This window comes from Paenibacillus hamazuiensis, from assembly GCF_023276405.1.
Taxonomy (GTDB): domain Bacteria; phylum Bacillota; class Bacilli; order Paenibacillales; family NBRC-103111; genus Paenibacillus_AF; species Paenibacillus_AF hamazuiensis.
In genome coordinates this window covers 5,515,001-6,437,746 of the sequence record NZ_JALRMO010000001.1, presented here as the reverse complement: position 1 = coordinate 6,437,746, position 922,746 = coordinate 5,515,001, and the positions used below count along the sequence as shown (strand labels likewise).

The window sequence follows — 922,746 nt, the reverse complement described above, 5'->3', positions numbered from 1 at the left end:
CAGACGCACCAGACTTAGGATCTGGCGGGAGACCGTGGGGGTTCAAGTCCCTCTACGCGCACCAGTGAATATGCGGAAGTGGCTCAGGGGTAGAGCATCGCCTTGCCAAGGCGAGGGTCGCGGGTTCGAATCCCGTCTTCCGCTCCACTTATGATTAGGCTAAAAGGATGAGAACCCAGTGTTTTCAGGGTTCGTCGGAGCGATACTTCGTTAGGATCACTTCGCAGTCTCGGAGAGAAACGGAGAGTATCCCGTCTTCCGCTCCACTTATGATTAAGCTTAATAGGGATGAGAACCCAGTGTTTTCAGGGTTCGTCATACCAATATAATTATGTGCCCTTAGCTCAGCCGGATAGAGCGTTTGACTACGAATCAAAAGGTCGGGAGTTCGAATCTCTCAGGGCACGCCATTATTTACAATCTTATCGGGACGTAGCTCAGCTTGGTAGAGCACCTGGTTTGGGACCAGGGGGTCGCATGTTCGAATCGTGTCGTCCCGACCATGTATGTAAATCAAAAATGCGGGTGTAGTTCAATGGTAGAACTCCAGCCTTCCAAGCTGGTAGCGTGGGTTCGATTCCCATCACCCGCTCCATACATAAAACACAGAGACTCTTTACGCGAGTCTCTTTTTTGCGCTTGCATGACCGAATCGGCATCTTTTATGAAATAGGCAGGGAAATTCCGGGAATTCCGAGTAAATCAAAAAGATGTACTATATCCGAAAGCCCGAATGTGTTAAAATATTCTGTATGACTAGGTAACCGTGGATATTAAAGAGAAGCTATAAGGATGGGTGAGAGTATGTCAGAAGCAACAGGTCTAATCAGCAAATCGACGACAAACAACTTGCTTCGCCGCGATGTCCGGTTTCTCGGCCATATTTTAGGCGAGGTGCTGGTACATCAGGGAGGCAACGAGTTGTTGTCGATCGTCGAAAAAATACGCGAGATGAGCAAGTCGCTGCGTACGAATTATTCGACGGAAGCCTTCGAAGAATTTAAACAAACGATTACCAATTTGGAGCCGGGCATCCGGCATCAGGTGATCCGGGCTTTTGCCATCTATTTTCAGCTTGTGAATATTGCCGAACAAAATCAGCGGATTCGCAGAAAACGCGATTATGAACGGTCCGCAGGGGAAAACGTTCAGCCGGGTTCCATTGAAGATATCGTGCGCCATTTGAAGGCTCAAAATATTCCTGCCGAGGAAGTAGGGCAAATCCTGCAGGGCATTTCGCTTGAACTCGTCATGACCGCGCATCCGACGGAAGCAACGCGCCGCGCGGTGCTGGACATTCATCAGCGGATCGCCAAGAAGGTCATGGAGCTGGACAATCCTTCACTGACGTTTCGTGAAAGAGAGCAGCTGCGTCAGGAACTGCTGACGGAAGTCATTACGCTCTGGCAAACCGATGAGCTTCGTGACCGTAAACCGACGGTAGTGGATGAAGTGCGCAACGGGCTTTATTATTTCGACGAAACGTTGTTCGAGGTGCTTCCGGAGGTATATCAAGAGCTGGAACGCTGCTTGAACAAATATTATCCGGGCGAGCAGTGGCATGTGCCGACTTTCCTGAAATTCGGTTCGTGGATCGGCGGGGACCGTGACGGCAACCCGTCCGTCAAAGCGGCGGTTACATGGGACACGCTGCAGATGCACCGCCAATTGGCACTTACCAAATACGCGGAATCGCTGCGTGAATTGATGACTCACATGAGCTTCAGCAAAAATATTGTCGAAGTCACCTCGGAGCTGCTCGATTCCATCCAGCAGGACCGGGAAAGCATGGAGCTGAAAGCGGCGGAGGTATGGCGTAACGAAAAAGAGCCGTACCGGATCAAGACGACGTACATGATCGAGAAAATTCAAAACACCGGCAAAGCTTCGGCTTCGGCAAATTGTAAGTACAACAGCCCGGATGAGTTTATTGCCGATCTCGAAATCATCGAGCGCAGCCTGCGCAACCATTATGCGGATTTCGTAGCGGATATGTATATCCGCAGGCTGATTCGTCAGGTGGAGCTGTTCGGCTTCCATTTGGCGACGCTTGATGTTCGTCAGCACAGCAAAGAGCACGAAAATGCGATGGCCGAAATCTTGGCCAAAATGAACATCGTGCATAATTATCCGGAATTAACGGAAGAAGAGAAAATCAAGCTGCTTACCGGTATTTTGAACGATGCTCGCCCGATTACGTCCGCATATCTGGAATACTCGGAATCGACGAAAGAATGCTTGGACGTATACCGTACGATTTATAAGGCTCAGGCCGAATTCGGCCGAGAGTGCATACGCAGTTACCTGATCAGTATGACGCAAGGCGCCAGCGATTTGCTGGAGGTGCTTGTTTTCGCCAAGGAATCCGGGTTATACCGGCATGAAGCGGACGGCAGCATTACGTGTACGCTGCAGTCGGCGCCGCTTTTTGAAACGATCGATGACTTGCACGCAGCACCGGAGATCATGACAACGCTATTCAACATTCCGGCTTATCGCAATAGTTTGAAAAGCACCAACGATCTGCAGGAAATCATGCTCGGCTACTCCGACAGCAACAAGGACGGCGGCGTGATCACCGCCAACTGGGAGCTGCGTGTGGCGCTCCGCACGTTAACCGAAGCAGCCAAGCCTTACGGCATCAAGCTGAAGTTTTTCCATGGCCGCGGCGGTGCATTGGGGCGCGGCGGCATGCCGCTGAACCGAAGCATTCTGGCGCAGCCGGCGGATACGATTGGCGGAGGCATCAAAATCACCGAGCAAGGCGAGGTGCTTTCCTCGCGGTATTCGATGAAGAGCATCGCTTACCGCAGCTTGGAGCAAGCAACCAATGCGCTCATTACGGCGGCGCTGATGGGCAAAAACCCGAAGGCGCACGAATCCGAGCCGGAATGGGAAACGATCATGAAAAGCATTTCGGAGAAGGCGCAGACGAAATACCAGGACCTGATTTTCCGCGACCCGGATTTCCTGACGTTCTTCAAGCAATCGACGCCGCTGCCGGAAATCGGCGAGCTGAATATCGGCTCCCGCCCGTCCAAACGGAAAAACAGCGACCGCTTCGAGGATCTTCGCGCCATTCCATGGGTGTTCGCCTGGACGCAAAGCCGTTACCTGCTTCCGGCCTGGTATGCCGCAGGATCGGGGCTGTACAGCTTCTATCAGGGCAAAGCCGAAAACCTCAAAGTGATGCAGGATATGTATCAAAATTGGGGATTCTTCCAATCGCTCATCGATAATTTGCAGATGGCCCTGGCTAAAGCGGATCTGCTGATCGCGCAGGAGTACGGCGGCATGGTAGAGAATCAGGCGGTTGCGAAGCGTATTTTTGGACTCATTAAGGAAGAATATGAACGTACGTCGCAATTGATTTTGCAAATTACCGGGCAGCAGGAAATTCTCGACAACGTCCCGGTCATTCAGGAATCGATTCGCTTGCGCAACCCTTACGTAGACCCGCTAAGCTACTTGCAGGTGCAGCTGCTCGCCGAACTCAGAGCATTGCGCGAACGCAATGAAGATGATGCGCTGCTGCAAAGAGAAGTGCTGCTTACGATCAACGGAATAGCCGCAGGGCTTAGAAATACGGGCTGATAAACGAATATCGCTGCAGTCGAACAAGTCGGGGGCCTTTTTCATAGGGCTGCTCGACTTTTCGTCTGGAAAGGGGGCAACATCATGGGAGCACGCTGGCTGGCCATTTTGCTGGTGATTATCGGTTCATCCAGCTACGGACTTCTTTCGGCCATCGTCAAAATCGTTTACACGACCGAGGGGTGGAGCGACGCGCAGGTCACCCCGGCGCAAATTACGATGGGCGGGGTCATCTTATGGCTCATCCTGCTCTGCCAGCCGAAGGCTTGGAGCAATCCGTTCAAGGGGCCATGGATCCAGCTGGCGCTCGTCGGCATTTTCGGACTGGCGTTATGTACGGTGTTTTACAATAAATCGCTCTCCGAGCTTGACGCTTCCGTCTCTATCGTTCTGCTGTTTCAATTTACCTGGATGACGATTGCGATGGAAGCCATCCATTCGAGAAAGTGGCCGAAACCAAACCAATGGATAGCCGTAGGAATGATTATGGTCGGCACGGCGATGTCGGTGAATGTGATGTCGGCCGATTGGGGCCGTTTTACGGCCGGCGGCGTCCTGTTCGGCTTGCTGGCGGCTTTGGCGTACTCGTTGTTTTTGTTTTTTACGGGTAAAATAAAGACAGACATGCATCCGTTCATGAAATCGGCAGTGATGGTAACCGCCTCTCTCCCGGTACTGTATTTGCTCTATCCGCCATCGGCTCCGGTGGCCGGAGGATGGGGAAGCTGGCTCCTCTGGGGAGCCGCTCTGGGCATGCTGGGGCAAGCGATTCCGACCATCGCCTTCAATATCGGCATTCCGAGGATAGGCAGCTCACTGGCTGCCATGCTCGGCTCTATGGAACTGCCGGCGGCGGTCCTTGCGGCTTTTTTCTTGCTCGGAGAGACTGTACACGGGGTACAATGGTTTGGTATGCTGTTCATATTGGCCGGAATTTCCATTTCGGAGAGAAAGTAGAGGATGCGGGAGGAATATCGGTGATTCAACTGGACACGCGGCTCGCCAAGCTGGCTCGGAACGGCGACCGCGGCGCGTTTGCGCAACTGGTGGACTTATATCAGGACAAAATATATCATCTCGCCTACAGGATGATGGGAAACGCCCAAGAGGCGGAGGACGTCGTTCAGGAAACGTTTTTACGCGTATACTCGAACCTGGAGCGCTACGACGAGACGCAAAAATTTTCGACGTGGATATACCGGATTGCCACGAATCTATGCATTGACCGGCTGCGGAAGCGGCGGACAACTTATTCGCTTGATGCGGAGATGCCCGAAGGCGAAGGTTCCGATTGGTATTCGCTCATGCCGAGCAATGAGGATACTCCGGAGAAGCAGGTGATCGTTTCGGAGACGCAGCAGCAAATCCGCGAATCGATCGATACACTGCCGGAGAAATACAAATCGATTGTCATCCTTCGATATTTGCAGGATATGTCCTTGCAGGAAATCAGCGAGGTGCTGACGATGCCGATTACCACGATCAAGACGAGACTGCACCGGGGACGGGAATTTTTGCGGAAAAAATTGGAGCAAACTTTTGGTCCTTAAATCTAGTTTTTTTATGAAACATATTTGAGTTTGAAACGTATCGTATAGCACACCATTTGATAATGGAGTAGGAAAGGAGCGGCTGTTATGGAATGCAAAGAAGCGCTCCCGATGATGCATGAGTATCTGGACGGGGATTTGGAAGGAGCGAATGCTGCCCGCCTCAAGGAGCATCTTCTTGTTTGTCCGGACTGCAAGAAGCGGTTCCGGGAACTTGAAACGACCGAAGCGATGATCATGGCGTCTCCCGATGTTAAAGCCCCTCCCTATTTGAAAGACCGGATTATGCTGGCGCTCCCTCCTGTAAAGTCGAACCGGACGTTCGGCCAATGGTTCAGGAGGCATCCGGCCGTTTCTGTGGCTGCGGTATTTGTGCTCGTGATGATGGGAAGCTTTATGTCGCTATGGAACGAGGATACGGAATTGCTCGTTAAAGGAAACAATCTGGATCAGGTCGTGATCAAGGGCGATACGGTATATGTGCCCCCGGGACATACCGTCAGCGGAAATTTGACGGTGCAGAGTGGCAAACTGCAGGTGGATGGCGATATCAACGGAAATTTGGTCGTCATCGACGGTTCGGTGAACTTGGCGTCGACGGCGCATATTTCGGGGCAAGTGACGAAAATCGACGAAGCGTTCGAGTGGATGTGGTTCAAGGTCAGCGAGTTTTTCACCCAGCTATCCGATTGATTCGTAGGCCGCAGGTATCAATTTTATGAAAAAACCTCCCTCGGGGTAGCCCGAAGGGAGGTTTTTTTCTGAAAATGTGGTATGATGATCTAATGAAGAGAAAAAATGAAGCCATCCTGCGGCCTGTTGCATTTTAAAAAGGGGAACAAGCAATGGATCTCATAGCCGACATCTCGATCAAAGACATCGTTGACATTTTAATCGTGAGTTACGTGATATATAATTTGATTTTGCTGCTGCGCGGCACCCGCGCGATCCAACTGCTGAAAGGCATCATCGTCGTTGTCGTGACGTGGGCGATCAGCATCTGGTTCAAGCTGAACACACTGCAGTGGCTGATGAACCAGGCGTTTACGTTCGGCGTGCTCGGCGTCATCGTTATTTTTCAGCCGGAGCTGCGCCGCGCCCTGGAGCAGCTTGGCCGGGGGACGCTGTTCAGCCGTACGACCGTCGACGAGAACCAGGACGTGAACCGCAGCATCGGCGAGCTGATGAAGGCGATTCACTATTTGAGCAAGCGCAAAATCGGGGCTTTGCTCGTGTTCGAACGGGAAACGGGGCTGACCGATTACGTGGAATCGGGTATTCAGCTGCAGGCTTTAATCAGCTCGGAGCTGCTCATTAACACGTTTATTCCGAATACGCCGCTCCATGACGGGGCGGTCATTATCCGGAACAATCAATTGATGGCCGCGGGCTGCTACCTGCCGCTTTCCGAAAATCCGTTTATCAGCAAGGAGCTCGGCACCCGCCATCGCGCGGCGATCGGGCTCAGTGAAGTATCGGACGCCGTTTGCGTGATCGTATCCGAAGAAACCGGGCAAGTATCGCTTGCGATGAACGGGCATATTATCCGCAATATCCACGAAGAATCGCTTTTGTCCAAACTGTTTGAGGAATTGAAGCCGAAAGCCAAGGCGAAAGAGAAGAACCCGATCTGGAAATGGAGGGTTCGGAAAAATGGATAAATGGCTTCGCAACACGAATGTAGTCCGCATCATCGCGCTGGCCGTAGGCATTTTGCTATGGGTGGTCGTTCATCTGGAGGACAGGTCGATTCCCGGCGGGAGCGGGGCGGCTCTTACCGAATATACGATTTCGAATGTAGCGGTCACTCCGCGTTACGACAGCAATCAGTTTTTCGTCCAATCGATTGAACCGCCGCAGGTTGTCGTCACCTTGAGCGGCAAGGAATCGGCGCTTAAAAAGGTAAGCACCAGCGGCTATTCGGTGGAGCTGGATTTAACCAAGGTGGGCAAAGGGGAGCACGTACTGCCGTTAACTCCCGTCAACTTTCCGCCATCGGTTATCGTAAAAATATACCCGGCCAGCGTCAAAGTGGTGTTGGAGGAAAAAGTGAAGAAGGAAGTGCCGGTGACGATTAACGTCACGGGTACCCCGGCGACCGGTCTGAAGGCGGGGCAGCCGATCATCAAGCCGAACCGGGTCATCGTCACGATGCCGAGCAGCCGGGTGGACGATACGGACAGCGTGAGAGCCGACGTGAGCGTAGATAAGGCGCAAACCGCCGTCAGCAAGCAGGTAAGGCTGGTGGCATACGACAAGAACGGGAAAGTCATTGAGGGGGCGGCAATCGATCCGCCTGTCGTCGACGTCGAGGTACCGATCACGAGCCCGTTCACGACCGTACCGCTTCAGCTCAAGCTGGCAGGGGAAACGGCCAGAGGGTTCAGCGTCGCTTCGATTACGAAAAGCACGGATAAGGTGACGGCCTACGGACCTCAGGAAGTAGTCGACAAGATGGAGTTTTACGAGGGACCGGCGATCAATTTGCAGGACTTGAAGGAAACCAAGGACCTGACGCTGGACATCCCTCTGAAAAATAAAATTACGCAAGTCGAGCCGTCCAAAGTGGATGTGAGAATCGAAGTCGTTCCGTCCGTATACAAAACGCTGGAGGGAATCTCCTTCTCTATCGTCGGGCAAAACGACCTGTACGATACGAAGGTGCTGGTCCCCGAAACCGGCAAGCTGAATGTGACGGTGGAAGGAGCGCCGGCCGTGCTCGATAAGCTGAAGCCGGAGGATATCCAGGCAATTGTCGATATCAGCAACCTGCCTCCGGGGCAGCATGAGCTGCCGGTGACGTTGAATCTGCCGACCTTTGTGAAAAAAGGGCCGCAGCAGGATTTCAAGGTCACGGTGGAAATCAGCGCGAAACAAACGAAAGTAGCCAGACCATAACGGAAGAACCATCATAACTAAAACCAGGGAAGAGGAGATTTCGACATCATGGGGAAATATTTCGGAACAGACGGGGTGCGCGGGGTCGCCAATCATGAATTAACCCCGGAGCTTGCTTACAAAATCGGCCGCTGCGGCGGTTATGTACTGGCCGGCCAAGTCGAGAAACCGGTGGTGGTCATCGGGCGCGATACGCGCATTTCCGGGCCGATGCTGGAAGCGGCGCTTGTCGCCGGTCTGCTGTCGATCGGCGCGAACGTCATCCGCCTGGGCGTCATTTCGACGCCGGGCGTCGCTTATTTGACGCGTGTCTTGAAGGCCGACGCGGCCGTTATGATTTCGGCGTCCCACAATCCGGTAGCGGACAACGGCATTAAGTTTTTCGGCGGGGACGGCTACAAGCTGTCCGACGAGACGGAGCTGGAGATCGAACGTCTGCTCGATGCGGAAACGGACGAGCTGCCTCGCCCGCTGGGCGGGGAGCTCGGCACGGTATCCGACGATCTGGAAGCCAAATGGCGTTATAAGGACTATATCAAGTCTACCGTCAAAAGCCCCTCGTTCCGCGGCCTCAAAATCGTGCTCGACTGCGCGCACGGCGCCGCCTATGAGCTTGCGCCGAAAGTGTTTCAGGAGCTGGGCGCGGAGGTTATTACGATCGGAGCCGATCCGACCGGCCGCAACATCAACGACCACTGCGGTTCCACGCATCCCGAGCATCTGCAGAAGGCGGTGCTGGAGCACAAGGCCGACCTCGGCCTTGCGTTCGACGGCGACGCCGACCGCTTGATCGCGATCGACGAGACCGGCGCCGAGGTGGACGGCGATTATATTTTAAGCATTTGCGGTAAAGCCATGTACGAAGCGGGCAAGCTGAATCACGGCACGATCGTTACGACAGTGATGAGCAACATCGGCTTTTTCAAAGGAGTCGCGTCGCTGGGTATGAAAACGTCCAAAACCGCTGTAGGAGACCGCTACGTGATGGAGGAAATGCGCAAAGGCGGCTACAACCTCGGTGGGGAGCAGTCGGGGCATGTGATTTTCCTCGATTACAATACGACCGGAGACGGCATTTTGACCGCTCTGCAGGTGACGGATATCGTGGCGCAATCCGGCAAGAAGCTCAGCGAGCTGAAGCAAATTATGCGCAAATATCCGCAGGTGCTGGTGAACGTCCGGGTGGCTGACAAGTCCAAGTTGAAAGGCAACGCCGTCATTGAGGATGTCATCCGCGGGGTGGAAAATGAGCTGGGAGACAACGGCCGCGTGCTGGTGCGCCCGTCCGGTACGGAATCGCTAATCCGCGTTATGGCCGAGGGGCCCGACAAAGATCAGGTGGAAGCTTATGTAAAACGGATTGTCGACGTCGTTCAACGGGAATTATCTTAATTTTATAATGTGCGGATCCCCCATTTGCAGAAATGGGGGATTTTTCATGAAAAGGTTAGGGAAATATCAGTTGCGTTATGCGCTGAAAATGAATAAGATGGGTATATGTCTATTTAATTATGGAAAGGTGGGTAGAGGTTACCGATCAAACAGCGCCAGAGCTTGTGAGGCGTGCCGCTTCTTCGGTTTTTTCGGACGAACAAGAGGCAGCGCATCGCAAGCTGACGAGGTGAAGGTGTTCGAAACATTCGGCGGGGACCTTCCGGCACATTTCCATGCCGTAAAATCGGGAAGCAAAACGTCCGGGCAACCGGGCGGACAAGAGCCCGATAGGATGTTTACTTTGTCATGCCCAATTTTAAACTTAATGAACGTAATTAATATATGTTGATAGAGACGAACGGGAGGTCATTTCGAATATGTGTGGAATCGTAGGATATGTGGGTAACCGCAAATCGCAAAATATATTGATTGAAGGATTGAAAAAGCTGGAGTACCGCGGGTACGACTCCGCCGGGGTCGCTGTATATACGGAAGGCGAAGGCCTGCAGATTAAAAAATCGCAAGGACGTCTCGCTGTGCTCGAATCGAAGCTGAGCGAAGCGCCGCTGAGAGGGACGATCGGCATCGGGCATACGCGCTGGGCCACCCACGGCAAGCCGTCGGACGTCAACTCTCATCCGCATACCGACAACTCTCAGAAATTTTCGGTCGTTCATAACGGCATTATCGAAAACTATATTTCTCTTAAAGAAGAATTGATCGCAAAAGGACACGTATTCGTATCGGAAACGGATACCGAAGTCATTTCGCACCTGATCGCAAGCCTTTATGAAGGCGACATCGTCAAAGCCGTTCAGCAAGCCGTTAAACGGATGACAGGCGCATTTGCCCTGGGCGTACTGACGGAATACGAGCCGGATAAGCTGGTTGCAGTTCGCTTGGCGAGCCCGCTCATTATCGGCGTAGGCGACGGGGAAAACTTCATCGGCTCCGACATTCCGGCCATTCTTGAGTATACCCGGAACGTATATATTTTAAACGACGGCGAAATGGCGCTTTTGACAAAAGACGGTGTCGAATTAATGACAATCGAGGGGAATTTTATTTCTCGGGAAATATTCCATGTCGATTGGGACATTGTTACGGCGGAAAAAGCCGGATTCGATCATTTTATGTTGAAAGAAATCCACGAGCAGCCGAAAGCTTACCGCGATACGATGGGAAGCCGCATTGATTCGTCCGGTAAACGGGTCGTACTGAACGAAGTGAAAATGACCGCCGACGATCTGCGCGGGATTACTAACATCCATATCGTCGCTTGCGGAACGGCTTATCATGCCGGCCTGGTCGGCAAAAACGTGATCGAAAAGCTGGCGCGCATCCCGGTTGAAACGGACGTCGCTTCCGAGTACCGCTACCGCTCGCCGATCATTACGAAAAATACGCTGGTCATCGTCGTCAGCCAATCCGGCGAAACCGCCGATACGCTGGCCGCGCTGCGCGAAGCGAAACGTCACGGCGCCCGCGTAGTCGCCATCACCAACGTGGTGGGCAGCTCGGTAGCCCGCGAAGCGGACGATGTCATCACCACATGGGCCGGCCCGGAAATCGCCGTCGCTTCGACCAAAGCTTATACATCGCAGCTGATCGCTTTTTACCTGCTCGGGCTGTACCTCGCTCAAGAGCTCGGCACGCAAGAAGAGGCGTATATTGCCGAAGTGATTTCGGCGTTGAAGGAACTTCCGGCGCAGGTGGAGAACATTCTCGAACAGTCGGACGTCGTGAAAAACTTCGCGGAGCAAATCGCTACGCATGAAGATTTGTTCTTCATCGGCCGCGGTCTCGACTACGCAGTCGCTCTGGAAGGTTCGCTCAAGCTGAAGGAGATCTCATACATTCACTCCGAGGCTTACGCTGCCGGCGAGCTCAAGCATGGCACGCTGGCCTTGATCGAAGAAGGCATCCCGGTGATCGCCCTGGCGACACAGGAAGATCTGTTCGAGAAGACCGTCAGCAACATCAAGGAAGTCAAAGCGCGCGGCGCTTACGTATTCGGCATTCACGCCGAAGGTGAGGATGAGCTGAAGAAAGCAGTCGACCAGACGCTGAGCATACCGAAGACGCTGGCTCTACTCTCGCCGGCATTGTCGGTAGTACCGCTGCAGCTGCTCGCGTATTATGCTTCGCTCGCCCGCGGCAACGACGTCGACAAGCCGCGGAATTTGGCGAAGAGCGTGACGGTGGAGTAGTCGGTTTGACAAAAGGGAACTTTTGTCACCATGAAAAAAACTTTGTCCTGATGTAAAAAGCATTGTCTTGATGTAAAAAGGATTGTCCAAGGATTGGGGAATGCTGGATGAAATTGTCCGGTAGCTCCCCGATCCTTTTTTGCATTTCAAGCAGGGAACGGCAGAGGTATCGCCGAATAATAATATTGGAGAAATTCAGGAATGACGTGGTTTTCGGCAGTTGGAGATAAGGAAGGAAGCGAAAGCATCCCTTTTTTTACTCACATCTTTTCTCTACATTTTCGGTCAACCTTTTTTACATCAAATTTGCTCGGGTTTCATCCTAATCCCTGTAAGTTCCCCTTTCTTTTCCCCTGCTTTTCTGGACAACCTTTTTTACATCAGGCTTTTTCTCGATTCGTCCTCAAATTGCCTATAAACCCAGGCGTGGCAAGGGATTGCAGGGGATGGAGAGAGGTGACATGAGAGGACAATGTTTTTTTTAGGGCTACAACGTACAGGGATTTGGAAGATTGGGGATAGGGGAAAAGTTAAGGATTGATCGTCAAATCCGTTTTAACGACCATACGACAGCGAGCATCTTCTCTGTGATGTGGAAGTTCGCCAGCTCTGCAATGCGGATACCTAAGTTTATGTTTAGCCGAGAAATCTGGTCAAATGAATTATGGCCATGAAAAAAGGACAGGGATTGCCCCTGTCCTCTCTCGTGTTATTCGAATTCGTAATCCGTCCCAGGATCAAGGTTCAGGTCGCTTATTACCTGTCTTGCGGATTGATACATATATCCTTGGTCAATCTTATTGGTCAAGTCGATGCGAGTGTCGTCATCATCATAACCGTATACGGAGATTACTTGAAAACCAGAAGGGTTTCGTGATTTAAAGTATTAAAGTGATGCGTTATATCAATACCAACATTACTGCTACTATGCTATAATGTAATGTGGTTAATTGTTGATTTTTAATTTAATTTGTTGAAATAAAATTGGAAGGTGTATCATAAATGCCACATTTAGACTGGATCGGTAAGAAAGCTATCGTTAATCATCACAACGAGATCCACTACCGCCTGCTTAACGCTGATATGGAAAAATCGGTTCGTCCTGAAGCAAGTAACGGCAACATGCTAATACATGGAGATAATCTGTACGCTATTAAAGCTCTGTTACCTCATTATGCAGGTAAGTGTAAGTTCGTTTATATAGATCCTCCTTATAATACTGGTGGGGATAATCAGCTCTGGATCTACAACGACCAAGTGGACGATCCTGAGATACGTGAATGGCTCAATAAGGTTGTAGGTAAGGACATGGAAGATCTATCTCGTCATGATAAATGGTTATGCATGATGTATCCCCGTCTTCAACTATTAAAGAAACTACTAAGGGAAGATGGGTTTATTTGTGTTCAGATTGATGACAATGAAGCCGCAAATTTAAAGGCCATAATGGACGAAATATTCCTCCCATCCAATTATTTGACTACCATTTATGTCCAAGTTCGTTATTCAGAAAAGACCTTGACACAAGACATGAGCTTTCACAAACAGATAGAGCAAATATTGGTTTATCGGCGTTCACCAAAGGCAAAGCCAAGACTAAAAGAACAAGAATACAATTACGATAAATTTAAGTTCTATATCCGTGAAAAAGGGCCAGGTCGAGAGATAACGTTAGGCGACAAAAAGGTAGTGGTTTTCAATCCCGAAGAATACGAAATCACGCAAGGAGAACCTTCCGTGAATGGCTTAAAGGAAATATGGGCTACTGGTACAATTCTGAATGGCAATTCGTCTGGCAGATTTTTTAGAGATTATTTAGCTGGCCGTAAGGATGAAGACGGCTTAGGAGTAATGTATAAAGTTTATGATATTGGCGATGATGCACTAAATTATCGCTACTTTACAGGGCCGAAAAGAGCAAATGCAACGAAAGGTAAATACTACCAAGGCGTACCTGTTGACAAAATAGAAGATGGGGAAGGTGGAGAAGGAGAAGTAATTACTGAAACTCCAATTCCAAACTTCTACGATATGGCTGGTGACTTTGGTAACTGCCGACACGAGGGTGGAGTTGAATTTAATAGTGGTAAAAAGCCTGAAAAACTTCTTGCGATTCTTCTCAAGCATTTTTCCGAAGAGGGAGATATTGTAGTTGACTCCTTTGGAGGAAGCGGAACCACAGCGGCGGTGGCACTAAAAATGAAACGTCGTTTTATTACCGTAGAATTGGGAGACCATGCGTATACTCATACGTTAAAACGACTCACAAGTGTTGCGAATGGTGAGGATAATACCGGGGTAACAGAAGAGTTTGGTTGGGAAGGCGGTTCGGGGTTTACCTTCTGCGAATTAGGTGATAGCTTGTTTGATGCTTTTGGATTGATAAAGGAGAATGTAACCTATCAAGATCTGGCGAGGCATGTGTTCTTTACTGAAACAGGTGAGCCATTAGGGGACATTACAGGTAATCAAGCTAATTACATAGGTTCGGGTAAAGGTAATTTATACTATCTTTACTTTAATGAGGGTGGCGATGATACTTATCTTACCCAAGAGATTGTAGAAAGCCTTCCAGAATTTGATGGCAGGATAAGGGTGATATTTGCGAACGGCTGTAAGGTGAGTTCCCTATATCTTGAAGAGCATGGAATCATCTTTAAACAAATTCCATACGAAATAAAGGTGAAGTAGAATGTTGTCGTTAAAGAATTATCAAAAAAGAGTTTTACGTTCACTATCCAATTACTTCAAGGCGGTAAGAGCACTTGGAGCAAGTGCGGCTTTTGAACAACAGGTGAACCGTCCTTATTGCACAATCCCACAACTTCCTGGACTTCCTTATGTTTGCTTGAGAGTCCCTACTGGCGGAGGCAAAACACTTCTATCATCGCATAGCATCAGTATCACGATGCGGGATTTTCTGCACAAGGACAACGCTGTTGTGCTTTGGCTGGTTCCTACAACTCCGATTAAAGATCAAACATTAGCGGCTTTAAGAGACGTAGAACACCCATACCGTAAAGCCATTGAAGAGACAATTGACACACCTGTAACAGTTTTAGACATTACAGAGGCTTTATTTGTTCAGCGGAGTACGTTGGACAACGAAACACTCATTATCGTATCTACTTTAGCCGCTCTCCGAATCGAGGATACGGATGGTAGAAAAATTTATGATGATAACGGGCATTTGAAAGTCTTATTTGATGGATTAAACGAATCTGTATTATCCTCGCTTGAGAAAACAGATGAAGGTAGTCGAATCTGTTATTCTTTGGCGAATGTTCTAAAGTCAAGACGTCCAATGGTAATTATCGACGAGGCTCACAATGCAAGGACAAACCTTTCTTTTGAGACTCTTGCCCGATTTAGTCCATCTTCAATCATCGAGTTCACAGCTACTCCACAGACTACCCATCGACCCGAAAGAGGAGAGTTTGCAAGTAACGTCTTGTGTAGTATTTCTGCGGCAGAGCTAAATGCAGAGGAAATGATAAAACTTCCAATCCGTCTCGAAACAAAAGCAGATTGGAAGGATGTTATTGCTCAAGCACTTGGGAGAAGAAAAAGACTTCAAGTTATTGCTAACAAGGAACGAAGAGAAACCGGAGAATATATCCGCCCAATAGTATTGCTTCAAGCACAACCCCGTTCTCAAACGAGAGAGACAATCAATGTAGGCGTTATTCTACAGGCATTGATGGAAGACTTTAAGATTCCAAGAGAAGAGATTGCCATTGCAACGGGAGACACAAAAGAACTTGAAGGTGTTAATCTCTTTGCACAGGACTGCAAAATCAAATTTATCATTACTGTTTCTGCTTTAAAAGAAGGTTGGGACTGTTCTTTTGCTTATGTACTTTGTTCCGTAGCTGAAATTGGTTCCTCAACCGCTGTCGAGCAATTAGTGGGTCGTGTACTTCGATTACCGTATGCAAAGAAAAAGAATGATCCAGAACTTAATCGTGCTTACGCATACGTTTCTTCGACAAGGTTTGAGAACACCTTAACGTCACTTACTGATGCGTTGGTAGAAAACGGGTTTGAACGGTTTGAGGCTGAAACCTTGATTGCTCCTCCAACTCCTGAACCAGACTTGTTTGACCCTGAATTCTATGAGTCTGAGGAAGAGGTTGAAGAAGAACCCAATTTGGAAGAACTACCAGAACCAATAAAGAAAAAAGTGACTTATAATCCGGAGGCAAAAAAGATTGTATATCGAGGAACTATGTCTGAGGATGAAAAAATTGAATTTAAGAAGGCCTTTAAGACCGATGAAGGGAAGAAGGCAGTCGATAGCCTCTTTTCACAAGCTCAGCAAATTCCGAAATTTGATTTGTTTAATCCACCACCTGAGCCGGAAATGCCGAAGGAAAAAGGGGATTTTAAGGTTCCCTATCTGTTGTATAAACAAGGTGATCTTTTAAAGCTATTTGAAGAGTCCATTTATCTTGAGAGGGCTTTCGAACTTTCAAAATACGACCCTAAGTTAAGTGAGGGAGAGTTCTCCACAAAATCGAATGTGCAGGGACAAATTGGTGAGGTAACAGTTTCGGAACAAGGCCGAGTAGAGGCTAAGTTTGTTGAAGAATTAGTTGAGCAGTTGTCTCTTGATATTGAAGACCGTGGTTGGACAATTGCTGAACTAACAAATTGGCTTGACCGCAAAATCCCTCACCCCGACATAACAATGAAGCAGTCCACATTGTTTATTTACAAAGTTATCCAGCACCTTATCGACGAGAGGGAATTTGAGTTAAGCACGCTTGTCCACTATAAGTACAAATTACGCGAGGCAATAGAAAAGCTAATTGGACGACATAGGGAAACGGCTCGTAAAGAGGCGTGGCAGGCTTGTTTAGACCTTGGGGAAGACGTAGTTCTGGTCAGTGATGAAGATAGGTACTGCTTCACGTTTGATAAGGAAATTTACCCTGCAAGCTGGTATTACGATGGGCGAATCAAATTTAATAAGCACTACCACGAACTTGTAGGAGAGTTAAAGAGTAGTGGTGAAGAGTATGAATGTGCCTTACTCATCGACCAATTACCAGAGGTCAAACATTGGATAAGAAACATTGACAGCGATAGTAAATATAGTTTTTGGTTACAAAAGTCAAAGGGGCGTTTCTATCCAGACTTTGTTGCTGAACTTAATGATGGTCGGATTGTCGTTATCGAGTACAAGGGAGATCACATTAAGGATGGTCCAGAAGAATTGGAAAAAAAGGCTGTAGGAGAGCTGTGGGCCGCGAGAAGTAATGGCAAATGTTTATTCTACTGGGCAACGAAAGATAATGTAAACGGGTTAAGAGACTTTGTAAAGTAACATATTTTTTGAGTCCCCCAAATGGGGACTTATTTTTATATCTCCAAGGTCAAGTAAAGAATTATGTGTACTTTTATGAGTATTGAAGGTTGATACGAGAATATTTCCCGACATTTATTCGACTTTTTCTCATGCATCCCTATCTTCCACGGGCAGGAAATTGCAGGGTTGCTCTCGAATATTACTCTTAGATCACTCGGACTAAACTCAAGCGGGGCAAGGAGGTGGAGGAATTTGAGAGCAAAGATCCTCTTTCTTCGCTCTCAAATTCCTCCATGACTCCCCTTTATGAGAAGTTGTTAAGGGAGGGGTGAAAGCATGGAGTATATGAACTATATCTCTGATGTGAGTGCAGACATTAAGGACTGTCTCAATGAAATGGGAACACAGCCTATTTTATTTGTTGGTTCAGGCTTGTCGCAAAGATTTTTTAATGGACCAAGTTGGATCGGCTTATTAGAGGAACTACAAAGGCGATGCCCGTTGATTAAAAATGAAGTGGGATTTTATCTTCAGGATGGATTTAGATTAGAGGATATTGGGACAGAATATACAAATTCATATCGGGAATGGGCCTGGGCTAACAAGCAACAGTTTCCTTCTGAATTATTTGATTCAAGAGTGCCAAAATCATCGTATATCAAATATCAAATAAAAAAATTATTTGAGGAAATTACACCTGGCAGTGTAGATGAAATCGAGAATGTTGAGTATCAAAAGGAGATTAGGCTACTTAGAAATATTCAGCCTCATGCCATTATTACGACCAATTATGATACTCTTCTCGAAAAGATATTTCCAGATTATCAACCAGTCATTGGTCAGCAGGTATTGAAACCTGACACGATGGCAATCGGTGAAATATTCAAAATTCATGGTTGTATTACAGATTACCGTGAGTTGGTCTTTAACAATGAAGATTATGAAGTGTTTATAAACAAGAAAAAATATCTTAGTGCGAAGTTGCTGACATTCTTTGCGGAACACCCTCTGCTATTCATTGGATATAGCGGGAATGACAAAAATATCCTCTCGATCTTATCTGATATCGATGAGATTATTTCTAACGAAGGCGAACTTATTCCCAACATTTATTTTTTAGCTTACAACAAAAACCTTACGGAGAATTCCAACCCGCCAAAGGAAAAGGTATTTGTCGTCAATGGTAAAGAAATTCGTGTTAAATACATTGAAAGCAACAGTTTTGATTGGATATTAGAAACCTTTTCAGCTAACAAAGCCGTTGATAATGTGCATCCCAAGTTACTGAGGGCTTTATTAGCTCGGACATATAAGCTTGTGCGGAGTGACATTCCGAGAAGAAGCGTTGATGTGAACTTTGAAATGATAGAGAAGGTTTTGCATGAAGATGAGGGTCTGCCTAACTTGTACGGAGTTGCATTGTTGGACAAACCGAGCCATATTAACATTCAATATCCGTTCACACTAACGCAAGTTGGAGAACAACTTGGCTATCCGAGATGGCACGGGGCAGACAAACTGATTAATCAAATCAAATTGGAGAAAGGTATTAATATCAAAGCTTCAGACAATAAGTATCACGTAACCATAAAGACTAACAAGTCCGAAATGAATAAATATTCGCACGAAGCTGTTAAGCTCTTGGCTAAGGTAAAAGACGGACATGATTATCATGTTGATATTTAATTCAATTGGCACTTGACATTTACCAACAATTTGCGACAGACAAACGGCAGTCTTGTTTTTTACTTCGCCGTATTGTTACAATTATCACTAATTGAGGAGGTTGATACAGCTATGAATTCGAGACGGATCGAACTTGAAATAAACGCATTGAAACAGTCAGTTGCCGCTATACAGCTTCGTCTTGATATACTTGAGCGAAAACAATCGATGGCAGATCAGCCGCATAAACCACGTAGAGGCATCAAACGAAAGCAAGCTTCAAACAATCCTTCGAAGCGATTTGAAACGAAAGTCAATATTGATAGCGGCTTTGCTGATCTCCGCGAGATGAACAAACGTGCACTTGATTTGCTCCGATATCAGTGAAAATACTAACAAAACGCCAGCTCGGTATCATCCCCCGACCTGGCGTTTTTGCTTCCCGCAAGCGGGAAGAGGCTCCTACGCCTTGTGCGTGGAGCCTTTTTTGTTGGCAAAATTCAGGAGCAGTTATATTACCGCCTTGGTCTATCTACGATATCAATAGCGAGAAGAGGGGCTTCGCAAAACGGGGAGGGTTCTAACCTCGCCTCTTTCCTGCGGAAAATTGGCTCGGTAAGAACCTCCGTTGCTTCGTTGCGTTCGGCTGTCGCCGACCGCTCGGCCTACGGCACTCGCTACGAAACGAAGCCCGTTTTGCTCGCCCCTCATCGGGGAAAACCATGTTGCCCCATCTCGCGATGGGTCAAGCGTTTCTGCCGAAACGCAAAAGCATTGTTGACCATCTGCCGATGGTCAAGCGTCTCTACGAGCCGCAAAAGCATGTTGCCGCATCGACGCGGCAAACGTCTCTGCGAGACGCAAAAACCTTTTCGACCATCTTCGATGGTCGCACAAACAAATCTACTGCCGCCGCGAAAATCATTCAGCAAAAGGAGGTGTAATCTCATATGGCGAGACGAAAGAAACCGTACATCTCGCAATTTTTCAACCGAGATCGCTTAGCCTTTTCTGCCTTAGCCCGAGTCGGACACGTAAGTCATGAACATCTGCAAAAGTGTGGCTTGGCGGATAGGCGGATCAAAAATTTGATAAGTGACGGTTATATCGAAAAAGTCGCATATAAGCAAGGCAATCAAATTAAAGAGTGCTATAAATTAACGAGAATCGGACGTGAAACAGCTTCGCGTACCTTCGCATTAAACCAAGCGTATCACGCTCAAAGCCCTATCCACGATGTAGCGTTGGCAAATAAATATTTCAGCTTATCAGAAGAAACAAGAAACAACTGGAAAACGGAAGCTCAAGTTCGTGACGATTTTATTGAACGAATTAATGCTATGCGAGGAGAAGGTAAAGAGGCGGAAGCAAAATTGTACGAGGATATGCTCGATAAAAAATTGATCTCTATGCCCGACTGCGTATATGTGGACGAAAAAGGTAATGAGGTTGCTTACGAAATCGTCACAAGTTCATATGGGCAAGAGGAGTTGAGGGCGAAAGAAGCACTTGTGGAAATCATGAACTATAAGTACGAAACTACCCGTGTTTAAAGGAGGCGATACAAATTATGGGCGTTTCAAATGCGAATAAACAATTTGTTTGTGAGAAATACCGAACTTATCTCGAAATCATTTATCATTTCGGTAATAAAGTGATGCTGATGAAACAGCTTTATCAGTACGCGGAACTTTTGGGCTTAGCTAAAAATTTCTCGACGTTTTACATCAGCATTATGGAGCTTGTACATGCTGAGGTTATTCAGAAAGAACCTTTCACCGCTTTCGGCAAAAAAACTCAATTGCAGATGTTAACGTTGCGGAAATATGGCATCCGCTTCATCGGAGGAAAACAGGATAGCTACAGTGTCGCTTCGGTTCCGCGATCAAATGGAAACGAACGCATTCTGGTCAGCATCTTTAAAAACTGCTTCATTATCAAAAAGCTTGTCCCGCGTCTTATGAAAGAAAGTAAGAAAGTTACGTTTAATGCGATTATAGGTATGTTAAATCGTGACTACAGCACAATCCTACTCAACAAAAACCAGGGCATCTCTTTCTTGTCGAAACTGAGAAGCGACGATCTGCTCCAACAATTGCTTGATGTTTCAGAGGTCGATCAGGACATGAAAAGAATGCAGGAAATCAAGCTAAAACTTGCCGAAGGACTGAGAAAAGGTTCCGAATCGTCGGAAGGAAAAGGGAAAGGCAAAATGCACTCCTCTTCTCTTTCACCGCTGGATGATCTTAAAAACGAAATTCATGCCAAAGCCGATAAAGATTTAACAAAGGCAGAGAAGCTTGATAATTATACGGTCGATACGATGCTTGCATTAAATGCACACGTTGCTCAAATTAAGGTCGTTAACAACAAGGTTAGCATCACCGTATTAATTTTCGATATCCACAATAAGAAGAACATCCATAAAATGGTGACTCATGTTGCATGTATGTATCACATGTTTAGTCGCTATTTCAAGCAGGAGCTTATTTTGAGGGTTGGCATCGTCTCAATCGATAAATTCGCGTCAAAAAATCTGAAAGCCCAGGCGGAATCTATGTTCATTGATTTTATCTCAAAAGAGCGGAAAGGCACGCGGCTCTCCGCAATTTTAAGAGATTGGAGAGTCGATGATGAGATGCAGAAGTGGATTGAAGTACAATTCACAGACTACAACATCACTAACGATTTTATGGACGGGATTAAGCATGCGAATCTAATAAGGCGATAGTTGTTAACGGCGGATGGCAATCACTCGGCTATGCCATCCGTTACATAATTCAATTAATGCTTTGGTCTAATAAACCTTCACTTGGAATTCAATTTCATCCCTGCCTGTTTCAATAGCCTGTTTGACCCGTTCTGCAAAATGTAAACGATCTATCTCTGTCATGAATCCCTGCTCGCAGAATGAACAATAATGCATCGGAACCCCTGTCACCGTTACAGGTTTGTCCCTCAGTCTAACAAGCTTGGACACATACCTCAATTCCCTCTCATTGCCGCAATCACAATTTGCGAATTTTTGATCAAAATCACTCACGTTTCTCCGTTCAGTTTGCGGTTGCCCCACGGAATATCCAAAGAACTTCGCAAACAAATCCCCATCATCACTCTCCGTTTTTTCATCCCTACGCTCAGGAGCCAGTTCATTCTCTCGCTGGCTCAAGACCGATTGGGCGGCTTGATTAAATGCCAACCCCTGTTGTCTCATTGTCTTTACAACACGCTCTGAATACTCAGCCACCGAGATGAAACGCTCTTTGAAGAACAAGCTATAAAAAAGATACAAGCAAAGAGCGACCCCAACAACAGCACCAGCCAAACTGGAAAGGTTCGTTTGCAAGTCTGCCAAGTAATAGTGCCATCGATCTTTATTCGCATCGCTTGATACCCATCCAAGGCTAATACTGTAATACAGACCAAACGTAATGGTTCGAATAAAGGATCCAATCAGCAGAAATGACCAGAACATGCCGCTGGCATTCGAATAATGCTTGCGGTAAAACGCTTGAATTACCCCTCTTTGTATAAGCTGGCGAATTGTGAGGTGATATACGACAAAACACATAACGATTGCCGCATCCATCGTTGCCAGAAACGGAAAATAGTCTTGATAGAATGCCAGGAACATATAAAACGGAATGTGCAATTGAAACAGCCACCGCCACATTCCCGCCCACATGACATCCATTTCAGGATGTGGCAAGGTTTCATTTCGCCGAATTCGTTTTTCAATGCTATCTTTAAACATGTCGTTTCCCCTCGCTTCCTTTTGGAAATTATTTTAATCCACATTTAAAAATTAGGAAACTTCATTGCAGTTTGTTATATAACAGAATTGGAAAAAATCAGGGGAGGGTAGAGGGAAACCCTTATGCCCTAAACCTCAATCCTCAAACGACCTGATTTTGCCCGACTTTTCGCAGTTTTTTAGAAAAAGTTTGAGCGAAATTGCTTCAAAATGCTTAAAATGCCAGGGGGCGTAGAAGGAGTAGGATACTTATTTCCTTTTCAAGTGCATGCCAGGCTCTATAGAATGTGAAATATTTTACTTTCAACTTTCGGAGAACATAAACCTATAAATTAGCGACAAAACTTTTCGAAAAGCAGTGTGGACTTGCCAAGTCGTCTGTCGATAAGCGAATTTCTTTGTTGCCGCATCTTCCGGCTGAATGACAATGACAGCTAAAGCTCACTCTCGCCTTCGCGTAAAAAATTTAGTGTGTTGCCGCTTCTTTTGGCAACAAGAGAAAAGCCTTATTCTGCTGGCGTATTCGGATAACAACTTGCGGAAAACATAAGAAGAATCTTCTAATTGTAAATTAATGGTTGCATATATTAATAGACTTAAATTATCGCTCAAAATCCTAAAAGCGACATGCATTTTTGCCAATTCGCTCGGTGCGTGCCTCCGCACGCCTGTCGAAAACAGGCTTTCAAAGTTTTCGCCTTCGCTTTGGCTTTTGGGCAAATAACTCATCGCAACTGGCATTTGCTTATTCGCTTAGTCTTTAGGCAAATACCAGGCGATTCGCAATTTCGCCTGGCAATCAGAATTCGAATTTAGTGCGTTAAACCAAGAAAGCGAGTCGGCATTAAATTATCGAAGCATCGAACCTTCGCTTTAGAATGAAATATCGTCATCATCATTTTCGGTTGGCATATCTTGCTCGGTCTGCATGTCATGGCGATTGAAGCTGTTTACGCAAAAGTTATCGTATATGTACACAAAGCTTTAGCCTCCCTAAATCCTTGCCCTTTTTCCCGATCTTGTTTTCATGGTAACAGTATCCAAATATTGGTTGACAACAGCCGTTTTCGGCGATATCATATGCTCACGAAAGGTGGATGAGTAGGGGGCTTGTATGAACGACGATGAGCTGTTGAAGGAATTTAGTGACGACGAGTTTGACGATGCATTTCCAAAAGGGATATATGCAGTCCCGACCCCACGGTGTCTGCCGCGATATAGCATAAGAAGAATTGCGAAATACATGAGAGAAAATAACATCAAGGGGCCACTAAGCAAAGACGAACTCAAACAATTCAGAATCGAACCAAAGGGGTATGTTTGCAGGGTAGTTCAAACCATAGAGGAGGCAACGTATTGGTTGCCAACCTTTGACGAAGATTTGGAAGAATGTGAGGTTACGCCATACCAGCTTTATCGTATACTTTACGATAAAGCGGACGATGAACACCTTATCATCGATGATAATGATGAATTCTCGCTTATATATTTATGGCATGCCGGACGATTTGTTGTCTTGGAAGAATCGAACTGAAAGGGTGAAAACGCAATGAAACGAACAACAAGCTATCATAAGTTAATAGCTTTCCAAAATTAAGGGTCAGCCTCTCGGCTGACCTTTTCAATTTCGTTAGGGTTGCAACACCATTGAAAAACTATTTGTCTTGAATGGAATCTCGCCTCTTCGCTTGTAATTCCGACAGTTTCCTTATCTGTTCGAGAGCATAATCTTGAAAGTCTGGCTCTAAGTCCTTGAATATGGCAATTGCTTCATCAAGTTTCTTGTTATGAGGTTTTTGATCCAAAAACATATCGCCTTCGCCTGTTTGCAACCATTTCTCATTTACCGAAAAAAGTTCGCAAATATGCTTGAGCAATAGTTCCTTTGGCTGGACTCGATTATATTCTAAATTGCTGATCACATCTCTGCTAACGCCAAGTTTTTCGCCGAACTCTCGTTGTGATAGCCCGAGATGTTCCCTGATGGCTTTGATCCTGTCATGCAAGCTCGTCTCCCTCCCTGTGTTAAAGTTAAGGTTATATTTACTGTACAACACAAAAATAACGTAGTCAACACAAATGACTTGCCGTAAATGAGTTGACAACTCAGAAATATAGTGTTAAATTGTGTTTATAACACATTTTTCGGAGGTGTTAAGCGTTCATGACACAATTGAAAAGACAAGTGGACAAAATTGCTGAACTAAACTCTGTTTTCTTGACGTTGGATGAACTCAATCAAGAGTATGCATTAACGCTATTGCAGACATTAAGGTTTGCTCAAACAAGTCAACGCAACTCCTCCTCTCCAGAGGACATGAAAAAGACCTCAGAAAAATAGTCAGGCACTCGCACACAAAAAAAGGAGACGATTAAGATGCAAACACTCTTGAGAAAACTTTTTCAAGATCAACTAAACAAATTCACACAAAAACGTTTCGTTCAAAACTTAATCATTGAAATTATTGCCGATCTGGTAATGCTTATTGGGGGTCTTGTAATAGGCTACTACCTTAGAACCATGTTGTTCTAAATCCATTACTGGAAGGGAGAAAGAAGAATGAATGAAGAGCAAAAGGTGGATTATTACCATCGGATTATTCCGATTGCGGACACTACAGATGAATGCGTTTTTGTTGTTCCAACGGCTATCTTGAATCAAGCTAATCTCCATGTTGGCGATGAGTTTATTGCCGTCCCAAGGCAAAATGGGCTTGTAATCAAGAAATTGAAGCAAAAAGCCAGATCCAAAGTCGAATGAGATTTTTATGAAGATTAGAATATGGTTGAGATGAGGAAAAGAACGCCTTGCATTTGTGGTAAGGAAGCGGAGCATCGGATTGGTACAACCGAACAATTCGTCTTTGAATCCAAAATTGTCGTCAACAATGTTCCGCACTTCTTCTGCGACTTTTGCAAGAGAGTCTCATTCGACGGCAATACCAGATTGGTATCTATTTTGAGCAACGCATATAAGCAAGGGCTAACCGAAGTCGATTATGAGAAAGGGGGAGAGATTAGCATGATTACATTTAAAATTGACGTTTCGGATGAAGTGAAGAAAGAGATAGAGCGAGCTGTTGAGGGAAAAGTTGACGAGATCGTAGATGGAGAAGAATTTACGGTGATTGTCGATGGAAAGGCGGTTTTAGGAACAAGGTCAGGGGATATCGTTGAAATCGAGCGGGTCATTGAAAAAGTTCTATAAACTGAGGGGGCTGGAATGATGTTGAAAAAGAGCTACCTTGTTCAATAATTTTTGTTGCGATCGAGTAGATAGTTGGATGCGAAGGAGGTGCCGACATTGCCAGCGTTGTTCAATCGATTGTTTCTGCGAAAACGCGAAATATTGATTGATAATCGTTTGATTTCGTTCCAAATCCTCGGTCAAAAATCGAAAAAACTTGAAATCTGGTGCGAGAACGAACGGGTCAAAGAAATATTGACCAAAATGCCATATTCCCATTTCGTTGTCGAGACTTTTCAAGCCTACAAGCAGGAATCGGGGCTAAACTACAGGTATGTATTAATCGCAGACAACATGAAAGAAAGCGATAACTGGTATTATCGTAAAGGCAGAACATGGATCGTGACACTAAAATTCGTTCTTGAACTGATTCTCGGAGTGTTGTCTTTGCAAAAGATTGATGCTGAACCATTGGAGAGATTCATTATTCATGAGGTGGCTTAAACAGTGGAATTCGACCAGAAATTCTTTGTGGGCTATTTGCAGGAATTGCAAAACCATCTATTTCCGGATCAATTAATCGAAGATATCATTGCAATGGTCGATAACCATCATCAGGCAAGGCGATTCGTTGCAATGTACTTACTTCAGGATAGAGAAACCTTTCATCACTATTTCGAGAGACGAAAGGAGTTTGGGATTGGGGGAATTGTAGATACAGTGATTTCCGCTTTGTTTCACGATACGAACAAGAAGCCAGCAAAACAAGAGTTGATTGATTTGCTCAGTATTAGCGAAGAGATGATCAACAACAGGGTTGAGGGTCATGCAATCAAGGAGTTCAACAAAGACTTAAACAGCTTTCTGTTTCAGTGGCATAAGCGAACGGGGAGGATTGAGGAAATGGTCGATAAGCTTATACAATCCATGGGTGATCAAAATGAAATCTTCATTAAATGATGCAGATCGTTGGCTCATTAACGAGGTTATAACAAGTTTATTGGAAATTCATGTTCATCACGAGCCTATCGAATATTGGTCAAACCTAATCGCGATGCAAAACCAGTTGCATCGTCGTCAAACAAGAGAATACATAGACGTGTCATCTTGCAAACAGGAGGAGACTTTTCGATGAAGAAGCTTGGTTTATTGCTATTAATGGTGGCACTCTTTGTTGAGCCACTCTCTTCTGTCCACGCAACAAATAATAGCGAAAGCAAGTATGTGACCCACGCCGAATTTATGAGGGATGCAGTTGAAGCCCTATACGGTGAACCTGAATTGCCTGCAAATCAACATGGGGCAGACCCTTATTATGATTATGCCGCGAAAAAGCTTGGAATCCTTTATTTTAGTGATTTAGGTGGTCGGCCATACCTACGAGACGCTGAAATCACACGCGGCGAAGCGGCCAGAGTCATTTATCTCCTACTCAACAAGGAAATAGGTGGAGTGAAATCAAAAGCTATTCGGTTTCTCTTCGAAAAAAATCTGGCTTGCGGTGCGTATAACGACAAGGGCGACTATATGGAAAACTATAATCCGACAGGAAAACTTGCCAGAGAATCTGCGGCTGTCTTAATCGAGAGAGCAAAGGCTTTTAAAAACGGCGAACAACTAAAGTCTTGCCAGGACTTAGGCACATCAGAAGGTTTAAATAGTACAATACTCGAACGCTTTGAGTCGCTTAACAAGAAAATGCACACATCGTTTAAATTTACCACAACAGATGAAGAGTACAACATCGGTATCTGGAAAGATGGCTTACTGATAGCCTCGTATGGCTATGATGAGATCCAGGTTGGCACTCCATTTTCTTTTGATACCTGGTCGTTTGATTACACTGGTACCCCTAATGAAAAAGATCTTGCATTCTTTGTCAAAGCATTAAAAATGGTGGGTATGCCGGAATCGGAAGAAACAATAAAGATGCTTCTTGATGAGATTGTAATGAAAGATAGGGATGTCTCATATTCAAAGGCGAATATAACAGTAAGAGGCGGAGGATACAAATTACCAAATGTCTGGTACAAAAATTACTCACTTCATTGGGCAAATGGAGAGTTCGCCCAGAAACCTCCAGAAACGTCCAAAGTGCCTCCTTCACAAGAACGCACTTCTTGGTTTTACGTTGATGGACACCTAATAACAGACGATCAGAATCAACCAGATTTCAGTGACTATGCTCCGCATGTGCCTATTCAAACTGTGGTTGAAGGCATGGGCGATAAGTTCGAATGGAATGACACAAACAAGTCAGGGATTATAAGGTTAAGAGATGGTAAGAAGATTTCAATTGCTGTGAACAGTTCCTTTGCAACTGAAGACGGCCTGAAAATTCCGAAGCCCAAAATGATCAAGTGGAAACTCTACGTTTCGGTTTATTTTCTCAGCGACATCTTAAAGTATTCGATGGATTTTGAAAAAAAAGAAAATAGGGAATATGTATTCATCGGACAACCTCCGGTAGTCATGCCGCCAGGAATACTTCCTACAATTAAGCCGACTCCTTGCCCTACCCCATCTATGATGGCTACGATGGTTTTGGGAGAACAGGATTTGCGGTATAAGGTTGCTGATGATTGGAAGCCGCCACTGATTCAGTCAACAGCGACTTGGGATCCTGCGAAAGACCATGAAACTTTGAAAAAGGAACTTGGTCTTGGAGAGGGCTGGTATTTTAGCCCTTATTGCGGCAAAGAAAATACAGCCGCTTTAAGTGTGACTGGGGGAGGAATCTACTCGGAAATTGTCTTGTATGGCTGGTATGGTTCGTTGACAGAAGATAGTCCAGAGAATAAGACTCCTTATATCGTCCGAGAAATTCTGCGTTTTTATCTACCAGGAACTAACGACAAGCTGTTTCACATCTTAGACGATGGTTTCATGGGGGAGGACGTAGGCGAGTATGTAAACAAAAAAATTGTAATTGATGATCATGAAATTTTAATCCAGACACCACCTGGAGGCGTTCAGATATATATTAGCCAGAAGGGTAAGAAAATCGACCTGAATTGAACGGATAGTAGCAAAAAAGAGAGGCACTAACCGCCTCTCTTTTGTTCTCTCTTATTGTGTTCGAGGCAACTAAAACAGAGTCCGACTTAAAAGCTATTTATCCAAGTACAATCCAATATTAAAATTGATGAAAAACAAGTGAAGGAGAGTGGAACAAATGTTGAAAAAAGCAATATCAATTGCACTTGTCACAATAATCAGCACTACGATTGCAATTGCCGCATACGCACAACAAAATCATGAATTCCCCGATCTCAAAGGGCATTGGGCAGAAAATACAATTGAATGGGCTGTCGAAAAAAAGATGGTTTCCGGTTATCCTGATGGAACGTTTAAGCCTAATCAAAACGTTTCGGAAGCGGAGTTCCTCGCCATGCTAATCCGTTCATACAAGCCCGACATAACCGCAAGTAAGCAGGGGCATTGGGCAGACGGATACTACGATTTCGCGGCGAAATTGAACTATCCCGTTGCAGGCGGAGCGGATGTTGGGGTTAGGGGTAAGGCGATTACGCGGCTTCGGGTTGCTGAGTTGATCTCAGCTTCGCAAGGGGTTAATTTCGACGGCAACGACGCAATTCGTTACTTGTATGGCAATCAGCTTGCTTCGGGAACCGATCAAAACAAGCTGACGATTTCATCTTTTAATGGTAACGGCACTTTGACCCGAGCCGAAGCTGTGCAGTTTATCAAGAATCTTTTCGACAATGGGAAGGGCGAACTATTGGCAAGACCACAGGAGCCTACAGATTCGTCCAGTTTGCCAAATATCCCGAATGGAGATGAGAAGACTACTCCGACGAAGGCAACAGGGGAGCTGGATCTTCCCTCATACAAGACTCCTTCCGGATGGAATCCCCCGTTGGTGAAGTCCACAGCGACTTGGGATCCAGTGAAAGATGCGGAAATCCTGAAAAACGAACTTGGTTTTGTAAATGGAGAGTTTTTTAATCCATATGGGGGTATTCAACCGGAATTGGCGGCAATTGGCGTTTCAGGAGGTAGCTCGTATAGAACTATTGTTTTATACGGCTGGTATGGATCCCTGATAGAAGATAGTCCACTAAACAAGACACCTTATATCACCAGAGAGGTATTCCGCTTCTTTTTACCTGACACAAACGACAAACTGTTTCATATTATTGATGACGGGTATATGGGGAAAGATGTAAGCGAATATCTGAATAAAAAATTTATAATCGATGACCACGAAGTCTTAATCCAGACACCCCCTGGAGGCGTTCAAGTGTACATCAGTTCGAAGGGCAAGAAACTCGATCTGGAATAAAAGGATTTTTGACAAGGGAGGCGATATCGCCTCTTTTTTTTGCACAAAAAGTTGCATATAACACATCAGAAGCTTCGACGTGGTAGAACAAAAAAGCCATAGTCGAACTTGACTTCTGGAAACATAATCAAGATACAAGATACAAACGAAATCAGGAGGGGGATCATGAAAAGAATAATTACTGTTACGCTTGCAAGTGTTTTGTTAGTTCTATTTGCCTGTTTTTCAAGCAAAAATGAAGATGTTATTACAACTCATGCGGCGGCTGGATTTGGAAGCAACTTTTTAGCAACAGCTCATTGGGACGATGGTAATGGACATCAAGTGCGAGATCCATCGAAAGATTTGCCAACTTACATCACTTTTAATCCATCAGCTCCTCAGTATCAATGGTACAAAGATCGGAATATAGAAAAGATATGGGAGCAAAACTTCCAAAATAAGTTTCTTTGGTACTCTATTACCCAACCTGATCCTGTATTGCAAAACAATGCTAATATGGATCTTACGCAAATGTACGAGAACAACGTAAGACGCAATAATACGAATTATTACCAACTTGTTAAACCTGGGCAATATTATCTATGGCAAAATTTGAAATGGGGTGCGGTGGAACCAGGGAAACAATCAAAAGAAAGTTTTGAACGAGTTCTTTCACAGGCTGGCGGTGTGCTTGGAACATCAGGAACTACAAAGTTTACTAATGATAATTTCTCTGATTTGTATGGGAAAATGCTGGAGTTCCGATATGCTGGATACGGTCTGGGATACCCTATCGACAATCCATATTTTCCTGCCGACTTTCCCGTAAAGTTCGACTCGGATTGGCAACCAGCGAAACTGGCTTGGATTGATGAGCCGTGGAAACACGGGAAAACTGTAAAAACAAATTACGATGCGGATTACGATCCAAATAATCCTGCTGAATGGGCAAAATTCGAACGAAAAGTACAACTTTTCATCAAATACCTTTTTCCGGCGAACCCTGATCTCCGCAGATCGGACATGGATTTGTGGGACGATGCGGCAGATTGGGCACGTAAATTCACTTTGCATAATGACCCGAGTCAAAGCACTGGAGTCGTCACGGGGTTCCAAACCAACGGCTATTATGCAAGCTTTGTACTAAAATCTCCACCTCAGCCGAATCTGAGAATCACTGAAATGAAGGTCACGGAAAAAAATACGGGCAAAGTTGTTGGCTTAATGACACGAAATGCAGACGACAACAGCGACACGACAACTCACTGGCAAATCAACAATCAGGAAGTTGAACGAGGCAAGACCTATGTCGTGACAGCAACCGTCAAAAACATGATCGTGGACGGATTGGGCAATCATCCTACAGATTACACTACACCAATACGTATGCGTTCCATGGAAGCTATTGATGATGATTGGCACATTGACGGCAAATGGACGACCGGACCTGATGAAAACGTCATTCCTGGAATCAACGTCGATCCGGCAACGCGAATATATTCTATTCCTTACGGCGGTTCAGTCACATTTGATAAAACCAAGGACGACAACGATTCAAACAATACCAACGTCCAAACCTGGGAATTCACTGTTCCCACATCCAGTTCGGAACTGAAAAACGAATTCGTCTACGCCGCCGCTATATCGCAAGGGTTCTATTTGAAAGGCGACGATTCGTATGCGGATGATAATATCGGCAGACTTCGGTTCCAAGTCAAGCCGGAAGATATTGGGGTTGTGCCGGAAGCGATTCAGCTCATCGATGAAACAACGGGTAAAGTGACGAATGACGTTGTTCCTTATAAAACCTACGGATTTCGCTTTACCGTGAAGAAGTTCAAAGGTAACACACCTGTTGGCGAACGCGGTAATTACTACAATCCATTCGCCGCCCTGTATGTGAATGCTACGGACACTGGCACGGTCTACAAACAATTTGACAAAGTTGAAGCAACCGAAACCTTGATGGGTGAAGGTGATACCGTTGTGATTGAACTCAGAAACGCAATCACGCCAACTGTACCAACCATCAAAGTCGATTACGGCATTTACTGGTTCAACAAGTCGCCGCAATACGGTAATCAAAGTTCCGATCCGACTAACGATGATGCTTCGAAAACTTGGAGATCGAAAAACAACTTTAGCGTAAGCAATTTTGAAATTAAGCCGTCATCAATCATTTCACCGAACTCGACATCTTATGAGACGCTGACGTTTAATTTTATTGCGAACAGCATCAATCCCGAAAACCAAGAAAAAGATGTCGTCATTCAAATCAAGAACCGCTACGGATCGGTAATTAAGAGCGAAACAGTAACGATGCCAGCAAATCAAGATTTCCCGATCTCATGGACAGTGCCGAATGTGGCGATTTATAACAGTCAAAATGGCACGGAGAATGCGTTCACGATAGAGATTAATCCTGCACCGAGACGATGGATCGAAATGAGTCCAGACACCAACAATCCGTATTTGGATAACGTTGCTACCAACTCCGTGATGGGTCATCAAACAAGTAGTACGCCCCGTGCATGTTTGACCACACACACGCAGAATATGTGGACAACGACTCATTACATCTACGAATATTATGGCCATTTGCAAAGCTGGACTTCATGCGGCAAGTACGGATGCTATACATTTCACTATTGCGTGACGGATTCGACCCACAGTTATACGCAGACGGTTAATTATTATGAGAGATACCAGATTACGAAAGTTCTCTTTAGGAGCAAACTGACGCAGGACAAATACGGCGGAGACGGTTGGATTGACATCCTTAATCAGCCTGGTCAAGTCAAAGCGGGTTATGGCTTTGAAATCAAGTTCGTCACGCATTACAAAACTAACGTATACAGTGCTTCGCCGAAGCCATGGTACAGCACATGTAGTGGAAAAACCGTGTCGCCAACTCTCGGAAGCCACGTCACCTCTCCAAGAACACTATACGTCGAGATGCCATTCACTGATGGATACGGAAACCATGTTACGTATACGCTGAATAACCCATCGGAGTCAGGGTCCTGGGATGATTTGGTTCAAACGTATGAGATGCCTGTGCATAATGCTTTCAATTTAGAGACAACAAGGAAGATTTTTATAAATGAAACGGCAAGGGATAGCGACTACCAAATAAAGGTAAATTCGTATCCTTACTTTTATGGGAGCTATGACAAACCTCGAACGGCAAACTTCTTGTGTGATGAGAAGACTATTGTGATTCGTGTTCGCGGGGCGGATAGCGACGACATCAAATCTTCAATCGTTCAATAACAGAATATGGCAAAAAGAGGTCGGGGGATGAATACTCTTCTGATCCTTTGCCTTGTGGCATGTTTGATAAAATTGTTGATGAGGTGATTCGCATGGCAAAGCACTTGGTAAGCATTGAGATATATGGAAAATGCATTGACGATTTCACCCCAGTTATTGAATCGAGTTCGGCGATATAAAATCAGGGGGCGGAGCGATTGGTCAAAATCAAGCAATGTGTGATGTGCGGTTGCAAGGATGTGCCGAATGCGATTCTTGAAGTTGATGTTGGGGTGTATGGTATCGTGAGTGCGAATATCAATGGGTGCAGATGCTCTTCTTGCGGAGAAGAGCATTATGATCTGGAGACTTTATATGTGATTGAGCGGCTTCAAAAAGGATTGGCCGATCAAGCCATTAACGACCTGAGAAATCCTCAAAAGCAAAATGACGAAAGAGCGTGATTAACCATCTCGCTCTTTTTTGTTTTCTCCATTCAATACCGTTACATTTCAAACCCTATCCCCTTACTCCCCATAGCCCTGCCTTTCAAGAATATTTCATTTCGGACAAAGCTATAATCCAAAGAAACATAGAAAAGTGAAGGAGTGAGAAAAACATGATAAAACAACTCAAAAAATGGAGTTTGCCCGTAGCCGTAGCTACACTGGTAGTTAGTGCAATTGTCCCGATTATGCCCGAATTTGCCGTTACGTCTCATGCGGCTACAACACAATATCGATTTATTTTCGATCAATTCTTTCCGACAAATGGAGATGTCCATGTCACGATTCAATACCCGAATGATGCAGTTGTTAGGCAGTACCGCATCGATAACGGAGCGTGGCAAAATTACAGCGGCACGGTGACGATGACGCAAAACGGAACTGTATACGCTCGTTCGCAAGATGCCGCTGGTAACTGGAGTGCAGAAAGCTCCTACAGCGTGACGAATATTGACAAAACGCCGCCAACGACACCGATCATCTCGGTCAGCAACAATGTGTTGACGATTCAACCGGGGACGGATGCACAGTCCGGAGTGAGCAAAACGTTTGTTTCTGTGAATGGGGGAGCTTGGACAGCATATGTCTCGCCGCTCACGTTAACGGATGGCAGTTATACGGTACAGGTGAAAACCGTGGACAATGCAGGCAATACAAGCGGGGTCGCGGCTCAAGCTTTCACGATGTTAAACCAAACTGTTACCACCAATGTGACAAACGAGGTTGCCAAAGCTGAATCGACGGCATCACAAGCCGATGTGGACGCAGCTATTTCGCTGGTCAACGCACTGCCGAACAGCCAAGCGAAAACGGATTTACTCAATCGTCTGAATGTGGTTCAACAAGAGATCGACGCACAAACGGCGTTAGATGATGCGACTGTCGCAGTAGAAAATGCCGAAATCGTCAAGACGCAAGCGGCTGTCGATGCGGCGAAAGCCAAAGTCAATGCAATGCCGGATGGTCAAACGAAAACGGATTTGCTAAGTCGCTTGGATGTTATCCAGCAAGTCATCGATACATCAATCTCGAAATCAGTTGATGGAGGAGTCGTCGTTATCACACTTCCTGCCGATGCGACTTCCGCAGTCGCATATGTGGAAACGGTGAAAACGCAAGCGGCTCTTGATGCCGCGAAAGCAATGGTGAATGCAATGCCGGATGGTCAAACGAAAACGGATTTGCTCAATCGTTTGAATGCTGTACAGCAAGCCATCGATATTCAAAAGACATTGGATCAAGCGATTGCCGATGCCACTTCTGAGGCACTGAATGCGGAAAGTCTGAAAACACAAGCCGCTGTCGATGCCGCGAAAGCAATGGTCAATGCCTTGCCTGATGGTCAAACTAAGACGGAATTGCTTAATCGCTTGGATGCCGTTCAGCAAGCAATCAACGCACAAGTCGCTTTGGATCGTGCGACTGCCGCCATTGATTTTGCAGAAACAGCGAAAACGCAATCCACAATCAATGCCGCGAGAGCGAAGGTTAATGCTTTACCCGATGGTCAAGCGAAAACGGATTTGCAAGCTCGCTTGGATGCTATTGAACAAGCGATCAAAGATGCAAAAGCAAACTTGCTCTTAACGGATGTGACAAATGCAGTCGTTCGAGCTGAAAAGTATCCAAGTCGCTCGAACATCCTGACTGCACTGAACAAGCTCGCGGCTCTTCCAACGGATATCAAAGCGAATCAGGTGAACAGAGGCAATGTAGCCGATTTGCAGGAACGAGCTGATAAACTGAAAAACAATTTCAACCAAAACGTAGCCGATCAAAGTGCACAGCTCGCATTGAACAAGGCAACCAATGCGGTGAAGTTGTTTGAGCGATTCCCGAAAGCAATCTACAAGCAAAGAGCCATTGATGCGGTCAATGCCTTGCCGATACTCCTGAAAAAACGGCTCTTCAGGCTCGCATTGATGCTGTCACGTTAAAATAAAGTCCCACTAAACCTCCTGGATGGATATTTCAGGGGGTTAATTTTTCCTCTTTTTAATGCCGTTACATTCTAAATCCCATTCCTCAAACTCCCACTCCCTGATTTCCTCCGTTATTACGATGGCGATTCAAATCTATAATATTCAGAACGAATACACAGGCGAATCCAAGCATTCATTTTGAGAACAAGGAAAAATATTTGCAGGGACATTAATGAAAAAGGAGACTGATTTGAAATGATCAGAAAATTAATGAGTATGTTTGTCGGGCTTTTGCTCATATCGTTGCTTGCAGGGGTTATCGTTTCCTTTGTATTACATTATGTGCCGAAATTAATGCTGGTTGTGATTCTGATTATGCCGATTTTTGGTGCGGTTAGACAGCAAAAAAACTGGAAAATAGGCGTGGCATCCTTGCTAAAAATGCCCCGCATCAGAAAGGTATCGGGAACTTCTGTTTTGGTCGCAGGCATTGTCATCATCATGATGCACAAGGCGATACTGTGGACTCTGGCAAATACGTTGCTATACGCCGTTGGGGGAGCGGCGGCAACATATGTATTATGGGAAATTGTCAGGGTTGTCTTGAAAAAGTGGAAATCAATTTACATTGTATCTTTTTACCAAGCAATCCGGAATGCTTGGTGAATACAAAAGACAGATCCGAAACACTTTGCGGGATCTGTCTTCTTTTTTTTGTAATGACTTTAAATGGAAAATTATCGGTGCGTTTCATGCTTATATTCGACTAATCCATCTGTCGTTACATTCAAAGTTGCACAACACTTGTGCAGGTTATACGCAAAAGTTATGCATCTTTTGCATAACTTTTACATAAGAGTTATGCCTAATATATGAACTCATGCACAAAAGTTGTGAAATAGTTATGTCAAAAGTATAATTTCGTACACAATTGTTATGCATAATATACACAACTATTACCTCGGATCATTTCCAAACAAACAAAAACAGAGCCGCGAAACAGCTCTGTTTTCGTTTTATTATGGCAATACCGCATCCATGATTTCCGGCGGAATCGACCATTTCGTCTTCATGATCTGGACGATTTTATCTGTTGAAAGATCGAGTTGATCGGCATTTTCGACCGGACAATTGAATTCCAAGGCAAATTTCAGCATTGCTTCAATCTTATGAGCTTCTATCTGAAGCCACTCCATGAAATCGTCTTTTTCCGTCTCAGACGAAAAAAGCTTTGTTCCATTCTTGATTCCCCAAACCGTACTTCCGATGTTTGTGCCACCCAAGTCATAAATCTCGAATTCCGTGTCGTACATGTCGAGATTCACTGGGCGAAGGAAGAAAAAGTAATTTTTATACATAATCAGTTTCTCCATAGCTTAACGCCTCCTAACTTAAAGATGAAATCCGATTGAAGGACATCCGTTTTGATTTTGACCGATAGGCATTCTCCTTTATTTAGAGATTTCAACATCGCCCTTGCTCAACCTGTTTTATTATATGGTCTGCTGTATCATAGGCGTTTGCTCATGACAAAATATCAGACTCTCTCTCTCCTCGCACAAACATTTGTTCTTATTTTATATCAAAACCGTAATGCGTTCAATCAAAAGAAACCATAATAATAAATAAATTCCAATAGTGTTGCCGAGAAAACGTTATTGACGAGACTGCTTATCCCCTATCCCCTATCCCCTAACTTCCACGGTGGTTGGCTCTCAATTAACGAAGCCCTGCATTTCGCATGATCCCTGTCTTTCCGCATAGCATAAAAGGATTAAAAACCAAGGGAGGTTCATTAATGTACCATCAGCTTAAAAGGCTCGCGGCGGACGAACGAGCAAAGTTTTTAAACGCCGAATTGCGGAAAGAAGAATTTCAGATCCTTGAGTATTTGGCGGATCATTTACAAACCGATGAATCGGAAATCAGAGAGGACATGGCGAAGCACGGTTGGTACTACATTATTGAACTGAATCGCTTCGTAAAAGTCGAAGCAGAACAAGCTTCCTTGTAAGCTAAAATTGAAAAAGGCAGATCCCAACAATTCGGGTCTGTCTTTTTCTTTTTTTGATTAAGCGAGTCTAACAGTCTTGTCACGTTATCAAATCGACCAATCCTTACTATGATATAAAAACTAAAAAAAGAGAGCTTATCACACCCAACCGCCAAGTTAGTGTTTAGCAAGCTCTCTTTCTCCACAGAAAAACCTTATGTTTCATATTATACGGTATGAGCAGAAAATATAATCGCCAAATCGGTTTAATAATGCTTGAGACATAAAAAAGTGGATGAAAGAGAATAGGCGTTGAGTTTGGTAAGTCTCCAGAAAGGAGGCTTATTTTAATTTTCAAAAAACTCAATAGTCTGTTTAAGAGATTTCAGACGCAAAACTAAAAAACCTCTGTGTTGAGGCAGATCACATTAAAACAACCGCTCGACTGACCATCGAGTTTACTGGCCGTTAGATGGTGGCGTTTTTACTTCCAGAATATCGGTGATTGACCTGTCCTGTTTCTCGAAAGAGATGTGGGGGGCATCGTGAGTGACATTGGTAGTCAGCATGGTAATAGCAGACCTGGACATGTTAGTGATAAAAAGCTACGAGCGATGGAAAGCGTAAGCTTTCGGGGTTAAATTCGACACGGATACCTGATGGCTCCATACTGCCATGCGTTGTGATTTAACTCCCCTCTGTTATCGAAGAGATTATCTATACGCTCTTCGGTAACAGGGGGGGAGCGAGCCGTTTGCCTAATTCACCACCTGCCATGTCAGCTCCGCCATTGCAAAATCAACCAGTGAATTCGCAATTGCCAAAAAACCAAAAGACAAACGGCGAACGAAGGGGCAGGGCAAACAATCTAAAGAAAATGACAGTCAAAGATCTCAAACAGTAAAAATCGACTGATTATGTACAGATCAACACCTGTCTTTGCCTTAAAGTGCATGTATGGAACAAGCATGCATATAAGATAAAAACGAAAATAAGGAGGTACTTCAATATGTATCAGTTTTTGAACATCAAGCATGAAGAAAGATTCGCCGAGCTTTGCAAAAGGGCCAGAATTAATGACAACGACATTGAGAGACGATCATTGTTTTTTGTGCTTTCGGGAAACGACTCACTTTACAAAAACGTAGAGTCGATCTACGATTTTGAAGAAAACTCTATTCGGCTGGAAGTATTCAACGAGCCATGGCTTACAAGCGGCACTCGCAGTCTCATCGAATTGGCATTCAACCTTTATAACGCGGCATGTGCGGAATGTTCAGTTTGCTACTTGTTTCGCTCGCTGGATGAAAGAAACAGCATTTTGGCAATTGAAGCAATCAAATTGAGATTTCAAATTGGAGAGAAAAAGACGGAGAGGAGAACGTGGGTAGACAGACATGAGAATTTTGTATCGTTGGTATTGTATTTTCTTGCCGACGAAGTTGTGAAAGCCGAGGAATACTACTACAACTCCGTCACGGTCAACCTCAAGGACGTCAATTTTCAAGTCAATGGAGTAAAATGGGAACAAGCCCTCCAAGAGTATATGGAAGGGAATGGATATACTATTAATTTTGAATATGGTGATGGCAATTGGGTTACGGTAAACAAGAAATAAACGGTCGGGGGTTAGGGTTTCCTAACCTTCTTTTTTTGTATATGATGTTAGTATCTGGTGAACGCTGTAACTTCTCGATTAATTTTTATCTACAATCAGCACTATCCCATGCAGTGCGATATGTGTTGATTTAACGAATTGGTGTTGGGGTGCGGCTATGGTTAGAATCTCAATTAAAGAACTTGAAGAAGTAGGCTACATCAAACTAAATGCTCCTGACCTGATTGAAGAAGAGCTAATAGCTATATCTAAACAAATTGGTATACCTGTTGGAACAAGGTCGGGGGCGAAGGTTATTGATCGCCTCTCTCCTAAAGAAAAGGAAGATGCACATAAAAATTCGCTGAGTAGAAATCACGGGCTAAATAGCTTTCCTCTGCATACTGATACTGCTTACTTTAAAGTACCTGTAAGATATATATTGTTATATTCATTAAACCCAGGTTCCGGAGATAGACCGACATATCTTTATGATACCAAAAATCTTTTCAATAACGATAGAGAGCTTCGATTTGGATTAGCTAATGTGCTATTTAAGGTTATTAATGGAAGGTATAGTTTTTTAACAACCATATATAATTGCCATCAACGTAAATACTATTTTAGATTAGATAGAGATTGCATGAAAGCAACATCATCAGAGGGAACGGAACTATTAACTAAAATCGATAATTTAATTTGTCCAAGAGATCTCTATGAAGTGAAATGGAACTTCGGAGATCTTTTGATCTTGGATAATTGGAGATTTTTACATGGAAGAGGAAAAAGTAATATGATAGATAACGACAGATTACTTCTCAGAGTATCGATAAAGGAGAGATAGTTATGGGACTTGAATATTTGGATCTATACAACAAATCCAAGCTTTTTATTAATAAAGGAATTTCAAAGAGAAATGATTCCGACATGTCAGAATTTTTGTTATGGGCCAGTTTATCTTTAGAACTCTTAGGTAAAGCAACACTGGCATTTGTTCATCCATCATTAGTAGTAGATCCAAACGACCCCAAAGGATTATTGGTCGCCTGTGGTTACAAAAATCATGACGATTTCAAAACTATACAAGCCAAAACGGTTTTCGAACGATTGCAAGTACATCTGTCAATTCCCAAATTCGATCAAAAGAAAAAAGATTTCTGTATGTCGCTGGCAAACAAAAGAAATGCAGAACTGCACTCTGGATTGTTACCGTTTGATGGACTTAAATTAGATTTAATTCTCCCTCCATTTTGGGAAATCTGTGTGACTCTGCTTGAGTTTCAAGGAAAAAAATTAGAAGAGTGGATAGGACGTGATGAAGCAATACGAGCTTTGAAAATTATTGCTGATCATTCGGCTACTCTTAAAACTGTTGTTGAATCAAGGGTGGAAGCTTGCAGAATTATGTATAGAGAAAAGTATAAATTTGACCGCCCTCATATTATTTATGACGTAGATGATAACGAGGAATTGATACCTTGTCCAGCATGTAATAATGATGCTATAGCATACGGGGAATTTAATGACAAAAAGTATGAGGGAGAAAGCGAAGATAATCCTTGGCATTCTGTATATACTTATTTTTATGACGCTACAGAAGTTCATTGCAGATACTGTGATTTGAAATTAATTGGTTATGAAGAAGTGGAAATTGTAATAGATGATCCTGTTTTTTCAAAGACTGTCGAAGAGGAACCAGATTACGATTATGATTATGGAAATGACTAAGGAAAAGGTTCTGGTTAGACATCAGTATCGCGGCGGATTTGCTGGGAGGGAGTAATGAGAAAGTTTTTATTACCGGAATCCATGGTGAAAATCAGGGATTCAAATTACTGCTAAAGCATGCAGAAGTGAACTTTGAGCAAGACAGACCTGTTTGTAATCGTCGGTGATACGATAAATCGGGGCAAGAGTAGCGGCGAAGTCATTAAGTCAATTAAGTTGCTTTGTGAACAGTATACAAGCAATGTACATGCATGAACGGGACAACCTAAGAAACAATTGGCTCGGAATCCGCACAAAATAAGGTTTCTTGGCATCTGTGAACGCAAGCAAAATCAATTAAATTGGTGGCTATAAGAGTTAGCGTTTCCCCCTTTCTTTCATCCCCAACTCTTATATCGTTTAGAATGTAACAAAATACGCTTTTTGTTGACGAACTTGTGCATTGGTCGGTATGATATTTGTACGATACCAATCAGGAGTCGAACAATATGTTTCCATTAATTATTAATCAATCCCGTAACTGTATAGCTGGTTTTTTCGAACGCTCGGTCAAAATGACTGAGTGTTTTTCATTTTTTCAATCATGTTCACAAGAGAACATTATAGGGGATTGGAGATTTGGTGCAGAAAGGGAGGCAAATGTAAATGACTGCTGAAAGAAGCGGAGTAAGTTTAACAGGGGAGATGGCTGGAAATGTCGCCGTTGAAGAGGGTGAGTGGAGGAAAGCGATGGCATTTGGCATGAGTTTGGGGCTTGCAAAATATTTCGAAATTCGGCTTAGGCAGGTTGAACTGGAGTATATCGATATGCTGTATACGATAAAAGATGCCGATTTGGTCGAGCATTTACATGAGGAGGCATACTCGAACGAGCCGTGTCGCCAAGGATTCGAGCGTATTCTGGATTGTATTGAGCTTTATCATCAAGAGCAAATGACACGAAGTAAACCTTTACCTGGCCTTTCTAAATGAATCGGAACGGCAAGAAAACCTATCATCCATGCTTGTCGAGGGAATTTACATTGCGACATGGGATTGAAAACGTATTAGGTGAAGCGGGGATTTCTCCCCGCCTTATTTATCTTAGCGGATCTAATTCTTCGCTTCGTGTAGCGTATAAGTTTTTTTGAGTAAATGCCTTTTGATACCCCGCCGCTCGCTACGGGGAGGTTCATTTTTGTATTCGGCTTATCACACCCCTTTCAAAGTTCTTACAAATATCGTTGCAAATCGTTTCCGCTGGTGCTTGTTCAGGACTTCGCTCCATGTTAAATGTTCCAGTTCAGGCAACGCCAGTGTTGTCGGGTGAGACATTAGCTTTTTCACCTGTAAGCTTCTGAAAATGCCTTGCTTGCTCAAGGTGATACGCTCTTTGTTGCTCACGGTAATGTTGCATTTTCATGTGCCAATCATACATTTGTTTGCAATAAGCGTCATGGTCGCGGGTGTAGGTGGGCATTGCATAAAAAGTGAAATTGTTCATATCATTCCTCCTGAAGTTTGTATATGGCGTGATATTGAATCACAGCAACAGCCTATGTGCATTGACACAAGGGAAGCACGGCGTAAACCCATTTTTTCAGCGTTTTGGGCTTACAGGGATGCTTACAGGGATTTCTTAATGCATGTAAGCTTGGGACAATACTGTTTCATCCCATCCCAACAGCCCCATATGCAATTTTTGCACAGCTCCGGCTGTTTTGGCTTGTACTCATAATTTAGAATCATTTGCTTTGACAATTTAATGTTCCTCCTATATTGGAAAAATTACCAGCTTACAATTTACCCATTATTTCCAAGACCTATTCGTCGAAATAAAAAAGCCCTATGCGACAAGGGCAAGGGGTCAAGAAGGGGTGACTGTATATCACGTCTCATTGTATTCGGAATGGATTGTTTAATGTGAATGTTTCGCAAACACTTCCATTTGCATTATGTTCCGCCCTTCGTTAAATTTTTTGCGGGTTAAGTAATCATTATAATCAGCGGATTTATATTTGTAAAATTTTAAATATATTCGTGTAATTGTGCCGTTTTAATTAAGGTCAGGGATAACGGGGATATTATCCACAAAATTCACAGCATTCTGTGTGGATAACTCCTGAATAAACTTCAACTTCGTCATATTCACTGCTCTTTCTGTCGTTCTCCCGCCGAATCCTACTTCCAATCCCCTGCTATTGCAATGCGAAACGAGGACATCGAATCCATTGAAACGGAGAGATGTCCTTTTTATTTTTCATCCCGTTATGAAGGCAACCGTATTGAAAGGGCAGGGAAATCGGGAAAAGGGATAAGCCTAAAAATATTGTGCTCACTTCGCTCAATTATGCTTGAGTGCTGATGTGCTTATAATACAACAACAATACGAACAAGGATTCTCGTATTTTGAGAAATATCAGCGAGGAGGGGCAGAATGGAAAAGAGATCTATCGCGGATAGTCGGAGCAGGGAAGATAACGAGCGAAATGGTGCGGGAGACTTTGGGTTGTTGCTAAAGCATTACAGGAAGCTGAGGAATATGTCGCTAAAAGATTTGGAGGATGCAAGCGGAGCAAGCCAGTCGTATATTCATCGATTGGAGAGCGGCGAACGTATAAGTCCGACGATCAAAAAACTCCTGCAACTGTCAAAAGCATTGCGAATACCCGATTCGGTACTGATCTCGACGATTATCAAAAACTCTGTTGAGGATGCCAACGAAGAGGGGAAAGCATTGTCGCTATCGGAGGCATTGATTCAGAATAATTATTTCGTAGGAAGTAGGACGCTCAGTATGGAAGCAAAGCAATTACTCATTCAAATTGTCGAGTATATTGCAGATTCAGAGTGGTCGGCGACCAGCAAGATCCGCGAAATGTACGAGCTGTCGGAGTTGATCGACCAACTAAAGAGGGTAATGTAAAGACATAGGGGAACGGGAGAAGGAGCGATTTGCTTGCTCCTTCTTTCATTTTTGTTTACAAGCAAACCGTATTGAAAGCCGCTCGATACATAACTTATCATTGTGGTACAGCAATTATGATCGCAGGAGTTCCGAAAGATGAACATATACAGCATCTTCAGCGGCGGTAACGTAAAGCCACAAACCCATGAGAAGAGAATGATAAGACAATATCTGATTCAGACTGGCCGGATACATCGCTTCCAACTCAAGACGAACATAAACAAAGAGAGCTTCCAAAACATTAAGACGACCCGAGAATTTGAGCGGCATGTCCAGACACGAAACCTGTTCGGCGAAATATTCATCAATCTGGATATGGAAGAACAAGTTTGGTATCATTGCGAGTTTATTGTCGGCAACGATGCCTGGATCTCGAAGGATAGTATCGGGATCTACCGTTATTTTTCGAAAACACATTTTGGCGGCACAATTGGGCTAAATATTTTCGATGTCATTGAAATTCTTTTTTGTGGCGATGAAGAAGCTGGGGATGCATTTCAAAATGCACGAAACAGACTTGCAAAAATAGTAGGGCTTGAGGGATTGAAGGATGAATGGAAGGTTCAACAATTTGAAAAGTACCAAAACAATTTGGTGTATATTCGAGGCGGAAGAGCTGAACTGGAACAAGAGTATCCCGAAGTTTTTAAATTCATCCAAAGATATCGACCTATTTTGGAATACATGAACAGCCATAAGGAAGAAGGATTGTTTCGAGCATTCACCTATCGGGATGAACACGTTTTCTTTACCTCGACTAATCGCATAAAAGAAAAGCTTGGGATCAGTCAATCTACCGCCGCGAGATCGGTGAACATGCTCACCCTCATCGGTTTGATAATAAAGATTCCGCATGACAAGCTCCCAAGCAAGTTGCTCGAAATATCGAATCGAATTTTGGAGTATCGGGCGAACAATGGGTTTAAGGGCGGCAAAAGAATCACTTTTTATCGTGTGCCGTATTATGACAGAGAAACATTGGAATCTGCCGAAGAGATCGTGAAAAAGCTTCAAGCCGCTGGAGTGTGGGGAAGTCTTATCTCAAAGGAGAGAGTCATCAAGCTGTTTGGAGATGCAAAAGCCAAAGAGGTGTTTCTTGCCGATTACGTTGTAAAACAAGCCGATATAACTGCCGCAGAAGGTGACTCAGACATGCAGACCGATGATGATTTGCTGTCTGACGAGGATTATGACTACATACCGTTTTGAAGCGAAGATGCAATGCTTCGCTTTTTTAATACCGACTTTCTTTCTTGGTTTAACGCACTAAAATCGAATTCTGATTGCCTGGCGAAATTGCGAATCGCCTGGTGTTTGCAAAAGACTGAGCGAATTTGCAAATGTCAGTTGCGATGAGTATTCGCATTAAAGCTAAAACGCGAAAGCGAACAGTGAATTCCATGGTTTTGTCAGGCGGGCGAAGGCCCGCACCGAGCGATAAGGCAAAAATGCATGTCGTTCTGACGATTTTGAGCAATAATTTAAGTCACTTTATATATGCAACCATTTTTTAACAAATGGAGGATTCTTCTAATGTTTCAGTAAGTTGTTTACTGAATACGTCAGCATAATAAAGCTTTTTTCTCGTTGCCAAGAGAAGCGGCAACACACATTCTTTTACGCGAAGGCGAGTGTGAACTTTAGCTTGTCGTTGTCAGTCAGCCGGAAGATGCGGCGACAAAGAAATTCGCTAATCAATCAGTGATGTGGCAAGTCCACACTGCTTTTCGAAAAGTTTTGTCGCTAAAATATAGGATAATGTATTCCGAAAGTTGAAAGTGAAATGATTCACATTCCATAAAGCGGCAGAATCAAGACCGTTCGGTTTGCCCAGATGTCGGATACACACACATGGTCTTAGCTCGAACGTGGTTCGACCGAAAATCGCAACATAGCTCTTGCGAAGCAGGTTAACATTGAGACAGGGGTTAGGGATGAAAGGAGATGTTTTAATGGAAACAATGCGGGAGCCGCAAGTTCGGGATTTTCGAAGGCTGGCTGTTTATCAAAAGGCTATGGACTGGATCGGTCAAATCAGGGAGATTGTCAAGGCATGGGATTGGGAGGACAGGAAAATTGTCGGCAATCAGATTTTGAGGGCTTCGACATCTGTCGCGGCAAATCTTGCTGAAGGTAACGGGCAACTGTATTTGCAGAAAGAGATTAACTTCATTAATAACAGCCTCGGATCTTGTGGGGAGTCTCAGATGTGGTTGGAGGAGGCTCGGAATGCTGGGCTGATTGACCAGCAGACTTTCGAGCGACTGGATAACGAAGCGGTTGAAATTCGAAAAATGCTGGTCGCCATGATAAAAAAGGTGAAGGCGGAAATAGGAGAAGACAGGAGAGCAGGATAAGGAAGCGGAACGGTATTTGGCTTAAAAAGTTATGTATCAAGATACATGTGGCTTATTTGAATTTAACCAGTCTGAAAGTGTAGGAGTTTTGGGATATACAAGATTCTGCTGAGAAGAAAACTCTCCACAGAACTAAGAATTATGAATAGAGGTTATAAAGCGAGCGAAAATCACCTTGTCATGCGGTGGGCCAATCACTATAATATGATTATTGAATCAAATCTACATGAACATAAAGTGCTTTTTGCTCGAAGGAACGTGATTGCTTAAAAAAAAGCAATCACATTCAATATCGGCAAAAGCACTTTTTTTATTGACTGGGAGGCAAGAATTAAAGATTGGGGTTAGGAAGAAAACACTTTTGGAAAGCGAGGGAACGTAATGATTGATAAATTTGAGAAAGCTTTGTTGGCAGACGGAAAAAGTATATTGACGGTTCAGGCTTATATCAATGATATTCGACAATTCTCAAATTGGCTGAAGGAATCATTGGGTTATGAATCAGATTCAATTACTGAAACCGATGTGCGGGAATATAGGTAGTATTTGAATTTGCAGAAAAAGCTTAAACCGACCAGCATCAATCGCAAGCTCAAAAGTGTGGTGCAGTTTCAGCGATTCCTTGTGAGAGCTGGCATTTGCAAAGAAGAAATAAAACTGTCGAAAGTGTTGCTCAAGAATACAGTGGAGTTAGATCGGGAAATCAAAGTGGTCGAGAAGCACGACATGTATCGATTGAAGCGAACCATTGAAGCGGACAACAATAAACGAGATATTTGCATTTACTACCTCTTGTTTGGAACAGGCATCAGGGTATCGGAACTCGTCAACATTGATATCGTAGATGATCTCGTTTTGACAGAGCGAAACGGCAAGAATAATTATAGCTATGTACTGATACGAAGTGGGAAAGGTAATAAATCGAGGAAGGTTAATCTCAACCGCCGTTGTAAATGCGATAAGAGATTATTTGGATGTCCGTCCCTCTTCGGAATCGAGTAAATTGCTCATAGGACAAAAAGGGGGGCTTTGACGCGGCTGGCGATCAATAAAACTTGGACAAATATAGTGTTAAAGCCCAGTTGGAGCAAAAAGTAAATCCACATTCCGCCAGACATACGTATTGTACGCAACTCGTGAAAAGCGGAGTTGATCCGAAAACAATATGCTTGCTTTCGGGTCACAGCTCTATAGATGTTGTCTATCGTTTTTATGTCAATAGTAGTGCGGAGGATAAACAAAAAGCGGTTGATGGATTACAAATATGAGGTCAAGTAGTTGGAAGATCTATATTATAGAAGAAAAAAATCAGTGCCATGAAGATGATGTGGGTTGCAGTGACGTTAAAAAAAACGGGGACTGTTGCCTATAGGACAAACACGTGGCACTTTTTATTTATGGGGCAATGGGAGGTATGACATTTGGCAATTCAAAAACGACCATGGAACGATTCAAAGTTACAACGCTTTATCCAAGAAGGGAGAGGGAGCGGAGAGGGAAAGGAATATAAGTCTTGGCTTACGGTACATGACCAGCCGAGTAGGGGGCGTGTCACAAGAATACGTGGATGGAAAACGGACAGAATCCACCATTTTCTTGCTGATCAGGAGTTGAAGTATTTTTATCTTTTAGAGTTTTCGGATGTTCAGGATATCCGTGAGTATTACCCCCTCCTTGACTTGTACGAAATGAATTATTTGTTCGACGAGGGTATGCTTGACAAACTCATTGATCGGAGAACGGGTACGCCGCATGTGTTGACTACCAGCTTTTTAATAACGGAGTCGGATGGTCGGGGAGGTGTTCGTTACAAAGCGAGAAGCATCAAAGACCCGAAGGAATTGGAGAAATCATCCACGCTGGAGCGATTTGAACTGATCAGGCGGTATTGGCAGGAGAAGAATATTGAGTGGAAATTAATAAACCCTAATCTTCTTCCAAAACAACGCTCAGTAAATATCGAATGGGTACATTCTGCTTATCAATTGGATGGTTGGGCGATGGAGGGGGAACATCCTCAATATTATCTTCCTCATTTGATTGAACGGTTCCAGGCAAAGGGAGCCAGTGTTCGTCAGATGCTTGAACAGTTTGAGCGGGATTTAAAAACGCCAGGGGGAATGGGACTCCTGCTGTACAGGCATTTAATTGCAACAAAGCAGATTCTAATTGACATGGACTGCCCGATTGATCTGAATGCGTCGGTTGAAACCATTCAGATTAGAGCATCCGGTGGCGGAAGGGAGAATACATATGCTACTGGCAGTTAATACGCTGATACAACTCGGACAAGACGAGAAGAATGTAGAGCGAATTATTTGGCTTGACGAAACTTGCACCTACTGTTTTGTCATTCCGATTTATGAAAACAAGTATCCTAAGCCAAGAAAAGTTGCAGACATATTGCAAGAAGTACGGGCAAGGCAATTTGAATTGTTGGCAACCGATCCGCTGATGCGTCCCGTTTTCGAAGAGGGTTTGACAGATAGGGAACGGCAACATCGAGAACAGGCATGGGAAGTGGTTCAATCCATTGCAGGTTCAGAAAACGAACCCGCCGTTTTCTTTGCGAGGACGAGAAATCGATTGCTTCATGACGCGGCGAAAAAATATGGGATTAGCGAGAAAACAGTCGGTAGATGGCTTCTGAAGTATTGGAAAGGCGGGAAGACAAAAAATGCCTTACTGCCGCTGTATTCAAATTGCGGTGGAAAGAACAAGGAAAAGAGGGCTGGCAGTTCAAAACGAGGCAGACCCCGCAAATATGGAAACAAAGATGATGGCATCAATGTAACGGAAAACATTCAACAAATTTTCCGCCTTGCGTTAAAGAAATATTATTACAACAAGGGGAAAGGATCGTTACGATACGCTTATGAACAAATGGTGAAGGAGTGGTTTTCGGCTGATTATAAGATACAAAACGGAATCAAGATTCCTGTTGTTGCCGATAATACATCACTGCCTACGCTGGATCAGTTTTTGTATTTTTATCGAAAAGAAAACTCCATACGAAAGGAAATCTCAACCAGGCACAGCCCAAAAGAGTATGAGCTTAAACATCGAGCTGTTTTAGGAAAAGCAACGACCGAAGCCATTGGACCCGCAAGTAAGTATTTGATTGACGGAACTTCTTTCGACATCTACCTGGTCTCAAGATTTAACAGAAATTGGATAATCGGAAGACCGCATTTGACGTATATTCAGGACGTGTTTAGCCACATGATCGTTGGGGTTCATATTGGTTTGGAGGCAGGCTGGATGTCAGCGGCGATGGCGATTGCCCATACCGTTGAGGACAAGGTGGAGTACATGAAACGGTTCGGTATTGATATCTCGCCTGAAGATTGGCCTTCCAGATATTTGTGTGAAACCATCATGGGAGATCGCGGCGAACTGTTTACCAAGAAAGCAGAATCTATAATTCAAAACCTAAACATTACCGTCCAGAACACGTCTTCTTATCGCGGAGACTTAAAGGGAATTCTGGAAAGGCATTTTCGGCTTACTACTGATTTGGTCAAGCCTCTTCTGCCTGGTGCAATTAATGAAGATTTTCGTCAGCGAGGGGGACGAGATTATAGATTGGATGCAAAACTTGATTTACAACAATTTACGAAGTTGATTCTGTTGTGCGTGTTGCATTTTAACAAACATCACTATCTGAGCAATTATGATCGGCAAGAGATGATGATTGAAGATGATGTTCCATGCGTTCCGCTTGCTCTTTGGAATTGGGGGATTAAATATCGAAGCGGGAAGCTACGTGAAGTCCCGAAAGATATTGTAATGCTTCATCTGTTGCCAACGGATGAAGCCACTGTCACGTTTCAAGGCATCCGATTTCAAAAAATGTATTATAGCAGTCCGACCGTCATACACGAACGATGGTTTGAACGAGCGAGACACAAAGGGAATTGGAAAATTTCGATTTCTTATGATCCAAGGGATATGACGGTTTTGTACATCCGAGGTATAGGGGAACGCGGCTATGAGACTGCTTTTTTGTTGGATCATCTTCAAAAATACAAAGATAAGACTATCGAGGAAGTCAATTATTTGATGGCGATGGAGAACATTCAAAGGACTGAGCATAACCAAAATGCTATTCAGCCCAAAGTTGATTTACTCACAGAAATCGAATCCATCGTAAAAGAGGCGGAAAAAGAAACAAACCTACAGAATATTGGGGGTTCGAAAGCAGAAAAGTTAAGAGATATCCGTAGCCATAGGAATTTTGAAAAGCAAGTTCATCAAAAGAATGAAGCATTTGTTTTGCATGAAAATCAAATCAAAGGTACTGAAATACCCGCAGTAGAAGCGGAACAAGATTACTTTGCGGATTTCAGCCTGTTTCAAAAGAGGCAAGAGGAGCGATTTTGATGAGTGAGGTTCAAATACCAAATGGGATTCGGGCGATGCAAGCACAATATGTCGCTCAGGAAATTATGGATTATCGGGATAACCCGTTATTGGAGGCACTTCCGCCCATTCTTTCGAAATCTGAAGTGATTCAGGCAATGGCACAGTACCCTTATTTTGATCCGAGCGAAAGACAGATGGATGCTCATTATCGTTTCCACTTGATTCAGCGTCTCTTTTCATCGTTCTTCCAACCACTTCCAGTTCATCTCGATCTCGAATCAAGGATTTCTCGACTTATTCGGCAAGGATACATAAACAGGAATCCCCTTGCCGCCCATCATAACGAAAGTTTGATAAAGGGTTATGAGGATATTGTTAGCGGCAGAGTTGCCTTCTCTCAGAATACGACAGCGGCGGGACTTACAATTACAATCATTGGTGCTTCAGGCATGGGAAAGTCAACGACAGTGAACAGAATCCTGCATCTTTACCCACAAGTTGTTGCCCATTCCATCTACAAGGGGCAACATTTTAACCAATTGCAAACTGTCTGGTTGAAGTTGGAATGCCCACATGACAGCTCGGTTCGGGGACTCGTGAATAACTTTTTTGCTCAAATGGATGCCATTTTAGGCACAGATTATTTTGCGAAATTCGGAAAAAACAGCAGGCTATCAGCTCAATCGCTTCTTCCTGTGGTAAGTCAAATATGCCGTAACAGTTGCCTTGGGCTGTTGGTGATTGATGAGATTCAGAATTTGAATGCGAGATCCAGCGGCGGAGAACAAATGCTTAATTTCTTTGTTTCTCTTTCCAATACATTAGGTGGGATTCCTCTTATATTCATTGGAACGCCAAAAGCTGTTTCGGTGCTACAATCCGAATTCCGTCAAGCAAGACGAGGTAGCGGACAGGGCGATCTTATCTGGCTCCCCATGAAAAAGGAAGATCAGAATTGGAATTTATTTTTACGAGGGATGTGGGAATACCAGTGGCTAAGAAAGCCCGTTCCTATTACCACTGAGCTATCCAATTGTATTTACGAGCAAAGCTGTGGCATTTCCGATATTGCCGTAAAATTGTTCGTTATGGCTCAAATTCGAGCTATTACATCTGGTAAAGAAGAGTTAACCACTGAACTGATTACACAAGTTGCAAAAGAGAGCTTGAAGCTCGTCCAACCGATGCTTAACGCCATGAGGTCGGGCAATCCTGCGAAAATTGCGAAGTACGGCGATATTAATACGATCAATATAGAGGGCTTCGTTACGGCGGAACAGAATAAAGTCGAGGTAGGTGCTTTGATTGATGACTTTCAAAAACAACGCCAGGAACAAAAAGCGAACACAGAAAAATTAAAGACTGATGCGATATTTCGATTAAGTATCTTGGGGGTAGGGGAAAAAGAAGCGAGGAGCAGTATTGAAAAAGTAATTGCTTCAAGTTCTGGAGAATTTGGATTAAAGGAACTTGTCCAGAAAGCATACAAACTAAACGTAACAGGGGATGAAGGGGAAAAGGAGGCAGAGGAAAAAACGAAAAATGACCTTCGGAGGATTGTTCAGCAGGGGAAGGAACACGGAATCTCGGCAATACAGGCATTGACGGATGCGGGATTCGTACAGACTGAGTTTGATTTAGGAGCGGTATAAATGGTTCCCTTTTTTCCCACTTTGCACGAAGATGAGCTATTGTATAGCGGGATTGCCCGTTTCCATATACAAATGGGGAATATCAGTCCAAAATCGACGATAAAGGAGCTTTTTGGTTCGACATCGATTTGCTCATCAATTGAGTTGCCTTCGGGAATCGATCAATTGGTGAGTAATCTGCCAATTGGTTCAAAGCTCACGGCGTCTGAAATCATTGATAAACATACCTTATATCCATTTTATTCTGCATTTCTTCCGCCGCTACAAGCCGGAAAAGTAAAAAGCCTGATGAAGAGTCTAAATGGAAAGGGAATATTCGCTTGCTCAGGATTAATGGCGAGTTCCATTAAAGCAAACGAGTGTTTAAGGTATTGCCCTATCTGTGGTCTTTCCGATCAGAAAAATTACGGAACGATGTATTGGCACAGATTGCACCAGATCCCTGGTGTTACGATCTGTGAAAAGCATGGATGCTATTTGCTGGACAGCATAGTTCCGGTACAGCAGGTGAATAAACATGTGTTTACTGCATCAAACATTGATTTATGTCCAGTGGAATCGGTTCGAATGGCAACGTCAAATGAGGGAAATGGGCAATACCGTTTACTTCTTAACTCCATTTACTCATTAACTCAAAATAAATACCCGCATCGACCTTTGGAGTGGTTTCAACAACGCTATCTGAACAGGTTGATACAATTGGAATATGCCACTCTGAAAGGACGGATCGATCAGAATAAATTAAGAAGAGATTTTACTGATTTTTATGGATTGAAAATCTTGGAGAGGTTTCAATCCATTGTTCAAGGGGATTCGAATTGGCTCACCGAGATTGTCCGTAAAAATCGAAAATCTTTTCATCCTTTGCGGCATCTGCTACTCATTCATTTTTTAGGGTTAACCCTCGATGAAATCTTTTACGGAAAAAATGAATCCGATACATTTGGCTCCCCTCCATGGGAATGCCATAATCCAGCGGCAGAGCATTATGGTCAAAGGGTCATTGAGCAGATCGAGTTTAACAAACGAGAAACAACAAAAAGAAGGACGGCTTTCTTTCACTGCTCATGCGGATTTATATATTCCAGAAGCCTTGATAATGATGATGAAAAGATACGGGTTAAAGAATACGGGGACATCTGGAAAAAAGAACTGAAAAGACTGCTGGAGCAAGGGACATCATTTCGGGAAATAGCCAGACGACTGCATGCAGACGTGAATACCATCATCAAACATGCAAAGCAAACCGAACAGCATATATATAATGAAGAAAAAGTTCAGGATCAGCAAAAAGAACTATATCGCTCAAAGTGGATCATGCTTCAGGAAAGTCACCCTGAAAAAAGCAAAACGGAACTTCGAAGAATGGATAAGCGGCTGTATAGTTGGTTGTATCGAAACGATGAGGCTTGGTTAACAGCGAATTCACCTGGAAAGAAAGCGTCACCGCCGACAAACCAACGGATCGATTGGGAAGCAAGAGACGATGAAATATTGCGATTGGTTGAGTCGGCAGTTAGCGAAATACTAAATCTGAATACAAAGCCCCCAAAAATCACGATTGGAAGAATTGGATTGATGATCGGCAGAAAGGCTTTGCTGGAGAAGCATTTAGACAAATTGCCGAAGACAAGTGCATGGTTGCAGAATGTTTTGGAGAGCGATGAACAGTTCCGGCTTCGAAAGATAAATTGGGCAATAAAAGAGTTGGAGCAAGAAGGACAGGAGCTTTCCGTTTGGAGGGTACTGCGGAAAGCAACGATTCGAATTGAACATTGTCCACCTGATATCGAAGAGTTAATAAGAATACAAGACTATACCTCAACTACTTTATCGTACTAAAGCTCAACCTACCTTCGACTTTAAAACAGTAGGCACTCAAACGCCCTCTATGTAAAATGATAGCAACTACCAAATGAACATAGGGGGCATAAATAGATGTATGGGCATCAGTTTTATCAGTATCCGATCAAAAAACGAGTCGAGTTTTTGAATGCTGAATTGCGTACAGGTCGATATAATTCTCTAAATGAGTTAGCGGCGGATATTTTTATTGATATTGAAGATCTGAAAGAAGAGTTGAGGAAAGACGGATATTTCTTTGTACCAGACTTGAATCAGTTTGTAAGGCTTGAAGTGGGGCAGGCGGGGTGAAAGATCCGCCACTTTCTTGACTTTTTTTTAATTATCAGAATATGAAGAACAGGGGGAGGGTTTGAAGGTTCTTGTATTACATACTATGCCCTTCCCTATCTTTTATTTTCCCCTGTACTTACGCATATAACATAGAAGTTTTTCAGAAAACAGGAGGCAGGCTTCTATGTTATTTTTGTTTCCAGAGCATCAAGACGGTTTGAGCAGTTTGTAGATCAGAATGAGGCGAATACAAGGATATTGAGCGGCGGTTGTTGTTCAATGTCATGACAGGTTGTAGAGAGGTGGGGGATAGGATTTTCTAATTTTCTGCTGTTGGTGTACCTTAATATTAAGTCGATATTTAAAAATACCGACATAATAATTGTAAAGACTTCTGGAGGTCGAAGAAAAATGGATAATATTAAGAGCAACATTGAGGTAGAAAATACGAGTAACCACCAAGAAATAATTGATTATAGTGGCTACGAACACGTACTGTATATGTACGATACACCTGAAACGGGGTTGTTTGAATCAACTACAATTATTCCTGGGCTTGAATTTGCAAGTATTGAAACTCTTAAAAAAGAGTTGGATGAACAATATGGGTTCGTAAAGTTTGAAGAGGACGAACATGATGAGTTCTTGGAAGGACCAAGACTAAAGGACTCGATTGGGAAAAGTAATCATGATTTACTTATCTGCAAAGAAGGAGCGTTCGGATGGGATATCTGGAAACATGAATATGATTATTGTGGCGAATTTGATGTACAGAAAACGGTTCGAGTGAAACGTGTTGAAATCTTCGAAGATAGGGTTGCATTCAAAGGAGAGATATTGGCAGTCATTGAAAAGGGACACTACGATATCGTAGGTGAGGAAGTAAAAACGATCAACTCAAATATAAAGATAGAAATGCTAACGATTAGGCAACAATATACTGGAAAACACATAACTATTCCCAATAGCCCAGGCGTGTTCAAAGTCTATGAAAAAGATTTGGCATTGATAGATTATATTGATGAGATGAAGGAGCAAGGGTAAACCCGACAAAGGACTGGCGAAAAACCAGTTCTTTTTTGTTTGATCGAAGGAGTGTAATCACCCCCTGTATCTGTTTTTGGTATACAGACAAAATAAAATTCAATATCAAACACTGAGCATACTTTCAAGAAAATCTGGCAAAAAGAGCCGCCCCTTATTAATTTTGTGGAAACATGCTTTTCGGAATATTTGTAACAAGGAGCATCTTTAGAGAAAAAGGAGATGGCAAATTTTGTGTCGAATATTTAAGATATATTAAGCTTATGTGATCGAATTTGATTGTGCAAAGTCGAATTATAGAGAGTACCTAAGAAGGCCAAGATCAGAGGGGGGAGAGCTTTTGTATATTTCTAAATTAACAGTCCAGAATTTTAGGTGCTTTCAGGATTTCACCGTTGAATTCAATGAAGGATTAAATGTATTAATCGGCAGTAATAATGCAGGAAAAACTACAGTAATCAAAGCATTGGAATTTCTTTTTAAAAGAGCAAGCACAAAAACGCCTACAATAGATGACTTCAATAAAAGTCTTGATGTATCAATCCCACCAGAGATAACAATCACCGCAACACTAAAATCTTCTAACACAGATACTATGGATGATAAAGCTATTGTTGCAAGTTGGCTTACAAAATTGGAAACGCCTTGGGAAGCAGAGTTGACTTATAAGTATTCCCTTCCAGAACAAGATCAACAACTATACCTTCAAGAATGTGCAGAACTATCAACTCCAAAAGAACGTTGGGCATTGTTGGAGAAATATCTGAAAAGATATGTGACTCGGATTTACGGTGGAAATATAGTTAATAAAAATCGTGCTGAACCTGAGTACCTGGATAAAATCCATTGCGAATCATTGGATGCTCTTCGAGATGTAGAGAGTAACATGTTCACGGGTAAGAATGCGTTGTTGAAACAATTGCTTGTACACTTCAAGGATAAATGGATGCAAACCAACAATTCTACTGATCAAAATGAAACAGCAAATAACGACAAATTTAATCAGCATGCTAAGTTATTGGTTGAAGTTTTGATTGGGCGGGTAAACCAGAAGGAGTTTTTGGAGTTCGCCGAGAAGACAGGTGCATCGGTTGGTGGTGTACCCGCTTTAGACGGTAACTTACAAGAAACTGATGTGTTATCTGCCCTGCGACTTATTATCAAAGATCAAACAGGAATTGAAATCCCAGTTATTAACAATGGAATGGGTTATAACAATCTCATCTATATTTCGTTGATTTTATCAAAGTTCAAAATGATAACGTCTGTAGAATACGGTGAAAATGCAAAGACGTTTCCGATTTTATTAGTCGAAGAACCAGAAGCACATCTTCATCCAGCCCTTCAATATAATTTTCTGAGGTTTCTGAAAGAAGAAGTTGAGAGTCAAAGTTTCAGTAGGCAAATTTTTATTACAACTCATTCAACTCAAATTACATCAGCAGTCGGGTTAGAACCGATCATATGCTTGGAAAAGGAAAAGGGAGGGGAGGTTTATGCGAAGTATCCCAATAGAGTTTTTTCAGAGAGCAAGGAAGATCAAGAGTCTAAAAAATATGTTGAAAGATTTTTGGATGCCACAAAATCAGCTATGTTGTTTTCAAAATCTGTATTGTTAGTGGAAGGAATGGCTGAACTGATTTTGCTTCCCGTTTTAGCTCAAAAAGTTAGCTGTGACTTGGACAAGCATCATGTTTCTCTTGTGCGAGTTGATGCATTGACTTTTAAACACTTTATTAAACTGTATGGTGCAGGTGTTAATACCGACAGGAGCAAGTATGCTTTAGGTAAGAGAGTAAGCTGTATTATCGATTCCGATCCAGCAAAAATATTAAAGAAAAAAGAAAAGGGGAAGCGGAGAAATTGGAAAGGATGCTGGCCTTTCGAATTGTACAGTAATAATGAAGCCTTTAATTATATGCCAATATCAGGTGCTTTGCGAAATCTTTTGAAACAAAAAAATACTTGCTCGAATGTTGGAGTATTTTTCAAAAAAGATAAAGGAAAAACATTTGAATATGACTTGGCGTTGGAAAACCCAAGTAATGACCTTCTTTTTACGAAAGAAGTCGCGATTATCGAAGTGGATGAATTACGAGCGAGCAGTTGGACAGAAGAAGAAAAAGAACGAGCTAAATTTGCTTCGAGTTTCCTTATTTTTGCACAAAAACAAAAAGGTGGGCTTGCATTTCAACTGGCAAGCAAGTTACAAGAAAATAAATCTGCCTTCATAAGTGTCCCAAAGCATATTCAAGAAGCACTTGATTGGGTGTGCTACAAAACCTCTCCGACGGAGGAGCACAATGGATGATATTAAGGTTATTACTTCCGACGAAGGTATTTCGGAGATTTCAAAACATTTTAAAGTAATTGCTGGTCCTGGTGCTGGGAAAACTCATTGGCTTGTCGGGCATATCAAGAGAGTTCTTCAAAACGCAAACAATCTCGCATCCACATCAAAGATTGCCTGCATTACATATACGACTGTGGCAGGAGAAGAAATACAAAAACGTTTGGGGGTTGACCAAGGTAAAGTAGAAGTATCCACGATACATAGTTTTCTCTATGCGAATATTGTTAAACCATATGTTTATCTATTAAAAGATGATGCTGGAAACATGTTGGTTAACGTCGAAGAGTTGGACGGTCATGATGAGAATATAGCTACAAAAGGTAAATTATTTACGTGGCAACAAGAAGCGAACAATGGATATTTGACCGACAAAGTAAAGATAAAAAAATGCTTAGAAAGCCTTGAATGGAAACTTGAAAATGGTGATTTGATATTACAACCGAGAGAAGCTTATTTGTTGAGGATCGGAAAATACTTCATTAGGGCAGAGCACCTTCCTTTATATAAACATTTATTTTGGAGGGAAGGAGTGATCCATCACGAAGATGTGCTCTACTTCTCATATAGGATCCTGAAAGATTACCCTTTACTTCTTAATCATTTAAGTTCGAAGTTCCCGTATGTATTTTTAGATGAGTTTCAGGATACGAACCCTATCCAGGCAGAAATCATCAAATCGTTAGGTAACGCTGGATCTGTCATTGGGGTTATTGGCGATCCTGCTCAGTCGATCTATGAATTTCAAGGAGCTTCTCGTCAGGATTTTATATCATTTTCTCTCCCAGATCAAAAAAATTATTCAATTGAGAACAATAGAAGATGTGGCAGTAAAATTGTAGATTTCCTCAACCATATTAGAAGCGGCGATCAACTCAAGCAAAGTGCGATTAGAAATAACAGTTCGATTGATGTTTATTTTTACGAATACGTTGATACCTCTGATAAGATCCTGACATGTTTTCACGAATTGAGAAATAAATTAGGACTTGTTGGAGATTACTGCGTCTTGACTCGAAACAATGACACAGTTAAAAAACTTCGTAATGCAGAAGTGTTTGATGTCTGGTTAAGCTTTAATGAGGCTGATCCAGACAGAGAACGTTTTTTAAAGAGCCTGATAACCGCTTATAAATTGGTCAAGGATACTCGACAAGATGCTGGAGTTAAGGAAATAATAAGGTCTCTTAAAACAAACAGAGAAGGAATGTTAAAGGAGCCTTTTCAGGCTAATCAATATATCAGTCCTATCATGAAGAGGAGTATGGCTGTAGATTTGCTTGAGTTTTTGGTCGTCAAGCTACAGGAATTCATTGATCAATCCTTGTATAATTTGTATAATTCCTTGCTTGAGTTTTTAAAAGCAAGGGGATACGGTATAAAGAAGATCACTAAGGGGAAAATCAAAGATTTTTCCGAATCAACATCCATAAAGGTGCTTATGGATAACCTCACATTGCCAGAAGAGAGAACATCAGAAATACGAACAATTCATAAGGCAAAGGGTATGGAATTTGAATCGGTTCTGTTGTACCTTTCGGATACTGAAGAGGTACAAAGACTTATCAATCCTGACATCGAATCAAATAAAGATGATACCCGAATTCAATACGTGGCATTGAGTCGAGCAAAGGATTTGTTGTGTGTAGCTTGCCCACCGTTAGAGAAAGATACTAAAGAAAAATTGAAAGCAATAAATCTCATCGAAATAACTACTGTTCCCGTTCTTGTTTGATTATTTTGAAGGAATGTGGAATTGAATAGGTAAAAGAGGAGCTTGATAAACAAGCGGCAGAACTTTCCGTTGCTTTAGGGAAACATGTTCGTGCCTATACATTAGATTTTAGGCTAAATTAATCTTTGATTTTTTTTTGGAGCACTATCGAGAAGGTATGTGGTCAGGCACCCCAAGACCCTCTGCCTTAAAGCCCTGCTCTTCGTTGTCACCATGAAAAAAACTTTGTCCTGATGTAAAAAGCATTGTCTTGATGTAAAAAGGATTGTCCAAGGATTGGGGAATGCTGGATGAAATTGTCCGGTAGCTCCCCGATCCTTTTTTGCATTTCAAGCAGGGAACGGCAGAGGTATCGCCGAATAATAATATTGGAGAAATTCAGGAATGACGTGGTTTTCGGCAGTTGGAGATAAGGAAGGAAGCGAAAGCATCCCTTTTTTTACTCACATCTTTTCTCTACATTTTCGGTCAACCTTTTTTACATCAAATTTGCTCGGGTTTCATCCTAATCCCTGTAAGTTCCCCTTTCTTTTCCCCTGCTTTTCTGGACAACCTTTTTTACATCAGGCTTTTTCTCGATTCGTCCTCAAATTGCCTATAAACCCAGGCGTGGCAAGGGATTGCAGGGGATGGAGAGAGGTGACATGAGAGGACAATGTTTTTTTTAGGGCTACAACTTTGTATTGTTCGCAAATAAAGTCGTTCACCAGCAAATTAAACTCGTACTGAGCAATTAAAAGTCGTTTCAGAGTCGAGCAGATCCAGGATTATTTCCTGACATCTGCTCGGCTTTTCTTGTTGGTCAGGGGGCGGGAGATTGGGGAAAGGAAGGAGAAAGCAGTGTTTTTCTCGAATCATATCTCAGAGGCTTTTATCCGGCGTTTCAGGGCTTCTCAACCGTTGGAGTGAGTCTACTCAGGCATTTGCTCAGGCTTTTACCCAGGCTATTCCTGACCCTTTTACCCGATCTTGTCCCTGTCCTTTTTCTGCCCTTCAATACGACTTTAAATTACATTTCCCAAGCTCCCCCTAACCCCGATCCCCGTCGCTCCCCTTCATTTCCCGATACGACTTTAATTTACTCAAGTTCTCGGCGAATTGAAGGGGAAAAGTGAGAAAACTAGTCAAAACAGGGGGTTGAGTGGGTTGGGATGGATTGGAATGGCGATACTGTAATAAGATAATAAAGTAATAGACTGAAAAATAAAGTATTAGACCGTGAAAATTAAGTTTTAGACTGAGAAAATATAGTATTAGACTGGGAACGGCATTAAGCTATACGACCGGGCAGGATAGCTGGTTCGCGAAAAATAATAATGACTACTGTTAGGCGCAATAAGGTAGCGCCTATTTTTAATTTAGGGTAAGAAAAACTACCGTATTTACATTCATTCAGCTTCACGACTCCATTATTTCCAGATTGCCAGAGCGGCCGCAGCGGCAGCTGGATCTCCACCGCACGTCAAAAGCTCGTCGATTACGATTTATCATTAGGCGGCATCTGACGATGCTGCCTTTTTTGCCTTTAAAATCATGGAATTTCTATGAAAATATAAGTATTTTCCTCTTAATTCACTTCATCCTCCTTTAATCATCCATGTAAAAAAGTGTTTTATTTATATAAGCTTATACGGAAGCGAAAGCTTTTTTAAGCGGCAAAAATATAAATAAAGGAGATTTTTTCGTGAACTCAAACACTGCTCTTATAAGAAAAGGCGGTACAAATGTGTCGTCTTCCAAACGTCTACCGTGGGTCGGGCTGCTGGCCTTAGCCATGGCGGGATTCATCTGCATTCTTACGGAAAGCCTGCCTGCTGGATTACTGCCGCAAATTGCACAGGATCTTGGGGTCACAGAAGCTCTTGCCGGACAATTGGTCACTCTTTATGCGGTTGGATCTCTTCTTGCCGCCATTCCTTTGACAACGGCTACCCGCGGGTGGAGGCGCCGGCCGCTTCTTCTGCTATGCATCATCGGCTTTCTTGTATTTAACACCATCACCGCGTTATCTTCCGTTTATGTGCTGACGCTTGTCGCGCGTTTCTTCGCAGGTGTCTCGGCAGGTGTTCTATGGGGGATGACGGCCGGTTATGCGCGGCGCATGGTGCCTGATTCGCTGAAAGGAAGAGCGATGGCAGTAGCCATGGTTGGCACCCCGCTAGCATTGGCGCTGGGCGTTCCGCTTGGCACTTTTTTCGGCACATATACAGGGTGGCGTCTCATTTTCGGAGTTGTATCATTACTGACTGCAGCCCTTATTGGCTGGGTGCTCTGGAAGGTGCCGGATTATGCCGGTGAGCCTGCCGGTGATCAGCTCCCTTTTCACAAGGTTTTCCTGATTCCCGGTGTACGGCCGATTCTGTTCGTCGTTTTGGCATGGGTACTAGCTCATAATATTTTGTACACCTATATTGCACCGTATCTTGCGGAAACCGCGTTTGCTCAGCGAGTGGATTTGGTTCTTCTTATTTTTGGAATTACCTCGGTTGTCGGCATTTGGGTGATAGGCATGCTGATTGACCGTTTTCTAAGAATGCTGGTTTTAATCAGCATCACGGGATTTGCTCTGGCTTCTGCAGCCTTGGGAATCGGAATGGATCAACCTGCAATCATCATTCTTGGTGTTACGGCGTGGGGGCTTACGTTTGGCGGGGCAGCCACTTTACTGCAAACAGCAATAGCACAAGCTGGGGGAAAAAGCGCAGATATAGCCCAATCGATGCTGGTCACCGCGTGGAATGTGGCAATCGGCGGAGGAGGCATTATCGGCGGGTTTCTTCTCGAACTGCTTGGAGCCGGATTCCTTCCGGGCTCATTAATCATCCTGCTGCTTCCCTCCTTGCTTGCAGCTTGGCTAGCTAAAAAGCATGGTTTTCCTTCCTAAAGAAATCCACGAGTATGTGTAACATAAGCAAAAAAATGAATCCGCTGCAAGGGAGGCCACTGAAAAAGTCCTGACAACGTTTTTCAAAGATGCAAAAAGACCGTTTTTAGCCTTGAGAAGGCTTTAAACGGTCTTTTCGTTGTTATTCTTTAACATCAAACTAAAAAATCAATGCGTTACGGGAAAAACGCAACTTTTTCAGTGGCTTCCTGCAAGGCGGATTCATTTTTTGGGATTATAGAATTACATCTTATGCGAGCAAATTCGTTTCTCCAATGAGATTTTTATAAGCGATCGGTGAAGACATTACGATCAGAGTCGTATAGGTTCCGTATTGATCGCACCGGTTTTCAAACTCCTCCAGCTCCTGGGTTGTTTCCGTGAGGACCTTCAATAAATAATTATGCTCTCCGCTTATCCGATAACATTCCGTGACCTCCGGTGATGAACGACAAAAATCAAGGAAAGGATAGCAATTCCGGGTCCGAACAAGCATATAGGCTGTGCATTGCTTACCCACTTTTTGCGAAGAAATGACGGTTCGGTATTCCTCGATAACACCCTTTTCTTCCATGCGTTTCACACGTTCAGTTACGGCTGGCTGAGACAGTCCCACCAGCTTTCCTAAATCTGTCATTGATAATCTCGCCTGGTTCTGCAAATGTAGCAGGATGCTTTTATCGATTTCGTCCAAGAAAAATCGCCCCCCTTTAATTTAAAAGTTATTTATTTTAAATACCTTTAGAATCATCGAAAATTTCTTTATCTAACTTGTTTGTTTTATGTAAGGCGGCAGAAATTATTTATATAATAAACACACTTGCTATAAATAATCAAGTAAATTACAGCAGGAGAGGATGAGAAACATGATAAATATAGATCTGGAATTGGTGCATAAAAGCGTCAATGAGGTAATTGACCGCACACTTGAGGAGAAAAGGATCGTGGGTACCGTCGTCCAAATTGCATTAGGCGGAAACCTCGTTTACAGCAGGCCTGCTGGTTGGGCCGACCGCGAGCAGAAACGGCCGATGCAGGAAAATGCTTTGTTCAGATATGCTTCGGTAACCAAGCCGGTCGTGTCAACGGCAGCCTTAGTATTAATTTCGCAAGGGAGATTGCAGTTAAACGATCTGGTGGAAAAATGGTTGCCCGCCTTTCGTCCCAAACTGCCAAACGGACAGTATGCCTCCATGACCGTTCACCATCTGATGACGCATACCGCCGGCTTAACCTACCGTTTCTTCCAGGCAGAAAAGGGAACTTATGAGCTTGCCGGGGTATCGGACGGCATGGATCTGGCGGGAATTACACTTGAAGAGAATCTGCAAAGACTCGCTTCTGTCCCGCTTCTATATGAGCCGGGGAAAATGTGGAGGTATTCCATAGCAACAGACGTGCTCGGAGCGGTCATCGAAAAGGTTACTGGAATGCCGCTTAGTGAAGCTGTACGGGTGCTTGTAACTCATCCGCTTTCCATGATGGACACGGATTTCAAGGCCGTGGACACGGACAGATTGACCACGGCTTACGCAGACAGCGCTGGAGAGCCCCGGCGCTTGCACGATTTTGATACCGTTCCTTTCGTGGAGGGGACGGCAGGATTCCTCCTTTCACCCAACAGGTTTACCGATAAGACAGCTTATCCTTCCGGGGGAGCCGGCATGATTGGCAGCGCAGGAGACTTTCTTAAACTGCTGGAAACTTTGCGGCAGGGAGGAAATCCGATTCTGCCGGAGGCTCTTGTTACGGAAATGACAACCAATCAAATTGGTAACCTTGTGATGCCCTATTGGCCGGGGAGAGGCTTTGGGCTTGGTTTTACGCTGCTTAAAAACCCAGCGGATGCCAATACACCGGAATCGCCGGGAACGTGGCGGATGGGCGGCACCTATGGTCACTCCTGGTTTGTTGATCCGAGAGAGGAGCTTAGTGTTGTAGCGTTCACCAATACGGCGCTTGAAGGAATGTCAGGCAGGTTTACAACGGAGCTGTGCGAATCTGTCTACAAGGGTATTCGAGGAGTTAAGTAAAGAGTAAGAACGTTATCTTGAACAAATAATCGGAGTATGCAAACCCTAGATGGATATCAGATTACACTAACTAAGTAAATTTGAGATGAAAATTTACCATGCAATACAATCCGTCGTTCAACTAAACGGAGAACGATAGCAATAAACCTGCAGCAGTCTAGGACTTTATTTTTCCGGTCCAAGGCTGCGGCTGGTTTTATATTGAAGTCAGTCTAATACTTATTTTTCGGAGCCTAACGGTTTTGCAATTCAGACTTCCGCGTAGATTCAACAAATCCAGTCCAAAACTATATTTTCTTCGGACAACAATCCATCTTTAGATACAATACTATCCATACATAATGTGTTTAAATCAGATCTTAGCTGGCTGATAATAGGAAATGAAGAAAGTAAAGTACTGGACTGAAAAAATAAAGTGTTAGACGCCCAAGACGATAAAACGGCTGGGGAGTCTATTATTTAATTAACTGGAGTTTACCCTTTCAGAATATTAGACTGAATTGATCATTTGAATGTTTCGAAATTGTAAGGGAGTCATGCCTTTAAGACGGCGAAAGCACGCGCTGAAATAGCTGGTTTGGGGAAGCTTTCCTCCATTGCGATTTGTTTGCCGGATAGATTTGTAGTAACCAACAGGCGTTTGGATGCGGCAGCCGCGATTCCAATAAAAATTCGGGAAAAGAGATCCCGAGCGTTTGGCTGAACTTACGACTGAAATAATGGTACTGTAGCCGGAAATAGCAGCCGCTTGCTCAAGAGTGAGCGGTCATTGCTATGTGAACGAACGTAGTTAGCCGCGGCACGTTTCTTGTCGGCTGATTGATTGGCAGGAACATTGATTTGAGTCGCCGTCGATTGCAAGGTTGTCAAAAGCTCTTAACGTTGAAGCAACACGATGTTTGCCATCAACCTAGATAATTCCGTCCTAAGTGCAGTAAAGTTTCCAGTAGAGTCTCAATGGGAGATAAATTGGACCTAACCAAATAACCACGGATAGCCAATTCCTATACCGTTCAGCAGTTCCTCAAGACGAACCCCGAAGAAGTGAACCCAGCGATTATTCCAAGGCTCATAAGAATCTGATTCATAATTTTGCCTGAGGCCGGGACCATATAGAAATCCCTGTCTTCGTGTCAGTTCATAAGTTTGAGTTTCAGTAGAAAATAAGAGTTCAAGTTTAGGCTGGAGTGGGATTTGACTCTATAGTCGGTCATCGGTCTGTACCACAAGCGTTAATTGATTTTCTTGAATCCAGTGATTTGGAAGATGCTTCTATGGAGGCCATAGTTGATTTCAATTAACTAAGATCTTATCCTTTTGACTAAGATGTTTCTATATAAGTTGGTATTTCCCGATCTTATAATGAAACTACATTAAAGGAGAGGGGTAGTAATTGTATGGAAAAAACACGGAAGGCATTAAAAATTAGTGCTAGTGCAGTGCTATGCATAAGTATGTTGGCCGCTTGTTCAAACAGTGGAACTAGCAAGAGCAACGAGGTAGCAGGAACAGGCAAACCGTTTCAAAATAAAAAGCTGACTGTATTTATGGCTAACCACCCTTGGGTGGAGTTGATTAAGTCCTACCTGCCGGAATTCGAGAACAAGACTGGAATGAAAGTAGATATACAAAGCTTCGCGGACGATCAGCTTTCTCAAAAAAACTCGGTACAGTTGACATCAAAAGCGGCTACTCCAGATGTGTTCATGATCCGTCCGCTACAGGAGGCGAGACTCTACGCAAAGAACGATTGGCTAGAGCCGTTGGACGAATATGTAAAGAAAGACACTTCCTATGATTTTAACGATTTTTCAAAGTCCGCTGTAGCTGGGACCATTGTAAATAATAAGATCATGGCGATTCCCGTCATTTCCGATCAGGAAGTGTTATATTACCGCAAAGATTTATTGGCAAAAGCCGGACTATCCGTACCGAAAACCTTGGATGAGTTGGAAAATGCCATTAAGAAGCTGCATGACCCAGATAATGGAGTGTATGGGTTTGTCGCAAGGGGCCAGCGCGCGTTATTAGTGGCCCAAGCTTCCTCTTTCTTATTCTCAGAGGGAGGGGATTTTACGAAAGGCGACAAAGCCGTTGTAAATTCCCCAGAGGCAATTAAGGCGTTTAAATATTACGGAGGATGGTTAAAAAATTATGGCCCTCCTGGTGTAATGAATATGTCGTGGCCTCAAGCTATGGGTCTATTTGCACAAGGGAAAGCTGCATTTTTCACGGATGCAAGCTCCATTTACCAAAACGCTATAGATAAGGAAAAATCAAAGGTTGCTGATCAGGTGGGATATGCATTATTTCCGGCAGGAAGCGCCGGGTCGAAACCTTATAATATTACGGCATGGGGAATTAGCCTAAACCCGAAATCTACAAATAAAGATGGCGCTTGGGAATTTATCAAATGGGCTACAAGCAAGGAAATGACGTTAAGAACGCAAAAAACGGGTGTTCCGGGCGTAAGAGATTCAGTATGGAATAATCCGGAAGCGGTATCTAGCTTCCCTCCTGAGCTTGTCTCTGTGATTAAAGAATCGAAGAATATCGGGGTAGGATACGACCGCCCTCAAATTGTTAGTGTTGGGGAAGCCAGAGATGCAATTGGTGATATTGTGATCAAATATATTATGGGTGAAGATATACAAGCAGCGGCAGACAAGGCTAATAAAGACTTCCAGGCCATTATTGACAAGGATAAATCAAAATAAATCACAGTTTCGAAAGGGGCTGTTAAGCCCCTTCTTTTATCTGAAAGAGGTGTGCGCATGTCAGCATCATGGTTAGACAAAAACTTTAAATGGGTTATGACATTACCGGCTCTTTTGTTCGTGCTTCTTATGATGGTTTTCCCGATCATTTATACAGTTAGAATTAGTTTTTTTGAATGGAGTATGTCGGCTAGCACTCCTCCAAGGTGGGTAGGGTTGGAGAATTATTATCAACTCATGGTTGATGTCCGCTTTTGGAAGTCAGTTTGGCACACTTTCCAATTCATGGTATACGCCCTCTTGCTGCAAATGATATTGGGTGTGGGAATCGCTTTGTTGCTACATAGGGACTTTATCGGCAAAAGCTTCGCAAAAACAGTTTTTTTATTGCCGATGGTTGCTACACCAGTTGCTATGGGCCTAGTATGGATTCTCATCTATGAGCCTACAGGTGGAGTTTTAAATCATCTAGTTCAATTAGTCGGGATTCGTCCAATGGATTGGCTCGGCTCTGTAAAGCAGGTCATCCCATCTCTTGTCATTATTGACGTTTGGGAATGGACACCTATGATCACTTTGATTACAATGGCAGGGCTGACCACAATACCGAAAGATCCCTACGAATCAGCCGATGTAGATGGAGCTACTGGGTGGCAAAAGCTTTGGTATATCACGCTACCTATGTTACAGCCTACGATCCTGGTTGCGGTCATGCTTCGTTTAATCGATGTGTTAAAAACGTTTGACATCATCTATTCAACTACTCAGGGCGGGCCTGGGTCATCTTCTGAAACTCTGAACATATATGGCTATGTGATGGCCTTTCAATACTTTAAACTAGGTTCGGCTTCATCATTGCTAGTCATCTTCTTTATTATCGTAATGTCTTTGACTTTGTTGTTCATGTTCGTACGCAAGCGTCTAGGAGGTATATCATGAAGAAAGGAGTAGCTTCGAAACTTCTTTTATCGGGAATGACTGGATTGATCTTGTTACTATTTTCATTTCCGTTTATTTGGATGGTGTTGTCTTCCTTCAAGACCCAAGTGGATATACAAGCAGCTGACCGATTTTTTAAATTTACCCCAACTTTGCAAAACTATTCGGCAGTATTTACCCAGTATGATTTCATGAAATATATTGTGAACAGCTTTGTGGTTGCTCTAGGGTCAACACTGTTTGCATTAGTTCTTGGAGTATCGGGGGCTTACGGCATTGCAAGGTATAAGATGCAAGGAATAGGACTAACGATCTTAATCGCTAGGATCGTACCAGGTATCACCTTTCTTATTCCTTGGTTCGTGATATTCAACAAATTGGAAATGATTGATACTTATGCAGCTCTAATCTTAAGTCATATGCTAGTCGGGCTTCCATTCATTATTTGGATCATGATTCCGTTCTTTGAATCCTTGCCGCTAGAAATTGAAGAAGCAGGGTTTATTGATGGCTGCAGTAAAATAAAAGTATTCTTGCAGCTAGTTATACCCATCTCCGGTCCGGGGATCATTACTTCATCTTTAATGTGTATTATCTTTTCGTGGAACAATTTCATGTTTTCTATTATTCTTTCTGGAGAGAAAACAAAAACGCTGCCGATTGCCGTCTTTAACTTTCTGTCTTATGCTGAAGTCAACTGGGGGGGATTGATGGCGGCAGCCACGATCATCACGTTACCGGTATTGGTCATTGCTTTAGTAGCGCAAAAGTATGTTGTAAATGGAATGGCGGCTGGGGCTGTCAAGGGATAAAAATGAATGCTAAAATGGGGAAGCTGTCGTTGTTTCGACGGCTTTCTTTTGCTTTTACCTTCTTGATACTTGATTGAGGGGAAATCCATCATGAGATTGAATAAAAGCATCTTTGCAAAAATCGTAACGCTCATTTGTTTGCTCTTGATTCCTATTCTTTTGCTATACAGCTATTCCTACAAAGTGAGTGTCGATGTAGTAAAGCAGGAGATTCAAGCGTCCAGTTTAAACCGGTTATCTTTTTTTATGAGTCAGTTGGAATCATCTGTAGACCAGCTAGCCAAGTTCTCCATCATTGTAAGCCGGGATCCTGGGATTAAAGCATATATGGAACAGCGCGGGCGATACTCGCAGTTTGAAAAATTCAAGGCGCAAATAGACATTGTTCAAAAGCTGAATCTGCAAGTCGTTTCGAGTAATTGGGATAGTCAGTTGGTACTATTTACTCCGGATACGAAGGAAATCGTTTCATCGGACTTCTCCATCATAGAAGATGATTTTAGTTATTTACGGACACAGGAGAGTCAAAAATGGGTCTATAAAAATAGTCGTGCGGGGAAAGTGATACCGGAATATTTTTCGAGATTTAGCTATAGCAATCAGGAAACTTCGGACTATATGGTGGAAGTAAGATTTTCTAAAGAAAACATCATACGCATGTTAGATCAATTGAAGTATGGCGATCAGGGGGATCCTTTCTTTTTTCAGCCGGCTAACGATCCAATCGTCAATTCAAACCCTAACCTGGGACTTATAGAATCGATTTCTCAAGCTCTCAAGGATATTCATCTGCAAGATCAAAACAGTATTATAGTGACCGTTAATAACAACAAATATGTGGTCAATTATAACAAGTCGGACAGCCTAGGATGGTATCTGGTAGATTATCAGCTTTTGGAACAAACGATAACGCCGATTATGAAAAGCAGGAACCTGTTTTATATTTCATTGGGACTTCTTTTAGTGCTTAGCATAATTGCAACGTTCTTACTCTATAAACATGTTCAAATTCCAATTCGGAAGCTGGCAAAAGGTGTTAAATCGATTCGAAATGGCAACTTGTCGGTTCGAATTCAAAATCATAACCATAACGACTTCGATTATTTGTTTGATAGCTTTAATGATATGGCCGCAGAGATTCAACATTTGATTGAGACCGTGTACAAAGAAAAGCTTCGTCTGCGTGAAGCGACGGTCAAACAGTTACAATCACAAATTAATCCTCACTTTTTGTATAATTGCTTATTTTACATCAAAAGTGTCGCAAACATGGGCGATACGGATGCGGTCATGGCTATGGCTCTCAATTTAGGGGATTATTTTCGCTATACGACGCGTGTTGAAACAACGATGGTTACCGTCGAAGAGGAAATAACGATGTTGAGAAACTACTTATCGATTCAGCACTTGAGAATAGATCGGTTTCACTACGAAATTGAAATCCCGGATGAAATTCTGCATATGTGTATACCAAGATTACTATTACAACCAATTGTAGAGAATGCAATTATTCATGGAATTGAAAGAAGTAAAGATTTCGGACTTATTGAAATAAGAGGAGTATTAAACGACGATGTTTGTCAAATTCTCATTGAAGATAACGGAGAAGGGATGTCTGAAAGCGAAATCCAAGATCTTCAAGCCAAGTTGAACGCACCTATGGATGACGAAATGGGCTGTGGACTTTGGAACATACATCAAAGGCTTTGTTATCAGTTCAAGGGGCAGTCCGGCCTCCGTTTTCAAAAAGCCGATAGTGGGGGACTCTTAGTAGTCGTTACTTGGGAGCTTAACAAATAATGAAGAATGTATCGCGAATAGGTGAGTATGGAGGGGATGTAAATTGTTGCAACTACTATTGGTAGATGACGAAATCAATATAGTAGAGAGTATGGCAACTAAGATCCAATGGAGCGAATTAGGAATTGAAAGCGTGTTTAGAGCTTACTCCGGTGAAGAGGCACTCGAAATCTTAAAAACGACCACAATTGATATTGTCATTACGGATATTCGAATGCCAGGTATTGACGGTCTTGCTCTTATGGAATTAATAAAAAATAGATGGAAGAAAACAAAGGTAATATTACTTTCCGGTTACGCTGAGTTTGAGTTTGCAAAGAAAGCAATTACAAACCATGCGTACGATTATCTATTGAAACCTATCAGTGATGAACACATTTATATGAAAGTTAAAGAAGTCGTGGGCGTTCTACTGAAAGAACAAGCTAACGATTTAAGTTATCAAAAAGCACTTCAAACGATGAGAGAACATCTCCCCAAACACAGAGCGGAGTTACTAAACGAATTATTACAAGGCAAAAAATTATCTTATGCCCACTTATTCGAGAAACTCACAATGTTACAGATTCCTCTCACTGATGCCGAACCTTTCGCGCTTATGATTGTAAGGCTGGAAGATGAGTTTGTGGAAAAAGATTATTATAGTCTCTCGCTGCTAGAGTATGCTGTGGGGAACATGGCTGAAGAAATTTTCAATGACACCTTTAGATTGTGGCATTGTAAGGATGTCCATGATTATCTGGTCTATGTTGTTTCTTTAAAGCAGGAAAACAACTCTAAACTTCCGGAATATGCGAATGCTTATTTTGAAGAAAGAGCGGTTCAACTTCAATTAGATATAAAAAGATACTTAAAAGGCAAGGTGTCCATACTGATTAGTGAGTGGGGTGGCTTTCCTGAGGACTTAACAAAGCTTTATCACAGCGCATTGTCTGCATTTCGAAAAAGAGTTGGAAATCAACGGGAAATTTTCACTTTGGCAAATGGGATTATGGAAGTGGAGCGTGCTCCATACTTACAAAGTCTTTATGAAGCGCCTCTACTTGTACATCTAATGGAGGCTGCTAATTGGAAGGAATCATCGGATAGATTAATATCAATCTTTGATGAACTCAAACAAAAGTGGGGGGAATCAAAAGAATTCTTAATCGAAGTTTTCTTCAGTATATATTCGACATTAAGCTATATCGCGCATAAAAATGGCAAGGAACTAAAAGAAATTGTTAGTACGGACCTATATGATGTTGTGGGATTAGTTCCTTGTCGCTCTGTTGCATCCTTACAGAATTGGGCGTTTCAAGCATTGGAACAAATTCGCAATTACATGACGCAAGAGACGGTATCGACTCGCCAATATGAAGTTGGTCAAATTAAAGAGTTCGTACAAAATAACCTTACGAGTGATGTGTCTCTACAGGCGATCGCCGAATATACCCATATGCACCCGGTTAACATTTCCAAATTGTTCAAATCGGAGACGGGGGAAAATTTAAGTGATTATATTTTTAAATTGAAAATGGAAAAGGCATGCTATTTGTTAAAAAACAGTAGGCTTAAAAATTATGAAATTGCTTTACAATTAGGCTATCAGAATCCCAATTATTTTATTAAAGTATTTAAGAAGTATTTCGGCATGACACCACAGGAATTCAGGTAAACAAAGTCATTATGAAGTTACGTCAGCTAGTTTGACTTTTACGCCATTATCAGTTAATGCTTGCAATGCTTCTTTGGGAGCTTTTGTTGAAGTAACGACCATGTAAATGTTTGTAAAAGCAATAAAGTTAGCAAGTTTGACCTTATCGAATTTCGTATGGTCAACAACAATAATGACTTGATTCGCGGCTTTCACCATCTTCTGTTTAATTGCCGCTTCAATGGTGGAGGAGGTGGTGAAACCATAATCGGCTCGAAAACCACTAGCACCTATAATGGCTTTATTTACTCGTAAGGATTCTATATATTTCTCGGCATCCGGCCCTGCAAGGGACAACCGGCCATTAATAATTTCGCCGGAAGTCAAGGATATAGTTCCAGCGGAATCGGATAGTTCCATGCCGACAGTCAAAGAGTTAGTTACAACGGAAATTTTCTTATCTTTTAAGTAACTAGCAACTGCGAGCGGTGTTGTCCCGGCATCGATGATGACCGAATCACCCTCTTCGATTAACTCCGCAGCAGCTTTTGCTATCGCTTGTTTCTCCGGAGTCTCAAATTGACTTCGTGCGAAGTAGGAGGGAACGTTTCGTTCGGTTAGAGCAACGGCACCACCATGAGTTCTGATGAGCAAACCCTGTTTTTCCAACTCGATAAGATCTTTTCGAATGGTGACTTCCGAAACCCCGCATGAATTGCTTAATTCAATCACCGACAACTCCTTGGAACCATTTACAAGAGAAACGATTTTAGTCCATCTTTCCTTCATCCGATCACCTCATCATTCGAATTTACGAACGAAACATAATATGCCAATATTATAAATGATCGAAAGTAAAAACGAAAGGATCTTGAATTCCATGAATACCGGAAGACAAGATCCTTATTTGCTAACAATTCATATTAAGAACAATATGCCCAGGCTCGAATTGGGGATCCGGAGCCGTTTCTTATTTTCAGCGGGGAGGCTACGAACAGGCTGCGATTCGATAGTTGATCGAGATTGGCGAAGCTTTCCATGATCAAGATGTTATTAGGCAACCAGAACTCGTCATGCCCGTACGATTTTTTGGCGACTCCTTCGATCATTGCTTGATCGCATGCGATCGTATCACTACCGATGGCACGGATGCCGCGCTCTTGAAATAGCTTGGCTGCCTCCATTGCTAGCCCCGGCGCGTTGGAGGCATACCACTTCCAGTTTACTCCAGTATCCCAATATTTCATCCAACCGTAATGGAGCAACGCGATTTCTCCTTCTTTCACGCCGTCGCCCATCTGTTCTTCAAGCTTTAATAAATGTTCGGGTGTCAAGAGTTCTCCGGGCTGCGGGTCGAATTGACTGAGGTCGTAGCGAACAGCAGGACGAATCAAATAATCCACCGGGAACGTCTCAATAGTGACGTCCATTTTTGAAGGATGAATATGTGCAGGGGAGTCGACATGCGTGCCCGTATGCTCCGCCATGCTAATAGATTGACAATAATAACCGTCATGTTTATGGGTAACGGTTTGATCGATCACCAAATGTGGATGAGTAGGAAAACGTGGAATACCGGGCTCGAGGGTAACCGACAGATCCACTACTCTCAGCTTTGCCAATTGATTATATACATTATTGATAATGTGCTCCATTGCACCCTCCATCATCATTTGAGATATTTTTGTTCTAATTCATCAAAGGAGAGCAGCTTACCCCGGCCACCCAAGCCTTCGCAACTTATCGCGGCAAAAATGTTGGAGAGTTTGAGGCAAGCGTCATAAGATAAGCCTTTCCATAAACCGAAGGCGAACGCACCGTGAAAGTCGTCGCCGGCACCAGTCGTATCGATCACTTGGACCGCAATGCCGGGTTCGGTATGAATGCCTTCCTCGGTCCACATCGTGCAACCATGCTTGCCGTTTGTAATTGCTACGCAACGAGGACCCGCCTTGCTCAGTTCTTTGCAGGCTTCGTCCAATGACATATCGCGCAAAGCTTCCGGCAGTGATTTAACATCGGTAATGAAAACATCGACAAATTCCAGCATGGTGTTCAAAACATCCTCGGGAATATTCCCACCGTCCAGAGAGGTCAACTTCCCATATTGTCTAGCTAATTGAAATGTTTTTAATGTAAGAGCGGGATGGTTGCCGTCTGCGTGCACGAGAGCACACTGTTCAATCAGTTGTTCCGGAAAAGCTTGAAGGTCATACTTGGCAAGTACTCCGCCAAAGTATGTGATAGTACGCAATCCGGTGCTCTCCACTTGAATGAGACTGTTTGAAGAGCGGCCTCCATGTATAATTTGAATGCCTTGTGTACCGATTGAGTAACGTCGGAGGTCATCCACGATATTCTTACCAGTTGTATCATCTCCAACACAGGAAATCAGAAGGCACGGTGCTCCGAGAACCTGTGCCGATACTGCAGCATTTGCAGCGGGACCCCCACCGCAGCTGAGGAGATCGCGCGCTTTAATACGCTGGTCACTTTGCGGCAATCGATCAACGAGGGCTATTTGGTCCCATGTCGCCGTACCGACAAACGCTATTGGAGCCTTCACTCGCTAGTACCTCCGGTGCTGTTAGGGTGGATGGCAACTTTGATTCCTACACCTTTTCTGGCTGCTTCGAACGCCTCGTCAATCCTGCTTAGCGGGAACTTATGCGTCACGAGTTCATCGAGGTGGAGGGAATCCATAATCTCCAAGGAACGATGGTGGCTATAAGGGTTAATAGCAGAGCCTAGAATTGTGAGTTCTCGTTTGAAAATATCGTTCGGTGAAATTTCGATACTATGGGATGGAGGAACAACGCCGAAAAACATAATTGTGCCTCCGCGACCGACTAAGTCCACGCATTGCTTGGCTGTATCTGGTCTTCCAGCTGCCTCCACAATAATATCAGCACCGAGACCGTTGGTAATGGAGCTTACCTTTTCTACCAAGTTTTCATTTAGCGGATCAATGGTAATAAACCCTCTTCTCAATAGCATATCGCGTCTGATTTGATTAGGCTCGGAAACAATGACTTTGCTTGCGCCGCGGAGGCGAATAAGCTCGGCCAGTACGATTCCGACAAAGCCCCCGCCAAGGATAATGGCGTGATCCCCCTGTTTAACATCAAGCCGGTCAACACCGTGCAAACAGCATCCTACGTTTTCGGTTAACGCTGCCACATCAGCACTCATTCCTTGCGGTACCTTATAAACAGTCCGTTCCGGGACGACGCAATATTGTGCAAATCCACCGTCAAGATGAACCCCAAAGGCTAATTTGTTTAAACACAAATGTTCTTTGCCAATGCGACAAAACTTACAGTTTCCGCAGAAAATATGAGGTTCTACGGTTACGAGGTCTCCAACTTGAATGGTAGAAACGTCTTGACCGATCGCTTCTACGTAGCCTGCGAATTCATGTCCGATTACAACCGGAGCTTTAGCAAAATGCTCCCCAGCCAAAATGTGAACGTCCGTACCGCAAATGGTAGCGGATTCAATTCGGATCAATACGTCCGATCCTTTGATTTCTTTGAACTTTCTCTCAACAATCGCTAGGTCTTGTTTCCCTTGATATTCTGCAGCTAAATAGCTCATACGATGGCTCCTTTATACGTTTTTATATTGGAATATGGGGATTCTGACTGACTCAATTTTGCGATAATGACTTGTATGCCTTGGGCCTTTAAAATTTTTACTGCGTCAATTGGTGCCAGCTCTGATGTAACTACGGTTTGAATGACGGAAAAAGGTGCAATGTTAGCGAGATTCATTCGAGTAAATTTAGTATGATCCAGAGCGACAATGACCTCTTTAGCACATTCTATCATCTTTTGTTTAACAGCGGCTTCTATGGAAGATGATGTCGTGAAACCGAAATCATTTCGAAAGCCGCTCGTTCCTAAGATGACTTTATTGACACGAATTTGATTCAGGAAATTGGTCGTATCCGGCCCATATAAGGCCATGCTTCCACTGATTAAATCACCACCTGTCAGAGATACGGTTCCAGGTAAGTCCGCTAATTCCATGCCGATAGGCAACGAATTCGTTACGATTGATATTTTTTTATGTTTAATAAATTTGGCGACTGCCAGTGTAGTCGTACCGGCATCCATAATAACGGAATCCCCGTCATGAATCAGGTAGGAAACTTCTTTGGCTATACAATGTTTCTCATCCATTTGAATCCATTCCCTCGCCTCAAATGAAGGGACACTTTGATCATGTAAAGAGCTTGCACTGCCGTGTTTCCTATGAAGGAGTCCTTCACTATCCAATTCGGTTAAATACTTCCTCACCATCACTTCTGACAATCCGATTCGAGCGCTGATCTCGCCGACAGTTAAGTTATTTTGTTCCTCGAACAGCTGTAATATTTCCCTCCATCTTTTTTTCAAAAGCAATCTCCTTTCGTTTCGAAATATAAATTAATCGGTTATCGAGGGAGGTGGATGGCGTTTGATATTCATTTTATATACATCGAAAACAAAATTCAACACAAAAGTTACGAAAATAAAAAATAAGGTTTCGAAATACTTTCGTATAGACAAATTAACGAAACTAATTTATGATGAGTATGTGTTTCGATGTGATTTCGTTTTGAATAAGTCTAGGAGGGGTTCGAAAATGCCTTTAGTTGCAGGAGCCGAGTTATTGCAAGATGCCAAACGTAGAAAGTATGCAGTACCGCAGTTTAACGTTTTAAATTTGGAGATGGTAGAAGCCGTTATTGAAACGGCGAGTTCTTTGCACGCTCCGGTTATTGTGGGGATCGTTGACAGACACTTCCCAGTGCTGGATGTTGAAAGTTTGGTATTTGCTGTCAAGCAAAGAGCTCAAAGAGCAAGCGTGCCGGTCGTGCTCCATTTGGACCACGGAAGGACTTGGGAGAGAGTTATTGAAGCTTTGCGGTATGGATTTACATCGGTCATGTTTGATGGCTCTCTCTTGCCATTGGAAGAAAATATCGCTATCTCTCGAGACATTGTTAAGGTAGCACACGCGGTACATGTCTCAGTAGAAGCCGAACTAGGCCACGTTGGCAGCAGTAAAACAGGAGATCATAATGAAGCGACCTCCGTTAACGAAGCTGTGTATTTCGTAGAACAAACCGGTGTGGACTATCTCGCGATTTCTATTGGTAACACACATGGGCATTACCAAGGTCAAGCTCCGACATTTGATATGCAGATCCTACGTGAAATTAACAGTCGTGTGAACGTTCCATTAGTATTGCACGGTGGGTCGGAAACACCGGTAGAGGAAATCCGGAGAGTCATTGACAACGGGATAGCTAAAATTAATATTTTCACTGAATTCGCAAGAGCTTATATGGAAGGCATCGTCGATTTGTCCCAAAGTGCGACTATTGATTATCTGAATGTTGCCAGCCGTGGTAAGGAAAAGGCAAAAGAGACGATTATTACAAAGCTGAACGATTTCAATACTACTGGTCAACAAGCGGTGTTCCAAAATACTTAATATAGAGGGGGAAGGTCTATTTATGAAAAAAGTGACTCTAGCTATTCTGTCTGTAGTAACCGCAACAAGCGTCACGGCTTGCGAAAGCAAGCCGCAAGCGTCCGAATCAGGAAATCAATCGTCATCAAGTACTCCAGCGAAGACTGTCACCATCAACATTGCAACCGTCAACAATCCGGATATGAAGGTAATGGAGGAGCTCAAAGGTGAATTTGAGTCCACGCATCCTGGCATTAAAGTGAATTTCACGGCAATGCCAGACGACGATTTGAGGAAAAAGGTAACGTTGAACGTTTCAACCAAATCGGGCGAATATGATATCGCAACGATTGGGCCGTACGAGGTATCTACGTGGGCCAAAAACGACTGGTTAGAGCCGCTAAACCCTTTGTTTGAAGCCAATGCTGATATTCAAAAAAGCTATGATGTAAATGATATTATCAAGCCGATTAACGGAGCGCTTTCACTTAAAGACAAGATGTATGCGCTTCCGTTCTATGGTGAAAGCAATATGATTTTTTACCGTAAAGACTTGTTCGAGCAGAAGGGCTTGACTATGCCGGAACAACCGACTTGGGACGACATTTACAAGCTTGCGAAGCAGCTAAACGACCCGGCTAACGGCATGTATGGCATCGCTTTGAACGGTACTCCTCAATATGGTCAATTGGCACCACTGCTCACAGTGATAAACACGTTTGGTGCGAAGTGGTTCGATATGGACTGGAATCCACAAATCAATTCTCCGGAATTCAAAAAAGCAGTGTCCTTCTATGTGAACCTACTGAAGGAAGCGGGGGAACCTGGAGCAACCAACGTAGGATTTAATGAAGGGTTAGGATTAATATCCCAAGGTAAAGCGGCAATGTGGTACCATGCGACAGTTGCTGCCGGCATGTTGAATGACCCGAACACATCCAAAGTAGTAGGGAAAATCGGTTATGCGAAAGCACCGGTCGAAGTTACCCCTAACGGCAGCCACTGGCTCTACACTTGGGGATTGGGCATCTTAAGCTCGTCTACACATAAGAAAGAAGCGTTCGAATTCATCACTTGGGCTACAAGCAAAGACTATATCAAGCTTGTTGCTAATAAGAAAGGTTGGGCACTGGCACCGTCAGGGACCCGTTATTCCACTTACGAAAATCAGGACTACCTGAAGGCTGCTCCATGGTCGAAAATCACGAAAGAGTTGATTGATTCCGCGGATATCAACAAACCAGCTAAAGATCAGGTGCCATATACAGGGCTTGCACAAATTCATCTTCCTGAATATGCTGCATTCGCGTCCGAATTCGGACAAAACTTCGCAGCGGTCGTAACAGGGGCACTGTCGGTTGACGAAGCGCTTCAGAAGTCGCAGGAGAAAACAACTGAGATTATGAAAAAAGCCGGGTACATCAAGAAGTAAAAAAACTTGCATGCTAAAGGAACCGCTGCATGGTTTTTTCAGCGGTTCCCATAAATTTAAATCATGGGACGGAGGTTAAACCTTCCATATGGAGATGGCGATAGAAGAAACCATGGCAACCGAAAAATCGATGAAGAAAAAAAGAGATCGACGATTTGTAACCCCAAAGTACGTTGTCTTTATCAGCATTGCCTTTCTGGCAGTAATCACACAGGTCCCGTTTGTCATTACCCTTTATTTTAGTACGTTGGACTGGAATCTGCTTTACCCGCAATTGGGCAAACAATTCGTCGGATTGAGTAATTATGCACACTTGTTTACGGATGTCCTTTTTTATCAAGCCGTTTGGACGACTTTGAAATTATCAGTCATCATTTTAAGTGTGTCGCTCGTGATCGGATTGCTGCTTGCAACAATGCTCCATCGTCAATTTGTCGGAAAAACGATCGTAAGAAATCTTCTGTTTGCCCCCTTTTTGGTGATGACTACGGTAACAGCATTGGTGTGGAAAAACATGATGATGGATCCGTCGTATGGTTTTATTGCAGCATTGTTCAAGCTTCTGGGCATGACACCACCCGATATAATTGGTAATCATCCGGTAGCAACAGTAGTTACGGTTGCCGTATGGTCATGGACGCCATTCATGATGCTGATCCTGCATGCAGCGCTTGAATCGATCCCAGAAGAGGTTATGGAAGCATCGCGGATGGATGGTGCAGGCAGGGTAACGACCTTCTTCCACATAGTGCTCCCCTTTCTTCAACAGTATGTATTTATTTGCGTGCTCTTGGGCTCCATTATGATTATTCCTCTGTTCGGTGAAATTGCTTTAATCACAGCCGGTGGACCCGGGAAAGTGACGACCAATCTGTCTTACTTTGTATTTGAAGAAGCATTTCACGGGTACAATTTAGGATCTGCAAGCGCGAGTGGCGTTGTTGCCTCCTTTATCACCATGTTTTTTGGATCCATCTTAATTCGGATGTTTCAGGGAAGGAAGGGAACCGCATGAAGAAACTAACGGAGTCATTGGTTACTCTTCTAACTTATGTTGTAGCTGGGCTCATATTTTTTCCGATTTTATGGATCATCCTCAATGCGTTTAAAACGGAAAACGTAGCTTATCAATTTCCACCAGCATTTGTCTTTACACCGGTACTTGATCAAGTTATAGGTGCTTTTGGAAATGGCAGTTACTTTTTATATTTGTATAACTCGCTCGCAGTATCCGTCTTTTCGGTAATATTCGTTAATATACTGGCCCTCCCTTTGGCCTTTTATCTAGCAGAATGTGAATGGTACAACAAGTCCAGTAAACTTTTCGGTTGGATCTTATCTACGAAATTTATGCCGGCTGTGGGTATCGCCGTTCCCATATATATCATGCTGAAAGATACAGGTTTGCTTGGTACCAATTTTGGGTTAGGAATCATTTACTCGGCTGTCAGCATGCCGTTAATCGTGCTCGTCATGCGTTCATTTTTTTTAGACATTCCGCCGGCCATAATCGAGGCAGCTTCCATAGACGGGGCTTCCTACTGGGGGATTTTCTTAAGAGTAATTCTACCAATCTCAACTCCTGGTATCGCCACCTCGACAATTTTGGCTGTTATTTTCAATTATAATGAATATTTCTTTGCGACCATTCTTTCCGGGCCGAATTCAAAAACGCTGTCCGTTTACTTATCTTCGTTTATGACCTCGGAAGGACTATTCTGGGCCAAAGTTTCCGGTATCTCTTTATTAGCGATTCTTCCTATCTTGGTGCTTGGCTTCCTTGCTCAACAAAGAATCGTCAGAGGTCTGACTCTCGGGGCAGTGAAGTAACCAAAATATAATGAATGAAAGGTGAAATGATCATGAATCGATGGTCCATGTATATTGATGGGGAATGGGTACAAGCACGCTCTTCGCAAAGCTACGATGTCATTAATCCTGCTACTGCGGCGAAAGTGGGAGAAGCGCCATATGGCGATGGTGAAGATGCCCGCTTGGCAGTTCTAGCCGCCGACCGAGCTTTCAAAGATTGGTCCCGTTTGCCGGCAAAGGAGAGAGCGGCGTATATTCATCGGATTGCGGACATCATGGGGGAAAGAAAGGAAGAGTTAGCAGAGATCATCACACTCGAGATGGGGAAGCCTCTAAGCGAAGCCCGATCTGAGGTCCTCATATCTATGGACTATCTCAGGTGGAATGCTGAAGAAGGGGTTCGAAATTACGGCCATGTGATTCCAGCGCCCGTAGCGAATAAGAGACTTCTTACCGTGCGACAGCCAGTTGGATCGGTTGCCGCCATCACTCCGTGGAATTTTCCTCTGTCCATGGCTGCGCGTAAATTGGGTCCTGCTCTGGTTAGCGGTTGCACAGTCGTATTAAAACCTGCTTTGCAGACTCCGGGGGCAGCGGTCAAGTGGGTAGAGATTGCCGAGCAGGCCGGCCTGCCAAAAGGAGTTGTTAACTTGGTGACAGGCAATCCGGAAGGTATCGGAAACGAACTGTTGAGCAGTCCAGAGATAAAGAAAATTACATTTACGGGCTCCACGGCCGTGGGTAAAAAGCTGTTGAGTGCAGCGGCAGGCCAGGTGAAGAAAATGTCGATGGAGCTTGGGGGCCATGCACCATTTATCATTTTTGATGATGCAGATCTTGATATGGCTGTAATAGGGGCTCTGAATAGCAAATTTAGAAATGCAGGACAAACTTGTATTTGCGCCAATCGTATCTACGTTCACGCTTCGGTCGCCGAAAACTTCTTGAATAAGTTTAAAGAAGCGGTTGGACGTCTTCGTCTTGGGGATGGATTTCAAGCGGAGACGACGATTGGCCCTGTTATTGATCGTAGAGCGTTGGATAAGGTTGAGTATCATGTGAGCGATGCCGTATCCAAAGGAGCCTCAATTATTACAGGCGGCAAGCGTATGGAGGGCAGTGAAGGTTATTTTTACGAGCCAACCATTTTGTCCAATGTAGATGAAAATATGGTTATCATGAACGATGAGACATTCGGCCCTGTAGCACCGGTTCATGTGTTCCATACCGAAGAAGAAGTGATTGCTAAAGCCAATAATACGCCTTATGGTTTGGCCGCGTATTTCTATACAAGAGATATGGCAAGAACAATTCGTGTCTATGAAGCATTGGAGTATGGCATTATCGGTTGTAACGATGCGGTTCCTACTACAGTGCAAGGACCGTTCGGCGGATGGAAAGAAAGCGGCATGGGAAGAGAGGGAGGTCCCGGCAGTATTAATGACTTCCTTGAAACAAAATTCGTTTCAATTCAAATTTAATTTTCCTGGAGGATAAGGTTGTGAATCAGTTTGATATTGCAGTTATTCCTGGAGATGGTATCGGTAAAGAGGTAGTTCCCGCCGCTATTCAAGTATTGGAGACCGCGGCGCAAATTCATGGCGGTATCAAGTGGAACTTTACTTCGTTTCCTTGGAGCTGTGAATATTACTTGGAGCATGGGCGCATGATGCCCGTAGACGGTATCAATACCTTGAAGCAGTTCGATCAAATATTTTTAGGTGCCGTCGGCATGCCACAACTCGTACCGGATCATATCTCCTTGTGGGAGCTCTTGGTGAAAATCCGAAGAGAATGCGAGCAATCGATCAATGTTCGGCCTGCTAAGCTTCTAAGGGGGCTGACATCTCCACTGAAAGATCCGATTCCATTCGATTTTGTAGTCGTTCGGGAAAACTCGGAAGGCGAGTATTCACAAATCGGTGGATTGATGCACTCCGACGATGATGAAATTGCCATTCAAAACGCAGTGTTCACTAAGAAGCAAACGGTTAAAGCGATGAACTTTGCTTTTGAATTGGCAAAGATGAGGAGGAAAGCGGTCACATCGGCGACGAAGTCCAATGGCATTGTATACAGTATGCCGTTTTGGGATAAGACGTTTCAAAAGGTTGGGGCTGCTTACGAAGACATTCAACAAAATAGTGTTCACATCGATGCGCTTTGCGCCTTCTTTGTCATGAAACCTCATCAATTTGACGTAATAGTGGCCTCCAATCTATTCGGGGATATTCTTACGGATTTGGGCGGAGCCATTATGGGGAGTATTGGAATTGCGCCGTCGGCTAACTTGAATGTGGAAAGGAAGTATCCTTCCATGTTTGAGCCAGTTCATGGGTCTGCTCCGGATATAGCTGGTCAGGGAATCGCGAATCCAATGGGCCAGATTTGGACTGCAAAAGAAATGCTTGATTTTCTTGGATATGATGAGATCGGAAGTTTGGTATTGGGGGCTATCGAGGATACATTAGTTTCTGGCGTCAACACTCGAGATCTTGGTGGGACTGCGACAACTTTAGAGGTAACCGAGGAAGTAATCAAGAACATATTGAAGAAAGGGTAATTGAGGTATCATGTAGGAAGCGGATATAAATGATATGTAATTGACAACAGACATGGAGACTTCCTGTCTGTTTCTTTTATTTCTGAGCGTATGTTAGGGATTAATTCGGATGGAACGACAAATACAGCAAAAGTGTGCTTGCGCTCTCGTCGAACAGTGGGAAGTGAAGCTAAGCGTTGGCCCAATCGCGGAGCGGGTTGCGGCCATCGCGGCGCAGCATGGCGTCCCCCGCGTTCAAATCGCGCTAGCCTGGATGTTGCAAAAGGAGACCGTAACATCACCTATCATCGGCGTAACGGGTTTGTCCAGCTCGAAGAAGCGACTATCAGTCAAGTTGACTCCGGAAGAAATCACATCGCTTGAGGAACCGTATGTGCCACACCCCGTCGTCGGAGCCGTGAAACCACGTTCATGACCGGGAAAACTGTATCGACATGGAAAAGAAGGTGATAGACGGCATGGCGATGACGATCGCAGAAGTGAGCGAGAAATTTGGGCTTTCCCAAGATACACTTCGTTATTATGAGCGCATCGGATTAATTCCTCCCGTTACCCGAAATAGGAGCGGCAATCGGGAATATTCGGAGGAAGATATAAAGTGGGTTGATTTTATCAAATGCATGAGACAGAGCGCAGGGCTTACTGTCGAAGCATTGATCGAGTATGTGGCTCTTTTTCAACAGGGGGACGACACGCTCGTCACCCGTAAGGAACTGCTGATCGAGCAACAAGATCGGCTTGCGGCCAAACTTGAGGAAATGACGAGCATGTTAGTACGACTTAATGATAAAATTGTTCGATATGAACAGACGATTGTGTTGAAAGAGAAAACGTTGCACAAGAGAAATTAGTGTTTACATAAAAGGTTCCGTCTAAATGAACGGAACCTTTTATTTTACGATCTTATCATAACGCCCTTCCAAATTTGATGTGACCATTATATTGTGATCAGCCACAGTTCCTCTCCAACAACGCGCCCAATTGTTCCGCTAAAGCTTGATGCGAGATCGGTCTTTCATTCATAAACCACCATTCCACAACCCCTACATAAGCAGAAGCCACAAACCGGATAAGCATTTCCTCGTTTAATCCCTTATTTTTTCCCTTTGTGACATCTACTTCATCTTTGAATTCCTCAATCAGAAAATCGAGGAACCGGTTGCGAAAGAAAGGAGCTCCTTTACTTGCCAACATCATCGAGAAGAAGGGGTAGTTTTCTTCGAAATATTCTGTCCAGATGAGTGATCCGTCTGCGAAATCCAAATCGGCTGCTGCCTTGCATCGATCCCCGAGTTCGTTTATATGCGATTCAATAAGCTTATCTAGCAAGTCATACTTATCCATATAGTGTAGATAAATCGTTCCCCGACTGACGTTAGCACGGTCAGAAAGGTCTTGAATCGTAATGTCGTCAAAGCTCTTTTCAGCCATAAGTTCCAAAACAGCATTTTTTAAGGCATCGTGGGTTTTCTTTATTCTTCGATCAACTTTAGCCATCAGGGTCACCTCGATTTTGAGAACAAGTTAGACAATTTAGCTTACATTGTTCATTACTTAACAAACTGAAGGGATCTAACCATTGCTGGTTCATTGTAATTGATTATAATTATAGACACGAGTACATTAATGAATCAAGATTTATTTTTTAAGTACTTGACTTGGAGTTAACTCCAGAAGATACACTAAACTTCGTTAAAGGAGCGAGGATAGCGAACAAGGTTTCTGATCCTCGGAGCGAATTGTAAAACAATTAATGAGTAATTCTAAACCTCATAGGAAAGGGTTGTTGTTTCAATGTGTAACCATCATCAAAACATAGCTGTTCGTGCGTTAATTGTACCAAGTGAAAAAGCACAATTTGAACGAACTACCATCGAACGAAGAGAGAATACGTACAGACGATGTCTTGATCGATATTAAATATTGCGGCATCTGCCATTCGGATATTCATAATGCTCATAATGATTTTGGCCGCGGAGTTTTTCCGATGGTACCCGGTCATGAGATTGCAGGGATAGTTGCCGCTGTAGGTGGTGAGGTGACAAATTTCGCTGTAGGTGATCGCTTCGGCGTCGGCTGTTTTATGGACTCCTGCGGAGAATGTGTATTCTGTCGTAGAGGTGAGGAGCAATTTTACCAAAAAGGTGGTGTCGTTGTCTTTAATTCCATTGGATACGACGGGGAGTTAACGTACGGTGGATATAGTCAGAAAATCGTTGTCAAGGACACGTTTGTGGTCCGTATTCCAGACGGCTTGGAGTTGGACGTGGCCAGCCCGCTGTTATGCGCAGGAATTACCACATACTCCCCACTGAAACATTGGAACGTCGGGTCAGGTAAGAAGGTTGCTGTTTTGGGAATGGGAGGCCTAGGCCATTTGGCTGTTCAGTTTGCCCACAAGATGGGGGCGGAAGTTACTGTACTGAGCCATAGTCAGAACAAAAAAGACGAAGCATTTGGTTTCGGCGCACGACAATATTATGTGACCACGGATCCCGCAACATTCACGGAGCTGGCTGGCCAATTCGATCTGATTCTAAACACCGTATCTGCGAATGTCAATGTAGATGCCTTGCTCTCCATTCTTAAAGTGGACGGGGCGCTCGTTCATCTCGGTCTGCCGAACAAGCCGGAGCAATATAATGTCTTTTCCTTATTTGCTGGGCGTCGGATCATTACGGCATCCAACGTTGGGGGGATCATAGAAACACAAGAGATGCTTGACTTCTCGGCAGAGAATGGAATCGCTCCTAAGATCGAAGTCATAAGTGCCGACCAAGTCGATGAAGCATACGAACGGGTCTTGAACAGTGACGTACGGTATCGGTTTCTCATCGATATGGCTACGCTGTAACCCTGGAAAGGTGAGGTTGCGATTAACGAGATGAACATTCGTACGAAACTTAAGTGCCGTGATAATTCCACGAAAGAATGAATGTTTCTGCACTACCGTTTCATTTTTTGAAATCTAGAATTTGGTGGGGAGGTTACGCAATGAAAGAAGTTATACTTTGGACCGGTGCTGGACAGATTGGTATGGCGATAGCTAGAAGGATTGGTTTCGGTAAGAAAATTATTGTTGGTGATAAGAACCCAGATAACACTAAGGCTAATACAAAAATTATGAAAGAAGCCGGATTTGATGTAGAGCCTGTGGAAACGGATATTTCATCTAGAGAATCTATTATAAATTTGATTGCAGAAGGTCAAAAGTATGGTGAAATCACTGCTCTTATCAATGCAGCAGGCGTGTCCCCTAGTCAAGCACCTATTGAGATGATCCTGAAGGTCGATTTGTACGGAACCGCAGTATTGCTGGAGGAAGTAGGTAAGGTAATTGCTCCTGGAGGCGTTGGTGTGACAATTTCCAGTCAATCTGGACACAGAATGCCTCAATTGGGAATTGAGATTGATAAACAGCTGGCAACAACACCAACTGAAGAACTCCTTAGTTTGGAAGTCCTTCGTCCAGAAAATATCAAGGATACGTTGCACGCTTATCAAATGGCGAAACGCTGCAATGTGAAACGCGTTATGTTTGAATCTATACGTTGGGGAGAGAGAGGCGCTCGTATCAATTCCATTTCTCCAGGGATTATTGTAACGCCACTAGCAATAGATGAGTTCAATGGTCCAAGAGGAGAGTTCTACAAGAATATGTTTGCAAAATGCCCTGCCGGTCGTCCTGGAACAGCTGATGAGGTTGCAAATGTAGCTGAGCTGCTGATGATGCCACAGGGAACTTTCATCACCGGATCTGATTTCCTAATTGATGGTGGAGCCACGGCTTCATATTTTTACGGACCACTGAAACCGGAAGAATAATGAAAGAAAACTCGAACTGCTGTTTCATCAAACAAAGGAGTGGAATGATTATGGAGTATAACAAACTTGGAAACACGGGTTTAGATGTATCTCGAATTTGCCTTGGTTGTATGGGCTTCGGTGTAGCAGATCGCTGGACACACCCATGGGTTATCAACGAAGAACAGAGCCGCCCGATTATTAAAAGGGCACTTGAACTAGGCATTAATTTTTTTGACACAGCAAATATATACTCAGATGGAACAAGCGAGGAAATTGTTGGGCGGGCGTTAAAGGAGTATGCAAATCGGGATGAAATTGTCCTTGCCACGAAAGTTTGGGGGCGTATGCATCAAGGTCCAAACGGAGCAGGGCTATCCCGGAAGGCAATCATGAGCGAAATTGATAAAAGCCTCAAGAGACTCGGAACCGACTACGTCGATTTGTATTTAATCCATCGTTGGGACTACGCGACACCTATCGAAGAGACCATGGAAGCCATGCATGATGTCGTGAAGGCTGGTAAAGCAAGATACATTGGTGCTTCAGCGATGTATGCTTGGCAGTTCCTAAAGGCACTTCATGTCGCGGAGAAAAATGGATGGACACGGTTTGTATCCATGCAGAACCATTTAAACCTCATATATCGTGAAGAGGAACGCGAGATGCTGCCTCTTTGTAGGGAAGAAAAAATCGGTGTTACTCCATATAGCCCGCTTGCATCAGGAAGGTTGACGCGTGATCGTGGGGAAACCACACATCGTTCCGAAACCGATCAAGTGCAAAAAAGAAAATACGATGCGATGGCAAATGCAGATCAATTGATTATAGATCGCGCGGCGGAACTTGCAAACAAGCACGGAGTTCTCCGTTCACAAATCGCACTCGCTTGGTTGTTGCAAAAACAACCGGTAACAGCACCAATCGTTGGGGCAACAAAGTTGTCACACCTTGAAGATGCGGTCGGCGCGCTCGCGGTGAAGTTAACACCCGAAGAAATTGCGTATGTAGAAGAACCGTATGTACCTCATCCAGTGGTGGGTGCAAACTGATCTTCAAAATGGCTGCCGCGCACAATGGCAGCCATTGTCTTTCCTTCGCACGATGTTGATTGTGAATAAAGAATGTAACAGGAGGATATGAAATGGATAAAGTGATTTTGAACAATGGTGTTGAAATGCCGATAATCGGCTTTGGCGTATACCAGATCCCAGATGCGAATGAATGTGAACAAGCTGTTTATGATGCGATTATGACAGGCTATCGTCTAATCGATACAGCTGCCTCTTATATGAACGAAGAAGCGGTCGGCAGAGCCATCAAACGTAGCGGTGTGCCCAGAGAGGAATTATTTATTACGACAAAACTTTGGGTTCAGGATACGGGTTATGAGAACACAAAGAAAGCATTCGAAAAATCACTTCACAAATTGCAATTGGATTATTTGGATTTGTACCTCATTCATCAACCGTTTGGTGATGTTTTTGGTTCTTGGCGGGCTATGCAGGAATTGTACCGCGAAGGAAAAGTCAAGGCAATTGGCGTGAGTAACTTTAGAGATGACCGTCTGCTTGATTTAACTCTTCGCAATGAAGTTATCCCTGCCGTAAATCAGGTTGAAACGCACCCTTTCAACCAACAAATCGAAAGTGCAAAACTGATGAAAGAGCACAATGTTCAAATCGAGTCTTGGGCACCTTTTGCTGAAGGAAGAAATGACCTCTTTCATAACGAAGTTTTAGTATCTATAGCTGAAAAGCATCAAAAATCCGTTGCCCAAGTGGTTTTACGTTGGTTGACCCAACGAGGCGTAGTTGTGATTCCAAAGTCGGTAAGAAAGGAAAGAATCATTGAAAACTTCAACATCTTTGACTTTGAATTAAGCCATGAGGATATGAAAAAAATAGCTGCGTTAGATACGGGTAAAAGCCTGTTCTTTTCCCATAACGATCCTGAAATCGTGAAATGGATGGCTACGCGTAAACTTGATATTTAATGCTGCCGCCCCAATTTGATAATCATCTTGGGGCAATTTTTTGGAAGAATGGACCCCTGTAGCATAATCGCCCCATTGAAGGAGGCTTCTTAGAAAAGCATGAACGAAGATGAACAAAAAATATTAGCCATTTATCAGTGGATAGACGATGCGATGGTTAATAAAGATACCGAGGCATTAGAGAGCATTTTGGATAATAGCTATATCCTTGTTCACATGACCGGTTATCGACAAAGTAAAAATAAAGGGGAATTTTGAATATGATAAACGTTTTAATCCTTGGAGCAAGCGGCGGAATCGCTCGTATTGCTACAGACCTATTCCTAAAGGAAACCGATGCTCAGTTAACGCTTTATTTGCGAAATTCAGGCAGAGTAAGGAACATGGAATCTAATCGTGTAAAGGTAATCGAAGGCGATGTTCAGGATATTGAAAAGCTAAAAAAAGCCATGAATGGTCAGGATGTTGTATACGCCAATCTGGTTGGAAATCTTGAACAAATGGCTAAAACCGTTGTGGCTGCAATGGATGCGACTGGCGTTAATCGTCTCATTTGGATTAGCTCAATGGGGATTTACGATGAAGTTCCCGGAGAAAAACATGGAAGCATTTTGAATCCATATCGAAAGTCGGCTGCTATCATTGAAGCTTCGGACCTCGATTATACGATTTTGAGACCAGGCTGGTTTACAAATAGAGATGAAATTGATTATGAGACAACTCAAAAAGGCGAACCATTTAAGGGACATGATGTATCCCGCAAAAGTGTTGCAGACTTGGTTGTTAAATTAGCTGTTACACCGGGAATGGAAATTCGCCACAGTTTGGGAGTCAACAAACCAGAATAATGGAACAACGAAATAATTTATTGATATTTATATTAACTCTAGGAGCTTTCGGCATTTTAAATACGGAACTCGGTATTGTTGGGTTGTTGCCCGTCATTGCCGATCACTTTCACGTAACAACAACCCAAGCTGGATCGTTGGTAAGCCTCTTTGCTCTGGCTGTTGCGATATCCGGTCCTATTTTGCCATTGCTGTTCTCTGGTATGAATCGCAAAAAAATTATGCTTTTTTGCATCCAGTATACCTAGGCAACTCTGCTGGTATGGTGCTTGGCGTACCCCTCGCTACTTTTATCGTGAATGCCACTTCGATTCAAATGGCTATGTATTTCTTTGCGATTGTAAATATTTTGGCTTTTATTGCTACGTTACTTTTTGTGCCATCTATGTCGTTCGCATATCCGAAATCATATTGTCATTGCTGCTCATTGAAGTCCACATGAGTCATCCCGCCCTTACTAATCGTCTTACTGAGCAGTATTGACTACATTTCTATGAAGCAGACATTAGCCATGAACTATAGCGAGGAAGCGGAATTACTGTTATTCAACTATTCATTAATTCCCCTGCAAGTATTGCTTACTTCATTGGGCATTTCCTTACTGCAAAGTGCCAAATTCATGTATATGAGTTTACTGGTCGAGGATATGAGAAAGCAATAACTCTCTAATGTTAGTTGCCGCGGCAGAAAAACTGAGGTTTATTGGTTACCAACTCTAATGTCAACGAACAGTATAGACAAAATAAACCCTGTTTTCCCGCTTCAAACTTTGTCTTCGACCAATAAATCTTGCCTTGAATCTCACCAAGGACTGGAAATCCCTCAGCTCACCGCTGACGGATCTCCAGTCTTTTTTTTCATGTGTCCCGCTCCGCCGCTGGAATAGTACATACGAATCACAGTAATTTCCACACAAGGGGTTATTATTCCGGCCGATCTATCGAAAACATTTCTCCAAGCTTGGAATAGGAGCTGCCGCCAAGCCGGCTGACCGGCCGGAGCGCATGAGCGTCAATATACCCGTCCCGATACACTCTTTCGTCCATATGGAAGCAGACGACCTTCCCTATTAACAAATCGGCGGCGGGATGGTCCTCCGTTCCGCCGAGCGGTAAAGCATGTTCAAGGACGCACTCCATCCGGATTTTGGCTTCCGCTACGCCGGGTACACTAATCTTTTCGCTTGCAACCGGTGTGAGTCCGGCTGCAGCTGCTTCGCTCTCAACCGGCGGCAAGCTGGCGGCGGTCAAGTTAATCTCGCGGATATACGATTCGTCCGAGATGTGGACGACGAACTCCCCCGTCTCTATCGCATTTCTCGACGTATCCTTCAGCGCTCCTTGTTTCCTCTGCACCGATACGGAAACCATAGGAGGATTGGCAGCCACGATATTAAAATAACTGAACGGTGCCGCGTTTAAAACTCCCTCTTTCGAAAGGGTCGTTACGAATGCAACCGGTCTCGGAATAATACTTCCCGTCAACAGCTTGTAATTTTCTCGCTCGCTTAGGCTTGCAGGATCAACGGATATCACATTCATTCTCCTCTCGCTCCTTAAGGCTATAACCGCTCCTCATCCAAAATGCCGCTGATACCACGCTGCAGCCGCTTGCACTTCCGATGAACTCAGCTGATGGCCGAAGTTTTCCCAATGAACCGTTACGTCCGCACCGGCCCGGGACAACAGCATCTTCAGCTCCTCCGTCTCTTCGGGGGAGCAGATCGGATCGTTCTTCCCCGCGCCGATGAAGCAAGGCAGATCTACCAGATCCGGCAGCTTCACGCCGCGCCGCGGCACCATCGGATGATGCAGGATCGCTCCTTTCAGAGCACCCGGGAAATGAAACAAGAGGCTTCCCGCGATATTGGCGCCGTTGGAATAGCCGACGGCCACAAGATTGCGGCGATCAAACGCATATTCCTCCGCAGCGGTATCCAGGAAATCGTTCAATTCCTGCGTGCGAAAGAGGAGATCCTCCTCGTCAAACACCCCTTCGGCCAATCGGCGAAAAAACCGCGGCATGCCGTTCTCCAGCACGTTACCTCTTACGCTGAGCACGGACGAAGCCGGTGAAAGGAGGCGGGCGAGCGGCAGCAGATCACGCTCCGTGCCGCCCGTGCCATGGAATAATACGAGCACCGGTGCGCTAAGGTCCGTTCCTTGTTGAAAAATATGCTTCATCATTTTTCCTCCTCCAATACTCTCACATGAATTGGGGGTAAATTCGCTTCGATTTCAGGACGATTCGCTTCAAACCATTCCGGCAGCATCAGCTTCTCCCCGAGTTTCTCCGGCTCCTCGTCTCGCGCAAACCCTGGCGGATCTGTGGCAATCTCGAACAAGATGCCGCCCGCTTCCCGGAAATATAACGCATGGAAATATTGGCGATCGACAATCGGTGTCGGATGGTATCCGCTTTGCGCGATATGGCTTCTCCACAATGCATGCTCCTCGTCATCCTGTGCCCGCCAAGCAATATGGTGAACCGTACCGGCTCCGCCTGCGCCGAACTCCATCGGGGTTGCATTGAGATCGATCACATTTCCCAGGTTCCCTGCCGCTTTGTAACGGGTATAACCTCCCTCTTGCCCCACTTTCTGAAGCCCCATCACCTCCACAAGCAGCTTGTCGGTTTTGTCAGGGGCAACGCTGTAGAGAACGGCGCCTCCGAAACCTCTGATCGCCTTATCCGCCGGAATGTTTCCGAACGTCCACCGGCTTTGAGGTCCACCCTCGCGCTCCACAATCTCAAGCTGCAGCCCGTCTTTGTCCTCGAATTGAATATACGTCTCGGAAAATCTCTCCATTTGGTTAAACGGGACGTTAAACCGCGTGAGCCGCTCTTTCCAAAATTCGAGTGCGCCTGCGGGAACCGCATACGTGGTTACGCCGACCTGACCGCCGCCGATGCGGCCTTTCCGCGAACCCTCCCACGGGAAAAAGGTAATGATCGTACCCGGGCTTCCCAGCTCATTACCGAAATACAGATGGTACACTTCCGGCGCGTCAAAGTTAATCGTTTTCTTGACCAGCCTGAGGCCAAGCACACCCGTATAAAAATCGACCGTTTCCTGCGCATTCCTCACGAAAGCTGTAATATGATGAATTCCCGCTGTTGGTTTTACCATTTTGGCCAACTCCTTTTTTTTGTTTAAGTATGATTCAAAATGCATTACAGAATATCTAATATTCGAGATTCTCAAAATTAAGATATATGAGCTGGAAAAGAGTCAAGCAGCTATTCGCATCACGACGATACAGCTACTTAAAACTCTGTTGTGCGTATTTACCCAGTTTTTTCAGCAGCTGACTTGCAACCTTCTTCTCTTCGGGCGTTAACCCGTTCACGGCCTTCTCGATGACTTCCGCATGGCTGGGAAACACTTCTTCAATAAACTGTTTGCCTTTATCGGTTATCTCGGCATAAATGAGGCGTCGGTCCTCGGTCGATGCTTTCCGGTGAACCAGCTGCTTCTGTTCCAGCTTATCGACGACATACGTGATGTTGCCGCTGCTCATAAGCACTTTTCCGCCAATTTGTTGAATAGGCTGTGCCCCTTTATGGTAGAGCAGCTCCAGAACTCCGAATTCGGTCCGGTTCAACCCGCGCTGCCGAATGTCCCGGTCTGCATGCGCGTTGACCCATTGGCTCGCCCTAGATAAGGCGATAAAAAGATCCAATGAATCATCCTTGGCTTTTGTCATGTTACTCCTCCTTTCGTTTCATCGTTGCTTTCTTATTTATCTTAATTTTAAGATACTTTATTTTTAGATAAATGTCAATACCCACGTTGACTATGAACACTCGTTCCAGTCGGTCTGGCACTTGGTATGGAACGGATTGACCTCACGTTGATTGTGCGTGCTAAAAACTGTCCCGAGTGATTCACACTTACCAATCGCGGCCGTTCAGGCCCAGTGGACGGACGCTACGCTGAAGGAACAGCGCTTTATGTTTGGCATGTTCGACTGGTCCGTATTCGAGACCATTACCGCATTTGTCCGCCACCAGGCACATCACCGTGGTCAGTTGACGGTGCTGATGCGCCAAGCGGACTTGGTTGTGCCAGGCGTCTATGGCCCGAGCAAAGAGGAATTGGAAGCCATGAGCGCCTCCCGTTGACCGGAACGGCGCCAAATCCGCAGGACAGTAAAGAGGGAGACGCGAACGTCTGCCTCTTTGCTGTCTTAGGAGTCTGTCCGACGGATTGAGTTTAAAACCTCTTACTCGTAGGAGACCTGTTTTATAACGCGGTATCTTTTGAAGTTAGTGGGCAGACCTGAAATCCACTTTGGAGTTGACGCTGAATCGCTGCATTAATCTTCTTTCCTGCTTTGGTGGCAATCTCATTGATCAACTCGATTAGCTTCCCCAATGCGATCATCGTGTCGTAGGAACGACCCTTTTTTATCGACAAGCTAATCGAAGTTGAGTTCAAAAATGTAAATATTGAGAATTTAGGAGGGGTTTTATTGGTCCGATTCTTAGTACTATACACCGAGCCAAATGATATCGAGGCATTTGAGAACCACTACCGCGAGGTACACATTCCCTTGGCAAAAAAACTTCCGGGTCTCCGCCATTATTCCTTAAGTCATAACACAGTACCAATTCGAGGAGGCGACCCATACTATCTAGTGGCCGAACTGGATTGGGACAGTATGGAAGAAATCAATAATGCATTTCGGTCACCGGAAGAAAGAGCAACTGGCGAAGATGCTGGAAACCTTGAAAGGCTGAGTCCAGGCGTGCACTGCATGATATATGAGCTCGAGGAGATATTGTAAAACCTAGACTGAGATAATAAAGTTGTATACTGGTAGCCGGCGACGGCGGCCCTGCTTAAACAATTGCAGCTCCAAGTTCCGGGTTCTTGTGATCGGCGCGCCGGTTCCGGCGACGTGCTCGAACAGTCTAAAACTATATTTTCTAATTTCATCCTTCAACGCATCGTAGTCATGGGTCCAGTCTAAAACTTATTTTTCAAAAGCAGGCGTTTACTCGCCTTCAAAACCAAGTAAAATCAGCAACTACAGTATCAAATATAAAAAGCCAGACTATTGTTCTAACGGAAAACGATCGTACAGAAACGCAACATGGGGCCGCCGCGGTTTATTTCGAGCGGTCCATTAAGCTATCTGGCAGTTAAATGAAAAATTAAAAAGAAAGTCCAAAGAAAGGACTTTCTTTTTAATGCTTACGCTTGTTGTTTCATTTACGCTTGATAGCGGTGCTACTGCTTGTAGTGCATTTTTGAAGTATGCATTCAATGCTTCTAATTCTACTGCAAGGGAGGATTTCTCTTTGAAATATTGTACTACCTTCAGATGGATTAAAGCTTATAAATTCAACAAAATCTTTACCTACTTTAACAAATATTGTTCCTATGATTCTAATAGGCTGAGTTCTTGTGGATTTCTCACGCACTATTGCTAACCTATTTGCAATTTTAACAGGCGCTCCAACTTCCCCTAAATCAATATCAGTTATATTGGATATTCTGATTCTTAAACGCTTATTGTTGGTTCGCTTGAATATTAAGAATACCGTACCAACGCTTAGAATTGTCCCTCGGATAAATTTTCCACTGTTATTGAGTTCAATGCCCAAACCAAATTCACCAAATGATTTTCCAATAAGTTGTCTAAGTCGTTGTCGAAGCGTTATGTTTGTTGAAGGAATGCAAAATTTTGGGCATATTGCCATATTTCCTTATACCCTCCTCTATGATGGATGGTGAAGTATCCGTATCAATGTATGTAATATCCATTTCACGGAAACGGCATTTGCCCAATCATAAAGATATTGAACTAACGGATACGATAGTTCCAATAAACGGCCGCCGCGTGATCGAGCGGCCTTTTCTACGTTAATGGGCAAATTACCATAGAATAGGCATAAACATTTTAACGAAAACATTCCCTACTTGTAAGCAAATTCTGGATATAATATTAACTTACATTGCGATGATGCTACATCGTGTCAGAATCATTCGTATAAAATCAGCCATTATGAGGAGGTATCACATTGGATCATCCCTATAAGAGTTTTAGCGAATCGATGTACCGGAACTTGACACTGCGATAGAGTGGGCGACCCGTTGTCCCAGCAATGTCCTAGCTTGCTCCTGCCCCTGTTCGTCGTAACCGACCACTGTTACATCAGCAGTGTTAAGAGAAGAGGTGAAATGGATCATTTCCAGGAATATTTCTTCCTAGGAGTCAGTCCGACGGAATCCGTCGGACTGACTCCTAGGATCTGACCCGTCACCAAAAAGGGGAGCCCGAGGATATAACTTCCACGATCGGTTGTGGAGTGGGACAAGGAGCAGCTTATGTAAATAGTGCTGCTCCTTGTTTCATTGCCATGAGATTCAATATTTAATAATCAATCGATTTAATTATAAATCTCCTCAAATAACGTCCCCACTTGTTCAGCCATGACACGAGGTGGATAAGGCATTCCATTCGTTAACCACCATTCCACTACTCCGACGTAAGCCGATGCGACAAAATGAACCATGATCTCTTCACTGACCGTGTTATTACTTTCGTTTGTTTTCCGAAGTTCATTTTTGAATGCTTCGATTTGATACTCAAGGAATCGAGTGCGAAAATACGGGGCGCCTTTATTGGCTAACATCGTCGAAAAAAATAAGTAGTTACTTTCCAAATATTCAAAGCAGACCTGAGTTGCCGGTACCCACTCCATTTCACACGCTGTTTCGCTGATTTTGCGGAGCCTGTCTATATATTCTTCCATGAGCTTATCCAACAGGTCGAATTTATCCGTGTAATGAAGGTAGACGGTTTTTCGGCTAATATCCGCTTTATCGGAGATGTCTTGTATCGTAATCTCGTCGAAATTTTTTTCAGACATCAACTCAATAACCGCTTTTTTTATCGCTTCTTGCGTTTTGATTATTCGTCGATCCACTTTGGCCATTTGGAAATCACCGCTTTCTATAAATGAAATATACATTTTTCGTTGGTATGTGAACTAATCCACGAATTCAAGCAAATTGGTTATTGAAAACCGAACTTTGAATTAGGATAATACATATATGTTTCGTAATACACTCATGTGTATTATACACAAGAAACTGGGTAAATAAAATCTGGGAAAAGTGAGGGATAAAACAAATGTCCAAGACAGATAACTATATTTTTGAGTTGAGCGATAAGGTAACAAGAAAATCAGTTTCATACAAAAACAGGTTTGGAATTAAAATTGCGGCGGATCTCTACTTGCCAAAAGACTTCGATGGGTCAAAGAAACACGCAGCCGTTATTATAGGTGCACCTTATGGTGGCGTTAAAGAGCAGGGTTCCGGTATATATGCTCAAAACATGGCGGAGCGTGGTTTTGTGGCTCTTGCATTTGACCCATCGTACAACGGATACAGCGGCGGAGAGCCGCGGCACCTTTCTTCACCTGATCTATTCGTAGAGGATTTTAGCGCAGCCGTTGATTATGCAGGTACGCGACCGTTTGTAGACAGGAATCAAATTGGTGTAATCGGTATGTGCGGTAGCGGTGGTTTTGCGATCAGTGCAGCGCAGGTTGACAGGCGCATCAAGGCGGTCGCCACGGTCAGCATGTACGATATATCCCGTGCGGCACGCAGCGGATTTAAGGATTCATTCACCGAAGACGACCGCAATAGAATACTCGATGCAGTTGCCGAGCAGCGCTACGCAGAATTTGAGAGTAACCAACCGGTGCTGACACAGCGAGGAGCTCCTATCGGATTTGACGAAAATACAGACCCTATCAGTCGCGAGTTCGGCGAGTTCTATTCTACGCCTCGCGGGTACCACCCAAACTCAATTACGCAATTTACCGTGACAAGCAGCATGTCATGGATGAACTTCCCTTTGCTTACTTACATTAAATCGGTTTCGCCCCGACCGATTTTGTTCATCATCGGCGAGCATGCTCACTCACGATACTTTAGTGAAGATGCTTACGAATTGGCGGCAGATCCAAAAGAACTGTACATCGTTCCCAATGCGGGACACGTTGATTTGTACGATAAGACGGATGTGATTCCATTCGACAAGTTGGAATCATTTTTTACTGAGAACTTGAAGTAACCATAGCTTCAAAATCCGCCAACCGGATTGATGAAGCGGGTATAGAATATGGGCGTTAAGTGAAATGTCTTATTCAGGAGCAGGCGCCTACAAGTTGTCTAAGCTTGCCCTAAATGGATTGACACGATTGGTCGCTGCAGAAATCAAGGGTGATATTAAAATAAATGCGGTCGATCCCGGGTGGTTGAGCTCGGATATGGGGGGACCAACGGCCCCACGAACTCCCAAGCAAGCCGCCGAGTCGATCCTGTGGTTAACGGAGATCGGACCGGAAGGACCTAACGGCGGGTTCTTCAGAGATGGAAAACGAATCGATTGGTAACCTTTCATGAAGGTGGGGATTATGGAGAACCGAAAAAAATTACTGATATTTATATTAACCATCGGTGTTTTCGGTATCTTGAATACCGAAATGGGGGTTATCGGGTTACTGCCTTCCATTGCCGATCACTTTAATGTCAGCATATCAAAAGCAGGATGGCTTGTGAGTCTTTTTGCTCTTACTATTGCTGTGTCCGGACCAACGCTGCCGTTGTTGTTTTCCGGGATCAATCGCAAGAAGGTTATGTTACTTGTATTAGGTGTTTTTGTTTTGGGAAACATCGTATCCGTATGTACATCCAACTTTACCATTTTATTAATTACTCGTATAATTCCGGCCTTGTTTCATCCGATCTATTGTTCTTTGGCATTTACAGTTGCCGCTTCCTCAGTAAGTCAAGAAGAAGCTCCAAAAGCCGTTGCTAAAGTATTTATAGGAATATCTGCCGGGATGGTAGCCGGCGTACCGATCGCAAGTTTTATTGATAGTACCGTTTCGTATGAAATGGCGATGGCGTTTTTTGCTATGGTTAATTCCATTGTACTCATTGTTACATTGATTTTTGTACCGTCCATGCCTGTTGAAGAAAGACTTTCTTATGGTACACAACTTTCCGTATTAAAAAAACCTATTATTTGGCTTTCCATCGTGACTGTCATTTTATTAAACTCAGCTGTATTTGGGGTTTATAGTTATTTTGCCGAATATTTGAAAACAGTAACGAATATGTCTCCGAATACCATAAGTTTAACGATATTTATCTTCGGTGGAGCCAATATTATCGGAAACATTGTCGCAGGAAAGCTGCTAACTCATAATGCCGTTAAGTCTGTAGTATATTTTCCTTTATTATTGGGCGTTGTTTACATCATTTTCTTCTTTGCAGGGCAGTTTGCCGTACCTGTGGCGATTATAACATTCGTTTGGGGCATATTAGCTGGAGGAATAATGGCAAATATTAATCAATATTTGATTGCGTCTGCAGCTCCCGAAGCGCCTGATTTCGCAAATGGATTATTTATATCGTCCTGTAATGTAGGAACAACATTGGGTGCGGCGGTAGGCGGGTTATTTATATCAGGAATGGGCATACAATACGTCGTAATGGTGGGAATACTTTCATTATTGTTTAGCTTTGCCGCGATCGTACTTAGAAACTACATGTTTTCTCCAACGCGACAACTCTCCGGATAAAGCCGGGCTTCGGAAACAACAACATGATGCGCATAAATGATGTCGGCATGGTCTATCCTATTTTTGGTTGAAACAGCCAGACGTAAGAAAAGGAGGGGACCCGCATGGGGACAGCAGGACAAAGCTGGCAGCAGCAGTGCCAGGAGATCGAAAATGCATGCTCCAATAGCAACTGGAGTCAGGTGATCCAAGAATGCAACGAGCTGATCCAATACGCGCAGCAGCAATCGGGCGTTATGCCGGCAGCAGGTGCACCAAACAATGAACGGCAACAACAGCTGCTTATTCAAGCACATGCCGAGCAAGACTAATCGCAGCTGACCCGAGAGCAAATCGAACGCCGAATCACGACCCTCTCCAAGATCCGATAAACGTCGCCCGTATTGTGTTTCCTGCAATATGTAGGCTGTTCCGGTCACATGATTTGCAGTTCTTCACTTGCGGGTCTTGTCGGATTTGAATACAAGGCTGATAGAAATCAATGGTGTTGTCTTCATGACGATTACATAGATTGCAGGAGGTTAAAAAACTATGATTACTGTTAATGCACGCGCAACATTCAGTCCGGAAGGTCCATTCAAACTGACTACGATAGAACGCAGGGATCTCCAGCCGCATGATGTCCTCATTGAGATTAAGTACGCCGGTATTTGCCACTCCGACATTCATACCGCTCGCGGCGAATGGGGGCCGGTGAATTATCCTCTCGTTCCGGGGCACGAGATTGCCGGGATCGTCACCCAGGTTGGTTCGGAAGTCACCAAGTATGCCGTCGGCGACCGAGTAGGGGTAGGCTGCATGGTTGACTCCTGCGGAGAGTGCGTTAACTGCCATAAGGGAGAGGAGCAGTATTGTCTTAGCGGCAATACGGGCACCTATGCAGCCATCGACCGGTACGGACAATATACGCAGGGGGGTTATTCCACCCATATCGTCGTCACCGAAGACTTCGTGGTTAGAATTCCTGACGGTATGGAGCTTGACGTCGCGGCTCCTTTGCTATGTGCCGGCATCACAACGTACTCGCCGCTGCGCCATTGGGGAGCCGCTCCAGGCAAGAAGGTAGCGGTTGTTGGACTTGGCGGGCTTGGACACATGGCTGTGAAGCTCGCTCATGCCATGGGGGCGGAGGTTACGGTTTTATCGCAGTCCTTGAAGAAAAAAGAAGACGGTTTGCGGCTTGGCGCGGACCATTATTATGCCACGAGCGATCCGGAGACGTTTAAGAAGTTGGCCGGTTCTTTCGACCTCATCGTGAATACCGTAAGCGCGCAGATCGATATTAATGCCTACCTTTCGCTCTTGGCGCTGGAAGGCACATTGGTCAACGTCGGCGCGCCGGCGGAACCGTTGTCTGTTAACGTATTCTCCCTAATCGGCCATCGTCGGTCGTTCGCCGGGTCGATGATCGGTGGAATTCGCGAAACGCAGGAAATGCTTGATTTTTGCGCTGAACACCACATTGCACCTGAGATTGAGGTGATTTCCGCCAAGCAAATTGATGAAGCGTGGGAACGCGTGTTAGCTTCGGATGTCCGATATCGATTTGTGATCGACATCAGCACGATGGAGAATGAATAGCGATTATCCCGAAAAATATTAGAGGCATGCCATCACCGGTATGCCTCTTTAAAAATTCCTATCCAACAATATCCCAGTTTGTTCTGCGATGACACGAGGCGGTACAGGCATACCATTCTTAAACCACCATTCCACTGCCCCCACGACCGCCGCCCCAAAAAACTGAAGGATAACCTCTTCGTTCAGTCCCTGGTTTTTTCCTTCGGTTACATCCACTTCAACCTTGTACTCTTGGACGACCAACTCAAGGAATCGGCTGCGAAAATAAGCTGCGCTTTTCGTGTTCAGCATCGTTGAAAAGAACAAATGGTTGTCCGCAAAGTATTCGAACCAAACATAATTTCCTTCTTTGAAAGTCATTTCGGCTGCAGAGTGGCAAAGCTCCCGGAGGTTGCTTATGTGTTCTTCGATAATCTTATCAAGCAAGTCAAATTTATCCATGTAATGGAGATAAATTGTACCCCGATTAACATTTGCCCGGTCGGAAATATCCCGGATTGTAATATCATCGAAGTTTTTTTCGGTCATTAGTTCAAGAATCGCTTTCTTTATCGCTTCTTGAGATTTAAGTACACGTCTGTCTACTTTTGGCATTGAATCAATCACCTTTCTCAGATAATCAGCAAATATGGATGATTTGTTGAGTAATCCACACATCGCGAGGAATTGATTATTGCAAGCATTTTGATTCTGTTTAAAATTATAAACGTGAGTCGATTAAACAATCAATGTTCATTTCTATTGACGTTGCTGGAAATATTATGCCCCAGCTTGATACACACATATAAAAAGAGTATTGGCGGCTTTATATCATCAAATTTTAAGGAGGATGCAACTCATGGACACATGGCCGAAAGAAGAACTGCACAAGATTGCTGGAGCTGATGACCTGCACATCTCGCCATTCCGTGAAGACGGAGTAACCTACGGCACCCCGACTTGGATTTGGTCCGTTGTGGTTGGCGACTCACTCTATGTACGCGCCTACTACGGGCAGAACTCCCGTTGGTACCAAGCAGCGGTACGGCAGAAGGCGGGGCGAATCACTGTCGCCGGAATGACGAAGGAAGTCACTTTTGAACCTGTCGATGGGAAGATGGACGACCTCATTGACAATGCGTACCGAGCAAAATACAAGGGCAGCCCTTATCTAAACTCGATGATCAGCACGCGAGCCCGTTCTGCGACAGTCAAGGTTGTGCCGCGTGGAACCAATGCCTGATGTACCAACAATAAAAGTCGCCCATTTTGATCTCTATTTAAACAAATAAGGGAGGAAGAATGAAATGGACTATACGAAACTTGGGAATACCGGCTTGGATGTATCTCGGATTTGTCTTGGTTGTATGGGCTTCGGCGACGCAGAGAAAGGGCACCATCGATGGGTGCTTGATGAGGACCGCGCTCGTCCGATCATTAAAAAAGCCCTGGAGCTTGGAATTAATTTTTTTGATACGGCAAATGTCTATGCTGGGGGAACAAGCGAGGAAATTGTCGGAAATGTACTCAAAGATTACGCCAACCGGGACGAAGTCGTCATTGCAACTAAAGTTCACGGACGAATGCATCAAGGACCCAACGGCGCCGGCCTTTCCCGCAAAGCGATCATGAGCGAAATCGATAAGAGCCTTAAGAGATTGAAAACCGACTACGTCGATTTGTATCAAATTCACCGTTGGGATTATGATACGCCTATCGAAGAGACGATGGAGGCGCTTCACGATGTAGTCAAGGCTGGTAAGGCACGATACATCGGCGCTTCTGCCATGTGGGCATGGCAGTTCCAAAAGGCATTGCATGCAGCTGAGAAAAATGGATGGACACGATTCGTATCTATGCAGAATCATTTAAACCTGATTTACCGCGAAGAGGAGCGGGAGATGCTGCCGCTTTGCAAGGAAGAAAAAATCGGGGTCATTCCTTATAGCCCGCTCGCAGGAGGAAAATTGGCGCGGGAGGCATCCACACATCGTGCCGAAACCGATCAAATTGCCAAACAAAAATATGATGCCGCAGCAGACTTGGATCAATTGGTGATCGATCGGGTTGCGAATCTTGCGGATCAACATGGCGTTCGCCGCGTTCACATCGCGCTTGCGTGGCTTCTGCACAAAGAACCGGTAACCGCCCCCATCGTCGGCGCTACGAAAATTTCCCACCTCGAGGATGCGGATGCTGCTCTTTCCATAAAACTTACACCTGAAGAAATTGCGTTCTTGGAGGAACCGTATGTACCGCACCGAGTCGTTGGGCATTTTTAACATCGGCGGACTCTTACCCTACACCGTGTCTATGAGGCTTACCCCGATGAGAAGAGCGATGTCCTCGCCGAACAGAGGTTATTGGAGCAGCATGATCGCAACGTTTTGCAATTCCCATTCTGACTGGATGGGCTTATGGAAGCGAAAGGAATAAACTGCACGGAAAAGAACTGCTGATTGCCGTTTCTACATTTTTGAAGAGGACATTATTGTACAATGACACGACGAAACTTTATCAAATGGTGGATCGCAGCCGGTTGGGCATGTATTTTAACCATATCTGCACTTTTTATGTTCCGCCGATTTCGAGAGACTACGGGCCACGAAAACATAACGGAGCCTGCGACGGCAACGCCACAAGTCGGTGTGGCAGAAGCGAATCAACGGGCGGAAGACGCTGGCCCGCTGATTTCCTTTTTCATTATTAGCGACCTCCATATAAATTCGGGGATCTCCGTCCAATCGAACCACTTGCGAAAAGCGCTTGATGATATAAAGACGTTCGGAGACAAAGCACAAGCAATCATGATTACCGGAGATGTTACCGATTCAGGGACACCGGCTGATTACAGGGAATTCAAAAATATCATGTCCCAATACGAGCTTCCGCCGGTATATGCCAATATGGGGAACCACGACTATTATAACGTTTGGATAGGAAAGAATGGCACGTGGAGCCAGGATACGTTTCCGAACGGCAAGACCGATGCGATGGCTCGGCAGGCGTTCACCTCCATGTTCAATCTCGAGAAACCTTACCATGACGTTCGGCTGAACGGGTTCCATTTTATTCTCCTGTCGCAGGAAGCGTATGTTCAGGAAAAACCGGAAGTGGGCGAAGGCGCATGGTACTCGGAGGAGCAAATGAACTGGTTTCGGAGCAAGATGGCCGAAAACAAAGACGGCAAGCCGGTATTTGTCATGATTCACCAAGAGTTGCCCCCGGTAGGCCAGGACGGAGGCAATCATATGCTGATTAAAGCCAAGCAGTTCAGGGAGATTTTAACACCGTACCGAAACGTATTCGTTTTTTCCGGGCATACCCACCAGGATTTTACCGTGAGCACGGAGCATTATATCCAAGAAACGTTCCACTGGTTTAAAAACTCGTCGATCGGTCTCGTGATGAATACCAAATACGAGAATGTAAGGAAGGATGCTGCGCAAGGCCTGTTCATTGAGGTTTATAGCAACAAGGTTGTGCTGCGTGGCCGCGAATTCAGCAACCGGACATGGATCAAGGAAGCAGATTGGACTGTGCCGCTTTCGGATTGAATCAAGTGTCCGCAAGGAGGATTTTTTCATGCTGGTGAGATTATGTGTTGGTCTTCCGAAAGTTAATAAACAATATATATTAATTTGTTTAATAATCAACGAATTACGCTCTTTTAACCATTGATAGTATTTTGATTTAATTTATAATAATGAACAGATGTTGATTAATTCTGGGGTTTTTATTTAATCAAAGATTACAGGAGGGTTATATATGATTACTGCTCACGCTCGCGCTACATTCAGTCCGGAAGGTCCGTTTAAACTTACCACGATCGAGCGTAGGAATCTTCAGCCGCATGATGTCCTCATTGAGATAAATTATGCCGGCATTTGCCACTCCGACATTCACACGGCTCGCGGCGAATGGGGGCCGGTTAAATATCCTCTCGTTCCAGGTCACGAGATCGCTGGAATTGTCGCTCAGGTTGGTCCGGAAGTCACCAAGTATGCCGTTGGCGATCGAGTGGGAGTAGGCTGTATGGTTGACTCCTGCGGAGAGTGCGTTAACTGCCATAAGGGAGAGGAGCAGTATTGCCTGGGTGGAATGACGGGCACCTATGGTGCTATTGATCGGTACGGACAATATACGCAGGGTGGCTATTCCACCCACATCGTGGTAACCGAAGATTTCGTGGTTCGAATTCCTGATGGTATCGAGCTTGACGCTGCTGCACCACTCTTGTGTGCCGGCATCACAACGTATTCGCCGCTGCGCCATTGGGGAGCCGCTCCCGGCAAGAAGGTAGCGGTTGTCGGACTTGGCGGGCTTGGACACATGGCTGTGAAGCTCGCTCATGCCATGGGGGCGGAGGTTACGGTTTTATCGCAGTCGCTGAAGAAAAAAGAAGACGGTTTGCGGCTTGGCGCGGACCATTATTATGCCACGAGCGATCCGGAGACGTTTAAGAAGTTGGCCGGTTCCTTCGACCTCATCGTGAATACCGTAAGCGCGCAGATCGATATTAACGCCTACCTTTCGCTCTTGGCGCTGGAAGGCACATTGGTCAACGTCGGCGCGCCGGCGGAACCGTTGTCTGTTAACGTATTCTCCCTAATCGGCCATCGTCGGTCATTTGCCGGGTCGATGATCGGTGGAATTCGCGAAACGCAGGAAATGCTTGATTTTTGCGCTGAACACCACATTGCACCTGAGATTGAGGTGATTTCCGCCAAGCAAATTGATGAAGCTTGGGAACGCGTGTTAGCTTCGGATGTCCGATATCGATTTGTGATCGACATCAGCACGATGGAGAATGAATAAATTTTAAATCTGGCAAGTATGAAGGGGCACGCCTACACAGGTGTGCCTCTTCACTTGAACAAATTCGTATGGTTACCTTGCTTATAAGGGGGATTAAAATGAATAATACTTGGAAAATCTACATGCTGGCGTTTATTAGTTTCTTTGTGAGTACATCGGAGTATGTCATTGCCGGTATTCTGGACCAAATCGCCGCCTGGGCACATATTTCGGTGTCGGCGGCAGGACAACTGATCACCGTATTCGCAATCGCTAACGCGATCGGTTCGCCGATTTTCGTGATGGCGACTACGAAGATGGATCGATGTCACTTGTTAATGCTTTCTCTCGCCATAGTGGTGTTCGGCAGCATTTTGACGGTTACCTTACCGGGCTTCGGATTTCTCATCGTATCCCGTATTGTACTTGCCATAGGGGGCGGCGTCTTTGTTATCGGCGCGAAGACCGTTGCGGCGAAACTGGCGGCGCCGGGCAAGCAAGCCGGGGCGATTGGCACCGTGATACTTGGGTTCAGTGCGTCCCTCATTGCCGGAGTTCCCATTGGCCGCGTCGTGGCTGCCACATACGGCTGGAAGGCCATCTTCGTGGGTATCGGTATTCTCAGTTTGCTTGCGATCTTCGCTGTGGCTCGAACGATTCCGCGCACAGAAGGCGATGCGCCTATTCCTCTCGGTAAGCAGCTGGCCCTTTTGAGGAATCCGGAAATCTTAAATGGGTTCGGTGTCACGTTTTTCTGGCAGTTGGGATATGCCATGCTCTATGCATATATTGCCCCTTTCCTGCTAAAAGTTACATCCATGGGCGAACGGGAAGTGAGCTTTGCTCTTTTTGCATTCGGTATTGCTACCTTAATCGGTTCTAAGTTCGGCGGATTCATAACGGACCGTATCGGTATTCCCAAGTCACTAATGACCGGCATGGTTGTTCATGTCATAGCTCTTGTCTTGCTGTCCACTATCGCCAAATCAACGTTCATCACCATTCCGCTCCTTATGCTGTGGGCTTTCTCTGCATGGTCGTCCGGTCCGGGTTTGCAGTTTAACCTGGTGGCGTTAGCTCCGGAAGCCTCCGGAATTATGCTGAGCCTGTACGGCTCCATCCTACAGCTTAGCATCGCTGCAGCCGGCGGAATTGGAGGTATTGCAGCAGGAAGCTTATCGATAGGAGCGGTCGGTTGGATTGCTGCTATAGCAGTCGCAATTGCCGTCATTCTTGCGGTGGTCTCATTCAGCCGCAAAACAAGCAGGAGGTTAAGTTATGAATCGAATTGAAAAGAGCCAAGAAACGTATAAACAGCTATTTGGTAATGGAGTGCCGGCAGCATATGCTACCGATCCCGATTTTCAGGACATCTTGAGCCGCTTCATTTTTGGCGAAGTTTTTTCTCAAGGTAAACTGGATAATAAGCAGCGTGAGCTTATCACTCTGGTGGTGCTTGCAACGAACCAAACGTTGCCCCAGCTCAAGGCACATACTCACGCCGCGCTAAACGTTGGACTCACACCGGTGGAAATCAAAGAAGCCATTTACCAGTGTGCCCCGTATCTTGGATTCCCGAAAACCCTCAATGCCATCGGAGAGATAAACGAGGTGTTCAAAGCGAGAAATATTGCATTGCCGCTCGAAAGCCAAAAGCAGGTGGAAGAAGATAATCGGCTTGACAAGGGGCTTGCAGTACAGGTGGAGATTTTCGGGGATATCATTGCGAAAATGCGCGAAAGTGCCCCGGTAGACCAAAAGCATATACAGGACTATCTTTCCGCCTTTTGTTTTGGCGACTTCTACACCCGTGGAGGTCTTGATTTGAAAACGCGGGAGCTGCTTACCCTCTGCATCGTAAGTTGCCTGGGCGGTTGTGAAAATCAAGTCAAGGCGCATGTGCGGGGCAGCCTGAATGTGGGCAATGACAAGGAAACCATGATCACCGCCATCACTCAGTGCCTTCCCTATGTGGGTTTTCCGAGAACATTAAACGCTTTGAGCTGTATTAATGAAATCATTCCTGAAAAATAAGACAGGGTGATGAATGAATAAAAAAAGAAAGCAGGGATTAAAAATGAAGAACGAACACTTAAGCAATAGCGTAATTTTTCCGTTGGGGCAAAAAGTAAAACAATACTTTAAAGGTGACGCTTACTTACAAATGGTGTTCACCGATCCGACACCACTCAATACAGCTATCGGAAATGTAACGTTTGCTCCTGGTGCCCGCAATAATTGGCACTCTCATCACGCCGGGCAAGTGTTGTTAGTCACTGGCGGCGAGGGGTGGTATCAAGAAGAAGGAAAGCCGGCTCAATTGCTCCAAACAGGCGATGTGGTGAATATTCCACCGAACGTAAAACATTGGCACGGGGCTACGAAGGATAGCTGGTTTGTACATTTAGCACTTACACCGGGGCAAACAGACTGGTTAGAACCCGTAACCGATGATGAATATAATAAACTCTAATAAATGAAAATAATGCGCAGAAACGGCAGGCGATCACGGCTGCCGTTCGTTATTGGAGCAGGCACCGCGACGACCTGCCCTGGTCCTGAAGTAACCGGCAGGATAATGAAAATAGGAAGTAACATGTTGCAGTATTTAACGTCATTATTCATAAGGTTTACAAAAATTGGGGGTAGGAGGTGGGGGAATTGCTGATGGAAGAAGAGGTGCCCGGATTATTAAGGGCAGGACTTTTCATTGTTATGGTTCCTGTAGTAGTTTTGATAATTAACTTAAGGCAAGTCCCCGCCTGGAGAAAGGAGAGGACTATAAGACATATTTAAATTACTTCAAGTAAGCTTCGGCTATTTTCACCAAATCCTCTTTGCTCAGTTCACCGGGAGCGTCGATTTGATACATATATTCGGTGTCTGAAGCGCTTTTGATCCATGTGATAGTTTTTCTTCCGCCTTCATATTCCGTGTAGAGGATTTCGGTTCCTTTGACCGTCATCTTTTGCTGTTCGAAGCCGATGTTTTCATCCATATAGGACGTATGTCCATTGGTTTGGAGAACCGTAACCGCCACTTCCTTGTCCCCTTGTTTATAGACGGTTCTCATATGATATAAATCGTCAGAAAGCTCCACCGGCATCATCGCGTAATCCTTGTTTGATTCCTCCGCCTGTTTCCGGCAGATCGCGACTGTACTTGTGCAGATGGCGAGATGCCTTCAAAAATACTTCTTGTCCGCTATCTTTGGCTTCGGCATCGCTGCCCAGCATGTGATAGCAGTAGCGAAAAATCGGTTTTTGGAAGTGCTCCACGATAAACTCGAATTTTTCGGTATCCCCCTTCAAGACGTCAGCGATCATCTGACGCAGTTCGGAATCATCCACCTCGCTTCCCCCTTTCACCCTGTACTACGATCCATCCGTACTAAAATGTGACAGTATCAACAGAGTAGTTGGGAAAAGTGATTTTGGCAATACAGCTAAAGGCTGTAGAGCGAGAGTGGTAGAAACATAGGTTTGTGAGATATTTGGGAGACGGCTGTGATAAAATCCTCATATAAGCAATAACCGTTGCCGTTTCATCGAAGAGAAGAAGCCGGGGGAAATTGAGTTGCGAAGCCTAATCTTGCAAAACAAAGCGAAATTCGCTTACCAAGCTATGGGACTGGCTTTAATCCCGTTATTAACATGTCTGCTTTTAATATCCATCTATGGATATACGATACCGAACAAGGCCGCTCCGCATGCGCGGGAAGGTGTACTTGACTTGAGCCGGTGGGATTTTGAGAAAGACGGCTTCGTCAATCTTGACGGGGAATGGATGTTCTATCCGGACGAGCTTCTTACTTCGGATGATTTTCAAAGCGGAAAAGCAGCCCGGTTATCGGCCTCCTATGCCAATATTCCAAATTTCTGGTTCGGAGGGGATGTTACGGATCGCGCCAGCCAAGCGAAGCTGGGGACCTATCGGCTGGTGGTCAAGATAAGCAATAGCAAAGAGAACTACGGCTTCCGGGTGTCGGATGTACAAATGGCCCACCGTCTGTTCGTGAACGGGATTTTGCTCGGGCATGCAGGGAACCCGGCACCGGACGTACAAAGCTATAAATCCGGGAGCACGCCGTATTCCACTTATACCCGTATGGAAAGCGGCGAAATGGAAGTCATCCTGCAAGTGGCCAATTTATATTCGCCGAATACCGGGGGATTCAGGGACCTTCAATTCGGGCTGCAGACGGACATCCTTCGGGCGGATCATATTTGGTTTGCCGTGGAGGTTACCGGCCTGTTCATTCTATTGCTGTTCGGAGCTTACCATATCAGCATTTTCACGCTGCGGCCGAAGGATAAGGCCTATCTCTTCAGTTCGCTGTATTTCCTGACTTTACTGATGCTGATCATGGGAGACGGGAACAAGCTTATCCTCCAGCTCCTTCCGGGCATTTCCAACGAATGGGTTCTGAAGCTTGCCTATTTCGGCGGATTTTCCAACATTGCGGTGCTCGGTTGTTTCCTGCACTATCTGGATGTCAAGCTGCTGACGCGCAGCCGCCTGCTTCTGCTTGTATTTCCGATCGGAGTATATTTGGCGGCGGTGCTGGTCTTTCCCTTTGATGTTTACTCGAAGCTGGGAAATATCCCATGGTATTACCTGACGTTTCTTGTCGTTTTTTACCTTTACCGGGCAATCCGGCTGTACCTTAAACAGGACGGGCAAATCGACCGCAAAGAGACGGCTTTGCTGATCGGGGTTATTCTCGCCATGGTGTCGATTCGGTTTATCAGTTGGTTTTACAGGATCAGCTGGGTCGATTCGGATATGGGCCGCCGCGTTGCGTTCATCTGTATCATCGTGTTCATGAACCTGCTGATTGCTGTACGTCTGGCACACGCCACGAGAAGAACGGAACAGTTGACGGAGGAACTGATCGTTCGGGACAAGTTAAAGGACGAATTTTTGGCAAATACGTCGCATGAATTGAAAACGCCGCTGCATGGCATTCAAAATATGGCTTCTTATTTGCTGGACGGAAAGGCGGGGGAGCTGACCGGAAGCCAACGTTCCGAGCTTACGCTTATTCAGGATACATCGATCAAGCTTACCGCTCTTGTCAACGATCTTCTGGATGTCGTCCGATTGAAACATGGGGATTTGCAGCTGGAACGGTCGGTTGTAGATCTTCGTGTGGCCGCCGAGACGACGTTTCAAGTGCTCGAATTCGAGCTGGCCGGGAAGGATGTGCGCTGGGAAAACCGGATCGCGCCGGGAATGTATGCATGGGCCGATGAGAATCGGGTTCGTCAAGTATTGTACAACTTGATTCATAATGCGATTAAACATACGAAAATCGGGCGGATCGAAATAAGCGCCGCGGCGGCGGACGACCGGGTTACCGTTTGGGTCGAGGATACCGGCATCGGGATTCCGCAGGAAAGCCACGAATCGATTTTCGGTTACTTCGAGCGGTCGGATGGGGTCGCAGCGAACGACGGTTATACAGGGATGGGACTGGGTCTTTACATTAGCCGACAGCTCATGGAAAAAATGAACGGCACGATTCGCGTGGAACGGTCCGAGCCGGGGCACGGCACAAGGATGGCATTTACCCTTCCGCTCGCGGAAAGTCCCTCGGACGAATCGTTACACCTTTTTCGGTCCCTTGAAATACGCAGATCCGCTTTGCCGGCAGGACTTACGCAATTCGATATTGTGGATCCGTCACGTACGAATACCGTTCTGCTTGTCGATGACGAGGCGTCCAATATACGGATATTGCTGAAGCTGCTGGGCGACGAGTACAACGTGCTGACGGCTTTTTCCGCCAAAGAAGCGCTTCTCAAGCTGAATGCCCATCCTTCCGTCGATTTGGTCATCCTAGACGTGATGATGCCGGAAATATCGGGCATAGATCTGTGCCGGACCATAAGGGAAACGCGCTCCGTCATCGATCTTCCCATTTTGTTTTCCACCGTGAAAAATGCTTTGTACGATATTGAGCTTTGTTTCCGGGCGGGCGGGAACGACTTTATAGCCAAGCCGTTTGATCCGAAAACGCTGTCGGCGAGGGTAAGGACGCTCATATCGATGAAAACATCGATGGACCAGGCGATTCGCAGCGAACTGGCATTTCTGCAAGCGCAGATCAAGCCTCACTTTTTGTACAACGCGATCAGCAGCATCATTTCCTTCTGTTACACGGACGGTGAGAAAGCCGCCTATTTGCTGTCCATGCTGAGCCGCTATTTGCGCACGGTGTTCCAGCGGGATTTACTGTCGCTGTATGTGCCTCTAAGCGCCGAGCTTGAGCTTATTCAAGCTTATGTGGAAATCGAGAAAGCGCGGTTTGGAGACCGCTTGAATTTTCAATTGTTTCAGGATGCAGGTCTCGAATCGGTCACCGTTCCTTCCCTAACGATTCAACCGCTCGTTGAAAATGCAATCCGGCACGGATTATTTGAAAAAGAAGGAATCGGGACCGTGAGCTTATCGATCACGGAGGGTGACGGCTATTTTCGATTCGATATAGCGGATGACGGTGTAGGGATGGCGGATGATTTGCTTTATCTGCTCAGAGCCGGCGAACGCCCGACCGGCTCCGGAATCGGACTGACCAACGTCCGTAAACGGCTGGCTGCCTTGCCCGGAGCGAGCGTGACCATCGATTCCGCTTTGGAAAAAGGAACCCGCGTGACGGTTTATTTGCCGAAGCGGGAGGTTGAGGCAGCGGCCGCCGGCTCTAAAGCGGCAAGCGAAGCATTCGGAGACAAGGGGGAAAAGCGTTGATACGTGTCATGATCGTGGAGGACGAGAAGCCGATATTGGAACTTATGAAGAGGCTTGTTTCTCAGCATGCCGGGCTGGAAGTCGTCGGCGCGTTCACAAGCCCGATGGACGCCTTGAGCCAGTATCCGTTCCTGCTGCCTGACGCGGTTTTTCTCGATGTCGAGATGCCGCGCATGGGGGGGATCGAGCTGGCGGAAAAGCTAAAAGAGCTGAACGAAGATGTGCAGGTCGTATTTACTACGGCCTATCCGGGGTATGCGGTCGAAGCGTTCCGCGTCAACGCGCTTGATTATTTGTTGAAGCCGGTAACGCCGGATACGTTGAAGCGGGTCGTTGCCAAGCTATTGAAATACAGGGCTCTGCATACCGCAAGGCGACCGCTGGCACAAGCCGATGAGGTGCCGTTCGTTCAATGTCTCGGCACATTCGAAACGAGGGGGAAGGACGGAGCCTTGCTGAATTGGCCGACTCGGAAGACGGAAGAACTGTTTGCGTATCTGGTGGCTTACCCGAACCGGCATGCCGGCAAATGGCGGTTGACTGAGCTCCTTTGGCCGGACCTCGAAGAGGACCGGGCGCTGCACAACTTGCATAACACGGTGTACAGACTCAAAAAGACGTTAAAGGATGCGAGGATGGACTTGGAATTAATTCATTCCAATGAAGGTTATCTTTTACAAGCGGGACCGGGTTTTTCGGATTTGGAGCAGCTTCGGGGATTCATGGACCAAAAAGCGGAGGTCGATGAACAAAACGCAGCCGCGGGAGTTAAACTGCTTCGTTCCTGCACAGGCAACTTGTTCGGGGGCAAAGATTACGTATGGAGTTTGGGGCTTGCGTCCGTAGTATCCGATCAGATGGCGTCGCTTTGCCGGATGATCGCGAAGTTTTATGCCGCAGCCGGCGATCGGACAGCGTTGAAGGAAACGATGCGCACCTACTTGTCGGTGGCCCATCTGGACGAGGAAATGACGGAGCGGCTTTTACGCCTGTATGCCGAGGACGGGGAAACGAATTTGTTTCGTGTGCATTACGAGAGTTATGTAAAACAGCTGGAAACGGAGCTTGGCCTGATGCCTTCGAACGAAATTCGAGAGCTTGCTGCACGGATAATGTCGATGTGATTTTTGACAAAAATGAAGAATCGCCAACTTCTTGTGAGAAATTTGTGAGAGCGTTACGGTAGACTGATTTTACAAGATGACCACGCTGCTGCCATTTTTGCACAAAAAGGAGTTGGATATGAAAATGATAGGAAGGCCAAGGTTACATATAGGAGCCATCGTCTCGATGCTGCTCCTTTTCGCGTGCGCCTTTTTCGGGTTTGTTCATGAGGCGAAAGGGGCCACGGGTAACACTACGGGGAATGATAGCGATAAATTGAAAGAATTGCAGTTTACCGCCTATAACCAGAGCATGAATCCCGCGGATTACCAGGTCGGCAATCTCAATCCCGCTTTTGACCCGGATGTTTTATCATATACGCTTGATCTGCCCAGCCGTCTCGACCGGCTGAATATTAAGGCCACAGCCATGAACCCGGTATCGCAGATCATGATACTGGCTAATGGTTCCGCTATGACCGGGACTACGGCAGCTCTTGAGGGCGGAAGAAACACCTTTCAATTTCAGGTGAATTCAGGCAGAGGCGCGATCCGGACGTATACGATCTACGTGAATCGGGTGTCACCTTCCGGCCTTGCATACTACGATTCCTCCAAAGACATGTCCGATCAACAAATGGAGGAGGGTCAAAAGTTTTGCATTCCGTATTCGGTGATCGGAAGCAACTTAACCAACTTCAACGTTGCCGGGTCTCCCAAATGGTCGTTTCAGTGGTTGGACAGGGAATGCGGACAGGATGCTTACAGCTACTTCGATCCAAATGCTACCGGCATGATAACGCTTGATTTGTTTTTCCTGGAACAAAGAACGGAAAGCTATTGTTCGTACGACAGGTGGGGCAATTGCACCCGTTATTGGAATACTTATTACGTGACGGTTCAGAAAACCATGAAGCTGGGAATCGCCCCCATTAACGACCCGCCAATCGTCAGGACATTGCAGGATGTTAAAATGAAAGGGAACGAACCGTCGCTGGATCTCCCCATTGCCGTGACGGACATTGACACCGCCAGGGAAAACATACAAATCACAGTCGATTCCAGCAATACCGCACTAGTCCCAAAAGATTGGCTCATCGTCAGCGACTTGGGGCAAGCATGGAATCTGCGCATCCAGCCGACGCCGGGGCAAAAGGGCAGCTCGGTTATTACCGTAACGGCTTTCGATGGGGAATCGTCAGCTTCCTCTTCGTTTACGGTAACGGTCGATGATGCACTCAATATTCCGCCGGTTGTAAACGACACTGACCAATGGATCTCTAAGGAAAAAACGTTGCATTTCCAGGAAGACGATTTCGTCAGCTTGTATTCGGATGAGGACGGCGATCCGCTTCAACAAGTTCGGATCACGAGACTGCCGGAGCACGGAGAGCTGCTGCTTAAAGGCGCGTCAGTGACCTTGCAGCAGGAAATCGCAAGGGCGGAACTTTCTCACCTTGCATATAAACCGGCCGTAGGCTGGAACGGTATTGATTCTTTTTCCTGGAGAGGATCTGACGGAAAAGAATATTCCGGGGCCGCGGTGTACACTATCGGGACAGACATCAATGTGCTGAAGGAATTGCGGATCGTCATTAATAGTCCGACCCTTAATCCCGCAGATGACCGGACCGTCCCTCTCGATCACGCTTTTAATCCGGATGTACCGGTCTATTCGTTCGATTTGTCCAGCCAGTTCGCCCAACTGGATATCACCGCTACAGCTTTGGATTCGGCTTCACAAATCACGATGACGGTCAATGGTACCCCTGCGACTGGTACTACGATAGCTCTTGCGAATGGGAGAAATACCATTGGGCTGCAAGTGAACTCAGGCAGAGGCGATGTCAAAACGTATACGATCTATGCGAATCGGGTGTCTCCTTCCGGTCTTGCATACTATGATTCCTCTAAAACGATGTCCGATCAACAAATGGAGGAAGGCCAAAAGTTTTGCATCCCGTATTCTGTAATGGGAAGCAACTTAAGCACCTTCAACGTTGCCGGGTCTCCCAAATGGTCGTTTCAGTCGTTGGACAGGGAATGCGGACAGAACGCTTACAGCTATTTCGATCCAAATGCTAACGGCACGATAACGCTTGATTTGTCATTCTTAGAGCAAAGAACGGAAAGCTATTGTTCGTACGACAGGTGGGGCAATTGCGTCCTTTATTGGAATACTTATTATGTGACGGTTCAGAAACCGGTGAAGCTGAACATCGCGTCCGTTAACGACCCGCCGATCAAGAGTGCCGATTTGACGGATCTTAAGGTAAACGGGATAACCGTCACAGGATTCGTTTATGACAATATCGGTCCTTATCACGTGAGCATCCCTAACCAATTAAGTTGGGTCGACATAACCTATACGAAATCGGACAACTATGCGAGTGTCGCGATACAGGGTGATGCGTATTTGTCCGTTGGAGAGAACACCGTTACGGTGACAGTGACTGCAGAGGATGGGACGAAGAAGGTTTACACCATCATAGTTAACCGGGAAGAAGCGAGCGGCAACGCGGATTTGAGCGGCTTAACGCTGTCGAGCGGTGAACTGAGTCCGGCATTTGGACCGGGGACAACCGCGTACACGGCTGCGGTGCCAAACTCCGTAACAAGCATTACCGTAACGGCAAGCGTGTACGATAGCAAATCGACGATGACCGTTAATGGGAATGTTGTGGCAAGCGGCGAGCCGAGTGGTGCGATCCACCTTAATGTAGGAAACAATACTATTACGATTGTAGTGACGGCGCAGAACGGCACAACGAAGACGTACAAGGTTACAGTCACCCGTGCAGCGGAAGAGGGAGGCAACACTGGCCCTGAATTGAGCAGCAACGCGGATTTGAACGGCTTAACGCTGTCGAGCGGCGAACTGAGTCCGAGTTATGCGTCAGGGACAACCGCCTACACGGCCACGGTGCCAAATTCCGTAACAAGCTTTACCGTAACGGCAAGCGTGTACGATAGCAAATCGACGATGACCGTTAATGGGAATGTTGTGGCAAGCGGTGAGCCGAGTGGCGCGATCCACCTTAATGTAGGAAACAATACGATTACGATTGTAGTGACGGCGCAGAACGGCACAACGAAGACGTACACGGTTACAGTGACCCGTGCAGCGGAAGAGGGAGGCAACACTGGCCCTGAATTGAGCAGCAACGCGGATTTGAGTAGCTTAACGCTGTCGAGCGGTGAACTGAGTCCGGCGTTTGTACCGGGGACAACCGCGTACACGGCTGCGGTGCCAAACTCCGTAACAAGCATTACCGTAACGGCAAGCGTGTACGATAACAAAGCGACGATGACCGTTAATGGGAATGCTGTGGCAAGCGGTGAGCCGAGTGGTGCGATCCACCTTAATGTAGGAAACAATACGATTACGATTGTAGTGACGGCGCAGAACAGCACAACGAAGACGTACAAGGTTACAGTGACCCGTGCAGCGGAAGAGGGAGGCAACACTGGCCCTGAATTGAGCAGCAACGCGGATTTGAACGGCTTAACGCTGTCGAGCGGCGAACTGAGTCCGGCGTTTGTACCGGGGACAACCGCCTACACGGCTGCGGTGCCAAATTCCGTAACAAGCTTTACCGTAACGGCAAGCGTGTACGATAGCAAAGCGACGATGACCGTTAATGGGAATGCTGTGGCAAGCGGTGAGCCGAGTGGTGCGATCCACCTTAATGTAGGAAACAATGCGATTACGATTGTAGTGACGGCGCAGAACAGCACAACGAAGACGTACAAGGTTACAGTGACCCGTGCAGCGGAAGAGGGAGGCAACACTGGCCCTGAATTGAGCAGCAACGCGGATTTGAACGGCTTAACGCTGTCGAGCGGCGAACTGAGTCCGGCGTTTGTACCGGGGACAACCGCCTACACGGCCACGGTGCCAAATTCCGTAACAAGCTTTACCGTAACGGCAAGCGTGTACGATAGCAAAGCGACGATGACCGTTAATGGGAATGCTGTGGCAAGCGGTGTGCCGAGTGGTGCGATCCACCTTAATGTAGGAAACAATGCGATTACGATTGTAGTGACGGCGCAGAACAGCACAACGAAGACGTACAAGGTTACAGTGACCCGTGCAGCGGAAGAGGGAGGCAACACTGGCCCTGAATTGAGCAGCAACGCGGATTTGAACGGCGTAACGCTGTCGAGTGGTGAACTGAGTCCGGCGTTTGTACCGGGGACAACCGCCTACACGGCTGCGGTGCCAAACTCCATATTAAGTCTCACCGTAACGGCAATTGTGTACGATAGTAAATCGACGATGACCGTTAATGGGAATGCTGTGGCAAGCGGTGAGCCGAGTGGTGCGATCCACCTTAATGTAGGAAACAATACGATTACGATTGTAGTGACGGCGCAGAACGGCACAACGAAGACGTACAAGGTTACAGTGACCCGTGCAGCGGAAGAGGGAGGCAACACTGGCCCTGAATTGAGCAGCAACGCGGATTTAAGCGGCTTAGCGCTGTCGAGCGGCGAACTGAGTCCGGCGTTTGTACCGGGGACAACCGCCTACACGGCTGCGGTGCCAAATTCCGTAACAAGCTTTACCGTAACGGCAAGCGTGTACGATAGCAAAGCGACGATGACCGTTAATGGGAATGCTGTGGCAAGCGGTGAGCCGAGTGGTGCCGTCCATCTGCAGGTCGGGAGTAACCCAATCGTTATCGTAGTGACGGCGCAGAACGGCACAACGAAGACGTACAAGGTTACAGTGACCCGTGCAGCGGAAGAGGGAGGCAACACTGGCCCTGAATTGAGCAGCAACGCAGACTTGAGCGGCTTAACGATGTCGAGTGGCGAACTGAGTCCGGCGTTTGTACCGGGGACAATCGTTTACACGGCCATGGTGCCGAATTCCGTATCCAGCCTTACCGTAACGGCAAGCGTGTACGATAGTAAATCGACGATGACCGTTAATGGGAATGCTGTGGCAAGCGGTGTGCCGAGTGATGCCGTCCATCTGCAGGTCGGGAGTAACCCAATCGTTATCGTAGTGACGGCACAAAACGGTACAACGAAGACGTACAAGGTTACAGTGACCCGTGCAGCGGAAGAGGGAGGCAACACTGGCCCTGAATTGAGCAGCAACGCAGACTTGAGCGGCTTAACGATGTCGAGTGGCGAACTGAGTCCGGCGTTTGTACCGGGGACAATCGTTTACACGGCCATGGTGCCGAATTCCGTATCCAGCCTTACCGTAACGGCAAGTGCGCAAGATAGCGGTGCGACGATAACGGTAAATGGAAATACCGTTGCAAGCGGCGAGCCGAGCGGTGCGATCTACCTGAATGCAGGAAACAATGCGATCACGATTGCAGTGACGGCGCAGAACGGTGCTGGAAAAACCTATACGATAAACGTGACTAGAGCAAGTTCGTCACGCAGTCCATCATCGCCGTCGTCAAATCAATCGACCCCCATCAATACGAATGCCGTATCGATTGATGGTGTGCTTACGGATGCGCCGGTAACAAAAGAAATGACCGATGACGGTCAGGCCGTTACGAAAGTAACGATAGATGCAGACAAATTGGCCAAAATCCTGGTTTCCGGGCAAAATTCGGTGATTGCCATTGAAGTCAACAATACCGATCCGGTGGTCAAGGTGGAGCTTCCCGCATCGGCTCTATTGGATGCGGCAAGCAAAAAGCCGGGCGTCATCGTTCAAATCAAGGTGGATGGCGCGAGTTATAGTCTTCCTGTCAGTGCGTTAAAGAACGTACCGAAAGATACGGTAGTCACCGTCATCATTTCGAAAGTATCGGGCAAAACAAATGACGATGTGAATGCAGCCGCTGCGAAGCTTGGGGTGAAGCCGTTACTGGGCAACCCGGTTGATTTCAAGGTAAGTTTTTCCGGCAAAGATGTAACCGATTTTAACGGAAAATACGTGGACCGCACCTTGATCCTGAAATCTGCGGCGGATTTTCAAAAGGCAACGGCAGTGTGGATCGATGCGAGCAACAAGCTGCATTTTATTCCGTCCTCTTTTTCCGACAACACAGTTACCATTCATTCTTCGCATAATAGTATTTATACCGTGATTCAATCGGATAAAGCCTTCGCCGACCTGGAAGGGCATTGGGCCAAAGCGGATGTGGAAATGCTGGCGAACAAGCTGGTTGTAGAAGGGGCAGCGGATAACACATTTGCGCCTGACAACAACATTACACGCGCCGAATTTGCGGCACTTCTCGTACGTTCGCTCGGACTTCTTGAAGAAAACCCCGTGCATCCGTTAACGGACGTGAACGAAGGCGATTGGTACGCCGGAGCTGTAGGTGCAGCGCAGAAGGCAGGATTGATCAGCGGCTATGAAGAAGGAGACTTCAAACCCAATGCGAGCATAACTCGCGAGGAAATGGTTGCGATGATCGCGCGGGCGCTCAAAGTTGGAGGGATAGAGGTAAAAACGGACGCGAAAGCGCTGGATCGGTTCGCTGACAAGTCTGGAATTGCAGATTGGGCCAAAGACGCAGCGGCTCAAATGCTCGCAGCCAACATTGTGCAAGGCATGACCAATACGACGTTTGCCGCCAAAGAGAATGCTACACGCGCACAAAGCGCATCACTGTTGAAGAGAATGCTGCAATACATGCATTTTATTAATTAGCTGCTCCTGTCCGCCGCGGATTCGCGGCGGACTTTATTTTGGCTGCTTATCGGCCCAGCAATTCAAAAAAAGAGGTCCCTTATGGACCCTTATGGAGCCTCTTCAGCCAATCATATTGGAACCTTTAACCGAACCGCGAAGCTCCTGAACATCAAGCATCGGAGGCCGCCCGTACATTCGGGCATATTCTCGGCTGAACTGGGACGGACTTTCGTAGCCTACGCGGAAGGCCGCATCGGAGGCTTGCACGGATTCCGTCAACATCAGGCGCCGGGCTTCTTGCAAACGCACCGTTTTTTGGTATTGCAGCGGGCTCATTGTCGTGACGCGTTTGAAATGTTTATGAAACGCGGACGTGCTCATGTTTATCGTCTTGGCAAGCTGTTCGATCGCGAGCGGACGATCGTATTGCCGGTTGATCAACTGGATCGTCTGAGCGATGCTGTGCGCATGGCTGCCGATGATCGCGAATTGATGGATGAGCGCGCTTTGTTTGCCTTGAAGCACTCGATACAAAATTTCGCGGATGACGAGCGGTGCCAGAACCGAAACGTCCTCAGGCTCGTTGAGCAGCTGCATGAGCCGTACGATGGCTTCGAGTAAGGCCGGGGACGTTCGATTCACGGTGATGCCGCGCGAAACCTCCGCAGGAACGAAGTCGGGGCGCTTCGTCTCTTTCACGATGTCGAGAATGACGTCGGTGTCAAAGCTCAGCTTTAAGCTTAAATAGGGAATCTCGGGCGAAGCCTCGATGATTCTTCCGATGATCGGCAATTCAACGGAAACGGCCAGGTACGTCGAAGGATCGTATCGGTACGTTTCGTCGCCCAATGTGGCTATTTTCGCCCCTTGCGCCACGACGCAAATGGATGGCTTATATACGGATTCCAGCGGTTCCGACAACCGTGCGGCATGCATCAACGTCAAGGAAGGCACGGCCGTCCGATGTATGCCGTTCGAAGGAGCATGGCGGCGTATCAAGAGCGCCAATTGCTGCAACGCCTGCTCCATGCGTAGAGATTCGTCCATGTTAGAGAGGTCCTTTCCGGAGAGATTTGGTTAGTTTTATCATACCGACTTTGAAGAGAATTAGGCAAGGATTGAATAGGTATGTTCTAACGGGTTGGAGCCATCCTTTTTTATAATGAATTTACAAGGTCGAATACAGCGGAACACCGATCGGCCGAAATCAAAAATAAAGGAGAGAACGGAAATGAGTTTAAATGGAAAAGTAGCAATCGTCACCGGGGCATCGCGGGGCATCGGACGGCAAATAGCCATCCAGTTGGCTCAATCCGGAGCGAAGGTGGTCGTCAATTATTCCTCGAATCGCGAGAAAGCGGAGGAGGTTGTAAGGACGATCGAACAATCCGGCGGCGAAGCGGCGGCAATCCGTGCCGATGTGAGCAAGGTGAGCGAAGTGGAAGCTTTGTTCTCGGAGACGCTCGAGCGATTTGGACGCCTGGATATTCTGATCAATAATGCCGGCATCCTGGAATATACGGCTATCACGGACGTGACGGAGGAGATGTTTGATCGGCATTTCTCGATCAACGTGAAAGGGACATATTTCGCTTGCCAGCAAGCGATGAAGCATATGGCCAAAGGCGGGACGATCATCAACTTCTCGACCTCCGTGGCCGGCGCGATGCTCCCGACCTACAGCGTCTACGCCGCAACGAAAGGTGCGGTCGAGCAGTTGACCCGCCAATTGGCCAAGGAATTCGGTCCCAAGGACATTGTCATCAATTGCATAGCGCCCGGACAAGTTTCGACCGAGCTGTTTCTGAACGGCAAATCGGAGGAGTCGATCGAATCGTACCGCCGAATGAACGCGTTTGGTCGGATTGGCGAACCCGAGGACATCGCCAATGCGATCGAGCTGCTCGTCAGCGACAAAGCCCGCTGGATAACCGGACAGACGATTCGTGCAAACGGTGGCTTCAATTGAATAATGGCAGCAAGCGGTTTTGCGAAAATGAGGACGAACGTACAACGGCAGCAGCGTTGGCGGTTCGTCCTTCTTTTTTCGTAGGAATTACAATAAAGTGTTTCAATTGTTGTTTTTTTGTTATAATTATAAAAACGATTGAGATATACAGGGTGGTGGGTCTATGGAAAAAGTCGCTCAAGAGCAGTGTGAAGATACGTGCCAAGGAACGGTAAATGTTTTGGAGCTAAAACAAAATCTGATTCAAGAACATATAGCGGTTGGCCTTGCCGATGTATTTAAGGCGCTCGGCGATCCAACGCGCGTTAAAATTATATATACCTTATTAAAAAAGGAATTATGCGTTCACGATCTTACCGTCGTGCTGAATATGGGACAGTCGGCGATTTCCCATCAACTTCGATATTTGCGCAATTTGCGTATCGTCAAGCGAAGAAAAGAGGGAAAGACCGTTTTTTATTCGCTGGACGATGAGCATATCGAACAAATATTTGTACAAATGCTGCAGCATGTGAATCACAATTAACGGATACAACGGACCGCGCCGCTTCTATAATCTCTGATAAATACACCCTCATCTCCTTATATTAAGCGGGAGATCAGGGTGTTTTTCACTTTTGTTAAGAGCATTGTACTTTTGACCATGTTTAACTACACTTTTAAAAGTAAGCTAACTCTTTTCTCAGCGGAGGAAACATGTCTATTCAAGTTCGGGATTTAAACAAGTCATTTCGTGTCCATGTCAGGCAGGAAGGCTGGACGGAAGCGCTGCGCAGCCTGTTTAAACGGGAATATCAAACCGTTCATGCGGTGAAGGATGTATCGTTCACAATTAATACCGGTGAAATTGTGGGGTTTCTCGGACCGAACGGAGCCGGTAAAACAACCACGATTAAGATGCTGGCCGGTTTGCTGCATCCTACGTCCGGACATATTCGTGTGAATGATTTTAAACCGCAGCAGCAAAAAAACGAGTTCAAAAAAATCATGAGTTTGGTGATGGGACAGAAAAGTCAATTGATATGGGACATTCCGCCGATGGAGACTTTTCTCGTGAATAAAAGCGTTTATGAAATCGACGAAATCACGTTTCGTCAAACGCTCGATGAACTGGTGGAGTTGCTGGAATTGGCTCCTTTGCTGGGAAGACCGGTTCGAAACCTGAGTCTCGGGCAGAGGATGAAATGTGAATTAGCCGCCTCTTTGCTGCATCGTCCATCCGTCTTATTTTTAGATGAACCGACGATCGGTTTGGATGTAAATACGCAGGAAAAGGTGCGCCAGTTCATTGCCAAATACAATCGCGAACATAAAACGACGATACTCCTGACCTCTCATTATATGGGTGATGTCACCGCACTTTGCGACCGGGTATTGATCATTAATCACGGAAAACTTCTTTACGACGGGGAACTGCAGAGTTTGACGGAAAGATTAACGCCGTATAAGCTGCTCGAGGTTCGTCTTCCTTCAGGCGCCCACGGTTCGTGGGAAAGCTACGGGGAAGTGGTTTCTTTTGAAGACGGGAAATTGACGCTGCGGGTTCCGAGGGACCGCGTGCCGGTCGTCTCATCCGAATTGCTGGCCCGATTTGAAATCAGCGATCTGAATATTCAAGATCCGCCGATGGAAGAAGTGATTACGTTAGCCTTCCGGGAGGAGTCTCATGCTAATTAAATACCGGGCGATCTTGCGCATGAAGTTTGTGGAGATGTTTTCTTATCAGCTCTCTACGATGGTTTGGATGTTCGGCACGATGGTCCAGCCTTTGATCACCATGATGGTGTGGATGAATATTTATCCGGATCAGGGGGATACATTTGTTTTGTATTTTATTGCTCTGATTGTGGTTGAACGTCTGACGAGCGCCTGGGACGTATGGGAAATGGACCGTCAAATACGGGAAGGGACATTCTCTTACCAAATTGTCCGGCCTTTCCATCCGGTTCATTGGGCGATCGCCGAAAATATCGTATATAAAGGCTTGTTTCTGGTTGTTCTTTTGCCTTGCTGGATCGTTCTGTCTTTCTTTATTCCTTCTCTTCAGCTGCACCTGCCCGCAAGCGGGTGGGGATTGTTTTTAGCCGCATTGCTGCTAGGAGCGATAATCCGATTTGCTTTTAGTTATATGTTCGGCATTTTAGGGTTTTGGATGACGAAAGTGACTGCAGTCTACGCTATGTTCGAAACCGTTTCGTTATTTATTTCCGGGCGGATCGCCCCGTTTTCTTTGCTGCCGCCTGTCGTCAAACAAATCAGCACCTTCTTGCCTTATCGTTATATGATCGGCTTCCCTCTGGAAATTTTAACGGGTGCGGCGGACACTCGAACGCTTCTGACCGGATTTGCAGGTTCCTTTATTTGGGCGGTTCTTCTCATTGGGGCGATCGTTTGGTTATGGAAAGCCGGACTCAAGAAAAATCAAGCGGTGGGAGGATAACATGAGGCGATACGCACGTATATTTAAAGAGTTTTTCCGGACTTGTCTGGTCGAGGAGCTCGAATACCGCAGCGAGTTTGTGGGGAATCTTTTTTCGAGTTTATTCGGCATTTTGGTCTCGATTTTAATGGTGCAAATTTTCTTTTACCAAACGGATGAGTTGGGCGGCTGGGCATATGCCGACGTTCTGATTCTTCTTGGGATTTACAATACGCTGCAAGGGCTCGTCGATTTCGCGCTTCGCCCCAATATGCCAAGGCTTCTTTTACACATTCGGATGGGGACTTTGGATTATGTGCTGACCAAACCGGTGGATAGTATGTTTTTCGTAAGTTTGCGGCATCTTGTTTTCTGGCGTTTGATTGATGTCCTGTTAGGGATGGGGCTGGTGATCTACGGCCTGTTGCAAAAGCATTTCATGCCTTCCATGCTTGATGTAGGGTTCTTTTTCATCAGCATCATGGCTGCTTTATTGATCATTTATTCTTTATGGATGCTGCTGATGACCACCGCCTTTTGGGTGATTCGGATGGATGATTTGTCTTTCCTGTTCAACTCCTTTTTTGAAACCGCGCGATTTCCCGTCACCATGTACAAAGGTTGGTTGCGCATAGCCCTCACTTATGTTGTGCCCGCGGCGTTAATTACGTTTACTCCGGCGAGTTCGTTAATTGGCCAATGGAATGTTCGGGCAACCTTTGCGGCAGTGATCGCAGCTGTCGTTTTCTTCTGGCTCGCTCGCCGGTTCTGGAGGTTTGCTCTTGCGAATTACACGAGTGCAAGCAGTTGATAACCTTAATCGAACGGCTGTTGGATATTGACTTGGAGTTAACTCCAGATGCGATAATATCGGATATTAGGGAGGTGGGGCTGCATGTTGATAGCCGAAGTCAGTGAAAGGTTTGATGTTTCTCAAGATACGCTGCGTTATTATGAACGAATCGGACTGATTCCTCGTGTCAATCGCAATAAAAACGGAATCCGGGACTATACGGAAGAAGACTGCAGATGGGTCGAATTCGTCAAATGCATGCGCGGCGCAGGTCTTTCCATTGAAGTGTTGATTGAGTATGTGGGGTTATTTCAACAAGGTGACAGCAGCGCTCAAGCGAGGAAAGAACTTCTGGTCGAGGAACGTAAAAAACTCGTAACCCGAATGGAAGATATGAAGAAAGTATTGGAACGTCTCGATGACAAAATTGCAAGGTATGAACAGGGCGTAGTTGAAGCGGAAAAAGGGCTGAGGAATCAGCAGGATTAGTTGTAGAATGCTCTGAAACGCTTCCGCTCTGAAAGGAGATGAGGAGCCATGGCGAAGTTTCCGATCCTCATTAGCGAGGACGATGAACTGCACAACAAGCGGGCAATCAGGCACATTGCCGAAGAATTCATGATGGACGGACAAAAAGTAACACGCATTCATACGGCCTGGAAACTGGAGAGCGGCCCCATTATGGTCTACGAATATATGTCCGCCAACAATCCTTCGGGCAGCATATGCTTTCTCGACTCATTAGACGACTACTTCAAAGCATGTGAAGAAGTGAATTGGCTCACGCCCATGGTTTGGAGCGGAAGAGAAAAATGATACTTACTTATATCACCTTAACTCTATTTGCATTTATGAATTTAGTGTTAGTATACAGAATGATCAAACATAAGTTCACCAAACGGCATAAAGAAAATGTAACTATGCTATTGTCTTCAGGTGTTCTCTTGATTGTTTTATCTATATACAATTTGGAGTGGCCGATTTTCATAAGTCTGCTTATTTTTAGTAGTATTATTAGCCTTGTTTTTCTTTTAATGTCGTTAATAAGATTGCTCAAAAAATAACGATGATATTAAAGCTCGCCTACAGGTTCAAAATATACGATTTAAGTGCATACCAGTTGCTAAGAGCTAGTATACCCCCGGAGGCTCTCATGATATTGAAAAATCTCTTTTTTCACGTACACTACTGCAACTCCAAGCAATCGGGCAGATCAGGTGCGCGCCCTATTAAAACCAGTAGAACCCTTCAGCATCATGAACTCGTTTTTTTCGCAAAGGCGAAGGGGACGTTTAAAATCGATAAAAAGGCATACGAACTGAAGGACGGGACGCTGCTCTATATTAGCCCGGGTATGCCGCATGCAATCGAGACGGATCCTGAAGCTCCTCTGAGCTGTTTTTCCGTCCATTTCAGTTATGCGAGTGTGAATTTAAGCGAAGGTGGGTGGAACCTGCAAAAAGGACCGCGAGATCTACCTCTACCCTTTGAGCAAGAATTAAAGGATTATTATCAAATTGAGGACGTGTTTAAAAAGCTGGTGAAGACTTGGGATGCCAAGCTGCCGGGTTATGAGTTTATATCCAAAACCTTGCTTCAGCAGTTAGTGATTGTCATCTTCCAAAACATCAAAAAAGAAAACCCTAACTACTCCTCTTCCTTGAAAGTGGAAAAAATCATCCGGTATATGCATGAACATATACAGGATAAAATCACCTTGTCGCAATTGTCAGATCTGGTGCAGTTGTCACCAACTTATTTGTCCAGAACGTTTAAAGAAATTACAGGGTATTCCATTATAGAGTTCTTTAACAAAATAAAGATGGACAAAGCAAAAGAAATGATTTTGGAGGGCAACAGGAAAATCAAAGAGGTTTCCCGGGCTCTCGGGTTTACGGATGAATTTTATTTTAGCCGCATATTCAAGAAAACGGAGGGTCTCAGTCCTTCCGAATTTTACAGCAAAAATGTCCATGGAGTTTAATATCCTGCATGGCACATAAGCTTTCCGGCTGCTAAGATGAGGGTGTTATTGTGAAGTGCTGTTATACAATCACGATGAATGCCAGCTCTCGCAGAAGGAAGGCTTTTTGTGATGCCCATATGGAAAAGAAATCTGTTTGTTTGCTGGTTCGGGATGTTTGTCACAGGTATCGGCATGAGCCAGATCGCCCCGATCCTGCCGTTATACATCAAGCAGCTTGGCGTGCACGATTCGGGATCGATCTCCCAATTATCCGGACTTGCTTTCGGGATTACCTTTATCGTATCGGCAATCTTCTCGCCTATATGGGGGATAGCTGCGGACAAATACGGACGTAAACCGATGCTGCTCCGGGCAAGCCTGGGAATGGCTATCATTGTAGGCTGTATGGGTTTTGCTCACAATGTATTTATTTTGATCGGGCTCCGGCTGCTGCAGGGGGTCATCACAGGCTACAGCACGGCTTGCACGACCCTGATTGCCACCCAGACGGATAAGGAGCATTCGGGCTGGGCGTTAGGAACCCTTTCGACAGCCAACACTTCAGGTTCGTTAATCGGGCCGACGATCGGCGGTTTTATTGCCGAACATTTTGGCTTGCAGCATTCGTTTTTTGTAACAGGCGGGTTGATGCTGGTTGCCTTTATGACAACGGCTCTATTCGTTAAAGAATCGTTTGTTAGACATGATAATAAAGTGCTGAATATGAAAGAAGTTTGGAACAGCATACCCGAAAAAAGCTTGACCATTACGCTTTTCATCACTTTTTTTGTCCTGACGGTGGCCATGTATTCCGTGGAACCGATTATTACCGTCTATGTGGCCCAGCTGTCCCGGAATACCGACCATGTGGCTTTAATCGCCGGAATCGCCTTCTCCGCTTCGGGGCTGGCCAATATTATTGCCGCTCCCAGACTGGGGAGACTGTCAGACCGAGTTGGGGCCCACAAGGTCATACTGGGCGCACTCATCGCGGCGGGCATCTTGTTTATACCCCAAGCTTTTGTGAGCGATCCTTGGCAGTTGACCGGACTGCGTTTCCTGTTTGGACTTGCGGCGGCCGGGCTTAGTCCGTCCGTCAACACCCTGATGAAAAAAATCACCCCGGATTCCCTTACCGGGCGGGTGTTCGGGTTTAACATGTCCGCAGCTTATTTAGGCGCTTTCGGGGGCGCGGTGTTTGGCGGGCAAATCGCTGCGTGGTTCGGGATTCCGTACGTATTTTTCGTCATGAGCGCGCTGTTATTCCTGAGTGCATTATGGGTTTATTTTAAGGTGTATAAGAGACTTAACATAAATAAGCTCACCTTATACAAAAAATGAATCAGTCGAGGAGAGAATGATATGACAAACGAAACCGAAGTTTTGGATGCGAAGAAAACAGCGCTTGTCGTTATAGACCTGCAAAAAGGGATTGCCAACCCGGAACGCCGGCTAGCCCCCAATTCGGTGGAGCAGGTGGTGGGGCAGGCCAGCAAGCTGGTGCAAGCTTTCACGGAAAAAGGAGCTTTCGTCGTGCTCGTGAGAGTCTCGTCTGTAGACGGCAAAGATATGTTAAAACCCGAAACGGATGCCGCCCCGATTGCCATGCAGCGGCCGGAAGGCTGGGACGAATTGATACCCGAGCTGGCAGGTTTCGAAAAAGCCCACGTGGTAACCAAACGGCAGTGGGGTGCTTTCTACGGCACGGATCTGGATCTTCAGCTGCTCCGCCGCGGTATCGACACCATCGCGCTGTGCGGGATTTCCACTTCGATCGGTGTGGATACGACGGCCAGAGAAGCTTTTCAGCATGGATACAATCAAATATTCGTGGAAGAAGCGATGACGGCTTCGACGAAAGAGGAACACGATTATGTAGTGAAAAACATGTTCCCTAAAATGGGCAAAATCCGAACAACAGATGATGTGATTTCGGCGCTAAAACAATAGCGCAATAACCTATTTGAATTCGCCGCTGTCTTAAGCGGCGTTTTTTTTCGTTTGATTTACATTTTCGACATTAGCAGTTGCCGCATTTAAATGTACCGTATGGTATATAAAATGATCTAAGTTTAGTTGATTTTTATCAGAATTAAGTTGACAAATCCGATTGATCGGAGGTAGAATGAACCGTATATAAAATACCAATCGGTATAAAATGAGGTGTTTCGATGTCCGGCTCCCTTCAAAGACTTGGTACGCAATGCCCGGAGATATCCTCCGGCCTTTCGCGGTCGGCGGCTTTGCTGTATGCATTCGTTTGCGGTTCTGCGGTAGCTACCGTTTATTTTTCCCAACCATTGCTTGATGAAATTGCCGCTGAATTTGGTATCAACAATGCAGTGATCGGCACCGTGGTTACCGCCACACAATTGTGTTATGCGCTGGGTTTGTTCTTCCTGGTTCCGCTTGGTGATTTGCTTGATCCGCGCAGGCTCGTAACCGGGATGTTGGCGCTCTCGGCTGTCGCTTTAAGCATTGTGGCGTTTGCTTCGAACAGCTTGGTACTGTTTGCCGGAATGGGACTGGTCGGGTTTTTGGCCGTCGTTGCCCAAGTCCTTGTGGCGCTTGCGGCCGACCGGTCGTCCCCGGATCGCCGGGGACAGGTCATCGGACTCGTTACGTCCGGTATCGTCATCGGCATTCTGCTGGCCCGAACGTTCTCCGGAACAATGGCCGATTGGATGGGCTGGAGGTCCGTCTACATAACCTCCGCCGCAATCACCGTTTGCATGGCCTGCGCTTTCCTGATCGTTACACCCGCGGTGCGGCGGCCGTTCCGAAAAATCTCTTATCCTGATCTGCTGCGATCAGTTAAAGATTTATTCATGCAAGTTCCTCTTATGCGGGTTCGTGCCGCACTTGCGTTTTTCATTTTTGCAGACTTCAGCATTTTATGGTCGTCCATGGTGCTGCCGCTTAGCTCTTCGCCCTTTTCGTTAAGCCATACCGCTATCGGGCTGTTTGGTCTTGCGGGCGCAGCGGGCGCTTTAGCAGCCGGCAGGGCGGGGAAGCTGGCCGACCGCGGGTTGGGTGAACGAACGACCGGTGCGGCATTGCTGCTGTTATCGGTTTCCTGGCTGCCGATCGGGTTATTGAACAGCTCGCTGTGGTTTTTTGCCGCAGGGGTCGTCATGTTGGACTTTGCGGTGCAGGCGGTGCATGTTACGAATCAAAGTATGATTTTAAGCGTTCGTCCGGAAGCGAGGAGCCGCATGACCGGGGGATATATGATCTTTTATTCCTTCGGAAGTGCATCGGGAGCGGCGGCTTCTACGTCCGTTTATTCATGGGCGGGATGGCACGGGGTATGTATACTCGGGGCCTTAATAAGCGTAGTTGCGCTGCTTTTTTGGGCATGGACGCGCCGAACATCCGGCGGGCAGTGAAAAATCAAAACGGAGCGGCCGCGGAAAACCCGCCATCGCTCCGTTCTAAACCTGTATAAAAGCACGCCGGTTTCAGGGGTTCGTTTGTCTTTGGTTAACCTTGCCCAGAAGACCCGCTAATCCGGCGATCCCGAGAAGCCCCAGCCAGCCGGGGGAATACCCGCGGGTTTGGCCGTTTGCCGGTATCGCAAGGGCCCTCGTCTCGTCGCCGGTTGCGCCCCAGCGGCCTCCCGAATAGCCATACAGATCCACTTGCTTCCCGTCAGGGGTCGTATAAATACCAGGGCCGTAAATGATTTGAGGAGGGCTGGCCGTCGACCAAGGCAAATTGGCTCCGGCGTACGTGCCGGGTACCGCGGGTGCCCCCGCTTCCGCCTGCACTTCGGAACACCAGAGGAGACAGGACAACAACAGCGCGGGGATTACTGCGCTTTTCATCGGGGAGAAGCCGGCTTCGCCGCTTGCTTTGCCGAATTTTTCACTTTTTCATCGCTCTCGGCGAATTCGGCGTCTGTGCGGTTAGCTGAAGCGGCCTCGATCCAATCGCCGGCGTCGGCGGTGACGTCGAGATTTTTCATGCCTTCCTGCGTCTTTTTATCCATGTTATATTCGCCTCCTTGTTCGTAGGATGCCTTTCGGACGGCTCATTCATTCCCGAAGCGTGAATGACAACAATCGTTCAAGCAAATAATGAAAATGGTTATCCATCCATTACGTTTACCGGACCACCGGAAACTCGCTAACCATAACACCGGAAATAATGCGATCGAAAGGTGGCTGCGTAGCAGTGGAAGCAACGAAAAAATGGGACCTGGTCTCGCTCGCTTCTATTCCGCTCAACATGACATTGGGCAATTCCATGCTCATTCCGATTCTTCCCGCCATTCGCAAAGAACTGGGGATCAGCTCCTTTCAAGTAAGCATGATTATTACCGTTTACTCGATTGTGGCGATTTTTCTGATCCCCATTGCAGGGTTTCTTTCCGACCGATACGGAAGGAAAAAAGTGATCATCCCAAGCCTGGCTGTAGCGGGAGCGGGAGGGCTCTTGTCCGGCATTGCCGCCCTATGGCTGGAGCATGCTTACGTATGGATTTTACTGGGGCGGCTGCTGCAGGGAGTAGGTGCGGCGGGAGCGGCTCCGATCGTCATGCCTCTCGTCGGCGACATGTTCAAAAAAGAATCGGACGTAAGCGAGGGACTCGGGGCGATCGAAACGGCCAATACGTTCGGCAAAGTGCTCAGTCCGATTCTCGGTTCGCTTTTGGCTGCAGTCGTGTGGTATGTTCCATTTTTTGCGATACCGGTATTTTGCCTGGTCTCGCTTGTCATGGTCGGTTTTTTGGTCAAGGTGCCGAAAAAGCGGGAGCAAGAGCCGCCAAGCCTCGGGCGGTTTCTCAAATCGATCAAACAGGTATTTGGGGAAAAAGGCCGCTGGCTTTATGCGATTTTTGCGATCGGCGGCATCTTCATGTTTGTCCTCTTTGCAGCGTTATTTTATTTGTCCCAAATACTCGAAGATCTATATAACATCGACGGTGTTTTCAAGGGGGCCCTGCTTGCGATCCCGACGGCGGCGCTTTGTTTGTCCTCATTTACGGCAGGAAAGTGGATCGGGGAAAACAAGCGGCGGATGAAATGGGTCAACTTTTTCGGCGCGTCTCTGGCAACGGCGGCGATGCTTGTATGCGGATGGTTTCGCAGCGACTCGATCTATATGCTGTTTATTTTCATGACCTTGGGCGGCATCGGTATCGGAATGGCTTTGCCCTGCCTCGATGCGATGATCACGGAAGGGATCGTAAAGGAGCAGAGGGGGACGGTATCCTCCATTTACAGCAGCATGAGGTTTATCGGGGTGGCCGCCGATCCGCCGGTCGCCTCTTTGCTGATGGAGCAAACGCACAGGATGCTCTTTTTTACGATGGCCGGGGTTGGTGTATTGGCCGCATTGCTCGCCATGTTCGCGATTAAACCGAAACAGTACGGAGGGAAACCGAAGCCGCCCCGGAAAAGGGCAGTGTCCGAAGAGTCCGGGAAGGAGTATATTTTCCGGCTGACCAGAAAGGGCGGAGCGGGGTAAGCGGCGGCATTCGTGCTAGAAAGTGATTAACCCAGTAAATATTTAACATATTGACTTGATCGTGGTTGATTTATATGATTAAGTTACGCTTAATTTCCGGATGATCCGGAAAGCGGGGGAACCAACGTTTTTGGGGCGAATCATGCATTCTGGCATGTAGGGGACCATCTTTGCCCGAGCCCGGCAGCTAACCTCGTCAGCAGTGGATGGGTCGCCTTTTTACAATGTGCATATTTTTTTGCATAAAAGACCAGACCCGAATACGGGTCTTTTTTTGTCTCTTTTGGACCCATGGCGGCTTCAGGGTGGTTAGCGTGATTTTTTCGCGCGTGTCCTGGCTGGATTTGGGTCTTTTTGCAGTTTCATCGATTCTTTCATCCGGAGGTGGCGTATGGTCCAGCGAATATCCGCATCTCATCTGCACGAGCTCACCGATCAGCAAAAGGAAAAGCTGCGAACGCAATGGGCTCCCGAAGAAGGGGAGTATATTGCGATTGGCGATCATGAAGAAATGATTTATTACTTAAACGGGGTGGAGAAGCATAAATCGCTCCCGCTATTAACCGTCGGACAAATGATAGCATACCTGACTGAGCATGAAGCTGGTTTTTGCATGCAGCGGGATTCGGAGGAATGGGTCGTACGAATGTCCGCGATGGAGGAAAGGGAGGAAGAATTATGCGATGCCCTGTGGAATGTGATGAAAATCGTGCTGTGACATAACGGGGAGCGGCCGCGGCATCATAATTTCATTGATCATCTCCAACTTACTTCATTTTTCATAACTTCCCCCATCCATTTTGTTTTTCAAGGAGGCTCTGCAGAAGCCTCCTTGAATTACGCAATTCATTATTGCCGATTTCCAGTATAACCCATAAGGCCCGGCGTTTCTATTTTCAACCGCAAGCAGCGGGCAGAACCTCCCCCGCTACTCCCAACAAACGGACAAATAGCACTAATAAAGGACCTGGCGGCGTTTTTTTCGCCAGTTTTCATACCAAGACGCGCGGCATCGCGCCATGAAATGTTTATTTTTGCGCAAATGAATTTGAAAATACGCAGTACGTGCCCCTTTTAAATAAAAGCATATTGACAAGATTGACAGTATGGCGTTACTCTAAAGATGTAATACGAGCATAAATGAACATAAAATAAACAAAAAGAAGCGATTTTGATGTTTGTTTCTGCGGGTGAGGGGTGACGCAAGTGTTGGCGGCAGAAAGAAAGCTGAGAATCGTGGAGCATGTCAGGCAGCACCGTGTCGCTTCCGTGGTGGCTTTGGCCGTCGAATTCGACGTGCATGAAGCGACCATTCGCCGGGATTTGGCGGAGCTTGAGCAGGAAGGACTGCTCAAACGAACGCACGGCGGAGTCATTGTGGAGCAGCTGACGCATAACGAGCCGCCGTTTAACGAGCGTTCGCATGCGCAGCTCGAGCAGAAAATGCGCATCGGCAAGCTGGCGGCCAATCTGGTCGAGGACGGCGAGCATATCATCATCGACTCCGGCACAACGACGCTGCACATCGCCAAAAACCTGGTCCATCGCTCGAATCTGACGGTAGTGACCAACGACATCAACGTGGCGGCCGAGCTGCGCGATGCGCCGGGAGTGAAAGTGACGGTAACCGGAGGGGAGCTGTATCCTTCCAGCTACATGCTGAACGGAATGTTTACCGATCAGGTGCTGCGGTCGCTGCACGTGTCCAAAGCGTTCATCGGCACGCCGGCCATTCATCCGAAGCATGGCCTCATGCATCCCGAAGCCCAGCTTGTGACGGCCAAACAGGGAATGATCGGCGCCGCGCAGGAAGTGATCGTCGTGGCCGACGAAACGAAGATCGGCAAGCTGTCGCTGCACACGGTCGCGCCGAATTCGGCCATTCATACGTTAATTACGAACAAGGAGCTGCCGGAATACGAGGCCAAGCCGTTTCGCGACGCCGGCATCAACGTGCTTCTTGCCTGACCCTTCGGTGAAGCTTTCGCGACCGCTTCGGCGGCCGGAAATTCATATACTTTTACGAATAACATACGGAGGTGTTTCTGTTAGTGGCAAGCTCAACAACCGGCACCGTGAAATCGCGAACATGGCGGTTGACCCAACCGCGCGAGGTTCAAGAGGTGATTGTAGAAAGGGAGCTGCGCAGCGGTTATGTCGCGGTGGAGCCTACTATCGCCAGCATCTGCCACGCCGACCTTCGCTACTTCGGAGGCATGCGCAAGCCGGAAGTGCTTGCGAAAAAACTGCCGATGGCGCTGCTGCATGAAGGAATTGGGACGATCGCGGAAAGCGCCTCATCCAAGCTCCCCAAAGGAGAGAGAGTTGTCGTCGTTCCGAATTTGCCCGGATACCTGCTCCAAGATATCCCTCCCGAAGAATGCTGCCCGGCATGCCGAAACGAAATTGAAGACAACTACTGCTACCGCTCGCAATTTATGGGCAGCGGCTTCGACGGGATCGCCCAAAGCAGGCTTGTCATTCCCGAAGCTTGCGCGATTCCGGTTCCTTCATCAATCCCTGATGAGATTGCCGTGCTCGCGGAACTGTGCAGCGTATCGTACCGGGCGGCGAGAGGAATCAGCCATCTGCTGGATAAAGGCAGCGCCGCGGTATTCGGCGACGGGCCGGTCGGCTATTTGACCGCAGCGATGCTGCACCATGCGTTTGGCGTCGGCAAGGACCGGCTCATTGTGTTCGGTGCCATTCGGGAGAAGCTGGATCAATTCGATTTTGCCGAGACGGAAATGGTGCAGAGCTACGATTTCAAGGCCGGCTGGAAAGTCGACGTTGTGATGGAGTGCACGGGCGGAAGGTTCAGCGAAAGTGCAATTAATCAGGGGATCGATATCTTGAGGCCCGGAGGTCATCTCGTGGCGATGGGCGTCAGCGAGGAGCATGTGCCGATCAATACGCGGGACGTGCTGGAGAAAGGGATTACGATCCACGGCAGCAGCCGCAGCTCGATTCGAGACTTCGAGGATGTGCTGAAGGTGATGGAACAACCGGAATGTCAGAACACGCTCAGAAAACTCATTCCGGAAAAATATACGGTGGTGAGCACGGCAGACGACCTTGCTGGCGCTTTGGAATCTGCCATGGCTCACCGGGACTGGAAAAAAACAATCCTCGACTTTCACTGGTGACACAGTGGAAGTCGATACTTAGGATTGTATCATAAAACCCGGCTGTTGTTAATGGAGGGCGATGGGCATCGCAGATGAAATGGAAGCGCATACATTGATCTTTACCTAATCTTCACATTCGGGTAACATTCGGAAAACAATGCCAAGCTATTCTGGACAAAGTAAAATTCAAAGTTTTCCAATGTGAAAACTTGGAAATTGCAGAAGGAGGACTGCTCTTGGCGTCAATTGAGTTCGTAAAAGTGACGCAGTCGTTTGGCGGCAACGTCATCATCAAAGATTTGGACCTCAAGATCGAGGACGGCAAATTCACCGTACTGGTAGGCCCTTCCGGCTGCGGGAAAACGACCCTCCTGCGCATGATCGCCGGGCTTGACCAGCAAACCTCGGGATCGGTTCTTATCGGCGGCAAAGACGTTACGCGCATCGCCCCCGGACAAAGGGGAGTGGCGATGGTATTTCAAAACTATGCGATCTATCCGACGATGTCGGTCAGGGAAAATATTGAATTCGGCCTGAAAAACAATAAAGTTCCCCAAGAGGAAAGAACCCGTCTCGTCGAAAGCATCAGCGAAACCGTCGGACTGCGCGATTACCTGGACCGCAAGCCGTCGACGTTGTCCGGCGGACAGCGGCAGCGCGTCGCCTTGGCCCGCGCCATGGTGAAGAAACCTTCGGTGTTTCTGATGGATGAGCCGCTTTCCAACCTCGATGCCAAGCTGCGGGTTCAGATGCGCATCGAGCTGATCGAAATGCACAAGAAGCTCGGTACGACGTTCGTATACGTAACTCACGACCAGGTGGAGGCGATGTCCATGGCCGATACGATCGTGCTGATGAACCGCGGGCAAATTCAGCAGGAGGCGCCGCCGGAGACGATTTACCGCAGCCCGAGCAATCTGTTCGCCGCCCAGTTTATCGGGGTGCCGCCGATGAATGTGGCGGAGCTTGGAGAAGGCGGAGTGAAGTTCGGTTTTCGCCCGGAGAGCGCCGTGTTATCCACAGAGCCCGGAGATAAGTTCTATACCGTGCGCGGGGAGATCGTCACGCGGGAAATGCTCGGATCGGAAACGATTTACCAGGTTCGCACGGGCGGGCATTCGTTTATGATCAAGTGCACCGAGGATTTATTTTCCGTGGACCAGATCGTGTACGTCGGCGTCGACGCGGACAAGATCTACTTCTTCGGACCGGATGAGAAACGCGTCGACAGCGGCGATGCACGTTACGGCGAATATTTGCGGGCGCTCAGAGGGATGAGCCATGGATAAAAAACTTATATGGGAACGGATTCGTCCGTACGTGATGGTTTTGCCCGCTATGACAGGAATTGTCCTGTTTGTCATGTACCCGGTGCTTTATTTAATTAAATTAAGCTTCTACAAATACAACCTGCTCAACAAGGACAAGAGCAAATTTATCGGGCTGGACAATTTCACGCAAATTTTTACACGCGAAGATTTTTACCGCACGCTGGCAAATACAGTCGTTTACACGGTAGGGGTCGTCGTACTGACCATGGCCATCTCTCTGCTCATCGCGGTGTGGTTGAACAAAAAAGGCAGATTTAACGCAGTCGTGCAGGCGGGCATCTTCACTCCGCACATCATCTCCATCGTCTCTATCGCACTCGTATGGATGTGGCTGATGGAGCCGAGTCACGGCATCCTCAACTTTTTGCTGAAATCGGTCGGTCTGCCGACATCACAGTGGCTGCAAAGCTCGAAGACGGCGATGATCTCCATCATTATCGTGTCGGTGTGGCACAATATCGGCTACTATACGCTCATTATCGTGGCGGCGCTGCAAAGCATACCGCCGAGCATCTACGAGGCGGCGGCGCTGGATAACGCCAGCAAGTCCAAGATGTTTTTCAAGATTACGCTGCCGCTTATTTCGCCTCAGCTCTTTTTCATCCTGATCATTATGACGATCGGCTCCTTCAAGGTGTTCGATACCGTGAAAATCATGACCGGCGGCGGCCCGAACGGCGCCACAACGACACTCGTTTATTACATCTACGAATTCAGAACGAACAGCATCGGTTATGCTTCCGCAACCGGGGTAGTCCTGATGGCCATCATTGCGCTTCTGACCTTCATCTACTTCCGATTGTTGTCCAAAAAGGTGCACTATCAATAAGCCCAATCGACCACGACAAGGGGGGAAGAAAACTCTGTGACATTTGAAATGAAGCAAGTGAGGCGCACGCTGGAGTTTCTTCTGAAGGCGATCGTTTTACTGGTGTTCGTTTTCCCGTTTTTATGGATGATTTCCACCTCTTTGCAAACGCTGCAGGAGACGCTTCGGTTTCCTCCGACCTGGATTCCGGCATCGCCGCAATGGATGAACTTTGTAACCGCGATGAATGCGGGGCCTTTTTTGACCTATGCGAAAAATTCCGTCATCATCACGTTTTCAATCATCGTTCTGCAGATGATCGTGATGATTCCGGCCGCCTATTCGTTTGCGAAATACCGGTTTTTCGGCAAAGAAATATTGTTTTCGATGGTACTGCTGGCGTTTATGATTCCCGGCCAGGTCACCTTCATCCCGGTGTATCTGATGCTTGCCGACTGGGGGCTTATCAAAACGCTGCTGCCGCAGATCATCCCTTTCATGTCCAACGCTTTCGGGATTTTCCTGCTGCGCCAGTATTTTATGCAGATTCCGCAGGAAATCATCGAATCGGCCCGATTGGATAATGCCGGCGAGTTCAAAATTATCCGCAAAATCATGATCCCGATGTCGATGCCGGCGCTCGCCACCATCGCGCTGTTCAGCTTCGTCAGCCACTGGAACGATTACTTCTGGCCGCTGGTGATGACGGATTCCGCCGGGGTTCGTCCGCTGACGATGGGAATTGCGATGTTACGGGAAACCGAGGGCATTTCGAACTGGCATGTCATTATGGCAGGCAACGTCGTTCTGGTCGTGCCGATTCTGATCGTGTATGTGTTTGCTTCCAAGCAAATCGTTCGCGCGTTTGTTTATTCGGGTATTAAATAATTCATATCATAAAATGGAGGTCACACGTAATGAAAAAATTTTCGACCGTATTAATGGCTACAGCGATGTTGTCCGGCGTGCTTGCGGGCTGCGGTGGCGGTCAGGAGCAATCCGGAGGCGGTACCGGAGCTTCTTCCGCCCAGACCCCCGCACCTGCGGCATCGTCCGGGTCCGGCTCGGGGGGCAAGGTCACCGTCCAATTCTGGCACTCGCTGGGAGGGAAAAACGGCGAATATATCGATGCGATGATCAAGCGTTTCAACGAATCGCAAAGCAAGGTGGAGGTCGTCGGCACGTTCCAAGGCTCCTACGATGAGATGGTGACCAAGCTTCAGCAGGCGGTCGCCGCCAAAAGCGAGCCGGATGTCGCGATGCTGGAGCGCGCTTATGTGCAAATGTTCGCCGATTCCGACGTTTTGGAAGACCTGAACCCGTATATGAAAAAGTCCGGCCTGAGCGAAAGTGACTTTACTCCGGGTCTCATGGGGCATTCGACCTTCAATAAAAAGCTCGTCTCGCTGCCGTTCAACCGGTCCACCCCGATTTTGCATATCAACAAGACAATGCTCGACGAGAAAGGCCTTGCTGTTCCGAAGACGTGGGACGATCTGAAAAAGGTCGCCAATGCACTGGTCGTCAAGGAAGGCAACGAATATAAGCGCTACGGCCTCAGCATGCCGTACGATACCTGGTATCCGATCGCAATGATCACCGAAGCGAAGGGCAAGTTTTTCGACGATGCCGGCAAATCGATCGGATTCGCAGGCGGGGAAGGCGTGAAAGTATTCCAATTTTTGAAGGATATGCAAAGCACCGGTGCCTTGTACTACCCGCCGGCGCAGGACTCCGGCAATATCGTCAACACGATGTTCACGAGCGGCAAGATCGGCATGATGTTCCAGTCGACGGGAGTTATCGGCAGTTTGAGCGATAACGCCAAGTTCGAATACGTTACGGCGTTTATGCCGATGGACCAGGTTTATGCGAACCCGACCGGCGGAGCCAACGTGGCGATGATGGCAGGCTCCAAAAACAAACAGGCGGCTTGGGAGTTTTTGAACTGGGCTATGACCGACTCCAAGGGTGCTCTGCAGTTTGTGCTCGATTCCGGATATCTTCCGTTCACGAAAAAAATGGTCGAGTCCCAGCAGATGAAAGATCTGTGGGCGAAGCAGCCGGCGCGCAAAGTTGCGTATGATCAGCTTCAGTATGCGGTGGACACGAATAAACACGTCAACTGGACGCAGGTGAACCAGGAGTTCCTCAAGGCGATCCAGGCGATCATGTACGACAACAAAGACATCGCGTCCACGCTGGATACGTTCAAGAAAGAAACCGAGCGGATTTTGAAGCAGTAATGTAACGAAAGGAAGGTTACTCCATGATCGAACGTCTGAAAACCGATCCCACTCTCGTGGTAGCCGCCCACAGGGGGCTCAAATGCGATTATCCCGAAAATACGCTGCTTGCTTTCCACGAGGCGCTTGAAGCCGGCGCCGATATGCTGGAGTTCGACCTTCGCCTCTCCAAGGACGGAGTCGTCGTGGTGATCCACGATGAGACGGTGGACCGGACGACCAACGGCAGCGGCAAGGTGGGCGACCTCACCGTTTCCGAGCTGAAGCAGCTGGATGCGGGCGGCTGGTTCGGCAAACCGTTTGAAGGACTGAAAATTCCGACGTTCGAGGAGCTTTGCGACCTGCTGCGGGCCTATCCCGAGGTGCTGCTGAATGTGGAGGTCAAGCCAAGCCCGGATGCCCAGGAAGCGGTCGATAAAGCGGTGTCGATGCTGAAGGAATACGGGTACTTGCCGCGCTGCGTGTTCACCTGCTTCGATGCGGAGATTATCGCCTACATGCACGATACGTACGGCTTGAAGACGCAAGGGTTCCCGGGGGAAGCGATGTACAATTTTGATACCGGCGAAAACGGCACTTATTCCAAAATGTGGGCGGTAGCGATGAGCATGAAGCTGCTCACCCCGGCGCGGGTGAAGGAGTTTCAGGACATGGGCCTCTTGACCTGGTGTTACTGTCCGGACGTCGATCAGCAGGTTTATTATTCGATAGGCTGCGGCGCAACTTTGATGACCTGCAACAACCCGTTTCCGGCCATGAAAATTCGCGGGCAAATCACCCGAAGTTAATCGATGTGGGAGGTTGGTTGAGTATGCGTCGTTTTGTTAAACATATAGCAAGCATTGCCATTCTGAGCTTGCTCCCGTTTTCCGTTCCGGCCGCCGGTGCAGAGCCGTCCGCTCTGCATTCGAAAATGTTCGTGTTATCCGCGCCGGCCGCGGAATTGATTCGCGATAAAGCGCTCCACAATGGAACGGTGCTGCAGTCCTTTGCTTTCGACAATGTCAATCAGCGCATTTATGTGGTGCAGCTGATGGCCGGAGGCCAGAAGCTTCCCGGGGAGAGCGGCGCGGTCAGCGGAGCCAACCGCGATAAAAACGGCGACTTGGCGTTGACCGAGCTTGATATGCAAGGAAACGAGACCGGCTACATGTTCCTCAAAGGGTTCGGCCATGGGGTGCAGATCGGAGTGGAAGCGATCGGCGGCACATCCTATCTGTGGACGGAGACCGACGCCGTCACTGAAGGCAGCAGCGGATGGGGCACGCAAATCGCCAGATTCGCGTTCGAGAACGGCAAAATTTTAACCAAGGATTCCCCAGAGCTGGAAAAACATCGGCTCATCGAAGGCGCGGACCGCACGACTGTAAACATCGATCCGGCGAACGACCTGCTGACGATGCGTTACCGTAAGAACGGCGCGTTCCGTTTCGGCGTATACAACCTGGAGGATGTCAAGCAGCGCAATTACACGCCGATCGCCGACGTGCCGCAGCCGACGGTCGGCACGTTCCAAGGCTTCGCTTCCTACGGCGGTTACCTCTACCTGCTCGAAGGCAACTCCTACGGCTCGGGAGGATCGGTGGAACCGGTGGGCAACACGTACATTACCGCCGTCGATCTGCAAACGGGCGAGGTGCTGGATAAGCAGCTGATCACCGCGGGGGACACGCTCACCTTCCGCGAGCCGGAAGGGCTGGCGATTCGCCTGCCGGATGTGAAGCATCCGCAGAAGGCGGAGCTGAGCTTCGGCTTCGCGTCCAATTTTACGCCGAACCGGCTGGCGAATATTTATTCGATCGACCGCCTGCTCCCGGCCGAGGCGATTGAAGGGATGCAAGGGTCGCATAAGAAGGATAAAGAGGATTAAAATAGAAGTTTGATGTATACCCGCGAATGTCGCGGGTATTTTTTTTGGGGGGGGAATTCAGAGGATTTAAACAATGGGCGGGTTCGCGGATCCGGGTGCAGTTCATTCGCCGGCCGGCGAATGGATTGCGAGCTTTGGTCCGGCAGGGCCGGATTCCGTAGCATCTTCGTTTTCCACAAGATATTTGAGCGAGGCCAGCTTGTTTTCCCAAAAACGTTCGTAGAAGGCCAGCCAACGCTTCAGTTCCAGCAAAGGCTCGGGGCTGAGGCTGTAGCGCGTTTCGCGCCCGACCTTCCGCTCCTTGACGAGTCCGGCGTCGGATAACACACGCAGATGCTTGGAGACGGCCGTGCGGCTGATCGGAAAATGTCCGCTCAGGACGGTGACCGGCATGTCGTTGTCCGCCAGCAGGCTGAGCAGCTCGCGGCGGGTCGGATCGGCGATCGCCTGAAATACGTCGTGCTTGGGTGCGGCGGACATCAGGCCTCGACCAGCTTTTGCAGCCGGAGAACGATTTGGCTCCAGCCCTGGTTCATGCGCTCGCGGACCATCGGGTGAGGCATGCCGAACTCGGTTACCTTATCCGCATCCCATCCGGAGTGGATGAGGGTAAACTGTGTCTTGCCGTCCTGCTCCTCCAGCTCGAAGGTGATGACCCAGTCTTTGGCCCATGTGAAAGCAAGCCGGCGCGGCGGATCGAGCTCCGTTACCTTGCATGGCGAAGTGCCGAAGTTGGGATCGGTCAGCGTAAATTCTTTGCCGAGCTCGGGCTCGAAGGTGTTGGGCATAAACCAGGCGGCAATGCCTTCGGAGGTGGCTACCGAATTCCATACTTTTTGAATCGGTGCATGTAATACAATCGTTTGCTTAATATCGGGAACAGTGCCTTGAGATGGGTTGGTCATAAGGAGAACCTCCATGTGATGATTTATGAAACCAAAAGGTTTCGGATTGATTATACGAAACCTTTTGGTTTCGTGTCAATGGGATTTTCCGTCAAAATCTCCCCGATTTGAAAATCGACAAAATCAGCCAGCCGAGCATAAACACAGCTACCAGAGAGCCGGCTTCGAGTGCGGGTAAGTTCCACAGCAGGCTGGGCTGCCGGTTTTGCGATGAGCCGATGATGACGCCCGTCATGATGATGCTGAAAGAAAGCAGGACGATGCTGAACGAAATTCGGTTGCCGATCCGGTCCAACTTGCGGAGCAGCAAATGAAACTCGGGGAGGTTCACGTCAATCTTCCCTCGTTTCACCAGGGCCATCAGATCTTTGATGTGACCCGGAAGCTGCAGGGCGATGTCGCTGATTTGCGTCCACTCCTCCTTGATGCTTCCGAAAATCGACTTGGGATGGAGCCGTTCCATCATCAGCCGTTTGCCGAACGGTTCCGCGATCTGAATGATGCTGATATCCGGATCGAGCTGCTCGACAACGCCTTCGACGGTGATCAGGCTTTTGCCGAGTAGAACGAAATCGGCGGGTATTTGCACATGGTGCCGGTAAGCCACATCGAGCAGGTCGTTCACCGCTTCCCCCAAACTCATTTGCCGGAACGACAGGCCGACATATTTGTCGTGCAGGCGGTCGACATCGCGGCGCAATTCCGCTACGTTCACCTCCGGCGTGACCAGATTCATCCCGAGAACCGCCCGAATAATACCCTCCGAGCTTTGAAGCATCAAGGCGATGATCAGGCCCGAGAGATGGCGCTTCAGCTCCGGAGTCAGCCGGCCGACCAATCCGAAATCGAGAAACCCGAGCACTTCCCCCGGCAGCACCATAATATTGCCCGGATGCGGGTCCGCATGGAAAAAGCCGTCGACGAACATTTGCTGAAGCATGGCTTTCATCAGACGCTCGGCGATACGTTTGCGGCTGTAGCCGTTTTCATGAAGCAGTTGCAGATCGGTTAATTTGATCCCGTCCAAAAATTCGGTCGTCAGCACCTTTTTCGAGGAAAACTCCCAGTATACCCGGGGAATATGGATGCGGGTATTTCTCCCAAACTGCGCCGCGATTTTCTCCGTATTGCTTCCCTCAATCGTATAATCCAGCTCGTTCCACAGCGATTTGCTGAATTCCTCGACCATTCTTCGGATTTGATGGCGTCTTGCCCATTCGAAGCGAGCTTCGGCGAGCACGGCCAAATTTTGCAAAATTTCCAAATCGGTGCGGATCGTCACCGCGATATCCGGCCGCTGTATCTTGACCGCAACCTGCTCGCCGGTATGAAGAAGCGCGAGGTGGACTTGGCCGATCGAAGCGGCGGCCACCGGCTTTTTGTCAAAGCGGGCAAACGTGTGGTCCACTTCGATGCCGAGCTCCGCTTCGAGAATGTCCCGGACCTCGTGAAAGGAGAACGGAGGCACCTGGTCCTGAAGTTTCTCGAGCTCTTTCAGGATCGGCCCGGGGATGATGTCGGAACGTGTGCTGGCGATCTGGCCGAGCTTGATGAACGTCGGACCGAGCTGCTGCAGGACCAGGCGGATTCGCTCGCCGACGGATGTTTTCTCTTCCTTGTCCTTGGCCGCACCTTCCCGCAGCTTGCCCGGCAGGGGGAAAAACTGAAACACGTCCATCTCTTCCACGATAAATCCGAAGCCATGGCGAGTGAGCGCCACCGCGATTTCCCGGTAACGGTTAAAATGACGAATCCGTTTGCGAATCAACCCAGATCCCTCCTCCCGGCATGGATTCCCTCTTTCGGCCAACCTGCGGGCATAACCGCTCCCGCGGCTGCGGACTGCGTGATCCCCGTATTAAGATGTGGGGTTCTCCAGCTTTTCAATCCGCCTGCTTAAAGCTTCGATATCTTCTTTTGTCGCGATCTGCAGTTCGGCGAGCAGGCTTTTCAGCTGTTCGCGCAAAAGCTGCTTCCACTCCTCCTGCCCGGCCTCGCCTTTTTCCACCAGCCGCCGGACCAGCTCCTTCGACTCGGCGGGCGCGAGCTCGCCTTTTTTCACCAGCTCGTCCACGGCGCTTTCGATTTTTTCCTTCGTGAGCAGTGTGACGCCGACTCCTAGAGACAGCGCCTTTTTCAGCAATTCGTTCACTTTGCATACCTCCTTGCTAGAATCATGGTGAAACAGAGCGAAGTGGACGGAATCGTGCTGGAGAAGCGTTAGCGGTCGCCTTTGTGAACGGATTTCAACCGCCGAACGGCGTTTAAATTAAGAAATCCGAGAACAAGAGCGATCGGAAGCACGATCCGGGACACGCAGCGTGGGTGTTTCACCATGCATTCCGAATATTAATAAAGATTCCCAATTGCTCCAAAGTTATGAAGGAAAACGAAAGAAACCATGGAATATATACAGTGTGTAACGAATTGCCTGCCGCAATCGAAGGAGCGATGAATAGATGAGAAGAAAAGCCGCGTGGGGCAAAAAAGCAGTTGTCGTGGGGTATGGTGCCGTTTTGTCGTTAGGAATGGCGCTGGGGGCTCATGCGGGGTCCGTGATTGAGGAGGTCAAAGCTTATATCAACAGGGAAATCAAGCTGACGGTGAACGGAGAGGAGTGGACGCCGAAAGATGCGGACGGTATCGCGCAAAGCCCGCTGATCTACAACGGCTCCGCTTATGTGCCGCTTCGCTCGGTCGGCGCTTTAACGGGGCTTGCGATAGATTGGGATGAGGATACCCAAACCATAGCTGTCTTTACCCCGCGGCAGGCAGAAACATCCTGCAGGCCTGCGGACGAACCGGGTAAGAACGCGGCCGGCTTCGGCGATGCGGAGTATTCTCTGCTGAACAAAACACTGCGATTGGCCAGCGACATTACGGCGGTGCAGCGCGGGCGGGGCTGCCTGTCGTTTCCGATCGGCAAAAGCGATCCGGGCGGAGGCTCCGCCTTTGAAATAGGGTACTCCCTGTACGGGGCGGCCAAGCGGGTGCATGGCAAAGCGGCCGTTACATCCACGGCTGATGCAGAGGTGCGGCTGAGGATCGTTGACAACGATCAGGGCAAAGTGCTCTTCGAGCGTTCCGGCATGCGTGCCGGAGATGAACCGGTAGCGTTTGACGTCGACGTAACGAATGTGAAAGAGCTGGGAATCTCGGCTTATACGTCCTCTGAGCCGGGTACGGCCAGCGTGATGATTCAGAGCCTGACCGTGGTGGCGAATAAGACGGTGCCTGAAGAGACGTTTGATATTACGAAGCCGAACCGTCCGTTGCCCGGCAAATGAGCAGGCAATGCTGACTCCGACTCATATGTCGCACACATGTTATTATATATAACAAAATGCAAACCCTTACATTGTGTTTTTCACGCTGTGTGCTTCGACGTTGATGTTTTTTGTGTTATAATTACTGACACACTATCCGTTCGCCGGAAAGGAGGTCACGTCAAACTGTTTTGTAAAATAGAACTTGGGTTGAAAAAGGTTGATCTTTGGGGTGGTACGCGTCACGACGTCGCGGCGGTTTTTTGCACAAAATATGTATATTGTTAAAAACGTTAGGTAAAATATTGAAAATTGGATTCATAGCGAATATAGTTGTTTATAGACTCGCCAAAATTCGACGTACATAGTTTAATATCAGGAGGTTTTCGAATGAAAAAAGGGGTTACAGTATTAACGAGCGTCGCCTTGTCGATAGCTTTGCTTGCAGGCTGCGCCAGCACGGCGGATAAAGGAGGCGGCACGGGAACGGGAGCGGGCACGGCCAATTCCGGGGGCGCCGCCACGCCGGCCAAAACGTTTAAAGTCGGCATGGTTACCGACGCCGGAACGATCGACGACAAATCCTTCAACCAGGGCACCTGGGAAGGGATTTTGAAGGCGGCCGACGAATTGAAGCTGGAGAAAAAATATTTGAAACCCACCGGCACCACCGAGGCCGACTATACAAAAGAAATCGGCAATCTGTATGATGCCGGCTTTAAATTTATCGTGACGCCCGGCTTTAAATTCGAGACGTCGATTTTCAAAGCGCAGGACAAGTATAAAGATGCAAAATTCGTGCTGATCGACGGATCGCCGCATGCCGGGGACAATAAACCGGTCGTGAAGGAGAACACCGTATCGATCTTCTTCGCGGAGCACGAGGCAGGGTTCTTGGCCGGTGTTGCTACGGCGGTGCAGCTCAAGGAAGGTCAAGCCGGCTTTATCGGCGGCATGAGCATTCCTCCGGTGCAAAAGTTCAACTGGGGCTTCCAGCAGGGCGTGAACTATGCGAATGAAAAGCTCGGCACAAAGCTGACGATCAAGCAGGAAAACGTCATTTACCAAGGTTCCTTCGATAACGTGGCGGCAGGCGGCCAGCTCGCGGCACAAATGTTCGACCGCGGCGTCAATGTCATCTTCGCTGCGGCGGGAGGCGTTGGCGTAGGCGCCATCAACGAGGCGAAAACCCGCGCAAACGCAGGCAAGACGGCCTGGATCGTCGGCGTCGACGTAGACCAATACAAGGACGGCGTGTATTCGGGCGACAAATCGGTCATTCTGACATCGGCGATGAAGAAGATCGATCACGCCGCATACGATATGGTTAAAGCGGAAGCGGAAGGCAAGTTCCCGGGCGGCAAAACGCTGACGATGGATTCGAAAAACGACGGCGTAGGCATTCCGGACAAAAACCCGAACCTGAGCGACGACACGGTGAAAAAGGTAGCGGACGTAGCCGCGAAAATCAAATCCGGCGAAATCAAAGTCGCCGCCGAGCAAGGCTCCTTGATCAAGTAATGCGTTCAAAACAAAAAAAGACGGACCGTTTCCGTCTTTTTTTTGTGGTACGGGAACGATTTTTGGGGAGACCCGATATAAGGAGGGCGAAAGATGGAGTACGCCATCGAGATGCTGAACATTCGCAAGGAGTTTCCGGGCATCGTCGCCAACGACGATATTACGCTTACGCTGAAAAAAGGCGAAATTCACGCTTTGCTCGGTGAAAACGGAGCGGGCAAGTCGACGCTGATGAGCATTTTGTTCGGCATGTACCAGCCGGACCGCGGTGTCATCAAGGTGAACGGCAAAGAGGTCAAGATCGCGAACCCGAACGTGGCGGGCAGGCTCGGCATCGGCATGGTGCATCAGCATTTCAAGCTGGTCGATACGTTTACCGTCACCGAGAACATCATCCTCGGGCTGGAGCCGCGCAAAGGGCTTGTGCTCGATATCGATTCGGCAGCGGGGCGCATCAAGGAGCTGTCGTCGCGTTACGGCCTCAATGTGGATCCGTATGCGAAAATTGAAGATATTTCCGTGGGCATGCAGCAAAGAGTCGAAATTCTCAAGATGCTGTACAGAAGCGCGGAGGTGCTTATATTCGACGAACCGACCGCCGTGCTCACGCCCCAGGAAATCGAGGATTTGCAGGGCATTATGCGCAGCCTGATCCGGGAGGGCAAGTCGATCATTTTGATCACGCACAAGCTGAAGGAGATCAAGGCGGTCGCCGACCGCTGCACCGTCATCCGCCGTGGGAAAATGATCGGAACCGTCGATGTCGCCGGCACGAGCGAAGCGGTGATGGCGGAGATGATGGTCGGCAGGCAGGTGACGTTTAAGGTGAACAAAAAGGAGAGCAATCCCGGCCGAACGGTACTCCGGGTGGAGTCGCTTGTGGTGAAGAACAACAAAGGAGTCGAGGGGCTGAGGAAAGTTTCCCTGGAGGTGCGGGCCGGGGAAATCGTCGGCATTGCCGGTGTGGAAGGCAACGGGCAGACGGAGCTGGTGGAGGCCATTACCGGTCTGAGGAATGTCGAGTCCGGAAGCATTTCGCTGAACGGACAAGACATCACCCGCCTGTCCATCCGCGAGCGGATTCAGGGAGGCGTTGGCCATATCCCGGAAGACCGGCAGAAGCGCGGACTCGTGCTCGATTACACGCTGGAGGACAACATGATTTTGGAAGTGTACAACCGTCCGCCATATTCCAAGAGCGGCCTGCTTCAGCGGGCGGCCATTCGAAAGCATGCCGATCATATCATCCGCAGCTTCGACGTTCGCTCCGGAACCGGCGGCTCCTCGATTACGCGGTCGTTGTCCGGCGGCAACCAGCAGAAGGCGATTATCGGGCGGGAGATGGAGCGCGATCCCGATCTGCTCATCGCCGTGCAGCCGACACGGGGGCTTGATGTAGGCTCGATCGAATACATCCACAAACGGCTCATCGAGCACCGAGATAACGGAAAAGCGGTGCTGCTCGTGTCGTTGGAGCTGGACGAGATCCTGAACGTATCGGATCGGATCGCCGTCCTGAATGGCGGGGAGCTCGTAGGGATCGTGCAGGCTGCGGAAACGGGCGAACAGGAGCTGGGACTGATGATCGCCGGCCTGAGGACAGAGGAGGGCATCGCATGAACAACAGCGTCAAATCGCTTCTTGCCGTTCTGCTCGGGCTGCTTGCGGGAGCGCTGCTGATGGCCGTCACCGGCCACAATCCGCTGCAGGGCTATAAATTCCTGGTCGAGGGAGGCCTCAAAAACCCGGAAAGAATCGGCAACACGCTGGCAACCGCAACTCCGCTTATTTTTACCGGCCTGTCTGTGGCCTTCGCTTTCCGCACCGGCTTGTTTAATATCGGGGCGGCCGGGCAAATGCTGTTCGGCGGCTTTTGTGCGACGGCGATCGGCCTGACGATGGACCTGCCGAGAGCGCTGCTGCTGCTATTGATGGTCGTCGCGGGCATGGTTGGCGGAGCCCTATGGGGTCTGATTCCCGGCATATTGAAAGCGAAGTTTAACGTACACGAGGTCGTCTCGACGATCATGATGAACTGGATATGTTATTGGACGGTCTATTATGCCGTCCCGTCTTATTTCAAAGGCGATTACCTGGAAACGGAGTCGAAACAGCTACCGGAGGCCGCGCTGCTGAGGAATCCGTTCCTTTCCGACCTGTTCGGAGGTTCGTACATCAACCTCGGCTTGTTCATCGCGCTTGCTGCCGTCGCCGTGATTGCCTTCGTGATCGGCAAAACGACGCTCGGCTACGAGCTGAAGGCGGTCGGCTTTAACCGGCATGCCGCTGAATATGCAGGCATCGCCGTCAACCGCGGCATCGTGCTGTCGATGCTCATCTCCGGCGCCCTTGCCGGCCTCGGCGGCGTCGCGCTGTATGCGGGCAATGCGTCGAGCATCCAGATCGGCATCCTGCCGAGCCAAGGTTTTGACGGTATTGCCGTAGCTTTGCTGGGCGCGAGCTCTCCGCTCGGCGTGCTCGCTTCCGCAGTCTTTTTCGGGCTGCTGTATTCGGGAAGAGGTTTTATGAACGCGATGACGGAAATTCCGCCGGAAATTGCCGATTCGATCATTGCCATCATCATTTATTTCGCCGCAGCGGGCATCCTGATCGAACGGTGGATCCGGGCGATTGCCGGACGCCGGGCGGCCAAAGGAAGGAAGGTGGTGCCGGACCATGTGGACTACCCTTGAGCAAATTTTCCCGTATGCGATCGTCTTCACCGTGCCGCTGCTCATTACCGCGCTCGGCGCGCTGTTCAGCGAACGAAGCGGCGTCGTCAACATCGGCCTGGAAGGGCTAATGATCATGGGTTCGTTCGTCGGCGCTTTCGTCATTTTCAAAATGCAGCAGCTTTGGCCCGGCCAGCCTTTTGTGCTGTGGGTCGGCCTGCTGGTCGCCACGGTCGCCGGCATTTTGTTTTCCCTGCTGCATGCGTTTGCGAGCATCAATCTGAACGCCAATCAGATCATCAGCGGCACCGCGATCAACATGATCGCCGGAGCGCTGACCGTCTTTTTGGCGAGAAATATGACCGGGAGCGGCAATATTCGCATCACGAGCGGTTTCGTGCCGTTCGACATTCCCGGGCTGGTCAAGATTCCCGTTCTCGGGCCGCTGCTCTTCGCCAAAACGTATCCGACCACCTGGCTCGTGCTGCTGATCGTCTTTATCAGCTCGTTCGTGCTGTACAAAACGCCGTTCGGCCTTCGCCTGCGCGCCTGCGGCGAATATCCGCAAGCCGCCGAGGCCGCGGGAATCCGCGTCCGCTGGATGCGCTACGTCGGCGTCATGATCTCGGGGGCGTTCGCCGGTCTCGGCGGGGCCGTCATCATGGTGACATACGCGGGCGAATTTACCGGCAGCGTCGCCGGTCTCGGCTTTCTGGCGCTTGCTTCGCTCATCTTCGGGCAGTGGAAGCCGCTCGGCGTGCTGGCGGCGACGATGTTTTTCGGGTTCGCCAGCACGGTGGCCAACGTATCGCAGGTCATTCCGTCGCTGTCCGCCATTCCTCCCGTCATATTGAAAGTATTTCCTTATGCGGTGACGCTGCTTGCGCTGATCGTCTTCTCGAAGTCGTCGAATGCGCCCAAGGCGGCGGGGGAACCGTTCGATTCCAGCAAAAGATAAAGGATCGCAGGCTGTCCTGCCCGATTTCCGGGAGAGGCGGCCTGTTTAATTTTCAGTGCGGCCGTTTGAACCTAAAAAAGCAGCCTTGGGAAGGCTGCTTGGCTCAGGATAATGCGACCCCGATGTGATCGACGATTGCTTGCTGGAGAGTTCCTTTCGTCGTCGCTTTGCTTTCAAAGCTGAGCCCCGAGCGGATCATCGTTTTCACGACATCCGGCCTCAGTCCCGTGATGACGACGTGGCAGCCCATCATTTTAACCCCGTCAATGACGTTGATCAATTGTTTGATCACTTCCGGTTCCATGTTTATCACGCCGGACAGGTCGATAATCAGCGTTTCGATGCGGTAATTTCCGATCTGCGTGATGACTTTATCCTCAATGGTGTTTGCGCGGGAGGTATCGACGAAACCGATTAACGGAAGTATCGATGTGGACGCCGTAAGCGGTATGATCGGGGCCGAAAGATCCTCCACCATTTCCCGCTGCACCCGGATCAGATCGTCCTTGAACTGGGTGTAGCTCATAAAGAGGTGATGGATGAACTGATCCATCAGCTCGTTAATGCGCTTTTCCTGGTTGTAAAACTGCTCTTTCGTGGTGGTCGAATCGTTTATGCGGTCGTAGTTGTATAGAAAATCCCACATCACGCGCCGCACCGCCTGGATCCATTCGAGCTTGAAGGCGAGCGTGAGCGAGTGTTTGGCCCAACTGACGCCTTCCATCCGGGCGAACGATATCACTTCGTGCTCCCGGCTTTCGACGATGTAAATGACCAGCTTGTGGGCGTTTTCCAGCAAATTGATATTGCCGACAGTAAGGATTTCGTCGATTTTATCGCGAACGTTAACCGCCTCGGCCAGCAGACGTTTTTCGAACAGGTCCCGATTGACTGTGAAAAAGTCTTTTAAAGTCTGGGCCTGCTGCAATTCCATCCGAACCACCTCTTTACGTATGATGCTGCCGTTACCTTTGGGGAAGGTGATTATAAATTTGGTCCCGGCCTGCTCTTCGCTTTCCACCTTCACCGTGCCGTTATGCTCGTAGATGACGGAAAAGACAAGAGTGAGGCCCATGCCGGTGCCGTTCTCCTTTGTCGTAAAAAACGGAGTGCCCAGCATTTCGAGTTTGTTCCTCGGAATGCCGATTCCGCTATCCTGAATGCAAACGGTGATCTCTTTTTCGCCGGCCGAATGCGTTATCGTGATGGTGCCTTTTCCGGGAATCGCCTCGAAGGCGTTTTTCAGCAAATTGAAAAATGCCTTTTTGAGCTGATTTCTTTTCCCCAGGATGAAATTCCCCGGATCCTGCAAATCTTTAACGACGGCAACGCGGTAAAATTGGTCCTGGAACAGCTGGGTGAGCGATTCCAATTCCACCGTCAGATCGATCGATTCGAAGGCTTCATTTTCGAGATCGGGTTTGGACACATGAAGCAGATTTTGCAATATGGCGAGCGCGTTATCCAGCTCCGATTGGGCGATTTCGATATATTGTTTATCGTTTCTCTCTTTTAACAGCTGCAAAAAACCTTTGACGGCAGTCAGCGGGTTTTTCACCTCGTGCGCGATGCCTGCAGCGATTTGTCCAACGGAGGCCAACTGGCTCAGATGGGCTTCGTTCGTTTTTTTTTGCGGCGGGTTCTCGCTGGTCATCATCCTATACTCCTCCGGTCTGCCAGTACTCGTATGCCGGCCTGTTACTGGCGGAAAATATACGGTATAAAGCTATTTTTACATTATACAGAAAGAATTGCTAGACTGAATTTATATTTTGTCGGAAAATGAAGGCTCCGGCCGGCCGATGCCGTGAATATCTTATGAACCCGAGGGGGAAACCGCACGGACGATCATGTCGAAAAATTATTGGAGAAGCTGCGCAGGAGCTGTTCTATTCAAACGTCCCGCCTAGTATAATGTAGTACTCCCGGGGCTTAAAGCTCCGGGGAAACGGGAGGGATTCAAATGGGAGACGTTGAAAAAGAAGAATTGCTGCCGGAAGCCGAGGTTCAGGAAGCGGCCGTATCGGAAGAGAGCTTTGAGGCGGAAGAGGTGGCAGCAGCTGCAGAAGAAGCGGATTTGGTAGAAGAAGAGTCGGCGGAAGAAGAGTCAGCGGAAGAAGGTTCGGTCGAAGAAGCGGAGGAAGCAGACGAAGCAGAGGCAGAAGAAGAAGAGGAAGAAGAAGAAGAAGAAGAAGCGGAGGCGTCGGAAGCGGAAGAAGCGGATGAGGAGGCGGAAGCCGAAGAGGCTGCTGAAGAAGCTCCTGACGAACCGGAAGCTGCCGAATAGTTTCATACATCGATCCCTACTCCCATAATGCATGAAAAAATCAAGGGGCTGCTTGGCAAATGTTATGAAAACGTTTGCGGGCAGCCCTTTTTTAGCTGCTTGGGAAATTATGTGCAGCTAATTTTTGTGGATACCGGGGGCTCCCCCAAAAGTACCAGGAATAGGGGTCAGAGGTTCGCTTCACTTTTGAGGGCTCCTCCCGAATCGCTTCGGTTCGGATGTCGGCCGCGGCAGTGCCTTATCTTTAGCCGGGGACGTGCCGATGATGATGCCGAGCGTCGTCAGCAAGAAAGCCAGTATATGAACGGTGCGGACATGTTCGCCGAGAAACAGGACGGCTCCGATCATGCTGGCGAACGGCATGCCGTTGATGAACATCGCCGTTTTGTTCGCGCCGATCGTTTTGATCGCATAATTCCAGCCCAGCGTGCCGAGAGAAGAGGCGATCCACGCGGACAGCAGCATGACGGCCCAGGCGGTCCCGTTAAAATGCAGCTCGCCGTATGCGTTTGCCCCATATTTGGCAAAAGCTCCGATATTCAGCATGATTCCGCCGATAAAGGTGGAGTAAGTCGTAATGACCAGCGTCGGCATGTTCGTGCCTGACAGCGTTTTGATCAGCAAGCCGCCGACGACGTAAGCGAGCATCGATAAAAACATGATCAGATCGCCGATTCCGGTGGCCGCAAGCGTCGCTTCCGCCGCGCCGGACAGCACCACGATGACGACGCCGGTAAATCCGGCGGCGATGCCGAACAGCAGCCGCAGGCTCATTTTTTCACCGATGAATACGGCGGCGAGCAGCGCCGTCATCAGCGGATTCAGCCCAAGAATGAGCGATGCGTTGGTGGCTGTGGTCGTCACGACGCCTGTGGCGAGAAACAGCTGGTGAAAAAAGACCGAGATTAGCCCGATCAGCACAAGCAGCAGCCACTGGCGCGGGTTCGGCCGGTACCAGCCGAACCTTTGCAGCATGAAAGGCAGCAGGGCGAGGCCGGCCAGCGGCATTCGAACGGCCGCAACGAGAAAGGCCGGGGCCATCTCTGTCATATATTTGACCCCGACGACATTAAGCCCCCAGGAGGCGACAACGGCGGCCAGCATGAGATAAATCCATTTGTTTGCTTTCCCCACGACATTAGCTCCTATCCGGTTTTAGTCGATGAGAGAGCCGCCAGGGCAGCCTGATCCCATCGATACCGTTAATGGCGCGGACGTCTCCGCCGGGTTCCGGTTTACGCGTAAATGCGCTCGATCCGCTCCATAAAATGCCCGGTGTATTGGCTCAGCGGCTTGTGATCGGCTTTCGCCAAAAGGTGCGCGTATTCGCGGATCAAAAGCGCCTGTGTGCCCGCGTTCATATCTCCTTCGACGAGCCCTTGGCCGATCGGCACCGCCACGGGCATGTACGGGTAGAACTCGCCTTCTTTCACCTGCGCGACGTTCGGCGCTTTCGGCGAATGCAGCAGCTCTCTGGAGAAACCTCCGTCCCCGCGCAAAAACTTCCGCATATTTGCGGCGGTGATGCGGAAAATCTCTTCCAGTTCCTCCGCGGGAATGCTCAGCACGCCCCGGAACGTCTCGAGCAGATCGATCGGATTGCGGACCCAGCACATATCGAGCGCTTCTTCATGGCGAAGGCAGTTCAGCAGCGCCCGGTAAATCTTGTCTACGTTCGGCACCGGCACCCCGAACCGCTTGTAGAAGGCGCTCAGCTTGAAGGTTCCGGAAATTTGCACGTACGGATGGCCGCCGCCCCAGAAGCCGGTGTCCGGATGCTGGATCGAAGCGAAATAATCCGCCGCCGCTTCGACATAAGAAGCGCGAGCCGATTCATCCAGCCTCGTCAGGTAATGGTTGGCGCTCGTCATGAGGTCGCAGCCCCGCCAACTGTTGCGCAGGTCGACCTGCTTCAGCCACGCGACGTAAGCTTCGGGCGACCGCATGAATTCCGGCAGCTCCTTCGATTGATGAGGCAGCGGATACAGCGGCTCTCCGCCCAGCTTGTGCAGCGAATGAGCGCAGTAACCGAGAGCCCGGGCAACCATCACCTCGTCCTTGCGCATGTTCGGGTTATCGTCGTAGAAATAACCCGAAGGGTCCTGCTTGATCTGGAAAAAGGCGATCATCCGGTCTTTCATCTCTTTCGGCAGCTGTCCGAGCAGTCCGGACCTTTCCAGGATGTTGACCGCCTGCGCCGTCGATTCGATATCCGGGATCATGCCCATGTCAAATGAGCTTCGCGCATAATGAAAACCGCCGGAGAGCGGGTCGTACTGACCGGCAAGCCAGGTGTAAAAGCCGGCGAATAAGGGATCCATTTCCTTCAAGCGTTCTTCAGGTGTCATTTTGCATCCGTCCTTTGTCCAGTTAGTAGAATGGGAGGTGTGCGGCTTTCCAGCCTGCGCAAAAATTTAACTGCGAGAACAAACTCGACCGGAGCGACGACCGCGTTCACTATGGCGGCAAGGCTGCCGTTCAGCCCCGGCCATAAAGCGACGCCCAGCGCCAGCAGCGCGAGCGACAGAACGACGGCGCCGATCCGCGCCAGCATCGGGGCTTTCGTTTTGCCGCTGAGAATCGACAGGCCGAGCGCAAAGTCGATCCACGGGAACAGGCAGCTTTGCAGCGCCAGAAACGGAAGCATTCGGCGAACCTCGTGCAGCAGCTCCCCGTGAACGCCGAGGACACCCTCGAGCAGCCAGCCGCCGCCGGTTTCGGTGGAAAACGCAAGCAGCACGGCGGGCGAAAAAATCGATAAAAACGCAATGATAGCGAGCACGTGGCGGCGTTCGTTTTTGTAAAATTGAATGACGATTTGGTGCACCGACGCGCAAAACCACGCCAGCATATTCGACAGCTGCAGCGCCACGGCAAACGAGGCGACGGCCACCGTCGGACGGCTCGTCATATTGAGCGCGGCCTGCAGCGCCGGCTGCAAAATCGCCGTCGCCGCCGACGAGTAAAGCAGCGGGATATAGAACGGCAGCAGCTCCTTCACGCTGCGGACGGATTCGTCCGCGCGTTCCCGGGGCAGCCGGCGGGCCAGCGAGCGGCCCTCCCAAACGGCGACCGAGCATTCGATCAGAATGCCGACCATGAAAATCCAGCAGCCGATGCGGCTGTCATTCGTCCAGCCGGCCCGGATGCAATACCAGGACATCGCGAACATGACCGCAACGCGCGTGGCCATGCCGATCGTCATCCATCCGGTGCGCAGCTGGTTGATGATAACGCCTTGGAACAGGCTGCGCAGCGAGGTGAACGCGTACAGAAACGCGAGCACCTGATACGCCTGAACCGTAGGAGCAAGCTGCTGACCGCTCACTCCGAACAAGTAGCGGAAAATGAGCGCGCCGAGCGGCGTCCAGCCGATCAGCACGCTGGTGCAGACCAGCGTGACGGCCACCGCGGCGGCCAACCTGCCGACCGAACGGAACGACACACGGTCGCGGGAAAACTTGCTGGACGCCTGCCGGATCGCGTTCATCGGCAAATCCAGCAAAAAGGATAAGCTGACCGCTACCGCATAACTGCTGATGACGACGTCGGGGTGCTCGGAGCGGGCCAGCACCCCGTTAATAATGACGTGGGTCAGCGCTGCGAGCAGCGAGGATATGCCCATCGGCACATAAAATCGGATGATGCGAAACATGCTGTTCCTCCCTAATCATCGCCACGCTCCTTGCACAATCAATCGGATTTGCGCCGGACATATTCGGGCATTAAACTTTTCACGACGGGAGCCGTCTCCGGCGACTGAGCAAGTCCGGCCATGGTCTCGGCGACGGTTCGCGCCAATACGTCCAGCGGGACGCCGACCGCCGAAACGGGAACCTCGAGCCGCTCCAAATGCGGCATGTTATCGTAGCTGACCAGCGCCATATCCTCGGGCATGCGTACGCCCGACGCCTGAAGCGCGCGCACGATCCCGGTCGTCAGGTCGTAGCCGCTGCTGACGATCGCTTGCGGCTTGTCCGCGAGTTCAAGCAGACGTTTGGCGGCGATATAGCCCTGCTCCCAGTCGTTGCCGGACGTCCTGAGCACCCAGGACGGATCGGCAGGCAAACCGCACATCGACAGTCCTTCGAAATACCCGGTCATTTTTTCGGAATTTTGCGCGGCCGGGTCCTCTTTGCCGACATAGGCGATTTTCCTGTATCCGCGTTCGGCGAGACGCTCTACGGCGAGCCGGATCGACAGGCGGCGGTTGATGTCGATATAGGAAACGGAAGGGCGGTCCGTCTTGCCGATGGTGAGCAGCGGCATGGACGACGGCGTAGAGAGCGGCGTCTCGCCGAGAGCGGCGCCTTCAAATTCAAGCACTCCGTCCAGGCGCAGCTGCTCGAACAACCGGATCGCCTCCTGCCCGGCGTGGATCGACAGCAGCATCGTATACCGGTGGTTCAACAGCTCGCGCTGAATTTCCGTCAGCAGGGCCGACAGAAATGTCCGCTCCACCGTCGGCCAGACCGCTCCGATAATCCCGGTGCGTCCGGTCACCAGCATCCGGGCGGCGAAATTCGGCTTGTAGCCGAGCTGCTCTGCGGCCTGCACGATTTTTTTCTTGGTGGCCGGCTTGACCAGGGGGCTGTCGTTCAGCGCCTTGGCGACAGTGGAATAGCTGACGCCCACCAGCCGGGCGATGTCTTTGATTGTAACGCTCATGGTTTCCTCCCAAGCGGGTTTCCTTATGTAGCAAAGTCCATAGTGAAGAGTTTACTACAGGACGGCCGAAATAACAACGTTGTTATTTGGAGAAAAATATACCATCGCCCGTTGGTCTTGAGAAGCCGGCATTGCTGCTATGGAGCCCTGCTCCCGGCGCGGCGCAGCGCCGGGCCGCATGGCGGCGGTTAGCCGCAGCCCGGACGTTTCCGGGGTTCCGGGTTGCATTCTGCACATCCAGGTTAAATGCTGCACACCGGCTTGTTTTGCCGCTGCGTGGGCGTTTCGGACGATCTCGTTATCTGCGGATGATGCGATGTTCTCCGTTTGCGGCTACGATGGGATAGGCGGTTTATTTGCGATTAGCGAACCGCAGTTCCGCCATGGTCCCGCTTAACCCGACGACATTGGGCCATGGGGAGGATAAGCTCTCAAAAAAAATTCGGCCGGCGGAAATAGCGGTTGAAGACAAGATGAGCTCAAGGTACAATATGGACGGAGCGCCGCCGCGAGCTCATGGATTATCGGTTAACCGCATTCGCCGAAATTTCACCGGAAACGGGCGGGTGCATGTATTTTACTTTTTCACCAATCGAAGGAGGAACCGCAAGTGAGTAAAGTATGGTCCAAGACGATGGCCGATTCTTTCATCAAAAAGTATCCGCTCGTCGCCGATATGCCTTTTCAGAAAAGAAGATGCTGGAACTATGAAAACGGCTGCGCATTGACCGCGATGGAGCGGATGTGGCGCACGACCGGGGATGACCGCTACTACGACTACATTAAGGAAAATATGGATGTGTTCATCCGCGAGGACGGCACCATCGATACGTATAATCTGAACGAGTACAACGTGGACATGATCAATCAGGGCAAGACGTTGTTCCTGCTCTATGAAAAGACGGGCGAGGACAAATATCGCAAGGCGATCGAGCTGCTGGTCACCCAGCTCAAGGGGCATCCGCGCACGAGCGAGGGCGGACTTTGGCACAAGAAAATATACCCGTTCCAAATGTGGCTCGACGGCGTATACATGACTTCGCCGCTGCTTGCGCAGTATGCCGCGACGTTTAACGATCCGCATTGGTTCGACGATGTGGCGAACGAGATTTTGCTGATGGAAAAAGTATCCCGCGACCCGGCTACGGGGCTGCTGTACCACGGCTGGGACGAAAGCAGGGAGCAGCGCTGGGCGAACAAGGAAACCGGCTGCTCGCCGCATTTCTGGAGCCGCGCCATCGGCTGGTACGTTATGGCGATCGTCGATGTGCTGGACTTCCTTCCGCTCGGACATCCGCAGCGCGGACAAATCATCGGCATCTTCCACCGCCTGGCGGAAGCGCTGATCAAGGTGCAGGACGAAACGTCCGGATTATGGTATCAGGTGCTCGATCAAGGGGGGCGCGAGGGCAATTATTTGGAAGCTTCCGGCTCGTCGATGTTCACGTGTGCGCTCGCCAAAGGCGCCAATAAAGGCTACCTCGGCGGCAGCGCAATGAAAGCTGCGCAGCGCGGATTTCAAGGCCTTCTCGAGCGCTGCGTCGAAGAAGAGCCGGGCGGCACTTACCGCCTGAACCATATTTGCAGCGTCGCCGGACTCGGCGGCAACCCGTACCGCGACGGCTCATTCGAGTATTACATCAGCGAACCGACGCGCGCCGACGACCCGAAAGGCTTTGCGCCGTTCATCATGGCCTGCCTCGAAATCGAAGCGGCCGGCGCGGTCGAGTAAGCGGCGATCGGCAGAAAAAAAAGCTCGATAAGCAGGCGGATTAGAAATAAACCGCATTCTCAAGGATCCCGGCGGCCAAAGCCGGGATCCTTTGCATTGCCGGATAATCGGGTCGATACTACAGGTTCATCATGCTTCTGAACGCTTTTATTTTCCCTCTGCTTACCGGCACCTTGGTGCGGCCCGCCTCGTTCATCGTGAGCAGGTAAGTGCTGTGAAACCAGGGTACGATTTCGACAATGTGCTTCAGGTTGACGATATAATTCCGGTGGGTACGAAAGAAATAGCCGGTTTTGTTCAGGATGGCTTCCAGCTCGTGCAGCGACAGATCGCAGGGGGCGACACTGTCCTTCGTCGCCACGAACAGCTCTTTTTCCTCTACGTACGCATAACGGATGTCCCCGACGGATATCGGGATAAGCCGGTTTTGCTTCCGCACGCAGATCCTCTCTTCGCCCGCATATCCTTTTCCTTCGCTGATTTTCGATCTTGCCTGAAGCGATTTGACTTTTTTGATGGCGTCGTCCAGCTTTTGTTCCATAATGGGTTTCGTCAAATAACTGACGGCAGGTGTGTCGAACGCTTCCAGGGCGTATTCCTGAAAAGCCGTCGAAAAGATAATGAACGGAGGGTTCGGCATTTGATTCAGCTTTTTGGCCAGCTCCAAACCGTTCATTCCCGGCATTTCGATATCGAGAAAAAGCAAATCGGGTTCGAGCTCTATGATTTGCGGCAGGGCCTCGAGCGGATTGTGCCGGACCGCAACGATCCGCAGGTCGATATATTTTTGCAGCATGTATTCCAATTCGGAACAAACGGCCGGTTCGTCGTCAATGATCATCGTTTTTATAAACATGCTCCATCGCTCTCCTTCAAAAAATGGGCGTGGCCGGGGATATCGACGGTTATCGTCGTGCCGCGGCCCGGCGCGCTTTTGACCCGGACCCCGTATTCTTTTCCGTATATCGAACGGAGCCGGTTGTGGACGTTGGAGAGCCCGATTCCTTTCGTGCGTTCGCTCAGAATATCGGACAATCGCTGCTCCTGAATGCCGACGCCGTTGTCCTCAACGACGATGCGCACTTGATTGCGTATTTTGCTGGCGCCGATAACCAGCCTGCAATCGTTCGTTTTCGGGAAAAGACCGTGGCGAACCGCATTTTCGACCAGAGGCTGCAGGGTCAGGATCGGAACGGGTACGTTTAGCACGGCCGGATCGATATTCATGGATATGTGCAGCCGGTTCGCGAATCGGACTTTTTCAATCTCCAGGTAAGAGACGACTCCGTCCAGCTCCTCTTTCAGGCTATGATAATGGCTCTTGTTGTTTAAGCTGCGCCGCAGCAGATCGCTTAAACTGCCGAGGAGACTCCTTGCCAAGTCCGGGTTTATTCGGCAGTAGGACATGATCGTACTCAGCGTGTTGAACAGAAAATGCGGATTGATTTGCGCCTGAAGCGCTTTTAATTCGGCCTGCTGGCGCATTCTGTATTGGTTTTCGGCCTCGGCCAGCTCGATTTGAACCGACAGCAGCTTGGCCAATCCGTCGATCAATTTGAGGTTGGTTTGCGTCAGCTTGGAGCTGTTCGCAAAGTAGAATTGCAAGGTGCCGACCGGCTCGTTCTTATGGTACAGCGGAACGCCTACCCCCGTTTTTAACGGCGAAGGGGCGGACAGTTCCTTCACATCGCTGCGGCGCGCGGCGATCTTTACTCTCTTTTCCTTCAGGACGGTTTTTATCGCCTCAAGGCTGATCGCTTTACCTTCGGGGAGGTGCTCACCGATGCCTTTGTAGCTTAATACCTTCGTGAAATCCGTAATGGCGATCGCATCCACCGCCGTCATTTTATATATCGTCTCCGCCGTGTGTTCCGCGGATTTTTCATTCAGGCCCGTTCGCAGCTGCGGAAGGGTACGGCTGGCGATATCGAGCGCAAGATTGGCGGCTGCGGCGCCGGACTGGTCCTGCATCATTTTGATCTGGATAAAGATTCGCATGAATATCGCAATGCCCACGACTGTTGCGGCCGTAGTCGGCAGGGCGATTTTTAACTCCAGATCGAGCGCAGCCTCGAACGGCTTCGCCAGCGCTAAAACCAGCGTTTTCTGGATGATTTCCGCCCCTGCGCCCAGCATCAGGATATGCCGCCAATTGATCCTGGACATGCCGAACTTTAGCCCGAACAGTCCGCCGAACAAACCGCAAAAAACGGTGGAGACCCCGCAAGCGGCTGCGGTAAATCCGCCGAGCGAATATCGGTGAATGCCGCCGATCAAACCGGATATAACCCCGACCACAGGCCCTCCGGCGACTCCGCCGACAACGGCTCCCACGATCCGGGTATTGGCCAATGCGCCGTTTACCGGAACGCCGTCGACGGTGCCGATGACGGACATAAAACCGAATAATGCCGACAGGACGGCGATTCGCGCGAAGCTGTTTTTCTCGTAAAAGAAGCTTCGGAAAAAATCGATTTGTCCCAGAAGCAGTGCGGCTAACGCAATGACGGAAATGTTTTTGATAAGCTCAATCAGGATGTGCATACCATGGGAAGCCTCCAAACTTTTGCATCTCAAACGGCAATAGCTGCAGCTCGGCGATCGTTTTTGAATTCCGGGCAGCATATCGTGGAAAAAGCAAGCTGCGGTTTAATAAAATGATGGTACCCGCGTGGCTATAATTCTTTAAACAGGGGAGGATATGATGAACGCCATTTTGCAATCATTATAACATAAAAAAATGTAAGCGATTGCGGCCGGAGTGGTTCGGGGCCGGTCGCCCGCAATTTTTCACAGCATTACATCATATTCCTTTAGACCGGAGGGTCCAACGATGAGTCAATCCGTAGAGCAGCTAAATCATCGGCGCATCGCGGCCAACATTTTCAAAGGTTCGGTCGGAAACCTGATCGAATGGTACGATTGGTACGTTTATGCCGCATTCGCCGTTTATTTCTCGTCCGAGTTTTTCCCCAAGGGGGACCAGACCAGCCAGCTGCTGAATACAGCGGCGATTTTCGCCGTCGGCTTTTTGATGCGCCCGATAGGGAGCTTGCTGCTGGGCCGCTACGCCGACCGCCACGGCCGCCGTGCCGCGCTGACGCTGTCCATCAGCGTGATGGCCGGCGGTTCGCTGATCATCGCCTGCACGCCCGGCTATAACTCCATCGGCGTGCTGGCTCCCGTTATCCTTGTTCTCGCCCGCCTGCTGCAAGGCTTGTCGCTGGGAGGGGAATACGGAACGTCGGCGACGTACCTGTCGGAAATGGCCAGCCGCGGCCGCCGCGGCTTTTACTCCAGCTTCCAATATGTCACGCTGATTGCCGGGCAGCTGGTGGCGCTGGGCATTCAGATCATTCTGCAGCAGATTCTCAGCGAGCCCGATATGAAGGCGTGGGGTTGGCGCATTCCGTTTGTCATCGGGGCGCTGGGGGCGCTTGCCGTATTGTGGCTGCGACGCTCGATGGACGAATCGGAGCAGTATGCGAAAATGAATTCCGCCAGCCGGTCCGAAGCGGGAACGATGCGGGCCCTGATGAAGCATCCGAAAGCGGTGCTGACCGTAGTCGGCCTGACGCTGGGAGGAACCGTCGCCTTTTACACGTACACTACGTATTTGCAGAAGTTCATGGTGAACACGACAGGGCTTCCCAAGGAGGTCGTGAGTTGGATCAACTTCGCCGCTCTGCTGGTCTTTACGATTCTTCAGCCTCTCGTCGGCATGCTGTCCGACCGGGTGGGACGGCGTCCGCTGCTGATCGGCTTCGGTGTTCTCGGAACTCTGCTTACCGTGCCGCTGTTCCTGATTCTGGAGCAGGCGAAAAATCCGGTCGGCGCGTTCCTGCTTATGATGATAGGCCTTGTCATCGTATCCGGCTATACTTCCATTAACGCAATCGTGAAAGCGGAGCTGTTCCCGACGAAAGTCCGCGCCCTCGGCGTAGGTTTCCCGTACGGAGTGACCGTGGCCATATTCGGCGGGACCGCGGAGTACATCGCGTTATGGTTTAAGAGCATCGGCTCCGAGCAGCTCTTTTATTACTACGTAGCCGCATGTATCGCCGTAAGCTTCATCGTGTACTGGAGGATGAACGAGTCTTCGAAGCACTCCCGCATCGAAGCCGAGCTGGATGAAGACCCGAAGTCCGCTAACCCGAATCGGAAAAAGTAAATAGATCAATCTCCCCGTTATGGGGGATGCATCATGCACAAAAAAGGTGCCGCTTTTGTTTTGAAAAGCGGCGCCTTTTTTGTTTTGGGCGGAAATGGTATATGGGATAAAACATGACACAAATATGGCGAAATATACTGCGGTCACGATGTGAACATCGTTAAGTTAATGTGGAAAGCCGAATAACAAATTCAACCAAAACCGAATTATAATAAGTGTAAATTATTTTAATGTTCGTATATTAAAGGACAAATATATATATTTTCTAAAAATAACGTGCCCGGTATTGAATATGGTGAAGGATTCGGTTAAATTGATATGGTGTAATTAAATATTACACAATCGATCCGATTTTTAAACTGAAACTATCATTTATATAACATTATATGTAATAAACAATATGGAGGATTGGTCAAAATGAGGTCTGCAATGGCGCTTTCGCTCTCCACCGTCGCGATGACCGCTTCGTTCATGATATGGAATGTGTTTTCTCCGATTGCCGGCCCGCTGCAGGAGCTTTTTCAATTAAGCACGATTCAGAAAAGCGTCCTGATCGCCACGCCGGTGCTGCTCGGATCGGTGATGCGGATTCCGATGGGCATTTACACGGATCGGTTTGGCGGCAGGAAAGTGTTTGCGCTGACGATGCTGTTCCTCGTTTTGCCCATGCTGCTGGCCGTCAGGGCCGATTCCTTCGGCATGCTGCTGCTCTGCGCTTTTTTGACCGGCATGGCGGGATCGACCTTCTCGATTTCTCTCACGTACATTTCAAAATGGTATCCCCCCGAGAAACAGGGCTTTATCCTTGGTTTGGCCGGGCTTGGGAATTTGGGCGTTGCCGCTTCCAGTTATCTCGTTCCGGTGGTGCTCGGCGAATATGGCCTGAGCACGGTATTTTACGCTTACTCGATCATGATTGTCGCGATGGCGGCCGTATTTTGGCTCGGAACGACGGATTTGCCGAAACCGGCTCAAGCGAAGACGTTTAAGCAGTCGCTCTCCGTCGTGAAGTATAAATCGACCTGGTACTTATCCGTGTTTTATTTCCTGACCTTCGGCGGTTTTGTGACATTCAGCGTATATTTGCCGACTTTTTTGAAGGAATTGTTCGGCCTCGCGGCTGCCGATGCAGGGTTAAAGAGCGCCGGTTTCGTCGTCATGGCGACGCTCATTCGGCCGCTCGGTGGCTACATGGCCGACCGGTTCGGCTCGCGCAGGGTGCTTATGGTCGTTTTCGGGGGTATCGCGCTGTCCGCGATACTGATCGCCTGCAGCTTGAACGATTTAATTTTGTTCAGTGCCGGATGCTTGTTTGCTTCCGTCTGGCTGGGCATCGGCAATGGCGCCGTGTTCAAAATGGTTCCGGAGGTGGCAATCGGCAATACAGGAGCGGTCACCGGATTCGTCGGCGCCGCCGGAGGCATCGGCGGCTTCTTTCCGCCAATTGTATTGGGCTTCATTAAGGACATGACGGGATCATATACCGCCGGTTTCATATTGCTCATGCTTTTTGCCTTGGCATGTTTATGGATAAACCGGTCCGCAGGCCGGAAGAAGCCGTCCGAGCAGGAGACGCTAAGACCGGCATTGATCGAGAAAATAACGGGCTGAGATCGGCTTGAATTCACGGAGGTAACGATATGGCTAAACAAAAACTTATCCTGGTAGGCAACGGGATGGCAGGTGTCAAATGCATCGAAGAAATCTTGAAGCTTGCCCCGGATGCTTTCGATATTACGATTTTCGGCAGCGAGCCGCATCCGAACTACAACCGGATCATGCTCTCGAAGGTGCTTCAGGGCGATACGACCGTCGAGGATATTACGATCAACAGCCGCGAATGGTACAAGGAGAATGGAATCAAGCTGTTTACCGGAGAAACGGTGGCCAAGGTCGTCACCCACCGCCGGCAGGTCATAACGGAGAACGGGTTGACCGCCGATTACGATCATCTGATTTTGGCGACCGGATCCGTGCCTTTTATGCTGCCTTTGCCTGGTGCGAACAAGACGGGAGTGACCGCCTTCCGGGATATGAACGACTGCCGCAACATGATCGAGGCGTCCAAAACATACAGGAAGGCGATCGTCATCGGAGGCGGTCTGCTCGGTCTTGAAGCGGCTCGCGGCCTGCTCAATCTCGGCATGGAAGTCGAAGTGGTGCACATTTTCCGCTACCTGATGGAACGGCAGCTCGATCCGGTCGCTTCGGATATGCTGAAAAAAGAGCTGGAGCGGCAAGGAATGCGGTTCCTGCTCGAAAAACAGTCGGACGAAATCGTCGGCAAAGATCGCGTGGAGGGGCTGCGCTTCAAGGATGGAACGGTGGCGGCCGCAGATTTGATCGTGATGGCGGTCGGCGTCAGGCCGAACGTGCAGCTCGCCAAAGACAGCGATATTTTAACGAACCGCGGCATCGTTGTGAACGATCGTATGGAGACGAACATTCCGCACGTTTATGCGGTCGGCGAGTGCGCAGAGCATCGTGGAATCGTATACGGTCTCGTAGCCCCGCTGTATGAGCAGGGAAAGGTGCTCGCGCAAAAAATATGCGGGGCGGCGACGGAGGGGTACCACGGTTCGGTGCTGTCGACCCAGCTCAAAGTGTCCGGTGTCGATGTCTTTTCCGCAGGGGAAATCGTCGATTCCGAGGACACCGAAACGATACAAATGTATGACGGAGTCCGGGGCAAGTATAAAAAAATATGGGTTAAGGACGGAAAAATCGTCGGAGCCGTCCTTTTCGGAGACAGCAGCGAGGGAGCGAAGCTGCTCGGCTATATCAAGCAGCAGGCCGACGTGTCGGTGCTGGATGCACCAAGGGCCGCTGCGGGCGGCGCAATGGACGATTATGTTTGCGGCTTATCCGATAAGGAGACGGTATGCTCCTGCAACGGGGTTTCGAAGGGAGCCATTGTTTCGGCTATCCGCGAAAACGGGCTGGACACGTTCGAGCAGGTGCGGCAGTGCACGAAAGCGTCGAGCTCTTGCGGCGGCTGCAGGCCGCTGGTTTCGGCGATTTTGGACTATACGCTGGCGAATGAGGAACAGCCTGCAGCGGATAAGGAAACGGTGTGCGGCTGTACCGATCTGAGCCGCGAAGAGTTGAAGGAAGCTGTGCAAGGCAGGGGGTATGTATCAGTGGCGGAAGCCATGAGGCGGCTTCGTTGGAAATCGCCGGAGGGCTGCGGGGTCTGCCGTGCGGCGCTGCTTTACTACGTGGGCGCTGCCCCCGGTGAGGCGGCTTTAACGCCGTCTTCCGGCGTGCTGGCCGACGGGACGCAGGCGATCATTCCGCGGACGTACGGCGGCGCCGTCAGCGCAAGGCAGCTGCGGCGGATTGCCGATGTGGCCGACAAATACGGCATTCCGCACATTCGGCTGGCCGAGAACGGGCACCTGAAGCTGCTCGGCGTGGAGTCCGGCGATGTGCGATCGGTGCTCGCGGAGCTGGATATGCCGGCCGCCGTCGCCGATTACGGCCTGCCGGTCGCATCGGTTGCCGCCTGCGTCGGCGAGCGGTACGATCCGCATGCGATGCAGGATTCGGTTCGCCTTGCGGCTGCTCTGGAGCGCGCGCTCGAGCGGCTGCAGCTGCCGGGTGCCGTCTCCGTGGCAGTATCCGCCAGTCCGCAGCATAAGGCGGGCACGCTGGTCAAAGACCTCGGCATCGCCGGAGCGCCGGGCGGCTGGGAAATCTACGTCGGCGGCAGCGGCCAGGCGAAGCCGAAAAAGGGTGAGCTGCTGTGTACGGCGGCAAGCGACGAGGACGTGCTGTCCATCTCCGCCGCTTTTCTGCAGTGGTACCGGGAGGATGCTTATTACGGCGAAACGACAGCGGATTGGATCGAACGCGTCGGGCTTTTGCGGCTTCGCGAAGGTTTGTTTGATACAGGTTTCCGGGCGGGGCTGACCGGACGGCTTTACGCCTGGAATGACCCGACTGAAGGAGAAGAGCAAATAGAACTGCAGCCGAAGGCTGCCGGGACAAGGTGATCGTATGGGGATGAATCGAAGCGCGGAGATAAAGAGAACGGCCGCCGGGGCCGTTATGGATACGCAGTGTCCGTTTTGCAGCGTGCAGTGCAAAATGCAGATCGCCGAGGAAGCGGACGCGAACGGGCGCAAAACGTATACGGTTATTGCGAAGCCGAATGCCGCTTCGGAAGGGCGGCTTTGCGTCAAAGGGATGAATGCGTACCAGCATGTGATGAACGGCGAGCGCATCTTGCATCCGATGATCAAAAGAAACGGCCGGTGGGAGCGGATCCCGTGGGAAGAAGCTTACCGGCTGATTGCGGAAAAGTTCGGCGGCCTTCGCGGCCGCTACGGCCCCGATACGATCGGCGTTTACGGCGGAGGCTCGCTCACCAACGAGTCGGCCTACCTGCTCGGGAAATTCGCCCGCGTCGCGCTGAAAACCAAATATATCGATTATAACGGCCGTTTCTGCATGTCGGCGGCCGCTTCCGCCGGCAACAAGACGTTCGGCATCGACCGCGGGCTGACGAACCCTCTGTCCGACATTCCGCTGGCGAAATGCATCATCCTCGCGGGAACGAACATTGCCGACTGCCAGCCGACGCTGATGCCTTATTTTACGCGAGCGAAGGAGAACGGGGCGTTTCTGATCGCGATCGACCCGAGAGACACCGGCACGACCAAGATGGCGGACCTGCATTTGAAGGTCAAGCCGGGGATGGATGCGACGCTGGCAAATGGGCTGCTGAAAGTGATTTTGGAAGAAAACATGACCGACCCTGCGTTCATTCGGGAGCGCACGAAGGGGTTCGAGGAGCTGCAGGCTCATGTGGAGCGGCAAAATCTTGACGAAATCGCCGAACTGTCGGGAGTGCCTGCGGACTACATCCGCCAAGCCGCGCAGGCTTTCGGTAAAGCGGCGACCGGCATGGTGTTCACGGCGCGCGGAGTGGAGCAGCAGACCGACGGGTATATGGCGGTGCGCAATTTCCTCAACATCGCGCTCGTCACCGGACGCATCGGGAAGCCGGGCTGCGGCTACGGCGCCGTAACCGGACAAGGGAACGGTCAAGGCGGCCGGGAGCACGGCCAGAAGGCCGACCAGCTGCCGGGATACCGCCTGATCGAGAATCCGGAAGATCGCGCCTATGTGGCCGGGGTGTGGGGGATCGACCCGGATGAGCTGCCGGGGAAAGGCGTCTCCGCTTACGAGATGATGGAGAAGGTGCACGCGCAGGAAATTCGCGCTCTGCTCGTCATGGGCTCGAATCCCGTCGTTTCGAACCCGAATGCGAATTTCGTCGAGGAAGGGCTGAAAAAGCTCGAATTTTTGGTCGTCGCCGATATGCTGATGTCGGAAACGGCGCGTCTCGCCGATTTGGTGCTGCCGGCTTCGGCTTATCTGGAAAACGAAGGCACGCTGACCAACCTGGAAGGGCGGGTGCTTCTGAGGGAAGCGAGCCGTCCTGTCCCCGGCGAGGTCAAGCACGATTGGCAAATTTTAAGCGATCTGGCCGAATCGCTCGGCCGCGGAGCTTATTTTCGCTTCGCTTCGGCGGAAGCGATCTTTGACGAGCTGCGCCTCGCCAGTAAAGGCGGGATTGCCGATTATTACGGCATCACCTACGAGCGGCTGCGGCGGGAGGAAGGGGTCTATTGGCCCTGCCCGTCTCCGGATCATCCCGGCGCAGGCCGGTTGTTCGAAGAGTCGTTTGCTCATGCGGACGGCAGAGCGGAGCTGACGCCGGTGGCGAACCATTTTCCGGACGAGACGGTGGATAACGAGTATCCGCTGCATTTGACGACAGGCCGCGTATTGAGCCACTACCTGACCGGGGTGCAAACAAGACGCAGTCCGTCGCTCCTGGCGCGGGATGTCGAATCGTTTATGGAAATTCATCCGAAGACGGCGCGAAAATACCGGATCGAGGACGGGACGCTCGTCCGACTGCAGACGAGGAGAGGTTCGATCGTCGTCCGCAGCCGCATAACGCCGGAAATCCGGCAGGATACGGTATTCGTGCCGATGCACTGGGGCGATCTGCAGAACGTCAATCGGATCACGAACCAGGCGCTCGACCCGACGTGCCGGATGCCGGGGTTTAAGGTTTGCGCGGTGCGGATTCAGCCGCTGATGACGGGGGTCGCTCCAATGCTGTAACAGCTGGGCACAAATAAGATCTGATGTGTCCGTTTTACTCCGGATGGTTCCTTGTCGCGCTGCCGATTGAATAAGGCGTGGTCACTCCTTCGTACGACAGGTGCATCGTCATGCCGGACGCAGCATGAACCAAGTTGTGGCAGTGATCCATCCAAACGCCGGGATTGTCCGCCCGGAATGCCACTTCGTACGTTTCCCCAGGCTGCAAATCAAGCGTATCCGACCACCATGTGCCGCTTACCGGTTTTCCGTTCTTCGTCAGCACCAGCATGTGGTGTCCGTGCAGATGCATCGGATGGTCGACCATACTCCGGTTGATGATCGTCGTCTTGACCAGATCGCCTTCACGAACCATAAACATCGGCGTATTTGGAAAAACTTCTCCATTGATCGTGTACAGCATGTTGAATTGTCCGTTGTAAAAGCCGAGCTTGTTATCCAGAACCATCGTAAATTCCCGGTCGAACTTGCTGTCTGCGTTAAAAGGAACCTGCGCGGAGCCTCCGTACTCCGCCGGATCGAATGCGGGCAAAGCGGCGGAAGCGGCCGCCGGAATGCCGCCGGTCCCATCCGGAGTCATCAGCAATCCCAGCTTGTTTTTACTGTTTCCGATCCCCAGGAAGACGGGGCTGTCCGGCATGATAAACGAGATGTCGTAGCGGCCGCCGGTCGTCAGCTCCAAAGCGGTGTCGCTCAAAACGCCGGGCTCGTGCAAGTCCGTTCCGTCAATGGCGACGACCTGAAAGGGCGCGCCGGTTAACGTATAGGTTTGCCGCACCCAGTCGTCCGTATTCACGAGCCTTAGCCGCACGGGCGTCCCCGGAGCGACGATCATTTTATCCGTCGAATCGTTCGCGCCATAGGCCAAGGTGTCGTCCCATTTATGGGTGATGATCGTCATATCTTTGCCGTTCGGAGCCATGCCGGATTTCGGCTCGACGATCAGCGGGCCGAATAACCCTTTTTGCACCGCTTCTTTGGACGATTGGTGCGAATGGTACCAGAACGTGCCCGCCTGTTCCGCGACAAACCGGTACGTGTAGGTTTCCCCCGGCATTACGGCCTCCTGGGTGGCGCCGGCCACGCCGTCCTCGGCATTCGGCACGTCCAGGCCATGCCAATGAATGGTAACGCCTTGCTCGATATCTTTGTTGATCAGCGTGACCTCGACAAGCTCGCCTTGCTTTATTCGCAGCTCAGGACCGGGAATTTGCCCGTTATAAGTCCAGGCGTCTACGGCTTTGCCGGAGCTGAGGCGGACTGTCTTTTTCTCGGCGGTCAGCGTAAATTTCCGGTCCGGCGTGCCGGTGCGCGGTCCCGTCAAATCGGTTACGGAGACCATTTTGGCGAAGGAGGAGGCTCCATTGCCGCTTCCGGCCAGATGGTTCATGTGGTTGTGATCGAGAGCGATGCCTTTGCCGTAGTCGGCCGGCCCGGTCATCATATCCATTTTTCCGGGCAGCAGGCTGTTTTGCATGGAGAAATAAAACAACCCGACGAACGCGGCGGCAACGACCGCCAATATGCCGACATTTCTTGCAAACGCGAGCCATGGGCGGTAACGAACGACGGCGTCCGGGACGCTTACGGCTTTCATCCGGCGGCTGTGCCGCTTCCAAAGTACGGCGACGGCGGCAAGAAACAGGCCGGCCGGGATCAAGTCCGGCCAGGCGAACGGAACCGGAGGCGCAAGCACGTAATAAAACGATACAACGGCGCCCAGCGCAGCGGCCTGAAACGGAACGATCAGCCCGGGAGCTGCGGCAAGCCTGCGAACGTTCGCCCCGGGGAGTTCCTCATCCGCAGAAAGCTTCGTCTCCCTGCGCAGCCGCACAAGCTTCGGCACGGCAGCCAACCATACGGCTAAAAGCGGAATGCCTGAAAGAGGTATGTGGACAAATGCCTGATCCTGCCAAAACACCGGATTCAGCGCTGTAATCATACTTATCGCAATGTACAGCACGGCTGAAGCGGGAACCGCGACGTACCCGGCCCAAAAAAGCAGCTTGCCCGCCTTGCGCCGCATTTGTCCTCCCGAAGGACTGTAAATAAGCCGGGAAGCTTTACTTCCCGCGATCCACGATAAAAGGAACATCAGCAACAAACATCCGAGCTCGGATGGTATCCATACCGTATACAAAATAAATCCCCCTTGGTTAGTCGAATTACACTAACCATTGTAGCTTCCGGGCCGAGGTGGCAAAACCGCCTCAGGAGGGGATGTGGGGCTGGACCTCGGACGGATGGCCGAATCCGGCCCGAATCGGGTACGGAAGGACGGCGAAGGTGCTTAAGCCTGCAGCTGCCGGGCCGCCGCACCCGCTTTGGAGATGCGGATCGCCATCAGGGAGGCGAACAGGCATACGAAGCCTGCCGTAACAAACGGCACGGTATAGGAGCCGAGCGAATCGCGCAGCGCACCTGCGCCGTAAGCGGCAACGGAAGCGCCGATCTGGTGGGCGACGACGACCCAGCCGAATATCATGCCCGCCTTTTCCTTGCCGAACTCCTTCGTGGCGAGCTTGACGGTCGGCGGTACGGTGGCAATCCAATCCAAACCGTAAAACACGGTGAAGATCATAAGCATCGTCGGGCCGGCACCGAGCGCATAGGGCAGAAACAGCAGCGAGAGACCGCGAAGCCCGTAATACCAGAACAGCAGCCAGCGGCTGTCGAAACGGTCCGACAGCCAGCCGGACAGCGTCGTGCCGAACAGGTCGAACATGCCCATAAGAGCGAGCATGCCCGCCGCCATCACCTCCGGAATGCCGTAATCTCCGCAGGCGGGAATCAGGTGGGTGCCGATCAAGCCGTTGGTCGAGAACCCGCAAAAAAAGAACGTGCCGGCCAACAGCCAGAAGGTTTTATTGCCAAGCCCCTCACGAAGGGCAAGCAGCGGCGCCAGAAACAAATTCCCTTGGAACGGAGCCGGCTTAACAAGCTTATCTTCGCCATAAGGCGGGACGCCTTTCTCGTACGGGTGGTTCCGCATCCAGACAGCCGCAATGACCAGCACGACCGCGATAACCGCAACAGCCGTATACATCGCATAACGCCAGCCCGCATCTACGGTGATTTTAGCGAGCAGCGGCAGGAACAAGAGCTGTCCGGTTGCGGCGCTTGCCGTGAGCAAGCCGACGACAAGCCCTTTTCGCTGCGCAAACCAATGGTTGGTGACCGTCACCCCGAGCACGTTCGCCATCATGCCGGTAGCAAGCCCGCTGACAAGTCCCCAAAGAATCTCGAATTGCCACAGGGACGTCATCCAAGGCGTAACCGCGAGGCTGGCGGCGAGTACCGCCAAAGAGATGACCATCATTCTGCGTATGCCGAACCTTTCAAGCAGCGCGGCGGAAAAGGGGCCTACCAGCCCATAGAGGAAGATGCCGAACGATATGACGCCGGAAATGCTCCCCCGGTTCCATCCGAATTCTTTCTCGAACGGCAGCATCAGTATGCTCGGCATCGAACGGACCCCTGCCGAAACGATCAAGGTCACGAAGGTGATGAGGACAACCACCCACCCGTAATGGAATTTTGATGATGAACTGCTTGGAGACATCTCCAGTTCACTCCTTAAAATTTATTTTAGTTGTACATGCAAAATAAAAAAGAAAAAAATTAATGCTTTTCCAGCTTTTCGCTGGTCAGCTCCAGGTCCTTGGACAGCTGCTGCGCAGCTTCGGAGCCGAGAAGAGCTTCATAACGGGTCTTCAGGCTTCTGGATGCCTGTCGAATCGTATCTTCGAGTTCTTTGCCCTTGTCAGTCGGATACACAAGCACGGTCTTGCCGTTCACTTTACGTTCGACAAGCCGTCTGCTTTCCAGCTTATCGATAAACCTGGTAAGCGTGGAAGCGGCGATGGACAGCTTGTCGGCCAGCTCTTTTTGGGAGATGCCCGGGGTTCCGTTCACAAGGCGAATGATGTATCCATACATGGGGGTAAGCCCGGTCGGCGCGAATTCTTCCTCCGCCATCTTGGTGATGGCGCGGCCCAATCGGTTCGCTGTGAAAAACAGGCACTCGCGGAGGAAACTATCATCCATGCCAAACACCTCCTTTGTTAATTTTGTATGTACAACGAAAATTATATATCGGTTTTTCTTTTTTGTAAACCCTGATTTTAACCGAAGTAGATCATTTTACAGCCGACTGATAGAATATGAACTAACAAAGACGAAACCGGAGGCGGATATGATCGATTGGCCTGAAGAAATCAGCCGTTTTATGCGGCGGACCGTGCCGGTGTTTATCCACTTGGCGGCAGCGAAGCCGGGGGCGGCTCCGTTTGTATGCAGAGGTTATGGTTTTCGGCTGGAGCCGAAAGCGGGGGTGCTTTGGACATATATTTTAAAGAGCCAGTGGCTGCGGTTAACGGATTATTCGGAACCGCCGGGGGAGCTGTCCGCTCTTCTCACCTCGGGAGTCGACAACGAATCGTATCAGTTCAAGGGACGTTTTGCCGATCTCCGTCCTCTTGCGAGGGAAGATGTCCTTGCTCTCGAAGAGCAGCGGAGGCGGGTTGAACTGCACATTCCCAATCTCGTACCGCTGATTCACGTATTGCCGTCCGACTGTGTGTCGGCCGGTTTTCGCGTCAAGGCGGTTTACTCGCAGACTCCCGGCCCCGGTGCCGGATTGCCGGTGATGGAAAGGAGCGGGGAATAATGCTTCCGTCAGAACTGCTGCCCGTCTTCGAAGGGGCATACCCTTCGTGTATCGTAACCAGCTCGGCCGAAGGGATCCCCAATATCGCCAATCTGACGCGGGTTTGGCATGTGGAAGGGCGTTTCGTTGCCGTAGCGAACCAGCTTTTGAACAAATCGTACCGGAATTTGACGGAACATCCGCTGGCGCTGCTCAAAATCGCCAATCCCCGCGATTTCGTTCATTGGGAGCTTATCGTTCGTTACCTTCGCTCCGAGCAGGAAGGTCCCCTGTTTGAACGGATCAGACAAGATTTGATGACCGTCTCCTGGATGGCCGGAGTTCCGCTGCCCGCGGAGGTAAGATCGGTTCTTGTATTTGAAGTCGTCTCGGCGCGCCAGTGTATCGAAGAGTCGTTTCATTTGAAATCGACTCCGGAGATGTACGGAGATTTGCTGAAGGTGCTGGCCGCCGCCCATGAATGGGACTGTTTATCTTATTGGATTCCGGAGGAAAATGGCCTGGATGTCAAGCTGCAGGCGTCACTGGGAGTTCCGGGAGCAGGGGTGGATATAGACGCATTCGGGGCCATGAAGCGGCTCGCGATATTGACAAGGAACGAAGGCCGCGTAATCCGGCTGAACAACATCCGTTCCCAGCTCAGGTATGTTCACTCCATACGGTCCCGGGATCAGGAGGAGGTCACATCGGCGATTCCGGTTACGGAAACGTCGCCTTCCAGTTACTTGGCTTTTCCCATCCTCTCATCCGGTACGGTGACAGGGATCGTCTGCTGCGAATTCGCAAGAGATCAGCCTCAGGTTGCTTATTCGCACGAGGACGGGTATCTTACCGAACTTGGAGTGAGGCTCGGAAAAACGATGCCGACCCTTCCGTCCGTTGCAGAGCAAGAGCGGGAAGAAATGTTCAGACAAGCTGTAGAGCTTGTCAGATTGCAATGGGATAAGAAAACCGATCCGTTCTATACGAATCTCAGTGCAAGGGAGCGGCAGGTGGCGGCTCACGTCGCCAAAGGATACACGAACGCGGAAATCGCCAGAATTCTATTTATCAGCCCGAGAACGGTAACGACACATCTGGAAAGAATTTATCAGAAGCTAAGCGTCCCTTCCCGGGCCGCCTTGACGCGATACGTGATGGAAAAGGGGCTTCTTGCGGATGGTAAGGAGATGGTTTGATAAATACGTAATTTCACCGATACCGGAAGATTTTTTTTACCGCTATGATGAGTGCATCCACAAAATCTCATGAAAGCGGTGCTGCTGTATGGTATTACTGGTTACGATTCATGTGTTGTCTGCGATGCTGGGCTTGGGGCCGGCATACGCCTTTCCGTTCATCCTGAGGAAAGTATCCACATTGGACGAAATGAAAAGGAATTTGCTGCAGGTTGCTTCCTTGGAGGTATTCCCCAAAATATTCGGTTCCCTCGCCTTCATTTCGGGCCTTGCCTTGTTTTTTATCGGCTCGTACGGACCGTTCATGCAGGTGTGGATCATAGGTTCGTTGGCCGTCTTTGCAGCGATCGAAATCCTTGTCATCGTGTATTTGAACCCTGCGGCCGGCCGGTTGATAAAACTGCTTGCGGAGTCCGAGACGGCCGCCTCCGATGTGCCCGCCGCGCATTTGACCGTGCTGTATACCCGCGTGCGAAACCTTCATCTGTGGTCCGGCATACTGGGAATATTGCTGCTGATCCTGATGATTGTCAAGCCGCAGTAAGGAGGTGGGAGCAATGGAAGATTTGCTGCTGCAACAATATTTATCCTGCCTTCGGATCGAAAAACGGATGCCGACGCTGGAATATTTGCGACTTTTGGTCGAGCGTCACCTGCACCTTGTTCCGTTCGAGAACTTGAGCAAGTTTCATTATTATTTGAATCGGGGAACGTCGGGTTTTAAGTGGTTTCCTTCCATGGATATCTACTTAGATCGGCTGGAACGCGAAAATCTCGGCGGGAATTGTTACATTCTGAACGTCCATTTCGGCAGTCTGCTTCGCGCCCTCGGGTTTCAGGCGGAGATCGTTCGCGCCACCGGCGGGAATGCTCATTGGGCGAACCGTGTGACTGTGGAAGGGCGGGCCTTTTACGTGGATATAGGCTATGGCGCGCCGCTGTTCGAGCCGCTTCGGCTGGAAGAAGAGCCCCGTTTCTTTCGCTGCGGGGAGGAAGTGGAAATCGTCCGCCTGAGCTCCACCCGTTTTATGATCGACCGGAGGGCGAACGGTCAAAGCATCGTCACCAAATATATCGAGTGGATGCCGGTGGAAGTAAATGATTTTGAACAGGATATCACCCATTCTCTGAGAGATGAAGATGATAACCCGTTTATGCGCCGAATCGTCGTTACTCTATTCAAGCAGGGAGCGGCTTATTCGGTGGTCGACCGGAAGCTGTTCGTCAAATCCGATCAGGGTACGGAAATTCACGAGTTTTCCCGCAAAAGCGACTGGATATCGATGATGGAAAAGTCGTTCGGATTTCGTCAAGCTGCGCTGGAGGAAGCCCTTCGGTTTATCGCCGAGCGGGGGAATCGGCTGTTTGCCGAACCGTAACGCAGGAACGGATCAAGCGAAGATCGGATCATCGGGTAGATGCGCTTCCCCAGTGTGACCACCGTTCTTTCTTTGGTCTGGGGAGGCGCGGTATTTAACTTGATCTGGAAAATTCCGCTCGAACCCGGGTTTCTCTTTTGCGGCTTGAAGCTCCCGATTTTAATTCCGCAGCCAGCAGGCTGCACAATACAAGCGCCACACCGGCCATCCCCGCCGGGACACCGAGCACCAGCGCCGTACCGAGCATGCCGATGCCGAGAGAAGCGGCTTTGCGCACGGTGACAGGTTCTTTGTCCAGCCATCTCATCAGCAGGCATACCAGAGCCGGGTATGCGTAAAACAGCATTTCAGCGAGGGACGCCGGGATGAGATAAAACGCCGTGAACAGTAGGGTTGCCATAACGGCGTACCCGCCGACGCCCATCAGATGCAGCGTTATTGTTTCACGGCGCGTGAGGGTAAAGCGGGGCCTGACGATGGCAAGCGTGCCCCAAAATAACGCCGCTGCAATGAGAAACCGGCAGGCGAGAAGCGTGCCGACCGTCATCCCTTCGCCGTAGGCGATTTTCGCAAAGATGCCCATGAGGCCGAAGCCAACTGCGGATACCACAACCATCAGCGTGCCGTAAGATGTGGTTTTCATGACGGCCTCCTCCTATTCCGCAAAAAACATCGACTCGCCGTCTTCCGGCACAAACACTCTCGACTCGATCCCCCTTGCAGCCATTTCCGTTCGCAAAGAGTCCCTTGTCAGAAAGCAATGGTTCCATGCATCCATATGAGCGGCAATGATCCTCGTGTCCGGACAAGCTGCGCACACCTGTGCGATATGCTCCGCAGTCATCGTAATCTCCCCGCCCTGCAAAAATTGCGCGGCGCCCGCGAACAGGGCGGTAACCGCCGGCCGGTACGTGCGCAGCGCCTCTTCGACCTCGCGGCACCAGACGGTATCTCCTGCGATATAAAGCGCCGGCTCGCCCGACGCTTGCAGCACGAAGCCGGATACGGGACCCATCGCCTGGTCGATTTCCCCTGTTCCATGCTGCCCTTCGGTGCGCGCGATGCGGATGTTCCCCCACACAGCGGCCTCTTTAATCGGCTGCACCTGAATGAAGCCTTTGCCGCGCAGCTTGTCCGCGTCTTCCGGCTGGCAGAAAAAGACGATGTCTCTGCGCAGCAGCACCTCGGCGACCGCATCGAAATGGTCGCGGCGACTGTGCGTCAGCAGAACGGCGTCCGCCGCGAGCAGCTCCTCCACGCCGACCTTGAGGTTAACGAGCGGATTGGGCCGCGCATTCGCCGTATTCGGCGTTGCCGGCATCGCTCCGGCCGGGCTTAGCATCGGATCGACCAGCAGCTTTTTGCCGGCAAAATGAATGAATAAAGATGAACTCGATAGTTGCCGTGCTGAAGCAGCCTGTCCAGAAACTCACTCAGCTCCGTCTGACCGGACGTCAGCACTTTCAACGAATAGCGGCCGTCGCCGCTGACCCGGAACGCTTCCGTAACAGCCGGCTCGGAGCGCACGAAGCAGTGGAAGGCGGTGTGATTGGTGCTTTTCATAAAAACGATAACAAGTGCGAGCAGCGGCTTGCCCAGCTTCTCCTCGTCCACCTGCAAGGTGTACGCCCGGATGACGCCGGCGTCTTCCAGGCGTTTGATCCGGCCCGCCACGGCTTGTCCGGTCAAAAACACCATCCTGCCGATGTCTTTCCACTGGATTCGTGAATTTTCGCGAAGGAGGCGGATAATTTCCATATCGATGCGGTCCAGTTCCATCGTATCAAGCTCCGTACAAAGTTGTTTGCTGCTAACCAGTATAATACATGCAGCGTGCGGGAGTCGATGGGGCCTTATTTTGTGCAAAAAAGTCTCCAGGCGCACCGTTCGGGGACCCGGCAGACTTGTTCATCAACACGATATGCGTCCATCTTCGCAAATGTAAGATAGAGGTTACGGCAGCTTGACCCGCACAAACCATGCCGCGGCTGAGGCCGCCGCGGCAAGGATTGCGGCAAAGGCGGTTGCTCCGGAGGCTATTCCGGTATAGTCGATCAAGTAGCCCGTACACACGGGGAGGATAGCGGCAGGAATATAACCGCCGATGTTTAGAACCGCATTCGCTTCGGCTCTGCGATGCTCGGGGACGTGCAGCCCGATCAGCGTCAGGCCGCCGAGTTGGCCGAGACCTTGGCCGGCACCGGCGAGCATGGCGGCCAGCACCAGTGGTGCCACAGCGGAAGCATAAGCTGCGATCGACATGCAGAGCATGGCGAGGAAGACGGACGCAGCGCCCAGTAAAAGCTGGTTCCGGATGGAAAACCTTTTTAGAAGAAGTTGAACGCCTGTCGCCAACAGAAACATGAGGCATGCCGTTCCGCCGGCGACGAGAGGGTTAGAGCCGCCCAGCAGCTGTTTCAGCAGCGAGGGGCCAAGCGACAGTATAAATGAAGTCGACGTAATGCCCGGAGCGAAGACGGCGATGCCGAGAGCAAGGTGCAGCCGGTTGCCCTTGGGCACACTCGGCAGCCGAAGCCGCCATTCGCTTTGGCGCGCTGTGAGGAGTGTGCGTGGAAGCGACCCGGCCACAGCGAAGGCGCTGAACAAAATTAAAAGCTGGGTACCGAACAAGGGAACGACCGGTTGGGCGAGCGATACGGAGAAGATGCCGGATAGCAGCGGACCGAGTCCTGCACCCAGCACCATGGCGACTGAAGCGGCAAGCGCAGCCGTTTTTCTCCGGGCAGGACCTCCGACATCAGCGACCGAAGCCATGCCGGCGGAGACTATGACGCCGACGGCAATGCCTGACAGTAATCGGGCGATCAGCAGTGACGCGACCGTGGAGGCGGTGCCGAAAAGAATACAGGCAAGCACGGCGGCGGCAAGGCCCGGGAACAACACCGGCTTGCGCCCATACCGGTCGGACAGCTGGCCGGCGACGAGCAAGGCGGCGAGCAATCCGGCGATATATGCGGCGAAAATTAACGTCAGGGTGCCGTTGGAAAATCCGATTTCCCGCTGTCAACGAACATAGAGCGGGGTGGCCGAATTGGACAGTATAAAGACCGCCGTTACGAGCCAAGCTGTTGTCCATATTCGCCAAGCGCGGGGGGCTGGGGTAGTATACGGAGCCTCTTTGGAAAGAGTCGCCATCTGTAAGACCTCCTATGATGAAGTATTCGCGAACCCATATTCGCTCTCGAATCTCATCATAGGTTATAATGAAATATAACTGAAATACATTTAATTTATAGACGAGATAACCAATTGGTTATGATGGGGCGTGTGCACATGAACCTGAACCTTCTCCGAATCTTCGTGCAGGTTGCGGAGACTTTAAACATTACGGAGGCATCCAAAGCGTTGTTCATCTCGCAGCCGGCCGTCAGCAAAGCGATCAAAAATTTGGAGGCGTCGCTTCGCATCCAACTGTTCATCCGGGACAAGCACAAGGGGCTGCTGCTGACGGAAGCGGGCCGGGAAATTCTTGTGTTGGCCAGGCAGATGAAGGCGATCGAAAACAGCATCTATCAAATTGCCGGGAGGGAGAACCGCCTGCTCGGCGGAAAGGTCAAGATCGGTTCCTTCCCCGCGGCAACGACAAACTTGCTGTCCAAAGCCATCGCCGATTTCCGCGCCGGTTATCCGCTGGTGAAAATCGAATTGCTGGAAGGCGTCTCCGAGCAAATCAAGATATGGGTGGAAGATCGAACAGTGGAGCTGGGAATTGTGGCGTCCCCGTTCGATTCGTTTGAATTCGAGAGATTACAGTCCGACTATATGGTTGCGATCGTTCCCGCGAAACATCCGCTGGCGAAGGAACCGATTATCGATTTGGATTGTTACCGGGAGGAAATTATTTTCTGTAAAGGCGGGCATGAGATCGCCATGACCTCGATTCTGAAAGAGCACCGGATCGAGCTTGGGGAAGGGTTGACGGTTCAATCGGCCGAAACCTTGATTCGGATGGTACGAAACGGGCTGGGCATCGGCCTGATTTCAAATTTCACGCTATCTTCCGTGCCGCACGATTTGATTGTTAAAGACATCCGGCCGGGCATCGCTCGCGATATCGGCATCGTGGCGCATTCCCTGGGGGAGCTATCGCCGGCGGCCAAACAACTGGTCAGCTTCCTGACCCAATCGGTTCGGGAGTCGGACGAAGGTTTTGAGTGACCGGGAATTAGTGCGAACGGTCACGCCGTCCCTTACAAACCGTTCGAAGCGCACCTTATGTCGTCGCGTATCTCGCGGAATTTGGCGATAAATTAAAAAAAGGCAGCGCGGCGTTCCCGGCTGCCTCTTAGCGGATGCTGCGCAGCAATCGGCGGTAGCGGATCAGCATGGCGGCCCGCCAAGGCAGGATCATGCCGAAGGCAAGGATGAAAAACACCGCACCGGTCTGCGCGATCGAAATATATTCCTCGATATAACTGTGCAGCGCGAGCCGCAAGACCAACAGCCCGAGCAAGATAACCATAAACTGCTTGGACTGCTGTACGTAAACCTGACCGTCCGTAACTTGAAAACGGGTGGTCATGATGAGCGGCACGGCGAACACGCAAGCGCCGGCCGCAAAAGCAAGCAAAGCCCAGAGCCACGGAATGTGAGTCATCGGAAAGGCGAACATCAGAAAGCCCGTGCTCATCCCCAGTGGCGGAATGACGATTTTGCGGACGGTAACCGGTCTGCCGCCCGCTCTGAGCCGCAAAAACATCGCCATAATCGCCATTCCGATCGCTCCGAAGGTGACGGCGGTCTGCAAGCTGGGCCAATGTATATAAGTCATAACGGAACCCCTCCTACGCGGATTCGGACGCCTGAGGCAGATTCGGAAGCAAGTTAATGCGATTCGTTATTATTCAGCCGGCTTACGTATGCCTCGACCATCGAAGGGTCGACGTATGGGCGCGTGGGCGATTTACCGTGTTTCGCGTGTTCGTTGATGAGGGCGGTCACCCGGTTGATCTCGTCCACGGAAAACGGCTTGCCTGCCCTGCAGAGAGAAACGGCTTCGTCGATGGCGAGCTCGCGCTCCTCGTCAAGCCGGACAAATTCCTCGAGATGTCGGTGCATTTTACGGGCATGGGCGGTAATGGCTTCGCGTACGTCCATAGAATCAATGTCTCCTGTCGGTCTATTTTCCTTCATAATCATACAATAGTTTAAAATGCATAACAATATTCCGCGCCTCGGGCGGTAACGCTGCGGATTGCGGTATGTCGCAATTTCGCACATCGCCTTCACAATATTGCAATTGTCCGTGTTGCGCGGGCAGGGGTACACTTTTCCGTAGAAACGAATTTTCTGGCTGGGGAAAGGGGTATTCGGATATGGGCAAAAGGTTGAAAATCGGCATTATCGGCAGCGGAGGCATAGCCGGGGCGCATGTGCGCCAATACAAAAAGATGGACGACGTTGACATCGTCGCCGTCGCGGATATTGTGCCCGGCAAGGCGGCCGAATTCATTGCGAAGCAGGAGCTGGCGGGTGCGTCGGCCTTCGAGGACCACCGCCGCTTGCTTGAGCTGGACCTCGACGGCGTCAGCATCTGCACGCCGAACGTGGCGCATTACCGGACGACGATCGATGCGCTCGAAGCGGGCAAGCAGGTGCTGCTCGAGAAGCCGATGTCGGTAACGCTGGAGGAAGCGATCGAAATGGTGCAGACGGCAAAACGCACCGGCAACATGCTGACGATCGGCTTTCAGCCGCGTTACGATCCGAACATGAGGGCGATCCGCGAGCTGGTGCAGTCGGGTATTCTCGGCAAGGTGTACTATATCCAGACCGGCGGAGGACGCCGCCGCGGCATGCCGGGAGGCACGTTCATCCGCCAAGAGCTGGCGGGATCGGGCGCGCTGGCCGATATCGGCTGCTATTCGCTCGACATGGCTTTGAACTCGATCGGATATCCGAAGCCGCTGACCGTATCGGCTTACAGCTCGAACTATTTCGGCACGAATCCGAAGTATCATAAAGAAGCGGACCGCTTTAACGTAGAGGATTTCGGAATGGCGATGGTGCGTTTTGAAGGGGATCTCGTGCTTAATTTCAAAATCTCCTGGGCGATGCATATGGATTCGCTCGGGCCGACGCTGTTCCTCGGCACGGATGCCGGGCTGAAGGTGACGCCTCCGGCGACAAACAGCCCTTGGGGCGGCGTTTGGGACGGCGGCATCGGCACGGTGACGCTGTTCCACGATATCGCCGGCCATCATACGGAAAGCCCGATTACGGTCGTCGAGCCGAAAAACGACCGCTTTTACGACAAGGTGCGCGACTTCGTCGAGGCGGTGCAGGAAGGACGGCCGGCGCCGATTCCTGGCGAGCAAATATTGATCAACCAGGCGATCATCGACGGCATGCTGAGATCGGCCGCCGCTCGGCGCGAGGTCGACATTCACATCCCCGAGGTATAGGAAAAACGAACCAATTTTGCGGGGTGGCCCCCTCAGCGTTTCTTCTTTCAACGAATGGATGTAGCAATACCATATCCGTTCAGGAAAGAGGGATGTTCAAGTGAAAAAAGCAGCGATTTCCGCTATTGCCGCAGCAATGCTATTAACGGCCGCCGTTCCGGGCGCCGCCTTTGCGCAAAACGATAAGCACCCGTGGAAGCAGGACGGGGAGAAGAAAACCGGACTCGAAAATGCGCTCGAGCATGTGAAAAACGAAAGAGCCCGAGCCGCAATCGAAGCCAATATCGAACGGAAGAAGAATCACAACGGCGATGAGGAGGATGGCGACGGCCAGGAGCATACAGCCGCCTATATCGTTGCCCGCGATAAAGCTGCTCTGGCGATCGACTTCGGCGGTGCGGATACGGCGGGCAGTGTCACGCAGCCGCTGGATGCGCTGCCGTCCGTCGGCGCCAACGGCTCCACGATCACGTGGGCGTCAAGCAACCCGGCGGTCATCTCGGCTGACGGCAAAACGGTCGTCCGCCCGGCCGCAGGCAGCAGCGACGCAACCGTGACGCTGACGGCGACGATCACATATGGCAACGTTTCCGCCACGAAAACGTTCGAGCTGACCGTCAAAGCGTTATGGACGGACGCGCAGCGAGTTGCCCTCGATAAGGAAGCGCTGGCGATCGACTTCGGCGGTGCGGATGCGGCGGGCAGCGTCACACAGCCGCTGGATACGCTGCCGACGCAAGGCGCTTATGGCTCCGCGATCACGTGGGCGTCAAGCAGCCCGGCGGTCATCTCGGCTGACGGCAAAACGGTCGTCCGCCCGGCCGCAGGCAGCGGCGACGCAACCGTGACGCTGACGGCTTATATCGCCTACAACGGTACGGTCGACACGAAGGCGTTTACGCTGGTCGTCAAGCAGCAGCTGACGGCAGCGCAAAAGGTCGCCGCCGATAAGGAGGCGCTGGCGATCGGCTACACCGCCACCGACTCGGCGGTAAGCGTGACCGGACCTGTGACGCTGCCGAAAACCGGTGCAAACGGCTCCGCGATCGTATGGGTATCCAGCCAGCCGGCTGTGATTTCTACGGAAGGCGCGGTCGTTCGTCCGGCGGACGGCACAGGCGACAAGGCGGTCATGCTGACCGCGGTGATCGTGAACGAAGGCGTCAGCGACACGAAAACATTCGTGTTAACCGTGAAAGAATGGTAATGGTCGTTTGGAATGCGTGGGCTGTCCGGGACTTTCCCGGCGGCCTTTTTTTGTGCGGGAACGAAAACTGCTCGTGATGCTTTGGTTCTTTTACTGAGTTACGGTTGAGGCGAAAAGAAATGGAGAGGATTAATGTAAGAACTAAAACAATGGATAAAGAGTAAGTTTCAGCAAAAGTCGGATCATATGATAGAATTTAAGAAAAGCACGCCGAACGTAAGGAGGCCGGACCACATGTCAAATCCGGATGAGAAGAAATATCATTCCTATCAAGATTGGTTAACATGGAAAGGTTCTTGGGAATTAATAAACGGTAGAGCATATAATATGTCGCCTGCCCCCAATTCACAGCACCAATTCATTGTAGGAGAGCTTCATTTCGCCCTGCCGACGTTCTTTCAAAACAAGAGTTGTTACGTGTTAGTAGCCGAAGGTAAGGCATGTTAACTTTTGAAAGCTGATCTTTTGAGGTGTGGAATCTATATGAAAAATCGAATAGAAGCTGCACCAGGATCGTAAAACAGACCAATATACTTGAAAAATCATATACATCTACACCCTAGGACGGTAAAATCGAGCAATATGTATGAAAAATCAGATATAAATTTTCTTTTTGCGTCAGTCCCCAACTTTTATATTCGAAAAATCATACAAAATAACATTGAGTTATTAAGTAAACGTCAATGATTGAAACATAACGCTCACCGGCTGCGTCTAAATATTGGAAAAAACGTGAGGCGGGTGGGTTATATGAAAGTTGTAAAAAGAGCTGTCGCTCCAGTTCTGGCTGCCGTCATTTTATCCGGATGTTATCAGGAGGTAAACGCCGGCAAATCTCCGGATATGCCAGGGCTGCCGATCGGCTCCACCTCCTCATCCGGCGACGTGAAGATCGATGAATCGCCTCCCGCGGTAACCGGGACCGCGACAAAAATTCCTGCCGTCACTCCTGTTTCCGCCGCGCCCGGGCCTGTCATCGCACCGTCCGTGCAATATGTCGAAGACCCCGACAATGCTCTGTTGATTGAACTTGAAAAAGAGCCTCGCCTGCACTCTCCCATCAGGACATTGGTTGCGGATTCTCCGCAAGCGTACACCGTCAATTTTCGCGAAGCGATGAACCGGAAGTCGGTGGAAGAGGCGATTTCGGGGCAGTTGTCCGACGGAGATTCTACCGCCGCCTGGATCAAGCTTGATTACGATTGGCGCAGCGACCGGGAGCTTCGCGTCACCGTACGATTGGATGCAGCCGCTCCGAAGAAGTATCCGGGACCGCAGTACAAACTGGATGCGAACGGAGCAGCGACTGCGGCGGGTCATATGCTTCGCGATACCCCGGTTTTCCGGGCTATCGCAACTAAGCCGAACCAGCTGTGGCGGATTTCCGTCACCGGCGACCGGATCGAGCCGATCAGCTCATTTGAAGAGCCTTATTATTTTCAGGCGTTATCCGGAGATCCGCGGTTTATGCTGGCCAGACGGTTCACGAAATACTGTCAATGCGATGCTTCTTATCCGTTTCTTCATGCCGTTTACGATACGGAGACTAACCGGCTCGAATCTTACCCGGTCGAGCTGCAAACGAGCTACCGCGGACCGGGCGATTTTGTCGCCGATACCCGGGGATTTTACTACGCCCGACCCGAGGAGGGGCTGGAGGTGCCGGCAAGCGATACGGCGTTTTCCATTCACGTAGACGCGTTTATTCACGGAGCCGGGTTCAGCCGCGACCGCAAATATATCTATTTAGCCGCGGGGGAAGAACATCAGGAGGAGGACCTGGATCTTATCGTGTACGAGCTGGAAACCGGGCAGATCCGGTCGTACGCCAAAGCACTTCGCGGGAGAGTGCCCGAAAGCCAAGTAAGCAGCGCCAAGCTGCCGGTTTCGTTTTTGGATGACGGTAAGTACGTGTATACAATCATGATCCGTCAGGATCCGTACGGAGATATCAACTACCGGTATGCTTGGGAAAATGCGGAGGTATCCGAATGGACGCCGCCGATCCGCGATCATGTATGGACCGGGTTTCTCCCTTCCGGCGACGGAGAATACCGGTTCTACCACAACGGAGGTTTGTACCGGGGCGACGAACCGGTCCCGGAGTATGCCGGGCCATCCCCGGCTTATTGGCTGGAAGGCACGCATCGTTTTGTATTCGAAGAGGCGGCGGGCCCCTCCGGGCAGAGCGGTTTTGGCGAGACGACGATCTCCATTTATGATGCCGATGTGCGGCAATCCCGAAGCATCGCGACACTTCCGAGCGCCAACGCGGTTATCCTCGGCGGAAGTCCGGACGGACAGTGGATTTTCGTTGCAGCCGAGGACGATTTGCAGGAGCGGAAATGACGGCATAATCGGGCTTGATCATGACTCGGTCTTCACTCGTCGAACGACGCCGGCGATAAAACGGTGAGGCGGTCCGCTTCGTTCATGAACGGAGATGACGACAAGACGAAGAAACTCGCACTCACCGTAAAGGAATTTTAAGCAGATTGAGATTCACTTCAGACGAAGCTCCCTTCCATGAACGAAAGTTCGCAGGAGGGGAGTTTTTTTGTTTTGAGCGAAGGGCAATAGTATTTTCTGAGGTTGAAATAAAGGAGTAGGGAGAATAATAGAATTAAGTACTTTTCTATTTATTTCATTGAAATATGATGATATTTTTAGTTATAGGGAAATTGTGGAATTGATGGGAGTGAAAGCTGTTGCCGATAACACTCATTCCGGTTGAACATTGTTTTGATACTCGGAGAGGGCAGGAGATGATCCCGAAATTTCGCTGCCTCGAAACGGACGAGCCTACGTTTCGGCTGCTTCGTCTGCAATGCCGCGACCTACTGGCGGCGGGCCCGGAATCGGGAGTCCGCCACACCTCACAATCCCACATGGACAAATGCCGGGAAGCGCTGCGCATCGCCCGTTCGGGCGGCGCTCATCTTTTTGTGACGCCCGAATACGCCATACCCATCGAATTAATCGATGAGATGATGAGGCATGCCGAACTGCAGCCTCCCGGAAACGCTTTATGGTGTTTAGGGTGCGAAGGGATGGCATGGGAATCTTTCCTGACTCATATACATCAATGGAAAGATAAAGCGTTTGTCGGAGACAAGCATTTGGAAACGGTATACCCCGGCAACTTTGCCGGTTTTATTCTTTACGTATTCAGATCGGCTGCGGAGGACAAGCTGTGCCTGGTCCCGCAGCTTAAGGTTCAGCCTATGCGGGAGCCGATGTTTGTATGCGAAGGCGACGGACTGACTCGAGGCAGGCATATCATCGTGTTCGGAAATCATTCGCCCAATCAACTGGTCTCGATTATATGCGCGGATGCTTTTCATCGGGATATTAAGGACGCCGCGATATTATTTCCCCATCACGAGGAGAAAAAATATATCGTTTTGCATCCGCAGCTTAATCCGGCTCCCCGAAATAAGGATATTGCCGCCTTGCGAAATCATATTTTCGACGGCACTTGGGGAAGGAGCGTTCTTTATATCACGGCCAACTGGGCTGCGGGGACGCAAATTCAGCTCGGGCAGGACGAGGCGCATACGGTTCGAAATCCGTGGTCCTGCATTTACCGCCGTTTCATAAGCCTGGACGGGGAGCAGAATTGGCTCGAAAGGCTTAGGCCCGTACGTCGCAACAATCTGAAATACGGACTTGATCTTGCCTACGATACCGAGAAAAAATTGAAGGTTTGGTTCGCGGTCAAACAAGAGCATTTGCAGCAATTGGTCGTAACCAAGCCTTACAGCGGCGGCCCCGAAATTACCGAACGCAGAGGGCAAGTGGAAGCTCACAAGGTGTATGTTCCCGACGCGGCTGATAACGGGTGGAGCGAGGGGCACGTTTTTTTTCAGAGCGATTTGCCGCGGGAGTTATGCGCGGAAGCGGCCGAGGAATTTGCGATTCCGGAGGGTGCATACGAAAGAGAACGGGATAAATTTTTCGGCCTTTGTCTCGGCCATTTGGAAGAAGGGGAGCTATCGCTTGGCGAAGCCGAGAAAAGCTCGAGGGTCGGTACCCACATCGACGAGGAATGCGAGCCGCAGCGGGAACGCCAGGCGGACCGAATCGTTCAGCTGATCCGATGTCTGAAGCTTGGGGGGAGACTGCCGTCCCAGCTCAAAAAGCTGAAGGGGCCGTTCCGTTTCCATGTTTCCGCAAATTCCGTGTTCAACCTTATCCCCGCATCCGGCAACGAAGAAGCGGGCGCGCTTGCCGTATATGTCGAACGGGAGAGGGAGATGAAGCCGGTCGCCGAAGGCATCTTCAAAAAAATCCCCTACTCGGAGCTGTGGCTGAAAGATAAAATATGCGTCTTTTCCAAAAACGCGGCGGGGGAGATCGTTCATTTCCCTTATCATTATGACGAATTTACTGCACCGGATCGGGTAGATCCGATATCTGAATTTACGAACGGGGGTGCGGGTATTGACAACGGATTGGAGTGAGTTGATCCGCCGGTGCGGTCTTTCGCTCATTCGCAAGCATCGGATGAACGACCGGTTTGAATTGTACGAAACGACACACCGGTGGGAAAGCATGGTCTTGGGAAAGTATTTGCTGATACCTCTTGGCTTTGAAAGTTTTATGGAGTTATCCGAGAGCAGCGAAACATTCCAACAATTTGAAGAAGAGATTATCGCGCCGTTCTACTTCAGGCTCAAGGGAGACTGGGGATGGAACTTGTACATTTGCTTCGTGCTGGAGGAAAGCCACTTTATGCAAATCCCTTCGGAACGGATGGCGCGAGTGGAGCGGGGCAAACGATACGGCAAAAAGCTGGTCATGTCCATCCGGGATATCGTGAAACGGTTGCCTGCGGCGAAAGTTCCGGACATGCACGGGCAAATCGCTTCCGACCCGCTGGAAGAATGGCGGCAGGCGCTGGCCCCGCTCAGTTTGGAATTTTGCCTGGACAACTTTAGCAAGACGGCCTTGCAGGCATATATCGACGCATCTCCGCCTCCCGCGGCACCCCGTTCCGGTTTCGGCCGGGAAACGGAAGATGAGATTCAGGAAAGGCCGATGGGGCCTATTCAAAGCCTGCAATTCGGGAACCGTTTTCGCCCGCATTTTCTGGCCCAGGCGCCGACGCTGGAGTTTGCCCGGGTTAATTTGCTGACAGGCCCTAACGGCATGGGGAAAACGTCGGTGCTGGAATGCATTGAGCTGGCTTTTACCGGAAGCGTGCAGCGCAATGCGTTGACAGACCGGCAAATCATTGAGGATTGGAACGGATGGCTTGCGTTTCATAGCGGACAAGCGCCTTTTCAAGGAATTCCGTCCTCCCAGGAAAAAAAGAGGCGGGAAATCGCCTATTATAAACATAAAGTGGCTCCGATGGCGCGAAGCCAGTTGAACCGCGCGTTTCATCAATATAACTACTTCTCCTCGGAAGCTGTATACCAATTTTGCTATAATCCCGATTCGCGAATCGATTACCGGACCGCATTTGCCCGTGTCATTTACGGCGAAGAATTGGAGCGGACGGAGCAATGCTGGACGCGATATTTGCAAGAATTCAAAATGTCCTCCAACCGTTATAAAGAGGAGCTGGACAAGCTCGATTCCAGGCTTGCCGAAGTTCAGCGTCAAGGGCTTCATGAGAGCGACCTCATCAAAGGACGCGCGGAAGATTCCTTAAGCCAATTGAAAAAATGGATGACGCATTGTTATTTGGCCTACCCGCATCTTTCGGAGAACGCAACGCTTGAGGAGATGGAGCAGTGGCTTCAGCGGCTGCAGCCGCTCCTTCATGAAATTGACATTATCAGACGCCCGTTATCCTCCGACGCTCGTCTGGCCGGCATCAACAATTTGAAGCAGCTGAAGGAGGAACTGAGATCGGTTCAGGCGGCGCAGGAAGCGTTGATGAAGTCCATAAGCGATATTCAGACTGCTTTGCGGCCGGATAGCGGGACCGCAGAGCCGGATACCTTGGCATGGAACCGCTTCGAGGAGCTTAAAACATCGCGGGACAGGCTGCGTCATGTTTCGGAGCAGCTCGCCGGCGCCGCGGAATTGCTGGACCAGTCTGCTTCCCGGGAAGAAAGAAAACGAATAGCAAGCCAACTTCAGCAGTTGAATCAATACCGTGCCTCCTTGATGGATTTTACGCTGCCTTACGGCAGCTTGACCGATGTCCGAATAACGATGGCGAATGTGGGGGAAGCGGAGGTTAAGCTCGCTGCGGCAGCCGAATTGGCCCAAGAGGCCGCCCGCCAGCACGACGAAGCGGTTCAACGCGTTAAAGCTCAGAAAAATCGCTCTACACTGCTGCAAAAGCTGGCTTCCGAAATCAAATCTTACGGGCGCCGTTTTTTGCATGAGCAGCCCGGCGAGTCGCGCTGCCCTATGTGCGGCCATTCCCACGAAAGCTCCGAGCACCTGCTCAAAGCGGTAAACACCGGGTTAAAAGCGGACGATGAATTTTTGACAACCCTTTTGGCGGAGGAGGAGAAGTGTAAGAGCAGGCTTCAAGCGAGGCAGGAGGAGCTCACGCAGGCGCGTCTGGAGCATGAGGCGCTGACAAAATTAAACGAAGCGTTATCCAAGCTGCTGACCCGGGGAGATATGGAGGAAATACAATCGTTATCGGAAAAATCCGGCGGCTCTGACGTTCAATCGGTGTTAAGAAATATGGCGGAGCGGCTGCAGCGTATCGAACGGGAGCTGGCCGAGCTGCAAATGCGGGCGGAAGCTTGGGATAAGCGCGGATTTACCTTGGCGGCCATACATAGAGTGGAGGCGCTGCTGGCCTCCCCGGCTTTGGCCGATATTACAGCGAAAACGGATTCTGGTTTAACCGGCTCCGAGCTGCTTAAACAATTGGAGCAGGCTGCCCAGCGGCTGGATGAAGAGACGGAGCGGGCCCGCGGCGAATACGACTACTTCAGGGATCTGCGAAGCAGGCTCGCAGGGCTTGAGCGGCAGCGGCAGGAGCTTGCATCCAAGGAGAAAAGTCTGGAGGAAGCCGAGCGGACATGGCATCGGCTGAGGGAGCATAACGTTCGTCTGTTGGAGCGGTATTCCTGGCAAGATTGGTTTGCAAGCTTTCAAAAGCTTCAGCTGGAAGCGGAGCGTTTACGCGACATATTGGCTCCCCGTCTCCTTCTGGAGCAAAAGGAGCGCGAGGCCGCCGAATTAAATGCGCAGCGTCAAACGGCCTTTGCCCGCTGGCAGCGCAGCTGCCAGGCGGCGGAAGCATTAAGCGGCCTGAAAAACCTGTCGGAGTACGGCGATGATTTTGTCAAAAGCAATTTTGAAGCGATCAGCAGCCTGTTTGTCGCTTTGCATGCGCCCAACGAGTTTGAGTATTTAAGTTGGACGGACGATAACAAAATAGCGGCAAAACGAAAGGGGAGCCCGGCGCTGTGCGGCATTCACGAGATGAGCACAGGGCAGCGAACGTCCGTTATTTTAGCTTTGTTTTTCGTGATGCACCTGGTGATGGATTCCGCGCCGAAATTTTTGTTGTTGGACGAACCGGTGGCCAATATGGACGAATTAAACGTGCTCGGCCTGCTCGACTTTTTAAGGCAGCTGACGATCACTCACGGAACGCAATTGTTTTTTACGACCGCCAATCCGCAGGTTGCCACATTATTCAGGCGGAAGTTCAGTTTTTTACAGGAACATTTCCGTACGTTTCATCTTCAACGCAGTCCGGACGGTCCGGTCCAAATCCATGTACAAAGCTTTATCCCTTCGCAGGAGCGTGCGCTGGAGGCATACCGCTTGCAGTAATCGGCTTTCATTTGGAATTTATTGTTCGGGGGGAAGCGAAATTGATCACACGGTGGCGTGCTTTTTTATCGTTACATTCTTGGAAATTTGCGTTTTTGCCGAAACGTTTTTTGACCTATTGGCTTTCGGCTTTCTCCATCATCTGGACATTTATCGAATTTTCCGGGTATTTTTTCACGATGAACGGACAGCCTTGGAAACCTCCCGTTTGGGCCGTGCTGATAATGGGCGTAGCCGCTGCCGTCTGGCTTTGCCGCCCCCGGCTCACGAAGTCGGCCCCGCTTAACGGGAAAGAGATTCAAATTGAAGTCACCGTGAACGATATGTTTCAGTTGAAAAACGGCTCGTTCATCATCCCGGTCAATTGTTTTTTTCGCCACGATCATCTCGAAAGCGGAACGATCCTGGCCCAATTTCGCGATAAGTATTTTTCCGGTCCGGCGCATTTTGATTCGGCATTGGAGGAGGCGCTTCGGCAGGAAGCATATGAACCGGTGACCGTAGGCGGCAGGCAGTGGAAAAAGTACCCGATCGGTACGGTGGCCCGGCTTCGATTTTCTACAGGCGGGTTCAGAACGGCTTATTTGCTGGCCACTGCGGATTTAAACGAATACGGCAAGGCGGTTTCCGACCCGGCCCATTTGAACGAGGCATTATCCGCGCTTTGGCAGTACATCGGCAACCGCGGGGAGACGGAACCTTTGATTATCCCTGTGATGGGAAGCGGCCGTCACCGGCTCACGCAGCCTCGTTTCTCGCTGATTTCGGAAATCCTTCAATCGTTCATACAAAGCGTCAGCCGCCGGAAGTTTACCGAGAAACTCACCGTGGTTATTTACCCTAGAGCCTATATGGAACATAAATATAATTTGGAAGAAATGGATCAATACTTGCAGTACCTTACTAAATTTAGTTCGGGATAACAAGGAAAACATCTTTTCTGAGGCTGCCTCGTGCAGTCTTTTTTGTTGCCGGGAAATTGTAAAGCAAATTTTTGTGGGTAGCTGGGGACTTTGTTTTAAAGTACTACGTGAATTTAGTACTATCCCCTCTGCGTGAGCCGCCATATAATGGGATTAGGATCAAGTACTAATTCGAACTTAACGGCGCAAGCGCCGATGGAGGTTTTCAGCTATGAAGCTGCTCATGATTCTGCTCAGGTGGTTTGTCAAAATCGCGTTTCGCCCGAAGATGTTCGGCCTGGAGCGGCTCGACCTGTCCGGGCCGGCGGTGCTTATGCCGAATCACGTATCGCTGCTCGACGCGTTTGTTCTGGCGCTTTACTTGCCGGACGAAGTGACGTTCGTCGTCAACACGGAAATCGCGAAGCGCTTCAAGCCGCTGATCCGGCTGCGCCGACACATTACCGTGAATCCGCTTAACCCGTATTCGGTGCGGCAAATGGTGAAGGTCGTGCAGCAGGGCACGCCGCTGCTGCTGTTCCCGGAAGGACGCATCACCACGACCGGCGGGCTGATGAAAATATACAGCGGCATCGGCTACATCGCACTCAAGACGGGAGCGGCCCTTTATCCGATCGCGATTGGTGGACTGGAGCGTTCGAAGCTGTCGTATCTGCGGGGCAAGATCAGGCAGGTATGGTTCCCGCAAGTATCGGTTCATATCGGCGGCGCCTTCTCCATTCCGATGAACAAGGAGCAAACGCTGCGCGTGCAGAAGGAAAAAGCGGCGCTGCTCATCCAGCGCAGATTGCAGGAGCAGCTGTTCCGAAGCCGTCATAAAACGGACATCAACCTGTACAACGAGGTGCTGGAGTCGGCGAAGCGCAGCGGGGCGGCGTTCCCGGTCTGCGAGGACATCACGCAGAAGGTGAACTACCGCAAGCTGCTGATCGCATCCGGCGTGCTGAGCCATCGGCTCGCCGCCGATCTGGCCGGACAGCAAAGAGCCGCCGTGCTGCTGCCGAACTCGATCGGCCACGTCGCGGCGCTGCTGGCGCTGTTCAAGCTCGGCATCGCGCCGGCGATCCTGAACTTCTCCGCCGGCAAGCAGGCGATCACCGACGCGTGTGAAACCGCCGGCGTGCGGACGATTTTGACGTCGCGTCTTTTCGTGGAGAAGGCGAACCTGCAGCCGATCGTAGAAAGCCTGCAGCATGAATACGCGATCGTTTACCTCGAGGACGTCCGGGCCTCCGTCAAGGCCGGACACAAGCTCGCCGGGCTGATCGATTACGCGTTCGGCAAGCGCGCGCCGGTGCGGAACAACGAAATCGTGCTGTTCACCTCCGGCAGCGAAAACAAACCGAAGGGCGTCGTTTTAAGCCACGACAACGTATTCGCCAACATCCAGCAGGCGCGCTGCGTGATCGATTTTACGCAGAAAGATATCGTCATGAACGCGATGCCGATGTTCCACAGCTTCGGCCTTACCGCAGGCACGCTGCTGCCGCTCCTGACCGGCATGAAGGTGTTTCTGTATCCGAGCCCGCTGCACTACAAGGTCATTCCCGAGCTCGTGTACGACAAAAATGCGACAATCTTATTCGGCACTTCGACATTTTTGGCGGCTTACGGCAAGGTCGCGCATCCGTACGATTTTTACTCGCTGCGTTTTGTCGTAGCCGGAGCGGAGAAGCTGAAGGACGAGGTGCGGCAGCTGTGGGCCGACAAGTTCGGCATCCGCATTTTCGAAGGCTATGGCACAACCGAAGCGGCACCGGTGCTTTCGCTGAACACGCCGCTCGCGATGCGCAAAGGCTCTGTCGGCAAATTCCTCCCGGGCATCGAATACAAGGTGGAGCCTGTGTCGGGGATCGAGGGGGGCAATTTGCTGGTGAAGGGACCGAACCTGATGAAAGGGTACCTGATCCATGGCGAAGGCTTCGTGCCGCGTCCGGAGTGGTACGACTGCGGCGATGTGGTCGAGGTGGATGAGGAAGGGTATGTCACGATCAAATCGCGGCTGAAGCGTTTTGCCAAAATCGGCGGGGAGATGGTGTCGCTGAACCTCGTCGAAGAAGTGAGTGCGCTCTGCTTCGGGGATGCCGGCGTCGCCGCGGTCAACGTGCCCGATCTGCGCAAAGGTGAGCAGATTGTGCTGTTCCATGCAAACCCGAAATACCAGCTGTCCCAGCTTAAGGAATATTTGAAGGCTGCCGGCCACCCTCCGCTGCTGGTGCCGGCACGGCTGCAGTATGTGGAACGGATGCCGCTGCTCGGCAGCGGCAAGGTCGACTATGTCGCTTTGAAAAAGCTTGCACAATCATTAACCGACGAAGGGGCTCATGTCGTATGAACCGTATGAACGCAAACCCGGGAACAACAGATATCCGCTCGCTGCGCGCGCTGATGTTTACGCAATTTTTATCCGCCTTTGCGGACAACATGATTTTGTTCATTACACTCGCCATCATCAAGCAGCAGTCGTATCCCGATTTTTATATCGGCGTCGTGCAGGGCGCCTTCTTGTTTGCTTACGTGGTGCTGGCTCCGTTCGTCGGTGCATTTGCCGACAAAAACGCCAAGTCGGGCGTTCTGCTGACCGGCAATGCGGTCAAAGGGCTCGGCATCCTGCTGCTGCTGGCCGGCGTCGATCCGGCGCTCAGCTACGCGGTGGTAGGCATTGGCGCGGCCGTCTATTCTCCGGCCAAATACGGGATTTTGCCGGAGCTTGCCGGAAACGAGGACGCGCTGCTGAAGGCGAACGCGAAAATCGAAGGTTATACGATTTTGGCGATATTGGCCGGCTCCGTCTGCGGCGGATTTCTGGCCAAATCGTCGCTGGTGCTCGCGCTTGCCGCCTGCCTCGCGCTGTACGCCGTTTCTCTCGGCCTCACGTTCCTGATACCGCGGAAGGCCGGCAATCCGGACATCCGCTACGGCAAGGACGCGCTCCGCTTTTTCGGAGATATGGCAAAGCTGTTCCGGTCGCCGAAAACGTGCTTCTCGCTTGTCGGCACCGGTTCGTTCTGGATGTCGTCCGCCGTGCTGCGGCTTGCCGTGATCGCCTGGATTCCGCTGTACCTCGGCATCGATTCGCTCGATCAAATCTCGATGCTTGTTGCGGTCACCGGTGTCGGCATCATGGCCGGCGCTCTCGCCACTCCCGCGCTCGTGCCGGTGCGGAAATTTTACAACGCCTGCCTGTACGGCCTGCTGATGGTCGGCATCATCGCGCTCTTTCCGCTCATTTCGAACGTATACATGGCGGTCGCACTGCTGCTTGCCGTCGGTTTTGCCGGCGGCGTGTTCATCGTCCCGATGAACGCCGTGCTGCAGGACGAAGGGCATCATATGGTCGGAGCCGGCAAAACGATAGCGGTGCAAAACTTCGTGGAAAACGCACTTATGCTGATCGGCGTCGGTCTCTACACGCAGGTCAGCGGCATGAAAGTCGAGATCAACTACTCGATATTAGGGGTTGGTTTCGTGCTTGCGCTTTTCGTCATCTTCCTGCTCATGCAAAAGAAGCGGTTTACCGGCGCGGCTTAATGCTGCGCATCAGGCACTCCTCGTTCATAAAATTGCCAAAATTAAGAAATCTAACAGACAATGGAGATAAACCTAATACTTTTCTAATATTTTTACCGGATAATACAAGTAATCGAGCAGCAAGCGTTTGTTTATCCGAGGAGGACCGATATGGCAAGAATTATGGTAGTGGACGATGCCGCTTTTATGCGGGCGATGTTAAAGACGATGCTGACTGAGGAAGGGCACGAGGTGGTCGCGGAAGCGAGCAACGGTCTGGAGGCCGTTCAAATGTATGCGTCGGCGAAGCCGGATTTGGTGACGATGGACATCACGATGCCCGAGCTTGATGGCGTCGGCGCTGTGAAAGAGATCCGGAAAAACGACCCGGGCGCGAAAATCATCATGTGCTCCGCCATGGGGCAGAAAGCGATGGTAGTAGAGGCGATCAGCTCCGGAGCAAAGGATTTTGTCGTCAAGCCGTTTCAAAAGGACCGGGTGATCGAGTCGATCAACAAGGTGCTCGGACTCTAGAAGTTCGGCGCAGGATAACGGGAGAGCCAGAAAAACGCCGAAAGCTGTGCCGCTCATATGCGGACACAGCTTTTTTTGTCCATTCTTATGAAGGCTCCGTTTGCTTCCCGGCGCTCAGTTCATTAGAATGAAAAAAGAATCTGTTTTTTCATCCGGACATGGGGGATTCCCGCGTCAAGGAACGTCTCGGAAGAAACGGTCTCGTATCCGAGCTTGCGGTAAAAAGGCTCCGCCTGCACCTGCGCATCCAGAACGGTATGGGAAAAACCAAGCTTCCGCGCCTGTTCCTCCATGGCGAGCACAATCGCGCGTCCGGCCCCGGTCCCCCGGTGTTCCGGGAGCACGGCGATGCGCTGCAGCTTCATGGCGGATGCGTCGTAAGGGCGCATGCGGCCGGTGGCTATGGGGCCGGTCTCGTCCGCTAGCAGCAAGTGGCGGCAGGCGGCGGGCGATGCGTCGAGTTCGTCGATTTCGATAGCGGGGTCGACGCCCTGCTCCTCCACGAATACTTTTTGGCGAATACGGAGGCATTGCTGCAGTTCTTCATCGGTTTTCACCATTTTGGGAATCATCTTAAGGCTGCCCTCCTTTGCGGCCTCTCCTTGAAGGAGATACGACCAGACAGGTAGTATTCGACCCGGCGGCATGAATTCCTTTTTAGCAAAATCAGGAGGGTGAGCATCGTGGATCCGCTAGTTGTATTTATTATTGTAATTGTGATGATCGCGGTGACCCAGCTAATCCGGGCGGCAAAGCGACCATCCCGCAGGTCCGGACAAAGGGGCGGCAAATACGATTCCGGAGATGCCGGCACCGGCGCAACCTTAGCCGGCGACGATGATGTCCAAAGGAATGTGCAGTTCGGGCAGCATCATCACGGGCATCATTCGGGCCATCATCACGGACATTCGCATTCCGGCGATTCCCACGGCTCCCATGACGGGGGCAGCGGCGGCGATTCCGGAGGAGGCGACGGCGGCGGGGGAGGCGACTGAACCTCTGGGCCGCGCCCGGTCTTGAATCAAACGGATACATTTATTTTACCCAGGGAGATCCAGGCTATGACAATCCTACAAACCGCGAATCTCGCTTTACGTTTTATTTTGGAGCTGTGTACGCTGGCGGCGATCGGTTATTGGGGGTTCCGCGCAGGAGAAGGAATCCTGGGCAAGCTTGGGCTCGGCATCGGTCTTCCGCTGCTGGCGGCGGCGGTTTGGGCCATTTTCGGTGCGCCGGATTCCGCCGTCACGCTGCCTATTTTGCTGCACGGACTGCTGGAGCTGCTTCTGTTCGGAGCGGCCGCACTGGCGCTGTACGCGTCCCGAAAACCGGGCTGGGCTATCGCTTTCGGCGTCGTTTTGGCGATCAATCGCCTGCTTATGTACATTTGGAATCAATGAGACAAAAGATGTTTTGTCCCGCAGATGGTTTCTGACTTCGTCAGAAGCCATCTTTTTTAATGTAGTTATATGTAATTTATATGTAATAAATACTTACATTAAAATTTCGATTTTTCGCAAAATTCAAATTTCTATTGGCTAATATTCATTTTGATGTTATTATATATAACATAAAGTTAACCTTATAAAAGAAAAATGGCTAGGGTTTATTTTTTTTACTCTATTTACGGAACATAGTTCCGTAAATAAGAACAAAATTGATGCAGCTGACAAGAAAGGATGGTTGATCCCGTTGCCCGTTTCCGCTGATCTTTTGATTCGCGACTGTTCTTTAATGAATTCCGAGTTTGAAATTGTTGACCGGCAGTCGGTTGTGATTAAGGATACCCGAATTGCAGCAATCGGTCCGGCTGGAAGCTTCGAGCACGACTATGAGCCCGCCGAGGTGCTTGACGGAAGGGGAAAGCTGCTGATGCCGGGGATGATCGATGCGCATACCCATACGTGCCAGCAGTTTTTGCGCGGCCGTACGGCCGGAGAATACCCGATGGTATGGGCGCGCATCCTCGTCCCGTTCGAAGGTAGCTTGGACGAAGAAGACGCGTATTTGAGCGGACAGCTGAGCTGCCTGGAGATGATCAAGTCGGGCACGACCGCTTTCGCGGAATCGGGCGGAGTGCATATGCACAAAGTCGCCGAGGCGACGGCGGAGTCCGGATTGCGGGCGGCGATCACCTGCTCGACGATGGACATCGGGCATTTCATTCCGGACTCGATGAAAGCATCGTCCGCGCAGAAGGCGGCGGAGCGCATCGAGGCGCTGTACAAGCAGCATAATGGCGCCGGCGACGGAAGAATCCGCATCTGGTTCGCTCTCCGCCAAGTGATGACAAGCACTCCCGAGCTGATGCGGCTCATGGCCGATCTGGCAAGGGAGTACAAAACCGGCCTGCACGTACATTTAGCCGAGCACCGCGATGAAGTCAGTTATTGTCTGCAGCATTATAACAAGCGGCCGGCCGAGGTGCTCGACGAGTTCGGGGCGCTTGGGCCCAATCTGCTGGCCGCGCACTGCGTGGTGTTGTCGGAAGCGGAGATCGATTTGATGACGGAACGGGGAGTCAAAGTCGTACATAATCCGCGCAGCAATTTTGGCAGCCACGGCTTTCCGAAGACGCCCCGAATGATGCAGAACGGCATGTCCATCGGGATGGGCAGCGACGGGGCGGCCGGTTCCAGTCTCAGCCTGTTCGACGAGATGCGGGTGTTTAAGTCCGGGCTGCACGCGTTCTGGGGGATTCCCACGTTCGATCCCGTAGTCATTCCGGCGAAGGAACTGATGCGCATGGCGACCGCCGGCGGCGCGGCGGCGCTGCAGCTGGAGGGCGAGACCGGAGCAATCGAAGTCGGGATGAAGGCGGATTTGATTACGCTGAATATCGATCAGCCTCATCTCAGTCCATCCCATCGTCTTGTTCCGACGCTGGTGGAAGCCGCTACAGGGGGGGACGTACAGGACTCCATCGTCGACGGCCGGCTTGTCATGAAAAACCGCGAGGTGCTGACGCTCGACGAGGAGCGCATCTTGTTTGAGAGCAAGCGGAGAATCGGATCTATTGCCCGGAAGGCCAATCTATAAATCGGCAATGAAAAAGATCGGAGGTGGAATTATGGAAGAGGCGGAAAGACCCCGTGTTTTGCCCGCGATGCCCGGAAGCTCCGGCAAGCCGCTGCTTCGCGGACTGACGAGACCGTTCGGCCGGTTTTCCCGGTGGCTGGACAACCGCTCGGAGCTCACCACCGCATATTTGTATCTGGCTCCCACTTTACTGCTGCTGCTTTGCACCGTCGTGTTCCCGATCGGTTATTCGCTCTTTCTTTCGTTCACCAAGATGGAATTTGCCGGCGGGGCCATCCATTACAGCTTTGTCGGTTTGGACAATTATCTTGGCATGCTGAAGGATCCGCGCGTGGGGAAAATCGTGTCCAACACCGTTTCCTTTACGTTCCTTAAAGTGGTTTTGACGCTGCTGCTGGCCTTCGGCATCGCACTGATCGTCTATTTGGGCGTGTGGGGAGCGGGCTTTTTCAAGCGGCTGTTTCTCATTCCGTGGGCGCTGTCCAATGTCGTCAACTCGCTCATGTGGAAATGGATGTACAGCGGCGACAACGGCATCGTGAATGAGCTGCTTACCCGTGCGGGCTGGCTGGAGAAGTACAGGATGTGGCTGATTGAGCCACAGTCGGCGATGGGGGCGGTGCTGTTCGCGGATATTTGGAAAAGCACCCCTTACGTGGCGCTGATGCTGCTTGCCGCGATGCAGTCCATTCCCAAAGACCTGCACGAATCGGCCAAAATGGACGGTGCCGGCGCGTTCGTCACCTTCTCCCATATCATCTTTCCGCTGATCAAGCCCGTCCTGATGATCACCCTGATCATCGAAACGATGTGGACGCTGCGCGTGTTCGATATCATCTGGATCCTGACGGAAGGCGGGCCCCAGGACAGCACGATGATTCTCAATACGTATGCCTACGAACAGGCTTTCCGCCATTTCGAATTCGGTTATGCGGCGGCTATCAGCTACATCATTACGCTGATCACGGTCATATTGACCGTTGTCTATATGAAAGCTCTTGATGAACATTAATCCAAAGGATGGAGTGGTGTATGGTGAGAGAGACAAAGAGAAGGTTTGCCTGGCTGCTGCCGGTTTGCATCGTACTTTTCCTGCTTGCGGCCTGCAGTCAAGGCGCCGCGGGCTCCGGACAAGGCGCGGCTCCGGCGGCGGAGGATAGCGGTAGAACGGCGACGAAAAAAATCAAGGTGATGTATATCAACGACCCGCCGTTCTGGACCGACCAGGCCAAGGAGTTTACGAAAGCGACCGGCATCCAGGTGGAGTATGAGTCGCTGCCGTTCACGAAGCTGCACGATACGATGGTCACCGCTTTTGCCGGGGGCTCCAGCGATTACGACATCGTGCACGTTCGCGACGATTGGGTCGCCGAATTTGCTCCGAAAGGCTTTTTGACGCCGCTGGATGAGCTGCTGACCTCCGACATGAAAAGCCGGCTGCCGGAGAGAGCGTTCAAGGCGCTGACCTACAGCGGCAAGATTTACGGCGTCCCGCGGTATACATGGCCGTGGCAATTTTATTACAACAAGAAAATATTCGAAGCGGCCGGCATCGCATCCCCTCCGAAAACGTGGGAGGAATTGATCCGGATCGCGCAAAAAATCAACCAGCCCGGCGTATATCCGTATGCCGAGGCCTGGGGCGAGAAATTCTCTTACACGCCGTTTATCGTCCATCTGCGCGCTCAAGGCGGCGAGTTTTGGAACTACGATAAGGGAGTGCCGAGTTTTAACTCCCCCGAAGGGATAGCCGCGCTGCAGCTTATGGCCGACATGAATCTGAAATTTAAAATCGCAAGCCCCGGCTCTCTCCAATATACGAGCACGTCCGCATTGTCCGAGCCGTTCGCGCAGGGAAAAGTGGCGATGGTGATGAGCTCGCCGGGCACCTACAACATGGCAAACGATCCGAAGTTGTCCACTATCGTCGGACAAGCGGAAGTGTCTGTCATCCCGGGGGCGGCGCTCAAAACCGCTTCTTACGCGGAAACGGGTGGACTTGCCATCCCGGCCAGCTCGAAAAACAAGGAGGCCGCCTTTGAATTCATCAAGTTTGTGACAGGTAAAGATCAACAGGTAAAGATGGCGATGGGCGCACGCAACATTCCGGTAGATCCGTCCGCCGTGGCCGACCCGCAGGTGACCGAGAAATATCCGTTCATGAAGGCGATACCGGAGCAGATGCAGTACCCGTACGAGATGTTCAAGCATGAAAAAGCGTCCGCCATCGCCGACGAGGTATCCAAGCACGTGACGGCGGCCGTCAGCGGCAAGGAAACTCCGGAGCAGGCGCTGAAAGCGGCGGAAGAAAACGTGCTGCGCATCATTGGAAAATGATAGCCGGCGGGAAAGGAGCTGATGGTATGGTATCCAAGGGGGGCGCACCATGGTTGCGGCTTTTGAGGCAAATCGCGCTGCGGCTGCTCTCTGTGGCGCTGATGATCTATATCGTATTCCCGGTCTTCTGGCTTCTCATTTCAAGCTTCAAATACCCGAAGGAATTGTTCCTCGTTCCGCCGACGGTTGTTCCCAGGCAGCCGACGCTGGAATATTTCGCAGCGGTGCTGCAGGACGTGAAGTTCCATCAGGCGCTGCTCAGCAGCGTGCTTGTGGCTGGGTTTACCACACTGATTTGCCTTGCGATCGGCGTCTTCGGGGCCTACGTCTTCGCGTGGTTCCGCTTCCGGGGCGGCCGCGGGCTGTACTTGTCGGTGCTGGGCACGCAAATGCTGCCGCAAATGATTTTGCTCATACCACTGTTTGTGCTCATGCGGCGCTTCGGATTGCTGTACACGTACCAGGGGCTGATTCTCGCTTATATCACGTTCTCTCTGCCGTATGTGATCTGGATGTTTTGCGCGTTTCTGAAGTCGTTTCCGAAGGAAATCGAGGAAGCGGGGAGAATGGACGGCTGTACGCGGCTAGCCAGCATGTTCCGGCTCGTTCTGCCGCTGTCCGCCACCGGGCTTGTGGCCACGGGGATTTTCGTATTCATCGGAGCGTGGAACGAATTTTTCATGTCCTCCGTGCTGACCAATTCCGCGACCAAAACGCTGCCGATCCACATCGCCGAATATATCGGGGAGGAGCGGATCGCTTACGAAATGCTGTTTCCTTCCTCGATCATCTCTGCGGTGCCGGTGCTGGTTATGATCATGTTTTTCCAGAAGTTTATGGTCCGGGGATTGACGGAGGGGGCGTTTAAATAAGCGGAAGATGGGCTGGACCGAAAAGGCCCGGCAACGGAAAGGAGGTTTTCGTATGGCGCCTGCAGAAAGGTATAGGGAAGAGGACGGCGAGCTGTATATCGTCATCGGCGGGGTGGTGGCCCGATGCAAGGCGATGCAAATCGAAGGGATCACTCATTTTGTCAGAGCGCCATATGACGGGAAGGTAAGGGCCGTGCACCGGGAGCACGGTGATGAGGCATCCATCATCGCTTCCTTCGTCTACCGGACCAAAGAGGAGGCGCAGAGGGCAATACTGACGAATGCTTTTGATCCTACGGCGCTCAAATGGAGCGGTGTCGGGGAGGCCGGCGTCCCGAAAATTTATTTGGCCGGCGTGCATGTGTTCAGACCGGATGCGGTTCAGTATGGCCGGGAGCTCAGGGAGCTGTGCCGGGCGTACGGCTTCGAGGGGCTGTATCGGCTCGACAAGGAGCCGCTGGACAATCTGAGCGGACCGGATACGGCCAAAATGATTTTTTATGCCAATGTGGGGCTGATCCGGGTTGCAGATATCCTGATAGCCGATCTTAATCCGTTCCGCGGCTATGAACCCGACTCCGGAACCGTCTTCGAATGCGGTCTCGGCTACGCTCTGAACAAGAAGCTGTACGGATTCATCTCCGACGGCAGGACGATGTATGACAAATTGGCGCATGCCATCAATCCGCAGACGGGAACCTTCAAGGACGGCATGGCGGTGGAAAATTTCGGCCTGCCGCTCAATTTGATGCTTTCCATACCGGTGCACCTCGTTGTCGGCTCGCTCGAAGAGTGTCTGAAGCGGGTTCGCTCCGATCTGCTGGAAGACGGGCCGGTAAATACGGTATGATAAATAGTCGAGAATATGATCCGAAAAGGAGCAGCTATGACGCAAAAAATGATTCTGGATGTCGATACCGGCATCGACGACGCGCTTGCGCTCGCCTATGCGATCGCTTCGCCTGAAATCGAGCTGCTGGGCGTGACGGTGTCGTACGGCAACACCCCGGCGGCCAATGCCTGGCGCAACACGCAGGAGGTGCTGCGTCATCTGCGCAGCAACGTTCCCGTATACCGGGGCGCCGACCGGCCGCTCGGCCGAACGAGGGTGTACAGCGGCAAGTTTCATGGGAACGACGGTCTCGGGCATACGCTCGGAGCGGTGGCGGAGCCTGCGGCGGCATCGCCCGACGCGGCGGATTTCATCATTGCGCAGGCCCATGAACTGGGGGCGGAGCTGGCCGTTGTGACGACGGGCCCGCTGACCAATCTCGCGCTCGCGATTACCAAGGATCCGTCCATCATCGATAAAATCGGCAGGGTGGTCTGTATGGGCGGCGCGTTCATGGCTCCGGGCAACGTCAGCAAATTTGCCGAAGCCAACATTTATATGGACCCGGAAGCGGCGGATAACGTGTTTCGCTCGAACCTGCCGCTGACGCTCGTCGGTCTCGACGTCACCCGCAAAACGCTGCTGACCCGGGACGACATGCTGCGCTGGCGGGCGAAAGGTACGGAGATCGGAACGTTTTTTGCCGATTTCACCGAGTTTTATTTGCAGGCGTATAAGGAGCATTATCCGTATTTAAAAGGCTGTGCGCTCCACGATCCGCTCGCGGTCGCCGTCGCCAAAAACCCCGGATTTGTCCAAACGGTGCCGATGTTTATCAAGGTCGATCTGGAGCCGGACGCGCTCGGGAGAACGACGGAGGACCTTCACCGCAAGGAGCCGGCCGTGCCGAATTCGCAGGTGTGCGTGCAGGTGGAAGCAGGCCGGTTTATGAACGATTTCTTCGGCTTGCTTGATACATTGATGGATTGAGGGGGCGGCTCATGATTCCAAAAGCGCCAGAAAAATTGGAAACCGTGGACCGCATACTCGTGATGCTGGAATGCTTTACGGACGAGAAGCCGGAGTGGGGCGTTACGGAGCTCGGAGAGCAGCTGGGACTGTACAAAAGCGTCGTACACCGGATGCTTTCCACGCTGGAACGCCGCGGTTATGTGGTCAAAAACCCGCATACAAAAAAATACGCTCTCGGACTGAAGCTCTTCGAGCTGGGCATGCTGGTCGGCAGGCAGATGAACCTGCGGGCGATCGCCCGTCCGGTTATGGAGGAGCTTGGCGTCAAGACGAACGAAACGGTGCTGCTGTCGATCGCAGACTCTCTCTCCGGGGTATGCATTGAAAAAATCGAGAGCAACCAATCGATCAAGTCCACCTCCCAGCTCGGAAAACGCGTGCCGCTGTATGCCGGGGCGCCGACGAAGCTGCTGCTTGCTTATTTGCCGCCCGAGAGCATAGACGCCGTAATTGCAAACAGTCTGGTCGCTTACACGGAGCAAACGACAGTAGAACCGGACCGGCTCAGCCGGGATTTGGAAGAAATTCGCCGCCAAGGCTACTGCATCACTTACGGCGAACTGGACATCGGCTCGGCCGGCGTCGCATTTCCGATTTGCAATCATGAAGGAAAAACGATCGCCTCCTTAAGCGTCGTCGGTCCGGAGTTCCGCATGAAGGACGCGATGAGGACGTACTGGGAGCATTGCCGGGAAGCGGCGCATGCGATCTCCCGCCAGCTCGGCTGCGAGATCCGGATGATCGAGACGTGGAATAGCGGCGCAGGTTATCCGCTGCGCTAATCGTCGATCCGGACAATTTTCGAATAATTGGGCGAAAAGTGAAAATTATCACTAACTATAAAGCGCTTTCTTTGGTATAATCAACCTTAGAAGGCGCTTTGCATTTTCATGAAGAGGAGATGGTTTAGCGTGTTGATGAGCACCACGGAGTTTTACAAAACGTTGCCCGTCCGAAGTTGTACCCAGTGCGGCGAGGTGCTGGAGGAAATGGCCGATTGCTACAGCTGCGTATGCGACAAATGCCGAGGAATGACGTTTTATCCGCTGTCTCCGATGCAAAATGCAGTGCCGGATACTAAACCGCAGTGATGCTTATAGAAATCATACGAAGCAAAAAAAACCAGGGATCGGCCTGACAGGCTATCCCTGGTTTTTTGCTCTGCGGGCATCATGCTTCCGAAGCTTCTCTAAAGCCGCATGATTTATGCGTGCCGTCGCAGAACGGCTGGGTTCCCGAATGGCCGCAGCGGCAAAGTGCGGTTTGGCTGCCGGTGCGGAACGCGTTGCCTTTGCCGTCGACGAGCGTAATCTCCCCTTCTATGACATAAGGGCCTTCATCGAACTTGGTAATTTTGATTTGGGACATGGAAAAACATCTCCTTTTACCTTTTGATTGTATGAGAAATAATTGCTCACACAACTATACTAACTTGGCAATGTTGTTTAGTCAATTATTTTTTTTGTTGCTCACGCAACATCTTTGATATATAGTAAGTTTAAAAGGAGGGAAGACTTCGTGAAAGAATACCACGCAATCGTTAAATCGGCGCTGCTGGCGGACGATCCCGCCACCTTCGTCACCCGCCGCGTCGACAGCATCCGGGTGGAACTGGGGGGAATTCCCGGCGATCGGCATTTCGGGCTGCTCCGTCCGGCGGATTCGCGGCAAAACATATACCCCCGGGGGGAACTTATTGCGAACCGGCGGCAAATCAGCATCGTTTCCGTGGAGGAATGCGAGCGGATAGCGGGGAATATGGGACTTGGCGAAGTGCGGCCGGAATGGCTCGGCGCAAATTTGCTTGTTGAAGGATTTCCGGAGCTGACCTTGCTTCCTCAAGGCTCCCGGCTCTTGTTCCCGGATGGCACCGGACTGATCTGCGAAGGGGAAAATTTGCCGTGCCTCGGACCTGGCCGTGTCATCGAGGGGCTGTTTGGCCCGCAGACTCCCGGCGCTTCATTCGTTTCGGCAGCCAAAAAGCTGCGCGGCATCGTATGCTCCGTCGAAAGAGAGGGCATAATTCGGATCGGCGACGGGATCCGAATCATTTGCCGGTAACGATTCGTTAAAATAGCGGAACTTTTCCGAAACAGATGTATTATTTTAAAATAGCCGTTGACAGAATATACCCCGGTGGGGTATATTTATTTTCGAAAGGAAGATAATGCCTCCGGATCCGGGTAGTCTTTTTTAGTGAAATCGAAAATTTTTTTGGTTGTTGACATACCATTGGGGGGTATCGTATGATGAGGTCGTGAGGTGATAACAATGATCCATGTAACCGATCAAGCTGCGGAATGCTGTGAAACCCACAGCGAAAGAAAAAGCCATCATTCCGACAAGATGAAAAGCAACCTGATCAGCCGTTTGAACCGGATCGAAGGACAAATTCGCGGGGTCAAAGGTTTGATAGAAAAAGACACTTACTGCGACGATGTGCTGAACCAGATCGCCGCGATTCAATCGGCGCTGAACAGCGTAGGGCGGCTGCTGCTGGAGGGACACATGAAAAGCTGCGTTATAGAACGCATCCAGTCCGGAGATCACGAAGTCATTGATGAATTGCTGATTACCGTCAATAAATTAATGAAATAATACTACGGAGGGATTCACTATGCAAAACGTTACGTTGAATGTTCAAGGAATGTCCTGCAATCATTGCGTCAATTCGATCGAAGGCGCCGTCAAGGAGATTGGCGCAACCGCCAAGGTAGATCTGCAAAGCGGCACCGTTTCGGTCCAATTTGACGAATCGAAGCTGTCTCTCGGAGCTATTAAAGAAGCGATAGAAGATCAAGGCTACGACGTCGTTTGATGTTACCCGCGGCCATCGCATGGTGGCCCTTTCTTTTGATCTGAATTATACCCCATGGGGGTATATAAAAACGAACGAAGGTGATGAAGATGAGTACGATGCAATCCGCACCGCAGCAACAAACATCTTTACAAATTACCGGCATGACCTGCGCCGCCTGCGCTGCGCGAATCGAAAAAGGGCTCGGCAAGCTTCCCGGCGTACAACGTGCCGCGGTCAACTTCGCTTTGGAGACGGCGCATGTGGAATTTTCCGCCGCTCAGGTGTCCGTTCCCGATTTGGTAAAAAAGGTGGAGCAGCTTGGCTATAAGGCGAAGCCGAAGCAGGAGACGAAGGATGCCGGCGAACACCGCCGGCAGGAAATCCGCCGGCAAAAGCGCAAGCTGCTCGTATCTGCAATCCTTTCGCTGCCCTTGCTTTGGGCGATGGTCGGCCATTTTTCCTTCACCTCATGGATCTGGGTGCCGGACCTGTTTATGAATCCGTGGTTCCAGCTTGCGCTCGCTACACCGGTACAATTAATCGTCGGCTGGCAGTTTTACGTCGGAGCGTATAAAGCGCTTCGTAACGGCAGCGCCAATATGGACGTTCTCGTCGCGCTCGGCACTTCGGCCGCGTATTTTTACAGCCTGTACCTGACGCTGCAGTCTCTCGGAGAACACGGGCACGGTTACCAAGTCGATATGTACTACGAAACGAGCTCGGTGCTCATCACCCTGATTCTGCTCGGCAAACTGTTCGAAGCGCTCGCGAAAGGGCGCTCCTCGGAAGCGATCAAGACGTTGATGGGGCTGCAAGCGAAAACCGCGCTTGTTCTCAGAGGAGGACAGGAGCTCAGCGTTCCGGTGGACGAAGTGATTGTCGGCGACGTTGTTCTGGTAAAGCCGGGCGAGAAGGTGCCGGTTGACGGCATCGTGCTCGAAGGCGTCTCGGCCGTCGATGAATCGATGCTGACGGGCGAGAGCATACCGGTTGAGAAAAAAAGAGGGGATTCGGTGATCGGGGCTACGCTGAACAAAAACGGCGTGCTTAAAGTGCAGGCGACGAAAATCGGCAAAGAAACCGCATTGTCGCAGATCATTAAGGTGGTCGAGGAAGCTCAGGGCTCCAAGGCGCCGATTCAGCGGGTCGCGGACGTAATATCCGGTATTTTTGTTCCGATTGTCGTCGGCATCGCGTTAGTTACATTCTGCATTTGGTATTTCGCCGTAAACCCGGGCGATTTCTCGGGGGCGCTGGAGAAGGCGATTGCGGTGCTTGTCATCGCCTGCCCGTGTGCATTGGGGCTGGCGACACCGACCTCGATCATGGCCGGCTCGGGGCGTGCGGCGGAGCTTGGCATCCTGTTCAAGGGCGGGGAGCATTTGGAGACGGCTCACCGGGTGAATGCCGTCGTGTTGGATAAAACCGGTACGGTGACCAAGGGCAAGCCGGAACTCACCGACGTGTTCGTCGCAGACGAATGGAAGGAAGCGGAACTGCTGGCCTTGATCGGCGCGGCCGAACGGAACTCCGAGCATCCGCTGGCCGAAGCGATCGTCGTCGGCATTCAGTCCCGCGGCATCGCGCTGCCGGCATCGGAAGCTTTCGAGGCGATTCCGGGATACGGCATCAAGGCTGGCGTAAACGGCCGCGAGCTGTTGATCGGCACACGGAAGCTGATGGGCCGCTACAGCGTCGATATTGAACCGATTTTGCCCGAAATGAATCGGCTTGAAGAGCAGGGGAAAACCGCTATGCTCGTCGCCGTGGACGGGAAATACGCCGCGATGCTGGCTGTGGCCGATACCATCAAAGATACGTCCCGGCAGGCGGTCGCGCGCCTGAAAGAGCTCGGGCTGCAGGTGATCATGATCACCGGCGATAACGAGCGGACGGCGCGTGCGATTACGAAGGAAGCCGGTATTGACCGCGTACTCGCGGAAGTGCTGCCCGAGGGAAAAGCGGCGGAAGTGAAAAAACTTCAGGACAGCGGCCTGAAGGTGGCGATGGTCGGCGACGGAATCAACGACGCGCCTGCGCTCGCCACGGCCGATATCGGGATGGCGATAGGCACCGGAACGGACGTGGCGATGGAAGCGGCGGACGTGACGCTGATGCGCGGCGATTTGAACAGCATTCCCGATGCGATTTTTATGAGCAAAAAGACGATGCTCAATATCAAGCAAAATCTTTTCTGGGCGCTCGCTTACAACGTGATCGGCATTCCGATCGCCGCCGCAGGTTTCCTCGCCCCTTGGCTCGCCGGTGCGGCGATGGCGCTCAGCTCGGTTTCGGTTGTGCTTAATGCGCTCAGATTGCAGCGTATAAAGTTATAAGTTATTTTTCGCAAGCAGTTTAAGATTTGGATTAAAATGCGCTATTATACCAAGCCTCTGAAATTTTAGCAATAAAATGGGGACGTGGGAATTTTAATGGAATTCTCATAAAAGCAGGTGAACCGTTGGGGCCCGTGCGTTTGCGGCTCGTCTGGTAATATCTCCAATTTTTTGAGGTGCTATACTAGGGACAGGCAAGAACACAACTAGAATGCAACCTCAGGAGGTAACCAAATGATGATGAAACGCAGCATGGCGAAAAAACTGATGACGGCTACTTTGAGTTTGTCTCTGCTGTTTGCGGGAGGAGCTGTAGCGCTTCCGACTTCCGCACACGCAGCGACGCTTGCCGAACGTATTATCGATACGGGGGACAACTATATGCACACCCCTTATAAATTCGGTGCTCCGGCTGGAAGCACCCGGGTGTTCGACTGCTCCTCGTTTACACAGTATATTTTCAAAAAACATGGCATCTCGCTGCCCCGCACTTCCAAGCAGCAATCGAAAGTCGGACGTTACGTGCCGCGCAGCCAACTGCAAAAAGGAGACCTGGTGTTTTTCTCGACCCGCAGCTCCGGTGGCAAAGTCGGTCATGTCGGCGTATATATCGGCAACGGAAAAATTCTTCATACCTTCGGCAATCCGCAAGGCGTGACGATTTCCAACATGAAATCGGGCTGGTGGTCCAACCACTACATTACGGCAAGACGCGTGCTTTAATTATAAATATGAGCAGCAAGGAACCCGCGGCGGCAGCTGCGGGTTTCTTGTGCGCTTGGCAGCGCATCGTACTAACGGGTGAAAGTCCCGAGCGCACCGCGGGGTGGCGGAAGCGCATAGCCGACTGGTAGTGCTCTGGCCGTAAGGGAGGGTGCGGAGGATCAGAAGGCAAAACCCGGAACAGGCGGCATGAACCATGTTGGCTGGCGAAGCCGGATAACCCTGCAAGAGAAGGGGACGTCCTATACCACCATAGGCTTCGAAAGTTAGGAGGACTGGATTCGGGGGAAAGACGATGACGTGACCCAAGGAGGGCTTATCGTCTTCCGCATAGCGGTAAACTCTTTTCAAGGCTTATAGGGCTAAGACAGAATGATGGATGGTGAGCAGTCATACGAAGGGATAGTAGTGAGAAAGCTTGCCGGAAAAGCCGCAATGGCAAGTGAACCGACACCAACGTTGTCGGTGCAAGCTTAGACCCAAAAGGCAAAGACTTGGTGCGAAGCCCGGAACCGTGGAAGAAAAGCATAACCACCTAGGAAGCCGTCATGTGCCAGACAGAAGCCGGGGAGCCAAGAAGAGCGAAGAGCCGGGGCTGAACAAAAGGGTAGGCCGTCTGGGGCGGAGTACCGAAGGGGAACCGGAAAGGCTGAAAGATTAGCTATACGTCCGGAAACTGAAAGGGAAGGAACACGAGACATGAAGGAAGGAAAAGGAGAGGTAGGCTTTCGTGAGGGAGTAGAAGTCCCGAGAAAACGCAGATGGCACAGCCTCATCGACAAGATATGGGCGATGCCGAACCTTGAGGAGGCATTCCGGGAGGTCAAGCGCAACCGGGGAGCAGCGGGAGTAGACGGAGTGACCATAAAGGTATTCGAGAGTGAACTGGAGCGTAACTTAAGAACGCTTCAGCAGGAGCTGCGGGCGAAGGCATACAAGCCGATGCCGGTCAGGCGCATGTACATTTCCAAGGAAAATGGGGGTCAAAGGCCGCTCGGGATACCCGCAATTCGCGATCGCGTAGTACAGGCGGCGACCCGCCGAATCCTCGAACCGATTTACGAGGCGACATTTATGGAGTGTAGTTTTGGGTTTCGCCCGGGACGCAGTGCACACATGGCGCTGGAGAACATTCGGAAAGATCTCATGGATGGATACGTTTATGTGATCGACGCCGACCTGAAATCGTATTTCGATCTCATTCCACATGACAAGTTGCTTAAGGCCGTCAAGGAAGAAGTGGTGGATGGTAGTGTCCTAAAGCTCATAGAAAGCTTCTTAAAGTCCGGAGTCATGGAGAACGGAAGTTTTCACCTGAACGAGCAAGGAAGTCCACAGGGTGGGGTTATTAGTCCGCTTTTGGCGAATATCTACCTAAACCCGCTGGATAAGCTCATGACTGAACGGAAGCACCGTATAACACGGTACGCCGATGATTTTGTGATCTGCTGCAAATCCCAAAAGGGGGCAGAGAGGGTACTCCAAGGTGTTATTCGTCTACTGGAACAAGAGCTTGGGCTCAAAGTACACCCGGAGAAAACCAAGATCGTGAACAACTTGGAACAGTCCTTTATGTTCCTAGGTCATGAGTTTAAACCGGGATTTTGGGTTACTCCATCCTCGAAAGCCAAACAGAAATTTAAAGAACGCGTGAAAGCAATTACGCGGCGGAACCAAACGGTGAATGTGGAACAGCTGATCCGAAAGAAGTTGAATCCATATTTACGTGGATGGGGTAGCTATTTTGGCTGGGGCAACGTAGGAAGTCTGATGAGAGAGTACGATGCATGGATAAGGAGAAGGCTCCGGATGGTACAGTTGCGGAGCTGGAAAAAGCCGAAGAACTTCTACAGGGCACTAAGAAAGAATAAGTGGAGGGGAGAGCTTCCCAAGATGCGTATGTTCGCATGGAGAAGCTCGCTATCCAAGCCAGCCAGTGTTGCAATGCCAAACGATTGGTTCAGAGAAAGAGGTCTCGTTTTTCTCGTAGACATCTATAATGAACATCATCCCCAGCGGGGATAAGCGCGGAGGAGCCGGATGCGATGACCCGCACGTCCGGTTCTGTGAGAGGCCCATGAATTCATTCATGGGCCTACTCGATTTTGGCCCCGCAAATACTTTCGTGTTTAATTGTTGTATAACGAAACTGTTGTGTGATACAATCGTTGGAGAAGAGGAGGATTTTCCCATGTCTGATTCGATGCCAGATATTTATGAACTGCGCGCCGAGGTGCAGCGATTTATCCGTTTGTTCGGGCTCTTGGAGCCGTCGGTCACACCTTGCGGTTATGCGCTTTCCGTATCGCAGGTGTTGGCTATGCAGGAGCTTGAGCAGCGAAGACTGACGTTAAGCGAGCTGGCGCAGGCGCTGTTTCTGGAACGAAGCACGGTCAGCCGGCTCGTTGACGCGCTGGTGCGCGAAGATTTCGTCTCCCGGAAAATCAATGAAAGCAACCGCAGGGAAGTTTATCTTTCGTTGACGGAGAAAGGCCGGCGTTCTATCTTGCGCGTCAAGGAGCAGTCCGCGCATTATTACGAATCGCTGCTGGAGGGGATGTCCGCGGAGGAGCGGATAACGATTTTGGGCGGCTTCCGCCTGTTCGCAGACTGTATCGCCAGGAAGAAGGGTGGGAATACATAACGTGATTAATGGAAAAACTCAAACGACAGCTTCCGCCGCTTCCCTTGTTCTGGCGTTTCTCGCCTCATCCCATCATTGGCTGCACATGGGGCTGCTGATGCTGCTTGGCGGCGGCGCACACGGCATGGGGGACATGTCGGCACTGCTTTGGGTGCGCCGGTTTATGATGGTCATGACGCTGGCGATGGTCGTCTGGTCTGTTTACCGCCTGGTCCGCCACCGCTGCCGGAAGGCGCCGATAATCGCCGTCACTGCCGTTTCCGCTGTACTGTCGCTGGGATTCATTATTTACACGCTGGTGCAGTTCGGCTGGTAACCTTAGGCTGCCGGACTACTCGATAAACCGGTCCTTCCACTCGGGGCGCGGCATCAGGCATGCCTCGTGTTTGCCGAACCAGCGGTAGCGGTTTCGCGCTACCGCGTCGTACGCCGCGTCCCGCAGCGGACGCGGCACCAGGGCGCCGGCGTACAGCAGCGGCCATAGGCCGGGAAGGCGCAGGACCAGGCGAAGCGCGGCCGTCGATTTGGTGTAGGCACGGCCGTCCTCGATCAGCACGAAGCTGTGCAGCGCTTCGGCAGGCAGGCCGAACCGGCGCAGCAGCGACCGGCCGCTGTCCGATTGCAGGGCCGCGAAGCGGAACCGTTTTCGCGTATCGCGGCGGATCACGAAGCGGACGACGCCGTTGCATAGACCGCATACGCCGTCGTAAAGCACGATGCTCGGCTCCTTATGCAGTTCATCCATAAGTTTTCCCTCCTGGTGACCACAGCTGCCGCTTCTTGGCGGTACCGATAGTTTGCCACAAGAGATCGGCTTTTTCAATCGGTCCGGACATGACCCCCGGAAAAGAAACCCGTCTGCCGAATTGATTTAATAATATTATGTAGATGCGGGCGGGTGGAATCGATGAACTTAACGAATTGTGCTTGCTGCGGCAAGCTGCTGCTGACCGGATACGAGAAGCGCTGCCGCGATTGCATGCAGCTCTATTTGGAGGATTCGCGGAAAATCAAGCAGTTTCTGCTGACTCATCCGCGGGCGAGCGTTATTGAGGTTTGCAACCAAACCGGCATTTCGCTGAAGCGCATCAAGGAAGTCACCGGACAAAGCGGCTGAGCGGCTTTGGCCAAGCTCAGGAAGGCTGCTTCGCGCGGCGGTCCCGGAACTGCTTCGGCGTGACGCCGAGATGCTTTTTGAACGATTTGGAGAAATGGCACAGATCGCTGAAGCCGGTCGTGACGGCAACCTCGCTGAGCGCAATGTCGGTATGCGTAAGCAGGTTTTTCGCTTTTTCCAGCCTGCGGTTGTAAATGAACTGCATCGGAGTCATGCCGAGCAGCGACTTGAAATATTTGATGACATAGTTATGGTGATAATGGATAACCTCGGCCAAATCTTCGATTTTGATATCTTCGTTGAGGCGGCTGTCGATGTATTGAATGAGCGCGTTCAGCTTGCGGATCGAGGGCGGCGCGGCTTTTTTCATTTCGGGGGAGACGCTTCGGTTGATGTAATAGGAAACGATTTCGAAAATCGCCGCCTTCACCCGCAGCGTCACTGAAGGCGCGTCTTCGCATAAACCGCCGGTCAGCTTCGCAAACGCCCGTTCGACCTCGTTTTCGCCGGCTGCGCCAATGAAATAGGGCAACCGGTAATACTTAAAGAGCGGCTCAAATACGACATTGGACGTAAAGTGGCACCAATATTTGGTGAACGTATTGTCGCTAACCGCCGAGAAGGAATGCTGCGTTCCGGCGGGGATGAAAAAAAGCTGTCCGGGCTTCGGTTCATACGTTGTATCCCCGATTCGAATCCACCCTTCCCCGCCGCAAATATAATACAATTTGTTGTACTTCGGGGTTATGTTTTTGCAGCCCCAGCTGCGTTTGCATTTCGTGTACCCCGCATTAAGAATTTGCACCTGCAAGTCGGAGATATAACTGTCGATGATACGTTCGGAAGTATCCGTCATGTTCTCCCACCCCGTTTGAATTCGTTTTCGCAACATGGCTTCATTGTAAGCGCTTTTGTTTGCGCCGGCATTGCAATTTCTTCAGGTCGACATACCTTTTTTTTTGAAAAACAGCCCGGACGGATGGACTCCGCCCGGGCTGTATGCTTCGCGTTATTTGCCGACGGTCAGTTCGATGACGCCGTCTTTTTTGTTGTAACGGTCCGTCGCCTCTTTGATGATCTCATTGCCGCCTTTGGATTTGTATTCTTCAATCACCTTGGGCCAGTCGGAGATCGGCTCCTTGCCGTACACCATTTTGATCATGTGATCGATGATCAGCTTCGGTCCGACGTCCTGCTGGGCGGCGAGATCGGGAAACTTGACGAACGAGCTGAGGTCGGGGTAGAAGCCGATGCCGGACAACCCTTCCTTGGCGAGCACGGTATCGAACGCCTTCAGCGTATCTCTGCCGGTGTCGTCGAGCTGCAGCCTCAGCTTGTTGTAGGTGGCGTCGTGCGTCGCCCAAAGCGTACCGCTGCGGAAGCCTTCCTCCTCGTTGTCCTCCTGCGTTTTCGGAAACTTGTAATTGATTTTGCCGTTCTCCATCGTATATGTTTCGCCTTCGATGCCGAGTGAGAAAAACTTCTCCGCCTGCTCGGTCGTCATCCAATCGAAAAACTTCAGTATGCCCGCGGCCGTTTCCGGCTTCGTTTTCGCATTGATGTAGAACGAGCGGACGACCGGCGTATAGTAGAAATAACCGGCTTTGCCGTCCGGCCCTTTCGGGGACGGAATGATGTCCACTTTGGCGGACGGAGTCACCTGTGTATTGCCCGTGCGGTAGCCCGGAAGCCCCGTTGCATTGGCCGACCAGATGCCGGCTTTGCCGCCGTTGATGTTTTTCGTGTAATCGGTCGAGCTGATCGTTGCGAAATCTTTCGGGATGAGCCCTTCGTCGTACATCGTTTTGTAGACCTGCAAGGCCTTTTGCGTATTTTCCACGTCAAAAAATTTCGGCACGACCTGGCCGTTTTGCACCTCGAACTGGTCCTTGTAAGGGAGCACGTCGAAGGCGCCGAAGATGACGTCGGCATATTTGAAGTTTTCCCTCATCTGGTACGGGTTCTCGACGCCGTTTTTCTTCATCGCCCGCAGCACGTTCAGAAATTCGTCGACTGTCTTCGGCGCCGGAAGGCCGGTTTTTTCGAGTTGGTCGGTTCGAATAAAAGTAGCCCGGCGGGAAGGGTTGCTCAAATATTCCGGGATGCCGTAAATTTTGCCCTTGTAAGACACCGCATCCCAGGCCGCTTTCGGCACCTGCTTCATCAGGTTCGGGGCGTATTGCTTGAGAAGGTCGTCGAGCGGCATGAAGACACCGCTCTCAACGGAGCCGGACAGCGATTTGGTCGTGGCGGTGCCGATAACGCCGACCACATCGGGGATGTCGCCTCCCGCGAACATCAGGTTCATCTTCGCATCCTCGGTGACGCGGACGTCCAGTTCCGTATTGGTCAGTTCGCCAAGCTTCAGCACCCATTTATCTTTGCTCAGATCGGGGATGCGGGTGTGGTAGCCGGTGCTGACGGTGGTCGGATACGAGATGGAAAATTTCGTCTTTTGGGCCGGCGTATTCGTACCGGCGGAAGGGGAGGCGGGTTGGCCGGAGCCGGAGCAGCCCGTCAGCGCTGAACCTGCGGTGAGCGCGGCGGCTACCAGCCACATTGTCTTTTTCTTCATGGTCATCTTTTCATCGAACCCCTTTGCATTTTATTAGGAAATGACGCGAAGCAAATTTTGCGGATGAACGGAGGCTCCTTAAGATTTTATGGAGCCTACCAGCATGCCTTGGATGAAATGCTTTTGCAGAAACGGATACACCAGCATGATCGGCACGGTCGCCACCACGATGACGGCCATTTTGACTCCCTCCGGAGACAGCTGGGTGAGCAGGTCGCCATTCGGGTCGGAGGAGCCGAACATATCGGCGAAGACGATTTCGCGAAGCCGCACCTGCAAAGGCACGAGCGTCCGCTTGTTGATGTAGTAGACGGCCGCTGAGTACGTGTTCCAGTTCGCTACCGCGTAGATGATGCCCATCGTCGCCATCGCGGGGCGGGAGAGCGGCAGCACGATGTGCCAGAGCAGCCTAAGCTCGCCGCAGCCGTCCATTTTGCCCGAGTCCATCAGCTCGGCGGGCAAATTCATAAAAAAAGAGCGCATCACGAACAGGTTGAACGCGCTGATCGCCGACGGAAGCATAAGCGCCCACAGCGTGTTAAGCAGCCCGAGCTCCTTGATCAGCAGGTAGTTCGGAATAAGCGGCGCGTGGAAGATCAGGGTGATCAGGATGAGCAGCAGGATCAGCTTGCGCCCGAGGTATTCCCGGCGGGACAGCGGATAGGCGAGTGAAGCGGTCGCGGCCAGGTTGATCAAGGTGCCCGGTACGGTCACGATGAGGCTGTTGCGAAAGGCGAGCCAAATCGAAGGGTCCCTCAGGATGAATCCGTAATTTCCCGTCGTCCAGCCGACCGGCCAGAAGGTAACTTGTCCCGTGTTGATAGCGACGCTGCTGCTGAACGATTGGGCAATGACATGCACGATCGGCAGCACCATGCTGAGCCCGATCGCGCACATGGCGGCCGCGATCAGCGCATGGCCCGTCCGCTCGGCTTTGGTGAAAATCATGGCGTAGCGCCTCCCATCTCGGCTTGATGTAAGTTCAGTAAAGGCTTTCTCCTGTCGTTCTCCGGCTTAAGGCGTTGCCGATCATGATTAACGCGAGACCGACGAGCGATTTGAACAAACCGACCGCCGTCGTATAGCTGTATTGACGGTCGACGAGTCCGGCCCGGTAGACGTAGGTGTCGATAATTTCGCCGTTTTCGCTGTTCAGCGGGTTCAGGAACACGTACACCCGCTCGAAGCCGAAGTCGAGGAAATTGCCGATATGGAGCAGGAACAAAATCGTGATCGTCGGCAAAATGAGCGGCACGGTGATCGAAAACGTCTGCCGCAGCCGGCTGGCTCCGTCGATTTGCGCGGCCTCGTACAGATCCGGGTTAATCCCTGCAATCGCGGCCAAGTAAATGATCGTCCCCCAGCCGCTGTCGCGCCAAACGCCGGCGCCCACGAGAATGCTGCGGATGTAGCTTTTTTCGCCGAGGAAATAAATCGGTTCGATGCCGAACATCTTCAGCATGTGATTCACGAAGCCCGAGGTCGGGGACAGCAAACCTACGATAATGCCGCCGACGATAACCCACGACAAGAAATGGGGCATGTAAATGACGGTTTGGATGATTCGCTTGAATATGGCGACACGCAGTTCATTGAGCAGCAGCGCGAGCAGGATCGGTACCGGAAAGGCAAAGAGGAGATCGTACAGTCCGATCAGCAGCGTATTTTTCAGAATGCCGATAAATTCGGTGTAGGCGAACATCCTCTGAAAATGCTCCAGCCCGACCCACGGCGATCCGGAAATCCCGCGAAAAATATTGTAGTTCTGAAAAGCGATCACCGATCCGGCAAGCGGAATATACTTGAACACAAGAAAAAACAGCACGCCGGGTATCGAAATGATGTAAAGCAGCGCATGCTTGCGGATAAAAGCGCGCTTCTGCCGGGCGGTCGCGAACTGAAACGGAACATGTTCCGCCGCTTCCCATTTGCTTGCCATAAATCACGTCTCCTTTATTTGCAGATGCTTGGCGGTATTTCGCCTTTTTGCGGTCAGTTTGCGCATATATTACTGTATCATTGGCGGCAGCGCACCATAATGTCCCAAATGGATATGATTTTGGTTGAAATAAACATGTTTTAGGTGGTAAATCGTTAAGGCGGTTGAAATTTACCTGATTTTAGAATATATTAGGTATTGCCTAAATATTTTAGTTATCAGCTAATTTATGTTGGGGAGTGAGAGGTTCCATGTTAGTTTGGATGCTGCGAAAAATAATGGCCGAGAGAGGAATTTGGACGGGAGCCGCACTCGCCCGGCTGCTTAAGGAGAAGGCGGGCTACCGGCTGTCCGCGCCTTCGATTCACGCTTTGATGACGGGACAGCCGAAGCAGATGAAAGCGGAAACGCTGGACGCCTTATGCATAGCGCTGGAATGCACGCCTAACGATTTGTGGGCGTTTACGCCGTCCGGCAAGGGAGCATAGAAGAGGAGGGCTGGACATGACGGTTAAATCGATCGTTCCGTTCGGGGACCCAATATTAAGGAAAAAGGCGAAGCCGGTTGCCGAGGTAGGGGAAAGAGTCATCAAGCTGCTGGACGACCTGACGGATACGCTGTACGCGAAGGAAGGGCGCGCGGGCTTGGCCGCTCCGCAAATCGGCATTTTGCGAAGAGTCGTCGTTATGGATTGCGGAACCGGGCTGATCGAACTGATTAACCCGGAAATGCTGGAGATGAGCGGGGAGCAAGCCGGCCCTGAAGGCTGCCTGTCTTTCCCGAATTTTATCGGCAACGTGAGGCGCGCCATGCATGTCAAGATCAGCACGCTGACCCGCAGCGGAGAGAAGCGCGAGCTGGAAGCGGAGGGATATTTGGCCCGGTGCATCCAGCATGAGATGGATCACCTGGACGGCGTGCTGTTTATCGACCGCGTTCAAGAGGATACGCTGTACCACGAGCATACGAAGCAAACGGTTCGTGTGGCGGACGTGATCCGTCTGAGCAATCAAGGGGTGTAGCGGCGACGTGCTGTTGACTAAGGTAGCGTTACGAAAGAGGATATCAATGCTGAAAACCAATATCCGCATCAAAGGGTCGTCCATTCGGATGGCTTTTTATTTACGTTAAAGATTTTGCATGTTATCAGCGGAAATGTTGAAATTGTTGGCTGTCCACGGAGACTTGGGGTATGTCATGGCTCGAACGCTGTTCATAACCTGTAACGGTTGTGACAGAGCTTATTTGGCTTAAAATGCTCATTTTCAAATTCTGACGGTTACCAGCGAGCTTATTTGAAGGATTATCCGATAGGAGGCCTTCCTTTTGCCCAAATAACCTCGTCCAGAACCGTTACAATTTTAAAATCGGCAATTTCCTTGTAATAATCGCTATGGCAACCGTTAGAATTTTTATCGCATCCAAGTTCAAATTATCTTCAACCGAAACTGCTCGTCAGAGTGGTTTAATCGACAACGCAGAAGAACGCATCGCTGAAAAGGGCTTCCGTTTTTTTACATAGCTCCGTACGTTATGAAACATAATAAAACGGCGGCTGGCAAGGAACATTTTACGATCTCGGAACGTCTGTAAGGCATAACATCAGGAAAGGAGTCAAACATCCATGCACACAACTTTTTCTCTATATAAAAAAGGAGGACATCTGCTGCTGGCTGCTTTTTTGCTGCTGACGGGCTGTCAGGCCTCGGCCTCTTCCCATCCGGCGGGCAGCACCGCGCCCGGAGGGGCGGCCGTTTCGCCGCCAGCTGCAGGTGCGGACCAGCCGGACAACGGCAATAAACCGGCAGCGCCGGACGCAAGCGGCAATGCCGAAGCCGCAAAGCCGGGAGATCGGCCTGCTGCGCCGTCCGCCGGTACGGGCAGCGAGCCGGCTCCGGCGACAGAGCCGCGGAAGCTGGCCGATATGTATTTTACCAACGAACGTTTGGGCTGGACGGTTGGAGAAACGAAGATGGGCTCGACGATTTGGAAAACGTCGGATAAGGGCGCCTCATGGAACAAATCCGCTTTGCAGGGCGTGTTCGTAAGGGGAATCGGCTTCGCAGGCGAGACCCAGGGCTGGGCGGTCGGAAAAACGGACTGCCGGGAGCAGCAGGGAAGCCGCTTATGCACCGGTTTGCAGATCTCCCATTCCGCGGACGGAGGAAAAACGTGGAGCACGCAATGGACGCAAAAGGTACAGGACGTTGACTTTTACAGCAAAGATAAAGTGTTTGTGGTGAATGAGCGGCAAGTGTACGCGATCGCCGGGAATCGGATGCTGCGCACCGTAGATGGAGGTCAGCATTGGAGCTTGGTCGATTTTCAGATCGGGCCGTTCCTCGCGGAACAGGCTGTGTTTTTGACGGACGGTAAGAACGGCTGGGTCATGGGACGCGTCGGAAAAGGCTGCAAGCCGAACGAATCGACGGGAGAGCAGTGCGCGGTTGCCGTCGTGAACACGGCGGACGGCGGGCAGCACTGGAAGCTGCAGTGGTCGCCGGACAATTCGACGGGGCTGCAGACGGTGGGCATTTCGTTTATTAACCCGAGCAAGGGCTGGATGATGATTTTGAGCATGGAGACGCTGCAGTCCAGCTTGTACGGAACGACGGACGGCGGGACGCATTGGTCGAAAATTTCCGAGATGCGGGGCGGCAGGCCGTATACCCGGGGGCTGCAGTTCGTCTCGGAGACGACCGGATTTGTGCCGCTAAGCGCGGGAGCAGGGCCGGTCGGCGGCGGTCTCGCCGTGACCCGGGACGGTGGGAAGAATTTCGAACGCAAAATTGAGGAAGGCAAGGAGTGGAGCTTCGAGCAGCTGCAGTTTTTCTCCGAGCAGGCCGGCTGGGTGCGCGTCTTCGATCCGTCTAAAGGTGACTACCTTATGTATACGGCTGATGGCGGCAATACGTGGAAGACCAGCGTTCCGCAGCAGTAGAGCGGGATTAAAGAAAGAATCCGCTGGAAAGACAAGTTATGGTCTAATATGTCACTAGGGAAGGAGGTGAGCCTACTTGGATCACTTTGCATCCCTAGTGATTTTAGTTTGCGTTATGGTGGTCGCTGTTTGCTACTCTCAGCTGCATGCCAAAGCTCGATTCGGCAAGGTTGGGATCGAAGTGAAATTATGGTACATTATAACTCAACTTTCGCAGCTAAGATCAGTCAGTAAACCCTTGATATAGTTGGGCAAACCAGCAATCCATTGTTGGACTTGACAAATAAGTGCAGACCTCTCCCTTTTCGTCTTGGTTTTGGTCAACTCCAAGAAGAACACCACGATTTGTTGTAGCGCCGATTTGAAGTCAAGTTCCCGAACTTCGTCTGCAAATAGGAAGAAGAGACCTCCAAGTGAACGAGCATCCTGATTCGCACGACGTTCCCATTCTAATAACAAGTAACGACTGAACACAATCGTCGTATGGCAAATCAGCGAATCGAACGATCTGCCTTGGAACTCCGTCCCAAGCTTCAAATGGGATTTAGTGAATTTAAAGAAGGTTTCTATGCTCCACCGCATTCCGTAAATCCTCACGATTTCCGTGTCGCTCAGTTCGGTATCGGTGCTCAAGATAACAAGCCATTCCCTACGACAGTTACGGTTTTGCACAAATACGAGTCGAATTGGCAGTCCACAAGCTGTTTGAACAAGAAACGAGCCGAGTACATCTATTTTGGTCGATCGCGGCAGCCTTTGGTAAAGCTCCTTCAACGTGACGAGGTCTTCACCCAAGACATAGCGCTGCTTCATGTCCTTGATCATCCCGATGACGTGAAGCCCTTCCGACATAAGGCTTCGCAAAAGTGGCGCTTGCGTAAACCAGCTATCCATGAGCACAAAATCAGCAGCAAAACCAGCCCGAATCGCACGTTTGAGTAATTCTACGACCGCATCTGGCTTACGGGTGAATGCTTCCAAGCGACGCTTATATCCTTGAGTCCGCTTCGACAAGTTATCTTTTATTTCACAAAAACGGTTGGTGATCTTAGCGGAACTGAGCATGACAAAATCGATGGGAGCAAAACTGAAGCCATCCGACCAACCCAGCGTGAGCATATTGTAACCGCGGACGAATCGACCTGTCGTATGATCATGAACGCGAGCCAACAGTTCTGCTTTCTTGCTTCGATTTCGCTTCAAAACAGAATCGTCTACGATAAACACGCGAGTACGAGAACTTGAAATGAGAGATTCGAAGCGCCGAACAACCAAGAGACTTAGGCTATGAAGGAATTTACGCCACGCAAAGCCGGAATGGTTAAGAAAACGATAGATGACGTCCTTGCCGGGCACCGAGGAGCGCTCACTCTCTAACAGGCGATACCAATTACGCTGTTGGAAAACAAGCGTGAACAGAAGCTGAAAAACTTCCAGCGCTGGCATACCGAACGACTTGCGAATGCCGGCCTGGCGCAGCAAGTGGCCGATTTTTAAAGTAACAAACAACGATGTAATTCGATGCAAACTCTTTTCAGACAGAGCGTTCTGGTGTACCATGAAGATACGCACCTTTCTGTTTGGAATGGGGATCTGGACAATTTCCATTTTACCAAACGAAAGGTGTTTTTTCTGTCAACTCAAAGAATTAATCGTCCGCAACCCGCACCACATCTGGCTTAGGTTAGATTTTCAAGGTGCGAAAGTTGAGATTATAACTTATACTTTCAACTGATCTTTTTGCTTGAACCCCGCGCGGGCCCTTTCGGAATGCGCATGATCGCGGCCGTTCCATGTCCGGGAACGCTTTGCAGCAAAATGCCGCAGCTTTCGCCGAACACCATCTGAATGCGGCGGTGCACGTTGACGAGGCCGATGCCGCCTTTGCGGTCGCCTTTTCCCGCATGAAGGTCGGTGAGCCTGCTCGTGCGCAGCAGCTCGCTCAGCTCCGCCAGCTTGTCCGGCGGGATACCTTCCCCGTTATCCTCCACCATAATTTCAAAAAAATCGTCGGTCATGCGGCCGTCAATACGTATGCGGTGGCGGTCTTCGATGCCGTCCGGAAAAGCATGAAGGAACGCGTTTTCCACAAGCGGCTGCAGCGTCAGCCGAACCATATGGTGCAGCAAATATTCGGAGGGGATCGCCACCTCCACCTCAAAATGTCTCCCCGTCCGGTGGTTTATGATCGCCATGTAATTCAGCACGTGCTTCAACTCGCTCGCCACCGTAATTTCCTCCAGATCCGTCTGCACGGAGTAACGCAGCATATACGCCATCGAGCGGACGATTTCCTTGATCTCCTCGGATTGCTGAATGACGGCGTACGCGACGATCGTCTCCAGCGTATTGTACAGAAAATGCGGATTGATCTGCAGCTGCAGCGCTTGAAATTCGGCGGTTTGCCGTTCCATCCGGATTTTCTGGTTAGCGAGCTCGGCTTCATAAACTTGGGAGACAAGCTCCGACAGCCGGCCGACCATCAGGTTATAGCTCGCGACGAGGCCTTCGACTTCGTCGCCCGTTTTCGGCAGCGGGAGCGTCGTCCAATTCCCTTTCTCGGTCTCGCGCATTCCGCCGACGAGCTCCCGGATCGGCCGGGTAATCGTCGAGCCGAAGCGGAAGGCGAGAACGACGGCGATCAGCAGAGTGATCAGCCCGACCCAGGCCGTTGTCCAGCGAATGCCCGAAACCGGCTTGCGCAGCTCCTCCACGGGTACGGACAATACCAGATGCCATCCGGAGTAGTCCGATTTGCGGCTTATAAACATGCGGTCCTCCCCGTCGGAAGGAGAGATAAACCGCTCCCCGGTCTTCCTGCCGATATGTTCCCAGAGCACCGGCTCGAGTTTGCTGCCGATCCGCGACGCGTCCGGATGGTACACGAATTCGCCGTCGGCGTCGACGATATAGAAGTAGCTGCGCTCGCCGAGATGGATGCGCCGCCAGAGCCGGGCGAGCTCCTGCGACTTGATTTCCATGCCGAGGATGCCTTTGAACTCCGGCGTTTTTCTGCCGGATATCCGCCTGGCCATCGTTACAACAAACGTGTCTTTGATCCCGGAAAATCCCGTGTTCAGCACCGACATCTTGCCCTTATCGTTAATCAGCGGCTCGAGCTCCCGGGCGCGCCCCACCAGAAATTCCTCGTCGATCGGGCGCGAAATCGCGGAGTTGTAATCGTAGGCCGCCCTTCCGTTGCTGCCGATCAAATACACCATGATGACCTCGGGATTGCGGATGAAAATCGGCGCGATGCCGCTTTCCTTAATAGAAGCCCGATACGCATATGCCTCGTAGTCATCATCCGCCTTTAAATCGAGAAATTCCTTGACGCGTTCATCCGCCATAAAAGAGAGCGTCAGCCGCTCATAGGCTTGAAGATACGAATCCGTCTGCTCCAGAGCGTTATCTACGATCTGCGACATATACTGCTCGTTTTGCTTGTCCAGCTCGGCGGTCGAACGAAGGTAAACGGCAATGCTGACAGTCAGCAGCGTAAGCAGGATGACGGTCAAAAAATAAACGGTCAGCCGCCGGGATAAACTTCGCGTCATCATTTGATCCCCATCCGGCTCCGGTACTCCGAAGGAGTGCAGCCGGTCAAACTTTTGAAGATGCGGACAAAATGCGGGTAACTTTCGTAGCCGACCTCGGCCGCCACGTCCGTCACCCGGTAATGAGGCAGCTCGAGCAGCCGCTTCGCCATCTCGATCCGCTTTTTCGTTTTATACTGGACAAAACTCATCTGCGTCGTCTTCTTAAACAGCGAGCTCAAATAGGAGGGGGTGAGACCGATCCGCTCGGCCACCTCGTCCAGGGTAATTTCCCCGGCGAGGTTTCGATCGATGTACGCCATCATTTCATCCGGCACGTTTTTTTGGCTGCCGCCCCGTTTGAGCGCAAGCTCAGCGGCCAATTCGAACAGCGCCGTTTCAAAAAAATGCTGCAGCTCCGCCGCGGACATCTCGCGGTCCGAGGCATCCGCCGCAAGCTCGAATTCAAACACATGCCTGGCATTAAGCCTTTTCACCAGCAAGGACAAAATATCGTGAACGAGGACCCGCAGCTGATCTTTGGGCAGCAGGTTCGTCATGACCGTCCATTCGCTCAGGAGATCGTGAAGCTCCTGCCCGTCCGAGGGGCCCCATATCGCGGTTTCCGTCCGTTCCAGCCATTCTTCGTATTGTGAGATGGAAAAGGGCACGCGGGGGGATTCGCTCAGCAGCTTGCCCAGCACCGGATATAACTCGGCCTCAGTTACCGGCTTGAGCAAGTATTCCTTGACTCCGAAGGACAGGCATTTTTGCGCATAACCGAAGTCGCCGTAGCCGGAAATAACTGCGACCGCAATCGGCTCGTCCATGTTATGTACAGCCTCGCAAAGAGACAGCCCGTCCATCCTGGGCATGCGGATATCGGTCAGCAGTACGTCCGGAGGTTCGCGGCGAATCCGCTCCAGCGCTTCCGCTCCGTTCGCCGCCGTATGCACGGTAAGGGAGGCGTCGTAGTTTTGCGTCATGACGGCGAGGCCTTTGAGAATCGTCGCTTCATCGTCGACAATCAAAATCGATCTCATGCTAGTCCCTCTTTTCTGTAAGCGATAATGATGGAAGGTTACGGTTTCGGCTTGATTTCGATGACGCCGGTTTTCCGGTTGTAGCGCTCGGTCGCTTCGCGGACCAGCTCGTCGCCGCCTTTGCTTCTCCACTCCTCGATAACTGCGGGCCAGTCCGATATCGGCTCCTTGCCGTAAATCATTTTGATCATATGGTTCAGGACGAATTTGCCGTATTGGTCGATGTTCATCGCCAGGTCCGGATATTTGGCGGCTCCCGAGAGGTCGGGCGTAAAGACGATTTGGGAGCGGCCAACCTTCACCAGCACCCGGTCCAGCAAGTCGATCGTTTTGCGGCCGTCCGCGCTTTGCTCCATCCTCAGCTTCACACCGCTATAGGTTCCGTCTTTAAACACATGAAGGAAATCGAGCATGTCCTGATCGTTGATTTCTTCAGGCGTGACGGGCTGCCGGTAAACGATGGCTCCATCCTTTATATGGTAAGTATCGCCTTCAATCCCCAGGCTGAAAAAACGGTCCGCTTCCTCCGTCAGCATCCAATCGAAATAAGCGACGATCCGTCCGGCTGTCTGCTCACTCACTTTGCCGCTTATGTAGTACGAGCTGATCACCGGCGCATACAGCGTATAGCCGCCCCCGCCGTCCGGACCGAACGTGGACGGGATCGCCTCGACGGATGCGGAAGGGACCGACTGCCTGATTTGGCTGTCGAATGCGCCGAGGCTGGCGGCGTTGCCCGTCCACATGCCGCTTTTGCCGGCATAGATCATGTTGGCGAACATCGTAGGATTGATCGTCGCAAATTCTTTGGAAATGAGCTTCTCGTCATACATCGTTTTGTATGCCTGAAGAGCTTGCATCATCCGTTCTGCGTGAAAAAACTTCGGCACGACCCGGTCTCCCTGCCGTTCCCAGGCGGGGAGCACGTCGTAAGCGGCGAGCGGCAAATCGGCATATTTGAATGCTTCGCGCATTTGGTACGGCTGCTCCACGCCAAGCTTCTTGAACGCCCGCAGCACATTCAGCACGTCGTCCATCGTTTTCGGCACGGGCAGCCCGCTCTGCTTCAGCAAGTCCATACGCAAAAACGTCGTGCGCCGGGCCGGGTTGGACAAAAATTGCGGCAGCGCGTAAATGCGGCCGTTATAGGAAACCGAATCCCAGGCTTCCTTCGGTATCGTTTTCAACAGATGTTGGCCGTACTTGCTGAGCAGATCGTCAAGCGGCCGGAACAACCCGGCCTCCACGGAGCCGTTCATCCGCGCATCGGCCGGCATGAAACCTTGAACGACGTCGGGCAGCTCGCCTCCGGCCAGCAGCAGCGACAGCTTTTGCTCGAACTGGTTGGTCGGAAGCACCTGGTAACGGATATCGGCGCCTGTCAGCTCCGCGAGTTGTTTCACCCATTTATTGGATTGAATGTCATTGGCCGATTCGGCCGCCTTGTTATTGTTTGCGCTTACAGCAAAGGAAAACGAAATGCGTTTGCCGGAGGAGGCCGGGGCCGGTTTCGGGCTGAGGGGGGTATTCGTATTTTGCGTACATCCCGCCGCCAGGGTTACGGAAAGCAGCGGCACGAGCAAACATATAGGCCGGTTCTTCATAGGGTTCCCCGCTTTCGGTGGTTGCCTGGCTTCAGTATACCTTGAGGTTAGTCCCGTAACAATATGGAAAATGCGGCGCAAAAAGCTCTTACAGGTGCAAGCGGCACACCCGAAAGAGCTGGCTGCGAAATGGTTTTAAAAACTATTTCGTGATTTGAATATTGGAGAATTGAATTTTCGCTTCCGGCATGCCGGAGTAAATTTTGCGATAAATGCCCCATTTCGGCCGGTTGAAGTCGGCATCGGTTCTCCAGTTGTCCTTCGTGCCGCTGTATGACATGATCGAGGTGCCGTCCAGCTTTTTAAGCGTCATGTTGATCGAGCCGCTATCGGCATTTTTCACGGTGACGGTCGCTTCCACCCACGTGCCGTCGATATTGGAAAACGGCGTTTGCGCAAGCGTAACGACTTCATCCATCGTAGAGCCGATCGGGCTGTGGCGGAACTTCAAATAGCCGTCCTGAACCGTGAACGTGAGAATAGGAGCGCCGTCGTCGCCGCCGGAAGCTTTGAGCTGGAAGATGTGGTGGAAATTCCCCGATGACGATACCGGATAAGGGCTCATCGCGCGGAATCGCCATTTGTACGTGACCGTCTCTCCCTTAAACGCCTTTACATTGTCCGGCGAGCTGTTGTAGGCTTTGATTTCCACCCGCTGCCGATCCGTGTTGCTGCCGTCGAGCGCGTCCTCATCCGACGAATCGCCGGCCCGAATCTGGAACACATTTCCGACGCCGCTGGATGTCGTTTCGCTCAGGTGGCTCGCATCCGTAGGTCCGTCGACCGGATCGGAGCCGAGATACTGCTGCAAAATTTGCAGCGCGGTTTTTCCGTTATTCGGTCCGTCGGAATTGATCGTGACCGTGGCGGCGTAGGCGACCGCGCTTCCGGCCGCCAGCGCCGTGACGAGCGCGGCCGTCGCTGCCAACATGCGAAGCTGCTTTTTCATGAACATCATCCTCCTGATCATAAAGGTTTTTGCCGCTTTCTTGCCGGATCGAAGAGTTCTTGTCCACCTCCATAAGCGAAATTAAACCAAGGTCAACAAGGGGAGGAGCGTACGCGATTGTCCTCATCTGCCGGGTCGACCTTGGTTTAATTGTAAGCGTTTGCGATCGGGCCATATATGGCTGAAACTGAGCGAAAATTGGAAAAAATCACTATGTGCCTCGGGGGCCAAGAGTAAAATTGTCGGGTTGAGCGGGGCCATAACGGAACTATAGTTCGCTAAGGGGGGCGATTTCGGTCATTTTTGAAAATTAGCGGAACTGAGGTGTGCTATTTGTTCAGCTGCACATTACACACGGCATTTTTACGCGATTTAGCGCATCTCAGTTCCTTTATTTTTTCAGATATGCTCATTTACCCGAGAATAGCGAACGTCAGTTCCTTTATGGTTACAAACATTCATTAAAGCGGGACAACCGTTCTTAGTCAGTCCGGTCTGCCAGGCCTTCCCCTGCGGGTTTGTCCACGACTGTGCGAACGATGGTTACGAGCGGGGGCCGATCCGGTCTTTTTGAAGGTGCTAGGACTTCGCACAAGCCGGATCGTCTTTAGCGTACATCGCCGCTACGGCTTCCGCGCGGATTTTCAGCTCGCGGCGCAGCTCCTCCGGCTCCGCCACCTCCACCTGCGGACCGAGGCCAAGCAGCGTCTCGCAGGCGGCGTCGAAGCCGTCGAAGCGGATGTCCGCGAGCCATACGTCGTTATCGTCGGCAGGCCGCGCGTGCTGGACGGAGACGAACCGCCGCTGGCCGAGAACGCGCAGCAGCTTGCCGTCCAACCGGACCCGGGCCGTATACTGCGGCAGGCTCGCGTGAAATTGCGCCGTCGACTGCTCCCAGTAAGCGGCAAGGTCAAAATGCTCCGGGCGGGCAAACGTTTCGCCCGTCCCGTCCGCGGCTTCGATCCGGGAGACGCGGTACGTGCGGATGCCGCCGGATGGCGCCGCGGCGCCTTCCGCGTCGGCGGCCGGGGCAACGGGGACGGCTTCCGCGAGGTCGCGTCCCGCGCCCCCGCCGCGCTCCTCCCGCGCCGCCAAAGCGGCGCCGCCCGGCGCTGCCGTCGAAGCGGCGACTCCGGCCTCTTCGCCGGCCGACGCCGGCTCATGGACGAGCGCCACTACGTACCAGGCGCCGCTTTTGGCCACGAGGCCGAGCGGGTCGATCTCCCGTCGGACCGTGCCGTCGTGCCTGAGGTAGACGATGCGCAGCCGTTCCTGCGCCCACACCGCCTCCTGGATGCGCAGCAGGTGAGGCACCGGCTCGCGCGACCGGTTCCAGCCGGCGCCGTCGATGTGGATGCGCTCGCGGACGAGGTCGATGTCCTTGCGGTACATCGCGGGCAGCGCCGCCTGCAGCTTCAGCCGCGCGCCCTCGAGCGGCTGCTCCAGGCCGAGGTCGTGCAGCGTCGGGGAGGCGCTCAGCAGAAGCAGCGCCTGGGCGGCGGCCTCTTCTTTTTTCAGCCCGGTGAGGCTCGTGCGGAACCCTTCGGCAAGCTGCCAGCCGCCGCCGGAGCCGCGCTCCGCGAACACCGGCACTCCCGAGGTGCTGAGCGCGTCCATGTCCCGCAGGATGGTCCGCTCCGACACCTCCAGATGCTCCGACAGCTCTTTGGCCGTCATTTTTCCGTGAGCTTGCAGCAGCAAAATAATGGAAAGCAGGCGATCCGCTCGCATGGGCATGTCCTCCTCATCAAATCATGATCCTATTGTACCAAACAAATAAGACAAGGGATGTCATATTGGCTCCGGTAAGATAAAAAAGCATACGAACTGCAATCCAAAAGTTCATGAAGAACATGGAGGAGAAGAACATGAAACCATTGCAGGGAAAAGTCGCCGTAGTCGCAGGAGCGACCAGGGGAGCGGGCAGAGGAATTGCCGCGATGCTCGGCGAGGCGGGAGCCACCGTATACGTAACAGGCCGTACGACCCGCGAGCGGAAGTCGGATATGAACCGCACGGAGACGATCGAAGAGACTGCGGAGCTGGTCACGGCGAAAGGAGGCGTCGGCATTCCGGTCCGGGTGGACCATTCGGTGGAAGCCGAGGTGAAAGCTTTGTTCGAACGCGTCGGGCGGGAGCAGGACGGAAGGTTGGACATCCTCATTAACGACATATGGGGCTGCGATCCGCTGAACGTATGGGGGCAGACGTTCTGGGAGCATTCGCTGGCGGATGGGCTGCTCACCCAGCAGCGGGCCGTGCATACGCATATGATCACGAGCTACTACGGGGCGCCGCTGATGATCGCCCGCAGGCAGGGGCTGATTATTGAAATTACCGACGGCACGGACTATGCGTACCGCGGCAATCTTTACTACAGCCTGGCGAAAATTTCCGTCATCCACCTGGCGGAAGCGATGGCGGCCGAATTGAAGGAGCATGGCGTAACGGCGCTGGCGCTGACGCCGGGGTTTTTGCGCTCCGAGGCGATGCTCGATCACTTCGGCGTGACGGAAGCGAACTGGCGCGACGGGGCGAAGAAGGACCCACACTTCATCGCTTCGGAAACGCCGTATTTCGTCGGCAGAGCCGCCGCCGCGCTCGCCGCCGATCCGAACGTGTCCGAAAAAGCCGGCAAAGCGCTCAGCTCGTGGGACTTGTCCCGCGAATACGGCTTCATGGACATCGACGGCAGCTCCCCACATTGGGGCGACTACTTTCAAAAGCATGTGTTAAAGGAGCAGTGACCGGCAATCCTCAAAAAAAAAATAACCCCTCGGTGCGGCACCGCCGTATCCGAGGGAGTTATCGGTTGTTTTTAATAACCTGGTTGAATATATTTTCATCCGTTTTCTCTGACTTGTCCTCCTGGCCCGGTCGTTTGTCCAGGATCGCGAGAAGCTCCTCTTTCGTGACGGGGGCGGCGTGGGGCATAAGCTCGTAGCCGAGCCCGCCGTCGGATTCGATGGTGGCGACTTTGACGTCGGATATGTAGGAAATGCCTTTCTGGCGAAGCCTCATCTCCAGTTGGCTTTGCGTTATGCGCAGCTTTTTCAGGCTCTGCTCAAGCACGGTGCCATCCTGGATAACGAGCGTCGCCGTGCCGATCATGTACTTTTCGAGGAGCCGCGACTTCAGCTGCAGCTTTTGACAAACGATCAGAAACAAAATGAACACCGCCGTTACGGTAATGACCTGCCAAAGCTCGTTTTCCTTGATGGCATGGCCCATCGTCGTGCCGATGGCCAGGATGACGATGATTTCGAGGATGGTCATCTGAGCGACCGATTTTTTTCCGGCGAGTCGGAGCAGAAGCAGGTTGGCGGACAGAAGAATAACCGCTTCCCATAAGAAATTGATGGCCATAGTTAAAAACCCCACAACGGTCTAAGTATTGTTCTCAGTATGTGAATTTTTCCATCGCGAAATACGTCATGGGCTGAAGTAATTCAGAACGGCCAGGTTCTTCCGCGGCCTAACACCGCTCTAGCCCGGGATAAGCAGCTCATCTTGCGACGCGGCCAAGCCGATATTACACGGCATTCGCTGCGGCGTGGTCGGTGCCCTGCTTCTGATGCCTGCCTTCTTTGCTTTCTTTGCCTTCCCTGCCCTTGCCGCTTCCGCTGAGCGGGCTGACCGACGATCTTTGCGCCATCGCGCTGCTGCCGGTGAACACCGCTCCTTCCATGACCTGGAGCGTCGTCGCCTCCATATTGCCGATCAGCTGGCCGGTAGGCATCACCGTCAGCCTGCCTGTAGCCTGTACATTGCCGTGCACGGTGCCCGCTATGACGACATCTTTGGCCAATATACTCGAATGCACGACCGCGTGTTCGCCGATGACGACCTCGCCGGAGCATTCGATGTCTCCGACGACCTTTCCTTCCACCCGCAGGTTCGTTTCGCAGCTTACCTTCCCGTCGCAAACCGTATTTTCGCCAATGATCGTTTCAACGGCAGACGATGCTTTTTTGACTGACAGCAAGCGCAACACAACCTTTCATTTTGATTTTAAAAAAGGTACCGGATCGATTTCCACGCGGTTTCGACGCACCTCGTAATGCAGATGGGGCCCCGTGCTGCGGCCGGTCGAGCCGACCAGAGCGATCTTTTGGCCTTTGGCGACCTGCTGGCCGGGTTCGGTCAATATCCGGCTGAGATGGCCATAAAACGTCTCGATGCCGCCTCCGTGATCGATGCGGACAAAATTGCCGTAGGAGCTGTCCGAACCGGTTTCGCGGACGAGGCCGTCCGCCGTGGCGAAGACGGAGTCGCCCAGCTTGCCGGCGATGTCGAGGCCGCTGTGGAATGCGGGCTTCTGGGTGAAAGGGTCCAGACGGAGGCCGAAGCCGGAAGTGACGGTGCGTGACGAGGAGGGCCAGATGGAGGGGGTGATCCGGCGAAGACGGTCGGCTTCCGCGAGCTGCTCCTTCGAATCGCTCAGATGGCCGATCAATGCGTTCATTTCGTCCGTTAATGCCGATAAATCCGATCTTGTGGTTTCTACGAGCAGATCGGCTTGTTCGCCGGTGACCTGCCCCGCGGTTCCGCCGGTCCCGCCCTTCGGCGAAGAACTCGCGGGCTCCTTCGGCGGCGTGGACGATATCGGACCGCGGGTAAGCGCCTGGATGGAGCTCTCCAGCTTTTTGACCTCCTGCAGCCGAAGCTTGAACTCCTCCGTTTGCTCGGACAGCTCGATCAGCTCGCTGTGCAGCTTGTCGAGTTCGGCGTTTTTTTGCATGATCGTTTCATTCAAAGCTTTTTCCTGATCCTGATGAATCTCCTTAAGCGCAGTGGAGTCGCGAATGTGAGCGGCCTGCAGTTCATAGACGGTCAGCCAGGAGCCGGTCAGTACGAGCAAAGCGGCGGCCGGAACGGCGTACAAGCTGAACGGCGAAAGCTTGAACCGGACGATGCTGCGGCTTGCGTCCGGAATGATCATTAGCGTCAGCTTTTCGCGTTTGCGCTGCGGCTTCATAGCTCGGCTTCCCCTCCCCTCATCTTCATTTTCAGGATGTCGGACGACCGGTATATTCGATTGTATTCGCTGACCGGGTCGAACATGCCTGAATCGTCCCGATTCATTGGAGACGCCGGGAAACGAAGAAGATTTTACAGGAAGGGTTAGGAAAAGGTGGTAATATGAAAGTAATCCAAATAGAGGAGGCGGGAACATGGAATCAAGTCAAGAGCTCGATCTGCACAAAAAAGTGCTGCTGCCCAAATATGAAGAAATATTGCGCCGGATCGCCGGGGCATGCGATCAGTTAAGCGAGGAGGAGCTCGCATGGCGGCCGACGCCGGAAAGCAACAGCATTGCCAATCTGATCGTCCATATTTGCGGAAATATTCACGAAAGAATCGGGGCCGGCATGCTGGGCCGCGCCTCGGTACGGCGCCGGGAAGAGGAGTTCCGTCCCGACGTCGCTTATTCCCGCGAGCAGCTCATGGCGATGCTGCGGGATGCATTTGCCGTGCTGTGCCGAACACTGGAGGAAGCGACGCCGGAGCTGCTGCTGAAGACGCAGACCATTCGGGGAAAAGAACGCAGCAACCTGGCTTTGTTTCATCAATGCGCCGGCCATTTTTCCGAGCATCTCGGGCAGGTGCTGTACATCGCCAAAATGCGGCTCGGCGGCCGCTATGAGTCGACAAGCATTTAACGCAGCTGTGCGTTAAAGCCGTCCAAAAGCACCTTTAGCCCGAAATGGAATTCATCTTCCCAATGCGCGCCGGTCGAATAAGGGGCAAGCCGAATCAGATGAGGAAACTTGTCCCGCGGCAGCCGGCCGTACGTCTCCAGATACTGCTCTCCGAGCGACTTCACATCCACCTCTTTTCGCTGCGCCATGCCGGTCAGTCGGACCTCTTCCGAAACGAACCCCAGCACGTAATTTTTCAACATGCCGGACAGCCATGGAATTTGTTCGTCGCGGAATCCGGCGGCGTCGAATACCTTGTACAAAGCTTCGATCTGCTGCAGCCGATAAGGCCCAAGCGCGATAGTTGAGCCGAAAATGTCCGCCGCATCCCGATGTTTGTGCAAAACGGCCCGAAAGTGTTCCGCCCAGCGAACCATCTGATCTTTCCACGGTAAAGAAGCATCCGCCCAATTCATTCCCATCTCCAGGCTGATTTGATCGGCAATCAGCTGCAGCAGCTCATCCTTATCCTTGACGTGATAATACAGCGAAGCCGCCTTGACGCCGAGGGCGTCGCCGATTTTACGCATGCTCAGTTCTTTCAGGCCGACCTCGTTTAACATGTCCAGCGCTTTTTGCACGATGCGCTTCCGGTCAAGCGGGATGTGGGCCGACTGTGCCGAGCCTGCTTCCCCTGCGAGATCCATCGGGTAAATTCGTTTCCGGGCCACGATCATTTCCGCCTTTCGATTGGAAAATTTGTCTTGACAATTATATCATAACGGAGTTATTCTAACGATGTTAAATTTAATCTAACGATGTTAGATATTTATGGAGGACATTTATGAATAAACAAATAAAAGTTCATGTGATGCACTGCGGGGACGTTTTGGTTGACCGCCGTCTCGCTTACCGGGACGAAGGGTTCGGGCATGTGCCGAAGCTCGGAGAAAGATCGGAGGAGCATCACATCTGGACGCCGGTATCCTGCTATTTGATCGAACATCCCGCAGGGAGGGTCGTTATCGACGCGGGGTGGAGCGAAGAGGTGCGCAGCGATCCCGAAGGACATTTGGGTTATGCCTATCACTACTGCCGGCCCCGGCTTCCCTCAGGGCAGTCGGTTCGGGAACGGCTCGCCTCCAGAGGGCTTACAGCCGAGGACATTCGTTATGTGGTTATTTCGCACCTCGACGTGGACCACATCAGCGGCCTGCGAATGCTGGCCGGGGCTCAGTCGATTATGGTCAGCGAGCCGGAATGGCAGGCTGCCACTTTTCAGAAGAAGAGATGCGAGGGCATCCTGATCGAGCCTTTTGCACTGGAGCCGATTCCCTTTGGTCCTTACGGGCTCGGGAAGGATCTGTTCGGGGACGGGACGGTCTATCTGGTGTTCACACCGGGGCATACGGCCGGACTTTTGTCCGCGCTTGTGAAAACGGAGAAGGGTTGGCTGCTGCTCGCTTCCGATGCCGGATATTCTGCGGTTTCCTGGAACGAAGAGGTGCTGCCGGGGCATATGAGCGATGAGAAGATGTGCCGGGACACCTTCCGGTGGATCCGGGAGTTTTCCGGCCGGGACGATTGTGCAGCCGCGATTGCGAATCACGACCCCGCCGTCAGGTTCGGGGACTACCCGGGTAATTGAAAATTTTTTAAGAGGAGCTGGATTTCATGAAAAAATTTATCGAGTACGGCGAGGCGGACACCGCCGACATTCAGGCGGTCGCCAAATACGCCAATCATTGTGTAAGTGAGACATGGGAGGATGTTCTGAACGAGCAGCGGGAGGAGCTCTTGAGGATGTTCGAACAATACGGAGACCGCGCCTACGGAGTGTATATTCAAAAGTTTACGGCCCCTTTGTTCGACGAATTGATCGAAGCCGGTTTTCAGGTTCGTCCCGGCTTTCATTTATCCGATTCGGTGGAAAATTGGGGACCGCCGGAAGAGCGGGAGCGGTGCGCCTGGTACGCGGTCAAGCGGCCGGACGGCACATCGCTCGGCACGCTGGTGCTGCAGGTGTTCCACTCCCATACGCAGTTTCATATTCCGGAGCCGCCGCGTGTTTTTGGCATCGAAGAGACGGAACGCGAAGCGGTTTTGGATAAAATCGGAGCCGCTGCATTGCGCACGGGGCATGTAAGCCGAAATACGGGTTATAAGGAAGCAGCCGGCGATATTCAGAAGTGGGAGTACAGCACGGAAACCGGACTCGGGGATTACGCCGGTTATCCGGGCTTCGACTACGCTTTGGCCAAATGGGGCCGGCATGGCTGGGAACTCGTATCGGTGACGCCGCATCAAGACCGGCTTATCGCTTTCTTCAAGCGCCCTGCACCATAGAAGAGCGTACAAGGTTGCCGCCCGCAAACCAATGGGTTAAGATAACACTTGACACCATAGGTTAAGTGATATAAGATTGTCACAAATATTTTTAAAATACGTTGATAAGGAATAGTACGATTTTTCAAGCGAACAGAGAGCTGTTGGACGGTGCGAAACAGCCGCGGAGATAATCGGAACTCGCCTTGGAGTTGCTCGCTGAACCCGGAAAAGTAGGTGGAGCCGGAGCCTGACCGTTATCATCAGGAGGATACAAGGGTTGAACGTTTTTGCAAACCCGTATCCGTAGAGGGCATGCCGGGTATGGCATGAATTCGGAGTGGTACCGCGTAAGATGTCAAAGTCTTTCGTCTCTGTTCATCGGAGATGAAAGGCTTTTTTGCATTTCGTCCGGTTTTTGGCAAGTCAGCACAGAAATTGATGAAAGGAAGGATAACCATGAAAAATGTTGAAAAGTACGCCAGAGGATATTTTATGCCGCCAGAGACAAGCTTGAATTGGACCAGAAAGGAATACATTACGGAGGCACCGATTTGGTGCAGCGTCGATCTGCGTGACGGAAATCAGGCATTAATCGTTCCGATGAATTTGGAGGAGAAGCTGGAATACTTCAAATTGCTTGTAGATATCGGGTTCAAGGAGATCGAAGTCGGATTTCCCGCAGCTTCGGAAACGGAATTTACCTTTTTGCGCACATTGATCGAGCAGGAATTGATACCCGACGATGTAACCATCCAAGTGCTTACCCAATCGCGAGAGCATATTATCCGCAAAACCTTTGAATCGCTGAAAGGCGCGAAAAAAGCCGTAGTGCATTTGTACAACTCGACATCCGTGGCGCAGCGGGAACAAGTATTCCGCAAATCCAAAGAAGAAATTATCGACATCGCTGTGAGCGGCGCCAAGTTATTAAAGCAGTGTGCGGAGGAAACAGAAGGGAATTTTCAGTTCCAGTATTCTCCGGAAAGCTTTACGGGTACGGAAATTGATTTTGCACTGGACATCTGCAACAGCGTGCTCGACGTATGGCGGCCGACGGCGGAGAACCCGGTCATCATCAATCTTCCCGCAACGGTATCCATGTCGATGCCTCATGTGTACGCCAGCCAGATCGAGTATATGAGCGAGCGCCTGAATTTTCGGGAGCATGTCATCTTGTCGGTCCATCCGCATAACGACAGGGGAACGGGTGTGGCGGATGCGGAGCTGGGGGTGCTGGCCGGAGCCCAGCGCGTCGAAGGCACTTTGTTCGGAAACGGGGAAAGAACGGGGAACGTGGACATTGTCACGCTGGCTCTGAACATGTACTCCCACGGGGTGGACCCGAAGCTGAATTTCGAGAACATCCCTGCGATCATCTCCGTTTATGAACGACTGACCAAAATGAGAGTAAGCGAAAGACATCCTTACGGAGGCGAGCTGGTATTCACCGCTTTCTCCGGTTCGCATCAGGATGCCATTGCCAAAGGAATGAAATGGCGCGAGGAAAAGGAACCCCGGCATTGGTCGGTCCCTTATTTGCTGATTGATCCGAAGGACATCGGCAGGGAGTATGAAGGCGATATAATCCGCATTAACAGCCAGTCCGGCAAAGGCGGGATCGGATACGTGCTGCAGCTGAAGTACGGACTCGATCTCCCGGCGAAAATGCGCGAAAACTTCGGTTACTGCGTTAAAAACGTATCGGATCAGCAGCAAAAGGAACTGCTGCCCGATGAAATTTACGATATTTTCGTGAAGGAATATGTGAATATACAAACGCCTGTCGAGTTTGTCAAATACCGCTTTACAGACGATGAAGATTTTCAGACCGTTGTCACTATACGGATCGGCAATGAAGTCAAGGAAATTGCCGGCACCGGAAACGGAAGACTCGATGCGATCAGCAATGCTCTGCAAACCGTTCTGGGGATGAACTATACGGATTTGATCTATAAAGAGCACGCTTTGGAAACAGGCTCTAAGTCGCAAGCTGTCTCTTATATCGGCATCAAAGCTTCGGACGGCAGCGTCCATTGGGGCTGCGGCATTGACGTTGATATCATGACCTCATCCGTAAAAGCTCTGTTCAGTGCCGTGAATCAAATGAGCCGTAAAACCGCCGGCGGTTCACTGCGCTGACGATTAGGACCGCAATAAAAAAATCATCTCCTTTTCCGGAGATGATTTTTTTATTGCTTGGGAAAGTTAGGCATGGCTAAAACCGCACGTTATTCCGCCAAATAACCTTTGCGCACCGCATCTTCGATTAAATGCCGGGCAAGCTCCCAAAGCTCGGGAGAGCCTTCGGCGATATGCCGGTTGCGATCGAGCACCTGCTGTCGCCTGATGCCGTGAAGCTTCCACGATTCGCCTTCCGTGTAGTAATTATGGATGAGCGGCTGCAGCCGGTCGAGAGCGGCGGCGAACCGGGACTCCGGGGTTTGCCGCTCTTCGAATTCCCTCCACAGCCCGTAAATCCATTCCGCCTGATCCGGCGGCAGCATGAAAAACAGCCTTCTGGCCGCATTTTCCTCGCGCTCCTGCTTGTCTTCATGCCCCTGCGCATCGTATGCGAAAGTATCCCCCGCATCGATTTCCACGAGATCGTGAATGAGCAGCATGTGCAGCACCCGCAGCCGGTTCAGCTCCGTTTCGCCCGCGTACTCCTCCAGCAGCATGGCCATGACCGCCAGATGCCACGAATGCTCGGCGTCATTTTCGAACCGGGACCGGTTCATGAGCTTCGATCGGCGAAAAATGTGCTTCAGCTTGTCGATTTCCATAATAAATTCGAGCTGCTTTTGTAAACGGGGATTCATGACTATTCTCCTTTCGAAATGAAATGGGCGGAGCTTCTGCGGTCCGCCGCCCACCATAAGGCGAGGGCGGCCAGCAGCGCTCCGGACAGCGCGTACAGTCCGGATAAGCCGAGCGTACCGGCCGCCAAATAACCGGCGAACGGCCCGATCGCGGAGCCGAGATCGACGGCGGTCGTATAGACGGTCATAAACGCGACCTTGGACGTTTTGGATGCCTCGTCGGAAGCGAGCGCATCCATAAGCGTAACGACGGCTGTGTTGCCGAGCTGAGTGACCATCAGCAGCACCATCCACAGCCAGAACGGCGCGGGGAGCGATAGTGAGGCGAAGACGAACGCTGTTCCGAGCAGCGCGCCGGCAAACACCGCTCTCCGGCCAAGTCGGCCGTCGGAGAGCCTCCCGATCCACGGAGATAAAAACGGCGACCACGCCCAGCGGACCGCCTGGACGATGCCGGTCAGCGTCGCCGCGCCGACCGCGATGCCGGCGAGCTGCGCACCGGAGGGCAGGTGCTCCGCGACCATTTTGCTCAGCGTGGAGGTGTATATGCCGAAGTAGACGGTCGAGATGAGCAGGCCGGTCAGCAGCACGAACAGAGGCCCCCGCTGCTTCCAAAACGGTAGAGCGGGAACGTCTCCTTCCCGGGGGTTGGCCGGGACGGCCGCTATAACAGGGGGAACGTATTTGAACACGAAAGGAATTCCCGCTGCCGTCAGTACGCTTAATGCGGCGCACATGGCCGGAATGCCGACGGTATCGGCAAGCAGGCCTCCCGCAAGCATGCCGACCAGGCTGCCGATACCCCAAAGTCCGTTGTACGTACCGAGCAGTTGGCCGCGGTTGTTTTCCCCGGAAGCGTCCAGCACCGTCAAATAACCGCCGAGCCGCAGCATGGACCATGCGACTCCCCACAGCACCCGCATCAGCAGGAGTGGCCAGAAGCCGTGCCAAAATCCGTACGACCAAGTCGTGACGAGCGCGATGATCACCGCAAGCAGCACGCCGCTGCGCTTCGTGATGCGGTGGTACAGCCAGCCGACGAGCGGGCCGAGCGGCAGCCGCGCAAACCGGTTGGCGGACAGCAGCACGCCGACCTGCCACAGCGAATCCAGCCCGAATTGTTCCCAGTAGACGGGCAGCACGATGTACAGCATCGAATCGCCGAGCAGGCAGATGGCGGTGACGACGGCGATGATGACGACGGATGTTTTGCCGGACGAGCGCATGAAGAAGCTCCTTTCCCGTTCGTTATCCGTTAACAATAACTGTATTTTACTTGGAAAAAGGGGAATAAAAAGTGTAAAATAAACGCAAACAAATTTCACCTTTTTTAAAATCGAAACCTGGCATGTTCGAAGAGACTTCGATCAGAGCTTTTCATAAGAAGTAATTCAGAACGGGGGGGGAGGGAACCAGGCTTGCGTATGGAGGAGCACTTTGAAACGCTGTACAAGGCGCTCATGCGAGAAACGGAGCGTCATGCGGAGGAGGTGCCGGTCACGGTCGAACGGCTGGCACAGCTGCTTTGCTGCACGGAGCGCAACGTCAAGCTGATAGTCAAAGCGATGGCGGACTCCGGCTGGATCGGCTGGCGCCCCGGCCGCGGAAGAGGAAACGGATCGCGGCTTGCGTTTCTGACGAGCCCGGAGCAGCTGCTGGCGCAGCAAGCCAGGATGTGGCTCTCGCTCGGGAAGGAACGGGAGGCGCTCGAGCTGATCAAAAGCGGCCGGATCGGCGCTTCCGCGGTGGAGCCGCTCATCCGCGAGCTGGCCGGGTCGCTCGGCTACCGCGTCGAACATACGCCGGCGGCGGGGCGGGTGGAAACGCTGCGATTTTCCACGTACCGGCTGCTCGGCCGCCTCGATCCCGCCTATGTGACGCGCCGGACGGAACTGCACATGGTGCGACAGCTGTTCGATACGTTGGTCGAATTCGACCGGGCCAAGGGCGAATACAAGCCGGCGCTAGCCCATCACTGGGAGTGCGGCCGCGACGGAACCTGCTGGGTGTTTTACCTGCAGAAGCACGTCTTATTTCATCATGGCTCGGGGATGACGGCGCGGGATGTCGCGGCGACGATCAGACGCCTGCAGGCTGCCGACGATTCGCCTTACCGGCCGCTGTTTGCGGCGATTCGCGACGTCCGCATCCGCCACGACTACGAAGTCGAGCTGCGGCTCGCCGCGCCGGATCACCGGCTGCCGGCGCTGCTAGGCTCGACGGCGTCGTCGATCGTGCCCTGCGATTGGGACAGCGCTCTGCGGACGCCTCCCGGCGCCGGGCCGTTCCGCCTTGCGCGCCATGACGACGTCATCCTGGCGCTGGAGGCGTTCGCGCCGTATTACCGGCGGCGTCCTCATTTGGACCGGGTCGAAATGTGGTTTCTCCCATCGCTTTACGAGAAAACGGCTCCGGAAGCCGAAGAGGGGCCGTTCGGCGTGAACTTCCAGCATTACCCTTACGCCGGACAGGGTGGCAAGGAGTGGAAGCGGGAATCGCTGCTGGACCGCGGCTGCAAGTGGATGACGCTGAACGCGGCCAAGGGTGGACCGCTGGCTGACCGGCGCGTCCGCAGGAGGATCGGGGCGGCGATTGACCGCAGACGGATGATCGGGGAGCTTGGGGGAAATCGCAGCGAGGAAGCGAGCGGTTTTGTGCTCGACATGGAGCCTGGCCCTCGCCGGCCATCGTGGGCGGAGGAGCCGGAAATGACAAGTCCGGCCTGGGACAAGCCTGTCCGGCTGTCGCTGTATACTTACGAGGGTGCCGGCAACGAGCGGGAGTCGGCCTGGCTTCGGGAAGCGCTTAGGGCCGTCGCGGTCGACCTCGAGGTCGTGCTTGTCCCGTATGACGAGCTGCTTCGTCCGGAGACGATCGATGCGGCGGACATGCTGCTTCTGGAGCAGGCGGTCGACGAAGATGAGGAGTGGACTTATTTTTTTCAGCTGGGCAACCCGGACAGTCCGGTTCGCCGCCATATGTCCCCGGAGCTTGCGGGCCAATGGACGGCTCGGCTGGAACGGATTCGCGCAGCGGCGGAACGTTCCCTGCGGCTGGAGCTATGGCATTCGCTGGAGAGGGAGTTGGCCGCTTCGGGGGAGATTTTGTTTTTATACCGCCGGCTGCAGCATATGAACTACCCGCAGCAGCTGAGAGGCGCATCGATCAGCTCCTTCGGATGGAGCAACTACAAAAACCTGTGGTTTGCTTCGACATAAGCCGCCGCTATTTCGCGTTTTCTTTGCCTCCCTGCGGCGGGTCCGATTTGCCGTTAAACAGCACTTCGGTCAGCGTTTTCAGCTTATCCATGCATTTGCCGAAGCCATAGCCGACGAGAAAAGCGACTCCGATTTTCGCGCTTGCCGTGTCCCCGACCTGCAGCAGCAGGATGCCGCTCTGAAACAAGACGATCGTCATGACGGCGGTTCCCGCGCAAAGAAACGGACGCAGCAAATACCAGATCAGCCACCGGACGTTGATTCTGTAATAAAACTCATGCAATATTCGCAGCGCGTACAAGGTGCCGCCGATCGCCCCGGCCAGCGCGTAATACAGGTAATCCTTCATTTTGTCCACGTCAATGCCGGCCAAGCGGTGGAGCGTATCGCTTTTCAGCACGGCGATGAACCAAAAGCCGCCCATAAACCAGGCAAGCAGATAGAGAACTGCGGCGATGCGCAGCGTGCGGCGAAGCTTTTTCATAAAACCCGCCTCCCGGATTCGGCTTGTTTATTCCCATTTTATGTAGGGCAAGCCGGGCCGGTGAACGGGTTTTCGTAACGATACCCGGCCCAAAACGCAAATAGAGGACGAAACCCGCATTGCTCTGCGGCCCCGTCCCCTGGCGGACATCCTGTTACAGATTATGTGCTTGTTTCTTTTTTAATGAGTAGCATTTCCGGCAAACCGGAATATAACTTTCGTTGCCGCCGATCTGGATCTGCTGGCCTTCGAAGACGGGCACGTTGTCCTTGCAGCGCATATTCATCGTCGCCTTTTTATCGCAGTACCAGCATACCGTCTTGATTTCTTCTATTTTATCGGCGAGCGCGAGCAAATGGTAGCTTCCTTCGAACAGCTTGCCGAGGAAGTCGGCCCTAAGGCCGTAGGCGATGACCGGAATGCCCTGCTCGTCCACAATCTCCGTCAGCTGCAGCACCTGGTCCTTCGTTAAAAATTGCGCCTCGTCCACCAAAATGCAGTTCGGCTTCTCCTCCGCCGCCAGCTTCACCATATCGGTATCGGGGCCTACGATAATCCCTTCCTTCTGCATGCCGATGCGGGAAGCGACCTTGCCGATGCCATCGCGGTCGTTGACGACCGGGGTGAACAGCATCACCTTTTTGCCTTGCTCCTCGTAATTGTGGGCGACCTTGAGCACGTCGATCGATTTGCCGCTGTTCATCGTGCCGTATCGAAAATAAAGTTGTGCCACGGGGCAGACCGTCCTCTCTGATGATGATCGTGTCAGTTCAAGCCTATATGATAGGCGGTAACGAGCTTGTGAAGCTGGGCCAGCATCTCCGTCGCCCTGGGGGTCGATTCCCCGGCGGGCTTGCCGTCGATCCACGGCAGTTTGTCGTATACTTTGCGCACCTCCACCCGGAAGCTTCCGTCAAAAGGGACGCCGCTCGTGCGAATGCGGTGCGGCTGCCGGACAAGAACTCGAAATTTGTCGCGGGCGGCCTGGACGGGACTCGATTCCAAAGCGGCGAGCAGCTCGTAGTCCGTCATGGCGGAAATGGCCGATGCGAAATCGGGGACCGCCTGTGCATGGGCGAGCGCCGCTTCCGCCAGAAAAGCGTCCATGGCCAGCAGGAGAGGGCTCAAAAACAAACGGTGATCGGCGAGGATGGCGTCCATCAGCGCCAGCGCCGCCGGCTCGTCCGTACTTACGCCGCACCCATGGATCCGGGCACGCCGGACGATGTCCGCAGGAGCCATCCGGCTCAGCCCGGCGGCCTCGGTATCGCGCAGAAAGCTGTCCATATGGTCCAAACCGAGCTGCGTTGTTCGGCTGGTCAGCGGCGTATCCTGCCCGAGCAAATCGATGATCCGTTCCGGGCGGAAGCCGTATTTGCGCAGCAGCCGGGCTACCTCGCCCTCTGCAATGATTGCCTCCGTCAAAGCGTGATGGCTCACGCCGAGCGGTTTTTCCACCGCATGGGAAAACGGCAAATGCCCGGCATCGTGCAGCAGTGCCGCAAGGCGAAGCTCGAGATCGCGCGGAAAAAAATGGGCGGTTAACGCCCATACGCCCATCGTATGCTCGAGCCTGGAATGGACGACCGGCGTGCATAGCGAACCGGCGCCGTAATGGTGCAATAGCTTGAGGCGGCGCAGCGCCGGCGTTGCAAGCAGCTCCGCTTCGAGCGGATGCGGCTGCGTTTCCAGGCGGTACAGCGGTTCAAACAAGCGGCCCGTCCCCATACAATAATGTATCGTCATTTTCGTGCATCCTCCATACCAAGATGTAAATCTTATCATACGCTGTAGGGAGGCTGCAACGGTCTTTGGGCCCACGTGGGGTCATTTCAATTCGTCTCGATTCGGGCATGGGAATCGAGCTGCTCCTTCGCTTCGCGGTACATTTTTTCCAAGTCGATATGAGAGGTGATGTCGCGGAAAAAAATGCCGGTTTCCTCTTTCGAAGGACTGATCCGGACATCGAGCCAAAGCCGGCAGTCCGGGGAATACGCCTGCACCTGCAGCGGGTTCATTTCCTCCAAAGCCGCTTGCATCTGCTGCAAAAACGGGCTGTCGGCCGCTTCCGGAAACAACCCCCACAGGCACTGCCCGAGCAGATCGTCCCTTCTTCTGCCGAACAGCTTTTCCGCCGCTTTGTTCACATAAACGAACTTTGCCTCGCGATCGACCGTCACGTAGGCGTCGGAAATGCTTTCGTATACGTTTTTCAGCTTCTTGTTGGCCGTCATCATCCACTGCTCCAGCCGTTTCTCGGCGGAGATGTCCTCGACTTGTATAAGCATATGCGCAGGCTTCAAACGTTCGCGAAGCAAGGTGCCGGTTTTGCGGACCCAGACGGTGCGGCCGTCCCGGTGGACATATCTTTTCTCGATTATATAGCTGGGTATGCTCCCCTCAATCAGTTGGCTCGACAGGCTGAGGCTGGGCAGCAGATCGCCCGGATGGGTGATCGACAAAATATCTTTGCCGAGCAGCTCGTATTCCGAATAACCGACCATATCGCAATAAGCCGGGTTGGCGCGCAGAAAATGCCCGCTCAAGGAAAGCAGCGCGACGCCGATGTGGCCGAACTGGAAAAGATTCGTCATAATTTGCTGCTGTACCGTCATAGATTTATGGGGGTAAGTTCTGGACAATGGGGCAAAAGGGTCACTGGATTTCATCGATTTCTAGTTCCTTCCATATGCTCGTTCTTCACATATTTTACTGGATTCTGAGCGCTAAATCACCTGTGTTTTTTAGAAAAATCTGATTTTTTTAAATTGCCTTAACGATTTTCTAGTGTTAATATAATCATAACTCTGATAGATTCCTGAATTTTACTGTAAAACCGCATTTTTGGCTGGATGGCGCTCCCGTGCGAACCCCGATTTTAATACTGCGAATCCGTAAAGCACGGATGCGTTTTAAGGGAGCGGTGAAAAAAGAACGAAGCGACCTTCCGTCGTGTCTTTAGAGTCGCAAGCGGCCGGGAGGCACGGTCCGGAACATGCGGCGGGCATTTTCACCGCTCTTTAATGAAGGCGCAACGCAAAAATAGGGAAGGAAAGGTTGCACATCATGATGAGAAACGGATTGCCTGCGAAACAGGGGTTGTACGACCCGCAATTTGAGCATGATGCTTGTGGAATAGGGTTTGTCGCGAACATCAAGGGCGTAAAGTCTCACGAAATCGTCAGCCAGGCGCTTACGGTGCTTTGCAATTTGGATCATCGCGGCGGCCAGGGCTGCGAAACGAACACCGGCGACGGGGCCGGCATTTTGCTGCAAATCCCCCATAAATTTTTGCAACGGGAATGTTCGAAGGAAGGCATTGCGCTGCCTGACCCGGGCGAATACGGAGTCGGCATGGCGTATCTGCCTCAGGACGGCGGGGAGCGCGCCAAATGCGAAGCTTTAATTGAGGAAAAAATTCGCGAGGTCGGACAACGAGTGCTTGGCTGGAGAACGCTGCCGGTCGACAACTCGAAGCTCGGAGATTCCGCGAAGTCCGTGGAACCGGTTGTCCGGCAAATTTTTATCGGGCAAAGCGGCGATGTGACGGACGACCTCGCTTTCGAGCGCAAGCTGTATGTGATCCGCAAATTGATTGAAAACGCTGTCCGAGCCGGGGGGCTCTCGTGTTATTTCCCCAGCTTCTCGAGCCGCACGATCGTATATAAAGGAATGCTTACGCCGGATCAGGTAGACAGCTACTACATGGAGCTTAAGGACCCCGATGTTGAAACCGCTCTCGCGCTTGTCCACTCCCGTTTTTCGACCAATACGTTCCCGAGCTGGGAGCGGGCGCACCCGTACCGCTATTTGATCCATAACGGAGAAATCAATACGCTGCGCGGCAATGTGAACTGGATGCATGCGCGCCAGGCGATGTGCGAAACCGGCCTGTTCGGCGACGACTTCAAAAAAATTCTTCCGATCATCGATACGGAAGGCTCCGATTCGCAGATGTTCGACAACTGCCTGGAGTTTCTCATGCTGACCGGACGTTCGCTGCCTCATGCTGCGATGATGATGATTCCCGAACCGTGGTCCAAGCACGAGTCGATGAGCGACGAAAAGAAAGCGTTTTACGAATACCACAGCTGCCTGATGGAGCCGTGGGACGGCCCTGCCGCAATTTCTTTTACGGACGGCAGCATCATCGGCGCGGTGCTCGACCGCAACGGTTTGCGCCCGGCGCGTTATTACGTGACGAGCGACGATTTGATCGTGCTCGCCTCCGAAGTCGGCGTGCTGAACATCCCGCCGGAGAAGATCGTGCGCAAGGAACGCCTTACGCCGGGCCGCATGCTGCTCGTCGACACCGTGGCCGGACGCATCGTCTCCGACGAGGAGGCGAAGCGGCGTATCGTCAGCGAGAAGCCTTACCGCGAGTGGTTGGACCGGCATCTGATTTCGCTGGAGGAGCTGCCGGACGCTCCGGAGGTGCCGGCTGCCGATCACGAATCACTGAAGCAGCGCCAGCAGGCGTTCGGCTACACATTCGAGCAGCTGCGCAAATTCCTCGAGCCGATGGCCAAAATCGGCGTCGATCCGGTCGGCTCGATGGGCTACGATGCCCCGCTCGCGGTGCTGTCCGACCGTCCGCAGCTGCTTTATAACTACTTCAAGCAGTTGTTCGCGCAGGTGACGAACCCGCCGATCGATTCGAACTTTGAGGAGATCATTACGGCTCAAGGCACGACCATCGGACCGGAGCGCAGCCTGATCGATCCGGTGCCGGAAAGCTGCCGGCAAATCCGTCTCGGGACGCCGTTCCTGACGAACGAGGAGCTCGCCAAGCTGCGCCATATTCAGCAGGGCGGCTTCAAGGTCGCCGAGCTGCCGATTTTGTTCGCCGCATCGGGCGGTCCGGAAGCGATGGAGAAGGCGGTAGAGGAGCTGTACGCGGAGGCCGACCGGGCGATTGCAGACGGGGCAACGCTGCTGATCCTGTCCGATCGCGGCGTGAATGGGGAGCTTGCTCCGATTCCGGCGCTGCTTGCGGTCAGCGGGCTGCACCACCATCTGATCCGCGAAGGCACGCGCACGAAGGTCGGCCTTTTGCTCGAATCGGGAGAGCCGCGCGAGGTGCATCATTTTGCCCTGCTGCTCGGTTACGGCGCAGGCGCGATCAATCCGTATCTGGCGCTGGAATCGCTGGACGACTTGATCCGTGGCGGAGTGCTGAAGGATATCACGCACGAAAAGGCGGTTTACAACTATATTAAAGCGGTGACGAAAGGCGTAACGAAGGTGCTGGCGAAGATGGGCATCTCCACCTTCCAAAGCTACCGCGGCGCGCAAATTTTCGAAGCGGTCGGCCTTGACCAGACGGTCGTCGACAAATATTTCACATGGACGTATACACCGGTGGGCGGCATCAAGATCGATACGATCGCACAGGAAGCGATTTTACGCCACCGCCGCGCCTACTCGCAGCAGGAAGGCCGCGACCGTGTGCTCGATGCCGGCGGCGAGCTGCAGTGGCGGCAGGGCGGCGAGGATCACCTGTACCAGCCGGAGACGATCCATGCGCTGCAAACGGCCGTTAAGACGAATAACTATCAGCAGTATAAAACATTTACGAAGCTGATCCATCGTGAAAACGAGAAATATATGACGCTGCGCTCGCTTTTTGCGTTCAAGCCGAACCGTCCGTCCGTTCCGCTTGAAGAGGTCGAGCCTGTGGAATCGATCGTGCGCCGCTTTAAAACCGGAGCGATGTCGTACGGCTCGATCTCCAAGGAGGCGCACGAGGCGCTGGCCATCGCGATGAACCGCATCGGCGGCAAAAGCAACACAGGCGAAGGCGGCGAAAGCCCCGACCGGTTCACGCCGGATGCCAACGGCGATTCCCGCCGCAGCGCGATCAAGCAGGTCGCCTCGGGCCGCTTCGGCGTCACGAGCAACTATCTCGTCAATGCCGACGAGATTCAGATCAAGATGGCGCAGGGCGCGAAGCCGGGCGAAGGCGGACAGCTGCCGGGCTCCAAGGTGTACCCTTGGGTCGCGGAGTGCCGCGGCGTGACGCCGGGCGTCGGCTTGATCTCGCCGCCGCCGCATCACGACATCTATTCGATCGAGGATTTGGCGGAGCTGATCCACGATCTGAAAAACGCCAACCCGCGCGCCCGCATCAGCGTGAAGCTCGTGTCCGAGGTCGGCGTCGGCACGATCGCCGCCGGCGTCGCCAAGGGCAAGGCCGACGTCGTGCTCATCTCCGGTTATGACGGGGGCACCGGCGCATCGCCGCAGACGTCGATCCGCCACGCCGGCCTGCCGTGGGAGCTCGGCCTTGCCGAGACGCACCAGACGCTGGTGCTGAACAACCTGCGCAGCCGCATCGCCGTCGAGACGGACGGCAAGCTGATGACCGGCCGCGACGTCGTCATCGCCGCGCTGCTCGGCGCGGAGGAGTTCGGCTTCGCCACGACGCCGCTGATCACGCTCGGCTGCATCATGATGCGCGTCTGCCATCTGGATACTTGCCCGGTCGGAGTGGCGACGCAAAATCCGGAGCTGCGCAAAAAATTCACCGGCGATCCGCAGCACGTAGTCCATTTCATGCGCTTCGTGGCGCAGGACATGCGCGAGCTGATGGCGGAGCTCGGCTTCCGCACGGTGGAAGAGATGATCGGCCATACGGAAATACTCGAAACGAAAAAGGCCATTGAGCATTGGAAAGCGAAAGGCATCGATCTATCTCCGCTGCTGCATCAGCCGGACGTATCGGAAGACGTCGGCCGTTACTGCAGCATTCCGCAGGATCATGGGCTGGACCGCTCGCTCGACGTGACGGAGTTGATGGACATTTGCGCTCCGGCGCTTGAGCGAAAAGAGCACGTGCATGCGATTCTGCCGATTCGCAACGTCAACCGCGTCGTCGGCACGATTCTCGGCAGCGAAGTGACCCGCCGCTACGGGCTGAATGGCTTGCCGCACGATACGATCCGCCTCCACTTCAACGGCTCGGCGGGCCAAAGCTTCGGCGCATTTGTGCCGAAGGGCATCACGCTTTCGCTCGAGGGCGATGCCAACGATTACGTCGGCAAAGGGCTTTCCGGCGGCAAAATCGTCATTTTCCCGCCGGAAAACGCTTCGTTCGTGCCGGAGGAGAACATCGTCATCGGCAACGTGGCCTTTTACGGAGCGACCGACGGGGAAGCGTACATCCGCGGCATCGCCGGCGAGCGCTTCTGCGTGCGCAACTCCGGTGTCCGTGCCGTCGTGGAAGGCGTGGGCGACCACGGCTGCGAGTACATGACGGGAGGCCGCGTCGTCGTGCTCGGACCGACAGGCCGCAACTTCGCGGCGGGCATGTCCGGCGGCATCGCGTATGTGCTCGACGAGGACGGCACGTTTGCAGGCCGCTGCAACAAAGAGATGGTGCTGCTCGAGCAGCTGGAGGAAACGTATGAAGCTGAGGAAGTGCGCAATATGATTCAGCATCACGAAACGTTTACCGGCAGCACGGTGGCCGACCGCATTTTGCAAAATTGGGAAGAGTACATGTGGAAATTCGTGAAGGTGATTCCGAAGGACTACAAGCGGATGTTCGAGGCGATCGAACGCGTGAAGCGCTCCGGCCTCAGCCAGCAGGAAGCGATGCTCGTCGCCTTCGAAGAGAACATGAAGGATGTCTCCCGCGTGGCCGGCAACTAAATCTGACGAGAACCATACGATGATGGAGGATTAGCACAATGGGAAAACCGACAGGTTTTATGGAATATGAGCGCGAAGTCCCGACGGAAGCCGCCCCCCTGATGCGTATCTCGCATTGGAAGGAGTTCGCCGTGCCGCTCCCCGACGACAAGCTGCAAACGCAAGGCGCCCGCTGCATGGACTGCGGCATCCCTTTTTGCCACACCGGCAAGCTGATCAGCGGCATGGCTTCCGGCTGTCCGGTCAACAATCTGATCCCCGAGTGGAACGATCTGGTATACCGCGGCCAATGGCGCGAAGCACTCGACCGTTTGCATAAGACGAACAACTTTCCGGAGTTTACCGGCCGCGTCTGTCCGGCTCCCTGCGAGGGCTCCTGCACCGTCGGCCTGAACGGCTCTCCGGTTACAATCAAAAACATCGAAAAATCGATTATCGACAAAGGGTTCGCCGAAGGCTGGGTCGTGCCGAATCCGCCGAAGACGCGCACCGGGAAAAAGGTGGCCGTCGTCGGCTCCGGACCTTCGGGTCTCGCCTGCGCCGACCAACTGAACAAAGCCGGCCACTCCGTCACCGTATTCGAGCGGGCGGACCGCGTAGGCGGGCTGCTTATGTACGGCATTCCGAACATGAAGCTCGACAAGAAATACGTCCAGCGCCGCGTGGATTTGATGGCCGAAGAGGGCGTCAAGTTCGTCACCGGCACCGAGATCGGCAAGGACATCCCGGCTTCGCAGCTGAAAGAGGAGTTCGACGCGATCGTCCTGTGCGGCGGCGCGACAAAAGGCCGCGATCTGAACATCGAAGGTCGCGAGCTGAAGGGCATCCATCTGGCGATGGAGTTCCTGGCGAAAAATACGAAAAGCCTGCTCGATTCCGAGCATCAGGACGGCAGCTACATTTCCGCGGAAGGCAAAGACGTGATCGTCATCGGCGGCGGCGATACCGGCACGGACTGCGTCGGTACGTCGATCCGTCACAAATGCAAAAGCGTAACGCAGTTCGAGATCATGCCTCGTCCGGCCGACACGCGCCAGCCGAACAACCCTTGGCCGGAATGGCCGCGCGTGTACAAGATGGACTACGGCCAGGAGGAGGCCGCAGCCCTGCAGGGCGAAGATCCGCGCCGCTACTTGATCAACACGAAGAAATTCGTCGGCGACGAAAACGGACACGTGAAGGAGCTGCACACCGTCCTGATCGAGTGGAAAAAGGACGACCAAGGCCGTTTTGTCCCGGTCGAGGTGCCAGGCAGCGAGAAGGTGTATCCGGCTCAGCTCGTGCTGCTCGCAATGGGCTTCCTCGGCCCGGAAAACACCGTGCTCGACCAGCTCGGCGTCGAGAAGGATGAGCGGACGAACGCGAAGGCCGAATACGGCAAATTCGCCACCAATGTCGAAGGCGTCTTCTCCGCCGGCGATATGCGGCGCGGACAAAGCCTCGTCGTGTGGGCGATCAACGAAGGCCGCGGCGCCGCCCGCGAGGTGGACCGCTATTTGATGGGCTCGACCAATTTGCCGTAAGGTGAAGCTCCCGGGGATATAGGACCAAAGAAAAAGGGCGAAAAGCCCTTTTTTCTTTGTACGTAACTCGGCAAATTACCTTGTGAGCACCGATTCATAAAAATAGAGGAACTGACGTTCGTTATCTCAGGAAAAATGGTCTCTTCCGCAAAAATAGAGGAACTGACGTTCGTTAATTCGAAAGAATATGGTGCAGAGACGGGGAAAATAGGCAAATAACGAACCTCAGTTCCTTTAATCATGGAGAACCGCGCAAAATGGCCAATTTAGCGCATCGTAGTTCCTTTATGAACCGGGGTAACAAGCGGGGAAACTTTTTGGACTTAACCTTACCACATTGCGCCCGAGGAACGGAGCAGCTCCCCCGGCACCGCGTCGAAGAAAAGCGAGTCCCACACCCATTTGGCGCTAGACAAAAGGTGAGGGACCATCGCGGGCGCGAGGAACGGAGCAGCTCCCCCGGCACCGCGTCGAAGAAAAGCGAGTCCCACACCCATTTGGCGTTAGCCAAAAGGTGAGGGACCATCGCTGGGCGCGAGGAACGGAGCAACTCCCCCGGCACCGCACCAAAGTTAAGCGTGTCCGGCATGGATTTATTGCCTAACAGCAATAAATCCATGCCGGACAAACGCGACCTAGAAGCGAGCGGCCACTCATACCAGGCGGGTCCAGGGCGCCCGAGCGCCTTGAGGGCTTTGCGGAGCAAAGCCGGCTTCGGAAGCCTGGGGTCCCCCCGGTGGGGGGATTTAGGGGGGACACCCTTTGACAAAATCCAATAAATTTTACTCGACACGAACTCCCTTGACTTTGCACCGGCCAACGCAGAAACTAGATATACGCACGACGTATTTTTCAATTAAAGGAGCCCGTACCATGCCGGCTAAAGATATCATTAGCCCGGAGGAGTTGAAGGCGCTGCTTCCTCCGGATGAGATCAGGCAATTGAATGAGATGGCAGGCGAGTCCATGAAGGCACACGAAGGCGGCGCCGATGACCTGCCGTCCAGCGAGCTGATAGGGATGGTTTGTTCGATGCAGGGGCAAATTCGGGATTTGCAAGCCAGAGTGCAAACGCTGGAGAGCATGCTGATGGAACGGTTTTCCGCCAATGAACTGGCCGCAGCCTCGGCGGAACCGGTTCCCGGGACGCCCGCTGCCGGGGCCGAAGAGAACGAAGACGAAGCCGGCAAGCTCGTGCCAAGATCCGTTCGGCACGGGAAGAAAAAATCGGGCATGCGCAAGTTTTTCTAAGCAGTTAATCAACCGCTCCTATAACCGGACAGGCCGTCCTTTGGCTGCAGCAAGCTGAAGGGCGGCCCTTTTTTTGCGTTTGCATCTGTAATCAGAGTCAGCAACGGGGGACTTTGATCCGTTTGGACAAATAAGGCGACGGCTCGAGTGTAACCTTTTTAACCGGAAAACGCATCGTTTTGACGATAAGTGGCACATCTCTGTTAACCATTCGCTTCATAAGCCGGATCTGCTTGCCGTATTTGACATAATCGTAGTCGCCGGTTTTCTTGTCGATAAACTCGGACGGCAGCTCCTCCGGCGTATCGTATGCAAATACATGTTTGTCATGCTCGGCGATAAACCTCAAAGGCGAATCCTCATAGCCTTGATCCACCCATTCCTTCCTGGTCATGCGAAACACGATGACGCTCAGAACAGGCCCGTATGTTTTTCCGCGATACTTAAAAATAAAATGTACCGTGTATTCCGCATCCAACATATCATTTTTCCTGCTCATGACGGTGTATCGTCTCCAGTATTCGGGGAACTTCAGCGTAAAGCCGAACTTCCGGTCCCGGTACAAAATCGTGCCGCCGCTCGCTGCCATGTTCACCTATCCTTTCTTCAGCAAATGTATATATTCACTGTATTCAGGGGCAGGCGGAATTATGGCTTGAACCAGATGTTTTTAAACTGCACCCAGTCAAGCGCGTCAAGCGTCAGTCCTTTGACCGAGGAGTGGTAGATCGTTTTCAAGTGCTTGCGGTATAAAAACAAGAGCAGATGCCGGTCCGTCAAAATGCGCTCGATTTGCCCGAACCGTTCAAGCCGTCTCTGCCGGACCGGTTCCGTCAAGACTGCGGCAAGCTGCTGCTCGACCAGTGTCTTCGGCTCCGGATGCATGTGCCGCTGCATGCTTTTGTACAAGTCGACGAGCCGCAGCTCCAGATCGTTGTCGAGGATGAGCGAGAACAGAAGCAAATCGGCCTGAAGACGGCGCTCTCCTTTGAATTCCTCGACGGGCAGCAGCATCAGCTCGAGTTTGATTCCCGCTTGCTGCGCGATTTTTTGCACAAGTCGGGCGTCCTGTTCGTAGTGGGTGATGGTGCACAGCCGGACGGTTTCGCCGCGATAACCCGCATCACGAAGCAGCCGGCGGCTTTCGTCTTCGGACAGCGGGGCCGGGGGAGCAGGCAGGTCGTCGGCGACAAAGCTGGCAAGCAGCGCCGAAGGCTCGAGCTCCAGTTCGTCAAGCAGGCGGGTCCTGTTGAAAGCCTGATATATGGCGGCTCGGATCGCTGCATCGGCGGCAGGACCTTGTTTTGTCGGGTTAAACGTGATGAATTTACACGTCGTTCCATGGCGCTGCGCTTCGTTCCAATCGGACGAAGGCTCGCTGGGCAGCCGGTAATTATGAATGATTTGAAAGCTCTCCAGCGTGCTGCCCGGTTCTTGCCGGCCCAAATCGGGGATGTGCCACAGCTCGACCTCGTCGAGGTGAGCGCGCCCTTGAAAATACGAAGGGAACGCCTCAAGCACGCTCATCGACGCATCGTGCCGTGTCAGTCGAAAAGGCCCCGTACCGACGGGGGATCGGCCGAACCGGTCCTGCAGCTTCTCGCACATATCCTTCGGAACGATGGAGGCGCGATTGGTGCTGAGAAACTGCAGGAACAACTCATTCGGCGAGGAGAGCTCAATCTGCAGCGTAATCGGGTCGACTGCCTCGATGCGGCTCATCTGCTCGTAAACCCAGCGGTACAGCAGCCGGGAAGGCGCGTGTTTCAGCCGAAGCAGGGAGAAAGCGGCATCCTCCGCCGTCATTTCTCGCCCGTGGTGAAACAGGACGCCTTTGCGCAGGTAAAAGGTCCATGTCGTGCGGTCAGTATCCGTTTCCCAGGCATGGGCCAGGTGGGGGTCGATCGTCTGACTGTGGCGGTTGTAACGGACGAGACTGTCGAACAGCTGGTTCACCAGATGCGACTCGGCGGCAAAATTGATATGCAGCGGGTCGAGCGTACCGATGGGCGACGTAAGCGGGAAACGCAAAGTGTCGATCCGTTTGTCGTTGCGAAGCTCGCTGGAATGACCGAAGTGGCCGTTCAGCCAGTGATGGAAATGATCCTTCAGCTTCGCCGGCACAAAGGATACGTTCATCTGCTCCAAAGCGCCGCGCAAATCTTTTTTCTCTACAAGCTCCTGGGCGAGCCCGACGACGATGTCTTCGGTCCGCACAAGAAAGATCAGCTTCGACTTTTTGCCTCGCCCGCGCTCGGGGCTCCATTCCAGCCAGCGCCGTTCGCCCATTTTGCGGAGCAGCAGCACGGCGTTGCGGTGGGTGCAATCGAGCAATGAAGCGATCTCATCGAGCGTAATTTCCACCGGGACAAGCTCCGCCGAAGCGGGCAAAAGCTGGCGCAGCCGAATATAATGGCTTTCCAATTTCAAGTGCAGCCCCACCTTTTCGTTAACAAGAAAAATATGAAATTTCCAATTTTAAAATTACTCTTTTTATTCCTATTTTACAACCTACAATAAATGTATGGGCTCTCGCAGCCGATTTTTGGCCAATGAGGAGGAACAAGTTGCCATGAATTTGTCCGTTGCTTGGAACGAACAGCTTGTCCGGGAAATGACCGCTTTCCTGCAAAAGGAGAATACCGGTTCGATAGCGGCTTCGGTGATGAAGCTGGTCCATCTGCTTTATGCGGTGGAGCTTGGAGAGGATGCTTCGGCGGAAGAGGCTGTCCGCTATGCGCTGCAGCGGCTGCCCGAACGTTGGCACAAGCTCGTCGGATGGGCTGATGCCTGCTGTTCGGGTCATGGGATAGACGTCGGTCCGGGGGAGTTCGGAGCGCCGCTAACGGCAGACTCTCACGGCATTTGCGTCCAATCCGTCCGCGATGAGGCCGAAGCTTTTGCACGGTTCGCCGCCGGGTTCATCCGGCAAGTATATTTTTGCTGATCGATCCCATACGAGGCAAATAAAAAGGAGGAAATCGCTTTGATGACGGCAAACGTCGCTGCTTCCGAACATGGAACGCTGCGTAAAGATCAGCGTCTGCTCGTCGGCTCGCTGCTTTGCGGCATCGTGTTCGACTTCCTGTTTTACGATAAACCCGCCGGTGTTTCGCATCCACTGTTTTTGGCGGCGCTGTACGTTTATTTTAACGCGATGCTGAAAGAAAAGGCGAAGCTGCGGTATGACGGGGGAACGTTATTGCTGCTGACCATCGCATTGCTTTCGCTGACGTATGTGGTTTTTTCAAACGAGCTCTTTCGGCTGCTCAATACGCTTGCTGTCCCTGCCCTCATTGCGATGCATACGACTTGGGCTTACGGCGGGCAAAAGGGCGGCTGGCACGAACCCGGCTTCTTATCCCGGGCTTTCGGGCAGGCGGTCGTGGGGAGTTTGCGCCAGCTGCCGGAGCCGCTGAAGGTGCTGCTGGCAACTCTACGCAAGCAGGTTCGCGCCAGCAGGTATACAGCCGCGCTCAAAATATCGATCGGTCTCCTGATTGCCGCTCCGCTGCTTTTTATCGTTATCGTGCTGCTCGCTTCCGCGGATAAAATGTTCGATCATGTCGTAAGCGGATTGCCGAGAATGCTGGAGCGGATCGATTTCGGCTCTGCGGTGTCGCATGCGGTGGTAATCGGATTCCTGATGCTCGTGCTCTTTTGCTTTACAAGGGGGCTGCTTTATTCGGCGGAGCCGAAGAGCAACAAGGAGGAGCCGTGGGCGGAGCTGACGGCGGCCGGTCCGATCCGGTTCGATCCGCTTGTGACGGCGACGGTGCTTGTCTGCGTGAATTTGGTGTATGTCATTTTCGTGGTTGTTCAGTTTTCGTATTTATTCGGAGGGGGAGAGGGGACTCTTCCGGACGGGGTTACGTATGCGGAATATGCCCGGCGCGGGTTTATGGAGCTTGTCGCCGTAACCTCGATGAACTTCGCGATGCTGCTCGCGGTGCTTTACAGGGTGCGCAAGGAAGGGATGAATCTTCACCGGGTCAATCGGGGGCTGCTCGGGCTGATGACGGGGTGTACGGCGGTGATGCTGTTTTCGGCGTATTATCGACTTTCCTTGTACGAACAGGCCTACGGCTATACGTATACAAGGCTCTTGGTCCACGCGTTTATGATCTTTCTTCTCGTGCTGTTCCTTATTGCGCTGTACAAAATCGTCCGCGAAACCGCCGCGCTTGCGAGGCCGTTCCTGATCGCATCTTTGGTCGCCTACATGACGGTTAACTATATGAACATCGATGCGATCATCGCCCGAAACAATATCGCCCGCTTCGAAGCTTCCGGCAACGTTGACGAGGCTTACCTCGCGGGGTTATCGCCGGATGCGGCGCCGCAGCTCGCCAAGCTGTATGAAGCTCACCCGGAGCTGGCGGTTCTTGGGGACGGGCTGCGCCGGATGAGGGACAACCTGTCTGCACCTGCACCCTGGATGTCCTACAACGTGTCCAAGCAGCAGGCCCGCAAGGCGCTAGAAGGGCTTAGGCTGCCATAACCTTCGCTATTCGCAGCAAGGTTGTCTCTGAGCCCGCTCCGAAGCCAACCGGAGCGGGTCATATAATGCTCTAGGACGCAATATAATTGCCGATCGCCTGAGGGACATCCTGCAGCTTCTCAACTTTAAGAAAAGCGCCGCGCGGCTCCACGTTCACATCGACGATGTTAAACGCCCATTCCGTTTCCGCCGGGATGAAAATCGAATGGATGCCGTTTTCCAGAGCCGGAATAACATCGGTGCGCAGCGAGTTGCCGATCATCCATGTGCACGCGTGATCGAGCTTGCGCTCGCGAATGATCGATTCGAGAAAAGAGGTCGTTTTATGCCGGGCCACGTAGACGCGGTCTCCGAAAAACTTTTCCAGGCCGGCCTCGCGCACCTTCCTCATCTGGATGGTCGGTTCGCCGCCCGTATACAGGTGCAGCGAATGTCCTTCGCTTTGCAGCGTGAGAAGCGTCTCTTCCATATGCGGCACCGGTTCGATTTCATGGCTGTACACCGACTCGCCGAGCTGCCGCAGCCGGCGAATCTCGTCTTCGCTTTTGGGGCGGCCGGTCAGCTCGCTGAAGTAATCGTACGTGTCGACGAACGATTGCGGAAAATGATCGGGGGCGAATCCTTGCTTCAACACCCGCTGCAGATCGATTTCGTTTTGTTTCTTTTTGAATTCTTCCGGCGAAATATGGTAGCTGTGGAACCAGGTTTCCGCCTGGTCCGCGAACTGGTCCACGACCAGATCGAAAAATTTGTTCGTATAGATCAGCGTATCGTCCAGGTCGAAAAGAATCGTTTGTTTGGTCATCGTTTGGTCTCCTGAGGGCTTTCCGAAGGAAAGCCTGCTTCGTAAGGTATGTCTTGGGCTTTCCGAATAAGGTATGGCATTAAGCTTTCCTAAGGAAAGCCTTAAAACCCATTATATCACCCGGCGATGGAAAAGACATCCTTTAGACGGTGGCAGGAAGCGGCTGCGCACCTTCCTGCGTTCTCTTCGTTTCCGCAGAATCTTCGGCTGCAGGGGAAAAATCGGGCGCCTTCATATCGCTTGTTCCCTGAAATACCGCACCTTGATCAATGACCAACGCCTTGGCCTGAACGGTCCCCTTCAGCTGACCCGTCGATGTAATCGTCAGCCGCCCGGAAGCGGCGACTTTCCCTTGAAGCTTTCCGGCGACGATGATGTCTTTCGTTTTGATTTCGGCCTGCACATAGCCTTTCTCGCCGATGGTGATCTCGCCGGCCGAATGAATTTCTCCGATCACCTGCCCCTCAATGCGGATGTCCGCCTTGGAGGACAAGCTGCCATTGAATACGGTGCCTTCCCCGATCAGCGTATCCGTAGTTCCGGGGTGTACCGCCGTCTTTTTATGGAACATCAGTAATCCTTCCTTTCCGACTGACAGTTATCATTTCGCTGGAGGCAAATAGTTTTGCGGATTGGTGCTTTTGCCGTGAAGCTGGACTTCATAGTGAAGATGCGGCCCGGTACTGCGGCCGGTTGAACCCATAAGCCCGATCAGTTGGCCTTTATGTACTTTATCGCCGTTTTTGACGTTCGTTTTGTTCAGATGCATGTACCAGGTTATCAACCCTCCGGCATGTTCCACGACGATGTTATTCCCGTGAAAACGATCGAAGCCTGCGGTCCTCACGATCCCTTCGGCTGTTGCATAAACCGGATCGCCTGTTTTGCCGGCGATGTCGATCCCCCGATGGAAGCTGAGCTTGGCGGTAAACGGATCCTTCCGGTAGCCGAAAGGCGACGTGATCGTCCGGGAAGCCGTCGGCCATAACGTCGGAGTCGCGTTCCACTTCAGCTGCTTTTCAAACACAAGCCGCTTCGCTTCCGTCAGACGGGCTTGCAGCGTATTCATCTCCGCTCCCAGCGCTGTAAAGAGGCTGCGGGTTTCGGACGCGATGCCTTTCACCTGAGAGAGAGAGACCGGAACGGCCGGTCCGCCTATGCCGCCCGCAGCCTCTGCAGGGGAGGGGACCGCCTCCGAAACAGTTTTGGATGCTCCCTCCGGCGAAGAATCCCCTTTCAAATGGCTTTCCAGCTTTTTCATTTCCTCAACCTTCGCTTTGATCTCCTCGGCTTGCTGAGACAGCTGGAAAATTTCATTTTTCAGCTCCTCGATCGTCTGATTTTTGCTTGCGACATCTTGTTCCAACCGCACGGTTTTGCCGTGCATCTCATATTTGTAAGCTTGTGTCGTTACGACGGTTTCCGTGTGAATCAGGTAAACGTACCCTGCGATCGCCAAAATCAGCCCCAGGCCCGCCAGTCCTGCATAAGCGGCCGCACGGGAGAGCCGGATCCGGTATACGCTTCGACCCGCCTCCGGAATGATCACGAAGGTCAGTTTATGGTGAAGCTTGTTTAACTTCATGACATCTCCTTTGCAATTCTTTGAAAAATTTGTCCGGAGCCCGGTTCTTTGCTGCCGTTAATTCTCCGGATTTTATGCACGCGGCGGAATCATTCCTCATACATTGGGGAAGGGAGGGAGATCCGCACATGCCGTCTTTTTTGAAACTGAACCAAATGACGCTGATGGACCGTCTGGCGCATCACGTGGGCCGGGACGTGGCGCTGGAAGGACAGGACTTTTCCAGCGGACCCGGCACTTTGCAAAGCGTAGGCAAGCGGTTCATTCGGGTGAACGATCAATATTTCGTGCCATCGTCACTGCAGGAAATTGTACTGCTTAGCGAGACGTCCAAACGCGGCGCGAATGTCCATGTGCACAGCACCTACCGCGGTGCAATCCAGGCAGAGCTTATCCGCACCGGCATTGATTTTCTCGAGCTGATCATTCCGACGACGGGCGAGGAAGAGCAGGACTGGACGTTAATCCCGCTGCACCGCATCGTCCGTATGGAAAAAGCTTGAGCGCCGCCCGGCAGGATAACAAGAACCACGGCCATTAAAGGCTGTGGTTTTTTTTGCTGGATGGATTAAGGAGGCCCTAGAGCTCTCTGGCTTTCATCACCTCCAAGTAAGAATTAGCCAAGAGGAGCAGCAGAGAAGCGCCGTAGACCGCCCCGCAGACGATGCCTACCCAGGACAGCTGCCTCGCGAACGTCAGTCCGGCGGCAATGCTGCAGGTGCAGACCGCAAACAGCAGGATGGTGATAAGATAAAGCATGCGAAACGACATGTTATTTATCGTTTTCGCCATAAACTTCTTGCGCAGCGTTTGCGTGCCTTGCTGCGAAACTTGCCCTGCTCCGCGGGAACCGCTCGTTTGAGCCTGCCGCTCCGAAGTCTCCGTCCGGATTCGGGCCAGCACATACAGCATCGGCAAAACGATGAGCTGATACGGCAGCGTATACAGCGGAACGCTGTAATTGCCGAAGCTGAACACCTCCGTCGTGCTTTTGAAGCTGAGCAGCGAAGACATCGTCACGAAAAGTGCCGCCGGTTTCGAAAACAGCGTGTATTCGCGTTTTCCGACGAAGCTGGCGAGCCCCGTAAGAAAGGCGAGGTAAATGAGAATGATTTTGCAAGCGAGTATCGGAAACCAGATGCTGAGCAGAAACAAATCCATCCGGTCCAGAAAATCCGTAATGTTGATTTGCTGGACGAGCGTATAGTTCGGATATACCATATTGCCCGGCATATTATATCCAAATACCATAATTTCCATTACGACGAACATCGTCAGCAGCAGCGTTCCGATGACGATGCCGTGGCGGTACGATACCGACAGCTGCTTGTTGTTATGCACCGTATGCAGAAAAGCGCCGATCGCGATGATATCCGCATACCAGCCCGCACCGAGCAGATTGCTGCTGAGTATGGAGGATAGCGGCGTTGTGAGCACCGGTCCGAGCAGCTTGGCGTTGATCTCATTGCCGAGGAGGAGCGGCATCAGAAACACGCATAACACGAAGATCGGAAAAAAGATGTCGTTGACTCTGGCCACAACCTCCACGCTCGTCGTACCGAAATAAAGCAGAAGCAGGGCAAAGAGCAGCAGTATAACCTCTTCAGGCGTATTCGGCAGCAAAATCGTCTTGATAAATTGCGCCAGCGCGCGGCAGTCGCGGATCAGCACAAACCATATGTGGACCATGATCAATACGTTTATGACGGTGCCGAGCGGTTTTCCGGCCAGCAGCTTGGCGATTTCAAACAGATGTTTGTCCGGAAACAAAGCGCTGAGCCGGTAAAATACGATGCCGACCCCAAATGCATAAATCATCGGCAGCAGATAAGAAAACCATGCGTCCATTTTGCTGATGCGAACGATTTCCTGTTCGGCCAGAAGAACGCCCCCGCTTGTAATCAGCGCTCCGACCAGCCAGCACATTTGCCTATGGTTGATGACTTGTTTCGGATCCATACGTTTTCACCCGTTTCTCCGTAAGGTGCGGCCCGCTTATCGGGGGAGGATGGAGAACACCCACGGCGAGATGTAATTGACGAAAAACTGTGCGGGCATCGGCACATAAGCACCGATGCATGCCGCCGCAAACAGCACGACGGCTTTCAAACCGAGCAGACCGTAAACCCATTTTTCTCCCGGACTCATCCTGGTTCTTTTCGGGATGTCCGTCATGAAGGAAAACAAACAAATGGCTGCGAACGCAGCGCTGAAAATGCCGTTCACTCGCCTTTCCCCGCTTTCGACAAGTTTTCGTAAATAAGCCCGTTATCCGATAAGTAGCTGGTCACTTCGATGTCAAAAGTGGCTTCCTTGATCGCGTCGTGCCATTTTCCAGCAAATTGCTGCTGGAAGACCGCAGGGTATTTGCGGTAAAAAACCGTTCCGAGCTGAGCGGGGTCGGTTCCGGTCCGCTGCATGATTTGAGCGGCGTTTTGAATCGATTTTTTGATATAAGACGATACGGCGGCTTCGACTTTTCGGACGTTGTCGATCCGGCTTAAGTCGTAAAACGACTTGCTTTCCAGCAGCTTCGCCTTCGCCTGCACCTTGACGGCAAAATGGGGACTTCCGTTTTTCAGGGAAGGGCGAATCTCCGTATTTCCTTCAAACAGCTTTAGCGTCATGATACGGGTATTCTCGACCGGGATCGTCACCGTGTAACCCGCCTTGCTTCGAAGCAGCCATTGCAGCCCTTCGGCGGCATCGTTTCCCATCGTCTCCACCAGCTTGTCGTTCTTAAAAATCGCATAGCCGAGAAACTGTACCTCTTTGGACGGCTTTTCGCTTTTTTCCGACTCTTTGATGCCCATGTACGGAATGACCGGGTCTCCGCCTGCCGAGGCGAGAGCCATGCCGACATCTTTCATGTCCAGATTGAGATGATCTTTGGACTTGGCCAGCTCGCGGAAAGCCTCGGCCGGGAAACGCTCGAACTTCGGATTCGCCTTCAGCATGTCGTAGCCTTTTCCTTTGCAGATGACCATATAAGAGGTCAACCGGTTTTCCGTCGTGCGGGTAATCGCGTCGAACAGCTCGCCGATTCCGTCTTTAGCCGCATCTTCGCCGATAAGCAGCGTGCGGCGGTGGGCAAAAAAAGCCCGGCGGGCCAGTCTTTTTTGCACCTTGGCTTGCGCTTCGCGCACGGTAGACCCGACATCGGAATCGGTATAGTAGCTTTTATCGCCGCTCGTTCCGCCGCCGCCTCCTTTGGCTCCGCCGAGCTGTCCGGGCAGCGGAAACATCATGGCGAAGCGGTACGTGCCGTCCTTTTCCTTATCGACCGAGGAACTGAGCACAAACGCCAGGTCGTTCGTTTCCGTACGGTCCCAGCAGCCGGGAAGTACCGTTAAACATACGGCGGCCAAGGCCAAGGAACGGGCTTTGCCGAGGAGGTTCATGACGGATCTTCCTTTCCGCCGGGATTTCGTTTGTCCTCCGGCTGCGCCGCTGCTCCGGATGTTTGGCTACCTTGGCTTTGACCACCGCCCGGGGAGCCGTTTTCCGGCTGATTTTCCGGAGGATTGCTCGCGATTCCTTTCTGCCCGTGGTACTTGAAAATTTCCTGAGCGGAGTCCCGCCCGATCCGTTCTGCGTCCTGCACGCCGAGATAGGCCGGCCTGGCCGACATGGCCCACCAGGGCGCCCGCACGTAAGTATCCTGCAAATCGGCGGCGGCGAGCGGCCCGATCGGCGATAAATATGGCACACCGAATGATCGCAGGTTGGCCAAATGGCCGATAATGAACAGCATCGCCAGCATAATGCCGTACAATCCGAACAGCGATGCCGCAAACAGAATGGGGAAGCGCAGCATCCGAATCGCGATGGCCCCGTTAAAACGAGGAATTGTAAACGAAGCGATGCCCGTAATGGATACGACGATTACCATCGGCGCGGAAACGATGCCCGCTTCGACCGCTGCTTGTCCGACGACGAGCGCTCCCAAAATACTGACGGCGGAGCCGATCGTCTTGGGCAGCCGAATGCCCGCTTCCCGCAGCGCCTCGAAGGTGACCTCCATAATCAGCGCTTCAACGACTGCGGGGAACGGGATGTTTTCGCGGGCGGCGGCTACGGAAAGCAGCAGGGTGGTCGGCAGCAGCTCCTGATGATAAGTAGTAATCGCCACATATAAAGCCGGCGTCGTTAACGACAACAGAAGAAACAGGAACCGCAGCCAGCGGATCAGCGTGGCGATCTGGAATCGCTCGAAATAGTCTTCGCTGGCCTGCATCGTTTGAATGAATACGAACGGGACGAGCAGTACAAAAGGGGTACCGTCGACCATAATGGCCACCCGTCCTTGCAGCAGCGATGCGGCCACGACATCCGGTCTCTCGGTGTACTGCACCTGCGGAAACGGGGAGTAGGCGCTGTCCTGTATGAACTCCTCGATGTAGCCGGATTCGAGCACGGCATCGATATCGATTTTTTCAATCCGGCGGACGACCTCGTCCACCATCGCAGGTTTCGCCAAGTCTTCCAAATAAGCGATGACCAAATTCGTATTGCTTTCCCGGCCCAGCGTCATGGATTTCATCTTCAGACGGGGCGTTTTGAGCTTGCGGCGGACCAGCGACGTATTGGTGCGGAGCGATTCGACGAAGCCTTCCCGAGGGCCTCTGATGACGGATTCCGTATCCGGTTCGTCTACGGACCGTTTCTCGGGTCCGCGGATGCCGAGGAGCAGCGCTTTGCTGCATCGGTCCGCGATCAGCCCGGTATCCCCGCTCAGCACGCCGAGCAAAAAATCTTTGTAGTTGCCCGTTTCTTGCGTTTGCGAAACCGGAAGCGTATGCCGGGCGATGCGGTCTGTGAGCTGCTCGTGCCCCTCGAGGATCATGAGCGCTTTCAGCGCTTCGTCGACCTGGCCGCCGTTAACGAGTCCGTCCACCAGGACGATGCACGCTTTCGCCCCGTCCTGAATCGTAAACTCGCGGATGACGATGTCCGAGCAATCTTCGAACAGCTTCTTGAGATACGATTTATTTTCATCCAGCGTTGGAAAAATCGGCACTTTATCGAGTTCCGAAATAAACCGGTAATCGAAATTTTCCGGTTTCGGCTGCGGCGCTTGTTCGTTTGCAGATTTCCGTTTCCGGTGAATTTTGATCAAGATTCCGCCCCCTTTCATCGCCGGTTCTCTTTAGAGGGTGCTCCAAAAAAAGGCTGCTTTTGTCATGCCCGAATAGTTTTCTCCGTTTGCCGAAAATTATTACCACATCTTCCATGTATTGCGAAGGGATGGTGTCGCATACGTTTTTTTAACGTTAAAGAAAGTTTAAGTTTGCTAAAGCGTTAAAGTGCGAACGAGAACTTTCTTTACCAAGAAAAACTTCCGCTGAATCGCGGTCGCTCATCTTCGAAGGACTTCGTTAGAAGTTTTTCTTATTGCTTGGAAAATTTCTATTGTCAAAGTACCGGTTCGATAGTAGAATGATTGTACATGTTAAAAAGTTCGAGTGAAGCACACTTGCAAACCGCGGATATCCGCTTTGTCGGTGTGTTTTTTTACTTTCCGGGTTTCGATGGAGAGGAGGATCGGATATGGAAGAACTGAAACAGCTGATGCATCAGCTTCTGCACAATCAGGAACAGTTTAGAGAAAACTTCGAAACGAGGATGGACAGGCTCGAAACGAGAATGGACAGGCTCGAAACGAGGATGGACAGCCTTGAAATGAGGATGGATAGCCTCGAGATGAGGATGGATAGCCTCGAAACGAAGGTGGCCAGCCTCGAAACGAAGGTGGACAGGCTCGAAACGAAGGTGGACAGCCTCGAAATGAGGATGGATAGCCTCGAAACGAAGGTGGACAGGCTCGAAACGAAGGTGGATAGCCTCGAAACGAAGGTGGACAGCCTCGAAATGAGGATGGATAGCCTCGAAACCAAGGTGGGCAACCTGGAAGTTAAGGTAGACGAGGTGATCCTGAACCAGCGTCTCTTTAGCGGCAAACTGGACGGGTTGTACCAGGAGGTTCAGGACCGTTTCAAGGACACGAACATGAACATTCGCGACGTAAGCAGGCATGTGCGCTTGCTGGCGCAGGATATGGACGAAATGATCGAACGCGTAAGTCATCTGGAAGGGCATTAAGAAGATTGCTGCCCCCACACTCGCGATCACCGCTTTACAAAGCTCAGCACGGCGTCCAGATTTTGCGGAGGCACCTGCTGGATCAAATCTCCGACGCGGGTAAGCCGGTCGCCGATCGACAGCAGCGTAAAGTCGCGCGGGTCGCAGCGCATCGCCACCTCATCCCAGCGCAGCGGCGTGGATACGGTGGCGTATTTACGGGCTCTCGGCGTGTACGGGGCCGACAGCGTTTTGCCGTGCCAATGCTGCAAATAGTCGACATAGATTAGCGTGCCGCGATTTTTTTTGAACCGTTCGATCGTGAACAAATTCGGATACTTCTGTACGACGTAAGCCCCGACAAAATGCCCGATGCTGCGCAGCTGCTCAAACGTATAACCCCGCCGAATCGGCACATAAATCTGCACCCCGGTAGCGCCCGACGTTTTCGGAATGGAACGAATATTCATTTTATCCAACACTTCACCAATAATTTCAGCCGCCTGCATAATTCGCGGCTCCTCTTCCAGCGTAGGGTCGATGTCGATCAGCCATTCCGCCGGAAGCTCGTCTCCGATGTAATGAAACGACGGGTGAAACTCGAGACTGGCCAGATTGCCAAGCCAAATAAGCGTGGCGACGGAGTCGAGATTGACGTAATTAATTCCGCCCAACTCGGCGGTTTTGACAAAAGACGGAATCGGTTCCGGACAATTTTTCTGGTAAAACGATTTGGCGTTCCACCCGTTCGGGAAACGAATCGTCGTCAAATAGCGGTTTTGGCAGTAACGGAGCAAGTAGGGGGCGAGCATGAGCAGCTTTTCCAAAAACATGATTTTGCTGATCTTCATTTCAGGCCAAAGCAGCTTGTCCGGGTTGGAAATGGTAAGCTCATGCCCTTCGATATTAACGGTTCCTTTCGTGGAGGTAGCCACCCTGATCCCGCTTCCTTTCATGCGAATTTTTCAAACATGAATGACCCGTTCGGGTCCTAACTCATAGCTGACCAGCTTGGGGTGCCGCAACAGTCCGGCAGCCGTAATTTCGAGTCCCGTAACGGTGCATGGAAATCCGTCTTTGAGCCAAAGCACCTGCTCTCCCTTAAGCTCTTCGGGAAGCGGATGAAACCAGGATTCCGCCCGCTCATGGCGCCTTCCCCAATCCAAAAGCTCCCGCTTCATCGCGACGTTAAGCCCCAGCGACGCTTTTCCGAAAAACAATCCGTCCCGTACCATGACGAAGCTGGCGACTTGTCCGCTGCGGATCGTCAAACCTGCGATGCGCACTTGTTCGACGATCGCCGTCTTTTTCTTGAACCAATCTTTATGGTTTTTGCCTTCCGCATAAACACTGGACAGCCTCTTGCTGACGATGCCCTCCCAGCCGCGTTCTTCGATCCAGCGCCATAACGCATCGCTGTCATAAAACAGATCGCTCACGAACATCGCCGGCTGCTTCGTCGGAAAAAGCGCGAGCAATCGCCTGTGCCTTTCCGAAAACGGCAGTCCGCTAAGATCCTGATCGCCTTCGTGAAGCAGATCGAACATCACGTACAGCACCATATGGCCGCCTCCGGATTTGACGCTGCCCGCCGCTCCCCCCGAACGCTCGCGCTGCAAAATTCGCGGAAAATCCGGCTTCTGCGTCTCCATATTAAAGGCAACCGCTTCGCCGTCAATCAGATAAGTGCCTTTCATGGGCTGAAGCAGCTGCATGATTTCCGGATAAACGGAATCTTTTCGCAGCATTTTTCGGGAATACAGCTGAATCCGGCCGTTATCCACAGCGGCTAGAAGGCGGACGCCGTCCCATTTAAGCTGGTAGCCCCAGTCCTCGCCTCGAGGGATTTCATCGCTGGAAATCGGGGCCATCGGTTCCTTGGGCAGCCGCATGTCAGCCGGATTCCTTTACTTTTTTCGCTCTCGATTTGGTTGTCTTTGTTGTGGCGGCAGGTTCTTCTTCCTTCGGCTTCATCGCTTCGAGACTCGCCTGCAGGGCGGACATGAGATCGATGACATTCGTTTTTTGCTGTTCCGGAGCGACGGTAACCTGCTCGCCGGCGATTTTTTGCTTGATCGCTTCCATCAGCGTTTCGCGGTAATCGTCGGTGTATTTGGACGGATCGAACGGGGCCGCAAGCTGTTCAATGAGCATTTTGGCCATCGTCAGCTCCTTGTCGTTCACTTTAATCTCTTCGGGGAGGCCCGGCACCTGCTGAATGGAACGCACTTCATCCGGGTAAAAGATCGTCTCCATCGCAATGCAGTTATCGATTACGCGGATGGCGGCCAAGCTGCTTTTGGCGCGGATGGACACTTTGGCGATGCCGATTTTACCGCTTTGTCGCATCGATTCGAGAAGCAAATTGTAAGCGTTCGCCCCCGTCTCGTTCGGAGCGAGGTAATACGTTTTTTGAAAATAAATCGGATCGATTTCAGTCAAATCGACGAAGTCCAAAATTTTAATTTCCTTATTCGCTTCGCCGGACAGCTTATCCAGCTCTTCTTTGTCGAAAATGACGAAGCGGCCGTTTTCGTATTCATATCCTTTTACAATGTCGTTCCATTCGACTTCCGTTTCGCAGGTCTGGCATTTCCTTACGTAAGACAGCGGGGTGCTGCAGGTCTTATGAATCATCCGCAGTGAAATATCTTTATCCTCCGTCGCCGAAAACATTTTCACCGGAACATGGACAAGCCCGAAGCTGATAGCCCCTTTCCACACCGTATGCACGAGCCGATTCCCTCCCTCGATTTAAAAATAAATCCTACTACCATTTATTTCCGCATGCCGGCAAAATCATTCTTCCTGCGGATAGTATACGTAACCATTTCTGTCAATATGAATGGGAAACGCTGAGGGTGGAAATGATACCAAAAGAAACAGGCGACGGAAAGGAGGAGTGACGGTTGGCCGAACAGGCAAATGAGGTGAACGATACGCATCAAGGACGCGACGATGCGTTTATGGATATCGACAGAATGATCAACGAAGGGCTTGGCGGAGGCAATGTGACTCTGCACAACGGCCTGATCGAAGAAACGACGACCGATACGATGAACGACCGGGAATCGGTCCAGGAATAAGGGCATGACAGCAAAACGTTCGGGAGGTGTCATCATGCAAGCCAATCGGGTGCAAGAAATTTTACAGTCGGATAAAAAAATCGATGTGCAGTGGAACGGCATGTCGGTCTGGATCGACAGCGTCGATACGCAAAATCAAACGGCCAAGGTACACGCCGAAAGCAATCCGGCCGATACGCGCGTTGTCTCCGTGACCGAGCTGCAGGAAGTGCAATAATTTCGCCGATTGAAGGGCCTGGAACGACAGCGGCAGCGGCTGCGGGTTTCGGGCCTTTTTGCCTTCATTTGGATATATTGCGGCTCCGGCGTCATACCGCTATAATAGGAGAAATACGAAACAAAGGCGGTTGGCGTATGCAAAAGGGCGAGTTCGACTTGATCCGCGCTTGGACGAGCGGCAGGCAGTCGGCCGCATTTCAGCAAGCCTGCGGCGTCGTTCAAGGCATCGGCGACGACGCGGCCGTCACGGAATGGGCGGCAGGAACGCAGATGGTCGCAACGTGCGATACGATGGTTGAGGACGTTCATTTCAAATCGATCACGATGCGCGACCGGGACGTAGGGTATAAAGCGATGGCGTCCGCGGTGAGCGACATCGCGGCGATGGGCGCGATACCGAAGTACGCGCTTGTATCCGTAAGCCTGCCGCATCAAACGGAAGAGAAGCGCCTCCTGGATATTTACGACGGCTTGTATGAATGCGCAAGCCGATGGAGCGTCGTCATTATCGGCGGCGATACGACGTCGAGCCCTGCAGGCATCCACTGTTCGGTGACGGTGATCGGCGAAGTGGAGGCGGGAAAAGCGCTTCTCCGTTCATCCGCCAAAGTTGGCGACGTCGTTTTCGTTACGGGGATGCTGGGTCGGTCCGCTGCGGGACTCGATTTTTTACTCGCGCAAAATAAAATTTCCTCCGAATGGGATGCATTCCCGGATCGTGTTCAAAAGCTGATTGAAGCGCATTGCCGTCCGTCCCCGCAAATCGAGGCCGGGCTGCTGCTGCAAAAGCTCGGCGTTTGCCATGCGCTTAACGACGTGAGCGACGGGCTTGCCAGCGAAGCGTGGGAAATCGTCGAAGCTTCGGGCGTCGGCATCGACCTTGTCGAGGATCGCATCCCGGTAGCCGAGGAATTGCAATCGTTTGCGGAAAATCGGCGGAAGGATCCGCTGGATTACATTTTATACGGTGGCGAAGATTACGAGCTCGTCGGCACGATGCCGGCGGATAAGGCGATCGAAGCGCAGCTGAAGTTTCGGGAGGCCGGCCTGGAGCTGCACGTCATCGGGTACGTGAACGGAGAGCATCGCCGGGTGATGCTGGTGCAAAGCAGCGGGGCGATGACGGCTGTGCCGAAGCGAGGGTATAACCATTTCGGGGAGGAATGAAGCGGTGGCGGCTGAGCAAATTTACCGTTATTCGGCGGAAAACGAACAGGATACCGAACGCCTTGCGGTCCGGCTGTCCGAGCTGTTTGTACCGGGAACGGTCATTACGCTGGACGGCGATCTCGGAGCGGGCAAAACGCGGTTTTCCCAAGCCGTCGCGAAAACGATCGGAGTGGAGGAGACGGTGAACAGCCCGACCTTTACGATTATCAAAGAATATGAGGGAACGCGGTTTCCTTTTTACCATATGGATGTGTACCGGATATCCCAGCCGGAAGCGGATCAGCTCGGGTTGGACGAATATTTTTATGGAGACGGCATCACGCTGATCGAATGGGCGGAGCTGATTGCGGATTTGCTTCCTGAAGAAAGGCTGGCAGTGAGAATCGATTACGCCGGGGAGCAGGCGAGATCGTTTCAACTGACCCCCTATGGAGAGCCTTATACCGCATGGTGCCGGACGTTAAAGGAGAACGGATTGCTATTATGACGAATTTTACATATCCGCAGGGCGTGATGCTCGCCATGGATACGTCGACGTCGTCGATGACATCGGCGATTTTCAGAGACGGCAGGCTGCTCGCGGAAAACAATTCCAAGGCGGAGCGGAACCACTCGATGTACTTGATTCCGCACATCCAGGAGATGCTGCGGTCGCTGGAGCTGCGTCCCGGCGATATTGCCGCGATCGCAACCGGAGTCGGACCGGGCTCGTATACCGGCATCCGCATCGGAGTCACCGTCGCCAAGACGTTCGCGTGGGCGCGCAAAGTACCGCTCATCGGCGTATCGAGCCTCGAAGCGATGGCGTTAGGCGGTTTGCGGCTTGCGCAGTCCGCAGCGCCAGAGGGCAAAATCTGGGTCGTGCCGCTGATGGACGCGCGCCGCGGCCAGGCTTTTACCGCGCTTTATGAAGCGGATGGAGAAGGGTTGAGGCCGCTTCGCCCGGATGGCATCCGGCTCGTCGCCGCCTGGACCGAAGAGCTCGCCGGCTTGACCAAGGAGCAAGGGCCGGCGCATATTATTTTCGCCGGGGAAATTGAACTGCATATGGATGCGTTGAACCGCTTTGCGGAGCACCATCCGGCCGCGGTCATCAAGCCGCATGCGCTGAGGGCTTGCGACGTCGGCGAACTCGCGTATCCGCGCTGGCATGCCGGGCAATTCGAGGACGTGCATGGCTTTGCCCCGAACTATACGCAGCTGCCCGAAGCGGAAGTGAAGCTGATTGCCAGGCAGAAACAGGACGAGTAACGATTTAGGAGGAAGCCCGCCATGGAACACCCCGCCGCTAATTTACCAGATTTGCCCGATGCTGTGACGTTTCGCTCCATGCGCCTCGAGGATATACCGGCGATATGCGCCATCGAGCAGGAGGCGTTTACGACGCCGTGGACAGCCGGAGCGTTTCAGAACGAGCTCACGAGCAACCAGTTCGCCCATTACCTCGTGATGGTGCACGGCAGCGAAATTGCCGGTTACGGCGGCATGTGGCTGATCATGGAGGAAGCGCACGTCACCAATATCGCCGTCAAAAAAGAGTTCCGCGGCCAAAAGCTGGGCGAACGCCTCCTAAGAGAGCTTATGCGAAGCGCCGGCTTTCTGGGTGCCGTCCGCATGACGCTGGAGGTCAGAGCTTCCAACTACATCGCCCAGAAATTGTATGAAAAAATGGGCTTTTACTCCGTCGGCGTCCGCCGCGGTTATTATACGGACAATCGTGAGGATGCGATCATTATGTGGGTCGACCTGCAAAGGCAAAAACGTACTCCGCGATAAAGGATAGAATGTGAGGATCGTATGAGCATAAGCGAACAACGGGCCGGAAAGCCCTGCTATATTATAGCGATCGAAACGAGCTGCGACGAAACGTCGGCGGCTGTCGTGGAAGACGGCAAAATCATCCGCTCCAACGTCGTATCGAGCCAGGTCGAAACGCATAAACGGTTTGGCGGCGTCGTGCCGGAGGTCGCTTCCCGGCAGCATGTCGAATCCGTAACGTGGATCATTGAGGAAGCGGTCGAAAAGGCGGGCATCACGCTGAGCGAATTGTCCGCCGTCGCCGTCACGCAGGGGCCGGGGCTCGTCGGCTCGCTGCTTGTCGGCATGGTGGCGGCGAAGGCGCTCGCCTTTGCACTCGAGGTGCCGCTCATCGGCGTGCATCATATCGCCGGCCATATTTACGCAAACCGGCTCGTGCACGAGCTCGAGTACCCGCTGGTCGCGCTGGTCGTCTCCGGCGGCCATACGGAGCTGGTGCATGTCGAAGCCCCGGGCCGCTTCCGGATCATCGGGCAGACGCGCGACGACGCCGCCGGCGAAGCGTACGACAAGGTAGCCCGCGCACTCGGCCTGCCGTACCCGGGCGGCCCGCATATCGACCGGCTGGCGCACGAAGCGGACGCCGCCATCACGATGCCACGGGCGTGGCTCGAGCCGGAGTCGTACGATTTCAGCTTCAGCGGGCTGAAATCGGCGGTGCTCGCCGTGCTCAACCAGGCGCGCATGAAGGGCGAAACGCTCGACCCGGCCCACGTCGCGCGCGGCTTTCAGGAATCCGTCATCGACGTGTTGACGGAGAAAGCTTTGCGCGCCGCCGAGGCGTTCGGCGCGAAGCAGCTGCTGCTGGCGGGCGGCGTCGCCGCCAACAAGGGATTGCGCGAGCGGCTGAAAGCCCGCTGCGACGAGGCGGGGCTGCCGCTTTTGGTGCCACCGCTCAGCCTGTGCACGGACAATGCGGCGATGATCGCCGCCGCCGCTTTTTTGAAATGGGACAAGGGGCAGTACGCGTCCTTCGACATGAAGGCGGAGCCGCTGCTGAAGCTCGAAGCCTGGTCGGTCTGAGGGCGGTTGCGGTCGCCCTCCGATGCGGCAGATGCGCGGATAGCGAAAACCCGGCTCAACATGAGTGTAATGCGACAGCAGCCTGTCGTCTCTTCATGGAGACGATGGGCTTTTTGTTTGTTCGCGGTACTTTATAGATCCCTTAATCAGCACACAACCCCTGTGGACAAAGTTATCCACAGGGGTTGTGTATATTGTGTATAATGCTGTTCCGATCAATCCACAAGCGGCATTGCAAATAACTTGCGGTCTAACAAGTTTTTCACAAGTTGGTTGTGGATGATGTGGATAAAATCAGCGGGCGTTAAAAATTTCTTCACACATCGCGGTTTTTCGCCAGTTTTCATTGGGGATAAACATGTGGATATTGTGAATTATCCGCCCTTTACCCAAGCAGCGTCTCCCATTGCTCGTAGCATTCCGCCAAAGCGGCCTTTTTCCCTTCGATCTGGCCGTTTTTCTCCTGCACCATCACATAATTGTTGTACACGTCCGGCAGCGCAAGCTCCGCTTCAAGTGCGGCGATTTCCTCTTCAAGCCGCGCAATGTCCTGTTCGAGCTGCTCCACCTTGCGCTGGCGGCTGCGTTCCTCGCGTTTGGCCTGCTTGTCCGCCTCGTAGCTGCCCGATTTGACTGGCTCAGCCGCAGACTTGTCGGTCGGCCCCAAAACGGATGCCCCCGATTTTCCTCCGGCGCCGGCCGCCCCCCCGGGTCCGCCTCCGCCGGGCTTCTTCGCAGCCTGCTGCTCTGCACGAAGCCTCTCCATCTCCGCGAGCTCCTGCTTTTTCTCGATGTAATCGTCATAATTGCCCAGATAGGCGGTTAAGCCGTCCGAATCCAGCTCCAGCATGTGCTCCGCCATTTTATTGAGAAAATAACGGTCATGCGAGATGAACAGCAGCGTGCCTTCATAATCGATCAAAGCCGATTCGAGCACCTCTTTGCTGTACAGGTCCAAGTGGTTTGTCGGCTCGTCGAGAATGAGCACGTTCGCTTTTTCCAGCATCAGCTTGGCCAGCGAGACTCGCGCCTTCTCGCCGCCGCTCAGCGAGCTGATTTTTTTGAACACGTCCTCGCCGCTGAACAGAAAGTTTCCGAGCACCGTACGGATGCGCGCCTCCTCCAAATGCGGGAACGCGTTCCAGACCTCGTCCAGCACCGTGTTGCTTGGGTTCAGCCCCTTTTGCTCCTGATCGTAATAGCCGATCTTGACGTTGGTGCCCCATTGATATGAACCGCTGTCCGGAGTGTGCTGGCCGATCAGCGTTTTGAGCAGCGTTGACTTGCCGATCCCGTTCGGTCCGATCAGCGCCGCCGTGTCTCCGCGCCGAAGCTGGAACGAAACGTCCCGCAGCAGCGGCTCGCCTGGCTTGTAGCCGACCGACAGGCCGCTTACCTGAAGTACTTCCTTGCCGGACATCTGTTCGACCTCGAAGGCAAAATGCGCCCGCTTCAGCTCGCCGAGAGGTTTGTCGATGCGCTCCATTTTTTCCAGCGCCTTGCGGCGGCTCTGGGCTCTTTTGGTCGTCGAAGCCCGCACGATGTTGCGCTGGATGAACTCTTCCATTTTGGCGATTTCTTCCTGCTGCTTTTCAAAATGCCTGAGCTGGATCTCGTATTCCGCCTGCTTCGTTTCGACATATTTCGAATAGTTGCCGGTATATCGCTTCGAATTCGTTCTTTCGATTTCATAGATCGTGTCGACCAGTGCATCCAGAAAATAGCGGTCATGGGACACGACGAGAATGGCGCCGGGGTATCCGCGCAAATAGCCTTCCAGCCAAGTCAGCGTCGCGATATCGAGGTGGTTGGTAGGCTCGTCCAGCATGAGCAGGTCGGGCTCCTCGAGCAGCATTTTCGCTAAAGCGAGCCGTGTTTTCTGCCCGCCGCTCAGCGTGTTCACCCGCGTGTCCGGAGCCATATCGGCAAAACCCATCCCGTGAAGCACCCCGCGGATTTTCGCCTCGACCTCGTACCCGCCCTGCTCGCGGAACCAGTCGGAGAGCGTCGCGTACCGCTTCATCGTAGCCTCGTATTTTTGTTCGTTGCCCAGCAGATTAGGATCCGACATGGACGCTTCCAATTGCCGCAGCTCCCGCTCGGCTTCGAGCAGGTGGGCGAACACCTTCAGCATTTCGTTCCAGATCGTCTCGTCCGACTGCAGGCCGCTGTTTTGCTTCAAATAGCCGATCTTCGTTTCCTTCGCCTTAAAAATATTGCCCGCATCGTACGACGCTTCGCCTGCGATGATTTGCAGCAGCGTCGATTTACCCGCGCCGTTGACGCCGACGAGGCCGATGCGCTCCCGGGCTTCGATTTGCAGCGATATATTGGAAAGCACGGTCGTGACTCCGTAGCTTTTGGTTATGCCGTTTACTTGCAAAAGCATGGTGATCCTCCTAAAAACCTGACTTCGTCTTCCGTATCTCTCTTATCGTAAATGATATCGGGGCATAAATAAAGGCCGAGAATGGTTAGAAAAATATCGAAGTTCCCGCGCCGATGTAAGGAGCTCCTTTTGTTTTCATTATTTTCATGAATTATGTTAAAATGATACAGAGATACATTGAAGCGAGGACTATGCCCCGTGAATATAAAAGAGCGAAAAATCGAGCTCCGCAAACAGATGGCCAAGCTGAGAGCCTCCCTGTCCGACTCGGAGCGCAAGACCAAGACGGCCGCAATCAACGAGAAGCTGCTTCGCGAGGTGATGGAACGTCTGGCTTCGGCGCAGACAGACAAGAGGCCTCCGACCCTTTTTACCTACATGCCCCATAAAACGGAAGCCGACGTCACGCCGGTGATGGAGGAATGCTGGTCGCGCGGCTATCGCGTCGTCATTCCGAAATCTTTTCCCGAGCACAGGCAGATGCGGCTTCATGAGATCCGCTCGTACGAGGACATCGCCTCCGGCGCTTACGGCATTCGCGAGCCGATGGAGTCGCTGCCGACGCTGCACGAGATCGACGAGGTGGACGTGATTTTGGTGCCGGGCCTGGCGTTCGATCTGAAGTTCGGCCGGCTCGGCTACGGCGGAGGGTATTACGACCGGTTCATACAGCGGTATGTGCGGGCGAATCGGCCGAAACCTTATCTGATTGCCGGCGCGTTCGATCTGCAAATCATTCCCGAGGTGCCGCTCGGGCTGTTCGATTTCCGCGTGCATCATCTGGTGACGGAAACCCGCTCGACCAAGGCCAATCTGAATATGCAGGAACGGAAGTGACAAGATGGACGAGACAAATCCGCTCACGCATTTTAACGAGCAGGGCCGCGCACGCATGGTCGATATTTCCGGCAAAAACGAAACGAGCCGCGCGGCGACGGCCCGGACGACGGTCACGATGCAGCCCGCAACGCTCATCTTGATCAAGGAAGGGCGCATCGCCAAGGGCGATGTGCTGGCCGTAGCCCAAGTGGCCGGCATCATGGCGGCCAAAAAGACGTCGGACTGGATTCCGATGTGCCACCCGCTGGCGCTTACAGGGGTCGACATCCGGTTCAGCGATAACGGTTCGAACGAACTTTACATAGAAGCTACGGTCAAGACGAAAGGGCAAACCGGTGTCGAAATGGAGGCGCTGACCGCCGTTTCCGCGGCGGCGCTGACCGTTTACGATATGTGCAAGGCCGCAGAGAAGGAGATGACCATAGGGCCGACCATGCTGCTTGCGAAAACCGGCGGCAAAAGCGGGGATTTTCAGCGATCCCCGCAGCAATGACATCGATACATGGAGAGGTGAAGCTTATGCGCTGGAAGGTAGCAATCTTGACGGCAAGCGATAAGGGCTCCCGGGGAGAACGCGAGGACACTAGTGCACAGGTCATTCGGGAGCTGGTCGAAGAGGAGATCCAGGGGGAAATCGTCGAATACCGCGTCGTACCCGACGAGATGGACGAAATCATGGCCGCGCTGATCGAAATGACCGATTATTTTCAGGCTGATCTCATCCTGACGACCGGCGGCACGGGTCTCGCGCCGCGGGATGTGACTCCCGAAGCGACCCAGCGGGTTATCGACCGGCTGGCGCCCGGTTTCGCCGAGGCGATGCGTTTGCAAGCGATGCAAAGAAATCCGAGAGCGATGCTGTCCCGCGCGATTTCGGGCATCCGCGGCCGCACGCTGATTATCAACCTTCCGGGCAGTCCGCGCGGCGTCTCGGAAAATCTAAGCGTGATCATCCATCAACTGCCGCATGCACTTGGGATTTTGACCGGCAGAGAAGGGGAGCATGCTTTATGAACACCGAATCGATGCTGCGCGAAGTGAAGGTCGAAGACGCTGTCGGCATGGTGCTTGCCCACGACTTGACGCAGATCATTCCCGGACAATTTAAAGGCCGTCTGTTCAAAAAAGGCCACGTCATCCGGGAAGAGGACATTCCCGCCCTGCTGAGCATCGGCAAGGAGCATATTTACACGATCGACCTGCAGGACGGCGTCATTCACGAGGACGAAGCGGCTTTGCGGATGGCCCGCGCCATTATCGGCGCGAATATCGAGATGACCGAACCTCATGAAGGCAAAGTAACGCTGAAGTCGACCATTCATGGACTGGCCAAGGTGTACAAACCGTTCGTCGACGAGGTCAACGAAATCGAGCAAGTGGTGGTGTCCACGGCCAAAACGAACACGATCGTGAAGCCGGGCCAAGCTCTGGTCGGCACCCGCGTCATCCCTCTTATTATTGAAGAGTCGAAAATCCAGCGGGTCGAGCAGCTCGCGAACCACCATAAGCAGGAGCTTACGCTGCACAGCATGCTCGAGATGGAGCATCTCATCCAGGTGAAGCCGTTTCGCCCGCTGAAGGTCGGCCTCATTACGACCGGCAGCGAAGTATATAAAGGCCGCATTCAGGACAAATTCGGACCGGTCATCCGGGAAAAACTCGCCGCCTTCGGCTCGGACGTGATCGAGCAGCGTTTCGCACCGGACGAAAGCGACGTGATCGTCGGTGAGATCCGGCGTTTCCAGGACGGCGGCGCGGATATGATCCTCGTCACGGGCGGCATGTCCGTCGACCCGGACGACCGCACGCCGGGTGCGATCAAAGGCGCCGGCGCTCGCGTCGTCAGCTACGGCACACCGATGCTGCCGGGCTCGATGCTGCTGATGGGCTACCTCGGCAAGACGCCGATTCTCGGGCTGCCCGGCTGCGTCATGCACGACCCGTACACGTCGTTTGACGTACTGCTGCCGCGAATTTGCGCCGGGGAAACGATCGTACGGGAGGACATTACCGCCATGGGGTACGGCGGCCTGCTGGGATGCTGAAGCCGGTGCGATAAGTTTCCGTCGGCCCGGCTTGGCTCCTCCCATACGGCTGCCCGCCGTCGTGCGTTTATTCTAGGCTGGAAGCCTTATTCGCGTCCTCCCATTATCCACTTACGGGGTGAAAAGCATGTTTGGAAACTTAGGCTTCGGCGAAATATTGCTGATCGGGCTCGTTGCGCTCCTGCTGTTCGGTCCCCAAAAGCTTCCCGAGCTCGGACGGTCCTTGGGCCGAACGATTCGCGAGTTCAAGAAAAGCGCGCAGGAGATCATGTCCGACGAGCCTGCCGAACGCAAGGTTGAGCCGCCGGTGCAGACCGCCGCTCCGGTCAAGCCGGAGGAGAAACCTTCCTCCGACAACCGCCGGCTGCCCGATTGATTTTATATGTGGAAGATTTCGTTGGATCAGATTGGCAGGTGATCAGCTATGGAACAAGAGGAAGGCATGCCTCTCGTCGAGCATTTGGCGGAGCTGCGCAAACGCATCATTTGGGTCATCGTCGTGCTGATCATCGGCATGGTGATCGGCCTTATTTACGCCCAAAGTCTCATCAATTATTTAAAAACATTGCCGCCCGCCGACAAAATCAACTGGAACGTTTTCTCGCCGGGAGACGCGCTGCGAATATATTTGAACTTTGGCCTGGTCGCCGGCCTGATCATTACGCTTCCTTTTGCCCTGTATCATATATGGGCGTTTCTAAAGCCCGGGCTTCGGGAAGAGGAGCAGAAAGCGTCGCTGATGTTCGTTCCGTTCGCTTTTTTGCTGTTTTTGATCGGACTCGCTTTCGGATATTTTGTCGTTTTCCGTATGGCGTTTATGTTTACCTCCTCGATCAGCCAGCATTTGCAGCTGACCGAAACGTACGGCATCTCTCAATACTTCTCGTTTATGTTCAGCATCATCATTCCGCTGGCTTTGCTATTCGAGCTGCCGATCGTCGTCATGTTCCTTACGCGGCTGCGCATCCTGAATCCGCAGCTGATGCGTAAACTGCGGCGGTACGCCTATCTCATCCTGGTCATCGTCGCAGGCGTCATTACCCCTCCCGATGCGACTTCGATGATCCTGGTCTTTTTGCCGATGATCGTGCTTTACGAGTTCAGCGCCTTTCTCTCGGGCATCATCTACCGCAAGCAGCTGAAGGAAGATGCGGAGTGGGAGCGTAACAAGGATCAAGTTTAGTCGGTGTATGTCGAAATGTGAAACAGTCTGCCATTGGTGGGCTGTTTTTTTTGTTGTTGACAGGTGGATGGCTGTTGAGCGGGTCCATGCACCAATTCGGCGACAGCCGAATCGTGCTCGGACAACCGCGGGCCAGAGGCATGCATGAACTCCCGGCTGGCGGGTCCAGGGCGCCCAAGCGCCTGGTATCCCCCCTGTGGGGGGACTTAGGGGGGAGGACACCCCAATATGGAATATTTAACCTACCAATGGATACAATGAAGAAGGTGCGCCAATCGGGACAAGCGCAGCAGGTAAAAAAATGATGAAAAACTTGTAAAACCACTTGCAAAATGGGTTTAAAGTTATTATCATAATAAGTGTTGTTAGCACTTAACACATCCGAGTGCTAATAACATAACTAAATCAATCCAATCCACTATACCCAAAGGAGGCTATTTTCACATGATCAGACCGTTAGGTGATCGCGTAGTCATCGAAGCCATTGCTAAGGAGGAAACCACTGCAAGCGGTATCGTACTGCCTGACACTGCCAAGGAAAAGCCGCAAGAAGGCAAAGTCGTAGCTGTAGGCAGCGGCACGCTGAAAGACGGTGAGCGCGTACCACTGGAAGTGAAAGAAGGCGACCGCGTCATTTTCTCCAAGTATGCTGGCACTGAAGTGAAATTCGAAGGCCGCGAGCTGTTGATTATGCGTGAAAGCGACATCCTTGCGATTTTAGCCTAAAAACAGGTTCATATACTTAATATTTGTACAAATACCTAACCATATATTCAGGGAGGTTTTACCAACATGGCAAAAGAGATTCGTTTCAGTGAAGAAGCCCGCCGCTCCATGCTCCGCGGTGTTGACGCACTTGCAAATGCAGTAAAAGTAACACTCGGACCGAAAGGCCGCAACGTAGTTCTCGAGAAAAAATTCGGCAGCCCGCTGATCACAAACGACGGCGTAACGATCGCCAAAGAAATCGAACTCGAAGACGCATTCGAAAACATGGGCGCTCAGCTTGTTAAAGAAGTAGCCACCAAAACCAACGATGTAGCCGGTGACGGTACGACGACAGCTACGGTTCTGGCTCAAGCGATGATCCGCGAAGGTCTGAAAAACGTAACAGCCGGGGCTAACCCGATGGTCGTTCGCAAAGGTATCGACAAAGCGGTTAAAGCTGCTGTTGAAGAGCTGCAAAAAATCTCCAAGCCGGTTGAAGGCAAGCAAAACATTGCTCAAGTTGCCGCCATCTCCGCCGCTGACGAAGAGCTCGGCCAATTGATCGCTGAAGCTATGGAGAAAGTCGGCAACGACGGCGTCGTTACCGTAGAAGAATCCAAAGGCTTCGTTACGGAGCTTGAAGTTGTTGAAGGTATGCAGTTCGACCGCGGTTACATCTCCGCTTACATGGTTACCGACACCGACAAAATGGAGGCTGTTCTGGACAACCCGTACATCCTCATCACCGATAAAAAGATCTCCAGCATCCAGGAAATCCTGCCTGTGCTCGAGAAAGTCGTTCAAACCGGCAAGCAGCTGCTGATCATCGCTGAAGACATCGAAGGCGAAGCACTTTCCACCCTCGTTGTCAACAAGCTGCGCGGCACGTTCACCTGCGTAGCGGTTAAAGCTCCTGGCTTCGGCGACCGCCGCAAAGCTATGCTGGGCGACATCGCTGCTCTGACAGGCGGCCAAGTGATCACCGAAGAACTCGGCCTCGAACTGAAATCGACTACTCCGGACCAATTGGGTACAGCTCGTCAAATTCGCGTATCCAAAGAAAACACCATCATCGTCGATGGTGCCGGCGACAAGAAAGACATCGGCGCACGCATCTCGCAAATCCGTTCCCAATTGGAAGAGACTACTTCGGATTTCGACCGTGAAAAGCTGCAAGAGCGTCTTGCCAAGCTCGCTGGCGGCGTAGCTGTCATCAAAGTCGGCGCTGCTACCGAAACCGAATTGAAAGAGCGCAAGCTGCGCATCGAAGACGCCCTCAACTCCACTCGCGCTGCGGTTGAAGAAGGTATCGTCTCTGGCGGCGGTACAGCCCTCGTGAACGTCTACAACGCCGTTGCTGCGGTTAAAGCCGAAGGCGACGAGCAAACGGGCGTAAACATCGTTCTGCGCGCTCTGGAAGAGCCTGTACGCATCATCGCTACCAACGCCGGCCAAGAAGGCTCCGTTGTCGTTGAGCGCCTCAAGAAAGAAGCCGTAGGCATCGGCTACAACGCCGCTACCGGCGAATGGGTGAACATGTTCCAAGCCGGTATCGTCGACCCTGCCAAAGTTACTCGCTCCGCGCTGCAAAACGCCGCTTCCGTCGCAGCTATGTTCCTGACGACCGAAGCCGTCATCGCCGACAAGCCGGAGAAAGATAAGCCTGCTATGCCGGATATGGGCGGCATGGGCGGCATGGGCGGCATGATGTAATAAGAGCTTCCAGCTCTTATTACATCAAGAGTTTCCGTGGTGGAAACGCCATTTGACCATATTTGGCCTCGTTGGTTAAATGAAGAAGCTTCTCGTGAGCGTATGCTCGTGAGAAGCTTCTTTGCTTTTATGCCAAAGAAAATTGTATTTTGCAATATAAAAAGGAGCTATTTCAAATTCTACCAGTGTTATTGCTAATGCATAATGTCCATCAGTTGACGGCGTAAGTTGTCCTGATGGTGACGGACAAGTTGTCCGATCGTGCAGATGAGAAAGGGAGAATCATGATAATTCTCCCTGGATGACTCGCTTGATCATATGATCGTCGATGATGCGATGTTTGTTCTGTGATCCGTAGATGAGAGTGTGTGTACATACTTTGTTGATCAGTCTAGCGGCGCCACTCGAGAAGCGGAAGATGTCATCGATCGCTCTTTCAGTGAAAACGTCATGATCCGCGCCAGCGAACGTCATGTGACGATTGATATAATCGCCAGTCTGGCGCGATCGTAATGCGGAAGTTTGCACTGCAGATCGATCCTCTGACGGATAGCCGCATAAGCTTGCAAGTTCAGTCGATCCCAGAGCTCGCTTTGACCAACCAAGATGAGCGCCATGGGACTCTGCGCATCCATCTTGAAGTTGAGCAGGAAGCGCACTTCTTCCAGCATCTCACGGCCTCGTCGACAATGACAACGGGCAAAAGCCGGTGAATACCGCGCATAAGTTCGATCTCGCGATGCAGTTGGCGTTTAGCATCCCCACGATAGAATTTCGATTCGCAGCCAAGCTGCTCAAGCAGTCCCTTGTAGAAATGCCGCGGGGTAAGCTTCGAATCGGACAAGTAAAGTACCTCGTATTTTGCTGGATCGAACACTTCGGTGAACCGGCGAATCGTCGTCGTTTTGCCTGTGCCACAGTCGCCGGTCACGACGGCGAACCATTGCCGATGGGCGGCATATTCGAGACGTCCAAGCGTCTCCTCCAGAATGACCGACTCGTAGAGCTCGCTCGTCGGTAAGTCCCATGAAAATGGTGAACGTCCTAGATTGTAGAAAGATCAAACATGACCGCCCTCCTTGCTCACCCGACGATAGACCACAGCGGGGGCCTGCTCTGCCTTGACGATCCCGGTTTCGTTCCTCCGCTGCCGCGAGCAGTCTTGATGCATCCGATGGAACTGGGCCCAGATGCTCTGGCAGCGGAGGCCGCTTGCCTGCACGCTCTCCGATAACAAGTTCTCGAACGCGCCACGGCGCATGACCTTCGTATTCGATCGTAAGCTCCGAGATATCTGCCGGGTCGAACACCACATCCACCGTGCAGCCGATGAAGGGCAGACCGACTTCGTATTTGCGATCCATGAAGCTGATACAGCCGGACTTGTCTACCTTGCGCGACTCGCAGTGTAGGAAGGCATTCGCAAGCACGTCCGGATCCAGGAAACGAAGCGCCTTCTTGTCACTGCGGTAGGTGTTTCCGGGCTTAGCTTGTTTTCGAGTGCGGAATGCGGTTTGTTCTGGTAGGATTCGGACAACCAGACCTGAAACAGTTCGTTTAGTCGTTCGAGCGTCTTCGGTTTCTCGAGCGCGTCCTCGCTGAGGAAAGCGTCGACAACGCGGTTAAATCGCTCGACCTTACCGGTTGATTCCGGCGAATAGGGTTTCGCAAAGAGGAGCCGAATGCCGAGTTTGAAACATGCACGCGTCATCCATTTGGTTCGGTATTGCTTGCCGTTGTCGAAGTAAACCGACTCCGGAACGCCGAACTTCTGGATGGCCCTACGAAAGCAATCCTCGACAATTGTCTTGTCCATGACCGGATAGAACTCGCCATGCAGAACGAACCGCGTGGCTCGTCGATGAACGTGACGAGGAACACTTGCTTCATAGCGCCGCCAGGGCCAATGGGCAAATACGGACCGTATTTCAGATCCGAATGCCAGAGACGATTGCGATGGCGTTGTTGAAACCGCCGAGCGGCGACTCCAGATTCGGCGTACATGCGCATATGACGTGTGCTGTAACCTCGCTTTGCTAGCCTTTCCTGGAGTGTGCTGCGCTTGATCTCGCCGGGCTGGATGCGACCTTCCCATTCAAGAATCTGAATGAGCTGAGCAACGCTTCGACCAGGTACCTCACGGCGAAGCGGGATGGCTTGCTCCAGTACTTCCGGCGGAATCGTCGCCTCTGACGGCTGACGCCCTTTCCCTTTGGGCTTTAGTCCGCCGAATCCCTCTTCCCGATACTTGGCCAAGTACCGGCGAAGCGTCCGCTCGGAGAGCCCTGTTTGCTCATAAATCCTCGCCTTGATTTCTCGAGTCTTCGCAGGGTCAAGCCTTTCTGCCAGCAACGGAGACAAAAGCTGCTCACGCTCTGCAGCGATAACCTCGGCTTTCTTCTGATCTTTCATCTATTCTGCACCTCACTTGGTAGACTTCGAGATGAGTCTACCGTAAGAGCTAGGTGGACAAGAATGCAGAACGGGTATGTACCCACAAATTTGAATTGATGACGGGACGGACAATTCGTGCCAGCCAGCCGAAGGCGTCTCCGACGTAGTGTCCGATTCGTTGATGTGCAGACTGCGAATGGGATGGACAGGTTCTCCACAGGGTCCTGGTGAAAGCGAATCGCGATGGATGTTAGGCACCCAAACAATACGTACGTATTCTTTGAAACCAGTTTTTCCAGCACCGTAGAGTAGCTTCGTCTACTGCTACGGTCGATGATGCCTCTGGCTCCGAAACGACTTGCTCGATACATACAGCTTTATAACGTTTATATGGCACTACACAATCCGGAAGCTCATGATGGATGCTCCGACACTCCGAACAAGGCAGCCGACGGACTACCAGTACACGGCTTTCCCCGTCTTCACTTGTAATCTTCCGTTTCCTACTCCCAATGATTCTAAGCTCTTCCCCGCAACAGGGAGAAGGTACCACTTCTGCACACTGAACAAAAAACGCCGGATGACTTCTCCCGGGTTCGACAGTAACCCTCGAAAAGTAGGCACCCTTTTGGGTGCTGTGGACAACTGAAATCCAGATTTGACGCGGCTTTTCGGACTTTTCCACAGGCACTACGACGCGAAAAAATCCAAAAAACTGTAGGCACTAAATTTTTGTGGATAATTAGATATTTTTGTTGCATTTCTTGTAGTATATATTATATCCTGTAGATATGTATATACGAACAATCTCTCGTAAAAATAAAAACGGTTCGATCACCCGTTACGTACAGCTCGCCCATAATGAGCGAAATCCTGTGACCGGAACTCCACAAGCGAAAGTCCTGTACCATTTCGGCCGCGCTGACGAACTGGACATGGAGGGCTTGAAACGTCTTGCCGCCAGCATCCACCGTTTTATTGGCGAGCCGCAAGCGCCCTCTCCATCTTCAGCGCAACCCGCTTCGGTTACGCTCCTTAGCAGTCGTTCGCTGGGCGGCGTATGGCTGCTCGATCAACTTTGGAAGAAGCTTGGTATCGGCGAAGCGATTACACGACGACTTGCCGACCGGGAATACCGCATGCCGGTTGAACGCGCCATCTTTGCCATGGTGGCCAATCGGGCGCTGGCACCAAGCAGCAAGCTGGCGATTGAAGATTGGGTGGATCGTGAAGTGGTCATCCCGGACCTTCCGGCGTTTGACGTGCAGCATGGCTACCGGGCAATGGATTTTCTGCTCACGTCGGAAGAAAGCATCCAGCGTGAAGTGTTCCATACGGTAGCGGATTTGCTGAATCTGGAAGTCGATCTGCTGTTCTTCGACACGACCTCCACGTATTTTGAGACGGAAGAGGACGACGAAGACGATTTTCGCAAAACCGGTTATTCGAAAGACCATCGCCCCGACCTTCCGCAGGTGGTCATCGGTTTTGCTGTCACGCGTGAGGGCATCCCGATTCGTTGTTGGGTGTGGCCGGGCAATACGTCGGATATGAACGTTGTGCCGCAGGTGAAAAAGGATCTGATCGGGTGGAAACTCGGGCGTGTGATTACCGTCGTCGACCGCGGTTTCTCCTCCGAAGACAATCTGCGCGTACTGCAACAGAGCGGCGGCCACTACATTGCCGGGGAGAAGATGACGTCGGGCAAGCCGACCGTCGAAGCGGCACTCGCGCATCCGGGACGTTTCAAAACGATCCGAGACAACCTGGAGGTCAAGGAGATCGTCGTGGGGGATGGCGAAGCGCGCAAGCGATACGTGCTCGTTCGCAATCCGGAAGAAGCAAAGCGGGATGCCGCCCGGCGCGAAGCGCATCTGGAGCAGCTGCGCACGGAGCTTGCCCGGTTGAAGGAACTGGACGGCGAAGCGCATACCGGGGCACACTGCCGTCTACACAGCCATCCGACGTACAAACGGTATCTCAAGACCGACAAGCGCGGCAATCTGCGTATCGATCTGGCCGCCGTCAAAGCGATGGAGCATCTGGACGGCAAATACTTGCTGCGCACCTCTGACGACACCTTGTCCACGGAAGACGTGGCACTCGGGTACAAGCAATTGCTTCAGGTGGAAGCAGCGTTTCGGACACTCAAGCAATCGCTGGAACTGCGGCCGGTCTACCACCGGAAAGAAGAACGGATTCGCGCACATGTCCTGCTTTGCTGGCTGGCCTTGATGCTCATCCGGATTGCAGAAAACCAAACCGGTCAAACGTGGCGCGAGATTCGTTCGCTCATGCAGACGCTGCATCTGGTTGAGTACCGTTTGGATGGTGGAAAGCTGCGGCAACGGACGGAATTAACGGACGAACATCGGGCAATTGTTTCGGCCTTGCAAATCGCAGAACCCCAGCAAATATGGGATATTTCGCTCTCTTGACCCCCAAAAGATGTAGGCACCACACGTAGTTATCCACAACTGCCGCATCCCTTGTCCCGCTTGGGTTTGAGACGGATTGTGCATCTACCGACTGTCGAACCCGGGTTCTCATCCAGCTCATACTTTGATACAATGACTATATTGAGTTCGGGATGCTCCCATGGATGTGAGCCTGTTGCCGCAGGCCCACATCCATGGGAAGCATCCTTTTCCTTTTCTGAGATACGGTCATTATATTCAGCAACTCTCGGACAAGCAATCCCGCCAGCAATTGGGCATTATCTTGTAGCGGCAACATTAATAGCAAAGAGGTTATTCATAATGTGGAGAAACATGTGAATATATTCAATAAACCACGAATTAAATACGCTTCGACGGATTGTGAAGGATATAGAAATATAAATCGGATCCGAATCATTGTGTGAATTATCCAAACTACTAAAAGAATGACTACTAGTCAAGAAAAGGCGAAAAGTCATCACCAGGAGACGGACGCAAATAAACTCTATGGGGAGCTATTACCGTTTCAATAATCGAATAAAGGTGCAAAAAGCAAGTACTACTTACTGCACTAAGTCAAAACATTAGATCCTATTTTTTTATATGCAGCATTGACTGCTGTTTTAATAATTTAATTGCAATTGTAGATATTTTTCTCATCATTATAGAGAAAGCAAATGGAAGCAAGACTCCAAATGAAATATAAATTGGCCAATTTTTGTCCAACATATAGGAAAACCATATATTGCTCAATAACGATTTATCAAGATTATACGTTTTTATGAAGTATATATTGATGATGAAAAAAACAAATATGTGGCTTGCTAAAACATGAAGACTGTTTCTGCCTAATCGCACCAATAAATCATTTTCCTTAAATACGTTTTCCAGTAATTTGGATATAAATAAATACAGATAAATACCAGTTAAACTAACTAGGATCGGTACGAAGAGGTGACCTTTAAACTCTGCCCAAGCTAAAGTGTATGAAATATCTTGATAACGAATCAATAAATAAAATTGGATTAAGAAAGCAATTGCGAGGTAACTGGATTTATAAATATTCGCGTTCTCCAGTCTTATTTTGAAGAAATGGCCTAAATGAAAAAAACCAATACTGAACAGTAATCGCGGCAAAATAACATACCAATTATGTGTATTAAAACCATTGTTTCCCAAATATATACCTAAAACCGTCATTAAAGAAAATATCGTTAAATGAACATAAATATTTAGTGTTAGTTTTTTCAAAGCAATACTTGAGAACAAGTATACTATTTGCACGTAAAGCAAATCGATAATAAACCAGCCAGCCATGAATAAATGATATTGGTGACCATGTTCAAAAGGAATGACTAGTACTTTGACCGAATCAAATTTCAGGATACAAATGTTTTAATTTTCCTCTGGCCTGTTCGGTCGTGAAATGCCATTGTACCGATTTCTGAGCCTGATTGCGATCCGCTTCCCAAGCTGTTGCTTCTCGCTGTAATTGTTCCATGGAGTCGATTCGGCGATGAAGACATTGCACCGTTAGGGCGCTCAGTTCGATTTCAGCAATGTTCAGCCAACTTCCATGTTTAGGGGTGTAATGGATCTCGAGACGTTTGGCCAAAGACAGCGCCACATCGGGAGTAAACGTTTCATACAACGACGAAATCGTATGGGTGTTCAAATTATCCATGACGAGCCGAACGCGCTTCGCCCTGGGATAATGAATCTCAAGCAGCTCGCGAACTTGCTTGGCCCAATCAGCTTTGGTCCGTCGTTCACTCACGTGAACATGACGCCACCCGGCCAATGGTTCGGTAAACAAAAACAAACTACAACTGCCTTTTCGCACATATTCATAATCTTCCCGCCGTACCTTACCAGGCTTCATCGGTTCCGGCGGACGCGAATGATCCAACAATTGGATGGGCTGCTCATCCATGCAGATGAGTGGAATTTCTGGATCGTAGGGGAGCGCATAGGTCTCCAGAATGTCCTCCATCCGCGCGACAAATTCACTGCTGGATTTGGCCGGAATGCACCATTGCTTCTTTAAGTGAGGCTTAAGTTTCGTTTTTTTAACGTCGTGCGAATCGTCTCCCGGCTCACGGAATCCAGAATATTCAGTTCAATCACCCGGCGAGTCAGCAGACGAATGGTCCAGCGCGCATAACCTTGAGGCGGCTCGGAACAAGCCAGAGCGATGATTCGTGCTTCAACCTCCCCGGTCACTTGTGAAGGACGGGCGGGCTCGGCACGCTCGCGGTAACGTAGGGTCTCGTGAATCCCGCGCGTGCAGTAGTCCTTGACCGTGTTATACACCGTGACTTCGCTGACGCCTGCGCGGCGGGCAATTTCTGCTTGTGTAGGAATCGCTCCTTGACTTTCGTCTGTCAGAAGAAGCACGAGACAACGATGCCGAATGCCTTTGGATGTGGATTTGCTGTGAAGGAGTTGCTCAATCTGTTCACGTTCCTCTTTTTGGAGTCGAATCTCGTATTTTTTGTTCATCTATAAGTCCTCCCAAATTTTTCTTATAGGGAAAGCTTAAAGATTAAATCTGAATCGGTCAAGGTACTAGGAGATTTTTAATGTTAATGTCAGGACTTTCCTGAAATAGATTAATGCCATGATAATAATGAAGCCAGTAAGTTACTATTGCGAAAAAAACATTATACGAAAAGTATGGAATCAACAGGTTGATAACTCGTCTTTTGAAGAAGGTAATAATATTGGATTCGTGATTAGGTTTGTAAAGATAACCAGAGGCAAAGAGAAATAAGGCCATATGAAACGAATAAACAGGAAACCAAGAGAAAGGATCAAAAATGTGACCCATCACAACAAAGATTATTCCTAGACCTTTTAGAATATCAATATGAATAATTCTCAAAATTAAAACCTCACAAGACTCATTTTTGACATCGTTTAATTATTAAGGCTTTTAAAAACAATTATCAATCGAAATTTAATTAAACAATTCGTGCCTTGTCTCCTACCTTCGGTTTAAACCAATGGTTTGCAGCATACAAGTTTTAATAATAATCGAAATTTCCATGAAAGCAATACGAAGAAAATATCTAACCCAACTTTCCGCGGTTTTTGCCCGATTTGGAGCAAAAGCCGCTTTTTCGTACCCGAAACCCCTTGATCTTACTGGGGTCACTCTTCAAAGTCGCAAATGTAGTGACCTAATATATGTTTAAAGTATTTACTTTATTTTCGGTTTCTGCTATGGTTAAAGGTATGTTCATTCGTCAAACCTCTACCCAACACAAAAAATCGAATACCACGTACACCAAGCATCAATTGGTCGAGTCCTACCGTACCGGCAAAGGCCCGCGCCAACGGGTCATTATGGAACTAGGTACGCTCACGCTCCCCAAATCTCAGTGGCGCACGTTGGCTGCCGTTCTGGAAGCTCGTTTAGCCGGACAAGATTCTCTCCTGGCCGAAGAGCCTGCGATTGCCGAAGCGGCCGATGCGGCGATGAAGCATTACCGGTTCGTTCAAACCAAAGCCCAAGAAAAGCAACAACGGCACGAACAACGCGAACTGGTCACCGTGGATCTTCAGAGTATCGCTTCCTCCGAACACCGTTCACTCGGTCCGGAATTGGTCGCGCATACCTTTTGGGAGCGATTAGGATTGAACCGAATTCTGAAAGACTGTGGATTATCCACGCAGCAACAGGCGCTTGCTCAAGCGGTCGTGATCGGTCGGCTCGTTGCTCCTTCCAGCGATTTGGCGGCATGGCATTGGCTTCGCAACCAAACCGCCTTGTTGGAACTGTTGCCGACGGATCTTTCTCGCATCCGTAAAGATGCCATTTACGAGATCGCGGACGAACTGCTTGCCCACAAAGTTCGGATCGAGCAGGCGCTGCGCGACCAGGAAGCGCTCTTGTTTCCGAGCCGGACGACATTGTTTCTGTATGATTTGACCAACACGTATTTCGAGGGCCAGTGCAAGAACAATACGCTGGCCAAACGCGGCAAATCCAAAGAACAACGCGCTGACCGGCCGCTGGTGACGCTGGCGCTCGTGGTGGATCACCGGGGTTTTCCGATCTTTAGCCGCATTTATGGCGGCAACCAATCCGAACCGAAAACGCTGCCGGACATTCTGGATCGCCTGTACACACCGGAAGAACCGCATCTGTTTGCCCAAGAGCGGCCGACGATCGTCATGGATCGGGGGATTGCCACCAAGGACAATATCCAGTTGCTCAAATCCGGCGGTTATCCTTATCTGGTGGTCGAGCGCCGGGCTGTCGAGAAAGAGTATGTGCAGGAATTCGAACAGGCCAGAAACACATTCGAACCCATCGGCAATGACGTCACCTCCGAGACGGTTTTTGTCAAAAAAATCCCGTGGGAGAACGGCTCACGGGTACTCTGCCTGAGCGCCGGACGGGAACAGAAAGAACAAGCGATGGACGCGCTCAAGGAAGAGCGTTTCCTGCAGGACCTGGTCCGCTTACAGATGTCCGTTGCCAAAGGCAACATTCAACTTGTCGAAAAGGTTGGCGAACGGGTCGGTCGACTGAAAGAGCGATACCCGAGCATCGCTGCTCACTACGACATCGTACTGCAGCTCGATGAGGCAAAGAAGAAGGTGACGGCTGTCACTTACGTCAAGAAAGAAAGCCGCGCCAAACGTCAAACATTGACCGGTTGTTACGTGATTGAAACCAGTCATCAGGACTTGGCGGCGGCAGACATTTGGCGACTGTACACGACGCTTACGCAAGTCGAAGAAGCGTTTCGTTCGCTGAAGACGGATTTGGGTATGCGTCCTGTTTACCATCAGCAAAAGAGTCGGACGGAAGGTCACTTGTTTATTTCCGTGCTGGCGTATCACTTGCTCATAAGCATCGAGAAGACGCTCATCGAGCAAGATGATCACCGCCGTTGGTCAACGGTGCGCAACGTATTATCCACGCATCAACGCAGCACGATCATGCTCACCGATGCTCAGGACCAGATTCACCACATTCGGGTTTCGAGTTCGCCGGAAAGCGCTCATCAGGAAATCTATCGATTGCTCGATATCAAAGATCCGCTCAAACGCAAACATACGGTGGTTGCAAAAAGATTGTAGTGACCAATAAAATTTTGAAAACCCAATCAAATCAAGGCTTCATCCGACTAATGGCGGAAAGTTGGGCTAAGACAAATAGAAATAGATTATGAATTTCTCTTGTATCGATTTTTAAACAATTTAATAAAAATCAAAATTGTAGCCCCGAAAAAAGAACCAATTGTATCAATTATCACATCGGAAAAAAGGGCAGTTCTTCCTCCAGTTAATCTTTGATGGAATTCATCTGAGGCAGCATATATAACACAAAGGAAAACAGTAACTGTTAAACGATTAAACAGGGTTTTACTTCGTAGGGCGAAAGATACTGAGAAACCGAGCATTGCGTATATTGTAAAATGAGCAATTTTTCGAATGAAAAACTCTATTAAGCCAGCAACTCCCATAGTTGAAATATTGATTGTGGCTTCCCCATAGATGAAATTTATCTCGGATAAGTTATTACTGGCTATGGAATTGGGGATGATTGCACTGATCGCTGGTGTAATGTCTTGCTGACTATGAGTTTGGGATGAAGCGTAGAAGATGATTGCCATACAAATAATTGCGGGAATCCATCGTAGAAACAGTCTCATAAATTAAAAAACTGCCTTCCTTAGTTCTTAGTAGTCGGAAAGATAAGCTTTTATGGAAATACATAACCATTATACCGTTAATGGGGATATTAATCTAATGAACATAAAATGAATATTTTTTATAAAAAAATAACTCTTCTATGGTTTGTCCACATATAGCATTACTGAAATAACGGTAAAAATAGAAAAAATTTACTCAACTTTCGCTGCTTGAAATAGGCAAATAAGCCTTGACATAACCGGGCAAAGCAGCGATCCATTTCTGGAGTTGACTTTGAATCATTTTTGAGATCTTCTTGCCAACTTTTGTTGCAAGTTCGTTGATCAGCTCAACGAGTTTTTGTAGCGCATCCGCCCAATCGAGCGCACTGACCTCATCGAAAGCAAATAGAACAAGCCGCCGAGCGTACGGTGATCGGTGCTTTGACGGTGTTGCCAAGCCAACAAAATATATCGAGAGAACACAATGGTTGTATGGCCGATCAACAAATCATAGGATCGCCCCTGGAACTCGGTTTGCAAACGGAGAAGCGATTTGGTGCATTTGAAGAAGACTTCAATATCCCAGCGCATACCATAAATCTCGATGACTTCTTCAATGGTTAACGTCAGATCTGTGGACAAAATCGCCAGCCATTCGTTTTTATTCGTGCGGTGACGGACGAATACCATCAAAACGGGAATACCTGGAGCGAGTTCGGTCCGTATGGAGCGTTAGTACGTTGCGGTGCTTCCCTTCGACCCGTGTGGCAGCCGCATAAAGTTCTTTTAGGTTCAGCCGACGTCCATGAACGAGATAGCGCTTGTTGTCATTTTTAACCATGCCAATGACGTGCAGACCGCGTTTTAGAATTTCCCGGATCAGCGGCGCATGCGTAAACCAACTGTCCATGAGCACATAGGAGGCCGTGATGCCTGCAGCCAGTGCGCGATCGATCATAGCCGGGATCACTTGTGGAGCCGGGAGTAATGCTTCCATACGACGCTTGTAGCCGGACAAACGTTTGTCGATGCCTTCCGTGATACCATGAATCTGCGACTTCAGCGAACTGAGCAGGGAGAAGTCGAGCGGGATGAAGGAATGTCCGTCCGACCACCCCAGCGTCAGCATACGAAACCCTTTGTAAAAAGCACCGGTTGCATGATCTTTGAATCGCGCTAACAATTCGACTTTCTTACTCCGATTCCGCGAAAACATGGAGTCGTCGACAATAAAAGCCTTCATACGCAGAGCCCCTGTGAGCGGATTTATTTTATGTACGGCAGTCCCGCTCAGATCAGTGAGAAAACGACGCCAGTTGTGGCCGACATGATTTAAAAATCGATATACCGCATCTTTGCCGGGAAACGATTCGGATTTATCGCTTTCAAGCAAGCGAAACCAATTCTTTTGATGAAACAAAAGAACGAACACCAATTGAAACAAGTAGGCGACAGTAAACCCGCATTGCTTTTTAAAGCGGGCGGCATTCAGATGCTGTAACACTTTCAATTCTTTGAAAGCCGGTTTAATTTCTTTTGGGAGCTGATTTTCGTGAGTATTTTCGGTTACCATGTAATAAGCACCTTTTCTGTTTTGTATTGGAATCTCGACAATTCCTATTATACCAAACAGAATGGTGTTTTCTTTTTGTCAAGATCGGTATCAAAAAAGCCATTAACCCAATAATCTCTAGTGATTAGACGTATTTTCGATCTGCGAAAGTTGAGAAATTAAGAATAGAATAATTTTGCTTCGTAATGAAATGTATTTGAGTTGATTGGATAGGAGCCTTAAATGAACGCCCATGCGGCTAAGAAGCATAAACAGGAGTGGTTCCCATTCGGATTAAGGCTCCCAGTATTGCCTCTGAGGATTACCGAAACCAATAAGTAAGTACAAATAGTTGCCAGCATACAGCAAAGGAAACTGTTACGATAACTTCTGCACGAATCCTTCACAGTTTGCTATAGAAGGAACTTATCCACTGTATTAGATTCACAACCAAACAGGAAGCCTGGCAGGCCATTTTCAGATACATTAAGTTCATTTGTAACCGTAAAAGAATCCACAGTGACATCTCCTATTTATGCATTAAAAAAACCATCCCTTGGTAAAATGGAGGTACCACCCAACCAAACACCAAAAAGGAGAGGTCTCTTTTTATATCACATAAATCTTGGATCAACTCTGTTGCCAACAGATCTGGAAGTGGATATCACAAATAATCAGAAAAATCGACAAATTAGCGGTATAAGATGGGCTGTGATGCTGAACAGAAGGCAAGTCTAATGTCTTCCCGGTAAATGAAAGAACGACCAGGGGGCCCGGAGATTCATGTTTCGCGACTTACTCAAAGTTATAGAGGTCGGGTTTCCCAAGATATGCTGAGGAAGGAAAAAGTTGATAAAAATAAACAAACGGTTGTGCAGAGTTAAACCTGCACAACCGCTTTTTAACGATGAATCATTCATAGGACCAGAGGGCTGGACCTCAACCAGATTATTCAACTTTGGAACAGCCCTTATCCATTGATTAGTTGATAAAGTTAGCTGTAGACAAGAAACGCTTAAGGATTGTAGCTGTTTGTGCGCGTGTAGCTTGGCTGTCCGGTCCGAGAGTAGTGTCAGTCAGACCATTGATCAAACCAGCGTTGATAGCAGCAGCGATTTCAGCTTTCGCCCAAACGATGTCGTCAGCGTCTTTGAACTTTTTCAGCAGACTTGCTTGATCGTCAGCCGAAACCGTTGTAGCGATATCGGCATAGCTCATAGCACGAACAGCCATAGCAGCCAATTCTTCGCGAGTGATTTGCGCATCAGGACGGAACGTTTTGTCTTCATAGCCGTTAATAATACCGGCTTGAGCTGCAGCAGCTACAGCGTCAGCATACCAAGCACCGGACTTCACATCAGTAAAGTCGCTAGCGGCCGATACAGTAGACAATCCGAGAGCACGTACCACAAGAGCAGCAAATTCAGCACGAGTGATGTTACGGTCTGCATCGAACTTATTGTCACTTACACCGTCAACAACCAGTTTGTTCGCAAGCAGCTCGATGTCAGCTTTAGCCCAGTGGGAAGCGATATCGTCGAAGCTCTTGTTCAATTCAACCACAGTGTAGATGCTGTTGCCGTTACGCTTCAGCGTAGCAATAGGCTGGTCGTCCTTAGTTCCGAAAACAGCTGGTACAAAGCTCAGCTTATTCGTAGCTTCGTTGTAGAGAACGCCTGTTGCTTTGCTGGAGTCAACCGATTTGCTCAATTTCACAGAACGCGAAACATAGGTATTGCCAAACTTGATGTTCGCAGTTTTACCGTCTTTACCTTCTGCAACAACATTGAAATCAACGACATCCGAAACTTGATTTGCACCAAGGCTTGCAGCCGCGTCAGCTACTGCTTTAGCAGCATCGTCGGAAAGCTTCTTAATGGATACTTTAATGTTCAAAACATCAACAGTTACATCAAGTTCTTTCGTCAATGCATCCAGGTCGAGCACTGACAGAGGCAGGGAATAAGAACCGTTATCAGATACTACGGTAATAACCGCGCCGTCTTTCAGTGCATCAACAAGTGCCGAAGCCGGAATGATGGCGATTTCCCCGCTGATTTTGATTTCTACGTTTTTAGATGCAGCGAGCGCATTTTTCAATGCCGTTGCATCTACATTACCGTTGGACTCTGCTTGAATGCTATTGTTAGTGCTGATCGGAGCAGCACTTCCGCTGGAGCCTCTACTACTTCTGCCGCTAGTGCTTTTATCGGTTGTGTTGTATACCGTTTGGTAAACCGATTCACCAACGGTACCGTTTTGGTATACATCTGCATAAACAGTTACATAATTAAACTCGTTGGAAAAGTATTTAGAAAAGTCATAGTAGTAGTTGCCGTTAGCATATGTGCTGTATGTAGCAGTGGTAGTGGTCACAAGTGCATTAGACGGCGAATACACGTTTAGATAAACAGCATCTTTTACACCGGTATAAACCGAGGAATAAACTGTTCCTGAAACGGTACCGTTTTTATAAACAAGATTCGAAAATCCTGTTGCGGCAAAAGCAAGTACCGGAACAAGCATGGAAACAAGCAGCATAACAGATAGCATTGCAGAAATTTTCTTCGTTAAAACGCGATTTGACACCAAGTTTCTCCTCCTATTTGTTTCTCTAGTTAAATTGCGTTTGAGTTGTGGGTTCATTTTATCGATTTCACCTCCTCTCGTAGCTTATATATTACATCTAAATAAAATACTAGAAAATACAAAATTTATTCTAACACCTTTTAACTTAAAATGGTAGCTATTTATGTGATTAAATAGCTACCATTATTAGGATTCAGAAAGATAAAATATGCATTGGTAGTAATAAATAAAAAATTTCAGTATCTATTAGGGAGTTGATATAAGTTCATTAATTTTCTGTTTTTCAGAAGGATCTTTTTCCAACAATTTTTCGTATAATCTCGTATCATTAGTTCCTTGTTTAATTAAGGACGCGAGTAACCATCGAATTACTGACCTATTTATTTGAACATCTAACTCATCTTCTCGCATCGCTGATCTGAAAACAGATTCACTATTAGAATACTCTTTGCGTGAGTAATAAATTTGTCCTACTGCCATGGCCATATCAGGAGTAACATAGAAAGGTCTGCCTTGCCCTTGAGTTTTTGGTAATTTTTCAAGTTCTTTAATCTTATTTTGAAATTCTGTGTATATGTTTAAGGCAATATCCCATTCTTGTTTTTCAAGGCTTTTATTATTTTGTCCGATTGTAAACTTGATAACGATTGCCCGCTCATACAAAGAAGAATCCCACGGATATATGGCCAAGGCATTATTAATTAGTTCGTAAGCTTTTTCCAAGTTTCCTTTTTTTATTAAAAGATCATATTCTTGTTCCAGGATTTGTCGGTTGTATGGTTCGGTAGCTTTTATTTTATTTATTAAATCATTGGCCTGATTGTAGAATTGCTCATTTTTGGTTTGAGTGTATAACTGAATTAAAAGTGAAGATTTAAAAAGAATATAATCAGGGTGTTTAGGTTGTAATGAAATTGCCTGATCAAGAGGCTTTGATATATCTTGATAAGCAGCATGCCTATTAATTAAAGCTATTGAGTTGTTAAAAAGAGTGCTTCCTTGCAACATTTTGAAAGTACTAAATGTTGTTATAATGCCGATAATCGCAAGAGTCATTGAAATAATGCTTGTAAGCCTGTATTTAGAAGATAAGACGGAAAATGAATGATTTTCGCTATTGTCTTCTTGAACGTTAGATAATATTACTCCAAAAAATAAAAAGACAATTGCCCCAAGATAGACATAACTTAAGTCGAAGTCTATTGCAGAGTGGAATAATATAGTTGTATTAAAGATTAATAAACCTATTGATTTATCTGAAAATCGAATATTTCTCTTGAAATAACTAGTGATAATTAGATAATATATTGCGAGTAAAAATAGCAATAAGCAAAAAAATCCAATAATCCCAACTTCAATAATATACTGCAAGAAAAAATTATGAGCTTGCCTACTGGTGTACGGATTATTTTGGTATTTTTCATAGATAACAGACCATGCTCCACCACCTGCTCCTAAGAGAGGATAGTCTTTTATTAATTTTATTGCATCTTTATAAAAAGTCTCACGTTCTCTGACACTATGTTGATCCAAGTTGATATTTTCTATCCGTTCTTTGATTTCCTCTGGAAATATATTCACTATCGATGACTTGTTTACAATAAAATATCCGATTATTGTTCCGAGTAATACAATGATTATTGATAATAAAAAATTTTTATACTTAAATTTGATTTTATCATCAATTCTTTTTTCATATTTTAGAGCAAAATGTTGAATAACATATATAATAAGAGAACTTATTATACCTGCGGCGATTACAATGAACCACCCAGTCCAAAAAAAGTTAGAAGTAGCCTCTTTAAAAGTATTCTCCCCTATCATTGATATTTTTTTCAAGATTAATAAAGATGCCAATGTTGATATGCAGAAATATAGTAGAAATAAAATTTGCCTTAAAAAAGAAAAAAAGGGTAATATCAATAAAAATATGATCGGTACAATCACAAGTGCGCCGCGTGATAAAGTTAGAAAAAACGAAACTAAAGTCGGTACTAATACTATACTATATAATATTGCACCAGTTTTTGAATTACTTCTAACTAAGTTTGATAAAGATAAGAACAAAAATGCTAGTAGGAAACAAGCATAAGTATTTGCGTACTGGAAAACGGAAGTCAATCTAAGTCCTATATCTGTCATCATGACTGAATCTTTATAAATTTTTGAAATACTTTCCGGGATTGTCGACCAATTTATTAGCCCAAATAACGAAGCATCACCGAAATAATTCAATAATCCAAATAGAATAATTAATAACGATGAAATCCAGAGAGTTCTACTAATTAATATAAACGATTTGCTTTTTTTGAAACTTGTAATCCCAATAACAAAACAAAATGCATAAAAAAGACTTATATAAATTGAATTGGTGGCTAAATGTAAGGAAACGGAGTTAAAACTAGAAATAAAAAAAGAAAGAGGTATGCACCAAATACAGAAAAGAAGTATAATCGAAAATTTTGAAATTTTATAATTATTAAACATCCAAACAGATAAAATAATTAAAGCAATAGAAGCAAAAAAGAAAGTAGTATATAGAGGCCTTTCAAATTCAAAAGTATTTCCATTAAATAAGGCTTTTTGATAGGGTGTTAAAAAAATGAAGATACATGTTAAAGTGATAATTGTAAGATTGAGAAAAGAAAAACCACCTTCCATAGATTTATTCTTTTTCTGATTAGCATAAGTTTTGCTTTTTATCATTTCCAAGTTCTCCTTAAAAATTAATCATGTCGAATAGATTATACAATAAAATTTGTAGTCAGAGCTACATCTGCCTTGATAGAAATATATTTCTCTAGTATTGTATTTTTAAATTTGTTAAAATAAGAAAGCAAAAAATGTGTAGAGAATTGTCATAAAAACTATAGCAGTGGAGGATTCGACTAATGTGTATAAGAAAAGCCATAATTCCTGCAGCTGGTTTAGGGACTAGATTTCTTCCGGCTACAAAGGCAATGCCTAAAGAAATGTTACCCATTGTAGATAAACCTACTATTCAGTATATTGTCGAAGAAGCTGTCGAATCAGGCATAACTGATATTATTATTGTGACTGGAAAAGGGAAGCGTGCTATAGAGGATCATTTCGATAATTATTTTGAATTGGAACAAAATTTATTGGAAAAAGGGAAAATTGAACTGCTGGATGCTGTTCAAAAACCGTCTAAATTAGTGGACATACATTATATTCGTCAGAAAGAGCCGAAAGGCCTTGGTCATGCTGTATGGTGTGCGAGAAAGTTTATTGGAAATGAGCCTTTCGCAGTGCTTTTAGGTGACGATATAGTAAAAGCAGAAACTCCGAGTTTAAAACAAATGATAGAGGTCTACAATAATTTCAATTCATCCGTAATTGGGGTGAAACCTGTAAGTATTGATGAAGTAAGCCGCTACGGAATTGTTAATGGCAAAAAATCTTCAGATAATTCTCGTATAACAGAGATAAATTCTTTAATTGAAAAACCAAAAAAAGAAGAGGCTCCATCGAATCTTGCAATAATGGGACGTTATATATTAACTCCAAAGATTTTTGAACTGTTAGATCTTCAAGAGGTAGGAACAGGTGGAGAGATACAACTAACCGATGCGATAAATAAACTTATAAGCTTTGAATCAATTGTAGCTTTTGAGTTTGATGGGGTTAGATATGACGTTGGTGAAAAATTAGGTTATATGAAAACTTTGATTGATTTCGCTTTAAAAAGAGATGATTTGAAAGACGAATTATTTAAATATTTACAAACGGTTGTTGCTAATTCCTTAGTTGGATCTGCTGATTAAAGGAGAGAATACTTTTTATGCAAGAGGAAAAAAAATTAAAGGAAATCATACTTGTAATTTTAGATGCGAAAAAACTTATTATATTGTCAACTGTTTTATGTATGTTATTGGGCGTAATTATAAGTTATAGTATTAAGCCAACTTTTGAGGTTTCTACAAATATTATGATAAATAATCAAGATGATAAAGAACAGCCAGTTTTAAAAGATCTATCTCCGATAGGAGATTATGTAAAAAGTAAATTTGTTATTTTGAAGATGATAAAAGAATTGAATTTAAATTACTCTGCTGAATATATCAGTAGTAACTTGTTAGTGGAAGTTCCAAAAGACGCCAATCAAATAAAGCTTAAAGTAACAGGCCAGGACGCCGGTTTAATAACGAAAATGGCGAATTATCTGGCAGATGAAGTTGGAGCATATCTCGAGATTTCTGCAAGATTAAATATGATATCTTCATATCAGAAACGTTTGATTGATGCTGAAGATAACCTCAAAGTTTCAAATTCAGAATTATCTGAAGCTACTAAACAGCTTCAAGGTACTCAGGAAAAATTACTAACGGAAAAATCATTGTCTGACGATCCTTACTTACAATCGGTTGTTGCAGAAGCAACGTCAGGGTCTAATAAAAAAGTTGGAGCATTGCAATTGCGAAATGAGGAAATAAACCCATTATATACATCTCTGAAAACAAAAGTAGCCGATTTAACTATAATGGTTTCTAGAATTCAATCAGATAAACAAGTTATAGAAGAGCGTATAGCATCTAATCAAAACAAAATAGATGAAATTCAAAAATCAATTGCTTCAAATAATAATCAATCCAATGATGGGCTGGTTAATTTTGTGAATAAATACAGTACAGTTTTGATAACTCCAGCTATTGAACCAGTTAAACCGGTAACTCCTAAAAAAATTATCAACACTTTTTTGGCTAGTTTGATTGGGTTTGTGGGAGGAATATTTATATCCTTATTTAGAGACTATTGGAAGAACAGTCCTGTAGTTGAAAGAAGCCAAAAGAACATTTCATTATAAGAGCGGGAATAATTTAATGAAATTTTTGAAAAATAAACTAGTGTCTAATATCTTTTCTCTATTTCTTTTACAGGGCAGCAATTATATTCTTCCATTAATAACACTTCCCTATTTAATTAAAGTATTGGGTTTTGAGAAATATGGATTAATATCATTCTCAACCTCGTTTTTGCAATATTTTGTTATTTTAACAGATTATGGATTTCAACTTTCGGCAACTAAACAAATATCTCTTAATCAAGAAAATATAGATCGAAAGAACTTGATATTCAGTTCTGTTATGATATTAAAAATTCTTATTATGATTTTTTCTTTTATTATTTTGTTTTTTATGATTAATTCTTTTAATTACTTTAACGAAAATAAAATAGTATATTATATTTCATTTTTAATAGTAGTAGGTAATGTGTTTTTTCCGGTATGGTTCTTTCAAGGTATTGAGAAAATGAAATATATAACTTATTTTAGTGTTTTTTCAAAAATATTAACTACTATTGCAATTTTTGTGTTCGTTAAGGTGGAAAATGATTATTTATTAGCATTGTTTTTGCAATCAATAGTAACATTATTAGCAGGGATCTTTAGTTTTTACTTTCTGTTTAAGAAATACTCTGTTAGATTAATGATTCCCTCGTTAAATGATCTTATAAAGGAATTGAAAATGGGTTGGCATATTTTTTTATCGACAGCCGCAATTTCCTTATATACAACAAGTAATATCTTTATTTTAGGTTTGTTTACAAATAACACTACTGTAGGAACTTTTAGTGCTGCGGATAAAATTATTAAGGCTGTACAAGGTCTAATAACTCCGATCTCACAAACAATCTTCCCTCACATAAATAACTTGGCTAGTGAATCAAAAACAACGGCGCTGTTATTTATAAAAAAAATATTAAATAAAGTTGGTATTTGTTTTGTAATTATTTCAATATTGATTTATTTCGGAGCTGAATGCATTGTATTATTAGTTTTTAAAGGGGATCTTCAAGTAACTAATTTAATCAAGATAATGGCACCGGTTCCTACTTTTGTTTTTTACAATACTATGTTTGGAACCCAAGTTATGTTAACATTTGGGTTGAACAAAACTTTCAGCAATATATTAATAATATCAGGTATCTTAAATATAATTATAACATTTCCTCTCGTTTATTTTTTTGGAAGTGCAGGAACTGCTTTGTGTGTCACTTTTACAGAATTTTTTGTTACTCTTATTATGTTTTTAGTTTTGCGTCAGAAAGGTTATACTTTATTTAGCAGGGAGAGAAAATATGAATTATGATTTTTTGGTAGTTGGTGCTGGATTCGCAGGTTGTGTAATTGCAGAAAGATTGGCATCTGCTGGATATAAAATAGTAATATTGGATAAAAGACCCCATATAGGCGGGAACGCTTTTGATGAGTTTGATTCTAACGGGATTCTCATCCATAAATATGGGCCTCATATATTCCACACTAATTCAAAGCAAATTTTTGATTATTTATCAAATTTTACACAATGGCGAAATTATGAGCACAAGGTTCTTGCAAAAATTGAAGATCATTTGTTGCCTATTCCGATTAATAGGACAACGATAAATAAACTTTATAACTTAGACCTTGATGAAGATGAAGTTAAAGATTTTTATGAGAAAGTAAGGGAACCTAGGAATCCTATATTAACAAGTGAAGACGTTGTAGTGAACACTGTAGGTTATGACTTATTTAATAAATTCTATAAAGGTTACACTCAAAAACAATGGGGATTAAAACCATCAGAACTTAGTTCTGGTGTTGCGGCAAGGATTCCAGTTCGTTCAAATGACGATGACAGATATTTTACTGATACTTTTCAAGCAATGCCTCTTAATGGATATACGAAAATGTTTGAAAAAATGTTAGAACATTTGAACATTGAAGTAATATTAAATGTTGATTATTTTGAGATAAAAAATAAATTTAATGTAAATCACACCATATATACCGGACCCATTGATGTCTTTTATAATTATTGCTATGGTAAACTTCCATATCGTTCATTAAATTTTGTTCATGAGCATTTTGAAAATATAATTCAATATCAACCTGTCGGTACGGTTAATTTTCCGAATGACTATGACTATACAAGAATAACTGAATTTAAACATTTGACAGGGCAATCTCATTCTGGAACATCGATAGTAAAGGAATATCCTCAAAGTGAAGGAGAACCATATTATCCTATTCCCCGTCCAGAAAATGATGCTTTATATAAAAAATATAGAGAACTAGCTGACGCAGAGAAAAATGTTACATTTGTAGGGAGACTGGCACAATATAGATATTATAATATGGATCAAGTCGTAGGTGCGGCTCTTACAGCTGCAGACAAGTTATTGACTAAGTTGGGTGAAAATTAATGGCAAAAATTAATTTCGTTGTCCCTCCTCTGGATGTAAACAAATTCTCAGGAGGGATTTGGTGCATTATGCAATATGCAGATGGACTGGCCAAAAAAGGCCATGATGTCGAAATTTATCCAATGCTTCCCTCTGACGAACCGAAATGGTACAAAGGATCGGCAAAGATAATTGTTTCTAAAAAAAGTACAAGAGTTAGTGAAGCTTTGAAAATTATGCCTTATTTAATAAATTGTGTACTTAAACGAGATAAAAACAAAATAAAATCAAGTATTCAAGCTTTTGTAGAAAAATTAAGTTTAATAGAACATAAAATTTTGCCCTACGAATTAAAAAAAGCTTTAACACTAAATTATTTACGAAATAATTTACGGAATGCGGATGTTACGATGGCGACATCTTTTGAGACAGCACTACCAGTTTTATTATATGGACGTGGAAAAAAGTTTTATTTTATTCAGCATTTTGAACCTTATTTTAAAAATGAAACTGAAAATCCTTTGCTTGCTGAAAAAGAAGCTTTACTAAGTTATAATTTAGGTTTAAACATTATTGCAAATTCTCCTTGGTTAAAAAGTAAGGTTGAAGAATATAACAGTAATTCTAAAATTGATTTATGTGAAAATGCTATAAATCATGAAATTTTTTACGGATCTCCCAAAATTGCTGACGAAAATAAAATCGTAAAAATAATAAGTTACGGAGGAAGAAATGCAGAGTGGAAAGGATTTAAGGAAATGGCGGAAGCTGTTAAAATATCTCGCCACCATTTAAGCGAATATACAATAGAATGGTATGTGTACGGTGATGCACTTTTGCCTCCTAATAATGAAATAGCATCGTATAAATCATTAGGTTTCTTAAAACCTGAACAATTAGCAGAGGCGTATAAGCAATCGGATATTTTACTTAGTGCCTCATGGTATGAAAGTTTCCCCTTGTTCCCTATAGAAGCTATGGCGTGTGGATTGCCTGTAATAACTACACAATACGGAACTGAAAGCTATGCTATTCATGAAGAAACAGCGCAAATTGTGGAAGCGAGAAATCCTGAAAATATTGCAAATGGTTTAATAAAATTAATTAAAGACGTACAATATCGGAATACTATTGCTAAAAACGGAAATTCAATAAGTAAATTATTTACTTGGGATAGATCAATAAATAAAATGAATGATCTTATCTTGGAAAAATAAGGAGTTTCTAATGCTTAAAATTTCGGTTCTAATTCCAACATATAACGCAGATTCATATATTCTTGATCTAATAAAATCTTTACAATCACAAGAGTTAAATGAAAAACAAACCATGGAAATAATTGTAATTGACTCCAGTTCGAATGATGATACTTTAGAAATTATTAAAAATAATTTTCCACAAGTGAAAGTTATAACAATTGCTAATAATTGTTTTAATCACGGAGGTACTAGAAATAAATTAGCTGATGAAGCAGATGGTGATTTTCTTTTATTTATGACGCAAGATGCTTTACCTTGTAATAATCATCTAATTAAAAATTTATTACATTCTTTTGACCTTGATAATAAAATTGTTGTTGCTTACGCAAGACAAGTCGCTAGACATGATGCGAGTGATATAGAGAAATTTAATAGATTATTTAATTATCCCGATCATTCAATAGTGAAAAAAATTGAAGATGTTGAAAAATTAGGTGTTAAAACTTTTTTTAATTCAAATGTTTGTAGTATGTATCGTAAAGATATTTTTAATAAATTGGATCGGTTTCCAGATCAGTCAATAATGAATGAAGATATGATTTTCGCAACAAAAGTAATAAATAATGGGTATAAAATATATTATTGTTCTGAAGCTCTTGTTTATCATTCACATAATTATAATTTATTGCAACAATTTAAAAGATATTTTGACATTGGAACAGCATTTACTCAAATAAAGGAATTAAAACAGTTGCCTTCGAATGGAAAAGAAGGGTTTAGGTTTTTTCTTTCATTAATACAATATTTATGTAAAAAACGTAAATTCACTCGAATACCCTATGCTTTTTTTGAGACGGTAATTAAATTTTTTGCGTATCAATTAGGAAAGAAAAATAAACAAATTCCATATAAAATCCGTAAATTATTGTCTGCATATTTAAAATAATCCAATGAGGAAACTTTCTATGGCTTTTGAAAATCAAAATAACAAAAATAACTTTGTTATCCCTTTTTTATTAGCGTTGTCTATTGGTCTAGATGGAATTTCATTAGGAAGTATTGGCGGAGGAAATCTTCGTTTATCTTATATATTAATTCCTGTGATGTTTTTGATTATTATTTTTCAATACGATTTATCTTCAAGTTTAAAAAAAGATTTTAAGACTTTTTTAATATCTTTCATTTTTGTTTTTTATTGTCTTTTGTCAATATTTTGGGCCCCTTCACTTAATGAATCGATTTATAATATAATACGACTTATAAATGGATATCTTTATTTTATAATTGCTTGGTCCTTAAAATTTAATCGGCGATCATTATTGGTTTTTCTAACAACAATTTCCTTGATTCAAGCTCTTGATGTAATTCGAAGATTTATTATGCTTTTACCTCTTATATTGAGTGGTACTTCAGCAAATATTGTAGTACAAAAAATTTCAACAATGTCATCATATGCAATTCAAAATTCAAATGCTGCTGCAGTTGTTGCAGGTTTTGGCACTATAATTGCAATGTATTATTTGAAAAAAATTAATAATAATGATGAAAGCTATGGATATAAGCGGATTTTTTGGTTATTCATTGCTGGTATTACCTCGATATCGATTATTTTTGCTTTGTCAAGAACAGCAATATTAGGTGTTTTAATTGGACTTATTATTATTTATAGAAGTAGAATAATTTTAATATCAAGTGGCATTATGTTATTTTTACTAGTTCTTATGTTAATAAATAATGATATATATTCATTATTTATTGGTAAAATTATGTATAGCGAATCAATAAATAATCGTATTGGTTTGGCCAAAATTGCCCTCGATTTATATTTAAATTCACCGATTATTGGAAATGGAATTGGTGCAATTACTGCATTATTTCCATATCTGAATGATATTGAAGTTGGTAATTCTTATGCCCATAACTTATACCTTACGATTGCTGCACAATTAGGGACCATAGGGTTATTACTATTTCTTATATTAGTTGTGCGTATTATAAAACTTAGATTGATAGAAAGAGATATCCTCGGGTTAGCTCTTATAGGGATGTTAGTATCAAAAGCAATTTTTCTATTTGATTTATCGGAAGAATATATATGGATTATTATTGCTTATTGTTCTATATCATATAAGGAGAGGAGAGATTGTTTAAATTGAGGATACTTATTTTAGTTTCGTCCGATACTTTAGATGGACCTGGAAGATGCATATTAAATACAATAAAAAATCTAAATAAAGATAAGTATGAAGTAGAAGTAGCTTTTTTGAGAAAAACTAAACAAGAAAGCATTATCGACGAATTGAAAAATCTTAAAATTAATTATCTTTATCTTGGAAACAGTAATTTTTTAAAAGGTTGGCTTAATATAAAGGCAATTATTAAAGGTATTATAGCGATAAAAAAAGGTAAATTTCAAGTGATACATTCTCATCTACACCGAGCAGCCGTATTTGGTTTTTTTATCTCAAGTTTTACAAAAGCTCCGCATATATGTACTGTTCATAATCAAGAAGCCCATCATACTAAAAGGGATTTATTTTCCAAGATTGTTACAGAACTTGAAAAAAGGTCTTATAGACAAGCAAGTAATGTAGTTTGTGTTGCAGAAGCTGTAAAAAAACATGTTGAAGAGAATTTATTAATAAATAAAAAAAAGATTACTGTTATTCCTAATTGCTTAAATATAAATGATTATCCCTTTAAAGAAAAAATAAATTCCTTAAAACAAATATTAAATATTAATGATAAAACTATTTTATTTGGTACTATGAGTAGATTAGCTCCGCAAAAAGGATTGTTTTATTTATTAGAAGCTTTTAAAAACTTAACTTTAAAGTTCAAAGATTTAAAATCGTTTCTTGTTTTAGCAGGGGAAGGGGAACTGAGAGAAGAAATTAGCGATTGGATAAAAAAGAATAATTTAGAAGATAAAATTCGAATGATTGGTCAACAAAATCCAATAGATTATTTGCAACAATTGGATGTATTTATGCTTCCTTCACTTTGGGAAGGAATGCCTATTTCATTAATTGAAGCTATGAGGTATGGATTGCCCTGTATTGTTACAGATGTTGGTGGGAACTCCGAGTTAATTGAACATGGATATAATGGTATAATGGTCTCTTCCGCAGACGTAACAAATCTCGAAATGGCAATGCAAAAACTTTTGGCTGACATGGAATATGCAAAAAAGCTTGGAAATAATGCTCAAAAAACAATAATGATGAAATATAACTGCTTAAAAACAACAAAAGATTTTGAACAATTATACGACAAAATAATTAACTAAGGAAAAATTAAAAATGGATTATAATGTTACTGTAATAATTCCATATTATAACGGTGAAAAGTACATTAATAAAACGTTACAATCAATAGTAAACCAAACATATAGACCTTTAGAAATTATCATTGTAGACGATGGGGCGAAAAATCCTTTTCAGTTAAAAATTGATACTACTGAAATTAGTACTAAAGTAATTCGTCAAGTCAATCAGGGAGTAGCTGCAGCAAGAACGACTGGTTTATACGCCGCATCAGGAGAACTTGTTGCTTTCTTAGATCAAGACGATATTTGGGAAGATACATTTTTGGAAAAAATGGTTCCTTATTTTTCAAACAAGGAACTTGGTGTTGTATTTAGTAATGTATATTTCATTGATCATAACGATACAAAGATAAATGAAGTTTTGTATCCCAGTTATCATATTACACTTCCGGTTTCCGGTAAAATATTTCCTAAAGAATATTATAAGTTAGATGTTGAAGATTTAGTTAGCAATTTTATCATATCACCTTCGCAATCTATTTTAAAAAAAGAAGCACTTCTTTCTATTGAAGGATTCAACAAAAATATTATTGGTGGAGCAGATGATTGGCATCTGTGGATAAAATTAATTAACAATAATTGGGCATTGCTTTATGAACCAATGCAACTAACTGGATATAGGAAGCATGAATCAAATGTTTCCAATAATAAATTTAAAATGATTGACTCTGAATATCAGGTCATTTCAGAATTGAAAAAAACATTAAATCGAAGCATAATTAGTAGCTTTGAGAGAGAACATCGATTAAGGAAGGCAAAAGTTTTAGCTTATGATAACCAACGGATAAAAGGTCTTTTTTTATTATTATCAACAATTTGTAAATTTGGAGTAAAGAAATATTCAATAATTTCAATCGTTAAAGTTATATTAGCATTAGTGTTACCATCAGGATTCTTAAAAATGTTAGCAAGGTATAAAAAGAAAAATAATTAAAGCAGAAGGTGATATTATGAAAGGTATAATTCTAGCCGGTGGTACTGGTTCACGTCTTTATCCATTAACAAAAGTAACAAACAAACACTTATTACCTGTTGGGAAATATCCAATGATCTATCATGCGATTCACGCATTAAAAAGAAGCGAAATTGAAGAGATATTAATAGTCACAGGCAAAGAGCACATGGGTGATGTGGTAAATCTATTGGGAAGTGGTAAGGAATTTAATCTTTCATTCACCTATAAAGTGCAAGATCAAGCGGGCGGTATTGCTGAAGCACTAGGTTTAGCGGAAAACTTTGTAGGAAATGATATGATGACAGTCATTCTAGGAGATAATGTTTTTGAAGATGATATATCTTATTATGTTAAAAACTTTATTAACCAAGGTACAGGTGCTAAAATACTAGTCAAAGAAGTACATGATCCTGAACGATATGGCGTCCCAGAACTAAGTAACAACAAGATTATTTCAATTGAAGAAAAACCGTTTAAGCCTAAAAGTAATTTTGCCGTGACAGGAATATATATGTATGATAATTCTGTATTTGATTATATTAAAACATTAAAACCATCTCATAGAGGGGAACTAGAAATAACGGACGTTAATAATCGATATATACAAAATAACAATTTGACTTATGATATATTGCAAGGTTGGTGGACTGATGCAGGGACACACAGTTCATGGGCCAAAGCAAATGAATTATCTAAAAATATTAATTTCGGTGAAGAATTTGGAAGGATTAAGTGAATATGAATATTATAGAAACAAGTCTTCCGGGCGTACTAATAATTGAACCGAAAGTTCATCAAGATAATCGTGGATTTTTTATGGAAAGTTATAGCCAAAAGGAATTTGACAAAAATAAATTAAATTATAATTTTGTACAAGATAACCATTCGTTATCTGTTGAATTGGGGGTATTACGAGGACTACACTATCAACTGAATCCTAAAGCACAAACTAAATTAGTTAGGTGTATTTCAGGGTCTATATATGATGTGGTAGTAGATATAAGAAAAAACTCCGCTACATTTGGTTGTTGGTTTGGAATAGAACTATCGGCAATAAATAAAAGGCAATTGTTAGTACCAAAAGGATTTGCACACGGCTTTTGTACATTAGAAAAAAATACTGAAGTTGTCTATAAAGTGGATGAATATTATGACCCTCAAATGGATAGAGGTATTTATTGGAATGACCCAGATATCGGGATATCATGGCCTCTGAACTATCCACCTATCTTATCTGAGAAAGATAGTAAATTACCGAGATTAATGGAAGCAGAAATAAACTTCGAATAAGGAGATAACTATGAATCTATTAGTTACAGGTGGCGCCGGGTTTATTGGTAGTAATTTTGTGAAATATATGCTTAATAATTACCCCAATTATAAAATAATTAATTTAGATAAATTAACATATGCTGGTAATTTATTGAATTTGAAAGATATTGAAAAGAAACCAAACTATCGCTTTGTTAAAGGTGATATATGTGATAAGGATTTAATTAATTCTCTAATTGAAGATATTGATGTTATCATTAATTTTGCTGCCGAGTCGCATGTAGACCGAAGTATAAAAAACCCTGAGGTTTTTTTAAACACAAATGTATATGGAACCCAGATTCTACTTGAAGCTGCTTACAAAAATAAGATAAGCAAGTTTATACAAATTTCTACTGATGAGGTATACGGTTCTCTTGGGAAAACTGGTCTATTCACTGAAAGCACACCACTTTCCCCAAATAGCCCTTATTCTGCAAGTAAAGCAAGTGCAGATTTGTTTGTTAAAGCTTATTTTGAAACGTATGGTTTACCGATTAATATCACACGTTGCTCTAATAATTATGGTCCATTTCAATTCCCTGAGAAGTTAATTCCTTTGATGGTGACTAATGCATTAGAAGGAAAAAAATTGCCTATATACGGAGATGGACTAAATATAAGGGACTGGTTACATGTTAATGATCATTGTACAGCCATTGATTTAGTTATTCACAAAGGCAAACCTGGGGAGGTTTATAATATTGGTGGGAATAACGAAAAAACAAATTTGGAAATCGTTAAATTGATATTAAACCATTTGAATAAATCCGATGAAATAATTACTTTTGTTTCTGATCGTTTAGGCCATGACAGACGTTATGCAATAGATTCTTCAAAAATTCAAAAAGAATTAGGATGGGTACCAAAATATTCTTTTAATGAAGGGATAAAAGAAACAATTGATTGGTATTTAACAAATAATCTTTGGTGGGAGAATGTAAAAAATGGGGAATATTCCAAATATTACGAAGAATATTACTGTATAAACATACCGGAGAAACTGTAAAATGAAAATTTTAATAACAGGAGCTGCAGGACAACTCGGGAAAGAATTAAGTATTTATTTAAATAGTCAGCAAAAACTTGAAGTTTTTGCATTTGGTAAAGAAAACTTAAATATTATTAATTTTTCGTTGGTAGATGACTTAGTTCAAAAAATAAGACCAGATGTAATTATCCATTCAGCCGCATATACAAAAGTAGATCAAGCAGAAATAGATAAAGATACAGCTTATGAGGTTAATGCATATGGAACGAGAAATATTTGTGTAGCTGCTGAAAAAGTTTCGGCAAAATTAATTTATATAAGTACTGACTATGTTTTTGATGGAACTAGTTCAATAGCATATAATGAATTTGATCGAACAAATCCGATAAATGTCTATGGCAAATCCAAAAAGGCCGGGGAAGACATTGTACAAAGTCTGGTTAGCAGATATTTCATAGTAAGGACCTCATGGGTCTATGGTTTTTATGGAAATAATTTTGTTAATACGATGTTAAATTTAGCAAAAGAAAAAGATGAAATAAAAGTTGTTAATGATCAACATGGGGCCCCTACCTATACACTTGATTTAGCTAGATTTATTTATACATTACTAAAAACCGAATTATATGGAATCTATCATGCAACAAATAGCGGCTATTGTTCTTGGTTTGAATTTGCGAACACAATATTTAGCATAACTAATACTAATACTAAGATTTTGCCTTGTAGTACAGAGGATTTTCCCAGACCTGCGAGCCGACCTAAATACTCAGTTCTAGATCATATGTCAATAAGGTTAAATAATTTTGAGGATTTAAGACACTGGAAGGACGCATTAAAAGACTATTTGAAAATTAAAAAATGATAAACCTCATTATATTTAGAGGTGAGATGAATTGGTTAGAGGAAAAGATAGATTTTTATCACAGGTTTATGTGCTGATTGATCTAATTTTTATTGAAGTTTCATTTATTTTTTCGTGGTGGCTAAAATTTCAAAGTGAAATGATTTCGTTTGAATCTCACTTGCCATTCAATATATATTTTCCGTGGAGTTTTGTATATTGCATATTTTCTGTTGTTCTAGGTTATGTGTTTTTCTTATACTATCCAAAAAGAAAAAAAAATTTTTCTTACGAATTTTTTAAGGTCATTCAGGTACACATTATAAGTCTTTTAATGTTACTTAGCTTATTATTCATTACGAAAGAACTTGATATATCAAGACATTTCATGGCTTTATTCTTGTTAAATAATATCATCTTTGTTTCAATTTATAGATTTGTTCTTAAAGTATTCCTTCGAAAGATTAGAGAGAAAGGATATAACAATAGATTTGTACTAATTATAGGTGCGGGTTCAGTAGGACGTAAATTTTGCCAAAATCTAAAGGTTCATCCAGAAATAGGGTATAAAGTGATTGGTTTTTTAGATGATTTTCAAAAAGAACACGATATACAAAATAAAAATATCGAACCAATACTGGGGACTATTGATCAACTTTCCCAAATTATTGATAATACAATTGTAGATGAAGTAATAATCGCATTACCTCTAGAAGCTCATAAAAAGCTGCCAAGTATTATAAATCAATGTGAAAAGGCTGGAGTCAGGACATTAATAATTCCCGATTACTTTGACATTTTGCCATCTAAACCGTTTTTTGATAATTTTGCAGGCATTCCGTTAATAAATGTTCGAGATGTACCTCTAGACGAAATGACGAATAGGTTATTAAAACGCGCTTTTGATATTGTTTTTTCACTTTCTGCTATATTAATTTTATCTCCCTTACTAATAATTATAGCAGTTGGTGTAAAGATAAGTTCGCCTGGTCCCATAATTTTTAAGCAAGAACGTGTCGGTTTAAATAGAAGAACATTCATGATGTATAAATTTAGGTCGATGAGAGCATTGCCTCCTGGCGTTGTTGATACAGGTTGGACTACAGCAAATGACCCACGAAAAACCAAATTTGGCGCTTTTTTGCGTAAAACAAGTTTAGATGAATTGCCGCAATTTTTTAATGTATTACTTGGACATATGAGTGTAGTAGGACCTCGACCAGAACGGCCATATTATGTAGAACAATTTAAAGAAGAAATTCCGAAATACATGATTAAACATCATATTCGTCCCGGAATTACAGGTTGGGCGCAGGCTTGTGGACTAAGGGGCGATACATCGATTGAGGATCGAATTAAACATGACATCTACTACATCGAGAATTGGAGTTTCATATTTGATATCAAAATTATTTTTAAAACTATCGCAAACGGTCTAATTAATAAGAATGCATATTAGAAGTTATTAATACTACCGAACACTGAATACTGAAATAACAAAGATATAAAGATACATTGCATAATTGACTCAATATGCGGATGGCGAAGAAGGGCATTAGATATTTATAAATAATTGGTAGCAGTTTGAAATTTCTCATTCATGTCATGTATAACAAGTACGGAACCCAATCAAGAGCTTTATCGGTTGTATAACGTATTAAGCAGAACGGTATACCCTTGTTTTGGAGGATTTTGTAAAATCACCATTCTATCCAAACATAAGGGTATATTTTTTTAACCAACCTTGTCTGCATATTTGTCCAAGTCCCCACATAGACATGTACCAGTGAATATTAATTGTCGATGAAGGGGATGAGGAAATGCGCCGGGCTACATGGATGGTAAGCATCATGATGTGTTTGGCTATTGTGCTCGCAGGGTGCGGAATAGGCAAGAAGGATTCCGCCGGAGTTGTCAAGGATTTGGATCGGGTGATGAACAAGCTGGACAGCTACCACGGTGCGGGGAAAATGACGCTGCATACGGGGCTGGAGCCGCAGGAGTATGCGGTGGATGTGAGCTTTCAGGCTCCGCATTATTACCGGATTTCGCTGACAAACGAGAAGAAGGATATTACGCAAATCGTGCTTCGGAATGATGATGGGGTGTTTGTGCTGACGCCGCATTTGAATAAAAGCTTCCGCTTCCAAAGCGATTGGCCGGAAAATCAAGGCCAGGTGTATTTGTATCAATCGCTGGCGCAAAGTATTTTGATGGATAACGAACGTCAGTTTACGATGGATAAGGATTCGTATGTTTTTGATGTACAGGCTAATTACCAAAACGGGTCCTTGGCTCGCCAAAAGGTGTGGCTGAACAAGAAGGATTTGGCTCCTACTCATGTTGAGGTTTCGGATGCGAATTCTAATGTCATGGTGATTGTGGACTTCAAGGAATTTGAATTTGGCAAGAAGTTCGATAAGGATTCCTTTGACATGCAGCGAAATATGACAAGCTATAACATTCAAAAGTCGATGCCGGCTGCGGCACAGACGGGGGATGGGGCATCAAAGGATGCAGGCGGAGCGGCGTCCGGTAAAGGTACGGATGCGAAGGCGACAACAGGTGCCGCGAATAGCAACAATAACGGTACCGCCGGGCAGGCCGGCAAGGGTGACGCAAATGGTGCTGCTGGTGCGAATGCACAAACAAGCAATGGAGCAGCCAACCAAAGCAATGGTACCGCAGGGCAGGCCGGCAAGGGTAACGCAAATGGTGCAGCCGGTGCGAATGCACAAACAGGCAATGGAGCAGCCAACCAAAGCAATGGTACCGCAGGGCAGGCCGGCAAGGGCAACGCAAATGGTGCCGCCGGTGCAAATGCACAAACAGGCAATGGAGCAGCCAACCAAAGCAATGGCACGGCAGAGCAAGCCGGTAACGGCAGCAGCGGCGGGAAAAATCAGGCCGGCGGTACGGCTTCGAATGGCTCTGCAGCGAACGGCACGGCCGGGAATAACTCGGCGACCGGTGCGGGAACGACGGGCTTGGCTGCTGGGGCAGGAGCTGCGGGGAACAGTTCTGCAACAGGTGGTGCTTCAGCCAAGGGCTCCACGAACGGGGCGAACGGCGCAATAGCGGGTTCGGCAGCAGGTGCAACTCCGGGCGGCGCGACAGCAGGTTCGGCAGCAGGTGCAACTCCGAGCGGCGCAACAGGTAGCGACGGATCCAAGGCAACAGCGGCCAAGCAGCAATTTGGGGTTATTGAGCCGACGTACATCCCAAGCGGTGTGAAAAAGCAAGATATCCGCGACATGAAGCTTGGAGAAGATCAAGCTGTGCTCCTGCGCTATTCCGGCAAGTTCAATTATACGCTGGTGGAGTCGATGCCGCAGGCTCAGACGGTTTCCTCGCTTCCGGGCGACATTGTAGATTTGGGCTATACGCTTGCCGTCATCACAGGCGATTCGAAGAAAACGTTGACGTGGACTTATGATGGGGTCGAGTTCAGATTATCCACCGGCGATTTGCCGCTTGATGAGATGATCAAGGTGGCGCAAGCCGTGCAGGGCCAGGTCGGAAAGTAAAACGGAAAACTCGCTGCAGACCGGAGTGGTTATGCGAGTTGGGAGGCCAATCTCCAGTGCTGCTAGTTCTTGGCCATCGCAAGCACGTTTATCACACGTATGGTTATGCGAGTTCGAGGCCAATCCCCAGCGCTGCGAGATTTTGGCCATCGCAAGCACGTTTATCACACGTATGGTTATGTGGGCTCGAGGCGCTGCGAGGACGTACGAAGCCCGGGAGGGCCTTCTAATGGCTCGTGAAGCGCGAAGTCTCTCACGGGGCTTAAAACACCCGGGTTCGACAGTAACCCTCGAAAAGTAGGCACCCTTTTGGGTGCTGTGGACAACTGAAATCCAGATTTGACGCGGCTTTTCGGACTTTTCCACAGGCACTACGACGCGAAAAAATCCAAAAAACTGTAGGCACTAAATTTTTGTGGATAATTAGATATTTTTGTTGCATTTCTTGTAGTATATATTATATCCTGTAGATATGTATATACGAACAATCTCTCGTAAAAATAAAAACGGTTCGATCACCCGTTACGTACAGCTCGCCCATAATGAGCGAAATCCTGTGACCGGAACTCCACAAGCGAAAGTCCTGTACCATTTCGGCCGCGCTGACGAACTGGACATGGAGGGCTTGAAACGTCTTGCCGCCAGCATCCACCGTTTTATTGGCGAGCCGCAAGCGCCCTCTCCATCTTCAGCGCAACCCGCTTCGGTTACGCTCCTTAGCAGTCGTTCGCTGGGCGGCGTATGGCTGCTCGATCAACTTTGGAAGAAGCTTGGTATCGGCGAAGCGATTACACGACGACTTGCCGACCGGGAATACCGCATGCCGGTTGAACGCGCCATCTTTGCCATGGTGGCCAATCGGGCGCTGGCACCAAGCAGCAAGCTGGCGATTGAAGATTGGGTGGATCGTGAAGTGGTCATCCCGGACCTTCCGGCGTTTGACGTGCAGCATGGCTACCGGGCAATGGATTTTCTGCTCACGTCGGAAGAAAGCATCCAGCGTGAAGTGTTCCATACGGTAGCGGATTTGCTGAATCTGGAAGTCGATCTGCTGTTCTTCGACACGACCTCCACGTATTTTGAGACGGAAGAGGACGACGAAGACGATTTTCGCAAAACCGGTTATTCGAAAGACCATCGCCCCGACCTTCCGCAGGTGGTCATCGGTTTTGCTGTCACGCGTGAGGGCATCCCGATTCGTTGTTGGGTGTGGCCGGGCAATACGTCGGATATGAACGTTGTGCCGCAGGTGAAAAAGGATCTGATCGGGTGGAAACTCGGGCGTGTGATTACCGTCGTCGACCGCGGTTTCTCCTCCGAAGACAATCTGCGCGTACTGCAACAGAGCGGCGGCCACTACATTGCCGGGGAGAAGATGACGTCGGGCAAGCCGACCGTCGAAGCGGCACTCGCGCATCCGGGACGTTTCAAAACGATCCGAGACAACCTGGAGGTCAAGGAGATCGTCGTGGGGGATGGCGAAGCGCGCAAGCGATACGTGCTCGTTCGCAATCCGGAAGAAGCAAAGCGGGATGCCGCCCGGCGCGAAGCGCATCTGGAGCAGCTGCGCACGGAGCTTGCCCGGTTGAAGGAACTGGACGGCGAAGCGCATACCGGGGCACACTGCCGTCTACACAGCCATCCGACGTACAAACGGTATCTCAAGACCGACAAGCGCGGCAATCTGCGTATCGATCTGGCCGCCGTCAAAGCGATGGAGCATCTGGACGGCAAATACTTGCTGCGCACCTCTGACGACACCTTGTCCACGGAAGACGTGGCACTCGGGTACAAGCAATTGCTTCAGGTGGAAGCAGCGTTTCGGACACTCAAGCAATCGCTGGAACTGCGGCCGGTCTACCACCGGAAAGAAGAACGGATTCGCGCACATGTCCTGCTTTGCTGGCTGGCCTTGATGCTCATCCGGATTGCAGAAAACCAAACCGGTCAAACGTGGCGCGAGATTCGTTCGCTCATGCAGACGCTGCATCTGGTTGAGTACCGTTTGGATGGTGGAAAGCTGCGGCAACGGACGGAATTAACGGACGAACATCGGGCAATTGTTTCGGCCTTGCAAATCGCAGAACCCCAGCAAATATGGGATATTTCGCTCTCTTGACCCCCAAAAGATGTAGGCACCACACGTAGTTATCCACAACTGCCGCATCCCTTGTCCCGCTTGGGTTTGAGACGGATTGTGCATCTACCGACTGTCGAACCCGGGAAACAGGCGTGAGATGAATGGCTGCTATAAAATAACGCATAAAGTCTGGACCGGCCGTTTAATTGACTGCGGAGCGGGGATTGACGACAAAATATGAAACCAATCCGCCACTGGCAAAACAAGGCACCTCGGCAGCCACTTTTTTCGCATAATGTTCATTGACAGCACTATAGGAACGGATTAACATTAGTGAAGGGAAGCGCCTCTATAACCCGAGGGCTTCCCTTCCGAATTTTTTGCCCATAAGGGAGAAATTCGTTCAACGTGACGGACTGACGAAGAAGGTGAGGAAATGGATCCGTTTTACCGGCCGACGCGGGTCGAGATTTCGCTTGATGCGCTGCGGCATAACCTGCGGGCCTTTCAACAGGTCCTGCCGGAGCATATCAAGCAAATGGCTGTGGTCAAAGCCGATGCGTACGGTCATGGGGCTTACGAAGTGAGCAAGGCGGCCCTGGCGTGCGGCGTCGAATATATAGCGGTGGCGTTTTTGGATGAGGGGCTGGAGCTACGGCAGGCGGGGATTACGGCGCCTATTCTTGTGCTCGGCTATACGCCTCCGGAAGGCGTTGAGATTGCGTGGGAGCACGATATTACCTTGAACGTGTACTCCCTTAATGTGCTGGAAGCGATCGAAGAGCTGGGGCGGCAGGGGCTTTTTCAGCTCAAGCCATTGAAAATCCATATCAAGGTCGACTCCGGCATGAACCGGCTCGGGCTGCCGACGGAGGCGGAGGCGATCGCTTTTATAGAAAAGGCGCTGCAGCTGCCGGGAGTTGAGGTGGAGGGGGTTTTCACCCATTACGCTTGTGCGGATGAAGAGGATAAAACGTACACGAAGCAGCAGCACGAGCGGTTTCGGCGGGTGGTGCGGCATTTTGAAGAGAAGGGCGTACAGTTTACGTATGTTCATGCCGGCAACAGCGCCGCGGCGATCGATACGCCGGAGCTGACGTTTAACATGGTCCGGCTCGGCATCAGCATGTATGGGCTGTATCCTTCGGAGGAAGTGAACCGCCGGCGCATTGCGCTGGAACCGGTTATGAGCATCAAGACGGGCATCGTCATGCTGAAAACAGTCCCTCCGGGCTCCGGGGTGAGCTACGGCGTTACGTACTTCACGCAAGGGGAAGAGACGCTGGCTACACTCCCTATCGGGTATGCCGACGGGTTTTCGCGTATGCTTTCCGGCAAAGTGAGTGCGCTCGTTCAGGGCAAGAGGGCTCCGGTCGTTGGGAGAATTTGCATGGACCAATGTATGCTGAATGTGACGGGTTTTTCCGATATTCATATGGAGGAAGAAGTGGTCATTTTGGGCAAACAGGGGGATGAGCGAATTACGGCTGAGGAGCTGGCCGGGCTGCTGGGGACGATCAATTACGAGATTACGTGCATGATCTCCCACCGTGTACCGCGGGTATATACCGATAACGGCACCGTCGTGCAGACGGTTAATCCGCTGCTTAAGCATAAAAATGGATAAAAACGCAATCGAAATCCTAAAGAATTATTTACCATGGGGCAAAGTGAAACATTTCGAAAGGATTTTCCGTTTTTGCCGCGAATATGTACTTAGTGGCATATGCCTTGATACGGAGATCGTATAACATATTTGCAATACCGAGTGCATATATTTATTCTTGTATAAAATTGCTTGATCTAATCCATAATGGTAATATTGTTTTGGGTATTTTTGTGGGGGTGCGAGACGGGTGGCCAATGCTCAAAATACGAAACGAATCATGATCAGCTTGCCGGACTATTTATTGCAGGAAGTCGACGGCATCGTGGAAAAGGAGAACTCCAACCGCAGCGAATTCATTCGACAAGCGATGAAGCTGTATTTAATGGAGCGGAAAAAGCGCCACCTGCGCGAATCCATGCAGCGAGGGTACATGGAAATGGCGAAGATCAATCTGCATATGGCTTCGGAGGCATTTTTGGCGGAGGAAGAAGCGGATAACACTCTTGACCGTTTAGTTAGCGGGGTGTAACAGTTGATTGTCAAACGTGGCGATGTTTTTTTCGCAGATCTTTCACCGGTCGTTGGTTCGGAACAAGGAGGGGTTCGGCCTGTCCTTGTGATTCAGAATGATATCGGCAATCGCTTCAGCCCGACGGTCATCGTGGCGGCGATTACGGCGCAGATTCAGAAAGCGAAGCTGCCAACGCATGTGGAGATCGATGCGGAGGTTCACGGCTTTGACAGAGATTCCGTCATCCTGCTGGAGCAAATCCGAACTATCGACAAGCAGCGGCTCACGGATAAAATCACTCATCTGGATGAAGAGACGATGCGGAAAGTTGACGATGCCCTGCAGATCAGCGTAGGACTGATTGAATTCTAAAAGATGATTGGAGGCGAGGGTGCTGCAGAGTCCCTCGTTTTTTGATGTTTACAAATAGGAGAGGATGAAGCTCATGTCGAAGGAACAGGTCGAAGCAGTTGAAACGTCCGGTGCGCAACATGAATTGACGGAGGAAATGAAGGCCGCCATTCAGGAGCGGATTTTAAAGCAGATCGCTGCGGAGCTGCAGCTGTCTCCCGGCAAGGTAAAAACGACCGTAGGCCTCTTGGACGAAGGAAATACGATTCCTTTTATCGCGCGCTACCGCAAAGAGATGACAGGGGAGCTCGACGAAAACCAGCTGCGCGATATCGAGGAGCGCCTGAACTATTTGCGCAATCTGGAGTCGCGGAAGCTGGAGGTCATCCGGCTGATCGACGAGCAGGGGAAGCTGACGGACGAGCTGCGAGCCTCGATCGAGCAATCGGTCAAGCTGCAGGAGGTCGAAGACCTGTACCGGCCGTACCGGCAAAAGCGCAAAACGCGGGCGAGCGTGGCCAAAGAAAAAGGTCTCGAGCCGCTGGCCGAGTGGATCATGAGCCAGCCCCGGCAGGGTAATCCGGAGGCGGAGGCCGCTAAGTATGTGAACGCCGAGAAAGGCGTTCAGACGGCCGAGGAGGCGGTTCAAGGCGCGATGGACATCATCGCCGAAAACATCGCCGACGACGCCAAAGTGCGGGCCTGGGTGCGCCGATATACGCATGATCACGGCATTCTTCATACCGAAGCGAAAAATAAAGAGCAGGAATCCGTGTACGAAATGTATTACCAGTACTCGGAGCCTGTCCGCAAGCTGCCGCCTCATCGGATTTTGGCGATCAACCGCGGAGAACGCGAAGAGGTGCTGAAGGTAAGTCTCGAGGTGCCGGTGGAGAAGATCCACGAATACATCGGACGCCAGTACATAAAAGGCAATTCCGTCGTCAAAGACACGCTGCTGGCTGTCGTCGAAGACGCCTACAAACGGCTGATCGCGCCTTCGATCGAACGCGAGGTGCGGAATGAAATGACCGAGAAAGCGGAAGAAAAAGCGATCGAGGTATTCAGCGCCAACCTGCGCAACCTGCTGCTGCAGCCGCCGGTAAAAGGCAAAACGGTGCTCGGCGTCGACCCGGCGTATCGGACAGGCTGTAAAGTCGCCGTCGTCGACGATACCGGCAAAATGCTCGAGGTGGCCGTCACTTATCCGACCCCTCCGAACAACAAGGTAGCCGAAGCGAAGCAGAAATTCAAGCAGCTCGTTGAAAAATACAACATCGATACCATCGTCATTGGCAACGGGACGGCATCCCGGGAAACGGAGCAGTTTGTCGCGGATTTTATCGGCGAGATGAAGGGACGCCGGCTGCAGTATTTGATCGTGAACGAAGCGGGAGCGAGCGTCTACTCCGCATCCAAGCTGGCGCAGACGGAATTTCCGGATCTGGACGTTGCGGAGCGCAGCGCGATCTCGATCGCGCGCCGTCTGCAGGACCCGCTGGCCGAGCTCGTCAAAATCGATCCGAAATCCATCGGTGTAGGTCAATACCAGCATGACGTTTCGCAAAAACGTCTGGAGGAAAGCCTTGGGGCGGTCGTCGAGTCGGCGGTGAACCATGTCGGCGTCGACGTCAATACGGCGTCTCCTTCGCTTTTATCGTACGTCTCCGGCATCAACAGCACTTTGGCGAAAAACATCGTCAAATTCCGCGAGGAAAACGGCAAGTTCGTAAGCCGCGCCCAACTGCAAAAGGTGCCCCGCCTTGGGGCGAAAGCTTTTGAGCAGTGCGTAGGGTTTCTGCGCATCGGAGAAGGCCAAAATCCGCTCGACAATACGCCGATCCATCCGGAGTCGTACGACGTGGTGGACAAGCTGTTCAAGGAGCTGAAGCTGGAGCTGTCCGGGCTCGGGTCGGATCGGCTGAAGGAAATGCTGCAAAATATCGAGCCGGAGCAAATTGCGCCGAAGCTGGGAGTCGGCGTCCCTACTTTGCGCGATATTATCGACAGCTTGCAGCGTCCCGGACGCGATCCGCGCGACGAGCTGCCGAAGCCGATTTTCCGCACCGACGTGCTGCAAATCGAAGATTTGACTCCGGGCATGGAGCTGAAAGGGACCGTGCGCAACGTCATCGACTTCGGTGCGTTCGTCGATATCGGGATCAAAAATGACGGACTCGTCCATATTTCGCAAATGAGCGATTCCTATGTCAAACATCCGATGGATGTCGTATCTGTGGGTGACACGGTTACCGTGTGGGTGCTGGGTGTCGATCTCAAAAAAGGCCGCGTCAGCCTGACGATGAAAAAGCCTTGAGCTGTAGGGCAGAGCCGCTTGAAAAGAAAAATAGAGCATGAGATAGATTCGTTCTACTCTCATGCTCTATTTTTGTCGTGTTTAGGATTGAAGAGAAGATTCCTCCGCGGAACCGGTTTTACGGGTCCGGTAAAAAAACCAGCAATCGTTCAAAAGTCGAATTTGCCGGCGGTTTTTATTTTGAAAAGCACGCATCAATTGGTTGCATAACCATTGCGGCATCGCGCATAACCCCTTCCCACCCCAGCTAGTTGGTATTAGCATATGGGAAGGTGGGCCATAAAGTGCATGTCCCGGCAATTATCCCGGGCCTAGACCAGCTCTTCTTCCTCGTACCATTGCTCGAGCTGGGCCTGGAGCGCCCGAATCTCGGTAAGCAGCGAAATGAGCGGGTATTCCTTCTCCCGGATGGAGGAGAATGTCCGCTCGAGCTGATTGATATAATCGAGTCCGCCGGTCACGGCGTATTTCGGACTTACGATCTCGAGCTGATCGAATTCGGCGATAACGGCAGGCAGGCTCGGCACATTGCCGGCGGTCAGCTTGCCGAGTTCTTTATGAAGCCGCTGATTCAGGGCGGTCAATTGATACATGTGGGAGGAAGGCATTTCCACAAATTCGATGGATCCGTTCAGCTCCAGCAGGGCATAGCGAAATTTGGACATGTCGGGTACCTCGCTTTTTGGCGTTCGAAAGCTTTTTCTACTTGACAGTGTAGCTCATGATCGGGTTAAAATTCAAGTGAGAAGCACAAATTGACGCATTGCGAGTTCCGGGTTTATGAATGGAACCGATATAGGTGGGGGAAACTGATGGATGACCAGGAGCTGCAGCAATGGGTGGAACGGGTATCGCTCGCGTCGTTCGGAAGACCGTTTCAGCATCGGGCGCGGTTTAACCGCAGATTGCGGGCGACGGGAGGAAGATATTTTACCCGGTCTCACGACATTGAAATCAGCTGGCAGCAGTATACGGAGTACGGAGCGGAAGACGTAGAGAAGATCATCAAACATGAGCTGTGCCATTATCACCTTCATTTGCTGAAAAAAGGCTACCAGCACCGGGATGCCGACTTCAAGACGCTGCTTGCCCAGGTGGGGGGGACACGCTTTTGCAAAGCGCTTCCGACCGCGGCAAAGCGGAGAGAGCCCTACCGGTACAAGCTGGTGTGCAGCAGCTGCAGAACGGAGTATTTGCGCAAGCGGAAGCTGGATCCACGCAAATATGCATGTGGAAAATGCAGGGGGAAATTGAAGTTGCATACTCTTGACTTGGCCCATAAATCGTGATAAATTATTTTTACGCTTTCCCCGATAGCTCAGTCGGTAGAGCACTCGACTGTTAATCGAGTTGTCACAGGTTCGAGTCCTGTTCGGGGAGCCATTATCGTCTTGGAGAGATACCCAAGTGGCTCAAGGGGACCCTCTGCTAAGGGGTTAGACTGCGTAAGTGGTGCGAGGGTTCGAATCCCTCTCTCTCCGTATCCGCAAGCAAACAGAAACCGCCGGAAGGCGGTTTTTTTGCGTTGCGGCACCGAGCCAGAGGGCGCCGTTGCCGGGATAACGGGACCATAGCGGAACTATCGTTCGCTAAGTAGGCCAATATCGGATATTCTCTCGAAAATTAGCGGAGCTCAGGTGATCTATTTACCTGATTACCCGGGCCCGGTACAAACACCATTTTCCACCGATTTAGCGCACCCCAGTTTCTCTATTTTTTTCGAAGCGCCCGTTTATCCGAGAATAGCGAACGTGGGCTCCGCTATGTTTGTATTTTAGTAGTTCGGTCTGTCAGCCGATCGGGTAGTAAAGCGTGTCCGACCCCAATTTGGCGACAGCCAAAACGGGTCGGACATAGGCAAGGATGAGACACTCATAAACTCCTTGGGCATCGCTCCAAAAGTGCAGCGTGCCCGGCATAGGATTTTTTTCCGAAGGCAAAAAATCCATGCCGGGCAAACGCGAACTAGCAGCGAGCACTCCCTCCATACGGGCGGGTCCAGGGCGCCTGAGCGCCTGGGGTCCCCCGGTGGGGGGATTTAGGGGGACGCGCTTATAACCACCGCTTCCAGCGAAAAATAAGCCACATGCCCACGGCCACCACAAGCATGACGATCCAGACGTACAAATAACCGAAATCCCAATTTAACTCGGGGATGTTCTTGAAGTTCATGCCGTACAGCCCAACGATAAACGTCAGCGGCAGGAAGATCGAGCTGATGATCGTCAGCGTCTTCATGATCTCGTTCATGCGGTCCGATTTCATGCCCATCTGCAGCTCGAGCAGACCGGAGAGCGATTCCCGGAACACATCAAGCGAATCGATCACCCTCGAGATGTGATCGTAAATATCGATAAAGTACACTTCGCTGTCCTGTGTCATGTACGGAAAGTTTTGATGGCTGATCGTTCCTAAAATCGTTTTTTCCTCGGCAACGATGCGGCGCAGTCCATGAATCGTCCGCTTCAAATGAAAAACATCCCGGGATATCCGGATATACGGATTGCGGAAAAGATTGCGTTCCATCTTGTCGACCTTGTCTTCGATATGATCGGTAATATCGGTGTAGTCATCGACGCAGCGGTCGAGGATACGGTGCAAAATTTGCCCCGGCTGAGCCATGCGGTCGCCGGTCTGCAGCAATTCCGCCTCAATCTCCGCAAAAAACGGAATCTCCTTGTGCGTGACGGTGATGACAAAATGAGAGCCGATGACGATGCCCATCTCGACGGGGGACAGGCTTTTTGGCGCGATGGCAAAAAAGGTAAGCAGGATGTGGTCCTTGTACCGGTCCAGCTTCGGCCGCTGGTTCAGCTTGATGCAGTCTTCGATGACCAGCGGGTGACAGCGATACCAGCCGAGCACGCGGCTCACCTCTTCCGGAGACGCTTGATGCAGGCGAATCCACACAGTTTCCTGCTCGCGGGAAGGACGTTCGGGTTCTTCGGTCACCCGGCCGGTTTCTCGGTTATAAATGAGCATATATGCCCTCCATGAAGTTCTTGTTTCGATATGTTTAGCATATCACAAGCTTATATTTTTTTACCAAATCGACGAAATTTGAAAAAAGGCTTGTCAACCTGAAGAGGACCTGCTATAATAACACTTGTCGCTTTCGAAGGACGCCCTCAGTTAGTACGACGTGGCCCGTTGGTCAAGGGGTTAAGACACCTCCCTTTCACGGAGGTAACAGGGGTTCGAATCCCCTACGGGTCACCATTTTTTATTTATGGGATAAATAATTTATAACATAAACAGTTAGAGCCATTAGCTCAGTCGGTAGAGCACCTGACTTTTAATCAGGGTGTCGTAGGTTCGAGTCCTACATGGCTCATGTTAATAGCTTGCGGTTGTGGTGGAATGGCAGACACGCCATCTTGAGGGGGTGGTGGGCGTACGCTCGTGGAGGTTCGAGTCCTCTCAACCGCATCGACATGAAGAAAACCTTGCTGGGGAGCAAGGTTTTTTTGCTATAATCTTAAGGGATTTATATACGGTTAAGGAGGTGCAAAAGTGGCTTCAAGCGAACGGCATTATGAGGAAATGCTCGCCAAATTTTATTCATGGATGTTAGGGGACTTTGACGAAAAGATCAGGGAAGCGCTTCATTTTTTCGAAAAACACGAAATCAGCCCGGGCTTAAATGGAAGGGCGGCGGATCTCGGATGCGGCCCCGGGGCGCAGAGCTTGGCGTTGGCGCAGCTGGGTTATGATATAATCGGTGTGGATGTAAGCTCGATTCTGATTGGCGAACTCAGAAAGCATGCTGAAGAACGCGGACTGACCGCCAAGACGGTTTGCTGCGACGTACTCGATGCCGAACGCTGGGGGGCTCCGCAATCTCTGGAGCTCGTCACCTGCTTCGGCGATACTTTAACGCATTTGAGTTCAAGGGAGCAGGTAAAACTTCTGTTCGAAAAGGTGCACGACGTGCTGGTGCCCGGCGGTCGGTCGATCTGGACATTTCGCGATTATACGCGGGAGCTGACGGATACCGACCGGATCCTCCCCGTCCGCAGTGACGAAACGCGGATCATGACGGCGTTTCTGGAATATAAGCCGGAGGTCGTTGTCGTGAGTGATATCGTTTACGAGAAAAGCGGAGCCGGCTGGCAGCTTCATAAGAGCAGCTACCTGAAGCTGAGGCTGGAGCCGGAATGGGTCCGCGCCGCGCTGGAGGAAGCCGGGTTTGCCTTGGAGCTGGATGAGCGGGATTCGCGTTTTGTGCAGATGATCGCGCGCAAGATGGGCTGAGCCGGCATATTCGCTTAAATGGCGGAATTTGAATGTAAAAAGCCGCATGACAGCTCCCCTCGGTTCTGTGTGACGGAAGAAGGGGCATCATGCGGCAGGTCCCGAACGGGTGGGCCAGGGGCCGGTTTACGGAGTAGCCGGCTTTTTCTTGGCGTGAATCGCTTGGGCGATTTCTTTCGTGCTCAGCCCGGTCGTATTGATGCCGAGTTTGGCGGCCGCTTTTTGAAGATGGTCTAGACGCTGGGCAGCTTTTTTCTCATGAACCGCCTGGCGAAGTTGATTAATAGTAAGGCCATCGGTACTTATGCCGTATTTGGCGGCGGCTTTTTCCAGCTTCGCCTGCCGGTCCGCATGGACTTTGTCGCGGATCGCTTGTTTAAGCTGCTGAGCCGTCAAGCCCTCCGTATTGATGCCGAGTTTGGCGGCACGTTCGTTCAGCTTGGCCAGCTTGTCTTGACGGGCGGATGCCTTCTGGGCATGGATGGCCTCTTTGAGTTGTTTCTTTGTTTTCCCGGTCGTGTCGATGCCGAGCTTGGCCGCTTTCTCGGTCAGCTTGTCAGGCACGGGGGCGGAAGCATTGTCCGTCGTTGCCGCAAAAGCGCTTGTTCCGGACAAAAGCAGGGCTCCCGCCAGCGTCAGGGCAGTCAGCTTTTGTTTCCACATGGTAATCTCTCCTTCAATGGGGGAATGGGCGATGAGGATCATCGCATCGGTGCTGCAAAGTTATTTTCAGCCAAAGGTATGAAGAAATCGTGACACGAAGCTTAAAATAACCTAAAAATTCGCTTAACGCGGCTGAAAATGCAGAGTGCCGGTTGTTCTTGCCGGCCGATACTAAGTATAATCATCTTGCTGTATCCTCTTGCGCTTGCAGTCGGCAACCGGAGCCGGGACGTTTGAGCGAACGGAACAAAGCCTTCGGCCCGTCGGAATTGCATTTTTTTAGCGAAATTCGGTCGGAAAATGGTAATAATGCCTCTGTTTTATGTATAATGGGATTTATATATACCTATAATCGATAGTAATGGTGGAGTTAAGAGGCTAGGGCCATAATGAACTTTATGAAAAGGTGGGAATTTATCAAATGGATCATGTATCTTCCTTATCGGAACTGCTCGCCGAGCAAAAAGCGTCCTCGTTTATCGAGATTCCCGGCGTCCTGTCGCGCACGTTCGGACAGACGACCTTGACGACGACGCTCCCGATGAGCAAACTGTTCTCGATCTACGAAGTGGATCTTGAAGTGCAGCGTTCGCTCGTTCCGCAAAACCTGTCCAAGCTGATGGACTATATTATGCTGTATTTGGATAACAACCAGGGAATTTATTTCCCCGGCATCATTTTGTCGGCCAGAGGGGCCGGCGAATATGACCATGAGCAAAACGTATATCGCTTACAAGCGATCGAAAAGCTGTACATCGTGGACGGTCAGCACCGCCTCGCGGCGTTCCGCCGTCTGATGGAAACGATGCAAAGCTTGATGGCGCGCGCCAAAGACCGCCGGGAATACGACCGGATGGATGAGATTACCGAGAAAATGCGGAAAATCTACTCGTTCCCGATGTCGGTTATGATTTATTTGGATATCGATGCCCGCCAGGAGCGGCAGCTGTTTTCCGACATCAACAAGCTGCCCCGTAAAATCGGCGGAAACCTGGCCGTACTGCGCGAGCAGCGCCGGTTTTACCATGTGCTGGCTACCAAGATGGCGGAGACGGATGAGGCGATGCGCAAAATTACCGTCGACATGTTCTCCGAACGCGGCAAAGGGCCCGAGTACGTATTTTCGTATCATCTGCTGATCGAGATTTTGGCCGGGTTGTTCGAAGGTCGCCTCAAGTCGGCTGCCCGGAACAACAGCTATCACTTTACGGACAAACAAATCCAAGAGCATCTGGCGCTGGCTTCCTTCTATTTCGGCAAGCTGCTGCAGCATTTGCCGGAGCCGGAGCAGGGGCTGCTTTGCTGGTCCGAAAACGTGCAAATCGCGATGGCGCTGTTCTTCCACGAAGAAGCAACCAAGAGCGCGACCTTCAACAAATACGAGCTGGAGCATGCGCTGAAAATTTTGCCGCATGTGAACTGGGATGCGATCTACGAAGGCGATGAGAAAGACCGCTTGCCGCGCCGCTCGCGCATCATGAAGGCTTATCAATACTTGAAAGATTTTTATCACAACAACCACCTGACGCTGATTTCCGCGGTTTCGGACGATCAAGGCGCAGGGTTGACGCATAAGGAGGACGCGGTGTAAATGGACGGACTTAGCTTGCAAATGACGATTCACCCGTTTTGCGAAAAATTCGGCTTGGCGACGGTCGCCGTCAAAGTGCAGGATCTGCTCAATTACACGACGATCGATCCGATGGTGCAGCGGAAGCTCAGCACGGGGCAGCGCCGCAAAATCGCCAACTACTTGCAGGAGCGGGAGCTGGACCGGGTCTTTTTCGGACCCGTGACACTGTCGCTTCGCGACGTGGGGAACCTGGCCAAGAGGGAGGAGGGGCTCATCCTTCGCCCCGGCTCGAAGCTCAGCATCCTGGACGGTCAGCACCGCATTTTGGCGCTGGGTTTCGTCAATGAGCAGCTGCTTAAGGAAGCCCGCAACTTCGAAAAGAAGCTGGCGGTGCTGAAAGTCAAGCAGCGGAAGCAGCCGGGCGACGCCGAGGTGAGGGAAGAGCTGGAGCAGGTGGAAGGTCTCCTGAACCAGATCGAGAAGCGCCGTCTGGAGCTGATGGAAAGCGAGCTGGCCGTGCAAATCTACATCGGGCTGACCGAAGAGGAAGAGAAACAGCTGTTCGGTGACATCAACTCCAAGGTGCAGCTGGTCAGCAAGGAAATCGGCCATTCGTTCGACTCCGTCGATCCGATCAACGTTGTGCTTCAGCAGGTCGTGGAGCATAACATGTTCCTTAAGGGCGCCGGTGTTGAGAAGCGGGCGAACCTGACGGCTTACAACAAAAACTTCACCTCGTTCAGTTGGCTGTACTCGATTGCCACGATTTTGTTCAGCGGCAAAATGCAGACTTCCTACGAATTGGCGCGCAAAGTGCGCAAAGATCCGTCGAGCTACACGGAAATGCTGCATCAATTTTTCTCGGCCGTGCTGCCGTTTATGCCCGAGCAGCCCGGCAGCCCGCAGTATACGTCGTCGAGCCGCGTCGTTCAGGAAAGCCTGGCGATGTTTGCCCATCGCTACCTGTTCGTGGACGACCAATATAACCGCGAATGGACCTCGTGCCTGCAAATTTTGGAAGGCTTCGATTGGTCCCACGAGAACGAGCAAATGATCGAACGCTTCGGTACGCTCGACAACGGCAAGCTCAATCTCATCCATGAAAAATCGCTTCGCAAGCATTTGAAGCTTGTCCAGCTGTTCGAGGACTTGCTGGCAGGCCGCAGCGACGAAGAAGCGTCGGCTTAAGTTTCACGTGCACGTTCACTCAGTAGCTAAGACCCCGCAAGGGGTCTTTTTTCTTGCCTTAAACGTGGGAAGGGCCATTGCCCCAAAAAGCAAAGCGTGTCCGGCATAGGTTTTGCGCAGCAAAACCAGGGCAGACGAACGCGAGTACGAGGCACGAACCGCCGCCCAAGGGCATCGCGCAAAAAGTGAAGCGTGTCCGGCATAGGTTTTGCGCAGCAAAACCAGGGCAGACGAACGCGGGCACGAGGCACGAACCGCCGCCCAACGGCATCGCGCCAAAAGTGAAGCGTGTCCGGCATAGGTTTTGCGCAGCAAAACCAGGGCAGACGAACGCGGGCACGAGGCACGAACCGCCGCCCAACGGCATCGCGCCAAAAGTGAAGCGTGTCCGGCATTGGATTTGCGCAGCAAAACCAGGGCAGACGAACGCGGGCACGAGGCACGAACCGCCGTCCAACGGCATCGCGCCAAAAGTGAAGCGTGTCCGGCATTGGATTTATTGCCTAACAACAATAAATCCATGCCGGACAAACGCGAACTAGAAGCGAGCAGCCACTCAAACCAGGCGGGTCCAGGGCGCCCGAGCGCCTTGAGGGCTTTGCGGAGCAAAGCCGGCTTCGGAAGCCTGGGGTCCCCCTTTAAGGGGGATTTAGGGGGTGTCTACCAGAATATGATCTAATTTTACACGTGAACTATGCCGATATACATCTGTAGAAATATGCCATATTTCTGCAACTTTTTGTAGAGGGCGACGTTATTACATATGGGGTTTTGTGCGGCTATCGCGACAAAGTGCGTTTTAACGGCGTCTCGTCCGCCTGGATCTCAATGCGCAAAATGTGGGAGATGGGCAGAACTATGTTGCCCACCAGCAGGGCGTTTTGTTTTTCGTAGTATCTGACGATGCGGCCTTCCACGCAAAAATCGTGACCGTACACAATGACCCTCATCTTTTTGCAAATGAGCTCTTCCAGCATCGGTCGCACCCCTTTTCATTCTAAAAATTGTAATCGGAGGTTTGTTATGGCACGTTCGGTCCGTCGATGTTCCCTGATCTTATCCTTATGCATAGCTCTGACGCTGATTCTTCCGTATGTCCCGGCAGGGGCGGCAGCGCAGGTGAAGTTTACCGATGTGGATCCGACTCGGGACGCCTGGGCCTACAATTCGATTTATGCGATGGCGCAAAAAGGTGTTTTAACCGGATACGAAGACGGCAGGTTCCGTCCGGAACAGCCGGTCAGCAAGGCTGAATGGACGGTCATGGTGGCGAGGCTTTTCGATAAATACCGTCCGAACTTGAACGCTGCCGGCACTTTGCGGGTGCCGGGTTACGCCGATGTGTCCAGACTGCACTGGGCGTATAAAGAGATTACGGATATGTACGACTATTCTTTCCCGATCGGTACATACTGGCTGAACTGGCGGGGGGATCTGACCTTTCGCCCCGACGCGGCTCTGACCCGGCTGCAGCTGGCGCAAATGCTGTACGGTTTTTTTGACAACCGGCTTATGGACCGGAGAATGAGCGAAAGCGACGTATGCAGCGTCATGCAGAGCTTTAAGGATATCCCAATGCAAATTTATACCGACACCGACGATTACGACGACGCCCGCAAGGGAGATGGGCGTTACACGTCGAACGGCGGCTACTCGGACGACTACGGACGCGTGTTTGTGACGCTTTTCATGTCTAAAGGTGCGGACGATTGCCGTTTTGGGACGGACGAGTTTTCCAATATGCAGGCGACGGCGCTGACGAGTTTGCACGCGAACGGGATTATGACAGCCAAGGATCTGGGATACTTCCGCCCCCTCGACAAGGTGACCCGCGCCGAAGCGGTGACGATTTTGGAGCGGATTTACAATTATTTGCGACTCAATGGCTGGGTTAACGACTACACGACGGTCGATTTGAGTGCGACGCTTAACGGCGGAGGTTCCGGCGTGCCCAGCGGCTCGGGTGCCGGCAGCGGACCTTCAGGCGGCACCGGCGGGTGGCCTGCAGGTTCTCCTGGAACCGGATCTTCTCCCGTACTGAATCCGGGTGATGCGGATGGAGCTACCAATTTCACCGTACGCGACTATTTTGATGAAAACGGCACAATAACCAAAGATCTTATGAAAGACGGAGAAATTGTAACCGCCGTGGACATCGGAGACAACAAATTTTTGACGATCAACCTGAAGTCCAAGGAAAAAGTCGATCTGCACGTGCTGATCAACGGTCAGGTCGGTTTCTTGAAGCAGGAGGAGCTGCCGATCACCCTCCCTGTGGACGGGGTGCAGCAGGTCTGGCTCCGCACGCAGCTTCGCGACCCGAAACCGAACAAGGTCGGCGATTTCACGGCAACGCTGTCGGTCGCTTTATCCAAGGAAGAGCCGGTCAAAACCAAGCCGTCCTCCAAGCAGCCGGCCACGAAGAAGTAAACGGTGTCCGGAGTAATCATCCCCTATAATGTATAACACTTCGAAGAAGCGATTTATCACGGGGATTTTACGAAAATTTACTTGCCGTCTAGGTCATGCAGGCATGAAAAAAAGCCGTCAATCCGCGAGGAGGTTGACGGCTTTCTTTTTGGGCGGTCTACTGAAGCAGGTGTTTGTAGGCGCTGTAGTCGATGTTGTTTTTCTCCAAAAACGAAATCAGGCTTTTATAGTCGCGCTTCGGCGTGGCAAGGATGTACCCCTGCAGGCAGTGGGCGCGGGTCACTTCGGAAGCGCCGGATTCCAGCGCGACCTGGCCGATTTTGGCGGCAATCGAATGCTTGGCGATATCCCGGAACGGAGTTGGCACCGGTTCGACCAGTTGATCCAGGAACGCTTTGGACTCCTCCGTCCACAGATGACGCGAAGCCTCGACGTAGTGGTTTTGCCAATCGAGCTTCGACTTGCCGTCGGACATCGGCAGCACCTTCATAAATTTGCGGAACATGAAATAACCGCCGATCGACATCAAAAACAGCAGCACGAACACCCAAAACAAAATAAACCACATAAAGCTTTGGTTCACCATGTATCTTTCACCTCGTCAATTTGCTTTCGAACGAGCGGTTCAAAATCGCTTATCAACAGAATTATAGCGTATTTCTAGATTTCTTGCGACTTTCCTAGTAAAATAGAAGCATGTTAAAAGTAAAGGAGTAGACGAAATGGCTAAAATTGGCTCCCATGTGTCTTTTTCCGATAAAGGGCTGCTTAACGCGGCGGAGGAAGCCGTATCCTATGGCTCCGGCACGTTTATGATCTATACCGGTGCTCCGCAAAATACGCGCCGTAAGCCGATTGAAGAACAATACGTCGAGGAAGGCAAGGAAGTGATGGCGAAGCACGGGATCGAGGAAATTGTCGTGCATGCGCCGTATATTATTAATTTGGGCTCCTACAAGGAAGATACGTTTGAGCTGGCCGTCCGCTTCCTGCAGGATGAAATTCGCCGCACCGACTATTTGGGCGTGCGCAACATTGTGCTTCACCCGGGCGCTTACACCGACAAGGATCCGGAATACGGCATCGCCCGCATTGCGGAGGGGCTTGACGAGGTGCTGCGGGGCGTAAGCGACACGGAAGTGAAGATCGCCCTCGAGACGATGGCGGGCAAAGGCAGCGAGCTTGGCCGCACGTTCGTGGAAATCGCCGAGATTATGGAGAAAGTCGAGCACAACGACCGTTTGACGGTATGCTTCGATACGTGCCACGTGCACGATGCCGGTTATGATATCGTGAACGATCTGGACGGCGTACTTGAGCAGTTTGATAAAATTGTCGGGCTGGAGCGTCTGGCCGTCATTCACCTGAACGACAGCAAAAATCCGCGCGGCGCCGCGAAGGACCGCCACGCTCCGGTTGGAGCGGGTTGGATCGGCTTCGAGGCGATGCAGCGGGTCGTTCATCACGAGAAGCTGAAGCACCTGCCGATGATTCTCGAAACCCCGTGGATCGGCAAGGAGGACAAGACTCAGCGCCCGATGTACGAGGCGGAGATCGCGCTGCTCAGCGGCAACGCGTACGAGCGCTTCGGGGCGGACTTTTTCGACCATTTGGAGCGGCTCCATCATTTCTTCGACAAGCAGGAGCTGCATCACCGCGATTACGTGCTGCAAACGTGGGAGATTCTGAAAAACGACGCCAAAGCGAAAAAAGCGGACTCCAGAGAACCGATGGAGCGTCTGTACGATATGATCACGGCGGAAAATGTGCTGGGCGTAGAATTGAGCGAAGAACAGATCAACCAACGTTTGACCGCGTGGTTTGCGGGCAAGCATGTTTTGCAAACCGCGTAAAGTCACAGGAAACACCGAAGGAGATAGACATAACATGACACCGACTGGACAAGCTGTATCATCCAAAGCAAAGAAAATAAATGAAAACCGGGCGCGCATGCTCATTTCGTGCCCGGACCGGCCGGGTATCGTAGCGGCGGTATCCCGTTTTTTGTTTGAAAACGGCGCGAACGTCGTGCAATCCGACCAGTATACGATGGACCCGGAGGGCGGGCTGTTTTTTATTCGCATCGAGTTTGATTTGAGCGATTTGGAGCGGCGGGTGGAGCGGCTGAAGCAGGATTTTGCCGAAGTGGCGGAGCAGTTTCAGATGAAATGGAGCTTGAATCTGGCGAGCCGGAAAAAGCGGTTGGCCGTTTTTGTTTCGAAGGAGGACCATTGTCTGCTTGAGCTGCTGTGGCAGTGGCAGGCCGGTGATCTGGATGCGGACATCGCAATGGTAATCAGCAATCACCCGGACATGCAGGGGCTCGTCGAATCGTTCGGCATTCCGTACTATCACATTCCGGTGACGGCGGATACAAAGGCGGAAGCGGAAGCGCGGCAGATGGAGCTTGTGCTCGGCAACGCGGATGCGATTATTTTGGCGCGTTATATGCAGATCGTATCTCCCAAGTTCATCGAGCATTTCCGCAACCGGATCATCAACATCCATCACTCCTTCCTGCCGGCTTTCGTCGGCGCGAAGCCTTACGCGCAGGCGTTTAACCGCGGGGTCAAGATTATCGGCGCAACGGCGCATTATGTCACCGAAGAGCTTGATGCGGGACCGATCATCGACCAGGACGTACAAAGGGTCAGCCATCGCGATAACGTCGAGGATTTGAAGCGGATCGGCCGGCATATCGAGCGGATCGTTCTGGCGCGCGCCGTATCGTGGCACGTCGAGGATCGCATCATTGTGCATCAAAACAAGACGGTTGTGTTTAATTAGAAAGCGGCGCATGGAGTTTTTGGACACATGCGTCGGGTGAATTGAATAGAAAGCCGCGAGCGGCGGGTATAGGATTTTGCGGGAGCAAACATCCTTGCTCGCCGCTTTTGTGCGCTTGGCAGCGCATCGTACTAACGGGTGAAAGTCCCGAGCGCACCGCGGGGTGGCGGAAGCGCATAGCCGACTGGTAGTGCTCTGGCCGTAAGGGAGGGTGCGGAGGATCAGAAGGCAAAACCCGGAACAGGCGGCATGAACCATGTTGGCTGGCGAAGCCGGATAACCCTGCAAGAGAAGGGGACGTCCTATACCACCATAGGCTTCGAAAGTTAGGAGGACTGGATTCGGGGGAAAGACGATGACGTGACCCAAGGAGGGCTTATCGTCTTCCGCATAGCGGTAAACTCTTTTCAAGGCTTATAGGGCTAAGACAGAATGATGGATGGTGAGCAGTCATACGAAGGGATAGTAGTGAGAAAGCTTGCCGGAAAAGCCGCAATGGCAAGTGAACCGACACCAACGTTGTCGGTGCAAGCTTAGACCCAAAAGGCAAAGACTTGGTGCGAAGCCCGGAACCGTGGAAGAAAAGCATAACCACCTAGGAAGCCGTCATGTGCCAGACAGAAGCCGGGGAGCCAAGAAGAGCGAAGAGCCGGGGCTGAACAAAAGGGTAGGCCGTCTGGGGCGGAGTACCGAAGGGGAACCGGAAAGGCTGAAAGATTAGCTATACGTCCGGAAACTGAAAGGGAAGGAACACGAGACATGAAGGAAGGAAAAGGAGAGGTAGGCTTTCGTGAGGGAGTAGAAGTCCCGAGAAAACGCAGATGGCACAGCCTCATCGACAAGATATGGGCGATGCCGAACCTTGAGGAGGCATTCCGGGAGGTCAAGCGCAACCGGGGAGCAGCGGGAGTAGACGGAGTGACCATAAAGGTATTCGAGAGTGAACTGGAGCGTAACTTAAGAACGCTTCAGCAGGAGCTGCGGGCGAAGGCATACAAGCCGATGCCGGTCAGGCGCATGTACATTTCCAAGGAAAATGGGGGTCAAAGGCCGCTCGGGATACCCGCAATTCGCGATCGCGTAGTACAGGCGGCGACCCGCCGAATCCTCGAACCGATTTACGAGGCGACATTTATGGAGTGTAGTTTTGGGTTTCGCCCGGGACGCAGTGCACACATGGCGCTGGAGAACATTCGGAAAGATCTCATGGATGGATACGTTTATGTGATCGACGCCGACCTGAAATCGTATTTCGATCTCATTCCACATGACAAGTTGCTTAAGGCCGTCAAGGAAGAAGTGGTGGATGGTAGTGTCCTAAAGCTCATAGAAAGCTTCTTAAAGTCCGGAGTCATGGAGAACGGAAGTTTTCACCTGAACGAGCAAGGAAGTCCACAGGGTGGGGTTATTAGTCCGCTTTTGGCGAATATCTACCTAAACCCGCTGGATAAGCTCATGACTGAACGGAAGCACCGTATAACACGGTACGCCGATGATTTTGTGATCTGCTGCAAATCCCAAAAGGGGGCAGAGAGGGTACTCCAAGGTGTTATTCGTCTACTGGAACAAGAGCTTGGGCTCAAAGTACACCCGGAGAAAACCAAGATCGTGAACAACTTGGAACAGTCCTTTATGTTCCTAGGTCATGAGTTTAAACCGGGATTTTGGGTTACTCCATCCTCGAAAGCCAAACAGAAATTTAAAGAACGCGTGAAAGCAATTACGCGGCGGAACCAAACGGTGAATGTGGAACAGCTGATCCGAAAGAAGTTGAATCCATATTTACGTGGATGGGGTAGCTATTTTGGCTGGGGCAACGTAGGAAGTCTGATGAGAGAGTACGATGCATGGATAAGGAGAAGGCTCCGGATGGTACAGTTGCGGAGCTGGAAAAAGCCGAAGAACTTCTACAGGGCACTAAGAAAGAATAAGTGGAGGGGAGAGCTTCCCAAGATGCGTATGTTCGCATGGAGAAGCTCGCTATCCAAGCCAGCCAGTGTTGCAATGCCAAACGATTGGTTCAGAGAAAGAGGTCTCGTTTTTCTCGTAGACATCTATAATGAACATCATCCCCAGCGGGGATAAGCGCGGAGGAGCCGGATGCGATGACCCGCACGTCCGGTTCTGTGAGAGGCCCATGAATTCATTCATGGGCCTACTCGATTTTGGCTTGAGCTGTGATCCCGGGTTCGACAGTCGGTAGATGCACAATCCGTCTCAAACCCAAGCGGGACAAGGGATGCGGCAGTTGTGGATAACTACGTGTGGTGCCTACATCTTTTGGGGGTCAAGAGAGCGAAATATCCCATATTTGCTGGGGTTCTGCGATTTGCAAGGCCGAAACAATTGCCCGATGTTCGTCCGTTAATTCCGTCCGTTGCCGCAGCTTTCCACCATCCAAACGGTACTCAACCAGATGCAGCGTCTGCATGAGCGAACGAATCTCGCGCCACGTTTGACCGGTTTGGTTTTCTGCAATCCGGATGAGCATCAAGGCCAGCCAGCAAAGCAGGACATGTGCGCGAATCCGTTCTTCTTTCCGGTGGTAGACCGGCCGCAGTTCCAGCGATTGCTTGAGTGTCCGAAACGCTGCTTCCACCTGAAGCAATTGCTTGTACCCGAGTGCCACGTCTTCCGTGGACAAGGTGTCGTCAGAGGTGCGCAGCAAGTATTTGCCGTCCAGATGCTCCATCGCTTTGACGGCGGCCAGATCGATACGCAGATTGCCGCGCTTGTCGGTCTTGAGATACCGTTTGTACGTCGGATGGCTGTGTAGACGGCAGTGTGCCCCGGTATGCGCTTCGCCGTCCAGTTCCTTCAACCGGGCAAGCTCCGTGCGCAGCTGCTCCAGATGCGCTTCGCGCCGGGCGGCATCCCGCTTTGCTTCTTCCGGATTGCGAACGAGCACGTATCGCTTGCGCGCTTCGCCATCCCCCACGACGATCTCCTTGACCTCCAGGTTGTCTCGGATCGTTTTGAAACGTCCCGGATGCGCGAGTGCCGCTTCGACGGTCGGCTTGCCCGACGTCATCTTCTCCCCGGCAATGTAGTGGCCGCCGCTCTGTTGCAGTACGCGCAGATTGTCTTCGGAGGAGAAACCGCGGTCGACGACGGTAATCACACGCCCGAGTTTCCACCCGATCAGATCCTTTTTCACCTGCGGCACAACGTTCATATCCGACGTATTGCCCGGCCACACCCAACAACGAATCGGGATGCCCTCACGCGTGACAGCAAAACCGATGACCACCTGCGGAAGGTCGGGGCGATGGTCTTTCGAATAACCGGTTTTGCGAAAATCGTCTTCGTCGTCCTCTTCCGTCTCAAAATACGTGGAGGTCGTGTCGAAGAACAGCAGATCGACTTCCAGATTCAGCAAATCCGCTACCGTATGGAACACTTCACGCTGGATGCTTTCTTCCGACGTGAGCAGAAAATCCATTGCCCGGTAGCCATGCTGCACGTCAAACGCCGGAAGGTCCGGGATGACCACTTCACGATCCACCCAATCTTCAATCGCCAGCTTGCTGCTTGGTGCCAGCGCCCGATTGGCCACCATGGCAAAGATGGCGCGTTCAACCGGCATGCGGTATTCCCGGTCGGCAAGTCGTCGTGTAATCGCTTCGCCGATACCAAGCTTCTTCCAAAGTTGATCGAGCAGCCATACGCCGCCCAGCGAACGACTGCTAAGGAGCGTAACCGAAGCGGGTTGCGCTGAAGATGGAGAGGGCGCTTGCGGCTCGCCAATAAAACGGTGGATGCTGGCGGCAAGACGTTTCAAGCCCTCCATGTCCAGTTCGTCAGCGCGGCCGAAATGGTACAGGACTTTCGCTTGTGGAGTTCCGGTCACAGGATTTCGCTCATTATGGGCGAGCTGTACGTAACGGGTGATCGAACCGTTTTTATTTTTACGAGAGATTGTTCGTATATACATATCTACAGGATATAATATATACTACAAGAAATGCAACAAAAATATCTAATTATCCACAAAAATTTAGTGCCTACAGTTTTTTGGATTTTTTCGCGTCGTAGTGCCTGTGGAAAAGTCCGAAAAGCCGCGTCAAATCTGGATTTCAGTTGTCCACAGCACCCAAAAGGGTGCCTACTTTTCGAGGGTTACTGTCGAACCCGGGAGAAGCTTTTTCTTTTTTTGAACGTATCGGCCATTCACGGTCCGAATCATTACTATGTGGAAGGAGCTAAGCGGGATTCGGTGGACACTCAGCGGGCCGCGCTTCGTTACGTAGACGCGCAGCTCGGGCGCTTGTTCGATGCCATGAGAACGCGGGAGCGGCCCGTCTTCTGCATGGCATTCTCGGATCACGGCACGGCTTATGGCGAGGACGGCTTCGAAGGACATCGCCTCGCGCACGAAGTTGTCTGGAACGTCCCTTACCGGGAGTTTATCTTATAGCCTACATTCAATAGAGGGGGACAGAAAATGGGCCATTCTCTTCATGATTCAAACATACCGCTTTCTGCGCTCCATGATGAAAATACCGTAAAGCAGTGGAAGGAAAGTTTGCGTTCCGATCCTTATCGTTCTTATTTGTATGCATATCCCCACAAAACGGCTTACCGGAATTTTGAAAAGCCGATCCCGCTTTCACAGCTGTGGAGCGATGAACCGGCGGAAACCTATTTCCTGTATATGCATATCCCGTTCTGCGGCGCCCGCTGCGGATTTTGCAATTTGTTTACGCTGCCCGACAAGAATACGGACATGCACGAGAAGTATGTCGAGGCCATTGAACGGCAGGCCCGTCAGTGGTCGCCTTTTGTGAGCAATAAACCTTTCGCCCGTTTCGCGATGGGAGGAGGAACGCCGACGCTGCTGCAGCCGGCTCATCTGGAAAGGCTGTTTGGCGTTGCCGTCAATGTAATGGGACTCCATTTGGAGAGCGCGTCCATAAGTATCGAAGTATCGCCCGAAACGGTAACGCGGGAGAAGCTCCAAATGCTCAAGGACCATCGGGTCGACCGGGTCAGCATGGGCGTTCAAAGCTTCGTCGGCGCGGAAGCCGCAGCCGTCTTTCGTCCGCAGCAGCCGATGCAGGTTGTGCACGCATTGGAGCTGCTTCGCGGGTATGATTTCCCGATTCTTAACCTGGATCTCATTTACGGACTGCCGGGACAAACTTTGGATTCTTGGCTGTATTCGCTGGAGCAGGCCTTGTCTTATCAACCCGAAGAGCTGTTTTTGTACCCGCTTTACACACGCGATCATACGTTGGTCAAAACGGAGGATGTCCGGGGAGGAGACGATTCCCGCATGATGCTCTATCTCGCGGCGCGCGACCGGCTGCGGGCGGAAGGCTACAAGCAAACCTCGATGCGCAGGTTCAGCAAAGCGGACAGCACCTCGGCCTCAGGCAAGCTGCTGCTCCCCTACAGCTGTCAGGAAGAAGGAATGGTGGGCCTCGGCTGCGGCGCCCGCTCTTATACCCGCAGCGTCCATTATTCTTCGCGGTATGCGGTCAGCCGCAAGGCGACGGCCGCCATCATCGACGATTTTGTCGCCGCGCAGCAATATGATCAGGCCGATTACGGCATCGTATTAAGCGAAGCGGAACAACGGCGCCGCTACGTGCTGAAGGCGATTTTACACAGCGACGGCCTTTCGCTGAACGATTATTCCGCCCGTTACGGCGGCAGCGCATTAGAGGATCATGCGGAGCTGGTCTTGCTGCTGCAGTCCGGTTGGGCCGATCTGGATGCGGGTGATCTGCGGCTGACGGATGAAGGCCTCGCCTACTCCGATGCGATCGGCGACCGGCTGATCTCGGCGGAAATACGCGCGCGGATGGAGGAATACGTCATCACATGAAGGCGACGCTTTATTATCGCGGCAGTTTGTCCTCCTGCAATTATTCGTGTCCGTATTGTCCCTTCAGCAAAACAAGAGACAGCTCGGAAACGCTTGCCAAAGACCGGGCGCAGCTTCAAACGTTTGTCGATTGGGTTAAACGTCAAGCGGCGGACGGCATCGAGCTTGCCGTATTTTTCAATCCGTACGGGGAGGCATTGATTCACTCTTGGTACCGGAAAGCGATGGTCGAGCTTTCCTCGATGGATCATGTCCGCAAAGTGGCGATCCAAACGAATCTTTCCGCAAAGCTGAACTGGACGGAACAACTGAACCCGCGCAAGTCGGCTTTCTGGGCAACCTATCATCCCGGCCAAACGGAGGAATCCGCCTTCCTGGCGCAATGCCGCGAGCTGTATAACCGGGGTATTCCTTTTAGCGTAGGATCGGTTGGCTTGAAGAGCGCTTTTGGCGCCCTGCTGTCGCTTCGACGGGCTCTGCCCCGGGACGTTTATATGTGGGTCAATGCGTACAAGGATCGGCCTCGTTATTATACAAAAGAGGATATCGCCTTCCTGTCCGGCATTGATCCGTACTTTGAGCTGAATGCGGCCGATTACTCAAGCCTGGGGCAGCCGTGCAGCACCGGATATGACGTTTTCTATGTGCAGGGGTCCGGGCTGGTCAAACGATGCTATAAGGATCGCGAGGTTATCGGCAACCTGTACCGGGACGGCCTGAAAGGTCTGTCGCGGCGGCGGCCGTGCCGAATGGAGTGCTGCGACTGTTATATTGGCTACATTCATATGCCCGGTTTGAAGCTTGACGAAGTGTACGGCGACAGTTTACTGGAGCGAATAGTAGGTAAAGAGCGGCTATTTCGTAACGGGGAGAGATTCATTTGCAGCACGTAAACCAGGGCTTGACCGTTTGGCTGACCGGATTATCGGGTGCCGGCAAAACGACGACGGCCGTCGCACTTGCGGCGGCTATGCGGGATAGGGGCAGCCGGGTGGAATGCTTGGACGGCGACTCACTGCGCGAGAAGATCGGACGGGAGCTCGGATTCGGCCGCGAGGACCGAATGGAGAATGTGCGCCGAGCCGTGTATATCAGCGAAATGCTGAATAGGCACGGGGTTACGGCTATCGTGAGTATGATCAGCCCTTATCGCGAAATGCGTGCGTACGCCCGGGCGGTGCTGCCTCATTTCTTGGAAGTTTACGTATCTTGTCCGGTTGAAGTATGCGAGCAGCGCGATGTCAAAGGTTTATATGCCAAAGCCCGCCGCGGAGAGATCGCTCATTTCACCGGAATCTCGGATGGATATGAACCGCCTGAATGCCCCGATATGGTGATTCGGACGGATACGGAGACCGTAGCCGGAAATGTACAGCGCATTCTGGATGCTCCGGCCCTCCGGCGATTTTTGCCGCCATGGTAAGGGTTGTATGCTATGCTGCCAACGAAAAGATTGAAAACGAGGGTTTGGAAGAGAGAAAATCGGTTGCGGAAGGAACACGTCGATGCAGGAGCTTTACAAGCAGTACAAGAAGCTGTTGTTCAAGCTTGCTTATCAGTTGACAGGATCAGTTTCCGATGTAGAGGACGCGGTGCAAGATGTTTTCGTTAAAGCACATTAAAATGGGGGTTGCTAACAGCAACTCCTTTTTAATGATGCTAACGACGGGTGTAAAGGCATTACCAATAGTTGGTGCGTATGAGTTGAGGTTGATGCGAGCCCTCATTAAACTACCCCGAAAATTTCAACATAACATAGGTCTAAAAATGGCAGTACGAAACTAAGCGTAGCAGCAATAGTCATGATGGAGTGAGCGACAGCTACGGCAGCTCTGTGTTTCCCTCTTCGGGCTGCGATACGTCCGTACTGAGCTCCCAAATAATTGTCGGATCTGCGAACGGAGTGAGCGACTTCAATGAGTGCCGATCGGAGGTATTTGTTGCCTTTGCGAGTTTTCGAAGATTTTCGTCTGCCGGCGCTTTCAGATATATTATTCGTGTGTGACTTCACAGAAAAATCGCCTGACTTCTTGTATAATTATGTGTATTTTCTTATAAGTAAGTTACCTTCTAGAAAAAACAGCTTTTATACTTTTAACGAGATAGGTTCTACATTCTTAAACATATTTTTCGGAGGATTAAGATATGAACAAAGTTATATTTTCTGTTATGGCTGCAACGACTCTGTTGACCGGCAGCTTTACATTTGCACTATTAAGAGCAGAAGCGAATGGTGCGGATACTGAAGAAGATATTGCTTCGACGGATATTGCTAAATTCAAAGATGTAGAGAATCATTGGGCTCAAGATGTTATCGCAAAAGCGTATGATCGTAAAATGATCTCAGGTTATGAAGACGGAACTTTCAAGCCGAATGGCCAAATTACACGCGCTGAATTTGCTGCAATTCTCAGCCGTTCCACCAAGCTTCCTTCGGCCACTGGTAGCGATCCGTTCAGCGACATGAAAGGGCATTGGGCAGAATCTGCAGTTATACAGTTGGTTGCACAGGGTTTTATTAATCCAGGTGACTACCCTAGCGGATTTAATCCAAACACTCAGTTGACTCGTTACGAAATGATAAAGTGGATTTCTAATGGACTTATGAAATCCAACGACTCTTTCGAACAAGCATTCGAGGACACTCAAAATACACTTCTTCCTACGCCTGAGGCGATTCGCGGGGAGATCAGTGTAGATGAGGTGCCGTATATTGCGCTTGTTCGTGGAACTGGGATTGTCGGGGGTTTTGCGGATGGAACCTTGAAGCCCAAAAGCACCACAACCAGAGCAGAAGTAGCTGCAATCCTACTTCGTTACATGGACGTTGAAGGCGAAAATGCGGATATTTACCCCGATCTCAAGGAGCTACGAGAAGTAGGTCTCACAGGAGCGAACCTAGTGTCAAACAGTAATTACAGATATATGGATGGAAACTTTTCCAATCTGATTAACACTCAGATCACGCTTTCTAACAAATCCGCAATTATGAAAATCAAAAGATTTATCGTAGTAGATGCTACCTCTGGCCAACTTAAAGGAGCTTATGCATCTTTATTTAACCCCGCAGTTCAGGATTACCAAAAAGGTAACTATATTACATATGCAGAGTTATCGTTCATGTCTTTACTTGATGTACCAAACATTCTCACCTTTAGCCAAGGTAACAAGTCAAGATTGGTTCAATTTTATCGAATTGCAGACGAAAATTATGTGAATTCGGTAGGACTTGAGACATTGCCGTCTGCCTTAAATGACTACCTTAAGACAGGTGTAGAGAGAACGTTTTGGACAACTTCAACCCTAAAAGGAGAAAAAGGGGGTTATATCCTTAAAAATGATAATGGTTCCGGTGTTACCATTAGCAACAGCTAGGCAGCGAAGCTTATGAGGTATTCCTGGAGATCATTTTTGAATTGAACGGAGACGATAGTTGAATTTTGACACCGCGGCAACCGGCCAGACGATCGGCTGCCGTTGTTCATTGAAGTAACGGGCAGGATAATGACAATCATTTCTAGAAATAGATGGACGATACATGGATATCTGTGAAAAGAAGGTTAACGATGAAATCCGAAATAACTAGAATATTGAACGATGTTAAATCTTTTACCGAGATTTGGGTTAAGTCAGAATTGAGAAATATCGATTTTAAAATTATTGAAATTCCAAATAGAGATCTGGCTCGAGGTGATGGGATAGAGTCATTAACTTTAATGGTATGCCCGAATGTCTTTAGCTCAACAGAAGAAGCATTTGTAACAATGTTAAAGAAATTTATTTATTATAACGAAGAGTGGGCGGATGATCAATACGATGGAACGAACGATTCTTGGATTGACTCCCTAAGTAAGCGTCAAATCCCGCACACATAGAAAAACGACGGGATTCATGAGATCATATACACAGCTGAAAGTTACGTGCGCGCACGTAAATAGATGCGAGCTGTTGCATAATATTAAAGTTGCTTATTTCATAATAAATTCGTTTAAATATATAATAAAGTTGTTTATTTTTTCGACCCCGGCCGCTAAACTAACGAAATACGATAGCATTCAATCATATCAGCGGCAGCCTTAGCTGCCGCTGATTCTTTTACTCATTTCATTCTATAACTTATTTTCCTTCATACGCCTCACAAAAAAACCGAACCGAAAGAGTTCGTTATTTGGTAAATGTTCGAAGAAAATAAAGTAATAGACTGAAAATAAAGTATTAGACCAAGAAAATAAAGTAGACTGACACGCCGGTGACGGCGGAAGCGGTGTGTAGCTGCAGCTCACTCTCCTAGTTCTCTCCGGACGCGCCAGGCACGGCAATCAACAACTACGACAGCCAGCAATTCCTCAATGGAGGTCCCCCTATTACAGCGAAATAGCCATCTCTTAGACGCCGGATCCAATCTGCGTCTTGTGTGCTATCAGCTTTCGCTAAAATGAGGGGACAGGCAGGGGGAATGACGGATAAATCGAGTCAGCATCATGGCAATTTCGTCCGGGGGAAGCGTTCGACCGGTTATGAACCAATGCTGAATTAACCCGAACTGGCCAGTGCCAAGATAAGCAATGATATAACCGGCTGGTTGATCAGACCAACTCGAATCGGGGTGATCTTTCTTAAGACTTTCGTACAATCGAGTTCCGACAAGGTACTGAAGCCGCTCTCTGAATTCGATGGGAGCGGAGGGATGAAAGACAGCCTTAAAAAAAGAAGCATGATGTTGCAAATATCGAAAGGCTTCGGCGAAAGCCGGGAAAGGCGATCTCTCATCCGAATGCTTAAACAGATCACCCAACTGAATGGGCTCGAATATATCCAGCAAGCCACGCATCCACTCCGTTTGCTCAATCAGATCGTAAATATCTTTGTAATGCAAATAAAAGGTGCCGCGGTTGATACCAGCTTGTTGCGACAGATTCTTAACGGTTAACTCCTTGATTCCCTGATTTTTTAGGATGTCTAACAGTGCATGTTCGATGAGCTTGCGGCTACGAATCGCCCGCAGATCCGTATTTCCCTCCATTATCCATACTCCTTTCTATACCATACGTAATGTACAGTTTTTCTACAGTGTTCCTTATTGAACAGATCGGCTGTAATGTTGATTGTTCCGAACGATTGGGCCTTATTATAATATACCCCATGACGCATATCAACACGTGTTCATTTGAAAGGAGAAGGGTACTTATGCAATATCGAAATTTAGCGCGCACGGGGATTAGCGTGAGTCAATTTGCCCTTGGAGGGGGCGTTTTCGGAGCACTTGCCGGCAAAGAAGAGGGGTGCCGCATTATTGACGAAGCGCTGGACGCCGGCATCAATATGATCGATACTTCCAACCGTTATGGAGACGGAGAATCGGAAAGAATCATCGGCGAAGCGATTAAGGGAAGGCGGGAAAAGGTTATTCTGGCAACGAAATTCGGGGCCGAACCGAATGACGAGCGGAATCAAAGCGGCGTTTCTCGCCGCTGGGTTCGGCAAGCGGTCGAACAAAGTCTGCTACGGCTGCAAACGGATTATATCGATCTTTATCAGTTGCACCGTCCGTTTGGGGACGTTGCTTTCGAAGAAATATTGGGCGTGTTGAGCGATCTTGTCCAAGAAGGCAAGGTCCATTATATCGGCACTTCCAACCATCAAGCTTGGCAGTTGTCAGAATCGCAGGCAGAGAGCGAGCGTCGCCGCTTGCAGCGGTTTGTCAGCGAACAATCTCCATACTCGATTCTTAACCGAAGCATAGAGATGGACATTGTCGAAGTCGCTCGGCGTCACGATTTTGCTTTGTTGACATACAGTCCGCTGGCAGGTGGTCTACTGACGGGCAAGTACGCGTCCGGTAGCGTGGCGGAGAGTGGGTCGCGAGCGGCACTATTAAAGGGAGCGGCCGGCCGCATGCTCGATCCCGAATTGCCTGAAAATGCGCAAAAGTTCGCGATCATCGAAAAGTTGAAGCATGTAGCCGACCAAGCAGGAATGCCGCTGGCCCATATGGCTGTAGCGTTTGCCCGGACCCATCCGGCTGTCACTTCAATTATTGTGGGGCCACGCACATCAGAGCAATTGAGACAATATATAAACGGAGCGCATCTGACACTTAGCCCCGATCTACTGGACGCCATAGATGAGATTGTGCCCCCCGGGAGCAGAATGGACGGTCAAAATCCTGCTTGGACACCGGAATGGCTGGATACTTCCCGGCGAAGACCTTAAAGATAAGGTCTGATTATCAGCCCAGTCTAACGACTGGTGCTGCATCAGTCCTTATTCTAACAAGAGAGTAATAATACACAATGGCAGTCGGCCATGAAGCAAGGCTGCCGTTTTGTTGATTATTTCGAAAAGTATTGATTAAGCTATCGGTGTAGTTGAATGGCAATAGCGACAGTCTAAGACTTTATTTTTCAAGTCTTGGTCTGCCGCTATTTCTTATAATGGATCAGTCTAAAACTTATTTTTAAACAGCTGACGATTCTTCAACTCAAAAACCGCATTAAAACAACGACTCCAGTCTAATACATTATTTTCACCGAACAGTAAACGTCAATAGCCCCAGCCTATCATTGGAGGCCACTGAAAAAGTCCTGTTAACTGTTTGGTGCGATGCAAAAAGACCGTTTTCAGCAGCATTGGAACCTTTTATGCCTTGGTCGCCGTTGCTTCCTGATTCTTGCCACCTCACGTAATCTTCATCAATCATACCCGGGCTTCCATCTAACTGCTAGGTGGGGCCTATTTGACGTTCACTTCAACCATAAGCTCTATTTGAGTCAAATGAAAGTCTACGGTAACTGCGTTGTTCATGCGACTGTTAAGGAGAAGGAGATTCGCTTATCAGGTCGTTTAATAAATTAGCGAGCGGCGCCTCCGTCTCCGCCATTACTGCTCTCTCCTTGAATAACCCAATGTCTTTGACGACAATCCAGCTGTTCGGGAGACCTTGCAACGTAATTTGCTCGGCATTAAGCGCAATTAACTTGCCAAAATTTTGATACACCGGAGCGGTAAACATCGTCCGAGAGAGCATTTCCATCATTTCCGAAGGATTGATTCCGTTTTTTTGCGCCATTCTGCACGCCTCCATCATGGCTTCCATGGCCGTAAAGCTAATGAAGTTGCCACAAATCTTGACGATTAAGGCTGAGCCGATCCTTTCACCGAAATCAAAAATTCCTTGCCCCATCGCATCCAGAAGCGGCAATGCTCGTTTCTTCGCCTCCTTCGATCCTGCGATGCAGATCCATAGTTTCCGCGCGGTAGCCGCTTCGGGAGGACCAAAAACCGGCGCTTCAACATAATGACTCCCATATTCGTCATGAAAATCGGCGAGCTGCCGAGAGGTGGCGGGCGAAACGGTACTCATCGAGAGATGGAGACCTCCACGTCCAAGCCGTTCCATAAATCCTTCGCTCCGCACAATATCTTCGAGCGCGGAATCGTCGGTCACCATAGTAATGACGATATTTCCCTTTGTAGCGGCTTCGCTCGGCCTGGAGACGGATTCGGCCCCGAGCGCGACCAGAGGCTCAGCTCTGCCTGCTGTTCGATTGTATACTCTAAGCGTGTAACCGGCTTTGATCAGATTAAGAGCCATAGCTTGCCCCATATTCCCCAATCCAATAAATCCAATAGGTGTTGTCACAGCCTTCACTTCCTTTTTTCGTTTTGAATTTCCGCATATTTGGCCAGTTTTAGATTGACCGCTTCAAACGCTCTATCGAGCTCCCATTGCCTTTCTTGAAGCTTCTGCTTGTGCTTTTCCAGCAAATCCTGTCTTTGCGGAATGGTCGAATCGCCCTGGACGGCCAACTCAACGAATTGTTCCAATTCGGCAACGGTCATGCCGGTCGCGCGAAACCATATCATCAGGTTGATCCATTCCATGTCCCTCTCTTCAAAAATTCGATTTCCGTAAGGGTCGCGTTGAAGAAATGGCAGCAACCCTTTCCTTTCATAAAATCGGATGGTATGAGGAGGAATCCCCAGCCTTTCCGAAGCCTCTTTAATGGATAAACTCACCTTGAGACCTCCATTTCCGGTAAGATAATATATTCCGATTTACATGACTCCCACCAATTAGGGAGAATCTTAAATTCATTGTACACCTTAAACTTAAGTTTAAGGCAACAGCTTCTTGGAAGTGGTTGATGTGCTTTGGAACGTCAAATAGCCCCCACCTTGTTATTAAGATGAGGGCCAGTATTAGTTACAATCAGGATTTAAATACGCGGCAGGTCAGCGGCAACGATGGCGACCACGGCAGCAGCCTTTCCAATGATTCAGGATCTTTCGGATCGGTAAGTTGCGGGAGTCGCTCAAACAAATACATCAAGTACTTGAACGGGTTTAATCCGTTTTCTTTTGCCGTCTCGATGATACTGTAGATCGCTGCACTGGCCTTTGCGCCTCTTGGCGTATTAGCAAACAGCCAGTTTTTTCTCCCAATGACAAACGGCTTGATCGACCTCTCGCTGTGATTGTTATCGATCTCAAGCCTTCCGTCCTTTAGAAAAGCGGTGAGCTTCTCCCACTGATTCAGACTGTAGGCGATCGCTTGTCCAACCAAACTTTTCGGTAGCGTTCGCGATCGCTGCAGATGGAGCCATTTCGAATAAGCCTCCAATACCGGAAGGCTTCGTTCTTGTCTTACGGCATGCCGTTCTTCCGGTGTAGCATCCTTCAAGTCGCGTTCAATGGCGAAGAGCGCATTGCAATACGTCAGCCCCTGACCCGCAGCGGTGTTCGATTGCCCCTTCTTCTCCGGCGACGCTTTTAACGCTTCGTCATATTTGCGCCGCGCATGTGCCCAGCATCCGACGAGTGTAACACCAGCGACTTTGTGGTAGCCTGGATAGCCGTCCACGTTAAAGCCGGTTAAGAAGTTCCGAGGGTGTTCACCGCCCCGCGTCATTTGGTAGTCATAGAGCACAGCCGGCGATACGCCTCGACCGGTCCGGTAGAGCCACAGATACGACGTGGATTCAGCCGATCTTTCCGGTTCGCGCAGCACCTGCAGTGTCGTCTCATCTGCATGCAGTGTCTCCTGCCGGAGCAAATACGCCTTTATGGCATCGACCATGGGGGACAACCACTGCTCCACGCCATAAATCATCCAGTTCGCCATCGTTTGCCGGGACAATGAAAAGCCCAAACGGGCGAACTGCTGCTCCTGTCGATAAAGCGGCAAGCTGTCCACGTACTTCTGGCACATGATATGCGCCAGAATCGACGGAGAAGCGAGGCTCCCCGGATAGACGGGCCTCGGCATCGGCGCCGTGACGATAGGCGTCTGAATGTCTTCGCGCTCACAATATCGGCAGGAATAGACCTGACGCACATGTCGGATGACCTTGACTTGAGGCGGCACAATGGCGATCTCGCTGCGCGTCTCGGTACTCATCTCATGGAGCGCGCCGCCACAGCACGAGCAGAGCTGATCCGTTTCACTGAGTTCATAGGTCATGGTCTCAATCGGCAAACGTTCCAGATCCGCTTCGCGCTTACCGGTTGATTTTCGGCGCTCGTAAGTTACTTGCTCCGTCGGCGGCTCTTGCCCTTTAGGCGTTGCAAGTACCTCGGCTTCGTTGAACAGATTCAGCTCCAATTGATCGGGGCTCGTCTTCTCGCTTGATGCACCGAAGCGTTTTTGTTGCGCAAGACGGAACTGCTCCTCGTACCATTTAAGCTTAGCAGTAAGCTCTGCAATTTGTTGCTCCTGCTTGGCGTTTTGCTGTTCCAGTTGTTTGATTGTCGTTAAGGTATCCGCTCGATTGTCCATACCGTATAGATTCAGTGAATGTCGCTTTATCCCTGCTGCAAGGAATGGCGATAAATCGAATTCGAGTTAAACGACCGTTTCAGCCGTGACTTTTGGGTGTGCCTGCCGCTGACTAAGCGAAAGTCCATCCAGCAGCCAACGAAGCTCGCGGGAAGAGATGGTTGTTGTCGTGTCCGTGCTTGCGCGTGGCCACTGAAACGTGCCGCGTTCAAGGCGGCGGTAAAACAGCCAGAACCCGTTATGTTCCCAGTGCAAAATTTTGAGTTTGTTTCGCTCGCGATTGCAGAACACGAACAAGCACGGCGACAAGGGATTGAGCCCGAAGCCTTCCTGCACGATGGCGGCTAATCCGTCGATGGACTTGCGCAGATCTGTTGATCCAGACGCAAGATAGACGTGCTGGACACCGGATAATGTTAGCATGGCGCTTCCAGAGCTTGCACGACTTCTCTTAGCAGCCTTGGGTCGAAGCCAGAGCGGATCTCAATATGGGCTGAACCGATGTAAACGACAAGGGAAGTATGGTTGTTAAATTGGATGGGATCAGCAACTGTTAGCGGCACCCAGTGTGTAGGGGGAGTTACGACTTCGGAAGGAACTACTTTAAGTTTGCGGAGCCAATACTTCAACTGCTCTTTTGTAACATGATGAGCATCGCACCACGCTGACATTGTAAGCCCACTTTCTTTGTAGTCCGCGATACGGGCTGCCCATTCTTGGCGACGCTGTTCTTTAGTGGTCATAGGGCAACCTCCGATTGGATTAGGCTGCTCTCATTCTCTCACGTAAATTTGAGTTCTTGAAGGTGTGTAGGGTTTGACGCTTACCTCCCTAAGGACATTCTGGCTTCCTGAGTTTATAAAACAAAGCACTTTTGAAGTATTACCTTCCGACAAATTTGTTCATTCTCTAAGAAAAGATCTCGTAAGGATGTGTAACGAAAATAATGAAATTCTTTTCACCTCTATCCCTGAAGTGTTAACTGATCTAAATGTTATTGCATTTAACAAAGGGTTACTATGTCAAGATGCATTCGGTATCTCAACAGAAATATGCTTTTTTTACTCTTGGTGGATTGGTTACTAAACTATCGGCGAACGATAGCTCCACTACATCACGACGAGGTAGCGTGGCAATAACAGGCAGCCTCATTGACGTAACGGACCGTTATATGTCATTATTTTAAAGTTTTGCGGTATTTGGATGTTTCGGGATTTTTTTCATGAGGAGGTCAGTGGTTTATGGAAGTATGGGTTCCATATGAGAAAATCAGAAATCATCCCCCTGATTTTAGAGTGTGAGGTATCGGTTTTATTCCGAAGAAGAAGGTGGCAGAAAAAATCCCGTGTTTCAGGGGTTACGTTGTGATTTTTCATATGACGGAGACGACATTAAAGAGACGGGGATATTTGTAATTCATCCTGAATTTGAAGATGACTTTGGAAACATTATTCTCGACAAAAGCCTTCCTGTGCCTAAAAAAGGTACTGCAAGAATGTGGATACTTTTCCCTGAGATGAGACGCAAAGTACATGTACATCGAATTAAAATAGGAGTCATCGGTTATTTCATGGCAGGGTCAAAAAGGTTGGGGCAAGTCGAAGTGTTCGAGATACTTGTCTTGAATACGAACTCTGAAAGTTAACCTAACGGATACGATAATGCAATCAGGCCGGTGAAGAGCAAATGTTGGAAGATATTGATTTTTCTCCAGGTTCCATCACTTACAATCAAATGAATAGATCAGATCTAAACAACGAAGATCTTCTACAAGTTTGCTATGAAGATGATCTTTATCTTATTGACGTAGGATGGTACAGAACGGTGTGTTCCGCCTGTAACTTTCTAACATCGGCCTGATTGCCCGCTTTGGCAGCCGCTACAATTTTCCCTGCGATCAAAATATGCTCTCTCAGAATATCTGCCAGCTTATTGCGGGCGGCTTCCCCATAATAAGGTTTGATCACATTGCCGATGTCCTGCTGGTTCTGCAAAAGCCGATCCAATACGTCCTTCTGATCTTGACGATTGGATATGGCGCTGACAATATAACTTCTCGTCCATATCGTATGGTCGATCCAAGCCTTCTGCATATCGGCTTTCAGCTGCACCATTTTGGGACTCAGGCAAGCCGAATCCTTCTCTTCGCCCACCTGCGGTTGCACAGATATGACCAGCGTCACTCCCTTTATACGTTTGAAATAACCAGGCTGTTTTATTATGGTTGAATGATCCGTTTTTATACAGAAAGAGAGGAAGAAGATGACGAATATAGTCCTTATTGGTATGTCCGGAGCCGGTAAAAGCACTTTGGGTGTACTGCTGGCAAAAGCTTTAGGAATGGATTACGTGGATACGGATATTGTTATACAACAACAGGAGGGCAGATTGCTGCAAGAAATAATAGATAGCGATGGCATCGAAAAATTCATGAATGTCGAAGAAAACATCGTGTCCGGGCAGCGGCTGAAAAATTCCGTTATATCGACCGGCGGAAGCGTTGTATATTCAGAAAAAGCCATGAATGCCCTTAAGCAGGGTGGACAGGTTATTTATTTGCACGTCCCATATGAAGAAATTACAAGGAGACTAACAAACATAACGACCAGAGGCATTGTAATGAGGAAAGGAAACAGCCTAAAGGACGTTTACGAGGAAAGAGTTCCTCTATACATGAAGTATAGCGATATGACTCTGGATTGCTCGAATAAGGATATAGAACAATGTGTTAGTGAGATTATAGGGAAAATAGGCGGGCGGGCCTCCGATTCGCCTTGAGCGCGGAAGCGGGGGCCCGCCCGTTTTGAATGGATCATACGAAACGCAGCAAAGTAAAACCCTACCAACAATTGTAGGGGTGGGATTTTGGGGAGGAGATGGTCAAGTAACAAACGCGGTTATTGTTCCAACGCCTTTTCAAACTTGCCGAACCAGTTCCCCCAGCCGTACCTGGCGCCTTCGAGCACTTGGGTATTTTGAGAATCTCAATGAACAATTTGACACCATTTGGTGTCGTTTTGATTATAGGACACCAAATGGTGTCATGTAAACTGCATTTTTTGGTATCTAATGATAACGAGCGTTTAAAAAAAATGAAAACGTTTGAGGCGCGAGCGCGTATAAACCTAAGTGGAAAGGGGAAATGCAGATGAAATCCTTGAAGGTTCAAGATTTGATAGACCGGTTTTCGCTGGAAACTCTGGTGCAAGGGGATACGGCCCGAACGATATCCAAGCCGAAAGCACATCGGCCGGGTCTGGAGTTCGCCGGTTATTTCGATTTTTTCTCGCATGATCATGTCCAGGTGCTGGGACGCAAAGAAATCACCTATTTGCATAAACTGACGGAAGAGGAACGCAACGACCGGATCGGAAACGTCGTGAAATATCGTCCGCCTTGTTTTGTCGTGACCCGCAGCCAGGAGGGCTTAAAATATTTAACGAAATACTGCGAGGAGGAAAACATACCTTTATTGCGTACGCCGCAGCCGACTTATAAATTTATGGAATTGGCCGACACCTACATGACGAAGGCGCTTGCGCCGGAGATCGCCATTCACGGGGTATGCGTCAACGTGTCGGGAATCGGAGTGCTGCTGCGCGGCAAATCCGGCGTTGGCAAAAGCGAAACGGCGCACACGCTGATCCGGAGAGGACACCGGCTTGTCGCCGACGACATGGTTGTTCTGAAAAAAATCAGCCCCGAGACGATTTTGGGCACCCATAACGAAGTGAACAAAGAGTTTTTGGCGCTGCGCAGCATCGGACTGATCAACGTTTCCCGGCTGTACGGCCGGCGCGCGTTTCAGGAAGAGACAAGGATCGTGCTTGATATCGAATTGTCGCAGTGGCAGGAGCATGCCTTAAACAACGAGCTTGAGCTGGAACCCAAATTTACGGAGTACCTCGATGTCCGCGTCCCGCATATCGAGATCCAGCTGCAGCCGGGCCGGGATGTGGCCGGACTCGTGGAAGCGGCGGCGAACAGCTGGTATTTGCGCATGCAGGGGTACAGCGCGGCCGACGAGTTTATGAAACGGTTGGAGCAACAGTGACAGAGCCGACATTCCATTGCGATTACGGCTATAACATTCATGTCGGCGAGAGGCCCGGGTTCCTCAACATCCGAAACAGCGGCAAGCATGGACGAAAATAAAGTCCATGACTGCCGCTGTTTCGCTATCTGCGGGGATGCATGGAACGGCGGAACTGATGGGGGCTCATGCCGACGTTGCGTTTGAACAGCTGGCAAAAATACGAGACGTTGCCGAGGCCCACCGCCTGCCCGATCGCCTGCACCGAATGATCGGTCGTCTTCAGCAGCACACAGGCTTGGCGGATGCGCCGGGCCGTGATGTATTCGGTAATGCTGCTGCCGACCGCCTGGCGGAACAGCGCCGATACATGGCTCGGCGACAGGTGGACCGCTTTGGCCAGCACCGCCAGCTCGAACGGCTCCATGTAGTGCTCCTCCAGCCACTGCATCATCGCCTCTGCCGTCGTGGACGGCTTGGCCGGCGCATGAGGGGCAAGGGCGGCGCCGGCGAGCCAGCGATTTTTGACCCGGTGCAGCAGCGCGGCGAGAAACATCGCCTGCTCCTCCGGCAGCTCGTCCTGCGGAGCTTGCTCGATGAGCGCGCGGTGAACGCGAAACAGCGAAGCGATCTCCTCTTGCGGAAGCCCGGGCAGCACCTGGGGGAGCAGAGGATCCTTGCCAAGCCGCCGGAAAAAATCGAGCAGCGACGGAAACGGCGCCAAATACGGCTCAAGCGCGGACGGCTCGAACACGAACAGCGAACGCACGTACGGCTGATCGGGGGTGATATCCATCTGAATGCGGTGCAGCTGGAACGGGCGGAAGCAGACGAGCGAGCCGGGACGCAGATCGAAAAATTGTTGCTCCACGATGACGCGCCCGCATCCTTCATGCACATAGAGCAGCTCCATGCCCTGGTGGGCGTGATATACTTCCGCAAACTCCTTCGAACGGTCGTATTGAAAGGAAAACCGGAACGGATGGCGGTTTAGGTTCATGTAGTTCATTATTTTCATGGTTCATGATTCCTTCCAGAGCGGAACGTCTGACGGACCGTAATATAACAACATTTTATCATAACAGCGCCATACTTTTACGGGGTTTTTTTTTCTATAGTAGAGGGAGATCGGACAGTAAGCACAAGGGGATGGAACAACGTGATCAAACAGCGTTTGAACGAAGGATGGGAGCATTACAAGGGCAGCTTGGGCGGACCTTGGGAAGTATGGCGTCAGGACAAGCTGCAAAATCATTACAATGTGCCGTGGCATGAAGTGACGCTGCCGCACACATACAATGCGCTGGACGTGCTGGAGCCGGATGGCAAATATTATCAGGGACCGGCGTGGTATCGGACGAAGCTGGCCGTGAACAACCCGTATCCGGGCGGGCGGACGCTGCTGCACTTCGAGGGAGCGGGTCAGCGTACCGATGTGTACGTTTACAGGCGCAAGGTCGGCTCTCATCTCGGCGGCTACGACGAGTTCGCCGTGGACATCACGGAAGCGGCCGAGGAGGCGCGCGGCATCGAGCGCTATCATGGCCTTATACCGGTTGCGATCCAAAGCGACAACAGCCGCGAGCTGGAGACGATTCCGTCGGATGCGAGCGATTTTAACCTGTACGGCGGCGTGTATCGCTATTTGAACCTCGTATATGTGCCGGCGGTATCGCTGGAGCGCGTTCATGTGGAAACGATCGTCGCAGACAAGACGGCCTGCACCGTGAAGGTGAAGGCGAAGCTGTACAATCCGAACGCATATCTCGATCATGTAACGCTGTCGGTGACGCTGAATGCGCCGGACGGCTCGGCTATCGGCACGTACGAAACGAAGCTGATGGCATGGAACGGTTTTAAGGAGATCGCGGTACACGATATCGCTTCTCCTGAGCTGTGGTCGACGGTGAACCCGCAGCTGTACAGCTGCACGGTGCGCCTCGTCAGCCCGTACGGCGAGACGGAGCAGACCGAGCGCTTCGGCGTCCGTTTCTTTGAATTCGTCACGAACGGGCCGTTCAAGCTGAACGGCGAGCGTTTGCTGCTGCGCGGCACGCACCGGCACGAGGATCATGCCGGCGTCGGCCCGGCGATGACCGAGGACATGATGCGCACCGAGATGCAGATCATCAAGGACATGGGCGTGAATTTTATCCGCCTCGGCCATTACCAGCAGTCGCGTATCATTTTGGACCTGTGCGACGAGCTCGGCATTCTCGTATGGGAGGAAATCCCATGGTGCCGCGGGGGTCTCGGCGGGGAGCAGTACAAGCAGCAGTGCCGCGACATGCTGGAAGCGATGATCGAGCAGCACTACAACCACCCTTCGGTGATCCTGTGGGGCCTTGGCAACGAAAACGACTGGGAATGCGACTTCGACTACTTCGAAATCGACCAGATCCGCGCGTTCATGAAGGAGCTGCACGACATGTCGCACCGGCTCGACCCGAGCCGCCGCACGTCGATTCGCCGCTGCGAGTTTTGCAAGGACATCATCGATGTGTATTCTCCGTCGATTTGGGCGGGCTGGTACCGCGGCGTGTACACCGAATATGAAAAATACAGCCGCGAAGCGTTCGAAAACGTCCATTCCTTCTTCCATATGGAGTGGGGGGCGGACAACCTTGCTACGCGCCACGTGGAGAAGACGTTCACCGGCTTCGAGTTTATCCCGAAGGGGCAAGGCGCGGACGAGCGGGACGGCGACTACCTGCTCACCGGCGGCACGCCGCGCGTGTCGAAGGACGGAGACTGGTCGGAGACGTATTTTTGCGAGATGATCGACTGGTATTTGAAATGTCAGGAAAACATGGATTGGCTGACCGGCACGGCGCAATGGGCGTTTAAAGATTTCGCGACGCCGGTACGGCCGGATTCGCCGATTCCGTATCTCAACATGAAGGGCATCATCGAGCGCGATTTTACGAAAAAAGAAGCGTATTACGTCTACCAATCGTACTGGACCGAGAAGCCGATGGCACGCATCTACGGGCACACGTGGGCGGTTCGCTGGGGGCAGCCGGACGAGAAAAAGCGGGTCCTGGTTTACTCCAACTGCCCGCAGGCCGAGCTGTTCGTAAACGGCGTGAGCGCCGGCGTCAGGCAGCGCGACTCGCAAAATTTCCCGGCTGCAGGCCTCAGGTGGGATGTGCAGCTCGTGTCCGGCGAGAACCATATCCGCGTCGTGGCGGAAAAAGACGGCGTCCGGGTGGAAGACGAAGTCCGCTTCGTCTACCAGACGGAAAGCTGGGGCGAGCCGGCGCAGCTGAAGCTCAGCTCCACGCCGCAGCAGGATGGCCGCGTATGGGTCGAAGCGAAGGTATACGATGCGAATGGCGTATTTTGCCCGGATGCGCGCAGCTTTGTCCGCTTCGGACTCACCGGTGACGGCAAGCTGCTGGACAACCTTGGCACCGTCCGCGGCTCGCGCGTCATCGAGCTGGCGAACGGCAAAGCGGGCATCTATGTCGATCCCCGCGGCGGCAGCTCGGTGGTCAGCGTCGCTTCCGAAGGCATGAAGACGGTATTTATTCCGGTTAATCATTAATCCCGTTAAAGGAGAGATCACGCCCATGGTTCAGGAAAAATGGCTTCAAGCCGCGCAGTTGTCCGATATTTTGCCGGAGGTTTGGGAAGCATTGCAGACGAAGGTCGACCGAATGATCGGCCAGCTTCAAGGGAAAATTCCGCATGTCGCAGGCGAAGACGGCATCTATGACAGCACGATCCCCGATTGGTGGACGTCGGCGTTTTGGCCGGGCATTTTGTGGATCATGCACGACATGACCGGCAAGGCGCATTATCGAGATGCGGCGTGGGATTGGGATGCGACGATCGAACAGGCGACGCTGCGCGACAACCGGTTCCACCACGACGTCGGCTTCCAATTCCTGCCGACTGCGGTGATCAAACATAAAATCACCGGCGACAAGGATGGTCTACGCCGCGGGCTGCAGGCGGCAAATTTCCTGGCCGGCCGTTTCAACGTCGAGGGCAACTTCCTGCGCGCGTGGAATCAAGACAAAACCGGCTGGGCGATCGTCGACTCGTCGATGAACCTGTCCATCCTGTTCTGGGCGGCCGAGGAAATCGGCGATCCGCGGTTCAAGCATGTCGCGAAGCGGCATGCCGACACAGTGCTGCGCCATTTCATCCGCGAGGACGGCTCCGTGAACCACATCGTCGTCTTTGACCCGGAAACCGGCGAATGTCTGCATTCGCTCGGCGGGCAGGGGGCCGCTCCGGACTCGTCATGGAGCCGCGGTCAGGCGTGGGCGCTGCACGGCATGGCGAACACGTACCGCTACACCGGCGACATCCGCTATCTGCAGGCTGCGCGCCGCGTCGCGCATTACTTCCTGGCGTGCCTGCCGGACGACTACGTCGCGCACTGGGACTTCCGCGCGAACGGCGGCGACCTCGCGGGCGAGCCGCGCGACACGTCCGCGGCGTCCTGCGCCGCTTCGGGGCTGCTCGAGATCGCCGCGGCGCTGCCCGAAGCGGAGGGCCGCATGTACCGCGCGGCCGCGGAGAAGATGCTGCTGTCTCTGACGCAGCATTACGGCACGTGGGATCGCCCCGAACACGAGGCGATCCTGCTGGAGGGGACCGGCAACAAGCCGGCCGGTCAGAACATCAATGTCTCGCTGATATACGGAGACTACTATTACGTCGAAGCGATCGCCAAGCTCATGGGCTGGCAGCGCAAAATTTTTTGACGCTTCTCCGCTGAAAGGAGAAGCGTACCCGAGAAGGCCGGGACCGCTCGCGATCTGCGCGGCTGCCCGGTCTTTTTTTGTGTAAAATAAATTTTACGCCACCTCACCACACCCCCCGATTTTCATGGTAAAATCTCGTAGGAAGATTATGTCTACCATACTAATCTATTACCCGGGTGGGGATTCCCCTGGCGTAGGGAAACGATCGAGGTGCTGAAGATGTTGCGTTTTTGGAAGCTCAGTTTGTTGCTTGCTTTATGCAGTCTTTTTGTAATCCCCGCTGCTCATGCGGAGGAGCAGGTCAGTGTGTTTGTCAACGGCAGCAAGGTGATTTACGATCAATCACCGATAATAGAAGAGGGCAATACGTTCGTACAGTTCAGGCCTTCCTTCGAAGCGCTTGGCTTTGCGGTTCAATGGGACGAGGGGAGTCTGTCCATCACCGGAACGGCTCCGAATAAGAAAGTACAGCTGCAGTTGAACAGAGCTGAGGCTTACATCAATGGCGAGCCGGTCGAGCTTGCCGCGGCTCCCCGGATGGTGAACGGCTCGACGTTTGTTCCGATCCGGTCTTTAGCGGAGTTTTCCGAGGGAGATGTCGAATGGGAGCCTAACAACAAAGAAATCCATATTATTACCGATAAAAGTTATTATGTGTTCCTCGGAGCATTGTTGGGTAACATGGATAAAGTAAAATACGGGTTTGATCAGGGGGGCGGCCCCAATTTTATATACAAAGATAACGGTATCTCCACTATGGATGCTGCTGTGCTTTCTAAAAATACCGAAATGGTCAAGCTTCTGCTGGAAAATGGCGCGATACCGGATATGACGAAACCTACAGACCCTGAAGGGAAATACCAAAGCCTGGGTATCGCTGCATTCAGCAAGCAGCCGGAGATCGTGAAATTACTGATTCAGTATGGAGCGGATCCGCTAAAAAAGCAAAAAAACGGATCCACGATTGCCGATTATATTCAAGTGCTGCTCAAGCTGGCCACCCCCGAGGATGCTCCGACAATAAAGCAGATCCTCGAGATCCTGGAAACCGCAAAGGATCTCCCCAAGCAGCAGCGATACGCACGTTATATCGCAGAAGGCTCTTCCATGGAACCGACCATCGCAGATAAGGAACGCGTCTGGGTGGACAAAAATTACTATCAGACGACCCCCGTTTCCAGGAACGATCTGATTATTTTTAAGGGCCAAAACGGGAACATGTATATGAGGCGGGTGGCAGGGCTTCCCGGAGAGACGATCCGCATTGATCAGGAGAAGCTGTTTGTAAACGGAAAACGTGATTCCTCCATGTTTTTTCCAGGGAATACGCGGAGTCAAGCGGACGTTAAATTGAATGACAAGCAAGTGTTTGTCATCGGGGACAATTATAACAACAGCTCGGACAGCCGTTCGCCGGACATGGGGCCGATTGCGCTCAGCCAAATCGTCGGCAAGATCAATTATGTGGAGCATATAACCGGCAAAAATAAGGAAAAACCCGCAGCTCAAACCCAACCTCAACCAAGCGCAGCTAGCGGAAAAACGTATAAAAGCCCGCCGGAAATGGCCATCGATACGGCAAAAAAATATCAGGCCAAAGTACATACGAATAAAGGCGATTTCACCATCGAATTATTTGCCGAAACGGCGCCGAAAACCGTGAACAATTTTGTTTTTCTTTCCAGGGAACGCTTCTATGACGACGTCATCTTTCACCGTATCATCAAGTCGTTTATAATTCAGGGCGGCGATCCGACCGGAACCGGCCGGGGAGGGCCCGGATACAAGTTCGAAGACGAGCTGCAGACGTCTTATTCCTACGAACCGGGGATTGTGGCGATGGCCAACGCCGGGCCAAACACGAACGGGAGCCAGTTTTTTATTTGCACGGGAGAAGATTGCCGCGGTTTAAATCAAATACCTAATTACACGATATTCGGTAAAGTGACGGAGGGGATGGACACGGTCCTTGCCATTGCCGATGTTCCGGTCGTCAAGCAGTACGGAGGCTCGGAAACAAGCAAACCGACCGAACCGGTATTTATTCAAAGCATCGATATCGTGGAATCGCAGTAAACAACCAGACTAAAAACGGAGTGTTGACGGAAAAATAATTCCGTTAACGCTCCTTTTTTCAGCTTTGAAAAACCTTCGGTGCCGCAATTTTTGGGAGAATCTTTAAAGATCTAACCAATTATTGCTAAATAATTTTTGGGGATTAACTTGACAATAGTAAGTGGATTGTTTATGATACTTAATGTGATACTTACTTTTTGGAAGTTAATAATTTGTTTATAATCTAGGGAGGAAATTAACATGTCCAACGTTTTGTTCGTTAAAGCCAATTCCCGTCCGGCAGATCAAGCCGTCAGCGTCCAGCTGTACGATGCTTTTCTGCAATCCTACAAGGAAAACCACCCGAACGATCAAATCACCGAGCTTGACGTGTTCAAAGAGGCGCTTCCGTACTACGACACCATCCATATGACCGCTATGTTCAAGCTGGGCAAAGGCTTTGAACTGACTGCCGAAGAACAGGAAGCTGCGAAACTGGTGAACAAATACCTCGATCAATTCCTCGCAGCGGATAAAGTCGTATTCGCCTTCCCGCTCTGGAACTTCACCATTCCGGCACAGCTCGTTACTTATCTGCACTACCTGTGCCAAGCAGGAAAAACGTTCCAATACACGGCCGAAGGTCCGCGCGGTCTCGCCGGCGACAAGAAAGTGGCGCTGCTGAACGCACGCGGCGGCGTTTACTCCGAAGGTCCTGCTCAATCGCTCGAAATGTCGCTCAGCTATGTGAGAAACATTTTGTCCTTCTTCGGTGTAACCGACATTCACACTGTTGTCATCGAAGGGCACAACCAATTCCCGGACCGTTCCCAGGAGATCATTCAAGAAGGTCTGAAAAAAGCTTCCGATCTGGCAGCGAATTTCTAATATATCTGTGCTATTTCCCCGGCTCCCGTCCTGCGCTGTTTGCGCGGGATGCGGGGTCTTTTTTGTGTGTGGCTGTGTTGGTTTTAACGACGATTCTACGTGTGGATTCTGTATGAAAAATCGTATAAAACTTACACAAGGATCGTACAACAAATCAATATACATGAAAAATCATATACATTCATGCCATAGGACGGTAAGATCGAGCAATATATATGAAAAATTAGATATAAATTTTCTTTTTGCGTCAGATTCAACTATTGTATTCGAAAAATCACACAAAATAACGCGTTGACCGGTCCGAAAAGTAAAGCGGGCCCGGCATAGGATTTTGCGCGAGCAAAATCCATGCGGGCAGCCGCGAGCCCGAGGCACGGAGAAACTCCAAAGGCATCGCACCGATAGTGAAGTGTGCCGGGGCATAGGCGGTTTACCCGAAGGGAAACCGCCATGCCCCGACAAACGCGAACTAGAAGCGAGTACTCCCTCCATACGGGCGGGTCCAGGGCGCCAGAGCGCAATGTTGTCAGGTTAACTTGTTTTTGGAATCGCGGATTCATCCGACAGAAAACCATCAAACAAACCGAACTAGCCGGGAACTGTTATGCCGCTCATATAGGTGCCAAAAATAGAGGAACTCACATTCGTTATTTTCGGGAAAATAAGCACATCTGAAAAATAGAGGAACTGAGATACGTTATATATACGAAAAATCACTTAGGATCTGGAAAAACAGGTAAATAACGCATCTGAGTTCCCTTATTCTTGGCAAATCAGTCGAAATGGCCATTATAGCGCACTGTAGTTCCTTTATGACCTGGGGACAGACGCAGCGAGCTGTTGGACTTAACCTGACAACATTGCGCCTGAGCGCCTGGGGGCTCCCCGGTGGGGGGATTTAGGGGGGCTCCCTCAAGGAAAAAACAGGAAATCCTCGCTCGAAAGCGAATATGTTGTTGTAAAAGCGCTTACTACGGCGCCGAAGAGGAGGAATATGTTCATGGATGTGCAGCAGAGGCTGGACGCCTTAAGAGAGCATCACCGGAATGCGGTGATTCACCTTGCCGAACGGGTGCGGAACGATCCCGATTTTTTGGCGGTCGTCATTATCGGGTCCGTGGCTAAGGGCATTGCCCGAGAAGATTCGGACATCGATTGCTACATTGTGGCGAAGGACGAGGTGTTCGCGGAGAGAAGAGAGCGGGACGATCTGTTTTTCAACGAAAGGGAGGGCTGCAATTATCCGGGGGGTTATTATGACGGTAAAATCGTCAATTACGATTTCATCAAAGCCGCCGCGGAAAAAGGCAGCGAGCCGACGCGCGCGTCCTTCGAAGGAGGGTTCGTGCCGTTCACGCGCATTTCCGGGCTGGGTGAGCTGGTCGACACCATCGCGGTGTATCCGGAGCATCAGCGCGAGCGGAACTTCGCCGACTTTTACGCGCAGGTGGCGCTGTATGGCGGGTATTTCGCCAAGCGCGCCTTGGCGCTGGACAATACATATTTGCTCATGCATTCGGTCAGCCAGGTGGCCCTGTTCGCCGGACGGCTTATTTTGGCGTATAACCGCATCTTGTTCCCGTGCCACAAATCGCTGAAGCATGCGCTGGAGAAGGCTCCGGCCAAACCGGACGACTACATGAAGCTGCACGACGAGATGCTGATGAACCCGACGAAAGAGACGATCGACGCTTTTATGAAATGCATCCGCACGTTCCATGACTGGGGGATCGACTCGAAAAAGACCGTCAGCCGTTTTGTCGAAAACAACGAATGGAACTGGCTCGAAGGGGAACCGCCGCTCAGCGACCGTTAAAAAAATATTTTGGAAACATCCACCACACTTCGGAATATATCTAAGAGGGACATTCTTGGTTCAGACTTCATAATCCCTTCTTAAGGAGGAGTTCGGTGTGAGTTACGTGGATGCGGGCAAATTAACCCCGAATCAGGAGCTGAGAGCGAAGGCGAGGGAACAGCTTAAGGGCAGGTGGGGCGTGGCGATTTTAACCTGCTTCATCTATGTGGTGATCGTTTCTATCGTCAATGCCATTCCGTATATAGGCGGCCTGGCGGTATTTTTGATGTCGGGGGCTTTCGCTCTCGGATTGGTCGTGTTTTTCCTCAATTTCCCGAGGGGCGGCAAACCGGAGGTGGTACAGCTGTTTTCCGGCTTTGACCGTTTCTGGCCGGCGTTTGGGCTCGCTTTCATGGTAGGCTTGTTCACGCTGCTGTGGACGCTGCTGCTGATCGTGCCCGGCATTATCGCCGCGTACCGGTATTCCCAGGTTTTCTTCATCATGAACGATAACCCGAACATCGGCATCATGGATGCGATCAGGGCCAGCTCGGAGATGATGCAGGGGCAAAAGGTGAAGCTGTTTTTGCTGCAGCTCAGCTTTATTTGGTGGTTTTTGCTTTGTCTGGTGACGCTGGGCATCGGCTTTCTCTGGCTGTACCCGTATGTGATGACGGCGACGGCCAACTTTTACGAAGATCTGAAGCGGGCGTCCATACCCGGAAATACGTCGCTTGTCTAAACTGCGTAGGGGCTGTCCTTGAAGGGCGGCCCCTCTGCATGTAAGGTGAATGGACAAGGCACCGGAGAGATCTTGCCGCAGCTTTGGCGACGGCCTGTTTAATGCTGCAGCAGGTGCATGTCTTCGATGTGGCGTTTCGTTTCCGGCGTGCCGAGCTCGTAAATCGTTTCGTAAATCTGCCTTAGGCCATCGTCGTACCCATCGTTTTCCGCATCGTCATGATACGGAATGGTCGGGTTATGCGCCCGCCAAAAGCTGTGGTTATCGACATTCGTCGTATCGTCAAACATTTCGGCCAGCTTGTCGACCTCCTCGGGAGTGGCGAGGATCTCGAATTCGAAGGAAGCGGCTTGTTTATCGTCGAGCACGGTTCCGGCCTGTACGGACACGTAGTACGTTTTTTTCTCCATAGCGGTTCGGGTCACATCCTTCGTTTAGCGGTAATAATAGAGCCAGATCGCGGCGCCGAAAAAGACGATGACCGGAAACAGGATAAGCCCCACCAGCGCCGGATTGGAGCGGATCGGGTGCTTGGAAAGCTCCTCGCTCATCGTATAATCCCATTCCTGATTCGGCTGCCGGCGCACCAAGGGTGCCGCCCAGATCACTCCGATCACCACGGCGATCGCGGCAAGCAGCAAAAGCACATTCAGCATATGATTCGTCTCCTTTTGCCAATCAGCTGTCGGAACATCATTACACTATTGTTCTGCTCCAAAAGCGGGAAATTATGCGAAAAGGGCGAGTCGAATCATGAAGCTGCTCCGGCACGACACGTTACATGTAAAAAAGTCTGCTTCAGCCACGGCTTGAGCAGACTTGTTTTGTTCATTTAAGGCATCTCTTTTTTGAGTCAACAATGGCGTCCGTTAAATTTGCACGCCCTTCTTAAGCGATTTCATGTCCTTATTAGGATTGTTAAGTTGAGGCAGCATTTTCATGCTTTTAACCATCGGGGAGTTGCAGTGCACGCAGATCGGCGCACTCTCGAATGCGAAATTGTCTCTCATCCATCCCTTACAAGCCTCGTTCTCGCAAGACCAGATGGAAATATTTTCAATCGGGACTTCCTCTAACGATTTCTTGTGGTACATGTAACCCCTTCTTTCCCGGTTAATTAAGAAAAACTCCTGATCGGAGTTAATCGAAGATGCCAGACCGTATTTAGTGAAAAAAAAACTGCTCCTAACAAATCGGGTTAAGAGCAGTTTCCTTTGGTTTAATATACTTTTGTGACGTTCTCGGCTTGCGGTCCGCGGTTGCCTTGCACTACGTTAAATTGAACTCGCTGGCCTTCATCGAGCGATTTGAATCCTTCGCCCTGGATGGCGCTGAAATGTACGAATACGTCGCTGCCGCCTTCCACCTCGATAAAGCCGAATCCTTTTTCAGCATTAAACCATTTCACTGTACCTGTTTGCATAGCAAATTCCTCCAATAATTTTTTAATTTAACATGATCCTTTTTCTTTGCAAAAAAAATTCACACATTGAAAAAAGTTACATCGTAAAAATGATAACCCTTTTCAATATGTGAATATTGTGGTTTCAAATTCAACAATTAATTACATCATAACACGGAAAGTTGAAAAAGGCAAATATTTTGACGTATTCCAAATGTTGGGGTATATTATGGTTGGTACTAGTACTTGGTATTAAAAAATGGAGAGGAGCGATTTATTTTGAAGTATTTTATCATCACCGGAACGTCACGGGGGCTCGGCGAAGCGATAGCCAAGCGGCTGGCTGCTCCGGGTCACCGGCTATTTTGCATATCCAGGAAAAGAAACGAACGTTTGCTTTCCGGAAGCGGCCTCATCGATTACTTCGAATTTGATCTGAATGAAACGGACCGGCTGGAGGAGCTGATGCAGCTTGTGTTTGACCGGATCGATCCGGCTGACGCCGAAGCGCTTTACCTGGTCAATAACGCCGCCGTTGTCGCGCCGTTGTCCCGCATCGAGGAAGCCGGTGAAGCTGAGCTGACGGCAAACCTGCACATCAATTTGCTGGCTCCGATGCTGCTGACCTCGTTGTTTATCCGGTATTCCAGGCATTTTCGGATCGAGAAGCGGGTGCTAAACGTATCTTCCGTGTCCGCGCGGAATCTTCTGCCCGGAATGAGCGCCTACAGTGCGGCAAAAGCGGGGCTAGACGTTTTCTCCAAATGCGTCGGAATCGAGCAGGGAGAAGCACCGTACGCGGTGAAAATCGCATCCGTTTGGCCGGGGATGATCGATACGGGACTGCAAGAGGAGGCTCGTTCGGCCGATGCGGGAGCATTTCCTTCCGCGGGTTTGTTTGCCATGGTGAAGGATAGAGGGTTGCTGGCCACCCCGGAGGCGGTCGCGGAGAAGATTGCCGGGCTGCTGCTCGGAGACCGGTTTGAGCAGGGAGCGGTTGTGGAGGAGCTGTGAGAGGTACGGTGAGGCGCCAACACAGCAGGCACAAACCGAGAGGCGGCGGCTAACAGGCGAAGGGGCGGCGCGGATGGAGTGGAGCAGCGAGCCGAGAGCCGGAAAAACCGGCTAACAGCCAGCGCAACCCCGCCGCCGGAGCGTCGAGAGGCGGAGAAACCGGCTAACAGGCGGGGGCGGGGCGCGGATGGAGTGGAGCAGCGAGCCGAGAGCCGGAAAAACCAGCTAACAGCCAACGCAACCCCGCCGCCGGAGCGTCGAGAGGCGGAAAAACCGGCTAACAGGCGGGGGCGGGGCGCAGCTCATAAATATAGCGGAACTCACGTTCGCTATCCTGAGGTAAGTCGGCACATCGAAAAAAATAGAGGAACTAGGGTGCGCTAAATCGTCGGAAAATGGCTTGAAGAGCCGGAAAACATGGAAATAACGCACTCCAGTTCCTTTATTCTTAGCGAATCGCTCGAAATGGCCATTATAGCGCACCACAGTTCCTTTATGAGCCTGGGGGGACAGCGAAGTGAGGACGAAAAGGGTTTCATGGGCAGGCTACTTTTTCGGCATTCCCAGGAAGTGCACTTGGCAGCCACTGACTGTCTGACCGGATCCTCTCGGCGTTCCGGCGCACTACATGGGGGATTCACCGTCTGCGCCTCATCCAATAAACGAGTGCAAACACCCCAAACGCCAAAACGCGCTTACAGCGGCGGCCGGGCGTTCGCCCCCGTGGCCGCTGCTGTAAGCGCGCTTTTTCGCAGCTGCTAGTGAATATCCTTCTTCTTGAAGCGGCCGCCCTTCACATCGTGGATGTTGCCGATCGCGAGAAACGCGTTCGGGTCGAAGCCGTCGACGATCGATTTCAGCTTCGCTTCCTCCAGACGGGTGATGACGCAGAAGATCACCTGCTTGCTGTCGCCGGTGTATCCCCCCGTGCCCTTCAAATACGTGACGCCGCGGCCGAGGCGCTCCACAATCGCGTCGCCGATATCCTTGCTGCGGTCGCTGATGATCCAGACCGACTTCGATTCGTCGAAGCCTTCGAGCGTGATATCGATCAGCTTAAAAGCGATATAATAGGCAATCAGCGAGTACATCGCATGATCCCAGCCGAACACAAAGCCGGCGCTGCCGAGGATAAAGATGTTGAAAAACATGACGACCTCGCCGACGGAAAAAGGCAGCTTTTTGCTGAACAAAATCGCAACAATTTCCGTACCGTCGAGCGAGCCGCCGTTCCGGATGACTATGCCGACGCCGACCCCGAGAACAATGCCGCCGAACACGGCGGAAAGCAGCGGATCGACCGTCACCGGCGGCACATCGTGCAGCAAAAACGTGCCGATGGACATAATCGTAACGGAGAACAACGTGGAAATCGCGAATGTTTTCCCGATTTGTTTATACCCGACGAGCAGAAACGGCAGGTTGAGCAGCAGCAGGAACAGACCGACCGGCAGACCGCTCAAATGGGAGAAAATGATCGAGATACCGACCACGCCTCCGTCAATGATGTTATTAGGGATCAAAAATTCCTCAAGGCCCAAAGAAACGAGAACGGCTCCAAGGGTCATAAATAAAACTCTTCGTACGACATCGACGCGTTTGAGCTTAAGGTGCTCCTTCTTGCGCTGCGGCTTCGTTTTCGTTACGGTTTCCGGCAAATTCATCTCCCTTTCTTTGTTTTACTTCATCACTTCACCCTTCATCTTCAATTTGAACTCCTTCGGAGAACATTGATTGCACCGCTTGAACATCTTGTAAAACTGCGCCATATTCGGAATGCCGACCGACTCGCCGACCTCGGCGATGCTGACGTCGCGCGTCAGAAGCAGCCGCTCCGCCTTCTTGATTCTCTTGTAGTTGACGTAATCGACAAACGACATGCCCATCACTTTTTTAAAATACTTGATAAAATAATGATAGCTCAGATTCAGCATGCTGCTGACGTCGTCGATGTGGATTTTCTCGGCGAGGTGCTGCTCGATAAAGTCCAAGGCGGGCTGCAGCCGGATCAGCTCGGTATCCGGGGCTGGCTGGATGATTCCTTTGCGGTCATTGCGGAGCAGGAGGAGCAGCATCCGCTTGATCAGCGCGCTGATCGCGATTTCGTAGCCTTTGGCTTTCGACTGCGTCTCTTCCAGGATTTCAGAAATGATGCGAAACGCTTCCTGGCGGACGGCGGTGTTTTCGCGGAAAATGTAGTTCAGCTCGCTCAGCGGATAGTGCAGCTCGGAGAAGCAGCTCATATACGGCATCGTGCTTTGGTCAAAATACTGCGCCATGTCGAACTGCAGCACAATGTAGTGGAGATCGGCCGGATCGGCCTTCTTCGTGCGATGAAGCTGCGAGGAGCCGAGCAAAATCACATCGCCGGGCGCGAGCGTAACCAGCTCATCCTTCGAATTAACGGTCAGAAAACCTTCGTTGATCGCGAGAAATTCGATTTCCTTGTGGTAATGCCAGTTCCACATCTTCGGCTGCTCGGCGCGGCCGTTACGGCTCGTGATTTCGAAGACCTTGATGCAGAGAAGCGGATTTTGGTAATGAATTTTCTCGTTGTGAATGGCGGCACTTGTTTCCATGAAGGCCTGGGCTCCTTTTCCAGATGGAGGATGAAGCACTTTTGAATAGCTCGGATGCTGTCCGTATCTCAATTATAACACGAGTCGGAGGGTAAAGGACACTTTTGCATAAAGAGGCGGCAACTTTGCGCATATTTTTTTTCGCCTAACTTGAATATACTGAGGGTAGCGATGTTGAAATCTATGGGACAAAGGATGAGGATAAAATGGGCAAGCTGCGCGTAACCGTATGGAACGAATTCCGTCATGAAAAAGAAAGCGAAACGATCCGCTCCGTGTACCCGAACGGGATTCATCAGGCGATCGGGGAAGGGCTCGGCACGACCGATTTTGAAATTTCGTACGCGACGCTGGACGACCCGGAGCACGGCCTGTCCGAAGAGAAGCTGCAAAACACCGATGTGCTCATCTGGTGGGGGCATAAGGCTCACGGCGAAGTGCAGGACGAGATCGTGAACCGCGTGTATGACCGCGTCCTGCACGGCATGGGGCTCGTGGTGCTGCATTCCGGGCATTTCTCGAAAATTTTCAAAAAGCTCATGGGCACCTCCTGCGATCTGAAATGGCGCGAAGCCGGCGAGAAGGAACGTCTCTGGGTCGTAGCTCCGGGCCATCCGATCGTGGAGGGCATTGGTGAATTTTTCGAGCTCGAGCATGAGGAAATGTACGGCGAGCATTTCGATATCCCGCAGCCGGATGAGCTGGTGCTCGTCAGCTGGTTCGAGGGCGGCAACGTATTCCGCAGCGGCTGCTGTTATTCCCGCGGCCAGGGCAAAATCTTCTACTTCCGTCCGGGGCACGAAACGCACCCGACATATTACAACGAGAACGTGCGCACCGTCATCCGCAACGCGGCCAAATGGGCCGCGCCGACGACCCGCGACTATCCGAAATACGGCAAAGCGGCCACTCCGCTCGAGCCGATCAAGGGATACAACGGATAAGCTTCGACTGAAAAAAAGAACTGCCTCTCCTTGGGCGGCCGTACCGGCGGCTAAAGGGCAAGGAGGGCAGTTCTTTTTGCGTTTGCAGAGGGAGTGCCCACGAGCTATGGGAGCGACTGCAGCCATGCTGTGGGCGGGCCGGCGAGTGCGTCGGGCGTACGGCGATGTATGTCGCTTCTTCCCATACGGGTCCATTGGACTCATCCTGCAGCGCTAGCGGGAAGCGGCAAGCTTGCAGCAGGCGGGCGGGCAAGAAAAAACTCCCAGGGAGGCAAATTCATCTTTTCCTCCAGCGTTTGGGAAGAAGGCTGCTGGTTGCAGGCGGGCTGGCCGAATAAGAACCAAGCGCTTAGCGGCGCGGTCTTCTTCCGGACGAGCGGCGGCGTTTTCTCCGGCGGCGTTTGCGGGCGGGGGACAGACCGGCGCTGGAGTCGGTCGTTTTCGCTTTGCTGAAGGCGTTGGCCAGCAGCTTGAACATAGGCGCCATCTGCTGGACGTTTTGCACGACCTTCTGTACCTTGCCTACGGTCTCCATGATGCCCTCAATTCCGCCCATCCGATCGATGATTTGCTTGATCTGGCCGAGGTTAAACGAGGACCCGGAGCTTGCGGCGGCCCCGGTGAGCCCGGTAGCCCCTGTGAGTCCGGTCGCTCCGGTCGCGGTCGGTAGCCCGCCGCCCTGATACAGAGCCGGAAAATTCGCTCCGCCCTGGAAGGCGCCAGGAAAGCTGGCCGGATTTTCGGTAAAGGCTCTCGTATGAACGAGGCCCTGGTTGCCGATGGTTTGTTTTTCCATACTGTATTCACAATCCTTTGTATTTGATGTATTCGCGATACTTTACTGTATGAGATAGGCATTTGTTTGGTATAGACGGATATCCCGGGTATCCGGGTTTTTATCACGATATTTTCGTCCTGCACCGCATAAAAATATTAACGTTTCGCAAATCTAAAGGGAGGATTTTGAGGAACGGATGTCGAATATGAACCATTATACGCAATGAAGTTCATCAAGGGGTTGAATGGCTATGCAGCTGAAGAAGCTCAATGACAAAGCGATCGATCAGTTATTTGAAGCGATTTTGACACTGAAAGATATAGAGGAATGCTACATTTTCTTCGACGACCTGTGCACCGTGAACGAGATTCAGTCGCTGTCCCAACGGCTCGAAGTGGCGCGCATGCTGCGCAAGGGCAACACGTACAACCAGATCGAAGCGGAAACCGGCGCCAGCACGGCGACGATCTCGCGGGTGAAGCGCTGCCTGAACTACGGCAATGACGGGTACAAAATGACGCTGGAGCGTCTGAACCGGTAGTTTTTTTGGAGTGTTGTCGGACGTGAGGATTTCGGTCGGGCGGGAGCAGGGCTTCGGGGTCTTCCAACGTACGGTGAATCCCAAAGGAGTGTTTCGGCGCCATCCGGGAGGCGATCGGAGCAAACGACATCGCTGCCCTATATAACGGAGCCGCCGCCGCATCGCTGCATCATACGCAGCGTGCGGCTTTTTGCCGTTCAGGCGGCGCGCCCGGGCCTGCAGCCCGGCGAGATTTTTGGCGATTGATTTCGATAAGGGCGGCTCGCTCTTCTTCTTTGGATACATCGCAGGTGTAAGTAACGAGACCGGGGTAGGCGGCCTTTGCTTTCTGAAGCTTATCCGCGTTTCTGCCGGTGATGATCACGGTGTTGCCACCACTTAGAAATCTGGCTGCAAGAGCCACCCCTTCCGCTCGCTCCGCCCGTAATCAGTATCGTATTGTTCTGCATGTTCATAGATATTCGCTCCTTTATGGATAGTGGACTGCGTCTTGACGGAGATTATTGTATAATCAAATCAAAACGGCATTCAGAGGTCCAGTTATACTAGAAGTGGCACTACCACCGAAAGATGAAGTCATGTGGAGGGGCACGGTATGTCGAAAATACAGCCCGATCGCTATAGCGAGCTGGCGCAGTTCCTGCGCAATCGCCGGGCGCGTTTGTCGCCCAAGCAGCTCGGTCTGCCGGAAGGGCGCAGACGAACTCCCGGCCTTCGCCGGGGGGAGGTTGCGGCGCTGGCGGGCATCAGTCTCGAATGGTATACCTACCTGGAGCAAGGAAGGCAAATCCACGTATCCGCCGAAGTTCTTGAAAGCCTGGCGAGAACGCTGCGGCTGGACGATACGGAACGAAAGCACCTGTTTCTTCTCGCCCACCGGCAGCTTCCCCCGGAACGCTCCCGCTCTCAAGAGGGGCGAGTCAGCGCTGTGATACAGCGGCATCTGGACAGCTTGGGGACGTCTCCCGCTTCCGTATTGGATGCGAGAATGAACATTATTGCATGGAATGCCGCATTCGCTGCGGTTCATGGAGATAACGGGAAGCTGCCCGAGGGGGAACGGAATTTTCTTTGGATCACGTTCACGTCGAAGGCTTTCCGCTCGATAAAGGGGGATCAATGGGAGGATCATGCCAAACGGACCATCGCCAAGTTCAGAGCGGGATTCGCCAAGTATGTGGATGATCCGTGGTGGGCGGAGCAAGTCGAGCGGTTAAGCGAAGCGAGCGCAGAATTCAAGGAGTATTGGCAGCAATATGACGTGCTCGATGCTCAAGACGCGCATAAAATCCTCAATCATCCGGAAGTAGGCTTGCTCATGTTTGTCCATCTCACGCTGCAGCCTTTGGAATCTCCCGATCTGGAAATTTCGGTTCATGTGCCGCTGGACGACGATACCGTCAAGAAAATCCGGAGTTTGCTGGACAAACAAGGCAAAAGCATAAGCTAAAGGAACCTTGTCGTAAGGAAGCGGTCGTAGAAATGGATGAAGCATTCGACAGGGGCTGCCGCGACGGCTTATTTGTTTATCGAAAAAGGCGGAGCCCTTTCTGCGGATTGACTTTGCGGCGTCATTTCGATAGCATGTTGTACAACAGAATGCGGGGCGGAACTCAGGCGGCGGACCGGATGCCCGGTCGATCTATTTCGCAAACGACGCCGGAGGGCGAATGCGCCGCTATGGCGGGAGTGATGGCAGGTGAAGCAGTTCGGCGTTCTCGTAATCAGTCACGGCTCGCGCAGCCGGGAATGGGTCCGTCTCGTCGACGAGGCGGTGGCGGACGTGCGGCTGCCGGAAGGCGTGCCGGTGTTCTCCTCGTTCCTCGAAATCGTCGAGGGGCGTCTCATACAGGACGGCATCGTGACGCTCGAAGCGCAAGGAGTGACGGACATTATCGTCATTCCGCTGTTCGTATCCTCGGGCAGCACGCATATCGACGAGATCAGCTACGCGCTCGGCGTCATCCCCGAGCCGTCGCTGCCGACCGACATGGAGCGGTTCGCGATTCGGGCGCGGATTCATTTCGCGTCGCCGATCGACGACGACCCGACGATCGCCGAGGTCGTCTACCGCAACATCGAGCCGCTGTCGGAGGACCCGGCGCGGGAGATCGTCGTGCTGATCGGGCACGGCAGCGCGGAGAAGGGCTTCCACCAGCGGTGGAAGATGGGGCTGGAGCGGCTGGCGGAGCGCATCCGCGAGCTCGGCGGCTTCGCGGCGGGCGACATCGCGATGCTGCTGCCGAACCAGGTGCCGGACGTCATGCAGCGGTGGCAGGAGCGGAAGCCGGACGGCACGGTTATCGTCGCTCCGCTGTTTTTGAGCGAGGGGTATTTTACGAGCGAGGTCATTCCGGAGCGGCTGGAAGGCTTTCGCTACCGGTACAACGGCAAGGCGCTGCTGCCGGACCCGCTGATCTCGCGGTGGATGGAGCGGCAGCTGGCGGTTTTCTGGGAGAAGTGATGCCGGGTGAAAAATAACGCTGCGTGACCGGATCGTCTTCCGCCGGAGCCCAGTCCCGAAAGCGAAGCCGAGCTTCGCTGTTTATTCGGGTGATTTGGCCGGGACTCTATGGAAGCGCAGGTAACGCCTGTCAGCGGAGGTCATCCGTCAGTCAGGATAAGCTTCCGGTCGAAGCCGTTCGATGAACGTATTCGTACCATGCAGGAGGCTTGGCTCCGCGAATCGGAGGTTGTAACGCGTAACGCCTTGGGCCGCGTATCCGTTCCGATTCCGCTGCAAAGGCGGCCGCTGCGCTTCTGCGGCACGATCGTCCGCTTATTTTTTCACCGGAATTGAAATAGATGTTGTTGTTGGTTAGGCCCTGCGGGGCAACTTATGCGAACGGGTGATTAAGAGCATGGTCAAACGAGCACGATTAATATATAATCCTACGTCGGGCCGCGAGGAAATGCGAAAGCGGTTGCCGGAAATTTTGCAGCGGCTCGAGCGCGGCGGGCTGGAGACGTCGACGCACGCCACGATCGGCGAGGGAGACGCGACGCTGGCGGCCGCCGAGGCGGTGCGCCGCGGCTTCGACATCATCATCGCCGCAGGCGGCGACGGCACGCTGTACGAGGTGATCAACGGCATGGCGGAGAAGGACCATCGGCCTCCGCTCGGCATTTTGCCGCTCGGGACGACGAACGATTTTGCCCGTGCGCTCGGCATTCCGCGCAACTGGGAGTATGCGTGCGATCTCATCATCCAGCAGCATACGCGCGTCATCGACGTCGGCAAAATGAACCACCGCTACTTCATCAACATCGCCGGCGGCGGCTCCATGACGGAGCTGACGTACGAGGTGCCGAGCAAGCTGAAAACGATGATCGGCCAGCTGGCCTATTATATGAAGGGACTCGAGAAGCTGCCGAGGCTGCGGCCGATCGAGCTGTTCATCCGCACGGAGGAGCAGGATCTGCACGAGGAAGTGATGCTGTTCCTGATCGCCAACAGCAACTCCGTCGGCGGCTTCGAGAAGCTCGCTCCAGATGCGAGCCTGAACGACGGCCTGTTCGACTGCCTGATTTTGAAAAAATGCAACCTCGCCGAGTTCATCCGCGTCGTCACGCTGGCGCTGCGCGGCGAGCATTTGAACGACCCGAACGTCATTTATTTGCAGACGCGATCGATCCAGGTCACGTCCCCCGACTACGTGCAGCTCAACCTGGACGGCGAATTCGGCGGGACCTTGCCGTGCGTCTTCACGAACCTGCCGAGCCACCTGCGCGTCATTGTGGACGAATCGGGCGAATCGTCTTACAAGAACACACGGAAGCTCTTCGATCTGAAGCTGCCGTAGAAACAGAACCGGAATAACATTGGAGTGACATAAGCCGTATGAGCAAAAAGAAAAGAAACCCGCAGCGCGGGCCAGTCGCTTCGCAGGGCGGCCGGGAGTCAGCCGCCCGTTCGAAAGCGGCGGTTGCCGCAGCGGAAGGCGCGCCGGTCGAGAAAAACGGCGAATACGAAGCGGACATTATCGGCATAGGGCATGAAGGCGAAGGGGTAGGCCGCGTCGGCGGCTTTACCCTTTTTGTACAGGGGGCGCTGCCGGGCGAACGCGTGCGCGTGAAGGTGCTGAAGGTGAAGAAGCAGTACGGCTACGCGAAGCTGCTCGAGGTGCTTCAGCCAAGCCCGGACCGCGTCGAGCCGCCGTGCCCGATCTACAAGCAATGCGGCGGCTGCCAGCTGCAGCACCTGAGCTACGAGGCGCAGCTTAGGCTCAAGCGGCAGATGGTCATCGACAACCTGGAGCGGATCGGGAAGCTGAAGGTGGCGGGAGAGGCCGAGGCTTCCGCAGGGTTTGGCGGCAGCGAGAGCGGGGGCGGCTCCGTGCAAACGCAGGAAGGGCAGGGCGCGGTTGTTCCTGCGGAGGAGGACGCGGCTGCCGGTGGTGCAGCGTGCGGCGTGGCGGCTGTCGATGCGGACAGCCCCGGCATCGTCGTGCATCCGACGCTCGGCATGAGCGATCCGTGGCGGTACCGCAACAAGGCGCAGGTGCCGATCGGCCTCGGCGAAGGCGGCCTCGTCGCCGGCTTCTACGCCCAGGGCAGCCACCGGATTATCGACATGGAGGCGTGCCTCATCCAGCATGAGCAAAACGACGCCGTCGTCACGGCCGTGAAACGGATCGCCCGCGAGCTCGGCATCCGGCCGTACAATGAAGAGACGGGGCAAGGCTTGCTGCGGCATGTCGTCGCCCGTTACGGCCTGAACACCGGGCAGATCATGGTCGTGCTCGTCACGAACGGCGAGGATATCCCCCGCCGCGACGAGCTCGTCGGCCTGATCCGCCGCGACTTGCCTGGTGTGCGCAGCATCTGCCAGAATGTGAACGTCCGGGCGACGAACGTCATTTTCGGCGACCGGACGCGCGTGCTGTGGGGCGAGGAGACGATCCTCGACACCATCGGCGACGTGACTTTCGCGATTTCCGCGCGCTCGTTCTATCAAGTGAACCCGGTACAGACCGAGGTGCTGTACCGCAAAGCTTTGGAGTACGCCGGACTCGGCGGCGACGAGACAGTGATCGATGCCTACTGCGGCATCGGCACGATTTCGCTGTTCCTCGCGCGCCACGCTCGCGAGGTATACGGCGTCGAGATCGTCGAGGAGGCCATCGCCGATGCTCGACGCAACGCCGAACTGAACGGCATCCGCAACGTTCAGTTCGAAGTCGGCCCGGCGGAGGTCGTCATCCCCGCCTGGCACAAGCAGGGCGTCCGGGCCGACGTCATCGTCGTCGACCCGCCCCGCAAAGGCTGCGACGCGGCGCTGCTGGAAACGATCCTCGCGATGCAGCCGCGCCGCGTCGTCTACGTCTCGTGCAACCCGTCGACGCTGGCCCGCGACCTGCGCATCCTCGAGGACGGCGGCTACCGCACCGTCCAGGTGCAGCCGGTGGATATGTTTCCGTGGACGGTGCATGTGGAGAGTGTGGCGGTGTTGGTGAGGGATTAAAGGCTGAGGTCCTAAACATTACAATTAGCATAACATACAAAGGCTAGAGCGGTTGCTCTGGTCTTTTTCTTTATGCTCGAAAGTTAAACGAGAAAGACCATTTTTCTCCAAAATGTGTTATTGTGATGATAAAGACAATGAAGAAATTTAACAATATTTTGTAATCATTTTTGTGATAGATGATAAGCCTGGTTTGATTGAATAGTTAGGTGGGGAAGCTTTGCTTCAATTATGAGTAAGTAAACTCGGAAAAGATGAGCATATTGGAGACTAATGTTTTCCGAGAAGCTCAAAAGTTATGGTTTTTATAAACAGGAGGAACAGTCACATGGATGGTATTAAATTCATTTCGGAGAACCTTAAAATCTTCTCTGTTTTAGTAGTCTCTATAATTTTAGTCCAAATATTAATAAAAGACGTGTATTTTAAATTGAAATATAGACCTATGTATAACAAAGTTGGAAAAATTTTGTTCAAGACAAAGATCCCATACACTATCAAAAATATAATTCTCCCCGTAGTCTTAATTGCTTCACTTACAGCGATTCAGCAACAATACGGATTTATTCAGCTTGGCAATAAAGATAATTATATAGCGTTGGTTATTAGTATTATAACATTGTACGGTATCTTGTACACTTTCTTGCAGTTTACAATCGGATATGCTCTTCAAAATAAAAATGATAAATATTGGGGACGAAGTATAACTAAAGATATCTTTCTTAAGCGCCTAGGATTTGAAGTATTTAAATCTACTATGTTTAAATTGCTAATAATGTATTCTGTTATTTATCCAATCCTAAGCAAAGCTATTCTCTTGGGAATTAAGGATTTTAACATTTCTAATGGTTTCCCTCAGGCTTTTTGGGAAGTGAGCGTATTATCTATTTACGTCTTATATGCATATCTATTTCTACAAAGTCTGAATAGCATGAAGATTTTATATGATATTCAAGAAAGACGAAGCTTAGGCTTGACGGTGTAAAATTGTTTGTGTACCAAGAATTGGAGCCTAGTCAGGCAACAAAAAAGTAGGGTATTCTCGGGATGGCGAAGTCACCAAGAAAGGAACCCTACTCATGGCAACTATACACCAAAACATGCTCTCGGAGCTATTTGAAAATCTTGTCACTCAATTTATTCAAGAAAATCTCGAGAATATCATGAAGGCTGAGATTAAAAGCTTCATGGAAGGCGAAGATCAAGCTGAAAACAACAGCCGTAACGGATACTACAAGCGCTCGCTCCATACCAAGTTTGGATACATCGATGACTTGCAAGTCCCAAGGGATCGTAACGGTGAATTCCAAACCCAGATGTTTCAACCCTACCAACGCAGAGATGGCTGGCTGGAAGAAGCGGTGATCCAGATGTACAAAAGCGGCATGGGCACCCGGGATGTGGCTCGCTTCATTGAAAGTATGTTCGGCAGCCACTATTCTCCGACCACCGTGAGCAACATTACGGCTACCGTGCTGGAGGATATCCAAGCATGGCAGTCGAGACCGCTGAGGAAGCGTTACTCTGTCATCTACCTGGACGGCCTTTATGTCAAGCTGAAACGAAGCACGGTGAGTGGTGAGGCCATCTACTTTGCAATGGGTATCGACGAAGATGGTCACCGGCAAATTCTTGGTTTTTACGTAGGCGGTCAAGAGAGCGCCAACGGCTGGCGAGATGTCCTGAAAGACTTGTATAAACGTGGCGCTCAAGAAGTGCTGCTCGGCGTATTTGACGGCCTCCCTGGACTGGATGACGCATTCCGGGAGATATACCCGAAAGCGGACGTACAGCATTGTGTTGTTCACAAGGTTCGGTCGACTTTTCCGAAAATTCGAGTGCAGGACAAGACCGACTTTATCGAAGACCTCAAAACGATCTACAATGCGATCGATCATGATCTTGCTATAGCTGCTTTCGATACGGTAAAGGCCAAGTGGGGCAAGAAGTATCCGAAGGAAATCCAGTCCTGGGAGGACCAACTCCCTACACTCTTGACCTTTTACAAGTATCCGGCGCTTATTAAAGAAGCGATCTACACCTCGAATCCGATTGAGCGTATGAACAAAGAGTTCCGTAAACGCCTGAAGCCTATGAATAGTCTGACCAATATTGATGCCGCGGAGAAGGTCGTCTATTTAGAGATACTGGAGTACAACGAACGCTTCGGCAATCGAGTCGTCCGCGGCTTTGGAGATGCCAAAGTTAAAAAAGAGCTTACCCTGATGTTCGAGGAACGCTATCCCTCGAACGAAACTGAGGAGCCGGCTTGACATGGAGCCTCTGCGGGCATGATGCAAGGCGACGCGGCGACACCTCGTAAACTCGTGTCGCCCTGGCCGTGAGCCTATCATGCCCACCCCTCCATATAAAGCCTTTGGAAGTAACTAGCAACCTAGATAGAACGCGCTGCTCAAGGCACTTATTGAAAGTAGTCAGAATACTCAAATAAAACGTCTATCCATCGTCCCGATGGATATTCCTACCGCCATACACAAACTTCTTGACGCTACCTTAGGCTTAGAGTCGAAAATAAAAAAGGCAGTGGCAGAAGAATATAAGCGGAGTTTTGAGTACTCATACGAAGAGAATAGCGATTATTTTCTAGATAAACTTTTTGGGGAGTTAGAATCATTAACTCAGAACGAAAAGATCGACATGTTAAAGCATGTTTTAAGAGAAGTTTTCAGTCCAGTGGAGTTTACCCCAAACCAACGCAGTATAGTGTACAAGCTTTTCAATTTAGATGAGCATGAATTTAATTATAAACCATTTTATTTACACAATTTTTTTAATAGTCTTTACAACAAGATCGAAAAAAATAATATGGAGCTAAGTCTGCGCGATCTATTAGCGATCTATAGATGGCATGACAATACTGTAAAGAAAAGCATTGACAATCTGCAAGACGATCAGGGTGAATCATACTTTAATAAACTACTTAGCATCTATTCTAGTAGAACCAATTGGACTAATGGGGACTGTGTTTATTTTAAATTGCCATCCGTTATTAGGAATCGTATTTCTTCCTTGGAAGATATTGAGGAAATTCACCGCCATGTAATCGGAAGAGAAGGATTCAATGTTATTCAAGAAGCTGACAGGTTCAATAATCCTGTACATGAAAATTCTCGAAAGGTGCTCGTTCAAAGTTACGATATGTATTTGGAAAATATGTTAGATCATTATAAAAATTATCTAACTGATCTGAAGCTTAAACAACATTCCTACTTCTTGGGGGCATTCAGTTCAAATAATAGGACAGATTTCTTAGATGATCGAACAAGTGACGTTATTTATAATTATATTACCTACATGGAATATACAGAACAAAATAAAGAGTACGCAATTTTTTTAGCTAATAAATTGGACTATAAGTACAAGGTATCCTTGGTTTTCTACCATCTGCTATATACTGGTCCCTCATGGGAATGGAAAAAGGATATTCTATTCTTTAGGCATATTATAAATGCTATTTGGGTGAATGAATCTGTCACCTCTGAACATGTCCTGGAATTCGTTTGCTATAAAATTGAAAACAGAAGTGGACGTAGAATTGATAGTGATTTGATAAAATGGATCAGTCAGCAGACTAATATAACGCGGCTGAACGAGGAGATTGTTAATAGGTGTTTACGGGAGCGGCATATGTCATATGCGAAGCTTCTTATGTTTATATATATCTTTTCAGATAACCGCCATTATCCAATGGATTTTTATAACTTTGATTTAAACAGAGTGACAACTTCATACCATCGGGATTGGAAAATTGAATTTTTGGAAGAGATGCTGCAAACTCCCAAATTGTTAGGTGAGGAGTTCTTTGTCCAACATTTGCTTTACTTTTGCCAGAAAATTTCTTATACAACAGACCATTTTATTTTTGAAAATGATTTTAGAGTGTTCTTTATCAATCGTTTCTTTAAGTTCTCAGAAAGTCAGTACATTGAATTACTTGAAAATCATTACTTGGGAAAAGGTATCATTGAGTTTTTGATTCTATGTTTAGGCGAAACAGGGTATGAATATCTGATGGAAAGAAGCGTTGCTAAATCTTTCTCATCTGAGGTAAGAGTGATCATTAATAGAGAAAATAAGCTAATTGAGGATTATATAGAAGGTCTAGTTAGCCAAGCCAATGAATGTAGGAATATAATATCCAATTTTAAAAAGAATGAAATTACAAAGAGAATAGAGTCTATGCTTTAACCGTAGATTTGATTTACGGGAGGATAAAGGGGAAAAATGGCGTATTCGCTTGTTCGATTGATTTGGCAGATTTTTTTATAACGATCGTCCAAAACTAAACTACGAAACTTTATTTAATCATTACTGGTACACACGGATTAACACGATCTGTCCAGGTATAGCCGTTGGATATTCCGTGGATGGTTCATGTCTAATGTTACAGTCTATTGCATGGAGGGTAATTTACTTCCACAGAGATCCAGCAAAACGGAGGTTAACATGAAGTATGAAGAAAGAATAATAGCTTTTATTGATATTTTAGGTTTTAAAAATCTTGTGAATGATGAGTCGAAATGTGAGGATATAGGAGCAATCTTAAAACTCCCTTATCTAATACGGCAGGATAATATGGCTAAAATGTTAAAAATCAAAGGTGTTATGATGACTTCTATTTCCGACAGCCTGGTTTTTTCCATCAGACTGAAGGAGCGTGGTGCCATGAACAAAATCACAAAGCTTCTTACGGTGTTCACGCAATCCCTATTATCTCAGCACGGCCTCCTGCTCCGAGGTGGTATTGCAGTAGGCAAAATCTATCACGACAACGACATAGTATATGGTCCTGGCTTGGTTAAAGCGTATGAGCTTGAAAGTAAAATTGCAGTATACCCTAGAATCGTTATGGGGTTTTCGGACTTTGAGAGTTCTATTCTATCCTGCAGCCAGATATCACAATCAGCGCTACGGGAAAGGTTTGTTACTGATAATGATTATTTTCTTATGTTGGATTGCTTTCATTATACAAATCAGCAGACATTGGAGTTCTTCCGCCACAAACTTGAACAAATGAAAACCATGGATTTAGGGGCACAGCAAAAAATCAATTGGATGAAAGCTTGGGTAGATAGAAAGTTAAAAGAGATTTCTTTACAAAAGAAATAAGGGGTTCAAGATTGTCTCGTATCTTAGCAGATTGGAGAGTTAGTTCCATTGAACAGGAGCTAATTCAAATCCGATTTACGCATTACGATATAACCAACCAGTATCTGGAGGTTGTAAAGCATTCCAATTTAGTAAGAAAATGAACCGAGGCAATTCCAACATTAAGTGGTGGATTTGTCTTTTTCATTTGTCAGTTATCAACTCGATTCGACTTGTAAGTGATATGAGATCTTCCAAAGGAAGTGAAAAGCAATGTCATACCAACTTGCAAATCCTAATAACTATATAGTCCGTTTAAGAGATTTCGGATGTGAAAATAAAAAAACATCGGCGTTGAAGGTATGATCGCCTAAAAATTTAACCGAGGAACTAACCCTTCCTGGCAGTGCCGTTGACGGTGGGCGTGTTTGCCTTGCAAGTTCGGTAAGGCATAGCCTGCCATAGCCGAACTTATAAAGATTTCCTTCTTTCTCATGTAGGATGTGACTGTCCTGGTTCCCGAAAGGGATAGGGGGACAAGCAATAATCGTGGTGATTACGGAGCGTTTGATACCAGACCTTGGCTCCGCTGAGCTTATCGCTATTTGCGAAGCTGATGATACGGGATACCTCGGCGATTATACGCCATATTACTATCACAGCTCACCCTTGCTACGCTTAAATTAACTATTTTGGCGTAGTAGGGGGGGGGATCGAGCCGTTTGCCTAACTCAAACCGCCATATAAAAATAACCCGATGCTTATGCATCAACTCAGCGGTTGCGTAGATACACATCGGAAGGCGAGATGGTCGGGGAGGCAGAAACTAATACATTCTTGAATATATCAGAATGAATTGCATATAACATAAGTTCAATAAAACAGGTGTACTTTTAAGTACAGATTTTGCAAGTGTAAAACGCCCAATGGATTGCTAATTGGGCGTTTTGTTTTATAATTCGTACAGATGATGAACTGTTCGGATATTCATATACAATATCAGTAATGGAGAGGAATCCCAATTTTTGTGTCGAATATTGTATTTGAATGGAGGATTGATGAAATTTTGTCCAAATACAATGAGCTAAAGGACTTGAATGAGAAATCGAAAGAAATACTACTTAAAAAAGCGGAGTCTGTTATTAGTCAACTAAAGCAAAGTGACTTTGTTAAGGGGTTGTCATTAATTGAAGCTATACCCAACTCGGTAAAGCAAACGTATGATAGTATTCAGCTCAATACACAACGTCCAAAAGAAGGAAAAGAGAAGAAGCAACATCCAATAAAGCCAATTAGGGGACAAATATACAATGCTTTTATTGGTGAAAATGTAGGAAGTGAGTTAAGTGGGGAACATCCTGTAATTATTATTCAAAATACGGCTGGCAATTTGTTTGCTCAAAAAGTTAATGTTTTACCTATTGAAGGTGACGGAAATGTAGTGAAAGAACCATATCAGGTAAAACTAACAAGTGATGATCTGGAGGATGGTGTCCAGTTACTGAAAGATCCATCACGAGTGATTATTTCGGATGTTCTTACAATTGATAAGGCGAAGTTAGGTATAAAAGTAGGGAAAATTAAAGATGAAAAAATGAAGAAAATTAATGAATGTTTAATGATCCAATTAGAACTTGACAAGAAGTAAGATCGAATGTAAAATGTAGACAAATGATATATCTAGTCTCTTCTGAGACATGACTTCGGCAACGAAGTATTTCTAATGAAAAAGGGAATCTTATGATTCCCTTTTTTACATTTCATGAATACTTTGTAAGTGAGAACCATAAACTTTAGTGTAAGAATATCTAGCCGAAAGGCACGGCTTTTGTTTTACAAAAGCATTCTCTAACTTTACTGGGTGACCTCAGATGTTGAGGTCACTTTTATCTGTTTATGGCTATGTGTATCGGTGAATACAGCCACATCTTAATTATTTTCTACCGTCAGCACTCATCCCATGTGGATAGTGTGGCGGTGTTGGTCTAATAGGGGTTTGGGTGAGAGGCAATAGATTTGGGGCGAAAGGGGACGCAATATGTCGCGTTCCCCTTTTTTTGTAAACATGCTTATCGATTATAGTGTACTTAAGCAGTTTAAGATATTTAGAGGGATCCATACCACAAGTGACGGCGAAAATTTGGAATAAGGAACGAGTAAAATCTACAAATTAGACAAAAATCTATTACTTCTACGTCGATTGCTGTAGGGACTTGGACCTATTCGGCTGTTTTTGTGGTATTATTTGAATATGAAGGATTTGGTTAAATTACCAGTGAAGGGAGTAGATCGACATGAAATCTAAAGTTGTTAAAATTAACGACCTATTTATAAACGAAGAAAATCCTAGAGATGAGCCCCAAGAAAACGAAGCAGCAGCAGTAAAAATTTTGTTTAAGAAGGGTAGCGAACAGAAACTACTTAACTTAATGAAATCAATTGCACAGTATGGTTTTGAAATTTCTGAAAGAATAATAGTGGTTGAACATGAAGCTCCGAATAAATACCTAGTTATGGATGGTAATAGACGTATTACATGTATTAAGCTATTAAATAATCCCGACTTTTTACCTCTAGATATAGACAAGAGAGAATCCTTAATAAAAAGAATTAATAAAATCAAAAAAGATTTTGATTATACTCCAATAGCTTCCGTTGATTGCGTTGTGTATGATATTCCAGCAGAAGAAGACCAAATGAAAAGAACTATACAAAACAAGCATATCGGTCAGAATAAAGGAGTTGGTCGTCTTCAATGGGACTATAAAGCTCAAAACAGATTTACGAATAATGATTACAAAATATATTTAGTAAACTATTTAGATAACTTGCTCAAAGTTGAAAGGTCCCTTTCTACAATGGAGCGTATATTTGGCGATCCGGATTTGCGTAGTCATTTAGGGATTGTAATTGATAAGAAGATACCAGAAATAATACTAGAAAGTGCAGAAAGCGAAAAGAAAATTTTATATATCCTTCAATTATTGAAAGACAAAAAGATTACAGTTAGTGATGTCTACTACAAAGTCGATCGGGAGAATTTTTATCAGACATACTTCATTGATAGTGAAGAATGGAAAAATAGCAATCCTGACGAATCATCTGATCCGGAAGTACTTACTCCAGAGAATATTGATGAATCAAGTAACGAGCCCAGGACTAAAAGTTCGGAGGTTACCGAAGAAACAGCAGCAGCAAAGGAACACGGCTCAAAAGAAGAATTAACACCTACAGATTCTAATGAAATGAAAGAAGAACAAGGATCAGTATCTGGACCAGGAGCAAATGGCCCCGAGAATGCTAAAGATAATTCCAGATCGGAAGAAGAACTTCAGGAAGAGGATGTAGCAACAATCAATGCTTCTACCCAATCGCAGCCTGATCCTCAAGACAACATTAAGCAACAAAAGCCAGAAAATATTTCGTTTTTGTTTCAGGGGATTATTTACAAAGGAAATCACCCTGGAATAAAAAGAGCATTATTTGAACTACATAGAACAAGGGTATCAACCTATACTTTGAGTGCGACTTATCTGACTAGGACATTATTGGAATGTACTTTGCAAGAGTATTTAATAAAGAACAATTTATTTTCCTTGTGGAGAAATCCGGCTAAAGATCCATCATTAACCGATTTACTAAATTACTGTGTTACAAATGGTACTTTTCAAGGTATAAATCAAAATTATCAAAGAACGATAAATATGGCCCATGCAAAAAAGGATCATGACGAATTGAATTCCGTGACACACGGAAAATATAATTTGCCTTCTACAGATGCCTTATGGGATATTGAAAGAAGGTGGAGAATAATAATGAAATATATGGTGGAGAATCTAAACAATAATCCGTAAGTGAACATTAGAAGATTAGAAGGGGAATATAATGCCAACAACTTTGTCTCCTCTACGGTATCCTGGTGGAAAATCGCAGATGTCGGACTTCATATATCAATTATTAATTAGTAATAATATTTCTAATGGTATCTACATTGAGCCCTTTGCTGGAGGGGCAGGAATAGCAATGGATTTATTACTTAAGAAAAGAGTATCTAGGGTTGTAATTAACGATTTTGACATAGCAATTTATGCTTTGTGGTACTCCATTCTAAATTATACTGGTGAATTTATTGAATTGATTTTAGAAACACCTGTTAATATGAAGGAATGGTATAAGCAAAAGGATATTTATTCAAATAAAGATAATACAAGACTGTTGGATCTAGGGTTTTCTACGTTTTTTCTAAACCGTACAAACAATTCAGGAATTATTACAGGTGGACCAATAGGGGGACATGATCAAACAGGTGAATATAAAATTGATTGTCGCTTCAATAAACCGAATCTTATTAAGAAAATTTCAGATATATCGAAACACAAAGAAGCTATTACTTTATTCAATATGAACGCAGTGGACTTCATTGAGGAAGTAATTAAAGAGAATATGGATGAAAATAAAACATTTATATTTTTCGATCCACCTTACTATAAACAGGGAAAAAACCTTTACACAAATTTTTTTAATCATAACGATCATCAAGAATTAGCTAAATGTATACTAGACTTAAGTGACTACCATTGGATTACTACATATGATTATGAAGACGCAATCTTAGAACTTTACGATGATTGTCCCACAAAATTATACAGTCTTCAGTACTCGGCCAGAAACTCTAGAAAAGAGAAGGAGTACTTATTTCATAATAAGAAAACAATTGTCGAATCCTTTGATAAAGTAATTTTTGAAAACAGTTTAATCACTAAATAACTTGTTCAGTGTTATCCCTAAGCTATTACTGATGGTGCACATTTATCATCATTAATTATAAGCAAATTTGCTGTAGATCAATAAAGTAACGTTTTAGGTACATATATTGACCACATCCTTCTGGCTTATTAAAACACAAACAACCGATCCTAATTATTATTAAGATCGGTTGTTTGTTTCCAAGCTGCAAACATACTAAGGCGTTATGATGAGAAGTACGCACCTGTACAGGCTATGTCAGTTTTCCAAAAAGGTGATCCAATGAGCTTACCCAAAGAATTATCAAACATCTTTCAAAACAAGCAAAAATCCTACAAAATGGTGCTAATCCTTGCCTTACTAAGTGAAATGAACGAGGCAGGCCAGCGACTGATATCATTCCCAAAGATGAAGGTGCGATTCCTAGCCCAGCTCCGAGACAGGGAGAAACAAGGCCTCCCCGTCGATCTACCTCCCGAAAAAATGGCTACTCGATGGGAGAACATGACGGATAGTCAAGTCCAGCAGGTCATAAGCACCCCGATCTCTGTATTATCAAGCATACTGGAGTACGATCCTAATCAGCAAACTATTGGCTTTAAGGATCAGTTGTACCAAAGCTGGGGAGAGAACGTGCTGGTTGAGCTGCAAGATTATGCAATTCAGGAGCTTGAGAATTACTTTAGTCAGTTCAAGACTACCCCGAACTTCTCGCTGAAACAAGCGCTTTCGGAAATCATGTCGACCTATTTACAAGCCAAAAGGGAGACTTTTGCAGGCCATAAATTAGGAAGCCTTGTGAGACAATCGATTCCTGACACACTTAGAAACGTTCCTTTCATGAACGAAGAACTAAAGATTCAAGGTTCCGTAGGACAAGGCAATTGGGCAACGATTCCGTGGATCGCCATTATGGATCGTAGGATCACGGAAACGACACAACAAGGTGTTTACATAGTATATCTATTTTCAGAAAACATGGAGTCTGTTTATTTAACCATCATGCAAGGAGTAACCGTCCCCCTTAGGGAAAAAGGTAGGTCGGAAGGTTATAAGTACCTAAAGCAAAAAGTACAAGAGATTCGTGAGCAGCTGCCCTTAGCAGGAATGCAGATGGATGACGGCATCTACCTGACAAGTGGTGGTTTGGGCCAGGATTATCAGGTATCTACTGTAGCTTATTACCGCTACGACAAAGACCAAATCCCTGAAGATGAGCAGCTTTACTCCGACTTGAACAATATGGTTCAGAATTATAAGCAATATGTAGAAAATCAAGTGAATCTAGCAGTTGGCGATTCCGACGAAAACGGAAGCTTTAGATACACCATTGCCAATATATACCTGGGACAAGGTATCCTAAAATATTTGAAGGATCATTATCCATTAAGATTATCCGTCGATGTTCTGATTGCCAATCAGTCCAAGGTACTTATCTCTGGGGATGATGTGAAGTACCCGCGGCAGCGTATTACCCATATCGGGCGAGCATTAGGTGAGTTTGGTCTTATCGAATATGAGCAGCATCATTATTCCTTGACCCCGTTCGGAGAGGAGTACGTTAAGGAATTTAACGATAACATCTGGGAATTGACGGATCATCAGATTGAGTTGCTTCGAGCCCAGATTAGGAATGAGCAGACCCAGACTCCATTAATTAAGAGCATTAACCAAGCTATTCATATCGTTAAAGAACTTAATACGTTTACGTTGCAAGAATTTATCCCGAGATTTACACAGAGTATCCATACGCAAGAGTCCTGGGGAGAAGTGACCCAGCAGCATAAATCGATGTTTATGCTGAATTGGTTAGAGACGCTGAAGTTCGTTGCAAAAACAGGCAGCCAATATCGTTACATAGATGATGAGGAGCAACCTCTCGTGGACACCTTGACGGTAAGTGAACGATTGGAATACGTCAAAAACTACATAAAACACAAGGGGTTTAGCTACCCTGACGGATTAATCGAGAACTTTTATTTATCTCTAAGATCCAAACCCTTCGTGATTCTGGCGGGCGTGTCGGGAACCGGGAAAACCAAGCTCGTCAAACTGTTCGCAGAGGCTATGGGGGCAACATCGGCAAATCGCCAATTCACGTTAATTCCGGTGCGTTCGGATTGGAGTGATCCTTCGGATCTGCTGGGGTATAAAGATCTATCAGGGGTATTCCGTCCGGGGGCGTTGTCTGAAGTGCTTGCTCAGGCTATCCAGCCTGCTAATCGGCATAAGATTTACTTTATCTGCTTAGACGAGATGAACTTGGCGAGGGTAGAGCATTATTTTAGCGATGTACTGAGTGTTATCGAAACGCAAGAGTGGCAAAGGGATCGGATCATCACGGCTCCATTAATTCAAAAAGAATCACTGACGACCGAAGAGGATAAGCGAGTTTACGGGAATTTGTACATCCCGGATAACGTTTTTCTCATCGGTACGGTAAATATGGACGAAACGACGCACCCGTTCAGTAAAAAGGTTCTGGATCGAGCCAATACGATCGAGTTCAACTATATCCAGTTAGATCAGTACCCCGATCTGACTGAAGAGCAGGAAGATCAAGCTCCCACTGCAGTAGCGAGCAGCTTTTTGCGGAGTGATTATTTGCAGCTTGTCGATGTGTATCAGGAATATAAGGATTTGATCGAAGAAACAACATCGGTTCTCGTCCGGGTGAATGCGATTCTAGAGGATATTCATTCCCATGTGGGGTTTCGGATTCGGGATGCCGTTTGCTTTTACATGGTCTACAATGAACGGTTCCAACTGCTGAGTAAAGAAGCGGCATTGGATATGCAATTGCTGCAAAAGATTTTGCCTCGCGTTCAAGGGAGCAGTTCCTCTGTGAAGAGGGTGTTGTTGCAGTTGATGCAAATCGCCACAGGGCGGCCCCTTCCTCTGCAAAACTTGATGGAAGATTCATCGGAGCTGTACCAATCGGAGGATAGGATCAGAGACGCGAAATATCCGAAAAGTGCTAGGAAAATCGCCTTCATGCTGCGGAGGTTAGAAGAAGATGGCTTCACTTCCTACTGGCTCTCTTAATCAAAGCGTTGAGCTACTGCGGATAGAGACGAATTTGTTCAACCTGTATTTGCAAGGAAAGCCGTTTCATCCGACCGTGGAGACGCTACATCTACATAGACAAGATAACGGCTGGGTGGAAGCGAGTTTCCATGCCTCCGAAATCGGGCCAACGGTCCAGATTGAACGAGTATCGATGTTTTCGCCTATGGAAGATAAGCTTGTGCCGTGGAGTGCGGGGGCCCCGGGCTTTCCTGTTTTTTTCGAGACTCAGTCGTATGAGTTAGTTATTGAGAAGAAAGAGGAGTGCTCGCTCACTTTCCATCATGACAATGTTCATCTTAGGCAATCGGTTAGATCTCTGGGGAAAATGATATTATCCGGCATCTTGAACTTTCAAAATGAGGTGGGTCTTACCGAGCTGGAGATTCGTCTTGAAGGTGCGCCTGTATTTCGGCTTCAACTGGAAATTTTCCCGACCAAGATGGATTACAAGAACGATTACCAAGCGATCTTAAACGATGTGAATGAACAAATTTACAATCTTTCGTTCGATTTTCTCAGAAAAACGTTCCATCTTACTGGCTTAAAGGAGACCCGGCACCAGAGCTTGACGGAGTTTTTCGCTATTCTACAGCATATTTTTGATCAGCTCGTTCAGGCAGTGGAGCGCATTAAAATGTCGCCGCATTCGAAGCTGCAGGTGGAAAATCGGCTTATGGAAGCTTCGCGGGTAAAAAAAGCGGGTAGGGAAAACGTCGCCTTCTTGACTAAACGCCCTCATCTTCTCGTTCGGGACGATCAGTCTGGGTTTATTCCTGTTGGGAGCGGAAGTTTCCGACCGACACATGCATTGGAGTCGAAAAGGCATGTTGACTTCGATACGGCGGAGAATCGATTTGTAAGGTGGGTGCTGGTTCGGATTCAGCAGAAGCTGAGGGACCTTAAGGTTCGCTTGGAACAAAAGGGCCGTGCTGACGATCCGATGCTGGCAAGGAAGCTAGCGCTTATGCAAGGTCAGTTGCATCGTCTCCTGAAGCATGACTTTTTGGATGTTGGCGAAATGAAGCATATGACCGTTTCGTTGGTGCTTCAGATGGCACCAGGCTACCGAGACGTATATCGAAACTACTTGATGCTAATGAAGGGCCTATCGATTCAGAGCGATCTGTTCCGATTGTCGATGAAGGATTTGGCGCAGCTGTACGAATACTGGTGTTTCCTGAAAATCCACCATCTGCTTAGCAAGAAATATGAACTGGTGAAGCAAGATATCATCCGGGTGAACCGGACAGGGTTATTTGTTACTTTGGATAAATCGCAGAAGGCGAAAATGGTGTACCGGAACCCGCGTAACGGAGAGGTGTTTACGCTTTATTACAACGCCTTGCCTAGTGAGGACAGAAGGACAACAACGACTAGTCAGCGGCCGGACAACGTGCTCACTTTAAAGAAAAACGATGCCGCGGTGGAGTACAAGTACATTTTTGATGCGAAATATCGGTTGAATCCGGCCTACGAAGGCACTCCTTATCATGAGAAGTATCATGCTCCGGGGCCGGAGGAAGATGACATTAACACGATGCATCGTTACCGCGATGCGATTGTGTACTTGGATGGTCAGGGCAAAGAGTTCGAGCGAAGTATGTTCGGGGCATATGTGCTTTTTCCGTATCATGATGAGGAGGCGTTTCAAGGGCATCATTTCTACAGAAGTATTGAGCTCGTAAATGTCGGGGCGTTTCCGTTTTTGCCGCAGTCGACTTCGCTGATAGAAAAGTTTTTGGATGAGATCATCTTGGATAGTCCGGAGAAGGCATTTGAACGCTCAACTCAGCCGCGGGGAACGAAGGAGTATTACCGGAATAAGCTGTCTGGTAAAAATATGGTGATCGGTTCGCTGAGTAAGTCGGAGCAGCTCGATGCTGCGCTTCGGTTTAAGTTTTACCATACACCGCTTAAGAACATTACCGACCATCGAGTGCTAACTCAGCTAGAGTATGTGGCTTTGTATCAATCGATCCAAATGTTTGGTCGCCAAGGCAACGTTGGTATCACCTATTACGGGAAAATCAAGGAGTGGAAGGTCGTTCCACGCAAAGCAATTACGCATATTCCATCGAGTAGAGGAGCTACCGATGAGCTGTACGTGGTTTTTAGCGTGGAAGAATGGCTGTCTCGCGAGAAGCCAATTGTCCCTGGGGGACATGGGATTCATCGGCTGCTGTATACCTCAAAGTATAGCTTCGATTTGGCTAAAGAGGTGGCGGAGCTGCGCCTGGATAGCGAGGAGCAGCTGAAGGAGTGGCGTCAGAAGCGACGTCTAGGTGCGGTCAAGGTGAAGTTGGATCGCGAGTATGTGGATTTGGCGCGGCAGGTGGTAGGGATTGAGGTTGAGACTTAAGAGCGGGTATTACATATCCATGATTTCATTTACAATGCGTTGTCGTTTTGGTATTGACCCAGAATTATGTAATATTCAATCCGATGAACTTGTCATTTACGATGTGGAACTGTCCGAATTTATTGACCGTCAGCTACTGCGGATTAAAGCGGAGTCCGTTCTAGTCCGTTCCTGCTCTTAGCGCACAGGTGGTCGAGAATATTCATGAGAAATTGCGTTCAGCGAACATTGAAGACCCTGCGGTTAGAAGTCGACATGTCGAGATGATAAAGGGTTGCAAAACATGAACTCATGATTAGTAAGATTCAGGGTACGGTCCAATTAGCAACGGCTACTTCTTAAGAGTGAAAGGAGAAACTTGCGGATGGCTAGAAGAAATAAGAATTCGATTTCGATGTTTTTGGTAAGTTTTTTAGGTTTCTTGATGATGTGTAAAGTGTTCGTTTGGGTACTGGAAAGTCAAATTATGCATGTTCCTATACGTATACCTGAGCTCGATTATGCGATCGTTGTTGCACTGTTGGCATTGTTGCTAAGGGTGGGATTTGTGTTGTGGGTGGCCCAGCGGAAGAAAGCCGCGGGAAAGGGAGATGAGAATCTTTCCTCGGCGACGAGCTTTCCCGATCCGAGCGATCTTAATATGTGTGTGGTGTGCAAGAAAACGGTGAGTGAGAAGGTTAAGCAGTATTGCTTGAATCGTCCTGACCGATTTACCCGGGTTCGACAGTAACCCTCGAAAAGTAGGCACCCTTTTGGGTGCTGTGGACAACTGAAATCCAGATTTGACGCGGCTTTTCGGACTTTTCCACAGGCACTACGACGCGAAAAAATCCAAAAAACTGTAGGCACTAAATTTTTGTGGATAATTAGATATTTTTGTTGCATTTCTTGTAGTATATATTATATCCTGTAGATATGTATATACGAACAATCTCTCGTAAAAATAAAAACGGTTCGATCACCCGTTACGTACAGCTCGCCCATAATGAGCGAAATCCTGTGACCGGAACTCCACAAGCGAAAGTCCTGTACCATTTCGGCCGCGCTGACGAACTGGACATGGAGGGCTTGAAACGTCTTGCCGCCAGCATCCACCGTTTTATTGGCGAGCCGCAAGCGCCCTCTCCATCTTCAGCGCAACCCGCTTCGGTTACGCTCCTTAGCAGTCGTTCGCTGGGCGGCGTATGGCTGCTCGATCAACTTTGGAAGAAGCTTGGTATCGGCGAAGCGATTACACGACGACTTGCCGACCGGGAATACCGCATGCCGGTTGAACGCGCCATCTTTGCCATGGTGGCCAATCGGGCGCTGGCACCAAGCAGCAAGCTGGCGATTGAAGATTGGGTGGATCGTGAAGTGGTCATCCCGGACCTTCCGGCGTTTGACGTGCAGCATGGCTACCGGGCAATGGATTTTCTGCTCACGTCGGAAGAAAGCATCCAGCGTGAAGTGTTCCATACGGTAGCGGATTTGCTGAATCTGGAAGTCGATCTGCTGTTCTTCGACACGACCTCCACGTATTTTGAGACGGAAGAGGACGACGAAGACGATTTTCGCAAAACCGGTTATTCGAAAGACCATCGCCCCGACCTTCCGCAGGTGGTCATCGGTTTTGCTGTCACGCGTGAGGGCATCCCGATTCGTTGTTGGGTGTGGCCGGGCAATACGTCGGATATGAACGTTGTGCCGCAGGTGAAAAAGGATCTGATCGGGTGGAAACTCGGGCGTGTGATTACCGTCGTCGACCGCGGTTTCTCCTCCGAAGACAATCTGCGCGTACTGCAACAGAGCGGCGGCCACTACATTGCCGGGGAGAAGATGACGTCGGGCAAGCCGACCGTCGAAGCGGCACTCGCGCATCCGGGACGTTTCAAAACGATCCGAGACAACCTGGAGGTCAAGGAGATCGTCGTGGGGGATGGCGAAGCGCGCAAGCGATACGTGCTCGTTCGCAATCCGGAAGAAGCAAAGCGGGATGCCGCCCGGCGCGAAGCGCATCTGGAGCAGCTGCGCACGGAGCTTGCCCGGTTGAAGGAACTGGACGGCGAAGCGCATACCGGGGCACACTGCCGTCTACACAGCCATCCGACGTACAAACGGTATCTCAAGACCGACAAGCGCGGCAATCTGCGTATCGATCTGGCCGCCGTCAAAGCGATGGAGCATCTGGACGGCAAATACTTGCTGCGCACCTCTGACGACACCTTGTCCACGGAAGACGTGGCACTCGGGTACAAGCAATTGCTTCAGGTGGAAGCAGCGTTTCGGACACTCAAGCAATCGCTGGAACTGCGGCCGGTCTACCACCGGAAAGAAGAACGGATTCGCGCACATGTCCTGCTTTGCTGGCTGGCCTTGATGCTCATCCGGATTGCAGAAAACCAAACCGGTCAAACGTGGCGCGAGATTCGTTCGCTCATGCAGACGCTGCATCTGGTTGAGTACCGTTTGGATGGTGGAAAGCTGCGGCAACGGACGGAATTAACGGACGAACATCGGGCAATTGTTTCGGCCTTGCAAATCGCAGAACCCCAGCAAATATGGGATATTTCGCTCTCTTGACCCCCAAAAGATGTAGGCACCACACGTAGTTATCCACAACTGCCGCATCCCTTGTCCCGCTTGGGTTTGAGACGGATTGTGCATCTACCGACTGTCGAACCCGGGTGTACATTTATGTTGCAATCTGCGCTTGATTAAATTTTACTCCCCGTCCCTCAACGCCCAGGGGAACATATGTATAAAATCCGATATATTCTGAACGTGTGGTTAGTAACCTACTGAAGAATAGTGCTGTGTTGTGATTCAGGAAAGACGACAAGAACTTGTCCGAATCGTCTCTTCGGTGGTCGCTACAATTGCATTATTTCTTTGGAATAGCCCTCTCCCCCTGAGCATATTAAAATTGAGTTAATCATTAAATGATTTATAGGCTAGAGGATAATTTAAAAAAAGGGTGTTGTGTGATGCGTGAAAAGAGTACAGGACGACGGAGTAAAAAAGGCTCGGATCTGAGTAATCGAACGAATCCGATATGATTCAGTTGAGGTGGACTATCAACAAGAGATTCCTAATTTCGACTCTTTTATAGATTTAGCAAAGGGTGTAGCTAGTCAGTTTTTTTACGATGGATATCGCCAAAACCACGAGCGGAGAATGGACGGTTATTGAGATAGGGGATGGGCAGGTCTCAGGGCTTCCGAGTCATGCGGACGCGGAACAGTTTTATAAATCGATATTGGGATGAAGGGTTTGAAGCTTACGTTGCTGCTAATTATAGATTCCGCCTTGATTCTTATGAAGTTATTAAGATAAAATAGACGGATGCCTTCTGGAGGGTATCAGCTACAATCAAGAATCGGAACGAAGTATTTTGAAAATATGGAAGTAGAACCGGAAAGCATCTTAAGCACAACAAAGGAGGAAACCCTCGTGAATCTAACCCAATTCGCTCGTTGGCATGGCCTGCCAAGCGATAAAAGAGTTAAGGTCGTTAAACATAAAACAGGCGAAGTAGATTTGGAAAGACTCAAGCAATTGGATCTCATTGAATTTTATCAATCGCTGCAGAGCAAAGAAGTGTTTCGGGATTGCGATTATATTCTGTCATTTATCGGTGAAAGCGATAATCGATTTATCTTTATGGGTACTTATGAAGTAAAGGGAGTGGCACATTATGATCAGACTGCTCATGGTGTACCTGATAATTTTCCATATCCGGATTTCCTGGCGCAGCCTTTACATTACTACACCTTGCAAAAGGATTCATTTCTAGAGGAATACATGAATCGACTTGTCATTCATGATCCAAATCGGATCTGGCATCGTTGGTTAAATGAAGAAACGCCGATTCCTATCTTTGAAATTCGGCCGGAAGGTTTTGCCAAGCCTTTTCAAGGCTATGACGAGATTATGCTGCGTTATAACGAAATGAAGAAAATCATGGAACATCCGCATTCCAATCGGGTTTGGCACGATATGTTATCCCATGTAGCGGGAGTGTATTTGATTGTAGACCTGGTCGACGGTTCGCAGTATGTTGGAAGTGCCTATGGTGAGGAAGGGATATTGGGGCGCTGGAAGGTTTACGCTAGAAATCCGAGCGGCGGGAATGTTAAGCTTGCAGCGCTTTTAGCACAAGACCCGCTTCGCTATCTTCAATTTCAGTACACGGTCCTGCAGACCCTTCCGAAGACACTGACGATGCAAGAAGTGGTCGAGGTGGAAAATAAGTTTAAGCTTAAACTGGGGACACGCGCTTTTGGTCTTAATCTGAATTAGACGGAATGGGAAGAAGAATCCGGTTGCGTCAAGAACTTACAGAGCGATATTTCGCTTTGTAAGTTTTTTTATTTATATGCTCTCGAACGTACATTCTCTGACAAGGTGATGTCATTCATAGATGGTAAGATAGAAATACGAATTGCCTAGGTCATTTTTCCTACGGAAGTCAAATGAAACGGAGGAAATTGGATATAAATGTCGAATTTAAATCTGTACGAAGCATCTTACAAATCTTACAATGTATGATCCGAGTCGGAAGATGAAGAGTGGATGGAGATATTATGAGAGAACTGGACGTCATCAGTCAGATAGAGCAAATTTTGCAGCATTCGGATATTCCTAAGGCCTATGTGCAGGGCGACCTCGAGTGGATGGACAAGAGAGTAAAAACGTGGACAAGATCGAGCTGGCGCATCGGCGTGCTTGGGGTGACGAGCTCCGGGAAATCCACCTTGATTAATTCGCTGTGCGGCGAAGAGATTTTGCCCCAAGAAGCAAGACCGACCTCCGGGGTTCTTGTCTCTTGCAAGAAAAGCCCCGTCCGTAGGGCGACCATCATATATAAAGTCGGAACGACCGCTCAATTTACGGGAGAGCAATTAAATAAAGAAGTCATTGCCGATTATGCCGATGAATTGAAAAATCCCGGTAACGGCAAAAACGTCGACGAGATTTGTCTGGAGTTTCCAGATTTCTTGATAGGGCATGACGTTGAAATCGTGGATTCTCCCGGCCTTGATGCTTTTGGATTAGAGGGACATGAAGAAATAGCGCTGCGCCAGCTGGTTCCTACGGTGGATCTTGTTTTGTACGTGACAACAACTAAAGCTAACAGCGATAAGTCGAATTTGAACGCTCTCAATCAAATTGCTCTGGAGCATAAGCCGGTCATGGTCGTTCAGAATTTTATCGACTGCGTTACGAGTGAGGTGACTTCGGGGGGAGTTGTTCGGCGTTCCGTTCAAGAAGTGGAGAAACGATTGAGGGAACGCATGGAGAAGATTCTTCAAGAGACCGATAACAAGTCCCTCAGCCGGGCTCCGGTTTTTCAAATATCGGCACTGGAAGGCTTGAAATCCCAAGGTGCTCGGCTCATGGATCACTGGACCCAATCCAGACTGCAGCCGCTCATCGATTCGCTGCACGCCGTATGCAGGCAAATGGAAGATCAGCGATCGAGCCGGCGGTTGTCACAGCTGTTAAGGCATATCGATTCGATGAAAGAACGCATACAGGCTGATCTGACCACCTATCATCAGGATAAAGGCATTACCTCCGATGTGATTAACAGGTGGGATCAATTGAAAAAAGGGATCGAAGTTTACATCCGAAATTACGATCGCAAGTGCGAGCAAGTGGATCGTCTCTTTAAGGATGGCAGACTCCTGTTGAACTCACGGCTGGGGGAAATTCGTAAAAATTGGCTGCTGCGGGATGCTGAAAGCTTGGCCGAACACGAGATCCAAGCCGAGGCCAAGAAGCTGAAAGAAAGCGCCGTGAAGCTGCAGACGGACGTTTTTTCATCTATCGATTCCTCGGACGCGGTGGAGAAGAGAGTTCTGGATATCCTGAATCTGACTTATGAAGATGTTCGTTCGCACCGCCGAACTTTTGTACAGGACGACAAAGTCAAGATACATAAGGAAACCAAAACAAAGGTGACTACGTCGCAAAGGAAAAAGCCTAGTGGCTTCTTATGGTTGAAAAAAGCAGCGCGTTTCTTTACCGGAGAAAGCGACTATGAAACGGTCTACGAGGAAGAACAGATCGAAGTGGTTAACGTACGCAAGACGCTGGAGGAATTTCAAGCTTACGTGTCTTTGTTTGACGAACAACTGGCTTCTTATGTAACAAGCTGGAAGGCGGAGAAGGAGAAGAGGGTACATTTCATCCGGGAGGAGATGGCAAGAAAGAACGGGGTGATTGCCGCCAGGGCCAACAAACCAAAGGACGCCCGCGTCCTGGAATCGCTGCTTTCCCGATTGGGCGACATTGAGGAAGTCTGGTTCGGCAGGGCAAAGCAAACGGCCCAAGAACCGGCGGAGATGATTATAAAGGCGCCCGTTCAGGAACAGCCGGATCTGCCTTTGCGAACCATGCGTCTGAGTCAAGATCAATTGACCTACACCCAATCGCTCTTGTCCTTGGCGCACCGGCACAAAAGAGCTTATGCCCAAGCAATGATCAAAAAGGCTCTCGTCCGTCATGGGAACGATCCTGCAGCTTATAACCTGTGGTTTTTTGGCCGTGACGAGTTATGGATGGACCAAGCATTTTATTCGCTCTTTGGGACATATCCCGTTGGTGCGGCTTCCTTCAATACGTTCAAGCAGGTGAAAATAAGCACGGGCAGCTTGCCGTTCCAATATGCTTTTTTAACAACGAATGATCAGATCGAAGGGGACTTTTGGAAGGACGGCGCGGCAAAACCTTTTGGCCTCATCCAGCTTGATATCCATCAGCTCGGTTTGACGCGTAAAGTATTGAAAGGGCCGCTCATTTCCAAAGTGTTGAAGAACATGCCCGCAGTGTGGATGGTGCAATCGCTCAAGGAGTATCTCCACGATGCAGGGCTTTCCGAAGCGTATAAAAGCTACCGGGAGCTCATGGAATTCGCTTCGATTCCAAACCCCGTCTGCATCGTGGATCATGTCAATCCTATATACACCGCGTTGTTTCATACCGCCGATCAATTTATGTGGCATGCCGGAAAAGGAGAGGAGCAGGAAGCGTTATCCCTTCTGTTTACTATATTCCCGCAGCTGGATCATGCGGATACTCGAAACGAAGCGGGCCAATTTTTCAAAGAAGTCTCGTCGCTGCTCCGTGTACAAAACTGAACCCAGATAGAAAGGAACTTTTATATGAGCAACCAAACGAAAGACCCTATTACGATATTCGTAGACGAGGAAACCGAACGAATCTTAGGCGATCTGCAAAATGCCGTTCATAGCGGGATTGAAGAGGTTCTGCAGCAATCCAGGCTGGCGAAGCAGCGACAGCTGGAGGAATTGGAAGAGACCGTAAGCAGCTCGATTAAAGCCGCGGATCTCAATGGAGAGAAACGCTCGGAAAAAATTCAGAAGCTGCTTAAGGACTTTTCCGATCACCTGCAAACCGTCGTTCAGCAGCAATCGGCGGAAGGGACTAAGGCGAGCCAGGAGCTGATGGAGCGGGTTGAATCGGTCCGATCGGCTGTTGAAAGGGAATTGGCTGCGCTGTTGAACAAGCTGGAGGAGACGGAGCACAAGCTGGCGGTTATGAACGACAAAGTTAGCGAGCTGCAGACCTCCTACGAGAAGCAGCTATCCCGGTTAAACGACCGCTTGGAGGAACAAGCCAAGGAGTGGAGGAGCTACCGTGAGGAACAAGAGCTTCTTCAATCGGTTCCCGGGTTTTGGATGTTTTTCTTCGGCAAGCAAAAAGCTCTCGAGAAAGCCCGTAAACCTCAATCATAGAAGGAGACTTCGATATGCCATCCATTGCAGATCTGTTGAGCCAGGAAGAGTTAATTCGGACTATCCGCCAATCTTTGCCGGACGACTCGGCCAAAGAAGCGTTCGACCAGGCAGTCGCCAGCCGCAAACAAAGTGTAATCTCCAATAAATTCATTATTGCCGTATTGGGAATACAAGGTGCGGGAAAAAGCTCCCTGTTAAACGCGCTTGTCGTGGGGGACGATATTTTACCGGTGGAAGCCGATGAAACGACCTGCATCCCGGTCGAAATTCATAAGTGTATCGAAGGCGAACCGTGTTATATCGTGAAATTTAAGGACGGGCGTGAAACCAGCGCGCCTATTGACCGGGAGGAGTTAAACCGGCTCGTTAATCATGAATTTAATCCGAACAATCAGTTGGGGATTCATCATATTGAGCTGCACATCCATTCGCCTCTTCTGCGGCCGGATGTTGTGTTTGTGGACCTTCCGGGTGTGGCGAGTTTAAGTGCGGCGAACCAGGAAACGACGATGAAGTACATCATGTCGTGTTCGGCGGCGATCTTCTTGCTTAGAACCGTTCCTCCCATTACGCGGATCGAGTCGCTGTTTCTGCGGGCCGTATGGCCGCAATTGTCGAACGCCTACTTCGTTCAAAATTGGTGGGAAAACGAAACCAGACGCGAGCTGGAAGGAGGCATGAGCCATAATCACGGGGTTTTGACGAAAATTTCGAGCGAAATTGGCGTTCCATACAGCAGGGGAATTATGCCGGTCCAGATCAAAGACGCTGTCCTTGCCACTTATACCGAAGATAAGGCGCTGAGGGACCGTTCCGGCATCCCGGTGCTGGAGGAAACGATAGACAACAGTTTGCAGACCTGGTCGAAAGATGTCGTCTGGGACAACGTCGTATGGCTGGAGCAAAAGATTGTCGAGAGCATTCGGATCAACGAATTAATTGCACAGGATCTTCAAAAAAACGCGGATACCTCGAAAATGGAGCTCATGGAGCAGCAGCGTAAATTTGAGGAAGAACGGGAGACGATCAACAGCCGCTTCGACGAGCTGAAGGAGCAGTCGGAGCAGCTGGCAGGCGGCGTTCGAAAGATCATGTCCTCTTTTACGGACGATTTGGAGGATAAGGTCCTGCAGGCCATTAGCGGGAAGATCTCAACCGGGGTGTATGACGGGCATTACTTCGAAACGATCGTCACCGAGCAGCTTCAGGAGGCTCAATTAACGGTAATTAACGAGCTGCAGTTTCAAATTCAAGACGCGGCGAAAAAAATATTGGTGAACTTCGAGTCCATTCTAAAGCAGTTAAACGAGAGTAAGCCGGAATTTGATTTCGAAGTGAAATCCGAAGGCAGCTTTAAATTCGAAAGAACCATTCCTACCGTGGCCAGCTTGGGGCTTATGGCCGCCGCCCCGGTTCTGCTTGGCCTGCTCGTGTCCAATCCTGCCGGATGGGTGGTTGCAGGGGCCGTCGCCGTGGCGGGTCTGGTCGGGACCTTGCTCGGGTATTCCGTGAAGTCTACCATCGAGAACCGCAGGAAGGCCGCCGCGTTAAAGTCCGCCAAATCGATCGTAACCGAGGTGATGGAGCAGCTTCGGGATATGGTGAAACGGGAAACGAAGCAATACATGACTCGTCTTATTCAGGAGCTGGAGAAGCTGCTTGTCGACCAATTAAACCAAATCGAAGCCGAGTTTAATCAGCGCCGGGCTATTATCGATCAGAGCTTGCTGAATCATGATGCGCTGGTACGCGACACGAGTTTATCTCTGGAGATTTTACGGCGGGCGAAGGAAGCCGTCGACAAATTAAGTGTGACTGTAAGTGGGGAGGCCGTTTCGTGAGGGCATATGAATCAGAACGCGCGCAGCTTATTGCATCGACTCAACAGGCGATTCGGTTCGCGGGCCAAATCGGATATCCCACCATGCAAAGCGCGGCCGAACTGTTGTTGCAGAAGCTGAATCAACCCGCCTTGTATATGACGTTTGTGGGGCGAACGAGCTCCGGCAAAACGAGCCTCATCAACAGCCTGATCGGCGAGGAGCGGCTCAGAGTATCCGCGGCACCGACAACATCGATAGTGACCGAGGTCATAGGGGGCGCGAATACGGAAGATCAATATGCCATTGTACATAACGACGGGCAAGTTGAACAGATCACGCAGGAGCAATTTTATAGGCAGTTGGACGAACCCGTTTCCACTCTGCGCCGATTGCAGCACCGCACCCGGATTCAGCTTGAAGTGGAGGCGCATATCCTGGATACGCCGGGATATGACTCCATCTATGAGGAGCATTCCGAGGTATTAAATAATTTTATCCCCGAGGCCGATTATATAGTTTTCTGCGTGATGTACCGCAGCGGGATGCTGGAAGCCGATAAACGATTTCTCGAGCTGCTGCATGAGGTTTTTCATCATGACCTGCCGCCGGTCGTCCTTGTTATCAACCGGGTGCCCGCCGGATCGGGAGAGTCGGATCGCCGGGTTAAGGAGATTCAAGATCATGTCCGGTCGTTAATCCGAATGGAAGTGAACACCTTCCTGGTGGAAGAGCAAGGGGAAGCTTCCGTACCGGAAGCGGTCCATTTGTGGCAGTGGTTGGCTCAAGAGGCGAGCTCCGACATGCGAATGAGGCAGTGGCTGGAACGGGCCAAGCTGGTCCTGGAGTCGATCTACGAGAATTTGGCAAGCGCCGCGGAAACCAAGCGGCACATGGTTCAGCTGGATCAGGAGCAGAAGCGAATGCTGGAAGAGGAGATCCACCAGCTCCGGGACAAGCAAAAAAATATTCATGCGCTGGTACAGCGGCGCAGGGGTGAATTAATCTCCGAGCTGCAGGCACATGTTGCCCGGGAAGAATCGGCTATTGCCGACACATGCAGCAAACATATCGCGGCTTCGAATCGGTGGACGCAAGGAAGCGACTGCAGCGCCTTCATTCAAGCGCATGTCTTGCCGAGGGAGGCTGCGCTTGCTTGCAAGAGAACGGCTGAGCTCATGGTCGACCGGCTGGAAAAGCTGAATCGGGAAATGGAGGACCTGGCCAATACGGCCATAGGTCATTACAAGCGGAGTGTAACCCTGATTTCGGACAAGTTTGAGAAGCTGAAGACCAACGTAATGAAAGGTGTATTAAACGAAGGGATGAAGCATGTCGCCTTCCAGTTTTTTCGGCAATTCGGCGGCCGCGGCGGAGCCGGAGCGGGAGTCGCCAACTTCGGCAAAATGGCGTTGAAGCACGTCGGCAAATTGTTTAACAAAACATTTTCGCGCCAGACCCATAATCAGGTGGCTCAGATCCTGGCCAAGCTCGGCCTCACCAGCACGAAAGTATTGGGCAATGTGGTGGCCGTTTTGATCGAGATCGGATTTTACCTGTGGGATGTGGCTACTTGGCAGGGGAAACTGGATAAGAAACTGCGAACCTCTTTGCGGAAATGGTCGGAGGAATTTAATCCGCAGGTGGCCGGCGAGCTTGACCTATCCATCAAGGAAACGATGGCGCTCGTGGATGAACATTTTGACGAGACCTGCAAGGAGCATGAAGAGTTGCTGAAGTCCAGCCTGGCCGGCGATGCGGGCGCTTTGGACGGATATGAGCAGCTCCGCAATCGGATCGAACAAGAGCGGCAGCGTGTGGCCGCTATATTAAGCTGAAGGAGAGCGAGAACATGGCAGATCATACAAATATAACCCGGCATCAACCTGAAGTCGAGGTCATTATGCCCGATAAGAGCAAGCAGTCGGGACTTGACCTGGACTCCTTAAAGCAAGAGGCGTTGAAACATCTAGTCGGTAAAATCCCCGATGCGATCTCCACCATCGAGCATATCGCCAGAACCTACTCGGATACGAAAAACTCGATCGCACTGCTCGAAAAGGAAGGCTACAAGATGCTGCTGGAGGCGGACGCTTATGTAAAAAAAGCGCAGGAAGACCGTCTCTCGGACAAGCAGCGGGGAGATTTGATTATTCAAGTGATGGAAAAAGCGAATGAAATTTTGACCAACGCCAATGTGCCGGAGGCGGCCAAGGGAATGTACGCGGCTAATCTCCATGTTTGGATGACGGCCCTGATCTCCAAGATTTAATATGTGGGACGGCATTATTGACGGTATCCTTGAAGCCATAAAGCTGGGCGCGATCGAGAAGTTCCAAGAAAGCCGAGACAAGGCTCTTCGGCAGCTGCATCATACGCAGACCCAGGCGTCTCGGGACAAAATCTCCGAAGTTATCCGGCAGATCAAGGAAATTGACCGCATCATCCAGAAGGTTCATTTTAAATGCAAACTGATGAAGTTAACGGAAGAGCAGCAAAAGCTGATCGCGGGCGAAGTGGTACGCAAATTCGAAGAGCGAAGAGCCGAGCTTGTCATCGAAAAGGCGAGATTGACCCGCAGTTAGTTTCCACTGGGGTGGGGGCAAGGCGAGGCGTTCAATGCTGTCAGATTAATGCGTTCGCATGGATCGCGGTCCGAAATTGGACAGACCGGGGCTGCTAGTATAAGCAGCTTATTATAATAGCGGAACCCACGTTCGCTATCTTGGGGGAAACGGGCACCTTTGGAAAAATAGAGGAACTGAGATGCGCTAAATCGGCGGAAAATGGCGTTTGTACCGGGCGAACAGGCAAATAGATCACCTGAGTTCCGCTAATTTTCCCAAATATCCGAAATGGACCGATTTAGCGAATCATAGTTCCGCTATGGTCCCGCTTAACCTGACAGCATTGGCCAAACGTATACCTACGGACTTAAACATACGAGTCATGTAGGTATTTTTTTATCTAAAATGTCACTTGTGTTTATTACGGCTGTAAGGATTCGCGAAACGGTACCTGTAAGAGGGGAGGTTGTTGCTAGATTTTTGCGAAATGCTTGTGTATTCATATAATTGAGTTAAACCATGTTGGATTCGTGAGGATAATAGCGTGAACTTTAATGTGACGCACTATGCAGTTATTGGTTCACCGGATAACGATGTACAACGGGAAAAGGATAACAAATAAGAATCGAATGGAAAAGTATGAGTCGTAGAAGTGATTCAGTATCCTGCCGCTTTGTGGGGGGCATATGGGTGTAGAAAACAGTACAATGGGAGGAGACGTCATCTTGAAACGAGAGGCCATCTTAAAGGGCGAGTATCGATATCGACTCGCAAGGGAATGGGAAGAAGGAAAACCTCGGATTGTATGGGTTATGTTGAACCCATCTACAGCTGATCATCTCACGGACGACAATACCATATCAAAGTGTATTACTTATTCCAAACGCTGGGGATTCGGGAGTTTGGAGGTCGTTAACTTGTTTGCATATCGCAGCACAGACCCTAAGAATTTACATCTGTGCGATAATCCGGTTGGAGACGACAATGACTCTTACATTCTGGAATCTATTCGGGATACTCCCATGGTAATTGCAGCCTGGGGAGAACATGGACGGATCCGAAACAGAGGCAAACAGGTCCTGGAGCTGATTCGCAGTGCTGGAGTGAAAGTATACGCGCTTAAAAAGCTGAAGAACGGGGAACCCGGACATCCGCTGTACTTAAGCAATAACGTCCAGCCTGTTTTATTCGGCGATCTATAATAAAACGGAGGTACCGCATGAAGCCATATTTCTCCACCCGGGAAGAAGAGCTGGAATTAGCAATCACGGTCTATAATGGCCACTTTGGTGCCATAAGGCAAAAACGCTCCTTAAATATGGAGCCGGATACGGAATGCATTTACTTTTTGGATGTCGCGGAAAAAATGGATACGGATTCGTTATTAATTCAAGGGCTCCGCATCCATGAAATGAACTATGAATACGATCTCGTAAATAAAGAAAAGTTGCTTGGTAAATACGTAGGCCGACATGTGAAGCTAAAGGGTCAAGATGGGAATATGAAAGAATGTCGGTTGCTTAGCGCGGACCACGGATTGATCTTAGAAAACATAGAAACCAAAGAGATTTATCTAGACCCTAAAGATGAGCTCGTTTTGCCCGAACTGCCTGAAGGGTTATTGATTAAGCCGGCGTTGGCATGGAAGATACCACGGCAACATTCGGATTGTATTGAGGTATCTTATTTAACAGAAGGCCTTGATTGGGTTACAAACTATGTTGTTGAACTGAGGCAAGACCACTGCGATCTAACCGGTTGGGTGAGAATCGACAATCAAACCGGCACGACATTCTCGAACGCCAAATTAAAAGTCATTGCCGGGGACGTTCAGCGAATCCGGCCAGAGCCTCCTCTGTATGTGCAGAAAAGGGAGAATGTCGTATACTCGACAGCAGATGCCAATTTTGTGGAAAAGGAATTTGCCGATTATCACATATATACACTCGATCAAAGCGTTACGTTAAAGCAAAATCAAACCAAACAAATTCCGTTATTCCAAGCTCAAAACGTTCCTTGTAAAGTTTATTACGATTGTCGCTCAAGTCGAACAAAAGCCAGAATCATATTGGAATTCATGAATGCAAATCATATGCAACTCGGCAGACCTTTACCCAAAGGACTCATTAAAGTTTATCAGCGAGACGAACAAGATGGGGCGCTGGAGTTCATCGGCGAAGACGAACTTAACCACACTGCAAAAAATGAAACCGTGAGGCTGCACCTTGGGGATGCGTTTGATATTCGATGCGAGCATGTATTGAGAGACCGCAAAAAGAAGTGGGGAATGACTATAGAGTCTCACGAAATTTTCCTTTCAAACCAGAAAAGTACGGCAGCAGAGATCCATGTAACCCACTGGATCCCTCATCGTCATTTTCAATTATTGAATCCAAGTCATCCGTTATCATCGGATTCAACCGCACAAGAACTTTGTTTCCATGTTACGATATCGGCCGAAAGTGAAATTAAGCTGATCTTCGATATTGAAGTCGATGAGACGACGCATATCAAATTGAATTAAGAGGGGGATGCCCCATGAGTGAACTGTTATTAACAATCGCCTCTGAGGGCGGGACGATTTCTTTGTACGGGGAACGGACCGAACGGTCATGGCTCTTTACGAAGGAAACGAATGAAAGTGCTTTAGCTGATTTTTTGCATGAGGAAGACAGGGATTTACTTGTGAATCTGAATCGAACGCAGCGGCGGGAATCACCGGACTTAAAAGAGGGATTGGGATGGCTCAGCACTTCCTGGTTTCGGCTTACACCGGTTTATGTCCATCCGGCGTTTGCCATGGATATCTGGAAGGAACTGCAGCGATATCATCCGGGTCAATATTCCCAAGAGAGATGGCACGATGCTTGTTTTTCCGAGAACCCGTTTTATACTGCAGCTTGCTGGATTAAAGAAGCGAAACGAGCAGTTATCTTGACCGGAGCGGGCTGTTCCGTCGATGCAGGAGTTCCGGATTTTCGCTCGCAACATGGATGGTGGCGTCAGATTGACCCGACTATGGTTGCTACAGTAGAAGCCCTTCAACGTGATTATGAATTATTCCATGCTTTTTACACGCATCGGTTGGAATCTTTGAAGGGTGTCCGTCCGCATGCGGGACATGATGTGATCAGCGCATGGGAGCGAAAAGGACTTCTGCAATTGCTGGCCACCCAGAACGTCGACGGCCTTCATCAAATGGCGGGGAATCAGCTGGTGGAAGAGCTTCATGGCTCCATCCGATCCATCCGTTGTGCGAAATGTTCCAAGGCTTCAACCGTAGAAGCTTTCATGGAACAAGCAGCTTGTGAATGCGGAGGAAGGCTGCGTCCCGGCGTCGTCCTGTTCGGGGAGACTTTGCCGGAAAAAGCTTGGGGCCGAACTCTTCATGCGATTCAAGCTGCCGACCTTGTTATAGTCATCGGAACGAGTCTGCAGGTATACCCGGTAAATCAGTTGCCGGGACTGACAATGGGTAAGAAAGTGCTGATCAATTTGGAGAAGACGGGATTTGAAAACGAATTCGATCTATATATTCGTGGACGAGCTTTGAAAGTATTACCGAACATAAACCAGATGCTGGATGATTAAACAATAAACATTGATTTTCACCACTATATTGCAAACAAGCGTTCCGTGACAGGGTGTTGTCAAATGTTTCCGCTATTATAAAGGTAAAACTAATAATTGCGGAGGTATTCATGGCCCATAATCGTAAGATACAACTCGACGTAAGAAAAGTGGTAGAACAATTACGTCTTGGCAGCTCGTTTCTTTTAGAAGTAAATGTGCCAAAAGCAGATGATACTGGGGGGACGTCTACGGAGCCTGTTAAGAGGTGAAGGTAGAATGCTCTTATGAAAAATATCCCTACTGCCGATCTTCCGGAAGGTCCTCAACGAACGTAAAAGGGACGTGCGTGCTGCACATCCCTTTTTTTCGTTTTTTTGTTCAAACAAACGTTCGCTGACAATCCGTTGTCGTTTTTGGTAGGTATAATAGACCCCGAGCCCGAGTTTTCAGAGGGAGAAGAGTGAGGTGTCGAATGGATAAAAAGGAATATTTAAACACCTGATGCAGGATTTGAGCGGTTTTTGTCGAAATTAGTAAGACAAAACCGACGTTGGAAGGAGTCAGACTATGACGGAAAGACTAATCCGGCTGCTACGCATCATCATGCTTATTCAGGGAAAACCGGGCATTACGGGCCGCGAGCTCGCAGAACGCTGCGAAACGACGGATAGGACGATCTATCGGGATCTCGAACTGCTTAGTGCTTTTGTCCCTTTAACGAATTTAGGTCATGGGAAGGGGTATACCTTCGTCGGCAGTTTCTCCATGTATCCGCTTAATTTTACCGAGCAGGAAGCGCTTGTTTTTTCGATGCTGCCTTCGGTGATCGATCAAGTGAAGCCGCTCTTGCCGCCCGGCTTTGATTCGGCCTATGAGAAAGTCATGGCTACCCATCATAAAGAAAAAAGTCGGCGTGCCGATGTGCTGCAGCAAGTGACGGATATCATCCAGCTCGGAACGCCGTTTGGCCGGGATGAAGAAAGCCCGAACTACCTGTATCCGATTATTCAGGCTATCTTGCAGCAAAATACGCTCAGAGCCGTCTACCATACACAGAGCCGAAATAAACAGACGGAACGCCTGATCGATCCGTATTACCTTATTCCCCGCGAGCAGCGCTTCTATTTAATCGGCTATTGCCATCAGGCGAAAGACATTCGCACTTTCCGGGTCAGCCGGTTTCGCGATGTCGGGATCACAGACCAGAAGTTCGACAAGGACGGGTTCAGTATCCGCCAGTACATGAAACATACGTTTTCGATCGAGCGGGGCAACGGCAAGCTGATTCGGTTTAAGGTACGATTCTCGCCGCAAGTAGCCCGATATATTAAAGAAGAAGAGTGGTTCGTTGAGCCCAAAATGAAGGACACTGCGGACGGCGGTCTTTTGTTCGAGGTTACGCTGAACCATGACCGTGAATTTCTGATGTGGGTGAACTCTTACGGGCCGGAAGCGGAAATCCTCGAGCCGGTCTCTTACCGGGACAAGATGCGGGAGCAATTGGAACGATGGCAGGAGATGTACCGTACATAAAAATACGAAAAAGGAACGCTAACGCTGGCAGCCGAAGGTTCCTTTTTTGCTTGGGAGATGGTGCAATGACTCGGCGATTAACTCATCTTCAGGAACTGATTCGAGCGTATCCGCTTCGCAAAAAAATTGTGGTCACTCGAAGCCTGGCGGCAGGCATTGGTTCGTTCGGACGAGCTTACGTCGGATTAGTTTGAAAATGCTGCTAAAGGCGAATATGTACGCAGCCTTATGGAGCGATACGAGAGGTATTTGGCCGAGCACGGTCTCGTTGATTCGCCGGAGCTTCGTCGGTATGTGGAACCGGATCCTCAAACGCAGACGATGTACATCGTTGATCAGCATTTGCAGCTATCGGCGGCAGAGCGGCAGATGCTGCAGAAGATTACGGGAGGACGAATGGTGCCGCTGGAATCCGATGCTCCGTTTACTTCCGAGGAATCGGGACTGGAGGCGATGGACATGGAGTTTTTCCATGCTTTAGGTCCGGTGGCTGGGACGAGAAAGCGGAGAGGGAGCGCACTTACCAGCATGCGGAACATGATCGGCTGGATTACGTCGCCGTCACCCGCGCGAAGCAACTGCTCGTCGTCAGCCGATATGCGGACAAGCCCGCGATCGATCCGTGGGGCCGGCTCGCCGATTCGTTGCAGCGGCAGCCGGAGCTTGAGGAAGCGGCGGCAGCCCCGAGGCGCTGGCATCGGCGCCGGATGTGGCGGCATCGCTGGCTCCGTGAAACGGTTAACACCGAGGAGATGGTTTGGAGTTCAGAAGTCAAAGAGCCTCCCACCCTGATGAAAGGCGTGATCGACCTGGTGTTCGAGGAAGAGGACGGCTGGGTAATCGCCGATTTTAAAACGGATCTGTTCGAGGAGCAGCATTTCGAGGCGTTCGTGCGGTATTATGCACCGCAGGTTCGGGCCTATGCGGAGAAGTGGGAGCGGCTTATGGGGCAGAGGGTGAAGGAGATTGGGCTTTATTTTACGAATCGGGCGGAGTATGTGGGTTGTTAACTTGGAAGGGTCTCGTAGCAGGCCCTATTCCTGCTGGTTGGGTTGGAAATATTTTGTGTCTGGGGGAATTCGGAAGCGGTTCGACAAGAGGAAATATGAGATTTTGTGTCGAATTATAATACCAAGATACTAAGAAACTATGTGTTATAGTGATGGGAACAAATGTTTTCTGACATCACTGCGACATATGGGTATGTTAACTTTATATAGAAGTCGGATCGGCGGAAGTATCTACAAATTAGTTGCAAAAGGAGATTATCATGATTACAGGCGAGTTAAGACAAAAAGTAGATCGGATATGGGAGACATTTTGGACCGGCGGCATAACCAACCCGTTAAGCGTAATCGAACAGTTTACATATTTGTTATTTACTCAACTTTCGCAGCTAAGATCAGTCAGTAAACCCTTGATATAGTTGGGCAAACCAGCAATCCATTGTTGGACTTGACAAATAAGTGCAGACCTCTCCCTTTTCGTCTTGGTTTTGGTCAACTCCAAGAAGAACACCACGATTTGTTGTAGCGCCGATTTGAAGTCAAGTTCCCGAACTTCGTCTGCAAATAGGAAGAAGAGACCTCCAAGTGAACGAGCATCCTGATTCGCACGACGTTCCCATTCTAATAACAAGTAACGACTGAACACAATCGTCGTATGGCAAATCAGCGAATCGAACGATCTGCCTTGGAACTCCGTCCCAAGCTTCAAATGGGATTTAGTGAATTTAAAGAAGGTTTCTATGCTCCACCGCATTCCGTAAATCCTCACGATTTCCGTGTCGCTCAGTTCGGTATCGGTGCTCAAGATAACAAGCCATTCCCTACGACAGTTACGGTTTTGCACAAATACGAGTCGAATTGGCAGTCCACAAGCTGTTTGAACAAGAAACGAGCCGAGTACATCTATTTTGGTCGATCGCGGCAGCCTTTGGTAAAGCTCCTTCAACGTGACGAGGTCTTCACCCAAGACATAGCGCTGCTTCATGTCCTTGATCATCCCGATGACGTGAAGCCCTTCCGACATAAGGCTTCGCAAAAGTGGCGCTTGCGTAAACCAGCTATCCATGAGCACAAAATCAGCAGCAAAACCAGCCCGAATCGCACGTTTGAGTAATTCTACGACCGCATCTGGCTTACGGGTGAATGCTTCCAAGCGACGCTTATATCCTTGAGTCCGCTTCGACAAGTTATCTTTTATTTCACAAAAACGGTTGGTGATCTTAGCGGAACTGAGCATGACAAAATCGATGGGAGCAAAACTGAAGCCATCCGACCAACCCAGCGTGAGCATATTGTAACCGCGGACGAATCGACCTGTCGTATGATCATGAACGCGAGCCAACAGTTCTGCTTTCTTGCTTCGATTTCGCTTCAAAACAGAATCGTCTACGATAAACACGCGAGTACGAGAACTTGAAATGAGAGATTCGAAGCGCCGAACAACCAAGAGACTTAGGCTATGAAGGAATTTACGCCACGCAAAGCCGGAATGGTTAAGAAAACGATAGATGACGTCCTTGCCGGGCACCGAGGAGCGCTCACTCTCTAACAGGCGATACCAATTACGCTGTTGGAAAACAAGCGTGAACAGAAGCTGAAAAACTTCCAGCGCTGGCATACCGAACGACTTGCGAATGCCGGCCTGGCGCAGCAAGTGGCCGATTTTTAAAGTAACAAACAACGATGTAATTCGATGCAAACTCTTTTCAGACAGAGCGTTCTGGTGTACCATGAAGATACGCACCTTTCTGTTTGGAATGGGGATCTGGACAATTTCCATTTTACCAAACGAAAGGTGTTTTTTCTGTCAACTCAAAGAATTAATCGTCCGCAACCCGCACCACATCTGGCTTAGGTTAGATTTTCAAGGTGCGAAAGTTGAGTTATTTATTAAAGGTTTAGATGATGCGGAGACACGCAAGGAAAACGAATTGATGCTGTTGTCTATGCCATTTACCGGTATTTTTCCAAGTGATAAGCAGCATTTGCGTTGGCATCAATTTAAAAATTTTGACCCGCAGCGAATGTATGACGTTGTAGCGAATGAAGTATTTCCATTTATTAAGTCGCTTCATTCGGATAAGGAATCGGCATATGCCAAATATATGGGCGACGCGATTTTTATGATTCCGACGCCGAATATGCTTGTACGCATTATAGAAGGAATCGATACCCTTGACATGAAGGAAAGAGATGCTAAGGGCGACTTGTACGAGTATTTGTTGTCGAAGATTGCTCAGGCTGGAACGAACGGGCAGTTCCGTACGCCAAGACATATTATCGAGATGATGGTCGCTTTGATGAGGCCTAAGCCGGAGGATATCATCTGCGATCCGGCCGCGGGTTCGGCGGGTTTTCTAGTCGCCGCGGGTGAATATTTGCGTAAGCATCATGCCGATCTGTTTCTTGTGCAGGGATTAAGGGAGCATTTTAACAACGATATGTTCCACGGCTTTGATATGGACCGCACGATGCTGCGCATCGGTGCGATGAACATGATGCTCCACGGCGTCGACAATCCAAATATTGAGTACCGCGACTCCTTGAACGAAAATAATACGGACAAAGATAAATATACGCTCATTTTAGCCAATCCGCCGTTTAAAGGATCTCTTGATGCGGATGCGGTGGCGGCCGATCTGCTGCGGGTGACTCGTACGAAGAAAACGGAGCTGCTGTTCCTTGCTTTGTTTCTGCGGATGCTGAAGGTGGGGGGGCGCTGCGCTTCTATCGTGCCAGATGGTGTGTTATTCGGCAACAGCACGGCGCATAAAGACATTCGCAAGGAGATTGTGGATAACCACAAGCTGGAAGCCATTATTTCGATGCCGAGCGGAGTGTTCAAGCCATATGCCGGGGTGTCGACGGCTATCATGATTTTCACGAAAACAGGCGCCGGCGGAACGGATCACGTCTGGTTCTATGATATGAAAGCAGACGGTTATTCGCTTGATGATAAGCGGAATCCGATTGAGGCTAACGATATACCCGACATCATTGAACGATTTAAGAGTTTGGATGCAGAGAAGGAGCGCAAACGTACGGAGCAATCTTTCCTGGTGCCAGTAGAGGATATTCGTAACAATGCTTACGATTTAAGTATCAATCGGTATAAGGAAACTGAATACGAGGAAGTTCAGTTTGAGGATCCTAGGGAGATTCTCGCTTCGATCAAGCAATTGGAGGAAGAGATCGTTCAGGGGCTAGAGGAACTGGAGGCGTTGTTGGGGTGAGCATCAACAGAGTCAAATTAAAGGAAATTGCGCTGATTTCTGCTGGGTCAACTGCCCCAAAACAAGAATACTTTGATAATGAAGGATACCCATTTATTCGAGTTAGCCACCTCGATGATTTGCTTGCAGGAAAGGATATTAATGATATTCCTAAAATAAACGAGAAGCATGCTATATTTCTTAAATTGAAACTCACAAGAAAAGGAACCCTACTCCTTGCCAAAAGTGGAATGAGCTGTTTAAAAAATCGAGTATATCAATGTTCATCTGATGTATATGTTGTTAATCACTTAGCTACTATTGAGGTTAATGAATCTTTAGCTGATCCAAGTTACATCAGTTATTTTTTAAGGTGGTTCAACGTAAGTAAGTTAATTGTCGATGAGTCTTATCCAAGTATTAGAACCTCCGATATAAGTGAGATTGAGATTGCTTTACCAAACAAAGATCAGCAAAGAAAAATTTCTACAATTTTAAAAAAAGCCGAATCATTAATTGATAATCGGAAAGAAGTAATAGACAAACTTGATGAATTTGTCCATGCCGTATTCTTGGATATTTTCGGTGATCCAGTTGTAAACGACCGTGACTGGCAAAAAGTTAAATTAAGCCATCACATTATAAATATTGAGAGTGGATGGAGCCCCGTTTGTAAAACTAACCAAGCCCACGGAGATGAATGGGGAGTTTTGAAATTAAGCGCAATCACATCGGGGTCGTACATTGCAACTGAGAATAAAGCTATAACAGAAGATACTACCCCAAGATCTGGTTTAGAAGTAAAGAAAGATGATTTATTATTTGTTAGAAAAAATACTCTTGAGCTTGTTGGAACATGTGCTTATGTTTTTGACACACCTCCGAAATTAATGTTGCCCGATACTATCTTCCGATTTATTCTTAAGGAAGATAGTAAGATAAATAAGTTATTTTTGTGGCATTTGTTTAACAATCCCAATTACAAAAAACAAATACAAAAATTAGCTGGTGGTACTGCTGGGTCGATGCCCAATATATCCAAAAGTAAGCTGTTAAGTTTTGAAATAATAAATCCTGACTTTGGCTTACAAGAGAAGTTCTCTAAGATAGTTATTCAGGTTGAACAACAAAAGAGGAAGCAAATGAAATCCCTCCAACAACTAGAAACCAACTTCCAAGCACTTCTTCAAAAAGCCTTCAAAGGCGAATTGACAGCAAAGGAAGGTGTACCGGTCTAGATGAGCGGCGCGCAGCTAACGAACTTCGGTTTTCTCAGTGAAAATAATACCTATGCCAGCTTCGCCAACGCGTGCATAGAGGCAGAGAAAGCGTTGGTCGTCAGTCCGGCGACCTGCGCTATTCTCAGCCGGCGGGCCCTGGAGCTTGCGGTAAAATGGCTGTTTACATACGATAGCGACCTGAAGGTCCCTTATCAAGATAACTTGTCGAGCCTGATTCATGACGTGACTTTTCTTCGCGTCATTGATCAGGCTATACTGCCTCAGCTGAAATACATTACGAAGCTGGGCAATGTTGCCGTGCATTCGAATGCAACGATCAGCCGCGGCGAAGCGATTCTGTCCCTTCGCAACTTGCATAATTTTGTCGGTTGGATCGATTACTGCTATTCGGTTGAATATTCGGCCAGAAGTTTCGATGAGCAGCTTCTGATGGAAGAAAACAAGCAGCAGGAGAAAGTAAGGCCTCAGGAGCTGCAAGATTTGTACGACCGCTTGGGGTCGAAGGACCGCAAGCTGGAAGATTTAGTCAAGGAAAATGAAGAGCTTCGCAAGCAGCTCACTGAACGGCGTGCCCAGAATACGCAGGAATATGATTTTGTTCCGGATGAAATCAGCGAATACGAGACCCGCAAACGTTATATTGATTTGGAGCTGAAGCTGGCCGGATGGACGTTTCAGAAAAATGTGATCGAAGAATTTGAAGTGCAGGGAATGCCTAATGAACAAGGCATCGGGTATGTGGATTACGTGTTGTTCGGCGAGAACGGGAAGCCGCTGGCGGTTGTAGAAGCGAAGCGAACAAGCGCCGATCCGAATATAGGCAAACAACAGGCGAAGCTCTACGCCGATTGTCTGGAGCAGCGGTATGGCCAGCGTCCGGTGATTTATTATACGAACGGATTCCGCACTAACTTTTGGGATGATCAACAATACCCCAGCCGAATTGTATCGGGCTTTGCCAGCCAGGACGAGCTGCAGCTGCTAATTAACCGGCGATCGATACGCAAGCCGCTTCAGGAAGTCCAAATCAACAACAATATCGTGAATCGCCCATACCAGCATGAGGCAGTGCTCTCTGTATGCGATGCGTTAAACAAGGGGCAGCGCACCGCTTTGCTCGTAATGGCGACCGGGAGCGGCAAAACCCGCACCGCCAGTGCGATCGTCGATGTGTTAAGCCGGTATAACTGGGTCAAAAATGTGTTGTTTCTGGCTGATCGCACCACGCTGGTTCGCCAGGCCAAAAACAGCTTCAGCCAACATTTGCCCGACATGACACTGTGCAACCTGCTTGACAGCAAGGACAACCCGGAGACGGCCAGGATCGTGTTCTCGACGTATCCGACCATGATGAATGCGATCGACGAGGCCAAGCGCAAGGACGGCAAAAAGCTGTTCACCGTCGGTCATTTTGACCTGATCATCATTGATGAATCTCATCGAAGCGTCTATAAGAAATATAAGGCGATATTCGATTATTTTGATGCCATCCTTCTGGGCCTTACGGCGACCCCCAAGGACGAGGTCGACAAAAATACGTACGATGTGTTCCATCTGGAAAACGGTGTTCCGACCTTCGCTTATGAGCTGGAACAGGCGGTTAAGGAAGGACATTTGGTCGATTATCGTACAGTTGAAACGACGACCAAGATTATGGATGACGGCATTCGTTATGATGATCTGTCCGAAGAAGAAAAAGAACAGTTTGAAGATGTGTTGCTGGAGGATGAAGAAGAGGAACCGCGGGATATCGACAGTGCGGCGATCAATGAATGGTTATTTAACCGGGACACGATAGACCGGGTGCTTCAGTTTGTCATGGAGCGGGGGCTGAAGGTCGAAGGCGGAGACAAGCTGGGGAAGACGATCGTCTTTGCCAAAAATCACCGCCATGCCGTTGCCATAGTAGAACGATTCGATGCTCTGTATCCGGCGTTGAAAGGCCATTTTGCTCGGGTCATTGATATTAAAACGAATTACTACCAATCATTGATTGACGATTTCTCCATATGGAACAAGCTGCCGCAAATGGCCGTTTCCGTAGATATGCTGGATACCGGAGTCGACATTCCGGAGGTAGTCAATTTGGTCTTTTTCAAAAAAGTACGCTCGAAGTCGAAGTTCTGGCAAATGGTCGGCCGGGGAACGCGGTTATGTAAAGACCTTCACGGCATCGGCGAGGATAAGAAAGAATTCTTGATCTTTGATTTCTGCCGTAATTTCGAATATTTTCGGGCGAATCCGAAAGGAAAAGACGGAGAAGTCGCTCAGACACTGTCAGAGAAGCTGTTTAACGTAAGAACGCAAATTGTCCGCGAACTCCAACAGCTGCGTTATCAGGAACAAGAGTACATCGCTCATCGAACGGACCTGGTGGAAATGTTGAAGGAAAGCGTGAATGCGCTGAATGAAGAGCATTTTCGCATCAGGCAGCACATTGAATATGTTCACAAATACAAAAATGACGCCGCATGGCGCTCGTTAACCGATACGGATATGGGAGATTTGAAGGAGCATATCGCTCCGCTCATCGTTTCCTTAGGCAGCGACGAATTGGCTAAACGATTCGATTATATGATGTTGTTGATTGAACTGGCGAAGCTTCAAGGAACTCAAGCGGTCAGGCCGATCGGTAAAGTGATGGAAACGGCGGAAAAGCTGTCTCAATTGGGAAATGTCCCGCAAATAGTCGCAAGGCGCAATGTCATTGAAAGAGTAATGACCACCGGGTTCTGGGAAGAAGCGGATATTTTCGAACTGGAGAAGGTGCGGGAAGCTTTGCGCGATCTGATCAAGTTCCTGGAGCGGGAAACGCAGCAAATTTATTATACGGATTTTAAGGACGAGTGGCTCGGCGTTGAAGAAGGTCGGGGATTTTACAATACGAATGAGCTGCAAAATTACCGCAAAAAGGTTAACCACTATTTACACACCAACAAGGACGACCAGATCGCCATTTATAAACTGCGCAATAACAAGCCGATCACGAACCAGGACCTACAGATGCTTGAACATATTTTGTGGACGGAGCTCGGAACCAAGGAAGATTATGAGCGAGAATATAAGGACATGCCGATAACCAAGCTGGTGCGAACAGTCGTAGGGCTTGATCCGGAGGCTGCAAATGAAGCGTTTATGGAGTTTCTCGGGGAAAATCGCCTGAATGTCAATCAATTGAGATTTGTTAAACTGATCATCGATTATGTTGTGAAAAATGGAGTCATTGAAAAATCCGTCCTTCTGGAGGAACCGTTCCGTTCGGTCGGCAGTATCACGGAACTATTCAGCCATAATATGGACGATGCACGGTCGATTATCGGTATTATCGATGCCATTAACAAGAATGCAGAGGTTGTCGGGGCGTAGTAAAGGCGGCTGAGAAGCCGCCTCTTTTGTGCGCTTGGCAGCGCATCGTACTAACGGGTGAAAGTCCCGAGCGCACCGCGGGGTGGCGGAAGCGCATAGCCGACTGGTAGTGCTCTGGCCGTAAGGGAGGGTGCGGAGGATCAGAAGGCAAAACCCGGAACAGGCGGCATGAACCATGTTGGCTGGCGAAGCCGGATAACCCTGCAAGAGAAGGGGACGTCCTATACCACCATAGGCTTCGAAAGTTAGGAGGACTGGATTCGGGGGAAAGACGATGACGTGACCCAAGGAGGGCTTATCGTCTTCCGCATAGCGGTAAACTCTTTTCAAGGCTTATAGGGCTAAGACAGAATGATGGATGGTGAGCAGTCATACGAAGGGATAGTAGTGAGAAAGCTTGCCGGAAAAGCCGCAATGGCAAGTGAACCGACACCAACGTTGTCGGTGCAAGCTTAGACCCAAAAGGCAAAGACTTGGTGCGAAGCCCGGAACCGTGGAAGAAAAGCATAACCACCTAGGAAGCCGTCATGTGCCAGACAGAAGCCGGGGAGCCAAGAAGAGCGAAGAGCCGGGGCTGAACAAAAGGGTAGGCCGTCTGGGGCGGAGTACCGAAGGGGAACCGGAAAGGCTGAAAGATTAGCTATACGTCCGGAAACTGAAAGGGAAGGAACACGAGACATGAAGGAAGGAAAAGGAGAGGTAGGCTTTCGTGAGGGAGTAGAAGTCCCGAGAAAACGCAGATGGCACAGCCTCATCGACAAGATATGGGCGATGCCGAACCTTGAGGAGGCATTCCGGGAGGTCAAGCGCAACCGGGGAGCAGCGGGAGTAGACGGAGTGACCATAAAGGTATTCGAGAGTGAACTGGAGCGTAACTTAAGAACGCTTCAGCAGGAGCTGCGGGCGAAGGCATACAAGCCGATGCCGGTCAGGCGCATGTACATTTCCAAGGAAAATGGGGGTCAAAGGCCGCTCGGGATACCCGCAATTCGCGATCGCGTAGTACAGGCGGCGACCCGCCGAATCCTCGAACCGATTTACGAGGCGACATTTATGGAGTGTAGTTTTGGGTTTCGCCCGGGACGCAGTGCACACATGGCGCTGGAGAACATTCGGAAAGATCTCATGGATGGATACGTTTATGTGATCGACGCCGACCTGAAATCGTATTTCGATCTCATTCCACATGACAAGTTGCTTAAGGCCGTCAAGGAAGAAGTGGTGGATGGTAGTGTCCTAAAGCTCATAGAAAGCTTCTTAAAGTCCGGAGTCATGGAGAACGGAAGTTTTCACCTGAACGAGCAAGGAAGTCCACAGGGTGGGGTTATTAGTCCGCTTTTGGCGAATATCTACCTAAACCCGCTGGATAAGCTCATGACTGAACGGAAGCACCGTATAACACGGTACGCCGATGATTTTGTGATCTGCTGCAAATCCCAAAAGGGGGCAGAGAGGGTACTCCAAGGTGTTATTCGTCTACTGGAACAAGAGCTTGGGCTCAAAGTACACCCGGAGAAAACCAAGATCGTGAACAACTTGGAACAGTCCTTTATGTTCCTAGGTCATGAGTTTAAACCGGGATTTTGGGTTACTCCATCCTCGAAAGCCAAACAGAAATTTAAAGAACGCGTGAAAGCAATTACGCGGCGGAACCAAACGGTGAATGTGGAACAGCTGATCCGAAAGAAGTTGAATCCATATTTACGTGGATGGGGTAGCTATTTTGGCTGGGGCAACGTAGGAAGTCTGATGAGAGAGTACGATGCATGGATAAGGAGAAGGCTCCGGATGGTACAGTTGCGGAGCTGGAAAAAGCCGAAGAACTTCTACAGGGCACTAAGAAAGAATAAGTGGAGGGGAGAGCTTCCCAAGATGCGTATGTTCGCATGGAGAAGCTCGCTATCCAAGCCAGCCAGTGTTGCAATGCCAAACGATTGGTTCAGAGAAAGAGGTCTCGTTTTTCTCGTAGACATCTATAATGAACATCATCCCCAGCGGGGATAAGCGCGGAGGAGCCGGATGCGATGACCCGCACGTCCGGTTCTGTGAGAGGCCCATGAATTCATTCATGGGCCTACTCGATTTATTCACTGCCAATTGCGAACACCCGTTCGCTGACGCCCCCAAGTCAGCCACCCGGTGTATAATATACTTATCACCACAGGGGGGAAACCACATGAGCTTATTAAAAAATCTAGCCATCCAAGACGAATTTATCGGCTTTTACTTGCTTAAGGAACTGGAGATCAAACAAACCAACGCAACTCCGCCCAAAGATTACATGGACATTGTCCTCTGCGATGCCAGCGGCCAGCTTCCGGCAAAGCTTTGGGACGTAAGCCCAACCGATAAGGAAACCTTTTTTCCTATGGACTTGGTGAAGGTTCAAGGAATCGTTCAAACGTACCGGGACAAGCCGCAGGTGAAAGTGATACGCATGCGAAAAGCCGCGGCGGAGGACGGCGTATCGTTAACGGACTTTGTCCGTACGGCGCCGATTCGTCCCATTGACCTCGTATATACGATCAAACAGGCTGTGGAGAGCATCCAGGATACGCAGATCAAGATCATCGTTTCGTTTTGCGTCAATAAGGTGGAAGAGAAGCTGCTGCATTATCCCGCTGCTAAAACCCATCATCATGCTTATTGTGCGGGCCTTGCCTATCATATGGTGCGGATGCTGGAAATTGCGGACTTCATTTGCAAGCAGCGGCCGTTCCTCAATGCGGACCTGCTAAGGGCGGGGATCACTCTCCACGATATCGCCAAACCGGAGGAGATGATAGCCCAATTAGGCATCGTATCCGACTATAGTGTGCAGGGAAAGCTGATCGGCCATATTGCGATGGCTTCCAATTGGATCACGGAGGCTGCCCTTGTGAGCGGGATCAATCTGCAATCGGAGCGGGTAACGGCATTGCAGCATCTCGTTTTGTCCCATCACAATCTGGGAGAATGGGGAAGCCCGGTACAGCCTCAGACGGCGGAGGCGGTTGCGCTTCATCATATCGATGCGCTCGATGCCAAGCTGCAAATGGTGGAGGACGCTCTGGATGCTCTCCCTGAAACGGAAAGCTGGACCCCTCTGATTCGAGGTCTCGAAAATAAGCCGATCTATCGGGCGAAGTGGTAAAAAGGAGGATAGCCGGCATCATGATCATCGATTACGAAGTCGCTCAAGCGATATACAATGCGATATATGAAGAAAATTACGAACATGTTACCCTGCAAATTGGCTCAACGGCGATTGAGGTTGATTTCGAAGAGAAATTCGAAGATGAGGAAGGAAATCTGTGGCTAAATTTTCTTCTAACCTATCACGATACGGATCAGACGGAATACAGTCACTATTTCTCCTTGCGTCTTGGGCCGTGGGGTCATAATGGGCTGTCGGACGGGATCTCGTATTATATGAATGGTTTTATCGATAACAGCGTACATCATGAGGTAGGTTTGCACAAAGTGCTGACCGAGCACCGGCTGCGGCACACCCATATTCCCGTTAAATCGACGGTCGTTTTCGCAGCCAGGGATGGGGGGAATGAACAAAGAAAGCAACATGCGCTATCGACGCTGCGAGCCTTGGGGATGGATACGGACAACCGGATGGTCGAAATCGGCATATGGGATGTCGAAGCTGAAGGGTTTGTCGATGGGACGGATGCCTTCGTCACCAATATGCTTATAGTTACGCTGGTAAAAGCACATTACCGCTTGAACTCCTCCCTCGAAATTCCGGGACTGACGGAGCTGGAAAGCATGGAAGATGCCGATGAGGAGGCGGAAATGGGCATGGGATATGGAGAAGCAAGCGGATCGGGCCAAGCATTTCTGGATCATTTTTATGATTTTGTAAGAAGCCGCGGCTTTTACTTCGACAAGGAAATGCTGACCCGGTTTGTGATGTCTTTAAAAAGCAAACCATTTCTGATTTTATCCGGGATTTCGGGCACGGGCAAAACGAAAATCGCGCAGTTGTTCGCCGAGTTTATTTCCGCATCGACTCGCAGGTCGGCCCCGGCGGACAACCTGTTTACTTATATCCTGTATCCTTACAATTTTACATATCAACGAATGATCGTGCCGGTTCGGCTCGCCGAGCATTTGAGTCTGGACGGCTTGGATCAAGGGGTGGAGATCCAGCTCAAGTTTGCCGATCAATCGGAATATGCGCTGATGAAGAGGGAGACGCAAGGCCATCTTAGGCTCGGTTTTCGTAAAACGTTCATGACATGGCTTAGAAATAACTTCGTCCCCGGAGATTCGTTGTTTATTTCCGTGGAAGGGGCCGGGGAAAGCATCCGTTTCTACAAAGAGGCGCCTGAAACGGAAGGAACCGCCGTCTCCCAGGTTGCTTTCATGTCGGTAAGGCCCGATTGGTTGGATCATACCGGGCTGCTCGGGTTTTATAACCCTGTACTGCAAACGTACCAGTCGACGGAGTTTTTAAAGCTTCTGCTGCGGGCGAAGCAGCATCCGGGGCTGCCGTTCTTGCTCATTTTGGATGAGATGAATCTGTCCAAGGTGGAATATTATTTTGCCGATTTCTTAAGCTGCATGGAGAGCAGACGTATATCCGCTAGCGGAGAACTGCTGCAGGAAAAAATCCCGCTGCACGAAGAATGGCAGGAAGAGATTATTATTACCGACGATGACGGAACGATTTACCAGGTGCCGAATCGAATGGAAATTCCGGATAACCTGTACATCATCGGGACGGTCAACGTGGACGAGACGACTTACATGTTCAGCCCGAAGGTGCTGGATCGCGCCCATGTGATCGAGTGCAACGAAATGGATCTGGACGGCTACATCAACATGGGCAGAGGCTCATCGTCAAGCCGTCGGACGACGACCGCCAGTCCTGAAGAGGTAGCATGGTTTACGGCGGATTCGCGGTATCACTTGGGTTTATATAACAAATCGTATCTTCTGCCGGAAAATAAACAATGGCTGGAGGAACTGTTTGATGCTGCCCAGCAGCTTCATCATCTTTTGCTGCAAAACGGCATCTCGTTCGGTTACCGGGTTGTGGACGAGCTGTTTTATTTTATACAAAACGCTTGTTCGGAAGAGCTTCTGGATGAGGCGGATGTACTGGATATCGGAGTGCTGCAGAAGGTGCTGCCCAAGCTGCATGGCAATAGGGCGCAGATGGAGCAGGTTTTAATCGATTTGTTCGCGTGGACCGAGCCGGCCGAAGGAAGCACGCTTGAGTCTTCGGACCTTGACGGACTTTATCCAAGAACGATGAGAAAGATACAACGGATGTACAGGCAGCTGAATCGCACCGGATATTGCAGTTTCATCCAGTAGATGACATGGAGTATCGAGATGAACATATTCTTAAACGGAAAAAAACTGCATGAGCCCGTCTTATATGAACAAACGGCCTACATCCTCGAAGCAAGCGGAGAGAATGACATCCCGTCGGAATTTATTTTGCGCAATTATTCGAGTATTCTAAAGCATTTGCACGGCCGTTTGTATGCATTAAACGTAAAAAATTATGTCGGCACACTGCATCTTCTGGGGCAATCGTTCTCCGTAAAATCGACCAAGTGGGATGAAGAGTATGTACAGCAGCTATGGAGAGCGGTAAGCGAGGAGTTTTCCACGCTTCCGTTCAGTGCTTTCCCGCCCGTGAAGCAGCATGCGGAGAATACGCATCAAGCGGAGACGATCCGATACCAGCAATGGACGCTGGCAAGAGATCGCATCCTCTATGAACAAGAAGCCGTCAGCGCATGGGAGTGGATCGCCAGAGAGCCCCATCAAGCGATGCTGGCGGAATATGAAGCTCTGCCTGTATGGAAAACCAAAACGCTTGGCAGTTCTTCATGGGCGGCGATGACCAGATCCGGAAACCTGGAAAAGCTGTCTTCTCCTCATTCATTCGAACATACGGCGCTGTTCCAAAATCTTAACAGGAACCGGCGTGATCAAGGGACGACGTGGTTTCCGAAGGAAGTTCACGTTGTTAAGAAATATCTTACCTTCGATACGAAAGAGAATCGGTTTATACATATGTTTCTCAAGGAATTGTGGGAGCTGACCGAGTGGATGAATCGGGAGCTACGTCTGAAAATGAACCGCCGTCCGGTTCACCGGCTGGATGACCTGCAAAAAGAAAACGAAGAGCTTCGCAGGTGGCTTCAGACGGCGTTCGAAACCCCTTGGCTGAAGGAAACTCAGATTGCGTACAACATCCCTCAAAACAGCACCGTACTGCAGAGGAGGAGGGGGTATCGGCAATGGTTTTCGTTTTATCAGGAATTCATGCAGGGGGCCCGCTATCCGCTCTCTTCCACTGATTTTAACAGATTATTGGAAACTCGGGACATCTCCAAGATGTTCGAGTATTGGTGTTATTTCCAGGTTTTGCGCGCTATCGAGCAGGTGACAGGCTGCAAGAGATCGAATGATTCCTTCTCCGGTGACAAGGTATGGGGACGATACATGGCGGAAGGATTTCACCTGACGTTCACCTTTGACGGCAAACAAGGCGAGCTTTGGTACAATCGCACGTTCGATCGGCCGGAATCGTATGCCGTGCAGCTGCGCCCCGATATCAGCTTGTACTGGGACGATGCGTGGTATCATTTTGACGCGAAGTATAAGGATTTGGAAGAGAAAGGATTTCTAGCCGAAGATCTGAAAAAGATGCACGCCTATAAGGATGCCATTCAAGGAACGATGGCCGCCATTGCCCTTTATCCTGCGGAACAGGTTCAGATTTCGGAGTTTTATCCCAGTCATGGCGGAAGGCCTAACTGCGGCGTAGGCTCCATCTCTTTGTCGGTGCATGAGGGTAACGAGAAGCTGCTGGGTTTTGTGGCTGGGATTTTACAGGCTAATCATTCGCTATCGTTTATCTAACGGAAAGAAGCGCTGCTTGCTTAGCGCTTCTTTCGCACAATCACATAGCCTGCTCCAGTAACGCGGCAAGCCCGCTGAATGGAGTGAACTTCTCATTGCCGGTGGAGTAGACGAGAGACGTCGTATAGGCAGATTCATAGGCGGCGTTGTTTTTCTCGAAGATCAGTTTAGCAAAAATTAATTTAAACAGCTTCGCGGTATTGAAAGCATCGTCCAAAGCATTGTGATGATTGCCGAAAAAAGGTAAATGCGCCGCTTTCAGAGCTTTCTTCAGCCCCCATCTCTGGCCGTAATCGCCTCCTTGCAGCCGCGTATACATTAATTGAATATCATTGTAATTACAGATCCAGTCGAGCCCCAGGTTATGTTCTCTGCAATGTCGGACAAGCTGGTATTTATCGTCCGGTCCCCATGAGCATAAATAATATGTATCTTCCCCGAGCCATTCCTTAAAAGCCGATGCGGCTTCATGAAACGAGGGGGCGTTGTCCACCTGTTCCTGAGTGATCCCGGTAAATTGCGTCGTAAGAGGCGTGATCGTCCGATGCTGAGATGGTCGCACATGAGTGTGAAACAAATCGATCATGGCGAGCTGTCCGTCTTCTTCAAGAAGCTTGATCGCGCCTATTTCCAGAATGTCGGCATTGTACTGCCTGTTACGAAGAACGGAAAATTCAAGATCAAAAACGATATAATACATCGCGGCGGCACTCCTTTCATCTATTGACCTGCCCCAAGCGTAGCATATCGAGATGACAACTATTTGTCATGGAACGTTTGTTCTGTAGGGCTCCTCCCAGAAAAATATTGGCAAACGTGCGTTCTATGACAACGTAGTGTCAATTTAATAGGCTAATATATGGGTTATAGATAAAGATTTGGTGAAATAGAGGAGGGGAAGATATGGAGAAGCTTGGCGGGAGGAGATATCGAACGGAGTAATTGTTAAAGCCTTTTTATTGGCTTGGAGGATTCGCTCAAATGTTGCCATTGCTTGCATGAAGCGTTTGGAGCAGCTTGAGAAGATTATCGTTAGATAACGAAGTAGAGGGAGAGGATTTGTTTGAGAATTACATGTTTTTATGGGTCCCCTGCGGACATGGGATACATTTATTTGAAACAACAGGAAGACGATTTCGACGATTATGAAAGAGGAAAAAACGAAATTACAGAGTACGTATCTCCGGATCAAATAATTATTCCCTATGTAGAAGATTCAAAAGTAAATTCTTATCTTGATCAAATGACTACTGCCGCGCGCACGTTTAAAGAAGATTATAAAGTTGGTTATAGTACCGAGTACGGAAACGATATGGACGAATATGGATACATTACGGGGATTGAATTAAGGCTGTCTCTTGAAGCATTTATTGATCTTGTTAAAAATCAAGCCTTTAAGGTAATTCGAACAGAATGGAAAAACAAGGAGTATCATCTCATCTCATTCGATCATGAAGATATAGTGTTTAACCCGGAGAATGTCATTTATAAATTGACCGATCAGGAAGATGCTTTTGTAATCGTTAAGCTTGAAGAACCTGAGAAACTTGGACATCATCATCTCGATCAGAAAGATAGATGTCCGATTGCTTTGGTTAAAGGATTGATCTCGGCACGAGGTGATATTTATCCATTGGAATACATGTTACAGCCTAATTTTTATCTCCGGAAAAATTCCTCGTTTTATTTTATCGGAAACGATAACTTTTGCGAAGACGATGCATGGTCAACTTGGAGTGCAATGCCGGAGGAGCAACGAAAGAACATAATCAATAATATCCATTGTGAGCATTGTTCCGATAAGGTACAAATCGTAGAATATACGGTCCATAGTGATCCATACGGTTTATGGATACTTGGAAAATGCACCGCTTGCAGCAATCGCATAGCAGGATTTGTTGAGCGAAATTGATGAGCGGAGATTTGCTCTCTTCCGCGATAATCAAGGGTAAGGAGTGATAAATATATTAAATTTATCCACTATAATGGTCCTGCTTTTCGCCGTATATCTGGGAGTAGGCTTGTTTCTAGCATATCGTTTCTTGACCAAGGAACTGCCGGAAATTTTTGAAGAAGAGATGGATGAGCAGGAAGACGCGGAAGTCATTCGGGCGAGAAACCAGTTGTATGATGCGCTGCACAGTCTGGAAAAAATGATCGGCCACAAAGGATTGGTTATTATTCTATTCATTATCTGGATGTTGTTTTGGCTGCCTATGTGGTTGCGCTTGTTAGTTAATAGGCTAGTCTCTAGATGAACAGTGATTAAAGCGGCGCACCTTTTGCTATATTCTCGGTCCTGACCCAAATTGGATACTCTCTTAGGCAGCAGGGGTGATTTTCCTATTTCTGCAAAATTCCCTGTCGAAAACCGCAGAAATACGCGGGTTTTAGTGTTATTATAGTACTAATTGGAAATTCGGCAGGTGAAGAGAACTAGAGAACAAAGAGGACTGGAGGTTACAACATTGGACAAAGCGATACGCTGCGAATGGTCATATAGTGAGACGGTCAATTACGGCATGCAACAAAATCAGGTACCTCTTGTGAAAGGTATCGCAATCACGAATGCGACAGAAGAGGAGATTCGAGGCGTCACGGTTAGATTAACCTCGGAGCCGGAGTTTGTCTATGAGTGGAGTAAGGTTTATGACGTTCTACCTGCTGGGCAATCACTCGATCTTGGTGCGATTCCATTGCAAATGTCTTCTACGTTTCTTGGACAATTATCGGAGCGCATCACCGGCATCTTGACTTTAAGCGTAACTCAAGGTGAAACGGAACTGCTGCAGGAACGGGGATCGATCGCCGTTCTTGCTTTTGATGAGTGGAGCGGGCTTTCCATTCTGCCCGAAATGACAGCCGCCTTCGTGACACCGAATCACCCGCACGTCTCCCAAGTTGTTCGCGAAGCCGCTGACATTTTAGGAAAATGGAGCGGAAACCCTTCATTTACGGCTTATCAAAGTAAGGACCCTAACCGGGTACGCATGCAAGCTGCTGCGATTTATGCAGCTCTGCAACAAAAAGGTATTACATATTGTGTGGCTCCTCCAAGCTTTGAACTCGTCGGCCAGCGTGTTCGGCTTCCGGAAACGATTTTCACCCATCGAATGGGGAACTGCCTGGATTTGTCTTTATTATACGCAGCCTGCTTGGAAGCTATCGGTCTGCATCCGCTACTAGTATTTACCCAAGGGCACGCTTTTGCGGGGGTCTGGTTAGAGGAAGAGACGTTCTCAGAAAGTGTTCAGGATGACATATCCGTATTAACCAAGAGGCTTGCTGCGGGCATTAACGAGATCTGCGTGGTAGAATCAACAGCCTATACAGAAGGAAAGTCTATAAGCTTCGATCAAGCCTCTGCACTGGCGGCAGCACATTTGCAAGACCCGGATCAATTTGATTGTTTGGTCGATATACGCCGGGCGCGTGCAGCCGCAATACGGCCTTTGCCGTTGCGAACGACGACGACTGACGGATGGGTGATCGAGCTGTCTGAATCTGTACAGGCTGAAAATGCGTCAGTACCGGAACTGTTAGACGTGCTTGAAAAGCCGCTTGAAGTAGACTCCCTACCGCAAATAACCAGACAGAAGCAGTGGGAACGCCGACTCCTAGATTTGACTTTACGTAATTCGCTTCTTAACTTTCGTCTTTCAAAATCAAGTATCCCTTTGATAACGGCTCAATTAGGGGATCTGGAAGATGCGCTTGCAGAGGGAGAAGAGTTCCAAATGCTGGCGAAGCCAAGCGATTGGCAGGATAACGGACGCAACGCCAGCTTGTATCAGGGTATTTACAGCGATCACCCGCTGGCTCAATTGCTGCGGGAGGAATTTAAACGGAAACGTCTGCGCGTCGACTTGAATGCGATGGAATTGGAACGCAGAATCGTACATCTTTATCGTTCGGCGAAAAGCTCGCTCGAAGAGAACGGCGCAAACACACTCTATCTTGCACTTGGTTTGTTGAAATGGTATGAATCGCCGGTAAGCGAGAAGCCTCGTTATGCGCCGTTGGTATTAATTCCTGTCGATATTTTGCGTAAATCTTCTCGTCTTGGGTATGTGATTCGGGCGCGGGATGAAGAACCACAGATGAATATTACACTTCTTGAAATGCTGAAGCAGGATTTCGGTATCGGCATAGATGGCCTTGATCCGCTGCCAAGAGAGGACAAGGGGATTGCACTCAAACAAGTTTTCAATGTGATTCGGCATGCCCTTATTCATGTTTCTCGTTGGGATGTCGAAGAGACCGCGTATCTGGGGTTATTTTCTTTCGGCCAATTTGTAATGTGGAACGATATCCGTACGCGAGCGGATCAATTAGCCGAGAATAAGGTTGTGGCAAGCCTTATGGAAGGAAGTCTCAAGTGGCAGGAGCAAGCCGGCGAAACAGAGAGAAAGCTTGATGAAGATCATCCTTCAAGCCTCGCCATGCCAATTAGCGCGGATTCCTCGCAGTTATCGGCTATACGTGCCGCCGCGAGCGGACAGAGCTTTGTTCTTCATGGCCCGCCTGGGACCGGTAAGAGTCAAACCATTACCAACATGATTGCGGGTGCACTGGCAGAAGGGAAGAGAGTGCTGTTTGTAGCTGAGAAGATGGCGGCCCTTTCCGTTGTGCAGCGCAGGCTGGAGCAGATTGGTCTAGGCTCATTTTGCCTGGAGCTGCATTCTAACAAAAGTACGAAAAAGTCGGTGCTTGATCAATTAGCAGCAGCCATCGAAGCCAGACGGGTTCCACCTTCGGAGACATGGAACAGCCAAGCTGAGCGTTTGTTTCAATTGCGAAGCAGGCTGAATAGCTATGTGGATGCTCTTCATCGCAAGCATCACTTCGGACTGAGTTTGTATGACGCCATAACCGGGTTTGAGAAAGCCAGTGAAGGGCCGGTTGTTGTCCGATTCGATGATGCGAGCCTTGATAAATTAACTCCTGAGCAGATCGTAGCCTGGAGGGATCTTACGGCACAGATTCAAGTGGCCGGTGCGCAGTGCGGAAACCCCTACCTTCATCCTTGGAGCGACTCCGGTCTTACATCGTATTCACAAGCTGTAAGAAGCCAGGTCGAGACACTGCTGAACAGGTACATTCCGGAGCTCGCCAATCTTCGGACGACCGCAAATAAAGCGGCGGAATGGTTTGGAATGGCCGGGCTCCCTTTGAACTACAAGAATATGCAGGTGCTTGCTCAATTAGCCGAGCTTGCTACTCGCGTCCCTGACCTCAAGGTGGCGGTTTTCCAAGCACAAGAGGTGGAAGAGCCCTTGACAGCGTTGAGGGCTGCCGTCGATCAAGGCAGAAAACGAGACCGTATCAGGGAGACCGTATTTGCCGGATACGATTCGTCGGAACTTACCCATTTCGATGCCAAAATGATATTGGCGGAGTGGAACAAACTGGAGCTTCAGTGGTTTCTGCCTAAATGGAGCGGTCAAAATCGGATCTATAAAATGATGAAAAGGCTAGTGAAATCCGGTAAGGCGCTGGCTAAAAATCAAGTGAAAGAGGCACTAATTGAAATTATAACCTGGCAGGAAGAAGAACAGAAGCTGAAAGGCTTGAAAGGAACGGTAGCTCCATTCCTAGGCTCAACGCTGTTAGGGGATGGAGAAGGTCGTTGGGACGAAATATCTGAAGCTTGTGACTGGCTTATGCAGGTGCAGACGCTGCTAGTACAAGGGCTCGGCAGCCAGGCAGCAGCGAACCAGGCGAGAATTCAGATGGCGGAGCCGCTGGTTCAAGCCCGACACGATCAAGCTCAAATTCAGTTTTTCAAAAATATGCTGAGTCGTCATGCTCAAATCACGGAGGACGAGGAGGAACTGCGCCGATTACTAAACATTTCATTTGAACGGTTAAGGTCCGCGCCTGAAAGTGGGGATTGGCATATTTATATGTTGGAAAAGTCCAAGCTTTGGGCATTACATCTTGATCGCTTGCGGGACTGGAGCACTTGGTGCAGAGTGCGCTCTGCAGCAGAGGAGAATGGACTGCTTCCACTTATTACTCCGTATGAGCGGGGGCAATTAACCAACGAACAGCTTCTTGTTGCTTTTGAGCGCGGTCTACATAAGTCGATAGCCAATTACATCATAGCCCGTGACGAAGTCTTAATGGCTTTCTCGGGAAATTTGTTTGAGGAGACGATCCAGCGGTTTAAAGATACGGACGAACATTTTTCAAAATTAACGCAGCAAGAGATTGCGGCGCGTTTGTCCTCGAGGGTCCCCCAGATGACTCAAGAAGCTGCGCAAAGCTCGGAGGCGGGCATTTTACAGCGAGCGATACGAAGCGGCGGGAGGAACATTTCGATCCGCAAATTGTTTGAGCAAATTCCGAATTTGCTTCGAAGACTGACACCGTGCATGTTGATGAGCCCCATCTCGGTGGCCCAGTATCTCGATCCAAATGGGGCCAAGTTTGATCTGGTTATCTTTGACGAAGCCTCGCAGGTTCCTACGGCGCAAGCGGTAGGGGCGTTAGCACGTGGAAATCAAGCAGTGATTGTAGGTGATCCTAAGCAATTGCCTCCGACCGCTTTTTTCGCCAAGAGCAATAGTGAATCGGAGGACGAAGATCAGGCACTGCAGGATATGGAGAGCATTCTGGATGACTGTTTGGCGTTAGGGATGCCTGAGCGGCATTTGTCCTGGCATTACCGCAGTCGACACGAGAGCTTGATTGCATTTAGCAACGCTCATTATTACGAGAACAAGCTTTTGACCTTCCCGTCCCCGGATGAGCCTGTTTCAAGTGTGACGTGGCGCCCTGTGGAAGGCTTCTATGACCGGGGACGTACGAAACAGAACCGGGCCGAAGGCGAGGCTGTCGTTGCAGAGGTGATTCGCCGCATCAAGGACCCTGTATTACGGGAGCGAAGCATCGGCGTTGTCACCTTCAGTTCCATTCAGCAGACGCTTATTGAAGATATGTTAGAGGAAGCATGTAAGCGTGAGGCGGAGCTGGATATGTTATTAGCACAGCTGCCGGAACCCATTTTTATCAAAAACCTGGAAAACGTCCAGGGAGATGAACGGGACGTAATTTTATTTTCGGTTGGTTATGGTCCTGACGCCTCAGGCAAGGTAAGTCTTAATTTTGGTCCGTTGAATCGTGAAGGCGGCTGGCGGCGATTGAACGTAGCCGTATCCAGAGCCAGACATGAGATGATAGTCTTCTCGACGCTTCGTTCCCATCATCTGCAGGCAAGCCGGATCAGCGCACAGGGGGTGCTGGGCTTAAAAGCGTTTCTGGACTATGCTGAAAAAGGAAAGCAGACACTGCCTGTCGGTCAGGCCGTAGGATATATTCCGATCGTTTCTCATCTTCACCGTAGCCTGGCCAGCGAACTAAAAGCTTTCGGATACGACACGGATCTTTACGTAGGGGCATCGGGTTATCGCGTCGATATTGGCGTGCTGGATCCGGAGCATCAAGGCCAATACCTCGTGGGCATTCTTCTCGATGGACCTATGTATGAAAATGCTGAAACTGCTCGTGATCGCGATATTTTACGGGAACGGGTGCTCCGTCAGCTCGGTTGGAATCTGCTGAGGGTATGGAGCCCGGATTGGTGGGAGAACAGGCAGAATGTCGTTCGGCATATAGTTGAAGCTATTGAGCATGCCAAAGACAAGAAGTCGCAGATTCAACCCGTAACGCCGCCTGCCAGCAAGGAACCGAGTCAGCTAAATCAGAAAGCTGCTATTTCTGCAAAATTTGAGGCACTAGCTGAGATGAATCCTGTTGACATCAACCAGTCAAGTAAATCTACGCACATACCGTTGTACAAGCAATGCATACTTGATCCCGTATCGTTCGGTGCAGAGCAATTTTATTTGCCGAATTACACCGATCTGATCTTAGGACAAATTAAGAGGGTCATCGAAGAAGAGGGACCCATTAGCCGAAATTTATTAACTAAGCGTATCTTACAGGCTTGGGGAATTACACGGTTGGGTGCCAAGCTGGACCAGCGATTTTCCGATTTGTTTGCTAGGATGAGGCTTCGAACAACGAAAATGGAAGGAATTATATACTTTTGGCCGGAAGAAACTCAGCCGCATCAATACGGAATGTTTCGAATTTCAGCCGAGGAATCGCAGCGTCGTGCGGCAGAAGATCTACCGCCCGAGGAAGTAGCGGCTGCCGTTAAAGCAGTTTTGGATTCGCAGATCAGTCTTCCACCAGAGGAATTGATCAAACAAGTTGTTAAAATTTTGGGCTACGCCAGAAGCGGTACCGCATTGGAGAAAGTGGTGAAGTTTGGAATTCAGAAAGCGATTGAACTGGGCTACGTCCTGGTAGATGATAATCAGCGCATAGTGATCAAATAGTCAGATGATAAACGACCAGATACTCGTGTCGAAACGATCAAGGTCATGCACGATCCAAGCCCTCATCTTGCAATAACAAGGTGAGGGCTTTTACGAATGCATCTATCAAGCCATTATCAGGAGTGGCGAATGTTTTTGCGGCAAAATAGCGGCAATGTTATAATAGAAATAAGGATGGTGATTTTGTGTTCATACCCAAATATTCAATAACCGATCGCATTGCTCGCAAACTTATGGATATACAGCGTGCCAGTGTAGTTGTTGATTTGCTCCCGTTACCCGCATCAATACTCGACTTGCTGAAGAAAGAATCGATGGAAAAGACGGTGATTCTCTCAACAAAGATCGAAGGAAATACGCTCGATGAGGCGATGAAAAGAAAAGTCCTGTACCGCAATAGCAATAATAATGAGGAACAGGAAGTTTATAATTTAATGAAAGCTTTGGAATACCTGGATGAAGCAGAAAAAAGGCAACTGCCGGTTACGGAAGAATTTATTAAGAAGCTGCATGCCATTATTAGAATATCTCACGGGCGCAGACCACGTATTAGCGATTATCGGGAAGAACAAAATCAAGTAGGGAGTCGTAATGCTTCCGGATTCTACTTGCCCCCCGAATGGACTGACGTCCCACTACTGATGGAAGATTTAGTTGCCTGGATTAACTCTCCGGAAACTTATTCGATTCCGGTTCCGATCAAAGCGGGGATATTTATGTGGCAGTTTTTGACGATTCATCCGTATATGGATGGGAATGGTCGGACTGCCAGGATGGCAACGACCTATCTCCTTCGCCGCGGTGGATATGGTTTGAAAGGATTATTTGTGCTTGAAAATTTCTATGATCGCAATTTGGCAGAATACTACCGCAGACTCCAATTGGGCCTTCACCACAATTATTATTTCGGGAGAAACGAGGCCGATTTGACTCTGTGGCTCGAATTTTTTATCGATGGTCTGTCAGAGGTATTCCAGGAGGCTGCTGTCATTGTCATGGAGAAATCTGCTCAAATGACGAAAATCGAACCGGAACTGATTCGAAAGTTAGACCCCCAGCAAAGAATGGTTTTTGCTCAATTGACCTTTAAACAGGATACAATAACGACAAGCGAAATGAGGGAGCTTCTACGCTTGTCGGATCGCTCAATCAGGGAAAAGATAAGTCAATGGAGGGAACAAGGGTTTATTGAACCACGCGATCATGACGCCAAAAGAGTTCGTTCTATTAAACTAGCGGCAGCTTATGAGCAGTTGGCTCGGGAAATTCGTAATGCGCCCGAAAAGTTTCCGCATTTTATTAAATGATGAATTTTTAACAAAGCCTCGCGGTCTGCACCGATTAAAGATATTTTATGTTGCCTGAATATATAAAAAGCCCAATGGATCGAAAGGCATAACGCGATGCCGCCGATTGAGTTTGATGCTTTGGTCGAAGGTTTAGTGCCGGAAGGAAGCAGGCTCAGGAGAGTGATCGGGGAATTGCTTGCCCGCAAAAAGGCCGGCGATGAAATGGATTATGAACCGCGAATCCACTCGATCGACGAATATTTGGAGGAAAAGATCGCCTATTTCAGCGATGCGGTTTCCCGAATCCCTGCAGCTGTGAGGAATCAAGATCAGAAGCTGGATCAATTGTTCCGATCGGCGCTGAGGGAAGTTTGGCAGACAAATGGTTTGTAAGAGGAGCGTTGTTATTAAGCCGGAGGTACTGGATGATCGTATGTTGCCGTACATGAAGGTTCGTAACGAGGTTATAAACCCGCTGACGTTAGAAACTTTTTAATTTGTAGTATAATGGTAATAGCGAAAGGCGGTTTTATGGTCAGCAGGAAGGTCACAAACCGCCCTTGAAGAACTGGCCGACTACTCTGACAGTGAAACAAATATCATAAGGACATGCGAAATGTGGCTCATAAGGTAAGCTGAAAGGTTATTAATGATATTCTAAATGAAAACGGAGGTGTACGATATGGAAAAGATTGATGACATAAAGAAGCTCATTAGACTGACCGGAGAAAGGGCAAAAATTGATGCCAGGGCCAATGGAACTTACGTCGTTTACAAAGATGAAGAGACTGGTAAATTGGTAAAGGAGTACTCCGATGGCGGGAAGGAGTTCCTGCCAGAGGAGAAGAAAGATGGATATGTCTGATTCGAAAGCTACGATGTTTGTTTTTGCCGGAAACAATGGTAGCGGCAAGAGTACGATTCGCAATCTAATCATTGATCGAATAGGCATTAATGTCAATATTGATCCGGATGCATTGGCCAGACGTATTAACCCTTTACAACCGGAAAAAGCTCGGGTTTCTGCCGGGAAGGAAGCCATTCGTTTAGCACGAGAATGCATTAAAACGAAAAGGGAATTTTCCATTGAAACGACTTTGTCCGGTGGGTATGCAATAAAGCTTATGCAGGCAGCAAAGGCGAATCAATTTCAGATATCCATGTTTTATGTTGGCTTGGGGGATCCCAATTTAAATATCGAACGTGTTGCCATTCGGGTCCGAAATGGAGGCCATTACATTCCTAGCGAAGATATAATGTATCGCCATCACACTTCACTGCAAAATTTGTTAGATTATATGGATCTGGTAAATGAATTGTATGTCATTGACAATAGTACACTGGACGGGAAAATCGTATTAGAGGCAGCGAATGGTAAGTTGAAGAACAAAATTGAACCATTGCCAACATGGGTTGTGCCAATCCGCAACAAACTGCAGACAACTCCCTAACCCCAACCCCCCCTACCATAAGGCAACCCGGATCCCGGGTTATTTTTTTGCCCCTAATCCAACAGGAATAATCTGTAACCCGTCGAATCATAAAACATAGAATCCATTCGATGGGAAGTGTATTCCATGCCAATCATAGATCGTGCGATTGAATTTGCGGCGAAAGCGCATGAAAAGCAAAGGCGGAAAGGGACGGATATCCCTTACATCAGCCACCCGTTCGCGGTGGGCATGCTGCTTGTGGAAGCGGGCTGCTCCGAGGAGGTCGTGGCCGCGGGGCTGCTGCATGATACGCTTGAGGATACCGAGGTGACCGAGGAGGAGCTGGAGGCTCACTTCGGCCCGCGTGTGCTGGAGATTGTGAGAGGCTGCTCCGAGCCGGATAAGAGCGCCCCCTGGGAAGAGCGGAAGCGGCATACGCTGGAGTTTTTGCAGACGGCTCCGCTGGCGGTGCGGCAGGTGGCGTGTGCGGATAAGCTCCATAATCTTCGGACCATCAGGCGCGATTTGGAGCAGATGGGCGAGAAGGCATGGGACAAGTTCAAGCGTGGGCGCGACAGCCAGAAATGGTATTACGAGGGTATCGTGGACAGCTTGGGGCATGGTGCGGGTTTTCCTTTGCTGGAGGCTTTAAGGGCTGAGGTGGCGCGGGTGTTTGGAAAGGGGCACACCAACCATGAATAAGAAAATCCTCTTTAACGATGGCTGGGAATTTGCGAAAAGCAGCCTGGATGTCACCGACTGCGCTTTCTTGACCTTTGAGCCGATAGATATCCCTCACGATTGGCTGATCTACGATACGCTGAATCTGTACGAAAACAGCATCGGCTGGTACCGCAAAAGATTTACATACGCGAAAGCCGAGGGGGCGGAGCAGGTTCTGCTCTACTTCGACGGGGTGTACATGGACTCGACCGTCTATGTGAACGGTCAGTTTGTCGGCGAATGGAAATACGGATACTCCTCTTTCGAGCATGAGATCACAGGCGCCGTTGTGGAAGGGGAAAATGAGATTCTGGTGAAAGTCGTGCACCAAAGCCCGAACAGCCGGTGGTATTCGGGGGCCGGCATTTACCGAAATGTGTGGCTGAAGACGAGAAACCGCAATCATATCGTCACGGACGGCATTTATATCTCCACGAAGCGGGAAGGGGACGTTTGGCAGGTCGAAATCGAGACTGACCTGAACATCCATCACGACGTGCAAATCACGCAGACCATCCTCTATAAAGGTGCACAAGTTGCCGTCGCTTCGGATCAGGTTGCTGCGGGAACCGATCCCCGGTCGCAGCTTCGGCAGACGCTGCAGGTGAAAAGCCCCTCGCTGTGGAGCCCGGACGAGCCGAATCTGTACCGGCTCGTTACCGGGCTGCGTCTGGTTTCCGCCGACGCCGATCGGGATGCGGTCCTGGAAGAGACACCTCTCGAAACGGTCACGCAAAATATCGGGTTCCGTGAAGTCATGCTTGACCCGGAGATGGGCTTCAGCCTGAACGGCAGGAAGATGAAGCTGAACGGCGTTTGCGAGCATCACGATTTGGGAGCACTCGGAGCCGCATTTAATAAAGAGGCGCTCCGAAGGCGGTTTGTCATTCTGAAAGAGATGGGCGTGAACGCGATACGGACCGCCCACAATATGCCGGCGCCGGAGCTGATGGATTTGGCGGACGAGATGGGGCTGCTCGTCGTCTCGGAAGCTTTTGACATGTGGGAGAGGCCGAAGACGCCTTACGATTACGCGAGATTTTTCAAGGAATGGGCTTTGATCGATGTGAAGAGCTGGGTGATGCGGGACCGGAACCATCCGAGCCTCATCATGTGGAGTATCGGCAACGAGATTTACGATACGCATGCGGACGAGAGAGGGCAGGAAATCACCCGCATGCTGATGGAGGAAGTGCGGAAGTACGATCCGAAGGAAAACGGCCGGGTGACGATCGGCTCGAACTATATGCCGTGGGAGAACGCCCAGAAATGCGCGGATATCGTCAAGGTGGCCGGCTACAACTACGCGGAGAAATATTACCGCAAGCATCACGAAGAGCATCCGGACTGGATCATTTACGGCAGCGAGACGGCCTCGGTCGTGCAGAGCCGGGGCATTTATCGTTTCCCGTTCGAGAGGTCGATTTTGGCCGACGACGACGAGCAGTGCTCCGCGCTGGGCAACAGCTCGACGAGCTGGGGGGCGAAGTCGGCGGAGGCGTGCATTTTGGCGGAAAGGGATACGCCGTTCTCGCTCGGGCAGTTTCTATGGACGGGCTTCGACTATATCGGCGAGCCTACGCCTTACCATACGAAAAACTCGTATTTCGGGCAGATCGATACGGCGACATTCAAGAAGGATTCGTATTACATCTACCAGGCGGCGTGGACGGATTATAAGACGAAGCCGATGGTTCATATTTTCCCGTACTGGGACTTCAACCCGGGGCAAATGATCGATGTGCGGGTATGCTCGAATGCGCCGAAGATCGAGCTGCAGCTGAACGGCTCCACCGTCGGAACCTACGATATAGACCACAACCACGGAACGCAGCTGCTCGGCTGGTGGAAGATTCCCTACGAACCGGGGGAGCTCAAAGCGATCGCCTACGACGAGAACGGTGAAGTGATTGCCACGGATACCGGAGCTTCGTTTAAAGATGCGAAGAAGATTCGCTTGCAGGCGGATAAAGAAACGCTGACCGCGAACGGCATGGACCTTATTTTTGTGGAAATCGCGATGGAAGATGAAGACGGCCGTCCGGTGGAAAATGCGAATAACCGGGTGCGCGTCGAGGTGACGGGAGCGGGGCGGCTGATCGGCCTGGATAACGGGGACAGCACCGACTACGATCCGTATAAAGGGGTAAGCCGAAGGTTGTTCAGCGGCAAGCTGATGGCGATCATCGGGGCGACGCCGGAGCCCGGAAAGATCCGCATCGAGGTATCTTCCGCAGGGATGGAGCCTCAAGCTGCGGAGTTTGAGGCGCTGCCCGCGGCGGGTGAAGATCTGGCGGGAATTTCCGCCTATATGCGGAACCGCGAGCTGCCCTGCGTCATGGGAAGTCCGGAGGAGATTCCTCTCCGCAAGATCGAGATCGTCAGCGAGTCCGGGCAGCTTTTTGACGAGAACCGAAAAGAGATGGTCGTTCAGGCGCGGCTGTACCCGGAGCATACGTCATACCGGGAAGTGGAATGGAGCGTCGTGAACGACGCGGGGATCGCCTCGAACATTGCCAAGGTCGTAGCGTCGGGTCTCGATGCGAAGGTTACGGCTCTCGGCGACGGGGAATTCCGGCTTCGCTGCACAAGCCGGAACGGCACGGACAAGACGAAGCTCATCTCGCAGCTGGAATTCAAGGCGACGGGTCTCGGCACGGCCTATAAGGATCCTTACGGTTTCATTTCCGCTGGGCTGTACGATTACAGCAAAGGCGAGGTCGGCAACGGCAACGAACGGGGCGTGGCTACGGCACGGGACGGTGAAACCCGGGTCGGTTTTCGCGACATCGACTTCGGGCCGTACGGGTCGGATACGATCACGATTCCGATTTTCGCTTTGACAAGCGAAGAGTACGCTCTGCAGATTTGGGAAGGGATGCCGGACGAAGAAGGCAGCGAGCTGGTGGCCGATGTGATTTACCAGAAGCCTTCCAAATGGAACGTGTATCAGGAGGAAACGTACCGTTTGTCCAAGAGGCTTCGCGGGGTTACGTCGATTTGTTTTGTGCTCCGGAAGAAGGTGCACATCAAGGGATTTTCTTTTGCCAAAAGGAACCGGGCGTTCGAGCAAAATCCCGCTGCAGAAAGCGATCGCATTTACGGGGATACGTTTGCCGTCACGGAGCGTGGTGTCGAGGGGATCGGGAATAATGTGTCGCTGGTGTTCGAGCAGATGGATTTTACGGATGAGGGAGCAACGAAGCTGGTTGTTTACGGCAGGTCCCCTATTGAGAAGAACACCATTCATATCCGCTTCGCGGGTCCGGATGGCGATAGCAACCAGCTTGTCGAGTTCACGCACTCGGACGGGTATGCCGAGCGGGTGTTCGAGTTGGAGAAAGTGACCGGGGAGCAGCAGGTGACGTTTATTTTTCTGCCCGGCAGCCATTTCGATTTCGGCTGGTTCCGGTTTGAGAGGTAAGCTGCTGCCCATTTGTTTACAATCGCCGTATTAACCTGTATAGTAGTATCGTCATTTTGCACAAGCAAGGTGATGATTCCGGGAATCCGCCAAGGGAGCGAAGAAAAAATGATGAATAACCGTTGGTCGGGCAGTCCCAAACCTGCAAAGCTGACCCCATCGGATAAAGCAAGGCTGGAAGCGGCAGTCAACCGCTTTGTTTTTGCATCGCAACGGCTTCGGGAGATTGTTCACCGTGTTGAAATTAAAGCAGGGCGAATTTATTTGTATCGGCTGCACGAGCAATTCGGCTGGGACAACCCCGACGTGCAATTTATTAAACCGCTGATTGACGGAAAATATGCCGTGTTCCCGATGGCGCGTATCACGCTTTACGATGCTTCAGGCAATACGTGCGAAGCGGATTGGCAACGTCACACAGGACAATGGATGAGTTTGTACAATGGCGGTATGGATGAATGCCTGCATTTTATTGAACAAAACGAACAATTGTTTCAATGACACCGAGTAAGGAGGCAGCGAACAATGAATTTACTGGACCAGTATAAAAGTTACAGGAAAATGCAGTTTGAGCTGCATAAAAAGATTTTGAAAGAAATAGCTCGCATTAATGACTTGAAGAAGTCTGCCGAAATGTTAGGTGTTTTGAAAAATAACGATATCGTGTTGGAAAAGGAAGAGGAGAGGGATTCGCTCCTAGACTTCATTGTGTATGAAACGACCGTAACCGGCCCAAGCGCATTCACCCTCTATGCGGAAAAACATCCTCCCGCAAATGAAGAGGAAGCCGAACTGTATCAGGCGATGAAGCGATCGGCAACGGCTCTTTACGAGATTGAAGATATCGATGTGTCCGCTTGCATTCTCAAGCTTAAAGGGATGGATACGAATCAAGTTGTTAATGTCATAGACTTGGGGATGAGCCAAACTTTGAAGAAAGGAATGCTTTTGTTTTCCAGGATTGTCCGGTTTGACGAGTATGGGATGACATCGGGGCTTGTCTATGGCTTTTCCGAAAACCACCGGGTTTACGTGATGAGCCGAAGCCGGAAGCTGATGAAGAAAGTAAAAAGCGGTAACGAATCGGTCGATAGATTTGTCGCTTTTTTCCATCTTAACCGCTCGGACGGGGTCCCCAGATTGTTGGAGAAAGTGAAGTAGCCGACGAATGGAAGTTGACGAAATGGCCAGAAGCCGTTCTCGCTGAAGGGAACGGTCTGTTTTTTTATTGTATTTTCCATACGGCCAAGCCCGAAAACATGGTATAATTTTTACAATGATCGACAAAAAGTGCCGAGGGAACGTGTGTGATGACGATGAAATTGTTTGACGTGATTCCGGAAGGGCTGTTTCAGCTCTTGTCGGGGCCGAACAAACGCATATATGCGGAGGCGCTGCTGCTGCTGTTCGATCATGCGCAAACCGAACGGTTCGGGATCCGCTATGAAGTAATGCGCGATCTGCTGCAGGAGATGCTGGAAACGTACAAGGAGCTGGGAGATGACCTTGCCGTAACCGATGAGGAAGGCCAAGACGCCGCCCCGGAGCGGGATCAGCTTAGCCTGGAGGACATCACGCGCGCTCAGGCAGGGGCGGTGCTGAGGCGGCTCGAGCGCCTGAGATGGATCGGCGTGGAGACGCGCTCGCAATTCGAGCGGTTTATCGTGCTGCCGCATTACGCCATCCGGATCATCGGGGTGCTGAAGGAGCTGTGCGATGCGAAAACGGTCGAGTACCAGCGCTTCGCGTTTCTCATTTACCAGTCGCTGACCGGAGATGCGGCGAAGCATCAGCCTTGCTCCGCCGTGCTCGGCGCGGCTGACGTCAGCGGGCAGTTCCGCCAGGAGCTGGTTTCGCTTTACAACAATATGAAGCATCATATGGAGCAGGTGGTTCGCCAGACATCTATTCAGGATGTGCTGGACCACCATTTCGATCATTATAAATCGCAAATTATCGACAAGAGCTACCACCGGTTGAAAACGTCGGATCACGTAGCCCGCTACCGGATGCAAATTTTAAATACGGTGCAGATGTGGCTGCTGGACCGGGATCAACTGGAGGAGGCGGCGCTGGACGGGGTTACCAGCGGCATGTTCCCCTCGCAGGAAGAAGCGGAGCATGCGGTCAGGCAGGCGCTTTTTTTCATCGAAGATACGTTTACGGGCCTGGAGGAGCTGTTTTACCAAATCGATGTGCGGCATAACCAGTATTTGCGCTCGTCCTACGACCGCGCCCGCTATTTGAGCCAGCAAAACGAAGGTACGGACCGGCAGCTTGCGCGGGTGCTGGAGCTGATCGGAAAAAGGCATGACGCAAAAGACTGGGGTCGGCTGTTTGCCTTGCGGCAGGTACGCGGGGTGTCGGAGCAATCGATGTTTTCTCCGCGCCGCAAAAGAGCGCCCCACCAACCGGACGTGCACGTGAAGGTGGACGTGCCGGAGGATGTGCTGGCCGAGCTGCGCAGTTATAACCGGGAGCGGATGCGCAAGGCGATTACCCGCAAGAAGGTTGATGATTACGTGCTGGGCCGCATGGGCGACCGCGCGGAGATGGAGATGGAAGAGCTGGCGCCGCAAACCGCCGAGCAGTTCATTATGCTCGGATACGTATATTTGTACGGGTCCGACGGCGGGTCTGGCTTTCGCATCAAGCGCAGCGAGACGAGGAGAATTTTGGAAATCGGCGGGTACCGGTTCGACGGCCATACGATCGTGCGCAAGGAAGGGAGTGGCCGCAGATGATGTTTCACGACGTGAGCGATTCGGAGCAGGGGAAAATACGGGACGTTATCAACCGGCTGCTTGAGGTCAACTTGCTTGTCAAGGAAAAGGACCGTGAGGCCTACATGGTAATCCGCCGCCACCGTCCGGCTCTGGAGGCATATTTTCGCTTTCTCGGGTGGGAGCTGTCGGTGGATGAGCGGCATGAATGCGTCTATTTGCATATCCCCGATGGGCGGCTGCGTAAGCGATTGGACCGCGAGCAGACGGTGTGGCTGCTCGTTCTGCGGCTGATTTACGAGGAGAAGCGGCAAGGGCTGTCCCTCGCGGATTTTCCGATGACGACGCTGTACGAAATTCGCAGCAAATACGAGACGTTCCGGCTTGACTGGGTGAACCGGACTACGCTGGATAAGCTGATCCGGTTCTGCTCGCAGTTTCAGCTGCTGGAACCGCTCGATGAAGATACGCGTTCCGACGATGCCCGGTTCAAGCTGTTCCATACATGGATGTATTTGATTCAAGCCGACGGGCTGAAGCAGCTGGCCGAGCGGCTGGAGAGGTACGAAACCGGCGGGGAAGGAGATTTGTTCGATGAAGTGGATGAAGCGGCTTCGCTTGATTAATTGGCATTATTTTACCGACGTGACGCTTGAGTTCGGCAAGCAGACGCTCATCACCGGGCAAAATGCGGCTGGCAAGTCGACGATCATCGACGCGCTCCAGGTCCTGTTCGTCGCCGACCAGCGGCTCATCCGCTTTAACGCGGCGGCGCACGACGAAGCGAAGCGCAGCTTTGAAAATTACTTGAGAGGAAAGATCGGCAGCGACGAGAGATCTTTCCTGCGGGACGGTGACTTTACGACTTACATTGTCGCCGAGTTCCGTGATGACGACAAGCGGGAGTCGTTTGTCGTCGGCACCGCCGTCGACGTGTACCGCGACCGTTCGTACGAGGAGGAATTTTTTATTTTAGCCGATTGCCGGCTGGACGATTTGGACTTCGTCAGCGTTCAAGGACATCTCCTGAACCGCGAAGAATTCCGGCGGCGCTACGGATCCGGCTCGGGCGGCGCGCAATCGCCCGGCGCAGGCGGCAGGATCAAGTCGCTGTTCGAGCGCAACAAGTCCAATTATCAGAAGGCGCTGCTCGCCCGGATGGGGCAGCTGCAGGAGCGCTTTTTCCGAATTTTCACCAAAGCGCTGTCGTTCAAGCCAATCCAAAATATTCGCGACTTTGTCTACGATTACATTTTGGATAAGCGGGAGCTTCAGCTCGACCTGATGAAGCAAAACTTCGATATCCACGAACGCTACCGGATGGAGCTGGAGCTGCTGCAGCAGCGCAAGACGCAGCTGCAAACGATTCGCGGCAGCTACCAGCAGTACGTTCGCTTGAAAGAGACGATCAAGGAGCAAGACTATGTCATTCGCAAATTGAAAGCGGCCTATGAAGCGGAAAATCTCGAGCAGCAGGAGCGCGCCAGGACGCAGGCGGAGGAGCGGCTTGTTCATGTCCGGGAGCAGATCGGTTTGGCCGAGCTGAAGAAAAACGAGGCCGGCGAGCAAAGCCGCGATGCTTACCAGCGCTGGCAAAACAACGCCGCCGAGCAGCGGAAGCGGGAGCTGGAGGCGCAAATCCGCGAGCTTGAACGCAAACGCGCGGAGCTGGAGCGGCAGCTCGGCGTCTACCGGGCTCAGCTTGGCAAGGAGCATCGGCTTCTGGATGCTTTTGCAGAGTGGCCAGGCAACGACTATTGGCCGTGGGAGCCCGGTGAGCGGGAGCAGGCCCTTCGGCTCAGGGACGACATGGCCCGGCTGGTCCAGCTTGCCGAGCACGGCGCCGTGGCTGCGCACGAGGAAGAATCGTGGGCGGCCGTGCTGGAGGAAGCCGGCGCTGCGCTGTCCGGCTGGTATGAGCGGTTGCTCGGCGGCGAGTCCCGGCTGAAGGAGGCGCTGCGCGCGGCGGATGAACGGATTCGCGAGCTGGAGCTGATCATCCGCGAGCTGGAGCAGAAGCGGCGCAGCTATGCGGAGCCCGTGCGCCGGCTGAAGGCGCTGCTGGAAGACAGGCTGAAGGGGCGGTCCGCTGTCTGGATTTTTTGCGAGGAGACGGAACTGGCGGACGAAGGCTGGAGGAACGTGTTGGAGGGGTACCTCAATACGCAGCGGTTCGATCTTCTTGTCGAGCCGGATTGCTTCGCGGAGGCGCTGGGCATCTATGAACGGGAAAAATGGAAGCACCAGATTGAGGGCGTCGGTCTTGTCGATACGGACAAGGAGCGGCGTTACCTCGGTACGGCAGAGCCGGGATCGCTGGCCGAGGAGCTGCAGGCGGAGCATCCCGTCATTCAGGCGCATGTGGAGCATTTGCTTGGCAAGGTGATGAAGGCGGCGGACGAGCAGGAGCTGCGCAAGCACCGCACGGCAGTTACGCAAAGCTGCATGGTGTACAGCAACCTTGTCGCCCGGCAAATTCCGAAAAGGCAATATGAGGTGCCCTACATAGGGACCAAAGCGATCGCCCGGCAGCTGGAAATCCGCCGCGCTGAGCTGAAGGCGGCCCGCGAGGAAGCAGACTGGCTGCGCTCGCTGGCGGACGGCCTTCGGTACTGGATCGACCGGATGAAGGAAAAGCGGTCGCTTTACGCGAATTTGGCCGCGAACCTGAAGCTGATGCGCGAGCGCGAGGAAGGCGGGCTTCTGCTGGCGCAGGCGGATGCCGAGCTGCAGCGGCTCGATCTGTCCGAAGCGGACCGGCTCAAGGCCGAATACGAGCATTGGCGGGAAGCGGAGCGGCAGTGGACCGCCAAGTGGGGCGAGCTGCAGAAGGAGGACGGCGAAGCGCAGAGCGAGTGCAAGCAGCTAGCCGCAGCGGTGCTGCTGCAGCAAACCAGGGTGCGCGAAGCCGAGGCCGTATTGGCGCAATGGGTGGCCGAGCATGGTCCGGAAAGCGAGCAGCGTGCGCTGCAGCGATTCGAGGAAGCGCGGCGGCAGAATCCGGCGGCCAGCACGTGGCAGAGGCTGCAAGGTATGGAGAACAGCTGGAAGGGGCAGCAGACGCGCCGGGACGATCAGTTCAAGGAAGTCGTCAAATTCCGGCAAAAGTACAATATCGACCACGCTTTTGCCGGCGATGTGAACGACCCGGACAACGCCGCCTACGAGAAGCTGCTCGAGCAGATCGAGCATCTGGACATCCCGGAGTACCAGCAGAAGGTGGAGGCGGCTCTTGCCGAGTCGGAAGAGGAGTTCAAATCGCATTTTATCTTCAAGCTGCGGGAAGCGATCGAGATGGCCCGCCGCGAGTTCCAGCAGCTTAACCATGCGCTTCGGCATTTTCCTTTTTCCGACGACAAGTACCACTTCGAGGTTTCCGCGAGCGACCGCTACCGGAAGTTTTACGAGGCTGTGATGGATCCGCTGCTTATGGAAAAAGGCTCGCTCTTCGATTTGCCGGACAACGACCGGACGGCGGTCCTGCACGAGCTGTTCGAAAAGCTCGTGCGCGGCGAAGCGGGGGACATGGAGGAATTCACCGATTACCGCCAGTACCTTGACTTCGATATTATGGTCACCTCCGGCAACGGGGCCCGCTACCGGTTCTCGCAGGTGCTGAAGGAGAAGTCGGGCGGGGAGACGCAGACGCCGTTTTACATCGCGATTTTGGCGTCCTTTCACCATCTGTATTCGAACAAAAGCTCGCGCCTCGTCGTCTTCGACGAAGCGTTCAACAAAATGGACGAGCAGCGGATCCAGTCCAGCCTGCGCCTGATCAAGCAGATGGGGCTTCAGCTCATCGCGGCCGTGCCGGACGAGAAGATGCAGCATATGGCGCCGGAGGTGACGACCACGCTGTTTGTCAGCAAGCATAATTATCAGTGTTTTGTCGATATGATCGACAGATGGGACGAGGCTGATGACGCGTCTGGAGATGCCGCCCAAAGGACGGAAGAAGCCGCCGGGGCCAAGGGGCATCTTCGACGGGACGAAATGGCTGAGCAGGGGACGCTCTTTTGAGCCGCCATGGGGCCGACAATCCCGCCGATGAGCGCTGCCGCATCACCTGCTGCACAGTACCGCAGCAACTGCCTGAGGCGGGCCGCAGCATCCGCCTTGCAAGTTCCGCCGCACGCCGGGAGAGGCACGGGAACGGACCATAGCAATAGCGGTAACTCCGACTCTCGCGTTCGGTCTGCGATCGGTGTCAAAGCGCTAACCGGACAGCATGAAAATGGGCGCCGGGCATCCAGTCTTCCTTTCGGTGGAGTTACCAGGGCTATCTTAAGGGCGCAGCAAACCGTTCAGGAGGTTTCGGTCTTATATGGAGTTAAATGAATCGTCGTACAAGCGTCAGTTTACCCGCAGGCTGCTGGATATCCTCCTCGGCAAATACGAGCAGAGCCAATCGTTCGCCACCGGAGTTCCGGGCAAGCAGCGGCCGCAGCTGGCGATGGGCAAAAGCCCGTTTACCGCCGATTATAACGATGAGATGGATTTCCGCAAGCGGCAGTGGATGAATGAAGCGCTGCTTGAGCTGGAGCATCTCGGCGTCCTCGAGTTAGTCTGGGCAAAGTTTAGCGCCGGCACGGATATCGACAAGGTGATCCTGCCGTTGGACCGGGTGCAGCAAGCATACGGTTTGGCCGGAATCGTACCGCTCAAGGAGAAACTCGAGCGTCTCCGTCAGGTGCTGGCACCGCTGGCGAATCATCCCTGGGTGTGGGTGCGCAAATGGCGGGAGAAGGCGGATGCCGCGTTGTCGCAAGGAAAAAGCCCGCATCTCGACGTCGACGATCCTTCGGGATACGAGGACCTCGTGCGGGCGCTGAGCGAGCTGCCGCTGCTGGAAGGGAATTCCGTCTCTATCCGACTGTTCAGCCAGCGCCTGTTTCAGGATTCGAAGCATCTGGAGCGCTCGGTGCTCAAAAGGCTGCTGGCTTTGGCGAAAATGGCTTCCGGCGAGCAGCGCGATACGGAGGAGGAGTGGCTCGACCTGCTCGGGCTTGCCCGAAATCCGCAGTACGTTTGGCTGAGCGGACCGCTGACGTTTCAGATCGATAGCCGGGAGCTGAGCTGCGAGCCGTTTGCCGGAGGCGTCGGATTATCCGCTGAAACCGTCCGGAAGATGACGGAGGTCGCCACGACGGCGCGGCGTATTGTGACGATCGAGAACCTGACCAGCTACCACCAATGGCTGGAGCAGCGCTGCGACCGAAGCGCCGAGGAGCTGGTCATCTACACGGGCGGTTATCCCCGCCGCTTGCTGCAAAGCTTTTTCCGCAAGCTGTCCGGGGCGGTCCGGCCCGCGGGGGATCGGCTCATGCCCGAAGCGTACCACTGGGGCGATATCGACATCGGGGGAATTCGGATTTATGAGTATGTGAAGGCACGATTTATCCCTCATTTGCAGCCGTTATGGATGGACGCAGCCACTTTGCTGAAGTACGAGGCCGCAGCGGCGGAAGCCAGCGAGGAATACGCCGTGCAGCTTCGGCAGGCGTTGAGCGATCCGCAATATGCGGATTGGCGCCCGGTGCTGGAAATGATGCTGGAGAAGGGCATTCGGCTGGAGCAGGAAGTCATTTCGGATGTGACACGCGAGACCATAGCGGAGGAGAGGTCCTCCGGGTGAAAGCATACGCGAGCCCGACAGCAAAAAACGGCCATCCTTTCACGATATGACGTGAGGGGATGGCCGTTCCTTTTTGGCTGCTTCCTACAGCCTGAATTTGCTGATCAGCTGCTGCAGCTCGGCCGCCATGTCGGACAGGGAGGCCGCAGAGGCGGATATTTCCTCCATCGAGGCAAGCTGCTCTTCCGTGGCCGTCGATACGCTCTGCGACTCGGAGGCGGCATGCTCAGCCCCGGCCGATTGTACGGCTTCGCTTTTGCTGGTACCCGCCAAGGCAATGGCCTGCTCGGCGCTTTCCTTAAACTGTTTGTTCAGCTCGCCCAATTTGTTCAAAGCCTCTTTATCCTCATCGCGCCGAACCATCGGCAGCGTTTTGACAATAATGTCCGATACCTCCTTATTCGCCTGTCTGTATGTCGCCAGCCCTTCCTGATTTTGGGTCAGCAAATAATCGCGAAGACTGCTCATCTGCTGCAGCGCGCTTGCCCGAATATCTTTGGAATTCGCTAAAATAATTTCTCTTCGGCCCACCAGATCGTTGTAGGAGCTTTGGATATGCCTCAGTTCAAACAGTGAAAAACCGCTGATTCCCGCCAGAAGCAAGGAAATGGTTAAAAAACCGAGGACAAGCTTTATCCCGATGGCAAGTCTCACATGTATTCCTCCTTCTCTGTCTTTTTGCAAAATTTGACAATATGTATACGAATAATTGGGATAAAGGCTTCAAATTTGTAGGCATATTTGTCGAATTTTTACAAAATGTTCACATAACAATGGAAGGATGGGACTTTAGGGTTATTTCATGAGTCTTATATCCGGGCAAAAGCCGTCTCTTCATTATGAATGAGAAGACGCTATTGACCTGATACAAAATGTATCGTAGTATTTGGGGTAGAGGGCTGTTTTCTTATGATCGGCAACCTCGTAGGAGTAGGAAAAAAATTTGCGTTTTATGATACAATATGTATCAAAAAACGCCGCGCGAACCTGAGAACGGATCAAATGACAGGGGGGACACTATTGGACCGAACAAGCAGCCGTTTTAAAAGCCACTTGGATGAGAAGGTCGTACATCTGCACAAAAATCTATACATTAACCGCAGCGATCCTATGTATTATGAGAAGGTTTTGCGGTATTTGGACCCCAAATCGCCCGAGGCGCATTACAAGGTGGGACAAAAATACGAGCAGCAGGGCGCCAAAGAAAAAGCGGTCTATCATTACAACGAATGCATGAAGACCTATCCTTCGCCATATTATTACGATGCATCCGGCTCCCTCCGCAGGTTAGGCAGGAACCCCGCGCCTCCGCCGCGCGTGGAGATGCCATCTCCGCCGCAGGCAGTGGTCTATAGGAGCAGACCGGCTCTGCCGTATTTTTGGAAGGTGATGCTCGTTGCTCTACTGCTGCTCAATTTGATTCTTTTGGGGCTTTTTCTGGGAAAAGATTCGATTCCCCTTTCGGTTTCCGCGCTGAAGCCGTGGGGCGTAGGGAAAGAAATCACTTACGAGAGCGTAGAGATGCCGTTTATTATGTATTTCCCTTACGACAAACCGCACAAGGACGTTGAGCAAGCTCTGTACGATCAAGCCTTGGGGCTCGCCAAAACAAATCCGGGGCAGCATATTTGGATATACGGAATTGCCAAAAGCGGATCCGGCACCGGAAAGAAAGCGGTTCCGATGACAGATGCGGCGTGGAAGCAGATGGCTTTTGTCGTGGCGGAATATAACTTGGCGGAGGACCGGACGGTCAAGATCCGCTTTCTTAATACGGATTTTCAAAAGCTGAAGCCCGTTACGGAAGCGGGCGCCAATCTCGTGCGCACGGCGCTGGAGGCTTATATAGCCGATACCGGCGCAGCGCCGATCTCGCTGGACGAGCTGGTCCGGGACTACCCGCACAACTATTTGAGCTTCATCCCGAAGGAAGCGCAGTCCGGCCTGAGCCGCATTGCCCGTAAGTACGACGGTTCCGGCGGATGGGTGTATGACGCGTCGGCTGCGCAGGTTCGAGATATGTTTTATCCGAATGTCCCCGGGGAGCGGGGGGCGCAGGCTCCGGACTTTGGGCGTTATCGGCTGGTAGTGGGCAAAAGCGGCCATTCGCTTCAGCTGCTCTCCGGCTCGACGCTGCTGATGGAGAAGGAGGTCGGGCTGGGAGCGACAGACTCGACGCCGGAAGGGACCTTTACCGTAACCGACCGGGTGAAGGAGCCGCAGGGCCAGCATCCGGGGGTTTATGGAAACGCCGCACTCGGCATGGGCGGCATTGCCATTCACGGCACCAACGCTCCCGAGTCGATCGGCAAGGATATGTCGCTCGGCTGCATCCGGATGGCCAATGCGGATATGGAAGAGCTGTACCCCTTGGTCCCGAGGGGGACCCTGGTGTCGATCGGCGATCAGCCGCAGTCCGGTGTGAAATTCGCTTCCGTGGAGTGGAATCCGGGGCAGCTTGCTCCTGCCGCAGCGGGCGGAGCGAATGAAACGGCAAACGGGAAAGTTTTTTATTGGCTGGGGTAAAAAAATGTTCTTGCCCGGGCATAGAGGCCGGCCCATGCGCAATGCTGCGCCGATGCCCCTTGACCGGAAGCGGTGCGGAAAACCGGGGGAGCGTCGAACGGTGCCGGAGCGATTCAGCCTTTATATAGCGAGAACCCCCGGTTAGCGCGGCTGCGTACCATGAATCTGCATGAAAAAGAGTTTAATAACTTTAATGCTTGCTGCTTCATGCTTGTTCACGGTTGCTGTACCTGCATTCGCAAGCGATGCAAATTTGTATTTAGACACTTATGGTCAAACTCAATCCACAGGATTACTTGAAGGTAAAAAATGTTTCCTTTTTTAATGTATTTAATTATGGTGGTGATGAAGTGTGGTGCGAATTGACTGATCAAAATAATAATCTGCTTGCAGCAGGATGGTTAAACCCTGATTCATCGATAACCAACAGTCGCTGGGCTAACCCCCGATACACAAATTGATGGCGCGGCATCGTTGTCTTGGAATTATTGGAATCTGCCTCCCGTAAATAACTCAATAACCTCAATTAATATGACTATTGGATGTACTGGTTCATGTGATACTGGTGGATTTATAAGTGTGTATACTCTGTTGGAATTAGATAAAAGCCGCTAAATTATGAGGCTTTTATCTATTTTTTTTGCATATTGAAGTGCGTGGCTTAACGCGCTACCGCTATCGAGTCTATAACTTTAATATTTCAGCCTACAACTTTATTATCGAGTCTGCATCTTTATTATTTGCGAACAGATAGAAGTTATTAGCCCAACTTTCCGCGGTTTTTGCCCGATTTGGAGCAAAAGCCGCTTTTTCGTACCCGAAACCCCTTGATCTTACTGGGGTCACTCTTCAAAGTCGCAAATGTAGTGACCTAATATATGTTTAAAGTATTTACTTTATTTTCGGTTTCTGCTATGGTTAAAGGTATGTTCATTCGTCAAACCTCTACCCAACACAAAAAATCGAATACCACGTACACCAAGCATCAATTGGTCGAGTCCTACCGTACCGGCAAAGGCCCGCGCCAACGGGTCATTATGGAACTAGGTACGCTCACGCTCCCCAAATCTCAGTGGCGCACGTTGGCTGCCGTTCTGGAAGCTCGTTTAGCCGGACAAGATTCTCTCCTGGCCGAAGAGCCTGCGATTGCCGAAGCGGCCGATGCGGCGATGAAGCATTACCGGTTCGTTCAAACCAAAGCCCAAGAAAAGCAACAACGGCACGAACAACGCGAACTGGTCACCGTGGATCTTCAGAGTATCGCTTCCTCCGAACACCGTTCACTCGGTCCGGAATTGGTCGCGCATACCTTTTGGGAGCGATTAGGATTGAACCGAATTCTGAAAGACTGTGGATTATCCACGCAGCAACAGGCGCTTGCTCAAGCGGTCGTGATCGGTCGGCTCGTTGCTCCTTCCAGCGATTTGGCGGCATGGCATTGGCTTCGCAACCAAACCGCCTTGTTGGAACTGTTGCCGACGGATCTTTCTCGCATCCGTAAAGATGCCATTTACGAGATCGCGGACGAACTGCTTGCCCACAAAGTTCGGATCGAGCAGGCGCTGCGCGACCAGGAAGCGCTCTTGTTTCCGAGCCGGACGACATTGTTTCTGTATGATTTGACCAACACGTATTTCGAGGGCCAGTGCAAGAACAATACGCTGGCCAAACGCGGCAAATCCAAAGAACAACGCGCTGACCGGCCGCTGGTGACGCTGGCGCTCGTGGTGGATCACCGGGGTTTTCCGATCTTTAGCCGCATTTATGGCGGCAACCAATCCGAACCGAAAACGCTGCCGGACATTCTGGATCGCCTGTACACACCGGAAGAACCGCATCTGTTTGCCCAAGAGCGGCCGACGATCGTCATGGATCGGGGGATTGCCACCAAGGACAATATCCAGTTGCTCAAATCCGGCGGTTATCCTTATCTGGTGGTCGAGCGCCGGGCTGTCGAGAAAGAGTATGTGCAGGAATTCGAACAGGCCAGAAACACATTCGAACCCATCGGCAATGACGTCACCTCCGAGACGGTTTTTGTCAAAAAAATCCCGTGGGAGAACGGCTCACGGGTACTCTGCCTGAGCGCCGGACGGGAACAGAAAGAACAAGCGATGGACGCGCTCAAGGAAGAGCGTTTCCTGCAGGACCTGGTCCGCTTACAGATGTCCGTTGCCAAAGGCAACATTCAACTTGTCGAAAAGGTTGGCGAACGGGTCGGTCGACTGAAAGAGCGATACCCGAGCATCGCTGCTCACTACGACATCGTACTGCAGCTCGATGAGGCAAAGAAGAAGGTGACGGCTGTCACTTACGTCAAGAAAGAAAGCCGCGCCAAACGTCAAACATTGACCGGTTGTTACGTGATTGAAACCAGTCATCAGGACTTGGCGGCGGCAGACATTTGGCGACTGTACACGACGCTTACGCAAGTCGAAGAAGCGTTTCGTTCGCTGAAGACGGATTTGGGTATGCGTCCTGTTTACCATCAGCAAAAGAGTCGGACGGAAGGTCACTTGTTTATTTCCGTGCTGGCGTATCACTTGCTCATAAGCATCGAGAAGACGCTCATCGAGCAAGATGATCACCGCCGTTGGTCAACGGTGCGCAACGTATTATCCACGCATCAACGCAGCACGATCATGCTCACCGATGCTCAGGACCAGATTCACCACATTCGGGTTTCGAGTTCGCCGGAAAGCGCTCATCAGGAAATCTATCGATTGCTCGATATCAAAGATCCGCTCAAACGCAAACATACGGTGGTTGCAAAAAGATTGTAGTGACCAATAAAATTTTGAAAACCCAATCAAATCAAGGCTTCATCCGACTAATGGCGGAAAGTTGGGTTAGTTTTTAAGGAACGTCTGCTATCGACAGCAAGCTACAGTACTTTGTAGCCTGTTACAAACACTTGTTTTTTCCCCTAAATACCAAGGTAGCTGTGATTTGCCTCTATTGGATCAATATGCTATTTTATAACATATATAGACAATTTTAAGAAACATGACATAAAACTACAATAAAAGGGAATAATGGACTATTCTATATTTTATCCAAATATGGTAGATTATAGTAGTGTTATAAAATAAATTTTGGAGGTAAGTTATGAAAAAATTTAAAGTTCTTTCTTGCGCTATCGCGACTACGTTGTGCCTTACCATGGCACCTACTGCTTTTGCAGGAACAGCAACAAAAGCTCTTAGCGTGAATACTGATCCATCAGATTGGGATAGGCCTAATGCGGGAAATTTCGTTGCTTCTTACAGCGCGGGAGACAATTATATTTATACGGCACTGGAAGGCATTTACTGGTCTCCAGCACAAATAGACAATTACGAAAAAGCATATGGTAGATATCTTACCCTTGATCTGAAGGAAGACGGAACCACTCATTCCCTTAACGGATATTCCGCCACTACGACTCTACCCGATCCTAAATTCGACTTCGAAGATGACCAGGAAGATGAATCTAGTACAACACCGGGATATGGAAGAAACGAGGAAGTTGAAGTTGTAAGCCGTGGAGCTTTGAGTGACTGGACACGCTACAACTATACTGCGAATTTTAGAATACTAAACTCATCAGCTAATCCATACTTAATCACTTATGCCTCTCAAAGTATCCCTCCTTTATACCCTGGCGGAGACTATAACAACGTTCCAGGTGTAAATACGACAGGTCCTGCTTTGCAAGGCGAATATTTTAACAATTTTAAAACAAGCAATGTATCCTCATCAAATTCTACAAAAGCGGCAAAAACAGTAGGTATTTTGTCAAATAAAGTAGAAGTTGATACCCATTCTAAGTCAAAGAAGGCTAAAGTTAGTAAAGCTTACGATGATATTACGAACAGAAAACAATTGGAAGATTATAAAAAGAAACACAGAGATCTTCTAGATAAAAAGACGAGTAAAAAAGATAATAGGAACCAAAAAGTAAAGGAGGAGTTCACGGTTACCTTTAATACCCCGGTAACTGCCAAAAAGATCAAAGAAACTATTTCCAAGCATAATCTCAAAGCATCTGTAATATATGCCCGTGGTATTAATAATCTTGGTGAACGTGTAACTATTGCTACCACAGAACTTACTGATGAATCTTTAAACAAAATCATCAATAGCAAGGATTATTCCTTCAAAGGATTCATTGAAATTGAGGGAGAAGGCTCTGTTGCTGATTTAAATAATGTACAAAACGATGCAGAGGTTTACGCAGTAGAAACAGCAGATACTGAAAGCACTGAGCATGACATTCGTCCTATGGGTCTCTCTTGGAAACTTGAAGAACTTAATAAGTGATATTTAAACGGAAGGCGCATCACGATGTGGTGCGCCTTTCGTCATGGAAGTGTAAGAAATTATCATGTAGAATAAATTTAGGAAGTAATGAGGAGGAGAGATATGAAAAAGTTGATAACGTATTCTTGTTCACTCGGGATCGCATCAATTATATTAGCTTCGTGTTATAAGTTAAATGTTTTTGATTTTTCCTTTTTAGGAATGGAACAAGGTTCGGAAGATGGTTATGTTAGGCGATGGGCTAACGTAGGTCTTCTACTAGGGGTACTCGTATCGATTTTGACTATATCTCTTCTTTACAAAAATGTAATATTAAAAAAAATAATAGCCGTAGTTTTACTTATATTTGGGGTAGCATCTATCATTATACAGGGACCACCTATATTTTGGTGGACACTTACGGGAATCGCGAAACATGAGTATCTACTAATTGACTTGCTACATATAATCGTGCTTGTGCTGTCTGTTACATTAATAGTTCATATTTGTTACGCTTTTAAATATAACAAATGGGAAAGAACAAATGGAGAACCCTGAGCTCGAAGTTCCTCGCTTTGATTCGAAGGGATGGCAGCGGAAGCCGTTGCCTGCGTTTCCATACAAACCATATATCGAAAGATTATACCTCCGTGTTATGTTGGATACGGAGGTATTTTTATGCTTAATCAACCGATAAAATCGATGCTATTGCAGTCCTCTGCAGCCGCTCGAAATGATCGGGATCGTTTGTTCGGGTAGCTTAAGTGGGGGACGGTTTCCGCGTTCTGCTTCATTACGATTCCGGAAGAACCCGTATGGGAGATTCTTTATTTGAATGACGAATCCCTTCTTGGTCGTCCGAATAAAGAGACAATATTGAAAAGGAGAATCGACTCAATGTCCGGATCGTTTTGATTACAAGATGAAACGTTAGAGGAAGCCGTTTGTTGGGGTAACCCGGTGCCGTTTGTCCATCTGACCATGGGGTGCGCAGCCGAAGGCCTGCAACGATAAATAGCGCGGAAGTGAGCTAAGAAGAAGTTTGCGATTTGCCGATTTTTCCCAACAGTAACAAGATGCTTATAAAAAGATTTGCCAAAAAAACAACGCCGAGCAAAAACGTTTGGGGAGCAAACAAACCGCCTGCGAGCGGAAAAGAAACGAACGAAGCGATAAAACCAAACATGCTCATTCTGGTTAGTACGGCTATTGTCGAGATGATGCAGGACAAGACCGGTATCCAGGAGAGGCCTTTTACGCCAAGCATATTCAGTTGATAGACCATATAAACGGATGCGGCGATGCCGATACAATAAAAAGCGACTGCCATGTAATAGGCTGCTTTATTGGATAATGGAACGTTCAACGCCTTACCTCTTCGCCTTACGGCTCAAACCTGCGAATGTTAATTTTTTGTAAGCATAATCCGCTCATCCGTGGTAAAGTAAGGACGAGAACCTTTTCTACTCTTCCACGTGATTGTGCTAACCATAGAAAGGTCGTGAGCGGATTTTGTTACCTTCCGAAAGTCCATCCGTCATTCGCCTGCCGTCTTTCGCCAAAGCATGGGCGGCCCGCATCTTGTCGACGACTTCGTTCCAGATGCTGTCGGTGGCGATCGGATGGCAAATGTACGTGCTGACGGACGATGCTTTCAGTCTCGGGCTTGTCGGACTGGCCCAGTTTGTGCCGATGCTGCTGCTGACGCTGCTGGTGGGGCATGCGGCGGACCGGTTCGACCGGCGAAAAATCGTGCTCATCTGCCAGCTGTGCGAAGGGGCCGTCGCTGCGTTTCTCGTCGTCGGCAACCATGCCGGCTGGCTCGGGCGCGAGCAAATTTTGCTGGCCGCCGCCGTGATCGGCGCCTGTCGCGCCTTCGAAGGGCCGACGTTGTCCGCGCTCGTGCCGGAGCTGGTGCCGAAGGAGCTGCTCCAGCAGGCGTCCGCCTGGTCGGCGTCGGCCGGGCAAACGGCGCAGATCCTTGGCCCGACGCTGGGCGGGCTGCTCTTTGCGCTCGGGCCGTCGACGGTGTACGTCACGTCGGCGGTGGCGCTTGCGGCGGCGGCCGCTCTGATCGGCTGGGTCCGCATGGAACGGAGCGAACGAAGGGTGGAGCCGATGTCGCTGCGCTCCCTGTTTTCCGGACTCGCCTTCGTCATTCGCCATAAGGTGATCCTGGGCACGATATCGCTCGATCTGTTTGCGGTACTCTTGGGCGGAGCGACGGCGCTTTTGCCGATTTTTGCGCGGGATATTTTACATACGGGGCCTTGGGGGCTCGGACTGCTGCGTACGGCGCCGGCGGTCGGGGCTTTGCTTATGTCGCTCGTGCTCGCGCATTATCCGCTGAGAAGGGCGCTCGGACCGACCTTGTTCGGGGCCTTGGGGGTTTTCGGAGCGTCGACGATCCTTTTTGCGCTTTCGACGAGCCTGTACGTGTCGCTGATCGCGTTGTTTTTGATCGGCGCCTCGGACGTGATCAGCGTCGTGATCCGCTCTACGCTGGTGCAGCTGAATACGCCGAACGAGATGCGGGGCCGGGTGAATGCGGTCAACTCGCTGTTCATCGGCACCTCCAACCAGCTCGGCGAATTCGAGTCGGGCATGATGGCCGGGCTTCTCGGAGCCGTTAACGCCACGTTCATCGGCGGCATCGGAACGATTGCGGTGGCCGGTCTGTGGATGTATGTATTCCCGTCGCTCCGGCGGCTGCGCACTTTTTCGGATGACAGGTGACGGCTATGGGATCATCCAATACTAAAACCCGAATGCATGCGTTGTTGGAAAAATACTTTTCCGGAGAGTCGATCGACTACCGGCAAATCGTATCTTTGTTTACGCCGATTTTGGTGGACCAGGCTTTCCTGGTATGCCTCAGTCTGGTGAACACCGCCATGATCAGCTCGTCGGGTGTGGCGGCGGTCAGCGCGGTCAATATGGTCGACTCGGTCAATATTTTTCTGATCAACGTCTTTGTCGCCGTGGCGACCGGGGGAACGGTCGTTGTGGCGCAGTATAAAGGAAGCGGCAACGATTCCATGGTGACCAAGGCCGCCTCCAGCACGATTTCCGCCGTCACGTTGTTTGCGCTGTGCATCAGCGTGCTCATCGTGCTCTTTTTCCATCCGATTCTAAAGCTGCTGTTCGGATCGGCGGAGGCGGACGTATTTGATCATGCCGGAGTTTATCTCGTGGGCAACGGCATCTCGTTTGTCGGCATTGCGATCAAAGAAGCGATCAGCGGCGCGCTTCGCGGCATCGGCAAGACGAAGGTAACCTTGACGCTGTCTTTGATCATGAACTTTTCCTATGTGTTTTTAAACGTCGTCTTCATCAACGTGCTGGATATGGGCGTGCTTGGCATGACCGTGGCGGTGAATGTTTCCCGTTATTTGGCCGCTATCTGCGCGATTTATTATCTCGTCCGGTTGGACGACAGCCTGCGATTCCGCATTCGGGACGCCTTTTATCTCAATATGGCGATGTTCAAAAAAATATTGTTCGTCGGCTTGCCCTTCGCCGCGGAGCAGATGTTTTTTAATGGGGGCAAAATTTTGACCCAAATTTTCATCGTCAGCCTGGGCACTTATGCTATCGCGGTCAATGCGATCGGCTCGACCTTTGCGATGGTGTACCAGATTGCGCCGGCCGCGTTATCGACGACGACGGTCACGGTGGTCGGGCAGTGCATCGGCAGGGGAAATATCCGGGATGCGCGGAAATTCACGAAGTCGTTTCTGTGGCTGGCGTCCGTTTCTTTTGTCCTGATGACCGCGATTCTCCTTCCGCTGTACAGGCCGCTTGTCGGGCTGTTCCACCCGCCGGAAGAGATTGTGGACGAGCTTTTCACGCTGACCTTGATCAACGCGATCGCTCAAATCCCGCTCTGGCCGATCAGCTTCCTGCTGCCGGCGGCGCTGCGGGCGGCGGGCGATTCCCGGTTCACTTCAATGATGTCGATGCTGTCGATGTGGCTGTTCCGGGTCGTGCTCGGATATGTGTTCGGTATCGTTCTTAGGCTCGGTGTGATCGGGGTTTGGCTTGCGATGCAGCTCGAATGGGGCGTGCGGGGCACGATCTTTTTGCTGCGTTTTCGTGGGGAGAAGTGGTACAGGCACCGGCTGGTCGAGCCGGAGGGCGAGGAAGGAAAATAAAAGCGGATGGGAGCTTCCCTTGGGGGGTATCCCCATCCGCTTTTTTATGGATGGCTACCCTTATACGCCTGCAATAAAGCGTTTATGTCAATTTTGCTTTTCGTTTGGAGCAAAGCTTTAGTTACTCTTTCCGACTTTTTCGGGTCGGTGTCGCTGATCATTTCGGATAAATTGGCAGGGATAATTTGCCACGATACGCCGAACTTGTCCTTCAGCCAGCCGCACACCTGAGCTTTTTATCTCCACCTTCTGGAGTATCTCCCAATAATAGTCCAATTCTTCTTGATCCTCGCAATGAATGATAAACGAAATGGCTTCGTTGAATTTGAAATGCGGACCGCCGTTTAACGCGACGAATTGCTGTCCGTCCAGCTCAAATTCAACGGTCATTACGCTTCCTTCCGGAATTCCCAGCCTTTCATGCCCGCCTTTGCCATAACGCGTGATTCGTCCGATCCTTGAATTTTCAAGCTGAAGATCCCTCCAACTTTTGCCTCCGCGAGTATTGACAAATTACCGAGTAACCGATATATAATAACAAGTAGATATTAACAAAATGATAATAACAAATTATGTGTATCGGGTGATAAATGATGACGGATCTATCGGTGCTCCGTGACCGGAATGGACTGACCGAGAAGGAGTACTTACAGTCGTATGATGCAAGTATCTATGAACGTCCTTCCGTTACGGTGGATATGCTTATTTTTACCGTTATGGATAAAGAGCAGGATAACTACAGGAAGCTTTCGGAAAAATCGTTGCAGCTGCTGCTTATCAAGAGGGGGGAGCACCCGTTTCTTGGCCGGTGGGCATTGCCCGGAGGGTTCGTGTCCGTTCACGAAAGTATTGATGATGCTGCGCAGCGCGAATTGAAGAGCGAAACCAACATCGACAATGTGTACATGGAGCAATTATTTACGTGGGGAGACGTCAATCGCGATCCGCGAACGCGGGTCATTAGCTGCTCTTACATGGCTCTTGCGGATCGAACTGAAATGGATATTCAGGCCGGGGATGACGCGGAAGATGCGAAGTGGTTCGAAGTAACATACGAGGTGTTTCAAGAGAAAAAAACCAACTTGAGTGAAGGCCGTGAAATCGAGAAACTCGTGAAAATCGCCCTTCAGAACGAATCCGAGATATTGACTGCCACCGTAAAAATCGTACAGACCACCGTCGGTCGTTCATCGAGAATAAGCCGCGAGATCGTAGAGTCGCAGGGGCTTGCATTCGATCATGCGAAAATTATCGAATACGGCATTGAGCGCCTGCGAAACAAGATTGAATATACGGATATCGCCTTTAATCTGATGCCGCCGCTATTCACTTTATCCGAGCTTCAGCAGGTTTACGAGGTGATACTGGGAAAAGAGCTTTTGGCGGCGGCGTTCCGAAGAAAAATTGCAGCAATGGTGACGGAAACGAATGAATTTACAAAGGATGCGGGGCATCGTCCGTCCAAGTTGTACCGTTTTAACCCGAATTGGAACCGAAACTGAATCGCGAGAGGAATGAGAGATGATGTTTCAAAGGAGCGATCGAATGAACCTCTACACCAAAATCAAAGGCGGGCTTTATGGCGTAGCTGTCGGGGATGCGCTGGGCGGGACGACGGAGTTTATGACCCGCAAAGAAATTCAGCAAACTCACGGTTACCTCACAAAAATGATCGGTGGAGGGGTTTGGGACCTGACGCCGGGGGAAGTGACCGACGATACGATGATGACGTTGTGTGTAGCCGAAGGAATCCTCGAGAATCCCCACAATCCTATGACGGCTATTGGCGAAAGGTTTCTTGAGTGGTATCGATCGAATCCCAAAGATATTGGGAATATCATTCGCAGAGTACTTGGCACCTATAAGGGAAATTGGTATGAGGCCGCTTTTCTCGCAGATCTGGATCTGGGGCAAAGCGCCGGAAACGGGTCGCTCATGCGTTGTCTCCCCGTCGGGTTAATATATCCCAATGTCACGGATATTGAAAAGATATCTCGCATGCAGTCGAAAATGACACACTATGACGAGCGGTGCAATCAAGCCTGCGAAATATACAATCGAATCGTCTTTAGACTTTTAAACGGCGAGTCGTTAGCCAACGCTATCGGGAGTGAAATTGCGGATACGGAATACGAGGATTTGCTCGAAGATGAACCTGCCTGTGAACCGAGCGGCTTTGTCGTTCATACGTTTCGTTGGGTGCTTCACATCCTGCTTACGAGCGGATCGTTCACTGAAGCCGTTCAACGGGCGGCAAATGTCGGAGGAGATACCGATACGATCGCCGCAATTACAGGCGGGATAGCCGGCGTTTATTACGGATTCGAAAGCATCCCCCGCGAGTACTCGGACGTTATTTTGATCAAAGAGCGGTTGGACCGACTGACGGAGCGGATCATAGAGACAAGGGAAGCCATGATAAATGATCTGTCCGAACAGGAGTAATCGTTTTTACTCAATCTTTCCTCCCGAAGCTTATTGACGACCAGAGGCTGCAGCAAGTAAGATGTTGGTAATTCAATGAAAAGGAGGCCGATGACAATGATTTGCATTCAAAACCTATACCACGACAACTGCAAAAAGCTTCATTCCATCGGTCTCAGCGGACGTATGACGGCCAAATAGGGGGAATTGCGCGCCTATTTGCTTTGTTTACCAGTCGGCCATGGACGATGCGGGTCTATGGCTTTTTTTGCGTTCAAAAAAAATCGGAGAGGAAAGAAATCGTTTATGATAGAACAATTTTACCGGCAAGTACAGCTCCCCTCGGGGGTTGTGCATGTGTATGCAGGCGAGGACCTGTTTAAATCGTTGGATTACAAAGTGTTCGAGATGGCAAACAACAACCTGCAAATTCCGAACCAAGTGTATATGAGTTATACCCCCGACGTGCATGTTGGCGTAGGGACGTGCATCGGTACTACGGCGGTGTGGAACACCTCTGGCGGCTACGTATCGCCTTCGATCGTCGGGAGCGATATCGGCTGCGGCATGAGGGTTCATTTAACCAACCTGCATAAGGATGAGCTGAAGGACGTAAAGCTGCGGCGCAAGCTGGTCAAGGCGATTGAAAAATATTTGCCGATTGAGGACCATGCGAGGGGGCATTTCTCGGACATTCGGCTGGAGCATGTGGTGAAAAAAGGGCTTCACGGGCTGCCGAAAAAATATATCCCGGACGGCTACACGCCGCGCAAGGCGACGTCGCTGACCCATGTGGAGCGGAGCAAATTCCATCTGGACGAAGAGGCGCTGGACCTGTTCCCGGAGCAGGTGTGGCACCGTTCGCACCGCCAGCTTGGAACGCTGGGCAACGGCAACCATTTTGTCGAGATTCAGTCCGTTGAAATTGCCGAAGAACGGCGGGAGATTGCCGGGAAATGGGGAATGTTCGACGGGCAGGCGGCGGTTATGATCCACTCGGGATCACGGGCGTGGGGCGGCTCCGTCAGCCAATACTGCGGCAGTCTCTTGGCGAAAATGATGCGTGCGGAAGGGCTCGGCACGGCTGACCCGAAGCTGCTGTTCGCTCCGCTCGAACATCCGCTGGCCCGGAAGTACGTGAATCTGATGTACTCCGCTTTGAATTACGCCGTCGTGAACCGGCATCTTATTGCCTACGCCGTCCGGGAGGCGGGCAAAGACGTATTCGGCCATAAATTCGAGATGACGACGTTATACGATCTTATGCATAACTACGCATGGGAAGAGGAGCATGAAGGACAGTCCTTTTTCGTCCATCGAAAAGGAGCTACCCGGGCGCTCCCGCCGGGCCACCCGGACAATCCGGAGCCGTATGTGGAAACGGGGCATCCCGCGTTGATCCCGGGTTCGATGGGGACCGCTTCCTACATCATGGTAGGAGCTCCCGGCGGAAGGGACAATTTTTATTCCATCTGTCATGGGGCAGGACGAATCCGCTCGCGCAGCGCGACGAAGAAATTGGTAACGCTGAACGAGTTTTCGTCATCGCTGAAAGTCGGAACGGACGAGGAGATCGTGGTCAACCAGAAATCGTTGGAATCGATTTTGGATGAATCGCCGCAAGCTTATAAGGATGTGGATCAAATTATCGATAGCGTCGTCGGGGCGGGTTTGGCTCATGTTGTGGCCAAGTGCAAGCCGATGGCGACGGTGAAAGGCGCTTAAAGTTGTTGCAGATGTAGTCATGCTCGCTGAATTGAACAGATCTGGACGTGTGGAAGGGAACGGGCTATTTCCGCATCGGGGCATCCGATTGGTGGCAGCTCCGGCGTTCAGTCGCCGAAAACACGCAGAGGGATTTTAGTCTGAAAGTATGGGGTCAACCGCTTCGGTTGACCCTTTTTCCATTCGAATTGGAATTCCGGTTGTATAGAAAGCCGGTCCATCGGTCTTGAAGGTCCTTACAAATAAGGCGCAATCCGCTTCATCTCGCGGAGCCGGTCGAAAATGATCTTGTTCACCGCGGACACACGCTCCCGGTCCTCGTAGGTTAACCAAGCGATTTCGGCGATTTCGGAAGCCGGGGACAGCTCCCCTGAGTAATCGGCGGTGTAACAAGTCATGCGCACAAGCTGCCCCTCCGGCTTGCCGTCCGCCTGCGCCTCGAAAGTGCCGAAGTACTCGATCGTTTCCTTTTTCAGCCGAACGGTCAGCTCCTCCTCGATTTCCCGCAGAAGTGTTTCCGTATCCGTTTTCCCCGTTTCCCGTTTTCCTCCCGGAAAATAAAAAGCGGTTTTCCCCACGGACCGCGCTCCCAAGATACGGCCGTCGATTATGTGAATCCAGGCGATTTTATCGATGACAGCGGACATAATGATTTCCTCCCGATACGGTTTCCCAAATGTTCCTTCCATTTTAGCAAATTTGACATCAAATAATAAAGTTTTTGCGATATTCAAAGATCCCCCTTAGGACCGCCGATGGTCGGGAATTCAGGCGAAGCTTAATACTCTGATAATAAAACATGCTTACAATAATTAGACCAAGGCTCATGATTACGCAGGGAGGAAAGGCATGGAGGTTGTATCCAGGCTGTTTGTCAGCATTAACCGCAGCTTCAAGATCAAGCTTATTCTCAGCTTGTCGTGCATCATCCTGCTCTCCTCCGGCATTGCCGGTTATTTGACCTACCAAAACAGCATGGATCTGCTTAAGGATGAGATCGGCAAGCAGTATTTACGCACGAATGAAGATGCTATGGCGAAGCTGGAGTTGAATGTCCAGGAAATTTATCGCATATCGCAAGCGATCGTATTTAATCCTTTGATTGAAAACAGAATCAAGAGCATTGACGCCATGACATCGGTCGGAGACCCGTACGCGCTGTATGCCGACAAGAAGCAGATCGAAGATCAGCTGTATCAAATCAAACTGGACGCCCCCTACATCACGGGCATGTATTTGTACGACCTGAAAGGAATCCCTTCCTATTTCAGCTTCAATACTTCCGTCATCAAGCCGCTCGACAGGGACGTTTACGCGAAGATTCGCTCCCGAATCAACGAAACCTCCGGGGACCTGTTATGGATGAGCCTGCCCTTGCCGAGCTCCATGGAACCCAGCGGTTATCGCCAGTCGGTCATCGCCGCCCGCTTGATGAAGAACAGCCTGCTGCAAACCTACGGTATGCTGGTCATCACCATCGACGAATCCTTTTTCGCCAAGTCGTTCAAGGGGCTGCTGAAGGACGATGCGGACGAAGTATTTTTATACAACCCCGTTCACGAACTCATTTACAGCAGCACTTCCTGGGGTGCGGAAATACTCCCTGATCTTCAGGATGCAAATGATGCCGGAGGGTTGTACTTTGTCAATGACCAGATCTATGCGCAGAGCCGTTCTGCGGCGTATTCCTTTCAACTGCTCAGTGCAACGTCGCTTGAGGGCGTTCATCAGAAAAACCGGAGCATTTCCCGGCAAATCGTATATTCGGGTTTGATCAGCGTGATGCTCAGCAGCGTTCTCATCGTGCTGTCTACGGGAAACTTGCTGCGGCCGCTGAAGCAGCTCGTGAAGGGGCTGCACAAGGTGCGCAACGGCGATTTCAAAACCCGCATTGTCGTTAGTACGAAAGACGAGCTTGCTTACATCGGGGATAGCTTCAATGCGATGACGGAGCAGGTGGAGAGGCTGATCCGGGAGGTTTATGCGACGCAGCTCAGCGAGCGGGAAGCGCAGCTGCAGTCGATTCAGGCTCAGCTGAACCCGCATTTTCTGCACAATTTGTTTAACGAAATTTATTGGAAGCTGATCCTGCAAAATCAAAAAGAAACGGCGGCGCTGATCAAATCGGTTTCCGAGACGATGAACTACTCGCTGATGCCGGTGCGCTCGTTCACAACCGTGCGGGAAGAGCTGGAGCATCTCAAGCATTATTTGAAGCTGCAGGCCGAGCTGTTCGAATCGGATCTGCAGATAAGCATCCGGATTGACGAAGATGCGATGGACGGAATCATGCTGCGTTTTCTTCTGCAGCCGCTCGTGGAGAACGTATTCGTACATGCCTTTCGCAACAAAACCGCGGATAAAGCATTCGGGCTGAGGGTGTGGAAAGCGGAGGGGGAGCTGAAGATCGAAGTGTCCGACAACGGGGATGGTATCGATGAAGAGCGGTTGTCCCAAATAATGAACTCGGATTACGGCGGTATGCCGGTTCGCCAAAGGGCGCAAAGACGCGAAAGCCTCGGGATTCGGAGCGTTCGCAAGCGTATTGAATTGGTGTACGGACCGCCCTACGGTCTTCACATCGAATCCGCCCCCGATGCGGGGACAAGGATAAGGCTTAGCTTGCCGTATGAAGAATATCGAAGCGGAGGTGAAGAAGTTGCCGGCAGGTAAAATTCTGATCGTGGAGGATCAGCCCAATTTTCGCAAAGGATTGGTAAAGATCATTCAGGAAGGGCAATACGGGTGGAGCGTGGCGGGCGAGGCTGCGAACGGCTCGGATGCGCTGGACATGCTGGAGCGGGTACATCCTGATCTGGTGCTGACCGATATTCGAATGCCGAGGATGAACGGTATCGATTTTATTGCGGAAGCGCGGCTGCGCCATCCCGAGCTGCTTTTTATTTTTCTGACGGCCTACAAAAATTTCGAATACGCCCAATCGGCCGTCAAGATGGGGGCGCTGGATTACTTGGTCAAGCCTTGTACGGAGGAAGAGGTCGGCAAGGTTTTGCTCAAGGCGTCCGATTATTATGGCAAACAAAAGGCGAAGCGGCAAAGCGAGTCGATCCTAAAGCGGCGGGAACAGGTTCAGGCGTTAAGGGCGGCCTTGCTGAACCTCCCCTGCGAACAAGAAGCTTTGATCCAGCTGGACGAAATATTGTCCGGCAAGGAGCTCTGGCTGTTCCGCTTGAGCGTGCAGCCGGATCCTTATGTGGTGAGCGAGGAAAGGAACCGGGATGAGGCGCTGGCGTCGGCGATCGCCCTAACTGAGCAGCGGATACAACAGGCAGATCCTGAGGCGCTGCTGGCAGCGGTGGAGCACAACCGGTTTCTGCTGGCCGCTTCACCGCAACTGACGGAACAATTCCTGCGGGAGGCGATGGATACGATAAAGGAGCTTGCTCCGCACGTGCAGATTCGTCTCATTAGAGTAGGTCAGGCGCCCCGGGTTAAGCATTTGGCGGGAATTTATGCGCGGGTGAACAAGATGGCGGAACTGGAGGAAGGTAAGTCAGGCGGTATTCTGCCAGCGGATCCAATTTCAGGGAGGGCGGCAGTTCCTTTTATCGACCGGGAAGTGGTTCAGCAGCTTGGAGACCAGTTGGCGAATACGATCGCCCTTGGCCGCACCGACCGGCTGCGTGAGCTTCTGGATAAGCTGACTGTGCCGGCAGCCTCCATGAGCGCCGCAGGGAGCGGCAGCTTGATTGAACAGGCCACCGCTTATATCGAAGCGAACTACAAGGGGGATTGCCGGCTTGTAGACGTTGCTGCCCACGTGCGGTTAAACCCCAGCTACTTCAGCGTCTGGTTCAAGAAGGAGACGGGGGAGAATTACACCCGCTTTCTGACCCGCGTGCGGATGGAGAAGGCCGCCGTCCTGCTTCGGAATACGGATTTAAAAATTGCCGAAATCGCCGATGCCGTCGGCTTCAACGAGCCTAACCCAACTTTCCGCGGTTTTTGCCCGATTTGGAGCAAAAACCGCTTTTTCGTACCCGAAACCCCTTGATCTTACTGGGGTCACTCTTCAAAGTCGCAAATGTAGTGACCTAATATATATTTAATGTATTTACTTTATTTTCGGTTTCTGCTATAGTTAAAGGTATGTTCATTCGTCAAACCTCTACCCAACACAAAAAATCGAATACCACGTACACCAAGCATCAATTGGTCGAGTCCTACCGTACCGGCAAAGGTCCGCGCCAACGGGTCATTATGGAACTAGGTACGCTCACGCTCCCCAAATCTCAGTGGCGCACGTTGGCTGCCGTTCTGGAAGCTCGTTTAGCCGGACAAGATTCTCTCCTGGCCGAAGAGCCTGCGATTGCCGAAGCGGCCGATGCGGCGATGAAGCATTACCGGTTCGTTCAAACCAAAGCCCAAGAAAAGCAACAACGGCACGAACAACGCGAACTGGTCACCGTGGATCTTCAGAGTATCGCTTCCTCCGAACACCGTTCACTCGGTCCGGAATTGGTCGCGCATACCTTTTGGGAGCGATTAGGATTGAACCGAATTCTGAAAGACTGTGGATTATCCACGCAGCAACAGGCGCTTGCTCAAGCGGTCGTGATCGGTCGGCTCGTTGCTCCTTCCAGCGATTTGGCGGCATGGCATTGGCTTCGCAACCAAACCGCCTTGTTGGAACTGTTGCCGACGGATCTTTCTCGCATCCGTAAAGATGCCATTTACGAGATCGCGGACGAACTGCTTGCCCACAAAGTTCGGATCGAGCAGGCGCTGCGCGACCAGGAAGCGCTCTTGTTTCCGAGCCGGACGACATTGTTTCTGTATGATTTGACCAACACGTATTTCGAGGGCCAGTGCAAGAACAATACGCTGGCCAAACGCGGCAAATCCAAAGAACAACGCGCTGACCGGCCGCTGGTGACGCTGGCGCTCGTGGTGGATCACCGGGGTTTTCCGATCTTTAGCCGCATTTATGGCGGCAACCAATCCGAACCGAAAACGCTGCCGGACATTCTGGATCGCCTGTACACACCGGAAGAACCGCATCTGTTTGCCCAAGAGCGGCCGACGATCGTCATGGATCGGGGGATTGCCACCAAGGACAATATCCAGTTGCTCAAATCCGGCGGTTATCCTTATCTGGTGGTCGAGCGCCGGGCTGTCGAGAAAGAGTATGTGCAGGAATTCGAACAGGCCAGAAACACATTCGAACCCATCGGCAATGACGTCACCTCCGAGACGGTTTTTGTCAAAAAAATCCCGTGGGAGAACGGCTCACGGGTACTCTGCCTGAGCGCCGGACGGGAACAGAAAGAACAAGCGATGGACGCGCTCAAGGAAGAGCGTTTCCTGCAGGACCTGGTCCGCTTACAGATGTCCGTTGCCAAAGGCAACATTCAACTTGTCGAAAAGGTTGGCGAACGGGTCGGTCGACTGAAAGAGCGATACCCGAGCATCGCTGCTCACTACGACATCGTACTGCAGCTCGATGAGGCAAAGAAGAAGGTGACGGCTGTCACTTACGTCAAGAAAGAAAGCCGCGCCAAACGTCAAACATTGACCGGTTGTTACGTGATTGAAACCAGTCATCAGGACTTGGCGGCGGCAGACATTTGGCGACTGTACACGACGCTTACGCAAGTCGAAGAAGCGTTTCGTTCGCTGAAGACGGATTTGGGTATGCGTCCTGTTTACCATCAGCAAAAGAGTCGGACGGAAGGTCACTTGTTTATTTCCGTGCTGGCGTATCACTTGCTCATAAGCATCGAGAAGACGCTCATCGAGCAAGATGATCACCGCCGTTGGTCAACGGTGCGCAACGTATTATCCACGCATCAACGCAGCACGATCATGCTCACCGATGCTCAGGACCAGATTCACCACATTCGGGTTTCGAGTTCGCCGGAAAGCGCTCATCAGGAAATCTATCGATTGCTCGATATCAAAGATCCGCTCAAACGCAAACATACGGTGGTTGCAAAAAGATTGTAGTGACCAATAAAATTTTGAATACCCAATCAAATCAAGGCTTCATCCGACTAATGGCGGAAAGTTGGGCTAATTATTTCACGAATACGTTCAGGCAGTATTACAGCCTCTCCCCCAAAGAGTACCGCAAGGAGTCGTTTACTTGAATTTCACATGAATCCAACGAATTTATAGGTTTGTCTATAAATTTTTAAGGGTTCTTTTTTTTTGAATTTTTATAATGAAATCGCAGGTAACGTGGAGGGAAACGCAGCCCACGAACAACAGAAGCTGCAGGAGGTCAACATGAGGCAACAATCGAAACCGGCGGCCGCCCGCTCCGATGCGGAGGTTAATGCGAGGATCGCAGCCGAGCTTGCCGCTTTGACGGAATCGACAGACGAATCGGTTAAAACCGGGCAAATTCGCTGTCTTCACGGCATCGGAGGTGTTCCGGCATGACGACGGAGCCGCACGGCCATGCCCCGGCCTTCCCGTCCGCATGGACGGCGGGAGAATCTTCGCGGGCTGCCCGGGTGCGCAGGCTGCGGCGCAGCATACCGCTTTATGCCATGCTGCTGCCGGTCGCCGCGTTCTACATCGTGTTTAAATATGTGCCGATGGCGGGACTTATCATCGCCTTCGAAAACTACAATTTTGCGGACGGCATCTTTGGCAGTCCATGGGTCGGCTGGCAAAACTTCCGCCTGCTGTTCTCCACACCGAACACGTTATCGATGATATGGAATACGTTATGGCTGTCGGTGCTCAATTTGGTGTTCGGTTTTCCGCTGCCGATCCTGCTTGCCGTTCTTTTGAACGAAGTCAGGCGGACATGGGTGAAAAAATGGGTGCAGACACTGATTTATTTGCCGCATTTCTTCTCTTGGGTGATCGTTTCCGGCGTCGTGCTGACGCTGTTTGCGACCGATTACGGGACGGTCAACCGCCTGCTCGGATTTCTGTCCGTAGAGCCGGTCACCTTCCTGTACGAGCCTGTCTCCTGGACCGTTATCTTTGTAGGCTCCGGGGTATGGAAGGAGATGGGATTTAGTGCCGTCATTTTTTTGGCCGCATTGACGGCAATCGACCCGGCGCTTTATGAGTCAGCCTGCATCGATGGAGCGGGCAAGTGGCGCCAGGTATGGCACATCACCTTGCCCGGCATTCGCCATACGATTGTGCTGATGCTGATTCTGGCGATCGGGAAGGTGATGGAGGTCGGTTTCGACCAGGTCTACAATCTGCAAAACTCGGCGGTTGCCGACGTTTCCGAGGTCATCAGCACATATATGTACAAAATCGGCCTTCAGCAGGCGCAGTTCAGTTTGACGACAGCCATGGGGCTGTTCGAATCGACGGTCGGCTTTGTGCTGGTGCTGATCGCCAACCGGATCGCCAAAGCGTACAATCACGAATTGTTTTAATCCATCCTAACCAATAAAGAGGGTATCGCATGAAACCGAGCGCTGGAGATCGCCTCTTCTACGGTGTCAATTACATCGTTCTTATCCTTCTGGCGTTAAGCTGTCTGCTTCCTTTCGTCCATCTCGCCTCCGTGTCGCTCAGCGGGAAAGCGGCTGTGGACTCGGGACATGTTTGGCTGTGGCCGGTGGACTTTCAAACGGCCGCTTACCGCTACTTTTTTACGGACACACAGGCCATCGCAGCCTTCCGCAACAGCCTGGTCATCACCTTAGGAGGCGTGGGGTTGAGCATGCTCGGCACGATTGCGGCCGCTTATCCGCTGTCCCGCTCCTTTCTGGCCGGCAGACGTTTTTTGATACTCGGCATGGTGTTTACGATGATGTTTTCCGGCGGCATGATTCCGACCTACATGGTCGTCAAAAGCTTGTCGCTGATCGATTCCTACTGGGCGATTTGGCTCACCGGCCTCGTCAGCACCTACAATCTGCTGCTTATGAAAAGTTATTTCGAGCATTTGCCGAAGGAGCTGGAGGAAGCTGCGCAATTGGACGGCTGCGGCGATACGGCCTATCTGATCCGCGTCGCACTTCCGCTGTCGGGACCGATGCTTGCGACCATTGCGTTATTTTATGGCGTGCATTACTGGAATTCCTTCATGAGCGTGCTCATGTATATTAACAAATCCGACATGCAAAATTTGACCGTGATCGTCCAGGCGATGCAGCAGAAGAGCGATCTGATGCTGACCGCGATGGAGGATAAAGACAGGCAATCGCTCATGGGCGAAATGATTAAAGCGGCGGGCGTAATCGTACTGACGGTGCCTATGGTGGCGGCGTATCCGTTTCTGCAGCGTTATTTTATCAAAGGCATCATGCTGGGTTCGGTTAAGGGTTGACCCTCGAGGAATCATCGCCGTCTGATCCGGCTGGATGATAGATGATTGCAATAGACATTTTGATGAGGAGGCAAAGGATATGAAAAAAAGCGGCTTGAGGAAGGGGACGGCGGTTACGGCTGTCGTAGTGGCTGCCACCCTTACAATGATCGGCTGCAGCGAGCAGAAGAAAGCGACGGAGGCAGCGGCATCCGAGACATCGAAGAAGCCGTCTGCAGTACCGGCCAAACGTGCCGAAGTGACGGTAACCATGTACGACCGGGGGGCCGTACCGGCATCGGAGGGCTCTTACGAAGACAACCGCTGGACGAAGTGGATCAATAATAACGGTCCCGTGGACGTGAAATATGTGCCGATTTTACGCAGCGATTCGACGAAAAAGCTCAACATGCTGTTCGCATCGGGCTCCGCTCCGGACATCATCAACGAGTATAATACACCTTTCCGGGACAATTTGTACAACCAGAAGCAGCTGCTGCCGCTCGACAATTACTTGAAGGATATGCCGGAATACCAGAAGGTGCTCGATCAGTACCCGCAGCTGAAAAAAGCAGGAACGAAGCCGGACGGCAAGCTGTATTACATCGGTAAAATGAAAGAAGCGACTCCCGCGCACGCGTTTTTCATCCGCACGGACTGGCTGAAGAAGCTGAATCTGTCCATGCCGGAAACGACCGACGAGCTGCTCAAGGTCGCCAAGGCGTTTGCCGACCAAGACCCGGACGGAAACGGCAAGAAAGATACGTACGGGATGAATTTATCCACCTACTCCCAGTATGCCATCAATGAAATGTTCGGCGCGCCGATGTCCGACAGCCAGCTGTCGTGGGGGCTTAAGGACGGCAAAATCGGCATTTTATGGGAGAATGATCTCGCTGCATTGAACTTTAAAAAAGAGCTGTATCAAGGCGGTATGATCGATAAGGATTTCCTGAACGACAAGGACGGCGCCAAAGCGAAGCAGGATTTCCTGAACGGCAAGCTCGGTATTTATGTGAATCCCAGCACCAACTGGTATGAGTTCCCCGTTATCGATATCACGACCTTGAAAAAAAATGTGCCGGGAGCCGAAATCGATCTGCTTCCTTATCCGAAATCGCCGCTCGGTCATTACACCGGGGCGATCGATAACCCGATTCAGATGACCACCGCGTTCAACGCCATGATCAAGGATCCCGCTGCCGCCGCGCAGTACATCAACTTCATGATGAAGCCGGAGACGGGGATGAAGATCAACTACGGGGACGAAGGCGTGCATTGGACTAAAGATGCGAAAGGCTGCCCCATTCCGACCGATCCGCAAAAGGTTAAAAACGAAGTCGGGTATGCGGCGGATTACGAAATCTTCCTGAGCCGCGTCGATAAATGCGACTTCCTCGTCAACAAGTTCGATCCGGCCAAGCCGGAACAGAAAGCGGGGCTGGAGCTGTATAAAAAAGCCCAGGATACGTACATGGATCCCGGCAAAATGTACCCAGGCATTGCTCTGGGGCAATATATGCCGACTTTTGCCGGAGATTCGAATGTGATCCATGCGACATTGCTTAAGCAAATGACGGATTTTTACGTGAAGGCGATGATCAGCGGTGAGAAATATACGCCGGAGCAGGCGATCAAGGATGCTCAAGCGGCTTGGGATCAGGCCGGAGGCAAGAAGCTCGAAGAGGATATGAATAACTGGTACGCGCAAAACAAGGACACCGCCTTCTTGATCAAAGATGTGTGGGAAATTGTCAAGCAGCAGAAGCAAGTCAAATAATGCCGAATGCAAACGAGGGGGCGGAAAGGATGCATGTCTTTCGCCCCCTGACCCGTCCTTTACTTAACTCGAGGTTACTAGATGAACAATATTTCAGTACTTTGAAAATACCTCTGTCTCTTTTATAGTTTAGGATGTGGAAACCCACCCAATCCAATTAGAAAACGGAGGAATCACCGGCATGAAGTATCGGAACTTGGGAAGAACAGGACTGAAGGTAAGTGAAATCAGCTTGGGCAGCTGGCTGACTTACGGCGGGTATGTGGAAAAGGAGAACGCCGTCAATTCCATTCACAAGGCGTACGAGCTGGGGATTAACTTTTTCGATACGGCAAACGTGTATGAGCGGGGCGAGGCCGAGAAGGTCGTCGGCGAGGCGCTGGCCAAGTACCCCCGCGATTCCTACGTGCTCGCTACGAAGGTGTTTTGGCCGATGGGCGACGGTCCGAACGACCGAGGTTTGTCGCGCAAGCATGTCATGGAGCAATGCCATGCCAGCCTGAAGCGGCTTGGAACGGATTACGTCGACATTTACTATTGCCATCGGTTTGACCCGAACACGCCGGTGGAGGAGACGCTGCGGACGATCGACGACCTGGTCACCCAGGGCAAAATCCTGTACGCCGGCGTCAGCGAATGGACGGCCGTGCAAATGGCGGAAGCTCTTGCGGTGGCGGACAAATATTTGCTCGACCGCATCGTCGTGAACCAGCCGGTTTACAACATGTTCAACCGCTACATCGAAAAAGAAGTGATTCCGTTCGGCGAAGCCAAAGGGATCGGACAAGTCGTCTTCTCGCCGCTCGCTCAAGGGCTCCTCAGCGGCAAATACAAGTCCGTGAACGACATCCCGGCCGACAGCCGCGCTGCCAAGCTGGAAAACATGCGCAAAGGCATCACGGAAGAGAAGATCGCGAAGGTTGCCCAGCTCTCGGGCATCGCGGGCGAACTCGGCGTTACCCTGTCGCAGCTCGCACTGGCCTGGATTCTGCGCCAAAGCAATGTCGCCAGCGCCCTGATCGGCGCCAGCCGTCCGCAGCAGGTGGAAGAGAACGCGCAGGCGTCCGGCATCGAGCTGTCGCAAGAGATGCTGGACAAAATCGAAGCGATTTTGGCTTAAATAAAGCATGCGGGCGTGCCTGTATTGGCGCGCCCGCTGTTTTTTTACATGGCGGGCAGTCTAACGGTTGCGGTCGAGCTTATTTGATTCAAAAACGTCATTTTCGAAAGGGTAACGGTTGTGGTAGAGCTTATTTCGCATCTTGTATCTCGCAATACGGTAAAAGTTCACAAATAACCGCTCTGGCAAACGTTATCGTTCTGAAATCACCTATTTGGCCCTTATAAGCTCACCTGCAACCGTTACACCGTCTACCGAATGAGCCGAACCCGACCGCGGCACCTAGTAAGTGTCATACATATAAGAACGGTAATCAGTCAACATTCTTTTTTCCCAAATCGCTTCCAAAGCCAGAAACTCCTCCTCCATTCGGATGAGCAGTTCGGGAGGAAGAACGGGGGCGGCGGACGGCAGTTTCTCTTCCATAAAAGCGAGCCGGTACCGTGTCGGAGGGTGAGTGGATTCGATGCGGCTCTCCGTCAACTCCGTCAGAATGCGAATCCGCTCCACCTCCCTGGACGGCACCGAACGGATGCGTCCGCGGAACTCCTCGAACAGGTTGGCCGTGTACCGGTATTCCGCAACCATATCGAGCGCTTTGTAAAAAGTCGGGCCATAGCACATTTTCCGCAGAGCCGAGGCGGCGGCACGAGTGCCGGCCACGGAAGCCGCGGCGTAGTCCGCGCCGTATTCCGCCCGCTGGGAATCAGCCCAAACGGCGAGTCCTATAGCATACCATGGGACCAATACGACATAAGCCAGTCCTTTTCGAAACCATTCCAGCAGCCGTGCTAAAGAAGACAAGATGTCCGAAAAGTCCGTTTTTGGATATATAGTTATGTAAAGCCGCCCCAATGCTCTTTGTACGCCCCCCAGAAAAGAGCTGCGGGTGATGTCCCGGTTCGCATGATGTCCAAGCTCGTGGGAAATAATCGCGAGCTTTTCTTCCGGAGTTAGCGATGCGAACAGCGGCAGACCGATAATGAGCAGCTTTTTCCTTCGAAAGCCCGAAATCGTATACGCCGCGTTGAAACTCAGATTGATCACAATCCCGTCGACGGGAGGAGCACCGAGAAAAGCGGCCGCCTCGTCGGCAGCGCGGTATAAGGCCGGGTATTCCCGCCGGTCAAGCTTAGGTTTTTTCAGCCTGTACACCCGGGGGACAAGAACAAAGGTCAATCCGGCGAAAAAAAGACCGGCCAGCAAATCGCCCAACGTCCGGATCTCGTAAAAGATCATAAAGGTTTTGTAGGCAACCCAACATACGAGCCCGTACCATAATGCCGCAAAGCTGTAGGCCAGAAGGCGGGAGGGTGTGAGCCGGAATCCGGATTGCCATTCCCCGCGGATTTGTTCAAAAATCGCCGCATTCCTATTGGAGCCGAGCCACTTGTTCAATCGAGCCCACAGCCGGTCCCTGCGGCTCTTCGGGATATAGGGATCGATATTCCAATGGCAATGATCGCACCAGGTAACGAAACCCGGATTCACCGGCATCTCGCGGCCGCAGTCGGGACAAGCTTCGGTTTTTTCAGACAAAGGGGCCACCTCACTCAGTTGGATACGCAGTTTCCAGCCAATTCGACATTTTTATTCGATTCTCCTGCTTCCGGCGCTGCTTCACCTCATTGCAGCATATTGACTCCCCCCAAGCGAATGTGATATATAAAAGAAAGAATTAGCACTCTCGTTTGCGGAGTGCTAAAATCACTCCGACGCACATGATGTCAAGGAAGGAGATCCGCGCATGGCCAAGAAGCAGTTTCAAGCCGAATCGAAACGATTGCTGGAAATGATGATCAACTCCATTTATACGCAGAAGGAGATTTTTCTGAGGGAGCTCATCTCCAATGCCAGCGATGCCATCGACAAGATTTACTACAAGGCGTTAACCGACGACAAGCTCGTTTTCAACAAAGAGGATTACTATATCAAAATCACGCCGGACAAAACAAACCGCACTTTGACCATCTCCGATACGGGGATCGGCATGACGAAGGACGAGCTGGAAAACAACCTCGGCGTCATCGCCAAAAGCGGCTCGTTTGCCTTTAAGAAGGAAAACGAGCTGAAAGACGGACATAACATCATCGGTCAATTCGGGGTCGGTTTCTACTCCGCCTTTATGGTGGCCGACGTCGTGACGGTGATCAGCAAAGCGCTCGGCAGCGAAGAGGCGTACAAATGGGAGTCCGCAGGGGCCGACGGATATACGATCGAGCCGTGCGAGAAAGCTGCGCCGGGTACGGAAATTATTTTGAAAATCAAGGAAAACACCGAAGACGACAGCTACGACGAATATTTGGAGGAGTACCGGCTTAGGTCGATCATCAAGAAATACTCCGACTTCATCCGCTACCCAATCAAGATGGAAGTTACCCGCAGCAAGCCGAAGGAAGGCAGCGACAGCGAACGCGAGGAGTATGTCGAAGAGCAAACCGTCAACAGCATGGTGCCGATTTGGCGGAGAAACAAAAACGAGCTGACCGCGGAAGACTACGAGAACTTCTACATGGAGAAGCGGTACGGCTTCGACAAGCCGATCAAGCATATCCATATCAGCGCCGACGGGGCCGTCGTGTACAACGCGATTTTGTACATCCCGGAAAAAACGCCGTTCGACTACTACACGAAGGAATACGAAAAGGGGCTAGAGCTGTATTCCAACGGCGTGCTGATCATGGAAAAATGCGCCGATCTGCTGCCCGATTATTTCAGCTTCGTCAAAGGGATGGTCGATTCCGAGGATTTGTCGCTCAACATCTCCCGCGAGCTGCTGCAGCATGACAAACAGCTGAAGCTCATCGCCAAGAACATCAAAAATCGGATCAAAAGCACGCTGCAAAGCCTGCTGAAGGACGAACGGGAGAAATACGAGGAGTTTTACAAATCGTTCGGCCGCCAGCTGAAATTCGGGGTATACAGCGATTTCGGTGCGAACAAGGAAGACCTGCAGGATTTGCTGCTGTTCTACTCCTCCAAGGAGAAGAAGCTGGTCACGTTGGACGAATACGTTTCGAGAATGCCGGAGGATCAAAAGTACATCTACTACGCCGCGGGGGATTCGATCGAACGGATCGACAAGCTTCCGCAAACGGAGCTCGTCGCCGACAAAGGCTACGAAATCCTGTACTTCACCGACGATATCGACGAATTCGCGATCAAGATGCTGATGAAATACAAAGAGAAGGAATTCAAGTCGGTATCGAGCGATGACCTCGGAATCGAAACGGATGCCGCCGACAAGCAGGCTGAGGCGGAAGAGAGCGACAACAAGGAGCTTTTTGAGTTTATGAAAAATACTTTGTCCGACAAAGTGAAGGAAGTTAAAGCCTCCAAGCGGCTGAAAAGCCATCCGGTCTGTCTGTCCGCTGCGGGCGAGGTGTCCATCGAGATGGAAAAAATCCTCAAGGCGATGCCTACCGGCCAAGATGTGAAGGCGGACAAAGTGCTCGAAATCAACGTCCAGCACGAAGTGTTCCAGTCGCTGAAGGACGCCTACCAAAACGACAAAGACAAACTGAAGCTGTACACGAACCTGCTGTACAACCAGGCACTGCTGATCGAAGGGCTGCCGATCGGCGACCCTGTCGAGTTCACCAACGACATTTGCAAAATCATGGTGTAAAACCATTGCTGGAAATACATGTACCCCAAAAACCGTCCGGATCCTCCGGGCGGTTTTTTAGTCGGCGAATAACGAGCCTCGCATTTGGAAAAATTACCAAGAAACCAATCACACGGAGGTGTAGAAATAGGGATGGACGACAACAATCAATCGCATAACGGCGCTGATACTAGCAAAGCGGATGTGGATCAAAACGCTTTTCAGGGAGCGGCGAGTTACGTCCAACGAGCAGTGGAGCATGCCGCAGACACCACGGCGGATGCAACGCAAAATTTGGTTAACCAGGTTATGAACGATGGGGAAGACTCCGACTCGTAAACGTCGCATGGTGTCGTGGGGCCGGAGCTACTCTTCCGGACAATAGGTCCGTTATTTGACGAAAATGGCGCGTTTGAACGTCAAAACGGACACAGGGTGCGTTAATAGCCCGAAAATGCCAAGCCCGTGACGCTCTTTCGGTGAATAACGGATCTCATGTCCGAAAGATGTGGAAATGAGGCGTTTTTCCCGAAATAACGGATCTGATGTCCGTTTAGATAGACGCCAGGCAGCCCCGCTCCCGATCTCGCACCGAAAGAAGGCGTGCCCGAGGCACGCATCTGCTCCTTAGGCATCGCACCCAAAGTAAAGCGTTCCCGGCATAAGTTTTTGCGGAAGCAAAAACGATGGCGGGCCAACGCGAGCCCGAGGCACGCATTTGCTTCTTAGGCATCGCACCGAAAGTGAAGCGTGTCGGGGTATAGGCTTTTTACCCGAAGGTAAAAAAGCCATACCCCGACAGACGCGACCTAGAAGCGAGCACTCCCTTACTGCGGGCGGGTCCAGGGCGCCCGAGCGCCTTGAGGGCTTTGCGGAGCAAAGCCGGCTTCGGAAGCCTGGGGTCCCCCCCAGTGGGGGGATTTAGGGGGCACAATTACGGTTAAAAATCTCCCTTTTTCATAGAGGATATTCCCTGTACGGTGAGCGGGTCGAGTTTATACAATAGGATCAGCAATGGAGCCGCGCCCGATAAAATGATAACGGTTACAACGGCGCGCCATTGGAAGCCACTATCGTTAAACCAGGAGGTCACCTATGAAAAAAGGTCTGAAAACCGCAACGTCTTCCTTGCTCGCTTTGTCCCTCATGTCTACGCTGGTAGCGTGCAGCCGAAGCGAAGCGCCGGCTTCCGCGCCTGCGCCGAAAACAAACGACCAAGGGCAGCCGGCCGCGCAAAAAGAGATTACGCTCACGTGGTCGTTCGGCAAAGATGCGACCGGAGTCAGCCCGAAGCTGGCGAAGATGTTCGAGGAGAAAAACCCGGGCATCAAGGTCAACGTGATGGAGATGCCGCAAAAATCCGACGCGCAGCATAACGACTACGTCACCAAGCTGTCCTCCAAAGATACGAGCATCGACGTTATGAATATCGACATCATCTGGCCTCCCGAGTTCGGCGCTTCGCAATGGCTGGAGCCGCTGGACAGCTATTTCACGAAAGATGAGCTGGACAAGTTTTTGCCGGGGCCGATCGCGGGGAACACCTATAACGGCAAATTATACGGATTGCCCTATTACACGGATGCGGGGCTGCTGTACTACCGCAAAGATATTTTGGAAGAAGCCGGCGTGCAGCCGCCGAAAACGTTCGACGAGCTGATGAACATCGCCAAGACGCTGAAAGGCAAGGGCGGCACGGAATTCGGCGTCGTGTACCAGGCGAACCAGTATGAGGGGCTAGTGTGCAACGTGCTCGAGTATATTTGGGGCAACGGCGGCGACGTGCTGACCCCGGACAACAAAGTGGTGCTCGATTCTCCGAATACGGTGGAAGCCATCAAAAACTTCGCGGCTCTGACGCAGTCGGACCTCGTGCCGAAAGGCATCACCACCTACATCGAAGACGATGCGCGCACCGTCTTTACCGAAGGGAAGTCCGTTTTCCTGAGGCATTGGCCGTCCGCATGGGCAGCGGCGCAAGGAGAAGGCTCCAAGGTCAAAGGCAAGGTCGGCATCGTGCCGATGCCGGTAGGTCCTTCCGGGAAAAATCCGGCGGCGACGCTCGGAGGCTGGAATCTCGGGATCAACGTGAATATTTCGAAGGAGAAGAAGGAAGCGGCCGTGAAGCTGATCAAGTTTTTGACCTCCGATGAAGCGCAAACGTTCGCTTCCGTGAACGGCGGCCGCATTCCGATCAAGAAGGCGCTGTTCAAAAACGCCGACGTGCTGAAGGCGAACCCGCACTTCGAGTCGATGTACGACGTGTTTATGAACGCCAAGCCGCGTCCGGTATCGCCGATTTACCCGCAAATTTCCGACGTGATGCAAATCCAGGTGCACAAGGCGATTACGGGAGCGCAGCCGGCGGATCAGGCGGTAAAGAACATGCAGAAAGAAATCGGCGATTTGCTGGCAAAATATAAAAAATAGCGTTCCGAGGCGGGGATGGCTCTTCCTCTTGGCCGGGCCGTCCCTGTTTTCAATCGGGGAGCTGCAGGGGAATTAGGCGAGGTTCATTTTCGGGATAACCGGGGCTTTGGTTTCAACAGACGGGGAGGTTTTGGACATGGAGGGGAACTCGGCGGTCATGACAAAAGAGACGGCGGCTGCAGGCAAAAAGCTTTTGAACGGCCGGCGGCAGGAGTCTTTGCTCGCTTACGTGCTGGTAGCTCCGGCAATGCTGACGATCGGGCTGTTTGCGCTTTATCCGATATTGAATACGATTTGGCTCAGCTTGCATGAGCTGAAATTAAATATGCCGTATTTGGGCAAACCGTTCGTAGGGTTTACGCATTATGCGGCTTTAAGCGGCGATGTGCGGTTTTGGGCGTCCTTGTGGAACACGCTTTATTTTACGTTTTTCTCCGTGCTGCTTGAACTCGTGCTCGGTTTCGCGATTGCGATCCTGATCAACCGCAGCTTCGTCGGCCGCGGCATCGTGCGGGCGGCGGTGCTCGTCCCGTGGGCCATCCCTACCGTCGTATCGGCGATGATGTGGAAGTTCATGTTTAACGACCAGCTCGGCGTGATCAACGATCTGCTCGTGAAGATTGGCATCCTCGATCACTACATCGCCTGGCTCGGCAGCAGGGAGACGGCGCTTTGGTCGATTATCGTGACCGACGTTTGGAAAACGACGCCGTTTATGGCGCTGCTTATATTGGCGGGCCTGCAGGTGATTCCGGCGGACATTTACGAAGCGGCCAAAGTCGACGGGGCTACGCGGCTGCAGCAGATGATCAGAATTACGGTGCCCCTGGTCAAGCCGGCCGTACTTGTCGCGCTGTTGTTCCGGACGCTGGATGCGTTCCGCGTGTTTGACATCGTCTTCGTCATGACCGGCGGAGGGCCGGCGAACTCGACGGAAACGCTGTCGATGTACGCGCAGACGACACTGATGCGTTATCTCGACTTCGGCAAAGGCTCGGCGCTTTCGGTCATCACGTTTGTTTGCGTATTGCTGATCAGCTTCTTTTACATCAAAGTGCTCAAGGTGGACATCGAGAAGAGATAGGAGGGATATTCATGCTACTACAGCGCACCAAAATAACCTTTTTTTACGCGGCGGTGTGGGCTTTCGTCGTCATCGTGATGTTTCCCTTCTTCTGGCAGATCAATACGTCGCTCAAGCCGCCGGACCAGCTGTACAAAATGCCGCCGGATTGGCTCCCGTCGCCGGTCTATTTCGGCAGCTACATCTCGACGTTTACGAAGCATCCGTTCACGATATACCTCGAAAACAGCCTGATCGTGGCGACCGCGACGACGCTGTACAGCATCGTCATGGGTGCTCTTTGCGCCTATGCGGTGGCGCGCCTGCAGTTTCGGGGGAAAAAGCTCATCCTGATGCTCGTGCTTTCGGTATCGATGTTTCCGGCGATATCGATCCTCAGTCCGCTTTATATTTTGCTGCGGGATTTTAACCTGCTGAATACGTTCGAAGGGTTGATCCTGCCTTACACGACGCACGGGCTGCCGCTGACGATCTGGATATTGGCGAGCTTCTTCAAAGACATTCCCGCGGAGCTGGAGGAGTCGGCCCGCATCGACGGCACAAGCCGGCTCGGCGCCTTCTGGAGAGTCATTATCCCGCTCGCCGCGCCGGGCATGTTCACGACCGCCATTCTCGTGTTTATCGGCGCGTGGAACGAATTTTTATTTGCATTTTCCTTTATGTCCAAGGACATCATGAGAACGGTGCCTGTCGGCATTGCGATGTTTCCGGGGGAGCACGACATTCCGTGGGGGGATATTTCCGCCGCTTCGGTCATCGTGACACTGCCGCTTATCGTCATGGTGCTGCTGTTCCAGCGGAGAATCATTTCGGGATTGACGTCAGGCGCGGTGAAAGGGTAATTTTAAGATACGGGCGGGTAATCATGTCGGTCTTCCAGCGGCACGGTTACCTTCTTTGTCTTTAGAGAAAAGGAGCTGAGGTCAGTCATCATGAAGTGGCTCAAAAGAAGCTTGTTTGCCAAGCTGCTCGTCGGCATGCTGATTTCAGCGGTCATTCCTTATTCGCTTTTTAACGTATTTTCATATAAATCAACCTCCGATTCCGTGGAAAATCAAGTGATCGAGCTGAATCAGAACCTGATGGACGTCAACATGGACAACGTCAAAAAATATTTGAACGAGCTAAGCCGCCTTTCGGTTTCGTTTTACCAGGATCAGACGCTGCTCAGATACCTTAGAGCCTCCGAAATTTCCCCCTTACAGATGCTTTATATCAAAAACCAAGTGGATGCGATTTACAATCTTCGCCCGGAATTTCGCGCCGTCCGGTTCATGAGCGCAGCGGTAAACGGCCTTACGCTGTACAAGATGGATCCGAATATAAGCACCGAAGAAATCCAAAATAACCGGATGGCGGTGCCGCGCACGGAAGATGAGGGGTGGGGCGTAAAGATGAGCTATGAGGCGGCTTCGCTCGGCCGGGAAGACGTGCTGGCGATGCACAAGCTGCTGATCGACTACCCCAGCCCCAAAGTGCTCGGCGTCGTATCGCTGTACGTCGGCCTGGGGGAAATCAAACGGCTCATCCAATCGCAATCCGGCCCTTATGCGGGCGATGCCGTCTTTTTGTATATCCGGGGCGACAACCAGCTGCTCTACTCTTCGGAAAATAAAACGTCGCAGCCGAAGCTGGCGCTGTCTCCGGACGTTGACCGGGGAGCGCAGGACGGAGAGCTGCATGGAGTGAAGGGCGTATTCATCTACGTGAAAACCGACTTCCTCGGGCTTCCGCTGACCGCAGTCAAGTTTGTGCCGCGGGCGGCCATCGACGATTCCGCGAACCGGACGCTGCACCGGTCGCTTGCGATCCAGTTGATTGCCATCGGCTTTGTCATCGTGTTTGCGTTTATTTTGTCGTTTGTGACGATTGCGCCGATCAAACGGCTGCTGCAAAGCATCGCCCGGGTCGAGACCGGCAATTTCAACGTCAATGTCGCTTCGGGCCGGGAGGACGAGCTCGGCGTGCTGGAGCTCCGTTTTCAAACGATGATCCGCAGCATCGACGATTTGATGAACCGGGAATACCGCAACCGGCTCGAGCTGACGACCGCCCAGCTGAAAATGCTTCAGGCGCAGATCAATCCGCACTTCCTGTACAATACGCTGCAGTCGATCGGCACGCTGGCGCTCAGGCACGGTTCCCCGGAAATCAGCGACAAGATCGCGGAGCTCGGAGCGATTCTGAGATACAGCATGGACCTGAAAACGGAAGTGGTTCCTCTGCAAAAGGAAGTCGAGCACGTCCAGCATTATTTGTCTCTGCAGGCGGGGCGCTTCAAAAACAAGCTCGCTTATACGCTGTCGATTGCCGAGAACGCTTATCCGGTGCACGTGCCCAAGCTGATCCTGCAGCCGCTTGTGGAGAACAGCATCGTGCATGGCTTTGAGAGAGGGCGCGGCTTGGGCACGCTGCACGTTGCCGTGGAGCTGGACGACGAGCTGCGCATTCGCGTCATTGACAACGGAAAAGGAATGAGCCCGGAGCAAATCGCGCGCATTCGCCGCGAATATCTCGATTTTCAACTGCAATCGGGACAGAACGGCGGAATCGGGCTCGTCAATGTGCTGCACCGGTGCCGATTGTTTTTCGGCCCCGGTTTTGAATGGGATATGTTCAGCACACCTTACGAAGAAACGGTGATTGCGCTGCACATGAAGCCGTCACCCGACCTCGCGACGAAGGAGGAACAGGATAATGAAGGTGCTGATAGCGGACGATGAGGACCATGTGCGGGAAGGGATTGAGCTTGCGGTCGACTGGGAAAAATATGGCGTCACGGAGCTGCTGTTCGCCGAAGAAGGACAGACGGCCGTCGAGCTGATCCGCGCGCACCGGCCGGCGGTGATGTTTTGCGACATGAGCATGCCCGGAACGGACGGGCTGGCGCTGCTGAGGCAGGTGAGGGAGGAAGGCTTTCGAACCCAGATTATCGTCGTGAGCGGGTATGACGACTTCATATATACCCGCGCTTCCATTAAGGCGAGTGCCGTCGATTATATCCTCAAGCCGTTTAAAAAGCTCGATCTCGAGCAGGCGCTGGAGAAGGCGATCGGCGAATGGAGCAAGCAGGAAAGCAGCCAAAGTCTCGCCAGGGAAAACGAGCATCGCCTGCGGCAGGCCGATTCCTTATTGCATGAGCAGAAGCTGGCGATGTACTTCAAGGGAGAGATCGCTTTCCATGAAGGCATCCGCAGCTTGTTTTTCAAGGTGGGACTGCCGGAGCACGGGCTGCGCGCCGCACTGCTGCTTCCCGGAAACCGGGCGGAGCTGGTCGAACGCCGGTTTTACGGCGACGCGGAGCTGTTCGTCTTCGCGCTGAGCAATATCGCCCACGAGATGCTGAAGGACAGCGGCGCGTATTACTTGTGCCGGCTCGGCGATGATCAGTGGCTGCTGGTCACGGCGGCTTGCGACGGCGCCGGGCACGAACGGAGCGTGGAAAAGGTCGTTCGCGCCTGGAAGATGACCCTCGGCCTGAACACGCTCACCGGTATATGCGAAAGCGCGGCGAACGCGGATAAGCTGCCGGCCTCCGTCGCCGCGGCGCGCGCCGCTCTTCTGCGGTGCGAGCTGCTGCCCGCGGCGGGCGTGGATAAGCCGGTGCCCGAGCTGCCGAGCTTCGCCGGGCAAAAGCTGCTGCTGCAGAAAGCGCTGGAAAACGAAGACAAAACTTACGCCGCGGAAATCGTCCGTTCGTTCGCGGAATCGCTGCGCCGAAGAGGAAATCTCAAGCTGAAGGAGCTGCAGGCGTGCACGATTGAAGCCAACCTGCTGCTGCATTACGAATACCGGGCAAGAGGAGGCGGCAAGGAGCCGAGTGACATGCTGATCCCGCTGTGGATCAGCGATCTGGGCGAATGGGAGCGGGCGGTCATCGGAAGCTGGTGGGCGCTTATCGAGGAAGGTGCGCCCGACGGGCCGGGAAGTCAGGGGATTCAGGCGATCAGACAATATATTCACCGGAATTTTCACGAGAATATTTCGTTGTCCGCATTATCCGAACGGTTTCATTTCAGTCCGCAGTACATCGCGAGGAAATTCAAGGAAATGTACGACACGACCGTAGTGACCTATTTAACGGACGTGCGCATGGACAAGGCGAAATCGCTGCTGGAGCATACGGAGCTGTCCGTCATGCAAATCTCGGGCGAGCTCGGCTACGCCGATGAGAACTACTTCAGCAAGGTGTTCAAGAAGCAAACCGGGTTGTCTCCGCTTCAGTACCGCAAGCAGTCGAAGCACCACTGAACCGAATGGAATCGGAAGGAACCGAAGGGAGCGTACATCTATGAAAAAGCGGCTATCCGCCGTTTGCGCCGGCTTGCTCTTGACGGCCGCTCTTGCCGGATGCGCGGGTGCCGGCGAGCCGCGGCACGCAGCTGTGGACAAGGCGCGCAGGGACGCGGAGGACAAGAAAGTTACGCTGAAGCTGGTCCAGTTTAAAATCGAGATCACCGACAAAGTCAAACAGATGGCGGCCGATTACTCGAAAGAGCACCCGAACGTCACCCTGGAAGCGGAAGTGTCGTTCGACTCGGCCACGCTGCTGAAAACCCGTTTCGCCTCCGGAGACGAACCGGATGTGTTCATGGTGCAATCTTTTACCGATATTGCCGATTGGTCCGAACGTTTGGCCGATCTGGGCCGCGAACCGTGGATGGAGAAGGTGGCCCCTTCCGCCGTGCCCGGCATGACCGCAAAGGGCCGCAAGTTCGGTTTCCCGGTCGCCTTCGAGGGCTACGGCTTCGTCTACAACAAGGATTTGTTCCGCAAAGCGGGCATCGAGCAAGTGCCGGTTACGCTGACGGAGCTGAAGCAGGCCAACGAAAAGCTGAAGGCGGCGGGCATTCTTTCCTACAACGAGGCCTACAACATTTGGTGGGTGCTCGGCCAGCATTTGTTCAACCTTCCTTTTGCCTATGAGAAGGACGCCTTGGGGATGATTGACAAGCTGTACAAAGGGGAGAGGAAAGTAACCGACGTGGCCGCGATGAACGGCTTTTTCGATGTGCTCGATATGACCGTGAAGTTCGGAAAAGGCGAGGAGGCGGTCGGCGTCACGTACGACAGCCAACTTTTCGATTTTGCGACCGGCAAAACGGCGATGATGCAGCAGGGCGTATGGACGATCAATTCGATCATGAAAATCAATCCGAATCTGAACATGGGAATGTTTGCGATTCCGCTCACCGACAACCCGGACGATACGAAACTGCCCGTCGGCGTGCCGGGGTATTACGTGATCAACAAAAACTCCAAGCATATGGAGGAGAGCAAGAAGTTTCTGGAGTGGCTTCATCAGAACGGGCAAAAGTATTTGGTCGACTCCTTCAAGCTGTACCCTGCGTTTACCGACCTGAAGCCGTCGCAGGAGCTCGGCCCGCTGGCCTCCGACCTGAGCGCCTATATCGAAAACAACAAAACGCTTCCGTGGATACACCCGTTGTGGCCGTCCGGCGCCAACCGCGAGTTTGCGCTTCCGCTGCAAAAATACGTCGGCGGCCTTTACAGCAGAGAGCAGACGCTCAAGGAAGTTCAGGACATCTGGGAGGCGAGGGCGAAGAGATAGGGTTCCCGGGAAGGATAGTAAGATTCAAGAGGAAAATTGCCCCTGCCGCGGGCAGGCAGAAGGGATTAAACCCTGCCTGCTCGAACAAATAGAAGACATATTCTTTCGTAGGGGCGTTGATGATTGTTGGTCAAAAGCAGATTTTTCCGCAGGAGCCTGATCCTGATTCTGATCATTTCCAGCATTCCCGGACTTATCGTGAGCGGGGTATATTACTGGCTCGCCGGGGGACGACTGGCTAACGAAATATTGCAGCTGCACGAGGATCAAATCATGCAGAGGGCGGTCAATTTGGACGACCAATTTTCGTATCTGGAGACGTCTTTGGCTCATTGGGCGTTCGATCCGAAGTTCAATTTGAACCTGAAAACGATCGATTTGGGGCGCGAATTCGAGACGACGCGAGACATTATCAAGACGCTCAACGTGATGAAAGGGTCGAGTCCCCTGGCGAAAAATGTGGAGCTGTTTTTGAACGTTTCGCAGCCCTACCTGTTTAGCCGAGAATACGATGTGGTGACGGACCAGACGGTTTTTGACAGCTATTATCAGCTGCTGGGGCATCAAAAACTCGTCTTTTGGACGAAGCTTCCCGAAGACCCGCACGAACCGGCGAAGCAGGATCTGGCCCTCGTTCATAAAATACCGGGAACCGAGCCTTATCCGTTCGGAACGTTGATCATTCGGCTGGACAAGGAGAAGGCATCGGCTCTTTTGAAAACGCTAACTCCGTACAATGTCGGGGAAACGTTTGTGATGCAGATGAACGGGGAAGTGCTGCTGTCGAGCACGGGGATTGGAGGGGCGAATCCTTTTGAACAAGCTTTGAAGCGGGAGGTAGCCCAGAGAGGCATAAAAGCGGGGTCCTTTTTGTACAAATGGGAAAACAACACGTATACGGTGTCGTTTGGGACGTTTTCCCGAATCGGCACCGATTGGATTTACGTTTCCGCTTCGCCGATCAGTGTGATCACCAAGCCGGTCGTTTTCATTTCCAAGCTTATTTTGTCGGTCAGCTGCGCTTCGCTGCTGCTTGTCGTTATTTTATCGTGGCTGGCCTCCTACAAAATTTATACCCCGATCGACCGTCTCGTCCGCCTGCTGGGAGGCGACCGGCTGTTTGCGAAAAGCCAGGCCGACCATCACGACGAATTCAATTTGATCGAAAAAGAATGGCTCCACCTGACCCGGGAAAGCGCCGCGCTGCAGAACAAGCTGGAGCAGCAGCTTCCTCATGTGAAGGAAGGCTTTCTTCTTCAGCTCGTTCAGGGCTTCCTTTATTCGTATTCCGAAGAGGAACTGCTCGAGCGTATGAGAAACTTCGGCTGGGAAGTTGATGACCGGCGGTTTCTCGTGCTGCATGTCCAGTTGACCGGTTTCGAGCATCTGGAAGGCCGGTTCTCGCAAGGAGACGAAGGTTTGGTCACCTTTGCCGCTGCGAACATCATTGAGGAGCTGGCCGAAGGCCGGTTCGAGCAGGTGAATATGATCAACTTTCACGATCTGTCGGTCGGCTTGCTCATCATGATACCCTCCAGCCAGGCGTACAAGGAGGAGCTGGAGGCACTGTGCGGCGAAATGATGCAGGCGATCGATCATATATTGAAGCTGCAGGTTTCCATTACGATCGGCCGGCCGGCTTCCTCCATTAAGGACGTTCCTTCCCATTACGAGGAAGTGAGGGAAGCGCTCATCTACCGCAATTTTGCCAGCGAAAACCAGATCATCGATTTGGAATCGCTGAAGACCGAGCCATATGCGAACGAGCTTCGTTACCCGTTTGCGCTCGAGCGGGAAATTTTGCAAATGATCCGTACCGGCCAGAGGCAGGAGGCGCAAAGCTTGGTCGCTTTGTTCCTGGAAGAGCTGCTGGAGCGGGGAGCGAAGGAAATCGACGTCCAGCAAAGCATGCTGCAGCTGCTCGGCAGCATCCTTCATACGATCCGGCATTCCGGCATGGACCCGGTCCGCGTGTTCAAATCGAGCAATCTGTACGAGCAGCTTGCGCAAATCCGCGGCTCGCAAAAGATGCTGAACTGGTTCAACCACAAGGTGATTCAGCCGTTTATGCAGGAGCTCGAAGCGCGGGCCGACGTACAGATCAAGAAAGCGGTCGAAACCGCTCTGATCTATTTGCAAAACAACTACATGAACGAAATTTCGCTCGACAGCTGCGCCGACCATGTCGGCATGAATCCGGTTGTGCTGAGCAGATCGATCAAGCAGGTAACCGGAAAAAACTTCATCGACTATTTGACCGAGCTTCGGATGGACAAAGCCAAGGAGCTGCTGCGGGAGACGGATCTGAAAATGGGCGACGTGGCGGTCAGCGTCGGCTACCAGCACAGCTATTTCAACCGCATTTTCAAAAAACAGGAAGGCATCACCCCGAGCGAATACCGGGAGATGAGCCGCAGAAAATCACATCGCTAAAGTGGCATCGCTCTCTAACGGGAACCGCAAAATAAGAAACCGGCCTCTATCTGTGATAGAAGCCGGTTGTGGCGAAGAACAGGTGATTGCGAGATTAGGAGACGACGAACTGAACCACAATCGGGGTTCCGGGATCCAGAACATCGCCTCCGGGAATGGTAATCGTGGTGGTCGTCACGCTGGACGTATCCGCCGTTTGCATGAGGCCGTTAATATAAAGATTGTAATAATTGTACGTAGCGGGAAATGCCGTTGCAGCAGTGCCGGCATCGTTGGTGAAAGCCGTAGCGGCAATTGCAAACGTCGCGCCTGTCCCGGTTCCCGAACCGATGGTGGAGGTAAATCTTCGGCTGTTTTGATAAGGGGTTACGATTGGCATCGTTCCTCACCTCCTTTCTCTAGCACAATATATGCGGCGTGCTAGAGAAAGGTAAGGGGCATTCTACCAAAATTTGCTAGGTAACGATACTTGCGGCCAGTTGTACCGTTTCGAGAATGACCGGCGTTCCGGCATAAATCGTAGTGCTTTGAGCCGGGAAGGACAAGCCGGACGCACTGACGTTGTACGAACCGCCTGGCTGAACGATACCGTTAATATAAAGATTGTTGAAGCTGTCCGGACCGGTCCCGGCGAAGCTTGGCGGCATATTTCCATCGTCGTCGGTAAACTGCCCGGCCGGAATGATGGTCGGCACCGATAAATTCAGATCTGAACTCGGGAAATAAAAATAACGGTTTACCGTCGGAACCACCGTGATTCCGGGAACGATAACGGTTCCGGGCGGTCCCTGCGCACCTTGCGGCCCGGGCGCACCTTGGGGTCCCGTATCGCCAGGCGGCCCGGGAACCCCCTGCGCTCCTTGCGGACCGGGCGCACCTTGGGGTCCCATATCGCCCGGCGGCCCGGGAACTCCCTGCGCTCCTTGCGGTCCGGGCGCACCTTGGGGTCCCGTATCTCCTGGGGGCCCGGGAACTCCCGGCACACCTTGCGGACCGGGCGCACCTTGGGGTCCCGTGTCGCCAGGCGGCCCGGGAACTCCCGGCGTACCTTGCGGACCGGGCGCACCTTGGGGTCCCTCGTCGCCCGGCGGCCCGGGAACTCCCGGCGTACCTTGCGGCCCGGGCGCACCTTGGGGTCCCGTGTCGCCCGGCGGCCCGGGAACTCCCCGCGCTCCTTGCGGTCCGGGCGCACCATGGGCTCCCGTATCGCCTTGCGGCCCGGGAATTCCCGGCACACCTTGCGGCCCGGGTGCACCTTGGGGTCCCGTGTCGCCTGGCGGCCCGGACGCACCATGGGCTCCCGTATCGCCTGGGGGTCCAGGCGCTCCTTGAGCTCCCGCTGATCCCGGGCTGCCCGAAACTCCCCGTGGACCTTGCGGCCCCGGATCATCCGGCGGCCCCGGCACTTCCCGCGGACCGTGATCCCCTCCCGGTCCTGGCTCTCCGGTCTCCCCCCACGTATCTGAAATGTGTTCGGATTCATTCGCCGGCCACGCCGGCCATGTACGATACCCCTTTCTAACCTTATTCCCGCATCGGTGAAGACGCTTTTTCAAACGGCTGCGGGGAGGTCTGGCGCTTCTTGACCGGCGTTTTCGACTGCTGCGATTTTCACCCGATTCCGCTTTTCGGGGTTTTCCCATCCTTCTCCATTTCCGCGACGAACGTATAAGCCTGCTTTTTTTCCTCGCGGCACATTTCTTTTTCAAACATTTCAAAATTGCCACTCTCCTTGGGGCGTACGCTGTATATGTTCCTATTGATATGCCATATGCACATACAAAGAGTGGACGCATGTCTACAAGTGTGGAAGTAAATCCATTTTATGGTGGATGGTACGGCTCGTGGCATGTACATGCCCTTTCGACGTCGCACCCGAAGTATGCGTATCGAGAGCTACGCATTAGCTCTCCCGTGTCGCAGTGTAGCAAACGTGTCCTGAGGCACGCATCCTCTCTACCGGCACCGCACCAAAGGTAAAGCGTGTTGCCGTAGGTTTTGCAAAGCAAAACCATGGCAAACATACGCGGGCCAGCGGCACACACATCCTCCACCGGCATCGCGCCAAAAGTAAAGCGTGTCCGGCATAGGATTTTGGCGAAAAGCCCAAAATCCATGCCGGACAGACGCGACCTAGCAGCGAGCACTCCCGTACTGCGGGCGGGTCCAGGGCGCTTGGGGCGCATGGGGTCCCCCTTTAGGGGGATTTAGGGGGTGGTTCATAGATTTAAGGGGGTGAAGTGCTGCCATTAAAATTATCCAATACCCAAAGAAAAGTGCAAACACCCTATAACCATGCGGGTTTTGCCGCTTTTGCTCCCGTTAAAAAAGTCCGATTGTAGGAAAACTCCAAGCCGATTACAGTGAGGCTATCAGCATTACGAAGGAGTGAGAACATGAGTCAAGCTTTGGGTCCCGAACAAACGATGACGTCCGTTTCGAACGCGGCGCGGGCGAAGCGAAGCACGCTGCCGGCACGAATATTAAGAGACAGACACCTGCTGCTGCTGCTCCTGCCGGGACTGGCCTACTTTATTATTTTCAAGTACGTTCCGATGTGGGGGGTGCTGCTGGCCTTCAAAAACTACCAGCCCTTCGTCGGGTTCATGAACAGCGAATGGGTCGGATTCGACCATTTCAAACTGTTTTTCGCCGATCCGGCGTTTTTCCGCTTAATCCGCAACACCTTGCTGCTCGGATTCTACGATATGGTTTTCTTTTTCCCGGCGCCGATCGTACTTGCCCTTATGTTGAATGAAGTTCGAAACGCCTTCTACAAACGGTTTATTCAGTCGATCGTATACATTCCGCATTTTATTTCGATGGTTATCGTCGCCAGCATCACCTACCTGCTGCTCACGACTGAAGGAGGCGTCATCAACGAGCTGATGCTGAAGATGTTCGGGCATAAATTCGAATTTCTCACCAGTGAAAGCTGGTTCCGCCCGATGATCGTCACCCAGAGCATCTGGAAGGAAATGGGCTGGGGCACGATCATCTTTCTCGCCGCGCTGGCCGGAGTCGATCAGGAGCAATATGAGGCGGCCATCGTGGACGGCGCGAACCGGTTCCGCCAGATTTGGCACATCACGCTGCCGGCCATACGCGGAACGATCATCGTGCTTCTGATTTTGCGGATGGGGAATTTTCTCGACCGCGGCTTCGAGCAGATTTTGCTCATGTCCAACGCGCTGAACCGGCCGGTGGCCGAGGTTTTCGATACGTACGTCTACACCGTGGGCATCACGCAGGGGCAATTCAGCTACAGCACGGCGGTCGGATTATTTAAAGCGATCATCGGGGTTACGCTGGTGTTTACATCCAACTATTTGGCCAAAAGAGCCGGGCACTCCGGGATATTCTGAACGAAAGGGGAGAGGGGACCTATGCATACGCGCCATATGACTTTCAGCGAAAAAGTGTTTGGGGTGACCAACAGCGTCATCCTGGCGGTCATCGCCCTTGCCATGCTCCTTCCGATCATGTATATCGTGGCGGGTTCGTTCGCAAGCGATCTCGAGATCGGGGCCAGGTCGTTTTTTCTGATCCCTAACGAGGTTACGTTAAACGCTTACAAATACGTTTTCAAAGACAACGCGCTGCCGCGGAGCTTAGGGGTATCCGTTTTTATCACGGCGGGCGGCACGCTGGTCAATCTGTTTTTTACGCTGACGATGGCTTACGCCCTGTCGCGGAAGCAGATGGTCGGACGCAATTTCTTCGTTAAAATGGTCGTCTTTACGATGATGTTCAGCGGCGGCATCATACCCACCTACCTGGTCGTCAAAAATCTCGGTTTGCTCAATTCCTACTGGGCCGTCATGCTGCCCACGGCGATCAATGCGTTTAACCTGATTGTCGTCAAATCGTTTTTCGAGGAAATTCCGAACGAGCTGATCGAATCGGGGCGGATCGACGGCTGCACCGATATGGGCGTGCTGTGGCGCATCGTGCTGCCGCTCTCCAAACCGGTGATCGCGACGTTCGCTCTGTTTTACGCGGTGGCGCACTGGAACGATTTCTTCAACGCGCTGATCTACCTGACCGATGCCAAAAAGTGGCCGATGCAGGTGCTGCTCAGACAAATCGTGCTGCTGGCAACGGGAGCGCTCGACCAAGGAACCTATGATCCGACCTATGTGAAGCCGCCGGACCAGTCGATTAAAATGGCCGTTATCGTCGTAGGCACGCTGCCGATTTTGCTCGTCTATCCGTTTTTGCAGAAGCATTTTGCCAAGGGCGTGCTGCTGGGGGCGGTGAAAGGGTGACCTTTCATAATGCGGATTGTTGCAGGCAGCGGCCTTAAGGATCGGTAAGACGGCCGGCCGGTGCATGCTTCATCATAAACAAGTATACTTTGGGAGACCGTTAAAGGGAGGAAAAGGAATGACCTGGACAAACAAGAAAAAAACAATTGCCGCTGCGACCGGCGCGGTATTAACCGTATCCATGTTGGCGGGGTGCGGCGCAGGCTCGGATGCGAAAACGGAAGCGCCAAAAGCGACGGGCGGCAAAGAGGCTCCATATCCGATCTCGGTGATGCTGAAAAGCTACACCAACGATTCGGCGACGGCGGAAAGCAAGGTTTGGAAAAAAATTGAAGAGTACACCAACGTGAAGCTGGACCTCCAGTTCACGCCCGACGCCAACTACGGCGACAAGCTGAACATAGCGCTCGCGTCCGGCAGCTTGCCTACGCTGGTGTTTGTCAATAACGCGAAAATGTCCGCGGTGGCCAATGCCATTAACGGCGGCGCTTTTTGGGAAATCGGCCCTTATCTTAAGGATTATCCGAACCTCAGCAAAGCGAACCCGACGATTCTTAACAATACATCGGTGAACGGAAAATATTACGGTCTGTACGTAACCCGCCCGATCGGAAGGATGGGGATCAACTACCGCAAAGACTGGCTCGACAACCTGGGCATGAGGGAACCGACGACGATCGACGAGTTTTACAACATGCTGAAGGCATTCACTTACAACGACCCTGATAAAAACGGCAAAAACGACACCTACGGCATGGTCGTCACCCGTTTCGGCGGGCCTTGGGACATCATGCAAACGTGGTTCGGAGCGCCGAACAAGTGGGGCGAGAAGGACGGCAAGCTCATTCCGGCCCATTTGACGCCGGAGTATATGGAAGCGCTTAAGTTTTTCAAAAAGCTGTATGACGAGAAGCTCGTCAACCCGGACTTTGCGGTTTACGATTCGGCCAAGTGGAACGACCCGATCGTTAACGGGCAGGCGGGCGTAGCGATCGACGTGACGGAGCGCTCCTACCAAATCGACGAGAAGATGAAGCAAAACAATTCGAAGGGCTACATCGACATCATCGGCGCGGTGAGCGGCCCGACCGGCCTTCACAACCTGCCGACGGCCGGACATAACGGCATGTTCCTGATCTCGAAGTCCGCCGTCAAAACGGAAGCCGATCTGAAGAAGGTGCTGACCTTCCTGGATAAGACGAACGACAGGGAAATGCAAATTTTGATCAGCCAAGGCCTCGAAGGCGTTCATTACAAGGTGGAGGACGGCAAGCTGATTCCGATCCTGCTCGCTACCGATCCGATGACGCCGGACATCAACAACAAAAACATCACCCAGCTGCTGTCCTCGATCCCGTACCTGACGCCGGAGCTCTTCAAGCCGGCCACGCCGCTGCGGGCCAAATCGCTCGAGGTGCAGAAAGCGAACGAGAAAATCGTCGTTCACAATCCGGGCGAACCGTTTACGACGCCGACCTATACGCAAAAGGGCACGCAGCTCGACCAGATCGTCGAGGACGCCAGGACGAAATTTATCGTCGGCAAAATCGACGAAGCCGGCTACAAAGCCGACATGGAGCTCTGGAGGAAGAGCGGCGGCGACGATTATACGAAAGAGATGAATGAAGCTTACGCGAAAAGCAAGGGGAAGTAAACGGGACAGGTTAGGCGAAACCCGGCATTGGCGGAGACCAAGGCCGGGTTTTTGTTTTTTTGTGAGGCATCGCCATTTTCATCCGCCGGGATCTTGTGGGATAATACGGTCAAGGAAAGGATGGACCGGGGTTCGTGGACCGGAATGCAAGCTGTCGGGCTTTTGTCAAATTTGTTATGGAAAACTACACGATTTCGCAGGAACAGGCAGACTCTGTCGTCGAAGAATGTGTTTATGCCATTCGGGCTGTCCGCCTTGAGAAAGCCGGCGCCGGCTTTGTCCCCGGGAGCTGCCGTCCCGTCGAATGTCATCGATATTGCCTCGAGAAGCAAGGTCGGGCGCAATGAAGGTGCCCATGCGGCAGCGGGAAAAAATATAAAAAATGCTGTGGGAGATGAGTAGAGAGTGGAGAGAGAGAACAACCGTACGAATCGACCGCCAACCGCCGGTGGAGCGGCCGCGTCCGGCCGCCTCGTCACGGCGCTGTGCTTTGTGCTGTTCTTTTCGGTGATGAATGCGACGATGTTCAACGTGGCGCTGCCCGATATTGCCGCCGATTTCAGCTTAAGCCCCTCGGCGGTCAGCTGGATCGTCACCGGATATTCGGTCATTTACGCGCTCGGGTCGCTGCTTTTCGGCAAGCTGGCCGACAAATACCCGCTGAAAAGGCTGATCACGATCGGCTTGCTGCTTTTTGCGGCGGCTTCCGCCTTCGGTTTTTTCGCAAATTCCTACGCGCTCGTATTAATAGCCCGATTCGTCCAGGCCGCAGGCGCTTCCTGCGTGCCGGCGCTTGTGATGCTGATCCCGGTCCGTTTTTTTCAGCCGGAGCAGCGGGGCAAGGTGATGGGCGTCATCGCATCGACGATCGCCTTTTCCTCTGGACTCGGTCCGATTATAGGCGGCTTTATCGCGGGCCATTTGGGTTGGAATTACCTGTTCCTGATCTCGCTGGCCGCCCCGGTCGTGCTGCCGCTTATTCGCCGGTCGCTTCCTGAGGAACAGGTTCGGTCCGGGGAAAAAGTCGACTTGGTCGGAGCCGCCCTGCTCGGTGGCGGAGTAGCGGCATTCATGCTGGCCGTAACGCAGTTCAGCGCCCTGTGGCTGCTAGGAAGCGTCGTTCTCACCGCGCTGTTTCTTTGGAGGACCGGCAAATCGCCCAATCCGTTCATTCAACTCAGGCTGTTTTACATATCCGGCTTTGTGAACGGACTGGTCGTCAGCTTTACCGGATTTTTTACTGTTTTCGGCGTTTTTCTGCTGACTCCCATCATGTTAAAAGGACTGTACAACCTAGACGCGCAAACGATCGGCTTCGTACTGTTCCCGGCCGCCATGCTGGCCGCGCTGCTCGGGAGGGTCGGCGGGCAGCTGGCCGACCGGCGCGGCAGCAAGTATACGCTGTACGTCGCACTCACGATGCTGGCCTTCGGATTGCTTTGTTTATCGGCAGTGAACGGCTTATCGCCCTGGATCATCGCCTGCGCTTTACCCTTCGTCAATGTGGCTTTCACCTTCATGCAGGCGTCGCTGGCCAAAGCCGTTTCTTCTTCTCTGCCGAGGGAGCAAACCGGGATTGGAATGGGGGTTTACAACCTGGTTAACTTTTTGGCTGGGGCGATCAGCGGCTCCGTCCTGACCAAAGCGATCGAGTTTGACGCAAGTTCGCTGAACTTCACCTCGCTCGGGCAACCTACCACGTTTGGGGCGGTGTATTTTGTCCTGGGGCTGCTCGCGCTTGCCGATATGCTGTGGGTGTTCTGGAAATTGGAGCGGAAAGCGGTCGCCGTACCGACAATGGGGAAGTAGCTTGGCCCATCCGCTTTTCGCCCTCTGTGTCCGTGGTCTTGTTTTGCCGGTTGTATGAGTTCGTCGGCCACGGTTGGACTCGCGTCGACACAGGCTTTCATAAATCCCTAAATCATTAGGTTTGTCTGAAGGCGTACTACTGTTCCCGCTACAAGTTTACCCTTTTGGGCGCAATTTAAGCAAAAAACGCAAGATTAATCGACAGCCCCCTATAGTTCGCTAAAAAGATCGATGAGGGTGGCCGATACTTATAGGCAGGTACTGATTCTTAAAGGCTCACTCAAACTCCTCGTCCGACAAATCCGTATTTATCCTCATGGCGACCCGGCTGCCGGACGCCGCGGCAAGCACCAATTGAGAGGGCCCGATGTACGCAGCATCTCCAATGACAAATAAGCCGGGGATATGGGTTTGTCCCCATTCATCGGTCGCAATCCCGCCGATAGGCGTTGTTTCGCAGCCGAGCTGCTCCGCGAACGGTACGCTTTGCACGAATCGGGGAATCACGAAACCTCCGGCCCGCGGAATCTCGGTTCCGTCCGCGAACCGGACATGCTCCAAGCGCCCGTTTTGACCGACGAACGCCGCAATACGCTGCTCCATGACCACAATGCCTTTGGCTTGGAGCTGCTTTTTTTGTTCATCCGTCAGAGGCGCCCGGCCGTTTGTGCAGACGACCAAATCCTTGCTCCAATTGAAGAGCAGCTTGGCCGAGTGAAAAAAGGTCGGCAGTTCGGAAACGACGACAAGAGGTTGGTCCCGCAGTTCCCACCCGTCGCAATAAGGGCAGTTAAACAAGCTTTTTCCGTACAGCGGGTAAAAGCCTTCGATGTCCGGAAATATCTCCTTGACGCCCGTCGCGAGAATCAGCTTTCGCGCTTGAACGCGAACGTCGGACGAATCGAGCAGCTCGAACCCGGACTCCAGCTTGCGAACGGAAACGATTTCGGTTTGCAAATGATCGACAGACGGATACCGGAGCACCTCCTCGTAAGCAATGCGGCGGAACTCGGACGGCGTAATGCCGTCTCTCGTAATAAAACCGTGGGACGCATGCGTAACGGCATTTCGCGGCCGGTTGTTGTCGATCAAAGCGATACTTCGTCTTGCTCGGCCAAGCACGAGGGCAGCATTGAGACCGGCAGGTCCTCCGCCAATAATTGCGCAATCGTAAACCATCATAATCAGCTCCTTATAATTGGATATTAAAGACTCTTTATGTCCATAATTAGACATCCCGAGCAGATCGACCCGGAAGGCGAGTCCGCGCAATGAACCCGAACGGACACCGGCGCCGCTATAGCCTATCTCATATGCCGGCTGCCGATAAACGACCATCCGCACTTAAAGCGGCGTGGGCCAAGTCCCCCAGTCTTGAATCGGGGACTTATTGGATCTATAATATCCTTGAAGGCAGTAGTATGTCAAGCAGACAAGAAGTGACCGGAGCAAAATGCCGTTTTATCCCGCTTTCCCGGTTTATTTTTCCAATGAGTCGAGGCTTGCAAAAAAGGTTGGACGGCCCGCAAGGTTCGTGGTATCCTTTTAAAATAATTGAATATACTCGGATAGATGTCGAAGAGGGAGCCGGCGGCTCCATGCCTTCGGCAAACAGGGAAGTCCGGTGAAAATCCGGCACGGTCGCGCCACTGTAAGCGGGGAGCGTCTTCCACCAGGTCACTGTCTCCACAAGGAGGCGGGAAGACGGAAGAGCAGCTACGATCCGCAAAGTCAGGATATCTGCCTATCCGGGAGAACCGCCGCCTACGCGAACATAGGAGAGGGGAACGACTGCCTGTCAGGAACATTCTTCGCCTGCAAGTTTGTCAGCGCATCATTTCGGCATCCCTTTCTCCGGGATGCCTTTTTTGCTGTTTAGGAAATTATGCGGGGCCCCCAAAGTGTCAGGAATGCGCTGCAAAGGCCCGTTTCGCTTTGGGGAATTCGTTCGGTTCGCTTAGGCTATCAACAAAGAGAGGGGAATTTGCAAGACATGAAGAGATGTACCTATTTAAAAAAGACCGGCCTGATCCTGCTGAGCTGGTGCCTGCTGCTGTCCGTGCTGGGCGGGACGCCGTCTGCGTATGCGGACGAAGCGGGTAAGGGGCAGATCACGGTCCCGCAAGCGATGGAGGACGCGGCACGTTATATCATGACCGTGGACGGAAACGCGTTGACGGACTGGGACGCCTATGCGCTGGCGAAAGCCGGGAAGCCGGTTCCGGTCTCGTATTTGGCGGCGATCAGCGCCCAACTGGAGCAAAACGGCGGCCGCTACAGCAACGTCACCGACTATGCCCGGATTGCGCTGGGCGTGAAAGCGGCGGGAGGCAACCCGGAGCAGATTGCGGCCGGCAAGACGACGCTGAATTTTATCCAAAGCATTTATGATAACGATGCGATGACGGCGCAGGGCACGAACGGCGCGATTTACTCGCTGCTTGCCCTGAGCAGCGGTACATACGGCATTCCGCAAAACGCGAAATGGAGCGCCGATAAAATCGCAGCCTGGCTGATCCAGCAACAAAATGAGGACGGCGGCTGGCCGCTTGCGGCCGGTGGAGTGAGCAGCGTAGATATTACCGCATCCGCCATCGGCGCATTGTCCGCATACAAATCGCTGCCCGGCGTACAGCAGGCGATTGACGAAGGCGTCGACTGGCTGTCGGCAGTCCAACTGACGAACGGCGGTTTTTCGGAAAAGGGGATCGGCGAAAGCTCGGAGAGCGCCGCGCAGGTGATCATGGCGTTGTCCGCCGCCGGCGTCGACGCCCGCAGTACGGACTTTACGAAGGCAGGCGGCAATCCGCTCAGCTATTTGTTCAGCTACCGGCAAAGCGACGGCGGGTTCGCCCATGTGACCGGCGGCCCTTCCGGCGCGGGAGCGACCGGGCAGTCCTTGATGGCGCTGGCCGCCTATGAGGCGTTTACCGGCGGCAACAGCGGATCGTATGAAGCCGTCCTAAGCTCCGGCAATGGAGGAACGACCGGGGCTGTGAACGCTGCCGTCCGTGTCGTCGGGCCGGACAAAGTGATCGCCGATGGCTACGCTACGGCAAAGACCGCTTACGAGGCGGTAACCCAGGTGTTAAAAATTGCGGGTATCAAATATGAAGAAACGCCGGAGCATTTTTTCTTATCGGTAAACGGGATTTCCGGCAGCGGCGGCACTTATTGGTATTATAACGTCAAGCGACAAGGCGTATGGGATTACACCAACACCAACATGCTCGGCTTGTATGATTACGAGCTGCGCAGCGGCGACGAAATTTATTTGTACTACAGCGGATATGATACCGCGCTGGTCAAGTCGATCGAGGTTACTCCGGCGCTGCCGGTGGCCGGCCAAGCGTTCCAGGTGAAGGTGCAGCAGTCGGTGTGGAACTGGGTGTACAACCGGGAAGACGTAACCGTGGCATCCAGCGTTTATGTGGAGCTCGGCGGCAAAAAGGTGGAAACGGACGCCCAAGGCATAGCGCTGTTCCCGGACGGTCTTCCCGGCGGCACGTATAAGGCGGAAGTAACGGGATACCGCACCGGAACGGCTCCGAAAATCGTCACGGACTCCGCGACGGTGATGATCGGCTCGCTTCCTTCCGATCCGGCCATCGTCCGGATCGAAGGTTCTTCGGCGACACATGCGTCCGGAAAAGCTTATTTCACGAATTTGCTGGATAGCGTCCAGCAGCTGCTGACCGAGAAGCAGGTCCCTTTCCAAATCGTTAATTTCAGCTTCGGAAAATATATTAAATCGGTCGGGTCGGATGCCGATTCCTGGCTTTATGCCATCCATCGCGATGGCAAATGGGTCATTCCGATGGTGGGGATGGCGGATTACTCGCTTCAACCGGGCGAGGAAGCCGTTATCTATTACGGCGGATTCGACGCGCAATACAATCCGACGACGTACCTGATCGATTCGGTCACGCTGAATCCTGCGCAGCCGAAAGCGAACGAATCGTTCACCGTGACGGTGACCAAAACGAACGGCTTTGATGCGCCGGTTCCGGCCGCAGGGGTTTTGGTCAAAGTCGGGGATTTGACGGCGACGACGGACAGTCAGGGCGTCGCAACGTTTGCCGGACTGGCCGAAGGAACCTTCACGCTCGATATTTCCGGGTATGCTGCCGGAGGGGCGCCGACCGTCGTTCATACGGCGCAGACGATCACCATTCTGCCGAAATCGGGCGGCACGGGAACAGGCAGCGAACCGGTCATCTATTTAACCGTCATCGGGGACAAAGATATGGGGACGATTGTCTCGACATCGATGGCGCTGCGCAGCGGCGATACGGCATATTCCGTGTTGATTCGCGCGTTGGGCGCGGACCGTGTTGAGTCGTCCGGTTCGGGTCCGACGGCTTACGTGCGGGGCATCGACGGGCTGAAGGAGTTCGACCGGGGGCCGCTCAGCGGTTGGATGTACGCGGTCAACGGCAGCTACCTCAACTCGGGAGCCGCTACCGCCACGTTAAAAGCTGGAGATAAAGTATCCTGGCGTTATACGCTGAACGGCGGGACCGATTTGCGGAGCGAAGCGGGGGCAACCACAGCGGCGGCGACCGCACTTGGCGGTACGGCGCTGACCGAGGCGGTCAAGGAGCTGGGGCTTTCCTACGATAATAAGAAGCCGATCAGCGCCTTCGGAAAGACTGCCGTCGTCCTGAATGCCGATAAGAAAATGTCGGCGGCAGCCGCAGAATCGCTCCACAAAGAGCTGGCATCCAACAAGGTGTTCGTCGAGAAGCTGGTGTTTGCCGATACTTTTGCGACGGTGGCGGATGCAAAAGCGGAAGTTCAGCTGAATGTGCCGGCCGGCGCGCTTAAAAAAGTAACCGGATTGAAGGTGAGCGAGCTTCCTGCGGAGGAAGCGAAACGCAGCGAGCTTGTCTCGCCTATGTACGAATTCGGGCCGGCGGGGCTTTCCTTTGAAATGCCGGTGGAACTTTCGATCAAAGTGCCGAGCGCTGCGGATAACCTCGATCAATGGGCGCTCGTGTGGCTGAACGAGCAGACGAACGAGTGGATTCCGATTCCGGCCGTCATCGATGCCGAAACGGGCGTCGTGACCGGAATGGTCAACCATTTTACGAAATTCGCCGTTATCGATAAGTCGAAACTGCCGGCAGCGGACAGAGGATATTCGGCTGAAGATATCAGCCAGGCTATCGAGCGCGCGTCGGGGTGGCTGAAGAACGGAACGGAGCTTAGCGACTGGTCCGCTTACGCACTAAGCAAGGCGGGAGCGGCCGTTCCGGACGATTACACGTCTCGCGTCGCGGCCATGCTGAAGGAGAAAAACGGAACGTTCCGCAACGTCACCGATTACGAAAGATTGGCGCTCAGCGTACAGGCTGCAGGGGGCAATCCGGAATCGATCGGAGGGTTCAATCTGATCGAGCGTATTTATAACAACGAACGTATGGAAGTGCAGGGAAGCAACGGTCCGATTTACGCGCTGCTTGCCTTGAACGGCGGGGCGTACCGCGTGCCTGCCGAAGCGAAATGGACGACAGCGAAGCTACTGCAGTGGATACTCGATGTGCAAAATGCGGACGGCAGCTGGCCTCTCGTGAAAGGCGAGGCGGGGAATCCCGATTTGACTGGAGCGGCGTTGGCTGCACTCAGCCCTTATAAAGAGCGTACGGAAGTCGCAAACGCCATGGAAAAAGCGGTGAAATGGCTCGGCTCCGTTCAGGCGGAGGACGGAGGTTTTGCGCTGGAAGGGACGGAGAATGCCGAGAGCACGGCCCAGGTGATCTGGGGGCTTTCGGTCAGCGGATACGATCCACTGGGCGGTTTGCACTTCAAGACCGGCGGCAAAAGCATGCTGGCCTACTTGCTCGGACTGCAGCTGGAAAACGGCGCATTCCCGCATACGCGCGGCGGGGACGCAGAGGTGATGGCGACCGAGCAGGCTTTGCTCGCGCTGGGTGCTTACAAGGCATACCTGAACCCTGCGGGCCCGGCTCAAGCTGCCCCGGCCTCGCAGCCGGCAGCGCCGGCATACGCCGATCAGGCGGATATCGCATCCTGGGCGCTGCCGTTCGTGCAGAAAGCGTCCGTTTACGGGATCATGGAAGGAACGGGCGGGGCGGCTCCTGCTTTTGAGCCGAAAAAGCCGGTGACGCGCATCCAGTTTGCAGCCATGCTGCTGCGTTTGCTGGGCGAGGCGCCTTCGGCCGAGACGAAAACGGCGTTTGCCGACGTTCCGGTTGACTCGTGGTACGCGGGTTACGTCGCGAAAGCTGTCGCCAAAGGCATCGCAAGCGGAGTCGGCGAGGACCGCTTCGCTCCGGATGCAGCCATTTCGCGCCAGGAGATGGCGATCATGCTGGCCCGGGCGCTGAAGCTCGAAGCTTCCGGCAACGGGGCGGGCGGATTCGCCGATTTGGCGGATGCGTACCCGGGCTCCGCAGCGTACATCCAGGCCGTCGCGGAAAAAGGGCTGATGGAAGGCGGCGAGTCCGGGCGGTTTATGCCGCGCGACTCGGCCACCCGCGAGATGGCGGCGGTCGTAGCCGTAAGAGCTTATGAATTGACAAAAAAGCCGTAATCGACCAAGATGAAAAGAGCCCTGTAAGCAAAGGGCTCTTTCTTCCTTTTCATGCAAGGGGGGACCACCCATGAATAAATTATTTCTTTCGGCCGTCGCTATCATGATTTTGGCTGCGGGATGCGGCACGCAGGCGGCACAGGAGCAGGGCAAGCCGCAGACGGCCGCGCAAGCGGAAGCGGGCGGCGGCGCTGGCGGGACAGCGCCCGGCGCGTCATCGCCGGGAGTGGCCGCAGCGGCACCCGGCGGCGAGCCGCCAGCCGCGGCCCCGGCGGGCAGCGCCGGCCAGGCGCCGGCGGGCGCGCCTGCAGCGTCGGCGTCCGCCGCGGTGCCGGCAGGCTCGGGGGCCGCTGCGCCTCCGGCCTCGGCGAGCCCGGGCACTGCTGCGCCGCCGCCGGCCTCCGCGAGCGCGGGTGCAGCAGCGCCGCCGTCGCCCGCTGCGGCTGACCCGGCCGCGCCCGCAGCGTCGGCGTCCGCCCTCGCGGGCGCGGCGGATCAAACGCCGGCTGCAGCTTCGCCTGCGCCGGCCGCCGATGCCGCGCCGTCCGGGCAAGCGCAGGCGGCCCCCGCCGCTTCCGAGACAGCCGAGCTGCATATCAGCATAACCGGGGACAAGGAGCGCGGCGTCATTTTGAAAGAAACGTCCGTGCCTTTTAAGGATGGAATGACCGTGTTGGATGTGCTGAAGCAGGTGACCAAGGACAACAAAATTCAAATGGAATATACGGGGAAAGGCGCTTTCGCCTATGTACAGGGGATCGATAATCTGTACGAATTCGACGGGGGTCCGAAAAGCGGCTGGATTTACAAAGTGAACGGACGCGCTCTCGGAGAGGGCGCCGGCTCTTATAAGCTCAAATCCGGAGACAAAATTGAATGGCTGTACACGCTTGATCTCGGTGCGGACGTAGGGGCGAAAATGAAATGAACAGCGGGTTCCGTTCCTTTCACCCGTTTCCCTGCTTTTTCTTTTACGCGGGCTGCTTTACGCTCGGCATGATCGTGAACCACCCGGTTTACGTCGTCACCCTGCTGCTGCTTTCCGCGCTGCTCATCCTGCTCGAGCGGGAGCTTGCGGCGCTTGCAAGCACGCTGAAGTTTTACCTGCCGATCGGCATGCTGTACGTGCTGCTCAATCCGCTGTTTGCCCACCGCGGCCGCCATATTTTGTTTTATTTCTGGGATCAGCCGGTCACGCTGGAATCGATCGTTTACGGACTGTTATCCATGATCAGCTTGCTCGTGATCCTGGTGCTGTTCATTTCGTTTAACGCGGTGATGACGCCGTCCCGGTTTCTTTACCTGTTCGGATCGGTCTTTCCGAAAATCGGGCTGCTCGTCGTCATGTCGATGCGCTTTGTTCCGCTGCTGAGACGCCGTCTTGCCGACATTTCCGCCGTGCAGAAAACGAAGGGCATCGACATCGGGCACGGAAACCTGCGCAAAAGAATGAAGGACGGCATGAAGCTGCTGCAAATTTTGCTGACCATAAGCCTTGAGGATGCACTGCAAACGGCGGATGCCATGAAGGCGAAAGGGTACGGCTCCGGGGCGCGCAGCCGGTACGAGGAATTTGCGATGCGTTCCAGAGATTGGGGCCTGTCCGCGGTGCTTGCCGCGCTTTTGGCGGGGTGCATCACATTCCGGATTCTCGGGTATGGGACGTACCGGGTTTTTCCATCGCTGGGTACTGTCACTCTTCAGGGCTGGGAGATGCTGTCGTACGGCTGCTTTGTACTGTTTGCCGCGGTGCCCGTCATCATTGAAGCAAGGGAGGTATGGCTGTGGCGATCCTGGAAATCCGGGAGCTGAGCTTCCGTTATGCGGCCGGAGAGCGTACGGTTCTTGACCGGATCACCCTTGACGTAGAGCAGGGGGAGTTTGTGCTGCTGTGCGGAACGTCCGGGTGCGGCAAAACGACGCTGCTCCGCCATATCAAAAAAGAGCTGGAACCGGTAGGGGTGCGAAGCGGCGAGGTGCTGTTTCAAGGCCGGCCGCTCGGCTCGCTTGAAGCGAGGCCACTCGCGCGGCAGATCGGGATGGTGCAGCAAAGCCCGGAAAATCAGACGGTCACGGACCGGGTGCTGCCCGAGCTGGTGTTTGCGATGGAAAATGTCGGCTTCGAACCCGATCTGATGCGGCGGCGGGCGGCGGAGCTGTCCAATTATTTCGGGCTTGATCCGCTGCTGGACAAACACGTGTTCGAGCTATCGGGCGGGCAAAAGCAGCTCGTGCAGCTCGCTTCCGTACTCGCCCTGCAGCCGCGGCTGCTGCTGCTCGACGAACCGACGGCGCAGCTCGATCCGCTGGCCGCGCGGGAGCTGATCCGGCTGCTTCAGCGGATCAATCAGGATTTAGGCCTGACGATCGTCATGGCCGAACACCGCTTTGAAGAGCTTCTGCCGGTGGCGGACCGGGTGGTCGTGATGGACGAAGGTTCGATCCGGCACGTCGGTACCCCCCGCGAAGCGGTTCGGGCGATGTGGTCGGACGGTGATCGCAAATGGAAGCATTTTGTTCCGCCGGTTCCGAGGTTCTTTTTGCAGCTGGCGGAAGAGGGGCCGGCAGGCGACAGTTTGCCGCTGACCGTCAAGGAAGGACGGCAGCTGCTGAGCCGCATGCCCGCATTCGGCGCGATAGCAGGCTCGGCGGGGGCGGCCACATCGAAGGCCGATGCTCTTTTGTCGGCTGGACGGTCGGCTGGATCCTCGGCAGGCGCACCAGCTTTAGGCATGAATACGGCCGCATCCTCGGCGGGTGCGCCTTCGATGCCGGCTTCAGCACGATCGGCAGACTCTGCCTCGGGGGCCGCTCCAGCGCCGGACGCAAACTTGGCGACAGCAGGCTCAAAGGCGGTAAACGCATCCCCCGGAGCTGCGGAGAAGTCTTTTGCAGGAGGCTTGGCAGCCGGCCTGTCTTCCGGCGCGAATCCGGCCGGGGATGGCCGTTCACAGCCTCTGGTTTTGCTGGAGTGCCGCGACCTCGTCCTGCAGTATACGCCCCGGGATGCCGCGCCGGTGCTGAAAAATGCTTCACTGCGCGTCTGTCGCGGAGAAGTGCTCGCCATTCTCGGCGCGAACGGCTCCGGCAAAACGACGCTGCTGAAAGCGCTGGCCGGCGTTCTGAAGCCGCAGAAGGGGAAGCTGCTTTTGGACGGGAAGGAGCTTGGCAAATGGAAGGCCCACGAACGGGCCGCACGGATCGGCTTTCTGGATCAAAACCCGTTGACCTTTTTTATCGAGGAAACGGTGGAAATGGAGCTCCGGCAGGCGGCGGGCCGCGGCCGGGAGCGCCTGGAAGCGGCAGGCATCGCGGGCGATGCTGTTGACGGGATGCCGGGTACTGCCGCCGCTCCCAACCTCGGCGTCTCCCGCACCTCCTCCGTCGCCGAAATCGCAAGCGCGTTTGGGCTGTCCCATGCGCTGGACAGGCACCCATGCGATCTGAGCGCCGGGGAGCAGCAGCTGGCGGCGCTTGCCGCCGTGCTGCTGGCCGGCCCGGAGCTGCTGCTGCTCGACGAGCCGACGAAGGGGCTCGACCCCGAGGCCAAACGCCGGTGGGGAGAGCGGCTGAGCGAGCTGCGGCGGATGGGCAGGACCGTCGTCATGGTCACGCATGACGTGGAATTTGCCGCAGAGCACGCCACCCGGTGCGCGATGATGTTCAACGGGGCGATCGCGGCCGAAGGTGCACCCGCATCGTTTTTTCGCGATAACTTGTATTATACGACGGCGATGACTCAACTGCTTGGAGAGCAATGGGGGGGCGGCATCGCCCCGCAACGGCCGGAGGAATGCATATGAGCCGCGCCCGAATCGCGCTTTTTGCCGTCATCCTGCTGTTTGCCGGGTCCCTTGCATTTATGGCCTGGGCGACCGACGAGCAGTATATGCTCATTTCCTTTTTTCTGGTATGCGCGTCGATCGTCCCGTTTTTCCTCCGATTTGAAAGGCGGACGGTTCAAGCCCGGGAACTCGTGCTCGTAGCCGTGCTCTCCGCGATCGCCGCCGTCGGCCGGGTGCCTTTCGCGGCGCTTCCGAGCGTGCAGCCTACGACGTTTGTCATCATCGTCTCCGCGCTGGTGTTCGGCTCCGAAACGGGCTTCATGGTCGGGGCGGTCGCCGCGCTCGTCTCGAATATGTTTCTCGGGCAAGGCCCCTGGACCCCCTGGCAAATGTTCAGTTGGGGCATGATCGGGTGGACGGCCGGCCTTTTGCAAACGTGGGGTTTGCTCGGGAGCAGGTGGATGCTGCTCGTCTTCGGATTCGTATGGGGCTTTTTGTTCGGCTGGATTATGAACATTTGGGCGCTCGCGGGCATGGGGCAAAATTTGACCTGGGCTGCCGTCGCCGCTTCGTATGCCGCCAGCTTTTATTTCGATCTCGCCCATGCGCTGAGCAACGTGTTTTTCCTGTCCGTGCTTGGGCCGGGGTGGATTCGCATTTTGCAGCGTTACAAGAGGAAGTACGGGCTGCTGGATAATGAGGCGGATGGAATTTTGAAATAATCCAATCATAGTCCGTGTAATCAAACTTGAAAACAGCGGCGCCGCTTCTTAAAGAAGGGCAGCCGCTGTTTGATTATGCGGATACGTATTTGCGGTAGTGAGAAGATGGGAGAGTCCCATTGTTATCAGGCCAACTTACAAATCCCCAATTCCACTGGTGCCCGAGTTTATAAAGGAACTACAGTGCGCTAAAATGGCTATTTCGACCAGTTGGCGAAAATTAGAGGAACTGTAGTGCGTTATTTGCAAGTTTTTCCGCCACAGGTGCCATTTTTCATCGATTTAGCGAACGCCAGTTCCTCTATTTTTCGGATGAGCCCATCCACTCGAGAATAGCGAACGCCAGTTCCTCTATTATTTGGATGAGCCCATCCACTCAAGAATAGCAAACATCAGTTCCTCTATTTTCAGACGATCCCATCCACATCAAGAATAAAAAAACGTCAGCTCCTCTATATTTTAAGTTCGCTCTGTTCGGCGGCGCCCCGTTATTTCCTCATCCAATCGTTATTCAGCATGAATTCGATAAATTGCTGCACAGGCTCGGACGAAACGGCGGACCGTTTGTGCATCATGACCAAATGCCGCGGCACGCGAAAGGCGGAGCAGTTGGCGACCGCGAGCAAGCCGTGCTCCAGCTCCAAACGAATGGCGGACATCGGCAGCATCGATACGCCGAGCCCCCGGGTGATCGCCGCCTTGACCGCTTCTAGCTGGCTGAACTGGATCACGACGTTCACGTGGTGTCCGGACAAAATGTCCTCCATCACGGATTGGATGAACAGCCCGGAGGAATAAAAAATAAACGGCAGAGTCAATATTTCCTCGAAGGAAATAATTTGCCCGGATGCCCACGGATGTTTTCCCGGCAGCACAAGCACCAATTCGTCTTGGGTAATTCTCGATACCCGGATTTCATCTTTTAAGATAACGCTTTCATAAGAAATAGCTATGTCAATCTGGTTTTTTATAAGTTTTTCGATAAGTTCCGTATTGTTCTCTTCGAATACGGCGTTAAAGCTGATATAAGGGTTTTTTTCCATGAAACCGGAGATGAAATTCGGAAGAAAATAAGTTCCCGGAACCGTGGACGAGCCGATAAACAACTTTTCCTTGTGGCGGCCAACCCTAAGCAGCGCATTTTCCGCTTCCTCCACCATGTTGAATATTCTTCGCCCGTATTCGAACAAGGTTTCCCCGTGATGGGTCAGGCGGAACAGCCGTCCGCGGCGTTCTATCAGCTTTTTTCCGAGCGTGAACTCCAGTTTGCCGATATGCTGCGAGATCGCGGGCTGGCTGATATTGATCTCTTCCGCCGCTTTGGCGAAGCTTTTTAATTCGGCGACCACGCAGAAAATATATAAATGATGCAGATTCAAAGGTATCCCTCCCGCCGGCGCAGTTCCTTTAGATAAGTTTAACTTATAGGAACTTAGATTATATGTATTTTACAGTATGATAACGCTATCATATAATGAACGCAAGCATCAAGTGACATTACTCGACAAGAAATTCCATCAGAAATTAAAAAAGGGAAGGGAGCTTTCAAATGCGAAACTTGAAAATCAATCTTGCTGCATCGCTTTCCGTTTTCATGCTGCTCACCAGCGCCTGCAGTTCCGGAGGGACCGGGAACAAGCCTGCCGCAAGCCCGCCTCCGACAACCGCAGAAAATAAACCGGCGCAGACGGGATTTGACTGGAAGCAATTTTCCGGGCAAAAGATTTCGCTGCTTGCCAACAAGCAGCCTTGGATAACGACGCTGGAGCCGCATATCAAAGAATTCGAGCAGCTGACGGGAATCAAGGTCAATACGATGATTTTCCCGGAGGATCAGGTCCGGCAAAAGGCGCTCATCTCCTTGCAGGCGAGCAGCGACGAGTTCGATGTGTTCATGTCGCTGAAATCCCGCGAGGGCCTGCAGTATTATAACTCCGGTTTTTACGAAAACCTTGACGGCTACGTCACGAATGCGAAAATCACTTCTCCCGATTTTGATGTAAAGGATTTCTTCGAAGGGCCGCTGAACGGCGAGAAAATCAAAGGCAATCTTGTCGGACTGCCTATCAATGTGGAAGGGCCGGTTCTTTATTACAATAAGGAGTTATTCCAGAAGTACGGCGCGGAAGTGCCGAAAACGCTGGATGAAATCGAAACGGCGGCGAAGAAGATCGTGGACGGCTCCAAAGGCCAAATTCACGGAGTGACGCTCAGAGGATTGCCGGGCGCTCTGCCGTTTACGTTCGGCAACTTCATATACAATAACGGAAAAACGTGGTTTGACGACGGCAAACCGAACTTCCAGGATCCGACCCGGATTAAAGCGATTCAGCAGTATGCCGATCTGGCGAAGAAATACGGTCCTCCCGGGGTCGTCCAATATTCGTTTTACCAGTCCTCCGCTTTATTTGCCCAAGGCAAGGTCGCGATGGAGATCGAATCGACCAACGAGCTGAACTCCATCATCGATCCGAAAAACTCGCGGGTGATCGATAAGACGGGCGTCGTTCCGGTTCCGCCGGGTCCGGGAGGCAGCAAGCTGACGCAGCTTCAATGGGGCCTGTCGATCAACAAATTTGCGAAAAACAAAGAGGCGGCATGGCTCTTTATGCAGTGGGCCACCTCGAAGGAAATGCAGCTGGAGATGGCGTTAAACGGCATCGCGAGCCCGCGCAAATCGACCTGGGATAACGAGAAGTTCAAGTCCTCCATGGACACGCCACTCAAGCAGCAGTGGGTCGAAGCATTGAAATTCATTATGGCGAACGCCAACCCGGATGTCGGCCCTCCTGCGGAGGATCAGGCCCAGGTCAGACAGCTTATCGGGGAAATGGTCGACAAGGTCATATTGGGCGATAAAACGGCCGAAGAAGCGGCCAAAGAGGCTGATGCCAAACTGACGGAGGTTCTGAACAAAAAATGAGTGTTCCAAGCTCGCGCACATCGCTCACTCGTCTCGCTCCTTGGATTATGGTGCTTCCGTCCGTCATTTTTACCGTACTGCTGATCGGTTTTCCGATTGTTTACGTGATTTATTTGATGTTTACGAAATGGGCTCCCGGTTCCTCCTTTTGGGGGCTCCCCTTTGTAGGGCTGGACAACGTGAAGGCTACGTTCAAAGATGTTTTGTTTTGGAAATCGACCTGGATTACGCTGAAAATTTCCGCCATCTCGCTTTTTTTTGAGGTGGTTTTGGGCACCTATTTGGGCATTTTGCTCAGCAAGTCCGTCAAAGGCATCAAGGTGCTGCGGGTGTTGTTCTTCTTCCCGGCTATCGTGCCGTCGGTTGCGGCGGGGATGGTATGGGTGCAGCTGTACGATCCGTCGCTCGGCTTTCTCAATTATGTGCTGCAAACGTTTCATTTGCCGGCGGGAACGTGGCTGAACGACCCGGAATCGGTCATTTACGCGCTTTCTATCGTGGACATCTGGCAGTGGACGCCTTTTATCGCCATGATTGTGCTCGGAGGGATCCAGGCGCTGCCGGAGGATCCTTACGAAGCGGCTTATATGGACGGCGCCAGCAAAACGCAGGCTTTGTTTTACATTACGCTGCCGATGCTTAAGCAGACGATACTGATCGCGCTGATGCTCCGTTCGGTCGATATGCTGCGGATTTTCGATACGATTTACGTGATGACGCAGGGCGGGCCGATCAATTCGTCCACTTCTCTGAATATTTACGGGTACCAGCAAGGATTTCTGTATACGAGCATGGGCAAAGCAAGCACGGCTATGCTGTTTCTGCTGCTTATCGTCATGACGATCAGCTTCCTGCTTACCCGATGGCGAAAGAGGTATGTATGACGATGAATACATTAACGGCGCAAAAATCGGCGCAGTCTTCGGTTATTGCCGTGAAAAAAACGTGGAAGTCCAGTTTGGCGGTTTATATCCAATTGGCGGTTTGTTTTATAGTCTTCGTATTTCCCATCGTGTGGATGCTGATGTCCGCATTCAAGGAAAATGTGGACATCACCTCGTATCCGCCGAAGTTTATTTTCAGCCCGACGTTGGATCATTTCCGGGAGCTGTTCGTTTCTTATCCGTTCGGCAAATATATCGTCAACAGCTTGATCGTTACCGGCGGCTCAACGGCGCTCGGCCTTCTGCTCGGCGTTCCGGCCGCCTATGGGGCGGCCAGGTACGGCTTGCAGTGGACGGCCTTTCTGACGCTGATTGCCCGCATGGCTCCAGGCATACTGTTTCTGATTCCTTGGTACGTCATCGCTTCGCAATTAAAAATAACGGACACCTACATGACCTTGATCGTCACGCATACGGTCATCACGATGCCGCTTATCGTATGGCTCATGTTGTCCTATTTTCAGGAAATCCCGAAGGAGATCGAGGAATCCGCGTTAATCGACGGCTGCGGCCCGTTCCGGGTGCTTTGGCAAATCAACATCCCGCTGGCGCTGCCCGGCATATCGGTGTCTACTGCGCTGTCGTTTATTTTTTCCTGGAACTACTTTTTATTCTCGCTTGTGCTCTCGGGTTCGAACACGACGCCGCTCACCGTAGCCGCCTTCAACTTTATCGGGGTTGCGGCCGTGGACTGGGGCGGCCTGATGGCGGCGGCGACGGTCATCACGGTTCCCGTGCTGATTATCGTTGCGCTTGTGCAAAGATGGCTGATTCGCGGGCTGACAAGCGGCGCAGTGAAATAAGAGAAATCATAAGGATGGGAGCGAACTACATTGAAAGCAGCGCAATTTTTGGGTGAAGACAAGATTAAATTGGTAGAGACCGGCATCCCGGCGCTAACGTCGGAGGACGATGTCATCGTCAAGGTGAGCTGCTGCGGGCTGTGCGGCTCGGATAAACGGTTGTTTCATAACGGCGCGGGCCACATACCGGGTCACGAAATTGCGGGAGTGGTCGCGCATGCCGGAGCCAATGCCACCATCAAGCCGGGTACGAGGGTGATCATCTATATCCCGATCTTTTGCGGCGAATGCAAATACTGTGCAGCAGGGGAGACCAACCGGTGCCAGCATATCCAGGGGCTCGTCGGCTGGCAGCGCGACGGCGGATACGCCGAATACGTCAGGGTACCTGCCCGCAACGTGATTCCGATTCCGGACGATCTGACGGACAGCGACGGCGTGCTGCTGCTGGATACCGTCGGTACGGCCGCACATGCCATCCGCCTGGCGAAGCGGAGCCTCGCATCGGCTGCGGTGGGAGACAAGGTGCTCGTAATCGGCTGCGGACCGCTCGGGCTCGGCACCGTTTTGACGCTGAAGGCTTTCGGGTTTACCCGTATTTATGCGGCCGATCCTTCTGAGGAAAGGCTGTCTGTGGCGAAGGAGTTCGGCGCCGAGGAGTATGTGGCCGATCCCGAATCGTTGGCGGGCGAGTTCGCTATCGTCATTGAAGCGAGCGGCAGCGCGCCGGGGCGGAAAACGGCCATCTACGCGGTGGAACCCGGCGGAGCGGTCGTGATCCTGGGAGAAAGCAACGATCCGTTCGTGATCCAGCCTACTCCGACGCTGAGAAGGAAAGATTTTTCCATGATCCGTTCGTTTTACTTCGACATGAATGAAGTTGCGGAAAATATTGAGCTGTACCGGAGCAACCAGCGTTCGTTTCAAAGGCTGGTCAGCAAAATCGTTCCGTTCGAGCAGCTGGAAGAGACGTTTGTCGAGTTTTGCCAAGGCAAGACGATCAAACCGTTTGTGCGGTTATAAATAGACGGATCGGGTGGAGGAAGCGATGAAATACTTGGCTGCGCAGTATCAGGGACACCATGAACTAGTGCTGGTAGAGAAAGAAATTCCGAAATTGAAAGACCATGACGTGCTCATTCGTGTGGCGTCGGCGACGATTTGCGGCACCGATTTCCATATCCTTGAGGGGAAATTTCCAGCCGAGCCGCCGGTCGTGATCGGTCATGAATTCGCCGGTTATGTGGAGCAGGTCGGCTCCAGGGTAACGTCGGTGAACCCTGGCGATCTGGTCACGATCGAACCTCATGAGTTTTGCGGGTTATGCAAATTTTGCCGTATTGGTAAAGAGCATCTTTGTCTGAAAAGAAAAGGATACGGAGTCCGGCTCGACGGCGGCTTTGCGGAATTTTGCGTGATCCCGGAAAAGACCGTGTATAAGGTTCCCTCCGGCATATCGCCGTCGGTAGCGGCGCTTACGGAAAATATCGGCTGCTGCCTGCACGGCATGGAACGGGCGAATGTTCAATTCGGGGACGATGTCGTCGTCCTGGGCGGCGGCTTCGTCGGCGTAGTGCTCGCCGAGCTGGCGAGAATGAAAGGCGCAGGGCGGGTGTGCATCGTCGAGCCGAACGATTATCGCCGGGAAGTGGCGGTGCAGCGCGGGTTCCTCGCCATCAATCCGATGTCGGACGATGTGGAGCGGACGATCAAGGAAATGACCCAAGGTTTGGGTGCCGATGTCGTCATAGAAGCGGCGGGCCGAATCGATACGGCGAAGCTGACTTTGCAGCTTGTCGGCAACGGCGGCACCATTTTGTTTTTTGGAGTCGTTCCGCCGGAGTTTTCGATGGAAATCTCACCCAACGTTATTTTTTCGCGAGAGCTGACCTTGATGGGGTCGTTAATTAACCCGTACAGTCACCACAAATCGATTGAAGTGCTTGAACGATTGCATTTGGAGCCCTTGGTTACAGGCCATTTCGCCTTAAAGGATATTAAAGAAGCGTTTCGGACCGCACAGAGCGGGAACGGATTTAAGGTCGCCGTGCACCCCGGTGTGGATAGATCCCATTAACAACTTTGCAGGACGTGGAGGAAACTATGCGAAAAAAGGATTCATTATACATCGGTCTGGATATTGGCTCCACCCACATCAAAGCAGCTGCATACAACAGGCTGGGCGAACTGAAAGCCATCGCGCGAACGTCGACCCCGGCCCATGTGACCAAGGACGGAGGGATCTATCACCTGGCCGGAGAGCTGTGGGAAAACACGGTCAACGCGCTTCGGACGTGTGTGGAGCAGGTGCAGGCGCAGGGCCATAAAATCAAGGCGATAGGCATCGCAAGCGTTGCCGAGGCCGGTGTGCTGCTGGATGACGGCGGCGAGCCGCTTGGCCCCGTGTTGGCCTGGTACGATCAACGTCCGAACCAATATTTAAACATGGTTAAGGACAAAGTGCCGGCCCTGCAATTTTACCGGAAAACCGGTCTGTACCCTCAGGCCAAATATTCGCTAATGAAATTTTTGTGGATGAAGGAACACGTCCCCGAGCAGTGGGGCAAGGGCCGCTCCTGGCTGCACGTCGCCGAATATATCGCCTACTGCTTGACCGGGGAGCGAAAAACGGAAATTTCCCTCGCCAGCCGGACGATGCTGTTTAACATCAAGCAGCGCCAATGGGACGGCGAGCTTATGTCGGAATTCGGGATTCCGCAGGGCTTGCTGCAGGATATCGTGCATGCCGGCGAAGTGGTCGGTTATGTGCAAAAGCAGGTCGGTGAATATACCAAGCTGCCGGATGGCATACCGGTCACGATAGCCGGGCACGACCACATCGTCGGCGCCTTCGGAATCGGCAGCACGCTCGACGGCGATGTGACGAACTCGTGCGGGACGGCGGAAACGCTTGTCATTACGATGCCGCAGCTCGATATGGACATGTTTACGAAAATTCCCGACTTTACGATAGGCTGCCATGTGATAGCCGACCGCTATTATGCGCTTCTTCCCGTCGGGACGACCGGCGGCATTATCGAATGGTTCCTTTCCATCACCGGATGGAGCTACGAGCAGCTGCTTACCGTATTGTCCCAGGAAAACGGAGCCAATAAAGCGGTGATGTTCTACCCGGCTCCTTTGGGCGACAGCGAGTCCGAGAGCCACGTTCAGATGGCCTGGTTCGGCGGCGCGTTGACCAACAGTTACTCCGCGCAGATGGCATCCGCCATCATTCACGGGTTAAGCTGTTTGTTCCGCTACCGGATGGAAGTGCTGCAAAATTTGAACATCAAGATGGAAAGGCTGATGGTCACGGGCGGATCGACCAAAAACCCGCAATGGATGCAGGCCAAAGCCGACATCCTGAACCGCCCGCTGCATATCGTCCGCGATTCGGAAGGCGTCGCCAGAGGGGCGGCTATTTTCGCCGCCAAGTCGGGCAACGAGCTGGATGAAATCCCGGTCCCGTCCTCGCTGACCGTGATGCCTAATGCGGAAAACGTCAATAAGCTGCGGGAGCAATACGAAAAACATTATTTGCCGAAAATCGAAGTCGCTAAAAGCTTGATGATCATATAAGAGTGTGTTGTGTCTTTTTGAACATGCTCATAAGCATCCAAATCACTGAGAAGGGGATTCCATCATGACACTTGTTTCCGGACTAAAATGGCTTGAGCATGCCCATAAAAACAATTACGCCATCGGCGCCTTCAGCGTAGACCATATCGACAGCATCGAGGCGGTTATCCAAACGGCCGAGCAGCTCGAATCGCCGGTGATGATTCAAACCGGTCAAGCCACGTTGAATCATACTCCGATGAACGTGCTGGCTGCGGCCGCAAGGGAAGCCGCCCGGAACGCCAAAATTCCGGTCGTGCTTCATCTGGATCACGGAAACGGGTTCGCCCAGGCGATTCAGGCGATTCGCTGCGGCTATACTTCGCTTATGTTTGACGGATCCAACATGGATATCGAGGACAACATCCGCATAACCAAAAGCATCAAGGAGGCGGCGTCGGCTGTAGGCATCCCTTTGGAAGCGGAGCTCGGCAAAGTGGGTACGCGCGGCAAAAACGAAATCCGCCAGCTGACCGATCCGGACGAAGCGGTGCGTTTCGCCCGGGAAACCCAGGTTGACAGTCTTGCCGTTGCCTTGGGAAATATTCATGCGGCCTATGGGGAGCAGGTCCATATCGACCTGGACCATTTGAAGCTGATCCACAACCGGATCGGGCTGCCCATCGTTCTTCACGGCGGAACCGGAGTGCCGCACGACGATGTGAGGAAGGCGATATCGCTCGGCATCAGCAAGGTGAACATCGCCACGGAATGGCGCCGGGCGACGATCGATTATTTGCGGCAGCATCTGGCGGAGCCGCAGCATAACGACTTTTTCGCCATCATCCAGGGTGTGCGTCAAACGATCCGGGACATCGTCAAAGAGAAGATCGAATTATTCGGGAGCGCGGGCAAAGCGTAAGCGGAAAGCAGGAGGCGATCGTATGTTTGGGAATTTATACTATGACGGGCAGTGGAAGGAAAGCGCAAGCAAAAAAACGATGGACGTCACCAACCCGGCAACCGGGGAGAAGGTAGGGACCGTATTCGCCGCCGAGAGGCAGGACGCGGCTGCGGCTGTCGACGCCGCGGCGCGTGCCTTTAAAACATGGTCCCGGCTCAGCGCGGCGGACCGATCGGCGCCCTTATACAATGCGTACCGGCTGTTGACGGAACGCGCAGACCATGTCGCCCGTATATTGACGATGGAGCAGGGCAAGCCTTTGGCGGAGGCGCGCGGCGAAGTGATGCAGGCGGCCGACTTTTTGCGCTGGTACAGCGAGGAAGCCAAGCGAATATACGGCGAAATAATCCCCGCCTCCTCCGTGAATAAACGGGCTCACGTCATCCGTCAGCCGATCGGAGTCGTTGCGGCGATAACGCCTTGGAATTTTCCGGCCTCGATGATCACCCGGAAAATTGCCCCGGCGCTGGCTGCCGGCTGCACGGTGGTCATCAAACCGGCGGAAGCTACGCCGCTGACCGCCGCCGCTTTGTTCGAGATATTTCACGAGTCGGATTTTCCGCCAGGCGTCGTCAATTTGGTCTACGGGGACGGGCCGTCGATCGGAGCGGAATTTTTGGAGAACCGTCTTGTGAAGAAGATCGCTTTTACCGGCTCGACCAAGGTCGGCAAACATTTGATCGCAGGTTCTGCCGATCAGGTGAAAAAGGTTTCCCTGGAGCTCGGCGGCCACGCTCCGTTTATCGTGTTTGAGGATGCCGATTTGGATCAGGCCGTGGAAGCGTGTCTGATCAGCAAATACCGCAACGCCGGGCAAACGTGCATATGCGCCAACCGGATTTACGTGCAGGATACGATCCTCGAGACGTTTTCCGAAAAGCTGGCCTCGCGCGTCCGGTCGCTCAAGCTGGGCAACGGCCTCGAACAAGGGGTGGAGATCGGTCCGCTGATCAACGAAGCGGCTTACCGGAAAGTCCAGGAGCATGTGGACGACGCTTTGGCCAAGGGCGGCAAGCTGCTGGCGGGAGGAAAACTCAGTCAAGCCGAAGGCATGACCGGTTATTTTTATGAGCCGACGCTGATCGGAGACGCCAGTCCCGATATGAAAATTTGTAGCGAGGAAACATTCGGCCCCGTCGCTCCGATCCTTACATTCAAGACGGAAAACGAAGCGGTCGAGCAGGCCAACGACAGCGTGTACGGACTTGCCGCTTATGTCTTCACGCGCGATTTGGGGCGGACCTACCGGGTGGCCGAAGCTCTCGAATACGGCATTGTCGGCATCAACGATCCTTTGCCGGGAGCGGCGCAGGTTCCGTTCGGCGGCTGGAAGGAAAGCGGAATAGGCCGGGAAGGCGGGCATTATGGGCTGGAGCCGTTTTTGGAAATCAAATATATCTCCATAGGCCTGAACGACCGTTAATGGCGGAAGGATTGGTGAAGGTATGAAAATCGCATCTTTTAAAACCAGGGTCGTATCGGTGCCTGTGAAATACCCGGTCGTGTCCTGTGTCAGAAAATCCGGGCAGATCGTCTTTGTGCTGCTGGATGTGACGACCGACGAAGGAATGACGGGAGTTTCCTACGCGCAAGCTTTCCATCTGCATGGGGCGCAGGCGATCCGTTCCTGCTTGTCCCATTTGGAGTCCGTCCTGACCGGTGAGGACCCGCGAAATATTCACGGCCTGTGGCATAAAATGCTCGAAGCGATCAAGCTGCTCGGGCATCAAGGGCTGCCGATGTTCGCCGTGTCCATGGTCGATATCGCGCTTTGGGACCTGCTCGGCAAAACGACCGGTCTTCCGGTATGCCGCCTGCTTGGCGGAGAGCCGGGGACATTTGAAGCCTACCAAAGCGACGGGCTTTGGCTCGTTTCGCCGGCGGAGGCGGCCGCCCAGGCCGAAGCGTTCGCCGCTTCGGGCTTCCGCTCGATGAAGATGCGTTTGGGGCGGGCGAAGGAAGAGGAGGATCTCAGCGCCGTATGTGAAATTCGCAGAGCGATCGGTGAAGAGATCGAGCTGATGGGGGACGTCAATCAGGGATGGACGGCGGAGAAGGCGCAAGCGATGGGCAAACGGCTTGCCCCTTACAACCTGGCGTGGATCGAGGAGCCGGTCGAAGCGGAAAATATGAAGACTCACCGAACATTGTCCGCATCTTTGCCGATTCCCGTAGCCACCGGTGAAAACTTATACGGCGTTCGCTCGTTCCACCGTTTTCTGGAAGAGTCCGCCGCCGATCTGTATACCCCCGATTTGCAGCGCACCGGAGGAATTTCCGGGTGGAAGCAAATCAATGTGCTGCTGGAGCAGTATGGAAAACCGTCGGGAATCCATTTATTCCCGGAATATGCCGTTCATTTGTTTCCGCTCATCCGCCACCCGCTCAAGCTGGAATGGATGAGCTGGGCCGGCGCGTTGTTTAAAGAGCCGCTCCAATGTGTGGACGGCTGCGTCCGGACGCCCGATCTGCCGGGATTCGGTTTCGAATGGGATGAAGCGGCGGTAACCGCCTTTGAAGTGAATAAGTAGCTATCCGTTCGAAGCAGCGGATTCAAGGAGAATGCTGCCGATGCTGGTTGGACTCATTTTATTCATCGCCGTGCTCGTCTCGACCGTTTCCGGGTTCGGGTCGTCGCTGATCGCCATGCCTTTGCTGACCATGATGATAGGAGTCAAAGAGGCCTCCCCGCTTGTCGCCTTGGTCGTGCTCGTGCAAAATGTCGCCATTATCGTGAAGTACCGCCATGCCTTTCAATGGAAAGACATGGCCTTATTATGCGCAGGAGCGCTGCTTGGCGTTCCCTTCGGCGTCTTCGCGCTGAAAGCGCTCGACGAGAAAGTCGTATTGACCGCCTTGGGGACATTGCTTGTTTTGTATTCGATTTACGATTTGTCAGGCAAACCTCTTCCAAACGTGAAGCGCAAGTGGGCTTCACTGTTCGGCTTTGCCGGAGGCGGCCTGGCAGGAGCTTACAATACGTACGGCCCGCCCATTATCATTTACGGCAACTGCCGGAATTGGAGCCCGGAAACGTCGAAAAGCAACGTTCAGCTGTTCGGCTTGCTGAACAGCGTCTTTGTCATCTCGCTGCATGCGTACAGCCATCACTATACGGATACGGTGGTCCATATGTTCTGGACCTCGGCGCCTTTTCTCGCGGCGGCTTTGATCCTCGGACTAAGCGTGGACAAGTATATCCGAAAGGCGGCGTTTCGAAAAATCGTCTGCGTGCTGCTGCTGGCCGTCGGATTGAAAATGATATTTTCGCAGTAACCGGACCCCGGAAGAAGGGTCCGTTTTTTTACATTTCGGGTCATTTTGTATTAATATGGACTGGAGTGCTCCCCACAAAGTGGAAAAATGCAGAAGCCGGGTGAACGAAGCGATGGAACAATACCAGACGCTGATCGGCGTCGTTTTGGAAAAGCTGGATCAGACGTACAAAGAGCTGAAGTTTAACTACAACGGTCTGGACGGGGTGCTGTCCGGACATACCGATGAGGAGCGGAGCAGCGTTCCGGAGCTGATCACGATCAAGGATTTGCGGGACGCCTACGGGGAACTGATCGGGTGTATGGAGAAGCGGTTTCCCGGGCTTAAGGGCTAGGAGGTGCTGCAGTTGAAAATCGCGAAGGCGGCCGTATGGATCTGTTTTCTCGGCTACACCGCCTGTTTGCTGTATTGGATGTTTCTCGGGTTCCATAGATCCGAACGCGGATACATCCAGCTGAGCTATAACCTGGTTCCGTTTCGCACCATAGCCAATTTCTTCATTCATTTCAGCTACTTTGGTCTGTGGTCATGGATGGTTAATATTTTGGGCAATATCGGGGTGTTTGTGCCGTTCGGATGGTTCATGCCGTTAATATTTAACGGGTGCAAAAGGTTTGGATCGTTTTCGGCGGCGTTCGTCGCATCGATCGTGCTGCTGGAGCTGCTGCAGATGCTGCTGCGGGTGGGCAGCGGGGACATCGACGACGTAATCTTGAACTATGCCGGCGCGGCGATAGGGTACGGCATGCTGAATGCTCTCCGAAGGCGAATGCGGGGAAGAGACGTTTTGACGATTAAAGGGTAAAGGAGATCACGGTACATGATCAGATTCGCAGTGATAGGAACTAACTGGATTACGGAAAAATTTATCGACGCGGCGCGGCAAACCGGAGAAATCGAGCTGGCTGCCGTATATTCACGCACGGAGGAGCAGGCGGGGCAGTTTGCAGAGAAGCTCGGGATTCCGCACCGGTTCACCGATCTGGAAGCGATGGCGGGGAGCGGTGCGATCGACGCGGTGTACATCGCCAGTCCGAATTCACTCCACGCGCAGCAGGCGGTGCTCTTGATGAACCACGGGAAGCACGTGCTGTGCGAAAAGCCGATCGCCTCAAACAGCGCCGAGCTTAAGGCGATGATCGAAGCGGCGCAACAAAACGGCGTGCTGCTGATGGAAGCGATGAAATCGACGCTGATGCCGAATTTTGAGGCCGTTCGGGACCATCTGCACAAGCTGGGACGCATCCGCCGGTATGTGGCGAGCTTTTGCCAATACTCCTCGCGTTACGATGCTTATAAGCAAGGTGCGATGCCGAATGCGTTCAACCCGGCTTTTTCGAACGGCTCCCTGATGGATCTCGGGGTTTATTGCATTTACCCGATGGTCGTGCTGTTCGGCAAACCGCAGCGGGTGAAGGCGAGCGCGGTGCTGCTCGGGTCGGGCGTGGACGGGGAAGGCAGTCTGATCGCGGAATATGGCGATATGGACGCGGTCATTTACCACTCGAAGATCACCCATTCCGCCCTGCCTTCGGAAATTCATGGGGAAGACGCGACGATGGTCATCGATAAAATCAGCGCCCCTGGGAATGTGGAAATCCGCTTCCGCGACGGTTCGGTTGAAACTCTAACGCAGCCCCAGGTCGAAAACACGATGTATTACGAAGCGAAGCATTTCGCCGAGCTGCTCAAGCAAGGAAAGCGGGAATGCGCGACGAACTCCCATGCCAATTCGCTGCTTGCGATGGAAGTGATGGATGAGGCGAGACGGCAGGCAGGGCCCGTGTTCCCGGCAGATCGTAAATAGAATCGGCCGTTCAGGCCGTCTATTCTTCCCACACGTTTTCAAGCGGGAGTCCCCGTTCCATACGCGCCAAATCATGCACACGCTGGATAAAGGCCGTTTTTGCCCGTGTGTAGCCGTCAGGGTCGGAATCATATTGTTCGGCCAACTTCCGTTTAAGTTCGCCGTACTCCTTTACCAATTCAGGATGAACCGGAATATAGTCGCTAAACAGCAATTCTTTCTTTCGTAAAATCCTTCAAGCGGCAAAATATGCAAGTGATGCGTTAGTGGAAGGTATGCACACTATCATCGGCTTCCCATCGAACCGGTTTTCAAAAGAAAACCCAAATACACCATCGCGGCCATTTCCTGTTTATTCAGTAGGCGCTGAGAGCCAAAATCGATTCGACCGCCTGCTGCGGTAACCTCCGGTCCGTGCAGCTTCAAGCCTGTCACCGTTTGAACACCTGGAATCGCCCATTCCTCCGTATCGGAGGGGACTTCCGCCGAAAAAGAAGGCGGTTGCACTCCGAGCACACGTATTAGCCTGCCCATAATCACTGCAGCCTCTTCGCGGCGAATAGGGCGTTCCGGCTCAAATCGATCTTGTCCTGACCCGGCCACGACACCTGCTTCCAAAGCGTTCCGAATGTCGGCTTTGTACGGTGAATGTTCGATGTCAATGAATGTTGATGCGCCGGATGAAGCTGGAAAATCAAGCAACGGCATGATGGCATGGATAAATTGTTCCCGGGTCACTGTGGCCTGCGTGTCATAGGGCTTAGAAGGATCCTCCTCCAAAATACCGAACGATTGGAGCCCCCCTATGAATTCCGCATACGGATGATCGACAGGCACATCCGGGAAACCGGAAGCTTCCCGCTTTTTCGCCGCATAGCTGACAGGACTATTATACTTTAAATAGGCTATATTTCCCTGCTGATCGGGTTTAAAGGCAAGAGGCAGCCCATTCTCATCGACAAATAAATAGTTATCCACTTGGATGAAACGATGACGCACGTTGCGGCTGTCAATTGCCGAAAGCAAACCGTTGCCGATCACCGTTACTTTGGCGGCCAATTTCCCCCTTCTCAGATCGATATAGGTTCCGGCGAATTTCTTCAGTTCGGAAATCGATTGCGGAACAAATCCGGAAACTCCGAACGTCCTGTCGATCCCCGGATAATAATGGTCCATAAAAGAGGCAATGAAATCATCGATTATTTTCTCATCCGTGTTTTGGGAGATGAAGAAGCCCGATTTTTGTTCCGGCAGCAGCCAGAGCATCGAGTGAAAACCGGGCACATCGCCGCTTTTGGCGATGATCGTTTGCCCGTTAGCAAGGCTATGTGGATAGGGTGCTTCAAAACCGTAAGTGGCATCGGGAACTTGGGAATGAATCGATATATGATACCCGGACATCGCTTTTACGGATTCGGGCGACAAGATGACCGTGCCATCATTCGTTTTACCGCCGTTTAAGAAAGCATTCATGAAACGAGCCATATCCGCTGAGGTGGAGATCATGCTGCCTGACGGGATTACGCCGGGCGACATGCGGTAGAACGGAATGGCGTTGCCGGATTTGTCATAAGTGGACGCGATCCGATTCGCCAACTCCTCCGGCATAACAAAACTGCTGGAATTCATGCCAAGCGGCTTAAACAGCCGTTCCTCCATATAGTCGGAGAAGGGCTGTCCGCTCACGGATTGAACGATATAACCTTGCAGATCGAATGCGAAATTATCGTACATATAGGAGGTGCCTGGTTCCCTTACGACCGGGGGAAAGTTTTGGAAAATGTACTCCTCTAATGCGACAGGCTCGCGGGAATTGTCGAATATGATATTTTCCGGGGTGGGGTCGCGGACTTCGAAGCCGGTCGTATGGGTAAGCAGCATTTCGATCGTAACGGGGGTTCCGTATGGATTTGTGATTTTGTAGCCGTTCAAATATTTCTCAACGTCGTCCTTAAGGGATAGCTTGCCCTGATCGCGAAGCTGAAGAATGGCAGCTGCGGTAAATACCTTTGAAACGGATCCGATGCGGAATACGGAATCGTTCGGATCGACCGGCATTTGCGAGCTTTTGTCCATCACTCCGTAACCTTTCTCCGCAAGTATCTGACCGTTACCGACCACGGACACGGAGACAGCGCCGATTTTATTCCGGATACTCTCTTTGGCAAAAAACTCGTCTAGAAAACCTGCCACCTCCCGGGAATCATTTGGGCCGTACGGTACGTTGCTATGGGCCAAAGGCATCGTCGGTCTTTCAAATGGATTGGAAACCTTGGTCGGCTCTTGAGCCGAAACCCCCGATTCCACCATCAAACCGGATGAAAGTAATGCAGCCACTAAACCAATTGCCATTCCTTTTTGCATTTTATTCAACACGCCCCCTTCTCATATTTTCGACCAGATTTGGCTGTGCCCGCTTTAATGATCATAATCAAAAAGAGCCCCGGTGAAATCGGCCTCCAGGTTGGTTCTATAATCTCCTGCGGATGGAGATGCAAACTGGACTTAAGCCCGATAAGCTGTTTGAATTGGGGAACTCTTCATTGGTAAAATAATGTAAAAGACTCACCTTGGGAGGTCCTTGCCATTGAAGCTTCAACGATTGCTGGGTATCACCATGCTTCTGCTCAGCCGCAAGAGAGTGGGAGCCCAAGAACTGGCCGAGCGGTTTGAGGTCTCGCTGCGCACGATTTACAGGTATATCGAAGCGATCAATGCCGCGGGTATCCCCATTGCATCTTATGCGGGGGTGGACGGCGGCTACGAAATTATGGACGAATTTCGCATAGAAAGACAGATCGTTACTCTCGATGACCTGTCATCTATAGTAACGGCCCTAAAAGGCATGCAGTCGCCCCTGCAGGATGGGCAAATGGATCATCTGCTGGCCAAGATCAGCGCGCTGATTGCCAAAAACGAGCAGCAGCGAATGGAAGAAGCGGGGGAACAGCTGATTATAGGTTTGAGCCCGTGGACGAGGGTGGAAGCGGACAAGGATAAGCTGGCCGAGCTTCGGCTGGCTGCCAGGAACAGGAATGTCGTTTGGCTTACATACTCCACTCCCGAAGGAGATACGGCGGAGAGGGCCGTTGAGCCGATAGGGCTTGCCTGGAAAGGAAACGCGTGGTACTTATACGCCTACTGCCGGCTAAGAAAGGATTGCCGGAGATTCAAGTTGTCCCGCATCCGGAAGCTCCATGTCGATATGGAAGTATTCCCGCGCCGGAAGGAGCGTCTGGAAGATCTGGATGCCAGATGGGGGATGCCAGATGGGGGAGGCAAGACACGCAGTCATACATAACGATGGTACTTCGTTTTCATCCGAGAGTCAGAGTGCGGATTGAAGAGTTCTTCGGCCCGGAGAAAATGACGGTGGAAGAGGACGGATCGCTGCTGGTCAGGTCGGAGTTTCCGGAAGATAATTGGCTCTACGGAATGCTGCTCAGTTACGGGCCGGATGTGCGCGTGCTGGAGCCGAAGTCTCTCGCCGATGAAATCAGCAGCCAAGCCAGGCGGGTTTTTGAATTGTACAAATAATTTTCAATTCGGCAAATTCCGCTGACAATACGCTGTCAGTGGACCCCGTTCATACTATATCTGCCGGGCAGATCCCAGGCCTGACAATAACGACAAGGAGGCAATCATTATGTACACATCGTTGCAAAGTTTTATAACAGAATACACTCGCGAAGCGGAGGGCACGCAGAAGCTGCTGGATCTCTTGACCGACGCATCTTTGGAACAGGAGGTGTTGCCCGGTTACCGGACGCTCGGAAGACTGGCCTGGCATATCGTGACCTCGGTTCCGGATATGCTTCACCGCACAGGGCTTCAGTTCGATGCACCTGATGTGTATTCCGAGCCGCCTGCGTCGGCCGCCGAAATTGCCGCAGCCTATCGGGCAGCCGTTCAATCCATGCTGGAGGCGATCCGTACCCAATGGACGGATGAAACTTTGCAGCAGGAAGTTAACCTGTTTGGGGAACCTTGGAAAAACGGGTTTACATTAAGCGCTTTTCTGCTGCACGAGGTTCACCATCGCGGTCAAATGACGGTCTTGATGCGGCAAGCCGGTTTAACGATACCCGGGATTTATGGTCCTGCCAAAGAAGAATGGGCCGCGATGGGGATGGAAGCTCCCGTCGTTTGACCATCGGCAAGAGGTTGGGGTGCTCTGAGAATCCAAGGAGGCGGCAAAATGTCCGAAACAAAAATTGAATGGACGGACATGACATGGAATCCTACAACCGGTTGCAGTAAGGTAAGCGACGGATGCAAGAATTGTTATGCTGAACGACTGGCAAAGAGATTACAAGCGATGGGAAATCCGAGGTACGTTAATGGCTTTGAACCACAAGAGCATCCCGGAGCGCTTGATTTACCGTTTACTTGGAAACGGCCTAAAAAGATTTTTGTCAATTCAATGTCAGACCTGTTCCACGAAGCCATATCCGAGCAGTTTATTGAAAAAGTATTTGATGTCATGAACAAGACCCCCATGCATACTTATCAGATTTTGACGAAGCGACCGGAAAGAGCCGCTCGTTTGGCAAACCAATTGACTTGGACAAACAACATATGGTTAGGAACAAGTGTCGAAAACTCACGTGTTGTGGGCAGAATTGATGTGCTCAGACAAGTACCGTCAAGGATACGATTTTTATCATGCGAGCCGCTAATCGGTCCATTGGAAAATGTAAACCTTCAAGATATTCATTGGGTAATTGCAGGGGGAGAATCGGGGCCGGGTGCCCGGCCAATGGATGCTGGCTGGGTTCGATTATTATTAAATGAATGTCAAGCCGCACAGATTCCGTTCTTTTTTAAGCAGTGGGGCGGTGTGATGAAGCACAAAAACGGAAGGCTGCTCGATGGCCGGGAATGGAACGAATTTCCGGAATGAAACAAGACGTCTGTACGATTGGTTTTGCTAAAAAAAGTCTGCAGCAGTTTGTTGAACTTTTGAAGGGTGCGGGCGTTACGCATCTCATTGACACACGTCTGCATAATACATCCCAATTGTCCGGTTATGCCAAAAAAGGCGATCTTGAATATGTCATGAAGCTTGTTGGAATCTCCTATCATCATGATTTATCGCTGGCACCGACTGAAGACATACTTAACGCCTATAAAAAGAAGCAGATGACTTGGGGCGAGTACGAGAAGCGATATATGGACTTGCTTGCAAAAAGAAAAATCGAAAATCGCATAGATGATGTATTGGCTGATGAAGTAAACTGCTTTTTGTGCAGTGAGGATAAGCCGCACCATTGCCACAGAAGATTGCTGGCGGAATATCTGAATCAGCATAAGAAGAATATTCGGGTGGTTCACTTGGTTTAGGTGAGTCGCCTTTTCCCCGGCGACATCGAACTGCATGGCCTGGCTCTTTTCGATAGGGCGGCATGCAGTTTTTTTGTGGGAACATTTGTTTCCATTCGGTTCAAAACATGGTATGCTTATGCATAATCAAACATGATTTCGGGTGGGAGCATATGCAACCGATTATTCGCATTTCCGTACGTGCGCTGGTCGAATACGCGTTTCGCAGAGGCAGTCTGGAGTCTGGCTTTCACGCGGCACCTACGTTCTCGGAAGGGACGCTTGCGCATCAGAAGCTGCAAAAGACGTACGGAGAATCGGACCTCAAGGAAGTACCGCTGCAGCAGGAATTCGAGTGCGGCGACTTGCGTTTTCGGCTGGAAGGGCGCTGCGATGGCATCCGATTCCGGGAGAACGAACTTGTCACAATCGAAGAGATTAAGTCCACTCTGCATGATTTAAAAAGGATTGAGGAACACGCGCACCCTGAACATTGGGCACAGGCACAATGTTATGCGTATATGTACGCCGTGAAGGAAGGCTTGGTGAAACTGGGCGTGCAGCTCACATATGTGCAGCTGGAAACTGACGAACACATTCATTTTCGGAAGGAGCAGACGACCGGGGAACTGGAAGGTTTAGTACTCGGAATGCTGCAGGCCTATGCGCCCTATGCAAGATTGATGGCCAGGCACGAGCAGGAACGGAACGAGAGCGCGCGAAGCCTGCCCTTTCCTTATCCGGCCTACCGGGAAGGGCAGCGTAAGCTGGCCGGTGCCGTATATACGGCAATCGCCGAAGGGAAAGATTTATTCGCAAAAGCACCGACGGGAACCGGCAAAACGATCTCGACCTTGTTCCCGGCCGTTAAAGCGATCGGGCAAGGGCATCTTCAGCGAATCTTCTACATAACGGCCAAAACGATAACCCGGACTGCGGCGGAGCATGCGATGCGCGCCATGGCGGATGCCGGCTTACGGATGAAGACCGTCACGCTGACGGCGAAGGAAAAAGTATGCTTCAAGGATGAGGTGCGCTGCTCAAAGGAGTACTGCGAATACGCAGACGGCTTCTTTGACCGGCTTAACGGCGCGATGCTGGACATGCTGGAGCGGGAGGCTTCGTTGGGTCGCGAGGTGATGGAACGATATGCACGCAAACACCGGGTATGCCCTTTCGAGCTGTCTTTAGAAGCGGCATACGCCGCGGATGCGGTCATCTGCGACTATAATTATGTGTTTGATCCGCGCGTGTCGTTGAAGCGGTTGCTGCAGGAGCAGCGCAAGCAAACCGCTCTTTTGGTGGATGAAGCGCATAATCTAGTTGATCGGGCAAGGGACATGTTTTCTGCGGAGCTGATGAAATCCGGGTTTCTCCGTCTTCAGCGGGAAATGAGAGGGAAGCAACGGGCATTGGCCCAAGCGGCGAAGGCGGTAGGTGAAGTATTCATCGAGCTGCGCAAGGAAGTGGGGGAGAGGGCTCACTCGCTGTTGGAGGGTCCGCCGCAACGCTTGCTTGAACGGCTGGAGTCGTTTGCCGAAGCAGCCGAGCAGACGCTTGCTGCAGGCGGGGAAGAAGATGGGCTGACGCTTTTGAAAGATATGTATTTCGCGGCGCAAAACTTCCTTCGAATCGCGAAGTCGGCGGACGAACGGTTCGTCACCTATGCGGAAATCGACGGCAGCGAGATCAGAGTGAAACTGCTGTGCCTGGACCCGTCCCAGCTGCTGAGGCAGATGGGCAATGGCTATCGCGCCAAAATTTTTTTCTCGGCAACGCTGTCCCCGTTCGGCTTTTACAAGGATGTGCTCGGCGCATGGGAAGACAGCTATACGTTTGCGATTCCGTCCCCCTTCTCGAAGGACCAGTGGGAGGTAAGCATCGCTGCATTATCGACGCGATACCGAGACCGTGAAAGCTCGATGGCCAGACTGGGATCGCTGCTGAACGAGCGGATCGGCAGGCGTAATGGTTGCTACATGGTCTTTTTTCCTTCGTTTGAATATTTGCAGGCCGGAGTAGCCGCGTACGAAGCGGAATTGCCGGACACCGATATCCTTGTCCAGACGAACACGATGTCGGAAGAGGAGCGGGAGCGGTTTCTGGGCGAATTCCGGGCGGGAAGAGCGCGGACGTTAGTCGGCTTTGCCGTATTGGGAGGCGTCTTTTCGGAGGGGATCGATCTGCAGGGAGACCGGCTGACCGGTGTTATTATCGTTGGTGTCGGGCTGCCGCAAATAGGACTGGAGCGGGATCTGATGAAAAACTATTACAACGGAACGGGACGGGACGGTTTTGATTACGCCTATGTATTTCCGGGCATGAACAAGGTGCTGCAAGCGGGCGGCAGGCTGATTCGATCGGAGCGGGATCGTGGTTCTCTCGTGCTTGTCGATGATCGGTATTTGCAGCCTAAATACAGGCAACTGCTTCCCGAAGAGTGGCGGGTTTAATTCATATAATGGGTGCTCTCGCGCATGGATGTGATACGGCTTGAAAATACATTTGTCCATTTCGAGCAGCTAATGTTGACTGAACGAACGAAATACGATAGCTCCATATCATCTTACGACGAGGTAACCGCGGCAATAACCGACAGCCTCATTGACGTAACGGGCAGATTACTCGAATACCTAGCAAAGGCTAAGTCAATAATCCATCTTATCCCAGCCTGGGCTAACTTTCATATCTGCAGAAAATACTGGACTTATCGTTCCGAAAAAGTATATACTGTACCTACGGAAACGGAGGGAGAACCATGGGACGCTACAAAGAGTTTGATAAAGAAGCGGTGCTTCATAAAGCGATGCTCGTTTTTTGGAAGAAGGGCTACGAAGCGGCAAGCATTCCCGATTTGCTGGAAGCTATGGATCTTAGCAGATCAAGTCTGTACGAAACGTTCGGGGACAAACAAACGCTTTATATCGAGGCGATCAACTGGTACAAGAAGTGGAAGCAAGCCAAACGGGACATCCTCGTCAATGCGACATCCGCAAAATCAGGTATCCGGCAGTACTTCGAGGTACACATCGATTCCGCCTTGGGCGGCGAGCTGCCGAAGGGCTGTCTCATTACTAATGCAGCAATCAGCATGGATTCGCCGGATGAGCAACTGAATGCGTTGATCAGGGAGCGGTTTAACGAGTTGGAGAATTCCTTCTATGAGCTGCTGCGCAAAGGACAGGAGGCGGGAGAAATCAACCCGGAGAAAGATATCAAGACTTTATCATATCTGCTCTCAAACCTGAATCATAGTATAAATATCGCTGCGAAGGTGCAGGGTGACCGCAGCAAGATGCAGCAGATGATAGACACGGTGATGGAAATGCTATAAAACATTTTTTTTGCACATTTCGGAACGAATGTTCCAGAAAATTTATGGTGAGAAAAGGGGACTTTCTATGCATTCAGCTTCTATTTCAATGGAGAAATCGGTTTCGCCATCGCTGATTTTTATCCTGGCAGCCGCTTGCGGTATCATAGCGGCAAATCTTTATTATGCTCAACCATTGATAGGCTCGATCGGTTCGACCATCGGGCTCTCCTCCGGGGCTGCCGCACTCATCGTTACGTTGACTCAAGTCGGCTACGGGATCGGCTTGTTATTTATCGTACCGTTGGGAGACATCCTGGAAAATCGTAAGTTGATCCTTTCATCATTGCTCCTTACAGCCGCCGTTTTGACCATTGCCGCTGTAATCAAAAGCGCCATCCTGTTCCTCACCGCTTCACTCGTGATCGGAGCAGGTTCCGTAGCTGCGCAAATCCTTGTACCTTATGCGGCTCATCTTTCGCCTGAAGCCGTGCGCGGTCGCAATGTGGGCAACGTCATGAGCGGGCTACTTCTGGGGATTATGCTCGCACGTCCCATTTCAAGCTTGGTGGCGGAGTATATGGGCTGGCGCGCCGTATATTTCATCTCCGCAGCATTGATTTTCGCGCTGGCTCTTGTATTGGCAAAGGCACTGCCCTCAAGGCAGCCTTCGAACGCAACAGCTTACCCGGCGCTGCTGCACTCCATGCTGCATCTGCTGAAGACGACACCGGCATTACGCCGGAGGGCAATTTATCATGCTTGTGTATTCGGGACGTTCAGTTTGTTCTGGACGACGGTTCCGTTGGTATTGACAAGTCCGTCGTTCCATTTCACTCAGAAGGAGGTCGCTCTGTTCGCATTAGTCGGGGTAATGGGGGCAATTGTGGCGCCAGCGGCGGGCCGTATGGCAGACCGTGGATGGGTTCGCCCGGCTACGGGCTGGGCATTGGCCATCGTCATCTTTTCCGGGCTGCTTCCCTTGCTGGTTCCATCAAGTTCTGCACTCGCAGTCCCCATCCTCGTAGTTGCGGCGATTTTACTTGACATGGGGGTTTCCGCCAACATGGTTCTCGGGCAGCGGGTGATTTTCTCTTTAGGAGCGGAATTTCGCAGTAGGCTTAACGGTTTGTATATGGCCATTTTCTTTTTAGGGGGCGCTATCGGCTCAGCGGCAGGGGGATGGGCTTACGCAACGTGGGGCTGGGAGGCGGCACTGCTGATCGGAATCGCCTTGCCGGCCATCGCCATGGCGTATTATGCGACGGAGTTTTCGAGATCTAAGGAAGGAAAATCTCATTGATTGAGGAGCACAGTTGAGTAATCCACACGTTCCAAGCTAACGGATAATCAGATTGGCCTTATGAATGAATTTCGATTCGGCAGCCATGACATAACGAAGATGAGAATAGAGGAATTGACGTAAGTTTTAATAAATGGAGTTATATTGCTCATTTCGCTAACGGAAACATTAGTTAAATATAGCAGCAGCGGTAGTCTGGAACTTTATTTTCGTGTTCTGGGTTACCGCCAGGTGCCAATCTTTCATTTCTAAACTTCATGTTCATGTTTATGGATTTTCTTTTTACGATAAAAGGAAGGATTAACCCCATCTATTTTTTTAAAGGCTTTACTAAAGGAATGAATATCCGGAAAGCCGATACTTTCGGCAATGAGCATTAACGGATCATTCGTGAATTGAATCATTTCCTTCGCCTTTTCTATTCTTTGTAGAAGATGATATTGGATGGGACTCATCCCGAAGGATTGCTTGAATAATGAAATCATATAATATTTGCTAATTCCCGAAAGGTTGGAAAGTTCATCTAAGGTTACCTTTCGGTCGATATTGTGTTTCAAGTAGATCCGCAGCTGCTCCATTTCTCCCATATTGGTAACCAGATGCGGATGACAATTCCAGTAGTTTTCACGTAACAGTACATTCAATAATTGCAGAAACAGACCTTTTATATTCATTTCATAAAAAGGTAACATCATTTGAAATTCTTTGATGATTTCAAAGATCATTCTTTCGATTACTAAGGTATTCCTTAACCGGATGTGACTGGGAATCTGGGGGGAAATTTCCTCAAGATCGTCGTTTCGAAACCATTTCATTTCATCTGCAGTCATATCTTCAAGTTTTTTAAAGGAAACCTTCACATCCGGACTATCCTCTTTATAGAACAAATCAAAATGCAAATGAGGCTGTCGTACTAAATCTGTTCCTAACTTTCTAATAGAGTGTCGTTGCTTTGGACGAAAAAGAAAGAGGTCCCCCGGCTCTCCGATAAAAACATCATTCTCGATGGTTACTTGTATTCTGCCTTCCTTAAGGTAAAGTAACTCATAGTCAAATAAAACTCTCTCCTCTAAATACCAAGGGAAAGGGATATAACTATCCATTGCTATCCGAATGTACGGCGATAATTGTTGAATGTTCAGTTCAGGTCTTTCCCTTCCGAATATTATTAAAAGCAATATATGACAAATAATCAATAATCCTTCCTAAATACAAATCCGTAAATGTATTATAACATAGATATGTGATGAGTGAAGCGCTTCCACTGGTCCGAAATTATTGATAAGAAACAAACAGCTATCAGGCGGTTACCATTTATCAAAGAGGCTCGCAGTCTACGTGAATCAAGCTGGGGGCACGGGGGAAACCGAGACTTATATTTTACTAAGGGGGTATCGCTTCATGAAAGTGCAAGGGAAATTATGGTCTGGTATTCTTGCCGGTTGTATGGTTTTGTCGACGGTTTTGGCCGGTTGTTCAAGCAATGCCGGTAAATCGGAAGCACCCAAAGCGGCAGAAAGTGCAAAGAGCGATACTGCCAAATCCTCTGGCAAGTCCTTGACTGTATTGGTGGAGGGTGGAAGTCCGGCTAACACGGTTGCGACACAAACGGCGGAAGAATTTAAGCAGAAGACCGGTTATGAGGTGAAGATCGAGACGGTGCCGTATATCGGCGTCTATGACAAATTGAATGCGGATATACGTGCTAACAAAGGCTCCTACGATGTGGCAACCATTGATATTTTGTGGTTCCCCGCATTGGCTAAAGGTTTGACTTCGATGGATGATTTGATGTCGGATAACGTGAAGAAGGATCTATTTCCCAGCTTGATCGATGGCGGTACGGTAGACGGTAAAGTTCTTGGCATGCCGGTATGGACGAACTCGAAGGTGCTTTTGTACCGATCCGATTTATTTAATGATCCCAAGGAACAGGAAGCTTTCAAGGCTAAATATGGATACGACTTGAAGCCGCCGGCAACTTGGCAGCAGTACAGAGACGTAGCCAAGTTCTTTACCCGCGATACCAATAACGATGGTGTCATGGATATCTACGGCACAAGTGTGTTTGGGATGAATAACGGCGATTCTGTCGCCAGCTGGTTGGATCATGCGGCTCAAGCGGGGGCAAAACCTCTGGTCGTCGGCAAGGACAATAAAGCCTTGGTCAACACGGAGCCCTATGTGAAAGCGCTGGATTTCCTGACAACCATTTTGAACAAGGACAAATCCGCACCTCCAGGTGCATTAAATATGGCCTCTTCCGAAACCTCCGAAATGTTCTGGAACGGCAAATTGGCTATGATGCTTGCATGGGGGCATTTCTTCGTACCGTCCAATGATCCGGCGAAGTCGAAGGTGGCTGGGAAGGTAGGAGTGGCGCCTATGATAGGGGGAGATGCCGGAATCGGCGTAGTACCTGGTCCCTGGTATCAAGTCATACCTGACGCTTCGAAGCAGAAGGATATCGCCAAACAATATGTGCAGTTCATTTATGAGAAAAACGAGCTTTTCATGAAGGCATTGGGAGTGGCTGCGCGCAAATCAGTGTTTGAAAAGTATGGCAAGCAGCCGGAATATGCGCACCTTAATGCACTGCAAGCTACTTTGGAGGCCCCTCAGACCCAAAACCGTCCGATTTTGGCCCGCTGGAATCAGATTGAAAGCGAAGCTCTTGTTACGGCTATCCAGGCAGCTCTGTCGGGAAAGGAATCGCCGCAATCTGCATTGACCAAAGCGGCGGCGACCATTAATGAAATTCAAGGCAAGTAAGAAGCAAAGGCAAATCGATTGCCGTAATCGCAGAGGATAGGATCGCCTATCCTCTGTTCATTTCAATACTGATTTAAAGGGTGAAGTACGATGACTACAAAGGATCGCAGGCTATCCATAGTATTTTTCCTGCCGGCCGCAGTTTTTATGATCTTGTTCTTTGTTTACCCGATGTTTCTGTTATTCAAAAATAGTTTTTTGGAAGACGATCAGCCCTACGGTTTTGTCGGCTTCGAACATTACGGCAGCGCTTTGACATCACAAACCTTCTATCGGTCATTGCTGAACACGGTTGAATTTGTCATCGGAGCCGTAACCGTTGAACTGCTGTTGGGAATGGTTCTGGCCCTCTTGTTAAGCACCGGATTCAAAGGCAGCAATTACATTCGCACTCTGCTTTTAAGCCCGCTTATGATTTCGCCGTTGGTTGCTGGGTTGATCTGGAAATTCATGTTGAACGACCAGTTCGGTATTCTGAACAGCTTTCTGTATAAGCTGGGATTCATTTCAACACCTCAAAGCATTCCGTGGTTATCCGACAGCAAGTACGCATTATTGTCCTGTATGATAGCCGATATATGGCTGACGACTCCCTTTATGATGCTGGTGTTATTGGCAGGTATTCAGGGGATTCCGGAGAGCTTGTATGAGGCGGCACGCATTGACGGGGCGAATAAGGCTCAGAGCTTCTGGCATATTACGCTGCCGAGCTTAAAACCCGTGATTCTTGTGGCTGTTGCCATTCGAATGATTGATGCCGCAAGATCCTTTGATATTATCTGGGTTATGACCCAAGGTGGTCCGAACAATGCCTCTTCTCTGGTCAGCACCGTCATTTACAAAGCGATTGCCAGGTACAATCAGGAAGGGTATTCAAGCGCCATGGCCGTAATTTTCATGATTATCTTACTGGGGATTTGTTCCTTCTTTTTGAAACATTTCTGGAGTCCGGCCAAGAAAGCAGCCTAGCAGGAAGGAGATAACCGACGTGATTGCAAACTCTATTAAACAGAAGCACGGAGGACCCCTAAGGAGACAGAAGATCAGACTTAGCCAATTTATCTATCTGATCGTAACATGCGGCTTTTTGTGCCTGTTTTTATTTCCGTATCTTTATTTGATGCTTAGTTCATTTAAGCCGCCGAGAGAAGTCATATCGTCTACCCCTGCATTATTCCCGTCCCAATTTACGATGGACAACTACCTTGCCATGTTTACTCATTTATCGATCGGCAAATATTTTGGCAACAGTTTGGTAACCGCCGCTTTCGCTACGCTGTTAAGCGTTTTACTGGGCTCTATGGCCTCCTACGGATTAACAAGATTTTCATCCAAGCTGGGGAATTTGTTCCTGGTATTCACTCTGGGCGTTCGGTTGATTCCGCTTATCAGCGTTGCCATACCTTTGTACCGCATTATTGGTGAAGTAGGCTTAATGGACACCAAACTGGCTTTAACATTGATTTATACAAGTATCAATATCCCTTTTGTCATTTGGATGATGCTCGGTTTTTTCGACAGCCTGCCTAAAGAGTTGGATGAATCTGCACGTGTGGACGGATGCGGGATGTTAGGGGCTTTTATCCGCATTATTTTGCCAATTTCGCTGCCGGGACTGGCAACGACAGCCATATTTAGTTTTATGCTGTCTTGGAACGACTTTTTATTCGGGCTGCTGTTCACAAGCACGGCTGCCAAAACAGTTCCTGTGGGAATATCGGAGTTTTTAACCGCTTATAATTTGGACCTGGGACCTATGACGGCGGCGGCCACATTATTTAGTCTGCCTGTTATGCTGTTTTCATTTTTCATGCAGAATTACATCGTTCGCGGTATGACCATGGGTGCTGTAAAAGAATGAGCCTGAACTCATAGAGACATAATTAGGGAGGAAGCCGTATTGCAATACGATCATAACACCTATCATAAGTTCATGTTGGCCAAAGCCGAACAATCCGTAGCAAAAATGAAAGATCAGGTGGCCAAAGATCCCTTGCGCTTACAATATCATTTTATGGCCCCTGCATATTGGCTAAATGATCCTAACGGACTTATTCATTATCGCGGAGAATACCATATGTTTTATCAGCATTACCCTTACTCCGCACAGTGGGGGGCTATGCATTGGGGGCATGCCAAAAGTAAAGATTTGGTTCATTGGGAACACCTCCCCATTGCGTTGGCGCCTAGTGAAAGCTATGACCTTGACGAAAAAGGCGGATGTTTTTCCGGAAGCGCCGTTGATCATAATGGGATATTGACGTTAATTTATACCGGCACCGTAATGAAAGAGAGGCGCGTTGTACAAACCCAATGTTTAGCTGCGAGTCATGACGGTGTGACCTTTCAAAAATATATTGGGAATCCGGTAATCTCGGCTCCGCCGGAAGAAAGTTCCACAGATTTCAGGGATCCCAAAGTATGGAAACATCAAGATAAATGGTACATGATCGTAGGTTCAAGTAAAGAGGGGAAAGGAAGGGCTTTGCTATTTCGATCCAATGACCTGATCGCATGGGAATATGTCGGTGTGGTGGCCGAGAGTGATGGTACGATGGGCACGATGTGGGAGTGTCCTGATTTATTTCGACTCGGTGATCGTCATATACTGATGTTTTCTCCAATGGGAATGGGCGAGAAGAAAGCGATTTATTTATCGGGTGAATTGGACTATGACACCGGAAGATTTACCTGGGATTATTGCGGAGAAGTTGATTGCGGCTTCGAATATTATGCCCCCCAGTCCCTCCTGGATTCAAAAGGAAGAAGGATTATCATAGGGTGGTTGAACGCTTGGGATTGGATGCCGTGGTTTCAAAATTTCGGTCCCACTTCTAAAAACAATTGGTGCGGCGCGATGTCCGTTCCAAGAACCGTAGAAATGGACGATGACGGACATTTGAGATTTCTTCCAGTTGAAGAGTTAAAGGCGTTACGGGGGGAACATTTCCATCTTGAACGTACGACGATTGAAGGGGAAATACAAGCGCTTCCCCGATCGATAAAAGGGGATAGTTTAGAGATTGTGGCGGAATTCAATCTGAAGATTTGCCCCGCGGAGGAATTCGGCTTCAAAATGCGGGTGTCGGATGACGGCAACGAGGAGACGGTACTCTCTTATTCGCCTAAGACCGGAGAACTTCAATTTGATAGAAACAGATCGGACGGATGGAGTCAGGGGATTCGAAAATGTAAACTGGAATCTGCCGATAAGGATACATTAAGGCTGCATATCTACGTAGATACTTGCGTTGTTGAAGTATTTGCGGATGAAGGGCGCACGACAATGACCAATAACATATATCCCGATCCGTACAGTACAAACTTGAAGCTTTTTAGCCTCGGAGATAAGGTGGAACTCATTTCTCTTGATATATGGCAGCTTCACTCCGCATGGTAAAGCCGGGCAGCTCCCATTTTGAAGTCGCCTCAAAACATCGAAAGGATAGGAGAATTTATATATGGCTAGTAAAAATTATTATGACGTAACCGATTGGCCTGTCGGTAATCCGTATGAAGATATCGGTGAGGTAATCAATAGCATGATAGCAGATATTAAAAGTAGGCAAACGGACATTGATGTGAATCAAGGCGGAAAGCCGGGTGCGGTGATCTATATTCCACCGGGGGATTATCATCTTGTCAGTCAAGTAGTTATAGACATCAGTTATCTCAAAATTATGGGTTCCGGACACGGGTTTACATCTTCGAGTATTCGGTTTAATACTTCTGAGAAGGAATGGGCGGATTTGCATGAATTGTGGCCGGGAGGAAGTCGCATACTCGTAAATATTCCCTTGGAAGTAAATGACGAGGAATATAAAGGAGCTGCATTTTATGTTGAACGAAGTGGAAATCCCCGAATAAGTTCGGTAGAGTTTTCTGACTTTTGTATTGATGGTTTGCATTTTATTGAAGATGGTTCAGGAGAAACAAATCCGGAAAACACATACACTAACGGGAAAACGGGTATTTATGTTGCAAGTGCTTGTGACTCATTTCGGATTACAGGCATGGGTTTTGTGTATTTAGAGCATGGAATTACTATTTATCATGCAGATGCACTGTCTATCCATGATAATTTCATAGCTGAATGTGGTAACTGTATAGAACTGCGGGGTTGGGGACAGGCTTCAAAAATAACCGATAATTTGATAGGAGCCGGCTTTAAAGGATATTCAATTTACGCTCAAAATTTTGGCGGACTTTTGATTACAGCGAATAATGTTTTTCCACGAGGTGCGAGCAGTATCTATTTTGATGGTGTGACACGTTCCAGTATCACCAATAATAGACTTCATTCATTTTATCCAGGAATGGTAGTATTTAGGGGCAATTGTTCGGAAAACTTGGTTTCTTCAAATCATTTTTTACGTGACCATGAACCTTGGACTCCTTTTCTGGGAACAGACAATGGTTTAGACGATTTGTATGGTCTCCTCTATATCAGCGGCAATAATAATTCTGTCATTGCTAATCACTTTTCTGAAGGAATTAATTCTCAGAACATCAAGCCGGCAGGTGCAACACCTGTAATCATACGTATTGCTTCGGGTAATGGAAATTATATTTCTAACAATCATGTGGTTGCTACGGAGGTTCATGCCAAGATAAGTGATTCTTGTTTTTCTGCGCAAGTCGACGCTTTGTTGACTACCGAAGCCTCAGAGCCGCTTACCGTAACCACAGTATGGGTAGAAAAAGAATCGCTTCAAAATACGATTCTTGATTCGGGAAGCGATGCACAGGTTGTTATGGACAAGACAGTAAATGCATTCAGAGCCACTCCAACGCCAGGAGCATAAATAATATATTCAACCACGTTTTTGCGGTAGTTTTTGTTCCAAAGTTTCAATTATAAGTCGGCCACTTGAATTATTTCGTTTGTCATTTCATTTTGGAGGTGCTTCCTAGCGATGGAAGTGCCTCTTTTTATTATGTTGCACATGTTTGGATTCGAGCCATGCAAATGCTGCCCCACAAGCAACGGCAGCATTTATTTTTATATTCGGCAAAAACTATTTAATACCTTTAGGGCAGGCGCCGTGGCGACCTGCCCCAATCGTTGAAGTGACGGACTAGAAAAGCTCAACGGTCAATAGATGGTCGGAGGAAGCGAATTTTGTCAAATTAATGAAATTTATATTTTTTACAGAAGAATACAGGGAATTTTTGGGCTGTATAGAACTATTAAACTATTAATACCATGTCAAAAAATACCGAAAATAAAGGTATGGCTTCTCCTTAGCTATATCCGGAAAGGTAGAAACGTTACGGCCAATAGCAAAAGAATCGAACATTGAGAGAGGGAACAAGGATATGAATCCGGTGAGTAGAATATGGAAGTTAATTTTAGGTTTGGTCATCGTGGGGGGGCTACCTTTGTACCTAATCGACAAAGCGTTTGCCGCCCCTCCAACGTCCACGATTGTAGTTGCTAACAACAATCTGGGTATCGGCAAAACCTCGCAGGTGACGATCACCTTCTCGGAAGCGGTGATCGGATTTGCTATTACAGACATGACAGCGGAGAACGGCATCCTAACCGACCTCGCAACTTCTGACAACACCACCTATACCGCAACCTTGACGCCTGCCGCAGGCGTCGTCGACGACAGCAATATCATCACGCTCGACAATGCGCTCGTGACTGATAAGAGTGGCAGCAACGCGGGGACCGGCATCACCCAATCTAACAATTATTCCGTCGACACGGTGCGGCCGACGGTGACCACGGTCGACGTACCGGGACCCGGGATGTACAAAACGGGAGACAACCTCGACTTCACGGTAAACTTCGGCGAAAACGTGACGGTAAATACGGCGGGAGGCACGCCGCAGATGCCGCTGACGATCGGATCAAAGGTAGTGAATGCCGAGTACGTATCCGGTTCGGGGACGAGTGCGTTGGTGTTCCGCTACACAGTGCAAAGCGGCGATCTGGATTCCAATGGAATCGCCGTAGGCACCCCGCTGAATGCAAACGGCGGCACGCTGCAGGACGGCGCAGGCAACGATGCGAACCTGGCGCTGAACAATATAGCCGACACGACGTCGGTATTAGTCGAAGCCGTTCCGCCGGTCGTCACGGGCGTAGTGGTGCCTTCGAGCGGAACGTACAAAACAGGAGATACAATGGGTTTCACAGTGAGCTTCAGCGAAACAGTGATAGTAAATACGGCGGGAGGTACGCCGTATTTACCGCTGACGATCGGATCGACGGCAGTGAATGCCCCTTATGTGTCTGGTTCGGGTTCAAATGCACTGACGTTCCGCTACACGGTGCAGAGCGGAGACAACGATGCGGACGGCATCGCCGTAGGGGCCGACCTGAGTACAAACGGCGGCGTGCTGCGGGACGGCGTGGGCAACAACGCGAGCCTGACGCTGAACGGCGTGGGCAGCACGGCGGCGGTGCTGGTGGATGCCGCGGCGCCGGAGGTCGGCAGCGTGAGCGTGCCGGCGAACGGGACGTACAAGGCGGGAGACAATCTCGACTTCACGGTAAACTTCGGCGAAAACGTGACGGTAGACACAACGGGAGGCACGCCGCAGCTGCCGCTGACGATCGGATCGACGGGAGTGAACGCTCCATACGTGTCCGGTTCGGGGACGAGCGCGCTGCTGTTCCGCTACACGGTGCAGAGCGGAGACCTTGACGCGGATGGGATTTCTGTAGGTGCCGCCCTGGGTGTAAACGGCGGTACGCTGAGGGATAGCGCAGGCAACAACGCGATCCTGACGCTGAACGGCGTGGGCAGCACGGCGGCGGTGCTGGTGGATGCGGCGGCTCCGGCGGTAACCTCGGTCGGCGTACCGGCGAACGGGACGTACAAAGCGGGAATGTACCTCGCCTTTATTGTGAAGATGAGTGAGCCCGTTGTCGTGAATATGGCATCGGGTACAGCTCCGACGATTGATCTCAAGGTGGGCGATACGATCGTCAAAGCCGTTTACGAAAGTTCACTTGATTCGACGGAGCTGCTGTTCCGTTATCAAGTAAGGGTCCAGGATCAAGACGCCGATGGCATACAGGTGGTATCCACCGCCATTGACCCATCCGGAGCAACCATTAACGATGCGGCGGGCAATCCGGCGGATTTGACGCTGAACCATATCGGAGCTACGCAGGGGATCATGGTCAGCAACACTCTGACGGTTGCGTTAAGCCATACAGGTTGGACGAATCAAAGCGTAACGGCAACAGTGTACAGCGATTCCGGCAGCCGGGTGCAGTACAAGATCGGAGAGTCCGGAGAATGGACCGATTACAGCGCGCCGGTCGTCGTCGAACAAGAAGGGATAACGGCTTTCTATGCCAGAGCCGCGGGCTCGGACAGTGTCGGCGAAGCGGTTTCCGCCGAAATCAAGATCGATAAAACGGCGCCGGTTTTGACCTTGGTCGGGGACGAAACGATTACTTTATATTTGGGCGACGATTATGTCGAGAAGGGAGCTCTGGCATCGGATTCGCTTTCCGGCATCTCTCCTCTGTCCGTTACCGGTTCGGTGAATACCGGAAAAATCGGAACGTATCCGATACACTACAGCGTCGCCGATCTGACCGGAAACCAGGCTCAGGATAAAGTGCGGACGGTGAAGGTTGTTCCGAAGCCGACAGGACTTCGTTTCAATTCCGCGGCCTATTCGATAGTCGAAGGGAATGAAGCGGCATTCCAGCTGATTATCGGATATTCGGACAATCAAGAAATCGATGTTACGAAACAAGGGGCAATTCAAATTGCAGATCCTGAAATTGTCGGATTATCGTCTATCGGTAAATGGAAGGCTCTAAAATACGGCCAAACGGTTGTGACGGCAGTCTATGACAATAAAACGGCCAGCGCGACGGTAACGGTAGCCCCTGCGCTCAAAGGCATATCTTTTGCAGAACCGTCTTACCGGGTTGAAATCAACAAGGATCAGCAAACGGCGGTGAACGCAGCCTTCTCCGACGGTTCGATTTCCGAGATTACCGCGCTCTCCGAATTCTCGCTTTCGAGCGAAATCGCCACCATATCGGAAGCCGGCAAAATTACAGGAAGAGCCGTCGGCACCGGCGTGTTGGAAGCCACCTATGGGGGATTGAAAGCCCAAACGCAAGTCACCGTTTACAAGGACAAGAGCAACAGATCAACCGGTACGGGAAATAAGGCCGATACCCGGCAAGCGAAGGTTGAGGTGGGAACCTCACAAAGCAGGTTTGAAACAATAAGTGTTCAGTTCGAAATAACAAGAATCTGGCTCGGACAGCAAAAAGCCGACCAAGTGATTATGAGCGGCAAAGGAATGGAAGAAGCCGCGGCAAGCATGCAATCCGGGCAAAATACGATGCGAATCGTCATTGATGGCTTGCCGGAGGATCCGGCGGATGTGGTGAATATCGTATTGCCGGCCCGTTCAGCGTCTATTTTGGCAGAACGATCGGTAACCCTGGAAATAAAAACGGAAAATGCTGCGGTCACCGTTCCGAACGATGCGCTTAAAGGCCTCTCCGGGGATCAGGACTACTACTTTAACATAGCTCCGGTCAAAAAAGACGAAGAACGGCAGGCTGTGAAAGAAAGAATCGTAAATGCGGATGAAGTCCGTGCCGTGGCCAAAGCGGGAGACGTAGAGGTGCTCGGTACGCCGATGAACATTGAAACGAATTTGCCTAAAGTTCCGGTCAAGGTCACTTTTCCGATTGACGGAGCCGCCATTCCGGCTGATCCGGCTCAAAGAGAGCTTTTCTTGCAAACCTTGAGCGTCTTTATTGAACACTCGGACGGCGAGAAGGTGCTGCAGCGGGGAAAGATCGTTTTCGATGTGAACGGCTATCCCTCAGGCATACAAATTCAAATCGACAAATTCAGTACGTTTACGATCGTTTCGATAAAAAATGAACCGCTGCATCGCGAGCCTTATATACTCGGCTATCCGGACGGTACATTCAGACCGAATGAACCGGTGACCAGAGCGGAAATGAGCGTTATGTTATCCCGCTTGCTGCAGAAATCGACGGAGAAGAAGACGGCAGCGTCAGATTTTTCCGATGTCGATCCGAACTACTGGGCCGCTGAATCCATTCAGTGGGGTCAGGCAGCGGGCTTATTGTCAGGTTATCCCGACCAAACGTTCAGACCGAGCGCCCCGATCACTCGCGCTGAAATGACTTCGATTATAGGGAAGTGGCTGAAGCTGGACAATAACCCGTCGAAACCTTCCTTTAAGGATACGGCGGGACACTGGGCCAGCGGGCAAATTGAGGCGGTGTACCAAAAAGGGATTATGACCGGTTACGAAGACGGTTCGTTCGCACCGGACCGGTCTTTAAGCCGGGCGGAGGCCGTTGTGATCATCAACCGTATTTTGCATAGAGTACCGCAGGCAAATGTTTCCGTTCCAACATGGTCGGACGTGCCCCCCGATTTTTGGGCCTTCCCTGATATCGAAGAAGCATCATAATCGGCCAGTTGTTGAAGATCCGCTCTTTCGATACAAAGAGCGGGTCTCATTTTTTTGCCAGGGCCGGGTCGAGCAAATTTTGAAAGTCGTCGACCAGGTAGCGGGAAGGTATGCGGAAACTCCGCTTGTCGTAAGCTCCGTGTCCGGACATTTGGAAATCGAGGATTTTTGCGATATTGACACTCTTGTCGCATCAACACCGGGTATGCCCCCCCCCCCCCCCCGGGGGGGGGGGGGGGGGGGGGGGGGGGGGGGGGGGGGGGGGGGGGGGGGGGGGGGGGGGGGGGGGTGGGGGGGGGGGGGGGGGGGGGGGGGCGCATCAACACCGGGTATGCCCCCCCCCCCTGCTGAAGCGATGCCGGGGGGAGCGAGGCCCCCCCCCCCCCCCCCCCCCCCCCCCCCCCCCCCCCCCCCTCCCCCCCCCCCCCCCCCCCCCCCCCGGCTGCTGAAGCGATGCCGGGGGGAGCGAGGATTTATGATCTGGTGGAAGCTTTGCGTTCCGGCAAATAACAGGCGATGCCGAGAATCAATGCCAGTCCGACCAGTATGGCGCCGACCCAAGGAAGCGACGTCAAGGGCAAATGAATGATGACCATGCCTCCGATGAAAGCGCCGGTCGCGTTGCCTAAGTTGCCGGCCGAGTGGCTCGTGGTGGATGCCAGTGCCGGCGCCGATTGAGCCAGACTCATAATTCGCACCTGCATCCCCGGGAATACGGCAAAGGAAGCCGCACCCCAAAGAAAGATCGTTACGACCGCGGCGACCGGATGATGTACGGTCAAAGTAAATGCCGTCAGGATCGCGCAGATCGCAAAATAAATGCCGAGGATGGAAGGCATGAGCTTCCAGTCCGCCAGCTTGCCGCCGATCATATTGCCGGCGGTGACACCGCAGCCGAACAAAATCAGGATCCAGGTGACGCTGTGCTCGGCAAACCCGGTAATTTGTACAAGCAGCGGTGTAATGTAAGTGAACACAGAAAACAGTCCGGCGTTACCCAGTACCGCGATGAGCAGGAAAACGAGCAGCTTGCGGTTCACCAATGCCGCGAGCTGCTGAAAAGCGCTTCCCGGCGGATGCTGCCTAACATGAGGGATAAAGACCAGAATGCCGATCAGCGTTACGGCGCCCATTATGGCGATCGAGCCGAACGAGGCTCGCCATCCCATATGCTGGCCGATATATGTGCCTATTGGAACACCTATAATATTCGCGATGGTCAGGCCGGCCATCATCATGGACACCGCACCGGCGCGTTTGTCGGGGGAGACGAGGCCCGCGGCAATGACGGCGCCGACACCGAAGAACGTCCCGTGCGTTAAGGCGGTGATCATCCGCGCGAACATCAGGACGGCGTAATTTGGGGCGACCACTGAAATGACGTTGCCGAGAATGAACAAACCCATGAGCAAGACGAGCAGCTTTTTTTGCGGAATTTTGTACGTAAGCATCGTCAATATGGGGGCGCCCACGGCGACCGCCAGCGCATACATCGTGATGAGCTGGCCCGCGGCTGAAATGCTGACCTGCAAATCATCGGCGACGTTGGGCAGAATGCCCATGATAACAAATTCCGTCATACCGATCGCAAATGCGCCGACGGTTAAAGACAGCAGAGCAAGAGAAGACGAGCCGCCGGCTGTTTTCTCCCTAACGTTCGATTGCAGTAATTCCATAGTTGTCTGTTCCTTTCAACGATTCAATACAGCCTTCACGACCCGTCCGGCCATGGATGTGAGGGCATGCATCTAATTATTCGGGTTTCCGCGAAAATACGCAACCCGATTCGCCAAAAGTTCTAGAAACCTTAACATATCCGTATATGTCAAAAGATGTCGTATTGCCCTGTTACAATGAGGTTATCATGACTAATGTGACAGGAGTGGCGATTCTTTATGGCGAGGAAAAGTTTGAAAATCGGGTTAATGGTGTTGAAGCTGTTGGTATCGGCGAACTTCATTATGGTGGGATCGCTGAAGGTTATCGGAGCGGAGGACGCCGTGAGCATGTTCCTGCATTACGGTTTCCCTGCCTGGTTTTGCGTGGCGGTAGGGCTAGGCGAGGTTGCGGGCGGCATTGGCTTATGGTTTGGAAAAACAGCCAAGTTCGCCTTAGGGGCGCTCATGACCATTATGTCCGGGGCGCTGGTTACCCACATCCTGTTTAAGGAATATACAGGCGCGCTCATCGTTTGCGTTTACTTATTGCTGCTGATCATCATCGCGTTTGCCGGCAGATCGCTGCAAAGCGGGGAACGTCCTGCATTCCTCGACCGGATAATTTAATCCGGCTTACATCTTAATTCAGCTTACATCGTAGGTCCGCCGCTTATGCAGGCGGGCCTTCATTTTTTAATGGCGGTTTAAGACGGCGGGACACACTGGATTTTTCAGCTATATCCATACATAGATTTGCGATGCATATTATTTCGAGGTATAATCATCTTACAGAAAAAGAAAGGCGGTGCTTGCGGAAGATATGAAAATAAGCAAGGAGCTTCTCAAGGGAAGTACCGGAACGTTGATCCTGAACCTGCTCGAGCGGAAGGAGCTTTACGGCTATGAGCTGATCAAGGAGCTTGAACGGGTTTCCGACGGGACGTTTGTTTTGAAGGAAGGCACGTTATATCCCATTCTTCACGCCATGGAGGCGGAGCGATGGGTGGAGTCCTACTGGCAGGAGGCGGAGGGGCGGAACCGCAAGTATTACCGGATCACGGATGCCGGCAGGCGGCAATTGCAGGATAAGAAGCAGGAGTGGCGCCTGTTCCGCAATGCCGTGGACCGCGTGCTGGGGGAGGAGCCGATATGACGGACAGGCATCCGCTTGTACAGGAATACGTGAACGATATTTGCAGGCAGGTTAGGGCAAAGGAGCTGCGCAAGGAGATCAAGCTGGAGCTGCTCAGCCATCTGGACGAGCTGGTCGAATCGCGGAAGGAGCGGGGGCATGACGGCGATGAAGCGGCCCGTTGGGCTCTCGAGCAGATGGGGAACGCCGACGAGGTGGCAAGCGGGCTCAATCGGGTGCACAAGCCGCGCATTCCCTGGCTGCTGCTGGGCTGTCTGGCGCTGCTCGTCGCGATCGCTCTTGTCGTGATGTATGCTGTTGAATTAAGCTATGCTGCCGGACCGCGCAGGATGTATGGAGGAGAGGATCTTTTTCTCAGGGAGACGGTGAATATGGCCCTCGGGGCAGCTGCCCTGTTTGCCGCAAGCCGGATCGATTACCGGAAGCTGCCCGAACTTTCGCGGGTGCTGTATGGTGCGACGGTGATTGGCTTGCTGTCGGCTATCCTGTGGGGGCCGACCGTAAACGGCATGTCCAGTTATCTTGATCTCGGTTCGCTCAGGATCGATTTCGCGGCAATGGCACCTTATCTGTTTATCGCAACGGCCGCTGGTGATCTTAACGGGCGAAAAGACGGCCTGCGCGTTACGCTGCTGCACGCCGCGTTATTCAGTTTCGTTCCGATGCTGCTCTTGGCCAAGGTAAAGGCGATATCCGACCTGCTCATTTATGCAAGTGCATACACGGTGCTGCTAGTTGTTTCGGGAGGCGGCTCGCGGAGAGCGGTGCCGCACATTCTCATCTCGGCCGGAATGCTGCTCGCCTACATCCTGCACATTCCGAACGGCTTCAGCCGCTTTGCCGGTTTTTTTCACCGGCATGAGATGGCAGGCGATGCGGGTTATTTTTACATACAGATCGATGAGGCGGTACGTTCCGCCGGATGGTGGGGACACGGGTTCGCCGCTGTTATGAATAAGCTGCCCGAAATTCATGCGGATACCGTGTTTACCTATATCGTATACAGCTTGGGCTGGTTTGCCGGCGTCTTTGTCCTGCTCGCGGTGCTGTTGTTCTTATCCCAACTGGTCAAAGCTTCTTTGTCCGTGCGGGACCCTTATGGAAGACTGCTCATCTGTGGCTTCAGCTCGATCTTCGCCGTCCAATTCGTCTGGAACATCGGGATGTCTATCGGTGTGCTTCCGATCTCATCGGTGTCTCTTCCTTTCATCAGTTATGGGGGAAGCGGGCTGCTGATCCAGCTTGCCGCAGTCGGAATCGTCTACAGCGTCTACCGGCGAAAAGATATGGTGCGAACGAACTCGCGTATACAAGCGTAGGCCGCCCGGTAACGAATACCTTTAGCCGCATAAAAAGGCAGCGGCCACCGGGACTTTTTTTCGCATCCCAAGCAGCCGCTGCCTTTATCCTCATTATCTCTTCTTCACAACCGGTATCCATATTTCACTTCGGAAAACGGGCGAAGTCACGTCCTTATCCGCATTCCACAGCATTTCCGGGCCTTCGCTCAGCTCGTAGCTCGAGGACGGAAACCACTCGGAATAAATGCGTCCCCAAACGTTTTGCAGCGTATCCGGGAACGGTCCGACCGCTTCGAAAACGGCCCAAGTCCCGGCTGGCACCTCGAGCTGCGAAAAATGCTCCGTACAATCCTTGGTTGTCGCCACGCCGATGTAGTGATCAAGCTCTCCTTTTTCCTCCATCCGTCCTTCGGAAAAGTTCGCAGATGCGCTTAGCAGCCCCGGCGGCTCGACATTGGAAAGACCTTTAAGCATATCGATCGTCTCCATGTCCAAACTTCCCCACATTGCCGCTATTTCCGGATTTACTCCTTGGAATACGATAGGCACCCTTTTCATGATGCCGACAATGCGGAATGCTCCCTTTTCCTCAATGCGATAGTTCATTTCATATCCTCCCCTTATGGTTAACTGGAAGGTCATAGGCGGATACGCTTTAAGCGGATGGCCGTGATGTCTCGCTTCCGACGGCGTAATTCCGTGCAGCTGCTGAAATGCTCTTGCAAATGCATCCGGCGAATTGTAGCCGTATTTGACCGCGATATCGATGACCTTTGCGCCCCCGTCCTTGAGATCGAATGCGGCAAGCGTTAGCCGTCTGCGCCGGATATATTCGGATAACGTGAGGCCGGCAAGAAAGGAGAACATCCTTGTAAAATGATACTCGGAGCAGCAGGCCAGTCTGGCGACTTCTTTAAAATCAATCTCGTCCGTCAGATTTTCCTCGATATATTTCAGCGCGCGGTTCATATGTTGAAGCGAATCCATGGCTATGACCTCCTTAATCCATACGATAGCAGGAATCGGCGTTTTTCATCCGACATTACGTGCACGAATATGACGGGGCTTGAAATGTTTTTAACATACGCAGCTTATTGTTGCAAGAATGGAGGGAAAGGAGTAATTTGGTTGTTATGGAAAAGGAAGATGTTCATTCTAACCGGAAAGCGATGAGGAGGAGAGATATGACCGGACCGTTTCTGATGCACCCTTATGAAGACCATGATATATCGTACAAAATAAGCTTGTCGAAGCAGGCGGCGCTGCAGGCGCTTCAGCATTACGACCTTGACTGGAAGCAAATTCGTTTCAACCAACTGTCCGATACGTGCACTTTTTTCATCGATACGGATCAGGACGGAGCGTACCTGCTCCGCATTTATTCGGGAATGCGAAGTGAAGAGCTGGAATCGGAACTCGACCTGCTTGACGTTCTGAACGAAAAGATGGATGTCCCGCTTCCCAAAGGATTGCCGGCCCGCGGCCGGTCCGCGTGTGTGAGGATAGATCTGGAAAACGGCGCCTCATTTTATGCTGCATTGTTGAGCTGGGTGGAAGGCGAACACCCGAAGCGTGCTCTTACGAATGAGGAGGTTTATCGGGAAGGGATTTTGCTCGCCAAGCTTCACCGGGCCGCCGGGGAATTCGCTGTACCTCCCGGATTCGCGCGCCCTGTATGGGGCGAGGAGAGCTTCAGGCGATCGATGGCCCGTTTAACGCAATATTACGATCGGTTTTTGACGGATGCCGAATTCCGCTTGTATCAGGAGGCGTCCGAAAAGATATTCTCGTGGGTAGGAACATTGGACAAAAGCAGCGGAAGCTACGGAATCGTCCACGGCGATCTGCACCAGGGGAATATCGTTTTTCATAACGGGGAACCGCGTCCGATCGATTTCGGAAGATGCGGCTTCGGTTATTTTCTCTATGACATCGCGCATATGATTTTGGGCTATTTCCGGCACAGAGGGAGATCGTGATCCGCGGCTACGAAAGCGTCAGGAAACTGCAGGAGGGCTGGCTTCCGGCGCTGGAGCATTTTATGGTGATGGTAATGATCGAAAATTACAGCCACCATTCCCCCGACCCGAGGGAAACGCAAAATCTTCAGGAAGAGCAGCCTTATGCGCAGGCGATCATCAAGCATTACCTGGCCGGAAAGCCTTTTTTGTTTAACGCTATAGAAATCGTATAATTTGCTTGACAATTTGCGATTATAATATCATAATGAGAATATCAAATTGATATTATTGATTTAGGCGGAGAAGACGATGACCATGAACGAACCGATGGAGAACGCATCCAACTATACCGCGAGCAAATACCGGACTCCCGACGGAGCGCCGGCCGATATCGTCATCTTCACGATCACGTCGACGGAGAGGAACACGGGGAAAAAGTCGCTTCCGCTTCGTGAGCTCGAGGTGCTGCTCATCCAGCGCAAGCGCTGGCCGTTCGAGGGACAGTGGGCGCTGCCGGGGGGCTTTTCGGCAGAAACCGAGACGATTCTGGACAGCGCGAAGAGAGAGCTGCAGGAGGAAACCGGCGTAAGCGACGTGCATATCGAGTATTTGGGCGTGTACAGCGAGCCGGGACGCGATCCGCGCGGCTGGATCATCTCGCATGCGTTTTTCGCTCTTGTGAACGAAGTTTACTTGGCGAACCGCAGGGCGGCGGACGACGCGGCGGATGTGCGGCTGTTCCCGGTGGAGGAGGCGCTGCGGATGAATCTCGCTTTCGATCACCGGAAGATTTTGCAGGACGCGTTGTCCCAAGTTCGCCATAAGATGCTGACGACGACGATCGCGAAGGAGTTTTTGCCGGACGAGTTTACGATCAGCGAGCTGTACCAGGTCATCCGTACGGTGGTCCCGGATTTCGAGGAGCCGAATTTTATCCGCAAAATCACCTCGACGCAAAGCCGCAAGGGCATTATCGAGGAAGTCCGGGACCTAAGCGGCGAGCCGAAGATGTCCAACCGCTACTCGCAGCGCGCCGCGCAGCTGTACCGCTTTACCGATTACGTGCCTCAGCTGTCCATATACGGCTAGGCATCTCTTTTACCTCTTAATATTGTCATATTGATATTATTAAAATAAAAAAATAAGAGGGTGTTCGAAAAGCGAGCGAAGGAGATTAGGGGTATGCCGAGCGTATCCTTCCGATGCAAGTTTTCCTTCGGAAAACTCTTAGAGCGATAGCGTTCGCCTTTGAGATCGTAAATTAACCTTTATATTTTAGTTATAAATTTACGATCTCAAGAGCGACCGGGAGATTTCCCCTACTCCGCAGCGACGCAACTTTTGAACACCCTCTAAAAGGAGAGCGATGACCATGAAAGCGTTGATTGTCATTGATTACACGGTCGATTTTGTCGTCGGGAAGCTGCCGTGCGGGCAGCCCGCCATCGATATCGAAGGGCGGATCAGCGAGCTGACCGAGCGGTTCGCGGAGCGGGGCGATTTTGTCGTGATGGCGGTAGATCTGCATGACGAGAACGACCTCGCTCATCCCGAGCACCGGCTGTTCCCTCCGCACAACATCCGCGGAACTGCGGGCCGGGAGCTGTACGGGAAGCTCGCCGGGACGTATGAACGGCACAAGGACCGGATATATTGGATGGATAAAACGCGGTACAGCGCCTTTTGCGGGACGGACCTCGAGCTTCGTCTGCGGGCTTTGGGCATTCAGGAGCTACATCTGGTCGGCGTGTGCACCGACATTTGCGTGCTTCATACCGCCGTGGAGGCGTACAACAAAGGCATCGCGATGACGATCCACGAAGATGCGGTAGCCAGCTTCAATCCGCAAGGGCACGAGTGGGCTTTGAGGCATTTTCAGCAAACGCTCGGCGCGCAGGTTGTTCGGGCGGACCAGCCGATCACATTATGAGAGGATGAGCGATATGAGAGACGTACAGCGGCAAATCCAAGAAGAGTTGAAGGTGAAGGAGCATATCGATCCGGCGGTGGAAATCGCAAGCAGGGTGCGGTTTTTGAAGGAATACCTTCTGCATACGGGGGCCAAAGGGTATGTGCTCGGCTTGTCGGGCGGCCAGGATTCGACGCTTACCGGCAAGCTGGCCCAGCTTGCGGTGAACGAGCTGAACGAGCAGCATGGCGGCGATGCGTATACGTTTATGGCGGTGCGGCTGCCGTACGGCGTGCAGAAGGACAAGGCGGACGCGCAGGATGCGATCCGGTTCATAGCGCCGACACGCACCGTGACGGTGAACATCAAGCCGGCCGTGGACGCCGCCGTGCAGCAGTTCGAGCAGGCGACGGGCGAGACGCTGGGCGATTTTCACAAAGGCAACGTGAAGGCGAGGGAACGCATGAAGGCGCAGTACGATCTGGCCGCGCATTACGGGCTGCTCGTGCTCGGGACCGACCATGCCGCAGAGGCGATTACCGGTTTTTTTACAAAGCATGGCGACGGCGCTTGCGATGCTGCTCCGATATACGGGCTGAACAAGCGGCAGGGCCGGCTTTTGCTGCAGGCGCTCGGCTGCCCCGAGCATTTGTATTTGAAAAAGCCGACCGCGGACCTGGAGGATTTGCGGCCGGGCTTGCCGGATGAGGAGGCGCTTGGGCTGACGTACGAGCAGCTCGACGATTACCTGGAAGGGAAGCCGCTTCCGGAAGACGTCAAGCGGCGGATCGAGGGGCGCTACGCGATAACGGAGCATAAGCGGAGAGGGCCAGTGACGATATACGACGGGTGGTGGAAGGCGTGAATTACGATCATTTGGCGCTGCATACGGATAAATACCAAATCAACATGATGTACGCCCACTGGATTCAGGGCACCTTGAACGAGAAAGCCGTGTTCGAGGCTTACTTCCGCAAGCTGCCGTTCGGCAACGGCTATGCGGTGATGGCCGGCGTGGAGCGGATCGTGAGGTACATTCAGGCGCTTCGGTTCGGCGAGGAAGAGATCGCCTATCTGCGGACGCAGGAAGAAAATTACGACGAGCGTTTTCTGGAGGAGCTTAAGGCTTTTCGCTTCACCGGCAATTTGCATGCCGTCCCGGAAGGGACGCTGGTTTTTCCGAACGAGCCGCTTATCCGCGTCGAAGCGAGGGTGTTCGAGGCGCAGCTCATCGAGACGGCGCTGCTCAACTTCATGAACTACCAGACGCTGATTGCGACAAAAGCTTCGCGCGTCAAGCAGGTCGCCGGCGACGACGTACTGCTCGAGTTCGGCACAAGGCGGGCGCAGGAGGCCGATGCGGCCGTATGGGGGGCGCGAGCGGCTTATCTCGCCGGCTTCCACGCCACGTCGAACATGCGCGCAGGCATGATGTTCGGCATTCCGGCCAAAGGAACGCATGCCCATTCGTGGGTGCAGGGGCACGACTCGGAGGAGGAAGCTTTTCGCGCTTATGCCGAATCGCTGCCCGACCAGGTGACGCTGCTCGTGGACACGTACGATACGCTGCGGAGCGGGGTGCCGAACGCGATCAAGACAGCCAAATGGCTGGAGAGCCGCGGCAAGCGGATGACCGCGATCCGTCTGGACAGCGGCGACCTCACGTACTTGTCGCAGCGGGCCAGGGAGATGCTGGATCAGGCCGGGCTGGATTATGTCAAAATCGTCGCTTCGAACGATCTGGACGAAAACATCATTTTCAACCTGAAGGCGCAAGGGGCCCGGATCGATACGTGGGGCGTCGGCACCCAGCTCATTACCGCGGCCGACCAGCCGGCGCTGGGAGGCGTGTACAAGCTGGTGGCCCGCGAGAAAAACGGGGAATACATCCCCGTGATCAAAATTTCCGGCAATCCGGAGAAAGTGTCGACGCCCGGCCTTAAGGACGTGTACCGGTTCGTCGACAAACGCACCGGCAAAGCGGAGGCGGACTACATCGCGCTCGCCGGGGAAGACGATATGCTGCGGGGGGAGAGGATCAAGCTGTTCGATCCGGTCCATCCGTACATTCACAAGTTCATCGAGCACTATGAGGCCGTTCCTTTGCTTAAGCCTATTTTCGCAGAAGGAGAGCTTGTGTACGAGCTGCCGGTGCTGGAGCAAATCCGCGAGTACCATACGGCACAGCTGAAGCAGTTTTGGCCGGAGTATTTGCGCAAGCTGAACCCGGAAATATACCGCGTGAACCTGAGCACGAAAGCCTGGGAGCTGAAAATGGAGCTGATCCGGAAGGCGACAAGCTAGGAGTCTGTCCGACGGATTGGATGTTGTGAATTTTTAGTCAATTGATGTATGGAGGGAGGGGAGGGAATTGCCTCGGAAAGTTTACGGCCGCCTTTGAAATCAAGTTATTACATTGGACTATTTATAATAAAACAACTTGATGAACGGGGTCCCCGCAAAGTATTCGGAATATGCTACATCGATTTTACTTCACTTTGTGGGGTGGAGGAGCGGTGGAGAGGCAATCCCTTACGTGGAATACACGTCATTGAATAAAAATTCACCAATTTTGCTTCGTCGGACAGACTCCTAGGCGCGATGCAGTGAGCCGTCTCCCTGGGATTGCTGTACCTTTACTCATATGTTTGCCACATCGGAATCGTACGTTTCCCAATGTAAAATGGTTTGATTTTATTGGGTGGTTTAGCTGGTTTCACCTTCTGATAGAAGGTGTTCAAAGAGTGAGCGGAGGAGGTTCAGGGGCGTGCTGGAGGAACGACCGGCAGCATTCCCCTACTCCGCGGCGAGACATCTTTTTGAATGCACTCTAATAGGGAAGGGGCCATTGACAATGGCCGGATCAACTCCGTGTAATGACGGTAGACCAAGTTATTTTTACTTCGGTCTACTTACTCACGCTTTAAGCAAAATTGCTGCAGGTAAGTAGAGAAACTGACTATATTCATTTTCATGTACCTGTTGTCTCCGTCCAGCTTGCTCAACATAATGCCACCTTCCAATAACGAAAAGGCAAATGAAGCCAATGCATCCACGTCCAGGTTTCCTTTGAATTCCCCTGTTTGTATCCCTTCATAAATGATCTGCTTCATCATGCCCAAGGCATCGTGTAGACCACGTTGGGCTCTTTCGCGCAATGCGGGATGCGTATCGTCACTTTCTACGGCTGTGTTTTGTAAGGGGCATCCGCCTATGAACGGGGGATTGTTCACAACATCCTCATAAACACGGAAGAATGCCAGCAGTCGGCCTGCTGCGGATTCCTCTTTACCAATCGCTTCGGAAAAACTCCTGCCAACAATACTTGCGGCATAATGAAAGGCTTCGAGGGCAATTTCGTCTTTGCTGCCAAAGTGGCGATAGATTCCTCCCTTTTTGATCCCGGTGGCGGAGATAATATCGTTTAACGACGATCCGGCGTAACCTTGTTGGTTAAAAAGTTGCGCGGATTTCATTATGATATGTTCGCGTGTTTTATCTCCTTTTTTCATAAGTCCTCCCGTACGAGTCACTTTCTGCTCATTCATTATAGCAAATTTTTAGGATTGCACTCTTGCCATCGGCTGGAAATGTGATAAAATTTTAAAAAAGATACCGATCGGTACCTTTTTTTGTACGCAGATTTGCGTTGTCTCGCCCCAAATGTCCACAAAAAAAGGAGAGTTGTGCCATGACGCTTAAAGAGCAATTGGAGCAGCAAAAAACGGGTTTTATGACAAGAGTGCCAGCAGAGATTCAGGAGGAAATACTACGGCTCGTTAAGGAGCAGCAGCAATCCGGCATCGATTTCGGTCTGAAAGAAGGGGCCCAAGCTCCGAATTTTACGTTGACCAATCCGCTCGGCGAGCAAATCAGCCTGTATGACGAGCTTGCCCAAGGGCCGGTTGTCCTGATCTTCTACCGCGGCAGTTGGTGCCCTTTCTGCAATATCCAGCTCAGGGCTTACCAGCAGTTCCTGCCGGAGATAGATAAACTTGGCTGCCGGCTGATCGCAATCTCTCCGCAAAGTCCCGACAACTCGCTGTCCCAGAAGGAGAAAGAGGGGCTGACCTTTCAGGTGCTGAGCGATCCAAACGGCCATGTCGAGGAAAGCTACAATCTTTTGTATGAATTGCCCGATTATCTTCAGCACACATATAAAAAGCTTGGACGGGATTTCGCCGAGTTCAATAACACCGACCGCTGGATACTGCCGGTTCCGGCGACGTTTATCATCGACAAGGAGGGGGTCGTCCGCCTCGCCTACGTCGATCCGGACTTCATGAAGCGGATGGAGCCCGGGGAAATCATCGATCAATTGAAGAAAATCTGAGAACAGTGCAGATTCACGGCATGGACGCCGACCCCTATTTCGTAGACGAGGGTGACATTGAGGCGGGTGTATTATTATATTAGTTACCGTCGCGCCGCCAAACAAAGGCGAGGGCACGAGTCCAACCGAACCAGTAGGGCGCTGCACTGCCATCAACATAAGCGTTCAACTAACAGGTGACTATAGCGCAGCGCAACAACCAGGGAGCAGATCGCCGCGCGGCAGCTGCTCCCCGGTTTCATTAAAGTAACGGGCATAATTGCTCAACAAGCACGACCCACAACAGGGAGGTCGACAGTAAGTTCTGATGACCTCATAATACGATTGGGCAGTAAAGTTCGAGAAATCAAGTTTAATTTTTTTGTAGTATCGAACCTGGTTAATTTAGAGAAGAAAGGCCTGAGGTTCGTGAAATACCGGCTGAATTGTAATTGCCGCTAACAGGGCACTCCAATGTTAAGAATGATCTATCTGTTTATACTAAGCGCCAACAAGCGTTTTAGATTGTCATCGATAAATTTATTATCGGCACTGTTGATGCCGCGACCGGCAAAATGGCCCCAGATCGACTCTATTGGATTAAAAATAGCATTAGGTATAAGCTTAGCCTCGTATTCGTTATCGTCCGCCGGGCAGAAGAGGTCTGTGCTCCCTGGCATGACGCAGGCAAGCGCTTTAATGCTTTTGAGCGCTTTATCGAAATCCCCGTTATAGGAGGGGTTTGCGCTAATATCTGCATTTTGGCCAGTCCATAACATGGCCAGGACATTGTGCGGATCCATCTTCATAAAGCTATCTTCCCAGACGCCGGCCATAAAATCAGTCAACGAGTCAAATCCCAGCTCACGATAAAGTTCCTCTCTGTAAAACGCCTGCGATACGCCCCATCCTGCATAGACACGGCCAACCGCGCGCATGTCAGCAGAAGTCAACTGGTTTAGTTTACTTGAATCGAAGCGGACAGCAGCCATGAGCGGAGCTTTCATTCCCTCCAGGACCACATACGTTTGGGGCCAAGTTTTGGCGACTCCGGCGAAAGGTGCAATTCGTTCCACCATGTCTGGATAACTTGCCCCCCATTGGAATGATTGAATGCCTCCCATTGACCATCCAACGACGAGAGCGATCTTTTGAATGCCGAATTTTTCGGTCACCAATCGATACTGGAATTTAACGTTGTCATAGATGGTTACCTGCGGAAAATTGGCCCGGTCGAATGGAGGAGGTGTGTTACTGGGAGAGGAAGATAATCCGTTGCCCAGCAAATTTGGAACGATAATGAAATATTTTTGCGGATCCAGTGCCATGCCGTTTCCAATCAGCCATTCATTCTGAACATGCTGGTCGCCAAAAGCAGTTGGATAGACGATGACATTATCTTTCTTTTCATTCAATCTTCCATAAGTCTTATAAGCAAGAAAAGCGCTCGGTAACGTCACTCCTGATTGCAATGTTACGTCACCCAAATTGAAAATATCATAATCCATCGTAAAGTCGCTCTCCCTTCAAAATGAAATCATTTAGAATGTATTTCTTGAATTTAGTATATACCCGTGGTACTCTCAACAAAAGAGAATGAAAATCAAAGCAATGTTCAAAAATATTGAAAATATAGGGGGCGTATGATGGAATTGCGCCAACTGAATACGTTCTGCATAGTTGCATCAACTTTAAATTTCAGTCGGGCTGCGGAAGTGCTGAACTACGTCCCCTCCAACGTCACGATGCAAATAAAAGCATTGGAGGATGAGCTTGGTGTTCGTCTCTTTGACCGTTTGGGCAAGCAGCTCGTTCTCACAACTGAGGGTAAACGCTTTTTAACTCATATCCAAAGCGTTTTAAACAAATTGGACGAAGCTCGCAGCGTCGTTCACGACAATGAAAATCTAAGCGGCACCCTAACGATAAGTGCCAACGAGGTTTCTTGCGCCTATCGGCTTCCAGTTGTCTTTCAGCTATTTCGTTCGCGCCATCCGGGAGTTCGTCTCGTCTTCCGCTCTGTACCAAATCAAGAGCTCAAGCAAACGCTCTTTGAGGGAACCGCGGATGTCGTCTTTATGTTGGACGAACCCATTCGCTCAAGCGGACTTACAGTGGAACCATTGCTGGAAGAAACTTTCCGCCTTTTCGCCGCTCCTGACCATCCACTCGCGAAACGAACTGTGCTACAGCTGGAAGATTTTCACGGAGAAGTGTTCCTGACGAATGAAAAGGGCTGTCCCTATCGGACCATGTTTGACCGGTCATTTGAGAAAGAGGGCATTGATAGTATTACGTATTTTGAGTTTCAAAGTGCCGAAGCCATTAAACAATGTGCGATTACGGGAATCGGTATTGCCTTTCTTCCTGAAGTAGTAGCGGAAGCCGAAGTTGAACGGGGCGAACTTGTTGCCCTTCCATGGCAAATTCCGGACTTGCACGTGTATACACAGATGTTATGGCATAAAGATAAGTGGCTCTCACCAATCATGATGTCTTTCATAGAAGTAGCAAGGGAAGTTTTTGCTTCAGAGGAGGAGAATAAAACCGTTTAGCCTATTCAGCGATTGGAAAACATCTTTTCACCTGCGGGCTATTTGACCCCCGAACCGCTTAACAATCATGGATTGTACTTATACAAATAGTAATTAATACATACAGAGGGTTGTGATCCATGAACAAGATACTGATCAAATTGGAGAATTTGGTGGTTTTCATTATTTGTATTTTTGTGTTTTATCGATTCGATTTCAGTTGGGTGTTGTTTATCATATTGATCTTTGCCCCTGACATATCCATGGTCGGGTATTTGAAAGGGAATGTGGTAGGTGCAAGAACTTACAATCTTTTTCACACTTATTTGCTCAGTACGCCTGTCCTGTTGTTGGGACTTGTTGTACATATGGATCTCTTAACAGAAATCGGATTGATTTGGACGGCACATATCGGAATCGATCGTTTCTTGGGGTATGGGGTAAAGTATGATAGCGGCTTTAAAGATACGCACATCAACCGGCTTTAGTTTGTTCAAAACGGTAATAACCCTTTCGGACAAAAGGTTATTTAGGATGTTTTTGCACATAGAGGTTATGTTTCGTCCGACAAAAAGAATTTCGATATTGTTCGCGAAACTGCGGAAATTATGGGATACAGAAAATAATAAATGGCTACGCCTGGAGGGCTGCCGCCGGTTCTTGACGGGTACCCCGGCGATAAACGGCCATGACCCCGAGGAGACGGCGTAGGAATAAATGCAGAGGAACGCATACCCAATCGGATGTATGCGTTGTTCATGATTCCGCATAGCTTAATAAACATTAAGAAACAAGATAAGACTGCCGGCGAACGGCAGCCTTCATGGACCGAAAGAAGGTCTTTCCAACTAATCAGTAATATTCCGGGTATAGTATTCGATTATATCTTTGCGGCGAATAATTCCGAGGAAGACGCGGTCGGCGTCTACGACCGGAACGAAGTTCTGGTCGGCTGCCAGAGACAACATATCGTCCAAATCGGCGCCGATCTCGACGCATTCGACTTTCATCCGTCTTTTTATGGAAAGGATAGGTATTTCGTGCATCGTCTCGAAGCTGAGGCCGGGTGTGGCTTTAAGCTTCCATAACAAATCACCCTCGGATAGCGTTCCGTAGTATAAGCCATTGTCATCTAAGATCGGAATGGCAGTATAGTTGCTCGCTTCCAATTTATCCATGGCTTCTTTCATATTAGAGGATGTAAGGAGATAAGATACCTCGTTCTTGGGGTATAGAAATGATTTGATATCCATCGAATCACGCTCCTTTGGTATATTAAAGCATATTTCATCGCGAGGTGCATCTGTAAGTAAATGGAGCATAATACTTTCATTTAATTAACTGGAATATTATTTAAAAAATGTTGAGGTCAGGAACAATCCAAAAGGGAGATGCGGAAGTATTTCAAACCGCTTTATCTACACGAAAGTAGAGGATAACTGGCAGTTTAGTTCAATAACTGATTTTTTGAGAGTATTGTTTGAACGTAGCAACATAACGTGCTAAAATTAGTTCAATTCAGAACAGTTCGTTATTGAACTATAATTGCGAAGGGGATTGAACTGTGGATTATAACGATGAAAAACTCAAAAAAGCCATTGAGGTTTTACAGTCGTTTTTAGCAATAAGTAAAACTACAACCAAATTTACTCAACAAAATGCAGAAAGTCTAGGTATTAATTTACAACAAATGTCAATCGTAAACACTTTATCGTTTTTTCCTGGACTGACTCTAAAAAGCATTACTGAAAGACTTTCCTCCTCTAAAAGCACAGTAAGTGTCAGTATTGATGGACTTGTAAACTTGGGATTAGTGGAACGTACCGTTTCAGTGGAAGATAGAAGAGAAATAAAATTAATGTTAACTCCCAAAGGAGAAGAAATATCAAAGAAATCAAGAGAAAATGCTTATTCCTATCGAGCAATGGCTTTAGCTCTGGAGAAGTTGACTGAGAATGATGTTGAAAATTTACTTAGGTTACACAAAGAATTATTATCCTATCTGCAAGAAGTTCAATTTACCTAACGGGTATTGGCCGACTTTGCTGAAGTTACGAAGGGTTTTGTTAAGACGCATTTAAGACGGATACGAGATCGTACAGAAAACGCATCATGGGGCCGCCGCGATTTATCATCGGGCGGCCCATTAAGCTATTGGGCAGTAGCTCAGACATTATCGTTGCAGGCGAATTGCCCGCTCAACTTATTGTTAATGACAGCTTGGCTTACGTAACGGACAGCAAATCTTAAGACGACACCGGTTTTCTTGCACGGTGTCGTCTTATTGTTCGCTGTCCGTTTAGTTGTTGAAGTATTGACCCTGTTCAAGATCCGCGATTAGCCCGAGGTGTACAGGTTCCCATCCTACGCGTTTTCGGGTCAGTGCGTTTGACGTCGGGTTGTCGGTCGACACGGCGGCACCGAAGAAGCCGAAATGGGCGTCTGCTTCTTCACGGGAAATGCTGATCACCGGCAGGTTCAAGTGGCGACCGATGACGCCCGCGATGTCACGAAGTGGCACCCCCTCTTCGCCGACCCCGTGGAGCAGCGATCCCGCCGGGGCGGATTCCAGCGCCAATCGGAACAGGCGCGCCGCATCGAGGCGATGTACGGCCGGCCAACGGTTAGAGCCGTCTCCTACGCAGGCTGAGACCCCTTTATCGCGAGCAATGGCGATCAGCATCGAAACGAAGCCAGCCATCGTCTCGCCGTGCACGGAAGGTGCGAGACGGACGACCGATGAGCGCACCCCGCGATCAGCCAGTGCAATAGCCGCGTTCTCCGCTGCACCCCGAGGCACCGAATCGTCGACCACATCCTCCTCCGTCCCGAGCTGCCCCGGTGGAAGCGCGAATGAGAGCATCATGGTTCCCGAAGTGATCACAAACGGCTTGCCGGTGCCCTCAAGCACCGCCCCCATCGCCTCCACGGCGCGCAAATCTGCTGCCACCGCACCGGCATAGTCTGAAAAATCATGTCCGAAGGCCAGATGAATGACGCCATCCGCAGCGGTGGCACCATCTCGCAGGCTGTCGAGATCGTCGAGGGAGCCACGATGCACATCGGCTCCAGCGGCCGTCAACGCGGCTGCAGACTTGTCTGAGCGGGCAAGGCCGACGACCCGATGTCCGGCTTCAAGGAGTTCGCGGACAACCGCAGTTCCGATGAAACCTGTTGCTCCCGTAACAAAAACACGCATAGTAAAGTCCTCCTTCAAAGGTTGATACACTCATTATAGAACGCCGCTCTTCCGCAAGGTTGCCGATTTCGCGCGACTTTTTGCCCGATTCGCCGGAAAGGCAAAATAAACCCCCGCCAAGCCATACGGCCGCGGGGGATGAGTGAGGATTGAATTATTCCCGGATTTGACCTTGCCCACGCAAGCGGGCGATATCTCTGCCGGGTGGGCTTCCAAAAAAGCGGCTGTAGTCGCGGCTGAACTGAGAGTTGCTCGCGTACCCAACCAAATGACAGGCTGCAGCCGCATCCATTTGGCCGGATAACATCAAGCGCCTCGCTTCCTGAAGGCGCAGCGTTTTTTGAAATTGCAGCGGGCTCATCGCCGTGACGGCCTTAAAATGCTCGCGAAAAGTAGATACGCTCATATGGACCAGCCCGGCCAAATCTTCAACCTTGAATGACTGGGCGTAGTTGCCGCGCAGCCAGGCGATCGCCTTCGCCACTCGCTGCACCCCCGAGTCGGCGAAGCCCATCTCCGCCACGTAAACCCCGATGGGGCTGCGCAGCAGTCGGATCAAAAGCTCCTCCGCCACGAGCGGGGCGAGCCATTCCGCATCGCCGGGATTTCGCAAACAATCCACCAGCCTCGTCATCGCGCCAACGAAGCCCGGGTCGGCGTCAAACCCATAACCCGCGCTTCGCTGCCGAATGGGCGGCAGACCGCGAGGGAACATTTTCAGAGCCAAATCGGCTATTCTTTGTGGTTCGAGCCCCAGCCCGGCCGTGAGATACGGTTCGGAAGGACTGGCCTGCATGATCTGTACGGTGACGGGAAGGGCAACGGGGACCATGAAGATGCGCGCCTTGCTGGACACATAGACTTCCTGCCCGACCGTGAACGAAATCGCCCCTTGTGCCACGATGCCGAATGAAGGCGTATAGAACGTTTTCAAGCCTGTGCCTGTTGATGAAAAGCGACCAAGGCGCAAACCTGGGATGGGCTGGTCAAAGATGCCATCATGCGGCGCGTAGGTTTGGATCAGACGAGCCAAACGAGCCGTTTCCGCTTCTAACATTCTCTTATCGTTTGACTCCGATGGAACCGAATGCACATCTGGCGTTCTCATACGATCGAAAACATCTCCTTAATTTTGCAGCATATTTTGCAACGATTCCCAGACAACTAGCGTTCAATACTCTCATGATATCACGGGATGTTTTTTAGACAAGCGGGGTAGTAGAGGAGTTTATTCGGAAATCCTCGAAATAATATTGTGTTAGATTTTTTATTTTGGGTGTAAAGGTGGAACCTCTCTGTTACTCGAATTGCTTGCTCTGAGCGGCTCCAACGTCGCCGTCGCGGATGGGGAAAAAGATTCATCGTCCGGCTTTGGGCACGGGCAGGATTAAAGATTAACTATTACATAGGAGGAGTATTTATGAAGGATTCCGTCGTAAAGAGCAATATATTATTAAATTCAAGAAAAAACACCCTTGATAATAAAGGGGTTTTAGAACAAAATAAAAAATTTTGGGATCGTACTGCCGACAAATGGGTCGGTGTAACTGCACTCCCACAACTCGGATGTTTGACACCATCCGAAGAAGATTTACATTTGTTTGGTGATGTGTCCGGTAAAAAAGTTCTTGACATTGGTTGTGGAAGTGGGCACTCTCTTAAATATCTTGGTGACCATCATGCATCAGAACTTTGGGGACTGGATATGTCAACACAGCAAATTGAAAATACAAGCCGTTATTTAAAAGATTGCGGATATGAGGCACATTTATTCAACAGCCCCATGGAAGAGAATCCGGGTTTACCGAAGGGTTATTTTGATATTGTTTATTCCATATATGCCATCGGCTGGACTACCGATTTACAAAAAACATTTCATTTAATCGCATCCTATTTAAAAAAAGATGGTATTTTTATATTTAGTTGGGATCACCCTGTTATGAGATGTATGGAAATTGAAGAAGATAAGCTTGTAGTTAAAAGCTCTTATTACGATGAAAATCTTTTTACGTTTGAAAAATACGGCTTTGATGTTTCGCTCAGCAAAAGGAAAATTTCAACGTATGTTAACGCTTTAGCTAAAGCCGGATTTTTGATTGAGGAAATGATAGAAGAAACGGATAAACAAACCCTTGAAAGTGAGGGAAAAGTGGAACAGAAATATCATTCTGCTTTCAATGCGAAAATGTTTCCCTTGTCCTTCGTTTTTAAAGCAAGAAAAATTTAATTGGTGATTAATGGGTAATTTGCGGTTAGGGAACCCAATCCAGCCTCCGGTGCAATATGGCGCGGAGGCTCTTTCCTTTGTACGTGGCATGAATAAAAGGTTAGTTTCCTTATAGTTTAAGTATATTCCATCCGTATTCATCCATGGCAGCCGGAGGGTAATATAGTTTCAAATCGTGCGAAAACCATAAAAAAAGAAAGGTTGTGACGAATGATGAAAGAAATGTACCGTTCCCGGAGGAGCCGATCAGGATGGATGCCGCTTCTTGTATTTTCTCTGCTCGTTGGCCTTCTGTTTGACGCGGGTGCGGCGTTTCCCGCAAATAAGGCGAATGCAGCCGATACGAATCTTGCCCAAGGGAAAGCCGTTTCCGCCAGCAGCACCTGGAGCTCCGGCTATACGCCCGCTCAAGCCGCGGATGGCAGCTCAAGCACCAGGTGGAGCGCGGCGAATGCTTCCGCCCCGCAATGGCTGACCGTTGATTTCGGGCAAAGCACCCCTTTTAATCAAGTGGTTTTGAAAGAGTATAAAAGCCGGATCACGGCTTATTCCATCCAGTATTCGAGCGACGGCTCCAACTGGACGGACGCCAAAACGGGCACCAAAGCGTCCGGATCCTCGGACACAACAACGACGGTCAGCCTCGGCAAGAGCTATTCGGCTCGGTATGTCCGCCTCTATGTATCCGCTTGCGCCGATACGCCGTCGTTGTACGAGCTCGAAGTTTACCGTACCCCGATCACGGTATCGACCGTCCCGCAGCTGAATTCGGCAATCGCTGCGGCGCTGCCCGGCGAAACGATCGTGTTGGCTGACGGCACATGGACGGACGTGGCGATTAATTTCAATTCGGCGGCAACCGCCTCGGCCCCCGTCACACTGAAGGCGGAGACGTACGGCGCCGTCATATTGACCGGAACCTCGACGCCGTATCTCATCGCGGACGGCCTTTATTTCAAGAACGGCGCATTGTCCTCCGGACAGGTCGTCCGGTTTAACTCGAATTACGGCAGGCTCACGAACTCGGCGATCGTCGACTATAACCCGCCCGGCGCCTCAACGCAGTATTACTGGGTCTATTTTGACGGCAGCAACAATCGGCTGGACCACAGCTTTCTCAAAGGGAAAAACCACAACGGCCCGTTAATCGGCAACGATCCGACGGATAGCCGGTACAACAAGGTCGATAACAACTATATTAAGGATATTCCGTTTATTGCGGGCGTCAACGGACGGGAAATATTCCGGATTTGGGGGTATGGGGGAAACGAGGAACTGGGCAGCGACGGAGCTTTTTTTACAATCGAAAGCAATCTTTTGGAAAATGCCGACGGCGAAGGCGGAGAGTATATTTCCCTCAAATCGAACCGCAATCAGGTGCTTTACAATACGATCCGCTCGACGCAAGGCTCGCTGACGCTGAGGAGCGGAAATTTCAATACGGTCCGGGGCAATTTCATATTGGGAGAGGGCAAGGCCGGAACGGCGGGTATCCGCGTCTCGGGACAAGGCCACACAGTCGTCAACAACTATATCGCGGACGTTTCCTCCTTCGGCCTGAACTTGTACGCCGGGGAGTATATCGACGCGGATTTGACGGGCAGCTACGAACCGATTTTGCGCGATGGGACGCCGCTCGGAAGGGTGCCCCGGTACGGATGGGTGAAAAACGGCACGTTTGCGCATAACACGATCGTTGGTCCCGGCAAGCTCGGCATTGAAGTGGGAGGCGGGTATAAAGTCGGGTGGCCCCAGGCACAGCGCGTGCTGCTCCCGGAAAATAATACGATTGCGAACAATGTCGTGAAGACCGATAATGTCAAAACCTTCACCTCCCCGGTTCAGGACACGGCCGCTCCGCTGAATATATTTTCGTTTGCGCCGAATACGTATCAGGGCAATATCGTTTACGGCGGGGCGAACGGATTGAACCCGGCTCCCTCTTCCGGCATTACGACAGCCGACCCGCTGCTTTCATTGGCTCAGGACGGGTTGAACAGGCCTTCATCCGGAAGCCCGGTTATCAATAGCGCAGTCGGCTCCTACGTCACGGACGATATGGATGGTCAAACGCGAAGCGATAACGATGCCGGAGCCGACGAATATTTCGATTCTTCCGCGGCAAAACCGCGCAAGCCGCTGACGGCAAGCGATGTCGGTACATCATGGACCCCTCGGTAACCGGCGAATTTGACCACAAAACTTAGCCTTTGAGGCGGCTGGAAGCAGGCCCTCCACCCGGGCATGATCGTCGTGATGTGCTGAGGCACGGCTTAGCGGGGGCGGTCATTCCCGGTTATTCGTCAAATAAATAGCCGTTAGTCCATGACGAGAAAATAAGTCTTGGACGCGGCTATTTTTTTAGGATTTTAAAAACCGGGGTTCGTGATAAGTTTTCTTATTCGGTATCTAACTTGCGGAAGAAATTGCGGATATCGCCGATCATTAAATCAGGCGCATCTATCGCGGCGAAATGAGTTCCTCTGTCGAACTCGCTCCAATGCACGATGCGATTGTTTTGCTCGGCAAACGCGCGAATTGCGACATCGGACAACTGGAACACCGCTACGCCGATAGGCGTCGTCGACGGGGCTTTAGGCGCCCAGGCCGCCGGATCGTGCGCTCCTTCATAATACATTCTTGCCGAGGAATTTGCCGTTCCGGTCAGCCAATACAGCATCAGATTCGTTAAAAACCGATCGCGGTCGACGGCTTCTACGGCATCCCCGAAGCCATAGAATAATTCGGACGTCCAAGCGAGCAGGCCTACCGGCGAGTCGTGCAGTCCATAGGCTAACGTTTGAGGTCTTGTCGATTGAATCGCATTAAAACCGAACCGTTCCTTCATAAATTGGCCGAGCCGGCCCAATCGAACTTTTTCCGCATCCGAAAGCGAGGCAAATACGTCCTCTTCCACCTGACCCAGCGGAATGAATCCCATCTGGCGGCGTTCACATGCACGCCGATCACACGGCCGGGTGCGATGCGCCCGAGCTCGGGAGCTATGATCGCTCCCATATCCCCGCCCTGCACGCCGTAACGCTCGTAGCCGAGTCGGTCCATCAGCTCGGCGAAGGCTTGGGCCGCGCGTCCGGACGTCCATCCCGCCTCCTTCGTCGGCCCGGATAAGCCGAAGCCCGGGATCGAAGGAATAACCAGATGGAAAGCGTCGGCAGGGTCGCCGCCATAGGAGGCGGGGTCGGTCAGCGGCCCGATCAGGTCCAGAAACTCGACAGGGGACCCCGGCCAACCATGAACGAGCAGAAGCGGCGTTGCATTCGGTTCCGGCGATTTGATATGGAAGAAATGGATATTGGCACCATCAACCGTTGCCGTGTACTGCGGGATTTCGTTCAGGCGTTGTTCCTGCTTGCGCCAGTCAAATGACGTTTTCCAGTACTCGGCCATCTCTTTCACGAAATGGAGCGGTACACCGTAATTCCATCCTGAGCCGGGGATCTCGTCGGGCCAGCGCGTAAGCGACAGACGGAGGTTCAGATCGTCTAACGCTGCTTGCGAAGTCTCGATTCGAAATGGGTGGATGTCATTCAGATTTGCTGCAGCGGAAGTCATCGTATTCATGGTTCATGCTCCTTTTCATTTGGGTTATTGTTTAGTTTTAATTGTAACCGTCCCTTCCTGACAACAGTCTGTCAAGGAGACGGAGGCTGAAAAAAATAATCGACTTCTTGCCCCTAAAAATGTAAAGTCATGGGTAAGAGGAAAGGGAGGGATGCGTTTGAAAGTACAGCGTTTGCTTGGCATTACGATGGCATTATTAAGCCAGCGCCGGGTTAACGCCCAGACGCTGGCGGATAAATTTGAGGTATCGCTGCGGACCATTTATCGCGATCTGGAGACCATCAATACGGCGGGCATCCCCATAGTTTCCTACACCGGCACGGATGGCGGTTACGAAATTATGGAGCAGTTCCGCATCGACCGGCAAATCGTAACCTTTGAAGATCTGCAGTCCATATTGATTGCGTTAAGAGGCGTTCAGGCATCGCTGGACGATAAGGAAATGGACGGTTTATTGACCAAGATCAAAGCGCTTATAGCCAGATCGGAACAGAACCGGATGGAAGAACTCGGCGATACGCTGATGTTTGATACGAATCTGTGGCATGGGGGCGGATTGAAGGATAGGTCCATTCTGAGTTCGCTTCGTCAAGCTGCAAAAAATCGGTCCGTTGTTTCGTTTCTATATACCAACACGGAAGGAATCGGCGAAGAGCGGGAGGTCGAACCGATTGGCCTTGCGTGGAAAGGCTATGCCTGGTATTTATACGCTTACTGCAGGCTGCGCAGCGACTATAGGACCTTCCGGCTCTCCAGATTAAGCGGCTTACGCATTCATTTGGAGCATTTCGCAAATCGCGGTGTTCGCATGGAGGAGCTGGATGCACGGTGGGGAAACAAGGAGACCGGGCCTTTGGTGCATCTTGTGCTTCGATTCAAAGCTCGATTGAGAGTGCGGGTAGAGGAGGCATTCGGCCTGGACAAGGTCGAAACCCAGGAGGACGGAACCTTGCTGGTCAAAGCCAGCTATCCGGACAACCACTGGATGTACGGAATGCTGCTGAGCTACGGACCGGACGTTCAGGTATTGGAGCCGCCCTTCGTAGCGGAGAAGATAAGAGATCTGGGGGAGCAGATTTTTAACAACTACCCATTGAAATAATTGTCTCAAAATCGTCACTCCATTTTATTTGGTTCCATGGGATAATTTTACTCGAAGGCATTTGCATAATCCTAAAAGGGGTGGCGAAAGTGGCCCATAATCTTGCGGCTGGAGTGGTTGTTTTAAAAGACGATGCGGTTCTTCTAGTAAAAGATAATTCCGGCTGGAGTTTGCCGAAAGGTTCGACCGAAATCGGTGAAACTTTCTTGCAAGCTGCGGAAAGAGAAGCATACGAGGAAACGGGGATTAAAATAGCTGCGGAAGAAGTTGCTTTCGTTACGGAGTACACTTCAGAAAAATACGGACAGTATCTTCAAGTTTATTATGCAGGAAGCTTGTCTTCGGAGCAAAGAAGCAATATGGACGACCCCGACCTGGATGTAATGGAGATGAAGTTTGTGCATATAAGGGATTTGCGTAGTTTTATAACATTTCGCCCGTGGATAATCCCCTTGGAAATGTGGATTCAAAATAAGGAGTTGACATATCATTCGTTCGATTTAGATGTTGAAGGGTTTTATATTTAGTCGCGGATTATTGAAAAAAATGAAATATGAGGGGGAGCCCGTTTGCTAACCAATCTGAAAATGAAACTGGACTCCATGACGGTACGGGAGCTGCTGGAATACGCTGTGTTTCCCGATTCGGATGAGCTCGCTGCCGCTGTGGAAAAGTATAAAATCGAAGCCGGCCGGGAGCTGTGGGGGCTAGAAGAGGATGGCGAGCTGATCGGCTGCGTCGGCTGCCGGATGGATGCCGAGGGCAATTTGGAAATTCTCCATATTGCCGTGGACCCGAACGAACGGGGCAAAGGGTACGGACGGGGGCTGCTGCTGGAGTTGATCGAGATGAAAAATCCCCGAACGCTGTTTGCCGAGACCGACGAGGAGGCGGTTGACTTTTACCGCAATATCGGGTTTGACATCGAAAGTCTCGGAGAGAAATACCCCGGTGTGGAGCGGTTCAAATGCACGTATGTCACGGATCCGGGGGAAGAACCCGAAGAATAACCGCCAGAAATGGGGAACGCAGATGACCACCGTATACAATAAACTGATCAGGGATCGCATTCCGGAAATTCTGGAACGCATGTTCGTTATTCCCGAAAAATAGCAGCATCGGAAAAATAAAGGAACTGAGATGCGCTAAATCGGTGGAAAACGGCATTTGTATCGGCCGAACAGGCAAATAGAGCACCTGAGTTCCGCTAACTTCCAAAAATATCCGAAACGGACCGATTTAGCGCACTATAGTTCCGTTATGGTCGCGCTTAACTTGTCAGCATAGGGGATGCCACCTCCCCATGACAATTGGATTCATTCGCATTTTGGGGGAGGGGGGCAACAATCTGAGCCCCAAAAAAACTATCAAATGCACGCACGGCATGCGAAAAGCCGAACAGGCAGCCGGGGCGGCCTGTTCTCGGCGGCATTTTACTTGTTGGCCGGCTGCTCGGGCTCCATCGTGTAAAAATCGCGCCACACGCCGGTTTGCGCATCCAGCAAGGATGTATAAGCCGATTCTGCGGTCGGGACGAGACGGTAGCGAATCGACGTTGACGGGTTTGTCAGCAACACGTCGTCGGCCATGTAACAGGCTTCGACGCGATACCGGCTGAGCATCAGCTTGCGCACTTCCTCCTCGGAAATAAACGCAGGTTTGCTTTGCGGATAAATGCCGGGTGTGAGCTGGCTTTGCAGGCGGATCCATTGCCCGCTGACAGGGCTGACGGATACGGTCAGCTCCTGACGGTCCGCCCAAATGCCGTCGATACGGCGGCGGTATGTGAACCGGTACTCCGGAGTCGAGACCGTGATGCCGTCCGTGAGCCAAAGCTCGGATCGGATCATGTACAGCTGATGAGTATAGGCGGGCAGCAGCAGCCGCAGCAGCCGTTCCGCCTCCACTTCGGCCTGAGCCTCGCTGATGTATGGGACGGTGAGCCAGATGAAGGAGCCGTCGTTATCGGCCTGGGTCGAACATTGCACAATGTCCCCGGTGACAGAGCTGACTTCCACGTAATACGTGCGGGATTGGTCGGCGGCTTGTGCAGGAACGTTCAGCTGAAAGACCCAGGAGGAATTGTTTTGAAGAACATGCTCCGGCCTCGCGGTTTCCGGCAGATTGAGCTTTTTGCGGGCGATATCGGCTGCCTGCTCCAGCGATAAATTCAGGTTTTCAGCCGGCATAGCGGCGAGCGGCTGCGCTGTGACCGGACCGCGCGGCTCCATGTCGCCGGAGCTGCTTCGCCATTGTCCGTCCTTCGCTGCGAGCGTATCGTACAGCCGCGGCACAACCGCGTACATCGGCGTTAAAGCGTCCCGGGATGCCTGCGGCGCCATGTAAACGGCTTTGTCCAAAAAGGCATCGGCAAAGGCGAGTTCGGCCTTCTCCTGCGGCATCAATCCCTCAGGTGCATCGAAACGTTTGTTATCGTTCCAGGCCATATAGTAGGAAACGTCGTTTTGGCTCGGGCTGACGTTAACCGTTATATTATTGTCGGGATAAGGAAGTCCGTTTACCGTGCGCACATAACGGAAGGTAAGCGACGGGTCCATCCGGTAGCGGCGGTTTTGCAAAGGGTTGCCCGGCGTCTCATCGATCATCCAGCCGGCGTCTGCTGCTGGCGAAACCTTCGCGACAACGCCGTCCACGAGCTGCTTCAATGCCGCACGGTCCTGCGTTTTTTCGGATATTCCGGGCACGCTGACCGTTTCGTTTTTTGTAAACCAATCGATGGTCCCGTCCGACGCGTTCAGCGTAACATCGGCAGAACCGGCGACATGATCGCCTTGTTGTTTGCGAAATTGGAGACTCCAGCGCTTTGGACCGTCACCCAGACGGATGAGGTGGGCAGCTTCGAGCGTATATTCGCCGGAGAGGCCAAGGCGCTGCCGGGCAAGCTCGATCGCTTTCGTTTTGCCGACGGGAACGCCGTCGTCGTCGCCGGATGCTTGCGGGTCATTCTCACTGGGTTGGAAGTGCACCCAGCCGTCGCCGAAATCGCCTCGCAAATGGGCCCATTCATCGCCCTGTTCCACGGGTGTTACCGTTTGCGGGCCGATGACGCCGACTTCGCCGGAGAGACCGTAAGGATATTTGAACAAAGTGGCTCCGTCCGGAAGCTCGAGCGGTTTGGCGGAAGGACGAAGGTTCGCCGGCAGCGAGTAGGCGAAATGAATCCATTTGTCGCCCTGATCCGTGCGGACGTGGTACCAGCTGCGCCATTTTTCGAACGCCAGCAGGGGGCCGGATGCCGTTTGCCCCGAATTGAGTCCGAGGAGAGGGGCGTCGAACAGATAGACGGGAGAGTCCGGCACGAGGGTCATCTCCACCGGTTCGAGTCCCTCCAGCACGCCTTGGCTCGGACGAATCCATTTGTCGCCGAGCCAGGTGGAGATCAGGTAAAAGCCGGTCTGCGCGGAAAAACCGAGCGGTGCGACCGTTTGCGGCGACAAAAGCAGGCCGGTGCCGGAGTCCGCGTCAGGGCGGTTGTACAGCTGCTCACTGCCGAGCAGCGTCAGCTGGCCGGAAGGCCGCAGCGCGGCGCGGACATCGTCCGCCAAGGGCGCGGCAGGCTGCGGTCCGGCGGCGAACGCCGGGGCGTCGGCCGAAGCGAGGCTTCCGGCGCAAAGAGCGGCGGCGAGCGAAAGCGAAAGCGGCAAGCTTTTTTTCATCAAGCACAATCCTTTCCGAATCCTGAATTGGAAATCTATATCATTTAACGCTTCATGGATCCCGTTTGTTTCGGCAGCACGCCATTATCGTGGTATCTTGCGTTGGCTTGCAGGTTGGGGCTTAGGGCGATAAAGTGAAGAGAAAGGAGGTTGAGTCATGGCCATGCAGGAATCGGTTAAAACCTACAATACAGCGGTTGAAGCGTTTCTTGAAGTGATCGGAGGCAAATGGAAGCCGGTCATTCTTTTTCACCTGACGTTCGGCAAAAAACGCAATGGCGAACTGATGCGTCTTATGCCCTCCGTAACGCAAAAAGTGCTGACTCAGCAGTTAGGGGAACTTGTTGAGGATGGAATCGTGGCCCGTATTTCTTACAACCAGGTGCCGCCCAAGGTGGAGTATGAATTGACGGATTACGGCTGGAGCTTAAAAGACATCCTTCATCTTATGTGCAGATGGGGGGATACGCATATTGAAAGGGTGTACGGCGACAAAGCGAGTGTTCTGTTCGAACCGCCGCGTTCGGACGACTAATGAAGATACCGTCCCTGTATAGGAAACAGGAACCGGCATCGGTCGAAGGATACTTTACATTACGGAATGATCTTGCGGCGGCGGAAGTCTTCGAATATGTCCATAAACATCTTTTCCGTATCGACGAACTCATGAAAGCCGAAGCGGCGCGCTTTCGAGCCATCGGCAAAAAAGTCGTAATCCCACGAAAATACGAAATCTCCGAAGCGCCAGGATGATACATCCTTATAGCGGTTCTCCAAGCCATACTTCTTCACCATGGAATCCCACAGCGCTTCCTTATCGGCCATGACGACCTCCAGCGACATCGGTAACGGAGGGGCGGTCTCGAGTTCGAAAAAGGAAGCGATCTTCGGCCAAAGCTCGTTCCACCTGAAAAGGTCGCCGTTCGTGATGTTAAAAGCCTGATTGGCGCAGCGCGGTTCGGTCGCCGCCCAAACCGTTGCGCGGGCAAGCAGACCGGCATCGGTGACTTCCATGAGGCTATGGTAAGCGCCCGGTTTTCCGGGAAAACGAAGCGGCAAGCCAAGCTCCTTGGACATGGATGCGTAAATGGCGATCACCATCGCCAGGTTCATCGGATTGCCTAAGGCAAACCCGCAAACGACCGACGGACGAAGTGCCGACCAAGTCCATGTGCTTCCCGGCTGCCGTCTCTCGAGGAATTGCTGCTGGTCGATATTGAATTCCGGCGGCATATGGTAGGCATCCGTTTCCCGAGCGGGCGTCTTGAATGGCCCGAGATGCGCGCCGTAGACCTTGTAGCCCTGCATAAGGCTGATATGCTGCAGGTTTGGGGCGACCGGTTCGATCGCGTTGACCACGTTTACGAGCATGGAGAGGTTGGGCTGAACGAGTTCGGCCCACGTAGGGCGGTCTTGATAAGCGGCGAAGAAAATATGAGTGATTTCGTTCAGATGACTCAGCTTCACCCTGGTTTCTTCTTCATTAAGCAGGTCGACCGTTACATACTTCAACCGATCGCTTTCTTGTCCGCCGCGCCGCGACACTCCAACGATATTCCAGTCGGGGAGTGTCTGCAAATATTCGATGAGATTCCTTCCGATGACGCCGCCCGCTCCAACCACGAGAGCGGTTTTTTTTGCTGTGTTTGCCGAATGTTGGTTCATAAAGTTTTTCCTCCTCTTGTTAACTTAAAATCATTGTGTAACAGAAGAGAGGAGTTGAGAAGTACGCACTTTCAAATCACATAGGCACTTGAAAGTAATAAAGGGCTTGATCAAAGCCTGGCAGCGATGGGTCTAAAACGGAACAAATCCCCCAAAAGTGAAGTCAACCTCTGAAGCCTAATCCTAATATTTTTGGGGGAGCCCCCGGTTATCCACAAAATTTAGCTGCGCATAATTTCCTATACTCCTATACAACAAAAAAAGGCGCTCGCAAATGCAAGCGCCTGATGATTTTTCCCTGCTGCAAAGTTTGATCGTGCCGTACTCATTGCTGGGGATTTTTTATCGAATGCCCTTGATGCCGGTTGTGTTGACAAGCAGCGGGAGCATCTTCGTATCCGGAACCATCGCGGATGAGCAGAGGGGGCAGGTCGGTTCGGACGCAAACGTGAAATTGTTGCGCATCCAGCCTTTGCAGCCGTCCTGGGTGCAGGACCAGACGTCGGTGCTTTCCTCCGGGATTTCTTCAAACGGTTTTTTACGATAATTCATCGCGAATCCCCCTTATTTGAAATGGCAGTCCCAAAGAAAAAAACTGCTCCTGACCGAAGCGGTAAGAGCAGCTTTTGCGGTTTTCAAAAACTACAGCTTAATAACGTTTTCGGCTTGCGGTCCGCGGTTGCCTTGAACGACGTCAAATTGAACGCGTTGGCCTTCGTCCAAAGATTTGAAGCCATCGCCTTGGATAGCGGAGAAATGAACGAATACGTCCTTGCCTTCTTCCACTTCGATGAAGCCGAAGCCTTTCTCTGCGTTAAACCATTTTACTGTACCTGTTTGCATGTTGAGTTACCTCCAAAATTTGTAATGGCATGCTCGTTTTTTTCCTGGAAGAAAAAAATTCACATATTGAAAAGGTTCCATCGTTAAAAATGACACCCTTTGTCATATGTGAATTCAGGTTTCAAATTTATCAATTGAAACCAGTATATCACAGTTCCTCGGGGAGAGCAAACACCGGAACAGGAAAATTTGAGGGGTTCCACGATCAGGTGCTATAGTAGGATTGCACCGATTGACCCTATTTTATACATGGAAAAGGAATTTTCTCCGATGAGCCCGTTAAAACGTTATTTATACACCTTTGCCTGCCACGAGGACGAACGCGAGCTGTGCGAGCTGGAGCTGCGCACGCTGCTGGGAGCGGCGCCGTCCGCCCGCGGTATGTACGCGGAGAGCGGGCGGGAGATCGACCCGAGCCGCAGCCCGTTCGTGAAGATGCGGCTCGAGGTGCGGTGCGAGGCGGTGAGCGTGGCGGAGCTCGCCGTTCAGGCGGAGCAGCTTGAACTCGCGGAAGGCGCGACGTTCAAGGTCGTGTACGCCGGCGGCGACCGGGACGGCGAGCCGGACTACGCCGCGCGCCGCGCAATCGAGCGCGAGATCGGCGCTCGCATCCGCGGCCGCGCCGACATGCGCCGCCCTGCGCGGCTGCTTGCCGTCGCCCGCGCCGGCGGGCGCTGGCTGCTCGGCGACGGCACGCCGAGCGAAGCGGTGTGGCTTCGCCATAACGCGAAGCCGCGCAGCTACTCCACCGCGCTCAGCACCCGGGTCGCCCGCGCGGTGGTCAACATCGCCGTCCCGGAGCCGGACGGCGTCAAAGCGGTCGACCCGTGCTGCGGCATCGGCACGGTGCTGATCGAAGCGGCGTCGATGGGCATCGACATCGCCGGCTTCGACATCAATCCTCTCGCCGTCCGCGGCGCGCGGGCCAATCTCGCGCACTTCGGCATGCCGGACCTCGTCCGGCTTGCCGACATGCGGCAGCTCAGCGGGCGCTACGACGCGGCGATCGTCGATATGCCGTACAACCTGTGCTCGCGGCTCCCCGCGGCCGAGCAGCTGGAGATGCTGCGCAGCGTGCGCCGGCTCGCGCCGCGCGCCGTCATCGTCACGGCCGAGCCCGTCGACGGGCCGCTTCACGAAGCCGGGCTCGCCGTCCTGGAGCGCTGCACCGTGCGCAAGGGCGCTTTTTCCCGGCAGGTGATCGTATGCGGCGAAGGTTGAAGCTGAAATTTACAACGGGGATATGAAATTTTTTTCCGGTTGCAGCGAATCGCAGACTTGGTATGATATAGGCACTAGTGCATTTGCAGGCATGGACAGGGGGGCATTTCTTTATGCTGTACAAGCTCATCTTGGCGGAGGATGAAGAGGATGTGCGCGAAGGCATCATCCGCGAGATCGATTGGGCCGGCTGCGGCTTCGAGGTCGTCGATCGCGCGGAAAACGGGCAGGAAGCGCTCGAGATGATCGAGCGGCACGCCCCCGATGTCGTCGTGACCGATATCCAAATGCCGTTTATGGACGGCTTGAGGTTGTCCGAGTGGATTCGCGAGAAATACCCGACAACCAAAATCATCATCCTGACCGGCTTCGACGAATTCGAATACGCGCAGAAGGCGGTCAAGCTGCACATTGACGAATATGTTTTGAAACCGTTCTCATCCGAAGAGCTGAAGGACGTGCTGGTCAAGATCAAACGCCGGATCGATGAAGAAACGGCGCAGAAGGAGAACATCCAAAGCTTGCAGGAGCATTACCGAAAAAGCTTGCCGGTGCTGCGCGAAACGTTTCTCGGCTCGCTCATCTCCCGCAAGCTGCCGGAGGCGGATATCCGCGAGAAGGCGCAGAGCTACGGGGTGAACCTGGACGGCCGCGGTTTTGCCGTATCGGTGATCAGCATCGACTCCCCGGCCGCGCCGGGCGGGGAAGACGAAGAAGCCGCGCCGCGGGCGGCCTCGCTCAAATATTCGAAAGATACCGAGCTCAAATGGTTTGCGGTGCTTAACATCGCAGGCGAGATCGCCGAGAAGCACCGGGCCGGACTCGTTTACATTCATAACGACCACGTCGTTCTGCTGACCGTATCCGAGGAGAGCGGGCGCGACGAGGTCATGAAGAAAACACTGGCCGCGCTAGAAGAAATTCGCCAAAGCATAGAAAAGTACTTAAAGCTGACCGTCACAATCGGCGTCGGCACGGTGAGCGCAGCGATCACGGGCGTCAGCTACTCGTACAAGGACGCCGTGCTGGCGCTCGATTACCGGCAAATTCTCGGCTGCAACCGGATCATTTGCATCGACGACGTGGAGACGCGCTTCGGCGAAAAGCTGCGCTTCGACGAGCTGAAGGAGCATGCGCTCATTCGCTGCATCAAGGTGGGCACGGTGCAGGAAATGACGGAGCTTGTGGACGAGCTGTTCGCCGGCATTCAGGATGCGAACGTATCGTTCAAGGACTACCAGATTTATTTGCTGGAAATCGTCACCTCCGTTCTGAAAGCCGCGAAGGACGCGGGAATCGACCTGGAGGACCTGTTCGGAGCGGCGTTCCGTCCGTTCGCCGACATTTATCAGTTTACGCAGCTGGAGGAAGCCAAAAGCTGGGTGCTCGGCATCTGCACCGGCATGATGAGCCATATCGCCAGCGGCCGCCAGTCGGCGTACAAGTCGCTCGTGGACCAGGCGAAGGAATATACCCGGGAGCATTTTCACGAGAGCGACATTTCGGTTCAAAGGGTGTGCAGCCATCTGCACATCAGTGCGGGATATTTCAGCAGCATTTTCAAAAAAGAATGCAAAATGACATTTGTGAATTATTTGATGCATATCCGTATGGAAGCGGCCAAGGAGCTGCTGCGCACGACGGATCTGAAAACGTTCGAAATCGCCGAGAGGGTCGGGTTCGCCGAGCCGAATTATTTCAGCTTCTGCTTCAAAAAGCATGTCGGCGTCTCGCCGAAAGAATATAAAAACGGCGCCCGCAGCGAGGAGGCCTAGATGTGGAAGGACCGGTTCAAATTCCGCAGCCTGCAGTTTATCATCACGGCTTCGTTTACGCTGGTCACGGTATTCGTCATGCTGTTTGTCGGCGTGGTGCTGTACAACAAATTTTCGAAAACGGCGGAGCAGAACACGTTTCTCGGCAACCAGCAAATCATCGAGCAGGTGAACAACAACCTGGAAAACTATTTGAAGGGCATGTCCGAGCTCTTTCAGGTCGTCGACGATAAGATCAGGCAAAGCCAGGGCATCCCGAACGGGCGCCTGCTCGAGCAGCTCGATACGATCATGGACACGCGCGAGGATATCGTATCGATGGCTTTGTTCACGAGCGACGGGGAGCTGCTCACCGGCCTGCCGGCGCAGGAAATGCGGGCGAATTCCCGGCTGACCGAGCAGAGCTGGTTCAAATCGGCGCTGGAAAACCCGAACCATTTGTCGTTTTCCCTGCCGCACGTGCAAAATTTGTACAAAGGCCAGTACAAATGGGTCGTATCGATGAGCAAGGGCGTGACGATCGAGCGGGGCGGCGAGAAGATGAACGCGGTGCTGCTGGTCGATGTGAATTTTAAGACCATTGACGATTTATGCCGTAAAGTAAGCCTCGGGAAAAAAGGCTACGTCTACATCATCGACGAGTCGGCGGGCAACATCGTGTACCATCCGCAGCAGCAGCTGATCTATATCGGGCTGAAATACGAAAACGTCGAGCAGGCGCTCAAGTATACGTACGGCAGCTATCTGGACAACTCCACCGGCGAGGAGCGGCTGATCACGATCCAGACCGTCGCGGGCGTCGGCTGGAAGACGGTCGGCGTTTCCTACATGGACGAAATCGTCACGACGCGCAAAGAAATCAGCGGCTACATCTCGTGGCTCGTACTGTTTGTCATCGTGTTCGTGCTGCTAATATCCACGTACATGTCGGCGAAAATATCCCACCCGATCAAACGGCTGGAGCGTTCGATGCGCAAGGTCGAGCAGGGTGACTTCGACATTCACCTGCCGGTGACGGACGACTAAGTCGGGCGGCTGTCGCGCCGCTTCAACCTGATGGTCGGGCGTATCGGCGAGCTGATGGAGCAGATCATTCACGAGCAGGAGCAGAAGCGGCGCGGCGAGCTGGAGGTGCTGCATGCACAGATTCATCCGCATTTTCTGTACAACACGCTCAATTCGGTCGTACGGATGGCGGGCAGCGGAAAAAGCGAAGACGTGATCACGATGATCACGTCGTTGTCGAAGTTTTTCCGCATCAGCTTGAGCCGCGGCAAGCATATTATTACCGTGCAGGAAGAGCTCGAGCACATCCGCAATTATTTAATCATCCAAAAGATCAGGTACAAAAACAAATTCGAATTCGAAATCAACGCCGATCCGGATGTGATGGGCTGCCCGACCCTGAAGCTGATTTTGCAGCCGATCGTCGAAAACGCGATCTACCACGGCATCGAATATATGGTGGACGAAGGGCTTATTACCATCACGGCGGGCATTGAGGACGGCAAGGTGCTGATTCAGGTGAAGGACAACGGCGTCGGCATCCCTCCGGATAAGCTAGCCTCACTGCTGTCGGGAGCGCCGGGCACCGGCGAAGGCTCCGGCGTCGGTCTGCGCAACGTGCATGAGCGCATCCGGCTGTATTACGGAGCGGATTACGGCCTGACGATCGAAAGCCAGCCGGATGTCGGGACGACGGTATGCGTATGGATTCCGCATGAGAAAGTAGAAGGCGGTGTATCCCATGGATAAGCGGTCAAGCGTTAAAATAGGGCGGCGGCGGTGGGGGTTCCGTATGAACGGGATGCCGGCGAATCGGCAAAACGCGCGGCTGCCCCGGTTGCCCGGCGTCCGCCTTCCGATTCGGATAAGCCGGGTGCTTCGGCTGGACAAAACGGTCTCCGGCGTGTCATGGGTTCGCGGGATTATTGCGGCGATGCGATCATCCCGTCCACGCGGCCGTGCTGCGGCGCCTCCGAGGATACAGCCCGGGCGCAGCTTCATGGTGCTGCTCGCGGCGATGCTTGCGGCGAGCGCGCTTACTGCATGCAACGGCCGGTCGGAACGCTGCGCGCGAACCGATCTTGCACCCGAAAGTCCGCCCAAAAAGCAAATATCCGTTCTCCTGCAGTCAAAGCAGGGTGACTACTGGAAAACGGTGCTCATGGGAGCGGAAGCGGCGGCGAAGGAGTTCGGCGTCGAGCTGACCGTGATGGCCTCGGAGAGCGATGGGGGCGCATCGGCGGAAACGGCGACTCCGGCTGCCGCGTCCGCACCGCCCGGGAAGAAGGCGGATGCGATCGTTTTGGCCGCAGGCGGGGACCAGGCGCTGGCTCGTATTGCGGAAAGGGCGTCCGGGACAGGGGTTCCCGTCATAGCCGTCGAATCCGAGGCGGAGTCGGTCAAGCCGAGAAGCTTCATCGGCAGCAACAATTACGAGGCGGGGCGTCAGGCGGGCAAGAAGCTGCTGGAGCTGATCGGGGGCAGCGGCCGAGTCGCCATCCTCAGCTTCGGTCCGGGTGCGAACAATGCCGAGCAGCGCGAACGCGGCGTGATGGATGAGCTGTCCGGGCATCCGGGGGTCGAGCTTGCGGCGAAGGAGTCGTGCGGCGCAGGTCTGCAGCCGTGCGGCGAAGCTGCGCGCAAGGTGCTGGCGCAGACGGAGGGGCTTGCCGGCATCGTCGCTTTGAACGCGGAGGCGTCGCTTAGCGCGGCGGCCGAGCTGCTGCGGCTCGGCTCCGACGGCAAGGTGAAGCTGGTCGCCGAGGGCAGCGCGCAGGAAGAGCTGGACCTGCTGCAGGACGGCGTCATCCACGCGACGATCATTCAAAACCCGTTTGCAATGGGGTATCTCGGCGTCAAATACGCCGTGGACGCGGCGGACGGCAGGAAAGTGCCGGAGCGGTTCGACACCGGCACGAAGGTGATCGACCGCGAGAGCATGTTTTGGTCGGATAACCAGAAGCTGCTGTTTCCGTTTGTGAAGTGACGGCGGGCGAAGAGAGGGTAATACCGCAATGTCGGCAGGTGAAGCGGGACCATAGCGGAACTATGGAGATTGTCGATTAAATGGGATAAGGGCGAGGAAATTGATTTCAGGGCGAGTTTTGCGATAGCTTTGACACCGATAAATTCAATCAAATCAAAGCTATCGCAACATGTTTGAGCTTCGAAATCAATTCCTTGGACCGTTCCCGCCGATTAATCGACAGTCTCCTATGGTTCGCTAAGCAGCTCAATCTCGGAGATTATTGAAAATTAGCGGAACTCAGGTTCGTTATGTCGGCAGAATTGGCTGAAAAAGCCGGTCGCGCGGCTAATTAACGCATCCTGGTTCCGCTATATTTTTCTTCAGGTGGAAGAAGCACCCATTAACGCATCTCAGTTCCTCAATCTGCAGCCGGCAAGAAAATCGAAATGAGTATTTCCCAAACATATGAGAATTTCGATAAAACAGATGAGAATTTTGCATGGGTTTTTACCGGCGCTTACCTGATAATGAGGATGTAGAAACGAACCGCATTCCTGAAAAAATAAACATGTGGAGGTCTGCAAAGATGAAAAAGGTGCTTACGGTATTGGTCGCGGCGGCGATGATCACGGTGGTCGGCTGCGGCAACAAAAACGATGCGAATAACGCGGCGGGCGGCGGCAATACGGCAGGGGGAAATGCCGGTGCGCCGAAAACGGAAACGAGCGCTCCGAAGAAAGCCAATATCGGCGTCGCTATTTATAAGTTTGACGATACGTTCATGACCGGCGTGCGCAACGCGATCTCGGCGGCGGCCGGCGACAAGGCGACGGTCGATATCGTCGACAGCCAAAACTCCCAGCCGACGCAAAACGATAAAGTCGACCTGTTTATCACGAAGAAGGTGAATGCGCTGGCTGTAAATCCGGTGGACCGGACGGCTGCGGGCGTCATCATCGACAAGGCGAAAGCGGCTAACATTCCGGTCGTGTTTTTCAACCGCGAGCCTTTGGCGGACGACATGAAGAAGTGGGATAAAGTGTACTATGTCGGTGCGAAAGCCGAGCAGTCCGGCACGATGGAAGGCCAGCTCATCGTCGATTACTTTAAGGCGCATCCGGAGGCGGACAAAAACAAGGACGGCACCCTTCAGTACGTCATGCTCAAAGGCGAGCCGGGCCACCAGGACGCCGAGCTGCGCACGAAGTTTTCCGTCAAAGCCGTCGAAGACAGCGGCATGAAAGTAGAGAAGCTGGCGGAAGACACCGCGATGTGGGATCGCGTCAAAGGCCAGGAAAAAATGGCGGCGTTCCTCGCTTCCCACGGCGACAAGATCGAGGCCGTCTTCGCCAACAACGACGATATGGCGCTGGGCGCGATCGAAGCGCTCAAGGCGAAAGGCTACTTCAAGGACGGCAAGTTTATGCCGGTGGTCGGCGTTGACGCTACCGCCCCTGCGGTGAAGGCGCTGGAAGAAGGCACCCTGCTCGGCACGGTGCTGAACGACGCGAAAAACCAGGGCAAAGCGACGTTTAACATCGCGAACGTGCTGGCGAGCGGTCAAACCCCGAACAAGGACAATGCCGGCTACGAAATCACCGACGGCAAATACGTATGGGTTCCGTACAAGAAGATTACGAAAGAAAACATTAACGACGCGAAATAATCACGTTTCGTTGCGATACGAACGCGGCGCGCGGCGGCAGGCTGAGGATGCGCTGCGCTGCGAAGCAAACCGGGGGCAATGTGCGCGAGCTGCTATTGTCCCCTTTTTCCTGCAAAGCGGGATCAGCAAGGAGGGTACCCGAATGGCAAGTTCTTTTATACTTGAAATGAATGGAATTTCCAAAGAATTTCCCGGCGTCAAGGCGCTGGATGACGTCACTTTGAAGGTGCGGCCGGGCACGGTGCACGCGCTGATGGGCGAGAACGGCGCAGGCAAATCGACGCTGATGAAAATCTTGTTCGGCATTTATACGCCGGATGCCGGGGAAATCGTTTTGAACGGCAGCAAAGCGGACATCACAAGCTCAAAGGCGGCGCTTGAAAACGGCATTTCGATGATCCATCAGGAGCTGCACCCGGTTCCTTTTCGCAGCGTTATGGAGAATATTTGGCTGGGCCGCTTCCCTACCCGGGGGATCGGACCCGTGCAGTTTGTCGACCACCGGAAAATGTACCGCGATACGAAGGAATTGTTCATGAAGCTGGGCATGGACATCGACCCGCATGCGCTGGTCGGCGGGATGTCCGTATCGAAGGTCCAGTCGATCGAGATCGCGAAGGCGGTTTCGTACCATTCGAAAGTCATAGTCATGGATGAGCCAACGTCTTCACTGACCGGCAACGAAGTGGAGCAGTTGTTTAAGATCATAAACGATTTGAAACGTCAGGGCGTCGCGATCATCTACATCTCCCACAAAATGGAGGAAATCCTGCGGATTTCCGACGAGGTGACGATCATGCGCGACGGCAGACGGATCGGCACGTGGCCGGCTGCGGAGATGACGACCGACATAATCATCACGAAAATGGTCGGCCGCGATCTCAGCCAGCGGTTCCCGGAACGGCACAACAAGCCGGGCAATGTTTTGCTCAAAGTAGAGGGACTGACTTCGCCGTTTGCGAAGTCGTTCAAGGACGTTTCCTTCGAGTTGCGCGAAGGGGAGGTGCTCGGCGTCGGCGGCCTTGTCGGCGCGCAGCGGACCGAGCTGATCGAGGCGCTGTTCGGGCTGCGGTCCGTCGCTTCGGGGCGCATCTCGATCCGCGGCAAGGAAGTGCGGATCAAGTCGCCGATCGATGCGAAGAAACACAAGATCGCGCTGCTTACCGAAGAGCGGCGCGTCACCGGGATTTTTCCGGTGCTGTCGGTGCAGGAAAACGCGGTGATCGCGAGCCTGGAGCGGTATATTTCGCCGTACGGGCTGCTGAACGAGAGGAGGGCCCGGGACGAAATCGGGCGCAGCGTAGAGCAGCTGCGGGTGAAGACGCCGTCGCTCAAGACGCTGATCAAAAACTTGTCGGGAGGCAACCAGCAAAAGGTGCTGCTTGCCCGCTGGCTGCTTACCGAGCCGGACGTGCTGCTGCTCGACGAGCCGACACGCGGAATCGATGTCGGGGCCAAGTTTGAAATCTATTCGATCATCGCCGATTTGGCTAAGATGGGCAAGAGCATCATCATGATCTCTTCGGAAATGTCGGAGCTGCTCGGCATGTCGGACCGCATTATGGTCATGTGCGAGGGCCGTCTTTCCGGCATCGTCGAAGGCAAGGACGCGACCGAGGAAGAAATTATGCGCCTGGCGACCAAATATTTGGTCTAAGTCCGGAGCGGCACGGCATAGCGCCAATGAGCCGGAGGTTTTCCATGTAATGCTCCGGCAACCATGCTTTGGGAGGGTCACTTATCATGAATGTAAAACGAATTAACAGCTTTGTTACGCAAAATGCCATATATATCGTACTGATCGTCCTTGTCATCGGGATCGCTTTTAAGGACCCGCGGTTTTTATCGATCGATATTTTCCGCGATATTTTGCTGCAGTCGTCGACGCGGGCGATTATCGCTCTGGGCGCGGCGTTCGTGCTGATCACGGGGGGCACGGACTTGTCCGCGGGCCGCGTGGTCGGTTTAAGCGCGGTGCTGTCCGCCTCGATGCTGCAAATATTGGATTACCCGCGGCGTTTCTTTCCCGACTTGGCCGAGCTGCCGCTGTGGGTGCCGATCGCGATCGGGATCGCGGCAGGCCTTATCGTCGGCCTGATCAACGGCTTCATCGTAGCGCGGTTCAGCGTCCCGCCGTTTATCGCGACGCTCGGCACGATGGTTATCGTGTACGGGGCGAACTCGCTGTACTTCGACATGAAGCCGAACGAATCGCAGCCGATCGCCGGCCTGCGCCACGACTTCACGAACCTGGGAACGGGATTTGTCGGCCCCAACGGGCCGTATTCGGTGCCGTACCTGGTCATCATTACGATTATCGTCGCTTTTATCGTCTGGGTCATTTTCAATAAAACGCGGCTCGGCAAAAACATGTATGCGATCGGCGGCAATATTCAGGCCGCCACGGTTTCGGGCATCAATGTGCGGCGCAACCTGCTGTATATTTACGGCATCGCCGGCGCGCTGTACGGTCTGGCCGGCGTGCTGGAAGCGGCGAGAACGGGCGGTGCGACGAACAACTACGGCAACATGTACGAGCTTGACGCGATCGCGGCGTGCGTGGTCGGCGGCGTCTCGACGGCAGGCGGCATCGGCACGGTGCCGGGCGTTCTGGCCGGCGTGCTGATCTTCGGCGTCATCAACTACGGCCTTACGTTCATCGGCGTCAGCCCGTATTGGCAGCTGATCATCAAAGGTTTGATCATCGTGGCGGCCGTCGCCTTCGACATCCGCAAATATTTGGCGAAAAAGTAGATCGGAGCCGCGTTAAACACAGTGGGATTCGGTGAAAGCCGAACGGATACTTAGATGGATTTGAAATGAAAAACCGGCTGCCCCAAACGACGGGTGGCCGGTTTTTCGTATCTTCTACAGTCCGGACAAACGAATGTTCAGTCTGGCCGCTACACCGGCGGGGTTGCTCGGGCTCCGGTCGCCGCCGAAATTGAAGGCGATGATGACGATATCGTTTCTTCCTCTGCGCAGGAAACGTGTGATGTTAAACGTACGTCCGGGGTTGAAGAAGGAAGTGTTGGCTTGCGGATCGTCAAACTGGACGATAAGCCCGTTGATAATAACGGTCGCATAGTTGTCGACCGACAGGAACAGGCGTCCGCTTAAAATCGATCTTCTCGTAGACAGACGGAACGTTCTGGAAATGATTGCCGTTTGGCTGCTCAAATTGCGGGCGCTCCAAACATAACGCGCATTATCCACTTGAACCCAGGCGGGATTGCGGTCGATCGTCTGCGCGTTAAACCAGGTATTATCCGTACCGATGACCACATTTCGTTGGCTGATGACGATCGGGGCCGGCTGAGCCCGGTGTTTCTTGATGCGTTCCCGATAAATCGCCATTACTTTGGATCTCGGCATGCCGGCGCTTTTGGGCAGACGGATGATTTTTTTCGGAAAAGCCGCATAGCGTTGTTTGTTCACTAAACCCTCTCCTAACTAATGAGTTTTCGCTTACAGCTCATTGTATGATTTGTGGAAAGGGGTGCTAAGGCGCAGACCTAAGCTGCTCTTAAAAGGGCTTACAGAGCCCGGACGCAAGTCGGCCATTCTGCGCGCCGAACGCATAGCGCAGCTGAATGACGCCGCAGATCGGCTTGCAATTAATCGCTGCACGATCGAGAAAATCACGCGAGCGCCGTTCGTTCCAAAACTCTCCGGACCGCTGCGGCAATCCGGTCGGGCCGATCCTCCTGCACGTAATGGGAGGCATCGTCCAAAACCTCGGTTTCGTTCATCGGCAAAACTTGCTGCCATTTGGCCATCTGCTCCGGCGGAAAGCCGGCGCTGTCCTTCGTGCCCCAAAGGATTTGCGCGGGCAAATCGGCCAGCGCAGGCAGCCGCGCTTCAATCTCCTCCAGCCATGGCCGAGCTTTGCGGATTTGCCCGGGGAACACCCAGGTCGGAATTCTCGATACCGGAGTCGGGAACGGATCGGTGTAGGCTTTCCTTAAGCTTTCCGTCACCTTCTCGGTATGGTGAATTCCGCTTGGCACAATGACCTTGGCAAAGAAGTTTCGCCGCGTCTGCAGCCAGTAACCGAGCGGCCAGCCTCCCATGATCAGCGAGAACAGCTTCATGGGCAAAATCTTCGCAGGCCACGCCCAGGTGTTCATCACGACGATGCCGCGCAGGTTTTCCCGGTGCCGGACGGCATAACCCATGCCGATCGGGCCTCCCCAGTCCTGAACGACCAGAACAAAATCCTTTAGCCCCAGGCGGCGGATGAAGTCGGCGACAGCCTCCGACTGCTCTTGCGGCGTATACCCGTAGCCGGAAGGAGCCTTCGACATGCCGAACCCGGGGTAATCCAATGCGACGAGGCGGCATTCCCCGCGCAGCTCCTTGATGACGTTTCGGTACAGATAAGACCAGGTCGGGTTCCCGTGGAGAAGAAGAACCGTAGGCCCGCGCCCTTCGTCAATGTAGTGGATATAACCGTCCCGGTACGGCAGCCAACGGTCTTCAAACGGATATTCCGCAGAGTCTACTTCAAACGGTCTTTTCACAGCATTCACCTCTATTTGTGCTTGCGATAGTGCAGCAGGGGCGTTCTTTTAGGATGAGTTAAATTTTGGCTGCGCCCCTCTTACACAAGAGTAGCTGCTTATGACACTTTTGAAAAGTAGTTATAAAAATGTGCAATAGTTTCAAAAAATGAACTATAGGAGGCTACGCGGTTTTTCGACCTGCTCGCATGACGGGAGCGGACAAGATGAACAAAAGCCGAAGCGGCGGCTCCGGCTTTTGGGTAAAGGGCGTTATAGCCCGCTGTAGTTGATCTTTTGTTTGATCACTTTCTTAATGGCCTGAAATGTCTGCGACCGCATGTACTGTTTCTTTTGATCCGGCACGACATAACGGATTTGGGTTAAGCGGGCGCAAAGCTGTTTTTCCAGATCGTCGTCGTCCGAATATTGGAAGTCGTTTACCAATGTAAAAAAGCTGCCCGTCATTTCTTTCGTCTTGTCGGCGGAGGGATTTTTCAAGCCTGTGCGGTAAGCGGCCAGCATATTCGAGGCCGTTTGCGCGTCGCGTTGGATGATTGCTCCGATGTAAAACTCCAGATCGTCTCCGTTGTCTCCCTTGCCGGTATGTATGGCCGAATCGTCAAAGCCCCCGAGCTCGTATTGGAACCAGCTTTCCTCGTCGACCTCTTCCTTCAGAGTGATCTTCTTATCGTTCTGAATAGATCCGCCGCCGAACGGATTCGGCAGGCCGAATAGAAATAACTTCGGATTGTTCGCCTTAATGGGCAGGATGTACTGGTCTTTGGCAACCTGGCCGATCAGGTAATAACGCGTTCCCATGAAATATCGCTCCTTTCCTGGCGGTTATGCTCCGAGAATCCGGGAATATACCGCAAACAAATTTATTCGGTCTGACTTGCTTTTGACCTTGAAAGAGCCCTTGTCCTTGTCGGTGCAGACCAGGTCGTCCGCAGAAAACGCAAGCTGGCCGACCGTAAGGGAGGAGCAGCCTTCCGCACATTTTTGCATGGAGCGGAGCGCGTCTTTGCCGACAGTCATCTCGATAACCGGCCGGTAGATCACGTACAAGGTCTGGGCGAGCTTGGAGAATGTCCCGTTCTCTCCCCAAAACCGGACTTTACCTTGCCCGTATGGGCTATCCGGGTTAAACGGACCTTTGCAATACGCATCGATAACAGCTTGATGATACCAAGGGCCGGGAGTGATCTGAACGGGAATATAGGCTTCGCAGGTTAACGAAAAATGAAACGATTGGTCCGGCTGCAGGCAGCAAGCCGGCTTGGAATCGGCAGAGATGAAGGCGATGGAGCCGTCTTCCGACACGCCTTGAGGATTGGAGGCTGCCGACTGGAGATCGCTATAGTCAAAAGAGATGGAGAACGGTGTTTTGCCCTTCTTCAGTTCATGTACAGTGTCGCTCACGGAAGGAGAGAAGTTCCAATTTCTATAAAATAATGTGAGATCGTTATCGTCGGTAAGCTGCGTTTGATAAGCCGGATTCCAATAATCCGTTATTGCCTGCGATACGTCCGGTAGACCGGAGGAGATGGCCGAGAGAAACTGCAGGTACACGTCGTCGAACCGTTTGGCTGTCGAGGGCATGTAGTAGCTCCCCCAGTTCGGAACGATGTTGGCCGCTAGCTCCCAGGCGGCCCATTCCCCGTATTTCTCATCCCAACTGAGCGGGATCGGAAGGAGCGGGGTCTGGAAGGCTTCCTGCAAATCAGGGTCCGGATTTCCCCGAAACAAGGCGTCGCAGCTCGCTTGCCGAAGCGTCTGAAAGAGAAGCGCGTCCTGCTGCATAGGGGTTTATAGATTGAAGCTAGGAAGCACGTTGTTGATGACGGCAATGACCTGGGGCGTAGCGGAGGTGGTCTGCAGGGTGATGGTTTGGGAGCTGTCGCTTGTTTGAATGGAGTCGCTGCCGCCTCCCGACTCCAAATTGAATTTGAAGCTGCCTACATTGACGGAAGCCGCCGCTTTCCATTCTTTGCTGACGGAGCTGAAGTCGTCACGGCTCATTTTGATCGTAATTTTAGGTTGGTACGCAACGACAAGCTGGCTCGTAATCAGGTTAAACGAACCGTCCGGGCCGAAAAATTTCGCATCCTTATCGATCCATTTATCCGTATCATTTCCGTATTCCGCGATCACGGAGCCGTTAAACCACTGCCCCGGCGTCACCGTAAACAGCTGCCAGCTCGGGAACGAAATCGTGCAAGAGAAATCCGTACTGCTCGTATCGATTTTCGTTTGGCTGTAACCGCCGCTTGCCGAGGCCCCCCAAAAAGGTGCGCTGTACGAAGCGCTGCCGGATGCGCTGAAAGCCGATTTGGACTCGCTGGACGTTTTGCTGTCAAACGAAATGTACAGGGAAGAGCCTGTGCCCGCCTTGGCATCGGCAATAAAGGTGCCCAAATCCGGCGATATGGAAAACGCCCTGTACTGCAGCGCAGCGCCGCTCGGGTCGGTGGCGCCCGTTTGATAGGCGGGGTTGTTGTAATCGATAATGGCTTGGGCGACGTCCTGCATCGTGCCGGAGTACTGTTTCCATAAGCTGACATATTTTTGCTGCTTAGCCTGAACATCGAGCGTATCGGCGGAAATGCGCGTTCCCCAGTTTTGCGCATACCAGGTTTGGAAAGGCACCTGGCCGGAAGGAGGCATGTTTATCTGCGAAGTGTTGAATTTATTCCATTCCTTGCCGACCTTTGTTTGATCTTTCTCCCTCGTCTGGACGGCATTGTCGAAATCTTTTTTCGCATCGTCCAGCTTCTTTTTGTCATCGTCGCTTAGGTCTTTGGGCGGTTTCAGATCGAGATTCATGAGAAAAGAAAAGTAGGCCGAATCGACCGATTTGCCCGTGCGGGCCCATCCCGAAGACCATGCGTTCATCGTATTGCCCCAAAATTCGCAAATTTCCCATTGCCCCGTAGAAGCGTTGTTCCAGTCGGCCGGCTGGGGCACCTGAACAAGCTGGAGACCTTCCCACTTTTGATTGTCCGAAATTTTGTCGCGCAGCGCATTCTCGAACATCGACCATGCCGTGCTGATGTCTGACATACCCATTCCTCCCATAACTAATTTTCCGTGGAACAATATGGTATTATCGGCCCACGGAATTTAATATATGGACGTCTTCCGAACGAATATGCCTGAAAAATATTTTGGTGCCGCGGGCAGGGCTAAAGATAGGTCTACTGACCCGGTTTGGAGCTTCGGCATAGCCGCAGCGGCATGGCTTGTCGAGTCGAAAAAAAGAGGCCGCTCCCTTGTCGGGTCGGCCTCGGTCTGTATCGGCAATATGCAGGGGACGTCAATCGTCCGGAAGCGGCCCCGTCGCTGCGGGAGCGCCTTTCTTCCGCTTAGCGTAAAACTCGGCCGCCTTATGGCGGTTGCCGCACAGCTCCATGCTGCACCAGCGCCGTTTGCCGCTTTTCGACGTATCGACAAAATGCAGTATGCAGCCGGTATGCTCGCATTTTCGGATGCGGTCCGCCGGGACGGAGCCGAGCGTATCGAAGATGGAGCTGAGCACCTCGTACCGCGCATGGTCCGTCAGTGTTTTTCCCGCGTAAGCCAGCGCCGGTGGTTCTTTATCGTCACGCTGCAGCTTTAAGGTCAGCGTCACTTCCGCGGCTTGCGCCTCAATCCGGGCAAGCACGGATTCCGACAGCTCGCCGCGGCTCCCCAAATCCGACAAGACCTCCAGACAAATTTCGCGGATGGACGCGAGCTCGCCGAGCAAGGGCTGGAGCAGCTCCGGGCGCCGCCCGGTTTCCGCGGAAAGCAGCGGCAAATTGGCGGATAACCACGCCCGGGCGGTCAGCGGGTCGGCCAGTTCGTCAACCTTCTCCTTATTTTGCATATGAATTGTATTGGCAAGATTGATCCAGACGGCTCCGCCAAGCACATAAACGGGTTTGTCCACACGTATCATCCTTTGTTCAGGGTACGGCTGCGAAAACGGATTACAGCGACACTGTTTCCTTCGCTTTCAGCACGGTCAGCTTTATTTTACCATGCGCGGCGGCCGTCAGGCGATCCGTTAAATCCGGCGTCTGCACGTAATACGGCGGATGATGGAAGACCCCGTAATGGTTCGGGATGAGCTGCGCCGCGCCGAGCAAAGCCGCCGCAGCCGCGGCCTGCTCGGGGACCAGCGTGATCGGCTGGCCGCTCGGAGCCTGCCCCGGAAACGCGATAACCGCCCCATTGACGGGCAAGCAGGCGGCGTCGAAGGGACCGTACGTTTCGGCTATTTTCCACCAGTATCCGTGCCACAGCGTATCTCCGCAGTGGATGATCTTTTTCTCTCCGCCCTGTACGATCCAGGCGATTTGCGGATCTCCGACTCCGTCGACAGAGTGGGTTGCCGTAACGGTGAGCGGACCGACCGCGAACGAATCGCCGATCCCGGCCCCGCGTACGGACTTGAGGTGCGGCGCCTGATCCAGAGCGGCTTCGAGCGATTCCCGGGGCACATAGATGGGGATGTCTTTGCCGTAAAACTCGGCGATCGCTTCCGGATCAAAATGATCGTAATGCGTATGGGTTATAAGGACGGCGCTGACCGGACCAAACTCGTTCAAAGGGTAAAGCGGCTCGTGAGGCTGGCCGAATTTTTCCGGGGCGTTGAACAAAGGGTCGATCACGACAGCGGTTGATTCATATTGGACGCGGATACCTGCCCAGGGGAGTTTTTGAATGAACATTGAAACATCATCCTTTCCAGAGAGGTTTATATAACCTCTAAAATTTATGTATATCGGTTATGTTGGTATTGTAGCATGACTTTTAATAACCTGTAAACAATAATTATAAGGGTTATAAAAAAGCAAAAAAACCGCCCCAATTTGAGCGGCTCCCGCAGTGAACGGGAAAAACTCCACTCCCATGGGACGGCTTTGCTTACTCATTTCATGCGTTGGCAAGCACGAATACTTTGACGTTCTTTTTGACGCCGAATTGCCGGGCTTCTTTCACGTCATTCATGAAAACATCGATGCGCTGGCCGCGGACGGCCGAGCCGGTATCCTCCGCTTTGCGGATGCCGATGCCGTCGATGTAGACGGTTGCGCCGATCGGAATGACGGCCGGATCGACGGCGATCGTGCGGCCTTCCTCGGCTCTGGAGCCGCTGTAGGTGATGCCGTATTGCGGGTGAGACGGCGATTTTCCCGTCGATTCGACACCGGCGGTGTAAGCGGTAAGCGTCGTCGTCAGCACTTTGCTGATGACGGGCACTTCATCGGCCGGCAGGCCGACGTTAATCGAAGGGATGCGAATCGCTTGTCCGATCTGCAGACCGCGCGCATCCCGGATGCCGTTCAGCTCCGTCAGCGCCGCGATCGACACGTTGAAATCGCGGGCGATTTTATACAGCGTATCCCCGGGGCTTATCTCATAGGTCAGCGCCGCAGGCTGCGCCGGTTCCTCCGGATAACCCGCGGCGAGCTCGGCTTCGGCCGCTATGCTGGTTGCGGCGTACATCATATAAGTCGTCGGAATATATTCGAGGTTGTCGCCCACAATAGGGTACGCATCGGCGCGCAAAGGGATGATCAGAGAGACGAGCAGCAGCAGCGAAGCGGCGATCGCGTTTTTGGCAAAACGGACATACATCTTCATCAGGACCTCCTCTAGTAAACCATGAAATGATTAAAAGATTCATAGTACTAGATTTGCCCGAATGAACCGGTTATAAACCCATGTCCTGCAAAAAATACGAAAGCGGTTCGCGGCGGTGAAGGAAAAAGCCCCCGGGTTCCGGGCTACCATCCTTCCGGTTCGTAGCCGACCGGCCTCCCCGTATACCCCGCATAAGCGTGTCGGTGAACGTCCTTGGCCTGGGGATTGTACTGTACGCCTTCGATATACGTTTCTCCTCCGATCTGAACCGGAAGCGGGGTCGTGTAATTGAGGTACGTTTGCCCCGACAGCTCGTGGTAATGCGTGCCGTCCGGCAGCGGAATGGCCGGGCCCGTATAGCCGTAAAAACGATGCGCGTGGCCGCGCTCCAGCTCTGAGAATCCGCGGTAAAAATGCACGTGACCGTCGTAACTGCTGCCGGTCACCGGGAATACGAAAAAATCGATTCCGTGCTGATGGCCCCGTTCGATAGAAGACAACATTTTTGCATAATGCACATGCGCCCGCGGCTTTTCCCAGTTCGTCTTCATAGAAGCGCCTCCGTTCCTTTTCCGGGATGAACTGGTTCATCCTATGCTGCGGGACGCGGGATAAATTACCTGTGAAGGCATATTTATTGTGATAACGGCAAATATTCTTTTTAGGGAATATTCGTGGTATACTGTAGGTTGAAGGGAGAAAGATCATATGGGCGTGAAAATGACAACGTTGAGTGCGCTTGCCGAGCCCAATCGCTTCCACATTGTCGAGCTTTTGCGTGACGGTCCCCTTACGGTAGGAGAAATTGCCGAACGGCTTGGGCTGGGCCAGCCGCAAGCTTCCAAGCATCTTCGTGTGCTGAGTGATTCCGGACTCGTTGAGGTGCATCCGAGCGCCAATCGGCGTATTTATAAGCTGCGGTCTCAGCCGTTTATCGAGCTTGACGGTTGGCTGGAGCGTTACCGGCGCATGTGGGAGGAAAAATTCGACCAGTTGGACGAATACCTCCGCCTGCTGCAAGCGAAGGAAAAAGAGAAGGAGCATGACGGCGAGAAGTAGCCGTGCCTCTTATGAATGAAAGGGGGCTTCCTGATGGCGGAGCCTTTGAAAAATTTGTTAAACGAAGCTTATTTTGAACGGTTGGTTTCCGTTTTCCAAGCGGTATATCCCGCATTCGACAAGGCGGAGTTTTGGCGGCTTCTGTTCGATGAACAATGGGAGCATCGCGAGCTGAAGCAGCGCATCCGCCACGTGACGCATACGCTGCGGCGGCTGCTTCCCGCGGATTATCCGGAGGCGCTCGGATTGCTGAAGCAGGCGGCGCCTCATTGCAGCGGGCTTGAAGCGATTTTATTTCCCGACTTCGTCGAAGTGTACGGGCTGGACCATTGGGATGCTTCGATGGAGGCGCTCGAACTGATGACGCAGTATTCGACCGCGGAGTTCGCGGTTCGTCCGTTCATCGCCAAGGACCCGGAGCGCATGATGGCGCAAATGCTGAAGTGGGCGGGAAGCGGCAGCGAGCATGTGCGCAGGCTCGCCAGCGAAGGCTGCCGGCCGAGGCTGCCGTGGGCGATGGCGCTGGAGCCGCTCAAGCGGGACCCTTCGCCGATTTTGCCGATTTTGGAGGCGCTGAAGCGGGATGAATCGCTCTACGTGCGCAAAAGCGTCGCGAACAATCTGAACGATATATCCAAGGACCATCCCGAGCTCGTCAAATCGCTGGCCGTGCGTTGGCACGGCGAGCATCCGCATACCGACTGGATATTGAAGCACGCGTCGCGCGGGCTGCTGCGCAAAGGCGACCCGGACATGCTCGCGTTATTCGGCTTCGAATCGATGGACGGAATCGAAGTGGAGGGGCTGGAGGCGGGCGCGCAGCGGCTGCGGATCGGGGACAGTCTGGAGTTTTCGTTCGAGCTGGTAAACCGCGGCACGGAACCGCTCAAGCTGCGGGTCGAGTACGGCATCGACTTCGTGAAAGCAAACGGAAGGACGTCGCGCAAGCTGTTCAAAATTACCGAAAATACGTACCGGCCGGGCGAGCGGGTTCGCTTTGCGCGCCGTCATGCTTTTGCCGACTTGACCACGCGCAGGCATTATCCGGGAACGCACCGGATTGCCGTCGTCATCAACGGCGCCGAGCTTGCTTCCGCCGAGCTGGTGCTGCTTCCGGCAGAAACATCGCCGCTATGACGAAGCGGCGTTCGCTGGCGTTGCAGCGCTGAAGGCAGTTCCTTTATAGAAGAGGGGCTGTCTTTTTTGTTGTTTCAATAAGTCGGGAGTTATACCAAACGATATGCGGTATCTGCTTCCAGGCGAGACGGGTAGTTTTCTAACAACAGGTCCAGGTTTATTTGTTGTTCAGGCAATCCGTTCAGGACTTGTTGTAAATTCTCAATTAAATTTCCATACTGCCCTTTATCTTCAATGATGACGAAGATTCCTTTGCCGGTGTCAAACAGGTTTTTTAGCAATGCCATCATTTCGCTGCGGTTGTTTTTCCGTTCGTCGTTTTGCAGAAAGTCGCATGCACACTGCCTGTTTATCGAATAAAACATGTTTGCGCCGCTGCGGTTTTTAATGTATGGAGATATATTATCGATATAAATGGAGAAATGGTCGCGGTAATTTTTAACGATTCGATCGTCTATTTCATTCTCAGTCACACCAAACATCATATAGCACACAAATGTCGCCTCCTATTTTTAATATAAATCTATTATAGAAAAAAAGTAAAAGGCCGAACATGACGTCTTTACTTGTTTGACGTTGCTCTGGTTTATTTTCATGCTGATTTTCATCCATAAAAACTTGTACCAGACGTTGCAAAAAAAAGACGGTATAATAATCTTGATGTTTGTGACAACAATTTACAACAAGGAGATACTTTTAATGAGAAGAATGCTCAGTTTGTTGTTAGGTTTATGTATTTTTTATTCGGGAATTCAATCGGCACACGCAGATGCGGCACCGACACTGGCAATTGAACCACAATTCGATGAGGCACAAAGTTTTAGTGAGGGTCTGGCTGGGGTGAAAATAGGGAAAAAATGGGGGTTTGTAGATAGAACAGGTAAAGTAGTCATAACACCGGCATATGATTGGGTCACAAGCTTTAGTGAAGGACTTGCAAAAGTCGGAAATTGGGAACGGCAAGGCAACATGAGTTTTAATAGACAAGGTTTGATCGATCGAGAAGGGAAAGTCATTGTATCGCCTGAATACAAAACGATTAGACAATTGAAAAATGGGCTCATTCTAATTACTAAGGATAATATCATGGGGTTAGTCGATCAAACCGGAAAAGAAATTGTACCTCTCAGTTACAACTCAATAGGAGAGTTTTACGAAGGATTGTCTGTTGTCTCAAAGGATGGGTTGTTTGGGTATATTGATGTCACGGGTGCGGAAGTTATCCCTCTACAATTTACAACTGCTTATGAATTCCATGAGGGATTAGCAGGTGTACAATCGGATGGGAATTGGCACTTGATTAATCGTAATGGTGAAATGGTAATGACCCTTCCTTATAAGAGCATTTCAAACGTAAGCGAGGGTTATCTTCAAGTCTGCAACGACGAAGCTTGCGGCTATCTCGACGTTTCAACCGGTGAGGAAGTTATCAAACCACAATACTATTATGTTTATGATTTTAAAGATGGTATAGCAAGGGCTGGAAAAACACAATCAGGAACTTACGGATATATTGATAAGTATGGAAATGTCGTTATTCCCTTGAAATATCCTAATACAGAAGAGTATACATATAAGGATGGAATTTATTGTGTATTTCCAGTTGACGGTACTATTGGCATTTATGAAAAAAAGAATCCCGAGAAGGGATTAATGATACTCCCATATGATGGTATTATGCCTTATTTTTCGTCGAATCCATATGATCAGGCAGCTAACGAGGGAATACTTCCAGTGATGAAAAATGGAAAGTGGGGCCTTGTGGATCAAGAATACAATGAAATTGTAGAGCCACAGTACGAAAATATCGATGATACATTTGTAAATGGGATTATTAGGGTGAAAAAAGAAGGTAAATATGGTTTTCTTGACATGAATGGTTTCGAGGCGATTCCATTGCAATATGAGTACGCAAGTAAACCTGCTGAAAATCTAATATTGGTTGGAAGCGATAATATGTACGGATTTATCGACAAATCCAATCAAGTTGTTATTCCCTTACAATACAATAAGGCTCTAGGTTTTAGCGAAGGATTAGCTGCGGTTAGCATCAAAGGAAAATGGGGATTCATTTCCAATCCCCTGGTCAATTCATCGAAATAGGTAATGCATCGAATAACTTGAGGATGTTGCAGTGTCAACGCCTTATTTACTTATATAATTTGTCAAGATAGCTTTTATTGCCGGTTTTCGCCCAAAGCAGAAAATATTTGCGGTTGCGGACCGTAGCCGGATCGTTTGTCGCAGCGAGCGGTTTTCTTTGCTTTTTCACCTGAACTCACCTCCTTTTCGTGTCGGTAACTCCTTCTTGGTATCATTATGGCCAATCTATGAATCTTTCATACGCCCACGAAATTCATAGATTCGAACAAAATTGGTTATAGTCAATTTCTCCATGCCGGTTGACGGAGCAATTATGATAAGGTACCTGTAAACGGACTTTTGAAGGGGTGCTGCCCGATGAAAGATGTGCGGGAATGGATTGTGGAAGCGGATATCGCAAGTATGCAGGCGGCTATGGAAGCGGGCCGGGTCACCTCGGAGGAGCTGGTTCAGGCGTATTTGGAGCGGATCGGGAGGTACGACCACAGGATCAACTCGATTTTAGAAATCAATCCGGAGGCTGTCCGAATTGCAAGGGAGCTCGATCAGGAGCGGTGGGCCAAAGGGAGCAGGGGATGCCTGCACGGCATTCCCATTCTGCTCAAGGATAATATCGATACGGCGGATCAAATGCATACGAGTGCCGGTTCGGTCGCGCTGGCCGGTTCTATCGCGGACAAGGATTCATGGGTGGCATCCAGGCTTCGCGAGGCAGGGGCCGTCATTCTCGGGAAAGCGAACATGACGGAGTGGTCGAATTTCATGTCAAGCCGGATGCCGGCGGGGTACAGCTCGCGGGGAGGTTACGTGCAAAACCCGTACGGCCCGGGAGAACTGTTCGTCAGCGGCTCCAGCTCGGGCTCTGCAGCGGCGGTTGCGGCAAATTTGGCCGCGGCGGCGATCGGAACGGAGACGGCCGGCTCCATCGTCGGTCCGGCCAGCCAGCACCATCTCGCAGGCATCAAGCCGACTGTCGGGCTGGTGAGCCGATGCGGGGTGATCCCTATCTCCTGCAGTCAGGATACGCCAGGGCCTCTGGCAAGGACGGTGGCCGACGCGGCGATGATTTTGGGAGCTCTGACCGGGATCGATGAGCGTGACCCAGCCACATTTGCGAGTGAGAACCGCTTTTTCTCCGATTATACCCGCTTTTTGGAGGCGGACTTTTTGCAACGGGCGAGAATCGGCATCCCGAGGCACTATTACAGGCATTTGGACGAGGAACGGAGCGCGATCATGGAAGAGGCCATCGAGACGCTTAAAAACAAAGGCGCCTCCATCGTCGATCCCGTCGATATTTACGTGGAGGAGCAGCCATGGAACAACGATGTGATTTGTTACGAGTTCAAACAGGGGCTGAACGATTACTTATCCGGGCTGCCCGACTCGGCTCCCGTTCATTCGCTCAAGGAGCTGATCGAATACAATGAGCTGCACGCCGGGGCTGCTTTGAAATACGGGCAGGACACGCTGATCCGGGCGGAGCAAAACACGCTCACCGAGCAAACGTATTGGCGGAAAAAAGAAGAGTACAAGGCCAAGGCGCTTGCCGAAGGAATCGATCATGTGCTGGAAAAACACCGGCTGGACGCCCTCATGCTGCCTGGGGATGTGGACGGGATGTACATCGCTGCGCGGCTCGGTTATCCGCTCGTTTGCGTCCCGGCCGGCTATTCGCAGACGGGGATGACGGACAAGGACGGCGATTCGACGAAAGGGCCTTTCGGCGTCGTATTTTCGGGCGCCGCGTTCAGCGAACCGACGCTTATCCAACTCGCTTGCGGGTTCGAACAAGCGACGCGACGACGGTTTCCGCCTCCTCTGGATGAAGCTTGAGGTGCCGGCCTCAGCCGGCAAGAAAAAGAGATCTGCTTTTCGCCGTGAAAAGCAGATCTCTTTTTTCGCAGTGCGCCGTTAAGGCGTATAGAAGTTTTGCGTGTAGTAAATGTGCATTTTGCCGCCGAACGCGACCCCGGTGCCGAGTCGCTCAATGTCGCTCAGCAGGTTTTTGCGGTGGCCTTCGGAATTCATCCAGCCGTGGTGCGCGAAGATCGCGCTTGTCTGGCCGGCGGAGATGTTTTCGGCCCCGGAGGAGAAGCTGATGCCGGCCTTCTCCATGCGGTCGAACGGGTTTTGCCCGTCCGGGTTCGTATGGTCGAAGAAGTCGCGGGCGGCCATGTCCCGGCTGTGTCCGCGCGCGGTGCCGGCCGCTGCATCGTCCCAAACGAGCGCCGGTTTGCCGAGCTTGACCCGGCTGGCGTTGGCCAGATCGAACAGCTGCCGCTCATAGGCGGTGATCAGTTCCGCGTTCTCTGCCGGATAGAAGGACTTCATGGCGAGCTCGGTCGCTTTGTCGATCACCTGCACGGCGGTTATTTTACCGCTTTGGAACGTATCGTAGAAAAAGGTCGTATAAGTGCCGTCGAGTTCATAGGTGCCGTATTCGTCTTTGCCGTAGTTCATCATAAACCGCGTATTGCCCTTTAAAATCGAAGCGACCGGTTGGCCGTACCGGCTCGTTACTTCGGCTTTGGCGCTGCCGTCCTTGATTCCTGCATTCGATTGCCAATTCGCGGAGGATGAATAAAGCGCGACGACGGTGCCGTTTTGCACCCCGATCTGCGCATAATCGAGGTAATCGCCGTTGTAGACGTACCACTGGAAGCCGTACTCGCTCGGGTCCTTGCGCGCCGGGCTGCCGAGCTTCTGCGTCACCAGGTCGGCGCTGTCGCCGATCACGATGCCTTTGACCGAAATCTCGCGCCGGGACTGCGATGCGGACGAGGATGTCCCTCCGCCCGAAGACAGGCCGCCGCCCGCGGAATCCGACCCGGCAGACGAGGCGGTATTACCCGAATCTGCCGCAGACGTGCTCGTTTGCGTGCCGACTGTGCCGATCGCGGTCCCAGCCGACCCGTCCCCGGGTGCCGCGCCGGTCAAAGCAAACCGCTTCTGCTTCAGGTTTTGCACGAACTGTACCGCTTCCGCCCGGGTCAGCGGATCGGCCGCCTGGTAGCCATCCACCGTTGCGGCGGTTTTCCCTTGCGATAAGCCTTGATCAAGCAAAAAGCGGATCGACTCGTTTAAATCGAGCGCCCCTTTTTGCGAGGAAGCGATCGTGCGGGCCACCTGGCCGCGATTGAAATGATCGCGGTCCGTATCCTTCAGCACGGACCAGCCGCGGGTGTCGGCGAACCGGTAATACGGCTCGTACCACTCTCCGGAGCCGGCCGCGCCGACGCGAGCCTCGGGGTAAGCACGCAGCAGCATCGCCAGAAACTCCGGTTCGGACACCCGGTTGTCGGGCTTGAAGGTGCCGTCGTCGTAGCCGTTGACGATGCCTTTTTGGACCGCCCATTCGACAGCGGGAGAGGCCCAGTGGGAGGACATGTCGGAAAATGCGGAAGCCCCCGCCGCGTACGACGAGGGAGGTGAAACCACGCCGGTGCAGCATAAAATCAGCGTCAGATAACCTGCAGTGAAGCGGTGTCTCATCCGAAGTACCTCCTGGCAGCGTTCGTATTTTCGACGTTTTTATTCAATTATAACGTAGGTAACAAGCTTGTCTATGACAATTTCATCCAATTCCTTGCAAAATCAGCCCGGCCGCCCCATATTCCGCGCTTGATCCCGTTTGATTTATGGATAGAAATCGTTACAATGGTAAAAAGAAAATCATTCGACAGGAGGACTTTAATGCTGCAGGATACGGGGGTAAAGGCGGCGGAAGCAGCGGCTTTCCGCTCGGAGGCGTCCATGGACGAGTGGCGGGAGCTTTTTGCCGAAGCGGTTGCGTTCAAGAAGCTGCGGCCGTGGCAGTGGCTGACGGATAGCGATATTTTTGGCGTGCAGGACCCCAAGACCGGGGAAATCGGTTACTGCTGCGTGCTCGGCCGCGGGGGAGAAGTGTTCGGCCTTAACGTGTACCTGGGGGCGGAGGCGCTGCAGCTGCTCGATCGGCTGAGAGAAGGGGATGTGGCTCCTTACGAATCGATGCATATGTTTTTATGTTTGTCCGTCAATTTCGAAAACCGGGCGGATCTGGACAAAAACGATTTGGCGCTGATCAAGGAGCTTGGGCTTAAGTTTCGCGGCGCCAACGAGTGGCCGGCTTTTCGCCATTATGCACCCGGGTTATATCCTTGGCACCTAAGCGGGGATGAGGTTCGCTTTATGACCGTTGCTTTGCGTCAGGCGACGGAAACGGCGCAGCGTTTGCTGCCGGAGGCGGGACGTCTTACGCTGCGGAAGAAAAACGCCGTTCTCGTGCGGGTCCCGCCAAGCTCTGCCGCCGATGCCTGGGAGGACCGGTGGCTGGTTCCTGAGCCGGGAGTTCGACGGCCGGACAAAACCGTTTACCGGGACGAGCTGCGCGTCCGCAGGCTGGCGGATCAGGCGGGCCGCAAACTTGGAGCCTGGGAGGCGGAGCTGCTGTATGCGCCGTTTCCGGTAGATGGCGACCCAAGGCCGTTTTACCCGTTAATGTGCCTGATTGCCGACCAGGAATCCGGATTTATTGTATGCTTTCATATGTTCGAGAACGGTGAATCGGACGGTCAGGAGGCGCTGGAAGAGTTTCTGCGTGCGATCGAAAAGACCGGCGGCAAGCCGCAAAAGCTGTTCGTCCGGACAAGCGAGTGCGCCGATTTGTTCGAGCATACCGCGAAGCAGCTGAAAATCAAGCTGGAGCGGGCTGCGCGCCTTTATGCCGTAGAGGAAGCCTGGGAAGGCATGTACGAGCATATGGGGTAATCTTGCATACGGTGCGCTCACCGGGTCGCGCGGCAGACCGGCTTTTTGAACGAGTTCTTATAGATTGACCAAATTTTGTATATGATATATGTTAATAGACATATGAAAACAGACGCTGACTGATGGGAGAAAGGCGGAGAAACGATGGAAACAAAGGAAGCGAAACCGACATTATCCTCGAATTTCATCAAAACGATCATGACGGAGGATATAAACGCGGGTAAGGTTAAAACGATCGTGACCCGGTTTCCGCCGGAGCCGAACGGCTATCTGCATATCGGGCACGCCCGGGCGATCACGATTAACTTCGAGCTGGCCGATGAGTTCGGCGGGCGGACGAATTTGCGTTTCGACGATACGAATCCGGTCAAGGAAGACGTGGAGTTCGTCAACTCGATCAAAGAGGATATCCAGTGGCTCGGCTTCGAATGGGACGGGCTGTTTTTCGCATCCGATTATTTCGAGGAAATGTATAACCGCGCCGTGCTGCTGATCCGCAAAGGGCTTGCCTACGTGGACGAACAGACGGCCGACCAGATCCGCGAAACCCGCGGGACGCTGACGGAGCCCGGCAAGGAAAGCCCGTACCGGAACCGCAGCGTGGAGGAAAACCTCGATCTGTTCGAGCGGATGCGCAAAGGCGAATTCAAGGACGGGGAAAAGGTGCTGCGCGCGAAGATCGACATGGCATCGCCCAACATCAACATGCGCGACCCGGTCATTTACCGCATTTTGCATGCGCACCATCACAATACCGGCGACAAATGGTGCATTTACCCGATGTATGCGTACGCTCACCCGCTCGAGGATGCGATCGAAGGCATCACGCACTCACTCTGTTCGCTCGAATTCGAGGATCAGCGGCCGTTTTACGATTGGGTCGTGCGCGAGTGCGAGATGGAGCAGGTGCCCCGGCAGTATGAGTTCGGCAAGCTGAACATCACGAATGCGATTTTGGGCAAACGGTATATCAAGCGGCTCGTGGAAGAAGGAGTGCTTGACGGCTGGGACGACCCGCGCGTGATGACGATCAGCGGCATGCGGCGCCGCGGCTTTACGCCGGAGGCGATTCGCGCGTTCATTCGCGAGACGGGCGTTTCGAAAAGCAACGGCACCGTCGACTCCCGGATGCTTGACCATTTTATCCGCGAGGACCTGAAGCTGAAGGCGCCCCGCACGATGGCCGTGCTGCAGCCGCTGAAGGTCGTCATCACCAACTATCCGGAAGGGCAGGTGGAGATGCTGGATGCGGAGATCAATCCGGAAAATCCGGACATGGGCATCAGGCAAATTCCGTTCTCGCGCGAAATTTATATCGAGCGGGACGACTTTATGGAAAACCCGCCGCCGAAATATTTCCGGCTCTTTCCGGGCAACGAAGTGCGGCTGAAAAACGCCTATTTCATCAAATGCGAGGAAGTCGTCAAGGACGCGGACGGCAATGTCGTCGAAATTCGCTGCACGTACGATCCGGCGACAAAAAGCGGCTCCGGCTTTACCGGCCGCAAGGTGAAAGGGACGATCCATTGGGTCGAAGCGACCCAGGCTGCGCCGGCGGAGTTCCGCCTCTATGAGCCGCTCGTTCTGGACGACCGGGAGGAGGACGAGAGCGAGGAGGAGTCTGACCGGATCAACCCGAACTCGCTCGAAATTCAGACCGGCTTCGTGGAGCCTAACATGAAGGATGCAGCACCTCACGACAAGTTTCAGTTTTTCCGGCACGGTTATTTCAACGTGGACCCGAAGCATACGACGAAGGAGAAGCTGGTGTTCAACCGGATCGTCTCTTTGAAAAGCTCGTTTGAAGTGTAAGCATAAGGTTACCCCTGCCACAGGTATTTCGTCGACTGACGGCAGGGGGCCTTTTTATCGTTTAGGAAATAAATAAAGGTTCACTTCACTTTTGGGGAGTGGTTAATTGTCATGAAGTTGGGAGAGAGATTTATTGAGAAAAATCGTAATCGTATGTTTTTGCTTATCATTATTTTTTATGACCGGTTTCGCATCAAATGTTTTGGCTCAAGATTCGTTAAGATTCATCATTAAACCGTTGGAAGTGGACTATGCCGGGGATTTTAAGGAAGGCATGGCCATGATCAAAAAAAATAATAAGTGGGGATTTATAGACATCAGAGGCAAGATTATCATTGAACCGTTATACGATCGGGTTCGAGATTTTAAAGGCGGTATTGCCATTGTCCAAAAAGACGGAAAATATGGAATTCTTGATAAGAAAGGAAATTTAATTGCAGATATTCAATACGATGAAATAGAGGGTTATAGCGAAGGTTTGGCATTGTTTAAGAAGAATGGCAAGTTGGGATTTTTAGACGAACATGGTCACGAGGTCATACATACGGAGTTAAGTTACAATTTAAGCAGTTTTAGTGAAGGTCTAGCTGCATTTAAGACAAATTCAGAAACAGGGTATATGGATAAGTCAGGAGAAGTAGTCCTCACATTATCAAATTCATTTTTCGTCCACAGTTTTAAAGACGGGGTAGCCCAGATTTCCGACGGTAGAAAAATAGGTCTGATTGATACGTCGGGCAATGTAATAATTGAACCGCAATATGATCTGATGACAGCTTTTGACGATAATGGTTTATCTCAATCAGTTAAGGATGGAACGCTAAGATTTATCGATAAAACGGGTCAAGAAATGATCAGCACCTTTCCGTATACGGGTTCTTACGGTTTTAGCGAAGGTATGGCGCCGGTTCACAAAAATGGAGTATGGGGCTTTATAGATCTGGCAGGTGAAGAAGTGATTCCTCTGCAGTACAAACATGCTTTCAAGTTTAGAAATGGAGTTGCCCAGGTTAAAAAGAAAGGGGAAAATGGAGAAGTTTGGGGGGTTGTTGATAAAAATGGAAAAGAAATTATCCCTCCTCAATTTTACAACATCAGGCCTGAGTATTTTAATAATTTTAGCGAAGGGCTTGAGCCTGTGGAAATGCGAACCCAAACAGGCGGAGCCACTACCAGCAAGTGGGGATATATCGATAGGACCGGAAAGCTGATCATACAGACTGAGAAACCGATGGAATATGGGTATATTTTGGACGCATATGGTTTTAGCGAAGGGCTGGCACGCGTACAAATGAATCATGGATGGGGTTACATTGCCAACCCGCTAGAAACCCCGGCTGATTGGGCAAAAACTGAGGTTAGCGATGCAATTTCTTTAAACCTGATACCGGATGATATTCGATATGGTTATAACCAAAGTATTAATAGGGCCGATTTCTGCAAACTTGTAATTCATTTATTGGCGGTTAAAAAGGCAAAATCAATAGATGACATACTGAATGAAAACGGAAAGAAATTAAATAAACCGGTCTTCAACGATACAGACGATATCGCAATTCTAGCAGCCAACGCCCTTGGTATCGTTGAGGGGAAAGATGATAACGCATTCGATCCGGATGGAAGTATCAGCCGTCAAGAAGCGGCCGTAATGTTGGAAAAAGCCTTTAAAATCATAGGCACTGCCACTCCAAAGACCGTTATATCGTTTGCTGATAAGGAGGATATAGCACCTTGGGCAATACATGCGGTCGATTGGGTTACTTCCATTGAAGATATGACAAACCGTTCTAAAGTAATGGGGAACTCGGATGAGAATAATTTTAACCCTAACGGGAGTTTTACAAAACAACAGGCATTTATAACGGTCAAAAGACTGTATAATGCAATAAAATAACCTTTCAACGATTTTTGAATATCTAACCACCCTTTCAAGGCTGGTTTATTTACATTTCATGACCGTGCGTGCGGATGCTGGAGGCCCGGAGATCGGCAATGGATATCGAAAGGTCCTTGGACAGGATTCCGGAAGAGTCCCCAAACGCACGGACTGATTGATCCGGAATTTGGAGACGGACACAGATATCGTACAGCCTGGAGGTAAAATTGCAAAATCCGAACCCGGAAGGATTCCCGCAGACGGGCCGATCTGCGCTCCGTCACCCAATCTTCACTGCACCTGCGCCAAAATCTCGCGCTTAAACCGGTCCAGCGCCTCGTCCGTATCGATTGAGTAGCTGCACTCCAGCCCGACGAATCCGTCAAACCCGGTGTTTCGGATCGCCTTCAAAATATTCACGTAGTTCAGCTCGCCCGTTCCCGGCTCCATCCGTCCCGGATTGTCGGCGATGTGGAAATGGTTGATTCGCCCTATGTATCCGCTGGCGTTGCGGATGACGTTGCCTTCGGTGATTTGCTGGTGATACACGTCGAAAACCAACTTCACGTGATCGCTGCCGACCGCATCGATAACGGCCGCCGCCTCATCGGACCGCTGCAAAAAGTGCCCGGGATGGTTGACAAGCCCGTTGAGCGGCTCGACCTCCAGCACGATCCCGGCTTTTTCGCACAGCACCGCGCAGCGCTTTAACGTTTCGACCATAGCCGCACGCTGCTTATCCCGAGGCACCCCTTCCATTTCGCCGCCGGTCTGCGTAATGATCGATTTCACGCCGAGCACCCGGCACGCTTCGAGCGTCTCTTCCAGCGCCTGAATATACGTATCGCGTTTGGTTTCGTCCACCAGGTTAAAAAACTTCGTACACGTCGCGATGACGCCGACACCGATCCGTTCCTGCTCGGCGGCAAACCGCCGCAAATCCGCAAGCTCCCACCATTTGTACAGCTCCAGTCCTTGAAAGCCGTGTTCCTTGATTTTTTCCAGGTGAAATAAAGCATCCTGCCCCTTGTAGGCGCCAATGCACAGCGAAATGTTCATGTTCGGCCAGCTCCTTTCCATTGCAAGGGTTTTCTTTTATGGAATCGGCAAAGCTGTACGGCGTATCCGTCGGAGAGACGGAAGAGAGGGGAATAGTTGGCTGACGGAAGGCGATCTGTAAAACGAACGGTCATTACACGTGGTTACCATCGTTATATGTTCAACGATACCATTCCATTCGAAACGTTGACAACTGTTTTTTGCCGGCGGGGGTACGATCGTCTATTCGGGCGGCAAACGTCGAAAAGGCGGCCGGAAGGGCCGCCGGATCACCAAACTTCGGCTAAATATACCGTTTCTCACTGCACCCAAATGTCAGCGCCGCGCTGCACCCAAATATCGGCATCTTTGCTTTTTTGTACCCAAATATCCGCATTGTTTCCGCGCTGCACCCAAATGCCCGACTCATTGCCATTGCCTGTTGCAGCCTCGCTTGCGTACGCCGAACCTGCCGCACTCAGCATACCGACCGCCGCTAAAACCAACGCCATTTTTTTCATGCTCAATCGTCTCCTTTGCAATCATTTTTACATGGATCATCATAACGCGGTGAGGCTGCAAGCGATATACTCGGATTTCAGAGTATGTAAGGTGCGGCATGCGGAAACCTCAACAAACAAAGAAAGCCTAGTCCTTCAAAGGAAGGACCAGGCCGATCGTCGTACCTTTGCCGGGCTCGGTGGCCAGCACTTTTATGACGCCGCCGTGCTTCTGCAGCACATTGTAGCAGTAGCTTAAGCCCAGGCCGCTGTGCACGGATTGTCCGCTTTTGGTCGTGAAAAAAGGAGTGAACACATGGCCCATCATTTCTTGGGGGATACCCTTTCCGTTGTCCTTGACCGTAATATTCAAGCGGCTGCCCCTGACATTCGTGTGAATGTCGATCGTTCCCCCGCCGGAAGGCATGGCATCCATCGCATTCAGGCATACGTTGTTGAGCACTTCGGCAATGTGGTGCGGATCGCAGCTTACCTCGATATCGTCCTGGTATGCGCAGCGGATGGTCACTCCTTTGCTTTCGGCAAGCGGCCGCAGCTGAGCGGCGATGGAGTCGATCAGTCCGTTGATGCGGATGCGCTCCTTATTCAGCACAATTTCTTCCGTCTGCTCGCCGATTTTGCGGAACAGGGCCGTCATCCGATCGGTAATTTCGAACAGATGGGTTGCCGTTTCCTTGGCCGCAGCCTGATCGTCGTTATTCAGCAAATATTGAATGTGCTCCCCGATGAGATTGATTTTCACGACTTCATTTTTCAAAGCGTGGTTCAGTATGGCCGTTCCTTTCGTCAAAGCGCGAATCGAATAGTCGAGCTTCTGCTGCTCGATCTTCAGCTTGACGCCGAACACTCCGTACCTCAAAGCAAACAAAACAAAAGATACCAGCAGCCACAATACGATCAGCGAGTTGATATCCCAATGGTTGCCGCCGGTAAATACGATGTCCGACTCGTTGATCGTAATAGCCGCCACGCTGTAAAAATCGGTTATGAAAGCCAGGACGAGGGGGATGATGATCAGGGCGCCGGTGCGAACCAAATTGCGTCTCAGCTGTGCGTCGGACTCCTTCATGTAACCGGCGACATAGCAAGCCACTCCGGCTGCGAAATAGATCAGCGACCAGGTGCGGATCGACTGCACGTCCACAACGGCTGTCGGATAGTAGCCGCCCGTGGAAACAAGGGACCACAGCGGCACAGCCAGCGCGGCCAAACCGATCCAGACGATCAGACGTTTGGCAAACAGCCTGCAAACTAAAACAGCACTCATCAGAAACGTATAGAAAATAAAATGAAAGTAAATATGGATGGCGGAGATTCCGATGATTCGCAGAGTTTCCAGCACGGGTGAAGGGAGCTCGGTGTTTTGCCGCAAATAAGGCAGAATGACGTGGTGGATGGAAACGGAGAAGCTGGCGCAGCCGCCTGTTAAAAATATAAGCGCGATCCAGTGGACATAACCGGCGCCGCGGGCATTGCGCCAAATGATGAAGCATATCGTCCACAAAGTGACGAACATCAGTACGTACAGCATAGGGAATCAAGTCCTTTAACTACGGTTATGAGAGGATGCCTAATTGTTTGGCGAGCTCGATGATATGCTTCGTGTTGTGTTTTTTCAACCGCAGCCATTCCAGATACGGGAATTTGCCTTTGACGACGTTTGATATTTTGCAAAGCTCATTGTTGATCGACTGCTCGTTGTAAAATAATTGTTCGGCGATTTCCTTGCGGCTTAGCCCTTGATCGAGCAGCTGCAGAATCTCGAGCTGCTTGGGCGTTATTTTCTTCCTCAGCTCCTCATTCTCTTTGCGGCTGAGCTGCTCAAGCAGCTTGCCGGCGGAGGAATGATGGAGGCCCGACTGGCGCAAATGGGCCGCCCGGATCGCTTCGGGAAGATCGCGGTAATGCTCTTTCACAATATAGTTGCTCACCCGCCCGTACGAAACGGCATGCAGCATGACATCCTCGCGGTCGAGGGACGAGAGAACGATAATTTGCAGGTCGGGCTGAATCGCCTTGATTTCGATAGCGGCCTCAAGCCCGTCGTAGTTGGTGCCTGTCAAATTGATATCGAGTACGAGCACATCAATCGGTATGTTATTCACGGCAGCCATCAATTGGTGCTTGTAGGAAGCCGAGCCGACAATCCGGATGTCTTCCTGCCTGCTTAAAAAATTGACGAACAGTTCCCGGAACAACGGATCGTCCTCGCATACAAATACGTCAATCGGTTCCATACCGGCCTCCCTGACGTGGAAATGTTTGGTTGCATGTGAAAAATCATATAAAGTATATAGGACCGGTGGACTGTCGTAAATGGTCCGAAATACATATTTTTCTAATCAAAAAGATCGCCCGCGGTTCTACTCAAAAAAGCGAGTATATCGAATTCCCGGAGGATGTTTTAAGCTGATTCCTGTGCGATGAAAACATATTAAAAGATCGGAGTGAATGATCCTATGAATCACGTACAGGTATCGGCATACGAATGCCTTGTCATGTTATTGAAGCGATCCTTGCAGGAAACGAACCTCGATTCGGCCAGAGCCGAGCTTTCCCGGTTTGCGGACCGCCTTCGCGTTGCGGAGGATGGGGAGGATCTCTTGGCCTATCTGTTCGCGGCGGCGCTGATGAAACGGCTCGATAAGACAAGCGGCGACCAAATGAATTTGTACCTGAAGCAATACGACGTTCCGCAAATTACGCTGTTTAACCTGCTTGCCGAGAAGTTTCCGCTTATGACGCATGTGACATCGGCGGCGAACGCCCGCCTTGCCCGTTTCGTTCGCGCAGGAGAGTCTCTACGCTTTCTCGAGATCGGTATAGGGACCGGACGTCAGATCGTTCATCTGCTGCATCAGCTTGCGGAGCAAGAGAAGCTGCCGTCATCAATCGTGTTGTACGCCGTGGAGCCGAACGAACATTGCTTGCGTGAAGCCGAGGAAAATGTGACGGATACGGCCGGCCGGTTGGGTGTCGCGCTCGATTTCCAGCCTCTGGCCACAGAGATCGAGCGTTTGCCGGACAGCGAATGGGCGCGTGTTGAAAGCCGGTCCGGCCGCCTGCTCGTCAACGCTTCGTTCGCCCTTCATCATATTCGCGACAGTGGGGACGGTCTTTCCGCAAAGGATGAGGTGCTGTCCCGCATCCGGCGCCTGCAGCCTTCCGCCCTCGTTCTTTGCGAACCGGATTCCAACCATCAAACCGGCGATACGATCCATCGTTTCTATAACTGCTGGCGCCACTTCTCGGCGGTTTTCGAATTCATCGATTCGCTGCCCCTCCGGACGGAGGAAAGCCGGGCGCTCAAAATTTTCTTCGGCCGCGAAATCGAAGATATTGTTGCCGCTCCGGAAGGGGTTCGCTGCGAACGGCACGAATCGACCGGCAGTTGGATTTCCCGCCTGCAGAAGGCCGGATTCATCCCCGGCATGACGGATGGGGCATCGTTTTTGCGGAAACCGCGAAACGGCATGAGCCTGTCGGCCGACAGCTGGCATCTGGGGCTGGGATATGGCTCGACCAACCTTGTGTCCGTCATCGGCGCCATGTAACAAACAAAAAAGCCGCTCCTTCCCGCGGGCCAGCTGCAAGGAAAGAAGCGGCTTAATTATCAAAGAAATCGTGCGAGGCTAATTTTCTGAAAACCGGGGGCTTACTTCTTACGGTTCAATTGTGGCGAACGATGGCGCTCTTCAGCGGCAGCAGCTTCGCCGCCACCGCATCGACATCGGCGGCTTCGATTCCTTCTTCACGCATGGAATCGGCCAGATGCCGGATGACCTTGTCAAAATGCTCCGATGTGATGTTCAGCTTTTCATGGGCCTGCGTCAAGCTTGGTCCCGTATAATAGTCCGGTCCGCCGACGGCGAAAGAGACGAAAATCGTCTGATGCTCCGACAGCTTGGCCATATCCGTGTTTTTGAAATAAGGCTGAATGTCCTTATCTTCCAGCACCTTCTTGTAGAAGGTTTGCACCACCTGCCGGATGCCTTCGTGTCCTCCGAGACGCTGATATAAATTCTGGTCTTCCGCTTCACCGTTACTGCTCATTTGCCATCCCCCGTTTTCATTAAGAGTCGTGTTTCCACCGGCGATATCCAAGAAAATTCGGGTTTCCTGTGCTTCCATCATAAGCAGAACGGCATATGAAAATCTATACTCAATTTTTTGAGTAGTTTGCAGAGGAAAAAGGACTGCCACCGGCAGCCTTGCGATTTTTTTTATATCTTCCCCAATAAGGATCGGCTGCACCGTCACTCTCAAAGCGCCGGGTTTATCTACGCGTAATGCAGAAACGCAAAACCCCGCCGCGGGATAGCTGCAAAGCCATTTCCGCGCGCGGGGTGTAATAATAGAACACGTCTATTCCTCAGGCAAGCCGGCCGCTCTTCTCAGCTCGTTGGCAAGCCAGTGCAAGTAGTCTTTCTGCTCCTGATCGTCCGTTTCGAACCATGCCGGGGAGATCCAAGTGTTGATGATGGTTTGCGCTACGCCCGGATCCAACACGATGTCTTCGCCTCCTCCGCTATTTCCAGTGTTTGTATTCCACCAGCCCTCGTTGCCGTAGGATTCGTCCAGGTCGATGTTGATGCCGTTCACGACAATATCATTGCGATATTGGTAAATGTGAGCCGCGGCGGATTTTTGTCCCTTGCTCCATGCGTAAGTTTGCCAAAAATGCGAGCAAGCGCCGGCGGCAAGAACCGCTTCCACCACCGCATAAGAGCCGTATACTCCCGTCGTATACTGCGGAGTGGCCTCGCTGGCGGCCCGGATGTATTCGATGACAGTGGACATTTGCGCACCGGTCGCGTCGAAATCGACGGCGAAATAAATGCAGCTGCCTTCCGGCTGGCCGATCGCCTGCGCAACCTGCAGCGCGGTCGCTCCGTCGGCAAGCCCGGCGGATCTCCCACCAAGAGCGCGGTCGGCCGTCGTTTCGAAAACGGAAACGATTTGAAGCCCGGCCGCCGTAATGAGCTCGGCTTCCTCGCGGGTCAGCCTTTTGTATCCGCTCGGAACCAGGTAGCGGCATACAAACTCATAGCCGTCTGCGGCAAAGGCGGCAGCCGTTTGCCCGGTCAGCGGGGTGGAGCAATCGAAACCTTTTGCCATGTTCCCTCACCTGCCTTTTGCGGGTTTATTTATTGTATTCAAATTCGCGCCGGCTTGTTTGGGCCTGCTTTATGACCGGTCACTGACAAGTCATTATCCTTTCGATGCATTGCCGCGCCTTGAACGAAAGCGGTATACTTGAACCAAATCGCAATGTGCCGGAGATGATGGGATGATCGATATACTTATTGCGGACGACCACACCTTGATGCGTGACGGTCTCCAAACGATTTTGAACCTGGAAGAGGATATGCGGGTGGTCGGTTCGGCCGGCAACGGGGAGGAGGCTTTGGCTTTAGCGGAAAAGCATCTGCCCCATATCGTGCTCATGGACATTCGGATGAACGGCATGAACGGCATCGAATGCACCAAGCGGATCAAGCAAAAATTGCCGTCGACGGCCATTCTGATTTTGACGACGTTTGCGGAGGACGACTATATCATTGAAGCGCTTGCCGGCGGAGCGGCCGGTTTTCTGTTGAAAGATATGCCTGGGGATAAGCTGATCGAGGCGATTCGGGATGCCGTCAAAGGGCACTATATGCTGCCTTCGGTCGTCGCGGCCAAGCTGGCGGCCAAGCTTTCTTCGGTCACGGCGGGAGGCCGTCTTGCGCTCGATACGATTTTGCATAAATCCGAAGCGGTCGTTTTTTCGGATAAAGAAAAAACGATCGCTTTGCTCATGCTGGAAGGGAAATCGAACCGGGAAATGGCAGAGCTGCTCTTCATGAGCGAAGGCACGGTGAAAAACTATGTCAGCGCGATCTACGGCAAAATCGGCACGAACGACCGAAATATCGCCGTCATGACGCTGAAGGGGCTGCTGGAGGGGAGAAGCGATTCATGAAACGACCGGGCTGGCTGCGGTGGCATCGAAGTTTGGATTTCATCATGATCGTAACCGTGATCGTGTCCGGGATCGTCGGGTTCACCTATTTCGTCAACGGCGGCTTGACCGAGTTCAAGGGGAAATTGGTCTACACCTTGGAGGACGAGCCCGGCTGGGAAGCGGTTATCGGCGATTTGCAGGTGATGGAAGATCGGGTCGTCGACGAAGGCGTTTCATGGAAGCCGTATGAGGAGCTGGCGGCAACCGCTGAAGCGAAGCAAAATACCGGAGTGTTCTGGGTGAAACGAACGCTGCCGGAAGCTAAAGACCCGCAGCGGGATCCGCTGCTGCAAATTCGGGAAGCGAGGCAATACCAGATCTATATCGACGGGAAGCAAATTGCCGATTTCAATTGGAGCCACCCAAGTCGATGGATCGATCCGTATTATGAAAGGGACTTTTACCGGCTGCCGGTCGATTACGCGGGAAAAACGATCCATTTGCGCGTGATGCCCCAGAAAGAAGGGGGACTGTACTTCGGAAGGCTTATTATTTTGGAAGCCGGCGACATTACGATGCAAATCATTCGGGCGAATATGTTAACCGTGGCGCTGACGGTCTGCTACTTGTTTCTCGGATTTGTCGCTTTCGCCACCTTTTTGTTTTACAACAAGGAGGCGCTGCACGGATACTTCTCGCTTCTCAACTTCAGCGTCGCATACACTTGCTTCGCCAGGTCGGGTTTAGTGAGCTTGTTCGATCCGCCTCTGTTTGTCGGTTATTTCCAGAACCTGGGGCCGCTGCTTGGGACGGTTGCGATTTTCGGCCTGCTGGAGCAGCTGGCCGAGGAACCGAGCAAACGGGCTTGCCGGAGGGTGGCCCGCTTTATGCTGGTGTACGCAGCCATTTCCATTATGCTGGCATTTAACGACAGCTACTGGTTTATGGCGGCGGAATATTACGTGTACCCGGCGGTGCTCGCTGCGGCGCTGCTTTACGTTGCCCGGCCGATGCTGCATTGGTTTCTCCATCGCCGGGATGCGGAGACCCGCTGGCTTGCTTTCGGCGCGGGCATGCTGGCCGTATCGAAGCTGCTGCAGCTTCTTTTCTTATACGTTCCTTCGGTAAATAGGTACACTATACTGCATATGCCGCTTTTCTCCTATTATTGGAAAGCGAATATTTTTTACCTCGGCATGTTTCTGTTCGTATTGTCCTTGGGCATGATGATCGTTTCGCGGCTGAAGGACGTCTTCCGCCAATCCCGAAGGCTCGCTGACGAACTGCGAGAAAAAAACGCCCGGTTGGAATCGCTTGATCGGATCAAGGACGATTTTCTCGCCAACACGTCCCACGAATTGCGGACGCCGCTGCATGGGATGATCGGCCTTGCCGAGTCGCTGCTCGACGGGATTTCCGGCCCGCTCCCGGAACCGGCCCGCCGCAATCTGCAGCTGATTGCGGCCAGCGGAAAACGGCTGGCGCGGCTTGTCGGCGATATTCTCGATCTGGCCAAAATCAAACATCGCGACATTCCGCTGCATCCGCAGCCGGTTCAATTGCGCGACGTGGCCGGAATCGTGCTCGCCGCCTTCGGCCCGATGATCGAAGGCAAAGGCGTCCGCCTGGTTAACCGGGTCGACGCGAACCTTCCGGCCGCCGCCGCCGATCCCGACCGGCTGCAGCAAGTGCTGTACAACCTGGTCGGCAACTCCGTGAAATTTACGCCGTCGGGGGAAATTGCCGTAACCGCCGCGCAGGAAGGCGAATGGGTGCGCGTTACGGTTTCCGATACGGGAGTCGGGATTCCCGAGGATAAGCTTGCCGCCGTATTCGAGCCGTTCGAGCAGGTCGGCGAAATTGCCGCGACGCTGGAAGGCACCGGGCTAGGCCTGCCGCTGACGAAGAAGCTGGTCGAGCTGCACGGCGGAACGATCGGCATCCGCTCCGCTCAAGGGGCGGGGACGGAATGCTCGTTTACGCTGCCTGTCGCCGAGGCGGCGGGGGAGCCGAGCCGCGAGCACGGAAGCTCATCTGCGGAACCGGTGCGGGAACGTGAGGCGGCAGGATCCGCCTTAGCCCGGCAAACGGAAGCCGGGCCGGACGAATTGCCCCACCCCTCTGCGGTACAGGCCGCCTCGGGCGGGACCTTGCTGCTCGTCGACGACGAGCCGATCAATCATCAGGTGCTGGACAACTATTTGTCCTCGCAGCCTTTTACGCTTATCAAAGCGTATTCCGCCGGCGAAGCGCTTCATATTTTGGAGCGGGAGGAAGTAAGCCTGGTGCTGCTCGACGTCATGCTCCCCGACGGCAACGGATACGACATTTGCCGGTCGCTTCGCCGGCGGTTTTCCGCCAGCGAGCTGCCGGTCATCATGCTGACGGCAAGAAACCGGCTGTCCGATCTGCTGGAAGGCTTCGACGCGGGAGCGAACGATTATTTGACCAAGCCGCTGTCCAAATACGAGCTGCTTGCGCGCGTCAACGTTCAGCTGCAGCTGTCCCGGCTGACCCATTCGCTGGAGCGGCTTGTGCAGGAGCGGACGGCCGACCTGGAGCAGGCCCATCTTCGCCTGCAGCAATCGATGCGGGAAACCGCCCAGGCGATCGCCGAGCTTCAGGTCGTCGAAGAGCGCAATCGGATCGCCGGAGATATTCACGATATCGTGGGGCATACGCTGACGACGACGATCGTTCAGCTGGAAGCGGCCAAACGGCTGCTGCTGAAAAACGACGACCGCGGCTACGAAAAGCTGGAGCTCTCGCAGGATCTGGTGCGCAGAAGCATGGAGGAAGTGCGCCAGGCGGTGAGGATGATGAAGCAAAGCGGCGCGGACTATGATCTCAATGAGGCGCTGCAGGGGCTGCTTGCGGAAACCGCGCAGGCTGCGGGAGTAGCGGTAGAGGCGGATATTGAGCCCTTGCCGCCGCTGGGGGCCCTTCCCAAAAAAGTGATTTTCCATGCGCTGCAGGAAGGCTTGACCAACGGCATACGCCACGGGGAGTGCACCCGGTTTCGGTTTGAGCTCGGTCACCGGGACGGGCGCATCTGCTTCTCTTTATGGAACGACGGCAAAAAATACGAGCCGGCCGGCACCGGCATCGGCCTCAGGGTCATGACCGAGCGGGTGAGGTCGCTCGGGGGCTCCCTGGAGCTGTCGTCGCCGGAAGACGGCGGCTGCTTGCTGACGTTTTCGCTGCCGGACGAAGAATGAGACATTTCATGATACGCCTTTCGGCCATGGAGCCGGAAGGCGTTTTTTACGCGCCGACAGTTGGGGATGACCGATCATGGCGCCGTACCGTGACCTTTCCCTGCCGAAAAATAGGAACGATTCATCTGGCCGGATGCCGCCGCCAAATGGAAAATAAATGAGAAGCAAATTTGACAGGAAGGGGAAAGATTATTGAGAATTGACGTTATTTTCCAAAAAATAACCGCCGTATTTTTAGCCATTGCGCTGCTTTTAACGTTATGCCCGCCGCCGGGTTTTGCCGCATCCACCGGAATAAAGGTGATGTACAACGGGACGCCGCTCGATTTCGAGGATGCGCAGCCGGTGATCCGGGATGGGAGCACCCTCGTGCCGTTCCGGTCATTGTTCGAAACGCTCGGGTTTCAGGTAAAGTGGTCCGATGCGGGAGGAGTGCGAAAAGCATCCGGCGCCAAAGACGGGCTTGAGATCGAACTGACGCTGGACAGCACCGAGGCTGTGGTGAACGGCCAAACGGTGAAGCTGGAAGTGCCCGCCCAAATGATCGAAGGAAAAACGATGGTTCCGCTAAGGTTTATCTCGGAGAACAGCGGGTATGAAGTGACGTTCATCGAAAATCGCAGCGGTTTTATCATTAACATCGAAGGGACTGGAGGCATGGCGGAACCGCATACGGAAAAGGCTGAACCCGGGATCGTGAAGGGCCGCGTCACCGACGCGCAGGGCAACCCGATCGAGGGAGCCGAGGTCGTCGCGGACAATCAGCTGCTGTACAACAGCAATGCGGTTGGAGTCACCGACGCGGACGGATATTACCGGATTCCGCTCGGCATGCGCGCGACGACTTATGCGGTCAGCGCCCAGATCACGCGCAAATACAATGGAAAATCGTACACGTTCGACCTCGTTCCCGATAACGACAAGCCGTTCACCGGAGACGCAGGGGCCATCCGCAACTTCACGTTGAACGCCAGCGGCGGCCCTGCACCGGAGGGGTGTTACTCCTGTAGAGGACGGGTCATTTTCAACATGATGGACCTGTATCATCCGAAAGACGATTCGCTGCCCCCGCCGAGCAGGGAAGACGTCGAGCTGACGCTGACTCCTGACGGACCTCTTGTCGATGGAAGCCAGGGACAGGCAATCAAGAGCCGTGGCACGGATTCGCCGGACGGCTTCGGCATTCACGATGTGCCTTTGGGCAGGTATAAGATTACGGCCCTTTACGCACCTAAAGGGGAAAAGCCGGTGCAGATGAAAATCCGCAAGGTGAGGGAACAGCAATACTCGGATTCCGTGACGACCGATTTTACGAGCGTTACCTCTAGTATTCACCGCATCGACGTCGAGCTGAAGCTCCCTTAACGGGTGAAGTCATAAACGAAAAAAACGGGGGTGCCTCTCGCCAGGGGCATCCCGTTTTTTTCTATGACGCGGCCTCCGGAAAATGACAGGTAATAATCAAGATCGTGACGGCTCCTTGTCGAAAATAGGAGCGAATCATCTGGTTGGATGATGCTGCACAATGGAAAATGGATGAGACCTGGTTTGGATTTTAGCAAAAACAGGAGAGCGAAAATGTCAAAGCCGACCGGAGATATCGGTTATGGCGAAACTCCTGAAGCGGAAAAGAGGGAAGGCTATGAAACGATTTTTGTCATTATTGCTGGCGGCCGTTCTGCTGCTTGAGCTCGCCGTTCCGGCGGGACAGACGTTTGCCTCATCGGAGGAACGCATTCAGCCTATAAACCGGGACGGCAGCGTGCGGACTGTAACCGGGAAGCTCGGGGAACTGGCTTCCGCCGTATCCGGGAATGTCTACGGCGAAGCCGCCCGCGAAAGTGCTGCCCCCGCGGCGGCGAGAAGCGTAACGAAGGCGGTTTATTTGCAGCCTACGCCCGAGCCGCCGGTATTGTTTCCTTTGCCGGAGCTGACCAATTCGGCGTCGCTGGAGGTTGCCGGAACGGCGGCGCTGAATGCCATGGTTACGGTTTATCTCGCGCCGGCAGGCGGTTGGTATGAGGCGGTGGGGCAAACGGTCGCCTCCGAGGTTTACGGGCCGGACACCGGAAAATTTACGGTAACAGTCCGGATCCCGCAGGACGATGGGGATTACCGGATTACCGCAACGGCCGACAAGGACGGGGAGTTGAGCGAGGAAGCCGCACCGGTACGCTTTGCGGTAGACCGGACCCCGCCGGCCGAGCCGTACAATATCGACTGGAAAGGTATCGGAAACGATGCGATCGAGCTGCAGTGGGACCCTCCTATGATCCCGGATCCGAATATTCCGGGTTCCTATAGGGAAGATCCGACCGTCGACCATTATGTGGTGGAAAAAAACAAACAGCAGGTCGCGGAAACGAAGGAACGTTACTATTTTGAAGGCAACCTCGGAGAGATGGAAAAACATACCTATAGCGTAAGAGCGGTCGACAAGCTGGGAAATATGTCCACCGCGTCGACAGTTACAGTTGCGACGTTCCATAAAAATGCGGTGCTCGTCGCCAAGACGCCGGATGGTGCGGAATACGGGGATGCATATTGGCAGCCGACAATCAGCGAAAACGGAAAAGCCGTTGCCTATGTGGCTTACGTACCGGATGAAGCTTCTCCGCACGCAAGTCCGTACGGCGTATACGTATACGACATTCCGTCCGGAAAAACAGAAAGGATCGCCGACATGCCGGACGTCCAGTACCGGCTTGACGATGATCAATTTATCGACATAAGCCCGGACGGACGGTATGTTGCCTATTCGGAAAATTTCGAGGACGGCCGCCATAATGTTGTGGTATACGACCGTGTCACCAAGGTCAAAGACAGACTGCCCAAAGATTTCGGCAGTTTCGCGTTTTCGGTGTCGATGAGCGACGATGCGCAGTGGATCGCGTTTACGTCAGCGGCCGACGATATTGTCGACGGCGACGATAATGAGTACAGCGATGTGTTTCTGTACAACCGGATGAGCAGGCAGGTGAAGCGGATATCCGTATCGGCGGAAGGGGTACAGGGGGATGACGCCAGCCTGCAATCCGTGATGACCGGCAACGGGCGGTACGCAATGTTCGTTTCGTATGCAGGCAATTTGGTGCCGGGGCTGTCCGGAGATCTGGTCCGCATGTTTATCTACGATACGTCGATCGACAAGCTGGAACACGTGCCGGCCAAGACCGACGACGACGATTCCGAAAGGATGGTATGGTGGCCGTATCCTTCCGTCGACGGCAGGTATGTCGTGTTTACATCGTCTTACGGGACGGAAGACAAGAGGCTTTATCTCATGGACCGGCAAACCGGACGCAGCGAGGGGGTCATCTCCTTTCCGCGCAATGCCGATATCGGGTTCAGGGATCCGCGCCTTAGCGGCAGCGGCCGCTATGTCAGTATGGAGTATTACAATTATGATCCGGGCAGCGGCAATAACGGGCCTTCCGGGGTCTTTGATTCACAGTGGGGAGCGGTGCGGTACGACCTGGTGAATAAGGAGTTCAAGCGGGTCGGCAACCGTGCGGCCAGCACGTATGATACGAGCATCAGCGGAGATGGTGCCAAGGTCGCTTTTACCGTAAGCAGAAGTGCGGTGTATGTCGCTTGCCTCGAAACAGCGGAAAGATGCGATTTCGCGCCGCAGCAGGAGGATAAAATCTTGCGTCCGGGTTGGTCGATGAACCCGCAGGTTCACGGCGGTATGCCCGCTATGGGCGGCAGCTTCACGGTGCGTGCTTACAGCCGTTCCGGGGAGCAGTTGGAGGCGGTAGGGGAATACAAGGCTGCCGCAGGAAGCGGTACGGAGTCGAAGCCGCTCAGGGTGGAGATGACCGAATCGGCGAGTACGCCGGGACTCTTCCTGGGGGAAGCGGATATTCCTGCCGATGCGGTGGAGATTTCCTCCATTTCAGTCCGCCTGAAAAACGACCCTTCCGTATTCAAGCAGGTGGGCTCTTTCCCGGTGAAGGTGGCCGGGAGGCTGAAGGTGAGCGTGCAATCGGAATATCCGGATGCGCTGGCAGGGGCCTCTGTGCTGCTGTGGAGCGAGGAGAAGAAGTTGGGCGCAAGCGGCAAGCTGTCTCCGTCGCTGGAAGCGTCGGTGAATGTCGGCGAAGCGGCCGACTACAAGCTGACCGTGGTCGACTCGGCCGGCCGGAGCTTGCTGGAGCAAGGAAGCATTTCCGTGAGCAGCGGCAAGGAGACGGGCGTTACCGTTTCGGTTCGTCCGCGGGCAGAGCTCAAGGCCGTTCTGCTCGACGATTCATCGGCGGCTATTTACCAGCAGGTCGATTTTTACGACAGTCAAAACCGGCCGCTGTTCAGCGGCAGAACGGATAATTCCGGGAAAGTCGCACTGTGGGGGACGCATTTTGCCGGGGAAACGGTCAAAATTCGCGCGGGAGCCCTTCTCCCTTATGTGCCTGTTGAAAACACGGTCGTTTTGCAGCCGGGGACGAACGAAAAGACGGTGCATCTGGAGAGGATGGCAGCGGGTGTTGTCAAAGGCAAGGTGACGGATGCCGCGGGTGCGCCGGTGAAAGGGGCGAAAGTCGAGCTGTTCAGCCAGGGCAAGGGCGTTTGGCTCGACACGGTGGCGGATGAATCCGGTATGTACGAAATACAGGCCGATCCGGGGATCTATTTGGTCAGCGCGCGGATGGTGGAGCGGCCTTTTTCCAAGTCCCAATATACTCGCGCCATCGAAGTGAACTCGGGATACGTTGCTGAAAATAACCTAATCTTACATCCGAGCAAAACCGGGTTCATCAAGATCGATGCCGAGCTGAAGCGCGTCGATGCCGATTGGCAGCCGCTGGACGTATCGGACTGGAGAACGGCGGTGCATTACGGGCTTCGAGCTAAATCTCCGTCGGGTCATTTTTACGGAAATTCAAGCACCATTAACGGCAACCGCATGGAGGTTATAGGCAAAGCCGGCGATACGGTTGAGGTGTGCATGTCCGGGCGGGAGGCAGGCCTTACCGATCATTGCGATGAAGTCGTTCTGGATGAGCAGCTGAGCGGTACGGCGAAGATCCGGCTGGAGGAGAAAGCGAGAATCAGCGGCAAACTTGTCGGCGACGCCAATTTTTCCGGTTATCAGATCGCCGTGTATGGCAAAGGAAACGCCGGTTCCTATTTCTCCAGATATGCCAACCTGGATGCAAACGGCAGCTTCTCCACCTCCGTACCACGGAGCGGAACTTACAGTGTAACTATTAACGGACCGGGCGTGTGGAGCTCGCGGGATGTTACCGTAGCGGACGGCGAGCTGAAAAGTCTCGAGCCGATTACAGTGTCCCGCGCGAACTCCTTGTTCCAAGGGAAACCGGGGAACGGCATCAACAGCGGAGAGCTGACCGCCATGGCCGGCGATACGGTGACGGTGCGGGGCAGCTATAAGCTGGCGTCAGGTGCGGCGGCCGTGAGCGATGCTTCGCTCGTCATCCCGATTCCGGCCGGCACTTCGCTTCCGGAGGGCAGCGTCATGATGAACGGAGTGAGCGCGACGCCGGTAATCCAGGATGGAAAAGCGATAGTTCCGATAGGCCAAATTGCCAGTGGAAAAGACGGTGCGTTCAGCTTTCGCTTAAAAATGGGAAGCGCGGTCTCCTCCGACGTGCAAATGAACGTGACGATCCGCTACACGCCGGCAGGGGCGGACAGCCAGAAAGAGGAATTGCTTGGCGCCGCTTTTGTCCGCGTCGGCGAGGTGTCGTTGGAAGCGCCGGAGCTTTCCCTGAACCGGACGATCCGGGTCAGCGGGCGCGCTCCGGCCGGGCAGAAAGTGACCGTGTATGCGGATGAAGCGATTGTCGGCTATGCGGTGGCGACAGCCGGGGGGCTCTGGTACACCCAGGTGACGCTGCCGGAGAAAGCGCCGGATACGGTATGGAACGAAGCCGCGCGTTATCGGCTGACGGCCAAGGCGGAGACGACCGCGGGCTTCGCGCAGTCGCAGCCGGTCATCGCCTCGGTCGATCCGAACCATGTCGTGATCACCAAGTTTACGATGCGCCAATCCGACGGACGCAGCGTCAGCTTCGATCCGGCGCAAGGCGTCGCACGGTTCCCGTATGTGGTCGTCCCGGGGATGCCGATGCATTTTGAGGCTCAGTTCAATGCGCCGGAAAGAGTGTCGGGCGTCAGAATCACCGTAGGGGAGACGGATATTCCGGTCCGCTGGAACAGCACGTCCAAGAAATACGAGGCGACGGAAGTGGCGTCCATGTATATGGGCACCGGCGTCTATGTTTCCTACGATATCAAGCCGAAGGAATATGAGCCGAGACCGGCGCCGGCGCCGAAGGATTGGGAAGCCGCGCAAAACGCTTTATCGGATTTTTGGCGCAAGGCGAAATACGAAATCGTAGAGGAAGGCGAGGCTCCGCCGCAATGGCGGACTTTGACTGAGGCTGCGGGCGACGGCTTTTACCTCTCCAAGCCGGTGAAGGCGACTTTTGAAGTGGAAGGGCAGCCGCTCGTGCTTTACGTCCGCTGGCGTATGAAGCCGGTCGACAAGCCTTCGGGTTATGCAATGAAAATCGACGAGGCGGCCGGAACGATGACGATGAGTGCGGCGGTGCCGGCTTCCCTGCTCGATCCGCAGCAGCTTAAGGAACTTTCCGGGCTGGTGGGCACGGCGGCCGCGCCGGAGAATTATATATTGAACGAGCTGGAGTTTCTGTTCCCGGACGACGGGCAGGGGACGGGAGTGCAGAAGCTCGCCGCGTCGGCTCGGGGCCTCGGGGTTCCGGCGATTCCGGAGCCCGTTAAGAATGCCGGCAAGGTTCTCGGCACGCTGAACAAGCTGCGCACCTATGTGACGGATAGCCTGGATCTCGCCAAATATGCGGACGACTTGATCGCATTCCAGGATTACGTCATTAACAGCGAGTGCCATGTCCCCACCGTGAATCATTACATTCAGGCTACGGATCAGCTGTATGAGCAAGCCGCGAGAGATTTGGTCGCGAAAAGCGTACTGACCGGAGTCGGGCTTGTCGCGGGCACGCTGACGCTGGCGCTCCCACCGATCGGAGCCTTTGCACTCACTGCTGCTGCAAATAAAATCGGCAATCTCGCCAAGGACAGCTGGCAGGAAAATCTGAAGCTGCTGAAGGAAGAATTCGAGAAGGACAAAAAGTGGCGCGACGACATGGCCGCCGCGGGCGCCATCGATCGCTGCAAAAAGAAAGATGACGATGACGACGAAAACAAAAAGAAACGCCGGAAAGACGACGATAAGGTCGCCGATCCGACGTGGATCTGGGACCCGAGCGGCTACGTGTATGAAGCTGTGCCCGGGAACCGCGTGGAAGGCGTAACGGCCACGCTGCTGCAGCAGGATACGGCCACCGGCGAATGGCGAGTATGGGATGCGGAGTGGTTCGGCCAGCAAAACCCGCTGACCACCGACCGCCAGGGGCGGTACGGCTGGGACGTTCCGGAGGGCAAATGGAAGGTGTTATACGAGAAGGAAGGCTACTTGCCTGCGGAAAGCGCGGAGCTGACCGTGCTGCCGCCGCATTTTGACGTGAACGTCCCGATGGTGTCGCGCCAGGCGCCGAAAGTAGCGGTAATCGACGCCGTGTACGGGGACGGGGTACGGGTCGCTTTTACCAAATACATGCTGGATGGAGCGGTCACCGACTCTTCGATTGCCGTGGAAACGGCGGAGGGCGATAAGCTCGCAGGCACGGTGGAGCCGGTCGCTCCCGCAACGGACGATCAAGGACAGACGGTCGCCAACCGGTTCCGGTTTGTTCCGGACCCTGGTGAAGACAAGTTCAAGCAAGGCGAATCCTACACGGTCAAGGTGGGAGCGCAAGTGCTCAGCTACGCTCGCGTAGCGATGGAAGAGGACCACGTGGCGGCCGGCGTCGTCGTAAAGGCGGCGAATGCAGCACCGGCCGATGCAGCCGCCGAATTGCAGGCGGCGGGCGGCAAACGGATGATTGCGCTGGAGTGGAAGCGGGTGGAAGGCGCCGACCCCAAAGGGTATAAGCTCTATTGGCAGCCCAAGTCCGGCGGTCCGGCTCAGTTCAAGGAAGTGGCCGCCGATCAAACGTTCGCCGTATTGGAAGGGCTCGCGCACAGTACGGTATACGATGTGAAGCTCGTTACCGTCGGACACAACGGTGTGGAATCGGCAGGGGTTGACGCGTCGGCCGAAACGCTGCAGGAAGAGGCGCTCGACATGGACACGACGGCTCCGGGCAAAGTGACCGGGGCGGCTGCGGCCGCCGAGCGGCAGGCATTGATGGTTACATGGACCGATCCGGCGGATTCCGATTTGCGCAAGGTACTTGTTTCATGGAAGGCGGAAGGAGAGGCCCGATATCATGTGCCGGAATATGTGGATAAAGGGGTGCAGTCGCTCCGGCTGGAAAATTTGGCCCCGAATACCGGCTATACGATTCGATTGACGGCGGCGGATACGCATTGGAACGAATCGGACGCCGTTGAGATTTCGGGACGCACGTCCGATACGCCGGATACAACCGCGCCGGGCAATGTGATTTCGCCCACCGCCCGGGGAGCGAAGCGATCGATAGCGGTCAGTTGGACCGATCCGGCTGATGCGGATTTGAAGCATATTCTCGTTTCTTGGAGAAGATCGGGCACGGATGAACCGTTCGGCAGTGCGGTTGCCGTCGCCAAAGGCGTACAGAGGTACGACATCGCAGGGCTTGCCGAGAAAGCGGAATACGAGATCAAGCTGGTGGCGGAAGACGACGGCGGCAATCAAGCCTCCGGCGTAACGGTCAGCGCGCGGACATTAGATACAACCGCGCCGGGCAATGTGATTTCGCCCGCCGCCCGGGGAGCGAAGCGATCGATAGCGGTCAGTTGGACCGATCCGGCTGATGCGGATTTGAAGCAAATTCTCGTTTCTTGGAGAAGATCGGGCACGGATGAACCGTTCGGCAGTGCGACTGCCGTCGCCAAAGGCGTACAGAGGTACGACATCACAGGGCTTGCCGAGAAAACCGAGTACGAGGTCAGGCTGGCGGCGGAAGACGAAGGCGGCAATCAAGCCTCCGGCGTAACGGTCAGTGCGGGGACGCTCGAAGATAACCGTCGCCCGTCCGGAGGCGGCGGGGGAAGCAGCGTACCGGCTCAGCCGGCAGACCCGGGCGGCAACGGCAGCGGCAGCGGCTCGGAAACCGTAGACGTTTCCGCGGAGGCGAAGACGTGGAGCGGATTCGATGGCCGCATCGCGCTGGACATTGCCGCAGGCACGTTTGAGAGCGGCCGGAAGCTGGTCGCTTCGGAGATCGGCGAGGATGGGGCGGCGGTGCCGGACGGGTATCGCCGGTACAGCAGCGTGTTCCGGCTGAACCCGGATTCCGGAAGCATGGCCCTCGTCCGGCCGATGAAGCTTACGCTGAAATACGATGCCGACAAACACCGCGATTTCGACGCGCGCAAGCTCGGCATATACCGGCAGGATGAAGCGGATCCGGCGAAATGGCATTATGCGGGCGGCGTGTTCGATTCGAAGACAGGGACGATCGCGGCGGCGATCCACGAGCTTGGTAACTATGCGGTCTTGGATTATAGCCGGATTTTTGCCGACTTGAACGGGCATTGGTCGAAGCGGGATATGGAGGTGCTGATCTCCCGCCATATCGTGGACGGTATGACGGATACGGAGTTCCAACCGGACCTGTCGATCACGAGAGCGCAGTTTACGAAGCTGCTCGTTCAGATGACGGCGGACACGGGACGGATCTTCGCCGCTCCGGGCGGATCCACGGAGACGGCGCCGTTCCGCGACGTGCCGGCCGGCTCCTGGCACTTCCCTTATATCGCCGAAGCCAAGAAGAAGGGGCTTGTTCAGGGCGGCGAAGACGGCTCCTTCCGCCCCGATGATCCGCTGACGCGGGAAGAGCTGGCCGTGCTCGTCGTGCGCCTGCTCGGCCTCGAGCCGCAGGCCAAACAGCTGGAAGCGGCCGGGGGCGGCGCGGCAAGCTTCACGGACGGCGGCGACATCGCGAAGTGGGCGCTCGCCTATGTCGAGCTGGCCCGCAGCGAGCAGCTCGTGGACGGCGTCGGCGGAGGCGCATTCGCCCCGCGGGAAGCCGCATCGCGCGCTCAGGGCGCCGTCCTGATTTTGCGGGCGATGAGCAAGCTTGGCTTGATCGGACAGTAACACGTACAGGTTGCGGCGGGCGGGAGAGCCACGGCTTTCGCGAAGCGCAGCGGGAACGACCCGCCGTTAACCGGACAAATAGGAGGATGCTCGATGACCATGGAGAAAATCGTTTCCGGCTTAGGGTTGATCGCCGTCGTGAGCGGCGCGGCAAGAATGCTGATGACCCCATGTGCGCTCATATGGGGAAGCGACAGCATGCCGGAGCTTTGGGCGGGGCTTGTCGCCTGTTATTTGATGGCGATCGGATCGCTTGGCCTTTATATGTATCAGGCGGCCCGCACCGGAGTGCTCGGCCTCATCGGCGGTTTGCTGCTTTCGCTCGGCAACATGATAACCGGCTGCCTTGTTTGGAGCACGATGCTGAAAGCCGAACCGTCCCCGGACGTTATGTTCGTCCCGATGGCGAATAACGCGATCATGTTAGGCGGTCTTGTGCTGTTTGCGATCGTTACGTTTCGAGCCGGACAACTGCCGCGCTGGGCGGCGGTGCTGCTGCTGATCTGGCCGATATTGGGATTTGTTCCGGTGCTCAGTCCGTGGCTGACCGCCTTGTGGGGGCTTGCCTATATAGGGCTCGGTTATCCGGTGTGGAGAAACGGGAAAACCGACTCCGGCGGCAAGTATAAGACCGAATTGTCCGTGTAACAGCTGCAAATGCTTAAAGCCCGACCCGGCATATATCCAGGGTCGGGCTTCTTTTTCACTGAGCATTAAACTATAGTACCCGTTAGCGTAAGTACATTTCATTAATCCACTATCTTCATCTCCAGACCGTGACATTTAAATTTATAGTTGGGGTTTTTCATAACCTCATCTTTCTGAAGTTCATACATGGCTATTTTATAGTTTATTTCTTCCAAGTTTTTTAAACTTTCTTCAATTTTCTTCTGCACTTCCAATTTATGCTGCCTCAACATCTCTTCCCTCTGCAAAAAGGTGGAATTTCCCAATTCAAAAAGTTCCTTGTAATCCTTTATTTTTGAAAGAGGCATTCCTGTTTCTTTGAGACAACGAATAAAAGAAATCCAGTCCAGTTGTTGTTCGTTATAAACTCTACGGCCTTTTTCGTCACGAGATATATTGGGTAATATCCCTTGCTCTTCATAAAATCGAAGTGTCTTTGCAGATACATTTAAATTTTCCACTACATATGTCATTGAATACAACATCATCTTGTCCCACCTTTAGTTACAGTTACTGTAACTAAATATATATCATAAAGGAGAATGGAAATACAACAATTCTTTATGTAATCATATAAAAATAAAACCTTGACTTTCCGTAACGGAAACTAATTACACTGAAATAGAAAAGAAAATAGGATAGCGAGGTTAATGAAATGAATCAAAAATACAGTAGGTTATTTGAATCCTTCACATTCAGAAGTGGAATAACAATGAAGAATAGAATTGTTATGGCACCTATGACAACCTGGTCAAGTAATGACGATCTTACCATTTCGGATGACGAAGTAAAGTATTATAAACAAAGAGTGAATGGAGTAGGACTCGTCATTACAGGGTGTACTCATGTTACGCCTAATGGGCAGGGTTTTACGAATGAATTCGCTGGGTATAATGATGAATTTATTCCAAGTTTGCGAAAATTAGCTGAGGCAGCGAAAAGTGGAGGATCTCCTGCGATACTACAGATTTTCCATGCGGGCAATAAAGCTTTACCTGGATTGGATGCAGTTAGTGCGAGTGCATTGAAACCCGACGCTGATGCTTTTCAAACAAGTGTAGAAACAAGAGAGCTATCACATGAGGAAATCCTGTCGATTATACGTGCTTTTGGAGACACAACGAGAAGAGCAATCGAAGCCGGATTTGATGGCGTCGAAATTCATGGGGCTCATGGATTTTTAATTCAGAATTTCTGGTCGCCAGCGACAAATCAACGGACGGACCAATGGGGAGGATCACTTGAAAATCGCTTGCGTTTTCCATTGGCGATTATTGAGGAAATCAAAAATGTCATTGAAAAACATGCTAAAAAACCATTCATTTTAGGTTACCGATTTTCACCTGAAGAATCCTCCAAAGTGGACGGATTACGTCTGAAAGACACATATGAATTAATTGATATCCTTGTTGAACAGGATTTGGATTATATACATGCTTCATTATTTGATATGTCTTTTAAGCCAGTAGATAGTCCAGATGAAAAAACATGGCTTGAATTAATTCTTGAAAGAGCAAACGATAAGGTCCCTGTGATGGCTGCCGGTTCCATAATAACACCGGATGATGCTCTTAAAGCTGTGGAACTAGGATTGCCGCTAGTCGCCATTGGGCATGCGTTAATTATGAATCCTGATTGGGTTGAAAAGGTTGCAAATGGACGTGAAGCCGAGATAGATTCCGAGTTGAACGTTTCGAAACTCGACCAGCTTCAAATTCCAGAAAAACTTTGGAATGTAATTCAAGCAATGCCAGGATGGTTTAAAGTTACAAAATAAAAGTAGTCCTAAAGGCAACTCATATTGACGAGAAACCCAAGTCTTTTATGAGACTTCGGGTTTCTTTTGCTAATTCTAAGGTGCTCCGTCCATCCGTAGGTCGGTAGGGCAATTCTTGCTGTTACGGACACACATACCGCGTATGTTTCGATCTTGAAGGCCTTTGCAAATCGGGGTCGTTAAATGACCTGAATCTAAGGCTACTACTCCAGAATATTGGTGGGTTAAACTGCCCGATAGCATAACGATGGCAGCCGATCATTATGGCCGGCTGCCGTGGTGTCATGATTGAACTATCGTCCCCTTTAGCGTGGGACCGAAAGCCGACCGATTTGATTCGCGGCGGCTTCCCAAGATGTGAAACGCGAGCTATCTCGCCCTTCATTTAACTATAATCTTCAATTAACGATATTTTTCCTTCAAGAATCCCGAATACAGACTTCCCTTTTAATTGAATCGTTTCCCCGACCTTTAGTCCGTTAGGTAAATCAACAGCCAAAATTGCCTCGTACTCAATCTGTACTTCCGTTTTTTCGTCTGCAATACCAATGTCAGTAACCGTCTGACATCGACTTGAGAAAATCTTTGCTGACTTTTCTGCCAGCTCTCTAAACTCTTGTATTCCTACGGTCTCAGCGTTCATTTCACCATTAGAGAAATTCCTGAATACGACGTCTTTATATAAAAGGTCAATCATACTTTCAATATCAAATGAATTGTAGGCATCAATATATTTTTTGATGATTTCTTTGTTCTCTTCATAAATCATAGTCGGACTCCTTTCATTCAAACTGCCCGTTTAGCTTAGCGGGATCACTCGATTATCATTCACGACGTCCTCATTGTTTGCTTTTACACTATTGTTTCTGTTAGTCAATATGTAAAGCTATGAGTTCTTCCAGTGTAACGTCCAATAAGACCAGGCTTGTAAATACGCGATCAAATCCTTGGGATGATATTTAAGACATGTAGATAAACGGCTATAAAGAGCCAAGAGCATATCCCCGATTAGAACCTTCCTGTCGATCTCTTCTACAGTCTCCAACTCGCTCACTGTTTGTATGAGTGCGGGCATCGTCAGCTCGTCGGGCGAGGAACAGAAGGCATAGAGTAGATCATACCGCTTACGCCCAATAGCCGGGATAGGATCAATAACTCCGCTCAACTTCCCTTCAGTGAACAAAAAATTGTGAGCACCGAAGTCGCCGTGGAGTATGTATTTGTCTTCGTTGGCAATCACTTCCGCATGGATTTGCATAATGTAGGCGACGAGTTCATGATCTTCCGGCGGAAGATTTGCACCGATAACAGAACTGGCATAGCTAATCGATTCCTCCATGCTGGCCCGAGATTCCACATGCTTAAAGTGATCACCTGATTCCGGACGAACATACCGGCTGATTACCTGCCTCGTGAGTTTTTGCATAAGAGGAGTTTTGGCGCCATGTTCATACCGTGTATCCCCAGGAATGAAATCGTAGACGAAATAACGGAACTCCGGGTCGACATACCGAACAGATGGCAGAAGATCGATACCATCGTACAGATTTAGAAACCGAGTCTCGTTTCTGACTAACTCCCGGGGGTTTATTTTGACGACATAACGCTTCGATACTTCGGGTGTCCCTAACACACCGAGCATACTCATCGTGCCACCCTTCAACTCACTCCACTGGGTAACCGGCTCGGGCAACAACGCTCTAGTCATAATCTCATTGATGATATCCTGTAACATCAGGTTATGTATCCTCCTTAAATCGCAGTCCAAGGCTATAAACGATTAATGATTAAACCTTCTCCAAACGGCCTTTGTATAGGCAACGTAAAACCCCGCCTTGAGCAGGTTCCGGAATGAGGTGCTGCCGTATTCCGCTTGCGCGGTAACAATCTGACATCCTGCCTTTTTGGCATCCTCCATCCGAGCAGCGAGCATTGCCGACTGCAATCCGCGGCCCCTATAACCAGGAAGTGTCCCAGCCATTCCGAAACAGGCAATACCATCATCTCCCCTAAACATCATCGAGAAGGCAACAGGGACTTCGTCTAGATAACCGATGTATAACCACCAGCGAGGGTCCTGAAGAAGAAAGTAGAAACTTTCTTCGTTTTCGGCTATATCCGGGGGCAGTTCCAGGCTACGATGGAACAATTCCGCGAATAAACGCGCCTGATCCGGTTTGCATTTACTGACTTGCACGGAAACGGGCATCAAAGTATGAGCAAGTGAGGGCACCCCGTATAGTGCGGTGTGAAAGCCGTATTGGAAAAACCCTTTCTCCCGCAGAGCCAATGCCGTCGTCTCATCGAATTGGGACGGAATGAGATCCAATGCAAAGTCCGGATTTCTTGAATCATAGTGGTGCACGATCTCATCCAAACGACAAAGATCACGTGGACCGAGCCCCCACAATTTGTTAAAGTCGCGGGGAAGATTTTTTGCAGAAATCGCCGTCGCTTCCCCGAATTCCGTAAACATCACGTCAAAAGGATTTCCGGATCTGTTCGCAACCGCTTTCATTCGTCCGCTCATTACTTCAAAATCCGAGACTTCTATCCGATGAACGAGTTCTGTGGATAGTATGGGCATTTGCATGTAAACCCTCCAGTTATGAAATATCTTATCTTAAGCTTACCTGAACCACCATGATCCGAGGATGTCAAAAACAGTTATAATAAAACAAACCTGCTTTTATTGGAATCCCTCTTAATGTCGGCTGTACCCGATCATGGTTTCCTGGAGTGGATACTTCCCTTTTTCCAGGTACCGGCCAGCCGTTTCACTCATCCTTCAGCAGCTCTTTCAGCGCAATCATGGCCAGCGTCCGGTCGTTCGTTCCCACCTTGTTGTATATGGCGCTGACATAGTTTTTCACGGTGCCTTCCCTCATGATCAGCTGACTTGCGATGTCCCGGTTGCTCTTGCCTTCCAGCATCAGCAGCGCAATGTCTTTTTCCCGGTCGGTGAAGGTGATCCCGGACGCCTTCAGACGGCCTGCATCAATGCGGATTTGCGGGGAATGGCTCACCTGTGACAGCCGGCTCGCCAGCTTGGCGGCGATCACCGACGGCAGCATGAAATGCCCGTCCAGCGCGTCGCGGATCGACTGGATCAGCTTGTCCCCCGGCATGTCCTTCAGCAGAAAGCCGGTCGCTCCGCCCGCCAAGGCTTCGATAATATATTCGTCCTCCGTGAACGTCGTCAAAATCAGGATCAACTGCTCCGGATACAGCTGCTTGATCCGTTTCGTGCATTCGATGCCGTCCATCACCGGCATTTGGATGTCCATCAATATGATATCGGGAGACAGCTCGGCCGTAAGCTGAAGCGCCTCCTCACCGTTTCTGGCCGATCCGACGACGCGCATGTCCTCCTCCAAATTTAAAATCGTTTGCAATCCGTCCCGCATCAAGGCCTGGTCGTCGGCAATGAGGATGTCGATCATGGTGCTCCTACCCCCGTTCATTCTTTTAAAATCAGTATACCTTGGGCCACTCCCGCAGACAATGAGCATCCAAGACGATGACCGGTCACGTGCGGTTTTCATGACCGGGTCATCTCAAAAATGAGGAGTTGGAATCTGTTTTGCTTATCTGCAGCCACCGACAATGTTATGGAAGGGAAAACAAATGGAGGTGTCTTAATGAGGCAAAATGTATTATCGCGGATGCGCAGCATGGTGCTGATCGCGCTCGTGCTCGCGCTGACCGTGTCCGGCTTCGGCCCCGGCATCGACCGGACGGAAGCTGCGGCTGCTTCGAAGCTTGTCGTATTCGACGACGCGCTGCGAAACGGCTTCGTCAATTACAGCTGGGCAAAAGTAAATGTTAAGCAAAGCAAATACGTGCATTCCGGCACGTACGCCATATCCATGGTGCCGAGTGGCGAAGGGGGCCTTTATTTATATAAAGACCGAATCGTTTCGGCGTCCGACTATCCGTATCTGGAGTTTTGGATCCATGGCGGCGCTGCAGGCAATCAGAAGCTGCGCCTCGTGTTTAATTCGGGAGGCGAGCAAGCGGCGGAAACGCCTCTCGACAGCTTGCTGCCGGACAAGAAGCTGACGGCAGGCAAATGGCAGCTTGTCAGCGTGAAGCTGGCCGATCTGAATTTGCCAAGCGGCATTTTCGACGGCATCCTGCTGCAGGATACGAGCAAAGCCGAGCAGGGGGAGATTTATGTAGACGACATCGTTCTGACGAAGACGCCGTCCGCACCCGCTTCGGGCGGAGGGCAGACGCAAAGCCCGCCTCCCGTCAAGCAGCTGACCAATGTCGTGGTAACGCCTAATAACGTATCGCTGAAAGCGGGCGAAGCCGCTTCCCTTCAAGCGGCAGCCCAATACTCCGACGGTACGAACGAACAGGTGGCCGAGTTTGCGGCCTGGAAAACGAGCAATCCGCAGGTCGTCACGGTGGCAAACGGCATGCTCAGCGCGGTGGGCGCGGGAACTTCCGTCGTCACCGCGACTTATGGCGGACTCAGCGCCGCGTCGAACGTGACGGTGACGGCGATCGCTCCGCCTCCGGGTCCGGTTCCGGTCGTGGACGGGCTTGTCATTTACGACGAGCAGCTTCACGAACCGTTTGTCGATTACAGCAGTGCGCAGCATGACATTGCGCAATCGGCAACGGTGCACACCGGCACCCGCGCCATTTCGATGACTCCAAGCAGCAACACGGCGCTGTATTTGTTCAAATCCGACGGTCCCGTTATCGCAACCGGATATGAAAAGCTGGAGTTTTGGGTGAACGGCGGCACAGCCGGAGGCCAGAAGCTGAAGGTCGGATTTAACGACAGCGGCGCTCCGGCAGCCACGGTTGATGTGGACGGCGTCATCGCCGGCGGCCATATTCCGGCGGGTACATGGGCAAAGGTATCGATCGATTTGTCCTCGCTGAAGCTGCCGAACAATCTGTTTGACGCCGTATTTATCGGCGGGGTGGAAGGCGGCGCCGAATCGCAGCTGTTCATCGACGATATCGTGCTGACCAAGAAGGCCGTCGTGCGCACGTTAACGGGAATCAGCGCCTCGCCGGGCAGCGTATCGATCGTTGTCGGAGGCACAGCTTCGGTCCGGGCTTTGGCACATTACTCGGACGATACGTCGGAGCAGGTGACGGGGTCCGCGGCATGGAGCTCCGGCAACCCGCAGGTGGCAAGCGTGAATAACGGCGAAATAACGGCAGTGGCGGAAGGCACTGCGGCCGTAACCGCATCGTATCAAGGTTATACGGCGACAGTGAACGTAACGGTGACGAAAACCGCGCCGGAGCCCGTTCCGACCGGGGATGTAGCCGGCTTCGTCGTCTACGACGAGCAGGTGAACGAGCCGTTTAAGGATTTAAGCGGAGCGCAGCGCAATATGGCGCAAACAGCTGTCGTTCACAGCGGAACGAGAGCGATTCAAATGGATCCGAGCAATCATGCGGCATTGTATTTGTACAAGTCCGACGGCGTAGTGAACGTGGCGAAACACGACCGCCTCGAATTTTGGCTGAACGGCGGGTCGGCCGGCGGCCAGAAGCTGCAGGTGATCTTGAACGCCGGCGGCGCTCCCGCCGCAACTTTCGACGTCGACCCTTACATCGAGGGCGGAAGCGTACCGGCGAACGGATGGGCGAAGGTGCTTGTGAATCTGCCTGAGCTGAACATTCCGAACAATATTTTTGACGCGATTATCATCAGCGGGGCTACCGGCGGCAGCCAGCCGCAGCTGTATGTGGACGATATCCATGTATTGGAGAAATACGTGGCTCCTCCGACCGTGTGGGAAGTGTTGATGTCCTCGTATCAAATGATGCTGCTCCCGGGCGATACGGTGGGCCTGGGGCTGACGGCCAACCTCAGCAACGGAACCTCCGCAGAGGTGACGAAAAAAGCGGTCTGGACTTCCAGCGACCCGAGCGTGCTTTCAGTCGTTTACGGTCAACTGACGGCGAAGCAGCCGGGTATCGCCAAAATTACCGCAACGTACGAGGGACAAAGCACGGCGACGTACGCCCAGGTCACGACAGTATCACCGGTTACCGTGTACGATGACAAGCTTTCGGACGGATACGGCGATTGGGGCTGGGGCACACAAAAGCTGAACAATACCGCTCCGGTGCATTCGGGAACCCATTCCGTATCGTTTGCGGCCAAAGGGTATGAAGGCACATGGTTCCATAACGATGCGAAATACGAGACGAAAGAGTATTACGGCGCCGAGATTTGGGTGCATGGCGGCACGACCGGCGGTCAAAAGCTGCGGTTCGTGCTGCAGGACGGACGCAGCGTGGTCGGCAGCGTCCCGATCGAAACGTCGATTCCGGGAGGTATTCCCGCGAATGCATGGGCCAAAGCGACGCTGAAGTTTGCCGATATGGACATAACGAGCCCGACCTTCGACGGCATTGTCGTGCAGGCGTGGGGCGAGCAGAACCAGGGAACGATTTATTTCGACGATGTGGTTTTGCTGAAAAACGACAACGTGGTGACGCTGCCGGAGCCGGAGGTGAAGCACGTTTCCGTCTCGATCGATACGACGGCGGATCGCCGTCCGGTCAGCAAAGATATTTTCGGCGTCAACTTTGAAGAGAACCCGAGCGATGACGCTTCGCAAATGAAGTTTCCGCTGAAGCGCTGGGGCGGCAACCAGATGTCCCGCTACAACTGGGAGCTCGACGTGACGAACCGCGCCGCCGACTGGTATTTCCTGAATTACACGAACGACACGCCGGACCCGTCGCAGCTGCCTAACGGCTCGCTGTCCGACCGTTTCATTGCACAATCGATGGCGGATCAAACGAAGGTGCTGCTGCAAATTCCGACGATCGGCTGGACGCCGAAGAGCCGCGATGTGACCTGGGGCTTCTCGATTTCCAAATACGGCAGGCAATCCGGCAACGAATGCGACTGGCACGAGCAAAACTGCCACGCCGACGCGGGCAACGGGCTGATGCCGGACGGACGTACTTACAAAACGGGCAATAAACCGGAGGATACCTCCAAACCATACGGCCCGGATTTTATGGCAAGATGGATCGATCATTTGAAGGGCCGCTTCGGCAACTATGTCCGTTATTATGCGCTCGATAACGAGCCTGCGCTGTGGGGACATACGCACCGCGACGTGCATCCGGAAATGACGACCTACGATGAAATTTGGAACTACACCGTGCAGTACGGCTCGATGATCAAGCAAAAGGATCCGGAAGCCAAGGTGTTCGGTCCGGTTTCCTGGGGCTGGTGCGAATATTTCTACTCCGCGAAAGACGGCTGCTCCGCAGGCAGCGATGCCGCCGCTCACGGCAACAAGCCGTTCCTGGACTGGTACTTGAGCAAGGTTCGCGAATACGAGCAGGCGAATCATACGCGGCTCGTCGACGTGCTGGATATTCATTACTATCCGGCGGAAAACGGCATTACATTCACGAGCGACGAGTCGGCCGTTACGAGCAAACGCCGCCTGCAAGCTTTAAAATCGCTGTTCGATCCGAATTACGTCGATCCGAGCTCGTGGATTCAAGAGCCGGTGCGGCTGCTGCCGAGGATGCAGGAAATCATCGACAAGAACGCGCCGGGCACCAAGCTCGCCATCACCGAATACAACTTCGGCGACGGGGGCGGCATCAGCTCCGGTTTGGCGCAGGCGGAAGCGCTCGCCCTGTTCGCGCGCGAAGGCGTCGAGCTCGCAACCCGCTGGGGCGGTCTGCCGGCGAACACGCCGCTCGAAGACGCGTTCAAGCTGTACTTGAACTATGACGGCAGCGGCGGCGCCGTCGAAGGCGACAGCGTAAAAGCGACGAGCTCCAACTTCGACGCCGTCGGCGCCTACACGATCGTTTCGCCTGCGGGCAAGAAGTTCATTCTGCTGTTCAACAAAGACACGGTACCGCGTACGACGGACGTTGAGATCAACAGCGACCTGTCCGCTTCGGCGAAGGTATACCGTTTCGATGCCAGACAGCGCCTGCAGTTCGTGCAAAACGTAACCTCCTCGCAAAACTCCCTCTCCATTAACTTGCCGGCCCGTTCGGCGACGCTGCTCGTCAGCGAATAACTGCAAAAAACGGTTGGACAGGGGAGACCCTGCTCCAACCGTTTTTTGTCTGGAAACCCTAACAAGCGGAAGAATCCATTTGTCTATGGTGGGGGTATTCCCCTCCGACCACTCTTGAAAACGTGTAAATTTGAAAATATAAGCAGCGGTATTCACACGTTTTCAAAGGCGGCCCGTAAACTCTCCGGGGAATACCCCTCACACCTATCATGGGATTCACGTTGGAAACGGGCTTCGCAGTCTGGCGGTTGGACAGGGGAAACCCTGCTCCAACCGTTTATTTTTTAAAAAGAAGGAAAATAAAATAAGGCGCGCCGATCAACGCGACGACAATACCTGCGGGAATGCCGTCGGGGTCGGCCGCGTTGCGTCCGATCGTATCGGCAAGCAATAACAGAAAGCCGCCGATCAGAATGGCGATCGGGATAAAGAGCTGGTGCCGGGGACCGATCAGCGCTTTGGCAAGATGCGGGGCCATTAATCCGACAAACGCTATGCCTCCGGTTACCGAAACGACCGAAGCGGCCAAGGCGACGGCGGCAAGCAGCAGCACGATGCGCTCTCTTTGGACCGATACGCCGACACCTATGGCTGCAGGGTCGCCCAGCTGCAGAAGGTTAAGCCGGGCTGCCTTGTACAAAGCAAAAGGAATCAGCAGAGCCATCCATGGCAGTACCGCCCAAACGAACTTCCAGTCGTCGCCCCAAATGTTGCCGGACAGCCATTTCGCAATAAAATCGACCTTATGATAATCCGCGGAGGAAATCAGCACGATCATCGTCCCGGAAAGAGCAAGGGAGAAGCCGACGCCGATGAGAATGAGTTTGAACGGCTGGAGGCCGTCTTTTTTGCTGTATGAAAATAAATAAATGAGGCAGGCCGTGACCAGCGCGCCGGCGAATGCGGCGAGCGGCAGCAAATAGGCGAATGTGCCGGCCTCTATCGGGATAAACAGGAAAAAGACGGCCACAGCTACGCCTGCTCCTGAGTTGATGCCGACCATGCCGGGGTCGGCCAGATCGTTCCTTGTAATTCCCTGCAGGATAGAACCGGAGAGGGCCAGCGCCATGCCGGCCAGCAGCGTTATGCATATCCGCGGCAGCCGGAGCGAAAACAGCACGAATTCCTCCTTAAACGTTCCCTGACCAAGCAGGGTGGGAATCAGCCGGTTATAGGAAAGCGAGGAGTAACCCGTCCCCGCCCCGATAACGATGATGATAGCGATAAGCGTGAATAAGGCCAGCACAATGGCTCGCTGTTTTCGGATAAGAGCCCGGGGGATCATGAGAAGGTTTTACCCCCTTTGCGCGCGATCAGCAGGAAAAAAGGCAGCCCCATCATGGCGACAATTGCCGCCACCGGTGCTTCATAAGGCGAATTGACGGTACGGCCGAGCGTATCGGCAAAAAGCATCAGGACCGCGCCCGAAACGGCCGACATCGGGATGATGAAGCGGTAATCCGTACCGACGATCGCGCGCACGATATGCGGAACCATCAATCCGATGAAAGCCAAATTCCCGACCAGCGCCACCGAGGCCCCGGCGAGCAGAATGATGACGGCAATGAGAACCGACCGGATTTGCTTAATCTTTTGCCCCAGCCCGGCAGCGACTTCTTCGCTCAGGCTCAGAATGGTGAGTTGTCTGGAGAGGAGCAGAGAGATCGCGATCCCCAGCGTTATAAAAGGGACGATCACTTGAAGCTGGCCCCAGGTGGTGCCGATGAGTCCCCCCGCCGTCCACATGGACACATCTTTGGATATTTTAAACAAGATGCCGATACCTTCGGAAACCGCATAAAGAAACGTGGACACGGCGGCCCCGGCCAGCACGATCCGGATCGGGGACAAGCCGCCTTTTTTCATCGCGCCGATGCCGAAAACGAGGATGGCCCCGATGGCGGCCCCGGTAAAACAGACAAGCGTAAGCGCGAAGTAGTTCAGCGTCGGAGCAAACGCCATCGCCGCAGCAAGCGCAGCGCCGGCGCCCGCCGTCAGCCCGAGCAGTCCCGGATCGGCCAGCGGGTTTCTCGTGATTCCCTGCATGATGGCCCCGGAGACGGCCAGTGCCGACCCGACGAAAACAGCCGCGATTTCCCTGGGCAAGCGAATGTCGCGGATCATGGAAATTTTATCCCCGGAAGCATCGGTAAACATGGCGAGCGCGATATCCTTGACCGCAACCTCCGCAGCCCCCGACAGCATCGCCACGGCGAACATGCCGATGAGCCCGATGATTCCGGCAAGCAGCTTATATACAAACGGAATGGAACGTTGATTTTCTTTCGCCATCGCTTTACCCAGCCTTCTTTTCCAAAAAACCTTTTGTAAAAATGTCCAGCAAATAGTCCAGAGTGATCGGGTCGCTATACGAGGACGCTTTCGCATTGATTTCAATGACGCGGTTGTTTTTGACGGCGGGAATATTCCTCCACGTCTCGGTCTGGAGGAAGGAGCTGTCCGCCTCGGGGGTTTTGCTGAACACCATATAATCGCCGGCAAACTCAGGCAAAACTTCGATCGAGAAGGAGTGGTAGCCTTCCGTCAGCGTCAGCTGCTTCACCTTTTCAGGCATGCGAAGGCCCATGGCCTGAAACAATATTTCAGTGCCGCGCGCCCATTTGTCGCCGTATACGTAAAGCTCCTTGGCGCCGTTTTCGATCACGGATACCGTCGTATTTTCCCCGATGGCTGCCTTAATTTCTTTTCCGGCCGCTTCCGCGCGTTTTTTGAAATCATCCACCCATTGCCGGGCTTCCTTCTCTTTATTTAAAAGCTTGCCGATTTCCAGCTGCTGCGATAAATAGTCCAATTTCCCCCATGTGTACACGACGGTCGGCGCAATTTGTTGGAGTTTATCCAAATTTTTCATATAGGGCGCCGCAATGATGAGGTCGGGGTTCAGCTCGACGATTTTTTCCAGGTTTTCATCGGTCACGACCTCAACCCCTTGCAATTTCGCTTGAAAAAGGGGGTTCATATTGGTCCAGGGATCTACCCCTACGAGATTGCCGCCTAAAGCGATCACGTTGGGGGCGCTCGCAAGACCGACGATCCGCTTGGGATTTGCGGGCACTTCGACAGGGCCGTTCTCGGACTGATAGGTGACGGTTTCCGGTTTTTTGCCGCCGGCAGGCGAGCCCGGTTCTTTATCCGCAGCTTCTCCGCCTCCGCCGCATGCGCTTAAAACAAGCAATAACGATATAGCAAAAAGGAGCCATCTTTTTTTCATGCCTGAATCTCCTCGCTTACCCGGTTACTTGCCCAAAAAACTTTTCTTGAAAAATTCCAACTGGTTCTCGAGCGTCAGCGGATCGTTGAAATAAAACTCCTTGGCGTTGACCTCGAATACGCGGTTGTTTTTGACGGCAGGGATGTTTTTGTAAGTATCGGTTTGTATAAAAGAAAGCCCCGGATCATCAGCATATTTGCTGAAAACAAGATAATCGCCGACAAACTCGGGAAGCGCTTCGGCCGACAAGGCGAAAAACCCCGGCTTTAACGCCGTTTCCTTGATTTTGTCCGGCATGCCCAGCTTCATTTCCTGGTACAGGATTTCGCCGCCTCGGCCCCAATTGCTGCCGAAAACGTAAAGCTGCTTGTCGAAGTTTTCCATGATCGTCACCGTTGAGTTTGCGCCGATTTTTGCCCTGATCTCGTCGCCGGCCGCCTGCGCGCGCTTTTTGAAATCGTCGATCCAGGCTTGCGTTTCTTTTTCCTTGTTTACGAGCTTGCCGATTTCCAAGTGAAGTGACATATAATCGAGTTTGCCGTACGTAAAGGTAACCGTCGGGGCGATTTTCCCCAGCTTATCCACGTTTTTGATCGTCGACAGAGCGATGATCAAATCCGGATTCAGTTCGATGATTTTCTCGATGCTCTCGTCGCTGACGACCTGGATGCCCTTTAGCTTATCCTGAAAGCGCGGATTATCCATCGCCCATTTATCGATACCGACCAGCGGGATATTCAGCGCGAGCAAGTTGCCGGCGAAATTGGAAGAGAGGAGCACGACGCGTTTCGGATCGGCCGGAACCTCGATCGGTCCTTTTTCGGATTGATAGGTGATCGTCCCTGCCTTCTTGCCGTCTGCGGGCGAGCCGTTCCCGTCCTTGGCGGGTTCGCTGCCGCAAGCGCTCGTCATCCATATGAGCAGCAGCAAAATGACGAAGGGGACCGGTCTTTTATTCATGATCAGCTCTCCTTAAATGATAATGATTTTCAATATCAATAAACACTATAATAACAGCTTCCAGCATTGTCAATATTTAAATTTCCGATTGTCAAAATGAGAAATTAAGGGTATATTTTTATGATAATGAGAATCAATATCATTGAAATGGAGGGCGGCTGCGGATGAACAACGAGGAGCTTTTCGACGTTACGATCATAGGAGGAGGGCCTGCCGGGCTTTACTCCGCTTTTTACAGCGGGCTCCGGGAAATGAAAACGAAGCTGATCGAATACCAGCCGCATTTGGGCGGGAAGCTGCACGTCTACCCGGAGAAAATGATTTGGGATGTCGGCGGTCTGACGCCTATCCCCGGCGAAAGTTTAATCCGGCAGCTTGTCCAGCAAGGATTGACGTTTAACCCGACTATCGTGCTGAATGAAAAAGTGGAATCGATCTCGCGCAGCGAGGAGGGACTTTTTGTACTGCGCGGCTCTTCGGGGCGTAAGCACGTTTCGAAAACCGTCATCGTTGCCATAGGAGGCGGGATATTGAACCCGCAAAAGCTGGAGATTGAAGGCGCGGAGAGGTTCGAGGTGTCCAACTTGAACTACACGGTGAAATCCTTGAAGCATTTCAAGGACAAGACCGTGATCATATCCGGCGGCGGCAATTCGGCGCTGGACTGGGCCAACGAGCTTGTTCCCGTCGCGAGGAAAGTATATTTAACCTACAGAAAAGATGCCATGGCAGGTCATGAAGCTCAGGTCACTCAGCTGATGAACAGCTCGGCCGTTTGTTTTTTCAACACCACCATCACGAAGCTGATCGCCGGCGCTGACCATGAACGAATCGAGCACGTTGAATTGACCGGGCAGCAAACCGGCGAAGTCATCCGTTTGCCGATCGATGAGGTGATTATCAGCCACGGCTACGAACGCGATGCGTCGCTGCTCGAAAACAGCGATGTAAAGCTTGAGCTGGCGGACAATTATTATATTGCGGGCAATGCCGCTTGCGAATCGTCCGTAAAAGGCATTTACGGTGCGGGCGATATTGTAAAATACGACGGCAAGCTCAATTTGATCGCCGGCGCTTTCCAGGATGCGGCTAACGCAGTGAATCAAGCGAAGCTGTATATTCAGCCGGAAGCAAGCAAGTCGGCCATGGTTTCCTCCCACAATGAAGCGTTCAAGGAGCGCAACCGGGAACTGGTCAAGCGGATGATGGGATGAAGAAGACGGACAATCCGGTGCACGCGCTCGCATAAATTCCCCAATCTTGGAAAACAATAAGTCAAAACGAGATGCCATCCAGGAGGGGTTTATGCGAGTATTGGTTGCACTGATGATTACAGCGTTGATGTTGGGGGGCTGCCGGACGGCAGACCGGGAAGACGACATGAATGCGAAGAGCTTGCAAAAAACCGTGACGATCCAGCAGCTCAGCGGAACACTCGGCAAGCTGCCGCCGCCGCCGATGAGTCGGGACATCATGAACAAATCGGACGATGAGATCGTCAGCTGGATCAAGCAGGTCGACGATTGGACGCATAAAGTGCTGTCTTCGCCGTTGACGGGGGAAATGGACGAGCCGTCCATGAAGGCCATGCGCAGCCATTTGATGCAGGTATACAGCATGGACATGGCCGATAAACTGATCGGATCTTTTTACAACCAGGACCCGCAGATCAACACGTATCAGGCTGTCAGCACGGATGCGGTGCTGTCGCTGCGCAGCGTGTACCGCGACTATGATTTGAAGAAGTCGCAGCCGTCGCCGGATCAATACCGCATCGATCTGGTCGGCAGCACGAAAAACGACCGCCAGGAGGTTCGCGTCGAACATAATTCGGCCTACCAGGTGCAGGGCGATCGCCTCGTCATCACCGAGTTCCGCACCTCCTGACGATACCGGATGCCGACAATATGAAGCCGTCTCGTTTGTAAAGCCGCTCCGGCTGTGCAAGCGGGACGGCTTTTTGCTGAAAAATAGTTGTTGCTGCGGAACATATCGTATGTTATGGTTGATGGAAATATTTTCAAGGTGGGATGCAGATGAACTTCATTGCCGGCGATCCGATTTTATTTTCCATTCCCGAAAGTTTCGAAAGCAAGCGGCTTCTTATTCGCGCCCCGTTATGGGGGGACGGCGAAAAGGTCAACGAGGCGATCAAGGAGAGCATTGAAGAACTGCGTCCGTGGATGCCATGGGCGCAAAATATCCCTACCGTAGAACAATCGGAAGCGGAAATCCGGCGATCCAGGCTGAAGTTTCTGGAGCGTACGGACCTGAGATTGCTGCTGTTTTCAAAGGAATCCGGCCAGTTTGTCGGAAGCAGCGGCTTGCACAGAATAAACTGGTCCGCGCGCGCGTTCGAGATCGGCTACTGGGTACGCTCGTCTATGGCGGGGCAGGGCTACATTACGGAGGCGGTTAGGGCGATCACCTATTTTGCCGCAGGAGGGCTGCAGGCGAACCGCGTCGAGATCCGCTGCGATTCGCGAAACAAACGGAGCGCAGGCGTCGCCGAGCGGCTCAGTTTCAAGCTGGAGGGCATTCTTCGCTGCCATACGCTGGGGGCGGACGGTGAGTTAAGAGATACGATGGTGTTTGCCAAGGCGCGCGGCTCCGAGTTTTAGTTTTGGCGCTGTTTATGCCGAATAAAGCTGCAAGATACGGGTCCGCCCTACAGGGGCGGATTTTTTGCTGCCCGGAAGTATGCGCTGCTTGGTGTTTTGCACGCGTACGACTTGCGAATTAGCCGCCGACTGGCCTCGAGACGGAGGCAAAATCAATCCGCGGGCCGTTTTTGGAAAATACCGGTTCATTTACAATAAGACATGTAAGCAATTCCTATACAGAAAAAAGAGATAAGGTGGAGAGAACCATGATAAACAAAAAGAAACTGGCAGCAGGCATACTTTCGGCAGCATTGCTTTTTAACGGAACGATCATTTTGACGCAACCCGCATTTGCAGACGATGATTGGAGTTACAAAGTCGTCAAAGCTCCGCTCGATTCGCAGAAGGTGGTGGACGAATGGATGACCTACCTCGTGATGCGCGTATCCACGATTGCGGACAAAGACTACAACGACATCCAGGCGGAGCTTGCTTCCGGCGGTACGCTCGCTGAAGCTTCCGGCATCTCCGCATCCGAGCTGACCGCCAGGTTGAACCAGGCGGCCGATCAGATCGCAGCTGCGGCAGCCCAATCCTACGAGGCGAAGCCGGAGCAGATCGAGAAGCTGAGATCGGAGCTTTACGGCAAAACGGCGGATGCGCTGGTCAAACCCGGTTTTGCGTATTCGGCACGTCAAACCGGCTCCGATTTTACATCGCTTCTGAACGATCAATTGAAGTCGTTGGCATTCTCGGCTGCGCAGCTGGCCGGCAAAGATTATCAGGACGTGAGCGATGCACTGAATCAGGGAGGTACGATTCAGAACGCTGTCGGGCTTTCGGCCGGCTATTTGGTCTCCAAGTTGACGGAGCCTCTGGAACAACAGATACAAGAGGCGCATAATTCGGGCAACATTTCGAAAAAGCAGGCCGAACAGCTGGAGAAGCAGGCGGAGGAGAAGATTACGGCGGCGATCCAAACGCCGGGCGGCGCAGCCGCTCTTGCGGAAACGGCTAAATCGGGTGCGAAGATCGACGGCGCCGTCTTTTTCCAAAAGCGGCTGCAATCCATCATCAGAGATGCGTCTTTGTTAACGGCTAATTTTGATGCCGATGAGCTGGTTTACGAAATCGAGCATGGGAAAAGCTTGCTCAAAGCGACCGGTCTTTCCTCGGAGCAGCTTATTTCCGGCCTGCAGGGCATCTGGAGCAGCGATATCGACGACGCCTATCGGAATGGGCAAATTACGGCGAAGCAGGCCGAAGAGCTGCGTGACCAGGCGCGGCAGCTGATTGCATCGGCTGTAAGGGGATAAGTGAAGACGGCACGATGATGAGAGCAAAATAAAAAACCGGAACGATAGTGGAATGTTGATTCCTTATCGCTCCGGTTTTTGAGTTTTGTTGGATATGAGAAAATCGAGTTCATGCATAAAATGGATTTTTCCAGGAGATTTTAATTCAAATCGAATAATAAGGAGTTGAAGCGCTCAATGGCCCAACCTGAAAATGACTATGGGGTAATCGGCAGTAAAATCGAAGCGGATTCGGATGTGAATGAGGACCGCGATCGGGAGGCGCAATTAGACGACTCCTTTGAAGCCTGGTATGAAAACGTCGGCGATCAAGTGAAGCGGAAGCTGGATCTTACGAACGTTCCGCAGGCCAATGTGTTCGAGGCGGCAGCGGATTTAGACGAGGACGCTTTGGAGGATCAAAAAAATTTGCAATAAGACCAAGCCCTCGAGTCCGTTGGCGGATAATCGGGGGCTTTTATTATGCTGTCTATGAATGTTGGCCAGATTCGTGGTACAACTGATATTAATAGATTTGGGAATATCGTTAATGTGAAATATGGAAGGGTGCGATGTATTGTGAATGAAGGGATGTACGTTTTCAAGCATCGATGTCTGTATTATCAAATTACGAAAAAAGAAAATGTTTATGTGCTGGTGTTCCCTTTAGGGAGGGAGCATGCCAATATTCAAGATATGTTTGAAAATTGCACTATTTACAAGCTGGAATCCGGGGACGAATTGCAAATGTTCGACCATACCGGGCAGATTAACCGAGGAATTGAATTTTCAGCCGTTGGTTTCTTTTAAAAAAAAGAAACCGTGGATGAGATAGGTAAATTATTAAACAGTCGGCGTTAAGAGAAGGTCTTGTTGTGATGGGTGACAAAAACATAATATCCATAAAGAGCCGCGCAAATTACGGCTTTTATGCTTGTGTGACGGGCGATCGCATTTTTAGCCAGGCAAACGTAACCGAGGGTCGCCACGGTTTATGGTCGAAATTAAAAGACCGGGACTCCTTGATACTAAGGAATCCCGGTCTTTTTAATTTACTAACTCTGGGTGCCATCCCGCTAGTATAGGCGTCCCGTGTTCATAAATAGAGGAACGTATGTTTGTTATTTCCGAGTGTATGAGCATCTCTGGAAAAATAGAGGAACTGAGGTGCGCTAAATTGGTGAAAAATGGCGTGAGGATCTGAAAAACAGACAAATAGCGCACTGGAGTTCCGCAAATGTTCCAAAACGTCCGAAAACGACCCGTTTAGCGAACCATAGTTCCGCCATCGCTATGGTCCGCCCGGCTACACCGTTCTTTCCCTCGGCGTCAGCCATGTGCCGCCTACGCGAGCGTCTGCGCCTGATGCAGGCGGCTGTACACGCCGCCTGCGGCGACGAGGTCGTCGTGCCGGCCCTGCTCGGCGACGCCGTTTTCGGTGACGACGACGATCCGGTCCGCGCTGCGGATCGTCGCCAGCCGGTGCGCAATGACGAGTGTCGTCCGTCCCTGCGACAGCTCGGCGAGCGCGGCCTGGATCGCCGCCTCCGTTTCGGTGTCGAGCGCGGACGTCGCCTCGTCGAGAATCAGGATCGGCGGATTCTTGAGGAACATCCGCGCGATTGCGAGCCGCTGCTTCTGCCCGCCGGACAGCTTCACGCCGCGTTCGCCGATTTGCGTGTCCAGGCCCTGCGGCAGCGAAGCGATGAACGCGCCGAGGTGGGCGCGGCGCGCGGCTTCGAGGATCTCGGCGTCGGTCGCGCCGAGCTTGCCGTAGGCGATGTTGTCGCGGAGCGTGCCCGCGAACAAAAACACATCCTGCTGCACGATGCCGATGTGCGAGCGCAGCGACTGCAGCGTCATGCGGCGGATGTCCCGCCCGTCGATCGCGATGCTGCCCCCGTCCACTTCGTAGAAGCGGGGGATGAGGCTGCACAGCGTCGTCTTCCCGGCGCCGGACGGGCCGACGAACGCGACCGTCTCGCCGGCGCGCACGCGCAGGTTGATGCCGCGCAGCACCTGCGCATGGCCTTCGTAGCCGAACGACACATCGCGGAATTCGATGTCGCCGCGCAAGCCCTGCACGCGCACTGCGTCCGGCGCGTCGACGATATCCGGCTCGGTGTCGATGATTTCGAGAAACCGCCGGAAGCCGGCCATGCCTTTCGGGTAACTTTCCATAAACGCGTTGATTTTCTCGATCGGCTTGAAGAAAATGTTCGTAAACAGCAGAAACCCGACGAATTCGCCGTACGTCAGCTTGCCGCGTACGACAAACCACGAGCCGCAGATGAGCACGACCAAAGCGATCAGCCGCATCAGCATATACATGCCCGACGCGCTGTACGCGATGATCCAGTACGACCGTAGCTTGGCGCTGCGGAACCGGCGGTTGCTTTCGGAAAATTTGGCGAGCTCATGCGCCTCGTTCGTAAACGACTGCACGACGCGGATGCCGGACACGCTGTCCTCGACCTGCGCGTTGACGTCGGCGATATCCGCAAACATTTTGTCCGCAGCCCGGACAAGCAGCCGGTTGAACAGCACGATGAGCCAAATGATGATCGGCACGATAACGAAGGTGATCACCGCGAGCTGCCAGTTGATCGTCATCATGATCGCAAACGAGCCGAGCAGCGTCATGGCCGCGATAAACAGATCCTCCGGCCCGTGATGCGCCATCTCGCCGATCTCGAACAAATCGTTTGTCAGCCGCGACATCAGGTGCCCGGTCTTGTGATTGTCGAAGAAGCGGAACGACAGCCTCTGGATATGCGTGAACAGCTGCTGGCGCATATCGTATTCGATGTTGATGCCGAGCTTGTGGCCCCAATAGGTGACGATAAACTGCAGTCCCGTGCTCATCATGTACAGCACCAGCAGCCCGGCGCACGCCCAGACGATCCAGCCCCAGCTTTGGCTCGGCAGCAGCGTGTCGACGACCCATTTCACCGCAAGCGGAAACGAAAGCTCCAGCAGAGCCGCCAAAACGGCGCAGCCGAAATCGAGCAAAAACAGCTTCTTATGCGGCGCATAATACGAGAAAAACCGGCGTACCAAAGCATCACATCCTTACCTGTTCGGTTTGTATGCTTGCATTATAGTTCCGCCCGCCGCACTCGGCAAGAGAAAATTCCGTTTTATCCCAACCGGCCCATCACCGGAAAAAATAATCGAGCCCCATCGCTTCGCGGACTTCAAGCATCGTCTCCTTGCCCAGCTCGCGCGCCCGATCCGTCCCGGCAAGCAAAATCTCCTTCACCCGTTCGGGACGCTGCTCATAAAACGCCCGCCGCTCCCGCATCGGTTCAAGCAGCCCGTCGATCGCCGCGGCGACCAGCTTTTTGCAGCCGCTGCAGCCGATCGTACCCTTGGTGCAGCTTTCGCGGATTTCCGCGGCCCCCTCCGGTCGGAACGCTTCGTGGTAAGAGTAGATCGGGCATATGTCCGGATGTCCCGGATCGTCCTTGCGCACGCGTGCCGGATCCGTGACCGCCTTGCGAATCCGGCTCTCCAGCTCCTCGCGCGACGAATCCAAAGCGATCGCGTTGCCTTGGCTTTTGCTCATTTTCCCGTGCCCGTCGAGGCCGGCCAGCCGCGGCACGTCTCCGACGACGGCGCGCGGCTCCACCAGCACCGGGCGGTACAGCTCGCCAAACCGGCGCACGATTTTGCGCGTCAGCTCGAGGTGGGGGAGCTGATCCTCGCCGACCGGGATAATCGTCGCCTTGCAAAACGTAATGTCCGCGGCCTGACTGACCGGATAGCCGAGGAAGCCGTAATACATTTCGTCCAGCCCGCTGCCTTTCGATTCGGCTTTTACCGTAGGATTGTGGCGCAGCGCATTAACGGTGACGAACATCGAATAAAACACCGTCAGCTCGGCGATTTCCGGCACCATCGACTGCACGAAAATAAACGACTTCTCCGGATCGATGCCGGCAGCCAAATAATCGAGCGCGACATCGAACAAGTGGCCGCGAATCAGCTCCGGTCTATCGAAATGCGTCGTCAGCGCCTGCACGTCCGCAAGCATGACGAGCGTTTCATACTGCGACTGCAGCTCCACCCGGTGCTTCAGGCTTCCGACGTAATGGCCGATGTGCAGCCTTCCGGTGACGCGGTCGCCCGACAATACGCGTTCTTTCAAACTTTTTTCCATATGAACTCCTCCTTGACGAGTCCCCCAAAAGTGAAGCGAACCTCTGCAGCCTATTCCTGTTACTTTTGGGGGAGCCCCCGAAAAACGAGTCCCCCAAAAGTGAAGTGAACCTCTGCAGCCTATTCCTGTTACTTTTGGGGGAACCCCCGAAATGAATTGACTTGCCGAACAATCCGACGCTGCGCCACCACCAGCCATCCTCCATGGCCATCACCCCCCTTCGATACCAACGCCCGAAAACGCAAAAAAACCTCGTCCGCATAAGGACGAAGTTGTCGTGGTGCCACCTTAATGAACCGAATCCCGGCTATGTGCCACTCGGTCCGCTCTTCCGGGTACGGAGCTGTTTCAACGTCAGGCTAAACCGGCGCTCGCTCGATACCTTTCCCGTGATAACGGCGGGATGTCCCGGCTTTGCCTAATTGAGCTTCGGGCAGAGCCCGAGAGGCCGTTCGGCAAGCAACTCCGAAGTCCATTCGCTGTTCGGCCAGCGCCGGTTCGCACCACCCACCGGCTCTCTGAAGCTTCCTCCGCCCAGCTACTTACCCTTCATCGACGTTGTTAATGATACATTCTAGTGCGGTTTGGCAAAATAGTCAATACACCGTGCAACTTTTTTCCAAACCGGATCGTCTGAAAGAGTGCTCCGGAGCAAAAATACGAAGAATGGAGAATTCGTTTATGAAAAAATGGTTTATGCTGATGTTGACGCTGCTGCTCGCGGTTTCCGCATTCGGCGGGACCGTATGGGCGTTTTCCGACCTGGACAATGTCGACGGCAAAGAGAAGATCGCTTCCCTGCAAAGCCGCGGCATTGTGAGCGGGGTGGACGGAGAGCATTTTCAGCCTCGCGGCAAAGTGAGCTACGCACAAGCGGTGCATATGGTCGTTAAAGGACTGAAGCTGAATATCGATAACATCAAGTTCATCAAAGAACCGAAAGCGAGCGACTATTTCACTTCCGTGCCGGACGATGCCTGGTATGCGCAATCGTTTATTATCGCCCAGCTGAACGGGCTGCCGCTGGCTAAAGACGTTAATCCGAATGCGGTCATTACCCGCGAGCAGTTCGCCGACCTGCTCATGCAGGCTGTGCTCAAAACCGGGGACTACGCATTCGTCAAAATGCTGATGGTTTACGCCGACGAGGACGAGGTCGATCCGGCTTACAAAAACAGCATTCAACTGCTGCTGCTCGGCAAAATCGCATCTCTCGACAAAGACCGGAGGTTTTATCCGAAGCAGGAGCTGACCCGCGGTACGGCGGCGGTTTGGCTGCACGACGCGATCAAGTTTGTCGAGAGCCACGGCGGCAAGGGCAGCGCTCCCGAAGAGCCTTCCCAGCAGGAGCAGGTTGCCGTGACGGTGGAAAAAGTAAATGACGACGTGAACAAGGTCACGTTGTCCTGGGGGCAAAAGCCGAACCCGGGGTATGCGGTCCAAATTGCCGGCATCGACTTTACCGATGCGGGTATCGCGGAAATCCGCTACACGCTGAGCTATCCGGATCCGGATAAAAGCTACGCGGCGGTTATTACCGAACCGAAGGCGGATACTTATGTTTCGTCGAAGTACCAGGCTGTCGCCAAGCTTGTGAAATAATGCTGAATTGTTCTTGTGAAACCGATTCGATATGCCTCTTGAAAGCGCGGAGCCTCGTCTCCGCGCTTTTCATTTTGTCCGGGGCCGGGACAACGAAAAAGGCCGCTCGCAGGCATGAAGCGCTGCAGGCGGCCTTGGTATTTACATGGAACCCAGGTTATGATAAGCGGCAATAAGCGCGATCGTCAGTCCCAGGGAAACTAACGCATACGCCAGTTGTCTGAATGACCACTCGTTCATAGCAGGTCCTCTCCTTCGTCCGGACGCGTCAACCGCGTCTTTGTATAATTATATTTTACATGAACGCAGCAGTGCGCAGTGTTAAGGTTTCGTAAAAAATCACTTGCCTCTCATCCGCTTCAGCTCGTGCAAAGGATAAAACGTCCCGCGCCACATGATGCCGCCGCGGCGCAGCGTTAGGCCTACGGAGCGGGATATCACCCAGACGAACAGAAGCACCGTAAGCGGAAGCGCGGCGATTTCCGCTCCGGCCTTGGCGCCCAGGGTACGGATGTGCACCGCGTACAGCGAAGCCATCAGGATCGCGGACAAGCCGTACAGCAAGGCCGTGTTTACTCCGAACAGCCACAATCCGACCCAGGGGAACAAGAACAGCAGGAGCTGCCCGGCGGTGGCCGATACGGCAAGCCCGGTCCGGTAACCGAAGCCGGAAAAGACGTTTTTCTCCAGGCCGCGGACCGCCTCGGGCAAATCCGCGTACCATTCGACTTCCAGCGAGTCGGCCGCCGAAGCCAGGCGCTGGCGCAAGCCGGCTTGCTTGACGCGCAGCCCGAGCTGCAGATCATCGTCAGGCCGCATCGCGATCGCCATGTGCGTGCCGATCGCCTCGTAGGCGCGGCGGGTCAGCAGGTTGAAGGCGCCGATGCCCATGCCGAAGCGGCGCTGGCTGTCGATGTTGCTCCGCCATGGGCGGATAAACAGGCTGAGGCTGAAGAAGAAGTAACGCACGAACGCTTTCAGCCAAAAGCCTTTCGCAATGATCGCGGGCGCGAGCGTCACGTGGTCGGCCTGCTCGCGCTGAAGAAAGGCGACGGCATCCTGAATCGCGTCCGGCCGGAAACGGATGTCGGCATCGGTGAATACAATGTATTGTCCCCGCGCTTCCAGGTAGCCTTGGTAAAGCGCGTGATTTTTCCCCAGCCAGCCTTTCGGCAGGCTTGTAATATGAATGACCTTGAGCGAAACGGGAATATCGCGCTTGCCTTCGGACCACCGCTTGAGCTCGTCCAGCCTGAGGCCGGTCGCGTCCTGCGACCGGTCGTTGACGGCGATGATTTCCAGGCGCGGGTACGTTTGGCGCAGCAGGTGGCGGACGGTGTCGCGGATGGACGCCTCCTCTTCCTTGGCGGCGACCACGACGGAAACGAGCGGCGGCGGTTCGGCAATCGGCAAACCGCGGGGCAGCCGGTGCATGAGTCGGGCGGCGCGCGCCGTATCGACCAGCACGTACAGCCAATAAACGAGTATGAAAAGCGCGATGACGGCAGGGGCGGTCATGGGCAGCACCTCGCGAAGTCGGGTGTGATTTCGAACATGATTTTGTCGGCATTATAACACGATGCTTCGCATACAAACAAATACGCAGGCGGATATGGTACAATATGGGGTAGCATGGAGTTCAGGAGGAACGTATGGACGGTAGCTGGGATCACCGAATGTTTCGCAAAAAGCTGAAAGGAAGCGAGCTGGAATCGTTTTTCCGGTACATTCGGGAAGAGCCGCTCGAGGCGGATCAGCTTGTATTTTTATGTATCGGGACGGACCGGTCGACAGGGGATGCGCTCGGACCGATCGTCGGCACGATGCTGGAGGATGCCGGATATGCTCACGTGATCGGCACGCTGCGCAGGCCGTTCGATGCGAGCAACATGCTTGCCCGGCTGCAGGAAATTCCGCCCGGGAAAAAGGTGATCGCCATCGACGCATGTCTTGGTCAAGCGGCGTCAGTCGGCTGCTTCCAGGTATCGAATCAGCCGCTGATGCCCGGCAAGGCGGTCGGGATGGGGCTTCCCGGCGTCGGCGATTACGGGGTGGCGGCGATCGTCAACGTCGATGAAGGCAACAAATATTCGATCCTGCAGAGCACCTCGCTGTACAAGGTGCTCGAAATGGCGAAGGCGATCGCCCGGGCGGTGATCGCCGTATTCCCGCTGGAGGAGGACTCGGAGGAAGGGGAGGATTCGGATGAGACATGACGGCATCCGTTTCGACGGCGGTTTGGATAAGCATTTGGGGAACCGGAGCAAAGCGACGCTGAAGGATGTGTCCGTGCGGCGCATCTTTTCTTTGTTCCGCGGATATTACTGGCCGCTCGCGGCGATTTTGCTGCTGGCGCTCGGGGCGGCGCTCATCGGGCTGATCCCGCCGCTCGTGATGAAGGAGATCATCGACCATGCGATCCCCGAGCGCAACATGAGCATGCTGTTTACGATGGTCGGGCTGATGGTGCTGCTGCCGCTGGTCAGCGGCCTGCTCGGCGTCTGGCAAAACCACGAGAACACGAAGGTCGGTCAAGGCGTCATGCGCGACTTGCGGCATTCGCTGTTCGTCAATCTGCAGCGGCAGTCGATGGCTTTTTTTACGAATGCGAAGGCGGGCGAGCTGATCCAGCGGCTGACGGGCGACGTGCAGGCGGTGCAGGGCGTCGTGACGACGCTCGTCGTGCAAACCGTGACGCAGGCGGTTATCGTCATCACGTCGGTAGCGATTTTGTTTGCGCTCGATTGGCGGCTCGCCTTGCTGTCCGTCGTCATCCTGCCAGTGTTTATTTTGCCGGTGCGCAAGGTATCCGATTTGCGTAAGCGCTTGCGCATCGAAACGCAGCGGGTGCGCGGCGAGATGTCGGCGCAGCTGGGGGAAATTTTCGGCGTTTCGGGGGCGCTGCTGACGCGGATTTTTCAAAGGGAGCCGGATCAGCAGCGAAAGTTCGGCGAGCTGAACCAGCGGGTGATGGACCTGGAGCTCAGGCTGAATCTCGTCGGCCGCTGGTACGGCATGGTCATCGGTTTGCTCGGGCCGCTCGGCACCGCGCTCATTTATTTGTACGGCGGCTACAACATCATTCATGGCACGATGACGATCGGCGCAATCGTCGCCTTTACGGCGTATCTCGGGCGGCTGTACGGGCCGGTCGGCACGCTTTTGAATTTGCACGTGGAAGTCGGCACCGCGCTCGGCGTGTTCCAGCGCATTTTCGAATACCAGGATTTGGAGCCGGATATTGTCGACTCCCCTCGGGCCGCCGAGCTGCCGACAGTGCGGGGGCACGTGGAATTCCGCAACGTGTCGTTCGCCTACAAGCCGGGACAATATGCGCTTCGCCACGTCGGCTTCGAGGTCGAGCCCGGCGAGATGGTCGCGGTGGTCGGCCCGAGCGGCGCCGGCAAATCGACGCTGATCGGGATGCTTGCGCGGCTGTACGACCCGACCGAAGGCCGGGTGCTGCTGGACGGGCACGACCTGCGGGACGTGACGCTGGCCAGCGCGCGCAGCCAGGTGGCGTTCGTGACGCAGGAATCGTTTATGTTTCATGCGACGGTGCGCGAGAACCTGCTGTTTGCGAAGCCGGATGCGACGCAGGAGGAGCTGGAGACGGCGTGCCGCCAGGCGTACATCCACGACCTGATCGCCTCGCTGCCGGAAGGCTACGATACGATGGTCGGCGAGCGGGGGCACCGCCTGTCCGGCGGGGAACGGCAGCGGATCGCGATCGCCCGCGCGATTTTGAAAAATCCGCGCATCCTCGTGCTGGATGAAGCGACCTCGCACCTCGACTCCGAGTCCGAGGCTTATGTACAGTCCGCGCTCGAGCAGCTTATGCGCGGCCGCACGACGCTTGTCATCGCGCACCGCCTGTCGACGGTGCTGGCGGCCGACCAGATCGTCGTGCTGGACGGCGGCCGGCTCGTCGAGAAGGGGACGCATGCGGAGCTGCTCGCGAGGGACGGCCTGTACGCGCGGCTGTACCATACGCAGTTCGCCAAAGCGACGGCGAGCGCGGAGTCGTAAGCGGCAATACCGGATAACACCAGACCGATCCTATTTTGGGATCGGTTATTTTTGTTTGGCAGGGCGCGAACACGGTCCTCAAGTTGGTATCATTCTGTCATAATAGCTGACCACAAATTCCTTAAAGCGGGATGCAACCGGCGGCAAGTACCTTCCCTCAACCATCACTATGACACGTTCGCTCTTTGGTTCCCGGATGCGGATCTGGGCAAGTTTGTTTTTGTCCAGCCCGGCATCGGGGAGCAAAGAAATGCCCAGGCCTGCAGCGACGAGCGCGGCTACGGTGGCGACTTCTTCCCCTTTCAGCTAATGGTTCACATTACTTCGGAAGAAATCGCAAACGTTTTTTTGCCGAATTTAGTATTTTCCATATACCGAATCAATTCTCCGCTATTTTTTTTAATGGATAAGCTTATTTCGACTTGTTCGCCATGAAGTTCGGTAATTTTGTATGTGACGATTTCTGCGTTATCTTGATTCTTTTCAATCGTCATATTTCCATATTTATTTAATCCGCACAACCTTAGGATGCTGAATTCCGTATAAGGATGCCGACCAGCAAAAGGTAATAAATTGACGATTTTCTCCGTCCCTTCAGGTGAAATTTCGGATACTCCGATTGACATTGAACCGTACCATGAAACCTTCCGAGTCCCTTTATACTGCTTTCCGCCGATTTCATTAACTATTGAAGTTTCAACGATGCTGTCTCTCGTATATTCTCTGTTCAAATTGACTTCAATGTCTGTGTGCATATCTCCGGGCCAATACGCGATTCCTTTGAGCGATAATGTTGGTTTGGCCTCATACCCCGAAATAGCATCGATGATCGCTTGTTGTTCGTCCGAGAAAGCAACATTTTGATTTTCTAAGGATTGATTCCCTGTTATCGTGATTTGTTTTTTTGTATCATCATAATTCACGGTATAACCGAACGTTTCCGCAATAAAACGGAGTGGCAAGTAACTTAAGTCATTTACAAGCAAATAGCTTTCTGTCACAGTTTCCGTCTTGTTTCCATTCCTCACCAATGCCCCTCGGGGTTCCTGATATAGCGTTTTGAGAGGAGAAATAAAAATGGTTTTTTCTTTATCTGCCCACTGTATCGTTCGGTCAAGATCATTATATTTTACGACAATATGAAATATTTCCAGTATCGTTCTGGCCGGCATATAGGTTAAATCGCGATAAACAAAAGGGCTGCCTTTTATTATATAATCCGCCCCGTTCACTTTAATGGGGTAGTCAACATCAAAATTGGTCTCATCTAAGCTTTTGGGTAAAGGCATGTTTATTTCGATCAGTGAAGCTGATTCTCCGTATGCAATATTGCTGCCAAACAGTAATAACGAAATAACCACTGCCAAGCTTATTGTTTTGATTCGCATCGCCTATAACCTCCAGCAGGAAAAACAGATAAAATGAATAATGAAAGTAATATGTATGGAACAGGATCGCCACCTTAAAAGTCAACAATGACTCTTTGAAATAGCCGCCAAAAGACGTAAGGTAATTTGTGTGTTTCAAACAACACGGCCTATAAATATACTATCATGTTAAATGATGTAAATTAAGTTGATTTAATGTTAATATTATGGAAAATAATTCATTGTATGTTTCAAATTTCAATAAAGCCAACCGGGCGACGATCGCCACAAATCAACTCGGATGATATCCCGGTCCGGTTCGAACCGTCCGTCCCCCTCCCCTTCGATCAACGTTCGCGCTTTCATATCGTTCCACGCATCCTTCGTCCAGTGCTTCTCCAAATCGTCGAAAGACCTGGAATAGCACATTGGTCGCTATCTCATACGGACCACCTTGCGGCAAGACGACACCCTGCTCAGAGTATCAAGCCGCCAGCCCTGCTTGAGCCTGACGCTATACGTCGTGGACGATAGCTGCTTGATGATCGCCTCTACTATCCCTTTCGTTCCGTCCGTGAACCTTGACGCATGCCTTCAACTTGATCGTCCCGTGGATAGCGAAACGGGCCCTGCGCCGTTTCCATCTCCGTGCCATGGAAATCGGCAAATTACTTTCCTCCCTGGCGAGTCATCTGAAAGATCCCGGGCTGCTGATGTTGTACGGCATCGGATTCCTGATCCTTGGCAGCAATGTTGCCTTGTTCAATTACATAGGGTATGTTTTAGCCGCTCCGCCGTACTCGCTCCGCCAAAGGCATTATTTACCGGCTAATCGGAACTTTTGGTAAATTCCGTGCGTCTACTCAGTTATGAACCGGTATAGAGTGATTGGAGGAACGAAAATTGAGGCTGTTGAAGGGCGCAGGATTTACATGCTCTCGGGTTGTATGTACAAAGACCGGCAGCGGAAATTCGGCGGTAGGCCCTGCGGGTAAGGAGTCCGGGACGTCCAAGCATAGTACGAGTATGGCGGCAAAATGGCTTCTGTTAACGGGGGGGATTTCCATACTCGCGGGCATTTTGTACATTCCCGGGTTATCCGGCTCTTGGGGCATTTCGTTTGCCTTTATGCAGGATGAAATCGGCTCGGAACGACCGCTTGTCACTTACTGGGCTCAGGTTTCCATCGCCGTCGGCATGATCGCCTTGTTGTTTTCGCTGCTTTTTTGGCGGCGCGGACAGGGCCAGGGAAGTTTCGCGAAGTTTTCGATCATAGCGGTCGCCTGCGGGGTCTTCTCGCTGCAAACGATTCCTCTCATTGCGTGGCTATTTGTCGTTATTCTCGCGATGGACGGTTTTTTGCCGGCCCTTCTTCATTTTGCTCTTCTGGTTTTTGCCCTGAGGACGATTAAGGAATTTTACATTTAAGGAAGTGATATGGTGGGCCGGGAAGCGAATATGAAGCGGGAGCTGGAATTATTTCAAAGCCTGATATCGGAATATGCCGAATTTGGCTACAAGGAGGCATTGTCCGGGCAGTTGCTTGCCATGATGAGGGAGTGGGCGGAACAGGGACAAAGCGAGATTTTGCTGGAGTCTGTGGAGTGGATGGAGGCGCACGTTCGTCCCAAGGAGCAAAACTGGAATGGGTTGAATCATCTGCTGGACCGTCTTGACATGTATTTTGCTCAGCTCTACACAGGAGCGGATGCGCTGTTTTGCCTGCTTCGGCTTCTAACGGAACGGCGCGGGGCTCAATCCGCCTTTCCGAGGAACCCGCGGTCTTACAATCTGCGTTATTATATGGCGCTTATGGCGGCGAACCGTTCGGCGGAAGGGCTGCACCGCATACTGGAGAATGCGGCCGAAGATCGGCGGGTATCGCTGGAGGCCAAGGTGCTTCTTCTGTACGAAATGGCTGCAAGGGGGAAGGTCGATGAACGGCGCTCTGTCGTACGGCATGTCTGTGACAAAGCGGAAGCGGAGAATCACCCGTTGGTTTGGCTGCCGCTGACCTTAACGTCCCTGGAGGAAGAGATTTCGCTTATGTATTATAACCGTGACGGCGGCGGCGGACACTCTACTCCGTTTGGACCGCATCGGCGTGTATCCGAGGAGAAATACCGGGACACGAAGGCAAGGTCGGCGGATACGGGGGTTGCCCCTTCTGCATTCCATCCGATCCATACGGATGAAGAACTGATGGGCATGCAATCCGCCGTGCGAAATTGGATGGATCGGTCGAACGGGAAAACGGAAGCCGCCGTTTTCGATTTGCAGACGCGTCATGAACCGGATCAAATCGCACCGGAGCTGCTGCTGAGTTTCGGCCTGACTTGCCTGCACGGTGCGCCGGCGGAGCATGTGCTGCTGGAAGGAATGCGTCCCGCCCGGATATTCAGCCTCCTTTATTCGGCCGCGGCCAACGGCGGGGCTTACAGCAGCGGGGATCTTAACGCATACGGCCGGCTTGAGGCATGGCGGTCGATGGGGGCGTTGGCCGGGGCGCCGGACGATGCGGATATGCCGTTTGTGCTGAAGCAGGCGGAAAGCTGCCGTTGGTGGTATTTCGAGGCGCCGACGCCGTGGTTTCACCATGTGGCATGGGACTTCGGTATCGCAGCTCTTCGGCCGGACGGACGCACGCTGGCCGTGCTGGCGGCAACCGATACCGATTGAACTTCGCCATTTTTGAGAGTCAGGCCGAAGCTCCGGCTGTTTTCGTATGCGCCGGAGGCAATCGGGAGCCGTTGTTCGAGGAGTAGCTATGACTAAAGATCACGCAGGTTCATAAAGGAACTGCAGTGCGCTAAAATGCCCATTTCGAGTGGTTTGCCAAATTTAAAGGAACTCAGGTGCGTTATTCCCATGTTTTTCCGGTCCTCACGCCGTTTTTCCCCGATATAGCGCATCTCGGTTCCTTTATTTTTTCAGATATGACCATTCACCCGAAGATAGCGAACGTCAGTTCCTTTATTTCGTGAACTGTGAACTGTTCTTAGGTTTCTTCGATCTGTTTGACGCTTCTCCGCCTTGGTCAAAATGTTCAGCTAGGAGTCTGTCCGACGAAGCAAAATTGGTGAATTTTTATTCAATGACGTGTATTCCACGTAAGGGATTGCCTCTCCACCGCTCTTGAAATCAAGTTCAATTGAATAAAAATTCACAACATCCAATCCGTCGGACAGACTCCTAGAAGAGTGCCAACCACGCCTGGCAAGGGTATAATAAAATGGTAAAAGCAAACAATATAGCGGGCTTCCCTATAATTGATCAGACTTCGACAAATTGTAATGCCCTCAGGGGACAAGGAGATAAGATGAACGAAAACACAGCAATCCTAAAAACAGGATGGAACTTTGACAACAGCTATGCCCGGCTGCCGGACGTATTTTTTACGCGGCTCGCCCCGACGCCTGTACGGTCGCCGAAGTTAATCATATTCAATGAGCGGCTCGCGGCATCTCTGGGCTTGAACGTTCAGGCGCTGAGAAGCGATGAAGGTGCAGCGGCGTTTGCCGGCAACCGGATTCCCGAAGGCGCGGAGCCTCTCGCACAAGCTTATGCGGGGCATCAATTCGGGCATTTTACGATGCTGGGGGACGGCCGGGCCATCCTGCTCGGCGAGCAGATTACTCCCGAAGGCGAACGGTTCGATATCCAGCTTAAAGGGTCGGGCAGAACGCCGTACTCCCGCGGCGGCGACGGCCGGGCGGCGCTCGGGCCGATGCTGCGCGAATATATCATCAGCGAAGCGATGCATGCGCTTGGCATTCCGACCACCCGCAGTCTGGCGGTGGTCACGACCGGCCAGGGCATCCAGCGCGAAACCGAGCTGCCTGGAGCTGTTTTGACCCGCGTCGCTTCGAGCCATATTCGCGTCGGCACTTTTCAGTATGCCGCCCGATGGGGGACCGTCCAGGATCTTCGGACTTTGGCCGACTATACGCTGCAAAGGCATTTTCCGGAAGCGGGCGCGGACGATAACCGCTACCTTTCCTTGTTCCGGGAAGTAGTCCGGCGGCAAGCGTCGCTCATTGCCAAATGGCAGCTCGTCGGCTTTATCCATGGGGTCATGAACACCGACAACATGGCGCTGAGCGGCGAGACGATCGATTACGGCCCGTGCGCCTTTATGGACGCGTTCGACCCTGCCACGGTGTTCAGCTCCATCGACGTGCAGGGCCGCTACGCATACGGCAACCAGCCGTATATTGCCGCGTGGAATCTCGCAAGGTTGGCGGAGGCTCTTCTTCCGCTGCTGCACGATGATGAGGAGCAGGCGGTGAAGCTGGCCGAGGAGGCGCTTGCCGATTTCACCAAGCAGTTCCAAAGCCAATGGCTTGCGGGAATGAGAGCGAAGCTGGGCCTCGCGGGCGCTCAGGCCGAGGACGAAATCTTGATCAAAGATCTGCTCGACATGATGCAGAAGCATCGCGCCGATTACACCAACACGTTCCGCGCGCTCACTTTTGCCAAGCCGGAAGAGACGGCTATGTCGGGCGCCTCGGAATTTACCGAGTGGCAAAAGAGGTGGCGGGAGCGGCTGAGCGGGCAGCGGGAATCCGAAGACGTCTCGCAGCAGCTGATGCGCAGCAGCAATCCCGCGGTCATCCCGCGCAATCACCGGGTGGAGGAGGCGCTGGAGGCCGCGGTGGACCGCGGAGACTACAGCGTGATGGAGAGGCTGCTTAAGGTTCTTGCCGATCCTTATGCGCACTCCCCCGAACAGGCCGAGTACTGCAAGCTGCCCGAGCCGTCGAACCGACCATACCGTACCTTCTGCGGCACCTGATGCCTATTTTGGAAAAGGGCCCTCCGCGGCCCTTTATACGACTTTTGCTGCGGACAAACTTTTCGAGCTTGGTCGATTAATCTCCTCTTGCAAAATAGAGGCGTATGAATTCATAATGAGGAAAATGCTTGGAGTAAGCGGGTGCAGTCATGGAGCCGTATGTTATCAAAAAACCAGTTCCGTATTACGATCAGTTGTACCATACCATTAAAAAGATGATTCTTGACGGGGTTTATAAGCCGGGCGAAAGAATCGTCGAATCCAAGCTCGCCAAAGAGCTGAATCTTAGCCGAACTCCCATACGGGAAGCGATAAGAGCGCTTGAGAATGAAGGACTTGTGTTATTGGACGAGAAATCGAGGGTTATCGTCTACAGCCCTACCGTCGAAGACGTTGAGGATGTGTATCAGTGCCGCATGGCGCTCGAATCGCTAGCCGTCAAATTGACGATCCAAAGAGCGTCCGATCATGAGATCGGCGAAATTGAGAACATTTTACAGCAGGCGGACCGAAAAATCGGGCAAAAGGATTACTTAAAAGATGAAGTCATCGATCTGAACGTTCAATTCCATAACCTGATTATTCAATTCAGCAGAAACAATTTGCTGCAAAAACATTTAAACAGCATCAAATCCCGTATACATTTGTATCGCGTTTTAAATTTTCAAGGCGAGAACAGGGACCGGGCCATTTATAACGAACATAAAGAAATATTCGACTGGATGAAGCAAAGAAATGAAGATAAAGCGTCCGAGGCCATGGTCAACCATTTAGTCCACGATTATCATCATTTGATCGAAGTGTTGAAATCGCAATCCGGCTAACGTCTCATCGAAGCACCACTCCGATATGGAAGGGGTGCTTCGTTTTTTTGGGGTTATTTTTCACTCTGCAGTGATCCTCCTTTCGCTAAACGATAGCTCACCCCGAAAATGAGTAACGCTGCAAATACGGATCCCCCTCCCACGAATCCAAGTTCGGTAGCGGATCCGTATTTCAGTACAAGTCCTCCGATCAGCGATCCGAGCGCGCTGCCCAAATAGATGAAAGAATTATGCAGAGAGAGGACAATGCCTGCATTTTTTCCGGACAATCCGATCAGCCTATGCTGTTGTGCCGGATTGAACGTATATCCGCTGAAGCCCCATAAGGCCATCGCTGCAAATCCGAACGCCAGCGAATGCAAGATGGATAAGCTCGTTACGGCAATGAGGAGTAAAACTAGAGCCAGAACGATGGTTCGGGAGGAACCGAACCGGTCGGCGGAAAAACCGCCAAAGTTGACACCGAAGAAGCTGGCGATTCCGGCGACGAAAAGCATAAGGGAGATCGTTTGTCCTGTGCCTCCCAGCCGCCCAAAAATGTCTGAAACATACGTATAGACAATGAAAACTCCAATCCCCCATGTTAAAGACGTTAATAAAGCGGATAAAATCAAAGGGTGCCTCAGGAATGACAATCGGTCTTTCAAGGATACGACTGCGGGCGCGTCGATAATCGGAAAAAATATACGAATGACGACCGCTGCGAACATCGACACAAATCCAACGATCCAGAAAGTCATTCTCCAATCATGAAGCGAAGCAATCCAGGTACCTAACGGAACTCCGAATATAAGAGCGACGGTCGATCCCCCAATAACAATGGAAAGCGCACGTCCGCGTTTGTCGGAATCCACCAACGCCGCTGCGGTGTAATTGGCGGAAGGAGCAAATAATCCGGCACCGGCGGCGGTAATGATCCGTCCTAAGAGAAGAACCCAATACGTGGACGCCAGTCCGCAAAGGAAATTTCCAACGGAGAATAGAAGCAAAGACCACATAAGCAATTGCCTTCTTTCCGCAAGCCCGGTCATTGTCGTTAGAATAGGAGAACCAAGGGCGTAGGCAATTGAAAAAACAGTTACAAGCTGCCCTGCGGCGGATAAAGAAACGTTTAAATTTTGAGCCAGTGCAGGAAGCAAACCCGCAATCATGAAACCCTCCGTTCCAACAGCGAATGTGCCCAAGGCTAATGCGAGGATACGATAATTCATAAACACGAACTCCTTTCGAGTATTTCAAAACAACCGAAATAGTTACATTGATAAGCGGAAAATCTCATTGATACCAGTTCAGTTACATTGAAATGTAAAAAAATTTTGCATGTAATCAAAGCCTCATACTGTCGGTCGGACTTTATAATTGTTTATTGTTGCCTTGAACGAGAGTTTCTTCTAACAAATCGGCAATCGTCACTTGAGCCAGTTGTCGTTTCATTGCTTCCTCGGCACTGCTGTAAATAGGATTCAATGCAGGCTGTATCCCCTTCCCAATAATGCATCCGGAGTTTGGCGTACTATGATGCAGTTCGAACAGCGGTTTTTGAACAACTGCTTCGTATACTTCAAGTAATGTAATAGAGTCAGGATTTCTTGCAAGTTTCCAGCCTGCACCGGTTCCACCGTGCTGAACAATGACCAAACGCGCTTTTCCGAGCGAGCCTAAAATGCGGCGAATAAAAACAGGACTTGTGTTCACGCTGGCTGCAATCCGATCCGAGGCGACAAATTCGTCTCTATCTTTTGTCATTTCAGCAATCCATGCCAAGATGTGAAGCGCTATCGAATATCGGCTGACTACTGCCACGTATCGCTCCCCCCTTTCAACAATACCAATATAGTTACATTGATGGTTTATGTCAATGGTGCTCACTGTTCTTTTGAAGTTTTTTTCATCTACAAAAAAGTGCAAGCCGAACAAGAATGTCCTGTTGCTCATTCAAGAAAATTCCTCTATTGTAAAATGGGTTGAAGCGAAAAACAGACAGGGTGGGAGAATGTGATGAGCAAAAAGCTTTACCACGGCGCGGCTTATTATCCCGAGTTGTGGAACGAACAGGTTATGGAGCAGGATATCCGGCTTATGAAGGAAGCGGGAATCAATGTGGTCCGCATAGGCGAGTTTGCCTGGTCGACGATGGAGCCGGAGGAAGGACGCATCGATATCGGATTTTTTGCCAAGGTGATCAACAGGCTGTACGAGAACGGCATCGAAACGGTCATGTGCACGCCGACGCCGACTCCCCCGATCTGGTTCACGCACGGCCATCCGGAGCGCATGTATGTCGACGAGCATCTGCAGACGATGGGACACGGATCGAGGCAGCACCCTTGCACGAACAATCCCTATTTCAGGGAAAAAGCAGCTATCATTACCGAGCATATCGCCAAAGCGGTCGGACGTTTGCCGGGAGTGATCGGCTGGCAGATCGACAACGAATTCAAGGCGCATGTCGCGGAATGCATGTGCGGAACATGCAAACGCTTATGGCACGAATGGCTCGAGCGGCGCTACGGAACGGTCGAAAAGCTGAATGACGCCTGGGGAACGCAAATCTGGAGCGAATATTATCTCCGCTTCGAGCAGGTTCCGCAGCCGGGGCCGGCGCCTTTTCTGCATAACTCTTCGCTTCGCACGATGTATCAGCTGTTTTCCATGGAAAAAATCGCCGAGTTTTCCGACGAGCAGGCCGCCATTATCCGCAAATACTCCGATGCGCCGATCACGCATAACAGCAGTGTAGCGTTTCATGTGGACAACGAACGTCTGTTTCAAAACCTCGATTTTGCGTCTTTCGATACGTACGCGGTTTCCGACAACAGTCCCGGTTATCTCATCAACTGCGATTTGTGGCGGAATTTCAAGAAAGACCGGCCGTTCTGGATTATGGAGACGAGCCCGTCGCACAGCGCGTCGCTGGAAAGCTACGCCAAGCCGCATCCGAACGGATACTTGAGGGCGGAAGCAGTTGCCGCTTACGCACTTGGAGCGGAGGCGTTCTGCTACTGGCTTTGGAGGCAGCAGCGGGCAGGATGCGAGCAGCCTCACGGATCGGTCATCAGCGCATGGGGCAAGCCGACCGTCGGATACGCGAACGTGCTCGAAGTCGAGCAGGCCCGCAAGGAGATCGAGCCGATCATCGTTCGCTCCGAAGCCGCTCAGGCGGAAGTGGCGGTAACGTATTCGGACCGTGCGAAGGCGTTCCTCAAGACGGAGCCGCACAAGAAGCTGAACCACAGAGCTCTGGTCACCGCGTTTTACGAGCGGATTTTGCACATGGGCATTCATCGCGACCTCGTTCCGGAAGGAGCGGAGCTGGACGGGTACAAGCTGCTGTTCACGCCGTTCATTCATTACATCAGCGGCGATTACCGGGACCGGGCGCTGAAGTTTGTGGAAAACGGAGGCGTCTGGGTCATCGGACCGCTTAGCGGGGGAAGAACGGAGCATCACACGATCCATACGGATGCCGCATTGGGCGAGCTTGAGCGCTTCGCCGGCGTCGAAACGCTGTATACTTATCCGATGGACGGTACCGATACGATCGGCAGGGCGTTCGGCGTATCCGCTCCTTTGAGCTTGTGGAGCTGTATCTTCGAGCCGAAGGAAGCGAAGGCGATAGGGGTTATGGAGCAAGGCCTCGCGCCGGGCAAAGCGTTTATTACCGAGCACAGCCGCGGCCAAGGCAAAATCGTCATGCTCGGCTCCATGCCGGCGGGAGATGAAGGAGACGAGATGCTCCGGAAGCTCATCGATCATTATGCCCGCGAGGCCGGAGTCAAGCTTAGAACCGACGTCACGAAAGGCACCGTCGTTGCGCCGCGGATTGCGGACGGACGCCGCTATTGGTTCGTCGTCAACATGGACGGCGCCGGCGGCAGCGTAACGATCCTGCAGGAAGGCGTCGATGCATTGACGGGCCAAAGCATCAAGCCGGGAAAACTGGAGATAGGGAAGTACGAGTACCGCATCGTTGAATTTGTAGATTCGTAATGTTGATGGGGCTGCCGGAAACGGCAGCCCTTTGTAAGCTTTAAGATATTTGCGGTAAACACGATGCATGTGATAATGCAACACTTCGGCTATTACAACCGTCATATTGTATATGGATTTGCAAAGGGGATCGTTAGACGATGAACGGCCGAATATTATGGATATTTCTGCTTACTCTACTGCTCTCCGCCTGCGGCAAGGAACCGGAGAGCCGCAACGTTCCCGCCTCGGCCGAACTGCCGGGCAACGGCAGCGCAATTTCCGCGTCCGGGAGCGAATCGAAATCGGGCAATACCCAGACGCTTCAGGAGAAGGGCGAGAAGTTTGCTTTTCCGATGGAGATCCCGCTGCAATTTATGCCGGTCGAACGGAGCGAACTTATCGCACGAGCACCTCAGCCCGGCTTGGAACAGGTAAAGTCCATCCCGTTCGGCTCGTTTAACGGCAGCCCCGTTAAGCTGGACATATATAAGGAGCCGGGTCAGCTTCAGCCTAACGGCGATACGATATGGCGGGGACTCATCGACATAGCGGGGAAAAGTTACTTGCTGCCTGACGAGCTTTCCCGCAGCCATTTGGAGCCGCAGAGCGAAGAAAATCGAAGTTTTCATTTGCTGAACCGCAATTTTCCCGCGAAGGACGGTCCGTATTATTTGCTGGGAAGCCTGGAGCTTAAAGCGGAAGGGCCGGGGAGAGGGTTGTACATCTTATTTGATCGGACGGAAAATAAATGGACATCGTTTGAGGAATGGGGAGCGCCGCACATTACTGATTTGGACGGGGACGGAAAAGACGAAATGGTCGTTCAATTTCCCGGGCTGCATTTGTATCCGCCGAATGTAACGATTTACGCGTACGGGGGAAGCAGGCTAGAAAAGGGAACAGTTGCGGTGGAGTCGGTTTCCGCAGGCAATCGTGTTTACGCCGGCGCTGCACAAGACACAGGAGCCATCCGTATCGGAGTGATCGGTGAAACGGAGCCGGCGACGGCTGATTATCGCTATGAGAATAAAAAGTTGATCCGGCTGCTTGCCGGGGATAAAAAATGATGGATGGGTGAAATGGAAATGAAGATTACAATCGATCAACAGAAAGGTTCCAAGGTAGCGATTATAGAGAGCTCCGAAATCTTAATAAACGATGTGCAAGATGCGTTGGATTTGATGGCTACTGTTAATTATGATCATGAATGCAATAAAATAATGATTCACCAATCGAATTTACCGGAAGAGTTTTTCGAATTAAGAACCAAACTGGCGGGTGAAATACTGCAGAAATATGTGAACTACAATGTTAAACTTGCCATTGTCGGGAATTTTGACGGGTACAACAGCAAGAGTTTGAAGGATTTTATTTATGAATGCAACAATGGTAAGCAGGTGTTTTTTTGCGAAAACAACCAGGATGCGCTTCGCGCTCTGCACAGCGTTTAGGTGATAGCCACGAATGAACGAGCTTGATTTGAAACAATTTTACGATCGCGTCGGAATATTAAACGGGTGGAATTTTAACAGCGTTAAATGTATCTCGGAGGGGGTTAAATGGGATTTTTCCCATGAGGTTTCCTGCAGATGCAAAAAGTCGGACATCCTGCTCGATATAGGAACCGGCGGAGGGGAAGCGTTGCTTGCTATCGCAGAGGCCGCTTTATTGCTGGTCGGAATCGACAATTCGGGCGGAATGATCGAAGCCGCCAAGGCCAATGCGGAAAAGTCGGGCAAATCCAATGTGCGCATTTTGCAGATGGACTCCGGCAAACTCCATTTTCCGGACGGATTTTTCAATGTGGTGTCGTGCCGCCACGCGCCGTTCGATGCGAAAGAAGCGGCCAGAGTTATGGCGGATGGCGGCATGTTCCTGACGCAGCAAGTCGGTGAGGGCGATAAACAGAACCTGAAGCTCGCTTTTGGAAGAGGGCAAAGTTTGGACCAACCCGACGGGACGCTGAAAAATAAATATATAGGCAAGCTGCGGGAAGCGGGATTCATGGATATTCAGTCGTTTGAATACGATGCAGCGGAATATTTCCAAACTTACGAAGATCTTGTCTTCCTGCTGAAGCATACCCCGATTATCCCCGATTTTGGCGAACATGAGAATGACTTCGCCGTATTGGAAAAGTTCATCAAAGAGCATCAAACAAACAAAGGAATTCAGACCAATTCAAAGCGTTTCATGATTACGGCGAGAAAATAACCTGATCACCCGGAGGCTGCCGCGGATTCTCGATCGGCGGTCTCTTGAGCATTTCCCCCGGCTTTCTTGGACAGCTCCCGGTACAATTCAAGCCGCTCGCCCGTAAGGGAAATAATCGATTCCAGCTCCTGCCGCTTCGCTTCCAGCTTCGCCAGATGCTTCATCAGAATTTCGATCCGTTTGTTTAACGAAGGGGTTAAATTCGCCGGGTCTTCCCCCTGCTGTATTTTGTCCATCACACACCCGTCGCGAAAAAACTCGGTGATTTCCTCCAGCGACATCCCCAGCTTTTTCAGGCCGTTCAGACATTGAATAAAATAAACCTCGCTTTCGGTATAAGCGCGTGCCCCGCCTTCTTTGCGCTGAGGGTCCTTCAGCACGCCGACTTTCTCGTAATAACGCAGCGTATAAGGGGTTAATCCCGTCCGTTCCGACACTTGGCTGATGGTGAGCATGGCTGCATCGCTCCTTTTCCTGGTTGACTTTGAACTTATCATACACCTTAGAGCTGGGTCTAAGTCAAGCGTCGGTCGATGGTCCGCCTTGCCTGAAATAAAGCTGCCGATCCCTCTTGACTTCTACTTGGCTCTAACCTGTAAGCTGGGAGCTACTACCGAAACAGGAGGGACTCTCATGCGAATCAAAACTTATATTTTGCTGCTTTTAGTTACGGTGTTCATCGGCGCTTCGTTTAATCTGGCCGCCTTCGCGGTGAATTATTTCTCGGCTCCCGCCGCCGCGGCATGGAGGTTCGGTCTGGCGGCTTTGCTGATTCTCGTCCTGCTGCTCGCCAAAGAACGGATGAACTTGGCTGCGCTAAGATCCAACTGGCCTATGTTCGTGCTGCTTGGCATTATCGGCATCTTCGGCTTTAACATGCTGTTTTTCGAAGGAATGAAAACGACGTCGCCGCTGAACGGCTCGCTGATTATGGCCACCAACCCGTTGGTGACGGCACTGCTGGCGAGGTATATCCTCAAAGATGCGATCACGGTCCGGCAGGGCGCCGGCATCGTGATTTCCCTGCTCGGCGTGCTGCTTGTAATCACCCGGGGCTCGTGGCAGGTCATCAGCACGTTGTCCTTCACAAGCGGGGACCTGCTCATCTTGGGAGGAAATCTGTGCTGGGCGCTGTACGCCGTGCTGAACCGGCGATTTATCCGCGGAGCGAGCGGATTGGCGACGACGGCCTACACGATGACCGTCGGCGCAATTTGCCTGATTTTATTCTCGGCCGGCTCGCCGGGACCGCTTCCGCTTCCCGCCATTCCCGCTGCGGCATGGGGCGCTATCGCCTTTATGGCGGTGTTCACCAGCGTGCTCGGCTATCTTTGGTGGAACGAAGGCATCGCGGAAATCGGGGTCAGCCGAACGTCGATCTTCTTTAACGTCGTGCCTCTGGTTACAATGCTGCTATCGCTTCTGTCCGGCACCAAGGTAACCGGCGTACAACTGCTGGGAACCGCGATGGTCATCGCGGGAGTGCTGGTCGCCACCGCCTTATCGCGCGGCACGGCGCGAGCGGCTGTCGGTCGGCCGCTTCGCGAGGGACGTTAAGGCTGCAGCCGGGTTTCGATCAGCCGTATAAAATCGGAATCGACGAGCACTTCCGTATTGTTGAGAACGAGCAGCTCATTCGCTTCATGCTCTTTTAGAAAAGGGATCAGCGGCTGGTCGAACTGGCGCGGATCGATCACGTAAATTTCCGCAAAATGCGGCAGCAAGAAAGGGATCAGCGCGTTGCCGTACGAGTCTTTGATCACCGCCAGCCGCCGGCCGTTGTCCGTTTCCGTCTTGATGCGGGCCCACGGCCGGTCTCCGCTTAAGAAGATGCGGTATTTGTTTTTCCTGGAGGCGTGGCTCATGTCGAGCAGGTCCATCCTGGAAGGATGGGATGAATAATGCACAGCATACTCGTGGCTGACAAACGGCTTGTACAGCACGATCGTGTCCGGCTCTTTCTCCAGTTTCTTGCTCAGCGTGGCTGAATATTGCGATCCGAGGAATCCCGGAACCTGCTGCCGTTCGTAGCGCTCCAGCGGTACCGGCGGCACGCCGAGGGCGCGCATGTAAGCCTCGTAGCCGTAATAAGCGCCGGTCGCCGTCCAGTGATGGTCGGTGCGAAAGTAGATGTATTCTTCGCTATGCTTGCGAAGAATACCGAGCGCGTCGACGCGGACGATCGGCGCCGAGAGCTGCTCATATACGCCGCGGATGGCGTCGTCCTGCGAGGTGGACAGCTTGCGCAGCTTCTCGTTTTGCACGAATTCCACCGCGGTCGGCGCAAGCAGCACCGAGACGTGGATGCCGGCCTCCGACCGGACGAGCCGCTCCAGCCGGTTGATCGTATCGGCGTACCGTTTGGCGGAGGCGGGGGCGTAAGCGAATACGTTCATCGCGCGGTTCCCGACGATCAGCACTTTGCCGACGATCCGGCCCGACTCGTCCTGCGTCTGCGGCTTCTCCTGCGTCTGCGGCGCTGCAGCCGCCGAGTGCGGCGAGTGATCCGGCTTCGGCGTTGCCGCCTGCTCCGCGCCGGGCGTCTCCGCCTTGGTCTGCGCCGGGTCCGTCTGCGTCGGGTCGGTCTGCGGCACGGCCGCAGGCATCGTCTGCGCCGTATTGTTCGCGCCGGACAGGGCGATGACGGCGTCATCCTTGCCGGAGACGCCGCCCCAGGAGGCGACCGTCTTGCCCGCGCTTACGAGCGTCTCGCGAAACGGCACATGGTCGGCGACGTAATTTTCCAGGCCGCGCACATATTGACCCGACCGCAGCGCCTGCCCGGACCAGATCGGCATCCGGGCCAGCGCGCGGTTCTCGGTTTCCGATACCGCGGAATCACCCCCGCCGTACAGCCACAGCATCGCCGCCCCCGAGTAGATGAAAAGGATGAAAAAGACGATTTGCAGCCACTGCCCTGTTTTCATGCCTTCCCGCACTCCTTTTGCCTAAAATCGAAAATAGAAAAACGGCGTATACGTTTTGCCGACGAGCAGCAGGGCGGACACCGCCAGCACCGCGAGCGACGCGGCCGGCAGCAGCGCGTTCGCATACGCTGAACGTATCGGCGCCGGCTTCAGCCGCTCCAACAAGAACCGGTGCAGCCGGACGGGAATCGGCGTGGCCGCGACCAAGGCGAGCGCAAGCAGCACCGCGTGGTTTTGCCAATGGATCAGCAGCTCCGTATTAGCCAGCGGCGCGGGTGAGGCGCCGAACATGACGCGAAGGTAGCCGAAGCCGCGGGCAAGAGAGTCGAAGTAGAACAGCACCCAGCCGACCAAAATCAGCACGGCGAAATACAGCCGCGAGACAAACGGCGGAAGCGCCGATAGCACGCGCAGGAGGAAGCTTTTTTCCAGTGCGATCAGCACGCCGAAGTACAGCCCCCAGGCGGCGAAGTTCCAGCTTGCTCCATGCCACAGCCCGGTCAAAAACCAAACCGCAAACAGGTTGAATATCGCCCGTCGTCGGTTTCCGCCGAGCGGGATATAGACGTAATCGCGGAAAAATCGGCCGACCGAAATGTTCCAGCGCCGCCAAAACTCGCCGGCGCTGATCGAGATGTACGGATAATCGAAGTTTTCCTTGAAGGTGAAGCCGAACATTCTGCCCAGCCCGATCGCCATGTCGGAATAACCCGAGAAATCGAAATAAATGTGCAGCGCAAAAAGCAAAATGCCGAGCCACGCCCCGAGTACGGATAAGCTGCCGGGGCCCGCGTCCAGAAAGAATGGCGAGATGTCCGACAAGGCGTTGGCAAAAATCACTTTTTTGCCGAGGCCGATGACGAAACGGGCAACGCCTTGACTGAATTCGGGGAGCGTGACGCGCCGGTGTGTCAGCTGCCGCTGGACGTCGGCATACCGGATGATCGGCCCCGCCACAAGCTGCGGAAACAGGGAGATGTACAGCAGCAGCCTGGAATACGAGCGCAGCGCCGGCGCATCCTGGCGATAGACGTCAATCAGGTAGGAAATCAGGTGAAACGTGAAAAAGGAAATGCCGACCGGCAGCGGCGGGGCATGGAATGGAACAGCCAGTCCGGTCAGCGTACGGACGGTTTCAAGCAAAAATCCGAGGTATTTGTAATACACCAGGAAACCGACCTGAAAAGCGATCGAAGCCGCAAGAACGGCTTTAGCCCCGAAGCTTCCACGGCTGCGCTCGATGAGCATGCCTCCGGCCCAGCCGATCAATACGTCAAGCAGCAGAATGATAACGCCGACCGGCTCGCCCCATGCGTAGAAGAACAGGGAGAACAGCAGCAGCACCGCGTTTTTAAGCTTGTCCCCTGCCGTAAAATAAACAAGCAGCACGGCCGGCAGAAAGCCGTACAAAAAAATAAAGCTGGAGAACACCATCGAATTGCCCGCCTCGCCTTTTAGCAGTATTGTGTGCCGACGCCACGGCAAATGCAGCGCGGGGAACGTCCTTATTTATTTTGGCTTTATGATGTAAAAATTAGTAAAAAATATTTGCCTTTGCTGTCGGAATTGTTCAAACTGGAGGGGCAGAGTTTTGCAATACGAAGCGGCGGGAGAAGATTCGATGATTCCTCTGATAGATGCGCATATTCATTTGGATTTATACAAGGATGAGGGAGGAGCTGCTTGCGTCTCTCGGTGCTCATGGCGTGGCGGGGGTGGTGGCGGTTTCCATGCACCTCGAGTCATGCCGCAGGCTTCTTGAATTGAAAAGACGATCGGGACATCCGATTTACTTGGCGTTCGGTTATCATCCGGAGCAGGCTTTGCCGAACGGAGGGGAGGTGGAGCGGCTGTTTCGATGGATTCGCGAACATAGGGACGAAATGGCCGCCATTGGGGAAGTGGGGCTCCCGTATTATTTGCGGGCCGACGCAGAGGCGGCAGGCAAGCCGTTCAATCAGGAGCCTTACGTCCTTATGCTGGAACGGTTTGTGAAGCTGGCGTCGGAGCTCGACAAGCCGATTGTGCTTCACGCCGTTTACGAGGATGCGGATTTGGCGTGCGATTTGCTGGAGAAGCACGGGGTGGGGCGGGCGCATTTTCATTGGTTCAAGGGCAGCCCGGATACGCTCCGGCGCATGCAGCAAAACGGTTACTTCGTCTCCGTGACGCCGGATGTGGTGTACAAAGAGAGGACGAAGTCGCTCGTGGAAGCTTATCCGCTCGGCCTGCTCATGGCGGAGACGGACGACCCGTGGCCGTTCCAGGGACCGTATGAAGGAAGGCGGACGCATCCGGGCATGATTCGCGATTCCGTTCGCGAAATCGCCGCCATCAAGCACATTTCCGAGGAAGAAGCCGGTGCGGTTTTGCTTGAAAATACGCGGCGTTTTTATGGAATCCTCCATTCGTGAACTGCGGGTTTTACAGGGAATTAATGGCCCAACGCTTGTTTGACATCCCGTACGAAGGTTTGCGGATCGTCCATCATCAAATACAGGCCTTTCGCTTCGCGAGGCATAAAAAGAAACCCGTCTGTCTGTATAGGGCGATTCAACTCGATCCGAACATTTAGCGAAGCCGAAAGCGGAATGGCGAAGCTTTTCCGCTCGGCGGCGTCCGGCTCGTATTGCGCGGCGGTTGAGATGCCGGCGATGGAATTAAGCGGTATGTCCGCCTGCAGCCTTAAACCGTAACGTATCCTGACCCGGCCGGATGATATGGTGACCGGACTCAGCGCCGATGCGCGGCAATCCGCCCAAAGCAGCGCCAGAATCCAAACATCCGCTGCGGTTAGGAGCCATGCGGCCCACTGGGACCACATCTGGACCAGGATATGGACAAACACCGATTCGAACACGACAACATGCGTAATTATTCCGGCATAAAGAAATTGGGACGTTTTCCGATGATAAGTATAGGTTAATTCTCCGGGAGCAGCCTCGGCACGCTTTCGATTCCAGGAAAAAAGCAAGTAATAAAACATGGTGAGGTCATGGAGGAGGAACGCCGATAATTTTCCGCTGCCGAATTCCTGCTTCATTGCGGAACGAAGAGCTTCGGCGGTATTCGATTCCAGGCGGGCTACATGTCTGTACCGGCGGATGAATCGAAAGAGCAGCCGGATTTCATAAACAATGATGAAGATTTCCAGGGGGACAATCAACAGCTCAAGGGGCAGTATCACCTGCCACACAGCTTCGCGAAGAGCCGGAGGCAGCACGAACCAAGCGGCGGCGGCTCCCACGATCGTTAAGGGCACCGCTTTTCGCACCGATTTTCCTCTTGGACGCTCAATGAGCAGCCAATATAACAAAGGTATAGCCAACACGAAATCAAATACGATAGCGTAACCTAACAGGTGATCGGTATCCGCGGAGGGCAGGGTACGAACGGCTGTCGTATCGGCAATCAGAATTAACGCTGCCAAACAGACAAACCATAGGCTAAAGCGGTTTATTTTGGACAAAGTCATGGCGTTTCCTCCTTAACTTGGTCTCCCTCTGCTTTTATTATAAAAGATAGCACCCGGCCTGTCGGTGCGTGGTTTTAACGATTTGATGAATTGTTCATCGCTCCCCAATACCTAACCATGTCGCGACCCCGTCGTATATTCCAATTTCAGCCGCCTATCCATTCGTTATTTTGTATGATTTTTCAAATACAATCGTTGGGAGTGCCGAAAAAAGAAAATTTATATCTGATTTTTCAAACAGATGTTTCGATTTTATCGTCCTAAGGTATATGTGTATATGATTATTCGAACATATTGGTCCGTTTTACGATCTTAGCGTAACTTTTATACGATTTTTCATACATAATCCTTCGTGCAGAATCGCCGTTAAACCAACAAGCGGATATATATAATTCACGATCGAGCTGCTACGCCGATGCGGAAGCCTTCGGCTCCGGCCTGACGAGCGCTTTGCTTTCCCACGCACGGCTTCGCCACCGAAGCAGCAAAATGATCCCGCGTGTCCACTCGTCGAGAATAAACACGCTCCAAATCCCGAGCAGCCCGAAGCCGAAATGAATGCCGAGCAAATAGGTGAGCGGGATGCACAGCCCCCAAATCACCGACACGCCGGTGAACACGATAAACCGCGCGTCCCCGGCCGCCCGCAGCGATTCGCCGATCACGATGTTCAGACAGCGGCCGGGCTCGAGCAGGAAACCCAGAACGAGCAAGGATGCGCCGAGTGCGATGATTTCGGCGTCCTGCGTGAACAGCCCGAGCAGCTGCTCGCGGAAAAGGACGGTCAGCGAGGCGGCTGCGAGCGACAGCAGCATGCTTAACCCGAGGCTGCGGTACATTTGCCGGTAAGCCTCATCCTTTTCGCCGGCTCCGACAAGCCGGCCGATAATGATCAAAGTCCCCCGGCCGAGCGAAATGGCCAGCACCATGATAAAGTACATGATGTTTTGCGTATAGATGCGAGTCGACAGCATTTCGGCTCCGAGCGACGTGATGAAATACGTCGTGACGATCTGGCTGGCCGAGTAAGCAAGTTGATTGCTGCCGTTCGGGATGCCGACCGCGACAATTTTTTTCAAATCGTCCGCCCGGCATTTCCAAAAATCTTTCCAGCCGATAGGAAGCCGGACGACCCTGCGCAAAATGAGGCAGTAAGCGGCGAGCGCCACGCACTGGCTGACGGCCGCGGAGACGGCGACGCCGGGTACGCCGAGCTTCGGAAATCCGCCCGGACCGAAGATGAACAGCGAATTGCCGGTCAAATTCAGCAGATTCATCCCGATGCTGACCATCATTGTGTAGCGCGTAAACCCGTGCACCTGGGTGATCGCCGAAATCGTCAAGTTCACCGCCTGGATGAAAAGCGCCCCTCCGACGATCAGCAGGTACACGCGGGCTTGCGCCATCAGCTCCGGCTGCAATCCGAACAGGCCGAGCAGCGTCTTGCTGAAGAAGGCCATCCCTAGACTGACGGCGAGTCCGAATACGAAGTTCAGCGCAATGGCCCCCGTTGCAAACCGTTTGACGTCGTTAAATTTGCCGGCGCCGAGATACTGCGAGATGACGATCGCCGTGCCGGCCGAAACGACCTGCAGCAGCAGGAAGGCGAACAGGATCAGCTGGCTCGCCACGCCGACGGAGGCTACGGCGCCGTCGGATACTTTGCTGACCATAAACGTATCCGCGGTGCGCATGAACATTTGCAGCGACGACTCGATAAACAGCGGCCACGTGACCGCGAACAATGCCAGTTTTTTCGGTGCGGACATGCCAAGCTCGCCTTCTTCCCCAGGGTTATGATTCATGATAACGGTTCCATAAAAAGTTTGAGGTTAATTATATCATTAAACCTAAGATAAGTGGGCAATAATGAAGGAGCTATTCTCAGGTCATCATCGACCGGGAATAGCCCCTTTTTTTGGCATAACAAATGCTTTCACAGAAAAAACTTCAGCGCAAGAAGCGCCACGGCAAAATAATATAAAATTTCCAGCCACATCTTCGAACGGCTGCTGAGCAGCAAAAAAGCTTTGTACCCGGAACGGATGATTACGAGAATGAGAGCGATTTGGACAAGCAAATTGGTGAGCATCGCACCCGCCTCCCTTCTACAACAATGTATTAGGGGCGGGCTCGGCTATATTCCGCTTTATTTTGCGGAAGAGGAGCGGACGAACTGCTCCAGCATCACGGCGACGCCGTCTTCATCGTTGGAGGAGGTGACCCGCCAGGCTGCGTCCTTCAGCTCCTGAACGGCATTGCCCATCGCAACCGGATAGCCGCAGGCCCGCAACAAGGCGAGGTCGTTGTAATCGTCCCCAAATGCGGCGACTTCCTCCATGGCGATCCCGTAAGCCTGCAAAAGCCGCTCCGCTGCGGTCGATTTGCAGGCGGCTTTGTGCATCAGCTGCACGAGGCGGCCGCCGTCGGTGCGCACGATGTTGAAATCACCGCCGAACGCGGAAACGAAATCCTCATAGGGGGCGATCGCCCCGAGCAAAATTTTCGTCACGCCGGTTTGCGAGAAACGGTGCATGTCAGCCGCTTCCGGCGCTTCCGCACCCGAGGGAATGCCAAGTACGGCGAATTCCTCCGGTGTAAGCGGCCGACTCGTATACAGCGTATCGTCGTGCTCCACGGAAAAAAACGGCCCCGGCTCCCGCTCCGCCATAAACGTGCCGACGCGCTCCAGCGACGGCCGTCAATCGGCAGATGGCTGCTGCCGCCCGTATACTTGTCGACGGTGAGCCCGCCGTTGTAAAACACCATGTGCGCCAGTTCGAGCACCTCCGGACATAGCTGCCGCACCGACCGCGGAGGCCTGGCCGTAGCGACGACCAGCTCTATGCCGGCCTCGGCGCACCGTCTTAAAGCGGCCATGCTGCGTGGAGATACCGTTTTATCCGTGCCGAGCAGCGTGCCGTCGAGATCGAGGACGACCGCCTTCACCCGCGGGAACCCGCTGCGGTCAGCCTTCGCCATGGCCGGACTCCAGCTCCTTGTCTTTTTTCAGCAAATACCCGAAGAAACCGGCATAATACGCGATGATAATGAAAAAAATCGCCGAGGTCCACGGATCCCTCGTAAATGTGCTCGGGTCGTACGGATTCGCATTAAACGGGTGCGACGGATCCGCCTGAGCCGCCGTGTACATCGAAATCATGCGGTAGGTCAGTCTGCCCAAAAACAGGAAGAGCACAGACAACTCGACCCCGATGTGCGTACGGTAATACCAACCATCCAAACGGCGCTCGAACTGGCTGTGCTTCACCGCCTGCCAGGCGAGGATGCCTCCTATCGCAATGCCTGCGGCATCGCCCAACAAGTAGAGGGGATGCTGCACGCCCGCAATCAGGATCAGCACGCCGATCACCGCGAAAATGCCCGTTCGCACGATCAGGCGCGAGCGGGAAAGCTTTTGAAAGCCGATGCTGCGCCGCACCCTCCGATAAATCGCAAAACCGAGGATGGCGACGGTGAAAACAATGGGGTTTACGCTTGTCATACGATGTTCCTCCACAAAAATAAAATAAATGGCTTACACATTTCGAGGATATTTTTAACAATGCCCCGATATAATGAATATTACACTTCGCCGACCAAGAGAGAAAAGGAGATGGTCTCATGCCTGAAATCAACCATATCAATTTGAAAAACGCCGAAGGTCTCGTTTACTGCTGCCTCCGCAACAAGCTGGTGAAGCTGGACGAAGAGCAGGAGCAAACGTTTTGCAAAATGTGCAAAATGTATGCCGGTCCGGCCGGCGGGCGCGGAGTCGAATGCGTGTGGGAAGATATGCGCGATGTCGGCAATCCGCACGTCGTGACCGATCCGCACGAGGAGTTTAAGATGAACCAGATGCGGCAGGTCGGGCCGAATTTTTTGTCGACGCTCATCGTATTTGGATGATTATACCATACGATACGCAAAAATCGAACGCATGGCAAGAAAAAACTGCCGATGGCGAAGGTGCCGTCGGCAGTTGAATTTATGCGGATTATGCGGTTTACTTGACGGTTTTGTTGTACTGCTGCAGCTTCGTACCGATTTCCTTGGCGGCAGCCTCCAGCGCGTCTTTCGGGCTCTTCTGGCCGTTCAGCGCTTCTTCGATCGCCGTCTCGGTCAGCTGGCGCGCCTCCGGGAAGATCCCCATAACCGCGCCCTGCGTAGCGGTGTTCGCTTTGGTCGCGTGGAGCTGTTCCACGGCGGTTTTGAACTGCGGGTACTTGGCCATGTTATCCTTCACGCTTTGCTCGTCATACGCCTTTTTCGTGATCGGGAAGTAGCCGGTGTTGATGTGCCAGTACGCCTGCTGCTTAGCGTCGACCAGATACTTGATGAATTCCCAAGCCGCTTTCTGCTCTTCCTCCGGCTTGTTGTTCAAAATGTACAAGCTGGCGCCGCCGACGACCACACCTCCGTCTTTGGCACCTTCCGGCTTCGGCAGGAAGCCGGTGCCGACCTCGAATTTGCCTTCGGCGGAGCTCACGATGCCGCGCAGCGAGGCGGTGGAATCGAGCATCATCGCAATTTGTCCGGTAGCGAACGCTTTTTTCGTATCGTCGGTTTTGCGGCCGAGGTTAAGCATCGTTTTATCGTCGACCATCTGCTTCCACCAGGTCAGCGTCTTCACGCCGGGCTCTGAAGCGAGCAACGATTCGGTTGCCGGGCTTTTCCGGCCGTTGCCGTTGTTCAGCAGCTCCGCCCCCTGGTTCGCGAAAAACTGCTCCATAAACCAGCCGTAAATCGCGAAGGAACCTCCGGCTTTGCCGTCTTTCGTGAGAGCTTTGGCCGCTTTGGCGACTTCCTCGTAAGTGGCCGGAGGTTTCTCCGGATCAAGCCCCGCCGCTTTGAACATATCCTTGTTGTAGTACAATATCGGGTTGGACGTATTGAACGGCATCGAGTTCAGCTTGCCGTCCATCCGGTAGTAGTTCAGGATGTTTTCCTCGAGCGAGGAAATATCGTATTTGTCCATGTCGATATATTTTTGCACCGGAGTAATCGCCTTGGAGTCGATCATGAACCGGCTGCCGATTTCATACACCTGGATGAGCGAAGGACCGCTTTTGGAATCCATGGACGCCTTCATTTTGTTCAAGCTTTCGTCGTAGGTGCCCTGGAATACGGCTTCGACCACGATGTTTTTCTGGGAGGCGTTAAAATCGGCGACCAGCTTGTCCACCGCTTTGCCGAGTTCGCCGCTCATCGAGTGCCACCAAACGACCTTCACGGGTCCTTTGCTTTCCGCCGTCTGCGCCGGTTTCGGCGTGGACTGGCTGTCCGCGCCGGTAGATGCGGTTTTCGTTTCGCTGCCGCAAGCGGCGGTAAACAACATGAGACCGGCGAGACTTGCGGTCATCAGGCTTGCATTGTTCCATCGTTTCATTGAGAAAAGAACCTCCCTTTTTTCAATTGGTATGGGTATGCTTCTATGAGAACCGCTCTCCGGCCGGGAAGCCGGGACGGGAATCTCCGGAGGCAGCGGTAAACCGCCGCGCGAAACAGGGGCCGCCGGCCTGCGGTCAGCCTTTGACCGCGCCGGCCGTAATGCCGCGCACGAGCTGCTTAATTCCCGCAGCGAGCAGCAGGAGCGAAGGCAGCATCGCCAGCGTGATGCCGGCGAGCACGAGATTCCACGAGGTCATCTCCTCGAACTGCAGCATGCTGATGCCGATTTGCACGGTGCGCATCTTCTCGCCGTTGGTGACCAAAAGCGGCCACAAATACATATTCCAATGCGTCAAAAACGAGTAGACGCCCAAGGTGGCGAGCGCCGGACGCGACAGCGGCAGGACGATCCGCGTGAAGCAGCGCAGATGGCCGCAGCCGTCGATACGGGCCGCCTCGAACAGGCCGGCGGGAAGCTGCAGGAAAAACTGCCGCAGCAGGAACGTGCCGAAAGCGGTCGCCAGAAACGGTACGATCAGCCCTTCGTACGTATCGAGCCAGCCCCAGCTTTTTACGGTCAAATAGTTCGGAATGACCGTTACTTCCCACGGGATCATCATCGTCGAGAGGAACATCGCAAACAGCGCGTTTTTTCCTTTGAAGGAGATAAACGAAAAGGCATAAGCCGCAAGGCTTGCCGTGACAAGCTGGCCGAGCATGATGACGGCGGAGACGATAAAGCTGTTCAAAATAAACCGGCCGATCGGCACAAGATGAAGCACCTGCAGGAAATTGTCGAAATGCAGGCCGCCCGGAAACATTTTCGGCGGATACGCGCTTGCTTCCGCCTGCGTCATGAACGAAGCCGTTATCGCGTAGTAGACCGGGTACAGCACCAGGACGGCGGAGACGGCCAGCACGGCATAAACCAACACGGATTGCAAGCGGTGCCTCATTGGTAATGTACCTTCCTTTCGAACAGGCGGAACTGCAGCACGGTCAAAATCAGGATGACGGCGAACAGCACGAGCGCCTGGGCGCTCCCCGTGCCGAACTGGAAATTGACAAAGGCGTCGCGGTAAATGTTGTAGACGATGACGTTTGTCGTATTCACCGGGCCTCCCTTGGTTAAGATGTGGATTTGCCCGAACGTCTGGAACGCATTGATGATCGAAACGATGCTGACGAAAAAGACGGTCGGCGACACAAGCGGCAGCGTCAGCGCCGTAAAGGTGCGAAGCGGCCCGGCTCCGTCGATTTTGGCGCTGTCGTAAATGTCTTCGGGAACCGCCTGCAAGCCGCTAAGCAGCACGATATAGTTAAACCCGAGGTTCATCCACACCGTGACGGCGGATACCGACAGCAGCGCCCAAGTCGGGTCCGACAGCCATTTGACGGGACTCGCTCCGAGGAGCTGGAGAAAATAGTTCAGGTTGCCGGCCGTCGGGTGGTACAGCAGCATCCAAATGATGGAGCCGACACTGACGGAAATGGCGATGGGCAGCGAAAATATGAATTGAAACGTCTTCATGCCGCGAAGCTTGCTGTGGGTGAGTGCGGCAAGGATCAGCGCAATTAAAATGCAGCCTGGGGCCGTGAGTAGGGTAAACTGAAGAGTCACCTTCAGGCTTAGATAAAATTTGTCGCCGGACAAAAGCTCGGCAAAGTTGTCCATCCCGACAAAGGCGGCGATTCGCCCGCGCGGGTCGGTAACATGAACGCTCAAATAGACGGACCGCAGCAGCGGATAAAACAAAAACACCCCGAATAGCAGCAGAGAAGGGCTTAGGAACAAGTATCCGAGCAGATGCTCCTTCCATTTGACGGCCTTCCGCTCCCGGCGCCCGGACCTTGCTTGTACGGCTGCAGCATCCGGCAGATTGCCGAGGTCTTTTTCCAACACGCTCACCGCATATTCCCCCTTTGGTATAACCTCATCCAGTATAGCGGCGTTGTGTCATGCGGCCATTAAGCGCACGTAGATTTTTTGTTAACGTGAGAAAAGTGGAAAAAAGTCGAAAAATGTTGTTTACAGCGGCTGGTTTCCGTTAGTAAAATAGGCTTATATTCCAAAAACAACAAAAAGCCACCCGTATCGGCTGGCTTTTTTGCGTAAATGCGCTTTTCAATTCGTTTAATGAAGCAGGTCCCACAATTGCTTGCCGACGAGCAGCAGCGTAACGATAATAAACAGCGGCTTCACGTATTTGGCTCCCTGGCGAATGGCGACCTGGGAACCGGCGAGCGCGCCGGCGATCATCGCGAGGCCCATCGGCAGTCCGTATCCGATATGGACGGATTTGAGCAGGAAAAACGTGATCAGACTGGCTAAATTGCTGGCCAGGTTGAGCACTTTGGCGTTGGCCGACGCGCTGACGAAATCGAAGCCCACAAGCAGAAACAAAAACAGCAGGAATGAACCTGTGCCCGGGCCGAAGAAGCCGTCGTAAAAGCCGATGATGAAAGCTGCTGCGGCGGTGCCGACTTTTTTCCAGGCGGTCAGCGGCCGGTAAACGGAATCTTTGCCCCAGTTTTTTTTCAGCAGCGTGTAGATGGTGACAAGAAAAAGCAGGATGACGACGATCGGCTTCAAAAATTCCGGTGGCATCAGCTTGACGGTATAGGTGCCGAGCACCGAGCCTGCGAATGATAACGGAAATAAAGCGAGCACGAGCCCCAGCTTGATTTTGCCGGAAAAGAGGAAGCTGGCGGTGCTGGTAAGGGACGACATCGTGCTGCCCAGCTTGTTGGTGCCGAGGCTGAGGCTCGGCGGCAGTCCGGCCATCAGCAGAGCGGGCAGCGAAATCAGTCCGCCCCCGCCGACGACGGAGTCGATGAATGCCGCGATAAATCCGGATATGATCAGAAATAGAAGCATGTCTAAGCCGGGAAAATCCATGTCGGTTTCACTCCTGTTGTTGTACGCATGTCACTCTAGTATATAGCAACGGGTTTTGGCCGACAACGCGTTTTTTGCTGGATTTGCATATTGGGGAAGGGGTCACGAGGTGGTAAATTTTACATCCAGGGGAACGGGAGAAGCTCGGAAAACGATCAAAGGCCAGCTGCGATTTTGGACGGCCGCCGTCATTATTATGCTCGGGCTGCTTATTTTGACAGCCTTTTATATATTGGCTCAAAACTACAAGCTGCAGGGCGTGCGGAGCGAAATGGAGGAGAAGCTGGCGCTTCAATCGCTGCTTATCGAACGCTGGGCGGATGAACGCAGCTCCGACCTGAGACAGCTCGCGGCACGCGAATCGTTTCGAACGCTGAATCGGGAAAGCATGCTGCGGGCGATGAACGTGTTTGTCGCCAATCAGTCCCAGTTCGAGGTGCTGATGTTTGCGGGGAAAGACGGGGTCGTTTCCGTATCTACGGATAGAACTGCCGCCGCTTTGAATATAAGCGACCGGGATTACTTCAAAGCTTCGATCAATAGGCAGGATTATATGTCCGACGTCCTGATCGCCAAAACAACTCCCTATCCGATGATTATTTTCTCTTCCCCGGTGCTGAGTAACCAAAATGAAGCGATTGGGGTCGTTTTCGGTGCGATACGGCTCGACACCATTCGCAAGACGATCGAGGCGGTTTCGTTTGCAGGCTCGGAAAAAACGTATTTGGCCGACCGGAACGGCACTTTGATCATCAAACCGGCCGACCTGCACAAAGGGCAGATTGCTGCGAAGCTGGACACGCCGATTTTCCAGCGCGCCCTGGAGCAAAGCGGCGAGCGGTCCGCTTATCAGGATTATCGCGGCGTCTCCGTCATTGGAGTTTACAAATGGACGCACGATATGCGATGGTGCGTCATTCGCGAGGTGGACCAAAGCGAAGTGTACGATTGGGTGTACCGCATCATGTCCGTCATTACGGCCATCACGGCGATCATTCTCGCGATCAGCTACGGCGCGGTCGTGCTTTTGGCGGGCCGGGTCGACCGGCCGATCGCCTTTATTTTGCAAGGGACCAAAATCATTCGCGACGGTTATTACGATTACCGCATCGATCCCAGCGTATTTCGCCGCGCCCCCATAGAGCTGCAGCAGCTGTGCGATACGTTCAACGTGATGAGCGGCAAGCTGAAAGACACCTTCGAGCTGCTGGAAAGATATGCGATGATCGACCCGCTTACAGGGCTGTACAATCGCAGGTATCTTGCGAACGAGGGGGGCAAGCTCACGGAAGGCTGCCTGAAGGCGGACCAGCCGGTGTCCGTGCTGGCGGTGGACATCGATCGCTTCAAAAGCGTGAACGATACTTACGGTCATCCGCTTGGCGACCGGGTGCTCCGGCACGTGGCCGAGCTGATCCAAAGCCTCGCTTCGACCGAAGATATTGCCGCCCGCTACGGAGGGGAAGAATTCATTGTGCTCTGCTTGCGGACGGGTTTGGATGATGCGATGGTGCTGGCGGAAAGGCTCCGGGCGAAGATGGATACGACTCCTTTCGCGGAGGAGGGGCTTAAGCTCAATCTTACGGTGAGCATCGGCGTCTCGTCCGGCGTTATGCTGCCGGAAGCGGGCGATGCGCTGGAAGAGCTGATTGCGAGTGCGGACAAGGCGTTATACCAGGCCAAGCAAACGGGACGAAACAAGGTTGTGAGCGCGAAGGAGAATCCCGGTCCGGATAGATGAACCATGGGTGCCCCGGCATCGCTGAATGTTGCGCCGTCAGGCGAGGCGTGGTATCTTCGAGTAGTCAATGACGAAATCAGACGACGGGAGGATGGCACGCATGATACATAAACTGGAGCATACCGGTGTTTTTGTTAACGATATGGACGCGTCCGTCAAGTTTTATACGGAAGTGCTTGGCATGAAGCTGGTCAAGCGGGGACGGCTCGCCGACGGAGTGGAGCTCGGATTTTTGGCTTTTCCCGGCTCGGAAAACGTTGAGATCGAGCTGATCGGGCGCGGTTCGGACGACAAGCCGGACAACGGCAAGGTGGCCCATATCGCCTTCACGGTCACGGACATCGAAGCGGAGCTCATTCGGCTGAAAAATTTGGGCGTGAAGATGATCGACGAAACGCCGCGCGTCATTTTGGACGGCGATAAGATCGGCTTTTTCTTCGGCCCGGACGGCGAGCGGCTCGAGCTGTTTGAGCCCAAGAAGTAAAGCGCAGGATGGCAAGTTTCAAGAGTGATGTGTACCCTTTGTCAAGGACACTTATAAAAAAGGACTTGAAGTTTAGGCTGCTGACAAAAGATGATTCCTGTACTGCACAGGAGTCATCTTTTTGCGTTCCCATTGATATCTGTGGTTATTGTAAATAGCGTATGAAGAGCGCTTTGTCGTTCATCAGAATTTTGTAGTTGCGAAGGTTTAATTAAGTAGATAGAGGACCATATGATCGGTAAATGTGAAGTTATATTCTTTTTTTGAGTATCACTTTAGCAGGGAGCTCTGTAATTGTTTGATATCGCTGACGGGAGGCATTCCAAACATTCTTCTGTATTCACGGCTAAACTGAGAAGGGCTTTCATAGCCAACTCTAAATCCTGCTTCAGCTGCATCTATCGCTTCTGATAATAAAAGACGCCTTGCCTCCAGAAGCCGGATCTTTTTTTGATATTGCAGAGGACTCATTGCGGCCACTTCTTTGAAATGGCGGAATAGCGACGCAGGGCTCATATGAATGGAATGTGCTAACTCTTCGATATGAAGAGGGGCAGCATAATTGTTTTTGATCTGATTAATTACTCTAACGATACGCTGCATGTTGCTTCCATCCAGTGCAATCTGTCTGAGATAATCCCCTTGCTCACCCTTCAGAACCCTATAGTAAATTTCACGAATGATCAACGGCCCAAGAATTGGGACATCTTCAGGTGTTTCTAGCAGATGGATGAGCCTTATTACAGCATCTATTATGGATTGGTTCGTTTCCGTAACGAATATGCCTCTTCGCATTTCCCTCTTTTTAATTGATTCGGAAGATGACTCTTTTAAAATATCAAAAATTTGCATGGGCTCCAGCTTAAGACGTATGCACAAATACGGATTTTCGGGAGAGGCTTCTGTAATTTGAGCAGAGATCGGCAAGTCGACTGATACAACTAAATAATTGGACGGTCCATAAGAGTAACGTTCTTGTTCGAGCATTACGACTTTAGAACCCTGCGTGACAATACAAAGCGCCGGCTCATGAACCCTGAGTACGGGCAATGTAGTTGTAGAACTGCGAATCAATTCAAGCGAGGAAATAATCGTTGAATGCACCCCGTCTTGCGCTGTGAATTTTTCGATAAGATTGGACAATTGGGCATGTTTTTCCATTTATCCTCACATCCTTCAAACATTTTTTGTTTTTTAATCATAACTCCAACTTTCATAATAACTCAATGCTATTGATAGGATTAGGCAATAATGTGCTTCAAATAGTCTACGAGAATGAAAGGAATCTGTGTAAAAATGAAAGCAACCTAGGGGATGGCATTAGAAACGACTAAAGAGATATTAAAGGAGATTGAAATGGATAAAAGAATATGGATTTTGGCCATTGCCTCGTTCGTAGTAGGTACGGTTGAACTCGTCATTGCTGGAATCATTGATATGATCGCCCAAGATCTGAACGTCTCTGCGGGTACCGCAGGCCAATTGATTACTGTCTATTCACTCGTATTCGCTTTTGGCTCACCATTACTCATCAACCTTACCTCTAAAGTTGAGCGCAGAAAATTATTGACTGCTGCCATGCTTGTCTTTTTCGCAGGAAATATGATATCGATAGTTAGCCCTAACTTTACGATTCTTCTTATTTCGAGAATTATACTTGCAGCAAGTTGCTCGATTGTTGTTGTTCTTTCTATCGTTATGGCTTCAAGCATCGTTGCACCCGAATTAAGAGGCCGCGCGATCGGTATTATTTTTATGGGGATAAGCGCATCTCTTGTCATCGGTGTCCCTCTTGGCACATTCATCGGTGATATCTGGGGATGGCGCTCAACTTTTTCTTTGGTCGGAGCTCTTACCTTAATCGTGGCCTGGGCAGTCAATCGATATCTTCCACAGGTTGCTCCGCGTCCAGGAGTCCCGTTGCGAGATCAGCTTCGAACGCTAAAGAATTCTAAAATCTTATCCGCTCATTTGATTTCGATCTTACAGATGACTGGCCAATTCACAATCTATGCTTACATTACACCTTTTTTGAACGAGACGATGGGGCTGTCAACAAACATGATCAGTCTTGTCCTGCTTGTATATGGATTAGCAGGGATAGCAGGAGGATGGATTGGAGGTTGGTCCTCCGATAAACTTGGCAACGGCAAGACAATGATCATCACTCTCCTGCTGCATGCGCTAGCGATATTCTTATTGCCTTATTCTACGGATTCAATCTTTCCGTTACTCATCGTCGTCATCGTCTGGTGTGCATTTAATATGGCCCCAAGTCCCGCCATTCAAAGCTACCTGATACAGACAGCTCCGGAATCTTCGGATATCCAGCTAAGCTTTAATACATCGTCTTTACATATAGGAGTTGCAGCAGGCTCTATCGTTGGGGGACTGATTTTAAACTATTACTCTGTAACAATGAACACTTGGGTTGGCGGACTGATTGTTATCTTGGCTATCCTGTCAGCCATCTTCTCCTTAAGTAAAAATAGAACTAAGGCATCGACAGTACACAGCAGACGTTTAATTTGACAATGTTGTCGTGGCTTTCAACTAACGTTAGGGGCACTTGAGGTTTAGGCTGCACGAAGCGTACGAGCAAATAACGGGCTACGGGCGAACGGACGTCATCGGCTGTACGGCCCGGCTGATCAAGACGCATCTTACCCCGGAAAGGACATATCGCTCGATGAGAAAGGCGCTTGGCCGCGGCGAATCCTGGTCCGGTATTTTCACCAACAGGAAACAAAGCGGCGAAATATGGCATTCCTCGATATCGATCACACCTTTTCGCATTGCGGGCGATACGTAGTACGTCGGCATTTTTCGCGAGCTTGAACAATTGGACGAGGGCTTGTATGGGACGGTACCGGTTACCCGCATTACCCGCACCGGCTGTCTGGGAAGAATATTCCGCTGGAAGCGCGCATGCTTCATTGACGATCCTTTGTATAGACGCATGCCCGGGAAGGTGCAATAATAAAGGAGCATGCTTAAACAGGGGAACGGGGAGCGCATGACCATGAACAAAATGATGGCGCAAACGTCGATGTTTTACGCGCTGATTTATATGAGCACCGGCGCCTTTTTTTCGTACATCAGCCTGTATTATACGGAAATCGGTCTCGGCAACTACGAGATCGGCTGGCTGACGTCGATCGGCGCCGTTGTCGGTCTGTTCGCCCAGCCGCTGTGGGGAATCGTCAGCGACCGATCGCGGTACAAAAATCGCGTGCTTGTGATCTGCACGCTGCTTTCCGCCGCATCGGTATGGCTCGTGCAGCTGTCCGGCAGCTCGTTTTGGCTGCTTTTGCTGGCGGTGATCGTGTTCAGCTTTTTCCAGGTGGCGATCAATCCGCTCAGCGATGCAATTACGCTGGAGCTTTCGTCGAAAGGGCTTGTGAAGTTTTCCGGGGTGCGCACGTTCGGCTCCGTCGGCTACGCGGTCATGTCCATCGGGGCGGGCTGGCTGTTTGCGAGGAACATTCACAGCATTTTTCTCGTCACTTCGCTGATGATGCTTTGTTCGTTTGTCATTTCGTTTTTGCTGCCGAAGGTGGAAGGGCATCAGAGCGGGAAAGCAAAAGTGAACCCGGTGGAGATGTTCAAGGACCGCCCGCTCGTCATCCTATACGTATACGCTTTCATCCTGTCGACGACGCTCGGCTTCTTTTTCTCGTTTCACGCGATTTACAGCCAGCAGCAGGGGGTGAGCATGGAAGTGATCGGCCTTGGGCTTGCGATCGGCTCGTTCAGCCAATTTCCTTTCATGCTGTGGTTCGACTGGGTGTACCGACGCTTCGGGATGGTGAACATCCTCGTCTTCTCCGGGCTGATTCATGCGCTGCGCTGGCTGCTCTACGGGACGGCGCTGACCCCGCAGACGGTGCTGCTGATGTGGGTCGTCCACGGCGGGACGTACATCCTGCTGTATTTGTGCCTGGCCCAATACGTGAACAAGCATGTTATGAAAGAGCTGCGGGCGACCGGCCAGATGTTCAATTCGATCATTTTGCTCGGCATCAGCAAAATTTTCGGCGCGGTGCTCGGCGGCTGGTATGCGGCGAAGTTCGGGTTCGCATCCGCATTTTTGCTCGGCATGGGGCTGAGCCTGGGGGCCACGGCCGTTTTCTGGTGGTTGGCCGCCCGGACGAAAGCACTCAGCGCGGTGCATGCGGAATGGCGCGAAGCGAAGGCGGTGGCGAAGGAACAGCAGGCGTAGATGTGCAAATGAAGCGGGTCGGCGATTATCGCATCCGTTTCGCATATAGCCCTCATGTCCGCTATTTTGATCAAAATTGCGCCGCCCTACTCGCCGAGCAGCTTCCACGTTTGACCCGCCTCAAGCAGCTCCTTCTTCGCCGCTTCCTTGTCCCCGGTAACGATTCCCGTCAGGCAGTAGGCGCGTTTGCGATCCTGATCTTCCGGCGAATCGCGCACCACGATAAGCCACAGCTCCGCCTTGGCGGTCTGCATTCCGGATGCGGCGGGGGGCGTCCGTTCGACTTCCGCGAGTATGGCCGGCCCCAGCGGAAGCGTCACCTGCTCCTCACTCAGCACCTCGGCGTGATTGCCGGCCGCCGCTAGAGCGGCAGAACGCGCATTCGCGGCGATGCCGACACCTTGAAATTGCAGCTGAAGGTTGGCCCCATGATAAAAGCCGTCCTCCTCCGCAAACGTTTGACCGTCCGGCAGTACAAGCTTCTGCTTCATCCAAGCGGTCGGAAAACGGGAAATATACCAGTTGTCTCCATCCTTCTGTACGACAACCGGGTAAGGCTTGATGTCCTCCCAATGCTCGGGAGCGTTTATGTCCATGGAAGTTCGCCAATCGAACCGAACGCCGAAAGTCCGCGACCCGTCTTCCTCCGTTCGGATCGGCTCGATTTTATATTTCTCCACCCACGGGCTTGAAACGCCGCTAACCCAATGGAACGCTTCAAAAGATTTCCGTTCCAGCTCCTTGAGGCGTGGAGCCATGACGGCGTATTGCAGCGCTCCGTTGCGGGTTTGCACCGCCCTGGCCCACGTTTCGACCGCCTCCTCCGGCGACTTGGGCGCCACCGCGTTTTCCAGCAGCTGAACCTGCATCTGAAGAGACCGGGCCTGCGGCATTTCGACTTCGACCGATTGGCTGTCATTGTTCCATTTCACCGTTGCCCCGAGCGACTCGGCCACTTCCCGCAGCGGCACCATCACTTTGCCGTCTACTATCGAGGGTGGGACCGCGGATTGCAGCAGCCAGTTATTGACATACACTTTGACCGCTTTATCGGCCGCATAGGCCGATCCGACGAATGCCGTGATCAATACGGCACCGGCAGCGAGTAAGGTAAACTTCCTTTTCAAAATCGTTCTCCTCCTTCATAGTCTTGTAATTTTTAGGACGATGGGGAGATCGGAAAAGTTTCTAGCGTCGGAAATTTTGCGCGCCTTGGCATCGGCCATTTATAATGGGCATAAAGATCGCGGACCAAACAATTCGGAAAGGAAACCGCACGAATATGCCGAAAGCTGACCATATGCTGGCCATCCTATGGCTGCTGAAATCGCGCAAGAGGATGACGGCGGCGCAATTGGCCGAGGAACTGGAGATTCATGTTCGCACCGTGTACCGCTGCATCGATGCGCTTTGCGTCAGCGGCGTGCCGATCATTTCGGAGGCCGGCCGCAGCGGCGGCTACCGGATTTCCGATCATTTCAGACAGGCTCCGCTGTTTTTCGATCCGGATGAGCAAAAGGCGCTCGTGCACGCGGCAGCCTTTGCCCGGGAAGCGGGGTATCCGTTTGGCGAGGCGCTGAACAAAGCCGTTTCCAAGCTGAAAAGGTACAGCACCCCCGAGCAGCTCAGCGTTCTCGAACGCCACGAGTCCGGACTCGAGGTCATTCATCCGCCTGCCGGTACTTCGCCGGAATCGGTCCTTGGGCTGCTCGAGATGTCGATTGCGGAAAGATCGGGCGTGCGGATCGAATACCGGACCGGTTACGATGATGCAGTCAGCGAGCGCGATGTCGATCCGTACGGACTGGTTCATTGGAAAAGCAAATGGTATGTCGTCGGGTATTGCCGCCTTCGCACGGAGGTTCGCAGCTTTCGCGTCGACCGCATCCGCAAGGCAGCTCCGAACGGAGCCGTTTTCGAGCGGCCGGCGGCTTTTTCCGCGCGTCAGTTTCTGCTCGGCAGCCTGCTTCCCGATTACGGCCATGAGGACGGGTTGGTTTCCGTCCATATTGCAGGCAATCCGCAAGCTCTTGACGATTTGTGCGGACACTGGTTGTTCGGGCATGCGCTGGCGGAACGGTCGGCGGACAGCGCTCATTTCAGGATGGACGAGCTGACTCTGTACGCCCAGGCGCCGTATCATCTTCTTTCGTATGGAGGCAAAATCCGCATACTAGAGCCGGCCGGGCTGAAGGAATGTTTGGCGGAGATCGCGGAGTCGCTGCTGGAATATTACAAGACATAACCTTAAACGCTGACCGATGCTGTCAGTGTTTTGTTTCATAATAGGGCATACAGGCAATAACGCAGCAAAAAAGAACGGGGGAAATCGCGTGGCAGGTTCTCTTTTTAGAAAAGCGGTTATCGAAGAAACGGGAAAGTCCTGGGAGGAATGGATTCATACCTTGGATCAAACGGTCGACCGGCTTTGGCCGCACGAGCAAATTGCCGGAATTTTGGCGGACGAATACGGTCTATCGCCGAAATGGAGCGAAATTATCGCCACGATGTACGGGCAGAAAATGGGCCGCAAGCCGGTCGGTCAAACGGCCGACGCCGGCGTTCAAATCGGCGTGCGGCGCACGCTGCCGGTTTCGAAGGAACAAGCGTGGGCGTTTCTGTTGTCTCCGGAAGGGCTGCGGCTGTGGATAGGCGAGCTTTCTTCCCTTCCGCTGCAGGCAGGGGAGAGGTTCATGAGCGCGGACAGCACGTCCGGGCAGATCAAATCGGTCGTTCCGATGCAAAAAATTCGCATGTCCTGGCAGCCCAAGGAATGGGACAACCCTTCCACGCTGCAGCTGTATGTATTGTCCTCGGGTTCGAACAAAACGACGATCAGCTTCCATCAGGAAAAGCTGGACGATATTTATATGCGGGAAGCGATGAAATCGCACTGGGAGCAAGTGTTGGACAAGATTCGGGAGCATTTTCAGGAGTGAGATATGAAGAAAAAAATGAACGACAATTTCGTCTTCCATTATGCCGAGTCGACATCGACGCGCTGCGGAGGATTGGAGAGAAGGAGTGGGCAGTTTGGAGCGTAAAGCCGTCGTAGCCGGAGGGACCGGGTTGATCGGGCAGGAACTTGTTCGGATGCTGCTGGAAAACGCCGCGTATGCATCGGTTACGGTGCTTGTGCGGAAACCTCTTGGCCGGCAGCATCCGAAGCTTCGCGAGCGCATCGTCGATTTCGAGAGGCTGGAGGAGGCGCAGCTCGACCTCGGCGGAGCGGATCTGTTTTGCGCGCTCGGCACGACGATCGGAAAAGCCGGCTCGCAGGAAGCGTTCCGCCAGGTCGACTACGCTTACCCGCTGGCGCTCGGGCAGCTCGCGAAGCGGGCGGGGGCGCCGCAGATGCTGATTGTGACGTCGATGGGAGCCAGCTCAGCGTCGCGCATATTTTACAGCCGGGTGAAGGGCGAGATCGAGGACGCGCTGCTGGACCTCGGCTTTGCCGGGCTGCACATATTCCGCCCGTCATTGCTGCTGGGCGAACGCGAAGAGTTCCGGCTGGGCGAGAAGGCAGCAGCGGCTTTGTCCGGCCTGCTGCCGGTTGTTTTCAGCGGCCCGCTCCGCAAATACAAGCCGATTCCCGCGCGTTCGGTAGCGCGGGCCATGCTGCTTGCTGCGTTGTGCGGCGCCACCGGCGTTCATGTATACGAGTCGGATGCAATCGAGCGGATGGCACAGGCGGAGCGGGGGCGGTAAGGCTAAGCCGCCGCAATTCAGCTGAGCCCGGCCCCATACGCAAAAAGAAATAACGGAAGTCGCGCCCTCCGTTATTTCTTTTTTTTCGGGGATTTTCCACGAAGAGAGGGCAACGTTTCCTCTACCTGCGGTTGCCGCGGCTTAGCGCTGCCTACCAGTACAGGCGTGGTGGGCGGTCCTTATCGCCGCTTGCTTACGAACCGTCGGATGGGATTCATTCATCCCCCGAACGCATCGCGAAACGCCTTGCCGAGCGCAGCGGGTTCGACGTTCCACAGCACCGCGATCTCGGGGCACACGTTCTCTTCCCACCAATCGGCCAGCACCTTCCGGTTGCTGCTGTTTTCGTAGATCCAGGGCAAGTTGAGCGCGACTTTCTTGAAATATAACGTTTCTGCCTGCTCCACCAGATTGGGAGCGATCCATTTGCCCAGCCGCTTGATCGTGCGGTACAGCTCTTTGCTGCAGGCCCGCCGAATTTGACGGGCGTTCGGGTAGGAGGGGGCGTGTTTTTGCTGATTCATCTTGTTCATGGGACATTACTCCTTCCTATCACAAGATATGCGCAAGGAGCTCGCTTGGACGCTAGTCCGTGAAACCGCAGGATGCGGGGATTGTGCCCAACAATTTTGAAAAGGCATAGGGATTGACAAGTAATGAAAAGTGTTATATCCTGATTTTGGAAGTCATAGGTAAGCGCTTAACTTATCTTATGGGGAATTGCAATTTGATTTTCATTAGATAAGTGTTCATAAAGGTGATTTGTAAGCGTTTTCCACCCGAGGGGATTAAATATTTAGTATATTAACGGCTTCTCGAGTAAAAATTTGATTAGCTGGGGGATTTATATTTTATCGTATTTGGTTAAGCGGTTTCCTGATTTTGCTGTGAAATGAAAAATGTAGAACTCAGCGAGAGCGGCACCATCGTCATGATTGAGGCTGCTCTTTTTTTGTACGCTTTTACGGATTGCATGAAAGGAGGTGGTTGAAAAGCGGCGAAAAGCGGAATCGGAAAGTGCGACGGAAGGAGGTGGATGCTCTAAAAGACGCGGCAGTCTTTACTTGCGGATGGAAACAAGGAAGATCAAACAAAAAGGAGAGGGATTTATGGCAAAATGGAAAATGACGGCGGTCACAATGATTTTGTTTGCTTTGATGGTTCAATCTTCCGCTTGGGCGGCGGCTCCCGCCGTCAGCGTCGAGCCGAAGGATGAGACCGACGCGGTGGCGGTCGGCGACGATGCTGCGGACGATCCGGCGATATGGGTGCATCCGGCGGACAAATCGAAAAGCCGTGTCATTGCGACGAATAAAGGCGGAGGTTTGTTAGTTTATGACCTGGACGGCAACCAGCTTTATTCCTACACGACCGGGAAAATGAACAATATCGACGTTCGCTACGACTTCCCGTTGGGCAAGACAAAAGTGGACATCGCTGCGGCGACCAACCGGACGACCAATACGATCGACATTTACTCGATCGACAAAACGACCGGCGGCCTTACGAATATTTCGGGCACGCCGATTGTTTCGCATGCGGCCGAGGTGTACGGCTTCGCCTTGTACCACAGCTTGCGTTCCGGAAAGTTTTATGCGCTTGTCACCGGCAAAGACGGGGAATTTGAACAATACGAGCTGACTCATAACGGGGCCGGCAAGGATAACGGGACCCTGGTGCGCACCTTCACCACGGCTACTCAGTCCGAAGGCCTGGTGGCCGACGACGAATACGGGTATATGTATCTCGCGGAAGAAGACGCAGCCATCTGGAAATACGATGCGGAACCAAACGGCGGCACCGCTCCTCTTCGCAAGGTCGATTCGGCGGACGGCAACCATTTGACGGCGGATATCGAAGGGCTGACCATTTATTACGGCGACGACGGTGAAGGATACCTGCTTGCTTCCAGCCAAGGAAACAGCACGTATGCGGTATATGAGCGCGAGGACGACAACGACTACGTCGCCAGCTTCAAGGTCGTCGACCATGGCGGGGTGGACGGCGTCAGCGGAACCGACGGCATCGACGTGCTCAGCTTCGGACTGGGCAGCAAGTACCCGCACGGCATTTTCGTAACGCAGGACGACGAAAATTTGCAAAACGGCACGATCATCAATCAAAACTTTAAATATGTGGATTGGGAAAGGATTGCGGACGAAGCCGATTTGGATACGGACGACGATGTCGATCCGCGCGAGCTTCGAAAACGCAGCCGTGACTGAACGGAATTCAGCGGAATAACGCTTCGAAACGAAAAGGGCGGTTCGCGCAAAAGCGGACCGCTCTCCCCGATTATCCCTCTTAATCTTCGACGACGATATACCCGACCATCGGCCCGTTATGAGCGATATCCGGATGGGTCAGGCAGATGATACGGTAAATCCCCTCTTTCTCCGCTTTAAAGGTGACGATCGTTTCTTTGCCTTTCCTCACTTCTCCGCGAACGTTCAAGCCTTCGATCAAAAACGGATGGCTTTCCCCGTTCACGCCGTAAATGCTTAAATGAATTTTCTCGCCCTTGCGCACATAAACCGTACCGGGATCCCACCGATACGCCTCGATCTCTTTGCCGTCCGGCAGCTTCGAGCCGAACTCGCCGGTGACGAGGTGAACGGTGCGTTCGCCGGTGCCGGGAAAGGCGGCGGTCGACATCGAGCGCTCGCGCGCGAAATAGACGATCGTGCATGCAGCGAGCAGCACGATCATCGCGCTCACATACAGGGCTTTCTTTTTCACGAATATAATGTTCATCGCTCATCCCGCCTTGTACACGTTTTGGTACAAGTGTATGCGCTTAAAGACGGGGACATGCCGCTGTCGTTATTTTTCGGCTCTTGCCGCATCAGCGCCGCCGGAAACGAAGGCGAACCGCGAAGACCGGGAAACCGGCTTGTTCGGCTTAAGCGGCTCGCCCTATCGTTTTCCCGTGTCGCGGGGCCCGCTTGCATTCCGCTTACCACCACCGCTTCGGGTACGGCTGCTTGCACAGCCGGTGGTAGGCTGCGGCCACCAGCACGATCAGCACGGCGCCGCCCAGCACCGGCGTCCATAGGAAGCCCCAGCCGGAGCCGGACGCCATCACGACGAGCGGGTCGGCGCCCGCCGGCGGATGGACGGTGCGCGTCAGCTGCATAAGCGCGATCGCGAGCGCGACGCCGAGCGCCGCCGTCCACGGATGTGCGCCGGCCGTGTGCAGCAGCGCAAGCCCGATGGCGGCGCTGAGCGCGTGGCCGCCGACGATGTTGCGGGGCTGGGCGAGCGGGCTCTCGGGCAGCGCGAAGGCGAGCACGCATGAGGCGCCGAACGGCGCCATGAGCAGGCTCGCCTCCAGCAGCCCGCCGAGGCCGGCTGCTGCGTAAATCGCAAGGAAGCCGCCGATGCCGGGAAGCAGGAAGCGCAGCAAGACCGCATATTTTTTCAGCATGAAGATCATCTCCTTGTTTGCAGCGATTATGGGGTATATTATCATGCATTGTGGCATCCGAAAAACGAATGTTTTTGATATTTGGCATCGAATTTTACGATATGTTTAGAAGGGAGCGGGATGCCGGTCATGTATGCCGCTTCGTACGACTGGGAGCAGGGCCGCACGAAGAGTCGCCCCTTCTTGCCCGTATGACGCCGAAGAGCTTGCTTGCCCTGCGGCCGTCGGAGCGCGATCGTTTCGCAGATCGTGCACTCCCGGCGTATGCCGCTCGCCGCACGGCAGGCGGTCGGAGCCAAGCTGTCGTTAAGGGCGCGGGTATGGTAAAATAAATGGGGTTAAGCACCCGGAGTGGAAATTTTTCACAAAACGGTTGCGGATTTTCGCAGATGAAGCGGAGGAGTTGCGAACGTGCTCAAGGAACTTATTCATTCGGCACTGACATTTATTGAAGGGCTCGGCTACTGGGGCATATTGCTCGGCTTGATGCTCGAGGTGATCCCAAGCGAGCTGGTGCTGTCCTACGGCGGCTATTTGGTATCGCAGCCCGGAGGCATTTCCTTCGCCGGCGCCGTCATCTTCGGGACGATCGGCTGCGTGCTGCAGCAGTATATTTTGTATTGGATCGGAAGGTACGGGGGGCGCCCGGTGGTTGAGAAATACGGCAAATTTTTGGGGCTCAAGAAACATTACCTGAACGTAGCGGAATCGTGGTTCGAACGGTACGGGGCCGGCATGGTGTTTACGGCGCGGTTTATTCCGGTCGTGAGGCAGGCGATATCAATCCCGGCGGGGCTGGCGAAGATGCCGCTGTGGAAGTTCACATTATATACGACGCTGGGGACGATTCCGTGGGCGATTTTGTTTGTCTATCTCGGCAAAACGCTCGGCGACAACTGGGAGCAGATCGACGAGGTGGCAGCCCCGTACGTTCGCCCGCTCATCTGGGCATCCATCGGTCTTACGGCACTGTATCTGATTTATAAAATTTTGACAAGAAACAAGAAGAAAGCGTAAGCGGGGCCGCACGGGATTAGCGGTATCGGGTTAAAGCACGCCTGTCGGCAGCGGGCGGCGCCGATTCGTTTTGGACAAGGACAAGCCGTTTCAGGTAGAATAAAAGAAGGTTTACATTACATAAGGAGGCGTTTCCCATGGCAGCCAATTTGGCGGAAAAATTGCGCAAAGGCTTATCCCCGCAGCAATTTATCGACGGCATGACGAAAAACCAGGAGAAGTTTCAGGAGTGGTACGACAGCTTCGAGTGGCCGAGCGAGGACGACAAGGAGTTTTTCGAGTCGCTGAACAACCGTGACGATCTGCGCTGCCTTATTTTGTGCGCCGATTGGTGCGGCGACGTCGTGCGCAATGTGCCGGTCGTGTTCCGTGCGCTGGAGGTTTCCGGCATCCCGGTCGAGGTGCTGCTCAAGGAAGAGCATCCCGACGTGATGGCGCAGTTTTTGACGATGGGCGGAGAAGCGATTCCGATCGTCATTTTCACCGATTTCAGCGGCCACGTGTTGGGTCAATGGGGACCTCGCCCGGCGAACGTGCAGGCCGTTATGATCGAGTTCAAAAAGAACAACCCGGACCGAAACGCCCCGGACTATCAGGACAAAATCGCCGTCGCCCGCCAGGAAATGGGCCGTCAGTACGGCGAAGGCACCGGATACCATGCAACGATCGTAAAAGAGCTGCGCGAACTGCTCTCAACTTTTTAAGAGGGGGCCGCTCAGCGATATGCTCAAAATAGAAACGTTCCCGCTCGGGCCGCTGCAAACGAACGCTTACCTGCTGTCGCTGCCCGAAGAGAAGCGGGGCGTCATCATCGACCCCGGCATGAACCCGGGCGCTCTCGTCCGGCGTATCGCCGACATGGATATCGAAGCGATCCTGCTGACGCACGCCCACTTCGACCATATCGGCGGCGTGGACGAAATCCGCAAGCTCAAGGGCTGCCCGGTTTACCTGCACGATGCGGAAGCGGATTGGTTGACCGATCCGCGGCGCAACGGCTCCGCCCGCTATCCGGAGCTCGGCGCGCCCATCGTGACCGATCCGGCGGAATATGCGCTGGACGAAGGCCAGACGCTGGAGCTGCTCGGCGTGAAGCTGAAAGTATTCCATACGCCGGGCCATTCTCCGGGCAGCGTCAGCTTCCTGTACGAGAAGCAGCTGTTCGGCGGCGACGTGCTGTTCCGGCTGTCGGTCGGACGGACCGACCTGACCGGCGGCAGCATGAACGAGCTGCTCGAGTCGATACACGGCAAGCTGTTCGAGCTGGACGACGACGTGACCGTTTACCCCGGCCACGGACCGAAAACGACGATCGGCTACGAACGCGAGCATAACCCATATGTGTAGACCAAAGCGAACCGACCCGCGCCATCCGGCGCCGGCGGTTCGCTTTTTTTAGATTTGCTTGTTACGCTAAGTACCTGCATTGATACATAGCAAAGCGAGCCGGGCATAGGATTTTTTGCGAACAGCAAAAAATGCATGCCAGGCAGACGCGAACTAGAAGCGAGCTTGATCTCCCGGCAGGCGGGTCCAGGGCGCCCGAGCGCAATGTTGTCAGGTTAACAGGTATGGACGAAATCGAGGGCTGAACCATAGAAGACTGAATGACGCTTGAAAACTGTTATTCCTCGAGAATAAGTAATTTATAAAATAGAGGAACCCATGTTCGCTATTCTCGGAAAAATGGGCCCATCGAAAAAATAGAGGAACTGAGATGCGCTAAATCGGCAGAAAATAGCTTGTGGATTGGGAAAACAGACAAATAGAGTACCTGAGTTCCGCTAATTTTCAAAAATGTCCGAAATCGCCCCACTTAGCGAACCATAGTTCCGCTATTTCTCGCTTAACCTGACAAAAGGGCGCCCGAGCGCCTGGGGTCCCCCCGGTGGGGGGACTTAGGGGGGCGCTACGCTTTAGGGGGGCGCTCACCATTACTTTTTTGATAAAGAATCTTACTATTTTGGATTCACCCTATGAACAAAACCGCTTACAATTTGAAATGTAAGCCCATACATGACAGACATAATGCCAAACGGGGGCGAAAGCAAACAACCTTGGAGGAGGAATACAAATGAATTCCAGAAAGAGAAAAGCGGCGCTCGGTTTGATCGCATCGGCGCTGGTGTTTAGCGGATGTGCTTCGGGGGGAGGAACGACCGCATCCGGCGGAGCGGCCGAGAAGAAGCCCGATGCAGCGGCGGCCAGCAGTGGCGGCGGAGATAAAAAGATCGAGCTGCGCATGACCTGGTGGGGTTCGCAAACCCGCCACGACCTGACGACCAAGGCGCTTAAGCTATTCGAGCAGAAACATCCGAATATTACGATCAAGGCGGAATATTCCGGTTGGGACGGCTACTTCGACAAGCTGTCCACCCAGGTGGCAGGCTCCAACGCCCCCGATTTGATCCAGATGGATTACGCTTTCCTGACCGAATACGCCAAACGGGGGGCGCTGCTCGATTTGGGGCCTTATGTGCAGAGCAAGGATCTGAGAACCGAAGATCATGACAAAAGCATGATCAAAGCCGGTTCCGTCGATAACAAGCTGTACGCCATTACGATGGGCGTGAACGCCCCCGGCATCATTTATAATGCATCGGTGTTCAAGGAGCTCGGCATCGAGGAGCCGAAGGAGAACTGGACGTGGAACGACCTTGCCGACATCGCCACCAAAATATCCAAGGCGAAGGGAAAAGGGTATTACGGTATGGTCGACGGCTCCGGGACGACGAATATTTTCGAAATCATGGTCCGCCAAAACGACCGCACTTTGTTCAAGGACGGCAAGCTCGGCGCAACGAAGGAAGATTTCCAGCAATGGTTCAAGCTGTGGGACGACCTGCGCAAAAGCGGAGGAGCGACGACCCCGGAAATGACGGCGACGATGACGAACGCGCAGGAAACAAGACCGATCGCTCTCGGAACGGGAGCTATGGATTTCACCTGGTCCAACCAGATGCTGGCCTTTAAAAACGCGATGAAAAACAAAAACGACGAGCTGAAAATTCAAGTCATCCCGCACGGCGCCGGCGAAAAGAAAAGCGGGGAATATTTGAAGCCGAGCCAATTTATTTCCGGTTATGCCAAGACGGCTCATCCGAAGGAAGTGGCTATGGTGATCGATTTCCTCATCAACGATCCCGAAGCGACCGCCATTCTCGGAGCGGAGCGCGGAGTGCCGGTCAATTCGAAAATACGCGATCAGTTGAAAAGCTCGCTCAGCGATTTGGACAAGATGGTGTTCGGCTTCATCGACACCGTGTCCAAGAACTCCAGCGATATCGATCCCCCTTACCCGCAGGGCTATGCGGAAATCGACAAAAACTTCAAATCGTCGAGCGAGCAGATCGCTTTCGGACAAGGCAAAATGGATGCGGTGATCGACCAGTTTATGACCGGTTCGAGCCAAATTTTAAGCAAAGCGAAGTAATTCCCGGGTTCGCGCTTCGGTAACCGCATATCCCGATATGCGGTTGCCGTATCTTATTGGTAAAGGCAGGAAGCTTAATGAGTGCACAACCAGGTACTGTCGCGGGAGCGCAAGCGGTGCCCGCGAAGAAGACGAAAGTACGCCACAAGCAGAACGGCGCGGCTCTATTTTTTCTGACGCCGTGGCTGATCGGGCTTGTCTGTTTGACCTTGGGGCCGATGGCGGCGTCGCTGTATTTCTCCTTCACGGACTACAGCATCCTCTCGTCGCCGAGATGGGCCGGATTCGCGAATTATGTGACGATGTTCACGGAAGACAAGCTGTTTCTCGTATCGATGAAGGTGACGTTTCTTTATGTTTTCGTTTCCGTGCCGCTGAAGCTCATTTTCGCATTGGCCGTCGCGATGCTGCTCGATAAAGGGATTCGCGGTCTCGGCTTTTACCGGACGATTTATTACATCCCTTCGCTTCTGGGAGGAAGCGTGGCCATCTCGATGCTGTGGCGGAAAATGCTCGGCGGGGACGGACTCGTGAACCACGCGCTCGCTTTTATCGGCATTGAGGCCCCCGATTGGGTGGGCAATCCGAAATATGCGCTCTATTCGCTGGTGCTGCTGTCCGTCTGGCAGTTCGGTTCGTCGATGATCATCTTTTTGGCCGGCCTGAAGCAAATTCCAGCGGATTATTATGAAGCGTCCTCCGTGGACGGAGCGGGCAAAGCCCGCCAGTTTTTCAATATCACGCTGCCGATTTTATCTCCGGTCATTTTTTTCAATCTGGTCATGCAAATCATCACGTCGTTTCAATCGTTCACGCAGTCGTTCATCATCAGCAACGGCACGGGAGGACCGGTCAATTCCACGCTGATGTACTCGCTTTACTTGTATAAGAAGGGGTTCGCCTTTTTCCAAATGGGATATGCATCCGCGATGGCCTGGGTGCTCGTCATCTTGATCGGATTGTTTACGCTGCTGGTGTTCCGCACGAGCAAATCGTGGGTGCATTATGAGGATGGGGGGAAATAAGCGATGACCTACGCAACCGGAAAAACGGAATGGCTTCGCCACTCCTTTGTCATTCTACTGGCGTTTATCATGCTGTACCCTGTCTTATGGATGCTGGGCAGCTCGTTCAAGCCGGCCAATATGATTTTCTCCGAGGTGTGGATTTGGCCGAGCGAGTGGGTTTTTTCCAATTACGCGAAGGGTTGGGCGGGGACTCAGGGGAACACGTTTGCGCTGTTTTTGAAAAATTCCGCGCTCATCTCCATCGGCGCCGTCATCGGCAACGTCGTTTCCTGCTCAATGGCCGCATACGCCTTTGCCCGGCTCGATTTCCGGTTCCGCGCGATCGGTTTCGGGCTGATGCTGATGACCCTGATGCTGCCGCATCATGTGACGCTGATTCCGCAATATATTTTGTTTCACAAGCTGGGCTGGATCAACACGTATTATCCTTTGATCGTGCCCAAATGGCTCGCAACCGACGCGTTTTTCGTCTTCTTGATCGTGCAGTTTATTCGCGGCGTGCCGCGCGATCTGGATGAGGCGGCGACGATCGACGGCTGCGGTCCGATACGGATTTACACGAGCATCATCATGCCGCTCGCTTTGCCGGCGCTCATCACGACGACGATCTTCACCTTTCTGTGGACGTGGGACGATTTCTTCAGCCAGCTGCTCTATTTGAGTGAGGTGTCGAAATATACGGTGCCGCTCGGCCTCCGGCTGTTTCTCGACTCCAGCTCGCAATCCGACTGGGGGCCGATGTTCGCCATGTCGGTGCTGTCGCTCGTGCCTTGTTTTGTCATCTTTATCATCTGCCAAAAGTACTTTGTGCAGGGCATTGCCACCTCCGGCATAAAAGGATAAGATCGAAGTAATCTTTTACCGGATGGGATGATGGATCTCATGAATGTACGCCATTTTCAGCGAATTCCGGCATTTTTTCGCAAAAGCAAACTATCCACGATCATGGTAGCTTGCTTTATTTTTTTAAACCTGCTGTTTCTGACCGCGATCATATGGATCGCCTACAACTCCTTTTCCGCAGCGACCTTTGAGGAGATCAGCAGGGCCCGGCTCGCGCTGCTGAACGAAAGCACGAAGCGCGGCTTCGATTTCAACCAGCAGATGACCGGCACCGCTTTAACGGTGGTCAGCAACAAGGATATCGTCGATCGGCTGGCCGCTCCGGCGAACTCAAGCTTCGACATCATTACCAAACGGCGCGAAATTTCCGACCTGCTCCATCACTTTATGGTCATTACTGCGGGAATCAGCTCGATCGAAATTTATACGGACCGTTTTAACGAAGTGCCTTACACGGCCACCGATCTGGTGTATCCGATCGCGCAAATCCAAAACGAAGAATGGTTCGGCTCCTTGGGCAAAGCCGACGCCATTTGGGTTCCGATCAAGGGGAACGCTTCCCCGGACTCGCTGATCGGCTATGTGCAGCATATTTTCAACGGCAAAGGTGAAACGATCGGCTACGTGTTTGTGCGCATGTCCAAGGACGACGTGCTGCGCAAATTCGCCGACGTGCCGCTTGTGCTGGAGGGACAAGTGCTGCTTGTCGATGCCGGAGGCCATATTGTGCTTACGGTTAACGGAACGGGGAGCGGCGAAGAAGGGGCTGCTGCGGACGAGGAATGGATTCGCGAGCGTTCTGCCAGCCTGAGCGACGGGGTCCACATCTATCGCAAAGGCGCGCGTTCCTATCTCGTGTTGTTTTCCAAGCCGAGCACGCTGCAGTGGCGGCTCGTGCAGATGATTCCGACCGACATCCTGCTGGCCGGAGTCCGCAAAGTCGGCGGCGTCGTTTTGGGCATCGGAGGGCTCATTTTGCTGGTCTCGGCGTTGTTTGCCTTTCTGTTCGTGCGCAATATGATTACGCCTTTGCGGCGGCTGATGATGGAGATGAAGAAACTCGAGCGGGGCGATTTCGCCGCGCATGCGACAAGCTCGTTTACCGAGGAGTACGGGCAGCTCTCCGTAAGCTTCAATCATATGGTGGCAAGGCTGAGAGAGCTGATGGACAGCGTCAAAAAGGAGAGCAAGGCGAAGCGGGACGCCGAGACGAGCCTGCTGGAAGCACAGATCAAGCCGCATTTCCTGTACAACACGCTCGATATGATACATTGGCGCGCGCTGGATTACAAAGCCGAAGATATCAGCTTGATGACGATGAAGCTCGGAAAAATGCTGCGCATCGGACTGAGCGGCGGGAAGCTGTTTATCCGCGTCCGCGACGAGCTTGAGCACGCCTGCTGCTATATCAGCATCCAGCAGGAGCGGCTGCCGTTTCCGATCGATTACAAGCACCATGTCGAGCCCCGGGTAAGAAGCTACTACATTCCGAAGGTCATCCTGCAGCCGATCATTGAAAATTCCGTCATCCACGGAAAATCGCCCGGGACCGCCGAACAGCTTCGCATCCGGCTGGAGATCCGGGAAGTTCACGGCGATTTTGACGCGCGGACGCTCGAAATGAAGCTGACCGACAACGGCAGAGGGCTTCCCGCAGGCTGGGATTTGCAGCAGGCGACCGGCATCGGCCTACGCAACGTGCAGAAGCGGATCGAGCTGTACTGCGGGCCGCGGTACGGGCTGCGGGTGGCTGGCCGGGAGGACGGGCCCGGGGTGGAAGTGACGATCCGTCTGCCGGTGATCGAAACCGAAGAGCAGTTAAAACGATTGTTGGACGGTGAGGACAGTTGAGGTCGATTTTGCTTGTGGACGACGAACCGCATATTTTGGAGGCGCTTCAGCATCACATCGGCTGGGCCGGGCTGAACCTGCGCGTGATCGGCACCGCCGTAAGCGGCACGGAGGCGTATAAGCTCTGCCGCGAGCTGAGACCGGATCTCGTCATGACGGATGTGTACATGCCCGGGATGAGCGGACTGGAGCTCGTGCAACAGCTGCGGGCCGAGCTTCCGGACATCCGGATCGTGATTTTAAGCGGCTTCGAGGAGTTTGAGAACGCCCGCCAGGCGATGCGCTACGGAGTCGACCATTTCCTGCTCAAGCCGGCCGGGGTGAAGGAGATCGAAGCCGTACTCGGCGAAATCATGCAGGATATGGACGTGGCTGAGCAAAAAAAGCGGCTGGAGGAGCGTTACAAACGCGAAGTCGACCGGATGCTGCCTTATTTGCGGGAGAAGCTGTTTTACGAGCTGCTGACGACGCGGTACCAGCAGGACGAGCTGCCGAATGAGCGGCTCGAATATTTGGAAATTGAAAAACCCCGGCGTATCGTCGCCGTCAGCCTGCGGATCACCCGTCCGGCATTTCTGACCAAGCTGCGGGAGAGGGACTGGCAGCTGCTGAGGTTCGGCGCCGGCAATATTGCGGAAGAAATGCTGCGCGACGAGCTCTCCGGCTGGCCGGAAATACAAGGATTTGTGATCGACTATTCGGAAAACGTGTTGGTGCTGCTGCTGTTCCAAAGGGAAGAAGCGGATGAGCCGCTTTACCGGGCGGCCGAAGCGCTTTCGCGGAAGACGACGGAAAAAATCATGACGTACCTCAAGATCGAAGCGATCGCGGGGATCGGTTCGATCCGCAGCGGCATTTGCGAGGTGATCGATTCGTATTTGGAAAGTCGCGAAGCGCTGGAGGCGGCCGAATTTCAAGGCGCCGCGCGGGTTTATTCGTACCGCGAGTGGAGTCAGCTTCAGTCGTCCGCGGACAGCTATACGCCGCTCCTCAAGATGTGGAACGATGTGCTGCCCGGCAAGGATATGGACAAGGTGGAGGGAAAATGGGCCGCAATTCATGCGGAATTGCAGGCGAAGACGCAAACGACGCTGACGGAGCTGCAAACATTTGGCGTCGGCTTGTGGAGCTCGATGATTTTATTCTGGAACGAACAGTTTCCGCTCACGCCGCCCCCGTATACGATGTCCCAGTTTTTGCAGGACATTCACACGCGCTATACGCATAACGAGTTCGTAAAGTGGCTGGACGAGCTGGTCAACATGTGGATTCAAGGCTGCATCAAGGAGTTTATGGGCCGTAAAAGCAACCGTCTGGTGGAAAAGATCAAGGAGTACGTCGAGATGAACTACGATCAGGAAATCAGCTTTGCCGCCATTTCCAAAGAACTGTACGTACATCCGAAATATTTGAGCCAGCTGTTCAAGAGGGTGACCGGCGAAAACTTCGTCAACTATTTGAACCGTTTCCGCATCCGCAAAGCGGTCGAGTATTTGCAATCGGGGCAGCACATGGTGTATGAGGTCAGCGAAATGGTCGGCTTCAACAACCCGGCCTACTTCAGCCAGGTGTTCAAAATCGTCACCGGCAAAAGCCCGTCGGAGTACATGAGATAGCAGCCCTCACGCTCTCGCGTGTCCAAGGCATACGCCTCGTCCTTGTGCGGCCCGTTACGGCTCGTGTCATAGACAAGCCGCAGGCAAACGTCCATTTTTGGCCATGGCTGGGTATATACCGTGGTCGACATAGGTGCATTCCCATAGACTGTTGGTGTGTGAGGAACACATCAAACTTCCCAAATCGCAGGTTTGCCAATTTTATGGAGGTGTCTTCTATGGAAAAATATCACCCGATGCCTATGCCGATACCTATGCCGGTAGCCCCTGTGGCGCAAGCCCCGATTGTGCATGCGCCGGCTCCGATCAACGTCCATGCCAGCTACGAGCAAATCAACGTCTATGAAAAACCGAAGCTGCACCATTTCCATCATCACCCGGTGGTGCCGGCATTCTGGTCGTCGGCGGTCCTTGTTCTCGTGCTGTATATCCTGCTGGTTATCGTGCTGCGCTCAGGATACAGAATATGATGAGCAGAAAAAAACACCCGTTCTTCCTTGGGAGGAGCGGGTGTTTTTTTGCGGTTGCAGATCTGCCAGGGACCGTGTGTTTAAGGATGGATCAGGGCGAAGGCAATTTCCCGGAAACTGTTTATCGTGTAACGGTTGCAGATGAGCTTATAAGGGCCAAATGGATGTTATCAGAACGGTAACGGTTGTCAGAGCGGTTATTTGTGAACTTTCATCGGTTTGAGGGATACAAGATGAGAAATAAGCTCTGCCACAACCGTTACAATGTAAAAATGACGTTTTTGAACCAAATAAGCTCAGCAGCAACCGTTAGCCCGCACTTGTACATGTCGCACATTCAAGCTCAGCAGCAACCGTTAGCCTGCACTTGTACATGTCGCACATTCAAGCTCAGCAGCAACCGTTAACCCGCCCTTATACATATCGCACTTGCAATCGAGATTTATCCAAAAGTTTAACGGGATAGCGATAAGAACCGAGCTTCGCAATTGTTGAAAATACAATTGAAGAAGCGTATGATTGAGGTTTGTTAGAGGAATCGGACAACAAGGGGGCGTGCATCTGTGAAAAAACTGACAAGGATACAATCCGCGCTGCTTATCGTATTTTTAGTTGTCGTTTGGGGAGTCAACTGGCCTTTATCCAAATTCGCATTGTCGTTTATACCGCCGGTTCTGTTCTCCGGGGTACGAACGCTGCTCGGAGGAATTTTGCTGCTGCCCGTTGCTTTTTCGCGGTACGGCAAACTGCATTTCAAGTCGACATGGTCTTTTTATCTCATTTCCGCTTTGGTTAATGTCATTTTGTACTACGGACTGCAAACCGTCGGGCTGAAATATTTGCCTTCCGGGCTTTTTTCGGCCATCGTTTTTCTTCAACCGGTGCTGGTCGGCATTTTTTCATGGATGTGGCTCGGAGAATCGATGAACGGGTTAAAAATCGCGGGGCTTATACTCGGCTTTGTCGGCGTGGGGATCATTTGCAGCGGCGCAGGGGGATTGTCCGGCCATATTTCCGTTACCGGCATTTTGCTCGCACTCGGATCGGCCTTGAGCTGGGCGCTCGGAACGATTTACGTCAAGAAAATAGGCCATCTCGTGGATCCTATATGGCTGGTGACGCTTCAATTGCTGGAAGGCGGCTTGTTTATGACGGTCTTGGGATCGCGCGTTGAACGCTGGTCCGACGTTCATTGGGAGCCTGCTTTCATTTTCAGCTTGTTATTTATATCGATTTTTGTCATTGCCATGGGATGGCTGGTGTTTTATAAGTTAATCGATTCGGGAGAGGCCAGCAAAGTGGCATCTTATACGTTCCTTATCCCCTTGGTGGCTATTTTGACCGGCACTTTTTTTCTGGGCGAGCCGTTTACCGCATCGCTTGTGGCAGGACTTCTTCTTATTTTGGCCAGCATTTATTTTGTGAATCGGCAGCCTGTGGCAGTGAGCGGCGGTACGATGGAGTGACCGGAAAGGTATGATGGGGTGAATTGTTGAATGAAACTTCCTGCTTGGATTTGGCGTCTACCAAGTAGGTTTTCATTTCCGATGACCATCTCATGAAGCAAAAGGGGGAAGCTCAAGGTGTTGAAGAGCCATTTGTCAAAACTTGCATTGTCGGCAGTTTTATGCGCGCTGCCTTTAGTGCCGGCTGTGGGACCGACGAAGTCTGCCCATGCCGCAGCTTCGTTTGTTTCCGTTAAACTGCCGGACTTCCCGGTCACGTTAAACGGTAATCGGGTTGACAGCACGGATCGGTTGTACCCTCTGATCGTGTACAAAGATGTCACCTATGTGCCGATGACCTGGTCGGACAGCCGTATGATGGGCCTGACGGCCGATTGGTCGGCGGATCAAGGGCTGGTGATCGGGCAGGCAGCGGTCACATCCTCGTACGCATCTTACGCCGGTCAGCAAAAGAACGCTTCAAGCCTCCAGGCGTCAGTAGCGCAAGGTCCCATTCAAGTTAACGGTCATCCGGTGGATAACACCAAGGAGATGTACCCGATCTTGAGCTTCCGGGACGTGACCTATTTTCCACTGACCTGGAAATTCGCTCATGATGAGTTCGGGTGGAGTTATCAGTGGGACAATCGGGGCGGTCTTTCCGTTTCCTCCAACAATCCGCGGGTAGAAAACGTCGATCTGCCCGCCGATGCCGTAAACGGTTCGGACGATATCGCACTGTTTCACCAGTATTATTATTTTGTACAGCACACTTCTTCAGGCTCTCATATTTACCGAGTATCCGAAACGGATACTTCGAAGTCGGAATTGGTACGTTCGGTTACGGGTACCAGCTTCATATCCTTTTATGTTTCCAACGATACATTGCGCGCAAAATACCATGTTGGCGGGGCCACTATGGGACATTTCGAGGACATTCGGATCGAACCGCCAGGCCCGGCGGAGGATAGCGCGGAGCCGCCTGCTCATGATACCGTTCAGGTTTCCATGACGCCGCCGCCTTCCGGCGGAAATTTATTTTTGATTCGGGCCGGTCAACCGCAAAGCAGCCCTGTTCGCATCGGCGATCCCGATTTGATCTACGGCTGGCATTTGGAGTTTTCGCCTAACGGGGGAAAAAGCGGCAGCGGTGCCGATACCGGAACGCTGGTCGGAAATCGGGTGTTTGTGCTGGCCTCCCCATCCAACGGTCAAAATCCGAACCGAATTTACAGCGTCGATACGGAGACCAACGAGACGGTCAAGGTCGTCGATACGTCGGTCAGCTATTTTAAAATGATCGATAATAAGCTGTTTTATGTCAAAGACTCGGACCATCAGTTATATTCCGCGGACATAGACGGAACAAACGAAGCGAAATTGTCTGCCACCGCCCCGGTATCCTGGTTCCAGGGTCTGCAAGGCAGCGTCTTTTATACCGTTACCAAATCAAACGGACTTAAGGAGCTGCACCAATTGCCCCCGAACGATAATGACAAGCTGCTGTCGGAAGAGGATTTCAAAGACGTCGTTATTTTGCAAAATAAATTGGTTGCCACACTTCCGGAGGGCTCGGATTACGGAATTGTAGTTTTCGACCATTCCGGAAAGCCGGAGTTGAAAGTCGCGGATCATGCCGAGGGAGTTAAAGTTTTTTCAAACCGGCTGATTCTGACTTCCCGGACAGACCATACGGTGAAGCGGATATCCGGCCTGTTCGGGTCTCCGTGACGAAGGCCGGTGCAAACTGATTATTGACATGACTTCGGCAGTGCTTGAAAATAGATTTGGATTGATGTTCAAGTTACCGTGCGTTCGGCTGCCGGAGTCGAGATTTTCAGAAAAGCAGTGCAAATAGTGATAGAAAGCGAGGTCAACGTTATGTCTTCTTCTATTTCCGTTCGGCCGCTGGGCCAAACCGGGCTGTTGGTGTCGCCGATTTGTGTGGGCGGCGCCCCCCTCGGCGATATGCCCGAAACTTTCGCTTACAGCGCGCCGGAAGAAAACGCTTTAGCGACCATTCGCGCCGCTTTCTCAAGCCCGATCAACTTCCTCGATACGGCTGCGGCCTACGGCGATGGAGAAAGCGAGCGTCGGATCGGCAAGGTCATTAAGGAGATGGGCGGACTCCCCCCGGGTTTCGTGCTTGCCACCAAAGCGGACCGCTGCTTAAAAACCGGAGATTTCAGCGGCGAGCAAATCAAACGCTCCATCGAAGGAAGTCTTCTCCGCTTGGGGCTGGATCGCCTGCAGTATGTATACATACACGATCCGGAACATACGACCTTTGAAAACGTGATGGGTCCGGGTGGACCGCTTGAAGTGCTGAAAAACTTCAAGGATCAGGGAGTCATCGAACACATCGGCATGTCCGGCGGTCCGGTCGATATGCTCATTCGTTATGTGGAAACGGGGGAGTTCAGCGCCGTGGAGACGCATAACCGTTACACGCTGCTCAATCGGTCGGCCGAGCCTTTGCTGGATGTGGCAAATCGATTGGGAGTTGCGGTGATCAATGCAGCGCCCTACGGCAGCGGCATGCTGGCCAAAGGTCCGGATGCCTACGCCCGCTATGCTTATAGCGATGCGCCACCGCTCTTGCTCGAACGCGCCCGGGCCATCGCCAAAGTTTGCCAGGAATACGAAGTGCCTCTTGCTGCGGCGGCCCTTCAATTTTCCATGCGCGACCCTCGCGTTACCAGTACGGTCGTCGGCATGACCAAGCCGGAGCGGATCGCCCAGACGCTGGAGCTCGCCGCTCACCCGATCCCTTCCGAGCTTTGGCCCAAGCTGGACGCCATCGGATTCGATACGGAAGATCCCGAGGCGAATAGATTTAAATAACAAGATAAGCTGACATCGGTAACCGCCGGCGTCAGCTTCCTTTTTTATCGTTTGCGGACGAAAGAGAATGATCGGTAAAAGTAATTATTTACTGATCGTTCCCAAAATGGTATGATGGGGTTAAGGGGGTATTGAAAATGGCCAGAAGCAAAGAATTCGAAGAAAACGCCGTTCTGGAGAAGGCCATGAAGCTGTTTTGGGAGCAAGGGTATGAGAAAACCTCGATGAACGATCTGGTCGAACATATGGGGATTCATCGAAGAAGTCTCTACGATACCTTTACCGATAAACACACCTTGTTCCTTAAAGCGATGGATCGATTCGAAGACCGGATCACCGCCAGATTGACGGCAGGGGTCAGGCAATCCGAGACGGCCTCGCAGGCGCTCCGGTTTGTTTTCGACTTCATCATCCATGGCGAGGAAGATGCGCCGCCCGGCTGTATGTTTGTGAATTCAGCCGTCGAATTGGGGATTCGGGATGCCGACGTCGACGCGAAAGCGATGAAGGCTTTTACTAGAACGGAACAGATGCTTGCAGAAATCGTATCGTGGGGGCAGCAAACGGGAGAGTTCACGAAGCGGTACGAGGCGAAGGAGTTGGCCGAGTATCTTCAAAATACCTTAACGGGACTCCGGGTCATGGTTCGGACTTCGGCTCCGAAAGAAAAACTGCGGCGGATTGCCGAATTATCGATGCATACTTTAAAGGCATAAAACATCAATTTTTTTTCACTTTACTAGAACGATCGTTCTCAATGAGAGGCGGTCATCACGGGGAGGAAATGAATCATGACGAACAAAATCGCTTTGGTAACCGGAGCAAGCAAAGGAATCGGATTCGAGATAAAAAATTTGTTATAAATCAGGATTACTGGAAACATTAAGTTTTGTATTCGAAGCAATCCCGGGTGGAGTCTGATTATAGACTCCACCCGCATTATCATGGAGGTTATATGGAAGTCAAGGAGTGCGTGGCGAAGCATCCCAAATTGAACCGGCTGAAGTTAATTCGCCGCATCGTTTTTATGATTGTCGGGGCCGGGCTTTTCTCGGTAGGATTGGAAATATTTCTGGTCCCCAATAATATCATCGATGGCGGTATTACCGGAATTTCCATCATATTGGCTCATGAAACTCGCCTGCCGTTAGGCATATTTTTAACGGTTTTAAACGTCCCGTTTCTTCTTCTCGGATATAAGCAGATAGGGAAGACATTTGCCTTTTCCACCTTGTTCGCCGTCCTGATGATGTCGATCGGCACAAGCCTCCTCATACCCGTACCGCCGCTTACGATCGATCCTTTGCTGGCCTCCGTATTCGGAGGAATCATCCTGGGGATCGGCGTGGGATTGGTCATTCGATCGGGCGGGTCCCTGGACGGTACCGAAATAGTGGCGATTTTGGTAAGCAAAAAAAGCCCTTTTTCGGTGGGGGAAATCGTTATGTTTTTCAACGTTTTTATTTTGGGCAGCGCCGGTTTTGTGTTCGGCTGGGACCATGCGATGTATTCATTAATCGCATACTTTATTGCCTTTAAGATGATCGACATCACCATCGAGGGGGTAGACCAATCCAAATCCGTATGGATCATCAGCGACAATAACGATGAAATCGGCGAAGCCATCACGAGCCGGCTGGGAAGGGGCGTCACCTATTTGGAAGGCGAAGGCGGATTTACCGGTTCTTATAAAAAGGTCATTTTTTGCGTCATCTCCCGGCTTGAGGAAGCCAAGCTGAAATCGATTGTCGATGAAATGGACACAGGCGCATTCCTCGCGATCGGCAACATACATGATGTCAAGGGCGGCCGTTTCAAAAAGAAAGATATTCATTAACCTGCCGCCGGGACGGATTTTGCTTGGAGCGGGGTCTGACTCAAGCCGTTCACTTCTTGTAACCGAAATCCGGAATCGCCGACCATCTCCGGCGAAGCTCGTGCGCCGCGGCCTTAGGTTTTCTCTCGCGGGTAAATACTCCTTTTTTGTTGCCCTGAACGCGGAGGATCCCTTGGCTTGTATTAAAATCGGCGAAATTCCACACCTGCTCCCCGACAAAGCAGTCCAATCGGTCGAATATTTCATGATTGGCACGTAAGTACTCTACCTGATATTCCTCCGTGAACATCACAGGGTCGACATCGTGCAAGCCCGCCACCGTATCTGCGCCGTATTCCGTCATCATGATCGGTTTGCCGGGGCAGCGCTCGGTCCATTGCTGTAGTTCCTTGTGCAGCTTGAGTCTCGCGGAAGCCAGCTCGCCTCCTTCGCTGTACCAGCCGTAATAGCGGTTCAGCGCAAGCACATCGACGAGCTCCGCCACTTTGCACGTATCCGGTGTGGACCACCCGTGGGTGACGATGGTGACAGGCCGCTGCTGCGGGTCGCAGTCCTTGGCTAACTTCACCAGCGGTGCGAAATACTCATAGGCTCCGTCCTCTTCGGAGGCGGGCTCGTTGGCGATCGACCACATGACGACGCAGGGGTGATTTTTATCCCGTGCGATAAGCTCGCGGATCACATCCTGATGATGGCCGAAGGTTCCGATATGCTCCCAGGTGTTGCGTCGCGCCTTTTGCCCGAACATCGTCGCTGCAAAATTCAAGTGAACCCCGACCGCCGGCACCTCATCGATGACGACGATCCCTTCCCGGTCGGCAAGCCTCATCAGTTCCTCGGAATACGGATAATGTGCGGTGCGAAACGAGTTGGCGCCCATCCACTTCATCAGCCGGAAGTCCGTCACATTAACCGCTTCGTCGAAGCCCCGTCCATGGATCGGGAAATCTTCGTGCTTGCCGAAGCCCTTGAAGTAAAACGGCTTGCGATTGATGAGGAATCGTCCGTCCTTCACTTCCACCGTTCGGATGCCGAAGGGCTGTTCGTATACGTCAATCAGCCGCCCTTCCCGGCAAAGCTCGACCCGAAGCGTGTACAGGTAGGCGTTCAGCGGCTCCCACAGGCGGGCCGACGGGATCTGAACCTGCCCTGTGAAGCCTTCAAACTGCGCTGCGACATCGCCGGATTCGTCCAGGACACTCGCCTTAATTTCGCCTTCCCCTTCGACAGCAATTTCATATCGGACAATGCCCATGGAATCCTGCAAATCCGTAACCACCGCAATATCCTTGACGTAGGCGGCCGGTGTCGTATAAAGCTTGACAGGCCGGTGGATGCCGGCATAGTTAAAAAAGTCGAAGTTCGGGTTGTTGCGTACGACCTTCCCCAATCCCTCAATGTCGACCTCCTTGTAGTGCCCCACCGGGAGCGTCGTTTCGTCGACGATGTTGTTCACGGCTACGGTCAGCCGATTTTTCCCCGATGTTACCAAGCTATTGATCACCGCTTCGAATGGGGTGAAGCCGCCTTTATGCTCCACGGCCAAAACTCCGTTTACATAAACCTTTGCGACATGTGTGACCGAGCCAAAACGCAGCACCAGCCGCTGGGAGGCCAGCATGGCGGGAACCGTGAATTCGCGTTCGTACCATACCCACCCGACGTGGCTGCGGATGTCCGCATTTACGCCGACATCGTTATAGGAGGCGGGGACAGCCATGGAGATGGCATCATCAAGCTTGCTTTCGTACCACTTTTCTTCAAAGCCTTTTCCGGTGTCCAGCTTGAACGACCAAATTCCGTTGAGATCCAGGACTCCTCGGGTTTCAGTGACGACAGGATATAACATAACGAACACTCCAATCCGATTGAAATCGCTATCATACATCCATTATACTTAGAACACATGAAATTAGATAAGACTTGAATAGTGTTTATAGGATCTATTTAACATTGAACAAAGGTGTGGAGTATGGAGAATAATTCATTAGTTCAAGCAGGTACGACTGTGTTTTACTTGACCGATCTGAACACCTACGTTTGGGACGAAACCGCCGGCCTGCAGCTTTCCTTTGAGCGGACTCCGCTGCCGGAGTTTCTCAAGGAGCGGCAGGCCGCCGACTTATCGGCGATGCTGAATGCGGCGCGGCAGTATCCGGAGCAGGCTTGTGTCTATACGAATGAGCTTGGCTTGTCTTACGTTGCCGCGCTGTGGAACGGGGAAGAAAGTTTGTTTGCGGTCGGCCCTTTTCTGACGCATATGCCCGAATTATCCAAGCTTGCCGGCGCAGCGCATATCGAGCAGAACAAGCAGATCGTGCTGGAAGCTTTTTTTCGCGGGCTTAAGCTGATGGGAAATTCCAAAATCCGCAGCATCGCCGGCGTCGTCCACCGGATCGGCGAGATCCCGCAAATTTCAGTGCAATTCATGGATGTGCGTCAAACGTCTTCAGGTACAACCGGGCAAAAAAGGTCCCTTTTGCAGGAGGCCCTCTATCAGCCGGATCCTGAACATGCCGATTTGATCGATCTCAGATACAAAATGGAAAAACAAATGATGCACGCCATCCAGAAGGGGGACATGGCAAAGCTGAAGGAATCGTTTCTGAAGTCGCGGAATTTGTTCGACTTCTCCGAGCGTTATCCGGGAAGGCCGCTGCGGGCCGTCAAAAACGGCCTCATCGTGCTGAACACCATTATGCGGATCTCCGCGGAGCGCGGGAAAGTACCTCCTTTTTACCTGCACCATCTGTCGGAGAAATTCGCCATCGAGATCGAGCGGCTGGAAAGTCTGGACATGCATGAGAAGCTTGTGGAGCGCATGTGCCTGGAGTACTGCGGCATGGTCAAACAGTATACGCTTGCCGGTTATTCGGCGCTTGTCCAAAAGGCGGCCGGTTACCTGGAGGTGCATCTCGGACAGCCTTTCGAGCTCGAAGCTTTGGCCCGCTATTGCTCGGTTCATCCGGCGCATCTCTCCAGGCAGTTCAAAAAAGAAACCGGCCGCACGCTGACCGATTTTATGAACGGCCTGCGAATCCGCGAAGCCAAGCTGCTGCTCCGGCTGGACCGCACTCCGATCGAAGAGATTGCATCGAAGCTGGGCTTCGAGGATCCCGCGTATTTCGCCCGCGTATTCAAGAAACAGGAGGGTATGACGCCTTCGCAATATCGAAATTCGGAGGATGCACATCTTTTAATTCAAAAATAAAAATGTTACTATGTAGTTGTTGGAGAGTAATAAAAATTACTTTGGTTTAGAATACTACTAACTGGAGCCGATAAATGGAAAATCCGATCATCCAATTAAAAAATAAAATTTCCGAGTTAACCGAGACCCAGCGGAAAGTTGCGGACTATATCATCAAAAATCCGGTTGATGTGGCGTTTTTGACGGTCGATCAATTAGCCGGATTGGTCGGAACGAGTACGACTACCATCATGAGGCTGACCTTCAGTTTGGGTTATTCCGGCTATTCCGAATTTCAGAAGGGGCTCCAGGAAATTTTGCGGAACAGAGCCGATCCGAATACCAGATTGGCGGCTAATTTAAAAGATACGACCGGAAGCGATCTATGGGTCCGTTGTGCCGAGAATCACATCAATAACATCCAGTCGACCGTTGAAATGAATTCGAGTGATTCTTTGCAAAACATATTGGAAATGATTATTTCCGCAAAACATATCTATTGTACGGGAGTCAGAAGCGGGCTGCCCGTAGCGCAAAGCTTGACATACGGGCTTAACCGGCTGCTCGGCAACTGCGATTTGGTTCATGCCGATCATTTTGAATGGACGGAAAGAGTGCATGACTTCGATTCATCGGTTTTGGTTATTGCGACCAGCTTTCCGAGGTATGCCAGAAAAGTATTTGAGTTCGTTAAAGCCGCCAAGGAGAACAAAGCGAACGTTATATCCATAACCGACAGCTATTCTTCCCCGTTGGTCAAGTTTTCGGATGCGGTTTTACCGTGCAATGTGAGCAGCGTAGCGTTTCATAATTCGATCATCGCTCCCATGTTTATAGCGGATTACATCATAAGCGCCGTCGTTATTCATTACCCGGAGAAGACAAAACATCGTCTCGATAAGCTGGATACCATTCTCAAGGAAACGAATTATCATTTAACTTGATAGAGCCAGAGCCTTAAGGGTGTGGGAAAAAGAAGTTCGGATTGGCTTGAATCCGAATAGCTTTTTTCCCACACCTTTTTTTGTTTCCCGTCTTAAAGAGTATGAATACACTCTAAAAGCGGCGCACCGGCACGAATTCCGAAAAAAAGGTTTACACGAAAAAAAATCAATGTTACTATTACTTACGAAAGTAATAAATATTACTACACAAATATATGTCGTTATATTTACTACAACGCTAGAGGTGAAGTATTAATGAGCCATTTTTATTTTGGAATGAATTCGCCATTATTGCCTGAGGAGATTATTCAACGAGCCAAGCGGCTTAGCGCATCTCTTTTTTGCGACGTGATGGGGCGAACGGGGGCCATGGATCCTTCTATAAAACCTGTCTCATCCGGAATGAAGGTGTTCGGCACTGCGTTGACGGTGGATTTGAGACCGGGGGATAACCTTTTCCTGCATCAAGCGATTAATTTGGGGCAGGAGGGTTATGTGATCGTCGCAGACGGAAAGGGCCATGTCGCAAACGCTTACCTTGGCGAGCTGATGGCGGAGGCGGCACAGAAAAAGGGTCTGGAGGGAATCGTCATTGACGGAGCCGCACGCGACAAAGAGGCCCTCATCCAGCTCCATTTTCCGATTTTTTGCAAAGGCTTTAATCCGAACGGGCCGCATAAAGACGGTCCCGGCAAGCTGCATACGGCTATTTCCTGCGGTGGGGTTTCCGTGCAGCCCGGGGATTTGGTCGTTGGCGATGATGACGGTGTCGTTATTGTGCCAAGAAATATCGTAGACGAGGTGCTCACCCTGGCCGAGAAAAAAGCGGAAGATGAGGAGAAACGCAAGCTATCCATAAGGCGGGGCGAAATCGAGCCGTCTTGGTTAAAAACAGCGATGGCGCCCTATGGAATGGAATGAATTACAAAATTTAAAATTATAGAGTGTGTTCAAAAAGCGAGCGAAGGAGTTAAGGGGTGTGCTGAAGGAGCGATAGCGTTCGCCTTTGAGATCGTAAATAATCCGCTTAATATTATTAAAAAATTTACGATCTCAAGAACGACCGGGAGATTTCCCCTACTCCGAAGCGACGTACCTTTTTGAGCACGCTCTTCATAGAAAGGATAGAGAGAGATGCAGCTGGGATTTATCGGATTTGGAGAGGCAGCATTTGAAATGTCGGCAGGACTGAAACAGCAAGGCGAGGTAGACATTGTCGCTTACGATCCGATGTGGAACGACGCAACATTCGGTCCCTTAATTAAGGAACGGGCGGAAAAAGCCCAGGTGCGATTGCAGAAAGAACCGGAGGCCGTGTTAAGCCAAACCGACATTCTGATCGTTGCCGTGCCTGCGGACAAAGCTTACGAAGTCAGCGGCGCTTTAAAACCGTTCTTGAAGCAAAATTGTATTTACATTGATGTATCCGCTTCCAACCCGACTGTGAAACAAAAAATTAATGACAATATTCGCGGGAACGGGGTAAAATTTGTTGATGCAGCCATGATGGGGCCTCTGCCGGTATACAAGCACAAGGTGCCTATCCTGGCGAGCGGAAGCGGAACCGACGCTTTCATTGAGCTTTTGTCTCCATACGGGATGGACATCAGCAAGGTTAGTGACAATCCCGGAGACGCTTCAGCGGTTAAATTGATCCGCAGCATCTACATGAAAGGAATTGCGGCTCTGCTGCTCGAGATGTTGGAAGCGGCACACCACTATCATGTAGACGAGCTCGTCATCAGTTCCATAAGCGAAACCATGAACGGCAAAAGCTTCGAAGACACGATGAACCGGCTCGTAACCGGCACATCCATCCATGCGGTCAGAAGAGCCGCTGAACTGGCCGGTTCCATCGATATGCTGGAATCCTCCAGTATCGATTCGACCATGTCGAAAGCGGCAAAAGATAAACTCGATCTACTGTCCCGTTTCAATCTGAAGGAAAAGTTTCATGGAAAAACACCGAGCCGCTGGCTGGATGTCATTGAAGCATTACAATAAAACCCAAAGGGGGATTGTGCCATGAAAAAATGTTTTGCGTTTGCAGCGGTTTGTGTTCTGGCCCTGGGTGCATTGGCCGGATGCACATCACCGGTGGCCAAAAAGAGCAATGAAGCCGCAGCCGGTTCCCAGACCAATACCCAGACGAGCGCACCGAAGACGGATTATCCGAAAAAGCCGATCACATTGATCGTTTCCTTTGCGGCAGGCGGCGGAACTGACCTTGGAGCGCGTCTGCTGACCCCGATTTTAGAGAAAGAACTGGGGGTACCTGTAGTCGTGGAAAATAAACCGGGCGGCGGCGGATGGGTCGGTTACTCCGAGCTGCTTAACGCCAAGCCGGACGGCTATACGCTTGCTTACGTGAACACACCGGGTCTCATAACCGGTTATGTGAATCCGACCGCAAAAAGAAAAGAGAACCTCGACAGCTTTGATTTTATTATCAACCACGTTTTGGATGCAGGCGTTATCGCCGTGCGCGCTTCGGATGACCGCTTTGCAAACGTTAAAGATTTGATCGAATATGCAAAGAAAAATGAGCTTTCCACAAGCAGCAACGGCGTTGGCTCCGGCAACCATTTTGCCTCGTTGCAAATGAACAAGCAGCTGGGAACCAAATTCAGAGCCGTACAATTCAGCGGCACATCGGAAGCATTGACCAGCGTGCTTGGAAGCCACGTAGACGTACTTATTGCAAAGGTCGGAGAAGTGGTTGATCCGATGAAAGAAGGGCAGCTGAAAGTACTCGCCGTCATGATGCCAAACCGCGTTCCGCAGCTGCCGGATGTGCCGACGCTTAAAGAAGCTGTAGGTGTGAACATTGAAAATTATTCGATCAGAGGGATAGCCGGTCCTAAAGGCATGGATCCGCAAATTGTCGCCAAACTCCAGGAGGCGCTGGAAAAAGCGATGAAAAACCCCGAACACGTTAAAAAAATGAGCGATATGGGGCTGAATATTGATACCACAAAAGGCGAAGACTTCAAAAAGATGCTTCAGAAAGAAGAAGCCGGCGTGAATGAACTGAAAAGTTTGCTCGGTTGGTAAGGCAAGATCAATTAATTCACCATGAGGAAGTGCTTATTTTGAAAAATTTAGGCGTTTACATGGCGCTTTTCTTTATTCTCTTCAGCGGAATCATGTTTTGGGAATCGTTGTCGATGGATTATTACAGCGAATACGGCCCGGGACCCGGCCTGCTGCCGCTTTGGGTAAGCGGATTCATTTTCGTATTGTCCATCGTTTATCTTGTCGTTGCGCTCAAAAAAGAAATCATTTTATTCTCGAAGATTTTGCCTAAAGGCGAAGGGCTTGTCAATGTACTGGTATGTGCGGGTTCGTTAATCCTTTTCATGATTATTGTACCTTTTGCCGGATTTTTAATCGGCAGCGCGGTCACCTTATTTATTTTGTTTATGCGCGGTTACAGATGGTATTGGAGTGCGGGGCTCTCCGTATCGATAGCGTTTATTATTTTTTGGGTTTTCGGTGTGATTTTGCAAGTGCCGTTGCCTGTAAACGATTTAGGCTGGTAGGAGGACGGATCAATGGACTCGTTAGGTTACTTACTGCATGGATTCGAGACAGCACTTACATGGCAAAACTTACTGTATTGCCTTCTGGGGGTTTCCTTCGGCATGTTCATCGGCGTCCTTCCCGGCTTGGGGCCTACAGCCGGAACGGCGCTGCTGTTGCCGCTGACCTTTGCACTTGAGCCGGTTTCCGCCATTATTATGCTGGCCGGAATTTACTATGGCTCGATGTATGGAGGGACCATTACATCCGTATTGATCAATACCCCCGGGGAGGCCGCTTCGTTAATTACTTGTCTGGACGGCCATCCGCTGGCCAAGCAGGGGCGCGCGGGAGCGGCTCTCGGTATTGCGGGGATCGGTTCTTTCATCGGCGGCATCGTTTCTATTGTAGGGTTGGTATTAATCGGCCCGTTTCTTGCGAAGCAGGCGCTTAAATTCGGCCCTCCCGAATTTTTTGCATTGGTGATTTTAGGGCTCTCCCTGCTTCTCGGATTAATGGGGAAGTCGCTCTTGAAAGGGATCATTGGAGCGCTTTTCGGATTATCTTTAGCTTTTATCGGCCAGGACCAGAGCTCCGGCATTATACGGTTTGCGTTCGGGCAAACGGAATTGATGAAAGGCATTGATTTTATATCGATTGCGATGGGTATGTTCGGCCTTTCCGAACTGTTTCTGAACGCGGAAGAAAGCTTGAAAGGGAAAGCCTCGGCTCCACCTAAAGTAAAAGGGCTTCTGCCGAATAAGGAGGAGTGGGGACCTTCCATGAAGGCGATCGGCAGAGGAAGCGTGCTGGGGTTCCTTATCGGATTAATCCCGGGCACCAACTCGGTCATTCCCACGATTCTCAGCTATTCCATGGAAAAGAAGCTGTCTAAAGATCCTTCCCGCTTCGGGAAAGGGGCATTGGAGGGAGTCGCCGGCCCGGAGACCGCCAACAACTCCTACTGCGGCGGCGCGTTGATTCCTTTGTTTACGCTGGGGATTCCGAGCTCGCCTACCGTTGCGGTGTTATTGGGAGCTTTTATCATGCACGGCCTTACCCCGGGTCCGACGCTTTTTCAGAAAAATCCCGACTTGGTGTGGGGAATCATCGCCAGCATGTTTATCGGCAATGCCATGCTGCTGATTATGAATCTGCCGCTGGCCAATGTGTGGGCCAGAATTACGATGGTTCCGTTTAAACTGCTGTTTCCGATCATCATTATTATTACGATTGTCGGTACTTACAGCTTGAATAACAGCATGTTCGACGTAGGGGCCATGCTGGTGTTCGGGATTCTGGGTTATTTGTTTAAAAAAGCGGAGATACCGCTGGCTCCGATCATACTGACTTATGTACTCGGCTCTCTCCTGGAGAAAACGTTATTGCAATCGTTAACCATTTTCAAAGGAGATTTCCTCGGTTTCTTCACGCGGCCGATTTCCGGGACGATTTTATCGATCGCCATCCTGTCTATGCTCTTTAGCATAATTACCTCGATCAGAAATAAGCGGGTCATTACCGAAGATGTGGAAATGTAATGTGAATTCATTTAGCAGGGGGTCATTTTTTTGAAAAAAAAGATTTCGATGGCTGTTGCGCTAATCCTTATGTTTGTCTTGGTCATCGGCTGTGCGCAAAAGGAGACAGGCTCTAATTCCAAGCAGCAGACAAACGCAGGCGCAAGCAGCGCCAAGAAAACGGAGTATCCAACAAAGCCGATCACGCTGATTGTTTCTTACGCGGCCGGCGGCGGAACGGATTTGGGGGCGCGTCTGCTGACGCCTTACCTGGAAAAGGAGCTGGGCGTTCCGGTTGTCGTGGAAAATAAACCGGGTGGCGGCGGATGGGTCGGATGGGCCGAGATGTTAGGCGCCAAGCCTGACGGTTATACGCTCGGTTACGTCAATGCACCGGCCGTTTTTGCGGGTTATTTGAATCCTTCCGCCAAAAGAAAAGAGACTATCGATAACTTCGAGCTCATCATGAACCATGTTATCGACCCCGGAGTTATCGCCGTGCGTGCGGACGATAAACGGTTCTCCAATGTGAAAGATTTAATTGAATTCGCCAAAAAAAATGAACTGTCTGCCAACGCAAATGGCGTCGGTACGGAAAATCATATTGCAGCGCTGCAAATGAATAAGGAACTCGGCACCAAATTAAGATCCGTTCAATTTTCGGGTTCAGCGGAATCCATTACAAGCGTCATTGGCGGCCATGTGGATGTGTTGTTTGCCAAGGTGGGAGAAGTTTTGGAGCCGATGAAAGCGGGACAGATTAAGATTTTGGCTGTCATGACGCCGGAGCGGGTACCTCAGCTCCCGGATGTGCCGACGTTAAAGGAGAGCATCGGGTCTAATATCGAATATCATTCGCTTCGGGGGATAGCCGGTCCTAAAGGAATGGATCCGCAAATTGTCGCAAAGCTGCAGGATGCTTTTGAAAAAGCGATGAAAAATCCCGAGCACGAGAAAAAGATGAGCGATATGGGTTTAAAGGTTGATGGCACCAAGGGCGAAGCATTCAAACAGCTGTTAAAGAAGGAAGAAGCTTCCATGGTTGAGGTAAAAGGCTTGCTGGGCTGGTAATACACCTGAGCGTTTCTAGACTTTGAAGAGGAGTTGGAGGTTGGCGCTATGGCTTTTTATACCATTCAGGAAGGTTCAAGCGAGGAAAGGAAGCAGGTCAGCAATTGGCTCTTCGGACTCGAGCGTTTATCCCCCGATAACCGGGAAAAGGTCATTACAGCATGGATCAGTTCATGGAAAAGCAGCAGTCACAGAAGCCTCGAGCATATTCCGGGCTTCTCCTTTTCCTCCTATAAGCTAACGGATCACGTAAATGACGTAGTACATTTCGGAATATCGCTGGCCGAGGAGTCTATCAAAAGGTGGGGGCTGACTTTCGATTGGGAGGAGCTCATTCTGATTTTCATTCTCCACGATATAGATAAGCCGCTGCTGATGGATATGGATGGAGAGAAGATTGTTAAGTCGGAACGGGCAAGTCGACTTCAGCACGGGGTGCTCGGGGCGCTGCTTCTTAACGAACTCGGTTTTTCGGAAAAGGTTATTGGCACGGTAGCTACCCATGCAACGAACAGCCCTTTTCACGGCTCTTCGACGGAAGCTTACATTTTGCATTATGCCGATCTGTTTGCCGCGGATCATGCCGTGATGAAGGAAGGATTAACGCCTTATTACCAAAAACTGACGCTGCCCAAATGAAGCGGTTGAGACTAATCTCGAGAGGAACAGAGAGACAATGGCGGGGAATGACGTTAGGGTTGCAAAAGCGGATCTTGAGCATTTTGTCAGCAAGCTTTTTCAAGGGGCCGGCATGGAGGAAGAGCAATCGTCAACCATTGCCAGGCACCTTGTGCTTGCCAATTTGCGGGGAGTGGATTCCCATGGAGTCGGCAGAGTGGAGATATATACGAGCAGATTGGATCGCGGCATTGACAGCAAGAGCACCAAAGCGAAGATAGAAAAAGAATCGGCCTCAAGCGCGTTAATAGATGGAGGGGCCGGACTCGGCATCATTTTGGCGTCGGAAGGTATAAAGATTGCCGTTCGGAAGGCGCAGGAAACCGGACTGGCGGCAGTGGGCATTAAAAACTCCGGCCACTGCGGCATGCTGGCGGATTACACGTTATATGCGGCGCGGCATAATTGCCTGGCTATTGCTGCTACAAACGCTCCTGCGAATATGGCCCCTTGGGGCGGGAAAAAAGCCTTCTTCGGCACGAATCCTTTCTCTTACGGCGTTCCTGCCGGAAAGGAAAAAGATATTGTTTTCGACATGGCTACCAGTGTGGTGGCGCGCGGGAAAATAACGCTGGCCCGCAAAAACAATCAACCAATCCCGCTCGGTTGGGCCATATCCAAGGACGGAAAGCCGACTACGGATCCCGGCGAAGCTTTGGACGGCGGGTTGGTGCTTCCTGTCGGGGGGCCGAAGGGATATGGCCTTGCTTTTTTGGTCGATGTGTTATCGGGGCTTCTTACCGGGGCGGCATTTGGACCTTATATCGGCAGCTTGTACAAGGATTTGGACCGAAATCAAAATGTGGGCCAATTCTTTTTTGTCATGCGCGCCGATTTGTTCGAGCCTTTGGCGGATTTTAAAAACCGCATCGATCAAATGATTCGGGAAATCCGCCAAATTCCGCTCGCGGACGGGTTCGACCGAATTTATTTGCCGGGGGAAATCGAATATGAGAATGCTTTGGAAAGGGAACAGAACGGTATTCCGCTAACCTCCAAAATGATATGCGAACTTGAAGCGGTGGGGAAACGGTACGGGATTCCCAGTCCTTTTTGAACGATACGCTAAATGATCCGTGCGGGAGGGGCAAATGTTCAGCAAAATCAAACGAGCGGGCGATTTACTTAAAAAAAATCCCGTTAAGTCCGTGGGCATGAAATTGTTTTTGATTATTTTCGTCAGCATCGTTGTATTGGTTGCCGTTATGGGCGGGGCAAGCTATTCCATTTCAAAAAATGTTTTACAAAACAAGGTGGCGGATGCGTCGCTGCAAACCATCGTTCAAACCGGCAAAAAACTCGATATTTTATTTAATTCATATGAAAATTTAGTAAATCAGGCAATGGCTGATACCAATTTGAAAATACTGCTTTTCAAATTTAATTCGTCAGCCGAAGGCTCTTTCGAACGCAAAGAAATCCAAAAACAGCTAGTTTTGCAATTATCCAACTTTTCTTCAAATAATGCCATGTACGCTATAAGTTTGATTGACAAAAATGGAAAATCAGTGGCAACTACAGGACAGCAGCCGAAAAATGAAGTCGCGGTAGAAGATTGGTTTAAGAAAATCTCATCTGTTAAGGACGGTAAGCCGGTCTGGCTGGAAACACGAAACAACGGCTTTTTCGGTTCGCAAGGCCTGAAGTCGTTTGCGCTTGGGCAGTTGATTCCAGAAAGTGCCGGCGGCTCAAATGACGTTATCCTGCTTTTCGAATTTAAATTCAGCGTACTGCAAGCCGAGATGGATGACGTCAAGATGAGTGAAACCGGATTCACCCATATTTTAAATAGCGATCATAAAATTATATATGACAAGGATGAAACTTTTTTAGAGGCGGTTGCTGAATCCGACGTTACATTAGGCATGAATCAATATTCCGGCGTGTCCGCAGACCAGGATGGCCGAAGCCAACTTACTGTATACTACAAATCCGCAAAAACAGGTTGGTATGTGCTCGGTACCGTGCCCATGGAGGAGTTACTGGCAGAGACCAACAAAATATTTAATGTTACCATCATCATTACCATTATTGCCGTATTGCTCGCTTGCGGTCTCGGTTATTTGGTGGTAAGGGTTATTGCCCGTCCATTGGTCGATCTTCGAAATCTGATCAAGGAAGGTGAAAGCGGCAAGCTATCGGTTCGCTGCGGGGCAAAGAGTCGGGACGAGATTGGGCAGCTTGCTCAAAGCTTTAACCAAATGATGGAACAAATCGGCATATTGGTGCAGCACATCAACAATACGGCGACAGAGGTGCTGACAACCTCCGGAGAGCTGTCTGCCGCATCGAAGAAAACGGCCTTTTCCGCGAAAGAGATTGCCACGGCTACCGAGGAAATTGCTGTCGGGGCTTCCGGGTTAGCAGCCGAAGCGGAGAAGGGGAACGAAATTGCTCAGTCGATCGGCGGTCAGATGGAAAATGTAATGACGGTGACGCAGGAAATGGAACAATCGGCATCTCAAGTCCAGGAAGCGAGCAGGCGAGGTACCGTTTATATGACGGAACTGATTAAGAAGACCAATTCGACTGCAGAAATGACCCGGGCCATGACTGAAAAAGTTACCAAATTAAATGACAGCACTCAATCTATCCGTCAAATACTGGATCTGTTAAACAATTTGGTGAATCAAACGAACATTTTATCGCTGAACGCGGCGATTGAAGCCGCAAGAGCCGGAGCGGCGGGGAAAAGTTTCATGGTCGTAGCCGATGAAATCCGCAAGCTTGCGGATCAATCGAAGCAATCGATTGACATAGTCGGACAAATTACCGAGTCCATAACAAATGAAATCGATGAAACGGTGTCTGTGCTATCCAACGCTTACCCCGTTTTCCAAGAGCAATTTTCTTCGGTTAATGAAGCGGACCAGCTTTTTAAACATGTACAGGATCAGATGAACGGATTTATTGAGAAGCTTTGGGAAGTATCCGAATCTGTCCGTCATCTGGATTCTTCACAAAACATGCTCGGTGAAGCGATGAGTACTGTAAGCGCTGTCGCGCAGCAATCGTCGGCAACTTCGCAGGAAGTAGCATCGCTGAGCAATGAGCAGATGAGCATTAGCGAAGGGCTGATTCAATTATCCGAGAGATTGGAGCAGTTGTCCCACGCTTTGAGTAAGTCTTTAGCCAAATTTCAAGTGTAAATTTATTTATTCAAAGATTAACGAGGTGGAAATAAATGGGTATACTGCGATTTGAGGGTGGATGGATTTGGGATAAGAACGATTTTGTGTTAAACGAAGTGTTTGATATTTCCGTGTCCAATCAGAAAGAAGACCGGACGATACGTCTTCCCGAAACAAGCTTGCTCGTACCCGGGCTGCTTGATTTTCATTGTCATGTTTGGGCACCCGGCGCTCCTGTAGGGATTACGGACACGGAATATTTATCCACGGGTGTGATCGCCTGCGGAGATGCCGGGACGTTCGGATATGACGGGTGGGTAAACGCAGACCGTTTTTGGCAAAACAGCTTGCTCGACATTCGTTCCTGGCTGTCCGTATTACCCGAAGGGATTACCATTCATCCTAATCCCCATCCGACTCCGCCGGACAACATTTCCGTGGAGCGTATTGTCGAAACGGGGGAATTGGCGGAAGGCCGGCTATTAGGAATGAAAGTACGATTGGGACAAGTCGACGAGGCGACGGATCGCGGGTTGCTGCGGGTCGCCCGAACCGCTGCGGAAAAGCTTAACCTGCCTATGATGGTGCACCTTACCGAAACCTTTTTGCCTATCGAAGAGGTGGTTGAGAACTTAAGGCCCGGAGATGTTCTGTCTCATCCGTTTCACGGGAAACGGGGGCATATTCTTGACTCCCGCGGGAGAGTTTCAGCGGCTTTTATAGATGCGGTCGAACAGGGGTTAAAGTTAGACATAGCTCAGGGCAGCAAACATTTTGCATGGAACGTATTCCGGCAGGCGCTTTCCGAGGGAATCAAACCGGATACGATCAGTTCGGACCTGGTGAGAAATACTTGGAAAAAGCCGGCCGTATCGGATATGTGCAACGTAGTATCAAGATTCATAAGCGCAGGCCTTGCGAAAGAAGAAGTATTTGCGTCCATGCTGTTGACCGGTGCCGATTTTATGAACTTACCCATAAATAATACCGATAATCTGGTTGTTTTGGAACCAGGCGTCGAAACAGATTATCCCGATTCCGAAGGAGAAACGGTAACAGGCCCGTTATACTCGCCCAAATTTCATATTTTTAAAGGCAAGTTAATCTATGCCTCCTCATTTTAAGAGCCGGGAAAAAATATATGAGAGGTGACTGGTATGAAAAAATGGATATCTCTTTCTATTGTTGCTGTTCTTGCTCTTTCTTTAGGCGCTTGCGGCGGGGGTAATAAACAAACGGCTGCAGGTGCGAAGGATGTGTCGCCGAATGCATCGTCCAAGGAGTCTTCCGGCAAGGAGAAATATCCCAATAAGCCTATAAGTGTGATTGTCTCCTTTGCCGCGGGAGGCGGAATGGATGTCGGAGCACGCGTTTTAACGCCATATTTGGAGAAAGAGCTGGGCGTCCCCGTCGTTGTTGTCAATAAGCCCGGCGCAGGCGGATGGATAGGATGGAACGAACTGGTAACGGCCAAGCCGGACGGATATACGATAGGATACCTCGGTACGCCGAACCTGATGACGGGTTATTTGGACCCGAAGCAGAAGAGGAAAGAGAACCTGGACAGCTTTACGATGATTGCCAAACACGTTACGGACCCGGGCACCATTTCCATCCGTAAAGACGAGACCCGATTTAAAAATATTAAAGAACTGGTCGACTACGCCAAAACACACGAGGTTACCGTTACGACAACGGGAGTCGGAAGCGACGATCACATAGCGGCCCTGAAACTGAATAAAAAATTCGGTACCAAATTCAAAGCGGTTCATACGAATGGATCGGCGGAAGAAGTTACGATGGCTTTGGGCGGACATGTCGATGTATTATTTGCCAACGTGGTCGATGTGATTAACTTGCAAAAAGAAAACCAGCTTAACGTGTTAGCTGTTATGTCCGAAGAAAGATCGTCATTGATGCCAAACGTGCCTACGTTGAAAGAAAGCGGATTTACAGGCGTTACTTCAAGCGCGGAGCGCGGTTTTGCAGCACCCAAAGGGCTCGACTCCGAAAAGCTGGCTGTTCTTCAAGCGGCGTTTGAAAAAGCGATTAACGATAAGGAGCAAGTCAAGAAGCAGGCCGAATCCGGGCTTCAAGTCGACTATCGGAATAACGATGATTATAAAAAACAACTAAAGGAAATTGAGGCCGGTCTGTTAGAGATCCGCGATTTGCTTGGTTGGCAGGAGTAATTGCCGTTTCCTGACGGCATAATGAAACAGGAGATCGAACAAACCGCAATGGAAAGAGGTCGTTAGCCGGCATCCGGATGTAACTATCATTGTTGACTATGGCGATAAGTCTGCCGAACAAAAACAATAGGGTAATCGGTTTACCCATCCCCAAGACTATGATATAAAGTAATCATAGTCTTTTTTTCGAGGCAACGGAAAGGGATGGAATATGAAACCGACCATATACGATATTGCTAAGGCAGCGGGCGTGTCGACCGCCACCGTTTCCAAAGTAATCAATAACACGGGCAAGATCAGCGAGAAAACGAGAAAAAAAATATTGGAACTGATGGACGAATTGAATTACCAGCCGAGCGTGCTCGCTTCAGCGATGAAAGGAAAGTTCACTTATCAGGTGGCTCTGTTGATTCCCGATATGGATAACCCGATTTATTCGCAGTACTTGAAGCATATTGAAGCCCGGGGCCAGGAGCTCGGGTTCAGCATCGTCATGTGCAACACCGATTACAATCCGGAAAAGGAAGAGAGGCACATTGCCTTGCTGCGGCAAAAAAGAGTTGACGGCTTTATCGTCGCCTCGAAATTTGAAAACGAGGAGCTGCTGCAAAAATTGCTCTGGGACAACGTCCCCGTCGTTTTGTTCGCGCATGAAAGGCCTGAAATCGTAACGGACAGCGTTACCGTGGACGATTTTTTGGGCGGATTTATCGCAACGGAGCATTTGATTTCCCAGGGGCACCAAAGAATAGGTGTTGTCGCAATGGATTCCATCAGCTGTCAGGACCGCATCCGCGGGTATAAATCGGCGCTGCAAAAGGCAGGAATAACTGCGGATGAAGAACTGATCGTATTCGGAGGGCCTAAACTGGCCGATGCGGAGCAAACCGCAACATCTTTGTTGGATCTAAAGAAACGGCCTACGGCTGTATTCGGATGCAACGACGTGATGGCCATCGGTGTCATGCAGGCTGCCAAGAAAAGGCACATTTCCATTCCGGGCGAACTGTCCGTGATCGGTTTCGACAACACCGAATTGTGTTCGATCGTGACTCCGGAGCTTTCCTCGGTGGCGATGCCCGTTCACGAACTAGGCCGAAAAGCGATCGAAGTGCTCGTAAACAAAATCGAAAAATCGGACGACGTAAAGCAGCGTATTCGTATGCTCCCTGAACTTGTGCTTCGCGAATCCGTTTCGAAGTTAAAGTAATTCGGGAAACTATCCAAAATGTTCTTTTTCCCTAATAAATTATACTTGTCAAGAATGATGAGATCGTTTAGAATGAAATCAAGAAAAGAGGGTAATCGATTACCTGTTCTTTGGCCGATATATCTTCCTTCGTTTATGGTTGTGCTGCAAGGCAATCATTTATTACGAAAGATAAAATCGGATTTTTTTTATAGGAAAAGGTAATCGATTACCCTAAGTGATTACTATTTAACTTTAAAGGAGGAAAATGCCTTGAATGACTTGAATGCGGTTTCACAGTCGGGTTGATTTTTTTGTAAAAGGAAATGATTGCGCATACATGAAGAGGATAAGGAGAGGACCTTCTAAAATGACTTTAAGATTGGGAGTAATCGGAACAGGGGCCATCGGGCGGGAGCATATTCACCGAATTACGAATACGTTGTCGGGGGCCGAAATCGTTGCGGTGACGGACATTCATGCGGAGCAAGCGCATGCCGTTGTAGAGCAAGAGAAGATTCATGCAAAGGTTTATCCCGATGCGCATAAACTTATCGGCTCCTCCGAGGTGGATGCCGTGATCGTCACTTCCTGGGGGCCTACCCATGAGGAATATGTGCTCGCCTGCATTGCCGCCGGCAAACCGGTGTTTTGCGAGAAACCGCTTGCAACAACAGCCGAAGGATGTATGAGGATTGTCGAAGCGGAGCTTGCTTACGGCAAGCCGCTCGTTCAGGTCGGATTTATGCGGCGTTACGATCAAGGGTATCGCGCGTTGAAAAAAGTCATCGATACGGGCAGGATCGGCGAGCCTTTAATGGTGCACTGCGCGCACCGGAATCCGTCGGTTCCAAGCTCGTATACGGGCGATATGGCTATCGTGGATACTTTTATACATGAAATCGACGTATTGCGTTGGCTGCTGGACGACGATTACGTTTCCGTTCAGGTTGTCTCGCCCAGAAAGACGAAGTACGCCCACGAGCACCTGCAGGATCCTCTTATCGTACTGCTGGAAACGGCCAAAGGAATTAGAATCGATGGAGAAATATTCGTCAATTGTCAATACGGATACGACATTCAATGCCAGATTGTAGGCGAATCGGGCACCGCCAATTTGCCGGAGCCTTCCAGTGTGTTACTGCGCAGCGAAGCCAAGCTTTCGACGGAGATTTTGGTCGATTGGAAGCAGCGTTTTATCGAATCTTACGATATTGAGCTTCAGGACTGGATCAACTCGACTTTAAAAGGCGAAGTGAACGGGCCGTCGACTTGGGACGGCTATGCGGCGGCCGTGACGGCGGATGCTTGCCTGCAAGCGAAAAATACGGGGCAAATCGTACCGGTCTCCATGCCAAAACGTCCTGCTTTTTATACTAAGAACAATTGAAACAGGAGGAATGACAAATGAAAATCGCATTGGATCCATACATGTACCGGCATTTGCCGATTCCCAAAATGGTGGATAAGGTTGCCGAACTGGGATACGAATACATCGAGCTGTCGCCGAGAGAAGATTTTTTTCCTTTTTACAAATATCCCCGGGTCGATAAGGCAAGAATGAAAGAATTTAAAAATGCGCTGCGCGATGCAGGAGTTAAGCTGTCGTCTTTATTGCCTATGCAGCATTGGGCCGGCCCTGACGAAGCGGACAGGGAAGCGGCCGTGAGAAACTGGAAACGCTGCATCGAGGTGGCTGTTGAAATGGACGTTGACGTATTAAACACCGAGTTTACAGGGCATAGAGACAAACCGTATATTTGCGAGCAAATGTTTATGCGGTCCATGGAAGAGCTGCTTCCCATTATTGAAAAAACGGGTATTCGTCTTCATATTCAGGCCCATCCGTTTGATTTCATCGAACGTAACAACGAAGCGGTGGATCTTATTCGCGGTTTGGACAAAGACTTCATCGGTTATTTTTACGCGGTGCCGCACACCTTCTTCTATGATGACGGCAAAGGCGATATTTGCGCCATGCTGGATTACGCGGGCGATAAGCTGAAGCATATCAATTTTGCGGATACTTACAACCATAGAGGTTCTTCGCGTCTTCGGTACGTGGTCAATCCGCCGGGAATTAATGCGACTGTGCACCAGCATCTGGATATCGGCAAAGGCGATATTAACTGGGACGTTTTATTCGCGAAATTGCGCGAGATCAAATTTGACGGAATAGCTACGGTTGCCGTATTCGGGGAGGAACATAGAGCCGACGACTCGAGCAGGTTTATGCTGGAAAGGTTAAAGAAGGAATTGCTTTGATTCGGCGGCCGGAATTGCAATCGGTTTCAATGCTTTGAAAAATATTTTTAAGGGGGATTACCTATGAAAAAAAGTAGCGTATTGTTAACGATCGGACTGCTGCTTACAGCAATGATCTTTTCCGGCTGCGCGGGCGGCGGCGCTTTGTCGGATGCGGCGGGCTCAGGCGGAGCCGGGGGAGAAGCTGCCGCAAAAGGCAAAAAAATTGTCATCGGTGCAGCTCTTCCGGATTTCAGCGATAAGTGGCTCAGCTATTTGCAGGATGGGATGAAAAACTACCAGAAAACACAGCCGGATGTCGATGTGATCTATGTCGATGCGCAAAACGATGCCAACAAGCAGCTCTCCCAGATTGAAAACTTCATTTCGCAAAAAGTGAACGCTATCATGATCGTGCCGGTCGATACCGTTTCCGCCGTGGACATGGTCGATCGCGCCAATCAAGCGAAAGTGCCGATCGTCGTCGTCAATCGCGAGTACCCCGGGGTGGATAAAGCGACCTCGTATGTCGGCTCCAACTCGCTGACGTCGGGAACGCTTCAAATGGAAGAAGTGGCAAAAATTCTCGGAGGCAAAGGCAACATTGCCATTATGAACGGGCAAATGGGGCACGATGCGCAAATCAAGCGAACGGAAGGCAATAAAAAAGTGATTTCCAAATATCCCGACATGAAGATCGTTTTGGAGGGAACGGCCTCTTTCGACCGGGCCAAAGGGATGGCCTTGATGGAAAACTGGCTTAATTCGGGTCAAAAAATCGATGCGGTCGTCGCCAATAACGATGAAATGGCGATCGGGGCCATCATGGCTGCGGAGGCGGCAGGAAAAGCGCAAGATATTTTGTTTGCCGGTATTGACGGTTCCCAGGATGCGTTTGAATTCATGAAGGCAGGCAAGCTCAAAGTGACCGTTTTTCAAAATGCGGACGGTCAAGGCAAAGGCGGCCTGGAAACGGCGATAAAAGCGGCAAGAGGCGAAAAGGTGGACAAATACGTGGATATCCCCTATGAGCTCGTCACGAAGGATAACATGGAGAAGTATATGAGAAAGCAGTAGATTTGCCGACGGTCCTAAGTCGCGCTAAATCGCATACGTGGGCAATCGAAATGGAGGATGACCTAAATGAACGATTTTCTGGTCGCTAAAGATCAGGAGTCGAACCCGAGTTCGGGCTCCAAAAGAAAACCTTTTCAGGCCAAAGAGCTTTTAAATCGTTACGGCATGCTGCTTATATTAATTGCGCTTGTAATACTGATGTCGAGCCTGGCTCCTACGTTTTTCACTTCGGGAAATTTGCTTAATATTATCAGGCAAATGTCCGTAGTGGGTATCGTCGCCATTGGCGTGACCATGATTATTATTGCGACAGGGATCGATTTGTCCTCCGGCTCCGTCATTGCGCTTGTGTCGGTTGTGGTGGCAAGCATGTCGCATCCGGGCGGCTATCCGCTCGCATTGGCGATACTGGTCGGTCTTGGACTCGGGGCGCTGACCGGCTTCATCAACGGTTTCATTATTGCGAAGGGCAAGATTGCGCCTTTTATCGTTACTTTGGGGATGATGACCGCTGCCAGAGGGGCCGCATTGCTGTTCACGGACGGCAGGCCGATCGGCAATTTGTCCGCCGCTTTTAAGTTTATCGGTCAAGGCAACGTGCTGGGTATCCCTGTGCCGATTCTCATTTTTCTGTTGGTGGCAGTCGTATCGTATATCCTCCTGAACAAAACGAAATTCGGCAAATACGTTTATGCGATCGGGGGGAATGAACAGGCGGCTCTCATCGCCGGGGTCAACGTAACCAAGTACAAAATCATTTTGTACAGCTACGCCGGGTTATTATCCGGTATCGCCGGAATTATGCTGACGTCCCGCATCGCTTCCGGCCAGCCTACGTCGGGATTGATGTACGAGATGGACGCGATCACGGCGGCGGTTATCGGCGGAGCAAGCTTGACCAGCGGCGGGATCGGCACGATCGGCGGAACCGTCATCGGCGCACTGATCATCGGCGTCATGAACAATGGCCTCGACCTGCTCAACGTATCTTCCTATTGGCAGCAAATTTTGAAAGGAGTGATCATCACGGTTGCCGTATTAATCGATTCGCGAAAGAACAGGAAGAAATAGGAGGATTTGCAATGGAAACGGTTCGTTTAACGATGGCCCAGGCTCTGGTTCGATTTTTGGACGCCCAATATGTGGAACTCGACGGCCGGCAGCATAAATTCGTGAAGGGCATCATGGGCATCTTCGGCCACGGGAACGTGACGGGGATCGGCGAAGCTCTCGAACATGATCAGGGCGGGCTGGAATTCATTCAGGGCAAAAACGAACAGGGCATGGCTCTTGCGGCAGCGGCCTATGCCAAACAAAAAAACAGGCTGGAAATATACGCCTGTACTTCCTCCATCGGCCCCGGCGCGCTCAACATGGTCACCGCCGCAGGGACGGCTACGGTGAACCGGATACCGCTTTTGCTGCTGCCCGGCGACATCTTCGCTTGCCGTCAGCCCGATCCCGTATTGCAGCAAATCGAAGATCCGGCCGATTATACGATATCTGCGAATGACGCATTTAAGCCGGTGAGCAAGTATTGGGACCGCATTTTAAGGCCGGAGCAGCTGATGACGGCGGCGCTTCAGGCGATGAGGGTATTGACCGATCCGGCGGAAACCGGTGCGGTGACGTTGGCGCTTCCCCAGGATGTACAGAGCGAAGCTTACGATTATCCAGCGGCTTTCTTCGATAAAAGGGTTCATTTGATCGAAAGGCGCACTCCTTCGGAAGCGGCGCTGAACCGCGCCGCAGAGCTGATTCGCATAAAAAAACGTCCGCTCCTTATTGCCGGCGGAGGTGTGCATTATTCGCAGGCAACACAGGAATTGATTCGCTTCGCCGAAAAATTTCACATCCCTGTAACCGAAACGCAGGCAGGAAAAAGCGCGCTTTCGTGGAAGCACCCGCTAAACGCCGGTTCCATCGGAACGACCGGCAGCCTGGCGGCTAACCGACTTGCGCAAGAGGCGGATCTGATCATTGCGGTAGGAACCAGGCTGGGCGACTTCCCTACGGCGTCGAAGTCCGCATTCGGGCACCCCGGAGCCGATATTCTCAGTATAAATATCAGCGCTTTCGACGCGTTAAAACTGAATGCCACCTCGCTCGTGGCCGATGCAAGGGTGGCGCTGAAGGCACTCTCCGAAGAGCTGGGCGGTTCATCCTATCGAAGCGGCTATTCACCGGATGAAATCGGCAGGCTGAAGGCGGAGTGGACGCGGGAAGTGGAGCGGCTTTATGCGGTTAAGCGGGAGGATGGCCTGGCGCAAACACGCGTGCTGGGAGTCATCAACGATTTCCTCGGTCCCGAAGATGTCATCGTCTGCGCATCGGGCAGTTTGCCCGGGGATTTGCACCGTCTCTGGCGCTGCGAAGAACCGAAAACGTATCACTTGGAGTACGGTTTTTCCTGCATGGGCTACGAGGTGACCGGAGCCTTCGGGGTGAAGCTGGCCGAACCGGATCGCGAGGTATACTCGCTGGTCGGAGACGGAAGTTACCTGATGCTTCATTCGGAGCTTGTGACGAGCATTCAGGAGGGCGTCAAAATAACGATTTTGCTGCTGGATAATAACGGGTATCAATGCATTCACAACCTTCAACGCGAGCACGGCAGCGACGGGTTCGGCAATGAATTCCGCTACCGCTCCGCCAAAACGAAACGATTGACCGGCGATTATATGCCGATGGATTTTGCGATGCATGCGCGGAGCATGGGGGCCAACGGATATACCGTGACTACGCTGGAGCAGCTTCGTGAGGCTTTGGCCAAAGCCAAGGAGGAAACGGTGTCGACGCTCATTCACATCAAAGTGCTTCCGGGTACCAACACCGCCGCCTATGAGTCGTGGTGGAGGGTCGGCGTTGCCGAAGTTTCGGAGAACCCCAAGGTTCAGGCTGCGTACGAACGGATGAAAACGAACATAGAGAAAGCCGGAGTGCTGTAAATACCATGATGAATGAATGAATGACGAATCGTAAGCTTGCCCGGCATTAATTTAAAAAAATCATTCGGAGGGATCGGACATGAAAATAAATATTGGTACGGCCCCGGACTCCTGGGGTATTTGGTTCGCGGAAAATGAAAAGCAAACTCCGTGGGAGAGGTGCATGAGAGAAATGGCCGAAGCCGGCTATGCCGGTATCGAGCTCGGCCCTTGGGGGTATCTTCCAAAAGAATACGATGCTCTGAAAGCGGAGCTGGACAAATATAAACTGGAGCTGGTGGCGACGACGCTTGTCGGAGACCTGATGTCCGACTCCAGGACGGATGAACTGATCTCGCTGCTCGATGAGATGGCGCAAGTTCAAATCCGTTTTGAGAGCGCCAAGTATGTCGTGCTGATCGACGATTGCTACACGGACCTGTTTACCGGGCAATTGCTTCGTCCTGCGGTGCTGAACGACGAGCAGTGGGGAGGGTTTATCCGGAACATCCTGAAAATCAGGGATCATGCCGAAAACAAATACGGCCTGAAGCTGGTATTCCATCCTCATGCGCAAAGCCATATCGAAACGGAAGAGCAGATCGAGAGGCTGCTGGCCGACACGGATGTCGATCTGTGCCTCGATACCGGGCACCATGCTTACGCAGACGGAGACCCTGTCGCATTCATGAGAAAGCATCACGCGCGCATTCCGTATCTTCACTTGAAGAGCTGCGATTTGCAGGTAAGAGAGAGAATGAAGCGGGAAGGCTGGCCGTTCGGCAAGGCGGTCGCCGAGGATATTATGTGCGAGCCCGAGCTCGGTGTCGTCGACATGAAGGGCTTCCTGGAAGTGCTGAAGGAAATCAATTACGAAGGCTGGGCTATCGTCGAGCAGGATATGTATCCGGCTCCATTCGACAAGCCGTTTCCCATCGCCAAAAGAACGAGAGAATATTTGAGAGCTATCGGCATGGGGTGAGGACAATCTTGCGCGAGGCCGTTAATAGCGGGCGCCATCATAAATCCGAGGAGGACTGGCCATGAATCCGATTCAATTTCCGACAGGCCGGGAGCTCGATTTTATCGGGCTCGGCCGGCTATGCATCGACCTGAACTCCGATCAGCTGTATGTGCCGATGGAGGAGACAGTATCCTTTACCAAATACGTTGGGGGCTCCCCCGCCAATATTACGATTGCGCTTGCCAGGCTCGGGGCGAAGACCGGATTTATCGGCAAAGTGGCCGACGATCAGCACGGCCGGTTCATTACGGATTATCTCCGGAGACAGAACATCGATACCTGTGGCGTCGTTGTCGATAAGACCGGCTCGGTTACCGGACTCGCTTTTACGGAGATTAAATCGCCATCGGACTGCAGCATATTGATGTATCGCGATAATGTCGCCGATTTGAAGCTGGAGGTTGGGGAGGTTCAAGAGGATTTTATCCGAAGTGCCAAAGCGATTCTGATCTCGGGCACTGCCCTCGCCTCAAGTCCGTCGCGCGAAGCGGTGTTCCAGGCGATCGAGTATGCGCGAAAGCACGGCGTTGTCATTATTTTTGACGTGGACTACCGGAAATGGACATGGAAGTCCAAAGAAGAAACGGCGATTTATTGCAATCTGGTTGCCGAGAAAAGCGACATTATCATGGCCGGCCGCGAGGAGTTCGATGTAATGGAGACGACAACCGGACCGCAGCAAAAGGACGACCGCGTTACGGCGGAGCGCTGGCTCCATCACAATGCCAAAATCGTCGTCGTCAAGCACGGCGGACGGGGGTCCGTCGCATTTACCAAAGACGGACACATCTATGAAGGCGGTATTTTTCCGGCCAAGCAAGTGGTCAAAACGTTCGGGGCCGGCGATTCTTTTGCCGGAGCGTTTATATACGGCTTGCTGCAAGGGTGGCCTATCGAGAAATGCCAGGAATTCGGAAGCGCATCGGCTTCGATCGTCGTTTCGAGCCACAGCTGCTCCGATGCGATGCCTACGGCCCGGCAAATTGCGGCATTGATTGAAGAGCATAAGACGGGTACGGGTTTTTGAGCGATTCATGTCTCACAATACGTGGAACGGGGGATAGCAGCATGTCGGGACAAACAATTATTAAAAATTTTATCGGCGGACAGTGGGTGGACGCATCTTCGGGCAAACACGATATCGTGACGAACCCGGCAACCGGCGAAGCGATTGCCAGCGTACCGCTTTCTTCCAAGGAAGACGTGAACCGTGCCGTTGCCGCTGCGAAAGAAGCGTTTAAGGAATGGAGCAGGGTGCCGGTTCCGCGCCGTGCGCGCATCATGTTCAAATATCAGCAGCTGCTTGTTGAACATTGGGAGGAGCTTGCCCGCCTGGTAACGCTGGAAAACGGAAAAAATTATTCGGAAGCGTACGGCGAGGTGCAGCGGGGAATCGAATGCGTCGAATTTGCGGCCGGTGCTCCCACGCTCATGATGGGCAGCGTGCTGCCCGATATCGCCACGGGGCTCGAATCGAACATGTACCGCTATCCGATCGGGGTTGTAGGCGGCATCACGCCGTTCAATTTCCCGATGATGGTGCCGTGCTGGATGTTTCCGCTCGCGATCGCCTGCGGCAATACGTTCGTGCTCAAGCCGTCGGAGCGGACGCCGATACTCGCTTGCCGCCTGGCCGAACTGCTGCAGGAAGCCGGACTGCCGGACGGCGTATTCAACATCGTTCACGGCGCCCATGATGTCGTGAACGGTCTTCTGGAGCACCGGGACATCAGCGCGATCTCCTTTGTCGGTTCGCAGCCGGTGGCCGAATACGTTTATAAAACGGCCGCCGCCTTCGGCAAACGGGTTCAAGCTCTCGGAGGAGCGAAAAACCATTCCATCGTGCTGCCGGATGCGGATATGGATTTGGCCGTCAAGGAAATGGTCAACGCCGCCTTCGGCTCCGCCGGCGAGCGCTGCATGGCATGCTCCGTCGTCGTAGCCGTCGGCGATACCGCAGACACGCTGGTGGAGCGGCTTGTTGCGGCAGCGAAGCAGCTGACGGTTGGCAACGGCATGGAGAAGGGCAACTTCCTCGGGCCGGTCATTCGCCAGTCGCATAAGGAGCGAACGTTCGGATATATCCAAAAAGGGCAGGAGGAAGGCGCCGTCCTTTTGCTGGACGGTCGCGAGGCTGAGGCGGCAAGCGCGTCAGGTTATTTCGTCGGTCCGACGATCTTCGACAAAGCGAAGCCCGGTATGACGATATGGAACGATGAAATTTTCGCTCCGGTGCTGCAGGTCGTTCGCGCACAGAGCTTGAGCGAGGCGATCGACATCGCCAACCGGTCCGAATTCGCCAATGGAGCGTGCCTGTACACGACAAGCCTGAAGGCCGTTCGCGAATTCCGGGAAAACATCGATGCCGGGATGCTTGGGATTAACGTCGGCGTGCCGGCTCCGATGGCGTTTTTCCCGTTTTCCGGCTACAAAAAGTCGTTCTACGGCGATTTGCACGCCAACGGCAAAGACGGCGTCGAATTTTATACCCGCAAAAAGATGGTTGTTGCCCGGTATTGATTAACAGGCGGCTGTTCGGAAGCTCGGATAAAGCTTGGAATATAACATGATGCATGGAGTGATCGGGATGAGTTCGGAGTACATTTTGGAAATGGATGGAATCACCAAGGAATTTCCGGGTGTCAAAGCTCTCGACAACATTCAATTGAAGGTGCGCAAAGGGACGGTCCATGCTTTAATGGGGGAAAATGGCGCCGGCAAATCGACATTGATGAAAATCATTTTCGGCATTTATACGCCCGATCAAGGCACGATTAGGTTTAAAGGCGAGGAAATCAAACTTGCCGGCTCCAAGGACGCCTTGGCGAGAGGGATCTCCATGATTCACCAGGAGCTGAGCCCCGTGCCCCAAATGACGGTGGCGGAAAATATTTTTCTGGGACGTGAAGCAACGTTCGGTTTCGGCTGGATCAATAAAAAGAAAATGATCGAGGATACGAGAAAGCTGTTCGAAACGTTACACATCGATTTGGACCCCAATACAAAGATGGCAAATCTCAGCATTGCGAATACGCAGATGGTGGAAATCGCTGCGGCCATCTCCTACGATGCGGATTTGATCATCATGGACGAACCGACCTCGGCCATTACGGACAAAGAAGTCGAGCAATTGTTCCGCATGATCGGATCCCTGAAAGCGAAAGGGGTCTCGATCATCTATATCTCGCATATGATGGACGAGATTTTCCGGATTTGCGACGATATTACCGTATTCAGGGACGGACAATACGTAGGTACGAAAGCGGCGGGCGAGCTGGATCAGGAATCGCTGATTCAGATGATGGTAGGCCGGGAAATCAAGATGGTGTTCCATAAGGACGAAGCGGAAATCGGCGACGTGGTGTTGTCCGTACGAAATTTGACCCGAAACGGTAAGTTCAAGGACATCAGCTTTGATGTGAGGAAGGGGGAGATTCTGGGAATCGCAGGGTTGATGGGGGCCGGCAGAACGGAAGTGATCGAGAGCATATTCGGCATCCATCCTCCCGACTCAGGGGAAATTTGGGTTGACGGCCGCAAGGTCCATATCACTTCTCCTCGCGACGCGATAAAGCACAAAATCGGCTTGCTGACGGAGGACCGAAAAATTACGGGGGCTCTTCTTCCCTTGTCGATCAGGGATAATATGATCGTTTCCAGCATCGACAGCTATTTGAATAAAGCAAAGTTAATCAATCGAAAATTGGTCGACGATATGTGCGCGTTATTTGTGGAGCGGTTAAACATCAAGACGCCGAGCCTCGACCAGCAGATCGTAAATCTGAGCGGAGGCAATCAGCAAAAGGTTTTGCTGGCCAGATGGCTGTTAAACAATCCGGATATTCTTATTTTGGATGAGCCCACAAGGGGAATCGATGTCGGCGCCAAATCGGAAATCCATAAGCTGATGTCCCGATTGGCCCAAACGGGCAAAGCGATCGTCATGATCTCCTCCGAGCTTCCCGAAATTTTGGGAATGAGCGACAGGGTCATCGTTATGCACGAAGGCGCGAAAAAGGGCGAATTAGCCCGCGAAGAAGCCAATCAGCAAAAAATAATGGAACTGGCCTACAGCTGATGCCGGAAAAGAAGACAGACCATAAGGAACATTGGAACGCCAATGTTTCTTATGGTCTTTTTTTGAACGAATTCCGTGTCGTTTCAAAGAAAATTGCGTACAATTTTATAACTTTTAGGTTGAGTTATTTTAAGAATTCACATAGTCCGTTTGTTATAATGGGTTTATTAAAAATAAGAAAACGCTTTCTATTAGAATGATTAAGCGGTTACATTTTGGGGAGGGGAAAAAATGAAAAGAAAATGGGTGGCTGCGGCTTTTGGTTTGGTGTTGGCAACAAACATGATAGGCTGTTCAAATCTCGATTCGCCTGCAAATAATGCTAATAAATCTACGGATCCCGGAATACAAACGGAAGGCGACATGTATAAAGATAAAACGCTGGTCATTTCCGCGCAGGCCTGGATTATCGATAAGTGGCCTTTAAAGGAAGCCGCGCAAAAATTCATGGACGCTCATCCGGGCGTAAAGGTTGAAATTAAGCCGGCTCCGGACAAGGGCGAGGCGGATCCGTACCTGCTTCAATGGTCCCAGGGAAAAACGAGTTTTGACTTGGCGCTCGGCGGATCGCCGGCAGACCTTTCCCCTTATGTAGCCAAAGGTTTTTTAACGGAATTCGATGAAGCTTTCTTCTCCAAGATCGGTAAAGACAAGTTTGTCAAATCGCTGCTGGATCAAGGGAAATTCGGAGGAAAGCAGTATGCCGTGCCTCTGCTCGGTGAAGCGATCAGCTTAAACGTTAACGTGGATCACATGAAAGAAGCCGGATTGGTTGACTCGAACGGAAAACCGAAAGCTCCCAAAGATTGGAACGAGCTTTATGATTTTGCCAAAAAGCTGACGAAGACGGATAACGGGAAAACAGTCCGTTATGGCTTGGCGGTTGATTTGGCGGCGAATTTTATTAATTTGAATTATTATTCGGGCCTCGTCGGAACCAATAACGGAAAGTTTTTATCGGATGACGGAAAAACAATTGATTTTACAAGCGGCAAAGCCAAGGATCTGTTAATGTTTTGGCAAAAGTTAATTAAAGACGGCTATGGACCATCCGACGGATTAATCGATGCCAATGCGGGGCGCAACGCCTTGAAGGCGGGAACCGTCAGTATGCTATGGACGGCAAGCTCGAGAACTCAGGAAACGGAAGCCGTGCTGGGCAAGGGGAAGGTCGTCAATCTTCCGCTTCCGGGGACGGATACGAGCGGAAGTATAATATTTACGCATGGCATGTACATTCCTAAACTTTCGAAAAATACCGAACTGGCCAAACAATTCATCCAGGAGCAGCTGCTTAACGTTTACGGACAGCAATGGTCGGCGGAGAAATTCGGCAAGCTGCCGGTCATCAGCGAATATTACGATGCCTTGGACCCAGGAATAAAGAGCTTGCTCGCCGTTATGAACAATTCCAAAAGCGAGCCTTTGTATCAAGAGCAGGGCAAAATTACGGAGCTGATTCATCGGGAAGTATCCAAGATGCTCACGTCCGGTCAATCGGTCGATGAAACGGCCGCTAAATTGTCAACAGGTTTTAAAGCGCTCAACGTTCATATGATCCAATAAAAGGAGAATAGTCGATATGATTTCGAGTTTGCGTACGAAGGTTCTCTTTCTTGGAGTATTTATTGCGCCGTCCATGCTGCTGCTTAGTTTATTAATGCTGTATCCGCTGCTGAATTCGATTTATTTAAGCTTAACGGAATTTAACTTTGTATATTCAGAAAAACCTGTGTTTATCGGACTCGGCAACTATATTAAACTTCTTTCCGATCCCGAATTTTGGAATGCGGCAAAAAATACGCTCATTTTCGCCACGTTCTTTTTTATCTTGTTAATCTCTTTCTCCCTGCTCGTAGCACTCCTCGTGACATCCGATCTGCGCGGCATGAAACTGCTCAGAACCGTTGTGTTCCTGCCGATCATTGTCGCACTTTCATTAACGGGAGTCATCTTTCAATGGATTTTAAATTTTAAGTTTGGAATTGTAAATCATGTGTTGGATTTGCTGCACCTTCCGTATTTGATTAAAAATTGGCTCGGGGATCCCGATGTGGCGTTATTTTCTATCATATTGGTCAGTGTTTGGAGATACTCGGGAATTGTTATGATCCTGTTTATCGCAGGTTTGCAAGCTATCCCCGGGGACTTGTACGAAGCGGCAAAAATTGACGGCGCCGGTTGGTGGCATCGATTTATTTACGTGACCATCCCCAATTTGAAGGAAACCTTTATCGTCACCGGGGTTTGGGGGATTATGAACAGCATTAAAGTATTCGAGCAGCCGTTTGTCATGGCTTATGGCGGGCCCGCCGGGGCCACGACCACCTTGTATTTTTATTCGTGGCGATCTTCGTTTGAATTTTATGAAATGGGTTACGGCTCGGCTATAGCTTACGTGGTGGCGCTTCTCGTGCTTATTGCGAGCGGTCTAAATATATTCGTGCTTAACAGGGACAAAAACCTCACATGATACAAGGAAGGATAACCGATTATGTCGCGTTTCATACTTTATGTCATATCCGGCTTGATAGGCTTACTGTTTATAGCCCCTTTTATATGGATTTTACTCACTTCTTTAAAAAGCGATCAGGATATCTACGGTGCCGTTCGAATCCTTCCGCAGGAATGGACCTTGGTTCAATATATCCATATTTTTCAAGGATCCGTAAATTTGGGCATGTACTTTATGAACAGTATCAGTATAACGGCAGTCAGTGTAGCTGCCGTCGTTTTATTAAGCAGTATGAGCGGATACGGGTTTGCGCGTTTCAAATTTAAAGGGGATGTTTTGTTTATCGGGTTTTTATTGTTAATTATGGCGGTTCCATGGGCCGTGTATCTGGTTCCGATTTATATCATGGAAAGCAAATCAGGGCTTATCAATACCAAGCTCGGACTTATTTTGCCTTATATTACGTTAAATTTGCCGCTGGCTATATTGATCATGAGAGGCAATTATAGAGGAGTTTCCAAAGAGATCGAAGAAGCGGCATTAATGGACGGATGTACGGTTTTTCAAACATGGTACCGCATCATGCTGCCGATTGTTAAGCCCGGTCTGGCTACCGTATTTATTTTTAGCGCAATACAGATTTGGGAAGAATTCATGTTCGCCCGGACGTTGGTCTCCGATAATATCAATTGGACCTTGCCAGTGGGGATAACCATGCTTCGAAGCGAGGCTCAATCCTGGGCTTTCGGCACTTTAAGCGCCGCAATCATACTCTCGTTAATTCCTCTTCTCACCGTATTTATTTTGGCTCAGCAATATTTTATCCGGGGAATAACCGACGGTGCAATAAAAGGCTGATGAAATGAACTTATGCAGGCATTCGCTCCGTGGAGCGGATGTTATTTTTTTAGTCTGGATAAAGAAGTGTGATAAAGTAAAAAGAAAAGGGGAGATGTTTTACGTGTTCTTCGAACAATTTATACTTGAGAACGATTTCGTATTTCAAACGAAAACAGGGATGCTTGAAGAACATGAATTGCATATTCACGATATTTTGGAAATCCATGTGCTTCAACATAATGAAGCGCGGTTTCAGCTGACGCACAGGCAATATGACGGCCGGCCCGGAGATGTTTTTTTGTTCCGGCCATTTGAACCGCATTGGAATTTGGTAAAAGACCCGGAAAAGCCAATTCAATGGGTCAGCATTTTGTATTCTCCTTCGATCGCCCGTCTTATTCCCGACGGCTATAAGCTTTTAACCCCTTTTTATGCGGTGGAAGCGATATCTCCTTACATAGCGGGGGATGATGAATGCGCCAAAGCGATCCAAAAACTCGCCTCCAAAGCCGTAAACGAGGAACAGGAAAAGAACATAGGCTGGAAAAGCAAACAGTTTATGTACTTGATCGATATTCTTGTTCATATTTTGCGCCATAGCCTGGGAAGCCGGCCGGACAAGCTTAATGAAGAGATGGATCAAAGCATTATCAAAGCGATTGAATACGTGTTGATGAATTTTACGCAAAATATCGACATGGAGCGGCTGGTTATGCTGACGGGGAAGAAGCGGACGTTTTTTTATAAGAAGTTTAAAGCGGTCACCGGGGTGACGCCGAATCAGTTTATTCACCGGCTGCGTATGCAAGCGGCTATTTATTTGCTCGGCCATACCGACAAATCGGTTACGGATATCGCTTACGAATGCGGTTATGATACGCTTCAATATTTTATAACCCATTTCCGTCAACATTACGGGATGTCCCCGCGGGAGTACCGGAAGAAGCGTACAATGTTATAACTTTCAGCATGTCTTCGTTGAAGAAGTGCTGCCGAACTTTTGCTACATTGGATGTAGCAAGTTCGTTTATCACTTTTTCACTACGGAGGTATTGGTATGAAAGACGAGAAAGATTTCGAAGGCCTGGAGAAGAAGCAAACCGATGCGGACCGAAGTCCGTTAAGACAGCGCTTTCTTAGACCGGTAGATACGGCCAATGAATTGAAGCATCTTTTATGGCAGGAATTGAAGCTGTCGAAATTGATCGGCGGCTGGATCCCGGCCATTCCGGTTTACGAGCAAAAAATGACCTTGGGACGTTACGCATACCTGCACAATCGAAATGTAAAATGTTTATACGAACGTATTCAGGAGCTTCCCGGCGGATTGGGCGAGAAAGAATGGATTCCGGATTTGACGAACGAAGCGATGGAAAGAATTTTCGCAGCCCCTGACGAAAAAACGTTTTTCCTCAGCTATCATTTCGTTTTGAAAAAACTGTATGAGCAGTATGATGCGTTGATGCTTCGATTGGACCCTATTCTCAACCTGCCGACAATCGATCAAATTACATTTATTTTCGTCGAGCGGGAAACGATGCTTGGGTGGGTATGGCGTCAAGTACAGTTCGCTTCTTCCAATAGCGAGGAAGAGACGCTGCTGATGATGGAATGGGAATCTTACATTTCCGCTGTATGGCAAGCTTTCGAAACGAATGCCAGGCATCAAAGCGGTGCCGATGCCATCATTTGGCCTGTAACCATCGCGAAAAATCCGGCGGGACCGCTTCCCGAGAAAGCAAAGCTGGAGCCGAGGTTTCCGAGGTACCAAGGGGAAAAGCCGATTCAGTCTTATTCCGATTCGAGCATGTCCGTGCTGCACGACAGCGTCAAACAAATGATTTACATTTATGCCACGGAAATTTTTGCGGGCGAAACCTTATCTACCATTTATTATTACGTCGATCATATGCCGCTGCCGTTTTATTTTGATATGGCGCGTCATATGTGGGATGAGTTCCGTCACAGCCAGATGGGCATGAGAAGATTGGAACAATTGGGGTATACGGTCGATCAATTCAAATGGTTAACCGGTCCCGGCAAAGATGACGTCAAACAGCAGTTTACGGAGCTGTATTCGTCTTTAACCATGCTTGGGGAAGCGTGCGGCTTCAAGAAGAAGCGTAAATCGGCGGAGGCGTTCTGGAAATTCGGGGATGTGCTATCCGCAGTTACGGTTGAATTCGATCTTATCGACGAAAGACGGCATATTGATTTCGGAACGAGATGGGGTCCGGAGCTTTACAAAAAAATCGATGTGATCATTTCCTTCCAGGAGATGGCGGAGAAAGCCAGAATGCGAAGACTGACGGAGCTGGAAACGGTGCCGCCGGAGGAAATCGCCAAGCTGGCGAAAAACTTCCCGGTATTTTGCGGCTTCCATACTTCCGAGCTTGCTTACAACAATTATTAAAGGTGAACGAACATTCCACAACCAAAAGGGGCGTTCCTGTCATGCAGATCAGCAATTTTCGATCGGATTCCAACCTGTTTAGATTGGCGTATGGAGCTATGGGACTCGGGGGAGTTTTTGGAGAGCGGGATGAGGGGGAGCTGATTCGTTCTGTTCATACCGCATGGGAGGAAGGGGTTAACTTCATCGATACGGCAAGGGCTTACGGACGCTCGGAAGAAATCATCGGCAAAGCTTTGAAACAATGGGCGGGCCCCAAGCCTTTTATTGCAACGAAAGCATTGGCAGCTGCCGCTCCTGCCGGCGCTTATCCGGGGATGGGCTGGCAATACCCGCTTCCGCTTGAAACGACATACCCTAAAGGGGCCATTCGCAGAAGCGCCGAAGAGTCGCTGCGAAATTTGGGAGTGGAAACGATAGATTTGCTTCAAATGCACCAATACTGGGCTTGGGACGCAAGCGATTACTGGATGGAGGAGCTGCTCAGGCTTAAGGAGGAAGGCAAGATCCGTTATATCGGCATATCCGTTCCCGACCATCGGCATGAACTTGCTTTTCATTTGATTCCAACCGGATTAATTGACTCTATACAGACAATAATCAATATATTCGACTCCCAGGCCTTCGATTGTCTTGTTCCATTGTGCCAAAAGCACGGTGTGGCTGTTATTGCCCGCTGCATTATGGATGAGGCGGGGCTGGCCGGTGTAATTCGAACGGAGACTACTTTTGATGTCTCGGATTATCGTCATAGATATTTTGACGCCGTGCCCAGAGAATGGTATATCGCAAAAGTAGATCGGCTCCGTCCGTTCATTCCCGATTATGCAATCAGCTTGGCCGACCTGGCGATCCGATTCGTACTTTCCCATCCCGGGGTAACGGTGGCGCTGGCCTCGCTGCAAAGCCTGAAGCATGCCAAGGCCAATATCGAATCGGCGAAAAGACCTCCTTTGCCGGCAGACGTGTTCAACCGGCTTCTTTACCGGCATCGATGGATAAAAAATTTTTATCAGGAAAGAAGAGCTACGCAGCGAATTGAGGCGAACGGGAATGTCTAAGCTGCACTGGCCCGAACTGCTTCCATCCGAGTTTAAAGCAAGGCAAGCTGAATGCCCGGTGGTGTATCTGCCCATCGGATTGTGCGAACCTCACGGACCCATCAGCGCTTTAGGCCTGGATAGTTTGAAAGCTGTGCACATATGTACGGAAACGGCGAAAATCGCCGGGGGCATCATTGCCCCGGCCGTCGGCTACCATATTCACGAAGCCGGTCCGTCAGCCAGATGGCTGGAGGACAATGTCGGGGAGCAAAATCCGTTTATGACGTCGATTTCCCCAAAAACATTTTTCTTATTGTATGTGGACCAGCTTCGCGCTTTTTATAACGCAGGGTTTAAAGCTGTGATCGCTTTGTCCGGCCATGGCGGAGCGCATCAGGAGGATTTAAAAGTCGTTTCCGACGCCTTCATGAAAGAATTTGATATAAATGTCTGGTATGGCACCGACTTTGAGCTGACTGCGGAACGGTTTTCCGGCGACCACGCCGGACAATATGAGATTTCCGCTCTGCTGTCGATCCGCCCGGATTTGATCGATTTGAGTGTGATGCCTGCGGGCGAAGATGCCGTCTCGAGGTTTGCCCTGCATGAGAGTGCGGGAAAAGCGGAATCGGATTATGGTAAACAAATTATGCATACGGCTATAGAAAACTTGGCGGATAAAGTTCGCTTGATGGCGATCCGTTCCAACGAAAATAGGGATCGAAAGCCGCTATCTTTTGCCGACATCGAATCATTCTGGAACAGGACAATGAAATCGGTCGAGAAGTGGTCCTGTTTTCAGCCCAGAGAAGGTCAGCTGCCTGTTTCCATGTCATCCCGCTGGAAAGCAAACGAATATTTAACCGACGTTCAGCCTTGATCTATCAAGGCTTTTTGTCGTTTCACGGAAGTTATTGATGATTTTACAATGAGGCGGGGTTTCAATTGTATTATTTTACAAATATAAATCATAGGAATTGACGCCCCCAAAGCGCGGGGATATTGTAAGGTTAGTTGATAAAAAAAGGGGTGAGCCGAATGGAAAAAGCGATGAGCGGAGCTTCGGTTATGGTCGTCAGCCCGCATGCCCTTGCCTCTGCCGCAGGCGCGAGGATTTTGGAAAGAGGCGGGAACGCCTTTGACGCCGCCGTTGCGGTGAGCGCGTGCTTGGCCGTCGTTTACCCGCATATGACCGGGGTCGGCGGGGATTCGTTCTGGTTGATGTATCATTCGCAGGAACGCGCCGTTAGGGCCTATAACGGAAGCGGGCGTTCGGGATACGGGGCCGCCATCGAGCTTTTTGCCGGGGAAGCCTCCATACCGGTAAGGGGAATTCGCAGCATCGTTACGGTTCCCGGCATGGTCGACAGCTGGGATGCCGTTCTGCGCGAATACGGGCGGATGCGGCTCGCCGACGTGCTTGAGCCGGCGATCGCCTACGCGGAAGGAGGCTTTCCGCTTTCCCCGGACCAGCATAAGGATACGCGTTTAAGGCGGGATGTGCTGGCGGCGGAGCCGTCTACGGCCCGCATATACCTGCCGGCACGCAAGGTGCCGGAAGCGGGGGCCCGCTTCGTGCAGAAGGAGCTGGCGCAAACGCTGCGGCAAATTGCTCTTAAAGGCCGCGACGAATTTTATAAAGGCGAGCTGGCGGGACGAATCGTCTCGTTTCTCGGGGAGCGAAACGGCTTGCTGGCGGCCGAAGATTTCGCCGATCATGCGGGCAGCTGGGTTACTCCGGCCGCGGGCAGCTACAGGGGCCTGGATTTGTACCAGCTGCCGCCCAACTCGCAAGGATTTACGGCGATCATGGCCGCCCAAATCATCGAAAATTGCGACTTCGGCGGAGTGGAACACGGCTCGTACGAATATTATCATCTCCTTATCGAAGCGTTAAAGCTGTCGTTCCGGGACCGCAACCGTACCCTGACGGATCCGGAATTTGCCGATATTCCGCTGGCCTCCTTCCTGGATAAAAGCTATTGCCGGCAGCTGTACTCGCAGATCGCGATGGATCGTGCGCTCACGCTGGAGCCGGAGCGGCTGGGCAGCGACACCGCGTATGCCGCGGTCGTCGACAAAGACGGCAACGCGGTGTCGTTTATACAAAGCTTGTACTTCGAGTTTGGCTCCGGCGTCGTTGCCGGGGATACGGGAATTTTGCTGCAAAACCGCGGCTCCTATTTCTCGCTGGACCCCGGCCATGTGAACCGCTTGGAGCCGCGCAAGCGGACATTCCACACGCTCATGCCGGCGATGGCGCTTCGTGAAGGCAAGCCGTATCTCCTGTACGGAACGCAAGGAGGCGAAGGGCAGCCGCAAACCCAAACGGCGCTGCTGACGCGGATGGTCGATTACGGTATGGACCCTCAAACGGCGATCAACGAGCCTCGCTGGGTATGGGGGAGGACCTGGGGAGATGAAAGCCAGGAGCTCCGTCTGGAGAGCCGGATCGGCGAAAAGGTTGCGGCACGGCTCGCTCAGGCGGGGCATAAAGTGCGCATGGTAGGCGATTACGACGGGGTGGTCGGCCATGCGCAGGCGATCTTGATTGACGAAAGCGGTTTTCGGATTGGCGGATCCGACCCGCGCTGCGACGGAGCGGCAATCGGCTGGTAAGGTGGGTGGGGCGCATTTACAAAAATAGTTTGATCCTTTGTGCCGAGTTACAAAACCTGGTCCGATCCCTTGTTTGCACGAATTTTGATGTAATAAAATCTAACGTATTAAGGTTGGGGGGTAATCCGGAAATTTGGCAGCACAGGCATCCTTCAATCTGCCGAAGCTGATCAAAGCCGGACGGGACAGGAAGGCGGAGGAAAAGGGATGGCTAATAACTGGAACGCCTATATAGACGAGCATTTGTTTGTTGGGCCCGACGGACACGGGGAGCTGGAAAATTTGACGTTTGCGGTCAAGGATGTCATTGCCGTGAAGGGGCACGTCAATGCGGCGGGAAATCCCGACTGGCTGGCGACCCATGAACCGGCTCGGCAGCATGCGGCGGCGGTGAACCGGCTTTTGCAGGCGGGGGCGCGCCTTCGGGGAGCGACGCACACCGACGAGCTGATGTTCAGCCTGAACGGAGAAAATCATCATTACGGAACGCCGGTAAATCCGAGAGCTGCCGGATGTATTCCGGGCGGTTCGTCCAGCGGGTCCGCGGTTGCGGTGGCGGCGGAGCTCGCCGACTTCGCCCTTGGAACGGATACCGGCGGATCCGTGCGTATCCCGTCCGCTTATTGCGGACTGTACGGGATTCGGCCTACTCACGGCTTGATTCCGGTGAGCGGGGTTATTCCGCTTGCGGCAAGCTTCGATACGGTCGGGTGGATGGCGCGCGATGCCGACACGTTATGGAAGGTCGGCATCGCGCTGCTGGGTCGGGAGGCTGCACATCCCGGCGGCGGCTTCCGGCGGTTGTTCGTGGCGACGGATGCATGGGACGTGGCGGATCCTTCCTGCCGGGAGGCGCTGCTCCGGCCGCTGCGGGTGCTGGAAGACGAGACGGTCTGCAGCCGGATCGAGCTGGCTCCACGGGGGTTGGCGGACTGGGTGAACACGTTCCGGACGCTGCAGGGCTACGAAATATGGTCCGCTCACGGCGAATGGATCAGAAAGCATCGGCCGCGGTTCGGCCCCGGAATCGCCGAAAGGTTCGAATGGACCGGCACGCTGACGAAAAGCGACTACGATCGGCTCGTTCCCGTACGTAAGTCCATTAAGGATTCGCTTGCGAATATGCTTGGAGACGATGGACTGCTGGTCATTCCGACTGCGCCCTGCACTGCTCCGAGCATCGGTCTTGCCAGCGATATCATTGAGGGCATGCGGGCCCGAGTAATGAAATTATCCTGCATTGCCTGCTTGGGGGGACTGCCTCAAGTAACGATGCCATTTTATCAAGCGGACGGATTGCCGGTGGGCTTGTCCTTTATAGCCGCTCCGTATCAGGATGCCAAGCTGCTCAGCTGGATTCGGAATGCTGCGGTACGTTTGGAGAAGAGTGAGGCAGTCGCCGAACAAGAAAAGCAAAGATGAGAAGGTTGAAATGAAGTATTGTCTATATACGGTAAATAATCATCAATATTGCCGCGAGCAAAGCAATAACGCTGCTGGTGCCAAAGGCGGCCATGGGTCCGAAGGTTTGCCAGAGGTACCCGGCGATAATACTTGCAGGCAGCGCGGCTATGCCGATCATTGCATTATAAGTGCCCATTGCGGTGCCGCGCTGCCCTTCAGGAACAATATCGGCAATATAAGCCTTTTGTATTCCATCCGTGAAGGCGTAATACAGTCCGTACAAAATGAACAGCGCCCAGATCCACGCCGCGCTCTTAGCCATGCCGAACCCAAAATAAATGACCGCAAAAATAACAAACCCCGAAATAAGCACGGGTCTGCGGCCGATGCGATCCGACAGCATGCCGACGGGCATTGAAAAAATGCTGCTGCTCATATTAAAGGCAAAAAAAGCAAGCGGAATGAGCGCGGGAAGCATCCCGGCGTCCTGTGCCCGCAGCGCCAAAAACGCATCGGAGAAATTAGCCACGGCAAAGAGAGTGGAGATCAGAGCAAAACTTATGAAGCGGCGATTTAAATTTCGAAAGGTCAGTTTCGGCGGAGCGGCTTCCTTTCGATCTTTACCCTGTTTTTTTTCTTTCAGGAAAAATACGATAAGAGCAACTGCGATCAATCCGGGTATGACCGAAAGCCAAAAGACGAGACGGTAATTATTTGCAGATAATGCGAGAATACCGAATGCAGCCAGCGGTCCGAGGGCAGCTCCAAGCGCATCCATGGCACGGCGGAATCCGAATGCTTTGCCTCGCTCTTCTTTTGTGGCGGAGTCGGCGACCAAGGCATCGCGCGGGGATGTGCGTATTCCTTTTCCGAAGCGGTCTGAAAATCGAATCATCAGCACCTGCCCCCACGTGGCGCTTAAGGCAAATAACGGTTTTGTCAAATTCGATAATCCATAACCGATGAACATCAGAAGTTTGTATTTGCCGGTGCGATCCGTAATCCACCCTGAAAACAGCTTTAAAATGCTCGCCGTGCTTTCCGCAATTCCTTCAATGATGCCGATCGATCCGACCTGAACATGCAATACGGCGGTTAAATACAGCGGAAGTATGGGCACGATCATATTGCTGGACAGGTCGGTAAAAAAGCTGACAAACCCAAGTACGACAATAACGGGGTTCATTTTAAAAAGCCTTCTTTTTGCAGTATCGGACATAACCTCCGTTCGTCACCTCGCATTCGTGATAAAGTTTATCTTACTCGCTTTAAAACCCGGAAAATTTCCAGCAGAACGACGTTGAGACTAAGCCAAACGCCGCCGAATACATATCCCGCCGCCACATCGCTCGGATACTGAATGTCGAAGTATATGCGGCTGATCCCGACAAGAAACAGAACGGCGATAACAAACACAAACGCACCCGTTCGAAGCCAAGCGATATTCAGGTGCCGCACGAAAAGATAAGCCGCAAATCCCAAGAAAATCATGGTGATGAATGTCTGTTCGCTCGGAAACGTATTGATAAGGTTCATTGGTCCGGTTCGATGAAAAAGCCTTCGCAAACCTTCATCCCATATTTCGCCGCCGATGAGGACAAACAATAAAAATCCTGTTTCCAGCAGCCGGTCTTTTCCTTTTAACCAAATCCAGACAAACACGAAAGCCGCTGTCGTTAAAAGCACCTGAACCGAAGCAAGAAAGGCGAAACGATTCATCCATACCGCCCAACGCTCATCGAATAATGCATGGACGATGTACGAGGTTATCGCGTCAAATTCAACGAATTCGTTGGCCAAGAAATCTTGAACCAAACCTGCCATCATAATAAAAAGGGCTAGAAATACCCCGAAAGATATGAAAACCAGAAACTTTACTTTGCCTAAGGAATGAAACGTTTTGACCCCTCTGTTCAGTCCTTTTACCGTCACCCCGTAAAGTTGGCTTCTATATCTTTTATATGTATAAATAACTATGAAAGTCAACGCCGAGATAATCCCCGCTAGGAGCAAATATTTGGTGATACTATGATGAAATTGCTCCCATTTTGGACCGAGGATTTTACCTAACGATATAAATGTTCCCGCCCATAAAAAAGCTCCGAAATAGGCAAAAATCATGTACGTACGAAACGGTATCCGTGTAACTCCGGAAAAATATCCCGTGAAATGCCGAATTCCGGGAATGTAGAAAGCAATGATCAACAGTTTGTTGCCATAACGTTCGAACCATTCCGACGTTTTCTTTAATTTGTCAGGCCCCAGATGGATCTTTGCACCGTACTTTTCAAAAAAGGGAGTACCCAGTTTAAAGCCGATCCAATAGGAGATCGTCATCCCAAGCGATGCGCCTGAACCTGCGGTCAAGATGCTCAAAATCCAATTGAAATGTCCTTGGAATATCATAAGTCCTGTATATGTCATAAGGATTTCGCCCGGCAGTGGAAGCGCTAAAAGCTCAAGCATGAGAGCTGCAGCCAGAATGAAATATCCGTATTGATTCAAAAGTTGTTGAATGAAATGTACCACTTGTACCTCCATTGTTTCCGGGCATTTAAATATAAATATTATTCCAAAATAGATGAATCCAAAACATGTAAATCCAATAACGAAATGAGCATTTTATACAAATTCCCGGTTGTTTTATTCAAGAAAAGAGCTACTGCCAAGCGATACACTTAAGTCAAGAAAAATAATCCTATTCCATGGAGGCAGAGAAAAATGAAATATGTGCAATTGGGCAAATCCGGTTTGATCGTATCGAAGCTGGCTTTCGGGGCCATGACGTTCGGTTCGGGAAACATTCCGAGCGTATATAAGGTAGGGCAAGATCATGCGCAGGAGCTGGTGGAACGGGCGCTCGAAGCGGGAATTAATTTCTTCGATACGGCGGACGGCTACGCAGACGGACAAAGCGAGGAGATACTCGGACGGCTGCTTCAGGCAAGGCGGAAGGAGGTTGTCATCGCCACCAAAGCGGGCTTTCGGAACGGCCCGGGCCTGGTCCAAGCCGGACTGTCGCGAAAGCATTTGTTCGCTGCGTGCGAGGCGAGCTTAGCCCGGTTAAATACCGATTATATCGACTTGTACATCGTTCATAAAACCGATCCGTTCACCCCGCTCGAAGAAACGCTCGAGGCGCTGAACGATCTGGTCCGGCAAGGCAAAGTGCGCTATATCGGCTATTCCAACTGGCCGGCATGGATGGCCGCTCAAGCCGTTCAGATGCAGCGCGAACGCGGGTGGGCCTCCTTTATCAACGGGCAAATGTACTATTCCTTGGTCGGCCGCGACATCGAGCATGAAACGATCCCTTTCATGAAAAACAATGGCGTCGGGCTGTCCGTATGGAGCCCGCTGGCCGGCGGTTTCTTAAGCGGCAAATATACCCGGGATAATCTGAACGATCCAAGCAACCGGCTGAGCGGCTTCGATTTTTTTCCGCATGACAAGGAGTGGGGCTTTAGCGTATTGGATTCGGTTCGAGAATTAGCCCACGAACACGGTGCAACGCCGGCGCAAATTTCGCTTGCATGGCTGCTTGCCCAGCCTCAAGTCAGCAGCGTGCTTGTTGGCTCGAGCAAATTGTCTCAGCTGGAAGACAACTTGCGCGCCGTCGAGCTGAATTTGCCGGCGGAGCAGCTCGCGACGCTGGATCGATTGACGCGTCCGACACCGCTGTATCCGAACTGGTTCGCCGCGATGTCCCTCGATGCCAACGTTGCGGAGGCGCTCAAGTAAAGCAAAGGAGCCGTGGAACAGTTCGTGCGGAGCTTGTCCTGGGAGCTGGGCCAACGCGGGATAACGGTAAACGCGGTCTCACCCGGTCCGACGGAAACGGACATGATGCAGGACCGCTATCGCGACGCGGCTGCTGCGATGTCGCCGTTCAACCGGATCGGCGAACCGGGGGACATCGCCGATGCGGCCGTGTTTCTTGCAAGCGATGCCGGGCGCTGGGTGACCGGCCAGAACATCGGCGCAGGCGGCGGCGCATTCTGAGCGCCCCGCGCGGATTTGATCCCCTCTTCACGAAGCATACGAAGACGTGCATTGCCGGTACCCATGATCATTGGTCGTGGGTGCTTTTTCTCGTTTATCGGTTATCGTTCAAACAATGATTGACGGGAATCCTTGTTAAAACTTACAATAAAATCATTGCATTTATAATGCGCTTATCGGCACGAACACGAGTGGAGGGGAACCGCTATGCGGAAACCGTCAGTTATTGTAGAAAATAAACCGATTCGAAACGGACCTTTGCTAAGCAGCGACAATCTGGGATGGGATCATATTTCCCTTTCCAAATGGCAAGGGATCGCCCCTCAGGAAGCGTATGAGCCGTCGTTATCCAAGCATCTCATCGTCCTTCATACGACTCCCGGGCCGGTTAAGGTGTTTGAACGAGGCGACGGATTAAATGAAGAGGGGGTCGCCCGCCCCGGAGATATCAACATTTTCTCGGCGGGAGAGATGAGCTATTGCAGGTGGGAGAATGAACTTTCTTTTCTCCGTCTGGAGCTTGATCCCACATTTGTGAAGCAAGTTGCCGATCATTCTGAATTTGCGGCCTCCGGCGGGAACGTCGAACTGAATCACAAGCTGCGATTCAACGACCCGAAGCTGTTTCATTTAAGCCAGTGGTTATTGGACGAGCTTCAAAGCGAAGGAGCAAGCGGCAAGCTTTATATCGACTCGCTGGCCAATCTGCTGACGGTCCATCTGCTGCAAAATTATGCCACCTCCTCAAAAAAGCGGACAGCCTTGCCCAATAAAATGACCGAACAGCAGGTCTCGCGCGTCGTAGAATATATGCACGCCAACATGGAGCGGGAAATATCTTTGGAGGAATTGGCGGCCGTGGCCAATATGAGCCAATCTTATTTGAGCCGCCTCTTCAAGCTGGCAACCGGACTTAGTCCGCATCAGTACTTCATCAATATCCGCATCGACAAAGCCAAATCCCTCATTCAAAGCCGCGGCTTGACGATGGCGGAAATCTCCGCCGTTCTGGGGTTTGCGGATCAAAGTCATATGAACCGGCATTTCAAGCGGATTACCGGTTTATCCCCCAGAGAGTTTCTCCTCACTCGTTAATCGGCCATACATTCTCCAACCGCGGCATCCGGAGTGCCGTGGTTTTTCTACTGCCACGGCGGCAATTCAATTTTGCACGTTGAAAAATCCGGCAAAGGGTATGCCTACAGAAACCTTGATGGCATGTACGTCATATATACGGGCAGGTTAACGGTTGCGGCAGAGCTTATTCGGCTCAAAAACACCATTTTTGAATTCTAACGGTTATGCCAGAGCTTATTTCTCATCATGTCCCCCTCAAAACGATGAAAGTTCACAAATAACCACTCTGGCAACCGTTACAGTTCTGACGTCAGGTATCTAGCCCTAATAAGCTCACCTGCAACCGTTACATTCATGAAACCGGTATGCGGCGCCAATTAGGGCAGTTGCAATGGACGGGGGACTGATGCACGCTGGACATACAGCACTCGGAAATCCCCCGCCACCGGTCGGGTAGCCTATGCTGCGGCTCGAACAGCAATGAGCATTATTGCTTATTCCGCCCGGTGTTTAAGATCAAATTTTGCAATCTACATAAGTTGAACAAAACATCTACTTGGTGCAGCTGTCGGTTTCGGCTAATGTGGTACACGATGTCCCTGCCGTCCGCGACCCCTTCCACGGGAACGCCGCGGTTTGGGCCAGGCTGCTCCGGGGCATGGCCCACCGGGAGGGTTAAGCTCCTACAAGTCCTTCCGGCTGAACGCCCGGCATCCGAGCAGCAGCAGAACCGCCGCATACCCCATCGTATACAGAAGGAAGGCATTCGAAGGAACACTCGGTATGGAAAAAGGCCCCATGTCGGACGTCGCCAAGCCGGCCCAATCGGCTCCTCCCATAAGCTCGTAGAGGCTTCTTCGGTAGACCGAGTCCGTAGGAAGGAGCAGCCCGGTCAGAAAGACGACTTTTTCCAATGCCGGAGGGGCTCCTCCATAGCTCGATATCCCTTCGATCAGCCCGACGAAGAGGGAAAACCCGTACAGCAGGGCGGCGCAGATCCCGTTCCCCAGCATCGGCAAATAAACGGAACCGAGCATCGTCAACGTGAGGAGAAGGAGCGGCATCCAGAGAAAAAGTCCGAGCCCTCGCAGCAGGTCCCCTGCCAATACGGGAAAGCCGGTCTGGCTGTGGACGGCCCATACCACGGAAACGAACAGGGCTGAGCTGTACACGGTGATCCAGACGGCGTGGCCCAGCCATTTGGCCATATACAGCTTCCAGCGGGGGATGGGGCGGGCGGCGACGGCCAGCAGCAGGCCGTTCTCCTGCTCGCCGGTGACGGTTCCCATGGTCGAGAAGAACACGAAGAAGGCCGCCAGGAATTGAGCGAAAAAAAGCCCCAGCACCATCAGCATCATACTGTTCAGCAATCGCTCGGCGGGGGAGGCCGGATTCTGCCCGAATATGCCGGCCAGCTCCCGAACCCCCAAGGCGAACAAGACCAGAAAGACGAAGGTCAGAATCAGCGTGACCAGGAACACCCGCTTGCGGGTCAGCTCTTTGAAGGTGGCGGAGATGTACAGGGTCATTGCGGGACTCCTCCTTTGCGGGACTCAGCCATCCGGAGGAACCAGGCCTCCAGGCTGTTCGGCTCGGGGCCGGATTCGTAGAGCGTCAGGCCGTTTTGGATGAACAGATGGCACAGGTAGCCGGCTTCTTCCCGGTCCGTTACGCGGGCGGTCAGAAGGGCGTTGCCGCTCTCATCGGCCTCGACCAGGCGCAGCAGCGAGGGGACGGTCCCGCCGCTGGCGTCGCTTAGCTCCGCCCATGTGTCCGGGAGCCAGCCGCCGAGCCGGAAGCGCCAGTTGGCACCGCCTGCCTCGCTGCCATCGATGCCGCCGAGCAGCTTGTGCAGGGGGCCCGCTGCCAGCAGCTCGCCTCCATACAGGAAGGCGGCTTCATCGCACAGCTCCTCCACATCCTCGAGCAAATGAGTGTTGAGGAAAATCGTCACGCCTCTGCCCCGCAGCCGCTTCAGCAGGCTGCGGACCTCGTAGCGGCCGACGGGGTCCAGAGCCGAAGCGGGTTCGTCCAAAATCACCAGCTCGGGATCCAGGAGCAGGGCGACAGCCAGGCCGAGGCGCTGCTGCATCCCTTTGGAGAAGCCGCCGACCCGGCGATCCGCGGCTTCGGACAGTCCGACCAGCTCCAGCGTGTCCCGGATTCGGCTGCGGAAGGCGGGCGTCCGCGTTTCCTGCGGACGCAGCCCGCCCAGCTGGCCATGGAAGCGGAGCACCTCCGCCGGGGTCAACCAATCCTGAAAGCGGAACAGCTCGGGCAAATACCCGAGCTTGCGCCGTGCCTCCGGCCGGCCCAGGGGCAGCCCCAGCACGGTGGCCCGCCCGGAATCGGGGCGATGGAGGCCGGCCAGCATTTTGACGAAGGTGCTTTTGCCGGCACCGTTGGGACCCAGCAGGCCGAAGATGCAGCCCTCCGGAACCTGCAGGGTGATGCCGCGGCAGCCGCCGTGGCCGTTGTAGGTTTTGGTCAATTGCTCCGTATCAATCATCATCATGGTCGGACAAGCTCCTCTGCGGCCCGCTTGAAGGCGGATTCCGCAGGGAAATCCTTCGGATCGCCGCTCAGCAAGTTTATCCGCTCACCGTCGAGCCAGAGCAAATAACGTTTCCGGCCGTTCGTGGTCATGACCGCATCATGTCCGCCCATCCGAAGGGTGGTGGTCACGCCGTCCGGGGCCGGAACCGGCAGGGTGCTCCGCCAATCGCCGATGGCGGCCAGCTTGGTTCGCAGGCTGTCCGGCAGTACGGGCAGCCCCAATATCGCCCCCCGGACGGTCGCCGCATCGATACCGCCCTCCACCGTCAGCTCCGGTTTGCCGAATTGGAGCAGCCGCACCGGTTTGCCTGACAAGGTCCCCTCCGTGGTGATACCGTCCGGGATGTGCAGCCGGATGGCTTTGCCGTCCGCCTCGGCAGGAAGGGTGGTGGTGCTGCCCAAACGGGTGAGCAGCCGGTTGACCGCCTCCACGTTCAGGTGGAAGATCAGCGTGGTGTCCGGCTGGTAGGTTGGGTCGGCGGAATTCTCGAGCCGGAGCAGGGGGGCACCCATCCGTTTCTCCGCTTCCTCCCAGGTTACGGTGCCGGATTTCCCGCCGCCCGATTGGGTTAAAGTGCCGTATTGGGCCAGGTTGAAGCTCCGGTCTCCATCGGGTGAGCCGCGGTCCAGCAGGTCGGAGATGGCCGTCATATCATCCGCCGAGATCCCGACTCCGACCATGTGCTGGATGCGGAAGGTTTGCAGCATGGCGGCCAGCACCCGATCGCCCAGGGGAGTGGCGATCAGGCCGACGGCCATAACGGCTGCGGCGGCTGCGGCGGCAATTCTCCGAAGCCGGCGCCTCGCCGGTCTCTCCGTCCGCCAGGCGCCGTCCGGCCCTTTTCCCCTTGTCGCGCTTGCAGCTCCCGTCGCCCCGACAACCGAGGCCTCTTGCGTCGCTCGCAATGCTTCCGTCTGTTTCATACGGGTCGCACCATCCTTTTCATGATCATCTTGATTCCCATCCAATCGCGCCTCAACCTTTGTTTCGCCCGAAAGCCGGCTTTCGGGCGCCTGCCTCCAAAACGCCGGAACCGGCTCCCGGGCCGCCAGCCTCTCGAACCGATCCCAAGCGCGGTCTGTATCAAAAATCGGTTCCCCGCCGGTCCGCTTGTCTTCGTCCGCCATCGTGCCGCTCCTCCTCCTGTCCGTATTTCTTCTTCAGCCGTTCCTCCGCCCGGGCCAGCAGCGTGCCGACGATTTTCGGGTTGACCTCCAGCCGGAGGGCAATTTCCTCGTAGCTGTACCCTTCCTCCCGAAGCAGAAGGGCGGTCCGGTCCCGGTCCGAGAGCTTCTGAAGCACCCGGCGGACCACGTCTTTTTCCCACTCGCGGATGACTTCCGTCTCTCCCGAGGGGGCGGCGCCTTCCGACCAAGCCGCCACGCGGGCGGTTTCTTTCTCCAATAACGTCTTGCCCGACGACCGTTGTCTCAAATAATCGTAGCCCACCCGGGTCAGCACCCGGTGCAGCCAAGCACCGACGGCCTCCAGGCGGTCCGGAGGATTTCGGTATAGCCGCAGGAACACCTCTTGGGCCAAATCTTCCGCCGCCGCATAATCGCCGGTCAACGCATATAGCTTCCGCGCCACCCCGGGGTAATGCTCCCGGAACAAGCGCTGGAACAGTTCGGGTACTTGTGCGCCTTCCTCCATGTTGCCGCCGTCCCCCCTTTCGCTTATAAGACGGATGCCGGATCGGTTTTGTAGCAGGGAAAAAACTCCCATTTCGACTTTACGACCGGAGCAAGAGTGAAACATGATGGTTCGGATACACGCCGGTCGGTTAGGGAGCGGGCAAGCCAACAAGCCGGCTCTGATGGGAAATATGACAAAAAGCCACTCCATGAACCATTTTTTCAGGAGTGGCATTCGGTGCTTTCGTTAAAACATGAGCTGCATACGCGAAGGGATAGTCGATTGCCCGGATGATCAGCCATTCTGCGGAAAGTGCAGGGTAACCGCCGTGCCCCATCTTTTCCTGCTGAGCATCCGGATTCCGCCGGCTTCCCCATACTGCAGCATGATTCGTTTATTGGTGTTGCTCAGTCCGATATGCCGGCCGGGTTCCTCGTCGGAAGCTAGCCCGGAGCGGATTTGCGCGAGGCGTTCCTTGCCGATTCCGCCCCCGTTGTCGATAATCGTCACCTTGAGCGTGCCGTTCTGCATGCGGAATTTAAACTTAACGAGCAGGCGGGACGTATGCTCCATCCCGTATTGGATGCTATTTTCCAGCAGCGGCTGCAGGCTTAGCTTCAACACTTCGCAATCGTTAAAAGGTTCGGTCTTGTCCCAAATGACATGAAACCTGTCTTTATAACGGATGTGCTGAATTTCGACATAGCTGCGGATGTGAGCAATTTCCTCCCGCAGCCGGACGACCTTCGCCCGGGAATCGAGGGAATACTGCAAAATAGCCGTCAGCAATTCGATCATGCGGCTGGGGGCGTTCGTGGAATTCGTCAGTTGAATCGTTTTCCAGTATATCGAGTTCAGCGTATTATATAGAAAATGAGGGTTAATTTGAGATTGCAGCGCTCTGAATTCAAGAGCCTGCATCCGGTAAGACCGTTCGGACAGCTGTATTTTCAAATATTTTTGCTCAAGAAAGCTTTCCAGAATATGGGTAATAATGAACGCGTAAATATCATGCTCTTTATTGTGGACGGGCTCGATCTGATCGGGAGCATCCGCGGATTCGAGCGTGTGAATAATCCCGTATACTTGACGGTAGTTTTTTCCTGTCAGCCATAAGGCAGCCAGCGCGCACAAGACCAAAGCTGCAAGCGACAGCAGACAAGTGATGACGATTAATGTGTGCGACAGGCTGTATAACGATTTACGCGGGACGATAGAGATTAAATTCCAATTGAGCCGCGGTGCTTTCTTGACGGTTAAATGATAAATTCCGTTGTCCAGCTGAAGTGTATCGTATTGGCCCGGCAGCTCCAAAGCCGAAAGCATCCGCTCATCATCCGAGCCGCCGGATTGCATGATCACCCGGTTATGATCGTCGGTTATATAAAAGCTCCGGTTCGGGTATTCGCTTAAGGACGGGAACGATTTGACAAAATAGTCGGGAGACAAATTCAAGACAATAACTCCCTTTTTGCCGCCATTGTTCCGGTCCGTTATTAATTTGTAAATGCTCACGACTTGGGTGGGGACATTTTCAAAAGCGTAATTTTGCAAGCTGCGTACTTCCGTGGCGAATCCCGACGTATCGGACAGCTTCTCATAGCTCTCAAACCAGCTTTTATCCAGATAAGACTTCAGGTTGACCAGCCCTTCGCGCGAGCTTAGAAACCGCATTTGATCATTCGGGTAATACACATAAATCGAGTGGACGTACGGTTTGGAATTGGCCGACACATCGACAATATGTCTGAGATAATATAGCGCTTCCACATCCTCATAGGAATAATTGGGTTTGGAAAGAATACTGTGGAGCTTGTCGGCAATTTTGGGATTCGTATTAAAGGACAGGCTCAGGGAATCAAGCTCCGATGCGACGACCTGAAATAACTCGTTATATTGATTCAGCAGCTTTTCCTGATTTTGCTCGGCATCGACGCGCGTGTACCGCTGCGATATGACAATCGATAAAGAACCGAGCAGCAGCAGCGGAATTAAGCAAAGAGCCAAAATATTTCTCAAGTTGTTGATGAAAAATTTGATCTTTAACGACCGGCCGATATGCGGCCGCTTCAAATTAACGTCCATTTTTAAACTGCCCCGGTGTTGTGCCGTGAAATTGCTTAAACGCTCTGATGAAGTTTTTGGGGTTGGCATAACCTACCGCTTCGCTGACTTCAAACGCTTTCATATGTCCGTGTTTTAACAGCTCGGCGGCCTTCTCCATTCTCACCTTCAAGATGTATTCGGAAAAATGAATCCCCGTCTTTTTCTTGAAGTATACGCTGACGTAGCTTGAATTCATCTCCACCATTTCGGATACTTGCTGCAGCGTAACGGTGCGGTAGTCCTGGTTCACGCATTTCACGATATTGGAAATGACGGGGTCTGCGGAGCCCGGAAGCGAAGCGTCCATTTCCGTTCCCTGCGCTGCAAGGCTGTAGTTCGTCTCGTCCAGCGTGCTTTTAAGCTGGGTAAATACATGGACGATATCGTCATACTTCGCCGGCTTCAGCATATAGTGGGAGACTCCGTATGTCATCGCCTCCCGGGCATATTCAAAATCGCGATACGCGCTGAGCAGCACGACCCGAACCCCCATTTTCCGCTCGTGAATATGCTTGCACAGCTCCAGCCCCGACATCACCGGCATCCTGATATCGCACAGCAGCGCATCCACCGGATTCGCCTGCAGGTAAGAAAGCGCCTCCAACCCGTTGCCGGCTTGCTTTACAACGGTAAAGCCTATCGATTCCCAAGGGAAGCAGTTGCATAACGTATCTCGCGTATCCTCTTCGTCATCTGCGGCCAGAAGCTTATACATGATGTTCACCTCACATTCATTATAGCAGAAAATCGAAATTAATCAGTGCCCCACGATATGGAAAATCCAAAATAATGATACCTTTCCCCAATGAAACAAAAAAATGTAAACGCAATCAAAAGTCGGGTGCCTTTTTTCATCTGTGTTTTGAGGCTATCATGAAAGCGTAAACAATAATACAGACTTGGGGGAATCGAGTTGAAAAGAACGTTCAAAGGAATTGCCGGTCTCGTTATTTGTTCGGTCATGGGAATATCGCTCGCGGCTTGCGGCGGAAATTCAGCCAACGCTCCGCAAGCGCAGAACGGAAGCGCCGCGGGCGGAGACAGCACCAAACCCGTAACGCTCAGATTCAGCTGGTGGGGGAACGATACCCGTCACCAGGCGACGCTGAAGGCGATCGACGCTTATACCAAGCTCCATCCGAATGTGAAAATCGAAGCGGAATACACCGGCTTTGACGGCTTCTATAACAAATTGCTGACCCAGTTCGCAGGCGGCACCGCTCCCGATTTGTTTCAGTTCACTTACGAATGGGATAACGACATGTATGATTTTCTGCTCGATTTAAAGCAGTCCAAATCGCTGGATACGAGCGGTTACGACCCTTCCGTACTCAAAAACTTCGCCAATTATAAGGACAAGATGATCATGGCTCCGGCCGGCGCAACGAGCGTTTCGTTATTCTACAATCAAGCTTTCTTCCAGAAGTATGGAATTCCGGAAAACACGGAATGGACTTGGGACAACCTGATGGAAATCGGGAAGAAGGTGCATGCGCAGGATCCGAATGCATACCTGCTGACGGCCGACATCGACGTTATTTACAAATTGATTTTGCAGCCTTATGTGGCCCAGATGACGGGGAAGAACTGGATCAATGACGATTACACCCCTGCGTTTGACAACGCCGCTTTGACGAAGGGGCTTACGTATCTTTCCGAATTGTACAAAAACGGAGTTCTGGAGCCGTTCGGGGACAGCTCGGCGTTTGTCGGGAAAATGGAGCAAAATCCGAAGTGGATTAAAGGTCAGATCGGCATCCTGTTCGATTATATCTCGGCCTTCGATAAGTATAAGCAGTCGGTACCGGGCGGCCAGTTGGGCGTAGCCGCTTATCCGATGGCTCCGAATGCGCCGCAATCTGGCAATCCGATCGCTGCGGGAACCGGTTTTGCCGTAAATAAAACTTCGCCGAATGCGGAGGAAGCGGTGAAATTCATCAACTGGATGGTTAACGATAAAGATGCGGCGCTCATCCTTGGCGCACAGCGCGGTATTCCGGCAACGAGCACGGCCAGAAAGGCGCTGGAGGACGCGAAGCAGCTCGATTCGAACATCACGAAAGGGCTCGATCTCGCCGCGAAACAGAAGACGATCGCTCCTAACGTCATCAGCATCAATGCCGATCTGGCGCAGATCGCCAAAGACTCGCTGCAGAAGCTGATTTACCAAAAGGAGACGCCGGAGCAGGCTGCGGACGAAATTTTGAAGGCTTACGCTCCCAAGCTGGCGGCATTAAAGAAATAAGATTTTGGAGTTAAGGAATATAGGTCATCCGGGAGAAGAGCCGCCTTGACAGGGCGGCATTCTCTCTATTGCATGGACCGGCATGTTGGAGTAAAGAAGGGAGTTGGCGTATTGAAGCAGTCAATGAGGTTCACGAATGCCGCTTGGGGACTGTTGTTCATTTCTCCGTGGATCATTGGATTTGCATGGTTCCAGTTTTATCCACTGCTGTTGTCGCTTTACTATTCCTTCACCGATTATTCGATCGTGAAGGCGACTCATTTTATCGGTTTGCAAAATTACGTGACGATGTTCAAGGAAGATAAGGACTTCTTGCCGTCTTTGCGCGTTACCTTCCTGTACACCGTGATAGCGGTGCCGCTCAAGCTGGCATTCGCTTTACTTGTGGCGATCATTCTGAATTCCAAAGGGAGATTCATTAACGTATATAGGACGATGTACTATTTGCCCTCCATTTTGGGCGGAAGCGTGGCCATCTCGATTTTGTGGCGGTTCTTGTTTATGCGCGAAGGCATTGTAAACCAAGTGTTATCGTTTGCGCATATCCCGGCGGTCGATTGGCTGGGCAGCCCGAATGTGGCCTTATGGACCATCAGCTTCCTGGTGGTGTGGCAATTCGGCTCCTCCATGGTCTTGTTCCTTGCCGGTCTTAAGCAAATTCCGGCCGATCTGTATGAAGCCGGGATGGTGGACGGCGCGAGCAGAATAAGGATGTTCGGTTCCATTACCGTACCGCTGCTGACGCCTATTATTTTGTTTAATCTGGTTATGCAAACGATCGGCGCACTGCAGGAATTTACGGCCGCTTTCGTGGTGACGAACGGAGGGCCGATGAAATCCACTTATTTGATCGGCATGAAAATATACGACGACGGCTTTAAGCTGCTGCATATGGGTTATGCCTCCGCATTGTCCTGGGTGCTTTTCGCCATTATCCTGATACTGACCTTGCTTATATTCCGTTCATCCAGATCCTGGGTGCATTATGAAGACGGGGGGAAGAACTGACTGTGCTGCGATACGGAAAGGAACCTGCACTCACGGGCAGACTCGTCAAAAATATATTGCTGCTGGCGCTCGGTCTGCTCATGATTTATCCCTTGATCTGGTTGTTCTTCGGGTCCTTCAAGACCAACACCGACTTATTCGGCTCGCTGTCGCTGTTTCCCAAAACATTCGTTTGGGACGCCTACAGCAAAGGCTGGCGCGGAACGGGGCAGTTTACTTACGGCACGTTCTTTTTGAATACGCTCATGCTTGTCGTGCCGACGGTATTTTTTACCGTGGTATCCAGCGCGATCGTGGCTTACGGCTTCGCGCGGTTTCAATTTCCGCTCAAGGGTGCGCTGTTCGCTCTTATGATTTCGACGCTGATGCTGCCGCAAGCGGTCATTATTATTCCCAGATACTTGATCTTCCGCAACCTCGGATGGCTTGACGGGTATTGGCCTTTTATCGTGCCGGCTATTTTTGCGTGTTATCCGTTTTTTATCTTCATGCTGATTCAATTTTTTCGCGGGCTGCCGCGGGAGCTGGACGAATCGGCGGTCATGGACGGATGCAACCCGGTCACGATTTTGTTCCGAATTTTGCTGCCGCTCTGCAAACCGGCGCTGTTCTCGGCAGCCATCTTTCAATTCATCTGGACATGGAACGATTTCTTCAATTCGCTCATATTCATCAATAGCGTGAAGAAATATACGGTATCCTTGGCGCTGCGGATGACCATCGATTCGACCGGGGGCACCGTCGCCTGGAATCAGATCATGTCGATGTCCGTTTTGGCGATTCTTCCGCCGCTGCTCATCTTTTTCATGTTCCAGCGTTATTTTGTCGAAGGTATCGCCACGACGGGGATTAAAGGTTAAAATTGCGGTAATCGAGACAGGAAGGGGTTATGTTATGGAGCTGCGGGGAAAGCAGGACCGAAAACCTAACGTCATCGTCTTTTTTACGGATCAGCAGCGCTGGGATACGACCGGACTGCACGGCAATCCTTTGGGGCTTACCCCTAATTTCGACCGGTGGGCCGCGGAAGGAACCCATTTATACAACACCTTTACGTGTCAGCCCGTATGCGGGCCGGCAAGGGCGTGCCTGCAAACCGGGCTTTACGCAACGACAACCGGGTGTTACCGCAATGGAATTCCGCTGCCGGGGCATACCCGTACGCTGGCCCGGGAGTTTCGCGCTGCCGGGTATAAGACCGGTTATATCGGCAAATGGCATTTGGCGTCCACCCGAACCGATCCCGTGCCGGAATCGCTCCGCGGCGGCTATGAATATTGGCTTGCGGCCGATTCGCTCGAGCACACGTCCGACGCTTATGACACCGTGGTGTATAACAATGACAATGAGCGGGTCAAGCTTCCCGGCTACCGGGTCGACGCGCTGACGGACGCCGCCATCCGTTATGTGAACGATCATCAGGCCGAGCCGTTTTTCTTGTTCCTTTCGTTTTTGGAACCGCATCATCAAAATCGAAGAGACGACTATCCGGCACCTTCCGGCCATGAGGCCTCTTATATATCGGCCTGGACGCCGCCCGATTTGGCGGAGCTGGGAGGGACGTCGCAGCGGCACCTGCCCGGGTATTACGGCATGGTCAAACGGCTGGACGAAGCGCTCGGACGCTTGATGGACGCGCTGATGAGCCTGGATTTGGCGGACTCTACCATCGTTATGTTCACCTCCGATCACGGGTGCCATTTCAAAACTCGCAACGGAGAATACAAACGCTCCTGCCATGACAGCTCCATCCGCATTCCGGGGGCTATTTGGGGGCCCGGCTTTCAAGGCGGAGGGCGTATCCGCGAGCTCGTCAGCCTGGTCGATTTGCCGCCGACTTTGCTGGATGCAGCGGGGCTTGACGTGCCGGAGGAGATGCAGGGACGTTCCGTGATGCCGCTTGTAAGGCGGCAGGAGGTGGAATGGCCGAGCGAAGTATTCGTTCAGATCAGCGAGTCGCAGGTGGGCCGCGCCGTTCGCACGAAACGCTGGAAATACAGCGTGAGCGCGCCGCAGCGGGATGCGATAAAGGATAGCTGCAGCGATGTTTACGTCGAGGAATTCCTTTATGACCTGCAAGCCGATCCGTGGGAGCTGAATAACCTGATCGCCAGCGCCGCTCACCGGGAAGTGAGGAAGGTCATGCGGGAACGGCTTGTCCGCCGCATGACGGAAGCGGGTGAAGCGGCTCCAAGCATAGAGTCGGTTCGGGAACGGGAGAGCGGACAATTGACAGTGCTGGATGGCGAATGTCAAGAATGACGGGATGGCAAAGCAGCCCCGATTCTCAAGGTGAGAACCGGGGCTGCGTCTTTGTTCCGCATGTTTTTACGTACCCATTTCCTCCCGCACGGCGAGCTTGACGTTCCGGGTTTGCTGCGCCAATCCGAAGTAGGCGAGCAGGGCGAGCAGACTGGTGGAGACGATGATCGCGCCCATGGGAACGGCCGAATATTCGCCGGCAATGCCGACGAGCGGAGACGTTACCGCGCCGAGCAGGAACGGAAGCAGCCCAAGCAGGGCCGACGCGCTTCCCGCCATATGGCTTTGGGATTCCATGGCCAGCGAAAATGCGGCGGTGGACGTCATCCCGATCGACGCCACAAAACAGAACAGCGGCGCGACAAGTGCCGGCAGCGGCCCGTGCAGCAGAATGACGGCCAGGGCCGTCAGGCTGGACGCAGCCGCGAGCAGCAGCCCGAACAGAAGGAAGCGGCGCTCCGAAAAGACATGATTGAAGCGGCCGACAAGCTGGGAGCCGATAATCAGGCTGATCCCGTTGGAACCGAACAATATCGCAAACAGCTGCGGCGATGCGCCGTAAATTTTTTGGTAAATAAACGGCGTCCCGGATACATAAGCGAATACGCCGCCGATCATGATGCCTTGAGCGAGCGCGTAGCCGAGAAATTGGCGGTCGCGGATCAGCGTCTGAATGCCTTTAAACAGCTGGCTGAAATTGCTCGGCATCCGATTTTCCGGAGGGAGCGTCTCTTTCAGACCGGCGGTTGCCAGAACGACGAGCACGATACCTACCAAGCCGAGCACGACAAATACGCCCACCCAAGTCGTAAACGAGATGACGCCGCTTCCCGCCACCGGCGCGATGAGCGGAAACAGATTGTTCACCAGCATGAGCAGGGAAAAGAACCGGGTGAGCTCCGGTCCGCTGTATAAATCGCGAACGACCGCCCGGGCTATGACGATTCCCGCGGAAGCGGCGAAGCCCTGAATAAAACGGGCAGCGATAAAGCAATAAATATTCGGCGAAATCGCACAGATGAACGAGGAAAGCAAATAAACGGCGAGCGATAAAATAACCGGCCTGCGTCTTCCGTGCACGTCGCTGAGGGGGCCCATAATGATTTGCCCCAGTCCGAGACCGATGAGGCAGGCCGTCAAGCTTAATTGCACGAGCGATGCCTCCGCTCCGAAATCGGTCGTTATCTCGGGAAAAGCAGGCAAATACATGTCGATGGTCAGCGGCCCGAGAGCCGAGAAAGCGCCCAGCAGCAGGACAAGTCTCCAGCGGTTTCCTTTTGTCTCTTGATGATTCATTTTTTTCTCCAATCCTATCCCTTTGTCTGTTTATCTAAACCGTCATAAACTTGATGCACACCGGCTTGGACAGTTCCAAAACGGTTCCGGTACGCTGCAGTTTCCCGGTATCCTCGTTGCGTTCAAAGCCAACCACATTATTGCTGTCCCGGTTGGCGGCCAGCAGGAAACGTCCGTCCGGCGAAAGCGCAAAGTTTCGCGGATGACCGCCGCCGGAAGAGACATGTTCCACGAGGGTCAATTTGCCGCTGGTCCCGTCAACGGCAAACACGACGATGCTGTCATGGCCGCGGTTGGAACCGTACAAAAACCGGCCGTCCGGCGATACGTGTATATCGGCGGTCGAGTTGTTTCCGGTGAATGAATCGGGTAATGTAGGGACCGTCTCGATTTCCGTCAGCTTTCCCGCTTCTTCGTCATAATGATACGATGTAATGGTGGAATTCAACTCGTTGATGACAAAGCCGTAAGCAAGCGTCGGATGGAAGGCGAAATGCCGCGGCCCGGCGCCCGGCGCCGTCCGGGTCTCGCTTTGCCGGATAAGCTGATGCGCTTCGGCATCGTACCGGTAGATGACAATTTGATCCAATCCCAAGTCGCAGACAGCGGCGTACCGATTTTGTTTGTCGATGAAAACGGAATGGACCCGCGCCTGGCTTTGAACCGGCAGCACGCTGCTCCCCTCATGCCGGATAGATTGGCTCAAAGAGCCGACCCGTCCGTCCTCCGTAACCGAAGAAACTCCGATGAGCCCCCCATGATAACTTGAGGTAAACAAGGTGCCCTTCTGCCGATCTAGAGACAGGTGGCAGGCAGGAGCTTGAATGGCCGCTTCACGGTTGATGAAACGCAGCTTTCCTTGAAGAACATCCGCTTCGAAGGCAACCGCCTCGCAGCCGCGTTCCCCCGAAGCGGAGGCCGTTTCGCCCAAGGCGTACACTGTTTTTCTTTGCGGATCGACATCGAGGAAAGTCGGATTGTGCAGTCCGGATACGCTGTCCGTCACCTGCAGCTCCCCCGTTTGGCCGTCAAATGTGCAGACGTACACGCCCGGATCGGATGCTTCGGCATAAGAGCCGATAAATGCTAAAATTTTTTTCGTCATATTCGCTTGCTCCCCTCCATAGTCCTTTTCGCCGTATTCCGGCGCCACCTCCTCTATTATACCGATAAAAAGCGGCGGAAATAATCGTTTTACGGAAAAATCAATAATAAAGCGATGCGGCATCGGTAAACATGCAGCAAAAAAACCTCGAATCGTAAGGTTTCATACGATCCAAGGTTTTCAATTAAGCCTTCTTTAACGCCGATGGCGGATAACCGAAACGTGCTTTAAATACTTTGGAGAAATGTGCGACGTTCTCAAAGCCGATCGTAAAACAAATATCCGTAACGGACAAATCTGATTGAGATAACAGCTCCTTCGCTTTGTCCAACCGGCGGTTGCGCATCCATTGCAGAGGCGATGTGTTGTACATGGCCTGGAACTCTCTTTTAAAGGAGGACAAGCTTCTGCCGGATAAATAAGCAAGATCGCTTATGGATACAGGATTCATATAGTTCTCCTCCATCACCTCGGCAATCTCTTTCCTCGTTTTTCGTTTTAGCTGTAAAAAATGAAGCAAAAACCGGTCGTCCGCGTCGGCGACATCGAATAACAGCTCCAACAGCTTCAGCTTCACCAGCCCGTCGTTGATGCGATCCGGCTCCTTGAAATAGGGCTTAAGCGAGTCCAGGTAACTGACAAGACGATCGTTTACGGGATGAACGCACACCGGAACAAGCAGCGCCGGGTACGAAACTTTATGGTCCGCCAGCTTTATGAACTCCCGGAGCACATCCTCTTTCAGGAAAAACAGCATATAATCCAATCTGTATTCGGATTCGGGATCTCCCGATTTTTCATATTCGACAACGATCGATTTTTGCAAAAGGATCATTTGGTTTTTGGATACGGCATACTCTTGATTTCCGAACCTTACTTTATACACTCCGCCAAGAACGAAAAGAAGCAGATGATCTTCCAAAAACATGGTTCCTTTCGTGCCTTGAGTGTGCAAGCAGGATTCGATGACGGACAATCCGTTCAGTTTTAAAACGGTTTGATTATAAGGAGGTTTGCTCAGGGAATGAGGGACCTTGACAGTCGCATCGTTTCTCACGGACATCTTCTTTTATTCCCCTTGTCTGCGGTTACGATTCATATCATACCACACAAATGAACGAAATGAACAAATAGATAGAGCCTTATAGAAAAGTAAAGGGGGCTCCCGTGAAGTAAACTTACCTCATCAGCACAACAAATCAAGCTGAACAGAAAGGTAAGGGATTTTATATGAAAAAACATAAGGTTTGGTTCGTTACGGGAGCATCGAGAGGGTTTGGGCTGGAGATTGTCAAAGAGGCGCTCGCTTCAGGCGACAAAGTGGTCGCAACGGTTCGCAATGCGCCCGAATTGCTCGCAAGCAAGTTGGGGAATCCGGATAACCTTGAGGTGGCGGTGCTCGATGTCACCGATGAACGGCAGGCTTATCATGCAGCAGGGCAGGCCGCCGAACGATTCGGCACAATAGATGTGCTTGTCAATAATGCCGGATTCGGTTTGCTTGGCGCGGTAGAAGAAGCGACGGACGACGAAGTGAAAAGAAATTTTGAAGCCAATGTATTCGGGCTGCTGAATGTTACTCGCGCGACCTTGCCGCATATGAGAAAAGCGCGCTCCGGCCATGTGATCAATATTTCCTCCGTAGGCGGATTAACGGGTATCGTCGGCTGGGGGTTATACGGTTCCACGAAATTCGCTGTGGAAGGGTTAACGGAAGCGATGGCCAAAGAATTGGCTCCGCTTGGCATTCACGCTACCGTCGTCGAACCCGGCTTCTTCCGTACGGAATTTTTGGATGCGTCGTCTTTGACCCGGTCCAGCCGTGTGATTGACGATTATGCCGAAACGGTGGGGGAGATGAGAAATTTCGCCACGAAGGTGAACAAAAAACAACCCGGCGATCCCGTCAAATTAGCCAAAGCCATAATACTTTTGGCTAATGCGGAGAATCCCCCGGTGCACCTGCCGATGGGGAAGGACGCGCTCGCTTTCTTTAAGGAAAAAATGGACCATTTTGAAAAGGATATTAAGGAATGGTATGACGTGATAACCGGCACGGATCACGATGATGTGGTCTCGGCGACGAATGAATGAGGGAATGCGGGAGCCGCTGTTGCGGCCCCCGTTTTTCTTTTTGGGTTGAAGCGTTTTAAGATCAAGCGTGGGCAGGGTAGACCTCGTTTTTCTCGAACAGTTTCCTCAATTGTTCCGCCACATACTCGGGCGGATGCGGCATTTGGCGCCGGATCCACCACTCCACGATGCCGACGAACGCCGAAGCCATGAACTCTGCGTTTAATTCAACGTCGATCTCCGCATGGGGGCTGCGCCGCTCCAGCTTTTCCTCGACACGGACCGCAACGAATTCCATCAGGCGTTTGCGGAATACGGCGGCTCTGGTTGTAGACAGCATGGCGGAGAAGAACTGGAAGTGATCCCGAATGTACACGAATACCGGTAAAAGTTCGCTGGCCATCGGCGTGTTCCCGGTCGGATTGCATAAGGAAGTGAGCTTGTTCAAATGATCGTCGATCAGTTTGTCGAGCAGGTCGTATTTGTCGCTGTAGTGCAAATAGACGGTCCCCCGGTTCACGTTGGCTCGGTCTGCGATATCGTTGATGGTGATATGTTCGAGATCTTTTTTGGCAAAAAGGTCCAGAAACGCTTTAGTGATCGCCTCTTTGGTCCTGATGACGCGGCGGTCGATTTTGGTGGCGGTCTCCATGCTTCCAAACCTCCTCTTGAAAATAAACAATTTCGTGCCCGCTGTTGAGTATGCGACAAACTCCTGTGCATTAACGATTGAATTCCACTCTAAGCTTAATATAATAATAATCAACGCGAGATATATATTCAACACGCGTTGTGAAAAAACGTTGAAGCATTTCAAAAGGAGGAGAAAAAATTGGGGAATATTTCATGGAATGGGACCGGATGATCGACGTAAATGTGAAAGGCGTGCTTTATGCCATCGCCGCCGTGCTGCCGGCCATGCGGGAACAAAAGTCGGGTCACATCATCAACGTTTCTTCGGTAGCGGGCCATGTCGTAAGCCCCACCTCGTCCGTTTACGCGCGACAAAATTCGCCGTCCGGGCGATTGCGGAGGGGCTGCGCCAGGAGGAATCCCCGGTATCGGGCATTCGCTCCACCATCATTTCTCCGGGGATGGTCGAAACGGAGCTGCTGAATACCGTCACCAGCCCGGAAGTGAAACAAATGGGCGAGATGATTCGCGGCATGAGCATTTCTCCCGATCGGATCGCCAGGGCGATCGCTTACGCTATCGATCAACCCGACGATACTTCGGTGAATGAGATTATGATCAGGCCTACGGTGCAAGCCATGTAAGCGACAAGCGCAAACAAACGTCAGCCTCTTTGCATCTTCTTTTTGATTGATCAGTAAAAAATATAAGGAGTTGGTTTCGATGACTTTACCCGTACTTTCCACTTTCACACTCGGTCGTCTTGAACTTCCGAACCGTGTGGCACTCTCGCCGATGACTCGCTTATCCGCGACCCCTGACGGCCGCGCCACGGAAGAGATGGCCCGCTATTATGCAAGATTCGCTGCAGGCGGTTTCGGGCTTATCATTACGGAGTCGATCTATACGGACGACACCTACAGCATGGGAGCGCTGAATCAGCCGGGCTTGACGAACGACGCGCACGTCGCTTCGTGGAAAATCGTAACGGACGCGGTCCATAAGCATGGGGGCAAGGTGATCGCCCAGCTCGCGCACGCCGGAGCGTTGTCGCAAGGCAACGCCCGTACGGACGGTACCGTCGCGCCTTCCGCTTATACGCCCGCAGGCGAACGGAGTCCGCTGTACGGCAAGGGAGGGGCGTATCCGGAGGCCAAAGCACTCAGCGTTCCGGACATCAAGGAGATCGTCGGCTCCTTCGCTTCGGCGGCTGAGCGCGCGAAACGGGCGGGCTTCGACGGCGTCGAAATTCACAGCGCGAACGGCTTTTTGCCCGATCAGTTTCTGACGGATTACACGAACCGGCGAACGGACGAATACGGCGGCAGTCTGGAGAACCGGCTTCGCTTCCTGTTGGAATTGATCGGCGCAGCCAGAGCCGCGGCCGGGCCGGATTTCGTTATCGGCGTAAGGATATCGCAGGCGAAGGTAAACCATTTCGAGTACAAATGGCCGGGCGGGGAAGCGGATGCGAAGACGATTTTCGGCGGCATCGCCAAAGCCGGTGCCGATTACATCCACACGTACGAGTATAACTCCCTCGCTCCCGCCTTCGGTGAAAGCGGTCCGACGCTGGCCGAGCTGGCGAAATCTTACGGAGGCGTCCCCGTGATTGTCAACGGCGGTCTGACCACGGCCGAAGATGCCGGGAACGCTTTGGCCAAAGGCGGCGACCTGGTCGCATTGGGGAAAATCGCGCTTTCCAACCATGACTGGCCGAAAAAAGCGGCGCGCGGCGAGCCTGTCAAGCCGTTCACCGGCGAGGTTCTGGCGCCGACCCCGACCATCAAGGAAAGCGAGCTTCTGAGCCGGGATGAGCTGTAACTGCGGCTTGTCCGCAAAGATCGGAGGAATCGGGCGGCGGATTAAGCGGCCGAGGTCATCGACTTCCTGTGCCGCAAGTGGCCGTCGGCGTCGCCGTTCGGGAGTTATTCTTTAATTTTGTATTTAAGCGACTTCATGTCATATCCGTATGCAATGGCAGGAAAAAAGCCATCCGCTTTAGCTGCAAAAGCTTTAACAAGTATAATAGTGCCTTCCTGCCCGTTCACTTCGATTGTATCCACCAAATATCCTTTTTTAGGGTATACGTACCAATCGCCATTGTATTCAAATACGGTAGTGATTGCCGGATTCCTTTTGGCATCTTCCCATTTATCCCGTATTTCACTCGGGATGTCGGCATCAATGTCCCCGGAATAAATACCGGATTTACCATCTTTTTTTAGCTGAGAATCTAAAAGTGTTCCTTCTTTATGTGCGTTCTTATTTGTCTCAGCGCTGCTTGCGGTGCCGGAGACCCCAGGTTGGGGCTTCGGCAAATCTCTTGCCGCAGACATTAATTCATGGCTGCCGGACAGATAGAGAAACAATCCGCTCATGGCGCAGATATAGAGCGCCGAGGTGAGGAGGCCGGTCAGCAGCCTTCCGGAACGTACCTGGCCTGCCCGGGTTCCGTAAAGCACGGTCGGCAGAATAGCGAACACCAACAGGCCGATCAGGAGAAAGGCTGACCCGCCGAAAAGCAGGTCCCGCATGGAAGTTAGCTTGATCATGCCAAACATCTCTACTTGAACGGCGTAATCGCTGGTGAAAAAAAGGCCCACACCTGCGGTCCCCAGCAGAAGTCCGAAGCTGCAGAATACGAGTGTGAGGATGCCTTTGACCACGGAGCCGGAAAGTTTGGGTAAAACTTGGGGAATCAGAAAAGTTAAGATCGCCCCTGCAGCGACAAACCCTGACCCATAGAGCAGGATATGAAGGTCGGTCACAGGGATGAAAATCCCCAGCTTATATATGCCGACGTTCTCTCCCCGCGCCCGCGTGAGCAGGATCTGAACGCCCTGCAGTATAATGTACAGCCCGATGAGCCGGGTGATGAGTGCGGCTGATAAATGAGTACGTTGCATGGTAATCCTCCAGGCAGTTATATGAGTTCAAAGGAGCAGCCGGCCGGGTGCTGACGGGTACGCTGCTGCAATGCAGACAGGGAATGGCGGATTGCCAGTTTGCGCAGTGTCTCGACCTCTGCCTGTGGGGAGCCACCGAGCGATCCCGTTTTCCCGAGCCACAGGTCCAGAAGTGTTTGCTGCGACACCTTCACGGCTTCCTCCTCGTTCTTCAGCAGATGCAGCACAATCCCATAGCATAGGGGTTCGAGCTCCCTGAGCCGCTTGATCTTGGGGCATGTTCTATCCATGTGCTCTGATCCTGCTAGTGAAGTTCATCTGCAGCAGGAAGCGGGCGATGACGACAAAGCAGGCAAGTACAAACAGACGGATGGCAATGGATTCGAGATAAGCGAAAACAATATAAAGATTGTATCTCTCCCAATCCTCCGCGCCGACTACTTGAAAATAGAGAAAATGCGTGAACCGTTTGATCAGTGGAAGTACGGCATATACCGTCATGAGGATCAGAGGCATAGACGAAATCCAGACGTTCCGGGTCAGCAGGAAGATTCCGAGTCCCAGCAGGAAGAGCAATGTCATGAAAACATGAAAGGCAGCTCTGTCAAATGATGAAGAGTTCACCCAGGTGATCGTCAAATGCATTTCTTCCGCCCAGGGGATATGCAGTTTGTAGAGCAAATAGATGAGGCCAAACGGGATCACGGCTGCCCCCAAGCCGATGCGGTCCATGCGTTTCCTGGTCTTCAGCAGAAGCAGTGTTCCGATAAACCCGGTCATGGGCAGAGAAGGGGAAAGCGGCGAGCCGTGGCCCACCAGGATGGAGGGAATATAGCTGCAGCAAAAAATCAGGAACAGACTGAGCGCTAAGAAAAAAATGTGTCCTGCACTCAGGCCATACGTTTCCCGGGTCAAATGATTTCGCAGCATGCGGGGATCGCCGAAGCTCCGGAGCGTGAGGCGTTCCGCTTCGGTATATTCCTTGCCTTTAGAGACAAGCTCCTCGATAGAGCATTCGATATGCGAGCGCATTTCTTCCTTCCAGTCGGTCTGCTCCCTGCGGGTCAGACAGGAATATTTAAGAATTCGGTTCAGGTAGGTCTCGACCGCCCCCATAGCTCAAACCTCCCAAAAAGGTATGGATGACTTTCGCATTCTTCAGCCAGGTTTCCTTGCTTTCCTTCAGCTTCCCCTTGCCTGCCGGCGTAATCCGGTAGTATCTTCGTCTCGGGCCGGACGGACGTTCGTCCCAATAGCCTTCAATCATTCCGCTCGCCTCCAGCCGTTTCAACGCAGGGTAGAGCGTTCCTTCCTTGAGTTCGAAGGCACCGTCCGAAGACTGGTTTACGACTTTGGTAATCTCATAGCCGTAGGCATCCTTGTCCTGAAGAACCGAGAGGATGATGGCGTCGATGTAGCCTTTGATCATCTCATTTTTCACAGGGCATCCTCCTTCTTGATAGGTTACTATGTAATTCTATGTATATAGAGTAATACAGTTCGCACAAATAGTGCATGAGACAAATGGCCTAATTCCCAAAAAGATGCAGGACGTGAGGGTGAAAAGTCAATTCACACTAAAACAATAAGGTAATTTAATGTGACACTCTTTTTTGGATGGCAGCGCTGCCATTTTGCAATATGTAAAAAACATGTCAGATTTTTATTGACTTATAAAATGGGCGGATTTATAGTATGTGTATATTCCATAAATGGTTTAAGGTTTAGACCTTAATGCATTGCCGATCGGAGGAATACTATGCAAGTTCAAGCGATATCACCTTTCCAAAGAGTATCGCCGAAGAAAATGAGCGATTTCATTCTGGAGCAGCTGGAAGAAGCGATTATTCTGAAGGAGTTCCTATCCGAAGAGCAGCTGCCGACAGAGCGGGAATTGGCTTCTATTTTCAACGCGAGCCGTTTGGCCGTACGCGAAGCGCTGTCCGAACTGGAGCGGCGGGGACTGATTGAAAAGCGGCTCGGAGCCAAGGGAGGAACCTTTGTTCTTCCGCTCACGAAAAACTCCCATCGACGGCACCGTGACGAAATTCGCCATGATTGGGACCATATGCAGAGCGTGTTTGAGTTTCGTTCCGTCATCGAACCGGAAGCGGCCAGCTTGGCGGCGCAAAGAATTACAAAAGAAGAGTTGGAGCAGCTCAGAGGATTTGTTGAAAAAAGCATGGAGGACGACTGCAGCCGGGAATTGTTTCGGGCGCTGGACGTACGGCTGCATCTCGCCATTGCCCGAGCTTCCGGCAACCCGTATTTTGAAAAAGCCGTAAGGCAGATCCGTACGAAAATTAACCCTGCGCTGGATTTAATGCCGTATCAACCCAGCTATAAAACGGTCAACTACGAGAAGCATATGGCGCTATTGGAAGCGCTGGCCGCCAAAGACGGCGCAAAAGCGAAAGAATTGATGCGGGAACATATCAATTCTACGTCCAGTGCGGTTTTCGCGAAGGTCATGACGGATACTGCAGACTAAGATGGAACAGGTAATGACCTACATAGAATGCCATACATCCAGGGGAGGCGCTGCAAGTTGGAACCAGATGCAAAGCTGCTCGAGACGGCTCGAGCTCTGAAGGATCAATTGATTGCATGGCGTCGGGATTTCCACCGACATCCGGAAACAGGGTACGAAGAATTCCGCACGTCAAGTATTGTCGCGGATCATTTAAGAGCTCTGGGGCTTGAAGTGACTTGCAATGTCGGGAAAACCGGCGTAGTCGGATTGCTGAGGGGAGAGGAGCCCGGACCTACGTTCGGCCTCAGGGCCGATATGGATGCTTTGCCGATTCAGGATCGGAAATCCGTCGAATATTGTTCGCTTGTTCCGGGCAAGGCGCACCTCTGCGGTCATGATGCCCATACGAGCATGTTGATGGGGGCGGCCCAGCTGTTAACCGGTTTGGGCCGACCGAAGCGCGGAAACATCAAATTCGTTTTCCAACCGGCAGAGGAAGGGCTGGCCGGAGCGAAGGCCATGATGGACGACGGCGTGCTGGAAAATCCAAAGGTTGACGCCATGGCCGGACTGCACGTGTTTCCGTCTTTAAACACCGGAACGATATCCGTGACCAAAGGGGTTGCTTTCGCTTCTGCGGATAGCATCTCGATCAAAATAATCGGTAAAGGCGGACATGCCGCAAGACCTCATGAAGCGGTTGATGCGATTACCGTAGCGGCGAAAGTCATTGATGCCATTCAGCATATAGCCAGCCGGTTGGTCGATCCTCTGGAACCTGTTGTTGTAACGATCGGCAAAATCCAAGGCGGATATATGGGGACTGCAATCGCTCCCGAAGTGGAAATGGTGGGAACCGTGAGGGCGTTAACGCCGGAATTGCGGGAACGGATGCCCGGGCTGCTGGAACGAATTATCCGGGGAGTGACGGATTCCTTCGGAGCATCGTATGAATTCAAGTACAATATGGGCTACCCTCCCGTTGTTAATAACGAGGATATGGTGGATTTTTTAACGAAAACAAGTGAACGGTTGTTCGGCGATAAACGTTGGAAGTACGCCAAACCATCGATGGGCGGGGAAGACTTCGCGTTTTATTCGCTTTCCGTACCGAGCGTCTTTTTCCGGCTTGGAGTGCACAACGGGCAGGAATATACCGGATATCCGCTTCATCATCCGATGTTCGACCTCGATGAAGAAGCGCTGCCCTATGGAGTAGCTATGCTTTCGGCCGTGGCTTTAAATTATTTGTCGGATTCATCATCTATACATTCATCTATATAAAATAAGGGGGCACATGTGAATGAAACATTGGAAAACCAAAGGATCTCTTCTTGTATTGGCTACCTTCATCGCGCTCGCAGGCTGCAGCGGCGGCAAAAGCGATCAGCCGAATTCGGCGGCTCAGCCGAACAAACCGGCGGCGTCCGGCGGCGAGAAGGTCTTAACGATAGCCAACGCGACGGATATCGAGAGCTTTGACCCTCAAAATAACAACAATACGCAAAGCGAAGCGGTACTGGTTAACATGTTTGATTATCTTTTGAGAAATGACAGCTCCCAGAAAAAGGTGCCCGGTTTGGCAACATCGTGGGAAAAAGTAAACGACACCACGTGGCGTTTCAAGCTTCGTCAAGGAGTCAAATTCCATAACGGCGATCCTTTTACCGCAGCGGACGTCAAGTTTACGTTCGAACGTTTGGCCAAAGATGCGAAGCTGAAGCAAAACACCTATTACAAAAACTTCAAAGAGGTCAACATCATCGACGACTATACGGTGGAAATTGTCACCAACGGACCGGATCCGCTGATGCTCAATAAATTGTCCAGAATGGGTGCGGACATTCTTCCTTCCAAATACATTCAAGAGAAGGGGATGGATGCATTCTTGAAAGAGCCTGTCGGAACGGGCCCTTACAAATTCAGTCAATGGCAAAAGGACAACCGTGTCGAACTGGTGAAAAATGCCGAATATTTCGGCGGTTCGCCGAAATGGGACAAGGTCACATTCCGCGTCATTCCGGAAGCTTCAACCAGGGTTTCGGAGCTCATTACAGGCGGTGTAGATATAGCGGCGGGCGTGCCTACGACGGATGTCAAACGCATCCAAGGCGTTAACGATATGAAAGTGGAGCAGGCTACCATTCAAAGGGTGCTTCACCTTATTATGCGGATGACTCCCGGCTCCGTCACTGCCGATCCGAAGGTACGCGAAGCGATTGATTTGGCGATCAACGACAAGGAAATTGTCGATAGTATTGCCGGAGGGGCCGGTACACCGACACGCACCTCTGTCACGCCTGGCAACTTCGGTGCCGATCCCAGCTTATACAATCAATATTTGTTTGATAAGGAAAAAGCAAAAGCGCTGTTAAAAGAAGCGGGTTATGCGAGCGGCGGGCCGAAAGTTACTTTCTCCTCGCAGGTTCAATACAAAGAAATCGCCGAAGTGGCTGCTGCCATGCTTACGGAAGTAGGGTTCCAGGTAAATCTTGAAATTCTGGAGGCCACTAAATTCAGCGAAAAGCTGAATTCGAAGAAGTTCAATGAATTGTTTTTGCTGGGCGTAGGCAACTCCTTATTTGATGCTTCGAACAACTACAATCGGTTTAAATTTGAAAATGCAAAGGGCGAGACGGATTACAACAATCCCGAGGTCGAACAACTGCTTCAGGCGGCGGATAAAAACATGAATCCGGAAGAGAGAGAGAAGCAGTACCAGAAGGTGCAGCAAATTTTGGCGGTCGATCGTCCGACCATTTATTTATACCAATTGAAGGGTGTTTACGGCGTCGGTGCAAAAGTAAATTATAAGCCAAGACTGGACGAGATGTACTTCGCCGAGGAGATTACTCCGCAAAATTGATTGCTTGTTTCGTGAAAAAGACGGGAAACATGGATGTTTCCCCTTTTTCCTACCTTGTTTTAAGGAGAGGGGATCATTGGGTAAGTACATTGTAAAATCGTTGTTGCAAATGATACCCGTTTTGTTTCTGATCTCCACCATCGTCTTCATTCTTGTACATGTAACTGGGGATCCAGTGGCGCTTATGCTGCCGGAAACGGCGACGGAGGCGGACCGGGCCGCCTTGTCTCAAGCACTCGGGCTCGACAAGCCGTTATATATTCAGTTTTTAGTGTTTCTGGGCAACGTATTGCACGGTGATTTCGGCAGATCGTTTCATTATGGACAGTCTGCTCTGCCGCTGGTGCTCGAAAGGCTGCCGGCCAGCTTCGAACTGGCCTTTGCCGCGATGGTGGTGGCCACCGTACTCGCGGTTCCGCTGGGCATTATTTCGGCTGTCAAGCGCAATTCCTTTTTGGATTTGTTCATCTCCGGAATTTCGGTTCTCGGCAAAGCGATGCCTAACTTTTGGACGGGTATTATGCTGATTTTGCTGTTTTCCGTTATGCTTGGCGTTTTTCCTGTCTCGGGAAGAGGGGGAGCAGAGCACCTGGTGCTGCCCGCCGTCACGTTGGGGACAGCCGTGATGGCGCAGATGACGCGTTTGATCCGCTCCAGCATGCTGGAGATTTTAAATCAGGATTATATTAGAACCGCCAGAAGCAAAGGACTTCTCGAACGCGTCGTCATCTTCACGCATGCTTTTCGCAACGGACTGATTCCGGTCGTAACGATAATGAGTCTGCAATTTACGAGCTTGATCGGAGGGACACTGATTACGGAAACGGTGTTTTCCTGGCCGGGCCTGGGGCAATTGCTCGTGACTGCCGTAAACACCCACGATATGGCGATCGTGCAGGCTGCCGTTTTCATTATTGCCATTTTGGTCATTCTAAGCAATCTTCTGACGGATCTGATCTATCGGATACTGGATCCACGAATCAAGTACAGTTAGGGGAGGAAGGGGAGAGATATGGCTTTGCCAATTGAACCGCAAGCCGAAAGCTTGCTGGCGGAACGCGATAAAGACGAAGCGAACCGGCATCGTCTGAAACGCGCATTCAAGCTTCTGCTCAAAAGCAAAACGGGAACCGTCGGAGCCGTGCTTGTTATTCTGGTCTGTTTAGTCGCCCTATTCGCTCCCTTCATTGCTACGCAGGATCCGGCAAAAATTAATCCGACGCAAAGATTGCTTCCGCCGGTTTGGCTCGATAGAGGAACCCCGCAGCATATTCTTGGAACGGACAACCTCGGAAGGGATATATGGAGCCGGATCGTTTACGGATCGCGGGTCTCGTTGATCGTAGGCATTTGCGCCGTTTTCGTTTCGGGCGCCATCGGGGCCGTGCTCGGCCTGTTGGCGGGATATTACGGCAAATGGCTGAATGCCGTTATTATGAGGGTGGCCGATGCGTTTTTGGCTATTCCTACGATTTTATTTATGCTCGTCTTGCTCGCGGTGGTAGGGCCGGGGCTAGGCACGCTGATTTTTGTCATCGGCATCACCAACTGGGTTTCCTACGCCCGCGTCGTCCGCGGGGAAGTATTAAGCGTAAAAGAGCGTGATTTTGTAAAGGGAGCAAGAGCGGTCGGCGCCAGTGATCTTCGCATCATTTTCATCCATATTCTTCCTAACGTGCTATCTTCTTTTATCGTCATTTCGACGATGAGCGTGGCGACAACGATCATTTTGGAAGCATCCCTCAGCTTTCTGGGGTTGGGCATTAAACCGCCGGATGTCTCCTGGGGAGGAATGCTGAGCGACGGAAGGCAATATTTGGCCACCAGCTGGTGGGTGGCGACGTTTCCGGGTCTTGCGATTACGATAACGGTGCTGGGCGTCATATTTTTGGGAGACTGGCTGCGCGATATGCTGGACCCCCGGATGAAAACAAAGGAATAAGAAACGGGAAAGCGGGGAAACGGGATGACCTCAACGCTCTTGGAAGTCCAACAGCTGAAAACCTATTTCAAAACCGATCAAGGCACGGCTCCGTCCGTTAACGGCGTCAGCTTCTCCGTCAATCGCGGCGAAACGCTGGCGATCGTAGGGGAATCCGGCTGCGGGAAAAGCGTGACGTCTTTATCCATCATGGGTCTCGTCGCTTCCCCCGGCGAAATCGTGGGCGGAGAAATTCGTTTCGAAGGCAGAGATCTGCTCAAGCTTAACCGAAAAGAGCTGCGAAAGCTTCGGGGTAACGAAATATCGATGATCTTCCAGGAGCCGATGACCTCGCTTAATCCGGTGTTCACTGTTGGTTTTCAAATTAGTGAAGTTTTTCGGGTGCACCAAGGACTCGATAAACCGGCGGCCAGACAGAAAAGCATGGAAATGCTGGAGAAGGTGGGCATCCCAAACGCCGGGAAAGTGGTCGACAGCTTCCCGCATCAGCTGTCCGGCGGCATGCGTCAAAGAGTCATGATCGCGATGGCGCTTGCGTGCAGGCCGAAGCTGCTTATCGCCGACGAGCCGACCACGGCCTTGGATGTGACCATTCAGGCGCAAATTCTCGAGTTGATCGATACGCTCGCCAAGGAGCAAAATACCGGCGTCATTTTGATTACACACGATTTGGGTGTTGTTGCCGAAATGGCCGACCGGGTGGTCGTCATGTATGCCGGCCAAATCGTCGAAGAGGCGAGCGTTTACGACTTGTTCGCCCATCCCCGTCATCCTTATACGATCGGTCTGCTTGGCTCGCTTCCCAAGCTGGATGAGCAAAAAGACGAGCTCGCTTCGATCCCCGGCATGGTGCCTCATTTGCTGGACATGCCGAGCGGCTGCTCGTTCCATCCGAGATGTCCGTTCGCGGCAAGCGAGTGCGCTAAAATGAACCCGGAGCTGGCTCCGGTTAAACATACGGAAGGCCACCGGGTCAGATGTCTGCGTGCCGAGGAGGTCTCAGCGTGAGTAAAGAACCGAGTGAACTATTATTGCAAGTGAAAGGTTTAAAAAAACATTTTCCGCTTGGCGGCGGGTTATTTTCCAGGCGCAAAGAGTTTGTTCGGGCGGTGGACGATGTAAGCTTCCACGTTAAGCAAGGCGAAACGCTCGGAATCGTCGGTGAATCGGGCTGCGGCAAATCGACAACGGGCCAAATGATCGCCCAGCTGCTTGAGCCGACGGAAGGCGAGATTTGGTTCGAAGGCCGGGATTTAACGAAGCTTGCCGGGGAAGAGATACGACGGGTAAGACGCGATTTGCAAATCGTGTTTCAAGACCCGTTCGCTTCGCTTAACCCGCGAATGAGGGTTTCGGACATCATTGCCGAGCCGCTGCGCATTCATGGGGTGGCGCAAGGAGCCGAGCTAAGAGGCCAGGTGGCCGAGCTGCTTGGGACCGTCGGCCTCGGGGGCCATCATATGGAACGTTTTCCGCATGAATTCAGCGGAGGACAGCGGCAGCGCATCGGAATCGCACGGGCGCTTGCCTTGAAGCCGAAGCTCGTCATTTGCGATGAGCCGGTGTCCGCTCTTGACGTTTCCATCCAGGCGCAAATTTTGAATTTGCTGAAGCAGCTGCAACTAGACTTTCAGCTTACTTATATTTTTATCGGGCACGGCCTTCCCTCCGTCAAACATATCAGCGATCGGATTGCCGTTATGTACTTGGGGAAAATCGTCGAAATCGCCGGCAGGGACGAATTGTTTGCCGGACCCAAGCATCCGTATACGGAAGCGCTGTTGTCCGCTGTGCCGGTACCGGACCCGACTCAGCGCAAAAAACGCAATCTGCTTGCCGGCGACCTGCCGAATCCGGCGCGGCCGCCCGAAGGCTGCGCATTCCACCCCCGTTGTCCCTACGCCCAGGAGGTTTGCCGCCAAAAGACGCCGGCGCTGCAGGAATACGGCGCAGGCCATGCGGCAGCATGCCATTTTCCGCTGCAGAGCGATCAGACCGCATAAAGGAGAAGTGACCCAACATGTCTTCATTTCAATTGGTAATGGCTCAATTAACCTCGACCGACGACAAGCATATCAACCTGCAAAAAGCGGAGAAGGCGGTTGAAGACTCGGTTCATATCCATGGGGCGTCTCTTGTCGTGTTTCCCGAAGTATTCATGAGTCATTTCCCGATAGGAACGCCGAAGGACGTTTCCTTAAGGGATGCGGAGCCGGTCGACGGACCGTTCGTCCGGGGGATGGCCGAGCTCGCGCGCCGCTACGGCGTTTGGCTTATTTTCGGCATGCGGGAAGCGGTGGAGGATCCTGAAGAGCAGCGCGTATATAACACAACTGTCGTGATCAACTCGGAAGGACATACCGTCAGCGCCTATCGGAAAACACACCTGTTCGACGCGTTCGGGTACAACGAGTCGAGAAATATCAAGCCCGGAGACGCTCTGTTCGAGCCGATCGAAACGCCATTTGGGAAGATCGGTCTGTTCGTCTGCTACGAGCTGCGTTTTCCGGAAATCGCGCGGCACCAGGCGATGCATGGAGCCGACATCCTTATCGTACCGTCCGGCTGGGTGCGCGGCCCTCTGAAGGAACTTCATTGGTCCAATCTGGTAACGACCCGGGCGATCGAAAATACGGTGTTTGTCGTCGCTTGCGGCAAAGTGAGCGACAACTTTTACATCGGGCAAAGCATGGTTGTCGATCCGATGGGTGTCACGATGGTGGCCGGACCGGAAACCGAAGCGCTTATTCCTTGCCGGATTGACCTTGGGCGGGTCGAAGAGGTGCGCGCCAAGCTGCCGTCTTACGTGCATCGCAGACCGGAGCTGTACGGCCCGGCGTTATCATAAAAGAATACCAGGAGGTCGGAAGCTGTGAACAAAATCAGTTCGGTCCCGCAATTTCAAGAGGCGATTATGAGCGCCAAACCTACCGTAGCCGTGTTCAAGACGACATGGTGCAAAGACTGCCATTATATCGATCCGTTTATGCCTGAAGTGGAGCAGGCTTATGCCGACCGGCTCACGTTCTTCGAAATTGACCGCGACGAGCTGCCGGAGCTGTGCGAGCAATACAACATTCTCGGCATTCCGAGCTTCGTTGTGATCGAGCAAGGAATCGAGCGCCACCGGTTCGTCAGCAAGCTGCGCAAAACGCGCGAGGAGATTGAAGCTTTTTTGGACGAGGCATTGGCTGCTTGCCGCGCAAAGGAGCTTGAAGCGTGATGTCCGCCTCATTCCTGAAAGAGATGAGCTGGACGACGTTTGCCGAGCGGAAGAAGCATACCGATTTGGTCATTATCCCCGCCGGGGCGTGCGAAGTATACGGTCCTCATCTGCCGCTCGGCTCCGACAGCTTCGTTGCCGTTCAGATCGCCAAACGGGTTGCCGATCAGGTCAATGCGATTATCGGACCGACGCTGGAAGTGGGGGACTCGTCCATGCTGGATGAATTTCCGGGTACGATTACGATCCGTCCTGAAAGCTTCAAAGCGTATTTAAACGATGTGATCGACAGCTTGCTCAAATGGGGGTTCAAAGATTTCCTTTTTGTGAACGCACACGCCGGCAACGTTCCGATCATCGCTCAGCTTTCGTATTCGCTCCGGGAACGCAGCGATATTCGCAAAGCGCAGATTGATTATTGGCGGTTCCTTAAGTCGGTTGACCAAGGGGTTCTGGAAAGCGGGGAAACCGCACATTCCCATGCAGGGGAAGCCGGCACGTCGGTGATGATGTACCTGCATCCGGAACTGGTTGATACGAGCAAAACGATGAAGGTAGAGCGAAAGCTTAAAGATTCTTTTCCCGATATTATGAAATACGGCAAGCTCTCCGCTAACTCCGAATGGGGAACGGTCGGGGATTCCACGATCGCGAGTGCGGAGAAAGGAAAGCTTTTGGTGGATCGGTCGGTTGAACGCATTGTGCAGTTCTTGGAACACCAATGGGGAATATCCAGAATATCCGGTGTATAGGGCTGAAGGGCTGTGACAGTACGTTTTAGTGAGGAGGGGTTTGCATGAAACAAAAGTGGGGATTCGATACGCTGGCCGTACATGCTGCGCAGCATCCGGATGCGCATACGGGAGCCATTTCGCAGCCGGTCATTCCGGCCGTTGCCTATGCCTTTCCGGATGTGGAAACGGCGGCAGATGTCGTGTCAGGGGACAAGGAAGGCACCTACTACGGCCGATACGGAAATCCGACCACACGTACGTTGGAGCAAAAAGTCGCGGAGCTGGAAGGCGGGGAGGACAGCATCGGTCTAAGCAGCGGTATGGCTGCGATCAGTTCGGCATTGCTTGCTTTTCTCCAGCACGGCGATCATGTGATCGTGACCAAGGACGTTTATGGGGGGACTTATAATTTTATAACCCAGTTGGCGCCGCGCTTCGGCATTGAAGCCCATTTCGTCGATTGTACGGATCCTGTGAAAATCCGTGCGGCAATCAAGCCGAACACAAAAGCTCTGTATGTGGAAACCCCCTCAAATCCGAAGTTAACGGTGCTTGACTTGCGCATGATTGCGGCCGTAGCCAAGGAACATAGGATTCCCTTAATCGTTGACAATACGTTCATGACGCCGTATTTGCAGCGTCCGCTGGAACTGGGTGCGGATGTCGTCGTGCACAGCGCAACCAAATATATGAACGGCCATGGGGACGTGCTGGCCGGTTTTGTCGTCGGCTCCAAAGATGTGGTGAGCTTTATTCGCAAGCGAATCGCCGGCGATCTCGGGCAAAATTTGAATGCCTGGGAATCGTTCCTTATTCTTCGCGGATTAAAGACGATGGGGCTCAGAGTGCGCGCTCATTGCGAAAACGCGATGAAGGTGGCTGCATTTTTGCAAGGCCATCCTCTGGTGAAGTGCGTCTATTATCCCGGTTTGCCGACGCATCCGCAGCATGAACTCGCTAAACGGCAAATGAGAGGGATGGGAGGAATCGTTTCTTTCGAGATCATCGGCGGCTTGGAGGCGGGCAGAAGATTCATCAACGGCCTTCGTCTTGCCATGATTTCCTTCAGCCTTGGCGACCCGGAAACGCTGGTTCAGCACCCGGCAACGATGACCCATTTCTCGATCCCCTGCGAGGAAAGACAGCAATTCGGCATATCGGACGGATTGATTCGTTTGTCCGTAGGACTGGAAGACGTCTCGGATATTATTGCGGATCTCGACCAAGCGTTATCGCTATGCTCCGATGTCAGGAGGAAATTCGGATGACATCGAAGCGACCGGTTACCGCCGAAGATTTATACCGATACACCTGGATCGTTGATCCTGCCATATGTCCGTCCGCCAGCAAAGCCGCCTATGTGTGCAGAACGATTGATGAAGCCCAAAACGACTATCGATCGCATATTCGCGTCGTGTCCTTGAAAGACGGCCTTGATGTTCCGTTCACCCACGGGGAGAAGGATGTAACGCCTGCCTGGTCGCCGGATGGCTCGCTATTGGCTTTTCTCCGGGTAAATGACAAAGGACGGCAGCTGTGGGCGATTCCCGCTGCAGGCGGGGAGGCTGCGCAGCTAACAAATGCAAAGCGCGGAATCGCTTCTTTCGCCTGGTCGCCGAACGGCCAATATATCGCCTTCACCACGCGGGTCAACCCGGACGAGGGAACAGATGCTTTATCGATGGAGGAAGACCGCAAAAGTAAACATGCCAAACCGATGCTGATTACACGCACCTGTCCGAAAGAAGAAGGGTCCGGATTGTCGGATGGGTTAAACGCCCATCTTTTTGTGCTGGAGCTTGCCAGCGGGAAGGTGAACCGGTTGACGGAAGGTTTTTTCGATATAAACCAGCCGTTCTGGTCGCCTGACAGCCGCAAAATCGGGTTTATCGCCAAAATCACCCGGGATGGTTCCGTCGATGCAGACCTGCAAACATTCGCAGATGTTTTCACGGTAGGACTGTCCGGGGGCCCTTTGGTCCGGATAACAGATTCGACACTCGCGATAAGCCAAGCATCGTTTTCTCCGGACGGGAAATCGATCGCCTTCATAGGAAACGACCGTCAATTCGGAAGCGCGACGCAAAACAATTTGTATCGCGTTTCTGCGGAAGGGGGAGACCCGGTTCGGATTAACGGTGAAACGGACATTCAGATCGGCAACTTTGCACTGAGCGATATGAAAGCAGCTGCACCGCCGCGATCGCCATGGTACAGTCCGGACGGACGATCCCTTTATGTTCTGGGTTCCTTTCGCGGCGATGTGCACGTATACCGTTTTACGACGGATGGCGAAGCGGAAGCAGTGACCCGCGGAGAGCGCGATGTGTTTCAGTTTGTTGTTTCCGCCGACGGAACGAAGCTGCTGACGGCCTCTTCCAATCCGCTGCTTCCCTGCGACTTGTACCTTATCGACCTGCAAACCCGGGAGGAACAAAGAATAACGCGAAGCAACGATGAGCTGCTGGAACAGCTTTCGCTATGTATTCCGGAATCGATCCGGTTCGAGACGTCCGACGGCGGGCAAGTGCATGGTTGGATCATGAAACCGGAGGGCAGCGCGCACGGAAACAAAGTTCCGCTCATTTTGCAAATTCATGGCGGTCCTCACGCCATGTACGCCAATACATACAGCCATGATTTTCAAATGATGGCCTCGAGCGGATACATGGTTTTGTATACGAACCCCCGAGGCAGCTTCGGTTACGGGCAGCCGTTCGCCCAAGCTTGCCGCGGCGATTTCGGCGGCGGGGATTACCGCGATGTGATGGAAGCCGTCGATTATGTGACAAAAATTCGCGACGATGTGGATGAGAGCAGGCTTGGAGTAACCGGCGGCAGTTACGGCGGGTTTCTGACGAACTGGATTGTCGGGCATTCGGACCGTTTTCGCGCAGCGGTCACCGAGCGTTCGATTTCCAATTGGCTTTCTTTTTACGGGATGAGCGATATCGGCATCTCTTACACGGAAGGCGTCATCCAAGGAAATCCATGGGACGACCCGGAGAAGTTATGGGCGCACTCGCCGCTTGCGTACGTGAAAAATATTCAAACACCGCTGCTCATTTTGCATGGAGAGCAGGATTTGCGCTGCCCGATCGAACAGGCCGATCAGCTCTATGTTGCACTGCGGAGGCTGGGCAAACGGACGCAGCTCGTTCGTTTCCCGGATTCGAACCATACGTTCCTGAAAAACGGAAAGCCTTCGCTTCGCTTGGCGCGTTTGGAGCGAATCGCCGGCTGGTTTCATGATCATTTGTACGAAGGGGATGCCGGGAAATGACGAAACCGGGAATCAAATTATCGATGCCCGTCGCTTTTATGATCGAGAATTGCCGGGCTTCGGGCATTTCCGACGATTTGCTTATAGAGAGCCTGCTTCGTCGCGATTTCACGGCGATCCGGCACGCCGGCGACGGCGATATCGACTTCGCAAAATTACTCGATACCGCCGCGGAAATCGGTGACGATTGGGAGAACGCGATTCGATATGGTTACGAATTCAGCTTCATTTCGATCAACGGTTTGCGAAAGTTATTGAACTTTCGTTTTCGTAAACTGGAGCATCAGGATTATGAAGTGGATGGACTGATTATCCGTCATTTAGCGTTGACCGCGGAGGAAGTAGGGGAATTGCGGGGACTGATCTCGCGGCAATGGGCGGTGAATGAAACCGGAACAGACCGGGAGCAGCGCACTGTCGTCCAAGTGGAACTGAAGTACCAGTCCATGCCGAAAAATCAATGGGTCATTGGTTGATGCGGAGCCGGGCCTCCACATAACAAAAAAATCGAAAGCTTCCGTACCTGTCGGTCTCGGAAGCTTTTTTATTTTAATCCTATGAAAATCGGACTATCGCGAGTAACTGATCTGATTAGATTTGGCAATGACGGTTTCTTTTGAATCTTTCACGATGACGGAGATGTTCCAAACGGATTGACTCATCGAATTCGTTGTCACCTTGGCCTTGATATGACTTGTATCGATCCACTCCGCTTTCACCGATTCGCCGTTAATAAGCACTATGCTGTTATAAGGTAAGTTGGAGCCGTTGATATGCAGCTCCGTTTCGTTGTCCGTTGTCTGCTCGGAAGCCGTATCGATAATCATTTGGCCTAATCCGATAATATAATCGGGGTTTTTAATTTGATCTTTTAACTGTTCAAAAGCATATTGCTCTCCGAACATAACATCATACTGCAGACTTTCATAAACTTTAAGGTCATCTTTATCTATACCCATCTTCTCCATATGTTCTTTGGGAGGAATGATCGGACTTCTTAGCGAAAGCTGATACAAATAATCCATGTAGGAATTACCCGGTTTTTGCGCAAGTTTTAACATATAAGGCCCGAGAAAAGAAGGACTTAAATGAATATTTTCCTTATGCCCCGGCAAGTAATTGTTCCAAATAAGAACAGGGACGCGGTACATTTTATTTAAAAAATCCGGATCGTTTTCCTTCAAATAGCCGGCGTCCTTATATACTTTGTAATTGTCGCCGAGACTGGGCAGATGATCTCCGAAAAAAACGATCATTGTAGGTTCATCGATATTTTCGTAATGAGTCACCAGCCGTTTCAGCATATCGTCGACACCGACAAGCCCTTGCGCGTATGTTTCGAGAAGTCCTTTCGATTCCGGATTGATCCCGGTCACTTCAATTGTATTTTCTTTAAATTTATTCGGATAATAGTGGTAATGATTTTGCATTGTATTTGCAAAGATAAAATCCGGACCCGGACTTTTCCTGCTCGAGTCGATAATCATATTGGCAACTTCCCGGTCCGCCAAATAAGGGCCCTCGTATTCGGGCTTAAAAAACTCTTGGCTTATAAACTTGGAGAAGCCGAGATTTTCATACACTTTCTTGCTATTATAAAACCAACTGTGGAACGGATTTATTGCGACGGAAGTATATCCTTGGCGGGTCAATATGCTTGCCAGAGAGTCCATGCTCTTGCTCATGTACTGATTGTATGGTACGGAGCCTTGCGGCAAAAATCGCATGGAATTGCCCGTCAACACCTCGAACTCGACATTTGCCGTTCCGCCCCCATACTGTGGCGATAACAGGGTGCCGCTTGTATATTTTTGAATAAGCTCATGGTAAAAAGGAAGCGGGTCGCGGCTAAACGAAACGTTTTTGATCTGCGTCGCATCCCAGAAAGACTCGCTTAACACCAAAATAATATTAGGGATGATCTCTCCGGAAATCGGAACGGTCGGAGGAACCGAAGATAACATAGTCTGAATGGTGTTTTTGTTATATTCATCGGGTTGTTTGAATGAAAGCAGCTTTAAATTCATGATAGTGGATAAAAGAAAGCCGTTAGTTTTCACATTTTCCGTTTGATCCCAGGCAAGATTTTGGATATTTGCGATTTTTTTCAAGGAAACGGTTCCATCGGAATAAATCAAAGATAGAAGAGAAACGGAAAAGAGGCCCAGGAGAAGGCGACGCTTCCAGTTCAGAAGGAACTGGACCGACGGCATTTTGTAAAGCAGCAGCAGACTGATTCCGACGAAAGAGATCATCCCTGTTATTACGGTCAGGTTTATAATACCTCTAATGTATTGCGACATGTCCTTGGACTCGCTTGTAAGCAGCAAGTCCCATGGCAGAAAGGGGATTCCGAGGATGTTTAATTTGATCCCGTTTATAAGCCCCATTGATGCAAAGAAGGTGGCGACCAGCCAAAACGACAAGCGAACGCTGCCTGTCAAAGCGGTAAAGAGCAATAAAAAGCTCAAAACCAAAGCAGCATTGAAAAACAGTTCGGGTAAAGCGTGAAATGTCCACCCGAATGTTTCGCCCCATTGACCTCTGCTCATCAGCTCTACTACAAATACGACCCATACAGACAATATAAACAAAGGTGTTCGTTTTACCACCCGGGTGCTATGATGACGTATAAAAGCCTGCAATTGCATAAAAATCACCGCAATTTCTTAATATTAATTTATTGTAAAACTAAGGTACATTATAACATATCGAAATGTAAAAGGAATTGAGGGGCTTTATGAAGACAATTTTAATAGTCGACGACGAAGAAAAAATTCGCGAAGTCGTGGTTTCTTATTTACAAAAAGACGGATTTCTTACCATTGAAGCGGGTACGGGAAAAAATGCGCTTGAGCTTGTACACGGAGGAAATATTGATCTCGTTATTTTAGATTTAATGCTTCCGGATTTGTCGGGAGAGGAAGTATGCAGAGCAATTCGGCAGTTTTCGCCGGTTCCTGTGATTATGCTGACCGCCAAAATATCGGAAGACGACCGTGTACAGGGATTGTCTCTCGGTGCGGATGATTACGTTTTAAAACCTTTCAGCCCGCGTGAATTAATCGCGAGAGTAAAGGCAAATTTGCGCCGCGCGTTTGATGACCGTTTGCTGGCTGAAACCATTTCTTTTCAAGGAGGAGATTTGGTCATTCATCCTTCCAAACACGAGGTTTTTAAAGCGGGAAGGCCTGTGAGATTAACTCCAAACGAATATAAATTACTGATCACATTCGCCCGGCATCCGCAAAGGACTTTTACTCGAGAGGAGCTCGTAGAAAAGGTGCTTGGATTCGACTTCGATGGCGATGCGCGAGCCATCGATCAACACGTCAAAAATCTACGGCACAAGATAGAATCCAATCCGAAAAACCCTCTGTATGTCATAACGGTCTTCGGGGTAGGGTATCGGTTTTCCGGAGGCGAATTCGCATGAAAGGGCTGTATGCACGAATTGCGATAGCTTGTATCGGCATCGCCTCGGGTGTATTAATCATTTCAGCGGTTACATTTATTATTGGAACCCATTATCACCTGACTATGTATCAGCAGCAAGCGCAGGATATGAACATAACTTCACCGGCATTTGATACGCATTTAGAGCAAGCGCTCGTGCAGTCGGTTTTTTGGACAGCGATACTGGGCATTGTGCTTGCAATTGTGATCAGTCTTTTCGTGGCAAAACGTATAACGTCGCCGCTTATTGAAATGAAAGCTGTCGCAGAACGCATGGCGAAAGGCGAGCTTACATCCCGCACGGAAGTAACCGGGCGAGATGAAATAGCCGACCTTGGCAATTCTCTTAACTATTTAGCCGAGCAGCTGATGCTTCAGGAGCAGCTTCGCAAAACAATGACGGCCGACGTAGCTCATGAATTAAGAACGCCGATCGCCACGCTTAAAAGCCATATGGCGGCAATGATCGAAGGCGTCTGGGACCCCACTCCCAGGCGCCTGGAGTCATGTTATGAAGAAATTGAACGGCTGCGGTTTTTGGTGGGGGATCTGGAGCAGTTGACCGAAGTGGAGTCGCCGAATTTTAAATTGAAGCTGAAAGAAGAGAACATTGGAGCCGTCGTTCAACATCACATCGAAGCTATCCAAGCCGCTTATGAGAGAAAGGGAGTTCGACTTTCATTCCGAAATGAAGCAAACATTCAAGCGTCAATCGATAAACTGCGCTTCGGTCAAATCATTGCCAATTTGCTCAGCAATGCCTTGAAATTCACCCCGCAGGGTGAGAAGGTCGCTGTTGAAATAAAGGAACAAAGCGAAACGTTCAGTATCTCGGTATCGGACTCCGGGATAGGAATTGATGAGAAAGAACTTCCCTTTATCTTTGAACGTTTCTATCGCGCGGATAAGTCCCGCGACCGTAAATCCGGCGGAAGCGGTATAGGACTTACGATTGTGAAAAAGCTGGTCGAGGCACATGGAGGAGCGATAGACATCCAAAGTCGCGTAGGAGAAGGGACAACATTTGAATTTCGATTGCCCAAGACAAGGTGACGTTCCTCACAACATCTACACAATTGTTTTTTACAATAGGGTTGAAATTGAAAAAAAACAATATGTGGCAGGTGAGCATGATATGAAAAGAAAAATAGTTAATCTTAGCGCTTCTGTGATACTGGCTTTTGCTTTAAGTGCCTGTGGCAGTGGACAGAGTTTGAAGCAAAATCAGGCAGAAAACAAAAGCCAACAAGAAATGAATCATTCGGAAATGAACCATTCATCATCGGAGAAACTTCCTCCGGGGCTTAAAGAGGCAAAAAATCCGAAGTTTAAAGTCGGGAGTCAAGCCATTATTCATGCCGATCATATGTCCGGTATGAATGGTGCCGCTGCGACCGTTGTCGGTGCTTATGATACTACGGTTTACACCGTTTCGTACGTTCCGACGACAGGCGGAGAAAAGGTCGTGAATCATAAATGGGTCATCCATGAGGAAATAATGAATGCGGGCGATAAGCCGTTTTCCAAGGGCATGGAAGTAACGCTTATGGCCGATCATATGAAGGGCATGAATGGGGCAAAGGCAACGATTGATTCTGCGGAAAAAACGACCGTTTATGTAGTTGATTATACGCCGTCAACCGGAGGAGCCCCGGTTAAAAACCATAAATGGGTTACAGAGAGCGAGCTTTCAGACAAGTAAATATGGCCCCAAAAACCGTGTTCCTATACTTGAAGCACGGTTCTTTTATTTTTCAAGAAAATATACGGCTATCCGATTGACAAAACAGAACCGATAATCATATCATCAATATATGAATAATTATTCATATATTGAAAGTGGTGATAAAGATGTGTTCGAATAAATCTTGTTGTAACCATGATCACGGACATCATCATCACAATGGAACGTGCAGTCATGAGGGGCGCGAACATGACGTAAATGAGCCGGCCGCTGCGGAGCCAAACAGAGCGGTTTTTCGTATCGAAGGCATGGATCCGGGGAGTGGTCAGAGGGCGCGGCCGTCGTGTTCCTGTTTTCGCTTGGCGATTGTTGTCCCATGACAGCCATTGCCCCGAACACCAACAAAGCCGCGATGCTTTCCGCTCTGACCCACGGGATAGGATTGTAGTCCGGATTCGCAGACAGCCTTTTTCTTGCTAAAACCCGTTAATAAAGGAGAAAATCAGCAGCGGAATAATCAATAGATGCTTGAACAGCAATGCTTGCCCATATGGAACGATCCATGAATTCACATAGTCCGGTACCAACAGGGTCATTATAAGTCTCGGGATCAATTATCGCCTGAGTCAACTCATTGATCCACAGAGTGCACCTCAAGTTCAGCTCTTTTCCTTAGCATCATTGATCATTTCAGTTATAGTTGTTGCGTTGATGACTTTCATTTTGGGATTCCGCTGTATGTAAACGATTGGAACCGATAAATGGGGAGGTGGCTACCTTCTCCTTTACGGGGAGAATTTAGGAAAGCAACATTCATTGGAGGCTGAACATTCGTCATGAAGCTTTGGGCCGTTTTTAATATCCTGTTTGCCGTGTTTCTCATCCTTCAGCTTATGACCGCCGGCAATGTGAAACGAATGATAAGGAATCGTGGATGGCGGGGGCGATACTGGGAACGATTATTGCCCTTGCATTTTCTTTGGCCGCCTTCTTTTTGTTTTTTCGCTAATGACGTAGATGTGGCTTTTATTGTCCCTATTCGTTCGCCTAATCAGAACTAAAAAACAGACCGACGGGAATTCCCGCCGGTTTTTTTGTTTCCCGATATGGCGAGGCAAAAGAGGAAAGCGGGATGCCTTGCGAGAATACGTTCAAAACAGAAAGTCGGCGGTTATGCACGGCGAGGGGGAAGCGCATGTTCGGTTTGCTCAGAAAATATTCGATTCGGCTGCAGCTGCTTTGCCTGGGAATCATGATTTTGCTCATTTTGTCGGCGACGGCGGCCTGGGGCTACGGACAAATTTCGAATATCACGTATAAACGCAACAATGAGTATACGGCCGAAATCATCTCCGCGGTCAAACAAAGCATTGCCTCCAACGTCGATACGATCAACCGGATTTTGCCCAACATTGCGTACAATGAACTGGTTCAGGAGTACTTGCTGGAGGAGGACCGGCTCAAGCAGTACGAGCTGAACAACAAAATCGAGAAGCTGTTTGTCAACCTGCAGTCGATGAAGCAGGGCATTCTGGGGGTCGTTTTGCTCGGTGAAGGGATCAGCACCTATAACTGCGTAGGCTGCCGGGAGATGATCCCGTTTTCCGAGTTCCCCGAGCGCACGAACGCTTATTACACGGGGGTCCATTACTCCCCTTATTATAAAAGCCAAGTCATGTACGTAGGCGTGCCCGTTTACGATATCCGCAATCCGTCATCCTCGGAGAAAAAGATTGGCTATGCCGTCATGGTGCTCGATTTGCGGGCCGTCGCCCCGAAAATCGACAATATGCCGACGACGGTGGCGGGAAGCTTCTACGTGCTGGATCGCCATCGCGTCATCAGCTCCGGAAACGACCCGTCGATGATCGGCCAGCGGCTGCCGTCGGATTTGGAGAAGCGGATCGAAGATGGCGGGAGTTCGGCATCGTTTCGCCGAAACGGCGAGGAATTCGTCATCCAGAAGGAAGCGCTTCCGGAAATCGGCGGCATGATCGTCAGCGTGTTCCCGGTGGAAGAGCTGTTCCACGGGCTCGAAGAGGTGAAACGGCTGATGCTCGGCATGTTCGTGCTGCTGATTGCCGTGATGTATGCGTTCTACATCGCGATCAGCCGCAACATTTTGCACCCGATCAGCTCGTTTATGACGTTTGTCTACGGCCTAAGGGCCAAAGGGCTGGATCATATGAAAAAACGCGTGGCGCTGGAGGGATATGCGGAAATCAGCATCATGGCGAGGCAGTTCAATTCGCTGCTGGACGAAATCGACGATCTGGCCACCAAGCTGATCGATTCAAAGACGCACATTTTCGAGCTGAACTTGCTGAAGAAGCAGGCGGAGCTGCAATTTTTGAAAAGCCAGATCAACCCGCATTTTTTGTACAACACGCTGGAGACGATCAAAGGTATCGCTTATGTGAAAGGCGTGCATGAGATCCGCGACATGACGGATGCGCTCAGTCTCATTTTCCGCTACAGCGTGAAGGGCGGCGAGGTTGTGCTGCTGAAGGAGGAGATGGAGACGGTCGAGGCGTACGTGTCGATTCAGCAAATCCGCTTTGCGGACCGGTTTGATGTGATTTATGAATTCGACGATTCGTGCCGGGAGCTTGAGGTGATCAAAATGATCATGCAGCCGCTCGTGGAAAACGCCGTGTTCCACGGCATCGAACCGAGCCTTCACAAATGCCGCTTGCACATCGGCTGCAGGAGGGAAGGAGAGAATTTGCTGCTGTGGGTGAAGGACGACGGCGTCGGAATGGATCCGGAAACGCTGGAGCAGATTCGCGGCAGCTTGACGGAGCAGCCAACTTCGAATCATCTTAACGCCGCTGGGCAGCGGCATATTGGTATGATGAACGTAAACAACCGGATGAAATTCGCCTACGGACCGGAGTATGGGATTGTGTCCGTCAGCAGCGCCCCGGACAAGGGGACGGAAGTCATCCTCCAAATTCCCGTAAGGAGTGGCAGGTTTGTTTAAGATCGTACTGGTAGACGACGAAAAATGGATAGTGGAAAGCTTGAAAGGAACGGTTGATTGGGGTGGTCACGGCTTTCGGATCGCGGGGGAGGCGTATAACGGCATCGAAGCGTTCGAGCTCATCTCGCGGGTCCGGCCGGATATCGCCTTCGTCGACGTCCGGATGCCCGGCATGAACGGCATCGAGCTGATCCGCCGGCTGCAGGAAGCGGAAATTCCGGTGCACTGCATCGTCGCAAGCGGTTATGCGGAGTTCGAATACGCCAAGCAGGCGATGCAGTACGGGGCGGCGGGCTACTGCCTGAAGCCGTTCAAGCGGGATGAGATCATGGAGCTGCTTACGGCGGCGAAAAAGAAAATCGTGCAGGCCGATTATGCGCTCCGCCACGAGCTGCTTCAGGCCATTTATGAGCAGGAAGCGGAGGATTCCGCATCCGCTGCGGAAATCGAGCGGCTGCTGGAGAAGCTGAATTTCCTTCCGGGCCGGGCCGGAGAGCGGGAAGAAGGGCTGTTCGCGGTCGTCGTACAAGGCGGCGGCCATCCGTTTGCGCAAGGTCCGGCCGCGATCCCGCTGCGGATCGGCAGGGGCAAGACCGCGTATTTGCTGAAAGAGCGCGACCGGCCGGAAGTGCGCAGTCTGCTGGAGAACGGCCTGCCGCCGCAAACCCGGGGAGCCGGCATCGGCGGCGTCTTTCATGACGTTTCGCTTTTGCGCGAGCGGATGGAGGCGGCAAGCGAAGCGTCGTATCGCTATTTTACCGCAGAGGGGCGGAAGATTGGAGAAGCCGCACCGGTTCCGCCCCGGAGGGCCGAGCTGGATCCGGAAGCGATGCGCCTTCTGGACGAAGGGACGCAGCGGATGGACAAGGCACTCGTTCGCCAAGGGCTGGACCGGCTGCTGCCGCAGTTCCGGTCGGGGCAATATACGATCCGCCACGCGCTGCGGCTGTATAACGTGATGTTATCGTTCGCCTATCGGACGGCGGGCGATTATACGGAGCAGTATATGTCCGATTACGACCAATTGGCGGGCGTCTTCGGGAACGTGTCGGAGATGTGCGATGAACTGTACGGGCTGATCGGGAGCAGCTTCGTTCCCGCCGGGGCGGAGACGGCCGATTCGCGCGGAGAGGAGACGTTCCGGCAAATTTTGCGGTACGTAAACGAGCATTTCCAAAGCGACGTGTCCATCCGGGACATTTCCAAACAATTTTACATTCACCCCAATTACGTGAGCCACCTGTTCAAGAAGGAGCTGCAGGTCAATTTTACGAAGTATTTGACCGGGATCCGCATGGAGCGCGCCTGCGAGCTGCTGCGCGGCACCTCTCTTACCGTCAGCGAGATTGCCGAGCAGGTCGGGTATAACGATTATTTTTACTTTGCCAAAATGTTCAAGAAGCAAACGGGGAAAACCCCCACGGTGTACCGAAGCGGCGGCTGACGGCTGCAGCGCCGTGCGCCTTGCGCCCGCTTTGGAACCGAGCCGATCCCCATCGGCCGCCGGTGCCGGACGGGCGTATTTGTTGTCCGGAGACAAACTGATGAGAAAAATACATAGAGCCGCTTAGAAATATACATATGGCGGCGCAAGAAGGGCGACTATACTGAAAGCAGATGTGAATACGGTTTCAAAGAGAAAGGGGTGCCCTCTTGGCGACAGGAAGAAGCTTATGGAAGCAGATGGCCGCTCACAAATATTTGTACCTTCTTGCCTTGCCGCTGCTTGCGTATTACATCGTGTTCGATTATATCCCGCTTTACGGCATTATCCTCGCGTTCAAGGAGTTCAACTTCGCGAAGGGCATTTGGGGCAGCGAATGGGTCGGACTCGCGAACTTCCGGGAAATTTTCGGGCTGCAGGATTTTTGGGTGGCGTTCCGCAATACGCTCATCATCTCGCTGGGCCGGCTTGTATTCGAGTTTCCGGTTCCGATCGCGGTCGCGCTGCTGATCAACGAAGTGCGCCGCACGAGGCTGAAGCAGTTTTACCAAGTCGTTTACACGTTCCCGCATTTTTTGTCATGGGTTATCGTCAGCGGCATTATGGTCAACTTTCTCGGCGCATTCGGCGTGCTGAACCAGCTGCTCGTGCTGGTCGGGCTCGAAAAAGTCAACCTGCTGGTCGATCCGGAATACTTCCGCGGACTCATTTACGGCAGCAGCCTGTGGAAGGACATGGGCTGGGGCACGATCATTTATTTGGCGGCGATCGCCGGCATCAATCCGGCTTTGTACGAGGCGGCCTCCATCGACGGGGCGAATCGGTTCCAGCAAATGCTGCACATTACATGGCCATCGCTCAAGAGCACCGTCGTCATTTTGCTGATATTGCAAATCGGACGGACGATGAGCTCGGGCGGCGGGGGGTTCGACCAAATTTTCAACCTGTACAACGCTGCGGTTTACGAAAAGGCGGACATTCTCGACACGTACATTTACCGGCGCACGTTCGCCGTCGGCTCCAGCTACGGAACCTCGACCGCGGTCGGCCTGTTCAAGTCGGTGATCAACTTCGTCCTGCTCTATGCCGCCAATAAGGCGGCCAAACGTTTGGGTCAGGACGGCCTTTACTAAGCCTAATGCCAATGACAAAGGAGGTGCCCGGATGAAGTACCGCACCTGGGGCGATTACGCGATCAATTCGTTTTTGATGCTGCTTGCGGTGATCACGGTGCTGCCGTTTTACAACGTGTTCATCACCTCGTTCGCGGACCCGGCGGCCGTCGTCAAACAGCAGTTTTACCTGCTGCCGACCAGCTTCAGCCTGGTCTCCTACAAGCTGCTGCTCAGCGGCAGCTATGTCGGCAAGGCGCTGGCCAACTCGGTCATCGTGACCGTGGCCGGCACGCTGGTCAATATGCTGGTCACCGCATGCGGCGCTTACGCCTTGTCCAAGAAAACCATGCCCGGCCGCGGCGCCATTATGGCCGGCATCGTGTTCACGATGCTGTTCGGCGGGGGACTTATTCCGTATTACTTGACGATCAAAAGCCTGCATTTGATCAACAGCTACAGCGCGATGATTTTGCCGGTCGCGGTCAATACGTTTTTCCTGCTCATTCTGATCAACCATTTCCGTTCCATCCCCCCCGAGCTGGAAGAGTCGGCCAAAATGGACGGAGCGAACGACATCTTCATCCTGTTCCGCATCGTCCTGCCGATTTCGAAGCCGACGCTGGCGGCGATCACGCTGTTTTACGCGGTATCCCGCTGGAACGAATGGTATCTCGCGATGCTGTTCGTGAACGATCCGAAAATGCATCCGATGCAGCTGTTTTTGCGCAATATGCTGCAGGACGTCACCAAGATGAGGCGGGACGACATGGGCAGCGCCATGCTGGCGGAGCTGAGCCAGACGTACCCCGACGGGCTTAAGATGGCCAGCGTCATTATTACGATGGTGCCGATCATGCTTGTTTACCCGTTTTTGCAAAAGTATTTTGCCGCCGGGGTCACGCTCGGTGCGGTAAAGGAATGACCACTATCCACCAGGCACGGTTAAAAAGGGGAGGCACACGATGAACAGAACGAAACGTTATGCAGCTGCCATGATGGCGCTTGCTTTGCCGGCCGCTCTGATCGCAGGATGCGGCGAAGCGAATCAACCGGCACCCTCCGCGGGGCAAACCGGGGAAGGGGCTTCAAAAAATGCGAAGAAACTCGATATTTCCATCTCGTTTTTCAATATCGGCAAAGCGTTTCCCGACCGGAATTCCGATCCGTTCCTGAAAATGATCGAAAGCCGGTTCAACGTCAACATCGTCGACAAGGTGATCAGTTACGCCGACTATAAGGAGAAGTATCAGCTGTGGGCTGCTTCCGGGGACCTGCCGGACGTGTTCAGCGACGACAACATCAACTCGGAAGGATATTATTCCTGGATCAAGCAAGGCATCATCCGGCCGCTGCCGTCCGATTTGAGCAAATATCCGAACGTGCAGAAGGTGCTGAGCTTAAACGACACGAAGCCGCTGAACGTGGACGGCAAGTATTATATGATCCCGCGCCAAACTTACCTCGAGCCGGATCAATGGGCGATCGAGCGCGCCGTCGTGGTGCGTAAAGATTGGCTGGATAAGCTCGGGCTCAAGGACCCGGTCACGTACGACGATTATTTGAACATGTACAAGTCGTTCGCGCAGAAGGACCCGGACGGCAACGGGAAAAACGACACGATCGGCCTCACGTTCCGCTCGACCTCCAGCATGCTGCTGCCTGTAGCGGGAGGCTCGTTCCCCCATGTGATCAACGGCTCGTGGGTGAAGGAAAACGGCAAATACATCCCGTATTATGCATCCGGTCAAATGAAAACCGTCGTCAAGCAGCTGCGGCAAATGTATGCGGAAGGCGCGATCGATCCCGACTTCGCGATCATGAAGCCGAATGACGGCTACGAAAAATTCGGCCAAGGCAAGGTGGGAGCCATTTCCGTACAAGCGACTCCGAACGCCCTCTCCGCGCTGAGAGCTTCGTGGGACAAATACGTCAAGGATAAGAAGTTCGAGGAATCGGTGAAAATTTTGCCCGTGTCGTGGGCGGCGGAAGACGGATCCCGGTACCGGTACAATGCGGTGACGTTCTGGTCGGAGAGCTATTTCAGCTCCAAGGTGAGCGACGAGAAGATGGACCGGATTTTGCAAATCTACGATTACTTGCTCTCAGACGAGTTCATGACGTTTAAGCGGTACGGGATGGAAGGCAAGGATTATAAAAAAGATGGCGACAAATTTACGATCACTCGCGAAAAAAACGAAAACGGCCAATACAAGTCGCTCGGCTCGATGTATCCGTCATACGGCGGTTTGTTCGGAGCGCTCGCGGCATGGGGTCAGCAGCTCGAGCTGGAGGACACCGAGACGGCCCGGATCAATTACGGCGAGCAGTTGTGGACGCTATCGCATGACGCGTTAAAATACAATGTCGAAAAGCTGAAGCCGGTGCCGACCAATTTCAAGGTGGAGCTGCTGTACACCCCGGCCAAATCGAAGCTGAGCGCGATCAATGCGACGGAAGACGTGATCAAGGTGATGCTCGGCAAGGACGATCCGGTAACGATGTGGGACAACATCGTGAAAGGCTACGACAGCAAGGGGCTGCAGCAGGCGATCAAGGAAGTGAACGATGCCGTACAGCAGCAAGGACTCGACAAATAATGTTATCGCCGTAACCGATTAGAGAGTAGGGAATCCAAACTATCCTTAGAGAGAGGGACAAACGTTATGCTGCGTGCCAAAGACGGTCTTATCGCCGGGTGCGATCAGGCTTCAAGCCGAATTCTCATATTCGATCCGGCGGACTCCGATTGGAACGGAGAGCGGGCGGTGAAATGGGCGTGGTCGCCAAGCCGCTCGAACGGGTTTGACGACGATCTGGTGGCTGCGTGGGGGCTGCCGACCGACGCGAAGGTGCGAACGAGCGAGAAGTGGGGCGGCCAGTGGATGGTCGTCACCGATTCGAAGGGGCTTGCGGCCATCGTTTCTTACCCGGAGGGAGACGGCAGGCGATGGGCGCACTGCGTCGGCGGCAACCCACATTCGGCCGAGCTGCTGCCGGACGGCAACCTTGCCGTCGCCTCCAGCACGGGCGGCTTCGTGCGGCTGTACGCTTCGTCGCAAGGGCCGTCCGCCTCCGCATACGCCGAATATCGCTTCCCGGGCGCGCACGGTGTGCATTGGGATGCGCGCCTGCAGCTGCTCTGGGCGCTTGGCGACGACGAGCTCGTCGCCCTGGCGGCGGAAGGCACCGCCGCCAGGCCGGTGCTTCGCGAAGCGCGAAAGACGGCGCTTCCGACCCGGCACGGCCACGATCTTCAGCCGGTGCACGGCGATCCGGACCGGCTGTGGATCAGCACGGGCACCTGCGTATATCAATATGTCAAGTCGGCGGATGCGTTCGATTCGTCCTATCCGGGCCATGGTGCGATCAGCCGGCCCGGCGTCAAAAGCGTAGGCAATTTGTTGTCCGGAACGGTGGTTTCCACCGTACCGAAGAAAGGCAGCCTGTACGACTGGACGACGGACACGGTGCAGTTTGCTTTGCCGGAAGCGCAGAGGGTACGGGAAGGAGCGGCCTTCTACAAGGCGCGGATTTTGAACCCGATCTATGAGTGAAGGGGGCTTACCAATGGCGGGCAACCAAGGGGCCGGACGGTTCCCGGAGAAGTCGGACCCGGCGCAATGGCCGATAGGCGTTTCTTTGTCGCTCGAAGCGTGGAAGCAAGGCGGCATTGACCTCGGCCGCTTCTCCGCCGCCGGCATTCGCCGTATCGAGCTGGCTTGGCGCAGCGCCGCCTTCGATATGTTCGAGCCCGAGAACGAGCGCTGCTGCTTCGAGCTGATCGTCCGTGCGAGGCAGCTCGGCATCGAGGTATGGACGATGCATCTGCCCTACGGGACGGCGTGGGACGTCTCCGCCATGGACGAAGCGCAGCGCAGCGCAGCGATCGCCCTGCATGCCCGGCTGCTGCAGCTTGCGGGGCGGTGGGGCATCGGCAGGGCTGTGCTGCATCCGAGCTGGGAGCCGATCGCGGCGGAGGAACGGGCCGCGCGCATCGCGGCATGCAAACTGGCGCTGCCGGTTTTAGCCGGAGAGGCGGAGCGCCTTGGCGTCCGCATCGCCGTGGAATGCTTGCCGCGAACGTGTCTCGGCCGCACAAGCGGGGAGATGCTTGAGCTAGTCAGCTGCGACGGGCGGCTTGGCGTATGCGTCGACGTGAACCATCTGCTGCAGGAGACGCCCGAGCATTTTATCCGGCAGCTTTCCGGGCGCATCATCACAGTGCATATGTCCGATTACGACGGCACGGATGAGCGGCATTGGCTGCCGGGCAAAGGGATCATCCGCTGGAACGAAGTGATCGGCTCGCTGTCCGAGCAAGGCTACTCCGGGCCGTTTCTGTTCGAGGTGCGAAATCCCGATCCGGACGAGGTAGCGGACTGCTGGAGCCGGCTGCTTCATGACTACAAGCAAGCGCAGGATGGAACTTCCGGCTGACGGCAGCGTGGATGAAAGGTGAAGGTCCAACGCCAGGCAGGAACCTGCATTGAGGCGGGTGCAATGCGTTCCGCATCCGATTGACCGAAAATACTTCTGCGGCCGGAGCGCCGCGCGCGTATTCCGAAAGGCCGATGCCGCTCGGCGCCTGACGGCCTGCGGAAAGCCGATCCATAAACTTGGCATCCCAAGAGAGCTGCAGGACCTCGGTTGTGAAGCTCTCTTGTTTGTATTTACGAAATGCCGCTTGGGATGTTGTCACTTTAGGAAGACAAATGAAGGAGGTAATCGTGATTGAAATGGATCGGAACATCGAGGCTGGGATTATGGCTTGCGGTCGTGCTGACCGCCGCCGTTACGCTGTCGGCGCTGCTGCAAGGAATCGGACCGAACCCGGCGAAAGCCGGAACGGGCGATTACGATATCGCGATGAGCGAGCAAAGCACGGATAAAATCCTCGTGATGGACCCGAACGCCGCCGATTGGAACAGCAGCAGCGCGGTGAAATGGTCGTGGGCGCCGACAACTTCGAACGGCTTCTCCGGCCTTACGGCTTACTGGGGAACTCCGACCGAAGCGAGGCTTAGAAACAGCAGCTTTTTCGGCGGGCAAGTGATGCTCGTGACCGACTCCAAGGGGCTGGCCGGCATCATTCCTTATCCGGCCGGCAACGCGAAGCTTTGGGCGGCGAATGTGGGGGGCAACCCGCATGCGGCCGAGCTGCTGCCGAACGGCAACGTGGCGATTGCCGCCAGCACGGGCGGCTGGGTCCGGGTGTATACGTCGTCGCAAAGCAGCACGTCGGCGACCTACGCCGAGTACTCGCTGCCTTCCGCACACGGCGTACTGTGGGACCCTGCCGGCGAGCTGCTGTGGACGATCGGCAACGCGGCGATCGTCGGACTTAAGGTCGGCGGCACCGCTGCGGCACCGACCCTTACGGAACAGGTGCGGTTAGACGTAACGAAGCTGAACGGTCACGATATCCAGCCGGTATACGGCGATACCGATCGGTTGTGGGTCGCTTCCGGAGGGAAGGTATATCAATATGTCAAATCGACGAATTCACTGGACCTGACGTATGCAGGGGCGAGCAGCATCAGCCGTGTCGGCGTTAAATCCGTCGGCAACCAGGTGTCGGGCCAGGTGGTGGAAACGGTGACCGATACGGCGAAATCTCCTCCCGGCGCATGCAGTACGGTCAATAACTGGTGTACGGACACGGTGGATATGTTCCTGCCTGATGCGACCCGAACCCGTACCGGCGCCGTGTTTTATAAGGCGCGCATCATGAACCCGAACTATCAGTAAGCAGCCGGCTGCGTGCCGGTGAAGGGGCTTTCCGGCCGGCCGAAGGCTCTGAGCGGCACCGCCGGCCGGAATACGCGCGCGGCGCTGTGCCCGCATGTGGAACGGAACACGGGCCGCCGGAGATCCGGCGGCCCAATAAACATAAGGAGCGTGAATACGTTTGTACGCCGGACTGCAGTCGATGTTTTACAAATACGCGAATGGTTATGGCGGATGGGAGGAACATCGCCAAGCCGCTGCTTGTAAGCACAAGGAACTGGTTTGTTTGCGTAGGGACAGCGCGGCGCTTCAAGCCGTCGTGAGCGCGGACGAACCTTTTTTGCTCACGGTATCGGAAGACACCTTGTTTTGGAAAGGCGGTCCGCTGCCGATTGTCCGCCTGGAGGTCGAAATGGACGGTCCGCTCGGGATTAAGGTCCATTTGATTGGGCTCACCCCGGATGACGACGGACTTCATAAATCCGATGTGCTGCTGGAACAGAGCAGCCTTTATGTCGCGGCGCGGCAGGTGCAGCAGGTATGGATCGAGCTGGAAGCCGGGGCGGGCGTTCCGCCGGCGATGTACGAGGGAAAGATTCGCTTGTACCGGCATACGATGTTCGAGGATGAGCGTCTTATGGAAGAGCTGATCTTTACCGTGAGCGTGCGCGAGGATATGCTGCCCGAACCGAAAGACTACCGGTTTTACCTCGATCTGTGGCAGCATCCTTCGAACATCGCCCGCAAATACGACGCCGAGCTTTGGTCGGAGGAGCACTTCGCCATTCTCGACCGCTACCTGGCGAGCCTGGCGGCCCTCGGGCAAAAAGCGCTGTCCGTCGTCGTATCGGAAATTCCGTGGTCCGGGCAGTTTTCACATATGGACGGGGAGCCGTCCGACTTGTTTGAATACAGCATCGTACGGACGGTTCGCCGGAAGGACGGGACGTTTTCGTACGATTACTCAGCGCTGGACCGGTATATCGAATTGGGAGAGCGTCACGGCATTTCGAGCGAGATCGAGGTGTTCGGCTTGCTGAACATTTGGCAAAAGGACATGTACGGCGCGATCGTCGACGGGTATCCCGACGGCATCCGCATCCGCTACTTTGATGAAGCGGACCGAAGCTACAAGTTCATTCGCGAGCGGGAGCCGCTTGAGCGTTATATCGTTTCGCTGGAGGCGCATTTCGCGGTCAAAGGTTGGGTGCAGCGCGTGCGCATTCTCGCCGACGAACCGTCCGACATCGAGTTGTTTCGGCTGCGGACAGAGCGGCTTCGCCGGCTGGCGCCCTCCTTCCGCCTGAAGGTGGCGATCAATCATCAGGAATTCCTGCATGAGCCGCTCGAAGGGATGCATGATGCGGTGCCGATCCTGCATTGCGCCCTCGAATATACAGGAGGCCCGCCAACCGTTCCGGGCAGACGATTGTTTTACGTCTGCTGCTATCCCGACAAGCCGAATACGTTTCTCCGCTCCCCGGCGCTCGAATCGCGGCTGCTGCCTTGGCTGGCCGAGGAACTCGGATACGACGGAATGCTGCGCTGGAATTATACCGTTTGGCCGGACGAACCGATGCGCAGCGTACGCTACCGCCCTTCCGTTTGGCCGGCGGGGGATACGAACTTCGTTTATCCCGGACGCCGGGGTTCTCCGCTGCTATCGCTCCGGTACAAGTGGCTGCAGCGCGGCATCCGCGATTTCGAGTACATGCAGCTGCTGAAGGAAACCGGGCGGGAAACCGCCGTGCTCGCGGCGCGGAGCTGCGTGTTCCGGTACGCCAAGGCGGCCGATATCGTGTCGGGCGGGCCCGATACGCAGCCGTACAGCCTGGATCCGGACGATTACGACAGCTTGTACCGCCAGGAGTAAACGCGAGCGGGCGGGTAATATGGAGTGAGTATATTTTTCGTAACGGTGAAAGTTATTTAAAGCAGCTCGAGGAAAAATTTAGTTCAGGATCACTTGCCCCGGTCCCCCCTCCACGATTACCCTGCGGAGTTCAAGGACTTCCTGGAAAAGGAATGGTATCCAGCAACGGCAGACGCCGAGAAGGAATACGTAGAGTATATGAGCAAGGCGGGCAAATAACGCGGCCCTTTTGCGCCGCGCCCGACCATCGATTTTCTTGTCGCCAAACCGGGCGGTTTCTTCTTACTGCTCATGTTGAAGCGGAGAGCGAAAAGGGCTCTCCGCTTATATTTTTTTATCTACTAATCCAACAATATATATCTAAATCCTCTTTTTATTCGGCAACTTGTTGCATTTAGCGGTGGATTGGAGATCTTCGATATTGAGTCCGGGTATACATGCCCGTATTCTTGAGTCAAACAGAAGAGTACATGACATCCAAAACTCTATGGGAGGTGATTGGAATGAGATAATATTCGATTCGGAAAAATTGGCCGAAGTCGTTGAACTGCATTTGGAACCGTTTGCAAGAGTTAATATGGAACTGGGCTAGTGACGCAAATAATCTTCCGCACGATGACAGTATAATAATGTGCTTGACTTTAATGTTGAGTTGAATCTGTATTATTTAAAGTCGGAGGCGAGTATGATGAAAAAAATAATGATTCCAGTCCTAGTTACGATGAGTCTTTTATTTTCCGCAGCAACGCCGGCATTCGCTTCAAACGTATCTTCAGACAGCAACAGCGTAGAAGCCAACAAAAATGGAATTGGAAGAGTGGCTATAAGCACTGTTCCATTGCCGTCTTCTGTGAAGAAATTGGAGAGCAGTACTTACACTTACTCAGGGAAAGTGCTCATTATTTATAAAACTGAAAACGATATCAATACGGCCGATTTTTGGAACATCGCTGTTCTAAACGATGATGGAACAAATTTTAAGGTCATCTATTCCGGAGTCATACCAACAAAGCCAAAGTCGCCCGGTATCCGGATTATGCCATTCCAGGATAATAAGCGAGTGCTACTGGGGGATTATGTGCTGGAATGCGCGCCGAGCATCGACAACAGCACTAGCGCAAAAATAGTTCCTGTCGTATTTCCGTCGAGCTTAGTAGATGATGCACGCATAACCAGACACTGGTCAGAAATAATCATAGCACCTGACAATAAGCATATGAGTTGGACAATTCTCCGCTCGGATATTGGCGGAGCGGCAGCTATCGGCGTCTTGGATCGTAAAACGGATAGCTATGTTCTCGAAAAGGTGCAGCTCATTAGTACAATACCGACCTTTAAAAATGACCCGAATAGGCCAGGTTTTATGATTCCCAACCCCTTGAGAGGAGGAGAAGTAAAGCAGTTTGTAAAAGGAGGAAATGCAATATCCGTTGTTGGGGGGAAGGCATTCAGTACTCCCGATTCCGTCGTACAGGATTTGAATTCCGAAAATACTACGCAAATCACCTATACTCCCGGATATGATGAAACAACCATCTTCTCCCCTGACGAGCGGTTGGGAATGGTGATGAGCACCCGATTCTCAGAACATACGGACCCGGCCATATTCGGACTCATGCCCAGACCCTATGGCATATATACCTTCACGGATATGATGTGGCCGCTGTATACGTATGCAATAACCGGGGTACGCAATTTCAGGGATGGCAACATCGGTCCGGTATTGATCGACATCAATCGTTCCAAAACCCAAGCAGGATATAAAGGGGTTCAACTCACTACCGATACGAACTGGGTTTATTATTCACCTATGTCCTGGCATCCGGAAGGCAAACGTGCTATGTGGCTGGAAGTGTATAGGGGCAGCGGCGGCTCGCAAATGCGGATTCAGAAAGTAGACCTGCTTGATTATAAACCTCACAAACCTGTTCCGATTAAACCAACTACCGATAATATCCCGTATGGTATAAAAGACTTGACCGTACTCAGTTCCGTTAATCCGAATGTGGACGGGAAAATTGCAGGTAAATCCTCGGGTTACCTCATCTATAAAAGAAGTGGATCTTCCATTTTCTCAGGACAGTCGGAAGTACAGTATGTGAACTTTAGCGATGATGGCGTGAATTTCTATAATGGATATGAGAAGACAACTATTAATGCTGCCGGTGAAAGCCGTTATGAAGCTAATGTTCAATTGACGGGCGCTAAGCAGGGTGAGACGAAATTCAGGGCAACGTTTTCGGCACTCGGAGGAGCCACCCCTGCAAAGCTTTTGTTTGATACAGATGCAGACGGTAAGCCCAAGAGCTACGGATATGCTACATACAATGGTATCACATTAAATATCGAAGATCTGTTGGAATAATATACAATACTTCACTTTACATCGTTCGCTCAAAAGCACCCCGAAAAAAATTCGGGGTGCTTGTATGTACGTTCAGTATGAAAGGCGGGTGCTCCGCTAATTTGAGTCGGCCAATGGATATTGAAACCACTGGCAAATCTGCAAGGGATGGTTTACTATCATTAAGAAGTTACATTGTTTGCTTCCCGGTGAATGAAAAGACGGATAAAGGGAACATGAATTTTAAAGGGGAAAGTATGGCATGAACTTGCATAGGCTCAAAGCGAAATGGATTTATTCGAATATCAAGACGAGGCTGATTCTCATACTGACACTCGTCATTGGCCTTGCCATCTCCATGGTTGGAATTGTGATGTATAGTCTTGCTAAATATTCGCTTCTACAGGAGATCAAGGTTCCTCACCAACAGATGCTCACATTCGCCAGGGACGATGTTGACAGTAAGATGGCGGATATCATTACAACCTCTATTTATGCGGTACTCGATCCGAAAACCATTGATTTTATGCATTATGATAACCATAAAAACATGGACACCATACTTGGGCTCGTATCTATGCTGGATACGTTAACTCGAAACAGTTCGATAATCGACAGTATATATATCTATGACGGGAATAATCAGCATGTTGTCGGCAGTTCACCTTACGGATTTAATTCCAGTATTGAAACATTCGGTGATAAAAGCTGGCTCCCGCAATTAGCTCGAGTCGACAAAGACACTAATAAGTTGACATTCGTTAAAAGAAAGAAGGATCAAGGCGAAGTTATAAGCTTGATTAGAAGAATATACGAGGACAATAAAATATCGGGGTTTCTGGTGATAAACCTTAAATCTTCAAAGTTGTTTTCCCAAATGATTCCTGCCGAGTCCAATGTGAGCGAAGCCATTCGAATCATTCAAGACTCGAATGGAGAGATCTTGTTTTCGGTTGGCGAACCCAATAAAGATATTTTGAACCCAAGCCGATTTTTTATAACCCAGATGACCTCAACATCAACCGGATGGAATTACATTTATGCAGTACCCCAAGAGCAAATTCTTGGGAAGGTGAAATGGATTCGAACCATGACCTTCGTGGTGTCAGCCATCACCATGTTGATCGGAATGATGATCATCTTCCAAATTCATCGTATCACCTTCAGACCGATTGAACGAATTATCAAAATGGTTCAGAACCATCGGAATGAGGCCATGGAGGTGGACCTGATTCAATTGGAATCCTATGTCGGCAGACTCCTTACTCAGCTTACCGTCCTGCACACCAGCAACAAAGAATTAAAAGCCAAATTTCTTCAAGATACGGTTTACGGAAAGCTAAGCCGCAAGGAATTTGATCGAAAGTGGCGATTGTTATATTCGGATTGGCGTTCCGACCTGCCCGTTTACGCTGTTATCGTTTCGGTTGATGCCTATTACAAGTGGCTGAATGAATACAAACAAGATGACCAGCTAGTGCTTAAGTTTGCAATAGGCAATATTTTCGAGGAGGTTCTTGGTGAAGGTTTTCGAGTGCAGTTTGAGGATTTAACTCAGGACCGCAGCGCTTTCATTGTACAGCCTCTATCCCCAGATATCGAAATACAGATGTTCTATGATAAGCTTCAATACGGGATCGAAGTGACGAACAAGTTATTAAAAATTTCGATTTCCATCGGTGTTGGCGAGCCGCTTAATCCTATCAGCAGCCAGCTAAGCATTCGTTACAAGCAAGTAGAAGGGTTGTTGTTGGACCGCTTGTATGCCGGCTATCAGAAACTCCATGTCCCGGAGCAAGCCTTACCATACTCAGAAGCGTCGGGCGGTGGCTCGAAAAGCGAAACAATCCACGAAATCGTGCAAGGAATTAAAGAAGGAAAACCGGAATATGTCAACAGCATCTTAGAGAAAATACGAATCGATTGGGAAACGGCTATGGCTAAGCCCCCATTCGTCTTTCGGTGGTATTCCAGCCTGATGAAGGAAATGATAAAAGAATTCAGGGATCATGACGATGATCAATTTCAGGAAATGATGGAATCACTTGATTCCCTTCATACATTATCGTTTGCGGATTTGCATCTTATGGCTTCGGATGAAGCCGCAAAATTGGCAGAAGAGGTCAAGAAAAGAAAGCCAACGAAACACGATAACTACCTGAGGAAAATGATTGATTTTATTCAAGAGCACTATCCGGAAAATATCGGTGTGGCGCATGTAGCTGAGGCGGCAGGCATCAGTCCGTCCCAGGCCAATAGTATCTTTAATCAAGAGACCGGAAATGCTGTCTATGATTATATAACTCGAGTACGCATTGAGAAAGCGGAACAATTGCTTAAGAATACGAATTTGAAAGTAACCGAGGTTTCGGAGAAAGTCGGATACGCAAGCGAAAACAGCTTTATTCGCAATTTTAAAAAAATCAAAGGGGTTACGCCCGGCAAATATAAAGGGTAGAACGATTTCTTGTTGAAGCGGAGGAGCGGAAAAGGCTCTCCGCTTCTATTTTTTATCTACAAATCCAACAATCTATATCTATTTCCTCTAAACATTAGGCACATTGTTGCATTTAGCGGTGGATTAGAGATCTTCGATGTTGAGTCTGGCTTGAGATGCTTGTATTCTTAGGTCAAACCGAAGTGGAGATTCATGCCATTCTGTTAAACGAAATTCGAGTTAAGGTATTTAAACGTTTTCTGCTAGCCTTCCCCTAAATAATACAGTGTTTTGTGTAAGCGCGTACAAATTTAGACATACCTGATACCAAATTTGGGAGGTGAAATGGGATGAGTCAAAGTAACACATTGTACAGATTTGAGAAATCGCTTACAAACTGATTGAACTTTCGATTCTTCGTCTTCCAAATGAGCAGAAGGCACTGAATGACCTTGTCGCAATTGCGATCCAAATCTCAATTATGAAGCTGGAGGTTAATGTGTTGAAGAAAAGAATCATATCAGCCCTGGTTATGCTAAGTATTTTATTGTCGATGGTACCGGCATCTGTTTTAGGCGCACCTGCTTCTGTTGGTGAAATTGGAAGGGTGCGAGTAAGTACTATGTCACTGCCTAGTACTGTGGCACAAATAGAAGTTGGTACTTATACATACTCTGGGAAAGTACTTGTTGCGTATAAAACAGCGAACGATATCGATACGGCCAATTATTGGAACATTGCTGTTGTCAACGATGATGGTACGGAGTTTAAGAATATTTTCTCGGGATTAATAACGCCCATTGGAAAGGGAGTTTCCGGTTTTCGGCTGATGCCATATCAGGACAATAAACGGGTACTGCTAGGAGATTATGTCCTTGAATGCACGCCCAATATTGACGCCTGCACAAGCTCACAACTGGTTCCGGTAGAATATCCGGCGAGCATCGTAAGTAGTGCAATTCGTCTTTGGTCAGAAATAATCATAGCGCCTGACAATAATCATATGAGTTGGACGACACTCACCTCCTTAGCGAGTGCAAATTCATACTATGGTACCCTGACACGTGGAACGGATAAATATACTATCGAAAACATGCAACGTGTGAGTGCGGGGGAAGTGAAACAGTTTATACATGGCGGACAAGCAATAAGCAGTGCTGGAGGCAGATCTGATAATGTGAATACCGATTCCGTTGCGACGGATTTGATGACCGGAGTTGTCACACCCATCACAATAACACCTGGTTATGATGAAACAACGATTATGTCACCCGATGAACGTTTAGGCCTGGAATTTGGTGACCGGTTTTCTAGAAATACAACTACGGCAATATTTGGACTGTTTCCCATCCCCAACGTGCCGGGTTTAGCTGCAGTTTTGTATGGTAATGCTGTAAAATCGGTACGCGCTGTGAGGGATGGCAGCATCGGTCCGGTATTGGTAGACATTGATCGTTCTATGAACGAAGATGGGTACATGGGAATAAATCTCAACATGGATCCTAATTGGATTTACTATTCCCCTATGTCCTGGCATCCGGACGGGAAACGTGCCATGTTTATGGAAGTGCTAAGAGGCACCGGAATACTGCGTATTCGGATCGTGAAACTGCTTGATTATACACCAAAAACACCTGTGCCGGCTGTAACACTTCCTGATATTATTCCGGGTGCTTTAACTTCGACAGAAACAACCTCAGGTACAACGAGAATTGATGGGAAAAACTCAGGATACATCAGCATTAGCGGAAATACAAAAACTTACGATAACTTTAGTGACGATGGCGTGAATTTCTATAACGGATATGTAACCCTGAAAATGGGTATGACTTCGACTGCAGAAAGCGTTTTTGAAGCTAACATTAAATTAACCGGTCCGAAGCCAGGTGAAATGAATTTAAGGGCAACATTTGGTCCACGTCAAGGAAATCAGCCTAATCGGTTTCTGTATGATATGGCTTCAGATGGAAAACCAAAAACTTACGGATATTCCACATATAACGGTGTTACACTATATATGGACGATCTGAAAGATTCAATTAAGGCGCTGCTGGACGATACCTTTGATAACGAGGCTGTGGGAGCAGCTCCCAGTTGGACCGTAAGCCAGCCTTCCGGTACGGCTGTTTCCATAGCGAATGAAAATGCGCCGACAGCTCCTGGATGCGGCGGTTGTACCGTTAGTGTCCTCAGGAGTGTGTATTTGAAGGACAATTCAACGATCAACTATGCTCAGGTTTCCAAGACATTTGCCAGTCAAACGGGAGCGGTCATTGCTCAATGGAATTTCAAGGATGGCAGTGATGTGGCCGGTGACAGGTTCCAATTGAGGAGCGGAAATACAGTAGCGGCATCTGTATATATGAATGGATCCGGTAATTTGATGGCAGACGGTACAGCAATTCAGAAGGTATCCCCGAATACATGGTATAATATAAAGCTGGCAGCAAATCCTGATATAGATAAGTATGACATATATGTTAACCAAATTTTAATGGCGTCAGGGATAGCATTTACAACACCGGTAACCAGCCTGGACAATGTTAGCTTCCAGACAGGGGCGGCCAACCAGAACTCAATGTTTATAGACGATGTACGGGTGATTTGGGCCAGCAATAACCTCAAAGGACTTATTTTAAGTGCAGGTTCGTTGACACCTAATTTTGACCCGAACGTAACCTCCTATACTTTGCGTGTTAGCAACAATGTTTCCAGAACCACAGTAACGGCCAGCGTATACGACGGCGGTGCAAGTGTTAAAATTAACGATAATCCTGCAGCCACCGAAGTTGCATCTGAGGCCATAGCATTAGGTGTTGGACACACTGCCATTCCGATAGTGGTAACAGCACAGGACGGCAGCCAAAAGACGTACAATATCGATGTTATCAGGGCTCCATCAAGTTCTGGCAGATCGCGCCACTCAAATACATCATCTGCGAGCAGCTCCGCAACTGCACCGGTGCCCACTGAAACACCTGCACCAACAGCAACAGCAACACCCGCACCAACAGCAACACCGGCACAATCTTCGTCTAACTTAGGTGATGTAAAGAGCCATTGGGCGGAGGCTGCTATCAACAAATTGGTAACCTTGGGAGCCGTTAGCGGATATGGAGATGGAAGCTTCAAACCAAATAACAACATCACCCGAGCGGAGTTTATCACCATACTGGTAAAAGCATTCAAACTGGAAGATAAAGCAGGGAAGACCTTTACAGATACCGCTAACCACTGGGCGAAGGATTACATATCCATAGCGACCGCTAACGGTATTGCAGGCGGTTATAACGATTCCACTTTTGGCCCCGATGACCTTATTACCCGTGAGCAGATGGCCGTCATGATCTACTATGTTGTGAAGCCTTCCGGGGTAAGCAGTGATTCGCAGTTTTCCGATGAATCCGCTCTCTCCTCCTGGGCCAAAGCAGCCGTAGAAGCAGCCAAGAAGAACGGAATCATTGAAGGATATTCCGACGGAAGCTTCAAACCTCAGGCAAATGCAACGAGAGCAGAGGCAGTGACGATTATTGTGAAGGCACTGGGATTAAACAAATAGGTATTGCGGCCTTGGTCCTGAATCCATCGGATCGAGGCCGTTTAATTTTTCCTGTAATTGCTCATTATTGCAAAGATATAGTTATCAATGTCGTAAATAGAACGATTTCATATTGAAGCGGTAGAGCGGATAAAGCTCTCCGTTTCTATTTTTTTTATCGACAAATCCAACAATATATATCTAAATCCTCTTTTTATTCGTCAATTTGTTGCATTAAGCGGTGGATTGGAGAACTAGGGTGTTGAAACCGGCTATAGATGCCCGTTATTCTTGAGTCAAACAGAAGTGGAGGAGTCAGATAGAGATGAAACCAGTCACATTATCTAACCATCAAGAAGCGCTTGTTGCGAAAAAGTCCTCCGGCGTATTAGACCATCTAAGAAAGCATTGGATGCTTTATTCGATGGCACTGCCGGGAATCGTCTTCTTTATTATGTTCCGGTATATCCCTTTGCTCGGATCTGTCATTGCGTTTCAGGATTATCAGATCCTCAATGGCATATTCAAGAGTCCCTGGGTGGGTTGGGCAAATTTTGAGTACATCTTTCGTTACCCGGATTTCCTGAATGTGCTAAAGAACACAATCCTAATAAGTACTTATCAATTGTTGTTCGGATTTCCGGCTCCCATTATTCTTGCCGTTCTGTTAAACGAAATTCGACTCATGGTCTTTAAACGTTTTCTGCAAACTTTCTTTTACCTCCCGCACTTCTTGTCTTGGGTCATCATAGCCGGATTGGTTTTCGAATTACTCTCGCTCCATGGCATCGTAAACAGCATAAGGCATCTGTTAGGCGCCGAGCCTATTTTGTACATGCAGAAATCCGAGTATTTCAAAGGAATCGTTGTCGCTTCTGCGATTTGGCGGGAGACCGGATGGAGCGCCATTATTTATCTGGCAGCTATCGCAGGCATCAATCCCAGCTTGTATGAAGCGGCAACCATGGATGGAGCCGGCAAGATAAGACAAATCGTAAGCATCACACTGCCCTCCTTGATCCCGACGATTATGGTTTTATTTCTTTTAAAGATCGGATCATTCCTTGAGCTCGGATTTGAGCAAGTGTATGTGTTTCTCACTCCAATGACGAATTCGACCGGGGACATTATCGATACGTATGTATACCGGGTGGGGGCATTAGGCGGACAATACAGCATTACAACCGCAATCGGATTATTCCAGTCGGTCATTGGTTTCATCTTGCTATGGTCCTTCAACAAGTTATCCAACAAAACAACAGGACAGGGGTTGTGGTAAATGAAGACGAGTTTTGGGGAGCGTGTCTTCTCAAGTGCAAACTACATCATACTAGCTTTGTTATCATTGACGATGCTATTTCCGATTGTCCATGTAGCTGCAATTTCTCTTAGCTCTAAAGTTGCGGCAGAGGGAAGACAAGTATTTTTATGGCCAGTTGACTTTAATATTTCGGCATGGAAGCATATCTTAACTCGCACTGATTTGTGGCAATCGTTTGGTGTTAATGTATTTGTTACCATTGTCGGAACTGTTGTTGGATTGTTTCTAACTTGTCTATTGGCTTATCCTCTGACGAAGAAAGCATTCGTGATTCGGAAAATTGTATTATTAGCTGTCATTTTAACGATGATCTTCAAGCCACCGATGATACCTTACTTTCTTGTCTTGAAGAGTTACGGATTTTATAACAGCATGCTTGCTTTGATCATCCCGAGTCTTATTCATGTGTTTAATTTAATGCTTGTCGTAACTTTCTTCAGACAATTGCCCCACGAGCTTGAGGAAGCGGCACATATGGACGGTGCACATGCCTATCAGATTCTGCTGCAAGTTGTTATGCCGTTATCCAAACCTGTACTGGCAACGGTTGGATTATTTATGGCTGTCTCTTACTGGAATCTATTTTACCATGCGGTTCTCTTCATTACGGATAAAAAGTTGTATCCCTTGCAATTAAAGCTGAGGGAGTTCATCACGGAATCGGAAGGTCTTGTCGACATCCGGGTTGCAGGGACGCTTGAGTATAACACGCAGACGATCGAGTCTGCTGCGATTATCGTTGCTACAATTCCCATCATTCTGGTGTATCCGTTCATTCAAAAATATTTTGTTAAAGGCGCAACGCTCGGCTCAGTGAAGGAATGATATTAGGCTTAAAGCTTAATATATAAATTAATGCGAAACGAAAGGGGTCGGAAACATGGCAATACAATCAACAACGAAACGTATGGTCGCAATGTTAACGGCAGGATCATTGCTAGCCTTAACAGCGGCAGGCTGTACAACCACAAGTTCAGGTGAAAGTGACAAAGCAGCTGGAAATGCTTCCGAGACTGAACAGAACAAGGGAATCAAGACAGTCAGCATCCTCATGTATAGCGATTATGGGAAAATGCCCGGGCCAAGCGATAAACAGATTCAATACGTTACGGAGAAAACAGGGATTTCAATCAAAGCGGAAACGCTGCCATGGAATGGCGGTACCGACTTTACGAAAGGATTAAACGTCAAGATGGCGGCAAATGAACTTCCGGATTTGTTCCTGCCTAAGGGAGTTGAAGATACGCTGCTGAAGCAAGGCGCTTTGCTTGCCCTGGATGATCTGCTGCCAAAGTATGCGCCTACTTTGTATCAGACCATCCCCAAGGATGTATGGGATTCCATACGTGCTAACTCTCCGGATGGAAAAATCTATTTCATACCTAGAGTCAATTTGTACCCAAGGTACACTTCACTGATTCGCAAAGATTGGTTGGACAAGGTAAACCTGAAGGTTCCGACAACGAAGGACGAATATGTTGCCGTCCTGAAGGCATTCCGCGATCAAGATCCCAATGGCAACGGCAAAGCGGACGAGATTCCGACCAGCGGAAGGGAACTTGGGCGTTGGATGGATCAATTGTTTCTGATGTATGGCGTTGCAACGATCGAAGGTTACCCGGTTTGGGATGTATACAACAATGAACTGACCTATTCGGCAGTAACTTCGAATATGAAAGAAGCCATTAAATTTGCCCACGAGCTTTACAAAGAAAAATTGCTGGATAATGAAACGTTCTTGAATAAAGAACAGACTTGGAAAGCAAAGGTCCAGCAAGACAAGATCGGAAGCTGGTACCATGTCACGGATGGTATCCAAAAATTCTTCAACGAAAATTTGTCTAAAGTGAATCCGAATGCCAATATTGTCGGTATGGCCGTGCCCAAGGTGGACGGGTTCCAAGGCTTTACTCCGAATTGGCAAATCAACAGTATGCAATGGGCTATTCCAAAATCGTCCAAAAACGCTGTGGAAGCGATGAAGCTCCTGGAGTTTTATGCGAAACCCGAGAATCGTGACTTTGTTCTTTTCGGAATCGAAGGCGAGCATCATGAAGTAAAGGATGGCAAGAAAAAACTGTTGCCGGTAAGTCCGGATATGACCTATTTGATCGGAAGCGAATTATACCCGATTATTACAAAAGAGCAGATCACGAAAACAATTCAGGATTCATACGAACCTAAGATTGCCCAGATGATGATTGACGCGATGACGGTTGCGGAAAAAGACGGGAAGACGATCGCAGGCAATGGAATTCCTACTTCGATCTATGACGGTTACCCCGATATCCAGGCGCATAAGCTTTACCAAGAATATATGTCGAAGATTATTGTCGGTGACTGGCCGATCGAGAAATTTGACGAATTCGTTCAAAAATGGAAAAGCAGCGGCGGAGACGAAGTAACGAAGCGAGCGCGCGAGTGGTATGCAAAGAAGAAGAAATAAGAAATAGGACGGAGCCCTATAAAACTGGGGCTCTTGTCCGTTATTACAAGGAAGGATGATACCGTGAGCAATCGTCTAAAGGAAGTGCTGGAAGGGCAGGAACATAACTATATCCTGCCTTTTCTGTGGCAGCATGGAGAAGAAGAGCAGGTGATTCGGGAAGAGATGGCCCGCGTTCATGAAGCCGGGATTGGAGCCGTTTGCATCGAAGCCCGGCCTCATCCGGATTTTCTCGGGCCGAAATGGTGGACGGATATGGACATCATTATGGATGAAGCCCGAAAGCGCGGCATGAAGGTTTGGCTGCTGGATGACGATCATTTTCCAACGGGACATGCGGCAGGCAAGGTGAAGGAGGCTCCGGAAGAGCTTCATCGCAAGTTTTTGGGCGAACGTTATATCGATACCGTCGGTCCTGCGCAAGGGACATCTCTGCTGCTGGATACTTTGCTGATGAGCGGGCTTCGGCCGACCATCTCTCATCCGCAAAAAGCGAGCGGCAAAAATAAGCTGATTTCCGTTGTCGCGGTCCGCCGAAATCCGGCTGATGGATCGTTGACGGGTGACAGTATCGACATCACCGAACTTGTGCATGACGGCATCCTTTATTGGGATATCCCTGAAGGGTATTGGCGAGTCTTTATTATTTCGGAAAATAAGGATGGCGGCAGCCAGCAGCAGGAAGATTATTTGAACCCGCTGGATCGGGATTCCGTACGTATTCTGATCGATACGGTTTATGAGACGGTTTATGAACGATATAAGGCCGATTTCGGAAAGACGTTTGCCGGATTTTTCTCGGATGAACCCGGATTTTACAATGATAAGACGACCTTTGATTTCAATTCGAAGCCTGGAAAACAGGGAGTGCCGCTTCCCTGGAGCAGGGAAATGCCGGACTTGCTTGAGCAGGCGCTCGGTGAAGACTACCGGAAGCAGCTGTATCTCCTCTGGCATGATGCGGGAGAACAGTCGAATATCGTCCGGTACGCCTATATGAATATCGTCAGCAAGCTCTACGCGGAAAACTTCTGCAGCCAAATCGGAGCATGGTGCCGAGCCCGTGGAGTAGAATACATCGGACACGTACTTGAAGATAACAACGTTCACGCCAGGCTTGGCCCCGGGACCGGACACTTCTTCCGCTCGCTCTGGGGACAAGACATGTCGGGCATCGATGTGGTGCTGTGGCAAATCGTTCCCGGCTTCGATGAAATGTCTTTCCGCCAACCGACGAGTGGTGAGACGGATAGTGAATTTTACCACTATGGCCTCGCCAAGCTTGGCGTGTCTCTTGGACACATCGATCCGAAAAAACGGGGCCGGACGATGTGTGAAGTATATGGGGCGTATGGCTGGGCGGAAGGCCTCAAGCTGATGAAATGGATCACCGACCATATGCTCGTTCGCGGGGTCAATTATTTTGTCCCGCATGCCTTTACTCAGAAAGCATTTCCGGATCCGGATTGTCCGCCGCATATGTATGCGAGCGGGAAAAATCCGCAGTACCGCCACTATAAGCATTTAAATCGATATATGAATCGGATCAGCCACCTGATTTCGGGCGGAAGGCATGTGGCGACCGCAGCCGTTCTATATCATGCCGAAGCCGAATGGTCCGGGGAATCGATGTATTTTCACAAGCCCGTGAAAAAATTGATGCAGCATCAGATCGACTGCGACGTTCTTCCCGTCGATGTTCTTGTGGAAACGGCGAGCGTGAAAGCCGGCAAGCTGCACGTCAATCGCGAGGATTACGAGTGCCTGATCGTGCCTTATGCAGAAGCGCTTCCGGCGGCGATGGTTCGGCGTTTGCTCCACTTTGCCGAACAAGGAATAGCCGTTCGCTTTGTTGACGGGCTGCCGCTGCGGTCGAGCGAGGGCGATGATATTTCTGCCGAACTGTCCAGTCTTGCCAATCACCGGAATGTTAAACTTGCAGCCTTGGACAAGCTGGCGCAAGAGCTTATTGCAGACGGACATTACGATATTAGAGTCGAAAAATACGAACCGTATCTTCGGAATTATCATTATGCTCATAAAAATTTGGATGTTTTTATGTTCTTTAATGAACATCCGCATCAAACCATTCATACGGAGATTGTTTTGCCTATCGAAGGTGATGTATATGCATATGACGCCTTTCTGAATCGGTTGATCGGATTGAATGTAAAAAAGGTGAACGGCGCGAACAAGGTGCAGCTTGATCTCCATCCGTACGAATCCGTCGTCCTGCTCCATGGCCCCGATCTCGAAGGTTATACCGCGCCGCCGAGGTATACGATTTCTTCGGATATTGAGCTGAAAGGCGAATGGACGGTTTCGACCGCCGATGCCGAACATTATCCTCAATTCGAAGAATGGGGAAAGCTGACGAATTTAACGAATATGAGCGGCCCTGATTATTTGCCACGATTTACAGGAACTTTCCGTTATGAAACGGAATTTGAATGGAACGGACCGGCGAACCAAGCTCATCTTGATTTAGGTGAAGTGTATGAAACGGCGGAAGTATGGATGAACGGTGAACATGCAGGGGTACGCATCTGTCCTCCTTACCGCTTGGAAATCAACGGCCTTATACGGAAGGGCAAAAACAAGCTTGTCATTGAAGTGACGAATACGCTCGCGAAAGATCAGCGGGACTTCCTGTCGGCTTTTGCGCAGCAGGAACCAAGCGGACTCATAGGCCCCATCCGGGTGATCGGTATACTGGAAAATTGAGAGGAGACTTCACACTCGTACCATGAAGTTTGAGTTTGTTCCTGCCCGGGCAGTTGCGAAAAAGCAAAACCACCGTTGCAGCAGTTTTTATACTAACTGTAGTAACGGTGGTTTTTTCATTTGCTCGGATTATCCGCAGGAGCAGTTCAGCACCGGCTTGCGCGCGGCAAGCGCTTCGTCCATGGGGGTGACGACGGACGACGAATCTTGCACTCATATCTTTATAATAATTTGTGGCAATAGTTGACAACTTTCAAATGAGCTGTTATATTTTAAACAAACGTTTAATTAAAACAAATGTTTATTTAAAGAAAGAGGAGTGGAGAAACCATGCAACAAACGATTCAAGCTTTTTTGAAAAAACCGACGACAATCATCGGCATCGTGACCGCGCTGATGTTCCAGATTATTTTCAGCGTCATCTGGATGACCGGTTACGCCGGAGTGAGCGACCGCACGAATCAGCTTCGCATCGCCGTCGTAAACGAGGATGCGGGCATGGGCAAGAAGGTGGCGGATAACCTGGCCGCGAGCCTGCCGTTTGCCGTGCAGCCGGAAAGCAGCCTGGAGCAGGCGAAGGCGAAACTGGAAGCCCGTGAGGTGCAGATGGTTATGCATATTCCGCAAAACTTCTCCAAAGCGCTGCAAACGCCGGGCGAGAAAGCCCCGATCGAATATGCGATCAACGAATCGAACCCGTCGCTGATCAAAAGCATCATGCAAAGCGTAGCAAGCGGCGTTACGGCAACGGTCAACAAAGAGGCGGTCGCGCAGGGCGCTCAGGCGGTTTTGACGCAGGCGAACGTTCCGGCCCAGCAGGCTCAGGGCATGGCGCAAGGTTTGGCGGAAAAGGTCGTTTCGGATTTCCAATTTTCGAATACCGTTAAGGGGACGGCCAACCAGATGATCCCGATGATGCTTGTGCTCGCATCTTTTGTGGGCGCGATGATCATGGGCATGAACGTGCATCAATCGTCGATCATGCTGGGTGGCTCCGTCGGCAAATGGCAGAAGTTCGCAGCCCGTGCGGTCATTAACATCGTATCCGCCTTCGCGATTGCGCTCGTCGGATCTGCGTTCGTGCTTGCTCTCGGCGGCCAAACCGTCACCGGATTTCTTTCGCTGTGGCTGTTCGAATCGCTGTTTTTGCTGACGTTTATGTTTTTCTCGCAAATGTTTCTGATGATCTTCGGCAACGCCGGCATGCTGTTTAACATTACGATGCTGTCGGTTCAGCTTGTATCCTCTGGCGCGATGGTCCCCCGCGAGCTGCTTTCCGGATTTTACAGAGGAATCAGCGAATATTTGCCCGCGACTTATGCGGTGGAGGGACTGATGAATCTGCTCTTCGGCGGCCCTTCCGTGCAAAGCAGCGTATGGGCGCTCATTGTTATCATGCTGACGGCGATCGCCGTTGCGGCGGCGGCAACCGGACTGCGCAGGCAGCGTCAGGCGGTGCCTGCTGTGCAGCCGGCCAAAGCGTAGGGGCTGAATCCGCTTGCATACGTTCCGGCGAACAAGCATAATGGATGTAACGATACCGGCTACCGTTAAGGAATAAGCGCGAAAGTAAGGGGATTGTTATGGCACTGAACGAGTCAGACATCAAACAACGGATTTTGCTGGCCGCGAAGAAGCTGTTTGCGGAGCATGGCTTTGACGGAACGAGCGTCAGGCAAATTTGCGAGGAAGCCGGAGCGAATGTCGCTCTGGTTTCCTATCATTTCGGCGGTAAGGAAAAGGTGTATCAAGCAGTACTGGAGCGATTTTTCAAGGAGAACACGATCGACCGGCTCAGCGAGGTGCCGGACGAACCGGTGGCCGGACTTAAGCTGCTGCTGGGCGAGGTGGTTTTATTTAGCCTCAAGGATCCCGAAATCAGCACAATTATAGAGCGGGCCCATCTGTCGAATTCCTCCCGGGCGGAGTATATGAAGATCTACACGCTGCCGCTGTGGAAAAAGGTGAGGGATCTTTTGGAGAAGGGAAGGGAGCAAGGCTTGTTTCGGTTCGAGTCGCTTGACGGAGCGCTTGTGATCATGATGGGCGTGGCATTGTCACACAAAAAAATAAATGGCATCGCTTCGTTGCTGCAGGATCGGGACAAGCTGATCGAGCAATATCCCGATCTGATTTGGCAGGTCATTTCCAAGGCATTACAAATACCTACCGAGGAGGAACAATCATGAATCCGGTCGTTCAGCTGCTGCAGGGCCACCGTTCCATTCGCAAGTTTACGCAGCAAAACATAGATCGAGAGCAGATTGAGGCTATCGTCCGTTCGGCGCAGATGGCTTCCACCTCGAGCAACGTCCAGGCCTACAGCATCATCGGCGTGACGGATCAGGCGATGAAAGACGAGCTGGCCGCGCTCAGCGGAATGGCGTATGTTGCAAGTTGTCCGCTGTTTTTGGTATGGTGCGCGGATCTGCACCGGCTGCGGCTCGCCTGCGAAAAGCAGCAAACGGAGATGGTGCACGGGCTGCTGGAAAACTTTATCGTCGCCACGGTCGATGCGGCGCTGGCTTCGCAAAACGCTGCAATTGCCGCGGAATCGATGGGCCTCGGCATCGTGTACATCGGCAGCCTTCGCAACAAGCCCCTTGAGGTTAGCCGTCTGCTGAAGCTGCCCGAGCTGGTGTACCCGGTGTTCGGCATGTGCGTCGGTTACCCGGATCAGGAGCCGTCCGTGAGGCCCCGTCTGCCGATGGCTGCGGTATATCACGAAAATACGTATAACGATGAGCGGTACGGTGAAGCGCTGGACGTCTACGACGAAACGATGAAGCAGTATTACTTGGAGCGAACGGGAGGTAAAAAGAGTACGACCTGGACTCAGGAGATGGCCGCCAAATACGAAAAGGCGGTACGGGCCCATATGCGCTCGTTTATCGAAGAGATGGGATTCAGGCTCGATTAAATCGCTGCGTAAGCTCCGGCGGAGCCTCCGCCGGCAGCGTGATCTCTACCGTCGTCCCGATGCCGGGTTTGCTGTGGATCAAGAGATGGCCGCGGTGGGCTTCGATGATTTTGATGCTGACCATCAAGCCGAGGCCCGTTCCTTTCTCCTTGGTCGTATAGACAGGCTCTCCCAGCTTCTCGATTCTGCTCTTGTCCATCCCGACGCCCTCGTCCTGAAAACGGATTTTAATCGCCTCCTCCTTGGCATCCTTCTGCAGCGCAACCGTAACGACCCCGCCGGAAGGCATCGCCTCGATCGCATTTTTCAAAACATGAACGAACACCTGCTTCAAACGTCCTTCATCCATCCAAATGTCAGGCAGTTCCGCGGCCGGAAAAAAACGAAACTCCACGTTATAAAGCAGCGCTTCCGGCTCCATCAGCACAAGTGTGCTCTCCAGAACGGCGGCCAATCTTTTCGGGCGAAAATCGACGATTCGCGGGTTGGCCACGAATAAAAATTCGTTCACGATAAACTCGATTCTTTCCAGCTCCCCCAGCATAATATCGACGTAATCCGGGGGTGTTTCTTTTTTGGTGCGCAGCAGCTGGGAAAATCCTTTTAACGCCGTGAGCGGGTTGCGGATTTCGTGGGCGACGCCAGCGGCGAGCTGACCGACGACGGAGAGTCGTTCCGCCTTGGCGAGCAGCTCTTCGGTTTTCTTTTTGTCGGTAATATCCCGGAACGTAACGACGGTGCCGAGAATTTGGCGGGTGTGCGGCTCTGTCACGGGAATGACCCTGCATTCGACGGGAACCAGAGTGCCGTCCTTACGCAAAAACAGCTCTTTTGGCAAAACGCGGTAGTCCTCGCTGCAAATAGCGCGGTACAGCCCATTTTCCTCTGCGGGACGGGGGGGATTGTCCGCTTTCGTAGGCTGGAGCAATTCGTGAATCGGCCTGCCGAGCACATCTTCCGTGCTGTAGCCGGTCATGTTTTCGGCAGCTTCATTCCAAAAAATCGCATTCCGCTTCGCATCGATTCCGCATGCTCCGTCGGCGATGGAATGAAGCAGCATTAAATTTTCCGTGCGCAGCCGGCAGACCGTGCGATCGCTCCGCTCGTTAAGCCGAAAACAAACATACGGCAGCGCGCCGAATATGGCGATCAGCAAAAGTGCGATGGCCGGTTCGAGAGGATGTACGGCAGTGGAACTACGCTTCAGGAGCAATACGAAGAGGTCCGTTACGGCCAAAACGATGCCGATGCCGCAAAAGGCAGCCGGCAAAACTGGCACCCGCTTCCAAAACGATCTCATGAGCGAAGGCTCCTTTTACAAAAATAACAACAGATCATTTAAACTTAGTTTAATAAAAAAACAATAAATCCGCCAGATTGTTCCAAAAAAAAATAAATAATTGATTTGTGGCGAAGCCGCTGCGAAATAGGCCGCTCGATTTCAGTTAAGCCTTATGGTATAATAAAATAGTGCAACAGGCCTATCTCGATAATGGCAAACCGGACGAAAGTTTGGGGCGCAAAGCTACAGGGACTACGGTGAAAACTATGTCAGCCAGCTGCCGAAAGATGAGGATACGCCTCTCTTTTGGTTTTTGCCGGGGAAAAACATTTATTCGAATCATGGAGGCGTTTAAGGATGAATCACGACACAGCGCAGCTGCAGCAGGAGCTTCAGGAGTGTCTGGGCGAGGAAGTCGCCAGCGAGCTTGTTTACGGCTTGCAGCGGTTATCCCGGGAGGAGCTGCTCGGTCTCAGGGAATCGTTTGAGACGTTGGTTTCGTATTTGCAGAAACAAAGTTTGGTTTTGTCGAACGATTTTTGTTGAAACGGTCTGAAAAATATGGTAGCGTAATATTACAAATACATCCAGGAGCGGAAGAACCGCCCATTCACGTGATAAACGTGTTTGGGCGGTTTTTTGTTTTTTGCTCGGGAAATTGTATCGATGCCGATGATTGGGGGGAGGAGACTATGCCGCGATTGCAGCCGGGTGCCGTGCTGGCCGGGCGGTATCGAATGGTTCGCGTGCTCGGCGTCGGCGGCATGAGCACGGTATATTTGGCGGACGACCTGAAACTGAAGGGCAAGCGCTGGGCCGTGAAGGAGCAGCGGCATGACGCGAGGGATCTCGGCCGCATCAAGGCCGAAGCGGAGATGCTGGTCCGCCTCGATCATGTTCATCTGCCGCATATTGTCGACTTTTTTCCGCCGGATGCGGACGGATGCAGCTACCTGGTGATGGACTATATCGAGGGCATGACGCTGCTGGAATGGTTTGAGCGCTGCGGGAGGCAAGCGCCGGCGGAGCAGGTCGCCGCTTATGCTTTGCAGCTGTGTGAGCTGCTGCATTACTTGCATGAAGGGCGGCGCGAAGCGATCGTATATCGCGATTTGAAGCCGTCCAACGTCATGATTGACGGCAGCGGCCACGTCAAGCTGGTCGATTTCGGCATTGCCCGCAGCTACAAGGCGGACTCCGCCGCCGACACGATGCAGATCGGGACGATCGGCTTCGCCGCTCCCGAGCAGTTCAAGGGCGCGCAGACGGATGCGCGATCGGATCTGTATTCGCTTGGGGCGATGATGTACTTCCTGCTCAGCGGCGGACAGCACTATTACACGGCGCGCAAGAGCTTGAGGCATCTGAAGCCTTCGCTGCCGGAAGCGCTGTGCGCCGCCGTGGACAAGCTGCTGCGCGAGGATCCGGCCGAGCGGTTTCAGAGCGCGCGCGAAGCGAAGCGGGCGCTGGAGCGTTGGCGGCCGGGACCTGGCGGAAGCGATCCGGCGAGCCGCGCCGCACCCGCGGAGGCTGCGGCGGCGCCGAAGCTGATCGTCGTCGGCGCATTGTACGCAGGCGCGGGGGCGACGTTCACCGCCGTCGCGCTGTCCAAGGCGCTGGCGGCGGGGACCGGCGGCTGCGCGGTAATCGAGCGGAGCGCCGGCGAGCCCGAGCTGTTTGCGCAGCTGTTCGGGGAGAAACGCGCCCCTGGCGGCTACAGCTTTTATACCGACGAAGACGGAGGCGCGGGGCCGGTGTGGGAGGAGGACGGCATCGCCTGGTATCCGGCTCGTCCTGATGCGGGAGAGCGACCGGAGTGGGGCGCGGAGCGGCGTTTGCGGCTGTTTTACCGGATGAAGAAGCCGTTCATCGTGGCCGACATCGGCACGGACTGGCTGTCTCCGGAAGCCAAAGAGCTGATCGAAGAGGCGGATGCGGCGCTGGCGGTGTTCGACCCGCTTGTGTACAAGCTCGAGTCGCCCGAAGCCGCATTGCGGCTGAGCGAAATCCGCAGCCTGCGCGAGGCGGGGAAGCCGGTGCATTACATCGCCAACAAAGCGGTTCGCACCGGCGGGCGAAGCGAATGGCTTTCGCTCATGCCGGAGCCTGCTTCGTGCGTGCTGCCGGCGATCGATTTTGCCGCGGTCGTCGAGGCTTGCTGGCAGGGTGAGCTTGTTCACGACAAGCCGGAAATAAGCCGCCGGCTGGCTGCAGCCCTGCGGCCCTTGACGGCGCTCTGGCTGACGCCCAATTCGGGAGGAAAGCCGATCTGGCCGCGCTGGGCGGGCATTCCCCGGCTGTACGGGAAAATGGTGCGAAGCCGAACGTAAAAAGCGAATAGGAACTTGGGAGGGAGGAGGCAGATGGTTTACCGGTTGAGACAAGCCGCCTATTACATGCTTATTTTGCTCCTCTGCTTGTCCGGTCCGGCGGTGTTGGCCGCCTGGAAATGGTTTGTCGAGCCCAATTGGGGGACGGCGGATGCGGTTGTTGCGCTGAAGGCGGTGGAACGCGGCGCCAGGCTGGCGGAAACGGATGTCAAGCTGATGAAAATCCGCAAGGAAACACGCGTGGACGGAGCGGTGACAAGGTTGTCCGAGGCGCTTGGGAAAGAGACGACAAGATCGATTCGCGCCGGCGAGCAGTTAACTCCCGAGATGATCAATACGAAGCATCTGGTGCCGGGCAAAGACGAATGGAATATGCCGCTGCCGGCGGACTGGATATTTGGCAAGCCGCCGGGCAGCCTGCTGCGCGGGGACCGGATTTCGCTGCTGCTGATCGACAAGGAGGATGCCGGGAAAGCGGAAGGAAGAGCCGACGTTTCTCCGGACAAGCTGGAGCGGACGAACATTCCGCTGGAGGCGGAGGCCAAGCTGCAAAACATGACGGTCAGTTATGCGAAAGGAACGAACAATCAGGAGATCGCCCCTTCGGAGGATCGGAAAAAGCCGTCCGGCGCCGTCAGCTCGATCGAGGTCATCGCCACCGACGAGCAGAAGGAGATCATTCGCCGGTACGGCATGAAGGGATACCGTTTTCTTATAGTATACCGATAACGGAAAAAGAGGTTGGATGGGATGAAGCTGTGGCTGCTTGCGAACGATCCGCGTTTGGCGGAGATGCTGGAAAAAAGCGGCGATTTCGCCGCCGTGCTGGCGGTAACCGCGCAGACCGCCGGTTATGAGGACGGCGACGCGATGGTCGTCAGCGATGCGATAATGGACATTCAGGCGATGATGGAGCTGCGAAGCCGGCACGAGCGGGCGAAGCTCGTCTACTTGCTGAGCAATCGCAGCGACAGTCGTGAGCTGATGCGGGTGCAAAGCCTGTGCGCGGCGCACCGGATCGATTTTGTTCCGCCGCTGCTGGCAGCGGAGCAGGTGGCCCGGGAGGTGTCCGCCGCCTGCTTGGGCAGGACAGCGGACACCTCCCGCGTCATTGCCGGCGTTGCCGCGCTGCCGCAAACCGGGCTGACTTCGAGCCTGCTGCTCCTGGGAGTCCGGCTCGGCGCGCTGACGGGCATCCGCGTCGGCATTCTCGGTCTGAACGGCTGGAATCCGGGCGACAGCGGGATTCCCTATAACGGCAAATACTTCGACGAAATTTGGGGTTCCCTTCAGGGAAAGCAGCTGCGCCCCGACGATTTGCTGCGGCATATGCAGCGTATTTCGCCCGAGGTGCATTATTTGGCCGGAAACCGCGATTTGAAAAAGCTGTATTACTACCAAACGGAAGGCGTGTCCTGGCTCATATCCGCAGCGAAGCAGCAGTTCGATATGGTGCTGATCGATGCGGGCGCATACCTCGACCACGCGCTAGCCGCTCAGAGCATATATGAAAGCGATCTGCTGCTCGTGCAGCTGAACCAGAGCAGGCAGGCCGGGGAGCAGTGGAGCCGGGTCAGGGAGCAAATTTTGCGGCCCGTATTCCATTATGCGGAGGATAAAAGCATGCTGGTTTTTAACAAAATGCTCGCCGGTCCGGAGCTGGAAAACGCGCGTCAGCTTGCGAAGCAATGGGGGCTGCCGTATATGGCAAGCCTGCCGTACGTCCCGGATTTTTACCGAAGCGAAGCTGAACAAAAGCTGCTGGAGCTGGCGGATGAAGGCTACACAGCCGAGATCGGCAAAGCGTGCCGGGCGCTCATGCAGTTTTACGGCTTGCCCCGCCGCGAGCCTTCGTCCAAGAGCATGGAGAGGAGGAAGGAGGCGGCGTGGCTTCGTCTGCCCCGGTGGCTTCGTGCGGAAGGAGGAACAGCGTTCAAATGAGCGGCAAATTTCATATCGCCCAGTTTCATGGGACAAAGGAGGAGATGAGGCAGGAAAGGGCGGCAGCCGAAGTCATGGCCGAATCCGGCGCTGCGGACCTTACCGCAGCCGGAAACGCCTCGTCTGCGGTAAGGTCTACTGCCGCCGTTCCTGCAAGGTACGTCTCCGCTGAGGCGGGGAAGCCGTCCTTTGCGGACATTTGCCGCATATTCAAAGAAAACAGCGACCGCGAATTTGCCCGGCGCGCTCAGGCACAGAAGCGCATGGCGGGAGGAGATGCGGGCAAACCCGCCGTCGACGAGGCGGACGCGTTCGTGGAGTTGGAAAACCGCGCGATCATCGGCGTGCCGGAGACGGTGACGACGATCATGGAGCAGATCCAAACATTCGTCGATAACCACGGATACCAGGACGCCGATTTTCCCGAGCATTACCGGGATTTGCATCTGTTCGCGCGGGAGGAGCAGCGGTCGTATCTCAATATCACGCATGCGATTTTTCATGAAATATACGGCTTCAAGGCGCTGGCCTGCTGGCAAAAATACCCTGACAGCTACGCCGCGCAAATCATCGGCACGGCGATCTGGATTCATACCGGCGGGCGCCATGTACGGATGCCGTTCGCTTTTTCCTCCGTGCAGGAGGTGGAAAAAATGATTCGCTCCCTCACGCGGCAGAAGGAGGATGCGATCGTCAACCTGTACAACACGGTGCTCGAGATCGATTTGTACACCGGGGAGCGGGTGACGCTGACCGTGCGTCCCGACGTGAGGCACGATGTCGTGACGCTGCGGCGGTTTCTGATCGGCCGCGTTACCGTGGACGATCTGGGCGACGAGCGGCGGCGCACGATTCCTCAGGAGGCGGTGCCGCTGATCAAGGCGCTGTCGAAGACCCATTGCAATGTGATCATTGTCGGCCCGCCGGGAACCGGCAAATCCACGAGCCTGAAGGCGCTGCTGGCGGAGCGGGCGGACCATTACACCGGAGCGATCGTCGAAAAGCATTACGAGCTGGCGGCAAGCCGCGATTTTCCCGAGAAAAAGCTGATCGAGCGGGTGACCCGCGAAAGCACGTTTCACCATGCGATGGATCAGGTGCTTCGCTTTGACGTCGATTATGCGATTATCGGGGAAGTGCGGCGGGTCGAAGCGGAGGGCGCGATGCTTGCCTGCGAGCGGCTGATGAAAGGGTTCGGCAGCACGTTTCATACGTGGAAGCCGGAGACGATTCCGTCCCAGTTCGCGAGGATGATCGTAAGCCAAAACCCGGGTGCCCGGTTCGAAGAGGAGGAGAAACGGGTCGCGGAAAATATCGACATCGTCATCGAGCAGAGCCAGGACGCGACGCGGACGAAAAAAAGGTTCAAGAGCGTGCGGGAAATGCGGTATAACCGGCTGACCGGGGAGATCAGCACGCATGAGCTGATGCGCTGGAACGCGGATACGGACACATGGAGCTACCGGGCCGATTTGAGCGGCGGTTTGCTGCGGGAGATGCGCGACATCGACCGCTATTGGGCCGATATCGCCGTCAGCACGCTGGAGCGGCTTGAGGCGATGTCGCCGATTCCGCCGGAGGAAGGCGTGATCGTGTACAATCCCGCGGAGGCCGATCCGCAGTACCGGATCGCCCGGTCGCTGGAGCGTCTCGAACGGCTGATGCGGCCGGAACGGGCGGAACAGGGGAGCGGATAACACGTTCTCTATCCTCGGAAAAATGGGCACATCGGAAAAATAGAGGAACTGAGATGCGTTAAACCGGTTGGAAATGGCATGCGTACGGAACGAACAGACAAATAGATCACTTGAGTTCCGCTAATTTTCGAAAATACCCGAAATTGACCGGTTTAGCGAACGATAGTTCCGCTAAGGTCCCGTTTAAAGTGACGACATGACATTGGGCAATCGGAGGGAGGGCTGACGGTTGCTGTTCATCATCACGCAGTACGCGATACTTCTTGCAGCGGCGCTGCTGACGTGCCGGGGCATGTTTCTGGCGGCTCGGCCCCTGCTGCACCGACTGAAAACCCGGCTTGGTACCGACCGCCGCCACAGGGCCCGGATGAAGCATTTGCTCGAGCGGAAACGGCAGAATGCCGGCGCCCGCGGTTCGGCCGCAGCCTGGTTTGCGAAAGCGGAGCGCGAGCTCGAGCTCATGCTCAGGACGACGCAGGGGGACAAGTACGCCGCAGGTTCCGTGCAGAGCTTCCTGTTCATGGCTTTCTCGCTAGTGGCGACAGCGTTTTTGCTTGCCTTTTTCGCCTCGGGAAGCTTGCGTTTCAGTGCGTTTATGGCCGTGTTTTCCGTCTTCTGCCTTTGGGCCGGGTACCGCCTGAAGCTGCGCAAAATTCAAATCCAGGGAGGGTACGATCTGGCCGAGGCGGTCGGCATTCTTACGAGCAAATACAAGGTAAGCCGGGGCAACATGCGCAGTGCGCTGAGGGCGGCGAGCCAAGAGGTGAGCTCGCCGCTCATCCGGTACCATTTTATTCACATGGTGCGGGAGGAGATGAGCTACACAAGCCCGGCCGAAATGCAGCGGGCGGTGGAGGAATTTGTTTATGCCATCGATACTTCGTTTGCCAAACAATTGGGGCTGACGATTTTGAAAGGACTCGTTCGCGGCGAATTCGTGGAGAGCACCTTGAGCAACATCGACAAAAACATTCACAAAAACATCGACGTGCTGCGGGACGAAGGCGATTCGAGCAGCGAGGTGCTGCAGCTGAGCTGGCTTCATCTGATTTTATTTCCTCTTCTGATCGTATTTATGGTCATGTTTATGGGGCTCCAAAGCACGCTTCATTATCAGTTCGAAACGGAATCGGGAAGATATTGGCTGGCGGTCACGCTGCTCGTTATTTTCGCTTCGCTGCTCATGGCGGTTTGGTTTAAAAAGCCGCCGAACGATTACTAGACTTAAGCCAGAGGGGGGCTTCCGGGTTGGATCCGTATAAGCTCGGCGAGCTGCTTACCGGTTTTACCGTTTGTTTGTTTTATTTTTTGGCGGCGCTGCTCGTTTACCGGAGCGGAAAAAAATCGCGGCCGAAGGCGAGATGGGCGAGATTGCAAAACATGAGCCTGAAAAAATGGCTCGTTTCGCCGAGGGTGGATGCGATGTTTGAAGATTCCGGCTATCCGCTCAAGCTGTCCGCATACCGTTACCAGCTCATCCGTTACGGCATCGCAGCCGTATGGATCGTTAACAATGCGATTGATTTATGGCAAATGGGGGAGCCCGTCATTCCGATCATTTTGCTCAAAGCGGGTGGACCCGTCCTGTTTCTGCTGCTGACCAACACGAAATCGTCGGTCATCACCTATTTTGCGGGCAAATGGAAGGAAATTTACGACGGCGAAAAAAACCGCGAGCTGTTCATGGTGTACAACATGATCGTCGATGAGATGAAAGAGCAGAGACAGCGCAAGCTGAATTTGCTGTCGATGCTGACGAAGCTGCGCGACTATACGGTGCGCATCAAACCAGCGATCAACTGCGGGCTGCGCCGCTTTGACGAAGGGCTGCAGCCGGCGATGCAGGCGATGGCCGACGAGATCGGTACAAAGGAGGCGCACGAGCTCTGCAAGCTGCTGGCCGACCTGGAGCTGACCGAATCGGACGATGCGGCCGCCCTGGTCGAAGCGCGCGAGGAAAGCTACACGAATTTGCTGCGGGAAAACCGCCGGCGCCGCCGTAAATTTTTTGGCCATATCGCTTATGCGATCGCATTTATGCCGCTGCTTATTTATTTGTGGAACGCGCTGTACATGGCACAGCAGTATGTAACCGATTTGGCGAGGACGACGAATCAGCTCGGATAAGGCAAGGATGACGAATTTTTCGGGAGGGATACCGATGAAACCGGCATTGGAAAAATTTTTGATCATTGCGGCGACGCTGGCAGCGATCGGGCTGTTTATTTTTGTCGCGCTCTGGAACTCGATGAAGGAAAAGAAAACGCAGATGGACGACTTGTTCAACAATACCAACGTGCCCACGTCTTACTTTTACGGCAGCGGCCCCGGGGCGGATGGCGGGAATGTCCGGCTGATTGTCGGACTGCCGCATATCCGTTCGTCCGGCGGGGAGCTTTCGGGTTAAAAGAACGGGGGTGGGCACTTGAAAACGAGGTATAACGGCTGTCCCGCCGTCCCGGAGCCGGCGATCGCCGGTGAGGGGATGCTGCGGTTATGAAAGCGGCGCTGGTCGAAATGCTGACAGTGTATTCGCTGCTGCTGTTTTTGTTTCAGCCGGTGCTGCACGACATCTACTCCACCCGGGCGAACGCAGTGGAAATGGTGCTGGACAGCGCCATTCAAAAAGCGGCGAACGCGGAAAACGGGAGGTTTACGCCGGAAATTATCGATGGCATGAAGGAAACGCTCGCTCATACATTTCTGATCGATCCGGCCGGCATCGCCTTTGAAGGAACGACCGTGCTGACGCCGCGGGGAGAATACATTGAAGGCAAGCTGACCGTGGTCAGCACGCCGCGTTGGCTGTTTCGAAACATGTTCGGGGCGGCCGATCGGGATTCCGGGACGATCGTGCGCTACGCGAAGCAGATGAGCGAAGCGCCGGTTCGGTAGCGCGTTATGCACAGGGTACTGCTTGTTATGCTGATGGCCGGCATTTTCATATATGCGATGGGATTTGAGGCGGACCGGTATATCACGGAGGCGGTGCACAACCGGCTGAAATTTTCTTTGAACCGTTCGGCGCACGACGCCTCGCTGCAGGTCGACAAGCTGGCGCTGACCGAGGGGCGGATCGTGTTCGTCCGCTCGGGTGCACGGCACGCTTTTGAAGCGGGCCTCCGCGCAAATCTGGAGCTGCAGGATAACCTCTTCCCCCGGGCGGGGACGATGTTGGGCAAGCCGCCTGAAATCGTGTACGAGGATTACGTGGACGATGCGACGCCCGGCGTTCGATTTCCGTTCAGCTATGTGCGGCCGGAGCAAAACATTTATCAGGTGATCAAGGGTCCGGCGGTCATATACCGGGTGCGGGTGATGCTGCCCGGAACGAACCGTTTTTCCTATAACGGCTACGTGTATAAGACCGTCATATACGAATATCCGTTTTATTAACGTTCTCCATGCGAGGTGAGGTTCCAATGAAAATAGTCCGCCTGAAGCGGATGTGGAGCCGGCATCGGCCGCGGAGTGTCCGCGGAGCTCATTTTGCGCTCTGTTTGGCCGCTGCGGCGTTATGGCTGGCGGCATCGCCGCAGCCGGTGCGGGCCGCGCAGACGGCTCCGCCGCCACCCGGCGCGATCAAGATCGACAACCGGCTGACCGGCACCTCGGACACGGTGACGGTCACCCGGCTGTCTGCCGGCGACACGATCCGCGTGTACGCCGACGAAGCGGGCACGGTGCTGCTCGGCAGCAGCACCGTGCCCGGAGGAGCCGCGAGCGCCGCAGTCAGCGTCGCGCAGCTTGGGGCGGACGCCGGGCACGTCTACGTGACGGTGACGAGCCCGGCGTCCTCGGAGAGCCGGCGCACCGTCAAATCGTACGACGCCGAGCCGGTGTCGGTTGCGCCTTCGGCAGCGGCGATCACGGTCGTCAACTCGCCGCTCGGGACGGCGGACAAGGTGATCGTGAAGCGGCTGCGCAGCGGCGACACCGTGAGGGTGTACCGCGACAAGCTCGCGGCGGCGCCGCTTGGGGCCGCTTCCGCCGGCAGCACGGGTGCGGCGGAAGTGAGCATCGCGCAGCTCGGCAGCGGTGCGGGCGTGCTGTTTGTCACCGTCACCGAGACGGGCAAACGTGAGAGCGCCAAGGTTCAGAAGGGCTACGACGGCGAGGAGCAGACGCCGCCTCCGCCGCTGTCCGCGATCGACGTCGTCAACCGGATCGGCGGCACCGCCGATGCGGTGACGGTCAGCGGGCTGGCGCCGGGCGACGTGGTGAAAGTGTACGCCGACGAAGCAGCGGCGACCCCGCTTGGCAGCGCGACGGTCGGCTCCGGCGCCTCCGGCGCTTCCGTGCCGCTGGCGCAGCTCGGCGCGAACGCCGGGCGCGTCTACGTCACGGTGACGAGCGCCCCGAAGCCGGAAAGCCGCCGCGTCGCCAAGCTGTTCGCGACGGAGCCGGTCAGTCCGCCTCCGGCGGCGCCGCTCATCGCGGTCACCAACAATCCGGCCGGTACGGACGACACGGTGACCGTGAGCGGACTGACGCCCGGGGATACGGTCCGCGTGTACGCCGACGAAACGACGGCTTTCGAGCAAGCGTCGGCAGCGGTCGGCTCCGGCGAGACGGTAGCGGTCGCTCGAACCTCCCAGCTCAGCGGCAGCGGCGGCTATATTTACGTCAGCGTTACGAAGCCGGGGCAGCATGAGAGCGCCCGCGTGAAAAAGCCGCTTGACGCCGAAGAGGCGACGCCGGCCCCGGATGCGGCGAATATCCGCATCGTCAACAACGGCTCCGGCACGGCCGATACCGTTCAGGTGAACGGGCTGACGGCCGGAGACATCGTCCGCGTGTACGCCGACATGGCGGCGGCTGGCCCGCTCGGCAGCGCGGCGGTCGGCTCCGGCAGCACGCAGGCGTCGGTCAGCTTATCGCAGCTTGGCGGGACGGAAGGAGTCGTTTATGTCACCGTCACACGCTCGCCCAAAGCGGAAAGCCGCCGTACCGCCAAATCGTTCGCGAATGAGCGGCAGTCTGCTCCGCCGCAGCCTTTTCAAATCCGCATCGTCAATCATTGGGGTGGTTCGCCCGATACCGTCACCGTTAACGGTCTATCGCCCGGCGATGTGGTCAAGGTGTACGATTCGGCGGTGGCGACGGCAGAACGGGTCCGCGGCACAGTTGCTTCGGGAGGCGCCAGTACGGCGATGTCGGTAACGCAGCTTGGCGCGGGCGGAGGACAAGTGTACGTCACCGTCACGTCGCCCGGCAAAACGGAGAGCCGCCGCACCGTCAAAACGTTCGCCGCCGAAGACATCAGCACCGCACCGGACCGCAGCGCCATCGTCGTTAAAAACAATGCCGCAGGCATTTCCGACACGGTCACCGTCAGCGGTCTCGCTCCCGGGGATACGATCCGGCTTTATGCCGACGAATCCGCGGTCAGTGCGCTGGCCTCAGCAACCGTGCCTTCCGGCGCAACGACCGCCGAAGCTGCAGTCGGCCAGCTCGGAACGGGTTACGGCGCCGTTTACGTCACCGTGACGAGCCCCGGTCGCAAGGAGAGCGGCCGCATCCCGAAAATATTCGCGCCTGAGCCGGTCACCCAGGCTATATCCGCTTTGGCCGTCGAGGTGGCCAACAATGCCGGCGGCGCCCTGGATGAAATAACCGTGTACGGATTGCAGCCGGGCGATACGGTGCGGATATATGCGGACGAAGCGGCCTCCCAAATCATGAAAACAACGCTGAATCAGGATGCTTCCGCTGTCGTTCCTTCCGGGCGGACGAGCGTTGCGATCGGCTCGCTCCAGCTTGACTCGTCCGGCGGGGCCGTCTATATTACGGTGCAGTCCGCAGACAACCTGGAGAGTACCCGGGTGATGAAGGCGTACCCGGCGGAATAAAGGAGGATAACCATGAAGCCGAACATCGCCACATGGTATTTGAAGATCGCCGCCTGTTTCGCTCTTTTGCCGATCTTGCTGCTTATAACGCGTACCGTTTTCGCCAAACCGGAGCTGTCCGACATAAGCGGCCACTGGGCCGAACCGCTGATCATGCAGGCTGTCCGGCAGGGCTACGCCTCCGGTTATCCGGACGGCACCTTCGCCCCCGATCGCGCCGCCAGCAAGGCCGAATTCGCGGCGATGCTCGTCCAAGCGCTGTATATTCCGGTCGTGCGGACGGACGAAGACGGGGAGGACGGCGCATGGTTTCGGCCTTACATCCGTTCGTTGGCCGATCTGGGTTTGTACCTGCCCGGCGAAGTGGACGAACAAAGCTGGACGGACAGCATGTCCCGGGTGGAGATGGCGCGTCTTGCGGTTAGAGCCGCCCGCCTCGGAGGTGCGGCTGCGAACGGCCCCGGTGCGGCGGCGGAGACATATGTTGCAGCGGAAGGGGCGGAGACGCCGACTGCAGCGGGAGCCTTGAATGAACATGGTGCGGCAGCCCCCCTAAGCCTCAGCAAAACCGCGGATACGGCGGAAGACAATGCCGCGGATGAATGGATACGCGCCTCCGTCCGGCTCGGCATTTTGGAGGAAACCTCAGCAAACGGAGGTATGGCGCCGGGCCAGGCCGTTACCCGAGCTCAGGCGGTCGCCGTCATCGAGCGGCTGCTTCGCCTGGACGGGAGATCTGCTTCTGCTTTCCAGGGCGGCAGTTAAGCCGCCAAAGCGCATCAAATCGAGGATGGCGCGATCGTTTCGCAATCCGAGCGTTACAGCAGTACAGCAGCGGCAGACCAAGATTTCTATTCCACGTCTTGGTCCGCCGCCGGTTCATTTATTGGATTCACATTTACAAATAAAATACACCAGGCCGCTGCTTATGGCGCGTTCACACCAACATCCGAAGTTGTAAGCGGAGCCCGCACGATCGATGCCGTTGAATATTCGTCTGCCCCTACGTCGTTATTGGAACGGGCTTGGCCGTCCATGTCATCCGTGACGAATGCGTAGCTTCCTTTGGAGCCGTCGATCGCCGGGCTTGACGAGGCCAGCTTTTGCAGGCCGCTCACAGTTGTAAACTTAGGGTCGATATTGCGGATTTCGGAGGAGGATCTCGAAACGTTATCAATGGTGGACCCGTAACCGATGTTGCCCTCAAGAACAGTGTTGGTCGTCATTTTCTCGTTGTACAACGTACCTGTCGTATTCTTAACGATATTGTTGGCTACCCGGTTGTCAACCGGCGCATACGGATGGGTGCCGCCGATGATGACACCGGTCGTGCTGTTCACAATCGTATTGTTGGTGACCTGTACCCGGTATTCCCTCCAGTGCTTCGTAAGATCCGAGCTCGTATATTCCGTGCTGTCCGGCCCGCCGTCGAAATCGCCGCTGTCCAGTTGGATCGCATTGTCAGTCAGTTTCTCCATGTAATTGTTGTAAATTTTATGGTCGGTTCCGTAAATGCGAAAGCCGCCAACGCCCGCTTTCGATCCGTCCCCAAAGAAGAAGTTGCCGTAAAAGCTGTTATTATTGCCGTGGCGCGCCGTCACCTGTCCGTGGTTATTGCGGAAAGTGTTGTATCGTACGGTGTTATGACCGCTCTTTACGGATATAATTTCGTTCTCGGCGTCGCAGTTGACGAAAAGGTTGCGCTGAATGATGTTGTTACCGTCCGACATGGAAAGACCCGATAATCCGACGCGGATCGTTTCGCCGCCGTTCTCTGCCTGCGGAGCGGAGTCGTGGAAATAGTTGAGCTGAATGGTATTGTTCTGAACGACTTGGCCATTCGTGCCGTCCATGGAAATCATCTGCCCCAGATCGCGGCGCGGACCGAATTCGTTGCGGTCGATCTGGTTATGATGAGCGGTTCCGGTCAGCACGAGCCATTTTAGCGTCGTACCGTCTTCTTTCAGCGCAAATTTGCTGCGGGTAATCCGGATGTTATTTGAACTGTTAATGACGACAGCCGATTTTCCCGTATTTGTAAACGCAAGTCCGTCAATCGTGATGTAGGAGGAATTTGTGATGTTAAAGGAAGCTCCTCCGGAAATGACCGCTTTGCCTCTGTTTGCCGCTTTAATGGTTATTAGATTTGCCGACGTTCCGTTTTTGCCATTGATCGATATAGCGCTGCCGTTTGTGTAAGTGCCGTCGTCGAGCACGATCGTCGTTCCGGGCGCCGCGTTTGAAATCGCGGTGATCAGCTGACTGGTTGTGGAAACGTTTACAGTTGCGGCGGCCGCTGTTACCGGAAGCATAATGGAAATCAGGCACAGACATAAAGCAAGGATGATGGTTTGATTTTTCATACGTTAATTCGCTCCTTTTCATTTCGAATAGATTTCGGATGTATATTTCCGAAAAATTAACGTTTTCGTGCTCTCACCCCTTTCACGATAGTGAACCATACGATACAAACTGTTATTTTAAAGAACATGTAAATGATTACTAAATTATATTAAATCTGTATTATATTTTGCATAGAAAGAACTGACACATTTTTGTTCAGAATTAACATTTAAGAAATAAATTGGCTGGCGTTTCCATGCTTAATCCATTCCTTGCAGATTAATAGGAAATCCATATGTACGGAAGCGTCAAAAACTACTATGATAGAAGGGACGACCGATAGGAATATAGAACGAGAGCATCCGGGAGGTGAGACTCATGTTCGTTCTTAAGTCCATTGTCCGGCTGTGCCGTCCGTATTACGGGGTGCTTGCCATACTGCTGATCTGCATAGGACTGGAAACGGCTTACGGGGCGCTGTCGCCGCTTAGCTTTAAATATTTGATTGACGATGCTTTTCTCCCCAAAAATATCGATATGTTCCTGCTCGTGCTCGGATTGCTGCTGGGCGGCGGCGTGCTCTTCATCGCCTCGGGTGTGGTGAGCGACTATCTCTTATCCAAAATGAGCGAGAACATTTTATACGACCTGAGAACCCGATTGTTTACGCATATGACAAAGCAATCCCTCGACTTTTATGCGAATTTCGAGCAGGGCTCGCTGATGAGCCGGGTTACCTCGGATCTGATGACGGTGGATGGCGCCGTTTCGGGCACGGCACCGAGAACGATGAGGGAACTTCTCGGCCTTGCGATCGGGCTTTATTTGCTCACGGAGCTGAATTGGCAGCTCGCTTTAGCCATGGCCAGCGGGTTTATCCTGCTGTTTCTAAGCCCCAACCTGCTCCGCAAACGGGCCTCGGACAGCTCCGCCGCCTACAGGTCGGTGCAGGACGCTTATATCGGCGCCGTTGATGAGGTTCTCAAAGGCCACCGCGTCATCAAGGGGCTTCATTTGAAAGACTACATACTCGCAAGATTGGACCGGCATATGCGTTCCATGCTTGCGGCAGGCTTCAGAGTCACCTTTGCATTCTCGCTGCTCCATCGGATTCCGCTGACCGCATTTATGATGCTGAATGCAGGTGTCATCACGTTCGGCGGCTATCTCATTTTTCAGGACAAGCTGTCCATAGGGGCGTTTATTGCGTTCTATACCATTTTTCTTCAAGTCGGTCAATCCGTCGCTTCCTTTTCGCAGCTGGTTCCCAGTCTGATTCAGGCGGAGATCAGCTTCAGACGGATCGACGAGGTTCTGCGTTACGAGAGCAAAATGATCGCTGCCGACGGGAAGATCGGGCTTCATGCAATACGGGAAGCGATCGCCTTTAAGGAAGTGGAGTTCGGTTACGACGATCAGGCTTCGGTGATTCGCAATCTTTCGCTTCAGGTTCCGGCGGGCGGTCTTACGGCATTTGTCGGTCCGAGCGGCTCGGGAAAAAGCACGGCGCTTCAACTGCTGCTCCGGTTTTACGATCCGGTCCGAGGCGCGGTGACGGTGGACGGCAGCGACATTCGAAGCATTAACGAAGACGATTTTCGCAGGCTTACCGGAGTGGTGTTCCAGGATTCGTTTCTTTTTAATACGTCCATTCGTGAAAATATAGGGTTAGCCAGCGCCGGGGCAACGCCCGAGGAAATCGAGGAGGCGGCCAAAGCGGCGCAAATTCACGATTTCATTGCCGGAATGCCCGAGGGCTACGATACGGCCATTAAAGATTTCGGGGCGAACTTGTCCGGAGGACAACGGCAGCGCATCGCCATAGCGAGGGCGCTGGTGAAAAACCCGCAGCTGCTCGTGCTTGACGAGGTTACTTCGGCTCTCGATCCCGCCACGGAGGCGGAGATCAACGCGCTTATCGACAGTTTTCGAGGCAAAAGAACGATCGTTACGGTTACGCACCGGCTGTCATCGGTAACGACTGCGGATCGAATTGTCGTTTTCCGGAATGGGCATGCGGCCGAGATCGGTACGCATGAGGAGCTTATGCGGCTGAACGGCGTGTACCGGTCGATGTGGGACAAGCAGCACGGCTTCCAGCTGTCCGGCGACGGCTTTTCGGCCAAGGTGGAGAGCGGGCGGCTGTCGATGCTGCCCTTTTTCGCCGGCATTCCAGCGGAGCAGTTGGCGCCTGTTTCCTCGTTGTTCGTCACCGAAAGATACGATGCCGGACGGACAGTCATCCGCGAGCAGGAGGCCGGGGATAAATTTTACATCATTGTCCGGGGCAGCGTAGCCGTAACGAAAGGAACGGAACGCGTGGCCGTGCTGGAGGACGGCGATCATTTCGGCGAGATTGCGCTGCTGCGCAATATCCCGCGGACGGCGGGCATCACCACGATCAAGCCGACGGTGCTGCTCTCGCTGCAGCGGGAGCAGCTGCTCGAGTTAACCGGGAAGTATCCGGCTATTCGTCACGCACTGGAGCAATCGCTGGAGGAGCGGATGAAGTAATGGAGCCTTTCGCCACATTGGACCGACGTATCGCGTCTGCGGGCGTATAAGGCAAGGCGTGGTGGCGGAGGGTCTAATTAGCAAGACGTGTTGTCCGTGTGCAGCGGTTCCCGTTCTTCCTCTGTCGGCCGGTTGGCAGTTGTGATACAATATGAGCACATAACGGAAATCGATTTCATTCCGACTCGAACGGAAGGAACGAAGCCACTTGATGAAACGGCCGGCCCGCTATTATATCAAATTGGTTGTATGGTGCTTTATCGTTTCCTCGCTGCCCGTCATTTTGCTCGGTTTTTTTTCATATGCCAAATCGTCGGGCATCGTATTGCAGAAGGTGGCCGAGGAGAAGGCGCTCAATCTTCAGCAGACGCAGCTTAATGTGGAGCATACGCTGAAGGTGGTCGACCAGGCGGTAACTCATTTTCTCGGTTCGGGACTCGTAGGAGACGCTTTGAACGAACCGCTGCAACCGGATCAATATCAAATGTTCAACGAGCTGAAAACCGAAATGAACAGCCTTCAGCGGCTGGACAGCGGAATTGGCGACATGTATCTGATCAGCACGGCCGGCAACTGGCTCATTCACAACGAGGGGCTATTCCGGCTCGATGCCTGGTCTGCGGCCAACCCTGTGGTCAAATGGCCGGACCTCCCGCTTCCGTCCGCTTGGGTGACAGGAGGCGATTTGCCTTCCCCAAGTGCGGAGGACTGCGCGACGATTGTGAATCTGGTGAAAAAGCTGCCGCTAACCGCCTATAAAAGCAGCGGCATGGCCGTCGTGCAAATTCCGGCGTGCCGCCTCGGCCGTTTATTTTCGGCCGGCAGCGATCAGGAGGCCTTGGTCATTCTGGATGAGAATGGCGCGGGTGTTTTTCGCACGGGCTTCATCTCCGAAGGGCTGGAACCATCGCTGAAGCGGTCGTCGGCCCTTTTTTCGCCGGGAAGTTCCGGGGGGTTCGACTTGAACGTCGGCGACAGCCGGCTCGTCGTGACATACCGGAAGTCGGACTACAACGGATGGAGTTATTTTTCCGTCATCACCGCAGACCGTTTGACCGCGCCGGTGCGCGAAATCCGCTGGTTTACATTTTACATATGCCTGGGACTTCTGATCGTATTTATCGTCTTGTCCTGGTACGGGTCGAGGAGGCTGTACCGCCCGATTTACGATATTTACAGAAGTGTCGTCTCGCGCCAAAGGACCGGCACGGAGAAGCTGGTGGACGAAATTCAGTTCATCGGGGAGCAGGTTCATGCGCTGTTTGACACGAAACAGGAGCTGGAAAGCAAGCTGCGCAGCCACACGGAAACGCTTCGCGCCTTCTTCATGGCCAAGCTGTTTCTGGGCGGGATGAAAGAGGAGGAAATCGCGGAGCGGCTGGAGAGCTTCGGCATGCGCAGCGATTTTCCGGCGTTTTGCGTGCTGGCGCTGCAAATCGGCAGCTTGTCCGGCACGCGTTTTCAGGAAAAAGACTGCGATTTGCTGTTATTTTCCATCAATAACATAGTCGAAGAACTGCTGCCGGAGAACGTCAGACTTCAGCCGATCGTGCTCGGCCGGTTCCAGTTGACGGTGCTGAACGGCAGCGGGCAGTTGGACGGAGATGCGCTTGCGGCTGCCCGTACCATTCGGAATCAAATCAAGGACATGCTCGATGTGGACGTTAAAATCGGCATCAGCCGTACCGGCGCCCGTTGGTCGGAGCTCCCGGAAGCTTATGAGGAAGCGCTTGATTCGCTGAAACGGGGCTCTGCGCTTGGGGAAGCCGACATCGTGCGGTTTTCCGATTTGGGCGGGACTGAAGCGCTGCGTTTCAGTTATCCATATGCGCTGCAGGAGGAGCTGTTTGACGCAGTGAAGCTGCAGGACAAGCTGCAGGCGGAGCCGCTTTTGGAGCGGCTGGTGCAGGAAATTGTGCGTGGCAATGCCCATCCGTACGATGTGCAGTTCAACGCATTGCGGCTCTTGATGAACCTGCTCGGGCTTGCCGGCGTTTTCTCCATCCAGCTTTATACACCGATCGAGCAGCAATCGCTGTTCGATCAACTGTTCAAACTCGACATTGCCTCGGAAGGCGCGGAGTGGTTCCGGACCAAGCTGATCGCGCCGCTGATGGCACTTATCGACGAGCAGTCGGAAGCGCGTTATCTGGCGATTGCCAAGGAGCTCGTCAAAATCGTTCACGAGGAATACGATACGGATTTGACCATCGAATCGTGCGCCGACCGGCTCCACTACAATCCCGGCTATCTCAGTTCGATTTTCAAGAAAAGCATGGGTATTCCGTTCAGCGCCTATCTCGCTCAGCACCGCCATCAGCTCGCCCTCCGGTGGCTCCGGGAAACGGATATGACGATCAAGGAGATCGCGGAAAAGCTTCGTTACAACAACCCGCAAAACTTTATCCGCTCGTTCAAAAAAACGCAAGGAGTAAGCCCGGGCAAATTCCGCGAACTCGAAATACGGCAAAGTGCCGACGACGGACTTGCTTCGAAAGGGGGAGCCGGATGACCAAGCATCAATGGCCGGGACCCGGAAAAAAAGCTTGCGCGGCAGCCATCGCCTGCGCCATGCTGACCGGCTGTACGTTCGGATCCGGCGGCGCAAGCGGCCCTGGGGGCAGCATGAATACAGGCGACCTGAATGCCCGTCCGTCGATCAGCATGATGCTCGATTTAACGGACAGAGAACCGCCGAAGGATACGCTGATCCGGCCGCTGGAGGTATTGACGCAAACCCGGCTTGCCTTCAACTGGGTTCCGGACAACATTTACACCGATAAAATGGTGTCGGCCATCGCAACGGGAGCGGTCCCCAAAGTCATCCAGGTGAGAGCGGCCGATCTGAAGCACCCTGCGGTCGTTAACGGCGTGCAGGCCGGGCTGTTTTGGGAGATCGGCCCGCTGCTGGGGGAATATCCGCTCATCAACCGGTATATGAACAAGGCGATTGCGGCGAACAGCACCTATTTCGGCAAAATGTACGGTCTTTATCTGGAGCGTCCCCTTTCCCGTCAAGGCATACAGTACCGGAAGGATTGGCTTGACCGCCTCGGTCTGCCGGAGCCGAAGACCCTGGAAGATGTATATACCGTGCTTAAAGCGTTCACTTATAACGATCCTGACGGCAACGGCGAACAGGACACCTACGGACTGATTGACCGCAACGATCCGGTGTACGGCGCATTCAAAAACATCGCCACTTACTTCGGGACTCCTAACGGATGGGGGATGAAAGACGGCAAGCTGACTCCGGACTTTATGAGCGCAGAGTATATGAATGCGATGAAATTTATGAAGAAGCTGTACGACGAGAAGCTGATGAATCCCGATTTTACCGTCACGAGCAAAACGCAGCAGGAAAACCGCTTCATTGCCGGAGAGGCCGGAATGATGATCAGCAACGTGCTCGCCGCTTCCATCCAGAGCCGCCTGCAGGAGACGAACCCTGACGCGAAGGTCGAAATCCAAAACCGTATTCGCGGCCCGAAGGGGGAGCGGGCATGGGGCGGCACCGGCATCGGGGGACTGCTTCTTTTTCCGAAAGCGAGCGTTAAAACGGAGTCCGAACTGAAGCAGGTGCTCGCTTTTTTCGAAAAAACGCTGTCGAAGGACGTGAACAATTTAATCACCTACGGGATTAGGGACCGCCACTACAAGCAGTTGGATGCGGACACCATTTCCGTGCTGCCCGGAACGAAACGCCTGCGCGAGCAGGAAGTGGAGAGCTACGCCAATGCGCTTAGAACGTTCGATATTCAGTATTTGCGTCAGGGGCAGATCGGGGCTCTGCAGGAGAAAATAATCGGCATCATCAAGGACAACGACAGCATTGTCGTCGGCGACCCGACCGCTGCCTTCGTTTCCCGGACGCAAGCGGAAAAAGGGACCGGCCTTGCGGACATCGTCACCAATGCGACGTACGATTTTATTTTGGGCAGGCTGGATGAAGCCGGGTTCCGCCGGGAGCTGGAGAAGTGGCGCAAAGAAGGCGGCGACCTGATCATCGAGGAGATGAACAGGCAATATGCCGAATTGAACAAGTGAATAGACCGCTGGAAATGGACGAGTGAGAACCCCTTGTTTGGCTGGTAAAGAGCCGATAAGGGGTTTTTGTGCTGCGGGTTAAATTAAGCTGATCGCGGAAAGAGAAGCCGATCGGGTGTTATTGAGGCGGATGTACTTCTTTTAGCCTTGCATGACTGCAGGTTAAATAAAGTTCGTTACTCCAGCGCTGCCGGGCTGTTGGGTAATCATGGAACTTCAGCGGAAATGATTATAGCGGATGGCGGGAGCTGCCTGCATACTTAGGAATACGGTCAAGCCCGTTCAAGTATGCCGCGCGGTCCGGACTGCGTCAAGTATGGGAGGGATGTATAGGGAATTGTTATAAAGCGCTTTCAATGAGTCTGCTTCGCAAAATGACGATTGGGAGGAAACGTACGGCAATGAAACGCATGACAAGAATGAAAAAATGGATCAGCACCGCCATGGCCGCGCTGCTCGTGATCACCTCCGTGCCGCTGTACAGTGATACGGCACGCGCGGCGTTGACGGCGCCGGCAGGCTCTACGCTGCTGTTCGGCGAGGATTTTGAGGGTGCGTATGCGGATTCGGCCGCTTTGGCGGGTCCGGGGAGCGGGGCTGAAACAATCGCGGGGTTTACTTCGCTGCTGTCGGGCATCAATACGAGCGCCGATACGATTGCGATGACCACCGATGCGACGCTGAATTCCAAGGTGCTGAAATTCACGGAAAATAACGCTTCGTCTTCGGCGTTGGTCGGAGTTAAGAAAGCTTTTTCCGGAACGGGTATTTCCGCCGGGCAAATTACCGTAGAGTACGATTTTAATTTGTCCAATGTGACAAAAAACAGCTATTTGCTGCAGGTTTTGGATACAAACGACAAAGTTATCGCCGACATTCAAAACAAGAACAATCCATCCTCGATTCTTAGCAGCGGCTGCAGCGGTTCGGGCACCACCATCAGTTGGTATAGCGAAAGCAATACATTTTGTCCGTTCAGCGCTCCCGGCGGCGGTACGATGACCATTTCCAACAGCACATGGTATTATCTGAAGGCGGTATTGGATCTCGATAATCAGAAGGGAAGTTATTATTTGAGCACAACGGCTGCTCCATCGGCAGTCATCGGTCAATTGCTCAATCAACCTTTTAAGAATGCCACCGGCTCTACGGCGTTGAAAACGGTCCTGATTGCAACAAGAGGCGGAAACGGTACTCCGTGGACTTTATCCGTCGACAACATCCTCGTTTACAAAAAAAATCCCGCGCCAAGCGCTCCGGCCGACCTCGTCGCAGCGGCGGGAGATGCGAAGGTTGATTTAACCTGGAATACGGTAACCGGCGCGACTTACTACAGCGTCAAGCGGGGTACGGCGAGCGGCGGGCCTTACGCGACGATCGCCCCCAGCGTGACGGCTTCCGGCGGTGCAGCGGCAGCGTCTTATTCCGATACCGCCGTATCGAACGGCAATACGTATTACTACGTCGTTACCGCTTCCGACGCTTCGGGCGAAAGCGCCGATTCCGCCGAAGCGAGCGCCACGCCGGCAGCGCCGACGACGGTGCTTGCGCCGACAGGGCTGACGGCTGTTTCGGGCGACGGAACGGTTTCCCTCAGCTGGAACAGCGTGACCGGGGCAGCCTACTATAACGTCAAGCGCAGCACGATAAGCGGCGGACCCTATACCAATCTGGCCAAGGTCAGCGACGCGACTTCCTACATAGATAATTCGGTTGTGAATAACACGTCGTATTTTTATGTCGTAAGCGCGGTGAAAGGGGCCGTGGAAAGCGCCGACTCCGCCCAGACAGTGGGCAAACCGGGCGTTTTCCTGATCAACGACGATTTTGAAACGAGCACCTTGGGCGATACGCCGGCCGGATACGTTTCGATTGCCAATGCGGCGGACGTTTTGATTAACAACGTAACCGTGATTAACAATAACAATTTGACCAATAAATATTATTCCCCCACGGAAACGGCGCCGGCCAACAATAAATCGGCGGCGATTCCGGGCAACTCGACCAATGTGCTGTGGATTAACGACAATGCGAACGCCAGCCGGAGAGGGGGCTTCACCAATGCCTTCGCTGCGGTATCGGGCAAAGCCGGTCTTACCGCCGAACTTGATTTCATGCAGCCGAAGGTGATCGGGGACTCCTATCCTTTGGAGCTGGTCGACAGCTCCGGCAAAACGGTGCTTTCGTTCAGCGTGACCAATCTCAGTGCGCTCCTCGCAGCCAAGATTCAAGGGGCAAAGATCGAGGCAAACACGTGGTACAAATTGAAATTCGTCGCCGATACGGGAACGAATTCGGCGGATGTGTTCATTAACGGAGAGTATTACGGGAACAACAAGTTCAGCACTCTCGATACGAATATATCGAAAATTCAGGCAAGAACGGCAGGCACGTCCACGGGCAGCATGTACGTGGACAATGTGAAAGCTTATAAGCTGGGCGTTGCTACGCCGCAAAACTTGACGGCCGGCGGGGCTGACCGGAAGGTCGAACTCACCTGGAATGCGGCCAGCGGCGCGGATTCTTACAACGTATACCGGAGCGACGCTTCCGGCGGCACGTATACGAAGATAGCCGGCAGCGTTTCGGCGAACAGCTATACCGATACGGGACTCACTAACGGCATTACATATTACTATAAAGTAACAGCGGTCAAGGCGAACGGAGAGAGCGATTACTCCAATATGGCGGAAGGCATACCGAACGATGTGAAGCCTCCTGCAGCGCCTGCGGCGGCGGCGATTACTGCCGATGTCAGAGACAGCCAAATTGGCTTGAGCTGGAGCCCGGTAGAGAGTGCCGTCTTCTATACGCTGCAGCGAAGCACGACGCCAAACGGCCCGTTTGTGCCGCTTTTGCAAAACGGACAGACGAAGCTGACGAAAACGACCTATCTCGATACGGGCTTAACCAACGGCACCGTGTATTATTATCAACTGTTTGCCGGCAATATGGGCGGTTCCAGTCCGGGCTCCGAGCTTGTGAAAGCGTCGCCGGCCGCGCCACTAGGCACTCCGGCGCTTCTCGGAGCCACACCCGGCAGCGGTAAGGTCGATTTGAACTGGACTTCGGTTACGAAGGCGACCTACTATAACGTCAAAAGAAGCACCGTAAACGGCGGTCCTTATACGACGATCGCATCCAATGTGAACGGAACGAGTTATTCGGATACGGGACTGGAAAACGGCAAGCCGTATTATTACGTTGTGACGGCGGCCAATCAATCCCAGGAAAGCATGATTTCGGGTCAGTTGAGGTCCGTTCCGTACGAACGGAAAGCCGGTACGCCGGGCAGCCCGGCAGGCTTTAAAGCGGCTGCGGACGAGGGCAGTGTGACGCTTTACTGGAACCCGGCGGATGGAGCGACCGCTTATAAGGTGCTCAGGGCTGCAGCAAGCGATGGAACGTACGATCCGATCGCCACAGTCAGTCAAGCGACTTATACGGATAAAAGCGTAACGAACGGAACTGCGTATTATTACAAGGTCTCGGCGGTGAACGCAAGCGGGGAAAGCCCGCCGACGGATGAAATCGCCGCGCTGCCGGCCAAAGTGCTTACCGTGGACCAAAACGCGGATCCGCATGCAGACGGTTTCGGCACGACGCTTTTCAGCACCATTCAAAGCGCCGTGGATACGGTCCCGACGAACAATACGGCCAGAACGGTGATTTATATCAAGCCGGGAACTTACACCGAGAAATTGACCGTAGGCAGCCCGTACGTCAGCCTGATCGGTGCGGGAATCGATGTCACCACCATCGTCTACGGCGATTATGCCGGAACGTCGTCGACGGTCGGCCAGCCCGGTCACACCGGCAGTACGTTTTCAAGCCAGACGGTCGCCGTCAATGCCGATCATTTTACGGCGGCCAATCTGACGATTGCCAACAGCGCCGGTCCGCGTTCCGCGGTTGCGCAAGCGGTCGCTTTGTCGCTCAAAAGCGATAAGGCCGCTTTCGAATCGGTCAAACTGACGGGGTATCAGGACACGTTGTATACCGGTTTGAACGCGTCCAAGCAGGGCAGGCATTATTTCCGCAACAGCATCATACAGGGCGACGTCGATTTTATTTTCGGAGAAGCGCCGACGGTCGTGATGGACAATGTGAAGCTGGTGCTTGTCAGCAATGCCTCCGGCGGCACTTCCGCAGGAGGACACATTACGGCGGGGGCGCAGAATGCAGACGATATCGGGTATGTGTTCCTGAATTCGCAAATCGTCGACGATACGTCCGCCCAAGGCACCTATGACTTGGGACGTCCTTGGAAGGAATATGCCAATGTCCGCTTTATCAACACGCTGATCGATTCGAAAAAATTCCTTGGCGCCGGATGGATTTCCGCGTGCGCAGGCGATTGCAAAGGTTACAGCTACAAAGAATACAACAGCTACGGGTCGGGGGCCAATCCGTCGGCACGGCAAATCGCTTCAATGATGACAGGCCAGGAAGCGAGCCTGACGATTCCGCAAATGTTTAAAGGATGGGATCCGACGGTTCCCGTCATGATGCCGAAGATGAATTATTTACCGGCGGTTACAACGACATCGTCCAATTTTGATAAAAATGCGGCGAACCAATCGGAAATACAGGTGATGCTGCAAAATAACGGCCAATTGTTCAAGAGCATCACGAGCGGTGCGAATACGCTGGGCTCGTCGGATTACAGCATCACGGGAAATGTGGTGTCGCTCAAAAAATCTTACCTGGCCGGACTGCCGGAAGGAACGACGAAGCTGGCATTTAACTTCGACTCCGTTTCCGTACCTTTGACGGTCAATGTGATCAATACCGACGCTTCGGACATCGGCAAGCAGGTGCTTGCCGCAAACGACGGCTGGGGATCCTTCACTACCGGAACGAAGGGCGGTTCCGCCGCGGATGCCGCACATATTTATACCGTGACGAAGCGCAGCGAGCTGATCCAGGCGCTCGGCGGCAACAACGGCACGAACGCCGCCAACGCCACGCCGAAAATCATCTACATCAAAGGAACGATCGACATGAATGTGGATGATAACGACAATCCGGTCGGCATCGATTACTACAAAGACCCGGCATACGATTTCAATGCTTACCTGGCCGCTTACGATCCGAAAGTATGGGGCACCGCATCGGTACCTTCGGGACCGCTGGAAACCGCACGCGCCAACTCGGAAGCGAATCAGGGCAATAGAATTAAAATTAATATCGGGTCCAATACGACAATCGTCGGCTTGCCGGGTTCGGGCGCGAAAATTCTCGGCGGCAACCTGATGATTCAAAACGTGGACAACGTCATCATCCGAAATATCGAGTTCCAAGACACGTTCGATTACTTCCCGCAATGGGACCCGACCGACGGAGAATCGGGCAACTGGAACTCCGCTTTTGACAGCATTACGGTGAAGGGCGCCACGCATGTGTGGATCGATCACAACACGTTCAGCGACGGGGACAACCGGGACGATTACGGGGTGAACTATTTCGGACGCCAGTACCAGCAGCACGACGGGGCGCTCGATATGACGAATGCGTCGGATTTGATTACGGTATCGTACAACTACTTCCACGATCACGACAAGCTGACGCTCGTCGGCGGAAGCGACGGCTATTCGGCGGACAGCGGCAAGGAGCGGATTACGTTCCATCACAACTATTACCGCAACGTATCCCAGCGTGCGCCGCGCGTGCGTTACGGTCAGGTGCACGTGTACAACAACTACTACGAAGGAACGTTGAACGATCCGAGCTATCCGTTCCTGTATACAATCGGTGTCGGATACGAGTCGCAGGTCTACGCGGAAAACAACTATTTTGCAATGGATGAGGGCACTTCTCCGGCAGCGCTCATTCAAGTGCTGGGTGGAACGACATTTACCGATGCGGGATCGATCCTGAATGGGACCGAGGTCAATATTACGCAAAGCAAGGGAGGCCTGAGCCCGGTTAGCTGGACGCCGACGCTGTTCACCAGGATGGATGCGACGGCGGATGTTCCGGGTATCGTCAAAACGCAGGCGGGCGCGGAAAACACGCTGCCTGAGATCCCGACGCAGACGCCTCCGGCCGCACCGGATGGGTTGAAGGCTGCGGGCGGCAACGCGGAGGTGAGCTTGAGCTGGAACGCAGTACCGGGAGCGGCGTCCTACAACGTGAAGAGAAGCACGACCAGCGGCGGAGCGTATACCGTGATTGCGAGTCAGTTGAATGCTAACGGCTACACGGACACGGGCGTGAAAAACGGCACGACCTACTACTACGTCGTGACAGCGGCGAATGAGGCGGGAGAAAGCGCGAATTCCGCTGAAGCGAGCGCGACGCCGACCGCGCCGCTGCAAGCTCCGGCATCCCCAAGCGGGTTGACGGCGGTAAAAGGAAACCGGCAAATAAGCTTAAACTGGGGCGCAGTGACCGGCGCCGCTTCCTATAACGTGTACCAAAGCCGGGCCAACAACGGGCCGTATGCGAAAATAGCCTCCAATGTCACGAGTCCGATTTACACCGTGACGGGTTTATCCAAGGATACGACGTATTATTATGTCGTAACCGCGGTGAATGCTGCCGGAGAGAGCGCCTACTCCAACCAGGCTTCAGCCAGGACGGAGGATAGCGGCTCCGGCAGAAGCTCAAGCTCGACGGGTGGAAATCCGGCTAACCCCGGAAATACCGGAACTAACGGAATTAACGGCAATAACGGGAACGGGACTTCCTCCTCCGCCAACGTAATACTTGACCCGGCTGACGATGCGAAGGTAACCCGGGAAACGACCGCTGACGGCAGAGCGGTAACGAGAGTTGCCGTGGATGCGGATAAATTGAACAAAGTGCTGTCTTCCGTTCAAGGAAGCTCCGTCATCACTTTGGAAATCAAGAGCACGGATCCTGTCGTCCAGGTAGATTTGCCTGCAAGCTCGCTGAGCGGGTCTGCCGAAAGCGCCTTTGCGGCCAAGCTGCAGATCAAAGCGGACGGCACGGCATATATATTGCCGGTCGGGCTCCTTAAAAATTTGACGAAAAACGGAGCCGTCAGTTTGACCATCTCCAGGGTATCGGGCAAAGCCGGCGAAGCTATCGAAGCGGCGGCCCGCATTACGGGAGCCGTACAGCTCGCAACCCCCGCCCAGTTCAGCCTGACGGCGGGCGGCGAAGAGGTGACCGATTTTGGCGGGGTTTATGTGGATCGTATTTTGACCCTGCATACGCCTGCGGACGATCCCGACAAGGTGACGGCGGTCTGGTTCGGCGCGAACGGGCAGCTGCACTTCGTGCCTGCGCTCGTGAACGGAGCGGAAGCGACGATACGTTCGCCGCACAACAGCATTTATACGGTTGTCCGTACCGGAAAGACGTTCGAAGACCTTCAGGGACATTGGGCCAAAACGGAAGTCGAGCTGCTCGCGGGCAAGCTCATTGTAAACGGCACAAGCGATAAGCTGTTCTCGCCGGATGACCGCATTACCCGGGCCGAATTTGCAGCACTGCTCGTTCGGGCGCTCGGTCTTGCGGATGCGAACGGTGCCGCCGGCGAATTTAAAGATGTCAAGCGCACCGACTGGTTTGCCGGTTCGACAGCCGCTGCCGTCAAGGCGGGTCTTGTTTCCGGCTTCGAGGACGGAACGTTCCGGCCGGATGCCGGCATAACAAGAGAGCAGATGGCGGCGATGATCGCCAGAGCCATGAAGGCGGGCGGCAAAGAAGTCGCTGCCGATCAAGCCGCGCTGGGCAAGTTCGCAGACCGCGCGGACATTGCGGACTGGTCGAGAGATGCGGTTGCCCAGGCTTTGGCCGCAGGCGTGATTCAAGGCACCAATGAGAACTTGTTCTCGGCAAAAGCGGATGCCACTCGCGCGCAAGCGGCGGTTATGCTGAAACGGATGCTGCAATTCATGCAATTTATCAATTAACCGAAAGTACTGTCCCAAGTCATCAAATGGCTGGGGCAGTCTTTTTTTCGCGTTTTGCATTTTGGGCGTCGAAGGGGTATTGTTATTTTTAAAGCGAAGGTCACCGGGGAGGGATTGGCGGATGACGGAAAAAAGGCGGCTCAGCACCAACGTGCCGGGCGATTTCTACGTAAACTCGGCCTGTATCGATTGCGACACATGCCGGCAGCTGGCTCCCGGCAGCTTCAGCGAAATCGGCGGTTATTCGGCGGTAACCCGCCAGCCGGAAAGCGAAGACGAGGTGCGGCGGGCGTTTCAGGCGCTGCTCGCTTGTCCGACGGCGGCGATCGGCAGCGAACGCAAGGAAGGGCTTGCCGCGGCGATGGACGATTTTCCGCTGCGGCTGCATGAGAACGTCTACTACTGCGGCTTCACCTCTGCAAAATCGTTCGGCGGCAGCAGCTATTTTATTCAGCGGCCGGAAGGCAATTGGCTGATCGATGCGCCGAGATGGATTCCGGCGTTGGTGCGCAAGTTCGAGGAGATGGGCGGCATCGATACGATTTTTCTCACCCACCGCGACGATATTGCCGATGCGGCACAGTATGCGGAGCGCTTTGGCGCGAAGCGGATCATTCACGAAGCGGAACGGTCCGCGCAGCCGGATGCGGAGCATTTTGTTCAAGGTACGGACCCGATCGATTGGGACGGGGATTTTCGCATCGTGCCGGTCCCGGGACATACGAAGGGGCATATCGTGCTGCTGTACCGGGAGACTTATTTGTTTACCGGCGATCATCTCGCGTGGGACCGGCATACGCAGGAGCTGGAAGCTTTTGACGATTATTGCTGGTATTCCTGGCCGGAGCAGACGGCGTCGATGGAGCGGCTCGCCGGCGAATCGTTCGAGTGGGTGCTGCCGGGTCACGGAGAGCGCGTGCGTCTGCCGCGAAGCGAGATGGCGGCAGCGATGGAGCGGCTTGTGCGCAGGATGAAGGGTTAACGGGCGGCGGGACCGTGGTTGTTCCGAAACCGGCTAAGCGGCGAGAGAATTGATGCGAAAGCTTGAGGGGGAGAGCGAGCGGTATGGAAAAGGCCGAATTTTTGGAGAGGATAAGCCGTTTTCAGCAAAAACTGCAGGCCAAGGAGCTGAGCGGTTTCCTCGTTACGCAAAACGTGGATATTTACTATTTGACCGGCTCGATGCAAACCGGTTATTTGTTCGTGCCGGCCGAGGGCGAGCCGATGTTTTATGTGCGCCGCAGCGTCGTGCGGGCGGAGGAGGAAGCGGCGGTCGCGGTCCGGCCGGTCGGCTCGATGCGCACGTGGGGGGAACGGCTTAAGGCGCAGTTCCCGCAGCTGCTTGCGGGCGGCGCGGACGGGCCGCAGCCGATCGTCGCCACCGAATACGACGTGCTGCCGGTGCAGCAGTTTCAGCGGCTGCAGCAGCTGCTTCCCGGCGTAATGTGGGCCGACGGCTCGATGCTGATCCGCGAGACGCGGATGATCAAAAGCGCGTACGAGCTCGACCGCATCCGCGAAGCGGCGCGGCTGATCGACGAAGCGCTGGAGCATGCTCTCGGCGTGCTGCGCGAAGGGATGGCCGAGTTCGAGCTGATGAGCGAGATCGAATATTTTATACGCCGAAGAGGCCATCTCGGCCTCATGCGGATGCGCGGTTACAATCAGGAGATTGTAACCGGCATGGTGGGCGGCGGCGCGGCGGCGGCGATGCCGACCTACTTCGACGGCCCGGCCGGCGGCCAGGGCTTGAGCCCGGCGAGCCCGCAAAGCGCCGGGCGCCGCAGCTTCAGGCGCGATGAGCCGATCCTGCTCGATATCGGCTGCTGCATCGACGGCTACGTGATCGACCAGACGCGCACCGCCGTGATCGGCGAGCTGCCGGAGGAGCTCGCCCGGGCTTACGCGGTGTCCGAGCGCATTTTGCGCAGCGCGGAGGAGCGGCTCCGGCCCGGCACCGTCAGCGAAAGCCTGTACGCGGCCGCGCTGGAGCAGGCGGCGGAGGCCGGACTAAGCGAGCACTTCATGGGCTATGCCGACGACCAGGTGAAATTTCTCGGGCACGGCATCGGCCTCGAAATCGACGAGCTGCCCGTGCTCGCCAAAGGCTTCGCCTATCCGCTGGAGCCGGGCATGGTCATCGCGATCGAGCCGAAGTTTACGTTTCCCGGGCGTGGCGTCGTCGGCATCGAAAACAGCTACGCCATTACGCCGGACGGCCTCGAGAAGCTGACCTTATCCCGGGAGGGCGTGCTTCGCGTGTAGGTAACCCGAAAAGGGCCGAACGAACGGGGGGCGGTTATCGGTGGTCGGCAGCGGTTCAGCGGTCAAAATAGAGGAACTGGCGTTCGCTAAAACGGCCAATTCGGGGGATTTGTTAAAATTAGAGGAACTGTGGTTCTCTATTTGTAAGTTTTACGGGCCGAAGTGCCGATTTTCGCCGAATTAACGCACCACAGTTCCTCTAAGTTGCGGAAGTGCCTATATTCGCCGAATTAGCGCACCACAGTTCCTCTAAGCTCCGGATTTATCCATATTCGCCGAATTAACGCACCACAGTTCCTCTAAGTTGCGGAAGTGCCGATATTCGCCGAATTAGCGCACCGCAGTTCCTTTAAGTTGCGGATGTCCCGTTTATTTCGGCGAAAGCGGCACGGATGTTCGTTATTAGTTCGGTCGGCCCGTCGCGATACCTCATCCGAATGACAATCGGGACAAGCTTCCGGGCTGGCCGTCTCCTGCACGGACTCGGTTGGATAAAGCGGACGGATTCACTATAATGGTAAGTAATGATTTTTTAAAGGTTCAAAGGGGAGTACGGCTTATGCATTCGGATTCGAAAAAAAGCACGCCTGCGGCAGGGCAAGATACGGACAGTCAGCCTGCAGAAAAGCGCGTGCTGATCGTCACCGCGGTGGACGCCGAACGCGACGCGGTGCTGCGCGGTTTGCGCGGCGCGAGCGGCTTCGACGTCGTGGCCGGCGGCGTCGGCCCGGCATCGGCGGCCGCCAGCACGGCATCGGCGCTCGCCGCCGGGGACTACCGGCTCGCGATCAGCGCCGGCATCGCCGGCGGATTCGCCGGCCGGGCGGACATCGGCTCGCTCGTCGTCGCGAGCGGGATCGTCGCGGCCGATCTCGGCGCCGAGACGCCGGAAGGCTTCCGCAGCGTGGACGAGCTCGGATTCGGCTCGGCCCGGTGCGATGTCGACGCCGAGCTGGCCGGCCGGCTGACGGCGGCGCTGCAAGCGGCAGGCTTGCCGGCCGTCCTCGGCCCGGTGCTTACGGTATCGACCGCAACGGGAACGGCGGCCACCGCCGATGAGCTGGCCGCCCGGGTGCCGGGAGCGGCCGCGGAAGCGATGGAAGGCTACGGCGTCGCCGTCGCCGCCCGGCAGCGCGGAGTACCGTTGCTGGAGATCCGTGCGATCTCGAACCGGGTCGGGCCGCGCGACCGGTCGGCCTGGCGCATCGGAGACGCGCTGCAGGCTTTGGAGGCGGCAAGCAAAATACTCGCGGAGGTGCTTACATGAAAATCGCTTTTTCACCTTGTCCCAACGATACGTTCGTGTTTCACGCCTGGGTGCACGGGCTCATCCCCGCCGCGCCGAAGCTGGATGTGACTTACGCGGATATCGATATTACCAATCATTTGGCTGCTAGCGGAACCGGCTTGGACGTGATGAAAATTTCGTATGCGGCGCTGCCTTGGGTGCTGAAGGAATACGCGCTGCTGCCGTGCGGCGGGGCGCTTGGCAGAGGCTGCGGGCCGCTGCTGCTGACGAAAGAAGCCGGGGCGGACCCGGCGGCGCTGTCGGGCAAACGGGTGGCGGTGCCGAGCGAGAGATCCACCGCGTATCTTCTGTTCCGGCTGTGGGCGGCGCAGCATGTGCCCGGCGGCGTAGGCGAAATCGTCGTCATGCCGTTTCACGAGATCATGCCGGCGGTGCGCGACGGCCGGTTGGACGCCGGCCTTGTCATTCACGAGGCGCGCTTCACGTATACGGCATACGGCTTAAGCCAGCTCGTCGATCTCGGCAGCTGGTGGGAGACGGATACCGGACTGCCGATTCCGCTCGGGGCGATCATCGCCCGCCGTTCGCTCGACCTTAAGGCGATCGAGGCCTGGACGCGCGCCTCGGTCGAATACGCGTGGGCGCATCCGGAGGCATCCCGCTCCTACGTGCTCAGCCACGCCCAGGAGATGGCGCCGGAAGTGGCCGAAGCGCACATCAATTTGTACGTGAACGAGTTTACGGCCGATCTTGGAGAGAGCGGCTACGGAGCGATTGCCGCGCTGCTCGGCCGCGCGATGCGCGAAGGCCTGGTGCCGGAGTTCGATCTGGCCGCCCTTCGCTAAAGCAAACAGAATAGGGACTGCTCTCAGGCGCAAAACATGGCCCGGGGAGCGGTCCTTTTTTTCTGCATCATCTTTATAGGAAATTGGAGGTTTATGTCGAATTATTTATAATTATTAGAATGGCGCTACTGGAACAAGAGGTGCATAAATGCGCAAAAACGCAGCGGCCGCATTAACGACGATATGCATTCTGTTTATTATATTTTTGGCGTTCGGGTCGGTATCGCCCGGAGGGGCCGACGCAAACCGCCCTGAGGCGGTAAAGGGGATCATGGATTTAACGGGCTGGGACTTTGCAGCTGACGGCATCGTGCGCCTCGATGGGGAATGGGAATATTACAGAAACCAACTGCTGACTCCTGACGACTTTGATCCGGCAAGACAGGACGGCGATCCGCCGAAAATGACGACTTACGTGCATGTGCCGGAAAAATGGGACCTGTACCCGGAGCAAGAAGGCTCTCCGAACGGCTATGCAACGTTTCGCCTGCGCGTAAAGCTGGGGGAAGGGAACGCGCGGACCTTCGGAATCCGCCCGACCAATATTAAAACGGCGCACACCTTGTACGTGAATGGACAGGAAATCGGAAAACGCGGCAAACCCGGAGCGAACTCGCCGGAAACGGTGTCGGTCAACGCGCCTTACGTCCGTTTTTTTACGGTGAACGGCAGCAGCGCCGAGATTATTGTGCAGGTCGCCAACTACCGGTATGCCGACGGCGGAATTACGCACCCTGTTTTTCTCGGCTATCAGGACGACATCGAGTTTTCCAGAGAGACCGCGGTCTCCATCGATTTGATCGCAGTCTCCGGATTCCTGCTGATCGGCGCATATTTCCTTGTACTGTACCGGATGAGGAGGCGCGAACGGGCCTGGCTCTATTTCGGCTTGTGCTGTATGGCAGTCAGCGTGTACGTGGCGACGCACGGCGAGAAGATCGTCACTATCTTTTTTCCGGACATGTATTACGAACTGACGATAAAAATCCAAACGCTCTCGGGCGCATTCGCCGAATTGTTTTTGCTGCTGTACACGAGGCGCTCCTTTCCGAATCTGTTCAAGAAAATCGCGATACAAGGGTTCGGGATCATTCTGGCCGTGCGGATCATGTTTACCTTGCTGACTCCCGCAACCGTCTACTCACAGGCCGAAATCCTCGTTTTCGCCTTATCGTTAGCCGACATCCTTTATGTCGTCTATGTGATGGCCGCCGGGGCGGCACGGAGAATGGAAGGCGCGGGTTATATGCTGATCGGAGCGCTTTCGCTGCTGACCCTCGATGTCGTTTCGATTTTGGACGTTGTGCTTACCGTGTCCGTTTATTCCATTCAGGTGGCCGCCTGGATAAGCTTCGCTTTGGCGCAGGTGCTGTTTTTGTCCAAAAGGTTCATCCAAGCGTTCAGCGCGGTGGAGCAGCTTTCAAAACGACTGCATTCGCTCGACCGGCTCAAGGACGAATTTTTGGCCAACACGTCCCATGAAATGAAAACGCCGCTGCACGGCATCATTAATATCGCCCAGTCGCTGATTGAGGGCGCCGCAGGCAAGCTGACGCCGCAGCAGGAGGAGAATGTGGCGATGATCGCGTCTACCGGCAAGCGAATGTCCAATTTGGTGGGAGATCTTCTCGACTTCTCCAAGCTGAAAAACGGGGAGATCCATCTTAAGCGGCGGTCCGTCGCCTTGCGTCCGGTCGTGCGGGTTATCTTCGAGATGTTCCGCCATTTATCCGGTGATAAACCGGTACGTTTCATCGAGCTTTTAAACGACAGGCAGTTCGTTTTTATGGACGAAGACAGACTGGCGCAAATCTTGAACAACCTGATCGGCAACGCGCTCAAGTTTACGGCCGCCGGCGAGATTACCGTTTCCGCACGCGAGGAAAACGGCTGGCTGGCGATTTCCGTAGCCGATACCGGTATCGGAATCCCGCCCGGCAAGCTGGAGGTTATCTTCGAAGCGTTCGAGCAAGCGGGAGGTGCGGTTGCGCGGGAATACGGGGGCACGGGGCTCGGGCTCAGCATCGCGAGACGGCTCGTGGAGCTGCATGGCGGCGTCATTTGGGCGGAATCGGAGCCCGGCAAAGGCGCGGTGTTTACATTTACAGCACCGCTTGCTCGTGAAGCGGATGATCGCCCGGCCGGGGCGGGAATGCCAGGGGCAAACGTGCTTCCGGTGACGGTCGATCGGGTGCCCGCTGCTGCGGATACGGTACGGCTGGAAGGAGGCAAAGCGTTTACGATTCTCGTTGCCGACGACGATGCCGCCAACCGTAAGGTGCTGCTGAATTTGTTATCGGTCGAGAAATATTCGGTCATTGCGGTTGCCGACGGCAAAGAGGTGCTGCTGCAGCTTGATTCGGGCAGACGTATCGATTTGGTGGTGCTCGATTTGATGATGCCCGGCTTGTCCGGTTACGAAGTATGCCGGGAGATCCGCAGCCGGCACTCTCTGTCTGAGCTTCCGGTTTTGCTGCTAACGGCAAGAAGCCGTCCGGAGGATATTATGGCGGCGTTCGACGCGGGAGTCAACGATTTTCTCAGCAAGCCGGTCGAGGCCGGCGAATTAAAAGCGCGAATCCGTACGCTGCTGGAGATGAAAAGGTCGGTCAGCGAATTGATCAATGCCGAGATGGCTTTCCTGCAGGCTCAGATCAAACCGCATTTCCTGTTTAACACGCTGAATACGGTCATATCGATCAGTCACACCGATGTCGGCAAAGCGCAGGATTTGCTGGCCGAATTGGGGCAATATTTGAGAAACAGCTTCGACTTCCAAAATCGCGAACAGCTGGTGCCGATCCGCAAGGAGCTGGAGCTGGTTGAGTCCTATCTGACCATCGAGCAGGCCCGTTTCGGCCCGAGACTGCATGTCGTCTACGATATCGAGGAACAGATCGGCGTGCCGATCCCCCCGCTGGTTATCCAACCGATCGTGGAAAACGCGGTGCGGCACGGGGTTACGAAGCGTCCGGAAGGAGGAACCGTGCGTATTGCCGCGAAATCCGGGCAAGACGGCATCGTGGTTGCCGTGGAAGATAATGGGCTTGGTTTTTCGGCGGAAACGAAAGCGCGTACAGGAGGAGTCGGGCTTGCCAATATCGAGCGGCGTTTGCGGACGCTTTACGGAACCGGTCTTGAGGTCGACAGCACGCCGGGTCAAGGTACGAAAGTGACGTTCCGCATTCCGAATTCAGTCAAGTGAGGTGAACGCGATTGCTGCGCGCAATTTTGGTCGATGATGAGCAGCCTGCGCTGGACTTGCTCGAAAAACTTCTGTCCGCAAGCGGACATATCGGAATTTCCGGGATGTTTACGAAGCCGGACGAAGCGGTGAAATGGCTCAAGAGGGAGACTGTCGACATCGTGTTTCTGGATATCGATATGCCCGGCATGAATGGGATTGAAGCGGCCGAGCACATGACGGCGATCGATCCCGGAATCGAGATCGTATTCGTGACGGCATATAACCAGTACGCTATCGACGCTTTTGAGATAAATGCGGTCGATTACGTGCTGAAGCCGATAACGGCGGGGCGGCTGGGCAAGACGGTTGAACGGATCGTATCGAGGCGGGGGACGCCGGCTGGAGGCGAATATACGTCGGCGGTACCTGCGGTTAAGTCCCACTTTCGCTGCTTTCGCCGGTTCGAATGGATTTGCGATCCGGACTCGTCGGCCGCAGTAAAGTGGAGGACGTCCAAGGAACGCGAGCTTATGGCGTATCTGGTCCATCACAGAAATACATTTGTCGCGAAAGAGAAAATTTTAGAGGACGTTTGGGACAGTTCGAATACGGAGCAGGCGGCTGTTTTTCTGCATACTTGCATTTACGGCATCAGGAAAAGGCTGGGCGGCATCGGCTGCAAGCACTTGCTGGAATTTAAGAACAACAGCTACCGCTTGGAGACTCGCGGGCTGCTGTGCGATGCGGACGAATTCGAGCGGATCGCCGGCGGTGGCGGATCGGTTTCCCCTGTCTCCATCGGCGAATTCGAGCGGGTTGCGACCCTGTATACAGGCGATTACATGGAAGAGGACGGATTCGTCTGGGCGTATGAGGCGCAGGTAAGGTTCAAGGACGCCTATATCGGGCTGATGAAACGGATGGCGGAGTGCTATTTGTCGATGAAAGCGCCGCGTGCCGCAGCTGACTGCTTGCGCAGCGCGCTCGAGAAAAATCCGTTTTTGGACGATGTCAACGAAACTTTGCTCAAGGTGTATGCGGACATGGGCGATCGGTTGTCCATGGTGAGGCATTACAACCATTTTACAAAGCTATTGCAAGAGGAGCTCGGGATTGCACCGCTTAAGTCGACGGTGCAGTTGTATACCCGGTTGTGCAGCGGCAGCGCCGACGAGGAGTCGTAGGCGTGTGTCGCTTTTTTTGTGCCTCGGCTTTGCTCAGAATTTGCTCAGATCGGCGTGATATGGTTAAAAAGTCATGCATCATCGGGAAAATATGACTATTTTCGACGAGAAAGGAGTTCATTTGCGGAAAGGAAAGGATTTTTCGGGCAACCGTAGACATTATGGTACTAAGGAAAGAGAGGCATAAAATCGATATGGCGAGTACAAGCAAGAGATTGATTTCTTGTGCAATGTTGTTTTTTATGATTTTTGGAATGATCGCTCCGTTTGTCTCCAAACAAGCTGCTCAAGCGGCGACAACAACCAAATGGGCGACGTTCAAGTACGATGATTTTGGCGACCCCAATCTAGGCAATGTCTTGGCTTTAAATGGATCCGCCAGCGTTGTCACCGACCCGCTTGTCAGCAGCGGACCGGTGCTTCGGCTGACATCAACGCAAAACGGATATGACGGCTTCTATAACACCCCGGGATCCCCGGGATCTTACGGAAGCGTATTTAGCAAGCAGAGAATTTACAATCAGAATAACTATTCTTTCAGCACCTATTTTTCCTTCCGATTTACGGGTCAAGGATTCGCAACAGGTTTTAATAACCCGACCTATAATCCTTCCTTGCTGGCCGGCGCGGACGGCATTACATTTACCATTCAAACGGTACAAAGCAATGTGGGCTCACCCGGAGGTGGGATGGGGTACTATGGCATTACGCCCAGCTTTGCGGTGAAGTTTGACACCTACAAAAATCCGGAATTGAGCGATCCTAGTGACAGCTATGTCGGACTTGCCCAAAACGGCAGTCTGACGAACACATCAGGCCGATATAATAATCTGCTCTCGACCTTGGGCTATAAGCTCAAAGACGGATCGGTTTACGACGTCTGGATTGATTATGACGGCACCAGCAAGAACATAAAAGTATATATGAATAAAAACTCGAACGACCGCACTGCCGCTACGAAAGTTTTGGACGTGAACAACATTAATCTGGGAACGATTTTTACGAATCAACCATCCGTCTATGCCGGATTTACGGCTTCGACCGGTGGCGCTTGGGAAAATCATGATATCCTGAATTGGTATTTTACCAACAAGCTGGATTCAATTGATACCGATACGTATACGTACATGCAAGCTCCCGCGACAACAACTGTTTCAACAACCGCTCTCACGCAAAACGGCAAAACGCAATTGACGGCGACGGCGAGGGATGCCGGCGGAAATCCGGTTGCCGGCGTACCGGTTACCTTTAAGCCGGATAGTGGGACGATTGAAGACGTTAGTGGAAATCCGGTTACGTTGCCAGTTGTTACGGATGCTAACGGAGAGGCGACGGTTATCTTGAACATGGGGTCTACGCCGGTATCATCCCCAGGCAATGTAAACGCGATCAGCGAGGGGGGATCGTACGGCACGGTGGCGATCCCTTCATCCCCCACGTCGCTGACGAGAAGCAATGTGACGGATACCGGGGCTACCCTGATCTGGACTGCGGTGAGCGGAGCAACCTCGTACAAGCTTTATGAAAACGGAACTCTGCTTACAACGGTCACCGGTACAACGTACGGCTTAACGGGCTTGACTCCAGATATAAGTCGCGATTATACGGTGACGGCGGTCGCCAATAACGTACAATCGGCTCCGTCAACGCCGGTGAGTGTAACGACGTTGTTATCAACCCCACCGGCGCTAACGGCGGACGCATCAAACAACGATACGGCACATGCCATCGATATTACGTTTACAGATATACCGGCTTGGCGAGGAGTGGTTTCCGCCGTATATGACGGCGGTACACCGCTCGCTTCGTCGCAATACACCTTGAGTGCAGGCAAGATTACCATCAATGCGGGAGTGCTCGGTGTCGGTAATCACAATATTATCGTGAAAGCGGCCGGATACGCGGATGCGAACGTAACGCAACCGATTAATGCGGCAGCAACGCCGCCATCCGTTCCGACCAACTTGAGTGCAAGCAATACGACGGAGACGGGGACGACCCTGACCTGGGACACAGTCACCGGAGCAACTTATTATAACGTATATATGAACGGAACGTTTATAGCGAAGGTAACGTCGGGGACAAGCTACAGCGTAACGAACCTGTCGTCGGCGACCGCATATAACTTTACGGTGAGCGCGGCGAATGCGGACGGCGAGTCTGCGAAGTCGACGCCTGTTAATGTGACGACGTTGGCCCCGAAAGCGGCGCCATCCGTTCCGGCCAACTTGATTGCAAGCAATACGACGGAGACGGGGACGACCCTTACCTGGGACACGGTCACCGGAGCAACTTATTATAACGTATACATGAACGGAACGTTTATAGCGAAGGTAACGTCGGGAACAAGCTACACCGTAACGAACCTGTCGCCGGCGACCGCATACAGCTTTACGGTGAGCGCGGCGAATGCGGACGGCGAGTCTGCGAAGTCGCAGGCAGTTAACGTGACCACGACGGGACTCGCTGTCGAAGGTCTGCTTTCCGACCAGGGAGACCAGGTGCTGTCGGTAGGGGATACGCTGCAGTTGACAGCGAAAGCCGTCTATTCGGATCAAAGCATCCGGAAGGTCGATGACGGCGTCACTTACAGCTCATCGGATCCATCCGTCGCAACGGTCGATTCGAACGGCGTTATCACGGCAAAAGCGCCCGGGACGGTCACCATCACGGTTTCGTTTGGCGGTAAGTCGTATTCCGTAACCATCACCGTTCAAAGCGGGGAGCCGCAAATTACGCTTCAGCTTGAGGCAACTCCGGAATCCGTTGTAGGGGACGGAAAATCGCAGCTGAAGCTGAAGGCGAGCGTCGCCTCGTTAAGCGGCAGCCCGGTGGCCGGCGTTACGATCGCATTTCAGGGAATCGGAAATTCGGCGAAGTCGGCAGTGACGGATGCGAACGGTATTGCCGAAGCTGTATTTACCGCACCCGCCATCGAGAGCATCGTTCCCGTACATCAGATGGTCACGGCCACTGCCACCGACCCGGCAACGGGTTTGCTCGCGCAGCGAAGCATCTCGGTGAATTTCATGCCGGCCTCCGTGAAAGGCGTACTCATCGACAAGGTGACGGGCAAGCCGATTGCCGGCGCCATCGTATCGGTACTGGCGGATTTTGACGGAGACGGAACGGCGGATTTCTCCCAGGAGGTCGTTACCGGAGCGGACGGTTCGTATCAGATCAACGTGCCGCGCGGCAATTGGAACTATACGCTGAATATCCAAACTCCCGTACAAATCGGCGGTCAAACGGTATGGATGAATACGACGCAAACCGCACATGTCGGCGCATTAAATGGAGTAGGCGATGAGATCGCTTCGGAGAACAAAATCAGCGGGAAGCTGTCCGTCGCTTCCGCCGGCTCGAACGGCGCGACTACGGTTGAAAACTTGTTTGGAGCGGGAAATGTCAGCGTAGCCGTGAAGAGCAAGGACGGCAGCGGCTTCGATCGGCAGGTTACGATCAATTCGGATGGAAGCTTCAATGTAGACGGTGTGCCGCAAGGACAATATGTTCTCGCGTACCGGATCAAGGCGCCGGACGGAAGCCTGCTCGCGGGTCCGGCGGCAACGGTAACCATTAACCAAAACGGGGAAGTCAGCATCGTATATTCCTTGATCGACCCGTACGGAATCGTAACCGATTCGTCTAACGGCCGGCCGATCAGCGATATTGACATGAGATTGTATTGGGCGGATACCGAGCTCAACAGACAGAACAAACGTACACCGCATACGCTCGTCAATCTGCCGGAGCTTCCTAAATTTGCTCCCAACCAAAATCACAATCCGCAAATGACGGATGCCAGCGGGGCTTATGCGTGGATGGTTTACGGGGATGCCGACTATTACATTGTCGCTTCCAAGGGCGGTTATTCCACTTACAGCACACTGGAAGCAAGACCGACGGTGCCGGCCGAAGCCGGATCAGACAGCTACATTCAAGACGGCATTATTCACGTGGGACAAAGTTTGGTATCGCTCAACTTCAGCATGAAGCCGAAAAAATCCGGCTCGTCCGGCTCGTCAGGTTCGTCCTCCGCGTCCGGAGGCAATTCCGCTTCGGCTCCGGCCAATTTGTCCTCGGGCAGCGTGACCCAGACAGGGGTTACATTGACATGGGATGCAGCAGCGGAAAATGCCACGTATAACGTTTACGACAACGGGAAGCTGATTGCTTCCGGCATTGCGGGGACAAGTTACAAGGCGGAGGGGCTTGCCGCCGGGACGAGCCACAGCTTCACGGTGACGGCCATCATCAATGGCGTTGAATCCGCGCCATCGGACGCAGTAAAAGTAACGATGCCGGAGGAAGCCGACAAATCCAAGCAAGGTAAGCATGAAAAATATATCGAGGGTTACCCGGACGGTACGTTTAAACCTGACCGGGATATCAGCCGAAGGGAAATTGCGGCGATCCTGAGCAGAATTTTACACTTGGCCGCACCCGCTTCGGAGGAATCCGGCTATTCCGACGTAACGGAGTCCGATTGGGGCCTCCGGTTCATTGCAGCCGTTACGAAGCAAGGAATCATGCTCGGCTATCCGGACGGAACGTTCCGCCCCGATCAACCGATTACGAGAGAAGAGCTGGCCAGTGTAGCGGCTCGTGTAAAAGGTTTGAAGAGCAGCGGGAAGGATTCATTTACCGATACGGCGGACAGCTGGGCAAGAAATGAGATTGCTGCCGTAGAAGCGGCAAACGTGATGAATGGCTATCCGGACGGATCTTTCCGCCCGAAAGACAATACGACCCGTGCGGAGACGGTGACGATCATGAACCGGATCATGGAACGCGGTCCGCTCACGGGAATTACGGTTCCGACATGGGCGGATGTGAACCCGAGCCATTGGGCCTTCGCCGACATCGAGGAAGCTTCTGTCGACCATCAATACATCACGGAAAACGGTGTGGAGAAACGGACGGGAGAGACCCGGGAATAGTCTAAACAAGCTGACAAAAAGAACGCCTTTCGATTGCCTATTGGCAAAACGAAAGGCGTTTTTGCGTCGCGAAGCAGGGCGATTCGAGCCTGCCCCGCCTTGGCGTCAGGCACCTGACCACCGGATCCGGTCGGGCACTCGCAGTCTTTTTCATTTTCTTTATGCCTTGGGCATTTCGTTAAAGAACGTCACGTCTTCAATTGGCAGCCTTGTCGTCGGATGTCCGGGCTTCGCCGCCTTACCCAGGGCGATCAGCATAATCGGAACATACCGCTCTGAAATACCGAATGCTTCCATGAACTTTTCTTTGTCGTAGCCGCCCATCGGGACTGTATCATAACCTTTGGCGCGGGCGACGAGCATCAGCTGCATCGACACCAATCCGCCATCGGTAACAACGATTTGGCGGACGGCATCAGTCGGCATGTTCGTGAACATAGCGGTATATCGTTCAACGAACGATTTAGCCGTTTCCGCAGGCATGTAGCCGGCCTCAACCGTTTGACCGTAAATTTTCTCAGCCAGCTTATAGCACTCCAAGTCCCCGAGAACGGCAATGACAGCCGAAGCTTCAACCACTTGCTGTTGGTTGAACGCGATCGGAAGCAGCTTTTGCTTCAGTTCCTGCGAATCAATGACGAGAAACCGCCATGGCTGAAGGTTGGCTCCTGAAGGGGCCAGCGCGGCATTCCGCAATATTTCGCTTAATTCCTCACGCGAGATCTTGACTTCGGGATCATAGCTGCGGACAGATCGACGTCCTTTAATGACATCGAAAAAAAGTTGTTGCTCTAGCGTTTGAGACCGTTGTGAGACGGACATGGTTCTCTCCTCCTTGGAAAATGAAAATGGCGAATCATTACTGTGGAAAATTCCGCACAGTTAGATGCAAAAAAATGCTAACTGTTAAAGATATTTCACAGTATAGCGCCCACGTTAAAAACTGTCAATTCCGATGCTCTAACTTGTCGAGCCTCCTCGCCAAATCGGCGATCGTATAATTCTTGAGTACTTCGCGCATGCTCAGGTCCAATTCCTCCGTAATATCGCTAAGGACCGTTTTCATTTGGATACCTAGCGGATGCGTTCCTGTTTTATCGACGATTCCAAAGCATAACGGGCTGCTTACCTGAAAAGCGTCGTATACTTCCACCAACGTAATCGATTCCGGGTTCTTTTTCAGTCGGTAGCCGCCGTCCCGTCCCTCCCGCGTTTCGAGCAGTCCTTCTCGTGAGAGAACGGCGAGAACCCGCCGCAGCAGAGTTGCCTCCGACTGCAGATAAGCTGCGATATCAACGCTCGGACACATGAGCATTTGTTCCCTTGATAAAATAATAAGAGCTTGAACCGCCAGTCCAAACCATTTCGGTTGGTGGTTGCCCGTGTATTTTTCCGCTTCAATGTCGTTCTTTTCTTTCACGCTCGGATGAATCCTCCTGCTTCCATATGTTATTTGCATTGTACCGCGAAATTATCTGCAGGAACAAGAGTAAAGAGTGCGTAACAAGATAAAATTGAGACTTGAGCATATTATTTGCGAACACAAAGGCATACCGAAACGGTATGCCTCATCGGGTTTCTGTTCAGCTGCCGGACCCGCCACTCGGCAAACGATCCAGCAAAGCCGCGGCTTCGGCGCGGGTGACCGTTTTCTCCGGCGAAAAATTGCCCTGGTCATCGCCTTGAATCCATCCGTTGTTTACCGCTGTCGCCACATACACGCGCATAGACTCCGGGATGCTGCTTGCATCGGCGAACGTGCCGCTGAGCAACTGACCGGCCGATGCTTCGTCCATCAGGCTGAGCTCCGGATTTTGCCTCAGCAGCGCTTTAACCAGAACGACCGCGACATCCTCTCTCTTCATCCCCTCGCCGGGGTTGAAGGAGCGTTCCCCTTTTTCATCCGACTTGGTGTCAAAGAATTCCTTGGTTGCCTTTATGCTGTCGTAGGACCATCGCGATTTAGGAACATCGGAGTAGTCATCGGCATCCTGCGGCTCAGACGTTAATTTAAAGCTGCGGGTAATCATCGCGGCGATTTCTTCGCGGGTGACGGTGGTATCGGGATGAATCCGTTTGTCTTGATCGCCTTGGAGAACGCCTTTCGCCGCAAGATTTTTCAAATAAGCTGCAGCCCAATGGCCTTTAATATCGATCAGACCTTCGCCATCCTGTCCGTAAACTCTGGCCGTCACCGTATCGCCCCCGCCGAATCGATGGTCCTGCTGCTTATCCCCGCCCAAGGCGGAGGGCGCCGGGCGATCCGTCCGATCCGGGCCGGAAGGGAGGCTTGCCGAACCTGCGGCGCCTTCCAGCAGCCGCTTCAACCGGTCGGAAAGTCCCGATTTTTGCCGATCCGCTTGATCTTGGGCGATTTTTCCGGCAGAGACTTCGGCATCGATCGAGGCGCTTTCGGCGTCCGTCAGCTTCTGCAAAAACTCGTCCGCATCCACGCCTTGGTCTGCAGCGATCTGCAGCAAGGTTTTGCCGGCTTGCAGCGAATCCGTCACTGTGCTTTCATCCAGACCGAGCACAGCGGCGGCAAGCTTAACGATGTTCGCGTTTCCGGAGCCATTCATGTTCGGGCGACCGCTCGCATTTTGCGGAGCGCTCTTGTCTTGAGAAACGCCCGTGCGATCTTCGTTGCCCTGGGAGAGCTTGCCGTCCTCCAGCTGCCGATTCATCCGGTCCGCCATCCCGCTTTCCGGTCGGGTTTGATCGCCGGGCGGTTTAACGGGAGTCCGGATTCCGGCCGGCAGCGCGTCCGTTTGATTGGCGAAAGCGCCGGCTGCAGCGTACGCCTCGTTATGTATGAGTCCTCCGAAGCTGAAGATGCAGGAACTCAGGATGGTGCAAACAAGCATTTTTTTCATATACAAGGTCACCTCTTGGAATTAGTAGTTACATGAAGCATCATAAACTCCCTGTCTGAATGCGCGCTGAGGATCGTCTGAATAATGATTGAGAGAAAGCTGATGATTTCCTGAATTTTCCGCAGATCAGCAGGAAAGCTGGAATATTTTCAGCATCGGTTCAGCCCGGACTCAGGTTACATTCATGCGGCAGCATTATCATTTCAGGCAACGAACAAGATCCGGAAGGAGAATGCTTATGAAAAAGCAATGGAAGCTCGGAGCCTGGCTCATGCTGATGCTGGATATCGTGATAACGCTAAAGTATACATGGCTGAGGGAGAGCGTTTCATTTATGTATGCTCAGCTGATGAATGTCCGCACAGCGGCGGTGTGGACGTATCTGGACTCGGAAAAATGCAATCTGGTCCCTTTCCGGACGATCGGATATTATCTTTTCGATTCCAGCCATGCTTGGACGTCCATCGTCAACTTGGGCGGCAATGTGGCGGCTTTTATGCCGATCGGGTTTCTGATTCCGCTCCTTAGTGCCAAACGAAAATCTTCGCTATGGTCGATTGCCGCCATAAGCTTCGGCTACAGCTTGCTGATCGAAACGGGACAGCTCTTGATGGAAATCGGAGCGTTTGACGTGGACGATCTGATATTAAATACGCTTGGAGGATGTGCCGGACTTATGGTACTGAAGGTTTTCATCCGGATCGCTTTCCCCTCATCCGTCAAATTACTATCGGTGAATCGTTAGATTAAGTAATATTTATACAACCATATGGTTGTATATGGTAAACTGGGATAAATGTTCGGTTTTCGGAGGGTATTTAAATGGAAGTGGATTTAAAGCAGAAAGTTTTACTGGCTTTTTATATGGAGTATCAAAAGGATTTGTCAAATTTATTGAAAATAAATCATGAATATATCGGTGTAAGCCGCGATCTTTTTATAACGGCGTTGGGCAAACTTGAAAATGAAGAATTAATGATATTCGAACTAAGATATCCGATGAATGACTCGCAAATATTATCCTACGTGTCTATCACACGTCGTGGGATAGAATATATCGAGAAAAAATTTGAAATCGATTCAACTCTAAGCGGCTCGGAGAAAATAATGATTATTGAAAATACTCGTGTTAATCTCAATGAAAGCCGCTAAGACTTGACATTGTCCATTGCAAAAGTTATCATGGATAAATAAAGTCTACGATCGAGGTGAACACTGCGCAATGAAGTTTTCGAAAGCGACGAACTATGCCCTTCACACCATGCTCTTTCTTGCCGCAGCCACCCCGAATAAGCTTATCGGCGTACAGCAGTTGGCGGATCGGCAAGGAGTTTCGCCTACTTATTTATCCAAAATACTTACCAAGCTGGTCAAGGCAGGAATGATCGAATCCACTTCGGGTGCCAACGGCGGATACAGGTTAAAGCGGAATTGGGAAGAAATTTCGTTCCTTGATATCATTCATGTGATTGAAGGCACAGCCTCCTTATTCGATTGCGATTTGAACCATGGAACCGAATGTTTGATTCAGAAGGTGATGGTATCGGCGGAAGAGGAAATGGAGGACTATCTGAGAAAGCAGAAAATGTCTGAGCTTGCCAAAAAAATAACCGTTGTTTTATGACGAACGGCTTTTTTTTTTAAAAATTATTACAGATATAAAGAATCCTTAAAATCCATATAATCCTGAAAGGGGATATGAATGATGACAAACGAGTTGTTTAATGAAAACGTTTGGGAAAAAGCTTGGAAGGAAGATAGGCATACGGCAGTGAACAAGATGAAACAAGCCGGAATTGATCCGGTGCACACCTTTGACCATAAGGCAAAGGCATTTAACGAGCAAGCGTTTAACGAGGAAGGCCGGCAAAGAACAAAACGGATTATGAATTGGCTGGAGGGACAGGGAGTAACATTCAAGGATAGGTCCATTTTAGACATTGGAGCGGCCTCGGGCGGATTTACAGTGCCGTTTGCGGAGAGAGGGGCCAGCGTTACTTCTGTGGAGCCTAATCTTCCTTTGGTCGGGCTGCTGAAAGAAAATATAACGGGAATAGCCAATGGGAACGTTGAAGTTGTGGCCGAGCCGTTCGAAAATATCGATATTGAAGCGAAGGGGTGGAGGAAATCCTTCGATTTGGTATTCGTCTCCATGTGCCCGGTTATTGCCGATTGGGAAAGTGTGGAGAAGGTGATGAGCTGCGCACGGCAGTTTTGCTATATCAGTCTGTCCGCCGGCTCCAGGGAGCACAGTCTGGTAGATGAAATTTGGCCGCTGGTCGCGGATCGGCCCAAGAAATCAACCGAGCACCTGGAAATGGCTTATTTGTTTCATTTATTGTTTCTGAAAGGCTATTCCTATCAGTCGCTCGTAACCCGGGAAATGAAAACCACGGTGGTGTCCAAGGAAGCGGCGCTTCAGGAGGTTATGGACTGGCTGAAAATTTTCGGACTGCCTTCGGACGACCGGAACCGGAAAATCGTCGCCGAGTATTTGGAGCGGACTTATCCGACCGACAGAGTGGAAATCCGGCAGGGCGGGCGCTTCGGCAAAGTGCTGATTCAATTGCAGGATCAGAACATGTATACCGGATAATGTAAATTTCCAAGATGGTATCACAATCCCCGAACAATTTACGCAGCTGTGTCGGTACTAGTCTTCGCATCGCAATCGCAGCTGTTGCATCGGGGAAATAACCCATTTGTGTATAGACAGGAGTTAAAAAAGGCACCTTTCCGCTCAGGGAGGTGCCTTTTTCTTTCGAAACAGTTACTTCGCAAATATATGTTTGCCGATTTTGACGGTTTGCGGGCGCGACCAGATCCAGGCGCTTGTCGCCGTATCCGGATTGAAATAATAAAGCGATCCGTAAGTCGGATCCCAGCCGCGGACGGCATCCTGGGCGGCCAAATAGGCGGTGCTGTTCGGTGTCAGCCAATATTGGCCGTCGTCTACTGCTGTAAAGGCGCCAGGTTGAAATACAACGTCGCGGATGTTGCCGGGAAACTTGCCGGATTGAATCCGGTTCATTACGACTGCGCCGACGGCGACTTGTCCTTTGTACGGTTCCCCTCTGGCCTCACTGTATATGATATGTGCCATTATATCCATTTCTTGCCGGTTCAAGCTGTATTTCTTTAGAGCCTTCCAAGTCGAACTTCCGGCGACGCCGTCGGCGGGAAGTCCGTAGCTTTGCTGAAACTTGCGAACGGCGGCAGCGGTGGCTGCGCCGAATTTTCCATCCAGCGGCTCTTTATAATAACCCATCGCTTTCAAACGGAATTGCAGGTCCCAAACGTCCCCGTTTTGGCTGCCGTACGATACTTGGGTCGGCGTCTGGGCGTGCGCGCTGTGCGGAACGACGGTTCCCGTAAGCAAAATGGCAGTCAGGAAGGCGAGTGCTTTCCAATATTTCATGGTTCATCGTCTCCTTTCTGTGTCGATTATAGGAGACGGCCTTATATCGTTCAACCCACATATTTTGGATTACATGTACTTTTCCCCGGAAAACCGGTGCTTATTCGAATCAAGCTGAAAGTTTGCTGAAAGTTTGCTGAATAATGGTTGAAGGCGGCATCTGTGCCGGTTTGCGCTTTTTATAAGAAAATCCAGCAATCATGCGGGTTTATCGCATTAAGAAATCTTTCAGCTAACGATCAAGCTGGATTCAGATAACCCCTTCATAATGAAAACCATGAGCAGGATTTATCCAGAAAGCACGGCGAAATAGAGAAAGTTCAGTTTATGTCGGGAGGCAAATGTCCATGAAAATCGGCAAAAAAGGAGTCATCATCACCTTGGTCGCTGTGCTGGCGTGCGGTGGCGGTACTTACGCTTATTTGTATAAAAACCCTTTGAAAAGCAAACAACAAACGGCTGTGCAGGAAACGACCTACACGGTGAGAAAAGGCAGCATCCGCGCGACGATTTCCGGCACTGCTCAGCTGGAACCGCAGGAACAGCAAAGCATCGTCGCTCCGAAAGAAGGGATGATCAAAACGATCAACCTGTCGCGCAACCAAACCGTGAAAAAAGGCGATTTGCTGCTTGAGATTTACGATTCCGATCTGGAGGCAAGGCTTGATCAAGCGAAGCTGACGCTCAGCCAATACGAATCGGACATGCAGGATCTGCAGGCGCAAGCCGCGGCGCTCAAGACCATAGCTCCGGTCGGCGGCAAGCTGATCCTGTCCACCAATATCAGCGAAGGAGCCAGCGTCTCCAAAACAACGAAAATCGCGACCATCGCCGACAGCCAAAACTTGACGGTCACGCTCCCTTTCCTTCAGGAAGAAGCTTCGCAAATCCATGAAGGCGATACGGTACAGCTCACCATCGACGGCTATATGCTGACGAAAACCGGCATTGTGAGCTCCGTATCTTCGGGGGTCAAGTCCGATGCGAAGGGGAACCGGCTTGTGGACGTGTTCGTCCGCGTCGACAACGACGGGTCGATGGACGCGGGGCAAACCGTTAAAGGAACCGTAACCATCGGCGGCTTGAAGGTGGACTCCAAAGCCCAAGGGACACTTCAATATAAAACAACGGTGAACGTTCTCGCCGGCGTTTCCGGCACGATCGATCACCTGGCGATCAAGGAAAACCGAATAGTGAACAAAGGCGAACTTATCGGCACGATCGTCAGCGATACGCTGCAGAAAGATATTACGAACAAGCAAAACCAGATTACCCAGCAGACGAAAACGGTGAAGGATCTCGAGGATCAAATGGAGAAGCTGAAGGTTTACGCTCCGTTCGACGGCATCTTCTCCACCGACTTTGCCGATCAGAAGAAAAACGTGCTCGCTTCTTATCCGGTCGGAACGACGATTGAAAACAATGTCGCGCTCGGCGCGGTAGCGAGCCTCGACTACCTGCAATTACCGATCAAGGTCGACGAGCTGGATTTGCCGAAAATCCAGGTCGGGCAAAAAGCCGAAGTGAAGGTTGATGCGGTTCCGGGCAAAACGTTCCAAGGGGAGGTTACGCAAGTATCGACCGTCGGTACGGTCAGCAACGGAGTAACGACTTATACCGCGGTCGTGACCTTGAAAAACACGTCGGAGCTCAAGTACACGATGACGGCGACGGCGGATATTTTGATCCAGGATAAAAAGGATGTGCTTGTCGTCCCCGTGGAAGCGGTCAAGCAGCGGAACGGCAAGCGGGTTGTTGCTTTGAAAAAAGCCGACGGTACGATCGAAGCGGATCACGAAGTGAAGATCGGCGCGAACACGAGCACGCTGATCGAGATTACCGACGGTCTCAAGGAAGGCGATACGATCGTCATCCAGGGCGCAACGCAAAGAGGAAAGCTGTCCGAGCAGGAAATCCAGCAAATGCGCAACCAGTTCCAGCAGGGCAACCGGAACAGCGGCAGCACGGGCGGCAATAACAGATCGAGCAATACGGGCGGAGCAGGCGCAGGAGGTTTCGGAGGTCCGCCGCCGGGATTCTAATGGCCGAAGGGAGGGGAACCCCATATGAGCATGATTGAGCTTAAGGACATCCGTAAAACGTATTACCGGGGCTCCGAGGAGCTGCCGATTTTGAAGAGCATCTCGCTTTCCGTAGATACCGGGGAATTCGTCGCAATCGTCGGTCCGAGCGGGTCGGGAAAATCGACGCTGATGAATACGATCGGCCTGCTCGACGTGCCGACCTCCGGATCCTACACGCTGGACGGCGTCGCTACCGAAAAAATGTCCGACGATGCGCTCGCGGAGCTGCGCAACCGGAAAATCGGCTTTATTTTTCAGCAGTTCAATTTGCTGCCGCGGCTGACCGCACTGGAAAATGTGGAGCTGCCGATGATTTATTCCGGCGTTCCGAAGAAGGAGCGAAGAGAGCGCGCGCAGCAGATGCTGGAGAACCTCGGCATGGGGGCCCGTTCCGATCACCGCCCCAGCCAGCTGTCGGGGGGGCAGCAGCAGCGCGTGGCGATTGCCAGAGCGCTCGCCGTAGGTCCGTCGCTGCTGCTGGCCGACGAACCGACCGGGGCGCTCGATTCGAAGACCGGGCAAGAGGTGCTGGAGCTGATGCTTCAGCTCAACGAATCGGGCAATACGATCGTGCTGATTACGCATGACCTGCACATTGCGGAGCATGCCAAAAGAATTGTAACGATCCGGGACGGCCTCATCGTCGGAGATATGATCAATGAACGGCAGTCGCCGGGCAAAGAGGCAATGGAGGCGACGGTATGAAAATCACCGAATTGATCCAGATGGCGCTCAGAACCGTTACGGCCAGCTGGATGCGGACGCTGCTTACGATGCTCGGCGTCATCATCGGCGTAAGCTCGGTCGTTACGCTCGTATCGATCGGCAGAGGCACGTCGGCGCAAATCGAGCAGCAGTATGAAAACATGGGAACGAACCTGCTTGTCGTCAACGTGATGAACCAGGGGCGCGCCACACAGCTCGACTACAATGAAATTATGAAATTCGAAGGATTTCCGGAAATTAACGGCATCGCCCCGTCGGTGTCCTCCAGCCTGAACGTCAAATCGAGCGTGAAATACGATACGGAGGACGATTCGAAATATACGGTGATGGGGACCAACGAGCGGTATTTGTCGATTTTGAAGTCGACGCTCAAGGCAGGGCGGTTTGTTACGGAGGCGGACCTTGATCTGCGGACGAATGTGGCCGTTCTCGGTGCCAATGTGGTGGATGCGCTGTTCGGCAGTGTGAATCCGATCGACAAGACGATCAACGTGAACGGTATCCAGTTTACGGTGGTCGGCACGCTGAACAAGAAGGGCTCCAGCCTCGGCGGCACGTCGGCCGACGACATGGTCATCGTTCCGCTGACGACTGCACAGCGCCAGCTTGGCATCGGCAGCATTCGCACCGCATATGTCGAGGCCACGTCGAAGGACGATATTACAACGGCGCAAAACACGATCACCTCTTTTTTAACCTATAAATTCAAAAGCTCGAACGGCTTCCGCATTCTCAACCAGGACCAGCTGCTGACGGCGCGGACCGAAGCGGCGAGCACGCTCACCAGCCAGCTCGTCAGCGTTGCCTGCATCTCGCTGCTTGTCGGCGGCATCGGCATTATGAACATCATGCTCGTGACGGTCAGCGAGCGGACGCGGGAAATCGGGATCCGCAAATCGATCGGCGCCAAGCGGCGCAACATCCTGATGCAATTTCTCGTCGAGGCGGTCGTCATCAGCGGCTTCGGCGGGCTGATCGGCCTCGTGCTCGGGGTCGGGCTGGCCAAGTTATGGCCGCTGATCAACCCGAAGCAAATGACCATCATTTCTCTTGATATTTGTATGTACGCCTTTTTGTTTTCCGTCCTTGTCGGCATCATATTCGGATTGTATCCGGCGAACAAAGCCTCCAAGCTGCGGCCTATCGACGCTCTGCGCACGGACTGATCCTCATTTTAAAAATTCAGGAGGTACTCCCATGAACATACATCGACCCGATCTTTGGAAAACGGCGCGTATCGTCCTTACCGCATTTCTTGTTTTTACGCTGCTGTGCCTGGCTTTTGCGGTTTGTCCGCCGAACACGACATATGCGGGCAAGGAAGGGGTATTCATCAACAGCTCGGTTTATTTTACCCTGGAGGATGTGACGCTTTCCCAAGGCACCGATACCCAGATGATGAGATTTAACGTCAAACTGAATAACGACGGCGAATCCACTGTAGATTTTAACCACTACGGCGTTAAAGTGACGTCCGCCGCCGGCGGCAGCTACTACGCGGAGCTGAGCCAAAAAACCGACGCTCTGGTTGCCGCGCATACGGGCGCAAACTTCTATTACGTGGCCACCGTTCCGGGCGGGCTGGCTTCCTCCGACCTGAAGGTCACGATTTTTGAACGGAACGGCTCGCAGCTCACTGACATCGGATCCCTCAGCGTAGCCAATGCGCAATCGCTGCGCGAGCAGGCTCATCAGCTCGTCGTCAATCTGGCCGATGTGGACACGACGCTGACCGGCAGCTCTTTCGTCGCCTTCCAGGCGGTTAAGGCGATTGCGGTTCCGAAGGACGGCAAGTGGGATATTTCGGTCGACGTTACGGCGTCCCCTACCGGTTCGGAGAGCGTAACGATTCCTGCCGGGCTCAAATATTTGCTTCAGGACGGGCAGGGCAGAACGTTTCTGATGACCGCCAATGCGGTTGACGGAACCACTGTAGGTGTCGGGCAAACCAAGCATATTCTGCTGACGGCCACCATGGAAACGCAGCCTGACGCAAGTGCGCTCGCACTGGTCTTGTCCCGCGACAATTCCGTAGTCTCCGCGTTCGGCAAGCTGGCTTTGGCATCATTGTTCCAGCTGAATCAGCCGGGCGAGAAGGTGAGTTATGCGTTCCAGGACCGGCAGGGCATTTCCCTGGAGGTTCAGAAGGCCGAGCAGCAGGAGGTTTCCGGGAAAAAACAAGCCGTGATTACAGCGGTGCTGCATAACGACGGCAAAACGACGCTGCAGTCGCCGACTTTGCAGGGTACGCTCATTTCGAAAGCCGATACGCTCGCCGTGAATGCCACAACGGTCATGACACCGGAAACGTACATCGTGGCAGGGGAAGCCGGCGTCTATAAGTTCGCTGCAGAGCTGCCGGACGGCGCTTCCCCGGATCAGCTGCAGTTTGTCATTTCCGAGTCGCGAAGCTCTTCGGGTTCCTCGAATGCGAATTCAAACTCCAGTTCCGGCTCAAGCGGCTCAAGCAGCTCCAGCTCGTCCCAGTCGTCGACGTCTTCCGGCTCGTCGAGTCAAGCAAGCGGGTCTTCATCATCCGCGGGCAGCACGTCCGGTGCGATTCCGATCATCGCCGTCAGCTTGTCCGGAGGTCTGGCCTCCGTCACGGATATGGGGCAGCTTCCGCAGTACACATTGGGCCAGCCTTTCGTGTTTAACGCAGGCAGCCATCTGATTGATTCGAATTTGGAGATGTCGGTCGTCGAGCTGAACGCTCATACGAATGCGGAAAACGGGTTCCAGACGGTTGTCGCCAAATTCAAGCTTTTGAACAAGAGCAGCGATACGCTGGCATTGCCTTCGTTCGATACGTCCTTGACTGACGCGTCGGGCACCTCGTATCCGGGCACGAAGCAAACGACGACGCTGACTCAGCTGATTCCGAATACGGCTTACGTCTACAGCTATTCGTATCTGCTTCCACCTTCCGCAACAGGTACGTTCAAGCTGAGCATTTTGGATCCGTCGAACTCATCCAAGATCAAGGTGCCGATCTCCGAATACCAGGTGGCGGTGAGCCAAACCGGAGAGGAAGATCCGACCGCGCCGCAGAAAGTGCTTTCCGTTTATCCGTTCAACGTGAAAATCGAAGACTGGATTTTGTCCGAGCAGTATAACAGCGGAAGCTATTATTACAAGCTGAAGCTGAACCTCGATGTACAGAAAACGGATGAGGTCATCACCGACGACTCGTTCTCGACGCTCGAGTTTGAGGTGGTCGATTCGCTCGGCCGCGTGCTCGGCAGCACGACGCAAACGCTGCAGGGCGCAAACAAGCTGATCAGCGGCATGCAGACGATCGATTTCGGCAGCATCAAGTCCGAGCAGTTCGAATTCCCGGTGACGATCCGGATTTACGAAGATATCCCTACAGCTGGCGGTTCGGCCAAACGTTTGGTCGCAACTTTGAAGCAATAAGGCAATAAACAAAAGACGTCCTGTCGAGGCGCCTTCGAACGTCGCGATCATGGGGCGGTACATCCTGAAGCCGTCGATTCTCACCGTGCTGGAGACGATGGAGCGGGGAACGGGAGGCGAGTACCAGCTGACCGACGCCCTGCGCATCGCCTGCCGGGCCGAAGGGTTGATGGCGCTGGACATGCGGGGAGAGCGTTACGATGTGGGCGACAAGTTCGGCTGCGTCAAAGCGATCCTCGAAATGGGCCTGACGCGCAGCGATTTGCGCCCGCAGCTGCTGGAGCTGATCCGTCAGCTTTCGCAGGAGAAGGCCCGAAGTGCGCCGAAGAAAAGAGCCGCCATCTAAAAAATGAAGCCGTCCCGCTGGGGCGGCTTCTTCATTCTTAAAGCTCCCTGAATGAACGCTGAACGTACCTGAGCCCGCCGTTCAGCGACATTTCAGCCCATCGTCAAGTTCAATTCAGGATGATGCAGCATAATGACATTATCCAAACAACACTGGGAGGCATACACAATGAAAAAGAACAGACAGCTGCATTTATGGATTGGTTTCATCTGCTCGGTATTTATTTTGGTCGAATCGGTGACCGGGCTTATTTTATCGGAGCCGTGGCTCGTCGGAGCCGGAAAAGGAGAAGGCGGAGGCATGCGTCCGCAGATGGCGGTTCAGTCGCAGGCCGCGCCGGGCGGAGCCGCTTTGTCCGCGAACGGTTCGTCCGGACAAACGCAGGGCCAAGCGGAAGGACAGGCGCAGAGTTCACAGTTCGCGGCAGGCTCGCCATCCGCGGCCGCCGAGGGTAGCGCAGCCCCGGCTGCGCGTCAAAACGGCGAAGGAGCGGGAGTTGGCGCAAAAGCCGTCTCCAGCCTGTACGGCATGATTAAAGGGCTGCACGAGGGCAGGGTCGGCGGGACCAACGTAAAGATATTGGCCGATCTGACCGCGATCGGACTGATCTTTTTAACCGTGAGCGGCATCGTCTTGTCGATACAAACGCTGCGGGCCCAGGCAAAGTCGAGGAAACGCAGAAAGGCCGACCACCGGCTGCTGCGTGAAATGGAGCAGGAGAGTCCGGCTTGATTATGCTCCTCAACGCTCGAGCATTTGAATTCCCTAAAGTGATGCACGCAGCTCCGGCGTTTACGCAAATGCTGCTGAGGACATAGGATCCGTTATTTGTTCTGGCCGGCCGGTTATCCTGATCTCGCGGACAGAGAATCCGCTATCGGCCGAAATTGTGCGCAAAACGGTTCGTGCAAGCTCAAATAACGGAACGTATGTCCGATCGGTCGTCGCTAACGTTTATTCGCGAAAAAATAACGGAGCCATTGTCCGTGTGAACAAACGGCGGCTCTTCTTCGGGCGGAAGCCAGTCTCCAAGAGCGTATTGCCTGCCGTTTCCCGCCCGGTTTCGTCGCTTCCTGTTCATGTTCAGTTCATATAGAGTTCATACAACTTTGGTATTTTTATTCATGTACATACAGTTTATGATCTTGAACGAACAGGAAGGAGTGCGCTTTTTGAAAAACAGATTATATCGCAGATGGGGAAGCGTCGTTACCATTATCGCGATGCTCTTCGGCTTGTGCGGACAAGCTTGGGCGGCCGATGAAATTTCCCGTCTGGTGCTGTCGAAAAATGACCTGTCGCTGGAAATCGGCGATACGTATCAGCTCAGCGCGACCGCCATTTATGTGAGCGGCGCGACGGAGAATGTAACGATCAAGACGGACTGGCAGTCGAGTACTCCGACCGTGGCGGGGGCGTACGCGGGAGTGATCACCGCCAAAGCCGAAGGCACGGCGATTATTACGGCGACCTATTCCGGCAAAACGGTAGTGGTCAATGTGACCGTCGACAAGAAAGTGCGCAGCCTGACGAAAAATAAAACGGCGAGCTCGCTCCGCGCCGGCGCGTCGGATCAGATCACGCTGATGGCCACGTATACGGACGGGACGACCGCCAACGTGACGAGCAAGGCGGATTGGTCGACGTCGAACGACGGCGTCGCGACGGTGAGCGACGGCCTCATTACCGGCGTAAGCAGCGGTACGGCGACGGTTACGGCCAAATACGGCAGCCAGGTCGTCACCGTGGCGGTTGAGGTCGATCCGGTGCGGCGCCTCGATCCGGATAAGACCGATCTCATCCTGAAGGTCGGAGGGACGCAGCAAATCAAGCTGATGGCTTTGTTCGACAACGGGGACTACGAGGACATCGCCGACAAAGCCGAATGGTCGTCCAATAAGGAAAACATCGCCGACGCGTTTAAAGGCCTCATTACCGCTTATGGAACGGGTGAAGCGACGATTACGGCGCAATACGGCAGCAAAACCGCTTCCATCGTCGTCAGCGTCGATGTGGCGAAGCGGCTTGACGCGGATCAGTCGGACTTGTTTTTGCGGACGAACGACTCCCAGCAAATCAAGCTGACAGCGGTGTATGCCGACGGTACGTCGGACGATGTAACCGCTAAGGCTACATGGTCGTCGGACAACGAAGACGTGGCCGGTGTGGATGAAGGCAAGGTGACCGGTTACTCCAGCGGCAAAGCGACCGTCACCGCCAGCTACGGTGGCAAGTCGACGACGATCAACGTCGATGTGGAAACGCCGCGCAAGCTGGAGATGGACGTGACTTCGATTCAACTGAAAACGGGGAATACCGCGAAAATCAAGCTGACGGCGACGTACGCCGACGGAACGAAGGAGGATGTGACCCAGCGGGCATCCTGGACTTCCGACAACGAAGCGGTCGCCTATGCGAACAAAGGCACGGTCACCGCCTACAAAGCGGGCGAAGCGACGATCACGGCGAAATTCGGCACGGCGTCGGTGCAGGCGGTCGTCGATGTCGATGTGGCGCGCAGCTTGACCTTGAACAAAAAAAGCGTGAGCTTGCGCAGCGGGCAGTCGGAGCAGCTTACCCTCACGGCGATTTTGGCCGACGGAAGCAAGCAGGACGTGACGGCTGAGGCCGAATGGTCCGTCGATCAAGAAGACGTCGCTTCCGTCACGAACGGCAAAATTACGACTTATGGCAGCGGTCAAGCCACCGTGACGGCCAAATACGGCGAGAAATCGGCGGTAGCGACCGTTGTCGTGGAGCTTGCGCGCAAGCTGGAGCTCGATGCGACGGATGTGTACTTGAAGGAAAACGGCTCGAAGCAGCTGAAGCTGACCGCGACCTTCGAGGACGGAACGGCGGAGGATGTAACGGGCAAAGCGGACTGGTCGACGGACAACGGCAATGTCGCTTCCGTAAACAAGGGCCAGATCACGGGCAATAAAATGGGCCAGGCGGTCGTTACCGCCAAATACGGAGACAAGACCGTTACCGTGACGGTCGATGTGGCTACCCCGCGCAAGCTGACCGTAAGCAAAACGTCGCTCGACCTGCGTGCCGGAGGAACCGAGCAGTTGACGGTGACCGCACTGTATGCGGACGGTACGACCGCGGACGTGACCGACAAGGCGGCCTGGAGCGTGGACAATGAAGATATCGCTCTTGCCAGCAAAGGCAAGGTCACGGGCTACAAGTCGGGCAAGGCCGTCGTAACGGCGGCGTACGGCTCCAGAACGGCTGCGGTTCAGGTCGAAGTCGACCAAGCGACGACGATTGCGGCCAGCAAGACGAAGCTGAATCTGCAGGCCGGGGATACCGAGCAGGTGACCGTAACGGTCACTTACCCCGACGGTACGACCGAAGACGTGACGCAGAAAGCGGAATGGTCCTCCAAGGCAGCTTCGGTTGCGGATGTGAAAAAAGGTTTGATCAGTGCGCTGGACAGAGGCTCCGCGACAATTACCGCCAAATACGGCGATAAAACCGCGACCGTCACGGTAACGGTCGGCGAAGTTTCCGGTCTTACCATAAGCGAAAGCAAGCTGGTGCTGCAGGAGGGGCAATCGGCCACCGTTACGCTGACAGCCGCCTTTAAGGACGGCAAGCAGAAAAACGTAACGGATGAGGCTGAATGGGGCACCTCGTCGGACAAGATCGCCAAAGTTACGAGCGGCACTATCAAAGCTTACGGCAGCGGCAAGGCGACCATTACGGCCCGTTACGGAGACCGTTCGGAAACCGTTGAAGTGGAAGTCGATATGGCAAGCAAGCTGTCCGCGAATACGAAACTGCTTGTTTTGGAAAAGAACGGCCAGTTCCAGCTCGTGGTGACGGCGATGAATTCCAGCCTCGAGTCGGAAGATGTCACCGAGAAGGCGCAGTGGAAAACGAACAACGACAAGGTGGCCGATGTAACCCTCGGCATGGTCACAGCTTACGGCAGCGGCAAAGCGACAATCACGGCTTCGTACGGCGGCAAATCCGTCACCGTGCCGGTGGAGGTTGAAGTTGCACAGAAGCTTGCGTTTAATAAACGCATCGTGTATCTCAAATCGGGAAGCGAAGAAACGCTGACGTTGACGGCTACGTTCGCTGACGGCACCACCAAAGACGTGACGAGCGCGGCGGAATGGACATCGTCCAATTACACGACGGTGGACGTGAACCAGGGCACTGTATCCGGGGTTCAATACGGCAAAGCGACGGTCTCGGCCAAGTACGGCGGCAAGCGGGCCTTCCTGCAGGTGACGGTGGACGAGCTGAAATATTTGAAGGCGAGCGACAAAAAGCTGACGCTGAGCGTTAATGACACGAAGCAGGTGAAGCTGACCGCAACCTACAAGGACGGCAGCGAAGCCGAAGTGAATTCTCAGGCTGCATGGAAGAGCACGAACGATAAGGTAGCTGACGTCAAGGATGGACTTATTACCGTCTATGGTAAAGGCACCGCGTCGATTACAGCCAAGTATGGCGGCAAGACCGTTTCCATTGTCGTCATCGGGAAATAGACAAATCGAGCGGATAGACGGTAAACCGTCTTCGGTGGACGATCAAACGGCGGTGATTCGATCAAGCGATGCGTTTGCTTCAGCTTAAGCTGAAGACAAACGCATTTTTTTTAAGTAAAAGTTCAGCTTTATTTCAATTTTGTTCGATATATAGATGGATGGGAAATATCGGTGGAGGAGGAAGAAACCATGGCGAAAATTCTGGTCGTCGATGACGACCGAAACATTCGCGAGCTGATCCGGATTTATTTGAAAAACCAGATGTACTCCGTCGTCGAGGCGGCTAACGGAGAGGAAGCTCTGTCCATTATGGAAAAAGAGCCGATCGATCTTGTCATTTTGGACATTATGATGCCTCAGCTGGACGGCTGGGATTTGTGCAGGGAACTAAAGAGAAAGTACGACTTTCCTGTGCTGGTGGTGACGGCCAAGGGAGAGCAGGCGCATAAAATCAAAGGCCTTCAGCTCGGGGCCGACGACTATTTGGTCAAGCCGTTCGATCCGCAGGAGCTGGTTCTGCGGGTCAAAGCGCTGCTGAAGCGGTACAAGATCGCTTCGGCCCAAACGGTCATGGTCGCCGATCTGTACATGAACCGGAGCACGTACGATGTGACGCTCGGAAGCGAACGTTTTGCGCTGCCGCTCAAGGAGTTCGAACTGCTGTTCCGGCTGGCGAGTTATGCCGGTCATATTTTCACCAGAGAGCAGCTGATCGAGCAAATATGGGGGCCCGACTACGAGGGGGACGAGCGCACCGTCGACGTGCATATCAAGCGGCTGCGGGAAAGGCTGGCGAGAAAAACCGATTCGGTCAAAATCACGACCGTGCGGGGGCTCGGATACCGGCTCGAGGTTTGCCATGATTAGATCGCTGTACGTCCGGACGGTCGGCATTTTCATTATCGTCGTCGTGCTGAGCGCCGTGCTTTCCTTTTTCATTTCGGGGCTGCTCATTCAGAGGGACGCTCCGCCGCAGCCGGAAGGAGACATGCTGATCGCCGGGTATTACGCGATTCAATTGATGAAGGAAACGAATGTGAAAAATCCCGATTCCTACATCGAACGGTTCGCGACCTTGCAGCATTTCATCATCACCGTATACAACGACAAGGGAGAGCTGCGCCGGTACGGCAACGTGCCGGATTCGAACCGGGAGGACGAGATCACTCCGGACGAGCTTTCCTCCGTTTTGAAAGGAGAGACGTACCAACGGCCGAAGAAAAAACCGGACGATCCCGGCAATCTGCTTATCGGCCTGCCTTTTCAAATGAACGGGGAGAACCGCGCGATGATCATCCAGCTTAACTTCAAAGGGCAGAAGCAGCAGATCGACAAAATGGTCATGAGCGTGCTTCTGAATACTCTCGCGCTGGGCGGCCTTATGATCCTGATCGCTTCCCGTTATTTGGTGCGTCCGCTGACCAAGCTGACCGAGGCGACGCGCAAGCTTGCCACCGGCGACTTCAACGTGCAGGTCAAGCTGAAGCGCAAGGACGAGATCGGCTTTCTGGCCGACAGCTTCAACCATATGGCCGAGGAGCTGCGGCAGCTCGAGCAGATGCGGCAGGATTTCGTCGCCAACGTGTCCCACGAAATCCAAACCCCGCTCACCTCGATTCGGGGATTTTCCAAGGCGATCCGCGAAGGGCTTGTCGAAGGCGAGGATAAGGACCGCTGCCTCGGCATCATTCAGGAGGAATGTGACCGGCTGTCGCGGCTGGTGGAAAATTTGCTGCGGCTCGCTTCGCTCGAGTCCGAGCATCATCCGTTTAAGCCTGTGCGTTTTGATTTGGCCGAGCAGCTGCGCATGGCGTTACTGACGAGCACCCCGCTGCTGGAGCAGAAGCGGCTCGCGCTCGAGCTCGATTTGCCGAAGACGAAAATCGTCGCGGATAAAGACCAGCTGTACCAGGTATGGGTCAACCTGCTGCAAAACAGCATTAAGTTTACGCCCGAAGGCGGATGCATATCGGTTCGGGTTTCGCAGGGCGGCGGCTTTGCCGAAGTGCAGGTGCGGGACACGGGCATCGGCATTCCGCCGGAGGATATCGAGCATGTGTTCGACCGGTTTTACAAAGCGGACAAATCGCGCGACGCTTCCCGGGAAGGAAGCGGCCTCGGCCTTGCCATCGTGAAAAAAATCGTTGAAATTCACCGCGGCACGATCGGGCTGGACAGCAAGCCGGGCGACGGAACCGTATTTACGGTGAAGCTGCCCGCCGTTTAGGCATTTTATGCGCGCAGGTTTTATATACATAAGTATTCGAGTATATTTGACCATGCGAAGAGGTGCTGCGGATGCTTCATATTGTGGCCTGCATCAAGCAGGTACCGGATACGAAGATCATCAAGATGAACCCGAAAACGAACACGATGGACCGGTCGAGCGCGCCGGCGATTTTGAATCCTTACGACGCGCATGCGGTGGAAGAGGCCGTCCGGCTGAAGAAAAGGTACGGAGGCACGGTGTCCGTGCTTACGATGGGCCCGCCGCCTGCCGTCAAGGCGATCAAGAAATGCATCGAAATCGGTGCGGACGAAGGATACATGATCTCGGACCGCGCCTTCGCCGGTGCGGATACGCTGGCGACCAGCTATGCGCTTACGAAAGCGCTTCAAAAAATCGGCGGCATCCTGCCCGTCGACCTGATCATTTGCGGCAAAATGACGATTGACGGAGATACGGGCCAGGTAGGGCCGGGCATCGCGCGCAGGCTGGACATCCCGCCGCTCACGTCGGTGAACAAGGTCGTCGAGGTGAACCGGGAGGAGGGCTACGCGGTCGTCCATCGCAAGCTGGAGGACGGTTATGAGGTCGTCCGCTCGACGCTGCCGTGCCTTTTTTCCGTGGAAAAGGAAATCAACGAGGTTCCGTATTCGCCGCTGCCGAACGTGCTGAAGGCGGCTCGCTACCAGCCGCATATATGGTCGGTCGCCGATCTGGACGATGTCGACCGCTCCCAGCTTGGCCTCAAGGGCTCGCCTACCATCGTATCGTCCGTCTGGGCGCCGGAGAAGCCGAAGGGCGGACAAATGTTCGCCGGCAGCCCCGCCGAGCAGGTGAAGCAGCTGCTCGGCGTCGTGCTGGAGAAGAAGGAGCTGTTCGAGGCGCGGGGAGGTGCGGGATGAGCGGCGATTTTAGCGATTACCGCGGCGTGTGGGTGTTTTTGGAGGCGAAGGACGGGCGGATTGCGCCGGTTTCCCTGGAATTGCTTGGAGCCGGCAGGCGTCTTGCCGATAAGCGGAAAACCGAGCTTGCCGGCGTGCTGATCGGTGACGGTGTCACTGCGCTTGCAGGTACGGCATTCGAATACGGAGCCGATACGGTGTACGCTTACGACGCTCCCATATACAAGCATTACCGTACGGAGACGTACATGAAGGCGCTGTTTGCCTGCATCGAAAAATACAAGCCGGAGATCGTGCTGTTCGGCGCAACCTCGACAGGCAAAGATTTGGCCAGCGCGGTGGCGACCGACCTGCCGACGGGACTGACCGCCGATACGACGATCCTCGACGTCGAGGAGGACACCGGGCTGCTGCTCGCGAGTCGTCCGGCGTTCGGCGGCAACATCATGGCGACGATTCTGTGCAAAAAGTACCGGCCGCAAATGGCGACGGTCCGGCCGAAGGTGATGAAATCTCTGGCACCCGAGCCGGGCCGCCAAGGAAAGCTTATCCCGGAGGCTATTCCGCTGCGCGAAGAGGATGTGCGCACGAAGGTGCTGGACATCGTCCGCTCCACCGCGCCGCGCGTGCGCATCGACGAGGCGGACGTGATCGTCGCCGGCGGCAAAGGGCTCGGCAGTGCGGCCGGCTTCCAGCTCCTCCATCAGCTGGCCGGAGTGCTCGGAGCCGCGGTCGGCGCAAGCCGGGACGTGGTCGAGGCCGGCTGGATCGGCCATCACCATCAGGTCGGCCAGACCGGGGTGACCGTGACGCCGAAGATTTACTTCGCGATCGGCATCTCCGGCGCCATCCAGCATATCGTCGGCATGCAAAATTCCGGGCTGATCATAGCGATCAACAAGGACCCGGCTGCGCCGATTTTTCAGTCGTGCCACTATGGAATCGTCGGAGACGCGTTTGAAATCGTACCGCTGATGATCGAGCAGTTCAAAAAGGCGCTCGGAAAGGAAGACGTGCAGCATGCCTGAAAAATTCGATTGTATCGTCGTCGGAGCCGGCCCGGCCGGCATCGCTTGCGCTTATGAGCTGGGCAAGGCGGGAGTGAACGTGCTGCTGCTCGAACGCGGGGAATACCCGGGCTCGAAAAACGTGATGGGCGGCGTTCTGTACCGCAAAATGATGGAGGACGTCATCCCGGAGTTTTACAAGGAGGCGCCGCTCGAGCGGCACATCGTCGAGCAGCGCTTCATGATGCTCGATAAGGAGTCGGCGGTCACTATCGGCTACAAAGGGCTGGAGTGGGCGCAGGAGCCGTACAACAATTTTACGGTGCTGCGCGCCAAATTCGACCAATGGTTCGCGCAGAAAGCCGTCGAGCAGGGAGCGCTGCTCGTCTGCGAAACGGTGGCGCTCGAATGCATCGTGGAGAACGGCCGCGTCGTCGGCGTCCGCACCGACCGTCCGGACGGCGACCTGTATGCCGACGTAGTCGTGCTGGCGGACGGAGTGAATTCGCTGCTCGCCAAATCGCTCGGCTTTCACAAGGAGTTCAAGCCCGACGAGGTGGCGCTGGCAACGATGGAGATCGTGAAGCTCGACCGCAAAGTCATCGAGGACCGGTTCGGACTGGAAGGCGATCAGGGCTGCACGATCGAGCTGTTCGGCGATGCGACCAAGGGCATCCTCGGCACCGGCTTCCTGTACACGAACAAAGACACGCTCAGCATCGGCGTCGGCACTCTGCTGTCCGGCTTGATCAAACATAAGATCAAGCCTTACGAGCTGCTGGAATATGTGAAAAATCACCCGATGGTCCGCCCCTACCTGCAGGGCGGCGAGCCGCAGGAATATTTGGCCCACCTGATCCCCGAGGGCGGCTATTATTCGATGCCGAAGGTCGTCGGCAGCGGCGTGCTCGTCGTCGGCGACGCCGCGCAGCTCGTCAACGCCATACACCGCGAAGGCTCCAACATGGCGATGACGTCGGGCCGCTTGGCGGCGGAGACGGTCGTCATGGCAAAGCAGCTCGGCGATTTTTCCGAAGCGGTGCTGGATCAATACCGCATCCGGCTGATGGAGAGCTTCGTCGGCAAAGATTTGGTGAAATACAAGGATGCCACGCATCATTTCGATAAGTTCCCGCAATATTTCGATCAATACATTCCGATGATGAACCGTGCGGCCAGCCAAATGTTCACGGTCGACGGCTCCTCCAAACGCGAGAAGCAGAAAAAAATTTGGGATGATCTGGGATCCTTCAAGGACAAGGCCAAAATCGTTCGGGATATGTACCGGGCCTGGAAGGTGATGAAGTGATGAGCGAAGCTCCTAAAGCCCAAACGATCGAAGAGAAGCAATATTTGCTGCGCTTTAACGCCGATACGAAATCCCATCTGACCGTCCTCGACGCCGACATCTGCCTAACCAAATGTCCCGATAAAATATGCACGATCTTTTGCCCTGCGGAAGTGTACAAATGGGAGGACATCCGCATGCACGTCGGGTACGAGGGCTGCCATGAATGCGGAAGCTGCCGCATCGGCTGTCCTCATCAAAATATTAAATGGGAATACCCGAAAGGCGGGCACGGAATCGTCTTTAGACTGGGGTGAATCGGTTTGTTCGAAATCGGGGACCTGGTAGTGCTGGACGGCGCGAGAGGCATCATTGTGGAGGTGGTTCGCGGCTGGTGCCATGTGGCGTGGGAAGATTTTTTCGTCAGCTGGGAAAAGGAGGAGCAGCTCGAGAAAGCGGAGCAATAGACTGGGCGAGCCCGGAACGGGATGGTTCCGGGCTTTATCGTGCCCAGGGGCCTGTCACCGGGCTACTGAGCAGCCCATTCATCGAGAAACGCTGCCGCTTTGAGCCGGTCCGGCCACGTTTCGACCATTTTGCCGATCAATTCGCCGCTCCCCTTTCGGTTGGGAAAGCGGGCTGCCGTCCAGGCTTCGCGGGGCAGGCGGAAGAGCGAGGCGATCAGCCTTCTTTCAGCCCGTTCCAGCGGCCTCGCTTCCTCATATCCTTGCAAGAAAGATCGGATGAATTCCGGGCGGAATTGGGTTGTATTCGCCAGAGCTTTCGCCAGCTCTGCATAGACGGAGCCGAGCCTGACGCGATCCCAATCGATGATGTACAGCCGGCCGTCCTCCGCAATAATGACGTTGCTGGAAGTGATGTCGCCATGGATCAACGCCGGACGTGAGATTTCTTGCTCCAGCAAAGCCGCAATTTCCGGATCCTTCATTTCGGCCCACGTCCTTTCGGACAGGCTCCGGCAGTCGGCTTCGTATGTTCTGAACCATCTCCGGTACGCTGCGCTTTTTCGCGTGGCTCCATCCTTATCGCCAAGAAAACGGGAGTCCTGCGCCATCCATACGGCGACCTGCTTCAGGGTAAAGAAATCGGATTCATGAATGCCCGGCAAATCGTTCGAAGGCTGGTGAATCGCGGCGGTAACCCGTCCCAATTGTTCATAGTCCGCAGCTTCCCGCAGCCCCCGGCCGCGAATCCATTCCGTCATGTAAAAAGGTTTCCCTTTATAAATAACCCACAATTTGCCGTTATCCGCGTAGAGCCAGCGAGGCATATGGCCGTAGCCGCGGCGTATTAAATATTGGATGCGGCCGGCGGCTTCTTTCATTTGTTGAATCGTGCCCGACGGGATTAACGGACTTCGATAATAAGGTTTCAATGCATAGGACCTTGTTTTCGTTTGTATCCGGATGACCGCTTTTTTTTGATAAACGGAAGGCCGCCAGCGGAATTTTAACGGAATGATGCCGAAACGGCGCGTCAGCTTGCCGACATGGGCTTTGGTGTACAAGCCGGTCCCCCCCTGGTTTCAGAATATGCAATCAGTTATTCCATTACAATATTCAACCGGGGGATGTCGGTATGGCCTGGTGCCATGCGGAGCGGGAGATTTTTCGTCAGCCGGAAAAAAAGAGAGGCAAAAGCAAAACCCGGAACCTCAAGTTCCGGGCTTTTTTTAAAATGGGATTAATTGCGGATTAAATAATCGAATGCGCCCAAAGCTGCAGTGGCACCCGATCCCATGGAGATGATGATCTGCTTATACGGACTGTTGGTGCAATCTCCTGCGGCAAAAACTCCCGGTACGCTCGTGGCGCCGTGCCGGTCGACGACGATTTCGCCGAAGCGGGTGCGTTCCACCGTGTCGCCGAGCCAATCGGTGTTGGGGACAAGACCGATCTGCACAAACACGCCCTGCAATTCGATATGCTGTTCGGCCCCCGAATCGCGTTCTATATAAGTGATCCCGTTCACCTTGTCGGTTCCGGTAATTTCCTTGGTTTGCACGTTCTTTAAGACGGTTACGTTAGGCAGGCTGTAAAGCCGCTTCTGCAGTACGGCATCGGCTTTCAGTTCCGGCATGAACTCCAGAACGGTCACATGCTTCACAATGCCGGCCAGGTCGATCGCCGCTTCGATGCCGGAGTTGCCGCCGCCGATCACCGCTACGTCTTTTCCTGTAAACAAAGGACCGTCGCAATGAGGGCAGTAGGCAACGCCTTTGTTTTTGAACTCGGCTTCGCCGGGGACGCCAATATTGCGCCAACGGGCGCCCGTCGAAATAATGACGGTTTTGCTTTTCAGAACAGCGCCGTTTTCAAGTTCGATTTCGACGAAATCTTTCTTTTCCAAACGTTTGGCGCGCTGCTGCTTCATCACATCGATGCCGTACTCTTTGACGTGCTCTTCCAGGCTCGCAACGAGCTTGGGGCCTTCGGTATATTTTACGCTGATAAAGTTCTCAATGCCCAAGGTATCCATGACTTGACCGCCGAAACGCTCGGCCACAATGCCCGTGCGGATGCCTTTGCGCGCCGCATAAATCGCTGCGCTCGCGCCGGCCGGTCCGCCCCCGACAACAAGCACATCGTACGGTTCTTTATTCGCAAATTCCGATGCGTCCGGACCATTGCCGAGCTTGGCGAGAATTTCTTCCACCGACATACGGCCGCTTCCGAACATCTCGCCGTTTAAGAAAACGGTCGGCACGGCCATGACGTTCCTGCTTTCGGCTTCCTCTTTGAACGCCGCACCGTCGATCATCGTATGCGTGATGCCCGGATTGAGAATGCTCATCAGGTTCAGCGCCTGCACCACATCCGGACAATTGTGGCAGCTCAGGCTGATGAAAGATTCGAAATGATATTCGCCGCGAATGCTCTTGATTTGATCAATGATGTTCTGCTCAACCTTCGGAGGTCTTCCGCTAACCTGCAGCAGAGCCAGCACCAATGAAGTAAATTCGTGGCCCAAAGGAATGCCTGCAAAAGTGACTCCGGTGTCCTCGCCCATACGATTTACGCTGAAACTCGGCGTTCTGGGCAATTGCGTTTTCTCCACCTTTATATAAGGAGACATGCTGGCTAATTCATCAATCAAAGCCAGCATGTCTTGAGATACGGCATCGGAACCGGCACTGACCTTCAGCAGCACATCGCCTTCCATGAGCCCAAGATATTGGGTTAATTGTGCTTTTATATCCGCGTCCAGTGCCATGGCCAACGCTCCTTAAATTTTGCCTACGAGATCAAGGCTCGGTTTAAGGGTTGCAGCGCCTTCCTGCCATTTAGCAGGGCAAACTTCACCCGGGTTGTTGCGGACGTATTGAGCCGCTTTGATCTTGTTAACCAAGATGCTGGCATCGCGTCCGATACCGCCTGCATTAATTTCGATGGCTTGGATAACGCCGTCCGGATCGATGATAAACGTACCGCGGTCGGCAAGGCCGTCGGCTTCGATCAGCACGTCAAAGTTGCGGGAGATCGTGTGGGAAGGATCGCCGATCATGATGTAAGTGATTTTTCCGATCGTTTCGGAGCTGTCATGCCATGCTTTATGTGTAAAATGGGTGTCCGTCGAAACGGAGTAAACTTCAACGCCAAGTCCCTTGAGGGTCTCGTATTGGTTTTGCAGATCTTCGAGCTCGGTCGGGCAAACGAACGTAAAGTCTGCCGGATAGAAGCAAACGACGCTCCATTTGCCTTTAAAGTCAGCTTCGGTAACATCGATGAACTTGCCATTGTGGAAAGCGGATGCTTTGAACGGTTTTACTTCAGTTCCAATCAGGGACATGATTAAATTTCCTCCTTAGAGTGGTTTAAGATATTATCAATAGCCAGCTCAGGATTCATATGTCCTTTGCTAAACTATAATAATTCTAATTTAGTTATAATTATTATCTAAAAGACATTCGTTTGTCAAGCGCTGATTAAAATATCGCCATGTTTTATTTTAGCAAATTTGCCGCAGCTAATCCATTTCACCTGCGGGAACTAATTTCCAATACCTGCGTCTAAACATAATAATTACAAATTTGTGGGAAGCGGGATGATTCGATTGAAAAAAGTGATGCTGGGTTTTGTCTGCGGAGTGCTGCTTTCCGCATGTACGGCCGTTTATGCGGATGATGTCGTAGAGGCGCTGCTGGTTCCGCTGCGGGTGAGTGTGAACGGGGAAGCCAAGCGGCTGGGCGACGAATATCGCGTGCTGAATTACGATGGTCATGTCTATTTGCCGGCGCGGTTTGTGGTGGAGACGCTCGGCGGGCAAGTATTTTATGACGAGCAGGAGCGGAAGCTGTCGATCGTCGACCCGAAGCTGCCGGATCGCGCGGATTGGCAGCAGCAGGCGAAGGTGCTGATGGAGCTGGCGAGCGGGGAGCGGCTTGAGCCGGCTGCGCGGCTTATCGATTCCTACAGCGGGGAAGAGAGGGATCGGCTTTTTCTCGAGGTCGCGAAAACGATGTTCCAATACGCCGATAAGCCGCACATGGCGGAGCTGCTGCAGTTGTTTGCGGACAGGAAGGTCAATCTGGAGGTACGCGATGATAAATCCGGCTATACGCCGCTTCTTTTTTTAGCAGAGCGATCTCCGGCTTATATCCCGGTTTTACTGGATGCCGGAGCCAATGTGAACGCGGCGGGCGTAAGAGGAGATACGGCACTTATGCGTATTGCCGGTAAGGGAATGCCGGAGCTTGTCCGCGCCATGCTGCAAAAAGGCGCAGACCCTAATGCACAGGTGCTGGGAGGCTATACGCCGCTCCGCGCCGCCGCTTTGCCGATGTTTACGAATTATCGTAAGGAGACGGCGGAAACCGTCGCTCTGCTGCTCGCAGCCGGGGCGAAAGTCAACGTCGTCGACGCCGACGGAACGACACCGCTGCTCGTTGCAAGCGAATTTGGCGAAATGTCCGAGCCTGTCGTCCGACTGCTCCTCGATCACGGCGCCGATGTGAAGCTTGCGGACAGCGAGGGCAGAACCGCGCTGCACCGCAGCGCTAAGGGCGGCGGCTCCCCGGAGCTGATCGCCATGATGATTCGACTCGGCGCCCCCGCCGACGGCAAGGACAAGGAGGGCAATACCCCGCTCGCCTACGCCGTAGATAGGGCCGGCAGCGTGATACCGGAAAATCTGGAGAATTGCAGGGAAGTAATCCGTCTGCTGATCGGCGCAGGGGCGGATCCCGCAGCGCCCAACGCTCAGGGCGTCTCTCCACGGGATCGTGCCGCCGCCCTGGAGGACGAGCAGCGGCGCGAGCTTGTGCTGGGATGGCTGCAGTGAAGCTCCTGGGGCTTCTACGAGCACGTTGGCTTAACCTCGTTGATTTATTTTTTAAATAAATTTTAGTGTTATTGCCGGCGAATTGTTAGTAAAATAATAGATAACGACACGGTTCGACAAACTTTTTGCCTGGCTTTAACTTGGATTAAGGCAATCGTTCGGCATTTACAGGAGGTTGCAGCGATGCATTCGATTCGTTTGGAAAAACAAGATCTCATCAACGAATTTTTCTCTATGGTCAGAAAATTGAACCGGACCGCGATGGACGGCATCTATGTCCGGGAATTTTTTTGGAAAGTATCGGAAATCCGCGACTATGTGCCGCCAACGGTCGAATTTTTGACGGTGCTGCGCTACTACAACTCGGTACTGTTTTACGATTTCCGCAAATCGCTTGTTCCGAACTCGAGCATGTGGCTGCTCGCGGGCGTCGATATGGACGTCAATCTGGCGCTGCACAATTTGGGCGTCCGAACCGTGGACCAGCTTCGTCACCTGGTGAAGGGGCAAAAAAGCAGGCAGCGGGAAGCCCGCTGACCGGCACGGTCCGACATAAAGCTAATAAACAAGGTGTGCTAAAGAAGGGGTCCGGCTCCGGTTTAGTGCACCTTTTTTGTTTTTTCCAAACTATTTGGAAATCTCTCATAACATTCGACAAGATGCGGCAAAAAACGCTATAATCTACTTCTAGGGCTTATTAGAATGGGCCGAAGCCTATCTGATCATCCGAGGTGATGTCATTGTCTTTCTTGAGAAAAATCCCTCTGAAAACAACTCTGTTGTTTCTGATTGTGCTGGCAGCGCTTAATTTGGCATATTATCATCATACCAAGGACTTGATTTTGGACAGTCAAAAAGAAAAAATACAGCTGCTGTACAGCAGCCTGCTCGCGAATATCGAGCAAACCTCGGCGGGTGAGCTGTTTGTCGAGGAGCAGATCGGCAAAAATTTGCGGACGGCGGCCGTAGCCGCCAAATTCAAGCTGAATCCGGACATCGGCAAGGTGAGTAACGAGGAGCTCGTGGAATTAAGCGAACAGCTCGGCGTCGATCATATCACGTTATTCGAAAAACAACAGGACGACATCATCGGCGTAAGGTCCTCCGACCCGAAGGACGTCGGCGTCAACGCGAGAGGATGGGATGTGACGTACGATGCGTTCAAGCAGCTTTTTAACGGTGAGAACGTTCATGTCGGGATCGGGCAGGCGCTGCCCCATTATTGGTCCGAACCGTTCAATACGTCCTCGTCCAATCCGGCCAGCATCGATAAATGGGGATATTATTACGACGGCACGACGGGGTATTTGATCAACCCGTTCGTGCACGATACGAGTTTGCGCCAGTACCAGAAAATGGCCGGCATTGACGCCACCATTCAAAGGCTGAAGAAAGATAACGAATCGATGGGGCTGGAAATCTCCGTGCTGAACGCGAACACGCTGCTGGAGAAGAAAATTCCGTCGGTTAACCCGACTCCGGACAGCTTTTTTTCGGAAAGGCTCGTGCTGTTCGGGGATTACAAATACCGGGATGCCGAGGAGAAAAAGTACGCACAGCTCGCAATCGATTCGGATACGTCGGTATATTATGTGGCCACCTCGGACGGAAAAGAAATCCTGAAAAGCTTTACGCCGATCCGCGCCGACTATTTGAAGTACAATCCGGCGGGAGCTCCTCCGCTCATCGAAATTTCCATCCATGCGGACCCCATCCAGGAAAAGCTGAGCGAGCAGCTCAACCAAACGTTGTTTTTCATGTTCGTGTGCACCTGCCTGAGCCTTGCGCTGATGGGCGTCATGTTCATGCTAACCCAACGGAAAAAGGAAGAGGCCGTTCAGGAGGTGCAGGAAACCTATGCAGGGAATATCGAAACGCTGTTCCAATCGATTCGCGAGCAGCGTCACGACTTCATCAATCATCTGCAGACGATTCACGGCTTTTTGACCATGAAGCATTACGATGAGCTGCAGGCGTACACGGAGGCGCTGGTCGGCGAAATTCGCGTCGTCAACGATTTGGTGAACATCAACAACCCGCCGCTCATCGCGCTCCTTCAAGCCAAAATCGCTCAGGCGGAACGGCTGCAGATCAGCTTCGAGCACGTGTTCGGGCAGATGGACAAGCTGAAGCTGAGCGCCGTGAAAGCGACCGATATCGTCAAAATGCTCAGCAATCTGATCGATAACGCGTTCGACGCCTCGATGGAGCTCGATCCCGATCACCGGTTCGTCACGGTGGAAGGCGACATTGTGGGCAACCAGCTGCAGCTGAAGGTCGCCAACGACGGCAATCCGATTCCCGAGGACGTGCGCCAGAAGCTGTTCCAGCGAGGGTTTACTTCCAAGCATAACGGCAAAAACTCCGGCCTCGGCCTGCACATCGTGCACGAGCTGGTGAAAAAGTACAAAGGGACGATTCAGGTGAAAAGCGAGGACGGTACGACCGAGTTTTCCATCTCCATCCCGATGACGAAATGGTAGCAGTATGTGCCGGCCCTTTGGGTCGGCTTTTTTTATTTCCCGTACAGCAGCTGGCCTGCCTCCCATTTGGTCAAGTTTTTCCAGTCGACGGCAGGGCCGTCTTTCGGGAGCTTCTCCCGCAATGTGGCAATCTGCGTCTCGGTGGCGCGCTGGCGTGCGATAAGCCCGAACAGATTATCGTGGGCAATTTTGCGGATCAGCTCCTTATCCTCCAACAAATCGACGACCTGATACATCGCTCCGATCGCCGCTTCCTCGCTTTCCAGCCCGAACCCCGAGTCGGTGCTGAGCATAAAGCGGTCGGGAAATTGTTTCATCACGGGGATGAAATCCTCCAGCTTGTTTGCGCTATCCTTGTTTAAAGACGTAAAGCCGGCGAAGAAATCGGCGTACAGATTCGGGTGTTTCTCCAGCAGACGCCTGATATTGTCCGGCGAATTATAGGCGTTGGCATGAGCAAAGATAAACGAGGTGTTCGGATGCGCTTCCAGCGCCTTTTCCAGCTGAACGATCGGCATGCCGCCCGGCGGGTCGATATGCAGAAGAACGGGTGCTCCGTATTCGGAGCAGATGTCGTAAATTTGCGGCAAATAGCCGTCCATCGGGTGCTGGGCCTTCCATTTGACTTTGGCCAAAACCGGCGAATTCGTCGAGGCGGCGGCAATTTCCCCCAGACCGAAGAAACCGCTTTCCAAATTGGCTTTGACCACCTCCAGGCTGGACGGGTCATGCAGGTCGAATCCGGAAAAGAACGGGATAAACATCTGCGGGTTCATTTTGTAAGCCGTCATTGCATTTTGATCCGTATCGACCGCACTCGGTTCCGAAACGTCCCCGAACAGCACAATCCGGTCCACCGACAGCTCCTTCCATTTGCCCGCCATCCGAAGATAACCCATGCCGCCGGCATCGTGATTATGCGCGTCGATGAGCGGGATGCCGCCGAACCGCATGGCCAAATCTTTGATGCTTTTGCCGGGAGACGGGCTTGCGGTCGGCACCGCCGCTGCGCTCTCAGTTTCTGCCGTGACGGGAGGCTGTGGGGTTTTTGATGAAAAGAGGCTGTGCCCGATCGCCAGAAAACCCGCGGCACATAAGCCGGCGAAGGCAACATAAAGCGGATTGATGCGTTTCATATCGGATCTCCTTTCAACAATGCAAAATCCGTTCTTCCAAAAGCGCTATAACGCGAGTTTACTATATTTTCCTGTTTTCAGCTAACATTCAGCGAATCTTCAAGGAACGCTCAGCGCATATTCATGGTGAATTAAGGAAACGGACCTATACTTCAAAGTGTAAGACAAAACTACTCAAGAAAAGGTGGAATACGATATGAAGATGTTCGGCAAAAAAATAATCGCAGGAACGATCGCAGCAAGCTTTTTAATCGGAGGGGCAGCGGTGGTACATAATCAGGCCTTCGCCGACACGACATCCACATCTTCCGCATCGGCTTCGACGTCCGTATCGGACCAGACTTACAAGGCGGACAAGGCGCAGCGTCCTGACGGACGCATGGGCTTCCGCGGCGGCATCAACTTCATGCAGGAAGCGGCAACGATTTTGGGGATCGATGAAGCGACGTTGAAAGCATCCTTGAAGGACGGAAAAACGCTGGTCCAGCTCGCCCAGGAAAAAGGCATCACCGAGGACGATCTCGTGCAAAAGCTCGCCGCTGCCGAAACGAAGGCGATCGATACCGCAGTGAGTGAAGGGAAACTGACGCAGGAGCAAGCCGATAAAATGAAAACCGGCCTGGCGGACCGTCTGAAGCAAATGGTCGAAAACAAACGTGCGGAAGGCATGGGTGGACCGGGAGGTCCTAAGGGACACGGACCGGGCGGATTTTTCGGCAAGCCGGGAGCGCTCGAAGAGATTCTCGGCGTCACGCAGGATGAGCTGAAGACGGGCCTTGCGGCCGGCAAATCGATCGCCGAAATCGCGCAGGAAAAAGGCATCAGCAAAGAAGAGCTGATCAGCAAGCTGAAGGACAGCATGACCGAGCAGATCACCCAGTTTGTCGATCGCAAAGGACAGCCCGGCGACGGCAAGTCCCGCGGCGCGAAGCAGCAGGACAAAACGACGACGACCACTCAGCAGTAAAAAGAAAAACGCAGCATACCGCGGCACCGCGGCCATGCTGCGTTTTTTTGTCGCGTTAGAACCGCTTGCGGACGTGCCTTGCGTGCATGCGGAACGGAATGATGGCGGGAAGCGTATCTATGTAGAAGGTGCAACTTAAAGGAACCATTGGACACCTCATCTCTTTTTTAGTACCATATGAATCATAATCCATTATTTCTAAGATTCAGAATTGTTTCGAAACAACCTTTGCGGTGATTCATCTTGGGAAGGGGGAAGAGCGGATGCTCAAGTTAGGTCAGAAAGTGTATATCGTCTCCGACAGCTTCGAGCAAAATCTGCCTGTCGGCGATTACGGATATATCATTGCCTACGACCGCAACGCCGACAACGTATTCGATTACGTGATCCGCGTGCCGAAAGCGGGCAAACATTTTTATGTGCCTGCGGCCGATATAGAGCTGGAGGAAGTGCTGATCCAGCAGGAAGTGGACCGCCTTGAGAAGGAAGCGCTGATCGATTTTGCTTTGAGAACCAAAAACGAGGAGCTGTTCCGCCGCATCATGAACGGGGAAAAGATCGCTCCGGGCGAAGAAAGCAGCAAGGAAGTGCAATCGTCGCAGGATTTTATCCGGCAGGTTAATTTGAAAGCTTGGATTTGATCGCCATTCCACGAAAACGCCGTTCCGCGAAGGAACGGCTCTTTTTTTGCGCGGGTTCAAAAGCCAGGCGATTGAGTTCCCCGTTCGGTTTAATATATAATGAAAAGATGATTGTATCAGGAAGGAAGGGATTTACTTGAGTATTACGATCAAGGATGTCGAACATGTGGCCAATTTGGCCCGTTTGGAGCTTACCGACGACGAGAAGCAGCAGTTCACGGAGCAGCTCAATGCGATTTTGAAATATGCGGAGCAGTTGAACAAGCTGGACACCGATCATGTAGAGCCGACGAGCCACGTCATGCCGCTTTTCAACGTGATGCGCGAGGACGAAGTAAGGCCTTCCCTGCCGCTCGATAAAGTGATGCAAAATGCCCCGGACGAAGAGGACGGACAAATCAAAGTGCCAGCGGTGCTGGAATAGCGAATAGCGTTGCGGATGTTTATGAAGCTTGCTTCCGGGGATTTCCCGGGCAAAAAACTTGAAGGAGGACGCCGTTTTGTCTTTATTCGATTTGAAATTGCAAGAAATACATAACCGCCTTCACGGCAAAGAATTGACCGTAACGGACCTTGTGGACGAAGCGCTGCGCAGAATCGGCCAGGTGGACGGCAAAGTGAAGGCGTTTTTGACTTTGGACGAGGAGCGGGCCCGCAGCGCCGCGCAGCAGCTGGACAAGCAGTCCGGCGGAGATGTCAAAGGGCTGCTGTTCGGCCTGCCGATCGGGATCAAGGACAACATCGTGACGGAAGGGCTCACCACCACGTGCGCGAGCCAGTTCCTGAAAAATTTCAATCCCATCTACGACGCCACCGTGGTGAAAAAGCTGAAGGACGCGCAGGCCGTCACGATCGGGAAGCTGAACATGGACGAATTCGCGATGGGCGGCTCGAACGAAAACTCAAGCTTCCATCCGACGCATAACCCGTGGAACCTGGACTACGTGCCCGGCGGTTCCAGCGGCGGCTCGGCGGCGGCGGTGGCGGCCGGCGAAGTGTACTTCTCGCTCGGCTCCGACACCGGCGGCTCGATCCGCCAGCCTGCCTCGTATTGCGGCATCGTCGGTATGAAGCCGACGTACGGCCTCGTTTCGCGCTTCGGCCTCGTCGCCTTCGCGTCGTCGCTCGATCAGATCGGACCGCTGACGAAAAACGTCGAAGATTGCGCCTATTTGCTGCAGGCGATCGCCGGCTACGATCCGATGGATTCGACCTCGGCCAAGGTGGACATCCCGGATTACGTCAGCGCGCTGACCGGAGACGTGAAAGGGCTTCGCGTCGCCGTGCCGAAGGAATACCTCGGCCAAGGCATCGATCCGAAGGTAAAGGACGCCGTGCAGACCGCGCTGAAAGTGCTGGAAGCTCAAGGCGCGATCGTCGAGGAAGTATCGATGCCGCATTCCGAATACGCCGTCGCGACATATTATTTGCTCGCTTCGTCGGAAGCGTCCTCGAACCTGGCGCGGTTTGACGGCGTACGATACGGCGTGCGTGCGGAAAATCCGGCCAATCTGCTCGACCTGTACCACAAGTCGCGCAGCCAGGGCTTCGGGCCGGAAGTGAAGCGCCGCATCATGCTCGGCACGTACGCGCTCAGCTCCGGCTATTACGACGCATACTACTTGAAAGCGCAAAAGGTGCGCACGCTCATCAAGCAGGATTTCGACAATGTCTTTGCCAAATACGACGTCATCGTCGGTCCGACCGCGCCGACACCGGCGTTCAAAATCGGCTCGCAGACGAAAGATCCGCTGACGATGTACCTGAACGATATTTTGACGATTCCGGTCAACCTCGCCGGAGTGCCGGCCATCAGCGTACCGTGCGGTTTTGCGGACGGCATGCCGGTGGGTCTGCAAATCATCGGCAAACCTTTGGATGAATCGACCGTGCTGCGCGCGGCTCACGCCTACGAGCAGAACACGGATTTCCATAAGCAGCGTCCGGCGCTGTAAGACGCTAAAAAACTGTTAGGAGTGTTCCGCATGTCAGCGACACAAACGAAATACGAAACGGTGATCGGCCTTGAGGTGCACGTGGAGCTGCACACGAAGTCGAAAATCTTTTGCGGCTGCTCGACCGAATTCGGGGCGCCGCCGAATACCCATACGTGCCCGGTGTGCCTCGGCTACCCGGGCGTGCTCCCGGTGCTCAACCGGCAGGCGGTCGAGTACGCGATGAAAGCGGCGATGGCGCTTAACTGTCAAATTGCGACAGAGAGCAAATTCGACCGGAAAAACTACTTTTACCCCGATTCGCCCAAGGCGTATCAAATCTCGCAATACGACAAGCCGATCGGCGAGCACGGCTGGATCGACATCGAAGTAGACGGCGAAACGAAGCGGATCGGCATCACCCGCGTGCATCTGGAGGAAGACGCGGGCAAGCTGACGCACGTCGACGGCGGCTACGCGTCGCTCGTCGATTTCAACCGCGTCGGCACGCCGCTGATCGAAATCGTCTCCGAGCCGGACATCCGCACGCCGGAGGAAGCGAAGGCGTACCTCGAGAAGCTGCGCGCCATCATGCTCTACTGCGACGTCTCCGACGTCAAGATGGAGGAAGGCTCGCTGCGCTGCGACGCCAACATCAGCCTGCGTCCGTACGGGCAGAAGGAGTTCGGCACGAAGGCCGAGCTGAAAAACATGAACTCGTTCCGCGGCGTGCAGCGCGGCCTCGAATACGAGCAGTGGCGCCAGGCCGACGTGCTGGACAGCGGCGGCAAAGTCGTGCAGGAGACACGCCGCTGGGACGAAGCGCAGGGCAAGACGTTCTCGATGCGCGGCAAGGAGCAGGCGCACGACTACCGCTACTTCCCGGACCCGGACCTCGTCCGGCTGCACATCGACGACGAGTGGAAGGACCGCGTCCGAGCCTCCATCCCGGAGCTGCCGGATGCGCGCAAAGCCCGCTACGTGAGCGAGCTCGGTCTGCCGAGCTACGATGCCGAAGTCATTACCGCTTCGATGAAACTGGCGAACTTTTTTGAGGAAAGCCTGAATTATACGAAGGACGCGAAAGCGGCCGCCAACTGGATCATGGGCGACCTGCTCGGCTACCTGAACGCGAACAATCTCGAGCTGGATGAAGTGAAAATTAGCGGCAAAGGGCTCGGCGAGATGATCGGGCTGATCGAGAAAGGCACGATCAGCAGCAAAATCGCCAAAACCGTGTTCAAAACGATGCTCGAAACCGGCAAGGAGCCGCAGAAGATCGTAGAAGAACAAGGCCTCGTGCAGATCAGCGACGAAGGCGCCATCGCGGCGATCGTCGATCAGGTGATCGCGAACAACCCGCAGTCCGTCGCCGATTTCCAGGCGGGCAAAGACAAAGCGATCGGCTTCCTCGTCGGTCAGGTCATGAAGGAGTCCAAAGGCAAAGCGAACCCGGGGCTCGTCAACAAACTGATCATGGAGAAGTTGAAACGATAATGTGATACAATGAGTGGTACATCGCTTCCTCATTTTGGAAGAAGGTGTGCCACTTTATTTATCCACGAAAGGGAGAGGCTTTTGCTCATCCGGCCGATAGATGTAAGCGACCATACTGCGGTGCTGGAACTGCTCACGCTGCAGATCAAATCGTACGAAGTGGAGGCGAAGCTGATCGGCTTCTGCGAAATTCCGCCGCTTACGGATTCGATCCAAACGATTCAGAAGTCCAAGGAGACGTTTATCGGCTGTTACGAGGACGGCGCGCTGATCGGAGCGGCGGCGTATGACGTTTCTGCAGAACAAGCCGCCATCACCCGCATGATGGTGCATCCGGAGCATTTCCGCCGCGGCGTCGCGACCGGGCTTTTGGAAGAGATCGAGCGGCGCATCCCGCCGGGCATGCCTATCGAAGTGTCGACGGGAACGCGGAACGTGCCGGCCATGGAGCTGTATATGAAACACGGGTACGTGCCGGAGGGCGAAGTGCTTATTGCCAGGGGCATCACGGTGACGATGTTGACCAAAGAAAGAGGCGCCCGCCGGCAGGCTGACGAGCGCCCTTAAGCCATTTTGAAACGGCCGTTAAATACGATATTGTTCAAACGTTACGGGGCTGCCTTGAATCGTCCGTTCCCGGCGAATCAATCGGCAGCCTTTGTCGCTGTCATGCTGCACCGCAAGCCCGAGAAAAAGTTCCGCTCCGCGAAGCGTCGTATGGTTCACCGTCAATTCCGTCAGCGGCTTGTCTGCCGCAGCAAACGTATGGAATAGAGGCGCCCGGCTCATCCAACGGTCGCGGAGCTGCTGCAGCGAGGCGATCCCGAGCGTCCGGGCTTCCTCCCGACTGAGCGCCTCCATCACCACGCCATGGATTGCCCCTTCGCTCCGAACGGATACCCGGTCCGGCTTCTGTTCCGTCCACGCTGGCTGCATCGTGCTGTAGGCAATGTATACATCGCCGATCAGGCCGAAGCCTGCGGATGACTCGAACACCCATTCGCCGGGCGGCAAGCAGCCGACGATCCGGTTATCGGCTTCGGAAGGCAGCGCGTACAGTGCGACCGCCGTGCTTTGATGCAGCAGCACTTCGCCGAAGTCGCTGGCGTGCCGGTCGTCGCCTTCTTTATATTTTTTGCCGGGATGGAAAAAGTAAGCCTGATTGACCCCCGAGGTCACCGTCGTAAGCGGGAGCGAAATATCCCAGCGGTGCTGCTCGTTGTCGAATTCCTCGCGCCGTTCATACATGCCGCCGGCGGCATACGACGGAGTGATGAACGTATAGCTGTGGACTTCCTCGATGTCCTTGCCTTCCGCGTCCGTGATGAGGATCGTTCGGCGGAGCTCGGTTTCGCCGCTGCGGTTTACGGCTTTGTTCTTAACATATTCCGGAATTTGATATGCATAAAGCCCTGCCCCCTCCAAGCGGGGGATGTCCACGGGTTCGGGAAAGTCTCCGAACTGGATGTAATCCATCAGCGTATTGTTGTCCCGCGGCGCATCGTGCGGCCATTCACGGGAATGGGGGCCCGCCCAGATGCCTTTCAGGTAATAGTCCGCCCGCAGCTCCCACAAATAAACGAGCATTTCCTCCGCGACCGCCCTTGCTCCGGTATCATCCACGACCTCCCATACGCATGTGAACGCCTGGATCCAATGCCAGTGCCACGGCAGAGAGCCGTACTCCTTAAAGCCGTAACGCCGGACGTGCGCAAGCATCCGCCTGGCGCAATCGATGCCTTCGCTCAGCAGCTCCCGGTCGTCGAACAGATGGCCGAGCAGCATTTTGAGCGCCGTATGCTTCGCCTCATGATGGTTCATCTGCTGCAGCGGCTTGCGGTACACTTCGCTTTGGTATATATGCGTCAGGGCGAGGCTGAGATCGCTTTTCAGCTGGGGCGGCAGTTCCCTGCCGTACCGGGAGTAGAACAAAGCGACCAGGCAGCCCATCAGCTCCACCGGCAGCGCATTGGGCTTTGCGGCGGCCGGATCTTCGCCCAGATTGAGCGGCCAATGGCCGTACATCGGACTTTGCGGATTTTGATCCTGAAGCGCCATCACCTTGGAGATGACGCCGGCCGCCAAATCCATCGCGTTCGCTTCATCCCCGGTTCCTTCCTCTTGACGGACATCGAGACTATGTACGAACAAATGAACCGCCAAATAAAAATTATCCCTTAAATCCGCATGAAACCAGAAGCCGCTGTCCCGCCGCGGAAGCTCCGCGGCTTTGCGGGCAGCGAGCCGCCGGATATCGGCGCGGCGCGTTTCGAAGCTGCTCATCGAAAAGCCACCTTTCCTCATTCTTGTCTTCGCTACCCCTTAGTCTAGGCGAGAAGCTGCGAAAGGACAAGGCCCCGAATCTTTTTTTGCCAGATCTGCAGCAAATGTTAAAATAATTGAAGGGGAAGCGGTGAATCGGAACGTCATAGGAGATGAACAAACAAAAAGGCGGTGAAGCCATGGAGCGGCCCACGGACGAAGAGCTGGTCGCCCGTATCCGTCAAGGCCATGACGATGCTTATCGCGCGCTGGTGGAGCGTCATCAAAATTATATATTCACGCTTATTTACCGGCAGGTGGAGCACCGGGAAACCGCCGAAGATTTGATGCAGGAAGTATTTATCAAGCTGTACCGTTCCTTGTTTCATTTTCGGGGCGACGCGAAATTTACGACGTGGCTCTACAGACTCACCCTTAATCTCGTGGCGGATTACCGCAGAGCCCGCAAAAGAAGGCCGCTCGAATCGCTTCTGGATGTGGTCAGGGAATGGTTTTCCGACGAGCGCGAGCAGCCGGAGCAGATGTCCCTTCACAGGGAAGAGCGCGATGCCGTTCAGCGGATCGTGGCCGAACTGCCGGAGAAATACCGGCTGATTGTCGGGTTGTATCATTTTCAGCAGCTGTCGTATCGGGAAATTGCGCAAATTACCGGATTGCCCGTGAAAACGGTGGAAACCCGGCTGTACCGGGGCAAAGCGATGCTGAAGCAAAAATGGCTGGAGGTGAACGGCAATGTGGATGAAGCACCTGAACGATCTGCAGCTGCAACGGTTTCAGAATAGCCGCTGCACCCCGCAGGAAGCGACCCGCATTCGCAAGCATCTTCGCCGCTGCGACGTCTGCCGCCGCGAGCTGATGGCTTACGCCGAGCTGAACCGGGCGCTTGCCGCGCAGCCTCTTATGGCCGCTCCCGCACATACGGCGGAGCGGGTGATGGCTGCGCTGCGGTCGAATCCGGCATCTTCGTCCGCGGCCCCGCGTCCGCGGCTTAAGCTCGGAGTCGAACTCGCCAACGGCTGTGTGGCCGCCGCGGCGACATATTTGTTTATATCGACGGGAGTTTGGTCGAAAATCGTATCGATCGACGCCGTGAAGCTCGGTGCGGACGTACATATACGGACCCTGGAGCTGGTTAAGATCGTGGAAACATGGGCGCGGCTGATCTAACGTATAATTTCAACGAAGCTGGAGGATCTGATTATGGTAGAAGACAAACAACAGGCGAACTTTCAGGACGACCGGGAGGACGAGTTTTTGCGGGAACGGCTGCGAAAATGGAACGGTCCGGTCCGCGATCCTTTTTATGAAATGATGGGAACGCGGTCCCGGAAAAGCAAGCTGATCGCCGGGCTGCTGTCCTTTCTCGTCCCCGGAACCGGGCAGTTTTATCTCGGGCAAATGCAGCGGGGCATTACGATCATGCTGCTCCTGATCGTCGATATTTTCGCGATCGTCACTTTTTCGACCAGCAGCAAGGAAATCATACCGCTTATCGTGCTGTTTTCGCTGCTGATCCCGGTTATTTATTTTTACAACATTTTCGATGCGCTGCAGCAGGCCGACAAAATCAACCATCGCCCGCTGGGCTTCGGTCCCGAACCGTTTTATAGCGAGGCCGGCGACGCGCGCGATCCGCTCGGCAGGCTGGCCAAAGGCAGCTACCTCGGCTATTTGCTGGTCGCTGTCGGCGTGCTTTTGTTTCTTGTCGGAGCCAAGCCGGCCTGGCTGGAGAAGCTGCTGGACCTCGTCGGTTCCTCCGTCGGAGCCATCCTGCTTATAGGCATCGGAGTTTATTTATTTTTTCGGGAGTCGCGAAACAAATAAACGGGCACTTGCAAAGGAGCAAGATTCATCATGCACAAAGTGGGGAGATTTACTGCGGCTGTTATGCTGATCTGCGTTGGGTTGGCCGTGATCGCGGACAAAAGCACCGGCTCTCATTTTACCCAACTGGCTCTGCAGTGGTGGCCGGTCCTGCTGATCCTGCTCGGGGTGGAGCTGGTGCTGTACAACTTTAGACATGCCAACGCCGATAAGCCGCTCAGGCTTGATGTCGGGGGCATCCTGCTTGCGCTTATCCTTTCGGCAGTCGTTATGGGAGGCTCGCAGGCAACGCAGTTTTATGAAAAGTGGATGAGCTTTGACGGCGTACTCTCGTACGCGGACGAATCCGGCTACAAATTCGAGAAGGCCGCAGTGAGCATTCCGCTTGATGCCGATACGGAGAAGCTGTTCGTCGAAAACCCTTCGGGCTCGGTCAGCGTCAAAGCCGGACCGGTGGAACAGGTGCAAGTGGAAGCGGTCGTATGGGTCGATAAAGTCGGTCAGGACGAGGCGGCAACCATCGCGGAGCAATCCGGCGTCGAATGGGATACGTCGCGGTCCGTTTTAAGCATCAAAGCTCAAGGCAAGGAATACGGGGAAAAAGGGCTTTTTTCCAGGAGAAAGCCGCGGGTCAATCTGACCGTCATCTTACCCGCGAAGCAAAAGGTGGATGTCGAGCTGAAGCTCACGAACGGCAAGGCGGAGGCGGCTCAGCTGCCCATACGCGAGGAATTGTCCGTGAGGACGACGAACGGCGAAATCGCAGTGACGGATTTGTCGGGAAACGTCAGTCTGTCCACAACGAACGGCCAAATCGTCGCCTCCAAAATCGGAGGATACGCAGATTTGGAAACCACTAACGGCTCGGTCGCCTTGAAAGAGATTCAAGGGAACGTCGAGGCGAAAACGACCAACGGCGAGGTGCAGGCCGATCATGTGAACGGCAGTCTTACCGTAAAGACGACAAACGGTACCGTTACCGTCACCGAAGCGACGGGACAACTCGAGATCCAAACCAACAACGGTTCGATCCGGGCCCAGAGCCGTAAGGTCGGCGGGGACTGGGAGCTCAAGGCATCGCATGGGGCGATCGATTTGGCGCTGCCGGCAAACGCCGACATGGAGGTTGACGGCGAGGGCCGGCTGACGGATGTCAGAAGCGACTTTCCTTTGAATATCAGCAAGGACTCCGTCAGCGGCCGCATTGGCAAAGGCACGTATGAACTTAAGCTGGACACGGCAGGGCCTGTCGTTATTCGCAAGCTGGATTGACAAAATTGCCTCCATAAACGTAGAATAGAAGGATAAGCATAACATTTATGATAACGTGGCGGTGATTTGCATGGAACTCCGATTGGAGCAAGCGTTGACTAAATTGAAAAGCACCGGTGTACGCATGACCCCTCAGAGACATGCGATACTTGCCTATTTGATCGATACGATGTCCCATCCGACGGCGGATGAAATCTATAAAGCGCTGGAGCCGCGTTTTCCGAGCATGAGCGTGGCAACCGTGTACAACAATCTCAAGGTGTTTATTGAAGCGGGACTCGTCCGCGAAATGAATTACGGCGATCAATCGAGCCGTTTCGATGCCGATATGTCCGAGCACTACCACGCCCATTGCGAGCGCTGCGGGAAGATGGTCGACTTCGATTATCCGCCGCTGGAAGCTGCGGAGAAGGCGGCGGCCGAGCAAACCGGGTTTACGGTGCACGGGCATCGTCTTGAAATTTACGGCATTTGCCCGGATTGTGCGGACATTACGAGGCATTAAGGCAGCATGGCATGAAATCATGTATAATGAACGTATTCGGGCGTTTGGAAAGCTCCGGATACGTTTTTTTGTTGCTTTTATTCTATCAATCTAGCAAATAAATCCAGGAGTGAAGCTATGGAACCGATCCCATCGGCAAGGCCAACGCGCAGAAGAACCGGCCTTGTACTGTTTTTGCTCATCATTACCGTACTGCTCTTAGCTGCTTGCTGCACCTATTACTGGATACGCTTCGTTCCTTCGACGAAACATGAAAAGCCCGATTTCCGCGGCTTGACCCGGCCGATTTTTTACCAAGGAAAAATGTTCGACCTGCCGGCCGCCGGGCAGAAAGAAACGCTGAAGCTGCCTTTGACGCTGGTGAAAAACGAAATCGATCCCAACATCCGGTACGAGCAGGCCAGCGAATCGACTATCATTACCACGCAGGACAAGGTCGTCCGCCTGAAAACAAGCGAGCTGACGGCGACCGTCAACGAGAAACCGTTTACCTTGTCATTCCCGACGGAAAAAGTGGAAGGCGAGATCTATTTGCCGATCGCGCCGCTGCAGCAATTATATCAAATTCGGTTAAAAGAGTCGGAATCGACGGGCACCGTTATTTTGCAAAAGCAAGGCGATGTCATTCAATGGGGCAAAGCCGTAGCGCCGTCCGGCAAACCGGACGCGACCGTGGCGCTGCGGAAAGAGCCTTCGATCAAAGCTCCGGTATACGAAGACGTGAAGCGGGACGCCCCTGTAATGATCTGGTCCGAGGAAATGGGCTGGTATTTCGTACAGCTCGAAAACGGGTATACCGGTTATATGGAGAAACGCCACGTCACGCTTGACCGGGTTGAGACGATACCGCGCCAGGAGCCGCAAAACGAGTTTATCCCGTGGAAGCCCGTCGGCGGCAAAATCAACTTGACTTGGGAACAGGTCATTACCAAAAACCCGGATACGCAAAAAATCGGCCCGATGCCGGGGCTGAATGTCATCAGCCCGACATGGTTTCATCTGATCGACGGTCAGGGGAATCTGAAAAACCTGGCTGACGCGTCATACGTCAAATGGGCCCACAGCCGGAACTATCAGGTTTGGGCGCTGTTTAGCAACGGTTTCGATCCGAAGATCACGACCGAAGCTCTGTCGACCTACGACCGCCGGATGAAGATAATCAAGCAGCTGCTCAGCTACGCCCAGCTTTACTCGCTGCAGGGCATCAACATCGATTTCGAAAACGTTTCGCTTTCCGACAAGGACGAGCTCGTCCAATTCGTCCGCGAGATGACGCCGCTTTTACACGAGCAAAGCCTGGTCGTTTCGATGGACGTTACGGTGAAGTCGAACAACGAGAACTGGTCGATGTTTCTTGATCGCAAGGCGCTGATCGAATCGCTGGACTATATGATGGTCATGGCGTACGACGAGCATTGGGCGTCAAGCCCGAAGGCCGGCTCCGTCGCCTCTCTGCCCTGGGTCGACAAATCGATAGCCCAACTGTTGAAAGAGGATGACATTCCGCCATCCAAGCTGGTCCTCGGTGTCCCTTATTATACCCGCGTATGGACGGAAGAAACCAAGGACGGTAAAACGACGGTGAAATCCGATACGCTGATCATGGATACGGTGCAGAGGATGATCAAAGAGAAGAAGCTCACGCCTGTCTATCAGGAAGAAACCGGGCAAAATTACGTCCAATACAAGGAAGGCAGCAAGACGATGAAAATATGGATTGAGGATGAGACATCCATGAAAGCGCGCATGGAGATCGTCAAAAAATACGATTTGGCCGGCGTTGCTTCGTGGAAAAGAGGATTGGAGTCGTCAAATATGTGGCCGCTGATCGAAGATGCTTTGAGCAAACGGCCCTAACCGTTAAAAAAGCTTACTTTCCCGAATTGCGGGATAAGTAAGCTTTTTCTATTGCAGGCATGTATTGACGGTCCGTCTCAACGATGGGCATTCGGCGCTTCGGTGCCGCTTTGGTTTTGGCCGGACGGAGCGTGCTTCGGGTCCATCGACAAAATCGTTTTGCAAAACATGCAGCGGTCCGTTTTTCCGAGCATCTTGGTTGGTTTGCCGCACTCCGGGCATTCCACGACAACCGCGCTAGTCGACATCATGCCGGCCATAAAATATATGGCCATGCTGCCCAGCATGCTAATAGCTCCGATCAGCATGCAGATGACGGCGATAATGCGCCCGGCCTGCCCCCAATCAAACACGATGCCGGCCAGGCCGACTATCATCAGCAGCATGCCGCCCATGGTCAGCAGCAGCCCCCATAAACGGAATTCATTTACTTTGCTCGACTTTAACCGCACTTTCAGGTCACTTCTTTCCATAAAGTAAAATTGTGCATTTCGTCACATTTTCCGGCAGGAAACGAACGGAATTTGTAGAATTGAATAGTTGCAAGTCAATTTGAACGGAGGTCTTCAGCGATGGATTCTATCATAGAACAGATGGCAGAAAGGGCAAGGACGAACCATGACGTGATCAGTCTTGCGGCGGTTCGCAATCCTTCCTCGCATTCCACGCTGACAGACGGCTACGATTTGCTGTTCCTGGTCGTCGCGAACCGGGCCGAATCCGGAAGCAGGCTCTTTCATTATATAAAAGACAACCAGCGTATACAAGAAAGATGGATCGATCCGGAAACTTTGGAGCATGGGATACTGCACGGCCAAAACCGCAACTTTATTCATTGGATTTTAAAAGGGGAGATCGTTTTGGACCGGAACACGTATTTGGAGGGCTTGCGTCACCGCCTTCTCGAGTTTCCGCCCGAATTGCGGGAGCTCAGATTGCTCATCGAGTTTTCCAGCTTTTTGCGCTGTTATACGCAGAGCAGGGAGCATATTTTGGAGGATCAACTGCTTGATGCTTACAACGATATTTTGGAGACGCTGCGCCATTGGGCCCGAATCGTCATCATCGAAGAGGGGATCCATCCGGAAGTGACGGTCTGGAAGCAGGTCAAAGCGATCAATCCCGGAGTCTATAAGCTTTACGAAGAGCTGACACTCAGCACGGAAACATTAAAGCAGCGGATTCAGCTTGTATTGCTGGCCAGCGAATTTTCCGTCATGTCCAAGATGGAAAAATGCTGCAAATCGCTGCTCGATATTTTAAAAAGCCGTCCGGAAGCCTGGAGT

The 922,746-nt window shown here is 51.7% G+C and carries 774 protein-coding genes, 10 tRNA genes, 21 pseudogenes, 3 riboswitches and 2 other annotated features (2 of these 810 only partly in view); of the genes and pseudogenes, 577 read left to right on the top strand and 228 right to left on the bottom strand.

Annotation, left to right across the window (positions count from 1 at the left end):
* The 20 genes from MYS68_RS27995 to MYS68_RS27900 all read left to right on the top strand — a co-directional run.
* A tRNA-Leu gene (locus MYS68_RS27995) sits at window positions 1-64 on the top strand (it extends 19 nt beyond the left edge of the window).
* An 8-nt stretch (window positions 65-72) separates the two neighbouring features.
* A tRNA-Gly gene (locus MYS68_RS27990) sits at window positions 73-147 on the top strand.
* A gap of 186 nt (window positions 148-333) precedes the next feature.
* A tRNA-Arg gene (locus MYS68_RS27985) sits at window positions 334-410 on the top strand.
* 16 nt (window positions 411-426) lie between these two features.
* Window positions 427-503 (top strand) — tRNA-Pro (locus MYS68_RS27980).
* An 18-nt stretch (window positions 504-521) separates the two neighbouring features.
* Window positions 522-595, top strand: a tRNA-Gly gene (locus MYS68_RS27975).
* 209 nt (window positions 596-804) lie between these two features.
* Window positions 805-3,594, top strand: a complete 2,790-nt coding sequence (gene ppc, locus MYS68_RS27970) for a phosphoenolpyruvate carboxylase (protein ID WP_248928972.1) — start codon at window positions 805-807, stop codon at window positions 3,592-3,594.
* A gap of 84 nt (window positions 3,595-3,678) precedes the next feature.
* Window positions 3,679-4,551, top strand: coding sequence for an EamA family transporter (locus MYS68_RS27965; protein WP_248928971.1), 873 nt, complete (start codon window positions 3,679-3,681; stop codon window positions 4,549-4,551).
* Between the two features lie 20 nt (window positions 4,552-4,571).
* Complete coding sequence (gene sigW, locus MYS68_RS27960) at window positions 4,572-5,144, top strand: RNA polymerase sigma factor SigW (protein ID WP_248928970.1); 573 nt, start codon at window positions 4,572-4,574, stop codon at window positions 5,142-5,144.
* 87 nt (window positions 5,145-5,231) lie between these two features.
* Window positions 5,232-5,837: a zf-HC2 domain-containing protein gene (locus tag MYS68_RS27955; RefSeq protein ID WP_248928969.1), complete on the top strand. Its 606-nt coding sequence runs from the start codon at window positions 5,232-5,234 to the stop codon at window positions 5,835-5,837.
* A gap of 152 nt (window positions 5,838-5,989) precedes the next feature.
* Window positions 5,990-6,805 carry a diadenylate cyclase CdaA gene (gene cdaA, locus MYS68_RS27950; RefSeq protein ID WP_248928968.1) on the top strand — a complete coding sequence of 272 codons (816 nt, stop codon included), beginning with the start codon at window positions 5,990-5,992 and terminating at the stop codon, window positions 6,803-6,805.
* Complete coding sequence (locus MYS68_RS27945) at window positions 6,798-8,042, top strand: CdaR family protein (protein ID WP_248928967.1); 1,245 nt, start codon at window positions 6,798-6,800, stop codon at window positions 8,040-8,042. The genes cdaA and MYS68_RS27945 overlap by 8 nt, the downstream gene beginning before the upstream one ends.
* 48 nt (window positions 8,043-8,090) lie before the next feature.
* A complete protein-coding gene (gene glmM, locus MYS68_RS27940; RefSeq protein ID WP_248928966.1) occupies window positions 8,091-9,434 on the top strand; it encodes a phosphoglucosamine mutase in 1,344 nt (447 codons plus the stop codon).
* A gap of 419 nt (window positions 9,435-9,853) precedes the next feature.
* A complete protein-coding gene (gene glmS / locus MYS68_RS27935; RefSeq protein WP_248928965.1) occupies window positions 9,854-11,686 on the top strand; it encodes a glutamine--fructose-6-phosphate transaminase (isomerizing) in 1,833 nt (610 codons plus the stop codon).
* Between the two features lie 1,002 nt (window positions 11,687-12,688).
* Complete coding sequence (locus MYS68_RS27930; RefSeq protein ID WP_248928964.1) at window positions 12,689-14,377, top strand: site-specific DNA-methyltransferase; 1,689 nt, start codon at window positions 12,689-12,691, stop codon at window positions 14,375-14,377.
* 1 nt (window position 14,378) lies between these two features.
* Entirely contained in the window at window positions 14,379-17,015 is a 2,637-nt protein-coding gene (locus tag MYS68_RS27925; RefSeq protein ID WP_248928963.1) for a DEAD/DEAH box helicase, read from the top strand.
* A 318-nt stretch (window positions 17,016-17,333) separates the two neighbouring features.
* Window positions 17,334-18,683 carry an SIR2 family protein gene (locus tag MYS68_RS27920; protein WP_248928962.1) on the top strand — a complete coding sequence of 450 codons (1,350 nt, stop codon included), beginning with the start codon at window positions 17,334-17,336 and terminating at the stop codon, window positions 18,681-18,683.
* Between the two features lie 111 nt (window positions 18,684-18,794).
* Window positions 18,795-19,049 carry a hypothetical protein gene (locus MYS68_RS27915; RefSeq protein WP_248928961.1) on the top strand — a complete coding sequence of 85 codons (255 nt, stop codon included), beginning with the start codon at window positions 18,795-18,797 and terminating at the stop codon, window positions 19,047-19,049.
* 335 nt (window positions 19,050-19,384) lie between these two features.
* Window positions 19,385-19,606, top strand: coding sequence for a hypothetical protein (locus tag MYS68_RS27910; protein ID WP_248928960.1), 222 nt, complete (start codon window positions 19,385-19,387; stop codon window positions 19,604-19,606).
* 6 nt (window positions 19,607-19,612) lie between these two features.
* Window positions 19,613-20,215 carry a hypothetical protein gene (locus MYS68_RS27905; protein ID WP_248928959.1) on the top strand — a complete coding sequence of 201 codons (603 nt, stop codon included), beginning with the start codon at window positions 19,613-19,615 and terminating at the stop codon, window positions 20,213-20,215.
* Between the two features lie 17 nt (window positions 20,216-20,232).
* Window positions 20,233-21,393 carry a hypothetical protein gene (locus MYS68_RS27900; RefSeq protein ID WP_248928958.1) on the top strand — a complete coding sequence of 387 codons (1,161 nt, stop codon included), beginning with the start codon at window positions 20,233-20,235 and terminating at the stop codon, window positions 21,391-21,393.
* A 66-nt stretch (window positions 21,394-21,459) separates the two neighbouring features.
* Here MYS68_RS27900 and MYS68_RS27895 read toward each other — a convergent pair whose 3' ends face one another.
* The gene (locus MYS68_RS27895; RefSeq protein WP_248928957.1) at window positions 21,460-22,416 is read right to left on the bottom strand and encodes a potassium-transporting ATPase subunit F; all 957 of its coding nucleotides are present in this window, start codon (window positions 22,414-22,416) and stop codon (window positions 21,460-21,462) included.
* Between the two features lie 1,114 nt (window positions 22,417-23,530).
* Between MYS68_RS27895 and MYS68_RS27890 the strand changes: the two genes are divergently transcribed.
* Complete coding sequence (locus MYS68_RS27890; RefSeq protein ID WP_041050641.1) at window positions 23,531-23,950, top strand: hypothetical protein; 420 nt, start codon at window positions 23,531-23,533, stop codon at window positions 23,948-23,950.
* Between the two features lie 121 nt (window positions 23,951-24,071).
* Here MYS68_RS27890 and MYS68_RS27885 read toward each other — a convergent pair whose 3' ends face one another.
* Window positions 24,072-24,422: a helix-turn-helix domain-containing protein gene (locus MYS68_RS27885; RefSeq protein ID WP_041050642.1), complete on the bottom strand. Its 351-nt coding sequence runs from the start codon at window positions 24,420-24,422 to the stop codon at window positions 24,072-24,074.
* 158 nt (window positions 24,423-24,580) lie between these two features.
* On the opposite strand from MYS68_RS27885, the gene MYS68_RS27880 reads away from it, so the two are divergent.
* The 11 genes from MYS68_RS27880 (at window position 24,581) to MYS68_RS27830 (ending at window position 36,237) form a co-directional block, all read left to right on the top strand.
* Window positions 24,581-24,757 carry a hypothetical protein gene (locus MYS68_RS27880; RefSeq protein ID WP_156158177.1) on the top strand — a complete coding sequence of 59 codons (177 nt, stop codon included), beginning with the start codon at window positions 24,581-24,583 and terminating at the stop codon, window positions 24,755-24,757.
* A gap of 219 nt (window positions 24,758-24,976) precedes the next feature.
* On the top strand, window positions 24,977-25,177 hold the full coding sequence (locus tag MYS68_RS27875) for an AbrB/MazE/SpoVT family DNA-binding domain-containing protein (RefSeq protein WP_041050643.1): 201 nt from the start codon (window positions 24,977-24,979) through the stop codon (window positions 25,175-25,177).
* Between the two features lie 261 nt (window positions 25,178-25,438).
* Window positions 25,439-25,624: a hypothetical protein gene (locus MYS68_RS27870; RefSeq protein ID WP_248928956.1), complete on the top strand. Its 186-nt coding sequence runs from the start codon at window positions 25,439-25,441 to the stop codon at window positions 25,622-25,624.
* 96 nt (window positions 25,625-25,720) lie between these two features.
* Window positions 25,721-26,107 (top strand): hypothetical protein, encoded by a 387-nt coding sequence (locus MYS68_RS27865; RefSeq protein WP_248928955.1) that lies wholly within the window; start codon window positions 25,721-25,723, stop codon window positions 26,105-26,107.
* Window positions 26,108-26,110: 3 nt separating this feature from the next.
* On the top strand, window positions 26,111-26,563 hold the full coding sequence (locus tag MYS68_RS27860) for a hypothetical protein (protein WP_248928954.1): 453 nt from the start codon (window positions 26,111-26,113) through the stop codon (window positions 26,561-26,563).
* 171 nt (window positions 26,564-26,734) lie between these two features.
* Entirely contained in the window at window positions 26,735-28,621 is a 1,887-nt protein-coding gene (locus MYS68_RS27855; protein ID WP_248928953.1) for a stalk domain-containing protein, read from the top strand.
* Window positions 28,622-28,778: 157 nt separating this feature from the next.
* Window positions 28,779-29,909 carry an S-layer homology domain-containing protein gene (locus MYS68_RS27850; protein ID WP_248928952.1) on the top strand — a complete coding sequence of 377 codons (1,131 nt, stop codon included), beginning with the start codon at window positions 28,779-28,781 and terminating at the stop codon, window positions 29,907-29,909.
* Window positions 29,910-30,074: 165 nt separating this feature from the next.
* Window positions 30,075-33,164, top strand: a complete 3,090-nt coding sequence (locus tag MYS68_RS27845) for a hypothetical protein (protein ID WP_248928951.1) — start codon at window positions 30,075-30,077, stop codon at window positions 33,162-33,164.
* Between the two features lie 197 nt (window positions 33,165-33,361).
* Window positions 33,362-33,607: a hypothetical protein gene (locus tag MYS68_RS27840; protein WP_248928950.1), complete on the top strand. Its 246-nt coding sequence runs from the start codon at window positions 33,362-33,364 to the stop codon at window positions 33,605-33,607.
* A 155-nt stretch (window positions 33,608-33,762) separates the two neighbouring features.
* Entirely contained in the window at window positions 33,763-35,586 is a 1,824-nt protein-coding gene (locus MYS68_RS27835; protein WP_248928949.1) for an OmpL47-type beta-barrel domain-containing protein, read from the top strand.
* 240 nt (window positions 35,587-35,826) lie between these two features.
* Window positions 35,827-36,237 (top strand): hypothetical protein, encoded by a 411-nt coding sequence (locus MYS68_RS27830; protein WP_248928948.1) that lies wholly within the window; start codon window positions 35,827-35,829, stop codon window positions 36,235-36,237.
* 353 nt (window positions 36,238-36,590) lie between these two features.
* Here the strand turns inward: MYS68_RS27830 and MYS68_RS27825 are convergent, their stop codons facing one another.
* On the bottom strand, window positions 36,591-36,944 hold the full coding sequence (locus MYS68_RS27825; protein WP_248928947.1) for a hypothetical protein: 354 nt from the start codon (window positions 36,942-36,944) through the stop codon (window positions 36,591-36,593).
* Between the two features lie 425 nt (window positions 36,945-37,369).
* Here MYS68_RS27825 and MYS68_RS27820 point away from each other — a divergent pair, with 425 nt between their 5' ends.
* The 5 genes from MYS68_RS27820 to MYS68_RS27800 all read left to right on the top strand — a co-directional run bounded on the left by MYS68_RS27820 (window position 37,370) and on the right by MYS68_RS27800 (window position 41,861).
* Window positions 37,370-37,585 carry a hypothetical protein gene (locus MYS68_RS27820; protein WP_248928946.1) on the top strand — a complete coding sequence of 72 codons (216 nt, stop codon included), beginning with the start codon at window positions 37,370-37,372 and terminating at the stop codon, window positions 37,583-37,585.
* A gap of 988 nt (window positions 37,586-38,573) precedes the next feature.
* Window positions 38,574-39,182 carry a DUF6075 family protein gene (locus tag MYS68_RS27815; protein ID WP_248928945.1) on the top strand — a complete coding sequence of 203 codons (609 nt, stop codon included), beginning with the start codon at window positions 38,574-38,576 and terminating at the stop codon, window positions 39,180-39,182.
* Window positions 39,183-39,339: 157 nt separating this feature from the next.
* A complete protein-coding gene (locus MYS68_RS27810) occupies window positions 39,340-40,005 on the top strand; it encodes a TauD/TfdA family dioxygenase (protein WP_248928944.1) in 666 nt (221 codons plus the stop codon).
* Window positions 40,006-40,007: 2 nt separating this feature from the next.
* Window positions 40,008-40,889, top strand: a complete 882-nt coding sequence (locus MYS68_RS27805) for a hypothetical protein (RefSeq protein WP_248928943.1) — start codon at window positions 40,008-40,010, stop codon at window positions 40,887-40,889.
* Window positions 40,890-41,534: 645 nt separating this feature from the next.
* Window positions 41,535-41,861: a hypothetical protein gene (locus tag MYS68_RS27800; RefSeq protein WP_248928942.1), complete on the top strand. Its 327-nt coding sequence runs from the start codon at window positions 41,535-41,537 to the stop codon at window positions 41,859-41,861.
* 310 nt (window positions 41,862-42,171) lie between these two features.
* On the opposite strand, the gene MYS68_RS27795 is transcribed toward MYS68_RS27800, so the two are convergent.
* Window positions 42,172-42,372, bottom strand: a complete 201-nt coding sequence (locus MYS68_RS27795) for a hypothetical protein (protein WP_248928941.1) — start codon at window positions 42,370-42,372, stop codon at window positions 42,172-42,174.
* A 933-nt stretch (window positions 42,373-43,305) separates the two neighbouring features.
* Here MYS68_RS27795 and MYS68_RS27790 point away from each other — a divergent pair.
* From MYS68_RS27790 to MYS68_RS27725, 15 genes are all read left to right on the top strand, one after another.
* Window positions 43,306-43,794: a helix-turn-helix domain-containing protein gene (locus MYS68_RS27790; protein ID WP_248928940.1), complete on the top strand. Its 489-nt coding sequence runs from the start codon at window positions 43,306-43,308 to the stop codon at window positions 43,792-43,794.
* A 138-nt stretch (window positions 43,795-43,932) separates the two neighbouring features.
* On the top strand, window positions 43,933-45,045 hold the full coding sequence (locus tag MYS68_RS27785; RefSeq protein ID WP_248928939.1) for a hypothetical protein: 1,113 nt from the start codon (window positions 43,933-43,935) through the stop codon (window positions 45,043-45,045).
* A 743-nt stretch (window positions 45,046-45,788) separates the two neighbouring features.
* The gene (locus MYS68_RS27780) at window positions 45,789-46,193 is read left to right on the top strand and encodes a four helix bundle protein (protein WP_248928938.1); all 405 of its coding nucleotides are present in this window, start codon (window positions 45,789-45,791) and stop codon (window positions 46,191-46,193) included.
* Window positions 46,194-46,574: 381 nt separating this feature from the next.
* Window positions 46,575-46,736, top strand: coding sequence for a phage integrase N-terminal SAM-like domain-containing protein (locus MYS68_RS27775; protein WP_248928937.1), 162 nt, complete (start codon window positions 46,575-46,577; stop codon window positions 46,734-46,736).
* Between the two features lie 9 nt (window positions 46,737-46,745).
* Window positions 46,746-47,195: a tyrosine-type recombinase/integrase gene (locus MYS68_RS38660; RefSeq protein WP_275983529.1), complete on the top strand. Its 450-nt coding sequence runs from the start codon at window positions 46,746-46,748 to the stop codon at window positions 47,193-47,195.
* 53 nt (window positions 47,196-47,248) lie between these two features.
* The gene (locus MYS68_RS39185) at window positions 47,249-47,461 is read left to right on the top strand and encodes a tyrosine-type recombinase/integrase (protein ID WP_420852167.1); all 213 of its coding nucleotides are present in this window, start codon (window positions 47,249-47,251) and stop codon (window positions 47,459-47,461) included.
* 153 nt (window positions 47,462-47,614) lie between these two features.
* Window positions 47,615-48,463, top strand: a complete 849-nt coding sequence (locus tag MYS68_RS27765; RefSeq protein WP_248928936.1) for a TnsA endonuclease C-terminal domain-containing protein — start codon at window positions 47,615-47,617, stop codon at window positions 48,461-48,463.
* Window positions 48,447-50,576: a Mu transposase C-terminal domain-containing protein gene (locus tag MYS68_RS27760; protein WP_248928935.1), complete on the top strand. Its 2,130-nt coding sequence runs from the start codon at window positions 48,447-48,449 to the stop codon at window positions 50,574-50,576. The genes MYS68_RS27765 and MYS68_RS27760 overlap by 17 nt, the downstream gene beginning before the upstream one ends.
* Window positions 50,576-52,210, top strand: a complete 1,635-nt coding sequence (locus MYS68_RS27755; RefSeq protein ID WP_248928934.1) for an ATP-binding protein — start codon at window positions 50,576-50,578, stop codon at window positions 52,208-52,210. Before MYS68_RS27760 ends, MYS68_RS27755 begins: the two co-directional genes overlap by 1 nt.
* Window positions 52,211-54,052: a TnsD family Tn7-like transposition protein gene (locus MYS68_RS27750; RefSeq protein ID WP_248928933.1), complete on the top strand. Its 1,842-nt coding sequence runs from the start codon at window positions 52,211-52,213 to the stop codon at window positions 54,050-54,052.
* A gap of 96 nt (window positions 54,053-54,148) precedes the next feature.
* Window positions 54,149-54,364, top strand: a complete 216-nt coding sequence (locus MYS68_RS27745; protein WP_248928932.1) for a DUF4250 family protein — start codon at window positions 54,149-54,151, stop codon at window positions 54,362-54,364.
* 393 nt (window positions 54,365-54,757) lie between these two features.
* Window positions 54,758-55,390 carry a hypothetical protein gene (locus tag MYS68_RS27740; RefSeq protein WP_248928931.1) on the top strand — a complete coding sequence of 211 codons (633 nt, stop codon included), beginning with the start codon at window positions 54,758-54,760 and terminating at the stop codon, window positions 55,388-55,390.
* A 340-nt stretch (window positions 55,391-55,730) separates the two neighbouring features.
* Complete coding sequence (locus MYS68_RS27735; protein WP_248928930.1) at window positions 55,731-57,701, top strand: ATP-dependent nuclease; 1,971 nt, start codon at window positions 55,731-55,733, stop codon at window positions 57,699-57,701.
* On the top strand, window positions 57,694-59,475 hold the full coding sequence (locus tag MYS68_RS27730) for a UvrD-helicase domain-containing protein (RefSeq protein WP_248928929.1): 1,782 nt from the start codon (window positions 57,694-57,696) through the stop codon (window positions 59,473-59,475). The genes MYS68_RS27735 and MYS68_RS27730 overlap by 8 nt, the downstream gene beginning before the upstream one ends.
* 1,684 nt (window positions 59,476-61,159) lie before the next feature.
* Window positions 61,160-62,359 carry an MFS transporter gene (locus MYS68_RS27725; protein ID WP_248928928.1) on the top strand — a complete coding sequence of 400 codons (1,200 nt, stop codon included), beginning with the start codon at window positions 61,160-61,162 and terminating at the stop codon, window positions 62,357-62,359.
* Window positions 62,360-62,609: 250 nt separating this feature from the next.
* On the opposite strand, the gene MYS68_RS27720 is transcribed toward MYS68_RS27725, so the two are convergent.
* Window positions 62,610-63,053 (bottom strand): Lrp/AsnC family transcriptional regulator, encoded by a 444-nt coding sequence (locus MYS68_RS27720; protein WP_248928927.1) that lies wholly within the window; start codon window positions 63,051-63,053, stop codon window positions 62,610-62,612.
* A 172-nt stretch (window positions 63,054-63,225) separates the two neighbouring features.
* Here MYS68_RS27720 and MYS68_RS27715 point away from each other — a divergent pair, with 172 nt between their 5' ends.
* Window positions 63,226-64,392: a serine hydrolase domain-containing protein gene (locus MYS68_RS27715; protein ID WP_248928926.1), complete on the top strand. Its 1,167-nt coding sequence runs from the start codon at window positions 63,226-63,228 to the stop codon at window positions 64,390-64,392.
* A 975-nt stretch (window positions 64,393-65,367) separates the two neighbouring features.
* Here MYS68_RS27715 and MYS68_RS38950 read toward each other — a convergent pair.
* Window positions 65,368-65,529: a cupin domain-containing protein gene (locus tag MYS68_RS38950; RefSeq protein WP_338043678.1), complete on the bottom strand. Its 162-nt coding sequence runs from the start codon at window positions 65,527-65,529 to the stop codon at window positions 65,368-65,370.
* Between the two features lie 260 nt (window positions 65,530-65,789).
* Between MYS68_RS38950 and MYS68_RS27710 the strand changes: the two genes are divergently transcribed.
* The 5 genes from MYS68_RS27710 to MYS68_RS27690 all read left to right on the top strand — a co-directional run bounded on the left by MYS68_RS27710 (window position 65,790) and on the right by MYS68_RS27690 (window position 72,317).
* On the top strand, window positions 65,790-67,109 hold the full coding sequence (locus MYS68_RS27710; protein WP_248928925.1) for an ABC transporter substrate-binding protein: 1,320 nt from the start codon (window positions 65,790-65,792) through the stop codon (window positions 67,107-67,109).
* A gap of 57 nt (window positions 67,110-67,166) precedes the next feature.
* Window positions 67,167-68,048, top strand: coding sequence for a carbohydrate ABC transporter permease (locus MYS68_RS27705; protein ID WP_248928924.1), 882 nt, complete (start codon window positions 67,167-67,169; stop codon window positions 68,046-68,048).
* On the top strand, window positions 68,045-68,860 hold the full coding sequence (locus MYS68_RS27700; RefSeq protein WP_248928923.1) for a carbohydrate ABC transporter permease: 816 nt from the start codon (window positions 68,045-68,047) through the stop codon (window positions 68,858-68,860). Before MYS68_RS27705 ends, MYS68_RS27700 begins: the two co-directional genes overlap by 4 nt.
* 90 nt (window positions 68,861-68,950) lie before the next feature.
* On the top strand, window positions 68,951-70,660 hold the full coding sequence (locus MYS68_RS27695) for a sensor histidine kinase (RefSeq protein ID WP_248928922.1): 1,710 nt from the start codon (window positions 68,951-68,953) through the stop codon (window positions 70,658-70,660).
* A gap of 43 nt (window positions 70,661-70,703) precedes the next feature.
* Entirely contained in the window at window positions 70,704-72,317 is a 1,614-nt protein-coding gene (locus MYS68_RS27690; protein ID WP_248928921.1) for a response regulator, read from the top strand.
* Window positions 72,318-72,326: 9 nt separating this feature from the next.
* Here MYS68_RS27690 and MYS68_RS27685 read toward each other — a convergent pair whose 3' ends face one another.
* The 5 genes from MYS68_RS27685 to MYS68_RS27665 all read right to left on the bottom strand — a co-directional run bounded on the left by MYS68_RS27685 (window position 72,327) and on the right by MYS68_RS27665 (window position 76,696).
* Entirely contained in the window at window positions 72,327-73,085 is a 759-nt protein-coding gene (locus MYS68_RS27685) for a DeoR/GlpR family DNA-binding transcription regulator (protein ID WP_248928920.1), read from the bottom strand.
* Between the two features lie 134 nt (window positions 73,086-73,219).
* Window positions 73,220-73,951, bottom strand: coding sequence for a cyclase family protein (locus MYS68_RS27680; RefSeq protein ID WP_248928919.1), 732 nt, complete (start codon window positions 73,949-73,951; stop codon window positions 73,220-73,222).
* A gap of 14 nt (window positions 73,952-73,965) precedes the next feature.
* Entirely contained in the window at window positions 73,966-74,862 is an 897-nt protein-coding gene (locus MYS68_RS27675) for a carbohydrate kinase family protein (protein WP_248928918.1), read from the bottom strand.
* Window positions 74,859-75,893: a zinc-dependent alcohol dehydrogenase family protein gene (locus tag MYS68_RS27670; RefSeq protein WP_248928917.1), complete on the bottom strand. Its 1,035-nt coding sequence runs from the start codon at window positions 75,891-75,893 to the stop codon at window positions 74,859-74,861. The genes MYS68_RS27675 and MYS68_RS27670 overlap by 4 nt, the downstream gene beginning before the upstream one ends.
* Window positions 75,890-76,696, bottom strand: a complete 807-nt coding sequence (locus tag MYS68_RS27665; protein ID WP_248928916.1) for a DeoR/GlpR family DNA-binding transcription regulator — start codon at window positions 76,694-76,696, stop codon at window positions 75,890-75,892. The genes MYS68_RS27670 and MYS68_RS27665 overlap by 4 nt, the downstream gene beginning before the upstream one ends.
* A 229-nt stretch (window positions 76,697-76,925) precedes the next feature.
* On the opposite strand from MYS68_RS27665, the gene MYS68_RS27660 reads away from it, so the two are divergent.
* From MYS68_RS27660 to MYS68_RS27625, 8 genes and pseudogenes are all read left to right on the top strand, one after another.
* Entirely contained in the window at window positions 76,926-77,780 is an 855-nt protein-coding gene (locus MYS68_RS27660) for a class II fructose-bisphosphate aldolase (protein WP_248928915.1), read from the top strand.
* A 22-nt stretch (window positions 77,781-77,802) separates the two neighbouring features.
* Complete coding sequence (locus MYS68_RS27655; protein ID WP_248928914.1) at window positions 77,803-79,191, top strand: ABC transporter substrate-binding protein; 1,389 nt, start codon at window positions 77,803-77,805, stop codon at window positions 79,189-79,191.
* An 88-nt stretch (window positions 79,192-79,279) separates the two neighbouring features.
* Window positions 79,280-80,206 (top strand): carbohydrate ABC transporter permease, encoded by a 927-nt coding sequence (locus MYS68_RS27650; RefSeq protein WP_248928913.1) that lies wholly within the window; start codon window positions 79,280-79,282, stop codon window positions 80,204-80,206.
* Window positions 80,203-81,021 (top strand): carbohydrate ABC transporter permease, encoded by an 819-nt coding sequence (locus MYS68_RS27645; protein ID WP_248928912.1) that lies wholly within the window; start codon window positions 80,203-80,205, stop codon window positions 81,019-81,021. The genes MYS68_RS27650 and MYS68_RS27645 overlap by 4 nt, the downstream gene beginning before the upstream one ends.
* Window positions 81,022-81,053: 32 nt before the next feature.
* The gene (locus MYS68_RS27640; protein ID WP_248928911.1) at window positions 81,054-82,484 is read left to right on the top strand and encodes an NAD-dependent succinate-semialdehyde dehydrogenase; all 1,431 of its coding nucleotides are present in this window, start codon (window positions 81,054-81,056) and stop codon (window positions 82,482-82,484) included.
* 20 nt (window positions 82,485-82,504) lie between these two features.
* On the top strand, window positions 82,505-83,566 hold the full coding sequence (locus tag MYS68_RS27635) for a tartrate dehydrogenase (protein ID WP_248928910.1): 1,062 nt from the start codon (window positions 82,505-82,507) through the stop codon (window positions 83,564-83,566).
* 184 nt (window positions 83,567-83,750) lie between these two features.
* Window positions 83,751-83,981 (top strand): annotated as a pseudogene (locus MYS68_RS27630) (aldo/keto reductase); the annotation flags it as partial.
* Window positions 83,982-84,000: 19 nt separating this feature from the next.
* Window positions 84,001-84,417 carry a MerR family transcriptional regulator gene (locus tag MYS68_RS27625; protein ID WP_248928909.1) on the top strand — a complete coding sequence of 139 codons (417 nt, stop codon included), beginning with the start codon at window positions 84,001-84,003 and terminating at the stop codon, window positions 84,415-84,417.
* 97 nt (window positions 84,418-84,514) lie between these two features.
* Here the strand turns inward: MYS68_RS27625 and MYS68_RS27620 are convergent, their stop codons facing one another.
* The gene (locus MYS68_RS27620; RefSeq protein ID WP_248928908.1) at window positions 84,515-85,063 is read right to left on the bottom strand and encodes a TetR/AcrR family transcriptional regulator; all 549 of its coding nucleotides are present in this window, start codon (window positions 85,061-85,063) and stop codon (window positions 84,515-84,517) included.
* A 297-nt stretch (window positions 85,064-85,360) separates the two neighbouring features.
* Between MYS68_RS27620 and MYS68_RS27615 the strand changes: the two are divergent.
* The 8 genes and pseudogenes from MYS68_RS27615 (at window position 85,361) to MYS68_RS39180 (ending at window position 90,883) form a co-directional block, all read left to right on the top strand.
* Window positions 85,361-86,420 (top strand): annotated as a pseudogene (locus tag MYS68_RS27615) (NAD(P)-dependent alcohol dehydrogenase).
* Window positions 86,421-86,560: 140 nt separating this feature from the next.
* Entirely contained in the window at window positions 86,561-87,391 is an 831-nt protein-coding gene (locus tag MYS68_RS27610; protein ID WP_248928907.1) for an SDR family oxidoreductase, read from the top strand.
* 50 nt (window positions 87,392-87,441) lie between these two features.
* A complete protein-coding gene (locus tag MYS68_RS27605) occupies window positions 87,442-88,422 on the top strand; it encodes an aldo/keto reductase (RefSeq protein ID WP_248928906.1) in 981 nt (326 codons plus the stop codon).
* Between the two features lie 92 nt (window positions 88,423-88,514).
* Entirely contained in the window at window positions 88,515-89,366 is an 852-nt protein-coding gene (locus MYS68_RS27600) for an aldo/keto reductase (protein ID WP_248928905.1), read from the top strand.
* A gap of 99 nt (window positions 89,367-89,465) precedes the next feature.
* Complete coding sequence (locus MYS68_RS27595) at window positions 89,466-89,624, top strand: nuclear transport factor 2 family protein (protein WP_248928904.1); 159 nt, start codon at window positions 89,466-89,468, stop codon at window positions 89,622-89,624.
* Between the two features lie 2 nt (window positions 89,625-89,626).
* The gene (locus MYS68_RS27590; RefSeq protein WP_248928903.1) at window positions 89,627-90,214 is read left to right on the top strand and encodes an SDR family oxidoreductase; all 588 of its coding nucleotides are present in this window, start codon (window positions 89,627-89,629) and stop codon (window positions 90,212-90,214) included.
* Window positions 90,214-90,626, top strand: a pseudogene (locus tag MYS68_RS27585) (MFS transporter); the annotation flags it as partial. The gene MYS68_RS27590 and the pseudogene MYS68_RS27585, both read left to right, overlap by 1 nt.
* Window positions 90,627-90,748: 122 nt before the next feature.
* A complete protein-coding gene (locus MYS68_RS39180; protein ID WP_420852240.1) occupies window positions 90,749-90,883 on the top strand; it encodes an SAVED domain-containing protein in 135 nt (44 codons plus the stop codon).
* A 254-nt stretch (window positions 90,884-91,137) separates the two neighbouring features.
* On the opposite strand, the gene MYS68_RS27580 is transcribed toward MYS68_RS39180, so the two are convergent.
* The 4 genes from MYS68_RS27580 to MYS68_RS27565 all read right to left on the bottom strand — a co-directional run bounded on the left by MYS68_RS27580 (window position 91,138) and on the right by MYS68_RS27565 (window position 93,921).
* A complete protein-coding gene (locus tag MYS68_RS27580) occupies window positions 91,138-91,755 on the bottom strand; it encodes a flavin reductase family protein (RefSeq protein ID WP_275983528.1) in 618 nt (205 codons plus the stop codon).
* Between the two features lie 33 nt (window positions 91,756-91,788).
* Window positions 91,789-92,397, bottom strand: a complete 609-nt coding sequence (locus MYS68_RS27575) for an alpha/beta hydrolase (protein ID WP_248931035.1) — start codon at window positions 92,395-92,397, stop codon at window positions 91,789-91,791.
* Window positions 92,397-93,344, bottom strand: coding sequence for a ring-cleaving dioxygenase (locus tag MYS68_RS27570; RefSeq protein ID WP_248928902.1), 948 nt, complete (start codon window positions 93,342-93,344; stop codon window positions 92,397-92,399). Before MYS68_RS27570 ends, MYS68_RS27575 begins: the two co-directional genes overlap by 1 nt.
* A 133-nt stretch (window positions 93,345-93,477) precedes the next feature.
* Window positions 93,478-93,921, bottom strand: a complete 444-nt coding sequence (locus MYS68_RS27565; protein WP_248928901.1) for a MarR family winged helix-turn-helix transcriptional regulator — start codon at window positions 93,919-93,921, stop codon at window positions 93,478-93,480.
* 193 nt (window positions 93,922-94,114) lie between these two features.
* On the opposite strand from MYS68_RS27565, the pseudogene MYS68_RS38655 reads away from it, so the two are divergent.
* A pseudogene (locus tag MYS68_RS38655) lies at window positions 94,115-94,339 on the top strand (DinB family protein); the annotation flags it as partial.
* Window positions 94,340-94,689: 350 nt separating this feature from the next.
* A complete protein-coding gene (locus tag MYS68_RS27555) occupies window positions 94,690-95,004 on the top strand; it encodes an EthD family reductase (protein WP_248928899.1) in 315 nt (104 codons plus the stop codon).
* Between the two features lie 424 nt (window positions 95,005-95,428).
* On the opposite strand, the gene MYS68_RS27550 is transcribed toward MYS68_RS27555, so the two are convergent.
* A complete protein-coding gene (locus MYS68_RS27550; protein WP_248928898.1) occupies window positions 95,429-95,923 on the bottom strand; it encodes a hypothetical protein in 495 nt (164 codons plus the stop codon).
* Window positions 95,924-96,613: 690 nt separating this feature from the next.
* Entirely contained in the window at window positions 96,614-97,162 is a 549-nt protein-coding gene (locus MYS68_RS27545) for a TetR/AcrR family transcriptional regulator (protein WP_248928897.1), read from the bottom strand.
* A gap of 197 nt (window positions 97,163-97,359) precedes the next feature.
* On the opposite strand from MYS68_RS27545, the gene MYS68_RS27540 reads away from it, so the two are divergent.
* The 5 genes and pseudogenes from MYS68_RS27540 to MYS68_RS27520 all read left to right on the top strand — a co-directional run bounded on the left by MYS68_RS27540 (window position 97,360) and on the right by MYS68_RS27520 (window position 101,410).
* The gene (locus MYS68_RS27540) at window positions 97,360-98,313 is read left to right on the top strand and encodes an alpha/beta hydrolase (RefSeq protein ID WP_248928896.1); all 954 of its coding nucleotides are present in this window, start codon (window positions 97,360-97,362) and stop codon (window positions 98,311-98,313) included.
* 52 nt (window positions 98,314-98,365) lie between these two features.
* Window positions 98,366-98,635, top strand: a pseudogene (locus tag MYS68_RS27535) (SDR family oxidoreductase); the annotation flags it as partial.
* A 21-nt stretch (window positions 98,636-98,656) separates the two neighbouring features.
* Window positions 98,657-99,829, top strand: a complete 1,173-nt coding sequence (locus MYS68_RS27530; RefSeq protein WP_248928894.1) for an MFS transporter — start codon at window positions 98,657-98,659, stop codon at window positions 99,827-99,829.
* Between the two features lie 104 nt (window positions 99,830-99,933).
* Window positions 99,934-100,140, top strand: a complete 207-nt coding sequence (locus MYS68_RS27525; protein WP_248928893.1) for a hypothetical protein — start codon at window positions 99,934-99,936, stop codon at window positions 100,138-100,140.
* A 220-nt stretch (window positions 100,141-100,360) separates the two neighbouring features.
* Window positions 100,361-101,410 (top strand): NAD(P)-dependent alcohol dehydrogenase, encoded by a 1,050-nt coding sequence (locus tag MYS68_RS27520; protein WP_248928892.1) that lies wholly within the window; start codon window positions 100,361-100,363, stop codon window positions 101,408-101,410.
* Between the two features lie 48 nt (window positions 101,411-101,458).
* Here the strand turns inward: MYS68_RS27520 and MYS68_RS27515 are convergent, their stop codons facing one another.
* Entirely contained in the window at window positions 101,459-102,004 is a 546-nt protein-coding gene (locus tag MYS68_RS27515; RefSeq protein ID WP_248928891.1) for a TetR/AcrR family transcriptional regulator, read from the bottom strand.
* Window positions 102,005-102,248: 244 nt separating this feature from the next.
* Here MYS68_RS27515 and MYS68_RS27510 point away from each other — a divergent pair, with 244 nt between their 5' ends.
* From MYS68_RS27510 to MYS68_RS27475, 8 genes and pseudogenes are all read left to right on the top strand, one after another.
* On the top strand, window positions 102,249-102,632 hold the full coding sequence (locus MYS68_RS27510) for a DUF2255 family protein (protein WP_248928890.1): 384 nt from the start codon (window positions 102,249-102,251) through the stop codon (window positions 102,630-102,632).
* A gap of 64 nt (window positions 102,633-102,696) precedes the next feature.
* On the top strand, window positions 102,697-103,671 hold the full coding sequence (locus MYS68_RS27505) for an aldo/keto reductase (protein ID WP_248928889.1): 975 nt from the start codon (window positions 102,697-102,699) through the stop codon (window positions 103,669-103,671).
* A 9-nt stretch (window positions 103,672-103,680) separates the two neighbouring features.
* A pseudogene (locus tag MYS68_RS27500) lies at window positions 103,681-103,859 on the top strand (NAD(P)H-dependent oxidoreductase); the annotation flags it as partial.
* A gap of 28 nt (window positions 103,860-103,887) precedes the next feature.
* Complete coding sequence (locus tag MYS68_RS27495; RefSeq protein WP_338043622.1) at window positions 103,888-104,946, top strand: metallophosphoesterase family protein; 1,059 nt, start codon at window positions 103,888-103,890, stop codon at window positions 104,944-104,946.
* Window positions 104,947-105,157: 211 nt separating this feature from the next.
* Entirely contained in the window at window positions 105,158-106,207 is a 1,050-nt protein-coding gene (locus tag MYS68_RS27490) for an NAD(P)-dependent alcohol dehydrogenase (RefSeq protein WP_248928888.1), read from the top strand.
* 98 nt (window positions 106,208-106,305) lie between these two features.
* Complete coding sequence (locus tag MYS68_RS27485; protein ID WP_248928887.1) at window positions 106,306-107,478, top strand: MFS transporter; 1,173 nt, start codon at window positions 106,306-106,308, stop codon at window positions 107,476-107,478.
* Window positions 107,465-108,220, top strand: coding sequence for a carboxymuconolactone decarboxylase family protein (locus MYS68_RS27480; protein WP_248928886.1), 756 nt, complete (start codon window positions 107,465-107,467; stop codon window positions 108,218-108,220). Before MYS68_RS27485 ends, MYS68_RS27480 begins: the two co-directional genes overlap by 14 nt.
* Window positions 108,221-108,263: 43 nt before the next feature.
* Complete coding sequence (locus MYS68_RS27475; RefSeq protein ID WP_248931033.1) at window positions 108,264-108,659, top strand: cupin domain-containing protein; 396 nt, start codon at window positions 108,264-108,266, stop codon at window positions 108,657-108,659.
* A 324-nt stretch (window positions 108,660-108,983) separates the two neighbouring features.
* Here MYS68_RS27475 and MYS68_RS27470 read toward each other — a convergent pair whose 3' ends face one another.
* Both MYS68_RS27470 and MYS68_RS27465 read right to left on the bottom strand, forming a co-directional pair.
* Window positions 108,984-109,295 (bottom strand): DUF4367 domain-containing protein, encoded by a 312-nt coding sequence (locus MYS68_RS27470; protein ID WP_248928885.1) that lies wholly within the window; start codon window positions 109,293-109,295, stop codon window positions 108,984-108,986.
* On the bottom strand, window positions 109,273-109,536 hold the full coding sequence (locus tag MYS68_RS27465; protein WP_248928884.1) for an RNA polymerase sigma factor: 264 nt from the start codon (window positions 109,534-109,536) through the stop codon (window positions 109,273-109,275). Before MYS68_RS27465 ends, MYS68_RS27470 begins: the two co-directional genes overlap by 23 nt.
* Window positions 109,537-109,918: 382 nt before the next feature.
* On the opposite strand from MYS68_RS27465, the gene MYS68_RS27460 reads away from it, so the two are divergent.
* The 3 genes from MYS68_RS27460 to MYS68_RS27450 all read left to right on the top strand — a co-directional run bounded on the left by MYS68_RS27460 (window position 109,919) and on the right by MYS68_RS27450 (window position 120,673).
* Window positions 109,919-112,936, top strand: coding sequence for a hybrid sensor histidine kinase/response regulator (locus tag MYS68_RS27460; protein ID WP_248928883.1), 3,018 nt, complete (start codon window positions 109,919-109,921; stop codon window positions 112,934-112,936).
* On the top strand, window positions 112,933-114,060 hold the full coding sequence (locus MYS68_RS27455; RefSeq protein WP_248928882.1) for a response regulator: 1,128 nt from the start codon (window positions 112,933-112,935) through the stop codon (window positions 114,058-114,060). The genes MYS68_RS27460 and MYS68_RS27455 overlap by 4 nt, the downstream gene beginning before the upstream one ends.
* 166 nt (window positions 114,061-114,226) lie before the next feature.
* The gene (locus MYS68_RS27450; RefSeq protein ID WP_248928881.1) at window positions 114,227-120,673 is read left to right on the top strand and encodes a cadherin-like beta sandwich domain-containing protein; all 6,447 of its coding nucleotides are present in this window, start codon (window positions 114,227-114,229) and stop codon (window positions 120,671-120,673) included.
* A 102-nt stretch (window positions 120,674-120,775) separates the two neighbouring features.
* Here MYS68_RS27450 and MYS68_RS27445 read toward each other — a convergent pair whose 3' ends face one another.
* Window positions 120,776-121,702 carry an AraC family transcriptional regulator gene (locus MYS68_RS27445; RefSeq protein WP_248928880.1) on the bottom strand — a complete coding sequence of 309 codons (927 nt, stop codon included), beginning with the start codon at window positions 121,700-121,702 and terminating at the stop codon, window positions 120,776-120,778.
* Window positions 121,703-121,886: 184 nt separating this feature from the next.
* Between MYS68_RS27445 and MYS68_RS27440 the strand changes: the two genes are divergently transcribed.
* The 11 genes from MYS68_RS27440 (at window position 121,887) to MYS68_RS27390 (ending at window position 131,191) form a co-directional block, all read left to right on the top strand.
* On the top strand, window positions 121,887-122,624 hold the full coding sequence (locus tag MYS68_RS27440; protein WP_248928879.1) for an SDR family oxidoreductase: 738 nt from the start codon (window positions 121,887-121,889) through the stop codon (window positions 122,622-122,624).
* 163 nt (window positions 122,625-122,787) lie between these two features.
* Window positions 122,788-123,150, top strand: a complete 363-nt coding sequence (locus MYS68_RS27435; RefSeq protein ID WP_248928878.1) for an ArsR/SmtB family transcription factor — start codon at window positions 122,788-122,790, stop codon at window positions 123,148-123,150.
* A 170-nt stretch (window positions 123,151-123,320) separates the two neighbouring features.
* The gene (locus tag MYS68_RS27430) at window positions 123,321-124,301 is read left to right on the top strand and encodes an ABC transporter ATP-binding protein (RefSeq protein ID WP_248928877.1); all 981 of its coding nucleotides are present in this window, start codon (window positions 123,321-123,323) and stop codon (window positions 124,299-124,301) included.
* Window positions 124,291-125,064: an ABC transporter permease gene (locus MYS68_RS27425; RefSeq protein WP_248928876.1), complete on the top strand. Its 774-nt coding sequence runs from the start codon at window positions 124,291-124,293 to the stop codon at window positions 125,062-125,064. The genes MYS68_RS27430 and MYS68_RS27425 overlap by 11 nt, the downstream gene beginning before the upstream one ends.
* Before the next feature lies 1 nt (window position 125,065).
* Window positions 125,066-125,854, top strand: coding sequence for an ABC transporter permease (locus tag MYS68_RS27420; protein WP_275984038.1), 789 nt, complete (start codon window positions 125,066-125,068; stop codon window positions 125,852-125,854).
* A gap of 84 nt (window positions 125,855-125,938) precedes the next feature.
* Window positions 125,939-126,325: a MerR family transcriptional regulator gene (locus MYS68_RS27415; RefSeq protein WP_248928874.1), complete on the top strand. Its 387-nt coding sequence runs from the start codon at window positions 125,939-125,941 to the stop codon at window positions 126,323-126,325.
* A gap of 48 nt (window positions 126,326-126,373) precedes the next feature.
* Complete coding sequence (locus tag MYS68_RS27410) at window positions 126,374-126,652, top strand: hypothetical protein (RefSeq protein ID WP_248928873.1); 279 nt, start codon at window positions 126,374-126,376, stop codon at window positions 126,650-126,652.
* Between the two features lie 337 nt (window positions 126,653-126,989).
* Window positions 126,990-127,820: an AraC family transcriptional regulator gene (locus MYS68_RS27405; protein WP_248928872.1), complete on the top strand. Its 831-nt coding sequence runs from the start codon at window positions 126,990-126,992 to the stop codon at window positions 127,818-127,820.
* A gap of 111 nt (window positions 127,821-127,931) precedes the next feature.
* A complete protein-coding gene (locus MYS68_RS27400; protein ID WP_248928871.1) occupies window positions 127,932-129,143 on the top strand; it encodes a multidrug efflux MFS transporter in 1,212 nt (403 codons plus the stop codon).
* A gap of 21 nt (window positions 129,144-129,164) precedes the next feature.
* On the top strand, window positions 129,165-129,752 hold the full coding sequence (locus MYS68_RS27395; protein WP_248928870.1) for an isochorismatase family protein: 588 nt from the start codon (window positions 129,165-129,167) through the stop codon (window positions 129,750-129,752).
* 221 nt (window positions 129,753-129,973) lie between these two features.
* Window positions 129,974-131,191, top strand: coding sequence for an MFS transporter (locus MYS68_RS27390; RefSeq protein WP_248928869.1), 1,218 nt, complete (start codon window positions 129,974-129,976; stop codon window positions 131,189-131,191).
* Window positions 131,192-131,263: 72 nt separating this feature from the next.
* Here the strand turns inward: MYS68_RS27390 and MYS68_RS27385 are convergent, their stop codons facing one another.
* Together MYS68_RS27385 and MYS68_RS27380 are read right to left on the bottom strand one after the other, a co-directional pair.
* The gene (locus tag MYS68_RS27385; protein WP_248928868.1) at window positions 131,264-131,629 is read right to left on the bottom strand and encodes a hypothetical protein; all 366 of its coding nucleotides are present in this window, start codon (window positions 131,627-131,629) and stop codon (window positions 131,264-131,266) included.
* Entirely contained in the window at window positions 131,626-131,793 is a 168-nt protein-coding gene (locus tag MYS68_RS27380) for a hypothetical protein (RefSeq protein ID WP_248928867.1), read from the bottom strand. Before MYS68_RS27380 ends, MYS68_RS27385 begins: the two co-directional genes overlap by 4 nt.
* A 239-nt stretch (window positions 131,794-132,032) precedes the next feature.
* Between MYS68_RS27380 and MYS68_RS27375 the strand changes: the two genes are divergently transcribed.
* The 10 genes from MYS68_RS27375 to MYS68_RS27330 all read left to right on the top strand — a co-directional run bounded on the left by MYS68_RS27375 (window position 132,033) and on the right by MYS68_RS27330 (window position 142,657).
* Window positions 132,033-133,274: an MFS transporter gene (locus tag MYS68_RS27375; protein WP_248931032.1), complete on the top strand. Its 1,242-nt coding sequence runs from the start codon at window positions 132,033-132,035 to the stop codon at window positions 133,272-133,274.
* A gap of 76 nt (window positions 133,275-133,350) precedes the next feature.
* Window positions 133,351-133,492, top strand: a riboswitch (cyclic di-AMP (ydaO/yuaA leader).
* Between the two features lie 173 nt (window positions 133,493-133,665).
* Window positions 133,666-133,992 carry a hypothetical protein gene (locus tag MYS68_RS27370; RefSeq protein ID WP_248928866.1) on the top strand — a complete coding sequence of 109 codons (327 nt, stop codon included), beginning with the start codon at window positions 133,666-133,668 and terminating at the stop codon, window positions 133,990-133,992.
* Between the two features lie 488 nt (window positions 133,993-134,480).
* Window positions 134,481-135,242: a DeoR/GlpR family DNA-binding transcription regulator gene (locus MYS68_RS27365; RefSeq protein ID WP_248928865.1), complete on the top strand. Its 762-nt coding sequence runs from the start codon at window positions 134,481-134,483 to the stop codon at window positions 135,240-135,242.
* A gap of 83 nt (window positions 135,243-135,325) precedes the next feature.
* The gene (locus MYS68_RS27360) at window positions 135,326-136,420 is read left to right on the top strand and encodes a zinc-binding dehydrogenase (RefSeq protein WP_248928864.1); all 1,095 of its coding nucleotides are present in this window, start codon (window positions 135,326-135,328) and stop codon (window positions 136,418-136,420) included.
* A 218-nt stretch (window positions 136,421-136,638) separates the two neighbouring features.
* A complete protein-coding gene (locus MYS68_RS27355; protein ID WP_248928863.1) occupies window positions 136,639-137,691 on the top strand; it encodes an ABC transporter ATP-binding protein in 1,053 nt (350 codons plus the stop codon).
* Window positions 137,684-138,562: a carbohydrate ABC transporter permease gene (locus MYS68_RS27350; RefSeq protein WP_248928862.1), complete on the top strand. Its 879-nt coding sequence runs from the start codon at window positions 137,684-137,686 to the stop codon at window positions 138,560-138,562. The genes MYS68_RS27355 and MYS68_RS27350 overlap by 8 nt, the downstream gene beginning before the upstream one ends.
* Before the next feature lie 48 nt (window positions 138,563-138,610).
* A complete protein-coding gene (locus tag MYS68_RS27345; RefSeq protein ID WP_248931031.1) occupies window positions 138,611-139,429 on the top strand; it encodes a carbohydrate ABC transporter permease in 819 nt (272 codons plus the stop codon).
* Window positions 139,430-139,458: 29 nt separating this feature from the next.
* Entirely contained in the window at window positions 139,459-140,787 is a 1,329-nt protein-coding gene (locus MYS68_RS27340; RefSeq protein WP_248928861.1) for an ABC transporter substrate-binding protein, read from the top strand.
* 23 nt (window positions 140,788-140,810) lie between these two features.
* Window positions 140,811-141,575: a glycerophosphodiester phosphodiesterase family protein gene (locus MYS68_RS27335; RefSeq protein WP_248928860.1), complete on the top strand. Its 765-nt coding sequence runs from the start codon at window positions 140,811-140,813 to the stop codon at window positions 141,573-141,575.
* Window positions 141,576-141,598: 23 nt separating this feature from the next.
* Window positions 141,599-142,657 carry a phage baseplate protein gene (locus MYS68_RS27330; RefSeq protein ID WP_248928859.1) on the top strand — a complete coding sequence of 353 codons (1,059 nt, stop codon included), beginning with the start codon at window positions 141,599-141,601 and terminating at the stop codon, window positions 142,655-142,657.
* A 102-nt stretch (window positions 142,658-142,759) separates the two neighbouring features.
* Here the strand turns inward: MYS68_RS27330 and MYS68_RS27325 are convergent, their stop codons facing one another.
* The 4 genes from MYS68_RS27325 to MYS68_RS27310 all read right to left on the bottom strand — a co-directional run bounded on the left by MYS68_RS27325 (window position 142,760) and on the right by MYS68_RS27310 (window position 145,714).
* A complete protein-coding gene (locus tag MYS68_RS27325) occupies window positions 142,760-143,137 on the bottom strand; it encodes an ArsR/SmtB family transcription factor (RefSeq protein ID WP_248928858.1) in 378 nt (125 codons plus the stop codon).
* Complete coding sequence (locus MYS68_RS27320; protein ID WP_248928857.1) at window positions 143,137-143,562, bottom strand: SRPBCC family protein; 426 nt, start codon at window positions 143,560-143,562, stop codon at window positions 143,137-143,139. Before MYS68_RS27320 ends, MYS68_RS27325 begins: the two co-directional genes overlap by 1 nt.
* Window positions 143,563-143,653: 91 nt before the next feature.
* Window positions 143,654-145,330, bottom strand: coding sequence for an ABC1 kinase family protein (locus MYS68_RS27315; protein WP_248928856.1), 1,677 nt, complete (start codon window positions 145,328-145,330; stop codon window positions 143,654-143,656).
* Window positions 145,331-145,420: 90 nt separating this feature from the next.
* The gene (locus MYS68_RS27310; RefSeq protein WP_248928855.1) at window positions 145,421-145,714 is read right to left on the bottom strand and encodes a phasin family protein; all 294 of its coding nucleotides are present in this window, start codon (window positions 145,712-145,714) and stop codon (window positions 145,421-145,423) included.
* A gap of 307 nt (window positions 145,715-146,021) precedes the next feature.
* Here MYS68_RS27310 and MYS68_RS27305 point away from each other — a divergent pair, with 307 nt between their 5' ends.
* From MYS68_RS27305 to MYS68_RS27285, 5 genes are all read left to right on the top strand, one after another.
* Window positions 146,022-146,849, top strand: coding sequence for a stalk domain-containing protein (locus tag MYS68_RS27305; protein WP_248928854.1), 828 nt, complete (start codon window positions 146,022-146,024; stop codon window positions 146,847-146,849).
* A gap of 369 nt (window positions 146,850-147,218) precedes the next feature.
* Window positions 147,219-148,349, top strand: coding sequence for a BMP family lipoprotein (locus MYS68_RS27300; protein ID WP_248928853.1), 1,131 nt, complete (start codon window positions 147,219-147,221; stop codon window positions 148,347-148,349).
* A gap of 93 nt (window positions 148,350-148,442) precedes the next feature.
* Window positions 148,443-149,969 carry an ABC transporter ATP-binding protein gene (locus tag MYS68_RS27295; RefSeq protein WP_248928852.1) on the top strand — a complete coding sequence of 509 codons (1,527 nt, stop codon included), beginning with the start codon at window positions 148,443-148,445 and terminating at the stop codon, window positions 149,967-149,969.
* On the top strand, window positions 149,966-151,042 hold the full coding sequence (locus MYS68_RS27290; protein ID WP_248928851.1) for an ABC transporter permease: 1,077 nt from the start codon (window positions 149,966-149,968) through the stop codon (window positions 151,040-151,042). Before MYS68_RS27295 ends, MYS68_RS27290 begins: the two co-directional genes overlap by 4 nt.
* Window positions 151,026-151,979 (top strand): ABC transporter permease, encoded by a 954-nt coding sequence (locus MYS68_RS27285; RefSeq protein WP_248928850.1) that lies wholly within the window; start codon window positions 151,026-151,028, stop codon window positions 151,977-151,979. Before MYS68_RS27290 ends, MYS68_RS27285 begins: the two co-directional genes overlap by 17 nt.
* A gap of 103 nt (window positions 151,980-152,082) precedes the next feature.
* On the opposite strand, the gene MYS68_RS27280 is transcribed toward MYS68_RS27285, so the two are convergent.
* Window positions 152,083-153,636, bottom strand: coding sequence for an ATP-binding protein (locus tag MYS68_RS27280; RefSeq protein ID WP_248928849.1), 1,554 nt, complete (start codon window positions 153,634-153,636; stop codon window positions 152,083-152,085).
* A gap of 306 nt (window positions 153,637-153,942) precedes the next feature.
* Between MYS68_RS27280 and MYS68_RS27275 the strand changes: the two genes are divergently transcribed.
* Window positions 153,943-154,266: a hypothetical protein gene (locus MYS68_RS27275; RefSeq protein WP_248928848.1), complete on the top strand. Its 324-nt coding sequence runs from the start codon at window positions 153,943-153,945 to the stop codon at window positions 154,264-154,266.
* Between the two features lie 180 nt (window positions 154,267-154,446).
* Here the strand turns inward: MYS68_RS27275 and MYS68_RS27270 are convergent, their stop codons facing one another.
* The 4 genes from MYS68_RS27270 to MYS68_RS27255 form a co-directional block, all read right to left on the bottom strand.
* Complete coding sequence (locus tag MYS68_RS27270; protein WP_248928847.1) at window positions 154,447-155,400, bottom strand: DMT family transporter; 954 nt, start codon at window positions 155,398-155,400, stop codon at window positions 154,447-154,449.
* A gap of 101 nt (window positions 155,401-155,501) precedes the next feature.
* Window positions 155,502-156,614, bottom strand: a complete 1,113-nt coding sequence (locus MYS68_RS27265; RefSeq protein WP_248928846.1) for a prenyltransferase/squalene oxidase repeat-containing protein — start codon at window positions 156,612-156,614, stop codon at window positions 155,502-155,504.
* The gene (locus MYS68_RS27260; protein WP_248928845.1) at window positions 156,611-157,921 is read right to left on the bottom strand and encodes a hypothetical protein; all 1,311 of its coding nucleotides are present in this window, start codon (window positions 157,919-157,921) and stop codon (window positions 156,611-156,613) included. The genes MYS68_RS27265 and MYS68_RS27260 overlap by 4 nt, the downstream gene beginning before the upstream one ends.
* Before the next feature lie 38 nt (window positions 157,922-157,959).
* Window positions 157,960-158,934, bottom strand: coding sequence for a LacI family DNA-binding transcriptional regulator (locus MYS68_RS27255; protein ID WP_248928844.1), 975 nt, complete (start codon window positions 158,932-158,934; stop codon window positions 157,960-157,962).
* Window positions 158,935-159,544: 610 nt separating this feature from the next.
* Here MYS68_RS27255 and MYS68_RS27250 point away from each other — a divergent pair.
* Entirely contained in the window at window positions 159,545-160,666 is a 1,122-nt protein-coding gene (locus MYS68_RS27250; protein WP_248928843.1) for a glycoside hydrolase family 88/105 protein, read from the top strand.
* A 118-nt stretch (window positions 160,667-160,784) separates the two neighbouring features.
* On the opposite strand, the gene MYS68_RS27245 is transcribed toward MYS68_RS27250, so the two are convergent.
* On the bottom strand, window positions 160,785-161,522 hold the full coding sequence (locus MYS68_RS27245; RefSeq protein ID WP_248928842.1) for a LytR/AlgR family response regulator transcription factor: 738 nt from the start codon (window positions 161,520-161,522) through the stop codon (window positions 160,785-160,787).
* Complete coding sequence (locus MYS68_RS27240) at window positions 161,513-163,210, bottom strand: LytS/YhcK type 5TM receptor domain-containing protein (RefSeq protein WP_248928841.1); 1,698 nt, start codon at window positions 163,208-163,210, stop codon at window positions 161,513-161,515. The genes MYS68_RS27245 and MYS68_RS27240 overlap by 10 nt, the downstream gene beginning before the upstream one ends.
* 289 nt (window positions 163,211-163,499) lie before the next feature.
* Here MYS68_RS27240 and MYS68_RS27235 point away from each other — a divergent pair, with 289 nt between their 5' ends.
* From MYS68_RS27235 to nasC, 4 genes are all read left to right on the top strand, one after another.
* Window positions 163,500-164,837, top strand: a complete 1,338-nt coding sequence (locus tag MYS68_RS27235) for an MFS transporter (RefSeq protein ID WP_248928840.1) — start codon at window positions 163,500-163,502, stop codon at window positions 164,835-164,837.
* A gap of 408 nt (window positions 164,838-165,245) precedes the next feature.
* Window positions 165,246-166,448, top strand: a complete 1,203-nt coding sequence (locus tag MYS68_RS27230; RefSeq protein WP_420852166.1) for an MFS transporter — start codon at window positions 165,246-165,248, stop codon at window positions 166,446-166,448.
* A 29-nt stretch (window positions 166,449-166,477) separates the two neighbouring features.
* Complete coding sequence (gene nirB, locus MYS68_RS27225) at window positions 166,478-168,832, top strand: nitrite reductase large subunit NirB (protein ID WP_248928838.1); 2,355 nt, start codon at window positions 166,478-166,480, stop codon at window positions 168,830-168,832.
* A 10-nt stretch (window positions 168,833-168,842) separates the two neighbouring features.
* Window positions 168,843-170,978, top strand: coding sequence for an assimilatory nitrate reductase catalytic subunit NasC (nasC, locus tag MYS68_RS27220; protein WP_248928837.1), 2,136 nt, complete (start codon window positions 168,843-168,845; stop codon window positions 170,976-170,978).
* Between the two features lie 34 nt (window positions 170,979-171,012).
* Here the strand turns inward: nasC and MYS68_RS27215 are convergent, their stop codons facing one another.
* The 3 genes from MYS68_RS27215 to MYS68_RS27205 all read right to left on the bottom strand — a co-directional run bounded on the left by MYS68_RS27215 (window position 171,013) and on the right by MYS68_RS27205 (window position 175,025).
* Window positions 171,013-173,118, bottom strand: a complete 2,106-nt coding sequence (locus MYS68_RS27215) for a multicopper oxidase family protein (RefSeq protein WP_248928836.1) — start codon at window positions 173,116-173,118, stop codon at window positions 171,013-171,015.
* Between the two features lie 150 nt (window positions 173,119-173,268).
* Entirely contained in the window at window positions 173,269-174,540 is a 1,272-nt protein-coding gene (locus tag MYS68_RS27210; protein WP_248928835.1) for an MFS transporter, read from the bottom strand.
* A 59-nt stretch (window positions 174,541-174,599) separates the two neighbouring features.
* Window positions 174,600-175,025: a MarR family winged helix-turn-helix transcriptional regulator gene (locus MYS68_RS27205; protein ID WP_248928834.1), complete on the bottom strand. Its 426-nt coding sequence runs from the start codon at window positions 175,023-175,025 to the stop codon at window positions 174,600-174,602.
* 148 nt (window positions 175,026-175,173) lie between these two features.
* Here MYS68_RS27205 and MYS68_RS27200 point away from each other — a divergent pair, with 148 nt between their 5' ends.
* The 4 genes from MYS68_RS27200 (at window position 175,174) to MYS68_RS27185 (ending at window position 178,204) form a co-directional block, all read left to right on the top strand.
* On the top strand, window positions 175,174-175,647 hold the full coding sequence (locus tag MYS68_RS27200; RefSeq protein WP_248928833.1) for a hypothetical protein: 474 nt from the start codon (window positions 175,174-175,176) through the stop codon (window positions 175,645-175,647).
* Window positions 175,647-176,825 carry a response regulator transcription factor gene (locus MYS68_RS27195; protein WP_248928832.1) on the top strand — a complete coding sequence of 393 codons (1,179 nt, stop codon included), beginning with the start codon at window positions 175,647-175,649 and terminating at the stop codon, window positions 176,823-176,825. Before MYS68_RS27200 ends, MYS68_RS27195 begins: the two co-directional genes overlap by 1 nt.
* A gap of 88 nt (window positions 176,826-176,913) precedes the next feature.
* Entirely contained in the window at window positions 176,914-177,369 is a 456-nt protein-coding gene (locus MYS68_RS27190) for a DUF2269 family protein (RefSeq protein ID WP_248928831.1), read from the top strand.
* Window positions 177,370-177,382: 13 nt separating this feature from the next.
* Window positions 177,383-178,204: an arylamine N-acetyltransferase gene (locus tag MYS68_RS27185; protein WP_248928830.1), complete on the top strand. Its 822-nt coding sequence runs from the start codon at window positions 177,383-177,385 to the stop codon at window positions 178,202-178,204.
* Between the two features lie 94 nt (window positions 178,205-178,298).
* Here MYS68_RS27185 and MYS68_RS27180 read toward each other — a convergent pair whose 3' ends face one another.
* The 4 genes from MYS68_RS27180 to MYS68_RS27165 all read right to left on the bottom strand — a co-directional run bounded on the left by MYS68_RS27180 (window position 178,299) and on the right by MYS68_RS27165 (window position 181,219).
* Complete coding sequence (locus MYS68_RS27180; protein ID WP_248928829.1) at window positions 178,299-178,847, bottom strand: DMT family transporter; 549 nt, start codon at window positions 178,845-178,847, stop codon at window positions 178,299-178,301.
* Window positions 178,848-178,859: 12 nt separating this feature from the next.
* Window positions 178,860-179,546: an MBL fold metallo-hydrolase gene (locus MYS68_RS27175; RefSeq protein ID WP_248928828.1), complete on the bottom strand. Its 687-nt coding sequence runs from the start codon at window positions 179,544-179,546 to the stop codon at window positions 178,860-178,862.
* Complete coding sequence (locus tag MYS68_RS27170) at window positions 179,540-179,983, bottom strand: Lrp/AsnC family transcriptional regulator (RefSeq protein ID WP_248928827.1); 444 nt, start codon at window positions 179,981-179,983, stop codon at window positions 179,540-179,542. The genes MYS68_RS27175 and MYS68_RS27170 overlap by 7 nt, the downstream gene beginning before the upstream one ends.
* A 174-nt stretch (window positions 179,984-180,157) precedes the next feature.
* On the bottom strand, window positions 180,158-181,219 hold the full coding sequence (locus MYS68_RS27165) for an MFS transporter (RefSeq protein ID WP_338043677.1): 1,062 nt from the start codon (window positions 181,217-181,219) through the stop codon (window positions 180,158-180,160).
* A gap of 279 nt (window positions 181,220-181,498) precedes the next feature.
* On the opposite strand from MYS68_RS27165, the gene MYS68_RS27160 reads away from it, so the two are divergent.
* Complete coding sequence (locus MYS68_RS27160; protein WP_275983525.1) at window positions 181,499-182,383, top strand: LysR family transcriptional regulator; 885 nt, start codon at window positions 181,499-181,501, stop codon at window positions 182,381-182,383.
* Between the two features lie 127 nt (window positions 182,384-182,510).
* Here the strand turns inward: MYS68_RS27160 and MYS68_RS27155 are convergent, their stop codons facing one another.
* The gene (locus tag MYS68_RS27155) at window positions 182,511-182,996 is read right to left on the bottom strand and encodes a CcdC family protein (RefSeq protein WP_248928825.1); all 486 of its coding nucleotides are present in this window, start codon (window positions 182,994-182,996) and stop codon (window positions 182,511-182,513) included.
* Window positions 182,997-183,049: 53 nt separating this feature from the next.
* Complete coding sequence (locus MYS68_RS27150; RefSeq protein ID WP_248928824.1) at window positions 183,050-183,322, bottom strand: YpbS family protein; 273 nt, start codon at window positions 183,320-183,322, stop codon at window positions 183,050-183,052.
* A 218-nt stretch (window positions 183,323-183,540) separates the two neighbouring features.
* Here MYS68_RS27150 and MYS68_RS27145 point away from each other — a divergent pair, with 218 nt between their 5' ends.
* From MYS68_RS27145 to MYS68_RS27100, 10 genes are all read left to right on the top strand, one after another.
* Entirely contained in the window at window positions 183,541-184,629 is a 1,089-nt protein-coding gene (locus tag MYS68_RS27145; RefSeq protein WP_248928823.1) for a Gfo/Idh/MocA family protein, read from the top strand.
* Window positions 184,630-184,729: 100 nt separating this feature from the next.
* A complete protein-coding gene (locus tag MYS68_RS27140) occupies window positions 184,730-185,836 on the top strand; it encodes an immunoglobulin-like domain-containing protein (RefSeq protein ID WP_248928822.1) in 1,107 nt (368 codons plus the stop codon).
* A gap of 234 nt (window positions 185,837-186,070) precedes the next feature.
* On the top strand, window positions 186,071-186,283 hold the full coding sequence (locus MYS68_RS27135) for a Uma2 family endonuclease (RefSeq protein ID WP_248928821.1): 213 nt from the start codon (window positions 186,071-186,073) through the stop codon (window positions 186,281-186,283).
* A 303-nt stretch (window positions 186,284-186,586) separates the two neighbouring features.
* Complete coding sequence (locus tag MYS68_RS27130; RefSeq protein WP_248928820.1) at window positions 186,587-188,185, top strand: hypothetical protein; 1,599 nt, start codon at window positions 186,587-186,589, stop codon at window positions 188,183-188,185.
* 416 nt (window positions 188,186-188,601) lie between these two features.
* On the top strand, window positions 188,602-190,299 hold the full coding sequence (locus tag MYS68_RS27125; protein WP_248928819.1) for a hypothetical protein: 1,698 nt from the start codon (window positions 188,602-188,604) through the stop codon (window positions 190,297-190,299).
* On the top strand, window positions 190,280-193,597 hold the full coding sequence (locus MYS68_RS27120) for an AAA family ATPase (RefSeq protein WP_248928818.1): 3,318 nt from the start codon (window positions 190,280-190,282) through the stop codon (window positions 193,595-193,597). Before MYS68_RS27125 ends, MYS68_RS27120 begins: the two co-directional genes overlap by 20 nt.
* A gap of 95 nt (window positions 193,598-193,692) precedes the next feature.
* Window positions 193,693-194,520 carry a macro domain-containing protein gene (locus tag MYS68_RS27115; protein WP_248928817.1) on the top strand — a complete coding sequence of 276 codons (828 nt, stop codon included), beginning with the start codon at window positions 193,693-193,695 and terminating at the stop codon, window positions 194,518-194,520.
* A gap of 211 nt (window positions 194,521-194,731) precedes the next feature.
* Window positions 194,732-196,855 (top strand): AMP-binding protein, encoded by a 2,124-nt coding sequence (locus MYS68_RS27110; RefSeq protein ID WP_248928816.1) that lies wholly within the window; start codon window positions 194,732-194,734, stop codon window positions 196,853-196,855.
* Window positions 196,852-198,051: a lysophospholipid transporter LplT gene (lplT, locus tag MYS68_RS27105; protein ID WP_248928815.1), complete on the top strand. Its 1,200-nt coding sequence runs from the start codon at window positions 196,852-196,854 to the stop codon at window positions 198,049-198,051. The genes MYS68_RS27110 and lplT overlap by 4 nt, the downstream gene beginning before the upstream one ends.
* A gap of 150 nt (window positions 198,052-198,201) precedes the next feature.
* A complete protein-coding gene (locus MYS68_RS27100; RefSeq protein ID WP_248928814.1) occupies window positions 198,202-198,564 on the top strand; it encodes a response regulator in 363 nt (120 codons plus the stop codon).
* A gap of 122 nt (window positions 198,565-198,686) precedes the next feature.
* Here MYS68_RS27100 and MYS68_RS27095 read toward each other — a convergent pair whose 3' ends face one another.
* Window positions 198,687-199,136 (bottom strand): GNAT family N-acetyltransferase, encoded by a 450-nt coding sequence (locus tag MYS68_RS27095; RefSeq protein ID WP_248928813.1) that lies wholly within the window; start codon window positions 199,134-199,136, stop codon window positions 198,687-198,689.
* A gap of 111 nt (window positions 199,137-199,247) precedes the next feature.
* On the opposite strand from MYS68_RS27095, the gene MYS68_RS27090 reads away from it, so the two are divergent.
* The 10 genes from MYS68_RS27090 to yhfH all read left to right on the top strand — a co-directional run bounded on the left by MYS68_RS27090 (window position 199,248) and on the right by yhfH (window position 207,767).
* Window positions 199,248-199,559, top strand: a complete 312-nt coding sequence (locus MYS68_RS27090; RefSeq protein ID WP_248928812.1) for a hypothetical protein — start codon at window positions 199,248-199,250, stop codon at window positions 199,557-199,559.
* Between the two features lie 66 nt (window positions 199,560-199,625).
* Window positions 199,626-199,964 (top strand): YrdB family protein, encoded by a 339-nt coding sequence (locus tag MYS68_RS27085; RefSeq protein ID WP_248928811.1) that lies wholly within the window; start codon window positions 199,626-199,628, stop codon window positions 199,962-199,964.
* 292 nt (window positions 199,965-200,256) lie between these two features.
* Window positions 200,257-201,603 (top strand): amidohydrolase family protein, encoded by a 1,347-nt coding sequence (locus MYS68_RS27080; protein WP_248928810.1) that lies wholly within the window; start codon window positions 200,257-200,259, stop codon window positions 201,601-201,603.
* A 31-nt stretch (window positions 201,604-201,634) separates the two neighbouring features.
* On the top strand, window positions 201,635-202,615 hold the full coding sequence (locus tag MYS68_RS27075) for a carbohydrate ABC transporter permease (protein WP_248928809.1): 981 nt from the start codon (window positions 201,635-201,637) through the stop codon (window positions 202,613-202,615).
* 20 nt (window positions 202,616-202,635) lie between these two features.
* The gene (locus MYS68_RS27070; protein ID WP_248928808.1) at window positions 202,636-203,940 is read left to right on the top strand and encodes an ABC transporter substrate-binding protein; all 1,305 of its coding nucleotides are present in this window, start codon (window positions 202,636-202,638) and stop codon (window positions 203,938-203,940) included.
* Window positions 203,941-203,966: 26 nt separating this feature from the next.
* Window positions 203,967-204,812: a carbohydrate ABC transporter permease gene (locus MYS68_RS27065; RefSeq protein WP_248928807.1), complete on the top strand. Its 846-nt coding sequence runs from the start codon at window positions 203,967-203,969 to the stop codon at window positions 204,810-204,812.
* Between the two features lie 52 nt (window positions 204,813-204,864).
* Window positions 204,865-205,662, top strand: a complete 798-nt coding sequence (locus MYS68_RS27060; RefSeq protein ID WP_248928806.1) for a nucleoside 2-deoxyribosyltransferase — start codon at window positions 204,865-204,867, stop codon at window positions 205,660-205,662.
* 36 nt (window positions 205,663-205,698) lie between these two features.
* Entirely contained in the window at window positions 205,699-206,634 is a 936-nt protein-coding gene (locus MYS68_RS27055) for a nucleoside hydrolase (protein ID WP_248928805.1), read from the top strand.
* Window positions 206,635-206,645: 11 nt separating this feature from the next.
* Window positions 206,646-207,458 (top strand): IclR family transcriptional regulator, encoded by an 813-nt coding sequence (locus MYS68_RS27050; protein ID WP_248928804.1) that lies wholly within the window; start codon window positions 206,646-206,648, stop codon window positions 207,456-207,458.
* Window positions 207,459-207,593: 135 nt separating this feature from the next.
* Window positions 207,594-207,767, top strand: coding sequence for a protein YhfH (gene yhfH / locus MYS68_RS27045; protein WP_248931029.1), 174 nt, complete (start codon window positions 207,594-207,596; stop codon window positions 207,765-207,767).
* Between the two features lie 79 nt (window positions 207,768-207,846).
* Here yhfH and MYS68_RS27040 read toward each other — a convergent pair whose 3' ends face one another.
* Window positions 207,847-208,044, bottom strand: a complete 198-nt coding sequence (locus tag MYS68_RS27040) for a CDGSH iron-sulfur domain-containing protein (protein ID WP_248928803.1) — start codon at window positions 208,042-208,044, stop codon at window positions 207,847-207,849.
* Between the two features lie 150 nt (window positions 208,045-208,194).
* Here MYS68_RS27040 and MYS68_RS27035 point away from each other — a divergent pair, with 150 nt between their 5' ends.
* The 8 genes from MYS68_RS27035 (at window position 208,195) to MYS68_RS27000 (ending at window position 215,495) form a co-directional block, all read left to right on the top strand.
* Entirely contained in the window at window positions 208,195-208,737 is a 543-nt protein-coding gene (locus tag MYS68_RS27035) for an MOSC domain-containing protein (RefSeq protein WP_248928802.1), read from the top strand.
* Between the two features lie 210 nt (window positions 208,738-208,947).
* A complete protein-coding gene (locus MYS68_RS27030) occupies window positions 208,948-209,274 on the top strand; it encodes a metal-sensitive transcriptional regulator (protein WP_248931028.1) in 327 nt (108 codons plus the stop codon).
* 19 nt (window positions 209,275-209,293) lie between these two features.
* Complete coding sequence (gene copZ / locus MYS68_RS27025; RefSeq protein ID WP_248928801.1) at window positions 209,294-209,494, top strand: copper chaperone CopZ; 201 nt, start codon at window positions 209,294-209,296, stop codon at window positions 209,492-209,494.
* An 89-nt stretch (window positions 209,495-209,583) separates the two neighbouring features.
* Window positions 209,584-211,812 (top strand): heavy metal translocating P-type ATPase, encoded by a 2,229-nt coding sequence (locus MYS68_RS27020; protein ID WP_275983524.1) that lies wholly within the window; start codon window positions 209,584-209,586, stop codon window positions 211,810-211,812.
* Window positions 211,813-212,052: 240 nt separating this feature from the next.
* Entirely contained in the window at window positions 212,053-212,535 is a 483-nt protein-coding gene (locus tag MYS68_RS27015) for a C40 family peptidase (protein WP_248931026.1), read from the top strand.
* A 699-nt stretch (window positions 212,536-213,234) separates the two neighbouring features.
* Window positions 213,235-214,560 (top strand): group II intron reverse transcriptase/maturase, encoded by a 1,326-nt coding sequence (gene ltrA, locus MYS68_RS27010; RefSeq protein WP_248924450.1) that lies wholly within the window; start codon window positions 213,235-213,237, stop codon window positions 214,558-214,560.
* A 166-nt stretch (window positions 214,561-214,726) separates the two neighbouring features.
* Entirely contained in the window at window positions 214,727-215,179 is a 453-nt protein-coding gene (locus MYS68_RS27005) for a MarR family transcriptional regulator (RefSeq protein WP_248928800.1), read from the top strand.
* Window position 215,180: 1 nt separating this feature from the next.
* On the top strand, window positions 215,181-215,495 hold the full coding sequence (locus MYS68_RS27000; protein ID WP_248928799.1) for a hypothetical protein: 315 nt from the start codon (window positions 215,181-215,183) through the stop codon (window positions 215,493-215,495).
* Between the two features lie 15 nt (window positions 215,496-215,510).
* On the opposite strand, the gene MYS68_RS26995 is transcribed toward MYS68_RS27000, so the two are convergent.
* On the bottom strand, window positions 215,511-215,924 hold the full coding sequence (locus MYS68_RS26995) for a thiol-disulfide oxidoreductase DCC family protein (protein ID WP_248928798.1): 414 nt from the start codon (window positions 215,922-215,924) through the stop codon (window positions 215,511-215,513).
* Between the two features lie 162 nt (window positions 215,925-216,086).
* Here MYS68_RS26995 and MYS68_RS26990 point away from each other — a divergent pair, with 162 nt between their 5' ends.
* Window positions 216,087-216,296: a hypothetical protein gene (locus tag MYS68_RS26990; RefSeq protein ID WP_248928797.1), complete on the top strand. Its 210-nt coding sequence runs from the start codon at window positions 216,087-216,089 to the stop codon at window positions 216,294-216,296.
* 16 nt (window positions 216,297-216,312) lie between these two features.
* On the opposite strand, the gene MYS68_RS26985 is transcribed toward MYS68_RS26990, so the two are convergent.
* From MYS68_RS26985 to MYS68_RS26970, 4 genes are all read right to left on the bottom strand, one after another.
* Window positions 216,313-217,152: an AraC family transcriptional regulator gene (locus tag MYS68_RS26985; RefSeq protein ID WP_248928796.1), complete on the bottom strand. Its 840-nt coding sequence runs from the start codon at window positions 217,150-217,152 to the stop codon at window positions 216,313-216,315.
* 153 nt (window positions 217,153-217,305) lie between these two features.
* Entirely contained in the window at window positions 217,306-218,871 is a 1,566-nt protein-coding gene (locus tag MYS68_RS26980; RefSeq protein ID WP_248931025.1) for a type 2 periplasmic-binding domain-containing protein, read from the bottom strand.
* Between the two features lie 78 nt (window positions 218,872-218,949).
* A complete protein-coding gene (locus MYS68_RS26975; RefSeq protein WP_248928795.1) occupies window positions 218,950-219,819 on the bottom strand; it encodes a carbohydrate ABC transporter permease in 870 nt (289 codons plus the stop codon).
* A 34-nt stretch (window positions 219,820-219,853) separates the two neighbouring features.
* Entirely contained in the window at window positions 219,854-220,810 is a 957-nt protein-coding gene (locus MYS68_RS26970) for an ABC transporter permease (protein ID WP_248928794.1), read from the bottom strand.
* Window positions 220,811-221,061: 251 nt separating this feature from the next.
* Between MYS68_RS26970 and MYS68_RS26965 the strand changes: the two genes are divergently transcribed.
* From MYS68_RS26965 to MYS68_RS26955, 3 genes are all read left to right on the top strand, one after another.
* Complete coding sequence (locus tag MYS68_RS26965) at window positions 221,062-221,298, top strand: helix-turn-helix domain-containing protein (protein ID WP_248928793.1); 237 nt, start codon at window positions 221,062-221,064, stop codon at window positions 221,296-221,298.
* A 16-nt stretch (window positions 221,299-221,314) separates the two neighbouring features.
* Entirely contained in the window at window positions 221,315-221,833 is a 519-nt protein-coding gene (gene def / locus MYS68_RS26960) for a peptide deformylase (protein WP_248928792.1), read from the top strand.
* 602 nt (window positions 221,834-222,435) lie between these two features.
* Window positions 222,436-223,752 carry a WD40/YVTN/BNR-like repeat-containing protein gene (locus MYS68_RS26955; RefSeq protein ID WP_248928791.1) on the top strand — a complete coding sequence of 439 codons (1,317 nt, stop codon included), beginning with the start codon at window positions 222,436-222,438 and terminating at the stop codon, window positions 223,750-223,752.
* 204 nt (window positions 223,753-223,956) lie between these two features.
* Here MYS68_RS26955 and MYS68_RS26950 read toward each other — a convergent pair whose 3' ends face one another.
* The 6 genes from MYS68_RS26950 to MYS68_RS26925 form a co-directional block, all read right to left on the bottom strand.
* Entirely contained in the window at window positions 223,957-225,312 is a 1,356-nt protein-coding gene (locus MYS68_RS26950) for an IS4 family transposase (RefSeq protein WP_248928649.1), read from the bottom strand.
* Window positions 225,313-225,479: 167 nt separating this feature from the next.
* Window positions 225,480-227,312 (bottom strand): cache domain-containing sensor histidine kinase, encoded by a 1,833-nt coding sequence (locus MYS68_RS26945; RefSeq protein ID WP_248928790.1) that lies wholly within the window; start codon window positions 227,310-227,312, stop codon window positions 225,480-225,482.
* Window positions 227,309-228,331 (bottom strand): response regulator, encoded by a 1,023-nt coding sequence (locus MYS68_RS26940; RefSeq protein ID WP_248928789.1) that lies wholly within the window; start codon window positions 228,329-228,331, stop codon window positions 227,309-227,311. Before MYS68_RS26940 ends, MYS68_RS26945 begins: the two co-directional genes overlap by 4 nt.
* A 38-nt stretch (window positions 228,332-228,369) precedes the next feature.
* A complete protein-coding gene (locus tag MYS68_RS26935) occupies window positions 228,370-229,935 on the bottom strand; it encodes an extracellular solute-binding protein (protein ID WP_248928788.1) in 1,566 nt (521 codons plus the stop codon).
* A 142-nt stretch (window positions 229,936-230,077) separates the two neighbouring features.
* Window positions 230,078-230,884 (bottom strand): heparin lyase I family protein, encoded by an 807-nt coding sequence (locus tag MYS68_RS26930; RefSeq protein WP_248928787.1) that lies wholly within the window; start codon window positions 230,882-230,884, stop codon window positions 230,078-230,080.
* A gap of 579 nt (window positions 230,885-231,463) precedes the next feature.
* Window positions 231,464-232,615 carry a helix-turn-helix transcriptional regulator gene (locus MYS68_RS26925; RefSeq protein ID WP_248928786.1) on the bottom strand — a complete coding sequence of 384 codons (1,152 nt, stop codon included), beginning with the start codon at window positions 232,613-232,615 and terminating at the stop codon, window positions 231,464-231,466.
* A gap of 137 nt (window positions 232,616-232,752) precedes the next feature.
* Here MYS68_RS26925 and MYS68_RS26920 point away from each other — a divergent pair, with 137 nt between their 5' ends.
* Window positions 232,753-233,631: an SDR family oxidoreductase gene (locus MYS68_RS26920; protein ID WP_248928785.1), complete on the top strand. Its 879-nt coding sequence runs from the start codon at window positions 232,753-232,755 to the stop codon at window positions 233,629-233,631.
* A 58-nt stretch (window positions 233,632-233,689) separates the two neighbouring features.
* Here the strand turns inward: MYS68_RS26920 and MYS68_RS26915 are convergent, their stop codons facing one another.
* The 3 genes from MYS68_RS26915 to MYS68_RS26905 all read right to left on the bottom strand — a co-directional run bounded on the left by MYS68_RS26915 (window position 233,690) and on the right by MYS68_RS26905 (window position 235,862).
* On the bottom strand, window positions 233,690-234,250 hold the full coding sequence (locus tag MYS68_RS26915) for a DUF421 domain-containing protein (RefSeq protein WP_248928784.1): 561 nt from the start codon (window positions 234,248-234,250) through the stop codon (window positions 233,690-233,692).
* Between the two features lie 166 nt (window positions 234,251-234,416).
* Window positions 234,417-234,869, bottom strand: coding sequence for a bactofilin family protein (locus MYS68_RS26910; protein ID WP_248928783.1), 453 nt, complete (start codon window positions 234,867-234,869; stop codon window positions 234,417-234,419).
* A 15-nt stretch (window positions 234,870-234,884) separates the two neighbouring features.
* On the bottom strand, window positions 234,885-235,862 hold the full coding sequence (locus MYS68_RS26905) for a M23 family metallopeptidase (protein ID WP_248928782.1): 978 nt from the start codon (window positions 235,860-235,862) through the stop codon (window positions 234,885-234,887).
* Window positions 235,863-236,058: 196 nt separating this feature from the next.
* Here MYS68_RS26905 and MYS68_RS26900 point away from each other — a divergent pair, with 196 nt between their 5' ends.
* Window positions 236,059-236,547, top strand: a complete 489-nt coding sequence (locus tag MYS68_RS26900; protein ID WP_248928781.1) for a DUF1572 family protein — start codon at window positions 236,059-236,061, stop codon at window positions 236,545-236,547.
* Here the strand turns inward: MYS68_RS26900 and MYS68_RS26895 are convergent.
* Window positions 236,544-237,257 (bottom strand): TetR/AcrR family transcriptional regulator C-terminal domain-containing protein, encoded by a 714-nt coding sequence (locus MYS68_RS26895; protein WP_248928780.1) that lies wholly within the window; start codon window positions 237,255-237,257, stop codon window positions 236,544-236,546. The two genes, MYS68_RS26900 and MYS68_RS26895, sit on opposite strands and share 4 nt — an antisense overlap.
* 113 nt (window positions 237,258-237,370) lie before the next feature.
* On the opposite strand from MYS68_RS26895, the gene MYS68_RS26890 reads away from it, so the two are divergent.
* The 3 genes from MYS68_RS26890 (at window position 237,371) to leuA (ending at window position 240,993) form a co-directional block, all read left to right on the top strand.
* Entirely contained in the window at window positions 237,371-238,174 is an 804-nt protein-coding gene (locus tag MYS68_RS26890; RefSeq protein ID WP_248928779.1) for an N-acyl homoserine lactonase family protein, read from the top strand.
* A 26-nt stretch (window positions 238,175-238,200) separates the two neighbouring features.
* Window positions 238,201-238,872 (top strand): DUF6022 family protein, encoded by a 672-nt coding sequence (locus MYS68_RS26885; RefSeq protein WP_248928778.1) that lies wholly within the window; start codon window positions 238,201-238,203, stop codon window positions 238,870-238,872.
* Between the two features lie 92 nt (window positions 238,873-238,964).
* Window positions 238,965-239,230 (top strand) — a binding site (T-box leader).
* Window positions 239,231-239,310: 80 nt separating this feature from the next.
* Entirely contained in the window at window positions 239,311-240,993 is a 1,683-nt protein-coding gene (gene leuA, locus MYS68_RS26880) for a 2-isopropylmalate synthase (protein ID WP_248928777.1), read from the top strand.
* A gap of 89 nt (window positions 240,994-241,082) precedes the next feature.
* On the opposite strand, the gene MYS68_RS26875 is transcribed toward leuA, so the two are convergent.
* A complete protein-coding gene (locus MYS68_RS26875) occupies window positions 241,083-241,673 on the bottom strand; it encodes an HD domain-containing protein (RefSeq protein ID WP_248928776.1) in 591 nt (196 codons plus the stop codon).
* A 2-nt stretch (window positions 241,674-241,675) separates the two neighbouring features.
* Entirely contained in the window at window positions 241,676-242,899 is a 1,224-nt protein-coding gene (locus MYS68_RS26870) for an MFS transporter (RefSeq protein ID WP_248928775.1), read from the bottom strand.
* Between the two features lie 198 nt (window positions 242,900-243,097).
* Between MYS68_RS26870 and MYS68_RS26865 the strand changes: the two genes are divergently transcribed.
* Entirely contained in the window at window positions 243,098-244,891 is a 1,794-nt protein-coding gene (locus tag MYS68_RS26865; protein WP_248931024.1) for an ABC transporter substrate-binding protein, read from the top strand.
* A 7-nt stretch (window positions 244,892-244,898) separates the two neighbouring features.
* Here MYS68_RS26865 and MYS68_RS26860 read toward each other — a convergent pair whose 3' ends face one another.
* From MYS68_RS26860 to MYS68_RS26845, 4 genes are all read right to left on the bottom strand, one after another.
* Window positions 244,899-245,375, bottom strand: a complete 477-nt coding sequence (locus MYS68_RS26860) for a hypothetical protein (protein WP_248928774.1) — start codon at window positions 245,373-245,375, stop codon at window positions 244,899-244,901.
* A gap of 154 nt (window positions 245,376-245,529) precedes the next feature.
* Window positions 245,530-246,108, bottom strand: a complete 579-nt coding sequence (locus MYS68_RS26855) for a thymidine kinase (protein ID WP_248928773.1) — start codon at window positions 246,106-246,108, stop codon at window positions 245,530-245,532.
* A gap of 32 nt (window positions 246,109-246,140) precedes the next feature.
* The gene (locus MYS68_RS26850) at window positions 246,141-247,121 is read right to left on the bottom strand and encodes an HD domain-containing protein (protein WP_248928772.1); all 981 of its coding nucleotides are present in this window, start codon (window positions 247,119-247,121) and stop codon (window positions 246,141-246,143) included.
* Window positions 247,122-247,207: 86 nt separating this feature from the next.
* Window positions 247,208-248,044: a PAS domain-containing protein gene (locus MYS68_RS26845; RefSeq protein ID WP_248928771.1), complete on the bottom strand. Its 837-nt coding sequence runs from the start codon at window positions 248,042-248,044 to the stop codon at window positions 247,208-247,210.
* Window positions 248,045-248,441: 397 nt separating this feature from the next.
* Here MYS68_RS26845 and gltB point away from each other — a divergent pair, with 397 nt between their 5' ends.
* The 3 genes from gltB (at window position 248,442) to MYS68_RS26830 (ending at window position 255,802) form a co-directional block, all read left to right on the top strand.
* Complete coding sequence (gene gltB / locus MYS68_RS26840; protein ID WP_248928770.1) at window positions 248,442-253,028, top strand: glutamate synthase large subunit; 4,587 nt, start codon at window positions 248,442-248,444, stop codon at window positions 253,026-253,028.
* Between the two features lie 38 nt (window positions 253,029-253,066).
* Window positions 253,067-254,551, top strand: a complete 1,485-nt coding sequence (locus MYS68_RS26835) for a glutamate synthase subunit beta (RefSeq protein ID WP_248928769.1) — start codon at window positions 253,067-253,069, stop codon at window positions 254,549-254,551.
* Between the two features lie 873 nt (window positions 254,552-255,424).
* Window positions 255,425-255,802, top strand: a complete 378-nt coding sequence (locus tag MYS68_RS26830) for a hypothetical protein (RefSeq protein WP_248928768.1) — start codon at window positions 255,425-255,427, stop codon at window positions 255,800-255,802.
* Window positions 255,803-255,899: 97 nt separating this feature from the next.
* Here MYS68_RS26830 and MYS68_RS26825 read toward each other — a convergent pair whose 3' ends face one another.
* Both MYS68_RS26825 and MYS68_RS26820 read right to left on the bottom strand, forming a co-directional pair.
* A complete protein-coding gene (locus MYS68_RS26825; RefSeq protein ID WP_248928767.1) occupies window positions 255,900-256,391 on the bottom strand; it encodes a hypothetical protein in 492 nt (163 codons plus the stop codon).
* Window positions 256,392-256,450: 59 nt separating this feature from the next.
* Window positions 256,451-258,232 carry an ABC transporter substrate-binding protein gene (locus MYS68_RS26820; protein ID WP_248928766.1) on the bottom strand — a complete coding sequence of 594 codons (1,782 nt, stop codon included), beginning with the start codon at window positions 258,230-258,232 and terminating at the stop codon, window positions 256,451-256,453.
* Window positions 258,233-258,374: 142 nt separating this feature from the next.
* On the opposite strand from MYS68_RS26820, the gene MYS68_RS26815 reads away from it, so the two are divergent.
* Window positions 258,375-258,749 carry an aminoglycoside adenylyltransferase domain-containing protein gene (locus tag MYS68_RS26815; RefSeq protein WP_248928765.1) on the top strand — a complete coding sequence of 125 codons (375 nt, stop codon included), beginning with the start codon at window positions 258,375-258,377 and terminating at the stop codon, window positions 258,747-258,749.
* A 42-nt stretch (window positions 258,750-258,791) separates the two neighbouring features.
* On the top strand, window positions 258,792-260,303 hold the full coding sequence (locus MYS68_RS26810) for a DUF4153 domain-containing protein (RefSeq protein ID WP_248928764.1): 1,512 nt from the start codon (window positions 258,792-258,794) through the stop codon (window positions 260,301-260,303).
* A gap of 70 nt (window positions 260,304-260,373) precedes the next feature.
* On the opposite strand, the gene MYS68_RS26805 is transcribed toward MYS68_RS26810, so the two are convergent.
* The 3 genes from MYS68_RS26805 to MYS68_RS26795 all read right to left on the bottom strand — a co-directional run bounded on the left by MYS68_RS26805 (window position 260,374) and on the right by MYS68_RS26795 (window position 262,693).
* Complete coding sequence (locus MYS68_RS26805; protein WP_248928763.1) at window positions 260,374-261,108, bottom strand: HAD family hydrolase; 735 nt, start codon at window positions 261,106-261,108, stop codon at window positions 260,374-260,376.
* Window positions 261,109-261,250: 142 nt separating this feature from the next.
* Window positions 261,251-261,679 carry a bactofilin family protein gene (locus MYS68_RS26800; protein WP_248928762.1) on the bottom strand — a complete coding sequence of 143 codons (429 nt, stop codon included), beginning with the start codon at window positions 261,677-261,679 and terminating at the stop codon, window positions 261,251-261,253.
* A gap of 30 nt (window positions 261,680-261,709) precedes the next feature.
* Window positions 261,710-262,693 (bottom strand): peptidoglycan DD-metalloendopeptidase family protein, encoded by a 984-nt coding sequence (locus MYS68_RS26795; RefSeq protein ID WP_248928761.1) that lies wholly within the window; start codon window positions 262,691-262,693, stop codon window positions 261,710-261,712.
* A 128-nt stretch (window positions 262,694-262,821) separates the two neighbouring features.
* Here MYS68_RS26795 and MYS68_RS26790 point away from each other — a divergent pair, with 128 nt between their 5' ends.
* Window positions 262,822-263,196 carry a hypothetical protein gene (locus MYS68_RS26790; protein ID WP_248928760.1) on the top strand — a complete coding sequence of 125 codons (375 nt, stop codon included), beginning with the start codon at window positions 262,822-262,824 and terminating at the stop codon, window positions 263,194-263,196.
* Window positions 263,197-263,272: 76 nt separating this feature from the next.
* Here the strand turns inward: MYS68_RS26790 and MYS68_RS26785 are convergent, their stop codons facing one another.
* From MYS68_RS26785 to MYS68_RS26770, 4 genes are read right to left on the bottom strand one after another with little or no spacing between them, the layout of a single operon-like run.
* Complete coding sequence (locus MYS68_RS26785) at window positions 263,273-264,652, bottom strand: GerAB/ArcD/ProY family transporter (protein ID WP_248928759.1); 1,380 nt, start codon at window positions 264,650-264,652, stop codon at window positions 263,273-263,275.
* Between the two features lie 36 nt (window positions 264,653-264,688).
* Window positions 264,689-264,919 carry a hypothetical protein gene (locus tag MYS68_RS26780; RefSeq protein WP_248928758.1) on the bottom strand — a complete coding sequence of 77 codons (231 nt, stop codon included), beginning with the start codon at window positions 264,917-264,919 and terminating at the stop codon, window positions 264,689-264,691.
* Window positions 264,916-266,094 carry a Ger(x)C family spore germination protein gene (locus MYS68_RS26775; RefSeq protein WP_248928757.1) on the bottom strand — a complete coding sequence of 393 codons (1,179 nt, stop codon included), beginning with the start codon at window positions 266,092-266,094 and terminating at the stop codon, window positions 264,916-264,918. The genes MYS68_RS26780 and MYS68_RS26775 overlap by 4 nt, the downstream gene beginning before the upstream one ends.
* The gene (locus MYS68_RS26770; protein WP_420852165.1) at window positions 266,091-267,812 is read right to left on the bottom strand and encodes a spore germination protein; all 1,722 of its coding nucleotides are present in this window, start codon (window positions 267,810-267,812) and stop codon (window positions 266,091-266,093) included. The genes MYS68_RS26775 and MYS68_RS26770 overlap by 4 nt, the downstream gene beginning before the upstream one ends.
* 431 nt (window positions 267,813-268,243) lie before the next feature.
* Between MYS68_RS26770 and MYS68_RS26765 the strand changes: the two genes are divergently transcribed.
* Window positions 268,244-268,795 (top strand): tropomyosin, encoded by a 552-nt coding sequence (locus MYS68_RS26765; protein ID WP_248928756.1) that lies wholly within the window; start codon window positions 268,244-268,246, stop codon window positions 268,793-268,795.
* Between the two features lie 26 nt (window positions 268,796-268,821).
* On the opposite strand, the gene ligD is transcribed toward MYS68_RS26765, so the two are convergent.
* Genes ligD through ku form a run of 3 tightly spaced genes read right to left on the bottom strand, consistent with a single transcriptional unit; the run spans window position 268,822 to window position 271,507 of the window.
* Window positions 268,822-269,709, bottom strand: a complete 888-nt coding sequence (gene ligD, locus MYS68_RS26760; protein WP_248928755.1) for a non-homologous end-joining DNA ligase — start codon at window positions 269,707-269,709, stop codon at window positions 268,822-268,824.
* Window positions 269,710-269,739: 30 nt separating this feature from the next.
* Window positions 269,740-270,666: an ATP-dependent DNA ligase gene (locus MYS68_RS26755; RefSeq protein ID WP_248928754.1), complete on the bottom strand. Its 927-nt coding sequence runs from the start codon at window positions 270,664-270,666 to the stop codon at window positions 269,740-269,742.
* Between the two features lies 1 nt (window position 270,667).
* Window positions 270,668-271,507, bottom strand: coding sequence for a non-homologous end joining protein Ku (ku, locus tag MYS68_RS26750; protein WP_248928753.1), 840 nt, complete (start codon window positions 271,505-271,507; stop codon window positions 270,668-270,670).
* 176 nt (window positions 271,508-271,683) lie between these two features.
* Between ku and MYS68_RS26745 the strand changes: the two genes are divergently transcribed.
* From MYS68_RS26745 to tsaD, 7 genes are all read left to right on the top strand, one after another.
* Entirely contained in the window at window positions 271,684-271,860 is a 177-nt protein-coding gene (locus tag MYS68_RS26745) for a hypothetical protein (protein WP_248931162.1), read from the top strand.
* 34 nt (window positions 271,861-271,894) lie between these two features.
* Window positions 271,895-272,077 carry an H-type small acid-soluble spore protein gene (locus tag MYS68_RS26740; RefSeq protein WP_248928752.1) on the top strand — a complete coding sequence of 61 codons (183 nt, stop codon included), beginning with the start codon at window positions 271,895-271,897 and terminating at the stop codon, window positions 272,075-272,077.
* A 137-nt stretch (window positions 272,078-272,214) separates the two neighbouring features.
* On the top strand, window positions 272,215-273,246 hold the full coding sequence (gene thiL / locus MYS68_RS26735; RefSeq protein WP_248928751.1) for a thiamine-phosphate kinase: 1,032 nt from the start codon (window positions 272,215-272,217) through the stop codon (window positions 273,244-273,246).
* Window positions 273,247-273,250: 4 nt separating this feature from the next.
* Window positions 273,251-273,736 carry a tRNA (adenosine(37)-N6)-threonylcarbamoyltransferase complex ATPase subunit type 1 TsaE gene (tsaE, locus tag MYS68_RS26730; protein WP_248928750.1) on the top strand — a complete coding sequence of 162 codons (486 nt, stop codon included), beginning with the start codon at window positions 273,251-273,253 and terminating at the stop codon, window positions 273,734-273,736.
* A complete protein-coding gene (gene tsaB, locus MYS68_RS26725; protein WP_248928749.1) occupies window positions 273,733-274,500 on the top strand; it encodes a tRNA (adenosine(37)-N6)-threonylcarbamoyltransferase complex dimerization subunit type 1 TsaB in 768 nt (255 codons plus the stop codon). The genes tsaE and tsaB overlap by 4 nt, the downstream gene beginning before the upstream one ends.
* Window positions 274,501-274,521: 21 nt before the next feature.
* Window positions 274,522-275,025: a ribosomal protein S18-alanine N-acetyltransferase gene (gene rimI, locus MYS68_RS26720; protein WP_248928748.1), complete on the top strand. Its 504-nt coding sequence runs from the start codon at window positions 274,522-274,524 to the stop codon at window positions 275,023-275,025.
* Window positions 275,026-275,046: 21 nt separating this feature from the next.
* Window positions 275,047-276,090, top strand: a complete 1,044-nt coding sequence (gene tsaD, locus MYS68_RS26715; RefSeq protein WP_248928747.1) for a tRNA (adenosine(37)-N6)-threonylcarbamoyltransferase complex transferase subunit TsaD — start codon at window positions 275,047-275,049, stop codon at window positions 276,088-276,090.
* A 385-nt stretch (window positions 276,091-276,475) separates the two neighbouring features.
* Here tsaD and MYS68_RS26710 read toward each other — a convergent pair whose 3' ends face one another.
* Window positions 276,476-278,479: an ABC-F family ATP-binding cassette domain-containing protein gene (locus MYS68_RS26710; RefSeq protein ID WP_248928746.1), complete on the bottom strand. Its 2,004-nt coding sequence runs from the start codon at window positions 278,477-278,479 to the stop codon at window positions 276,476-276,478.
* A 198-nt stretch (window positions 278,480-278,677) separates the two neighbouring features.
* Here MYS68_RS26710 and MYS68_RS26705 point away from each other — a divergent pair, with 198 nt between their 5' ends.
* The 8 genes from MYS68_RS26705 (at window position 278,678) to groL (ending at window position 284,968) form a co-directional block, all read left to right on the top strand.
* Complete coding sequence (locus MYS68_RS26705) at window positions 278,678-279,316, top strand: 5-formyltetrahydrofolate cyclo-ligase (protein ID WP_248928745.1); 639 nt, start codon at window positions 278,678-278,680, stop codon at window positions 279,314-279,316.
* Window positions 279,317-279,320: 4 nt separating this feature from the next.
* On the top strand, window positions 279,321-279,812 hold the full coding sequence (gene moaC / locus MYS68_RS26700; protein WP_248928744.1) for a cyclic pyranopterin monophosphate synthase MoaC: 492 nt from the start codon (window positions 279,321-279,323) through the stop codon (window positions 279,810-279,812).
* Between the two features lie 26 nt (window positions 279,813-279,838).
* Window positions 279,839-280,333, top strand: a complete 495-nt coding sequence (locus tag MYS68_RS26695; protein WP_248928743.1) for a MogA/MoaB family molybdenum cofactor biosynthesis protein — start codon at window positions 279,839-279,841, stop codon at window positions 280,331-280,333.
* Window positions 280,330-281,364: a molybdopterin-binding protein gene (locus MYS68_RS26690; RefSeq protein WP_248928742.1), complete on the top strand. Its 1,035-nt coding sequence runs from the start codon at window positions 280,330-280,332 to the stop codon at window positions 281,362-281,364. The genes MYS68_RS26695 and MYS68_RS26690 overlap by 4 nt, the downstream gene beginning before the upstream one ends.
* Window positions 281,365-281,491: 127 nt before the next feature.
* Complete coding sequence (locus MYS68_RS26685) at window positions 281,492-281,740, top strand: twin-arginine translocase TatA/TatE family subunit (protein WP_248928741.1); 249 nt, start codon at window positions 281,492-281,494, stop codon at window positions 281,738-281,740.
* Window positions 281,741-281,788: 48 nt separating this feature from the next.
* Window positions 281,789-282,547, top strand: coding sequence for a twin-arginine translocase subunit TatC (gene tatC / locus MYS68_RS26680; RefSeq protein ID WP_248928740.1), 759 nt, complete (start codon window positions 281,789-281,791; stop codon window positions 282,545-282,547).
* 444 nt (window positions 282,548-282,991) lie between these two features.
* The gene (groES, locus tag MYS68_RS26675; RefSeq protein ID WP_248928739.1) at window positions 282,992-283,273 is read left to right on the top strand and encodes a co-chaperone GroES; all 282 of its coding nucleotides are present in this window, start codon (window positions 282,992-282,994) and stop codon (window positions 283,271-283,273) included.
* Window positions 283,274-283,339: 66 nt separating this feature from the next.
* Window positions 283,340-284,968 carry a chaperonin GroEL gene (groL, locus tag MYS68_RS26670; RefSeq protein ID WP_248928738.1) on the top strand — a complete coding sequence of 543 codons (1,629 nt, stop codon included), beginning with the start codon at window positions 283,340-283,342 and terminating at the stop codon, window positions 284,966-284,968.
* A gap of 470 nt (window positions 284,969-285,438) precedes the next feature.
* On the opposite strand, the gene MYS68_RS26665 is transcribed toward groL, so the two are convergent.
* The 4 genes and pseudogenes from MYS68_RS26665 to MYS68_RS39170 all read right to left on the bottom strand — a co-directional run bounded on the left by MYS68_RS26665 (window position 285,439) and on the right by MYS68_RS39170 (window position 287,915).
* Window positions 285,439-285,639 carry a hypothetical protein gene (locus MYS68_RS26665; protein ID WP_248931161.1) on the bottom strand — a complete coding sequence of 67 codons (201 nt, stop codon included), beginning with the start codon at window positions 285,637-285,639 and terminating at the stop codon, window positions 285,439-285,441.
* A gap of 47 nt (window positions 285,640-285,686) precedes the next feature.
* A pseudogene (locus MYS68_RS26660) lies at window positions 285,687-285,899 on the bottom strand (AAA family ATPase); the annotation flags it as partial.
* A 129-nt stretch (window positions 285,900-286,028) separates the two neighbouring features.
* Window positions 286,029-287,380, bottom strand: a pseudogene (locus MYS68_RS39175) (DDE-type integrase/transposase/recombinase).
* Window positions 287,381-287,612: 232 nt separating this feature from the next.
* On the bottom strand, window positions 287,613-287,915 hold the full coding sequence (locus MYS68_RS39170) for a DUF6431 domain-containing protein (RefSeq protein ID WP_420852239.1): 303 nt from the start codon (window positions 287,913-287,915) through the stop codon (window positions 287,613-287,615).
* 238 nt (window positions 287,916-288,153) lie between these two features.
* Between MYS68_RS39170 and MYS68_RS26640 the strand changes: the two genes are divergently transcribed.
* Window positions 288,154-289,800 (top strand): IS1634 family transposase, encoded by a 1,647-nt coding sequence (locus MYS68_RS26640; RefSeq protein WP_248924599.1) that lies wholly within the window; start codon window positions 288,154-288,156, stop codon window positions 289,798-289,800.
* A gap of 1,372 nt (window positions 289,801-291,172) precedes the next feature.
* On the opposite strand, the gene MYS68_RS26635 is transcribed toward MYS68_RS26640, so the two are convergent.
* From MYS68_RS26635 to MYS68_RS39165, 3 genes are read right to left on the bottom strand one after another with little or no spacing between them, the layout of a single operon-like run.
* Window positions 291,173-291,829 carry an IS630 family transposase gene (locus MYS68_RS26635; RefSeq protein ID WP_248931022.1) on the bottom strand — a complete coding sequence of 219 codons (657 nt, stop codon included), beginning with the start codon at window positions 291,827-291,829 and terminating at the stop codon, window positions 291,173-291,175.
* 14 nt (window positions 291,830-291,843) lie between these two features.
* Window positions 291,844-292,302: a helix-turn-helix domain-containing protein gene (locus MYS68_RS26630; RefSeq protein WP_248928736.1), complete on the bottom strand. Its 459-nt coding sequence runs from the start codon at window positions 292,300-292,302 to the stop codon at window positions 291,844-291,846.
* Window positions 292,303-292,360: 58 nt separating this feature from the next.
* A complete protein-coding gene (locus MYS68_RS39165; RefSeq protein ID WP_420852164.1) occupies window positions 292,361-292,684 on the bottom strand; it encodes an acyltransferase family protein in 324 nt (107 codons plus the stop codon).
* A gap of 353 nt (window positions 292,685-293,037) precedes the next feature.
* Here MYS68_RS39165 and MYS68_RS26625 point away from each other — a divergent pair, with 353 nt between their 5' ends.
* The gene (locus MYS68_RS26625; protein ID WP_248928614.1) at window positions 293,038-294,894 is read left to right on the top strand and encodes an IS1634 family transposase; all 1,857 of its coding nucleotides are present in this window, start codon (window positions 293,038-293,040) and stop codon (window positions 294,892-294,894) included.
* Window positions 294,895-294,980: 86 nt separating this feature from the next.
* On the opposite strand, the gene MYS68_RS26620 is transcribed toward MYS68_RS26625, so the two are convergent.
* The 4 genes and pseudogenes from MYS68_RS26620 to MYS68_RS26605 all read right to left on the bottom strand — a co-directional run bounded on the left by MYS68_RS26620 (window position 294,981) and on the right by MYS68_RS26605 (window position 302,298).
* Window positions 294,981-295,469 (bottom strand): VanZ family protein, encoded by a 489-nt coding sequence (locus MYS68_RS26620; RefSeq protein ID WP_248928735.1) that lies wholly within the window; start codon window positions 295,467-295,469, stop codon window positions 294,981-294,983.
* Window positions 295,470-295,665: 196 nt separating this feature from the next.
* Window positions 295,666-297,024: pseudogene (locus MYS68_RS26615) on the bottom strand (IS4 family transposase).
* Window positions 297,025-297,984: 960 nt separating this feature from the next.
* Entirely contained in the window at window positions 297,985-299,592 is a 1,608-nt protein-coding gene (locus tag MYS68_RS26610) for an S-layer homology domain-containing protein (protein WP_248928734.1), read from the bottom strand.
* Window positions 299,593-299,838: 246 nt separating this feature from the next.
* On the bottom strand, window positions 299,839-302,298 hold the full coding sequence (locus MYS68_RS26605; protein ID WP_248928733.1) for an O-antigen ligase family protein: 2,460 nt from the start codon (window positions 302,296-302,298) through the stop codon (window positions 299,839-299,841).
* Window positions 302,299-302,483: 185 nt separating this feature from the next.
* On the opposite strand from MYS68_RS26605, the gene galU reads away from it, so the two are divergent.
* The 20 genes from galU to MYS68_RS26505 all read left to right on the top strand — a co-directional run bounded on the left by galU (window position 302,484) and on the right by MYS68_RS26505 (window position 325,800).
* On the top strand, window positions 302,484-303,377 hold the full coding sequence (gene galU, locus MYS68_RS26600) for a UTP--glucose-1-phosphate uridylyltransferase GalU (RefSeq protein ID WP_248928732.1): 894 nt from the start codon (window positions 302,484-302,486) through the stop codon (window positions 303,375-303,377).
* Window positions 303,378-303,394: 17 nt separating this feature from the next.
* Entirely contained in the window at window positions 303,395-304,417 is a 1,023-nt protein-coding gene (locus tag MYS68_RS26595) for a Wzz/FepE/Etk N-terminal domain-containing protein (RefSeq protein WP_248928731.1), read from the top strand.
* Window positions 304,418-304,433: 16 nt separating this feature from the next.
* Entirely contained in the window at window positions 304,434-305,702 is a 1,269-nt protein-coding gene (locus MYS68_RS26590) for a flippase (protein ID WP_248928730.1), read from the top strand.
* Window positions 305,692-306,798: a UDP-galactopyranose mutase gene (glf, locus tag MYS68_RS26585; protein ID WP_248928729.1), complete on the top strand. Its 1,107-nt coding sequence runs from the start codon at window positions 305,692-305,694 to the stop codon at window positions 306,796-306,798. The genes MYS68_RS26590 and glf overlap by 11 nt, the downstream gene beginning before the upstream one ends.
* On the top strand, window positions 306,798-307,994 hold the full coding sequence (locus MYS68_RS26580; RefSeq protein WP_248928728.1) for a glycosyltransferase family 4 protein: 1,197 nt from the start codon (window positions 306,798-306,800) through the stop codon (window positions 307,992-307,994). The genes glf and MYS68_RS26580 overlap by 1 nt, the downstream gene beginning before the upstream one ends.
* A gap of 10 nt (window positions 307,995-308,004) precedes the next feature.
* A complete protein-coding gene (locus MYS68_RS26575; protein ID WP_248928727.1) occupies window positions 308,005-308,922 on the top strand; it encodes a glycosyltransferase family 2 protein in 918 nt (305 codons plus the stop codon).
* A 19-nt stretch (window positions 308,923-308,941) separates the two neighbouring features.
* Entirely contained in the window at window positions 308,942-310,132 is a 1,191-nt protein-coding gene (locus MYS68_RS26570) for an O-antigen ligase family protein (RefSeq protein ID WP_248928726.1), read from the top strand.
* Window positions 310,120-311,265 carry a glycosyltransferase family 4 protein gene (locus tag MYS68_RS26565; RefSeq protein WP_248928725.1) on the top strand — a complete coding sequence of 382 codons (1,146 nt, stop codon included), beginning with the start codon at window positions 310,120-310,122 and terminating at the stop codon, window positions 311,263-311,265. Before MYS68_RS26570 ends, MYS68_RS26565 begins: the two co-directional genes overlap by 13 nt.
* A 13-nt stretch (window positions 311,266-311,278) precedes the next feature.
* Window positions 311,279-312,238: a glycosyltransferase family 2 protein gene (locus MYS68_RS26560; RefSeq protein WP_248928724.1), complete on the top strand. Its 960-nt coding sequence runs from the start codon at window positions 311,279-311,281 to the stop codon at window positions 312,236-312,238.
* Between the two features lie 16 nt (window positions 312,239-312,254).
* A complete protein-coding gene (locus MYS68_RS26555) occupies window positions 312,255-312,995 on the top strand; it encodes a sugar phosphate nucleotidyltransferase (RefSeq protein ID WP_248928723.1) in 741 nt (246 codons plus the stop codon).
* Between the two features lie 2 nt (window positions 312,996-312,997).
* Window positions 312,998-313,549: a dTDP-4-dehydrorhamnose 3,5-epimerase gene (gene rfbC, locus MYS68_RS26550; protein ID WP_248928722.1), complete on the top strand. Its 552-nt coding sequence runs from the start codon at window positions 312,998-313,000 to the stop codon at window positions 313,547-313,549.
* A gap of 10 nt (window positions 313,550-313,559) precedes the next feature.
* Window positions 313,560-314,579: a dTDP-glucose 4,6-dehydratase gene (gene rfbB, locus MYS68_RS26545; RefSeq protein WP_248928721.1), complete on the top strand. Its 1,020-nt coding sequence runs from the start codon at window positions 313,560-313,562 to the stop codon at window positions 314,577-314,579.
* A gap of 1 nt (window position 314,580) precedes the next feature.
* Window positions 314,581-315,426: a dTDP-4-dehydrorhamnose reductase gene (gene rfbD / locus MYS68_RS26540; RefSeq protein ID WP_248928720.1), complete on the top strand. Its 846-nt coding sequence runs from the start codon at window positions 314,581-314,583 to the stop codon at window positions 315,424-315,426.
* 31 nt (window positions 315,427-315,457) lie between these two features.
* Window positions 315,458-316,864, top strand: coding sequence for an undecaprenyl-phosphate glucose phosphotransferase (locus tag MYS68_RS26535; protein WP_248928719.1), 1,407 nt, complete (start codon window positions 315,458-315,460; stop codon window positions 316,862-316,864).
* 361 nt (window positions 316,865-317,225) lie between these two features.
* Window positions 317,226-318,932: an outer membrane lipoprotein carrier protein LolA gene (locus tag MYS68_RS39160; RefSeq protein ID WP_420852163.1), complete on the top strand. Its 1,707-nt coding sequence runs from the start codon at window positions 317,226-317,228 to the stop codon at window positions 318,930-318,932.
* A gap of 472 nt (window positions 318,933-319,404) precedes the next feature.
* Complete coding sequence (locus MYS68_RS26525; RefSeq protein WP_248924599.1) at window positions 319,405-321,051, top strand: IS1634 family transposase; 1,647 nt, start codon at window positions 319,405-319,407, stop codon at window positions 321,049-321,051.
* A 397-nt stretch (window positions 321,052-321,448) separates the two neighbouring features.
* Complete coding sequence (alr, locus tag MYS68_RS26520; protein WP_248928718.1) at window positions 321,449-322,639, top strand: alanine racemase; 1,191 nt, start codon at window positions 321,449-321,451, stop codon at window positions 322,637-322,639.
* 229 nt (window positions 322,640-322,868) lie between these two features.
* A complete protein-coding gene (locus MYS68_RS26515; protein WP_248928717.1) occupies window positions 322,869-323,150 on the top strand; it encodes a CopG family ribbon-helix-helix protein in 282 nt (93 codons plus the stop codon).
* Window positions 323,151-323,153: 3 nt separating this feature from the next.
* Window positions 323,154-323,504 (top strand): type II toxin-antitoxin system PemK/MazF family toxin, encoded by a 351-nt coding sequence (locus MYS68_RS26510; RefSeq protein ID WP_248928716.1) that lies wholly within the window; start codon window positions 323,154-323,156, stop codon window positions 323,502-323,504.
* A gap of 73 nt (window positions 323,505-323,577) precedes the next feature.
* Window positions 323,578-325,800: a Tex family protein gene (locus tag MYS68_RS26505; RefSeq protein WP_275983521.1), complete on the top strand. Its 2,223-nt coding sequence runs from the start codon at window positions 323,578-323,580 to the stop codon at window positions 325,798-325,800.
* Between the two features lie 81 nt (window positions 325,801-325,881).
* Here the strand turns inward: MYS68_RS26505 and cmpA are convergent, their stop codons facing one another.
* Entirely contained in the window at window positions 325,882-326,022 is a 141-nt protein-coding gene (gene cmpA / locus MYS68_RS26500) for a cortex morphogenetic protein CmpA (protein ID WP_248928715.1), read from the bottom strand.
* Window positions 326,023-326,111: 89 nt separating this feature from the next.
* The gene (locus tag MYS68_RS26495) at window positions 326,112-326,465 is read right to left on the bottom strand and encodes a hydrolase/acyltransferase (RefSeq protein ID WP_248928714.1); all 354 of its coding nucleotides are present in this window, start codon (window positions 326,463-326,465) and stop codon (window positions 326,112-326,114) included.
* A gap of 147 nt (window positions 326,466-326,612) precedes the next feature.
* Between MYS68_RS26495 and MYS68_RS26490 the strand changes: the two genes are divergently transcribed.
* The 3 genes from MYS68_RS26490 to MYS68_RS26480 all read left to right on the top strand — a co-directional run bounded on the left by MYS68_RS26490 (window position 326,613) and on the right by MYS68_RS26480 (window position 327,281).
* Window positions 326,613-327,089, top strand: a complete 477-nt coding sequence (locus tag MYS68_RS26490; protein WP_248928713.1) for a SprT family protein — start codon at window positions 326,613-326,615, stop codon at window positions 327,087-327,089.
* 18 nt (window positions 327,090-327,107) lie between these two features.
* Window positions 327,108-327,183, top strand: a tRNA-Asn gene (locus tag MYS68_RS26485).
* 10 nt (window positions 327,184-327,193) lie between these two features.
* A tRNA-Ser gene (locus MYS68_RS26480) sits at window positions 327,194-327,281 on the top strand.
* 571 nt (window positions 327,282-327,852) lie between these two features.
* On the opposite strand, the gene corA is transcribed toward MYS68_RS26480, so the two are convergent.
* Entirely contained in the window at window positions 327,853-328,782 is a 930-nt protein-coding gene (gene corA / locus MYS68_RS26475; protein ID WP_248928712.1) for a magnesium/cobalt transporter CorA, read from the bottom strand.
* A gap of 162 nt (window positions 328,783-328,944) precedes the next feature.
* Here corA and MYS68_RS26470 point away from each other — a divergent pair.
* The 4 genes from MYS68_RS26470 to MYS68_RS26455 all read left to right on the top strand — a co-directional run bounded on the left by MYS68_RS26470 (window position 328,945) and on the right by MYS68_RS26455 (window position 330,054).
* Window positions 328,945-329,019: transfer RNA gene (locus MYS68_RS26470), tRNA-Glu, on the top strand.
* A 42-nt stretch (window positions 329,020-329,061) separates the two neighbouring features.
* A tRNA-Lys gene (locus MYS68_RS26465) sits at window positions 329,062-329,134 on the top strand.
* 12 nt (window positions 329,135-329,146) lie between these two features.
* Window positions 329,147-329,229 (top strand) — tRNA-Leu (locus tag MYS68_RS26460).
* A gap of 84 nt (window positions 329,230-329,313) precedes the next feature.
* Complete coding sequence (locus tag MYS68_RS26455) at window positions 329,314-330,054, top strand: class I SAM-dependent methyltransferase (protein WP_248928711.1); 741 nt, start codon at window positions 329,314-329,316, stop codon at window positions 330,052-330,054.
* Between the two features lie 126 nt (window positions 330,055-330,180).
* On the opposite strand, the gene MYS68_RS26450 is transcribed toward MYS68_RS26455, so the two are convergent.
* Window positions 330,181-330,717, bottom strand: a complete 537-nt coding sequence (locus MYS68_RS26450; RefSeq protein WP_248928710.1) for a hypothetical protein — start codon at window positions 330,715-330,717, stop codon at window positions 330,181-330,183.
* A gap of 421 nt (window positions 330,718-331,138) precedes the next feature.
* Between MYS68_RS26450 and MYS68_RS26445 the strand changes: the two genes are divergently transcribed.
* Complete coding sequence (locus MYS68_RS26445; protein WP_248928709.1) at window positions 331,139-332,308, top strand: DNA sulfur modification protein DndB; 1,170 nt, start codon at window positions 331,139-331,141, stop codon at window positions 332,306-332,308.
* Window positions 332,309-333,478: a DNA sulfur modification protein DndB gene (locus MYS68_RS26440; RefSeq protein ID WP_248928708.1), complete on the top strand. Its 1,170-nt coding sequence runs from the start codon at window positions 332,309-332,311 to the stop codon at window positions 333,476-333,478.
* A gap of 779 nt (window positions 333,479-334,257) precedes the next feature.
* Here the strand turns inward: MYS68_RS26440 and MYS68_RS26435 are convergent.
* Complete coding sequence (locus MYS68_RS26435; RefSeq protein ID WP_248928707.1) at window positions 334,258-334,455, bottom strand: hypothetical protein; 198 nt, start codon at window positions 334,453-334,455, stop codon at window positions 334,258-334,260.
* Between the two features lie 46 nt (window positions 334,456-334,501).
* Between MYS68_RS26435 and MYS68_RS26430 the strand changes: the two genes are divergently transcribed.
* Entirely contained in the window at window positions 334,502-335,908 is a 1,407-nt protein-coding gene (locus tag MYS68_RS26430; protein WP_248928706.1) for an S-layer homology domain-containing protein, read from the top strand.
* A 157-nt stretch (window positions 335,909-336,065) separates the two neighbouring features.
* Here the strand turns inward: MYS68_RS26430 and MYS68_RS26425 are convergent, their stop codons facing one another.
* Entirely contained in the window at window positions 336,066-336,494 is a 429-nt protein-coding gene (locus tag MYS68_RS26425) for a DUF2621 domain-containing protein (RefSeq protein WP_248928705.1), read from the bottom strand.
* Between the two features lie 136 nt (window positions 336,495-336,630).
* On the opposite strand from MYS68_RS26425, the gene MYS68_RS26420 reads away from it, so the two are divergent.
* The 3 genes from MYS68_RS26420 to ltrA (MYS68_RS26410) all read left to right on the top strand — a co-directional run bounded on the left by MYS68_RS26420 (window position 336,631) and on the right by ltrA (MYS68_RS26410) (window position 340,780).
* Entirely contained in the window at window positions 336,631-337,761 is a 1,131-nt protein-coding gene (locus tag MYS68_RS26420; protein ID WP_248928704.1) for a deoxyribonuclease IV, read from the top strand.
* A gap of 34 nt (window positions 337,762-337,795) precedes the next feature.
* On the top strand, window positions 337,796-338,695 hold the full coding sequence (gene purU, locus MYS68_RS26415) for a formyltetrahydrofolate deformylase (protein WP_248928703.1): 900 nt from the start codon (window positions 337,796-337,798) through the stop codon (window positions 338,693-338,695).
* A 759-nt stretch (window positions 338,696-339,454) separates the two neighbouring features.
* Window positions 339,455-340,780, top strand: a complete 1,326-nt coding sequence (gene ltrA, locus MYS68_RS26410) for a group II intron reverse transcriptase/maturase (protein ID WP_248924450.1) — start codon at window positions 339,455-339,457, stop codon at window positions 340,778-340,780.
* A 202-nt stretch (window positions 340,781-340,982) separates the two neighbouring features.
* On the opposite strand, the gene MYS68_RS26405 is transcribed toward ltrA (MYS68_RS26410), so the two are convergent.
* On the bottom strand, window positions 340,983-342,629 hold the full coding sequence (locus MYS68_RS26405) for an IS1634 family transposase (protein WP_248924599.1): 1,647 nt from the start codon (window positions 342,627-342,629) through the stop codon (window positions 340,983-340,985).
* 201 nt (window positions 342,630-342,830) lie between these two features.
* Between MYS68_RS26405 and MYS68_RS26400 the strand changes: the two are divergent.
* From MYS68_RS26400 to MYS68_RS26380, 5 genes and pseudogenes are all read left to right on the top strand, one after another.
* Window positions 342,831-343,112, top strand: a pseudogene (locus MYS68_RS26400) (sulfatase-like hydrolase/transferase); the annotation flags it as partial.
* 27 nt (window positions 343,113-343,139) lie between these two features.
* Window positions 343,140-344,525 (top strand): STM4012 family radical SAM protein, encoded by a 1,386-nt coding sequence (locus MYS68_RS26395; RefSeq protein ID WP_248928702.1) that lies wholly within the window; start codon window positions 343,140-343,142, stop codon window positions 344,523-344,525.
* Window positions 344,522-345,418 (top strand): STM4011 family radical SAM protein, encoded by an 897-nt coding sequence (locus MYS68_RS26390; protein WP_248928701.1) that lies wholly within the window; start codon window positions 344,522-344,524, stop codon window positions 345,416-345,418. Before MYS68_RS26395 ends, MYS68_RS26390 begins: the two co-directional genes overlap by 4 nt.
* Window positions 345,406-345,948, top strand: coding sequence for an adenylyl-sulfate kinase (cysC, locus tag MYS68_RS26385; RefSeq protein ID WP_248928700.1), 543 nt, complete (start codon window positions 345,406-345,408; stop codon window positions 345,946-345,948). The genes MYS68_RS26390 and cysC overlap by 13 nt, the downstream gene beginning before the upstream one ends.
* 82 nt (window positions 345,949-346,030) lie before the next feature.
* A pseudogene (locus MYS68_RS26380) lies at window positions 346,031-346,144 on the top strand (RNA polymerase sigma factor); the annotation flags it as partial.
* 173 nt (window positions 346,145-346,317) lie between these two features.
* Here the strand turns inward: MYS68_RS26380 and MYS68_RS26375 are convergent.
* Window positions 346,318-346,512: pseudogene (locus tag MYS68_RS26375) on the bottom strand (transposase); the annotation flags it as partial.
* Window positions 346,513-346,670: 158 nt separating this feature from the next.
* Here MYS68_RS26375 and MYS68_RS26370 point away from each other — a divergent pair.
* Window positions 346,671-347,900: an S-layer homology domain-containing protein gene (locus MYS68_RS26370; RefSeq protein ID WP_248928699.1), complete on the top strand. Its 1,230-nt coding sequence runs from the start codon at window positions 346,671-346,673 to the stop codon at window positions 347,898-347,900.
* A 191-nt stretch (window positions 347,901-348,091) separates the two neighbouring features.
* The gene (locus MYS68_RS26365) at window positions 348,092-348,400 is read left to right on the top strand and encodes a hypothetical protein (protein ID WP_248928698.1); all 309 of its coding nucleotides are present in this window, start codon (window positions 348,092-348,094) and stop codon (window positions 348,398-348,400) included.
* A gap of 545 nt (window positions 348,401-348,945) precedes the next feature.
* Here MYS68_RS26365 and MYS68_RS26360 read toward each other — a convergent pair.
* Entirely contained in the window at window positions 348,946-349,548 is a 603-nt protein-coding gene (locus MYS68_RS26360; RefSeq protein WP_248928697.1) for a TetR/AcrR family transcriptional regulator, read from the bottom strand.
* 164 nt (window positions 349,549-349,712) lie between these two features.
* On the opposite strand from MYS68_RS26360, the gene MYS68_RS26355 reads away from it, so the two are divergent.
* Window positions 349,713-350,738, top strand: coding sequence for an aldo/keto reductase (locus tag MYS68_RS26355; protein ID WP_248928696.1), 1,026 nt, complete (start codon window positions 349,713-349,715; stop codon window positions 350,736-350,738).
* 598 nt (window positions 350,739-351,336) lie between these two features.
* Here MYS68_RS26355 and MYS68_RS38945 read toward each other — a convergent pair.
* The 6 genes and pseudogenes from MYS68_RS38945 to MYS68_RS26325 form a co-directional block, all read right to left on the bottom strand.
* Complete coding sequence (locus MYS68_RS38945) at window positions 351,337-352,167, bottom strand: NAD(P)-dependent oxidoreductase (protein WP_248928695.1); 831 nt, start codon at window positions 352,165-352,167, stop codon at window positions 351,337-351,339.
* 5 nt (window positions 352,168-352,172) lie between these two features.
* Window positions 352,173-352,544, bottom strand: a complete 372-nt coding sequence (locus tag MYS68_RS26345) for a MerR family transcriptional regulator (protein ID WP_013919609.1) — start codon at window positions 352,542-352,544, stop codon at window positions 352,173-352,175.
* Window positions 352,545-352,737: 193 nt separating this feature from the next.
* Window positions 352,738-354,303, bottom strand: coding sequence for an IS66 family transposase (gene tnpC, locus MYS68_RS26340; protein WP_248928694.1), 1,566 nt, complete (start codon window positions 354,301-354,303; stop codon window positions 352,738-352,740).
* A 66-nt stretch (window positions 354,304-354,369) separates the two neighbouring features.
* On the bottom strand, window positions 354,370-354,726 hold the full coding sequence (gene tnpB, locus MYS68_RS26335) for an IS66 family insertion sequence element accessory protein TnpB (protein ID WP_248928693.1): 357 nt from the start codon (window positions 354,724-354,726) through the stop codon (window positions 354,370-354,372).
* A complete protein-coding gene (tnpA, locus tag MYS68_RS26330; protein ID WP_248928692.1) occupies window positions 354,720-355,046 on the bottom strand; it encodes an IS66 family insertion sequence element accessory protein TnpA in 327 nt (108 codons plus the stop codon). Before tnpA ends, tnpB begins: the two co-directional genes overlap by 7 nt.
* Before the next feature lie 1,080 nt (window positions 355,047-356,126).
* Window positions 356,127-356,486 (bottom strand): annotated as a pseudogene (locus MYS68_RS26325) (glycosyltransferase); the annotation flags it as partial.
* A gap of 79 nt (window positions 356,487-356,565) precedes the next feature.
* On the opposite strand from MYS68_RS26325, the gene MYS68_RS26320 reads away from it, so the two are divergent.
* Together MYS68_RS26320 and hprK are read left to right on the top strand one after the other, a co-directional pair.
* On the top strand, window positions 356,566-357,081 hold the full coding sequence (locus MYS68_RS26320) for a shikimate kinase (RefSeq protein WP_248928691.1): 516 nt from the start codon (window positions 356,566-356,568) through the stop codon (window positions 357,079-357,081).
* 370 nt (window positions 357,082-357,451) lie between these two features.
* The gene (gene hprK / locus MYS68_RS26315) at window positions 357,452-358,357 is read left to right on the top strand and encodes an HPr(Ser) kinase/phosphatase (RefSeq protein WP_248928690.1); all 906 of its coding nucleotides are present in this window, start codon (window positions 357,452-357,454) and stop codon (window positions 358,355-358,357) included.
* A gap of 124 nt (window positions 358,358-358,481) precedes the next feature.
* Here the strand turns inward: hprK and MYS68_RS26310 are convergent, their stop codons facing one another.
* The gene (locus tag MYS68_RS26310; RefSeq protein WP_248928689.1) at window positions 358,482-359,354 is read right to left on the bottom strand and encodes an AraC family transcriptional regulator; all 873 of its coding nucleotides are present in this window, start codon (window positions 359,352-359,354) and stop codon (window positions 358,482-358,484) included.
* A gap of 141 nt (window positions 359,355-359,495) precedes the next feature.
* Here MYS68_RS26310 and MYS68_RS26305 point away from each other — a divergent pair, with 141 nt between their 5' ends.
* The 7 genes and pseudogenes from MYS68_RS26305 to MYS68_RS26275 all read left to right on the top strand — a co-directional run bounded on the left by MYS68_RS26305 (window position 359,496) and on the right by MYS68_RS26275 (window position 368,537).
* Window positions 359,496-361,883 carry a glycoside hydrolase family 2 TIM barrel-domain containing protein gene (locus MYS68_RS26305; protein ID WP_248928688.1) on the top strand — a complete coding sequence of 796 codons (2,388 nt, stop codon included), beginning with the start codon at window positions 359,496-359,498 and terminating at the stop codon, window positions 361,881-361,883.
* Window positions 361,884-361,908: 25 nt separating this feature from the next.
* On the top strand, window positions 361,909-363,054 hold the full coding sequence (locus MYS68_RS26300; RefSeq protein ID WP_248928687.1) for a glycoside hydrolase family 88 protein: 1,146 nt from the start codon (window positions 361,909-361,911) through the stop codon (window positions 363,052-363,054).
* Between the two features lie 219 nt (window positions 363,055-363,273).
* Window positions 363,274-363,987, top strand: a pseudogene (locus MYS68_RS39155) (stalk domain-containing protein); the annotation flags it as partial.
* Window positions 363,988-364,035: 48 nt separating this feature from the next.
* Window positions 364,036-365,130, top strand: a complete 1,095-nt coding sequence (gene lepB / locus MYS68_RS39150; RefSeq protein ID WP_420852238.1) for a signal peptidase I — start codon at window positions 364,036-364,038, stop codon at window positions 365,128-365,130.
* Between the two features lie 240 nt (window positions 365,131-365,370).
* Window positions 365,371-365,997 carry an FMN-dependent NADH-azoreductase gene (locus MYS68_RS26285; protein ID WP_248928686.1) on the top strand — a complete coding sequence of 209 codons (627 nt, stop codon included), beginning with the start codon at window positions 365,371-365,373 and terminating at the stop codon, window positions 365,995-365,997.
* A gap of 1,000 nt (window positions 365,998-366,997) precedes the next feature.
* Window positions 366,998-367,813 (top strand): nucleotidyltransferase domain-containing protein, encoded by an 816-nt coding sequence (locus MYS68_RS26280; protein WP_248928685.1) that lies wholly within the window; start codon window positions 366,998-367,000, stop codon window positions 367,811-367,813.
* Between the two features lie 97 nt (window positions 367,814-367,910).
* Window positions 367,911-368,537: a DUF975 family protein gene (locus MYS68_RS26275; RefSeq protein ID WP_248928684.1), complete on the top strand. Its 627-nt coding sequence runs from the start codon at window positions 367,911-367,913 to the stop codon at window positions 368,535-368,537.
* Between the two features lie 98 nt (window positions 368,538-368,635).
* Here MYS68_RS26275 and MYS68_RS26270 read toward each other — a convergent pair whose 3' ends face one another.
* From MYS68_RS26270 to MYS68_RS26255, 4 genes are all read right to left on the bottom strand, one after another.
* Window positions 368,636-368,947 carry a hypothetical protein gene (locus MYS68_RS26270; protein WP_248928683.1) on the bottom strand — a complete coding sequence of 104 codons (312 nt, stop codon included), beginning with the start codon at window positions 368,945-368,947 and terminating at the stop codon, window positions 368,636-368,638.
* A 24-nt stretch (window positions 368,948-368,971) separates the two neighbouring features.
* Window positions 368,972-369,193: a hypothetical protein gene (locus MYS68_RS26265; RefSeq protein ID WP_248928682.1), complete on the bottom strand. Its 222-nt coding sequence runs from the start codon at window positions 369,191-369,193 to the stop codon at window positions 368,972-368,974.
* Between the two features lie 213 nt (window positions 369,194-369,406).
* Window positions 369,407-369,631 (bottom strand): cold-shock protein, encoded by a 225-nt coding sequence (locus tag MYS68_RS26260; RefSeq protein WP_248928681.1) that lies wholly within the window; start codon window positions 369,629-369,631, stop codon window positions 369,407-369,409.
* Window positions 369,632-369,756: 125 nt separating this feature from the next.
* Window positions 369,757-369,960 (bottom strand): cold-shock protein, encoded by a 204-nt coding sequence (locus MYS68_RS26255; RefSeq protein WP_248928680.1) that lies wholly within the window; start codon window positions 369,958-369,960, stop codon window positions 369,757-369,759.
* Between the two features lie 258 nt (window positions 369,961-370,218).
* Here MYS68_RS26255 and MYS68_RS26250 point away from each other — a divergent pair, with 258 nt between their 5' ends.
* Entirely contained in the window at window positions 370,219-370,953 is a 735-nt protein-coding gene (locus MYS68_RS26250; RefSeq protein ID WP_248928679.1) for an SDR family NAD(P)-dependent oxidoreductase, read from the top strand.
* 758 nt (window positions 370,954-371,711) lie between these two features.
* Here MYS68_RS26250 and MYS68_RS26245 read toward each other — a convergent pair.
* A complete protein-coding gene (locus tag MYS68_RS26245; RefSeq protein WP_248931019.1) occupies window positions 371,712-372,521 on the bottom strand; it encodes a YitT family protein in 810 nt (269 codons plus the stop codon).
* 111 nt (window positions 372,522-372,632) lie between these two features.
* Window positions 372,633-373,532, bottom strand: a complete 900-nt coding sequence (locus MYS68_RS26240; RefSeq protein WP_248928678.1) for an AraC family transcriptional regulator — start codon at window positions 373,530-373,532, stop codon at window positions 372,633-372,635.
* Window positions 373,533-373,738: 206 nt separating this feature from the next.
* Here MYS68_RS26240 and MYS68_RS26235 point away from each other — a divergent pair, with 206 nt between their 5' ends.
* Window positions 373,739-374,476, top strand: coding sequence for a ThuA domain-containing protein (locus MYS68_RS26235; RefSeq protein ID WP_248928677.1), 738 nt, complete (start codon window positions 373,739-373,741; stop codon window positions 374,474-374,476).
* Window positions 374,477-374,825: 349 nt separating this feature from the next.
* Here the strand turns inward: MYS68_RS26235 and MYS68_RS26230 are convergent, their stop codons facing one another.
* Window positions 374,826-375,272, bottom strand: coding sequence for an aminotransferase (locus tag MYS68_RS26230; protein ID WP_248928676.1), 447 nt, complete (start codon window positions 375,270-375,272; stop codon window positions 374,826-374,828).
* Window positions 375,273-375,504: 232 nt separating this feature from the next.
* Here MYS68_RS26230 and MYS68_RS26225 point away from each other — a divergent pair, with 232 nt between their 5' ends.
* On the top strand, window positions 375,505-375,795 hold the full coding sequence (locus MYS68_RS26225) for a YerC/YecD family TrpR-related protein (RefSeq protein WP_248928675.1): 291 nt from the start codon (window positions 375,505-375,507) through the stop codon (window positions 375,793-375,795).
* 169 nt (window positions 375,796-375,964) lie between these two features.
* Here MYS68_RS26225 and MYS68_RS26220 read toward each other — a convergent pair whose 3' ends face one another.
* A complete protein-coding gene (locus tag MYS68_RS26220) occupies window positions 375,965-376,159 on the bottom strand; it encodes a hypothetical protein (protein ID WP_248928674.1) in 195 nt (64 codons plus the stop codon).
* A gap of 231 nt (window positions 376,160-376,390) precedes the next feature.
* Here MYS68_RS26220 and MYS68_RS26215 point away from each other — a divergent pair, with 231 nt between their 5' ends.
* The 28 genes from MYS68_RS26215 (at window position 376,391) to MYS68_RS26085 (ending at window position 414,790) form a co-directional block, all read left to right on the top strand.
* A complete protein-coding gene (locus MYS68_RS26215) occupies window positions 376,391-377,245 on the top strand; it encodes a helix-turn-helix transcriptional regulator (RefSeq protein ID WP_248928673.1) in 855 nt (284 codons plus the stop codon).
* Window positions 377,246-377,494: 249 nt separating this feature from the next.
* Window positions 377,495-378,259: a sirohydrochlorin chelatase gene (locus tag MYS68_RS26210; protein WP_248928672.1), complete on the top strand. Its 765-nt coding sequence runs from the start codon at window positions 377,495-377,497 to the stop codon at window positions 378,257-378,259.
* Between the two features lie 397 nt (window positions 378,260-378,656).
* Window positions 378,657-379,598, top strand: coding sequence for a diacylglycerol kinase (locus MYS68_RS26205; RefSeq protein ID WP_248928671.1), 942 nt, complete (start codon window positions 378,657-378,659; stop codon window positions 379,596-379,598).
* A gap of 38 nt (window positions 379,599-379,636) precedes the next feature.
* Window positions 379,637-381,259: a 23S rRNA (uracil(1939)-C(5))-methyltransferase RlmD gene (rlmD, locus tag MYS68_RS26200; RefSeq protein ID WP_248928670.1), complete on the top strand. Its 1,623-nt coding sequence runs from the start codon at window positions 379,637-379,639 to the stop codon at window positions 381,257-381,259.
* 328 nt (window positions 381,260-381,587) lie between these two features.
* On the top strand, window positions 381,588-382,244 hold the full coding sequence (locus MYS68_RS26195; protein WP_248928669.1) for a hypothetical protein: 657 nt from the start codon (window positions 381,588-381,590) through the stop codon (window positions 382,242-382,244).
* 94 nt (window positions 382,245-382,338) lie between these two features.
* Window positions 382,339-383,532, top strand: a complete 1,194-nt coding sequence (locus tag MYS68_RS26190; RefSeq protein WP_248925206.1) for an IS256 family transposase — start codon at window positions 382,339-382,341, stop codon at window positions 383,530-383,532.
* A 271-nt stretch (window positions 383,533-383,803) separates the two neighbouring features.
* Entirely contained in the window at window positions 383,804-385,468 is a 1,665-nt protein-coding gene (locus MYS68_RS26185; RefSeq protein WP_248928668.1) for a hypothetical protein, read from the top strand.
* Between the two features lie 258 nt (window positions 385,469-385,726).
* Window positions 385,727-386,389 carry a hypothetical protein gene (locus MYS68_RS26180; protein WP_248928667.1) on the top strand — a complete coding sequence of 221 codons (663 nt, stop codon included), beginning with the start codon at window positions 385,727-385,729 and terminating at the stop codon, window positions 386,387-386,389.
* Window positions 386,390-387,434: 1,045 nt separating this feature from the next.
* Entirely contained in the window at window positions 387,435-388,016 is a 582-nt protein-coding gene (locus MYS68_RS26175) for a type II toxin-antitoxin system PemK/MazF family toxin (RefSeq protein WP_248928666.1), read from the top strand.
* Between the two features lie 646 nt (window positions 388,017-388,662).
* Window positions 388,663-390,222 (top strand): hypothetical protein, encoded by a 1,560-nt coding sequence (locus tag MYS68_RS26170; RefSeq protein ID WP_248928665.1) that lies wholly within the window; start codon window positions 388,663-388,665, stop codon window positions 390,220-390,222.
* A gap of 31 nt (window positions 390,223-390,253) precedes the next feature.
* On the top strand, window positions 390,254-391,135 hold the full coding sequence (locus MYS68_RS26165; protein WP_248928664.1) for a DNA adenine methylase: 882 nt from the start codon (window positions 390,254-390,256) through the stop codon (window positions 391,133-391,135).
* Between the two features lie 261 nt (window positions 391,136-391,396).
* Window positions 391,397-394,159 (top strand): MrcB family domain-containing protein, encoded by a 2,763-nt coding sequence (locus MYS68_RS26160; protein ID WP_248928663.1) that lies wholly within the window; start codon window positions 391,397-391,399, stop codon window positions 394,157-394,159.
* Entirely contained in the window at window positions 394,131-396,542 is a 2,412-nt protein-coding gene (locus MYS68_RS26155) for a restriction endonuclease-like protein (protein ID WP_248928662.1), read from the top strand. Before MYS68_RS26160 ends, MYS68_RS26155 begins: the two co-directional genes overlap by 29 nt.
* 364 nt (window positions 396,543-396,906) lie before the next feature.
* The gene (locus tag MYS68_RS26150) at window positions 396,907-397,272 is read left to right on the top strand and encodes a hypothetical protein (protein ID WP_248928661.1); all 366 of its coding nucleotides are present in this window, start codon (window positions 396,907-396,909) and stop codon (window positions 397,270-397,272) included.
* Between the two features lie 185 nt (window positions 397,273-397,457).
* Window positions 397,458-399,104 (top strand): IS1634 family transposase, encoded by a 1,647-nt coding sequence (locus tag MYS68_RS26145; protein ID WP_248924599.1) that lies wholly within the window; start codon window positions 397,458-397,460, stop codon window positions 399,102-399,104.
* A gap of 565 nt (window positions 399,105-399,669) precedes the next feature.
* Window positions 399,670-399,789, top strand: coding sequence for an ATP-grasp domain-containing protein (locus MYS68_RS39145; protein WP_420852162.1), 120 nt, complete (start codon window positions 399,670-399,672; stop codon window positions 399,787-399,789).
* Window positions 399,790-399,974: 185 nt separating this feature from the next.
* Entirely contained in the window at window positions 399,975-400,823 is an 849-nt protein-coding gene (locus MYS68_RS26140) for a GIY-YIG nuclease family protein (RefSeq protein WP_248928660.1), read from the top strand.
* Between the two features lie 284 nt (window positions 400,824-401,107).
* Complete coding sequence (locus tag MYS68_RS26135; RefSeq protein WP_248928659.1) at window positions 401,108-403,666, top strand: dynamin family protein; 2,559 nt, start codon at window positions 401,108-401,110, stop codon at window positions 403,664-403,666.
* 24 nt (window positions 403,667-403,690) lie between these two features.
* Window positions 403,691-404,284: a prominin family protein gene (locus MYS68_RS26130; RefSeq protein WP_248928658.1), complete on the top strand. Its 594-nt coding sequence runs from the start codon at window positions 403,691-403,693 to the stop codon at window positions 404,282-404,284.
* 14 nt (window positions 404,285-404,298) lie between these two features.
* Window positions 404,299-406,128, top strand: coding sequence for a dynamin family protein (locus tag MYS68_RS26125; protein ID WP_248928657.1), 1,830 nt, complete (start codon window positions 404,299-404,301; stop codon window positions 406,126-406,128).
* Window positions 406,125-407,945: a dynamin family protein gene (locus MYS68_RS26120; RefSeq protein ID WP_248928656.1), complete on the top strand. Its 1,821-nt coding sequence runs from the start codon at window positions 406,125-406,127 to the stop codon at window positions 407,943-407,945. Before MYS68_RS26125 ends, MYS68_RS26120 begins: the two co-directional genes overlap by 4 nt.
* 14 nt (window positions 407,946-407,959) lie before the next feature.
* Window positions 407,960-408,379: a hypothetical protein gene (locus MYS68_RS26115; RefSeq protein WP_248928655.1), complete on the top strand. Its 420-nt coding sequence runs from the start codon at window positions 407,960-407,962 to the stop codon at window positions 408,377-408,379.
* A 1-nt stretch (window position 408,380) separates the two neighbouring features.
* Complete coding sequence (locus MYS68_RS26110; RefSeq protein WP_248928654.1) at window positions 408,381-408,692, top strand: hypothetical protein; 312 nt, start codon at window positions 408,381-408,383, stop codon at window positions 408,690-408,692.
* Between the two features lie 707 nt (window positions 408,693-409,399).
* Window positions 409,400-409,876: a DUF1643 domain-containing protein gene (locus MYS68_RS26105; RefSeq protein WP_248928653.1), complete on the top strand. Its 477-nt coding sequence runs from the start codon at window positions 409,400-409,402 to the stop codon at window positions 409,874-409,876.
* 17 nt (window positions 409,877-409,893) lie between these two features.
* A complete protein-coding gene (locus MYS68_RS26100; RefSeq protein WP_248928652.1) occupies window positions 409,894-411,198 on the top strand; it encodes a DUF4139 domain-containing protein in 1,305 nt (434 codons plus the stop codon).
* A 14-nt stretch (window positions 411,199-411,212) separates the two neighbouring features.
* On the top strand, window positions 411,213-412,265 hold the full coding sequence (locus MYS68_RS26095) for an SIR2 family NAD-dependent protein deacylase (RefSeq protein WP_338043618.1): 1,053 nt from the start codon (window positions 411,213-411,215) through the stop codon (window positions 412,263-412,265).
* Window positions 412,266-412,814: 549 nt separating this feature from the next.
* Window positions 412,815-413,780, top strand: a complete 966-nt coding sequence (locus MYS68_RS26090) for a helix-turn-helix transcriptional regulator (RefSeq protein WP_248928651.1) — start codon at window positions 412,815-412,817, stop codon at window positions 413,778-413,780.
* Window positions 413,781-414,424: 644 nt separating this feature from the next.
* Window positions 414,425-414,790: a PD-(D/E)XK nuclease family protein gene (locus MYS68_RS26085; protein WP_248928650.1), complete on the top strand. Its 366-nt coding sequence runs from the start codon at window positions 414,425-414,427 to the stop codon at window positions 414,788-414,790.
* A 373-nt stretch (window positions 414,791-415,163) separates the two neighbouring features.
* Here the strand turns inward: MYS68_RS26085 and MYS68_RS26080 are convergent, their stop codons facing one another.
* Window positions 415,164-416,519 (bottom strand): IS4 family transposase, encoded by a 1,356-nt coding sequence (locus MYS68_RS26080; RefSeq protein WP_248928649.1) that lies wholly within the window; start codon window positions 416,517-416,519, stop codon window positions 415,164-415,166.
* Here MYS68_RS26080 and MYS68_RS26075 point away from each other — a divergent pair.
* The 7 genes from MYS68_RS26075 (at window position 416,518) to MYS68_RS26045 (ending at window position 429,485) form a co-directional block, all read left to right on the top strand.
* Window positions 416,518-418,020 (top strand): class I SAM-dependent DNA methyltransferase, encoded by a 1,503-nt coding sequence (locus tag MYS68_RS26075; RefSeq protein ID WP_248928648.1) that lies wholly within the window; start codon window positions 416,518-416,520, stop codon window positions 418,018-418,020. The two genes, MYS68_RS26080 and MYS68_RS26075, sit on opposite strands and share 2 nt — an antisense overlap.
* Complete coding sequence (locus tag MYS68_RS38940; RefSeq protein ID WP_248928647.1) at window positions 418,017-419,237, top strand: restriction endonuclease subunit S; 1,221 nt, start codon at window positions 418,017-418,019, stop codon at window positions 419,235-419,237. Before MYS68_RS26075 ends, MYS68_RS38940 begins: the two co-directional genes overlap by 4 nt.
* The gene (locus tag MYS68_RS26065) at window positions 419,238-422,606 is read left to right on the top strand and encodes a DEAD/DEAH box helicase family protein (protein WP_248928646.1); all 3,369 of its coding nucleotides are present in this window, start codon (window positions 419,238-419,240) and stop codon (window positions 422,604-422,606) included. It abuts the gene before it with no gap.
* Between the two features lie 678 nt (window positions 422,607-423,284).
* Complete coding sequence (gene ltrA / locus MYS68_RS26060) at window positions 423,285-424,610, top strand: group II intron reverse transcriptase/maturase (protein ID WP_248924450.1); 1,326 nt, start codon at window positions 423,285-423,287, stop codon at window positions 424,608-424,610.
* 172 nt (window positions 424,611-424,782) lie between these two features.
* Window positions 424,783-425,739, top strand: coding sequence for a 3'-5' exoribonuclease YhaM family protein (locus MYS68_RS26055; protein ID WP_248928645.1), 957 nt, complete (start codon window positions 424,783-424,785; stop codon window positions 425,737-425,739).
* A 20-nt stretch (window positions 425,740-425,759) separates the two neighbouring features.
* On the top strand, window positions 425,760-427,922 hold the full coding sequence (locus tag MYS68_RS26050; protein ID WP_248928644.1) for an McrB family protein: 2,163 nt from the start codon (window positions 425,760-425,762) through the stop codon (window positions 427,920-427,922).
* Window positions 427,923-427,940: 18 nt separating this feature from the next.
* Entirely contained in the window at window positions 427,941-429,485 is a 1,545-nt protein-coding gene (locus MYS68_RS26045) for a DUF2357 domain-containing protein (protein ID WP_248928643.1), read from the top strand.
* Window positions 429,486-429,525: 40 nt separating this feature from the next.
* Here MYS68_RS26045 and MYS68_RS26040 read toward each other — a convergent pair whose 3' ends face one another.
* Window positions 429,526-430,185, bottom strand: coding sequence for a 3'-5' exonuclease (locus MYS68_RS26040; protein WP_248928642.1), 660 nt, complete (start codon window positions 430,183-430,185; stop codon window positions 429,526-429,528).
* Window positions 430,186-430,599: 414 nt separating this feature from the next.
* Between MYS68_RS26040 and MYS68_RS26035 the strand changes: the two genes are divergently transcribed.
* From MYS68_RS26035 to MYS68_RS25965, 15 genes are all read left to right on the top strand, one after another.
* Window positions 430,600-431,397, top strand: coding sequence for a hypothetical protein (locus MYS68_RS26035; RefSeq protein WP_248928641.1), 798 nt, complete (start codon window positions 430,600-430,602; stop codon window positions 431,395-431,397).
* Window positions 431,398-431,527: 130 nt separating this feature from the next.
* A complete protein-coding gene (locus MYS68_RS26030; protein WP_248928640.1) occupies window positions 431,528-431,743 on the top strand; it encodes a hypothetical protein in 216 nt (71 codons plus the stop codon).
* A gap of 210 nt (window positions 431,744-431,953) precedes the next feature.
* Complete coding sequence (locus MYS68_RS26025) at window positions 431,954-437,833, top strand: DUF3320 domain-containing protein (protein WP_248928639.1); 5,880 nt, start codon at window positions 431,954-431,956, stop codon at window positions 437,831-437,833.
* 185 nt (window positions 437,834-438,018) lie between these two features.
* Window positions 438,019-439,140, top strand: a complete 1,122-nt coding sequence (locus MYS68_RS26020; RefSeq protein WP_248928638.1) for a Fic family protein — start codon at window positions 438,019-438,021, stop codon at window positions 439,138-439,140.
* Window positions 439,141-439,218: 78 nt separating this feature from the next.
* Window positions 439,219-439,515, top strand: a complete 297-nt coding sequence (locus MYS68_RS26015; protein ID WP_338043676.1) for a DNA polymerase beta superfamily protein — start codon at window positions 439,219-439,221, stop codon at window positions 439,513-439,515.
* A gap of 289 nt (window positions 439,516-439,804) precedes the next feature.
* Window positions 439,805-439,987 carry a hypothetical protein gene (locus tag MYS68_RS26010; protein WP_248928636.1) on the top strand — a complete coding sequence of 61 codons (183 nt, stop codon included), beginning with the start codon at window positions 439,805-439,807 and terminating at the stop codon, window positions 439,985-439,987.
* Window positions 439,974-440,573, top strand: coding sequence for an ATPase (locus MYS68_RS26005; RefSeq protein ID WP_420852161.1), 600 nt, complete (start codon window positions 439,974-439,976; stop codon window positions 440,571-440,573). The genes MYS68_RS26010 and MYS68_RS26005 overlap by 14 nt, the downstream gene beginning before the upstream one ends.
* Before the next feature lie 126 nt (window positions 440,574-440,699).
* Window positions 440,700-441,257 carry an HD domain-containing protein gene (locus MYS68_RS26000; RefSeq protein WP_248928635.1) on the top strand — a complete coding sequence of 186 codons (558 nt, stop codon included), beginning with the start codon at window positions 440,700-440,702 and terminating at the stop codon, window positions 441,255-441,257.
* Window positions 441,250-444,702, top strand: coding sequence for a glycoside hydrolase family 2 TIM barrel-domain containing protein (locus MYS68_RS25995; RefSeq protein WP_248928634.1), 3,453 nt, complete (start codon window positions 441,250-441,252; stop codon window positions 444,700-444,702). The genes MYS68_RS26000 and MYS68_RS25995 overlap by 8 nt, the downstream gene beginning before the upstream one ends.
* 108 nt (window positions 444,703-444,810) lie before the next feature.
* A complete protein-coding gene (locus MYS68_RS25990) occupies window positions 444,811-445,203 on the top strand; it encodes a hypothetical protein (protein WP_248928633.1) in 393 nt (130 codons plus the stop codon).
* Window positions 445,204-445,227: 24 nt separating this feature from the next.
* Window positions 445,228-445,863 carry a DUF7986 domain-containing protein gene (locus MYS68_RS25985; RefSeq protein ID WP_248928632.1) on the top strand — a complete coding sequence of 212 codons (636 nt, stop codon included), beginning with the start codon at window positions 445,228-445,230 and terminating at the stop codon, window positions 445,861-445,863.
* A gap of 149 nt (window positions 445,864-446,012) precedes the next feature.
* Entirely contained in the window at window positions 446,013-447,446 is a 1,434-nt protein-coding gene (locus MYS68_RS25980; RefSeq protein ID WP_248928631.1) for a Wadjet anti-phage system protein JetA family protein, read from the top strand.
* Window positions 447,443-448,051, top strand: a complete 609-nt coding sequence (locus tag MYS68_RS25975) for a DUF4194 domain-containing protein (protein ID WP_248928630.1) — start codon at window positions 447,443-447,445, stop codon at window positions 448,049-448,051. The genes MYS68_RS25980 and MYS68_RS25975 overlap by 4 nt, the downstream gene beginning before the upstream one ends.
* Window positions 448,020-451,445, top strand: a complete 3,426-nt coding sequence (locus tag MYS68_RS25970; protein WP_248928629.1) for an ATP-binding protein — start codon at window positions 448,020-448,022, stop codon at window positions 451,443-451,445. Before MYS68_RS25975 ends, MYS68_RS25970 begins: the two co-directional genes overlap by 32 nt.
* A 304-nt stretch (window positions 451,446-451,749) precedes the next feature.
* Window positions 451,750-453,060: a Wadjet anti-phage system protein JetD domain-containing protein gene (locus tag MYS68_RS25965; protein ID WP_248928628.1), complete on the top strand. Its 1,311-nt coding sequence runs from the start codon at window positions 451,750-451,752 to the stop codon at window positions 453,058-453,060.
* A gap of 84 nt (window positions 453,061-453,144) precedes the next feature.
* Here MYS68_RS25965 and MYS68_RS25960 read toward each other — a convergent pair whose 3' ends face one another.
* Entirely contained in the window at window positions 453,145-453,714 is a 570-nt protein-coding gene (locus MYS68_RS25960) for an MCP four helix bundle domain-containing protein (protein ID WP_248928627.1), read from the bottom strand.
* Between the two features lie 366 nt (window positions 453,715-454,080).
* Here MYS68_RS25960 and MYS68_RS25955 point away from each other — a divergent pair, with 366 nt between their 5' ends.
* From MYS68_RS25955 to MYS68_RS25945, 3 genes are all read left to right on the top strand, one after another.
* Window positions 454,081-455,586: a L,D-transpeptidase family protein gene (locus tag MYS68_RS25955; RefSeq protein WP_248928626.1), complete on the top strand. Its 1,506-nt coding sequence runs from the start codon at window positions 454,081-454,083 to the stop codon at window positions 455,584-455,586.
* A gap of 926 nt (window positions 455,587-456,512) precedes the next feature.
* Window positions 456,513-458,369 carry an IS1634 family transposase gene (locus tag MYS68_RS25950; protein ID WP_248928614.1) on the top strand — a complete coding sequence of 619 codons (1,857 nt, stop codon included), beginning with the start codon at window positions 456,513-456,515 and terminating at the stop codon, window positions 458,367-458,369.
* A 325-nt stretch (window positions 458,370-458,694) separates the two neighbouring features.
* Window positions 458,695-459,888: a hypothetical protein gene (locus tag MYS68_RS25945; RefSeq protein WP_248928624.1), complete on the top strand. Its 1,194-nt coding sequence runs from the start codon at window positions 458,695-458,697 to the stop codon at window positions 459,886-459,888.
* Between the two features lie 1,009 nt (window positions 459,889-460,897).
* Here the strand turns inward: MYS68_RS25945 and MYS68_RS25940 are convergent.
* A complete protein-coding gene (locus MYS68_RS25940; protein ID WP_248928623.1) occupies window positions 460,898-461,233 on the bottom strand; it encodes a hypothetical protein in 336 nt (111 codons plus the stop codon).
* Between the two features lie 146 nt (window positions 461,234-461,379).
* Between MYS68_RS25940 and MYS68_RS25935 the strand changes: the two genes are divergently transcribed.
* A complete protein-coding gene (locus MYS68_RS25935) occupies window positions 461,380-462,603 on the top strand; it encodes an MFS transporter (RefSeq protein ID WP_248928622.1) in 1,224 nt (407 codons plus the stop codon).
* Between the two features lie 5 nt (window positions 462,604-462,608).
* Entirely contained in the window at window positions 462,609-464,021 is a 1,413-nt protein-coding gene (locus MYS68_RS25930) for an MATE family efflux transporter (RefSeq protein ID WP_248928621.1), read from the top strand.
* A 44-nt stretch (window positions 464,022-464,065) separates the two neighbouring features.
* Here the strand turns inward: MYS68_RS25930 and MYS68_RS38630 are convergent, their stop codons facing one another.
* The gene (locus MYS68_RS38630; RefSeq protein ID WP_338043617.1) at window positions 464,066-464,248 is read right to left on the bottom strand and encodes a VOC family protein; all 183 of its coding nucleotides are present in this window, start codon (window positions 464,246-464,248) and stop codon (window positions 464,066-464,068) included.
* Between the two features lie 67 nt (window positions 464,249-464,315).
* A pseudogene (locus MYS68_RS38625) lies at window positions 464,316-464,435 on the bottom strand (VOC family protein); the annotation flags it as partial.
* A 179-nt stretch (window positions 464,436-464,614) separates the two neighbouring features.
* Here MYS68_RS38625 and MYS68_RS25920 point away from each other — a divergent pair.
* The 3 genes from MYS68_RS25920 (at window position 464,615) to MYS68_RS25910 (ending at window position 468,170) form a co-directional block, all read left to right on the top strand.
* Window positions 464,615-465,523, top strand: coding sequence for an NUDIX hydrolase (locus MYS68_RS25920; protein WP_248928620.1), 909 nt, complete (start codon window positions 464,615-464,617; stop codon window positions 465,521-465,523).
* 43 nt (window positions 465,524-465,566) lie between these two features.
* Entirely contained in the window at window positions 465,567-466,466 is a 900-nt protein-coding gene (locus MYS68_RS25915; RefSeq protein ID WP_248928619.1) for an ADP-ribosylglycohydrolase family protein, read from the top strand.
* Window positions 466,467-466,751: 285 nt separating this feature from the next.
* Window positions 466,752-468,170, top strand: a complete 1,419-nt coding sequence (locus MYS68_RS25910; RefSeq protein ID WP_248928618.1) for an RtcB family protein — start codon at window positions 466,752-466,754, stop codon at window positions 468,168-468,170.
* 236 nt (window positions 468,171-468,406) lie between these two features.
* On the opposite strand, the gene MYS68_RS25905 is transcribed toward MYS68_RS25910, so the two are convergent.
* Window positions 468,407-468,817: an NUDIX hydrolase gene (locus MYS68_RS25905; RefSeq protein WP_248928617.1), complete on the bottom strand. Its 411-nt coding sequence runs from the start codon at window positions 468,815-468,817 to the stop codon at window positions 468,407-468,409.
* A gap of 202 nt (window positions 468,818-469,019) precedes the next feature.
* On the opposite strand from MYS68_RS25905, the gene MYS68_RS25900 reads away from it, so the two are divergent.
* From MYS68_RS25900 to MYS68_RS25865, 8 genes are all read left to right on the top strand, one after another.
* Window positions 469,020-470,843 carry a sensor histidine kinase gene (locus MYS68_RS25900; protein ID WP_248928616.1) on the top strand — a complete coding sequence of 608 codons (1,824 nt, stop codon included), beginning with the start codon at window positions 469,020-469,022 and terminating at the stop codon, window positions 470,841-470,843.
* Window positions 470,830-472,185, top strand: a complete 1,356-nt coding sequence (locus MYS68_RS25895) for a response regulator (RefSeq protein ID WP_248928615.1) — start codon at window positions 470,830-470,832, stop codon at window positions 472,183-472,185. The genes MYS68_RS25900 and MYS68_RS25895 overlap by 14 nt, the downstream gene beginning before the upstream one ends.
* Before the next feature lie 95 nt (window positions 472,186-472,280).
* Window positions 472,281-474,137: an IS1634 family transposase gene (locus MYS68_RS25890; protein ID WP_248928614.1), complete on the top strand. Its 1,857-nt coding sequence runs from the start codon at window positions 472,281-472,283 to the stop codon at window positions 474,135-474,137.
* A gap of 282 nt (window positions 474,138-474,419) precedes the next feature.
* Window positions 474,420-474,575 carry a hypothetical protein gene (locus MYS68_RS25885; protein WP_248928613.1) on the top strand — a complete coding sequence of 52 codons (156 nt, stop codon included), beginning with the start codon at window positions 474,420-474,422 and terminating at the stop codon, window positions 474,573-474,575.
* Entirely contained in the window at window positions 474,572-475,540 is a 969-nt protein-coding gene (locus MYS68_RS25880) for an ABC transporter permease (protein ID WP_248928612.1), read from the top strand. The genes MYS68_RS25885 and MYS68_RS25880 overlap by 4 nt, the downstream gene beginning before the upstream one ends.
* 29 nt (window positions 475,541-475,569) lie before the next feature.
* The gene (locus MYS68_RS25875) at window positions 475,570-476,439 is read left to right on the top strand and encodes a carbohydrate ABC transporter permease (RefSeq protein WP_248928611.1); all 870 of its coding nucleotides are present in this window, start codon (window positions 475,570-475,572) and stop codon (window positions 476,437-476,439) included.
* A 79-nt stretch (window positions 476,440-476,518) separates the two neighbouring features.
* Window positions 476,519-478,198, top strand: coding sequence for a type 2 periplasmic-binding domain-containing protein (locus tag MYS68_RS25870; protein ID WP_248928610.1), 1,680 nt, complete (start codon window positions 476,519-476,521; stop codon window positions 478,196-478,198).
* A 181-nt stretch (window positions 478,199-478,379) separates the two neighbouring features.
* Window positions 478,380-479,318, top strand: coding sequence for an aldo/keto reductase family protein (locus MYS68_RS25865; RefSeq protein WP_248928609.1), 939 nt, complete (start codon window positions 478,380-478,382; stop codon window positions 479,316-479,318).
* Window positions 479,319-479,600: 282 nt separating this feature from the next.
* Here MYS68_RS25865 and MYS68_RS25860 read toward each other — a convergent pair whose 3' ends face one another.
* Window positions 479,601-480,857: a M48 family metallopeptidase gene (locus MYS68_RS25860; protein WP_248928608.1), complete on the bottom strand. Its 1,257-nt coding sequence runs from the start codon at window positions 480,855-480,857 to the stop codon at window positions 479,601-479,603.
* Between the two features lie 208 nt (window positions 480,858-481,065).
* Here MYS68_RS25860 and htpG point away from each other — a divergent pair, with 208 nt between their 5' ends.
* The 9 genes from htpG to MYS68_RS25815 all read left to right on the top strand — a co-directional run bounded on the left by htpG (window position 481,066) and on the right by MYS68_RS25815 (window position 494,444).
* On the top strand, window positions 481,066-482,946 hold the full coding sequence (gene htpG, locus MYS68_RS25855; protein ID WP_248928607.1) for a molecular chaperone HtpG: 1,881 nt from the start codon (window positions 481,066-481,068) through the stop codon (window positions 482,944-482,946).
* A 132-nt stretch (window positions 482,947-483,078) separates the two neighbouring features.
* Window positions 483,079-483,264: a hypothetical protein gene (locus tag MYS68_RS25850; RefSeq protein ID WP_248928606.1), complete on the top strand. Its 186-nt coding sequence runs from the start codon at window positions 483,079-483,081 to the stop codon at window positions 483,262-483,264.
* A gap of 756 nt (window positions 483,265-484,020) precedes the next feature.
* A complete protein-coding gene (locus tag MYS68_RS25845; protein WP_248928605.1) occupies window positions 484,021-485,355 on the top strand; it encodes an ABC transporter substrate-binding protein in 1,335 nt (444 codons plus the stop codon).
* A 136-nt stretch (window positions 485,356-485,491) separates the two neighbouring features.
* The gene (locus MYS68_RS25840) at window positions 485,492-486,439 is read left to right on the top strand and encodes a carbohydrate ABC transporter permease (protein ID WP_248928604.1); all 948 of its coding nucleotides are present in this window, start codon (window positions 485,492-485,494) and stop codon (window positions 486,437-486,439) included.
* An 11-nt stretch (window positions 486,440-486,450) separates the two neighbouring features.
* Window positions 486,451-487,281: a carbohydrate ABC transporter permease gene (locus tag MYS68_RS25835; protein ID WP_248928603.1), complete on the top strand. Its 831-nt coding sequence runs from the start codon at window positions 486,451-486,453 to the stop codon at window positions 487,279-487,281.
* Between the two features lie 90 nt (window positions 487,282-487,371).
* Window positions 487,372-489,162 (top strand): cache domain-containing sensor histidine kinase, encoded by a 1,791-nt coding sequence (locus MYS68_RS25830; protein ID WP_248928602.1) that lies wholly within the window; start codon window positions 487,372-487,374, stop codon window positions 489,160-489,162.
* Window positions 489,137-490,690 (top strand): response regulator transcription factor, encoded by a 1,554-nt coding sequence (locus MYS68_RS25825; protein WP_248928601.1) that lies wholly within the window; start codon window positions 489,137-489,139, stop codon window positions 490,688-490,690. Before MYS68_RS25830 ends, MYS68_RS25825 begins: the two co-directional genes overlap by 26 nt.
* Window positions 490,691-490,730: 40 nt before the next feature.
* Window positions 490,731-492,011: an ABC transporter substrate-binding protein gene (locus tag MYS68_RS25820; protein ID WP_248928600.1), complete on the top strand. Its 1,281-nt coding sequence runs from the start codon at window positions 490,731-490,733 to the stop codon at window positions 492,009-492,011.
* A gap of 126 nt (window positions 492,012-492,137) precedes the next feature.
* A complete protein-coding gene (locus MYS68_RS25815) occupies window positions 492,138-494,444 on the top strand; it encodes a helix-turn-helix domain-containing protein (RefSeq protein ID WP_248928599.1) in 2,307 nt (768 codons plus the stop codon).
* 94 nt (window positions 494,445-494,538) lie between these two features.
* Here the strand turns inward: MYS68_RS25815 and MYS68_RS25810 are convergent, their stop codons facing one another.
* Together MYS68_RS25810 and MYS68_RS38935 are read right to left on the bottom strand one after the other, a co-directional pair.
* Entirely contained in the window at window positions 494,539-494,823 is a 285-nt protein-coding gene (locus MYS68_RS25810) for a DUF4183 domain-containing protein (RefSeq protein WP_248928598.1), read from the bottom strand.
* A gap of 76 nt (window positions 494,824-494,899) precedes the next feature.
* Window positions 494,900-495,679, bottom strand: a complete 780-nt coding sequence (locus MYS68_RS38935) for a DUF4183 domain-containing protein (RefSeq protein WP_248928597.1) — start codon at window positions 495,677-495,679, stop codon at window positions 494,900-494,902.
* A gap of 1,161 nt (window positions 495,680-496,840) precedes the next feature.
* Between MYS68_RS38935 and MYS68_RS25800 the strand changes: the two genes are divergently transcribed.
* The 3 genes from MYS68_RS25800 to MYS68_RS25790 all read left to right on the top strand — a co-directional run bounded on the left by MYS68_RS25800 (window position 496,841) and on the right by MYS68_RS25790 (window position 500,366).
* Entirely contained in the window at window positions 496,841-497,809 is a 969-nt protein-coding gene (locus MYS68_RS25800; protein WP_420852160.1) for an ABC transporter permease, read from the top strand.
* A gap of 21 nt (window positions 497,810-497,830) precedes the next feature.
* On the top strand, window positions 497,831-498,712 hold the full coding sequence (locus tag MYS68_RS25795) for a carbohydrate ABC transporter permease (RefSeq protein WP_248928596.1): 882 nt from the start codon (window positions 497,831-497,833) through the stop codon (window positions 498,710-498,712).
* Between the two features lie 118 nt (window positions 498,713-498,830).
* The gene (locus MYS68_RS25790; protein ID WP_248928595.1) at window positions 498,831-500,366 is read left to right on the top strand and encodes an extracellular solute-binding protein; all 1,536 of its coding nucleotides are present in this window, start codon (window positions 498,831-498,833) and stop codon (window positions 500,364-500,366) included.
* Here MYS68_RS25790 and MYS68_RS25785 read toward each other — a convergent pair.
* Complete coding sequence (locus MYS68_RS25785) at window positions 500,342-500,677, bottom strand: hypothetical protein (protein WP_248928594.1); 336 nt, start codon at window positions 500,675-500,677, stop codon at window positions 500,342-500,344. The two genes, MYS68_RS25790 and MYS68_RS25785, sit on opposite strands and share 25 nt — an antisense overlap.
* Window positions 500,678-500,771: 94 nt before the next feature.
* Here MYS68_RS25785 and MYS68_RS25780 point away from each other — a divergent pair, with 94 nt between their 5' ends.
* Entirely contained in the window at window positions 500,772-502,175 is a 1,404-nt protein-coding gene (locus MYS68_RS25780) for an MFS transporter (protein WP_248928593.1), read from the top strand.
* Between the two features lie 276 nt (window positions 502,176-502,451).
* Here MYS68_RS25780 and MYS68_RS25775 read toward each other — a convergent pair whose 3' ends face one another.
* Window positions 502,452-503,354: an NAD(P)/FAD-dependent oxidoreductase gene (locus tag MYS68_RS25775; RefSeq protein WP_248931014.1), complete on the bottom strand. Its 903-nt coding sequence runs from the start codon at window positions 503,352-503,354 to the stop codon at window positions 502,452-502,454.
* A 376-nt stretch (window positions 503,355-503,730) separates the two neighbouring features.
* Window positions 503,731-503,937, top strand: a riboswitch (cobalamin riboswitch).
* A gap of 231 nt (window positions 503,938-504,168) precedes the next feature.
* On the opposite strand from MYS68_RS25775, the gene MYS68_RS25770 reads away from it, so the two are divergent.
* From MYS68_RS25770 to MYS68_RS25750, 5 genes are all read left to right on the top strand, one after another.
* Window positions 504,169-508,731, top strand: a complete 4,563-nt coding sequence (locus MYS68_RS25770) for an S-layer homology domain-containing protein (protein WP_248928592.1) — start codon at window positions 504,169-504,171, stop codon at window positions 508,729-508,731.
* Window positions 508,732-508,801: 70 nt separating this feature from the next.
* The gene (locus tag MYS68_RS25765) at window positions 508,802-509,659 is read left to right on the top strand and encodes a DUF4430 domain-containing protein (RefSeq protein WP_248928591.1); all 858 of its coding nucleotides are present in this window, start codon (window positions 508,802-508,804) and stop codon (window positions 509,657-509,659) included.
* The gene (locus MYS68_RS25760) at window positions 509,656-510,543 is read left to right on the top strand and encodes an energy-coupling factor transporter transmembrane component T (RefSeq protein WP_248928590.1); all 888 of its coding nucleotides are present in this window, start codon (window positions 509,656-509,658) and stop codon (window positions 510,541-510,543) included. The genes MYS68_RS25765 and MYS68_RS25760 overlap by 4 nt, the downstream gene beginning before the upstream one ends.
* Complete coding sequence (locus MYS68_RS25755) at window positions 510,510-512,534, top strand: ABC transporter ATP-binding protein (protein WP_248928589.1); 2,025 nt, start codon at window positions 510,510-510,512, stop codon at window positions 512,532-512,534. Before MYS68_RS25760 ends, MYS68_RS25755 begins: the two co-directional genes overlap by 34 nt.
* Window positions 512,531-513,238: an ECF transporter S component gene (locus MYS68_RS25750; protein WP_248928588.1), complete on the top strand. Its 708-nt coding sequence runs from the start codon at window positions 512,531-512,533 to the stop codon at window positions 513,236-513,238. Before MYS68_RS25755 ends, MYS68_RS25750 begins: the two co-directional genes overlap by 4 nt.
* Window positions 513,239-513,726: 488 nt before the next feature.
* Here MYS68_RS25750 and MYS68_RS25745 read toward each other — a convergent pair whose 3' ends face one another.
* Window positions 513,727-514,617 carry a LysR family transcriptional regulator gene (locus MYS68_RS25745; protein ID WP_248928587.1) on the bottom strand — a complete coding sequence of 297 codons (891 nt, stop codon included), beginning with the start codon at window positions 514,615-514,617 and terminating at the stop codon, window positions 513,727-513,729.
* Window positions 514,618-514,787: 170 nt separating this feature from the next.
* Here MYS68_RS25745 and MYS68_RS25740 point away from each other — a divergent pair, with 170 nt between their 5' ends.
* From MYS68_RS25740 to MYS68_RS25680, 13 genes are all read left to right on the top strand, one after another.
* Window positions 514,788-516,161 carry an ABC transporter substrate-binding protein gene (locus MYS68_RS25740; RefSeq protein WP_248928586.1) on the top strand — a complete coding sequence of 458 codons (1,374 nt, stop codon included), beginning with the start codon at window positions 514,788-514,790 and terminating at the stop codon, window positions 516,159-516,161.
* Window positions 516,158-517,045 carry a carbohydrate ABC transporter permease gene (locus tag MYS68_RS25735; RefSeq protein ID WP_248928585.1) on the top strand — a complete coding sequence of 296 codons (888 nt, stop codon included), beginning with the start codon at window positions 516,158-516,160 and terminating at the stop codon, window positions 517,043-517,045. Before MYS68_RS25740 ends, MYS68_RS25735 begins: the two co-directional genes overlap by 4 nt.
* 2 nt (window positions 517,046-517,047) lie before the next feature.
* Entirely contained in the window at window positions 517,048-517,908 is an 861-nt protein-coding gene (locus MYS68_RS25730) for a carbohydrate ABC transporter permease (protein WP_248928584.1), read from the top strand.
* Window positions 517,909-517,938: 30 nt separating this feature from the next.
* Complete coding sequence (locus tag MYS68_RS25725) at window positions 517,939-518,931, top strand: alcohol dehydrogenase catalytic domain-containing protein (RefSeq protein ID WP_248928583.1); 993 nt, start codon at window positions 517,939-517,941, stop codon at window positions 518,929-518,931.
* Between the two features lie 25 nt (window positions 518,932-518,956).
* The gene (locus MYS68_RS25720) at window positions 518,957-519,985 is read left to right on the top strand and encodes an alcohol dehydrogenase catalytic domain-containing protein (protein ID WP_248928582.1); all 1,029 of its coding nucleotides are present in this window, start codon (window positions 518,957-518,959) and stop codon (window positions 519,983-519,985) included.
* 26 nt (window positions 519,986-520,011) lie between these two features.
* Window positions 520,012-521,490, top strand: a complete 1,479-nt coding sequence (locus MYS68_RS25715) for an FGGY-family carbohydrate kinase (protein ID WP_248928581.1) — start codon at window positions 520,012-520,014, stop codon at window positions 521,488-521,490.
* Between the two features lie 64 nt (window positions 521,491-521,554).
* Window positions 521,555-522,391: a class II fructose-bisphosphate aldolase gene (locus tag MYS68_RS25710; RefSeq protein ID WP_248928580.1), complete on the top strand. Its 837-nt coding sequence runs from the start codon at window positions 521,555-521,557 to the stop codon at window positions 522,389-522,391.
* 22 nt (window positions 522,392-522,413) lie between these two features.
* Window positions 522,414-523,856, top strand: coding sequence for an NAD-dependent succinate-semialdehyde dehydrogenase (locus tag MYS68_RS25705; protein ID WP_248928579.1), 1,443 nt, complete (start codon window positions 522,414-522,416; stop codon window positions 523,854-523,856).
* Window positions 523,857-523,878: 22 nt separating this feature from the next.
* On the top strand, window positions 523,879-524,964 hold the full coding sequence (locus tag MYS68_RS25700; protein ID WP_248928578.1) for a mandelate racemase/muconate lactonizing enzyme family protein: 1,086 nt from the start codon (window positions 523,879-523,881) through the stop codon (window positions 524,962-524,964).
* A 40-nt stretch (window positions 524,965-525,004) separates the two neighbouring features.
* The gene (locus MYS68_RS25695) at window positions 525,005-525,709 is read left to right on the top strand and encodes a sulfite exporter TauE/SafE family protein (RefSeq protein WP_248928577.1); all 705 of its coding nucleotides are present in this window, start codon (window positions 525,005-525,007) and stop codon (window positions 525,707-525,709) included.
* A gap of 79 nt (window positions 525,710-525,788) precedes the next feature.
* Window positions 525,789-526,043: a hypothetical protein gene (locus MYS68_RS25690; protein ID WP_248928576.1), complete on the top strand. Its 255-nt coding sequence runs from the start codon at window positions 525,789-525,791 to the stop codon at window positions 526,041-526,043.
* Between the two features lie 12 nt (window positions 526,044-526,055).
* On the top strand, window positions 526,056-526,514 hold the full coding sequence (locus MYS68_RS25685; RefSeq protein WP_248928575.1) for a VanZ family protein: 459 nt from the start codon (window positions 526,056-526,058) through the stop codon (window positions 526,512-526,514).
* A 15-nt stretch (window positions 526,515-526,529) separates the two neighbouring features.
* Complete coding sequence (locus tag MYS68_RS25680) at window positions 526,530-527,516, top strand: Gfo/Idh/MocA family protein (protein WP_248928574.1); 987 nt, start codon at window positions 526,530-526,532, stop codon at window positions 527,514-527,516.
* Window positions 527,517-527,535: 19 nt separating this feature from the next.
* Here the strand turns inward: MYS68_RS25680 and MYS68_RS39140 are convergent, their stop codons facing one another.
* Together MYS68_RS39140 and MYS68_RS25675 are read right to left on the bottom strand one after the other, a co-directional pair.
* A complete protein-coding gene (locus tag MYS68_RS39140; RefSeq protein ID WP_420852159.1) occupies window positions 527,536-527,730 on the bottom strand; it encodes a GrpB family protein in 195 nt (64 codons plus the stop codon).
* 71 nt (window positions 527,731-527,801) lie between these two features.
* Window positions 527,802-529,880 (bottom strand): serine hydrolase domain-containing protein, encoded by a 2,079-nt coding sequence (locus MYS68_RS25675; protein ID WP_248931013.1) that lies wholly within the window; start codon window positions 529,878-529,880, stop codon window positions 527,802-527,804.
* Between the two features lie 223 nt (window positions 529,881-530,103).
* Here MYS68_RS25675 and MYS68_RS25670 point away from each other — a divergent pair, with 223 nt between their 5' ends.
* The 8 genes from MYS68_RS25670 to MYS68_RS25635 all read left to right on the top strand — a co-directional run bounded on the left by MYS68_RS25670 (window position 530,104) and on the right by MYS68_RS25635 (window position 537,454).
* Window positions 530,104-530,817: a helix-turn-helix transcriptional regulator gene (locus MYS68_RS25670; RefSeq protein WP_248928573.1), complete on the top strand. Its 714-nt coding sequence runs from the start codon at window positions 530,104-530,106 to the stop codon at window positions 530,815-530,817.
* Window positions 530,818-530,819: 2 nt separating this feature from the next.
* Window positions 530,820-531,053 carry a helix-turn-helix transcriptional regulator gene (locus tag MYS68_RS25665; RefSeq protein ID WP_248928572.1) on the top strand — a complete coding sequence of 78 codons (234 nt, stop codon included), beginning with the start codon at window positions 530,820-530,822 and terminating at the stop codon, window positions 531,051-531,053.
* 109 nt (window positions 531,054-531,162) lie between these two features.
* On the top strand, window positions 531,163-531,666 hold the full coding sequence (locus tag MYS68_RS25660) for a DinB family protein (protein WP_248928571.1): 504 nt from the start codon (window positions 531,163-531,165) through the stop codon (window positions 531,664-531,666).
* Window positions 531,667-531,714: 48 nt separating this feature from the next.
* Entirely contained in the window at window positions 531,715-532,419 is a 705-nt protein-coding gene (locus MYS68_RS25655; RefSeq protein WP_248928570.1) for a DUF5131 family protein, read from the top strand.
* Entirely contained in the window at window positions 532,416-532,859 is a 444-nt protein-coding gene (locus tag MYS68_RS25650; RefSeq protein WP_248928569.1) for a DUF488 domain-containing protein, read from the top strand. The genes MYS68_RS25655 and MYS68_RS25650 overlap by 4 nt, the downstream gene beginning before the upstream one ends.
* 152 nt (window positions 532,860-533,011) lie before the next feature.
* Window positions 533,012-535,291 carry an ATP-dependent DNA helicase gene (locus tag MYS68_RS25645; protein WP_248928568.1) on the top strand — a complete coding sequence of 760 codons (2,280 nt, stop codon included), beginning with the start codon at window positions 533,012-533,014 and terminating at the stop codon, window positions 535,289-535,291.
* 305 nt (window positions 535,292-535,596) lie between these two features.
* The gene (locus MYS68_RS25640; RefSeq protein ID WP_248928567.1) at window positions 535,597-536,172 is read left to right on the top strand and encodes a TetR/AcrR family transcriptional regulator; all 576 of its coding nucleotides are present in this window, start codon (window positions 535,597-535,599) and stop codon (window positions 536,170-536,172) included.
* A gap of 67 nt (window positions 536,173-536,239) precedes the next feature.
* A complete protein-coding gene (locus MYS68_RS25635; RefSeq protein WP_248928566.1) occupies window positions 536,240-537,454 on the top strand; it encodes an MFS transporter in 1,215 nt (404 codons plus the stop codon).
* Between the two features lie 248 nt (window positions 537,455-537,702).
* On the opposite strand, the gene MYS68_RS25630 is transcribed toward MYS68_RS25635, so the two are convergent.
* On the bottom strand, window positions 537,703-538,650 hold the full coding sequence (locus MYS68_RS25630; RefSeq protein ID WP_338043615.1) for an AraC family transcriptional regulator: 948 nt from the start codon (window positions 538,648-538,650) through the stop codon (window positions 537,703-537,705).
* A gap of 205 nt (window positions 538,651-538,855) precedes the next feature.
* Between MYS68_RS25630 and MYS68_RS25625 the strand changes: the two genes are divergently transcribed.
* From MYS68_RS25625 to MYS68_RS25600, 6 genes are all read left to right on the top strand, one after another.
* The gene (locus MYS68_RS25625; RefSeq protein WP_248928565.1) at window positions 538,856-540,226 is read left to right on the top strand and encodes an ABC transporter substrate-binding protein; all 1,371 of its coding nucleotides are present in this window, start codon (window positions 538,856-538,858) and stop codon (window positions 540,224-540,226) included.
* A 90-nt stretch (window positions 540,227-540,316) separates the two neighbouring features.
* Window positions 540,317-541,195: a carbohydrate ABC transporter permease gene (locus tag MYS68_RS25620; RefSeq protein ID WP_248928564.1), complete on the top strand. Its 879-nt coding sequence runs from the start codon at window positions 540,317-540,319 to the stop codon at window positions 541,193-541,195.
* A 19-nt stretch (window positions 541,196-541,214) separates the two neighbouring features.
* Window positions 541,215-542,087 carry a carbohydrate ABC transporter permease gene (locus MYS68_RS25615; RefSeq protein WP_248928563.1) on the top strand — a complete coding sequence of 291 codons (873 nt, stop codon included), beginning with the start codon at window positions 541,215-541,217 and terminating at the stop codon, window positions 542,085-542,087.
* Window positions 542,088-542,126: 39 nt separating this feature from the next.
* Window positions 542,127-543,626, top strand: coding sequence for a glycoside hydrolase family 32 protein (locus MYS68_RS25610; RefSeq protein ID WP_248928562.1), 1,500 nt, complete (start codon window positions 542,127-542,129; stop codon window positions 543,624-543,626).
* A gap of 61 nt (window positions 543,627-543,687) precedes the next feature.
* The gene (locus MYS68_RS25605) at window positions 543,688-545,031 is read left to right on the top strand and encodes a NosD domain-containing protein (RefSeq protein ID WP_248928561.1); all 1,344 of its coding nucleotides are present in this window, start codon (window positions 543,688-543,690) and stop codon (window positions 545,029-545,031) included.
* 577 nt (window positions 545,032-545,608) lie between these two features.
* Window positions 545,609-549,673, top strand: coding sequence for an S-layer homology domain-containing protein (locus tag MYS68_RS25600; RefSeq protein WP_248928560.1), 4,065 nt, complete (start codon window positions 545,609-545,611; stop codon window positions 549,671-549,673).
* Between the two features lie 473 nt (window positions 549,674-550,146).
* Here the strand turns inward: MYS68_RS25600 and MYS68_RS25595 are convergent, their stop codons facing one another.
* Window positions 550,147-551,349, bottom strand: coding sequence for an MFS transporter (locus tag MYS68_RS25595; RefSeq protein ID WP_248928559.1), 1,203 nt, complete (start codon window positions 551,347-551,349; stop codon window positions 550,147-550,149).
* Window positions 551,350-551,568: 219 nt separating this feature from the next.
* Between MYS68_RS25595 and MYS68_RS25590 the strand changes: the two genes are divergently transcribed.
* The 3 genes from MYS68_RS25590 (at window position 551,569) to MYS68_RS25580 (ending at window position 553,803) form a co-directional block, all read left to right on the top strand.
* Window positions 551,569-551,958 (top strand): DoxX family protein, encoded by a 390-nt coding sequence (locus MYS68_RS25590; protein ID WP_248928558.1) that lies wholly within the window; start codon window positions 551,569-551,571, stop codon window positions 551,956-551,958.
* 193 nt (window positions 551,959-552,151) lie between these two features.
* Window positions 552,152-552,484, top strand: a complete 333-nt coding sequence (locus tag MYS68_RS25585; RefSeq protein WP_248928557.1) for a PadR family transcriptional regulator — start codon at window positions 552,152-552,154, stop codon at window positions 552,482-552,484.
* Complete coding sequence (locus MYS68_RS25580; RefSeq protein ID WP_248928556.1) at window positions 552,481-553,803, top strand: FtsW/RodA/SpoVE family cell cycle protein; 1,323 nt, start codon at window positions 552,481-552,483, stop codon at window positions 553,801-553,803. Before MYS68_RS25585 ends, MYS68_RS25580 begins: the two co-directional genes overlap by 4 nt.
* 93 nt (window positions 553,804-553,896) lie before the next feature.
* On the opposite strand, the gene MYS68_RS25575 is transcribed toward MYS68_RS25580, so the two are convergent.
* Window positions 553,897-554,772: an AraC family transcriptional regulator gene (locus tag MYS68_RS25575; RefSeq protein ID WP_248928555.1), complete on the bottom strand. Its 876-nt coding sequence runs from the start codon at window positions 554,770-554,772 to the stop codon at window positions 553,897-553,899.
* A 197-nt stretch (window positions 554,773-554,969) separates the two neighbouring features.
* Between MYS68_RS25575 and MYS68_RS25570 the strand changes: the two genes are divergently transcribed.
* From MYS68_RS25570 to MYS68_RS25545, 6 genes are all read left to right on the top strand, one after another.
* The gene (locus tag MYS68_RS25570; protein ID WP_248928554.1) at window positions 554,970-555,764 is read left to right on the top strand and encodes a phosphotransferase enzyme family protein; all 795 of its coding nucleotides are present in this window, start codon (window positions 554,970-554,972) and stop codon (window positions 555,762-555,764) included.
* Window positions 555,761-555,979, top strand: coding sequence for a hypothetical protein (locus MYS68_RS25565; protein ID WP_248928553.1), 219 nt, complete (start codon window positions 555,761-555,763; stop codon window positions 555,977-555,979). The genes MYS68_RS25570 and MYS68_RS25565 overlap by 4 nt, the downstream gene beginning before the upstream one ends.
* Window positions 555,980-556,061: 82 nt before the next feature.
* Entirely contained in the window at window positions 556,062-556,835 is a 774-nt protein-coding gene (locus MYS68_RS25560; protein WP_248931011.1) for an NUDIX domain-containing protein, read from the top strand.
* 283 nt (window positions 556,836-557,118) lie between these two features.
* Window positions 557,119-557,676, top strand: coding sequence for a cysteine hydrolase family protein (locus tag MYS68_RS25555; protein ID WP_248928552.1), 558 nt, complete (start codon window positions 557,119-557,121; stop codon window positions 557,674-557,676).
* A gap of 13 nt (window positions 557,677-557,689) precedes the next feature.
* Window positions 557,690-558,520, top strand: coding sequence for an ammonia-dependent NAD(+) synthetase (gene nadE, locus MYS68_RS25550; RefSeq protein WP_248928551.1), 831 nt, complete (start codon window positions 557,690-557,692; stop codon window positions 558,518-558,520).
* Window positions 558,517-559,959: a nicotinate phosphoribosyltransferase gene (locus MYS68_RS25545; protein WP_338043614.1), complete on the top strand. Its 1,443-nt coding sequence runs from the start codon at window positions 558,517-558,519 to the stop codon at window positions 559,957-559,959. The genes nadE and MYS68_RS25545 overlap by 4 nt, the downstream gene beginning before the upstream one ends.
* Before the next feature lie 608 nt (window positions 559,960-560,567).
* Here the strand turns inward: MYS68_RS25545 and MYS68_RS25540 are convergent.
* Window positions 560,568-561,167 (bottom strand): TetR/AcrR family transcriptional regulator, encoded by a 600-nt coding sequence (locus tag MYS68_RS25540; RefSeq protein WP_248928550.1) that lies wholly within the window; start codon window positions 561,165-561,167, stop codon window positions 560,568-560,570.
* A gap of 179 nt (window positions 561,168-561,346) precedes the next feature.
* Here MYS68_RS25540 and MYS68_RS25535 point away from each other — a divergent pair, with 179 nt between their 5' ends.
* Complete coding sequence (locus tag MYS68_RS25535; protein WP_248928549.1) at window positions 561,347-561,988, top strand: peroxiredoxin-like family protein; 642 nt, start codon at window positions 561,347-561,349, stop codon at window positions 561,986-561,988.
* Window positions 561,989-562,455: 467 nt separating this feature from the next.
* Here the strand turns inward: MYS68_RS25535 and MYS68_RS25530 are convergent, their stop codons facing one another.
* Window positions 562,456-563,475 carry an alpha/beta fold hydrolase gene (locus MYS68_RS25530; RefSeq protein WP_248928548.1) on the bottom strand — a complete coding sequence of 340 codons (1,020 nt, stop codon included), beginning with the start codon at window positions 563,473-563,475 and terminating at the stop codon, window positions 562,456-562,458.
* 138 nt (window positions 563,476-563,613) lie between these two features.
* Between MYS68_RS25530 and MYS68_RS25525 the strand changes: the two genes are divergently transcribed.
* Together MYS68_RS25525 and MYS68_RS25520 are read left to right on the top strand one after the other, a co-directional pair.
* Window positions 563,614-564,522, top strand: coding sequence for a LysR family transcriptional regulator (locus tag MYS68_RS25525; RefSeq protein ID WP_248928547.1), 909 nt, complete (start codon window positions 563,614-563,616; stop codon window positions 564,520-564,522).
* A 119-nt stretch (window positions 564,523-564,641) separates the two neighbouring features.
* The gene (locus tag MYS68_RS25520; protein WP_248928546.1) at window positions 564,642-564,989 is read left to right on the top strand and encodes a DUF4260 domain-containing protein; all 348 of its coding nucleotides are present in this window, start codon (window positions 564,642-564,644) and stop codon (window positions 564,987-564,989) included.
* Between the two features lie 360 nt (window positions 564,990-565,349).
* Here MYS68_RS25520 and MYS68_RS25515 read toward each other — a convergent pair whose 3' ends face one another.
* On the bottom strand, window positions 565,350-565,754 hold the full coding sequence (locus tag MYS68_RS25515) for a CBS domain-containing protein (RefSeq protein ID WP_248928545.1): 405 nt from the start codon (window positions 565,752-565,754) through the stop codon (window positions 565,350-565,352).
* A 311-nt stretch (window positions 565,755-566,065) separates the two neighbouring features.
* On the opposite strand from MYS68_RS25515, the gene MYS68_RS25510 reads away from it, so the two are divergent.
* Window positions 566,066-566,527, top strand: coding sequence for a MarR family winged helix-turn-helix transcriptional regulator (locus tag MYS68_RS25510; RefSeq protein ID WP_248928544.1), 462 nt, complete (start codon window positions 566,066-566,068; stop codon window positions 566,525-566,527).
* A gap of 273 nt (window positions 566,528-566,800) precedes the next feature.
* Here the strand turns inward: MYS68_RS25510 and MYS68_RS25505 are convergent, their stop codons facing one another.
* A complete protein-coding gene (locus tag MYS68_RS25505; RefSeq protein ID WP_248928543.1) occupies window positions 566,801-567,700 on the bottom strand; it encodes an SDR family oxidoreductase in 900 nt (299 codons plus the stop codon).
* Window positions 567,701-567,854: 154 nt separating this feature from the next.
* Window positions 567,855-568,757, bottom strand: a complete 903-nt coding sequence (locus MYS68_RS25500) for an AraC family transcriptional regulator (protein WP_275984006.1) — start codon at window positions 568,755-568,757, stop codon at window positions 567,855-567,857.
* A 363-nt stretch (window positions 568,758-569,120) separates the two neighbouring features.
* On the opposite strand from MYS68_RS25500, the gene MYS68_RS25495 reads away from it, so the two are divergent.
* Window positions 569,121-569,927, top strand: coding sequence for a class I SAM-dependent methyltransferase (locus MYS68_RS25495; RefSeq protein WP_248928541.1), 807 nt, complete (start codon window positions 569,121-569,123; stop codon window positions 569,925-569,927).
* Between the two features lie 255 nt (window positions 569,928-570,182).
* Window positions 570,183-572,108, top strand: a complete 1,926-nt coding sequence (locus tag MYS68_RS25490; protein ID WP_248928540.1) for a chondroitinase-B domain-containing protein — start codon at window positions 570,183-570,185, stop codon at window positions 572,106-572,108.
* Window positions 572,109-572,325: 217 nt separating this feature from the next.
* On the opposite strand, the gene MYS68_RS25485 is transcribed toward MYS68_RS25490, so the two are convergent.
* Together MYS68_RS25485 and MYS68_RS25480 are read right to left on the bottom strand one after the other, a co-directional pair.
* Window positions 572,326-572,796: a hypothetical protein gene (locus MYS68_RS25485; RefSeq protein ID WP_248928539.1), complete on the bottom strand. Its 471-nt coding sequence runs from the start codon at window positions 572,794-572,796 to the stop codon at window positions 572,326-572,328.
* A complete protein-coding gene (locus tag MYS68_RS25480; RefSeq protein WP_248928538.1) occupies window positions 572,772-573,509 on the bottom strand; it encodes an epoxide hydrolase family protein in 738 nt (245 codons plus the stop codon). Before MYS68_RS25480 ends, MYS68_RS25485 begins: the two co-directional genes overlap by 25 nt.
* A gap of 157 nt (window positions 573,510-573,666) precedes the next feature.
* Here MYS68_RS25480 and MYS68_RS25475 point away from each other — a divergent pair, with 157 nt between their 5' ends.
* The 3 genes from MYS68_RS25475 (at window position 573,667) to MYS68_RS25465 (ending at window position 575,621) form a co-directional block, all read left to right on the top strand.
* Window positions 573,667-574,611 carry a helix-turn-helix transcriptional regulator gene (locus MYS68_RS25475; RefSeq protein ID WP_248928537.1) on the top strand — a complete coding sequence of 315 codons (945 nt, stop codon included), beginning with the start codon at window positions 573,667-573,669 and terminating at the stop codon, window positions 574,609-574,611.
* A gap of 89 nt (window positions 574,612-574,700) precedes the next feature.
* On the top strand, window positions 574,701-575,138 hold the full coding sequence (locus MYS68_RS25470; protein ID WP_248928536.1) for an NUDIX domain-containing protein: 438 nt from the start codon (window positions 574,701-574,703) through the stop codon (window positions 575,136-575,138).
* Between the two features lie 42 nt (window positions 575,139-575,180).
* Complete coding sequence (locus MYS68_RS25465) at window positions 575,181-575,621, top strand: GNAT family N-acetyltransferase (RefSeq protein WP_248928535.1); 441 nt, start codon at window positions 575,181-575,183, stop codon at window positions 575,619-575,621.
* Between the two features lie 423 nt (window positions 575,622-576,044).
* On the opposite strand, the gene MYS68_RS25460 is transcribed toward MYS68_RS25465, so the two are convergent.
* Window positions 576,045-578,288 carry a YcdB/YcdC domain-containing protein gene (locus MYS68_RS25460; RefSeq protein ID WP_248928534.1) on the bottom strand — a complete coding sequence of 748 codons (2,244 nt, stop codon included), beginning with the start codon at window positions 578,286-578,288 and terminating at the stop codon, window positions 576,045-576,047.
* A gap of 163 nt (window positions 578,289-578,451) precedes the next feature.
* On the opposite strand from MYS68_RS25460, the gene MYS68_RS25455 reads away from it, so the two are divergent.
* Window positions 578,452-578,823, top strand: coding sequence for a winged helix-turn-helix transcriptional regulator (locus tag MYS68_RS25455; RefSeq protein WP_248931009.1), 372 nt, complete (start codon window positions 578,452-578,454; stop codon window positions 578,821-578,823).
* A 59-nt stretch (window positions 578,824-578,882) separates the two neighbouring features.
* On the opposite strand, the gene MYS68_RS25450 is transcribed toward MYS68_RS25455, so the two are convergent.
* The 3 genes from MYS68_RS25450 to MYS68_RS25440 form a co-directional block, all read right to left on the bottom strand.
* Window positions 578,883-579,953, bottom strand: coding sequence for an SDR family oxidoreductase (locus MYS68_RS25450; protein ID WP_248928533.1), 1,071 nt, complete (start codon window positions 579,951-579,953; stop codon window positions 578,883-578,885).
* Window positions 579,954-580,295: 342 nt separating this feature from the next.
* On the bottom strand, window positions 580,296-580,505 hold the full coding sequence (locus MYS68_RS25445; protein ID WP_248928532.1) for a cold-shock protein: 210 nt from the start codon (window positions 580,503-580,505) through the stop codon (window positions 580,296-580,298).
* 90 nt (window positions 580,506-580,595) lie between these two features.
* The gene (locus tag MYS68_RS25440) at window positions 580,596-580,796 is read right to left on the bottom strand and encodes a cold-shock protein (RefSeq protein ID WP_248928531.1); all 201 of its coding nucleotides are present in this window, start codon (window positions 580,794-580,796) and stop codon (window positions 580,596-580,598) included.
* A gap of 270 nt (window positions 580,797-581,066) precedes the next feature.
* Here MYS68_RS25440 and MYS68_RS25435 point away from each other — a divergent pair, with 270 nt between their 5' ends.
* The 7 genes and pseudogenes from MYS68_RS25435 to mglC all read left to right on the top strand — a co-directional run bounded on the left by MYS68_RS25435 (window position 581,067) and on the right by mglC (window position 591,186).
* A complete protein-coding gene (locus MYS68_RS25435; protein ID WP_248928530.1) occupies window positions 581,067-582,017 on the top strand; it encodes a TRM11 family SAM-dependent methyltransferase in 951 nt (316 codons plus the stop codon).
* A gap of 116 nt (window positions 582,018-582,133) precedes the next feature.
* Complete coding sequence (locus tag MYS68_RS25430) at window positions 582,134-583,792, top strand: response regulator transcription factor (protein ID WP_248931008.1); 1,659 nt, start codon at window positions 582,134-582,136, stop codon at window positions 583,790-583,792.
* Window positions 583,793-585,547: pseudogene (locus MYS68_RS25425) on the top strand (cache domain-containing sensor histidine kinase).
* 43 nt (window positions 585,548-585,590) lie between these two features.
* The gene (locus MYS68_RS25420; protein ID WP_248928529.1) at window positions 585,591-586,784 is read left to right on the top strand and encodes a substrate-binding domain-containing protein; all 1,194 of its coding nucleotides are present in this window, start codon (window positions 585,591-585,593) and stop codon (window positions 586,782-586,784) included.
* A gap of 568 nt (window positions 586,785-587,352) precedes the next feature.
* Window positions 587,353-588,432, top strand: coding sequence for a galactose ABC transporter substrate-binding protein (locus MYS68_RS25415; protein ID WP_248928528.1), 1,080 nt, complete (start codon window positions 587,353-587,355; stop codon window positions 588,430-588,432).
* 142 nt (window positions 588,433-588,574) lie between these two features.
* Window positions 588,575-590,089: a sugar ABC transporter ATP-binding protein gene (locus MYS68_RS25410; protein WP_248928527.1), complete on the top strand. Its 1,515-nt coding sequence runs from the start codon at window positions 588,575-588,577 to the stop codon at window positions 590,087-590,089.
* Window positions 590,090-590,175: 86 nt separating this feature from the next.
* Window positions 590,176-591,186, top strand: a complete 1,011-nt coding sequence (gene mglC, locus MYS68_RS25405) for a galactose/methyl galactoside ABC transporter permease MglC (protein WP_248928526.1) — start codon at window positions 590,176-590,178, stop codon at window positions 591,184-591,186.
* 114 nt (window positions 591,187-591,300) lie between these two features.
* Here the strand turns inward: mglC and MYS68_RS25400 are convergent, their stop codons facing one another.
* The 9 genes from MYS68_RS25400 to MYS68_RS25360 form a co-directional block, all read right to left on the bottom strand.
* Entirely contained in the window at window positions 591,301-591,870 is a 570-nt protein-coding gene (locus MYS68_RS25400) for a hypothetical protein (protein WP_248928525.1), read from the bottom strand.
* Window positions 591,871-592,073: 203 nt separating this feature from the next.
* A complete protein-coding gene (locus tag MYS68_RS25395) occupies window positions 592,074-592,955 on the bottom strand; it encodes an alpha/beta fold hydrolase (RefSeq protein WP_248928524.1) in 882 nt (293 codons plus the stop codon).
* A 252-nt stretch (window positions 592,956-593,207) separates the two neighbouring features.
* On the bottom strand, window positions 593,208-593,756 hold the full coding sequence (locus tag MYS68_RS25390; RefSeq protein ID WP_248928523.1) for a hypothetical protein: 549 nt from the start codon (window positions 593,754-593,756) through the stop codon (window positions 593,208-593,210).
* A gap of 24 nt (window positions 593,757-593,780) precedes the next feature.
* The gene (locus MYS68_RS25385) at window positions 593,781-594,686 is read right to left on the bottom strand and encodes a hypothetical protein (RefSeq protein ID WP_248928522.1); all 906 of its coding nucleotides are present in this window, start codon (window positions 594,684-594,686) and stop codon (window positions 593,781-593,783) included.
* Between the two features lie 60 nt (window positions 594,687-594,746).
* Entirely contained in the window at window positions 594,747-596,000 is a 1,254-nt protein-coding gene (locus tag MYS68_RS25380; protein WP_248928521.1) for a hypothetical protein, read from the bottom strand.
* A gap of 253 nt (window positions 596,001-596,253) precedes the next feature.
* Window positions 596,254-596,868 (bottom strand): CGNR zinc finger domain-containing protein, encoded by a 615-nt coding sequence (locus tag MYS68_RS25375; protein WP_248928520.1) that lies wholly within the window; start codon window positions 596,866-596,868, stop codon window positions 596,254-596,256.
* Window positions 596,869-596,908: 40 nt separating this feature from the next.
* Window positions 596,909-597,652: an MBL fold metallo-hydrolase gene (locus MYS68_RS25370; protein WP_248928519.1), complete on the bottom strand. Its 744-nt coding sequence runs from the start codon at window positions 597,650-597,652 to the stop codon at window positions 596,909-596,911.
* 205 nt (window positions 597,653-597,857) lie between these two features.
* The gene (locus MYS68_RS25365; RefSeq protein ID WP_248928518.1) at window positions 597,858-598,568 is read right to left on the bottom strand and encodes a 3D domain-containing protein; all 711 of its coding nucleotides are present in this window, start codon (window positions 598,566-598,568) and stop codon (window positions 597,858-597,860) included.
* A gap of 143 nt (window positions 598,569-598,711) precedes the next feature.
* Window positions 598,712-599,119: a YmaF family protein gene (locus tag MYS68_RS25360; RefSeq protein ID WP_248928517.1), complete on the bottom strand. Its 408-nt coding sequence runs from the start codon at window positions 599,117-599,119 to the stop codon at window positions 598,712-598,714.
* Between the two features lie 157 nt (window positions 599,120-599,276).
* Here MYS68_RS25360 and MYS68_RS25355 point away from each other — a divergent pair, with 157 nt between their 5' ends.
* Together MYS68_RS25355 and MYS68_RS25350 are read left to right on the top strand one after the other, a co-directional pair.
* Window positions 599,277-599,627, top strand: a complete 351-nt coding sequence (locus MYS68_RS25355; RefSeq protein ID WP_248928516.1) for an ArsR/SmtB family transcription factor — start codon at window positions 599,277-599,279, stop codon at window positions 599,625-599,627.
* A 33-nt stretch (window positions 599,628-599,660) separates the two neighbouring features.
* A complete protein-coding gene (locus MYS68_RS25350; protein WP_248928515.1) occupies window positions 599,661-600,764 on the top strand; it encodes a DNA alkylation repair protein in 1,104 nt (367 codons plus the stop codon).
* A gap of 89 nt (window positions 600,765-600,853) precedes the next feature.
* Here the strand turns inward: MYS68_RS25350 and MYS68_RS25345 are convergent, their stop codons facing one another.
* Entirely contained in the window at window positions 600,854-601,258 is a 405-nt protein-coding gene (locus MYS68_RS25345; protein WP_248928514.1) for a hypothetical protein, read from the bottom strand.
* Between the two features lie 205 nt (window positions 601,259-601,463).
* Here MYS68_RS25345 and MYS68_RS25340 point away from each other — a divergent pair, with 205 nt between their 5' ends.
* Window positions 601,464-602,867 (top strand): WG repeat-containing protein, encoded by a 1,404-nt coding sequence (locus MYS68_RS25340; RefSeq protein WP_248928513.1) that lies wholly within the window; start codon window positions 601,464-601,466, stop codon window positions 602,865-602,867.
* 46 nt (window positions 602,868-602,913) lie between these two features.
* Here the strand turns inward: MYS68_RS25340 and MYS68_RS38615 are convergent, their stop codons facing one another.
* Window positions 602,914-603,036, bottom strand: a complete 123-nt coding sequence (locus MYS68_RS38615; protein WP_275983518.1) for a hypothetical protein — start codon at window positions 603,034-603,036, stop codon at window positions 602,914-602,916.
* Between the two features lie 188 nt (window positions 603,037-603,224).
* On the opposite strand from MYS68_RS38615, the gene MYS68_RS25335 reads away from it, so the two are divergent.
* Window positions 603,225-604,703 (top strand): amidase family protein, encoded by a 1,479-nt coding sequence (locus tag MYS68_RS25335; RefSeq protein WP_248928512.1) that lies wholly within the window; start codon window positions 603,225-603,227, stop codon window positions 604,701-604,703.
* Between the two features lie 78 nt (window positions 604,704-604,781).
* On the opposite strand, the gene MYS68_RS25330 is transcribed toward MYS68_RS25335, so the two are convergent.
* Window positions 604,782-606,362: a CAP-associated domain-containing protein gene (locus MYS68_RS25330; protein WP_248928511.1), complete on the bottom strand. Its 1,581-nt coding sequence runs from the start codon at window positions 606,360-606,362 to the stop codon at window positions 604,782-604,784.
* A gap of 201 nt (window positions 606,363-606,563) precedes the next feature.
* Here MYS68_RS25330 and MYS68_RS25325 point away from each other — a divergent pair, with 201 nt between their 5' ends.
* The 3 genes from MYS68_RS25325 to MYS68_RS25315 all read left to right on the top strand — a co-directional run bounded on the left by MYS68_RS25325 (window position 606,564) and on the right by MYS68_RS25315 (window position 611,325).
* Complete coding sequence (locus MYS68_RS25325) at window positions 606,564-607,619, top strand: DUF7309 domain-containing protein (RefSeq protein WP_248928510.1); 1,056 nt, start codon at window positions 606,564-606,566, stop codon at window positions 607,617-607,619.
* Between the two features lie 144 nt (window positions 607,620-607,763).
* Window positions 607,764-609,431, top strand: a complete 1,668-nt coding sequence (locus tag MYS68_RS25320; protein ID WP_248928509.1) for a glutamine--tRNA ligase/YqeY domain fusion protein — start codon at window positions 607,764-607,766, stop codon at window positions 609,429-609,431.
* Window positions 609,432-609,564: 133 nt separating this feature from the next.
* Window positions 609,565-611,325, top strand: a complete 1,761-nt coding sequence (locus tag MYS68_RS25315; protein ID WP_248928508.1) for a WG repeat-containing protein — start codon at window positions 609,565-609,567, stop codon at window positions 611,323-611,325.
* A 273-nt stretch (window positions 611,326-611,598) separates the two neighbouring features.
* On the opposite strand, the gene MYS68_RS25310 is transcribed toward MYS68_RS25315, so the two are convergent.
* The 4 genes from MYS68_RS25310 to MYS68_RS25295 form a co-directional block, all read right to left on the bottom strand.
* Window positions 611,599-612,366, bottom strand: coding sequence for a TIM barrel protein (locus tag MYS68_RS25310; RefSeq protein WP_248928507.1), 768 nt, complete (start codon window positions 612,364-612,366; stop codon window positions 611,599-611,601).
* 299 nt (window positions 612,367-612,665) lie between these two features.
* Window positions 612,666-612,866, bottom strand: coding sequence for a hypothetical protein (locus tag MYS68_RS25305; protein WP_248928506.1), 201 nt, complete (start codon window positions 612,864-612,866; stop codon window positions 612,666-612,668).
* A gap of 127 nt (window positions 612,867-612,993) precedes the next feature.
* On the bottom strand, window positions 612,994-614,397 hold the full coding sequence (locus MYS68_RS25300) for a sensor histidine kinase (protein WP_248928505.1): 1,404 nt from the start codon (window positions 614,395-614,397) through the stop codon (window positions 612,994-612,996).
* Window positions 614,398-614,422: 25 nt separating this feature from the next.
* On the bottom strand, window positions 614,423-615,103 hold the full coding sequence (locus MYS68_RS25295) for a response regulator transcription factor (protein WP_248928504.1): 681 nt from the start codon (window positions 615,101-615,103) through the stop codon (window positions 614,423-614,425).
* A 222-nt stretch (window positions 615,104-615,325) separates the two neighbouring features.
* On the opposite strand from MYS68_RS25295, the gene MYS68_RS25290 reads away from it, so the two are divergent.
* Window positions 615,326-616,420, top strand: coding sequence for a GRAS family protein (locus tag MYS68_RS25290; RefSeq protein WP_248928503.1), 1,095 nt, complete (start codon window positions 615,326-615,328; stop codon window positions 616,418-616,420).
* A 115-nt stretch (window positions 616,421-616,535) separates the two neighbouring features.
* Here MYS68_RS25290 and MYS68_RS25285 read toward each other — a convergent pair whose 3' ends face one another.
* Together MYS68_RS25285 and MYS68_RS25280 are read right to left on the bottom strand one after the other, a co-directional pair.
* Complete coding sequence (locus MYS68_RS25285) at window positions 616,536-616,919, bottom strand: group I truncated hemoglobin (protein ID WP_248928502.1); 384 nt, start codon at window positions 616,917-616,919, stop codon at window positions 616,536-616,538.
* A gap of 312 nt (window positions 616,920-617,231) precedes the next feature.
* Complete coding sequence (locus tag MYS68_RS25280; protein WP_248928501.1) at window positions 617,232-617,984, bottom strand: DUF1906 domain-containing protein; 753 nt, start codon at window positions 617,982-617,984, stop codon at window positions 617,232-617,234.
* A 172-nt stretch (window positions 617,985-618,156) separates the two neighbouring features.
* On the opposite strand from MYS68_RS25280, the gene MYS68_RS25275 reads away from it, so the two are divergent.
* From MYS68_RS25275 to MYS68_RS25255, 5 genes are all read left to right on the top strand, one after another.
* Window positions 618,157-618,831 carry a response regulator transcription factor gene (locus MYS68_RS25275; protein ID WP_248928500.1) on the top strand — a complete coding sequence of 225 codons (675 nt, stop codon included), beginning with the start codon at window positions 618,157-618,159 and terminating at the stop codon, window positions 618,829-618,831.
* Window positions 618,828-622,031, top strand: coding sequence for an ATP-binding protein (locus MYS68_RS25270; protein ID WP_248928499.1), 3,204 nt, complete (start codon window positions 618,828-618,830; stop codon window positions 622,029-622,031). Before MYS68_RS25275 ends, MYS68_RS25270 begins: the two co-directional genes overlap by 4 nt.
* Before the next feature lie 192 nt (window positions 622,032-622,223).
* Entirely contained in the window at window positions 622,224-623,396 is a 1,173-nt protein-coding gene (locus tag MYS68_RS25265) for a stalk domain-containing protein (RefSeq protein WP_248928498.1), read from the top strand.
* Between the two features lie 277 nt (window positions 623,397-623,673).
* Entirely contained in the window at window positions 623,674-632,181 is an 8,508-nt protein-coding gene (locus tag MYS68_RS25260) for an S-layer homology domain-containing protein (protein ID WP_248928497.1), read from the top strand.
* A gap of 93 nt (window positions 632,182-632,274) precedes the next feature.
* A complete protein-coding gene (locus tag MYS68_RS25255) occupies window positions 632,275-632,829 on the top strand; it encodes a hypothetical protein (protein ID WP_248928496.1) in 555 nt (184 codons plus the stop codon).
* A gap of 101 nt (window positions 632,830-632,930) precedes the next feature.
* On the opposite strand, the gene MYS68_RS25250 is transcribed toward MYS68_RS25255, so the two are convergent.
* Window positions 632,931-633,356, bottom strand: a complete 426-nt coding sequence (locus MYS68_RS25250) for a MerR family transcriptional regulator (RefSeq protein ID WP_248928495.1) — start codon at window positions 633,354-633,356, stop codon at window positions 632,931-632,933.
* Window positions 633,357-633,523: 167 nt separating this feature from the next.
* On the opposite strand from MYS68_RS25250, the gene MYS68_RS25245 reads away from it, so the two are divergent.
* Window positions 633,524-634,645, top strand: a complete 1,122-nt coding sequence (locus MYS68_RS25245) for an NADH-dependent flavin oxidoreductase (RefSeq protein WP_248928494.1) — start codon at window positions 633,524-633,526, stop codon at window positions 634,643-634,645.
* Between the two features lie 385 nt (window positions 634,646-635,030).
* On the opposite strand, the gene MYS68_RS25240 is transcribed toward MYS68_RS25245, so the two are convergent.
* The 4 genes from MYS68_RS25240 to MYS68_RS25225 form a co-directional block, all read right to left on the bottom strand.
* Window positions 635,031-635,414, bottom strand: a complete 384-nt coding sequence (locus MYS68_RS25240) for a nuclear transport factor 2 family protein (RefSeq protein ID WP_248928493.1) — start codon at window positions 635,412-635,414, stop codon at window positions 635,031-635,033.
* Window positions 635,415-635,531: 117 nt separating this feature from the next.
* A complete protein-coding gene (locus MYS68_RS25235) occupies window positions 635,532-636,380 on the bottom strand; it encodes a phosphotransferase (RefSeq protein ID WP_248928492.1) in 849 nt (282 codons plus the stop codon).
* A 45-nt stretch (window positions 636,381-636,425) separates the two neighbouring features.
* Window positions 636,426-637,238: a GNAT family N-acetyltransferase gene (locus MYS68_RS25230; protein ID WP_248928491.1), complete on the bottom strand. Its 813-nt coding sequence runs from the start codon at window positions 637,236-637,238 to the stop codon at window positions 636,426-636,428.
* Between the two features lie 184 nt (window positions 637,239-637,422).
* Window positions 637,423-638,088, bottom strand: coding sequence for a response regulator transcription factor (locus MYS68_RS25225; RefSeq protein ID WP_248928490.1), 666 nt, complete (start codon window positions 638,086-638,088; stop codon window positions 637,423-637,425).
* Window positions 638,089-638,286: 198 nt separating this feature from the next.
* Here MYS68_RS25225 and MYS68_RS25220 point away from each other — a divergent pair, with 198 nt between their 5' ends.
* The gene (locus tag MYS68_RS25220) at window positions 638,287-642,687 is read left to right on the top strand and encodes a glycoside hydrolase family 44 protein (protein WP_248928489.1); all 4,401 of its coding nucleotides are present in this window, start codon (window positions 638,287-638,289) and stop codon (window positions 642,685-642,687) included.
* Between the two features lie 277 nt (window positions 642,688-642,964).
* Here MYS68_RS25220 and MYS68_RS25215 read toward each other — a convergent pair whose 3' ends face one another.
* From MYS68_RS25215 to MYS68_RS25200, 4 genes are read right to left on the bottom strand one after another with little or no spacing between them, the layout of a single operon-like run.
* On the bottom strand, window positions 642,965-643,972 hold the full coding sequence (locus MYS68_RS25215; RefSeq protein WP_248928488.1) for a FecCD family ABC transporter permease: 1,008 nt from the start codon (window positions 643,970-643,972) through the stop codon (window positions 642,965-642,967).
* The gene (locus MYS68_RS25210; protein ID WP_248928487.1) at window positions 643,969-644,979 is read right to left on the bottom strand and encodes a FecCD family ABC transporter permease; all 1,011 of its coding nucleotides are present in this window, start codon (window positions 644,977-644,979) and stop codon (window positions 643,969-643,971) included. The genes MYS68_RS25215 and MYS68_RS25210 overlap by 4 nt, the downstream gene beginning before the upstream one ends.
* Window positions 644,980-644,983: 4 nt before the next feature.
* On the bottom strand, window positions 644,984-645,919 hold the full coding sequence (locus MYS68_RS25205) for an iron-hydroxamate ABC transporter substrate-binding protein (RefSeq protein WP_248928486.1): 936 nt from the start codon (window positions 645,917-645,919) through the stop codon (window positions 644,984-644,986).
* A 24-nt stretch (window positions 645,920-645,943) separates the two neighbouring features.
* Complete coding sequence (locus tag MYS68_RS25200; RefSeq protein ID WP_248928485.1) at window positions 645,944-646,879, bottom strand: iron-hydroxamate ABC transporter substrate-binding protein; 936 nt, start codon at window positions 646,877-646,879, stop codon at window positions 645,944-645,946.
* A gap of 164 nt (window positions 646,880-647,043) precedes the next feature.
* Between MYS68_RS25200 and MYS68_RS25195 the strand changes: the two genes are divergently transcribed.
* From MYS68_RS25195 to MYS68_RS25170, 6 genes are all read left to right on the top strand, one after another.
* A complete protein-coding gene (locus MYS68_RS25195) occupies window positions 647,044-648,093 on the top strand; it encodes an NAD(P)/FAD-dependent oxidoreductase (protein ID WP_248928484.1) in 1,050 nt (349 codons plus the stop codon).
* Window positions 648,094-648,184: 91 nt separating this feature from the next.
* Window positions 648,185-648,766 (top strand): hypothetical protein, encoded by a 582-nt coding sequence (locus MYS68_RS25190; protein ID WP_248928483.1) that lies wholly within the window; start codon window positions 648,185-648,187, stop codon window positions 648,764-648,766.
* A 149-nt stretch (window positions 648,767-648,915) separates the two neighbouring features.
* Window positions 648,916-649,500: a GNAT family N-acetyltransferase gene (locus MYS68_RS25185; protein ID WP_420852158.1), complete on the top strand. Its 585-nt coding sequence runs from the start codon at window positions 648,916-648,918 to the stop codon at window positions 649,498-649,500.
* A gap of 248 nt (window positions 649,501-649,748) precedes the next feature.
* Entirely contained in the window at window positions 649,749-650,798 is a 1,050-nt protein-coding gene (locus tag MYS68_RS25180) for a hypothetical protein (protein ID WP_248928481.1), read from the top strand.
* A 177-nt stretch (window positions 650,799-650,975) separates the two neighbouring features.
* Window positions 650,976-651,215 (top strand): hypothetical protein, encoded by a 240-nt coding sequence (locus MYS68_RS25175; protein WP_248928480.1) that lies wholly within the window; start codon window positions 650,976-650,978, stop codon window positions 651,213-651,215.
* Window positions 651,216-651,260: 45 nt separating this feature from the next.
* The gene (locus tag MYS68_RS25170) at window positions 651,261-651,587 is read left to right on the top strand and encodes a hypothetical protein (protein WP_248928479.1); all 327 of its coding nucleotides are present in this window, start codon (window positions 651,261-651,263) and stop codon (window positions 651,585-651,587) included.
* A gap of 534 nt (window positions 651,588-652,121) precedes the next feature.
* Here MYS68_RS25170 and MYS68_RS25165 read toward each other — a convergent pair.
* Together MYS68_RS25165 and trpS are read right to left on the bottom strand one after the other, a co-directional pair.
* On the bottom strand, window positions 652,122-653,837 hold the full coding sequence (locus MYS68_RS25165) for an ABC transporter ATP-binding protein (RefSeq protein ID WP_248928478.1): 1,716 nt from the start codon (window positions 653,835-653,837) through the stop codon (window positions 652,122-652,124).
* 97 nt (window positions 653,838-653,934) lie between these two features.
* Window positions 653,935-654,939 carry a tryptophan--tRNA ligase gene (trpS, locus tag MYS68_RS25160; RefSeq protein ID WP_248928477.1) on the bottom strand — a complete coding sequence of 335 codons (1,005 nt, stop codon included), beginning with the start codon at window positions 654,937-654,939 and terminating at the stop codon, window positions 653,935-653,937.
* A gap of 259 nt (window positions 654,940-655,198) precedes the next feature.
* Window positions 655,199-655,504, bottom strand: a binding site (T-box leader).
* A 116-nt stretch (window positions 655,505-655,620) separates the two neighbouring features.
* Here trpS and MYS68_RS25155 point away from each other — a divergent pair.
* Window positions 655,621-656,541, top strand: a complete 921-nt coding sequence (locus tag MYS68_RS25155) for an S-layer homology domain-containing protein (RefSeq protein ID WP_248928476.1) — start codon at window positions 655,621-655,623, stop codon at window positions 656,539-656,541.
* A 339-nt stretch (window positions 656,542-656,880) separates the two neighbouring features.
* Here the strand turns inward: MYS68_RS25155 and MYS68_RS25150 are convergent, their stop codons facing one another.
* Window positions 656,881-658,059 carry a glycosyltransferase family 2 protein gene (locus tag MYS68_RS25150; RefSeq protein ID WP_248928475.1) on the bottom strand — a complete coding sequence of 393 codons (1,179 nt, stop codon included), beginning with the start codon at window positions 658,057-658,059 and terminating at the stop codon, window positions 656,881-656,883.
* 134 nt (window positions 658,060-658,193) lie between these two features.
* Here MYS68_RS25150 and yyaC point away from each other — a divergent pair, with 134 nt between their 5' ends.
* Window positions 658,194-658,757: a spore protease YyaC gene (yyaC, locus tag MYS68_RS25145; RefSeq protein ID WP_248928474.1), complete on the top strand. Its 564-nt coding sequence runs from the start codon at window positions 658,194-658,196 to the stop codon at window positions 658,755-658,757.
* Complete coding sequence (locus MYS68_RS25140; protein ID WP_248928473.1) at window positions 658,747-660,570, top strand: ABC transporter ATP-binding protein; 1,824 nt, start codon at window positions 658,747-658,749, stop codon at window positions 660,568-660,570. The genes yyaC and MYS68_RS25140 overlap by 11 nt, the downstream gene beginning before the upstream one ends.
* A 78-nt stretch (window positions 660,571-660,648) precedes the next feature.
* Here the strand turns inward: MYS68_RS25140 and MYS68_RS25135 are convergent, their stop codons facing one another.
* From MYS68_RS25135 to MYS68_RS25125, 3 genes are all read right to left on the bottom strand, one after another.
* Complete coding sequence (locus MYS68_RS25135) at window positions 660,649-660,876, bottom strand: LysR substrate-binding domain-containing protein (protein WP_275984004.1); 228 nt, start codon at window positions 660,874-660,876, stop codon at window positions 660,649-660,651.
* An 8-nt stretch (window positions 660,877-660,884) separates the two neighbouring features.
* Window positions 660,885-661,958, bottom strand: coding sequence for a copper amine oxidase N-terminal domain-containing protein (locus MYS68_RS25130; RefSeq protein WP_248928471.1), 1,074 nt, complete (start codon window positions 661,956-661,958; stop codon window positions 660,885-660,887).
* A gap of 237 nt (window positions 661,959-662,195) precedes the next feature.
* On the bottom strand, window positions 662,196-662,366 hold the full coding sequence (locus tag MYS68_RS25125; protein WP_248928470.1) for an S-layer homology domain-containing protein: 171 nt from the start codon (window positions 662,364-662,366) through the stop codon (window positions 662,196-662,198).
* Window positions 662,367-662,569: 203 nt separating this feature from the next.
* On the opposite strand from MYS68_RS25125, the pseudogene MYS68_RS25120 reads away from it, so the two are divergent.
* The 5 genes and pseudogenes from MYS68_RS25120 to MYS68_RS25100 form a co-directional block, all read left to right on the top strand.
* Window positions 662,570-662,749, top strand: a pseudogene (locus MYS68_RS25120) (MFS transporter); the annotation flags it as partial.
* A 214-nt stretch (window positions 662,750-662,963) separates the two neighbouring features.
* Window positions 662,964-663,365 (top strand): hypothetical protein, encoded by a 402-nt coding sequence (locus MYS68_RS25115; RefSeq protein ID WP_248928469.1) that lies wholly within the window; start codon window positions 662,964-662,966, stop codon window positions 663,363-663,365.
* A gap of 30 nt (window positions 663,366-663,395) precedes the next feature.
* Window positions 663,396-664,616 (top strand): DUF6183 family protein, encoded by a 1,221-nt coding sequence (locus MYS68_RS25110; protein WP_248928468.1) that lies wholly within the window; start codon window positions 663,396-663,398, stop codon window positions 664,614-664,616.
* 640 nt (window positions 664,617-665,256) lie between these two features.
* Window positions 665,257-666,732, top strand: a complete 1,476-nt coding sequence (locus MYS68_RS25105) for a protein adenylyltransferase SelO (protein WP_248928467.1) — start codon at window positions 665,257-665,259, stop codon at window positions 666,730-666,732.
* A gap of 149 nt (window positions 666,733-666,881) precedes the next feature.
* On the top strand, window positions 666,882-667,556 hold the full coding sequence (locus MYS68_RS25100) for a GntR family transcriptional regulator (RefSeq protein WP_248928466.1): 675 nt from the start codon (window positions 666,882-666,884) through the stop codon (window positions 667,554-667,556).
* Between the two features lie 53 nt (window positions 667,557-667,609).
* Here MYS68_RS25100 and MYS68_RS25095 read toward each other — a convergent pair whose 3' ends face one another.
* Both MYS68_RS25095 and MYS68_RS25090 read right to left on the bottom strand, forming a co-directional pair.
* Window positions 667,610-668,767 (bottom strand): MFS transporter, encoded by a 1,158-nt coding sequence (locus MYS68_RS25095; protein ID WP_248928465.1) that lies wholly within the window; start codon window positions 668,765-668,767, stop codon window positions 667,610-667,612.
* A gap of 142 nt (window positions 668,768-668,909) precedes the next feature.
* Window positions 668,910-669,491, bottom strand: a complete 582-nt coding sequence (locus tag MYS68_RS25090; protein ID WP_248928464.1) for an Rrf2 family transcriptional regulator — start codon at window positions 669,489-669,491, stop codon at window positions 668,910-668,912.
* A gap of 63 nt (window positions 669,492-669,554) precedes the next feature.
* Here MYS68_RS25090 and MYS68_RS25085 point away from each other — a divergent pair, with 63 nt between their 5' ends.
* From MYS68_RS25085 to MYS68_RS25070, 4 genes are all read left to right on the top strand, one after another.
* Complete coding sequence (locus MYS68_RS25085; RefSeq protein WP_248928463.1) at window positions 669,555-671,546, top strand: beta-galactosidase; 1,992 nt, start codon at window positions 669,555-669,557, stop codon at window positions 671,544-671,546.
* 140 nt (window positions 671,547-671,686) lie between these two features.
* Window positions 671,687-672,595, top strand: coding sequence for a hypothetical protein (locus MYS68_RS25080; protein WP_248928462.1), 909 nt, complete (start codon window positions 671,687-671,689; stop codon window positions 672,593-672,595).
* A gap of 18 nt (window positions 672,596-672,613) precedes the next feature.
* Entirely contained in the window at window positions 672,614-672,979 is a 366-nt protein-coding gene (locus MYS68_RS25075; protein WP_248928461.1) for a DUF4180 domain-containing protein, read from the top strand.
* Between the two features lie 13 nt (window positions 672,980-672,992).
* Window positions 672,993-673,742, top strand: a complete 750-nt coding sequence (locus tag MYS68_RS25070) for a class I SAM-dependent methyltransferase (protein WP_248928460.1) — start codon at window positions 672,993-672,995, stop codon at window positions 673,740-673,742.
* A gap of 5 nt (window positions 673,743-673,747) precedes the next feature.
* Here the strand turns inward: MYS68_RS25070 and MYS68_RS25065 are convergent, their stop codons facing one another.
* The gene (locus MYS68_RS25065) at window positions 673,748-674,197 is read right to left on the bottom strand and encodes a MerR family transcriptional regulator (RefSeq protein WP_248928459.1); all 450 of its coding nucleotides are present in this window, start codon (window positions 674,195-674,197) and stop codon (window positions 673,748-673,750) included.
* 178 nt (window positions 674,198-674,375) lie between these two features.
* On the opposite strand from MYS68_RS25065, the gene MYS68_RS25060 reads away from it, so the two are divergent.
* Complete coding sequence (locus MYS68_RS25060; RefSeq protein ID WP_248928458.1) at window positions 674,376-675,299, top strand: DMT family transporter; 924 nt, start codon at window positions 674,376-674,378, stop codon at window positions 675,297-675,299.
* Here the strand turns inward: MYS68_RS25060 and MYS68_RS25055 are convergent.
* Together MYS68_RS25055 and MYS68_RS25050 are read right to left on the bottom strand one after the other, a co-directional pair.
* On the bottom strand, window positions 675,296-676,669 hold the full coding sequence (locus MYS68_RS25055; protein WP_248928457.1) for a DHHW family protein: 1,374 nt from the start codon (window positions 676,667-676,669) through the stop codon (window positions 675,296-675,298). The two genes, MYS68_RS25060 and MYS68_RS25055, sit on opposite strands and share 4 nt — an antisense overlap.
* A gap of 21 nt (window positions 676,670-676,690) precedes the next feature.
* Complete coding sequence (locus tag MYS68_RS25050; RefSeq protein ID WP_248928456.1) at window positions 676,691-678,103, bottom strand: MBOAT family O-acyltransferase; 1,413 nt, start codon at window positions 678,101-678,103, stop codon at window positions 676,691-676,693.
* Window positions 678,104-678,336: 233 nt separating this feature from the next.
* Here MYS68_RS25050 and MYS68_RS25045 point away from each other — a divergent pair, with 233 nt between their 5' ends.
* The gene (locus MYS68_RS25045) at window positions 678,337-679,083 is read left to right on the top strand and encodes a TatD family hydrolase (protein ID WP_248928455.1); all 747 of its coding nucleotides are present in this window, start codon (window positions 678,337-678,339) and stop codon (window positions 679,081-679,083) included.
* Between the two features lie 20 nt (window positions 679,084-679,103).
* Here the strand turns inward: MYS68_RS25045 and MYS68_RS25040 are convergent, their stop codons facing one another.
* The 6 genes from MYS68_RS25040 to MYS68_RS25015 all read right to left on the bottom strand — a co-directional run bounded on the left by MYS68_RS25040 (window position 679,104) and on the right by MYS68_RS25015 (window position 683,649).
* Complete coding sequence (locus tag MYS68_RS25040; RefSeq protein WP_248928454.1) at window positions 679,104-680,144, bottom strand: hypothetical protein; 1,041 nt, start codon at window positions 680,142-680,144, stop codon at window positions 679,104-679,106.
* A gap of 407 nt (window positions 680,145-680,551) precedes the next feature.
* Window positions 680,552-681,949, bottom strand: coding sequence for an MATE family efflux transporter (locus tag MYS68_RS25035; RefSeq protein WP_248928453.1), 1,398 nt, complete (start codon window positions 681,947-681,949; stop codon window positions 680,552-680,554).
* Between the two features lie 131 nt (window positions 681,950-682,080).
* Window positions 682,081-682,236, bottom strand: a complete 156-nt coding sequence (locus tag MYS68_RS25030; protein ID WP_248928452.1) for a hypothetical protein — start codon at window positions 682,234-682,236, stop codon at window positions 682,081-682,083.
* 57 nt (window positions 682,237-682,293) lie between these two features.
* The gene (locus MYS68_RS25025) at window positions 682,294-682,680 is read right to left on the bottom strand and encodes an HAD family hydrolase (RefSeq protein ID WP_248928451.1); all 387 of its coding nucleotides are present in this window, start codon (window positions 682,678-682,680) and stop codon (window positions 682,294-682,296) included.
* Entirely contained in the window at window positions 682,653-683,126 is a 474-nt protein-coding gene (locus MYS68_RS25020) for an HAD family hydrolase (protein WP_248928450.1), read from the bottom strand. Before MYS68_RS25020 ends, MYS68_RS25025 begins: the two co-directional genes overlap by 28 nt.
* Complete coding sequence (locus tag MYS68_RS25015; protein ID WP_248928449.1) at window positions 683,113-683,649, bottom strand: CcdC protein domain-containing protein; 537 nt, start codon at window positions 683,647-683,649, stop codon at window positions 683,113-683,115. Before MYS68_RS25015 ends, MYS68_RS25020 begins: the two co-directional genes overlap by 14 nt.
* A 119-nt stretch (window positions 683,650-683,768) precedes the next feature.
* Between MYS68_RS25015 and MYS68_RS25010 the strand changes: the two genes are divergently transcribed.
* A complete protein-coding gene (locus tag MYS68_RS25010) occupies window positions 683,769-684,053 on the top strand; it encodes a hypothetical protein (protein WP_248928448.1) in 285 nt (94 codons plus the stop codon).
* 97 nt (window positions 684,054-684,150) lie between these two features.
* Here the strand turns inward: MYS68_RS25010 and MYS68_RS25005 are convergent, their stop codons facing one another.
* The 4 genes from MYS68_RS25005 to MYS68_RS24990 form a co-directional block, all read right to left on the bottom strand.
* Window positions 684,151-685,533: an ABC transporter substrate-binding protein gene (locus MYS68_RS25005; RefSeq protein WP_248928447.1), complete on the bottom strand. Its 1,383-nt coding sequence runs from the start codon at window positions 685,531-685,533 to the stop codon at window positions 684,151-684,153.
* A gap of 136 nt (window positions 685,534-685,669) precedes the next feature.
* On the bottom strand, window positions 685,670-686,491 hold the full coding sequence (locus MYS68_RS25000; protein WP_248928446.1) for a carbohydrate ABC transporter permease: 822 nt from the start codon (window positions 686,489-686,491) through the stop codon (window positions 685,670-685,672).
* Window positions 686,488-687,444, bottom strand: a complete 957-nt coding sequence (locus MYS68_RS24995; protein ID WP_248928445.1) for a carbohydrate ABC transporter permease — start codon at window positions 687,442-687,444, stop codon at window positions 686,488-686,490. Before MYS68_RS24995 ends, MYS68_RS25000 begins: the two co-directional genes overlap by 4 nt.
* Before the next feature lie 225 nt (window positions 687,445-687,669).
* Window positions 687,670-688,434: a sulfite exporter TauE/SafE family protein gene (locus tag MYS68_RS24990; protein ID WP_248928444.1), complete on the bottom strand. Its 765-nt coding sequence runs from the start codon at window positions 688,432-688,434 to the stop codon at window positions 687,670-687,672.
* A 109-nt stretch (window positions 688,435-688,543) separates the two neighbouring features.
* Here MYS68_RS24990 and MYS68_RS24985 point away from each other — a divergent pair, with 109 nt between their 5' ends.
* A complete protein-coding gene (locus MYS68_RS24985) occupies window positions 688,544-690,175 on the top strand; it encodes a sensor domain-containing diguanylate cyclase (RefSeq protein ID WP_248928443.1) in 1,632 nt (543 codons plus the stop codon).
* Between the two features lie 100 nt (window positions 690,176-690,275).
* Window positions 690,276-690,659, top strand: a complete 384-nt coding sequence (locus tag MYS68_RS24980; protein WP_248928442.1) for a VOC family protein — start codon at window positions 690,276-690,278, stop codon at window positions 690,657-690,659.
* Between the two features lie 72 nt (window positions 690,660-690,731).
* On the opposite strand, the pseudogene MYS68_RS39135 reads toward MYS68_RS24980, so the two are convergent.
* Together MYS68_RS39135 and MYS68_RS24970 are read right to left on the bottom strand one after the other, a co-directional pair.
* Window positions 690,732-690,812 (bottom strand): annotated as a pseudogene (locus MYS68_RS39135) (IS3 family transposase); the annotation flags it as partial.
* Between the two features lie 117 nt (window positions 690,813-690,929).
* Window positions 690,930-691,820 carry an AraC family transcriptional regulator gene (locus MYS68_RS24970; protein ID WP_248928441.1) on the bottom strand — a complete coding sequence of 297 codons (891 nt, stop codon included), beginning with the start codon at window positions 691,818-691,820 and terminating at the stop codon, window positions 690,930-690,932.
* A 195-nt stretch (window positions 691,821-692,015) separates the two neighbouring features.
* On the opposite strand from MYS68_RS24970, the gene MYS68_RS24965 reads away from it, so the two are divergent.
* The 3 genes from MYS68_RS24965 to MYS68_RS24955 all read left to right on the top strand — a co-directional run bounded on the left by MYS68_RS24965 (window position 692,016) and on the right by MYS68_RS24955 (window position 694,881).
* Window positions 692,016-693,191, top strand: a complete 1,176-nt coding sequence (locus MYS68_RS24965; protein WP_248928440.1) for an MFS transporter — start codon at window positions 692,016-692,018, stop codon at window positions 693,189-693,191.
* 37 nt (window positions 693,192-693,228) lie between these two features.
* The gene (locus tag MYS68_RS24960; protein ID WP_248928439.1) at window positions 693,229-693,471 is read left to right on the top strand and encodes a PAS domain S-box protein; all 243 of its coding nucleotides are present in this window, start codon (window positions 693,229-693,231) and stop codon (window positions 693,469-693,471) included.
* A 210-nt stretch (window positions 693,472-693,681) separates the two neighbouring features.
* Window positions 693,682-694,881, top strand: coding sequence for an MFS transporter (locus MYS68_RS24955; RefSeq protein ID WP_248928438.1), 1,200 nt, complete (start codon window positions 693,682-693,684; stop codon window positions 694,879-694,881).
* Between the two features lie 86 nt (window positions 694,882-694,967).
* On the opposite strand, the gene MYS68_RS24950 is transcribed toward MYS68_RS24955, so the two are convergent.
* Complete coding sequence (locus tag MYS68_RS24950; RefSeq protein ID WP_248928437.1) at window positions 694,968-696,008, bottom strand: copper amine oxidase N-terminal domain-containing protein; 1,041 nt, start codon at window positions 696,006-696,008, stop codon at window positions 694,968-694,970.
* Window positions 696,009-696,163: 155 nt separating this feature from the next.
* Here MYS68_RS24950 and MYS68_RS24945 point away from each other — a divergent pair, with 155 nt between their 5' ends.
* The 3 genes from MYS68_RS24945 (at window position 696,164) to MYS68_RS24935 (ending at window position 698,589) form a co-directional block, all read left to right on the top strand.
* Window positions 696,164-697,126, top strand: a complete 963-nt coding sequence (locus MYS68_RS24945; protein WP_248928436.1) for a helix-turn-helix transcriptional regulator — start codon at window positions 696,164-696,166, stop codon at window positions 697,124-697,126.
* A gap of 88 nt (window positions 697,127-697,214) precedes the next feature.
* Complete coding sequence (locus tag MYS68_RS24940; RefSeq protein WP_248928435.1) at window positions 697,215-697,820, top strand: SRPBCC domain-containing protein; 606 nt, start codon at window positions 697,215-697,217, stop codon at window positions 697,818-697,820.
* A gap of 85 nt (window positions 697,821-697,905) precedes the next feature.
* Window positions 697,906-698,589, top strand: coding sequence for an oxidoreductase (locus tag MYS68_RS24935; protein WP_338043613.1), 684 nt, complete (start codon window positions 697,906-697,908; stop codon window positions 698,587-698,589).
* A gap of 218 nt (window positions 698,590-698,807) precedes the next feature.
* On the opposite strand, the gene MYS68_RS24930 is transcribed toward MYS68_RS24935, so the two are convergent.
* Window positions 698,808-699,122 (bottom strand): dehydrogenase, encoded by a 315-nt coding sequence (locus tag MYS68_RS24930; protein WP_248928433.1) that lies wholly within the window; start codon window positions 699,120-699,122, stop codon window positions 698,808-698,810.
* Window positions 699,123-699,698: 576 nt separating this feature from the next.
* Between MYS68_RS24930 and MYS68_RS24925 the strand changes: the two genes are divergently transcribed.
* Window positions 699,699-700,814, top strand: coding sequence for a phytase (locus MYS68_RS24925; protein WP_420852157.1), 1,116 nt, complete (start codon window positions 699,699-699,701; stop codon window positions 700,812-700,814).
* A 79-nt stretch (window positions 700,815-700,893) separates the two neighbouring features.
* On the opposite strand, the gene MYS68_RS24920 is transcribed toward MYS68_RS24925, so the two are convergent.
* Window positions 700,894-701,343 carry a cupredoxin domain-containing protein gene (locus tag MYS68_RS24920; RefSeq protein WP_248928432.1) on the bottom strand — a complete coding sequence of 150 codons (450 nt, stop codon included), beginning with the start codon at window positions 701,341-701,343 and terminating at the stop codon, window positions 700,894-700,896.
* Between the two features lie 202 nt (window positions 701,344-701,545).
* Entirely contained in the window at window positions 701,546-702,016 is a 471-nt protein-coding gene (locus MYS68_RS24915) for an HPP family protein (protein WP_248928431.1), read from the bottom strand.
* A 411-nt stretch (window positions 702,017-702,427) separates the two neighbouring features.
* On the opposite strand from MYS68_RS24915, the gene uptA reads away from it, so the two are divergent.
* The 14 genes from uptA to MYS68_RS24845 all read left to right on the top strand — a co-directional run bounded on the left by uptA (window position 702,428) and on the right by MYS68_RS24845 (window position 718,400).
* Window positions 702,428-703,033: an undecaprenyl phosphate transporter UptA gene (uptA, locus tag MYS68_RS24910; RefSeq protein WP_248928430.1), complete on the top strand. Its 606-nt coding sequence runs from the start codon at window positions 702,428-702,430 to the stop codon at window positions 703,031-703,033.
* A 137-nt stretch (window positions 703,034-703,170) separates the two neighbouring features.
* Window positions 703,171-703,737 (top strand): thioredoxin family protein, encoded by a 567-nt coding sequence (locus MYS68_RS24905; RefSeq protein WP_248928429.1) that lies wholly within the window; start codon window positions 703,171-703,173, stop codon window positions 703,735-703,737.
* Between the two features lie 19 nt (window positions 703,738-703,756).
* Entirely contained in the window at window positions 703,757-704,380 is a 624-nt protein-coding gene (locus MYS68_RS24900) for an MBL fold metallo-hydrolase (RefSeq protein WP_248928428.1), read from the top strand.
* A 727-nt stretch (window positions 704,381-705,107) separates the two neighbouring features.
* Window positions 705,108-706,466 (top strand): ABC transporter substrate-binding protein, encoded by a 1,359-nt coding sequence (locus MYS68_RS24895; protein ID WP_248928427.1) that lies wholly within the window; start codon window positions 705,108-705,110, stop codon window positions 706,464-706,466.
* 77 nt (window positions 706,467-706,543) lie between these two features.
* Window positions 706,544-707,491 carry a carbohydrate ABC transporter permease gene (locus MYS68_RS24890; protein WP_248928426.1) on the top strand — a complete coding sequence of 316 codons (948 nt, stop codon included), beginning with the start codon at window positions 706,544-706,546 and terminating at the stop codon, window positions 707,489-707,491.
* 3 nt (window positions 707,492-707,494) lie between these two features.
* Window positions 707,495-708,337: a carbohydrate ABC transporter permease gene (locus MYS68_RS24885; protein WP_248928425.1), complete on the top strand. Its 843-nt coding sequence runs from the start codon at window positions 707,495-707,497 to the stop codon at window positions 708,335-708,337.
* 39 nt (window positions 708,338-708,376) lie between these two features.
* A complete protein-coding gene (locus MYS68_RS24880) occupies window positions 708,377-710,188 on the top strand; it encodes a sensor histidine kinase (protein WP_248928424.1) in 1,812 nt (603 codons plus the stop codon).
* The gene (locus MYS68_RS24875; RefSeq protein ID WP_248928423.1) at window positions 710,185-711,804 is read left to right on the top strand and encodes a response regulator; all 1,620 of its coding nucleotides are present in this window, start codon (window positions 710,185-710,187) and stop codon (window positions 711,802-711,804) included. Before MYS68_RS24880 ends, MYS68_RS24875 begins: the two co-directional genes overlap by 4 nt.
* Window positions 711,805-712,022: 218 nt before the next feature.
* Window positions 712,023-712,274: a hypothetical protein gene (locus MYS68_RS24870; protein WP_248928422.1), complete on the top strand. Its 252-nt coding sequence runs from the start codon at window positions 712,023-712,025 to the stop codon at window positions 712,272-712,274.
* Between the two features lie 563 nt (window positions 712,275-712,837).
* Complete coding sequence (locus tag MYS68_RS24865; protein ID WP_248928421.1) at window positions 712,838-713,740, top strand: DMT family transporter; 903 nt, start codon at window positions 712,838-712,840, stop codon at window positions 713,738-713,740.
* 117 nt (window positions 713,741-713,857) lie between these two features.
* Window positions 713,858-715,450: a DUF5050 domain-containing protein gene (locus MYS68_RS24860; RefSeq protein ID WP_248928420.1), complete on the top strand. Its 1,593-nt coding sequence runs from the start codon at window positions 713,858-713,860 to the stop codon at window positions 715,448-715,450.
* 150 nt (window positions 715,451-715,600) lie between these two features.
* Complete coding sequence (locus tag MYS68_RS24855; protein ID WP_248928419.1) at window positions 715,601-716,563, top strand: aldo/keto reductase; 963 nt, start codon at window positions 715,601-715,603, stop codon at window positions 716,561-716,563.
* A 137-nt stretch (window positions 716,564-716,700) separates the two neighbouring features.
* Complete coding sequence (locus MYS68_RS24850) at window positions 716,701-717,279, top strand: TetR/AcrR family transcriptional regulator (protein ID WP_248928418.1); 579 nt, start codon at window positions 716,701-716,703, stop codon at window positions 717,277-717,279.
* Between the two features lie 239 nt (window positions 717,280-717,518).
* A complete protein-coding gene (locus MYS68_RS24845) occupies window positions 717,519-718,400 on the top strand; it encodes a YitT family protein (protein WP_248928417.1) in 882 nt (293 codons plus the stop codon).
* Window positions 718,401-718,449: 49 nt separating this feature from the next.
* Here the strand turns inward: MYS68_RS24845 and uidA are convergent, their stop codons facing one another.
* Complete coding sequence (uidA, locus tag MYS68_RS24840) at window positions 718,450-720,249, bottom strand: beta-glucuronidase (protein WP_248928416.1); 1,800 nt, start codon at window positions 720,247-720,249, stop codon at window positions 718,450-718,452.
* A 123-nt stretch (window positions 720,250-720,372) separates the two neighbouring features.
* On the opposite strand from uidA, the gene MYS68_RS24835 reads away from it, so the two are divergent.
* The 32 genes from MYS68_RS24835 (at window position 720,373) to MYS68_RS24680 (ending at window position 757,979) form a co-directional block, all read left to right on the top strand.
* Window positions 720,373-721,611 carry an AraC family transcriptional regulator gene (locus MYS68_RS24835; RefSeq protein WP_248928415.1) on the top strand — a complete coding sequence of 413 codons (1,239 nt, stop codon included), beginning with the start codon at window positions 720,373-720,375 and terminating at the stop codon, window positions 721,609-721,611.
* A gap of 74 nt (window positions 721,612-721,685) precedes the next feature.
* Window positions 721,686-722,534, top strand: coding sequence for a MurR/RpiR family transcriptional regulator (locus tag MYS68_RS24830; protein ID WP_248928414.1), 849 nt, complete (start codon window positions 721,686-721,688; stop codon window positions 722,532-722,534).
* A 255-nt stretch (window positions 722,535-722,789) separates the two neighbouring features.
* Window positions 722,790-723,455, top strand: coding sequence for an RraA family protein (locus MYS68_RS24825; RefSeq protein ID WP_338043611.1), 666 nt, complete (start codon window positions 722,790-722,792; stop codon window positions 723,453-723,455).
* 213 nt (window positions 723,456-723,668) lie between these two features.
* Entirely contained in the window at window positions 723,669-724,538 is an 870-nt protein-coding gene (locus MYS68_RS24820) for a prephenate dehydrogenase/arogenate dehydrogenase family protein (RefSeq protein ID WP_248928412.1), read from the top strand.
* A gap of 21 nt (window positions 724,539-724,559) precedes the next feature.
* A complete protein-coding gene (locus tag MYS68_RS24815; protein ID WP_248928411.1) occupies window positions 724,560-725,588 on the top strand; it encodes a tripartite tricarboxylate transporter substrate binding protein in 1,029 nt (342 codons plus the stop codon).
* A 38-nt stretch (window positions 725,589-725,626) separates the two neighbouring features.
* On the top strand, window positions 725,627-726,076 hold the full coding sequence (locus tag MYS68_RS24810) for a tripartite tricarboxylate transporter TctB family protein (RefSeq protein WP_248928410.1): 450 nt from the start codon (window positions 725,627-725,629) through the stop codon (window positions 726,074-726,076).
* Window positions 726,077-726,088: 12 nt separating this feature from the next.
* Window positions 726,089-727,597, top strand: coding sequence for a tripartite tricarboxylate transporter permease (locus MYS68_RS24805; RefSeq protein WP_248928409.1), 1,509 nt, complete (start codon window positions 726,089-726,091; stop codon window positions 727,595-727,597).
* Between the two features lie 30 nt (window positions 727,598-727,627).
* Window positions 727,628-728,647: a tripartite tricarboxylate transporter substrate binding protein gene (locus MYS68_RS24800; protein WP_248928408.1), complete on the top strand. Its 1,020-nt coding sequence runs from the start codon at window positions 727,628-727,630 to the stop codon at window positions 728,645-728,647.
* Between the two features lie 48 nt (window positions 728,648-728,695).
* Window positions 728,696-729,286 (top strand): HDIG domain-containing metalloprotein, encoded by a 591-nt coding sequence (locus MYS68_RS24795; RefSeq protein ID WP_248928407.1) that lies wholly within the window; start codon window positions 728,696-728,698, stop codon window positions 729,284-729,286.
* Between the two features lie 37 nt (window positions 729,287-729,323).
* On the top strand, window positions 729,324-730,382 hold the full coding sequence (locus tag MYS68_RS24790) for an Ldh family oxidoreductase (RefSeq protein WP_248928406.1): 1,059 nt from the start codon (window positions 729,324-729,326) through the stop codon (window positions 730,380-730,382).
* Between the two features lie 34 nt (window positions 730,383-730,416).
* Entirely contained in the window at window positions 730,417-732,474 is a 2,058-nt protein-coding gene (locus MYS68_RS24785; protein ID WP_248928405.1) for a methyl-accepting chemotaxis protein, read from the top strand.
* Window positions 732,475-732,509: 35 nt separating this feature from the next.
* Window positions 732,510-733,580 carry an amidohydrolase family protein gene (locus MYS68_RS24780; RefSeq protein ID WP_248928404.1) on the top strand — a complete coding sequence of 357 codons (1,071 nt, stop codon included), beginning with the start codon at window positions 732,510-732,512 and terminating at the stop codon, window positions 733,578-733,580.
* Between the two features lie 33 nt (window positions 733,581-733,613).
* Complete coding sequence (locus tag MYS68_RS24775; protein WP_248928403.1) at window positions 733,614-734,648, top strand: tripartite tricarboxylate transporter substrate binding protein; 1,035 nt, start codon at window positions 733,614-733,616, stop codon at window positions 734,646-734,648.
* Between the two features lie 211 nt (window positions 734,649-734,859).
* Window positions 734,860-735,858 (top strand): LacI family DNA-binding transcriptional regulator, encoded by a 999-nt coding sequence (locus tag MYS68_RS24770; RefSeq protein ID WP_248928402.1) that lies wholly within the window; start codon window positions 734,860-734,862, stop codon window positions 735,856-735,858.
* Window positions 735,859-736,207: 349 nt separating this feature from the next.
* On the top strand, window positions 736,208-737,227 hold the full coding sequence (gene iolG / locus MYS68_RS24765; RefSeq protein ID WP_248928401.1) for a bifunctional inositol 2-dehydrogenase/D-chiro-inositol 1-dehydrogenase: 1,020 nt from the start codon (window positions 736,208-736,210) through the stop codon (window positions 737,225-737,227).
* Between the two features lie 17 nt (window positions 737,228-737,244).
* Window positions 737,245-738,102, top strand: coding sequence for a sugar phosphate isomerase/epimerase family protein (locus MYS68_RS24760; protein WP_248928400.1), 858 nt, complete (start codon window positions 737,245-737,247; stop codon window positions 738,100-738,102).
* Between the two features lie 63 nt (window positions 738,103-738,165).
* Complete coding sequence (locus tag MYS68_RS24755; RefSeq protein ID WP_248928399.1) at window positions 738,166-739,158, top strand: sugar ABC transporter substrate-binding protein; 993 nt, start codon at window positions 738,166-738,168, stop codon at window positions 739,156-739,158.
* Between the two features lie 66 nt (window positions 739,159-739,224).
* Window positions 739,225-740,229, top strand: coding sequence for an ABC transporter permease (locus MYS68_RS24750; protein ID WP_248928398.1), 1,005 nt, complete (start codon window positions 739,225-739,227; stop codon window positions 740,227-740,229).
* Window positions 740,230-740,240: 11 nt separating this feature from the next.
* Window positions 740,241-742,106, top strand: coding sequence for a 3D-(3,5/4)-trihydroxycyclohexane-1,2-dione acylhydrolase (decyclizing) (gene iolD, locus MYS68_RS24745; RefSeq protein WP_248928397.1), 1,866 nt, complete (start codon window positions 740,241-740,243; stop codon window positions 742,104-742,106).
* A gap of 79 nt (window positions 742,107-742,185) precedes the next feature.
* Complete coding sequence (locus MYS68_RS24740; protein WP_248928396.1) at window positions 742,186-743,067, top strand: sugar phosphate isomerase/epimerase family protein; 882 nt, start codon at window positions 742,186-742,188, stop codon at window positions 743,065-743,067.
* A 61-nt stretch (window positions 743,068-743,128) separates the two neighbouring features.
* Window positions 743,129-744,136, top strand: coding sequence for a 5-dehydro-2-deoxygluconokinase (gene iolC, locus MYS68_RS24735; protein ID WP_248928395.1), 1,008 nt, complete (start codon window positions 743,129-743,131; stop codon window positions 744,134-744,136).
* A 41-nt stretch (window positions 744,137-744,177) separates the two neighbouring features.
* The gene (locus MYS68_RS24730) at window positions 744,178-745,629 is read left to right on the top strand and encodes a CoA-acylating methylmalonate-semialdehyde dehydrogenase (RefSeq protein ID WP_248928394.1); all 1,452 of its coding nucleotides are present in this window, start codon (window positions 744,178-744,180) and stop codon (window positions 745,627-745,629) included.
* Between the two features lie 67 nt (window positions 745,630-745,696).
* Window positions 745,697-747,187, top strand: a complete 1,491-nt coding sequence (locus MYS68_RS24725) for a sugar ABC transporter ATP-binding protein (RefSeq protein ID WP_248928393.1) — start codon at window positions 745,697-745,699, stop codon at window positions 747,185-747,187.
* 231 nt (window positions 747,188-747,418) lie between these two features.
* Entirely contained in the window at window positions 747,419-748,753 is a 1,335-nt protein-coding gene (locus MYS68_RS24720) for an extracellular solute-binding protein (RefSeq protein WP_248928392.1), read from the top strand.
* A 16-nt stretch (window positions 748,754-748,769) separates the two neighbouring features.
* Window positions 748,770-749,660: a carbohydrate ABC transporter permease gene (locus MYS68_RS24715; RefSeq protein WP_248928391.1), complete on the top strand. Its 891-nt coding sequence runs from the start codon at window positions 748,770-748,772 to the stop codon at window positions 749,658-749,660.
* Window positions 749,661-749,681: 21 nt separating this feature from the next.
* Window positions 749,682-750,500, top strand: coding sequence for a carbohydrate ABC transporter permease (locus MYS68_RS24710; protein ID WP_248928390.1), 819 nt, complete (start codon window positions 749,682-749,684; stop codon window positions 750,498-750,500).
* 103 nt (window positions 750,501-750,603) lie between these two features.
* Window positions 750,604-751,443: a helix-turn-helix domain-containing protein gene (locus MYS68_RS24705; RefSeq protein WP_248928389.1), complete on the top strand. Its 840-nt coding sequence runs from the start codon at window positions 750,604-750,606 to the stop codon at window positions 751,441-751,443.
* A 96-nt stretch (window positions 751,444-751,539) separates the two neighbouring features.
* Window positions 751,540-752,895: a ferritin-like domain-containing protein gene (locus MYS68_RS24700; protein ID WP_248928388.1), complete on the top strand. Its 1,356-nt coding sequence runs from the start codon at window positions 751,540-751,542 to the stop codon at window positions 752,893-752,895.
* A gap of 41 nt (window positions 752,896-752,936) precedes the next feature.
* The gene (locus tag MYS68_RS24695; RefSeq protein WP_248928387.1) at window positions 752,937-753,956 is read left to right on the top strand and encodes an aldo/keto reductase; all 1,020 of its coding nucleotides are present in this window, start codon (window positions 752,937-752,939) and stop codon (window positions 753,954-753,956) included.
* Window positions 753,949-754,818, top strand: coding sequence for a creatininase family protein (locus MYS68_RS24690; protein WP_248928386.1), 870 nt, complete (start codon window positions 753,949-753,951; stop codon window positions 754,816-754,818). Before MYS68_RS24695 ends, MYS68_RS24690 begins: the two co-directional genes overlap by 8 nt.
* Before the next feature lie 158 nt (window positions 754,819-754,976).
* Window positions 754,977-756,557, top strand: a complete 1,581-nt coding sequence (ggt, locus tag MYS68_RS24685) for a gamma-glutamyltransferase (RefSeq protein ID WP_248928385.1) — start codon at window positions 754,977-754,979, stop codon at window positions 756,555-756,557.
* Between the two features lie 207 nt (window positions 756,558-756,764).
* Entirely contained in the window at window positions 756,765-757,979 is a 1,215-nt protein-coding gene (locus MYS68_RS24680; protein ID WP_248928384.1) for an amidase, read from the top strand.
* Between the two features lie 22 nt (window positions 757,980-758,001).
* Here the strand turns inward: MYS68_RS24680 and MYS68_RS24675 are convergent, their stop codons facing one another.
* The gene (locus MYS68_RS24675) at window positions 758,002-759,147 is read right to left on the bottom strand and encodes an MFS transporter (RefSeq protein WP_275983516.1); all 1,146 of its coding nucleotides are present in this window, start codon (window positions 759,145-759,147) and stop codon (window positions 758,002-758,004) included.
* A gap of 68 nt (window positions 759,148-759,215) precedes the next feature.
* Window positions 759,216-760,502, bottom strand: a complete 1,287-nt coding sequence (locus MYS68_RS24670; RefSeq protein WP_420852156.1) for a VTT domain-containing protein — start codon at window positions 760,500-760,502, stop codon at window positions 759,216-759,218.
* A 180-nt stretch (window positions 760,503-760,682) separates the two neighbouring features.
* On the opposite strand from MYS68_RS24670, the gene MYS68_RS24665 reads away from it, so the two are divergent.
* From MYS68_RS24665 to MYS68_RS24655, 3 genes are all read left to right on the top strand, one after another.
* A complete protein-coding gene (locus MYS68_RS24665; RefSeq protein WP_248928382.1) occupies window positions 760,683-761,702 on the top strand; it encodes an aldo/keto reductase in 1,020 nt (339 codons plus the stop codon).
* Window positions 761,703-761,714: 12 nt separating this feature from the next.
* On the top strand, window positions 761,715-761,963 hold the full coding sequence (locus MYS68_RS24660) for an SDR family oxidoreductase (protein WP_338043610.1): 249 nt from the start codon (window positions 761,715-761,717) through the stop codon (window positions 761,961-761,963).
* 207 nt (window positions 761,964-762,170) lie between these two features.
* A complete protein-coding gene (locus tag MYS68_RS24655) occupies window positions 762,171-763,058 on the top strand; it encodes a helix-turn-helix domain-containing protein (RefSeq protein ID WP_248928380.1) in 888 nt (295 codons plus the stop codon).
* Window positions 763,059-763,723: 665 nt separating this feature from the next.
* Here the strand turns inward: MYS68_RS24655 and MYS68_RS24650 are convergent.
* The 6 genes from MYS68_RS24650 to MYS68_RS24625 form a co-directional block, all read right to left on the bottom strand.
* Complete coding sequence (locus MYS68_RS24650; RefSeq protein WP_248928379.1) at window positions 763,724-764,569, bottom strand: ABC transporter permease subunit; 846 nt, start codon at window positions 764,567-764,569, stop codon at window positions 763,724-763,726.
* Window positions 764,566-765,555: an ABC transporter ATP-binding protein gene (locus MYS68_RS24645; RefSeq protein ID WP_248928378.1), complete on the bottom strand. Its 990-nt coding sequence runs from the start codon at window positions 765,553-765,555 to the stop codon at window positions 764,566-764,568. The genes MYS68_RS24650 and MYS68_RS24645 overlap by 4 nt, the downstream gene beginning before the upstream one ends.
* Window positions 765,552-766,724: a hypothetical protein gene (locus MYS68_RS24640; RefSeq protein ID WP_248928377.1), complete on the bottom strand. Its 1,173-nt coding sequence runs from the start codon at window positions 766,722-766,724 to the stop codon at window positions 765,552-765,554. The genes MYS68_RS24645 and MYS68_RS24640 overlap by 4 nt, the downstream gene beginning before the upstream one ends.
* Complete coding sequence (locus MYS68_RS24635; RefSeq protein ID WP_248928376.1) at window positions 766,681-767,250, bottom strand: sigma-70 family RNA polymerase sigma factor; 570 nt, start codon at window positions 767,248-767,250, stop codon at window positions 766,681-766,683. Before MYS68_RS24635 ends, MYS68_RS24640 begins: the two co-directional genes overlap by 44 nt.
* Window positions 767,251-767,526: 276 nt before the next feature.
* Entirely contained in the window at window positions 767,527-769,317 is a 1,791-nt protein-coding gene (locus MYS68_RS24630) for a sensor histidine kinase (RefSeq protein WP_248928375.1), read from the bottom strand.
* Window positions 769,307-770,053, bottom strand: coding sequence for a response regulator transcription factor (locus tag MYS68_RS24625; RefSeq protein ID WP_248928374.1), 747 nt, complete (start codon window positions 770,051-770,053; stop codon window positions 769,307-769,309). Before MYS68_RS24625 ends, MYS68_RS24630 begins: the two co-directional genes overlap by 11 nt.
* A gap of 198 nt (window positions 770,054-770,251) precedes the next feature.
* Here MYS68_RS24625 and MYS68_RS24620 point away from each other — a divergent pair, with 198 nt between their 5' ends.
* The 4 genes from MYS68_RS24620 to MYS68_RS24605 all read left to right on the top strand — a co-directional run bounded on the left by MYS68_RS24620 (window position 770,252) and on the right by MYS68_RS24605 (window position 774,853).
* Window positions 770,252-771,583: an ABC transporter substrate-binding protein gene (locus MYS68_RS24620; protein ID WP_248928373.1), complete on the top strand. Its 1,332-nt coding sequence runs from the start codon at window positions 770,252-770,254 to the stop codon at window positions 771,581-771,583.
* 111 nt (window positions 771,584-771,694) lie between these two features.
* Window positions 771,695-772,591, top strand: coding sequence for a carbohydrate ABC transporter permease (locus tag MYS68_RS24615; RefSeq protein WP_338043609.1), 897 nt, complete (start codon window positions 771,695-771,697; stop codon window positions 772,589-772,591).
* Between the two features lie 2 nt (window positions 772,592-772,593).
* The gene (locus tag MYS68_RS24610) at window positions 772,594-773,451 is read left to right on the top strand and encodes a carbohydrate ABC transporter permease (RefSeq protein WP_248928372.1); all 858 of its coding nucleotides are present in this window, start codon (window positions 772,594-772,596) and stop codon (window positions 773,449-773,451) included.
* 34 nt (window positions 773,452-773,485) lie between these two features.
* Complete coding sequence (locus MYS68_RS24605) at window positions 773,486-774,853, top strand: sulfatase family protein (RefSeq protein ID WP_248928371.1); 1,368 nt, start codon at window positions 773,486-773,488, stop codon at window positions 774,851-774,853.
* Between the two features lie 66 nt (window positions 774,854-774,919).
* On the opposite strand, the gene MYS68_RS24600 is transcribed toward MYS68_RS24605, so the two are convergent.
* The 3 genes from MYS68_RS24600 to MYS68_RS24590 all read right to left on the bottom strand — a co-directional run bounded on the left by MYS68_RS24600 (window position 774,920) and on the right by MYS68_RS24590 (window position 778,317).
* Complete coding sequence (locus tag MYS68_RS24600; RefSeq protein ID WP_248928370.1) at window positions 774,920-776,149, bottom strand: multidrug effflux MFS transporter; 1,230 nt, start codon at window positions 776,147-776,149, stop codon at window positions 774,920-774,922.
* Between the two features lie 34 nt (window positions 776,150-776,183).
* On the bottom strand, window positions 776,184-777,254 hold the full coding sequence (locus tag MYS68_RS24595; protein ID WP_248928369.1) for a lactonase family protein: 1,071 nt from the start codon (window positions 777,252-777,254) through the stop codon (window positions 776,184-776,186).
* Window positions 777,255-777,438: 184 nt separating this feature from the next.
* Complete coding sequence (locus tag MYS68_RS24590) at window positions 777,439-778,317, bottom strand: helix-turn-helix domain-containing protein (protein ID WP_248928368.1); 879 nt, start codon at window positions 778,315-778,317, stop codon at window positions 777,439-777,441.
* Between the two features lie 167 nt (window positions 778,318-778,484).
* Here MYS68_RS24590 and MYS68_RS24585 point away from each other — a divergent pair, with 167 nt between their 5' ends.
* On the top strand, window positions 778,485-779,348 hold the full coding sequence (locus tag MYS68_RS24585; RefSeq protein WP_248928367.1) for an oxidoreductase: 864 nt from the start codon (window positions 778,485-778,487) through the stop codon (window positions 779,346-779,348).
* Window positions 779,349-779,409: 61 nt separating this feature from the next.
* On the opposite strand, the gene MYS68_RS24580 is transcribed toward MYS68_RS24585, so the two are convergent.
* Window positions 779,410-779,979, bottom strand: a complete 570-nt coding sequence (locus MYS68_RS24580; protein WP_248928366.1) for a TetR/AcrR family transcriptional regulator — start codon at window positions 779,977-779,979, stop codon at window positions 779,410-779,412.
* A 197-nt stretch (window positions 779,980-780,176) separates the two neighbouring features.
* Here MYS68_RS24580 and MYS68_RS24575 point away from each other — a divergent pair.
* A pseudogene (locus MYS68_RS24575) lies at window positions 780,177-780,604 on the top strand (SDR family oxidoreductase); the annotation flags it as partial.
* 79 nt (window positions 780,605-780,683) lie between these two features.
* Entirely contained in the window at window positions 780,684-781,784 is a 1,101-nt protein-coding gene (locus MYS68_RS24570; RefSeq protein WP_248928365.1) for an NADH:flavin oxidoreductase, read from the top strand.
* Window positions 781,785-781,888: 104 nt separating this feature from the next.
* Here MYS68_RS24570 and MYS68_RS24565 read toward each other — a convergent pair whose 3' ends face one another.
* The 4 genes from MYS68_RS24565 to MYS68_RS24550 are packed head-to-tail and all read right to left on the bottom strand — an operon-like array spanning window position 781,889 to window position 784,310.
* The gene (locus tag MYS68_RS24565) at window positions 781,889-782,869 is read right to left on the bottom strand and encodes a hypothetical protein (protein WP_248928364.1); all 981 of its coding nucleotides are present in this window, start codon (window positions 782,867-782,869) and stop codon (window positions 781,889-781,891) included.
* Window positions 782,870-782,886: 17 nt separating this feature from the next.
* Entirely contained in the window at window positions 782,887-783,159 is a 273-nt protein-coding gene (locus MYS68_RS24560; protein WP_248928363.1) for a hypothetical protein, read from the bottom strand.
* A complete protein-coding gene (locus MYS68_RS24555; RefSeq protein ID WP_248928362.1) occupies window positions 783,152-783,985 on the bottom strand; it encodes a permease prefix domain 1-containing protein in 834 nt (277 codons plus the stop codon). Before MYS68_RS24555 ends, MYS68_RS24560 begins: the two co-directional genes overlap by 8 nt.
* Entirely contained in the window at window positions 783,948-784,310 is a 363-nt protein-coding gene (locus MYS68_RS24550) for a PadR family transcriptional regulator (protein WP_248928361.1), read from the bottom strand. Before MYS68_RS24550 ends, MYS68_RS24555 begins: the two co-directional genes overlap by 38 nt.
* A 318-nt stretch (window positions 784,311-784,628) precedes the next feature.
* On the opposite strand from MYS68_RS24550, the gene MYS68_RS24545 reads away from it, so the two are divergent.
* From MYS68_RS24545 to MYS68_RS24485, 13 genes are all read left to right on the top strand, one after another.
* On the top strand, window positions 784,629-785,360 hold the full coding sequence (locus tag MYS68_RS24545; RefSeq protein WP_248928360.1) for a FadR/GntR family transcriptional regulator: 732 nt from the start codon (window positions 784,629-784,631) through the stop codon (window positions 785,358-785,360).
* 27 nt (window positions 785,361-785,387) lie between these two features.
* Complete coding sequence (locus MYS68_RS24540) at window positions 785,388-786,626, top strand: M20 metallopeptidase family protein (RefSeq protein WP_420852155.1); 1,239 nt, start codon at window positions 785,388-785,390, stop codon at window positions 786,624-786,626.
* A gap of 19 nt (window positions 786,627-786,645) precedes the next feature.
* Window positions 786,646-788,208: an ABC transporter substrate-binding protein gene (locus MYS68_RS24535; protein WP_248928358.1), complete on the top strand. Its 1,563-nt coding sequence runs from the start codon at window positions 786,646-786,648 to the stop codon at window positions 788,206-788,208.
* A 76-nt stretch (window positions 788,209-788,284) separates the two neighbouring features.
* Window positions 788,285-789,202, top strand: coding sequence for an ABC transporter permease (locus tag MYS68_RS24530; protein ID WP_248928357.1), 918 nt, complete (start codon window positions 788,285-788,287; stop codon window positions 789,200-789,202).
* An 18-nt stretch (window positions 789,203-789,220) separates the two neighbouring features.
* Window positions 789,221-790,150: an ABC transporter permease gene (locus tag MYS68_RS24525; RefSeq protein WP_248928356.1), complete on the top strand. Its 930-nt coding sequence runs from the start codon at window positions 789,221-789,223 to the stop codon at window positions 790,148-790,150.
* A 24-nt stretch (window positions 790,151-790,174) separates the two neighbouring features.
* Window positions 790,175-791,158, top strand: a complete 984-nt coding sequence (locus tag MYS68_RS24520; protein ID WP_248928355.1) for an ABC transporter ATP-binding protein — start codon at window positions 790,175-790,177, stop codon at window positions 791,156-791,158.
* Window positions 791,128-792,153, top strand: a complete 1,026-nt coding sequence (locus MYS68_RS24515) for an ABC transporter ATP-binding protein (protein WP_248928354.1) — start codon at window positions 791,128-791,130, stop codon at window positions 792,151-792,153. The genes MYS68_RS24520 and MYS68_RS24515 overlap by 31 nt, the downstream gene beginning before the upstream one ends.
* A gap of 17 nt (window positions 792,154-792,170) precedes the next feature.
* Window positions 792,171-792,998 (top strand): carbon-nitrogen hydrolase family protein, encoded by an 828-nt coding sequence (locus MYS68_RS24510; protein WP_248928353.1) that lies wholly within the window; start codon window positions 792,171-792,173, stop codon window positions 792,996-792,998.
* A gap of 24 nt (window positions 792,999-793,022) precedes the next feature.
* On the top strand, window positions 793,023-793,373 hold the full coding sequence (locus MYS68_RS24505; RefSeq protein WP_248928352.1) for a thioredoxin family protein: 351 nt from the start codon (window positions 793,023-793,025) through the stop codon (window positions 793,371-793,373).
* On the top strand, window positions 793,373-794,125 hold the full coding sequence (locus MYS68_RS24500; protein ID WP_248928351.1) for a creatininase family protein: 753 nt from the start codon (window positions 793,373-793,375) through the stop codon (window positions 794,123-794,125). The genes MYS68_RS24505 and MYS68_RS24500 overlap by 1 nt, the downstream gene beginning before the upstream one ends.
* Before the next feature lie 44 nt (window positions 794,126-794,169).
* Window positions 794,170-795,375, top strand: coding sequence for a trans-sulfuration enzyme family protein (locus MYS68_RS24495; RefSeq protein ID WP_248928350.1), 1,206 nt, complete (start codon window positions 794,170-794,172; stop codon window positions 795,373-795,375).
* Window positions 795,372-797,390, top strand: a complete 2,019-nt coding sequence (locus MYS68_RS24490) for a S9 family peptidase (protein ID WP_248928349.1) — start codon at window positions 795,372-795,374, stop codon at window positions 797,388-797,390. Before MYS68_RS24495 ends, MYS68_RS24490 begins: the two co-directional genes overlap by 4 nt.
* Window positions 797,387-797,866, top strand: a complete 480-nt coding sequence (locus MYS68_RS24485) for a hypothetical protein (RefSeq protein WP_248928348.1) — start codon at window positions 797,387-797,389, stop codon at window positions 797,864-797,866. The genes MYS68_RS24490 and MYS68_RS24485 overlap by 4 nt, the downstream gene beginning before the upstream one ends.
* 93 nt (window positions 797,867-797,959) lie before the next feature.
* Here the strand turns inward: MYS68_RS24485 and MYS68_RS24480 are convergent, their stop codons facing one another.
* A complete protein-coding gene (locus MYS68_RS24480) occupies window positions 797,960-799,501 on the bottom strand; it encodes an LTA synthase family protein (RefSeq protein WP_248928347.1) in 1,542 nt (513 codons plus the stop codon).
* A gap of 247 nt (window positions 799,502-799,748) precedes the next feature.
* On the opposite strand from MYS68_RS24480, the gene MYS68_RS24475 reads away from it, so the two are divergent.
* From MYS68_RS24475 to nfsA, 23 genes are all read left to right on the top strand, one after another.
* A complete protein-coding gene (locus MYS68_RS24475) occupies window positions 799,749-799,901 on the top strand; it encodes a hypothetical protein (RefSeq protein WP_248928346.1) in 153 nt (50 codons plus the stop codon).
* A gap of 229 nt (window positions 799,902-800,130) precedes the next feature.
* Complete coding sequence (locus MYS68_RS24470) at window positions 800,131-800,826, top strand: response regulator transcription factor (RefSeq protein ID WP_248928345.1); 696 nt, start codon at window positions 800,131-800,133, stop codon at window positions 800,824-800,826.
* Window positions 800,823-801,899 carry a sensor histidine kinase gene (locus MYS68_RS24465; RefSeq protein ID WP_248928344.1) on the top strand — a complete coding sequence of 359 codons (1,077 nt, stop codon included), beginning with the start codon at window positions 800,823-800,825 and terminating at the stop codon, window positions 801,897-801,899. The genes MYS68_RS24470 and MYS68_RS24465 overlap by 4 nt, the downstream gene beginning before the upstream one ends.
* 82 nt (window positions 801,900-801,981) lie before the next feature.
* Entirely contained in the window at window positions 801,982-802,548 is a 567-nt protein-coding gene (locus tag MYS68_RS24460) for a YdhK family protein (RefSeq protein ID WP_248931003.1), read from the top strand.
* A 1,177-nt stretch (window positions 802,549-803,725) separates the two neighbouring features.
* Window positions 803,726-805,513, top strand: coding sequence for a sensor histidine kinase (locus tag MYS68_RS24455; RefSeq protein ID WP_248928343.1), 1,788 nt, complete (start codon window positions 803,726-803,728; stop codon window positions 805,511-805,513).
* Complete coding sequence (locus MYS68_RS24450) at window positions 805,506-806,957, top strand: response regulator (protein ID WP_248928342.1); 1,452 nt, start codon at window positions 805,506-805,508, stop codon at window positions 806,955-806,957. The genes MYS68_RS24455 and MYS68_RS24450 overlap by 8 nt, the downstream gene beginning before the upstream one ends.
* 209 nt (window positions 806,958-807,166) lie before the next feature.
* Window positions 807,167-808,090 carry an ABC transporter permease gene (locus MYS68_RS24445; RefSeq protein ID WP_248928341.1) on the top strand — a complete coding sequence of 308 codons (924 nt, stop codon included), beginning with the start codon at window positions 807,167-807,169 and terminating at the stop codon, window positions 808,088-808,090.
* Window positions 808,091-808,121: 31 nt separating this feature from the next.
* Complete coding sequence (locus MYS68_RS24440) at window positions 808,122-808,994, top strand: carbohydrate ABC transporter permease (RefSeq protein ID WP_248928340.1); 873 nt, start codon at window positions 808,122-808,124, stop codon at window positions 808,992-808,994.
* Window positions 808,995-809,034: 40 nt separating this feature from the next.
* The gene (locus MYS68_RS24435; protein ID WP_248928339.1) at window positions 809,035-810,669 is read left to right on the top strand and encodes a type 2 periplasmic-binding domain-containing protein; all 1,635 of its coding nucleotides are present in this window, start codon (window positions 809,035-809,037) and stop codon (window positions 810,667-810,669) included.
* A gap of 66 nt (window positions 810,670-810,735) precedes the next feature.
* Window positions 810,736-811,626 (top strand): DUF6528 family protein, encoded by an 891-nt coding sequence (locus MYS68_RS24430; protein WP_248928338.1) that lies wholly within the window; start codon window positions 810,736-810,738, stop codon window positions 811,624-811,626.
* Between the two features lie 13 nt (window positions 811,627-811,639).
* Entirely contained in the window at window positions 811,640-812,509 is an 870-nt protein-coding gene (locus MYS68_RS24425; RefSeq protein WP_248928337.1) for a sugar phosphate isomerase/epimerase family protein, read from the top strand.
* Window positions 812,510-812,803: 294 nt separating this feature from the next.
* Entirely contained in the window at window positions 812,804-813,820 is a 1,017-nt protein-coding gene (locus MYS68_RS24420; protein WP_248928336.1) for a DUF6528 family protein, read from the top strand.
* Window positions 813,821-813,980: 160 nt separating this feature from the next.
* Entirely contained in the window at window positions 813,981-815,672 is a 1,692-nt protein-coding gene (locus MYS68_RS24415) for a DUF4091 domain-containing protein (RefSeq protein WP_248928335.1), read from the top strand.
* Between the two features lie 685 nt (window positions 815,673-816,357).
* The gene (locus MYS68_RS24410) at window positions 816,358-818,037 is read left to right on the top strand and encodes a hypothetical protein (RefSeq protein ID WP_248928334.1); all 1,680 of its coding nucleotides are present in this window, start codon (window positions 816,358-816,360) and stop codon (window positions 818,035-818,037) included.
* 241 nt (window positions 818,038-818,278) lie between these two features.
* Window positions 818,279-820,474 carry a helix-turn-helix transcriptional regulator gene (locus tag MYS68_RS24405; protein WP_248928333.1) on the top strand — a complete coding sequence of 732 codons (2,196 nt, stop codon included), beginning with the start codon at window positions 818,279-818,281 and terminating at the stop codon, window positions 820,472-820,474.
* 481 nt (window positions 820,475-820,955) lie between these two features.
* Window positions 820,956-824,012, top strand: coding sequence for an S-layer homology domain-containing protein (locus MYS68_RS24400; protein ID WP_248928332.1), 3,057 nt, complete (start codon window positions 820,956-820,958; stop codon window positions 824,010-824,012).
* Window positions 824,013-824,403: 391 nt separating this feature from the next.
* Window positions 824,404-825,270 (top strand): ABC transporter permease, encoded by an 867-nt coding sequence (locus tag MYS68_RS24395; protein WP_248931002.1) that lies wholly within the window; start codon window positions 824,404-824,406, stop codon window positions 825,268-825,270.
* On the top strand, window positions 825,271-826,137 hold the full coding sequence (locus MYS68_RS24390) for a carbohydrate ABC transporter permease (protein ID WP_248928331.1): 867 nt from the start codon (window positions 825,271-825,273) through the stop codon (window positions 826,135-826,137).
* A 55-nt stretch (window positions 826,138-826,192) separates the two neighbouring features.
* Complete coding sequence (locus tag MYS68_RS24385; protein ID WP_248928330.1) at window positions 826,193-827,758, top strand: extracellular solute-binding protein; 1,566 nt, start codon at window positions 826,193-826,195, stop codon at window positions 827,756-827,758.
* A gap of 63 nt (window positions 827,759-827,821) precedes the next feature.
* Window positions 827,822-830,482: a glycosylhydrolase-like jelly roll fold domain-containing protein gene (locus tag MYS68_RS24380; RefSeq protein ID WP_248928329.1), complete on the top strand. Its 2,661-nt coding sequence runs from the start codon at window positions 827,822-827,824 to the stop codon at window positions 830,480-830,482.
* 330 nt (window positions 830,483-830,812) lie between these two features.
* Window positions 830,813-831,967, top strand: a complete 1,155-nt coding sequence (locus tag MYS68_RS24375; RefSeq protein ID WP_248928328.1) for a YhgE/Pip domain-containing protein — start codon at window positions 830,813-830,815, stop codon at window positions 831,965-831,967.
* Window positions 831,968-832,065: 98 nt separating this feature from the next.
* Window positions 832,066-832,671 (top strand): TetR/AcrR family transcriptional regulator, encoded by a 606-nt coding sequence (locus MYS68_RS24370; RefSeq protein WP_248928327.1) that lies wholly within the window; start codon window positions 832,066-832,068, stop codon window positions 832,669-832,671.
* Window positions 832,668-833,402 carry an oxygen-insensitive NADPH nitroreductase gene (gene nfsA, locus MYS68_RS24365; RefSeq protein ID WP_248928326.1) on the top strand — a complete coding sequence of 245 codons (735 nt, stop codon included), beginning with the start codon at window positions 832,668-832,670 and terminating at the stop codon, window positions 833,400-833,402. Before MYS68_RS24370 ends, nfsA begins: the two co-directional genes overlap by 4 nt.
* Here nfsA and MYS68_RS24360 read toward each other — a convergent pair.
* Window positions 833,389-834,702 (bottom strand): ATP-binding protein, encoded by a 1,314-nt coding sequence (locus MYS68_RS24360; RefSeq protein ID WP_248928325.1) that lies wholly within the window; start codon window positions 834,700-834,702, stop codon window positions 833,389-833,391. The genes nfsA and MYS68_RS24360 overlap by 14 nt on opposite strands.
* A 184-nt stretch (window positions 834,703-834,886) precedes the next feature.
* Window positions 834,887-834,969: riboswitch (cyclic di-GMP riboswitch) on the top strand.
* A gap of 72 nt (window positions 834,970-835,041) precedes the next feature.
* On the opposite strand from MYS68_RS24360, the gene MYS68_RS24355 reads away from it, so the two are divergent.
* From MYS68_RS24355 to MYS68_RS24300, 12 genes are all read left to right on the top strand, one after another.
* A complete protein-coding gene (locus tag MYS68_RS24355; RefSeq protein ID WP_248928324.1) occupies window positions 835,042-835,230 on the top strand; it encodes a hypothetical protein in 189 nt (62 codons plus the stop codon).
* A gap of 146 nt (window positions 835,231-835,376) precedes the next feature.
* Complete coding sequence (locus MYS68_RS24350; protein WP_248928323.1) at window positions 835,377-837,014, top strand: serine/threonine protein kinase; 1,638 nt, start codon at window positions 835,377-835,379, stop codon at window positions 837,012-837,014.
* A gap of 33 nt (window positions 837,015-837,047) precedes the next feature.
* A complete protein-coding gene (locus MYS68_RS24345; RefSeq protein WP_248928322.1) occupies window positions 837,048-837,743 on the top strand; it encodes an SAF domain-containing protein in 696 nt (231 codons plus the stop codon).
* 21 nt (window positions 837,744-837,764) lie between these two features.
* A complete protein-coding gene (locus tag MYS68_RS24340; RefSeq protein ID WP_248928321.1) occupies window positions 837,765-838,955 on the top strand; it encodes a P-loop NTPase family protein in 1,191 nt (396 codons plus the stop codon).
* The gene (locus MYS68_RS24335) at window positions 838,952-840,652 is read left to right on the top strand and encodes an ATPase, T2SS/T4P/T4SS family (RefSeq protein WP_248928320.1); all 1,701 of its coding nucleotides are present in this window, start codon (window positions 838,952-838,954) and stop codon (window positions 840,650-840,652) included. The genes MYS68_RS24340 and MYS68_RS24335 overlap by 4 nt, the downstream gene beginning before the upstream one ends.
* A gap of 229 nt (window positions 840,653-840,881) precedes the next feature.
* Complete coding sequence (locus tag MYS68_RS24330) at window positions 840,882-841,874, top strand: hypothetical protein (protein ID WP_248928319.1); 993 nt, start codon at window positions 840,882-840,884, stop codon at window positions 841,872-841,874.
* Between the two features lie 26 nt (window positions 841,875-841,900).
* Window positions 841,901-842,779, top strand: a complete 879-nt coding sequence (locus MYS68_RS24325) for a hypothetical protein (RefSeq protein ID WP_248928318.1) — start codon at window positions 841,901-841,903, stop codon at window positions 842,777-842,779.
* A gap of 34 nt (window positions 842,780-842,813) precedes the next feature.
* A complete protein-coding gene (locus tag MYS68_RS24320; protein ID WP_248928317.1) occupies window positions 842,814-843,059 on the top strand; it encodes a hypothetical protein in 246 nt (81 codons plus the stop codon).
* An 89-nt stretch (window positions 843,060-843,148) separates the two neighbouring features.
* Window positions 843,149-843,547 (top strand): hypothetical protein, encoded by a 399-nt coding sequence (locus MYS68_RS24315; protein WP_248928316.1) that lies wholly within the window; start codon window positions 843,149-843,151, stop codon window positions 843,545-843,547.
* Between the two features lie 6 nt (window positions 843,548-843,553).
* The gene (locus tag MYS68_RS24310; RefSeq protein WP_248928315.1) at window positions 843,554-844,048 is read left to right on the top strand and encodes a hypothetical protein; all 495 of its coding nucleotides are present in this window, start codon (window positions 843,554-843,556) and stop codon (window positions 844,046-844,048) included.
* A 26-nt stretch (window positions 844,049-844,074) separates the two neighbouring features.
* The gene (locus MYS68_RS24305) at window positions 844,075-846,504 is read left to right on the top strand and encodes a hypothetical protein (protein ID WP_248928314.1); all 2,430 of its coding nucleotides are present in this window, start codon (window positions 844,075-844,077) and stop codon (window positions 846,502-846,504) included.
* 12 nt (window positions 846,505-846,516) lie between these two features.
* Complete coding sequence (locus tag MYS68_RS24300; RefSeq protein ID WP_248928313.1) at window positions 846,517-847,269, top strand: S-layer homology domain-containing protein; 753 nt, start codon at window positions 846,517-846,519, stop codon at window positions 847,267-847,269.
* 161 nt (window positions 847,270-847,430) lie between these two features.
* On the opposite strand, the gene MYS68_RS24295 is transcribed toward MYS68_RS24300, so the two are convergent.
* A complete protein-coding gene (locus MYS68_RS24295; protein WP_248928312.1) occupies window positions 847,431-848,867 on the bottom strand; it encodes a polysaccharide lyase 6 family protein in 1,437 nt (478 codons plus the stop codon).
* A 358-nt stretch (window positions 848,868-849,225) separates the two neighbouring features.
* Here MYS68_RS24295 and MYS68_RS24290 point away from each other — a divergent pair, with 358 nt between their 5' ends.
* From MYS68_RS24290 to MYS68_RS24230, 13 genes and pseudogenes are all read left to right on the top strand, one after another.
* Window positions 849,226-851,361: an ABC transporter transmembrane domain-containing protein gene (locus tag MYS68_RS24290; protein WP_248928311.1), complete on the top strand. Its 2,136-nt coding sequence runs from the start codon at window positions 849,226-849,228 to the stop codon at window positions 851,359-851,361.
* 211 nt (window positions 851,362-851,572) lie between these two features.
* Window positions 851,573-853,873 (top strand): helix-turn-helix domain-containing protein, encoded by a 2,301-nt coding sequence (locus MYS68_RS24285; protein WP_248931001.1) that lies wholly within the window; start codon window positions 851,573-851,575, stop codon window positions 853,871-853,873.
* On the top strand, window positions 853,870-855,408 hold the full coding sequence (locus MYS68_RS24280) for an extracellular solute-binding protein (RefSeq protein WP_248928310.1): 1,539 nt from the start codon (window positions 853,870-853,872) through the stop codon (window positions 855,406-855,408). The genes MYS68_RS24285 and MYS68_RS24280 overlap by 4 nt, the downstream gene beginning before the upstream one ends.
* A gap of 356 nt (window positions 855,409-855,764) precedes the next feature.
* Window positions 855,765-860,153: pseudogene (locus MYS68_RS38930) on the top strand (pectinesterase family protein); the annotation flags it as partial.
* A pseudogene (locus MYS68_RS38925) lies at window positions 860,145-861,416 on the top strand (pectate lyase family protein); the annotation flags it as partial. The pseudogenes MYS68_RS38930 and MYS68_RS38925, both read left to right, overlap by 9 nt.
* Before the next feature lie 81 nt (window positions 861,417-861,497).
* Entirely contained in the window at window positions 861,498-863,294 is a 1,797-nt protein-coding gene (locus tag MYS68_RS38920; protein WP_248931000.1) for an S-layer homology domain-containing protein, read from the top strand.
* Window positions 863,295-863,415: 121 nt separating this feature from the next.
* Window positions 863,416-864,276, top strand: a complete 861-nt coding sequence (locus MYS68_RS24260) for an MBL fold metallo-hydrolase (RefSeq protein WP_248928309.1) — start codon at window positions 863,416-863,418, stop codon at window positions 864,274-864,276.
* A gap of 83 nt (window positions 864,277-864,359) precedes the next feature.
* Window positions 864,360-865,559: a M24 family metallopeptidase gene (locus tag MYS68_RS24255; protein ID WP_248928308.1), complete on the top strand. Its 1,200-nt coding sequence runs from the start codon at window positions 864,360-864,362 to the stop codon at window positions 865,557-865,559.
* Window positions 865,560-866,118: 559 nt separating this feature from the next.
* Window positions 866,119-866,826, top strand: a complete 708-nt coding sequence (locus MYS68_RS24250; protein ID WP_248930999.1) for a futalosine hydrolase — start codon at window positions 866,119-866,121, stop codon at window positions 866,824-866,826.
* A complete protein-coding gene (locus tag MYS68_RS24245; RefSeq protein WP_248928307.1) occupies window positions 866,823-867,653 on the top strand; it encodes a 1,4-dihydroxy-6-naphtoate synthase in 831 nt (276 codons plus the stop codon). Before MYS68_RS24250 ends, MYS68_RS24245 begins: the two co-directional genes overlap by 4 nt.
* Before the next feature lie 148 nt (window positions 867,654-867,801).
* Window positions 867,802-870,858 carry an ATP-binding protein gene (locus MYS68_RS24240; RefSeq protein ID WP_248928306.1) on the top strand — a complete coding sequence of 1,019 codons (3,057 nt, stop codon included), beginning with the start codon at window positions 867,802-867,804 and terminating at the stop codon, window positions 870,856-870,858.
* Between the two features lie 11 nt (window positions 870,859-870,869).
* The gene (locus MYS68_RS24235) at window positions 870,870-872,024 is read left to right on the top strand and encodes a response regulator (RefSeq protein ID WP_248928305.1); all 1,155 of its coding nucleotides are present in this window, start codon (window positions 870,870-870,872) and stop codon (window positions 872,022-872,024) included.
* 242 nt (window positions 872,025-872,266) lie between these two features.
* The gene (locus MYS68_RS24230; RefSeq protein WP_248928304.1) at window positions 872,267-876,967 is read left to right on the top strand and encodes an S-layer homology domain-containing protein; all 4,701 of its coding nucleotides are present in this window, start codon (window positions 872,267-872,269) and stop codon (window positions 876,965-876,967) included.
* 159 nt (window positions 876,968-877,126) lie between these two features.
* On the opposite strand, the gene MYS68_RS24225 is transcribed toward MYS68_RS24230, so the two are convergent.
* The 3 genes from MYS68_RS24225 to MYS68_RS24215 all read right to left on the bottom strand — a co-directional run bounded on the left by MYS68_RS24225 (window position 877,127) and on the right by MYS68_RS24215 (window position 879,840).
* The gene (locus tag MYS68_RS24225; protein WP_248928303.1) at window positions 877,127-877,789 is read right to left on the bottom strand and encodes a nitroreductase family protein; all 663 of its coding nucleotides are present in this window, start codon (window positions 877,787-877,789) and stop codon (window positions 877,127-877,129) included.
* Between the two features lie 124 nt (window positions 877,790-877,913).
* Complete coding sequence (locus MYS68_RS24220; RefSeq protein ID WP_248928302.1) at window positions 877,914-878,387, bottom strand: RrF2 family transcriptional regulator; 474 nt, start codon at window positions 878,385-878,387, stop codon at window positions 877,914-877,916.
* Between the two features lie 163 nt (window positions 878,388-878,550).
* Complete coding sequence (locus MYS68_RS24215; protein ID WP_248928301.1) at window positions 878,551-879,840, bottom strand: S-layer homology domain-containing protein; 1,290 nt, start codon at window positions 879,838-879,840, stop codon at window positions 878,551-878,553.
* Between the two features lie 238 nt (window positions 879,841-880,078).
* Here MYS68_RS24215 and MYS68_RS24210 point away from each other — a divergent pair, with 238 nt between their 5' ends.
* The 4 genes from MYS68_RS24210 to MYS68_RS24195 all read left to right on the top strand — a co-directional run bounded on the left by MYS68_RS24210 (window position 880,079) and on the right by MYS68_RS24195 (window position 882,436).
* Window positions 880,079-880,585, top strand: a complete 507-nt coding sequence (locus tag MYS68_RS24210) for a VanZ family protein (protein WP_248928300.1) — start codon at window positions 880,079-880,081, stop codon at window positions 880,583-880,585.
* Window positions 880,586-880,662: 77 nt separating this feature from the next.
* The gene (locus MYS68_RS24205; RefSeq protein WP_248928299.1) at window positions 880,663-880,992 is read left to right on the top strand and encodes a hypothetical protein; all 330 of its coding nucleotides are present in this window, start codon (window positions 880,663-880,665) and stop codon (window positions 880,990-880,992) included.
* A gap of 70 nt (window positions 880,993-881,062) precedes the next feature.
* Window positions 881,063-881,464, top strand: coding sequence for an Rrf2 family transcriptional regulator (locus tag MYS68_RS24200; RefSeq protein WP_248928298.1), 402 nt, complete (start codon window positions 881,063-881,065; stop codon window positions 881,462-881,464).
* Window positions 881,465-881,545: 81 nt separating this feature from the next.
* Window positions 881,546-882,436 (top strand): class I SAM-dependent methyltransferase, encoded by an 891-nt coding sequence (locus tag MYS68_RS24195; protein WP_248930998.1) that lies wholly within the window; start codon window positions 881,546-881,548, stop codon window positions 882,434-882,436.
* Window positions 882,437-882,610: 174 nt separating this feature from the next.
* On the opposite strand, the gene sleB is transcribed toward MYS68_RS24195, so the two are convergent.
* A complete protein-coding gene (sleB, locus tag MYS68_RS24190; protein WP_248928297.1) occupies window positions 882,611-883,258 on the bottom strand; it encodes a spore cortex-lytic enzyme in 648 nt (215 codons plus the stop codon).
* 347 nt (window positions 883,259-883,605) lie between these two features.
* Here sleB and MYS68_RS24185 point away from each other — a divergent pair, with 347 nt between their 5' ends.
* From MYS68_RS24185 to MYS68_RS24120, 14 genes are all read left to right on the top strand, one after another.
* On the top strand, window positions 883,606-885,300 hold the full coding sequence (locus tag MYS68_RS24185; protein WP_248928296.1) for an efflux RND transporter periplasmic adaptor subunit: 1,695 nt from the start codon (window positions 883,606-883,608) through the stop codon (window positions 885,298-885,300).
* A gap of 24 nt (window positions 885,301-885,324) precedes the next feature.
* Window positions 885,325-886,047: an ABC transporter ATP-binding protein gene (locus tag MYS68_RS24180; protein ID WP_275983514.1), complete on the top strand. Its 723-nt coding sequence runs from the start codon at window positions 885,325-885,327 to the stop codon at window positions 886,045-886,047.
* Window positions 886,044-887,234 (top strand): ABC transporter permease, encoded by a 1,191-nt coding sequence (locus tag MYS68_RS24175; RefSeq protein ID WP_248928295.1) that lies wholly within the window; start codon window positions 886,044-886,046, stop codon window positions 887,232-887,234. Before MYS68_RS24180 ends, MYS68_RS24175 begins: the two co-directional genes overlap by 4 nt.
* Window positions 887,235-887,265: 31 nt before the next feature.
* Window positions 887,266-889,485 carry a hypothetical protein gene (locus MYS68_RS24170; protein ID WP_248928294.1) on the top strand — a complete coding sequence of 740 codons (2,220 nt, stop codon included), beginning with the start codon at window positions 887,266-887,268 and terminating at the stop codon, window positions 889,483-889,485.
* Window positions 889,486-889,534: 49 nt separating this feature from the next.
* Window positions 889,535-889,831, top strand: coding sequence for a hypothetical protein (locus MYS68_RS24165; RefSeq protein WP_248928293.1), 297 nt, complete (start codon window positions 889,535-889,537; stop codon window positions 889,829-889,831).
* Window positions 889,832-889,999: 168 nt separating this feature from the next.
* On the top strand, window positions 890,000-890,563 hold the full coding sequence (locus MYS68_RS24160) for a PepSY-associated TM helix domain-containing protein (protein ID WP_248928292.1): 564 nt from the start codon (window positions 890,000-890,002) through the stop codon (window positions 890,561-890,563).
* Between the two features lie 440 nt (window positions 890,564-891,003).
* Window positions 891,004-894,336, top strand: coding sequence for an Ig-like domain-containing protein (locus MYS68_RS24155; protein WP_248928291.1), 3,333 nt, complete (start codon window positions 891,004-891,006; stop codon window positions 894,334-894,336).
* Window positions 894,337-894,525: 189 nt separating this feature from the next.
* On the top strand, window positions 894,526-895,203 hold the full coding sequence (locus MYS68_RS24150; protein WP_248928290.1) for a response regulator transcription factor: 678 nt from the start codon (window positions 894,526-894,528) through the stop codon (window positions 895,201-895,203).
* Complete coding sequence (locus MYS68_RS24145; protein ID WP_248928289.1) at window positions 895,196-896,563, top strand: HAMP domain-containing sensor histidine kinase; 1,368 nt, start codon at window positions 895,196-895,198, stop codon at window positions 896,561-896,563. The genes MYS68_RS24150 and MYS68_RS24145 overlap by 8 nt, the downstream gene beginning before the upstream one ends.
* A gap of 71 nt (window positions 896,564-896,634) precedes the next feature.
* The gene (locus tag MYS68_RS24140) at window positions 896,635-897,465 is read left to right on the top strand and encodes an electron transfer flavoprotein subunit beta/FixA family protein (protein ID WP_248928288.1); all 831 of its coding nucleotides are present in this window, start codon (window positions 896,635-896,637) and stop codon (window positions 897,463-897,465) included.
* Window positions 897,462-898,493: an electron transfer flavoprotein subunit alpha/FixB family protein gene (locus tag MYS68_RS24135; RefSeq protein ID WP_248928287.1), complete on the top strand. Its 1,032-nt coding sequence runs from the start codon at window positions 897,462-897,464 to the stop codon at window positions 898,491-898,493. The genes MYS68_RS24140 and MYS68_RS24135 overlap by 4 nt, the downstream gene beginning before the upstream one ends.
* On the top strand, window positions 898,486-899,781 hold the full coding sequence (locus MYS68_RS24130; RefSeq protein ID WP_248928286.1) for an FAD-dependent oxidoreductase: 1,296 nt from the start codon (window positions 898,486-898,488) through the stop codon (window positions 899,779-899,781). The genes MYS68_RS24135 and MYS68_RS24130 overlap by 8 nt, the downstream gene beginning before the upstream one ends.
* A complete protein-coding gene (locus MYS68_RS24125; protein ID WP_248928285.1) occupies window positions 899,781-900,077 on the top strand; it encodes a ferredoxin family protein in 297 nt (98 codons plus the stop codon). The genes MYS68_RS24130 and MYS68_RS24125 overlap by 1 nt, the downstream gene beginning before the upstream one ends.
* 6 nt (window positions 900,078-900,083) lie before the next feature.
* Window positions 900,084-900,227, top strand: a complete 144-nt coding sequence (locus MYS68_RS24120; RefSeq protein WP_248928284.1) for a hypothetical protein — start codon at window positions 900,084-900,086, stop codon at window positions 900,225-900,227.
* Between the two features lie 62 nt (window positions 900,228-900,289).
* Here the strand turns inward: MYS68_RS24120 and MYS68_RS24115 are convergent, their stop codons facing one another.
* From MYS68_RS24115 to ahpC, 3 genes are all read right to left on the bottom strand, one after another.
* Window positions 900,290-901,288, bottom strand: a complete 999-nt coding sequence (locus tag MYS68_RS24115; protein ID WP_248928283.1) for an aminoglycoside phosphotransferase family protein — start codon at window positions 901,286-901,288, stop codon at window positions 900,290-900,292.
* A 176-nt stretch (window positions 901,289-901,464) separates the two neighbouring features.
* Window positions 901,465-902,994 carry an alkyl hydroperoxide reductase subunit F gene (gene ahpF / locus MYS68_RS24110; protein ID WP_248928282.1) on the bottom strand — a complete coding sequence of 510 codons (1,530 nt, stop codon included), beginning with the start codon at window positions 902,992-902,994 and terminating at the stop codon, window positions 901,465-901,467.
* Window positions 902,995-903,006: 12 nt separating this feature from the next.
* Window positions 903,007-903,570: an alkyl hydroperoxide reductase subunit C gene (gene ahpC / locus MYS68_RS24105; RefSeq protein WP_248928281.1), complete on the bottom strand. Its 564-nt coding sequence runs from the start codon at window positions 903,568-903,570 to the stop codon at window positions 903,007-903,009.
* 255 nt (window positions 903,571-903,825) lie between these two features.
* Between ahpC and MYS68_RS24100 the strand changes: the two genes are divergently transcribed.
* From MYS68_RS24100 to MYS68_RS24090, 3 genes are all read left to right on the top strand, one after another.
* Window positions 903,826-905,061 (top strand): ankyrin repeat domain-containing protein, encoded by a 1,236-nt coding sequence (locus tag MYS68_RS24100; protein ID WP_248928280.1) that lies wholly within the window; start codon window positions 903,826-903,828, stop codon window positions 905,059-905,061.
* Window positions 905,062-905,244: 183 nt separating this feature from the next.
* Window positions 905,245-905,598, top strand: a complete 354-nt coding sequence (locus tag MYS68_RS24095; RefSeq protein WP_248928279.1) for a hypothetical protein — start codon at window positions 905,245-905,247, stop codon at window positions 905,596-905,598.
* A gap of 212 nt (window positions 905,599-905,810) precedes the next feature.
* Entirely contained in the window at window positions 905,811-907,544 is a 1,734-nt protein-coding gene (locus tag MYS68_RS24090) for a sensor histidine kinase (protein WP_248928278.1), read from the top strand.
* A 32-nt stretch (window positions 907,545-907,576) separates the two neighbouring features.
* On the opposite strand, the gene MYS68_RS24085 is transcribed toward MYS68_RS24090, so the two are convergent.
* The gene (locus MYS68_RS24085) at window positions 907,577-908,680 is read right to left on the bottom strand and encodes an amidohydrolase family protein (RefSeq protein WP_248928277.1); all 1,104 of its coding nucleotides are present in this window, start codon (window positions 908,678-908,680) and stop codon (window positions 907,577-907,579) included.
* A gap of 196 nt (window positions 908,681-908,876) precedes the next feature.
* Between MYS68_RS24085 and MYS68_RS24080 the strand changes: the two genes are divergently transcribed.
* The 6 genes from MYS68_RS24080 (at window position 908,877) to MYS68_RS24055 (ending at window position 914,286) form a co-directional block, all read left to right on the top strand.
* Window positions 908,877-909,647 (top strand): hypothetical protein, encoded by a 771-nt coding sequence (locus MYS68_RS24080; RefSeq protein ID WP_248928276.1) that lies wholly within the window; start codon window positions 908,877-908,879, stop codon window positions 909,645-909,647.
* A gap of 263 nt (window positions 909,648-909,910) precedes the next feature.
* On the top strand, window positions 909,911-910,288 hold the full coding sequence (locus tag MYS68_RS24075; protein WP_248928275.1) for an ATPase: 378 nt from the start codon (window positions 909,911-909,913) through the stop codon (window positions 910,286-910,288).
* A 136-nt stretch (window positions 910,289-910,424) separates the two neighbouring features.
* Complete coding sequence (gatC, locus tag MYS68_RS24070) at window positions 910,425-910,712, top strand: Asp-tRNA(Asn)/Glu-tRNA(Gln) amidotransferase subunit GatC (protein ID WP_248928274.1); 288 nt, start codon at window positions 910,425-910,427, stop codon at window positions 910,710-910,712.
* Window positions 910,713-910,788: 76 nt separating this feature from the next.
* Entirely contained in the window at window positions 910,789-912,243 is a 1,455-nt protein-coding gene (gatA, locus tag MYS68_RS24065) for an Asp-tRNA(Asn)/Glu-tRNA(Gln) amidotransferase subunit GatA (RefSeq protein WP_248928273.1), read from the top strand.
* 30 nt (window positions 912,244-912,273) lie between these two features.
* Window positions 912,274-913,719, top strand: coding sequence for an Asp-tRNA(Asn)/Glu-tRNA(Gln) amidotransferase subunit GatB (gatB, locus tag MYS68_RS24060; protein WP_248928272.1), 1,446 nt, complete (start codon window positions 912,274-912,276; stop codon window positions 913,717-913,719).
* An 81-nt stretch (window positions 913,720-913,800) separates the two neighbouring features.
* Window positions 913,801-914,286 (top strand): GNAT family N-acetyltransferase, encoded by a 486-nt coding sequence (locus MYS68_RS24055; protein ID WP_248928271.1) that lies wholly within the window; start codon window positions 913,801-913,803, stop codon window positions 914,284-914,286.
* A gap of 18 nt (window positions 914,287-914,304) precedes the next feature.
* Here the strand turns inward: MYS68_RS24055 and MYS68_RS24050 are convergent, their stop codons facing one another.
* Window positions 914,305-916,002 carry a hypothetical protein gene (locus tag MYS68_RS24050; protein ID WP_248928270.1) on the bottom strand — a complete coding sequence of 566 codons (1,698 nt, stop codon included), beginning with the start codon at window positions 916,000-916,002 and terminating at the stop codon, window positions 914,305-914,307.
* A gap of 152 nt (window positions 916,003-916,154) precedes the next feature.
* Between MYS68_RS24050 and MYS68_RS24045 the strand changes: the two genes are divergently transcribed.
* The 6 genes from MYS68_RS24045 (at window position 916,155) to MYS68_RS24020 (ending at window position 921,460) form a co-directional block, all read left to right on the top strand.
* Window positions 916,155-916,784 (top strand): RNA polymerase sigma factor, encoded by a 630-nt coding sequence (locus tag MYS68_RS24045; RefSeq protein ID WP_248928269.1) that lies wholly within the window; start codon window positions 916,155-916,157, stop codon window positions 916,782-916,784.
* On the top strand, window positions 916,735-917,169 hold the full coding sequence (locus MYS68_RS24040) for an anti-sigma factor family protein (RefSeq protein ID WP_248931159.1): 435 nt from the start codon (window positions 916,735-916,737) through the stop codon (window positions 917,167-917,169). Before MYS68_RS24045 ends, MYS68_RS24040 begins: the two co-directional genes overlap by 50 nt.
* 33 nt (window positions 917,170-917,202) lie before the next feature.
* Entirely contained in the window at window positions 917,203-917,826 is a 624-nt protein-coding gene (locus tag MYS68_RS24035; protein ID WP_248928268.1) for a TM2 domain-containing protein, read from the top strand.
* 30 nt (window positions 917,827-917,856) lie between these two features.
* On the top strand, window positions 917,857-919,098 hold the full coding sequence (locus tag MYS68_RS24030) for a DUF4097 family beta strand repeat-containing protein (RefSeq protein WP_248928267.1): 1,242 nt from the start codon (window positions 917,857-917,859) through the stop codon (window positions 919,096-919,098).
* A 70-nt stretch (window positions 919,099-919,168) separates the two neighbouring features.
* Window positions 919,169-919,603 (top strand): peroxide-responsive transcriptional repressor PerR, encoded by a 435-nt coding sequence (gene perR / locus MYS68_RS24025; protein ID WP_248928266.1) that lies wholly within the window; start codon window positions 919,169-919,171, stop codon window positions 919,601-919,603.
* Between the two features lie 117 nt (window positions 919,604-919,720).
* On the top strand, window positions 919,721-921,460 hold the full coding sequence (locus MYS68_RS24020) for a glycosyl hydrolase family 18 protein (protein WP_248928265.1): 1,740 nt from the start codon (window positions 919,721-919,723) through the stop codon (window positions 921,458-921,460).
* Between the two features lie 77 nt (window positions 921,461-921,537).
* Here MYS68_RS24020 and MYS68_RS24015 read toward each other — a convergent pair whose 3' ends face one another.
* Entirely contained in the window at window positions 921,538-921,912 is a 375-nt protein-coding gene (locus MYS68_RS24015) for a DUF2614 family zinc ribbon-containing protein (RefSeq protein WP_248928264.1), read from the bottom strand.
* 120 nt (window positions 921,913-922,032) lie between these two features.
* On the opposite strand from MYS68_RS24015, the gene MYS68_RS24010 reads away from it, so the two are divergent.
* Window positions 922,033-922,746, top strand: the 5' portion of a protein-coding gene (locus MYS68_RS24010) for a nucleotidyltransferase-like protein (protein ID WP_248928263.1). The gene runs 156 nt beyond the window's last position; the window shows 714 of its 870 coding nt (coding positions 1-714); the start codon lies at window positions 922,033-922,035; its stop codon lies off the right edge, out of view.

Coding starts and splice junctions, on each gene's coding strand:
- MYS68_RS26885 (WP_248928778.1), top strand. CDS start 238,201: ATGAAAAAATTTATCGAGTACGGCGAGGCGGACACCGCCGACATTCAG.
- ahpC (WP_248928281.1), bottom strand. CDS start 903,570: ATGTCCCTGATTGGAACTGAAGTAAAACCGTTCAAAGCATCCGCTTTC.
- MYS68_RS25215 (WP_248928488.1), bottom strand. CDS start 643,972: ATGATCCCCCGGGCTCTTATCCGAAAACAGCGAGCCATTGTGCTGGCC.
- MYS68_RS27350 (WP_248928862.1), top strand. CDS start 137,684: ATGGATAAAAAACTTATATGGGAACGGATTCGTCCGTACGTGATGGTT.
- nfsA (WP_248928326.1), top strand. CDS start 832,668: ATGAATCCGGTCGTTCAGCTGCTGCAGGGCCACCGTTCCATTCGCAAG.
- MYS68_RS27915 (WP_248928961.1), top strand. CDS start 18,795: ATGAATTCGAGACGGATCGAACTTGAAATAAACGCATTGAAACAGTCA.
- MYS68_RS27780 (WP_248928938.1), top strand. CDS start 45,789: ATGGAAACAATGCGGGAGCCGCAAGTTCGGGATTTTCGAAGGCTGGCT.
- MYS68_RS26160 (WP_248928663.1), top strand. CDS start 391,397: ATGAGCTTACCCAAAGAATTATCAAACATCTTTCAAAACAAGCAAAAA.
- MYS68_RS25130 (WP_248928471.1), bottom strand. CDS start 661,958: ATGCGAATCAAAACAATAAGCTTGGCAGTGGTTATTTCGTTATTACTG.
- MYS68_RS24180 (WP_275983514.1), top strand. CDS start 885,325: ATGAGCATGATTGAGCTTAAGGACATCCGTAAAACGTATTACCGGGGC.
- MYS68_RS27830 (WP_248928948.1), top strand. CDS start 35,827: ATGATCAGAAAATTAATGAGTATGTTTGTCGGGCTTTTGCTCATATCG.
- MYS68_RS25585 (WP_248928557.1), top strand. CDS start 552,152: ATGAAAATAAGCAAGGAGCTTCTCAAGGGAAGTACCGGAACGTTGATC.
- MYS68_RS25870 (WP_248928610.1), top strand. CDS start 476,519: ATGAAAAAAAGCGGCTTGAGGAAGGGGACGGCGGTTACGGCTGTCGTA.
- MYS68_RS25410 (WP_248928527.1), top strand. CDS start 588,575: ATGGCAAGTTCTTTTATACTTGAAATGAATGGAATTTCCAAAGAATTT.
- MYS68_RS26190 (WP_248925206.1), top strand. CDS start 382,339: ATGGCAACTATACACCAAAACATGCTCTCGGAGCTATTTGAAAATCTT.
- tnpC (WP_248928694.1), bottom strand. CDS start 354,303: ATGGACAATCGAGCGGATACCTTAACGACAATCAAACAACTGGAACAG.
- MYS68_RS25825 (WP_248928601.1), top strand. CDS start 489,137: ATGAAGGTGCTGATAGCGGACGATGAGGACCATGTGCGGGAAGGGATT.
- MYS68_RS27060 (WP_248928806.1), top strand. CDS start 204,865: ATGGCGCCTGCAGAAAGGTATAGGGAAGAGGACGGCGAGCTGTATATC.
- MYS68_RS27610 (WP_248928907.1), top strand. CDS start 86,561: ATGAAAGAAGTTATACTTTGGACCGGTGCTGGACAGATTGGTATGGCG.
- MYS68_RS24520 (WP_248928355.1), top strand. CDS start 790,175: ATGACCTCAACGCTCTTGGAAGTCCAACAGCTGAAAACCTATTTCAAA.
- MYS68_RS25100 (WP_248928466.1), top strand. CDS start 666,882: ATGGAGCCGTATGTTATCAAAAAACCAGTTCCGTATTACGATCAGTTG.
- MYS68_RS25025 (WP_248928451.1), bottom strand. CDS start 682,680: ATGCACCGTTTCTCGCAAACCGGCGTGACGAAAATTTTGCTCGGGGCG.
- MYS68_RS27265 (WP_248928846.1), bottom strand. CDS start 156,614: ATGACACCTGAAGAACGCTTGAAGGAAATGGATCCCTTATTCGCCGGC.
- MYS68_RS27540 (WP_248928896.1), top strand. CDS start 97,360: ATGTCCAAGACAGATAACTATATTTTTGAGTTGAGCGATAAGGTAACA.
- MYS68_RS27580 (WP_275983528.1), bottom strand. CDS start 91,755: ATGAATGTGATATCCGTTGATCCTGCAAGCCTAAGCGAGCGAGAAAAT.
- MYS68_RS25380 (WP_248928521.1), bottom strand. CDS start 596,000: ATGTCAGACATCAGCACGGCATGGTCGATGTTCGAGAATGCGCTGCGC.
- MYS68_RS24410 (WP_248928334.1), top strand. CDS start 816,358: ATGATGAAAAAAATAATGATTCCAGTCCTAGTTACGATGAGTCTTTTA.
- MYS68_RS26940 (WP_248928789.1), bottom strand. CDS start 228,331: ATGAGATCGATTTTGATTGTCGACGATGAAGCGACGATTCTCAAAGGC.
- MYS68_RS26115 (WP_248928655.1), top strand. CDS start 407,960: ATGGCAGATCATACAAATATAACCCGGCATCAACCTGAAGTCGAGGTC.
- MYS68_RS25060 (WP_248928458.1), top strand. CDS start 674,376: ATGCGAATCAAAACTTATATTTTGCTGCTTTTAGTTACGGTGTTCATC.
- MYS68_RS27855 (WP_248928953.1), top strand. CDS start 26,735: ATGAAGAAGCTTGGTTTATTGCTATTAATGGTGGCACTCTTTGTTGAG.
- MYS68_RS24830 (WP_248928414.1), top strand. CDS start 721,686: ATGGAAAATCCGATCATCCAATTAAAAAATAAAATTTCCGAGTTAACC.
- MYS68_RS26180 (WP_248928667.1), top strand. CDS start 385,727: ATGAAGTATGAAGAAAGAATAATAGCTTTTATTGATATTTTAGGTTTT.
- ggt (WP_248928385.1), top strand. CDS start 754,977: ATGGAAAAAGCGATGAGCGGAGCTTCGGTTATGGTCGTCAGCCCGCAT.
- MYS68_RS26775 (WP_248928757.1), bottom strand. CDS start 266,094: ATGAACCTCCTCGGCAAAGCCCGTTCCTTGGCCTTGGCCGCCGTATGT.
- MYS68_RS25085 (WP_248928463.1), top strand. CDS start 669,555: ATGAGCAAAAAGCTTTACCACGGCGCGGCTTATTATCCCGAGTTGTGG.
- MYS68_RS27485 (WP_248928887.1), top strand. CDS start 106,306: ATGAATAATACTTGGAAAATCTACATGCTGGCGTTTATTAGTTTCTTT.
- MYS68_RS26285 (WP_248928686.1), top strand. CDS start 365,371: ATGTCCAACGTTTTGTTCGTTAAAGCCAATTCCCGTCCGGCAGATCAA.
- MYS68_RS26845 (WP_248928771.1), bottom strand. CDS start 248,044: ATGAAATCCAGTGACCCTTTTGCCCCATTGTCCAGAACTTACCCCCAT.
- MYS68_RS39145 (WP_420852162.1), top strand. CDS start 399,670: ATGGATATCGCCAAAACCACGAGCGGAGAATGGACGGTTATTGAGATA.
- MYS68_RS24475 (WP_248928346.1), top strand. CDS start 799,749: ATGTTTAATTTGATCCCGTTTATAAGCCCCATTGATGCAAAGAAGGTG.
- MYS68_RS24285 (WP_248931001.1), top strand. CDS start 851,573: ATGAAACGGCCGGCCCGCTATTATATCAAATTGGTTGTATGGTGCTTT.
- MYS68_RS27290 (WP_248928851.1), top strand. CDS start 149,966: ATGAACAACAGCGTCAAATCGCTTCTTGCCGTTCTGCTCGGGCTGCTT.
- tnpB (WP_248928693.1), bottom strand. CDS start 354,726: ATGCTAACATTATCCGGTGTCCAGCACGTCTATCTTGCGTCTGGATCA.
- MYS68_RS26230 (WP_248928676.1), bottom strand. CDS start 375,272: ATGGAAAAACAAACCATCGGCAACCAGGGCCTCGTTCATACGAGAGCC.
- MYS68_RS27335 (WP_248928860.1), top strand. CDS start 140,811: ATGATCGAACGTCTGAAAACCGATCCCACTCTCGTGGTAGCCGCCCAC.
- lplT (WP_248928815.1), top strand. CDS start 196,852: ATGAACCGTATGAACGCAAACCCGGGAACAACAGATATCCGCTCGCTG.
- MYS68_RS24340 (WP_248928321.1), top strand. CDS start 837,765: ATGAAGCTGTGGCTGCTTGCGAACGATCCGCGTTTGGCGGAGATGCTG.
- MYS68_RS26445 (WP_248928709.1), top strand. CDS start 331,139: ATGGATCATGTATCTTCCTTATCGGAACTGCTCGCCGAGCAAAAAGCG.
- MYS68_RS26975 (WP_248928795.1), bottom strand. CDS start 219,819: ATGATTTTCACCAAAGCCGAGCGGACGGGCCATGCGCTGATCGCGGCC.
- MYS68_RS24280 (WP_248928310.1), top strand. CDS start 853,870: ATGACCAAGCATCAATGGCCGGGACCCGGAAAAAAAGCTTGCGCGGCA.
- MYS68_RS26630 (WP_248928736.1), bottom strand. CDS start 292,302: ATGAACAAAAAATACGAGATTCGACTCCAAAAAGAGGAACGTGAACAG.
- MYS68_RS24085 (WP_248928277.1), bottom strand. CDS start 908,680: ATGAAACGCATCAATCCGCTTTATGTTGCCTTCGCCGGCTTATGTGCC.
- MYS68_RS26135 (WP_248928659.1), top strand. CDS start 401,108: ATGAGAGAACTGGACGTCATCAGTCAGATAGAGCAAATTTTGCAGCAT.
- MYS68_RS24510 (WP_248928353.1), top strand. CDS start 792,171: ATGTCTTCATTTCAATTGGTAATGGCTCAATTAACCTCGACCGACGAC.
- MYS68_RS24080 (WP_248928276.1), top strand. CDS start 908,877: ATGAAGATGTTCGGCAAAAAAATAATCGCAGGAACGATCGCAGCAAGC.
- yyaC (WP_248928474.1), top strand. CDS start 658,194: ATGGACGGTAGCTGGGATCACCGAATGTTTCGCAAAAAGCTGAAAGGA.
- MYS68_RS25785 (WP_248928594.1), bottom strand. CDS start 500,677: ATGACATTCGACGGGACGGCAGCTCCCGGGGACAAAGCCGGCGCCGGC.
- MYS68_RS25245 (WP_248928494.1), top strand. CDS start 633,524: ATGAATCAAAAATACAGTAGGTTATTTGAATCCTTCACATTCAGAAGT.
- MYS68_RS25730 (WP_248928584.1), top strand. CDS start 517,048: ATGAATACATTAACGGCGCAAAAATCGGCGCAGTCTTCGGTTATTGCC.
- MYS68_RS25580 (WP_248928556.1), top strand. CDS start 552,481: ATGACGGACAGGCATCCGCTTGTACAGGAATACGTGAACGATATTTGC.
- MYS68_RS27370 (WP_248928866.1), top strand. CDS start 133,666: ATGGTCCAGCGAATATCCGCATCTCATCTGCACGAGCTCACCGATCAG.
- MYS68_RS24020 (WP_248928265.1), top strand. CDS start 919,721: ATGGAACCGATCCCATCGGCAAGGCCAACGCGCAGAAGAACCGGCCTT.
- MYS68_RS27145 (WP_248928823.1), top strand. CDS start 183,541: ATGGGCAAAAGGTTGAAAATCGGCATTATCGGCAGCGGAGGCATAGCC.
- leuA (WP_248928777.1), top strand. CDS start 239,311: ATGAAAAATGTTGAAAAGTACGCCAGAGGATATTTTATGCCGCCAGAG.
- glmM (WP_248928966.1), top strand. CDS start 8,091: ATGGGGAAATATTTCGGAACAGACGGGGTGCGCGGGGTCGCCAATCAT.
- MYS68_RS26005 (WP_420852161.1), top strand. CDS start 439,974: ATGGATATGTCTGATTCGAAAGCTACGATGTTTGTTTTTGCCGGAAAC.
- MYS68_RS25920 (WP_248928620.1), top strand. CDS start 464,615: ATGACGGATCTATCGGTGCTCCGTGACCGGAATGGACTGACCGAGAAG.
- MYS68_RS25840 (WP_248928604.1), top strand. CDS start 485,492: ATGGAGGGGAACTCGGCGGTCATGACAAAAGAGACGGCGGCTGCAGGC.
- MYS68_RS24760 (WP_248928400.1), top strand. CDS start 737,245: ATGAAAATCGCATTGGATCCATACATGTACCGGCATTTGCCGATTCCC.
- purU (WP_248928703.1), top strand. CDS start 337,796: ATGACACCGACTGGACAAGCTGTATCATCCAAAGCAAAGAAAATAAAT.
- MYS68_RS27820 (WP_248928946.1), top strand. CDS start 37,370: ATGTACCATCAGCTTAAAAGGCTCGCGGCGGACGAACGAGCAAAGTTT.
- MYS68_RS27625 (WP_248928909.1), top strand. CDS start 84,001: ATGGAAAAGAAGGTGATAGACGGCATGGCGATGACGATCGCAGAAGTG.
- MYS68_RS24300 (WP_248928313.1), top strand. CDS start 846,517: ATGAAGCCGAACATCGCCACATGGTATTTGAAGATCGCCGCCTGTTTC.
- thiL (WP_248928751.1), top strand. CDS start 272,215: ATGCAAAAGGGCGAGTTCGACTTGATCCGCGCTTGGACGAGCGGCAGG.
- MYS68_RS25065 (WP_248928459.1), bottom strand. CDS start 674,197: ATGCTCACCATCAGCCAAGTGTCGGAACGGACGGGATTAACCCCTTAT.
- MYS68_RS25150 (WP_248928475.1), bottom strand. CDS start 658,059: ATGACCGCCCCTGCCGTCATCGCGCTTTTCATACTCGTTTATTGGCTG.
- MYS68_RS24500 (WP_248928351.1), top strand. CDS start 793,373: ATGTCCGCCTCATTCCTGAAAGAGATGAGCTGGACGACGTTTGCCGAG.
- MYS68_RS26795 (WP_248928761.1), bottom strand. CDS start 262,693: ATGAAGTTAAACAAGCTTCACCATAAACTGACCTTCGTGATCATTCCG.
- MYS68_RS26370 (WP_248928699.1), top strand. CDS start 346,671: ATGAACAAAGTTATATTTTCTGTTATGGCTGCAACGACTCTGTTGACC.
- gltB (WP_248928770.1), top strand. CDS start 248,442: ATGATGAGAAACGGATTGCCTGCGAAACAGGGGTTGTACGACCCGCAA.
- MYS68_RS25035 (WP_248928453.1), bottom strand. CDS start 681,949: ATGAATCATAACCCTGGGGAAGAAGGCGAGCTTGGCATGTCCGCACCG.
- MYS68_RS24440 (WP_248928340.1), top strand. CDS start 808,122: ATGAAGTACCGCACCTGGGGCGATTACGCGATCAATTCGTTTTTGATG.
- MYS68_RS26930 (WP_248928787.1), bottom strand. CDS start 230,884: ATGAAAAAGCAGCTTCGCATGTTGGCAGCGACGGCCGCGCTCGTCACG.
- MYS68_RS26145 (WP_248924599.1), top strand. CDS start 397,458: ATGTATATACGAACAATCTCTCGTAAAAATAAAAACGGTTCGATCACC.
- MYS68_RS27620 (WP_248928908.1), bottom strand. CDS start 85,063: ATGGCTAAAGTTGATCGAAGAATAAAGAAAACCCACGATGCCTTAAAA.
- MYS68_RS24215 (WP_248928301.1), bottom strand. CDS start 879,840: ATGAAAAAAATGCTTGTTTGCACCATCCTGAGTTCCTGCATCTTCAGC.
- MYS68_RS27240 (WP_248928841.1), bottom strand. CDS start 163,210: ATGCACATCCTGATTGAGCTTATCAAAAACATTTCCGTCATTGCGTTA.
- MYS68_RS26590 (WP_248928730.1), top strand. CDS start 304,434: ATGAAATTTTTGAAAAATAAACTAGTGTCTAATATCTTTTCTCTATTT.
- MYS68_RS25890 (WP_248928614.1), top strand. CDS start 472,281: ATGTTCATTCGTCAAACCTCTACCCAACACAAAAAATCGAATACCACG.
- MYS68_RS24645 (WP_248928378.1), bottom strand. CDS start 765,555: ATGATGATGATTGATACGGAGCAATTGACCAAAACCTACAACGGCCAC.
- MYS68_RS25335 (WP_248928512.1), top strand. CDS start 603,225: ATGAAAGATGTGCGGGAATGGATTGTGGAAGCGGATATCGCAAGTATG.
- MYS68_RS25300 (WP_248928505.1), bottom strand. CDS start 614,397: ATGCTGTACGTACTGATGTTCGTCACTTTGTGGACGATATGCTTCATC.
- MYS68_RS24135 (WP_248928287.1), top strand. CDS start 897,462: ATGAGCGGCGATTTTAGCGATTACCGCGGCGTGTGGGTGTTTTTGGAG.
- iolD (WP_248928397.1), top strand. CDS start 740,241: ATGGAAACGGTTCGTTTAACGATGGCCCAGGCTCTGGTTCGATTTTTG.
- MYS68_RS24425 (WP_248928337.1), top strand. CDS start 811,640: ATGGCGGGCAACCAAGGGGCCGGACGGTTCCCGGAGAAGTCGGACCCG.
- MYS68_RS27305 (WP_248928854.1), top strand. CDS start 146,022: ATGAGAAGAAAAGCCGCGTGGGGCAAAAAAGCAGTTGTCGTGGGGTAT.
- MYS68_RS26860 (WP_248928774.1), bottom strand. CDS start 245,375: ATGAAAAAGCTTCGCCGCACGCTGCGCATCGCCGCAGTTCTCTATCTG.
- MYS68_RS27900 (WP_248928958.1), top strand. CDS start 20,233: ATGGGCGTTTCAAATGCGAATAAACAATTTGTTTGTGAGAAATACCGA.
- MYS68_RS27210 (WP_248928835.1), bottom strand. CDS start 174,540: ATGTCTCCAAGCAGTTCATCATCAAAATTCCATTACGGGTGGGTGGTT.
- MYS68_RS24545 (WP_248928360.1), top strand. CDS start 784,629: ATGCAAGTTCAAGCGATATCACCTTTCCAAAGAGTATCGCCGAAGAAA.
- MYS68_RS25645 (WP_248928568.1), top strand. CDS start 533,012: ATGCAACCGATTATTCGCATTTCCGTACGTGCGCTGGTCGAATACGCG.
- def (WP_248928792.1), top strand. CDS start 221,315: ATGACGGTTAAATCGATCGTTCCGTTCGGGGACCCAATATTAAGGAAA.
- MYS68_RS25340 (WP_248928513.1), top strand. CDS start 601,464: ATGAGAAGAATGCTCAGTTTGTTGTTAGGTTTATGTATTTTTTATTCG.
- MYS68_RS24930 (WP_248928433.1), bottom strand. CDS start 699,122: ATGAACAAGATGAATCAGCAAAAACACGCCCCCTCCTACCCGAACGCC.
- MYS68_RS27835 (WP_248928949.1), top strand. CDS start 33,763: ATGATAAAACAACTCAAAAAATGGAGTTTGCCCGTAGCCGTAGCTACA.
- MYS68_RS25770 (WP_248928592.1), top strand. CDS start 504,169: ATGAAGAGATGTACCTATTTAAAAAAGACCGGCCTGATCCTGCTGAGC.
- groES (WP_248928739.1), top strand. CDS start 282,992: ATGATCAGACCGTTAGGTGATCGCGTAGTCATCGAAGCCATTGCTAAG.
- nadE (WP_248928551.1), top strand. CDS start 557,690: ATGAGAGACGTACAGCGGCAAATCCAAGAAGAGTTGAAGGTGAAGGAG.
- MYS68_RS24785 (WP_248928405.1), top strand. CDS start 730,417: ATGTTCAGCAAAATCAAACGAGCGGGCGATTTACTTAAAAAAAATCCC.
- MYS68_RS24315 (WP_248928316.1), top strand. CDS start 843,149: ATGAAAGCGGCGCTGGTCGAAATGCTGACAGTGTATTCGCTGCTGCTG.
- MYS68_RS25555 (WP_248928552.1), top strand. CDS start 557,119: ATGAAAGCGTTGATTGTCATTGATTACACGGTCGATTTTGTCGTCGGG.
- MYS68_RS27075 (WP_248928809.1), top strand. CDS start 201,635: ATGGAAGAGGCGGAAAGACCCCGTGTTTTGCCCGCGATGCCCGGAAGC.
- MYS68_RS27650 (WP_248928913.1), top strand. CDS start 79,280: ATGGAGATGGCGATAGAAGAAACCATGGCAACCGAAAAATCGATGAAG.
- rfbB (WP_248928721.1), top strand. CDS start 313,560: ATGAATCTATTAGTTACAGGTGGCGCCGGGTTTATTGGTAGTAATTTT.
- MYS68_RS27505 (WP_248928889.1), top strand. CDS start 102,697: ATGGACTATACGAAACTTGGGAATACCGGCTTGGATGTATCTCGGATT.
- MYS68_RS25800 (WP_420852160.1), top strand. CDS start 496,841: ATGAGTCAAGCTTTGGGTCCCGAACAAACGATGACGTCCGTTTCGAAC.
- MYS68_RS24495 (WP_248928350.1), top strand. CDS start 794,170: ATGAAACAAAAGTGGGGATTCGATACGCTGGCCGTACATGCTGCGCAG.
- glf (WP_248928729.1), top strand. CDS start 305,692: ATGAATTATGATTTTTTGGTAGTTGGTGCTGGATTCGCAGGTTGTGTA.
- MYS68_RS25115 (WP_248928469.1), top strand. CDS start 662,964: ATGGCGGCAAAATGGCTTCTGTTAACGGGGGGGATTTCCATACTCGCG.
- nasC (WP_248928837.1), top strand. CDS start 168,843: ATGAATCGAAGCGCGGAGATAAAGAGAACGGCCGCCGGGGCCGTTATG.
- MYS68_RS24835 (WP_248928415.1), top strand. CDS start 720,373: ATGGAGAATAATTCATTAGTTCAAGCAGGTACGACTGTGTTTTACTTG.
- MYS68_RS26170 (WP_248928665.1), top strand. CDS start 388,663: ATGAAATCTAAAGTTGTTAAAATTAACGACCTATTTATAAACGAAGAA.
- MYS68_RS25850 (WP_248928606.1), top strand. CDS start 483,079: ATGGACGACAACAATCAATCGCATAACGGCGCTGATACTAGCAAAGCG.
- MYS68_RS27470 (WP_248928885.1), bottom strand. CDS start 109,295: ATGATGCCGGTGGAGCTTTCTGACGATTTATATCATATGAGAACCGTC.
- MYS68_RS27700 (WP_248928923.1), top strand. CDS start 68,045: ATGAAGAAAGGAGTAGCTTCGAAACTTCTTTTATCGGGAATGACTGGA.
- MYS68_RS25570 (WP_248928554.1), top strand. CDS start 554,970: ATGACCGGACCGTTTCTGATGCACCCTTATGAAGACCATGATATATCG.
- MYS68_RS27320 (WP_248928857.1), bottom strand. CDS start 143,562: ATGACCAACCCATCTCAAGGCACTGTTCCCGATATTAAGCAAACGATT.
- MYS68_RS25250 (WP_248928495.1), bottom strand. CDS start 633,356: ATGATGTTGTATTCAATGACATATGTAGTGGAAAATTTAAATGTATCT.
- MYS68_RS24555 (WP_248928362.1), bottom strand. CDS start 783,985: ATGGGGGCGGTCGAGACCTACCTGAACCGAATTCTTAAATATTCCTGT.
- MYS68_RS26580 (WP_248928728.1), top strand. CDS start 306,798: ATGGCAAAAATTAATTTCGTTGTCCCTCCTCTGGATGTAAACAAATTC.
- MYS68_RS26430 (WP_248928706.1), top strand. CDS start 334,502: ATGGCACGTTCGGTCCGTCGATGTTCCCTGATCTTATCCTTATGCATA.
- MYS68_RS25990 (WP_248928633.1), top strand. CDS start 444,811: ATGATGAATAACCGTTGGTCGGGCAGTCCCAAACCTGCAAAGCTGACC.
- MYS68_RS25530 (WP_248928548.1), bottom strand. CDS start 563,475: ATGGATTATGATATTTTCAATTTGGGTGACGTAACATTGCAATCAGGA.
- MYS68_RS25665 (WP_248928572.1), top strand. CDS start 530,820: ATGGTACTTCGTTTTCATCCGAGAGTCAGAGTGCGGATTGAAGAGTTC.
- MYS68_RS25455 (WP_248931009.1), top strand. CDS start 578,452: ATGCAGGAATCGGTTAAAACCTACAATACAGCGGTTGAAGCGTTTCTT.
- MYS68_RS24710 (WP_248928390.1), top strand. CDS start 749,682: ATGTCGCGTTTCATACTTTATGTCATATCCGGCTTGATAGGCTTACTG.
- MYS68_RS26690 (WP_248928742.1), top strand. CDS start 280,330: ATGAACACCGAATCGATGCTGCGCGAAGTGAAGGTCGAAGACGCTGTC.
- MYS68_RS27575 (WP_248931035.1), bottom strand. CDS start 92,397: ATGAAGCATATTTTTCAACAAGGAACGGACCTTAGCGCACCGGTGCTC.
- MYS68_RS24460 (WP_248931003.1), top strand. CDS start 801,982: ATGAAAAGAAAAATAGTTAATCTTAGCGCTTCTGTGATACTGGCTTTT.
- MYS68_RS25010 (WP_248928448.1), top strand. CDS start 683,769: ATGCCTGAAATCAACCATATCAATTTGAAAAACGCCGAAGGTCTCGTT.
- MYS68_RS26710 (WP_248928746.1), bottom strand. CDS start 278,479: ATGCTTTTGCAAGTAAACGGCATAACCAAAAGCTACGGAGTCACGACC.
- MYS68_RS25810 (WP_248928598.1), bottom strand. CDS start 494,823: ATGCCAATCGTAACCCCTTATCAAAACAGCCGAAGATTTACCTCCACC.
- MYS68_RS26265 (WP_248928682.1), bottom strand. CDS start 369,193: ATGCTGAATGTGCTTTTGCTGCTTGCCGCGATCGCCGTGGTGATCGGA.
- MYS68_RS25500 (WP_275984006.1), bottom strand. CDS start 568,757: ATGTTAGAAGCGGAAACGGCTCGTTTGGCTCGTCTGATCCAAACCTAC.
- MYS68_RS26835 (WP_248928769.1), top strand. CDS start 253,067: ATGGGAAAACCGACAGGTTTTATGGAATATGAGCGCGAAGTCCCGACG.
- MYS68_RS24640 (WP_248928377.1), bottom strand. CDS start 766,724: ATGGCGGACGAAGACAAGCGGACCGGCGGGGAACCGATTTTTGATACA.
- MYS68_RS24680 (WP_248928384.1), top strand. CDS start 756,765: ATGGCTAATAACTGGAACGCCTATATAGACGAGCATTTGTTTGTTGGG.
- MYS68_RS24715 (WP_248928391.1), top strand. CDS start 748,770: ATGATTTCGAGTTTGCGTACGAAGGTTCTCTTTCTTGGAGTATTTATT.
- MYS68_RS24750 (WP_248928398.1), top strand. CDS start 739,225: ATGAACGATTTTCTGGTCGCTAAAGATCAGGAGTCGAACCCGAGTTCG.
- MYS68_RS27545 (WP_248928897.1), bottom strand. CDS start 97,162: ATGGCCAAAGTGGATCGACGAATAATCAAAACGCAAGAAGCGATAAAA.
- MYS68_RS27480 (WP_248928886.1), top strand. CDS start 107,465: ATGAATCGAATTGAAAAGAGCCAAGAAACGTATAAACAGCTATTTGGT.
- MYS68_RS26875 (WP_248928776.1), bottom strand. CDS start 241,673: ATGAATCCCCGTTTACAAAAGCAGCTCGAATTTATTATGGAAATCGAC.
- MYS68_RS26685 (WP_248928741.1), top strand. CDS start 281,492: ATGTTTGGAAACTTAGGCTTCGGCGAAATATTGCTGATCGGGCTCGTT.
- MYS68_RS26595 (WP_248928731.1), top strand. CDS start 303,395: ATGCAAGAGGAAAAAAAATTAAAGGAAATCATACTTGTAATTTTAGAT.
- MYS68_RS27190 (WP_248928831.1), top strand. CDS start 176,914: ATGGTATTACTGGTTACGATTCATGTGTTGTCTGCGATGCTGGGCTTG.
- MYS68_RS26865 (WP_248931024.1), top strand. CDS start 243,098: ATGGAGGAGCACTTTGAAACGCTGTACAAGGCGCTCATGCGAGAAACG.
- MYS68_RS27595 (WP_248928904.1), top strand. CDS start 89,466: ATGAACGAAGATGAACAAAAAATATTAGCCATTTATCAGTGGATAGAC.
- MYS68_RS24355 (WP_248928324.1), top strand. CDS start 835,042: ATGAATCACGACACAGCGCAGCTGCAGCAGGAGCTTCAGGAGTGTCTG.
- MYS68_RS24670 (WP_420852156.1), bottom strand. CDS start 760,502: ATGGAGGTACAAGTGGTACATTTCATTCAACAACTTTTGAATCAATAC.
- MYS68_RS24130 (WP_248928286.1), top strand. CDS start 898,486: ATGCCTGAAAAATTCGATTGTATCGTCGTCGGAGCCGGCCCGGCCGGC.
- MYS68_RS24820 (WP_248928412.1), top strand. CDS start 723,669: ATGCAGCTGGGATTTATCGGATTTGGAGAGGCAGCATTTGAAATGTCG.
- MYS68_RS27255 (WP_248928844.1), bottom strand. CDS start 158,934: ATGAGCGTTACAATCAAAGACATCGCCCGGCTGGTGGGCGTCAGCTAT.
- MYS68_RS27130 (WP_248928820.1), top strand. CDS start 186,587: ATGAAAGTTGTAAAAAGAGCTGTCGCTCCAGTTCTGGCTGCCGTCATT.
- MYS68_RS26920 (WP_248928785.1), top strand. CDS start 232,753: ATGAAACCATTGCAGGGAAAAGTCGCCGTAGTCGCAGGAGCGACCAGG.
- MYS68_RS27925 (WP_248928963.1), top strand. CDS start 14,379: ATGTTGTCGTTAAAGAATTATCAAAAAAGAGTTTTACGTTCACTATCC.
- MYS68_RS27945 (WP_248928967.1), top strand. CDS start 6,798: ATGGATAAATGGCTTCGCAACACGAATGTAGTCCGCATCATCGCGCTG.
- MYS68_RS27410 (WP_248928873.1), top strand. CDS start 126,374: ATGGCGAAGTTTCCGATCCTCATTAGCGAGGACGATGAACTGCACAAC.
- MYS68_RS25445 (WP_248928532.1), bottom strand. CDS start 580,505: ATGAATTATCGTAAAAAACCGTTTGAAGAAATCCCGGAGGAAAGCACC.
- MYS68_RS25975 (WP_248928630.1), top strand. CDS start 447,443: ATGATGTTTCACGACGTGAGCGATTCGGAGCAGGGGAAAATACGGGAC.
- MYS68_RS27005 (WP_248928800.1), top strand. CDS start 214,727: ATGTCTGATTCGATGCCAGATATTTATGAACTGCGCGCCGAGGTGCAG.
- MYS68_RS25175 (WP_248928480.1), top strand. CDS start 650,976: ATGGCCCAACCTGAAAATGACTATGGGGTAATCGGCAGTAAAATCGAA.
- MYS68_RS25320 (WP_248928509.1), top strand. CDS start 607,764: ATGGAAACAAAGGAAGCGAAACCGACATTATCCTCGAATTTCATCAAA.
- MYS68_RS24740 (WP_248928396.1), top strand. CDS start 742,186: ATGAAAATAAATATTGGTACGGCCCCGGACTCCTGGGGTATTTGGTTC.
- cmpA (WP_248928715.1), bottom strand. CDS start 326,022: ATGCCGCAATGGTTATGCAACCAATTGATGCGTGCTTTTCAAAATAAA.
- MYS68_RS27390 (WP_248928869.1), top strand. CDS start 129,974: ATGTCCGGCTCCCTTCAAAGACTTGGTACGCAATGCCCGGAGATATCC.
- MYS68_RS25605 (WP_248928561.1), top strand. CDS start 543,688: ATGGCTAGTAAAAATTATTATGACGTAACCGATTGGCCTGTCGGTAAT.
- MYS68_RS24455 (WP_248928343.1), top strand. CDS start 803,726: ATGTTCGGTTTGCTCAGAAAATATTCGATTCGGCTGCAGCTGCTTTGC.
- MYS68_RS24470 (WP_248928345.1), top strand. CDS start 800,131: ATGAAGACAATTTTAATAGTCGACGACGAAGAAAAAATTCGCGAAGTC.
- MYS68_RS26755 (WP_248928754.1), bottom strand. CDS start 270,666: ATGCGGCTGCCCAAGGAACCGATGGCCCCGATTTCCAGCGATGAAATC.
- MYS68_RS25995 (WP_248928634.1), top strand. CDS start 441,250: ATGAATAAGAAAATCCTCTTTAACGATGGCTGGGAATTTGCGAAAAGC.
- MYS68_RS25205 (WP_248928486.1), bottom strand. CDS start 645,919: ATGAAAAAAAGATGGCTCCTTTTTGCTATATCGTTATTGCTTGTTTTA.
- ltrA (WP_248924450.1), top strand. CDS start 339,455: ATGAAGGAAGGAAAAGGAGAGGTAGGCTTTCGTGAGGGAGTAGAAGTC.
- MYS68_RS27030 (WP_248931028.1), top strand. CDS start 208,948: ATGATCCATGTAACCGATCAAGCTGCGGAATGCTGTGAAACCCACAGC.
- MYS68_RS25310 (WP_248928507.1), bottom strand. CDS start 612,366: ATGAACATTTCGCTGTGCATTGGCGCCTACAAGGGGCAGGATGCTTTA.
- MYS68_RS27790 (WP_248928940.1), top strand. CDS start 43,306: ATGGAAAAGAGATCTATCGCGGATAGTCGGAGCAGGGAAGATAACGAG.
- MYS68_RS24160 (WP_248928292.1), top strand. CDS start 890,000: ATGAAAAAGAACAGACAGCTGCATTTATGGATTGGTTTCATCTGCTCG.
- MYS68_RS27285 (WP_248928850.1), top strand. CDS start 151,026: ATGTGGACTACCCTTGAGCAAATTTTCCCGTATGCGATCGTCTTCACC.
- MYS68_RS25365 (WP_248928518.1), bottom strand. CDS start 598,568: ATGAAGATGTATGTCCGTTTTGCCAAAAACGCGATCGCCGCTTCGCTG.
- MYS68_RS27685 (WP_248928920.1), bottom strand. CDS start 73,085: ATGAAGGAAAGATGGACTAAAATCGTTTCTCTTGTAAATGGTTCCAAG.
- MYS68_RS24170 (WP_248928294.1), top strand. CDS start 887,266: ATGAACATACATCGACCCGATCTTTGGAAAACGGCGCGTATCGTCCTT.
- MYS68_RS25595 (WP_248928559.1), bottom strand. CDS start 551,349: ATGGAATTACTGCAATCGAACGTTAGGGAGAAAACAGCCGGCGGCTCG.
- MYS68_RS26985 (WP_248928796.1), bottom strand. CDS start 217,152: ATGACGGATACTTCCGAACGTATCATCGACAGTTATATCTCCGACTTG.
- MYS68_RS24395 (WP_248931002.1), top strand. CDS start 824,404: ATGCTTTATTCGATGGCACTGCCGGGAATCGTCTTCTTTATTATGTTC.
- MYS68_RS27495 (WP_338043622.1), top strand. CDS start 103,888: ATGACACGACGAAACTTTATCAAATGGTGGATCGCAGCCGGTTGGGCA.
- MYS68_RS24580 (WP_248928366.1), bottom strand. CDS start 779,979: ATGGAGACCGCCACCAAAATCGACCGCCGCGTCATCAGGACCAAAGAG.
- MYS68_RS24885 (WP_248928425.1), top strand. CDS start 707,495: ATGACCTACGCAACCGGAAAAACGGAATGGCTTCGCCACTCCTTTGTC.
- MYS68_RS26605 (WP_248928733.1), bottom strand. CDS start 302,298: ATGATAAAAAGCAAAACTTATGCTAATCAGAAAAAGAATAAATCTATG.
- MYS68_RS25625 (WP_248928565.1), top strand. CDS start 538,856: ATGAAAGTGCAAGGGAAATTATGGTCTGGTATTCTTGCCGGTTGTATG.
- MYS68_RS27450 (WP_248928881.1), top strand. CDS start 114,227: ATGCTGCTCCTTTTCGCGTGCGCCTTTTTCGGGTTTGTTCATGAGGCG.
- MYS68_RS26505 (WP_275983521.1), top strand. CDS start 323,578: ATGTCGAAGGAACAGGTCGAAGCAGTTGAAACGTCCGGTGCGCAACAT.
- MYS68_RS25720 (WP_248928582.1), top strand. CDS start 518,957: ATGAAATACTTGGCTGCGCAGTATCAGGGACACCATGAACTAGTGCTG.
- MYS68_RS27670 (WP_248928917.1), bottom strand. CDS start 75,893: ATGAGCTATTTAGCTGCAGAATATCAAGGGAAACAAGACCTAGCGATT.
- MYS68_RS27020 (WP_275983524.1), top strand. CDS start 209,584: ATGAGTACGATGCAATCCGCACCGCAGCAACAAACATCTTTACAAATT.
- MYS68_RS25190 (WP_248928483.1), top strand. CDS start 648,185: ATGCGAGTATTGGTTGCACTGATGATTACAGCGTTGATGTTGGGGGGC.
- MYS68_RS24855 (WP_248928419.1), top strand. CDS start 715,601: ATGTCTTCTTCTATTTCCGTTCGGCCGCTGGGCCAAACCGGGCTGTTG.
- MYS68_RS25290 (WP_248928503.1), top strand. CDS start 615,326: ATGAATCACGTACAGGTATCGGCATACGAATGCCTTGTCATGTTATTG.
- MYS68_RS27825 (WP_248928947.1), bottom strand. CDS start 36,944: ATGGAGAAACTGATTATGTATAAAAATTACTTTTTCTTCCTTCGCCCA.
- MYS68_RS27070 (WP_248928808.1), top strand. CDS start 202,636: ATGGTGAGAGAGACAAAGAGAAGGTTTGCCTGGCTGCTGCCGGTTTGC.
- MYS68_RS27185 (WP_248928830.1), top strand. CDS start 177,383: ATGGAAGATTTGCTGCTGCAACAATATTTATCCTGCCTTCGGATCGAA.
- MYS68_RS25390 (WP_248928523.1), bottom strand. CDS start 593,756: ATGGGAACGCGTTATTACCTGATCGGCCAGGTTGCCAAAGACCAGTAC.
- MYS68_RS27890 (WP_041050641.1), top strand. CDS start 23,531: ATGAACGACGATGAGCTGTTGAAGGAATTTAGTGACGACGAGTTTGAC.
- MYS68_RS25865 (WP_248928609.1), top strand. CDS start 478,380: ATGAAGTATCGGAACTTGGGAAGAACAGGACTGAAGGTAAGTGAAATC.
- MYS68_RS24125 (WP_248928285.1), top strand. CDS start 899,781: ATGAGCGAAGCTCCTAAAGCCCAAACGATCGAAGAGAAGCAATATTTG.
- MYS68_RS27345 (WP_248931031.1), top strand. CDS start 138,611: ATGAAGCAAGTGAGGCGCACGCTGGAGTTTCTTCTGAAGGCGATCGTT.
- MYS68_RS27195 (WP_248928832.1), top strand. CDS start 175,647: ATGCTTCCGTCAGAACTGCTGCCCGTCTTCGAAGGGGCATACCCTTCG.
- MYS68_RS24695 (WP_248928387.1), top strand. CDS start 752,937: ATGCAGATCAGCAATTTTCGATCGGATTCCAACCTGTTTAGATTGGCG.
- MYS68_RS25280 (WP_248928501.1), bottom strand. CDS start 617,984: ATGGCAAAAGGTTTCGATTGCTCCACCCCGCTGACCGGGCAAACGGCT.
- MYS68_RS24175 (WP_248928295.1), top strand. CDS start 886,044: ATGAAAATCACCGAATTGATCCAGATGGCGCTCAGAACCGTTACGGCC.
- MYS68_RS26365 (WP_248928698.1), top strand. CDS start 348,092: ATGAAATCCGAAATAACTAGAATATTGAACGATGTTAAATCTTTTACC.
- glmS (WP_248928965.1), top strand. CDS start 9,854: ATGTGTGGAATCGTAGGATATGTGGGTAACCGCAAATCGCAAAATATA.
- rlmD (WP_248928670.1), top strand. CDS start 379,637: ATGAGCAAAAAGAAAAGAAACCCGCAGCGCGGGCCAGTCGCTTCGCAG.
- MYS68_RS24165 (WP_248928293.1), top strand. CDS start 889,535: ATGGGGCGGTACATCCTGAAGCCGTCGATTCTCACCGTGCTGGAGACG.
- MYS68_RS27440 (WP_248928879.1), top strand. CDS start 121,887: ATGAGTTTAAATGGAAAAGTAGCAATCGTCACCGGGGCATCGCGGGGC.
- MYS68_RS27280 (WP_248928849.1), bottom strand. CDS start 153,636: ATGATGACCAGCGAGAACCCGCCGCAAAAAAAAACGAACGAAGCCCAT.
- MYS68_RS27795 (WP_248928941.1), bottom strand. CDS start 42,372: ATGAACAATTTCACTTTTTATGCAATGCCCACCTACACCCGCGACCAT.
- MYS68_RS25435 (WP_248928530.1), top strand. CDS start 581,067: ATGAGCCCGTTAAAACGTTATTTATACACCTTTGCCTGCCACGAGGAC.
- tsaB (WP_248928749.1), top strand. CDS start 273,733: ATGACGAATTTTACATATCCGCAGGGCGTGATGCTCGCCATGGATACG.
- MYS68_RS24035 (WP_248928268.1), top strand. CDS start 917,203: ATGGTAGAAGACAAACAACAGGCGAACTTTCAGGACGACCGGGAGGAC.
- MYS68_RS26620 (WP_248928735.1), bottom strand. CDS start 295,469: ATGAGACTGTTTCTACGATGGATTCCCGCAATTATTTGTATGGCAATC.
- MYS68_RS26970 (WP_248928794.1), bottom strand. CDS start 220,810: ATGGCAAGCAAATGGGAAGCGGCGGAACATGTTCCGTTTCAGTTCGCG.
- MYS68_RS25185 (WP_420852158.1), top strand. CDS start 648,916: ATGAACTTCATTGCCGGCGATCCGATTTTATTTTCCATTCCCGAAAGT.
- MYS68_RS25325 (WP_248928510.1), top strand. CDS start 606,564: ATGCTGCAGGATACGGGGGTAAAGGCGGCGGAAGCAGCGGCTTTCCGC.
- MYS68_RS26560 (WP_248928724.1), top strand. CDS start 311,279: ATGGATTATAATGTTACTGTAATAATTCCATATTATAACGGTGAAAAG.
- MYS68_RS25180 (WP_248928481.1), top strand. CDS start 649,749: ATGATAAACAAAAAGAAACTGGCAGCAGGCATACTTTCGGCAGCATTG.
- MYS68_RS27740 (WP_248928931.1), top strand. CDS start 54,758: ATGGATAATATTAAGAGCAACATTGAGGTAGAAAATACGAGTAACCAC.
- MYS68_RS25795 (WP_248928596.1), top strand. CDS start 497,831: ATGCATACGCGCCATATGACTTTCAGCGAAAAAGTGTTTGGGGTGACC.
- MYS68_RS25765 (WP_248928591.1), top strand. CDS start 508,802: ATGAATAAATTATTTCTTTCGGCCGTCGCTATCATGATTTTGGCTGCG.
- MYS68_RS27520 (WP_248928892.1), top strand. CDS start 100,361: ATGATTACTGTTAATGCACGCGCAACATTCAGTCCGGAAGGTCCATTC.
- MYS68_RS25775 (WP_248931014.1), bottom strand. CDS start 503,354: ATGGTTTACGATTGCGCAATTATTGGCGGAGGACCTGCCGGTCTCAAT.
- MYS68_RS24925 (WP_420852157.1), top strand. CDS start 699,699: ATGGCAAAATGGAAAATGACGGCGGTCACAATGATTTTGTTTGCTTTG.
- MYS68_RS26925 (WP_248928786.1), bottom strand. CDS start 232,615: ATGCGAGCGGATCGCCTGCTTTCCATTATTTTGCTGCTGCAAGCTCAC.
- ppc (WP_248928972.1), top strand. CDS start 805: ATGTCAGAAGCAACAGGTCTAATCAGCAAATCGACGACAAACAACTTG.
- MYS68_RS27405 (WP_248928872.1), top strand. CDS start 126,990: ATGATATTGAAAAATCTCTTTTTTCACGTACACTACTGCAACTCCAAG.
- corA (WP_248928712.1), bottom strand. CDS start 328,782: ATGCTCATTTATAACCGAGAAACCGGCCGGGTGACCGAAGAACCCGAA.
- MYS68_RS25980 (WP_248928631.1), top strand. CDS start 446,013: ATGACGATGAAATTGTTTGACGTGATTCCGGAAGGGCTGTTTCAGCTC.
- MYS68_RS26785 (WP_248928759.1), bottom strand. CDS start 264,652: ATGGATCCGAAACAAGTCATCAACCATAGGCAAATGTGCTGGCTGGTC.
- MYS68_RS25655 (WP_248928570.1), top strand. CDS start 531,715: ATGTCCGAAACAAAAATTGAATGGACGGACATGACATGGAATCCTACA.
- MYS68_RS27760 (WP_248928935.1), top strand. CDS start 48,447: ATGCTACTGGCAGTTAATACGCTGATACAACTCGGACAAGACGAGAAG.
- yhfH (WP_248931029.1), top strand. CDS start 207,594: ATGAGCACCACGGAGTTTTACAAAACGTTGCCCGTCCGAAGTTGTACC.
- MYS68_RS26045 (WP_248928643.1), top strand. CDS start 427,941: ATGAACATATTCTTAAACGGAAAAAAACTGCATGAGCCCGTCTTATAT.
- MYS68_RS26625 (WP_248928614.1), top strand. CDS start 293,038: ATGTTCATTCGTCAAACCTCTACCCAACACAAAAAATCGAATACCACG.
- MYS68_RS26640 (WP_248924599.1), top strand. CDS start 288,154: ATGTATATACGAACAATCTCTCGTAAAAATAAAAACGGTTCGATCACC.
- MYS68_RS25590 (WP_248928558.1), top strand. CDS start 551,569: ATGGCGAGGAAAAGTTTGAAAATCGGGTTAATGGTGTTGAAGCTGTTG.
- tsaD (WP_248928747.1), top strand. CDS start 275,047: ATGAGCATAAGCGAACAACGGGCCGGAAAGCCCTGCTATATTATAGCG.
- MYS68_RS25760 (WP_248928590.1), top strand. CDS start 509,656: ATGAACAGCGGGTTCCGTTCCTTTCACCCGTTTCCCTGCTTTTTCTTT.
- MYS68_RS24030 (WP_248928267.1), top strand. CDS start 917,857: ATGCACAAAGTGGGGAGATTTACTGCGGCTGTTATGCTGATCTGCGTT.
- MYS68_RS25235 (WP_248928492.1), bottom strand. CDS start 636,380: ATGTTACAGGATATCATCAATGAGATTATGACTAGAGCGTTGTTGCCC.
- MYS68_RS26010 (WP_248928636.1), top strand. CDS start 439,805: ATGGAAAAGATTGATGACATAAAGAAGCTCATTAGACTGACCGGAGAA.
- MYS68_RS26495 (WP_248928714.1), bottom strand. CDS start 326,465: ATGTCCAAATTTCGCTATGCCCTGCTGGAGCTGAACGGATCCATCGAA.
- MYS68_RS26945 (WP_248928790.1), bottom strand. CDS start 227,312: ATGATGACGCGAAGTTTATCCCGGCGGCTGACCGTTTATTTTTTGACC.
- MYS68_RS24605 (WP_248928371.1), top strand. CDS start 773,486: ATGGAGCTGCGGGGAAAGCAGGACCGAAAACCTAACGTCATCGTCTTT.
- MYS68_RS27590 (WP_248928903.1), top strand. CDS start 89,627: ATGATAAACGTTTTAATCCTTGGAGCAAGCGGCGGAATCGCTCGTATT.
- MYS68_RS24905 (WP_248928429.1), top strand. CDS start 703,171: ATGGCAGCCAATTTGGCGGAAAAATTGCGCAAAGGCTTATCCCCGCAG.
- MYS68_RS26150 (WP_248928661.1), top strand. CDS start 396,907: ATGGCTAGAAGAAATAAGAATTCGATTTCGATGTTTTTGGTAAGTTTT.
- MYS68_RS24150 (WP_248928290.1), top strand. CDS start 894,526: ATGGCGAAAATTCTGGTCGTCGATGACGACCGAAACATTCGCGAGCTG.
- MYS68_RS24565 (WP_248928364.1), bottom strand. CDS start 782,869: ATGCAACGTACTCATTTATCAGCCGCACTCATCACCCGGCTCATCGGG.
- MYS68_RS24570 (WP_248928365.1), top strand. CDS start 780,684: ATGACTTTACCCGTACTTTCCACTTTCACACTCGGTCGTCTTGAACTT.
- MYS68_RS26270 (WP_248928683.1), bottom strand. CDS start 368,947: ATGGAGAAAAAAACGTACTACGTGTCCGTACAGGCCGGAACCGTGCTC.
- MYS68_RS27400 (WP_248928871.1), top strand. CDS start 127,932: ATGCCCATATGGAAAAGAAATCTGTTTGTTTGCTGGTTCGGGATGTTT.
- MYS68_RS26065 (WP_248928646.1), top strand. CDS start 419,238: ATGAGCGGCGCGCAGCTAACGAACTTCGGTTTTCTCAGTGAAAATAAT.
- MYS68_RS24720 (WP_248928392.1), top strand. CDS start 747,419: ATGAAAAGAAAATGGGTGGCTGCGGCTTTTGGTTTGGTGTTGGCAACA.
- MYS68_RS25045 (WP_248928455.1), top strand. CDS start 678,337: ATGAGGGAGGAGCTGCTTGCGTCTCTCGGTGCTCATGGCGTGGCGGGG.
- MYS68_RS24345 (WP_248928322.1), top strand. CDS start 837,048: ATGGTTTACCGGTTGAGACAAGCCGCCTATTACATGCTTATTTTGCTC.
- MYS68_RS24350 (WP_248928323.1), top strand. CDS start 835,377: ATGCCGCGATTGCAGCCGGGTGCCGTGCTGGCCGGGCGGTATCGAATG.
- MYS68_RS27050 (WP_248928804.1), top strand. CDS start 206,646: ATGATTCCAAAAGCGCCAGAAAAATTGGAAACCGTGGACCGCATACTC.
- MYS68_RS27655 (WP_248928914.1), top strand. CDS start 77,803: ATGAAAAAAGTGACTCTAGCTATTCTGTCTGTAGTAACCGCAACAAGC.
- MYS68_RS27645 (WP_248928912.1), top strand. CDS start 80,203: ATGAAGAAACTAACGGAGTCATTGGTTACTCTTCTAACTTATGTTGTA.
- MYS68_RS25875 (WP_248928611.1), top strand. CDS start 475,570: ATGAAACCGAGCGCTGGAGATCGCCTCTTCTACGGTGTCAATTACATC.
- MYS68_RS26815 (WP_248928765.1), top strand. CDS start 258,375: ATGAATTTGTCCGTTGCTTGGAACGAACAGCTTGTCCGGGAAATGACC.
- MYS68_RS25540 (WP_248928550.1), bottom strand. CDS start 561,167: ATGAAAAAAGGAGATAAAACACGCGAACATATCATAATGAAATCCGCG.
- MYS68_RS27275 (WP_248928848.1), top strand. CDS start 153,943: ATGGGAGACGTTGAAAAAGAAGAATTGCTGCCGGAAGCCGAGGTTCAG.
- MYS68_RS27800 (WP_248928942.1), top strand. CDS start 41,535: ATGACTGCTGAAAGAAGCGGAGTAAGTTTAACAGGGGAGATGGCTGGA.
- MYS68_RS25820 (WP_248928600.1), top strand. CDS start 490,731: ATGAAAAAGCGGCTATCCGCCGTTTGCGCCGGCTTGCTCTTGACGGCC.
- MYS68_RS24240 (WP_248928306.1), top strand. CDS start 867,802: ATGCGCAAAAACGCAGCGGCCGCATTAACGACGATATGCATTCTGTTT.
- MYS68_RS27640 (WP_248928911.1), top strand. CDS start 81,054: ATGAATCGATGGTCCATGTATATTGATGGGGAATGGGTACAAGCACGC.
- MYS68_RS24895 (WP_248928427.1), top strand. CDS start 705,108: ATGAATTCCAGAAAGAGAAAAGCGGCGCTCGGTTTGATCGCATCGGCG.
- MYS68_RS27965 (WP_248928971.1), top strand. CDS start 3,679: ATGGGAGCACGCTGGCTGGCCATTTTGCTGGTGATTATCGGTTCATCC.
- MYS68_RS27170 (WP_248928827.1), bottom strand. CDS start 179,983: ATGGAACTGGACCGCATCGATATGGAAATTATCCGCCTCCTTCGCGAA.
- MYS68_RS25910 (WP_248928618.1), top strand. CDS start 466,752: ATGATAGAACAATTTTACCGGCAAGTACAGCTCCCCTCGGGGGTTGTG.
- MYS68_RS25490 (WP_248928540.1), top strand. CDS start 570,183: ATGCCGCTTCTTGTATTTTCTCTGCTCGTTGGCCTTCTGTTTGACGCG.
- MYS68_RS26095 (WP_338043618.1), top strand. CDS start 411,213: ATGAGTGAACTGTTATTAACAATCGCCTCTGAGGGCGGGACGATTTCT.
- MYS68_RS26300 (WP_248928687.1), top strand. CDS start 361,909: ATGGTTCAGGAAAAATGGCTTCAAGCCGCGCAGTTGTCCGATATTTTG.
- MYS68_RS24955 (WP_248928438.1), top strand. CDS start 693,682: ATGAACAAAATGATGGCGCAAACGTCGATGTTTTACGCGCTGATTTAT.
- MYS68_RS25520 (WP_248928546.1), top strand. CDS start 564,642: ATGAACAAGATACTGATCAAATTGGAGAATTTGGTGGTTTTCATTATT.
- MYS68_RS27385 (WP_248928868.1), bottom strand. CDS start 131,629: ATGAAAAGCGCAGTAATCCCCGCGCTGTTGTTGTCCTGTCTCCTCTGG.
- MYS68_RS39160 (WP_420852163.1), top strand. CDS start 317,226: ATGCGCCGGGCTACATGGATGGTAAGCATCATGATGTGTTTGGCTATT.
- MYS68_RS26360 (WP_248928697.1), bottom strand. CDS start 349,548: ATGGAGGGAAATACGGATCTGCGGGCGATTCGTAGCCGCAAGCTCATC.
- MYS68_RS27755 (WP_248928934.1), top strand. CDS start 50,576: ATGAGTGAGGTTCAAATACCAAATGGGATTCGGGCGATGCAAGCACAA.
- MYS68_RS27125 (WP_248928819.1), top strand. CDS start 188,602: ATGATCCCGAAATTTCGCTGCCTCGAAACGGACGAGCCTACGTTTCGG.
- MYS68_RS24965 (WP_248928440.1), top strand. CDS start 692,016: ATGGATAAAAGAATATGGATTTTGGCCATTGCCTCGTTCGTAGTAGGT.
- MYS68_RS25985 (WP_248928632.1), top strand. CDS start 445,228: ATGAATTTACTGGACCAGTATAAAAGTTACAGGAAAATGCAGTTTGAG.
- MYS68_RS27775 (WP_248928937.1), top strand. CDS start 46,575: ATGATTGATAAATTTGAGAAAGCTTTGTTGGCAGACGGAAAAAGTATA.
- MYS68_RS24095 (WP_248928279.1), top strand. CDS start 905,245: ATGCATTCGATTCGTTTGGAAAAACAAGATCTCATCAACGAATTTTTC.
- ltrA (WP_248924450.1), top strand. CDS start 423,285: ATGAAGGAAGGAAAAGGAGAGGTAGGCTTTCGTGAGGGAGTAGAAGTC.
- MYS68_RS24310 (WP_248928315.1), top strand. CDS start 843,554: ATGCACAGGGTACTGCTTGTTATGCTGATGGCCGGCATTTTCATATAT.
- moaC (WP_248928744.1), top strand. CDS start 279,321: ATGGACGAGACAAATCCGCTCACGCATTTTAACGAGCAGGGCCGCGCA.
- MYS68_RS26980 (WP_248931025.1), bottom strand. CDS start 218,871: ATGAAGAAAAAGACAATGTGGCTGGTAGCCGCCGCGCTCACCGCAGGT.
- MYS68_RS25790 (WP_248928595.1), top strand. CDS start 498,831: ATGACCTGGACAAACAAGAAAAAAACAATTGCCGCTGCGACCGGCGCG.
- MYS68_RS27875 (WP_041050643.1), top strand. CDS start 24,977: ATGAATGAAGAGCAAAAGGTGGATTATTACCATCGGATTATTCCGATT.
- MYS68_RS25900 (WP_248928616.1), top strand. CDS start 469,020: ATGGAGGTTGTATCCAGGCTGTTTGTCAGCATTAACCGCAGCTTCAAG.
- MYS68_RS27040 (WP_248928803.1), bottom strand. CDS start 208,044: ATGTCCCAAATCAAAATTACCAAGTTCGATGAAGGCCCTTATGTCATA.
- ahpF (WP_248928282.1), bottom strand. CDS start 902,994: ATGGCACTGGACGCGGATATAAAAGCACAATTAACCCAATATCTTGGG.
- MYS68_RS25275 (WP_248928500.1), top strand. CDS start 618,157: ATGATCGATATACTTATTGCGGACGACCACACCTTGATGCGTGACGGT.
- MYS68_RS25170 (WP_248928479.1), top strand. CDS start 651,261: ATGCTGTCTATGAATGTTGGCCAGATTCGTGGTACAACTGATATTAAT.
- MYS68_RS25715 (WP_248928581.1), top strand. CDS start 520,012: ATGCGAAAAAAGGATTCATTATACATCGGTCTGGATATTGGCTCCACC.
- MYS68_RS24890 (WP_248928426.1), top strand. CDS start 706,544: ATGAGTGCACAACCAGGTACTGTCGCGGGAGCGCAAGCGGTGCCCGCG.
- MYS68_RS25575 (WP_248928555.1), bottom strand. CDS start 554,772: ATGGATTCGCTTCAACATATGAACCGCGCGCTGAAATATATCGAGGAA.
- MYS68_RS25710 (WP_248928580.1), top strand. CDS start 521,555: ATGACACTTGTTTCCGGACTAAAATGGCTTGAGCATGCCCATAAAAAC.
- MYS68_RS24245 (WP_248928307.1), top strand. CDS start 866,823: ATGAAAATCGCTTTTTCACCTTGTCCCAACGATACGTTCGTGTTTCAC.
- copZ (WP_248928801.1), top strand. CDS start 209,294: ATGCAAAACGTTACGTTGAATGTTCAAGGAATGTCCTGCAATCATTGC.
- MYS68_RS25660 (WP_248928571.1), top strand. CDS start 531,163: ATGTACACATCGTTGCAAAGTTTTATAACAGAATACACTCGCGAAGCG.
- MYS68_RS26320 (WP_248928691.1), top strand. CDS start 356,566: ATGACGAATATAGTCCTTATTGGTATGTCCGGAGCCGGTAAAAGCACT.
- MYS68_RS27910 (WP_248928960.1), top strand. CDS start 19,385: ATGTTGCCCCATCTCGCGATGGGTCAAGCGTTTCTGCCGAAACGCAAA.
- MYS68_RS24045 (WP_248928269.1), top strand. CDS start 916,155: ATGAACAAACAAAAAGGCGGTGAAGCCATGGAGCGGCCCACGGACGAA.
- MYS68_RS25295 (WP_248928504.1), bottom strand. CDS start 615,103: ATGGAACCGATTGACGTATTTGTATGCGAGGACGATCCGTTGTTCCGG.
- MYS68_RS26995 (WP_248928798.1), bottom strand. CDS start 215,924: ATGGATGAACTGCATAAGGAGCCGAGCATCGTGCTTTACGACGGCGTA.
- MYS68_RS25230 (WP_248928491.1), bottom strand. CDS start 637,238: ATGCAAATGCCCATACTATCCACAGAACTCGTTCATCGGATAGAAGTC.
- MYS68_RS27420 (WP_275984038.1), top strand. CDS start 125,066: ATGAGGCGATACGCACGTATATTTAAAGAGTTTTTCCGGACTTGTCTG.
- MYS68_RS26555 (WP_248928723.1), top strand. CDS start 312,255: ATGAAAGGTATAATTCTAGCCGGTGGTACTGGTTCACGTCTTTATCCA.
- MYS68_RS27425 (WP_248928876.1), top strand. CDS start 124,291: ATGCTAATTAAATACCGGGCGATCTTGCGCATGAAGTTTGTGGAGATG.
- MYS68_RS25845 (WP_248928605.1), top strand. CDS start 484,021: ATGAAAAAAGGTCTGAAAACCGCAACGTCTTCCTTGCTCGCTTTGTCC.
- MYS68_RS25125 (WP_248928470.1), bottom strand. CDS start 662,366: ATGTGCTATTCCAGGTCTTTCGACGATTTGGAGAAGCACTGGACGAAG.
- MYS68_RS26395 (WP_248928702.1), top strand. CDS start 343,140: ATGGGCCATTCTCTTCATGATTCAAACATACCGCTTTCTGCGCTCCAT.
- MYS68_RS27880 (WP_156158177.1), top strand. CDS start 24,581: ATGACACAATTGAAAAGACAAGTGGACAAAATTGCTGAACTAAACTCT.
- MYS68_RS25680 (WP_248928574.1), top strand. CDS start 526,530: ATGATCAGATTCGCAGTGATAGGAACTAACTGGATTACGGAAAAATTT.
- MYS68_RS26935 (WP_248928788.1), bottom strand. CDS start 229,935: ATGAAGAACCGGCCTATATGTTTGCTCGTGCCGCTGCTTTCCGTAACC.
- MYS68_RS26900 (WP_248928781.1), top strand. CDS start 236,059: ATGGAATCAAGTCAAGAGCTCGATCTGCACAAAAAAGTGCTGCTGCCC.
- MYS68_RS27375 (WP_248931032.1), top strand. CDS start 132,033: ATGACATTGGGCAATTCCATGCTCATTCCGATTCTTCCCGCCATTCGC.
- MYS68_RS24600 (WP_248928370.1), bottom strand. CDS start 776,149: ATGAATCATCAAGAGACAAAAGGAAACCGCTGGAGACTTGTCCTGCTG.
- perR (WP_248928266.1), top strand. CDS start 919,169: ATGGAACTCCGATTGGAGCAAGCGTTGACTAAATTGAAAAGCACCGGT.
- MYS68_RS25030 (WP_248928452.1), bottom strand. CDS start 682,236: ATGCTCACCAATTTGCTTGTCCAAATCGCTCTCATTCTCGTAATCATC.
- MYS68_RS26000 (WP_248928635.1), top strand. CDS start 440,700: ATGCCAATCATAGATCGTGCGATTGAATTTGCGGCGAAAGCGCATGAA.
- MYS68_RS25835 (WP_248928603.1), top strand. CDS start 486,451: ATGCTACTACAGCGCACCAAAATAACCTTTTTTTACGCGGCGGTGTGG.
- MYS68_RS26130 (WP_248928658.1), top strand. CDS start 403,691: ATGAGCAACCAAACGAAAGACCCTATTACGATATTCGTAGACGAGGAA.
- MYS68_RS26155 (WP_248928662.1), top strand. CDS start 394,131: ATGGCTTCACTTCCTACTGGCTCTCTTAATCAAAGCGTTGAGCTACTG.
- MYS68_RS27695 (WP_248928922.1), top strand. CDS start 68,951: ATGAGATTGAATAAAAGCATCTTTGCAAAAATCGTAACGCTCATTTGT.
- MYS68_RS24880 (WP_248928424.1), top strand. CDS start 708,377: ATGAATGTACGCCATTTTCAGCGAATTCCGGCATTTTTTCGCAAAAGC.
- MYS68_RS24755 (WP_248928399.1), top strand. CDS start 738,166: ATGAAAAAAAGTAGCGTATTGTTAACGATCGGACTGCTGCTTACAGCA.
- MYS68_RS27235 (WP_248928840.1), top strand. CDS start 163,500: ATGAGTCAATCCGTAGAGCAGCTAAATCATCGGCGCATCGCGGCCAAC.
- sleB (WP_248928297.1), bottom strand. CDS start 883,258: ATGAAATATTGGAAAGCACTCGCCTTCCTGACTGCCATTTTGCTTACG.
- MYS68_RS27930 (WP_248928964.1), top strand. CDS start 12,689: ATGCCACATTTAGACTGGATCGGTAAGAAAGCTATCGTTAATCATCAC.
- MYS68_RS27955 (WP_248928969.1), top strand. CDS start 5,232: ATGGAATGCAAAGAAGCGCTCCCGATGATGCATGAGTATCTGGACGGG.
- MYS68_RS26125 (WP_248928657.1), top strand. CDS start 404,299: ATGCCATCCATTGCAGATCTGTTGAGCCAGGAAGAGTTAATTCGGACT.
- MYS68_RS24250 (WP_248930999.1), top strand. CDS start 866,119: ATGCATTCGGATTCGAAAAAAAGCACGCCTGCGGCAGGGCAAGATACG.
- MYS68_RS24630 (WP_248928375.1), bottom strand. CDS start 769,317: ATGGACGTTAATTTGAAGCGGCCGCATATCGGCCGGTCGTTAAAGATC.
- MYS68_RS24790 (WP_248928406.1), top strand. CDS start 729,324: ATGGCGGGGAATGACGTTAGGGTTGCAAAAGCGGATCTTGAGCATTTT.
- MYS68_RS25240 (WP_248928493.1), bottom strand. CDS start 635,414: ATGATTTATGAAGAGAACAAAGAAATCATCAAAAAATATATTGATGCC.
- MYS68_RS25695 (WP_248928577.1), top strand. CDS start 525,005: ATGCTGGTTGGACTCATTTTATTCATCGCCGTGCTCGTCTCGACCGTT.
- MYS68_RS26850 (WP_248928772.1), bottom strand. CDS start 247,121: ATGACGATACATTATTGTATGGGGACGGGCCGCTTGTTTGAACCGCTG.
- MYS68_RS24290 (WP_248928311.1), top strand. CDS start 849,226: ATGTTCGTTCTTAAGTCCATTGTCCGGCTGTGCCGTCCGTATTACGGG.
- MYS68_RS25705 (WP_248928579.1), top strand. CDS start 522,414: ATGTTTGGGAATTTATACTATGACGGGCAGTGGAAGGAAAGCGCAAGC.
- MYS68_RS26235 (WP_248928677.1), top strand. CDS start 373,739: ATGGGCAAGCTGCGCGTAACCGTATGGAACGAATTCCGTCATGAAAAA.
- MYS68_RS27715 (WP_248928926.1), top strand. CDS start 63,226: ATGATAAATATAGATCTGGAATTGGTGCATAAAAGCGTCAATGAGGTA.
- MYS68_RS27380 (WP_248928867.1), bottom strand. CDS start 131,793: ATGGATAAAAAGACGCAGGAAGGCATGAAAAATCTCGACGTCACCGCC.
- MYS68_RS25360 (WP_248928517.1), bottom strand. CDS start 599,119: ATGAAGACGAACTGGGAAAAGCCGCGGGCGCATGTGCATTATGCAAAA.
- MYS68_RS24485 (WP_248928348.1), top strand. CDS start 797,387: ATGACGAAACCGGGAATCAAATTATCGATGCCCGTCGCTTTTATGATC.
- MYS68_RS25330 (WP_248928511.1), bottom strand. CDS start 606,362: ATGAGACACCGCTTCACTGCAGGTTATCTGACGCTGATTTTATGCTGC.
- MYS68_RS27135 (WP_248928821.1), top strand. CDS start 186,071: ATGTCAAATCCGGATGAGAAGAAATATCATTCCTATCAAGATTGGTTA.
- MYS68_RS25350 (WP_248928515.1), top strand. CDS start 599,661: ATGGCGGAGCCTTTGAAAAATTTGTTAAACGAAGCTTATTTTGAACGG.
- MYS68_RS27850 (WP_248928952.1), top strand. CDS start 28,779: ATGTTGAAAAAAGCAATATCAATTGCACTTGTCACAATAATCAGCACT.
- MYS68_RS25015 (WP_248928449.1), bottom strand. CDS start 683,649: ATGACAAGCGTAAACCCCATTGTTTTCACCGTCGCCATCCTCGGTTTT.
- hprK (WP_248928690.1), top strand. CDS start 357,452: ATGAAATCCTTGAAGGTTCAAGATTTGATAGACCGGTTTTCGCTGGAA.
- MYS68_RS25005 (WP_248928447.1), bottom strand. CDS start 685,533: ATGAAACGATGGAACAATGCAAGCCTGATGACCGCAAGTCTCGCCGGT.
- MYS68_RS27525 (WP_248928893.1), top strand. CDS start 99,934: ATGGGGACAGCAGGACAAAGCTGGCAGCAGCAGTGCCAGGAGATCGAA.
- MYS68_RS27870 (WP_248928956.1), top strand. CDS start 25,439: ATGATTACATTTAAAATTGACGTTTCGGATGAAGTGAAGAAAGAGATA.
- MYS68_RS25480 (WP_248928538.1), bottom strand. CDS start 573,509: ATGAATACGATGACTTCCGCTGCAGCAAATCTGAATGACATCCACCCA.
- MYS68_RS27530 (WP_248928894.1), top strand. CDS start 98,657: ATGGAGAACCGAAAAAAATTACTGATATTTATATTAACCATCGGTGTT.
- MYS68_RS25000 (WP_248928446.1), bottom strand. CDS start 686,491: ATGAGGCACCGCTTGCAATCCGTGTTGGTTTATGCCGTGCTGGCCGTC.
- MYS68_RS26825 (WP_248928767.1), bottom strand. CDS start 256,391: ATGGCAGCGAGCGGCGGCACGATTTTGTACCGGGACCGGAAGTTCGGC.
- MYS68_RS26205 (WP_248928671.1), top strand. CDS start 378,657: ATGGTCAAACGAGCACGATTAATATATAATCCTACGTCGGGCCGCGAG.
- MYS68_RS25195 (WP_248928484.1), top strand. CDS start 647,044: ATGAACAACGAGGAGCTTTTCGACGTTACGATCATAGGAGGAGGGCCT.
- MYS68_RS27730 (WP_248928929.1), top strand. CDS start 57,694: ATGGATGATATTAAGGTTATTACTTCCGACGAAGGTATTTCGGAGATT.
- htpG (WP_248928607.1), top strand. CDS start 481,066: ATGGCCAAGAAGCAGTTTCAAGCCGAATCGAAACGATTGCTGGAAATG.
- MYS68_RS24675 (WP_275983516.1), bottom strand. CDS start 759,147: ATGAACCCCGTTATTGTCGTACTTGGGTTTGTCAGCTTTTTTACCGAC.
- MYS68_RS25075 (WP_248928461.1), top strand. CDS start 672,614: ATGAAGATTACAATCGATCAACAGAAAGGTTCCAAGGTAGCGATTATA.
- MYS68_RS25420 (WP_248928529.1), top strand. CDS start 585,591: ATGAACGGGATGCCGGCGAATCGGCAAAACGCGCGGCTGCCCCGGTTG.
- MYS68_RS24465 (WP_248928344.1), top strand. CDS start 800,823: ATGAAAGGGCTGTATGCACGAATTGCGATAGCTTGTATCGGCATCGCC.
- MYS68_RS26990 (WP_248928797.1), top strand. CDS start 216,087: ATGAACTTAACGAATTGTGCTTGCTGCGGCAAGCTGCTGCTGACCGGA.
- MYS68_RS25930 (WP_248928621.1), top strand. CDS start 462,609: ATGGGATCATCCAATACTAAAACCCGAATGCATGCGTTGTTGGAAAAA.
- MYS68_RS25515 (WP_248928545.1), bottom strand. CDS start 565,754: ATGGATATCAAATCATTTCTATACCCCAAGAACGAGGTATCTTATCTC.
- nirB (WP_248928838.1), top strand. CDS start 166,478: ATGGCTAAACAAAAACTTATCCTGGTAGGCAACGGGATGGCAGGTGTC.
- MYS68_RS25945 (WP_248928624.1), top strand. CDS start 458,695: ATGAAAAAATTTAAAGTTCTTTCTTGCGCTATCGCGACTACGTTGTGC.
- MYS68_RS27205 (WP_248928834.1), bottom strand. CDS start 175,025: ATGGATGATAGTTTCCTCCGCGAGTGCCTGTTTTTCACAGCGAACCGA.
- MYS68_RS25620 (WP_248928564.1), top strand. CDS start 540,317: ATGACTACAAAGGATCGCAGGCTATCCATAGTATTTTTCCTGCCGGCC.
- MYS68_RS27325 (WP_248928858.1), bottom strand. CDS start 143,137: ATGTCCGCCGCACCCAAGCACGACGTATTTCAGGCGATCGCCGATCCG.
- MYS68_RS26310 (WP_248928689.1), bottom strand. CDS start 359,354: ATGAAAATAATGAACTACATGAACCTAAACCGCCATCCGTTCCGGTTT.
- MYS68_RS26435 (WP_248928707.1), bottom strand. CDS start 334,455: ATGCTGGAAGAGCTCATTTGCAAAAAGATGAGGGTCATTGTGTACGGT.
- rimI (WP_248928748.1), top strand. CDS start 274,522: ATGGAACACCCCGCCGCTAATTTACCAGATTTGCCCGATGCTGTGACG.
- MYS68_RS27750 (WP_248928933.1), top strand. CDS start 52,211: ATGGTTCCCTTTTTTCCCACTTTGCACGAAGATGAGCTATTGTATAGC.
- MYS68_RS25105 (WP_248928467.1), top strand. CDS start 665,257: ATGAACGAAAACACAGCAATCCTAAAAACAGGATGGAACTTTGACAAC.
- MYS68_RS24370 (WP_248928327.1), top strand. CDS start 832,066: ATGGCACTGAACGAGTCAGACATCAAACAACGGATTTTGCTGGCCGCG.
- MYS68_RS26280 (WP_248928685.1), top strand. CDS start 366,998: ATGGATGTGCAGCAGAGGCTGGACGCCTTAAGAGAGCATCACCGGAAT.
- MYS68_RS27100 (WP_248928814.1), top strand. CDS start 198,202: ATGGCAAGAATTATGGTAGTGGACGATGCCGCTTTTATGCGGGCGATG.
- MYS68_RS25220 (WP_248928489.1), top strand. CDS start 638,287: ATGAGGCAAAATGTATTATCGCGGATGCGCAGCATGGTGCTGATCGCG.
- MYS68_RS25090 (WP_248928464.1), bottom strand. CDS start 669,491: ATGAGCAACAGGACATTCTTGTTCGGCTTGCACTTTTTTGTAGATGAA.
- MYS68_RS26355 (WP_248928696.1), top strand. CDS start 349,713: ATGCAATATCGAAATTTAGCGCGCACGGGGATTAGCGTGAGTCAATTT.
- MYS68_RS27150 (WP_248928824.1), bottom strand. CDS start 183,322: ATGGACGTACGCGAAGCCATTACCGCCCATGCCCGTAAAATGCACCGA.
- MYS68_RS24595 (WP_248928369.1), bottom strand. CDS start 777,254: ATGACGAAAAAAATTTTAGCATTTATCGGCTCTTATGCCGAAGCATCC.
- MYS68_RS24195 (WP_248930998.1), top strand. CDS start 881,546: ATGACAAACGAGTTGTTTAATGAAAACGTTTGGGAAAAAGCTTGGAAG.
- MYS68_RS26240 (WP_248928678.1), bottom strand. CDS start 373,532: ATGGAAACAAGTGCCGCCATTCACAACGAGAAAATTCATTACCAAAAT.
- trpS (WP_248928477.1), bottom strand. CDS start 654,939: ATGGAAAAAAGTTTGAAAGAACGCGTATTGTCGGGCGACCGCGTCACC.
- MYS68_RS25155 (WP_248928476.1), top strand. CDS start 655,621: ATGAAAAAATGGTTTATGCTGATGTTGACGCTGCTGCTCGCGGTTTCC.
- MYS68_RS27395 (WP_248928870.1), top strand. CDS start 129,165: ATGACAAACGAAACCGAAGTTTTGGATGCGAAGAAAACAGCGCTTGTC.
- MYS68_RS26695 (WP_248928743.1), top strand. CDS start 279,839: ATGCGCTGGAAGGTAGCAATCTTGACGGCAAGCGATAAGGGCTCCCGG.
- MYS68_RS25200 (WP_248928485.1), bottom strand. CDS start 646,879: ATGAATAAAAGACCGGTCCCCTTCGTCATTTTGCTGCTGCTCATATGG.
- MYS68_RS25040 (WP_248928454.1), bottom strand. CDS start 680,144: ATGACTTTGTCCAAAATAAACCGCTTTAGCCTATGGTTTGTCTGTTTG.
- MYS68_RS24100 (WP_248928280.1), top strand. CDS start 903,826: ATGATTCGATTGAAAAAAGTGATGCTGGGTTTTGTCTGCGGAGTGCTG.
- MYS68_RS27260 (WP_248928845.1), bottom strand. CDS start 157,921: ATGTTTCGCATCATCCGATTTTATGTGCCGATGGGCATATCCTCGCTG.
- MYS68_RS25020 (WP_248928450.1), bottom strand. CDS start 683,126: ATGGCGAAGGCTGACCGCAGCGGGTTCCCGCGGGTGAAGGCGGTCGTC.
- MYS68_RS24230 (WP_248928304.1), top strand. CDS start 872,267: ATGATTTTTGGAATGATCGCTCCGTTTGTCTCCAAACAAGCTGCTCAA.
- MYS68_RS27175 (WP_248928828.1), bottom strand. CDS start 179,546: ATGCTAAGCCCGGCCGGAGCGATGCCGGCAACGCCGAATACGGCGAAT.
- MYS68_RS26090 (WP_248928651.1), top strand. CDS start 412,815: ATGACGGAAAGACTAATCCGGCTGCTACGCATCATCATGCTTATTCAG.
- MYS68_RS24850 (WP_248928418.1), top strand. CDS start 716,701: ATGGCCAGAAGCAAAGAATTCGAAGAAAACGCCGTTCTGGAGAAGGCC.
- MYS68_RS26100 (WP_248928652.1), top strand. CDS start 409,894: ATGAAGCCATATTTCTCCACCCGGGAAGAAGAGCTGGAATTAGCAATC.
- MYS68_RS24435 (WP_248928339.1), top strand. CDS start 809,035: ATGAACAGAACGAAACGTTATGCAGCTGCCATGATGGCGCTTGCTTTG.
- MYS68_RS26965 (WP_248928793.1), top strand. CDS start 221,062: ATGTTAGTTTGGATGCTGCGAAAAATAATGGCCGAGAGAGGAATTTGG.
- MYS68_RS24625 (WP_248928374.1), bottom strand. CDS start 770,053: ATGTATAAGCTTCTGGCCGCAGATGACGAAGAGGATACGCGAGATACG.
- MYS68_RS27680 (WP_248928919.1), bottom strand. CDS start 73,951: ATGGAGCACATTATCAATAATGTATATAATCAATTGGCAAAGCTGAGA.
- alr (WP_248928718.1), top strand. CDS start 321,449: ATGGATCCGTTTTACCGGCCGACGCGGGTCGAGATTTCGCTTGATGCG.
- MYS68_RS24590 (WP_248928368.1), bottom strand. CDS start 778,317: ATGTCCGTGAGAAACGATGCGACTGTCAAGGTCCCTCATTCCCTGAGC.
- MYS68_RS27785 (WP_248928939.1), top strand. CDS start 43,933: ATGAACATATACAGCATCTTCAGCGGCGGTAACGTAAAGCCACAAACC.
- MYS68_RS24490 (WP_248928349.1), top strand. CDS start 795,372: ATGACATCGAAGCGACCGGTTACCGCCGAAGATTTATACCGATACACC.
- MYS68_RS27660 (WP_248928915.1), top strand. CDS start 76,926: ATGCCTTTAGTTGCAGGAGCCGAGTTATTGCAAGATGCCAAACGTAGA.
- MYS68_RS25225 (WP_248928490.1), bottom strand. CDS start 638,088: ATGATCGACATCCTCATTGCCGACGACCAGGCCTTGATGCGGGACGGA.
- MYS68_RS27160 (WP_275983525.1), top strand. CDS start 181,499: ATGAACCTGAACCTTCTCCGAATCTTCGTGCAGGTTGCGGAGACTTTA.
- galU (WP_248928732.1), top strand. CDS start 302,484: ATGTGTATAAGAAAAGCCATAATTCCTGCAGCTGGTTTAGGGACTAGA.
- MYS68_RS25050 (WP_248928456.1), bottom strand. CDS start 678,103: ATGGTGTTCTCCAGCTTTATTTTTTTGTACGGCTTTCTGCCGGCCGTG.
- MYS68_RS25560 (WP_248931011.1), top strand. CDS start 556,062: ATGAACGAACCGATGGAGAACGCATCCAACTATACCGCGAGCAAATAC.
- MYS68_RS25635 (WP_248928566.1), top strand. CDS start 536,240: ATGCATTCAGCTTCTATTTCAATGGAGAAATCGGTTTCGCCATCGCTG.
- MYS68_RS26450 (WP_248928710.1), bottom strand. CDS start 330,717: ATGTGGAAACAAAAGCTGACTGCCCTGACGCTGGCGGGAGCCCTGCTT.
- MYS68_RS24540 (WP_420852155.1), top strand. CDS start 785,388: ATGCCATACATCCAGGGGAGGCGCTGCAAGTTGGAACCAGATGCAAAG.
- MYS68_RS24225 (WP_248928303.1), bottom strand. CDS start 877,789: ATGTCCGTCTCACAACGGTCTCAAACGCTAGAGCAACAACTTTTTTTC.
- MYS68_RS24945 (WP_248928436.1), top strand. CDS start 696,164: ATGCCGAAAGCTGACCATATGCTGGCCATCCTATGGCTGCTGAAATCG.
- MYS68_RS24210 (WP_248928300.1), top strand. CDS start 880,079: ATGAAAAAGCAATGGAAGCTCGGAGCCTGGCTCATGCTGATGCTGGAT.
- MYS68_RS26245 (WP_248931019.1), bottom strand. CDS start 372,521: ATGACCCTTGGAGCCGTTCTCGTTTCTTTGGGCCTTGAGGAATTTTTG.
- MYS68_RS24665 (WP_248928382.1), top strand. CDS start 760,683: ATGAAATATGTGCAATTGGGCAAATCCGGTTTGATCGTATCGAAGCTG.
- MYS68_RS24730 (WP_248928394.1), top strand. CDS start 744,178: ATGTCGGGACAAACAATTATTAAAAATTTTATCGGCGGACAGTGGGTG.
- MYS68_RS26765 (WP_248928756.1), top strand. CDS start 268,244: ATGGAAGAACTGAAACAGCTGATGCATCAGCTTCTGCACAATCAGGAA.
- MYS68_RS24145 (WP_248928289.1), top strand. CDS start 895,196: ATGATTAGATCGCTGTACGTCCGGACGGTCGGCATTTTCATTATCGTC.
- MYS68_RS24140 (WP_248928288.1), top strand. CDS start 896,635: ATGCTTCATATTGTGGCCTGCATCAAGCAGGTACCGGATACGAAGATC.
- uidA (WP_248928416.1), bottom strand. CDS start 720,249: ATGTTATATCCTGTCGTCACTGAAACCCGAGGAGTCCTGGATCTCAAC.
- MYS68_RS25750 (WP_248928588.1), top strand. CDS start 512,531: ATGAGCCGCGCCCGAATCGCGCTTTTTGCCGTCATCCTGCTGTTTGCC.
- MYS68_RS24650 (WP_248928379.1), bottom strand. CDS start 764,569: ATGACCCTGTACATCTCCGCCACCTTCAAAGAGCTGACCCGCAAGCGG.
- MYS68_RS26050 (WP_248928644.1), top strand. CDS start 425,760: ATGATCATCGATTACGAAGTCGCTCAAGCGATATACAATGCGATATAT.
- MYS68_RS26950 (WP_248928649.1), bottom strand. CDS start 225,312: ATGGTACACCAGAACGCTCTGTCTGAAAAGAGTTTGCATCGAATTACA.
- MYS68_RS25700 (WP_248928578.1), top strand. CDS start 523,879: ATGAAAATCGCATCTTTTAAAACCAGGGTCGTATCGGTGCCTGTGAAA.
- MYS68_RS27475 (WP_248931033.1), top strand. CDS start 108,264: ATGAAGAACGAACACTTAAGCAATAGCGTAATTTTTCCGTTGGGGCAA.
- MYS68_RS26195 (WP_248928669.1), top strand. CDS start 381,588: ATGGATGGTATTAAATTCATTTCGGAGAACCTTAAAATCTTCTCTGTT.
- MYS68_RS24915 (WP_248928431.1), bottom strand. CDS start 702,016: ATGCTGAAAAAATATGCGGTCTTGCTGCGCTTCCTGCTTCCCGGCATC.
- MYS68_RS26905 (WP_248928782.1), bottom strand. CDS start 235,862: ATGAAGCCGCAGCGCAAACGCGAAAAGCTGACGCTAATGATCATTCCG.
- MYS68_RS27435 (WP_248928878.1), top strand. CDS start 122,788: ATGGAAAAAGTCGCTCAAGAGCAGTGTGAAGATACGTGCCAAGGAACG.
- MYS68_RS27600 (WP_248928905.1), top strand. CDS start 88,515: ATGGATAAAGTGATTTTGAACAATGGTGTTGAAATGCCGATAATCGGC.
- MYS68_RS27295 (WP_248928852.1), top strand. CDS start 148,443: ATGGAGTACGCCATCGAGATGCTGAACATTCGCAAGGAGTTTCCGGGC.
- MYS68_RS27605 (WP_248928906.1), top strand. CDS start 87,442: ATGGAGTATAACAAACTTGGAAACACGGGTTTAGATGTATCTCGAATT.
- MYS68_RS24255 (WP_248928308.1), top strand. CDS start 864,360: ATGGAAAAGGCCGAATTTTTGGAGAGGATAAGCCGTTTTCAGCAAAAA.
- MYS68_RS27745 (WP_248928932.1), top strand. CDS start 54,149: ATGTATGGGCATCAGTTTTATCAGTATCCGATCAAAAAACGAGTCGAG.
- MYS68_RS25450 (WP_248928533.1), bottom strand. CDS start 579,953: ATGAACCAACATTCGGCAAACACAGCAAAAAAAACCGCTCTCGTGGTT.
- MYS68_RS25270 (WP_248928499.1), top strand. CDS start 618,828: ATGAAACGACCGGGCTGGCTGCGGTGGCATCGAAGTTTGGATTTCATC.
- tnpA (WP_248928692.1), bottom strand. CDS start 355,046: ATGACCACTAAAGAACAGCGTCGCCAAGAATGGGCAGCCCGTATCGCG.
- MYS68_RS24585 (WP_248928367.1), top strand. CDS start 778,485: ATGAAAAAACATAAGGTTTGGTTCGTTACGGGAGCATCGAGAGGGTTT.
- MYS68_RS26915 (WP_248928784.1), bottom strand. CDS start 234,250: ATGGCCATCAATTTCTTATGGGAAGCGGTTATTCTTCTGTCCGCCAAC.
- MYS68_RS26215 (WP_248928673.1), top strand. CDS start 376,391: ATGTCGAAAATACAGCCCGATCGCTATAGCGAGCTGGCGCAGTTCCTG.
- MYS68_RS26570 (WP_248928726.1), top strand. CDS start 308,942: ATGGCTTTTGAAAATCAAAATAACAAAAATAACTTTGTTATCCCTTTT.
- MYS68_RS24990 (WP_248928444.1), bottom strand. CDS start 688,434: ATGGATTTTCCCGGCTTAGACATGCTTCTATTTCTGATCATATCCGGA.
- MYS68_RS27055 (WP_248928805.1), top strand. CDS start 205,699: ATGACGCAAAAAATGATTCTGGATGTCGATACCGGCATCGACGACGCG.
- MYS68_RS24185 (WP_248928296.1), top strand. CDS start 883,606: ATGAAAATCGGCAAAAAAGGAGTCATCATCACCTTGGTCGCTGTGCTG.
- MYS68_RS25110 (WP_248928468.1), top strand. CDS start 663,396: ATGAAGCGGGAGCTGGAATTATTTCAAAGCCTGATATCGGAATATGCC.
- MYS68_RS26575 (WP_248928727.1), top strand. CDS start 308,005: ATGCTTAAAATTTCGGTTCTAATTCCAACATATAACGCAGATTCATAT.
- MYS68_RS26405 (WP_248924599.1), bottom strand. CDS start 342,629: ATGTATATACGAACAATCTCTCGTAAAAATAAAAACGGTTCGATCACC.
- MYS68_RS27180 (WP_248928829.1), bottom strand. CDS start 178,847: ATGAAAACCACATCTTACGGCACGCTGATGGTTGTGGTATCCGCAGTT.
- rfbD (WP_248928720.1), top strand. CDS start 314,581: ATGAAAATTTTAATAACAGGAGCTGCAGGACAACTCGGGAAAGAATTA.
- MYS68_RS27710 (WP_248928925.1), top strand. CDS start 65,790: ATGGAAAAAACACGGAAGGCATTAAAAATTAGTGCTAGTGCAGTGCTA.
- MYS68_RS27095 (WP_248928813.1), bottom strand. CDS start 199,136: ATGATTCCCAAAATGGTGAAAACCGATGAAGAACTGCAGCAATGCCTC.
- MYS68_RS24075 (WP_248928275.1), top strand. CDS start 909,911: ATGCTCAAGTTAGGTCAGAAAGTGTATATCGTCTCCGACAGCTTCGAG.
- MYS68_RS26890 (WP_248928779.1), top strand. CDS start 237,371: ATGAATAAACAAATAAAAGTTCATGTGATGCACTGCGGGGACGTTTTG.
- MYS68_RS24430 (WP_248928338.1), top strand. CDS start 810,736: ATGCTGCGTGCCAAAGACGGTCTTATCGCCGGGTGCGATCAGGCTTCA.
- groL (WP_248928738.1), top strand. CDS start 283,340: ATGGCAAAAGAGATTCGTTTCAGTGAAGAAGCCCGCCGCTCCATGCTC.
- MYS68_RS24845 (WP_248928417.1), top strand. CDS start 717,519: ATGGAAGTCAAGGAGTGCGTGGCGAAGCATCCCAAATTGAACCGGCTG.
- MYS68_RS24305 (WP_248928314.1), top strand. CDS start 844,075: ATGAAAATAGTCCGCCTGAAGCGGATGTGGAGCCGGCATCGGCCGCGG.
- MYS68_RS26740 (WP_248928752.1), top strand. CDS start 271,895: ATGCAAGCCAATCGGGTGCAAGAAATTTTACAGTCGGATAAAAAAATC.
- MYS68_RS24390 (WP_248928331.1), top strand. CDS start 825,271: ATGAAGACGAGTTTTGGGGAGCGTGTCTTCTCAAGTGCAAACTACATC.
- MYS68_RS25355 (WP_248928516.1), top strand. CDS start 599,277: ATGGGCGTGAAAATGACAACGTTGAGTGCGCTTGCCGAGCCCAATCGC.
- MYS68_RS24295 (WP_248928312.1), bottom strand. CDS start 848,867: ATGAAAAATCAAACCATCATCCTTGCTTTATGTCTGTGCCTGATTTCC.
- MYS68_RS25965 (WP_248928628.1), top strand. CDS start 451,750: ATGGAGTTAAATGAATCGTCGTACAAGCGTCAGTTTACCCGCAGGCTG.
- MYS68_RS24700 (WP_248928388.1), top strand. CDS start 751,540: ATGAAAGACGAGAAAGATTTCGAAGGCCTGGAGAAGAAGCAAACCGAT.
- MYS68_RS24335 (WP_248928320.1), top strand. CDS start 838,952: ATGAGCGGCAAATTTCATATCGCCCAGTTTCATGGGACAAAGGAGGAG.
- MYS68_RS24795 (WP_248928407.1), top strand. CDS start 728,696: ATGGCTTTTTATACCATTCAGGAAGGTTCAAGCGAGGAAAGGAAGCAG.
- MYS68_RS24815 (WP_248928411.1), top strand. CDS start 724,560: ATGAAAAAATGTTTTGCGTTTGCAGCGGTTTGTGTTCTGGCCCTGGGT.
- MYS68_RS27110 (WP_248928816.1), top strand. CDS start 194,732: ATGAAGCTGCTCATGATTCTGCTCAGGTGGTTTGTCAAAATCGCGTTT.
- MYS68_RS27330 (WP_248928859.1), top strand. CDS start 141,599: ATGCGTCGTTTTGTTAAACATATAGCAAGCATTGCCATTCTGAGCTTG.
- MYS68_RS24780 (WP_248928404.1), top strand. CDS start 732,510: ATGGGTATACTGCGATTTGAGGGTGGATGGATTTGGGATAAGAACGAT.
- MYS68_RS27810 (WP_248928944.1), top strand. CDS start 39,340: ATGGTTAGAATCTCAATTAAAGAACTTGAAGAAGTAGGCTACATCAAA.
- MYS68_RS26075 (WP_248928648.1), top strand. CDS start 416,518: ATGAAGATACGCACCTTTCTGTTTGGAATGGGGATCTGGACAATTTCC.
- MYS68_RS24050 (WP_248928270.1), bottom strand. CDS start 916,002: ATGAGCAGCTTCGAAACGCGCCGCGCCGATATCCGGCGGCTCGCTGCC.
- MYS68_RS25735 (WP_248928585.1), top strand. CDS start 516,158: ATGAGTGTTCCAAGCTCGCGCACATCGCTCACTCGTCTCGCTCCTTGG.
- MYS68_RS26080 (WP_248928649.1), bottom strand. CDS start 416,519: ATGGTACACCAGAACGCTCTGTCTGAAAAGAGTTTGCATCGAATTACA.
- MYS68_RS27705 (WP_248928924.1), top strand. CDS start 67,167: ATGTCAGCATCATGGTTAGACAAAAACTTTAAATGGGTTATGACATTA.
- MYS68_RS25070 (WP_248928460.1), top strand. CDS start 672,993: ATGAACGAGCTTGATTTGAAACAATTTTACGATCGCGTCGGAATATTA.
- MYS68_RS24725 (WP_248928393.1), top strand. CDS start 745,697: ATGAGTTCGGAGTACATTTTGGAAATGGATGGAATCACCAAGGAATTT.
- MYS68_RS24525 (WP_248928356.1), top strand. CDS start 789,221: ATGGCTTTGCCAATTGAACCGCAAGCCGAAAGCTTGCTGGCGGAACGC.
- MYS68_RS25495 (WP_248928541.1), top strand. CDS start 569,121: ATGAAGGATTCCGTCGTAAAGAGCAATATATTATTAAATTCAAGAAAA.
- MYS68_RS25285 (WP_248928502.1), bottom strand. CDS start 616,919: ATGAGCAGTAACGGTGAAGCGGAAGACCAGAATTTATATCAGCGTCTC.
- MYS68_RS27515 (WP_248928891.1), bottom strand. CDS start 102,004: ATGCCAAAAGTAGACAGACGTGTACTTAAATCTCAAGAAGCGATAAAG.
- MYS68_RS25415 (WP_248928528.1), top strand. CDS start 587,353: ATGAAAAAGGTGCTTACGGTATTGGTCGCGGCGGCGATGATCACGGTG.
- MYS68_RS26260 (WP_248928681.1), bottom strand. CDS start 369,631: ATGTACCACAAGAAATCGTTAGAGGAAGTCCCGATTGAAAATATTTCC.
- MYS68_RS25885 (WP_248928613.1), top strand. CDS start 474,420: ATGAGGCAACAATCGAAACCGGCGGCCGCCCGCTCCGATGCGGAGGTT.
- MYS68_RS27815 (WP_248928945.1), top strand. CDS start 38,574: ATGTATCAGTTTTTGAACATCAAGCATGAAGAAAGATTCGCCGAGCTT.
- MYS68_RS24870 (WP_248928422.1), top strand. CDS start 712,023: ATGGAAAAATATCACCCGATGCCTATGCCGATACCTATGCCGGTAGCC.
- MYS68_RS27430 (WP_248928877.1), top strand. CDS start 123,321: ATGTCTATTCAAGTTCGGGATTTAAACAAGTCATTTCGTGTCCATGTC.
- MYS68_RS27445 (WP_248928880.1), bottom strand. CDS start 121,702: ATGGACGAATCTCTACGCATGGAGCAGGCGTTGCAGCAATTGGCGCTC.
- MYS68_RS25080 (WP_248928462.1), top strand. CDS start 671,687: ATGAACGGCCGAATATTATGGATATTTCTGCTTACTCTACTGCTCTCC.
- MYS68_RS25370 (WP_248928519.1), bottom strand. CDS start 597,652: ATGTTCATTCAAAAACTCCCCTGGGCAGGTATCCGCGTCCAATATGAA.
- MYS68_RS26110 (WP_248928654.1), top strand. CDS start 408,381: ATGTGGGACGGCATTATTGACGGTATCCTTGAAGCCATAAAGCTGGGC.
- MYS68_RS26665 (WP_248931161.1), bottom strand. CDS start 285,639: ATGCTGGAAGAAGTGCGCTTCCTGCTCAACTTCAAGATGGATGCGCAG.
- MYS68_RS26255 (WP_248928680.1), bottom strand. CDS start 369,960: ATGCAAACAGGTACAGTGAAATGGTTTAATGCTGAAAAAGGATTCGGC.
- MYS68_RS25535 (WP_248928549.1), top strand. CDS start 561,347: ATGACGCTTAAAGAGCAATTGGAGCAGCAAAAAACGGGTTTTATGACA.
- MYS68_RS24375 (WP_248928328.1), top strand. CDS start 830,813: ATGCAACAAACGATTCAAGCTTTTTTGAAAAAACCGACGACAATCATC.
- MYS68_RS24260 (WP_248928309.1), top strand. CDS start 863,416: ATGACGGAAAAAAGGCGGCTCAGCACCAACGTGCCGGGCGATTTCTAC.
- MYS68_RS25260 (WP_248928497.1), top strand. CDS start 623,674: ATGAAACGATTTTTGTCATTATTGCTGGCGGCCGTTCTGCTGCTTGAG.
- MYS68_RS24040 (WP_248931159.1), top strand. CDS start 916,735: ATGTGGATGAAGCACCTGAACGATCTGCAGCTGCAACGGTTTCAGAAT.
- MYS68_RS24320 (WP_248928317.1), top strand. CDS start 842,814: ATGAAACCGGCATTGGAAAAATTTTTGATCATTGCGGCGACGCTGGCA.
- MYS68_RS25905 (WP_248928617.1), bottom strand. CDS start 468,817: ATGTCCGCTGTCATCGATAAAATCGCCTGGATTCACATAATCGACGGC.
- MYS68_RS25640 (WP_248928567.1), top strand. CDS start 535,597: ATGGGACGCTACAAAGAGTTTGATAAAGAAGCGGTGCTTCATAAAGCG.
- MYS68_RS26040 (WP_248928642.1), bottom strand. CDS start 430,185: ATGTATTATATCGTTTTTGATCTTGAATTTTCCGTTCTTCGTAACAGG.
- MYS68_RS25675 (WP_248931013.1), bottom strand. CDS start 529,880: ATGCAAAAAGGAATGGCAATTGGTTTAGTGGCTGCATTACTTTCATCC.
- MYS68_RS27415 (WP_248928874.1), top strand. CDS start 125,939: ATGTTGATAGCCGAAGTCAGTGAAAGGTTTGATGTTTCTCAAGATACG.
- MYS68_RS26790 (WP_248928760.1), top strand. CDS start 262,822: ATGCCGTCTTTTTTGAAACTGAACCAAATGACGCTGATGGACCGTCTG.
- MYS68_RS25755 (WP_248928589.1), top strand. CDS start 510,510: ATGGCTGTGGCGATCCTGGAAATCCGGGAGCTGAGCTTCCGTTATGCG.
- MYS68_RS24200 (WP_248928298.1), top strand. CDS start 881,063: ATGAAGTTTTCGAAAGCGACGAACTATGCCCTTCACACCATGCTCTTT.
- MYS68_RS24535 (WP_248928358.1), top strand. CDS start 786,646: ATGAAACATTGGAAAACCAAAGGATCTCTTCTTGTATTGGCTACCTTC.
- MYS68_RS24825 (WP_338043611.1), top strand. CDS start 722,790: ATGAGCCATTTTTATTTTGGAATGAATTCGCCATTATTGCCTGAGGAG.
- MYS68_RS27905 (WP_248928959.1), top strand. CDS start 19,613: ATGGCGAGACGAAAGAAACCGTACATCTCGCAATTTTTCAACCGAGAT.
- MYS68_RS25525 (WP_248928547.1), top strand. CDS start 563,614: ATGGAATTGCGCCAACTGAATACGTTCTGCATAGTTGCATCAACTTTA.
- MYS68_RS27065 (WP_248928807.1), top strand. CDS start 203,967: ATGGTATCCAAGGGGGGCGCACCATGGTTGCGGCTTTTGAGGCAAATC.
- MYS68_RS27845 (WP_248928951.1), top strand. CDS start 30,075: ATGAAAAGAATAATTACTGTTACGCTTGCAAGTGTTTTGTTAGTTCTA.
- MYS68_RS25950 (WP_248928614.1), top strand. CDS start 456,513: ATGTTCATTCGTCAAACCTCTACCCAACACAAAAAATCGAATACCACG.
- MYS68_RS27155 (WP_248928825.1), bottom strand. CDS start 182,996: ATGACTTATATACATTGGCCCAGCTTGCAGACCGCCGTCACCTTCGGA.
- rfbC (WP_248928722.1), top strand. CDS start 312,998: ATGAATATTATAGAAACAAGTCTTCCGGGCGTACTAATAATTGAACCG.
- MYS68_RS27920 (WP_248928962.1), top strand. CDS start 17,334: ATGGAGTATATGAACTATATCTCTGATGTGAGTGCAGACATTAAGGAC.
- MYS68_RS24980 (WP_248928442.1), top strand. CDS start 690,276: ATGATACATAAACTGGAGCATACCGGTGTTTTTGTTAACGATATGGAC.
- MYS68_RS25505 (WP_248928543.1), bottom strand. CDS start 567,700: ATGCGTGTTTTTGTTACGGGAGCAACAGGTTTCATCGGAACTGCGGTT.
- MYS68_RS24360 (WP_248928325.1), bottom strand. CDS start 834,702: ATGAGATCGTTTTGGAAGCGGGTGCCAGTTTTGCCGGCTGCCTTTTGC.
- cdaA (WP_248928968.1), top strand. CDS start 5,990: ATGGATCTCATAGCCGACATCTCGATCAAAGACATCGTTGACATTTTA.
- MYS68_RS27340 (WP_248928861.1), top strand. CDS start 139,459: ATGAAAAAATTTTCGACCGTATTAATGGCTACAGCGATGTTGTCCGGC.
- gatB (WP_248928272.1), top strand. CDS start 912,274: ATGTCAGCGACACAAACGAAATACGAAACGGTGATCGGCCTTGAGGTG.
- MYS68_RS27490 (WP_248928888.1), top strand. CDS start 105,158: ATGATTACTGCTCACGCTCGCGCTACATTCAGTCCGGAAGGTCCGTTT.
- MYS68_RS24970 (WP_248928441.1), bottom strand. CDS start 691,820: ATGGAAAAACATGCCCAATTGTCCAATCTTATCGAAAAATTCACAGCG.
- MYS68_RS25210 (WP_248928487.1), bottom strand. CDS start 644,979: ATGGCGAAAGAAAATCAACGTTCCATTCCGTTTGTATATAAGCTGCTT.
- MYS68_RS24385 (WP_248928330.1), top strand. CDS start 826,193: ATGGCAATACAATCAACAACGAAACGTATGGTCGCAATGTTAACGGCA.
- MYS68_RS26525 (WP_248924599.1), top strand. CDS start 319,405: ATGTATATACGAACAATCTCTCGTAAAAATAAAAACGGTTCGATCACC.
- MYS68_RS24205 (WP_248928299.1), top strand. CDS start 880,663: ATGGAAGTGGATTTAAAGCAGAAAGTTTTACTGGCTTTTTATATGGAG.
- MYS68_RS24770 (WP_248928402.1), top strand. CDS start 734,860: ATGAAACCGACCATATACGATATTGCTAAGGCAGCGGGCGTGTCGACC.
- MYS68_RS24655 (WP_248928380.1), top strand. CDS start 762,171: ATGCGGAAACCGTCAGTTATTGTAGAAAATAAACCGATTCGAAACGGA.
- MYS68_RS25740 (WP_248928586.1), top strand. CDS start 514,788: ATGCGAAACTTGAAAATCAATCTTGCTGCATCGCTTTCCGTTTTCATG.
- MYS68_RS26165 (WP_248928664.1), top strand. CDS start 390,254: ATGCCAACAACTTTGTCTCCTCTACGGTATCCTGGTGGAAAATCGCAG.
- MYS68_RS26425 (WP_248928705.1), bottom strand. CDS start 336,494: ATGGTGAACCAAAGCTTTATGTGGTTTATTTTGTTTTGGGTGTTCGTG.
- MYS68_RS25140 (WP_248928473.1), top strand. CDS start 658,747: ATGAGACATGACGGCATCCGTTTCGACGGCGGTTTGGATAAGCATTTG.
- MYS68_RS26870 (WP_248928775.1), bottom strand. CDS start 242,899: ATGCGCTCGTCCGGCAAAACATCCGTCGTCATCATCGCCGTCGTCACC.
- MYS68_RS26830 (WP_248928768.1), top strand. CDS start 255,425: ATGCCGGCTAAAGATATCATTAGCCCGGAGGAGTTGAAGGCGCTGCTT.
- MYS68_RS24635 (WP_248928376.1), bottom strand. CDS start 767,250: ATGGAGGAAGGCGCACAAGTACCCGAACTGTTCCAGCGCTTGTTCCGG.
- MYS68_RS24775 (WP_248928403.1), top strand. CDS start 733,614: ATGAAAAAATGGATATCTCTTTCTATTGTTGCTGTTCTTGCTCTTTCT.
- tatC (WP_248928740.1), top strand. CDS start 281,789: ATGGAACAAGAGGAAGGCATGCCTCTCGTCGAGCATTTGGCGGAGCTG.
- MYS68_RS24900 (WP_248928428.1), top strand. CDS start 703,757: ATGCTCAAAATAGAAACGTTCCCGCTCGGGCCGCTGCAAACGAACGCT.
- MYS68_RS27550 (WP_248928898.1), bottom strand. CDS start 95,923: ATGGCAATATGCCCAAAATTTTGCATTCCTTCAACAAACATAACGCTT.
- MYS68_RS25305 (WP_248928506.1), bottom strand. CDS start 612,866: ATGAAAAAAATGGCGTTGGTTTTAGCGGCGGTCGGTATGCTGAGTGCG.
- MYS68_RS27015 (WP_248931026.1), top strand. CDS start 212,053: ATGAAACGCAGCATGGCGAAAAAACTGATGACGGCTACTTTGAGTTTG.
- MYS68_RS24405 (WP_248928333.1), top strand. CDS start 818,279: ATGAACTTGCATAGGCTCAAAGCGAAATGGATTTATTCGAATATCAAG.
- MYS68_RS26805 (WP_248928763.1), bottom strand. CDS start 261,108: ATGACCAAACAAACGATTCTTTTCGACCTGGACGATACGCTGATCTAT.
- MYS68_RS26490 (WP_248928713.1), top strand. CDS start 326,613: ATGGATGACCAGGAGCTGCAGCAATGGGTGGAACGGGTATCGCTCGCG.
- MYS68_RS24805 (WP_248928409.1), top strand. CDS start 726,089: ATGGACTCGTTAGGTTACTTACTGCATGGATTCGAGACAGCACTTACA.
- MYS68_RS25255 (WP_248928496.1), top strand. CDS start 632,275: ATGACCATGGAGAAAATCGTTTCCGGCTTAGGGTTGATCGCCGTCGTG.
- MYS68_RS27510 (WP_248928890.1), top strand. CDS start 102,249: ATGGACACATGGCCGAAAGAAGAACTGCACAAGATTGCTGGAGCTGAT.
- MYS68_RS25095 (WP_248928465.1), bottom strand. CDS start 668,767: ATGAATTATCGTATCCTCGCATTAGCCTTGGGCACATTCGCTGTTGGA.
- MYS68_RS27565 (WP_248928901.1), bottom strand. CDS start 93,921: ATGACAAAAGCCAAGGATGATTCATTGGATCTTTTTATCGCCTTATCT.
- MYS68_RS27895 (WP_248928957.1), bottom strand. CDS start 22,416: ATGTTTAAAGATAGCATTGAAAAACGAATTCGGCGAAATGAAACCTTG.
- MYS68_RS27805 (WP_248928943.1), top strand. CDS start 40,008: ATGGGACTTGAATATTTGGATCTATACAACAAATCCAAGCTTTTTATT.
- MYS68_RS24690 (WP_248928386.1), top strand. CDS start 753,949: ATGTCTAAGCTGCACTGGCCCGAACTGCTTCCATCCGAGTTTAAAGCA.
- MYS68_RS26390 (WP_248928701.1), top strand. CDS start 344,522: ATGAAGGCGACGCTTTATTATCGCGGCAGTTTGTCCTCCTGCAATTAT.
- MYS68_RS26440 (WP_248928708.1), top strand. CDS start 332,309: ATGGACGGACTTAGCTTGCAAATGACGATTCACCCGTTTTGCGAAAAA.
- MYS68_RS25880 (WP_248928612.1), top strand. CDS start 474,572: ATGACGACGGAGCCGCACGGCCATGCCCCGGCCTTCCCGTCCGCATGG.
- MYS68_RS25970 (WP_248928629.1), top strand. CDS start 448,020: ATGAAGTGGATGAAGCGGCTTCGCTTGATTAATTGGCATTATTTTACC.
- MYS68_RS24515 (WP_248928354.1), top strand. CDS start 791,128: ATGTCTGCGTGCCGAGGAGGTCTCAGCGTGAGTAAAGAACCGAGTGAA.
- MYS68_RS26800 (WP_248928762.1), bottom strand. CDS start 261,679: ATGTTCCATAAAAAGACGGCGGTACACCCCGGAACTACGGATACGCTG.
- MYS68_RS25055 (WP_248928457.1), bottom strand. CDS start 676,669: ATGAAAACAGGGCAGTGGCTGCAAATCGTCTTTTTCATCCTTTTCATC.
- MYS68_RS27570 (WP_248928902.1), bottom strand. CDS start 93,344: ATGGTAAAACCAACAGCGGGAATTCATCATATTACAGCTTTCGTGAGG.
- MYS68_RS24560 (WP_248928363.1), bottom strand. CDS start 783,159: ATGGATAGAACATGCCCCAAGATCAAGCGGCTCAGGGAGCTCGAACCC.
- MYS68_RS26055 (WP_248928645.1), top strand. CDS start 424,783: ATGAGCTTATTAAAAAATCTAGCCATCCAAGACGAATTTATCGGCTTT.
- iolG (WP_248928401.1), top strand. CDS start 736,208: ATGACTTTAAGATTGGGAGTAATCGGAACAGGGGCCATCGGGCGGGAG.
- MYS68_RS25460 (WP_248928534.1), bottom strand. CDS start 578,288: ATGAAAAAAAGCTTGCCGCTTTCGCTTTCGCTCGCCGCCGCTCTTTGC.
- MYS68_RS26420 (WP_248928704.1), top strand. CDS start 336,631: ATGGCTAAAATTGGCTCCCATGTGTCTTTTTCCGATAAAGGGCTGCTT.
- MYS68_RS24920 (WP_248928432.1), bottom strand. CDS start 701,343: ATGAACATTATATTCGTGAAAAAGAAAGCCCTGTATGTGAGCGCGATG.
- MYS68_RS27085 (WP_248928811.1), top strand. CDS start 199,626: ATGACAATCCTACAAACCGCGAATCTCGCTTTACGTTTTATTTTGGAG.
- MYS68_RS25830 (WP_248928602.1), top strand. CDS start 487,372: ATGAAGTGGCTCAAAAGAAGCTTGTTTGCCAAGCTGCTCGTCGGCATG.
- ltrA (WP_248924450.1), top strand. CDS start 213,235: ATGAAGGAAGGAAAAGGAGAGGTAGGCTTTCGTGAGGGAGTAGAAGTC.
- iolC (WP_248928395.1), top strand. CDS start 743,129: ATGAATCCGATTCAATTTCCGACAGGCCGGGAGCTCGATTTTATCGGG.
- MYS68_RS27245 (WP_248928842.1), bottom strand. CDS start 161,522: ATGTTTATAAAAACGATGATCATTGACGACGAACCGGCCGTTTGTTCC.
- MYS68_RS26810 (WP_248928764.1), top strand. CDS start 258,792: ATGACGGCAAACGTCGCTGCTTCCGAACATGGAACGCTGCGTAAAGAT.
- MYS68_RS25650 (WP_248928569.1), top strand. CDS start 532,416: ATGAAACAAGACGTCTGTACGATTGGTTTTGCTAAAAAAAGTCTGCAG.
- MYS68_RS26955 (WP_248928791.1), top strand. CDS start 222,436: ATGCACACAACTTTTTCTCTATATAAAAAAGGAGGACATCTGCTGCTG.
- MYS68_RS25915 (WP_248928619.1), top strand. CDS start 465,567: ATGAACCTCTACACCAAAATCAAAGGCGGGCTTTATGGCGTAGCTGTC.
- MYS68_RS27300 (WP_248928853.1), top strand. CDS start 147,219: ATGAAAAAAGGGGTTACAGTATTAACGAGCGTCGCCTTGTCGATAGCT.
- MYS68_RS25440 (WP_248928531.1), bottom strand. CDS start 580,796: ATGCAAACAGGTACAGTAAAATGGTTTAACGCAGAGAAAGGCTTCGGC.
- MYS68_RS26225 (WP_248928675.1), top strand. CDS start 375,505: ATGCAGCTGAAGAAGCTCAATGACAAAGCGATCGATCAGTTATTTGAA.
- MYS68_RS27200 (WP_248928833.1), top strand. CDS start 175,174: ATGATCGATTGGCCTGAAGAAATCAGCCGTTTTATGCGGCGGACCGTG.
- mglC (WP_248928526.1), top strand. CDS start 590,176: ATGAATGTAAAACGAATTAACAGCTTTGTTACGCAAAATGCCATATAT.